The 922,746-nt window shown below is 61.2% G+C and carries 797 protein-coding genes, 17 tRNA genes, 3 rRNA genes, 1 other RNA gene, 9 pseudogenes and 2 riboswitches (2 of these 829 only partly in view); of the genes and pseudogenes, 477 read left to right on the top strand and 350 right to left on the bottom strand.

The genetic code is table 11. The features are described 5' to 3' along the window. From doeA to J3P85_RS24155, 5 genes are all read left to right on the top strand, one after another. A protein-coding gene (doeA, locus tag J3P85_RS24175) for an ectoine hydrolase DoeA (protein ID WP_434703798.1) crosses the window boundary here: on the top strand, positions 1 to 682 show its 3' portion. 509 nt of this gene lie to the left of the window's left edge; 682 of the gene's 1,191 nt are visible here — the last part of the coding sequence; its start codon lies off the left edge, out of view; the stop codon is at positions 680 to 682. A gap of 3 nt (positions 683 to 685) precedes the next feature. After that, positions 686 to 1,687, top strand: coding sequence for a N(2)-acetyl-L-2,4-diaminobutanoate deacetylase DoeB (gene doeB / locus J3P85_RS24170; RefSeq protein WP_434703797.1), 1,002 nt, complete (start codon positions 686 to 688; stop codon positions 1,685 to 1,687). A 189-nt stretch (positions 1,688 to 1,876) separates the two neighbouring features. Beyond that, complete coding sequence (locus J3P85_RS24165; protein ID WP_434703796.1) at positions 1,877 to 2,356, top strand: Lrp/AsnC family transcriptional regulator; 480 nt, start codon at positions 1,877 to 1,879, stop codon at positions 2,354 to 2,356. A 130-nt stretch (positions 2,357 to 2,486) separates the two neighbouring features. Beyond that, the gene (locus tag J3P85_RS24160) at positions 2,487 to 3,974 is read left to right on the top strand and encodes an NAD-dependent succinate-semialdehyde dehydrogenase (protein WP_434703795.1); all 1,488 of its coding nucleotides are present in this window, start codon (positions 2,487 to 2,489) and stop codon (positions 3,972 to 3,974) included. After that, positions 3,971 to 5,356, top strand: a complete 1,386-nt coding sequence (locus tag J3P85_RS24155; RefSeq protein ID WP_434703794.1) for an aspartate aminotransferase family protein — start codon at positions 3,971 to 3,973, stop codon at positions 5,354 to 5,356. Before J3P85_RS24160 ends, J3P85_RS24155 begins: the two co-directional genes overlap by 4 nt. A 245-nt stretch (positions 5,357 to 5,601) precedes the next feature. Here the strand turns inward: J3P85_RS24155 and J3P85_RS24150 are convergent, their stop codons facing one another. Then, positions 5,602 to 6,039: a YhcB family protein gene (locus tag J3P85_RS24150; RefSeq protein WP_181287677.1), complete on the bottom strand. Its 438-nt coding sequence runs from the start codon at positions 6,037 to 6,039 to the stop codon at positions 5,602 to 5,604. Positions 6,040 to 6,187: 148 nt separating this feature from the next. Between J3P85_RS24150 and J3P85_RS24145 the strand changes: the two genes are divergently transcribed. The 3 genes from J3P85_RS24145 to zapE all read left to right on the top strand — a co-directional run bounded on the left by J3P85_RS24145 (position 6,188) and on the right by zapE (position 9,393). Next, a complete protein-coding gene (locus tag J3P85_RS24145; protein WP_434706420.1) occupies positions 6,188 to 6,817 on the top strand; it encodes an alpha/beta hydrolase in 630 nt (209 codons plus the stop codon). Positions 6,818 to 6,841: 24 nt separating this feature from the next. Next, positions 6,842 to 8,197, top strand: coding sequence for a tryptophan--tRNA ligase (locus tag J3P85_RS24140; RefSeq protein ID WP_411385573.1), 1,356 nt, complete (start codon positions 6,842 to 6,844; stop codon positions 8,195 to 8,197). A gap of 101 nt (positions 8,198 to 8,298) precedes the next feature. Then, positions 8,299 to 9,393 carry a cell division protein ZapE gene (gene zapE / locus J3P85_RS24135; RefSeq protein ID WP_434703793.1) on the top strand — a complete coding sequence of 365 codons (1,095 nt, stop codon included), beginning with the start codon at positions 8,299 to 8,301 and terminating at the stop codon, positions 9,391 to 9,393. A gap of 181 nt (positions 9,394 to 9,574) precedes the next feature. On the opposite strand, the gene J3P85_RS24130 is transcribed toward zapE, so the two are convergent. Next, complete coding sequence (locus tag J3P85_RS24130; RefSeq protein ID WP_186705196.1) at positions 9,575 to 10,471, bottom strand: GlxA family transcriptional regulator; 897 nt, start codon at positions 10,469 to 10,471, stop codon at positions 9,575 to 9,577. A 244-nt stretch (positions 10,472 to 10,715) separates the two neighbouring features. Between J3P85_RS24130 and J3P85_RS24125 the strand changes: the two genes are divergently transcribed. After that, positions 10,716 to 11,852: an acyl-CoA dehydrogenase family protein gene (locus J3P85_RS24125; RefSeq protein WP_186729577.1), complete on the top strand. Its 1,137-nt coding sequence runs from the start codon at positions 10,716 to 10,718 to the stop codon at positions 11,850 to 11,852. Positions 11,853 to 11,979: 127 nt separating this feature from the next. Here J3P85_RS24125 and J3P85_RS24120 read toward each other — a convergent pair whose 3' ends face one another. After that, positions 11,980 to 13,020, bottom strand: a complete 1,041-nt coding sequence (locus J3P85_RS24120) for an NADP(H)-dependent aldo-keto reductase (RefSeq protein ID WP_434703792.1) — start codon at positions 13,018 to 13,020, stop codon at positions 11,980 to 11,982. Between the two features lie 245 nt (positions 13,021 to 13,265). Here J3P85_RS24120 and rplM point away from each other — a divergent pair, with 245 nt between their 5' ends. The 7 genes from rplM to J3P85_RS24085 all read left to right on the top strand — a co-directional run bounded on the left by rplM (position 13,266) and on the right by J3P85_RS24085 (position 18,143). Further along, complete coding sequence (rplM, locus tag J3P85_RS24115) at positions 13,266 to 13,694, top strand: 50S ribosomal protein L13 (protein WP_003205365.1); 429 nt, start codon at positions 13,266 to 13,268, stop codon at positions 13,692 to 13,694. 14 nt (positions 13,695 to 13,708) lie between these two features. Next, positions 13,709 to 14,101 (top strand): 30S ribosomal protein S9, encoded by a 393-nt coding sequence (rpsI, locus tag J3P85_RS24110; protein WP_003205364.1) that lies wholly within the window; start codon positions 13,709 to 13,711, stop codon positions 14,099 to 14,101. Positions 14,102 to 14,357: 256 nt separating this feature from the next. Beyond that, positions 14,358 to 14,951, top strand: coding sequence for a ubiquinol-cytochrome c reductase iron-sulfur subunit (gene petA, locus J3P85_RS24105; RefSeq protein ID WP_039591565.1), 594 nt, complete (start codon positions 14,358 to 14,360; stop codon positions 14,949 to 14,951). Further along, positions 14,951 to 16,162 (top strand): cytochrome b, encoded by a 1,212-nt coding sequence (locus tag J3P85_RS24100; RefSeq protein ID WP_186705118.1) that lies wholly within the window; start codon positions 14,951 to 14,953, stop codon positions 16,160 to 16,162. The genes petA and J3P85_RS24100 overlap by 1 nt, the downstream gene beginning before the upstream one ends. Then, positions 16,162 to 16,944, top strand: a complete 783-nt coding sequence (locus J3P85_RS24095) for a cytochrome c1 (RefSeq protein WP_186729579.1) — start codon at positions 16,162 to 16,164, stop codon at positions 16,942 to 16,944. The genes J3P85_RS24100 and J3P85_RS24095 overlap by 1 nt, the downstream gene beginning before the upstream one ends. A gap of 151 nt (positions 16,945 to 17,095) precedes the next feature. After that, a complete protein-coding gene (locus J3P85_RS24090; RefSeq protein WP_003178195.1) occupies positions 17,096 to 17,713 on the top strand; it encodes a glutathione S-transferase N-terminal domain-containing protein in 618 nt (205 codons plus the stop codon). A gap of 16 nt (positions 17,714 to 17,729) precedes the next feature. Next, on the top strand, positions 17,730 to 18,143 hold the full coding sequence (locus J3P85_RS24085) for a ClpXP protease specificity-enhancing factor (protein WP_053124982.1): 414 nt from the start codon (positions 17,730 to 17,732) through the stop codon (positions 18,141 to 18,143). Positions 18,144 to 19,179: 1,036 nt separating this feature from the next. On the opposite strand, the gene J3P85_RS24080 is transcribed toward J3P85_RS24085, so the two are convergent. The 4 genes from J3P85_RS24080 to J3P85_RS24065 form a co-directional block, all read right to left on the bottom strand. After that, on the bottom strand, positions 19,180 to 19,758 hold the full coding sequence (locus J3P85_RS24080; protein ID WP_003178201.1) for a BON domain-containing protein: 579 nt from the start codon (positions 19,756 to 19,758) through the stop codon (positions 19,180 to 19,182). Continuing rightward, positions 19,755 to 20,348 carry a phosphoheptose isomerase gene (locus J3P85_RS24075; RefSeq protein ID WP_007928463.1) on the bottom strand — a complete coding sequence of 198 codons (594 nt, stop codon included), beginning with the start codon at positions 20,346 to 20,348 and terminating at the stop codon, positions 19,755 to 19,757. The genes J3P85_RS24080 and J3P85_RS24075 overlap by 4 nt, the downstream gene beginning before the upstream one ends. 102 nt (positions 20,349 to 20,450) lie before the next feature. Beyond that, positions 20,451 to 20,813 (bottom strand): YraN family protein, encoded by a 363-nt coding sequence (locus J3P85_RS24070; RefSeq protein WP_186705120.1) that lies wholly within the window; start codon positions 20,811 to 20,813, stop codon positions 20,451 to 20,453. Beyond that, positions 20,813 to 22,624, bottom strand: coding sequence for a penicillin-binding protein activator (locus J3P85_RS24065; protein WP_434703790.1), 1,812 nt, complete (start codon positions 22,622 to 22,624; stop codon positions 20,813 to 20,815). Before J3P85_RS24065 ends, J3P85_RS24070 begins: the two co-directional genes overlap by 1 nt. Before the next feature lie 363 nt (positions 22,625 to 22,987). On the opposite strand from J3P85_RS24065, the gene rsmI reads away from it, so the two are divergent. The 18 genes from rsmI (at position 22,988) to lpxC (ending at position 42,464) form a co-directional block, all read left to right on the top strand. Next, a complete protein-coding gene (gene rsmI, locus J3P85_RS24060; protein WP_434703789.1) occupies positions 22,988 to 23,893 on the top strand; it encodes a 16S rRNA (cytidine(1402)-2'-O)-methyltransferase in 906 nt (301 codons plus the stop codon). Between the two features lie 74 nt (positions 23,894 to 23,967). Next, an RNA gene (gene rnpB / locus J3P85_RS24055) (RNase P RNA component class A) lies at positions 23,968 to 24,321 on the top strand. Positions 24,322 to 24,629: 308 nt separating this feature from the next. After that, the gene (gene mraZ / locus J3P85_RS24050; protein ID WP_003205355.1) at positions 24,630 to 25,085 is read left to right on the top strand and encodes a division/cell wall cluster transcriptional repressor MraZ; all 456 of its coding nucleotides are present in this window, start codon (positions 24,630 to 24,632) and stop codon (positions 25,083 to 25,085) included. Beyond that, on the top strand, positions 25,082 to 26,029 hold the full coding sequence (gene rsmH / locus J3P85_RS24045) for a 16S rRNA (cytosine(1402)-N(4))-methyltransferase RsmH (RefSeq protein ID WP_434574420.1): 948 nt from the start codon (positions 25,082 to 25,084) through the stop codon (positions 26,027 to 26,029). The genes mraZ and rsmH overlap by 4 nt, the downstream gene beginning before the upstream one ends. After that, positions 26,026 to 26,319, top strand: a complete 294-nt coding sequence (ftsL, locus tag J3P85_RS24040) for a cell division protein FtsL (protein WP_003178214.1) — start codon at positions 26,026 to 26,028, stop codon at positions 26,317 to 26,319. Before rsmH ends, ftsL begins: the two co-directional genes overlap by 4 nt. Then, positions 26,319 to 28,058, top strand: coding sequence for a peptidoglycan D,D-transpeptidase FtsI family protein (locus tag J3P85_RS24035; protein WP_186705198.1), 1,740 nt, complete (start codon positions 26,319 to 26,321; stop codon positions 28,056 to 28,058). Before ftsL ends, J3P85_RS24035 begins: the two co-directional genes overlap by 1 nt. Then, on the top strand, positions 28,058 to 29,521 hold the full coding sequence (locus J3P85_RS24030; RefSeq protein WP_434703787.1) for a UDP-N-acetylmuramoyl-L-alanyl-D-glutamate--2,6-diaminopimelate ligase: 1,464 nt from the start codon (positions 28,058 to 28,060) through the stop codon (positions 29,519 to 29,521). Before J3P85_RS24035 ends, J3P85_RS24030 begins: the two co-directional genes overlap by 1 nt. Continuing rightward, entirely contained in the window at positions 29,514 to 30,881 is a 1,368-nt protein-coding gene (locus tag J3P85_RS24025; protein ID WP_434703785.1) for a UDP-N-acetylmuramoyl-tripeptide--D-alanyl-D-alanine ligase, read from the top strand. The genes J3P85_RS24030 and J3P85_RS24025 overlap by 8 nt, the downstream gene beginning before the upstream one ends. Continuing rightward, positions 30,881 to 31,963, top strand: a complete 1,083-nt coding sequence (gene mraY, locus J3P85_RS24020; protein WP_063324484.1) for a phospho-N-acetylmuramoyl-pentapeptide-transferase — start codon at positions 30,881 to 30,883, stop codon at positions 31,961 to 31,963. Before J3P85_RS24025 ends, mraY begins: the two co-directional genes overlap by 1 nt. Positions 31,964 to 31,968: 5 nt before the next feature. Continuing rightward, positions 31,969 to 33,315 (top strand): UDP-N-acetylmuramoyl-L-alanine--D-glutamate ligase, encoded by a 1,347-nt coding sequence (gene murD / locus J3P85_RS24015; protein ID WP_434703783.1) that lies wholly within the window; start codon positions 31,969 to 31,971, stop codon positions 33,313 to 33,315. Next, the gene (gene ftsW / locus J3P85_RS24010; RefSeq protein ID WP_411385565.1) at positions 33,312 to 34,529 is read left to right on the top strand and encodes a putative lipid II flippase FtsW; all 1,218 of its coding nucleotides are present in this window, start codon (positions 33,312 to 33,314) and stop codon (positions 34,527 to 34,529) included. Before murD ends, ftsW begins: the two co-directional genes overlap by 4 nt. Then, positions 34,519 to 35,589: an undecaprenyldiphospho-muramoylpentapeptide beta-N-acetylglucosaminyltransferase gene (gene murG, locus J3P85_RS24005; RefSeq protein WP_186705126.1), complete on the top strand. Its 1,071-nt coding sequence runs from the start codon at positions 34,519 to 34,521 to the stop codon at positions 35,587 to 35,589. The genes ftsW and murG overlap by 11 nt, the downstream gene beginning before the upstream one ends. Further along, on the top strand, positions 35,582 to 37,042 hold the full coding sequence (murC, locus tag J3P85_RS24000) for a UDP-N-acetylmuramate--L-alanine ligase (RefSeq protein WP_053124957.1): 1,461 nt from the start codon (positions 35,582 to 35,584) through the stop codon (positions 37,040 to 37,042). The genes murG and murC overlap by 8 nt, the downstream gene beginning before the upstream one ends. Then, positions 37,039 to 38,004, top strand: coding sequence for a D-alanine--D-alanine ligase (locus J3P85_RS23995; protein WP_434703782.1), 966 nt, complete (start codon positions 37,039 to 37,041; stop codon positions 38,002 to 38,004). Before murC ends, J3P85_RS23995 begins: the two co-directional genes overlap by 4 nt. A 3-nt stretch (positions 38,005 to 38,007) precedes the next feature. After that, positions 38,008 to 38,874 (top strand): cell division protein FtsQ/DivIB, encoded by an 867-nt coding sequence (locus J3P85_RS23990; protein ID WP_186705128.1) that lies wholly within the window; start codon positions 38,008 to 38,010, stop codon positions 38,872 to 38,874. 15 nt (positions 38,875 to 38,889) lie between these two features. Further along, positions 38,890 to 40,149 carry a cell division protein FtsA gene (gene ftsA, locus J3P85_RS23985; protein WP_058542749.1) on the top strand — a complete coding sequence of 420 codons (1,260 nt, stop codon included), beginning with the start codon at positions 38,890 to 38,892 and terminating at the stop codon, positions 40,147 to 40,149. 97 nt (positions 40,150 to 40,246) lie between these two features. Continuing rightward, positions 40,247 to 41,440, top strand: a complete 1,194-nt coding sequence (gene ftsZ, locus J3P85_RS23980) for a cell division protein FtsZ (protein WP_042729563.1) — start codon at positions 40,247 to 40,249, stop codon at positions 41,438 to 41,440. A 112-nt stretch (positions 41,441 to 41,552) separates the two neighbouring features. Further along, positions 41,553 to 42,464 (top strand): UDP-3-O-acyl-N-acetylglucosamine deacetylase, encoded by a 912-nt coding sequence (gene lpxC, locus J3P85_RS23975; protein WP_030139673.1) that lies wholly within the window; start codon positions 41,553 to 41,555, stop codon positions 42,462 to 42,464. 427 nt (positions 42,465 to 42,891) lie between these two features. Here lpxC and J3P85_RS23970 read toward each other — a convergent pair whose 3' ends face one another. The 5 genes from J3P85_RS23970 to J3P85_RS23950 form a co-directional block, all read right to left on the bottom strand. Beyond that, positions 42,892 to 44,385 carry a sensor domain-containing diguanylate cyclase gene (locus J3P85_RS23970; RefSeq protein WP_434703781.1) on the bottom strand — a complete coding sequence of 498 codons (1,494 nt, stop codon included), beginning with the start codon at positions 44,383 to 44,385 and terminating at the stop codon, positions 42,892 to 42,894. Between the two features lie 230 nt (positions 44,386 to 44,615). Beyond that, complete coding sequence (locus J3P85_RS23965; protein ID WP_434703780.1) at positions 44,616 to 45,983, bottom strand: heavy metal sensor histidine kinase; 1,368 nt, start codon at positions 45,981 to 45,983, stop codon at positions 44,616 to 44,618. Further along, the gene (locus J3P85_RS23960) at positions 45,970 to 46,653 is read right to left on the bottom strand and encodes a heavy metal response regulator transcription factor (RefSeq protein ID WP_186705131.1); all 684 of its coding nucleotides are present in this window, start codon (positions 46,651 to 46,653) and stop codon (positions 45,970 to 45,972) included. Before J3P85_RS23960 ends, J3P85_RS23965 begins: the two co-directional genes overlap by 14 nt. A gap of 9 nt (positions 46,654 to 46,662) precedes the next feature. Next, complete coding sequence (locus J3P85_RS23955; protein WP_434703779.1) at positions 46,663 to 49,779, bottom strand: multidrug efflux RND transporter permease subunit; 3,117 nt, start codon at positions 49,777 to 49,779, stop codon at positions 46,663 to 46,665. Continuing rightward, entirely contained in the window at positions 49,776 to 50,933 is a 1,158-nt protein-coding gene (locus J3P85_RS23950; protein ID WP_434703777.1) for an efflux RND transporter periplasmic adaptor subunit, read from the bottom strand. Before J3P85_RS23950 ends, J3P85_RS23955 begins: the two co-directional genes overlap by 4 nt. A 469-nt stretch (positions 50,934 to 51,402) precedes the next feature. On the opposite strand from J3P85_RS23950, the gene J3P85_RS23945 reads away from it, so the two are divergent. Further along, a complete protein-coding gene (locus J3P85_RS23945) occupies positions 51,403 to 51,660 on the top strand; it encodes a hypothetical protein (RefSeq protein ID WP_434703775.1) in 258 nt (85 codons plus the stop codon). A 28-nt stretch (positions 51,661 to 51,688) separates the two neighbouring features. On the opposite strand, the gene J3P85_RS23940 is transcribed toward J3P85_RS23945, so the two are convergent. Continuing rightward, the gene (locus J3P85_RS23940) at positions 51,689 to 52,657 is read right to left on the bottom strand and encodes a LysR family transcriptional regulator (protein WP_186705135.1); all 969 of its coding nucleotides are present in this window, start codon (positions 52,655 to 52,657) and stop codon (positions 51,689 to 51,691) included. A gap of 351 nt (positions 52,658 to 53,008) precedes the next feature. On the opposite strand from J3P85_RS23940, the gene J3P85_RS23935 reads away from it, so the two are divergent. From J3P85_RS23935 to J3P85_RS23920, 4 genes are read left to right on the top strand one after another with little or no spacing between them, the layout of a single operon-like run. Beyond that, positions 53,009 to 54,622, top strand: coding sequence for an efflux transporter outer membrane subunit (locus J3P85_RS23935; protein WP_434703774.1), 1,614 nt, complete (start codon positions 53,009 to 53,011; stop codon positions 54,620 to 54,622). Beyond that, positions 54,619 to 56,835: an FUSC family protein gene (locus J3P85_RS23930; protein WP_434703773.1), complete on the top strand. Its 2,217-nt coding sequence runs from the start codon at positions 54,619 to 54,621 to the stop codon at positions 56,833 to 56,835. The genes J3P85_RS23935 and J3P85_RS23930 overlap by 4 nt, the downstream gene beginning before the upstream one ends. After that, complete coding sequence (locus tag J3P85_RS23925; RefSeq protein WP_434703772.1) at positions 56,825 to 57,025, top strand: DUF1656 domain-containing protein; 201 nt, start codon at positions 56,825 to 56,827, stop codon at positions 57,023 to 57,025. The genes J3P85_RS23930 and J3P85_RS23925 overlap by 11 nt, the downstream gene beginning before the upstream one ends. Before the next feature lie 10 nt (positions 57,026 to 57,035). Then, on the top strand, positions 57,036 to 57,899 hold the full coding sequence (locus tag J3P85_RS23920; protein ID WP_250962871.1) for an efflux RND transporter periplasmic adaptor subunit: 864 nt from the start codon (positions 57,036 to 57,038) through the stop codon (positions 57,897 to 57,899). A 710-nt stretch (positions 57,900 to 58,609) separates the two neighbouring features. Here J3P85_RS23920 and J3P85_RS23915 read toward each other — a convergent pair. The 15 genes from J3P85_RS23915 to yaaA form a co-directional block, all read right to left on the bottom strand. Beyond that, entirely contained in the window at positions 58,610 to 59,434 is an 825-nt protein-coding gene (locus tag J3P85_RS23915; protein WP_434703771.1) for an SDR family oxidoreductase, read from the bottom strand. A gap of 35 nt (positions 59,435 to 59,469) precedes the next feature. Beyond that, a complete protein-coding gene (locus tag J3P85_RS23910) occupies positions 59,470 to 59,934 on the bottom strand; it encodes a multidrug transporter (RefSeq protein WP_434703770.1) in 465 nt (154 codons plus the stop codon). 173 nt (positions 59,935 to 60,107) lie between these two features. Further along, entirely contained in the window at positions 60,108 to 61,559 is a 1,452-nt protein-coding gene (locus J3P85_RS23905) for a mannose-1-phosphate guanylyltransferase/mannose-6-phosphate isomerase (protein ID WP_434703769.1), read from the bottom strand. Positions 61,560 to 61,776: 217 nt separating this feature from the next. Continuing rightward, on the bottom strand, positions 61,777 to 62,442 hold the full coding sequence (locus J3P85_RS23900; RefSeq protein WP_434703768.1) for an alginate O-acetyltransferase AlgF: 666 nt from the start codon (positions 62,440 to 62,442) through the stop codon (positions 61,777 to 61,779). Positions 62,443 to 62,456: 14 nt separating this feature from the next. After that, positions 62,457 to 63,632: an alginate O-acetyltransferase gene (locus J3P85_RS23895; RefSeq protein ID WP_186705141.1), complete on the bottom strand. Its 1,176-nt coding sequence runs from the start codon at positions 63,630 to 63,632 to the stop codon at positions 62,457 to 62,459. Positions 63,633 to 63,643: 11 nt separating this feature from the next. Further along, a complete protein-coding gene (locus tag J3P85_RS23890; RefSeq protein ID WP_434703767.1) occupies positions 63,644 to 65,209 on the bottom strand; it encodes an MBOAT family O-acyltransferase in 1,566 nt (521 codons plus the stop codon). Between the two features lie 222 nt (positions 65,210 to 65,431). Next, complete coding sequence (locus tag J3P85_RS23885) at positions 65,432 to 66,568, bottom strand: mannuronate-specific alginate lyase (RefSeq protein ID WP_186705143.1); 1,137 nt, start codon at positions 66,566 to 66,568, stop codon at positions 65,432 to 65,434. A gap of 11 nt (positions 66,569 to 66,579) precedes the next feature. Then, positions 66,580 to 68,031 carry an alginate O-acetyltransferase gene (locus tag J3P85_RS23880; RefSeq protein WP_186705144.1) on the bottom strand — a complete coding sequence of 484 codons (1,452 nt, stop codon included), beginning with the start codon at positions 68,029 to 68,031 and terminating at the stop codon, positions 66,580 to 66,582. Positions 68,032 to 68,042: 11 nt separating this feature from the next. Beyond that, on the bottom strand, positions 68,043 to 69,635 hold the full coding sequence (algG, locus tag J3P85_RS23875; RefSeq protein WP_434703766.1) for a mannuronan 5-epimerase AlgG: 1,593 nt from the start codon (positions 69,633 to 69,635) through the stop codon (positions 68,043 to 68,045). Between the two features lie 26 nt (positions 69,636 to 69,661). Next, positions 69,662 to 71,152: an alginate export family protein gene (locus tag J3P85_RS23870; RefSeq protein ID WP_186705201.1), complete on the bottom strand. Its 1,491-nt coding sequence runs from the start codon at positions 71,150 to 71,152 to the stop codon at positions 69,662 to 69,664. 5 nt (positions 71,153 to 71,157) lie between these two features. Next, the gene (algK, locus tag J3P85_RS23865; protein ID WP_434703765.1) at positions 71,158 to 72,669 is read right to left on the bottom strand and encodes an alginate biosynthesis TPR repeat lipoprotein AlgK; all 1,512 of its coding nucleotides are present in this window, start codon (positions 72,667 to 72,669) and stop codon (positions 71,158 to 71,160) included. A 9-nt stretch (positions 72,670 to 72,678) separates the two neighbouring features. Beyond that, positions 72,679 to 73,848, bottom strand: coding sequence for an HlyD family efflux transporter periplasmic adaptor subunit (locus tag J3P85_RS23860; protein ID WP_434703764.1), 1,170 nt, complete (start codon positions 73,846 to 73,848; stop codon positions 72,679 to 72,681). A gap of 35 nt (positions 73,849 to 73,883) precedes the next feature. Then, the gene (gene alg8, locus J3P85_RS23855; RefSeq protein WP_411385554.1) at positions 73,884 to 75,365 is read right to left on the bottom strand and encodes a mannuronan synthase; all 1,482 of its coding nucleotides are present in this window, start codon (positions 75,363 to 75,365) and stop codon (positions 73,884 to 73,886) included. Positions 75,366 to 75,465: 100 nt separating this feature from the next. After that, positions 75,466 to 76,782, bottom strand: coding sequence for a nucleotide sugar dehydrogenase (locus J3P85_RS23850; protein WP_053124910.1), 1,317 nt, complete (start codon positions 76,780 to 76,782; stop codon positions 75,466 to 75,468). 810 nt (positions 76,783 to 77,592) lie between these two features. Further along, the gene (yaaA, locus tag J3P85_RS23845; RefSeq protein WP_434703763.1) at positions 77,593 to 78,372 is read right to left on the bottom strand and encodes a peroxide stress protein YaaA; all 780 of its coding nucleotides are present in this window, start codon (positions 78,370 to 78,372) and stop codon (positions 77,593 to 77,595) included. A 314-nt stretch (positions 78,373 to 78,686) separates the two neighbouring features. Between yaaA and J3P85_RS23840 the strand changes: the two genes are divergently transcribed. The 6 genes from J3P85_RS23840 to J3P85_RS23815 all read left to right on the top strand — a co-directional run bounded on the left by J3P85_RS23840 (position 78,687) and on the right by J3P85_RS23815 (position 84,012). Then, positions 78,687 to 79,811, top strand: a complete 1,125-nt coding sequence (locus J3P85_RS23840) for a polysaccharide deacetylase family protein (RefSeq protein ID WP_434706419.1) — start codon at positions 78,687 to 78,689, stop codon at positions 79,809 to 79,811. A 335-nt stretch (positions 79,812 to 80,146) separates the two neighbouring features. Then, positions 80,147 to 81,541 (top strand): PhoH family protein, encoded by a 1,395-nt coding sequence (locus J3P85_RS23835; RefSeq protein ID WP_030139644.1) that lies wholly within the window; start codon positions 80,147 to 80,149, stop codon positions 81,539 to 81,541. A 260-nt stretch (positions 81,542 to 81,801) separates the two neighbouring features. Beyond that, positions 81,802 to 82,275 carry a cyclic pyranopterin monophosphate synthase MoaC gene (gene moaC / locus J3P85_RS23830; RefSeq protein ID WP_434703762.1) on the top strand — a complete coding sequence of 158 codons (474 nt, stop codon included), beginning with the start codon at positions 81,802 to 81,804 and terminating at the stop codon, positions 82,273 to 82,275. Further along, positions 82,272 to 82,514, top strand: coding sequence for a molybdopterin converting factor subunit 1 (gene moaD, locus J3P85_RS23825; protein WP_434703761.1), 243 nt, complete (start codon positions 82,272 to 82,274; stop codon positions 82,512 to 82,514). Before moaC ends, moaD begins: the two co-directional genes overlap by 4 nt. Positions 82,515 to 82,517: 3 nt before the next feature. Beyond that, on the top strand, positions 82,518 to 82,970 hold the full coding sequence (gene moaE / locus J3P85_RS23820) for a molybdopterin synthase catalytic subunit MoaE (RefSeq protein ID WP_053124900.1): 453 nt from the start codon (positions 82,518 to 82,520) through the stop codon (positions 82,968 to 82,970). A gap of 265 nt (positions 82,971 to 83,235) precedes the next feature. Then, positions 83,236 to 84,012 (top strand): ABC transporter substrate-binding protein, encoded by a 777-nt coding sequence (locus tag J3P85_RS23815; RefSeq protein ID WP_434703760.1) that lies wholly within the window; start codon positions 83,236 to 83,238, stop codon positions 84,010 to 84,012. A 105-nt stretch (positions 84,013 to 84,117) separates the two neighbouring features. Here the strand turns inward: J3P85_RS23815 and J3P85_RS23810 are convergent, their stop codons facing one another. The 5 genes from J3P85_RS23810 to J3P85_RS23790 all read right to left on the bottom strand — a co-directional run bounded on the left by J3P85_RS23810 (position 84,118) and on the right by J3P85_RS23790 (position 89,464). Beyond that, positions 84,118 to 84,762, bottom strand: coding sequence for a helix-turn-helix transcriptional regulator (locus J3P85_RS23810; protein ID WP_434703758.1), 645 nt, complete (start codon positions 84,760 to 84,762; stop codon positions 84,118 to 84,120). Between the two features lie 89 nt (positions 84,763 to 84,851). Next, entirely contained in the window at positions 84,852 to 85,979 is a 1,128-nt protein-coding gene (locus J3P85_RS23805) for an NAD(P)/FAD-dependent oxidoreductase (protein ID WP_434703756.1), read from the bottom strand. A 151-nt stretch (positions 85,980 to 86,130) separates the two neighbouring features. Beyond that, positions 86,131 to 87,078 carry an ornithine cyclodeaminase family protein gene (locus J3P85_RS23800; protein WP_434703755.1) on the bottom strand — a complete coding sequence of 316 codons (948 nt, stop codon included), beginning with the start codon at positions 87,076 to 87,078 and terminating at the stop codon, positions 86,131 to 86,133. 167 nt (positions 87,079 to 87,245) lie between these two features. Next, positions 87,246 to 88,709: an ATP-dependent RNA helicase RhlB gene (rhlB, locus tag J3P85_RS23795; RefSeq protein ID WP_186705156.1), complete on the bottom strand. Its 1,464-nt coding sequence runs from the start codon at positions 88,707 to 88,709 to the stop codon at positions 87,246 to 87,248. Positions 88,710 to 88,807: 98 nt separating this feature from the next. Beyond that, the gene (locus J3P85_RS23790; RefSeq protein WP_434703753.1) at positions 88,808 to 89,464 is read right to left on the bottom strand and encodes an alpha/beta hydrolase; all 657 of its coding nucleotides are present in this window, start codon (positions 89,462 to 89,464) and stop codon (positions 88,808 to 88,810) included. Between the two features lie 472 nt (positions 89,465 to 89,936). On the opposite strand from J3P85_RS23790, the gene J3P85_RS23785 reads away from it, so the two are divergent. The 4 genes from J3P85_RS23785 to J3P85_RS23770 all read left to right on the top strand — a co-directional run bounded on the left by J3P85_RS23785 (position 89,937) and on the right by J3P85_RS23770 (position 94,098). Beyond that, entirely contained in the window at positions 89,937 to 90,968 is a 1,032-nt protein-coding gene (locus J3P85_RS23785; RefSeq protein ID WP_186610954.1) for an amino acid ABC transporter substrate-binding protein, read from the top strand. Positions 90,969 to 91,033: 65 nt separating this feature from the next. After that, the gene (locus J3P85_RS23780) at positions 91,034 to 92,215 is read left to right on the top strand and encodes an amino acid ABC transporter permease (RefSeq protein WP_434574443.1); all 1,182 of its coding nucleotides are present in this window, start codon (positions 91,034 to 91,036) and stop codon (positions 92,213 to 92,215) included. A 10-nt stretch (positions 92,216 to 92,225) separates the two neighbouring features. After that, on the top strand, positions 92,226 to 93,323 hold the full coding sequence (locus tag J3P85_RS23775) for an amino acid ABC transporter permease (protein ID WP_186705160.1): 1,098 nt from the start codon (positions 92,226 to 92,228) through the stop codon (positions 93,321 to 93,323). A 10-nt stretch (positions 93,324 to 93,333) separates the two neighbouring features. Beyond that, positions 93,334 to 94,098: an amino acid ABC transporter ATP-binding protein gene (locus tag J3P85_RS23770; protein ID WP_003178331.1), complete on the top strand. Its 765-nt coding sequence runs from the start codon at positions 93,334 to 93,336 to the stop codon at positions 94,096 to 94,098. Between the two features lie 69 nt (positions 94,099 to 94,167). On the opposite strand, the gene J3P85_RS23765 is transcribed toward J3P85_RS23770, so the two are convergent. Both J3P85_RS23765 and J3P85_RS23760 read right to left on the bottom strand, forming a co-directional pair. Further along, the gene (locus tag J3P85_RS23765; RefSeq protein WP_434703751.1) at positions 94,168 to 94,650 is read right to left on the bottom strand and encodes a type II toxin-antitoxin system MqsA family antitoxin; all 483 of its coding nucleotides are present in this window, start codon (positions 94,648 to 94,650) and stop codon (positions 94,168 to 94,170) included. After that, a pseudogene (locus J3P85_RS23760) lies at positions 94,647 to 94,959 on the bottom strand (type II toxin-antitoxin system MqsR family toxin). The gene J3P85_RS23765 and the pseudogene J3P85_RS23760 overlap by 4 nt, the downstream one beginning before the upstream one ends. Before the next feature lie 165 nt (positions 94,960 to 95,124). Between J3P85_RS23760 and J3P85_RS23755 the strand changes: the two are divergent. From J3P85_RS23755 to J3P85_RS23735, 5 genes are all read left to right on the top strand, one after another. Continuing rightward, positions 95,125 to 95,784, top strand: a complete 660-nt coding sequence (locus J3P85_RS23755) for a FadR/GntR family transcriptional regulator (protein ID WP_434703749.1) — start codon at positions 95,125 to 95,127, stop codon at positions 95,782 to 95,784. After that, positions 95,774 to 97,090 carry a CynX/NimT family MFS transporter gene (locus tag J3P85_RS23750; RefSeq protein ID WP_434703748.1) on the top strand — a complete coding sequence of 439 codons (1,317 nt, stop codon included), beginning with the start codon at positions 95,774 to 95,776 and terminating at the stop codon, positions 97,088 to 97,090. Before J3P85_RS23755 ends, J3P85_RS23750 begins: the two co-directional genes overlap by 11 nt. A gap of 97 nt (positions 97,091 to 97,187) precedes the next feature. Beyond that, a complete protein-coding gene (locus J3P85_RS23745; protein ID WP_186705164.1) occupies positions 97,188 to 97,658 on the top strand; it encodes a nuclear transport factor 2 family protein in 471 nt (156 codons plus the stop codon). A gap of 40 nt (positions 97,659 to 97,698) precedes the next feature. Then, a complete protein-coding gene (locus J3P85_RS23740; protein ID WP_434703747.1) occupies positions 97,699 to 98,022 on the top strand; it encodes a GIY-YIG nuclease family protein in 324 nt (107 codons plus the stop codon). Between the two features lie 79 nt (positions 98,023 to 98,101). Beyond that, positions 98,102 to 99,037 carry a glutathione S-transferase family protein gene (locus J3P85_RS23735; RefSeq protein WP_434703746.1) on the top strand — a complete coding sequence of 312 codons (936 nt, stop codon included), beginning with the start codon at positions 98,102 to 98,104 and terminating at the stop codon, positions 99,035 to 99,037. Positions 99,038 to 99,258: 221 nt separating this feature from the next. On the opposite strand, the gene yejK is transcribed toward J3P85_RS23735, so the two are convergent. After that, positions 99,259 to 100,263, bottom strand: a complete 1,005-nt coding sequence (yejK, locus tag J3P85_RS23730; RefSeq protein ID WP_030139623.1) for a nucleoid-associated protein YejK — start codon at positions 100,261 to 100,263, stop codon at positions 99,259 to 99,261. 396 nt (positions 100,264 to 100,659) lie between these two features. Between yejK and J3P85_RS23725 the strand changes: the two genes are divergently transcribed. Beyond that, entirely contained in the window at positions 100,660 to 100,941 is a 282-nt protein-coding gene (locus tag J3P85_RS23725) for an HU family DNA-binding protein (protein WP_058544106.1), read from the top strand. Between the two features lie 128 nt (positions 100,942 to 101,069). On the opposite strand, the gene rlmF is transcribed toward J3P85_RS23725, so the two are convergent. From rlmF to J3P85_RS23700, 5 genes are all read right to left on the bottom strand, one after another. Then, on the bottom strand, positions 101,070 to 102,089 hold the full coding sequence (gene rlmF, locus J3P85_RS23720; protein WP_434703745.1) for a 23S rRNA (adenine(1618)-N(6))-methyltransferase RlmF: 1,020 nt from the start codon (positions 102,087 to 102,089) through the stop codon (positions 101,070 to 101,072). Positions 102,090 to 102,334: 245 nt separating this feature from the next. Further along, positions 102,335 to 105,181 carry a valine--tRNA ligase gene (locus J3P85_RS23715; RefSeq protein ID WP_434703744.1) on the bottom strand — a complete coding sequence of 949 codons (2,847 nt, stop codon included), beginning with the start codon at positions 105,179 to 105,181 and terminating at the stop codon, positions 102,335 to 102,337. Positions 105,182 to 105,422: 241 nt separating this feature from the next. Continuing rightward, complete coding sequence (locus J3P85_RS23710; protein ID WP_186705169.1) at positions 105,423 to 105,800, bottom strand: DNA polymerase III subunit chi; 378 nt, start codon at positions 105,798 to 105,800, stop codon at positions 105,423 to 105,425. An 8-nt stretch (positions 105,801 to 105,808) separates the two neighbouring features. After that, positions 105,809 to 106,237, bottom strand: coding sequence for a DNA polymerase III subunit chi (locus tag J3P85_RS23705; RefSeq protein WP_250965815.1), 429 nt, complete (start codon positions 106,235 to 106,237; stop codon positions 105,809 to 105,811). Positions 106,238 to 106,297: 60 nt separating this feature from the next. Next, positions 106,298 to 107,788: a leucyl aminopeptidase gene (locus tag J3P85_RS23700; protein ID WP_434703743.1), complete on the bottom strand. Its 1,491-nt coding sequence runs from the start codon at positions 107,786 to 107,788 to the stop codon at positions 106,298 to 106,300. 311 nt (positions 107,789 to 108,099) lie between these two features. Between J3P85_RS23700 and lptF the strand changes: the two genes are divergently transcribed. From lptF to pdxJ, 8 genes are all read left to right on the top strand, one after another. Then, positions 108,100 to 109,221 carry an LPS export ABC transporter permease LptF gene (gene lptF / locus J3P85_RS23695; RefSeq protein WP_434703742.1) on the top strand — a complete coding sequence of 374 codons (1,122 nt, stop codon included), beginning with the start codon at positions 108,100 to 108,102 and terminating at the stop codon, positions 109,219 to 109,221. After that, positions 109,214 to 110,275 carry an LPS export ABC transporter permease LptG gene (lptG, locus tag J3P85_RS23690; RefSeq protein WP_434703741.1) on the top strand — a complete coding sequence of 354 codons (1,062 nt, stop codon included), beginning with the start codon at positions 109,214 to 109,216 and terminating at the stop codon, positions 110,273 to 110,275. The genes lptF and lptG overlap by 8 nt, the downstream gene beginning before the upstream one ends. A 218-nt stretch (positions 110,276 to 110,493) precedes the next feature. Further along, a complete protein-coding gene (gene lepA / locus J3P85_RS23685) occupies positions 110,494 to 112,293 on the top strand; it encodes a translation elongation factor 4 (protein WP_135847028.1) in 1,800 nt (599 codons plus the stop codon). 5 nt (positions 112,294 to 112,298) lie between these two features. Then, complete coding sequence (lepB, locus tag J3P85_RS23680; protein WP_186705174.1) at positions 112,299 to 113,153, top strand: signal peptidase I; 855 nt, start codon at positions 112,299 to 112,301, stop codon at positions 113,151 to 113,153. A 185-nt stretch (positions 113,154 to 113,338) separates the two neighbouring features. After that, on the top strand, positions 113,339 to 114,028 hold the full coding sequence (gene rnc, locus J3P85_RS23675) for a ribonuclease III (RefSeq protein WP_186705175.1): 690 nt from the start codon (positions 113,339 to 113,341) through the stop codon (positions 114,026 to 114,028). Then, a complete protein-coding gene (era, locus tag J3P85_RS23670; protein WP_003205264.1) occupies positions 114,021 to 114,923 on the top strand; it encodes a GTPase Era in 903 nt (300 codons plus the stop codon). The genes rnc and era overlap by 8 nt, the downstream gene beginning before the upstream one ends. A 220-nt stretch (positions 114,924 to 115,143) precedes the next feature. Then, entirely contained in the window at positions 115,144 to 115,833 is a 690-nt protein-coding gene (gene recO, locus J3P85_RS23665; protein WP_434703740.1) for a DNA repair protein RecO, read from the top strand. A 49-nt stretch (positions 115,834 to 115,882) separates the two neighbouring features. Further along, positions 115,883 to 116,626: a pyridoxine 5'-phosphate synthase gene (gene pdxJ / locus J3P85_RS23660; RefSeq protein WP_434703738.1), complete on the top strand. Its 744-nt coding sequence runs from the start codon at positions 115,883 to 115,885 to the stop codon at positions 116,624 to 116,626. 166 nt (positions 116,627 to 116,792) lie between these two features. Here the strand turns inward: pdxJ and mltF are convergent, their stop codons facing one another. Beyond that, entirely contained in the window at positions 116,793 to 118,253 is a 1,461-nt protein-coding gene (gene mltF / locus J3P85_RS23655; RefSeq protein ID WP_250965763.1) for a membrane-bound lytic murein transglycosylase MltF, read from the bottom strand. A gap of 288 nt (positions 118,254 to 118,541) precedes the next feature. On the opposite strand from mltF, the gene purL reads away from it, so the two are divergent. Together purL and J3P85_RS23645 are read left to right on the top strand one after the other, a co-directional pair. Beyond that, on the top strand, positions 118,542 to 122,438 hold the full coding sequence (gene purL / locus J3P85_RS23650; protein ID WP_434703737.1) for a phosphoribosylformylglycinamidine synthase: 3,897 nt from the start codon (positions 118,542 to 118,544) through the stop codon (positions 122,436 to 122,438). Between the two features lie 4 nt (positions 122,439 to 122,442). Beyond that, complete coding sequence (locus J3P85_RS23645) at positions 122,443 to 122,754, top strand: NGG1p interacting factor NIF3 (protein ID WP_434703736.1); 312 nt, start codon at positions 122,443 to 122,445, stop codon at positions 122,752 to 122,754. A gap of 351 nt (positions 122,755 to 123,105) precedes the next feature. On the opposite strand, the gene nagE is transcribed toward J3P85_RS23645, so the two are convergent. The 5 genes from nagE to J3P85_RS23620 are packed head-to-tail and all read right to left on the bottom strand — an operon-like array spanning position 123,106 to position 130,278. Next, complete coding sequence (nagE, locus tag J3P85_RS23640) at positions 123,106 to 124,821, bottom strand: N-acetylglucosamine-specific PTS transporter subunit IIBC (RefSeq protein WP_434703734.1); 1,716 nt, start codon at positions 124,819 to 124,821, stop codon at positions 123,106 to 123,108. 33 nt (positions 124,822 to 124,854) lie between these two features. Then, positions 124,855 to 127,368, bottom strand: coding sequence for a phosphoenolpyruvate--protein phosphotransferase (ptsP, locus tag J3P85_RS23635; protein ID WP_434703733.1), 2,514 nt, complete (start codon positions 127,366 to 127,368; stop codon positions 124,855 to 124,857). A 51-nt stretch (positions 127,369 to 127,419) separates the two neighbouring features. After that, positions 127,420 to 128,442 carry an SIS domain-containing protein gene (locus J3P85_RS23630; RefSeq protein WP_434703732.1) on the bottom strand — a complete coding sequence of 341 codons (1,023 nt, stop codon included), beginning with the start codon at positions 128,440 to 128,442 and terminating at the stop codon, positions 127,420 to 127,422. Continuing rightward, positions 128,423 to 129,529, bottom strand: coding sequence for an N-acetylglucosamine-6-phosphate deacetylase (gene nagA, locus J3P85_RS23625; protein WP_434703731.1), 1,107 nt, complete (start codon positions 129,527 to 129,529; stop codon positions 128,423 to 128,425). Before nagA ends, J3P85_RS23630 begins: the two co-directional genes overlap by 20 nt. A gap of 17 nt (positions 129,530 to 129,546) precedes the next feature. Then, entirely contained in the window at positions 129,547 to 130,278 is a 732-nt protein-coding gene (locus tag J3P85_RS23620; RefSeq protein WP_434703730.1) for a GntR family transcriptional regulator, read from the bottom strand. Positions 130,279 to 130,803: 525 nt separating this feature from the next. On the opposite strand from J3P85_RS23620, the gene J3P85_RS23615 reads away from it, so the two are divergent. The 6 genes from J3P85_RS23615 (at position 130,804) to J3P85_RS23590 (ending at position 140,599) form a co-directional block, all read left to right on the top strand. Further along, on the top strand, positions 130,804 to 132,564 hold the full coding sequence (locus J3P85_RS23615; RefSeq protein WP_434703729.1) for a type I restriction-modification system subunit M: 1,761 nt from the start codon (positions 130,804 to 130,806) through the stop codon (positions 132,562 to 132,564). Further along, positions 132,554 to 133,888: a restriction endonuclease subunit S gene (locus J3P85_RS23610; RefSeq protein ID WP_434703728.1), complete on the top strand. Its 1,335-nt coding sequence runs from the start codon at positions 132,554 to 132,556 to the stop codon at positions 133,886 to 133,888. Before J3P85_RS23615 ends, J3P85_RS23610 begins: the two co-directional genes overlap by 11 nt. Continuing rightward, positions 133,885 to 135,057 carry an SIR2 family protein gene (locus J3P85_RS23605; protein WP_434703726.1) on the top strand — a complete coding sequence of 391 codons (1,173 nt, stop codon included), beginning with the start codon at positions 133,885 to 133,887 and terminating at the stop codon, positions 135,055 to 135,057. Before J3P85_RS23610 ends, J3P85_RS23605 begins: the two co-directional genes overlap by 4 nt. Then, positions 135,054 to 136,463, top strand: a complete 1,410-nt coding sequence (locus tag J3P85_RS23600) for an ATP-binding protein (protein ID WP_434703725.1) — start codon at positions 135,054 to 135,056, stop codon at positions 136,461 to 136,463. Before J3P85_RS23605 ends, J3P85_RS23600 begins: the two co-directional genes overlap by 4 nt. A gap of 127 nt (positions 136,464 to 136,590) precedes the next feature. Next, positions 136,591 to 139,740, top strand: a complete 3,150-nt coding sequence (locus tag J3P85_RS23595; RefSeq protein ID WP_434703724.1) for a type I restriction endonuclease subunit R — start codon at positions 136,591 to 136,593, stop codon at positions 139,738 to 139,740. A gap of 499 nt (positions 139,741 to 140,239) precedes the next feature. Next, positions 140,240 to 140,599 carry a DUF6124 family protein gene (locus tag J3P85_RS23590; protein WP_434703723.1) on the top strand — a complete coding sequence of 120 codons (360 nt, stop codon included), beginning with the start codon at positions 140,240 to 140,242 and terminating at the stop codon, positions 140,597 to 140,599. Positions 140,600 to 140,857: 258 nt separating this feature from the next. Here the strand turns inward: J3P85_RS23590 and J3P85_RS23585 are convergent, their stop codons facing one another. Next, positions 140,858 to 141,364, bottom strand: coding sequence for a L,D-transpeptidase family protein (locus tag J3P85_RS23585; protein ID WP_250966036.1), 507 nt, complete (start codon positions 141,362 to 141,364; stop codon positions 140,858 to 140,860). Positions 141,365 to 141,405: 41 nt separating this feature from the next. Next, positions 141,406 to 141,957, bottom strand: coding sequence for an NUDIX hydrolase (locus tag J3P85_RS23580; RefSeq protein ID WP_434703722.1), 552 nt, complete (start codon positions 141,955 to 141,957; stop codon positions 141,406 to 141,408). A 146-nt stretch (positions 141,958 to 142,103) separates the two neighbouring features. On the opposite strand from J3P85_RS23580, the gene J3P85_RS23575 reads away from it, so the two are divergent. Genes J3P85_RS23575 through J3P85_RS23565 form a run of 3 tightly spaced genes read left to right on the top strand, consistent with a single transcriptional unit; the run spans position 142,104 to position 143,450 of the window. Next, the gene (locus J3P85_RS23575) at positions 142,104 to 142,703 is read left to right on the top strand and encodes a CoA pyrophosphatase (protein ID WP_250966037.1); all 600 of its coding nucleotides are present in this window, start codon (positions 142,104 to 142,106) and stop codon (positions 142,701 to 142,703) included. A gap of 16 nt (positions 142,704 to 142,719) precedes the next feature. Further along, on the top strand, positions 142,720 to 143,244 hold the full coding sequence (locus J3P85_RS23570) for a gamma carbonic anhydrase family protein (RefSeq protein ID WP_186705191.1): 525 nt from the start codon (positions 142,720 to 142,722) through the stop codon (positions 143,242 to 143,244). Beyond that, positions 143,241 to 143,450 carry a DUF1289 domain-containing protein gene (locus tag J3P85_RS23565; RefSeq protein ID WP_411385531.1) on the top strand — a complete coding sequence of 70 codons (210 nt, stop codon included), beginning with the start codon at positions 143,241 to 143,243 and terminating at the stop codon, positions 143,448 to 143,450. Before J3P85_RS23570 ends, J3P85_RS23565 begins: the two co-directional genes overlap by 4 nt. Before the next feature lie 120 nt (positions 143,451 to 143,570). Here the strand turns inward: J3P85_RS23565 and J3P85_RS23560 are convergent, their stop codons facing one another. Beyond that, complete coding sequence (locus J3P85_RS23560; RefSeq protein ID WP_434703721.1) at positions 143,571 to 144,233, bottom strand: Pr6Pr family membrane protein; 663 nt, start codon at positions 144,231 to 144,233, stop codon at positions 143,571 to 143,573. 6 nt (positions 144,234 to 144,239) lie between these two features. Next, complete coding sequence (locus J3P85_RS23555) at positions 144,240 to 144,470, bottom strand: VF530 family DNA-binding protein (protein ID WP_003205228.1); 231 nt, start codon at positions 144,468 to 144,470, stop codon at positions 144,240 to 144,242. 499 nt (positions 144,471 to 144,969) lie between these two features. Between J3P85_RS23555 and J3P85_RS23550 the strand changes: the two genes are divergently transcribed. Continuing rightward, entirely contained in the window at positions 144,970 to 147,384 is a 2,415-nt protein-coding gene (locus tag J3P85_RS23550; protein ID WP_207966777.1) for a glucose/quinate/shikimate family membrane-bound PQQ-dependent dehydrogenase, read from the top strand. 222 nt (positions 147,385 to 147,606) lie between these two features. On the opposite strand, the gene purT is transcribed toward J3P85_RS23550, so the two are convergent. The 4 genes from purT to J3P85_RS23530 form a co-directional block, all read right to left on the bottom strand. After that, on the bottom strand, positions 147,607 to 148,788 hold the full coding sequence (purT, locus tag J3P85_RS23545; RefSeq protein WP_434703720.1) for a formate-dependent phosphoribosylglycinamide formyltransferase: 1,182 nt from the start codon (positions 148,786 to 148,788) through the stop codon (positions 147,607 to 147,609). Positions 148,789 to 148,878: 90 nt separating this feature from the next. After that, positions 148,879 to 149,346 (bottom strand): preQ0 transporter, encoded by a 468-nt coding sequence (locus tag J3P85_RS23540; protein ID WP_186709959.1) that lies wholly within the window; start codon positions 149,344 to 149,346, stop codon positions 148,879 to 148,881. 241 nt (positions 149,347 to 149,587) lie between these two features. Beyond that, entirely contained in the window at positions 149,588 to 150,373 is a 786-nt protein-coding gene (locus tag J3P85_RS23535) for a siderophore-interacting protein (protein WP_434703719.1), read from the bottom strand. A gap of 4 nt (positions 150,374 to 150,377) precedes the next feature. Further along, positions 150,378 to 150,947 (bottom strand): PadR family transcriptional regulator, encoded by a 570-nt coding sequence (locus J3P85_RS23530; protein WP_434703717.1) that lies wholly within the window; start codon positions 150,945 to 150,947, stop codon positions 150,378 to 150,380. Positions 150,948 to 151,365: 418 nt separating this feature from the next. Between J3P85_RS23530 and J3P85_RS23525 the strand changes: the two genes are divergently transcribed. From J3P85_RS23525 to J3P85_RS23505, 5 genes are all read left to right on the top strand, one after another. Continuing rightward, positions 151,366 to 151,857, top strand: a complete 492-nt coding sequence (locus tag J3P85_RS23525) for a CS1 type fimbrial major subunit (RefSeq protein WP_434703716.1) — start codon at positions 151,366 to 151,368, stop codon at positions 151,855 to 151,857. Positions 151,858 to 151,981: 124 nt separating this feature from the next. Next, positions 151,982 to 154,516 carry a CS1-pili formation C-terminal domain-containing protein gene (locus J3P85_RS23520; protein WP_434703714.1) on the top strand — a complete coding sequence of 845 codons (2,535 nt, stop codon included), beginning with the start codon at positions 151,982 to 151,984 and terminating at the stop codon, positions 154,514 to 154,516. A gap of 77 nt (positions 154,517 to 154,593) precedes the next feature. Continuing rightward, on the top strand, positions 154,594 to 155,829 hold the full coding sequence (locus J3P85_RS23515) for a hypothetical protein (protein WP_434703712.1): 1,236 nt from the start codon (positions 154,594 to 154,596) through the stop codon (positions 155,827 to 155,829). Between the two features lie 58 nt (positions 155,830 to 155,887). Then, entirely contained in the window at positions 155,888 to 156,631 is a 744-nt protein-coding gene (locus J3P85_RS23510) for a molecular chaperone (RefSeq protein ID WP_434703711.1), read from the top strand. 32 nt (positions 156,632 to 156,663) lie between these two features. After that, complete coding sequence (locus J3P85_RS23505) at positions 156,664 to 157,146, top strand: CS1 type fimbrial major subunit (protein WP_434703710.1); 483 nt, start codon at positions 156,664 to 156,666, stop codon at positions 157,144 to 157,146. A 45-nt stretch (positions 157,147 to 157,191) separates the two neighbouring features. Here J3P85_RS23505 and J3P85_RS23500 read toward each other — a convergent pair whose 3' ends face one another. Beyond that, positions 157,192 to 160,299 (bottom strand): transglycosylase domain-containing protein, encoded by a 3,108-nt coding sequence (locus J3P85_RS23500; protein WP_434703709.1) that lies wholly within the window; start codon positions 160,297 to 160,299, stop codon positions 157,192 to 157,194. A 989-nt stretch (positions 160,300 to 161,288) separates the two neighbouring features. On the opposite strand from J3P85_RS23500, the gene J3P85_RS23495 reads away from it, so the two are divergent. The 6 genes from J3P85_RS23495 to J3P85_RS23470 all read left to right on the top strand — a co-directional run bounded on the left by J3P85_RS23495 (position 161,289) and on the right by J3P85_RS23470 (position 167,283). Then, positions 161,289 to 161,750, top strand: a complete 462-nt coding sequence (locus tag J3P85_RS23495; protein WP_434703708.1) for an REP-associated tyrosine transposase — start codon at positions 161,289 to 161,291, stop codon at positions 161,748 to 161,750. Between the two features lie 468 nt (positions 161,751 to 162,218). Then, positions 162,219 to 163,640, top strand: coding sequence for an amino acid permease (locus tag J3P85_RS23490; RefSeq protein WP_434703707.1), 1,422 nt, complete (start codon positions 162,219 to 162,221; stop codon positions 163,638 to 163,640). A gap of 173 nt (positions 163,641 to 163,813) precedes the next feature. Further along, positions 163,814 to 164,164: a GtrA family protein gene (locus J3P85_RS23485; RefSeq protein WP_434703706.1), complete on the top strand. Its 351-nt coding sequence runs from the start codon at positions 163,814 to 163,816 to the stop codon at positions 164,162 to 164,164. 133 nt (positions 164,165 to 164,297) lie between these two features. After that, positions 164,298 to 164,672 (top strand): GtrA family protein, encoded by a 375-nt coding sequence (locus J3P85_RS23480; RefSeq protein WP_434703705.1) that lies wholly within the window; start codon positions 164,298 to 164,300, stop codon positions 164,670 to 164,672. After that, complete coding sequence (locus tag J3P85_RS23475) at positions 164,669 to 165,649, top strand: glycosyltransferase family 2 protein (RefSeq protein ID WP_434703704.1); 981 nt, start codon at positions 164,669 to 164,671, stop codon at positions 165,647 to 165,649. Before J3P85_RS23480 ends, J3P85_RS23475 begins: the two co-directional genes overlap by 4 nt. Then, the gene (locus J3P85_RS23470) at positions 165,646 to 167,283 is read left to right on the top strand and encodes a glycosyltransferase family 39 protein (RefSeq protein WP_434703703.1); all 1,638 of its coding nucleotides are present in this window, start codon (positions 165,646 to 165,648) and stop codon (positions 167,281 to 167,283) included. Before J3P85_RS23475 ends, J3P85_RS23470 begins: the two co-directional genes overlap by 4 nt. Here J3P85_RS23470 and J3P85_RS23465 read toward each other — a convergent pair. The 7 genes and pseudogenes from J3P85_RS23465 to J3P85_RS23435 all read right to left on the bottom strand — a co-directional run bounded on the left by J3P85_RS23465 (position 167,204) and on the right by J3P85_RS23435 (position 177,589). Then, positions 167,204 to 168,823 carry an FMN-binding glutamate synthase family protein gene (locus J3P85_RS23465; RefSeq protein ID WP_434703701.1) on the bottom strand — a complete coding sequence of 540 codons (1,620 nt, stop codon included), beginning with the start codon at positions 168,821 to 168,823 and terminating at the stop codon, positions 167,204 to 167,206. The two genes, J3P85_RS23470 and J3P85_RS23465, sit on opposite strands and share 80 nt — an antisense overlap. A 399-nt stretch (positions 168,824 to 169,222) precedes the next feature. Then, positions 169,223 to 169,540, bottom strand: a complete 318-nt coding sequence (locus tag J3P85_RS23460; RefSeq protein ID WP_434706418.1) for a sensor histidine kinase — start codon at positions 169,538 to 169,540, stop codon at positions 169,223 to 169,225. A gap of 408 nt (positions 169,541 to 169,948) precedes the next feature. After that, positions 169,949 to 170,035: pseudogene (locus J3P85_RS23455) on the bottom strand (hypothetical protein); the annotation flags it as partial. A 590-nt stretch (positions 170,036 to 170,625) separates the two neighbouring features. Beyond that, complete coding sequence (locus J3P85_RS23450) at positions 170,626 to 172,428, bottom strand: DAHL domain-containing protein (protein ID WP_434703700.1); 1,803 nt, start codon at positions 172,426 to 172,428, stop codon at positions 170,626 to 170,628. Next, entirely contained in the window at positions 172,425 to 173,384 is a 960-nt protein-coding gene (locus tag J3P85_RS23445; protein ID WP_434703699.1) for a cytochrome-c peroxidase, read from the bottom strand. The genes J3P85_RS23450 and J3P85_RS23445 overlap by 4 nt, the downstream gene beginning before the upstream one ends. 42 nt (positions 173,385 to 173,426) lie before the next feature. Then, positions 173,427 to 175,301 (bottom strand): putative bifunctional diguanylate cyclase/phosphodiesterase, encoded by a 1,875-nt coding sequence (locus J3P85_RS23440; protein ID WP_434703698.1) that lies wholly within the window; start codon positions 175,299 to 175,301, stop codon positions 173,427 to 173,429. Beyond that, a complete protein-coding gene (locus J3P85_RS23435) occupies positions 175,298 to 177,589 on the bottom strand; it encodes a GGDEF/EAL domain-containing response regulator (RefSeq protein WP_434703696.1) in 2,292 nt (763 codons plus the stop codon). The genes J3P85_RS23440 and J3P85_RS23435 overlap by 4 nt, the downstream gene beginning before the upstream one ends. 228 nt (positions 177,590 to 177,817) lie before the next feature. On the opposite strand from J3P85_RS23435, the gene J3P85_RS23430 reads away from it, so the two are divergent. Together J3P85_RS23430 and J3P85_RS23425 are read left to right on the top strand one after the other, a co-directional pair. Beyond that, positions 177,818 to 179,185 carry an HD domain-containing phosphohydrolase gene (locus J3P85_RS23430; RefSeq protein WP_434703695.1) on the top strand — a complete coding sequence of 456 codons (1,368 nt, stop codon included), beginning with the start codon at positions 177,818 to 177,820 and terminating at the stop codon, positions 179,183 to 179,185. 1,051 nt (positions 179,186 to 180,236) lie between these two features. Further along, the gene (locus J3P85_RS23425) at positions 180,237 to 180,569 is read left to right on the top strand and encodes a DUF6124 family protein (RefSeq protein WP_003205177.1); all 333 of its coding nucleotides are present in this window, start codon (positions 180,237 to 180,239) and stop codon (positions 180,567 to 180,569) included. Between the two features lie 79 nt (positions 180,570 to 180,648). Here J3P85_RS23425 and J3P85_RS23420 read toward each other — a convergent pair. Beyond that, a pseudogene (locus tag J3P85_RS23420) lies at positions 180,649 to 180,761 on the bottom strand (nucleoid-structuring protein H-NS); the annotation flags it as partial. Between the two features lie 278 nt (positions 180,762 to 181,039). Between J3P85_RS23420 and J3P85_RS23415 the strand changes: the two are divergent. From J3P85_RS23415 to J3P85_RS23405, 3 genes are read left to right on the top strand one after another with little or no spacing between them, the layout of a single operon-like run. Further along, complete coding sequence (locus tag J3P85_RS23415; RefSeq protein ID WP_434703694.1) at positions 181,040 to 181,456, top strand: NUDIX hydrolase; 417 nt, start codon at positions 181,040 to 181,042, stop codon at positions 181,454 to 181,456. A 24-nt stretch (positions 181,457 to 181,480) separates the two neighbouring features. Continuing rightward, positions 181,481 to 182,086 (top strand): LysE family translocator, encoded by a 606-nt coding sequence (locus J3P85_RS23410; RefSeq protein WP_434703693.1) that lies wholly within the window; start codon positions 181,481 to 181,483, stop codon positions 182,084 to 182,086. Beyond that, the gene (locus J3P85_RS23405; protein WP_434703692.1) at positions 182,083 to 182,580 is read left to right on the top strand and encodes a GNAT family N-acetyltransferase; all 498 of its coding nucleotides are present in this window, start codon (positions 182,083 to 182,085) and stop codon (positions 182,578 to 182,580) included. Before J3P85_RS23410 ends, J3P85_RS23405 begins: the two co-directional genes overlap by 4 nt. Positions 182,581 to 182,723: 143 nt before the next feature. Here J3P85_RS23405 and metR read toward each other — a convergent pair whose 3' ends face one another. Further along, on the bottom strand, positions 182,724 to 183,641 hold the full coding sequence (gene metR, locus J3P85_RS23400; protein WP_434703691.1) for a transcriptional regulator MetR: 918 nt from the start codon (positions 183,639 to 183,641) through the stop codon (positions 182,724 to 182,726). 109 nt (positions 183,642 to 183,750) lie between these two features. Here metR and metE point away from each other — a divergent pair, with 109 nt between their 5' ends. Both metE and J3P85_RS23390 read left to right on the top strand, forming a co-directional pair. Further along, positions 183,751 to 186,063: a 5-methyltetrahydropteroyltriglutamate--homocysteine S-methyltransferase gene (metE, locus tag J3P85_RS23395; protein WP_434703690.1), complete on the top strand. Its 2,313-nt coding sequence runs from the start codon at positions 183,751 to 183,753 to the stop codon at positions 186,061 to 186,063. A 305-nt stretch (positions 186,064 to 186,368) separates the two neighbouring features. After that, positions 186,369 to 187,388, top strand: coding sequence for an alpha/beta fold hydrolase (locus J3P85_RS23390; protein WP_434703689.1), 1,020 nt, complete (start codon positions 186,369 to 186,371; stop codon positions 187,386 to 187,388). 179 nt (positions 187,389 to 187,567) lie between these two features. Here the strand turns inward: J3P85_RS23390 and J3P85_RS23385 are convergent, their stop codons facing one another. After that, a complete protein-coding gene (locus J3P85_RS23385) occupies positions 187,568 to 188,449 on the bottom strand; it encodes a LysR substrate-binding domain-containing protein (protein WP_434703688.1) in 882 nt (293 codons plus the stop codon). A 158-nt stretch (positions 188,450 to 188,607) separates the two neighbouring features. Here J3P85_RS23385 and J3P85_RS23380 point away from each other — a divergent pair, with 158 nt between their 5' ends. Next, complete coding sequence (locus J3P85_RS23380; protein WP_434706417.1) at positions 188,608 to 190,236, top strand: 5-guanidino-2-oxopentanoate decarboxylase; 1,629 nt, start codon at positions 188,608 to 188,610, stop codon at positions 190,234 to 190,236. 144 nt (positions 190,237 to 190,380) lie between these two features. On the opposite strand, the gene J3P85_RS23375 is transcribed toward J3P85_RS23380, so the two are convergent. Further along, positions 190,381 to 191,310 carry an AraC family transcriptional regulator gene (locus J3P85_RS23375; RefSeq protein ID WP_053124712.1) on the bottom strand — a complete coding sequence of 310 codons (930 nt, stop codon included), beginning with the start codon at positions 191,308 to 191,310 and terminating at the stop codon, positions 190,381 to 190,383. Between the two features lie 112 nt (positions 191,311 to 191,422). Between J3P85_RS23375 and J3P85_RS23370 the strand changes: the two genes are divergently transcribed. From J3P85_RS23370 to J3P85_RS23360, 3 genes are read left to right on the top strand one after another with little or no spacing between them, the layout of a single operon-like run. Then, on the top strand, positions 191,423 to 191,584 hold the full coding sequence (locus J3P85_RS23370) for a hypothetical protein (protein ID WP_434703686.1): 162 nt from the start codon (positions 191,423 to 191,425) through the stop codon (positions 191,582 to 191,584). A 53-nt stretch (positions 191,585 to 191,637) separates the two neighbouring features. Next, positions 191,638 to 191,991, top strand: a complete 354-nt coding sequence (locus J3P85_RS23365) for a putative quinol monooxygenase (protein ID WP_434703685.1) — start codon at positions 191,638 to 191,640, stop codon at positions 191,989 to 191,991. Positions 191,992 to 192,032: 41 nt separating this feature from the next. Next, positions 192,033 to 192,266 (top strand): hypothetical protein, encoded by a 234-nt coding sequence (locus J3P85_RS23360; RefSeq protein WP_250962507.1) that lies wholly within the window; start codon positions 192,033 to 192,035, stop codon positions 192,264 to 192,266. A gap of 162 nt (positions 192,267 to 192,428) precedes the next feature. Here the strand turns inward: J3P85_RS23360 and J3P85_RS23355 are convergent, their stop codons facing one another. The 8 genes from J3P85_RS23355 to J3P85_RS23320 all read right to left on the bottom strand — a co-directional run bounded on the left by J3P85_RS23355 (position 192,429) and on the right by J3P85_RS23320 (position 201,402). Further along, complete coding sequence (locus tag J3P85_RS23355; protein ID WP_434703683.1) at positions 192,429 to 193,049, bottom strand: flavin reductase family protein; 621 nt, start codon at positions 193,047 to 193,049, stop codon at positions 192,429 to 192,431. A gap of 195 nt (positions 193,050 to 193,244) precedes the next feature. Further along, the gene (locus J3P85_RS23350) at positions 193,245 to 193,463 is read right to left on the bottom strand and encodes a hypothetical protein (protein WP_411385506.1); all 219 of its coding nucleotides are present in this window, start codon (positions 193,461 to 193,463) and stop codon (positions 193,245 to 193,247) included. A gap of 148 nt (positions 193,464 to 193,611) precedes the next feature. Then, positions 193,612 to 194,931 (bottom strand): MFS transporter, encoded by a 1,320-nt coding sequence (locus J3P85_RS23345; RefSeq protein WP_434703682.1) that lies wholly within the window; start codon positions 194,929 to 194,931, stop codon positions 193,612 to 193,614. Positions 194,932 to 195,254: 323 nt separating this feature from the next. Further along, positions 195,255 to 195,710, bottom strand: coding sequence for a heme utilization protein (locus tag J3P85_RS23340; protein WP_434703681.1), 456 nt, complete (start codon positions 195,708 to 195,710; stop codon positions 195,255 to 195,257). A 425-nt stretch (positions 195,711 to 196,135) separates the two neighbouring features. Beyond that, entirely contained in the window at positions 196,136 to 197,299 is a 1,164-nt protein-coding gene (locus J3P85_RS23335; RefSeq protein WP_434703679.1) for a CfaE/CblD family pilus tip adhesin, read from the bottom strand. Continuing rightward, entirely contained in the window at positions 197,296 to 199,998 is a 2,703-nt protein-coding gene (locus tag J3P85_RS23330; RefSeq protein ID WP_434703677.1) for a TcfC E-set like domain-containing protein, read from the bottom strand. Before J3P85_RS23330 ends, J3P85_RS23335 begins: the two co-directional genes overlap by 4 nt. Positions 199,999 to 200,070: 72 nt before the next feature. Next, positions 200,071 to 200,568: a CS1 type fimbrial major subunit gene (locus J3P85_RS23325; RefSeq protein WP_434703676.1), complete on the bottom strand. Its 498-nt coding sequence runs from the start codon at positions 200,566 to 200,568 to the stop codon at positions 200,071 to 200,073. A 78-nt stretch (positions 200,569 to 200,646) separates the two neighbouring features. Then, positions 200,647 to 201,402 (bottom strand): hypothetical protein, encoded by a 756-nt coding sequence (locus J3P85_RS23320; RefSeq protein ID WP_434703675.1) that lies wholly within the window; start codon positions 201,400 to 201,402, stop codon positions 200,647 to 200,649. A 328-nt stretch (positions 201,403 to 201,730) separates the two neighbouring features. Here J3P85_RS23320 and J3P85_RS23315 point away from each other — a divergent pair, with 328 nt between their 5' ends. Continuing rightward, entirely contained in the window at positions 201,731 to 202,057 is a 327-nt protein-coding gene (locus J3P85_RS23315; protein WP_434703674.1) for a hypothetical protein, read from the top strand. 41 nt (positions 202,058 to 202,098) lie between these two features. On the opposite strand, the gene J3P85_RS23310 is transcribed toward J3P85_RS23315, so the two are convergent. The 3 genes from J3P85_RS23310 to J3P85_RS23300 form a co-directional block, all read right to left on the bottom strand. Beyond that, the gene (locus tag J3P85_RS23310) at positions 202,099 to 203,433 is read right to left on the bottom strand and encodes a sigma-54-dependent transcriptional regulator (RefSeq protein ID WP_434703673.1); all 1,335 of its coding nucleotides are present in this window, start codon (positions 203,431 to 203,433) and stop codon (positions 202,099 to 202,101) included. After that, positions 203,426 to 205,192 carry a sensor histidine kinase gene (locus J3P85_RS23305; protein ID WP_434703672.1) on the bottom strand — a complete coding sequence of 589 codons (1,767 nt, stop codon included), beginning with the start codon at positions 205,190 to 205,192 and terminating at the stop codon, positions 203,426 to 203,428. The genes J3P85_RS23310 and J3P85_RS23305 overlap by 8 nt, the downstream gene beginning before the upstream one ends. A 404-nt stretch (positions 205,193 to 205,596) precedes the next feature. Next, positions 205,597 to 207,120 carry a fumarate hydratase gene (locus J3P85_RS23300; protein WP_434703671.1) on the bottom strand — a complete coding sequence of 508 codons (1,524 nt, stop codon included), beginning with the start codon at positions 207,118 to 207,120 and terminating at the stop codon, positions 205,597 to 205,599. Between the two features lie 520 nt (positions 207,121 to 207,640). On the opposite strand from J3P85_RS23300, the gene J3P85_RS23295 reads away from it, so the two are divergent. From J3P85_RS23295 to J3P85_RS23285, 3 genes are read left to right on the top strand one after another with little or no spacing between them, the layout of a single operon-like run. After that, complete coding sequence (locus tag J3P85_RS23295) at positions 207,641 to 208,747, top strand: diguanylate cyclase domain-containing protein (RefSeq protein WP_434703670.1); 1,107 nt, start codon at positions 207,641 to 207,643, stop codon at positions 208,745 to 208,747. Continuing rightward, a complete protein-coding gene (locus J3P85_RS23290; protein WP_250965949.1) occupies positions 208,740 to 209,675 on the top strand; it encodes an iron-sulfur-binding ferredoxin reductase in 936 nt (311 codons plus the stop codon). Before J3P85_RS23295 ends, J3P85_RS23290 begins: the two co-directional genes overlap by 8 nt. Positions 209,676 to 209,703: 28 nt before the next feature. After that, the gene (locus J3P85_RS23285; RefSeq protein ID WP_434703668.1) at positions 209,704 to 210,453 is read left to right on the top strand and encodes an enoyl-CoA hydratase; all 750 of its coding nucleotides are present in this window, start codon (positions 209,704 to 209,706) and stop codon (positions 210,451 to 210,453) included. A gap of 226 nt (positions 210,454 to 210,679) precedes the next feature. Here J3P85_RS23285 and pyk (J3P85_RS23280) read toward each other — a convergent pair whose 3' ends face one another. Next, positions 210,680 to 212,131, bottom strand: a complete 1,452-nt coding sequence (pyk, locus tag J3P85_RS23280) for a pyruvate kinase (protein WP_053124684.1) — start codon at positions 212,129 to 212,131, stop codon at positions 210,680 to 210,682. Between the two features lie 321 nt (positions 212,132 to 212,452). On the opposite strand from pyk (J3P85_RS23280), the gene J3P85_RS23275 reads away from it, so the two are divergent. Both J3P85_RS23275 and J3P85_RS23270 read left to right on the top strand, forming a co-directional pair. Continuing rightward, positions 212,453 to 212,824, top strand: a complete 372-nt coding sequence (locus J3P85_RS23275) for a tetratricopeptide repeat protein (RefSeq protein ID WP_186729432.1) — start codon at positions 212,453 to 212,455, stop codon at positions 212,822 to 212,824. 285 nt (positions 212,825 to 213,109) lie between these two features. Next, on the top strand, positions 213,110 to 213,469 hold the full coding sequence (locus J3P85_RS23270) for a PilZ domain-containing protein (protein WP_434703666.1): 360 nt from the start codon (positions 213,110 to 213,112) through the stop codon (positions 213,467 to 213,469). 155 nt (positions 213,470 to 213,624) lie between these two features. Here J3P85_RS23270 and J3P85_RS23265 read toward each other — a convergent pair whose 3' ends face one another. The 8 genes from J3P85_RS23265 to J3P85_RS23230 all read right to left on the bottom strand — a co-directional run bounded on the left by J3P85_RS23265 (position 213,625) and on the right by J3P85_RS23230 (position 222,901). Then, positions 213,625 to 213,981, bottom strand: coding sequence for a DUF6124 family protein (locus tag J3P85_RS23265; protein ID WP_434703664.1), 357 nt, complete (start codon positions 213,979 to 213,981; stop codon positions 213,625 to 213,627). 468 nt (positions 213,982 to 214,449) lie between these two features. Next, on the bottom strand, positions 214,450 to 215,781 hold the full coding sequence (locus tag J3P85_RS23260) for a DUF58 domain-containing protein (RefSeq protein ID WP_434703663.1): 1,332 nt from the start codon (positions 215,779 to 215,781) through the stop codon (positions 214,450 to 214,452). Positions 215,782 to 216,070: 289 nt separating this feature from the next. Beyond that, positions 216,071 to 217,078 carry an AAA family ATPase gene (locus J3P85_RS23255; protein ID WP_250963390.1) on the bottom strand — a complete coding sequence of 336 codons (1,008 nt, stop codon included), beginning with the start codon at positions 217,076 to 217,078 and terminating at the stop codon, positions 216,071 to 216,073. Positions 217,079 to 217,161: 83 nt separating this feature from the next. Further along, the gene (locus J3P85_RS23250; protein WP_434703661.1) at positions 217,162 to 218,349 is read right to left on the bottom strand and encodes a Fic family protein; all 1,188 of its coding nucleotides are present in this window, start codon (positions 218,347 to 218,349) and stop codon (positions 217,162 to 217,164) included. A 158-nt stretch (positions 218,350 to 218,507) separates the two neighbouring features. Beyond that, positions 218,508 to 219,671: a DUF4350 domain-containing protein gene (locus J3P85_RS23245; RefSeq protein WP_434703659.1), complete on the bottom strand. Its 1,164-nt coding sequence runs from the start codon at positions 219,669 to 219,671 to the stop codon at positions 218,508 to 218,510. Beyond that, entirely contained in the window at positions 219,668 to 221,218 is a 1,551-nt protein-coding gene (locus J3P85_RS23240; protein ID WP_434703657.1) for a DUF4129 domain-containing protein, read from the bottom strand. The genes J3P85_RS23245 and J3P85_RS23240 overlap by 4 nt, the downstream gene beginning before the upstream one ends. Further along, positions 221,205 to 222,179: a stage II sporulation protein M gene (locus tag J3P85_RS23235; protein WP_186729425.1), complete on the bottom strand. Its 975-nt coding sequence runs from the start codon at positions 222,177 to 222,179 to the stop codon at positions 221,205 to 221,207. Before J3P85_RS23235 ends, J3P85_RS23240 begins: the two co-directional genes overlap by 14 nt. Beyond that, a complete protein-coding gene (locus J3P85_RS23230) occupies positions 222,176 to 222,901 on the bottom strand; it encodes an RDD family protein (protein ID WP_411385490.1) in 726 nt (241 codons plus the stop codon). Before J3P85_RS23230 ends, J3P85_RS23235 begins: the two co-directional genes overlap by 4 nt. 343 nt (positions 222,902 to 223,244) lie before the next feature. Here J3P85_RS23230 and sbcB point away from each other — a divergent pair, with 343 nt between their 5' ends. Further along, positions 223,245 to 224,681: an exodeoxyribonuclease I gene (gene sbcB, locus J3P85_RS23225; RefSeq protein WP_434703655.1), complete on the top strand. Its 1,437-nt coding sequence runs from the start codon at positions 223,245 to 223,247 to the stop codon at positions 224,679 to 224,681. Positions 224,682 to 224,764: 83 nt separating this feature from the next. Here sbcB and mvaT read toward each other — a convergent pair whose 3' ends face one another. Further along, positions 224,765 to 225,142: a histone-like nucleoid-structuring protein MvaT gene (gene mvaT, locus J3P85_RS23220; protein ID WP_003205091.1), complete on the bottom strand. Its 378-nt coding sequence runs from the start codon at positions 225,140 to 225,142 to the stop codon at positions 224,765 to 224,767. A 306-nt stretch (positions 225,143 to 225,448) separates the two neighbouring features. On the opposite strand from mvaT, the gene purU reads away from it, so the two are divergent. Further along, positions 225,449 to 226,297, top strand: a complete 849-nt coding sequence (gene purU, locus J3P85_RS23215) for a formyltetrahydrofolate deformylase (RefSeq protein WP_207964954.1) — start codon at positions 225,449 to 225,451, stop codon at positions 226,295 to 226,297. A gap of 234 nt (positions 226,298 to 226,531) precedes the next feature. After that, positions 226,532 to 226,705 (top strand): hypothetical protein, encoded by a 174-nt coding sequence (locus tag J3P85_RS23210; protein ID WP_434703654.1) that lies wholly within the window; start codon positions 226,532 to 226,534, stop codon positions 226,703 to 226,705. 4 nt (positions 226,706 to 226,709) lie between these two features. Here J3P85_RS23210 and J3P85_RS23205 read toward each other — a convergent pair whose 3' ends face one another. The 3 genes from J3P85_RS23205 to J3P85_RS23195 are packed head-to-tail and all read right to left on the bottom strand — an operon-like array spanning position 226,710 to position 229,607. After that, positions 226,710 to 227,705 (bottom strand): lysylphosphatidylglycerol synthase transmembrane domain-containing protein, encoded by a 996-nt coding sequence (locus tag J3P85_RS23205; RefSeq protein ID WP_434703652.1) that lies wholly within the window; start codon positions 227,703 to 227,705, stop codon positions 226,710 to 226,712. Continuing rightward, a complete protein-coding gene (locus J3P85_RS23200) occupies positions 227,702 to 228,469 on the bottom strand; it encodes a DUF2334 domain-containing protein (protein WP_434703650.1) in 768 nt (255 codons plus the stop codon). The genes J3P85_RS23205 and J3P85_RS23200 overlap by 4 nt, the downstream gene beginning before the upstream one ends. 16 nt (positions 228,470 to 228,485) lie before the next feature. Next, positions 228,486 to 229,607 (bottom strand): glycosyltransferase family 4 protein, encoded by a 1,122-nt coding sequence (locus J3P85_RS23195; RefSeq protein ID WP_434703649.1) that lies wholly within the window; start codon positions 229,605 to 229,607, stop codon positions 228,486 to 228,488. 312 nt (positions 229,608 to 229,919) lie between these two features. Here J3P85_RS23195 and J3P85_RS23190 point away from each other — a divergent pair, with 312 nt between their 5' ends. Continuing rightward, positions 229,920 to 231,410 (top strand): helicase HerA-like domain-containing protein, encoded by a 1,491-nt coding sequence (locus tag J3P85_RS23190; RefSeq protein WP_434703648.1) that lies wholly within the window; start codon positions 229,920 to 229,922, stop codon positions 231,408 to 231,410. Positions 231,411 to 231,817: 407 nt separating this feature from the next. On the opposite strand, the gene J3P85_RS23185 is transcribed toward J3P85_RS23190, so the two are convergent. Further along, positions 231,818 to 232,273, bottom strand: a complete 456-nt coding sequence (locus J3P85_RS23185) for a DUF721 domain-containing protein (RefSeq protein WP_053124648.1) — start codon at positions 232,271 to 232,273, stop codon at positions 231,818 to 231,820. A 307-nt stretch (positions 232,274 to 232,580) separates the two neighbouring features. Here J3P85_RS23185 and secA point away from each other — a divergent pair, with 307 nt between their 5' ends. The 4 genes from secA to J3P85_RS23165 all read left to right on the top strand — a co-directional run bounded on the left by secA (position 232,581) and on the right by J3P85_RS23165 (position 238,377). Beyond that, a complete protein-coding gene (gene secA / locus J3P85_RS23180) occupies positions 232,581 to 235,316 on the top strand; it encodes a preprotein translocase subunit SecA (RefSeq protein ID WP_186706369.1) in 2,736 nt (911 codons plus the stop codon). A gap of 119 nt (positions 235,317 to 235,435) precedes the next feature. Further along, on the top strand, positions 235,436 to 236,653 hold the full coding sequence (gene argJ, locus J3P85_RS23175) for a bifunctional glutamate N-acetyltransferase/amino-acid acetyltransferase ArgJ (protein WP_250963403.1): 1,218 nt from the start codon (positions 235,436 to 235,438) through the stop codon (positions 236,651 to 236,653). 150 nt (positions 236,654 to 236,803) lie between these two features. Next, entirely contained in the window at positions 236,804 to 237,436 is a 633-nt protein-coding gene (locus J3P85_RS23170; protein ID WP_434703646.1) for a glutathione S-transferase family protein, read from the top strand. Continuing rightward, positions 237,433 to 238,377, top strand: a complete 945-nt coding sequence (locus J3P85_RS23165; RefSeq protein WP_434703645.1) for a Nudix family hydrolase — start codon at positions 237,433 to 237,435, stop codon at positions 238,375 to 238,377. Before J3P85_RS23170 ends, J3P85_RS23165 begins: the two co-directional genes overlap by 4 nt. Positions 238,378 to 238,492: 115 nt before the next feature. Here J3P85_RS23165 and J3P85_RS23160 read toward each other — a convergent pair whose 3' ends face one another. The 3 genes from J3P85_RS23160 to J3P85_RS23150 are packed head-to-tail and all read right to left on the bottom strand — an operon-like array spanning position 238,493 to position 242,076. Then, positions 238,493 to 239,074 carry a cob(I)yrinic acid a,c-diamide adenosyltransferase gene (locus J3P85_RS23160; protein ID WP_434703644.1) on the bottom strand — a complete coding sequence of 194 codons (582 nt, stop codon included), beginning with the start codon at positions 239,072 to 239,074 and terminating at the stop codon, positions 238,493 to 238,495. 2 nt (positions 239,075 to 239,076) lie between these two features. Next, a complete protein-coding gene (locus J3P85_RS23155; RefSeq protein WP_411385481.1) occupies positions 239,077 to 241,113 on the bottom strand; it encodes a sensor histidine kinase in 2,037 nt (678 codons plus the stop codon). 45 nt (positions 241,114 to 241,158) lie between these two features. Then, positions 241,159 to 242,076: a putative 2-dehydropantoate 2-reductase gene (locus tag J3P85_RS23150; protein ID WP_434703642.1), complete on the bottom strand. Its 918-nt coding sequence runs from the start codon at positions 242,074 to 242,076 to the stop codon at positions 241,159 to 241,161. Positions 242,077 to 242,218: 142 nt separating this feature from the next. On the opposite strand from J3P85_RS23150, the gene J3P85_RS23145 reads away from it, so the two are divergent. Next, positions 242,219 to 242,704: a YajQ family cyclic di-GMP-binding protein gene (locus tag J3P85_RS23145; RefSeq protein ID WP_434703640.1), complete on the top strand. Its 486-nt coding sequence runs from the start codon at positions 242,219 to 242,221 to the stop codon at positions 242,702 to 242,704. 144 nt (positions 242,705 to 242,848) lie between these two features. Further along, positions 242,849 to 243,691 carry a mechanosensitive ion channel family protein gene (locus J3P85_RS23140; RefSeq protein ID WP_434703638.1) on the top strand — a complete coding sequence of 281 codons (843 nt, stop codon included), beginning with the start codon at positions 242,849 to 242,851 and terminating at the stop codon, positions 243,689 to 243,691. 167 nt (positions 243,692 to 243,858) lie between these two features. Here the strand turns inward: J3P85_RS23140 and J3P85_RS23135 are convergent, their stop codons facing one another. After that, the gene (locus J3P85_RS23135; RefSeq protein WP_186706360.1) at positions 243,859 to 245,112 is read right to left on the bottom strand and encodes an OprD family porin; all 1,254 of its coding nucleotides are present in this window, start codon (positions 245,110 to 245,112) and stop codon (positions 243,859 to 243,861) included. Between the two features lie 881 nt (positions 245,113 to 245,993). Between J3P85_RS23135 and J3P85_RS23130 the strand changes: the two genes are divergently transcribed. After that, complete coding sequence (locus J3P85_RS23130) at positions 245,994 to 246,419, top strand: HIT domain-containing protein (protein ID WP_186706359.1); 426 nt, start codon at positions 245,994 to 245,996, stop codon at positions 246,417 to 246,419. A gap of 3 nt (positions 246,420 to 246,422) precedes the next feature. Continuing rightward, positions 246,423 to 246,629, top strand: a complete 207-nt coding sequence (locus J3P85_RS23125) for a SlyX family protein (protein WP_025215235.1) — start codon at positions 246,423 to 246,425, stop codon at positions 246,627 to 246,629. 71 nt (positions 246,630 to 246,700) lie between these two features. Here J3P85_RS23125 and J3P85_RS23120 read toward each other — a convergent pair whose 3' ends face one another. Beyond that, positions 246,701 to 247,306, bottom strand: a complete 606-nt coding sequence (locus J3P85_RS23120) for a cold-shock protein (RefSeq protein ID WP_186706358.1) — start codon at positions 247,304 to 247,306, stop codon at positions 246,701 to 246,703. 396 nt (positions 247,307 to 247,702) lie between these two features. Here J3P85_RS23120 and J3P85_RS23115 point away from each other — a divergent pair, with 396 nt between their 5' ends. The 18 genes from J3P85_RS23115 (at position 247,703) to J3P85_RS23030 (ending at position 261,623) form a co-directional block, all read left to right on the top strand. Further along, positions 247,703 to 248,176 (top strand): Dps family protein, encoded by a 474-nt coding sequence (locus tag J3P85_RS23115; protein ID WP_053124624.1) that lies wholly within the window; start codon positions 247,703 to 247,705, stop codon positions 248,174 to 248,176. Between the two features lie 205 nt (positions 248,177 to 248,381). After that, complete coding sequence (locus tag J3P85_RS23110; RefSeq protein WP_434703636.1) at positions 248,382 to 248,723, top strand: ribbon-helix-helix domain-containing protein; 342 nt, start codon at positions 248,382 to 248,384, stop codon at positions 248,721 to 248,723. A 284-nt stretch (positions 248,724 to 249,007) separates the two neighbouring features. After that, positions 249,008 to 249,229 (top strand): FmdB family zinc ribbon protein, encoded by a 222-nt coding sequence (locus J3P85_RS23105; RefSeq protein WP_003178589.1) that lies wholly within the window; start codon positions 249,008 to 249,010, stop codon positions 249,227 to 249,229. 75 nt (positions 249,230 to 249,304) lie between these two features. Continuing rightward, complete coding sequence (aspS, locus tag J3P85_RS23100) at positions 249,305 to 251,080, top strand: aspartate--tRNA ligase (protein WP_411385476.1); 1,776 nt, start codon at positions 249,305 to 249,307, stop codon at positions 251,078 to 251,080. A gap of 120 nt (positions 251,081 to 251,200) precedes the next feature. Further along, positions 251,201 to 251,947, top strand: coding sequence for a YebC/PmpR family DNA-binding transcriptional regulator (locus tag J3P85_RS23095; RefSeq protein ID WP_018614256.1), 747 nt, complete (start codon positions 251,201 to 251,203; stop codon positions 251,945 to 251,947). Between the two features lie 196 nt (positions 251,948 to 252,143). Continuing rightward, positions 252,144 to 252,668 carry a crossover junction endodeoxyribonuclease RuvC gene (gene ruvC, locus J3P85_RS23090; RefSeq protein WP_014339919.1) on the top strand — a complete coding sequence of 175 codons (525 nt, stop codon included), beginning with the start codon at positions 252,144 to 252,146 and terminating at the stop codon, positions 252,666 to 252,668. Positions 252,669 to 252,782: 114 nt separating this feature from the next. Further along, complete coding sequence (gene ruvA / locus J3P85_RS23085; protein ID WP_053124616.1) at positions 252,783 to 253,391, top strand: Holliday junction branch migration protein RuvA; 609 nt, start codon at positions 252,783 to 252,785, stop codon at positions 253,389 to 253,391. Beyond that, a complete protein-coding gene (gene ruvB / locus J3P85_RS23080; RefSeq protein ID WP_003178599.1) occupies positions 253,392 to 254,453 on the top strand; it encodes a Holliday junction branch migration DNA helicase RuvB in 1,062 nt (353 codons plus the stop codon). A gap of 127 nt (positions 254,454 to 254,580) precedes the next feature. Next, complete coding sequence (gene ybgC / locus J3P85_RS23075) at positions 254,581 to 255,048, top strand: tol-pal system-associated acyl-CoA thioesterase (RefSeq protein ID WP_003205037.1); 468 nt, start codon at positions 254,581 to 254,583, stop codon at positions 255,046 to 255,048. Continuing rightward, a complete protein-coding gene (gene tolQ / locus J3P85_RS23070; protein WP_030140798.1) occupies positions 255,038 to 255,733 on the top strand; it encodes a protein TolQ in 696 nt (231 codons plus the stop codon). Before ybgC ends, tolQ begins: the two co-directional genes overlap by 11 nt. A gap of 23 nt (positions 255,734 to 255,756) precedes the next feature. Then, positions 255,757 to 256,209 carry a protein TolR gene (gene tolR, locus J3P85_RS23065; RefSeq protein WP_172681749.1) on the top strand — a complete coding sequence of 151 codons (453 nt, stop codon included), beginning with the start codon at positions 255,757 to 255,759 and terminating at the stop codon, positions 256,207 to 256,209. Next, positions 256,209 to 257,288 carry a cell envelope integrity protein TolA gene (gene tolA, locus J3P85_RS23060; protein WP_003205033.1) on the top strand — a complete coding sequence of 360 codons (1,080 nt, stop codon included), beginning with the start codon at positions 256,209 to 256,211 and terminating at the stop codon, positions 257,286 to 257,288. The genes tolR and tolA overlap by 1 nt, the downstream gene beginning before the upstream one ends. Continuing rightward, the gene (tolB, locus tag J3P85_RS23055) at positions 257,285 to 258,586 is read left to right on the top strand and encodes a Tol-Pal system beta propeller repeat protein TolB (protein WP_434574514.1); all 1,302 of its coding nucleotides are present in this window, start codon (positions 257,285 to 257,287) and stop codon (positions 258,584 to 258,586) included. Before tolA ends, tolB begins: the two co-directional genes overlap by 4 nt. Before the next feature lie 52 nt (positions 258,587 to 258,638). Next, positions 258,639 to 259,136, top strand: coding sequence for a peptidoglycan-associated lipoprotein Pal (pal, locus tag J3P85_RS23050; protein WP_003205029.1), 498 nt, complete (start codon positions 258,639 to 258,641; stop codon positions 259,134 to 259,136). 6 nt (positions 259,137 to 259,142) lie between these two features. Beyond that, complete coding sequence (ybgF, locus tag J3P85_RS23045; protein WP_250963420.1) at positions 259,143 to 259,976, top strand: tol-pal system protein YbgF; 834 nt, start codon at positions 259,143 to 259,145, stop codon at positions 259,974 to 259,976. Between the two features lie 166 nt (positions 259,977 to 260,142). Beyond that, the gene (queE, locus tag J3P85_RS23040) at positions 260,143 to 260,790 is read left to right on the top strand and encodes a 7-carboxy-7-deazaguanine synthase QueE (RefSeq protein WP_186706351.1); all 648 of its coding nucleotides are present in this window, start codon (positions 260,143 to 260,145) and stop codon (positions 260,788 to 260,790) included. Between the two features lie 19 nt (positions 260,791 to 260,809). Further along, positions 260,810 to 261,484 (top strand): 7-cyano-7-deazaguanine synthase QueC, encoded by a 675-nt coding sequence (gene queC / locus J3P85_RS23035; protein ID WP_170862027.1) that lies wholly within the window; start codon positions 260,810 to 260,812, stop codon positions 261,482 to 261,484. A 63-nt stretch (positions 261,485 to 261,547) separates the two neighbouring features. Next, a tRNA-Lys gene (locus J3P85_RS23030) sits at positions 261,548 to 261,623 on the top strand. 304 nt (positions 261,624 to 261,927) lie between these two features. On the opposite strand, the gene J3P85_RS23025 is transcribed toward J3P85_RS23030, so the two are convergent. The 6 genes from J3P85_RS23025 to J3P85_RS23000 all read right to left on the bottom strand — a co-directional run bounded on the left by J3P85_RS23025 (position 261,928) and on the right by J3P85_RS23000 (position 268,637). Further along, positions 261,928 to 262,863 carry a LysR family transcriptional regulator gene (locus J3P85_RS23025; RefSeq protein WP_434703633.1) on the bottom strand — a complete coding sequence of 312 codons (936 nt, stop codon included), beginning with the start codon at positions 262,861 to 262,863 and terminating at the stop codon, positions 261,928 to 261,930. Between the two features lie 108 nt (positions 262,864 to 262,971). Beyond that, positions 262,972 to 264,159, bottom strand: coding sequence for a cyanate transporter (locus J3P85_RS23020; protein ID WP_434703631.1), 1,188 nt, complete (start codon positions 264,157 to 264,159; stop codon positions 262,972 to 262,974). A 442-nt stretch (positions 264,160 to 264,601) separates the two neighbouring features. Further along, the gene (copD, locus tag J3P85_RS23015) at positions 264,602 to 265,513 is read right to left on the bottom strand and encodes a copper homeostasis membrane protein CopD (RefSeq protein ID WP_434703629.1); all 912 of its coding nucleotides are present in this window, start codon (positions 265,511 to 265,513) and stop codon (positions 264,602 to 264,604) included. 4 nt (positions 265,514 to 265,517) lie between these two features. Further along, on the bottom strand, positions 265,518 to 265,895 hold the full coding sequence (gene copC / locus J3P85_RS23010; RefSeq protein ID WP_434703628.1) for a copper homeostasis periplasmic binding protein CopC: 378 nt from the start codon (positions 265,893 to 265,895) through the stop codon (positions 265,518 to 265,520). Between the two features lie 44 nt (positions 265,896 to 265,939). Beyond that, the gene (locus tag J3P85_RS23005; RefSeq protein ID WP_434703626.1) at positions 265,940 to 266,818 is read right to left on the bottom strand and encodes a copper resistance protein B; all 879 of its coding nucleotides are present in this window, start codon (positions 266,816 to 266,818) and stop codon (positions 265,940 to 265,942) included. Between the two features lie 10 nt (positions 266,819 to 266,828). Next, a complete protein-coding gene (locus J3P85_RS23000) occupies positions 266,829 to 268,637 on the bottom strand; it encodes a copper resistance system multicopper oxidase (protein ID WP_434703625.1) in 1,809 nt (602 codons plus the stop codon). 458 nt (positions 268,638 to 269,095) lie between these two features. Between J3P85_RS23000 and nadA the strand changes: the two genes are divergently transcribed. Continuing rightward, the gene (nadA, locus tag J3P85_RS22995) at positions 269,096 to 270,154 is read left to right on the top strand and encodes a quinolinate synthase NadA (RefSeq protein ID WP_003205010.1); all 1,059 of its coding nucleotides are present in this window, start codon (positions 269,096 to 269,098) and stop codon (positions 270,152 to 270,154) included. 181 nt (positions 270,155 to 270,335) lie between these two features. Here nadA and J3P85_RS22990 read toward each other — a convergent pair whose 3' ends face one another. From J3P85_RS22990 to J3P85_RS22955, 8 genes are all read right to left on the bottom strand, one after another. Then, positions 270,336 to 270,824 carry an RDD family protein gene (locus J3P85_RS22990; RefSeq protein ID WP_434703623.1) on the bottom strand — a complete coding sequence of 163 codons (489 nt, stop codon included), beginning with the start codon at positions 270,822 to 270,824 and terminating at the stop codon, positions 270,336 to 270,338. Positions 270,825 to 270,917: 93 nt separating this feature from the next. After that, positions 270,918 to 271,130: a cold-shock protein gene (locus tag J3P85_RS22985; RefSeq protein ID WP_003175786.1), complete on the bottom strand. Its 213-nt coding sequence runs from the start codon at positions 271,128 to 271,130 to the stop codon at positions 270,918 to 270,920. 393 nt (positions 271,131 to 271,523) lie between these two features. Continuing rightward, positions 271,524 to 272,648, bottom strand: coding sequence for a glycine cleavage system aminomethyltransferase GcvT (gcvT, locus tag J3P85_RS22980; protein ID WP_434703622.1), 1,125 nt, complete (start codon positions 272,646 to 272,648; stop codon positions 271,524 to 271,526). 31 nt (positions 272,649 to 272,679) lie between these two features. Then, positions 272,680 to 274,056, bottom strand: coding sequence for an L-serine ammonia-lyase (locus tag J3P85_RS22975; RefSeq protein ID WP_434703621.1), 1,377 nt, complete (start codon positions 274,054 to 274,056; stop codon positions 272,680 to 272,682). 232 nt (positions 274,057 to 274,288) lie between these two features. Next, positions 274,289 to 277,138 carry an aminomethyl-transferring glycine dehydrogenase gene (gene gcvP, locus J3P85_RS22970; protein ID WP_434703619.1) on the bottom strand — a complete coding sequence of 950 codons (2,850 nt, stop codon included), beginning with the start codon at positions 277,136 to 277,138 and terminating at the stop codon, positions 274,289 to 274,291. Positions 277,139 to 277,148: 10 nt separating this feature from the next. Beyond that, complete coding sequence (gene gcvH / locus J3P85_RS22965; protein ID WP_434703618.1) at positions 277,149 to 277,532, bottom strand: glycine cleavage system protein GcvH; 384 nt, start codon at positions 277,530 to 277,532, stop codon at positions 277,149 to 277,151. A 429-nt stretch (positions 277,533 to 277,961) separates the two neighbouring features. Continuing rightward, on the bottom strand, positions 277,962 to 279,470 hold the full coding sequence (locus tag J3P85_RS22960) for a sigma-54-dependent transcriptional regulator (protein ID WP_186706339.1): 1,509 nt from the start codon (positions 279,468 to 279,470) through the stop codon (positions 277,962 to 277,964). 245 nt (positions 279,471 to 279,715) lie between these two features. Continuing rightward, a complete protein-coding gene (locus J3P85_RS22955) occupies positions 279,716 to 280,621 on the bottom strand; it encodes a LysR family transcriptional regulator (RefSeq protein ID WP_434703617.1) in 906 nt (301 codons plus the stop codon). A 114-nt stretch (positions 280,622 to 280,735) separates the two neighbouring features. Here J3P85_RS22955 and J3P85_RS22950 point away from each other — a divergent pair, with 114 nt between their 5' ends. Further along, positions 280,736 to 281,614 carry an MBL fold metallo-hydrolase gene (locus J3P85_RS22950; protein ID WP_434703616.1) on the top strand — a complete coding sequence of 293 codons (879 nt, stop codon included), beginning with the start codon at positions 280,736 to 280,738 and terminating at the stop codon, positions 281,612 to 281,614. A 262-nt stretch (positions 281,615 to 281,876) separates the two neighbouring features. Beyond that, positions 281,877 to 282,491, top strand: coding sequence for an NAD(P)-dependent oxidoreductase (locus tag J3P85_RS22945; protein WP_434703615.1), 615 nt, complete (start codon positions 281,877 to 281,879; stop codon positions 282,489 to 282,491). Positions 282,492 to 282,500: 9 nt separating this feature from the next. On the opposite strand, the gene J3P85_RS22940 is transcribed toward J3P85_RS22945, so the two are convergent. From J3P85_RS22940 to J3P85_RS22890, 11 genes are all read right to left on the bottom strand, one after another. Further along, positions 282,501 to 282,830, bottom strand: a complete 330-nt coding sequence (locus J3P85_RS22940; protein ID WP_187293334.1) for a GlpM family protein — start codon at positions 282,828 to 282,830, stop codon at positions 282,501 to 282,503. Positions 282,831 to 282,855: 25 nt separating this feature from the next. Further along, positions 282,856 to 284,136, bottom strand: coding sequence for a sigma-54-dependent transcriptional regulator (locus J3P85_RS22935; protein WP_231139257.1), 1,281 nt, complete (start codon positions 284,134 to 284,136; stop codon positions 282,856 to 282,858). A 44-nt stretch (positions 284,137 to 284,180) separates the two neighbouring features. Continuing rightward, positions 284,181 to 286,082, bottom strand: a complete 1,902-nt coding sequence (locus J3P85_RS22930; protein WP_434703614.1) for a sensor histidine kinase — start codon at positions 286,080 to 286,082, stop codon at positions 284,181 to 284,183. A 216-nt stretch (positions 286,083 to 286,298) separates the two neighbouring features. After that, positions 286,299 to 287,033 carry an amino acid ABC transporter ATP-binding protein gene (locus tag J3P85_RS22925; protein ID WP_018614195.1) on the bottom strand — a complete coding sequence of 245 codons (735 nt, stop codon included), beginning with the start codon at positions 287,031 to 287,033 and terminating at the stop codon, positions 286,299 to 286,301. Continuing rightward, on the bottom strand, positions 287,030 to 287,701 hold the full coding sequence (locus J3P85_RS22920) for an amino acid ABC transporter permease (protein WP_014339892.1): 672 nt from the start codon (positions 287,699 to 287,701) through the stop codon (positions 287,030 to 287,032). The genes J3P85_RS22925 and J3P85_RS22920 overlap by 4 nt, the downstream gene beginning before the upstream one ends. Continuing rightward, positions 287,701 to 288,447, bottom strand: a complete 747-nt coding sequence (locus J3P85_RS22915) for an amino acid ABC transporter permease (RefSeq protein WP_053124568.1) — start codon at positions 288,445 to 288,447, stop codon at positions 287,701 to 287,703. The genes J3P85_RS22920 and J3P85_RS22915 overlap by 1 nt, the downstream gene beginning before the upstream one ends. Before the next feature lie 190 nt (positions 288,448 to 288,637). Beyond that, entirely contained in the window at positions 288,638 to 289,552 is a 915-nt protein-coding gene (locus tag J3P85_RS22910) for a glutamate/aspartate ABC transporter substrate-binding protein (protein ID WP_434703613.1), read from the bottom strand. Between the two features lie 446 nt (positions 289,553 to 289,998). Next, a complete protein-coding gene (gene glpD, locus J3P85_RS22905; RefSeq protein ID WP_186706332.1) occupies positions 289,999 to 291,537 on the bottom strand; it encodes a glycerol-3-phosphate dehydrogenase in 1,539 nt (512 codons plus the stop codon). A gap of 321 nt (positions 291,538 to 291,858) precedes the next feature. Then, positions 291,859 to 292,614: a DeoR/GlpR family transcriptional regulator gene (locus J3P85_RS22900; RefSeq protein ID WP_186706331.1), complete on the bottom strand. Its 756-nt coding sequence runs from the start codon at positions 292,612 to 292,614 to the stop codon at positions 291,859 to 291,861. Positions 292,615 to 292,699: 85 nt separating this feature from the next. Beyond that, positions 292,700 to 294,205, bottom strand: coding sequence for a glycerol kinase GlpK (glpK, locus tag J3P85_RS22895; RefSeq protein WP_434703610.1), 1,506 nt, complete (start codon positions 294,203 to 294,205; stop codon positions 292,700 to 292,702). Between the two features lie 73 nt (positions 294,206 to 294,278). Next, the gene (locus tag J3P85_RS22890) at positions 294,279 to 295,130 is read right to left on the bottom strand and encodes an MIP/aquaporin family protein (protein ID WP_434703609.1); all 852 of its coding nucleotides are present in this window, start codon (positions 295,128 to 295,130) and stop codon (positions 294,279 to 294,281) included. 324 nt (positions 295,131 to 295,454) lie between these two features. Between J3P85_RS22890 and ybaK the strand changes: the two genes are divergently transcribed. Beyond that, positions 295,455 to 295,925 carry a Cys-tRNA(Pro) deacylase gene (gene ybaK, locus J3P85_RS22885; RefSeq protein ID WP_053124560.1) on the top strand — a complete coding sequence of 157 codons (471 nt, stop codon included), beginning with the start codon at positions 295,455 to 295,457 and terminating at the stop codon, positions 295,923 to 295,925. Between the two features lie 174 nt (positions 295,926 to 296,099). Then, on the top strand, positions 296,100 to 296,882 hold the full coding sequence (locus tag J3P85_RS22880; protein WP_434703608.1) for a PhzF family phenazine biosynthesis protein: 783 nt from the start codon (positions 296,100 to 296,102) through the stop codon (positions 296,880 to 296,882). A 150-nt stretch (positions 296,883 to 297,032) separates the two neighbouring features. On the opposite strand, the gene J3P85_RS22875 is transcribed toward J3P85_RS22880, so the two are convergent. Together J3P85_RS22875 and argF are read right to left on the bottom strand one after the other, a co-directional pair. After that, positions 297,033 to 298,142, bottom strand: coding sequence for an ABC transporter ATP-binding protein (locus J3P85_RS22875; protein ID WP_434703607.1), 1,110 nt, complete (start codon positions 298,140 to 298,142; stop codon positions 297,033 to 297,035). After that, positions 298,139 to 299,059 (bottom strand): ornithine carbamoyltransferase, encoded by a 921-nt coding sequence (gene argF, locus J3P85_RS22870; RefSeq protein ID WP_434703606.1) that lies wholly within the window; start codon positions 299,057 to 299,059, stop codon positions 298,139 to 298,141. The genes J3P85_RS22875 and argF overlap by 4 nt, the downstream gene beginning before the upstream one ends. 403 nt (positions 299,060 to 299,462) lie before the next feature. Between argF and J3P85_RS22865 the strand changes: the two genes are divergently transcribed. From J3P85_RS22865 to grxD, 3 genes are all read left to right on the top strand, one after another. Next, positions 299,463 to 299,750, top strand: coding sequence for a hypothetical protein (locus tag J3P85_RS22865; RefSeq protein WP_053124551.1), 288 nt, complete (start codon positions 299,463 to 299,465; stop codon positions 299,748 to 299,750). 131 nt (positions 299,751 to 299,881) lie between these two features. Beyond that, a complete protein-coding gene (locus J3P85_RS22860) occupies positions 299,882 to 301,990 on the top strand; it encodes a molybdopterin oxidoreductase family protein (RefSeq protein WP_434703605.1) in 2,109 nt (702 codons plus the stop codon). Positions 301,991 to 302,079: 89 nt separating this feature from the next. Further along, positions 302,080 to 302,421, top strand: coding sequence for a Grx4 family monothiol glutaredoxin (grxD, locus tag J3P85_RS22855; RefSeq protein ID WP_058542208.1), 342 nt, complete (start codon positions 302,080 to 302,082; stop codon positions 302,419 to 302,421). A gap of 227 nt (positions 302,422 to 302,648) precedes the next feature. On the opposite strand, the gene bfr is transcribed toward grxD, so the two are convergent. Together bfr and J3P85_RS22845 are read right to left on the bottom strand one after the other, a co-directional pair. Then, positions 302,649 to 303,122: a bacterioferritin gene (gene bfr / locus J3P85_RS22850; RefSeq protein ID WP_434703604.1), complete on the bottom strand. Its 474-nt coding sequence runs from the start codon at positions 303,120 to 303,122 to the stop codon at positions 302,649 to 302,651. Positions 303,123 to 303,320: 198 nt separating this feature from the next. Then, entirely contained in the window at positions 303,321 to 303,539 is a 219-nt protein-coding gene (locus tag J3P85_RS22845) for a bacterioferritin-associated ferredoxin (RefSeq protein WP_003178704.1), read from the bottom strand. 313 nt (positions 303,540 to 303,852) lie between these two features. On the opposite strand from J3P85_RS22845, the gene J3P85_RS22840 reads away from it, so the two are divergent. Further along, positions 303,853 to 304,455 carry a peroxiredoxin gene (locus J3P85_RS22840; RefSeq protein ID WP_003204949.1) on the top strand — a complete coding sequence of 201 codons (603 nt, stop codon included), beginning with the start codon at positions 303,853 to 303,855 and terminating at the stop codon, positions 304,453 to 304,455. A gap of 271 nt (positions 304,456 to 304,726) precedes the next feature. Here J3P85_RS22840 and rnt read toward each other — a convergent pair whose 3' ends face one another. After that, positions 304,727 to 305,404: a ribonuclease T gene (gene rnt / locus J3P85_RS22835; RefSeq protein ID WP_003204947.1), complete on the bottom strand. Its 678-nt coding sequence runs from the start codon at positions 305,402 to 305,404 to the stop codon at positions 304,727 to 304,729. Further along, positions 305,401 to 306,447 (bottom strand): dihydroorotase, encoded by a 1,047-nt coding sequence (gene pyrC, locus J3P85_RS22830; protein WP_186729810.1) that lies wholly within the window; start codon positions 306,445 to 306,447, stop codon positions 305,401 to 305,403. Before pyrC ends, rnt begins: the two co-directional genes overlap by 4 nt. A gap of 192 nt (positions 306,448 to 306,639) precedes the next feature. Here pyrC and J3P85_RS22825 point away from each other — a divergent pair, with 192 nt between their 5' ends. Both J3P85_RS22825 and J3P85_RS22820 read left to right on the top strand, forming a co-directional pair. After that, a complete protein-coding gene (locus J3P85_RS22825) occupies positions 306,640 to 307,632 on the top strand; it encodes a flagellar protein MotY (protein WP_434703603.1) in 993 nt (330 codons plus the stop codon). Positions 307,633 to 307,760: 128 nt separating this feature from the next. Continuing rightward, complete coding sequence (locus J3P85_RS22820) at positions 307,761 to 308,978, top strand: argininosuccinate synthase (protein ID WP_053124536.1); 1,218 nt, start codon at positions 307,761 to 307,763, stop codon at positions 308,976 to 308,978. A gap of 320 nt (positions 308,979 to 309,298) precedes the next feature. Here the strand turns inward: J3P85_RS22820 and J3P85_RS22815 are convergent. Beyond that, positions 309,299 to 309,553, bottom strand: a pseudogene (locus J3P85_RS22815) (hypothetical protein); the annotation flags it as partial. Positions 309,554 to 310,019: 466 nt separating this feature from the next. On the opposite strand from J3P85_RS22815, the gene J3P85_RS22810 reads away from it, so the two are divergent. After that, positions 310,020 to 310,646: a response regulator transcription factor gene (locus J3P85_RS22810; RefSeq protein ID WP_109753848.1), complete on the top strand. Its 627-nt coding sequence runs from the start codon at positions 310,020 to 310,022 to the stop codon at positions 310,644 to 310,646. Between the two features lie 55 nt (positions 310,647 to 310,701). On the opposite strand, the gene J3P85_RS22805 is transcribed toward J3P85_RS22810, so the two are convergent. From J3P85_RS22805 to metG, 8 genes are all read right to left on the bottom strand, one after another. Then, on the bottom strand, positions 310,702 to 310,887 hold the full coding sequence (locus tag J3P85_RS22805) for a PA3496 family putative envelope integrity protein (protein ID WP_207964904.1): 186 nt from the start codon (positions 310,885 to 310,887) through the stop codon (positions 310,702 to 310,704). A gap of 107 nt (positions 310,888 to 310,994) precedes the next feature. Beyond that, entirely contained in the window at positions 310,995 to 311,633 is a 639-nt protein-coding gene (gene nth, locus J3P85_RS22800) for an endonuclease III (RefSeq protein WP_434703602.1), read from the bottom strand. Continuing rightward, positions 311,630 to 312,163, bottom strand: coding sequence for an Rnf-Nqr domain containing protein (locus tag J3P85_RS22795; protein ID WP_434703601.1), 534 nt, complete (start codon positions 312,161 to 312,163; stop codon positions 311,630 to 311,632). The genes nth and J3P85_RS22795 overlap by 4 nt, the downstream gene beginning before the upstream one ends. Next, positions 312,156 to 312,767 (bottom strand): RnfABCDGE type electron transport complex subunit G, encoded by a 612-nt coding sequence (locus J3P85_RS22790; RefSeq protein WP_434703599.1) that lies wholly within the window; start codon positions 312,765 to 312,767, stop codon positions 312,156 to 312,158. Before J3P85_RS22790 ends, J3P85_RS22795 begins: the two co-directional genes overlap by 8 nt. Beyond that, on the bottom strand, positions 312,764 to 313,750 hold the full coding sequence (locus tag J3P85_RS22785) for an RnfABCDGE type electron transport complex subunit D (RefSeq protein ID WP_434703598.1): 987 nt from the start codon (positions 313,748 to 313,750) through the stop codon (positions 312,764 to 312,766). Before J3P85_RS22785 ends, J3P85_RS22790 begins: the two co-directional genes overlap by 4 nt. Then, positions 313,737 to 314,747, bottom strand: a complete 1,011-nt coding sequence (gene rsxB, locus J3P85_RS22780) for an electron transport complex subunit RsxB (RefSeq protein WP_434703597.1) — start codon at positions 314,745 to 314,747, stop codon at positions 313,737 to 313,739. Before rsxB ends, J3P85_RS22785 begins: the two co-directional genes overlap by 14 nt. Beyond that, positions 314,744 to 315,316: an Rnf-Nqr domain containing protein gene (locus J3P85_RS22775; protein ID WP_434703596.1), complete on the bottom strand. Its 573-nt coding sequence runs from the start codon at positions 315,314 to 315,316 to the stop codon at positions 314,744 to 314,746. Before J3P85_RS22775 ends, rsxB begins: the two co-directional genes overlap by 4 nt. A 129-nt stretch (positions 315,317 to 315,445) precedes the next feature. Then, on the bottom strand, positions 315,446 to 317,491 hold the full coding sequence (metG, locus tag J3P85_RS22770; RefSeq protein WP_434703595.1) for a methionine--tRNA ligase: 2,046 nt from the start codon (positions 317,489 to 317,491) through the stop codon (positions 315,446 to 315,448). A gap of 331 nt (positions 317,492 to 317,822) precedes the next feature. Here metG and apbC point away from each other — a divergent pair, with 331 nt between their 5' ends. Continuing rightward, a complete protein-coding gene (gene apbC / locus J3P85_RS22765) occupies positions 317,823 to 318,917 on the top strand; it encodes an iron-sulfur cluster carrier protein ApbC (RefSeq protein WP_434703594.1) in 1,095 nt (364 codons plus the stop codon). 127 nt (positions 318,918 to 319,044) lie between these two features. On the opposite strand, the gene J3P85_RS22760 is transcribed toward apbC, so the two are convergent. Continuing rightward, complete coding sequence (locus J3P85_RS22760; protein WP_434703593.1) at positions 319,045 to 319,803, bottom strand: SDR family oxidoreductase; 759 nt, start codon at positions 319,801 to 319,803, stop codon at positions 319,045 to 319,047. Between the two features lie 164 nt (positions 319,804 to 319,967). Here J3P85_RS22760 and J3P85_RS22755 point away from each other — a divergent pair, with 164 nt between their 5' ends. The 4 genes from J3P85_RS22755 (at position 319,968) to groL (ending at position 323,474) form a co-directional block, all read left to right on the top strand. Further along, positions 319,968 to 320,699 carry a HugZ family protein gene (locus J3P85_RS22755; RefSeq protein ID WP_434703592.1) on the top strand — a complete coding sequence of 244 codons (732 nt, stop codon included), beginning with the start codon at positions 319,968 to 319,970 and terminating at the stop codon, positions 320,697 to 320,699. Positions 320,700 to 320,765: 66 nt separating this feature from the next. Continuing rightward, positions 320,766 to 321,242 (top strand): FxsA family protein, encoded by a 477-nt coding sequence (locus J3P85_RS22750; protein WP_434574542.1) that lies wholly within the window; start codon positions 320,766 to 320,768, stop codon positions 321,240 to 321,242. A 244-nt stretch (positions 321,243 to 321,486) separates the two neighbouring features. After that, complete coding sequence (locus J3P85_RS22745; RefSeq protein ID WP_003204913.1) at positions 321,487 to 321,780, top strand: co-chaperone GroES; 294 nt, start codon at positions 321,487 to 321,489, stop codon at positions 321,778 to 321,780. 50 nt (positions 321,781 to 321,830) lie between these two features. Next, positions 321,831 to 323,474, top strand: a complete 1,644-nt coding sequence (gene groL / locus J3P85_RS22740) for a chaperonin GroEL (RefSeq protein ID WP_212799276.1) — start codon at positions 321,831 to 321,833, stop codon at positions 323,472 to 323,474. A 214-nt stretch (positions 323,475 to 323,688) separates the two neighbouring features. Here groL and J3P85_RS22735 read toward each other — a convergent pair whose 3' ends face one another. Beyond that, positions 323,689 to 324,432, bottom strand: a complete 744-nt coding sequence (locus J3P85_RS22735; RefSeq protein ID WP_434703591.1) for a phosphatase PAP2 family protein — start codon at positions 324,430 to 324,432, stop codon at positions 323,689 to 323,691. A gap of 310 nt (positions 324,433 to 324,742) precedes the next feature. Here J3P85_RS22735 and colR point away from each other — a divergent pair, with 310 nt between their 5' ends. The 5 genes from colR (at position 324,743) to J3P85_RS22710 (ending at position 328,421) form a co-directional block, all read left to right on the top strand. Then, positions 324,743 to 325,426 (top strand): two-component system response regulator ColR, encoded by a 684-nt coding sequence (colR, locus tag J3P85_RS22730; protein WP_024779529.1) that lies wholly within the window; start codon positions 324,743 to 324,745, stop codon positions 325,424 to 325,426. Further along, positions 325,416 to 326,693 carry a sensor histidine kinase gene (locus tag J3P85_RS22725; RefSeq protein ID WP_186706307.1) on the top strand — a complete coding sequence of 426 codons (1,278 nt, stop codon included), beginning with the start codon at positions 325,416 to 325,418 and terminating at the stop codon, positions 326,691 to 326,693. The genes colR and J3P85_RS22725 overlap by 11 nt, the downstream gene beginning before the upstream one ends. 114 nt (positions 326,694 to 326,807) lie before the next feature. Continuing rightward, positions 326,808 to 327,476: a class I SAM-dependent methyltransferase gene (locus J3P85_RS22720; protein WP_434703589.1), complete on the top strand. Its 669-nt coding sequence runs from the start codon at positions 326,808 to 326,810 to the stop codon at positions 327,474 to 327,476. 4 nt (positions 327,477 to 327,480) lie between these two features. Next, positions 327,481 to 328,197: a lipopolysaccharide kinase InaA family protein gene (locus J3P85_RS22715; RefSeq protein ID WP_434703588.1), complete on the top strand. Its 717-nt coding sequence runs from the start codon at positions 327,481 to 327,483 to the stop codon at positions 328,195 to 328,197. Then, on the top strand, positions 328,194 to 328,421 hold the full coding sequence (locus J3P85_RS22710; protein WP_186706304.1) for a hypothetical protein: 228 nt from the start codon (positions 328,194 to 328,196) through the stop codon (positions 328,419 to 328,421). Before J3P85_RS22715 ends, J3P85_RS22710 begins: the two co-directional genes overlap by 4 nt. 255 nt (positions 328,422 to 328,676) lie before the next feature. On the opposite strand, the gene J3P85_RS22705 is transcribed toward J3P85_RS22710, so the two are convergent. The 11 genes from J3P85_RS22705 to J3P85_RS22655 all read right to left on the bottom strand — a co-directional run bounded on the left by J3P85_RS22705 (position 328,677) and on the right by J3P85_RS22655 (position 341,150). Beyond that, on the bottom strand, positions 328,677 to 331,703 hold the full coding sequence (locus J3P85_RS22705; protein WP_434703587.1) for a multidrug efflux RND transporter permease subunit: 3,027 nt from the start codon (positions 331,701 to 331,703) through the stop codon (positions 328,677 to 328,679). Positions 331,704 to 331,716: 13 nt separating this feature from the next. Then, entirely contained in the window at positions 331,717 to 332,865 is a 1,149-nt protein-coding gene (locus J3P85_RS22700) for an efflux RND transporter periplasmic adaptor subunit (RefSeq protein WP_434703585.1), read from the bottom strand. Positions 332,866 to 333,021: 156 nt separating this feature from the next. After that, complete coding sequence (locus J3P85_RS22695; protein ID WP_434703584.1) at positions 333,022 to 334,119, bottom strand: DUF1513 domain-containing protein; 1,098 nt, start codon at positions 334,117 to 334,119, stop codon at positions 333,022 to 333,024. Positions 334,120 to 334,121: 2 nt separating this feature from the next. Continuing rightward, on the bottom strand, positions 334,122 to 335,186 hold the full coding sequence (locus tag J3P85_RS22690) for an imelysin family protein (protein ID WP_434703583.1): 1,065 nt from the start codon (positions 335,184 to 335,186) through the stop codon (positions 334,122 to 334,124). Between the two features lie 28 nt (positions 335,187 to 335,214). Then, positions 335,215 to 336,642: a di-heme oxidoredictase family protein gene (locus J3P85_RS22685; RefSeq protein ID WP_434703581.1), complete on the bottom strand. Its 1,428-nt coding sequence runs from the start codon at positions 336,640 to 336,642 to the stop codon at positions 335,215 to 335,217. A gap of 256 nt (positions 336,643 to 336,898) precedes the next feature. After that, the gene (locus J3P85_RS22680) at positions 336,899 to 338,239 is read right to left on the bottom strand and encodes an ATP-binding protein (RefSeq protein ID WP_186729820.1); all 1,341 of its coding nucleotides are present in this window, start codon (positions 338,237 to 338,239) and stop codon (positions 336,899 to 336,901) included. 67 nt (positions 338,240 to 338,306) lie between these two features. Continuing rightward, positions 338,307 to 338,744: a Spy/CpxP family protein refolding chaperone gene (locus J3P85_RS22675; protein WP_434703579.1), complete on the bottom strand. Its 438-nt coding sequence runs from the start codon at positions 338,742 to 338,744 to the stop codon at positions 338,307 to 338,309. 309 nt (positions 338,745 to 339,053) lie between these two features. Then, positions 339,054 to 339,731, bottom strand: a complete 678-nt coding sequence (locus J3P85_RS22670; protein WP_186706296.1) for a response regulator transcription factor — start codon at positions 339,729 to 339,731, stop codon at positions 339,054 to 339,056. A 7-nt stretch (positions 339,732 to 339,738) separates the two neighbouring features. Next, positions 339,739 to 340,149 (bottom strand): translation initiation factor 2, encoded by a 411-nt coding sequence (locus J3P85_RS22665; protein ID WP_434574551.1) that lies wholly within the window; start codon positions 340,147 to 340,149, stop codon positions 339,739 to 339,741. A 103-nt stretch (positions 340,150 to 340,252) separates the two neighbouring features. Continuing rightward, on the bottom strand, positions 340,253 to 340,552 hold the full coding sequence (locus J3P85_RS22660; protein WP_434703578.1) for a YciI family protein: 300 nt from the start codon (positions 340,550 to 340,552) through the stop codon (positions 340,253 to 340,255). Between the two features lies 1 nt (position 340,553). Continuing rightward, on the bottom strand, positions 340,554 to 341,150 hold the full coding sequence (locus tag J3P85_RS22655) for a septation protein A (RefSeq protein WP_434703577.1): 597 nt from the start codon (positions 341,148 to 341,150) through the stop codon (positions 340,554 to 340,556). An 87-nt stretch (positions 341,151 to 341,237) separates the two neighbouring features. Here J3P85_RS22655 and J3P85_RS22650 point away from each other — a divergent pair, with 87 nt between their 5' ends. From J3P85_RS22650 to rluB, 5 genes are all read left to right on the top strand, one after another. Next, positions 341,238 to 342,101 (top strand): PHP domain-containing protein, encoded by an 864-nt coding sequence (locus J3P85_RS22650; protein ID WP_411385439.1) that lies wholly within the window; start codon positions 341,238 to 341,240, stop codon positions 342,099 to 342,101. 13 nt (positions 342,102 to 342,114) lie between these two features. After that, the gene (locus J3P85_RS22645; RefSeq protein ID WP_434703576.1) at positions 342,115 to 342,744 is read left to right on the top strand and encodes an L-threonylcarbamoyladenylate synthase; all 630 of its coding nucleotides are present in this window, start codon (positions 342,115 to 342,117) and stop codon (positions 342,742 to 342,744) included. Between the two features lie 132 nt (positions 342,745 to 342,876). Continuing rightward, on the top strand, positions 342,877 to 343,575 hold the full coding sequence (locus tag J3P85_RS22640; protein WP_186706403.1) for a segregation and condensation protein A: 699 nt from the start codon (positions 342,877 to 342,879) through the stop codon (positions 343,573 to 343,575). Between the two features lie 11 nt (positions 343,576 to 343,586). Continuing rightward, positions 343,587 to 344,540 (top strand): SMC-Scp complex subunit ScpB, encoded by a 954-nt coding sequence (gene scpB / locus J3P85_RS22635; RefSeq protein WP_434703574.1) that lies wholly within the window; start codon positions 343,587 to 343,589, stop codon positions 344,538 to 344,540. Between the two features lie 323 nt (positions 344,541 to 344,863). Beyond that, on the top strand, positions 344,864 to 346,099 hold the full coding sequence (rluB, locus tag J3P85_RS22630; protein WP_434703573.1) for a 23S rRNA pseudouridine(2605) synthase RluB: 1,236 nt from the start codon (positions 344,864 to 344,866) through the stop codon (positions 346,097 to 346,099). Positions 346,100 to 346,324: 225 nt separating this feature from the next. Here rluB and J3P85_RS22625 read toward each other — a convergent pair whose 3' ends face one another. Both J3P85_RS22625 and J3P85_RS22620 read right to left on the bottom strand, forming a co-directional pair. Continuing rightward, complete coding sequence (locus J3P85_RS22625) at positions 346,325 to 347,290, bottom strand: leucyl aminopeptidase (protein WP_434703572.1); 966 nt, start codon at positions 347,288 to 347,290, stop codon at positions 346,325 to 346,327. A 92-nt stretch (positions 347,291 to 347,382) separates the two neighbouring features. Further along, the gene (locus J3P85_RS22620) at positions 347,383 to 347,520 is read right to left on the bottom strand and encodes a hypothetical protein (RefSeq protein WP_434703570.1); all 138 of its coding nucleotides are present in this window, start codon (positions 347,518 to 347,520) and stop codon (positions 347,383 to 347,385) included. Positions 347,521 to 348,176: 656 nt separating this feature from the next. On the opposite strand from J3P85_RS22620, the gene J3P85_RS22615 reads away from it, so the two are divergent. Both J3P85_RS22615 and arfB read left to right on the top strand, forming a co-directional pair. Next, complete coding sequence (locus tag J3P85_RS22615) at positions 348,177 to 349,598, top strand: amino acid permease (RefSeq protein ID WP_434703569.1); 1,422 nt, start codon at positions 348,177 to 348,179, stop codon at positions 349,596 to 349,598. Positions 349,599 to 349,790: 192 nt separating this feature from the next. Beyond that, positions 349,791 to 350,204, top strand: a complete 414-nt coding sequence (gene arfB / locus J3P85_RS22610) for an alternative ribosome rescue aminoacyl-tRNA hydrolase ArfB (protein ID WP_018604539.1) — start codon at positions 349,791 to 349,793, stop codon at positions 350,202 to 350,204. Here arfB and J3P85_RS22605 read toward each other — a convergent pair. The 3 genes from J3P85_RS22605 to J3P85_RS22595 all read right to left on the bottom strand — a co-directional run bounded on the left by J3P85_RS22605 (position 350,201) and on the right by J3P85_RS22595 (position 351,914). Beyond that, positions 350,201 to 351,400 carry an MFS transporter gene (locus J3P85_RS22605; protein ID WP_434703568.1) on the bottom strand — a complete coding sequence of 400 codons (1,200 nt, stop codon included), beginning with the start codon at positions 351,398 to 351,400 and terminating at the stop codon, positions 350,201 to 350,203. The two genes, arfB and J3P85_RS22605, sit on opposite strands and share 4 nt — an antisense overlap. A gap of 102 nt (positions 351,401 to 351,502) precedes the next feature. Continuing rightward, on the bottom strand, positions 351,503 to 351,733 hold the full coding sequence (locus J3P85_RS22600) for a hypothetical protein (protein WP_434574555.1): 231 nt from the start codon (positions 351,731 to 351,733) through the stop codon (positions 351,503 to 351,505). Between the two features lie 37 nt (positions 351,734 to 351,770). Then, a complete protein-coding gene (locus tag J3P85_RS22595; RefSeq protein WP_162893862.1) occupies positions 351,771 to 351,914 on the bottom strand; it encodes a hypothetical protein in 144 nt (47 codons plus the stop codon). Between the two features lie 288 nt (positions 351,915 to 352,202). On the opposite strand from J3P85_RS22595, the gene J3P85_RS22590 reads away from it, so the two are divergent. Further along, the gene (locus J3P85_RS22590; protein ID WP_434703566.1) at positions 352,203 to 353,828 is read left to right on the top strand and encodes a methyl-accepting chemotaxis protein; all 1,626 of its coding nucleotides are present in this window, start codon (positions 352,203 to 352,205) and stop codon (positions 353,826 to 353,828) included. A gap of 207 nt (positions 353,829 to 354,035) precedes the next feature. Here the strand turns inward: J3P85_RS22590 and J3P85_RS22585 are convergent, their stop codons facing one another. From J3P85_RS22585 to J3P85_RS22575, 3 genes are all read right to left on the bottom strand, one after another. After that, entirely contained in the window at positions 354,036 to 355,058 is a 1,023-nt protein-coding gene (locus J3P85_RS22585; RefSeq protein ID WP_434703565.1) for a transporter, read from the bottom strand. Positions 355,059 to 355,244: 186 nt separating this feature from the next. Further along, positions 355,245 to 355,550, bottom strand: a complete 306-nt coding sequence (locus tag J3P85_RS22580) for a PepSY domain-containing protein (RefSeq protein ID WP_250965845.1) — start codon at positions 355,548 to 355,550, stop codon at positions 355,245 to 355,247. 125 nt (positions 355,551 to 355,675) lie between these two features. Continuing rightward, on the bottom strand, positions 355,676 to 356,803 hold the full coding sequence (locus J3P85_RS22575; RefSeq protein ID WP_186706280.1) for a glycerophosphodiester phosphodiesterase: 1,128 nt from the start codon (positions 356,801 to 356,803) through the stop codon (positions 355,676 to 355,678). Between the two features lie 244 nt (positions 356,804 to 357,047). Here J3P85_RS22575 and J3P85_RS22570 point away from each other — a divergent pair, with 244 nt between their 5' ends. Then, entirely contained in the window at positions 357,048 to 357,374 is a 327-nt protein-coding gene (locus J3P85_RS22570) for a DUF2025 family protein (RefSeq protein ID WP_434703564.1), read from the top strand. A 328-nt stretch (positions 357,375 to 357,702) separates the two neighbouring features. Here J3P85_RS22570 and J3P85_RS22565 read toward each other — a convergent pair whose 3' ends face one another. Beyond that, complete coding sequence (locus tag J3P85_RS22565) at positions 357,703 to 358,017, bottom strand: antibiotic biosynthesis monooxygenase family protein (RefSeq protein WP_434703562.1); 315 nt, start codon at positions 358,015 to 358,017, stop codon at positions 357,703 to 357,705. Further along, on the bottom strand, positions 358,014 to 358,724 hold the full coding sequence (locus J3P85_RS22560) for a CTP synthase C-terminal region-related (seleno)protein (protein ID WP_434703561.1): 711 nt from the start codon (positions 358,722 to 358,724) through the stop codon (positions 358,014 to 358,016). The genes J3P85_RS22565 and J3P85_RS22560 overlap by 4 nt, the downstream gene beginning before the upstream one ends. A gap of 14 nt (positions 358,725 to 358,738) precedes the next feature. On the opposite strand from J3P85_RS22560, the gene J3P85_RS22555 reads away from it, so the two are divergent. After that, positions 358,739 to 359,686, top strand: a complete 948-nt coding sequence (locus J3P85_RS22555; RefSeq protein ID WP_434703560.1) for a LysR family transcriptional regulator — start codon at positions 358,739 to 358,741, stop codon at positions 359,684 to 359,686. Between the two features lie 3 nt (positions 359,687 to 359,689). Here the strand turns inward: J3P85_RS22555 and J3P85_RS22550 are convergent, their stop codons facing one another. Beyond that, complete coding sequence (locus J3P85_RS22550; RefSeq protein ID WP_411385431.1) at positions 359,690 to 360,298, bottom strand: TetR/AcrR family transcriptional regulator; 609 nt, start codon at positions 360,296 to 360,298, stop codon at positions 359,690 to 359,692. A 188-nt stretch (positions 360,299 to 360,486) separates the two neighbouring features. Between J3P85_RS22550 and J3P85_RS22545 the strand changes: the two genes are divergently transcribed. Continuing rightward, positions 360,487 to 361,545 carry an MBL fold metallo-hydrolase gene (locus J3P85_RS22545; RefSeq protein ID WP_434703559.1) on the top strand — a complete coding sequence of 353 codons (1,059 nt, stop codon included), beginning with the start codon at positions 360,487 to 360,489 and terminating at the stop codon, positions 361,543 to 361,545. A 17-nt stretch (positions 361,546 to 361,562) separates the two neighbouring features. On the opposite strand, the gene J3P85_RS22540 is transcribed toward J3P85_RS22545, so the two are convergent. Both J3P85_RS22540 and J3P85_RS22535 read right to left on the bottom strand, forming a co-directional pair. Continuing rightward, on the bottom strand, positions 361,563 to 361,880 hold the full coding sequence (locus J3P85_RS22540) for a helix-turn-helix domain-containing protein (RefSeq protein WP_207965732.1): 318 nt from the start codon (positions 361,878 to 361,880) through the stop codon (positions 361,563 to 361,565). A gap of 83 nt (positions 361,881 to 361,963) precedes the next feature. Then, positions 361,964 to 362,740: an AraC family transcriptional regulator gene (locus tag J3P85_RS22535; protein WP_434703558.1), complete on the bottom strand. Its 777-nt coding sequence runs from the start codon at positions 362,738 to 362,740 to the stop codon at positions 361,964 to 361,966. Between the two features lie 112 nt (positions 362,741 to 362,852). On the opposite strand from J3P85_RS22535, the gene J3P85_RS22530 reads away from it, so the two are divergent. Genes J3P85_RS22530 through J3P85_RS22520 form a run of 3 tightly spaced genes read left to right on the top strand, consistent with a single transcriptional unit; the run spans position 362,853 to position 364,777 of the window. Further along, entirely contained in the window at positions 362,853 to 363,668 is an 816-nt protein-coding gene (locus tag J3P85_RS22530; protein ID WP_434703557.1) for a sulfite exporter TauE/SafE family protein, read from the top strand. 44 nt (positions 363,669 to 363,712) lie between these two features. Then, the gene (locus tag J3P85_RS22525) at positions 363,713 to 364,063 is read left to right on the top strand and encodes a hypothetical protein (protein WP_186710577.1); all 351 of its coding nucleotides are present in this window, start codon (positions 363,713 to 363,715) and stop codon (positions 364,061 to 364,063) included. 18 nt (positions 364,064 to 364,081) lie between these two features. Next, complete coding sequence (locus J3P85_RS22520) at positions 364,082 to 364,777, top strand: DUF6933 domain-containing protein (protein WP_434703556.1); 696 nt, start codon at positions 364,082 to 364,084, stop codon at positions 364,775 to 364,777. Positions 364,778 to 364,811: 34 nt separating this feature from the next. Here the strand turns inward: J3P85_RS22520 and J3P85_RS22515 are convergent, their stop codons facing one another. Further along, entirely contained in the window at positions 364,812 to 365,801 is a 990-nt protein-coding gene (locus tag J3P85_RS22515; protein ID WP_434703555.1) for a hypothetical protein, read from the bottom strand. 312 nt (positions 365,802 to 366,113) lie between these two features. On the opposite strand from J3P85_RS22515, the gene J3P85_RS22510 reads away from it, so the two are divergent. After that, positions 366,114 to 366,281, top strand: coding sequence for a type II toxin-antitoxin system Phd/YefM family antitoxin (locus tag J3P85_RS22510; RefSeq protein WP_434703554.1), 168 nt, complete (start codon positions 366,114 to 366,116; stop codon positions 366,279 to 366,281). 270 nt (positions 366,282 to 366,551) lie between these two features. Here J3P85_RS22510 and J3P85_RS22505 read toward each other — a convergent pair. The 3 genes and pseudogenes from J3P85_RS22505 to J3P85_RS22495 form a co-directional block, all read right to left on the bottom strand. Next, positions 366,552 to 367,061 (bottom strand): annotated as a pseudogene (locus J3P85_RS22505) (BRO-N domain-containing protein). Positions 367,062 to 367,452: 391 nt separating this feature from the next. After that, positions 367,453 to 368,703: a ribonucleotide-diphosphate reductase subunit beta gene (locus tag J3P85_RS22500; protein ID WP_053124419.1), complete on the bottom strand. Its 1,251-nt coding sequence runs from the start codon at positions 368,701 to 368,703 to the stop codon at positions 367,453 to 367,455. Between the two features lie 489 nt (positions 368,704 to 369,192). Beyond that, entirely contained in the window at positions 369,193 to 369,456 is a 264-nt protein-coding gene (locus J3P85_RS22495) for a DUF2790 domain-containing protein (RefSeq protein WP_186729835.1), read from the bottom strand. Between the two features lie 534 nt (positions 369,457 to 369,990). Between J3P85_RS22495 and acs the strand changes: the two genes are divergently transcribed. From acs to astE, 13 genes are all read left to right on the top strand, one after another. Continuing rightward, positions 369,991 to 371,946 (top strand): acetate--CoA ligase, encoded by a 1,956-nt coding sequence (gene acs / locus J3P85_RS22490; RefSeq protein ID WP_186710565.1) that lies wholly within the window; start codon positions 369,991 to 369,993, stop codon positions 371,944 to 371,946. 725 nt (positions 371,947 to 372,671) lie between these two features. Further along, positions 372,672 to 373,445 (top strand): ABC transporter substrate-binding protein, encoded by a 774-nt coding sequence (locus J3P85_RS22485; RefSeq protein WP_420767507.1) that lies wholly within the window; start codon positions 372,672 to 372,674, stop codon positions 373,443 to 373,445. A 90-nt stretch (positions 373,446 to 373,535) separates the two neighbouring features. After that, on the top strand, positions 373,536 to 374,225 hold the full coding sequence (locus J3P85_RS22480) for an ABC transporter permease (protein ID WP_014339811.1): 690 nt from the start codon (positions 373,536 to 373,538) through the stop codon (positions 374,223 to 374,225). Next, the gene (locus J3P85_RS22475; protein ID WP_053124415.1) at positions 374,222 to 374,920 is read left to right on the top strand and encodes an ABC transporter permease; all 699 of its coding nucleotides are present in this window, start codon (positions 374,222 to 374,224) and stop codon (positions 374,918 to 374,920) included. Before J3P85_RS22480 ends, J3P85_RS22475 begins: the two co-directional genes overlap by 4 nt. A gap of 56 nt (positions 374,921 to 374,976) precedes the next feature. Beyond that, positions 374,977 to 375,741: an ABC transporter ATP-binding protein gene (locus J3P85_RS22470; protein ID WP_186710561.1), complete on the top strand. Its 765-nt coding sequence runs from the start codon at positions 374,977 to 374,979 to the stop codon at positions 375,739 to 375,741. A 113-nt stretch (positions 375,742 to 375,854) separates the two neighbouring features. Then, positions 375,855 to 376,835: a GlxA family transcriptional regulator gene (locus tag J3P85_RS22465; protein ID WP_411385418.1), complete on the top strand. Its 981-nt coding sequence runs from the start codon at positions 375,855 to 375,857 to the stop codon at positions 376,833 to 376,835. A 356-nt stretch (positions 376,836 to 377,191) separates the two neighbouring features. Continuing rightward, entirely contained in the window at positions 377,192 to 378,412 is a 1,221-nt protein-coding gene (locus J3P85_RS22460; RefSeq protein ID WP_434703553.1) for an aspartate aminotransferase family protein, read from the top strand. A gap of 236 nt (positions 378,413 to 378,648) precedes the next feature. Then, on the top strand, positions 378,649 to 379,668 hold the full coding sequence (aruF, locus tag J3P85_RS22455; protein WP_003178851.1) for an arginine/ornithine succinyltransferase subunit alpha: 1,020 nt from the start codon (positions 378,649 to 378,651) through the stop codon (positions 379,666 to 379,668). Positions 379,669 to 379,722: 54 nt separating this feature from the next. Next, the gene (gene astA, locus J3P85_RS22450) at positions 379,723 to 380,748 is read left to right on the top strand and encodes an arginine N-succinyltransferase (protein ID WP_186707069.1); all 1,026 of its coding nucleotides are present in this window, start codon (positions 379,723 to 379,725) and stop codon (positions 380,746 to 380,748) included. After that, the gene (astD, locus tag J3P85_RS22445) at positions 380,745 to 382,214 is read left to right on the top strand and encodes a succinylglutamate-semialdehyde dehydrogenase (protein ID WP_434703552.1); all 1,470 of its coding nucleotides are present in this window, start codon (positions 380,745 to 380,747) and stop codon (positions 382,212 to 382,214) included. Before astA ends, astD begins: the two co-directional genes overlap by 4 nt. Positions 382,215 to 382,344: 130 nt before the next feature. Continuing rightward, entirely contained in the window at positions 382,345 to 383,691 is a 1,347-nt protein-coding gene (gene astB, locus J3P85_RS22440) for an N-succinylarginine dihydrolase (RefSeq protein WP_434703551.1), read from the top strand. A 69-nt stretch (positions 383,692 to 383,760) separates the two neighbouring features. Continuing rightward, positions 383,761 to 384,048 (top strand): hypothetical protein, encoded by a 288-nt coding sequence (locus J3P85_RS22435; RefSeq protein ID WP_003178862.1) that lies wholly within the window; start codon positions 383,761 to 383,763, stop codon positions 384,046 to 384,048. A 12-nt stretch (positions 384,049 to 384,060) separates the two neighbouring features. Next, entirely contained in the window at positions 384,061 to 385,068 is a 1,008-nt protein-coding gene (gene astE / locus J3P85_RS22430) for a succinylglutamate desuccinylase (protein ID WP_411385415.1), read from the top strand. A gap of 123 nt (positions 385,069 to 385,191) precedes the next feature. Here astE and J3P85_RS22425 read toward each other — a convergent pair whose 3' ends face one another. Further along, entirely contained in the window at positions 385,192 to 385,701 is a 510-nt protein-coding gene (locus J3P85_RS22425; RefSeq protein ID WP_186707065.1) for a 6,7-dimethyl-8-ribityllumazine synthase, read from the bottom strand. Positions 385,702 to 385,799: 98 nt separating this feature from the next. After that, positions 385,800 to 385,967: riboswitch (FMN riboswitch) on the bottom strand. A gap of 253 nt (positions 385,968 to 386,220) precedes the next feature. On the opposite strand from J3P85_RS22425, the gene ltaE reads away from it, so the two are divergent. The 7 genes from ltaE (at position 386,221) to J3P85_RS22390 (ending at position 392,185) form a co-directional block, all read left to right on the top strand. After that, positions 386,221 to 387,225, top strand: coding sequence for a low-specificity L-threonine aldolase (ltaE, locus tag J3P85_RS22420; protein WP_434703550.1), 1,005 nt, complete (start codon positions 386,221 to 386,223; stop codon positions 387,223 to 387,225). 146 nt (positions 387,226 to 387,371) lie between these two features. After that, entirely contained in the window at positions 387,372 to 389,993 is a 2,622-nt protein-coding gene (gene alaS, locus J3P85_RS22415; RefSeq protein WP_434703549.1) for an alanine--tRNA ligase, read from the top strand. 90 nt (positions 389,994 to 390,083) lie between these two features. Further along, positions 390,084 to 391,325 (top strand): aspartate kinase, encoded by a 1,242-nt coding sequence (locus J3P85_RS22410; protein WP_053124398.1) that lies wholly within the window; start codon positions 390,084 to 390,086, stop codon positions 391,323 to 391,325. A gap of 184 nt (positions 391,326 to 391,509) precedes the next feature. Next, positions 391,510 to 391,698, top strand: a complete 189-nt coding sequence (gene csrA / locus J3P85_RS22405; RefSeq protein WP_003178872.1) for a carbon storage regulator CsrA — start codon at positions 391,510 to 391,512, stop codon at positions 391,696 to 391,698. Between the two features lie 62 nt (positions 391,699 to 391,760). Next, positions 391,761 to 391,851 (top strand) — tRNA-Ser (locus tag J3P85_RS22400). Between the two features lie 108 nt (positions 391,852 to 391,959). Then, positions 391,960 to 392,036, top strand: a tRNA-Arg gene (locus tag J3P85_RS22395). A 72-nt stretch (positions 392,037 to 392,108) separates the two neighbouring features. Next, positions 392,109 to 392,185 (top strand) — tRNA-Arg (locus J3P85_RS22390). Between the two features lie 40 nt (positions 392,186 to 392,225). On the opposite strand, the gene J3P85_RS22385 is transcribed toward J3P85_RS22390, so the two are convergent. Continuing rightward, positions 392,226 to 392,729: a cell envelope protein SmpA gene (locus tag J3P85_RS22385; RefSeq protein ID WP_434703548.1), complete on the bottom strand. Its 504-nt coding sequence runs from the start codon at positions 392,727 to 392,729 to the stop codon at positions 392,226 to 392,228. Positions 392,730 to 393,050: 321 nt separating this feature from the next. On the opposite strand from J3P85_RS22385, the gene mgtE reads away from it, so the two are divergent. After that, positions 393,051 to 394,493, top strand: coding sequence for a magnesium transporter (gene mgtE / locus J3P85_RS22380; RefSeq protein ID WP_060741018.1), 1,443 nt, complete (start codon positions 393,051 to 393,053; stop codon positions 394,491 to 394,493). A 453-nt stretch (positions 394,494 to 394,946) separates the two neighbouring features. Here the strand turns inward: mgtE and J3P85_RS22375 are convergent, their stop codons facing one another. Continuing rightward, positions 394,947 to 395,273 carry an Arc family DNA-binding protein gene (locus J3P85_RS22375; protein ID WP_186707061.1) on the bottom strand — a complete coding sequence of 109 codons (327 nt, stop codon included), beginning with the start codon at positions 395,271 to 395,273 and terminating at the stop codon, positions 394,947 to 394,949. A gap of 527 nt (positions 395,274 to 395,800) precedes the next feature. Here J3P85_RS22375 and J3P85_RS22370 point away from each other — a divergent pair. From J3P85_RS22370 to J3P85_RS22320, 11 genes are all read left to right on the top strand, one after another. Then, positions 395,801 to 395,877 (top strand) — tRNA-Arg (locus J3P85_RS22370). Positions 395,878 to 396,330: 453 nt separating this feature from the next. Next, on the top strand, positions 396,331 to 397,992 hold the full coding sequence (locus J3P85_RS22365) for a ShlB/FhaC/HecB family hemolysin secretion/activation protein (protein ID WP_434703547.1): 1,662 nt from the start codon (positions 396,331 to 396,333) through the stop codon (positions 397,990 to 397,992). Positions 397,993 to 398,001: 9 nt separating this feature from the next. Next, positions 398,002 to 398,520 carry a toxin-activating lysine-acyltransferase gene (locus J3P85_RS22360; protein WP_109753925.1) on the top strand — a complete coding sequence of 173 codons (519 nt, stop codon included), beginning with the start codon at positions 398,002 to 398,004 and terminating at the stop codon, positions 398,518 to 398,520. Between the two features lie 45 nt (positions 398,521 to 398,565). After that, complete coding sequence (locus J3P85_RS22355; protein WP_434703545.1) at positions 398,566 to 407,649, top strand: hemagglutinin repeat-containing protein; 9,084 nt, start codon at positions 398,566 to 398,568, stop codon at positions 407,647 to 407,649. Continuing rightward, positions 407,646 to 408,002 (top strand): hypothetical protein, encoded by a 357-nt coding sequence (locus J3P85_RS22350; RefSeq protein ID WP_434703544.1) that lies wholly within the window; start codon positions 407,646 to 407,648, stop codon positions 408,000 to 408,002. The genes J3P85_RS22355 and J3P85_RS22350 overlap by 4 nt, the downstream gene beginning before the upstream one ends. Positions 408,003 to 408,145: 143 nt before the next feature. After that, positions 408,146 to 408,760: a GAD-like domain-containing protein gene (locus J3P85_RS22345; RefSeq protein ID WP_434703543.1), complete on the top strand. Its 615-nt coding sequence runs from the start codon at positions 408,146 to 408,148 to the stop codon at positions 408,758 to 408,760. A 53-nt stretch (positions 408,761 to 408,813) separates the two neighbouring features. Then, positions 408,814 to 409,683: a hypothetical protein gene (locus J3P85_RS22340; RefSeq protein ID WP_434703542.1), complete on the top strand. Its 870-nt coding sequence runs from the start codon at positions 408,814 to 408,816 to the stop codon at positions 409,681 to 409,683. Positions 409,684 to 410,415: 732 nt separating this feature from the next. Continuing rightward, positions 410,416 to 412,023, top strand: coding sequence for a tetratricopeptide repeat-containing response regulator (locus tag J3P85_RS22335; RefSeq protein WP_186707053.1), 1,608 nt, complete (start codon positions 410,416 to 410,418; stop codon positions 412,021 to 412,023). Then, a complete protein-coding gene (locus J3P85_RS22330) occupies positions 412,016 to 412,708 on the top strand; it encodes a sensor histidine kinase (protein WP_024619400.1) in 693 nt (230 codons plus the stop codon). The genes J3P85_RS22335 and J3P85_RS22330 overlap by 8 nt, the downstream gene beginning before the upstream one ends. 327 nt (positions 412,709 to 413,035) lie before the next feature. Beyond that, a complete protein-coding gene (locus J3P85_RS22325; protein ID WP_434706416.1) occupies positions 413,036 to 414,277 on the top strand; it encodes a glutamine synthetase family protein in 1,242 nt (413 codons plus the stop codon). Positions 414,278 to 414,347: 70 nt separating this feature from the next. Further along, entirely contained in the window at positions 414,348 to 415,709 is a 1,362-nt protein-coding gene (locus J3P85_RS22320; protein ID WP_434703541.1) for an MFS transporter, read from the top strand. A gap of 156 nt (positions 415,710 to 415,865) precedes the next feature. Here the strand turns inward: J3P85_RS22320 and J3P85_RS22315 are convergent, their stop codons facing one another. The 4 genes from J3P85_RS22315 to flgA form a co-directional block, all read right to left on the bottom strand. Continuing rightward, positions 415,866 to 416,612 (bottom strand): flagellar brake protein, encoded by a 747-nt coding sequence (locus tag J3P85_RS22315; protein WP_434703540.1) that lies wholly within the window; start codon positions 416,610 to 416,612, stop codon positions 415,866 to 415,868. A 92-nt stretch (positions 416,613 to 416,704) separates the two neighbouring features. Further along, positions 416,705 to 417,172, bottom strand: a complete 468-nt coding sequence (locus J3P85_RS22310) for a flagella synthesis protein FlgN (RefSeq protein WP_434703539.1) — start codon at positions 417,170 to 417,172, stop codon at positions 416,705 to 416,707. A gap of 47 nt (positions 417,173 to 417,219) precedes the next feature. Further along, positions 417,220 to 417,534 (bottom strand): flagellar biosynthesis anti-sigma factor FlgM, encoded by a 315-nt coding sequence (flgM, locus tag J3P85_RS22305; RefSeq protein ID WP_186707049.1) that lies wholly within the window; start codon positions 417,532 to 417,534, stop codon positions 417,220 to 417,222. A 172-nt stretch (positions 417,535 to 417,706) separates the two neighbouring features. Next, complete coding sequence (flgA, locus tag J3P85_RS22300) at positions 417,707 to 418,471, bottom strand: flagellar basal body P-ring formation chaperone FlgA (protein WP_434703538.1); 765 nt, start codon at positions 418,469 to 418,471, stop codon at positions 417,707 to 417,709. A gap of 78 nt (positions 418,472 to 418,549) precedes the next feature. On the opposite strand from flgA, the gene J3P85_RS22295 reads away from it, so the two are divergent. The 6 genes from J3P85_RS22295 to flgE all read left to right on the top strand — a co-directional run bounded on the left by J3P85_RS22295 (position 418,550) and on the right by flgE (position 423,654). After that, positions 418,550 to 419,476 (top strand): chemotaxis protein CheV, encoded by a 927-nt coding sequence (locus tag J3P85_RS22295; RefSeq protein WP_186707047.1) that lies wholly within the window; start codon positions 418,550 to 418,552, stop codon positions 419,474 to 419,476. Between the two features lie 59 nt (positions 419,477 to 419,535). Next, a complete protein-coding gene (gene cheR / locus J3P85_RS22290) occupies positions 419,536 to 420,363 on the top strand; it encodes a protein-glutamate O-methyltransferase CheR (protein WP_434703536.1) in 828 nt (275 codons plus the stop codon). A 353-nt stretch (positions 420,364 to 420,716) separates the two neighbouring features. Continuing rightward, the gene (gene flgB / locus J3P85_RS22285) at positions 420,717 to 421,124 is read left to right on the top strand and encodes a flagellar basal body rod protein FlgB (protein ID WP_186707045.1); all 408 of its coding nucleotides are present in this window, start codon (positions 420,717 to 420,719) and stop codon (positions 421,122 to 421,124) included. A gap of 3 nt (positions 421,125 to 421,127) precedes the next feature. Then, positions 421,128 to 421,571, top strand: coding sequence for a flagellar basal body rod protein FlgC (gene flgC / locus J3P85_RS22280; protein WP_039591882.1), 444 nt, complete (start codon positions 421,128 to 421,130; stop codon positions 421,569 to 421,571). Between the two features lie 15 nt (positions 421,572 to 421,586). Further along, on the top strand, positions 421,587 to 422,309 hold the full coding sequence (gene flgD, locus J3P85_RS22275) for a flagellar hook assembly protein FlgD (protein WP_434703535.1): 723 nt from the start codon (positions 421,587 to 421,589) through the stop codon (positions 422,307 to 422,309). Positions 422,310 to 422,337: 28 nt separating this feature from the next. Beyond that, positions 422,338 to 423,654 (top strand): flagellar hook protein FlgE, encoded by a 1,317-nt coding sequence (flgE, locus tag J3P85_RS22270; RefSeq protein WP_434703534.1) that lies wholly within the window; start codon positions 422,338 to 422,340, stop codon positions 423,652 to 423,654. A 287-nt stretch (positions 423,655 to 423,941) separates the two neighbouring features. Here the strand turns inward: flgE and J3P85_RS22265 are convergent, their stop codons facing one another. Beyond that, positions 423,942 to 426,833 (bottom strand): ribonucleoside-diphosphate reductase subunit alpha, encoded by a 2,892-nt coding sequence (locus tag J3P85_RS22265; protein ID WP_053124363.1) that lies wholly within the window; start codon positions 426,831 to 426,833, stop codon positions 423,942 to 423,944. Between the two features lie 866 nt (positions 426,834 to 427,699). On the opposite strand from J3P85_RS22265, the gene J3P85_RS22260 reads away from it, so the two are divergent. Continuing rightward, positions 427,700 to 428,422 carry a response regulator gene (locus J3P85_RS22260; RefSeq protein ID WP_186707042.1) on the top strand — a complete coding sequence of 241 codons (723 nt, stop codon included), beginning with the start codon at positions 427,700 to 427,702 and terminating at the stop codon, positions 428,420 to 428,422. After that, positions 428,419 to 430,029 carry an ATP-binding protein gene (locus J3P85_RS22255; protein WP_186707041.1) on the top strand — a complete coding sequence of 537 codons (1,611 nt, stop codon included), beginning with the start codon at positions 428,419 to 428,421 and terminating at the stop codon, positions 430,027 to 430,029. The genes J3P85_RS22260 and J3P85_RS22255 overlap by 4 nt, the downstream gene beginning before the upstream one ends. Before the next feature lie 145 nt (positions 430,030 to 430,174). Here the strand turns inward: J3P85_RS22255 and J3P85_RS22250 are convergent, their stop codons facing one another. After that, entirely contained in the window at positions 430,175 to 430,900 is a 726-nt protein-coding gene (locus tag J3P85_RS22250; RefSeq protein WP_434703533.1) for a 4'-phosphopantetheinyl transferase family protein, read from the bottom strand. A gap of 201 nt (positions 430,901 to 431,101) precedes the next feature. Then, positions 431,102 to 431,890: a dienelactone hydrolase family protein gene (locus tag J3P85_RS22245; protein WP_434703532.1), complete on the bottom strand. Its 789-nt coding sequence runs from the start codon at positions 431,888 to 431,890 to the stop codon at positions 431,102 to 431,104. A gap of 145 nt (positions 431,891 to 432,035) precedes the next feature. Between J3P85_RS22245 and J3P85_RS22240 the strand changes: the two genes are divergently transcribed. The 3 genes from J3P85_RS22240 (at position 432,036) to J3P85_RS22230 (ending at position 434,766) form a co-directional block, all read left to right on the top strand. After that, entirely contained in the window at positions 432,036 to 432,635 is a 600-nt protein-coding gene (locus tag J3P85_RS22240) for a hypothetical protein (RefSeq protein ID WP_186707038.1), read from the top strand. 110 nt (positions 432,636 to 432,745) lie between these two features. Next, positions 432,746 to 433,423 carry a response regulator gene (locus tag J3P85_RS22235; protein WP_053124352.1) on the top strand — a complete coding sequence of 226 codons (678 nt, stop codon included), beginning with the start codon at positions 432,746 to 432,748 and terminating at the stop codon, positions 433,421 to 433,423. After that, positions 433,420 to 434,766 carry an ATP-binding protein gene (locus tag J3P85_RS22230; RefSeq protein WP_434703531.1) on the top strand — a complete coding sequence of 449 codons (1,347 nt, stop codon included), beginning with the start codon at positions 433,420 to 433,422 and terminating at the stop codon, positions 434,764 to 434,766. The genes J3P85_RS22235 and J3P85_RS22230 overlap by 4 nt, the downstream gene beginning before the upstream one ends. Positions 434,767 to 434,911: 145 nt before the next feature. Here J3P85_RS22230 and J3P85_RS22225 read toward each other — a convergent pair whose 3' ends face one another. After that, entirely contained in the window at positions 434,912 to 435,910 is a 999-nt protein-coding gene (locus J3P85_RS22225) for an AraC family transcriptional regulator (RefSeq protein WP_434703530.1), read from the bottom strand. A gap of 332 nt (positions 435,911 to 436,242) precedes the next feature. Between J3P85_RS22225 and J3P85_RS22220 the strand changes: the two genes are divergently transcribed. Both J3P85_RS22220 and J3P85_RS22215 read left to right on the top strand, forming a co-directional pair. After that, a complete protein-coding gene (locus tag J3P85_RS22220) occupies positions 436,243 to 437,595 on the top strand; it encodes a dicarboxylate/amino acid:cation symporter (RefSeq protein WP_434703529.1) in 1,353 nt (450 codons plus the stop codon). A gap of 209 nt (positions 437,596 to 437,804) precedes the next feature. After that, positions 437,805 to 438,986, top strand: coding sequence for a CaiB/BaiF CoA transferase family protein (locus J3P85_RS22215; RefSeq protein WP_434703528.1), 1,182 nt, complete (start codon positions 437,805 to 437,807; stop codon positions 438,984 to 438,986). Between the two features lie 120 nt (positions 438,987 to 439,106). Here J3P85_RS22215 and J3P85_RS22210 read toward each other — a convergent pair whose 3' ends face one another. After that, positions 439,107 to 439,601: a SprT family zinc-dependent metalloprotease gene (locus J3P85_RS22210; RefSeq protein WP_186707033.1), complete on the bottom strand. Its 495-nt coding sequence runs from the start codon at positions 439,599 to 439,601 to the stop codon at positions 439,107 to 439,109. A 147-nt stretch (positions 439,602 to 439,748) separates the two neighbouring features. After that, the gene (locus J3P85_RS22205) at positions 439,749 to 440,351 is read right to left on the bottom strand and encodes a Yip1 family protein (protein WP_039591896.1); all 603 of its coding nucleotides are present in this window, start codon (positions 440,349 to 440,351) and stop codon (positions 439,749 to 439,751) included. Between the two features lie 395 nt (positions 440,352 to 440,746). On the opposite strand from J3P85_RS22205, the gene ttcA reads away from it, so the two are divergent. Further along, positions 440,747 to 441,571 (top strand): tRNA 2-thiocytidine(32) synthetase TtcA, encoded by an 825-nt coding sequence (gene ttcA / locus J3P85_RS22200; protein ID WP_003178962.1) that lies wholly within the window; start codon positions 440,747 to 440,749, stop codon positions 441,569 to 441,571. Positions 441,572 to 441,640: 69 nt separating this feature from the next. Then, positions 441,641 to 442,315, top strand: a complete 675-nt coding sequence (locus tag J3P85_RS22195) for a DNA-3-methyladenine glycosylase I (RefSeq protein WP_109753950.1) — start codon at positions 441,641 to 441,643, stop codon at positions 442,313 to 442,315. Between the two features lie 98 nt (positions 442,316 to 442,413). On the opposite strand, the gene J3P85_RS22190 is transcribed toward J3P85_RS22195, so the two are convergent. From J3P85_RS22190 to arsC, 3 genes are read right to left on the bottom strand one after another with little or no spacing between them, the layout of a single operon-like run. Next, positions 442,414 to 442,839: a DUF2069 domain-containing protein gene (locus J3P85_RS22190; protein WP_434703527.1), complete on the bottom strand. Its 426-nt coding sequence runs from the start codon at positions 442,837 to 442,839 to the stop codon at positions 442,414 to 442,416. Then, positions 442,832 to 443,437 carry an NAD(P)H:quinone oxidoreductase gene (gene wrbA / locus J3P85_RS22185; RefSeq protein ID WP_207965678.1) on the bottom strand — a complete coding sequence of 202 codons (606 nt, stop codon included), beginning with the start codon at positions 443,435 to 443,437 and terminating at the stop codon, positions 442,832 to 442,834. Before wrbA ends, J3P85_RS22190 begins: the two co-directional genes overlap by 8 nt. Further along, complete coding sequence (gene arsC / locus J3P85_RS22180; RefSeq protein ID WP_434703526.1) at positions 443,434 to 443,787, bottom strand: arsenate reductase (glutaredoxin); 354 nt, start codon at positions 443,785 to 443,787, stop codon at positions 443,434 to 443,436. Before arsC ends, wrbA begins: the two co-directional genes overlap by 4 nt. A 114-nt stretch (positions 443,788 to 443,901) precedes the next feature. Here arsC and J3P85_RS22175 point away from each other — a divergent pair, with 114 nt between their 5' ends. Next, the gene (locus J3P85_RS22175) at positions 443,902 to 444,369 is read left to right on the top strand and encodes a TlpA family protein disulfide reductase (protein WP_434703525.1); all 468 of its coding nucleotides are present in this window, start codon (positions 443,902 to 443,904) and stop codon (positions 444,367 to 444,369) included. Between the two features lie 212 nt (positions 444,370 to 444,581). Here the strand turns inward: J3P85_RS22175 and J3P85_RS22170 are convergent, their stop codons facing one another. From J3P85_RS22170 to J3P85_RS22140, 7 genes and pseudogenes are all read right to left on the bottom strand, one after another. Beyond that, positions 444,582 to 444,986 (bottom strand): META domain-containing protein, encoded by a 405-nt coding sequence (locus J3P85_RS22170; protein ID WP_186707027.1) that lies wholly within the window; start codon positions 444,984 to 444,986, stop codon positions 444,582 to 444,584. Then, the gene (locus J3P85_RS22165; protein ID WP_003204688.1) at positions 444,986 to 445,420 is read right to left on the bottom strand and encodes a hypothetical protein; all 435 of its coding nucleotides are present in this window, start codon (positions 445,418 to 445,420) and stop codon (positions 444,986 to 444,988) included. The genes J3P85_RS22170 and J3P85_RS22165 overlap by 1 nt, the downstream gene beginning before the upstream one ends. 208 nt (positions 445,421 to 445,628) lie before the next feature. After that, complete coding sequence (locus tag J3P85_RS22160) at positions 445,629 to 446,618, bottom strand: 2-hydroxyacid dehydrogenase (protein WP_434703524.1); 990 nt, start codon at positions 446,616 to 446,618, stop codon at positions 445,629 to 445,631. A 66-nt stretch (positions 446,619 to 446,684) separates the two neighbouring features. Next, positions 446,685 to 449,435, bottom strand: a complete 2,751-nt coding sequence (locus J3P85_RS22155) for a response regulator (RefSeq protein ID WP_434703523.1) — start codon at positions 449,433 to 449,435, stop codon at positions 446,685 to 446,687. Between the two features lie 548 nt (positions 449,436 to 449,983). Beyond that, complete coding sequence (locus tag J3P85_RS22150; protein ID WP_434703522.1) at positions 449,984 to 451,192, bottom strand: MFS transporter; 1,209 nt, start codon at positions 451,190 to 451,192, stop codon at positions 449,984 to 449,986. A gap of 165 nt (positions 451,193 to 451,357) precedes the next feature. Then, positions 451,358 to 457,246: pseudogene (locus J3P85_RS22145) on the bottom strand (amino acid adenylation domain-containing protein); the annotation flags it as partial. Positions 457,247 to 457,590: 344 nt separating this feature from the next. Then, positions 457,591 to 457,734 (bottom strand): annotated as a pseudogene (locus J3P85_RS22140) (IS5/IS1182 family transposase); the annotation flags it as partial. 990 nt (positions 457,735 to 458,724) lie between these two features. Here J3P85_RS22140 and cysM point away from each other — a divergent pair. The 5 genes from cysM (at position 458,725) to J3P85_RS22115 (ending at position 464,909) form a co-directional block, all read left to right on the top strand. After that, a complete protein-coding gene (gene cysM / locus J3P85_RS22135) occupies positions 458,725 to 459,627 on the top strand; it encodes a cysteine synthase CysM (protein ID WP_434703520.1) in 903 nt (300 codons plus the stop codon). Next, positions 459,627 to 460,997, top strand: a complete 1,371-nt coding sequence (gene rlmD / locus J3P85_RS22130; protein WP_434703519.1) for a 23S rRNA (uracil(1939)-C(5))-methyltransferase RlmD — start codon at positions 459,627 to 459,629, stop codon at positions 460,995 to 460,997. The genes cysM and rlmD overlap by 1 nt, the downstream gene beginning before the upstream one ends. Positions 460,998 to 461,098: 101 nt before the next feature. Next, positions 461,099 to 463,345 carry a GTP diphosphokinase gene (gene relA / locus J3P85_RS22125; RefSeq protein WP_434703518.1) on the top strand — a complete coding sequence of 749 codons (2,247 nt, stop codon included), beginning with the start codon at positions 461,099 to 461,101 and terminating at the stop codon, positions 463,343 to 463,345. A gap of 164 nt (positions 463,346 to 463,509) precedes the next feature. Continuing rightward, positions 463,510 to 464,343, top strand: a complete 834-nt coding sequence (gene mazG / locus J3P85_RS22120) for a nucleoside triphosphate pyrophosphohydrolase (RefSeq protein ID WP_434703517.1) — start codon at positions 463,510 to 463,512, stop codon at positions 464,341 to 464,343. Between the two features lie 26 nt (positions 464,344 to 464,369). Beyond that, entirely contained in the window at positions 464,370 to 464,909 is a 540-nt protein-coding gene (locus J3P85_RS22115; RefSeq protein ID WP_053124301.1) for a DUF2058 domain-containing protein, read from the top strand. A 190-nt stretch (positions 464,910 to 465,099) separates the two neighbouring features. On the opposite strand, the gene J3P85_RS22110 is transcribed toward J3P85_RS22115, so the two are convergent. Next, on the bottom strand, positions 465,100 to 465,294 hold the full coding sequence (locus tag J3P85_RS22110; RefSeq protein WP_434703516.1) for a hypothetical protein: 195 nt from the start codon (positions 465,292 to 465,294) through the stop codon (positions 465,100 to 465,102). 510 nt (positions 465,295 to 465,804) lie between these two features. Here J3P85_RS22110 and J3P85_RS22105 point away from each other — a divergent pair. Continuing rightward, entirely contained in the window at positions 465,805 to 466,287 is a 483-nt protein-coding gene (locus J3P85_RS22105) for a hypothetical protein (protein ID WP_434703515.1), read from the top strand. A gap of 263 nt (positions 466,288 to 466,550) precedes the next feature. Here the strand turns inward: J3P85_RS22105 and J3P85_RS22100 are convergent, their stop codons facing one another. The 3 genes from J3P85_RS22100 to purM are packed head-to-tail and all read right to left on the bottom strand — an operon-like array spanning position 466,551 to position 468,981. Further along, positions 466,551 to 467,264 carry a DUF3108 domain-containing protein gene (locus J3P85_RS22100; RefSeq protein ID WP_186707016.1) on the bottom strand — a complete coding sequence of 238 codons (714 nt, stop codon included), beginning with the start codon at positions 467,262 to 467,264 and terminating at the stop codon, positions 466,551 to 466,553. A gap of 8 nt (positions 467,265 to 467,272) precedes the next feature. Then, positions 467,273 to 467,923, bottom strand: coding sequence for a phosphoribosylglycinamide formyltransferase (purN, locus tag J3P85_RS22095; RefSeq protein WP_434703514.1), 651 nt, complete (start codon positions 467,921 to 467,923; stop codon positions 467,273 to 467,275). After that, positions 467,923 to 468,981 carry a phosphoribosylformylglycinamidine cyclo-ligase gene (purM, locus tag J3P85_RS22090; protein WP_186728786.1) on the bottom strand — a complete coding sequence of 353 codons (1,059 nt, stop codon included), beginning with the start codon at positions 468,979 to 468,981 and terminating at the stop codon, positions 467,923 to 467,925. Before purM ends, purN begins: the two co-directional genes overlap by 1 nt. Before the next feature lie 365 nt (positions 468,982 to 469,346). Between purM and J3P85_RS22085 the strand changes: the two genes are divergently transcribed. The 5 genes from J3P85_RS22085 to J3P85_RS22065 all read left to right on the top strand — a co-directional run bounded on the left by J3P85_RS22085 (position 469,347) and on the right by J3P85_RS22065 (position 473,924). Continuing rightward, complete coding sequence (locus tag J3P85_RS22085) at positions 469,347 to 470,405, top strand: DUF2066 domain-containing protein (protein WP_434703513.1); 1,059 nt, start codon at positions 469,347 to 469,349, stop codon at positions 470,403 to 470,405. A gap of 32 nt (positions 470,406 to 470,437) precedes the next feature. Beyond that, on the top strand, positions 470,438 to 471,511 hold the full coding sequence (locus tag J3P85_RS22080; RefSeq protein ID WP_434703511.1) for an AI-2E family transporter: 1,074 nt from the start codon (positions 470,438 to 470,440) through the stop codon (positions 471,509 to 471,511). Positions 471,512 to 471,681: 170 nt separating this feature from the next. Then, entirely contained in the window at positions 471,682 to 472,386 is a 705-nt protein-coding gene (gene hda, locus J3P85_RS22075; RefSeq protein ID WP_003178999.1) for a DnaA regulatory inactivator Hda, read from the top strand. Positions 472,387 to 472,598: 212 nt separating this feature from the next. Further along, positions 472,599 to 473,225 (top strand): C40 family peptidase, encoded by a 627-nt coding sequence (locus tag J3P85_RS22070; RefSeq protein WP_434703509.1) that lies wholly within the window; start codon positions 472,599 to 472,601, stop codon positions 473,223 to 473,225. 165 nt (positions 473,226 to 473,390) lie between these two features. Then, positions 473,391 to 473,924 (top strand): C40 family peptidase, encoded by a 534-nt coding sequence (locus J3P85_RS22065; RefSeq protein ID WP_250964185.1) that lies wholly within the window; start codon positions 473,391 to 473,393, stop codon positions 473,922 to 473,924. 137 nt (positions 473,925 to 474,061) lie between these two features. On the opposite strand, the gene J3P85_RS22060 is transcribed toward J3P85_RS22065, so the two are convergent. Together J3P85_RS22060 and J3P85_RS22055 are read right to left on the bottom strand one after the other, a co-directional pair. Further along, a complete protein-coding gene (locus J3P85_RS22060) occupies positions 474,062 to 475,378 on the bottom strand; it encodes a PQQ-dependent sugar dehydrogenase (protein ID WP_434703508.1) in 1,317 nt (438 codons plus the stop codon). A 254-nt stretch (positions 475,379 to 475,632) separates the two neighbouring features. Beyond that, positions 475,633 to 476,217, bottom strand: coding sequence for a hypothetical protein (locus tag J3P85_RS22055; protein WP_186707009.1), 585 nt, complete (start codon positions 476,215 to 476,217; stop codon positions 475,633 to 475,635). A 159-nt stretch (positions 476,218 to 476,376) separates the two neighbouring features. Further along, positions 476,377 to 476,585: riboswitch (cobalamin riboswitch) on the top strand. 80 nt (positions 476,586 to 476,665) lie between these two features. Here J3P85_RS22055 and cobO point away from each other — a divergent pair. From cobO to J3P85_RS21990, 13 genes are all read left to right on the top strand, one after another. After that, complete coding sequence (gene cobO / locus J3P85_RS22050) at positions 476,666 to 477,292, top strand: cob(I)yrinic acid a,c-diamide adenosyltransferase (RefSeq protein ID WP_434703506.1); 627 nt, start codon at positions 476,666 to 476,668, stop codon at positions 477,290 to 477,292. Between the two features lie 11 nt (positions 477,293 to 477,303). Then, the gene (locus J3P85_RS22045; protein ID WP_434703505.1) at positions 477,304 to 478,878 is read left to right on the top strand and encodes a cobyrinate a,c-diamide synthase; all 1,575 of its coding nucleotides are present in this window, start codon (positions 477,304 to 477,306) and stop codon (positions 478,876 to 478,878) included. Further along, positions 478,875 to 479,525 carry a 5,6-dimethylbenzimidazole synthase gene (bluB, locus tag J3P85_RS22040; protein ID WP_434703504.1) on the top strand — a complete coding sequence of 217 codons (651 nt, stop codon included), beginning with the start codon at positions 478,875 to 478,877 and terminating at the stop codon, positions 479,523 to 479,525. The genes J3P85_RS22045 and bluB overlap by 4 nt, the downstream gene beginning before the upstream one ends. Beyond that, positions 479,522 to 480,430, top strand: coding sequence for an adenosylcobinamide-phosphate synthase CbiB (gene cbiB / locus J3P85_RS22035; protein ID WP_434703502.1), 909 nt, complete (start codon positions 479,522 to 479,524; stop codon positions 480,428 to 480,430). The genes bluB and cbiB overlap by 4 nt, the downstream gene beginning before the upstream one ends. Beyond that, the gene (gene cobD, locus J3P85_RS22030; protein WP_434703500.1) at positions 480,423 to 481,415 is read left to right on the top strand and encodes a threonine-phosphate decarboxylase CobD; all 993 of its coding nucleotides are present in this window, start codon (positions 480,423 to 480,425) and stop codon (positions 481,413 to 481,415) included. Before cbiB ends, cobD begins: the two co-directional genes overlap by 8 nt. Next, entirely contained in the window at positions 481,412 to 482,863 is a 1,452-nt protein-coding gene (locus J3P85_RS22025) for a cobyric acid synthase (RefSeq protein ID WP_434703498.1), read from the top strand. The genes cobD and J3P85_RS22025 overlap by 4 nt, the downstream gene beginning before the upstream one ends. A gap of 340 nt (positions 482,864 to 483,203) precedes the next feature. Next, positions 483,204 to 483,725, top strand: a complete 522-nt coding sequence (cobU, locus tag J3P85_RS22020) for a bifunctional adenosylcobinamide kinase/adenosylcobinamide-phosphate guanylyltransferase (protein WP_434703497.1) — start codon at positions 483,204 to 483,206, stop codon at positions 483,723 to 483,725. Then, positions 483,722 to 484,777, top strand: coding sequence for a nicotinate-nucleotide--dimethylbenzimidazole phosphoribosyltransferase (cobT, locus tag J3P85_RS22015; RefSeq protein ID WP_434703496.1), 1,056 nt, complete (start codon positions 483,722 to 483,724; stop codon positions 484,775 to 484,777). The genes cobU and cobT overlap by 4 nt, the downstream gene beginning before the upstream one ends. Then, a complete protein-coding gene (gene cobC / locus J3P85_RS22010; RefSeq protein WP_434703495.1) occupies positions 484,774 to 485,349 on the top strand; it encodes an alpha-ribazole phosphatase family protein in 576 nt (191 codons plus the stop codon). The genes cobT and cobC overlap by 4 nt, the downstream gene beginning before the upstream one ends. 2 nt (positions 485,350 to 485,351) lie before the next feature. Next, positions 485,352 to 486,083 carry an adenosylcobinamide-GDP ribazoletransferase gene (locus J3P85_RS22005; RefSeq protein WP_434703494.1) on the top strand — a complete coding sequence of 244 codons (732 nt, stop codon included), beginning with the start codon at positions 485,352 to 485,354 and terminating at the stop codon, positions 486,081 to 486,083. 93 nt (positions 486,084 to 486,176) lie between these two features. Then, positions 486,177 to 488,282 (top strand): hypothetical protein, encoded by a 2,106-nt coding sequence (locus J3P85_RS22000; protein ID WP_434703493.1) that lies wholly within the window; start codon positions 486,177 to 486,179, stop codon positions 488,280 to 488,282. A gap of 232 nt (positions 488,283 to 488,514) precedes the next feature. Continuing rightward, a complete protein-coding gene (locus J3P85_RS21995) occupies positions 488,515 to 488,937 on the top strand; it encodes a hypothetical protein (RefSeq protein ID WP_434703492.1) in 423 nt (140 codons plus the stop codon). A gap of 115 nt (positions 488,938 to 489,052) precedes the next feature. Next, on the top strand, positions 489,053 to 489,448 hold the full coding sequence (locus J3P85_RS21990) for a hypothetical protein (protein ID WP_434703491.1): 396 nt from the start codon (positions 489,053 to 489,055) through the stop codon (positions 489,446 to 489,448). Positions 489,449 to 489,695: 247 nt separating this feature from the next. Here the strand turns inward: J3P85_RS21990 and J3P85_RS21985 are convergent, their stop codons facing one another. Beyond that, a complete protein-coding gene (locus tag J3P85_RS21985; protein ID WP_434703489.1) occupies positions 489,696 to 489,971 on the bottom strand; it encodes a helix-turn-helix transcriptional regulator in 276 nt (91 codons plus the stop codon). 494 nt (positions 489,972 to 490,465) lie between these two features. Between J3P85_RS21985 and J3P85_RS21980 the strand changes: the two genes are divergently transcribed. From J3P85_RS21980 to J3P85_RS21970, 3 genes are all read left to right on the top strand, one after another. Further along, positions 490,466 to 490,870, top strand: a complete 405-nt coding sequence (locus J3P85_RS21980; RefSeq protein ID WP_186709897.1) for a MarR family winged helix-turn-helix transcriptional regulator — start codon at positions 490,466 to 490,468, stop codon at positions 490,868 to 490,870. A 52-nt stretch (positions 490,871 to 490,922) separates the two neighbouring features. Next, complete coding sequence (locus J3P85_RS21975) at positions 490,923 to 492,131, top strand: MFS transporter (protein WP_434703487.1); 1,209 nt, start codon at positions 490,923 to 490,925, stop codon at positions 492,129 to 492,131. Positions 492,132 to 492,313: 182 nt separating this feature from the next. Then, positions 492,314 to 492,865, top strand: a complete 552-nt coding sequence (locus J3P85_RS21970) for a glutathione peroxidase (protein WP_186709893.1) — start codon at positions 492,314 to 492,316, stop codon at positions 492,863 to 492,865. Between the two features lie 92 nt (positions 492,866 to 492,957). Here J3P85_RS21970 and J3P85_RS21965 read toward each other — a convergent pair whose 3' ends face one another. The 3 genes from J3P85_RS21965 to J3P85_RS21955 form a co-directional block, all read right to left on the bottom strand. Next, entirely contained in the window at positions 492,958 to 494,232 is a 1,275-nt protein-coding gene (locus J3P85_RS21965; RefSeq protein ID WP_434574628.1) for an OmpP1/FadL family transporter, read from the bottom strand. 144 nt (positions 494,233 to 494,376) lie between these two features. After that, positions 494,377 to 494,859: a hypothetical protein gene (locus tag J3P85_RS21960; protein WP_434703486.1), complete on the bottom strand. Its 483-nt coding sequence runs from the start codon at positions 494,857 to 494,859 to the stop codon at positions 494,377 to 494,379. A gap of 276 nt (positions 494,860 to 495,135) precedes the next feature. Beyond that, on the bottom strand, positions 495,136 to 495,360 hold the full coding sequence (locus tag J3P85_RS21955) for a hypothetical protein (RefSeq protein ID WP_008051046.1): 225 nt from the start codon (positions 495,358 to 495,360) through the stop codon (positions 495,136 to 495,138). 1,094 nt (positions 495,361 to 496,454) lie between these two features. On the opposite strand from J3P85_RS21955, the gene J3P85_RS21950 reads away from it, so the two are divergent. Next, positions 496,455 to 496,778 carry a sel1 repeat family protein gene (locus tag J3P85_RS21950; protein WP_186728746.1) on the top strand — a complete coding sequence of 108 codons (324 nt, stop codon included), beginning with the start codon at positions 496,455 to 496,457 and terminating at the stop codon, positions 496,776 to 496,778. A 188-nt stretch (positions 496,779 to 496,966) separates the two neighbouring features. Then, positions 496,967 to 498,355 (top strand): DNA recombination protein RmuC, encoded by a 1,389-nt coding sequence (gene rmuC, locus J3P85_RS21945; RefSeq protein WP_186728854.1) that lies wholly within the window; start codon positions 496,967 to 496,969, stop codon positions 498,353 to 498,355. Between the two features lie 175 nt (positions 498,356 to 498,530). On the opposite strand, the gene J3P85_RS21940 is transcribed toward rmuC, so the two are convergent. Both J3P85_RS21940 and J3P85_RS21935 read right to left on the bottom strand, forming a co-directional pair. Then, positions 498,531 to 502,001 (bottom strand): hybrid sensor histidine kinase/response regulator, encoded by a 3,471-nt coding sequence (locus J3P85_RS21940; RefSeq protein ID WP_434703485.1) that lies wholly within the window; start codon positions 501,999 to 502,001, stop codon positions 498,531 to 498,533. 384 nt (positions 502,002 to 502,385) lie between these two features. Next, positions 502,386 to 502,925 carry a TetR/AcrR family transcriptional regulator gene (locus J3P85_RS21935; protein ID WP_434703484.1) on the bottom strand — a complete coding sequence of 180 codons (540 nt, stop codon included), beginning with the start codon at positions 502,923 to 502,925 and terminating at the stop codon, positions 502,386 to 502,388. 103 nt (positions 502,926 to 503,028) lie between these two features. Here J3P85_RS21935 and J3P85_RS21930 point away from each other — a divergent pair, with 103 nt between their 5' ends. From J3P85_RS21930 to J3P85_RS21915, 4 genes are all read left to right on the top strand, one after another. Next, the gene (locus J3P85_RS21930) at positions 503,029 to 504,219 is read left to right on the top strand and encodes an MFS transporter (protein WP_434703483.1); all 1,191 of its coding nucleotides are present in this window, start codon (positions 503,029 to 503,031) and stop codon (positions 504,217 to 504,219) included. Between the two features lie 69 nt (positions 504,220 to 504,288). Next, entirely contained in the window at positions 504,289 to 504,600 is a 312-nt protein-coding gene (locus tag J3P85_RS21925; RefSeq protein WP_434703481.1) for a cupin, read from the top strand. Positions 504,601 to 504,703: 103 nt separating this feature from the next. Beyond that, complete coding sequence (locus tag J3P85_RS21920; RefSeq protein WP_434703479.1) at positions 504,704 to 505,852, top strand: TDT family transporter; 1,149 nt, start codon at positions 504,704 to 504,706, stop codon at positions 505,850 to 505,852. Positions 505,853 to 505,933: 81 nt separating this feature from the next. After that, positions 505,934 to 507,808, top strand: coding sequence for an MFS transporter (locus tag J3P85_RS21915; protein WP_434703478.1), 1,875 nt, complete (start codon positions 505,934 to 505,936; stop codon positions 507,806 to 507,808). Between the two features lie 115 nt (positions 507,809 to 507,923). Here J3P85_RS21915 and sugE read toward each other — a convergent pair whose 3' ends face one another. The 3 genes from sugE to rdgC all read right to left on the bottom strand — a co-directional run bounded on the left by sugE (position 507,924) and on the right by rdgC (position 510,387). Beyond that, positions 507,924 to 508,238, bottom strand: a complete 315-nt coding sequence (gene sugE, locus J3P85_RS21910) for a quaternary ammonium compound efflux SMR transporter SugE (RefSeq protein WP_039594604.1) — start codon at positions 508,236 to 508,238, stop codon at positions 507,924 to 507,926. A 118-nt stretch (positions 508,239 to 508,356) separates the two neighbouring features. After that, positions 508,357 to 509,322, bottom strand: a complete 966-nt coding sequence (locus J3P85_RS21905; RefSeq protein WP_434703476.1) for a bile acid:sodium symporter family protein — start codon at positions 509,320 to 509,322, stop codon at positions 508,357 to 508,359. A gap of 144 nt (positions 509,323 to 509,466) precedes the next feature. Continuing rightward, the gene (rdgC, locus tag J3P85_RS21900) at positions 509,467 to 510,387 is read right to left on the bottom strand and encodes a recombination-associated protein RdgC (RefSeq protein WP_003179064.1); all 921 of its coding nucleotides are present in this window, start codon (positions 510,385 to 510,387) and stop codon (positions 509,467 to 509,469) included. Between the two features lie 160 nt (positions 510,388 to 510,547). Between rdgC and J3P85_RS21895 the strand changes: the two genes are divergently transcribed. From J3P85_RS21895 to J3P85_RS21880, 4 genes are all read left to right on the top strand, one after another. Next, positions 510,548 to 510,623: transfer RNA gene (locus tag J3P85_RS21895), tRNA-Val, on the top strand. A 19-nt stretch (positions 510,624 to 510,642) separates the two neighbouring features. Further along, positions 510,643 to 510,719 (top strand) — tRNA-Asp (locus tag J3P85_RS21890). A 176-nt stretch (positions 510,720 to 510,895) separates the two neighbouring features. Continuing rightward, a tRNA-Val gene (locus J3P85_RS21885) sits at positions 510,896 to 510,971 on the top strand. Positions 510,972 to 510,988: 17 nt separating this feature from the next. Next, positions 510,989 to 511,065: transfer RNA gene (locus J3P85_RS21880), tRNA-Asp, on the top strand. 373 nt (positions 511,066 to 511,438) lie between these two features. Here the strand turns inward: J3P85_RS21880 and J3P85_RS21875 are convergent. Beyond that, a complete protein-coding gene (locus J3P85_RS21875; RefSeq protein ID WP_434574634.1) occupies positions 511,439 to 512,575 on the bottom strand; it encodes a catalase family protein in 1,137 nt (378 codons plus the stop codon). Positions 512,576 to 512,606: 31 nt separating this feature from the next. Beyond that, a complete protein-coding gene (locus tag J3P85_RS21870; protein WP_434703475.1) occupies positions 512,607 to 514,412 on the bottom strand; it encodes a di-heme-cytochrome C peroxidase in 1,806 nt (601 codons plus the stop codon). A gap of 270 nt (positions 514,413 to 514,682) precedes the next feature. Here J3P85_RS21870 and J3P85_RS21865 point away from each other — a divergent pair, with 270 nt between their 5' ends. The 11 genes from J3P85_RS21865 (at position 514,683) to J3P85_RS21815 (ending at position 524,943) form a co-directional block, all read left to right on the top strand. Then, complete coding sequence (locus J3P85_RS21865) at positions 514,683 to 515,396, top strand: FKBP-type peptidyl-prolyl cis-trans isomerase (RefSeq protein ID WP_030142016.1); 714 nt, start codon at positions 514,683 to 514,685, stop codon at positions 515,394 to 515,396. Between the two features lie 293 nt (positions 515,397 to 515,689). Next, the gene (locus tag J3P85_RS21860; RefSeq protein ID WP_186709871.1) at positions 515,690 to 516,145 is read left to right on the top strand and encodes a YkvA family protein; all 456 of its coding nucleotides are present in this window, start codon (positions 515,690 to 515,692) and stop codon (positions 516,143 to 516,145) included. A gap of 102 nt (positions 516,146 to 516,247) precedes the next feature. Further along, positions 516,248 to 516,589, top strand: coding sequence for a helix-turn-helix domain-containing protein (locus J3P85_RS21855; protein ID WP_434703473.1), 342 nt, complete (start codon positions 516,248 to 516,250; stop codon positions 516,587 to 516,589). Beyond that, positions 516,586 to 516,957 carry a hypothetical protein gene (locus J3P85_RS21850; protein WP_003179080.1) on the top strand — a complete coding sequence of 124 codons (372 nt, stop codon included), beginning with the start codon at positions 516,586 to 516,588 and terminating at the stop codon, positions 516,955 to 516,957. The genes J3P85_RS21855 and J3P85_RS21850 overlap by 4 nt, the downstream gene beginning before the upstream one ends. Continuing rightward, positions 516,958 to 517,359 (top strand): sel1 repeat family protein, encoded by a 402-nt coding sequence (locus J3P85_RS21845; RefSeq protein WP_434703472.1) that lies wholly within the window; start codon positions 516,958 to 516,960, stop codon positions 517,357 to 517,359. A 186-nt stretch (positions 517,360 to 517,545) separates the two neighbouring features. Further along, the gene (locus J3P85_RS21840; protein ID WP_434703471.1) at positions 517,546 to 522,333 is read left to right on the top strand and encodes an RHS repeat-associated core domain-containing protein; all 4,788 of its coding nucleotides are present in this window, start codon (positions 517,546 to 517,548) and stop codon (positions 522,331 to 522,333) included. 20 nt (positions 522,334 to 522,353) lie between these two features. After that, the gene (locus tag J3P85_RS21835) at positions 522,354 to 522,776 is read left to right on the top strand and encodes a hypothetical protein (RefSeq protein WP_434703469.1); all 423 of its coding nucleotides are present in this window, start codon (positions 522,354 to 522,356) and stop codon (positions 522,774 to 522,776) included. Between the two features lie 57 nt (positions 522,777 to 522,833). Beyond that, on the top strand, positions 522,834 to 523,250 hold the full coding sequence (locus J3P85_RS21830) for a hypothetical protein (RefSeq protein WP_434703468.1): 417 nt from the start codon (positions 522,834 to 522,836) through the stop codon (positions 523,248 to 523,250). A gap of 357 nt (positions 523,251 to 523,607) precedes the next feature. Continuing rightward, positions 523,608 to 523,967 (top strand): hypothetical protein, encoded by a 360-nt coding sequence (locus tag J3P85_RS21825; RefSeq protein ID WP_434703467.1) that lies wholly within the window; start codon positions 523,608 to 523,610, stop codon positions 523,965 to 523,967. A gap of 82 nt (positions 523,968 to 524,049) precedes the next feature. After that, positions 524,050 to 524,397, top strand: coding sequence for a hypothetical protein (locus J3P85_RS21820; RefSeq protein WP_434703466.1), 348 nt, complete (start codon positions 524,050 to 524,052; stop codon positions 524,395 to 524,397). Positions 524,398 to 524,421: 24 nt separating this feature from the next. Beyond that, the gene (locus J3P85_RS21815) at positions 524,422 to 524,943 is read left to right on the top strand and encodes a hypothetical protein (RefSeq protein WP_434703465.1); all 522 of its coding nucleotides are present in this window, start codon (positions 524,422 to 524,424) and stop codon (positions 524,941 to 524,943) included. Between the two features lie 248 nt (positions 524,944 to 525,191). On the opposite strand, the gene J3P85_RS21810 is transcribed toward J3P85_RS21815, so the two are convergent. After that, complete coding sequence (locus tag J3P85_RS21810) at positions 525,192 to 526,979, bottom strand: bifunctional diguanylate cyclase/phosphodiesterase (protein WP_434703464.1); 1,788 nt, start codon at positions 526,977 to 526,979, stop codon at positions 525,192 to 525,194. Between the two features lie 118 nt (positions 526,980 to 527,097). After that, on the bottom strand, positions 527,098 to 529,176 hold the full coding sequence (locus tag J3P85_RS21805) for a carboxy terminal-processing peptidase (RefSeq protein WP_186710148.1): 2,079 nt from the start codon (positions 529,174 to 529,176) through the stop codon (positions 527,098 to 527,100). Positions 529,177 to 529,315: 139 nt separating this feature from the next. On the opposite strand from J3P85_RS21805, the gene J3P85_RS21800 reads away from it, so the two are divergent. From J3P85_RS21800 to J3P85_RS21790, 3 genes are all read left to right on the top strand, one after another. Continuing rightward, entirely contained in the window at positions 529,316 to 530,278 is a 963-nt protein-coding gene (locus tag J3P85_RS21800; protein WP_434703462.1) for a zinc-binding dehydrogenase, read from the top strand. 238 nt (positions 530,279 to 530,516) lie between these two features. Continuing rightward, positions 530,517 to 531,152 (top strand): DUF1326 domain-containing protein, encoded by a 636-nt coding sequence (locus tag J3P85_RS21795; RefSeq protein ID WP_434703461.1) that lies wholly within the window; start codon positions 530,517 to 530,519, stop codon positions 531,150 to 531,152. Positions 531,153 to 531,154: 2 nt separating this feature from the next. Next, positions 531,155 to 531,955 (top strand): DUF2182 domain-containing protein, encoded by an 801-nt coding sequence (locus J3P85_RS21790; RefSeq protein WP_434703460.1) that lies wholly within the window; start codon positions 531,155 to 531,157, stop codon positions 531,953 to 531,955. Positions 531,956 to 532,254: 299 nt separating this feature from the next. On the opposite strand, the gene J3P85_RS21785 is transcribed toward J3P85_RS21790, so the two are convergent. The 6 genes from J3P85_RS21785 to J3P85_RS21760 all read right to left on the bottom strand — a co-directional run bounded on the left by J3P85_RS21785 (position 532,255) and on the right by J3P85_RS21760 (position 537,655). Next, positions 532,255 to 532,908: an HAD family hydrolase gene (locus J3P85_RS21785; RefSeq protein WP_186710133.1), complete on the bottom strand. Its 654-nt coding sequence runs from the start codon at positions 532,906 to 532,908 to the stop codon at positions 532,255 to 532,257. Positions 532,909 to 532,954: 46 nt separating this feature from the next. Beyond that, entirely contained in the window at positions 532,955 to 533,944 is a 990-nt protein-coding gene (locus tag J3P85_RS21780) for an ABC transporter ATP-binding protein (RefSeq protein ID WP_434703458.1), read from the bottom strand. Beyond that, a complete protein-coding gene (locus J3P85_RS21775; protein ID WP_250964667.1) occupies positions 533,941 to 534,741 on the bottom strand; it encodes an ABC transporter permease in 801 nt (266 codons plus the stop codon). The genes J3P85_RS21780 and J3P85_RS21775 overlap by 4 nt, the downstream gene beginning before the upstream one ends. Next, on the bottom strand, positions 534,728 to 535,564 hold the full coding sequence (locus tag J3P85_RS21770; RefSeq protein ID WP_434706415.1) for an ABC transporter permease: 837 nt from the start codon (positions 535,562 to 535,564) through the stop codon (positions 534,728 to 534,730). The genes J3P85_RS21775 and J3P85_RS21770 overlap by 14 nt, the downstream gene beginning before the upstream one ends. A 5-nt stretch (positions 535,565 to 535,569) precedes the next feature. After that, positions 535,570 to 536,376, bottom strand: a complete 807-nt coding sequence (locus J3P85_RS21765) for an alkaline phosphatase family protein (protein ID WP_434703457.1) — start codon at positions 536,374 to 536,376, stop codon at positions 535,570 to 535,572. Positions 536,377 to 536,587: 211 nt separating this feature from the next. Continuing rightward, the gene (locus J3P85_RS21760) at positions 536,588 to 537,655 is read right to left on the bottom strand and encodes an ABC transporter substrate-binding protein (protein WP_434703456.1); all 1,068 of its coding nucleotides are present in this window, start codon (positions 537,653 to 537,655) and stop codon (positions 536,588 to 536,590) included. 349 nt (positions 537,656 to 538,004) lie between these two features. Between J3P85_RS21760 and J3P85_RS21755 the strand changes: the two genes are divergently transcribed. Next, on the top strand, positions 538,005 to 538,736 hold the full coding sequence (locus J3P85_RS21755; protein WP_434703455.1) for a UTRA domain-containing protein: 732 nt from the start codon (positions 538,005 to 538,007) through the stop codon (positions 538,734 to 538,736). 22 nt (positions 538,737 to 538,758) lie between these two features. Here J3P85_RS21755 and J3P85_RS21750 read toward each other — a convergent pair whose 3' ends face one another. The 6 genes from J3P85_RS21750 to minC all read right to left on the bottom strand — a co-directional run bounded on the left by J3P85_RS21750 (position 538,759) and on the right by minC (position 543,455). Then, a complete protein-coding gene (locus tag J3P85_RS21750) occupies positions 538,759 to 538,941 on the bottom strand; it encodes a hypothetical protein (RefSeq protein WP_434703453.1) in 183 nt (60 codons plus the stop codon). A 231-nt stretch (positions 538,942 to 539,172) separates the two neighbouring features. Beyond that, entirely contained in the window at positions 539,173 to 540,462 is a 1,290-nt protein-coding gene (locus J3P85_RS21745) for a M18 family aminopeptidase (protein WP_072406529.1), read from the bottom strand. Positions 540,463 to 540,709: 247 nt separating this feature from the next. Then, complete coding sequence (locus J3P85_RS21740) at positions 540,710 to 541,345, bottom strand: RluA family pseudouridine synthase (protein WP_018612476.1); 636 nt, start codon at positions 541,343 to 541,345, stop codon at positions 540,710 to 540,712. A 105-nt stretch (positions 541,346 to 541,450) separates the two neighbouring features. Continuing rightward, positions 541,451 to 541,705 carry a cell division topological specificity factor MinE gene (gene minE, locus J3P85_RS21735; protein ID WP_003179111.1) on the bottom strand — a complete coding sequence of 85 codons (255 nt, stop codon included), beginning with the start codon at positions 541,703 to 541,705 and terminating at the stop codon, positions 541,451 to 541,453. After that, a complete protein-coding gene (gene minD, locus J3P85_RS21730; RefSeq protein ID WP_042728954.1) occupies positions 541,705 to 542,517 on the bottom strand; it encodes a septum site-determining protein MinD in 813 nt (270 codons plus the stop codon). Before minD ends, minE begins: the two co-directional genes overlap by 1 nt. Positions 542,518 to 542,717: 200 nt before the next feature. After that, positions 542,718 to 543,455 carry a septum site-determining protein MinC gene (gene minC / locus J3P85_RS21725; protein WP_186730646.1) on the bottom strand — a complete coding sequence of 246 codons (738 nt, stop codon included), beginning with the start codon at positions 543,453 to 543,455 and terminating at the stop codon, positions 542,718 to 542,720. A gap of 118 nt (positions 543,456 to 543,573) precedes the next feature. Here minC and J3P85_RS21720 point away from each other — a divergent pair, with 118 nt between their 5' ends. Both J3P85_RS21720 and J3P85_RS21715 read left to right on the top strand, forming a co-directional pair. Then, positions 543,574 to 544,506, top strand: coding sequence for a lipid A biosynthesis lauroyl acyltransferase (locus J3P85_RS21720; protein WP_434703452.1), 933 nt, complete (start codon positions 543,574 to 543,576; stop codon positions 544,504 to 544,506). Positions 544,507 to 544,542: 36 nt separating this feature from the next. Further along, positions 544,543 to 545,697: a patatin-like phospholipase family protein gene (locus J3P85_RS21715; RefSeq protein WP_411385351.1), complete on the top strand. Its 1,155-nt coding sequence runs from the start codon at positions 544,543 to 544,545 to the stop codon at positions 545,695 to 545,697. 213 nt (positions 545,698 to 545,910) lie between these two features. On the opposite strand, the gene J3P85_RS21710 is transcribed toward J3P85_RS21715, so the two are convergent. From J3P85_RS21710 to puuE, 6 genes are all read right to left on the bottom strand, one after another. Next, positions 545,911 to 546,696 carry an outer membrane protein OmpK gene (locus J3P85_RS21710; RefSeq protein WP_434703451.1) on the bottom strand — a complete coding sequence of 262 codons (786 nt, stop codon included), beginning with the start codon at positions 546,694 to 546,696 and terminating at the stop codon, positions 545,911 to 545,913. A gap of 486 nt (positions 546,697 to 547,182) precedes the next feature. Beyond that, entirely contained in the window at positions 547,183 to 548,484 is a 1,302-nt protein-coding gene (locus J3P85_RS21705) for a urate hydroxylase PuuD (protein WP_434703449.1), read from the bottom strand. Positions 548,485 to 548,535: 51 nt separating this feature from the next. Next, positions 548,536 to 549,039 carry an ureidoglycolate lyase gene (locus tag J3P85_RS21700; RefSeq protein ID WP_018612495.1) on the bottom strand — a complete coding sequence of 168 codons (504 nt, stop codon included), beginning with the start codon at positions 549,037 to 549,039 and terminating at the stop codon, positions 548,536 to 548,538. A gap of 153 nt (positions 549,040 to 549,192) precedes the next feature. After that, complete coding sequence (gene alc / locus J3P85_RS21695; protein WP_434703447.1) at positions 549,193 to 550,188, bottom strand: allantoicase; 996 nt, start codon at positions 550,186 to 550,188, stop codon at positions 549,193 to 549,195. A 68-nt stretch (positions 550,189 to 550,256) separates the two neighbouring features. Continuing rightward, on the bottom strand, positions 550,257 to 550,772 hold the full coding sequence (gene uraD / locus J3P85_RS21690; RefSeq protein ID WP_434703445.1) for a 2-oxo-4-hydroxy-4-carboxy-5-ureidoimidazoline decarboxylase: 516 nt from the start codon (positions 550,770 to 550,772) through the stop codon (positions 550,257 to 550,259). Beyond that, entirely contained in the window at positions 550,769 to 551,695 is a 927-nt protein-coding gene (gene puuE / locus J3P85_RS21685) for an allantoinase PuuE (protein ID WP_434703443.1), read from the bottom strand. The genes uraD and puuE overlap by 4 nt, the downstream gene beginning before the upstream one ends. A 413-nt stretch (positions 551,696 to 552,108) precedes the next feature. Here puuE and uraH point away from each other — a divergent pair, with 413 nt between their 5' ends. Continuing rightward, on the top strand, positions 552,109 to 552,462 hold the full coding sequence (uraH, locus tag J3P85_RS21680) for a hydroxyisourate hydrolase (protein ID WP_434703442.1): 354 nt from the start codon (positions 552,109 to 552,111) through the stop codon (positions 552,460 to 552,462). Between the two features lie 208 nt (positions 552,463 to 552,670). Here uraH and J3P85_RS21675 read toward each other — a convergent pair whose 3' ends face one another. From J3P85_RS21675 to J3P85_RS21665, 3 genes are all read right to left on the bottom strand, one after another. After that, complete coding sequence (locus J3P85_RS21675; RefSeq protein WP_186710089.1) at positions 552,671 to 553,297, bottom strand: LysE family translocator; 627 nt, start codon at positions 553,295 to 553,297, stop codon at positions 552,671 to 552,673. Positions 553,298 to 553,359: 62 nt separating this feature from the next. Beyond that, positions 553,360 to 554,709 carry an NCS2 family permease gene (locus tag J3P85_RS21670; RefSeq protein ID WP_434574649.1) on the bottom strand — a complete coding sequence of 450 codons (1,350 nt, stop codon included), beginning with the start codon at positions 554,707 to 554,709 and terminating at the stop codon, positions 553,360 to 553,362. Positions 554,710 to 555,043: 334 nt separating this feature from the next. Further along, the gene (locus tag J3P85_RS21665; RefSeq protein ID WP_250964846.1) at positions 555,044 to 555,481 is read right to left on the bottom strand and encodes a MarR family winged helix-turn-helix transcriptional regulator; all 438 of its coding nucleotides are present in this window, start codon (positions 555,479 to 555,481) and stop codon (positions 555,044 to 555,046) included. Positions 555,482 to 555,561: 80 nt separating this feature from the next. Here J3P85_RS21665 and J3P85_RS21660 point away from each other — a divergent pair, with 80 nt between their 5' ends. Further along, positions 555,562 to 556,728: a PLP-dependent aminotransferase family protein gene (locus tag J3P85_RS21660; protein WP_434703440.1), complete on the top strand. Its 1,167-nt coding sequence runs from the start codon at positions 555,562 to 555,564 to the stop codon at positions 556,726 to 556,728. 143 nt (positions 556,729 to 556,871) lie between these two features. Here J3P85_RS21660 and J3P85_RS21655 read toward each other — a convergent pair whose 3' ends face one another. The 5 genes from J3P85_RS21655 to J3P85_RS21635 form a co-directional block, all read right to left on the bottom strand. Further along, complete coding sequence (locus J3P85_RS21655) at positions 556,872 to 557,243, bottom strand: glutathione S-transferase N-terminal domain-containing protein (RefSeq protein WP_434706414.1); 372 nt, start codon at positions 557,241 to 557,243, stop codon at positions 556,872 to 556,874. A 104-nt stretch (positions 557,244 to 557,347) separates the two neighbouring features. Next, positions 557,348 to 557,893: a GTP cyclohydrolase I FolE gene (gene folE / locus J3P85_RS21650; protein ID WP_003204506.1), complete on the bottom strand. Its 546-nt coding sequence runs from the start codon at positions 557,891 to 557,893 to the stop codon at positions 557,348 to 557,350. Positions 557,894 to 557,970: 77 nt separating this feature from the next. Further along, positions 557,971 to 558,528, bottom strand: a complete 558-nt coding sequence (locus tag J3P85_RS21645) for a Smr/MutS family protein (RefSeq protein WP_025214971.1) — start codon at positions 558,526 to 558,528, stop codon at positions 557,971 to 557,973. A gap of 73 nt (positions 558,529 to 558,601) precedes the next feature. Further along, the gene (locus J3P85_RS21640) at positions 558,602 to 558,922 is read right to left on the bottom strand and encodes a hypothetical protein (RefSeq protein ID WP_014339620.1); all 321 of its coding nucleotides are present in this window, start codon (positions 558,920 to 558,922) and stop codon (positions 558,602 to 558,604) included. A 130-nt stretch (positions 558,923 to 559,052) separates the two neighbouring features. Then, positions 559,053 to 559,643 (bottom strand): cysteine hydrolase family protein, encoded by a 591-nt coding sequence (locus J3P85_RS21635; RefSeq protein ID WP_014339619.1) that lies wholly within the window; start codon positions 559,641 to 559,643, stop codon positions 559,053 to 559,055. A gap of 254 nt (positions 559,644 to 559,897) precedes the next feature. Here J3P85_RS21635 and prmB point away from each other — a divergent pair, with 254 nt between their 5' ends. Beyond that, entirely contained in the window at positions 559,898 to 560,806 is a 909-nt protein-coding gene (gene prmB / locus J3P85_RS21630) for a 50S ribosomal protein L3 N(5)-glutamine methyltransferase (RefSeq protein WP_434703439.1), read from the top strand. A 185-nt stretch (positions 560,807 to 560,991) separates the two neighbouring features. Here prmB and J3P85_RS21625 read toward each other — a convergent pair whose 3' ends face one another. Further along, the gene (locus tag J3P85_RS21625) at positions 560,992 to 561,780 is read right to left on the bottom strand and encodes a hypothetical protein (protein WP_186710072.1); all 789 of its coding nucleotides are present in this window, start codon (positions 561,778 to 561,780) and stop codon (positions 560,992 to 560,994) included. Positions 561,781 to 561,886: 106 nt separating this feature from the next. Continuing rightward, positions 561,887 to 562,852, bottom strand: coding sequence for an alpha/beta hydrolase (locus J3P85_RS21620; RefSeq protein ID WP_434703437.1), 966 nt, complete (start codon positions 562,850 to 562,852; stop codon positions 561,887 to 561,889). Between the two features lie 143 nt (positions 562,853 to 562,995). Here J3P85_RS21620 and aroC point away from each other — a divergent pair, with 143 nt between their 5' ends. Genes aroC through J3P85_RS21605 form a run of 3 tightly spaced genes read left to right on the top strand, consistent with a single transcriptional unit; the run spans position 562,996 to position 565,835 of the window. Beyond that, positions 562,996 to 564,087, top strand: a complete 1,092-nt coding sequence (aroC, locus tag J3P85_RS21615; protein ID WP_411385342.1) for a chorismate synthase — start codon at positions 562,996 to 562,998, stop codon at positions 564,085 to 564,087. A gap of 34 nt (positions 564,088 to 564,121) precedes the next feature. Further along, positions 564,122 to 565,267: an MFS transporter gene (locus J3P85_RS21610; RefSeq protein ID WP_434703436.1), complete on the top strand. Its 1,146-nt coding sequence runs from the start codon at positions 564,122 to 564,124 to the stop codon at positions 565,265 to 565,267. A 34-nt stretch (positions 565,268 to 565,301) separates the two neighbouring features. Then, positions 565,302 to 565,835 carry a 1,2-dihydroxy-3-keto-5-methylthiopentene dioxygenase gene (locus J3P85_RS21605; RefSeq protein WP_434703434.1) on the top strand — a complete coding sequence of 178 codons (534 nt, stop codon included), beginning with the start codon at positions 565,302 to 565,304 and terminating at the stop codon, positions 565,833 to 565,835. Between the two features lie 990 nt (positions 565,836 to 566,825). Here the strand turns inward: J3P85_RS21605 and J3P85_RS21600 are convergent. Further along, the gene (locus J3P85_RS21600) at positions 566,826 to 567,104 is read right to left on the bottom strand and encodes a DUF3509 domain-containing protein (protein WP_003204481.1); all 279 of its coding nucleotides are present in this window, start codon (positions 567,102 to 567,104) and stop codon (positions 566,826 to 566,828) included. 355 nt (positions 567,105 to 567,459) lie between these two features. Between J3P85_RS21600 and J3P85_RS21595 the strand changes: the two genes are divergently transcribed. The 4 genes from J3P85_RS21595 to J3P85_RS21580 all read left to right on the top strand — a co-directional run bounded on the left by J3P85_RS21595 (position 567,460) and on the right by J3P85_RS21580 (position 570,923). Beyond that, positions 567,460 to 569,286, top strand: coding sequence for a long-chain-acyl-CoA synthetase (locus J3P85_RS21595; protein ID WP_434703432.1), 1,827 nt, complete (start codon positions 567,460 to 567,462; stop codon positions 569,284 to 569,286). A gap of 94 nt (positions 569,287 to 569,380) precedes the next feature. Then, positions 569,381 to 569,899, top strand: coding sequence for an ankyrin repeat domain-containing protein (locus J3P85_RS21590; RefSeq protein WP_434703430.1), 519 nt, complete (start codon positions 569,381 to 569,383; stop codon positions 569,897 to 569,899). 230 nt (positions 569,900 to 570,129) lie between these two features. Then, positions 570,130 to 570,660 (top strand): hypothetical protein, encoded by a 531-nt coding sequence (locus J3P85_RS21585; RefSeq protein ID WP_434703429.1) that lies wholly within the window; start codon positions 570,130 to 570,132, stop codon positions 570,658 to 570,660. A gap of 71 nt (positions 570,661 to 570,731) precedes the next feature. After that, positions 570,732 to 570,923 (top strand): PLDc N-terminal domain-containing protein, encoded by a 192-nt coding sequence (locus J3P85_RS21580; RefSeq protein ID WP_003204476.1) that lies wholly within the window; start codon positions 570,732 to 570,734, stop codon positions 570,921 to 570,923. A gap of 60 nt (positions 570,924 to 570,983) precedes the next feature. On the opposite strand, the gene J3P85_RS21575 is transcribed toward J3P85_RS21580, so the two are convergent. The 9 genes from J3P85_RS21575 to gcl all read right to left on the bottom strand — a co-directional run bounded on the left by J3P85_RS21575 (position 570,984) and on the right by gcl (position 582,121). Continuing rightward, on the bottom strand, positions 570,984 to 572,171 hold the full coding sequence (locus J3P85_RS21575; protein ID WP_434703427.1) for an MFS transporter: 1,188 nt from the start codon (positions 572,169 to 572,171) through the stop codon (positions 570,984 to 570,986). 393 nt (positions 572,172 to 572,564) lie between these two features. Next, positions 572,565 to 573,563: a sulfate ABC transporter substrate-binding protein gene (locus tag J3P85_RS21570; RefSeq protein ID WP_434703426.1), complete on the bottom strand. Its 999-nt coding sequence runs from the start codon at positions 573,561 to 573,563 to the stop codon at positions 572,565 to 572,567. 94 nt (positions 573,564 to 573,657) lie between these two features. Then, complete coding sequence (locus J3P85_RS21565) at positions 573,658 to 574,482, bottom strand: ion transporter (RefSeq protein ID WP_434703424.1); 825 nt, start codon at positions 574,480 to 574,482, stop codon at positions 573,658 to 573,660. Positions 574,483 to 574,503: 21 nt separating this feature from the next. After that, positions 574,504 to 575,415 carry an urea transporter gene (locus J3P85_RS21560; protein ID WP_434703422.1) on the bottom strand — a complete coding sequence of 304 codons (912 nt, stop codon included), beginning with the start codon at positions 575,413 to 575,415 and terminating at the stop codon, positions 574,504 to 574,506. A gap of 124 nt (positions 575,416 to 575,539) precedes the next feature. After that, positions 575,540 to 576,955 (bottom strand): pyruvate kinase, encoded by a 1,416-nt coding sequence (gene pyk, locus J3P85_RS21555; RefSeq protein ID WP_186708166.1) that lies wholly within the window; start codon positions 576,953 to 576,955, stop codon positions 575,540 to 575,542. Then, complete coding sequence (locus tag J3P85_RS21550; RefSeq protein ID WP_411385334.1) at positions 576,945 to 578,225, bottom strand: glycerate kinase type-2 family protein; 1,281 nt, start codon at positions 578,223 to 578,225, stop codon at positions 576,945 to 576,947. Before J3P85_RS21550 ends, pyk (J3P85_RS21555) begins: the two co-directional genes overlap by 11 nt. Before the next feature lie 147 nt (positions 578,226 to 578,372). Beyond that, positions 578,373 to 579,263: a 2-hydroxy-3-oxopropionate reductase gene (locus J3P85_RS21545; RefSeq protein WP_434703420.1), complete on the bottom strand. Its 891-nt coding sequence runs from the start codon at positions 579,261 to 579,263 to the stop codon at positions 578,373 to 578,375. 163 nt (positions 579,264 to 579,426) lie between these two features. Then, positions 579,427 to 580,209 carry a hydroxypyruvate isomerase gene (hyi, locus tag J3P85_RS21540; RefSeq protein WP_053123988.1) on the bottom strand — a complete coding sequence of 261 codons (783 nt, stop codon included), beginning with the start codon at positions 580,207 to 580,209 and terminating at the stop codon, positions 579,427 to 579,429. A 136-nt stretch (positions 580,210 to 580,345) separates the two neighbouring features. After that, positions 580,346 to 582,121: a glyoxylate carboligase gene (gcl, locus tag J3P85_RS21535; RefSeq protein ID WP_186708160.1), complete on the bottom strand. Its 1,776-nt coding sequence runs from the start codon at positions 582,119 to 582,121 to the stop codon at positions 580,346 to 580,348. Positions 582,122 to 582,389: 268 nt separating this feature from the next. Here gcl and J3P85_RS21530 point away from each other — a divergent pair, with 268 nt between their 5' ends. Both J3P85_RS21530 and J3P85_RS21525 read left to right on the top strand, forming a co-directional pair. After that, positions 582,390 to 582,830: a GlcG/HbpS family heme-binding protein gene (locus tag J3P85_RS21530; RefSeq protein ID WP_434703417.1), complete on the top strand. Its 441-nt coding sequence runs from the start codon at positions 582,390 to 582,392 to the stop codon at positions 582,828 to 582,830. Between the two features lie 212 nt (positions 582,831 to 583,042). Then, positions 583,043 to 583,501 (top strand): REP-associated tyrosine transposase, encoded by a 459-nt coding sequence (locus J3P85_RS21525; RefSeq protein ID WP_434703415.1) that lies wholly within the window; start codon positions 583,043 to 583,045, stop codon positions 583,499 to 583,501. 130 nt (positions 583,502 to 583,631) lie between these two features. Here the strand turns inward: J3P85_RS21525 and J3P85_RS21520 are convergent, their stop codons facing one another. Further along, positions 583,632 to 584,237: a TetR/AcrR family transcriptional regulator gene (locus J3P85_RS21520; RefSeq protein ID WP_014339596.1), complete on the bottom strand. Its 606-nt coding sequence runs from the start codon at positions 584,235 to 584,237 to the stop codon at positions 583,632 to 583,634. Between the two features lie 291 nt (positions 584,238 to 584,528). On the opposite strand from J3P85_RS21520, the gene J3P85_RS21515 reads away from it, so the two are divergent. Continuing rightward, entirely contained in the window at positions 584,529 to 585,443 is a 915-nt protein-coding gene (locus J3P85_RS21515) for a DUF808 domain-containing protein (RefSeq protein ID WP_434703413.1), read from the top strand. A 3-nt stretch (positions 585,444 to 585,446) separates the two neighbouring features. On the opposite strand, the gene J3P85_RS21510 is transcribed toward J3P85_RS21515, so the two are convergent. The 7 genes from J3P85_RS21510 to J3P85_RS21480 all read right to left on the bottom strand — a co-directional run bounded on the left by J3P85_RS21510 (position 585,447) and on the right by J3P85_RS21480 (position 593,985). Next, entirely contained in the window at positions 585,447 to 586,274 is an 828-nt protein-coding gene (locus J3P85_RS21510) for an HAD-IIB family hydrolase (RefSeq protein ID WP_434703412.1), read from the bottom strand. A 58-nt stretch (positions 586,275 to 586,332) separates the two neighbouring features. Next, complete coding sequence (locus J3P85_RS21505) at positions 586,333 to 587,001, bottom strand: formyltransferase family protein (RefSeq protein ID WP_434703410.1); 669 nt, start codon at positions 586,999 to 587,001, stop codon at positions 586,333 to 586,335. Continuing rightward, positions 586,994 to 588,772, bottom strand: a complete 1,779-nt coding sequence (locus J3P85_RS21500) for an aminotransferase class I/II-fold pyridoxal phosphate-dependent enzyme (RefSeq protein ID WP_434703409.1) — start codon at positions 588,770 to 588,772, stop codon at positions 586,994 to 586,996. The genes J3P85_RS21505 and J3P85_RS21500 overlap by 8 nt, the downstream gene beginning before the upstream one ends. A gap of 81 nt (positions 588,773 to 588,853) precedes the next feature. Then, positions 588,854 to 590,050, bottom strand: coding sequence for a hypothetical protein (locus J3P85_RS21495; protein WP_434703407.1), 1,197 nt, complete (start codon positions 590,048 to 590,050; stop codon positions 588,854 to 588,856). Positions 590,051 to 590,160: 110 nt separating this feature from the next. Continuing rightward, complete coding sequence (locus J3P85_RS21490; RefSeq protein WP_434703406.1) at positions 590,161 to 591,435, bottom strand: MFS transporter; 1,275 nt, start codon at positions 591,433 to 591,435, stop codon at positions 590,161 to 590,163. Between the two features lie 470 nt (positions 591,436 to 591,905). Beyond that, positions 591,906 to 592,694, bottom strand: coding sequence for an MlaA family lipoprotein (locus J3P85_RS21485; RefSeq protein ID WP_186708152.1), 789 nt, complete (start codon positions 592,692 to 592,694; stop codon positions 591,906 to 591,908). After that, on the bottom strand, positions 592,687 to 593,985 hold the full coding sequence (locus J3P85_RS21480) for a serine/threonine protein kinase (RefSeq protein WP_411385326.1): 1,299 nt from the start codon (positions 593,983 to 593,985) through the stop codon (positions 592,687 to 592,689). The genes J3P85_RS21485 and J3P85_RS21480 overlap by 8 nt, the downstream gene beginning before the upstream one ends. A gap of 423 nt (positions 593,986 to 594,408) precedes the next feature. On the opposite strand from J3P85_RS21480, the gene J3P85_RS21475 reads away from it, so the two are divergent. From J3P85_RS21475 to J3P85_RS21465, 3 genes are all read left to right on the top strand, one after another. Further along, positions 594,409 to 595,263, top strand: coding sequence for a glycine betaine ABC transporter substrate-binding protein (locus J3P85_RS21475; protein ID WP_186708148.1), 855 nt, complete (start codon positions 594,409 to 594,411; stop codon positions 595,261 to 595,263). Between the two features lie 316 nt (positions 595,264 to 595,579). Next, positions 595,580 to 595,891 carry a DUF485 domain-containing protein gene (locus J3P85_RS21470; protein ID WP_250964752.1) on the top strand — a complete coding sequence of 104 codons (312 nt, stop codon included), beginning with the start codon at positions 595,580 to 595,582 and terminating at the stop codon, positions 595,889 to 595,891. Then, positions 595,888 to 597,546 (top strand): cation acetate symporter, encoded by a 1,659-nt coding sequence (locus J3P85_RS21465; protein WP_434703405.1) that lies wholly within the window; start codon positions 595,888 to 595,890, stop codon positions 597,544 to 597,546. The genes J3P85_RS21470 and J3P85_RS21465 overlap by 4 nt, the downstream gene beginning before the upstream one ends. A gap of 304 nt (positions 597,547 to 597,850) precedes the next feature. On the opposite strand, the gene gltA is transcribed toward J3P85_RS21465, so the two are convergent. Further along, the gene (gene gltA / locus J3P85_RS21460; RefSeq protein ID WP_003204440.1) at positions 597,851 to 599,140 is read right to left on the bottom strand and encodes a citrate synthase; all 1,290 of its coding nucleotides are present in this window, start codon (positions 599,138 to 599,140) and stop codon (positions 597,851 to 597,853) included. Between the two features lie 365 nt (positions 599,141 to 599,505). Between gltA and sdhC the strand changes: the two genes are divergently transcribed. The 11 genes from sdhC to J3P85_RS21405 all read left to right on the top strand — a co-directional run bounded on the left by sdhC (position 599,506) and on the right by J3P85_RS21405 (position 614,001). After that, positions 599,506 to 599,880, top strand: a complete 375-nt coding sequence (gene sdhC / locus J3P85_RS21455; protein WP_003179220.1) for a succinate dehydrogenase, cytochrome b556 subunit — start codon at positions 599,506 to 599,508, stop codon at positions 599,878 to 599,880. Further along, positions 599,874 to 600,242 carry a succinate dehydrogenase, hydrophobic membrane anchor protein gene (sdhD, locus tag J3P85_RS21450; protein ID WP_030138327.1) on the top strand — a complete coding sequence of 123 codons (369 nt, stop codon included), beginning with the start codon at positions 599,874 to 599,876 and terminating at the stop codon, positions 600,240 to 600,242. Before sdhC ends, sdhD begins: the two co-directional genes overlap by 7 nt. Positions 600,243 to 600,245: 3 nt before the next feature. Then, the gene (gene sdhA, locus J3P85_RS21445) at positions 600,246 to 602,018 is read left to right on the top strand and encodes a succinate dehydrogenase flavoprotein subunit (protein WP_053123969.1); all 1,773 of its coding nucleotides are present in this window, start codon (positions 600,246 to 600,248) and stop codon (positions 602,016 to 602,018) included. Between the two features lie 11 nt (positions 602,019 to 602,029). Further along, positions 602,030 to 602,734: a succinate dehydrogenase iron-sulfur subunit gene (locus J3P85_RS21440; RefSeq protein ID WP_207964740.1), complete on the top strand. Its 705-nt coding sequence runs from the start codon at positions 602,030 to 602,032 to the stop codon at positions 602,732 to 602,734. 262 nt (positions 602,735 to 602,996) lie between these two features. Next, positions 602,997 to 605,828 (top strand): 2-oxoglutarate dehydrogenase E1 component, encoded by a 2,832-nt coding sequence (locus tag J3P85_RS21435; protein ID WP_434703403.1) that lies wholly within the window; start codon positions 602,997 to 602,999, stop codon positions 605,826 to 605,828. 44 nt (positions 605,829 to 605,872) lie between these two features. After that, positions 605,873 to 607,096 (top strand): 2-oxoglutarate dehydrogenase complex dihydrolipoyllysine-residue succinyltransferase, encoded by a 1,224-nt coding sequence (gene odhB, locus J3P85_RS21430; RefSeq protein ID WP_186708140.1) that lies wholly within the window; start codon positions 605,873 to 605,875, stop codon positions 607,094 to 607,096. 111 nt (positions 607,097 to 607,207) lie between these two features. Next, the gene (gene lpdA / locus J3P85_RS21425; protein WP_186708138.1) at positions 607,208 to 608,644 is read left to right on the top strand and encodes a dihydrolipoyl dehydrogenase; all 1,437 of its coding nucleotides are present in this window, start codon (positions 607,208 to 607,210) and stop codon (positions 608,642 to 608,644) included. A 196-nt stretch (positions 608,645 to 608,840) separates the two neighbouring features. Further along, entirely contained in the window at positions 608,841 to 610,007 is a 1,167-nt protein-coding gene (gene sucC / locus J3P85_RS21420; protein WP_003179235.1) for an ADP-forming succinate--CoA ligase subunit beta, read from the top strand. After that, the gene (gene sucD / locus J3P85_RS21415) at positions 610,007 to 610,891 is read left to right on the top strand and encodes a succinate--CoA ligase subunit alpha (protein ID WP_014339581.1); all 885 of its coding nucleotides are present in this window, start codon (positions 610,007 to 610,009) and stop codon (positions 610,889 to 610,891) included. Before sucC ends, sucD begins: the two co-directional genes overlap by 1 nt. A gap of 756 nt (positions 610,892 to 611,647) precedes the next feature. Next, positions 611,648 to 612,961: a branched-chain amino acid transport system II carrier protein gene (gene brnQ / locus J3P85_RS21410; protein WP_053123957.1), complete on the top strand. Its 1,314-nt coding sequence runs from the start codon at positions 611,648 to 611,650 to the stop codon at positions 612,959 to 612,961. Positions 612,962 to 613,263: 302 nt separating this feature from the next. After that, positions 613,264 to 614,001, top strand: coding sequence for a DUF599 domain-containing protein (locus J3P85_RS21405; protein WP_434703402.1), 738 nt, complete (start codon positions 613,264 to 613,266; stop codon positions 613,999 to 614,001). A gap of 73 nt (positions 614,002 to 614,074) precedes the next feature. On the opposite strand, the gene J3P85_RS21400 is transcribed toward J3P85_RS21405, so the two are convergent. Then, positions 614,075 to 614,335, bottom strand: coding sequence for a hypothetical protein (locus J3P85_RS21400; RefSeq protein ID WP_186708134.1), 261 nt, complete (start codon positions 614,333 to 614,335; stop codon positions 614,075 to 614,077). A 157-nt stretch (positions 614,336 to 614,492) separates the two neighbouring features. On the opposite strand from J3P85_RS21400, the gene J3P85_RS21395 reads away from it, so the two are divergent. From J3P85_RS21395 to J3P85_RS21380, 4 genes are all read left to right on the top strand, one after another. Then, positions 614,493 to 614,969, top strand: coding sequence for a PaaI family thioesterase (locus J3P85_RS21395; RefSeq protein ID WP_434706413.1), 477 nt, complete (start codon positions 614,493 to 614,495; stop codon positions 614,967 to 614,969). Then, positions 614,966 to 615,427: a PaaI family thioesterase gene (locus J3P85_RS21390; RefSeq protein WP_434703401.1), complete on the top strand. Its 462-nt coding sequence runs from the start codon at positions 614,966 to 614,968 to the stop codon at positions 615,425 to 615,427. Before J3P85_RS21395 ends, J3P85_RS21390 begins: the two co-directional genes overlap by 4 nt. A gap of 87 nt (positions 615,428 to 615,514) precedes the next feature. Beyond that, complete coding sequence (gene htpG, locus J3P85_RS21385) at positions 615,515 to 617,419, top strand: molecular chaperone HtpG (RefSeq protein ID WP_060743152.1); 1,905 nt, start codon at positions 615,515 to 615,517, stop codon at positions 617,417 to 617,419. Between the two features lie 146 nt (positions 617,420 to 617,565). Then, entirely contained in the window at positions 617,566 to 618,294 is a 729-nt protein-coding gene (locus J3P85_RS21380; protein ID WP_434703400.1) for a dienelactone hydrolase family protein, read from the top strand. Positions 618,295 to 618,447: 153 nt separating this feature from the next. On the opposite strand, the gene J3P85_RS21375 is transcribed toward J3P85_RS21380, so the two are convergent. Further along, a complete protein-coding gene (locus J3P85_RS21375; protein ID WP_434703399.1) occupies positions 618,448 to 619,308 on the bottom strand; it encodes a pirin family protein in 861 nt (286 codons plus the stop codon). Between the two features lie 120 nt (positions 619,309 to 619,428). Here J3P85_RS21375 and J3P85_RS21370 point away from each other — a divergent pair, with 120 nt between their 5' ends. Together J3P85_RS21370 and J3P85_RS21365 are read left to right on the top strand one after the other, a co-directional pair. Beyond that, positions 619,429 to 620,442: an amidohydrolase family protein gene (locus J3P85_RS21370; protein WP_434706412.1), complete on the top strand. Its 1,014-nt coding sequence runs from the start codon at positions 619,429 to 619,431 to the stop codon at positions 620,440 to 620,442. Between the two features lie 211 nt (positions 620,443 to 620,653). Then, positions 620,654 to 621,118 carry a DUF3859 domain-containing protein gene (locus tag J3P85_RS21365; protein WP_018610122.1) on the top strand — a complete coding sequence of 155 codons (465 nt, stop codon included), beginning with the start codon at positions 620,654 to 620,656 and terminating at the stop codon, positions 621,116 to 621,118. Positions 621,119 to 621,351: 233 nt separating this feature from the next. Here the strand turns inward: J3P85_RS21365 and fabB are convergent, their stop codons facing one another. From fabB to J3P85_RS21340, 5 genes are all read right to left on the bottom strand, one after another. After that, the gene (gene fabB, locus J3P85_RS21360) at positions 621,352 to 622,572 is read right to left on the bottom strand and encodes a beta-ketoacyl-ACP synthase I (protein ID WP_434703397.1); all 1,221 of its coding nucleotides are present in this window, start codon (positions 622,570 to 622,572) and stop codon (positions 621,352 to 621,354) included. An 11-nt stretch (positions 622,573 to 622,583) separates the two neighbouring features. Beyond that, complete coding sequence (gene fabA / locus J3P85_RS21355) at positions 622,584 to 623,099, bottom strand: 3-hydroxyacyl-[acyl-carrier-protein] dehydratase FabA (RefSeq protein ID WP_003204400.1); 516 nt, start codon at positions 623,097 to 623,099, stop codon at positions 622,584 to 622,586. 248 nt (positions 623,100 to 623,347) lie between these two features. Continuing rightward, the gene (locus J3P85_RS21350; RefSeq protein WP_434703395.1) at positions 623,348 to 625,255 is read right to left on the bottom strand and encodes an ATP-binding protein; all 1,908 of its coding nucleotides are present in this window, start codon (positions 625,253 to 625,255) and stop codon (positions 623,348 to 623,350) included. Beyond that, positions 625,252 to 626,184: an ABC transporter substrate-binding protein gene (locus tag J3P85_RS21345; protein ID WP_434703394.1), complete on the bottom strand. Its 933-nt coding sequence runs from the start codon at positions 626,182 to 626,184 to the stop codon at positions 625,252 to 625,254. The genes J3P85_RS21350 and J3P85_RS21345 overlap by 4 nt, the downstream gene beginning before the upstream one ends. Continuing rightward, positions 626,185 to 628,308, bottom strand: coding sequence for a TonB-dependent receptor plug domain-containing protein (locus J3P85_RS21340; protein ID WP_434703393.1), 2,124 nt, complete (start codon positions 628,306 to 628,308; stop codon positions 626,185 to 626,187). Positions 628,309 to 628,507: 199 nt separating this feature from the next. Here J3P85_RS21340 and J3P85_RS21335 point away from each other — a divergent pair, with 199 nt between their 5' ends. From J3P85_RS21335 to pyrF, 9 genes are all read left to right on the top strand, one after another. After that, positions 628,508 to 629,533 carry an NAD(P)H-dependent glycerol-3-phosphate dehydrogenase gene (locus J3P85_RS21335; RefSeq protein ID WP_186708114.1) on the top strand — a complete coding sequence of 342 codons (1,026 nt, stop codon included), beginning with the start codon at positions 628,508 to 628,510 and terminating at the stop codon, positions 629,531 to 629,533. A gap of 29 nt (positions 629,534 to 629,562) precedes the next feature. Continuing rightward, positions 629,563 to 629,910, top strand: coding sequence for a DUF4389 domain-containing protein (locus J3P85_RS21330; protein ID WP_434703391.1), 348 nt, complete (start codon positions 629,563 to 629,565; stop codon positions 629,908 to 629,910). Next, positions 629,907 to 630,350 carry a phosphohistidine phosphatase SixA gene (sixA, locus tag J3P85_RS21325; RefSeq protein ID WP_434703389.1) on the top strand — a complete coding sequence of 148 codons (444 nt, stop codon included), beginning with the start codon at positions 629,907 to 629,909 and terminating at the stop codon, positions 630,348 to 630,350. The genes J3P85_RS21330 and sixA overlap by 4 nt, the downstream gene beginning before the upstream one ends. Before the next feature lie 96 nt (positions 630,351 to 630,446). After that, entirely contained in the window at positions 630,447 to 630,890 is a 444-nt protein-coding gene (locus J3P85_RS21320; RefSeq protein ID WP_434703387.1) for a hotdog fold thioesterase, read from the top strand. Positions 630,891 to 631,165: 275 nt separating this feature from the next. Next, complete coding sequence (locus J3P85_RS21315; protein WP_057451981.1) at positions 631,166 to 631,960, top strand: alpha/beta fold hydrolase; 795 nt, start codon at positions 631,166 to 631,168, stop codon at positions 631,958 to 631,960. Beyond that, entirely contained in the window at positions 631,957 to 632,808 is an 852-nt protein-coding gene (locus J3P85_RS21310; protein ID WP_434703385.1) for an alpha/beta hydrolase, read from the top strand. The genes J3P85_RS21315 and J3P85_RS21310 overlap by 4 nt, the downstream gene beginning before the upstream one ends. A 129-nt stretch (positions 632,809 to 632,937) precedes the next feature. Beyond that, positions 632,938 to 633,756 (top strand): DUF4892 domain-containing protein, encoded by an 819-nt coding sequence (locus J3P85_RS21305; protein WP_434703383.1) that lies wholly within the window; start codon positions 632,938 to 632,940, stop codon positions 633,754 to 633,756. Between the two features lie 64 nt (positions 633,757 to 633,820). After that, positions 633,821 to 634,858, top strand: a complete 1,038-nt coding sequence (locus J3P85_RS21300) for an AI-2E family transporter (protein WP_434703381.1) — start codon at positions 633,821 to 633,823, stop codon at positions 634,856 to 634,858. A gap of 417 nt (positions 634,859 to 635,275) precedes the next feature. Next, a complete protein-coding gene (gene pyrF / locus J3P85_RS21295; protein ID WP_434703379.1) occupies positions 635,276 to 635,974 on the top strand; it encodes an orotidine-5'-phosphate decarboxylase in 699 nt (232 codons plus the stop codon). Between the two features lie 156 nt (positions 635,975 to 636,130). Here the strand turns inward: pyrF and J3P85_RS21290 are convergent, their stop codons facing one another. Beyond that, entirely contained in the window at positions 636,131 to 637,135 is a 1,005-nt protein-coding gene (locus J3P85_RS21290) for an NADP-dependent oxidoreductase (RefSeq protein WP_434703378.1), read from the bottom strand. A gap of 224 nt (positions 637,136 to 637,359) precedes the next feature. On the opposite strand from J3P85_RS21290, the gene J3P85_RS21285 reads away from it, so the two are divergent. From J3P85_RS21285 to J3P85_RS21270, 4 genes and pseudogenes are all read left to right on the top strand, one after another. Next, entirely contained in the window at positions 637,360 to 638,121 is a 762-nt protein-coding gene (locus tag J3P85_RS21285) for an SDR family oxidoreductase (RefSeq protein ID WP_434703377.1), read from the top strand. Between the two features lie 195 nt (positions 638,122 to 638,316). Beyond that, positions 638,317 to 639,705 carry a PLP-dependent aminotransferase family protein gene (locus J3P85_RS21280; protein ID WP_434703375.1) on the top strand — a complete coding sequence of 463 codons (1,389 nt, stop codon included), beginning with the start codon at positions 638,317 to 638,319 and terminating at the stop codon, positions 639,703 to 639,705. A 110-nt stretch (positions 639,706 to 639,815) separates the two neighbouring features. Further along, positions 639,816 to 640,874, top strand: a pseudogene (locus tag J3P85_RS21275) (methyl-accepting chemotaxis protein); the annotation flags it as partial. A 27-nt stretch (positions 640,875 to 640,901) separates the two neighbouring features. Continuing rightward, on the top strand, positions 640,902 to 641,783 hold the full coding sequence (locus tag J3P85_RS21270; protein ID WP_411387543.1) for a methyl-accepting chemotaxis protein: 882 nt from the start codon (positions 640,902 to 640,904) through the stop codon (positions 641,781 to 641,783). Between the two features lie 158 nt (positions 641,784 to 641,941). On the opposite strand, the gene J3P85_RS21265 is transcribed toward J3P85_RS21270, so the two are convergent. Next, a complete protein-coding gene (locus J3P85_RS21265; protein ID WP_186708088.1) occupies positions 641,942 to 642,700 on the bottom strand; it encodes a hypothetical protein in 759 nt (252 codons plus the stop codon). A 373-nt stretch (positions 642,701 to 643,073) separates the two neighbouring features. On the opposite strand from J3P85_RS21265, the gene J3P85_RS21260 reads away from it, so the two are divergent. The 5 genes from J3P85_RS21260 (at position 643,074) to J3P85_RS21240 (ending at position 644,370) form a co-directional block, all read left to right on the top strand. Next, a tRNA-Glu gene (locus tag J3P85_RS21260) sits at positions 643,074 to 643,149 on the top strand. A 2-nt stretch (positions 643,150 to 643,151) separates the two neighbouring features. Next, a tRNA-Gly gene (locus J3P85_RS21255) sits at positions 643,152 to 643,227 on the top strand. Positions 643,228 to 643,331: 104 nt separating this feature from the next. Beyond that, a tRNA-Glu gene (locus tag J3P85_RS21250) sits at positions 643,332 to 643,407 on the top strand. A 3-nt stretch (positions 643,408 to 643,410) separates the two neighbouring features. Next, positions 643,411 to 643,486, top strand: a tRNA-Gly gene (locus J3P85_RS21245). Between the two features lie 251 nt (positions 643,487 to 643,737). Next, positions 643,738 to 644,370, top strand: coding sequence for a LysE family translocator (locus J3P85_RS21240; protein ID WP_434703373.1), 633 nt, complete (start codon positions 643,738 to 643,740; stop codon positions 644,368 to 644,370). Between the two features lie 25 nt (positions 644,371 to 644,395). On the opposite strand, the gene J3P85_RS21235 is transcribed toward J3P85_RS21240, so the two are convergent. From J3P85_RS21235 to J3P85_RS21220, 4 genes are all read right to left on the bottom strand, one after another. Further along, on the bottom strand, positions 644,396 to 645,652 hold the full coding sequence (locus tag J3P85_RS21235) for a PLP-dependent aminotransferase family protein (RefSeq protein WP_434703372.1): 1,257 nt from the start codon (positions 645,650 to 645,652) through the stop codon (positions 644,396 to 644,398). Positions 645,653 to 645,712: 60 nt separating this feature from the next. Continuing rightward, the gene (locus tag J3P85_RS21230) at positions 645,713 to 646,849 is read right to left on the bottom strand and encodes a PLP-dependent transferase (protein WP_434703370.1); all 1,137 of its coding nucleotides are present in this window, start codon (positions 646,847 to 646,849) and stop codon (positions 645,713 to 645,715) included. After that, the gene (gene amrS / locus J3P85_RS21225) at positions 646,846 to 648,330 is read right to left on the bottom strand and encodes an AmmeMemoRadiSam system radical SAM enzyme (protein ID WP_434703368.1); all 1,485 of its coding nucleotides are present in this window, start codon (positions 648,328 to 648,330) and stop codon (positions 646,846 to 646,848) included. Before amrS ends, J3P85_RS21230 begins: the two co-directional genes overlap by 4 nt. Before the next feature lie 97 nt (positions 648,331 to 648,427). Then, entirely contained in the window at positions 648,428 to 649,141 is a 714-nt protein-coding gene (locus J3P85_RS21220; RefSeq protein ID WP_434703367.1) for a YczE/YyaS/YitT family protein, read from the bottom strand. Positions 649,142 to 649,340: 199 nt separating this feature from the next. Between J3P85_RS21220 and J3P85_RS21215 the strand changes: the two genes are divergently transcribed. Next, positions 649,341 to 649,772, top strand: a complete 432-nt coding sequence (locus tag J3P85_RS21215; RefSeq protein ID WP_060741195.1) for an Lrp/AsnC family transcriptional regulator — start codon at positions 649,341 to 649,343, stop codon at positions 649,770 to 649,772. Between the two features lie 9 nt (positions 649,773 to 649,781). Here J3P85_RS21215 and J3P85_RS21210 read toward each other — a convergent pair whose 3' ends face one another. After that, positions 649,782 to 650,651: a response regulator transcription factor gene (locus J3P85_RS21210; RefSeq protein ID WP_434703365.1), complete on the bottom strand. Its 870-nt coding sequence runs from the start codon at positions 650,649 to 650,651 to the stop codon at positions 649,782 to 649,784. 302 nt (positions 650,652 to 650,953) lie between these two features. Between J3P85_RS21210 and J3P85_RS21205 the strand changes: the two genes are divergently transcribed. The 12 genes from J3P85_RS21205 to J3P85_RS21150 all read left to right on the top strand — a co-directional run bounded on the left by J3P85_RS21205 (position 650,954) and on the right by J3P85_RS21150 (position 661,192). Continuing rightward, on the top strand, positions 650,954 to 651,145 hold the full coding sequence (locus tag J3P85_RS21205) for a Flp family type IVb pilin (RefSeq protein ID WP_434574717.1): 192 nt from the start codon (positions 650,954 to 650,956) through the stop codon (positions 651,143 to 651,145). A 145-nt stretch (positions 651,146 to 651,290) separates the two neighbouring features. Next, positions 651,291 to 651,482: a Flp family type IVb pilin gene (locus J3P85_RS21200; protein ID WP_434574719.1), complete on the top strand. Its 192-nt coding sequence runs from the start codon at positions 651,291 to 651,293 to the stop codon at positions 651,480 to 651,482. A 26-nt stretch (positions 651,483 to 651,508) separates the two neighbouring features. Beyond that, the gene (locus J3P85_RS21195; protein WP_434703363.1) at positions 651,509 to 652,039 is read left to right on the top strand and encodes an A24 family peptidase; all 531 of its coding nucleotides are present in this window, start codon (positions 651,509 to 651,511) and stop codon (positions 652,037 to 652,039) included. 2 nt (positions 652,040 to 652,041) lie between these two features. Beyond that, positions 652,042 to 653,370 carry an AAA family ATPase gene (locus J3P85_RS21190; RefSeq protein WP_434703362.1) on the top strand — a complete coding sequence of 443 codons (1,329 nt, stop codon included), beginning with the start codon at positions 652,042 to 652,044 and terminating at the stop codon, positions 653,368 to 653,370. A gap of 15 nt (positions 653,371 to 653,385) precedes the next feature. Continuing rightward, positions 653,386 to 654,201 (top strand): Flp pilus assembly protein CpaB, encoded by an 816-nt coding sequence (gene cpaB / locus J3P85_RS21185; RefSeq protein WP_434703360.1) that lies wholly within the window; start codon positions 653,386 to 653,388, stop codon positions 654,199 to 654,201. Positions 654,202 to 654,272: 71 nt separating this feature from the next. Continuing rightward, positions 654,273 to 655,589, top strand: a complete 1,317-nt coding sequence (locus J3P85_RS21180; protein WP_434703358.1) for a TadE/TadG family type IV pilus assembly protein — start codon at positions 654,273 to 654,275, stop codon at positions 655,587 to 655,589. 8 nt (positions 655,590 to 655,597) lie between these two features. Beyond that, the gene (locus J3P85_RS21175; protein ID WP_434703357.1) at positions 655,598 to 656,062 is read left to right on the top strand and encodes a TadE/TadG family type IV pilus assembly protein; all 465 of its coding nucleotides are present in this window, start codon (positions 655,598 to 655,600) and stop codon (positions 656,060 to 656,062) included. Then, positions 656,062 to 656,556: a TadE family protein gene (locus J3P85_RS21170; protein ID WP_434703355.1), complete on the top strand. Its 495-nt coding sequence runs from the start codon at positions 656,062 to 656,064 to the stop codon at positions 656,554 to 656,556. Before J3P85_RS21175 ends, J3P85_RS21170 begins: the two co-directional genes overlap by 1 nt. Further along, a complete protein-coding gene (locus J3P85_RS21165) occupies positions 656,550 to 657,770 on the top strand; it encodes an AAA family ATPase (RefSeq protein WP_434703353.1) in 1,221 nt (406 codons plus the stop codon). Before J3P85_RS21170 ends, J3P85_RS21165 begins: the two co-directional genes overlap by 7 nt. 3 nt (positions 657,771 to 657,773) lie before the next feature. After that, positions 657,774 to 659,216, top strand: a complete 1,443-nt coding sequence (locus tag J3P85_RS21160; RefSeq protein WP_186707166.1) for a CpaF family protein — start codon at positions 657,774 to 657,776, stop codon at positions 659,214 to 659,216. Beyond that, entirely contained in the window at positions 659,213 to 660,199 is a 987-nt protein-coding gene (locus J3P85_RS21155; RefSeq protein WP_434703351.1) for a type II secretion system F family protein, read from the top strand. The genes J3P85_RS21160 and J3P85_RS21155 overlap by 4 nt, the downstream gene beginning before the upstream one ends. Positions 660,200 to 660,226: 27 nt before the next feature. Beyond that, positions 660,227 to 661,192: a type II secretion system F family protein gene (locus J3P85_RS21150; protein ID WP_186707168.1), complete on the top strand. Its 966-nt coding sequence runs from the start codon at positions 660,227 to 660,229 to the stop codon at positions 661,190 to 661,192. 1,202 nt (positions 661,193 to 662,394) lie between these two features. On the opposite strand, the gene J3P85_RS21145 is transcribed toward J3P85_RS21150, so the two are convergent. The 4 genes from J3P85_RS21145 to J3P85_RS21130 form a co-directional block, all read right to left on the bottom strand. Further along, complete coding sequence (locus J3P85_RS21145; RefSeq protein WP_186707169.1) at positions 662,395 to 662,664, bottom strand: DUF3613 domain-containing protein; 270 nt, start codon at positions 662,662 to 662,664, stop codon at positions 662,395 to 662,397. Positions 662,665 to 662,686: 22 nt separating this feature from the next. Further along, positions 662,687 to 663,400 (bottom strand): tetratricopeptide repeat protein, encoded by a 714-nt coding sequence (locus tag J3P85_RS21140; protein WP_434703349.1) that lies wholly within the window; start codon positions 663,398 to 663,400, stop codon positions 662,687 to 662,689. A gap of 56 nt (positions 663,401 to 663,456) precedes the next feature. Further along, positions 663,457 to 664,680 (bottom strand): type II and III secretion system protein family protein, encoded by a 1,224-nt coding sequence (locus J3P85_RS21135; RefSeq protein ID WP_434703348.1) that lies wholly within the window; start codon positions 664,678 to 664,680, stop codon positions 663,457 to 663,459. Positions 664,681 to 665,319: 639 nt separating this feature from the next. After that, the gene (locus tag J3P85_RS21130; protein ID WP_434703346.1) at positions 665,320 to 665,946 is read right to left on the bottom strand and encodes an alanyl-tRNA editing protein; all 627 of its coding nucleotides are present in this window, start codon (positions 665,944 to 665,946) and stop codon (positions 665,320 to 665,322) included. 91 nt (positions 665,947 to 666,037) lie between these two features. On the opposite strand from J3P85_RS21130, the gene J3P85_RS21125 reads away from it, so the two are divergent. Then, complete coding sequence (locus J3P85_RS21125) at positions 666,038 to 667,036, top strand: LysR substrate-binding domain-containing protein (RefSeq protein WP_434703344.1); 999 nt, start codon at positions 666,038 to 666,040, stop codon at positions 667,034 to 667,036. Positions 667,037 to 667,222: 186 nt separating this feature from the next. Here the strand turns inward: J3P85_RS21125 and J3P85_RS21120 are convergent, their stop codons facing one another. Further along, positions 667,223 to 667,630 (bottom strand): PA2817 family protein, encoded by a 408-nt coding sequence (locus tag J3P85_RS21120; protein WP_434703343.1) that lies wholly within the window; start codon positions 667,628 to 667,630, stop codon positions 667,223 to 667,225. A gap of 88 nt (positions 667,631 to 667,718) precedes the next feature. Beyond that, positions 667,719 to 670,166, bottom strand: a complete 2,448-nt coding sequence (locus J3P85_RS21115) for an acyl-CoA dehydrogenase (protein WP_434703341.1) — start codon at positions 670,164 to 670,166, stop codon at positions 667,719 to 667,721. Positions 670,167 to 670,582: 416 nt separating this feature from the next. Between J3P85_RS21115 and J3P85_RS21110 the strand changes: the two genes are divergently transcribed. From J3P85_RS21110 to J3P85_RS21095, 4 genes are all read left to right on the top strand, one after another. Beyond that, positions 670,583 to 671,242 carry a transglutaminase-like domain-containing protein gene (locus tag J3P85_RS21110; RefSeq protein WP_434703340.1) on the top strand — a complete coding sequence of 220 codons (660 nt, stop codon included), beginning with the start codon at positions 670,583 to 670,585 and terminating at the stop codon, positions 671,240 to 671,242. Positions 671,243 to 671,286: 44 nt separating this feature from the next. Further along, complete coding sequence (locus J3P85_RS21105) at positions 671,287 to 671,910, top strand: glutathione S-transferase family protein (RefSeq protein ID WP_434703338.1); 624 nt, start codon at positions 671,287 to 671,289, stop codon at positions 671,908 to 671,910. 136 nt (positions 671,911 to 672,046) lie between these two features. Then, positions 672,047 to 672,979, top strand: a complete 933-nt coding sequence (locus J3P85_RS21100) for an ABC transporter ATP-binding protein (protein ID WP_434703336.1) — start codon at positions 672,047 to 672,049, stop codon at positions 672,977 to 672,979. 2 nt (positions 672,980 to 672,981) lie between these two features. Beyond that, positions 672,982 to 673,761 carry an ABC transporter permease gene (locus J3P85_RS21095; protein WP_411387542.1) on the top strand — a complete coding sequence of 260 codons (780 nt, stop codon included), beginning with the start codon at positions 672,982 to 672,984 and terminating at the stop codon, positions 673,759 to 673,761. 199 nt (positions 673,762 to 673,960) lie between these two features. On the opposite strand, the gene J3P85_RS21090 is transcribed toward J3P85_RS21095, so the two are convergent. Next, entirely contained in the window at positions 673,961 to 674,476 is a 516-nt protein-coding gene (locus tag J3P85_RS21090; protein WP_046063671.1) for a DUF2062 domain-containing protein, read from the bottom strand. Between the two features lie 145 nt (positions 674,477 to 674,621). On the opposite strand from J3P85_RS21090, the gene J3P85_RS21085 reads away from it, so the two are divergent. From J3P85_RS21085 to J3P85_RS21030, 12 genes are all read left to right on the top strand, one after another. After that, complete coding sequence (locus J3P85_RS21085; protein ID WP_434703335.1) at positions 674,622 to 676,868, top strand: DNA internalization-related competence protein ComEC/Rec2; 2,247 nt, start codon at positions 674,622 to 674,624, stop codon at positions 676,866 to 676,868. 95 nt (positions 676,869 to 676,963) lie between these two features. Beyond that, complete coding sequence (locus J3P85_RS21080; RefSeq protein ID WP_024616893.1) at positions 676,964 to 677,599, top strand: MotA/TolQ/ExbB proton channel family protein; 636 nt, start codon at positions 676,964 to 676,966, stop codon at positions 677,597 to 677,599. Then, a complete protein-coding gene (locus J3P85_RS21075) occupies positions 677,596 to 678,024 on the top strand; it encodes a biopolymer transporter ExbD (RefSeq protein WP_207964794.1) in 429 nt (142 codons plus the stop codon). Before J3P85_RS21080 ends, J3P85_RS21075 begins: the two co-directional genes overlap by 4 nt. Continuing rightward, complete coding sequence (gene lpxK, locus J3P85_RS21070) at positions 678,024 to 679,034, top strand: tetraacyldisaccharide 4'-kinase (RefSeq protein ID WP_434574749.1); 1,011 nt, start codon at positions 678,024 to 678,026, stop codon at positions 679,032 to 679,034. The genes J3P85_RS21075 and lpxK overlap by 1 nt, the downstream gene beginning before the upstream one ends. Positions 679,035 to 679,057: 23 nt before the next feature. Next, positions 679,058 to 679,243, top strand: a complete 186-nt coding sequence (locus J3P85_RS21065) for a Trm112 family protein (protein ID WP_003179363.1) — start codon at positions 679,058 to 679,060, stop codon at positions 679,241 to 679,243. Continuing rightward, a complete protein-coding gene (gene kdsB, locus J3P85_RS21060) occupies positions 679,240 to 680,004 on the top strand; it encodes a 3-deoxy-manno-octulosonate cytidylyltransferase (protein WP_434703333.1) in 765 nt (254 codons plus the stop codon). Before J3P85_RS21065 ends, kdsB begins: the two co-directional genes overlap by 4 nt. Beyond that, complete coding sequence (locus J3P85_RS21055; RefSeq protein ID WP_186707183.1) at positions 680,004 to 680,468, top strand: low molecular weight protein-tyrosine-phosphatase; 465 nt, start codon at positions 680,004 to 680,006, stop codon at positions 680,466 to 680,468. The genes kdsB and J3P85_RS21055 overlap by 1 nt, the downstream gene beginning before the upstream one ends. Further along, the gene (murB, locus tag J3P85_RS21050) at positions 680,465 to 681,484 is read left to right on the top strand and encodes a UDP-N-acetylmuramate dehydrogenase (protein WP_434703331.1); all 1,020 of its coding nucleotides are present in this window, start codon (positions 680,465 to 680,467) and stop codon (positions 681,482 to 681,484) included. Before J3P85_RS21055 ends, murB begins: the two co-directional genes overlap by 4 nt. A 266-nt stretch (positions 681,485 to 681,750) precedes the next feature. Next, entirely contained in the window at positions 681,751 to 682,221 is a 471-nt protein-coding gene (locus J3P85_RS21045; RefSeq protein ID WP_053123841.1) for a (2Fe-2S)-binding protein, read from the top strand. After that, the gene (locus J3P85_RS21040; RefSeq protein ID WP_434703329.1) at positions 682,218 to 684,533 is read left to right on the top strand and encodes a molybdopterin cofactor-binding domain-containing protein; all 2,316 of its coding nucleotides are present in this window, start codon (positions 682,218 to 682,220) and stop codon (positions 684,531 to 684,533) included. The genes J3P85_RS21045 and J3P85_RS21040 overlap by 4 nt, the downstream gene beginning before the upstream one ends. Further along, positions 684,533 to 685,504, top strand: coding sequence for an XdhC family protein (locus tag J3P85_RS21035; RefSeq protein ID WP_013694000.1), 972 nt, complete (start codon positions 684,533 to 684,535; stop codon positions 685,502 to 685,504). The genes J3P85_RS21040 and J3P85_RS21035 overlap by 1 nt, the downstream gene beginning before the upstream one ends. 20 nt (positions 685,505 to 685,524) lie before the next feature. Beyond that, positions 685,525 to 686,115: a nucleotidyltransferase family protein gene (locus J3P85_RS21030; protein ID WP_434703328.1), complete on the top strand. Its 591-nt coding sequence runs from the start codon at positions 685,525 to 685,527 to the stop codon at positions 686,113 to 686,115. 854 nt (positions 686,116 to 686,969) lie between these two features. On the opposite strand, the gene rne is transcribed toward J3P85_RS21030, so the two are convergent. Next, positions 686,970 to 690,167 (bottom strand): ribonuclease E, encoded by a 3,198-nt coding sequence (rne, locus tag J3P85_RS21025; RefSeq protein ID WP_434703326.1) that lies wholly within the window; start codon positions 690,165 to 690,167, stop codon positions 686,970 to 686,972. 699 nt (positions 690,168 to 690,866) lie between these two features. On the opposite strand from rne, the gene rluC reads away from it, so the two are divergent. Genes rluC through J3P85_RS21010 form a run of 3 tightly spaced genes read left to right on the top strand, consistent with a single transcriptional unit; the run spans position 690,867 to position 693,484 of the window. After that, a complete protein-coding gene (rluC, locus tag J3P85_RS21020) occupies positions 690,867 to 691,823 on the top strand; it encodes a 23S rRNA pseudouridine(955/2504/2580) synthase RluC (RefSeq protein WP_060743156.1) in 957 nt (318 codons plus the stop codon). Next, positions 691,813 to 692,475, top strand: coding sequence for an HAD-IA family hydrolase (locus J3P85_RS21015; protein WP_186707189.1), 663 nt, complete (start codon positions 691,813 to 691,815; stop codon positions 692,473 to 692,475). Before rluC ends, J3P85_RS21015 begins: the two co-directional genes overlap by 11 nt. A 19-nt stretch (positions 692,476 to 692,494) precedes the next feature. Continuing rightward, positions 692,495 to 693,484, top strand: coding sequence for a S49 family peptidase (locus J3P85_RS21010; protein WP_434703325.1), 990 nt, complete (start codon positions 692,495 to 692,497; stop codon positions 693,482 to 693,484). 139 nt (positions 693,485 to 693,623) lie between these two features. On the opposite strand, the gene J3P85_RS21005 is transcribed toward J3P85_RS21010, so the two are convergent. Continuing rightward, on the bottom strand, positions 693,624 to 694,202 hold the full coding sequence (locus tag J3P85_RS21005; protein WP_434703323.1) for a Maf family protein: 579 nt from the start codon (positions 694,200 to 694,202) through the stop codon (positions 693,624 to 693,626). A gap of 105 nt (positions 694,203 to 694,307) precedes the next feature. Here J3P85_RS21005 and J3P85_RS21000 point away from each other — a divergent pair, with 105 nt between their 5' ends. From J3P85_RS21000 to araH, 23 genes are all read left to right on the top strand, one after another. Further along, entirely contained in the window at positions 694,308 to 694,835 is a 528-nt protein-coding gene (locus tag J3P85_RS21000) for a YceD family protein (protein WP_003204262.1), read from the top strand. A 13-nt stretch (positions 694,836 to 694,848) separates the two neighbouring features. After that, complete coding sequence (gene rpmF, locus J3P85_RS20995; RefSeq protein WP_003179396.1) at positions 694,849 to 695,031, top strand: 50S ribosomal protein L32; 183 nt, start codon at positions 694,849 to 694,851, stop codon at positions 695,029 to 695,031. Between the two features lie 4 nt (positions 695,032 to 695,035). After that, complete coding sequence (gene plsX, locus J3P85_RS20990) at positions 695,036 to 696,046, top strand: phosphate acyltransferase PlsX (RefSeq protein ID WP_411385287.1); 1,011 nt, start codon at positions 695,036 to 695,038, stop codon at positions 696,044 to 696,046. Between the two features lie 123 nt (positions 696,047 to 696,169). Next, positions 696,170 to 697,108, top strand: coding sequence for an ACP S-malonyltransferase (gene fabD, locus J3P85_RS20985; protein ID WP_434703321.1), 939 nt, complete (start codon positions 696,170 to 696,172; stop codon positions 697,106 to 697,108). Positions 697,109 to 697,123: 15 nt separating this feature from the next. Further along, on the top strand, positions 697,124 to 697,867 hold the full coding sequence (gene fabG / locus J3P85_RS20980; RefSeq protein WP_186707194.1) for a 3-oxoacyl-ACP reductase FabG: 744 nt from the start codon (positions 697,124 to 697,126) through the stop codon (positions 697,865 to 697,867). Between the two features lie 191 nt (positions 697,868 to 698,058). Further along, positions 698,059 to 698,295: an acyl carrier protein gene (gene acpP / locus J3P85_RS20975; RefSeq protein WP_003175607.1), complete on the top strand. Its 237-nt coding sequence runs from the start codon at positions 698,059 to 698,061 to the stop codon at positions 698,293 to 698,295. Positions 698,296 to 698,403: 108 nt separating this feature from the next. Further along, on the top strand, positions 698,404 to 699,648 hold the full coding sequence (fabF, locus tag J3P85_RS20970) for a beta-ketoacyl-ACP synthase II (RefSeq protein ID WP_039593652.1): 1,245 nt from the start codon (positions 698,404 to 698,406) through the stop codon (positions 699,646 to 699,648). After that, a complete protein-coding gene (gene pabC, locus J3P85_RS20965) occupies positions 699,648 to 700,463 on the top strand; it encodes an aminodeoxychorismate lyase (RefSeq protein WP_434703319.1) in 816 nt (271 codons plus the stop codon). Before fabF ends, pabC begins: the two co-directional genes overlap by 1 nt. Positions 700,464 to 700,466: 3 nt before the next feature. Then, on the top strand, positions 700,467 to 701,627 hold the full coding sequence (gene mltG / locus J3P85_RS20960) for an endolytic transglycosylase MltG (RefSeq protein ID WP_434703318.1): 1,161 nt from the start codon (positions 700,467 to 700,469) through the stop codon (positions 701,625 to 701,627). Between the two features lie 20 nt (positions 701,628 to 701,647). Then, a complete protein-coding gene (tmk, locus tag J3P85_RS20955; protein WP_434703317.1) occupies positions 701,648 to 702,280 on the top strand; it encodes a dTMP kinase in 633 nt (210 codons plus the stop codon). Continuing rightward, entirely contained in the window at positions 702,273 to 703,259 is a 987-nt protein-coding gene (locus tag J3P85_RS20950; RefSeq protein WP_434703315.1) for a DNA polymerase III subunit delta', read from the top strand. Before tmk ends, J3P85_RS20950 begins: the two co-directional genes overlap by 8 nt. A 201-nt stretch (positions 703,260 to 703,460) precedes the next feature. Beyond that, positions 703,461 to 703,817, top strand: a complete 357-nt coding sequence (locus J3P85_RS20945) for a PilZ domain-containing protein (protein ID WP_186707199.1) — start codon at positions 703,461 to 703,463, stop codon at positions 703,815 to 703,817. Positions 703,818 to 703,828: 11 nt separating this feature from the next. Continuing rightward, positions 703,829 to 704,623, top strand: coding sequence for a TatD family hydrolase (locus J3P85_RS20940; protein WP_411385283.1), 795 nt, complete (start codon positions 703,829 to 703,831; stop codon positions 704,621 to 704,623). 384 nt (positions 704,624 to 705,007) lie between these two features. Continuing rightward, positions 705,008 to 705,646, top strand: a complete 639-nt coding sequence (locus J3P85_RS20935) for a TetR/AcrR family transcriptional regulator (protein ID WP_186707201.1) — start codon at positions 705,008 to 705,010, stop codon at positions 705,644 to 705,646. Positions 705,647 to 705,801: 155 nt separating this feature from the next. Continuing rightward, a complete protein-coding gene (locus J3P85_RS20930; RefSeq protein WP_003204238.1) occupies positions 705,802 to 706,770 on the top strand; it encodes a GTP 3',8-cyclase MoaA in 969 nt (322 codons plus the stop codon). A 257-nt stretch (positions 706,771 to 707,027) separates the two neighbouring features. After that, the gene (locus J3P85_RS20925) at positions 707,028 to 707,633 is read left to right on the top strand and encodes a DUF4823 domain-containing protein (protein ID WP_411385282.1); all 606 of its coding nucleotides are present in this window, start codon (positions 707,028 to 707,030) and stop codon (positions 707,631 to 707,633) included. 15 nt (positions 707,634 to 707,648) lie between these two features. After that, positions 707,649 to 708,209, top strand: coding sequence for a DUF1285 domain-containing protein (locus J3P85_RS20920; protein ID WP_434703314.1), 561 nt, complete (start codon positions 707,649 to 707,651; stop codon positions 708,207 to 708,209). 291 nt (positions 708,210 to 708,500) lie between these two features. Next, positions 708,501 to 709,247 carry a FadR/GntR family transcriptional regulator gene (locus J3P85_RS20915; protein WP_060741242.1) on the top strand — a complete coding sequence of 249 codons (747 nt, stop codon included), beginning with the start codon at positions 708,501 to 708,503 and terminating at the stop codon, positions 709,245 to 709,247. Beyond that, positions 709,244 to 710,119 carry an SMP-30/gluconolactonase/LRE family protein gene (locus J3P85_RS20910; protein ID WP_186707204.1) on the top strand — a complete coding sequence of 292 codons (876 nt, stop codon included), beginning with the start codon at positions 709,244 to 709,246 and terminating at the stop codon, positions 710,117 to 710,119. The genes J3P85_RS20915 and J3P85_RS20910 overlap by 4 nt, the downstream gene beginning before the upstream one ends. A 235-nt stretch (positions 710,120 to 710,354) precedes the next feature. Next, on the top strand, positions 710,355 to 711,173 hold the full coding sequence (locus J3P85_RS20905; RefSeq protein ID WP_186707205.1) for an SDR family oxidoreductase: 819 nt from the start codon (positions 710,355 to 710,357) through the stop codon (positions 711,171 to 711,173). Positions 711,174 to 711,347: 174 nt separating this feature from the next. Then, positions 711,348 to 712,352, top strand: coding sequence for a substrate-binding domain-containing protein (locus J3P85_RS20900; protein ID WP_434703313.1), 1,005 nt, complete (start codon positions 711,348 to 711,350; stop codon positions 712,350 to 712,352). Positions 712,353 to 712,427: 75 nt separating this feature from the next. Continuing rightward, on the top strand, positions 712,428 to 713,972 hold the full coding sequence (araG, locus tag J3P85_RS20895) for an L-arabinose ABC transporter ATP-binding protein AraG (RefSeq protein WP_186707207.1): 1,545 nt from the start codon (positions 712,428 to 712,430) through the stop codon (positions 713,970 to 713,972). A gap of 10 nt (positions 713,973 to 713,982) precedes the next feature. Beyond that, positions 713,983 to 714,951 carry an L-arabinose ABC transporter permease AraH gene (gene araH, locus J3P85_RS20890; RefSeq protein WP_025214842.1) on the top strand — a complete coding sequence of 323 codons (969 nt, stop codon included), beginning with the start codon at positions 713,983 to 713,985 and terminating at the stop codon, positions 714,949 to 714,951. Between the two features lie 285 nt (positions 714,952 to 715,236). Here araH and J3P85_RS20885 read toward each other — a convergent pair whose 3' ends face one another. After that, positions 715,237 to 715,617, bottom strand: a complete 381-nt coding sequence (locus J3P85_RS20885) for a Rho termination factor N-terminal domain-containing protein (protein ID WP_434703311.1) — start codon at positions 715,615 to 715,617, stop codon at positions 715,237 to 715,239. Positions 715,618 to 715,649: 32 nt separating this feature from the next. After that, the gene (locus J3P85_RS20880) at positions 715,650 to 715,997 is read right to left on the bottom strand and encodes a hypothetical protein (RefSeq protein WP_207964821.1); all 348 of its coding nucleotides are present in this window, start codon (positions 715,995 to 715,997) and stop codon (positions 715,650 to 715,652) included. Between the two features lie 191 nt (positions 715,998 to 716,188). On the opposite strand from J3P85_RS20880, the gene J3P85_RS20875 reads away from it, so the two are divergent. Beyond that, positions 716,189 to 716,671 (top strand): GNAT family N-acetyltransferase, encoded by a 483-nt coding sequence (locus tag J3P85_RS20875; protein WP_434703309.1) that lies wholly within the window; start codon positions 716,189 to 716,191, stop codon positions 716,669 to 716,671. On the opposite strand, the gene J3P85_RS20870 is transcribed toward J3P85_RS20875, so the two are convergent. Beyond that, positions 716,672 to 717,304, bottom strand: coding sequence for a glutathione S-transferase family protein (locus J3P85_RS20870; RefSeq protein WP_434703308.1), 633 nt, complete (start codon positions 717,302 to 717,304; stop codon positions 716,672 to 716,674). Between the two features lie 186 nt (positions 717,305 to 717,490). Here J3P85_RS20870 and J3P85_RS20865 point away from each other — a divergent pair, with 186 nt between their 5' ends. The 5 genes from J3P85_RS20865 (at position 717,491) to J3P85_RS20845 (ending at position 722,718) form a co-directional block, all read left to right on the top strand. After that, positions 717,491 to 718,471 carry a 2-dehydro-3-deoxygalactonokinase gene (locus J3P85_RS20865; RefSeq protein WP_434703307.1) on the top strand — a complete coding sequence of 327 codons (981 nt, stop codon included), beginning with the start codon at positions 717,491 to 717,493 and terminating at the stop codon, positions 718,469 to 718,471. 19 nt (positions 718,472 to 718,490) lie between these two features. Continuing rightward, positions 718,491 to 719,111 (top strand): 2-dehydro-3-deoxy-6-phosphogalactonate aldolase, encoded by a 621-nt coding sequence (locus J3P85_RS20860; RefSeq protein WP_434703306.1) that lies wholly within the window; start codon positions 718,491 to 718,493, stop codon positions 719,109 to 719,111. Positions 719,112 to 719,160: 49 nt separating this feature from the next. Continuing rightward, positions 719,161 to 720,309 (top strand): galactonate dehydratase, encoded by a 1,149-nt coding sequence (dgoD, locus tag J3P85_RS20855; protein ID WP_186707213.1) that lies wholly within the window; start codon positions 719,161 to 719,163, stop codon positions 720,307 to 720,309. A 235-nt stretch (positions 720,310 to 720,544) separates the two neighbouring features. Continuing rightward, positions 720,545 to 721,855: an MFS transporter gene (locus tag J3P85_RS20850; RefSeq protein ID WP_434703305.1), complete on the top strand. Its 1,311-nt coding sequence runs from the start codon at positions 720,545 to 720,547 to the stop codon at positions 721,853 to 721,855. 59 nt (positions 721,856 to 721,914) lie between these two features. Continuing rightward, positions 721,915 to 722,718 (top strand): IclR family transcriptional regulator, encoded by an 804-nt coding sequence (locus J3P85_RS20845; RefSeq protein WP_013693986.1) that lies wholly within the window; start codon positions 721,915 to 721,917, stop codon positions 722,716 to 722,718. Positions 722,719 to 722,724: 6 nt separating this feature from the next. Here the strand turns inward: J3P85_RS20845 and J3P85_RS20840 are convergent, their stop codons facing one another. After that, entirely contained in the window at positions 722,725 to 723,777 is a 1,053-nt protein-coding gene (locus tag J3P85_RS20840; protein WP_434703304.1) for an NAD(P)-dependent alcohol dehydrogenase, read from the bottom strand. A gap of 180 nt (positions 723,778 to 723,957) precedes the next feature. On the opposite strand from J3P85_RS20840, the gene J3P85_RS20835 reads away from it, so the two are divergent. Continuing rightward, positions 723,958 to 724,848: an AraC family transcriptional regulator gene (locus tag J3P85_RS20835; protein WP_186730202.1), complete on the top strand. Its 891-nt coding sequence runs from the start codon at positions 723,958 to 723,960 to the stop codon at positions 724,846 to 724,848. Between the two features lie 183 nt (positions 724,849 to 725,031). Here J3P85_RS20835 and J3P85_RS20830 read toward each other — a convergent pair whose 3' ends face one another. Continuing rightward, positions 725,032 to 726,696, bottom strand: coding sequence for an electron transfer flavoprotein-ubiquinone oxidoreductase (locus J3P85_RS20830; RefSeq protein WP_434703303.1), 1,665 nt, complete (start codon positions 726,694 to 726,696; stop codon positions 725,032 to 725,034). Between the two features lie 544 nt (positions 726,697 to 727,240). On the opposite strand from J3P85_RS20830, the gene J3P85_RS20825 reads away from it, so the two are divergent. The 14 genes from J3P85_RS20825 to J3P85_RS20760 all read left to right on the top strand — a co-directional run bounded on the left by J3P85_RS20825 (position 727,241) and on the right by J3P85_RS20760 (position 738,744). After that, positions 727,241 to 727,990 carry an electron transfer flavoprotein subunit beta/FixA family protein gene (locus J3P85_RS20825; RefSeq protein ID WP_434703302.1) on the top strand — a complete coding sequence of 250 codons (750 nt, stop codon included), beginning with the start codon at positions 727,241 to 727,243 and terminating at the stop codon, positions 727,988 to 727,990. A gap of 2 nt (positions 727,991 to 727,992) precedes the next feature. Further along, the gene (locus J3P85_RS20820) at positions 727,993 to 728,922 is read left to right on the top strand and encodes an electron transfer flavoprotein subunit alpha/FixB family protein (RefSeq protein WP_434703300.1); all 930 of its coding nucleotides are present in this window, start codon (positions 727,993 to 727,995) and stop codon (positions 728,920 to 728,922) included. 76 nt (positions 728,923 to 728,998) lie between these two features. Further along, entirely contained in the window at positions 728,999 to 729,823 is an 825-nt protein-coding gene (locus tag J3P85_RS20815) for a substrate-binding periplasmic protein (RefSeq protein WP_434703298.1), read from the top strand. 9 nt (positions 729,824 to 729,832) lie between these two features. After that, positions 729,833 to 730,192: a DUF4398 domain-containing protein gene (locus tag J3P85_RS20810; RefSeq protein WP_186707219.1), complete on the top strand. Its 360-nt coding sequence runs from the start codon at positions 729,833 to 729,835 to the stop codon at positions 730,190 to 730,192. After that, the gene (locus J3P85_RS20805; protein ID WP_250962567.1) at positions 730,189 to 730,998 is read left to right on the top strand and encodes an OmpA family protein; all 810 of its coding nucleotides are present in this window, start codon (positions 730,189 to 730,191) and stop codon (positions 730,996 to 730,998) included. Before J3P85_RS20810 ends, J3P85_RS20805 begins: the two co-directional genes overlap by 4 nt. 200 nt (positions 730,999 to 731,198) lie before the next feature. Then, positions 731,199 to 732,641, top strand: coding sequence for a PLP-dependent aminotransferase family protein (locus J3P85_RS20800; RefSeq protein ID WP_014339472.1), 1,443 nt, complete (start codon positions 731,199 to 731,201; stop codon positions 732,639 to 732,641). Between the two features lie 85 nt (positions 732,642 to 732,726). Beyond that, complete coding sequence (locus J3P85_RS20795; RefSeq protein WP_434703297.1) at positions 732,727 to 733,203, top strand: translation initiation factor 2; 477 nt, start codon at positions 732,727 to 732,729, stop codon at positions 733,201 to 733,203. 148 nt (positions 733,204 to 733,351) lie between these two features. Continuing rightward, complete coding sequence (locus J3P85_RS20790) at positions 733,352 to 733,606, top strand: YkgJ family cysteine cluster protein (protein WP_186707222.1); 255 nt, start codon at positions 733,352 to 733,354, stop codon at positions 733,604 to 733,606. A gap of 53 nt (positions 733,607 to 733,659) precedes the next feature. Further along, positions 733,660 to 734,268 carry an START domain-containing protein gene (locus J3P85_RS20785; protein WP_434703295.1) on the top strand — a complete coding sequence of 203 codons (609 nt, stop codon included), beginning with the start codon at positions 733,660 to 733,662 and terminating at the stop codon, positions 734,266 to 734,268. Positions 734,269 to 734,406: 138 nt separating this feature from the next. Further along, positions 734,407 to 734,643, top strand: a complete 237-nt coding sequence (locus J3P85_RS20780) for a hypothetical protein (RefSeq protein ID WP_434703294.1) — start codon at positions 734,407 to 734,409, stop codon at positions 734,641 to 734,643. Between the two features lie 201 nt (positions 734,644 to 734,844). Beyond that, the gene (locus J3P85_RS20775; RefSeq protein ID WP_434703293.1) at positions 734,845 to 735,186 is read left to right on the top strand and encodes a ribonuclease E inhibitor RraB; all 342 of its coding nucleotides are present in this window, start codon (positions 734,845 to 734,847) and stop codon (positions 735,184 to 735,186) included. Positions 735,187 to 735,574: 388 nt separating this feature from the next. Then, positions 735,575 to 736,984 carry a circularly permuted type 2 ATP-grasp protein gene (locus tag J3P85_RS20770; RefSeq protein WP_434703291.1) on the top strand — a complete coding sequence of 470 codons (1,410 nt, stop codon included), beginning with the start codon at positions 735,575 to 735,577 and terminating at the stop codon, positions 736,982 to 736,984. A gap of 9 nt (positions 736,985 to 736,993) precedes the next feature. Continuing rightward, positions 736,994 to 737,944, top strand: coding sequence for an alpha-E domain-containing protein (locus J3P85_RS20765; protein WP_434703290.1), 951 nt, complete (start codon positions 736,994 to 736,996; stop codon positions 737,942 to 737,944). Continuing rightward, entirely contained in the window at positions 737,941 to 738,744 is an 804-nt protein-coding gene (locus J3P85_RS20760) for a transglutaminase family protein (protein WP_434703289.1), read from the top strand. Before J3P85_RS20765 ends, J3P85_RS20760 begins: the two co-directional genes overlap by 4 nt. A 128-nt stretch (positions 738,745 to 738,872) precedes the next feature. Here the strand turns inward: J3P85_RS20760 and J3P85_RS20755 are convergent, their stop codons facing one another. After that, entirely contained in the window at positions 738,873 to 739,685 is an 813-nt protein-coding gene (locus J3P85_RS20755) for a c-type cytochrome (protein WP_434703287.1), read from the bottom strand. Between the two features lie 611 nt (positions 739,686 to 740,296). Here J3P85_RS20755 and J3P85_RS20750 point away from each other — a divergent pair. The 3 genes from J3P85_RS20750 (at position 740,297) to J3P85_RS20740 (ending at position 744,493) form a co-directional block, all read left to right on the top strand. Then, positions 740,297 to 741,502, top strand: coding sequence for an acetyl-CoA C-acetyltransferase (locus tag J3P85_RS20750; RefSeq protein ID WP_434703285.1), 1,206 nt, complete (start codon positions 740,297 to 740,299; stop codon positions 741,500 to 741,502). Positions 741,503 to 741,526: 24 nt separating this feature from the next. Then, complete coding sequence (locus J3P85_RS20745) at positions 741,527 to 743,671, top strand: 3-hydroxyacyl-CoA dehydrogenase NAD-binding domain-containing protein (RefSeq protein WP_434703283.1); 2,145 nt, start codon at positions 741,527 to 741,529, stop codon at positions 743,669 to 743,671. An 87-nt stretch (positions 743,672 to 743,758) separates the two neighbouring features. Further along, complete coding sequence (locus tag J3P85_RS20740; RefSeq protein WP_434703281.1) at positions 743,759 to 744,493, top strand: amidotransferase; 735 nt, start codon at positions 743,759 to 743,761, stop codon at positions 744,491 to 744,493. Positions 744,494 to 744,569: 76 nt separating this feature from the next. On the opposite strand, the gene J3P85_RS20735 is transcribed toward J3P85_RS20740, so the two are convergent. From J3P85_RS20735 to J3P85_RS20725, 3 genes are all read right to left on the bottom strand, one after another. Further along, complete coding sequence (locus J3P85_RS20735; protein ID WP_186707231.1) at positions 744,570 to 745,541, bottom strand: magnesium and cobalt transport protein CorA; 972 nt, start codon at positions 745,539 to 745,541, stop codon at positions 744,570 to 744,572. A 135-nt stretch (positions 745,542 to 745,676) separates the two neighbouring features. Beyond that, a complete protein-coding gene (locus tag J3P85_RS20730) occupies positions 745,677 to 746,399 on the bottom strand; it encodes a 1-acylglycerol-3-phosphate O-acyltransferase (protein ID WP_434703279.1) in 723 nt (240 codons plus the stop codon). A 355-nt stretch (positions 746,400 to 746,754) separates the two neighbouring features. Then, positions 746,755 to 747,444 carry a crotonase/enoyl-CoA hydratase family protein gene (locus J3P85_RS20725; protein WP_053180884.1) on the bottom strand — a complete coding sequence of 230 codons (690 nt, stop codon included), beginning with the start codon at positions 747,442 to 747,444 and terminating at the stop codon, positions 746,755 to 746,757. Between the two features lie 307 nt (positions 747,445 to 747,751). Here J3P85_RS20725 and J3P85_RS20720 point away from each other — a divergent pair. From J3P85_RS20720 to J3P85_RS20705, 4 genes are all read left to right on the top strand, one after another. Further along, positions 747,752 to 747,841: transfer RNA gene (locus J3P85_RS20720), tRNA-Ser, on the top strand. Between the two features lie 333 nt (positions 747,842 to 748,174). Beyond that, a complete protein-coding gene (locus J3P85_RS20715; protein WP_434706411.1) occupies positions 748,175 to 748,657 on the top strand; it encodes a nuclear transport factor 2 family protein in 483 nt (160 codons plus the stop codon). A gap of 111 nt (positions 748,658 to 748,768) precedes the next feature. Further along, on the top strand, positions 748,769 to 749,101 hold the full coding sequence (locus J3P85_RS20710) for a type II toxin-antitoxin system HigB family toxin (RefSeq protein WP_434703277.1): 333 nt from the start codon (positions 748,769 to 748,771) through the stop codon (positions 749,099 to 749,101). Further along, positions 749,098 to 749,739 (top strand): helix-turn-helix domain-containing protein, encoded by a 642-nt coding sequence (locus J3P85_RS20705; protein ID WP_434703275.1) that lies wholly within the window; start codon positions 749,098 to 749,100, stop codon positions 749,737 to 749,739. Before J3P85_RS20710 ends, J3P85_RS20705 begins: the two co-directional genes overlap by 4 nt. Positions 749,740 to 749,755: 16 nt before the next feature. Here the strand turns inward: J3P85_RS20705 and J3P85_RS20700 are convergent, their stop codons facing one another. After that, entirely contained in the window at positions 749,756 to 750,721 is a 966-nt protein-coding gene (locus J3P85_RS20700; protein WP_434703274.1) for a DMT family transporter, read from the bottom strand. Positions 750,722 to 750,848: 127 nt separating this feature from the next. Between J3P85_RS20700 and J3P85_RS20695 the strand changes: the two genes are divergently transcribed. Both J3P85_RS20695 and J3P85_RS20690 read left to right on the top strand, forming a co-directional pair. After that, positions 750,849 to 751,427: a hypothetical protein gene (locus J3P85_RS20695; RefSeq protein ID WP_434703272.1), complete on the top strand. Its 579-nt coding sequence runs from the start codon at positions 750,849 to 750,851 to the stop codon at positions 751,425 to 751,427. 49 nt (positions 751,428 to 751,476) lie between these two features. Beyond that, positions 751,477 to 752,037 (top strand): GNAT family N-acetyltransferase, encoded by a 561-nt coding sequence (locus J3P85_RS20690; protein WP_434703271.1) that lies wholly within the window; start codon positions 751,477 to 751,479, stop codon positions 752,035 to 752,037. 34 nt (positions 752,038 to 752,071) lie between these two features. Here the strand turns inward: J3P85_RS20690 and J3P85_RS20685 are convergent, their stop codons facing one another. Further along, positions 752,072 to 753,187 carry a S1C family serine protease gene (locus tag J3P85_RS20685; protein WP_434703270.1) on the bottom strand — a complete coding sequence of 372 codons (1,116 nt, stop codon included), beginning with the start codon at positions 753,185 to 753,187 and terminating at the stop codon, positions 752,072 to 752,074. 202 nt (positions 753,188 to 753,389) lie between these two features. On the opposite strand from J3P85_RS20685, the gene J3P85_RS20680 reads away from it, so the two are divergent. Further along, the gene (locus J3P85_RS20680; RefSeq protein ID WP_434703269.1) at positions 753,390 to 754,550 is read left to right on the top strand and encodes a PDZ domain-containing protein; all 1,161 of its coding nucleotides are present in this window, start codon (positions 753,390 to 753,392) and stop codon (positions 754,548 to 754,550) included. Positions 754,551 to 754,590: 40 nt separating this feature from the next. Here J3P85_RS20680 and J3P85_RS20675 read toward each other — a convergent pair whose 3' ends face one another. Then, positions 754,591 to 754,920 carry a DUF2834 domain-containing protein gene (locus J3P85_RS20675; protein WP_434703268.1) on the bottom strand — a complete coding sequence of 110 codons (330 nt, stop codon included), beginning with the start codon at positions 754,918 to 754,920 and terminating at the stop codon, positions 754,591 to 754,593. Positions 754,921 to 755,036: 116 nt separating this feature from the next. Here J3P85_RS20675 and J3P85_RS20670 point away from each other — a divergent pair, with 116 nt between their 5' ends. The 3 genes from J3P85_RS20670 to J3P85_RS20660 all read left to right on the top strand — a co-directional run bounded on the left by J3P85_RS20670 (position 755,037) and on the right by J3P85_RS20660 (position 757,284). Then, entirely contained in the window at positions 755,037 to 755,846 is an 810-nt protein-coding gene (locus tag J3P85_RS20670; RefSeq protein WP_434706410.1) for a helix-turn-helix domain-containing protein, read from the top strand. Between the two features lie 112 nt (positions 755,847 to 755,958). After that, a complete protein-coding gene (dapF, locus tag J3P85_RS20665) occupies positions 755,959 to 756,762 on the top strand; it encodes a diaminopimelate epimerase (protein ID WP_434703267.1) in 804 nt (267 codons plus the stop codon). A 75-nt stretch (positions 756,763 to 756,837) separates the two neighbouring features. Continuing rightward, positions 756,838 to 757,284: an NUDIX hydrolase gene (locus J3P85_RS20660; RefSeq protein ID WP_207964854.1), complete on the top strand. Its 447-nt coding sequence runs from the start codon at positions 756,838 to 756,840 to the stop codon at positions 757,282 to 757,284. A 6-nt stretch (positions 757,285 to 757,290) separates the two neighbouring features. On the opposite strand, the gene J3P85_RS20655 is transcribed toward J3P85_RS20660, so the two are convergent. Continuing rightward, positions 757,291 to 757,857, bottom strand: coding sequence for a nucleotidyltransferase family protein (locus J3P85_RS20655; RefSeq protein ID WP_434703266.1), 567 nt, complete (start codon positions 757,855 to 757,857; stop codon positions 757,291 to 757,293). A 75-nt stretch (positions 757,858 to 757,932) separates the two neighbouring features. Here J3P85_RS20655 and J3P85_RS20650 point away from each other — a divergent pair, with 75 nt between their 5' ends. Then, positions 757,933 to 758,748, top strand: coding sequence for a suppressor of fused domain protein (locus tag J3P85_RS20650; RefSeq protein WP_434703265.1), 816 nt, complete (start codon positions 757,933 to 757,935; stop codon positions 758,746 to 758,748). Positions 758,749 to 758,781: 33 nt separating this feature from the next. Here J3P85_RS20650 and J3P85_RS20645 read toward each other — a convergent pair whose 3' ends face one another. Then, positions 758,782 to 759,237: a GNAT family N-acetyltransferase gene (locus J3P85_RS20645; RefSeq protein ID WP_434703264.1), complete on the bottom strand. Its 456-nt coding sequence runs from the start codon at positions 759,235 to 759,237 to the stop codon at positions 758,782 to 758,784. Positions 759,238 to 759,310: 73 nt separating this feature from the next. Between J3P85_RS20645 and J3P85_RS20640 the strand changes: the two genes are divergently transcribed. Then, complete coding sequence (locus J3P85_RS20640) at positions 759,311 to 759,934, top strand: SMI1/KNR4 family protein (RefSeq protein ID WP_434703262.1); 624 nt, start codon at positions 759,311 to 759,313, stop codon at positions 759,932 to 759,934. A gap of 145 nt (positions 759,935 to 760,079) precedes the next feature. Beyond that, positions 760,080 to 760,625: an NADAR family protein gene (locus J3P85_RS20635; protein WP_434703260.1), complete on the top strand. Its 546-nt coding sequence runs from the start codon at positions 760,080 to 760,082 to the stop codon at positions 760,623 to 760,625. 29 nt (positions 760,626 to 760,654) lie between these two features. Here J3P85_RS20635 and J3P85_RS20630 read toward each other — a convergent pair whose 3' ends face one another. From J3P85_RS20630 to J3P85_RS20610, 5 genes are all read right to left on the bottom strand, one after another. After that, complete coding sequence (locus J3P85_RS20630; RefSeq protein WP_434703258.1) at positions 760,655 to 761,335, bottom strand: HD domain-containing protein; 681 nt, start codon at positions 761,333 to 761,335, stop codon at positions 760,655 to 760,657. A 15-nt stretch (positions 761,336 to 761,350) separates the two neighbouring features. Beyond that, positions 761,351 to 761,740: a hypothetical protein gene (locus J3P85_RS20625; protein ID WP_434703256.1), complete on the bottom strand. Its 390-nt coding sequence runs from the start codon at positions 761,738 to 761,740 to the stop codon at positions 761,351 to 761,353. A 48-nt stretch (positions 761,741 to 761,788) separates the two neighbouring features. Further along, complete coding sequence (locus tag J3P85_RS20620) at positions 761,789 to 762,844, bottom strand: alpha/beta hydrolase family protein (protein ID WP_434706409.1); 1,056 nt, start codon at positions 762,842 to 762,844, stop codon at positions 761,789 to 761,791. Positions 762,845 to 762,979: 135 nt separating this feature from the next. Then, entirely contained in the window at positions 762,980 to 763,267 is a 288-nt protein-coding gene (locus tag J3P85_RS20615; protein WP_434703254.1) for a hypothetical protein, read from the bottom strand. 174 nt (positions 763,268 to 763,441) lie between these two features. Further along, positions 763,442 to 763,720: a short-chain dehydrogenase gene (locus J3P85_RS20610; protein WP_186709697.1), complete on the bottom strand. Its 279-nt coding sequence runs from the start codon at positions 763,718 to 763,720 to the stop codon at positions 763,442 to 763,444. A 563-nt stretch (positions 763,721 to 764,283) separates the two neighbouring features. Here J3P85_RS20610 and J3P85_RS20605 point away from each other — a divergent pair. The 7 genes from J3P85_RS20605 (at position 764,284) to J3P85_RS20575 (ending at position 769,917) form a co-directional block, all read left to right on the top strand. Beyond that, complete coding sequence (locus tag J3P85_RS20605; protein WP_434703252.1) at positions 764,284 to 766,473, top strand: response regulator; 2,190 nt, start codon at positions 764,284 to 764,286, stop codon at positions 766,471 to 766,473. A gap of 90 nt (positions 766,474 to 766,563) precedes the next feature. Further along, positions 766,564 to 766,815: a hypothetical protein gene (locus tag J3P85_RS20600; protein WP_434703251.1), complete on the top strand. Its 252-nt coding sequence runs from the start codon at positions 766,564 to 766,566 to the stop codon at positions 766,813 to 766,815. A gap of 423 nt (positions 766,816 to 767,238) precedes the next feature. Further along, positions 767,239 to 767,649, top strand: coding sequence for a glycine zipper domain-containing protein (locus J3P85_RS20595; RefSeq protein ID WP_186709693.1), 411 nt, complete (start codon positions 767,239 to 767,241; stop codon positions 767,647 to 767,649). A gap of 389 nt (positions 767,650 to 768,038) precedes the next feature. Continuing rightward, complete coding sequence (locus J3P85_RS20590) at positions 768,039 to 768,212, top strand: hypothetical protein (RefSeq protein ID WP_162893857.1); 174 nt, start codon at positions 768,039 to 768,041, stop codon at positions 768,210 to 768,212. Between the two features lie 71 nt (positions 768,213 to 768,283). Next, on the top strand, positions 768,284 to 768,487 hold the full coding sequence (locus J3P85_RS20585) for a hypothetical protein (protein WP_434703250.1): 204 nt from the start codon (positions 768,284 to 768,286) through the stop codon (positions 768,485 to 768,487). A gap of 88 nt (positions 768,488 to 768,575) precedes the next feature. Then, on the top strand, positions 768,576 to 768,959 hold the full coding sequence (locus J3P85_RS20580) for a hypothetical protein (RefSeq protein ID WP_411385238.1): 384 nt from the start codon (positions 768,576 to 768,578) through the stop codon (positions 768,957 to 768,959). Positions 768,960 to 769,221: 262 nt separating this feature from the next. After that, positions 769,222 to 769,917, top strand: coding sequence for an HAD-IA family hydrolase (locus J3P85_RS20575; protein ID WP_186709688.1), 696 nt, complete (start codon positions 769,222 to 769,224; stop codon positions 769,915 to 769,917). Positions 769,918 to 770,003: 86 nt separating this feature from the next. Here the strand turns inward: J3P85_RS20575 and J3P85_RS20570 are convergent, their stop codons facing one another. Then, positions 770,004 to 770,750, bottom strand: a complete 747-nt coding sequence (locus tag J3P85_RS20570; RefSeq protein ID WP_434703249.1) for a 3-oxoacyl-ACP reductase family protein — start codon at positions 770,748 to 770,750, stop codon at positions 770,004 to 770,006. A gap of 125 nt (positions 770,751 to 770,875) precedes the next feature. Here J3P85_RS20570 and J3P85_RS20565 point away from each other — a divergent pair, with 125 nt between their 5' ends. Then, positions 770,876 to 771,799: a LysR family transcriptional regulator gene (locus J3P85_RS20565; RefSeq protein WP_434703248.1), complete on the top strand. Its 924-nt coding sequence runs from the start codon at positions 770,876 to 770,878 to the stop codon at positions 771,797 to 771,799. A 146-nt stretch (positions 771,800 to 771,945) separates the two neighbouring features. Here the strand turns inward: J3P85_RS20565 and J3P85_RS20560 are convergent, their stop codons facing one another. From J3P85_RS20560 to J3P85_RS20550, 3 genes are all read right to left on the bottom strand, one after another. Further along, positions 771,946 to 772,674, bottom strand: coding sequence for an aspartate/glutamate racemase family protein (locus J3P85_RS20560; protein ID WP_060741345.1), 729 nt, complete (start codon positions 772,672 to 772,674; stop codon positions 771,946 to 771,948). Positions 772,675 to 772,734: 60 nt separating this feature from the next. After that, positions 772,735 to 774,261 carry an NCS1 family nucleobase:cation symporter-1 gene (locus J3P85_RS20555; RefSeq protein ID WP_434703246.1) on the bottom strand — a complete coding sequence of 509 codons (1,527 nt, stop codon included), beginning with the start codon at positions 774,259 to 774,261 and terminating at the stop codon, positions 772,735 to 772,737. 452 nt (positions 774,262 to 774,713) lie between these two features. Beyond that, positions 774,714 to 775,457: a phosphoadenylyl-sulfate reductase gene (locus J3P85_RS20550; RefSeq protein ID WP_434574862.1), complete on the bottom strand. Its 744-nt coding sequence runs from the start codon at positions 775,455 to 775,457 to the stop codon at positions 774,714 to 774,716. Positions 775,458 to 775,630: 173 nt separating this feature from the next. Between J3P85_RS20550 and thrH the strand changes: the two genes are divergently transcribed. Then, the gene (gene thrH / locus J3P85_RS20545) at positions 775,631 to 776,248 is read left to right on the top strand and encodes a bifunctional phosphoserine phosphatase/homoserine phosphotransferase ThrH (RefSeq protein WP_411385233.1); all 618 of its coding nucleotides are present in this window, start codon (positions 775,631 to 775,633) and stop codon (positions 776,246 to 776,248) included. Positions 776,249 to 776,394: 146 nt separating this feature from the next. Here the strand turns inward: thrH and pabB are convergent, their stop codons facing one another. The 4 genes from pabB to J3P85_RS20525 all read right to left on the bottom strand — a co-directional run bounded on the left by pabB (position 776,395) and on the right by J3P85_RS20525 (position 781,115). Continuing rightward, positions 776,395 to 777,738: an aminodeoxychorismate synthase component I gene (pabB, locus tag J3P85_RS20540; RefSeq protein ID WP_434703245.1), complete on the bottom strand. Its 1,344-nt coding sequence runs from the start codon at positions 777,736 to 777,738 to the stop codon at positions 776,395 to 776,397. Positions 777,739 to 778,054: 316 nt separating this feature from the next. Further along, positions 778,055 to 779,041 (bottom strand): alpha-L-glutamate ligase-like protein, encoded by a 987-nt coding sequence (locus tag J3P85_RS20535; protein WP_186709677.1) that lies wholly within the window; start codon positions 779,039 to 779,041, stop codon positions 778,055 to 778,057. Continuing rightward, complete coding sequence (locus tag J3P85_RS20530; protein WP_186709676.1) at positions 779,041 to 780,573, bottom strand: inactive transglutaminase family protein; 1,533 nt, start codon at positions 780,571 to 780,573, stop codon at positions 779,041 to 779,043. Before J3P85_RS20530 ends, J3P85_RS20535 begins: the two co-directional genes overlap by 1 nt. A 5-nt stretch (positions 780,574 to 780,578) precedes the next feature. After that, the gene (locus tag J3P85_RS20525; RefSeq protein WP_053186065.1) at positions 780,579 to 781,115 is read right to left on the bottom strand and encodes an ATP-dependent zinc protease family protein; all 537 of its coding nucleotides are present in this window, start codon (positions 781,113 to 781,115) and stop codon (positions 780,579 to 780,581) included. A gap of 284 nt (positions 781,116 to 781,399) precedes the next feature. Between J3P85_RS20525 and J3P85_RS20520 the strand changes: the two genes are divergently transcribed. The 5 genes from J3P85_RS20520 to prpF all read left to right on the top strand — a co-directional run bounded on the left by J3P85_RS20520 (position 781,400) and on the right by prpF (position 788,197). After that, positions 781,400 to 782,113: a GntR family transcriptional regulator gene (locus tag J3P85_RS20520; protein WP_186731048.1), complete on the top strand. Its 714-nt coding sequence runs from the start codon at positions 781,400 to 781,402 to the stop codon at positions 782,111 to 782,113. Continuing rightward, positions 782,110 to 782,994, top strand: coding sequence for a methylisocitrate lyase (prpB, locus tag J3P85_RS20515; protein ID WP_186709668.1), 885 nt, complete (start codon positions 782,110 to 782,112; stop codon positions 782,992 to 782,994). Before J3P85_RS20520 ends, prpB begins: the two co-directional genes overlap by 4 nt. A gap of 41 nt (positions 782,995 to 783,035) precedes the next feature. After that, entirely contained in the window at positions 783,036 to 784,163 is a 1,128-nt protein-coding gene (gene prpC / locus J3P85_RS20510; RefSeq protein WP_186709666.1) for a bifunctional 2-methylcitrate synthase/citrate synthase, read from the top strand. Between the two features lie 195 nt (positions 784,164 to 784,358). Then, a complete protein-coding gene (acnD, locus tag J3P85_RS20505; RefSeq protein WP_434703244.1) occupies positions 784,359 to 786,950 on the top strand; it encodes a Fe/S-dependent 2-methylisocitrate dehydratase AcnD in 2,592 nt (863 codons plus the stop codon). A gap of 53 nt (positions 786,951 to 787,003) precedes the next feature. Continuing rightward, positions 787,004 to 788,197, top strand: coding sequence for a 2-methylaconitate cis-trans isomerase PrpF (gene prpF, locus J3P85_RS20500; protein WP_434703243.1), 1,194 nt, complete (start codon positions 787,004 to 787,006; stop codon positions 788,195 to 788,197). Positions 788,198 to 788,552: 355 nt separating this feature from the next. Here the strand turns inward: prpF and J3P85_RS20495 are convergent, their stop codons facing one another. The 10 genes from J3P85_RS20495 to soxR all read right to left on the bottom strand — a co-directional run bounded on the left by J3P85_RS20495 (position 788,553) and on the right by soxR (position 795,946). Then, positions 788,553 to 789,446 carry a metal ABC transporter solute-binding protein, Zn/Mn family gene (locus J3P85_RS20495; protein ID WP_434703242.1) on the bottom strand — a complete coding sequence of 298 codons (894 nt, stop codon included), beginning with the start codon at positions 789,444 to 789,446 and terminating at the stop codon, positions 788,553 to 788,555. Beyond that, complete coding sequence (locus tag J3P85_RS20490; RefSeq protein WP_014339414.1) at positions 789,447 to 790,346, bottom strand: metal ABC transporter permease; 900 nt, start codon at positions 790,344 to 790,346, stop codon at positions 789,447 to 789,449. Further along, positions 790,346 to 791,098 (bottom strand): metal ABC transporter ATP-binding protein, encoded by a 753-nt coding sequence (locus J3P85_RS20485; RefSeq protein ID WP_434703240.1) that lies wholly within the window; start codon positions 791,096 to 791,098, stop codon positions 790,346 to 790,348. Before J3P85_RS20485 ends, J3P85_RS20490 begins: the two co-directional genes overlap by 1 nt. Then, positions 791,095 to 792,024, bottom strand: coding sequence for a metal ABC transporter substrate-binding protein (locus J3P85_RS20480; RefSeq protein WP_053123647.1), 930 nt, complete (start codon positions 792,022 to 792,024; stop codon positions 791,095 to 791,097). The genes J3P85_RS20485 and J3P85_RS20480 overlap by 4 nt, the downstream gene beginning before the upstream one ends. Before the next feature lie 35 nt (positions 792,025 to 792,059). Further along, on the bottom strand, positions 792,060 to 792,641 hold the full coding sequence (locus J3P85_RS20475) for a DUF6162 family protein (RefSeq protein WP_434703239.1): 582 nt from the start codon (positions 792,639 to 792,641) through the stop codon (positions 792,060 to 792,062). Further along, on the bottom strand, positions 792,638 to 792,964 hold the full coding sequence (locus J3P85_RS20470; protein WP_186709646.1) for a hypothetical protein: 327 nt from the start codon (positions 792,962 to 792,964) through the stop codon (positions 792,638 to 792,640). Before J3P85_RS20470 ends, J3P85_RS20475 begins: the two co-directional genes overlap by 4 nt. Then, a complete protein-coding gene (locus tag J3P85_RS20465) occupies positions 792,961 to 793,503 on the bottom strand; it encodes a thiamine pyrophosphate-binding protein (protein ID WP_186709644.1) in 543 nt (180 codons plus the stop codon). The genes J3P85_RS20470 and J3P85_RS20465 overlap by 4 nt, the downstream gene beginning before the upstream one ends. Further along, complete coding sequence (locus tag J3P85_RS20460) at positions 793,500 to 794,714, bottom strand: PepSY-associated TM helix domain-containing protein (protein WP_434703237.1); 1,215 nt, start codon at positions 794,712 to 794,714, stop codon at positions 793,500 to 793,502. The genes J3P85_RS20465 and J3P85_RS20460 overlap by 4 nt, the downstream gene beginning before the upstream one ends. 216 nt (positions 794,715 to 794,930) lie before the next feature. Next, complete coding sequence (locus J3P85_RS20455) at positions 794,931 to 795,389, bottom strand: VOC family protein (protein WP_186730980.1); 459 nt, start codon at positions 795,387 to 795,389, stop codon at positions 794,931 to 794,933. 104 nt (positions 795,390 to 795,493) lie between these two features. After that, positions 795,494 to 795,946 (bottom strand): redox-sensitive transcriptional activator SoxR, encoded by a 453-nt coding sequence (gene soxR, locus J3P85_RS20450; protein WP_434703235.1) that lies wholly within the window; start codon positions 795,944 to 795,946, stop codon positions 795,494 to 795,496. Between the two features lie 96 nt (positions 795,947 to 796,042). Between soxR and J3P85_RS20445 the strand changes: the two genes are divergently transcribed. From J3P85_RS20445 to J3P85_RS20425, 5 genes are all read left to right on the top strand, one after another. Then, a complete protein-coding gene (locus J3P85_RS20445; RefSeq protein WP_186709636.1) occupies positions 796,043 to 796,408 on the top strand; it encodes an antibiotic biosynthesis monooxygenase in 366 nt (121 codons plus the stop codon). Positions 796,409 to 796,524: 116 nt separating this feature from the next. Then, positions 796,525 to 796,791, top strand: coding sequence for a hypothetical protein (locus tag J3P85_RS20440; protein ID WP_434703234.1), 267 nt, complete (start codon positions 796,525 to 796,527; stop codon positions 796,789 to 796,791). Between the two features lie 103 nt (positions 796,792 to 796,894). Continuing rightward, positions 796,895 to 797,509, top strand: coding sequence for a LysE family translocator (locus tag J3P85_RS20435; RefSeq protein WP_053123629.1), 615 nt, complete (start codon positions 796,895 to 796,897; stop codon positions 797,507 to 797,509). Positions 797,510 to 797,668: 159 nt separating this feature from the next. Then, a complete protein-coding gene (locus tag J3P85_RS20430) occupies positions 797,669 to 798,835 on the top strand; it encodes a cysteine desulfurase family protein (RefSeq protein WP_434703233.1) in 1,167 nt (388 codons plus the stop codon). A gap of 45 nt (positions 798,836 to 798,880) precedes the next feature. Next, complete coding sequence (locus J3P85_RS20425; RefSeq protein WP_434574884.1) at positions 798,881 to 800,689, top strand: aminopeptidase P family protein; 1,809 nt, start codon at positions 798,881 to 798,883, stop codon at positions 800,687 to 800,689. 9 nt (positions 800,690 to 800,698) lie between these two features. Here the strand turns inward: J3P85_RS20425 and J3P85_RS20420 are convergent, their stop codons facing one another. Then, positions 800,699 to 801,289 (bottom strand): 2-hydroxychromene-2-carboxylate isomerase, encoded by a 591-nt coding sequence (locus J3P85_RS20420; RefSeq protein WP_434703232.1) that lies wholly within the window; start codon positions 801,287 to 801,289, stop codon positions 800,699 to 800,701. 34 nt (positions 801,290 to 801,323) lie between these two features. Further along, on the bottom strand, positions 801,324 to 802,052 hold the full coding sequence (locus tag J3P85_RS20415; RefSeq protein ID WP_434703230.1) for an SDR family oxidoreductase: 729 nt from the start codon (positions 802,050 to 802,052) through the stop codon (positions 801,324 to 801,326). Positions 802,053 to 802,141: 89 nt separating this feature from the next. On the opposite strand from J3P85_RS20415, the gene J3P85_RS20410 reads away from it, so the two are divergent. Next, on the top strand, positions 802,142 to 802,711 hold the full coding sequence (locus tag J3P85_RS20410; RefSeq protein WP_434703228.1) for a TetR/AcrR family transcriptional regulator: 570 nt from the start codon (positions 802,142 to 802,144) through the stop codon (positions 802,709 to 802,711). A 6-nt stretch (positions 802,712 to 802,717) separates the two neighbouring features. Here J3P85_RS20410 and J3P85_RS20405 read toward each other — a convergent pair whose 3' ends face one another. Both J3P85_RS20405 and rhtA read right to left on the bottom strand, forming a co-directional pair. Continuing rightward, on the bottom strand, positions 802,718 to 802,999 hold the full coding sequence (locus J3P85_RS20405; RefSeq protein WP_434703227.1) for a hypothetical protein: 282 nt from the start codon (positions 802,997 to 802,999) through the stop codon (positions 802,718 to 802,720). A gap of 168 nt (positions 803,000 to 803,167) precedes the next feature. Beyond that, positions 803,168 to 804,058: a threonine/homoserine exporter RhtA gene (gene rhtA / locus J3P85_RS20400; protein ID WP_434703225.1), complete on the bottom strand. Its 891-nt coding sequence runs from the start codon at positions 804,056 to 804,058 to the stop codon at positions 803,168 to 803,170. 670 nt (positions 804,059 to 804,728) lie between these two features. Between rhtA and J3P85_RS20395 the strand changes: the two genes are divergently transcribed. The 5 genes from J3P85_RS20395 (at position 804,729) to rrf (ending at position 809,958) form a co-directional block, all read left to right on the top strand. Beyond that, a 16S ribosomal RNA gene (locus J3P85_RS20395) occupies positions 804,729 to 806,265 on the top strand. A 123-nt stretch (positions 806,266 to 806,388) separates the two neighbouring features. Further along, positions 806,389 to 806,465: transfer RNA gene (locus tag J3P85_RS20390), tRNA-Ile, on the top strand. A gap of 10 nt (positions 806,466 to 806,475) precedes the next feature. Beyond that, a tRNA-Ala gene (locus tag J3P85_RS20385) sits at positions 806,476 to 806,551 on the top strand. A gap of 242 nt (positions 806,552 to 806,793) precedes the next feature. Further along, a 23S ribosomal RNA gene (locus tag J3P85_RS20380) occupies positions 806,794 to 809,685 on the top strand. A 157-nt stretch (positions 809,686 to 809,842) separates the two neighbouring features. Beyond that, positions 809,843 to 809,958 (top strand): 5S ribosomal RNA (gene rrf / locus J3P85_RS20375). The 16S, 23S and 5S rRNA genes sit together here with 2 tRNA genes alongside, the layout of an rRNA operon. A gap of 117 nt (positions 809,959 to 810,075) precedes the next feature. Here the strand turns inward: rrf and J3P85_RS20370 are convergent. Further along, entirely contained in the window at positions 810,076 to 810,477 is a 402-nt protein-coding gene (locus J3P85_RS20370) for a lysozyme inhibitor LprI family protein (RefSeq protein ID WP_434703223.1), read from the bottom strand. 153 nt (positions 810,478 to 810,630) lie between these two features. Here J3P85_RS20370 and J3P85_RS20365 point away from each other — a divergent pair, with 153 nt between their 5' ends. Beyond that, positions 810,631 to 811,089, top strand: a complete 459-nt coding sequence (locus tag J3P85_RS20365) for an SRPBCC family protein (RefSeq protein WP_186710398.1) — start codon at positions 810,631 to 810,633, stop codon at positions 811,087 to 811,089. A 479-nt stretch (positions 811,090 to 811,568) separates the two neighbouring features. On the opposite strand, the gene J3P85_RS20360 is transcribed toward J3P85_RS20365, so the two are convergent. Continuing rightward, positions 811,569 to 812,516: an AraC family transcriptional regulator N-terminal domain-containing protein gene (locus J3P85_RS20360; RefSeq protein WP_434703221.1), complete on the bottom strand. Its 948-nt coding sequence runs from the start codon at positions 812,514 to 812,516 to the stop codon at positions 811,569 to 811,571. Between the two features lie 203 nt (positions 812,517 to 812,719). Between J3P85_RS20360 and J3P85_RS20355 the strand changes: the two genes are divergently transcribed. Continuing rightward, a complete protein-coding gene (locus J3P85_RS20355) occupies positions 812,720 to 813,457 on the top strand; it encodes an SDR family oxidoreductase (protein ID WP_434703219.1) in 738 nt (245 codons plus the stop codon). Positions 813,458 to 813,643: 186 nt separating this feature from the next. Here the strand turns inward: J3P85_RS20355 and inhA are convergent, their stop codons facing one another. Then, positions 813,644 to 814,330 (bottom strand): isonitrile hydratase, encoded by a 687-nt coding sequence (gene inhA, locus J3P85_RS20350; protein ID WP_434703217.1) that lies wholly within the window; start codon positions 814,328 to 814,330, stop codon positions 813,644 to 813,646. A 99-nt stretch (positions 814,331 to 814,429) separates the two neighbouring features. Between inhA and J3P85_RS20345 the strand changes: the two genes are divergently transcribed. Further along, entirely contained in the window at positions 814,430 to 815,422 is a 993-nt protein-coding gene (locus J3P85_RS20345) for a GlxA family transcriptional regulator (RefSeq protein WP_434703216.1), read from the top strand. On the opposite strand, the gene J3P85_RS20340 is transcribed toward J3P85_RS20345, so the two are convergent. Beyond that, on the bottom strand, positions 815,391 to 816,293 hold the full coding sequence (locus J3P85_RS20340) for an alpha/beta fold hydrolase (RefSeq protein WP_434703215.1): 903 nt from the start codon (positions 816,291 to 816,293) through the stop codon (positions 815,391 to 815,393). The genes J3P85_RS20345 and J3P85_RS20340 overlap by 32 nt on opposite strands. A 28-nt stretch (positions 816,294 to 816,321) precedes the next feature. Then, positions 816,322 to 816,699: a hypothetical protein gene (locus tag J3P85_RS20335; RefSeq protein WP_434703214.1), complete on the bottom strand. Its 378-nt coding sequence runs from the start codon at positions 816,697 to 816,699 to the stop codon at positions 816,322 to 816,324. A 594-nt stretch (positions 816,700 to 817,293) separates the two neighbouring features. Here J3P85_RS20335 and J3P85_RS20330 point away from each other — a divergent pair. Next, complete coding sequence (locus J3P85_RS20330) at positions 817,294 to 817,662, top strand: DUF6124 family protein (protein WP_434703213.1); 369 nt, start codon at positions 817,294 to 817,296, stop codon at positions 817,660 to 817,662. A 144-nt stretch (positions 817,663 to 817,806) separates the two neighbouring features. Here the strand turns inward: J3P85_RS20330 and J3P85_RS20325 are convergent, their stop codons facing one another. From J3P85_RS20325 to tam, 4 genes are all read right to left on the bottom strand, one after another. Then, positions 817,807 to 819,630: a glycoside hydrolase family 15 protein gene (locus J3P85_RS20325; protein WP_434703212.1), complete on the bottom strand. Its 1,824-nt coding sequence runs from the start codon at positions 819,628 to 819,630 to the stop codon at positions 817,807 to 817,809. Beyond that, on the bottom strand, positions 819,623 to 820,423 hold the full coding sequence (locus tag J3P85_RS20320; RefSeq protein WP_434703211.1) for an SDR family oxidoreductase: 801 nt from the start codon (positions 820,421 to 820,423) through the stop codon (positions 819,623 to 819,625). Before J3P85_RS20320 ends, J3P85_RS20325 begins: the two co-directional genes overlap by 8 nt. 279 nt (positions 820,424 to 820,702) lie before the next feature. Next, a complete protein-coding gene (locus tag J3P85_RS20315; protein ID WP_434703209.1) occupies positions 820,703 to 821,836 on the bottom strand; it encodes a cupin-like domain-containing protein in 1,134 nt (377 codons plus the stop codon). Positions 821,837 to 821,927: 91 nt separating this feature from the next. After that, complete coding sequence (gene tam, locus J3P85_RS20310; protein ID WP_434703207.1) at positions 821,928 to 822,698, bottom strand: trans-aconitate 2-methyltransferase; 771 nt, start codon at positions 822,696 to 822,698, stop codon at positions 821,928 to 821,930. A gap of 215 nt (positions 822,699 to 822,913) precedes the next feature. Between tam and J3P85_RS20305 the strand changes: the two genes are divergently transcribed. The 5 genes from J3P85_RS20305 to J3P85_RS20285 all read left to right on the top strand — a co-directional run bounded on the left by J3P85_RS20305 (position 822,914) and on the right by J3P85_RS20285 (position 861,253). Next, positions 822,914 to 823,648: an alpha/beta fold hydrolase gene (locus J3P85_RS20305; protein WP_186710381.1), complete on the top strand. Its 735-nt coding sequence runs from the start codon at positions 822,914 to 822,916 to the stop codon at positions 823,646 to 823,648. 262 nt (positions 823,649 to 823,910) lie between these two features. Further along, entirely contained in the window at positions 823,911 to 836,471 is a 12,561-nt protein-coding gene (locus J3P85_RS20300) for a non-ribosomal peptide synthase/polyketide synthase (protein ID WP_434703206.1), read from the top strand. Beyond that, on the top strand, positions 836,472 to 847,559 hold the full coding sequence (locus J3P85_RS20295; protein ID WP_434703205.1) for a non-ribosomal peptide synthase/polyketide synthase: 11,088 nt from the start codon (positions 836,472 to 836,474) through the stop codon (positions 847,557 to 847,559). It begins immediately after the preceding gene. Further along, on the top strand, positions 847,559 to 860,068 hold the full coding sequence (locus J3P85_RS20290; RefSeq protein WP_434703204.1) for a non-ribosomal peptide synthase/polyketide synthase: 12,510 nt from the start codon (positions 847,559 to 847,561) through the stop codon (positions 860,066 to 860,068). Before J3P85_RS20295 ends, J3P85_RS20290 begins: the two co-directional genes overlap by 1 nt. Positions 860,069 to 860,290: 222 nt before the next feature. After that, the gene (locus tag J3P85_RS20285) at positions 860,291 to 861,253 is read left to right on the top strand and encodes an alpha/beta hydrolase fold domain-containing protein (protein ID WP_434703203.1); all 963 of its coding nucleotides are present in this window, start codon (positions 860,291 to 860,293) and stop codon (positions 861,251 to 861,253) included. Positions 861,254 to 861,660: 407 nt separating this feature from the next. Here J3P85_RS20285 and J3P85_RS20280 read toward each other — a convergent pair whose 3' ends face one another. Beyond that, positions 861,661 to 864,111, bottom strand: a complete 2,451-nt coding sequence (locus tag J3P85_RS20280) for a TonB-dependent siderophore receptor (protein ID WP_434703201.1) — start codon at positions 864,109 to 864,111, stop codon at positions 861,661 to 861,663. Positions 864,112 to 864,214: 103 nt separating this feature from the next. Continuing rightward, positions 864,215 to 865,864 (bottom strand): cyclic peptide export ABC transporter, encoded by a 1,650-nt coding sequence (locus J3P85_RS20275; RefSeq protein WP_250963136.1) that lies wholly within the window; start codon positions 865,862 to 865,864, stop codon positions 864,215 to 864,217. Between the two features lie 545 nt (positions 865,865 to 866,409). On the opposite strand from J3P85_RS20275, the gene J3P85_RS20270 reads away from it, so the two are divergent. Next, positions 866,410 to 868,887 (top strand): TonB-dependent siderophore receptor, encoded by a 2,478-nt coding sequence (locus J3P85_RS20270; protein ID WP_434703199.1) that lies wholly within the window; start codon positions 866,410 to 866,412, stop codon positions 868,885 to 868,887. 921 nt (positions 868,888 to 869,808) lie between these two features. Here the strand turns inward: J3P85_RS20270 and pvdO are convergent. Genes pvdO through pvdM form a run of 3 tightly spaced genes read right to left on the bottom strand, consistent with a single transcriptional unit; the run spans position 869,809 to position 873,355 of the window. Continuing rightward, positions 869,809 to 870,684: a dihydropyoverdine dehydrogenase gene (gene pvdO / locus J3P85_RS20265; RefSeq protein ID WP_434703197.1), complete on the bottom strand. Its 876-nt coding sequence runs from the start codon at positions 870,682 to 870,684 to the stop codon at positions 869,809 to 869,811. A 23-nt stretch (positions 870,685 to 870,707) separates the two neighbouring features. Then, positions 870,708 to 871,988 (bottom strand): pyoverdine-tailoring periplasmic protein PvdN, encoded by a 1,281-nt coding sequence (gene pvdN, locus J3P85_RS20260; RefSeq protein ID WP_434703196.1) that lies wholly within the window; start codon positions 871,986 to 871,988, stop codon positions 870,708 to 870,710. Continuing rightward, positions 871,985 to 873,355 carry a pyoverdine-tailoring dipeptidase-like protein PvdM gene (pvdM, locus tag J3P85_RS20255; protein WP_434703195.1) on the bottom strand — a complete coding sequence of 457 codons (1,371 nt, stop codon included), beginning with the start codon at positions 873,353 to 873,355 and terminating at the stop codon, positions 871,985 to 871,987. The genes pvdN and pvdM overlap by 4 nt, the downstream gene beginning before the upstream one ends. 334 nt (positions 873,356 to 873,689) lie before the next feature. Here pvdM and pvdP point away from each other — a divergent pair, with 334 nt between their 5' ends. After that, the gene (pvdP, locus tag J3P85_RS20250; RefSeq protein ID WP_434703194.1) at positions 873,690 to 875,306 is read left to right on the top strand and encodes a pyoverdine maturation tyrosinase PvdP; all 1,617 of its coding nucleotides are present in this window, start codon (positions 873,690 to 873,692) and stop codon (positions 875,304 to 875,306) included. 230 nt (positions 875,307 to 875,536) lie between these two features. Here pvdP and J3P85_RS20245 read toward each other — a convergent pair whose 3' ends face one another. From J3P85_RS20245 to J3P85_RS20230, 4 genes are all read right to left on the bottom strand, one after another. Further along, a complete protein-coding gene (locus J3P85_RS20245) occupies positions 875,537 to 875,863 on the bottom strand; it encodes a DUF6124 family protein (protein ID WP_434703193.1) in 327 nt (108 codons plus the stop codon). 559 nt (positions 875,864 to 876,422) lie between these two features. Continuing rightward, the gene (locus J3P85_RS20240) at positions 876,423 to 877,817 is read right to left on the bottom strand and encodes an efflux transporter outer membrane subunit (RefSeq protein WP_434703192.1); all 1,395 of its coding nucleotides are present in this window, start codon (positions 877,815 to 877,817) and stop codon (positions 876,423 to 876,425) included. A 10-nt stretch (positions 877,818 to 877,827) separates the two neighbouring features. Continuing rightward, positions 877,828 to 879,798 (bottom strand): MacB family efflux pump subunit, encoded by a 1,971-nt coding sequence (locus J3P85_RS20235; RefSeq protein WP_434703191.1) that lies wholly within the window; start codon positions 879,796 to 879,798, stop codon positions 877,828 to 877,830. Then, the gene (locus tag J3P85_RS20230; protein WP_434703190.1) at positions 879,799 to 880,947 is read right to left on the bottom strand and encodes an efflux RND transporter periplasmic adaptor subunit; all 1,149 of its coding nucleotides are present in this window, start codon (positions 880,945 to 880,947) and stop codon (positions 879,799 to 879,801) included. It lies immediately after the preceding gene. 460 nt (positions 880,948 to 881,407) lie between these two features. Here J3P85_RS20230 and J3P85_RS20225 point away from each other — a divergent pair, with 460 nt between their 5' ends. The 13 genes from J3P85_RS20225 to J3P85_RS20165 all read left to right on the top strand — a co-directional run bounded on the left by J3P85_RS20225 (position 881,408) and on the right by J3P85_RS20165 (position 898,025). Further along, positions 881,408 to 881,890, top strand: a complete 483-nt coding sequence (locus tag J3P85_RS20225) for a sigma-70 family RNA polymerase sigma factor (RefSeq protein WP_186708687.1) — start codon at positions 881,408 to 881,410, stop codon at positions 881,888 to 881,890. A gap of 146 nt (positions 881,891 to 882,036) precedes the next feature. Next, the gene (locus tag J3P85_RS20220; RefSeq protein ID WP_434703189.1) at positions 882,037 to 883,371 is read left to right on the top strand and encodes a lysine N(6)-hydroxylase/L-ornithine N(5)-oxygenase family protein; all 1,335 of its coding nucleotides are present in this window, start codon (positions 882,037 to 882,039) and stop codon (positions 883,369 to 883,371) included. 391 nt (positions 883,372 to 883,762) lie between these two features. After that, entirely contained in the window at positions 883,763 to 886,984 is a 3,222-nt protein-coding gene (locus J3P85_RS20215; protein WP_434703188.1) for an ATP-binding protein, read from the top strand. Positions 886,985 to 887,254: 270 nt separating this feature from the next. Then, on the top strand, positions 887,255 to 887,689 hold the full coding sequence (locus tag J3P85_RS20210; protein ID WP_434703186.1) for a response regulator: 435 nt from the start codon (positions 887,255 to 887,257) through the stop codon (positions 887,687 to 887,689). A gap of 117 nt (positions 887,690 to 887,806) precedes the next feature. Further along, positions 887,807 to 888,421 (top strand): response regulator, encoded by a 615-nt coding sequence (locus J3P85_RS20205; RefSeq protein WP_434703185.1) that lies wholly within the window; start codon positions 887,807 to 887,809, stop codon positions 888,419 to 888,421. A 228-nt stretch (positions 888,422 to 888,649) separates the two neighbouring features. After that, on the top strand, positions 888,650 to 889,516 hold the full coding sequence (locus J3P85_RS20200) for a pirin family protein (RefSeq protein WP_434703184.1): 867 nt from the start codon (positions 888,650 to 888,652) through the stop codon (positions 889,514 to 889,516). A gap of 209 nt (positions 889,517 to 889,725) precedes the next feature. Further along, a complete protein-coding gene (locus J3P85_RS20195) occupies positions 889,726 to 891,168 on the top strand; it encodes a mechanosensitive ion channel domain-containing protein (RefSeq protein WP_434703183.1) in 1,443 nt (480 codons plus the stop codon). Positions 891,169 to 891,462: 294 nt separating this feature from the next. Further along, positions 891,463 to 891,903, top strand: a complete 441-nt coding sequence (locus J3P85_RS20190) for a carboxymuconolactone decarboxylase family protein (RefSeq protein WP_053123536.1) — start codon at positions 891,463 to 891,465, stop codon at positions 891,901 to 891,903. Between the two features lie 252 nt (positions 891,904 to 892,155). Next, positions 892,156 to 892,578: an HPF/RaiA family ribosome-associated protein gene (locus J3P85_RS20185; RefSeq protein ID WP_250963153.1), complete on the top strand. Its 423-nt coding sequence runs from the start codon at positions 892,156 to 892,158 to the stop codon at positions 892,576 to 892,578. 10 nt (positions 892,579 to 892,588) lie between these two features. Then, a complete protein-coding gene (locus J3P85_RS20180; RefSeq protein ID WP_434703182.1) occupies positions 892,589 to 893,764 on the top strand; it encodes a hypothetical protein in 1,176 nt (391 codons plus the stop codon). 203 nt (positions 893,765 to 893,967) lie between these two features. Then, entirely contained in the window at positions 893,968 to 894,468 is a 501-nt protein-coding gene (locus tag J3P85_RS20175) for a sigma-70 family RNA polymerase sigma factor (RefSeq protein ID WP_434703180.1), read from the top strand. 37 nt (positions 894,469 to 894,505) lie between these two features. Next, positions 894,506 to 895,489 carry a FecR family protein gene (locus J3P85_RS20170; protein WP_434703179.1) on the top strand — a complete coding sequence of 328 codons (984 nt, stop codon included), beginning with the start codon at positions 894,506 to 894,508 and terminating at the stop codon, positions 895,487 to 895,489. 97 nt (positions 895,490 to 895,586) lie between these two features. After that, entirely contained in the window at positions 895,587 to 898,025 is a 2,439-nt protein-coding gene (locus J3P85_RS20165; RefSeq protein ID WP_434703177.1) for a TonB-dependent siderophore receptor, read from the top strand. Positions 898,026 to 898,249: 224 nt separating this feature from the next. On the opposite strand, the gene J3P85_RS20160 is transcribed toward J3P85_RS20165, so the two are convergent. Then, positions 898,250 to 899,401, bottom strand: coding sequence for an MFS transporter (locus J3P85_RS20160; protein WP_434703176.1), 1,152 nt, complete (start codon positions 899,399 to 899,401; stop codon positions 898,250 to 898,252). A 130-nt stretch (positions 899,402 to 899,531) separates the two neighbouring features. Further along, positions 899,532 to 900,185, bottom strand: coding sequence for a carboxymuconolactone decarboxylase family protein (locus J3P85_RS20155; RefSeq protein WP_434703175.1), 654 nt, complete (start codon positions 900,183 to 900,185; stop codon positions 899,532 to 899,534). Positions 900,186 to 900,344: 159 nt separating this feature from the next. On the opposite strand from J3P85_RS20155, the gene J3P85_RS20150 reads away from it, so the two are divergent. After that, a complete protein-coding gene (locus J3P85_RS20150) occupies positions 900,345 to 901,364 on the top strand; it encodes a diaminopimelate epimerase (protein WP_434703174.1) in 1,020 nt (339 codons plus the stop codon). Between the two features lie 183 nt (positions 901,365 to 901,547). On the opposite strand, the gene codA is transcribed toward J3P85_RS20150, so the two are convergent. The 5 genes from codA to J3P85_RS20125 all read right to left on the bottom strand — a co-directional run bounded on the left by codA (position 901,548) and on the right by J3P85_RS20125 (position 906,942). Further along, positions 901,548 to 902,795, bottom strand: coding sequence for a cytosine deaminase (gene codA / locus J3P85_RS20145; protein ID WP_434703173.1), 1,248 nt, complete (start codon positions 902,793 to 902,795; stop codon positions 901,548 to 901,550). A gap of 12 nt (positions 902,796 to 902,807) precedes the next feature. Then, a complete protein-coding gene (gene codB, locus J3P85_RS20140; protein WP_434703172.1) occupies positions 902,808 to 904,079 on the bottom strand; it encodes a cytosine permease in 1,272 nt (423 codons plus the stop codon). Between the two features lie 277 nt (positions 904,080 to 904,356). After that, entirely contained in the window at positions 904,357 to 905,184 is an 828-nt protein-coding gene (locus J3P85_RS20135) for an alpha/beta fold hydrolase (protein ID WP_434703171.1), read from the bottom strand. 239 nt (positions 905,185 to 905,423) lie between these two features. Continuing rightward, positions 905,424 to 905,780 (bottom strand): 6-carboxytetrahydropterin synthase QueD, encoded by a 357-nt coding sequence (gene queD / locus J3P85_RS20130; RefSeq protein ID WP_003203918.1) that lies wholly within the window; start codon positions 905,778 to 905,780, stop codon positions 905,424 to 905,426. 82 nt (positions 905,781 to 905,862) lie between these two features. Next, positions 905,863 to 906,942, bottom strand: coding sequence for a patatin-like phospholipase family protein (locus J3P85_RS20125; RefSeq protein ID WP_411385185.1), 1,080 nt, complete (start codon positions 906,940 to 906,942; stop codon positions 905,863 to 905,865). Positions 906,943 to 907,172: 230 nt separating this feature from the next. On the opposite strand from J3P85_RS20125, the gene J3P85_RS20120 reads away from it, so the two are divergent. The 7 genes and pseudogenes from J3P85_RS20120 to J3P85_RS20090 all read left to right on the top strand — a co-directional run bounded on the left by J3P85_RS20120 (position 907,173) and on the right by J3P85_RS20090 (position 913,261). Beyond that, a complete protein-coding gene (locus J3P85_RS20120; RefSeq protein ID WP_434703169.1) occupies positions 907,173 to 907,481 on the top strand; it encodes a PepSY domain-containing protein in 309 nt (102 codons plus the stop codon). Further along, positions 907,481 to 907,792, top strand: a complete 312-nt coding sequence (locus J3P85_RS20115) for a PepSY domain-containing protein (protein WP_411385183.1) — start codon at positions 907,481 to 907,483, stop codon at positions 907,790 to 907,792. Before J3P85_RS20120 ends, J3P85_RS20115 begins: the two co-directional genes overlap by 1 nt. Then, positions 907,792 to 908,460: a response regulator transcription factor gene (locus J3P85_RS20110; RefSeq protein WP_053123507.1), complete on the top strand. Its 669-nt coding sequence runs from the start codon at positions 907,792 to 907,794 to the stop codon at positions 908,458 to 908,460. Before J3P85_RS20115 ends, J3P85_RS20110 begins: the two co-directional genes overlap by 1 nt. After that, on the top strand, positions 908,457 to 909,770 hold the full coding sequence (locus J3P85_RS20105) for a sensor histidine kinase (protein WP_434703167.1): 1,314 nt from the start codon (positions 908,457 to 908,459) through the stop codon (positions 909,768 to 909,770). The genes J3P85_RS20110 and J3P85_RS20105 overlap by 4 nt, the downstream gene beginning before the upstream one ends. A 283-nt stretch (positions 909,771 to 910,053) precedes the next feature. Next, positions 910,054 to 911,370 carry a Na+/H+ antiporter NhaC family protein gene (locus J3P85_RS20100; RefSeq protein ID WP_186708740.1) on the top strand — a complete coding sequence of 439 codons (1,317 nt, stop codon included), beginning with the start codon at positions 910,054 to 910,056 and terminating at the stop codon, positions 911,368 to 911,370. Positions 911,371 to 911,581: 211 nt separating this feature from the next. Next, positions 911,582 to 912,355 (top strand): annotated as a pseudogene (locus J3P85_RS20095) (cache domain-containing protein); the annotation flags it as partial. A gap of 84 nt (positions 912,356 to 912,439) precedes the next feature. Then, positions 912,440 to 913,261 (top strand): methyl-accepting chemotaxis protein, encoded by an 822-nt coding sequence (locus tag J3P85_RS20090; RefSeq protein WP_370873826.1) that lies wholly within the window; start codon positions 912,440 to 912,442, stop codon positions 913,259 to 913,261. 283 nt (positions 913,262 to 913,544) lie between these two features. On the opposite strand, the gene yegQ is transcribed toward J3P85_RS20090, so the two are convergent. Beyond that, the gene (yegQ, locus tag J3P85_RS20085; protein WP_434703165.1) at positions 913,545 to 914,870 is read right to left on the bottom strand and encodes a tRNA 5-hydroxyuridine modification protein YegQ; all 1,326 of its coding nucleotides are present in this window, start codon (positions 914,868 to 914,870) and stop codon (positions 913,545 to 913,547) included. A 148-nt stretch (positions 914,871 to 915,018) separates the two neighbouring features. Between yegQ and J3P85_RS20080 the strand changes: the two genes are divergently transcribed. Beyond that, positions 915,019 to 916,080, top strand: coding sequence for an AI-2E family transporter (locus J3P85_RS20080; protein WP_434703164.1), 1,062 nt, complete (start codon positions 915,019 to 915,021; stop codon positions 916,078 to 916,080). On the opposite strand, the gene J3P85_RS20075 is transcribed toward J3P85_RS20080, so the two are convergent. From J3P85_RS20075 to J3P85_RS20065, 3 genes are all read right to left on the bottom strand, one after another. Then, positions 916,077 to 916,259, bottom strand: a complete 183-nt coding sequence (locus J3P85_RS20075; RefSeq protein WP_186708722.1) for a hypothetical protein — start codon at positions 916,257 to 916,259, stop codon at positions 916,077 to 916,079. The genes J3P85_RS20080 and J3P85_RS20075 overlap by 4 nt on opposite strands. A gap of 89 nt (positions 916,260 to 916,348) precedes the next feature. Beyond that, a complete protein-coding gene (locus J3P85_RS20070; RefSeq protein WP_003203896.1) occupies positions 916,349 to 916,543 on the bottom strand; it encodes a hypothetical protein in 195 nt (64 codons plus the stop codon). Positions 916,544 to 916,791: 248 nt separating this feature from the next. Next, positions 916,792 to 916,867, bottom strand: a tRNA-Asn gene (locus J3P85_RS20065). Positions 916,868 to 917,102: 235 nt separating this feature from the next. Here J3P85_RS20065 and J3P85_RS20060 point away from each other — a divergent pair. Further along, complete coding sequence (locus J3P85_RS20060) at positions 917,103 to 917,330, top strand: hypothetical protein (protein ID WP_014337443.1); 228 nt, start codon at positions 917,103 to 917,105, stop codon at positions 917,328 to 917,330. Between the two features lie 335 nt (positions 917,331 to 917,665). Here the strand turns inward: J3P85_RS20060 and J3P85_RS20055 are convergent, their stop codons facing one another. After that, on the bottom strand, positions 917,666 to 918,862 hold the full coding sequence (locus J3P85_RS20055; protein ID WP_250965490.1) for an amino acid aminotransferase: 1,197 nt from the start codon (positions 918,860 to 918,862) through the stop codon (positions 917,666 to 917,668). A gap of 332 nt (positions 918,863 to 919,194) precedes the next feature. On the opposite strand from J3P85_RS20055, the gene uvrB reads away from it, so the two are divergent. Then, positions 919,195 to 921,210 (top strand): excinuclease ABC subunit UvrB, encoded by a 2,016-nt coding sequence (gene uvrB / locus J3P85_RS20050; RefSeq protein WP_434703163.1) that lies wholly within the window; start codon positions 919,195 to 919,197, stop codon positions 921,208 to 921,210. Between the two features lie 339 nt (positions 921,211 to 921,549). Beyond that, positions 921,550 to 922,746: the 5' portion of a glutamate--tRNA ligase gene (gene gltX, locus J3P85_RS20045; RefSeq protein WP_434703162.1), read on the top strand. 285 nt of this gene lie beyond the right edge of the window; 1,197 of the gene's 1,482 nt are visible here — the first part of the coding sequence; the start codon lies at positions 921,550 to 921,552; the stop codon falls past the right edge of the window.

Raw genomic sequence — 922,746 nt, 5'->3', positions numbered from 1 at the left:
CTACATGCGCATCGCCGCGCGCATCGTCGAGAACATGCACAGCCGGATCCTCGAACGGATCGAACCGGGCATGCGCAAGAACGAACTGGTGGCAGAGATCTACAGCAGTGGCATCCTCGGTGCCGATGGTCATGGCGGCGACTACCCGGCCATCGTGCCGCTGTTGCCCACCGGCGCCGATGCCAGCGCGCCGCACCTGACCTGGGACGATTCGCCGTTCGAACGGGGCGCCGGGACTTTTTTTGAAATCGCTGGTTGCTACAAGCGTTACCACTGCCCGTTGTCGCGGACGATTTACCTGGGCAAGCCGCCGCGACATTTCCTCGACGGTGAAAAAGCCGTGGTCGAAGGCATCGCCGCCGGCCTGGACGCGGCCAAGCCGGGCAACACCACCGGGGACATCGCCGTGGCGTTTTTCAATGTGCTGGAGAAATTCGGCATCCACAAGGACAGCCGTTGCGGCTACCCCATCGGCATCAGTTATCCGCCGGATTGGGGCGAGCGCACCATGAGCCTGCGCCCTGGCGACAACAGCGTGTTGCAACCGGGCATGACCTTCCACTTCATGCCGGGGCTGTGGATGGACGATTGGGGCCTGGAAATCACCGAGAGCATTTTGATCACCGAAACCGGCGTCGAGACGCTGTGCAACGTGCCTCGTCAACTGTTCGTGAAGGATTGAGCCATGCCTGACGTGCCCAACAATCCCATCAGCGCCACGGTCGACTTCAGTCGCGAGGGCGTGCAGCACGGCTTTCTCAAGCTGCCGTATTCGCGGGACGATTCGGCCTGGGGCGCGGTGATGATCCCCATCACCGTCATCCAGCGCGGCAGCGGCCCGACGGCGCTGCTCAGCGGTGGCAACCACGGTGATGAATACGAAGGCCCGGTGGCCTTGAGCAAACTGGCCCAGCGGTTGACCGCCGAGGACGTCAGCGGACGAGTGATCATCGTGCCGTTCATGAACACCCCGGCCTTCCATGCCGGGCGCCGCACTTCACCCATCGACAAGGGCAACCTGAACCGCAGTTTCCCCGGCAGGCCGGACGGCACCGTCACCGAGAAAATCGCCGACTATTTCAATCGCACGTTGTTGCCGTTGGCGGACATTGTCCTGGACATTCACTCCGGTGGCCGGACCCTGGATTTCCTGCCGTTCGCCGCCTGCCACGTCTTGCCGGACAAACAGCAGCAGGCCCGCTGCGAGGCCGGGATGCTGGCGTTCAACGCGCCATATTGCATGCGCATGCTGGAGCTGGACGCCGGGGCGATGTACGACACGGCGGCCGAATCCCAGGGCAAGGTGTTCGTTACCACCGAACTGGGAGGCGGCGGCTCATCGACTGCCCGCAGCGTGGCGATTGCCGAGCGTGGAGTGCGCAACCTGCTGATCCACGCCGGCATCCTGCGGGGCTCGATCGAGTTGCAGCCGTCGTTGATGCTCGACATGCCGGACCCCAGTTGTTTCATCGCCAGCGAACACAACGGCTTGCTGGAAATGTGCCGTGATCTTGGTGAAACCGTCACCCAGGGTGAGGTGGTGGCGCGTATCCATGACACCACCCGCAGCGGCGTCGCCCCGGTCGAATATCGCGCCGCCCGCAACGGCCTGCTGGCGGCCCGGCACTTTCCCGGGCAGGTGCAGTGTGGCGATACGTTGGTGGTGATTGCGGATGTGTTGGCTTGATAACAGCCAGCCACAAAATCCCCTGTGGGAGCGAGCTTGCTCGCGATAGCGGTCTGCCTGAGCCGGTGATGTTGGATGTGCCGACGCCTTCGCGAGCAAGCTCGCTCCCACAGGGGGTTGCGGTGACTGTAGATTTATGCCCCCACAGGGGCGGTGTGATTTTCTGATTTGTCTGGAGAGCCCGGCCCCATGCACAAGCTCGATCGCTACGACCTGAAGATCCTGCAGATCCTCGCCGAGGACGGGCGCATCACCAAGTCGAGCCTGGCCGAGGCCATCAACCTGTCGGTGACGCCGGCCTGGGAGCGGGTGCGCAAGCTGGAAGCGGCGGGCTTGATCATCGGTTACCGGGCGCAGATCGATTGGGGCGCGGTGTTCAAGCGCCAGCAGGTGCTGGTGGAGATCACCCTGGCCCGGCACACCGCCCAGGACATGCGCCGTTTCGAGCAACGCATGATCGCCGCGCCGGAAGTGGCGTTCTGTTACGCCACCGGCGGCGGTGTGGATTACCTGGCGATGATCCAGGCCCCGGACGTCGATGCCTATCAGCGTTTTGTCGACCAACTGCTGCTCGAAGACCTCGGCATCGAACGCTACTTCACCTACATCGTCACCAAGACCATCAAGACCGCCGGTGCGTTGCCGGCGGAGTTGGCACCATCTTCCTGAGCACCGCAGAAAACACGTTCCAGCAGGTCTTTTCCGGAAAAAAACCAAGGTCTGGCCCCGCGCAAACACCCGAAAGCCCAAGCATCGCTGCCCTAGCATGGGTTCACGCAAACGGTCTGGAGTGAACGTCATGCCTTATCAACATCCGCTGCTGTTCAAAGCGCTTTGCTACATCGATGGCCATTGGGTCCACAGCGACAGTGGCCAAAGCATCGCGGTGCACAACCCTGCCACCCGCACGGTTATCGGCCATGTGCCGATGCTCGATCAGCCACAGATCGTCGCGGCGGTGGACGCAGCGCATCGCGCCTTCCCGGCGTGGCGCGAGCAGAGCCTGGAGACGCGCGGCGCAATCCTGCGGCGCTGGGCAGCGTTGATCACCGAACACAGCGAAGACCTCGCACACATCCTCAGCCTGGAGCAGGGCAAGCCGTTGGCCGAGTCCCGTGGCGAAATCGCCTATGCCGCCAGCTTCATCCCTTGGTTCGCCGAGGAAGCCCGGCGCCTTTACGGCCAGAACATCCCCAGCCATATCCCGAATGCGCACCTGGGCACCATCAAGGAGCCGGTGGGCGTCTGCGCGCTGCTCACACCGTGGAATTTCCCTTCGGCGATGATCACCCGCAAGGCCGCCGCGGCCCTGGCTGCCGGCTGCACGGTGGTGATCAAGCCCGCCCACGAAACACCGTACTCAGCGTTGGCCCTGGCGCAATTGGCCGAGGAAGCGGGCTTTCCCGCCGGGGTCTTCAACGTGGTCTTGGGCGAGCCGCAAATGGCCATGGAAACCCTGGTCAAGGACCGTCGTGTACGCTCGGTGAGTTTCACTGGCTCAACCCGGGTCGGCAAACTGGTGCTGCAAGCGGCGGCCCATGACGTGAAGAAAGTCGCACTGGAACTGGGCGGCAACGCGCCGTTCATTGTCTGCGCCGATGCTGACCTGACGCTGGCGGTGAAAGTCGCTGTGGAAGCGAAGTTCCAGACCTCGGGCCAGGATTGCTGCGCGGCCAACCGAATCATGGTGCAACGCTCGGTGTACCCGGCGTTCCTCAGTCGTTTCGCCGCAGCGGTGCGTGGCTTGCGCGTCGGGCCGGCCATGGTCGGTCAACAGGAACAGGACGTGGATGTCGGGCCGTTGATGCACCAGGCGGCGTTCGATGCGACCGCTGATCGTGTCGCCGATGCCCTGGCGCTGGGCGCTCAGCGCTTGGTGGGGGGCGAGGCCCATGCCTTGGGCGGGTTGTTCTATCAACCGACCGTGCTGGCCGATGTCACGCCGCAGATGCGCATCTACCGTGAAGAAAACTTCGCGCCCATTGCCGGGGTGATGCCGTTCGACACCCTGGACGAAGCCATCGAAATGGCCAACGACACCGAATACGGGCTGGCGGCCTATATTTGTTCGAACCGCCTGGACGTTATCTATCCGCTGATTCGCCGTCTCGGCCACGCCATGGTCGCGGTCAACGGCGTCAAGTTCACCGGCCACCCGATCCCCTTCGGTGGCATGAAAGCCTCCGGCCTCGGTCGTGAGGGTGGCAGCGAGGGCTTCGAGCCCTTTGTCGAAACCAAATATTTTTGCCTGCACCATCAAGGCCAGTTCCCAGGAGAGTCCGCATGAGCCAAGAACTCAATACGCTATTCGAACAAGACCGTGCGCATTTCATGCACCCCTCGACCCACGCCCATGACCACGCCAGCGGCGCGCTCAAGGGCCGGATCATCAAGAGTGCGTCAGGCGTTCGCATTCGCGACCATGAGGGCCGTGAGTTCATCGACGCCTTTGCCGGGCTCTACTGCGTGAACATCGGCTACGGCCGCACGGAGGTGGCTGACGCCATCTATAAGCAGGCCAAGGAACTGGCCTACTACCACACCTACGTCGGCCACTCGAGCGAGGCGATCATCGAGCTGTCCAGTCGCATCATGGACTGGGCGCCGGAAGGGATGAAGAAGGTCTACTACGGATTGTCCGGCTCCGATGCCAACGAGACCCAAGTCAAATTGGTGCGCTACTACAACAACGTGCTGGGCCGGCCGCTGAAGAAAAAGATCATCTCGCGGGACCGTGGCTACCATGGTTCGGGCATCATGACCGGCAGCCTGACGGGGCTGGCGACCTTCCACCAGCATTTCGACCTTCCGGTGGAAGGGGTCAAGCACACCGTGTGCCCGCACTGGTATCGCAAGGCCCCGGTGGGCATGGACGAAGCGGCATTCGTGCGCTATTGCGCCGATGAGCTGGAGAAGATGATTCTCGCCGAAGGCCCGGACACCGTGGCGGCGTTCATCGGTGAACCGCTGATGGGCACCGGCGGCATCATTGTCCCGCCCGCCGGTTACTGGGATGCGATCCAGGCCGTGTTGAAGAAATACGATGTGCTGTTGATTGCCGACGAGGTGGTCTGCGCGTTTGGTCGCCTGGGGTCGAAGATGGGCAGCCAGCGCTACGGCATGAAGCCGGACCTGATCACTACCGCCAAAGGCCTGACCAGTGCCTATGCGCCGTTGTCGGCGGTGATCATCGGCGAGAAGGTCTGGAGCGTGATTGAAAAAGCCTCCCAGGCCGAAGGCGCCATGGGCCATGGCTGGACGTACTCCGGTCACCCGATCTGCGCGGCGGCGGCATTGGCCAACCTCGACATCCTCGAACGGGAAAACCTCACGGCCAACGCCGAGAATGTTGGCGGCTACTTGAACCGTCGGTTGCGTGAAACGCTGGAAGGTCATCCGCTGGTGGGCGAGGTGCGCGGCGACGGCATGCTGGCCGCCGTGGAGTTCATGGCCGATCGTGAACAGCGCACGGCGTTCGACCCGGCACTCAAAGTCGGCCCGAAGGTCTCGGCTGCCTGCCTGGAGCGCGGCATGATCGCCCGCGCCATGCCCCACGGCGACATCCTGGGCTTCGCCCCACCGCTGATCCTGACCCGCGAGGATGCGGACCTGATCGTCGACATCACCAAAGGGGCCATCGACCAGGTGGCGGGTGAGGTGTTGGCTTAACTGAAATGCCTCAGGACACCGATCCCTGTGGCGAGGGAGCTTGCTCCCGCTGGGCCGCGAAGCGGCCCCAAAACCAGGCAACTCGGTGTGTCAGGAAAATCGAGTTCGCTGCTATAGGGCTGCTTCGCAGCCCAGCGGGAGCAAGCTCCCTCGCCACGGGGGATCAAATTGAAATAGGGAATAGGAACCAATAAAAAGCCCGCCTGATCATGGGATCGGGCGGGCTTTTGGTGTCGCTTGGAAATTTACTTCTTCAAACCGTAATGCTCATCGAGCATGCCGGGCGAATTCGGGGCCTTTGGCGCGTAGTCCCGTGGCGGTTCCTGGATCCCTTTGGGTGGGGTCAGGCGTTCCCGTGGCGTCTGTGCCGCATCGGCTTGCAGGGCAGCCAGCAGGCGCTGGCGAGTCTGCTCGTCCAGGGCAAGGCGATTGGCCCCCTCGGACAGATGATCCTGGACTTCCTGGTAGCTCTGGGTGAGTTTTTTCACCAGAGACGCGGTGCTGTTGAAGTGGGTGACCACTTCATTCTGATAACTGTCGAAACGTTCCTGAATGTCGTCCAGCTGACGTTGGGTGCTGTTGGGCACCGCGTTGGGCAGCAGTCGGGCAAGCAGGAATCCAATGGCGACACCGGCAACCAGGGCAAGAGTCGGCAACAACCAAACTAAGAGCGAGTGTTCCACGAGTCCTTCCTCTATAAACGGCTTTGCTTTACGTTAACGGCTCGGACCTGCGCTGTATACCGCGAAGAACATCGCAATCATGCCAGGCACAGACTTTTAGCTAGACGAGTCGACCCCATTCGGGGTCACGGAGTTCTTTCCCTTGCTTATGCGCGAAACCCCTGTAGTCATCGATGGCCCCGTGGGCCAACTGGAAGCCTTGTACTTGGACAACGAGGCCCCCCGTGGCCTGGCGCTGATCTGCCACCCGAACCCGGTGCAGGGCGGGACCATGCTCAACAAAGTGGTCTCGACCCTGCAACGCACCGCCCGGGATGCCGGGCTGGTTACGTTGCGTTTCAATTATCGTGGCGTGGGCGCCAGTGCTGGCACTCATGACATGGGCACTGGTGAAGTGGACGACGCCCAGGCGGTTGCCCAATGGCTGCGGGAAAAATACCCGCAACTGCCCCTGACCCTGTTCGGCTTTTCCTTCGGCGGATTCGTCGCCGCCAGCCTGGGCGGGCGCCTGGAAACCCAGGGACAACCGGTCAAGCACTTGTTCATGGTGGCCCCGGCGGTGATGCGCCTGGACGAGCAGTCGCCCTTGCCGACCGGTGGCGAATTGACCGTGATCCAGCCGGAAACCGACGAAGTGGTCGATCCGCAGCTGGTCTACGCATGGTCCGACACGCTCCAACGTCCCCATGAGCTGCTGAAAGTGGCAGAATGCGGACACTTTTTTCATGGCAAGCTGACTGATCTCAAGGATCTGATCCTGCCGCGCCTCTCGAATTGACAGCAGTCTGACAAGCGATAACCCATGACGACGCGTACCCGTATCCTGACCGGCATCACCACCACCGGCACCCCGCATCTGGGCAACTATGCCGGTGCCATCCGTCCGGCGATCCTCGCCAGCCGCGACAGCAACGCCGATTCGTTCTACTTCCTGGCCGACTACCACGCGCTGATCAAGTGCGATGACCCGCTGCGTATCCAACGTTCGCGCCTGGAAATCGCTGCTACCTGGCTGGCCGGCGGCCTGGACGTGGACCGCGTGACGTTCTATCGCCAGTCCGACATTCCCGAGATCCCGGAACTGACCTGGCTGCTGACCTGCGTCGCCGCCAAGGGCCTGCTCAACCGCGCCCACGCCTACAAGGCCTCGGTGGACAAGAACGTCGAGGCCGGCGAAGACCCGGACGCCGGCGTCACCATGGGTCTCTACAGCTACCCGATCCTCATGGCCGCCGACATCCTGATGTTCAACGCCCACAAGGTGCCGGTCGGCCGCGACCAGATCCAGCACGTGGAGATGGCCCGGGACATCGGCCAGCGCTTCAATCATCTGTTCGGCCAAGGCAAGGAGTTCTTCACCATGCCCGAGGCGCTGATTGAAGAAAGCGTCGCCACCTTGCCGGGCCTCGATGGCCGCAAGATGTCCAAGAGCTACGACAACACCATTCCGTTGTTCAGCAGCGCCAAGGACATGAAGGACGCGATCTCGCGAATCGTCACCGACTCCCGCGCCCCGGGCGAAGCCAAGGACCCGGACAATTCGCACCTGTTCACCCTGTTCCAGGCTTTCGCCACTGCCGAGCAGTCCGCCGAGTTCCGCAGCGAACTGTTGCAGGGCCTGGGTTGGGGCGAAGCGAAGAACCGCCTGTTCCAGTTGCTCGACAGCGAGCTGGGTGAGGCCCGCGAACGTTATCACCAGTTCATCGAGCGTCCGTCGGACCTCGAAGACATCCTGCAACTGGGCGCGAGCAAGGCCCGGGCCGTGGCAACGCCGTTCCTCAATGAACTGCGCGAAGCCGTTGGCTTGCGGTCCTTCGTCAGCCAGGTCCAGGTGGCCACCCAGACCAAAAAGAAAGCGGCCAAGGCGGCTCGTTTCGTCAGCTTCCGCGAGGATGACGGCAGTTTCCGTTTCCGCCTGCTTTCCGCCGAGGGTGAGCAACTGTTGCTCTCGAACAATTTTGCCGACGGCAAGACCGCAGGGCAGGTGACCAAGCAATTGCAGGCCGGCCAACCCCTGGACGTACGCAGCGACGAGCTGAGTTTCAGCGTCTGGCTCGAAGGCGAATGCGTGGCGAATAGCCCAGCGTTCACCGACAGTGCCGCCCGGGACGCGGCCATTGATGCCTTGCGCATTGCCCTGACGCCTGCCCAGGACTGATCCGGCACGTCACCCGACCATCGGCCCGAATAAGGGCCGATTGCCATTCTTCTGGGCCATCGCTACAGTGACGGCCCGTTTTTGTTGCCTTGCTAACGAATATGACGCCCCTAGAACGATATCAAGCTGATCTGAAACGCCCGGAGTTCTTCCACGACGCAGCCCAGGAAACGGCGGTGCGGCATTTGCAACGCCTGTACGACGACCTGGTCGCGGCATCGAAGAACAAGCCGGGCCTGTTGGGCAAACTGTTCGGCAAAAAAGACCAGGCGCCCGTCAAGGGCCTGTACTTCTGGGGCGGCGTTGGCCGTGGCAAGACCTATCTGGTGGATACCTTCTTCGAAGCGCTGCCGTTCAAGGAAAAGACACGGACGCACTTCCACCGCTTCATGAAGCGCGTGCACGAGGAAATGAAGACCCTGGGTGGCGAAAAGAACCCGCTGACCATCATCGCCAAGCGTTTTTCCGACGAGACCCGGGTGATCTGCTTCGATGAGTTCTTCGTTTCCGACATCACCGATGCGATGATCCTCGGCACCTTGATGGAAGAGCTGTTCAAGAACGGCGTGACCCTGGTTGCCACCTCGAACATCGTGCCGGACGGCCTGTACAAGGACGGTCTGCAACGAGCGCGTTTCCTGCCGGCCATCGCGCTGATCAAGGAACACACCGAAATCGTCAACGTCGACAGCGGCGTCGACTACCGCCTGCGCCACCTCGAACAAGCGGAGCTGTTCCACTTCCCGTTGGATGCGGCCGCCGAAGAAAGCCTGCGCAAGAGCTTCCGCGCCCTGACACCGGAATGCACCCAAGCGGTCGAAAACGACGAGCTGATCATCGAAAATCGCAAGATCCGCGCCATTCGCACCTGCGACGACGTCGCCTGGTTCGACTTCCGCGAACTGTGCGACGGCCCGCGCAGCCAGAACGATTACATCGAACTGGGCAAGATCTTCCACGCCGTGTTGCTCAGCGGCGTCGAGCAGATGAGCGTCACCACCGACGACATCGCCCGTCGCTTCATCAACATGGTCGACGAGTTCTACGACCGTAACGTGAAGCTGATCATTTCGGCGGAAGTCGAACTCAAGGATCTCTACACCGGCGGTCGCCTGACCTTCGAATTCCAGCGGACCCTGAGTCGCTTGTTGGAAATGCAATCCCACGAATTCCTGGCGCGGGCGCATAAGCCTTAGAAAGTTCGGAACACCAAAAAAGGCCTGCGATTGCAGGCCTTTTTATTTGCTGATTCCCCACCGGACCCTGTGGGAGCGAGCTTGCTCGCGATAGCGTCCTGCCAGCCAACGTCCATGCTGCTGAACCACCGCCATCGCGAGCAAGCTCGCTCCCACAGTGGATTTTTGCCAGGTACTTGGCTCACGCCGCCTGCTGAAACTGCTGTCGATACTGGTTCGGCGACAGGTCGGTATGTTGTCGGAACAGTCGTGCGAAAAAGCTCGCGTCGTCGTAGCCGACTTCGTAGCTGATGGTCTTGATGCTCTTGCGGCTGCCGGAGAGCAGGCCCTTGGCGGTTTCGATCCGCAGTCGTTGCAGGTAATGCAGCGGTTTGTCGCCCGTGGCGGTCTGGAAGCGGCGCATGAAGTTGCGGATGCTCATGCCATGTTCCCGGGCAACGTCCTCAAAACGGAATTTATCGGCGAAGTGCTCTTCGAGCCATTGCTGGATCTGCAGGATGATCACGTCCTGGTGCAGTTTCTGCCCGCCGAAGCCGATCCGTCCTGGCGAATAGCTGCGTTGCACTTCATACAGGATGTCCCGCGCCACGGCCTGGGCCACGTTGGCGCCACAGAAGCGTTCGATGAGGTAGATGTAGAGGTCGCAGGCTGAGGTCGTGCCGCCAGCACAGAACAGGTTGTCGGCGTCGGTCAGGTGTTTGTCCTGGTTCAGGTGCACCTGGGGGAAGCGCTCCTTGAAGGCATTGAAGAAGCGCCAGTAAGTGGTGGCTTCCTTGCCGTCGAGCAGCCCGGCCTCGGCCAGCCAGAACACCCCGGTGGCTTCGCCGCAGAGAACTGCGCCGCGAGCGTGTTGTTCGCGCAGCCAGGGCAAGACTTGGGGATAACGTTGGCAGAGGCCGGCGAAATCATCCCAGAAGGCCGGCAGGATGATGACGTCGGTATTTTCCAAGCCACCGTCCACCGGCATGATCACATCGCTGAAACTGTTCACCGGTTTGCCATCGGGGCTGACCAGCCGGGTTTCAAACGCCGGCGTCAGGCCGTGGCCCAGTTGTTTGCCATAGCGCAGGCTGGCCAGGTGGAAAAAATCCTTGGCTTGCATGAGGGTAGAGGCGAAGACCCGGTCGACTGCCAGGATGCTGACGCGCCGCAAGGGCGTGGAGGCGTGCATAGACATAATTCATCTTTATTTTTATAGGGGAAAGTGGTCAACAGACGGCTGGATCGTCTTATTTTTTGTCGGATGTGTCCAGTGTCCTGTCGTACGTCGCAGGCTTAGGCTCTGTCGGATAACCACGCCCAACAATAACCAAAGGTGCGCCATGATCCCAAGAACCCTGTTCAGTCCCGAGCACGAATTATTTCGCGACAGCGTACGAACCTTCCTCGAAAAAGAAGCCGTGCCGTACCACAGTCAGTGGGAAAAACAGGGGCATGTCGACCGTCAACTCTGGAACAAAGCGGGGGAGGCGGGCATGTTGTGCTCGCACCTGCCAGAGGCCTATGGCGGCCTCGACGCGGATTTCCTCTACAGCACCGTGGTGATCGAGGAGATCGGCCGCCTGGGGCTGACGGGGATCGGCTTCTCGCTGCATTCCGACATCGTCGCGCCGTACATCCTGCATTACGGCAGCGAAGCGCTGAAACACAAGTACCTGCCGAAACTGGTGTCTGGCGAAATGGTCACGGCCATCGCCATGACCGAGCCGGGCGCCGGTTCCGACTTGCAAGGGGTGAAGACCACGGCGGTGCTCGACGGGGATGAATACGTCATCAACGGCTCGAAGACATTCATCACCAATGGTTTCCTGGCGGACCTGGTGATTGTGGTCGCCAAGACCGACCCCAAGGCCGGCGCCAAGGGCACCAGCCTGTTCCTGGTGGAGGCGGGCACCCCGGGCTTTGAAAAGGGCAAGCGCCTGGAGAAAGTCGGCATGAAGGCCCAGGACACGTCGGAACTGTTCTTCCAGGATGTCCGCGTGCCGAAGGAAAACCTGCTGGGGCAGGCCGGAATGGGCTTTGCCTACCTGATGCAAGAGCTGCCCCAGGAACGCCTGACCGTCGCCATCGGTGGCCTGGCTTCGGCCGAAGCGGCGTTGCAATGGACCCTGGACTACACCCGTGATCGCAAGGCGTTCGGCAAATCCATCGCCGACTTCCAGAACACTCGTTTCAAGCTCGCGGAAATGGCCACCGAAATCCAGATTGGCCGGGTCTTCGTCGACCGCTGCCTGGAGTTGCACCTGCAAGGCAAGCTGGACGTGCCGACAGCGGCGATGGCCAAGTACTGGGGCACCGACCTGCAATGCAAGGTGCTCGACGAGTGCGTGCAGTTGCATGGCGGCTACGGCTTCATGTGGGAATACCCGATTGCCCGGGCGTGGGCGGATGCGCGGGTGCAGCGGATCTATGCCGGGACCAATGAAATCATGAAGGAGATCATTGCGCGGTCGCTTTGATAAGGGGTGGGTTTGAGTCGGCTATCGCAAGCAAGCTCGCTCCCACAGGGAATTTGTGCCTGATCGTATATTCGTGATCAGCACAGCCCCCTGTGGGAGCGAGCTTGCTCGCGATGAGGCCTATGGATCAGGGCGCCGGGTTCGGCTGATCCTTGTGAATCGCCTCGATCCCCGCCAGCACTTCATCCGACAGCTTCAGATCGAAGCTGGCGATGTTGCTGTCCAGCTGCTCCAGCGTGGTGGCGCCAATGATGTTGCTGGTCACGAACGGCTGCTGGGTGACGAACGCCAGGGCCATCTGCGCCGGGTCCAGGCCATGTTCACGGGCCAGGGCGACATAACGGCTGCAGGCGGCCTCCGATTGCGGGTTGAAGTAACGCATGAAGCGGCTGTAAAGGGTCAGGCGGCCCTTGGCGGGCCGTGCGCCGTTTTCGTATTTGCCCGACAGGAAGCCGAACGCCAGTGGCGAATAAGCCAGCAGTCCACATTGTTCGCGAATGGCGATTTCCGACAGGCCGATCTCGAAGCTGCGGTTGAGCAGGTTGTACGGGTTCTGGATCGACACCGCCCGCGGCCAGCCACGGGCCTCGGCCAGGGCGAGGAATTTCATGGTGCCCCAAGGCGTTTCGTTGGACAGGCCGATGTGGCGGATCTTGCCGGCGCGGACCTGCTCGTCCAGGGCTTCGAGGGTTTCCTCCAGCGGGGTGAACGTTTCGTCGGCCTTGTGCTGGTAGCCCAGTTGACCAAAGAAGTTGGTGCTGCGCTCGGGCCAATGCAGCTGGTAGAGATCGATCCAGTCGGTCTGCAGGCGCTTGAGGCTGGCGTCCACCGCTTCGACGATGTGGCGGCGGTTGTGCTTGAGGTGCTTGTCGCGGATGTAGTCGATGGTGTTGCCGGGGCCGGCGATCTTGCTCGCCAGGATCCAGTCGGCACGGTCGCCACGGCTCTTGAAGTAATTGCCGATGTAGCGTTCGGTGGTGGCGTAGGTCTCGGCCTTGGGGGGCACCGGGTACATCTCGGCGGTGTCGATGAAATTGATGCCGGCACCCTTGGCGCGTTCAATCTGGGCGAAGGCCTCTGCCTCGCTGTTCTGCTCACCCCAGGTCATGGTGCCGAGGCACAGGGCGCTGACATTCAGATCGGTACGGCCTAGCTGGCGATAGTCCATCGGGAACTCCTTGGGCAAAACAATCATAAAAGCAGGTTGAAATATTTTTCGCAATCTGCATAATTGCGCACCTCTTTCTGCAGTGGAAGTGATGCGCCGCCGCCGAAGAATCTTGCCGTTGAACGGACGCGCCGACCCGAGCCCCCGAAAGCGTCTGTATCCGGCTGCCTTTGACTTGTCAAAGTACGCACTATTCAGTAAGATCCGCCGTCTAATTTACAGGGCGGCCCCTGAGGCTATAAAGAATGAAAACTTTTACTGCTAAACCGGAAACAGTAAAGCGCGACTGGTTTGTCGTCGACGCTGCTGGTCAGACCCTGGGTCGTCTGGCCACCGAAATCGCGAGCCGTCTGCGTGGCAAGCACAAGCCTGAGTACACCCCTCACGTTGACACCGGTGACTACATCGTCGTGATCAACGCTGAGCAAGTACGTGTTACTGGCGCTAAAACCACTGACAAAATGTACTACTCCCACTCCGGTTTTCCTGGCGGCATCAAGTCGATCAACTTCGAAAAGCTGATCGCCAAAGCCCCTGAGCGCGTGATCGAGACCGCGGTTAAAGGCATGCTGCCTAAGAACCCACTGGGTCGCGACATGTATCGTAAGCTGAAGGTTTATGCGGGCGCTGCTCACCCTCATACTGCTCAGCAGCCCCAAGAACTGAAGTTTTAACGGAATAGTTCATTATGTCGGCGACTCAAAATTACGGCACTGGCCGTCGCAAGACTGCAACCGCACGCGTTTTCCTGCGTCCGGGCACTGGTAACATCTCCATCAACAACCGCTCCCTGGATAACTTCTTCGGCCGCGAGACTGCCCGCATGGTAGTTCGTCAGCCGCTGGAACTGACCGAGACCGTCGAAAAATTCGACATCTACGTCACTGTTATCGGTGGTGGTGTAAGTGGTCAAGCTGGCGCAATCCGCCACGGCATCACTCGCGCCCTGATGGATTACGACGAGACTCTGCGTGGTGCTCTGCGCAAAGCCGGCTTCGTAACTCGCGATGCTCGCGAAGTTGAACGTAAGAAAGTCGGTCTGCGTAAAGCGCGTAAGCGTCCGCAGTACTCGAAGCGTTAATTTCGCTTCCGCTTTCAAAAGGCGCCCAGTTCCTCACGGAGCTGGGCGTTTTTTTATGGGCAAAAGAATTGCTCTGTGACAACTTGCCACATTCGTAGAGCCCCTATACTACAAGGCTTGGCGGTTTGGCCGCTTGGTAATTACCTTGTCAGAATTGGGGCTTTTCATTACCATTCGGCAAAATTTTTATAAGTTCAGATTTTTACTTAGTAGACGCCTGATCTAACAGGCCACAAAGCTGATGGGAGAGGACTGAATGAGCAATGACGGCGTGAATGCAGGCCGGCGTCGCTTCCTGGTAGCAGCCACATCCGTGGTGGGTGCTGCAGGAGCGGTGGGGGCTGCGGTCCCGTTCGTGGGGTCATGGTTTCCCAGCGCCAAGGCGAAAGCCGCAGGTGCACCGGTGAAAGTGAATGTCAGCAAGATCGAGCCAGGCCAGCAGATGATTGCTGAGTGGCGCGGCCAGCCGGTGTTCATCGTCCGCCGTACAGAGGAAATCCTGGGGAATCTGAAAAAGATCGAGGGTCAGTTGTCCGACCCGTCCTCCAAGAACTCGGTCCAACCGGAATACGTCAACCCTGAAACGCGTTCGATCAAGCCAGAGGTTCTGCTGCTGATCGGTATCTGCACGCACCTGGGTTGCTCGCCAACGTTCCGTCCTGAAGTGGCCCCTGCCGATCTGGGCAAGGATTGGGTCGGTGGCTATTTCTGCCCTTGCCACGGCTCCCACTACGACCTGGCCGGTCGCGTCTACAAATCGCAGCCTGCACCTCTGAACCTGCCAGTTCCCCCGCATTCCTATGAGACCGATGACATCATTGTCGTTGGCGTCGATACGGAGAAAGCGTGATGAGCAAACTTATGGATTGGGTTGATGCGCGCTTTCCCGCGACCAAGATGTGGGAAGACCATCTCAGTAAGTACTACGCTCCGAAGAACTTCAACTTCTTCTACTTCTTTGGCTCCCTGGCGCTGCTCGTTCTGGTCAACCAGATCGTCACCGGTGTCTGGCTGACCATGAGCTACACCCCGTCGGCGGAAGAGGCGTTCGCCTCCGTCGAATACATCATGCGCGACGTCGAGTACGGCTCGATCCTGCGCCTGCTGCACTCCACCGGCGCTTCGGCGTTCTTCATCGTGGTCTACCTGCACATGTTCCGTGGCTTGCTCTACGGTTCGTACCAGAAGCCTCGTGAGCTGGTGTGGGTCTTCGGCATGCTGATCTACCTGGCGCTGATGGCCGAGGCCTTCATGGGCTACCTGCTGCCGTGGGGCCAGATGTCCTACTGGGGTGCCCAGGTGATCATCTCGCTGTTCGGTGCGATCCCGGTCATCGGCGACGACCTGACCCAATGGATCCGTGGTGACTACCTGATCTCGGGCATCACCTTGAACCGCTTTTTCGCCTTGCATGTCGTGGCCCTGCCGATCGTGATCCTCGGCCTGGTGGTGCTGCACATCCTCGCGCTGCACGAAGTCGGTTCGAACAACCCCGATGGCGTGGATATCAAGAAGCACAAGGACGAGAACGGCGTACCGCTGGATGGCATCGCCTTCCACCCGTACTACACCGTGAAAGACATCGTCGGCGTGGTGGTCTTCCTGTTCATCTTCTGCTCCATCGTGTTCTTCTTCCCGGAAATGGGCGGTTACTTCCTCGAGAAGCCGAACTTCGAGCAGGCGAACGCGTTCAAGACCCCTGAGCACATTGCCCCGGTCTGGTACTTCACGCCGTTCTACGCGATTCTGCGGGCGATCCCGGACAAGCTGCTGGGTGTTATCGCCATGGGCGCGGCCATCGCCGTGCTGTTCGTCCTGCCGTGGCTGGACCGCAGCCCCGTCAAGTCGATGCGCTACAAAGGCTGGCTGAGCAAGATCTGGCTCGTGGTGTTCTGCGTCTCGTTCGTGATCCTGGGCGTGCTGGGCGTACTGGCACCGACACCGGGCCGGACGCTGCTGTCGCAGGTCTGCACCTTCCTGTATTTCGCCTACTTCATTTTGATGCCGTTCTACACCAGGCTCGAGAAGACCAAACCGGTTCCGGAAAGGGTGACTGGCTGATGAAAAAGCTATTTGCTGTACTGATTCTTGCTGCTATGCCTGTACTGTCCTTCGCGGCTGAACACGGTGGTCCGGAGCTCGAAAAAGTCGACATCGACGTTTCCGACAAAGCGGCCATGCAGGACGGCGCCCGTACGTTCGCCAACTACTGCATGGGTTGCCACAGTGCCAAGTTCCAGCGCTACGAGCGTGTTGCCGATGACCTGGGCATCCCTCATGAGCTGATGCTCGAGAAGCTGGTGTTCACCGGTGCCAAGCTGGGTGACCACATGAACATCGGCATGCAGCCGGCGGACGCCAAGACCTGGTTCGGCGCTGCGCCGCCGGACCTGACGCTGGTTGCCCGTGTGCGTGGCACCGACTGGCTTTACGGCTACCTGCGTTCGTTCTACGAAGATCCTTCGCGTCCATGGGGCGTGAACAACAAGGTCTTCCCGAACGTCGGCATGCCTAACGTTCTGGTCGGCCTCCAGGGTCGCCAGGTGGTAGGCTGCAAACAGGTCCAGATCGTTGAAGACGGTAAAAAGCAATTCGATCCGCTGACCGGCTCCGCGTTGACTCACGAAGCTTGCGACCAACTGACCGTATTGCCGAACACCGGCAGCCTGACCCCGGAGCAGTTTGACGAGAAGGTCAAGAACCTGGTGACCTTCCTGGCCTACTCGGCCAACCCGGTGAAGCTGGAACATCAGCGCATTGGTACCTATGTATTGCTGTACCTGGCGTTCTTCTTTGTATTCGCTTACCTGCTCAAGCGTGAATACTGGAAAGACGTGCATTGATAAAGCTGTAAGCCATTGCTGTTAATCGTGCGCGCCCAAGGGCGTCTCTGAAAATGTAACGAGCCTGGCCAGCCAGGTGTTACGGGAGGCGCCCTCTGGGCGCGCTCGCTTTTCCGTTTTTCGATAATTTCAACAAGCGAGGAGGATCGCCATGGGCGTGACCAATCGGTTGGCCTGTTACTCCGACCCCGCCGACCACTATTCCCACCGGGTACGCATCGTACTGGCAGAGAAGGGTGTCAGCGCCGAGATCATTTACGTCGAAGCGGGCCGTCAGCCGCCGAAGCTGATCGAAGTGAACCCTTACGGCAGCCTGCCCACACTGGTCGATCGTGACCTGGCGTTGTGGGAGTCGACTGTGGTGATGGAATATCTGGATGAGCGTTATCCGCATCCACCTTTACTGCCGGTTTATCCTGTCGCGCGTGCCAACAGCCGTTTGCTGATCCATCGCATCCAGCGTGACTGGTGCGGGTTGGTGGACTTGATCCTGGATTCCCGGACCAAGGAGCCGGCGCGGGTCGTGGCGCGCAAGGAATTGCGTGAAAGCCTGACAGGCGTATCGCCGCTGTTCGTCGACAAGCCGTTTTTCCTCAGCGAGGAACAAAGTCTGGTGGATTGCTGCCTATTGCCCATACTCTGGCGTTTGCCGATTCTGGGTATCGAACTGCCGCGGCCTGCCAAGCCGCTGCTTGATTATATGGAGCGCCAATTTGCGCGTGAGGCATTCCAGGCGAGTCTGTCTGGTGTCGAACGCGACATGCGCTAAGGCTTAGGGAGCCGCTATGAACTCCAGTCGACCTTATCTGGTCCGCGCGCTCTATGAGTGGATTGTGGACAACGATTGCACCCCGCACATGCTGGTCAATGCCGAGTTTCCGTCGGTGCAGGTGCCGCAGGGTTTTGCCAATGACGGACAGATTGTCCTGAACGTGTCGCCAGCCGCCGTGCGTCACTTGCACATGGATAACGATGCTGTCAGTTTCGAAGGGCGCTTCGGTGGTGTGCCGCATACCCTGTACGTGCCTGTTGCTGCGATCCTGGGCATTTATGCTCGGGAGAATGGCCAGGGCATGGTGTTCGAGCTGGAAGCGCCGCTGGACGGTGAGGAAGAGTTCGAGCCGGATGATGATTTGCCGCCACCGGATGACGAGCCGCCGCGTCCTAGCGGGCGGCCGAGTTTGAAAGTGGTGAAGTAGGTTGTAGATAAGTGCCAGTCACTGGTCGTGTGAAAGTCTGCAACTTGATTAAGAAAATGCCTGTGTCGTGAGATGCGGGCATTTTTTTGTGTCGTGGTTTTGTGTGTATATCCGTTTCTGCGGTACCGGCTGCTTATGGTTCCGCTCTTACAACCATCCCTTTCAAGGTCCTGTGGGGGCTTGTTCGCGAAGAGGCCGGCAAGCCCAGCATCCATTTGACTGAACCACCGCCATCGCGAGCAAGCTCGCTCCCACATTCAACCTTCAGTGAACACAAAATTCATATCCAACACAGAACCCCTGTGGGAGCGAGCCTGCTCGCGAAGAGGCCGGCAAGCCCAGCATCTATTTGACTGAACCATCGCCATCGCGAGCAAGCTCGCTCCCACATTCAACCTTCGGTGAACACAAAATTCATATCCAACACAGAACCCCTGTGGGAGCGAGCTTGCTCGCGATGAGGCCAGTAAACCCAACATCCATGTGACTGAGCCACCGCCATCGCGAGCAAGCTCGCTCCCACATTCAATCTCCAGTGAACACAAAATTCATATCCAACACAGAACCCCTGTGGGAGCGAGCCTGCTCGCGAAGAGGCCGGCAAGCCCAGCATCTATTTGACTGAGCCACCGCCATCGCGAGCAAGCTCGCTCCCACATTCAATCTCCAGTGGACACAAAATTCATATCCAATACAGAACCCCTGTGGGAGCGAGCTTGCTCGCGATGAGGTCGGTAAACCCAACATCCATGTGACTGAGTCACCGCCTTCGCGGCGGTCCACGGAGCGATGCCTTCGTTCAGGCATGCCGAGCCTAGGCGAGGCACCGAGTGGTGGGGCAGAAGCGCTTTGGTTGCTTTCGACTGGGCCGGCTTCCGGGCTTTTCGAAAGTGACCCGCTGTAAGAGCTGAACCGTCAGTGGCCGTTACCGCGGAAACGGATATACATACCGATCCCACCAAAAAAGAAGCAAAAAAAACGGCGCCCTCCGTCTCAGAAGAAGCGCCGTTTTTCTTGAACAACTGACGTTCAAAAATCAGTCAATGTACTCAAACAACTTCACAATCTTCTGCACCCCGGACACACCCTGCACCAAGTTGGTGGCCTGCGCAGCCTCTTTCTTGGTCAACAACCCTAGCAAGTAGACGATGCCATTCTCAGTCACAACCTTGATGCGCGAACCGGGAATGCTGGCGTCGGTGAGCATCTGCGTCTTGATCTTGGTGGTCAGCCAGGCATCGTTCTGGCGCGCCAGCAGCGAAGAAGGCTGCAGAACCTGAAGCTCGTTATGCACGGTCTTGACCCGCTGCACAGCACTGGCTTCCTGTTCGGCCTTGGCCTTGAGGTCGGCACGTGGGGTCTGGCCGGCCAGCAAGACGACGCCGTTGAAGCTGGTGACGACGATGTGCGAGTTGTTGTCCAGGTCCGGATCGGCCTTGGCGATGTTCACGCCGACCTTGGTTTCAATCAGGGAGTCGTCGATCTTGCTGCCGAAGGTGCGGGTGCCGCGGTCATCTTCAATCGGCTTTTCCCGGCTGGCGTTAACCACCGATGTGCAGCCGCTGATGCCGAGGCACAGGGTCAGGGCCAGAAGGCCTAGGCGATTAGGGGTCATTCTTCACTCCCGAACAGTTGGCTGTCGATCAAGTCGCAAAGGCAGTGGATCGCCAGCAGGTGGACTTCCTGGATACGTGCGGTGACATTGGCCGGTACGCGGATCTCGACGTCTTCGGGCAATAGCAGTGACGCCATGCCGCCGCCGTCACGACCGGTCAATGCTACGACAATCATTTCGCGATCATGTGCGGCCTGGATCGCTTGAATAATGTTGGCCGAGTTGCCGCTGGTGGAAATCGCCAGCAGGACATCGCCGGGTTGGCCCAGGGCGCGGATCTGTTTGGAGAAGACTTCGTTGTAGCTGTAGTCGTTGGCGATCGAGGTAATCGTCGAGCTGTCGGTGGTCAGGGCGATTGCCGGCAGGCTCGGGCGTTCGCGCTCGAAGCGGTTGAGCAATTCCGAGGAAAAATGCTGGGCGTCGCCGGCCGAGCCGCCGTTGCCGCACGAAAGCATCTTGCCCTCGTTGAGCAAGGCGTTGACCATCACTTGGCTGGCTTGCTCGATGTGCGGTGCAAGTACGTCCATCGCCTGTTGCTTGGTGTCGATACTGGCCTGAAAAAGCTGGCGAATTCGCGATTGCATGTCCATCTGTGTGACCTTAAGTAGCGCGACTTATCGGCACAAACATGTGCGGCGCGCAAAGCAAAGAGCAAAAAAGTTAGGTGAAGGTGTCCGGCTCGGCATGGGCGCTCAACTGTCGAAGGCGTTCTGCAGCCAGTTCAACTGGTCGGCGTTACTGTCGATGGCAACCACGTCGAAGCGGCAGGGATGATCGGCCCAGCGAGACTCGCGTTGCAGGAAGTACTGCGCGGCGAAAATCAACTTTTGGCGCTTGCGCCCGTCAATGCTGTCGAGCGCGCCACCCCATTGGGTATTTTTTCTGTAGCGGACTTCGACGAATACTACTGTATCGCCGTCAAGCATGACCAGATCAAGCTCGCCACGTTTGCACAACCAGTTCTGCGCCAGCAGCCGCAGGCCGTGTTGCTCGAGATGCGCGAGGGCCTGGCCCTCGGCATCCCGTCCGCTTTGCTGGCGTGATCGGTCAGGCATTAGCGCTGGGTGTCCGGCAGGCGCTGCACCTGGCCGTTGACGAACTCGGCCCAGGGCAGTTGACGCTGTACGCGCTGGGTGGGAGACACGGCCAGGCTGCCCGACAGGCCTTCGATGCGGCTGTCCGGTAATGTCTTGAGCTGGCCCAGGCGCGGCGCCAGGCGATAGGCGTCCGCCCCCATCGCGTACAACCGACCCAGGCTGCCACCCGCCTGGGGCCACTGCGCGGTGACCTGCTTGCGCAGCGGGTCATTGGCGTCGAGCAGCCAGGGGGTTTCACAGAAGCGGATGCCGCTCATGTCGTTGTACTGGTTCTGGTCGCCGCTGGCGCTGAACACCGAGGACGTTGCGTAGACCGGCACGTCGCCGGCGTACTGGAAGTTCAGGGTCGGCTTGATCTGCTGGGCCTGCTGCGGTGTCGAGGCGAGGAAGATGAACTCGATGTCCTGGCGACGGGACGGCTGGGCCGCGACCGTGGTGCCGACGGTGTTTTGCAGGCTCTTGGCGCGACCTTCGCTCTGGCGCAACTGGAACATGTCGGCGATCTGCTGGGCCAGCTGGACCGGCTGGTCGACACGTTCGATGGCGACGATGGTGTCACCGTTGGCCTGCCAGTCCTGGCTGAAGGCCTTGAGCACGCGATCGCCCCATTCGCCCTTCGGTACCATGACGGCGGCGCGGTGCAGGCCATCGGCACGGGCACGGCGGGACACTTCGCGGGCTTCATCCTCAGGTGCCAGGCCGAACTGGAACAGTTGCGGTGGTCCTTGTTCGCCTTCGCTGTAGTTCAGTGCCAAGGTGGTGATCGGCAATTGCGGGCGGGTGCTGATCTGCTTGACCAGCGGTTTTTCCAGCGGGCCGATGACCAGTTGCACGCCGTCGGCCTGGGCCTTGCGATAGAACTCGTCCATGGAGGTCAGGCTGGCGCTGTCATAGAACTGGATACTTGGCGGTGTCTGCCCGGCCTGCTGGGCCTGGTAGTGGGCAGCCATGAAGCCCTCGCGCAAGGCCTTGGCAACCGCGGCCAACTGGCCACTCTGTGGCAGCAGCAGGGCGATCTTGCTCAGTGGCTGGCTGGCCAGTTCCTTGAGTTTGACCAGGGGTGTCGGCAATTGGAGGGCGGCAGGGTGCTTCGGGTTCTGTTCGCGCCAGTGGTCGATGGCCGCCTGCTGCTGTTCCAGGGTGCCAGCGGTCTTGACGACTTGGGCCAGGCTCAGCCAGCCGCCGAGGTCGTCGGCGGAGGTTGGCTGCAACTGGTCGGTGGGCAGCGAGGCGATCAGCGACCAGATGGTTTCGTGGTTTTTCGCCGCGGCGTCGTTCTCCAGCAGGGGCGCGATGAAGATGCGCTCCTTGGCGGCGGCCAGGGTCTGGCCATCGGCCTCGAGGGCGCGGGCACGGACGGTGCCGGTGCGGACCTGCTGCTCCACCGGCATTTCGCTCAGGTGTTGCAGGCTTGGATGGCTCAGGGCGGTCAGCGCGGCCTTGGGCTGGTTGCGGGTCATCGCCAGTTCAGCCGACAGCGTGCTGGCGAAAATCTGCTGGCCGGGCTTGAGTTGCTCCATCGGCACTTGTTGCAGGATCTGTGCGGACTGGCCGGCATTGCCCTGGCGGTAGGCCAGGTCTGCGGCGCTCAGGCGCAGCAGGGCGGCTTTTTCCGGGTTTTTGCTTTGGGTGGCCTGTTCGAGCAGTTGCTCGATACTGGCATCCGGGGTCCGTGGAAGTTCGCCAAGGCTGGACGAGGGCGAGCTGGCGCAAGCCGCCAGGAGGGCAGCGAGGCAAAGGGCGGAGAGCAGCCGCAGGCAAGCGATCATGTAAGTGTTCCTGATACGAGATCAAATTAGCGTCGAATTGTACCCAAGCACTGGCCGGGGCGCGATGTTAGTGGCGTGAATCGATCAATTTAGGTATTTCAAAGAGTGCGGCGCAGCACAAAAGACGCTGATCGCTCCGCAGTATTGCCTTTGTGGCGAGGGAGCTTGCTCCCGCTGGGCTGCGTAGCAGCCCTAAGCCGTTCAATACGCTACATCAATGTGGCTGGCAGATTTTTACGGCTGCTGCGCAGCCGAGCGGGAGCAAGCTCCCTCGCCACAAAGGCTGGTGCAACCTTCCAGAGGCCGGCATTGCTTCGGGTTACCCGTTACCGCGAACAGCCGAGACCGCCGCTACACGCTACAATGGCGGTTTTTACCGATCATGAGGTGCGCGTTTTGACTGCTCCAGGTGCTTTGAATTCCGCTGCCGGCTCGCTTTATGTGGTGGCGACGCCCATCGGCAACCTGGACGATATCAGTGCCCGGGCGCTGAAAATCCTGCAGGAGGTCGCGCTGATCGCGGCTGAAGACACGCGCCACTCCCAGCGCCTGCTGCAACATTTCGGCATATCCACGCCGTTGGCAGCCTGTCATGAACACAATGAGCGGGACGAAGGCAGCCGTTTCATTACCCGGCTGTTGGCGGGCGATAACGTCGCGTTGATTTCCGATGCCGGTACGCCGCTGATTTCCGACCCCGGCTACCATCTGGTGCGCCAGGCCCGGGCGGCTGGCATCAATGTGGTGCCTGTGCCGGGGGCTTGCGCATTGATCGCGGCGCTGTCGGCGGCAGGCCTGCCGTCGGACCGTTTCATCTTCGAGGGTTTCCTGCCGGCCAAGGCGGTAGGGCGGCGGGCGCGCCTGGAGGCTATAAAGGAGGAGCCGCGCACGCTGATCTTTTATGAGGCGCCGCACCGCATCCTGGAATGCCTGCAAGACATGGAACTGGTGTTCGGCCCCGAGCGCCAGGCGCTGTTGGCCCGGGAGTTGACCAAGACCTTTGAAACCCTCAAGGGCCTGCCGTTGGCCGAGTTGCGTGCCTTCGTCGAAAGCGACAGCAACCAGCAGCGCGGTGAGTGCGTCGTGCTGGTGGCAGGCTGGACGCCGCCGCAAAGCGAGGACGCCGTCAGCAGCGAGGCGATGCGCGTCCTGAACCTGCTGCTTGAGGAAATGCCCCTCAAGCGCGCTGCGGCGCTGGCGGCGCAGATCACTGGCGAGCGCAAGAATGTGCTGTACCAGGTCGCACTGGAAAAACAGAAAGGCCAGTGAAACCGGGACACGGTGCTGGCCCGGGGCTTTTAGCGCTTGTTCTTCAAGCGCTCTACCGTTAACCTTCGCGGCGGAGAGTCGATCGGACAGTCGCTGCCCTCTATGAAAATTAGAGGGGGGAGGAAAGTCCGGGCTCCATAGGGCGAAGTGCCAGGTAATGCCTGGGAGGCGTGAGCCTACGGAAAGTGCCACAGAAAATAACCGCCTAAGCGTTTCGGCGCCGGTAAGGGTGAAAAGGTGCGGTAAGAGCGCACCGCACGGCTGGCAACAGTTCGTGGCTAGGTAAACCCCACTTGGAGCAAGACCAAATAGGGTCCCAAGGCGTGGCCCGCGCTGGGACCGGGTAGGTTGCTAAAGATGTCCAGTGATGGCCATCGTAGACGAATGACTGTTCAAGACAGAACCCGGCTTACAGATCGACTCTCCACCTTTTCCCTTCCTGCCGGAATCACTGGCAGACGCAGTTCCTAATACCAAAAAAATCTTACTCTTAACAAATCACTTTAACTTGTGCGCGCAGTCCCCTGTGCTGCTTCAGGTTAGGGCGACTTTTCCTACGTCAGATTCTTGTTACCCCTCCTGAAACACTCCTAAATCTCCGATCTATAAGGCTTTTCCTTCATTCCGCGCCTTGACGGTGCGGTGGGCGCATTCCTATAGTGTGCGCAAGTGGCGGAAAGTGGCATGAAGTGGGTTTTTTTGAAGGTAAAACGCCAAAAAGTGGAGAAACGCAGACGTGTTTCGCGGAGCTAACGCTATCAGTCTCGATGCAAAAGGCCGGCTCGCCATGCCTAGCCGGTATCGTGACGAGCTCGTTTCGCGGAGTTCGGGGCAATTAATCGTCACAATCGACGCCGTTGACCCATGTTTGTGTGTCTACCCCTTGGACGAGTGGGAAATCATCGAAACCAAACTGCGCGCACTGCCTTCGCTGCGTGAAGAAAACCGCCGCCTGCAACGCTTGCTGATCGGTAATGCCGTCGACCTCGAGCTCGATGGCAGCGGTCGTTTCCTGGTGCCGCCGCGCCTGCGCGAGTACGCCAAGCTGGACAAGCGCGCGATGCTGGTGGGCCAATTGAACAAGTTCCAACTGTGGGACGAAGATGCCTGGAATGCGGTCTCTGCCGCTGACCTCGCTGCTATTCAACAACCGGGCGCCATGCCTGATGAACTGCGTGATTTGATCCTGTGACTATTGATAGCGGCTTTAACCACATCACCGTACTGCTTGACGAAGCCGTCGAGGCTCTCGCCGTACGTCCTGATGGCTGCTATCTGGACGGCACGTTCGGGCGCGGCGGGCACAGCCGGCTGATTCTCAGCCAGCTCGGTCCGGACGGTCGGTTGCTGGGGTTCGACAAGGATCCTCAAGCGATTGCCACCGGGCAAGCGCTGGCGGCCGAAGACGGCCGCTTTGTCGTTGTGCAGCGCAGCTTTGCCGAGTTGGGCGCGGAAGTCGCCGAGCGTGGCCTGGCCGGCAAGGTCAGTGGCGTGCTGCTCGACCTGGGCGTGTCGTCGCCGCAACTGGACGACCCGGAACGCGGCTTCAGTTTCCTCAATGACGGTCCGTTGGACATGCGCATGGATCCGTCCCGCGGGATCAGCGCCGCCGAATTCGTCAACACCGCCCCGGTGGAAGAAATCGCCCGTGTCTTCAAGGAATACGGCGAAGAGCGTTTCTCCGGCCGCATGGCCCGTGCCGTGGTCGAGCGCCGCGACATCAAGCCCTTCGAGCGTACCGGCGACCTGGCCGAAGTGCTGAAAGTGGCCAACCCGGCTTGGGAAAAGGGCAAGAACCCGGCGACCCGTGCTTTCCAGGGCTTGCGCATCCACGTGAACAACGAGCTGGGCGACCTGGAAGTCGGTCTCGAAGCAGCGCTTGAGGCGCTGGAGATCGGCGGTCGGCTGGTGGTGATCAGCTTCCATTCCCTGGAAGACCGCATCGTCAAGCTGTTCATGCGCAAGCTCACCAAAGGCGAAGCCGATAACCTGCCGCGCAACCTGCCGGTGCGTTTCGAAGCCTTCGTGCCGAAAATCAAGATCCATGGCAAAGCGCAGTTCGCCTCCGATGCCGAACTCAAGGCCAACCCACGTGCCCGTAGCGCCGTCATGCGTGTCGCGGAGAAGTTGCGGTGAGCAAGCTCTTCGCCAAGCCCCTGCCTGGCGGCAGCTTTTTCATGCTGCTGCTGTTTATCGGCGTGCTCGTGTCGGCCATCGCCGTGTCCTATAGCGCGCACTGGAACCGGCAGTTGCTCAACACCCTCTACAACGAACTGAGCGTGCGCGACAAGGCGCAGGCCGAGTGGGGCCGGTTGATCCTAGAGCAAAGCACCTGGACCGCCCATAGCCGTATCGAAGTACTGGCTACCGAACAGCTGAAAATGCGCATTCCCGGCGCCGCCGAAGTGCAAATGGTGGCGCCATGATGAAACTCGAAGGAGCGCTGTTCCCGTGGCGGTTTCGTCTGGTCCTGGGCTTGCTCGGGATCATGGTGGCGGCGATTTCGTGGCGCATCATCGACCTGCAGGTCATCGACCGTGACTTCCTCAAGGGGCAGGGCGACGCTCGCAGTGTGCGTCATATTCCAATTCCGGCGCACCGTGGCCTTATCACCGACCGCAACGGCGAACCCCTGGCCGTGAGTACCCCGGTGACCACCTTGTGGGCCAACGCCAAGGAAATGCAGCAAGCCAAGGAAAAATGGCCGGCCTTGGCCGCCGCCCTCGGGCAGGACCCCAAGGCCCTGGCCGAGCGTCTTGAAGCCCAAGCCAATAAAGAATTCATCTATCTGGTGCGCGGGTTGACGCCCGAGCAAGGCCAGGGCGTGCTCGACCTGAAAGTGCCCGGTGTCTACGGCATCGAAGAATTCCGCCGTTTCTACCCGGCCGGTGAAGTCACCGCCCACATGGTCGGGTTTACCGACATCGATGATCGAGGGCGCGAAGGGGTCGAACTGGCCTATGACGAATGGCTTGCCGGGGTCGCCGGCAAGCGCCAGGTCATCAAGGACCGGCGCGGCCGGCTGATCAAGGATGTCCAAGTCACCAAAAACGCCAAGGCCGGCAAGCCCTTGGCGTTGTCCATTGACCTGCGCCTGCAATACCTGGCCAACCGCGAGCTGCGCAACGCCATCGTCGAGAACGGTGCCAAGGCCGGCAGCCTGGTGATCATGGACGTGAAGACCGGCGAGATCCTGGCGATGGTCAACCAGCCGACCTACAACCCGAACAACCGCCGCAACCTGCAACCGGCGATGATGCGCAACCGCGCGATGATCGACGTGTTCGAGCCGGGTTCGACCATGAAAGCCGTGTCCATGGCCGCCGCCCTGGAAACCGGGCGCTGGAAACCGAGCGACACCGTCGAGGTCTACCCGGGCACCCTGCAGATCGGCAAGTACACCATCCGTGACGTGTCCAAGACTGAAGGCCCGGTGCTCGACCTGACCGGCATCCTGATCAACTCCAGTAACGTCGGCATGAGCAAGATCGCCTTCGATATCGGCGGCGAGACGATTTATCGCCTGGCCCAGAAAATCGGCCTCGGCCAGGACACCGGCCTGGGCTTCCCGGGCGAGCGTGTCGGCAACCTGCCGAACTACCGTGACTGGCGCAAGGCCGAGACCGCCACGTTGTCCTATGGCTACGGCGTTTCCGTGACCGCGATCCAGTTGGTCCACGCGTTTTCCGCGCTGGCGAACAACGGGCGCATGGCTCCGCTGACCCTGATCAAGACTGACAAGCCACCGCAGGCCACCCAGGTGATCCCGGAAAACGTCGCCAAGACCATGCAGGGCATGCTGCAACAGGTGATCGAGGCGCCGCGTGGTGTCTACCGCGCCCAGGTGCCGGCCTATCACGTGGCAGGCAAGTCGGGTACGGCCCGTAAAACCTCCGTGGGCACCAAAGGCTACGCCGAGAATTCCTACCGTTCGCTGTTTGCCGGCTTCGGCCCGATGAGCGACCCACGCTACGCCATCGTCGTGGTCATCGACGAGCCGAGCAAGGCGGGCTACTTCGGTGGTTTGGTCTCGGCGCCGGTGTTTAGCAAAGTGATGTCCGGCACCCTGCGTCTGATGAACATTACCCCGGATAACCTGCCGCCGACCCAGCAGGCCAATACCGCACCGGTCATTCCCTTGAAAGCCGAAGGAGGGCGTGGCTGATGTCCCTGAGCCTGAACAAGATTTTTGCCCACGCCGGTCACGATCTGCTGATTCGTGAGTTGGCCCTGGACAGCCGCAATGTACGTGCCGGGGACTTGTTCCTGGCGGTGCCGGGTGGCCGTGTCGATGGTCGCGACCATATCGCCGATGCCCTGAAGCGCGGCGCGGCTGCCGTGGCGTATGAAGTGCAAGGCGCGACCGTGCTGCCGATCACTGACGTGCCGCTGATTCCGGTCAAGGGCCTGGCGGCGCAACTGTCGGACATCGCCGGGCGGTTTTATGGCGACCCGAGCCGCCACCTGAACCTGGTGGGCGTGACCGGCACCAACGGCAAGACCAGCGTGACCCAACTGGTGGCCCAGGCCTTGGACCTGCTCGGCCAGCATTGCGGCATTGTCGGCACCTTGGGCAACGGTTTTCATGGCGCGCTGGAAAGCGGCCTGCACACCACGCCGAACCCGATTGCCGTGCAAGCGACCCTGGCGGACCTGAAGAAGGCCGGTGCCAAGGCCGTTGCGATGGAAGTCTCGTCCCATGGCCTGGACCAGGGGCGTGTGACGGCGCTGGCGTTCGACGTCGCGGTGTTGACCAACCTGTCCCGCGACCACCTGGACTACCACGGCACCATGCAGGCCTACGGCGAAGCCAAGGCCAAGCTGTTCGCCTGGAATGACTTGAAATGCCGGGTCATCAATCTCGACGACGAGTTCGGCCGGCAACTGGCCGCCGACAAGCGCGAGTCCCGGTTGATCACCTATAGCCTGGAAGACACCAGCGCCTACCTTTATATACGCCAGGCGCAGTTCGACGATGAAGGCGTGCGCGCCACGCTGGTCACGCCCCAGGGCGAGCACCATCTGCGCAGCACCTTGCTCGGCCGCTTCAACCTGAGCAACGTATTGGCGGCCATCGGCGCCTTGCTCGGCCTGGACTACGCGCTGGACGAAATCCTCAAGGTGTTGCCAAAACTTGAAGGGCCGGCCGGGCGCATGCAGCGCCTCGGCGGCGGGGCTCAACCGTTGGTGGTGGTCGATTACGCCCACACTCCCGACGCGTTGGAAAAAGTCCTCACGGCCTTGCGTCCTCACGCCAAGGGCCGGCTGCTGTGCCTGTTCGGCTGCGGCGGCGATCGCGATCGCGGCAAACGCCCGTTGATGGCAGAGGTGGTGGAGCGTCTGGCGGACGGCGTGCTGGTCACCGATGACAACCCGCGCAGTGAAGACCCGCTGCGGATCTTCGACGACATCCGCACCGGTTTTACCGCTGTGGATAACGTCACCTTCGTCGCCGGTCGCGGCCAGGCCATTGCCCAGTTGATCGCCAGCGCCTCGGCGGACGATGTCATCGTCCTGGCCGGCAAGGGCCATGAGGACTATCAGGAAATCAACGGCGAACGCCATGCGTTCTCCGATCTGGTGGAAGCCGATCACGCCCTGACCGCGTGGGAGGTGGCCCATGCTTAAGGCCTTGAAACTCAGCGAACTGACCAACGCCCTGAATGCGCGCCTCATTTCTGCGGACGCCACCTTCAGCGGCGTGAGCATCGACAGCCGGGCGATCGCGCCGGGGCAATTGTTTGTCGCCCTGGCCGGGCCGCGTTTCGATGGCCATGATTACTTGAACGAGGTCGCGGGCAAAGGTGCGGTCGCCGCATTGGTCGAGCGGGAAGTGAGCAACAGCACGTTGCCGCAATTGCTCGTCAGCGACACTCGCCAGGCCCTGGGCCAGCTCGGTGCGCTGAACCGTGCAGCGTATGGCAACCCGGTCGCGGCCATTACCGGTTCCAGCGGCAAGACCACGGTCAAGGAAATGCTTGCCAGCATCCTGCGCACTCGTGGTCCGGTGCTGGCGACCCGTGGCAACCTGAACAACGACCTCGGTGTGCCGCTGACCTTGCTGGAACTGGCACCGGAACACAGCGCCGCCGTCATTGAATTGGGGGCTTCGCGGCTCGGCGAGATCGCCTACACCGTGGCCATGACCAAGCCCCACGTGGCGGTGCTCAACAACGCCGGGACCGCCCACGTCGGTGAGTTCGGCGGCCCGGAAAAAATCGTCGAGGCCAAGGGCGAGATCATCGAAGGGCTGGATGCCAATGGCGTCGCCGTGCTGAATCTCGACGACAAGGCCTTCGAAATCTGGAAGACCCGGGCGGGGGAGCGCAAGGTGCTGACCTTTGCCTTGAGCAACCTCGCCGCGAATTTCTACGCCAGCGACCTGGACCGTGATGCCCGCGGTTGCCCGGCTTTCAACCTGCACAGCCCCGACGGTGCCGAGCGGGTCCAATTGAACCTGCTGGGCACCCATAACGTCGCCAACGCCCTGGCCGCCGCGGCTGCCGCCCATGCCCTTGGCGTGTCGCTGCCGGGCATCGTTGCCGGGCTGAACGCCGTGCAGCCGGTCAAGGGGCGCTCTGTCGCGCAACTGGCCAGCAACGGCATGCGCGTGATCGACGACACCTATAACGCCAACCCGTCGTCCATGTGCGCGGCGGTGGATATCCTCGCCGGTTTCTCCGGCCGTACCGTGCTGGTGCTGGGGGATATCGGCGAGCTGGGCGAATGGGCGCAACAGGGACATCACGATGTCGGTGCCTATGCGCGTGGCAAGGTCGATGCGCTGTATGCGGTCGGTCCGATGATGGCCCATGCGGTTGCCGCGTTTGGCGAGCACGCACGGCATTTCACTACTCAAGCCGAATTGATCCAGGCCCTGGGCGCCGAGCAGGACCCGAACACCACCTTATTGATCAAGGGTTCACGCAGCGCAGCGATGGAAAACATCGTCGCGGCGCTGTGCGGCACCACCACGGAGAAACATTAATGCTGCTGCTGCTAGCGGAGTACCTGCAACAGTTCCACAAAGGCTTCGCGGTCTTCCAGTACCTGACCCTGCGCGGGATCCTGGGTGTGCTGACCGCGTTGTCGTTGTCGCTGTTCCTGGGCCCGTGGATGATCCGCACCCTGCAGAACCTGCAGATCGGCCAGTCGGTCCGTAACGACGGTCCGCAATCGCACCTGTCCAAATCCGGTACGCCGACCATGGGGGGCGCGCTGATCCTGTCGTCCATCGGCATCAGTACTTTGCTCTGGGCCGATCTGGCGAACCGCTACGTCTGGGTCGTGCTGCTGGTGACGTTGTTCTTCGGTGCCATCGGTTGGGTCGACGACTACCGCAAGGTCATCGAGAAGAACTCCCGTGGGCTGCCAAGCCGCTGGAAGTATTTCTGGCAGTCGGTGTTCGGCCTCGGCGCGGCGATCTTCCTTTATATGACCGCCGCCTCGCCGGTGGAAACCACCCTGATCCTGCCGATGCTCAAGGACTACAGCATTCCGCTGGGCGCTGGTTTCATCGTGCTGACCTACCTGGTGATCGTCGGTTCGAGCAACGCGGTCAACCTCACCGACGGCCTCGACGGCCTGGCGATCATGCCGACGGTCATGGTCGGCGGTGCCCTGGGGATCTTCTGCTACCTGTCGGGTAACGTGAAGTTCGCCGAATACTTGCTGATCCCGTATGTGCCGGGCGCGGGCGAATTGATTGTGTTCTGCGGTGCGCTGATCGGTGCCGGCCTGGGCTTCCTGTGGTTCAACACCTACCCGGCGCAAGTCTTCATGGGCGACGTCGGCGCGCTGGCGCTGGGCGCGGCCCTGGGCACCATCGCCGTGATCGTTCGCCAGGAAATCGTCCTGTTCATCATGGGCGGTGTGTTCGTGATGGAGACCCTGTCAGTCGTCATTCAGGTGGCCTCCTTTAAATTGACCGGCCGCCGCGTATTCCGCATGGCGCCGATCCACCATCACTTTGAACTCAAGGGCTGGCCCGAGCCACGCGTGATCGTCCGTTTCTGGATCATCACCGTGATCCTGGTGCTGGTCGGCCTTGCCACCCTGAAGCTGAGGTAGAACGAGTGTCCCTGATCGCTTCTGACCACTTCCGCATCGTTGTCGGCCTCGGCAAGAGCGGCATGTCCCTGGTTCGCTTCCTGGCGAACCGGGGCGTGTCGTTTGCCGTGGCCGATACGCGGGAAAATCCGCCTGAGCTGGCCACGCTGCGCCGTGACTATCCACAGGTGGACGTGCGTTGTGGCGAGCTGGACGTCGAATTCCTGTGCCGTGCCGATGAGCTCTACGTGAGCCCCGGCCTGGCCCTGGCGACCCCAGCCCTGCAGGCTGCCGCTGCCCGTGGCGTGAAATTGTCCGGCGACATCGAGCTATTCGCGCGCAACGCCAAGGCGCCGATCGTTGCCATCAGCGGTTCGAACGCCAAGAGCACCGTCACCACCCTGGTGGGTGAGATGGCCGCGGCGGCCGGCAAGCGTGTCGCCGTGGGCGGCAACCTCGGTACCCCGGCGCTGGACCTGCTCAGCGATGACGTCGAGCTGTACGTGATGGAACTGTCGAGCTTCCAGCTCGAGACCACCGACCACCTCGGTGCCGAAGTGGCCACCGTGCTCAACGTCAGCGAAGACCACATGGACCGCTACAGCGGCCTGCCGGCTTACCACCTGGCCAAGCACCGGATTTTCCGGGGTGCCCGGCAAGTGGTATTCAACCGTCAGGACGCCCTGACCCGGCCGTTGTTGGGCGAGGGCATGCCGTGCTGGTCCTTCGGCCTGGGCGTTCCGGATTTCAAAGGCTTCGGGTTGCGGGAAGAGAACGGCGAGAAATGCCTGGCCTTCGAATTCCAGATCCTGATGCCGGTGCGCGAGTTGAAAATTCGCGGCGCCCACAACCAGGCCAATGCCCTGGCTGCGTTGGCCCTGGGGCATGCGGTCGGCCTGCCGTTCGACGCCATGCTCTCGGCCCTGCGCACCTTCGCCGGCCTTGAGCACCGCTGCCAGTGGGTACGCGACCTCGATGGCGTGGCCTGGTACAACGACTCCAAGGCCACCAACGTCGGTGCCGCGCTCGCGGCCATCGAAGGCCTGGGCGCGGACATCGACGGCAAGCTCGTGCTGATCGCCGGCGGCGACGGCAAGGGTGCCGACTTCAAGGACCTGCGCGACCCCGTGGCCGCCAACTGCCGCGCCGTGGTGCTGATGGGCCGTGATCGCGAATTGATCGCCCAGGCCCTCGGCGATGCCGTGCCGCTGGTGCGCGTCGCTTCGCTGGACGAGGCGGTGCAGCAATGCCGCGCCCTTGCCCAGCCGGGCGATGCGGTCCTGTTGTCGCCGGCCTGCGCCAGTTTCGATATGTTCAAGAACTACGAAGAGCGTGGGCAGTTGTTCGCCCAGGCCGCGGAGGACTTGGCATGAACCTGATGAACATCATCAAGCCGTACCCGTCGCCGCTGATCACCGGTCGTGGCATCGATCTGGATTTTCCGATGCTCGCCGGTTGCCTGGCCTTGCTGGGCCTGGGCCTGGTGATGATCACCTCCGCGTCGTCGGAAGTGGCCGCCGTGCAGTCGGGCAACACCCTTTACCACATGATCCGCCACCTGATTTACCTGGTGATCGGCCTGGGCGCGTGCATCGTCACCATGATGGTGCCGATCGCCACCTGGCAACGCCTGGGCTGGATGATGTTGCTCGGTGCCTTCGGCCTGTTGGTGATGGTGCTCTTGCCGGGTATTGGCCGCGAGGTCAACGGCTCGATGCGCTGGATCGGCTTCAGCTTCTTCAACGTCCAGCCTTCGGAGATCGCCAAGGTCTTCGTGGTGATTTACCTCGCCGGTTATCTGGTGCGTCGCCAGAAGGAAGTGCGCGAGAGCTGGATGGGGTTCTTCAAGCCGTTCATCGTGTTGCTGCCGATGGCCGGCCTGCTGCTGATGGAACCGGACTTCGGTGCCACGGTGGTGATGATGGGCGCGGCGGCGGCGATGCTGTTCCTCGGCGGCGTCGGGCTGTTCCGTTTCACCTTGATGGTCGCGCTGGCGGTTGCGGCGGTGACGGTGCTGGTGCAGGCGCAACCGTATCGGATGGCGCGCCTGATCACCTTTACCGATCCGTGGGCCGACCAGTTCGGTTCCGGCTATCAATTGACCCAGGCGCTGATTGCCTTCGGTCGCGGCGAGTGGCTGGGCGTGGGCCTGGGCAACAGCGTGCAGAAGCAGTTCTACCTGCCGGAAGCCCACACCGACTTCGTGTTCTCGGTCCTGGCCGAAGAACTGGGGATGGTGGGTTCCCTGTGCACCGTCGCCCTGTTCGTGTTCGTCTGCGTGCGTGGCATGTACATCGGCTTGTGGGCGGAAAAGGCCAAACAGTTTTTCGCCGCCTATGTGGCGTATGGCTTGTCGTTCCTGTGGATCGGCCAGTTTTTGATCAACATCGGCGTGAACGTCGGCCTGTTGCCGACCAAGGGCCTGACGCTGCCGTTCCTCAGTTATGGCGGCAGCTCCCTGGTGATCTGCTGTGCCTGTCTCGGCCTGTTGCTGCGTATCGAATGGGAGAGTCGAACCCACCTGGGCAGCGAAGAGATGGAATTCCAGGAGAGCGACTTCGCCGAGGAGCCGACTCATGGGCGCTAACGTGCTGATCATGGCGGGCGGTACCGGCGGGCATGTATTCCCGGCGCTGGCCTGTGCCCGGGAGTTCCAGGCGCGCGGCTATACCGTGCACTGGCTGGGCACGCCACGGGGCATCGAGAACGAACTGGTGCCCGGCGCCGGCCTCGAACTGCACCGGATCGACGCCAGCGGCCTGCGGGGCAAGGGCAAGCTGTCGTTGCTCAAGGCACCGCTGATGCTGCTCAAGTCGGTCTGGCAAGCGCGGGCGATCATTCGTCGGCTGCGGCCGGTGTGCGTGGTCGGGTTCGGCGGTTATGTGACCGGGCCGGGCGGTGTTGCGGCAAAACTGGCCGGTGTGCCGGTGATTGTCCACGAGCAGAACGCCGTGGCCGGTACCGCCAATCGGTTATTGGTGCCGTTGGCCGCCCGGGTCTGTGAAGCCTTTCCCGACACCTTTACCCTGTCGGGCAGCCGTCGCACCACCGGTAATCCGGTGCGTACCGAGCTGTTCCTCGAAACACCGCGCCCGGCCCTGGCCGGACGCAAGGCGCGTTTGCTGGTCCTGGGCGGAAGCCTGGGGGCAGAACCGTTGAACAAATTGCTGCCCGAAGCCCTGTCGCAGGTCGCCCCCGAACTGCGCCCGGAAGTGTTTCACCAGGCCGGCAAAAATCACGATGAAGTGACCGCCGAGCGCTACCGCGCCGCCGGCGTCGAGGCGCAAGTGCAGCCTTTCATCAAAGACATGGCCCAAGCCTATGGCTGGGCCGACCTGGTGGTCTGCCGCGCAGGCGCGCTGACCATCAGTGAACTGGCTGCCGCCGGTCTGCCCTCGATGCTGGTGCCTTTGCCCCACGCCATCGACGATCACCAGACCCGTAACGCCGATTATTTGGCCCGTGAAGGCGCTGCCTTCCTGATGCCGCAAAGAACGACTGGCGCCGCGGATCTTGCCGCCCGCCTGACAGAGGTTTTGATGCAGCCGCAACGACTTGAAGACATGGCCCGCGCCGCCCGCCGCCTGGCCAAACCCGATGCCACGGCCCAAGTGGTCGATACCTGCCTGGAGGTGGCCCATGGTTGAGAATCGCAAAGCCATGCCGCAACCGGAAATGCGCCGTATCCGCCGCATCCACTTCGTCGGTATCGGCGGCGTGGGCATGTGCGGGATCGCCGAGGTGTTGCTGAACCTGGGTTACCAGGTCTCGGGTTCCGACCTGAAGGCTTCCCCGGTCACCGAGCGCCTGGAATCCTTCGGTGCGCAGATTTTTATCGGCCACCGTGCCGAGAACGCTGCCAATGCCGACGTGCTGGTGGTGTCCAGCGCCGTGAACACCTCCAACCCGGAAGTCGCCACCGCCCTGGAGCGCCGCATCCCGGTAGTGCCACGGGCCGAGATGCTCGCCGAGCTGATGCGCTATCGCCACGGCATCGCCGTCGCTGGTACTCATGGCAAGACCACCACCACCAGCCTGATCGCCTCGGTGTTCGCCGCTGGTGGCCTGGACCCGACATTCGTGATCGGTGGTCGTTTGAACGCCGCGGGCACCAATGCCCAGCTGGGCACCAGCCGCTACCTGATTGCTGAAGCCGATGAGAGCGATGCGAGTTTCCTGCACCTGCAACCGCTGGTGGCCGTGGTGACCAACATCGACGCCGACCACATGGCGACCTACGACGGCGACTTCAACAAGCTGAAGAAAACCTTCGTGGAGTTTTTGCACAACCTGCCGTTCTACGGTCTGGCGGTGGTGTGCCTGGACGATCCGGTGGTGCGTGAGATTCTGCCGCTGATCAAGCGTCCGACCGTGACCTACGGTTTTGGCGAAGACGCCGACGTACGCGCCATCAACGTGCGCCAGCAGGGCATGCAGACGTTCTTCACCGTCTTGCGTCCTGATCGCGAGCCGTTGGATGTGTCGGTGAACATGCCTGGCAACCACAACGTGCTCAACGCCTTGGCGACCATTTGCATCGCCACCGACGAAGGTGTCAGCGATGAAGCCATCGTCCAGGGGCTGTCCGGGTTCCAGGGTGTGGGTCGACGCTTCCAGGTCTACGGCGAACTGCCGGTGGACGGCGGCAACGTGATGCTGGTGGACGACTACGGCCACCACCCGACCGAAGTCGCGGCGGTGATCAAGGCCGTGCGCGGCGGTTGGCCGGAGCGGCGCCTGGTGATGGTCTACCAGCCGCACCGCTACAGCCGCACCCGCGACCTGTACGACGATTTCGTCCAGGTATTGGCCGACGCCAACGTGCTGCTGTTGATGGAAGTCTACCCGGCCGGTGAAGAGCCGATCCCGGGGGCCGACAGCCGCCAGCTGTGCCACAGCATTCGCCAGCGTGGCCAGTTGGACCCGATCTACATCGAGCGCGGCGTGGACCTCGCGCCGCTGGTCAAGCCGCTGCTGCGCGCTGGCGACATCCTGCTGTGCCAGGGTGCCGGCGACATCGGTGGCCTGGCCCCGAAACTGTTGAACAGTCCGTTATTCGCCGGAGCCATCGTGGCGTCCAGCGAGGGGAAACTGAAATGACTGCTGCCTACGCCAACCTGGTCTCGACCCTCGATCCGAAAGCCTTCGGCCGCGTTGCCGTGCTGTTCGGTGGCAAGAGCGCCGAGCGCGAGGTCTCCCTCAAGTCCGGCAACGCCGTGCTGCAAGCCTTGCAAAGTGCCGGCGTCGACGCCTTCGGCATCGATGTGGGCGACGATTTCCTGCAGCGCCTGCTCAGCGAAAAGATCGACCGCGCGTTCATCATCCTCCACGGTCGTGGCGGTGAAGACGGCAGCATGCAAGGCCTGCTCGAATGCGTGGGCATTCCCTACACCGGCAGCGGCATCCTCGCGTCTGCCCTGGCGATGGACAAGCTGCGCACCAAGCAGGTCTGGCACAGCCTCGGCATTCCGACGCCGCGTCACGCCGTGCTGGCGTCCGAGGCCGATTGTATTTCGGCGGCGACGGAACTGGGCTTCCCTTTGATCGTCAAACCGGCCCATGAAGGTTCAAGTATCGGCATGGCGAAAGTGAATTCGCTGCCTGAGTTGACCGCAGCCTGGAAGGACGCCAGTTCCTACGATTCGCAAGTGTTGGTCGAACAATGGATCACCGGTCCCGAGTTCACCATCGCCACCCTGCGTGACCAGGTGTTGCCCCCGATTGCCCTGGGCACGCCCCACACGTTCTACGACTACGACGCCAAGTACATCGCCAACGATACCCAGTACCGCATTCCCTGCGGGCTGGATGCGGCCAAGGAAAAACAACTGATGGACCTCACGGCCAAGGCCTGTGAGGCGCTGGGTATTGCCGGTTGGGGCCGGGCGGACGTGATGCAGGACGCCGATGGACAGTTCTGGTTCCTGGAAGTCAACACCGCCCCCGGCATGACCGATCACAGCCTGGTGCCGATGGCGGCCCGCGCCGCCGGCCTGGATTTCCAGCAACTGGTGCTGTCGATCCTGGCCGCCAGTGTCGGCCAACAAGAGCCAAGAGGTTAAGCCATGCAAGGCGCATCGCTTCGTCATCAGCCATCCGCACCCGGTCGCAAGCCGGTGCCGCGGGGTGCCAGCCGAATGGTGGCCAAAGAGCCGATGTCGGCGCGCTTGCCGAAAGCCAATTTTGGCTTTCTCAAGAGCCTGTTCTGGCCAGTGATGCTGGTTGCGCTGGGGTTCGGTACGTATGAAGGCGCGCAACGGTTGCTGCCGTATGCCGACCGGCCAATCGCCCGGATCAACGTCCAGGGTGACCTGAGCTACATCAGCCAGCAGGCGGTGCAGCAGCGGATCGCCCCGTTCGTCGCGTCGAGCTTCTTCACCATCGACCTGGCGGGCATGCGCACGGAGCTGGAGCAGATGCCCTGGATCGCCCACGCCGAAGTCCGGCGGGTGTGGCCCGACCAGGTGTCGATTCGCCTGGAAGAACAACTGCCGGTGGCCCGTTGGGGCGACGAGTCGCTGTTGAACAACCAGGGCCAGGCGTTTACGCCGCGGGAACTGGCCAACTATGAACATTTGCCACAACTGTTCGGCCCACAGCGGGCCCAGCAGCAAGTCATGCAGCAATACCAGGTGTTGAGCCAGATGTTGCGGCCGTTGGGCTTCTCCATCGCGCGCCTGGAATTGCGTGAGCGCGGCAGTTGGTTCCTGACCACTGGCGCGGGCAGCTCGGGGCCGGGCATCGAGCTGTTGCTCGGTCGCGGCAACCTGGTGGAAAAGATGCGCCGCTTCATCGCCATCTATGACAAGACGCTCAAAGAACAGATTACGAACATTGCGCGCATCGATCTGCGCTACGCCAACGGCCTGGCCGTTGGCTGGCGGGAACCTGTAGCGCCGACGACGGCCGAACCCGCCGTCGCGAAGAATTAAGAAGAGGCAGGACCCATGGCAAACGTGCAAAGCGGGAAAATGATCGTCGGTCTCGATATCGGCACTTCCAAGGTGGTGGCGCTGGTAGGCGAAGTCGCGGACGACGGCACGCTGGTCATCGTCGGGATCGGTACACACCCGTCCCGCGGCTTGAAGAAAGGCGTGGTGGTGAACATCGAGTCCACCGTGCAATCGATCCAGCGCGCCATCGAAGAGGCGCAACTGATGGCCGGTTGCCGGATCCACTCGGCGTTCGTCGGCGTGGCGGGCAATCACATCCGCAGCCTGAACTCCCACGGCATCGTGGCGATTCGTGATCGCGAAGTCAGCTCCGCCGACCTCGAGCGCGTGCTCGACGCGGCCCAGGCCGTGGCGATCCCGGCCGACCAGCGTGTGCTGCACACCCTGCCGCAGGATTACGTGATCGATAACCAGGAAGGCGTGCGCGAGCCCCTGGGCATGTCCGGCGTGCGCCTGGAAGCCAAGGTCCACGTGGTGACCTGCGCGGTGAACGCCGCGCAGAACATCGAGAAGTGCGTGCGCCGCTGCGGCCTGGAAATCGACGACATCATCCTCGAGCAACTGGCCTCGGCCTACTCGGTGCTGACCGACGACGAGAAAGAGCTGGGCGTGTGCCTGGTGGACATCGGCGGCGGCACTACCGACATCGCGATCTTCACCGAAGGCGCGATCCGCCACACGGCCGTGATCCCGATTGCCGGCGACCAGGTGACCAACGACATCGCCATGGCGTTGCGCACCCCGACCCAGTACGCCGAGGAAATCAAGATCCGCTACGCCTGTGCCCTGGCGAAACTGGCCGGTGCCGGTGAAACCATCAAGGTGCCAAGCGTCGGCGACCGTCCACCGCGCGAACTGTCGCGCCAGGCCCTGGCCGAAGTGGTCGAGCCGCGTTACGACGAGCTGTTCACGCTGATCCAGGCCGAACTGCGTCGCAGTGGCTACGAAGACCTGATCCCGGCCGGCATCGTGCTGACCGGCGGTACGTCGAAGATGGAAGGCGCGGTCGAGCTGGCCGAGGAGATTTTCCACATGCCGGTGCGCCTGGGCGTGCCCCATGGCGTCAAGGGCCTGGATGACGTGGTCCGCAACCCGATCTATTCCACCGGCGTGGGCCTGTTGATGTACGGCCTGCAAAAACAGTCCGACGGGATCTCGTTCTCGGGCATTGGCAGTCGCGACAGCTACAGCAGCGAAGAGCCGAAGGCACCGCTGTTCGAGCGTCTCCAGGCTTGGGTCAAGGGCAACTTTTAACAGTTTCAAAGCTTCACGCGGCAGGTTTCAGGCTTGGCGCTGGAAGACGCAGCAAACGCAGTAGGCGAAAAAACTAGAGAATGAAAGGAGAGGGAACATGTTCGAACTCGTAGACAACATCCCCGCTAGCCCGGTTATCAAAGTAATCGGTGTCGGCGGTGGCGGCGGCAACGCTGTCAACCATATGGTCAAGAGCAACATCGAAGGCGTCGAGTTCATCTGCGCCAACACCGATGCTCAAGCGCTGAAAAACATCGGCGCGCGGACCATCCTGCAACTGGGTACCGGCGTGACCAAGGGCCTGGGTGCCGGCGCGAATCCCGAGGTTGGCCGTCAGGCTGCCCTGGAAGACCGCGAGCGCATCGCTGAAGTCCTGGCCGGCACCAACATGGTGTTCATCACCACGGGCATGGGCGGTGGTACCGGTACCGGTGCTGCGCCGATCATTGCCGAAGTGGCCAAGGAAATGGGTATCCTCACCGTTGCGGTGGTGACCCGTCCGTTCCCGTTCGAAGGCCGCAAGCGCATGCAGATCGCCGATGAAGGCATCCGCGCGCTGAGCGAAAGCGTCGACTCGTTGATCACCATCCCCAACGAGAAGCTGCTGACCATCCTGGGTAAAGACGCAAGCCTCTTGTCGGCTTTCGCCAAGGCCGATGACGTGTTGGCCGGTGCCGTTCGCGGTATCTCCGACATCATCAAGCGTCCAGGCATGATCAACGTCGACTTCGCCGACGTACGCACCGTGATGTCCGAAATGGGCATGGCGATGATGGGCACTGGCTGCGCCAGCGGTCCGAACCGTGCGCGCGAAGCCACCGAAGCGGCCATCCGCAACCCGTTGCTCGAAGACGTCAACCTGCAGGGCGCCCGTGGCATCCTGGTGAACATCACCGCCGGTCCGGACTTGTCCTTGGGCGAGTACTCCGACGTGGGTAGCATCATCGAGGCGTTCGCTTCCGACCACGCGATGGTCAAGGTCGGCACCGTGATCGATCCGGACATGCGTGACGAGCTGCACGTGACCGTGGTTGCCACTGGCCTGGGCGCGAAAATCGAGAAACCGATGAAGGTGATCGACAATACCGTGCAGACCGCCATGGCCTCCCAGCCACAGCAGCAAGCCCCCGTTCGTCAGGAACAGCCTGCGGTGAACTACCGTGACCTGGACCGTCCGACCGTCATGCGCAACCAGGCCCAGGCCGGTGCTGCGACTGCCGCGAAGATGAATCCGCAAGACGATCTGGATTACCTGGACATCCCAGCTTTCCTGCGTCGTCAGGCCGATTGATGAAATGTATCAGGGGGATACGGGTGATTGGTGTTCAGCAAAGGTCTGGTCTGCTATTATCGCCAGCCTTTGTTGATACCAGTTCGCAATTTGCGCTGAAGCGGCCCATGCCATGATTAAACAACGCACCCTGAAGAATATTATCCGTGCCACAGGTGTCGGCCTGCACTCCGGCGAGAAGGTCTACCTGACCCTCAAGCCCGCGCCTGTCGATACCGGCATCGTGTTTTGTCGTGCCGACCTCGACCCTGTGGTGCAGATTCCTGCTCGCGCGGAAAACGTTGGTGAAACCACTATGTCGACCACGTTGGTCAACGGTGACACCAAAGTGGATACGGTGGAGCATTTGCTCTCGGCCATGGCTGGCCTGGGCATCGATAACGCCTACGTCGAGCTCTCCGCGTCCGAAGTCCCGATCATGGATGGCAGTGCCGGACCCTTCGTATTCCTGATTCAATCGGCTGGCCTGGAAGAGCAGGACGCAGCCAAGAAGTTCATCCGCATCCTGCGGGAAGTGACAGTGGAAGACGGCGACAAGCGCGCCACTTTCGTCCCTTTCGAAGGTTTCAAGGTGAGCTTCGAGATCGATTTCGATCACCCGGTTTTCCGTGACCGCACCCAGAGTGCAAGCGTGGATTTTTCCAGCACTTCGTTCGTAAAAGAAGTCAGCCGCGCCCGTACCTTTGGTTTCATGAGTGATATCGAGTACCTGCGCAAGCACAACCTCGCACTCGGCGGCAGTGTTGAAAACGCGATCGTGGTCGATTCCGATGGTGTATTGAACGAAGACGGTCTTCGCTATGAAGACGAATTCGTCAAGCACAAGATCCTCGATGCAATCGGCGACCTCTACCTGCTGGGCAATAGCTTGATTGGTGAGTTCAAGGGCTTCAAGTCCGGCCACGCACTGAACAACCAGCTGCTGCGCAAGTTGATTGAGCAGAAAGATGCTTGGGAAGTCGTGACGTTCGAAGACGCCAGCACCGCACCAATCTCTTACATGCGTCCTGTCGCGGCCGTGTAAGCAAAAAACCTCTCTAGTTTTTGAAGGCTGCCTTTGGGTGGCCTTTTTTTATGGTCGCGTTTTGGGTGTGTATATCCGTTTCTTCGGTAACGGCTGCTTAGGGTTCTGCCCTGATGGCGGGTCATTTTTGGAAGAACCGTGTTCCTCCTGTGGGAGCGAGCCTGCTCGCGAAGGGGCCGGTATATCCAACATCACCGCAAACTGACACACCGCCATCGCGAGCAAGCTCGCTCCCACAGTGTTTACCGTTGATCAATCTGTGGCGTGATGGCTGGGAAGCTTTTGTGGCGAGGGAGCTTGCTCCCGCTTGAGTGCGCAGCGCTCATCGCTTTTTTGGGGCCGCTGCGCGACCCAGCGGGAGCAAGCTCCCTCGCCACAGGACCGTGCCGCTCCCAAAACCCTTGTGGGTATCCAACATCACCGGACATCACATCGCACAAACCACACGATTTCGCCCACTGGCCTTCGCCTGGTACAGCGCCTTATCCGCAGCGAACAAAAGTTGCGAAAGCTCACCATATGGCCCACTCAGCCAGGTAGCGATGCCAATACTTACCGTCATGGGCGCTCCCCCCTCGGTCAGCGGCGGTAATTGTTCAACCGCGTCGCGAATGTTCTGGGCCATGGTAAAGGCGCCCGCAGTGGTGGTCTCCGGCAGAATCACCGAGAATTCTTCACCGCCATAGCGCGCTGCCAGGTCGGCGGGGCGTCGCACATGCTGGCCGATCAACTGCGCCAAGGCCCGCAGGGCCTCGTCACCCTGTTGATGACCATGGCGATCGTTGAACGCCTTGAAGTGATCGGCATCGATCATCAACACCGACAACGGTTGACCCGAACGTTGCGCACGCAACCACTCCTGCTGCAACGTTTCGTCCAGGGTTCGCCGGTTGGCCAGGCCTGTGAGGGCGTCGGTAGAGGCCAGCTGTGCCAGTTCCCGTTCGGCATTGTGGCGGCGTCGCAATTCCCGGCGCAGCAGCCAGGTGAGCCAGAGCAAACCGATGCACAGCGCACCGGTGGCGCCACTGACCAGCAATGCCGTGCGCTGCCAGGACGCGAAGACCTCTCGGGAGGAGAGCGCCACCACGACGATCAACGGCAGGTTGCCTACCTGGGAAAAGGTGTATAGGCGCTGTGTCTGGTCGACACTGGATATGCTGGTAAAACTGCCGTTGCCCTCGCGCAGGATACGTACGAAATTCGGTCGGTTGCTGAAGTCCTTGCCAATCATGTCGTCAGCCAGGGGCGGTTCCTGGGCCAGCAGGATTCCATCGCGGCTGACCAGGTTGACCGTCCCATGGCCGATGTTCAGGCTCTTGAACAACTGGCTGAAGTAGTTCAGGCGCATCGCGGCTTCGGCCACGCCCATGAACTCGCCCTGGTCATCGCTCAGTCGATAGCTGAAGCTGATGCGCCAATCCTTGGTGGCACTCCTGGAACGGAACGGGCGACTGATCATCATGTCCGGAGTCGGGTTCTGGACATGGGCCTGGAAATACTCCCGGTCGGCGTAGTTGCCTTTGCGCGGTTCGACCGAGGCGGAATCGGCGATCACATCGCCCCGCTTGTCGAGCAGCAGGATGTCGCCTTTATAGGGAACGGTGGTGGCGCGGTCGAACAGGGCCAGGTGGCGGATCGTTGGCGAAACGTCTTTCAGGTCGTCGCGTTTTGCCGTGGCGATCAAGCCTTGTAGCGACAGGTCGTAGAGTTCGACGTTGCGCAGCACGTCGGCATCGATCAGCTGCACGATATTGTTCGCCGCCCGTGTGGCCGCCTGCTGGGCCGTTGCGTGTTCGCGAATCAACAGGAATGTCACGATACTCAGGATGGCAATGACAACCAGCGAGCTGGCCAGTACGAGTACCCGTTCCGAACGTATCAAAGACGGGGTGTTGCCGGGTGTCGCACTGCGCGCGCTCATGGTTCCGATGTCTGCATTGTCATAGGGTTGGGATCCGTCCCAAAGGATTGCAAACCGGCAAATGAACCAGATGCTGGCCTTTTGCTGATTGTGCTTGGATCGATGAGAGCGGGCAATCAGTGTTTGCGCAATAACTCGGTAGGAGCTGCCGAAGGCTGCGATCTATTGATTTTGGTCGAGTTGGCTTTCGCCCAGCATTCAGATGGAAAAGATCGAACCTTCAAGCGGTGTCAGGCAGGCAAGCGGATCCCGAACGTGTTGGCGCCCTGGTCGCTGTGCACAAAAACATCGCCACCATGCATTAGTGCGATGGCCTTGACGATGGCCAGCCCCAGCCCATGGTTGGCGCCGCTGTTGCTGCGCGAGGCATCGACGCGATAGAAGCGTTCGAACAGGCGCGGCAGGTGTTCGCCGGCAATCGGGTCGCCGGGGTTGGTGACGGCGAGGCAGATCTGCTCGCCAAGGGCTTCGATGCGCACATCGATCACTTGACCGGGCGCCGTGTGCTGCACGGCGTTGCTCAGCAGATTGATCAGCGCCCGGCGCAGGTGGGCGATCTCGATGTTGGCCTGGGCATCGCCGCTGACCCGGACCTGGACTCGGGCATCTTCCAGAATGAAGTCCAGGTAATCGAGGGTGGTTGCCACCTCGCTGGCCAGGGAGGTGCTGGTCAACTTGGTGGCCTTGCTCCCCTGGTCGGCGCTGGCCAGGAACAGCATGTCGTTGATGATCGAGCGCAGCCGCTCCAACTCCTCGAGATTCGATTGCAGCACTTCGAAGTAATGTTCGGCCGAGCGACCGCGGGTCAGCGCCACCTGGGTCTGGCCGATCAGGTTGGTCAAGGGCGAGCGCAGTTCATGGGCGACGTCGGCGTTGAACGACTCCAACCGTGAGTAAGCCTGTTCGACCCGGTCCAGAGTGGCGTTGAAGGAGCTGACGAACTGGTTCAGTTCCGGCGGCAACGGCGACAGTTGCAAGCGCCCGGACAGGCGGGGCGGGGTCAGGCGTTGGGCTTCATCGGAGAGCTTGATCAGCGGCTTGAGGCCGATGCGCGCGACCCAATAGCCCAGCAACGAAGCCAGGAGCACGCCGACAATCGCCAGGCTCACCAGCGCCACCAACAGGCGATGCTGGGTCTGGTAGAAGGTTTCGGTGTCGATGCCAATCATGAAGCGCAGCGGCGGGCGTTGGTCCTTGGCCGGGAACTGGCTCACCAGGACTTTCATCGGATAGTGTCGATGGGGCAACGTCAGGTCGCGTTTACCCAGGGGACCTTGGGCAAAAGTGCGGATCTGCCCATCGGGATCGCCATACTCAAAGCGCGGATTGTCACTGACGATCCAGAAATGGATGCGCTTGTCTTCCTCGCCGAGCAATCGCAGCTTGTTGTTGATCTTCACCCAGTGTTCAGGCGTGCCATAGCGACCGACAGTAGACTCCAGGACACTGTAGCGGGCATCGAGCTCGGCTTCGGGCAACAGGCCCAGGCCTTTGGCGACTTGTTGATACAAAGCGCCACCGATCAACAGGAACACCAATGCCGCCACCAGCGTGAACAGGCCGCTGAGGCGCAGGGCGATGCTGTCAGGCAATTTCATTGCCGCGATTCTCCAGCACATAACCCATGCCGCGAATGGTGTGCAGCAACTTCTGCTCGAATGGCCCGTCGAGCTTGGCCCGCAAGCGTTTGATCGCCACTTCCACCACGTTGGCGTCACTGTCGAAGTTGATGTCCCAGACCATTTCGGCAATGGCGGTCTTCGAAAGGATTTCGCCCTGGCGGCGGGCCAGGACACTGAGCAGGGAGAACTCCTTGGCGGTCAGGTCCAGGCGCTGGCCGGCGCGTGTGGCCTTGCGGCTGATCAGATCGATCCACAGGTCGGCGATGCTCACCTGCACCGGTTCATGGCCGCCACTGCGGCGGGTCAGGGCTTGCAGGCGGGCTACCAGTTCCAGGAACGAAAAGGGCTTGCCCAGGTAGTCGTCGGCACCGTCGCGCAGCCCCTTGATGCGGTCCTCGACCCGTTCCCGGGCGGTGAGCATGATCACCGGCGTCTGCTTGCGGGCGCGCAAGGCCCGGAGCACGCCGAAGCCGTCCAGGCCCGGCAGCATCACGTCGAGCACGATCACCGCATAGTCGGTTTCCAGGGCCAGGTGCAGCCCCTCGATGCCGTCCGGCGCCACGTCCACGGTGTAGCCCTGTTCGGTCAGGCCGCGGTGCAGGTAGTCCGCGGTTTTTTCTTCGTCTTCGATGATCAGAACGCGCATGGCTCCGCCTCAGTGGTCTGTGCTTGCCAGCGCCGTCGTCGGCGCCGACCCTGGCTGATGGGCAGGCCGATGGAACAGGCGCTCGAGCCACAAGTATATGACCGGTGTGGTGAACAGCGTCAGCGCCTGGCTCACCAGCAGGCCGCCCACCACCGCGATGCCCAGGGGCTGGCGCAGTTCCGCGCCGGCGCCATAGCCGAGCATCAGCGGCAGCGCACCGAGCAGGGCGGCCAGGGTGGTCATCATGATCGGACGGAAGCGTGTCAGGCACGCCTGGAAAATCGCCTCCTGGGGCGCCAGCCCTCTGTTGCGTTGGGCGTCGAGGGCGAAGTCGATCATCAGGATGCCGTTCTTCTTGACGATCCCGATCAGCAGCACCAGCCCGATCAGCGCCATGATCGAAAAGTCCTGGCCTAGCAGCCAGAGCATGATCAGCGCGCCGAGTCCGGCCGAGGGCAGGGTAGAAATGATCGTCAACGGGTGTACGAAACTCTCGTAGAGCACGCCGAGGATGATGTAGACGGCCACCAACGCGGCGAGGATCAGCCATGGCTGGCTCGCCAGCGAACTTTGGAAAGCCTGGGCCGCGCCCTGGAAATTACCAGTGATGGCGGCGGGCATGCCGATTTCGTTTTTTGCCTGGTCGAGCAGGCGCACCGCGTCTCCCAGGGCCACGCCGGGCGCCAGGTTGAACGACAGGTTGGCGGCCGGGAACATGCCGTCGTGGGCAATGGACAGCGGGCCGTTGCTCGGCGCATCGAAGCGGGCCAGGGCCGAGAGCGGCACCATTTCCCCGCTCAAGGGCGAACGCAGGTAGAAATATGCCAGGCTTTCGGCCTTGCCCCGCTGCGCGGTGTCGAGCTCCAGGATCACGTTGTACTGGTTGGTCTCGGTCTGGAATTCATTGATCTGTCGCTGGCCGAAGGCGTCGTACAGGGCTTGGTCGACATCGGTGGCGGTGAGGCCGAAACGCGCCGCCGCGCTGCGGTCGATGTTGATGTGGGTGATGCTGCCGCCCAGTTGCAGGTCGTTGGAGATGTCGCGGAACGCCGGGTTGCCGCGCAGCTTGTCGGTGAGTTTTTGCGTCCAGGCGTTGAGGCTCGGCCCGTCGTTGCTCTTGAGCACGTATTGGTACTGGGCGCGACTGGGGCCGGAGCTGAGGTTGATGTCCTGCCCGGCCCTGAGGTACAGCACCACGCCAGGGATTTTCAACAGTTGCGGGCGGATCCGGTCGATGAAGCCACTGGCCGACACGTCACGCTCGCCCCGGGGCTTGAGGGCGATCCAGAAGCGGCCGTTGGCGATGGTCTGGTTGTTGCCGGAGACACCGACGGAGTGGGAGAAGGTCTGCACCGCCGGGTCGGCGGCGACGATCTCGGCCAAGGCCTTGTGCTTGGCCACCATGTCCGGGAACGACACATCGGCGGCGGCTTCGCTGGTGCCCAGCACCAGGCCGGTGTCCTGTACCGGGAAGAAACCCTTGGGAATGAAGACATAGCCGACCACCGCCAGTGCCAGGGTCAGGCCGAACACACCGATCATCAGTTTTTGATGGGCGAGGGCCCGACGCAGGCCGCGTTCATACCAGCCCAGCAGGCGTTCGCCGAACCCTGGCGAGGCGTGGGCGTGGTGCACCGGGGCACGCATGAACAGCGCGGCCAGGGTCGGCGCCAATGTGAGGGACACCACCACCGAAATCAGGATGGTCGAGGTGGCGGTCAGGGCAAACTCCTTGAACAGACGCCCGACCACGCCGCCCATGAACAGCAGCGGAATGAACGCGGCGATCAGCGAGAAACTGATGGAAACCACGGTGAAGCCAATTTCGCCGGCCCCCTTGATCGCCGCCTCGCGCATGCCGTCACCGGCTTCCAGGTGCCGGTGGATGTTCTCCACCACCACGATCGCATCGTCCACCACGAACCCCACCGAGATGACGATTGCCACCAGGGTCAGGTTGTTCAAGCTGAACCCCATCACGTACATCAGGGCGAAACTGGCGATCAGCGACACCCCCAGCACCGCCGAGACGATCAACGTTGCCGAGAGCTGGCGCAGGAACAATGCCATCACCGCCACCACCAGCAGCACCGCGATCAGCAAGGTGATCTCCACTTCATGCAACGAGGCGCGGATGGTCTGGGTGCGGTCGATCAACACTTTGACCTGCACCGCGGCGGGCAACATCGCTTGCAAGGTGGGCAGGGCCGCCTGGATGCGGTCGACGGTCTCGACGATGTTCGCCCCCGGCTGCCGGAAGATCACCAGGTTGACCCCCGGCTCGTTGTCGGACCAGGCCTGGACGTAGGCGTTTTCCGAGCCGTTGACCACCTTGGCGATGTCCTTGAGGTGTACCGGTGCCCCGTCCCGGTAGGACACGATCAGCTCGCCATACTCGGCAGGTTGGAACAACTGGTCGTTGGTGGACAGGGTGGAAATGCTCGACTCGCCGTACAGCGCGCCCTTGGCCAGGTTGAGGCTGGCTTGTTGCAGCGCCAGGCGAATGTCCGCCAGGGTCAGGCCGATGGCCGCGAGCCGGTCGGCCGAGGCCTGGACGCGGATCGCCGGGCGTTGCTGGCCGGTGATGTAGATTTGTCCGACGCCGTCGATCTGGCTGATCTGGCGGGAGAGCAGGGTTTCGACGTAGTCGCTCAGTTCGGTGCCGGGCATCAGGCTGGAGCTGATGCTGAGGATCAGCACCGGGCTGTCGGCGGGGTTGACCTTGCGCCAGGTCGGCAGGTTCGGCATGTCGTTGGGCAATTTGCCGGCGGCGGTGTTGATGGCGGCCTGCACTTCCTGGGCGGCGGTGTCGATGCTTTTATCGAGGCTGAACTGCAGGATCAGGTTGGTCGAGCCCAAGGCACTGCTGGACGTCATTTGGGTGATGCCGGGAATGGCGCTGAATTGCACTTCCAGCGGCGTCGCCACCGACGACGCCATGGTTTCGGGGCTGGCCCCGGGCAACTGGGCGTTGACCTGGATGGTCGGGAATTCCGCCTCTGGCAACGGCGCGACGGGCAGGCGAGGAAAGGCGATCACCCCCAGCAATACCAGGGCAAATGTCAGCAGCACCGTGGCGATGGGGTGGTCGATGCACCACGCCGAAACCGAGCCGCGGCCCTTCATGGTTGCGGCTCCGCAGTCTTGGCCAGGGCGGGCGGATCACTGAGCACCTGGATGTGGCTGCCCGGCTTGAGCCGTGACTGGCCGTCGCTCACCAGTTGGTCGCCGGCGTTGACTCCCTTGATGATGTGCAAGTCGCTGTCCTGGTAAACCATCGTCACCGGCACGCTCTCGACCTTGTCGCCCTTGATCCGGTACACGAAATGTTGCTCCAGGCCGCGCTGGACCACGGTGGGCGGCACCACCAGGGCGTCCTTGTCGATGGCCGTCTGGATTTTCAACGTCACCAGTTGCCCAGGCCACAGTCGTTGCGCGGCGTTGTTGAATTCGGCCTTGGCCCGCAGGGTTCCGGTGTTGGCGTTGATCTGGTTATCGATGAGGCTCAGGCGCCCCTCGCCGAGCAGTTCCCCGGTGGCGCCATCGGCACCGATGTAAGCCTTGACCAAGGCTTGCTCAGGGGCGGCGATCAACCGTTGCAAGGTCGGCAGCATTTGTTGGGGCAGGGAGAACTCCACCGCGATCGGGTCGATCTGGGTCACCGTGAACAGGCCTTCGGCATCGCTGGTGCGCAGGAAGTTGCCTTCGTCTACGTTGCGAATGCCGACGCGCCCGCTCACCGGGGAGCGGATCTGGGTGTAGGACAGTTGCACCTGTGCCGAGTCGATGGCCGCCTGGTTGCCCTGGGCGGTCGCCTTGAGCTGGTTGACCAGGGCCTGTTGCTGGTCATAGGTCTGCTTCGAGACGCCGTCATCGACGCTCAGCAACTTGTAGCGCTTGAGGTTGACCTGGGCCACCGCCAGTTGCGCCTGGCTCTCGCCGAGCTGGGCCCGGGCCTGGTCGAGGCTGGCGCGGATCGAGCGGTCGTCGATGGTCGCCAGCAGGTCACCCTTCTTGACCAGTTGCCCTTCCTTGACCAGAAGCCGGGTGAGGATGCCGTCGATCTGCGGCCGGATCACCACGCTGTGCAGCGACAGGACCGTGCCGATGCCGCTGGCAAAGCGCGGCACATCCTTTTGCACCACGCTGACGGCCCGTACCGGAACGGCGGCGGGGGCGCCGGGCTTGGCGGCCACGGGCTTGAGCACATACCAGAGGGCGAGGGCGGCCAGGGCGACCAACAGCATGACAAGCAGGACAGTTTTCTTCTGGGTGCGCATGGATATGAAGGGCCGGTTCGGGACGCAGGAGTTTGAGCTTTCTTATATAGCGTTGCGAGCCGGTCAGGAAGGTGACGGCTAACTGACAGGCGTGTCAGTTTTGTCCTGAATTGCTGTCGGATGAAGGGATGTTGGGCTTGCTGGCCCCATCGCGAGCAAGCTCGGCTCCCACAGTGGCTCTGTGTTGGATATCAGTTTTGTGCCCGCTGAAGATTGACTGTGGGAGCGAGCCTGCTCGCGATGGCGGGGGGGGGCATGTTGGATGAAACTGGCCTGCGCGCCGGGATATCGGGCAGGTATACTGCCGCCTTTCGCGGCTCGCCTACCGAGCCCGGCATACTGAATTGTGGCGAGGGAGCTTGCTCCCGCTGGGCTGCGAAGCGGCCCCATCCCTGTGAGCGCTTCGCACTCAAGCGGGAGCAAGCTCCCTCGCCATGGGTTTGTTGTCCTACGCAAGTGAATAATTCAAATGACTTCCTCAATACCATCGCCCGCGGACGAACGCTCGCAAGGCGAACCGTCCGGCCAGACGGATAGCGATGTTTCCAGCGCCGAGGACGTGAAAGCGGCGATCCCCGCCTTCAAGTTCCCGTTCAAACCCGGTGAGCTGGCTGCGGCCAAGGGCGCCGGCCAGCAGCCGTGGTACAAGAATGGCGCAAAGAACGGCCACACCAAGACCCCGGGCGCCGCGCCTCCCGGCACGCGCCGTTCAATGGGCAAGCGCTGAAGTCATCCTTCGAGCACGGGGCACGACTTCAGTTCGCGACCCGTGTGCCCGCCAGGCTGCCACTCAATTCGTAAGCCGTCAGTTCAGCCTGGTGCGCCGCAAGGATTTCCGGCAACGAGCCGCGCAGGTATTCGACCCAGGTCTTGATCTTCGCGTCCAGGTATTGGCGCGACGGGTAGATGGCGTAGAGGTTCAGTTCCTGGGAGCGGTAGTTGGGCATGACCCGCACCAGCGTGCCGTTGCGCAAGCCTTCGATGGCGGCGTACACCGGCAGCACTCCCACGCCCATGCCACTGGTGATCGCGGTTTTCATCGCATCGGCGGAATTCACCAGGAACGGTGAGCTGTTGATGGTGACCATCTCTTGGCCTTCCGGGCCGTCGAACACCCATTTTTCCAGCGGAATGACCGGGCTGACCAGGCGCAGGCAGGCGTGGTTGAGCAGGTCGCTGGGTTTTTGCGGGCAGCCGCTGGCTTTCACGTAGGCGGGCGACGCGCAGACGATGCTGTAGGTGATCCCCAGGCGTTGGGAAACGAAGCCCGAATCCGGCAGTTCGCTGGCGAGCACGATGGAGACGTCGTAGCCCTCGTCGAGGATGTCCGGCACGCGGTTGGCCAGGGTCAGGTCGAAGGTCACGTCCGGATGAGTCTTGCGGTAGCGGGCGATGGCGTCGATCACGAAATGCTGGCCGATGCCGGTCATGGTGTGGACCTTCAACTGCCCGGCCGGCCGCGCATGGGCGTCGCTGGCCTCGGCTTCCGCTTCTTCGACATACGCCAGGATCTGCTCGCAACGCAGCAAGTAGCGTTTACCCGCCTCGGTCAACGCAATGCGTCGGGTGGTGCGGTTGAGCAGACGGGTTTGCAGGTGGGCTTCCAGGTTGGAAACCGCACGCGAGACGTTGGCTGTGGTGGTATCCAATTGTGCGGCGGCGGCGGTGAAACTGCCGGCTTCGGCCACACAGCTGAACGCGCGCATGTTTTGCAAGGTGTCCATGGAGGGCTCTCTTGGGAGGTGGCAAATTGTGACATGAAGTTACAGAGATGCGGGACCCGACTAATGGATTATCGCGTTAACGGTCACAAAGATTCGCAGAAAGGTCGGCTTATCGCCGTGAAGGGCGATGCCTAGAATTGCCGCCAGTCCTGGGCCACTGACTCCTGTGGAAGCGAACTTTGTGGGAGCCGAGCTTGCTCGCGATGAACGATGACGCGGTCCTGTGGTTAAACCGTGTCGTTCCCATCGCGAGCAAGCTCGGCTCCCACAAAAGCTTGCTCCCACAGGTCTTGTGTCCACAGGCAAGCACTCTCATCCCATCGTTGTGCCCCTCTCAGGAATTTTGCGCCAGTGCCGCGTTGCATCAGCAGAGAGCTGAAGACTCTCAGTGTTTGGGTTCTGACATTAACCATCAGCGGTTGCATCGGCACAGGCGGCATTGCGCCACACGGCCAGGTAGTGCCGGCCAACCAACTGGCGATCGATGCCGCCATCCGCGAGGCCGCCCGCGATGCCCGCTGGCCCGCCGGCCAATGGTGGCAAGCCTACGGTGATCGGCAATTGGATCGCTGGATCAACCTGGCGGTGCAGGGCAGCCCGAGCCTGGCCATGGCCGCCGCCCGGGTGCGCCAGGCCAAGGCCATGGCCGGTGTTGCCGAGGCCGCCGAGTCGCTGCAGATCAATGGCCAGGCGACCCTCAAGCGCCACAACTGGCCTACCGATCAGTTCTACGGCCCGGGCGAGTTGGCCGACACCACGACCTGGGACAACAATGCTTCCCTGGGCTTGAGCTACGCCCTGGACCTGTGGGGCCGTGAGCGTAATGCCAGCGAACGAGCGGTTGATCTGGCCCACGTGAGTGTCGCTGAAGCACGACAGGCGCAACTGGAGTTGCAGAACAACATCGTGCGCGCCTACATCCAGTTTTCACTGCACTATGCCCAGCGCGATATCGTCGCCGCGACGCTTCATCAACAACAGCAGATTCTCGCTCTGGCGCAACAGCGTCTGGACGGCGGCATCGGCACCCAATTCGAAGTCAGCCAGGCTCAGGCGCCCCTGCCCGAGACCCATCGCCAACTCGACGCCCTCGACGAAGCCATCGCCTTGAGCCGCAATCAGTTGGCGGCGCTGGCAGGCAAGGGGCCGGGCGCAGGCGCGCCGTTGCAACGCCCGACCCTGGCCCTCGGCGCGCCCTTGAAGCTGCCGTCGGCCTTGCCCGCCGAACTGCTCGGCCAGCGGCCGGATGTGGTGGCCGGGCGTTGGCAAGTGGCGGCCCAGGCCCGGGGCATCGATGTGGCCCGGGCCGGTTTTTATCCCAACGTCGATCTGGTGGGGAGCCTCGGCTACATGGCCACCGGTGGTGGGGCGCTGGAGTTCCTGACCGGCAAGAAACTCACCTACAACGTCGGGCCGGCGATCACTTTGCCGATTTTCGACGGCGGGCGCCTGCGTTCGCAATTGGGCGAGGCGGCCGCCGGTTATGACTTCGCCGTGGCCCACTACAACCAGACACTGGTGAACGCCCTCAAGGGCATTTCCGATCAGTTGATCCGCCGCCAGTCCCTGGACAAGCAACAGGTCTTCGCGGCTGAGTCGGTGGCTGCGGCCCAGCGCACCTACGACATCGCGATGGTGGCGTTCCAGCGCGGGCTCACCGACTACCTCAACGTGCTCAACGCCCAAGGCCTGTTATTCAAACAGCAACAGGTGCAACAGCAGGTGCAGGCGGCCCGGTTGAGTGCCCATGCCGATCTGGTGACGGCGTTAGGCGGTGGACTTGGGGCCGGCAGTGATGTGCCTGTTGCGAGCGATGCTTCGTGGCGAGGGAGCTTGCTGTGGGAGCAAGGCTTGCCCGCGATGAAGGCAATGTGGTCTTCCATAAAATCGAGTCGCCTGGGTCGCGAGCAAGCTTTGCCTCCACAGCAAGCTCCCTCGCCACGATATGGGGTAGCTCCGCTGTGAAGTCGTTGTTTGCCCCCGGGCGCCGACTTCATCGCCTCGAATGGCGCCGTGGTTTCTTCGACTGGGCCCGCAGCGACGGGGTGACCTGGGTCTATATCTTCAAGGTCCTGTTGGCCGCGTTCCTGACCTTGTGGCTGGCGATGCGCCTGGAATTGCCACAACCACGCACGGCCATGATCACCGTGTTCATCGTCATGCAACCCCAGAGCGGGCAGGTGCTCGCCAAGAGTTTCTATCGTTTCCTCGGCACCCTGGCCGGCTCGGCGGTGATGGTGGCGCTGATCGCCTTGTTTGCCCAGAACACTGAGCCATTCCTCGTTTGCCTGGCGATCTGGGTCGGCCTTTGTTCGGCGGGCGCGGCGCGTTATCGCAACTTTCGCGCCTATGGTTTCGTGCTGGCCGGTTATACCGCGGCGATGATCGGCCTGCCGGCCCTGGCCCATCCAGAAGGTGCATTCATGGCGGCGGTCTGGCGGGTGCTGGAAATTTCCCTGGGGATTCTTTGCGCCACCTTGGTCAGTGCCGCGATCCTGCCGCAAACCGCCAGTGCCGCCATGCGCAATGCCTTGTACCAGCGCTTCGGGGTGTTTGCCCTGTTTGTCACCGACGGCCTGCGTGGACGCAGCCAGCGAGAGGCGTTCGAGGCGCGCAACGTGAGCTTCATTGCCGAGGCCGTGGGCCTGGAAAGCCTGCGCAGCGTGACCGTGTTCGAAGACCCGCACATGCGCCGGCGCAACGGTCGGCTCAGTCGCTTGAACAGCGAGTTCATGGGCATCACTACTCGCTTCAACGCGTTGCACCAGTTGCTTGAGCGCTTGCGCAGCAGCGCGGCGGGTCATGTCGTCAATGCCATCAAGCCTGGTTTGCAAACCCTGGCCGAACGGTTGGACGGTTTCAGTGGCCGGGCCCTGACCGACGCCGATGCGGCCCGTCTGTCGGCGACGCTGGCCGAGTACAAGACCGATTTGCCGGCCCAGGTGCGGCGGCTGCGGGCGGTTTTCCAGGACACCGCGCCGAGCGACGGGCAACTGCTGGATTTCCACACTGCCTATGAACTGCTGTATCGCTTCGTCGACGACCTGCATGGCTACGCTCAGACCCATGCGTCCCTGGCCGAGCATCGCCACGACCGTGAACGCTGGGACGAGCCGTTCGTGCCGCAGACCAACTGGCTGGCCGCCACGGCGTCGGGGGTTCGCGCTGCTTTCATCCTGTTGTTGCTGGGCAGCTACTGGGTCGCCACCGCCTGGCCGAGCGGCGCAACCATGACGATGATCGCCGCCGCGACCGTGGGCTTGTCGGCCGCGACGCCGAACCCCAAGCGCATGGCCTTCCAGATGGCCTGCGGCACGTTGGCCGGGGCGTTGATCGGCTTCGTCGAGATGTTCTTCGTCTTCCCGTTGATCGATGGTTTCCCGTTGCTCTGCATGATGCTGGCGCCGGTGATCATGCTGGGCTCGTTCCTCAGTTCGCGCCCCCAATACGCCGGGGTCGGGCTCGGGCTACTGATCTTTTTCTGCACCGGCTCGGTGCCGGACAACCTGACGGTCTACAACCCCTACGCCTTCATCAACGATTACATCGCGATGATCCTCGGCATGCTGGTGTGCGCCGCGGCCGGGGCAATTATTCTGCCGCCCAACAGCCGCTGGCTATGGCGCCGGCTGGAACAGGACCTGCGCGAGCAAGTGATGTTTGCCATCAGTGGCAAGCTCAAGGGCCTGGCCTCGGGTTTCGAAAGCCGTAGCCGCGACTTGTTGCATCAGGCCTACGGGCTGGCGGCGGGGCAGCCTCGGGTGCAACGGGACTTGCTGCGCTGGATGTTCGTGGTGCTGGAAGTCGGCCACGCGATCATCGAACTGCGCAAGGAACAGGCGATCCTGCCAGTGCACCCGGCCTATGCACCAAGCCAGCCGTGGCGCCAGGCAATCCGGGTGATGGGGCGGGCGCTGGTGCGGCTGTTCCGCCAACCGAACCCGAGCAATCTGGAGCGTGCCTTGGTGGCGGTAGACCACGCCATTGGCCGTGTGCAGGCCACCGACGAACCCTTCGCCCCGCATTTCGACACCTCGGCCCTGCGTCGAGTGAAAAGCTACCTGCATTTCATCCGCACCTCGCTGCTGGACCCGCAATCGCCGTTGGCCGGCTATGCCATACCGCATGCCATGCCGCAGGCCACAGCGCTTTCCCAGGAACCTGAACATGCCCCGTGAGATCGCCTTCCATGGCGTGTACATGCCCACCATGACCCTGATGTTTTTCCTCGCCGCCGGCCTGGCCTGGGCCTTGGACCGTTTCCTGTCGGGGCTGGATTTGTACCGCTTCTTCTGGCACCCGGCGTTGTTGCGCCTGAGTCTGTTCACTTGTCTGTTCGGCGCGCTGGCGCTGACGGTCTACCGTTGAGATCGATGCGATGAAAAAGTTTTTCAGCCTGCTGGCGACGCTGCTGGTGCTGGGTCTGGCCCTGTGGATTGGCCGTACGCTGTGGGTCCATTACATGAACACGCCCTGGACCCGCGATGGCCGGGTGCGGGCCGACATCATCAACGTGGCCGCCGATGTCAGTGGCGAGGTGGTCGAGGTGCCGGTGGGCGACAACCAGTTGGTGAAAAAGGGTGACCTGCTGATGCGCATCGACCCCGAGCATTACCGCATCGCGGTGAAGCAGGCGCGCTCCCTGGTAGCGTCGCGCAAGGCCACCTGGGAAATGCGCAAGGTCAACGCCCATCGGCGTGCCGACCTGGACAGCCTGGTGATCTCCCGGGAAAACCGCGACGACGCCAGCAACATCGCCGACTCGGCCCTGGCCGATTACCAGCAGGCCCAGGCGCAATTGGAGGCCGCCGAATTGAACCTGTCCCGTACCGAGGTTCGCGCAGCGGTGGACGGCTACGTCACCAACCTCAACGTCCACCGTGGCGACTATGCGCGCATCGGCGAGGCGAAGATGGCCGTGGTGGACATGCATTCGTTCTGGGTCTATGGCTTCTTCGAAGAGACCAAGTTACCCAAGGTGCGGGTCGGCGATTCGGCGCAGTTACAGTTGATGAGCGGTGAGGTGCTCAAGGGGCATGTGGACAGCATCTCCCGTGGTATCTACGACCGCGACAACCCCGAAAGCCGCGAGCTGATCGCCGATGTCAACCCGACCTTCAACTGGGTGCGCCTGGCCCAGCGGGTGCCGGTGCGTATTCATCTGGATGAGGTGCCGGACGGCGTGCTGCTGGCGGCGGGGATGACCTGCACGGTGGTGGTAGAACCCCGCGACAAGCGTTGAGACCAGTGGCTTGCTTGTGGATGATGGTGAGTTTGTTGCACACCAAAAAAACCTGTGGGAGCGAGCGTGCTCGCGAAAGCGGTGGTTCAGCTTGAACTGATGTTGGCTGTGCCGACGCCTTCGCGAGCAAGCTCGCTCCCACATTCGATCTTCGCTGGGGCCTGAATGTTGTGTTCACCCCAGGTCCCCTGTGGGAGCGAGCGTGCTCGCGAAAGCGGTGGTTCAGCTTGAACTGATGTTGGCTGTGCCGACGCCTTCGCGAGCAAGCTCGCTCCCACATTCGATCTTCGCTGGGGCCTGAATGTTGTGTTCACCCCAGGTCCCCTGTGGGAGCGAGCTTGCTCGCGAAAGCGGTGGTCCAGCTTGCACTGATGTTGGCTGTGCCGCCGCCATCGCGAGCAAGCTCGCTCCCACATTCGATCTTCGCTGGGGCCTGAATGTTGTGTTCACCCCAGGTCCCCTGTGGGAGCGAGCTTGCTCGCGAAAGCGGTGGTCCAGCTTGCACTGATGTTGGTTATGCCGCCGTCATCGCGAGCAAGCTCGCTCCCACATTCGATCTTCGCTGGGGCCTGAATGTTGTGTTCACCCCAGGTCCCCTGTGGGAGCGAGCTTGCTCGCGAAAGCGGTGGTCCAGCTTGCACTGATGTTGGCTGTGCCGCCGCCTTCGCGGGCAAGCCCGCTCCCACAGTTTCCGTGGTGACCGCTATTGATCAAAGCGACCCACCCAACCCAAACCGCTTCATCAACCCCTTCTCCAGCAACCCTTTTGGCAACAAACCAGCCATCAACGGCAACGCCCGGCTGCCATTGCCCAGTCGCAGCAGGCGGGGCGGCTTGGGTTGTTGTACGGCCTTGAGCAGCGCGGCGGCGAATTCGTGGGCCGGGGTCGGGTTGTCCTGGGACGCCTTGGCCCGGGCGCGGATGCCCTCGCGCAGGGGCCACCAGGGCGATTGTTCGCTGATCAATTGTTCGGCTTCGTGGCCGGCATTCTTGGCGAAGCTGGAAGCGATCGCGCCAGGCTGGACCTCCATCACACGGATGCCGAACGGCGCCAGTTCCATGCGCAAGGCATCGCTCAGGGCATGCACCGCCGCCTTCGAGGCGCAGTAGGCGCCGGCAAACGGCGTGACCAGCACCCCGGACACGCTGCCGATGTTCACCACCAGCCCTCGGGCCCGACGCAATACCGGAAACAGCGCCCGGGTGACCCCTACGATGGCGAACACATTGGTTTCGAACTGACGTTGCATGGCCGGCACGCCGCCATCCAGCAGCGGGCCCATGGCGCCGTAGCCGGCATTGTTGACCAGCACATCCAGGCCACCCTGCTGCTGGTTGATCCGTTCGCTCAACAGTTCCAGCGCCTGGCCATCGTTGACGTCCAGTTGCACGGCGGTGAACCCGGCCGTGGCGAGTGTCGCCACGTCCTCAGCCTTGCGCGCCGTGGCCCAGACCTGATAACCCGCGTCCTTGAAGGCCTCTGCAAGGGCGCGGCCAATGCCGCTGGAACATCCGGTGATCAACGCAACAGGCATGGCGCGTTCCTTGTGCAAAAAAGTGGGGGAGGCAATCAGTTGGAAAAACTGCCGTGCAAGCGCTCGGCGCGAAACTCCAGGGTTTGCGGGCGATAACCCGGACGCAGGGGCGGTAGGGGCAGGCAATCCTGCCAGTCGGCGCCGGCCTGCAATTCGCCAGGGCCACGGTAGCGTGGTGCGTCGTAGGGGCTGTCGGCCAGGTTGATGGTGTCACCAGGTGCATAGGCCGCGACCCGCCAGCGCAGTTCCAGCAGCGGCACGTCGTTGTTGTTCTTAAGGGTCAGTGACAGCGGTCGGTCGGCAGGGCACTGTTCGGGGGCATAGCTGAGGCGCAGTTCCAGGCGCTCCAGTTGCCGGGTCTCGCGACTTTCCTGCCAGAGCACCCACACAGCGACCAGCCCCAGCCCGATGAACGCCGCGAGGGAGACCGGCAAGGCCTTGGCCGGGTAGCGCAACAGCAGGATGAGCCAGGTGATGACCAGCAAGACGCCGATAAGCATGGTGGAAGCCTCCGTTACCGTAGGCACATCCTACCGAAGGGCGCGGGCAATGTTGAAGCAATGATGCCCGGCCATGACTTACTTGCAAAAAAAAGCCCCCACCCAACCCACTGCGGATAGGGGACGCAGTGGGCTGGATGGGGGCTTCTTGTACGGCTGATCGTTGCTGCGGGTTACTGTGCGATGGTCTTCACCGACACGCCACGTTCGATCGGGGTGGAGCGACCGTAGATATCCTCGAAACGCTCGATGTCGTCTTCGCCCAGGTAGCTGCCGGACTGCACTTCGATGATTTCCAGCGGGATCTTGCCCGGGTTGCGCAGGCGGTGCACCGACGCGATCGGGATGTAGGTCGACTGGTTTTCGCAGAGCAGGAACACGTTCTCGTCGCAGGTCACCTCAGCGGTGCCGCTGACCACGATCCAGTGTTCGGCGCGGTGGTGGTGCATCTGCAGCGACAGGCACGCGCCCGGCTTGACCGAGATGTGCTTGACCTGGAAGCGCCCGCCCATGTCCACCGAGTCATAGGAACCCCATGGACGATAGACTTCGCAGTGGTTCTGGGTCTCGGTACGGCCCTGTGCGTTGAGGGTGTTGACCATCTGTTTCACGCCTTGGACCTTGTCCTTGTGGGCGATCATCATGGCGTCCTTGGTTTCGACCACCACGATGTTTTCCAGGCCGATCACCGACACCAGCTTGCCGTTGCCGTGGATCATGCAGTTGCGGCTGTCCTGGACGACGACGTCGCCCTTGGTGACGTTGCCATTGGCGTCTTTCTCGTTGACTTCCCACAGCGACGCCCAGCAGCCGACATCGCTCCAGCCGGCCGACAGCGGTACGACGCAGGCACGCTGGGTCTTTTCCATCACGGCGTAGTCGATGGAGTTGTCCGGGCAGCAGGCGAAGGTGGCTTCGTCGAAGGTGATGGTGTCGGCCGTCTGTTCACTGCGCTCCAGGGTCAGCAGGCAGGTGTCGTAGATGTCCGGATCGTGTTTTTTCAGCTCTTCAAGGAAGCGGCTGGCGCGGAACAGGAACATGCCGCTGTTCCAGAAATAACCGCCGGCCTCGACGAACTCGGTGGCACGCTTGACGTCGGGTTTTTCGACGAAGTGCGAGACGCGGCTCACGCCCTCAGGCAGCAGCGCATCGTTGGTCGACTTGATGTAGCCGTAGCCGGTTTCCGGTTTGGTGGCCGGTACGCCGAACAGCACCATTTCGCCACGCTCGGCGGCCACGGTGGCCAGGGCCAGGGCGCGTTGCAGGGCTTTCTGATCGTCGATCACGTGGTCGGCCGGCAGCACCAGCATCAGCTCGTCGCGGCCTTCGTTCACCAGCATCATCGCGGTCAGCGCGACGGCCGGTGCGGTGTTGCGCCCGAACGGTTCCATCAGGATGCGCTGGGCTTCGAGCTTACGGGTGCTCAGCTGTTCGTTGACGATGAAACGGTGGTCTTTGTTGCAGACCACGATCGGCGTGTCCATGCCTTCGAACACCAGGCGCTCGAGGGTCTGCTGGAACAGGGTGTGTTCACCGGTCAGGGCCAGGAACTGTTTAGGGAATTGCTTGCGCGAAAGCGGCCAAAGACGTGAGCCACTACCACCTGACAAGATCACCGGAATCATGTTTGTTACTCCTTGAAGCGAAATGGTTGTTAGAGCTACTGCGTTCTGTCGTTTCACTCTCTTGTTTTTGTTCCGTACCCGATTGACACCCCGATTCAGGGTGGGAGCGGGCTTGCTCGCGAAAGCGGTGGTTCAGCCAACATCAATGTTGAATGTGAGACCGTATTCGCGAGCAAGCCCGCTCCCACAGGGGTACAGCGTCAATCAGGTGAATTCATCAGCGGGTCGACACGGGGCGTTTCACCCACACTGGCGACAGGCTGCTGCCTGAGCCGGTCACGTACAGCACGGCCGCTTCGCCGCGCTCCAGGGCCACGGGCTTGACGTCGCCGACTTTCTTGTCGCCTTCGTACAGGGCCAGGGACACTTTCACCGGGTTGATTTCACGTTCGCCACGGCCCTTGGCGGCCACGTTCGGCACCACTTCGGTCTTGCCGTCGGCGGTCTTGAGGGTCAGTGCCTTGTCGCTGAGGTTCTGTACGCGGACCAGGGACTTCTGTTTGTTCTTGAACGGTGGCTCTTCGATCAGTTGCGGCTGGCCGGTGGCGTTGTTGACCAGGGTGTAATAGTGATCGGAAGACAGTTTCACCGGCACGGTCTGGCTGCCGACCTTGGCGCTGTAGTCGCCACCGGGCATGAAGCTGAAGTCGCTGCTAGCCAGGGGGGCTACGTCGCTGATGTTGGTGCTGCCGACGGTGGCGCTGACTTCGGCGTTGCTGGCGTTGTACACCCGCACGAAGCTCGAGCCTTTTGGCGCGACCGGACCGTAGAGGGCCGAGTCACCGGCGAAGGCGGAGAAGGAAAGGGCGCTCATGCTGGCGACCAGGGCAACGGCCTTGAAGGAGCGAGCAGCGAGACGGCGAGGAGTAGTGTTGAAAGTCATGGTGGACCTCTCTTTCAGTTTTGCGCCCGGTCGGGCGTCTCGGATTGTGTGTTAGCAGCTACGTTCTGTTGGCGGGCGCCGGCCTGCTTGAGTTCGGCGACCCACTGCGGATCGGCGTCGCCGATCTCGTTGTTCACGGGCAGATAACGTTCAGGGAACTCCCAGATCAGCACCTGTGGCGGGCTGTTCTTGAAGGCATCGCTCTTGAGGTAGCTGAGCATCGGCAGAATCGGCCCATGGCCGTCTTCGGCGTAGTTGACGACGTCGCTGTGCAGGGCTTGCTTGAGTGCACCGACGAAGTTCCAGTTCGGGTTGGCGCTGTAGCTGGTGCCGATCAGGGCCACGGGCACCTGGGCATCGGCGAACAGTGCGTCATCGCTGGCCGGCTGGTCGTCGGCTTCGCGGGTGTTGCGCTTGACGAGCGGCTCCTGGGCCGGCATCAGGTTTTCGAACAGCGGGTCCAGCGGCAGGAACTGACGCAGGTCGCCTTTATGAATGACTTTCTCCGCAGGCTCAGTGACGAAACGCTGCGGTTCGCCATTGAGTGGTGTGCGTTCGGCAATGGCTTTGGCCAGATGTTCCGCAGCAATTTGCGCGCCTTCCGGTGTCCAGTGGGTGTCGGTGCGCAGGAACACTTGCTGGCCGCTTTGCTTGGCCTGCTGCAGCGGGGCGAGCAGGTCAGGGGCGACGATCTTGTCCGCGGCCACACGGGCATGGAAGTCCTGGTACAGGTTGGCGTGAATGCTCGAAGGCTTCACTTCACCCAGGTGCTCGGGGTACAGCCGCGCCTTGGCCGGCACGATCGCCATGACCAGGGTGATGCCTTGCTCCTTGAGCTTCTGGCGCACGCCTTCAATCAGCGCGTAGTTGCCTTGCAGGTTCTGGTCTTCGTTGACGATCGGGTTGAACTCTTCGTCGCTGTACAGCCACTGGTCGCGGCCCAGGACCACGCCTTTGCGGCCCTCGTTGAACAGCTTGTAGTCCAGCGCGGCCCAGATGTTGGTGCCCAGGCGCTTGATCGGAAACTCTTCGTCGTAGTGCGTTTCCACGGCCTTGGCCCAGCGCCCGTTGAGCACGGTCGCGTCGGGGTTGGTGCTGAAGCCGAAGAAGCTGCGCATCGACCACAGGCCCAGCGCTGTCAAAATCAGCATGAACAGTGCGATGTAAAAGATGCGTAATGAGCGGGTCATGTTCAGATCCCTCAGAACTGGAAGTAAAGGAACGGCGAGAAGCTTTGCGCCGAGAGTTTGAGAATCGAGGCGATGAACAACAGCAGCACCAGGGCGCGCATCACGTAGCGTGACCAGTCCGCGGTCCAGTAGGCCGGTTGCACTTGGGCCTCGACGCCGACGGTGTAGCCTGGCTCGTGGATCGCCGCTGGGTTGTCACCCGGCACGGCCTTGATCATTCCCGGTTGCGCGGTGGCCGGGCCGTTGGCTTCGGTATTGACCTCAGGCTTGGTCTTGACCGGTGGGCGGTTGGTGTAGAAGTCCCGCAGGCCGAAGAAAGCGAGGGTGGCGTAGGCCACCACCAGCGTGGCGATCTGCAGGCCGGTGAGGTTGGCTCGGGTCAGTTCCGACAGCGACCAGTCACCGAAGCTGAACATCGCGCTGTACATGCGACCGGCCACGTGCAGGTTCTCGGCACGGAAGATCACCCAGCCCATCACCACCAGCAGGAAGGTCAGCGCCCAACGAATCGGGTTGATGCTGCGTGGGTTGGTGTCGATGCCCACCGCTTTTTCGATGGCCAGCCACATGCCGTGCCAGGCCCCCCAGATCACGTAGGTGATGTTCGCGCCGTGCCACAGACCACCGAGCAGCATGGTCAGGAACAGGTTGCGATAGGTCATCAGCGTGCCTTTGCGGTTACCGCCCAGGGTGATGTAGAGGTAGTCGCGCAACCAGGTCGACAGGCTGATGTGCCAGCGGCGCCAGAACTCGGTGATCGACTGGCTGATGTAGGGCTGCTTGAAGTTTTCCATGAAACGGAAACCCATCATCAGGCCCAGGCCGATGGCCATGTCGCTGTAGCCGGAGAAGTCGAAGTACAGCTGCGCGGTGTAGGCCAGGGCGCCGAGCCAGGCATCGCCCGTGGTCGGGTTCTGCAAGGCGAAGCAATGGTCGGCCACCACCGCCAGGGTGTCGGCGATGAACACTTTCTTGATGAAGCCCTGCATGAAGCGGGTGCAGCCTTCGGAGAATTTGTCCAGCGTGTGGGTGCGGTTGTTGAACTGGTCGGCCAGGTCGCGGAAACGCAACACGGGGCCGGCGATCAGGTGCGGGAAGATCGCCACGAATGCCGCGAAGTCGATCAGGTTGCGAGTCGCCGGGGTGTCACCGCGATAGACGTCGATGATGTAGCTGATGGACTCGAAGATGTAGAACGAGATTCCGATCGGCAACAGCACGTGGGTCAGGATGAACGGGTTCAGACCAAAGCCGGTGATGATCGCATTGAGGCTGTCCACGCCGAAGTTGGCGTATTTGAAATAGCCCAGGATGGCCAAGTCCACGCCCACGCCGAGCAACAGCCAGCGCTGGGCCGGTTTGGTGCGCACGCCGGCGGCGCCGACTTTCAGGCCGATCCAGTAGTTCCACAGGGTGACGCCGGCGAACAGCGCGAGGAAGTCCACCCGCCACCAGGCATAGAACACGTAGCTGGCGATCAGCAGCAGCAGGTTGCGATAGCGTTGCCCGCTCAAGTAGTACAAGCCGAGAAAGATCGGCAGGAACAGGAACAGGAACACGTTGGATGAAAATACCATCCCGATCTCTCCATGTTGAATCAACAGTCAAGGGCCAGAGCCCCCCCAAACCCCCCCGTGAAAACCGGGGGGTTTATTGCATTTGAAACAGACCACTTTCCCTTGTGGGAGCGAGCTTGCTCGCGATAGCAGTGGATCAGCTTGCATCGCAGTCGCATGTGCCGCCGTCATCGCGAGCAAGCTCGCTCCCACAGGGTTCCCTTTCAGGCAGGGCGAACGGTGTCAGCTTCCTTTTTCGCCTTTCTCCCGCGAAGGGTCATACACCCGGGTCAAGTCCCCGCCGAGGCGGAAGGTCTTGAACGGTTGCATTTCGTGCTTGCGTTCCAGCACGTCCTCCGAGCAGGTGTAGAGACTGCAGAACGGTTCGAGCCAGGCGAATTTCGAATCGACCTTCAGGTCCTTCATGTCCTGCTCTTCGCCGTTCTTCTCTTCGAAGATGTCCGGGTCTTTCACCCCGGCCAGCACCCGGTCACCCAGGCGCTTGAGCGCACCGTTGTTTTCCTGGCGCAGGTCGACACCGTTGACCTGGGCGAAACTGGCGATCATCGCCAATGGCGGCAGGGCGTAGTTGTGGTAGGACAGGGCCCGTTGCTTGCGCTTGAGTTCGTTGGGCAAATAGCCTTCGGCGTCGACTTGATTGACGCCGACCTTGTATTCCTTGACGGCCCAATCGAACAGGTCGCGGCGGTTGGTTGCCACGGAGGTGGCCATCACCGACCAGGCAGCCCAGTAGGAATGGTTGTTGATCTTGTCCAGCGGCAGGTTGTCCCAGTCGCTGACCACCTGGTCGGCCATCCGGCTGAACCAGCCTTCGATCAGTTGCGCCTGCTCCGGGTGATTGGCCAGCGGACGGGACTCGGAGAACTTCAGGCGCACATAGGCCGAAGCCATGCTGCCCAACGCCCATTTGCGCATGGACTTGCCAGTGTGGTTGAAGTCCTTGGACATCAACGCATCGGCCTGGGCCCAGGCGGTCAGCCAGTTCAGCGTGCATTCCAGTTGCTCGGGGCGGCCGTCACGCATGAACTGCATCACTTGCTTGCTGACGCCACGCTCGATCTTGGTGATGTCGGCGGTGCTATCGCGGAAGGCTTTTTCCGATTGCACGTTCAGCGTCGCGCGGGCCTTGTCGGAGCCCTCGTACTTGCTGCGAAATTGCAGGGAACCGGTGTAGGGCGTCGGCGTGGCGTCGCAACCTTTGGCCGCTTCGCCGGCCTTGACCTTCTCGATCGGTGCGAAGTAACCCTGTGGCGGGCGCAGCGGGGCCGCCGCCTGCGTGGCCCCGGCGAACATCGCCAGGGTCAGCAGAGAGGGCGCCAACAGCGTTTTCAACGTTCGGGTGCGCGTGGTACTGGTCATGAGACGAGACCTCATTGTCCGATTTGAGCCGTTTGTTGACCGGCTTGCGGAGATGCGTTGCGTTTGCAGACTTTCGCTTCCACTTGCAGTGGCTCCTTGCCGGCTTCAGGACCCTGGACCTCTAGAGCCAAGAGGTTCTGGGAGGCCCAGTCCTCATCGGTACGCAATTGGAAGGCGAAACGTCCGTCGGTGTCGGAGGTATTCGGTTTTTCGATCTTGATGTCCTCGTGGCGCCCATTCATGTACCAGAGGGTGGCTTGCAAGGTTTTCACCGAGGTGTCGGCGAAGCGGATGTCGACCTGGTGGCTGCCGTTACGCAGATCCATGTTCTGGCTGTTGACCATCAATTCGTTCTTGCCCGGCTTGAGCTTGGCCTTGCTGCTCATCAGGGCCGGCTTGCCTTCGCAACCGTTGTTGTCCAGCAGCGCCATCATCTGGCGGTAGATGGTTTCCTGGTCCAGGCGATACAGCGGCGAGAATTCCCAGATGAGAATCTTCGGCGGGTTCTTCTGGAACTCTTCGCTGCCGAGGTACTGGATCATCGCGCCCTCGAAACCACCGCCGGGGAAGGCGACGTTGAGGATGTCGGCGCCAATGGCTTCTTCCAGGAAACCGGCAAAGTTGTAGTTCTTGCCGCTGTGACTGGTGCCCACGAGGGTGATCTGCGGGTTGCCGGAATCGCCGAACAGGTCGCCGTCACCGGCCTCGCCCTTGGGTTCGGTGGTGAACTGGTCCATGTATTGGATCGCGTAGCTGGTGCCGCACAGCTGCCCGGCCATGTTGTGCAGGGTGCCGGTCTTGCCCATGCGGCCGGACTTCTTGGTCTCGAACTCACGCTTGGGGATGTCGGCGAAGGCCGGGATCTGCTTGACCTTCTCGGCCACGACCTTGGCGGTGCGCTGGGCGCCGTATGGGGTCCAGTGCTGGTCGCCACGGAAATAGAAATCGTGGGCCGGCAGGGTTTCGGGCAGGTTTTCGTTGGTCAGCGGCGACAGGTCCGGCACCACATAACCCATCTGGGCGAAACGGCCGAGCATGGATTTGTAGTTGGCCAGGGCTTTCTCGTAATCGAAAGCGGCTTTTTCCTGCGGGTTGAGCTTGTTGCGGTTCACCAGGCCCCGGGTCGGCTGGTAGACGAGCACCAGCTCGACGCCTTTGGCCTTGAACGCATCGTGCAACTGCTGCAGGCGCTTGTAGCCGGCCGGGGTGGTGTTGAATTCGGTTCGCAGGTCTTCCTGGGTCCGGAACAGCCAATCGCCCTGGGCTTGTACCAGCGTGGTGAAGTTCTGCTGGTAGCGCGTGGTGTAGTTCTTCGCGTCATGGGCCGCCGGGCACAGGTTGCAGCACGGTTCGGCGGTGAAGCTCGGTGCCTTGACTTCATCGGCGCGCGCGCCACTTGCAGCGGCGAGAATGCCGGCAGTCAGGGCGGACAGGCCCAAAAGTTTGATCATCTGTGGGTTCATAAAGGTCATCCTCAGTCCCGCATTTCGGTCTGGCGTTCGACAGGGTCGATCAGCACGGCTTTCTGCTGGCGCACCAACAGGTCGAGAATTTCATCCTGGCGCTCGCCAAGGATCCCCGTGAAGCTGATGCCGCTGGATTTGGTCGGCGCGAGCATGGACACGCGGTACAGCTCAACGCTCAGGGGCGAGTCGATGGACAGCGGGCCGCTGCCATTGGCAGCGAGTTCGCCACCCACCACGATCAACGACACTTCGGTATCGAACGGGTCGAGCTTGATGTCCCGGTCGGTGTCCGACAGGTCTTTGATGTGGCCGTAGAGACCGGTCAGGCCGTTGGCCATGGACACGTTTTCGTAGAGGCGGATGTTCACGCTGTTACGAATCCGGATGCCGTGGCGGCGATTGCTGATCACTTTGTTGCCCCACAGCAGGTTGTCACCACTCTCGTACAGCGTGATGCCGTCGGTGTGGTTCTTGTAGATCTCGTTGTAGGCGATCAGGTTGTTCACACTGTTACGGTCGATCACCAGGCCCGAGAGTTTGTTGTCGTAGCTGCGGTTGTTGAAAATGAAGCTGTCGTTGACCTCACGGGAAATAATGATCCCGTGCTTCTTCTTGGTCCCGTAGACGGTGTTGTCGGCAATGATCAGCCGATGGGAACGGTCGTGGGGGTCGATGCCGTAGACGATGTTGTCCTTGTAGGTATTGCTCTTGACCACGAAGTCGTTGGTTTCGTAGCAGTAGAAGCCGTACCACATGTCCGAGAACTCGGAACCGATGATCCAGCCGGTCGGTTCCGGGCGCTTGAGGACCTTGGCCATGTTCGGCGTGTACTGGGAAATACTCACCCCGTACGACTTACTGTTGGCGTAGCCGAAACTGGCCATCTTGCTGTTGACGATGTAGGTCTCGGTGCCGCCCCAGGACAGCAGGAACGGACGGAACTCATTGGGCGAGCGGAACGTGGCGGGGCCGTTTTCCTTTTCGCGCCAGCCGGTGACCTTGGTGTCGCGGATGAACATCCGGCCATCGTTGATCAGGAACGCGCCGCCCTCCTGGGACAGGCGCAATTCCTGGGTTTGCTTGTCGATCTCAAGGATGCCTTTCTGGCCGACCACAATCGGAATCCTGGCCAGGAACACGCCTGGCGAGGTTTCGCTGAGGTACTGCTTGGGCACCTTCTTGACCAGGTCCTTGAGGTTCATGTAGCCATCGTCGATGAAGATGGCCTGTGGGATGCCGCGCTGGCGCACCACCCATTCGGCCATCTTGTTGTCGCCGCCGATGAAGTCCTTCAAGGCGTTTTCCTGCATCATCCGGCGCACGCTGATCTTGCCGGGCTTGGTCCGCACGATCTTGGCCGCGACCGCTTCGGGCGTATAGCCTTTGAGGTCGGGCAGGGTCGGCGCAGCCAGCTCCAGCGGTGCGGTCGGCGCGCTGCTGACGGTGTAGGTCTTGGCTTGTTGCAGTTCCTTGGCCACGTTGCCCGGCTTGACCACCGGTTCAACGTTGGCGAACGCCGGCGAGCCGGCCAGCAGCATCGCTGCGACCAACAGGCTGATCGAACCTTTCATCGCCTGGCTGTTCCTGAGGTAGCGGTTCATATCGGGCACTCCCATGGCCATTCGCATCAGAAGCGCCAGATCACGTCGACAAAGGCGCGATGCATGTACGAATCGACCTCTTTGCCGTAGGCGTCGCCTGGCTTGAACACGCCGCCACGAAAGCGCACCAGCGCCGACGGCTCATCTATGGACTGACTCAGCGCGGCCGGCAGCAGGCCTTGCTTGAAGTACTTGGTGACGACGAGGTCGACTTCCTGGCCCAGGTCCTTGTCGCCATCACGCAGCGGCAGGGTCGAGGTGGACAGGATCGCGCCGGTCACGTCGTCGGTGTTGTTTTCCACGGCGTTGATGCCGTTGCTGCCCACCGGCTTGTTGCCGTCCACGCGCCAGAACTTGTGGTACACCAGGCTTGCGTCGTATTCGTCACGCAGTTGCCAGGAACCGAACAGGCTGGCGCTCTGGGTGTTGGCCATTTCGCCGCGGAACGCTTCGCCGAAACGGTGCACGCGCGAGCGGGTGCCGGTGAAGTTCGAGCGGTTGCTTTGCAGGCCGTTCTGCTCGTAGTCCTCGCTGGCGCGGGCATAGGCCGCACCGACTTGCCATTGCGGGTCCAGACGCAGACGTATACCCAGGTCGGTGGCCCAGCCGTCGACGTCATCGCTGTGCTTGGCTTCTGTTGGGCGCGTGCCGTCGGCATTGAGCGGGTTGACGGTGTCGCGGTCGCCGGTCATGCCGGTGAGGCTCGCCCAGTAGTTGACGGTGTTGGTGTTGCGCCAGTTGTAGGCGTCGCTGTTGGCTTCCAGGCCCAGCCAGGTCAAGTCACCGTTCTCGGTCTTGTCCAGGGTGTCGGTGGCTTCGCCCGGGGTCGGGTAATCGAGGCTGCCGCTGTCATGGGAGTGGTGGGCACGGATTCCGGCCCACTGGCCTGGCATCCACTGGTAGCCCACGTCGCCGTAGACGTGCATGCGGTCCTTGTCCTTGGGGGACAGTTCCTTGAGGTCGGTGCGGTACTCGCTGAACCGTTCGGCCACGCCGAGGTTGGCCCGCAGCAAGGTGGTGTCGAAGGTCCAGTTCAGGGCTTCGATGTTGGTGTCGCGCCATTGGCCGTCGTCGTTGCGCAGGCGCTGGCGACCGAACTTCAACTGCTCGCCCGGGTAAGGGGTCAGGCCACGGTAGCCGATCCAGAACTCGCGCATGGCCAGGTAGCTTTTCTTGGCTTCGCGATCACCGCTGTCGGTTTGCTGGGTGCTGCCATCGGACTGCTGCAGGGTGTCGGTCTCGATGATGTCGCTGGATGTCACGGCCTGGGCCATGGCGTAGGCGCTCCAGGCGCCGCTTTCGCTTTCGCCGTAGACCCACGGACGCAAGTCCAGGCCGACACCGTTGACGTCGCCACCGCTCTGGGTGCCGAGGTCACGGTCGTCTTCGGACTGGCCGGTGATCTTCACTTCCAGGCCGAAGTTCTTGGTGTCAGTCAGGGCCGCCAGGGTCGGGCTGGACCACAACAGGGCAAACGACAGGCCAATACCAGCCTGTACAAAAGGATTGAGCTTCAAAAGCTTCATAGAGGTTCCTCGCCGTCATCTTCTTTTAGGGCTTGCAGTTCAAGCGTATCGGGGCTCATTGCGCCGCGAATGGCCTGCTCTTGTTGTAGCAGGCGTTGCGCTTGTGCAAGTTGTTCCGGCGGTAATTGTGCTTCGAGGGTTTGGGCAAGCTCGGTGGCTTGCGGGGTGTTCTGCGCCTTGGCCAACTGGCTGAACACGTAAGCGTTGACCGGGTTGGGCTTGGTGCCCTTGCCCTGGGAGAACAGCTGGGCAATGGCGTAGTCGGCGCTGTTCTGGCCGTTGCGGGCGGCCTTGAGCAGGTGGTCCAGGGCTTTTTGCGAGTACACCTGGCCCAGGTAACCGCGGCGATAAATCTGGCCGAGGTAATAGTCGGCGGCCACTTCGCGGCCCACGGCTTTCTGGAAATGCGCCTCGGCGACCTTGGCATCGGCCGGGACCCACTTGCCTTCGTAGTACAGCTTGCCCAGCAACAGATCGGCGCGCGACTGGTCGGCGGCGCGGCCGTTTTCCAGGTACTGCATCATCTTGTCGACGTCACCCAGTTCCGGGAAGTCGTAGAGCAGTTGCGCCAGGCTGACCCAGGCAGCGGGGTAGCCAGGGGCGATGCCTTCGAGCAGCGATTGGGCGGTCTTTTCATCGGTCTTGCCCAGGCTGGCATCGGCCAGGACGCGGGCGACGCTGTCCACGCGCTGGGCGGAGACGACGCCACGGGCGTGGCCATCCTGCATCTGCTTGAGCAGCGCGGCCTGCTGTTCCGGCTGGCCGCGTTTCTGATAGACCGTGGCCAGTTCGACGTAGCAGATGTCCGTGGTCGCCAGCGCGGCCTTGCAGACCTTCTCGACTTCATCCAAGTGCTGGTCGTAGGTGCCTTGGGTGCGGTAGAGCAGGATCTGCGCCAGGCCCGCTTCCGGATAACCGGCGCTGCGCCATTGGCTGATCTGCTGCTGGGCGTTGACGTTCGGGAAGCTGTGGGGATATTGCAGGTACAGCATCGCCAGCGGAATCAAGGTGTTGCCTTCGCCGTTGGCGAAGGCTTTTTTCAACAGGCCTTCGGCTTCGTGTTTTTCCGCTTCGGTGGAACCAGGCTTGGCCACCAGCAGGCGACCCAGGCGCGCCTGGGCCCGCGGCGAGATGTCGGCCGCGGCGCGGTAAGTCGCCTCGGCTTTTTTCATCTGCTCGGGGTCGCGGCTGTCCACCTGGATATCGGCCAGGCCTACTTGGGCTTCGCTGTAGCCCAGGTCGGCCAGTTGCTGGTAGTTCTGCTGCGCCAACGCCGTGTCGCCGCGCTTGAGGGCTTCGTTGGCCAGGCGTTGATCGGGCAGGCCGGCGCAACCGGCCAGGCTGACGGCCAGTGCCAAGGCACACAACGCATAGCCTGTGTGGGAGCGAGCTTGCTCGCGATGCAGGCCGCTCGGAGTACCAGACAGTCCGCGTCGTTCCCATCGCGAGCAAGCTCGCTCCCACAGGGAACGCGGTGCATTGTTGTTTTGTGGAGTGATCACGGGCATATCCTCGACTTAAAGACCGACGGCCATGGCTTTGTCGATCAGCCAGTTCAGGTTCGGGCCACGGTCGCTGGTGACTTCTACCGGACGGCCGGCCAGGGCGCTGTCCAGGGGTTCGTCAGGCTGGATGAGCACTCGGATATCGGAGGACAGGTCGGCACTTTTCAGGCTGGTGCTGCTGACGATCTTGCCGGTACGGGTGGTGTCTTCGCCGGCGACCTGGAAGCTGACTGGCGTGCCTGGGCGCACGTCGCCGAACTGGCGATAGGAGAAACGCGCTTCGACGTTGGCTTCAGTGCCCCGTGGGACCAGTTGGAAGATCACGTCGCCCTTGCTGGCGTACTGACCGTTGGCGACCAGTTGTTGGGCCACGATGCAGTCGCACGGCGACGTCAGGGTGCCGGTCATTTGCTTGCCGAACAGCTCTTCGACTTTGGACGGCTGCAATTGGTTGTCGTCCAGGTGACCCTTGAGCACATCGAGCATGCTGGTGCTGAAGGTCGCCAGTGGGGCGCCCTTGGCGGCCGCGCCGTCGGCCTTGACCAGGCTCTGCACGGTGCCGTCGCGCGGCATGGTGATCGCCATGCCCGGTACATTCACCAGGCCTGCCTGGGCGTGGCTGACGAAGTACATGCCATACACCGACTTGAAGATGAACCCGAACGCCGCCAGGCCAACGATGAAGATCCCGAGGCTGAAGGTCACGGCGCGCAGGCGACCGAAGGCGCTCATGCCGCCGTTGTCGTCTTTCTGCTTGCGAGCCTTGGTGAAGTTGTCGCGCTGCAGGGTCGCCAGCACGTCGCCGACACCGACGATGTCGCCGGCCAGGTGCGAGGTGATGATGTGACGCAGTGTCGAGATGTCCCGCGGCTCCAGGTTCTGGAACTGGCAACCGGTACGGCCGGTCTCGCGGTCGTAGGAGCGGATCTGCAATTCCACGTCCATGGCCAGGCCGAGGTTGTCGATGACGAATTGCAGGCGAGCCTTGTAGGTCTCGCCAATCTTGAGCGGCAGCTGGCCGGCGTTGAAGCACAGCCCGCCGGCGGACAGGTCCAGGACCTTGACTTCCATGGGCGTGCGGTCGGGACCGAAGAAGCGCAGCTTGGCCGGGATTTTGACCCGGGCGTGTTGGCGCTGGGCTTCGGATTCATGCACTACGTTGACATTCACGGCGGTGTTCATAGGGGCGATTTCCTAGTTAATTCATTCAAGTCCGGTCAGACCATCGTCAGCAGCACGGCGACAAAAATGCTGCCGGCGGAGAAGGTCATGGTCCGAGACGACCAAGTGTTGAACCAACGTTGAAAGCTGGCGAGATCACGGGTCAGGTGGGTGGGCTGGCGAGTCCAGGACTGCTGGTCGAGGCGGAAGAACACGTAGATCTTCACCAGGGCACCGACGATCTGGTTGTAATAGAGAATCGCCGGGTAGGCAGGGCCGATCTTGTGTCCGGAGCACGACAGCAGCAGGGTCAGCAGGAACCGGGTGATGCCGATCCACAGCAGGTACACCAGGATGAACGCGGTGCCGTACTTGAAGCTGGCGATCAGGGCCACGGTCAGCCCCAGCAGCGAGGTCCACATCGACACCCGCTGGTCGAACAGCACCACCGAGGTGAACAGGCCCAGACGCCGCATGCCCAGGCCCAAAGCCCGGGAGTTCTGCCGCAGGTTGTTGCCGTACCAGCGGAACATCAGCTTGCGGCTGGCCTTGATGAAGCTCTTCTCCGGCGGATGCTCGACGGTGTTGATCGCCGCATCGGGCACGTAGAAGGTGTCGTAGCCCAGGCGCATCAGGCTGAACCAGCTCGACTTATCATCGCCGGTCAGGAACTTGAAGCGGCCCAGGCGCCAGTGTTGCAGCGAGTCGCTTTCCACATCGGCGATGAAGTCCGGGTTGGTGACCACGGTGGCGCGGAATACCGACATGCGCCCGGTCATGGTCAGCACGCGCTTGGACAACGCCATGGAGCACATGTTGATGTGCCGCTGGGCGAAGCGCAGCTTGTGCCACTCGCTCATGATGTAGCCGCCGCGCACTTCGCAGAACTCGTTGGTGGTCAAGCCGCCGACATTGCCGAACAGCTGGAACCACGGCACGGTCTTGCGCACGACGCCTTCGGCGAGCACGGTGTCGCCGTCGATCACCGCCACCACGGCGCGGTCGTCCGGCAAGTGACGGGAGATGGCGCGGAAGCCGAAGGCCAGGCCGTCGCGCTTGCCGGTGCCGGGAATGCGCACGAAGTCCAGCTTGACCCGCGCTGGCGGGTTCATGCGGGCCCAGAGGCTCTTGACCAGCAGTTCGTCGGACATTTCCACGATGGAGCAGACCACGGTGGTGGGCAGCCCGCAGTCGATGGCCTCGCGGATGACCGAGCTATAGACCTGGGCCGTGGTCAGCGCGTCGATCCGGAAGCTGGTGACCATCAGGTACACGTGGGACGGATCCGCCGCCTTGCCCAGCTTGCGGACCTTGCGGCGCAGGTGCGGGTAGACGATGTACAGGAAGATCATGCCGCGCACGAAATGCGTCGCTCCCATGGAGTAACGCCAGATGCCCACGGCGCCGATCAGGAAGATGAAATCCTTGGATTCGGAGTCGAACGTGGACGTGGGCAGCGCCATGGCGATGCCCATCAATAAACTCATGTAAAACAGCCAACCGGCGGCCTGAAGCAGGCCGTGCTTTAGCCTGTGCATAATCTGCATCCGTCTCTATCTCGGGCGGGCCTTGTGGGCGGCCCGATGGGTTAAGGCAGGCGAAAGGCCGGCCAGGGCATGCCCCGGCCGGCAAACAGACTTACCAGCAGATGCCTTCGGTCCGGCCACTCGGGTTGGTGGCCTTGGACATGAAGCCGACCAGGTCGATGACCTGCTTGCCTTCCGGTACGTTTTCGGTCAGCGCGCGGAACTTCTCGTCGCGGTTGCCCAGGATGATGATGTCGGAGCTGTCGATCACCGAGTCGAAGTCGGCGTTGAGCAAGGACGAGACGTGAGGAATCTTCGACTCGATGTAGTCCTTGTTCGCACCGTGGACGCGGGCGTATTCGACGTTGCTGTCGTAGATCTTCAGGTCGAAGCCCTTGCCGATCAGCATTTCCGCCAGTTCTACCAACGGGCTTTCACGCAGGTCGTCGGTGCCGGCCTTGAAGCTCAGGCCCAGCAGCGCGACTTTGCGCTTGTCGTGGCTGGAGACGATGTCGAAGGCGTTCTGCACTTGGGATTCGTTACTGCGCATCAACGAGTTGAGCAGCGGTGCTTCCACGTCCAGGGCGCCGGCGCGGTAGGTCAGGGCACGAACGTCCTTGGGCAGGCAGGAGCCGCCGAAGGCGAAGCCTGGGCGCATGTAGTACTGGGACAGGTTCAGGGTCTTGTCCTGGCAGACCACGTCCATCACTTCACGACCATCGACGCCGACGGCCTTGGCGATGTTGCCGATCTCGTTGGCGAAGGTCACCTTGGTGGCGTGCCACACGTTGCAGGTGTACTTGATCATCTCGGCAACGGCGATGTCCTTGCGGATGATCGGCGCGTCGAGCTCTTCGTACAGCGACTGCAGAACGTCACCGGAAGCGGTGTCGAACTCACCGATCACGGTCATTGGCGGCTGGTCGTAGTCCTTGATCGCGGTGCTTTCGCGCAGGAACTCAGGGTTGACCGCGACACCGAAATCGACGCCGGCTTTCTTGCCGGAGCAGTCTTCCAGGATCGGGATGACAACGTTTGCCACCGTGCCCGGCAATACGGTGCTGCGCACTACGATGGTGTGGCGGGTGGTCTTGTCACGCAGAACAAAACCGATCTCGCGGCACACGGCCTCGATGTAGTTCAGTTCCAGGTCACCGTTCTTTTTGCTGGGTGTACCGACACAAATCATCGACAAGTCAGTATCACGAATGGCTTCGGCGAAGTTGGTTGTACCGCGCAGTCGGCCTGTTTGAATGCCTTGCGCCAATAGCTCGCCAAGACCAGGTTCAACGATTGGCGATTTGCCCGCGTTGATCATGTCGATTTTGTCTTTGGCGACATCTACGCCAACTACATCATGGCCCCGTGCAGACAGGCAACCGGCACATACTGCACCGACGTAACCCAAACCAAATATGCTAATGCGCATCGCATTTACCTCTGTTTTTCACGCCATTAAATGGCCGGAGTTAATAGTGTTCAGCGGTCATCGTGCACTCGGAAGTGTGGAATGCAGGCGCCACAGTGCCGTGTGCAGGCATACTAAGTTCCGAGTGTCTAAATAATTGCACTCAAGTTGTGCGCAAAGCGGCCTAGTTGTTATGACCTGCCCTGTTATGCAGCCAGTCCTCGTTGTCGGGAACGCTCGTGCAAAGGTCCTTCACTTCCAATCCCTGGCGAAAAGCCCACAAAATCAGAAGCTTGTGTGCTCGGGTGAGCACGTTATAGGGGCGCAGCCTTGGCCTTGTAGGGGATAGTAATGGTGCGTTATCTCCCATCCTTTAAGGGTGGATCCAATTAGACGACCGTTTCGCTAAGTTGTCGTGACAACTTGGTTAATCCGTTCGACGTCCTGTGTAAGTTATCTCCTACAGATCTGCGAAGAATCGTTACGGGTGGTATGAGCCGTGCAATTTCACATAGTTCCGATCCGCTCATCGCGATTTTCGAAATTTTTCGAAATATTATCGAAGATGGCACTGCTCTCAAGATGATGGCACTTGCCGTTTTGGCCTTTATAAATGGGGAGTTAATGAGCTGAGATATTTTTGTGCCACTACCGATGAAAAAAATCGGTGCCACTACGCAAAAAACTGACGAGTGTCGAGTGAAAGAAAAGTTAGCGGGGGAGTGGGGCGATTTATTGACGCCATGAAACTGGCGAAACAGGTGGGGAACTAAGATGACAGATCGGGGCTTGATCGAAGCCCCCGATCAGAGAGCGATATAAGGTGATGCCTTATTCGGGGGCGTGATCGCGCAGGAAGACCAATTTGTTCTGGCTCGATTGCTCTGGGTTGAAACGATAGCCTTGTACATCGAATTGGCTGAGTGCCGCAGGGTCGTTGATCCGTTCCTCAATCACGAAACGACTCATCAGGCCCCGGGCTTTCTTGGCGTAGAAACTGATGATTTTGTACTGGCCGTTTTTCAGGTCGCGGAATTCGGTATCGATGACGCGCGCTTTCAGTGCGCTGCGCTTCACCGCCGAGAAATACTCATTGGAAGCCAGGTTCAGCAGTATGTCGTCGCCCTGGTCGGCCAAGGCTTCGTTCAGCCATTCGCTGATGCGCGTGCCCCAGAAGGCATACAGGTCCTTGCCCCGGGTGTTGGCCAGCTTCGTGCCCATTTCCAGGCGATAGGGTTGCATCAGGTCCAGTGGCCGCAACAGGCCATAGAGGCCGGAGAGCATGCGCAAGTGTTGTTGGGCATAGTCGAAATCGGCTTCGCCAAGGCTTTGCGCATCGAGGCCGGTGTACACGTCCCCCTTGAAAGCCAGCAGCGCCTGCTTGGCGTTGGCCGGGGTGAACGCCGGTGTCCAGCTGCCGAATCGCGCGGCATTGAGGCCGCCGATCTTGTCGGAGACGTGCATCAGCTCGCTGATCTGTGCCGGCGAGAATTCGCGCAGCTGTTGGATCAGTTCCTGGGAGTGATCCAGGTACTGCGGCTGAGTGAAACGCGCGGTGGCCGGCGGTGTTTCGTAATCGAGGGTCTTGGCGGGGGAAATCACCATCAGCATGCAATCGTCTCCTTGAAGGTGCGGCGATTCTAGGGGGTTGTCCGGGTGGACTCCAGCTATTGGGGTGATAGGTGATGGATGGGCGTGTTTGGATGGTTGCTCTCCTGGGCAGGCGCTTTTGTGGCGAGGGAGCTTGCTCCCGCTCGGTTGCGCAGCGACCGCAAAAATTCTGGGGCCGCTTCGCCCGAAGCGTCGGACCGGCCCAGCGGGAGCAAGCTCCCTCGCCACAAGGGCTTGTCCGCCAAGTTTGCGCAAGGGGGACACGTCAGGATCAGCTATCATGCCGCGCGGGTTTCGTTATGGAGACATCCCTTTTGCGCATCGCCCTTCTGTTATCGGCCTGGTTGTTGAGCCTGGGTGCCAGTGCCGCGCCCAACGACATCGCCACCCTCGACCGCAGCACCTGGCCGGAACAACTGACCAGCCCGACGCTGTTCGACGTGGCCTCGCGGGCCGAGATCCTGATGTTCGCCCGGGGCCTGCTGGATATCGATGCCATGGATGAAATCGCGCTCAAGCAGTACTTGGGGTTGCGCACGGTCAACATGGCCGCGGTCGACGCGCTTCGCGCACGGCTGTGGCAGCGGCTGCTGGCCAATTACAACTTTGCCCAGCGCAGTTGCGATCAGGATGCTTCTTTCTGTTACTTGGTCGAGGACATGGCCACCCTGCGCGAAGAGGCTCGCAGGTTCCATCTGGATGACAACTCCTACTACATCAAATGGGCCGCACCGAGCCAGATTTTCCATACCCAATATCGCGATGAACTGCTGCGTAAAGCCGCACTTTTTCCGCAAACCAGCAGTGAAATCGCGCGTTTCGGCGATTACGAGCGCAACGGCGAAAACATGAACGACCGGCTGTTCCTGCTGACCTTCGACAGCGCCGCCAACGTGGTGCCGGACAACACCCCGTGGCTGACCGATTACCTGCGCAAGGCGAACATGAACGGCACTTTCTTCGTGCTGGGCAAGGACATCCAGGCGCGGCTGGAGGAACGCTCGGCCAACAGCCTCCAAATGTTGTATGCGGGGCAGTGCGTGGGTGTGCAGGGCTGGGAGTTTCGTTCCCACAGCCATTGGCAGGACTGGCAAGACTCGGTCCGGCGCAGTGTCGAGCTGGTCAAAGGCAAGCTGCCCGAGAATTACGTGCCGCTGTTCCGCCCGCCCCAAGGCCAGCGTCGAGGCGATGCCGAAGGGTTTTTCCGGCAGCAAGGCCTGCAAGTGGCGCTGTGGGACATCGATCCCCAGGACAGCGGCAATCGGCTCAAGCCTGAGCAAAGCGCCCAGCGTGTGCTGACCCTGATGCTGTTGTGGCGTCATGGGGTGATCAATTTTAACGCCAAGCAGGATGGGGTGAAAACGGCAATGCCCTGGCTCATGGCGCAGACGGCGCAGAGCGGGATCGGTTGGGCGGACTGCCAGGAAGCGTTTCGCTGAAACCGGAAAAAGCCCGGAAACATTGGGGAGGGAGGAAAAACCGGGACACATTCGTGGCAACCGGACTTCCGACTTTAACGGCGCAACGGTGGTACGCCAAGGGTTATTCGTCACTCTGAAAAATAAACTTCAAAAAAACGTCAAAGTGCTTTTTCCTGTCATGTGTTTTGGAGTATCAAGAAGTCAGACCGCCGAAACCTGCAACACAGGTGGCGTCTTCCAAGACCCAATTGTGTGCAGTTCACCTGAATCCTCGCGGGTGAATTCGGTGGCTACCTCGAGGCGCAGCACTGTCACGGTATTGCGTCGAATGGCCCCCACATAGGTGACCGAGTATGGATGACCACGGACGTAGCCCTTCCTCCAACCAGCCAATCCTCTATGTACTCGATACCAACGTATTGATCCACGATCCAAACGCGCTCCTGAACTTCGAAGAACACCACGTTGCCCTCCCGATGACCGTGCTTGAAGAGCTGGACAAGCTCAAGAGCGGGCACCACAGCGTTGCGGCCGAATGCCGGCAGGCGATCCGCCTGATCGACAAGACCCTGGGCGATGCCTCCCCGGAAGATGTCGAACTCGGCGTGCCGATCCAGCGCGGCAAAAGTGGCCCCAAGGGCCTGCTCTCGATCCTGATGAGCAAGCGCACCGAACCCAACCTGGTGCTGCCTGAACACCTGAACGACAACATCATCATCAACCAGTTGATCGACCTGCACGCGCGCAACAAGGACCAGGCCGTGGTGTTGGTGACCAAAGACATCAACATGCGCCTCAAGGCCCGTGCCTGCGGGATCGCGGCGGAGGACTACAGCACCGACCAACTGGTCGACGACGTTTCGCTATTGCCCAATGGCTACCACACCATGACCGGCTCCTTCTGGGACCGTGTGAGCAAGGTCGAGACCCGCCAGGACCATGGCCGCACCTGGCACCAGGTGCAACTGATCGACAACCTGCCGGCGGTGCACATCAACGAATTCATTATCGATGAACAAGGCTTCGTCGGCTGGATCAAGGAAATCCAGGTCGACAAATTGCTGATCCTCGATTTGCACCAGGAACCGCTGTTGCATCAAGAGGCGTGGGGCCTCAAGCCTCGTGACATCTACCAGAGCCTGGCGCTGTTCGCCTTGCTCGATCCGGATATCCACCTGGTCAACCTGTCCGGCGCCGCCGGTTCCGGCAAGACCATCCTGGCCCTGGCCGCTGCTATCGAACAGACCATGGTCAGCAAACGCTACCGGCGCATCATCGCCACCCGCAGCGTGCAGGGCCTGGACCAGGAGATCGGTTTCCTGCCCGGTACCGAAGCGGAGAAAATGGAGCCGTGGCTGGGGGCGATCACCGATAACCTCGAAGCCTTGCACATGGATGACGAAAGCACCCATGGCAGCGTCGACTACATCCTCAGCAAGGTGCCGTTGCAGTTCAAATCCCTCAACTACATTCGCGGGCGCAGCTTCCAGCAGAGCCTGATCCTGATCGACGAATGCCAGAACCTGACGCCGCACCAGATGAAAACCATCATCACCCGTGCCGGTGCCGGTTCCAAAGTGGTGTGCCTGGGTAATCTGGCGCAGATCGACACCCCTTACCTGTCCGCGACCAGCTCCGGGCTGACCTACCTGACCGAACGCTTCAAGGACTTCCCCAACGGGGTCCACATCACCCTGCAGGGCGTACCGCGCTCGATCCTGGCCGAATACGCCGAATCCCATCTGTAACCCCAGCCAAGCCGGGCGACCACCAGGTCGCCCGGTTTTTTTTATGGCGATACGAAACCTCCTGTGGGAGCGAGCTTGCTCGCGATAGCGGTGGATCAGATAAAAATAAGTACCTGACCCCCTGTCATCGCGAGCAAGCTCGCTCCCACAAGGGTTTCGCAGTGACTTGCGAATCCAGGATAAAAGCAGGTGCGACAATCAGCCCTGCCGGAATCTGACCCACGGGTTTACAATCGACGTTCCTGATCAGGAGTAACCCTGTGCTGACTCATCTCGATTCCCAAGGTCGCGCCAATATGGTTGACGTGACCGACAAGGCCGTGACCTTCCGTGAGGCCACGGCCGAAGCTTTTGTGCGCATGCTGCCCGACACGCTGCAGATGATCGTCAGCGGCGGTCATCCCAAGGGCGATGTATTCGCCGTTGCGCGCATTGCCGGCATCCAGGCGGCCAAGAAAACCAGTGACCTGATTCCGCTCTGCCACCCGTTGATGCTCACCAGCGTCAAGGTCGAGCTCAATGCCGAAGGCGAGGACCGGGTGCGCATCGTCGCCCGCTGCAAACTGTCGGGGCAGACCGGCGTGGAAATGGAAGCGCTCACCGCCGCCAGCGTCGCTGCGCTGACCATCTATGACATGTGCAAGGCCGTCGACCGGGGCATGACCATCGAAGGCGTGCGGGTGCTGGAAAAACTCGGCGGCAAGAGCGGCCATTTCCAGGCGGAAGCGTCATGAACATCACCGTGAAGTTCTTTGCTCGCTACCGTGAAGCGCTAGGCGTGGATTCGCTCAAGGTGCAAGGCGATTTCGCCACGGTCGACGATGTGCGCGCGCTGCTCGCCCAACAGGACGATGCCGAGGTACTGAAGGAGCAAAACCTGATGTGCGCGCGCAACGAAGATCTGTGCCAGCTCGACGAACCACTGGCGGACGGTGACGAAGTCGCGTTCTTCCCCACCGTGACCGGAGGCTGAGCCATGGCCATTCGTGTGCAGGTCGAACCGTTCGATCCGGGTGTCGAAGTCAACGCGATGCATGCGGCCAATGTCGGCGTGGGGGCGGTGGTGAGCTTTGTCGGCTACGTGCGCGACTTCAATGATGGCCTCGATGTGTCGGGGATGTTCCTGGAGCATTACCCGGGCATGACCGAAAAAGCCCTGGGCAAGATCGCCACCGAGGCCGAGCAGCGCTGGCCGTTGCTCAAGCTGGAGGTGTTGCACCGCATCGGGGCGCTGGAGCCGGGCGAGCCGATTGTCTTCGTCGGGGCCGCCAGTGCCCATCGCCAGGCGGCGTTCGACGCCTGCGCCTTTGTCATGGACTACCTCAAGACCCGCGCGCCGTTCTGGAAGAAGGAAAACACCGTCGACGGGCCGCGCTGGGTGGAAGGGCGGGACAGTGATCATGCGGCGGCGGATCGCTGGAAGCAGTAACTCCCCTACAGGCTCTCATTGATTGTTAGTCCGTCATCGCGAGCGAGCTCGCTCCCACAGTGGATCTTCGTTGTACATAATGTTTGTGTCCTACACAGATCCCTGTGGGAGCGAGCTTGCTCGCGATGAGGCCATCAGCCTCCCATCACATTCCCTGTTTCCCCAATTGACGACATGTACATTAAAGTCCAGTATGGATTTATAAGTACAAAATAGCCGTGCCACCTTTCTCTGCCAAACCAACAACAACCCGCGAGAGAACATCATGAGCAAACTCCCCCTTATCACCGGCCTGGCCTTGAGCCTGTTGGCCTCCAGTGGCCTGTTCGCCGCTGAGAAAACCCTGCGCATCGGCATCGAGGCGGCTTATCCGCCGTTTGCTTCCAAGACCTCGGAAGGGAAAATCGAGGGGTTCGACTACGACATTGGCAACGCCTTGTGCACCCAGATGCAGGTCAAGTGCGAGTGGATCGAGGGTGAGTTCGACGGGCTGATCCCGTCGCTCAAGGTGAAGAAGATCGACCTGGCGCTGTCGTCCATGACCATCACCGAAGAACGCAAGAAGTCGGTGGATTTCACCCACAAGTACTACTTCACCTCATCGCGCCTGGTCATGAAGGAAGGAGCGGTGGTCGATGACCAGTACGCCAGCCTCAAGGGCAAGACCGTCGGCGTGCAGCGGGCTACAACCACGGATCGTTTCGCCACGGAAGTCTTCGAGCCGAACGGTGTGACGGTCAAGCGCTACAGTAACAACGAAGAAATCTACATGGACCTGGCGTCCGGTCGCCTGGACGCGATTTTCGCCGACACCATCCCCCTGGAAGACTTCCTGTCGATGCCTCGTGGCAAGGGCTACGCGTTCGTCGGGCCGGAGCTCAAGGACCCGAAATACGTGGGTGAGGGCGCTGGTATTGCGGTGCGTAAAGGCAATACCCAGTTGGTGGCGGACTTGAACAAGGCCATTGATGGGATTCGGGCGAATGGGGAGTATCAGAAGATCCAGGCCAAGTATTTCAAGTCGGATATCTTTGGTGACTGATTGACCGTCATCGCGAGCAAGCTCGCTCCCACAGGGACCTGGGTACAGAGTTCCAATGTGGGAGCGAGCCTGCTCGCGATGGCGTCAGGCCAGGCAACACAAACCTCAGCCCTTCAACTCCTTCAACTCCTTCAACTCCTTCAAATGCTTGTACACCGTCGCCCGCCCCATGTTCAGCACATTGGCCACATAGTTGGACGCGCTCTTGCCCTTGAACGCGCCTTCGGCATGCAGCGCCAATACCAGCTCGCGTTTATGGTCGCGGGTCAACAGGTTCAGGCTCAACTGGCGTTCGCGCATCCAGGCGTGCAGGAAAGTGTTGATCCGCTCCTGCCAGTCATCGCGAAACAATGAATCCGGCTGGGGGATCAGCTTGCCCGGCGACAGGAACAGATCCAGCGCGGCCTTGGCATTCTCGAACAGCGAAATATTCAGGTTGATGCACAGCACCGCCAACGGACGACCCTGGGCATCGCGCAGGACGCTGCTGAGGCTGCGAATCTTCTGTCCGTCCCAGTTCAGTTTTTCGTACGGCCCGATGTTACGTTCGCTGACGTCCTCACTGAGCATGTCTTCCAGGGACGAGTCATCACCGATTTCGCGCTTGGACAGGTTATTGGCGATGTAGTCGACCTTCTGGGTGCGCAGGTCGTGCAGCACCACTTCGGCGTGGGGGTAGAACAGCGTGGCGATGGCGTCGGCGATGGTGCGGAAGTTTTCCAGCGCCGTATCGGAGGGCGAAGCGGTCATGACAGGGCTCCAGGCAGCGTCAGCGCCCCGTGGAACAGGGGCGCGGGGGGAGTGTGCCGCAATCGTGGCGATGCGTCACCTGAGAGGGTTCATCCCAAGCGCTCGGGAGAGAGCATGGCGCTGCTCAGGCCGAAACGCGCCAGGGCTTCGGGCAGCGGTTCGCCACGCACCAGCGCTGCGCTGGCCTGGCCCATGGCCGGGGAGGTCTGGATGCCGTAGCCGCCCTGTGCCGCGACCCAGAACAGCCCGGGCACCTGCGGATCGAAACCGGACAGCAGATCACCGTCGTGGACGAAACTGCGCAAACCGGCCCAGGTGCGGGTCGGACGGCGAATGGTCAATGTGGTGGCCTCTTCGATCTGGTAGATGCCCATGGCGATGTCCAGCTCTTCCGGCTGCACGTCGTGGGGATCCACCGGGTCGGCGTTGGCCGGCGAGCCGAGGAACATGCCGGCGTCGGGCTTCATATAGAAGGATTCGTCCAGGCTCACCAGCATCGGCCAGTCGTGGATGTCCACGCCCTCGGGGCCGGCGAAGATGAACGCCGCACGGCGCTTGGGCTGCAGGCCCAGTTTGCGGGCGCCGGCCATTTCGGCCAGTTGATCGGCCCAGGCGCCGGCGGCATTGATCACGATGGGGGCGGTGAAGGTCTGGCTGGCGGTTTTCACCTGCCAAAGCCCTTGGTCATCGCGGCTCAGGCCCAACACTTCGCTGTCGGTGTGCACACTGCCGCCGCTGCGACGGATGCCACGCAGGTAGCCTTGGTGCAGGGCATCCGTATCGATGTCGCAGGCCGTGGGGTCATAGATCGCCCCGTGGACCTTTTCCCGCCGCAGGATCGGCAGCCTCACGCAAGCTTCGTCGGCGCTGAGCAGTTGCATCTGCGGCACCGTGGCCTTGGCGCTCAGGTATTGGTTGTTCAACTCGGCGGGGTCACCGGTGAAGTCCACGGTCATTTCGCCCCGTGGGCTCAGCAGCGGGTGCTCGCAGAAACCGGCCGGTGGTACGTCGAAAAAATCCCGGCTGGCCTGGGTCAGCGCCCGCACCTGAGGGGTGCCGTAGGCCGCGGTATACAGCGCCGCCGAGCGTCCGGTGGAATGGTAGGCCGGGTGCGATTCGCGTTCGAGTACAACGACCCGGCCGTGGGGTGCCAGCCAGTAACCGGTGGAAGCACCGGCAATGCCGCCGCCGATGATGATGAAGTCTGCTTGTGTCATGAAACGCTCCTGTCGAACGCGGTGCCGGGAGTCTGGAGAAAATCCTGTGGGAGCGAGCTTGCTCGCGATGAGGCCAGTACATTCAACCTGGATGTCGACTGTCAGGCCGCCATCGCGAGCAAGCTCGCTCCCACAAGGGAAATGGGGCGTGTCAGCTGTGAAGTCGATAAAGGGCGTTCGCCAACGCAACATCCTCCAGCCCCAGGCCGATGGAGCGGAAGAATACGTGGCGGTGGTAGTCAGGACGCTCCACGTGTTCGCTGAGCAATTCAGGCAAGTCACCGATGATGCTCGACGCTTGCCAACCGTGCTGTTCGCTGGCGATCAACATTTCACCGGCCGAACCCGGGGTGGTCTGACGATAGTCGCAGAATACGTCCATGTCGCTGAGGCGCTGGGGCGGTATTTCGTGGGCGCGTGGGGCGTTGGTGCTGATCGATGTAATCAGCGCCGGTTTGCCCAGAGCCCGCGGGTCGAACACCGCTTTGGCGGACGAGGTGCAGAGCATCACCACATCGGCATCGTGCAGCGCCGCTTCGAGGGTGTCGGCGATTTGCAGGCGCGGGTCCAGGCCGGTGAGCGAGGCAAGTTCCTGCGCCGACTTGGTTTTCAGGCCGGGCGAAAACAGGCTGATGCCTTGCCAGTCCCGCAGGTCCTTGACGTAGTGCACATGCGCCCGCGCCACCGCGCCGCTGCCAATGACCACCAAGCGCCGGGCGGTATGCGGGGCGAGGGCATCGACGGCGACGGCAGTGGTCGCGGCGGTGCGGGCGGTGGTCAGTTCGGCGGCGTCGCACAGCAGCAGCGGTTGGCCGGTCTGCATCGACATCAGCAAGGTCCAGGCGGTAACCAACGGGCCTTGATCGCGCACGATATAGGGCGAGGTCTTGACCCCGTAGACCTGCTCTTCTGCCAGCACGCCCAGGTAATTGATGAAGTCCCCGGCACCCTGGGGAAACACCACCAATTGCTGGGGCGGCTGTACTGCTTGCCCGGCCGCGAGATCACGAAACAGCTTGCGCAAGATGTGTGGCACATCGACCTGTCCGAGCAGTTCTCGGGCTGTCGCTTGGGTCATGACATAAGGCGTGCTGGACATAGGGACTCCGGGATGGGCTTTTAAACTAATTTGTCCATTATGGACTTTTAGTTTATTCGAGCAATATCCCGGGGCAAAAAAAAAGCGCAGCCTGTCGTGGCTGCGCTGATCGTTCCCACGCTCTGCGTGGGGAATGCCTCATTGGACGCTCTGCGTCCGTCTCGATGCTAAGGGCGCTTGCGCTCAACCGGCCGCAACAAATGCGTCGGTGGCATCTCACAACTGATCTTGCGCCCCAGCAACGCCTCGATCGACGGCAACTGGTAAGAATCATCTTCACCGGCGAAGCTGATCGAAACCCCAGCGGCCCCGGCACGACCGGTGCGGCCGATACGGTGCACGTAATCGTCCGGTACTTCCGGCAGGGTGAAATTGATCACATGACTGATACCGTCGATGTGGATACCACGACCGGCCACGTCGGTGGCAACCAGTACGCGGATCTTGCCTTCGCGGAAGCCTTCGAGGGTCTTGATGCGCTTGTGCTGGGGCACGTCGCCGGAGAGTTGGGCGGCGTTGACGCCATCACGCACCAGGCGTTCTTCGATACGCCGCACTTCGTCCTTGCGGTTGGCGAATACCATCACCCGTTCCCAACCGTTGTCGTTGACCAGGTTGTAGAGCAGCTTGTATTTGTCGGCACCGGCGACGGCGTAGATATGTTGCTCGACGTTTTCGCTGGCGACGTTCTCGGCTTCGATCTCGACGATGGCCGGGTCGGTCGTCCACTGCTTGGCCAGGTTCATCACGTCTTCGGTGAAGGTGGCGGAGAACAGCAGGGTCTGGCGTTCGCTTTTCGGTGGGGTCTGGCGAATGATCTGGCGCACTTGTGGGATGAAACCCATGTCGAGCATGCGGTCGGCTTCGTCCAGTACCATCACTTCGACCATGTCCAGGTGCACGTCGCCGCGCTGGTTGAAGTCCAGCAGGCGGCCCGGGGTGGCCACCAGGATGTCGCAGTGGCGGGCTTCGAGGTGCTTGAGTTGCTTGTCGAAATCCATGCCGCCGACGAACGTCATCACGTTCAGCCCGGTGTACTTGGTCAGGTCGGCGGCGTCCTTGGCGATCTGCACCACCAGCTCGCGGGTCGGCGCGATGATCAGCGCCCGCGGTTCGCCCATGTAGCGTTCCTTGGGCGGCGGGGTCTGGAGCAATTGGGTGATGATGGAGATCAGGAACGCGGCGGTCTTGCCGGTGCCGGTCTGGGCGCGACCGATGGCGTCTTTGCCGGCGAGGGTGTAACCGAGCACCTGCGCCTGGATCGGCGTGCAATAAGGGAAACCCAGGTCCTGGATGGCATGCATCAATTCAGGGGCGAGCTTGAAGTCGTGGAAGCGGGTCTTGCCTTCCTGGGGTTCTACGGCGAAGTCCTCGAGTTTCCAGGCGACGACCGGTGGTTTCGGTGCGCGTTCGCGGCGCGGCCTGGGGGCTTCGTTGCGAGGTTTCTCGGGCTCGGGGGCCGTGACAGGCTGGACGACGGGTTCTTTTGTTGCCTGTGCAACAGGTGCCGCCCGGCGCGGTTGTTGCGCATCGGTATGGCTCGGGCCGTGGGTCGGCGCTGTGGGGCCAGGCGCGAGTTGCTCGGCCTCGCTTTTACCGAACATCTTCTTGAGTGCTTTGAGCACGGTCATCTCATCGATTGGTTAAGGAATGTACGCCGGCCAGTGTAATGCAAGAAACGGGCGCGGCGTAGTGGGATCGTCACAGGACCGGCGTGGCGATTGGCCGCTTAGCGCAACCGCTCGGCCAGCCAGGTGCCGATGTCGCGAATCTCCTCGGGTAACACTTCGTGGCCCATTGGGTATTCCTGCCATGTCACGGTGACACCATGCTGCTTTAAATACTCTTTAGCAGTCCGCCCCATGGGGTTGAGTACCACTTCGTCGTATTGACCATGCAGCGCCAGGACCGGAATGCGCTGCTGGCTGGCCGATAATTGCAGTTCTTCGCTGAAGGTCGGTGCATAAGTAGACAGTGCGACCACGCCGCCCAGCGGGCCCTGCCATTTCACGAAGGCGGTGTGATAGACCACCGCGCCCCCTTGGGAAAAACCGGCGAGGAAAATCCGCGAGGCGTCTATTCCGCTGGCTCGCTGGGTTTCGATCAGGTCAATGACCCGTTGCGCCGAGGCTTCGAGTTGCTGTTCGTCGATGGCCCGGGCCGGGCTCAAGGCACGGATGTCGTACCAACTGGGCATGGCATAGCCGCCGTTGATCGTTACTGGCAAGGTCGGGGCCTGGGGTAGAACGAAACGTGTGGTGAGCAGGCTTTGCTGCAACATTTCGGCGACCGGCAGGAAATCAAAACGATCGGCGCCCAGGCCGTGGAGCCAGATAACGCACGCGTCAACAGTGCCGCTGGGCTCGAGAATCAAGGGGTCGGTCATGGTTGTGCTCCAAATCTGTGCGGGTGCGCCCAATCAGTGCGTGATTACAGTGCGCTTCCGGTGTCTCAGTTAATTAGATGTCGCAAAGTTGAAAGTTTTTGTCTTGACGTGTTTTACATGGCCTAAGCGCAGCGGTCTGGTACGGGCTTTGCTATGGGGTAGCTGAGTGATGATTCTTACGCTGCGCGGTAACACTATCAGTTAGACGCGCCGCATGGGATATCAGAAATCCGGTGATGAATGTTCGCCAATAGCCGCTACGGGCTTCGCGAACGTGAAGGGCTACAGCCCGTTCGGCCGATTGGTGAGAGATGGGCATGACCACTGTTTACGGACATCCTCATTAGTAGACCCATAGCGAAAGTCCAGACGTCGGTTGACCCTAAAAAAAGCCAACAAGGGTCGGCAATGCCCCAAAAGGGTGCGATAGGACTCGAGCTCCGACACAACAAGAGCAAAACTGGAGGTTTGAATGAAGTTACTGAAATCCACCCTGGCAGTCGTGACTGCAGCAGCAGTCCTCGGCGTCAGCGGGTTCGCTCAGGCGGGTGCAACCCTGGATGCCGTGCAGAAGAAAGGTTTTGTGCAATGTGGTGTAAGTGACGGCTTGCCGGGTTTCTCGGTACCTGATTCCACCGGCAAGATCGTTGGTATCGACGCTGACTTCTGCCGTGCCGTGGCCGCTGCGGTGTTTGGCGATGCGACCAAGGTCAAGTTCAGCCAGTTGAACGCCAAGGAGCGCTTCACCGCGCTGCAATCCGGCGAAATCGACGTGCTGTCGCGCAACTCCACCATGACCAGCTCCCGTGATGCGGGCATGGGCCTGAAGTTTCCTGGCTTCATTACCTACTATGACGGCATCGGTTTCCTGGCCAACAGCAAACTGGGCGTCAAGAGCGCCAAGGAACTGGACGGTGCGACCATCTGCATCCAGGCCGGTACCACCACCGAGCTGAACGTGTCCGACTACTTCCGCGCCAACGGCCTGAAGTACACCCCGATCACTTTCGACACCTCCGATGAAAGCGCCAAGTCGCTGGAATCCGGTCGTTGCGACGTGCTGACCTCCGACAAGTCCCAACTGTTCGCCCAGCGCAGCAAGCTGGCTTCGCCGAAGGACTACGTGGTCCTGCCGGAAACCATCTCCAAGGAGCCACTGGGCCCGGTCGTGCGTAACGGCGACGACGAGTGGCTGGCCATCGTGCGTTGGACTGGCTTCGCCATGCTCAATGCCGAAGAAGCAGGCGTGACTTCGAAGAACGTCGAAGCTGAAGCCAAGTCCACCAAAAACCCGGACGTCGCTCGTATGCTGGGCGCTGACGGTGAATACGGTAAAGACCTGAAGCTGCCGAAAGACTGGGTCGTGCAGATCGTCAAGCAAGTCGGCAACTACGGTGAAATGTTCGAGCGCAACCTCGGCAAGGACACCCCGCTGCAGATCGATCGCGGTCTGAACGCTCTGTGGAACGCAGGCGGCATCCAATACGCACCACCAGTGCGCTGATGGTTCTATCACCCGGTGGGCCAACCACCGGGTGATGTTCTGTTCCATTCTTTGCGGGGCACTTCATGCAAAATTCAATCGGCGCACCTAAGCAGAGGCTCAGCCTCAGCGATCCACGAGTGCGTGCGTGGGTATTTCAGATCGTCACCATCGTGGCGGTTATTTCGCTGGGCTGGTTTCTGTTCGATAACACGCAGACCAACCTGGAACACCGGGGCATCACGTCCGGTTTCGGCTTTCTGGAGCGCAGTGCCGGGTTCGGCATCGCCCAACACCTGATCGACTACACCGAAGCGGACAGCTATGCCCGCGTCTTTGTCATCGGTTTGCTCAACACCCTCCTGGTGACCTTCATTGGCGTGATTCTGGCGACCATCCTGGGGTTCATCATCGGCGTCGCACGCTTGTCGAAGAACTGGATCATCTCCAAGCTGGCGACCGTCTATGTGGAGGTTTTCCGTAACATTCCACCGCTGTTGCAAATCCTGTTCTGGTACTTCGCCGTATTCCTGACGATGCCGGGGCCACGGGCTGCCCACAATTTCGGTGACACCTTCTTCGTCAGCAGCCGCGGCCTCAACATGCCAGCGGCGCTGATGGCGGATGGGTTCTGGCCGTTCGTGGCCAGTGTCGTGCTGGCGATTGTCGCCATCGTGCTGATGACCCGCTGGGCCAACAAGCGTTTCGAAGCGACCGGCGAGCCGTTTCACAAATTCTGGGTGGGCCTGGCGCTGTTCCTGGTGATCCCGGCACTGTGCGCCGTGATCTTCGGTGCGCCTGTGCATTGGGAAATGCCGGAACTCAAGGGCTTCAACTTCGTCGGTGGCTGGGTATTGATCCCTGAGCTGCTCGCCTTGACCCTGGCCTTGACCGTGTACACCGCGGCGTTCATCGCCGAGATCGTGCGCTCGGGCATCAAGTCCGTGAGCCATGGCCAGACCGAGGCGGCCCACTCGCTGGGCCTGCGCAACGGTCCGACCCTGCGCAAGGTGATCATCCCGCAAGCCCTGCGCGTGATCATCCCGCCGCTGACCAGCCAATACCTGAACCTGGCGAAAAACTCTTCCCTGGCTGCCGGTATCGGTTACCCGGAAATGGTTTCGCTGTTTGCTGGCACGGTGTTGAACCAGACCGGTCAGGCCATCGAGGTGATCGCGATCACCATGAGTGTGTACCTGGCGATCAGTATCAGCATTTCCTTGCTGATGAACTGGTACAACAAGCGCATTGCGCTGATCGAGCGGTGAGGAAAAGCGCATGACATCCCATACTTTCAAACCTGATATGCCGCCACCGAGCAAAGTGTTCGGGCCGGTGGCATGGATGCGCGCGAACATGTTCTCCAGCTGGCTCAACACGCTGCTGACGTTGTTCGCGTTCTACCTGATCTACCTGATAGTTCCACCGATCCTCGGTTGGGCTATCCTCGATGCCAACTGGGTCGGCACCACCCAGGCCGACTGCACCAAGGAGGGCGCCTGCTGGGTGTTCATCCAACAGCGTTTCGGCCAGTTCATGTACGGCTATTACCCGACGGGCTTGCGCTGGCGCGTAGACCTGACCGTGTGGGCGGCAGTGCTTGGCGTGGCGCCGCTGTTCATCTCGCGCTTCCCGCGCAAGGCGATCTACGGCCTCAGCTTCCTGGTGCTGTACCCGATCATTGCCTGGTGCCTGCTGCACGGTGGCGTTTTCGGTCTGGATACCGTGGCGACCAGCCAATGGGGCGGCCTGATGCTGACGTTGGTGATCGCCACCGTCGGTATCGTCGGTGCTCTGCCGCTGGGCATCGTCCTGGCCCTGGGCCGGCGCTCGAACATGCCGGCGATCCGTGTGGTCTGCGTGACCTTCATCGAGTTCTGGCGCGGTGTGCCGTTGATCACGGTGCTGTTCATGTCGTCGGTGATGCTGCCGCTGTTCCTGCCCGAAGGCATGAACTTCGACAAGCTGCTGCGGGCATTGATCGGGGTGATCCTGTTCCAGTCGGCCTATGTGGCCGAAGTGGTGCGCGGCGGCCTGCAAGCCATTCCGAAGGGGCAGTACGAAGCGGCCGCGGCGATGGGCCTGGGTTACTGGCGCAGCATGGGCCTGGTGATCCTTCCACAGGCACTGAAGATGGTGATCCCAGGGATCGTCAACACCTTCATTGCACTGTTCAAGGACACGAGCCTGGTGATCATCATCGGCCTGTTCGACCTGCTCAACAGCGTGAAACAAGCTGCCGCCGACCCGAAATGGCTGGGCATGGCCACTGAAGGCTATGTGTTTGCCGCCCTGGTGTTCTGGATTTTCTGTTTTGGTATGTCCCGCTATTCCATGCATTTGGAACGCAAGCTGGACACTGGCCACAAGCGTTAGGAGTTGACTCATGAGTGAAGCGATCAAACAGCCTGTGAGCCCTGAAGGCATTATTCAGATGCAGGGCGTGAACAAGTGGTACGGCCAGTTCCACGTGTTGAAAGACATCAACCTGAACGTCAAGCAGGGCGAGCGTATCGTGCTGTGCGGCCCGTCGGGTTCCGGCAAGTCCACGACTATCCGCTGCCTCAACCGCCTGGAAGAGCACCAGCAGGGTCGCATCGTGGTCGATGGCGTGGAACTGACCAACGACCTCAAGCAGATCGAAGCGATCCGCCGTGAAGTCGGCATGGTGTTCCAGCATTTCAATCTGTTCCCGCACCTGACCATCCTGCAGAACTGCACCCTGGCGCCGATGTGGGTGCGCAAGATGCCCAAGCGCAAGGCCGAAGAAATCGCCATGCATTACCTGGAGCGCGTACGCATTCCAGAGCAGGCGCACAAGTATCCGGGCCAGCTCTCGGGCGGTCAGCAACAGCGTGTGGCCATTGCCCGTGCCCTGTGCATGAAGCCGAAAATCATGCTGTTCGACGAACCGACCTCGGCGCTCGACCCAGAGATGGTGAAAGAGGTGCTGGACACCATGATCGGCCTGGCCGAAGACGGCATGACCATGCTCTGCGTGACCCACGAGATGGGCTTCGCCCGCACCGTGGCCAACCGCGTGATCTTCATGGACAAGGGTGAAATCGTCGAACAGGCCGCGCCGAACGACTTCTTCGACAACCCGCAGAACGACCGCACCAAGCTGTTCCTGAGCCAGATCCTGCATTGATCTTAGCCTTAGGTAATGAAAATAAACCCGGATTTGTCCGGGTTTGTTTTTTTTTGCTGCTTTGGTTGCTCAGGACGCCGTGAGGGTTTCGTGCTCTTTGTGCACCGTAGTCTTGAATGCTCTCAAGTCCGCGCCGTCAGCCAGGGCTTGTGCATCTGCAAGCAAATGCGGGTAACGATCAAGCAGGCGCATCAGCAGCATCAACGCTTTTGGTGGCAATACCTCACCGCGCTCGTAGCGGGAAAACGCATTGTGCCCACCGCCCGATAGCAGCGCTACCGCTTCTTTTTGAGAGAGATTCAGTTTGCGCCGGACACGTTTGATCTCTTCCCCGATCATTCGCCTGGCCGCATTGACCAGCTCATCACCGGCCTGGTCATAGCGATCCGAGCAGCTTGAATCGAGCTCGACTTCGCCGCACATCTGACATTCCCAGCCAGACAAGTCATCGATCCGGCGTTCCAGTCCCTTGACGCTGATGGTTTCGCCGCGACCTTCGAAATGCAACATGCCCTCCGGGGCACCACAGCTGAAGCATTGCTGGTGTTTCATGAGTTTTTCTCCTTGAAGGAAAATTACCGGTGGGCCTACGCTGGGACGGTACGTCACTTTCAGGTAAATCTGCAGACCGTGTGAATTGGCATGGTAGACGTCATGCCAGACTCGATGATCGTCATAAGTGGTCATCGATTTATAGAACTGTTTTCGTTCAAGCCCATGGATGACCTGCTGCATATCCGAGACGTTTAAACCGAGCGTCCGAGCAGTGTTCTTCGCAGTGCTGGTGAAAGCTCTCCCTTTAAGCCGCCTGACATCCGCCTGTATCGCCACCAAGGCGTAATGGGGTGTGTTCTTTTCCATGGAACGGTGTTCCTCGTCCTTAAAATTACCCTTAAAGGGTAATATTGACTAATCGAAAATTTCGCTCCTTTTCCGTCCCATTGACCCTAGGCAGTTGCCGTCCTACACGAAGCTGACTAACATGTCAGAAAATTCATCCTATGATTGGATGAAAGGGCGGGTTCCATGTCAGATATTTCCCCATTAATGAAACGCTCCCTGGTCGATCAGGCCTTGGAGCAATTGCGTCGACGAATCAGCGAGGGCGTTTGGGCTGTCGGCCAGCGCTTGCCCACCGAGCCGGAGTTGGTGGCGGAGCTGGGTATCAGCCGCAACACGGTGCGCGAAGCCATGCGCGTGCTGGCGTTTTCCGGTTTGATCGAGATCCGCCAGGGCGACGGCAGCTACGTGCGGGCGGCGGTCGATCCGCTGGATACCCTCAAGGTGTTGTCGCGCTGTTCGCTGGAACAGGCCCGGGAAACCCGGCACATCCTGGAAGTAGAGGCCATTGGCCTGGCGGCGCTGCGGCGTACCGATGAGGATTTGCTTGCCTTGCGCCAGGCGCTGAAAACCAGCGGCGAGCATTACCACGGCGACCTGGAGCACTACATCAAGTGCGACCTGGTGTTCCACCGCCTGCTGGTGGACGCCGCGCATAACCCGGCCCTCAGCGAGCTGTATCGTTACTTCTCCAATGTGATCGGCGCGCAATTGCGCCAGAGCCTCAACATCATTCCCCGTCATCAACATGTGTTCGATTTGCATATCGAGATTCTCGAAGCCGTCGAACGCCAGGATCCGGAGCGGGCCAAGACCCTGTGCCGGCAGTTGATCAATGAACCCTGAACCAGAGCTTTCCATGTCCCGCGATCCGCTTGACCGCACCCCTTTGACGCCGAAAAAACGCGCCGCCGAACTCGAAGAACTGTTGATCGACGCCGAAGCCGACGATGAGCAGGCCCAGCAGAGCCACCCGTTGGTGCGACGTCCCTGGCTGTTGCTGCTTGGGTTGATTCTGGTGGCGCTGAACTTGCGTCCGGCGCTGTCTAGCATGGCGCCGTTGCTCAGCGAGGTTTCCAAGAGCCTTGGCCTGTCGGCTGCGCAAGCGGGTTTGCTGACGACCCTGCCCGTGCTTTGCCTGGGGTTGTTCGCACCGCTGGCGCCTGTGCTGGCGCGACGCTTTGGCGCTGAGCGCGTCGTGCTGGGCATTTTGCTGACCTTGGCCTGCGGCATCGTCTTGCGCAGTTCGTTCGGCCAGTTCGGCTTGTTCGCCGGCAGCATCCTGGCGGGCGCCAGCATCGGCGTTATCGGGGTGCTGCTGCCCGGCATCGTCAAGCGCGACTTCGCCAAGCAGGCCGGCACCATGACCGGCGTCTACACCATGGCGCTGTGCCTGGGCGCGGCGATGGCGGCCGGCGCGACGGTGCCGTTGAGCGAGCACCTTGACCACGACTGGGCCTTGGGCCTGGGGTTCTGGGTGGTCCCGGCGCTGCTGGCTGCGGTGTTCTGGTTGCCGCAAGTGGGCGAGAAACACGGTGCCCATCAAGTGGCGTACCGGGTTCGCGGCTTGCTGCGCGATCCCCTGGCCTGGCAAGTGACCTTGTACATGGGGCTGCAGTCGTCCCTGGCCTACATCGTCTTTGGTTGGCTGCCCTCGATCCTGATCGGGCGTGGCCTGACCCCGACCCAGGCCGGGCTCGTGCTGTCCGGTTCGGTCATCGTGCAGCTGATCAGTTCGCTGGCGGCGCCTTGGCTGGCCACGCGCGGCAAGGACCAGCGCCTGGCCATCGTGGTCGTCATGGTCATGACGCTGGGCGGGTTGTTCGGTTGCCTCTACGCACCCATCGATGGCTTGTGGGGTTGGGCGATCCTGCTGGGCTTGGGGCAGGGCGCGACGTTCAGCCTGGCGCTCACGCTGATCGTGTTGCGTTCGCGGGACGCTCATGTGGCCGCTAACCTGTCCGGCATGGCCCAGGGCTTTGGTTATACGCTGGCGTCGCTGGGGCCCTTCGCGGTGGGTGTGGTCCATGACTTGACCGGCGGCTGGAATGCCCTGGGTTGGATCTTCGGCCTGATTGGCCTGGGGGCGATCATTGCAGGCATCGGCGCAGGCCGGGCGTTGTACGTCGGCGTCAGCAGCGAAAGGGTCTGACCTTCGTTGATATCATTTTCATGGCGAATGACGATGGTCTTCCCCACGGCGGCAGATTATCGTGCAGGCCTACTGAAACGTTTTTCGGAGCCTGTCCATGAGTGATGCCCACAACGCCTTGATCACCCGTTTTTACCAGGCCTTCCAACGCCTGGACGCCGACGCCATGAGCGCCTGCTACACCGATGATGTGGTGTTCAGCGATCCAGCGTTCGGCGAACTGCGCGGGCGTGATGCCGGTGACATGTGGCGCATGTTGACGACCCGGGCCAAGGACTTCTCCCTGACCTTCGATAACGTGCGCAGCGACGAACGTACCGGCGGTGCGCACTGGGTGGCGACGTACCTGTTCAGCCAGACCGGCAACATCGTGATCAACGACATCCAGGCGCGCTTCGTGTTTCGCGATGGCAAGATCTGCGAGCACCACGACAGCTTCGATCTGTGGCGCTGGTCTCGCCAGGCGCTGGGCACCAAGGGCCTGTTGCTGGGCTGGACGCCGCTGGTGCGCAACGCCGTCAGGGCCCAGGCGCTCAAGGGGCTGCGGGCGTTCCAGGCCAGTCGCTGATAAGATCGCGGTTTGTCCTGGCTCACCTGTTGAACATTTTGTGACGACCGTCGACTTATCCTCCGATCTGCCTGCACAAGGCGCCGCTGAACCGGACAAACCCTGGTTCGTCTACCTGGTGCGGGCCGCCAACGGCTCGCTGTACTGCGGCATCAGTGATGACCCGGTGCGGCGCTTCGCCAAGCATCAAAGCGGCAAGGGCGCGCGCTTCTTCCTGTCCAGCCCGGCAGTGGCCCTGGTGTACACCGAGGCCTGCCGCGACAAGGGCGAGGCCTTGCGCCAGGAGCGGCTGATCAAAAAGCTCAGGAAAAGTGCCAAGGAATGCCTGGTGGCCAGTGCGCAGCCCCTTCATCAGCCGGGCTGATAGGCCTCTATCAGGCCGGTAGGCTGGCCCGGTCAGGCGCGCTAAGCTGCAAGACTTCATTCCTGCAGTGGCGAATCTCATGTCAGAGTTGATTCTTCATCATTACCCGACGTCTCCTTTCGCGGAAAAAGCCCGGCTGTTGCTGGGTTTCAAGGGCTTGTCCTGGCGTTCGGTGAGCATCCCGCCAATGATGCCCAAGCCTGACCTGACGGCGCTGACGGGTGGCTATCGCAAGACGCCGGTGTTGCAGGTTGGCGCGGATATCTATTGCGATACGTCGCTGATCGCCCGCCGGTTGGAGCAGGAGAAAGCCTCGCCGGCGCTGTTCCCTGAAGGCCGCGAGATGATCGCGGCGTCCTTCGCGGCCTGGGCCGATTCGGTGGTGTTCCAGCATGCTGTGAGCCTGGTGTTCCAGCCGGAGTCGGTGGCGGTGCGGTTCGCCAAGCTATCGCCTGAAGCCATCAAGGCATTCATCAGCGACCGCGCCGGGTTGTTCAGCGGTGGCACGACCACGCGTTTGTCCGCCGACCAGGCCAAGCACCAGTGGCCGACGATCATGGCGCGCCTCGAACAACAATTGCAGCGCGAAGAGGGCGATTTCCTGCTGGGCGATCCGTCGATTGCCGACTTCGCCATGGCTCATCCGCTGTGGTTCCTCAAGGGCACGCCCGTCACTTCGCCGTTGGTGGACGAATACCCGGCGGTATCGGCGTGGCTCGCGCGGGTGCTGGGTTTCGGCCATGGCGCGTCGAGCCAGATGAGTGCCGAAGAAGCCTTGGAAGTTGCCCGCAATGCGACGCCGGCCGTGCTGCCGGATGAGTCTTTCGAAGAGCCGAACGGGTTCGCGGCTGGGCAGCAGGTAACCATCGCCGCGACGGACTATGGTGTCGATCCGGTGGCTGGGGAGTTGCTGTTTGCCGGTAGCGAGGAATTGATCCTGCGCCGGGAAGATGAGCGTGGCGGGGTAGTGCATGTGCACTTTCCGCGGTTTGGGTTTCGGGTCGAGGCTCGATGAACAACGAATGATCTTGTGGGAGCGAGCTTGCTCGCGATGGCGCCAGAGCAGTCAATATTGATGCTGAATGTCAGTCCGCTATCGCGAGCAAGCTCGCTCCCACAGGAGATGTGTTGTTCACAGGATCTGCGTTTGCCGCTAATCACTGTGTAGGAGCGAGCTTGCTCGCGATGAGGCCCTCAAGCCTATATCGCGGGCACTTCTTCAGCACCCTGCCTGCATCAGTTGCGGCGCTTGAGCTGATCAGTCAACGAAGTCGGCAACCCCTTGATGATCAACGTCCCAGCCTCTTCGTCATATTCGATCTTGGAACCCAGCAGGTGCGCTTCGAAGCTGATGGACAAGCCTTCGGCGCGGCCGGTGAAGCGGCGGAACTGGTTGAGGGTGCGTTTGTCGGCGGGGATTTCCGGCGATAGGCCGTAGTCCTTGTTGCGGATGTGGTCATAGAAGGCTTTCGGACGCTCTTCATCGATCAGTTCGGACAGTTCTTCCAGGCCCATCGGCTCACCGAGCTTGGCCTGGCTGCTGGCGTAGTCCACCAGGGTCTTGGTTTTTTCCCGGGCATCGTCTTCCGGCAGGTCTTCGCTTTCGACGAAGTCGCTGAAAGCCTTGAGCAGGGTACGGGTCTCGCCGGGGCCGTCGACGCCTTCCTGGCAGCCGATGAAGTCACGGAAGTACTCCGAAACCTTCTTGCCGTTCTTGCCCTTGATGAACGAGATGTACTGTTTGGACTGCTTGTTGTTCTGCCATTCCGACACATTGATCCGCGCCGCCAGGTGCAACTGGCCCAGGTCCAAGTGACGGGACGGGGTCACGTCCAGCTCATCGGTCACCGCCACGCCTTCGCTGTGGTGCAGCAGGGCGATGGCCAGGTAATCCGTCATGCCCTGCTGGTAATGCGCGAACAACACGTGGCCACCCACCGACAGGTTGGACTCTTCCATCAGCTTTTGCAGGTGTTCCACCGCCACGCGACTGAACGCGGTGAAATCCTTGCCGCCGTCCAGGTATTCCTTCAACCAGCCGCTGAACGGATGCGCCCCGGACTCGGCGTGGAAAAAGCCCCAGGCCTTGCCTTGCTTGGCGTTATAGCTTTCGTTGAGGTCGGCGAGCATGTTCTCGATGGCCGTGGACTCTGCCAGTTCGGAGTCGCGGGCATGGAGCACAGCAGGGGTGCCGTCGGGTTTTTTGTCGATCAGGTGGACGATGCAATGACGGATCGGCATGGATTTCTCGGCTGATGAAAGAGAGGAGGGCACGCTCCCCGAAAAAGGGCCCAGTGTACCGCAATCACTGGTTTTGGAACCCGGCAAAGGCCCTTTCAGAGCCGTCCGACAGCCTATATGCAATTTTTTAACGTTTTAGCGCAAGAAAGCTGACCAAATGGGTAGCTAGAGGCGGATATTTCAGAGGCATTGTGCTAGTTTTGCCCGGTCTTACGCGATGTCACTGCGTTAAGCGTGCATTCAGCATCTGTCAGGTCGAACCAAACCCGGTTTTCGGCATCTATTACCCCGATCCGTCGTGGTGATTGCCGAGGGTGCCTGATCCACAGAGATCGGGCTCGATGGCTGACACTGCACTCTGCAATCCATATGAATTTGATAGGGAAGGAACACTACATGGCTCTTACTAAAGACCAACTGATCGCTGATTTGGCTGAATCTGTAGACGCACCAAAAGCTACCGTGCGTGCTCTGCTGGACCAACTGGGCCAAGTCGTTGCCGATCAGCTGGAAAATGGCGGCGAAATCACTCTGCCAGGCGTTGGCAAGCTGAAAGTCACCGAGCGTCCTGCCCGTACCGGCCGTAACCCTTCGACTGGCGCTGCCATCGAAATCGCTGCCAAGAAAGTGATCAAGCTGGTTGTGGCCAAAGGCCTGACCGACGCGGTCAACAAGTAAGACCGCTGTAAAAAAAACCGTGCCTCGGAGCGATCCGGGCACGGTTTTTTTGTGTCTGTGTTTTTTGTGTCGACGGCGGACGCCGTCATCATGGTAGGCGCTCGCTCCCACCTTGGGTCAGCGTCGTATTAGCGGACCCAGCGCTCACGCCGCCAGATCTGCTGCTCGGACTTGGTCTGGAAAGTCCACGCCACAAAGCGACTCTGCTTCTGCCCCTGCGACATCTCCACCACCTGGCTCTCCAGCGCGCCAGCCTTCTTCAACGCGGTTTCGATCGCCGGCAGGTTCGAAGCTTTCGACACTAACGTACTGAACCACAAAACCTTGTGTTGGAAGTTCGCACTTTCGGCAATCAACTGCGTCACAAAGCGCGCTTCACCGCCTTCACACCATAACTCCGCCGATTGCCCGCCGAAGTTCAGCACCGGCAGCTTGCGCTTCGGATCAGCCTTGCCCAGGGCCCGCCACTTGCGCTCGCTGCCCTTGGTTGCTTCTTCCATCGAGGCGTGGAACGGCGGGTTGCACATGGTCAGGTCGAAACGCTCGCCCGGTTCCAGCAAGCCGATGAGGATGTGCTTGCGGTTTTCCTGCTGGCGCAGCTGGATGACCTTGTTCAGATCGTTGGACTGAACGATGGCCCGGGCGGCCGCCACGGCTGTCGGGTCGATCTCCGAGCCGAGGAAGTGCCAGCGGTATTCGCTGTTGCCGATCAGCGGATAAACGCAATTGGCGCCCATACCGATATCCAGCACATTGACGATTGCGCCACGCGGCACTTTGCCGTCGTTCATGCTCGCCAGCAGGTCAGCAAGGAAGTGCACGTAATCGGCGCGGCCTGGAACCGGAGGGCAGAGGTAATCCGCCGGGATGTCCCAATGCTGGATGCCATAGAACGCCTTGAGCAGCGCCCGGTTGAACACCCGCACCGCGTCGGGGCTGGCGAAGTCGATGCTTTCCTTGCCGTACGGGTTGGTGATCACAAACTTGGCCAGTTCGGGTGTGCTCTTGATCAGCGCCGGGAAGTCGTAACGACCCTGATGGCGGTTGCGCGGGTGCAGGCTGGCCTTCTCCCGCGGCGCCACGGGTTTGGCCTCGGTGGCGGGCTTGGTCTTCTGACGGGCAGGTTTTGGAGCGCGAGGGGCAGTCATGGGCGGGTCGATTCGGGGAGGGTTCAGAAATTGGCGGACATTGTCCCACTATTCAAATGTGGGAGCGAGCTTATGTGGGAGCGAGCTTGCTCGCGATAGCGGTGGGTCAAGTTGCCGCCATGTTGAATGTACTGCCGTCATCGCGAGCAAGCTCGCTCCCACAAGGGTTTTTCATTGTCTGCTAGAAGGGGGCGGGCATAAAAAAGGAGGTCCAGCTGGACCTCCTTTTTCATTGCGAACCACCGTTACAGGCTGGAGATCCGTCCATGCTGCTCAGCCAGCTTGCCCAGGGCCTGTTCGGCCTCGGCCAGCTTGGCCCGTTCCTTCTCGATGACCTCGGCCGGCGCCTTGTCGACGAAGCCAGCGTTGGACAGCTTGCCGCCGACCCGCTGCACTTCGCCTTTGAGGCGCAGGATTTCCTTGTCCAGGCGCGCCAGTTCGGCGGCCTTGTCGATCAGGCCTGCCATCGGCACCAGCACTTCCATTTCGCCGACCAATGCGGTGGCCGACAGAGGCGCTTCTTCGCCAGCGGCCAGCACCGTCACCGATTCGAGCTTCGCCAGCTTCTTGAGCAGTGCTTCGTTCTCATTGAGGCGGCGCAGGTCTTCGGCGCTGGCGTTCTTGAGGAACAGGGTCAGCGGCTTGCCCGGGCCGATGTTCATTTCGGCGCGGATGTTACGCAGGCCGAGCATGAAGGTCTTCAGCCACTCGATGTCGTCCTCGGCCGCCGGATCGATGCGGCTCTCGTTGGCCACCGGCCACGGTTGCAGCATGATCGTCTTGCCTTGGATGCCCGCCAGCGGTGCGATGCGCTGCCAGATTTCCTCGGTGATGAACGGCATGAACGGATGCGCCAGGCGCAGGGCCACTTCCAGGACGCGCACCAGGGTGCGGCGGGTGCCGCGCTGGCGTTCGACCGGTGCGTTTTCGTCCCACAGCACAGGCTTGGACAGTTCCAGGTACCAGTCGCAATACTGGTTCCAGATGAACTCGTACAGGGCTTGCGCGGCCAGGTCGAAACGGAACTGGTCCAGTTGGCGGGTCACTTCGGCTTCGGTACGTTGCAACTGGGAAATGATCCAGCGATCGGCCAGGCTCAGCTCATAGGCTTCGCCGTTCTGGCCGCAGTCTTCGCCCTTGTCCAGCACGTAGCGCGCCGCGTTCCAGATTTTATTGCAGAAGTTGCGATAGCCTTCGACGCGACCCATGTCGAACTTGATGTCGCGACCGGTGGACGCCAGCGAACAGAAGGTGAAGCGCAGGGCGTCGGTGCCGTAGCTGGCGATGCCTTCGGCGAATTCTTCGCGGGTGGCTTTCTCGATCTTCTTCGCCAGTTTTGGCTGCATCAGGCCGGAGGTGCGTTTCTGCACCAGGGTTTCCAGGTCGATACCGTCGATGATATCCAGCGGGTCCAGGACGTTGCCCTTGGACTTGGACATCTTCTGGCCCTGGCCGTCGCGCACCAGGCCGTGGACGTAGACGGTCTTGAACGGCACTTGCGGGGTGCCGTCCTCATTCTTCATCAAGTGCATGGTCATCATGATCATCCGGGCGACCCAGAAGAAAATGATATCGAAGCCGGTGACCAGCACGTCGGTGGAGTGGAATTTCTTCAGGAATTCGGTCTGCTGCGGCCAGCCCAGTGTCGAGAAGGTCCACAAGCCCGAGCTGAACCAGGTGTCGAGGACGTCGTTGTCCTGCGCCAGGGCAACGTCCGGACCGAGGTTGTGCTTGGCGCGGACTTCGGCTTCATCGCGGCCGACATAGACCTTGCCCGACTCGTCGTACCAGGCCGGAATGCGGTGGCCCCACCACAGCTGACGGCTGATGCACCAATCCTGGATGTCGCGCATCCACGAGAAGTACATGTTTTCGTATTGCTTGGGCACGAACTGGATGCGGCCATCTTCCACGGCAGCAATCGCAGGCTCGGCCAACGGCTTGGTGGACACGTACCACTGGTCGGTCAGCCACGGCTCGATGATGGTGCCGGAGCGGTCGCCTTTCGGGACTTTCAGGGCGTGATCGTCGACGCTGACCAGCAGGCCGGCGGCCTCGAACGCCGCGACGATCTGCTTGCGCGCCTCGAAGCGGTCCAGGCCGGCGTATTCGACCGGGATCTGGCCGTCGACGTTTTCGTTCAGGGTGCCGTCGAGGTTGAAGGCCTGGGCGGCCGGCAACACATGGGCGTTCTTGTCGAAGATGTTCAGCAGCGGCAGGTTGTGGCGCTTGCCGACTTCGTAGTCATTGAAATCGTGGGCCGGGGTGATCTTCACGCAGCCGGTGCCGAATTCGGGGTCGCAGTAATCGTCGCCGATGATCGGGATTCGACGGCCAACCAACGGCAACTCGACAAACTTGCCGATCAGGGCCTGGTAGCGCTCGTCGTTCGGGTTCACCGCCACGGCAGAGTCGCCCAGCATGGTTTCCGGACGCGTGGTGGCGACGATCAGGTAATCCTTGCCGTCAGCGGTCTTGGCGCCGTCGGCCAGCGGGTACTTCAGGTTCCACAGGAAACCTTTCTCGTCGTGGTTCTCCACTTCGAGGTCGGAAATGGCCGTGTGCAACTTGGTGTCCCAGTTGACCAGGCGCTTGCCGCGATAGATCAGCCCGTCCTCGTGCAGGCGCACGAAGGCTTCCTTCACCGCTTCCGAGAGGCCGTCATCCATGGTGAAGCGCTCGCGGCTCCAGTCCACGGACGAACCGAGGCGACGGATCTGGCGGCTGATGTTGCCACCGGATTCGTCTTTCCATTCCCAGACTTTCTCGAGGAACTTCTCGCGACCCAGGTCATGGCGATTCTGGCCCTGGGCTTCGAGGCGGCGCTCCACCAGCATCTGCGTGGCGATACCGGCGTGGTCGGTGCCCGGCTGCCACAAGGTGTTGCGACCTTGCATGCGGCGGAAACGGATCAGGGCGTCCATGATCGCATTGTTGAAGCCGTGGCCCATGTGCAGGCTGCCGGTGACGTTCGGCGGCGGGATCATGATGGTGTAGGAATCGCCCGCGCCTTGCGGAGCGAAATAATTCTCGGACTCCCAGGTGTTGTACCAGGAAGTTTCAATGGCGTGCGGCTGGTAGGTCTTATCCATGCGCGGCGGGACCCTATTGGCATTTATTCAGGAAAAGCCGGGAAGTATAGCGGGCGGGGCTGGTGCAAGCCACATGCAGCAAGCTGGAAGCTTGGCAGATGGCTTGTGGGCGCAACCGAACAATGTGGGAGCGAGCTTGCTCGCGATAGCGGTAGATCAGCAACATTGATGTTGACTGACACACTGCTATCGCGAGCAAGCTCGCTCCCACAAGGTGTTCGGTGGCCAGTAAATCTCGGGGTTATTCGTACTGACTCAACAACCGCTCCATCCGCGCATCCAGCCGGCGCTTGATCTCGGTTTCGATGTGCGGGGCGAAGTCGTCGATGACGTCTTGCATGATCAACTGCGCGGCAGCGCGCAATTCGCGGTCCAGGTGCAGCAGGGCGTCGGGGCCCTTGGCTTCGGCCTTGGCGGCAGGCTCGGGTTCGGGCTGGCCGTTGATCGGATCGAACAACAGGGGAATCTGTTCGTCATGCACCGGCTCATGAGCAGGCTCATGCACGACCGTGTCGGTCAGCAGCGGTGGTTGCAGGTTGTCGTCGCCGAGCAGTTGGCGGATCGACTCAAGGTCATCCAGCAGGTGCGCGGGCTTTTGTGGCGATTTTGGAGTGTCCATCGTAGGGCTCAGAGTCGCTGTAAACGGTGGTCTTGCAGAGGATAGCCCTGTTCGCGGTAGAAACGGAAACTCTCCCGCGCGGCTTGTCGGATGGCCGGGTCTTCCACCACCACTTCCGCCACGCGGGCGAAGCGCTGGGCAAAGGCCGGTACTTTCAGGTCGAGGTTGACCAGCAGGTCCTGGTGCTGACCGCAGTCATCCCCCAATCCCAGCACGATCAGGCCCTCGGGTTCGCTTTCGGCCGGGCCGTGGGGCACGAAGCTCTCGCCCTTGAATGCCCACAGCCGTGCGTCCAGGTCCTCGCGCTGGGTGGCATCGCTGCAATGCAGGTAGATGCGGTGTCCCATGCGCCAGGCCTTTTCGGTGAGCTTGCAGGCGAAATCCAGCCGCGCCGACGGATCGGCGCTGGGCAGGATATAAAAATCGACTTTGGTCATTGCGGTTCCTGAGCCGTCGATGGCGCCACCCGAGGGCGACGCCAACGACGGTCATTGGTGTCAGGCCTTGGCGCGGTCCAACAGGTACTGGGTCAGCAGGGGCACCGGACGACCGGTGGCGCCCTTGTCCTTGCCGCCGCTGGTCCAGGCCGTGCCGGCGATGTCCAGGTGAGCCCAGTTCAGGTTCTTGGTGAAGCGCGACAGGAAGCAGGCCGCGGTGATGGTCCCGGCTTTCGGGCCGCCGATGTTGGCGATGTCGGCGAACGGGCTGTCCAGTTGTTCCTGGTACTCGTCGAACAGTGGCAACTGCCAGGCGCGGTCGTCGGCTTGCTGGCCGGCGCTGAGCAGTTGGCCGATCAGCTCGTCGTTATTGCCCAGCAGGCCTGAGGTGTGGGCGCCGAGGGCGACGACGCAGGCGCCGGTCAGGGTCGCGATGTCGATCACCGCTTGCGGCTTGAAGCGTTCGGAGTAGGTGAGGGCGTCACACAGCACCAGGCGGCCTTCGGCGTCGGTGTTGAGGATTTCCACGGTCTGGCCGCTCATGGTCGTGACGATATCGCCTGGACGCGAAGCCGTGCCGCTGGGCATGTTCTCGGCGCAGGCCAGGATGCACACCAGGTTGATCGGCAGTTGCAGTTCGAGCACGGCGCGCAGGGTGCCGAACACGCTCGCGGCGCCGCCCATGTCGTACTTCATTTCATCCATGCCGGCGCCCGGCTTGAGGCTGATGCCGCCAGTGTCGAAGGTGATGCCCTTGCCGACCAGTGCGTACGGCTTCTCGGACTTCTTGCCGCCGTTGTATTGCATGACGATCAGGCGTGGCGGCTGGGCGCTGCCCTGGCCCACGGCATAGAACGAACCCATGCCCAGGTCCTTGATTTTCTTCTCGTCGAAGACTTCGACTTTCAGGCCCTTGAATTCTTTGCCCAGTGCCTTGGCCTGTTCGCCCATGAAGGTCGGATGGCAGATGTTCGGCGGCAGGTTGCCCAGGTCGCGGGTGAACGCCATGCCATTGGCAATCGCGGTGGCGTGGGTCACGGCGCGCTGGACTTCAGCCTGGGCGGCCTTGATGGTCAGCAGGGTGATTTTCTTCAGGGCGCGAGGTTCGGCTTTCTGGCTCTTGAACTGATCGAATTGATATTCGCCGTCCACCAGGGTTTCGGCCAGCAGGCGGTTCTTGCCGTAGCTGTCGCGACCCTTGACCACCAACTCGTCCAGCGCCAGGACGGCATCACCGCCGCCGAGGCCTTTAAGGGTGGCCAACACGCCGGCGATGATTTTACGGAACGGACGGTCGCCCAGTTCGGCGTCCTTGCCCACGCCCACCAGCAGCACGCGCTCGGCCTTGAGGTTGGGCAGGCTGTGCAGCAGCAGGCTCTGGCCGACCTTGCCGGCCAGGTCGCCGCGCTTGAGCACGGCGCTGATGGCCCCGCCGCTCAGGCTGTCGAGCTGGGTGGCGACGACGCCGAGCTGGCGGTTTTCGCCGACGGCAACTACCAACGTGGCGGTTTTCAACGTTTCTGGGCTGACGCTTTTTACAACCAGTTCCATGTCCGGATCCCTGAATGAATGGTCAAGAGGCCAGGCGCCGAAACAATGGCGCGCTGAACAGCTGTCTTCTATATAAAAGAAGCGCCGGTACTTGCCGGCGACAAAGGCCGCAGTTTGAACCCCGGTGCCCGAGCCTGACAACCCTCGGCGCCCCTAACTTTTCGGCTTTGAGCGGCGGGTTAAAGCGTGCGAAGTGACAGGCGCCTTCAATCACAGGATAATGCGGCTCTTTTTTCGGCGGCTCGCAGTATGAGTCGGCTCGATACGTTTCTTGTTCGGCCGCCTAGCCTGACAATCGTGGAGTGTCTGGTTTGATCGTCTTTCGTTATCTGTCCCGCGAAGTCCTGCTGACCCTGAGCGCCGTCAGCGCCGTGCTGCTGGTCATCATCATGAGTGGGCGCTTCATCAAATACCTCGCCCAGGCAGCCTCCGGCGCCCTGGATCCGGGCTCACTGTTCCTGATCATGGGGTTCCGCCTGCCCGGCTTCCTGCAATTGATCCTGCCGCTGGGGTTGTTCCTCGGCATTTTGCTGGCCTACGGGCGCTTGTACCTGGACAGCGAAATGACCGTGCTGTCGGCCACCGGCATGAGCCAGCAACGCCTGTTTCGCATGACGCTGTTCCCGGCCACCTTGGTGGCGCTGGTGGTGGCGTGGCTGAGCCTGAGCCTGTCACCCCAGGGCGCCAACCAATTCCAACTGCTGATCAACCAGCAGGACGCCATGACCGAATTCGACACCCTGGTGCCAGGGCGCTTCCAGGCCCTGCGCGACGGCACCCGGGTGACCTACACCGAACAGCTCTCGGATGACCGGGTCGACCTGGGCGGCGTCTTCATCACGCAAAAGAATGTGTCTGCGGACACCAAGAAGGATCGTGGCATTTCCGTGCTGGTGGCCGAGAAGGGCCGGCAGGAAATCAACGCCGACGGCAACCGTTACTTGATCCTGGAGAACGGCTATCGCTACGACGGCAAGCCAGGGCAGGCCGATTACCGGGCCATCAAGTACGACACCTATGGCGTGCTGCTGCCCAAGCCCGAGGTCAGCGACGAAGTCACCGACCGCGACGCGATGCCGACCGCCAGCCTGCTGGGCAACGAAGACATTCGCGCCCGCACCGAGCTGCAATGGCGCCTGTCGCTGCCGCTGCTGGTATTCATCGTGACCCTCATGGCGGTCCCGCTGTCGCGGGTCAACCCGCGACAGGGCCGTTTCCTCAAGTTACTGCCGGCGATTCTCCTGTATATGGCTTACCTGACCATCCTGATTTCCGCCCGCGGCGCACTGGAGAAGGGCAAGATCCCGCCGGCGCTGGGCTTGTGGTGGGTGCACGGCATCTTCCTGGCCATCGGCCTGGGGCTGCTCTATTGGGAGCCGCTGCGCCTGAAGCTGGCCAGCCGTCGCAGCGCGATGGAGGTGGCCCGTGGTTAAACTCGACCGCTACATCGGCAGCAGCGTGTTCATGGCGATCCTCGCGGTGCTGGGGATCATCCTTGGCCTGGCGACCTTGTTTGCCTTCATCGATGAAATGAGCGACGTCAGCGATACCTACACCCTGATGGACGTGGCGAGCTATGTGCTGCTGACCGCGCCACGCCGTCTGTACGACATGCTGCCGATGGCCGCGCTGATCGGCTGCCTGATCGGCCTCGGCAGCCTGGCCAGCAACAGCGAACTGACCATCATGCGCGCCGCCGGCGTGTCCATTGGTCGGATCGTCTGGGCGGTGATGAAGCCCATGCTGGTGTTGATGCTGGTGGGCTTGCTGATCGGCGAGTACATCGCCCCGGCCACCGAAAATACCGCCCAGGCCAACCGCTCCCTGGCCCAGGGCGGCGGTGATGCGCAAAGCGCCAAGCACGGCTTGTGGCACCGTCAGGGCGACGAGTTCATCCACATCAACTCGGTCCAGCCCAATGGCATTCTGTATGGCGTGACCCGTTATCGCTTTGACGAGCAGCGGCACATGCTGTCGTCGAGCTTCGCCAAGCGTGCGCATTTCGTCAAGGACCACTGGCAACTGAGGGATGTCACCACCACGCTGTTCCATGACAAACGCACCGAGGTGGTCGCCGCCCGGAAGGAGCGTTGGAGTGTGTCGATCAGTCCGGAGTTGCTCAGCACCGTGGTAATGGCGCCGGAGTCCTTGTCGATTACCGGTTTGTGGGGGTACATCCACTACCTGGCGGACCAGGGCCTGAATAACGGTCGCTACTGGTTGGCTTTTTGGGTCAAGGTGTTACAGCCGCTGGTCACTGCTGCCCTGGTGTTGATGGCGATTTCCTTCATTTTCGGCCCGTTGCGTTCGGTGACCCTGGGGCAACGGGTGTTTACCGGCGTGCTGGTGGGCTTCACCTTCCGTATCGCCCAGGATCTGCTTGGTCCGTCGAGCCTGGTGTTCGGTTTCTCGCCGCTGTTTGCGGTGCTGGTGCCGGCCGGTATCTGCGCGCTGGCCGGGCTCTGGCTGTTGCGTCGGGCGGGTTGACCCATTTTCTTGTGGCGAGGGAGCTTGCTCCCGCTGGACTGCGCAGCAGTCCCCTGCAGCCTGCCTGACACATCGCCGTGGCGCATAATCGAGGGGCCGCTTCGCAGCCCAGCGGGAGCAAGCTCCCTCGCCACACGTGACGCTTGCGCGGTGTATCAGGTACAATTCCCGGCTATTTTTCGGCGGGCCATGCCTGCAGCCTTTTTGAGTGTTGATCCGTGAGTGATTTGAGTCATATCCGCAATTTCTCCATCATCGCCCACATTGACCATGGCAAGTCGACGCTGGCTGATCGCTTCATCCAGATGTGCGGCGGCCTGGCCGAGCGTGAAATGGAAGCCCAGGTCCTGGATTCCATGGACCTCGAGCGTGAGCGCGGGATCACCATCAAGGCCCACAGCGTTACCCTCTACTACAAGGCTCGCGACGGCGTCACCTATCAGCTGAACTTCATCGATACCCCCGGCCACGTTGACTTCACCTATGAAGTCAGCCGGTCGCTGGCGGCCTGTGAAGGTGCATTGCTGGTGGTCGATGCTGGCCAGGGCGTTGAAGCCCAGTCGGTTGCCAACTGCTACACGGCCATCGAGCAGGGCCTGGAAGTCATGCCGGTGCTGAACAAGATCGACCTGCCCCAGGCCGATCCGGACCGCGTGAAGGAAGAAATCGAGAAAATCATCGGCATCGACGCCACGGACGCGGTCACCTGCAGCGCCAAGACCGGCCTGGGCGTCGACGAAGTGCTCGAGCGCCTGGTCGCCACTATTCCTGCACCGACCGGCAATATCGAAGATCCGCTGCAAGCGTTGATCATCGACTCCTGGTTCGACAACTACCTGGGCGTGGTCTCCCTGGTTCGCGTGCGTCATGGCCGCGTGAAGAAGGGCGACAAGATCCTGGTCAAGTCCACCGGCAAGATCCACCTGGTGGACAGCGTCGGTGTCTTCAACCCGAAACACACCGCCACCGTCGACCTGAAGGCCGGTGAAGTGGGCTTCATCATCGCCGGCATCAAGGACATCCACGGGGCGCCGGTCGGCGACACCTTGACCTTGAGCTCGACCCCCGACGTCGATGTGCTGCCAGGCTTCAAACGCATCCAGCCGCAGGTCTACGCCGGCCTGTTCCCGGTCAGCTCCGACGACTTCGAGGATTTCCGCGAAGCGCTGCAAAAGCTGACCCTGAACGACTCGTCGCTGCAGTACACCCCGGAAAGCTCCGATGCCCTGGGCTTCGGCTTCCGTTGCGGGTTCCTTGGCATGCTGCACATGGAAATCATCCAGGAGCGCCTGGAGCGCGAGTACGACCTGGACCTGATCACCACGGCGCCGACGGTAATCTTCGAACTGCTGCTCAAGAACGGCGAAACCATCTACGTCGACAACCCGTCCAAGCTGCCGGACCTGTCGGCCATCGAGGACATGCGCGAGCCGATCGTGCGGGCCAACATCCTTGTGCCTCAGGAGCACCTGGGTAACGTCATTACCCTGTGCATCGAGAAGCGCGGCGTGCAGCACGACATGCTGTTCCTCGGCACGCAGGTCCAGGTGACCTACGACCTGCCGATGAACGAAGTGGTGCTGGACTTCTTCGACCGTCTCAAATCCACCAGTCGCGGCTATGCTTCGCTGGACTATCATTTCGATCGTTACCAATCGGCTAATCTGGTGAAGCTGGATGTGCTGATCAACGGTGAGAAAGTCGATGCCCTGGCATTGATCGTGCACCGCGACAACGCGCACTACAAAGGTCGTGCATTGACCGAGAAGATGAAGGAACTGATTCCGCGGCAGATGTTCGATGTGGCAATCCAGGCCGCCATTGGCGGGCAGATTGTGGCGCGTACAACCGTCAAGGCGCTCAGAAAGAACGTATTGGCCAAATGCTACGGCGGCGACGTCAGCCGTAAGCGCAAGCTGTTGGAAAAGCAGAAGGCCGGTAAAAAACGCATGAAGCAGGTCGGTAACGTGGAAATTCCACAGGAAGCCTTCCTCGCGGTGCTCAGGTTGGATAGTTAGGTCCTATGTCGCTAAATTTCCCGCTGTTGCTGGTTATCGCCGTGTTTGTCTGCGGTCTGTTGGCGTTGCTTGATCTGTTGTTCCTGGCGCCTCGGCGCCGGGCGGCCATCGCCTCTTATCAGGGCAGCGTCAGCCAGCCTGATGGTGTGGTGATCGAGAAGCTCAACAAGGAACCGCTGCTGGTCGAATACGGCAAGTCGTTCTTCCCGGTGCTGTTCATCGTGCTGGTGCTGCGTTCGTTCCTGGTGGAACCGTTCCAGATCCCGTCCGGCTCGATGAAGCCGACCCTGGATGTGGGCGATTTCATCCTGGTGAACAAGTTTTCCTACGGGATCCGCCTGCCGGTGATCGACAAGAAAGTCATCGAGGTGGGTGACCCGCAACGCGGCGATGTCATGGTGTTCCGCTTCCCGAGCGACCCGAACGTCAATTACATCAAGCGCGTGGTCGGCCTGCCGGGCGACACGATCCGCTACACCGCTGACAAGCGTTTGTTCGTCAATGGCGAATCGGTGGCCGAACAGTTGCTCGGCTCCGAGCCGGGGACGCTGGGCAGTGCCGAGCTCTACCGGGAAAAACTCGGTGAGGCCGAACACCTGATCCGCAAGGAAATGAGCCGCTACCGCGCCGCGCCGGACCGTTCCTGGACCGTGCCGGCGGGGCACTATTTCATGATGGGCGACAACCGCGACAACTCCAACGACAGCCGTTACTGGGATGATCCGAACATTCCCAAGAACCTGCTGGGCATGGTCCCCGACCGGAACATCGTCGGCAAGGCCTTCGCGGTCTGGATGAGCTGGCCGGAACCCAAACTCAGTCACCTGCCGAATTTCTCGCGGGTTGGCCTGATCAAGTAATCACCCACGGCGCTGTTGAACACAGCGCCGAATGCTTTTCTGGAGCCTGTACAAGGGTTGCCCGGAGGCATGAAGCCAACGATAGTCAGGACGTCATTTTTGAACACAGCGTTAATTGTCCCAAGCCAACGGCGCCTTGCCGCCGTGGCGGTGGAATCCAGCCACGAACTCAGCGTGGGTAAACCGTGAGCGTTTCTCTAAGCCGTCTCGAGCGTCAGCTCGGCTACACCTTCAAGGACCCGGATCTGATGCTCCTGGCCCTCACTCACCGCAGTTTTGCCGGGCGCAACAACGAACGCCTGGAATTCCTCGGTGACGCCATCCTTAACTTCGTCGCTGGCGAGGCGTTGTTCGAGCGCTTCCCGCTGGCCCGCGAAGGCCAGTTGTCGCGTTTGCGCGCGCGACTGGTAAAAGGTGAGACCCTGGCCGTATTGGCCCGGGGTTTCGACTTGGGCGATTACCTGCGCCTGGGCTCCGGTGAGTTGAAAAGCGGCGGTTTCCGGCGCGAGTCGATCCTGGCCGATGCCCTGGAAGCGTTGATTGGTGCGATCTACCTGGATTCAGGCATGGAAATGGCGCGCGAACGCGTGCTGGCCTGGCTGACCTCCGAAATCGACAGCCTGACGCTGGTGGACACCAACAAGGACCCGAAGACCCGCTTGCAGGAATTCCTGCAATCGCGCAGTTGCGAACTGCCGCGCTACGAAGTGGTGGACATCCAGGGTGAGCCGCATTGCCGAACCTTCTTCGTCGAATGCGAAGTTGTCCTATTGAATGAAAAAAGCCGGGGTCAGGGTGTGAGTCGTCGTATTGCCGAACAGGTAGCGGCCGCCGCAGCACTGATTGCCCTGGGCGTGGAGAATGGCAATGACTGATACAACCGTCACCCGCTGCGGCTATGTCGCCATTGTCGGTCGGCCGAACGTGGGCAAGTCCACGCTGCTGAACCACATCCTGGGCCAAAAGCTGGCAATCACCTCGCGCAAGCCCCAGACCACCCGCCACAACATGCTGGGCATCAAGACCGAAGGCGCCGTGCAGGCGATCTACGTCGACACCCCGGGCATGCACAAGGGTGGCGAAAAAGCCTTGAATCGCTACATGAACAAGACTGCCTCGGCGGCGTTGAAAGACGTCGACGTGGTGATCTTCGTGGTCGACCGCACCAAGTGGACCGAAGAAGACCAAATGGTCCTCGAACGCGTCCAGTACGTGACCGGCCCCTTGATCGTGGCGCTGAACAAGACCGACCGTATCGAAGACAAGGCTGAGCTGATGCCGCACCTGACCTGGTTGCAGGAACAGTTGCCGAACGCCCAGATCATCCCGATCTCTGCCCAGCACGGCCATAACCTCGATGCGCTGGAGCGGGTGATTGCCGAACATCTGCCGGAAAACGATCATTTCTTCCCTGAAGACCAGATCACCGACCGCAGCAGCCGTTTCCTCGCCGCCGAGCTGGTGCGCGAGAAAATCATGCGCCAGATGGGTGCCGAGCTGCCGTACCAGATCACCGTCGAGATCGAAGAGTTCAAGCAACAGGGGAAGACCCTGCATATTCATGCATTGATCCTCGTCGAACGTGACGGCCAGAAGAAAATCATCATTGGCGACAAGGGCGAGCGCATCAAGCGCATCGGCACCGAGGCGCGCAAGGACATGGAGCTGCTGTTCGACTCCAAGATCATGCTCAACCTGTGGGTCAAGGTGAAGGGTGGCTGGTCCGACGACGAGCGGGCGTTGCGTTCGTTGGGTTACGGCGACCTGTAATCGTTTACTTAAGTGCATGAATTCCACTGTGGGAGCGAGCTTCTGTGGCGAGGGAGCTTGCTCCCGCTGGGCTGCGAAGCGGCCCCCGGATCTGCGATCTCATCCAGCCAAATCCACCGCATGGCCTGGTTTCACGACTGCTTCGCAGCCGAGCGGGAGCAAGCTCCCTCGCCACAGGATTTCTTCAACCATTGATGTCTTGTTGATATTCAGGCTTCCGATGTCCCCCAACCAACCCGCCGCCCAATCCGCCTACGTCCTCCACAGCCGCGCCTACCGCGAAAGCAGCGCCCTGGTGGACTTCCTCACGCCCCAAGGACGGCTGCGGGCGGTGTTGCGCGGAGCACGGGGCAAGGCCGGGACGCTGGCGCGGCCGTTCGTGCCGCTGGAAGTCGAGTTCCGCGGCAGGGGCGAGCTGAAGAATGTCGGGCGCATGGAAAGCAACGGTGTCGCGGCCTGGCTCAACGGCGAGGCGTTGTTCAGTGGTTTGTACCTCAATGAACTGCTGATCCGCCTGTTGCCCGCCGAAGATCCCCACCCGGCGGTCTTCGATCATTACACCGCCACGCTGCTGGCCCTGGCCGAAGGCCGGCCACTGGAGCCGCTGCTGCGTTCGTTCGAGTGGCGGCTGCTGGATGACCTGGGTTATGGCTTTGCGCTGAATACCGACCTGCACGGCGAGCCCATAGCGGCTGATGGCCTGTACCGCTTGCAAGTGGACGCCGGCCTGGAGCGGGTCTACCTGCTGCAACCAGGGCTGTTCAACGGTGCCGAACTGCTGGCCATGGCCGACGCCGACTGGAGTGCGCCGGGTGCCTTGTCGGCGGCCAAGCGGCTGATGCGCCAGGCCCTGGCCGTGCATCTGGGTGGTCGGCCACTGGTCAGTCGCGAGCTGTTTCGCAAGCCCTGATCAACCCGTATGCTGTGGGCCGACTATTTGTCCTTTCAGGAGCCTTTTCGTGAGCACCAGCAATCGCATTCTTCTCGGCGTGAACATCGACCATGTCGCCACCCTGCGCCAGGCCCGTGGTACGCGCTACCCGGATCCGGTCAAGGCCGCACTGGACGCGGAAGAAGCGGGGGCCGACGGCATCACCGTGCACCTGCGTGAAGACCGTCGCCACATCCAGGAGCGCGACGTGCTGCTGCTCAAGGACGTGCTGCAAACCCGCATGAACTTCGAAATGGGCGTGACCGAGGAAATGATGGCGTTCGCCGAGCGTATCCGCCCGGCGCACATCTGCCTGGTGCCGGAGACGCGCCAGGAACTGACCACCGAAGGCGGCCTCGATGTAGCGGGCCAGGAGGCGCGGATCAGCCTGGCGGTGGAACGCCTGTCGAAGCTCGGTGCCGAGGTCTCGCTGTTCATCGATGCCGACGAACGGCAAATCGAGGCATCCAAGCGTGTCGGCGCCCCCGCCATCGAACTGCACACCGGCCGGTACGCCGACGCCGAGACCCCCACGGACGTGGCCGATGAGCTGCAACGGGTCGCCGATGGCGTCGCCTTTGGCCTGGCCCAAGGCTTGATCGTCAACGCCGGCCATGGCTTGCACTACCACAACGTCGAAGCCGTCGCGGCCATCAAGGGCATCAACGAACTGAACATCGGTCATGCGCTGGTGGCCCATGCCTTGTTCGTCGGGTTCAAGTCGGCTGTGTCGGAAATGAAAGCCTTGATCCTGGCTGCCGCCAAGTCCTGAGACCATCCCATAAAGCTTGCTTAAGGCTTGCCTGATCCATTGTGGCGAGGGAGCTTGCTCCCGCTGGGCTGCGAAGCGGCCCCAAGATTTTGCGGTCGCTACGCAACCGAGCGGGAGCAAGCTCCCTCGCCACAGGTTCATCACAACATTGGAAGTTGGGTACAGCTTATAGCTGCGGGGATTCCTGGCTCGGCTTGCTCTTGTCCACACCCGGCACATGCAGATTGCCCTCGGCCACTTGGTCGCCTTCAAGCTGCGGCTGTGTCACCCAGGTCAGGATGTCGTAGTAGCGACGGATGTTCGCCACGAAATGCACCGGTTCGCCGCCCCGGGCGTAGCCGTAGCGGGTCTTGCTGTACCACTGTTTCTGGGACAGGCGCGGCAGGATTTTCTTCACGTCCAGCCATTTGTTCGGGTTCAGCCCTTCCTTGGCCGCCAGTTTGCGGGCGTCGTCCAGGTGGCCGCTGCCCACGTTATAGGCGGCAAGGGCGAACCAGGTACGGTCCGGCTCCTCGATGCTCTCGTCCAGCTGTTCCTTCATGTAGGCCAGGTACTTGGCGCCCCCCATGATGCTTTGTTTCGGATCCAGTCGGTTGGACACGCCCATGGCCTGGGCGGTGTTCTGGGTCAGCATCATCAGGCCGCGCACGCCGGTCTTGGACGTGACCGTTGGTTGCCAGAGCGATTCCTGGTAGCCAATGGCAGCCAGCAGGCGCCAATCGACTTTCTCTTTCTTGGCGTAAGCCTTGAAGTGTTGCTCGTATTTGGGCAACCGTTGCTGCAAATGCTGGGCGAAGGTTGTTGCGCCCATGTAGCCGAGGACGTCGACGTGCCCGTAGTAGCGGTCCTTGAGCCGCTGCAGCGTGCCGTTTTTCTGCACCTTGTCCAGATAGGCGTTGATTTCGTTGAGCAGGCTAGTGTCTTCGCCGGGGCCCACCGCCCAGCTTTGGCTGCGGACGTCGCCAAGGTCGAAGGCGACGCGCACGTTGGGGAAATAGACCTGGTTCATCGCCACTTCGTTGGAGTCCACCAGCGTCAGGTCGATCTGGCCCTCGTCCACCATGCGCAGCAGGTCGACCACCTCAACCGCGTCGGACTCTTCGTATTCGATGCCCGGGTATTGCTGCTTCAACTGCGCCAGTTGTTCGGCATGGCTGCTGCCCTTGAGCACCATGATTTTCTTGCCCGCCAGGGCGGCCGCGTCGGTGGGGCGTGATTGGCCGTTGCGGTAGATGATTTGGGGGGTGACTTCCAGGTAGGAGCGGGAAAACCGCACCTGTTTCTTGCGCTGTTCGCTGCTGACCAGGCCCGCGGCGGCCAGGACCGGCCCGTTGGGCTTGCCCACCTGGCCGAACAGGTCGTCGAGGTTGTCGGCGGTCTCGATTTTAAGCTCGACCCCCAAATCCTCGGCGAAACGCTTCACCAGCTCGTATTCGAAGCCGGTCTCACCACTGCGATCCTGGAAGTAGGTGGCGGGGCTGTTTCGGGTAACCACCCGCAGCACGCCATCCTCCTTTACGCGCTCCAGTGTGTTGGGTTTCTCAACACAACCACTGAGCACCAGGAAGAGTCCGGTTGCGATCAGCCACTTGGCATATCGCGGACGCAAAGCCGTTGGGGAAAACATCTGCGCAGTATACGCAAACGGCCCCTACCGCCATATCTCGACAGCAAAAGGCCAGTCTGCTAGCCGTTGCAAAACATGTCCGCAACACCGGCCGGCCGGGCTGTGGCGGGCTTTGCGCCGCTGAAAAATATCTGTGCGCGAACCTTGGCACGGGTGTCCAATACCGCCGTGCGCGCAGAGACCGACATTCGGCCAGCACCGCGCGTGCCGTTTCGGGTGCCGTTGCCGGCGGTTTAGGCTAGAATGCACGGCCTCAAAGCACACCCCCTTCCCGAGGCTGTCCCGAAGATGTTGATCCTGCGCGGCGCTCCTGCCCTTTCTGCCTTTCGCCACAGCAAACTCCTTGAGCAACTGAGCCAGAAGGTTCCGGCTGTCAGTGGCTTGTATGCTGAATTCGCTCACTTCGCCGAAGTCACCGGCGGTTTGACCGGCGACGAACAGCAGGTGCTCGCGCGCCTTCTGAAGTACGGCCCCAGTGTTCCTGTCCAGGAGCCGGCCGGTCGCCTGTTCCTGGTGTTGCCGCGTTTCGGCACCATTTCGCCGTGGTCGAGCAAGGCCAGCGACATCGCCCGCAACTGCGGCCTGGCGAAAATCCAGCGCCTGGAGCGCGGCATTGCCTTTTATGTCGCCGGTGAGTTCAGCGAGGCCGAGGCCCAGTTGATCGCCGAAGGCCTGCATGACCGCATGACACAGGTCGTGCTGGGCAACCTGGAGCAGGCCGCCGGTCTGTTCAGTCACGCCGAACCCAAGCCCCTGACCGCCATCGACGTGCTGGGCGGTGGCCGTGCCGCGCTGGAAAAAGCCAACGCCGAGCTGGGCCTGGCCCTGGCCGAAGACGAGATCGATTACCTGGTCAACGCCTTCCAGGGCTTGAAGCGCAACCCCCACGACATCGAACTGATGATGTTCGCCCAGGCCAACTCCGAGCACTGCCGCCACAAGATCTTCAACGCCAGTTGGGACATTGACGGCCAGGACCAGGAAAAAAGCCTGTTCGGCATGATCAAGAACACCTACCAGATGCACAACGAAGGTGTGCTGTCGGCCTACAAGGACAACGCGGCGGTGATCGTCGGCAACGTTGCCGGTCGCTTCTACCCGAACCCCGAGACCCGCCAGTACGGTGCGGTCCAGGAGCCGGTGCACATCCTGATGAAGGTCGAGACTCACAACCACCCGACCGCCATTGCCCCGTTCCCGGGCGCGTCCACCGGTTCCGGTGGCGAGATCCGCGACGAAGGCGCCACTGGTCGCGGTGCCAAGCCCAAGGCCGGCCTGACCGGCTTCACCGTGTCGAACCTGCAGATCCCGGGCTTCGAGCAGCCATGGGAAAAGCCGTACGGCAAGCCTGAGCGCATCGTCAACGCCCTCGACATCATGATCGAAGGTCCCCTGGGCGGCGCGGCGTTCAACAACGAATTCGGCCGTCCGGCCTTGACCGGCTACTTCCGGACCTTCGAACAATCCATCACCACCCCCCGTGGTGAAGAAGTCCGTGGTTACCACAAGCCGATCATGCTCGCTGGCGGCATGGGCAACATCCGCGCCGAACACGTACAGAAGGGCGAGATCCTGGTCGGCTCCAAGCTGATCGTCCTCGGCGGCCCGGCCATGCTGATCGGCCTGGGTGGCGGCGCCGCTTCCTCCATGGCCACCGGCACCAGCTCGGCGGACCTGGACTTCGCCTCGGTCCAGCGGGAAAACCCGGAAATGGAACGCCGCTGCCAGGAAGTCATCGACCGTTGCTGGCAGTTGGGTGAGCACAACCCCATCAGCTTCATCCACGACGTCGGCGCGGGCGGCCTGTCCAACGCCTTCCCGGAACTGGTCAACGACGGTGGCCGCGGTGGCCGCTTCGAACTGCGCAACATTCCAAACGACGAGCCGGGCATGGCCCCGCACGAAATCTGGAGCAACGAATCCCAGGAGCGTTACGTCCTGGCGGTCGGCCCGGCCGACTTCGAACGCTTCCAGGCCATTTGCGAGCGCGAGCGTTGCCCGTTCGCGGTGGTGGGTGAAGCCACCGCTGAGCCACAACTGACCGTCACCGACAGCCACTTCGGCAACAGCCCGGTGGACATGCCGTTGGAAGTGCTGCTGGGCAAGGCCCCACGCATGCACCGTTCGGCGGTTCGCGAAGCGGAGCTGGGCGACGACTTCGATCCGTCCACCCTCGACATCGCCGACTCCATCGAGCGCGTGCTGCATCACCCGGCCGTGGCGAGCAAGAGCTTCCTGATCACCATCGGCGACCGGACCATCACCGGCCTTGTGGCCCGCGACCAGATGGTCGGCCCATGGCAAGTGCCGGTGGCTGACGTGGCCGTGACCGCCACCAGCTTCGACGTCTACACCGGCGAAGCCATGGCGATGGGCGAGCGCACGCCGCTGGCGCTGCTGGACGCCCCGGCCTCGGGCCGCATGGCGATTGGCGAGACCCTGACCAACATCGCGGCGTCGCGCATCGGCAAGATGTCCGACATCAAGCTGTCGGCCAACTGGATGTCCGCCGCCGGTCACCCGGGTGAAGACGCCCGCCTGTACGACACCGTCAAGGCGGTCGGCATGGAGCTGTGCCCTGAGCTGGGCATCACCATTCCAGTGGGCAAGGACTCCATGTCCATGGCCACGCGCTGGAACGACGAAGGCGTGGACAAGAGCGTAACCTCGCCGCTGTCGCTGATCGTGACCGGTTTCGCGCCTGTCACCGATATCCGCCAGACCCTGACCCCGCAACTGCGCATGGACAAGGGCACCACCGACCTGATCCTGATCGACCTGGGCCGTGGCCAGAACCGCATGGGCGCCTCGATCCTGGCCCAGGTGCATGGCAAGCTCGGCTCGCAAGCGCCGGACGTCGATGATGCCGAAGACCTGAAGGCATTCTTCGCCGTGATCCAGGGCCTCAACGCCGACGGTCACCTGTTGGCCTACCACGACCGTTCCGACGGTGGTTTGCTGACCACCGTGGTGGAAATGGCCTTCGCCGGTCACTGCGGCCTGAGCCTGACCCTGGACAGCGTTGCCGAGTCCAAGGCCGAGATCCCAGCCATCCTGTTCAACGAAGAACTGGGTGCGGTGATCCAGGTTCGCCAGGACGCCACGCCAGACATCCTCGCCCAGTTCAGCGCGGCCGGCCTGGCCGATTGCGTCTCGGTGATCGGCCAGCCGATCAACAACGCGCACATCAACATTACCTTCAACGGCGATACCGTCTTCGAAGGCCAGCGTCGCCTGTTGCAGCGCCAGTGGGCGGAAACCAGCTACCAGATCCAGCGCCTGCGGGACAACGCCGAGTGCGCCGAGCAGGAATTCGACGCGCTGCTGGAAGAAGACAACCCGGGCCTGAGCGCCAAGCTCAGCTACGACGTCAACGACAACGTGGCCGCGCCTTACATCAAGAAAGGCATCCGCCCACAAGTGGCGGTCCTGCGTGAGCAAGGCGTCAACGGCCAGGTGGAAATGGCGGCAGCGTTCGACCGCGCCGGTTTCAACGCGATCGACGTGCACATGAGCGACATCCTGGCCGGTCGTGTCGACCTGAACGACTTCAAGGGCATGGTCGCTTGTGGCGGTTTCTCCTACGGCGACGTGCTGGGCGCCGGTGAAGGCTGGGCCAAGTCGGCGCTGTTCAACAGCCGCGCCCGCGATGCGTTCCAAGGCTTCTTCGAACGCACCGACAGCTTCACCCTCGGCGTGTGCAACGGTTGCCAGATGATGTCCAACCTGCACGAGCTGATCCCGGGCAGCGAGTTCTGGCCGCACTTCGTGCGTAACCGTTCCGAGCAGTTTGAAGCCCGCGTGGCGATGGTCCAGGTCCAGGAATCGAACTCGATCTTCCTGCAGGGCATGGCCGGTTCGCGCATGCCGATCGCCATCGCCCACGGCGAAGGCCATGCGGAATTCGAAAGCGAAGAAGCCTTGCTCGAAGCCGACCTGTCCGGTTGTGTGTCGCTGCGTTTTGTCGACAACCATGGCAAGGTCACCGAAACCTACCCGGCCAACCCGAACGGCTCGCCGCGCGGGATCACCGGCCTGACCAGTCGCGACGGCCGCGTCACGATCATGATGCCGCACCCGGAGCGGGTGTTCCGCGCGGTGCAGAACTCGTGGCGTTCGGACGACTGGAACGAAGACGCGCCATGGATGCGCATGTTCCGCAACGCGCGCGTCTGGGTGAACTAAGGCGGTGTACAAGCTCTGCTTCTTCGTCCCGGCCAGCCATGTGGACGAGGTCAAAAGCGCCGTATTCGCTGCCGGTGGCGGGCGAATCGGCGACTATGACCACTGCGCCTGGCAAGTGCTGGGCCTGGGCCAGTTTCGCCCTTTGGACGGCAGCCAGCCGTTCATTGGCGAGGCGGGGCAGGTTGAGCAGGTCGAGGAATGGAAGGTGGAACTGGTGGTGGCCGATGCGTTGATCCGCCCCGTGGTGGAGGCGCTGAAGCAGAGCCATCCCTACGAGACACCGGCGTATGAGGTATGGCGGTTGGAGGATTTTTGATCTTCCGCCTGCAGCAATGAAAAACCCGCTGACTGGTTCAGCGGGTTTTTTATTACATACAATTCCTGTGTGCACAAACCCTTGTGGCGAGGGAGCTTGCTCCCGCTGGGCTGCGCAGCGGCCCTAAGTTTTTTGGCGGTTGCTGCGCAACCGAGCGGGAGCAAGCTCCCTCGCCACAGGGATTGTGTGTATCAGAATTTGATGTTGCTTGTGCCGGCCCCATCGCGAGCAGGCTCGCTCCCACAGGGTATGGTGTCGATCACTTGTCTTGTGGACAACACCAATCCACTGTGGGAGCGAGCTGGCTCCGGGCGGCGATCCGACGAAGGCGTACTTTCAGGCAACGAAAGCTCAGGCTTTGACATCCGCCTTACGACTCAGCACCACCGCCTCCAACGCCCGCCACAACCCCGGCGCTTTCTCCCCTAGCAACAAGTGCCAAACCCCGCCTTCCAGCGAACTGATCCCCTGGCAACCCAGCGCCTTGAGCTGGCTTTCCGATAACCCCTTGCCATCAGCCAACCGCACCCGCAAACGGCTCGTCGCCACGCAATCGAGCTGCAACACGTTCCTGCCACCGCCCAGGGCATCGAGCCATTGCTGTGCTTCGGCCTCCGAGACAATTGTCGTTGAGGCCGGCTCGGCCACGACGTTCGCGGGCGCACTGGCTGGCCTATCGGAAGAAGGCAATGCCAAGCGGATCTCATCGGCGATGCTGTCGGCCATCGGCCCCACCACCACCTGCAAGCTGCCGCCATTGCCGGGGCGAACCACAGCCATGGCGCCGAGGGCCTTGAGTTGGGCGTCGGACGCCTTGTTGCGATCCACCAGGTCCAGCCGCAGGCGCGTGGTGCAGGCGCCGAGGGTGATCAGGTTGTCAGCGCCACCCAAGGCCTGGATGTAGGCGGCGGCCCGTTGGTTTTCGGCGATGACCGGTTTGTCGCCCGCCGGCACGTCTTCACGGCCCGGCGTCTTCAGGTCGAAGCGACGGATGCAGAAGTCGAACACCAGGTAATAGATCGCCGCGTAGGCCAGGCCCACCGGTAAGACCAGCCAGCCGTTAGTGGATTTGCCCCAGCCCAGGACCATGTCGATGAAACCGCCGGAAAAGGTAAAGCCCAGGTGGATATTCAATAAGTTAGTCACCGCCATCGACAGACCGGTGAGCAGCGCGTGGACGAGGTACAACAGCGGCGCAAGAAACATGAAGGCGAATTCGATGGGCTCGGTGACGCCGGTCAGGAACGACGTCAGCGCCATGGACAACAAAATCCCGCCCATGACCTTGCGCCGCTGGGGCAGGGCGTTGCGGTACATCGCCAGGCAGGCGGCGGGCAGGCCGAAGAGCATCACCGGGAACATGCCGGTCATGAACTGGCCGCCCTTGGGGTCGCCGGCGAAATAGCGGGTCAGGTCGCCCGTCACTACCGCTCCGGTAGTCGGGTCGGTGAAGCTGCCAAAGATGAACCAGGCCATGTTGTTGAGGATGTGGTGCAGGCCGGTGACGATCAGCAACCGATTGAATACACCGAAGACGAACGCACCAAAGCTGCCGCTGGCCATCAACAGCTCGCCGAAGCTGTTGATGCCGTGTTGGATCGGTGGCCAGATCAAACCGAACACCACGCCAAGGCCCACCGCGCTGAAGCCGGTGACAATCGGCACGAAGCGTCGCCCGCCAAAGAACGCCAGGTATTCCGGCAGCTTGATGTCCTTGAAGCGGTTGTACAGCGCGCCGGCCAACAGACCGCTGATGATCCCGGCGAGCATGCCCATGTTGATGGTCGCGTCGAGCACCTTCAGCGTCGCGATCATCACCAGGTAACCAATGGCCCCGGCCAGCCCGGCCGTGCCGTTATTGTCCCGGGCGAAACCCACGGCGATGCCGATGGCGAAGATCAGCGCGAGGTTGGCGAAGATCGCCTGGCCGGCATCGTGAATGATCGCGATGTTCAACAGGTCCGTGTCACCCAGGCGCAGCAGCAGGCCGGCGATCGGCAGGATCGCGATGGGCAGCATCAGCGCCCGGCCGAGGCGTTGCAGCCCTTCGATGAAATGCTGGTACATGGCGTCTCTCCTTTTATTGTTGTCCGACGTGGCTCAGCCCAGGGGCCAGTGTTGGTGACAGGCCTGGCGCACGGCGGCGGCACTGGCCAGGTTCAGCAAATCGGTACTGACGCCGCGGCACTGGGCGGCAACGAGGTGACGCACGCGGTCCTTGATTTCGCCGACCTGGGGCGGGCTGACCGACAGCTCCCGTACCCCAAGGCCGATCAGCACCGGCGTCGCCAGGGGATCGGAGGCCAGGGCCCCGCACACGCCGACCCAACGCCCATGTTTGGCGGCGCCAGCGCAGGTCTGGGCGATCAACCGCAACAGTGCCGGGTGCAGGGCATCGACCCGGGCGGCGAGACCCGCGTGGTCGCGGTCCATGGCGAGGGTGTACTGGGACAGGTCGTTGGTGCCGATGGACAGGAAGTCCGCGTGCTCGGCCAACTGTTCGGCCAGCAAGGCGGCGGCCGGCACTTCGATCATCACCCCCAGTTGCGGGCGTTCACTCACGCCGAGCTCGGCACCCAAGGCGTCGAGGCGCTGGCGAATGTGCAGCAGTTCGTCGACCTCGGTGACCATCGGCAACAAAATCCGGCAGCGGTGCAGAGGGCGGGTTTGCAGCAGGGCGCGCAATTGCTGGTCCAGCAGTTCCGGGCGCGCCTGGGCTAGGCGAATGCCCCGCAGGCCGAGCACCGGGTTGGCTTCGGCCGGCAGCGGCAGGTAGTCCAATTGTTTGTCGCCGCCGACGTCGATGGTGCGGACGATCACCGGCCTGTCGCCCATGGCATCGAGCACGGCTTGATAGGCCAGGCGCTGTTCTTCTTCATCGGGGGCGGTGTGGCGGTCGACGAAGAGAAATTCGGTGCGCAGCAGGCCAACGCCCTCGGCACCGTTGGCGAACGCCTGGTTGGCTTCGGCGCTCGAGGCGACGTTGGCGGCGACTTCAATATTCACCCCATCGACCGTTCTGGCCGGCGTATGGGCGAGGGTCTGTTGCTCAGCACGCAGGGCTGCCCTTCGGATCTGTGCTTGCTGCACCTGGGTCAGGCGCTCGGCGGTTGGCGTGAGTTCGAGGCGGCCACCGTCCGCGTCCAGCACCACCGATTGCCCCGGCGCCTGTGCAAGCAGTGCCTCGCCCAGCGCCACCAGGCAGGGCAGGCCTTTGCCACGGGCCAGGATCGCCACGTGGGACGTCGCGCCACCCTCGGCCATGCACACACCGGCCACGCCTTGGGCACTGAGTTGCAGCAGGTCCGACGGGGTCAGCTCCTGGGCGACGACAATGGCGCCCGCCGGCACGTCGAATTGCCAGGTTTCACCCAGCAGCGCCCGCAGGACCCGCTGGCGCAGGTCATGTAAATCATTGGCGCGCTCGGCCAGCAACGCGCTGTGCAATTGCCGCAGCACTTGGCACTGCGCGTCGATGGACCGGCTCCAGGCGTGGGCCGCTGCGCTCCCTTGCTCAATAGACAGGTAGGCGGCGTCCACCAGGACCGGATCTTCCAGCAACGCCAGATGGGCGCTGAAGATCGCTTGCTCATCGACGTGATGCCGGGCCTTGGCGTTCTCCAATGTCAACTCGATGTCGCGACTGACGTGCGCCAAGGCATCGCGCAGCCGTTGCCGTTGTTCTGCGACGTTGTGGCCACCGACGTCCTCGGGCAACGGCATGCCTTCCAGCCGAACCAGCGGTCCGCTGACCAGCCCGGGCGCGGCGCATACGCCGTGGAGCACACCGTCTTCGGCGGTGCGGCTCGGCGCCTTGGCCGGTGGTGCCTCGGCATGGGCTTCTTCGGCCAAGGCTGTGGATAACGTTTTCAGAAGCGCTTGCAGCGCCGCTTCGGCATCGCTGCCGCGGCAACTGACGTGCACTTCGGCCTGTTCGGTGATCGCCAGCCCCATCATGCCCATCACACTGTCGCAGGACGCCGAGCGGCCACCGAAGTGCAGGTGTGAGCGACTCTTGAACCCTTGTGCGGCCTGGCGAACCAAGGCGGCCGGCCGCGCGTGCAGGCCGCCTCGATGGGCGATACGGATCTGGCCGAACACTTCGATGCCGGCGTCCGGCTCATCGTCGCGTGTTTCACTCGGCTTCTTGCTGACGATGTGCAGCAACGGCTCGCCGACCTTGACGCCCTTGAGGGTAATGGGCCGTGCCTGGAAGTGTTCGCCATTGGTGAGGATCAGCAGGCTGACCAGGCTTTTGCAGCGCTGGGCCACGCTGTCCACGTCATAACGCAGCAACGCCTGGCCGTTGCTGACGCGCGCGCCTTCCTTGACCAGTATGGAAAAGCCATCGCCCTGCAACTCGACGGTGTCCAACCCCAGGTGCAGCAGCAGTTCGGCGCCGTTGTCGGCCCGCAGGGTCACGGCGTGGCCGGTGCGCGCGACATGGATAACTTCGCCATCGCAAGGGGCGTAGAGGGTGTCGTTCAGCGGATCGATGGCAATCCCGTCGCCCATGGCGCCGCTGGCGAACACCGCGTCCGGGACGTTGGCGAGGGTGAGCACCGGCCCGCTGAGCGGTGCGCTGAGGGTCAGCTCTTTATTGTTGTTGGGCATGGGCTCGCTCTCTGTGAAGTCTTATTGGCCTTGCGTTAAAGGGCCATCGGTTCAGTGGGTCCGGGTGACCTTGCTCAAGTACCGTGGCTGGTCCGGGTCCAGGCCTCGGGCCACGGCCAGGTTGGCGGCCATCCGGTAAAAGCTCTGGATCGCCAGGATCGGGTCCAGGACCGGGTGTTCGGCACGGGTCAGTGTCAGGTCACGCTCGGCGATGTCATCGGGCGCGGCCAGTAGCACCCGGGCGCCGCGCTGGCGCATGTCGGCGGCTAGGCTCAACACACCGGCCTGCTCGGCACCGCGGGGGGCGAACACCAACAGCGGATAATGCTCATCGATCAGCGCCATCGGCCCGTGGCGAACCTCGGCGCTGCTGAAGGCTTCGGCCTGGATCGCCGAGGTCTCCTTGAATTTGAGCGCCGCTTCCTGGGCGATGGCGAACCCGGCGCCACGGCCGATGACCATCAAGCGCTGGCATTCACGCAACGCCTCGACGGCAACGTTCCAATCCTGGTGCGCGGCTTCACGTAGCCCTTCGGGCAGCGCGGCGCCGGCGTTGAGCAACTCGGCATCGTCTTTCCAGTGGGCCACCAGGCGCGCGCTGGCGCTGAGGGTGGCGATGAAACTCTTGGTGGCGGCGACACTGCTTTCGATGCCGGCGCACAAGGGCACGCTGAATTCACAAGCCGCCTCCAGCGGAGAGTCTTCTGCGTTGACCATCGCCACGCTCAAGGCGCCGCGCTTGCGCAGCAGGCGCAGGCTGTTCACCAGGTCCGGGCTTTGCCCCGATTGGGAGAACGCAAACGCCACCTGGCCACTGACCTTCAACGGCGCCTGCTGCATGGTCACCACCGACATCGGCAACGAGGCCACCGGCAAACCCAGTTGTTGCATGGTCAGGTAGGCAAAGTAGCTGGCGGCATGGTCGGAACTGCCACGGGCCACGGTCATCGCCACCTGCGGCGGCTGGCGGCGCAGGCGTCCGGCAATTTCCTGCAGGGCGGGGTCCAATCGCTGCAATTGGCGCTCGACGGCTTCAGACGAGGCCAGGGCCTCTTCAAGCATTTTGGAAGTCAATGGCTTCTCCTTCGACCATCACGTCGATCAGGTTCAGGGCACGGTCAAGGCGCACGCAGTCGGCCCAGGCGCCGGGTTGCAGGCGCCCGCGCTCGGGCAGGCCGAGGTAGTCGGCGGGGAATTGCGACAGGCGGCGGGAGGCTTCGGCGAGGGGCAGGCCGATTTTCACCAGGTTGCGCAGGGCCTGGTCCATGGTCAGGGTGCTGCCGGCCAGCGTGCCGTCGGCCAGGCGCACACCGCCCAGGCATTTGGTCACGGTGTGGCTGCCCAGCTTGTATTCGCCGTCGGGCATGCCGGCGGCGGCGGTGGAATCCGTGACGCAATACAGGCACGGGATCGAACGCAAGGCCACGCGCATGGCGCCAGGGTGCACGTGGAGCAAGTCCGGGATCAGCTCGGCGTATTGCGCATGGGCCAGCGCCGCGCCGACGATGCCGGGCTCGCGGTGATGCAGCGGGCTCATGGCGTTGTACAAATGGGTAAAACTGCTGGCCCCGGCCGCCAGCGCCGCGACGCCTTCTTCGTAGCTGCCGAGCGTATGGCCGATCTGCATGCGCACGCCCCGGGCGCTGAGGGCACGAATCAAGGCATCGTGGCCGGCGATTTCCGGCGCGATGGTGATCACCCGGATCGGGGCCAGGGCCAGGTACGTCTCCACTTCAGCCATCAACGCGGTGTGGGCGAAATTCGGTTGGGCGCCGAGTTTGCCCGGGTTGATGTAAGGACCTTCCAAATGCACGCCCAGGATGCGCGCGCTGCCGCTGGGCCGCTGTTCGCAGTAATCACCGAGGGCATTGAGTACGCTGGCGATCTCTTCGCTTGGCGCGGTCATGGTGGTGGCGAGCAGCGCCGTGGTGCCGAAGCGCACATGGGTGCGGGCAATGGTGTCGAACGCCGGCGCGCCTTCCATGATGTCCTTGCCGCCACCGCCGTGCACATGCAGGTCGATGAATCCCGGCAGCAGGTAGGGCAGGTCGTTGCTCGTCGGGTCGCAGGGCTGGCCTTCGATGGACACGACCTTGCCCTGTTCATGGACCAGGCGGCCGCGTATCCAGCCGTTGGCGGTGAGGATGTTGTCTTCGGACATGGGGATTCTCTGATCGTCTACCGCCGCAACTCGGCGACGAAGTCGTAGTAATCGTTGCGGCAATAGGTGTCGGTGACTTCGATGGGCGTGTTGTCTTCCAGGTAGCCGACCCGTGTCATCAGCAGCATCGCGGTGCCGGGCGCAATGCCCACCAGGGCGGCGAATTCGTCCGAGGCGTTGATCGCCTGGATGTGTTGCAGGGCGCGCACCACGGGTTTGCCGATGCCGTCGAGGAATTCATAAAGCGAATCGCCAACTGCGTGCGGCTTGGGAATAATCGAGGCGGGCAGGGTGCTCATCTCAATGGCCATGACCGTATCGTCGGCCTTGCGCAGCCGTTTGAGCCGGGCGACTTTGTCTGTGGGCGACAGGCCCAGGCGGATCAGTTCTTCGTGGGTCGGCGGGGTGATTTCTCGCTCCAGCCACTGGGACCCGGGCACGAAGCCTTTGAGCCGGAGCATCTCGCTGAAGCCGCTGAGGCGTGACAGCGGTTGTTCCAGGCGCGGGGTGATGAACGTGCCCGAGCCTTGGTTGCGGCGGATCAGGCCTTGTTCGAACAGCACTTCCAGCGCCTTGCGGGCGGTGACCCGGGAAATGCCCAGTTGCTCGCTCAAGCTGCGCTCGGAGGGCATTGCTTGCTCGGCTTTCCATTGGCCGGCGTGGATCGCGGCTTCGAGGTTGCGGGCCAGTTGCAGGTAGAGCGGGGTGGGTTGGGTGTCGTCGGGGCGTAGGGTCTGGATGTTGTTCATTTGGGTGTCCGATGCGGTTTTTTGGGCGTTGTCGCTCGGTGATTGGGGTGGAATCTAATACCACTTGAATACCATGTCAACGCTGCTTTTCTGTGTTTGGCCAGTGTTTTCTGGGTATTTATTCGGGTGTTATTAAAGTGGTATTAGGGTGGTTTTTGTGGGGCGTGGAATTACAGCGTTGGGATGGGGTTTTTGAGGGGCAGTGGTATGCACGGTATGCGGGTCTCGAAATTTGAGATTTATTTTTGTGCCGACCAGTGATGGGTTGTTTTGTGTGTATATCCGTTACCGCAGCAATGGATATCGGCTGCCTTGGCCAATTTACGCCGAGGAAGTGACTGGCAGAGAACAACCAGATGCCGTTGTTAGTGGCTCGACAAGCCATTTGCTGTGGCGGTTACAGGGCCACAGCGTGTATCTTTCCGCGCACTATAACCGCCCAGCACTAAGCGATGCGGTGAGCACGAATTTCGCTGGACACGCCCCGCTGAAGATAGCGGGGCCTAGCTATTAGGGAATGATCAGATGCACCCCATCGAACAACAATTCTTCACCGAGCTTGAAAAGAAGCTCTGGACGGCCGCTGACAAGCTGCGTTCTGCCCTGGATGCATCGGTTTACAAGCATGTGGTGCTCGGCCTGATTTTCCTCAAGTACGTATCCGATGCCTTCGAGGAGCGCCAACGCGAGCTACGCGCACAACTCACCAACCCCGCCGACGATTACTATATGGATCCGGCGGACTACGGCGACCTCGGTAGCGACGAGTACGAAGAGAATGTCGCCGCCGAGCTTGAAGTGCGCGACTACTACACCGAGAAAAACGTCTTCTGGGTGCCCTTTGAAGCGCGCTGGCAAACGCTGCGTGAGTTGGCGCAACTGCCACCGGGCAGTGAACTGCCGTGGCTCGTACCCAAACGCGACAGTGATGGCCGCTACCTACGTAATGCGGCGGGTGAACTGGAGATGGTGCCAGACAAGATGCGCACCGTTGGTTGGCTGATTGACAATGCTATGGAGGCCATCGAACGCGAGAACACCAAACTCAAGAACGTGCTCAATAAGGAGTTTTCCCGCACCCAGCCCGACAGCCACAAGTTGGCTGATCTGATCGCGCATTTCTCCGACACGAACTTCAGCCAGCCCAGCTATAACGGCCAGCCGTTAAACCTGAAAAGCAAGGATATCCTCGGCCACGTTTATGAATACTTTCTCGGCCAGTTCGCCCTCGCCGAAGGCAAAAGGGGCGGCCAGTACTACACGCCCAAAAGCATCGTTACGCTGATCGTAGAGATGCTGCAGCCCTTCAAGGGTCGGGTGTACGACCCAGCCATGGGCTCGGGTGGCTTCTTCGTGCAAAGTGAGGAATTTGTCGCCGAGCACGGCGGCAAGGTAGCAAACGGAAAAACCGGCCAGATCAGCGTCTACGGGCAGGAGCACAACCCCACCACTTGGAAGCTGGCGGCCATGAACATGGCCATCCGTGGGCTCGACTTCAACTTTGGCGGCCAGCCCGGCGACACCCTGCAAAACGACCTGCACCCTGACCTGCGCGCCGACTACGTGATGGCCAACCCGCCCTTCAATATGAAGGAGTGGTGGAACGCCAAGCTGGAAAAAGACCCCCGCTGGCTGGCGGGCACGCCACCGCAAGGCAACGCCAACTTTGCCTGGCTGCAGCACATGCTCTACCACTTGGCCCCTACTGGCAGCATGGCGCTGCTTCTGGCCAATGGCTCGATGAGCAGCAACACCAATAACGAAGGGGAAATCCGCAAGCAGCTGATCGAGCGCGACTATGTGGAGTGCATGGTCGCTCTGCCCGGCCAGTTATTCACCAATACGCAGATACCGGCCTGTATCTGGTTCCTGACCAAAGACAAAGCCAACGGCTTTAACTTGGACAAAAAGAAGCGCGACCGGCGGGGGCAGTTCCTGTTTATCGACGCCCGCCAGCTCGGCTATATGAAAGACCGCGTGCTGCGCGACTTCACCCTGGACGACATCCAGAAGGTGGCCGACACCTTCCATGCTTGGCAGCACAGCGAGGGTTATGAAGACGTGCCAGGCTTCTGCTATTCGGCCTCGCTGGACGATATTCGCAAGCACGAGCATGTGCTAACGCCAGGGCGCTATGTGGGCGCCGAAGAGCAGGAAGAGGACGGCGAAGCCTTCGCCGATAAGATGGCGCGACTAACGGCGCAATTGGCTGAGCAGTTTTCGGAGAGCGCGAAGTTGGAGGGTGAGATCAAGAAGAGCTTGGCAGGATTGGGTTATGGATTCTGACGTTGAATGGAAAGATCTTTCGCTCGGTGACGTGATCGAGTTGAAACGTGGCTACGACTTGCCCAAGGGCAAGCGTATGCCTGGGAGCGTGCCTATCGTCTCCTCATCAGGCGTGAGCGATTTCCACTCTGAGGCCATGGTCGAAGGCCCTGGAGTCGTGACTGGCCGATATGGAACCATTGGTGAAGTGTTCTACGTCGATGAGGACTATTGGCCTCTGAATACGACCCTCTACGTCCGCGACTTCAAAGACAACGACCCTCGGTTCATCAGCTACCTCCTGAGGACCCTCGACTTCCAGGCGTATTCAGATAAGGGGGCGGTACCTGGGCTTAACAGGAACCACCTGCATCTCGCGAAAGTTCGTCTTCCTGGGAAAACCGTTCAAAAGAGTATTGTCAGGGTTCTCAGTAGCCTCGACTCCAAGATTGATCTCAACTGCCGCATCAACCAAACCCTCGAAGCCACGGCACAAGCCATCTTCAAATCATGGTTTGTCGATTTCGACCCAGTCAAAGCCAAAATTGCCGCCCAGGCCGAAGGTCGCGACCCGCTTCGCGCTGCGATGTGCGCCATCAGCGGCAAACCTGACGCTGAACTCAATGCGCTGCCGAACGAGCAATACGAACAACTCGCCGCCACTGCCGTGCTGTTTCCTGACGAAATGGAAGCGTCAGAGTTGGGGGAGATTCCCAAGGGTTGGAGTCACGAAGCGCTGGCGCAGCTCACGGACAAGATTGGCAGCGGTTCAACACCGCGAGGCGGCAAAGAGGTTTACCTCGAAGAGGGCGTGGCGCTCATTCGCAGCCAAAACGTCTACGATAGCTTGTTTGTCTGGGAGGGCTTGGCCCGCATTTCGGACGAAGCCGCCACCCAGCTCAAGGGTGTCACGGTTCAAGAGGACGATGTCCTGCTCAACATCACTGGTGCGTCGATTCTGCGGACCTGTGTTGTCGAGCCTGATGCACTTCCGGCCCGAGTGAATCAGCACGTGGCGATCATCCGGGCCAAGGCCGGCGTACCGCCGCGTTTCATTCACATGCACCTGCTGCGACCGGAGATTAAAAGCTATTTACTCGGCCTGAATGCAGGCGCGTCGCGCGAGGCCATCACCAAGGCGCACATTGAGTCCTTGACTTTGTTGACCCCAGGCCCCTTGCTGCTGGCAGCATTTCAAACCGCAACTGCCCCTCTGTTTCGACAGGTGCAACGCTTCGCTCAACAGATGCGTGTCCTCGACGAACTGCGTAACACCCTTCTCCCAAAACTGCTCTCCGGCGAGTTGTCTGTCGAAGCACTCGCCGAACCTGCCGGGGCCGCATGATGGATATCAAAAAGCTCCGTGAAAACAAGCTTATCGTGGACAAGGTCGAGGAAGCCTTGCAGGCGGCATATTCGTCGAATCAGGAATTCAATGCGGTCCTCGATGAGGCTGAGCCGCTAGCATTTAAAAGCCTGCGCGACCCGGAACACGAGTACCTGATCAATGTAAGCGATGCCTTGTACTGGGTTGAGCGTGATGCCTATCTGGATGAGCTGGATCACTGGGAAGGCCAGTGTCAGGTCAATCAGCACGAGGCGGCAACAGCCTTTATCAAGGACTCCGATCAGCAAGCAGTCTTTCTCGACCTTGTGGATGCCATTCGCTCCGGGCGAATCGCGCCGTTTGTCGGTGCGGGGCTCTCCAAACCCTGCGGATATCCGATGTGGGGTGAGGCGCTGCGCAAGATCGCACAAAAGCTGGGTGGCCTGGATGTACAGGACATCGAGCCGCTGATGGCGCAGTACGACTACCTGCAAGCCGCGCAAGTGCTGCATGAAACGGACGCAGAAATTGTGCGGCATTTTATCAAGACCGAGTTTCGCCAGCGTGGGGCGATCACCGGACCGATCACGCTGCTGCCTGATCTCGCCAACGGCTGTATCGTCACCACCAATTTCGATACGGTCATCGAAGACCTGTTTCGAGAAAAGGCTCGGCCGCTGGACGGCTATATGCACGGCATGCAAGCGGGTAATAACTTCGTACAACGGCTGTTGCGCGGTGAGCGTTGCATTCTGAAGCTGCACGGAGACGCCGGGCAGGCCAACACCCATGTGTTTACCCAGGTGCAATATCAGGAGGCCTACGGTGGGGCCGGGGGCGAGCCCTTCGCGTTCAAAAACCAGTTACCTCGGGCGTTGCGGCAAATCTTCATCAGTCACTCGCTGCTGTTCTTGGGCTGTAGCCTGGAGCAGGACAAGACGCTCGATCTGTTCAAATCAGTGGTCGATGAAGCGGCATTTGAAATCCCCGATCACTTTGCCCTGCTCAATGAACCCGCAACACCGCAAGAGCGAGCCCGCAAGGAAGCCCGGTTGTTGCAGCTTAAGATTCGGCCTCTTTGGTATATGACGCCTCTCGATGCTGAGGGTAAGCCGGATCACATCCTGCTGGAGCAGATTCTTAGGCTGGCCATCGCCGTAGCGCGTAAACAGGTGGTATTTACATGAGCACGTCACCCGCACAAATCGACATCTGGCGCGGCATCGCCTCCGAAACCCAGAACCTCGAATTTAAAGAGGCGCGCAATCAATACGACACCACCAAGTTGTGCCGCTACTGCGTAGCCATTGCCAACGAGGGCGGCGGGCATCTGGTGCTCGGTATTGCAGACAAACCGCCACGCGCCGTGGTGGGCAGCCAAGCGTTTCCGGACAACCAGGATATCGCCGAGAAGCTGTTCCACTGGGTGGGTTTTCGCGTCGATGTAGAAGCCGTTGCTCACCCGGAGGGGCGGGTTGTGGTGTTCAGTATTCCGGCGCGGCCCAAGGGCACGGCGTACCATCATGATGGCGCTTATCTGATGCGCTCCGGCGAAGAGTTGGTGCCGATGAGCGAGGATCAGCTGCGCAAGATTTTCGCGGAAGGGCAGCCCAGCTGGCTGGAGAATCCCTCGCTCAAGGATGTGTCTGCGCAAGATGTGGTGCAGTTGCTCGATACCCAGACCTTCTTCGACTTGATACGCTTGCCTTACCCCACCGACCAGGAGGGTGTGCTGGCTCGCTTACTGGATGAACGTTTGATTGAGCGCACCTCGGCCGGTTTCAACATCTTGCATATTGGCGCTGTACTGCTGGCCAAGAATATGCGGCAGTTCCCCGACATCAGCCGTAAGGCTGCGCGTGTGATCCTGTATGCCGGCGAATCCAAGATGCAGACCGTCTCGGATGTGACCGGCGAAAAGGGCTATGCCGTAGGCTTTGCCGGGTTGGTGCAGTATGTGATGGGCAAGTTGCCGCAGAACGAGGTGATCGAAGGGGCGATTCGCAAAGAGGTCAAGTTGCTGCCCGAAGTGGTGGTGCGAGAGTTGCTCGCCAATGCTCTGATTCACCAGGATTTTGATATGGGCGGCACCTCTCCTGTAGTGGAGGTTTTCAGCAACCGCGTGGAGATCTCCAACCCAGGAGAGCCCATCGTGCCGGTTGAACGCTTTATCGATGGTTATCAGTCCCGCAACGAGCGGTTAGCCGACCTGATGCGACGTTTCGGGATTTGCGAAGAAAAGAGCAGCGGCATTGATCGGGTGATCGAAGCGGCTGAGTTGATGCAGCTTCCGGCCCCTGAGTTTTTAACCAGCCACCGCCGCACGATTGTGGTGATTCACGGCCCCCGTTCGTTCCGCGAGATGAATGGCAGCGACCGAGTTCGCGCCTGCTTCCAGCACTGTGTTTTGCAGTATGTGCTGCGCAAACAGATGACCAATCAGTCTTTGCGCGAGCGCTTTGGCCTGCCTGAGGGCAGTAGCAACACGATTTCGCAGATCATTACCGCGACCATGGAGCAGGGGTTGGTCAAGAGCGACCCGAACGCGCCGGATTCAAGACGCTATGCGCGGTATATACCGGCATGGGCGTAGCCGCCATTTCATCGCAAATCTGTTTGGTTGCCGGATTGCAATTAGGTCATTGATTTATATGGATTTTCTTATTTCATCACAAACCGGGGCGTTGGCCAGCTAGCCCAGGAAGGCGTAAGGGTTTCACATGTTGAACGAACAGCAACTCGAAGAACTGTGCCTGAACTGGTTCCAGCAGATTGGCTGGCGATTCGCCCACGGCCCGGACATCGCGCCGGATAGCAGCGCCCCCGAGCGTACCGACTACCGTCAGGTGGTTTTGAGAGAGCGCCTGCTGGCTGCACTGGCGCGAATCAACCCGCAGATTCCAGCTGCCGCCCTTGAACAGGCCGTGCATGCGCTGCAAACGGTGAGCGAGCCGCAGATGGTGCTGCGCAACCGCAGCGTGCACCGTTTGTTACTCAGCGGTGTGGCGGTGGAGTTTGAAATCGGTGAGCAGAAGAAGCAGGACTGGGTGTACTTCATCGACTTTGCCCAACCTAGCAACAACGACTTTCTGGTGGTGAACCAATTCACCATTACGGGTACAAGACAGCCACGCCGGCCCGACTTGATCGCCTTCGTCAATGGCTTACCGCTGGCCGTGGTGGAGCTGAAGAACCCCGCCAACGAACAAACGGACGTGTGGGACGCCTTTAATCAGCTGCAAACATACAAGGACGAAATCAGTGATCTGTTCAACAGCAACGCCGCCTTGGTGGTGAGTGATGGCTGGACGGCGCGGGTAGGCTCGCTCACGGCGAATGCCGAACGTATGCTGCCCTGGCGCACCATCCTCAACGAAGACGACCGACCGCGTCTGCAGATGGAGCTGGAGACGGCGGTGCGTGGCTTCTTCAAGCCTGAGTTGTTTCTGGATTACGTTCGGCACTTCGTGCTGTTCGAGCAGGATGGCGACAGCATCGTCAAAAAAATTGCCGGCTATCACCAGTTTCATGCGGTGCGTGAGGCTGTGCGCGCCACGGTAATTGCCTCCCAACATGCGGATAAAAGGGTGCTGGCGGTCCACGAAGAGCGTGCGACCTATGCCAAAGAGGTGCAGCCGGGCTCACGCAAAGCGGGGGTGGTGTGGCACACGCAGGGTTCGGGCAAGAGCATCACCATGGCCTGCTATGCGGGCAAGCTGTTGCAGCAGCCCGAGATGAAGAACCCTACATTGGTCGTCGTGACCGACCGCAACGACCTAGACGGCCAGTTATTCGGCACCTTCTGCGCCGCCAGTGACTTGCTCAAAACCACTCCACAGCAAGCCGGTGACCGCGATGAGTTGCGCGAGATGCTGGCTTCACGCGAGGCGGGCGGCATTATCTTCACCACGGTGCAAAAATTCGCGCTGCTGGAGGATGAACAGAAGCATCCGTTGCTCTCTGATCGCACCAATATCGTGGTGATTTCCGATGAGGCCCATCGCAGCCAGTACGGCAGCAAAGGCCGGTTGGACACCAAGACCGGCAAGTATGTATTTGGTTATGCAAAACATCTGCACGATGCATTGAAAAACGCCACCTTCCTTGGTTTTACAGGTACGCCCATTGCCTTGGAAGACCGTGATACCCGCCAAGTGTTTGGTGATTACGTCAGCATCTACGACATTCAGGATGCCGTGGATGATGGCGCAACAGTGCCGATTTTCTACGAAAGCCGACTGGCCAAGCTGGATGTGAACCAAGCCGAAATCGACACGCTCAATGAGCGGGTTGAAGAGGTTGTTGAAGACGAAGAAGATATCGTCAGCCGAGAAAAAACCAAAGGCGAGTGGGCCGCGCTGGAAAAGCTTGTGGGTTCAGAGCCTCGCCTGCAGCAGGTAGCGCGAGACCTGATCGAGCACTTTGAGGTGCGCGTATCTGTGGCAGACGGCAAGGCCATGATCGTGTGTATGAGTCGCGACATTTGCGCCCATCTCTACAATACCATCGTAAGTTTGCGCCCTGATTGGCATAGCGATGACCCCGAGCAAGGGGCTATCAAGATTGTCATGACGGGCTCTGCTGCTGACAAGGCTCTGCTGCAGCCGCACCTTTACAGCAAGCAGGTGAAAAAAAGGCTAGAAACTCGCTTTAAAGACGTGAAAGACCCGTTGAAGTTGGTGATTGTGCGGGACATGTGGCTGACAGGCTTTGACGCGCCGTGTTGCCACACCATGTACATCGATAAGCCTATGAAAGGGCACAATCTGATGCAGGCCATTGCCCGCGTCAACCGGGTGTTTAAGAACAAGCCTGGTGGCCTGGTGGTGGATTACATCGGCATCGCCAACGAGCTGAAAGCGGCGCTGAAGACTTATACCGACGCCAAAGGTAAGGGTGACCCCACACACAACTCTGCTGAAGCATTGGCTGTGCTGTTGGAGAAGATGGATATCGTGCGAGGAATGATGCACGGCTTCGACTACAGCGCATTTGAGGTCCGGCCACTCGAACTACTGGTGCCCGTTGCCAACCATATTCTGGGCCTCAAGGACGGGAAAACACGCTTCCTCGACACCATGTTGGCGGTGACTAAGTCCTTTTCGTTGTGTGGCACGTTGGATGAAGCCGCGCCACTGCGTAAGGAGATTGCCTTCTTCTCGGCCATCAAGGCGGCCATTACCAAGTTCACCACTGTCGATAAGAAGCGCAGCGATGCCGAGAAGAACAGCGCGCTCAAGCAGATTTTGGACAATGCCATCATCTCGGATGGCGTAGACGATATTTTTGCGTTGGCTGGGCTGGATAAGCCTAACATCGGCCTGCTCTCAGATGAGTTCCTGGAGGACGTGCGGCAGATGGAAAGCCGCAACCTAGCCGTGGAGCTGCTGGAAAAACTGTTGCGTGACGAAGTTAAGGCGCGCGCGCGCAACAACGTGGTCCAGGAGAAGAAGTACGGCGACCGCTTGCTGGAGACGCTGCGCAAATATCACAACCGCGCTATCGAAACAGCGCAGGTCATTGAAGAGTTGATCCAGATGGCCAAGGAGTTCAAGGCCGCGCTTGAGCGGGAAGCCGCGCTGGGTCTGAGTCACGATGAAATTGCCTTCTACGATGCATTGGCCAACAACGAAAGCGCGGTGCGCGAGTTGGGTGACGAGACGCTCAAGAAAATCGCAGCGGAGCTTACCGAGAAGCTGCGCGCCAGTACGACTATCGATTGGCAGGTTCGTGAGAGCGTCCGGGCGAAACTGCGCATTTTGGTGCGTCGTTGTTTGCAGCGGTGGAAATACCCGCCAGACCAGCAACCAGATGCCGTGGAGTTGGTGCTGAAACAGGCAGAGTCACTTTCGAATGAGTGGTCACTGTAAGCCGGTAGTAATCACTATGCCGATCGCGCTGGGTAGCCATCGTCGGCTGGCTGCTTTTTCGCAGATGTATCGTCACGCACCTATCGTGTGTGGGCGCTACTTCAGTGCGGACACAAGAGAGGTGCGTGATATGTACCAATTCAAAAAAGACTCCTCCCAAGCTATGTGCGAAACATCCCTGACGAGATGGATGGTCTGTCAGACGCCCTGAAGTTTCCGACATGTTTTTAAGGTTGCCCCTCGGAAGCGAGGGGCCTAGCCTTTGAGTGTCGCTGCCAATTCAGCGACCGGATTTGACCGTCCGAGAATCTAGACACGCCAGTGTTCCAAGACCTAGTTCAGGCGTTTTTCTTTCGTCTGAGGTATCGTGTCGCGGCAGCTGTGCGTGGGACGTCTTCGGACGTGCCGGTATCTGATTCCCGGTCGGTCAACCCGCGTACAGCTGCCCTTTTTTGTTTGACCGCGAAGAATGGTGGCTCCATTGAATCAGGAGCTTTAAATGATCAAAGAAACCCCCAACCCTCCAAAACCCGCCTCCACCTTCCCCTACGGCGACTACGCCCCCGACAAGCTGAAAGAAGCCGCCGACCGCGCGATGGATCATTACCTCAAACCCGACGACAGCGAACCAGAACCCCAACCCCCGGTGCAGTTGTTCACCGTATCGGACAGCGTTGACACCGAAACCCTGCTAGCCAACCTCAGCGAAACCCTGGCCTCGGCCAATGCAGTGCTTAGCGACCTCATGTTTGATTTGGACGGCTCACGGCGGCATGTGGCGTCGGGGGTGGCGCAAATGATCGAACTGGGGACGTTGCTGGCGAACAAGGCCTTGGACCGGGTTGAGCTTCGGACTTGATGCCATCGTTGCAGGCCTCATCGTCGGATCGCCGCCCGGAGCAGGCTCGCCCACCATGGTTTCGTGTCGTCGACAGATAGGCCAATCGACACCAAACCCTGTGGCGAGGGAGCTTGCTCCCGCTGGGCTGCGAAGCGGCCCTCAAGCCAGGCAACTCGGTGTGTCAGGCAGATTGAGTTGTTTGCCAAGGGGATTGCTGCGCAACCCAGCGGGAGCAAGCTCCCTCGCCACAGAAGCTTCTCGCCGCAAGAAAGGGGGCTACGGCCGAATCTCGATCATCGTCCCATCCGGCACCAGGTTCCACACCTCACGCATGTCCACATTGCGCATGGCGATGCAGCCGTCGGTCCAGTCCAGGGTGTGGAACAACTGTTCAGGGTTCTCTTCCGAATCCGGGGTGCCATGAATCATGATCATGCCGCCCGGTTCAACGCCCTCGCGACGGGCGCGGGCGGCGTCGCTGATGTTGGGGTAGGAGATGTGCATCGACAAATAGAACCGGTCACTGATCTTGCGCCAGTCGATCCAGTAGAAACCCTCGGGGGTACGCTTGTCGCCCTCGATCAGCTTGGGGCCTTTCTTGGCGCCCTTGCCCAGGGAGATGCGATAGGTCTTGAGGGGCTTGCCGTCGTTGATCAATTGCAATTGATGGGCGGACTTTAGCACCAGCACTTTTTCGATGACCTTGCCGTTGTAGGTTCCCACGGCAGCGGCTTGGGACACAGCGGTGAACGACAAGCAGAACAGGACAAGCAACCAGCGCATTGAAACGATATCCCTAGAGGTGTCGCGGCTATATTGGATTTTCAAGTATTGGCAGGCTGGGCCAGCGGCGGTATCGACTCGGATCGCACCGGGTAGTCTTCGGCTCGCCGATCAGCGTAGAAGTATTCTAGGGTACGGCCCACTGTGCGGAAAGCCAGCTCGTCCCAGGGAATGTCGGCCTCTTCGAACAGCTGCACTTCCAGGCTTTCGGGCCCGGCGGCGAAATCCTCGTCCACCAGCTCGGCGCGGAAGAATACATGGACTTGGCTGATATGCGGGACGTCGATCAGCGTATAGATGCTCAGGTTGCGCACCCGGGCGCAGGCTTCCTCGGCGGTTTCGCGCACCGCGGCCTGCTCGACAGTTTCGCCGTTCTCCATGAAGCCCGCCGGCAGTGTCCAATAACCGCGCCGTGGCTCGATGGCGCGTCGGCACAACAGGACTTTGCTGCCCCAAGTCGGTACACATCCGGCAACGATATTGGGGTTCTGATAATGGATGGTATGGCAAGTGTCACAGACAAAGCGCAGTCGCGAGTCGCCCTCGGGTATGCGCTGGGTCACCGGGTTACCGCACTGGCTGCAGAATTTCATGCTTGGATTCCTGGAGGCTGCGCCTATCTTGGCGTGTACGGGGCGGTATCGGCAAGTTGTCGTTTCGCGACATGACGCGGTCCGGGGCTTGGGCCGCTTGCGTGATTGGTGCATGATGCTAGGCAGCGAATAAATCGAGAAGTCTCATGCTGGACGAGCTACTGCATCGAGTAACCAACCATACGCCGCGCGATCTGGAGACCGATCGGCGTTTCCCTGAAGCGGCGGTGCTGGTGCCGATCACTCGCAGTGATGAGCCGGAACTGGTACTGACCCTGCGCGCCAGCGGTCTGTCGACCCACGGCGGCGAAGTGGCGTTCCCCGGCGGACGTCGAGACCCGGAAGACCCCGACCTGATTTTCACCGCCCTGCGCGAAGCGGAAGAGGAAATCGGCCTGCCCCCCGGCCTGGTGGAGGTGATCGGTCCCCTCAGTCCACTGATTTCGTTGCACGGAATCAAGGTCACGCCTTACGTCGGCGTGATCCCGGATTACGTCGAATACCAAGCCAACGACGCCGAGATCGCCGCAGTGTTCAGCGTGCCGCTGGAGTTTTTCCGCAAGGATCCGCGCGAGCACACCCACCGCATCGACTACCAGGGCCGCAGCTGGTACGTGCCCAGCTATCGTTTCGAGGGTTACAAGATCTGGGGGCTGACAGCGATCATGATCGTCGAGTTGGTCAACCTGCTGTACGACGCCGATATCGACCTGCACACCCCGCCAAAGAGTTTCATCAATACCTGATGCCCCGAGGATTCCCATGAAATATCGCCTGGGCGATGCCCGTGTCGAAACCCATCCACAGAGCTGGGTCGCGCCCAACGCCACGCTGGTGGGCAAGGTCCGCCTCGAAGAGGGCGCCAGTGTCTGGTTCAACGCCGTGCTGCGTGGCGACAACGAACTGATCCTGATCGGCAAGGACAGCAATGTGCAGGACGGCACGGTGATGCACACCGACATGGGTTATCCACTGACCATCGGCACCGGCGTGACCATTGGCCACAACGCCATGCTCCATGGCTGTACGGTAGGCGACTACAGCCTTATCGGCATCAACGCGGTGATCCTCAACGGCGCGAAGATCGGCAAACACTGCATCATTGGCGCCAACGCGCTGATCGGCGAAAACAAGGAGATTCCCGACGGCTCGCTGGTGATGGGCTCGCCCGGCAAGGTGGTGCGCGAATTGACCGAGGCCCAGAAGAACATGCTCGTGGCCAGCGCGGCGCACTATGTGCACAACGCCCAGCGTTACGCCCGCGACCTGGTCGAGCAGGAACCATGAGCGCCATTGAACGCCCGGTGCCGTCGCCCTGCGTGAATATCTGCGCGCTGGACGATGACGACATCTGCACCGGCTGCCAGCGCACCGTGGCCGAGATTACCCGTTGGAGCCGGATGGACAACGAGGAGCGACGCGCGGTTTTGGCGTTGTGTCATGAACGGGCCAAGGCCAGTGGGTTGGTGTGGATGTTGCCGGCGAGGCGGTGATATCCACTTGTGAACACAAACCCCCTGTGGGAGCGAGCTTGCTCGCGATGGCGGCGGCACATTCAACAATGCCTCAAGCTGACCCACCGCTATCGCGAGCAAGCTCGCTCCCACAGGGGGTCACGGTTTTTCCTTGATGCCTAACCACCGATCCAACCCCACCACCCCCAGCGCAATCCCGACAAACCCTGCCAATATCCCCCCGGCATTGATGAACACCTGTGGATAACCCAGGCTCGCCACGTCGATGAAAGGGTAGGGGTAGGCCGCCAGCAAATCCCCGCGCAGCAGGACATAGGCGAAATAGACCAAGGGGTAGATCATCCACAGCCCGATGTGGCCCAGGCGCAAGCTGCCTTTGGGCACGCACCGCCACCAATAGGCGATGTACAGCAACGGCACCACGTCATGCAGTAATTCATCGGCCACGAACTGCCAGCCTTCGGGTTGCCAGAGATGGCGCAGCAACAGGTTGTAGGCCAGGCTGACCAGGGCGATGCTTACGGCGATGCCGCTGCGTACACTGGGCCTGAGGAACCAGCGTCGGGCCGGGGAGGGGCGCGGGGTCAGCTCCCAGGTCAGCACCACCGCCACCAACAGGTTGGTCAGCACCGTAAAGAAGCTGAAAAAACTCACCAACCCGCCCAGCAGGCTCGCGCCCAGTTCCCAGCGGCCCAGCAGAATCAGATATAGCTGGATGCTCAACCCCGCCCAGGCCAGCAGCGCCGCCACCGACACGAAGCGCTGTCGCAGGGTGAGGTGAGGACCTCTGACAATCCCCACGGCTATTCAGACCGGCCGTTTGGTGCGCATCAGCTTGATGTACAGGCGCTCGACTTTCTCCCGCGCCCAAGGCGTCTTGCGCAAGAAGGTCAGGCTCGACTTGATGCTCGGGTCGCTCTTGAAGCAGCGGATATCGATGCGCTCAGCCAGGCCGGACCATTCGTAATGCTGCACGAGGGCATTGAGGATCTGCTCCAGCGTCACGCCGTGCAGCGGGTTGTTGTTGGGTTCGGTCATCGGAGGCCTTCGCGGGAAAAGGGTAAAGCCGCGCACCTTAGCCGAGGTGCCCTTGTGGTGGAAAGCATAGCCTTCATCGTGACCTCCCGAGCCAGGCGCACTGTTACTGAATCCGAAATGATTCATGTCAATAAAAGCGCTTTCTCTATTTGTAACTGGACATTATCCTTGCGCCGCTTGCTGAAACGCTTCTTCTGGTGTGCCAGAGCCTCTGCGTACAGCTCACTCCCTGCTGAAAGATCAAAAAATGCTCAATGTTCAGATCCTGTAAGACAGCGCTGTCTCAATGGGTTCCTGTGGGAGCGAGCTTGCTCGCGATAGCCATTGCACATTCAACCTGCCAGACGACTGACACGCCGCCATCGCGAGCAAGCTCGCTCCCACAAGGGATCGCGGCAACCGAATTTGCCTTTTTTCAACTGAACCATGGCCCCTCAAGATCGTCATCTAAAGTGACTACTTGCGCGGGACTCCTCAAAACGACACGGAGAATCACACTATGAGCACTGAGGGTGCTTTGAGTCGAAGCCGTCTGCTACCGAGCTTGCTCGGCATTCTGCTTCTATTGATGGGCCTGGCCCTGCTGGCCGGAGGAATCAAGCTGAGCACGCTCGGCGGCTCGCTGTATTACCTGCTGGCCGGTATCGGCCTGGCGCTGACCGGCGTGTTGCTGATCATGGCCCGTCGCGCGGCCTTGGGCCTGTACGCGCTGGTGCTGTTCGCCAGCACCGTGTGGGCACTCTGGGAAGTAGGCCTGGACTGGTGGCAGCTGGTGCCGCGCCTGGCGATGCTGTTTGCCCTGGGCATCGTCATGTTGCTGCCGTGGTTCCGTCGCCCGCTGTTGACCGCCGATGCCTCGGCCATGGGCACCCGCGCATTGGGTGCCGCCGTGGTCATCGCCGGTATCGCCGCGCTCGCCAGCCAGTTCACTAACCCGGGTGAGATCAAGGGCCAACTGGACCGCGACAGCGTGCCGGGCATGGCCAACACCGCACCGGCCATGCCGGACGGCGACTGGAACTCCTACGGGCGCAGTGCCCATGGCGACCGCTATTCGCCGCTGGCGCAGATCACCCCTGAGAACGTCGGCAAGTTGAAGGAAGCCTGGTCCTATCGCACCGGCGACCTTCCAGGGCCGAACGACCCGGGTGAAACCACCGCCGAAAACACCCCGTTAAAGGTCAACGGCATGCTCTACGTGTGCACGCCGCACAGCCAGGTGATTGCCCTGGAGCCTGAGACCGGCAAGGAAATCTGGCGTTTCGATCCGAAGCTTTCCACGCAAAAAGCGGAAAACTTCAAGGGTTGGGCCCACATGACCTGCCGTGGCGTGACCTACCACGATGACGCCGTGTACGCCTCCGCCGAGCAGAGCCCGACCGGCACCGCCAGCACCACGCCGGCCAGCACTGTGTGCCCACGGCGGATCTTCCTGCCGACCGCCGACACCCGCCTGATCGCCCTCAACGCCGACACCGGCAAGATGTGTGAAGACTTCGGCGACAAGGGCCAGGTCGACCTGACCGCCAACATCGGCGGTTTCACGGCCGGTGGTTACTACTCCACGTCTCCACCGGCGGTCACCCAAAACCTGGTGGTGATCGGCGGTCACGTCACCGATAACGTTTCCACCGACGAGCCAAGCGGTGTCATCCGTGCCTACGACGTGCACACCGGCAAGCTGGTGTGGAACTGGGACAGCGGCAACCCCGACGACACCACGCCGATTGCCGAAGGCAAGACCTACACCCGCAACTCGCCGAACATGTGGTCCATGTTCAGCGTCGACGAAAAACTCGGCATGCTCTACCTGCCGATGGGCAACCAGACCCCTGACCAGTTCGGTGGATTCCGCACACCGGAATCGGAGAAATACGCCGCCGGCCTGACCGCCCTGGACATCGCCACCGGCAAGGTGCGCTGGTACTTCCAGTTCACCCACCACGACCTGTGGGACATGGACGTCGGCGGTCAACCGACCCTGATGGACCTGAAGACCGCCGATGGCGTTAAACCGGCCGTCCTGGCGTCGACCAAGCAGGGCAGCATTTACGTGCTGGACCGCAGCAACGGCCAGCCGATCGTGCCGATCAAGGAGATCCCGGTGCCGCAAGGCGCGGTGGAAGGCGACTTCACCTCGCCGACCCAGCCGATGTCCGACCTGAACTTCGTGCCGCCGGTCCTTCAGGAACGCGACATGTGGGGCGTGACGCCGTTCGACCAGATGCTGTGCCGGATCGACTTCAAGTCCTTGCGTTACGACGGCATGTTCACGCCGCCGTCGCTGCAAGGCTCGATCGTCTATCCGGGTAACTTCGGCGTGTTCGACTGGGGCGGCATTTCGGTCGACCCGGTGCGCCAGATCGCGTTCGTCAACCCGAGCTACATGGCATTCAAGTCGAAACTGGTGCCGGCGGCGGAAGTGGCCGGTGGCCCGGGTCGCAAGAGCGAAACCGAAGGCGTGCAGCCGAACAAGGGCGCGCCCTATGGCGTGATCCTCGAAGCGCTGCTCTCGCCCATGGGCCTGCCGTGCCAGGCCCCTGCGTGGGGTTATGTCGCGGCCGTGGACCTGACCAACAACAAGACCTTGTGGAAACACAAGAACGGCACCGTGCGCGACAGCTCGCCGGTTCCGATCCCGCTGAGCATGGGCGTCCCGAGCCTGGGTGGCACGTTCACCACCGCCAGCGGCCTGGCGTTCCTCAGCGGCACGCTGGACCAGTACCTGCGTGCCTACGACGTGAAGAACGGCAAGCAGCTGTGGGAAGGCCGCCTGCCCGCCGGCGCCCAGACCACGCCGATGACCTACACCGGCAAGGACGGCAAGCAATACGTGCTGGTCGTTGCCGGTGGTCACGGTTCCCTGGGCACCAAGCAGGGTGATTATGTGATTGCCTACAAGCTGCCGGATTAAGCCCAACCGGCGCCCATGAAAAAGGCGACACCCGCAAGGGTGTCGCCTTTTTTAATACCACCGAGCTTTTGTGGCGAGGGAGCTTGCTCCCGCTGGGCTGCGAAGCGGCCCCCTGCTTTGCCAGCCATCCCACCACAGGGGATGCTGACGCATCCAGCGGGAGCAAGCTCCCTCGCCACAGGGGATCGTGCTCAGCCTAGGACTTGAACTCAGCCCTGGGCTTTACAGTTCGATTTTCACGGCCTGGGAAGCCCGGGTCGCCTTGGCGCGGGCGGCTTCGATGGATTCATCGCGGGCCAGGGCCACGCCCAGGCGGCGCTGGCCGTTGACTTCCGGCTTGCCGAACAAGCGCAGGGCGGTGTCCGGTTCGCTCAGGGCCACGCCCAGGTTGGCGAAGGCGGTCTGGGTCGATTGACCTTCCACCAGGATCACCGCCGAGGCCGACGGGCCGAACTGGCGGATCAGCGGGATCGGCAAGCCGAGAATGGCGCGGGCATGCAAGGCGAACTGCGACAGGTCTTGGGAAATCAGCGTCACCAGGCCGGTGTCGTGCGGGCGTGGCGAGACTTCGCTGAACCATACCTGGTCACCCTTGATGAACAGCTCGACGCCAAACAGGCCGCGACCACCCAGGGCTTCGGTCACCGCCTTGGCGACGCGCTCGGATTCGGCCAGGGCCACCGGGCTCATGGCCTGGGGCTGCCAGGATTCCTGATAGTCGCCTTTTTCCTGGCGGTGGCCGACCGGTGCGCAGAATGTGGTACCGCCGACGTGACGCACGGTGAGCAAGGTGATTTCGTAGTCGAAGTCGATAAAACCTTCGATGATCACCCGGCCCTTGCCGGCACGGCCGCCTTCCTGGGCATAGTCCCAGGCTTTCTGCACGTCATCAGCGCTGCGCAGCAGGCTCTGGCCCTTGCCCGAGGAACTCATCACCGGCTTGACCACGCACGGGAAACCCAGGGTATCGACGGCCTTGCGGTAGTCCTCCACGGTGTCGGCGAAAAAATACGGCGAGGTGGGCAGGCCCAGCTCTTCGGCGGCCAGGCGACGGATGCCCTCGCGGTTCATGGTCAGTTGCGCGGCGCGGGCCGTAGGAATCACCGTGAAACCTTCCGCTTCCAGCTCCACCAGGGTGGCGGTGGCGATGGCTTCGATTTCCGGCACGATGTAGTGCGGCTTCTCGGCCTCGATGACCGCACGCAGGGCCGCGCCATCGAGCATGTTGATCACATGGCTGCGGTGGGCCACTTGCATGGCCGGTGCGTTGGCGTAGCGATCCACGGCAATCACTTCGACGCCCAGGCGCTGCAGTTCGATCACCACTTCCTTACCCAGCTCACCGCTGCCACACAACAAAACGCGGGTCGCGGTGGGCGACAATGGGGTTCCGATACGGGTCATCTGAAGGTCCTCAAACAGGAGCGGATCATCGGGGGCGCGCGCCGGGCGAGCTTCCCATGGGAGAAAGCGCGGCATTTTACATGAACCGCGTCAGCCGGCGACGGCCTGTTTGCGCAGACGCCAGGCCATGATCAGCCAGACGGCGGTGACCCCGGCGAATTTCGAGAGCAGGGCGGTGATCACCACGGCGGGCGTCAGGGCGTCGATCAGGCCGAAGAAAATAAATGTATCCAGGGGAATACTCAGGGCCGAGCTGATCCACAACCGGTCATGGAGCGGGCGCTTGGTGATCGTGAACACCAGCCAGTCGATGCACTCGGACACCGCGAACGCCGTGGCGCTGGCCAGGGCGATGGTCGGGTCCGACGTCACATAGGACAACACCAGCGCCGCCAGCATCGCCACGATGGCGCCATGGCCGAAACGGGTCTGCACCATGTCCCGCAGGATAAACACCAGTCCGCCCCAGGCCGACCAGATGATGTCCAGGTGCGGCGCGGCGGAAAACGCAAAGTTGATCAGCACGACGCTGCTGATGTAGGCGAGCAGGAAAAGCATGGGGCGGGGTACCTGGTGGGGATGGAATGTCGGTGAACCCTCAAGGGCAACGAAGCCTTTGTGGCGAGGGAGCTTGCTCCCGCTGGGCTGCGAAGCAGACCCAAAACCTGACAACTCGGTGGATCAGATAGTCGAGATGACTGCTTTGGGGGCTGCTGCGCAGCCCAGCGGGAGCAAGCTCCCTCGCCACAAAGGCTGTGCTCAGTCAGTCAGTGAAGGGTACTTCAGCACCGCCACTCCCTCAATCTTCCTCACTGTCATCCAGCTTCCAATACCCCACCGCCTTCACAAAATCCTGATCCAACCCTTTCTCCTCCAGCAACACCTTGCGAATCTGCCGCGACACCTTGCTCTCGGTCGCGATCCAGGCGTACAGCTTGCCGCCAGGCATGTCCAACTGTTGCACGGTGCGCAGGAGGTTGTCCGGGCGGCCCTCGCGCAGCACCCAGATCACGTGCACCTGCGCCGGGCTCTGGAGGATTTGCTGCTCGGCGCCGTTTTCCACCTCCACCACCACCAGGGCACGCCGGTTGGGCGCCAGTCCTTCGAGGCGGCGGGCAATGGCGGGCAGGGCAGTTTCGTCGCCGACCAGCAGGTAGCTGTCGAAAATGTCCGGCACGATCATCGATCCCCGTGGCCCGGCAATGTTGAGATATTGACCGGGCGTGGCCTGGGCGGCCCAAGTCGAAGCTGGGCCGTCGCCGTGGAGCACGAAATCGATGTCCAGCTCCAAGGTGTCCAGGTCATAGCGGCGCGGCGTGTAGTCGCGCATCTCGGGCATCGGGCCTTGGGCCTTGCCCGCGCTGGGGTTGAAATTATCCAGGGCGGCCTGTTCCTCGGCGTTCTGCGGGAACAGCAGTTTCACATGGTCGTCGGTGCCCAGGCTGGCGAACCCGGCCAGTTCCGGCCCGCCGACGGTGATGCGGCGCATGCGCGGTGTCAGGTCGACCACCCGCAGCACTTGCAGGCGGCGACGTTTGATCTCGTGGTTGACGCGGTGGATGGTGTTTGGATCGACTTCAGTCATGCTTCTACTCCGAAACGGTTGGACGGCCAGGGCCGTCGACAATGGCTTTGGCGGTGTCGTTGAGCAGGTCGCGCACCCGCAGGATTTCATCCGGGCTCCAACGGCCGTGGTGCATTTGCAGCGCATGCCGCAGGTTATACACCGCTTCATGGATTTCCGGGGGGTGGTCATGGCCGCGCAATGTGCGCTTGCTGAGTGCGATGCGCGAGTGCACCTCGTCCAGCGCTTTGGCCTGGTTCTCCAGTGATAGACGTCCGGCATCGGTCACGCTGTAGCTTTTTTTTCCATTTTCGACGCTGCAGCTGACCAAGGCGTTCATTTCCAGAAACGTCAGGGTCGGGTAGATCACGCCCGGGCTGGGGCTGTAGGCGCCGTCGAAGATTTTCTCGATCCGGCGGATCAGGTCATAGCCGTGGCAAGGCTGTTCGGCAATCAGCGCCAATAACAGCACTCTTAAATCACCCGAGGCGAAGACCCGTGGGGTCCGGTTGCCTCGCGAGCCTTTCGGGCGCGGTTCGAAATTGTCGTGTTCGCGTTTGAAGGAGGGAGCGGAATGGGAATAAAGGTTCTTCATATGCTGTCTCCGTTCTGCATATAAATAAAAAGATATATCTCGAGTAAAGATATATCTTTCGTCTTGTTAGGATTCTGAAACTAAGATATATCTTGTCGCCGAGACGTATAAGTTGTTCTCAGGAGCGGACCTTACAGCAATGCTCATTGCGCACGGGAGCGCCAATAGGCATTTGTCATGATAAAAAGCGTGTAGGTCCGGATTGTGGTCTGTTTCTGACAGATGAACTTGTTTTTTATAGATTTTTGCGTTTTTTTCGTTGTTGCATTTTCCGGATTTATTACGTGTCTATGGGAAATGCCCTGCTTTTTTTTAGTTAAAGAGAGTCCATCATGCTCGGCGTTGGACAGGCAGGCAAAGTTGCTCTTTGTCTGCAATTACAACCATTCTCTTTATGCTAAGAACAGGTGTTAACAACATGCTTAAGCAATTCGTAACCGCCGCCTCCCTGACTGCCGCCGCACTGAGTTCGTCGTTGGCATTCGCTGCTGATGATGCGCGCTCGGCCATCCATATCACTGCGGACATCCCGACCAATTCGTTCCACGTGCTGCCGCGCAACCCGAACTTCGGTAAGGACGAATACATGGGCTACAACCCGGCGAGCAGCACCTTGAATCCGTTGCGACAGGTCTTCGACGTGAAGAACACCGACGGTTCGGTCCATGCCTACATTGATGGCGGTCCGCAGTCGCTCTCCAATGGCAGCAACGACATCGCCCTGACCACCACATTCAACGGTGTCACGTTGACCGCCACGCCTCAAGAAGTGGTAGACGACGCATCGTCGAACGGGGGGACCGCAGCTGACATGCTTATCTCCGCGGCCAAGCCCTTGGCCAACCAGACTGGCCGGTACGCCGCTGACATGACTGTCATCTTCGATGCGGTACCTCGCGCTCCGCGTTGATGCCACTCAGTGCCTGATGGAACTCATCCATTCCATGGCATGACCGCAGGCCGGCCGGTCCTCCCCAACCGACCGGCCTGTACCTGAAATGCCCTGATCACTCGCTGATTATGAGAGTCCGTTGATGTTTTCGATGACACCCATCGCGGGTGCGCTCGCGCTATTGTTGTGCGCGAACGCATTGGCCGCGCCGACTGCCCCCGGTACGACGCCGACAAGTCTGTTATCCCAGGCCAAGGGATTGCCGGCGGAGTTCGAATCGCACTTCTTTGACGTGCCCTTGGCGGTTCGTGTTGAACTCAATCAACACTATCTCGGTGAAGCCATGGTGGTCTTGACTCGGGATGATCGGGTCACCCTGCTCGAATTCACCGACACCCAGGACAGCCTGATAAAACCGGTCGAGCGTGACCAATGGGAGCAATTGCTCAAGGGAGGGCAGCCGCTGGGCGCATGCGAAGCCAACTGCGCGTCAGGGTTGCTCGCCGTGCATTACAGCCTTGAAAACTCCTTGGTCTCGATCCTCACCCGAGACGTGGAGCGAACCAGCGAAACCAAGCGTTATTACGATCAACCGCAAGACGGTAGCTTCGGGCTGATCTTCAATAACCAACTCAATATCAATGGCGGCCAGGAACAGGACACCGGTGGGCGTTATGGCCTCAATGCCAGTTCCAGTATCGGTAACTGGAGCCAATCGCTCGACCTCCAGCTGTCTCGCCTTGGCGGCCCGGACGACAAGCTGTACCACGCCGTCCACGAGCTTTATACCCAGCGAGAGCTGGAAGGCAGTTTTTTTCGCCTGGGTTATTTCACCCCCGGCTCCGATGGCTTGAATCGCCAGATTCGCGCGTTCGGCGCCAACCCCGACACCGCGCTGGGCGTGATGTATGGCAGCTCCGACAGCCTGGCCATCAACAATCCCAAGCCCAGCGTCTACCCCATTTACGTCACCGCCAGTCGCCAGGCATCGGTGGAGATTTATCGCAACGGCCTGTTGATCAACACCCAAGCGGTCGGCGCTGGCTTGCAGAGCCTCGACACCCGGTCCTTGCCCGGCGGGATTTATGAAGTGGAAGTCCGTCTGGTCGAGGACGGGCAAACCACCGCCACCAGCCAGGAGCTGGTGTACAAGCCCAACAACTGGACCAATGTCGAGGACCGCTGGCGCTACAACCTGTTCGCCGGCCGCGAGACCCGGCTGTGGAGCAACTGGGAAGACCAGCCCTCGGGTTTCAACACGGCGGGGCTAGGGATCAACTACCTGCTCCATCCCCGGCTGATCCTGGGCGCTTCCACGCGCCAGGTGCAGGATAAATTGCAAGTCGGCACGTCGGTGGACTGGACCCTGGGCAGTAGCACCAGCCTGTACGCCAATGTCTATCAGACCCAGCAGTACGGCACCGGGATGGATGTGCAGGGCTTGTACAGTTACGGCAATGGCAGTTTGGTCGCCAGCCACAACCGCAGTTGGCTGGACACCCGCAAAACCTACGAGACCTTGCCCGACGGCACCCGTATCCGCCAGCGCAATGTGTTCATCGGCCAGACCAGCAATTCTTCGCTGTCGGTCAATCATCGGCTGAGCAACAAGACCTCCTTGAATGGCCGGGTCGCTTACAGCGAAGGCAATGTCCAGGGCACGGGCCTGGACTTGGGCTGGACCCAGCGCGGCAAGCTGCGCGGCAGCGACGCCAACTGGCGCCTGTCGGTGTTTGACCGCCCCGGGACGTCGAGCACTGGCGACAAGCGTAATCGTGGCATCGACCTGAGTGTCAGCGTTGCGCTGGGCGGGCGGGGCGAGTACTGGTCGGGCAGCGTAGGCACCCGCACGTCGCGCGACGGCGAGCGGGACAACAATGCCTTGCTGTCCTATCGACGCAGCCTGGAGGACCACGTCTTGCAAAGTGTCTCCGGCACGGTGCTGGCCGACACGTATGGCGTGGGCCTGTCCGGTCTCGCCAGTTTCCAGACCGACTCTCTTTATGGCGACGGTTTCGTCCAGCGCTCGTCCTATAACGACAACCTGGCCGGTGGCTTGAACCTGAGCAGCACGGTGGCCGTGGGCGGCAGCAAGGCCGCGTTCACCGGCGAGCCCCAGGGGCGCGGCGCGGGGATGATCGTCGACGTGGAAACCGACCTGGACCACGTTGTCCTGCGCGCCGATGACTTGACCGGTGGCAGCACCGTGTTGCATCCGGGCCGAAATTTTGTGCCGATCACCGCCTATCAGAACAGCATGGTGACCTTCGACTTCGACGGCGTGCACCCCCCGGCGGCGAACATCGCACCGTCGCGCACCCGTTATCACCTGAACAAGGGCGGTGTGGATTACCGCCGGATCAGCGTGATGAAAACCGTGACCGTGCTTGGGCGCTTGCTCGACGAACAAGGGCAACCGCTCAAGGGCCACCACGTCATCAACCACGCCAGTCGCGGGGTGAGCGAGGTGGACGGATTCTTCTCCATGGAAATGAATGCCGGCTCGCCGACGCTGGAAGTGCGCCATGGCAACCAGTTGCTCTGCCAGTTCCGTCTCGATCCGAACAACGCCAGCGACGAGGGGGACGTGCTGATGATCGGTGACTTGCGCTGTACGCCAGACACCCTGGCCGATACCACGATTACCGATGCCGTCGCGGCCAAACGGCCTTCATGAGCCGCTTGAATGCGGGGATTGCGCTGCTTTCCCGCGACGGCTCGCAACGATTCGCTTTGATGCATGAGGTTGTATAGATGAAGTTTTTAAGGAGACTGGCAAGCGGTGCGGCTGCGGTGGCCTGGTTGGCTGGCCTGCCGGCTGTTCATGCCGCCACGCTGGACATCACCGCGCAATTCAGGGCGGATAGCGGGAAGCCCAACGAGAATACATTCGTCAACACCACGCGAAACAGCGGGTATTGCGCGCAGTTTCCCGCGTACTGCGAGTCGGCGGGTATCTTCAGCCTGGGGTGGGCCGGTGGGGCTTCAGGCGGGCCTATTCAAGCCAATCATCAAAATCCCCGGCAAGGTCCGATGGTTAAGGCGCCGGCCAACTGGCGTACGGTGCAGGTCACCCATGCCGGTACAGGCCATACCGAGAACCTTCAATTCCGCGTGGTCGGAATAGGCGGAGGCGTCAGCCTCACTCCCCGGGCGAGCGAGATAGTGGGTGGCGGCGTTGACGAGTCTACCGCCGTCCAGATGATTTTTGGTTCTTCTTGGCTGTACGCACCTTCGCCCTGCATCACGCCGAACGGGAGCGGTTTTTTTCCGTCTCCCTTGTGGTTCTTTTGGAAAACCCCTACGGAAGCCGCATGTGCCAAACCGGCCCGATATTCGATTAATCGGTTTGAGTACGCGTCTTTGAGCCTTGCCTACGAGTTGCGTACGCCCAACCCCATCGGAATGGCCGGCGGCCGCTACCAGGGCTCGCTTACGTTAAACCTGGGGCCGGGGCAGGATTTCGATTTCGGTGATGTTGTGATCCCCAATGATCCGGTGCTGACCGTCAATTTCACATTGGATGTCGAGCATGTTCTCAAGATTGAAGTGCCACCGGGCGGAGACCGGGTTGTGCTGGAACCACGGCAGGGCTGGCAAGCCTGGTTGGACAGCGGAGTCAGGCCGACCGAATTGTTTCGAGACCAGACATTCCTTATCTCGGCGTCTGCACCTTTCACGATGAATCTTGAGTGCCAGTACAACATGCAAGGTGATTGCGGGATAGACCGCCCCGGCATTGCTACTGTCCCGGTGTATATCTATATGACGCTACCTGACGGTTTTACCAATAGCACCGGCCAACCGATCAACCGTATACGTCTGTTTTCGGGGGCGAATAATCAAAAAATTTCCGTGGATAGGTTTGTCGATCGTAAACCCGGAACTTTGCACTTTGTTATCAACAGCGCCAACTTCGCGTACATGATCGATCGGGGCCCTGGTACGTATGCCGGCACCGTCACGGTGATATGGAATTCAGAAATTTAAATGCCCGACTACCGTCAGCATTCGGTGAGTGACGTTTAATACATGAGGTTAAGAAATAATGAAGCATTTATTGGCATGGGTCGGGCTCTCGATGTTTTGCAGCGTGGCTGTGGCTGGGCCGCAGATCAGTGTCGGCGTGGTCTATGACTACCTTCAAGGCGACAAGAGCACCTACATGAAACGGGTGTTCAACGGCGGAACGACTACTGCGTTCGTCAAGGTCAGTGTCCTGGAAATTATTTACAACGACGATGGCAGCTATCAAGAAGTGCCCGTTGAGAACCAGGCCGGTGTCATTGCCCGGGATGGCCTGATGGCGAGCCCGGCGCGCCTGATCGTGCCGGCCAATGGTGTGCAGGGCACCCGCTTGTTGTTCATGGGCGATCGGAGCAAGGAACGCTACTTCCGGCTGCGTTTCGTGCCGGTGGTGCCCGAGGCCGAGGATGAGTTCGCCGTCAGCGCCGAGGAGCGCGAGGAATACAAGCAAGAACGCATGGCGGCCGGTGTGAAGGTCTTGGCCGGTTACGGCACGGTGTTTTTCGTTCGCCCCAAGGACACCCGTTTCGAGACCGTCATCGATAACACCGGCAGTCGCTATTCGTTGCGCAATAACGGCAACAGCGTGGTGGTGATCGACGAGTTCAAGGACTGTTCGGTCCAAAAAACAAACGACTGCGAGCCGACCCTCAAGCATCACGTCATGGCCGGGAAGACATTCTCCATCGACAAGCAGCCAGGGCGTGAATACCGCTTCACCCTGATCGAGGGTGACCAACAGAAAGAAATCGAGATCAAGGGCTGATGGCTCGCCGTCGTCCGCCACAGGTAATCATTATGTCCGAGACATTGGCACGTACGCTCCTTTCCATTTTTATGATGGTCTCAAGTTTTACGGCTTGGGGAGCGGTTGAACGGGAAACCTTTGAGGTTTCCGTCGTCATCCCCGCGCGTAGTTTCTATGTGCATCCTGTTGATAGTCACTGGATCCACTTGGAACAGAGGCTTCCCTACAATTCCATCACCGGAGAGTTAGGGTCGCTGTGGAAGCTTTATCGGGTAAGTAACACTAACGGTGCCGTTGGCGCCCGTCTCGCGGAGCCGGCATACCTGTCCAACGGTCACGAGCGCATCGACCTGCATGTGGCGTTCAACGACGTGTATTTGAACCTTCAGACCCAGCAGGTGGCGACAGCCTCCGAAGCGGGCGGTTGGTTGCAGGTGAGCCTGGGAATCATCGCCATCAAGCCGGACGGTGGTTATAGGCCTGGCCAGTACCACGGCACTGTCAATATTGTGTTCGAGGCCCTTGCGCCGTAGGGCGCAGCTCAATGACGGGGACACCGCGTGGTATGGCGTCCTGGCCTAACGGCTCGTCACCAACGGCTGGCACTGCGTATGCGTGCCGGGTTGCAGGTAGGGCGAGAGAAACGGCGCCATGCCCTTGAGCACCTGCACCGGCAAGGCCGAGGTGAACTTGAAGTTCTGCGCCGACACGCCGGGTACGTAAGCGGTGAGCGTGCCGAAATGGTTGTCACCGATATAGAACACGAACGTCGCGGTGCGGTTGATGGATTTGGAGCTGATCACCCGACCACCGGAACCCACGGCTTCGATGCGGTTGTCGCCAGTGCCCGTCTTGCCGCCCATGGCCAGCGGCGTGCCGTCGGCCAGCTTGAAGCTGCCGGCCACCCGTTTCGCGGTGCCGGCATCCACCACTTGCGACAATGCGCCGCGCAACGCCCGCGCAACCTCGACCGGCATCACGCGCTTGCCGCTGTCCGGGTCGTTGACCAGTCGCGTTTCGTAGGGCGTGTCGACGGCAAACTGCAAGCTGTCGACGCGCAGCGCGGGCTGGCGGACGCCGTCGTTGAGAATCGTGCCCACCAGCTCGGCGAGCGCGGCGGGGCGGTCGCCGCTGCTGCCGATCGCAGTGGCCAACGAAGGCACGAGGTGGTCGAAGGGGTAACCGACCTGCTGCCAGCGCTGATGGATATCCAGGAAGGCTTCGATCTCCAGCATGGTCCGGATACGACTGTCCCGGGCGCTCTTGTGCCGGCTCTTGAACAGCCAGCTGTAGACTTCCTGACGCTCGAACTGGCTGGCCTTGACGATCTGGCTGAACTTGGCCTCGGGGTTGTTCAGCAGGTAACCCATCAACCATAGGTCCAGCGGATGGACCTTGGCGATGAAGCCTTGGTCTGGCAGGTCGTAGGCGCCGGGACCATAGCTTTGGTAGAGCCGTTCCAGGCGTTCGTCAGTGAGTTTTTCGGCGCTCTTGGCCGACTTCAAGTGCGCGCGCACGAAGCGGTTGAAGCTTTCCTGACTGTCGTTGGGAAAGAAATAACGGTGCACGGCGGCCAGGCGGATCGCAGTGGGGCGCATGCCGTCGAGGAAGGTTTCGAGGCGCTGGCCGGTGTCCTTTTTCTGGTACTTCTTCCAGAACCTGAGCAGGAATGAGGTGCCTTCGCGATCGGCGAACTGGGCCAGGTATTCCTGGCGGCGCGGGTCCTTGTCGTCCTTGAGCAGTTCGGAGCTGTTGTTGGGGCCGGCGTAGGTGGCGTAGCGCACCAGGTCGCGCATCAGGCGAATGAACGGCAGGTTGATGGATTCGCGCAGGGAGTCGCGCAGCGTCGGCAGGCGGCCGTCGTCTTCCTTGCGGAAGTTATGGAAGGTGTGCAGCCCGCCGCCGGTAAAAAACGCCTCGCCGGGGCTGGCTGAATAGGTGCGGTCCAGTGCCGCTTCGAGCATCTTCGGCAGGCTGCGGTCGGTGTTTTCGATCAAGTAGTCCACGGCCCAGCGGGACAGGCGGTCCTGGTCGGCGATCTCGGTTTTCTTCAAGGCTGCCGGGGTCTGTTGGGCATAACGCTCGTGGAGTTCGGCGATGATCTGCAGGTACGTGGTGAGCACCCGCAACTTGGCGGTGGAGCCCAGTTCCAGCTTGCTGCCTTCGTTGATGTCGAAAGGTTGGTCGGTGCTATCGGTCTGCACCCGCACGCGCGAGCCATCGGGGGTCAGTTCCAGCAAGGTGAAGCTGTAGCGCACCTGCGTGGTGCTGGTGGGGGTCAGCAGGCGTTCTCCCATCAGGCCGATCTCGGTCGCGAAGGCCGGGTCGGCCAAACGCTTGAGGTACTCGGTGGCCTGGGCCTGCAAATCGCTTTGCAGCGTGCTGGTGGCGGAGAGGTCGAGGCGATCGAGGTCGTACAGCGGGCGGTTGAGCAGCGCGGCGATGCGACTGCGGGCGGCACTGATGCCCTTGTTGGTTTCGATGGGCTGGACGGTCGGGTCCTGGACCCAGTCGCGGTAGCTGACCTTGCTGGCCAGGGCCGCCTCGGACAACGCGGCGTCGATCACGCCGTTCTGTGCCAGCAGGCGGATGTGGCTGTCGGTGAGGCGCGCCAGTTCATCATGACCCTTCGAAAGGTAATGCGACGGGCGCCGCTGGGCGATCATCAACGACAGCATTTCCCGCAGGGCCAGGCCTTTTTCCGCCAGGCTCTTGGGGTCGGTGGCGGTGCTGAACAAGCGTTCGTTGGCCCGTTTGAAATCCGCGCCATACCAGACCCGTAGCCCTTCCGCCATGCCATGGACCTCGCCATGCCCCGGCACGGCGGAAAGCGGCACGCTGTTGAGGTAGTCGCGGATGATCCGCTGCCGCGCCTCGAGGGTCTGCGGGCCGGCCTGGTAGGCGCGCACGCTGGCGGAAATCATCTGGCGGATCTTCTCCGCGCCGGACACGGTCAGGCCTTCAGGCGAGTGGCGGTACTTCTCCAGTTGTGTCGCCAAGGTGCTGCCGCCGGCGGACTGCCCCGGCAGGCTCAACAGCTTGGCGACTTGCGACCAGGCCGCCATGCCGAAGCGCGGCCAGTCCACGGCCGGGTTGGCCAAGGGTTGCTTGGGGTCGAGCAGAAAACGGTTCTCGATGAACAACAGGCTCTGCACCACCACGGGCGGGATCGCTTCGAAGCTTGCATATAGTTGCTGCGGGTACTTGAACTGATAGACCGGCGCGGCACGACAATCGGTGATGGTCAGCCCGGCCTGGATCTTTTCCACATACGGCACGAACAGGCCTTTCTCGACGTAGTCCATCAAGGCCGGCGAGAACCTCGCCTGGGCCTGGATCACGTAGTCGCGCTTGAGCAGCCGCGGCAGGAACTCCCCCAGCGCGCTGTAGCCCAAGCGCCGGTCGAACGGGCCAGCACCCGGATAGGCGATGGCATCGCTGGGCCCCGGCTGCACCGAATAGCTCAGGGACTCGGCGTATTTGCTGATCTCCCGGGCCTGAAACCGCGACGTGCGCATTTCCTTGGCCGCCGCCAGGCCGACCACCACGACGATAATCAGCAACAACAACCAGAACGCCCGCCAGCCATGCCGTGCGCGGCGTTTTTCTTGAGGTAAAGGCGCTTCTTCCATACGTTCAGTCGGGACCACAGGTTCATTCGAATCGGTTTGCCACAAAGCGCCCATAGTCGACTGATCCATTAAGCAGATTGATCGGACTTGCTTGAAGCTTAGACGGTGGTTGGCGTGGGGGGAGGGGAAATTGTGGACAGCCGACATGCGAACGCTTGTCGGAGGTCATTGGCTGATGAGCTTTTGTGGCGAGGGAGCTTGCTCCCGCTCGGCTGCGCAGCAGACGCGACGGTGGCATGGCTGAAGCGTTTTCAGGGTTGAAAAAGCGGGGCGGCTGCGCCACCCAGCGGGAGCAAGCTCCCTCGCCACGGTAGGTGTGTTTTCAGGAAAGGTGATGCCAGCCTTGGGCGAGGAATGCGCAGGTGCTTGTAGTCGTCATGGTCTGATGCGCTTTTGTGGCGAGGGAGCTTGCTCCCGCTCGGCTGCGCAGCAGACGCGACGGTGGCACGGCTGAAGCGTTTTCGGGGTTGAAAAAGCGGGGCGGCTGCGCCACCCAGCGGGAGCAAGCTCCCTCGCCACGGTAGGTGTGTTTTCAGGATAAGTGATCGCCAGCCTTGGGCGAGGAACGTGCAGGTGCTTGTGGTCGTCATGGTCTGATGAGCTTTTGTGGCGAGGGAGCTTGCTCCCGCTCGGCTGCGCAGCAGACGCGACGGTGGCATGGCTGAAGCGTTTTCGGGGTTGAAAAAGCGGGGCGGCTGCGCCACCCAGCGGGAGCAAGCTCCCTCGCCACGGTAGGTGTGTTTTCAGGATAGGTGATGCCAGCCTTGGGCGAGGAATGCGCAGGTGCTTGTAGTCGTCATGGTCTGATGAGCTTTTGTGGCGAGGGAGCTTGCTCCCGCTCGGCTGCGCAGCAGACGCGACGGTGGCACGGCTGAAGCGTTTTCGGGGTTGAAAAAGCGGGGCGGCTGCGCCACCCAGCGGGAGCAAGCTCCCTCGCCACAGGTACTACGCCGTCTTCGGAAAAGTCGCTCAACGATCATCGCGTCGGATCGTCGCGGGTGAGGCTACCGTAAGTAGACACCCCAACCACAGGAAGCCAAGGAATGCATCCTCCACACCCAAACTCTCATCGCTTACGTCGCGGACGCTCTTCGGAACCGGGGCGAGGTTATCTCATCACTACGGTCGTTCACCGACGCACCCCGATTTTCAAGGACTGGCGACTGGGCCGCTTACTGATTGCAGAAATGCGCCTGGCTCATGAGCAAGGTCAGATCAATTCGCTGGCATGGGTTGTGATGCCGGACCATCTGCATTGGCTGGTGCAGCTAGAGCAAGCTCAGCTCACCCAAGTGATGCAGGCAGTAAAATCCCGCAGCACCCTAACAATCAATCGAGCAATGAACAGAAAGGGTGCCTTCTGGCAAAGCGGCTTCCATGACCGCGCGATCCGCGATAACGAGGACCTGCGACCTACCGCCCGCTACATCATTGCCAATCCGCTTCGTGCAGGGTTAGTAGATCGAATCGGCGATTACCCACTGTGGGATACGGTGTGGCTGTAGTCGCTTTTTGTGGCGAGGGAGCTTGCTCCCGCTGGGGGGCGAAGCCGCCCTCGCTGTGCGGCTTTTGAATGCAGGCGGCTGCTGCGCAGCCGAGCGGGAGCAAACTCCCTCGCCACGGGGGCGGTGGTATCCTGAAAACCTCGCGCTAGAGCCTTCGCCGCCTGCAAAGACATGACGCTGCACCACCACTGTGCAATACTCGGCGCCGTTTCTAAACGGCCATTAGCTTAGGCAATCCCTCTTCAGAAAAGCCCCATGGGCTTGGGCATTCCCTGAATTAACCTGCTTTTATGGTGAAACTTTCTGTTCCCGGCTTTTTATACTGCACGGCCCGCTGATCTTGAGGAGTTTTCCTACAGGACGGTCTGCCCACAAGGCTGGCCCGGTTTCGGCAATGCTCGCAGGCCCACCCGCCCGCAGCCTTGGACACTCGGTGGCTAATCCAATAACAAGACGAGGTTTATCCCTATGCCTGTCGGCAATCATCTGCCCCATGGCGAGACCGCCCAGGGTGGTCCGCTCAAACGTGAACTCGGTGAGCGACATATCCGCCTGATGGCGCTCGGCGCCTGCATCGGTGTCGGGCTGTTCCTCGGCTCGGCCAAGGCCATCGAAATGGCCGGGCCGGCGATCATGCTGTCCTACATCATCGGTGGCCTGGCGATCCTGGTGATCATGCGCGCCCTCGGTGAAATGGCCGTGCACAACCCGGTGGCCGGTTCGTTCAGCCGCTACGCCCAGGATTACCTCGGCCCACTGGCAGGCTTCCTGACCGGCTGGAACTACTGGTTCCTGTGGCTGGTGACCTGCGTGGCGGAAATCACCGCCGTGGCGGTATACATGGGCATCTGGTTCCCCGACGTGCCCCGCTGGATCTGGGCCCTGGCCGCGCTGGTCAGCATGGGCTCGATCAACCTGATCGCGGTCAAGGCCTTCGGCGAGTTCGAGTTCTGGTTTGCCCTGATCAAGATTGTCACCATCATCGCCATGGTCATTGGCGGCGTCGGCATCATCGCCTTCGGTTTTGGTAACGACGGCGTGGCCTTGGGCATTTCCAACCTCTGGACCCACGGCGGTTTCATGCCCAACGGTGTGTCGGGCGTGTTGATGTCCCTGCAAATGGTCATGTTCGCCTACCTGGGCGTGGAGATGATCGGCCTGACCGCCGGTGAAGCGAAGAACCCACAGAAAACCATCCCCAACGCCATCGGCTCGGTGTTCTGGCGGATCCTGCTGTTTTATGTCGGCGCGCTGTTCGTGATCCTGTCGATCTACCCCTGGAACGAAATCGGCACCCAGGGCAGCCCATTCGTGATGACCTTCGAGCGCCTGGGCATCAAGACCGCCGCCGGCATCATCAACTTCGTGGTAATCACCGCCGCGCTGTCCTCCTGCAATGGCGGGATCTTCAGCACCGGACGGATGCTCTACAGCCTGGCACAGAACGGCCAGGCTCCGGCTGGTTTCGCCAAGACCTCCAGCAATGGCGTACCACGCCGCGCACTGCTGCTGTCCATCGCCGCGTTGCTGCTGGGCGTGCTGCTCAACTACCTGGTGCCGGAAAAAGTCTTCGTCTGGGTGACGTCTATTGCCACCTTCGGTGCGATCTGGACTTGGGTGATGATCCTGCTGGCCCAGCTCAAATTCCGCAAAGGCTTGAGCGCTTCCGAGCGGGCGGCGTTGAAGTACCGTATGTGGCTGTACCCGGTCAGCTCGTATCTAGCGCTGGCATTCCTGGTGCTGGTGGTGGGCTTGATGGCGTACTTCCCCGACACCCGCGTGGCGTTGTATATCGGCCCGGCGTTCCTGGTGTTGCTGACGGTGTTGTTTTATACCTTCAAGTTGCAGCCAACAGGAGAGGCACCGGGTTCGGTGCGTTCGGTGTCGTAAGATAAGGCGCGATGTAAACGAGAGCCCCGGTCTGTTGACCGGGGCTTTTTTGTAGGCGTGAACCTGACCGTCCGTCGGAAACGGTGCTCGACCTGTAAGATCTGACAGTAGACCGCCGCAGAGCCGTCGCCTAGCTTGAAAACCCGCCAATCAGGGAACGGCTAGGTACCAGGATGAATGGGTTTTCTGCGTTGATGGTTATCGCACTGGTCAATGGGTTGATCCATGGCCAGGTTTTTTTTCTGTTGCATGACGCTGTTGGACTGGCCCAGGCGAGCAGTAACTTTGCTGCGTTCTGCATGGCTGCGGCGTTTTCGTTTTATGTGAGTGGCCTCTACATCTTCCGACCCGGGGAGTCGTGGAAAGGTTATCTGCTGGGCAATGGCGCAATGGGCGGGCTGAGTTATGGCTTCGGCGCGATTGGCGATGCGCTGGATTTGCCTGGGTGGATGACGGTCGTTTTGTCTTTGTATTTCACGCTGAACCTGGTGATGGGGTACGGTTTTTTGAGGCACAAATTGTAGCGCTGGCATCACCCTCTGAGGGCCTTTCCAGCAGCATCATGCCAATCTCACTTATTGCGCCATCGATCTGGATGGAGCATTCCCTAATTTGATCAAGGATCGCCAGTAGGCGCCGACAAGTTCGGGGGCGAGCATGAAAGCGATATGGCATGTTTTCTTCACTTATTCACTGGTCGGGTTGGCCAATACGCTGGTTCATTGGCAGATATTTTTTGTGCTGCGCGTGGCAATCGGTCTCGATCAGTCAATCAGTAATCTTGCTGCGTTCTGTGTGGCTGCTTCATTTTCCCACTACCTCAATGCGCTCTACACCTTCGAAGCCAGGATGTCGGCGACGGGTTATGTGTTTTTCCTGTGTGTCATGGGAGCGCTCAGTTTTGCCGTGGGTTATCTGGGAGATCGCTGGCAGGTCCATGGGCTACTGACAGTGACGGTATTTTCCCTGCTGAGTTTGGTGTTCGGTTTCCTGCTCTCTAGGTTCGTAGTGTTTCGTGGAGACCACCCATGAAAATCTCGCTGGTGGTGCCGGTGTTCAATGAAGAACAGACCTTGGGACTGTTCTACAAGAGTATCCGTCAGCACCCGGCGTTGGCCGGTTATAGCGTGGAAATCATCTTCATTAACGATGGCAGCGCTGACCAGACGGATGCGCTTGCCCGTGATATCGCGCTGGTCGATAACCTGGTTGTGTTGATCAATTTTTCCCGAAATTTCGGCAAGGAGCCCGCCCTGTTTGCCGGGATCGAGCACGCCAGCGGGGATGTGGTCATTCCAATGGACGTGGATCTACAGGACCCCATCGAGGTTATTCCCAAGCTTATTGCCGAATGGGAAAAAGGCGCCGAGGTAGTGCTTGCCAAGCGTCGAGATCGCTCGTCCGACAGTTACCTGAAGCGCGGATGCGCTGCGCTGTTCTATCGCCTGCTTGATCGGATTGCCTCTCCTCATATCGAGCGGAATGTAGGGGACTTTCGACTGCTGGATCGCAAGGTGGTGGAGGTGATCAAGACCCTTCCCGAATATCAGTTGTTCATGAAGGGTGTACTGTCATGGGCCGGTTTTACCACTGTCATTGTCGAGTACGACCGCGCCGGTCGCGCCGCTGGTAGCAGCAAATTCAACGGCTGGAAGTTATGGAATCTGGCTCTGGAAGGCATTACGTCGTTCAGCACTGTGCCGTTGCGGTTGTGGACTTACCTCGGCGGTTTCATTTCATTGGTTTCGCTGGCGTATGCCGGGTACATGGTGCTGGACAAGCTGATCTTTGGAAACGATCTCCCCGGTTATCCATCCTTGATGACCGCGATTTTGTTTTTGGGTGGTGTGCAACTGATCGGCATTGGTGTGTTGGGTGAGTATATCGGACGGATCTATCTGGAGACAAAGCATCGTCCGAGGTACGTCATCAGGGAAATAGTTCGGGGAGAGTCGGGCGTGCGTGGAACCGCCGAGAACATTTGCGAACGGGTCGGTGATTATTCGTGATCAACTTTCGAGCCTATTCGGGAAAGCCTCCCAGCCGATTCGTCGACGGCGCAGCCTTGGTAGCAGTGTTGGTCCTCGCGCTGTGCGTACGTTTTTACGGCATCACAACACCGGCGATCTGGTACGACGAGGCCTATAGCGTACTGCTTGCCAGACACGAGCCATGGCAGATCTGGTCTATTACGGCGAGAGACATTCACCCACCTTTTTACTACCTGCTGCTGCACTACTGGATGATTTTGTTTGGCGACGGGGTCTTGGCCGTAAGGTCCCTCAGTGTCGTAGCCGATGTGGGAACGGTTTTGCTGAGCATAAATCTGATGAGCCTGGTTGCCACGCGAAGAGCAACCTGGATGGCTGGGTTGTTATTGGCGTTGCTGCCGATCTCGGTTCGTTACAGCCAGGAAGCGCGCATGTACACGCTGCTTGGATTCTGGCTGATGGGCGCAACCGTGGCGTTGGTGTGCTGGGTTAAAGAGCCGGAAAAGAAGCGCTTCCCGATTATTTATGTGTTGCTGATGACAGCAGCGTTCTATACGCATTATTTCGCAGCACTGTGCGTGCTTGTTCATTGGTTTTACTGGTGGTCGGGCCGTGCGGGGACGGGAACCGCGTTGCCGGTGCAGCCATGGCTTTTGGTTAACAGTGCAATCGTTGTGTTGTTTGTGCCTTGGTTGCCTGATTTTGTTGATCATCTGTCGGCAGGGGGCGTATGGCTCACGTCTGTCACAGGAGAGGCAGTGTTAAGTCTTGTTTGGCAGTTCACTTCTATGAACGCATGGGGAGCGCAGTCCTTGCTGTTGCGTGCGATGCCATTGGTATTTGTTGTTGCATGCGCCGTAATGTTGATTTGGAAAGAACACCACCTGAATCGTATCAGCGGTCTGATGGTCGGTTATTTTTTTATTCCAGCAACTTTTTTTACTATGGCAACGCTAATTGTCCCCGTGTTCGCTCCTCGATATCTGACATTTGCAGCGGTTGGGCTGCCTTTTATTGTTGCTGCAGCTCTGGATATATCGATTCGACGAACTGCTGTACTAGTCTTGGTCGTGATAATTATGGTGGCAGTGGAGGTTCAAGGATTACAGTCGGTATATCGACAAACCGATGGCATGAATGGAACCGATTTGCGCAAGAGCTATAGGCTCGACGTGCTGGCGGCTGCGATCAAAAAAGAGGCGATGCCAAACGACGAAATAGTCTTTGAGTCCTTAATCTGGTACCTGCCGTTCATCTATTACAACGAGACGGGAATTTGGCCAAAATTTTATATTGACTCATCTCTCGGCATGTTCTTTAACGTTGCTGACCGTGGCGGATACGCCTTGCTTCCCGAAGGCGATCGATTGAACTATTTCTCTAATTTGTATGTACTTAAATGCAGCACAGGCAATGTCTGGAGGATAGGACCTAAGACTGCAACAGTTTTCAGGACGCTACTGGAAAATGATTGGAAGCAAACCCTTACCTTTGTCGAGGGAGAAATGGTGGCTTCTTTGTACACCCTTAAAACCTCACCCCTCCCAGAGGACGGGGGTCTTAACGCTTCAGCTAGGCAGCCACCACCTCCCGCGGCTCAAAACTATCCGCCCGCGCCATCTGCCACATCCGCGAATAAAACGCTCCATTAACCTCACCCGTGAGCAATTCCCCCGGCTTCAAAAACACATGCAGCTGCGAGAACAACTTCACCTCGGTGGCCGACATGCGCCGCACCAAATGCTTGGGCTGCAATTGCGAAGGATGGTCGAGCCCGGCGGCGGCGAGCATTTCGGCCAGGGCCTTGAGGGTGTTGCGGTGGAAGTTGTAGACCCGCTGGGCCTTGTCCGGGACGACCAGGGCGCGTTGGCGCAGGGTGTCTTGGGTGGCGACGCCGGTGGGGCATTTGTTGGTGTGGCAGCTTTGCGACTGGATGCAGCCGATGGCGAACATGAAGCCGCGCGCGGCGTTGGCCCAGTCGGCGCCGATGGCCAGGACGCTGGCGATGTCGAAGGCGCTGACGATCTTGCCGCTGGCGCCGAGCTTGATCTTGTCCCGCAGGTTCAGGCCCACCAGGGTGTTGTGCACGAACAGCAGGCCTTCGCGCAACGGCACGCCGATGTGGTCGGTGAACTCCACGGGCGCCGCGCCGGTGCCGCCTTCCTTGCCATCGACGACGATGAAGTCGGGCAGGATCCCGGTTTCCAGCATGGCCTTGGCAATGCCCATGAATTCCCACGGATGGCCCAGGCAGAACTTGAAACCCACCGGTTTGCCGCCGGACAGTTCACGCAGTTGCTGGACGAACTGCATCAGTTCGATCGGCGTGGAAAACGCGCTGTGGCATGACGGCGAAATACAATCCTCGCCCATGAGGATGCCACGGGTCTCGGCGATTTCCCGAGTGACTTTGTGCTTGGGCAGGATGCCGCCATGGCCGGGCTTGGCGCCCTGGCTCATCTTGATTTCGATCATCCGCACCTGCGGGTTCTGCGCTTGGGCGGCGAAACGCTCGGGGTCGAAGCGCCCGTCAGACGTACGGCAACCGAAGTAGCCGCTGCCCAATTCCCAGGTGAGGTCGCCGCCGTGTTCGCGGTGGTAAGGGCTGATGCTGCCTTCACCGGTGTCGTGGGCGAAGTTGCCGAGCTTGGCGCCTTGATTCAATGCCCGGATGGCGTTGGCGCTCAGGGAGCCGAAGCTCATGGCCGAGATGTTGAACACCGAGGCCGAGTAGGGCTGAGTGCATTGCGGGCCGCCGACTGTCACGCGAAAACCGCTGGGGTCGCTCAACGGCGCCGGGCGCATGGAGTGGCCGATGAATTCGAAACCGGTCTGGTAGACGTCGATCAAGGTGCCGAAGGGTTTGTCGGCGCTTTCGTTCTTGGCCCGGGAGTACACCAGCGAGCGCTGGGCGCGAGAGAAGGGCAGGGCATCGCTGTCGGATTCGAGCAGGTACTGGCGGATCTCTGGGCGGATGCCTTCGACCAGGTAGCGGATATTGCCCAGGATCGGGTAGTTGCGCCGTACGGCGTGGCGGCTCTGCAGCAGATCGAACAGCCCCAGCAGGCTCAACAGCCCGGTCACCAGCGCAATGGGCCAGAGCCAGTCGTGTTGCAGGAACGGCAGGCTGGCGAGGGTGAAGATGACACAGCCAGCAAAGAAGGCGTAACGGCTCAGCAGCGACAGGCTCATACGGGTTCCTTGGGGTTGAGCGATTGGCGAGACATTAGCTTGGAATGCGGTCCGTGGCGAGGGAGCAAACTCCCACAATTGGTTGTGTGGTGAAACGCGGGCCATTGTGGCGAGGGAGCTTGCTCCCGCTGGGCTGCGCAGCGGCCCCATTGGGTCATTACGAGCATTCAGACAGACCGCGTCAGCCGGTTTACGACGGCTGCGCCGTCGAGCGGGAGCAAGCTCCCTCGCCACAAGAGCCGGCGCAGGTGGCATGCCCTGATCCCAATGGACCAAACACTGAAAAATACCTGTGGGAGCGAGCTTGCTCGCGATGGCGGCCGCACATTCAACCCCTGCATTGACTGTCGCACCGCTATCGCGAGCAAGCTCGCTCCCACAATTTGAACTGCCGGGGGCTCAGCCTGCCTGCTTCATCTGCCGCACCGGCAATTCCACACGGAAAGTGGTGCCGACGCCGACTTCGCTGCGGACGGTGATCTCGCCGTGGTGTTTTTTCACGATGCCGTAGGACAACGACAGCCCCAGCCCGGTGCCTTGGCCAATGGGTTTGGTAGTGAAGAACGGGTCGAAGATTTTCTGCAGGGTCTCGGGGGGAATGCCCGAGCCGTTGTCCGCCACTTCGATCCAGACGGTTTCGTCACCGGCACCGTTGCGCAGGGTGATGGTGCCGCGTTCTGGGCCGATGGCCTGGGCGGCGTTGACGATCAGGTTCATGATCACCTGGTTGATCTGCGACGGCAGGCATTCCACCTCCGGCAACGGCGTGTACTCCTTGACCACGTCGGCCTTGTACTTGATCTCATTGGCGACGATGTTCAACGTCGAATCCATGCCTTGCTGCAAATTGGCCATCTGCCATTCCTGACTGGAGTCGACGCGGGAGAAGTCCTTCAGGTCCTTGACGATCTGCCCGACCCGTCCGATGCCATCCTTGGATTCCTTGATCAGCAGGGGGATGTCCTCCACAAGGAAATCCAGTTCCACCTGTTCGCGCAGCTTCCTCAGGTTCACCACCAGCTCCGGCGAGGCGATGGCCTCCTCGGCGCTGCCGTAGGCGCTGAGCATTTCCTGGAGCTTGCCGAAGTAGCCGTCCAGCGCCCCGAGGTTGGAAGAAATGAAGCCGATCGGGTTGTTGATTTCGTGGGCCACGCCGGCCGCCAACTGGCCCAGGGAGGCGAGTTTTTCCGATTGCACCAGCTGGGTTTCCAGCATCTTGCGTTCGTCGATTTCCATCTGCAGCAGCTCGCTGGCCTGTCTGAACGCTTGGGTGCGTTGTTCCACCAGGTCTTCGAGCTTGTTCATTTTCAGTTGCGCACGGGAGGTCATTTCCCATTTGGTGGTCAGGGTGTTGGCCATCTGCTGGACTTCGATGTTGTCGAACGGCTTCTTCAGGATCAGCAAACGGTCATGGCCGTTCAGGCGGTCGAGCAGTTCATCCCAGGAATAATCCGAATAAGCGGTGCACACCACCACTTGCAGCTGCGGGTCGCGCTTCCAGAGTTCTTCGATGGTCTTGGCGCCGTCCCAGCCTTCGGGCATGCGCATGTCGACAAAGGCCAGGGCATAGGGTCGTTCCTTGGCCGCTGCCGCCAGCAATTTGTTCAGGCCTTCCTGCCCGCCATAAGCCGAGTCGAGTTCGAACACGGTGGCGGCAGGTTTCGGCGCTTCGCCGAACAGGGCGCTTTCCATGTCCTGCAAGTCCGTGTTGCCCTCGTCTTCCGGGGTGAGGATCTTGCGGAAATCTTCATGAATGGCGGGTGTGTCGTCGATCAACAGGATGCGACGGTTACTCATACTGTTCATGGCTCACCTTCTGCAAGTTTCAGGGGCACCTGCAATTGGAATGTCGCCCCTTTTCCTGGCCCCTCACTGTGCACGGTGAGGTGGCCGTTCATTTCAATGGCCGCCAATGCGCAGCTGTGCAGGCCAAAGCCATGGCCTTCCTTACGGGTGGTAAAGCCGTGGGCGAAGATGCGCGTCATATTCTCCTCCGGGATGCCTTCGCCTTCGTCCTTAACGCTGATTTGCAGGGTCTCGCCATCGACGACGTCCGCCTTGAGCGTCATGTTCCGCGCATGGTTGGACACCCCGGCCATGGCGTATTTGGCGTTGCTGATCAGGTTGATCAGAATCAACAGTAGACGGTGCTTGTCGCCCATGATCCGCGGCACATCACCGTATTCCTTGATCACCGTAACATGATGGCGGGTCAGGGCGCCGGAGTTCATGCGCAGGGCGTCTTCGAGCAGCTCGCTGACCACCAGGGGTTCGAGCAGGCTGTTGGCCCCGGCATAGGATTGCTGTGTGGCGACGATGTCCTTGATGTGGTCCACGCTCTTGCTCAATTGGGCCAGTTCATCGGTCAGGCCCTGCTGCTCCGACGCGATGGCCTCCACCAGTTGGTTGAGGTAGCCGGGCAGCAGCTTGCCCTTGGCGTCTTCGGTGAGGAAGTGCCCGAGGTCGTCAGTGTGTTCGTTGATCAATTGCATCGCCTTGCCCAGCCCCAGGGCCTTGCTGCTGCGCAGTTTTCGGCTGACCAGGTCGGCAGAGATGTTCACGCTGTTGAGCACGTTGCCGACGTTGTGCAGCACGTTGGTGGCGATTTCCGCCATGCCGGCCTGGCGGGCGGTGTCCATCAGCTCGCTCTGGGTGTCCTTGAGTTGGCGGGTACGCTCTTCGACCCGTTGTTCCAGCTCGTCGTTGGCGGTTTGCAGGGCGTTGTTGACCCGCTTGATCTCGGCGAAACTGCGGATCAGCCGGATCCCCAGCCAGATCAGGATCAACACCAGGAGCGTGGCGAACACCAGCAGGTAAACGTGGTTGCGCTCGTATTTGGCCGCGGCTTTTGCCTGGTCTTTCTCCAGTAGGTTGGTAATGGTGTCCAGGCGGCCGGCCAACGGGACCATTTCGATGCCCATTAATAATTCATTGACCTTTGGCTGTTCCCGCAGGATCACCCCGATGTGTCTGCGCAGGACTTCGACGGAGTTGAGCAGTCCCTCAGGCAGGCGCTCTTTGTTGACCTCCAGCTGGTTCAACCCCAGCAGGACCTCGGCCGCGATATCAGGGGAGCTGAGCTGGGCGAACTCCATGCTGCTGAGCAACAGGTCGTAGGTGTCGATGGCAACGTTCTGCAATTCCAGCCGGTAGGTGTCGGGCAGCCGGGCGAACTGGCCCTGGATATCGTCCTCGCCGGTGGGCAGGAAGGCCAGGGAGTTGCGCAACACCGCGTTATGGGATTTGAACTGCTCCACCAAGCGGGTCTTTTCCTTGACCAGCTTGAGGTATTCGTCGCGCTGGGCCTCCCAGAGTGACGGCCCATGTCGGCCCGGCTCCGCCTCGATGGCGTCCAGGCGCTGCCACAAGCGTGACATTTCGTGCAGGGGCGAGACCAGCGGGTCGTAGTTGTGGGTCAGGGCGATCCGCGACTTGAGGATTTCGTTGTCCCAGATGGCGTCCTGTTGCTTGAGCAGGCGGATCAGGTCCCGGGATTCAATGTACGAGGCGGCCTGTTGGGCGCCCGAGTTGACGTACATGAACAACAGGATGCCCGCCAGCAAGACGCCAATGAAGGCCAGGCCGAGGCGACGGAGGACTGTCATAGGGGCTTGCCCTCCCATTCACCGGTCAGGGTCTTGAGAAATTCGACGATCAGCTCGGTATCGTTCTTCAGGGGCTCGCGGCCCAACTGGTACCTGAACATCACTTCCACGGCACGTTCCAGGGTCGGTGCGGAGCCGTCATGGAAATAGGGCGCGGTGACGGCCACGTTACGCAGGCTCGGCACCTTGAAAACCTGGCGGTCGTCTTCGTCTCCCGTGACGTTGAAGCGACCTTCGTCGGCCCGGGTAGGGTTGCCGCGGTCAACGAAGTAGTCACCCATGATGCCGAATTTCTGGAACATGTTGCCCCCGATGTTCACGCCCTGGTGACAAGCGATGCAGCCGTATTCCTTGAACCGCTGGTAGCCGAATTTTTCCCGGGGCGTGAGGGCATCGGTATTGCCCAGCAGGTACTGGTCGAAGCGCGAATTGGGTGTCTGCAAGGTGCGTTCGTAATCGGCCAGGGCGCCCTGGATATTGGGCTTGGTCACCCCGTCGGGGTAGGCGTCCTTGAAATCCTTGGCATAACCCGGATCATCGGCGATGCGCTTGACGACAGACTCCCAGGTGCTACCCATTTCCGCCGGGCTGGTCACGACGATGTGGACCTGTTCTTCCAGCGTATCGACACGGCCATCCCAGAATTGGTGGAAGTTCAGGCCGGCGTTGAACACGGTCGGCGTATTGACCTCAACCGGCTTGCCGTCGAAGCCCAGGGAAAACTGTTTGTCGTCGGCGCCGCCCTGGTCCAGGCGATGGCAACTGGCGCAGGACAGCGTGTTGTTGACCGACAGTCGCGGGTCATTGAACAGCCGCAGCCCCAGCTGGACGCGCTTGGGGTCCAGGGTCGGGATCGGTGGCAGGGGCTTGAGGGGTTCGTCCAGTGGGGCGGCGTGCGCGGTCACGCTCATTCCCACGAGCAGGCCGAGCGCCAGAGTCAGTCCATGTAACGCCATGGGATGCTTTCCTTGAAACGTTGGTTGAGGACACTCCGGTGTTCACGAAAACGGGTTCTGGCGTTTTTCCCATTCGGTCATCCAGTCGGCAAAGGCCTGTGGTTCGACGGCCTTGCTGAAGTAATAACCTTGGACTTCCTCGCATTGGTGCTGCTTGAGAAATTCAAGCTGCTCAAGGGTTTCCACCCCTTCGGCGATGATGTGCAGATTCAGGCTCTTGCCCAGGCTGATGATGGTGCTCACCAGCTTGGCATCGTTGCTGTCGATGCTCAGGTCACCGACGAACGACTGGTCGATCTTCAGCACATCCACCGGAAATTTCTGCAAGTAGCTCAGGCTCGAATAGCCGGTGCCGAAGTCATCGATGGCCAGGCGTATCCCCAGCTGCTTGATGGCCTTGAGGATGGCGACCGTGGTATCGACGTTCTGCATCAGTACGCTTTCGGTGATCTCCAGTTCTAACTGTGTCGGTTCCAGGCCGGTTTCCTTGAGGGTGCGGGCGATGCCTTCGACGAAGCCGCGCTGGCGAAAGTCGATGGCCGAGACGTTCACCGACAGGTACAGCGGGCGCATGCCCTCGGCTTGCCAGCGACAGGCCTGCTGGCAGGCTTCCTGGAGCACCCATTGGCTCAGTGGGACGATCAGGCCGCTGTCCTCGGCGACCGGAATGAAATCCGACGGGTAGACCATGCCGTGCCCCGGCCTGTCCCAGCGCACCAGCGCCTCGACGCCGACCACCTTGCCGCTCTTGAGGTCGAGCTTGGGCTGGTAATGCAGCACGAATTCCTTGCGTTGCAGGCCCAGGCGCAGGCCCGATTCGATGGTCTGCTGCTGCCGTGCCCGGCGGTTCATATCCTCGGTGAAAAAGCGGTAGTCGTTGGGGCCGGTCTCCTTGACGTTGCGCATCGCCGTCTCGGCTTTCTTGATCAGCGCCACGGCGTCGAAACCGTCGCTCGGGTAGACGCTGATGCCCAGGCTCGCGGTGACGCTCAGGTCATGGCCGTCGATCGGTTGTGGGGAACTGATGGCCGCCAGCAATTTGTCGGCCACGCCTTTGATCTGCTGCGGATCGATAATGTCCCCCAGCACCACGACGAATTCATCGGAGCCGTAGCGAAACACCGAGTCGGACTCGCGCACCACGGTTGCCAACGTCCGCGCCACGCGCTTGAGCATCTCATCGCCCACCGGATGGCCCAGCGCGTTGTTAATACGCTTGAAGCGGTCCAGGCCGAGGAACATCACCGCCAGTTGCCGGTCGTGCCGACGGCACTGGGCCATGGCCTGGGTCAGGCGATCGCCGAGCAACATGCTGTTGGGCAATTCGGTGAGCACGTCGTATTGCAGCAGGTGGGAGACCTTGAGCAATTCCTGGACGCGCTCTTCGATCGTGCGTTCCAGGCTGCGCATTTTCCTCGCCGCATCCTGGGCCAGTTGCCATTTCCAAGTCATGGCGCTGGCCATCTGGCGGATTTCCAGGGTGTCGAAGGGTTTCTTGAGGATCAGCAACTGATCGTCGAACTCGATCCGCTCGGACATGGTTTCCCAGGAGTAATCCGAGAACGCCGTGCACAGGGCGATTTGCAGCCGTGGGTCAGCCTCCCACAGCCGCTCGATGGTTTGCAGGCCATCCCAGCCCGGCGGCATGCGCATGTCGGCGAACACCAACGCGTAGGGCTGGCCTTCGGCCTGGGCGCGCTTGACCAGTTCCAGTGCCTCCTCGCCCTGGTAGGCCGAGTCGATCTGGAATTGCAGCCGGCTGACCTGCGGGGTGCCGAACAGCAGGCTCTCGGTGTCGTCCAGGGAGTCATCGAGGCCGGCGCTGGGGCTGAGGATCTTGCGAAAGTCCTGGTGGATCGCCGGCGTATCGTCCACCACCAGGATTCGCCGGTTGGCAGGTACCGACATGGGGTTCATGGATTGCTCTCCGATAGCTGGCTCGCTGGTCGGGTCCAGTGGTCTGTCGCGGGAATGATGGTGCCGGCCTTGAGCAATTCGGCGGCCTGGCCGCTGTCGACCACGGTGCTGAAGTAATGCCCCTGGGCCTGCATCGCCCCGCCGCTGGACATCAGCGTGGTGCGTTGCTCCTGGGTCTCGACGCCCTCGGCAATGATCCCGATGCCCACGTCCCGGGCAAAGTTGATGATCGCCCGCAAGGTCGTGGCGTTTTCGGGATTGTCACTGGCACTGTCCAGGAACCGCTGGGCGAGCTTGAGGTGATTGACCCGGTAGGTCTTGAGGTAGTCGAACGAGGAATATTCGGTGCCGAAGTCATCGATGGCGATCTGCACACCCAATTCGCATAGGCGCGGCAGCACGTCGTTGTGGGTCCACTTGGTCTGGGCCAGGGTGGCTTCGGTGACATCGAAACGCAGGTCCCAGGGCGCCAGTTCCCAGCGGGCGGTGGTGCGCAGCACGTCGTAGATCAGTTCCGGGCCGGTCTTGAGCTGGGTCAGGGACAGGTCGATGGCGATCACCGGCGGCGCCATGCCCTGGTCGCGCCATTGACGCATTTGCTGGCAGGCCTGGTCCAGCACCCAATGCCCCAGGCCAATGATGATCCCGGTCTTCTCGGCGGCGGGCATGAAGGCCGCCGGTTCCAGCCAGCCCCGTTCGGGGTGGTTCCAGCGCACTTGTACGCCCATGCCGAGGATCTTGCCGGTGCCGAGGTCGACTTCCGGCAGATAGTGCAAGTGCAGCTCTTGGTTTTCGATGGCTTGGCGCAGGTCGTTGGCGAGGGCGACCCGGTCGGTGACTTCCTGGTTTATTTCCTCGTTGTGGAAGTGGTACTGGTTGCGGCCCTTTTCCTTGGAGCGGTACAGGGCCATGTCGGATTGCGCCATCAGGCTGTCGGCACTCAGGCTCTGCGGGGTGTACAGGGCGATGCCGATGCTCACCGAGATCCGCACGTCGTTGCCGTCCAGGGAGTACGGCGCCACGAGGGCGTCGCGGATCTTGCCCGCCAGCGCGGCGCAATGGGTCGCTTCATGCACGTCCAGTTGCAGCAGGGCGAACTCGTCGCCGCCCAGGCGCGCCACCACATCGTTTTCCCGGGTACAGGCCTTGATGCGCACGGCGACTTCCTGCAACAGCAGGTCGCCGATGGGATGGCCCAGGGTGTCGTTGATGCGTTTGAAGTGGTCCAGGTCCAGGTAGAACATGGCAAACGGCGCGGCCCCGCGACGCGCGGCGGCGAAGGCCTGGTGCAAGCGCTCGATCATGGTGGCGCGGTTGGCCAGCCCGGTCAGGCCGTCGGTACGGGCGAGCAGGGCGATCTTTTCTTCGGCCAGCTTGCGTTCGGTGATGTCGAGGATGATGCCTTCCACTTCCAGCAGCAGCCCCTGGTCGTTGCGCACCGGAATGTAACGGTTCTCCACCCAGCGGAACGTGTCGTCGCCGGTGCGCATGCGGAACTCGATGGACGCCCCCACGGTGTCACGGTCGAGGACGCGCACCATGGCCTCCTGGACTTTGTCCTGGTCATCGGAGTGGATCAGGGTTTGTGCCCAGTCCGGCGAGTTGATCAGTTGCGCCGCGGAATGACCGAACTTGGTGATGTTATGGGAAATGTACATCAACGCGAACGGCGGTTCGCCCCGCAGGCGATAGAGGATGGTCGGGCTGTTCTGCACGATGATATTGGCGTCGGCCAACTCGCGGGTGCGCTCCTCGACCGCTCGTTCGAGCATGTCCATTTTCAGCGCTGCGTCTTCGGTCATCTGCCATTTGACGGTCAACGCGCTGGCCATCTGGCGGATCTCGATGGCGTCGAAGGGTTTTTTCAGGATAAGCAGGCGGTCGCCCAGTTCGAGGCGCTCGGAAATATCTTCCCAGGAATAATCCGAGTACGCGGTGCACAACGCCACCTGCAGCTTGGGGTCGGCGCGCCATAGCCGTTCGATGGTTTCCAGGCCGTCCCAGCCCGGTGGCATGCGCATGTCGATGAACGCCATGGCGTAGGGTTGCCCTTGGGCCAGCGCCGCTTCGACCTTGTTCAAGGCTTCCATGCCCTGGAACGCCGAGTCGAGCACGAAACTCGTGCCGGCGACCGCCACCGGCGCGCCGAACAGGGCCTCCTCGGCGCTGCTCAGGTTGTCTTCGGCGCTCATCTGCGGGCTGAGGATTTTGCGAAAATCCTCATGGATGGTCGGGGTGTCGTCGACGATCAGGATCCGCCGATTGGTTTTATCCAAAGGCAGGCTCATGGCCGTGCACCGTTTTGATGCGGACTATAGAACCTTGGGAACATCTGCTATCCCTTTCGCTGGCATGAGTATTCGGCCTATACATGGCCCTTCATGGGGTACAGCATAGTCGTCTGATCGGGATGCGCTCGGCCACCGAGGGCAAATGTGTCTAAATCTTCGCAATCTACTAGCCTGTTTTTTGGGGCTAAGGTAGAACGGTTGTCGTGAATCAGGAGGGGGTTGCAAATGGAAGGTCAATCGCCGGATGTTCCGGTAAAGAAGCCGACGGTGCTGCTGGTCGATGACGAAGAGTCGATTCTCAACAGCCTGCGTCGGCTATTGCGCAGCCAGCCGTACGAGATCCTGCTGGCAGACAGTGGCGCCAAGGCGCTGGAAATTCTCAAGGAGCGCCCGGTCGACCTGGTGATGACTGACGCGCGCATGCCGAACATGGATGGTGCCACGCTGCTGGCCGAAATCCGCAAGTTGTATCCATCGACCTTGCGCATCCTGCTCACCGGTTATGCCGATGTGGACATGATGACCAAGGCCATCAACGAGGGGCAGCTTTATCGCTACCTCAGCAAGCCGTGGAACGATGAGGAGTTGGTGCAGGCCTTGCGCCAGGCCCTGGCCCACCAGCACTCCGAAAGCGAGCGCCAGCGCCTCGAAGCGCTGAACCGCGAGCAGAACCAGCAACTCAAGACCCTGAACGCCACCCTGGAAAAACGCGTGGCGTCGCGCACCTCCGAGCTGCAGCAGACCGCCGACATGCTTGACCTGGCTTATGACGAGCTCAAGCGCAGCTATGTGACCAGCACCGAGGTGTTTTCGCTGATCGCCAACCTGCGCCTGCCCAAGGCCAAGCAGACCAACCGGCAGATCATCGAGCTGATCCGGGTCTATAGCCGGCTCAATTTTCTCGATGAGTCCACCGACCGCGACCTGACCATGGCGGCGGCGCTCTACAACATCGGCAAGCTGAGCTGGACCGACAACATGATGGTCACGCCCGCCGACATGCTGCACCACACCGAATTGGAGCTGTACCGCGCCTATCCGAAGCAGAGCGAATCGCTGCTGATGACCCTGGACCCGATGAAGGACGCGGCGCGGATCATCCGCCATCACCAGGAGCGTTGGGACGGCAGCGGTTTCCCCGAACATCTGAAAGGCGAAGCGATTCCGTTCGGCTCGCGGCTGTTGAAACTGGCGGTGGACTTCATCGAGTTGCAGCGCGGGTTGATCCTGGAACGGCAGATGAACAGCGATGAAGCGCTGGTCTACATCCGCAAGTACGCGGGCAAGCTGTACGACCCGGACATGGTCGAGGACTTCATCAAGGCCTGTGCCGAATACCTGGAAGACGTGACCTTGTCGGACCCGACGGTGAAGGTCATGACCACCCGGGAACTGGCGGCCGGCATGATCCTGGCGCGCAACCTCAACGCCGACAACGGCATGCTGCTGCTCAACGCCGGCAAGGTCCTGAGCGGCCCGCTGGTGGAAAAACTCATCGCCTTCGAAGCGATGGAAGGCGCGCGGTACAGCGTATTCGTCAAGATCCCCGAAGAGGCGGCCGACCCTTCGGCGCCGAAGCCGATTTTGGGGTGACTGGGGTCTGGGTTGGGTTGGGTTGGGTTGGGTTGGATTGGATTGGGTACATATCCGTTGCTGCGGTAACGGCGGCTTAGGGTTCCGCCCTGACGGCGGGTCACTTTTGAAGAGCCCGGAAGCCGGCCCAGTCAAAAGTAACCAAAACGCTTTTGCCCCACCACTCGGTGCCTCGCTTAGGCTCGGCATGCCCTCACTCCGGCATTGCTCCGTGGGCCGCCGCGAAGGGCCATCCATGGCCCAGCGCGGCTATCCCGGCATCCATGCCGGGATGCCCACTGCGCAATGCCTGCGTTCGGCCATCGTGGTTAACGGGGCGCCGAGATCAACGTCCACCACGAGGCGGCCTTAGAGCCGACCTGGCTCTTCTGGTCGTACACCCATCAGACCTGTGGGAGCAAAGCTTGCTCGCGAGGCGGCCTAGTAGCCGACCTGGCTCTCTTGGTCGTATACCTGTCAGATCTGTGGGAGCAAAGCTTGCTCGCGAGGCGGCCTTACAGCCAACCGGTCTCTGGCGGCTGTACATCAATCCAACTGTGGGAGCGAGCCTGCTCGCGAAGACGGCGGCACATTCAACATGGATGCAAGCAGACCCATCACTATCGCGAGCAAGCTCGGCTCCCACAGGGATCGGCGGTGGACACCGATCTTATAAACGACCAAAAACCTGTGTGGGAGCGAGCTTGCTCGCGATGGCGGCCTGACAGCCGACCAAGATTGTGGGAATGGTCGGACAATCCTCCGGGTTGCAGCAGATTTTTCCGACGAACTCTGGCGGTTGCCGGGTGGGAAGGGCTGTCGCTAGTCTTTTCCCGTCGTTGCAAATTCAGCGACCGGGCTTGGAAATCCGATAAGTAGACGGCGCGAAAGCGCCCTTCATGACGTATGCTTGCGGTCGTTTTTTGACCATGCTTTCGTTATGGCGGCTGTGCGCGGGAGACCTTCGGGTCTGTCGGGCTCGTTTACCCCGGTTTTCCAACCTGCGTACGGCTGCCACCCCTCGCTTGGAAACGAACGTGGCAGCTCCAACCTGTAGACGGAGTGTCACCCTATGTTCAAAGCCACACCCAATCCCCCCGAAACCGATCCCCAAGAGCTCGATGAAGCCGCCAAGCGCGCCATCGACCATTATCTCGACCCCAAGCCTCAAGCCAAAAAGAAAAAGCCCTCAGGTCAACTGTTCACCGTTGTGGACGGTGTCGACACCGAAAGCCTGCTGGCCAACCTCAGCGAAACTTTGGCCTCAGCCGATGCCATGGTCAGCGATCTTGCCTTCGACCTGAAAGGCTCGCGACGCCATGTTGCCCTTGGCATTCAGCAACTGATCGAGCTGGGCGCTTTATTGGCGAATCGGATGCTGGATAACGTCAATACACAACCCTGACCACACCGCGCGCAGAAGCGAGAAGGCTTGCTTCCACAATTGGACCGGAGTACGACCGGGAGAGCCAGGACGGCTGTAAGGCCGCCTCGCGGTGGACGTTGATCTCGGCGCCCCGTTAACCACGATGGCCGAACGCAGGCATTGTGGAGTGGGCATCCCGGCATGGATGCCGGGATAGCCGCGCTGGGCCATGGATGGCCCTTAGCGGCGGCCCACGGAGCAATGCCTTCGTTCTGGCATGCCGAGCCTAGGCGAGGCACCGAGTGGTGGGGCAGAAGCGTTTTGCTTACTTTTGACTGGGCCGGCTTCCGGGCTTCTCAAAAGTGAGCCGCCGTCAGGGCGGAACCCTAAGTCCCCGTTACCGCAGCAACGGATATGTACCCAACCCAATCGGTCGCACCAGGCTTTGCTCCCCGCCGCTGCGATCTGTAATCTCCCCGCCATTTCCTCGGCCAAGGCTTCTATCACCCATGACCATTCCCCTCATCCGCATCGCCGCCGCCCTGTTGCTCGGGCCGGATGGGCGAACCCTGCTGGTGCGCAAGCGCGGCACCCAAGCCTTCATGCAGCCGGGCGGCAAGATCGAAGCCGATGAACAACCCGTGCAGGCGCTGGCCCGTGAGCTGGAAGAAGAGCTTGGACTGCGGATCGACCCGGCCCAGGCCCGCCACTTGGGTGTGTTCAGCGCGCCGGCGGCCAACGAGCCGGGGTTTACCGTGCAGGCCGAGGTGTTTCTGCTGAGCATCGACGTTGCGGTTTCCCCGGCGGCCGAAATCGAAGAGGTGCGCTGGATCGACCCGGCCGGCGACAGCGATCTGGTGCTGGCACCGTTGACAGGCGAGGTGATCCTGCCGTTTTATCGAGCGACACTGCTCGCCACCTGCTGATTCACATTTCAAGGACGGATGCCCATGATTCCATTGCCGGATCTGCTGATTTTCGCCGCCGCCGCGTTGCTGATGGTGCTGACGCCCGGCCCGAACATGATCTACCTGATCTCCCGTTCGATCTGCCAGGGCCGCAAGGCTGGCGTCACGTCCTTGTTGGGCGTGGTGGCGGGGCTGACGGCGGTGTTCCTGGCGGTGCCCATGGCCTATGAAGTATTGAAATGGGCCGGTGCGCTGTACCTGTTGTGGCTGGCCTGGCAGGCCGTGAAGCCGGGGGCGCGCTCGCCCTTCGAGGCCCAGCAACTGCCGGCGGACTCGACGCGCAAGCTGATCACCATGGGCTTTCTCACCAGCGCGCTGAATCCCAAGATCGCGGTGTTCTATCTGTCGGTGTTCCCACAGTTCATCACTCCGGAACACGGTTCGCTGTTCACCCAGAGCCTCATCCTCGGGCTGACCCAGATCAGCGTCAGTTTCAGCGTCAACCTGCTGATCGCCCTGTTCGCCGCCGGCATCGCCTCGTGGTTCGTCCATAACCCGAGCTGGCTGGCGGTGCAGCGCTATTTCATGGGATTTGTCCTCGGTGCCCTGGCCCTGCGCCTGATGCTCGAGCAGCGGCGTTCGGCGTGAGCATTCGACGCCTGCGGGCTGGCGATGCCGAGGCCTATCGCGAGCTGATGCTCCAGGCGTATGCCTTGCACCCCCAGGCCTTCACCTCCAGCGTCAGCGAGCGGGCGAAGTTGCCCATCAACTGGTGGGAGTCACGCCTGGGCAGTCGGCTCGATGTGCTGTTGGGGGCGTTTGTCGAACAAGAACTGGTCGGCATCGTCGGCCTGGCCCTGGAGCCCCGGGAAAAAGCCCGACACAAGGCGCTGCTGTTCGGCATGTACGTCGCCGACGAACATCGCCATCGCGGGCTCGGCCACCAACTGGTGCAGGCCGCCCTCGACGAAGCCCGGCGCCACACCTTCCTGCGCCTGGTGCAACTGACCGTCACCGCCGGCAACGACCCGGCGCTCAAGCTCTACCAGCGCTGTGGTTTCGTCTTGTACGGCCTCGAACCGATGGCCATCCGCGTGGACGATGAGTACCTCGACAAAATCCATATGTGGCTAGAACTTTGAGCGAACCACTGATTTGAGTGATGGAGCTTTTGTGGCGAGGGAGCTTGCTCCCGCTTGGGCGCGAAGCGGCCATAAAACGGGTCTGCTGCGCCCGAAGCGTCGGACCGGCCCAGCGGGAGCAAGCTCCCTCGCCACAAAAGCTGTCAGCGCACAGCACTGACCCCATCCAATGTCGAAAACGACGTGTCCTTGGCCGTCAGCAAAAAATCGCGCATATATGGCGCGTCGAGCATGTCGGTGCGCACCGCCGCGTACAGCGTGGCGAACAAGCCTTTCTCCCCCAGCCGCTTGGCTTTCACATAGCCCCGTGAGCTGTATTCATGCAGCGCCCAATGCGGCATGCCACAGACGCCACGGCCGCTGGCCACCAGTTGCATCATCATCACCGTCAGCTCGGACGTGCGCACCTGAGCCGGTTCGATGTCGGCCGGTTCCAGGAAGCGGGTGAAGATGTCCAACCGGTCTCGCTCCACGGGATAGGTGATCAGGGTCTCGCTGACCAGGTCCTCGGGCACGATGTAGGGCTTGCCCGCCAACCGATGCTGGTTGGCGACGGCGAGCATCGCTTCGTAGGTGAACAGCGGCACGTAGGTGATGCCGGCCAGTTCCAGCGGGTCGGAGGTCACCACCAGGTCGAGGTCGCCCCGGGCCAGGGCCGGCAAGGGTGCGAAAGCGAAGCCCGAGGCCAGGTCCAACTCGACTTCCGGCCAGGCATCGCGGAACTGGTCGATGGTCGGCATCAGCCACTGGAAGCAGCTGTGGCACTCGATAGCCATGTGCAGGCGCCCGGCGGTGCCGCCCGCCAGCCGCGCGATGTCCCGTTCGGCACTGCGCAGTAACGGCAGGGCGGAATCGGCCAGTTGCAACAGGCGCAGGCCAGCGCTGGTGAAGCGTACCGGCTTGGTCTTGCGCACGAACAACTGCATGCCCAGGCGCTCTTCCAATTCCTTGAACTGATGGGAGAGGGCGGACTGGGTCAGGTGCAGGCGTTCGGCGGCTTCGACCAGGCTGTCGGCTTCGCGCAGGGCGTGCAGGGTCTTGAGGTGACGGAGTTCAAGCACCGGAGTAGCTCCATGAGTAAAACTTGTGATCAACACGAAAAGGTTGAGTTTGTCTCATGCAGGTCGGGTTGTCGACAATGGCGCCATCTTTTACAGGAGGACACATACCATGGCCCTGGCCCACACCCTCGGTTTCCCCCGCATCGGCGCCGACCGCGAATTGAAAAAAGCCCTCGAAGCCTACTGGAAGGGCGACCTGGCTCCGGCTGCGTTGCAAGCCGTAGGCCGTGAACTGCGGGCCCGCCACTGGCAACTGCAAAAAGACGCCGGCATCGACCTGCTGCCCGTCGGCGACTTCGCCTGGTACGACCAAGTGCTCAGCCACACGTTGACCCTGGGCGCCGTCCCGCAGCGTTTCCAGAGCACCTTGAATGCCCAGGGCCGACCGACCCTCGACACCTTGTTCGCCATGGCCCGTGGCGCCACGGCCAGTTGCTGCGGTGTCGACCACGGCCAGGCGCAATACGCCCAAGAGCTGACCAAGTGGTTCGACACCAACTACCACTACCTGGTCCCGGAGTTTTCCGCCGACCAGACCTTCGCCCTCCGCTGGGAACAGCTGTTCGATGAAGTGGACGAGGCCCATGCCTTGGGCCACCGGGTCAAACCGGTGCTCATCGGCCCGTTGACCTACTTGTGGCTGGGCAAGGCCAAGGGCGAGGCGTTCGACAAACTCGACCTGCTGGAACGCCTGCTGCCGGTCTACGGTGAAATCCTCAACCGCCTCAAGGCCCAGGGCGTGGAATGGGTGCAGATCGACGAACCGATCCTCACCCTCGACCTGCCTCAGGCCTGGAAGAGCGCCTTCGAGCGCGCTTACCACATCCTCCAGTACTCGCCGTTGAAAAAACTCGTGGCCACCTATTTCAGCGGCCTGCAAGACAACCTCGGCCTGGCGGTGAGCCTGCCGGTGGACGGCTTGCACATCGACGCGGTACGTGACCCGGAACAACTGGGCCAGGTGCTGGACCGCCTGCCGACGTACAAGATTCTCTCAGTGGGCCTGGTCAACGGTCGCAACGTCTGGCGCTGCGAACTGGAACAGGCGCTGGCGCACTTGCAACCGGCCCAGGAGCGCTTTGGCGACAACCTCTGGGTCAGCACCTCGTGCTCGCTGCTGCACAGCCCGGTGGACCTGGAACGTGAAGACCGGCTCGATCCGGAACTCAAAAGCTGGCTCGCCTTTGCCGTGCAGAAGTGCGGTGAAGTCGCGGTGCTGCGCGATGCGCTGAACGATCCCCAGGCCCCCGCCGTGCGACAGGCCTTGAGCGACAGCCGCGCGGTGCAGGCCCGTCGCGCGGGCTCGGCGCGTATTCACAAAGCCGAGGTCCAGGCGCGCCTGGCGGCGGTCGGGCCACAGGACAGCCATCGGCGTTCGTCGTTTGCCCAGCGCATCGAACGCCAGCGCGCACGCTTGGCGCTGCCGACCTTTCCCACCACCACCATCGGCTCCTTCCCGCAGACCCCGGCCATCCGCCTGGCACGCCAGGCCTACAAGCAAGGCAAATTGTCGGCCAACGACTATCAGGAGGCCATGCACACCGAGATCCGCCATGCCGTGCAGATCCAGGAGCGCCTGGGCCTGGACGTGCTGGTGCACGGTGAAGCCGAACGCAACGACATGGTGGAATACTTCGCCGAGCAACTGGACGGCTATGCCTTCACCCGTTTCGGCTGGGTGCAGAGTTATGGCTCGCGGTGTGTGAAGCCGGCGATCATCTACGGCGATATCAGCCGCCCGAAAGCCATGACCGTCGACTGGATCCGTTACGCGCAAAGCCTGACCGACAAAGTCATGAAAGGCATGCTCACCGGTCCCGTGACCATGCTGATGTGGTCGTTCCCCCGCGAAGACGTGTCGCGGCAAGTCCAGGCCCGACAACTGGCCTTGGCCCTGCGGGACGAAGTGTTGGACCTGGAAAAAGCCGGGATCAAGATCGTGCAGATCGACGAAGCGGCGTTCCGCGAGGGGTTGCCGTTGCGTCGCGGGGAATGGCAGGCCTACCTGGATTGGGCCGTGGAGGCGTTCCGCTTGTGCGCCTCGGGCGTGGCGGATGACACCCAGATCCATACCCACATGTGCTACAGCGAGTTCAATGATGTGATCAAGGCCATCGCCGCCATGGACGCCGATGTGATTACCATCGAAACCTCCCGTTCGGACATGGAGTTGCTGGACGCATTCGAGGCGTTCGATTACCCGAACGACATCGGCCCGGGTGTCTACGACATCCACTCGCCACGGGTGCCGGACACCGCCGAGATGGTTGCGTTGATGAGCAAGGCAGTGAAACGAATCGCCGCCGAGCGGCTGTGGATCAATCCCGACTGCGGGCTGAAAACCCGGGGCTGGCCTGAGACGGAAGCAGCCTTGGTGAACATGGTGGCGGCGGCGCGGCAGTTGCGTAGCCAGTTGGCCTGAATCTTGTTATTCGGGCAAGATCCCTACCTTGTGGTGAGGCAGGCTTTTGTGGCGAGGGAGCTTGCTCCCGCTGGGCTGCGCAGCAGCCCCAACATTTAATGCCTTGATCCTGTTTTGAGGTTGAAACCTTTTGGGACCGCTTCGCGGTCCAGCGGGAGCAAGCTCCCTCGCCACGGGGTGCTCACTGAGCTTCAAAACAACCACTCGGCAATCTTCATCAAACTGTCACGCAACTGTGGCAGCGCGCTTGAACAAACTTCATCAGACTCGCGCTCTACTGGGGTTCTGCGTTTTGGTGTTTCTTCATGCGTGTATTCATTTTCCTGGCCGTGCTGTTTTTCGGCCTGCCGTCGATGGCGGCGTCCCGTTGTGATGTCAATGTTGCGACTCAACATGTCGACCTGAATCAGGTCAGCCTGGCTTACCAAAGCATTGGCCGTGCCTCGGATCCTGCCTTGCTGTTGGTGATGGGCCTGGGCGGGCAACTGATCCATTGGCCGGACGAAGTGGTGGTCGCCCTGTGTGAGCAAGGTTTCCGGGTGATTCGCTACGACAACCGCGATGTCGGCCTGTCCACCTGGCGCCAGGCGCCCGGCAGCGCCAACCTGACCTTTGAAGCCCTGCGCTACAAACTCGGCTTGCCCGTGGCCGCGCCGTATACCCTGACGGATATGGCCGACGACGGGCTGGGGCTGATGGATGCCTTGCAGGTGCAGCGCTTCCATGTGCTGGGCGCGAGCATGGGCGGGATGATCGCCCAGCACATGGCCGCCATGGCGCCTGAGCGGGTTGAAAGCCTGACCCTGATCATGACCAGTTCCAGTGCCGCCGGTTTGCCCGCGCCCAGCGAAAGACTGGTGCAGCTGTTGTCCCGGCGCGGTGCGCCGAATCGCGAAATGGCCCTTGAACAGCAAGCCGATCTGCTGGCCGCGTTGGGCAGCCCGGTGGTGATGGACGATCGCGAGGCCTTGCTGCACCAGGCCGCCGTGGCTTATGACCGGGCCTTCAATCCTGAAGGCGTGAAGCGCCAGATCATGGCGATCATGGCCGAGCCGAGCCGGGTGGCCCTGCTCAATCAACTGCGGGTGCCGACCCTGGTCGTCCACGGCACCGCCGACCCTTTGCTGCCGGTGATGCACGGCGTGCACTTGGCGGCGCACATCCAAGGCAGTCAACTGAAACTGATCCCGGGCCTGGCCCATCGCTTCCAGGACGCGTTCAAGGCGCCCTTGCTGGGGGCAGTGCTGCCGTACCTGCAGCAACACCGTGAAGACACTTCTCACTGGGCGCAGATCGAGCCGGCGCAGGCGCCGAATCTGCTTTGATGGAACACTTTTTCTAAGGTCCTGCCCGGCTTTTGTGGCGAGGGAGCTTGCTCCCGCTGGGCTGCGCAGCAGCCCCAACATTTCATGCCTTGATCTTATTTTGAGGTTGAAACATTTTGGGACCGCTTCGCGCTCCAGCGGGAGCAAGCTCCCTCGCCACAAAAGCACCTTGCGGGCATTCAACGTGCCCGTGCCTGCTCCACCAACCACCCCATCAATGCCTGCAACGGCCCCGAGGCCTGGGGCTTGCGCGGGTGCACCAGGTGATAGCCCTGGCCGGTCTTGACCTTCAGCTCGAACGGCATCACCAGTCGGCCGGCGCTCAGGTCGTCGCCGATCAGCGACCAGTCGCCAATCGCCACGCCGGTGCCCTGGGAGGCCATGGACATCGCCAGGTCCAGGGTTTCGAAGTGCTGGCCCTTGCTGACATTGCTTAAATGCACATCGGCCGCCGCCAGCCAGGCGTTCCAGTCGCGTTGGTCAAGGGCCGGGTGCAGCAGCAGGTGGTGTTGCAGGTCGGCGGGTTCATGCAACGGCACCAGGCCTTCCAGGACCGGGAGCGAGCACACGGGCGTCAGTTGTTCATCGAACAGGTGCAGGCACGCCAGCGAGGTGTCCGGCGGCGGGCCATAGACCACCGCGGCGTCGAAGGCTTCGCGCTGGAAATCCACGCCGTGCCTGACGGTGGTGGTCAGTTCCACCGGCACGTCCGGTCGTTCCTTTTGCCACTGCAACAGACGCGGCAGCAACCAGCGCATCACGCAGGTCGGGGCCTTGAGTCGCAGGACCTGGCGCTTCTCGCCGATCTGCTCGACCGTTTCGTCGATCAGGTTGAACACCTGCTGCACCCGTGGCAGCCAGGCCTGGCCCTCGGCGGTCAGGCTCAGGCCGCGCGCCTGGCGCCGGAACAGCGCATAGCCCAAATGATCTTCCAGCCCGGCGATCTGCCGGCTCACCGCGCCCTGGGTGATGTGCAGCTGTTCGGCGGCCCGGGTGAAGTTGCAGCATTGGGCCGTGATCAGAAAGGTGTGCAGCGCCGGCAGCGGGGGAAGTCGTTTCATTTCGATCCAAGCCATGACGTGGAGACATGGCGAGTATGACTTTTTATCCATTGTTGCTGCCATGCCCGGCCCGTTCCAATAACGTCATTCCCAAGACAAAAACGGGCCTGCTGCGTGCAGTGCGCGGCCCTTTACCCGACCAGAAAAAGGCAATGGCAATGGCGACGTGCGGCGAAGTATTGGTCAAGTTACTTGAAGGTTATGGCGTGGAGCAGGTGTTCGGCATTCCCGGCGTGCATACCGTCGAGTTGTACCGCGGGCTGGCCCGTTCGAGCATCCGCCATGTGACGCCGCGGCATGAGCAGGGCGCAGGCTTCATGGCCGACGGTTACGCCCGCGTCAGCGGCAAGCCCGGCGTGTGTTTCATCATCACCGGCCCGGGCATGACCAATATCACCACCGCCATGGGCCAGGCCTATGCCGATTCGATCCCGATGCTGGTGATCTCCAGCGTGCAATCGCGCAGCCAGTTGGGCGGCGGCCGCGGCAAACTGCATGAGCTGCCGAACCAGTCTGCGTTGGTGGGCGGTGTCGCGGCGTTTTCCCACACGCTGATGTCCGCCGCCGAGTTGCCCAGCGTGCTGGCCCGGGCGTTCGCGGTGTTCCAGGCCGGGCGCCCACGGCCCGTGCACATTGAAATCCCGCTGGACGTGCTGGTCGAAGACGCCGATGCCTTGCTGGCCAGCGTGCCAGTGAATATCAGCCGAGCCGGTGCCGCACCCCATGCGGTCAAACAAATGGCTGGCCTGCTGGCGACGGCCCGGCGACCTTTGATCCTGGCCGGTGGCGGGGCCATCGACGCCGCGGCCGAATTGACCGAGTTGGCCGAGCGCCTCGGCGCGCCCGTGGCGTTGACCATCAATGCCAAAGGCCTGTTGCCGGCGCGCCATCCGTTGTTGATCGGCTCCACCCAGAGCCTGGTGGCCACCCGTGCCTTGGTGGCCGAGGCGGACGTGGTGCTGGCCATCGGCACCGAATTGGCCGAGACCGACTACGACATTACCTTCGCCGGCGGCTTCGAAATTCCCGGTGCGCTGCTGCGTATCGACATCGACTCGGACCAGACCGTGCGCAACTACCCGCCGCACCTGGCCTTGGTGGCCGACGCCCGCATCGCGGCCCGGGCCGTGCTCGACGAATTGGGCCGGCAACCCTTGGCTGAACGCCGCGCCGATTGGGGACCGGCGCGTGCCGCTCGGTTGCGTGCGGAGCTTCAAGGCAGTTGGGACGCCGCGACCCGGGCCCAGACGGTGTTTCTCGACACGGTCTTGCAGACGTTACCGGAGGCGGTGTTCGTCGGCGATTCCACGCAACCGGTGTACTCCGGCAACCTGACCTTCAATCTGGAACAGCCGCGCCGCTGGTTCAACTCCTCCACCGGCTACGGCACCCTCGGCTACGCATTGCCGGCGGCCATCGGCGCCTGGCTCGGCGGCAAGGACCTGGGCCACGGTCGCCCGGCGGTGGTGTGCCTGATCGGCGACGGCGGGTTGCAGTTCACCCTGCCGGAACTGGCCAGCGCCGTGGAAGCGCGCACGCCCGTGATCGTGCTGCTGTGGAATAACCAGGGCTACGAAGAGATCAAGAAATACATGCTCAACCGCGCCATCGAGCCGGTGGGCGTGGACATCCATACCCCGGACTTCATCGGCGTCGCCAAGGCCTTGGGCTGTTTTGCCGAGGCCATCGATGATGTGCCGTCACTGCGGGCCGCGTTGCTGGGGGCCTGTGAGCGGCAGGGGCCGACGTTGATTGAGATCGACCAGGCGCGTTGGAAACCGGATTAACTGAGGTGTGACGACTGGCCCCATCGCGAGCAAGCTCGCTCCCACATTGGACTGCGGTGAACAAACAATTTGTGTTCACTGAAGATCCCTTGTGGGAGCGAGCTTGCTCGCGATGAGGCCAGCCCTGCCAACACAAACCTCAGCTCAAACAGTCATCCGCAACCGCGCCAGATCCCTTAGCGGTGGCGCGCCGAACAACCGGCTGTACTCGCGGCTGAACTGCGAAGGGCTTTCGTAACCTACCCGATACCCCGCCGCCGAAGCTTCCAGCCCTTCGGCCAGCATCAGCCGGCGGGCTTCCTGCAAGCGCAGTTGCTTCTGGTATTGCAGCGGGCTCATGGCGGTCATGGCCTTGAAGCGGTGATGCAGGGTCGAGACGCTGAGGTTCACTTCCCGGGCCAGGTCATCGATGCGCAACGGCTGTTCGAAATGGCCGTTGAGCCATTTGATCGCCTGGCTGATGCGGTGGCTCTGACTGTTGGCGATGGCAATTTCATACAGCCGATAGCCCTGCGGGCTGCGCAACAGGCGATAGAGAATTTCCCGACGCACCAGGGGCGCGAGCATGGCGATGTCTTTTGGCGTGTCGAGCAGCCGTGCCAGGCGCAGGACGGCGTCGAGCATCGGCGTGTCCAGGCGTTCGACATACAGCCCGCGCCCGGCTGGGCGGGTCGGTACGCCCAAGGGGCCCGCATCGGCGATCAACGCGGTGATTTCCGTCGGGTCGATGTCCAGGCGCAAGGCCAGGATCGGCTGCTCGGGCGACACGTCGGCGATGCAACCACTGAGCGGCATCGAGACCGAGACCACCAGGTAATGCAGCGGGTCGTAGTTGAAGAACTCATCCGCCAGACGCACCTGCTTGCTGCCCTGGGCCATGATGCACAGCGCCGGTTGCGCCAGCACCGGGGCGAATTTGTGCGGCTGGCTGTGTCGCGACAGGTTCAGCGAGCCGATCGCCGTGGCGTAGCTGCCGTCTTCGCTGGTGTTGCGGTCAATGATCGACGCCAGTTCGGCGCGCTGTTGTTCCAGGTACGTGTCCAGCGGGACGTGGGCGTGATCGAGTGGCGACATGCCGGAATCCTCAGGCAATAGAAAGCAATGAACAAAGCTTATGTTTGTGCAAGGCGCAGCGGTAGTCACATCCTGTTGAAAGCTTGCCTGATCCTGCACGGCGCGATGGGCCATGACGGTGCAACGCTGCCGAAACTTGCTTGAAACCTTTTGTTTCAACTTCCCGGCTTGTAACCGGATCGATGGTGAAATTCGAACGGCCGATGCGCAGGATCGTGCAATGGGTCGGCAGGAATCGACTAACGAAGCTGGCGGCGCGGCGCTTAACCTTTGATCCTGTCGCAGCCTGTCCCCGGCTGCACAACGGATTACCTGGGAGGGTTGAACATGACTACACACATCCCCGTCAGCCACATGGCTTTCATCCGGGCCCGCGGCGGTTGCTCCAAGCAATTGGGTGCGCGCCTGAGCACGCTGATCGCACCTTCGCGCCAGGCACCCGGTTGCCTGCACTTTGCCTTGCAGCAATCGCAATGCGACGCTGATTTGTGGCTGGTGTCCGGGCTCTGGGTCAATCAGCCGTCGATGGACGCCTACTTCAACTCACCGGCCATGGCGATTTTTGCCGAGCTGGTGCAAGACCTTGTGGTGAGCAGCCTGGATTTCCACACCTTCCGCGAAGTCTCTGCCGCCCAGGCGACCGAAGGGTGCCGGGCGCAGGTACACAAACTGGCCGGTTGAAGGTTTAATGAGCGTCATTTTCCATCGCCAGGATGCGCAATATGGCACGTAAAGCCTTTGAAACTTTTGAAGCTGTTTCTGCTGTTGTTCCCAAGGAGGGCGGTGGTTACCACGCCGCCATAGCCACCAAGGCCATCGGCGGCTCAGGTGCGCCGCGCTTCAACAAGGTGCTTGAAGAGCAGACGTTCGAAACCGCTACCAAGGCCGATGAAGCCGCCGCCGTGCAGTTGACTCATCTCAAGGGCGTCGACGATGAGGGCGGGTTGGTCTGGTAATCAGCCTTTTGGTGATTGCTTTTGTGGCGAGGGAGCTTGCTCCCGCTGGGCTGCGCAGCGGCCCCTTTTTTGGTGGGCGCTGCGCACCCAAGCGGGAGCAAGCTCCCTCGCCACACATACCTTCATTTCAAGTGAGCGGTGTTGTTTGCAGGATTTTATCGCTTACTTCGGGCGATGCATCTTGAACAACGCCTCAGGCCCCAGCTGGAAATAATCCGCCGGCCCGCCACCGCGCAAGATCGGCTCGGCGGCGGCGGTGTCGTACACCCCATCCTTCAACAGCCACTGGGCGATATGCACGGCGACCACTTCACCGAGGATCAGCCAGCTCGGCACCGGCTCCTTGTCCGCCCGCTGCAGTTGAATGATCTGCGTGACCTTGCATTCGAAGGACACCGGGCTTTCGGCGACACGCGGTACCTGGATCACCCGTGACGGGGCCGCTGTCAGACCCGCCAGTTCGAACTCATTGACCTGGGGCGCGACCATCGCGCAGCTCTGGTTCATCTGCTCGGCCAGCGGGCGAGTGGCCAGGTTCCAGGCAAACTCACCGGTCTGTTCGATGTTGTTGAGGCTGTCTTTGCGCCCGACGCTGGAGAAGCCAATGATCGGCGGCACGTAGTTGAAGGCGTTGAAGAAGCTGTAGGGCGCCAGGTTCAGGCGGCCTTCGCCATCTTGTGAAGAGATCCAGCCAATGGGCCGTGGGCCGACGATGGCATTGAACGGGTCGTGGGGCAGGCCATGGCCTTGGGCGGGTTCGTAGTAATGAATATCGTCGGGCATGAGAGTGCGCAAATCCGCTGCTATTTGGAGGGAATCCGACGATAGTGCAGCGATCAGCCCGTTTTGTCAGCACCTCAAAACCTGGTGGGAGCGAGCTTGCTCGCGATGGCGTCAGGTCAGCCAGCATTGGTGTTGGCTGACACACCGCTATCGCGAGCAAGCTTGCTCCCACAAGGGGGGTAGTGATGACAGGGATTAGTTGGTAGACGCTGCATCCGCGCGGTCGGCGCCATCCGCGGCGACGGCAGGCTCGATGGCGTGGTTTTCATCTTTCTTGGCAACAACGGCGGAACCGGCGCGCTCGTGACCGCTGGCGATAAAAGCGGCGGTGCCGGTGCGGTCGAAGCCGTCGTCGGCGAAGGCGCTGCTGGCCAGTGCAGTGAGGGTCAGGGCGAAGATCAGTTTGGTTTTCATGGTCATACTCCAAGCATCGATAGTTGATGGAGGGAGGATGGAGTGGGGCCATTAAGTGGAAATTAATGTAGGAAATGACGCCGGCCCGAAACGACGAAAGGGGCGAACCTGTGCAGGTTCGCCCCTTTTGTTTGTACGAGTGCAGCTATCAGTCCGTCAGGATCCGCGAGTGTTTGCGGGTGTCCTTCATGGTGATGTACACCAGCAGCGAAACCGCGATGCAAGCCGTCACGTACCAGTAGTAGCCCGTCTCCATACCGATGCTCTTGAACCACAGTGCGATGTATTCAGCGGTGCCGCCGAAGATCGACACGGTCAATGCGTAAGGCAAGCCGACGCCCAGGGCGCGGATTTCGGTGGGGAACAGTTCGGCTTTCACCACGGCGTTGATCGAGGTGTAGCCGCTGACGATGATCAGCGCGGCCATGATCAGGAAGAACGCGCCCCACCAGGTCTCGATGGTGTGCAGGGTCGTGAGGATCGGCACGGTGAACAGCGTCCCCAGGATGCCGAAGGCAATCAGGATCGGCCGACGTCCGATCTTGTCCGAGAGCCCGCCAATGATCGGTTGCAGGCACATGAACAGGAACAGCGTGGCGGCGGAAATGGTGGTGGAGTCGGAGATGCTCATGCCCACCGTGTTCACCAGGTATTTCTGCATATAGGTGGTGTAGGTGTAGAAGGCCAGGGTGCCGCCCATGGTCAGGCCGACCACGGTCAACAGTTCCTTGGGATGACGCATCAAGGTGCGCATGGCGCTTTCCTTGGCTTTTTCCTTCTTGGTGAACGACTCGGTTTCTTCCATGCCGCGACGCAGGTACAGCGCCACCACCGCACACAGCGCGCCGATGGCGAACGGGATGCGCCAGCCCCAGGCATACAGCTGTTCAGTGGTGAGGACCTGTTGCAGCACGATCAGCACGCCGAGGGCGATGAGCTGGCCGGAAATCAGCGTTACGTACTGGAAGCTGGAGAAGAAACCGCGACGTTCCTTGGTCGCCATTTCGCTCAGGTAAGTCGCCGAGGTGCCGTATTCGCCACCCACCGACAGGCCTTGGAGCAGGCGGGCGAACACCAGCAGGATCGGCGCGCCGACGCCGATGGTTTCGTAGCCGGGGCTCAGGGCGATGATCAGCGAGCCAAAGCACATCAAGTACACCGAGGCCATCAACGCGCGTTTGCGACCGGCGCGGTCAGCGTACAGGCCCATCAGCCAGCCACCGATCGGGCGCATCAGGAAGCCGACGGCGAAGATCGCGGCGGTGTTGAGCAATTGGGCGGTGGTGTCGCCCTTGGGGAAGAAGGCTTTGGCGAAGTACAAGGAGAACGCGGCGTAGACGTACCAGTCATACCACTCGACCATGTTGCCGACCGAGCCACTGAAGATCGACTTGATCCGGCTGGCGGTGGTTCTTTCACGGGCGGGCACGGCAGCCGACCCGATGGGCAGGGTGTTTGAGTTATCCATTGAAGGATCCTTCGTTTAATTGTTTTTGTGGAGCGCGTGGGAACGCAGCCTGACAGGGCTATAGCAGGAGCTGTGCCAGGTGGGAGAAGGCCGGTTTAGAGGGGGTGTGGCGATGCGGTGAGCGGAAATCCGCTTATTGAAGCTGGGGGTGTGGGCGGGAATCCGCTTATGTGGCGGTGCGAGCCGGCTCTTTCGCGAGCGGGCGTCCACGCATTGGGTCTCTGAAATCCGACCAATGTGCTGCTGTTATCGCAGTGGGGTTTCACTGACCCCAAAAACAACTAAGCCCGGCCGAAGCCGGGCTGTGAGGGAGGGTTATCGGATTAGCTGATGGCAGCGCCGTTGGTGCGGTCGAAGCCGTCTTCAGCGATAGCACCGTTGGTGCGGTCGAAGCCATCAGCAGCGATGGCGCCGTTGGTGCGGTCGAAGCCATCAGCAGCGATGGCGCCGTTGGTACGGTCGAAGCCATCGGCAGCGATGGCGCCGTTGGTGCGGTCGAAGCCGTCTTCAGCGATGGCGCCGTTGGTGCGGTCGAAGCCGTCTTCAGCGATGGCGCCGTTGGTGCGGTCGAAGCCGTCTTCAGCGATGGCGCCGTTGGTGCGGTCGAAGCCGTCTTCAGCGAGGGCGCCGTTAGTACGGTCGAAGCCATCGGCAGCAACAGTGGCGGCGCCCGTGCGGTCGTAACCATCAGCGGCAACGGTACGGTCGAAGCCATCGGCGGCGAAGGTGTTGGCGGCCAGTACAGACAGGGTCAGGGCGATGATCAGTTTGGTTTTCATGGTGATTACTCCGGGTTCGTTGGCGATGTGTCTTGCATGGGTTGAATGCTACGCCAATAAAATTGATTGAAAAGCGCAAAAAAATGCTAATAACAATCGATTAAATCGATGATTAGGCAGGCGCATTCACTCGCTTTGGCAATCGCAGCGAACCTTGCGCAGGACATCGATTCAGTGAACCCAGAGTGGGACACGGGCATTAACGCGCGATTAATCGCAGTTGAATGACAGATATTTCATACATGGCCGACCTGTTTTTCATCGCCGCGATGTCATCTTTGCCCCCCATGGCTAAATGGGAAAAATTCGGGGGCTTTACCGGCCCCATCGCGAGCAAGCTCGCTCCCACAATGGACCTGTGAATACAGGGTAAATGTGGGAGCGAGCTTGCTCGCGATGAGGCCAGTCCAGGCACCACCAATGCCTCAAGGTGAAGAGGTAGAGGGGGTAAACTCCAGCTTCAGTTCCCCCCGGTACTGTCCGGTGTTCTTGTCGATCTGGTTGAACGCTGGTGTGTCCAAGGTGATGGGCCAAGGCGTACACACCACTGGAAACGGCACATTGGGCAGCTTCACCGCACGAATATCCGCATTGTTGATCCCGTTGAAACTCACCGGTTGCCCGGACACATGCTGCGTCTCTCCCAGGTTGGCGGTGCGGGTGCGGACCGTGTATTCGATGCGGTTTCGCTCGCCGCTACCACCGGACGTGTGGTGGACGAAGAAGCGACCCTCCATGCCGGGTACGGGGTTGGTGCCGGTGACGCGAATTTCATAGCTGTGGCTGTTGGCGTTGTAGCCGTCGTAGAGGCAGGCATCGACCACGGACCGGCCGGAGACGATGCCGCCCGGTGCGGTGCTCAACGGGCGGGTGCGCAGGTTGAGGTCCACCTGCGGTGTGCTCATGCCGTAGGCGGGCAGGTAGATCTGCATATTGTCGGGGTCGGTGACGTCGAGCTTGAAGTCGACGGTGTAGGTATAGGCTCTACCGATGTCCTGTGAAGCATACAACTTGAGTTTCAAGATCATCTTTGCCGTCCAGATACCGCCGGAGGGCAACTTGGCGAATTCCGACTGGGGGATCCAGAGTGTTGAGCCTGTTCCTTCCGATCGGCGGGTGATCTCTTCTTCTTCCTGATTGCAATAAGCAGGGGCGTTGGTAGTCAATACAAATGCCTTTCCATCCCAGCCCCCATTGCAGAGATTGTTCGGAAACTTGCGGTAGAGTTGGCCTTTGACAACGAGTACATAGCTCAGGCCGCTGCGCCGTTCGGTGAAGCGCAGCGGTATGTTGGTCGTGCCGAGCCGTCCAGTTGTCGTCGTGGAGCACTGACCGTTGGCCGGATCCGTGTTGGACAGGCAGACAAAGTGCATGTTGGTATAACCGGCCCCCGGTTTGTGTTGTGCGCTCCAGCCATGGATCATTTTGTCCCAAAGGTAATACGTTGGATTCGGCCTTGAACGGTCGAAATCGAGAACGACGGATTGGTAGTAGTCGCTGGGATGAATGTCTGCGAGGGCTGGCAACGCGGTGACCGCAGCGATGAGCGCGATCAGGCGCCGCCCCCAATGTACGAAAGCTCCGCTCATGGCTGGCTCCTCTTATCCAGTGACAATGCGGCACTGCGACGCGCGGTCCAGCGACCCAGGCGATCCGGGTCGTTGAGGTCCTTGGGCAAGGCATCCAGGGTGGTACTTTCGCAGGTCAGCGTGCCGACCCGCCGCAGGCTGCTCTGGGCGGCGCGGGTTTGTACGGTGCAGGCGTGTACGCCGTTGAGGTCCAAGGCGAACAAAGGGTCGGGGTGGTGATTGAGGTCGACGACGAAGCTGCCGTCCTCGCCGGTTTCCATCATCGATGCATTGAGGATCGCGGCCTGGACCAGCGGTTGTCCCCGAGCATCCACCAGGCGGCCGACGTAGGTATAACTGAGGGTGGACTCGATCCGTTGCACCGCCAGCTTGCCCGGCGGCAGGAACCACTCGCGGTTGCCGTTGCCGACGTTCACCGAACTGAGGTTCTGGCGCGAAGCATCGGCGTCGCTGATGCGGGTGTGGGTGGCTTCGAAACCGTTGACCGGGATCAGCCGTTTCTCACCGAAGCCGATGCTGGTCTGGGCACCGTAGCCGCCGCTGACCTTGGCCGCCGCGCCCGTGGCGTTTTCCAGCGGCGCGGCGATGATGCCCACTGCCGCGCCGGGGCCCGTGCCGCCCTGGCCTTGGCCCCAGAAGAAGCCGTCGCGGCCCAGGGCCAGGGACGAAGAATGGTTGCCGCTGAACCCAGGTCGTGAGTCTTGTTGGTCGCCGCCACGCTGGGCCACCGTCAGGCTGGACTCGCCCCAGTTGCGCTCGATCCGTCCGCCCAGCTCGGCATCCCAACGACCCAGGTCATCGTAGCCAACCCCGGTGTTCAGTTCGTTCCTGCCCTGTTCGCCATCCCAAGCGCGGGTATGGCCCAGGCTGGTGCGCAGGCTATCCGGGGCATTCTGCTCGCGGCGCGCATCCAGGCTGACGTTGCTCTGGCGATAGCCACCGGTGGGCGAGCGCTCGTTATGCGACAGGCTCAGGCTCAGGTACAGGCCATGATCGGTCTCGCGGTTCCCGCTGGCATTGCGGAACGCGCCGACGCGATGGATGAGCTGGAACGGTCCCAGGGCATGGCCTCGGGAAAAGCCGACCTGGAACGTCCTGGCCCACGTCGAGGTGGTCAGGTCACTGGTCGGGTCGTCTTCTTCGGGGAAGTCGTTCCAGTAGGAAAACGGATTCACCTGGGCATACCGGTTGTAGTTGTAGCCGGCACTGAGGGTGCCACCGGCCAGCGGCAAGGAGGCGCTGGCGGTCAGTGATTCGTTGCAGCCGCTCTGCTGGTAGGCGCGGGTGGTGCGCTCGCAGGACGGGCTCTTCAGCGAGTAGCGGTACACGCTCCAGGAGATCCCGTGGGTAAAGGTCATTTGTTGGCTGTTGCCGCTCGCGCCGTCGTTGCCGCGCAACAGGGCGCCGGACAACGACCAACTGCTGGCGCCCAGCGTGCCGGCCCAGTCCAGGCGGTTTTCGTTGTAGAACGCCGAGTCCAGCCAGGTGATCGCGCTGGTGAGCGCCAGGTCATCGCGCAATGGGATGCGCAGGCCGGTCTGGGCCACGCCGGAAGGGTCCTGTTCGTACAGCGAATGCTCCGCCGTACGCCCGCCTTGCAGGAACCATTGCACGGTGTCGTCCCCCAGGCCATTGCCGTCGGTGCGGCTGAAAGGAACGGTTTCGGTGCGGGTCACCTGACCGTTCTCGATCACCCGCAGGGTCACCGGATAGCTGCCGTTGGGAAAGGTCCGGGTGTCGACATTCTGCACGCCGGCATCCAGGTAGGACGTGGACAGCAGCTCCTCGCCACGGAACGCATCGACCCGCGAGCGCTGGGTCAGGATCAGCGAGATCGGCGTGCCTTGGCCGACGACCTCGCGGTTGAGGTAGGCCAGGGTGGTGCCGACGCGGGCGCCGTCGATCCGCCCCAGGGGCAACAGGCTGAAGCTGAAGTTGCCGCCCTCGGCGCTGGACAGGTTGCTCATGTCCATGCGTCCGGCCTGGGCGTAGTGTTCGCGTTCGAAATCCTGGCGGTAATAGGCGTTGTTGAATTCCAGGCTGCTGTCGCTACCGCGCTTGCTCTGGTAGGCCTGGTAGTTCCAGGTAAAGCCAAAGTGGCTGCTGTCACCCAGGCCGACCGCGCCCAGGCCGACCGCGCCCAGGCCGCTGGCGCCCAGGGCGCGATAGCTGTCGGCCTGGGCGATGTTGATATTTTGCCGATGGACCAAGGCGTTCGCTGCCTCGGAGGGCGTATGCAGGCGCAGCGCCGCTGTGTCGCTGGCCGGCAGCCAATCCTTGCGCATGAGGATTTGCAGGCGCGCACCGGCCTCGTCGAGAATCACGGCCACCGCGTCGGTGTCCAGGTAACCGCAGCTCGCTTCGCTGGCCAAGCCGTAGGAGCAGGCCAACTGGCTGTTGCTGGGCAACGGTTCGGACAGTAGGGGCAGTAATTCTTCGGAGGACGCCGATGCGCCGGCCTCGATCAGCAGGGCTGCGATTCGCTCGGGCTGTTGGAATTCGATACGGCCGGGGCGCACCACCACAGGGTGCAGGCCGAGGTTGCGGTTGAGCAGTTGAAGTTCGAGTTGTTCCACCTGACCCTCGACCAGGGCCTCGAAACCGGCCGGCACCTGGGGCAGGTCGGTGGACGCGACCGATACGGCATCGGCCAGCACCCAGGTCAGGGAGATGGAGAGTGCGGTGAAGTGGCGTTTCATACAGGGCCTTGACGAAGGAAGAGGGAAGTACGACGGCGCCGTACCTCCCTCTTGAGGAAAAACCGGCGTTACTTACGGCTGCTGGGTCAATACCAGGCTGACGATGCCTTCGTAGCGACCGGCATTGGTGATTGCCCCAGCAGTCGTCTGGCGGATGTCCAGAGCTTGCTCGATCGAGCCGCCGGTGGCGTCACCGCCAGGGAACAGGTCGGCGGCAGGCAGCGTGACGCCAGTGGTGTTCAGCGCTCGCCCGCCATAGCTGACGCTCAGCGGGATGCCTGTAGCGGCGGGGTTGGTCATGTTGGCCAGGACGGGATTGGTGATCAGACGCAGGGTCATGTCCTTGTCGGTGTCATTGCTGTAGATCCGCGTACCCAACCGAGTCGGCTGCAGGCCGGAACCTGGCAGATAAGCCATTTCCATGGACGCCGGCAGCGGGCTGCCGTCCGACTGGAGGATTTCCAGGGTCGGGTCGACATCGGCGTAGACCAGCAGGCTTTTCTCCACCGCCATGGCGGGCAGCGAGGTCAGGGCGACCAGTGCCAATGGGGCGAATTTCATCAATTTCATGGGTGTTCCTCTTTTGCTGTGGGTGAACGGGGGCCCAACCACGTGCGCTGCACGTAGCTTGGGTCAATAAAATGGGGGTTACGGCTGAATGGCGAGGGTGCGCGGACGCCTGTCGTCGCTGGTCACGAAACGTACGATGACGTTGCCGTTCGATCCGGGGGCGGAGACGGGCAGGGTGTTGCCGGGATACAGGCTGCGGTTGACGTCATTCCAGATACAATCCTTCTCCCCCGCCATGTCGGTGCAGCGGCCGACCTGCAACACCCCGACCCGCAGGGTGCCGTCGTTGCGCAGTTCATTGCCCTTGGGTTGCAGCTTGATGCTGGTACGGCGCTCGTCGGGTAGCAGGCGCACCAGGGCACCCCACACCAGGTTGACGCCGACTTTCGGCTGTACACCTGACTGTTCCAGGACGTCTTCGTCGACCAGGTCGGGCGCTCCCACGGGCTCGAAATAGACTCGGTAGACGGTTTCCTCGGTGGGCATCGACTGGGCGATGATCCGTACCGTGCGGCTCGCACCGGGTGCCAGTACCGTGCGTTGCGGCGAGACCACGATGCCCAGCGCATCGGCCGGCGACAGCGGGCTTTCGTGTTCGTCCGGCGTGCCGGGACGCTGGATCTGGGTAACGCTGACCTTGATGTATTGCACCTTGTCGGACTTGGAGTGCAGTTGGATCTGGCCAATGCCGTCCTGCTCGGCGCCAATGGTGCTGTTCATCGGGTAGACCACCATGTTCGCGGTGGCTGGCAACGACAGGCTGATGGCGAGCGTCATGAATGCCAGTTTGCCCAGGGCAGCCCAGGGACGGGTAAACACTTGATACAAATGCATTTAAAACCTCGAACAAGGAAGATGGACGATCAACGTTTAATACATAGGGGACGTGTTTCGACCCAACCTGCGGTCATGCATCAAAAAACGGCGCTTCGATACGCCGCGCAAGACCCCGTGTCCTACCTCTTTTTTGCTTTCAGACTCTTCGCTATTTCCTGTAGGAAATTTCCGGAGTAAATTCATGCTCAATGCACCCTGCTTGCTGATTACTGCGAAATGGATGGGATTCCGAATGCGCGCAGTCTTTGCACGGCCGTGGTGCCGATTCTAGTGAGGCGATGATGGCCGTTTTTTGTGCTGGCGATTTTGGTGGGATATATACACCATGTCAATAGTTTTGGTGGAATATATCCACGTTCGCCTGCGCGAAGAAATTACGCGTTGTGGTGTTTCGCTGGCCGCCGCGTCTCGTGCGGCAGGCGAGTCGAGCCCGCAACGCTTGAAAGAAGTGGTCTCCGGGCGGCAGAAATGCCCGGCCGATCTGGTGGCGAAACTGGTGGCGATCGGGGTGGATGTCCACTACGTCCTGACGGGCGAGCGTGCGCCAACCGCACCGGCCTTGGCGCCGGACGAAGAATTGCTATTGGATGGCTACCGCGCGCTGGATGTGGCAGGCAGGAAACGGCTGATTGCCAGTTTGCTGTCGGGTTAACCCAGGCCAGGGATGATCGCGAGTCGCGTCGCGACAGCCCATCAGTTGTCCTCCAGGAACATCTCTCGACTCAACCCATGCCGCTGCAGCTTTTCATTGAAGGTGCGGCGCGGCAGTTGCAGTTCCTCCAGCACCGCTTTCACATCGCCTTTATGTCGAGTCAGGGCGGCGCGCAGGCATTGGGCTTCGAAGGCTTCCTGCTGGGCCGCCAGGGACTGGCCCGGCTCCGCCTCAAGGACGGGCAGTTGATCGAGCCCCAATACCTGGCGTTCGGCGACGTTGGCCAGCTCGCGCACGTTGCCCGGCCAATCGTGGCTCAGCAGATGGCTCAGTTGCGGGCCACTCAAGGGCGTGGCGGGGCGGCCGAGGCGTTCGGCGGCGCTGTGGGTGAAATGCTCGAACAGCAACGGAATATCTTCGCGCCGTTCACGTAAGGGTGGCAGGCGCAGCTCGGCGATGTTCAAGCGGTAGGCCAGGTCCTCGCGAAAACGCCCGGCCCGTGCTTCGTCCAGCAAGTCCGGCTTGGTCGCGGCGACAATGCGCAAGTCCACATGGATGCTCTGGTTGGAACCCAGGCGTTCGAGCTTCTTCTCCTGCAGAACTCGCAGCAACTTGGCCTGCTGGGCCAGAGGCATGCTTTCGATTTCATCGAGAAACAGCGTGCCGCCGTCGGCGTATTCGAGCTTGCCGATACGTTTGCCCTGGGCGCCGGTGAAGGCGCCGCTTTCATGGCCGAACAGTTCCGCTTCGAACAGTGGTTCGGGGATGGCCGCGCAATTCAGCGCCACGAAGGGTTTGCTCGCCCGTGGGCCGAAGTCGTGCAGGCAACGGGCGACCAATTCCTTGCCACTGCCGGTTTCACCACGGATCAACACGTTGACCGGCAATGTCGCCAGGTCCAGCACTTGGCGGCGCAGGTTTTGCAACGAGCGGGAGACGCCAAGCAAGGTGGCATCAAGCCTGGTCCTGGCATCGGCCTGCTCGTGCAGTCGACGGTTTTCCAGCACCAGGAAACGCTTGTCCAGGGCCCTGCGCAAACTGCCAAGCAGGGCTTCCGGGCTGAAGGGTTTTTCCAGGAAGTCGTAGGCACCGTCGCGCATGGCCTCCACTGCCATGGGCACGTCGCCGTGACCGGTCAAGAGAATCACCGGCAGGTCCGGATCCCGGCGACGCACTTCGGCCAGCAGCTCCAGGCCGCTGAGGCCGGGCATGCGCACGTCGCTGAGGATCACCCCGGGGAAATGCTCCGGCAACCGGGCCAGGCATTCGTCGGCGCGGCTGAACAGTTGCACCTGGAACCCCGACAGGCTCAACCATTGCTCTACGGCACTGCGAATGCTGCCTTCGTCATCCACGACCATGACTGAATCAAGCATGCAGTTGCGTCTCCTGATCGATGGGCAAGGTCACGCAGAATACCGCGCCGTTCCCGTGGTTATCCGCCGTCAGCCGCCCACCGGATTCATGAATGATTGCGAACGAAACCGCCAGCCCCAGGCCCAGGCCGTCGCCCACGGCCTTGGTGGTGAAGAACGGATCGAACACCTGGGCCAGGTGCTCCTCGGCGATGCCGGTGCCGCTGTCGTTGACGGTCAGGCGCCACAATTGCTCATCGGCCTCCAGGCGCACTTCCAAGCGTTTGAGCGGTTGGCCGGCCATGGCGTCGAGGGCGTTGCGCAGCAGGTTGATCAACACCTGTTCGAGGCGGATTGCATCGCCGCGCACCCACGCCGGGCGGGTCAGGTGCAGCACGGTGCTGACCTGTTCATCGCGCAGGCGTGTTTCCAGCAGTTGCAGGGCCTGGTCCACCACCGCCGCCAGGTCCAGGCGTTCGCGCAGGCCGCTGGGGCTTTTGCGCGCGAACGTTTTCAAGTGGCCGGTGAGGGCGGCCATGCGGGTCAACATGTCATCCACCGGCTTGAGGGCCTTGTAGGCATCATCGACCCGACCGTGATCCAACAGCAGGCGCAGGGTTGCCAATTGCATGCGTTGGGCGGTCAACGGTTGGTTGATTTCATGGGCCAGGGCCGCCGACATCTGCCCCAACGCCGCCAGCTTGGCCGACTGCACCAGCCCGTCCTGGGCCGTGCGCAGATCCCGAGTGCGCTCCTCCACCAGCCGTTCCAGCTCTTCGCGGCTGCGCTGGCGCAACCTTGCCAGGCGCCAGCGCTGGTTGAGAAACAGCAACAGGAACACCAGCGCCAACCATAAGCCAGCGGCGGCGAGCCCGGCGTTGCGCAAGTCCTCGAAGGTGATCTGCGGGCGGCGCAGCAAGTGCAGGGTCCAGCCCTCGGCGGTCAACGGCAAGGATTCCCACAGGTAATCCGCCGAGCCATCGGGGGCTTCGACCCGGGCCAGATGGCTGTTGTCATCGAAGCGGCGCAGCGGCTCATAGGTCAGGGCTTGCAACGGTTGTTTGTCGTACTGACGGGTGGCCTTGAGTTCGGCGCGGTCGTTGTCGGTCAGTGGCTGCAAGTGGCGATAACGCCAGCCCGGGCGATTGGCGATGAAGATGATGCCCCGGGCATCGCTGACCAGAAGGGTGTCGCTGCCCTGGCGCCACTCTTTCTCCAGCTCCGGGAATTCCAGCTTCACCACCATCGCACCGAGGAACTTGCCGTCGTCGTCGGTCACCGCGCTGGACAGGAAGTAACCGGGAATGCCACTGGTCACGCCCACCGCATAAAACCGCCCGGTGCCATGGGTGCGGGTCTGGATGAAATAGGGGCGGAAACCATAGTTGTGCCCGACATAACTGCTGGGCAGGCGCCAGTTACTGGCCGCGACGGCCAGGCCGCTGTGGTCGAGCAGTTCCAATGTGGATGACTGGGCGGCGCCATTGATCTGTTCGAGCTTGCGATTCAACGCATCCTGCTGGGCTGGACTGACCGGCCCCTTGAGGGCCGAGCGCAACTCCGGGTCCAGCGCCAGCACGGCGGGCAGGGCGCGGTAGCGTTCGATCAGGGTATGCAACGAATTGGCATACAGCGCCAACTGCTGGCTGGCACGGCTGGCGTCTTCTTCCAAGGCCTCGCGCTCGGCGTGGCGCACGGCGAGGGTGGCGGCAACCGCCGCGCCGGCGAGGATCAGCAAGGTGTACAGCGACAGGCGCAAGGTACGGGTGGTCGGCAGCATGCTGGCGTAAACCAGTGGAAAGTCGGGCGGGCACGATAGCATGGCGCCCGCGAAGACGTCGGCACATCCAACATGGATGTCAGCTGACCCACCGCCATCGCGAGCAAGCTCGGCTCCCACAGGGGATTTTGGGTGTTCACAGATCCGGTGTACACCACCAGTCCCCCTGTGGGAGCCGAGCTTGCTCGCGATGGCGGTAAGTCAGCCTGCATCTCTATTTAAGGTGTAATTCATTGTGGCGAGGGAGCTTGCTCCCGCTGGGCTGCGCAGCAGACCTTTTTGTGAGCGCTGCGCACTCAAGCGGGAGCAAGCTCCCTCGCCACAGGTTGTGTGGGCTTTGACACATAAAAAAAGCCGGTGGGGTTGTTGCCCCACCGGCCTTTTTCACTGCGCCAAAATGCCTGTTACTGCACTTCGACCGCCAGGCTGTCGCTGATTTTTTTCTGCCAGATGGCAGGACCGGTGATATGCACCGACTCGCCCTTGCTGTCCACGGCGACCGTCACTGGCATGTCCTTGACCTCGAACTCGTAGATCGCTTCCATGCCCAGTTCGGCGAACGCCAGGACCTTGGATTTCTTGATCGCCTGGGCCACCAGGTAAGCGGCACCGCCGACGGCCATCAGGTAGACGGCTTTGTTGTCCTTGATCGCTTCGATGGCGGTCGGGCCGCGCTCGGATTTGCCGATCATGCCCAACAGGCCGGTCTGCTCGAGGATCTGGCGGGTGAACTTGTCCATCCGTGTGGCGGTGGTCGGACCGGCTGGGCCGACCACTTCGTCGCCGACCGGATCGACCGGGCCGACGTAGTAGATGAAGCGGCCCTTGAGGTCCACCGGCAAGGTTTCACCCTTGTTCAGCATCTCGACCATGCGTTTGTGCGCGGCGTCGCGGCCGGTGAGCATCTTGCCGTTGAGCAGCACGGTTTCGCCCGGCTTCCAGCTCTGCACGTCTTCCGGGGTCAAGGTGTCGAGGTTGACGCGACGGGCCGACGGGCCGGCTTCCCAGACGATTTCCGGGTAGGCGTCCAGCGGTGGCGCTTCCAGCGCCGCCGGGCCGGTGCCGTCCAGCACGAAGTGGGCGTGACGGGTGGCGGCGCAGTTGGGGATCATGCACACCGGCAGGGAGGCGGCGTGGGTCGGGTAATCCATGATCTTCACGTCGAGCACGGTCGTCAGGCCACCCAGGCCCTGGGCGCCGATGCCCAGCTGGTTGACCTTCTCGAACAGCTCCAGGCGCATCTCTTCGATACGGTTCTGCGGACCGCGGGCCTTGAGCTCATGGATGTCGATGGACTCCATCAAGACTTCCTTGGCCATCACCGCGGCTTTCTCGGCAGTGCCGCCGATGCCGATGCCGAGCATGCCCGGTGGGCACCAGCCGGCGCCCATGGTCGGAACGGTCTTGAGCACCCAGTCGACGATGGAGTCGGACGGGTTGAGCATGGCCATCTTCGACTTGTTCTCGGAACCGCCGCCCTTGGCCGCCACGTCCACTTCCACGGTGTTGCCCGGGACGATGGAGTAGTGGATGACCGCCGGGGTGTTGTCCTTGGTGTTTTTGCGTGCGCCTGCCGGGTCGGCGAGGATGGAGGCACGCAGGACATTTTCCGGCAGGTTGTAGGCGCGACGCACGCCCTCGTTGATCATGTCGTCCAGGCCCATGGTCGCGCCATCCCAACGCACATCCATGCCCACGCGCACGAACACGGTCACGATGCCGGTGTCCTGGCAGATCGGCCGATGGCCGGTGGCGCACATGCGCGAGTTGATCAGGATCTGCGCCATGGAGTCACGGGCCGCCGGCGATTCTTCGCGCAGGTAGGCTTCGTGCATCGCCTGGATGAAATCCACGGGGTGGTAGTAGGAAATGAACTGCAGGGCATCGGCGACGCTCTGTATCAGGTCATCTTGCTTGATCACGGTCATGAGTCGCGCTCCTCTCTAAAGACGGGAACATTTTATGAGGCAGTTGCAAGCTTCAAGCTCCAAGCGGCAAGTTCAGAGCAGTACGCGTACTGCTTCAGCTTGTTGCTTGGAGCTTGAAGCTTGCAGCTGACCCCAGGTCAAGGCACGCCGGGCATGCTGGCGCGACGCTAAAAAGGCGCGGCAGTATATCGCAGGCCAGCATCCTGTGGGAGCGAGCTTGCTCGCGATCGCGACGGACTGATGAGGATGGCGGTGAAAGCCTGTGGCGAGGGAGCTTGCTCCCGCTGGGCTGCGCAGCGGCCCCAGGATCTTGCGGTCGCTGCGCAACCGAGCGGGAGCAAGCTCCCTCGCCACAGGGATATCAGGGGCGCCAACCACTGCGTCAATTGGGCCATTGCTTTGACGCCATTTTTCTGCTCCAGAATTGAATGGTCATTTGTCCTACACGCCACTAAAGTGGCGTCTGGCCTGTAGCGTAGGACGCCTCCTGTCAGTTTCCTTTCCCATGGTGAGTCAACGATTGACCCATAACGCCATTCAACGTCTTTTGCTGAAACGCTTCGCTTTGGCGGCCGCGACGTACGCGCTGGCACTGGTTTTGTTGTGGCTGGCATTTTTCAGTGGGCATTACCTGGACTCGTTGCGCGGTGCCATCATCGGCAGCGTATTGGTCGTGCTGTGCCAGGCCGGGCTGTTCACATTGTTTATCACCGACCGCAACCTGCGCTTTGCCGACCCCAGTCTCACCGAAGTCCAGGTGTTGATCGGCCTGGGCTGGCAGACCTGGATGATGGCGCACCTGGACCAGGCCCGGGGCGTGTTCCTGGTGTTCTATGTGCTGATTCTGTTGTTCGGGCTGTTCCACCTGTCACGCCGGGCCTTTGTGCGCTGCGCGTCGCTGGTGTTCATCAGTTTCACCGCGATTACTCTCTGGGACGGTTACTTCTTCAGGCTTCCCGATCCCACCCTGGCCGGGTTGCAGGTGGCCGTGCTGTTTCTCGTGCTGGTGTGGCTGGTGTTTTACGCCCGCTACGTCCAGACCTCACGCCAGCGCATGCGCCAGCGGCGGTTTGCCTTGCAGGCGCATCAGGACACCTTGCGCGGCATGATGCGCCAGCTCGAAGACCTGGTGGCCACCGATGAGCTGACCGGGCTGTTCAATCGCCGGCATTTCCTGCGCCTGGCCTCCCGCGAACTCAACACCCTCCGGCCCGGCGTCGCCCATGGCCTGGCCCTGATCGACCTTGACCATTTCAAGCGCATCAACGACCTGCACGGCCACGCCGCCGGCGATCAGGTGTTGCAGGCGTTCGCTGCGGTCGCCACGGCGTGCCTGCGCGAAGGCGATGTACTGGCCCGTTACGGCGGCGAGGAATTCGTCATGCTGCTGCCCGCCTGCGATCCCCAGAGGCTGACGGCCTGTTGCGAGCGGCTGCGGCTGGCGTTCACCGAAGTCGAGCTGATCGGCCTGCAGGTCGGCGCCCTCAGCCTGTCGGCGGGCATGACGATGCTGGACATGGGCGATGACCTGGACAACGCGTTGCAGCGGGCCGACCAGGCCCTGTACCGTGCCAAGCGAGACGGCCGCAATCGGTGCGCCGCCGCTTGGGAGAACGTCGATGCCTGAACTGACAGTCGCCGGTCGGCACTGGACGGTGGCGGCGGGCAGTAACCTGCTGGACGCCTTGAACGGTGCCGGCGTGCCGGTGCCCTACAGTTGCCGCGCCGGGAGCTGCCACGCCTGCCTGGTGCAGTGCGTGGGTGGCGACGTGCGCGACAGCCGTCCCGATGCCCTGAGCCCGACGCAGCGCGACCAGGGCTGGCGGTTGGCCTGCCAATGCCAGGTGGTGGAGGATGTGCAGATTCACACCTTCGATCCGCAACGCGACGGCCAGGCCGCCCAGGTGATGGCAGTGGATTGGCTGGGCGGCGAGGTGTTGCGCTTGCGCGTCACCGCCGAGCGGCCGCTGCGGTATCGGGCCGGGCAGCATCTGGTGCTGTGGGCCGGCGACGTGGCCCGGCCATATTCCCTGGCAAGCCTGCCCGAAGAAGACCGTTTCCTGGAGTTCCACCTCGATTGCCGTGAGCCCGGCCAGTTCATCGAGGCGGCCCGGCAGATGAACGCCGGCGACCCGATCCGCCTGGGCGAGCTGCGCGGTGGCGCCTTGCACTACGATCCCGACTGGCATGCCAGGCCGCTGTGGCTGCTCGCCGCCGGGACGGGCTTGGCGCCGCTGTTCGGCTTGCTGCGCGAGGCGTTGCGCCAGCATCACCAAGGCGCGATTCGCCTTATTCACGTGGCCCATGATGCGGCCGGGCATTACCTGGCCAAGCCCCTGGCGGCGCTGGCGGCCAAGCATCAAAACCTCTCGGTGGAGCTGCTGACCGCGGCCGAGGCGCCGTCCGCCTTGGCGCAACTGCGGCTTGTTTCCCGGCAAACCCAAGCCTTACTCTGCGGCCATCCCGACCGGGTCGAGGCCTTTGCCAAGCGTTTGTACCTGGCCGGCTTGCCGCGCAATCAACTGCTGGCCGACGTCTTCCTGCCCCGTGGTTGAGCGCTGATTCCCAGACGCGAGACCGACCATGACCGAAACCCTGTTGCTCGACCGTGAACGTGGCCTGCTGACCGTGCGCTTGAACCGCCCGGACAAGAAAAACGCCCTCACCCGGGCGATGTACAGTCAATTGGCCCACGCCTTGACGACGGCGGACAGCGACCCGCAGATTCGCGCGGTGCTGCTCACCGGCTCCAGCGATTGCTTCACCGCCGGTAACGACATCGTCGACTTCCTCGAACAGCCGCCGAACGACCTCGATAACCCGGTATTCCAGTTCATGCTCAGCCTGCTCGATTGCCGCAAACCGGTGATCGCCGCCGTGGCCGGGCCGGCGGTGGGCATCGGCACGACATTGCTGCTGCATTGCGACCTGGTCTACGTCAGCCGGGATGCGCGGCTGCGCATGCCGTTTGTCAACCTGGGTTTGTGTCCGGAGTTCGGCTCCAGCCTGATCCTGCCGCGGCTGCTGGGCCAGGCCAAGGCTGCGCAATTGTTGCTGTTGGGCGAGGGCTTCAGTGGAGAACAGGCGGTCGCATGGGGCATCGCCACCGAGGCGCTGGACGATGGCGAAGCGGTGTTGGCCAAGGCCAGGGAAGTGGCATTGCGCTTCGAATCACTGCCACCGGAAGCGGTGCGCATCAGCAAGCAACTGATGAAAGCGCCGGACCGGGAAGCATTGCGCAAGGTGATCGAAGAGGAGGGCAAGTTGTTCACCCAGCGCCTGCGCTCGCCCGAGGCGGTGGCGGCGTTGTCGGGGTTTATCAACAGGCGTTGAGTTTTTTGGTGCCTGGTCCGGCCCTATCGCGAGCAAGCTCGCTCCCACAGAGAGGTTGTGTTGAACACATTATTGATGAACACCACAGACCTACTGTGGGAGCGAGCTTGCTCCGGGCGGCGATCCGACGATGGCGGCAGATCAGGCAGCATAGGCTTCAGCAGGCAAAAATCAAAAAGCCCCACCATTCACATGGCAGGGCTTTTGTTTTTCATCGCTCGGTCACTCAGACCATCGGGTCGCCAACGTGCAGGATCTTCATCCCGTTGGTGCCACCGATGGTGTGGTAGCTGTCGCCCTTGGTCAGGATGACCCAGTCGCCGGTCTGCACCACGCCGCGCTTGACCAGTTCATCCACCGCCGCCTGGCTGACTTCGCCCGGTTGCAGGGCCGCTGGGTCGAACGGCACGGTGTAGACGCCACGGAACATCGACGCGCGGGCCTGGGTTTCGCGGTGTGGAGAGAACGCGTAGATCGGCACCGAGGAGCGGATGCGCGACATGATCAGCGGCGTGTAGCCACTTTCGGTCAAGGCGATGATCGCCTTCACGCCCGGGAAGTGGTTGGCGGTGTACATCGTCGCCAGGGCGATGCTTTCGTCGCAGCGCTCGAAGGTCTTGCCGATGCGGTGGCTGGAGGTCTTGCTGGTCGGGTGCTTTTCAGCGCCGATGCAAATACGCGCCATGGCCTGCACCGCTTCGAGCGGGTAGAGGCCGGCGGCGCTTTCGGCCGAGAGCATCACGGCGTCGGTGTAGTCGAGCACGGCGTTGGCTACGTCGGACACTTCGGCGCGGGTCGGCATCGGGTTCTGGATCATCGACTCCATCATCTGGGTCGCAACGATCACCGCTTTGTTGTGGCGGCGTGCATGCAGAATGATCTTCTTCTGGATGCCCACCAGCTCGGCATCGCCGATTTCCACGCCCAGGTCGCCACGGGCCACCATCACGGCGTCGGACGCCTTGATCAGGCCATCGAGGGTTTCATCGTCGGCCACGGCTTCGGCGCGTTCGATCTTGGCCACCAGCCAGGCGGTGCCGCCGGCTTCGTCGCGCAGTTGACGGGCGTATTCCATGTCCGCGGCGTCACGGGGGAAGGAAACGGCCAGGTAGTCGACTTCCATTTCCGCGGCCAGCTTGATGTCGGCCTTGTCTTTTTCGGTCAGGGCTGGGGCCGTCAGGCCACCGCCGCGACGGTTGATGCCTTTGTGGTCCGACAGCGGGCCGCCGATGGTCACGACGCAGTTCAATTCGGTGGCGGTAGCGGTCTCGACGCGCATCACCACGCGACCGTCGTCGAGCAGCAGCTCGTCGCCGACGCCGCAATCCTTGACCAGGTCCGGATAGTCGATGCCGACCACTTGCTGGTTGCCTTCGGTCAGCGGATGGCTGGTGGAGAAGGTGAAGGTGTCACCGATCTTCAGCTCGATGCGCTTGTTGGCGAATTTGGCGATACGGATCTTAGGGCCTTGCAGGTCACCCAGCAGGGCAACGAAGCGGCCGTGCTTGGCAGCGAGGTCGCGCACCAGCTTGGCACGAGCCTTGTGCTCGTCGGGGGTGCCGTGGGAGAAATTCAGACGGGCAACGTCCAGGCCAGCCAGAATCAGCTGTTCGAGAACTTCCGGCGAATTACTGGCCGGGCCAAGGGTAGCGACGATTTTGGTGCGACGGACGGACATGCAAGACTCCTCAAGTTCAAGCGCCAGCGAAGGCTACTATGCTCTTTGGGTGTAGTCATTGTTCATATGCACTACTTTTTCGTTTGTTTTTCGAAATGAACATTCCTGAAAATTTTTGCGCCTCTTACGGCTTTCACATTCCTCCTGTGGCGAGGGAGCTTGCTCCCGCTGGGGCGCGAAGCGGCCCTGTTTTTTGGGGGGCTGCTGCGCAGCCCAGCGGGAGCAAGCTCCCTCGCCACACAGGTGTTCACCATGGGAGTGTTTTCGGCTGAAGATTTTCCCCGCCAGGTCGATACAGAGCTCAAGACAGGAGAACCTCCCATGCGATTCGTGCTTTTTGTTGCCCTGGCCCTGAGCGTCACGGGCTGCACCCGTTGGTCAATGAACCACCACATGAACCTGGCCTACAAGGCCTATGACCGTGGCAATTGCGAGCAGGTCATGCTTGAGCTGTCCAAGGTCGACCGCGCCAGCCGCGCCCGCCGCTATATGCAGCCGGAAGTCTCGATGCTGCGCGGCCAGTGCCTGGAGCGGCAGAAGCTGTTTATCGATGCAGCGCAGACCTACCAGTTCATCATCAGCCAGTACCCCAACAGCGAATACGCGTTCCGCGCCCGCGCCCGGCTCGAAACCCTGCAGAGCCTGGGTCACTATCCGACCCGCAGCGCCTCGGCGATCCGTCCTGCTTCTTGACCCTCCCTCCCGTGGCCAGGAGTAATCCTGGCCATCCGTCCTCTGCCCGTCGTGTTTATGAAAATTAATACATGGGACTGGTTGTCATCTTAGCTTGGGCTATATTTGTACAAGTCATGGCTAGAGCAACATCTCTACTTTATAGAAGCACCTGAGACCGGCAGAAGTAGGCTCATAGACAGTTGTAGCGTCTGGCACCGGTATTGGGGAGAGCGGGCTCGCTTGGGTTCGTTCCGAAGTGATCGGTTGGCCCGGTATGTGGCCGCTAAGAAAGCGATACAAGACATGTACAAGAAGCGCCGAATCGAACGGCATCAATTGCCGTATTTCCTGAGAGTATTCAATGCTGTCAACGACAGGCCCATCGGTTTCCTGGGCAATGTTTCCGAGAATGGACTGATGTTGATCAGCCATTTACCGTTGATGGTCGGTGCGGATTTTGACTTGCTCCTGAAAATCCCCGCCGAGGAAGGGCCGCAGCAAAACATCCAGTTGAAAGCCAGGTGCCTGTGGTGCCATGAAGACGTGACGCCACAACATTTCGATGCCGGCTTCAGCCTGCTGGGGGCATCACCGGACTATGGGCAACTGGTGAGCGCGTTGCGGCAGTATTTCAGTTTCTATCCGTTGCCGGCGTCGGCCTGAGCATTTAGGGGGCGATTACTTTGTGGGAGCGAGCTTGCTCGCGATAGCGGTGGATCAGCTTGCAGCAATGCTGAATGTACCGCCGCCATCGCGAGCAAGCTCGCTCCCACAGGGCTGTCATTCATCCCTGTAGTCCTACAGGTCATTCGGCTTTTTTAGCGCTGAACCCTCGCCTCGTTATCCAGCATCTTCTCCAGCAACAACACCCCCATCTCGCCCATCTGGTGAATCGCCAACGCCAGGTTGCGGGGGGCGCCTTCCAGGTCTTCCGATAGATCCAGAATCAGCGTGCTTACCGAACAGAAGGTTTCGTAGGTGTGGGCGAGCATGCCTTCGGGGTCGGCGTCGGGGGCGACGATGAAGTAATCCGGTTGTTTGTAAGGTTTTTTGTCGGGTTGGCCGTGGTTGGGCTTGAGGTAGTAGTCGAGGGCTCTTTGGGCGGCTTCGTCGAGCTTTTCGGGGTCGGGGGACAGTGGATCGGTGTGTGGTGGGTTGGGTGTTGCTTTGAACATGGTGATTACCTTTAAGTGATGCCTTCAACGCTCCGCGACTAAACGGAGGGTGGCGGCTGTACGCAGGTTAGTCGACCGGGGCAATCACCAAAAACCGGCGCGCCGAAGCGCCCTGCGCACAGCCACCATCAAGAGCAGGGATAGGGAGACCTGACTGATGGAGACACAATGCACCTTGATGATATGCCGCGGGCGACTAAACCCGATCGCTGGATATCAGCGACGCGAATCAAGTTACGGGGCGAGGCCAAGGTGCACAAGCCGGCGGATTCTGGCGGATCTGTAGTCCGTTGCGCAAGGCGCTGTAGTCAGCCGGAGTTTTGCTGGCTCGCTGTAGGACCCATGCGGTTCCGCATGACCGGGCTGGCGCTTTAGTGCGAAGCACTCCCCAAAAAAGGGGCTGCTACGCAGCCCAGCGGGAGCAAGCTCCCTCGCCACGGGTTCATCGTTTTACTTAAGTGATCAGCTTCAGGCGGTCCCGGCTTTTTTCCAGGCCAGGTATTGGGTCACCAGGGCCGCGCCCAATTCGCTGGGGCGCGAATCCAGGGTTGGCACGCCGTGGGCGGCGAGCTGCTTGTGCAGCTCGGCCCGCGCATTCAAATAATCCACCGTCCCGCAATAGGCCAAGGCCTCGGGCAAGGTTTGCACCGGTGCCTGGCGCAACCGGTCGAGGGCGTCTTCGCGCAGGCTGGCCACCAGCACCCGATGCTGTTGCCCCAGCCGTTTTACGGCGGCGAGCAATTGCGCATCGTCTTCATCCCGCAGGTTGGTCACCAGCACCACCAGGGCCCGGCGTTTTTGCCGGGCCAGCAGTTCGGTGACGGCGGCCTGGTAGTCGGCGGGACGCTGGCTGCTGTCGAGGTCGTACACGGTGTTGAGCAGGACGTTGAGTTGGCCGGTGCCTTTGACCGGGGCGAGGTAGCGGCTTTGCTCGCTGGCGAAGGTGCTCAGGCCCACGGCATCGCCCTGGCGCAGGGCGGTGTAGCTGAGCAGCAGGCACGCGTTGAGGGCGTGGTCGAAATGCGCCAGCTCGCCGTCCTGGCTGCGCATGCGTCGGCCGCAGTCGAGCATGAAGATGATCTGCTGGTCGCGCTCGTCTTCGTATTCCCGGGCGATCGGCGTGCGATGGCGGGCGGTGGCTTTCCAGTCGATCTGGCGCAGGCTGTCGCCCTCGCGGAATTCGCGCAGTTGATGGAATTCCTGCCCCTGGCCGCGGCGTTGCCGCTGGCGAATGCCGAGCTGGCTGAGCCAATTGTCCACCGCCAGCAACTGGCCGTCGTAGAGCCTGGCGAAATCCGGGTAGACGCGGGTGTGGTCGACGGCGTCCAGCAGGCGTTTGTCGGTCCACAAGCCCAGCGGGCTCGGCAGGTTGGTTTCGCACTGGACGAAGGTAAAGTGACCGCGCTTGAGCGGGCGCAGGCGGTAGCCGACCTGGCTGCGCTGGCCGGGTTGCAGTTCGACCGATTGCGGCAGGTTTTCGAAGTCCAGGCCATCGGGAACATGATCGAAAAGCTGCACGTGCAGCGGCTGGGCAAAGTCGTGGCTGACTTCCAGGCGGACATCACCCCAGCGGCCCAGGGCCAGGCTCCCGGGCATTTGCCGTTGCACCCGCGGCGAGGGCAGGCGCCGGACGCGCACCGCGTCGAGCAGCGCCAGGGCCAGCAAGGCCAGCAGCAACCCCCAGTTGATCGACAGCAGCGTCGATGGCACCGCGATGCCCAGCGCTCGCAGTGCGCCCAAGACGATACTCACGGCCAGCAGTAGGGCGAGCCAGGTCAGCAGCAGGCGTGAGGGTTTCATCGGCGCATGCCCTTGCAGGGGATGTTGGCCTTGGCAAAGAAATTTACTGCAGTGAGGTTTCCTGTGGCGAGGGAGCTTGCTCCCGCTGGACGCGCAGCGTCCCCTGGCGGTATGTCAGATAGAACTTGGGGGCTGCTTCGCAGCCCAGCGGGAGCAAGCTCCCTCGCCACAAAAAGCATGCCTGCCACAAAGAATTTTCCTGGCACAAAAAGCATTCCTGGTACAGAAGACATTCCTGCCATAGAAGGTATTCCTGGCATAAAAAGCGCGCTTGTCACAGACGCCCTTATCACAACCGCGGCGCCGGCACTTGATCGAGCAGTTGCCCCAGCACCTGGTCCACCGACAGCCCTTCGATGTCCAGTTCCGGCGCCAGCCGCACGCGATGGCGCAGTACGGCCAGGGCGCAGCCCTTGATGTCGTCCGGCACCACGAAGTCGCCGCCGCGCAACAGCGCCCGGGCCCGGGCGCAACGCACCAGCGCAATCGACGCGCGAGGCCCGGCGCCGAGGGTCAAGCCCGGCCAACTGCGGGTGGTGCGGGCCAGGCGCACGGCGTAGTCGAGCACCTGGTCGTCCATCGGCAGGTCGCTGGCGATGCGTTGCAACGCTTGCACGTCCTTGGCCTGCAACACCATGCGCAGCGGTTGCACATCGAGCATGTCTGCGCGGGTCGAACGACTGACCTGGCGGACCATGTCCAGCTCCTGGTCGGCATCCGGGTAATCCATGCGCACCTTGAGCATGAAGCGGTCGAGCTCGGCTTCCGGCAGCGGGTAGGTGCCTTCCTGTTCGATGGGGTTCTGGGTGGCAAGGACCATGAACGGCTGGGCGATGGGCAGGGCGCGGCCCTCGAGGGTGACCTGACGCTCCTGCATGGCTTCGAGCAGCGCGGCCTGGGTCTTGGCTGGCGCACGGTTGATCTCGTCGGCCAGCAGCAGATGGGTGAACACCGGGCCCTTGCGCAGCTTGAACTGCTCGGTCTGCAAGTCGTACACCGCATGCCCGGTGACGTCGCTGGGCATCAGGTCGGGGGTGAATTGGATGCGCGCGAACTCGCCGTTGAAACAGCGAGCCAGGGCCCGCACCAGCAAGGTCTTACCCAACCCGGGAACGCCTTCGAGCAATACGTGGCCACCGGCGATCAATGCCGTGAGCACATCGTCGATCACACTGGCCTGACCCACCACCGCCTTGCGCAGCTCGGTGCGGATGGCCTGGGCCAACTGACTGGCGCGCTGGCGCTGTTGGGCGGCGTGGGCCTGGCCGTCGGCAGGTTCGTTCTGTTCAGTCGTCAATTCTGGCGTTCTCCTAACGGTTAAATCCTATGACTCGCGACATGGTGCAGTGCCGGGCGCTGACAACTGAGTCGCTGCACACCTTAGCCCATTTGAAAATGCAGGTTTGGGAAGATCAATCCGGCGAAGCGTGCGGGCAACCCCGCTTCCACCGTTCGGGACCGGGGGGTACTGCTAACCACGATCCCCGCTTCGATCAAGCGGCCCAGCTCTTCGGTTGCCAGCCGATCCTTCAAACCTGTGAACACCTTGAACTCCGCGCGCGGCATTACGCCCTGAGTGAGAAGCGCCAGTACGGCAGCAGCACTGGTGGGCCGGATGCCGGCACGGCGAAGCTCAGGATCCGTCGAGAACACATGAACAACCTGTTCGCGCAGCTTGGCCGGGTTTAGCGAGGTGGTCATGTATTCAATTTGGTCGCGGCAGACATCAAGCATGAATTCGATGAAGTTGAAGTAGTGACGCTGTGAAAGTTGGCCACGCCCGTCATAGTCACCCTCACGCGGGCGATCAGCCAAGGCCAGGAAGCGATAGTACTCATCTTGCCTGCGAGCCAGGCCGCGAGACAGTGACCAAAGAAAAGGTTTTAGCCCGAGGTGAACCAGTTGCAGGTGGGTGAGCATCCGAATCACTCGACCATTTCCGTCCAGGAAGGGGTGAACAAGCGCCACCCGGTGATGGCCTGCCAGGGCCGCGACCAATTGGCGCCGCGGATCCCTGATTCGTCCGTAGTGCAGCTGCAGATGCTCAAGCATGGGCAATACAACAGCCGCCGCGGGAGCGACATGCGCGCCAACCTGGACCTGCTCGTTCTCTTCGGCCCGCAGCCTGCCGGGTTCCATCATGCGCCCATCACCCAAGGTCAATTCCTGCTTGGACGCGTCCTTGAACAGACGACGATGGATGGTCGCGATCAACTTGGGATCGAACAGCGCGCAGAAATTGTCCGCTGGCCGCATGCGAAGTAGCCGCTCCATCACCTCCTGCTGCGTCATGTGCTGCACGGCCAGCTCTTTGAGTTCCTTTCTCTCCCGTTTTGGTGTCGTGCGAGCAACCTGGAGGTCGGCAATCTCGGTGCGATGCCCTTCGATCAGGTTCGAGTAGTAGGTGTTGGTGATGCGCAACAGACCCGCCAGTTGCCTGGATGTCTCATCGGCCAGACGTCCGGCCAGGAAGGCTGCCTTGCGTGGCAACTGATCCGCAGCCTGAATGATCGAGTCGGGCAGGTTTTCTGGCAGTACGGGATCAAGGTACGTTTTCGAGGTGATCATCGTTTGCTTCCAGCGAACATAACGGCTGTTTATTGGGCAATGCCTGCGGAAATTTTTGCGGAAAATAAAACGGCTTGTAACGCCTGTTATTACTAGCTGTAGCGACACCGTACGATAGGCGATTTCCAGTGATTCTGCGGATTTTTCTGCGGAAAAATCTATAAGGCATTCCTAAGGGTTTGCAAATGGGCGACCTGGCGGCAGAACTCGGCGCCGGACATCCGCTGTTTCGGCCGTGGGCTCAAGGCCTGGCTGATGGCCCGCGTCGGTTGCCGGGTCAGGCGGGCGAGTACCTGCCACTGTTCGGCGACGGCCAGTTGTTCGAAACCTGGGTGAAGGTGGCGTGCCCGGCGCAGCACGTCTTGCTGCAAGGCGTGCAACAGGTGCTGCTGGCCGTTGTGGCGCAGGTGGAAACCGGCGCTGGCCTGCACGTGTTCTTCCAATTGGCGCCGCGCCTTGGAGGCGGGGGGGTGCAGCGGGCCATGGCGCACCGCCGAATGCCAGAACCACAGGGCAACCAGGGCCAGCAGTGCCACCAGCGCTTGGGGGAAATAGCGCAGCAACAGGGTCAGCAGGTCGTCGTGGTCGGTATTGAACAGCAGCGTGACGTCCGTGTCGGCGCTCAAGTACCAGAGCAGCCAGGCGTTGTCGTACTGGTCGATCGCATCGTTCTTCCACAGCTCGGCATCGGTAAGCACGGTGATCGAGCCCAGGCCGAGGGTCAATTGCATCATGTGGGTCGACGACGCGCTGTTAGCCCAGGCCTGGGCCAGGTTATGTGGGTCTTCGAGGTGAAAGTCGGTGTCGAAGCCGATATAGGCCGGCGCCTCTTCGTCTTCCAGGTAGAGCTTGGTCAGTTCCGGATAACGGTCCTTGATCAGTTCGGGCGCGGGTTCCTTGAGGTCCTTGCTCAGGAATTGGCGCAGGCGCACGCGGTCGAGCAGCAGGTCGCCGCTGTTGCCGGCGCTGTCGTCCCACAAGGCTTCGGCCACGAAGAGCAAGCGCCCGCCGGCCCGGGTCCAGTTCATCAATCGGTCGACTTCCCGGGGCGTCATGTGGGTGCGCTCGCCCAGCAACAGCAGGCTGTGCTGGCGAGGCTCCAGGGTGGGCAATACATCCAGGCTGTTGGCGTGTTCGACGTTGATGCCCCGCTGGCGCAGGAAATGCTCGGCGGCCAGGTAAGGGTTGGCCTGGGCTTCGGGAGAAGGGCCGTGCTCGACGACCTCTTCATAGGGCACGGCTTTGGCGTAGAGATAGAAGCCGAATGCGCCCACCACGGCGGCCAGCACGGCACCGATCAGCCATCCCGCATGCCGGCTCATCGAGACGCTCCCGGACCGAACAGCCCGCGCCAGCCGTCACACAGTTCCTGTTGCAGGTGAGTCGGCGGTGGACGATGCCCGTAGGCAATGTTTTGCCAATGCAGCGTCAGGACTTTGCTGAAGCCCAGCAGCTCGTCCTGCTTGAGCTGTTCGACGCGTTGCAGCACCTGGCCTTCGGTGTCGGACGGTTTCAAGGGGATCTTGAAGTCATGATGCAACCGGCTGAGCAGCGCTCGGTACAGCAGGCCCAGGGCTTCACGGGGTTGCGTGGCCCACAGTTGTTCGACGCTGGCGGCGATGTCGGTCGGCAGGCTTTCTTCACGGATATCCAGGCCGAACATGCGTGCCGGCGCCGCTCGTTCCACGGGCAGGCGTGGCGTCGGTCGGCGATTGACCAGGGCCTTGAGCCGTTCCCGATAGTGCCAGGCCAGCCAGACGATCGCGCCTATCAAGCAGGCCCACAGCGCGATCTGGATCAGCCCGGCGGCGATGTCGAAGCGTTGGCCGCCGAGCCATTTGAACAGGGCCTTGAGCCAGCTCGATTTGGCCTCGGTCTCTTCGGTCTCCTCGGCGGGTTCAGCGGTGTCTTCGCCGAAACGATAACGGGTGACGGTCTCGGAGTTCTTGAAGGGCGGGGCGTCGAGGATCGCCTCGATGCCGTCCCGGGAGGCTTCGCTGGTGAGGGGCTGGTTGAGCAGCCGCGGGCTGTCGGGGCCGTTGGTGTCCTCAGCGGCAAACGCCGGGGGCGCCAATGGCAGTGTCACCAGGGCCAGTAGCAATAACACCGGGGCTACCCCGCTCAGCCGTTGGCGCAGGCGCCGGAACACCAGTTCGATGTCCCATGCCTCGAGGATCGTGCGCCGGTTCAGGTAGAGGCTGAAGCCGCAGGCGACGTACACCGGTTCCCACAAGATCAGCAGCAGCGGATACAGGAAATTGACCAGGTGCTCGAACCACAACCAGTCGTGTTCGGCTGCGGACACCAGCGTCTCCCAATCCCATTGCAATTCGACTTGTTGCGGCACGAACAGGTAGAACAGCGCCATCAGGCCGAACCACAGGGCGGTTTCCAGGTGCATGCCGATGATGGTCAACCATTGCGAAGCGCCACGGTTGCGTTGCAGCAATACCCGTATGCGTTGCTCCCGCGCTTCACCGGCGAGCCCTTCGAGTTGCACCACCGGCAGCAGGAAACTGCGGCTCAGGCTCAGCCGGCGCCAGGTCAGGCTGGCCAGCAACTGGGGCTTGAGCAGCGCTGGCCATTGGCGCAAGGCCTGCCTCAAGGTCGGGGTTTCGCCAAACAACGCCTTGGACAGAATGTACAAGGGCAGACGGTCAAAGGCCGGCTTCAGCCACCAGAACAGCATCACCACCAGGGACGGTGAATCCCACAGCAGCAGGGTCAGCAACAGGTACACCGGTAGTGTGATGGTCGCCCAACTGGTCATCAGCAGGCGTCGATGCTGCTGGCTCATCAATACACCCAGGTCCATGGCTTCCCAGGTGGTGCGTGGGCGGATGACGACGGTGGCATCACTCAGGCGCATGGCGGACCCGTCCGGCAAACGACAGATAGCTGATCACCAACAGCCACAACAACGCGCCCACCGTGTATTTGGTGGCGGGCGTCACGGCGCTGGAGGACCAGTAGGCCTCGATGAACGCGGCAATGAGCAGGAACAGCATCACGCCACCGATCATCAGTACGCTTTTGCCCGCCGCGAGCCGCAAGGCCTCGCCCCGGGTCAGGCGTCCCGGCGCGATCAAGGCCCAGCCCAATTGCAGGCCTGCGGCGCCGGCCAGGGCGATGGCGGTGAGTTCGAAGGCGCCGTGGCCGATCACGAACGACCAGAACGTTCCCCCCGAGCCGATCTGGGTCAGGTGCCCGGCCACCGCGCCGATGGTCAGGCCATTGAAAAGCAGGAAGAACGCGCTCCCGAGTCCAAACATCAAGCCACTGGCGAACGTCTGAAAGGCAATGCCGATGTTGTGCATGATGTAGTAGCCGAACATGACCCAGTCTTCGCTGGCGGCCCGTTCGACCGAGCGTCCCAGGTGCCCGGAGGCGGGGTCATACATGCTGCGGATCTGGCTGATTTCGTCGGCGCCCAGCACGCTGTAGACCAGTTCCGGAAACAGATAGACCAGCAGCCCGATGCCCACCAGGCTGCCGAGGAACATCAGGCTGGCGGCCAGCACAAAGCGCCATTGTTCACGTACCAGGCGAGGGAAACCGACCAGGATGAAGGCCGAGAGGCTGGCCGAGGGGCGGCTGCGATCCCGGTAGAGTTGCTGGTGACCGCGCAGCGCCAGTTGTTGCAGGGTGTCGACCAGCAAGCTGCTGTAGCCCCGGGCCTGGGCCAGTGCCAGGTGATGGCAGAGCCGTCGATAGGCGGCGGGGAAATCACCGCTCTGGGGCACGTTGCGGCTGCGCTCCAGTTGATCGAGTTGTCGGGACAGATGCTCCCATTCGCTTTGGTGGCGGCTTTCGAACAGGCTTTGCTTCATGTCGGCCCCAACAGGCCGCGGGCGATGCCATTGAGCTCGGCGGTGGCGTTCGGCCCTTGGACGTTCAGTGGCGCGGCCAGGATCGCCGCCAGTTCGTTGACCCGCGCTCGGGACAGTTCTGCCTGGCGTTCGGCGAAGCCCAGCACGGCGCGTTGTTCATGCAAGTTCAGGGTGAAAGGCGTGCGTATCGGCGGGGCCATGGGTAATGCGGGGCGTTTGACAGGTTGTTCGCGATACACCACCAGCGTGCCGGCCGCGAGATCGCCAAGGCGCTTGAACGCCGGATGCTGCAGGCAGCAAATGGCCCCGAAGGTGTAGCCAAAGGGCAGCATGTCGACGAAACGCAGCAGGTTGCGGATCAACGACGCCGACCAACCGATGGGCCGGCCATCGTCCTGCACCACGCGCAGTCCCATGATCTGCTTGCCGGGAGAGCGCCCCTGGTTGAGCACCTCGAACAGCACCATGTACCACCAACTGACGACAAACAGCAGGATGGAACCCAGGCCGAGCCCCAGCTCACCGAAAAATGCCAGGACCAGGAAGAAAAACCCCAGGACCAGCCCGCGTATGCCCAGGTCGATGGCGAAGGCAATTGCACGCGGCATCAACCCCGCCGGGCGCAGCGGCAGGTCGATGCCTTCCGGCGTTTCAACCTGATAACGCGTGTCCAGGGGCGCGGGCAGCGTCGCGTTCCTTTGCAGTGCTGGTGTCTCGAGCATGGGCAACCTGTGATGGGCCAGACCGAATGTTCAATCTCGGCCCAGATGCTAGCAGTCTTCGCGCGGGCAAACGATAGAACTGTGTGGGTCATTTCATGGTTTGCAACAAGATTCGTGGGCAGCGCAGATCAACTGTGGGAGCGAGCCTGCTCGCGAAAGCGGTGGGTCAGCTTGCATTGATATTGAATGTACCGCCGTCTTCGCGAGCAGGCTCGCTCCCACACGGGGTCTTGGGTGTACAGATCCAATATCCCTGGTATTAGTCTTCAAAAGTTACAGCACTGCTGGTCGCCGGCGGGTTCGAGCGCCTAGACTTCGCCAGTCTTCAGTTCAGGAACAGCCCGTGACTTCCATCTTCTGGTACGACTACGAAACCACCGGCATCAACCCGCGTTGCGACCGGCCCTTGCAGGTGGCGGGTATCCGTACCGATTTCGAGCTCAATGAAATCGACGAACCGGTGAACCTGTATTGCCGGCCCAGCGATGACATCCTGCCGCATCCGGCGGCCTGTGCGATTACCGGCATCACCCCGTCATGCCTGGCCGAAAAAGGCTTGAGCGAAGCCGATTTCATGACCCGTGTCCACGACCAACTGGCCGCGCCGGGTACCTGTGGCGCCGGCTACAACACCCTGCGCTTCGACGATGAAATGACCCGCTACAGCCTCTATCGAAACTTCTTCGACCCGTACGCGCGGGAATGGCAGGGCGGTAACAGTCGCTGGGATTTGATCGACCTGGTGCGCGCGGCCTATGCGCTGCGCCCACAAGGCATTGTCTGGCCGCAGGAAGACGGTCGCGTCAGCCTCAAGCTCGAACGCCTGACCGCCGCCAACGGCATCGATCATGGCCAGGCCCACGATGCGTTGTCGGACGTGCGTGCGACCATCGCCCTGGCTCGCCTGATCCGCCAGCAGCAGCCCCGGCTCTACGACTGGCTGTTCCAGTTGCGCAGCAAACAGAAGGTGATGGACCAGATCCGCCTGTTGCAGCCGATGGTGCATATTTCCGGGCGCTTTTCGGCGGCGCGCAACTACATCGGCGTGGTCCTGCCGCTGGCCTGGCATCCGAAAAACCGCAACGCCCTGATTGTCTGCGACCTGCACCTGGACCCCCAGGGCTTGTTGGACCACGACGCCGACAGCCTGCGCCAACGGTTGTATACCCGCCGTGAAGAACTGCTCGAAGGTGAGCTGCCAGTGCCGCTCAAGCTTATCCATATCAACAAATGCCCGGTGGTCGCGCCGTTGTCGGTGCTGCGCGTCGAGGACCAGCAGCGGCTGGCGCTGGACATGGAGGGTTACCAACAGCGGGCATTGCGGCTAACTGACGCACAGAAAGTTTGGCAAGATAAACTTCAGGCTATTTATGGCCACGAAGATTTCACCGCCAGCGAGGATCCCGAGCAACAGTTATACGCAGGCTTCTTGGGCGACCGCGATCGGCGTTTATGTGAACAAGTGCGCATGGCGGACCCGGCGCAATTGGCTCAAGAGCGCTGGCCTTTCGATGATGAGCGTCTGCCGGAACTATTGTTCCGATATCGCGCACGCAACTTTCCCGACACCTTGGATCCCGAAGAGCAGGGGCGTTGGAGACTTTTCTGCCAACAACGTCTGTCCGCCCCGGAATGGGGAGCGCCTAATACCTTGCAAAGTTTTGACGAGGCGATGGGAGAGTGGCTGGGCCTGTCGACACCCATGCAGCGAGAAGTACTCATGCAATGGCAAGGCTACAGCCAGCAATTGCGCAAACGTTTAAGCCTTGAGTCGCAATGAATTGAAAAGATGACGGGCATAAAAAAACGCCAGCAATCGCTGGCGTTTTTTTGTTCGCAAAGAAGCATGCGACGCGGTGAGGCTTAGCCCAGCAGGGTTGCCCAGCCTTCTACCACGTCACCGCCCCACTTGGCTTTCCACTCTTTCAGCGTCTTGTGGTTGCCACCTTTGGTTTCGATGACTTCGCCGTTGTGCGGATTCTTGTATTGCTTAACTTTGCGAGCGCGTTTGGTGCCAGTAGTTTTGACGGCGCCACGTGGCGCTTTGCTCGACTTGGCTTCTGGATCCAGCAGGGCAATGATGTCACGCAGCGACTTGGAGTATTCGCCCATCAGCGTGCGCAGTTTGCCTTCGAATTCCAGCTCGGTTTGCAGTTTGTCGTCTTGCGACAGATTTTTCAGGCGAGCTTGCAGTTCTTTGATGGCTTCTTCTGTGGCGCGGTATTCATTGATCAAGGACATGTGGACTACCTTATGTAGGACGCGGGTGACAAGGAGACAGTGCGGCAATAGTAATCAGACAGTTTCATCAAGTAAACATTTAACCGGTGTTTTATTTAATTAATTAGTGCTGCGCCACAAAAATGCCTGTTGCAGTTAAATACCGTGACAGTGTCTTCACATCTATTCACACATATAGCCTGCCTTGCCAGGCCTCGCCGGCCATGGCCTGGGGCGGTCGCCCAGGCTCCGGCGTGTCATCGATACTGCAGTTTTGCCGCGCAATGGCTAGAATGGCCGCCTTTGCGAAGTTCTGGAGTTTCCCTAATGCGCACTTTTCGTCTGGTGATTGCTTGCCCGGACCGCGTCGGCATCGTTGCTAAAGTCAGTAACTTTCTGGCGTCCCATAACGGCTGGATCACCGAAGCGAGCCATCACTCGGACAATCAAAGCGGTTGGTTTTTCATGCGTCACGAGATCCGTGCCGACTCGCTGCCCTTCGGTATCGAAGCCTTCCGTGAAGCGTTCGCACCCATTGCCCAAGAGTTCTCGATGGACTGGCGCATCACCGACACCGCGCAGAAAAAGCGCGTGGTGTTGATGGCCAGTCGTGAGTCTCACTGCCTGGCTGACCTGTTGCACCGCTGGCACAGCGATGAGCTCGATTGCGACATCGCCTGTGTGATCTCCAACCATGATGACTTGCGCAGCATGGTGGAATGGCACGGCATCCCTTACTACCACGTACCGGTCAACCCGCAAGACAAGCAGCCGGCATTCGCCGAAGTCTCGCGGTTGGTCAAGCAGCACGACGCCGAAGTGGTGGTGCTGGCCCGCTACATGCAAATCCTGCCGCCGGCCTTGTGCAGCGAGTACGCCCATAAGGTCATCAACATCCACCACAGTTTCCTGCCGTCGTTCGTCGGTGCCAAGCCGTACCACCAGGCCTCGATGCGTGGTGTGAAGCTGATTGGCGCCACCTGCCACTACGTGACCGAAGAACTGGACGCCGGCCCGATCATCGAGCAGGACGTGGTGCGCGTCAGCCACAGCGACAGCATCGAAGACATGGTGCGTTTCGGCCGTGACGTCGAGAAAATGGTGTTGGCCCGTGGCCTGCGTTATCACCTGGAAGACCGGGTGCTGGTGCACGGCAACAAGACCGTGGTCTTCTGACTACACTTCGAAGGGCCTGGACGAGCGATCGCCAGGCCTTTTCATTGACTAAAGAACAACGATGCCCCGTGGCGAGGGAGCTTGCTCCCGCTGGGCTGCGAAGCAGACCCAAAACCATTCAACACCGTGCACCGGGGAAAAGAGTAGGCAGGCTTTACGACTGCTGCGCAGCCGAGCGGGAGCAAGCTCCCTCGCCACAGTGATTCATACCCTCTCGAGGAGCAACGCTGCGCCATGACCGATCCATTGGATAAAGCCACCTCCAAGGCCCCAGCCACCCTGGGCGAAGGCTGCCTCAGCCGCTACGACCCTGACGCATTGAGCCCGGAGGACGGCACCGAGTTTCCCGACGCCGCGCAATTGTGGGAGCAACTGCATCCCCAGGACGAGGCCGAACAAAGGCCGTGACCGGTCAGGCTTGCCTGAGCCTGATCAGCTTCTTGATCAACGGCCGCCCGACCATCAGGAAAAACACCGGCCCGCCGGCCACCAGGTAGAAGTAATAGGTCACCGCCCGCCAGATCAGGATCGCCGCCGCCGCGGTGGACTTGCCCACCATGGGCGCCAGCAGCGCCGCCGAGGTCAGTTCGGCCGCCCCGGCGCCACCCGGCAGCAGGCTGAACTGTCCCGCGCTCAAGGCCAGCATCTGGATCAGGAAACTCCAGGCCCACTGCAAGTCCGCCCCCAGTCCCTTCAAGGCTAGGTACAACACGCTATAGCGCAGCGCCCAATGCAGGCAGGTCAGGCCGAAGACCTGGAACAGGGTCCGTCGCGGCAATTTCAGGGTGTCGGTGAACGCCGCGAGGAAGTTGAGGATCTTGCGGCCCCAGCGTCGGCGGGTGGTGGTCTTTACCCGCAAGTGCCGCAGCACCCGAGCGCCGAGCAGGATCAGGCGACGGTGATAACGGGCCACCAGGACGCAGCCGAACAGCCCGCCAAACAATGAAATCGCGCTCAACGCCAGCATCCATTCCAGGCGCTGGCTGAGGTTCTGGAACAGCGCGTAGAACAGAATGCCCACCAAGGCACAGAGGAAGAACAGCAAGTCGCTCAACTGATCCATGGCGAACACCGCGCTGCCATGGGCCGGGCGCACGCCGTTGCGCGCCAGCAGGGCCATCAGCGTCAGCGGGCCGCCACTGCCGCCGGGCGTCGCGCACATGGCGAACTCGGTGGACATCACCACGCCCATGCTTTTCCACCGGCCGATGCGTCCACGGTATTCACCCAGCAACAGGCGCAAGCGTACGGAGTTCAAGCCCCAGCACAGCACGATCATGCCGAGCATGGCCAGCAGCAGCGACAAGGGAAAACGCTGCACCCGCGACCACATTTCCCCGCCGCCGACCAGCAGCGGCACCAATAGCGCCGTGAGCAGCGCGGCACCCAGCCAGATCAGCCGTTTCATGCGGCGCTACGGGCCAGCAGCCCCTGGGTCGCCAGCCAGCCGACCTTGGTCATCGGCACGCGACCGTAATTGAGCAAGCGTTCGAGGGTGCGCAGCCAATAGTCGCGGGAAAATCCGTGGCGCATGTCCACCGGGTGCAAGCCAAGGCGAATCACCGGGGCCTGGCGCCAACGCTGTTCACGTTGGTCGCTGATGACTTTCGACAGGCCACGGCGCCAGGCGCTGCGGGCACTCCAGACCAGGCCCGGCGCGTCGATGGCGGTGAAGTCGGGCAGGCGATAGAGGTGTTGGGTATCGCTGGTGTAGCTCAGCGGCAACTGGCGCAACGCCCGGCGCGTGCCTTCGCTCATCAGCCAGGCCGGGGCGACGAAACCTTCCAACGGCCAGTGGTAACGCTCAAAGGTGTCGATCCCGGCGCGCAGGCGGGCGAGGGCGGCTTGTTCGGACAGGTTGTAGAACTCCCCTTCGTGGGTATAGACCCGGCGCATGAACCAATCCTTGGGGTGACGGGCAACAGGGCCGTCGTCGCAATGGTAGTAGCCATGCAACACCAGCTCATCACCGCGCTCGACCCGGCTGTCGAGCAGGCGCCGAAAGCCGGGGTGAGCCTCCAAGGCATTGTTGCGATGAAAATCCGGCACCACCAGCCAGGTCATCGGCACCTGGCCGAGGGCGTCGACGGCTTCGACGAAGGGCTGGTAGTCGGGCCAGGTTTGCGGTGCCACGTCGTGCAGCACCAAAAGGACGCTGGGCGAGAGATTCATCGACACGGACCTCGCCTCAACCATTGGCCAGCAGCGGCAGCTGTTCGCCGAGCACGGCGTGGTAATGCCCCAGCAAACTGTTGACCACGGTATCCCAGGCGTAATGCCGTTCCACATGCCGGCGCGCCAGAGCACCACGGCGCTGGCAGCCTTCGGCAAACAGTTGCCGCACGGCATTGGCCAAGGCCTGCGGGTTGTTGGGCGTGCACAGCAACCCGCAGTCCTCATTGACGATTTCGGTGAAGGCCCCGGCCGCAACCGCCACCACGGGAATGCCGCTGGCCATGGCTTCGAGGATCACCAGGCCGAAAGTCTCCTGGTCGCCGGCGTGCAACAGGGCATCGGCGCTGGCCATGAGCCGGGCGACTTGCGGCGCCGGGCAGAACTCATCGACCACCGTGACGTTGTCCGGCACCACGGCGGGCATCGACGAGCCCACCAGCAACAGGTGATAGCGCTCGCCCAGGCGTTTCATGCACTTGAGCAGCACCGGCAGGTTTTTTTCCTTGGAGCCGCGACCGGCGAAAATCAGCAGGCGCGTGTCTTCGGCAATGCCCAGCTCGGCTCGCAGTTCCGGGTCGCGGGCGGCGGGGGTGAAGGTTTGCAGGTCGACGCCCAAGGGTTGCACGAAGACGTTCCTGACCCCCAGCCCGGTCAGTTTGTCGGCCATGACCTGGCTTGGCGCCAGGACCCGGTCGAAATTGCCATATAACTTGCTGACGTAGGCTTCGATGTTGGGCGTGAACCAGTTGCCCATGCGGTTGCTCACCAACAGTGGCAGGTCGGAGTGATAGAAGCCGATGACGGGCACGTCGAGCTGACGACGGGCATCCAATGCGGCCCAGGCGGTGAGGTACGGATCGCCGACCTCGATCAGGTCCGGCTGCAGATCGCGCAGGACATTGCGCCAGGGCGCCAGGCGAAGGGGAAAACGATAGCCCTTGCCGAACGGCAGCGCAGGGGCCGGAACCTTGTAGATTCCGTCGTGCTCGCTCAAATGCGCGCCGGGAATCAACAGGCTGTGACGAATACCGGGCCGATCGCCCAGGCGCCGGTGCTTGGCATCCAGGTAAGTGCGCACGCCTCCGCTGGCAGGGGCGTAGAACATGGTTATGTCCGCGATATGCACGATGAACATCCCTCCGGTCTGTGTTCTCCTGTGTTGACCTTCATGAAGAATAGATGTTCGGTTGGGGTTGTGGTGACGTAGCGGTCATGCAAATGAATATGTGGCGAGGGAGCTTGCTCCCGCTGGACCGGGCTGGCGCTCCAGTGCGAAGCGCTCCCAAGATTTTGGGGCCGCTGCGCAGCCCAGCGGGAGCAAGCTCCCTCGCCACATGAGTGCGGTCAAATGTGGTTTTTATTTCCAGCGCCAGGCCTTAATGCCCCAGGCATGCTTTTATATAAGCGTGCAAAATGGCGTCATATCGCAAACACCACGGGTGACCACATGCCTGACTCATCGCAACTCGTTATCGGCGCCGACCTCAGCGGCCAGCCCATCGGCCAGGCCATGCGCCTGGCGAACCGTCATGGCCTGGTGGCGGGCGCCACCGGTACCGGCAAGACCGTCACCTTGCAGCGCCTCGCGGAAATGTTCAGCGATGCCGGCGTGGCGGTGTTCGCGGCGGACATCAAGGGCGACCTGTGCGGCCTCGGCGCGGCGGGCAACCCTCAGGGCAAGATCGCCGAACGTATCGCGGGCATGCCTTGGCTCGATCACAAACCCCAGGCTTATCCGGTGACCTTGTGGGATATCCACGGCCAGTCCGGTCATCCGCTGCGCACCACCCTGAGTGAAATGGGCCCTTTGTTGATCGGCAGCCTGTTGGAACTGACGGACAGCCAGCAATCGGCGCTCTATGCCGCGTTCAAGGTCGCCGATCGCGAGGGCCTGTTGCTGCTGGACCTCAAGGACCTGAAGGCGCTGCTCAATCACCTCAAGGACAATCCCGAGTTACTGGGAGATGACGCGGCGCTGATGACCACCGGCTCCAGCCAGGCGCTGCTGCGGCGCTTGTCCACCTTGGAGCAGCAGGGCGCGGACGCGTTGTTCGGCGAGCCGGCCTTGCAGCTCGAAGACATCCTGCAACCGGCCAGCGATGGCCGCGGCCGCATCCATTTGCTCGATGCCAGCCGCCTGGTCCACGAAGCGCCAAAGGTCTATGCGACGTTCCTGCTGTGGCTGCTGGCCGAGCTGTTCGAGCAATTGCCCGAGCGCGGCGATGCGGACAAGCCGCTGCTGGCGCTGTTCTTCGACGAGGCGCACTTGCTTTTTGCCGGTACGCCCAAGGCTTTGCAGGAGCGCCTGGAGCAAGTGGTGCGGCTGATCCGCTCCAAGGGCGTGGGGGTGTATTTTGTGACACAGTCGCCCGGCGATTTGCCGGACGACGTGCTGGCACAGTTGGGTTTGCGCATCCAGCACGGGTTGCGAGCCTTCACGGCCAAGGAACAGAAATCCCTACGGGCGGTGGCCGACGGTTTCCGGCCCAACCCGCAGTTCGATGCCCTGGCGGTGTTGACCGAACTGGGCATCGGTGAAGCCCTGGTGGGCACCCTGCAGGAAAAAGGCACGCCGGAAATGGTCCAGCGCGTGCTGGTGGCGCCGCCGCAATCGCGGATCGGGCCATTGAGCGAGGCCGAGCGCGTCGGGCTGATCGCCAGTTCAGCGTTGCAAGGGCGCTACGACAAGCCGATTGATCGCGAGTCGGCCTATGAGGTGCTGATGGGGCGCAAGGGGCTGGAACCCCAGGCCGAAGCGGTACCGAGCAAGCCGGCGGCTGAAGCGCCCAGCTTCACCGAACAAGCAGGCGAGTTCCTCGGCACGGCGGCTGGCCAGGCACTTAAATCGGCGATGCGCCAGGCGGCCAATCAATTGGGCCGGCAGCTGGTGCGTGGGTTGATGGGGTCGTTGCTGGGGGGCAGCAAGCGCCGTCGGTAGCCGGGACCGAGTCGCCGCCCTTCGCGAGCAAGCCCGCTCCCACAGTGGAGCGATGTCGTACGCAAAATGTGCGTCCACTGGAGATTTCCTGTGGGAGCGAGCCTGCTCGCGAAGGCGGTCTGGAAAACGAAAAATAGGCTGGCTGACCTGCCGCTATCGCGAGCAAGCTCGCTCCCACAGTGGATCGATGTCGTACGCAAAATGTGCGTCCACTGAAGATTTCCTGTGGGAGCGAGCTTGCTCGCGAAGGCGATCTGGCAGGCGACAATAGGCTGGCTGACCTGCCGCTATCGCGAGCAAGCTCGCTCCCACAGTGGAACGATGTCGTACGCAAAAATGTGCGTTCGCTGAGGATCCCTGTGGGAGCGAGCTTGCTCGCGATAGCTATCTGACAACCGCCGAAAATCTCAATCCTTGGGCCTGGCATGGGCCGCCAACCGTTCCAGCGCCGCCCGCAGGTTGGGATCGCTGATGCCGTCGGCGGTGGCCTGGATGGTCGCGGCGGCGTCGGTGGACAAATCCAGCGTATGCCCCTTGGCGCCGACCTGGACAGTGGGTGGTTGGACCTTGAACAGGATCCGCGTCAGGTTGGCGAATTCTTCGAACGCCTGGAGTTGGCGCAGCAAGCGTTTTTGCTGGTAGCGCAGGCGCGTGGCCCAGTGGCCGTCGGTGACAATCAGCAACAAGCTGCCTTCGCGCCACGACGCTACGTGGCAATGTTCGCGCGCGGCCGGTTGCAACTGGCTGTCCAGCAGGCGCTGCAGGTGGCCCAGGCGCCGGGCGTGGCCGAAGATGGCTTTCAGCGGCTTGGCTTCGCGCAGCAGAACGGCGGGTGCCTTGGCTGGAAGAGGGCGAAAGGCCATGAATGAATACCGCAAATGACAGAGGCGCCATGGTAGCAGAAAGCGCCGGATGCGCCTCGACCCTCTCGCCCAGCGGCTTTTAGCTACACAATCAATGAGTAACTTCTGCACCTTGCGGGTTGAAGTTCGCGCAAAAGCCCTTATTTTAGTGTGGCCCCGTCACAGCGCTGTGCCAGCATCGTGGAATAACGCCACTTTCCTCTCCATCGTTTCCGGGTAGAATGCTCGTTCGCATGCGGCCATGAGGGCTGCACGGGCGACTCATGGGGCCGCCCTCCATCCCTTTAGTGTGGAAGATCCTGCCGATATGTTTGCGCCTTTGTTAAAGAAACTTTTTGGAAGCAAGAACGAGCGTGAAGTCAAGCGCATGCTCAAGACGGTACAGACTGTCAATGCCTTCGAAGAGCAAATGGTGGCCCTTTCGGACGATCAGTTACGCGCCAAGACTGCCGAATTCAAGGACCGCATCGCCAAAGGGGAAACCCTTGACCAGCTCCTGCCCGAAGCCTTTGCGGTCGCCCGTGAAGCCGGCAAGCGGGTCATGGGCATGCGCCACTTCGACGTTCAGTTGATCGGCGGCATGACCTTGCACGAAGGCAAGATCGCTGAAATGCGTACCGGTGAGGGCAAGACCCTCGTGGCGACCCTGGGCGTCTACCTCAATGCATTGTCCGGCAAGGGCGTGCACGTGGTGACGGTCAACGACTACCTGGCCCGCCGCGACGCCAACTGGATGCGCCCGCTCTACGAATTCCTCGGCCTGACCGTCGGCGTCGTCACGCCGTTCCAGCCGCCGGAAGAGAAGCGCGCCGCCTATGCCGCCGACATCACCTACGGCACCAACAACGAATTCGGGTTCGACTACCTGCGCGACAACATGGCGTTCAGCATGGAAGAGAAATTCCAGCGTGAACTCAACTTTGCCGTGATCGACGAAGTCGACTCCATCCTCATCGACGAAGCCCGTACCCCACTGATCATTTCCGGTCAGGCCGAGGACAGCTCCAAGCTGTACATCGAGATCAACAAACTGATCCCGCAGCTCAAGCTGCACGTCGAGGAAGTCGAAGGCGAAGTGACCCAGGCCGGGCACTACACCGTTGACGAGAAGACCCGCCAGGTCGAACTCAACGAGGCCGGTCACCAGTTCATCGAGGAAATGCTCACCCGCGTCGGCTTGCTGGCTGAAGGCGAGAGCTTGTACTCGGCCCATAACCTGGGCCTGCTGACCCACGTCTATGCCGGCCTGCGTGCCCACAAGCTGTTCCATCGCAACGTCGAATACATCGTGCAGGACGGCCAGGTCGTGCTGGTGGACGAGCACACCGGCCGTACCATGCCGGGCCGTCGCCTGTCCGAAGGCCTGCACCAGGCCATCGAAGCCAAGGAAGGCCTGAACATCCAGGCCGAGAGCCAGACCCTGGCCTCGACCACCTTCCAGAACTACTTCCGCCTGTACAACAAGCTGTCCGGCATGACCGGTACCGCGGACACCGAAGCGTTCGAATTCCACCAGATCTATGGCCTGCAAGTGGTGGTGATTCCGCCGAACAAGCCGCTGGCTCGTAAAGACTACAACGACCTGGTGTTCCTGACCGCCGAAGAGAAGTACGCGGCCATCATCAACGACATCAAGGAAGGCATGGCCCAGGGCCGTCCGATCCTGGTGGGTACCGCCACCATCGAGACTTCCGAGCACATGTCCGCCTTGCTCAACAAGGAAGGCATCGAGCACAAGGTCCTCAACGCCAAGTTCCACGAGAAGGAAGCCGAGATCATCGCCCAGGCCGGTCGCCCGGGGGCGCTGACCATCGCCACCAACATGGCCGGTCGTGGTACCGACATCCTGTTGGGCGGCAACTGGGAAGTGGAAGTCGCCAGCCTGGAAAACCCGACGCCTGAGCAGATCGCGCAGATCAAGGCCGACTGGCAGAAGCGTCACCAGCAGGTGCTCGAGTCCGGCGGTTTGCAGGTGATCGCGTCCGAGCGTCACGAATCCCGTCGTATCGACAACCAGCTGCGTGGCCGTGCCGGTCGCCAGGGCGATGCCGGTTCCAGCCGTTTCTACCTGTCCCTGGAAGACAGCCTGATGCGCATCTTCGCCTCTGACCGGGTGAAGAACTTCATGAAGGCCCTGGGCATGCAGCCAGGCGAGGCGATCGAGCACCGCATGGTGACCAACGCCATCGAAAAGGCCCAGCGCAAGGTCGAAGGCCGCAACTTCGATATCCGCAAGCAATTGCTCGAGTTCGACGACGTCAACAACGAACAGCGTAAAGTGATCTATCACATGCGTAACAGTTTGTTGGCCGCCGACAACATTGGCGAAACCATCGCCGATTTCCGCCAGGACGTGCTCAACGCCACCGTCAGCGCCCACATCCCGCCGCAATCGCTGCCGGAACAGTGGGACGTCGCCGGCCTGGAGGCCGCCCTGCAGAGCGATTTCGGCGTGGCATTGCCGATCCAGCAATGGCTCGACGAAGACGATCACCTGTACGAAGAAACCCTGCGTGAAAAACTGCTGGCCGAACTGATCGCCGCCTATAACGAGAAGGAAGACCAGGCGGGCGCCGAGGCCCTGCGTTCCTTCGAGAAGCAGATCGTGCTGCGCGTGCTGGACGACTTGTGGAAAGACCACCTGTCGACCATGGACCATCTGCGCCACGGTATCCATTTGCGTGGTTACGCCCAGAAGAACCCGAAGCAGGAGTACAAGCGCGAGTCCTACACGCTGTTCTCCGAGTTGCTCGATTCGATCAAGCGCGACTCGATCCGTGTGTTGTCCCACGTTCAGGTTCGCCGCGAAGATCCGGCCGAAGAAGAAGCTCGCCTGCGCCAGGAAGCCGAAGCCCTGGCTGCGCGCATGCAGTTCGAACACGCCGAAGCCCCTGGCCTGGAAGTGGTCGCCGAAGAGGGCGTCGATGTGGATGTCGCCCTGGCGACCGCACCGGTGCGCAACGAGCAGAAGCTGGGCCGTAACGAACTGTGCTACTGCGGTTCGGGCAAGAAATACAAGCATTGCCACGGGCAGATCCAATAATCCCGTTTCAACGCTGAACGACCCGCGCCGCGACAAGAGTCTCTTGTCGCGGCGTTTTGCCATTTGATCAGTCGTCTTGATAAGGACGATGCTGAATACATTTATTAAGGAGCGCATTCATGGCTGTTGGTCTTGGTCCGTTGCCCACGTTGCACCCGGTTGCCGGTTTTGAACTCGGTATTGCTTCGGCCGGCATCAAGCGCCCCGGGCGCAAGGACGTCGTGGTCATGCGTTGCGCCGAAGGCTCGACGGTGGCGGGCGTGTTCACCCTCAACGCTTTCTGTGCCGCGCCGGTGATCCTGGCCAAGCAACGTGTGCAAGGGCCGGTGCGTTACCTGCTGACCAACACCGGCAACGCCAACGCCGGCACCGGCGCGCCAGGCCTGGCCGCCGCCGAGCGTACCTGCGCCAAACTGGCTGAGCTAACCGGCGTCGACGCCAGCCAGGTGCTGCCGTATTCCACCGGTGTGATCGGCGAGCCGCTGCCGGTGGAGAAGATCGAAGGCGCGCTGCAAGCCGCCCTCGATGACCTCTCGGAAAACAACTGGGCCGCGGCCGCCACCGGCATCATGACCACCGACACGCTGCCCAAGGGCGCGAGTCGCCAGTTCCAGCATGACGGCGTGACCATCACCGTCACCGGCATCAGCAAGGGCGCCGGCATGATCCGCCCGAACATGGCGACCATGCTCGGCTACATCGCCACCGACGCCAAGGTCTCGCGCCAAGTGCTGCAAGACCTGATGCTCGACGGCGCCAACAAGTCGTTCAACCGCATCACCATCGACGGCGACACGTCCACCAATGACTGCTGCATGCTGATCGCCACCGGCCAGGCCAACCTGCCGGAGATCACCGAGGCCAGCGGTTCGTTGTTCGCCGCCCTGAAGCAGGCGGTGTTCGAGGTGTGCATGGAAGTGGCCCAGGCCATCGTCCGTGACGGCGAAGGCGCGACCAAGTTCGTGACCGTGCAGGTCAACGGCGGTGGCAACCACCAGGAATGCCTGGATGTCGGCTACACCGTGGCGCACTCGCCGCTGATCAAGACCGCACTGTTCGCCTCCGACCCGAACTGGGGCCGGATCCTTGCCGCCGTCGGCCGGGCCGGCGTGCCTGAGCTGGACGTGAGCAAGATCGACGTGTTCCTCGGTGAGGTCTGCATCGCCAGCCAAGGTGCGCGCGCTGCCACATACACCGAAGCCCAGGGCGCGGCGGTGATGCAGCAGGAAGAAATCACCATCCGTATCGAGCTGGGACGGGGTGATTGCAGCGAAACGATCTGGACGACTGACTTGTCCCACGAGTACGTCAAGATCAACGCTGAGTACCGGACTTAAACCGAGTCGTCCCATTCGCGAGCAAGCTCGCTCCCACAAGGGTTTGCCGGGTGATATAAAACCTGTCCAAACCACAATTCCCCTGTGGGAGCGAGCTTGCTCGCGAAGGCGCCAGTACAGCCTCTACAAAACCACAAGAAAGGAATCCACATGAGCCTGCACCTGATCATCGGCGACAAAGATCTCTCTTCCTGGTCCATGCGCGGCGCGCTCGCCCTGGCGCTGACCGGCGCGAAGTACACCGAAGAGTTGGTCAGGCTCGGCCAGCCGGATACCCGTGAAAAGCTGCTCAAGTATTCAGCTACGGCCAAGGTTCCGTTGCTAAAGACCGAATTCGGCGTGATCTCCGATTCCATGGCGATTGCCGAATACCTGGCCGAACAATTTCCCGAGGCCAATCTCTGGCCCAGGGACGTGGCTGCCCGGGCCCAGGCGCGCTCGGCCTGTGCGCAGATGCACAGCGGCTTTTTCGCCCTGCGCAACCATATGCCCATGGATCTGCTGCACGATGCGCCGCTGTCACCGATGCCATCCGACGTGCAGGCGGACATCCTGCGGATGCTGGCGTTGTGGGCCGAATGCCGTGCGGCGGCGACCGAAACCGGTCCCTACCTGTTTGGCCGCGCAAGCCTGGCCGATGCATTTTTTGCCCCGGTTGCCGTACGCTTGCGCACTTATCAAGTGGCACTGCCGGAGGTCGATGAGGCCTACGTCCAAACCCTATATCAATGGCCAGCGTTCAAGGCGTGGCAACAAGCTGGCCTGGAGGAAACTACGCGGTGAAACGAGTCCATGTGGCGGCGGCGGTGATCCGCGACGCTGCCGGCAAAATCCTCATTGCCCGACGGGCCGACACTCAACACCAAGGTGGCCTGTGGGAATTTCCTGGCGGCAAGGTCGAGGCCGATGAGTCTGTCGAGACGGCCCTGGCCCGCGAGCTTCATGAGGAACTGGGCATTGTCGTCGACGTTGCCCGACCGTTGATCAAGGTGCGTCACGATTACCCGGACAAACAGGTGTTACTGGACGTCTGGGAAGTTTCGGCGTTCAGTGGCGAACCCCATGGCGCCGAAGGTCAACCGTTGGCCTGGGTGACGGCCCGCGACCTGACGAATCATGAGTTTCCAGCGGCCAACCAGCCGATCGTCGCGGCGGCCCGTTTGCCGGGTGAATACCTGATCACCCCGGAAGGCCTTGAGACGCCAGCCTTGCTGCGCGGCATGCAGAAGGCGATTGCCGGCGGGATCAAGTTGGTCCAGTTGCGTGCGCCCAACGGCTACGACCCGCAATACCGCGATCTGGCGGTGGATGCGGTGGGGTTGTGTGCCGGCAAGGCCCAACTGATGCTCAAGGGACCGTTCGAATGGCTGGGGGATTTTCCTTCCGCTGGCTGGCACATTACCGCTGCGCAACTGCGCAAGCATGCCGCGGCCGGTCGACCATTCGGCAAGGACCGTTGGCTGGCGGCTTCTTGCCATAACGCCGAGGAACTGTCCCTGGCGCAGCAGATGGATGTGGACTTTGTCACCCTTTCGCCGGTGCAGCCGACCCAGACCCATCCCGATGCTCAACCGTTGGGCTGGGCAGAGGCGGCGCGGTTGATCGAGGGCTTCAACCGGCCGGTCTATCTGTTGGGCGGGGTAGGGCCTGCGGAGCGGCAAAAAGCCTGGGAGGTCGGGGCGCAGGGTGTGGCGGGGATTCGGGCGTTTTGGCCTGAGGCTTGATGCGCGGTGTGGCTGCTGCCGCCATCGCGAGCAAGCTCGCTCCCACACGGGATCTTCGGTGTTCACAGAACCCTGTGGGAGCGAGCTTGCTCGCGATGGCGGCCTCAAGAACGATTCAGCCCTCAGGCTTGGCCGCCGCCACCCAAAGCACCTCCGCCACCCCTTGCCGCCGGGCAATGACCCGCGCGGCCACGAACAGCAGATCCGACAACCGGTTGATATAGGCCAACCCCGGCCCGCCCAACGGCTCCTCCGCGTTCAATTGCTGGCAACGACGCTCGGCGCCGCGGGCCAGGGCTCGGCAGACGTGAGCTTGCGCGATCAAGGAAGAGCCGCCGGGCAGGATGAAGTTTTCCAGCGGCCCCAGTTCTTCATTCCACAGGTCAATCGCCGCTTCCAGCCGCTCGATTTCCGCCACGTTCAAGGCCTGGTAGGCCGGCATCGCCAGTTCACCGCCCAGGTCGAACAATCGATGCTGACACGGCGCCAACACTGCGATGACTTCCTCCAGCGCCGGATGCCGGACGGACTCCTCGGCCAGCCCAGCCAGCAACAAGCCCAACTGGCTGTTCAGTGTGTCCACTTCGCCAATGGCCTCGACCCGTGGATGATCCTTTGCCACGCGGCGACCATCGCCCAACCCGGTTTCACCTTTGTCGCCGGTGCGGGTGTAAATCTTCGACAGGCGAAAGCCCATGCTCAGCGCTCCAGTTGTTTGTTTTCCTGGGCCACCATCGACGTGCCCGCCAGGGGCAGGCGCAGCGTGAAGCAGGTGCCTTGGCCCGGCGCCGACTGCACTTCCATCTGGCCCTTGTGGTTGTTGGTGATGATGAAATACGAGACCGACAGCCCAAGGCCGGTGCCCTGGCCGATCTCCTTGGTGGTAAAGAAGGGTTCGAAAGTGCGCTTGCGCACGTTCTCGCTCATGCCGATGCCATTGTCCTCGACCTGGATTTCCGCCCACGGCGGATTCAACCGTGTGCGCAGGATAATGCGCCCGGGCTCGCTGTCGTCCTGGCGCTGATGAATCGCCTGGGCGGCGTTTTTCAGCAGGTTGAGCAGCACCTGTTCCAGTTCGTTGGCCGTGCCGGGCACCGGCCCCAGGTTCGGGTCGAACTGGCGGATGATCGCCTGGCCCTTGAAGTCGAAGCCGATCGCCAGGTCGAAGTCGTTACCGGCGATTTCCACCGCCTGGTCGATCAGTGCGGGCAGGTCGCAAGGCGCCATTTGCCGGGTACTGCGCCGGCTGAAACTGAGCATGTGAGTGACGATTTTCGCCGCCCGGGCGCCGGCTTGCTGGATGCCGTCGAGCAACTGCGGAATCTCGCGGCTTTCCAGGTAGCGGTTGACCACCGGCAGTTCGATGCCCAACTGCTCGGCCTGTTCGAGGTTCTTTGGCAATTCCGGTGACAGCCGCCGACGGATGTTCTGCACGTTGTGCAGGATGGCGCCCAAGGGGTTGTTGATTTCATGGGCCATGCCCGCCGCGAGGCCACCGACCGAGAGCATTTTTTCCGATTGCACCATCATTTCTTCCAGCGACAGGCGCTGGGTGATGTCATCGATGCGGATCACCACGCCACGCCCGGCGCCGCCCATCAACGGGTAGAAGGTCAGGGCGTAATGACGGGCTTCGTCGTCCTTGGTCCAGGTGACGCGTTCGATCTTGGCCACCGTGTGTTGCTCGACGGTCTGCTTGAGTTGGGGCAGGTACGGTTTGAGCGGTTCGAAGGCGAGGAAGATCGGCTGGTTCAAGGCCTCGTCCAGGCGCGTGCCGGAGAGGGCGCTGGCTTCCTGGTTCCATTGGGTCACGTAGAGTTGTTCGTCGAGGGCGATCAGCGCCGACGGCATGGAGTCGATGATGCTGTTGAGGTAGTTCTGGAAGCCCGTGAGTTTTTTCTCGATCTTGCTGCGCACCTGGACTTCCAACTCCAGCTTGCGATTGGTATGGCGGGTTTCTTCCGCCAGGCCCTGGGCCTGGTCGTAGGCGGCCTGGGAGTCGTCCCGCGCGCGCTTGAGTTGCTGTTCCCGGGCTTCGATCCGCGACAGCATGGTATTGAACGCCTCGGCCAGGCTGCCGATCTCGTCGTGGTTGCCCCGGGCGGCGCGCAGGGCATAGTTTTCCTCGCGGGTAACCTGGCGTGACAGCTCTTCAAGCTGATGGATCGGCTGGGTGATCAGGCGTTTGATCTGCTGGGCAATGACCAGCCACAGCAACACGCTGAAAATCAGGATGCCAAGGCTGGCGGTCAGGGTGCCGGTGTAGAACGCCGTGGGCAATTCGCTGCTGGCCACCAGTAACAGGTGGCCGGGCTCGGTGCCGGGGCGGGGCAGGGTAATGACCTTGTTGCTGCGAAACTCACCCGCTTGCCAGGCTTGTATGTTGCGGTAATGGTCCGGCAGCTTGAGCTTTTCGCCCTGTTGCAGCTGTGCCAGGCGCTCGCCCTGGCCGTCGTACAGCGCCGCCGCCCGCAGCGGTGCATAACTGTTGAGCTCGTCGAGCAGGCGTTGGGCACTTTGGGGCGATTGCAGGGCGTCGGAGATCAGGCTCGGATTGGCGATCAGCCGGCCAATGGTCTGCAGGGCCTGGGGCGCCATGCTTTCCTGGGAAATATAGTAGGCGGCGCTGATAAAGGTCAGGTTGGCCACCAGCAGGACAGTGGTCAACAACACCAACAGGGCGGCCAGCAATTTCTGGCCGACCGGGAGGTTTTCAAGGCGCTGGCGCAATGGCATCAGACTCGTCGCTAAGAAGGAACACGAGGCCAGCGTAGCCGCTGCTCAGTCGCTGGGCAATCCGAGGTTGTCCAAGTGGGCAATCAGTCGCTGGCGCAGCTGTTCCAGATGCGGCACGCTCAGCTCATGGCGTTGGGCGACCTTGCAGGCGTAACCGAGCAAATAGCTGATTTCGGTGCGACGCCGATTGGCGACGTCCTGGTACATCGAGGAGTAATTGGCGGCCGTGGCCTGGATCACCCGTTCGACTTCCGGCTGCAAATCCTCGGCCGCTGCGGGCTGGCCGCAACGTTCGAGCAGGTCAGTGAGCTCCGCGCACAAGGTCGCGACTTCGCAGCGGTGTTCCTGCAAACCGCCGTTCTTGCAGTGATGCAGCACGGTCAGTGGGTTGATCGCGCAATTGAGCGCCAACTTGCGCCAGAGTCGGGTGAGGATGTCGGCGCTCCATTCGTGGGGAATGCCGGCGGCGGTCAGGTCGTCCAGCCAGAACGGCGCGACCGGGTGCGCCGGGTCGCCCAGCCAGGTATAGCCGTGGCCGGCGAACACCACGCGCCAGTCACCGTCGCGGAACGCACCTTCGGTGCTGGAGGCGCTGATGCAACGGGCCTGGGGCACACAGTTGGCCACCGCGTCCTGGCTGCCGAGGCCGTTTTGTAGCAGGATCAGTTCCGATTCGGCGCCCAGGCGATGGGCCACCGCATTCACTGCTGCTTCTGCGTCGTAGGCTTTGCAGGCGAGCAGCAGGCGCTTGATTGGCGCCGGGCTGTCCGCCGTTTCGCCCGGCACCGGGTAACACTGCGCCTGGCCTTGTTCCACCAGGGTCAGGCCACCGGCGTTGCGGTAGGCCTGCAAGCGCGCTTCGCTGCGCAGCACCAGCCGCACCGGCAACCCGGCCCGGGCCAGGCGCGCCGCCCACAACGTGCCGAGACTGCCGGCCCCGAGGACATGCCAAGTGGTCGACATCAGTTTTTTGCTCGGATTGATGCAGGCATCGGAGGGCTCGCAGTGTCGGCAGGAAAAGAGCCGTTATAATGAGCCCGATTTTAACCACAAGCCAAGCGCGCGCCGTTGATACTGGCGCGCCTTTTTATTTGGAGAACACTACATGCCGTCATTCGACGTGGTATCCGAACTGGACAAGCACGAAGTCACCAACGCGGTTGAAAACGCCGTCAAGGAACTCGACCGTCGTTATGACCTCAAGGGCAAGGGCAGTTTCGAGTTCAAGGAAAAAGACCTGACCGTGAACCTGACCGCCGAGGCCGATTTCCAGCTCGAGGCGATGATCGAGATCCTCAAGCTGGCGCTGGTCAAGCGCAAGATCGATGTGCAGTGCCTTGAAGTCAAGGACGCCTTTGCCTCGGGCAAGTTGATGAAGCAGGAAGCCGTGCTCAAGGAAGGCATCGACAAGGAACTGGCCAAGAAGATCGTCGCTCACATCAAGGACGCCAAGCTCAAGGTACAAGCCGCCATCCAGGGCGAGCAGGTGCGGGTCACCGGCAAGAAACGTGACGACTTGCAAGAAGCCATTGCGGCACTGCGCGCCAAGGCATTCGACATGCCCCTGCAATTCAATAATTTCCGCGACTGATTTCGGATCTTCGCGGTTACCGTGGCGAGGGAGCTTGCTCCCGCTTGGGTGCGCAGCACCCATCAATAGGGCCGCTACGCAGCCCAGCGGGAGCAAGCTCCCTCGCCACACAATGCCGCGTGCAACAGGAATAAGGAGAATTAGATGGACTTGAACGCTGAAGTGGACAACCTGGTCAAGGCTTCCCAGACCTGGATTCCCATGATCATGGAATACGGCAGCCGCGTGCTGCTGGCCGTCATCACCCTGGCCATCGGCTGGTGGCTGATCAACAAAGTAACGCAGAAACTGGGTGCGCTGCTGGCCCTGCGTAACGCCGACCTGGCCCTGCAAGGGTTTATCAGCACCCTGGCCAACATAATCCTGAAGGTATTGCTGATCGTTAGCGTCGCTTCGATGATCGGTGTGGAAACCACTTCGTTCGTCGCCGCCATCGGTGCCGCCGGCCTGGCGATTGGCCTGGCCTTGCAAGGCAGCCTGGCGAACTTCGCCGGTGGCGTGCTGATCCTGCTGTTCCGTCCGTTCCGCATCGGTGACTGGATTGAAGCGCAGGGCGTGGCTGGTACGGTCGACAGCATCCAGATTTTCCACACGGTGTTGCGCACCGGTGACAACAAGACCGTCATCGTGCCCAACGGTAATCTCTCCAACGGCATCATCACCAATACCAACCGCCAGCCGACCCGCAAGGTCGTGTTCGATGTCGGCGTGGATTACCAGGCCGACCTGCAAAAGGCCCGGGAAGTGTTGCTTGAGTTGGCCAAGGATGAACGCGTGCTGGCGGATCCAGCGCCTGAAGCAGTGATTTCCACCTTGGGCGACAGTGCGATCACGGTGTCGTTGCGTATTTGGGTCAAGACCGCGGACTACTGGAACGTCATGTTCATGCTCAATGAGCTGGCGCGGGATCGCTTGAAGGACGCGGGCATTGATATTCCGTTTCCACAACGAGTGATTCGGGTGGTTCAGGAAGGGCCGGCGCAATAACGACGTGAATATAACTTGGCACTGGAGTCAGGTTATATTTAGCTAGCTTGCTATTTAATAAGTTGTGTTAAAGCTGACATTGCAACGGACATAAAAAAACCGCTCACCTGGAATCAGGTGAGCGGTTTTTTGTTTGTTGCGGGTGCAGCTATCGAACTAGTACTGAATTACAAGATGCTCAGTGGGTATTCGACGATTACGCGGAAGTCATTGTTGTCGTTGCCGTTGATGCCATTATAGGCAGTGTTGGCACGGTAGAACGCGCTACGTACACGGAAAGACAGGTCCTTGGCTGGACCGCTTTGCAGAACATACTTGGTTTCGATGTCCCACTCGTGCTCTTTGCCTTCTTCGCCGCCAGTTTCGATGTTGTCACCGGTAACGTAACGAGTCATGAAGCTCAGGCCAGGAATGCCGTAGGTCTTCATGTTCAGGTCGTAGCGAGCCTGCCAGGAACGCTCGTCCTGACCGTTGAAGTCGGAGTACTGGATGGAGTTGGCGAGGAAAATGGTACCGCCGCCGTCAACGCCGTACACGTAGCCGGTATCACCGGTGGAGCGCTGGTGAGCCAGGGTGAACTTGTGGGCACCGATGGCATAGGCTGCTGCGAGGGACCAGATGCGGTTGTCAACGTCGCCGCTGAGCTTCTGGCCTTGGTCCTGGCTGTCATAACCGTTGAAGTCGAAGTTCAGGGACTGATCTTCGTTGATCGGCAATGTGTAGTTCAGGTTCAGGTATTTCTTTTTGTAGTGGTCTTCAACATCGGAAGCCGCTACGCCACCGACGAAGTTGTCGGTGAACTGGTAGGTTGCGCCAACGATGTCAGCGGATTTCAGGCCAAGGCCGTCATCACCCATGCCAGTTTGCGAGCTGATGGCGTTGAAACGACCTGCGGTCAGCTCCAGGCCTTTGATTTCTTTACTGGTGATCAGGGTACCAGTGGCAACTTCCGGCAGCAGACGGCTGTCGTCAGTGGAGAAGACCGGGCTGGTAGTGAACTGGTTACCGTATTTCAGGACGGTGTCGGACAGACGGAATTTAACCGCGCCACCCACTTTCGATTGTGTGTCTTCCAGGTTGCCGTCGCTGTCACGAGCGAACAGACCGTTACCGGCACGACCGCTGCCCCCATCGATGCGAACGGTGCCAAATGCGAAGCCGTCAACGCCTACACCAACGGTGCCTTGAGTGAAGCCCGACTCGTAAATGGCACGAGCGGCAACACCAGACTCTTCACGATAACTTTGCGAAGTGCTTGGGTTGTTCTTGAAATCACGGTTCATGTACAGCGCACGGGTCAGAACGGTCAAGCTCTGATCTTCGATAAAACCCTTGGATTCCTCTTGGGAGGACGCCATTGCGAACTGCGAGGTACTGGCCGATACAGCCAGTGCGATCATGCTCCACTTCATCACGCGCATCGTGATTTGCTCCTTTGGTTTTTAGAAGAGTACTGCCGTCCCACCTGTTTTTTTATCTGGGCGGCTCTTTCTTTTTGTGTCGGCGCAAACTTATATCACGTCGACATTCTTTGGCGATACTTGCCCATTCAACCTTTCAGCTTCTTTACGACCCTGTCGCCAATGGCTCGATCCATGTCGCATTTCAGCTGTTCCGATGCAACCGGATTCACAACTTTTATGTTGTTTTTTCTTTTCCGGCATCGGTGTAAAGAGTCCGTTGTTACCGCGTTTGAAGCTCCTGTGGGCAGCCTTGCCACTTTAATTTGTGTGTCGGCAGGTTCTCGCTTCCGGCGAGCCCCTTGGACAGTGCGAGTATGAATGCAACAAGCATGCTCAAACCCGGATTTCGTTTACATTTTTTTCACATTTCACCGGTTGACGCGGTGAAACCTCATGAAACCGGGCTCCAAAGGCCTTGTTTTAAATAGGGTTGACTCGTGTGAGCTCCCGTGTTTGGCATCGGCAAATGCGGCAAGACAACCAAAAACGTTACCGGTTCACCCTACCCAGTGAGTAAATCACGGATGCTTTGTGCACTGAGCGTAGACGTACTGTGCTGTTTTGGTGCAAAAAAATTTCATGTTGTACGAAAATCTTACAGCGTCGAGGCTTTGCCTGGGCCCTGGCATGGTCCTTTCAGAGGATTGCCGTGCCGCTTGCGCTGTGTTGGTGCGTCAGCTGCACAGGTTGATGCCGTATGTTGAAAAAAACGCGAAGAAACGGCGTCGGGACGCTACGCAGTGATCGATCCGGCATTCGCGGGTATGCTGCACCCCTGTGTCCGACGCAGGCCTGCGGGCTGCTGAGCCGGGCAGAATCGATAACGAGGAGTACGCGCGGTGTTTGCCTTAGATCCACGACTGCAACAAGACACATTGCCTATCGGCGATTTCCCGTTGTGCCGTTTGCTCTTGTCCAACGACGCCAACTACCCATGGTTCATCCTCGTGCCGCGGCGAGAAAATATCAGCGAATTGTTTCAGTTGGATGACATCGATCAATTGCAGCTGTGGAAAGAAACCACGGCGCTGGCCGAAACCCTCAAGGATTCGTTCGATGCCGACAAGATGAACGTTGCAACCTTGGGTAACGTGGTCAGTCAATTGCACATGCATGTCATCGTGCGCAAGCGTGATGATGCCGCCTGGCCTGCGCCGGTCTGGGGCAAGCATCCGGCCCAGCCGTATAATGCGGGGCAGGTCGCGGCCATTCGCGAACGGTTGCGAGTGGCCCTGGCCGATGATTTCAAGTTTCTGGAGGGCTGAACCATGAACCTTGAAGAACGTGTAACCGATCTGGAAAGCCGCCTGGCATTTCAGGATGACACCATCCAGGCATTGAATGATGTGCTGGTGGCGCAACAGCGCGTTGTCGAGCGTCTGCAGCTGCAGATGGCGGCGTTGCTCAAGCGCCAGGAAGAAATGGCCGGGCAATTCGAGACGTTCGAGGAAGAAGCGCCGCCGCCTCACTACTGATGTGGCCTTGATTGCCAGGCAATAAAAAACCGCGAGCAGCCAGGCTGCATCGCGGTTTTTTTACGCTTGGATCAGCGGCGCGGCAGCGCGGCGATCACATCTTCGGCTTGCAGGCCCTTGTCGCGGTTCATCACGGAGAACTCCACGCGCTGGCCTTCCACCAGGACGCGATGGCCTTCGCCACGAATGGCCCGGAAATGCACGAAGATGTCATCGCCGGAGTCGCGGGAGATGAAGCCGAAGCCCTTGGACGTGTTGAACCACTTCACCGTGCCGGTATCGCGGTTGGACATGTCGTAGTTCTGCGCAGCGGCGGCTGGCGACGACTTCTTGTAGAAGCTGACGGCCAGGTGCAGTGCCACGGCGAACAGGGCCGCGCCCAGGCTGAACAGAATGGCCGGTTGACCGCCGATTTCCGGCATCGGTGCCAACAGGGCCAGGGTTTGCAGGGCAACGGCCAGCACCAGCAGGGCGCTGACCAGGTTTTGCAGTTGGTGACGTGGACCTTTGTTCCAGTAAGGGATGACAGGTGCAAGGGTCAGGTTGAGCAGGCCGAAAAAGGCCAGGTACAGTGCATCGGGATGTTGCAGGTAAGGTGTGGCTTCGGAACCCAGGCTAGGGATGAAGGACAGCAGCAGGGCAGCTGCGCCCATTAGCAAGTGGACGATTTTCAACATTTTGATTGGCTCACGGTTAAGACAGGTCACAAGGAAGAGCGGGTCGGGGACGGTTCGCTTCGAAACAATGAGAGGCGTTGGACACGTACCCGAATCAGCCTATGCGCTACGCCCGGGAAAATAAGCGTAGCGACACACTGCCTATTTAACAGCAAAGCTTGGGCCTTCTCAAACCCGTTACGGGCGCGCACCGCGCTGTTCGTCGGCCAGAAAAGCTGCGCCGATGCCTGGAGGTGCCAGGCAAGCGGTGTTGAATTGCCCAGGGTGTCGGAACCGTCGGCTGTCCTGGCTTGTCGGTTCTGGAGGGCTGGCGATCTGTCGCAGGCCGCAGGCGGCCAAAACCACTAGAGTGGGTAGGGCGGTTGTCGAATTCATCACTTTCAGGAGATCAAACCAATGGCAATTGATATCGGTATCAGTGAAGAAGATCGCAAGTCCATCGTCGACGGGCTTTCGCGCCTGCTGTCGGACACCTACGTGCTGTACCTCAAGACCCACAATTTCCACTGGAACGTCACAGGGCCGATGTTTCGGACCCTGCACCTGATGTTCGAGGAGCAATACAACGAGTTGGCCTTGGCGGTGGACCTGATTGCCGAGCGAATCCGCGCCCTTGGCTTCCCGGCCCCAGGCGCCTACTCGGTGTATGCGCGCCTGTCTTCTATTAAGGAAGAGGAAGGCGTGCCTGCCGCCGAAGACATGATCCGACAACTGGTCGAGGGTCAGGAGGCGGTGACGCGTACGGCCCGTGGCATCTTTCCTTTATTGGACAAGGTCAGCGACGAGCCCACCGCTGACCTTCTGACCCAACGCATGCAGGTCCACGAAAAGACCGCGTGGATGCTGCGCGCGCTACTTGAAGGCCAATAAGCCCAGACGGGGGATGACGTGGGGTGGGGCCTATTGCCTGCACGTGCCGTGTAGGACGACGTAATTCGTCGCCGGCCTGCTGTTGGCTTGTCCTACGCCCATGGTCATAAAGTCATCTGGAACTGGCGGTGCCGTTGAGCTTCCATAGAGCCACGGATGGGTTGTTCCAACCCAGAGGCTCGTATGGCAAAGGAGTGTCAACGGTATGATTCAAGGAAAAGAACCCGGAGAAGGGGGGCGGGGGCGTTTCCAGCCCATCAGCGTCGACCCGTTCGTCCGGGGGTTCGATATGCAGCTGGCCCGGCCCCTGGCCCGATCCATTCGCTTGAACGGGTTCGCCACCTGTCTGCGGCTGGAGCAGGTCTATTGGGATATCCTCGGCGACATGGCCGAGCTCAACCACTGCTCCATCAGCACGTTGCTGTCCCATGTGGACAGGGAGGTGCACCTGCGTCACGGCGGGGTGCGCAATTTCAGCGGGTTGGTGCGCGTGGTCTGTGTGGTGCACAGCTTGAAAGAGGCGGGAATGGATCATCGTGTGGTCTAGCCCCGTCAATGGTTGCGAGCGCGGTGTCCCCCAGGGGAACGAGTTCATTCGTGGCGAGGGAGCTTGCTCCCGCTGGGCTGCGCAGCAGCCCTCCTTGTGAGCGCTTCGCACTCAAGCGGGAGCAATCTCTGGCCACGATGAGTCGCGCAAGCCTTGAATGAACAAAAGGATCGGCAATGACTGTGCGGTCTTACGGCTGCACAGGCCGCATTTAATGGATATAATCCCGCTCTTTGCCGCAAAGCCCGCCTTTGCGCGTGTAACCTGATCGCCGAGACAACCCCATGCCGATGTACGACTACCAATGTGCTTCCTGTGGTCATCAGATGGAAGCCATTCAAAAGATCAGCGCTGCACCGCTGGTCGACTGCCCTGCCTGCCAGGCGCCGGAACTGAAAAAGATGCTCTCCATGCCTGGTTTTCGCCTCGGTGGCACGGGCTGGTATGAGACCGACTTCAAGACCGGCGCCAAGAAGAACCTGGCCGGTGGCGACAAAGCTGATTGAGTTGAATACGCGCGAGTTCTTGCACGGGCAGGGCCTCCAACCGAATGTCGAATTACGAGAAGTGAAACCACTACCATGATGCGCAGCCATTATTGCGGCCAACTGAACGAAAGCCTGGAAGGTCAGGAAGTTACTCTTTGCGGATGGGTCCATCGTCGCCGTGACCATGGCGGGGTGATTTTCCTCGATATCCGTGATCGTGAAGGCCTGGCCCAGGTGGTGTTCGATCCGGACCGCGCTGAAACCTTCGCCACCGCCGACCGCGTGCGCAGCGAATACGTCGTCAAGATCACCGGCAAGGTGCGCCTGCGCCCGGCCGGCGCCGGCAACGCCAACATGGCGTCGGGCATGATCGAAGTGCTGGGCTACGAGCTGGAAGTGCTCAACGAAGCGGAAACCCCGCCGTTCCCGCTTAACGAATACTCCGACGTGGGCGAGGAAACCCGCCTGCGCTACCGCTTCATCGACCTGCGTCGCCCGGAAATGGCCGAGAAGCTGCGCCTGCGTTCGCGCATGACCACCAGCATCCGTCGTTACCTGGACGAGAACGGCTTCCTCGACGTCGAGACGCCGATCCTGACCCGCGCCACGCCGGAAGGCGCCCGCGACTACCTGGTGCCGAGCCGTACCCACCCCGGCAGCTTCTTCGCCTTGCCGCAATCGCCACAGCTGTTCAAGCAACTGCTGATGGTGGCCGGGTTCGATCGCTACTACCAGATCGCCAAGTGCTTCCGCGACGAAGACCTGCGTGCCGACCGTCAGCCTGAGTTCACTCAGATCGACATCGAGACCAGCTTCCTCGACGAAAAAGACATCATGGGCCTGACCGAGGGCATGATCCGCAACCTGTTCAAGGAAGTGCTGGGCCTGGAGTTCGGCGAGTTCCCGCACATGACCTTCGAAGAGGCCATGCGTCGCTACGGTTCCGACAAGCCGGACCTGCGTAACCCGCTGGAACTGGTGGACGTGGCTGACCAGCTCAAGGAAGTCGAATTCAAGGTGTTCAGCGGCCCGGCCAACGACCCGAAATGCCGTATCGCGGCCCTGCGTGTTCCAGGCGGCGCCAGCATGCCGCGCAAGCAGATCGACGACTACACCAAGTTCGTCGGCATCTACGGTGCCAAGGGCCTGGCGTACATCAAGGTCAACGAGCGCGCCGCCGGTGTCGATGGCTTGCAATCGCCGATCGTGAAGAACATCCCGCAAGACAACCTCAACGTGATCCTCGATCGCGTCGGTGCGGTTGACGGCGACATCGTCTTCTTCGGCGCCGACAAGGCCAAGATCGTCAGTGAAGCCCTGGGTGCGCTGCGCATCAAGCTGGGCCACGACCTGAAGCTGCTGACTTGCGAATGGGCGCCAATGTGGGTCGTTGATTTCCCGATGTTCGAAGAAAACGACGATGGTAGCTTCTCCGCGCTGCACCACCCGTTCACGGCGCCGAAGTGCTCGCCGCAAGAGCTGGAAGCCAACCCGGCCACCGCGTTGTCGCGCGCCTACGACATGGTCCTGAACGGCACCGAGCTGGGTGGCGGTTCGATCCGTATCCATCGCAAGGAAATGCAACAGGCGGTGTTCCGTCTGTTGGGTATCGATGAAGCTGAACAGGAAGAGAAGTTCGGCTTCCTGCTGGACGCCCTGAAGTTTGGTGCACCGCCCCACGGTGGCCTGGCCTTCGGCCTGGATCGCCTGGTGATGCTGATGACCGGCGCCCAGTCGATCCGTGAAGTGATCGCGTTCCCGAAAACCCAGAGCGCGGCCGATGTCATGACCCAGGCGCCGGGCGTGGTGGACGCCAAGGCGTTGCGCGAGTTGCACATCCGCCTGCGGGAACAGCCAAAGGCTGAGTAAGGCTGGTACCTGAGAGGGCGCATCTTCGGATGCGCCTTTTCATTGGCGTCGATATTTCTGATTGTCGGCCACTGCGCACGCGCAGGGCGGGCAATGTTCCAAAAAGAAACGGAGCGAGTTATGGCAGGTCATTCCAAGTGGGCGAACATCAAGCACCGCAAAGAACGTCAGGATGCCAAGAGAGGCAAGATCTTCACCAAGTGGATCCGTGAGCTGACGGTCGCGGCCCGCCAGGGTGGCGGCGACCCGGGTTCCAACCCGCGCCTGCGCCTGGCCCTGGACAAGGCCTTGGGTGCCAACATGAGCCGCGACATCATCGACCGGGCCATTGCCCGTGGCGCCGGTGCAACCGAGGCGGATAACGTTGAAGAGCTGACCTACGAAGGTTACGGCCCGGGCGGCGTGGCGGTGATGGTCGAATGCATGACCGACAACCGCAACCGTACCGCCGCCGCCGTGCGTCATGCATTCAGCAAATGCGGTGGCAACCTCGGCACTGATGGCTCGGTGGCCTATCTGTTCGAGCGCAAGGGGCAGATCAGCTTCGCCCCGGGCCTCGATGAGGATGCCCTGACGGAGGCGGCCCTGGAGGCCGACGCCGATGACGTGGTCAGCCATGAAGACGGTTCGTTCGACGTGTTCACGTCGTTCGCCAGCTTCTATGCGGTGCGCAACGCCTTGGAGGCGGCCGGTTTCAAGCCTGCCGATGCGGAAATCGTCATGCAGCCGACCACCAGTGCCGAACTGGACCTGGAAGGGGCCGAAAAGGTGCTCAAGCTGATCGACATGCTGGAAGACCTGGATGACGTGCAGAACGTTTATTCCAACGCTGATATTCCGGAGTCGGTGGCTGAACAGCTGGGCTGACAGGCGTAATGCCGCTCACTTAAGGTTTGCTTGAAATCATCGTGGCGAGGGAGCTTGCTCCCGCTTGAGTGCGAAGCACTCACAAAGAAGGGTCTGCTGCGCAGCCCAGCGGGAGCAAGCTCCCTCGCCACGGATTCACTGCAAATCTTTGATGAGCTGTATCCTCTTGTAATCCGCATTACCTTTCGCAGGCGTTATGACTTTAATCCTTGGTATCGACCCTGGTTCGCGCATCACCGGCTACGGTGTGGTTCGCGATACCGGGCGCGGCTGCGTGTACGTCGCCTCTGGTTGCATCCGCACCGGTGCGGGTGAGCTGCACGAGCGCTTGCAGATCGTTTATCGCGGCGTGCGCGAAGTCATCCAGACCTACGGCCCGGTGACCATGGGCATCGAGCGGGTCTTCATGGCGCGCAACGCCGATTCGGCCCTGAAGCTGGGGCAGGCCCGGGGTGCGGCCATTGTGGCGGGCGCCGAGGAAAACCTGGAGATCGCCGAGTACACCGCGACCCAGGTCAAGCAGGCGGTCGTCGGCACAGGGGCGGCGAACAAGGAGCAGGTGCAAATGATGGTGATGCACCTGTTGAAACTGGTCAGCAAGCCACAGATCGATGCTTCCGACGCCCTGGCCATCGCCATTTGCCATGCCCACACCCGTTCCAGTCTGTTGCCCCATGGCCTGGGAACCGCACGCAGTCGTGGCGGGCGCCTGCGTCTCTGATAGCATCAGCGCTTCATTCATGAACCCGAGCCCGTTGCGCCTGTATCGTCGGCCTGAATGCTCGTGTTGTTACTCGCCAGCCTGGGGGCTGGCCAACGCCCAAGGATCTGAAACGTGATTGGACGCTTGCGCGGCACCCTGGCTGAAAAACAGCCGCCGCACCTGATTCTGGATGTAAACGGCCTGGGCTATGAGCTGGAAGTGCCCATGACCACGCTGTATCGCTTGCCGTCGGTCGGCGAGCCGCTGACCCTGCACACCCATTTGGTCGTGCGCGAGGATGCGCAGTTACTCTATGGTTTCGTCGGCAAGCGCGAGCGGGATTTTTTCCGCGAGCTGATCCGTCTCAATGGCGTCGGTCCGAAACTGGCCCTGGCATTGATGTCGAGCCTGGAAGTCGACGAGCTGGTGCGTTGCGTGCAGTCCCAGGACACCTCGGCCCTGACCAAGGTGCCGGGGGTGGGCAAGAAAACCGCCGAGCGCCTGCTGGTCGAGCTCAAGGATCGCTTCAAGGCCTGGGAGGCGGTGCCGGCCATGTTCGCCCTGGTGCCGAACCAGCCGGATGCGCCGGTGCCGGCGGTCAGCGCCGAAAACGATGCGGTCACCGCGCTGATCTCCCTGGGCTACAAGCCTCAGGAAGCCAGCAAGGCGATTTCCGCCATCAAGGAAAAAGGCCTGAGCACTGAAGACATGATTCGCCGTGCCCTGAAGGGAATGATTTAAGTGATTGAAGCTGACCGTCTGATCGCCGCCACGGGCGCGCCCCGTGACCGCGAGGAAATCCAGGATCGCGCGATTCGTCCTGTCAGCCTGGCCGACTACATCGGCCAGCCGACCGTGCGCGAGCAGATGGAGCTGTTCATCCAGGCCGCCCGTGGGCGCAGCGAATCGCTGGACCACACCTTGATCTTCGGCCCGCCGGGCCTGGGCAAGACCACCCTGGCCAATATCATTGCCCAGGAAATGGGCGTCTCGATCAAGAGCACGTCGGGGCCGGTGCTCGAGCGGCCGGGCGACCTGGCGGCGCTGTTGACCAACCTTGAGCCTCATGACGTGTTGTTCATCGACGAAATCCATCGGTTGTCGCCGATCGTCGAAGAGGTGCTGTACCCGGCCATGGAAGACTTCCAGCTCGACATCATGATCGGCGAAGGGCCGGCGGCGCGCTCCATCAAGCTCGACCTGCCACCGTTCACCCTGGTGGGCGCCACCACCCGCGCCGGCATGCTGACCAACCCGCTGCGGGACCGTTTCGGTATCGTCCAGCGCCTGGAGTTCTATAACAACGCCGACCTGGCGACGATCGTCAGCCGCTCGGCGGGCATCCTCGGGTTACCACTGGACCCCGACGGTGCCTATGAAATTGCCCGGCGTGCCCGGGGAACGCCGCGGATCGCCAACCGCCTGCTGCGTCGGGTGCGGGATTTTGCCGAAGTCCGGGCCAAGGGCCACATCACCAAGCCGATTGCCGACCTGGCGTTGAACCTGCTGGACATCGACGAGCGGGGTTTCGACCACCAGGACCGGCGCCTGCTGCTGACCATGATCGAGAAGTTTGACGGTGGCCCGGTGGGCGTGGACAGCCTGGCGGCGGCCATCAGCGAAGAACGCCACACCATTGAGGATGTGTTGGAGCCTTACCTGATCCAGCAGGGCTACATCATGCGCACCCCACGCGGGCGCGTGGTGACCCGCCATGCCTACCTGCATTTTGGCTTAAACATCCCGACACGAATGGGCGAGATGCCGGTGGTAGACGAATTCCTCGATGCCGTGGACGATTGAACGAGCTCCGAATGCCGACTTTTTTCCAGTTCGTGCTGTCCCAGACGACGCCTGGAGCGTCAATGCGTTCGAGAATGAAAAAACAGTTGCCTGGCCGATTGGCAACCTGAGGAGTAAGCACTAGAGTATGCGCGCGCAAAACGGGCTGGAGTCGTTCGCACATCGCTGTCGCGTTTATTACGAGGACACCGATGCCGGCGGCATCGTCTACTACGTCAATTACCTCAAGTTTATGGAACGGGCTCGAACCGAACGGCTGCGGGAACTGGGTTTTGCCCAATCCGCGCTGGCAGGGGAGGACCTGTTATTCGTCGTGCATTCCAGCGAAGCGCGTTACCACGCGCCGGCGCGACTGGACGACGAACTGGTGGTAAGTGCCGATGTCATCGAATTGAACCGTGTCAGCCTGCGCTTCAAGCAGCAGGTCAGGCGGGCTACGGATAACGTGCTGCTCTGCGAAGGGCAGTTTTTGGTGGCCTGTGTGCGCACCCATAGTTTGAAACCCCGGGCCATTCCCGAAGCTCTACGCGCGGCCTTTGCCGGCGTGAGCGGCGCGGGTACACACTCAGAGCAGGAGATAAAGCGTGGAAGCTAACGTCGTCGACCATTCCTCCATGTGGAGCCTGGTCAGCAATGCCAGCGTCGTGGTGCAACTGGTAATGCTGACCCTGGTAGCCGCATCGGTGACCTCATGGATCATGATCTTTCAGCGCAGCAACATGCTGCGCGCCGGTCGCCGTGCCCTGGAGAGCTTCGAAGAGCGCTTCTGGTCCGGCATCGACCTGTCCAAGCTGTATCGCCAGGCCGGCAGCAACCCGGACCCGGATTCGGGCGTCGAGCAGATCTTCCGCGCCGGCTTCAAGGAATTCTCCCGCCTGCGCCAGCAGCCGGGCGTCGACCCTGAAGCGGTCATGGAAGGCGTGGCCCGTGCCATGCGCGTCGCCATCTCCCGCGAAGAAGAGAAACTCGAACAGGGCCTGCCGTTCCTGGCGACCGTTGGTTCCGTCAGCCCGTACATCGGCCTGTTCGGTACCGTGTGGGGGATCATGAACTCCTTCCGTGGCCTGGCATCCGCCCAGCAAGCGACCCTGGCCACCGTGGCCCCAGGTATTGCCGAGGCACTGATTGCCACCGCCATCGGCCTGTTCGCGGCGATCCCGGCCGTTATCGCCTACAACCGCTTCGCTGCCCGCAGCGAAACGCTGACCAGCCGTTACTACACCTTCGCCGATGAATTCCAGGCGATCCTGCACCGCAAAGTGCACACCAGCGAAGAATAAGCAGGTATTTCCCAATGGCTTTAATCGCTCGAGCCCGAAAAAAGCGCAAGCCGGTTGCCGAGATGAACGTGGTGCCCTACATCGACGTGATGTTGGTGCTGCTGGTCATCTTCATGGTGACCGCGCCCATGCTCAATCAGGGCGTGAAGGTCGATCTGCCCAAGGTTTCCAGCGAAGCCTTGCCGCAGGACAACAACACCCAGGTACTGACCATTTCGATCAAGGCTGACAAGACCTATTACTGGAACCTTGGCAGCGAAGTGGATACCGAGAAGCAGCAGGACCGGGCCATGACCTTGCCGCAGATGACCGACGCGGTGACCAAGATCATCAACGCCGGTAACGGCAACGGCAAGCGTACCCAGGTCTTCATTCGCGGCGACAAGACTGTCGACTACGGTGCCGTGATGGGCGCCATGGGCGGGCTGCAGAAAGCCGGGGTCGGTAATGTTGGCTTGATCACCGAGGCCCCCTGATGCAGCAACAGCGAGAGCCGTCCGCCTCGGAAAGCTACTTCTGGCCCAGTGTCCTGGCCATCGGCCTGCATGTGCTGGTGTTCGGCATGCTGTTCGTCAGTTTTGCCATGACCCCGGAGCTACCGCCGGCCAAGCCGATCGTGCAGGCGACGTTGTACCAGCTCAAGTCGAAAAGCCAGGCCACTACGCAGACCAACCAGAAGCTTGCCGGTGAGGCGAAGAAATCCGCCGCGCGCCAGACCGAAGTCGAGCAAATGGAGCAGAAGAAGGTCGAGCAGGAAGCGATAAAGGCCGCGGAACAAAAGAAAGAGGAAGCGGCTCAAAAGGCCGAGGAAGCCAAGAAGGCCGATGAGGCGAAGAAAGCTGACGAGGCGAAAAAGGCTGACGAAGCCAAGAAAGCCGACGAAGCGAAGAAAACCGCCGAGGCCAAAAAGGCAGAAGAGAAACAATTGGCTGATATAGCCAAGAAGAAAGCCGAAGAAGAAGCCAAGAAAGCCGCTGAAGAAGAGGCCAAGAAAGCGGCCGCTGAAGAAGCGAAGAAAAAGATCGTCGAGGACGCCAAGAAAAAAGCGGCCGAAGACGCCAAGAAGAAAGCTGAAGCTGAAGAGGCGAAAAAGAAAGTCGCCGAAGACGCGAAGAAGAAAGCCGCCGCCGACGCCGCCAAGAAAAAGGCCCAGGACGCAGCGCGTAAATCCGCCGAAGACAAAAAGGCCCAGGCCTTGGCAGATTTGCTTTCCGACACGCCGGAGCGCCAGCAGGCCTTGGCCGATGAGCAGGGCGATGAAGTCGCCGGCAGCTACGATGATCTGATTCGCGCCCGAGCGGCGGAAGGCTGGGCTCGTCCACCTTCGGCGCGCAAAGGCATGACGGTAGTATTGCAAATCGGCATGTTGCCCGACGGTACGGTTACCTCGGTCAGCGTCGCCAAGTCCAGTGGTGACGGTCCGTTCGACGCTTCGGCGGTCGCAGCGGTCAAGAACATTGGGCGTTTGACGGAAATGCAAGGAATGAAGCCGAGCGACTTTGCTCCCTATCGTTCATTCAAGATGACATTCACACCTGAGGATCTAGCCTTGTGAGAAACCTTCTTCGATCAATGCTGGTCGTTATCTGCTGCCTGGCAGGGATAGCGGTAGCAGAGGAAAAGAACATCCTGGTCACCAGCGGCAGCGACCGGGCCACCCCGATCGCCGTCGTACCGTTCGGCTGGCAGGGCGGTAACGTGCTGCCGGACGACATGGCGGAAATCATCGGCAACGACCTGCGCAACTCGGGTTACTACGCGCCGATTCCGAAGCAGAACATGATCAGCCTGCCAACCCAGGCCAGCGAAGTCATCTACCGTGACTGGAAGGCCCTGGGCGCCCAGTACATCATGGTCGGCAGCATCGTTCCGGCCGGCGGTCGCCTGCAGGTGCAGTACGCCCTGTTCAACGTCGCCACCGAGCAGCAAGTGCTGACCGGCAGCGTGTCGGGCAGCGTCGACCAGTTGCGCGACATGTCGCACTACATCGCCGACCAGTCGTTCGAAAAACTCACCGGCATCAAGGGCGCGTTCTCCACGCGCATGCTCTATGTGACGGCCGAGCGCTTCTCCGAGAACAACACCCGCTACACCCTGCAGCGTTCCGACTACGACGGCGCGCGTGCGGTGACCCTGCTGCAATCGCGCGAGCCGATCCTGTCGCCGCGCTTCGCCCCGGATGGCAAGCGCATCGCCTATGTCTCGTTCGAGCAGAAGCGTCCGCGCATTTTCGTGCAGCACATCGACACCGGTCGTCGTGAGCAGATCACCAACTTCGAAGGCCTGAATGGCGCGCCAGCCTGGTCGCCGGACGGTTCGCGCCTGGCGTTCGTGCTGTCCAAGGACGGTAACCCGGACGTCTACGTAATGAACCTGGCTTCGCGTTCGATCTCCCGCGTCACCAACGGCCCGGGCATCAACACCGAACCGTTCTGGGGCAAGGATGGCTCGACCATCTACTTCACCTCCGACCGCGGCGGCAAGCCACAGATCTACAAGACCAGTGCCGGTGGCGGCGGTGCCGAACGCGTAACCTTCGTCGGTAACTACAACGCCAACCCTAAACTGTCGGCGGACGAAAAGACCCTGGTGATGATCCATCGCCAGGATGGTTTCACCAATTTCAAGGTGGCGGCCCAGGATTTGCAGCGCGGTAGCGTAAAAATCCTCACTGATAGCACTCTGGACGAGTCACCTACTGTTGCGCCCAACGGCACCATGGTAATCTACGCCACCCGCCAGCAGGGCCGGGGAGTCTTGATGCTCGTGTCCATTAATGGACGCGTGAGGCTCCCGCTTCCTACCGCTCAAGGCGAAGTCAGAGAACCGTCCTGGTCCCCTTACCTGAACTGACGCGGCGCAATACGTTTTACTTAACACACTGGGGTTCATTAGGAGTTTCACGATGGAAATGCTGAAGTTTGGTAAATTTGCTGCGCTGGCTCTGGCCATGGCTGTAGCTGTAGGTTGCTCGTCCAAAGGCGGCGACAATGCCGGTGAAGGCGCTGTTGATCCAAACGCTGGTTACGGCGCTAACACCGGTGCAGTTGACGGCTCCCTGAGCGAAGAAGCTGCTCTGCGCGCAATCACCACCTTCTACTTCGAATACGACAGCTCGGACCTGAAGCCAGAAGCCATGCGCGCTCTGGACGTTCACGCCAAAGACCTGAAGTCGAACGGCGCTCGCGTTGTTCTGGAAGGCAACACCGACGAACGTGGTACTCGTGAGTACAACATGGCACTGGGCGAGCGTCGTGCGAAAGCCGTTCAACGCTACCTGGTACTGCAAGGTGTTTCCCCAGCTCAGCTGGAACTGGTTTCCTACGGCGAAGAGCGTCCAGTTGCTACCGGCAACGACGAGCAGTCCTGGGCTCAAAACCGTCGCGTCGAACTGCGTAAGTAATTCGTCATGCGAACGTGCCGTCGTGCTGTAACTGTTCTGGCTCTCAGCCTCGCGCCGCTTGCGGCGTGGGCTGCGGTTCCTGTGGTCGATAACGATGCCGGCTATAACAATAGCGGGAGCAGCTATCCGCCTGCAGGTTACGGTACGAACGGCGCCTATGCCGGGGGAGGGGTTTCGGCCCCTGTCTCGGCACAGGGCCAGCTGTTCAACCAACTGCAGCAAATGCAGGATCAGATATCGCGCCAACAAGGTGTGATCGAAGAACTGCAAAATGATATCTCGCGCATGAAGCAGGAAAGCCTGGAGCGATACCAGGATCTTGATCGGCGCATAGGAACCGGCGTTGCACCTGCCGCGACTCCTGAGAATTCTCCTGCCGGTGGCGACTTGAACGCCCCCGGTGCAGCCGCAGGCGCGGGGGCAGCCGCTCCGGCAGCACCTGCCGCCGGTGGCGAACCGGCTGATCCGGCGAAGGAAAAGCTCTATTACGATGCTGCCTTCGACCTGATCAAGGCCAAGGATTTCGACAAGGCCAGCCAGGCCTTTGCCGCTTTCCTGCGCAAATACCCAAACAGCCAGTACGCGGGCAATGCCCAATACTGGCTGGGCGAAGTGAACCTGGCCAAGGGCGACCTGCAAGGTGCCGGCCAGGCGTTCGCCAAGGTGTCGCAACTGTATCCCAAGCACGCCAAGGTGCCGGATTCGCTGTACAAGCTGGCTGACGTAGAGCGCCGCCTCGGTCACACCGACAAGGTGAAAGGCATTCTGCAGCAGGTGGTGGCCCAGTACCCGGGGACATCCGCCGCCCAGTTGGCCCAGCGTGATCTGCAACGCATGTAAGCCGGCTTGAGCTGTTTTGAAGAAACCCGCGCCTGTCGCGGGTTTTTTCGTTAGAATTCACGCCCTTTTTATGAAACACGCTTTTTGGGATCTGCGCGTTGGCGGGGTTCCTTGAAGTGCCTGACGGAGGCGGACAGCCTGTTTAGCTGTTACGCCCGTGGCGACTATGCAAGACACATTGAGAATCACCGAAGTTTTTTACTCGTTGCAGGGTGAAACGCGAACGGCTGGGCTGCCCACGGTATTCGTGCGCCTCACCGGTTGTCCGTTGCGTTGCCAATACTGTGACAGCGCCTACGCCTTCAGCGGCGGCACCGTGCGATCCCTCGACGATATCCTGGAACAAGTGGCCAGTTATCGTCCGCGTTATGTCTGTGTCACGGGCGGCGAACCCTTGGCGCAACCCAACGCCATCCCCTTGCTCAAGCAGTTGTGCGATGCCGGTTACGAGGTTTCGCTGGAAACCAGCGGCGCCCTGGATATCTCGGCCGTCGACCCGCGCGTCAGCCGCGTCGTGGACCTGAAAACCCCAGGCTCCAAGGAAGCGCATCGCAACCGTTACGAAAATATCGAACTGCTGACGCCCAACGATCAGGTCAAGTTCGTGATCTGTTCGCGAGAGGATTACGACTGGGCCGTGTCCAAGTTGATCCAGTACGGGCTCGATCAGCGGGCCGGCGAAGTGTTGCTATCGCCGAGTCATCACGATTTGAGCGCCCGGGATCTGGCGGATTGGGTGGTGGCGGATAACTTGCCGGTGCGCCTGCAACTGCAGCTGCATAAATATCTTTGGAACGACGAGCCGGGGCGCTGAGATGACTGAACATTCGAACATGGCTGAAAAACGTGCGGTCATCCTGTTGTCCGGTGGCCTGGATTCGGCCACGGTCGTGGCCATGGCCCGTGCCGAAGGCTATCGCTGCTACACCATGAGTTTCGACTACGGCCAGCGCCACCGCGCCGAGCTGCACGCCGCCGAACGGGTGGCCCGGGACTTGGGCGTGGTGGAACACAAAGTCATCGGCTTGAACCTCAACGGTATCGGCGGTTCGGCCCTGACCGACAGCTCCATCGACGTGCCCGAGGCCCCAAGTGAAGGCATTCCGGTGACCTATGTGCCGGCGCGTAACACGGTGTTCCTATCCTTGGCGCTGGGCTGGGCGGAAGTGCTGGGCGCCCGCGACATTTTCATTGGCGTCAATGCCGTGGATTACTCCGGCTACCCGGACTGCCGCCCGGAGTTCGTCGAAGCGTTCGAACGCATGGCCAACCTGGCCACCAAGGCCGGCGTGGAAGGGCAGGGTTTCCGCATCCAGGCGCCGTTGCAGAATCTGAGCAAGGCCGACATCGTCAAGGCGGGCGTGAAGCTTGGCGTGGACTATGGACTCACCGTTTCCTGCTATCAGGCCGACGATCAGGGCCGCGCTTGTGGCAAATGCGACAGCTGCCGCCTGCGTGCAGAAGGCTTTGCGGCGGCGGGTGTGAGCGATCCAACCCGTTATTTTTGATTTATTTCAAATTAAGTGTTGAATAGTCCTTAGAAATCAGTATTATACGCGCCACCACACAGCGGGTCGTTAGCTCAGTTGGTAGAGCAGTTGGCTTTTAACCAATTGGTCGTAGGTTCGAATCCCACACGACCCACCATTTTTAGCTGTTTTAAAAGTCTGGAAGGCCCACGAAAGTGAGGATTTCCGGATTTTTTTTTGCCCATGAAAAAGCCCACCCTCTGAAGTCAATGCTGTTCACTTAAGGCAATCGGCAAACCCGTGGCGAGGGAGCTTGCTCCCGCTGGGCCGCGAAGCGGCCCCAAAACCTGCCAAGTGCGGCGTATCAGACACACCGCACCCGCCGGTTTACGACTGCTTCGCAGCCGAGCGGGAGCAAGCTCCCTCGCCACAGGGTCATCATTTTTCTTAAGTGAACGGCATCGCACCCACCGAAGTGGGGGTCAGAGCAGGCCCTCCTCGGCGCATACTTGCATGATCTGCTCGCGAAGCCAGATGTTGGCGCTGTCCTGGCTCGCTTTCTCGCTCCATACCATCTCCAGGGTAAAGTTCGGTAAGCCCGTGGGTGGCGGGTGTTCGCCGAATTGTGCTTGATCGCAAATCAATGCCTGGATACGCCGAGGCAATGTCAGGACGAAGTCGGTTCCAGCGATCAGGTTCAACGCTGCTACGTAGCTGTTGGCTCTTGCGACTATCTTGCGGCTATAACCCTGTCGGGCGAGCCAGCCATCGATCATGTTGGTGTCAGACGTCCACGGTGTTGGAAACACGTGCTGGCGCGCGGCAAACGCTTCCAGGCTGAAGTCTCCTTGCGGCCCTGGGAAATTTTTATCGAGCACGCACACCAACTCGTCTTCGAGCAGCACCTGCGAGCGCAGACCCTTGACGTCGCCATGGAAGTGCGGCCCGAAACAGACGACAAGATCGAAGCGATCGTCCCGCAGTGCATCAACTGGAATATCCCGATGAAATTTCGTCGTGTTGATGACCACCGCAAAACGCTTGCCGATGAAGCGTTTGACCAATTTGGGCAGGATCAGCAGTTCAAAGTATTCCGGCGCACAGAGGTTGAAGGTGATTTCTTCCTGATTCGGATCGAATGTCTGGAGGCCGGAATGGCATTGATTGATTGCCTCTAGAACCCCCAGTATCTTGCCGTACATGGCGGTGGCTTTATGAGTGGGGCGCATACCGGAGCGGGTACTGATGAACAGCTCGTCCTGGAAACTGGTGCGCAGTTTCCTCAGGCAGTAGCTCACGGTTGACTGGCTGACGCATAAGGCCTCGGCGACCTGGGTGACGCTGCCTTGTTCGTACACCGCTACAAAAACCATCAGGTCTTGCATGTCCAGCTTTCTGAGCAGGTTACTGACCAGCATCAGCTATTCTCGGCGTCATCCCTGCGTCTCTCTTTGTCCTGGCGAAAGTCCTCCATTTATACAGGAGCCCGGGGCTTTTATCTTTGCTGGGCTTACGACAAGCGCGGTCTAGTCTATATGCCGCGCGTATTGCTTGGGATCGAAGCGCAGGACCATCAGGAGCATCAACGCCATGACGGCAGTGAGTGACCACCAGGCCCATTCGAAGCTGCCCGACTGATCGCGAATCATCCCGGCAATCAATGGCGAGAGCCCGGCGATCAGGTAGCCAATGCCTTGCACGAACGCGGTCAGGCCACCGGCTCGTCGCGGGTTGTCCAAGTGGTCGAGGGAGACGATCAAGCTCATTGGGAACAGGCCGCCGATGCCCAGGCCCAACAGGCAAGGCCACAACAGGCTGAAGCGTTCCGGGCTGAGAATCAGGCCGCAGAAGCCGCCGATGATCAGGGCCAGCAGGGCGGTGAGGACCCAGCGTTTATCCCGGCTGCGGTTGGCAATCGCCGGAGTGACGAGGCCGGACAACACTTCCATGGCCGTGAGGAACCCCAACAGCAGGCCAGCGTGTTGTTGGCTCCAGCCCTTCTCTACATAGTACGGGGCCAGCCAGGCCAGTACGCAGGTGTAGGAGGCGGTGCCCAGGCCGAAGAAAATCGCCAGCAGCCAAGCCCGGGAATTGCTGAAGAATGACGCTTGCTGCCGGACAGGCGTTCCGGGCAATGGGGTCACGGCTGCACGTTGGGCGTACCAGCAACCCAGGGCGACCAACGCCAACAGTGCCCAGATCGCCAGGCCGATGCGCCAGCTGCCAGTTTGCGACAGGACAAACGGCGAAAACGATGCGGCAAGTGCCGCCCCGCCCATGATCGACGTGACATACAAACCCATGAACAGCGAGACGTTGTCGGCGTAGCGCGACTTGATCAGGGCCGGCATCACCGCCTGGATCAACGCGATGCCGAGCCCGGCCAACACCGCGCTGACGATCAGCTCGGCGGCGCTGTCCAGGTACAAGCGCGATGCGGTGGCGATACCGATGATCAACAGCGACAGCACGATGGTGCGGTGCTCGCCGATGCGCAGGGCGATGCGCATGCCCAGGAACATCGCCAGGCCCATCGCCATCACCGGCAACATGGTCAACAGCGAGGCGGTGCTGAAGCTCAGCGGGACCTCCCCGCGCATGGCGGATAACAGCGGCCCGACGGCGGCCATCGAAGGTCGCAGGTTCAGCGCCACCAGCACGATGCTGACCATCAGCCAGACGGCATGGGTGCTTGAGGTTCGAACGTTTTCCATGACAGGGCCTTGGCTGGATAAAGCCCCATTTAGGCCAGGGCACCGTGCGATGGGCAAACTGAAAACTGGCAGGGCTTATCGAATAATTAAATGCCTCTCACCCGGCCTTTGTGGCGAGGGAGCTTGCTCCCGCTGGGCTGCGATGGCAGACCTAAGGATATCGATCATTCCCACGCTCCTGCGGTGTTCATGAGGCTTGTGTTCACCACCGCCCAGTGTGGGAGCGAGCTTGCTCGCGATAGCGGTGGGTCAGTCAGTGAAGATGTTGAATGCCAGTCCGCCATCGCGAGCAAGCTCGCTCCCACAGGTGATCTTGGGTGTTCATGAGGCTTGGGTTCACCACAGGCCCAGCGTGGGAACTACCAAACACCGAGTGCTCAGGTTTTGGGGGCGCTTCGCACCCCAGCGGGAGCAAGCTCCCTCCCCACGGATTGAGTGCCGGTTATTCCATCACCGGGCTCAACGTCCCCAACCAAGCCACCAATCCGAGGATGACCACCGCCACGGAGAGCTCCAGGACCATGCTGCGCCGCAGGGCGTTCACCGCTACCCCATGCTCGCCGCTTCGCCGGGCATTTTCCAGGAGTGGGCTCAGGTGAAATCGGTTCAACGCGGCGAACACCAGCATGGCCGTGAACAAAATAAGTTTGAGCGCCAGCAACTGACCGTAAAGGCTGTCGAGCACCCCGACGATACTTGGGCCAACGATGAACAAATAGTTGACCACCCCCGTCACACTGATAACCACCACGATCACTGCCCCGGCGGTTTCAAACCCGATCAATGTCCGGGCCAGCACCGCCAGTTGCGGTTCCGCCTGGCGCAGCAGCAGGGCAAACGCAGCCAGGGCACCGATCCAGCCACCCGCCGCCCACAGGTGCATAAAGTCGGTGATGAAATGCCAGTTGCGGCGTGTCCCTTCATCCATCGCGCCGTGGCCTGCCCAGGCCAGCGTCGCCAGTGCCACGGCTCCGCCCAGCGCGACCAGGCCGAGGCTGGTGGTCGGCCAACGCTGATTGAGCGTCACGGCGACACCGGCCAGCAGCAACGCCGCCATGCGTAGCATCCAGGCCAAGCCGAGGTCGGTCTCCACGACCATCATTTCAATGTGCGGCCACAGCTCGGCCCACGTCGAAACACCGCTCATGGCCCAGGCCATGCACGCCATGGCGGCCAGGGAAAGCAGCCCGCCCAGCACCGCCGTGGCCAGCAGCAGTGGCGCGAAAGGCAACTGCGCACCCGACACCCGCTCCTGGCCTCGCAGGCTATACAGGCCAAACGCAGCCAGGCCGAACAGCAACATCAAATCCAGGTACAGGGCAAAGCGCAGCGCGATGTTGATCGAGTCGCTCATCAACTCACTTCACCTTGAACGTGACGTTGCCGGTGATCGGGTGCGTGTCGGACGAAACCGCGCGCCACTGGACCTGATAGGTGCCCGCGGTGAGAGGGGCATTCGGCGTGATGACCATGGTTTTCGGATCATCACTGCCGGACACCTTGGCCGGCATGGGCATGGGCGAATGTGCCGCCATGCCCGGCATCGCGGTCATCATCAGCTTGGCGCCGGAAAACTTGGTCAGCAGGTTTTCGGAAAAGTGCAGCTCGATCTTTGCCGGTGCCGCCCCTTCGGCGCCTTCGGCCGGGGTGGAGGACAGCAGTTTTGGATGAGCCTGGGCCTGGCCACTGAGCAACAGGCCAACGGACAATGCGACAGCGGTTTTGATGACTGACATGCAAGGACTCCTACAACTTGGTTTTTAGTTTTTAGTGAAACAGATCAGAACCACAGGCGCAGGCCCAGCACCAAGCGGGCTTCGCTGCGGTCTTCGCCCTCTTCTCGGACGTAGTCGGCGGTGTTGCCATAGACCCGATTCCAGATGACGCCAATGTAGGGCGCGAATTCGCGGCGTATTTCGTAGCGCAGCCGCACGCCGAGTTCGGTGTCCGACAAGCCCGAACCGACGCCACGGGCGGGATCGTTCTTGCCATAGAAGTTGGCTTCTGCGGTGGGCTGCAGGATCAACCGATTGGTCAACAAGATGTCGTAGTCGCCCTCCAGGCGCGCCGCGCTCTGGCCACCTTCGCCGATGAACGCGGTGGCTTCGGCTTCGAAGTTGTACAGCGCCATGCCTTGCACGCCGAAGGCGGCCCAGGTTTGCGAATCGCCCGGCTTGAAGTCCTGGCGCACGCCGGCCACCACGTCCCACCAAGGGCTGATGGCGTGGCCCCACAACGCCTGCAATTCGGCTTCTTCGGTCTTGCCATTGAGGCGTTCACCTTCGGAGCGCAGCCACAAACGGTCGATGTCGCCACCGATCCAGCCGGAGGCGTCCCAGCTCAGGGCGCTGCCGTCATCGGCGTCCTGCCATTCCAGTTGGTCGATGAGGAAAAATGAATGGATGGCGCTGTCGTGCACCGCGTGTCCGCCATGATCCTCGTAGACGGCGGCGCGGTCGGCGGCGGTCAGTGCCGGGATCGGCGTGCGGCTGCTGGTCGGCGCCGGTTGCATGGGTTCCATGCCCTGCATCGAGTCCATGCCTTGCATCTGGCTGTGGTCCATGCCGGGCATGTCATTGCTCGCGGCCCAGGCCGAGAGGCTGCTGCCAAAAGCAAGAATGGCCAGGGGCAGGGCGGGGTATTTCACGATAGGCGTCATGGTCGCTTCCTCATTCCTGCACCCGAACTTCACGGAACATGCCCATCTCCATGTGATACAGCAGATGGCAGTGATACGCCCAGCGCCCGAGCGCATCGGCGGTGACCCGGTAGCTGCGTCGGGCGCCTGGTGGCACGTCGATGGTGTGCTTGCGGACCATGAACTGGCCGTTCTCATCCTCCAGGTCGCTCCACATGCCGTGCAGGTGGATGGGGTGGGTCATCATGGTGTCGTTGATCAGCACGATGCGCAGTCGCTCGCCGTACTTGAGCAGCAGCGGTGCGGCGTCGGAGAATTTCACGCCGTTGAACGACCAGGCGAATTTCTCCATGTGCCCGGTCAGGTGCAGCTCGATCGTGCGGCCCGGCTCGCGGCCGTCGGGGTCGGGGAAGGTGCTGCGCAGGTCGGCGTAGGTCAGCACTTTGCGTCCGTTATCGCGCAGCCCCATGCCTGGGTCATCGAGCTTGGGCTTGGCGTCCATGGCCTGCATGTCCACCAGGGGATTGTCTTTCTCGGTGTCGGGGTGCGAGAGCATGTTGTCCATGCCCTGCGTGGCACTGTGATCCATACCTGCCATGTCACCCATGCCCTGCATCTGGCTGTGATCCATGCCTTGCATCGTGCTGTCGTCCATCCCCGCCATGCCCTGCATCGAGCCGTGGTCCATGCCTTTCATTTCGCCCATGCCGCTGTGATCCATGCCAGCCATGCCCATGTCGTCCATGGTCACCAAGGGGCGTGGGTCCAGGGGCGGCACCGGTGCCGACAGCCCGGCCCTGGCCGCGAGAGTACCGCGGGCGTACCCAGTGCGGTCCATGGACTGGGCGAACAGGGTGTAGGCCTCTTGGGTCGGTTCGACGATGACGTCATAGGTTTCGGCCACGGCGATCCGCAACTCATCGACGCTCACCGGTTTGACGTATTGGCCGTCGGACGCCACCACCGTCATCTTCAAGCCGGGAATGCGCACGTCGAAATAGCTCATGGACGAGCCGTTGATAAAGCGCAGGCGCAGGCGTTCGCCAGGCTTGAACAGGCCGGTCCAGTTCATGTCCGGCGCCTGGCCGTTCATGAGGTAGGTGTAGGTGGCGCCGCTGACGTCGGCCAGGTCAGTGGGGTTCATCTTCATCTCGGCCCACATCTTGCGATCGGCCACGGTGCTGGCCCAGCCGTTCTTGCCCACATCGTCGATGAAGTCGCCAACGGTGCGTTTGTTGTAGTTGTAGTAGTCCGACTGTTTCTTGAGCTTGCGCAGGAGGGCGCCAGGGTCTTCGTCGGTCCAGTCGGTGAGCATCACCACGTAGTCCCGTTCGTACTGGAAGGGTTCGGGTTCCCTGGCATCAATCACCAGCGGCCCGTAGACCCCGGACTGTTCCTGGAAGCCGGAATGGCTGTGGTACCAGTAGGTGCCGTTCTGCCGGACCTTGAACTGATACACGTACATACCGCCGGGCTCGATGCCCTTGAAACTCAGCCCCGGAACGCCGTCCATGTTGGCCGGCAGCAGGATGCCGTGCCAGTGGATGGAGGTGGTGTCCTCCAAGCGATTGCGTACCCGCAGGGTCACGGTGTCGCCTTCACGCCAGCGCAACAGCGGGCCGGGGATGCCACCGTTGATGGTCTGGGCGGTGCGGGGGCTGCCGGTGAAATTGACCGGGCTTTCGCCGATGAAAAGGTCGAACTCGGTGCCTGTCAGTACGCTGGGCAGGCCCGAGCCGGTGACTGCCCAGACCGGCGCACGCCACAAGCCCAGGCCGCCGAGGATGCCGCCGGCAGTCAGGCCCTTTACGAAGGTTCGCCGGGAAGTTTTTGTTTGCATGGGATGAAAGTCCGTCCGTCGATTCGCAGCGAACACCGGTTCCCCTGTGTCGCGTTGAAAAGAAGATGACATAAGCCGGCGGAGCGGGTGATTACATTTCAGTCAGCTTGCCGGACGTGAATACCGGGGCGCTTTTGTGGCGAGGGAGCTTGCTCCCGCTGGGCCGCGAAGCGGCCCCGAGATCTGCCATCCTATCTGCCAGTCTGTTGTCCCGGCCTTTTTGGGGCCGCTTCGCAGCCCAGCGGGAGCAAGCTACCTCGCCACAGTGGAGCGCATCCGGCTCTGTGGTCGGGCACAGGTCAGAATGATCTTTTGCATCGACGGGATATTCTGTAGCCTTGCCGGCTTCACGCTGTCCCGTGCCTGATTGATACCCACTTTCCCGGCGGTACCCGAGTGGTCCGGAGCCGGGTGTATACTCGACTTTCGCGCTAAACGCGCTTGCAGGTCTTGCGAACATGACGCAAATTTCCGAACGCCTTCTGGTCCAGGCCCACCTCGACGCCAAGCAGCCCAAGCCGCTGACCGCCGAGCAAGAGGCCTGGTACCGCGCCGCCATCGCCGCTGAGCTCAAGGCTCAGGACGCGGTGCTGGTCGCGCACTTCTACTGTGACCCGATCATCCAGGCCCTGGCCGAGGAGACCGGGGGCTGTGTCTCCGATTCCCTGGAAATGGCCCGCTTCGGCAATGCCCATCCGGCCAAGACCGTGGTGGTGGCCGGGGTCAAGTTCATGGGCGAGACCGCCAAGATCCTCAACCCCGAAAAACGCGTGTTGATGCCGACCCTGGAGGCCACCTGCTCCCTGGACCTGGGTTGCCCGGTGGACGAATTCTCGGCGTTCTGCGACCAGCATCCGGAGCGCACGGTGGTGGTGTATGCCAACACCTCGGCGGCGGTCAAGGCCCGTGCCGACTGGGTGGTGACGTCCAGTTGCGCGCTGGAAATCGTCGAAAGCCTGATGGACAACGGCGAGACGATCATCTGGGGGCCGGACAAGCACCTGGGCACCTACATCCAGCGCAAGACCGGCGCCGACATGCTGCTCTGGGACGGCGCCTGTATCGTCCATGAAGAGTTCAAGTCCAAGCAGTTGGAAGACATGAAGGCGTTGTACCCGGACGCCGCGATCCTGGTGCACCCGGAGTCGCCGACCTCGGTGATCGAACTCGCGGATGCCGTGGGGTCCACCAGCCAGTTGATCGCCGCGGCCCAGACCCTGCCGAACAAGACGCTGATCGTCGCCACCGACCGCGGCATTTTCTACAAGATGCAGCAGTTGTGCCCGGACAAGGTCTTCATCGAGGCCCCTACTGCCGGTAACGGCGCGGCGTGCCGTAGTTGCGCACACTGCCCATGGATGGCGATGAATACCCTGGAACGGACGCTCAAGAGCTTGCAGGAAGGCGCCAATGAGATCTTCGTCGACCCGGCGCTGATCCCCCAGGCGATTCGCCCCCTCAAGCGCATGCTGGACTTCACCCAGGCGGCGCGGATGAAGCTGGCGGGTAATGCCTGAAGCTGAAGAAGATTGCGGGGCTGCGAGGATTTTGTGGCGAGGGAGCTTGCTCCCGCTGGGCTGCGTAGCAGCCCCAAACGAGCCACCGCGCGGTTATTCTGTCATACCGCATTGGCTGGATTACGACTGCTGCGCAGCCGAGCGGGAGCAAGCTCCCTCGCCACGGGGTTGTAGTGCGTTCCTACTTGGTCTTCTTCGGAATCCGCACCAGCTGCGTATCCGAATAGATGTCATGCCAGCTGCGCTGGCGCTTGTCGAACAGCGCCCAGATAAAGCCCAGCCCCACCAGCAGCAATGACGCAATCGACACCACGAACCGCAACAGCGCCTGCCACAGGCTGATGGCGGTGCCATCGGCGTTCTGCACACGGATGCACCACACCTGCATGCCCAGGGTCTGGCCGTTGTGGGTCCAGAACTTGGCGAAGAAGCCGAACAGCATGAACAGCAGCACGGTGGACAGCAGCGGATCGCCATCCAAGGCACCGGCTTCGGTCAGGGCGCGCATTTTTTCTTCGCCGATGATCGCCATCTGGATCATCTTGTAGGCGCCGCTGGTCACGATCAGCAGCGCCGTGCACAACAAGAAGTCATAAAACATCGCAGCCAGGCGACGGCCCAGGCCGGCGGGAGGAAAGTCACCCTGGGGGGTGAGCAAGTGTTTCGACATGACGGCCTCGAACAAAAAAGAAGCCATTTTACGGATTTACGCCCATAAAAAAGCCCCTGATATCAATCAGGGGCTTTTTAGTTCGCGAAAGCCTTAGGCTTCGGCTTGAACCTCGTCAGCCTGCATGCCCTTCTGGCCTTGCACGGCAACGAAAGTGACTTTCTGGCCTTCTTTCAGGCTCTTGAAGCCGTTGCCCTGGATGGCACGGAAATGCACGAACAGATCCGGACCGCTTTCAGGTGTGATAAAACCAAAACCCTTCTCGTCATTGAACCACTTGACGGTACCGCTCTGACGTTGAGACATTTTCTTATTTCCTTTGACGCTAAAATTGATGACAGCCTCTTTCACATGAAAGAGTACTGGGGCTGGGTTGCAGGAAAGTAAGAGACGTCGAACGGGATGTAGCGAACTTCATAAGCTACTGCCCAGGTCACGATTCCAAGCGACCCATGCAAACACAGTGACCAAACTCTACGCCAACTTCGAATGAAAAAACAACCCCCCGGAAGGCCCTGTATTTGCTCAGCTTGCCAGCATTTACGCCGCTTGCGGAGCGGGGCTTATTCGATAGGCTAGTTCAATTGTTGTCCACGTTATAAAGATCGATCACCTCTAAAGATATGCACCTTTTTATGGCGATTGCGTTACACATTAGTGCACGTATAACGCAATCGCGTTACTTATAGAAACAACCAATCAGCCGCGGTAGTAGCGCTGTGGAACGAATGGCATTTTGCTTACACGCAAAGGCACCTTTTTCCCACGCACGATGGCCCAGACCGGCGTATCCAGCGCTACATAAGCGCTGTCCAGGTAACCCATCGCCAACGGCGCGCCCAAGGTCGGGCCGAAACCGCCGCTGCACACAGTGCCGATAATCTCGCCGGCTTCGTTGACGATCTCCGCACCTTCACGCACCGGTGTGCGTTCCTGGGGCAGCAGGCCGACGCGTTTGCGGCTCACGCCGCCCTGTTGTTGGGCGAACACGGTCTCGGCCCCGGGGAAACCACCGGCGCGGGCACCGTCGGCACGGCGCACTTTGGAAATCGCCCACAGCAGGCTGGCTTCGATTGGTGTCGTCTCGGTGTTCATGTCGTGGCCGTAGAGGCACAAGCCGGCTTCCAGGCGCAGGGAATCACGGGCGCCAAGGCCGATGGCCGCGACTTCCGGCTCGGCCAGCAGGGCGCGGGCGAGTTTTTCCGCATCGGCGGCGGGTACCGAGATTTCGAAACCGTCTTCACCGGTGTAGCCCGAACGGCTGACAAAGCAGTCCACGCCCAACAGCGTGACGCGCTGGAACTGCATGAAAGTCATTTTCGCCACGTCCGGTGCCAGGCGGGCGAGCACGGTGACGGCGGCCGGGCCTTGCAGGGCGAGCAGGGCGCGGGTTTCGAACAGCGGCTCGATGCTGCATTGGTCGCCGATTTTCCCTTGCAGGTGAGCCAGGTCCTGATCCTTGCAGGCGGCGTTGACCACCAGGAACAGTTCGTCATTGCCCAGGTTGGCGACCATCAGGTCGTCGAGGATGCCGCCGTTGTCGTTGGTGAACATGGCGTAGCGCTGCATGCCCACCGGCAGGTCGATGATGTCCACCGGCACCAGGGTTTCCAGGGCCTTGGCAGCACCTGCGCCGGTCAAGCGGATCTGGCCCATGTGGGACACGTCGAACAACCCGGCCTGATCGCGGGTGTGCTGGTGTTCCTTCATCACGCCCAATGGGTACTGCACCGGCATGTCGTAGCCGGCGAACGGCACCATGCGGGCGCCGAGTTCGAGGTGCAGGGCGTGCAGCGGGGTTTTCAACAGTTGTTCGGTGGACATATCAACTCCTGGAAAATGAAAATGACGCGCGTCAGCATTCGATGATGTTGACCGCCAGACCGCCGCGGGCGGTCTCCTTGTATTTGCTTTTCATGTCGGCGCCGGTCTGGCGCATGGTGCGGATGACTTTGTCGAGGGAGACGAAGTGATGCCCGTCGCCGCGCATGGCCATGCGCACCGCGTTGATGGCCTTCACCGAACCCATGGCGTTGCGTTCGATGCACGGTACCTGCACCAGGCCGCCGATCGGGTCGCAGGTCAGGCCGAGGTTGTGCTCCATGCCGATCTCGGCGGCGTTTTCCACTTGCTGCACGGTGCCGCCGAGCACTTCGCACAAGGCACCGGCGGCCATGGAACAGGCCACGCCCACTTCACCCTGGCAACCGACTTCGGCGCCGGAGATGGAGGCGTTTTCCTTGTACAGGATGCCAATGGCGGCGGCGGTCAGGAGGAAGCGCACCACGCCGTCCTCGCTGGCCCCGGGGATGAAGCGCATGTAGTAGTGCAGCACGGCCGGGATGATGCCCGCCGCTCCGTTGGTCGGGGCGGTGACCACGCGCCCGCCGTAGGCGTTTTCTTCGTTGACGGCCAAGGCATACAGGTTGACCCAGTCCAGCACGGACAACGGATCACGCAATGCCGCTTCGGGGTTCTTGCACAGCTGGCGATGCAGCGCGGCGGCCCGGCGCTTGACCTTCAGCCCGCCCGGCAGAATCCCTTCGTTGCGACAGCCCGCCGCCACGCAGTCCTGCATCACCTGCCAGATCTTCAGCAGGCCGGCGCGGGTCTCTGCTTCGGGGCGCCAGGCGCTTTCGTTGGTCAGCATCACCTGGCTGATGGACAGGCCATAGGTGCTGCAATGGCCCAGCAGGTCCTTGGCACTCTTGAACGGGAAGGTCAGGGGCGTGGCGTCTTCGACGATGCGGTCGGCGCCAGCGGCGTCTTCATCCACGACAAAGCCGCCACCGACCGAGTAGTACTCGCGGCTGCGCACTTGCAGCCCGGCGGCATCGAAGGCGCGGAAGATCATGCCGTTGGGGTGAAAGGCCAGCGGCTTGCGGATCATTGCCAAGTGCAGCTTTTCATTGAATTCGATGGAGTGTTCGCCGAGCAGGTTCAGGCGACCGTTGCTGCGGATCTCCTGGAGCCGGGCGTTCACCGTCTCGGTGTCCACGGTGTCGGGGTGCTCGCCCTCCAGGCCCAGCAACACGGCCTTGTCACTGCCGTGGCCCTTGCCGGTGGCGCCGAGCGAGCCATAGAGCTCGACCTTGACGCTGGTAATGCTTTCAAGCAGATCGTCACGGCGCAGCCCCTCGACAAAACGGGCAGCGGCACGCATCGGGCCGACGGTATGGGAGCTGGAAGGACCGATACCGATCTTGAACAGGTCGAACACGCTTAACGACATGGTGTTTCTCCGGTTTCTTTTTATGAGATCGACGGTTTACAAGGCTTGGCACATTCCCCTTGTGGGAGCGAGCTTGCTCGCGATTGCGGTGTGACAGTCACCTGAGTGCTGACTGACAACCCGCTATCGCGAGCAAGCTCGCTCCCACAGGGACTGTGGTTTCCTTGAGAAAATGCTTTCTCAAGGGATGCGGTGTGTCTGAAAGGGGCGAGTAAACCCACCCCTTCACAGATCAAGCGTAGCTTTCGATCGACGGGCAGGCGCAGACCAGGTTGCGGTCGCCGAACACGTTGTCGACCCGGCCCACGGGCGGCCAGTACTTGCCTTCGACCAACGACGCCACCGGGTACACCGCCTGTTCGCGGCTGTACGGGTGGGTCCAGTCGCCGACCAGTTCCGCCGCGGTGTGCGGGGCGTTCTTGAGCGGGTTGTCGTCTTTGTCCAGGCTGCCGTTTTCCACCGCGCGGATTTCTTCGCGGATGCAGATCATGGCGTCGCAGAAGCGGTCCAGCTCTTCCTTGGATTCGCTTTCGGTCGGCTCGATCATCAACGTGCCGGCCACCGGGAACGACATGGTCGGGGCGTGGAAACCGAAGTCGATCAGGCGCTTGGCCACGTCATCGACGCTGATGCCGCTGCTGTCCTTGAGCGGACGCAGGTCGAGGATGCATTCGTGGGCCACCAGACCGTTGCTGCCGGAGTAGAGCACCGGGTAATGCTCTTCCAGGCGACGGGCGATGTAGTTGGCATTGAGGATCGCCAGTTGCGAGGCGCGCTTGAGGCCGGCGCCACCCATCATGCGGATGTACATCCAGGTGATTGGCAGGATGCTCGCGCTGCCGAACGGCGCCGCGCACACCGCGCCTTCCTTGCGTTCCATGTTGGCATGGCCCGGCAGGAACGGCGCCAGGTGCGACTTGACGCCAATCGGGCCGACGCCCGGGCCGCCACCGCCGTGAGGGATGCAGAAGGTCTTGTGCAGGTTCAGGTGCGACACGTCGCCGCCGAACTTGCCCGGGGCGCAGAGGCCGACCATGGCGTTCATGTTGGCGCCGTCGATGTACACCTGGCCGCCGTTGTCATGAATGATGCCGCAGATTTCGCGGATGCCTTCTTCGAACACACCGTGGGTGGACGGATAGGTGATCATCAGCGCGGCGAGGTGTTCGCGGTGCTCGATGGCCTTGGCGCGCAGGTCTTCGATGTCGACGTTGCCACGGGCATCGCAGGCGGTCACGACCACGCGCATGCCGGCCATGTTGGCGGTGGCCGGGTTGGTGCCGTGGGCCGAGGAGGGGATCAGGCAGATGTCGCGACGGTCTTCGCCACGGCTCTGGTGATAGGCGCGGATCGCCAGCAGGCCGGCGTATTCACCCTGGGAGCCGGCGTTGGGTTGCAGCGACACCGCGTCATAGCCGGTGGCGGCGCAGAGCATGGCTTCCAGCTCGTCGGTCAGTTGCTGGTAACCAGCGCTTTGCTCGGCCGGGGCGAACGGGTGCAGGGCGCCAAACTCGGCCCAGGTCACCGGGATCATTTCGCTGGCGGCGTTGAGTTTCATGGTGCAGGAACCCAGCGGGATCATGGTGCGATCCAGGGCCAGGTCCTTGTCGGCGAGCTTGCGCAGGTAACGCATCAGCTCGGTTTCGGAGTGGTAGCGGTTGAACACCGGGTGGCTGAGGATCGCCGATTGGCGCACCAGCTCGGCCGGGATGCGGCTTTGCACGTTGGCGGCCAGTGCGGCGAAGTCTGGCAGGGCCTTGCCGTCGGCCAATAGGTTCCACAGTGCTTCAACGTCAGCCTGGTTGGTGGTCTCGTCCAGGGACAGGCCCAGGCGCTCAGTGTCCACCACGCGCAGGTTGATGCGTTGGGTGCGGGCCTTGTCGTGCAGCACGGCGGTTTGCGCGCCGGTGTGCAGGGTCAGGGTGTCGAAAAAGCGCTCTTGCTCGACGTTCAGGCCCAGCGCGCCCAGGCCCTTGGCAAGGATTGCAGTCAAGTGATGGATGCGGTTGGCAATTTGCACCAGGCCCTTGGGGCCGTGATACACAGCGTACATGCTGGCGATGTTGGCCAGCAGCACTTGGGCGGTGCAGATGTTGCTGGTGGCTTTCTCGCGGCGGATGTGTTGTTCGCGGGTCTGCATCGCCAGGCGCAGGGCCGGCTTGCCGAAACGGTCCACGGAAACGCCGACCAGACGGCCCGGCATGTCGCGCTTGAACGCATCCTTGGTGGAGAAATAGGCCGCGTGCGGGCCGCCGAAGCCCAGCGGCACGCCGAAGCGCTGGGCGCTGCCGATGGCGACGTCGGCGCCGAATTCGCCCGGAGGCGTCAGCAGGGTCAAGGCCAGCAGGTCAGCGGCGACGGCCACCAAGGCGTTGGCGGCGTGGAAGCGTTCGGTCAGTTCGCGGTAGTCGAACAGGTCGCCGTTGCTGGCCGGGTATTGCAACAGCGCGCCAAAGAAGCCGCTGACGTCGCTCAGTTCCCGCTCATCGCCCACGACCACGTCGATGCCCAGGGGCTCGGCACGGGTGCGCAGCACGTCGAGGGTTTGCGGGTGGCTGTGGACGGAGGCGAAGAACGCGTTGCTGCCCTTGTTCTTGCTCAGGCGCTTGCAGAAGGTCATGGCTTCGGCGGCGGCGGTGGCTTCGTCCAGCAAGGAGGCGTTGGCAATCGGCAGGCCGGTGAGGTCGCTGATCAGGGTCTGGAAGTTCAGCAGTGCTTCGAGACGGCCCTGGGAGATTTCTGGTTGGTACGGGGTGTAGGCGGTGTACCAGGCCGGGTTCTCCAGCAGGTTGCGCAGGATCGGCGCCGGCGTGTGGCAGTTGTAGTAGCCCTGGCCGATGTAAGTCTTGAACAGTTGGTTCTTGCCGGCGATGGCCTTGATCGAGGCCAGTGCATCGGCTTCGCTCTGGCCGTCGCCCATGTCCAGCACGCTGGTGCCCTTGATGCTTTCCGGGATGACGCTGGCGCTCAAGGCTTCCAGGGAGTCGTAGCCCAGGCGTTCGAGCATGGCTTGCTCGTCGCCTGCACGCGGGCCGATGTGGCGGGCGATGAATTCGTTGGCGGTGCCGAGATTAACGGTCATGGTGCGCTCCTCAGGCTTCGGCGTTGGCTTTGATCAGGCGATCATAGGCATCTTGATCCAACAGCTTAGCCACTGCGCCGGCGTCGGTCGGTTTAAAGCGGAAGAACCAGCCTTCGCCCAGCGGATCTTCGTTGACCAGTTCCGGGCTGGCGTCGAGCTTGTCGTTCACTTCCAACACTTCGCCGTCCAGGGGCATGTACACGCCGCTGGCGGCCTTGACCGACTCCACGGTGGAGGCTTCGGCGCCTTTTGCGTAGGCCTGCAATTCAGGCAGTTGCACAAAAACCACGTCGCCCAATGCGTTCTGCGCGAAAGCGGTGATGCCTACGGTGACGCTGCCGTCGGCTTCGGCGCGCAGCCATTCGTGATCTTCAGTGAAACGCAACTCGCTCATGGAAACTCCTGGGGCCAGATTCGTCTGGTGGACGCGAAGAAAGGCGCGGGGCTTGGCCCGGCCGAATGGTTATACCCATAGCAAGAATGCGGCCAATGTAATTAATGGCTTATATATCAATAGGTTGAGTGGATAGGTCGAGACTTGGATTGGCTTGGGTGTAGCGAAATCGCTACAGCTGCATGCCTGGAAAAAATCGTTGTGGGATCAAAGCCTTGCACCATGCAGGTTAGCGCGGTGTGTAGCGATATCGTTCCGCTGTAGCGCTTTCAGTACAGTGGAGGTCGTTTTTGACCCTACTTTCGAATGCAACACAAGACACCTGTGGGAGCGAGCTTGCTCGCGATGACGGTAGCCCAGTCAGCCATAGGGTGACTGACACATCGCTATCGCGAGCAAGCTCGCTCCCACAGGGGAACTGCGGCGGGTTTAGGGCTTCCCGGAAATACCGTACTTGCGCAACCGATGGGCAATCGCGGTATGGGAGGTCTGCAGGCGGCTGGCCAACTGGCGGGTGGACGGGTAGTTGGCATACAAACTTTCAAGCAGGTGCTTCTCGAAGCTTTCCACAGCCTGTTCCAGACTCTCGACTTCCACATCACCTTGGCGCGCCACCGAGGTGCCGGCGATGTCGAGGTCGCCGATGTCCACCAGGCTGCTTTCGCAGATGGCGGCGGCGCGGAAGATCACGTTCTGCAATTGCCGCACGTTGCCCGGCCAGCGGTTGCCCAACAGTGCCGGATACGTGCCGGGAGCGAGGCGGCAGACCGGGCGCTGGATTTGCGCGCAGGCCTGCTGCATGAAATAACGCGCCAGCAGCAGGATGTCCTGGCCGCGCTCACGCAGCGGCGGCACTTCGACGTTGAGCACGTTCAGGCGATAAAACAGGTCTTCGCGGAACGAGCCTTCGCTGACCATTTTCTCCAGGTTGCGGTGGGTGGCGCTGAGGATCCGCACATTGACCTTGATTTCCCGGTCGCCGCCGACCCGGCGGAAGCTGCCATCGTTCAGGAAACGCAGCAACTTGGCTTGCAGGTACGGCGACATCTCGCCGATTTCATCGAGGAACACCGTGCCTTGGTTCGCCAGTTCCATCAGCCCTGGCTTGCCGCCCCGTTGCGCCCCGGTGAAGGCGCCGGGGGCATAGCCGAACAATTCACTTTCGGCCAGGTTCTCCGGCAGCGCGGCGCAGTTCAGGGCCAGGAACGGTGCGCTGTGACGGGCGCTGATGGCGTGGCAAGCCCGGGCCACCAGTTCCTTGCCGGTGCCGGTTTCGCCCTGGATCAGCAACGGTGCATCCAGGGCCGCGACGCGCTGGGCCCGGGCCTTGAGGGTGCGGATCGCCGGGGATTCGCCCAGTAGCGCGTCGAAACCTTCGGCGTGATCGTGATGCAGGGCCGACAGGCGCTCGCCGATGCGGTTGGGCTGATAGAGCGTCAGCAGCGCGCCGGCATCGGTGATGGGCGTGGCGTCCAGCAGCAAGGTCTGGCCGTTGAGGGTGATTTCCCGCAGTGGCAAGCGGAAACCGTTCTCCAGCAGGGCGCCGAGCAATGCCTCGTCACCGAACAGCTCGGCCACGCTTTCCCCGGCCGGTTCACGCCCGTACAGGGCAATCAGCGCCGGGTTGGCCAGCAACACCTTGCCGGCGCTGTCCAGGGCCAGCACCGGGTCGGTCATGGCGGCGAGCAAGGCATCGAGCTGCAAGTGCCGGCGCTGGCCCGGCAGGATGTCCACCACGGTGACGGCCTGCACGCCGCGCACGCTGAACAGCGCCTCGCGCAACTCGTCGAGCACTTGCGGGCTGAGGGTCGGGGCGTCGATGTAGACGTTGGGCGGCACCATCTCCACGGCATCCAGGTTGAGATTGCGCCCACCGAGCAAGGCCAGGACTTCCTGGGTGATGCCGACGCGGTCGATGAAACTGACGTGGATACGCATGGGGCGGTTTAGGGTTCTGGAGTGCGGAGGGTGGCCAGTATGCCTTGGGGCGGGCTGTTGGTGAAATCCCGACGCAGCCTTGAGGCTGCACCGAGATCCCCTGTGGGAGCGAGCTTGCTCGCGATAGCGGTGTATCAGTCAATAAAGGTTGGCTGACACTCCGCTATCGCGAGCAAGCTCGCTCCCACAAAGGCTCCCACAAAGGCTCCCACAAAGGCTCCCATAAAGGCTTGCGCAGAGGGGCGCTACAATCCCACATCCCACTCAGGCGTCTCAGGAAATTTCAGCACCAGAAAATCCAGCAGGCTGCGCAACGCCGACGGCATGTGCTTGCGTGAGGCATACACCGCGTACATGTTCATCCGGCGCGGTTCGGCGTGGCCCAGCAGTCGCACCAGTTCACCGCTCTGGATATGCGGGCCAGCCTGGTAGCTGGGCAACATCGCCACGCCCGCGCCGGCTATCGTGGCCTGGAGCAAAGTGCTGGCTTCGTTGGCGCTGATATTGCCTTGCACCGGCACCGCGACCGGCTCGCCGTCCTGCTCGAAATGCCACAGGCTCTTGCCGACGTAGGAATGGGTCAGGCAGTTGTGCCGGCTCAGGTCTTCCACGCGCAGCGGTGTCGAATGCTCACGCAGATACCGCGGCGACGCGCAGATCACCGAGCGGCAGACGGTAAGGCGGCGTGCGATCAGGTTCGGGTCCAGGTCGTTGCTCATGCGGATCGCCAGGTCGATGCGTTCATCCACCAGGTTGACGGTGCGGTCGAGCATCTGCAGGTCGACGCTCACCCCTGGGTAGCGCTTGACGTATTCGGCCATGGCGCTCGCCAGTTGGGCCTGGCCGAACGAAGTGCTGGCACTGATGCGCAACATGCCCCGGGGCGCGTCGTCCGAGGTGCCGACGGCGGCTTGCATGTCGCCGGACAACTCCAGCATTTGCCGGCAGCGCGGCAGGATTTCCGTGCCGGCGGCGGTCAGGCTCAGTTTGCGCGTGGTGCGGTGCATCAGCCGGGCACCGACCCAGTCTTCCAGCTCTGCCAGGTAGCGCGACACCACCGGCCGCGAGAGGTCCAGGTGCTCGGCCGCCGCTGACTGGCTACCGAGGTCGACCACCGTGACGAACACCCGCATTGCTTGTAAACGATCCATGATTTGCCCGCTTTCAGAAACAAACTATGTCCCAGCATCGCATTTTTTGTAACGAGTCAGGCAACTAAGCTCAGTCTCATTCCCCTGACGGGTTTTTGAACAACGGAGCACACCATGACCGGATTTATCCCACTCAAGCGCCTGCTGCTGGCCACCGCCGCCCTGGCCTTCACCGCCCAGGGCTGGGCCGCCGATTTGACGCTCGACGTCTACAACCCTGGTGCGGCGGCGATTTTTCCAGTGACGTCGGTGTTGGTCAGTGGTGAGAAGGAGGCGATTTTGGTGGACGCCCAGTTTGGCAAGACCCAGGCCGAGCAGGTGGTGGAAAAAATCCGCGCCAGTGGCAAACGGCTGACCACGATCTACATCAGTCATGGCGATCCTGACTACTATTTTGGCTTGGAAACCCTCACCGCCGCGTTCCCTGAGGCAAAGGTGCTGGCGTCGGCGCCGACCGTCGAACACATCAAGCACACCCTGGACGGCAAGCTGAAATATTGGGGGCCGATCCTGAAGACCGATGCACCCACCAAGGCCATCGTGCCCCAGGTGTTGAAGGGCGACAGCCTGACCCTGGAAGGCCAGCGCCTGCAGATCGTCGGCCTCGATGGCCCACAACCGGACCGCAGTTTCGTCTGGATTCCATCGATCAAGGCGGTGGTTGGCGGTGTCGTGGTGGCCGAGAACATTCATGTGTGGATGGCCGACACCCAGACGCCGAAGTCGCACAAGGATTGGCTGGCGACGCTGGATCACATTGAAACGCTGCAACCGGCCACTGTCATTCCCGGCCATTATCTGGGTGAAAGCGCCCGTTCCCTGGCCCCGGTGACATTCACTGCCGGTTACATCAGGGCCTTCGATGAAGAAGCCGCCAAGGCCAAGGATTCCTCCGCGCTGATCGCTGCCATGAAGCAACGCTACCCGAACCTGGGTGAAGACAGTTCCCTGGAACTGAGTGCCAAGGTGGCGAAAGGCGAGATGAAGTGGTGAGGTATTGAGACAGCGATGAGGCTGGGCTGATGCGCTTTTGTGGCGAGGGAGCTTGCTCCCGCTGGGCTGTGTAGCGGCCCCAATACCAGCCAATGAGTCGTGACTGGCACACCGCATGAGCATTTTTGCGACTGCTGCGCAGCCGAGCGGGAGCAAGCTCCCTCGCCACAAGGGCTTCATTTCAAGCCATAAAGGCTCATGTCACTTGGAAATATTCAAGCAACTGCTTCAGTAGCATCTTGTGTAATCAACGGAGAACACCATGAGCAAAATCGCAATCATCGGCGCCACCGGGCGTGCGGGTAGCCAGCTGTTGGAAGAGGCCCTTCACCGTGGTCACAGCGTGACGGCCATTGCCCGTAACACCGCGCAAATCGGCGAAAGGGCCGGGGTGGTCAGCAAACAGCTGGATGTATTGGACAGCGAGGCATTGACTGCGGCCATCGCTGGCCACGACGTGGTGATCAGTGCCGCGCACTTTGCCACCGTGCCGGCCGACAAAATCATCGCACCGCTGAAGGCCGCCGGGGTCAAGCGCTTGCTGGTGGTCGGCGGGGCCGGTTCGTTGCTGCTGCCGGATAACAGCCGGGTGATCGACAGTGATGGTTTCCCTGAAGAATACCTGGAGGAAGCGTCGGCCGGTGCCGTGTTCCTGGATGTGCTGCGCAAGGAACAGGACTTGGACTGGACCTTCCTCTCGCCTTCGGCGGAGTTCGTTGAAACCGAGCGCACCGGGCAGTTCCGAGTGGGCAAGGACCACCTGCTGTTTGATGGCACCGGGCGCAGTTGGATCAGCTTTGCCGATTACGCCATCGCAATGATCGATGAAGTGGAAACGCCGCAGTTTTCGCAAAAGCGGTTTACCGTCGGTTATTGATCACAGGGATCAGCCGTGAAGCCGCACCCAGACGCTGACCAGCACCGTCGCCGCCATCAGCCAGGCGACGGCTGCCACGGCCAATGAGGCTTCGAGGCGCATGCGGTCGACCATCACGTACAGCGTTGCGAGATAGACGAAGTACGGAATGATCGACCACATGCCAAACACGATGGTGGTCTTCAGGTCGTCCACCGAGCGGCCCTTGCCGACGATGTAGTGGGCGATCAGGGCGAAGGTGGGGAACAGCGGCACCAACCCGGCGATGTAGTAATTCCTGGTCTTGGCGAGCATCGCCAGGATGACCACCACGGCGGCACCCAGCGCGGCCTTGAAAATCAGATCCACAGGTTCACGTCCCAGGTCAGTGGCTCAGGCCATATTTTTTGACTTTGTCGAACAGCGTGGTCTTGGCCATGCCCAGTTCCTGGCTGGCCTGGGTCAGGTTGCCACCGCTGCGTTGCAGGGCGTCCACCAGCAGGTTGCGTTCGAAGGCTTCCACCGCTTCGGCGAAGGCCAGGCCCTGGCTGCCACCGCTGGCGCCGGAGCGCTTGAACGCCGGCAGGCCCAGGGCGTAGCGCTCGGCGACGTTGCGCAGCTCGCGCACGTTGCCCGGCCAGTCATGGCTCATCAGGTTCGACAGGGTCTGGTTGTCCAGCTCCGGCACCGTGCGGTCGAAGCGCAGGGACGACTGCTGGAGGAAATGCTCGAACAGTTGCAGGATGTCTTCGCGCCGCTCGCGCAGGGGCGGCAGCTCCAGGGTCACCACGTTGAGGCGGTAATACAGGTCGCTGCGGAACTGCCCGGAGCGGCCCATTTCGTCCAGGTCGGACTTGGTGGCGGCGATCACCCGGCAATCCACGGCCACGCTCTGGTTCGAACCCAGGCGTTCGAGGGTGCGCTCCTGCAACACGCGCAGCAACTTGATCTGCAAGGGCAGGGGCATGCTCTCCACTTCATCGAGGAACAGCGTGCCGCCATCGGCGTGCTCGATCTTGCCGATCCGGCGCTTGCCGGCACCGGTGAAGGCATTGGCCTCGTGGCCGAAAATCTCGCTTTCGAACAGGTTTTCCGGCAAGCCGCCGCAATTCAGCGCGACGAACTGCTTGTCGTGGCGCCGACTGAAATCATGCAGGCAGCGGGCGACCAATTCCTTGCCGGTGCCGGTTTCGCCTTCGATCAGCACGTTGGCCGAGGTGTCAGCGACGTTGGCGATCAGCGCGCGCAGGTGCTGCATGGCCGGCGAGCGACCAATGATCCGGCCTTCCAGGGAGTCGCGTTCGGCCAGTTGCCGCCGCAGCGATGACACTTCCCGGGCCAGGCTGCGCTGCTCCAGGGCGCGGCGGGCAACGTCCACCAAGCGTTCAGGAGAGAAGGGCTTCTCCATGAAGTCATAGGCGCCTTTTTGCATGGCGCCCACGGCCATGGAAATGTCGCCATGGCCGGTGATCAGCACCACCGGCAGGCTGCGGTCCCGCGCCTTGAGGCGGGTCAGCAGTTCCAGGCCGTCGATGCCCGGCAGGCGAATGTCGCTGATGACGATGCCGGCAAAGTTATCGTCGACCCGCTCCAGCGCCTCTTCGGCGCTGCCCACGCCGATGCAGGGAATGTCTTCCAGGCTCAAGGCCTGCTGGCAGCCCAGCAGGACGTGGGGGTCGTCTTCGACGATCAGTACGCTCAGGTCGTGGTTCATAGCGGCTCGGCAGGTGAAGGGTTCACCAACGGTAGGTTGAGGACAAACGTGGTGCCACGCTCGAGCGGGTACTCGACGCCCAGGTGCCCCCCCGCGGCGGCGGCCAGGCTCGCCGAGAGCGTCAGGCCCAGGCCCAGGCCTTGTTCGCCAGGCTTGGTGGTGAAGAACGGTTCGAACAAATGCTTGCGGGCTTCAGGATCGATGCCGTGGCCATTGTCGCGCACCCGCAAGCGATATTTACCGTCGGCGGCCTGGCCTTCGAGCCACAGTTTCGGCTCGGGTTGTGTCTGCATGGCGTCCAGGGCATTGCCTATCAGGTTCACCAGGATCTGTTCCAGGCGGGTCTGGTCGATTTGCAATTGGACGTCATCGAAACCGCTGTGGATCTGGATGTCCAGGTTTTCCAGGCGTCCGCCCAGCAGTTGCAAGGCGGCTTCGACGGCCTTGCCCAGGCTCGCTCGGCCCTGGTCATCGCCGCGCCGGGCAAAGGCCCGCAGGCTGGCGGTGATCCGGCCCATGCGGTCGATCAATTCGTTGATGGTCTTGAGGTTGGTGCTGGCGATGTCCAGTTGGCCGCGCTCCAGGAAGCGTACGGTGTTGCCGGACAAGGTGCGCAGCGCCGCCAGCGGTTGGTTGAGTTCATGGGCAATACTGGTGGACATCTGGCCGATGGCCGCCAGTTTTCCGGCCTGGACCAGTTCGTCCTGGGCCCGGCGCAAGGTCTCTTCGGCCTGGCGTCGCTCGCGGATCTGGCCCTTGAGTCGTTCGTTGCTGGCACGCAGGTCGGTGGTGCGTTCGGTAATCCGACGCTCGAGCTGGTTGTTGGCTTCCTGTAAGGCTTCCCGGGCCGCGAGGCGGGTGGCGATGACCTTGCGTCGTTCGTTCCAGGCGATCAGCAGGAACGCCACCAGGGCGAAGGCCACGGCCACCAGGATGCCTTGGTTGATCGCCTGGCGACGCAGGTCTTCAAGGGGCGTCAGCAGGGTGAAATTCCACGGGGTATCGCTCAAGGGCCGGGTTTGCGACAAGTAGCTGATGGCGCGCTCGTCGGACACCAGTTCGGTGTTGGCCGGGAAGGTCAGCTTCTCCATGCCTTCGGCCAGGCGTTCCCGGGCCAGGGGCACCAGCTCGTTCAAAGGGAACCAATAATATTGCAGGCTGCGGGCCAGGCGTTCCTTGGTCTCGTCGCTCAGGGGCCGCACCGACTTGAGCCGTCGCGCCGGGTCGCTGGACAGGATGATGATGCCGTTTTCATCACTGACGAACGCCTCCAGCCGCGCCCGCTGCCAGCGCTCCTCCATGGCTTCGAGGCGCACCTTGACCACGGCGACGCCGATGATCTTGCCCTGTTGCTCCAGGCCATGGGCGAGGTAGTAGCCGGGCTCGCCATTGGTGCTGCCGATGCCATAGAACCGTCCCGGCTGGCCGCGCACGGCGTTCTGGAAGTAGGCGCGGAAGGACAGGTCTTCGCCCAGGTAACTGTCGACATCACGCCAGTTGCTGGTGGCCATCACCCGGCCGGTGGTGTCCATCACGTAGATGGCTCGGCTGCGACTGCGGCGGTTCAGGCCTTCGAGGTATTCGTTGACGGTCTTGCGATGTTCGGGCGTCGGGTCGTCGAGCAGTTGCGAGACGCTCGACTCAAGCTCCAGCAGGCTGGGCAGGTAGGTGTACTTGCTGATCTCGCTCTCGACCGCACGGGCGTGCAGTTCCAACTGGCGCTCGCCATTCTCGGCGAGGCCGCGTACGCCGTAGTGCTCACTGATCCAGAAGCCGAGGTAACCCAGGCCGATCATCAACGCAATGACCAGCGGCGGCAGGAACAGATGGCGGATCAGGCGGGGTTTCACGGCGAGTGATGGCGGCGCGGCGCGATAAAGGGTGGGGTCGCATTTCATCACAGAAGCCTTGGGTCAACCAGTGTGGCGGCGGTCGTCCTTCGAACGCGGTCCTGTGGCGAGGGAGCTTGCTCCCGCTCGGCTGCGAAGCAGTCGCAAAACGGTTCATGCGGTATGCCAGATACATTGCATTTGCCGGTTTTGGGGCCGCTGCGCGACCCAGCGGGAGCAAGCTCCCTCGCCACAAGGATCAGCGCGCCTAAAGAAGGCGACGCTTTAGTGCTGCAGGATTTTCTCAAGGAAATGCTGCGCACGTTCGGAGCGGGCGCTGATGTCGCCGAAGAACTCTTCTTTCGGGCAGTCTTCGATGATCTGGCCCTGGTCCATGAAGATCACCCGGTTCGCCACTTTGCGGGCGAAGCCCATTTCGTGGGTCACGCACATCATGGTCATGCCTTCGTGGGCCAGTTGCACCATCACGTCGAGCACTTCGTTGACCATTTCCGGGTCAAGGGCCGAGGTCGGTTCGTCGAACAGCATCACCACCGGGTCCATCGCCAGCGCACGGGCAATCGCCACGCGCTGCTGCTGGCCGCCGGAGAGCTGGCCCGGGTGCTTGTGGGCGTGGGCCGAGAGACCCACGCGCTCGAGCAATTGCAGGCCTTTCTTGGTGGCTTCTTCCTTGCTGCGGCCCAGCACCTTGATCTGCGCGATGGTCAGGTTCTCGGTGATGGTCAGGTGCGGGAACAGTTCGAAATGCTGGAACACCATGCCCACGCGCGAACGCAGTTTCGGCAGGTTGGTCTTCGGGTCGGCGATGGACGTGCCATCGACCACGATGTCACCCTTCTGGAACGGCTCCAGGGCGTTCACGCACTTGATCAGCGTGGACTTGCCCGAACCCGACGGCCCGCACACCACCACAACCTCACCCTTGCTGACCTCGGTGCTGCAATTGGTCAGTACCTGGAAGTCCCCATACCACTTGTTGATGTTCTTGATAGAGATCATACGGCGAACCTTTTTTGCAGACGCTTGACCAGCAGCGAGGCGGCAAAGCTGATTGTGAAGTACACGAGACCTGCGATGATCAGGAACTCATTGGAGCGGCCGATGATGTCGCCATTGGCCCGCGAAGCATTGAGGAAGTCCACCAGGCCGACCGTGTAGACCAGCGAGGTGTCCTGAAACAGGATGATGCTCTGTTGCAGCAGCAGCGGGGTCATCTTGCGAAACGCCTGGGGCAGGATGATCAGGCGCATGACCTGGCCATAGTTCATGCCCAGTGCCTGTGCCGCGCCCATCTGGCCCTTGGGGATCGACTGCACGCCGGCCCGCACGATTTCGCAGAAGTACGCCGCCTCGAACATCATGAACGCCACGACGCAGGAACCGAACGCACCGATCGGCGTGTCTTCGCCGGTGATCCAGCGCAGCACGAACGGCACCGCCAGGTAGAACCAAGTGATGACCAGCAGCAGCGGGATCGAGCGGAAATAGTTGACGTAGGCGCCAGCGATATTGGAGACCAGCTTGTTGTGGGACAGGCGCATCAGCGCCAGGATCGTCCCCAGGATGATCCCGCCGACGACGCCCAGGGCCATCAGCTTGAGGGTCATCACCATGCCGTTCCACAAGCCGGGAATGGCCGGGATGATGCCAGTGAAGTCGAATTCCATTATTTACCCCCCACGGAGATCAGGCCGGGCACCGCGACTTTCTTCTCGACCATGCGCATGAGCAGCATCAGGCTCATGTTCAGGGTGAAGTAGATCAGCGTCGCCAGGGTAAAGGCTTCGAACAGGTTGGCCGAGAACTCGGCGGTCTGCTTGGTCTGCGCGAGCAGTTCCATCAAGCCGATCAGCGAGGCCACGGAGGAGTTCTTGAAGACGTTGAGGAATTCCGAGGTAAGCGGCGGAATGATGATCCGGTAGGCCTGGGGCAGCAGCACGTTCCAGTAGATTTGCGGCAGCTTGAAGCCCATGGCGCGAGCGGCGGATTCCTGGCCGCGCGGCAGCGCCTGGATGCCGGTGCGCACCTGTTCGCAGACCCGCGCGGCGGTGAACAGGCCCAGGCACACGACGACGCTCAGGTAGGCCGAGGTGGTCGGGTTCAGGTCCTGCTTGTACCACTCCTGCATATCGGCGGGCAGCAGGTCCGGCACCAGGAAGTACCAGATGAACAGCTGAACCAGCAGCGGCACGTTACGGAAAAGCTCTACGTAGCACGTGGCGATACCCGACACCAGCCGGTTCGGCACGGTACGCATCACACCCAGGATCGAACCCAGCAACAGGGCGATGATCCATGCGACGACGGCGATGGCGATGGTCCAGCCCAGGCCGGCCACGTACCAGTCGAGATAAATCTCGCTGCCCACGCCGGTGGACTTGAAGAACACGCCCCAGTCCCAGTTGTAATTCATTAGGGTCTCCCCTCAGATCGTTCGATATACAAATGCCCGCCTGGGGAAGCTCCGTTCCCGCCCGGCTTGAAGGCCAGGCACACGCGATCGGCTCGACAGCCACCGGTTCGAGTGTTTCCAGATTTGCCAGCAGGGAGTGACCATCCCCTGAAGGAGCGGGGCCCCTTCAGGAGATAAGGTTAGTCAGAAATCAGGATTTCTTTTCGTCAGCCGCTTTGTCGGTCGGGTTGGCGAGCAATTTCTTGAGTTCTTCGCTCATTGGGAAGTTGAGGTTCAGGCCTTTAGGTGGGATAGGTTGCATGAACCATTTTTCGTAAATCTTGTTGATCTCGCCCGAAGCGTAGGTGGCCTTGATGGCGTCATCGACAGCCTTTTTGAACGGCTCGTCGCCCTTGCGCATCATGCAGCCGTAGATTTCGTACGACTGTGGGGTGCCGGTGACGGCCCAGTCGTCAGCCTTCTTGGCCTTGGCGGCCTCGCCAGCCAGCAGGGCGTCGTCCATCATGAACGCGACGGCACGACCCGATTCCAGCATCTGGAAGGATTCGCCGTGGTCCTTGGCGGAGATGACGTTCATGCCCATCTGCTTGTCGGCGTTCATGGCCTTGAGCAGGCGCTCGGACGTGGTGCCGGCGGTGGTCACGACGTTCTTGCCCTTGAGGTCGTCGAAATCCTTGTACTTGGAGTCTTTCTTGGACAGCAGCTTGGTGCCGATCTCGAAGATGCCAACGGAGAAGGCGACTTGTTGCTGGCGCTCGACGTTGTTGGTGGTGGAGCCGCACTCCAGGTCCACGGTGCCGTTCTGCACCAGCGGGATACGAGTTTGCGAGGTGACCAGGTTGTACTTGACCTGCAGGTTCGGTACGTCGAGCTCTTTCTTCAGGGCTTCGACAACTTTCAGCTGGATGTCATGGGAGTAGCCGACCGGCTTGCCGGAAGCGTCTGCGATGTAGGAGAACGGAATGGAAGCGTCGCGATGCCCAAGCGTAATGACGCCGGACTCTTTGATCTTTTTCAGTGTGCCGGTCAGTTCGGCTGCGAAAACCGGCGTGCTGATCAGAGCGGCAGCAATGGCTGCGCCCAGGAGATGGGGAACGATACGCATCGATGTTTCCTCGACATTGTTTTTTTTATTTCGGCCGGTTCGTCGGCCCTGAGTACTTCGAAATGCCTGGCAGCTCCTGGTGTGTTGGCGTACAGGCATTCGTCTCGAGGAGAGTAGAGCATGAGTCGTGCCAGGCCAGGGCGGTCTGTTTAACTTGTTGTTTTATCTGGTGATTAATGTTTTGTTTCAGGTTTCGTGCGGGCTTCTTTATCCGGTTAGCCGAACTGACTGGCGGGTCTTGTTCGGAAAACCGAATACCCTGAGATCGCTTTTGATCCTTGTGGGAGCGAGCTTGCTCGCGATAACGGTGTGTCAGTCGCATAGAGGTTGAATGTGCTGGCCTCATCGCGAGCGAGCTCGCTCCCACAGGGTTCTGTGGTGGGCTCCAGATAGCGAAAAGCCCCTGAATCGTGGGACTCAGGGGCTTTTGGTTTGGTGGGATGCGGTTACGCCGCTTCGATCTTGCGGCGATTGTGCTCGACCTTATCCAGGTACTGCTGCAGCTTCTGTTGCTCGGCGGGGGTGGTGAACAAACCCAGCTTGCTGCGGCGCCAGAGGATATCCTGGGCATCGACGGCCCACTCGTCGCTGCACAGATAATCGATTTCGCGGGTGTAGAGGCCGGCACCGATGTGCTCGCCCAGATCGCCGAGGTCGTGCACGCCTTCGAGCATGCGCCAGGTACGGCTGCCATAGGTGGTGGCCCAGCGTCGGGCGATGTCGGTTGGCAGCCAGTCGAACTTGTCCCGCAGCGCCGAGCACAGCGCTTGCGGGGTGGTCATGTTTTCGCCGCCGGGGAGGGCTTCCACGGCGGTCCAGCTCCCGCGCATCTGTGTGAAGTAGGGGGCCAGTTGCGCCATGGCTGATTCGGCCAGTTTGCGATAGGTGGTCAGCTTGCCGCCGAACACCGACAGCAATGGGGCCTCTTGACCGCCGCCGGACAGCGCCAGGGTGTAGTCCCGTGTCACGGCCGATGGGTTGTCGGATTCGTCATTGCACAGCGGACGTACACCGGAGTAGCTGTGCAGGATATCGTCGCGGCTGATTTGCTTCTTGAAGTGAGCATTGACCACTTTCAACAGGTAATCGGTTTCGCCTTCGGTAATCGCCACTTTGGCCGGATCGCCGGTGTATTCGCGATCCGTCGTACCGATCAGGGTGAACTGGTTCAGGTACGGAATGGTGAACACGATGCGCTGATCTTCGTTTTGCAGAATGTGCGCATGCTCGCCTTCGTAGAGTTTCGGCACGATCAGGTGGCTGCCCTGGATCAGGCGGATGCCATAGGGCGATTCCAGCTTCAGGTCATCGCGAATGAACTTGGCCACCCACGGGCCCGCAGCGTTGACCAGCGCCTTGGCGTGGATCGAAAACAGGCTGCCGTCGGCACGTTCCAGGTGCAAGTGCCACAGACCTTTGCTGCGACGGGCATTCACGCAACGGGTGCGGGTGTGGACATGCGCGCCTTTCTCCCGGGCGGCCATGGCATTGAGCACCACCAGCCGCGCGTCGTCGACCCAACAGTCGGAGTATTCGAAGCCTTTGGTGATCTCGCTTTTCAACGCGCTGTCGGCTCCGAACTTCAGGCTTCTGGAGCCGGCGAGCTGCTCGCGTTTGCCCAGGTGATCGTAGAGGAACAGGCCGGCGCGAATCATCCAGGCCGGGCGCAGGTGCGGGCGGTGGGGCAGCACGAAGCGCATTTGCTTGACGATGTGCGGGGCCTTGGTCAGCAGCACTTCACGCTCGGCCAAGGCTTCGCGTACGAGGCGGAATTCATAATGTTCAAGATAGCGCAGGCCGCCGTGGATCAGCTTGCTGCTCGCCGACGAGGTATGGCTGGCCAGGTCGTCCTTTTCGCAAAGGAACACCGAGAGACCGCGACCGGCAGCGTCCGTGGCAATCCCCACGCCATTGATACCGCCACCAATGACGGCGACGTCATAGATCTCGGCGAGAGGGGGCGTAGGCAAGGTAGAAGTGGGCATCGGCTGGCCTCGGGTTCTTTTTCACAATATTTGAATTCGAACATAAATGTTCATTTGCGAAAATACTAGCCCATAAGCACTGCCACGACCAGTCGAATTCGATTGAAATTACTGATCGAATGCGGCTGAAAGGAAAATTTACGAACAAAAAGAGAATTGTGGAATGCTTCTGTGGCGAGGGAGCTTGCTCCCGCTGGATGGCGAAGCCATCCCAAGCAGGCTGGCGTTTTTCTTCAGGCTAACCGCACCAGGCCGATTTTACGACGGCTACGCCGCCGAGCGGGAGCAAGCTCCCTCGCCACAGGGGCGGCGGGGATGAAGTCAAACCACCTCCAGCCGAATCTTGTGCTGGGTCAATAGTTGCGCCAGGGCCGGCACCGGCTGCTGGTCGGTCACCAGGCAGTCGATCAGGCTGATAGGCCCCAGGCGGACCATGGCGTTGCGCCCGAATTTGCTGGAGTCCGCCGCCAACAGCACTTGCCGTGCGTTGGCGATGATGGCTTGGGAAACCCGCACTTCCTGATAGTCGAAGTCCAGCAGGCTGCCGTCTTCATCGATCCCGCTGATGCCCACCAGGGCGAAGTCGACCTTGAACTGATTGATGAAGTCGACGCTGGCCTGGCCCACCACGCCGCCGTCACGCCGTACGTTACCGCCAGCGACCAGGACTTCGAAATCGTCCTTGGCACTGAGGATCGAAGCCACGTGCAGGTTGTTGGTGATGACCTTCAGGTGGTTGTGATTGAGCAGCGCCCGGGCGATGGATTCGGTGGTGGTGCCGATGTTGATGAACAGCGAGGCGTGATCGGGGATCTGGGCGGCGATGGCTTCGGCGATGCGTTGCTTCTCGTCGCGCATCTGGTCCGCGCGCATGGCGTAGGCGGTGTTTTCCACGCTCGAATCGTAGGCGGCGCCGCCGTGGTAGCGGCGCAGCAGGTTCACTTCCGCCAGTTGATTGATGTCGCGGCGGATGGTTTGCGGGGTGACGACAAATAGCTGCGCCATTTCCTCGATGCTGACATAGCCGCGCTCGCGGACCAGTTCGAGGATTTGTTGCTGGCGGGGAGGCAGATTCATGGGGCTTCCTTTGGGCTGCCGTACAAAATTTGCCCATGATGCCGCAGGAATCCACTCCCGACCAGTTTCGGAATCATGTCGGCCTTTATTCAGCGTCTTCGTGGGGCTCCCAATCGCGGGTGCGGCTGACCGCTTTCTGCCAGCCGGCATAGAGTTTCTCTTTCGCCGGCTCGTCCAGTTGCGGTTCGAATTCGCGCTCGATCACCGCTTTGCCCCGCAGTTCTTCCAGGCTGCCCCAGAAGCCGCACGCCAGGCCGGCCAGGTAGGCGGCGCCCAAGGCCGTGGTTTCACGCATCTTCGGCCGCTCGACTCGGGTGCCGAGGATGTCGGCCTGGAACTGCATGAGGAAATTGTTTGCCACCGCGCCACCGTCGACGCGCAGGGCCCGGAGGCGTTCGCCTGAATCCTGCTGCATGGCGTCGAGTACGTCGCGGGTCTGGTAGGCAATCGACTCCAGCGCTGCGCGAATAATGTGATCGACCCGTACGCCGCGGGTCAGGCCGAACAGCGCGCCACGGGCATAGGGGTCCCAATACGGCGCACCGAGGCCGGTGAAGGCGGGCACCAGGTACACACCGTTGCTGTCCTTGACCTTGTTGGCGAAGTATTCGGTGTCCAAGGCGTCGTTGATGATCTTCAGTTCATCGCGCAGCCATTGGACCGTGGAGCCGCCATTGAATACCGCGCCTTCCAGGGCGTAGGCCACTTCGCCACGGGGGCCGCAGGCGATGGTGGTGAGCATGCCGTGATTGGATTTCACGGCCTTCTTGCCCGTGTTCATCAGCAGGAAGCAGCCGGTGCCGTAGGTATTTTTCGCCTGGCCCGGCTCCACGCACATCTGCCCGAACAGGGCGGCTTGCTGATCGCCAGCGATGCCGCCGATGGCGATGCCGCTCTTGGTGCGTCCGTAGATTTCCGAGGACGACTTCACTTCAGGGAGCATTTCGCGAGGGATGTCGAGGATCTCGAGCATCTTCGTGTCCCACTCCAGCGAGTGGATATTGAAGAGCATCGTGCGCGAGGCGTTGGTGTAGTCGGTGACGTGGACCTTGCCGCCGGTGAATTTCCAGATCAGCCAGCTGTCGACGGTGCCGAACAGCAGCTCACCGTTGCGCGCGCGCTCGCGGCTGCCTTCGACGTTGTCCAGGATCCACTTGAGCTTGGTGCCGGAGAAGTACGGGTCGGTGACCAGGCCGGTGGTCTGGCTGATGTATTGCTCGTGGCCGTCGCGCTTGAGCTGTTGGCAGATCTCGGTACTGCGCCGGCACTGCCAGACGATGGCGTTGTAGATGGGGCGGCCGGTGGTTTTGTCCCAGACCACGGTGGTTTCGCGCTGGTTGGTGATGCCGATGGCCGCCACCTGGTCATGGTGCAGGCCGGCCTGGGCCAGGGCCTCGACCATGACCGCGCTCTGGGTGGCGAAGATTTCCATCGGGTCGTGTTCGACCCAGCCGGCTTGTGGGTAATGCTGGGCGAATTCGCGCTGGGCGGTGCAGACCACGTTGGCGTCACGGTCGAAGATGATCGCCCGTGAGCTGGTCGTACCCTGGTCGAGGGCAATGATGTAGTTCTTGTTCTGGATATCGGTCATGTCGATTGCCTTGGGACGTAAAAGGAAGAAGCCACGGCGCAGGTTCGATGGGCAAGAGCCTGCGTCGACTGTTTCAGGATGTTCTGGGCTTGCCGTCAATGGCCGGTGTTGCATCCTTTGTAGCAGTTATGGCGCTGGGCAGGTGGCGGGCAATCAACCCGCGATAAGCCGCGGCACCGAGGCACGCACCGACGATCGGCGCAAAAACCGGAACCAGGAAGTACGGGATATCGCGTCCACCCGTGAGGGAAATTTCACCCCAGCCTGCGAAGAAAGTCATCAGTTTAGGACCGAAGTCCCGCGCCGGGTTCATCGCAAAGCCCGTCAGCGGTCCCATGGAGCTGCCAATCACGGCAATCAGCAGGCCGATCAGCAACGGCGCCAGTGGGCCACGGGGCAAGCCGTTGTTGTCATCGGTCAGGGACATGATGACCCCCATCAGAATGGCGGTGATGATCGCTTCCACGAGAAAGGCTTGGCCAGTGGACAATGCCGCGTGCGGGTAGGTGGAGAACACCGAGGCCAGTTCGAGGCTCGCTTCGGTGCCGCGAACCATGTGCCGGGATTGTTCGAAATCGAAGAATAGATTGCTGTACAGCGTGTAGACCAGAAGGGCGCCGCAGAAAGCGCCGGTCACTTGGGCAATGATGTAGAAGGGCAGTTTGCGTTTTTCAAAGTCGGTGAACAGGCACAGGGCGATGCTGACGGCGGGGTTGAGATGGGCGCCGGAAATGCCCGCGCTCAGATAGATTGCCATGCTGACACCGACGCCCCAAATGAGGCTGATTTCCCACAAGCCGAAACTCGCACCCGCGACCTTGAGCGCCGCGACGCAACCGGTACCGAAAAAGATCAGCAGGCCCGTTCCCAGGAATTCGGCCAGGCATTGGCTGGACAGGGGCGGCTGTTGTAAAGCAGTTGTCATTCAAACCTCGGTTTTTTGTTGTTTTGCAGCGCGTTCGATACAGCACGATTGCGCGATTTCCACCGAGGCAGGATCCCCATCCTGATCTCGGGTTGCAGCTTGAGACATGCAATATGACTTTCAGTTTCGAAAAAATATAGACAAGAAACGCTGGTGTCAAAGGTCGAAAGTGAACCGTCGGTCATATTTCAACTATTCGCGCTGTGAATGACTCGCCTGTTGGCGCGGCGTCGCCAGTCGTTGCAGTGCAGTACCGGAGCCTTTTCACAGGCGATGGCTTAGAATCGGCTCACTCGTTTTGGATTTCCTTTGTCAGGAGCGGTCATGACACCCGCGTTGGATCTGCTTAAGAAAGTGCGCGCCGAACATCGCATCCACAGCTATGAACACGACCCCAAGGCTGCCTCCTATGGCTTGGAGGCAGCGGAAAAGCTCGGGCTGGATCCGGCGCAAGTGTTCAAGACGCTGTTGGCGGCCAGCGAAAAAGGTGAGCTGTTGGTGGCGGTAGTGCCTGTGGCCGGGAGTTTGGATTTGAAAGGCCTGGCTCATGCCGCCGGCGTGAAAAAGGTCGAGATGGCCGACCCGGCCGCCGCGCAGCGTTCGACCGGTTATTTGCTCGGCGGGATCAGCCCGCTGGGGCAGAAGAAGCGTCTGCGCACGTTTATCGACAGTTCCGCACAGCCGCTCGCCAGCATGTTCGTCAGTGCGGGGCGGCGTGGGTTGGAAGTCGAGCTGGCGCCTTCGGTATTGAAGGAGCACACCGGGGCGGCGTTTGCCGATATTGGTCGGGCTTGATAGCCGGGTGGCTGCTGCGCAGCCAAGCGGGAGCACGCTCCCTCGCCACAGGGGCGCAAGGCCTGGTCGGTGTGTTTATCCGGCGCTGTAGGGTGAAAATTCTGCTGATCTGTCTCTGGATAAGCCTTGCCGCTGCACCCATGCTGTCGCATCAGAAAAATAAGGAGAAGTGCCATGCAGCTTGCGTTTCATCAGGTCGATGCGTTCAGTGACCGGCCATTCGGCGGTAACCCGGCGATGGTCTATCGGCTCGACGGCTGGCTTGCCGATGACTTGATGCAGAAGATTGCCGCCGAACATAACCTGGCTGAAACCGCGTTTCTGGTGCGTGAAGGCCAGCATTGGCATATCCGCTGGTTCACCCCCACCACCGAAGTCCCGCTGTGTGGGCACGCCACGTTGGCCAGCGCTTATGTGCTGTTCGAGGTCTATCACGAACCCGTCGAGCGCCTGGATTTCATTTGCCGGTCCGGTTCGCTGAGCGTGACGCGCGAGGGGGATCGGCTGTGGCTGGATTTTCCGGCCGTCGTGCCTGCCGAATTGGGCGCCTCTCTGGCGGTGCAGAGTGCCTTGGGCGTCGAAGCGGTGGATGTGTTGAGTTCCAACGAACTGTTCGTGGTACTGGAATCGGAGCAAGCGGTGCTCGATTGCAAGCCGGACATGGCGGCCCTGGCGAAACTGCCCTGGCCCGGCGCTATCGTCACCGCACCGGGGAGCAAGCATGATTTTGTCTCGCGCTATTTTGCCCCGGCGATCGGCATCAACGAAGACCCGGTGACTGGCTCGACCCATTGCAGCCTGATTCCCTACTGGTCCAAACGCCTGAGTAAACACGGGCTGACGGCTTATCAATGCTCGGCCAGGGGCGGGGCGTTGTTTTGCCGGTTGGAAGGTGAGCGGGTGAAGATTGGCGGGCATGCGACGTTGGTGGCGAGTGGGACGTTGATGCTGGGGTGACTCTGCATTCAAGCCAATGAGATCTGTGGGAGATCAACTGTGGGAGCGAGCTTGCTCGCGATAGTGGTGGTTCAGCTCGCATCAATGTTGAATGTGCCTACGCCATCGCGAGCAAGCTCGCTCCCACAGAGGTTCGCATTTCTTCGGATTTTAGGTGGCCGCGCTGTAGCGCCGTACACCGCTGTCCACCGGCGGGATCTGCGCCGCCGTGCTGCCCGAGGCCTGGAACAGCACCAGGTGCTCAGCCGCCACGCGGATGCCGACTTCAGCGCCCACCTGATGGTCGGCATGGCTGGGGAAGATCGATTCCAATTGCGCGCCTGTGGGCAACTGCAGGCGATACAAGGTTGAGGCGCCCAGGAAGGTCTTGCCGATGATTCTGCCGGTGAGCGGGCTGTCCGGCGCATAGACGATATCGTCCGGGCGCAGCAGCACGTCCACCGCGCCGCCGATGGGCCAGGTGTAGGCGCGGTTGCCACGCAGGATGCCCAGTTCGGTCTGCACCGATTCCGGGCTGTCGAGCTGGCCACGAATGAAATAGCCCTGGCCAATGAAACTGGCGACGAATGGCGTCAGCGGTTCGTGGTACAGGTTGTAGGGCGTGTCCCACTGTTCCAGGCGACCTTCCTTGAATACGCCGACATGGTCACTGACGGCGAAGGCTTCTTCCTGGTCATGGGTGACCAGGATCGCGCTGGTGCCACGGGCCTTGAGAATGTCCCGCACTTCATGGCTGAGCTTGCGGCGCAGCTCGCCATCGAGGTTGGAGAACGGCTCGTCGAGCAACAGCAACTGCGGTTCCGGCGCCAGCGCACGGGCCAGGGCCACGCGTTGTTGCTGGCCGCCGGACAGTTCATGGGGAAAACGCTTGCCCAGGTGCTTCAGGTTGACCAGTTCCAGCAGCTCTTCGACGATGCGGTCCTTGTCCGGGTGCTTGCGAATGCCAAAGGCAATGTTCTGTGCCACGCTCAGGTGGGGGAACAGGGCGTAATCCTGAAACACCATGCCGATGCGGCGCTTTTCCGGGGCAAGGGTGAAACCGGCGCGGGAGATGGTTTCACCAGCCAGTTGGATTTCACCCTCATGCACCGGTTCGAAGCCGGCAATGGCGCGCAACGTCGTGGTCTTGCCGCAGCCGGACGAACCGAGCAGGCAACCGATGTCACCGGCATTGAGGTGCAGGTTGAGGTTCTGGACGACCCGCTGGTCCTGGTAGCCGCAGGCCAGGTTGTGCAAGTTCAGCAGCAGGGCGTGGCTCATGCGTGGTGATACGCCGGCTCGACCAGGAACTCGAGCAGGGCCTTCTGCGCGTGCAGGCGATTTTCGGCCTGGTCCCAGGCTACCGAACGCGGGTCATCCAGCAGGTCCATGCTGATTTCCTCGCCACGGTGGGCCGGCAGGCAGTGCATGAACAGCACGTCGGCATCCGCCAGGTCGAGCAGGGCGCGGTTGACCTGCAGTGGCGCGAACAGCGCCAGGCGCCTGGCGGTTTCTTCCTCCTGGCCCATGGAGGTCCAGACGTCGGTGCTCACCAGGTGCGCACCGGCCACGGCCTGTTTCGGATCGCGAACGATGGACACCCGGTCCCCGGCCTTGGCCAGCAGCTCGGCATTGGGGTCAAAGCCTTCAGGGCAGGCAATGCGCAGCTGGAAGTCGAATTGCATCGCCGCTTCTATATAGCTGTTGCACATGTTGTTGCCATCGCCGATCCAGGCCACGGTCTTGCCCTGGATCGAGCCACGGTGCTCGAGGAAGGTCTGCATGTCGGCCAGCAGTTGGCAAGGGTGCAGGTCGTCGGACAGGCCGTTGATCACCGGTACGCGGGAATGGGCCGCGAACTCGGTCAGGGTGCTGTGGGCAAAGGTACGGATCATCATCGCGTCCAACATGCTCGACATGACGATGGCGCAGTCGCTGATGGGTTCGCCACGGCCCAGCTGGGTGTCACGGGGCGACAGGAAGATCGCCTGGCCGCCCAGCTGGATCATGCCGGCTTCGAAAGAGATGCGAGTGCGGGTCGATGACTTCTCGAAGATCATCCCCAGCACACGGTTTTTCAAGGGCTCGAACAGTACGCCGCGGTTACGCAGGTCCTTGAGCTCCACGCCTCGACGGATCACGCCGAGCAACTCATCGGGCGTGAAATCCATCAGGGAGAGAAAGTGCCTTGCGCTCATGATTGACTACCTTTTTGTAACTGACCGCAGATGCTCAAAGCCTTGTCTAATGAAAAAACGGGCGAGACCTGCGGCAAAAGCCGCACGGGGCGACGAAATAGGGGAAGGCGCGATCTTATAATTAAATGTCGCGTCTTACCAATAGGGCTACGGTTTTTGGGGAGTTCAGCGAGGCCATCACGCGAATGCGATGGCGTAGTTGAGGCCGGTTTCCTGACAGCAGCGGTCCATTTGTACACTGGCGTTGCTCGGCTTGGCAATCAAGCCCGGCGCGCGCGCGGTGGTCGATGGCCCGTTTATGCCATGTCATTCCATCCTTTCGCCTGTCTGCTGGTGCTTGTGAAACATTTCCTAATGCAAAGGCCTGGGTTATAAATGAGCCTCAGCGGCACAGGAGCCCGAAATGGATTCGAAAGAGCAACAACTGATGGAATTGCTGGGGCTGACCGCACGCTCGCTGACGCACCTGACGGCTTCGGTGACGTCCATGTCATTCGAATTGCTGCGCAGCGATGACGAAGTGACCAAGGCCGCCGGCCGGCGGATGATCGATCGCATGGCCACGATCAGCAGCGGCCTCGACGAGCATTGGCGGTTGATTGGCGAGCTGACCGGTGTACCCATCGCCCAGGAACAAGTGGAAACCATCGAGGAAATCCAACTCCTGGCGCCACCTCCCGAAGGCCCTTGAACGCACTTCATCGGCGGGCCTGATGCCCGGCAATTCACAGGACGAACGTCGCTGGCGCTGCCGGGAATCACGCGCCATAGTTTTGTTCCCGCGGCCGAAAGTGCCCGCCACGAATAAAACAGAGACTGGCCATGACCAAGACTCTCCACCACCGTGCGTGCCATCTGTGTGAAGCCATCTGTGGCTTGACCCTCGAAACCACCGAAACCGACGGCCAGGGCCTGGCGATCACCTCGATCAAGGGCGATGCGCTGGACACGTTCAGCCGTGGTCACATCTGCCCCAAGGCCGTGGCCCTGCAAGACATCCAGAACGATCCAGACCGCCTGCGCCAACCCATGCAACGCGTCGGCAGCGAATGGCAACCCATCGCCTGGGACGATGCCTTCGCGCTGGTGGCCGAGCGCCTGGCGGCTATCCAGGCGCGTCACGGCCAGAACGCGGTGGCCGTCTACCAGGGCAACCCCAGCGTGCATAACTATGGGCTGATGACCCACAGCAACTATTTCCTGGGGTTGTTGAAGACCCGCAGCCGTTTCTCGGCGACCTCGGTGGACCAACTGCCTCATCATTTGACCAGTCACCTGATGTACGGTCACGGCTTGCTCCTGCCGATTCCGGACATCGATCACACCGATTTCATGTTGATCCTCGGCGGCAACCCACTGGCTTCCAACGGCAGCATCATGACCGTGCCAGACGTGGAAAAGCGCCTCAAGGCGATCCAGGCCCGTGGCGGCAAAGTGGTGGTGGTCGATCCACGCCGCAGCGAAACGGCGGCCATAGCTGACCAGCACGTCTTCGTCCGCCCGGGTGGTGATGCCGCGCTGCTGTTTGGCTTGCTCAATACCTTGTTCAGCGAAGGCTTGACCCGTGACAGTCATCTGCCGGTGGACGGCCTGGACGAGGTTCGCGCGGCCGTCGCTTCCTTCACGGCTGAAACGATGAGTCCGCTCTGTGCGGTGCCGGCCGCGCAGATCCGGCAATTGGCCCGGGACTTCGCCGCCGCGCCGTCAGCGGTGTGTTATGGACGGATGGGCGTGTCGACCCAGGCGTTCGGCACGCTGTGCCACTGGCTGATCCAGGTAATCAACCTGGTCACCGGCAATCTTGATCGGGTGGGCGGTGCGCTGTGCACCGAGCCAGCAGTGGACATGGTGGCCACCACCTCGGGCGGGCATTTCAACCGTTGGCAGAGCCGGGTGTCCGGGCGTCCCGAGTACGCCGGGGAGCTGCCGGTGTCAGCCCTGGCCGAGGAGATGCTGACCGAGGGCGAAGGCCAGATACGCGCGTTGGTGACCGTGGCCGGCAATCCGGTGCTGTCGACGCCCAACGGGCGGCAACTGGAGCAGGCCCTGGATGGGCTGGAGTTCATGGTCAGCGTCGATTTGTACATCAACGAAACCACCCGTTACGCCGACCTGATCCTGCCCTCGACCTCGGCCCTGGAAAACGATCACTACGACACCACGTTCAACCTGTTCGCCGTGCGCAACGTGACCCGTTTCAACCGGGCGATCCTGCCCAAGCCCGAGGGGGCGCTGCATGACTGGGAAATCTTCGTCGGCCTGGCCAAGGCCTTCGCCGCCCGGACCGGCAAGGAGCTCAAGCCGACCATGCCGCCGGCACAAATGATCGATTTTGGCCTGCGCAACGGGGCGTATGGCGACGCCTCGCCGCACAAGCTGTCCCTGGCGACCTTGTTCGACCATCCCCATGGCATCGACCTCGGCGCGCTCAAGCCCAACCTGGCTCCACGGTTGAAAACCGAAAACCAGCGGGTGCAGGCCGCACCGGCGGTGATTCTCGCTGACCTGGCGCGCTTTGCCGCGTTGCAGGCGCCTGAGCCGGATGAGTTGCTGATGATTGGCCGCCGTCATGTGCGCAGCAACAACTCCTGGATGCATAACTTCCATCGACTGGTGAAGGGCAAGCCGCGTCATCAGTTGCTGATGCACCCGGATGACCTCGCTGCGCGTGGCCTTGCCGATGGGCAGCGCGTGACCGTCAGTTCGCGGGTGGGGGTCATCGAAGTCGAGGTACTGGGCAGCCTGGACATGATGAAAGGCGTGGTCAGCCTGCCCCACGGCTGGGGCCATGCCCGGCCGGGTGTGCAGATGACCATTGCCAGCGCACAGCCAGGCTCCAGCGCCAACGACTTGACCGATGATTGTCAGCTCGATGAGTTATCCGGCAACGCGGCGCTCAACGGTGTACCGGTGAAGGTGGCGGCTGCGTAAAATTGTCCCTGAGCAGCACGTTCTGCTTTCCGTTACAATGCGCCACCGTGTCGACATCTGAAGTCGCAAAGTTTAAGCCGAGGTGCTCCGTGGATATCATCGAAACGATTAAAGACCAGATTGCCAACAACACCATCCTGCTTTACATGAAAGGCTCGCCGAACGCGCCACAGTGCGGTTTCTCGGCCAAGGCCGCCCAGGCGGTGATGGCGTGTGGCGAGAAGTTTGCCTACGTGGACATCCTGCAGAACCCGGAAATCCGCGCCAACCTGCCCAAGTACGCCAACTGGCCAACCTTCCCGCAATTGTGGGTGGGTGGTGAGCTGATCGGCGGTAGCGACATCATGACCGAGATGGCCGCTGACGGCTCTCTGCAGACCACGATCAAGGCAGCTGTGGAAGCAGCAGCGGCGAACAAGACCGAAGCCTGATCCATGGAAGTCTGTTCACCACACTGGTTGTGGTGAACATTAGACCTTGTGGGAGCGAGCTTGCTCGCGATAGCGGTGTGTCAGTCTCTGTTGATGTTTCTGATACAACGCTTTCGCGAGCAAGCTCGCTCCCACAGTGGTTTCGGTGTGGCCTGGAGTCCAGGTAATAAAAAGCCCCGCCTCTCGAAAGAGGGCGGGGCTTTTTAGTGGCTTGCTACTGGGGAAACTTACTCTTCACCCATCTGCGATTGCAGGTAGTTCTCCAGACCGATCTTGTCGATCAGGCCCAGTTGGGTTTCCAGCCAATCGATATGCTCTTCCTCGGATTCGAGGATGTCTTCCAGCAGTTCACGGCTACCGAAGTCGCCAACGCTTTCGCAATGGACGATGGCGGCCTTCAGGTCGATGTGGCCGGCTTTCTCGATGCGCAGGTCGCACTCGAGCATTTCCCGGGTGTGTTCGCCGATGTGCAGCTTGCCCAGGTCCTGGACGTTCGGCAGGCCTTCGAGGAACAGGATGCGCTTGATCAGCTTGTCCGCGTGCTTCATCTCGTCGATGGACTCGTGGTACTCGTGCTTGCCCAGCTTGTTCAGGCCCCAGTCCTCGTACATGCGCGCATGCAGGAAGTATTGGTTGATCGCGACCAGCTCATTGGCAAGGATCTTGTTGAGATGCTGGATGACTGTAATGTCGCCTTTCATGATGAGGCCTGCCCTGTAATAGCTGTGTATAGGGCGGAGTTTGAGCCGCGTATTTACCAGTGTCAAACCTAAGTTATTGAATAATAAATGAAAATTAATCGGAATAAGAATGTTTGTGTTCCGCGTCTGGACGCTAACTATTTGATTTGCAGGCATAAAAAAACCGGACACTAAGTCCGGTTCCTTGAAAAGCTGTGTTTACGCGGCAGTAAATTCTACCGGGTAAGGGATCGAGGCCTGTGCCGTTTGCACCTTGGCGAGGGTTTCACGCACCACTTCCTTGGCCAGGCAGGCACATTTGCCGCATTGGCTGGCTACGCCGGTGGCCTGGCGGACTTCGCGATAGCTGCAGCAACCTTCATAGATCGCTTCGCGGATTTGCCCGTCGGTGACGCCAGTGCAGAGGCATACATACATAAGTGAGAACCGTCGCTGGTTGTGACTCAATTGAGACGGATCTTAATGTTAACGAGAATGATTGTCAAAGTGGTTTCTCAAGGACTTTCACCCAGGTGACGTCAGGCTGACGAACGGTTTTATCCAGCGCGACGAAAGCGGCCCGCAGCGGGGCGGCGATTTTTCGATACCACGAAAAACCGTTGAAGACAGTCCAAATGCGCGGTGTATGATGGTCGGCCCTTGTAAGCGGGTTCGTGTCACAGGGCTGTCGCCTGAGGGTGGCAGGCTGGCCCGGACCTTGTTTTCACGCTATTACATCAGGAGATATCCCATGAGCGTACTCGTAGGCAAACAAGCCCCAGACTTTACCGTTCCAGCCGTCCTCGGCAACGGCGAAATCGTCGACAGCTTCACCCTGTCCTCGGCCATCAAAGGCAAATACGGCCTGGTGTTCTTCTATCCGCTGGACTTCACTTTCGTCTGCCCATCCGAGCTGATCGCACTGGATCACCGCATGGACGATTTCAAGGCGCGCAACGTTGAAGTGGTCGCTGTTTCGATCGACTCGCACTTCACCCACAACGCCTGGCGCAACACCCCGATCAACAATGGCGGTATCGGCCAGGTGAAATACACCATGGCTGCCGACATGAAGCACGAAATCGCCAAGGCCTATGACGTTGAGTCCGAAGGCGGCGTGGCTTTCCGTGGTGCGTTCCTGATCGACGACAAGGGTGTCGTCCGTTCGCAGATCATCAACGACCTGCCGCTGGGCCGTAACATGGAAGAGCTGATCCGTCTGGTCGACGCACTGCAATTCCACGAAGAGCACGGCGAAGTCTGCCCGGCCAACTGGAAAAAAGGCGACAAGGGCATGACCGCATCGCCTGAAGGCGTTGCCGCTTACCTGGGCGAGCACAGCGACAAGCTGTAAGCGCACCCTGGCATAAAAAAACCGGCCCTTGATGGGCCGGTTTTTTTATGGGCAGTGCAAACCGAATGATCGGCAGAGACGCAGAATCTTTGGCTCTGGACCCTGTGGCGAGGGAGCTTGCTCCCGCTTGAGTGCGAAGCGCTCACAAAATATTTGGGGCGGCTACGCCACCCAGCGGGAGCAAGCTCCCTCGCCACAGGGTCCAGAGCCACAAGAGCCACAAGAGCCACAAGAGCCACAAGAGCCACAAGAGCCGGACCTGGCGCCGATGTCAGTCGTCGAAATCCTGCCAGCCACCCATCTCTTTCCACCGGTTGACGATGCCGCAGAACAGCTCGGCGGTCTTCTCGGTGTCGTAGCGGGCCGAGTGGGCCTCGCGGCCATCGAAGTCGATGTCGGCTGCCTGGCAGGCCTTGGCCAAGACAGTCTGGCCGTAAGCCAGGCCCGCCAAGGTCGCAGTGTCAAAGCTGGAGAATGGGTGGAACGGGTTGCGCTTCATGTCCAGGCGCGCGACGGCGGCGTTGAGGAAGCCCAGGTCGAAGCTGCTGTTGTGGCCGACCAGGATCGCTCGCTTGCAACCGTTGGCTTTCAGCGCCTTGCGTACGCCACGGAAGATGTCGGTCAGGGCTGTTTCTTCGCTGACCGCCATGCGCAGCGGGTGATCGAGCTTGATCCCGGTGAACTCCAGGGCTGCCGCTTCGACGTTGGCGCCTTCGAACGGTTCGACGCGGAAGAAGTAGGTGTGATCAGGGAACACGAAGCCTTTTTCGTCCATGCCGATGGTGGTCGCGGCGATTTCCAGCAGGGCGTCGGTGGCGGAATTGAAACCACCGGTTTCGACATCGACGACGACCGGCAGATAACCACGGAACCGCGCGGCCATGGGGTGACGGGCGCCGCCCGAACCACCGTTGCCGTCCAGTTCGTCGTCGAAATGATCTTCACTCACGCGTTTTCCTCCAGCAGGCGCCAGCGCAGTTTTTCACCGGCGCGCAGCGGGATGACGGTCTGCTCGCCGAAGGGCAGGCTGACAGGGGCGGTCCATTCGTCACGGACCAGGGTAATACGATCGGTGTTCACCGGCAGGCCATAGAAACGCGGACCGTGCAGGCTGGCAAAGCCTTCGAGCTTGTCCAGCGCGTTGCGCTGTTCGAACGCCTCGGCGTACATCTCGATGGCGGCATAGGCGGTGTAGCAGCCGGCGCAACCGCAGGCCGCTTCCTTGGCGTGCTGGGCGTGGGGGGCCGAGTCGGTGCCGAGGAAAAACTTGGCGCTGCCGCTGGTGGCGGCGTCCAGCAAGGCTTCCTGGTGGGTATTGCGCTTGAGGATCGGCAGGCAATAGAAGTGCGGCCGGATCCCGCCCACCAGCATGTGGTTGCGGTTGTACAGCAGGTGATGGGCAGTAATGGTCGCGCCGACGTTGGCCGGTGCCTCGTTGACGAACTGCACGGCATCGCCGGTGGTGATGTGTTCGAACACCACCTTGAGGGTCGGGAAGCGCTCCACGACGCGGCGCATATGCTCGTCGATGAAGATCTTCTCGCGGTCGAACACGTCGACGTCGCCCCGGGTGACTTCACCATGGATCAACAGCGGCATGCCGACTTCGGCCATGGCCTCCAGCGCCGGGAAGATCTTGTCGATGCTGGTGACGCCGGAGTCGGAGTTGGTGGTCGCGCCGGCGGGGTACAGCTTGGCGGCGTGGACAAAACCGCTGGCCTTGGCGTCGCGAATCTCTTCGGGCTGGGTGCGGTCGGTGAGGTAAAGCACCATCAGCGGTTCGAAGCGGCTGCCAACCGGGCGTGCGGCGAGGATACGCTGGCGATAGCCATCGGCCTCGGCGGCGTTGCGCACGGGCGGAACCAGGTTAGGCATGATGATTGCGCGCCCGAAGGTGCGCGCGACATCGGCGACGGTATGGGTCAACACAGCACCATCGCGAAGATGAATATGCCAGTCGTCGGGACGCAGCAGGGTCAGGCGGTCGGACATTGGGGGGCTTCCAGGCGGGTCAAACTCTGGGGAATGCTACCGGAAAAGACCGATTCAGGCACCCGCTATCAAGTTCTGCCACAACTTACCGATAGCTCCTACAGGTGTGCCACGAATCCGTGCAGTGCCCTGGACAGGCGTCATGCCCTCAAGCAGGCGTCGATCTTTGTATAAAAGTCAGTGGAGCCTCCCGTGCGCCAGCGTTATCTAGCCTTGCTCAGTGTGTTTGCCAGCCTTCCCGCCATGGCGCTCACTTTCCAGACCCGTCTGGAGAGCATCGAGTGGACGGTCGAAGGCGACAAGTTCGAGTGCCGGCTGAGCCAGCCGATCACCGATTTTGGCAGCGGCGAATTCGTGCGCAAGGCGGGGGAGCAGGCCACGTTCCGCCTCAAGGCTTATAACCCGATGCTCGGTGGTGGCTCCGCAACGTTGCTCGCGGCCGCGGCGCCCTGGCAGCCAGGACGGGGCGATATCAACCTGGGCTCGGTCAGGATCGGCAGCGGCGATGTGCTGTTCGACAGTTCCCAGGTACAGGCAGGCCGACTGATCAGCGGATTGATGGAAGGTCGCAGCCCCGTGGTTCGACGCAACACCGAGGATGGACGCGTTTCCGAAGTCCGGCTGCTGCCCGTGCGCTTCAACAAGGCGTTCAACGATTACCAGGGCTGCGTGGCGAAACTGTTGCCGAAGAACTTCGAACAGATCAAGCAAACCCAGATTGGTTTCCCCGGCGAGGGGGTTGAGCTGGACGCTCGGGCCAAGGCTCAGTTGCAGGTCATGCTCGACTTCATCAAGGCAGACCCGAGCGTCAATCATGTCGAGCTTGATGGCCATTCCGACAACAGTGGCAACCGCCTGACCAACCGTGAGCTTTCGCGCCGTCGGGCCCTGGCGGTGCAGGACTTCTTCAAGGCCAACGGCTTCCAGGAGTCGCAGTTCACCGTGCGCTTCCACGGCGAGCGTTATCCGCTGGTCGCCAATACCAACGCCGCCAATCGGGCCAAGAACCGTCGTGTCGTCGTAAAACTGGAGCGAGTGGCGGCCACCCAGGCCCCGGCGCTACAGCCGCCAACACCAGCGGCAACGCCTGCCGTGGCACCCGCTGCTGCACCGGGCAAGACGGCGGCACCGGTTGTCCCGGCCAAGTCGGCTGCGCCTGCTGCGACGGCTGCGCGCACTTCCTGATCCCGCGCGGATCGTCGCGCAGTCGACATAATCTGTCGCTTCGTCGTCATAAGCTGTCGCGCCTCTGTAAATTATCCGCGCTGGACGTTAGACTTCCCGGCTTTCCGTACAACCCGTGGAGTGATGGCATGGCGGACGTAAACAAGGTCGTTCTGGCGTATTCCGGCGGCCTGGACACTTCGGTGATCCTCAAGTGGCTGCAGGACACATATAACTGCGAAGTGGTGACCTTCACCGCTGACCTGGGGCAGGGCGAAGAAGTCGAGCCTGCACGCGCCAAGGCCCAGGCCATGGGCGTCAAAGAGATCTACATCGACGACCTGCGCGAAGAATTCGTCCGCGACTTCGTGTTCCCGATGTTCCGCGCCAACACCGTTTACGAAGGCGAGTACCTGCTGGGTACGTCCATCGCCCGTCCGTTGATCGCCAAGCGCCTGATCGAAATCGCCAACGAAACCGGCGCCGACGCCATTTCCCACGGCGCCACCGGCAAAGGCAACGACCAGGTGCGTTTCGAACTGGGCGCCTATGCCCTCAAGCCGGGCGTGAAAGTCATTGCACCGTGGCGTGAATGGGACCTGCTGTCTCGCGAAAAACTGATGGACTACGCCGAGAAACACGCCATCCCGATCGAGCGCCACGGTAAGAAAAAGTCTCCGTACTCGATGGACGCCAACCTGCTGCACATCTCCTATGAAGGCGGCGTGCTGGAAGACACCTGGACCGAGCACGAAGAAGACATGTGGCGTTGGACTGTCTCCCCGGAGAAGGCCCCAGATACCCCGCAGTACCTGGAACTGACCTATCGCAACGGCGATATCGTCGCACTGGACGGCGTGGAAATGAGCCCGGCCACCGTGCTGGCGACCCTGAACCGCATCGGCGGCGAACACGGCATCGGTCGCCTGGACATCGTCGAGAACCGTTATGTCGGCATGAAGTCCCGCGGCTGCTACGAAACCCCGGGCGGCACCATCATGCTGCGCGCCCACCGGGCGATCGAATCGATCACCCTGGACCGCGAAGTGGCCCACCTCAAGGATGAGTTGATGCCCAAGTACGCCAGCCTGATCTACACCGGCTACTGGTGGAGCCCTGAGCGTCTGATGCTGCAACAGATGATCGACGCTTCCCAGACCAACGTGAACGGCGTGGTACGCCTGAAGCTGTACAAGGGCAACGTGATCGTGACCGGGCGCAAGTCCGACGACTCGCTGTTCGATGCCAACATCGCGACCTTCGAAGAAGACGGTGGTGCCTACAACCAGGCCGACGCCGCCGGCTTCATCAAGCTCAACGCACTGCGCATGCGCATCGCAGCGAACAAGGGTCGCAAGCTGTTCTGACCTTGGCTATCCAAAAAAACGGCCTGCCTTGAGCAGGCCGTTTTTTTTGTCCTCTTTTTTGTGCATGCCGCAGGTTCGTACCTGATGGCTCATTTATCCTGCCCGTGGGCTGCAAGATCTGTCTGGTTGTAGATGACGTACACGACGATGCCGGCGTGCCTTAAATGTTCCGTTCGACAGGTCTCGATCAAGCGCTGGGATTGGCTGCATAAGGTACACAGGGTCTCCGGCGATTCACGGCTGTGTCGATGCAGGCCGATCAGCAGCAGTCGTTGCTCCTTGCCCGTCTGGCGCAGCATTCGTTTACGCCGACTGGTCGTGTCATCCATGGTCTTTATAAAGTGTTTGCTCTTGCGAAAATCCGAAGGTGAATACAAGGAGCGATAATTGAAGTTGAGTGTGATGAAAAAAAGCAGCAGCAGATAAAACGGAAAGCTGATCAGGAACCAGAGGTAATACTCGCGATCCTGATCATCCAGGAACGGCAGGGAAATCGCCGCGGAAGTTTCGGATAAAGTTGCGAATATGGCGATAAGGGTCATGGGGTTGGTGATGGTTTTCAAAGGTTTGTTCATGGTTAATGCTCATGGAATATTCATGCTCGGTGAGTAAAGTGATAAAGAGTGTTTGGTGATAATAAGGTGTCGCGATAATCGTCAGGGATGCTGGCATTTAATGTCAGGTGCCTGAGCGTCTTTTATATATGAATTCCTGTTGCTGAAGTGAGGTGTGGCAGTTTTAACAGCAAACAATTCAGTTACTCTTTATGAATAAAGAGCGTTCCGGCGGTCGGTCCGCGCCGGGCAGGGCGGTGAAAGAGCGCATTGTTCGTGGGGGATACCGGAGTGTTGGTGAGGTCGATCTTTCTCTGAAAAAAATTCAGGACACATTTTTCCTGCCAGGATTTGTAGGAATTTTCTGTATAGCTTGTAGGTTCTGTCTCTCGGTGCGAGCGGTCAGGGGGGGGCAGTATGCCAAGGTAGAAATGACTAGGCTATTGTGCGTGCTCTAAAAATTCGAACAGCGAAGTTGGATTTGCCCATGAATAAAGTGCTGATCGTGGATGATCATCCCGTCATTCGTCTTGCTGTACGTTTGCTGATGGAGCGTCATGGATATGAGGTCGTTGCCGAAACCGACAACGGCGTCGATGCGCTACAACTTGCTCGTGAACTTATGCCCGACATCGTCATTCTTGATATCGGCATTCCGAAGCTGGACGGGCTGGAGGTTATTGCCCGTTTGGCGGCCATTCCTTCATCAATGAAAGTGCTGGTGCTGACTTCTCAGGCGCCTGGACATTTTTCGATGCGCTGCATGCAAACGGGGGCGGCCGGGTATGTCTGCAAGCAACAGGACCTTACTGAGTTATTAAGTGCAATAAAGGCAGTGCTGTCCGGTTACAGTTACTTTCCCAACCAGGCACTGCACACGGTGCGATCGAGTCTGGGTAATGCCAGTGAGTCCGATATGGTTGATCGGTTATCGGGGCGGGAAATGATGGTCTTGCAGCAACTGGCGCGCGGCAAGACCAACAAGGAAATCGCCGATGGAATGTTCTTGAGCAACAAGACCGTCAGTACTTACAAGACGCGTCTGTTATTGAAACTCAATGCCCGTTCGCTGGTCGACCTGATCGAACTGGCGCAGCGCAATGGGTTGGTGTGAGGCTTCAGGTCACGCGTACTCAGTAAAAAGCCTCCGTCGGGGAGGCTTTTACGCGTCAGAGATCAAAGTCGTATTCGGCCAGTTGCTTCTGTAAACGACGCTCTTCCAACAGGTTATCGATGGTGCGCCGCTTGCTCAGGTTGGTTTTCGCCACTTCCGGCACGGCCACAGGTTCGACGTCGTCGGCTTCAACGGCGGTGAATTCGTCTTCTACATCCAGTTGTTCTTTGCCAGCACTCATGGGTTCGACTCCAGGCTAAGACTGCCATTGGCGCTCCTTATATCGATAAACCACGAGCGGGTAAAAAAGATTTTTTCAATCGATGGATCGAGAAAAGCAATAGCGCCTCAATCGTCCGACGTCTTGTGCTTGTATTCGCATAAATCTTCGATCCGGCAACTGCCGCAGCGGGGCTTGCGGGCCAGGCAGACGTAGCGTCCGTGGAGGATGAGCCAGTGATGGGAGTCCAGCAGGTATTCCTTGGGGACAAATTTCATCAGCTTCTTCTCCACTTCCACCACGTTTTTGCCGGGGGCCAGCCCGGTACGGTTGCTGACGCGGAAAATGTGGGTGTCGACGGCCATGGTCAACTGCCGAAACGCGGTGTTGAGCACGACGTTGGCGGTTTTGCGGCCGACGCCTGGAAGGGCCTCCAGCGCTTCACGGGTCTGGGGGATTTCACTGCCGTGGCGCTCGATCAGCAGGCGGCAGGTTTCGATCACGTTTTTAGCCTTGCTGTTGAACAGGCCGATGGTCTTGATGTACTCGGACAACCCTTCGACGCCCAGGGCATGGATCGCCTCTGGGGTATTGGCGATCGGGAACAGTTTGGCGGTGGCCTTGTTGACGCCGACGTCGGTGGACTGCGCCGACAGGATGACCGCGATCAGCAACTCGAACGGAGAGGAATAGGCCAGTTCGGTTTTCGGCTCCGGGTTGTCTTCGTGAAAGCGACGGAATATTTCCAGGCGTTTTGCGGCGTTCATGGGCGCGGCGTTTCCTCGAGGATTGAAGGGGATTTGGCGGTCGTCCAGGCCTGTCGGGCCGCCAGCAGCAGCCCGAGCAGAATGAACCCGCCAGGAGCGAGCAAGGCCAGGGGCAGGCCGCTGCCGATCAGTTCACGGATGGCGCCCAGGCTGATCATCAAGAGGCCGAACACCCCAACCAGCCGCAGGCGCACAAGCAGGCGAGACTCAACGAAGAACCCCCCATGCTCCAGCGCCACGCAGCTCAGGGCGATCCAGCCCATGTACAGGCTCAGCGGTTGATACAGTTCCAGCGCCCAGGCCTGAATGACCAAGCCTGTACAGGTGGCCAGGGTGGTGGCCAGCACAATGGCTGCGAGCAGCCTTTGCCCAGACGTCAGGCGCTGCCGGACAAGCCCCATCGCCAAGCCTTGGCAGGAGAGAATCAGCGCCCAGGCCAGCCATAGTGCCAGTGCGCCGACCAATGAATGGCTAGCGCCAACCAACGGGACGAGCAGCAGGCCGCGTGTCAGGCCCCATGGCTTATTCATCCGCAGACACTCCCGTTAACCGGGCCTTGTGCTCGTCGAAATAACGCAACGCGTCATGAACCGCCTGGAGCACCGCCCGGGACGTCACCGTTGCGCCGGTCAATTGATCGAACTGACCCTGGTCCTTTTTCAAGGCCCAGCCGCTGTCATCAGGCGCCTGGCGTGATTTGCCGGTGAAGGTCTGCAACCAGGCGTTCGGCCAGCCGGCAATCGCCGCGCCCAACCCGGGCGTCTCGGCTTGGCGCAGGGTCTTGACCCCCAGCAACCGGCCTTGTGGATCGATGGCGACCAGCAATTCGATGCTGCCTTCATAACCCAGCGCCTGGCTACGCAGCAGCACGGCGCTGGGCTGGCCGTTGCGGGTCGCCAGGTAACCGCCCAGCAGCGTGCTATGGGCCAAGGTTACTGCGGTTGTGAAAACGGGGTGCGCCAACGGCTGATTGTCATAGCGGTCAGGGGGCAGCACGTCGAGCAAGGTCTTGTTCGCCAGCGTCTGTCGCTGGGCCTCGATGCGCCCGGCCGTGCTGAGGTGCGTGAGGTAAGTGGCACCGCTACCGAGGCCAATCAACAGGATCAGGATTGCCATGCCGCCGGGATTCTTCATGTCAGCGGCCGCCGTTGTCGCGCCTCGGCGAATCGGTCCAGTGCCGGCACGCCGAGGTTCATCAGCAGCACGGCGAACGCCACGCCGTCCGGGTAGCCGCCCCAGGTGCGGATCAGGTAGATCAGCAGTCCCATGCCCGCGCCAAACAGCAGCCGGGCAAGCGGGGCCTTGGCCCCCGAGACCGGTTCGGTCGCGATAAAAAAGGCGCCGAGCATGGTCGCGCCGCTGAACAGATGAAACAGCGGTGAACCATGGGAATCGGAACCCGACCCGTTCCAGCACAACAGGCTGATGATGAACAGGCTCGCCAGCAGGCCCACCGGCGCATGCCAACTGAACACCCGTTGCTGCAACAGGAACAGGCCGCCTGCCAGGAAGGCCAGGTTGACCCATTCGGCACCTCGACCACCGAAACGCCCGAACGCCGGATCGGTGCCGAACAGTTCATCGATGGTCAGGTTCGTGTTGGTCCGCAGGCTGTCCAAGGCGGTCGCCCCGGCCCAGGCATCGGGCGCCGGATGAGTGCCGAACACTTGCTGCAAACCTTCCAGCAGACCCATGCCGTGGGGCGCGGGCCATTGACTCATCTGGGCGGGAAACGCCACCAGCACCAAGGCGTATCCGAGCATCGCCGGGTTGAACGGGTTGCTGCCGACGCCGCCCCACAGGTGCTTGCCGAACAGCAAGGCGCAGGCGGCCGCCGTGACGGTCAGCCACCAGGGGCAATACGCCGGCAAGGCCAGGGCCAGCAGCGTGGCACTGACCAGTGCGCTGCCATCGTGCAGTTCGGGCTTGAGCGGCCGCTGCCGCATACGCAGGACCAGCGCTTCGACCGTCAGTGCGGTGAAGCCGGACAACAGCAGGTTGAGCGCCACGCCCCAGCCTTGGAACCACAGCAACGCCAGCACGCCGGGCAGCGTCGCCAGCAAAACTTGCATCATCGCTGGTCGCAGCCGTTCGTCCACCGGCTCAGGAAGCGGCATGGGCGTCCACCTGGCGTTCGGCATCCTTCACCGCTTGCTCCAGCGCCTGCAACTGTTCATCCGACACCGCGGCCGTCCGGGCTTTGCTGAGTTCGGCGCGGCGCATCGCCAGTTGGATCTTGGCCCGCTTCAGCTCGGCGTTTTGCGCCGGTGGTGCAGGGGGCGCAGTGGCCGCAGGTGCGGCGTTTTCCAGTAGGCTCAGGGCCTGCTCGGCGGCTTCGAACTGGCGTTGCAGCACGATGAGTTGCGACTGCTGCTCGAAAGTCGGCGGATGGCCGAACGCTTTCAAGGATTTGTTCAATTGTGCCCGGCTCATGGCCAGGTCGATCTTGGCTTTTTTCAAGGCGGCATCGGCGGTGGCGGCTTTTTGCGCGCGTACGCGTTCCAATGCGGCTTGTACGGGGTCGAGCGACTGCTCCTTGGCTTGCGCCGCCCTTTGGGTACGGGCCAAGCGCTCCGCCTGGCGCTGTTCTTCTTCGCGGCGCAGGCGCGCATTGCGTTGTTCGAAGCGACGTCGGGCGTGGTTGCGCTTGGCGGTTCGCGCCTGCTGCTCATCGGTACTGAAGGCCAGGCCGCCGACAATCGGCAGCACGGTCGCCATTGGCAGAGGGCGCATCTCGATGCAATCGACCGGGCAGGGCGCCACGCAAAGGTCGCAGCCGGTGCACTCATCGATGAGAACGGTGTGCATCAGCTTGGCCGCGCCAACAATCGCGTCCACCGGACAGGCCTGGATGCACTTGGTACAGCCGATGCATTCGGCTTCGCGGATAAAGGCGATTTGCGCCGGGGCCGCGCCGCGGCTGGTGTCCAGTTCTAGCACCGGTATTTTCATCAGCTCGGCCAGGGCCGCGATGGTTTCGCGCCCACCGGGCGGGCATTTGTTGATCGGCTCGCCTTGGGCGATGCCTTCGGCGTAGGGCTTGCACCCGGGGTGGCCGCACTTGCCGCATTGGGTCTGCGGCAGGAGGGCATCGATACGTTGAATCAGGCTCATGTCTTGACCAGCCCGCGCAATCCGAGAAAGGCCACCGCCATCAGTCCGGCGCTGATCAACTGAATCGGCAGGCCCCGAAAGGGCAGGGCAATAGCGTTATTGGAGGTGCGCTGGCGCAAATCGTCGAACAGGCTCAGCACCAGCCAGAAACCCAACCCGGCAGCCAGGCTCAGGGCCATGGCGTGGCCGAGGCCTCGGTCGTCCTGGCTGTTGAGCAGCGTCACGCCCAGTACGCCGGCATTGCCCAGCAACAGCGGCCACAGCCCATCGAATGGCAGGGTCGGCAGCCAGCGCGCCAGCAGGCGCAGCAAGGGGGCGATCAGCAAGATGCTCAAGGACAGCCACGCCAACAGGCGCAGCGACATCAGGTTTGTCGGTGTCAACAGCCCATGATCGATCAGGTAGCCCAGGGTGCCGACGATCAGCATCAAGCACGTCGTCGCCAGGCCCAAGGCGTGCACCTGCTTTCTGCCGCTGGCCGCCAGCAGTGGATCGACGCCCAGCGGCCAGTGCAACACCAGGTTGTTGATCAGGGCAGCGCTAAACAGCGTGAGGAGGATTTCGGTCATGGGCGTGTTGGTGACGAGAGGCCTGTTACAAGATTAGGCATTATCCGGCACGCCGGGCGCGTGGGCCAGATATGAAAATCCCACAGCCACCTGCGCGGCGACTGTGGGATCGGTGCAGCGGGCGTCGTATTACTTGATCCGCTGGCCCGGCTTGGCGCCGCTGTCAGGGCTCAGCAGGTAGATTTCCTCGCCGCCGGGGCCCGCCGCCATCACCATGCCTTCGGAGATGCCGAAGCGCATTTTGCGCGGCTTGAGGTTGGCGATCATCATCGTCAACCGACCTTCCAGCTTGGCCGGGTCCGGGTAGGCGCTCTTGATGCCGGAGAACACGTTGCGTTGCTCGTCGCCAATGTCCAGGGTCAGGCGCAACAGCTTGTCGGCCCCTTCGACGGCTTCGGCCTTGACGATCAGCGCCACGCGCAGGTCAACGGCGGCAAAGGCATCGAAATCGATTTCCGGCGACAGCGGGTCCTTGGCCAGTTCGCCGTTGCCGGCAGGGGCGCCGGTGTCGGTCTGGCTGGCGGCCAGGTCTTCCTTGGAGGCGTCGATCATGGCTTGGACCTTGGCGGAATCGATGCGGGTCATCAACGGCTTGAACTCGTTCAACTGATGGTTGCTCAGCAGGGTCTGGTGGTCGTTCCAGGTCAGCGGCGCGACGTTCAGGAACGCTTCGGCATCGGCGGCCAGCAGCGGCAGTACCGGCTTGAGGAAGATCACCAGTTGGCGGAACAGGTTGATGCCCAGGGCGCAGATGGCCTGGACTTCGTCCTGCTTGCCTTCCTGCTTGGCCAGCGACCATGGGGCCTTGTCGGCGATCCAGGCGTTGGCGCGGTCGGCCAGGGCCATGATTTCGCGCATGGCGCGGGCAAAATCGCGGCTCTCGTAGGCTTCGGCGATGCTGGGCGCGGCCGCCAGGAAGGCGTCGGTCAGTTCCGGCGCGGCGTTACCGGCGACCAGGACGCCGGCGTTGCCCTTGTGGATGAAGCCGGCGCAACGGCTGGCAATGTTGACGACCTTGCCCACCAGGTCGGAGTTGACCTTTTGCACGAAGTCTTCGAGGTTCAAGTCCAGGTCATCGACGCCACGGCCGAGCTTGGCGGCGTAGTAGTAGCGCAGGTATTCCGGCGACAGGTGGTCCAGGTAGGTCCGGGCCTTGATGAAGGTGCCGCGGGACTTGGACATTTTCTGCCCGTTGACGGTCAGGTAGCCGTGGACGTTGATGGCGGTCGGCTTGCGGAAACCGGCACCTTCGAGCATCGCTGGCCAGAACAGCGCATGGAAATTGACGATGTCCTTGCCGATGAAGTGATACACCTCGGCGGTGGAGTCCTTGCCCCAGAACGCGTCGAAATCCAGTTCCGGCGTGCGGTCGCACAGGTTCTTGAAGCTCGCCATGTAGCCGATGGGCGCATCCAGCCACACGTAGAAATACTTGCCAGGCTCGCCGGGGATTTCGAAGCCGAAGTACGGTGCATCGCGGGAAATGTCCCACTCTTGCAGGCCGGAGTCGAGCCATTCGGCGAGCTTGTTGGCCACCGCGTCGTGCAATGTGCCGCTGCGGGTCCAGGTTTGCAGCATCGCCTGGAAATCCGGCAGCTTGAAGAAGAAGTGCTGGGAATCCCGGAGCACCGGGGTGGCGCCGGAAATCGCCGATTTCGGGTCTTTCAGGTCAGTCGGTGCGTAGGTGGCGCCGCATTTCTCGCAGTTGTCGCCGTACTGGTCTTCGGTGCCGCATTTCGGGCAGGTGCCCTTGATGAAGCGGTCGGCCAGGAACATGTTCTTTTCCGGGTCGAAATATTGGGTGACAGAGCGGGTGGCGATATGCCCGGCGTCACGCAGCTTCAGATAGATCTGGCTCGACAGCTCACGGTTTTCTTCGGCGTGAGTGGAGTGGAAGTTGTCAAAGTCCACCAGGAACTCGGCAAAGTCGGCGCTGTGTTCAGCCTGGACGTTGGCGATCAGCTGTTCCGGGGTGATGCCTTCCTTTTCCGCACGCAGCATGATGGCCGAACCGTGGGCGTCGTCGGCGCAGACATAGATGCACTGGTTGCCGCGATGTTTCTGGAAGCGCGTCCACATATCGGTCTGGATGTATTCCAGCATATGGCCGAGGTGAATCGAACCATTGGCATAGGGCAGGGCGCTGGTGACGAGGATCTTGCGTGGCTCGGACATGGGGCTCGGCTACTTGATGAAACGGAGGTCGGCCACTATAAAGCGCCGGGAAATATATTTCACCCCACTGGCCTGTTTCCGTATGCATTGCTGAGGCCCCACAGCCACAACCTGTGGCAAGGGGATTGTGGGAGCAAAGCTTGCTCGTGAAACAGGCACCTCGATTTCTGACAAATCCCATCGCCTGGATCGCGGGCAAGCCTTGCTCCCACACAACGGGAGCAAGCTCCCTCGCCACAAGAGCGTTCGCCGGCCTTAATCGGGTCGCCACAAAAGCACGCGCGGCGTAGGATAGCGGCCTGTTTTTCAAGTCTTGCTATCGGAGTTGCCCATGAGCGCCGTCAACCGCGCAGCGGTGGAAACCGTCCTTCGCCAGTACACCGACCCCTACCTGAACCAGGACCCGGTCAGCGCCGGATGCGTGCGCGCCATCGACATCCAGGGCGATCGCGTCAGCGTCCAGCTGGAAATCGGCTACGCCGCCGACCTGTTCAAGAGCGGCTGGGCGCAGATGCTGAAAATGGCGATCGAAGGCCTGGACGGCGTGACTGCCGCGAGCGTCCAAGTCACCAGCGTCATCGCTGCGCACAAGGCCCAGGCCCAGGTGCCGGGGCTGGCGAACGTCAAGAACGTGATCGCCGTGGCCTCGGGCAAGGGCGGCGTGGGCAAGTCCACCACCGCCGCCAACCTGGCCCTGGCCCTGGCCCGTGAAGGGGCGAAGGTCGGGATTCTCGACGCGGACATCTACGGTCCGAGCCAGGGCATCATGTTCGGGATCGCCGAGGGCACCCGGCCCCAGGTCAAGGATCAGAAGTGGTTCGTGCCGCTGCAATCCCATGGCGTGGAAGTCATGTCCATGGCCTTCCTGACCGACGACAACACGCCGATGGTCTGGCGCGGGCCGATGGTGTCCGGTGCCTTGCTGCAACTGGTCACGCAAACCGCGTGGGGCGACCTGGATTACCTGGTGATCGACATGCCGCCGGGCACTGGCGATATCCAACTGACCCTGGCGCAGAAAGTCCCGGTGGCCGGTGCGGTGATCGTCACCACCCCCCAGGACCTGGCCCTGCTGGACGCGCGCAAGGGCGTGGAGATGTTCCGCAAGGTGAACATCCCGGTGCTGGGCGTGGTGGAAAACATGGCCGTGCACATCTGCTCCAATTGCGGCCATGCCGAGCACCTGTTCGGCGAAGGTGGTGGGGAAAAACTGGCGACCCAGTACGGCGTCGAATTGCTGGCTTCGCTGCCGCTGTCGATGGTGATCCGTGAACAGGCCGACGGCGGCAAACCGACGGTCATCGCCGAGCCGGACAGCCAGATCGCCATGGTCTATCAGGAACTGGCCCGCCACGTAGGCGCGCGGATCGTGTTGCAGGAAGCGGCATCGCCGGCGATGCCGAATATCACCATCAGCGACGATTGATGTTTTAAAACACAATCCCCTGTGGGAGCGAGCTTGCTCGCGATAGCGGCCTGACATTCAACATTGATGCAAGTTGACCCGGCGCCATCGCGAGCAAGCTCGCTCCCACATTGATTTGTGCAGTCCCTTAGATCCGCATCCCGCCATCCATCTCCAGGATCCGACCGGTGTAGTAGTCGTTCTCAAAGATATAGGCGGCCGAATGGGCAATTTCCTCGGGTTTTCCCATGCGCTTGAGCGGGATCGCGGAGGTCATTCTTTCCAGGGCCTCGGGCTTCATGCCCAGGGTCATCTCGGTTTCGATGAAACCCGGTGCAATGCCCGCCACACGGATGCCGTAGCGTGCCAGCTCCTTGGCCCAGGTCACGGTCGCTGCGGCCACACCGGCCTTGGCCGCCGAGTAGTTGGTCTGGCCGACATTGCCGGCGCGGGAGATCGACGAGATATTGATGATGGCGCCGCTGTTCTTCAGCTCGACCATTTTCGCCGCCACTTCACGGGTGCACAGGAACACACCGGTGAGGTTGACATCGATCACCGCCTGCCACTGGGCCAGGCTCATCTTGGTCATTTCGCCGTCCTTGACCTTGAGCAGCAGGCCGTCGCGCAGGATCCCGGCGTTGTTGATCAAGCCGTGGATCGCGCCGAAGTCCTCGGCCACCCGGGCGACCATGTCGACCACCTGATCTTCATTGGCGACGTTGCACAGGTAGGCACGGGCCTCGACGCCCTTGGCCGCGCAGGCGGCAACCGCCTGGTCGAGTTTTTCCTGGTTGAGGTCCACCAGGGCCAGCTTCGCGCCTTTACCTGCGAAATACTCGGCCATGGAACGACCCAAGCCCTGGCAACCGCCGGTGATAATGATTACTTTGTCAGTGAGTTGCATTCTCATGTCCAGATGGGGCAGCGGTGGAGGGGACCCTTTGGGCGGCCTCTCGATTCGCGACGGTGTAGCCCGACTGCACACGAGAATCGTCCCCTAGGTGTATCGGAACATTACTCCAGTCGCCTGACCGTTTTCTAGACGAATTTTATAAAAGGAGTCATAAATTGAGCGTTGAAGCTGCCAAGCATGCCCGGGAACTGCTGCTCAAGGAATACCGTGGAATGCTCTCCACGCATTCCAAATCCATGCCCGGTTTTCCGTTCGGCTCCGTCGTGCCCTATTGCCTGGACGCGGAAGGCCGGCCGCTGATCCTGATCAGCCGCATCGCCCAGCACACGCACAATCTGCAAAAAGACCCCAAGTGTTCGCTGCTGGTGGGCGAGCGCGGTGCCGAGGATGTGCAGGCCGTCGGGCGCCTGACTTACCTGGCCGAGGCCCGGAAGCTCGAAGACAGCGCCGCCATCGAGGCGGCCGCCGAGCGTTATTACCGCTATTTCCCTGACTCGCAGAACTACCACAAGGCCCATGATTTCGATTTCTGGCTGCTCGACCCGGTGCGCCATCGCTACATCGGTGGCTTCGGCGCCATTCACTGGATCGACTCGCTCACCCAGGCCAATCCCTTCGCCGGCAAGGCCGAAGCCAGCATGATCGAGCACATGAACGCCGATCACGCCAAGGCCATCGCTCATTACGTTGAGCTGGCCGGCCTGCCGAAAAGCGAACCGGCGCAACTGGTGGGCATCGACAGCGAAGGCATGCACCTGCGTATCGGGCAGGGCTTGCACTGGCTGGCGTTTCCAACGCCTTGCAACACGCCGACACAAGTACGCGAAGCCTTGGTTTACCTGGCTCACGCCGAGCAATGGCCAAAAAATGCCGAGGCCGACGCTTGAATTCACGAAAGGTCGACGTCATTTAGGTTTTCATAGCAAGGCATTCTTGCGTAGAGGAACCCTTTGATGCGCCCTTTTTTGTTGCTCTTTCTGCTGTTCCCGGTGTTGGAGCTGTTCGTATTCGTCAAGGTCAGCGGTGCGATCGGGTTTTTCCCGGCGCTGCTGCTGGTCATTCTCGGCTCGATGCTCGGCGTGTTCGTGCTGCGCATTGCCGGTCTCGCCACGGCGCTGCGTGCCCGTGAAAGCCTGACCCGTGGCGAGCTGCCCGCCCAGACCATGCTTGAAGGCCTGATGCTGGCCTTGGGTGGCGGCCTGTTGATCCTGCCAGGCTTTATCAGCGACGTGCTGGGCCTGGTCATGCTGTTGCCATTCACCCGTCGGTTGCTGGCCAATAAAATGCGCCAGCGCGCCGAGGAGCAGGCGATGCGCCAACGGGCCTTCGCCGATGACCTCCAGCCCCGCGGCGGGCCGGCTCCGCGCGAGCCCGTGGGCCGTGAGCCCAACGTGATCGAAGGTGAATTCGAACACCGGGATTCCAAGTAAAACTCTCCACACGGCGCCTTCGGGCGCCGTGTTCGTTTTGGCGGCGTGAAGTAAAAAATTTTCTGCTTGCGCCCTTGTAATCCACTTGTACGCCCTTATGTAACGGTCACCGCAAGGTTTCCGGTGGTGACACCGGACAGACTTCCGCGGTTCGACTGACGAACCGCAACCGGCTCTGCCGGCTTTGTTAAACCCGCCGGGACTACACCGGCCGATGAAAACCAAAAATTAGGAGAGATCGACAATGAAGCTTCGTCCTCTGCATGACCGCGTCGTCATCCGTCGCAGCGAAGAAGAGAAGAAAACCGCTGGCGGTATCGTCCTGCCAGGTTCGGCTGCTGAAAAAGCCAACCACGGTGAAGTTCTCGCTGTAGGTCCAGGCAAGGCACTGGAAAACGGTGAAGTACGTGCGCTGGCCGTGAAAGTGGGTGACAAGGTTGTGTTCGGCCCTTACTCCGGCAGCAACACAGTGAAAGTCGACGGCGAAGACCTGCTGGTAATGAGCGAGAACGAAATCCTCGCTGTTCTCGAAGGCTGATTCCCCCGCCCATTTTCCCGTTACTACAAAGTATTTAAGGAATATCGATCATGGCTGCTAAAGAAGTTAAATTCGGCGATTCCGCCCGCAAGAAAATGCTCGCCGGTGTCAACGTCCTGGCTGACGCAGTAAAAGCGACCCTGGGCCCGAAAGGCCGTAACGTGATCATCGAGAAGAGCTTCGGCGCTCCGACCATCACCAAGGACGGCGTTTCCGTAGCCAAGGAAATCGAACTGAAAGACCGTTTCGAAAACATGGGCGCGCAACTGGTCAAAGACGTTGCCTCCCGTGCCAACGACGACGCCGGTGACGGCACCACCACCGCGACCGTACTGGCTCAGTCGATCGTCAACGAAGGCCTGAAAGCCGTCGCTGCCGGCATGAACCCGATGGACCTCAAGCGCGGCATCGACAAGGCGACCATCGCCATTGTCAAAGAGCTCAAAGCCCTGTCCAAGCCATGCGCTGACACCAAGGCGATCGCTCAGGTCGGCACCATCTCCGCCAACTCCGACAACTCCATCGGCGACATCATTGCCGAAGCCATGGAAAAAGTCGGCAAGGAAGGCGTGATCACCGTTGAAGAAGGCTCGGGCCTGGAAAACGAACTGTCGGTTGTAGAAGGCATGCAATTCGACCGTGGCTACCTGTCCCCGTACTTCGTCAACAAGCCGGACACCATGACCGCCGAGCTCGACGGCCCGCTGATCCTGCTGGTGGACAAGAAGATCTCCAACATCCGCGAAATGCTGCCAGTGCTGGAAGCCGTTGCCAAAGCCGGCCGCCCACTGCTGATCGTGGCTGAAGACGTCGAAGGCGAAGCCCTGGCGACCCTGGTCGTGAACAACATGCGCGGTATCGTTAAAGTCGCAGCCGTCAAGGCGCCAGGCTTCGGCGATCGTCGCAAGGCCATGCTGCAGGACATCGCCGTACTGACCGGCGGTACCGTTATCTCCGAAGAGATCGGCCTGAGCCTGGAAAGCACCACCCTGGAGCACCTGGGTAACGCCAAGCGCGTGATCCTGTCCAAGGAAAACACCACCGTGATCGACGGTGCCGGCGTCGAGGCTGACATCCAGGCTCGCGTGACCCAGATCCGCGCACAAGTGGCCGAGACTTCGTCCGACTACGACCGTGAAAAACTGCAAGAGCGTCTGGCCAAGCTGTCCGGCGGCGTTGCAGTGATCAAGGTTGGCGCTGGTTCCGAAGTTGAAATGAAAGAGAAGAAAGCCCGCGTTGAAGACGCCCTGCACGCGACCCGCGCAGCTGTCGAAGAAGGCGTGGTACCTGGCGGCGGCGTGGCACTGGTTCGCGCTCTGCAAGCCATCAGCGAGCTGAAAGGTGACAACGATGACCAGAACGTGGGCATCCAGTTGCTGCGTCGCGCTGTAGAAGCGCCGCTGCGCCAGATCGTTGCCAACTCCGGCGACGAGCCAAGCGTTGTGGTCGACAAGGTCAAGCAGGGTTCGGGTAACTACGGTTACAACGCTGCCACCGGCGAATACGGCGACATGATCGAAATGGGCATCCTGGACCCAGCCAAAGTGACTCGTTCGGCTCTGCAAGCGGCTTCGTCGATTGCCAGCCTGATGATCACCACCGAGGCGATGATCGCTGAAATCAAGGACGACGCTCCAGCTGGCGGCGGTATGCCAGACATGGGCGGCATGGGTGGCATGGGCGGCATGATGTAAGCCAGCCTTACCCCTGTAGCGAAAAACCCCGCCTGCGAAAGCCGGCGGGGTTTTTTATTGCCTTGGATTCATGAAGCAACAGACCATTCCCTGTGGGAGCGAGCTTGCTCGCGATAGCGGAGTATCAGTCGATGCTTGATTGATTGATTGATTGATTGATTGATTGACCCACCGCCATCGCGAGCAAGCTCGCTCCCACAGGGTAACTCGATGCTCAGGCGTTGGCGGGTTTGCTCAGCGCTACGCGATCAGCCATGGCAGCCGGTCGGTACAGGATGTAGTAGTAACACCCCAGGCAAATCAACCAACAGAACACCGCCGTCCACACGTTGTGGGAAAAGAAATGCGCCCCTTGCATCATCCGCCCTAGGGAAAACACCGTCCCCAGCGTGAAGGCGAACACCAAGGCCTGGCGGGCCAGGCGCGGGCGGCGATCGCGCAGGACGAAGAACAGCGCAAACAACGTGAACCCGGTGGCGGCGTGACCGCCGGGCCAGCATCGACCGGGTTTATCCGTGGCCGGGCGTGGGCTGAGCAGCTCACTGTAGGTTTCCTTGCCGCCGAACTCTTTCAGGCTCCAGGGGCATTGCACCGCCGTCACCGCTTTCATCGGCGTGACGAAGGACGTCGCCAGTGCCAGGGACAGCACCAGGCAGCCCAGTTCCCGCTTGAAGGGTTTGAGCCGGGTGATGAAAAACGTACCGATGAACCCCAGGACCGCCAGCAGGGAGAACGCGACCACTACCTCCTTGGCTCGATCGTGCAGGATATCCTCCAGGAAAAAGCTGTGCCGACCGATAAACCCACCCGCCATCGGGTCGTAAAACAACTTGGCGAGGTCCATGTCCAGGGTGGTCAGTTCCAGCAACACCAGAATGGCTGCGACGACGGCAGGCAGGCCCAGGGCGACCCATAAATTCAGCGGCCTGGATGCGGGGCGGATGGCGGTGGGAACCATGGCAGTACCTTTGGGAGTTTTCGTTTTCAGCGTGTCGCGGAGTCTGGTCCGTGTTGCGTTCGGGCGGTGTGAAGGTTGGGTGAAAAACTCGTCAATGACCGCGCAGTCTTGCTCTTGGGTGCATTTGACCTTTGTGGGAGCGAGCTCGCTCGCGATAGCGGTGGGTCAGCCCCATCAATATTGGATGTTCCGACGCTATCGCGAGCAAGCTCGCTCCCACAGGGAGGCGTGACAACCCTAGCCGTGAGCCACGCTTGGCCGTAAGCTGCGCGGGCCAAGCCAGCCGTTAACCGTGCACGCAGAGGTGCCCATGCGAATTCTATTGGTCGAAGACAACCGCGACATCCTGGCCAACCTGGCCGATTACCTGGGGCTCAAGGGCTACACCGTCGATTGTGCCCAGGACGGTTTGTCGGGGTTGCACCTGGCGGCGACCGAACACTACGACCTGATCGTGCTCGACATCATGCTGCCGGGCATCGACGGCTACACCTTGTGCAAGCGCCTGCGCGAGGACGCCCGGCGGGATACGCCGGTGATCATGCTCACTGCCCGGGATCAGTTGGACGATCGCCTGCAGGGCTTCAAGTCCGGCGCCGATGACTACCTGATCAAACCGTTCGCCTTGTCGGAACTGGCGGCGCGGATCGAAGCCGTCATGCGTCGGGCCCAGGGTGGTGGCCGGCGGGCCTTGCAGGTCGGCGACCTGAGCTACGACCTCGATACCCTTGAAGTGACGCGCGAAGGCAAGCTGCTCAAGCTCAACCCTGTGGGCCTGAAACTCCTGGCGGTGCTGATGCAAAAAAGCCCCCACGTGCTGCGCCGCGAAATCCTCGAAGAAGCGTTGTGGGGCGACGATTGCCCAGACAGCGACAGCTTGCGCAGCCACGTCCATCAACTGCGCCAAGTGATCGACAAACCGTTCGAAAAACCGCTGCTGCACACCGTGCACGGCGTCGGCTATCGCCTGGCCGAGGGCCGCGATGGAGTTTAAGCAGAGCCTTGCCCAACGGATCATCATCGCGTTTGCGCTGATGAGCGCATTGGTGGCCGGTGCGTTCGCCATGGGCATCGTGGCGACGGTTCATTTGGTCGAAGAAAAGCTGATTTCCGCCGGGCTGGGTGGCGACCTGCAACGCCTGTTGCTGATGGACAGCGTCTCGGACTGGAACCATCGGCCGGAACCCGACCAACTGTTCTATTTCAGCGGCGGTCCAGGGGACTTCGAATTACCCAGGGACCTGCGCCATCTGGAGCGTGGTTTCCACGAAGTGTTTCGCGAGCAATTGTCCTATCACGCCATGGTCGAGATCGTGGATGGTCGGCACTACGTGTTGCTGCAAGACCAGAGTGATTTCGAGGAACGCGAGCGGGTGCTGTTTGCCGTGGTCCTGGTGGGGTTTGTGCTCAGCCTGGCGCTGGCGGTATTTTTGGGTTGGGTCCTGGCACGCCGGGTGATGGCACCAGTGGTTCGCCTGGCCCGGCAAGTGCGCCATCGCGACCAACTCCTCGGTCTCGCTCCGCCGCTGGCCCCGGATTATGCCGCCGATGAGGTGGGTGAGCTGGCCGTGGCGTTCGATGCCACACTGGGGCGCTTGCGCCAGGCCCTGACCCGCGAGCGCTTGTTTACCAGCGACGTGAGCCACGAATTGCGTACGCCGCTGATGGTTTTGGCGACGTCCTGTGAACTGCTGCTGGAAAACCCGGCGCTGGATCCGCGCGGTCGTACCCAGGTCGAGCGCATCAGTCGGGCCAGCGAAGAGATGCGCGAACTGGTGCAAACCTTCCTGATGCTCGCCAGGTCCGAACGCGAAGACAACGGCATGTCGCCTCGTCTGACCCTGGGGCAGGTGGCCGAGAACCTCCTCGGCGTATGGCGCGCGCCCATCGAATCCAAGGGCCTGACGCTGATCTTCGAACCCGGGCAAACCGTCGACACCCTGTATAACGCCACGTTCCTGACGGCGGTGATGGGCAACCTGCTGCGCAATGCCCTGCACTACACCGACCAGGGGTTCATCCGTCTTTCGCTGACCAGCACCGGATTCATGGTCGAGGACAGCGGTGTGGGCATTCCCGAGGAAAAACGCGAGGCGATGTTCGAGCCTTTCGTGCGTGGTAACGAAAAGCGCGGCGAGGGCCTGGGGCTGGGGTTATCCCTGGTGCAGCGCATTTGCGAGAACCGAGGCTGGACCGTCAGTCTCAGCACGATGGAACCCAACGGTTGCCATTTCGAAGTGGAATTGAATCCAAAGGGCTAAGCGACTGTGTTGAAAAGTCTTGTAAACATTGGAAGGTTTACCTGACTTTATTTTCACAAGGACATGACATCCCGATTCATAAGGTGGGGCCGATCAGTCATCGAGGCCCCGCCAATGTCCAAGCCCATCAAGTTGGCTTTTTCCGAAAAGTACAACGAGCAGCACGCCAGGGAATATTTTCATAAACATCGCACTGGTTTGAGTCGTCGTCTTTCCAATCAGCGAGACCAGCAATTGGCCCGGCGCGCATTGGCACTCGTCGGTGACCCCGGCCTGGTCCTGGACTTGCCGTGCGGTGCCGGGCGTTTCTGGCCCCTATTGGCCGAAAAACCGAACCGGATCATTATCGGCGCGGACAATTCCGAGGCCATGCTCAATACCGCATTGGAAGCTCAACCGAGCGACGTCGTAAAACGGGTACGGCCCTTGCACACTTCTGCGTTCGACATCGCCTTGCCTGATAACGCCGTCGATAGCATTTTTTGCATGCGCTTGCTGCACCACATCGGCGAACCCGCGCATCGATTGGCAATCCTGAAGGAATTCGAGCGTGTCAGCCGTGACAGCGTGATCGTTTCATTGTGGGTCGATGGCAATTTCAAGGCCTGGAAACGCAAGCGCCTGGAACGCACCCGTGGGCAGAAAGACTACCAGAATCGATTTGTGTTACCGACGGATACAGCAGAGAAGGAGTTTCGACAGGCTGGGTTTCGCATTCAAGAACGGCTGGATTTCCTACCGCTTTATGCCATGTGGCGAGTCTATGTATTACGCAAGGGGTAACAGCATGGTTGTGCAGGCCGCAGAGACACCTGGCATTTCCCGCAGCAGCTTCGAACACTTCTGGAACCAGCAAGGCGAGTGGGTGGAAGAACCCAATGTGCGGCGTGGTGGTGAAAGCGGCGTGCAGCGGATCAGCAGCAACGATGGCGAGCTGTTGTATGCCAAGCGTCAAACCGGACATATTTATCGCAGTTGGTTGTACCCGCTCGGTCGTCCGACCGTGCTGCGAGAGCAGGACGCGTTGCTGGCCTTGAGCCGCCTGGATGTCCGTGTGCCCGAGCTGATTTTTTGCGGCGCCCAGCGCGACCCGGCCTGCAAGTGGCGGGCGCTGCTGGTGACCCATGCCTTGGAAGGTTTCGAGCAGATCAAGCACTGGTACGCCGGAGGCGGACGTGAGCGCCATGGCGAAGCGGTGCATGACCAGATCCTCCAGGGCCTGGCTGAGAACCTGGCCCGCATGCACAAGGGCCGCTGGCAACATGGCTGCCTCTACATCAAGCATGTCTTTGTACGTGTGACAGGCGAGGGCGAAGCGGCCAAGGCTGAAGTCGCCCTGCTGGATCTGGAAAAATCTCGCCAGCGCCTGACCGCCCGGCAGGCGGCCTTCCATGACCTGAGGCAACTGCGGCGCCATTCGTCGTTCAGCGAGGCTGACTGGAAAAAAGTCGTCTATTTTTATGAGGCGGCGTTTGGCAGCGCTATCAAAGGTTTATGGCAATGAAACTCGAAATTGCTAGAGGTTTGTTTTTAGTAGGAGCCTTGGGAGTTGCATCGATGGCGGTGGCGGTATGGGAACAGCCACGCTCGCAGGTCCTCAGCGTTTCGAATGCGGGTACACATTGTCCTTTGCCACGGGTGGCAAAGGCCAGCGAGGCGATCCAACCGGACAATGACCTGCTGCTGTTCATGTTCAGCCTGTCCCAAGGGATGAGGCCGCAAAGTTGAAAGCCCCGAAACCAGGATAAAGGCCTCCCTTGTGTGAGGCCTTTATTTTTTGGTTTTTTCAATGCCACCGCAAACCTTCAGCCAAACACACAACCCGTGGCGAGGGAGCTTGCTCCCGCTGGACCGCGAAGCGGTTCCCATCGGTTTTCATGACCAGGCAGCGTTCGTGCATGACGACTGCTTCGCAGCCGAGCGGGAGCAAGCTCCCTCGCCACAAAAACATCCCGTATCCGCGTGAGTTTGCTTAAACAGCCCTCAGGTTTTGTCCGGCTTGGCCAGCAGCGTATAGATGCAAGGCAAGACAAACAGCGTGAACAAGGTCCCAATCGACATGCCGGTGGCGATCACCATGCCGATGTCGAAGCGGCTTACTGCCCCGGCGCCTGTGGCGAAAATGAGCGGTACCATGCCGAACACCATCGCCGCAGTGGTCATCAGCACCGGCCGCAGGCGAATCGACGCGGCTTGTTCTATAGCTTCTCGCGGCGTCAGATGTTGTTCCCTGCGCAGTTGGTTGGCGAACTCGACGATCAGGATCCCGTGCTTGCTGATCAGCCCGATCAGCGTCACCAGGCCCACCTGGGTGTAGATATTCATGCTCGACCAACCGAGGAACAGCGGAATCAGGGCACCGCAAATGGACAACGGTACAGTCACCAGGATCACCAGTGGGTCGCGGAAGCTTTCGAACTGCGCGGCCAGTACCAGGAAGATAATCGCCAGGGCCAGGGCAAAGGTTACCCACAACGCGCTGCCTTCCTGTACGAATTGGCGCGAAGCCCCTGCGTAATCGAAGGCGAACCCCACCGGCGCTTCTTCCCGGGCGATCTGGCGGATAGTCTCGATGGCCTCGCCCATGCTCACGATGGGGAAGCCTGAAATCGTTACCGCATTGAGCTGCTGGAACTGGTTCAGCTGTCGCGGTCGCGCCCGGTCGCTGACTTTGATCAGGGTCGACAGCGGTAGCGATTCACCCTGGGCATTTTTCACGTAATAGCTGTTCAACCAGTCCGGGTTGTCCCGGAACGGCCGTTCGACTTGGGCAATGACCTTGTAGCTACGGCCTTCGAGGGTGAAGCGGTTGATCTCGGATTCGCCCAGCAGTGTCGCCAAGGTGCCGCCCAAGTCCTCCATGGAAACGCCCATCTGGGCGGCCTTGGCGCGATCGATATCCACCACGACTTCCGGCTTGTCGAACGCCAGGTCAATGTCCATGAAGGCGAACTTGCCGGATTCCAATGCACGCTTCTTGACCCGGTCGGCAACCTCCAGCAGCGTCGCATAGTCCTTCGGTGAGTTGATGACGAACGCGAACGGCAAGCCTTCGCCGGTGCCCGGCAGCGAGGGCAGGTTGAAACCGAAGATCTGCAGGCCAGGCACGCTCTCCAGCCTGGCCTGGACCTCTGGCAGGATTTCCATCTGGGTGCGGCTGCGCTCGTTCCAAGGCTTGAGCAAGAAGCCGCCGATGCCCGACTGCACACCGTCATAACCATTGATCTGGAACGAGGAGTAGTACTCCGGGAACTCCTTGAAAATGGTGATGAAGTGATCGGTATACGTGTTCAGGTAGTCGAGGTTGGTGGGCTGCGGGGCGTTGGCCATCATGAAGATGATGCCCTGGTCCTCGTCGGGGGCCAGTTCGGACTTGCTGAACATGACCAGCACCGGGATCAGCAGCAGCACGATCGCCGCGAACACCAGCACCACCGGCCGGGTGTTGAGCGTGCCATGGAGCATGCGCTGGTAACGGCTCTTCAAGCGTTCGAAGATCATGTCCAGCCGATGGGCCAGCCCGGAGGGGTTCTCATCGTGGCGCAGGAGCAGGGCGCACATCATCGGCGACAGGGTCAGGGCGACGATCCCGGAGATCACCACCGCCCCGGCCAGGGTCAAGGCGAACTCCTTGAACAAGGCGCCCGTCAGGCCCTCCAGCAGGCCGATCGGTGCATACACCGCCGCCAGGGTGATGGTCATCGAGACCACCGGCATGGCGATTTCCCGGGCACCTTCGATCGAGGCATCGAACGGGGTCTTGCCTTCCTCGATGTGCCGGTGAATGTTTTCCACCACCACAATGGCATCGTCCACCACCAGGCCGATGGCGAGCACCATGGCCAGCAGCGTCAGGAGGTTCATCGAATAGCCCATCAGCTGCATGAAGAACATCACGCCGATCATCGACAAGGGGATGGTCACCACCGGGATGACCACCGAGCGCAAGGCGCCGAGGAACAGGAACACCACGACGATGACGATCAGCACTGCCTCGAACAGGGTTTTCACCACCTCGTCGATGGACGCCTGGATGAACAGGGTGGCGTCGTAGGCGATCTCGGCCTTGAGGTTGGTCGGGAGCTGGGCCTCCATCTCCGGCATGATCTTGCGCACTTCCTTGATCACATCCAGCGGGTTCGCACCCGGCGTGGCCTTGATCCCGATATACACCGAGGGCGTGCCGCCAAAGGAACTGATGCTGTCGTAGTTCTCTGCGCCCATTTCCACACGGGCGACGTCCCGCAACAATACGCGGCTGTCGCCCTCGGTCTTGAGCGGGATCGCGGCGAAGTCCTCGGCGGACTTGAGTTCGGTATTGGCGTTGATGCTGGTGACGACGTATTCGCCTTTCACTTCACCAGCGGCGGAGAGGAAGTTGTGCTGGCGAACGGCATTGGTCACGTCGGCGGCGGTCAGGCCGAAGCCTGCGAGCTTGATCGGGTCCAGCCACAGGCGCATGGCGAAGACCTGGTTGCCGAGGATCTCCGCCTCGGCCATGCCGGGCAGTGTCGCCAGTTTGGGCTGGATCACCCGTGCCAGGTAGTCGGTGATCTGCGGGTTGTTCAGTTCCTTGCTGAAGAAGCTGATGTACATCAGTGCCGAGGCATCGGCGGCCTCGCGGCTGAGGACCGGGTCCTCGGCGTCCTGGGGCAGTTGGTTCTTGACCTCGTTGGCCTTGGCCAGCAGTTCGGTAAAGAGCCGGTCGCTGTTGGCGCCGATGCGGGCATAGACCGAGATCACCGAGAAATTCTGGCGACTGACCGAGGTCATGTAGTCGATGCCCTCGGCACTGGCCAGGCTCTGTTGCATCGGTTGGGTGATGTAGCCCTGGATGGTCTCGGCGTTGGCCCCGGGGTAGGCGGTGGTCACCGTGATCAGGGCGTTTTCCATTTGTGGATACTGACGCAGGGGCAGCTTGCTCCAGGCCTGGAAGCCCAGCAGCACGATCAACAGGCTGACCACGGTGGCAAGCACCGGGCGGCGGATGAACGGATCGGTAAAAGCCATGGGGGTTCCTTGATCAGTCCGCGCGCGGCGGGCTGTTCTGTTCGGTCAGGGTCTTGTCGTCGCTGATGGCGATCGGCGTACCGTTATCGAGCTTGAGCTGGCCGGCGATCACGACTTGTTCGCCGCTCTGCACGCCTTTGGACACCAGTACCTGCCCGTCGCGTCGCTCACCGGTTTCAACGAAACGCCGTTCGGCGATCAGGACCGGCTGGCCCTTGTCGTCTTTCTCGACCGTGCCGTCGGCGGCTTTCTTTTGCGTCACCACGTACATGGAATTGCCGTAGAGGGTGTAGGTCACGGCGCTTTCCGGCACGACGATCCCGGCGGCGACGTCCGGCAGGATCACCTGCAGGTTGGCGAACATGCCGGGCAGCAATTTGCCGTCGGGGTTGGCCAGGGTGGCGCGCACCAGGACGTTGCGGGTGCTGTCCTCGACCTTGGGGTTGATCGCGCTGATGGTGCCGACGAAAGTCTGCCCGGGGTAGGCCGAGACGCTGACATTGACCGGCTGTGCCACGGCGAGCCGGGGCACGTTTTGCTCCGGCACGTAGAAGTCCACGTACAGGCTGCTGAGGTCCTGCAGGGTGGCGATCACCGTGCCACTGGCCAGGTAGTCGCCGACATCCACCTGGCGAATGCCGATGGTGCCGCTGAATGGCGCCAGGATGTGTTTCTTGGCCAGCGAAGCCTTGAGCTGGTTGACCGTGGCCTGGTTCTTCTTCAGTTGCGCCGAGAGCCGATCGAATTCGCCCTTGGAGATCGCCTGGCTGCCCACCAGTTGTCGGCCACGACCAAAATCCAGTTGCGACAGGCCAAGATCGGCCTCGGCGGTTTCCAGCAGGGCGTTTTCGACTTCGCTGTCCAGTTGCAGGAGCGGCTGGCCGGCCTTGACCTTTTGCCCTGACTGGAATTGCACCTTCTGCACGGTCCCGGCGATTTCCAGGCTCAGGTCCACGCCTTGCAGCGCCTTGAGACTGCCAACGGTGGGTAGGCGGGCCTGCCAGGGTTGCTGGGCCGCTGTGGCCACGGCGACACTGACCGGTGGTTTGGGGGCAGAAAACGTCTGGATCTGCTGGTAAACGGAGAAGGCCTTGTAGCCGGCGAGCAACAGCACCACCAGCAGCACAACACCCAACATGATCAGCATGCGGCGTCGCAGCATGTTCCACTTCCTTGGAAAAGAGCCGAGAGAAAATACAGATAGGCGGGCACATTACTCTGAGTGTGCGGGCTATTCCAGATGCTGGCGGGACGGTGGAGCGTGGGACTTTTCCGAAAAACAGAGGCGCTCGGCGCCGATCGGCTTCGCTCCCCGGCGTCAGACCAGATGCAAATGGTTGTCCCAGAGCCCTGCCGGTAGATCCAGTGGTTTTGCAACCAGTTGTGTCTGCCGACAATCGTAATAGCGACAACGGCCTTGGCCCGACGTCACGACAAAACCGTCGGCCACCGCGCCCACGCCAGCACAGTCCGGCAGGGGCGCATCCAGGCGGACTTCGCCGCTGTCCAGGTCCCAGATGAAAAAGCGGTTGCCGCGGGGGGCGGTCAGGGCCACCAGGCGCAGGTCGCTGTGTACGGCAACGCTGGCGGTGTAGTGCCCCATGGCCTGCAATTGCTCTGCGGGCACCGGGAATGCCTGGAACGGTTGTCCTGGCCGTTTGATCGCCACCAGTTCCGACGATTCGTGGGCTGCGCCCATGAACTGCTGGCCGGAGACGATGGTGCCGTCGCTGGCGATGCCCAGGTGGCGCACGCTGTTCATCGATTGGGCGAGGGTTTCCTTGCTCAGCAGGGTGCCATCGCGTTGCATCAGCACCAGGCTCGGCTCCATGGCGTCGAGGTTCATTTCGACCCGGCTTTCGGCCTCGGTGCGAATGCCACCGTTGGCGACCACCAGCGTCTCGCCATCGGGCATCCACGACACCTGGTGAGGACCGATGCCATGGGTAGAGATTTCGCCGCTGTGCACCAGCCGCTCGCCTTCGAAACGGTACACGCCCAACAGGCCGCGTCCCGGGTCGGTGGTGTCGTTCTCGGTGGCATACAGCCATTCGCCGCTTTTATGGATGACCGCGTGGCCGTAGAAGTGCCGGTTCGGCAACGAGGCGATGGTTTGCAGCAGCGCCCCGTCGCGCAGGTCGATCAGGTAGCTTTCGGTGCCCGGGCGACGGGCGACGAACAGCGCAATCGGCTGCGTCGGATGGTTGATGATGTCATGGCAGCGCTGGCCGACCTGGGTGGCAAACACCCGCGTGCCGTCCAGTCGGTAGCCGACGGCATAGTGCTTGCCGTCGCCATCGTCCCGTGCCGAAAGCAGTAGCGGACTCTTGCCTTTTTGTTTGAACAGCGTCCAGCCGCCCAGGGTGACGGCGCCGAGCAGCAAGCTGCCCAGTGCCAGGACCTGACGTCGAAACATGATCAGTCACCGTCGTTGGCATTGAAGCCCAGTTGAATGCCCAGCGCCTTGGCCAGTTCGCCTTCGTGCAGGCGATGGACGACGTTGAGGCTGTCGTACAAATCGTTGAGTTGCTGGCGCCCGGCATCGTCGCCGAGCATTTCGGTCAGCGAGCGCTGGCTGCTGGCGAACAGTTTCAACGAGGCATCGTAGGCGGCGTCGATCTTGTCCGCCAACGGCTTCTGGTCGCTCGGCAGCAGGCCGCGCAGGCCCTTGTTGTCCACGCCGACCCAGACGGTCCGGGCCGCGCTCAGGCTGGCTTCCAACCCTTGCAACGACGATTGGCTGCGCCAGGCATCGGCCTGGAATGGCTGAGGTACGCCTTTGCTCTGGCGGCCCATCGGCGTGCCGAGTTTTTTCTTCAAAGTATCCAGGGCAGTGACCTGCACACGGAGCAGGTCGGCGATGGCCTCGTGGGAATCGGCGTAGCGCTGGTTGGGAAACTTGCTCATCTGGGCGAGCATGCCGTCGTTGCTGTTCCAGCCCGACAGGATCTCTTCGGCCAGCTGTTTCTGGCGTTCGCCGATGGCGATGAGCAGCGGGCAGTACTTGGCTTTCTGTGCGCTGTCGGCCATGTCGATTTTCGCGTCGAACAGCAGGTATTCGTAAGCCGACAGCCCTTGCACGACCACGCTGGACTTGGCCAGGCCGGCGGCGTCGATCTGTGGCTGGCTGTTGACAAATTGCTCGACCTGACGGCCCACCAGGTTTTTCTTGTCCGGCCAGAATTGCACCTGCCAGGCACGGTTGCCCTCGGCCAGCGGCCCGATCAGCAGCGGTTGCAGCTCGGCCCAGGCTTTTTGCGCCTTGAGGAAGTCGGCGCGGGCGGTCTCCAGGTTTTCTTTACCTTGGCAGAACGCCAGGGCGCTGGTCGCCAGTTGCCGGTCGGCCTCGACCCAGCGGCTGTAGGTCGGCAGGATCACTTGCTTGGCGATGGCGGCCGAAGTGACGGCTTGCGGATCCTGGGGCGAGCAGGCGCCGAGGGCGAGGGCGGCGAGGCTGGTGAACAACAATTTGGGACGGAACATGTCAGGCTCCCATTTCTGGAAAAGGCATTTAAAGGGAATTCAGAAAGGCCAGCAACGCAGCGCGCTGCTCGGCATTGAACGCTAAAACCTGTCGCTGCGCCGCTTGTGCTTCGCCGCCATGCCACAGCACGGCTTCAAGCAGGTTGCGGGCACGGCCGTCATGCAGGAACTGGGTGTGGCCGTTGACGGCTTCGGTCAAGCCGATACCCCACAGCGGCGGGGTTCGCCAGTCGCGGCCGCTGGCCTTGAATTCGCTGCGGTTGTCGGCCAGGCCTTCGCCCATGTCGTGCAGCAGCAGGTCGGTGTAGGGGCGGATGACCTGGTTCGCCAGTTCCGGCTCGGCGGCGTTGGCGGCGGTGGTGTATTTCGGTGTGTGGCAGGACTGGCAACCGGCCTGGAAAAATAGATTCTTGCCTGTCAGCACTTGGGGCGAATTCACGTCGCGACGGGCCGGCACCGCGAGGTTGCGGCTGTAGAACAGCACCAGGCGCAGGATGTTGTCGCTGACTTCCGGTTCGCCGTCCGGGCCATTGCCGCTGGGCGCACGCTTGCAGTCGACTTGGGTCTCGGTGCAGTCGTCGAACGGCCGCAGGCTGGTTGTCAGGCCCATGTCGCCGGAAAATGCATGGACGTTCTGTTGGTTGAGGTTGGGCTGTCCGGCTTTCCAGCCGAAACGCCCCAGCACGGTCTTCTGCTGCACATCGTCCCAGACCTGGTTGGGGCGACCGGCGATGCCGTCGTTCTCCCGCGCCTGGGCTTCGGCGTTCGCCAGCAGCGCCTCGTCGGGGATGGCTTCCAGCAGGCCCAGGCCGATCATCGGCGGTGCCACGCGGGCCGAAAAACGCGTGTCGGGGTGCATCGGGCCATACCCCAACTGGGTGATCTGCAGGATTGGCTTGCGTAACTCGACGACGGTGCCGTCGTTGAAACGCACCGGGACCGGGGTGTAATCGACCCGCACCTTGCCTTCGGGGGCGACGCCGGGCACCGACATGTCCTGCAATTGCCCACCATAGACCGGCTCTGGCACTACGCCCAGTTGCTCGATGACCTTGGCGTAGGCCGGTGCGTCGGGAATCGACAGGCGCACCAGCATCGACACCGCGCTGGTCGCATCCGGCGCCGGCGGATGGCCGCGACCGTCCTTGACGTGGCAGTTCTGGCAGGCGTTGGTGTTGAACAAGGGCCCGAGGCCGTCCCGGGCGGTGGTGGTCGAGGGGGCGATCACCCAGGGGCTGCGGAAGAAGCTGTTGCCGACACTGAAATCCACGCGCCGCGAGGGTGGCAGGTTGGTCGAGGGCAGGGAAAAGGCGTTCTGATCACTCTTGCGGACCGTTGCGGCGCCACCGGAACGGGCTTCGCCCGGTTCGGCCTGGGTAAAACGCGGGGCATCATCGCAGGCACTCAGGCCCAGGGCCATGAACAGTGCGCATAAACGAAGAGGCAACGACGGCATCGGGCGTCCCGGGGATGAGTGAAAACGAGGGCGCAAAGTCTAACAGGGCGGGGCTGTTTGAATAAGAGGAATTATCGTTTGGTTTGAGGGGGCGCGCTTGCCGTTGGGTTTGGCCACGCCGCTCAACTCGCCTTGTTTGATTTCCCGTGGCGAGGGAGCTTGCTCCCGCTGGGCTACGAAGTAGCCCCAAGATTTTACGGTTGCTGCGCAACCGAGCGGGAGCAAGCTCCCTCGCCACAGGGGGTATTTGCAATGCTTACGGCTGGACGACAGCCCCCGGCACCAACGGCAGCTCCAGTGTCGCAATAAAACCACCCTCGGGATGATTGCCCAGCACCAGCGCACCGCCATGGCGTTCAGCGGCACGGCGTGCGATGGCCAGGCCCAGGCCATGGCCGGCGGCGGTCTGGCCGGGGGCGCGGTAGAACGGCTCGGCCAATTGCCCGAGGTGTTCGGCCTCAACGCCGGGCCCGTGGTCACGCACGCTGACCAGGATCCGCTCGCCTTGGCGCCGCGCGTGCATCTCGATCGATTGCCCGGCCGGATTGAAGCGCTGGGCGTTGCGCAGCAGGTTGTCCACTGCTCGCTCGATCATGGTCGGCCAACCCTTGAGGGTCAGGTCCGCCTCGGTTTCAAGCTGCACGGTTTGCTCCGGTGAAGCCAGTTGCGCATCTTTTTGCAGGGTGACCAGCAGCGCGTTGAGGTCGACTTCTTCGGCGCTGGCGTTGTCGGCATCGACCCGGGCCAGGACCAGGATTTCGCTGATCAGCGCCTCCAGGCGATCGCATTCACGGGTCAGGCGCGGCCAGAGCTTTTCACGCTCCTCGGGGCTGGCCCGTTCCGCCAATGCCAGGGCAATGCGCAGCCGGGCCAGGGGCGAGCGCAGTTCGTGGGACACGTCCCGCAGCAGTTGCCGCTGGCTGGCGATCAGGCTTTGCAAACGCGCGCCCATGCGGTTGAAGTCGGTGGCCAGTACGCCGAACTCGTCCCGCCGGTTGGCCAGTTTGGCGAGGCTGTTCTGCTGGTAGGTGGCTTGGCCCAGGTCATGCACCGCACCGCGCAGTCGACTCAGCGGACGAGTAATGGAGAGCGTCACCAACAGGCTGAACAAGGTCAGCACCACCAACGCGATCCCCAGGGCACTGAGGGGCCAGAGCAGGCTGCCGCGGTGCCAGGCGTCCAGTTCGGGATGGGGGATGCGGTAGATGAATAGGTAGGTATCGCCGCTTTTGGCGCTGGTGAACTCGTCGGTGAGCCGGCGCCAGGGCAGGCGGCGGTCGTCGTTGTTCTGCCGAGCCTCGAAGGCGGCGGCGCGATGGGGAAAAGTGCCACGCACCACAGGGTCGCCGCTTTCGTTGAACACCTGGACGTCAATGTGATACTGGCGCTTGCGCTGTTTCAGAATTTCCTGGGCAGCGTCCTCGCCTTGGGTTTCGTAGGTCTGCGTCCACTCTTCGGGCAGGGTATTGAGCCCCGGGTGGCGGCTGAGGATCCAGGCGTCCTGGTTCAGCATGTGGCCCATCAGGATCGAAAGGCCTGCAACCAGAGTGATGGCCAGCCAGAAACTGGCCAGGATGCGCCAGAACAATGAACGCACGATAAATCCTCGAAAACAAAGAAAGCCCAACGGCGCTTGACCGTTGGGCTGGGGGAACTTCAGCGCATTATTGCGCTTTTTGCGGCTGTTGCGCTTTCCAGGCCTTGAATTCGGCCCACTCGGCGCGACGCTCGGCCTGTTTCTTCTGGATCGCGTCGAATTCTTTTTGCTGCTCAGGCTTCAACAATCCACGAATCTGGGCGTCGACCTTCTGGTGCCGGGCTTGCATTTCGTCCTGCATGGCTTTCTGGTCGGCTGGGGACAGCTTGGCCAGGTACTTGTCGACCAGTTCCCGTTGTTCGTGACGCTGTTCGCCCATGATCTGGCGAATCTGCTGGCGTTGTTCGCGGCTCAGGTCCAGTTGGCTGTACGGGCCTTTGTCGTGCATCTGGCCGCCGTGACGCGGGCCGTCCATCGGCCCCATCGGGCCCGGGCCTTCGGGCATGGCCATGGCCACGGTCGGCAGGGCGGCAGCGAACAGCAGAGCGATAAGGGTCTTGCGCATGGTGTGTCTCCTTGTCTCATTCCCGGTCAGTTCCGGATGTGTGCAGATTACGGAGATCAAGGTCAGCGGCGGTCAGGGGTGGGTAAAGCTTGGGTAAAGACGGTTTGGTGCGAACCTGACAAATCTGCAGGGTCGAACACAAAGCCCAGTGATGGGGGTACTTGCTGTGGTGAGGGCGCTTTTGTGGCGAGGGAGCTTGCTCCCGCTCGGTTGCGCAGCAACCGCAGAATCTTGGGGCTACTTCGTAGCCCAGCGGGAGCAAGCTCCCTCGCCACAAAAGCCTCTAGAGGCTGAGAGAAGCCGCAATCTTCAGAGGCTGTAGTAGTAACCCCGGCTACGCAGCGCCACGATGCGCGGGCGGCCGTCGGGGTGGGGGCCGATTTTCTTGCGCAGGTTGCTCACGTGCATGTCGAGGCTGCGGTCGTACAGGGTCAGCTTGCGGCCCAGGGCGATCTGCGCCAGTTCCTGTTTATCCAGCGGCTCGCCCGGCTGTTTGAGCAGCGCTTCGAGCAGGCGGCTTTCGGACACGGTGAGGGTCTGTTCCTGTTCGTCGATGCTGACCACGCCACGTACCGGGCTGAAGGTCAGGTCACCCAGTTCGATCTGGCTGGACACGGCCGTCGGATGGCTGCGGCGCAGCACGGCGCGCAGGCGGGCGGTCAGTTCCCGTGGGTCGCAGGGCTTGGCCAGATAGTCGTCGGCCCCCAGTTCCAGGCCCAGGATACGGTCCAGCGGTTCACCCCGGGCCGACAGCATCAGCACCGGCAGCTCCGCGTGATCGTTGCGCAATTGCTTGAGCAGTTCCAGGCCACTGCCATCGGGCAGCATCACGTCCAGGACCACGGCAGCCGGGGCGGTTTCGGCCAAGGCCTTGCGGGCACTCTGGCCATCGTGACAGGCGCGGACCTGAAACCCTTCCTGGCTCAGCCAGCTTACGAGGAGCTCACACAGCTCCTGGTCATCATCTATCAGTAACAGCTCGCTCATGACTCACTCAATTTAGCCATTGCCGACGTTGTCTACGTCCACCGCTGGCAAAGATACCGCAGAGCAAGGCCAATAGCGCTACCCCGGCACCAATGACGAACCATTGCTGTTGATCGGTCAACAGGCGCGGCAGGGGGCTGGCCTGGGCTTCCTTGAGTTGCAGCTTCAGGCGCTGGTTCTCCTGGCGCAGCCGGCCCACCAGCGCGCTTTCCCGTTCGCCGTTGGTGTTTTGGAGTTGCTGGGTGAGTGCTTCACGCATGCGCTCGCTGTCTTTCAAGCGTTGCTGCAACTCGGCGATCTGGCCGCCAGCGCTCAGGGACAAGGGCGCCGAATGACTGCCCTCGGTGCTTTCCTCGCCATGGGCGGGCGCCCCGGTCGCCAACGAGACCAACAACAGGCACAACGGACCTTTGCGCATTGCAACTCCTGAATTCCAATCGAGATTAGACAGGTTGTCGGCAGGCAAATGAGAAAGATGAGCAACAGGGCAATGAGCCGCGCAGGCTCATTGCCCTGGGGATTTACGGCAGGACTTGCTTGAACGGCTTGACCACGACCTCGGCATAGACGCCGGCCGCCACGAACGGATCGGCCTTGGCCCAGGCTTGCGCGGCGGCCAGGGAGTCGAATTCGGCCACGATCAGGCTGCCGGTGAAACCCGCAGCGCCCGGGTCATTGCTGTCCACCGCCGGGTGTGGGCCGGCCAGCACGATGCGACCTTCGGCCTTGAGCTGTTGCAGTCGCTCCAGGTGGGCCGGGCGCACGGCCAGGCGTTTTTCCAGGGAGTCGGCGACGTCGGTGGCAATGATTGCGTAGAGCATGTCAGTCCTCGGTTTTGGGCGTGGTGGGGTCGGCTTCGTGCAGGTGACGGGACAGGTAGATGCCTTGGCCAATCAGGAACAGCAGCGTCATGCCCAGGCTGCCGAAGACCTTGAAGTCGACCCAGTACTCCTGGAACGTGAACGCAACGAACAGGTTGGCGGCGCCGCAGAACAGGAAAAACGCGATCCAGGCGATGTTCAACCGGGTCCATATCTGGTCCGGCAGGTTGATGGCATGGCCCATGATGCGCTTGATCAGCAGGCGGTCACCGATGAAGTGACTGCCAATGAACGCGAGGGCGAACAGCCAGTTGACCACCGGGGCCTTCCATTTAAGGAAGGTTTCGCTGTGGAACGCCAGGGTCAGGCTGCCGAACACCAGGCAGGCGATCAGGGTCAGCCACTGGCTCTTCTCCAGCTTGCGCTGGGACACGAACAGCGCGCCGTAGACCACCAGGGAACTGATGATCAGGACTGCGGTGGCGCTGTAGATACCGCCTACAGTCAAGGAGTGACCGGCGAAGTCGACGGTGCGGGGATCAAGTTTGTAGACGATGAAGAACAGCAGGAGCGGGATGAAATCGATGAATTGTTTCACAGTGGCAGCCAGAAGCAGGATGTGGCGGCATAATAACAAACATCCTTGGCCGCGATAGGGCCAGCTGATTTGAGGTAACAAACTCTCGTGAATGTTGATTTGCACTGCCATAGCACGGCCTCCGATGGTGCCCTGGCGCCTGCGGTTCTGGTGGCGCGGGCGTTCGAGCACGGCGTGCGAGTCCTGGCCCTGACCGATCACGACACCCTCGAAGGCCTCGACGAGGCCCGCGGCGCCGCCACGGCGCTGGGCATGCAGCTGGTCAACGGGGTGGAGTTGTCCTGTACCTGGGGCGGGGCGACCATCCATGTGCTGGGCTACGGTTTCGATGTGAATGCGCCGGCGCTGGTCCAGGCCATCGCACAACTGCACGACGGGCGCTGGCTGCGGTCCGAAGAGATCAGCCGCAAGCTGGCCCTCAAGGGCATGCCTGGTGCGCTGGACGGCGCCCGGCAGATCCAGCAGGAACTGGGCGACAGTGGCAACGCACCGGCCCGGCCACATTTTGCCGACTGGATGGTGCGCGAAGGGTTCGTCAAGGACCGCGCCGAAGCATTCCGCAAATGGTTGGGGGCCGGCAAGCTGGGGGACGTCAAGCAGCATTGGCCGACCCTGGAAGACACCGTCCAGACCCTGCGGGCCGCGGGTGCCTGGGTCAGCCTGGCGCATCCATGGCACTATGATTTCACCCGCAGCAAGCGCCGACGCCTGGTCACCGACTATATTCAAGCGGGGGGCCATGCCATCGAGGTGGTCAACGGCCATCAGCCTGCCGAGCAGGTCGGCAGCTTGGCGATCCTGGCCCGTGAGTTCGGCCTGCTGGTCACCGCCGGCAGTGATTTCCATGGCCCTGGGGGCTGGTCCGAGATCGGCGAATACCGCCCGTTGCCGGAAGATCTGCCACCACTCTGGTGTAGATTCAAACATGATCCCGTTATCGCCGCCGTCTGAACAGGTAGAACACGTGAGTCAATTTTTCCAGATTCATCCGGAAAACCCGCAAGCGCGCCTGATCAAACAGGCCGTGGAAACCATTCGTGGCGGTGGCGTGGTGGTCTATCCCACCGACTCGTCCTACGCCATCGGTTGCCAGATCGGCGACAAGAATGCCGTGGAGCGTGTCAGACGCCTGCGTCAACTGGACGACAAGCACAATTTCGCGCTCATCTGCAGCGACCTGTCGCAGTTGGGCCTGTTCGCCAAGATCGACACCGGCACCTTCCGCCTGCTCAAGGCCCATTTGCCGGGGCCGTACACTTTCATCCTCAATGCCACGCGGGAAGTCCCGCGGCTGTTGCTGCACCCGAAAAAACGCACCATCGGCCTGCGGGTGCCGAGCCATCCCATCGCCCTGGCGCTGCTGGCGGAACTGGGTGAGCCGCTGATGAGCGTGACGCTGACCATGCCTGGCGAGACCGAGCCGTTGAACGATCCCTATGAGATGCGCCAGCTACTCGAACATCAGGTGGACCTGATCATCGACGGTGGTTTCGGCGGCATGTCGGCGTCCACGGTGATCAACCTGGCCGATGGCGAGCCCCAGGTGGTGCGTGTCGGTTGCGGCGATCCGACGCCGTTCATGGTCGAGGCCTGAATGTCCGTCGTGGAAACCGCCGTGGACAATGTCGACAGCCAGGCCGGCGCGCAGCAGGAGTTGCCGTTCGCCATGGTCTATGGCCAGGCGGTCATGGAAATGCCCCTGGACCTGTACATTCCACCGGATGCGCTGGAGGTGTTCCTCGAAGCCTTCGAGGGCCCGCTTGACCTGCTGCTGTACCTGATCCGCAAACAGAACATCAACATCCTCGACATTCCCGTGGCGGAAATCACCCGCCAGTACATGGGCTACGTCGAGTTGATGCAGTCGGTGCGCCTGGAGCTGGCGGCCGAGTACCTGGTGATGGCGGCCATGCTCGCCGAGATCAAGTCGCGGATGCTGCTGCCGCGCTCGGCAGAGGTCGAAGAGGAAGAAGACGACCCGCGAGCCGAGCTGATCCGCCGCTTGCAGGAATACGAACGCTTCAAGGCCGCCGCCGAAGGCATCGACGGCTTGAGCCGGGTGGGGCGCGATGTGGTGGTGCCCAAGCTCGATGCGCCCGAAGCGCGGGCGCGCAAGTTGCTGCCGGACGTGAGCCTGGAAGAGTTGCTGATGTCCATGGCCGAGGTCCTGCGCCGGGGCGATATGTTTGAAAGTCATCAGGTCAGCCGCGAAGCGCTGTCCACCCGCGAGCGCATGAGTGATGTGCTGGAGCGGCTCAAGGGCGGCGGCTTCGTGCCGTTCGTCGAGCTGTTCACCGCCGAGGAAGGGCGGTTGGGGGTGGTGGTGACGTTTATGGCGGTCCTGGAATTGGTCAAGGAATCCTTGGTCGAGCTGGTGCAGAATGAGCCGTTCGCAGCGATCCACGTGCGGGCACGAGCCGAATAACGAGCAAATCAATGAATCTGACTGAACCCCGCGAGCTGGCCCCCTTGCTTGAAGCTTTCCTGTTGGCCTCGGGAAAGCCGCAATCGATGGAACGCCTGTTCGAACTCTTCGAAGAAGGCGAGCGGCCCGAGCCGGCCGTGTTCAAGAAAGCCCTGGCACTGTTGGGCAAGTCCTGCGAGGGGCGGGCTTTCGAACTCAAGGAAGTGGCGTCGGGGTACCGCCTGCAAATCCGCGAGAAATTCGCGCCGTGGGTGGGGCGCCTGTGGGAGGAACGGCCGCAGCGCTATTCCCGGGCGCTGCTAGAAACCATGGCGCTCATCGCCTATCGCCAGCCGATCACCCGGGGCGAGATCGAAGATGTGCGGGGCGTGGCGGTCAATAGCAACATCGTCAAGACGCTGCTGGAACGCGAGTGGATCCGCGTCGTCGGTTATCGCGATGTGCCGGGCAAACCGGCGATGTTTGCGACCACCAAGGCCTTCCTCGATCACTTCAACCTGAAGAACCTGGACGACCTGCCGCCGCTGGCCGAATTGCGGGAACTGGAACCCGAACCGATGCTGGAGTTCGACGACGCCCCGGTGCCCCAGGGCTTGCAGGAACTGGCGGACGCCAGCGCCGAGCCCGAAGAGCCGAAGGAGGAGACCAGTTTCCACTCGTTGTTGCTGGAGCTGGACACCATGGAGGAGGGCTTGAAGACCGATTTCGACGACCTGCTGCGGGAAGGTCCTGGTCCTGAGGGCGACTCGGATGAGCTGGCGGAGCCCGATAGCGCGGCGGCGCCGGAGCCAGAACCGGAACCGGAACCGGAAGAAGATATCCTCGGCGTTGCCCAAGCCCGGGAAAAACTCCTGGCCGCCGTCGCCGCCCTCCAGCCGCCGGAACCCGAACTGAGCGACGAAGAAGCCGAAGCCCGGGCGTTGGCCGAAGCGATCGAGAACGAACGGCGCCAGTTCGACGATTGATCCAACTGATTTGGAAACGCTGGCTGACCCTGTGGGAGCCGAGCTTGCTCGCGATGACGGAGGAGCATTCGGCATCAATGCAGGCTGACCCACCGCCATCGCGAGCAAGCTCGGCTCCCACAGGGGCATTCATTAAGTCCCCGCCAAGCCGGGCATCACCAGTCGGCGGAAAAAGCGCCGGACGCTGGTTGATCAGCTAGTCTCTGATGCGCAATCGCTTCAACGCGCGTATGATTCGCGACCCCTTGGCGATCCCTTCGCCAAAGACCCGTATTCAAAGCGTCAGGCCAAGCCTGACCCGACCACACCGGGAGGTGCCCAGAATGAAAGACCTAGACCAGAACGACAGCCAGGAAATCGGCCCAGCAGGCGAGAAGCTGCAAAAAGTCCTCGCCCGTATCGGCGTCGGTTCGCGCCGTGACGTGGAAGCCTGGATCACCCAGGGCCGGATCAAAGTCAACGGCAAAGATGCCACCTTGGGCCTGCGTGTCGACATGCACGATGCCATCACCATCGATGGCAAGGTGATCAAGCGCGAAGAGGCCGCCGAAACGGTGCGCCGCGTGATCATGTACAACAAGCCCGACGGCGAGATCTGCACCCGTGACGACCCGGAAGGTCGCCCGACCGTGTTCGACAAGATGCCGCGTCCGAAAGAAGGCCGCTGGATCAACATCGGCCGCCTGGACATCAACACCACCGGTTTGCTGATGTTCACCACCGACGGTGAACTGGCCAACCGCTTGATGCACCCGTCCTACGAGATGGACCGCGAATACGCCGTGCGTGTGCGTGGTGAGGTCGACGACGAGATGATCGAGCGCCTCAAGGCCGGCGTTGTGCTGGAAGACGGCCCGGCGCGTTTCACCGACATCAAGCAGGCGCCCGGCGGTGAAGGCTTCAACCATTGGTACCACTGCGTGGTGATGGAAGGCCGTAACCGTGAAGTGCGGCGTTTGTGGGAATCCCAGGGGTTGGTGGTCAGCCGCCTGAAGCGCGTGCGTTTCGGTCCGGTGTTCCTCAATTCCGACCTGCCGATGGGCCGCTGGCGCGAAATGAGCCAGTACGAAGTCGACATCCTGGCCGCCGAAGTGGGCCTCAAGCCGGTGGCAATGCCGCAGATGACCGCCAAGAGCAAGGACAAGCTGGAGCGGATGCAGCGTAAATCCTCGCGCCCGATGGGCAAGACCGAGCGCGTGCGTACGCTGCGCCCGGCTGCTGATGGTGTGGCGACCGGTCCGCGTCCTTCGCGCGAGCCGCAGATTGAAGGCGAACGCCCGGCCCGCAAGCCTGCACCGCGTCAGGACGGCGAGCGTGGCCCACGCACGCCGCGTCCGGCCAATGGTCGGACTGAGCGCGGCGAAGGTCGCGGTGCCCCGGCGGGTCGCGGTACGCCCGTCGCCGATCGCCCGGCCGACACCAAGCGTCCGGCCAAGCCAGCGCCGAAAAAGCGCCCGGGCATCATCCTGGCCGACCGCGACACGCCATCGGGCAAGCGCCGTGGTGCCCCGGCAGGTTCGGGACAGCGTCCGGGTTTCGGGCGTCGCAAGCCGGAGTGAGGCAGCGGTGAGTTTCTAGCTGCAAGCTGCAAGAAAAACGCCAACCGTTGGGTTGGCGTTTTTTTTTGTCTGGCTTTAGGGATGCGGTGCCTTTGAGTCCGCCATCGCGAGCAAGCTCGCTCCCACAATGGAGCGGCGCCGAACACACATCTCCCAGTCACCAAGATCAACTGTGGGAGCGAGCTTGCTCGCGATGGCGTCAGCAGCCCCACAACCGATCCCAGCCTAAAGCACAAACCGCCCATCAAACATGGGCTCTTTGTCCAGCGCCAGCACACCGCTTTCGAAAATCAGATCCAAATGGTGGCTGCCCTTGGCCCCGCCACCCAGTCCCAGGTGCAGGCCGCAGTGGCGCTCTTCGAAACCGGCGTTGCGGGCGTACAGGCTCTTGACCCCTTCGTTGGTGCCGATCCCCAGTTCTTCGATGCGGCGGTTGGACGGGTTGGCGTCCAGGTATTTGTTGAAGTCGTGTTCCAGGCCCGGCACGTCGGTGGCGATTTTCTGGATGGTGGAGTCTTCGATCCACAACTCGAGGGGCGATTGCAGCACGCCGTACTTGCGTGCGAACGGGATGGTGCTCAGGAACGTGCCGACGAATTTCACCTGGCCGTTGATGGTGTCGCTGTGGGTGGCGATTTCGCCGGGGGCCAGGTCGTAGTTGCCGAGGCCGTTGATGTCGGTCCACTTCTTCACGCTGCCCAGGGCGGTGTCGAAATACGAACCGTGGTCATCCTGGAAGCTCAGGGTCGTCGCCTGGGACATGCGCCGGATCAGGTGACTGTTGAGCCCGGCGATACGTTGGGGAATCACGCTGAAGGTGTCGTAGAAATAATCGCCGTAATCCTTGAACAGCAGCGATTTCTTCCAGTTGTCGGCCATCACGCCTTGCAATGCCCGAACAAAGTCCGGGCCGTCAGGGCGTGGATTGGGCAGGGTGGAAGAGTCGTAGAAAAAAATATACAGGTCGCTGTCGGCAATGGCCTTGGACAGGCGCTCCGTGGATTCGAGGTCCAGGCGCATGGCGCTGAACCGGAACGGCGAGCCGCTGCCCGCCTGTTCGGCAATGGCGCCGGTCAGCGCTTCGTAGTCAGCGGTATGGCCGAGCAACACCTTGGCGGGCTGGGTGCCGGCCAGGGCGGGATGGTGTTCGAGGTAGTAAAGGAAATGTGAGATGGCTCGTTGTGTGTCCATGCTTATTCTTCCCTGACACGTTCATTTAATGTCCCTGACAACCGACAAGAGTGGCGGAGTCGACCGGCCGGATCGCCTCCGCCGGGCAGTGCCTACAGAGGCCACATCGCCGTGCCGAACGGAACCACGGCGTCGGTTTGCATCATTTCAACGGCGGCCTCATGGGTCGGCGCTTCAAACCATTCGTCCAGTTGCAGTTCGGTTTCCAAGTCTTTGTCCAGTGCTTGCATAGTGAATCTCCTAGATGACTTTTGCGGAAAACGCGGGCCGATTCGGCGAGTCATACCCGACAGAACCGGCACCGCAGAACTTGTCGGCACGATGCCTTGGCAAGTCGCTGAAAACCTAGTCGAGGGTTTTTTGGATTGCAAAAAAATAATTTTATTTTTTTCTTTTGAACTTTTTGTTCCATTTTTGGCGTTGAAATTACCCATTCAAAAACAGCCGCCTGGGTGATTTATTTAATAGGTAGCTACCTACCGTCAATTTGCAGTCAGCCTACGGAATATTCCTGCGTGGAAAGCCTGCGTTACGCGCTGTAAAGGAATGCTGACGATTTTGGCCCTTCGAACTGACCGGTGTCCGCATTTGGGAGGGCTGTAAGAAAAAGCTGCCGAGTGGGCCGGCTTGGCGGGTTTTTTGAGACTTCGCAGCGCTTGTTTCAAGCCGGCGGGAAAGGTCAGATGCGCGCCAGACCTCAAGTGCGGGGGCAGACGCTGATCCGGTGGTGTCTGGCAGCAGGGGGGCTGCAGTGTACAATGCGCCGCGTTTTACTGTGACCCTTCGCGTACCCACGCACTTTCAAGGTTATCCGCCTTGTTCACTCCGCCACGCCATAAGCGTGTCGGGTTCGATTTCGTCACAGATAAAAACAAATAGGTGACGCATGACCGTTGTAGAAAATACGCATTCGGGCGAGCTGAAACGCGGCCTGAAAAATCGCCATATTCAACTGATCGCCCTCGGTGGCGCGATCGGCACCGGCCTGTTCCTCGGCTCGGCGGGAGTGCTGAAATCCGCCGGCCCGTCGATGATCCTCGGCTACGCCATCTGCGGCTTCATCGCCTTCATGATCATGCGCCAGTTGGGCGAAATGATTGTCGAAGAGCCGGTGGCCGGTTCCTTCAGCCACTTCGCCCACAAGTACTGGGGCGGTTTCGCCGGGTTCCTGTCGGGTTGGAACTGCTGGATCCTCTACATCCTGGTGGGCATGTCGGAGCTGACCGCGGTCGGCAAGTACATCCATTACTGGGCGCCCGAGATTCCGACCTGGGTGTCGGCGGCGGCGTTTTTCGTCCTGATCAATGCGATCAACCTGGCCAACGTCAAAGTCTTCGGCGAGGCCGAGTTCTGGTTCGCGATCATCAAGGTCGTGGCGATTGTCGGCATGATTGCCTTGGGCAGCTATCTGTTGGTCAGCGGCCATGGCGGCCCGCAGGCATCGGTGACCAACCTGTGGTCCCACGGCGGGTTCTTCCCCAACGGCGTGAGCGGACTAGTGATGGCCATGGCGATCATCATGTTCTCCTTCGGTGGCCTGGAAATGCTCGGTTTCACCGCTGCTGAGGCCGACAAACCGAAAACCGTGATCCCCAAGGCCATCAACCAGGTGATCTACCGGATCCTGATTTTCTACATCGGCGCGCTCGTGGTGCTGTTGTCCCTGACCCCTTGGGACAGCCTGCTGAGCACCCTCAACGCGTCCGGCGATGCCTACAGCGGCAGCCCGTTCGTGCAGGTGTTCTCGATGCTGGGCAGCAACACCGCTGCGCATATCCTCAACTTCGTCGTGCTGACCGCCGCGCTGTCGGTGTACAACAGCGGCACCTACTGCAACAGCCGCATGTTGCTGGGCATGGCCGAGCAGGGCGATGCGCCCAAGGCCTTGTCGAAGATCGACAAGCGGGGCGTGCCGGTGCGTTCGATCCTCGCGTCGGCGGCGGTCACGCTGGTGGCGGTACTGTTGAACTACCTGGTCCCGCAGCATGCACTGGAGTTGTTGATGTCGTTGGTGGTCGCGACCCTGGTGATCAACTGGGCGATGATCAGCTACTCGCACTTCAAGTTCCGCCAGCACATGAACCAGACCCGCCAGACGCCGCTGTTCAAGGCGCTGTGGTACCCGTATGGCAACTACATCTGCCTGGCGTTCGTGGTGTTCATCCTGGGCGTGATGTTGCTGATCCCCGGCATCCAGATCTCGGTCTATGCGATTCCGGTGTGGGTGGTGTTCATGGCCGTGTGTTATTGGATCAAGAACAAGCGCAGTGCCCGGCATGAACTGGCGCTGGCGGCTGCCGCCAAGTAAGCGAGCCTGAAATACACCAAACCCGGCCAAGCGCCGGGTTTGTCATTTCAGGCAAGACAACACCTGCCCCTGTGGGAGCGAGCAAGCTCGCTCCCAAATTGTTCGGCAGTGTTCATAGCGTTCATTCCCACAGCATCGGTGTTGTCGGGGGGATTCGCGGTATCCTGTGGGGCCTGACACCGGACACTTTCCATGCTGGTCATTTCCAACACCGTGCACATCCCGGACGCCGAGATCGAGCTGACGGCCATCCGCGCCCAAGGGGCTGGGGGGCAGAACGTCAACAAGGTTTCCAGCGCCGTGCATTTGCGCTTCGACATTCCGGCTTCGTCGCTGCCCGAGTTCTACAAGGAGCGGCTGCTGGCGCTGCGTGACAGTCGCATTACCAGCGACGGTGTGTTGATCATCAAGGCCCAGCAATACCGCACGCAGGAACAGAACCGGGCCGACGCGCTGGAGCGCCTGACCGAACTGATCCTCAGCGCCACCAAGGTCGAAAAGAAGCGCCGTCCGACCAAGCCGACCCTGGGGTCGAAAAAGCGTCGCCTGGAATCCAAGACCAAGCGCGGCTCGATCAAGGCCGGGCGCGGCAAGGTGGACTTCTAGTTCTTCTCCCGCGCTTCACGGTACCGAGGCGCCTGCCGGTACAAGTAGACGCTCAGGGCCAAGCCACCCAGGGCCGCCAGGGCAGCGAACAGAAAGATCGAGGCAAAGCCGAAGCCAGCGGCAATCGCACCGGCCAGCGGCCCGGTGATCCCCAGCGATAGATCAATGAACAGTGAATAAGCGCCCACCGCGGCCCCACGGCTGGAGGCTGGCACCAGGTTGACCGCTTCCACGCCCAGCGCCGGAAACACCAGGGAAAAACCGAAACCGCTCAACGCCGCGCCCGCCAGGGCCCAATGGGCATCCGGTGCGAGCCACAACAGCAAGAGCCCCAGGGTTTCCACCGACAGGCAGGCAATCGCCACGCGAAAGCCGCCCAGGCGGTTGATCAGGTTGCCGAACAGCAGGCGCGCGCCGATGAAGCTGGCGCCGAACAGGCTCAGGCACAGCACCGCGTTATCCCAATGCTGGGTGGCGTAATACAGGGTGATGAAGGTCGCGATGGTGCCAAACCCGATGGAACCCAGGGCCAAGCCGCAGCCGTGTGGCAGCACACGCCCCAGCACGTGCATGAACGGCAGGCGTTCGCCAGAGACAATGGGCGCAGCAGTCTTGCGCCAGGCCAATGCCAGTCCCAGCAGGCCCAGCAAGATGATGCTGGCGCCCATGCTCCACAGCCCCAACGCGTTGACCAGCCACACCCCCAACGGAGCACCGATCGCCAGCGCGCCGTAACTGGCGATACCGTTCCAGGAAATCACCTTGGCGGTATTTGCCGCGCCAACCCGGCCGATGCCCCAGCCAATCGAACCCGACCCCACCAGGCTTTCGGCACTGCCCAGCACCAGGCGACCGATCAGCAGGCTGATCAGGCTGAACGTTGGCAGGTGGGGCGTCCAGGCCGACACCAGCATGAACACACCGCTCAGCCCGCAGCCGGCGAGGCCGAACATCACCGCGCGCTTGCTTCCCAGGTTATCGATGATTCGTCCTGCGTAAGGACGGCTGAGCAGGGTGGCCAGGTATTGCACGCTGATCACCAGCCCGGCGATCACCGCGCCGAAACCCAGCTCGCCGTGGACGAAACCGGGCAGCACGGCCAGGGGAATGCCGATATTCAGGTAGCCGATGAACGTGAACAGGACGATGGAAACGACTTGCAGCGTGACCGCCAGGGGGCGCTGGGAATCTGACATGGGAAAGAGGTCCACGGAGCAGCTGGATAGATAGGCTGCTTATGATAACGGCGACCGTGGCGTCCGGGCGGGGAAAAGTAAAACTATTTGCCCAATGGTGGCTCAGCGGTCGTTCTGTTCGCTGACCAGGCGCGTGGTCACCAGCGCGGCGATGGCGTTTTCTTCGCTGCCAAACCGGGCCAGCAGGGCCGCTTGTTTCTCGGTGGGAAGGCGGGTCCAGATCTCGACCATTTTCTCGGCGGTGCCGATCAGGACGCTGGCCTGGGCTTCGCTGAAGGGAGGGGTGTCATCGGTCATGGGGCGCTCGGGATTCAGGCAGTGTGGAAAGCGCATCTTAGCGCTTTCCACACGGTCTGGTGGTACGGGTCAATCAGTCTTCGCTGTCGGCCTGGCGGCGTTCAGTGGCTTCCTTGGGCTCGGGTTGCTGGGCGTCAGGTTGCCCTCCGGCTTGTAGCGTGGTCGTCTGCTCAGTGTCGTGCAGGCTTGGGAAGGGGAGATTAGGGATCTCGTGCATTTCGCGCTCCTCGCAAAGTCTGTGGATAGATCTGGTAGATCCGCGCTTTTACAAAGCCTGGGCAGGATACAGCAGGAGAAATGACAAAAAGACTTTTAAATCCCATCGCGCCGACAAAAGGGATTGTCTGGACAGGTCATGTCCAGTCAGCAAAAACGATCCCGCTACCGGTGGTCGCCACCGCTCAAGAACGCCCCGTACAGGCCGATGACTTGCACATATCCTCCACATTCCGTTGTAACAGTGGACCCTGGACATGGAGGTTCTTTATTTGAAGAGATCGACTCCATGTTTCTACAAAAATCCCTGAGAGCACAGATTCTCGCCCTGCTCAGCGGCAGCCTGCTGGCCATGTTGCTGATCGCCCTGGCGTCCTTTCACTTCCTTTCCGATGGCATCCAGAATTATCGTCAACTGCTCGACGGTCCGTTGCGTGCGTCGCAATTGATCGACGAGGCCAACCTGCAATTCAAGGTGCAGGTCCAGGAGTGGAAAAACGTCCTGTTGCGCGGCAAGCAGCCAGCGGACCTGGATAAATACTGGAAGCAATTCGAGGCACGCCAGAGCGATGTCCAGGGCATCCTTGGCCAGTTGACGACCCACGAAGGTGTCCCGGCGCAAATCAAGACACGCATCGAACGCCTGCGGGGCGAACATGCCCAGTTGGGCGCGGCCTACCAGAAGGGCCGTGATGCGTTTGTGACGGCGGGCGGCGACGCGGCGGCGGGCGATGCCGCAGTCAAGGGTGTGGACCGCGCGGCCAGTGAGCAGATGAGCGAGTTGGTGGTTGAGCTGCATAAGCTGGGCGATGAGCAATCGGCACTGATCAGTGCGGGTGCCGACCGCACGATCATGCTGGGTACGGTGATCATGCTCGCCTCAGGGCTGCTGGTCGGGTTGTTGAGTGTGTGGCTGGTCAACCGCAACCTGGTGCAGCCCATCCGTAACCTGATCGCGTACGTGACTCAACTGAGCCGCGGGCGTTTTGCCGAGCGTGTCACGAGCACGCGCCAGGATGAGTTGGGCGACCTGGCCCTGGCGGCCAATACGCTGCGCGATTTCCTTGCTGAAACCTTCACACGCTTGCAACGCAGTGCCACGGAGCTGGACAGCGCCAGCGGTGAGCTCAATGCGATTGCCAGCCTGATGAGCCAAGGCACCAGCGAGCAATTCGAGCGCACCGATCAAGTCGCGACCGCGATGAACGAGATGTCCGCCACCGCCCAGGAAGTTGCCCGCCATGCCGCCGATGCGGCGCAGGCTGCCGATGATGCCGATCATTCGGCGCAGCAGGGCGAGAAAGTGATGCAGGGCACGATCCACACCATCACCCAAATGCGTGGCGAAATTGCCAACACCGCCACGGTGATCCGGCGCCTGGAAGCCGACAGCGGACGCATCGGCAAGGTGCTGGAAGTGATCCGCGGGATCGCCGAGCAGACCAACCTGCTGGCCCTCAACGCTGCCATCGAAGCCGCACGGGCGGGTGAGGCCGGGCGTGGTTTTGCGGTGGTCGCCGATGAAGTCCGCAGCCTGGCCCAGCGCACGGCGTCATCGATCATCGAGATCAACCAGATCATCCAGACGGTTCAAACAGGCGCGGTGGACGCGGCCCAGGCCATCGAAAGCGGCCAGTCGCGCAGTGAGGAAAGTGTCGAGCAGGTGACCCAGGCCGGCGCGATGCTGGAACGCATCACCCAGGCGGTGGAAGCGATCCGCGACATGAACCGTCAGATCGCCACCGCTGCGGAAGAGCAGACCTCGGTGGCCGAGGATATTTCGCGCAACCTGACTGAAATCACCTGCATTGCCAGTACCAACCTGGATAACGTACAGCGCACCGAAGCGGCCAGTCGGGATTTGCACGGGTTGTCGGGGCAGTTGAATGAAGTGACGGCGCGGTTGAGTGCCTGACCGTATGTTCCTGATGCAGTAGCCCACCTGTGGCGAGGGAGCTTGCTCCCGCTGGGCTGCATAGCAGCCCCAAAGCCATTCAGCGCGGTGTATCAGGAATAAAATGGTTGGCAGATTTTACGACTGCTGCGCAGCCGAGCGGGAGCAAGCTCCCTCGCCACAAAAGCTCATACGAGTGTGAAGTGAGTAGGGGGCAGGGCATCAACCTCAATAATCGCGACGCTTGCGAAAGGCCCATCGGCCTGCAATCACGGTGAAGGTCGCCACCAGCGCTACCAGGATCCAGAAGCCCTCGGGATCTTCGGCCAGTGGCACGCCGCCGACGTTCATGCCGAAGAAACCGGCAATGATGTTGATGGGCAACGCCAGCACCGTGACCACCGTCAAGGTGAACAGCGTGCGGTTGCTTTGTTCGTTGAGGTTGGCGGCGATCTCTTCCTGCAGCAATTTGATCCGTTCGCCCAGGGCGGTGAGGTCGTTGATGATCAGGGCGAACTCCTCGGTCGACTTGCGCAGCTCCTTGACGTCTTCCTTCTGCAACCATTGTGGCGGGCGGTTGAGCAGGCGCAGCAACGAGCCCGGCTCCAGGGCCAGCAAGCGTTGCAGACGTACCAGCACGCGGCGCTGGCTGCCCAGCTCGGCGCGGTTGTTGGACACGCGCGAAGACAGCAGTTGGTCTTCGATCTGATCAACGCTGAGGCTGGTCTTGCGCACGATCTGGGTCAGCACTTCACCTTGATCGCGCAGCAGATGCACCAGTAACTCCAGCGGCGAGCGAAAGCATTCGCCGGCCTTGACCGATGAGCGCAGCTTGTCGACCGAGTGCAAGGGTTGCAGGCGCGCACTGATGATCAGTCGACTGTGTACGCACACCCACAATGTGGAGACATCCGAGGACACCAGGTTGCTGAGGTTGAACACCACATCGTTCACCACCGCCAGCAGTGCCGAGTCCACATGTTCGATGCGGGTCGATCGCGAGCCTTCGTGCAGGGCTTCGAAGAATTCCTCGGGCAAGGCCAGGTGGCTTTTCATCCAGCGCTCGCAGGCGGCGTGGGCCAGGTTCAGGTGCAGCCAGAGGAATTCGTCGGCATCCTGCGGTTGTTGCAGGCTTTGCAGGGCCTGGGCCGAATCGATTTCCCGGCCACGCTCGCCGGGACGAAAACGAAACCCGTAAAGCAGGCCGAACAGATCCGGATCGCGATGGCTTTGGTCGATGCTGTGGTTCATGAGGGCTCGCTGGCGGGAAGTGCCTGTCGCAGCGGCCACAGGTTCACTTGAGCGGCATCATTGCAGGGTTTTTTGATGGTTGTGTGACAGTTGCGCGGCGTCGTCAGATCGGCGGCGGTTTACAGACGGCCTACGCAAAAAAGCCGCGCAACTCGAAAGTTGCGCGGCTCTTCTTTAACCGATGGATCAAGTGTCTTGCTTGTCGGACAGGACTTTGCCGGTAGTTGCGTCGAAGTCCACGTCAAACTCTTTGCCGTCGGCCGTCTTCAGTTCCACTTCATATTCATAGCCGTCGAAGTGGTTATCCAGGTCGGTGTCGGTGATGGTCGCACCTGGGTGCAACTTCAGGGCTTCCGCATTCATCGACTCAAGGGATTTGATCTTGCCGTCCTTGACCAGTTGAGGAATCTGGTCGATTCGTACATCCGCCTGGGCCAGGCCAGCGGTGAGGGTCAGGGCGGCAGCGGTAAACAGGGCAGTCAACGTTTTCATGAGTGCTTTCCTTGGTGTCGTTATTAAGGGTGAGTCGTTTAAGTGGGTTCAGATTATTTGTGGCAACTTAATTCACCCTTAATTCGAAAAATCTTGAAGCAAGTTTCCTGGAAAGGTCGTTCGACTCAGTAGCCGTTCTTTTCCAATAGCTGCGCCACGCTGCCTGTCTCGGGACGCTTGAAATACTTGAGCAGCTCACTGGCCCGGTTGGTGAAGATGCCATCGACGCCGGCCTCCATCACTTTCTTGAAGTCCACCGGCTCATCCACGGTGTAGACGTGCACCAGCAAACCCTGATCGTGGGTGTACTGGTTCATCCACGGCTGCACCAGGTCCGAATAGCTCTGGCTGCCCCCATGGGTCAATGCCGCCGAAGGACCGGTGCCGATGGCGCCATGGGCCTTGGCGTACTGGACCCATTGTTCGAACTCGGCCTTGTCCTTGGGCTCCTGCTTGGCGTAATAGACGGCCTTGTCCGTTTCGCCGGACTCGGCAAACGTCACCTTGGACTTGGGTTCGATGTTGCCTTCGCCCACCCACAGCAGCAGGATTTTCGGCACCTTCGGCATCTCTTTGTGCAGCAGTTCGAGACTGCTCTTTTCAAAGGTCTGCAGCACCACTTTGCCCTTGCCCTGGCCGACGCCGGTGGCGCTTTTGGCCAATTTCGACCCAGCGGGGCTCAGCCAACCACGGTCCTGCAGTTTGTCCTTCAGGTCGCGCTCGATGCCGGGGAACAGCTTCGGCTCCTTGGTTTCGATGTACAGCCCCGGTTTATGCAGCGGGTTGCCCTCGGCGATGTTGATCACTTCATCGAGGGTGAGGATTTTCTGGCCGACGAACGAAGGGCGGGCGCGGTCCGGGTAGGCGGTGTTGAACCAGCTGCCGGCATCGAGGGTTTTGAGTTCCGCCATGGTGAATTCATTGGCGGTGCTGTCCTTGCGTTCGGGAAACTGGGTCGCGACATCCGTGGTGCGCAGCAGGCTGTCGTCATGCAGGACGAACAACACGCCGTCCTTGCTGCGCTGCAGGTCCAGCTCCAGGTAATCGGCGCCCAGGTCACGGGCCAGCTTGTAGGCGGCGGCGGTGGATTCCGGCGCGTCGAACGAGGCACCACGGTGGGCGATGACTGCCGGATGTGGAATGCCTTGAAGGGTGGCCAGGGCCTTGGGACTCGGGGCCTCGGAGGCTTGTGTCTGGCTGAAGCCGAGCAACAGGCTCAGCATCAAGGCGCTGCGGGTGAAGGTGACAGGCATGCTCGAGATCCTTTCGTAGAGGAGGCAAAACCTATCTTTTAACAATTGAACGCTGTCGGCGCTATCGCCATACCGACATAAACCTGTGTGAAGCAGATTTTTCCCACCCATTTTTCGGCCGCTTTGCAGTACCCTTGGCCGCACCAGTTTCCCCGGCAGAGGGAAACCTTAAAACCTGTATTCACTTGCCCTGCGTGTAAACCATCGATCAGACGTCCCGAGGGACGCATCCATGAGGTTTACCATGCGCACCACTTCGACACTCATCTGCCAGGCCGCCGACCAGCTCAAGGGTTTTGTCGGCCTGAACCGCAAGACCGGCCACTACATCGTGCGGTTCAGCGAAGACGCCTTCGGCATGGACGTGGCCGACGACGGCATCATTCCCACCAGCGAATTTGTCTGGGCCCCCGGGGCGGATGGCACCATGACCCTCAGTCGCGAGCGAATCCGACTGTTGCTGGACCAGAACGTCGACGACCGCATCAACCTGACCGAACCTTTGCGGGTGTACATGGCCCGCGGCGACCTGCCGGAAATCAAGGCGGTGCGGCAGTTGGTGGAAGGCTGAGCCCCCGATCCTGAAGTGAACGGAAACCCTGTGGGGTTCACAAGAATTTTTGGAACGGCATGGTCCTGTGGCGAGGGAGCTTGCTCCCGCTGGGGCGCGCAGCGGCCCCAAAAAAGCGATGAGCGCTGCGCACTGGAGCGCCAGCCCGGTCAAGCGGGAGCAAGCTCCCTCGCCACAAAGCTTTCCAGCTATAACGCCACAGGTTGATCAACGGTGGACGCTGTGGGAGCGAGCTTGCTCGCGATGGCGATAGGTCAGTCACAGTGATGTTGGCTGATCTACAGCTATCGCGAGCAAGCTCGCTCCCACAGGGACTTTTGTCCTGGCATCAGATTGGGCGTTGGAAAGCATAGTCCCGTTCAACCTTGCACACCCTCGTCTGGCATTGGGTATACCAAGTGGAGCGGCCTCGCTCACGAATCGCGCTGTGTTCGGGATGTTGCTTCCAGGCCAGGATCGCCGCTTCATCACGCCAATAGGACACGGTAATCCCCAGACCATCGTCGCCACGGGCCGATTCAACGCCTAAAAATCCAGGTTGTTCCCGAGCAAGGACCAGCATGCGCTCGGCGGCTTCGGCGTAGCCTTGGTCCCCCTCGGTACGCAGGGAGGTAAAAATCACTGCGTAATAATGAGCGCTCATGACATTTGCCTGGCGCAGGCTTCGACAAACGCGCTGACCAGCGGTGGCACGCGGCCTTCCAGTGCGGCACGTTCAGGCTGGAACAGCGTGGCGACAAAGAACGGATGGTCCCGCAGCTCCACCGCTCGCAAGTCACCGGCCGAATCCCGGGCAACGGCGTGCAGGCGCTGGCTCAGCAAGTCTCTTTCAAAGTCTGGATTGACCCCGAAGCGGCAATGGTAGCCCTCGAACGCGGTCTGTCGGCCGTAAGCCTTGGCAATCAACGAGCCCGCATCGAACTGGAGGCTGTCGATGGTTTCGACCAGGGCACAGCTCAGCGGTGTCAGCAGCGCCCGTTCAGCCTCTGGAGAGGTTTCACCATGGACGGCATCGACCCAACCCATCACGTGACGGGCATATTCCAGCACGGCGTGCTGAAAACCGCCGCAAGTGCCCAGGAAAGGGCGACGCTGTTCGCGGGCAAAACGAATGGCCAGCACGGCACCGGCTTCGTTTTGGTAGGGACTGCCGGGCACGCACCAGACACCGTCGAAATCTTCCAGCACGGCGGTGTCGGCGATGCGCGACGTTGCCAGCCATTGGAAGCGAATGGCCTGGCCGGTTTGTGTGCCCGCCAGCTCAAGTGCGAGGGGAATTGCCCGGTGAGCGGTGATTTGAGGGTCGTGGTCGCCGATCAGGGCGATGTTTAAAGGATGTTGATTTTCCATGGGAGGCTCGCCGCTTGTTGATTCCTGGTGGCCACTATAGATTGGCGTTCACGCAATCAATATTGGCGTTTACCCAAGTGATCAATGCAGCGACGCACTATCGTCTGGACTACCCCGACCTGTCCCTGATCCTCGCGCTGGTCCGTGGCGGCTCGCTGGCCCGGGCCGCTCGGCTGCTGCAGGTGGACGTGTCGACGGTGTTTCGTTCGGTACGTCGATTGGAAGCGGCCCTGGGTCAGCCCTTGTTCGAGAAAAGCCGTTCCGGGTATTTGCCCACGAGCCTGGCCCAGGCGTTGGCTGAACAAGCCGAGCGCGCCGAGCAGGCGTTGGAGGCGGCGCGGTTGGGCGTGGAGCAGGGCGGTGAAGTCATCAGCGGGACGGTACGCCTGACGTGCAGTGATTCAGTCTTGCAAGCGTTGCTGCTGCCGGCTTTAGCGCGTTTCATGCCTGCCTATCCGGCGTTGACCCTTGAGTTGAGCACTTCGAACGACTTCGCCAACCTGAGTCGCCGCGACGCCGACATTGCGTTGCGACTGACCCGTACGCCACCGGAACACCTGGTCGGTCGCAACCTGGGCAATGTGACTTACCGGGTATGCGCCAGCGCCGCGTATCTGCGTTCGGTAGAGGCGGGTGACCTGACTTCCATGATCTGGATCGCGCCAGACGACTTCCTTCCGGATCACCCCACCGTGGCCTGGCGGCGCCAGCATCTGCCCGGCGTGATGCCTGCCTATCGCTGCAACAGCATGCTCTCGGTCACCGAACTGGTGCGGGCTGGTCTAGGCGTTGCGGCGCTGCCGGACTTTCTGATCGACGAACGCCAGGGCCTGATGCCCCTTGGCGAACCACTGGAGGGATACGATACGGCGCTGTGGCTCCTGACCCGCCCGGACTGTCGAGCCTTGCGCTCGGTGGTGACCTTGTTTGATGAGCTGGGGCGCAACCTGCGCTGGGGTTGAGATTCAGGCCTGGTAACGACTCAGGAACATGTCGAGGGCCGATTCGATGACTTGGGTTTGCTCCTCCTGGGTCAGGCTCGGTTGCCCCATCGAAACCTGCGGCCAGAAAGCGAATGTCTTGAGCAGCCCATGCATTTGTTGGGCGGCAAAGGCCGGCTCCACGGGTTTCAATCGGCCATCGGCCTGGGCCTGGCGAATCCAGGCGGTCAGGCCTTCCTCACGCTGGCCCATGCGCGAGACCATGTCCTGGGCTCGCTCCGGGGAGTGAATGGTTGCGGCGATGGCGATGCGCGCCAGGTCGAGGAAATTTTCGTCCGCCAGCAGATGCAGTTTGGCTTGCAGCAACGTTTGCAGTTGCTCCCGTAGCGGCGTCTGCGGGCTGTAGGGCATGTCCTGTTCTGCGGTGATGCTGTTCCATAACCGATTCAGGATTTCGGCGAACAGCGCTTCCTTGCTCGGGAAATGGTTATACACCGTGCGCTTCGATACGCCGGCGGTCGCCGCGATCCTGTCCATGCTGGTGATCTCGAAACCGCTGCTACGGAATTCAGCAATCGCGGCCTGGAGGATGGCTTCGCGTTTTCGCTCGGTAAGGCGCTGCGGTACGGTCATGGGCATTCGTCGGTTGAGAGGAGAGAACTTACACTCGGCAGTTTACTTGCTCCCGGGATTCATGCAATCTGGAAACTACACCGAGTGGTGTAGGTTTTCGTCTGACGGCTATGCGTGCATGCAACGGCCATCCAGCGTCCCACAACGACGAAGCGCAATGGCGACGACGTCCTTGGAGTTATCGCACCATGACCATCCCCTCTCTTTCGACCGATAGCCCGCCTGCCCACGATTCATCCCGGCAAGAGCTGGGCAAGTATCGCAATCATGCCTACACGCCGCGGGAAGGCTTTGGCACCACCCTGCGCATCATCTGGAACATGATCTTTCACAAGCCGCATTCCACTCGCCCTGCAGGTGCCATCGACGTTCGACCGCTGACGCGCGCCGCGCTGCTGGCCGCGCCGAACCACAGCGTCTTCCGTCTTGGCCATTCCACCGTGCTGCTCAAGCTGCGGGATAAATTCTGGCTGACAGACCCGGTGTTCTCCGAGCGTGCCTCACCCGTGCAATGGGCCGGACCGAAGCGTTTCCATCAGCCGCCCATCAGCCTGGACGAGTTGCCGCCCATCGAAGCGGTGATCCTTTCCCACGATCATTACGACCACCTCGATCATCAGGCCATTCTCAAGCTAGCGACCAAGACCCGCCACTTCCTGGCGCCCTTGGGTGTGGGCGAGACCCTGGTCAAATGGGGCGTCGACGCCAGCAAGGTGCGTCAGCTGGACTGGTGGCAAGGCACCGAGGTGGACGGCATCGAGTTCATCGCCACGCCCTCCCAGCATTTTTCCGGACGCGGCCTGTTCGACAGCAACAGCACTTTGTGGGCGTCGTGGGTGATGATCGACGGCGCAACGCGAATTTTCTTCAGCGGCGACACCGGTTACTTCGAGGGTTTCAAGCGCATCGGCGAACAATACGGCCCCTTCGACCTGACGCTGATGGAAACCGGCGCCTATAACGTTGACTGGCCCCATGTCCATATGCAGCCGGAGCAGACCTTGCAGGCCCATATCGATCTCAAGGGCCGTTGGCTACTGCCGATCCACAACGGCACGTTCGACCTGGCGATGCATGCCTGGTATGAACCCTTCGACCGCATCCTGGCCTTGGCCTGGGAACGCAACGTTTGCATCACCACACCGCAAATGGGCGAAGCTTTCACCCTGACGCAGCCGCAACGTGGCCGCGCCTGGTGGCTGGATGTGGACCCCTCGACCTATCAGGACCAGGCCGGTATCGCCTAGAACCTGCGCTGCGGGGGTCATTCGATCATCGCGTAATCGGAACGCCCCATCGGGTCCGGGGTCGCGCCCTTGATGTTCATGCCGCGCCCCGGTGCGAAGCCGGGGAAGAACACCAGGCCTTCCGCCTCCAGGCGAAACGCCAGGGCCAGGCGGGTGACATCGAGCAATTCGCCACCGGCCTCAAAGCGGCGGATGGCCTGGACCGAGACGCCGGACTGCCGGGACAGCTCCTCGACACTCCAGCCCAACATGGCTCGTGCCTGTGCACAGTGGGCGGGGGTGAACTGATAGACAGCGATGCGTTCCAGGGTGGTTTTGATTGCGAGAGAGGCCATGGGGGTGCTCCAAAGCTGTGGGATTAAAAAATACTGTGTTTTTGTACAGTTGTTTTGAATCCCGATCAATCTCATTTTTTTGATCAATGACCGGCGGTCTTCGCCAACCAAGCGCTCGGCGCGTGACCCAGTACCCGACGGAACATGGTGGAGAACGCAGCGGGACTGTCGTAGCCCAGGTCCAAGGCTATACGTGTTACCGAATCCCCTTCAGCCAGGCGGGCCAGCGCCGACATCACACACGCCTGCTGCCGCCACTGGCTGAAACTCAGCGCGGTCTGCCGGCTGAACAGGCGATTGAATGAGCGCAGGCTGATATGCAATTGCGCCGCCCATTCCACGGGCGAGGCATGGGCGTCGGGGTGTTCCAGGAACGCCTGGCACAGGCTGAGCAGGCGAGGATCCTTGGGCAGCGGAAGGTGCAGCGGCAGGTGGGTGCTGCGCAGCAACTCGTGTAGTAGCAGATGAATCAACGCCCCGTCCCGACCAGCCTCGTCGTAGTCCGGCGCAAGCTCGACGGCCTCCATCAGCAACTGGCGCATCAGGGGCGACACACTAATGACCTGGCACTGCGTGTCCATGGCCATTACCGCGTCCGGTTCGATGTACAGGCTGCGCGTACTCACGCCCAGCATCAGCACTTCATGATCGACCCCCGGCGGAATCCACACCGCCCGTTGCGGCGGCACCACCCAATTGCCGTCCGCCGTGCTGACCTGCATGACCCCGGTGGCACCGTAGAGCAACTGCGCACGGCGATGGCGATGCAGCGGCAATACTTGCCCGTGAGCGTAATCGGTGCCGATGGCAACGACGGCCCTGGGTGTCGCATCCAATAAATCGATCGAAATGTTGCGCATCGATGGGCCGCTCACGATTGGCGTAAATGCGAACATTATTGGCCCGTTTGCTGCTGCAGGCCAAGCTTCGCCTCCCTATCGTAGGCGCCTCCCCTTCCACGGATGCGCCTCGATGTTCTATGTATTGCTTGCCTGTTTCGGCTGCCTGAGTGGCATCACCGCCGTGCTGTTCGGTTTCGGTGGCGGCTTCGTCGTGGTGCCCTTGCTGTACCGCATGCTCACCGCCAGCCACGGTGCCGACGACCCTGTCGGCCAATCGGCGATGCACATTGCCGTGGCCACCTCGACCTGTGTGATGATCGTCAACGCACTGATCGCCACGGTGAAGCATCACCGCGCCCGCAACCTCATTCGCCATTATGTATGGCCGTTGGGCGGCTTCATCGGCCTGGGCGCTGTCGTCGGCGCCATTGCCGCGATGTGGGCGAGCAGCGAAGTCATTCGCTATGGGTTCATCGTTTATCTGGGCGTGACCATTCTGGACTGCTTGTTCAGACGCGGTTTTCTGACACAGTCTGACGCTGTGATCCCACGGCGATTGGGCAGGGCAGAGGTCTCGGCGGGCGGGATCAGCATCGGTGCCATCGCTACTTTCCTGGGCGTGGGCGGCAGCGTCATGACGGTCCCGCTGTTGCGCCGTTGCGGGCTGAACATGTCGCGCGCGACGTCCATGGCTAACCCGTTGAGTTTGCCGGTTGCGGTGGCCGGGACGCTGACTTACATGGCCATGGCTGGGTTTACGGAGTTTGATTTGGGGCCGTGGTTTGTGGGTTACATCGACTTGATGGCCTTCGCTGTGCTCACACTTGGCGCGCTACTGGGTATCCGTCTGGCAACGCCATGGATCGGACGGATACCGGATGGGGTTCATGCCTGGGTCTATATTGGATTGTTGGTCGTTGTGATGTTGGGCATATCGATACAATAAAATTTCCATACAGCGTTGCCGATGTCTTGTAGAAGGAGGATGGCATGTCGGTATCCGATAGTGACTGGAAGCTTTACAACGGACTCCGCGATCTGGCGCTGGAGCGCTTCTGCCAAGGCGTTCTTTCGGATGCGCAGGCGGTGGTCCAGAACGAAGCGTTATCAGCTCACGCTCGATATCGCACGCTCTACGACCTCATGCGAGAGCGGGACAAGAGCTTGGCGATGGCGTTCAACGTAGGTCGACGTCGAGACATTTCTTTATCTTTGAGATTGCTGATTGCGTACGATCTGCTGAGCGATGAGGAATTGGCGATTCTGAGCGAGGAGCTTCGTGAAAGGGTTTCCGACGCTGTCCGTCAACCCTTTGAAATCGAATGGGCCGAAGATGCCTGATATTTTCCGAGAGTTTAAATGCTGATCTTCAACTGCACCGAAGCGGCCAGCAATTTTTTCAGCCGCGTGAGCAAAGGTAAGAAAGTCACCCCGGTAGGAAAACCGCCATCCCCTGTTATCGAGGACGATGAGCTGGGTGAGCTCGACGAGCAATGGCTGGTTCATGTGATCACTGTGCAGCGCAAACACGTGTTGTTCGTCATCCACGTGCAAACCCGCTACTGCATGATTTTCGTCGGTGCTAAAAAAGCGGACGTTGAAGGTTTTGTCCAGCGGTTTTCCGAACGATGGATCAATGGCCTGATGCGTCACGCGGGGCAGCATGATCTTCTTCGTTGGGTCGATGATGAAGCGATGATGGAGCGCTTCCAGGAAAGTTGTCGTGATTACATTTTTTATAAACGTGGCCATCGTGGTGCGCAAAAGCACCTCAACGAGATTTCCTGGATTTTTGAGGACTGCGCTGCCGAATGGGGCACGTTACCCTCTGATGAGTTCTCTGCAGGTCGCTTCGACGGCAATATGAATGACACCCCGAGAAGCAGTAAGGGACATAAGGACTATTACTACCCGGACGAAGAAATGATCATCCATTGGTTGCGGCGTTATGGCGGCTTGGATGAGCCTGCCGCCCAGACAGCACGTGAGCGGCACATCGAAGTGAAACGAGAGATGCGGTCGTTCGAGCGGCAACTTGCCCAAGAAGCGCAATGAAGGAGGCGTAGGGCTACGGCTAGCCAAGGCGAAATCAGTTATCGGTTAGCCCCGGCGCCTCACGGATGATGAAGTGATCCAGGTTCCCGATATTGGCACTGAACACCCCGAACGTTTCTTCGGGGTTCTTCTTGCTCGGCACCTGTTTCAACTCCGGCGTGACGCCATAAAAGAAGCAATACAACGGCGCGTGACTGTCGATGGCGTACTTGATCTCTGCCAGGAACGCCTTGCGCTTGCGGTAGTTGTCGATCAGCTTCTTGCTCAGGTAAACGTTGACCGAGTAAGGCTTCTTCTTCGCCTCGTCCGGCTGTTTGAACCAGACCTTTGCTTCGAAGTCGATGCGAAAGCTCAGGGTGTAATCCTTGATCTCTTTGATCTTGCCCCAGTAGATCAAGCCCTTGTTGTCCTGCAAATATTCGATCTTCTTGAAGAACGATCCATAGGGCGCCGTGTGCTCGCCAATCTTCAGCGGCTTGCGCTTGAGCAGATCCTTGTTATCGAAATTCGAAACGAAACACTCCACCGGATGGGCGAAGACACTGGTCTTGTCCGGTGTTGAATCCTGCGCGGAATGAGCGCTATCACCGTGGGAAGATACGGAGGGAGGCGTAGGCCGAGTCGCGTCAACGTCCTTCGATGGGTCGGACGACTTACGCAGGTACTCACGCCGAGTCAGCAACAGCTCCGACGGAAAATGTTCCTCGCGGTCGTCATCCGTTTCCGCCTCGCCACTCTCTACACCCAACCCCGGCGTTTTCGGACTGACATAAGGGCAGCCCTCGATATGCTGGGTCGTCGGCTGATTCTTGAAATGTGGCGTGCGGATGTAATTAACATTCTTGGCATTGAACGTCGTCAGCCGATTCTCCTCTCCAAACGCTGCCCGACAGACCTCGTTGGGGCACTGAAAGCGCTCCTTGGCCGAGTCGAAGGCCATGGTCTCGTCGAAGTTCAGATCCCGAACGTCATAGATCGAAAGCTTGGCATCGAGGCTGAGGCAATAGGCTGTGTCGAATTTCATCGGGGCTCGGGTCCGTGAGAGGAAGTGTATTAATACCGAAGGACGCGGCGGGCTGCACCCAAAGTTTCAACCCACCAAAGAACTCCTGTGGGAGCGAGCCTGCTCGCGATTTCCAAACCCAACCCAACCATCAGGTCTGCCACCCACCTGTGCCCTGACATCAACCCGTGGCGAGGGAGCTTGCTCCCGCTGGGCTGCGTAGCGGCCCTCGTTCCGCAGTTTCCTACCTTGAGAAATCGATATCATGATGCTGGTTCTTAGCTCGATGTGGAATTCTAATGTCTGCTTAGCTAAATCCATTGAGGCCGATGTATGAGTGAACAGGTGCAAGTAACCCTGCAAGAAACAAAATCCCACCTCTTACAACTGGGGGCGCGTGCCTGGCTGGGCGACAAGGTTGTGATCACCAATGCCGGCAAGCCTTATCTGGATCTGCTGCCCATGTCGATACGCTTCAGGCGCGCAAGCCTGGACGGTTGAAGGGGAAAATTCGGATATCAGCGGATTTCGACCGCACCCCCCAGGATCTCATCGATGGTTTTGAGGGCCGGTTCTGAGTACAGAATCGCCAAAGCCGTGGAAACCTGCCCGAGATTTTCAAAACAACGCAGCAACCACGCCCGACACCAACCTATGGCATGAACCCCGTGGCGAGGGAGCTTGCTCCCGCTGGGCTGCGCAGCAGCCCCAATTCAATATGCCTAACAAAAAACCGCCGCCCGAACACGGACGACGGCTTCCGAATGAATCTCAAAACCCTCGCAAAACCCGAGAAGCTTTCCGCCACCAGGACTCATGCTGGCTAAACGGATCATCCACCAACACCGCCGGCATATCCCGCAAGCGAATCCATGGCTCATCCTGCCAGTGCAGCATGCAGAGCGACATCTTCGGCCAATCCAACACGCTCAACGTAGGCCGTTCCACCTTATGCGAGGAGCGCTCATCCCGCAGGGTTGGCACCACCTGATGCGTGATCCACTCACGCAGCAATCGATACTCAGGGCCGTAGTGATAAACCAACAACGCATAGACGCCCGACTCGCTGAGCATCAGACGCTCTTCGGCCAAGCCGTGGACATGCACGAGCATCATCCGGCGTTAGTCAGGGTCAAGCTTGCGGGTCATGCGTTCATCAAGGCGCTTGCTCATCAAACGCCCCAAATCGGATGCGCTGAACCAAGCCTGGTTTTCAACCAGGAGGGCATGCAGATGAATGTTATGGCGGGTGAAAACCGCCGGAATGTAAGCATCAGGCATGATAAGTCTCCGAGTTATACGGAGAGCAGAGCTGCGTTTTTGTGGGCATAGCTACCTCTACGTTTGACGGTTGGCGGCGCGAGCCCGACGTAGAGGATTCAAGAAAATCCCAACGAGCTATTTCTCCCACACAGAACTGCAAATGTCCTTGGACAGTACGCGGCTCTATGTTTGGCGATTAGCTACTACGTTGGGCGTTTCTTAGGCACCTGCGATTAAGATAGGTACCGAGGCGATGTAGCGTCAATACGGAACAATTCTGAGTTTTGCGTAGGGGAACGGTAGGGTGCCGGCCTCAGAGTTAAACGCGGTTTTTGGTTCTGTAGAACAAAAAAAACCCCGTTTTCACGGGGTTTCTGTTACGCGTGCAGCCTAGGATTTTTCTGTCGAATCAATCCCAGCTCAAAGCCCCACCCGTCTGATACTCAATCACCCGAGTCTCAAAGAAATTCTTCTCTTTCTTCAAGTCCATGATCTCGCTCATCCAAGGGAACGGATTCGTCGTCCCCGGATACTCTTCCTTCAAGCCAATCTGCGACAAACGACGGTTAGCGATGAACTTGAGGTAGTCCTCCATCATCGCCGCGTTCATCCCCAGCACCCCACGAGGCATGGTGTCGCGGGCGTATTCGATTTCCAGTTGGGTCCCTTGCAGGATCATCTGGGTCGCTTCTTCCTTCATCTCGGCATCCCACAGGTGTGGGTTTTCGATTTTGATCTGGTTGATCACGTCGATGCCGAAGTTCAGGTGCATGGATTCGTCGCGCAGGATGTACTGGAACTGCTCGGCGACGCCGGTCATTTTGTTGCGGCGGCCCATGGATAGGATCTGGGTGAAGCCGCAATAGAAGAAGATGCCTTCCAGAACGCAGTAGTAGGCGATCAGGTTGCGCAGCAACTCTTTGTCGGTTTCCGGGGTGCCGGTTTCGAACTTCGGATCGGAGATCGAACGTGTGTATTTCAGGCCCCAGGCAGCTTTTTTCGCGACCGATGGGATCTCGTGGTACATGTTGAAGATTTCGCCTTCATCCATGGCCAGCGATTCGATGCAGTACTGGTAGGCGTGGGTGTGGATCGCCTCTTCGAACGCCTGGCGCAGGATGTACTGGCGGCATTCCGGGTTGGTGATCAGGCGGTACACGGCCAGGACCAGGTTGTTGGCAACCAGGGAGTCGGCGGTGGAGAAGAAGCCGAGGTTGCGCATCACGATGCGGCGTTCGTCGTCGGTCAGGCCTTCCGGGTTTTTCCAGAGGGCGATGTCGGCGGTCATGTTGACTTCTTGCGGCATCCAGTGGTTTGCGCAGCCGTCCAGGTACTTCTGCCAGGCCCAGTCGTATTTGAATGGCACGAGCTGGTTGAGGTCGGCGCGGCAGTTGATCATGCGCTTTTCATCGACGGCGACACGGGCGGAGGCGCCTTCGAGTTCGGCGAGGCCTTCGGCGACGTCGAGTTTGTCGAGGGCGGCCTTGGCGCGAATGATCGCGGCCGAGTCGCTGGCCGTCACGGCCCGGGCTTCGAGGGCGGCGGCACCGCCGGCGCTGTCGAGGCGGTCCATGTTGGCTTCAGAAGCGTGGCCGGCGTTGGCGCCTTTTACAGCGACTTCGCCGCTGTCTTCTTTGTCGAATTCGTCCCAGCTCAGCATGACGTGTCGTCTCCTGCGTGAGGGCCAGATGCCCGATGAAGGCCTACTGGCCGCGGTGGATCTTGAAAAATCGTTTGTTGCAGCAGCTGACGCAGGCAATAAACAGAAAAATGTACGGGTCGTTCCGGAGCGGCGGTGAACGCGAGGAGGCGATTGGCCTCTGCGTGGGCTCCGGGCTGGCGTGATCCCCTGTAAGGGAATATTGCAGGCCCGTTTAAGGCGGCATTATAAGGACTTTTTTGCCTACGTGCTGCGGCGAAATGGCTCACAGAAGAGGCGGCGGGGGGTATATCCGCGTGGGAGCGAGGGTTTACAAGGCTTTGGCCGCGTAAGATTTTTTTTGCATGAAGTGGATCGCGGATTTTTTTGATCAAAAAACCAGCGTTTTTTGCGGTTTTGCACTACATGTTGTGTTTGCGGGGCGTTTTTGGTGGTTCCAGACACAACCAGGCCCGAGCGGAATCGGGCCATGGAAATTGCCAGTTGTGATCAGCCGTTGGAGCAACCGTTGCCCATGATGCTGTAGCGCAGGATGTGGCGTTGGCCTTTGGAGTCGTCGTATTCCATCTTCGCCGGGACCACTTCGCAGACGTTCGGGATGTCGCTCATGGAGATGACTTTGGCGATGTCCAGGTGGGTGGAGTAGGTGTACTCCTCAATGGCCGGTTTTTGCTGTGCTGCGTCGGTCGGGGCCTCATCCGCCATCGCGGTGGCGCATAGGCTGCCGAGGACTAGGACCCATAAAGCTTTCATCTGTATTTCACCTTTTTTGAGGTCGAGTGGGGTCACGCAACCTTTTTGGGGTTGCGTGTGGAGCAAGTGTTGGAAGTTGGATTAACGGCCTTCGTGGGGGCTGTGTTGCGCTAATCGTGTTTGCCGGTTGGCGAGGTGGATTTTAGAAGGTGAGGGTGGGGGTAAACAGACTCGGTTTTGATAAACACTGTTGGTTGATCTGGTAATAATCGACGGGGAGTCGTTGGCTGTCTGGTGAATTGCTATTGGATGGGCAGGCGCCATCGCGAGCAAGCTCGCTCCCACAGGGGGAGCGGCGTTGGACGTAAAGTGAGCGTTCAATGGAGATCAACTGTGGGAGCGAGCTTGCTCGCGATAGCGGTGGATCAGTTTGCATGGATATTGACTGACCCACCGCCATCGCGAGCAAGCTCGGCTCCCACTAGTACCGACATTTTGTAGGGACTTGTTACTACCATCGTCGAATGGTTCTATAGGCCCGCCCCGGGCTACAACGGGATCATACAAAAACAACTATTCACCGAGGTAAGAAAGATGAGTGCGGCTTCTGTGTATCCCGTTCGTCCCGAGGTAGCGGCCAATACGCTGACTGACGAGGCGACCTACAAGGCCATGTACCAGCAGTCGGTCGTCAACCCCGATGGCTTCTGGCGCGAGCAGGCCAAGCGCCTCGATTGGATCAAGCCTTTCACGACGGTGAAGCAGACTTCTTTCGACGATCACCATGTCGACATCAAGTGGTTTGCCGACGGCACCTTGAACGTTTCCTACAACTGCCTCGACCGTCACCTGGCCGAGCGCGGCGATCAAATTGCGATTATCTGGGAGGGCGATGACCCGTCCGAGAGCCGCAACATCACCTATCGCGAACTGCACGAAGAAGTCTGCAAGTTCGCCAACGCCCTGCGCGGCCAGGACGTGCACCGCGGCGACGTGGTGACCATCTACATGCCGATGATCCCTGAAGCCGTGGTCGCGATGCTGGCCTGTACCCGGATCGGTGCGATTCACTCGGTGGTGTTCGGCGGTTTCTCCCCCGAAGCCCTGGCGGGTCGGATCATCGACTGCAAATCCAAAGTGGTGATCACCGCCGACGAAGGCATTCGCGCCGGCAAGAAGATCCCGCTCAAGGCCAACGTCGATGACGCGCTGACCAACCCGGAAACCAGCAGCATCCAGAAAGTCATCGTGTGCAAGCGCACGGCGGGCAACATCAAGTGGAACCAGCACCGTGACATCTGGTACGAAGACCTGATGAAGGTCGCCGGTACCGTTTGCGCGCCGAAAGAAATGGGCGCCGAGGAAGCGCTGTTCATCCTCTACACCTCCGGCTCCACCGGCAAGCCGAAGGGTGTGCAGCACACCACGGCTGGCTACTTGCTGTACGCGGCGCTGACCCATGAGCGCGTGTTCGACTACAAACCGGGCGAGGTCTACTGGTGCACCGCCGACGTGGGTTGGGTCACCGGCCACAGTTATATCGTCTACGGCCCGCTGGCCAACGGCGCGACCACCCTGCTGTTCGAAGGCGTGCCGAACTACCCGGACATCACCCGGGTGGCCAAGGTTGTCGACAAGCATAAGGTCAGCATCCTCTACACCGCGCCGACCGCGATCCGCGCGATGATGGCCTCGGGCACCGCCGCGGTCGAAGGTGCCGATGGCAGCAGCCTGCGCCTGTTGGGGTCGGTGGGTGAGCCGATCAACCCGGAAGCCTGGGACTGGTACTACAAGAATGTCGGCAAGGAGCGTTGCCCGATCGTCGACACCTGGTGGCAGACCGAAACCGGTGGCGTGCTGATCAGCCCGCTGCCAGGCGCCACGGCGTTGAAGCCAGGTTCGGCCACGCGTCCGTTCTTCGGCGTGGTGCCGGCACTGGTGGACAACCTCGGCAACCTGGTCGAGGGCGCCGCTGAAGGCAACCTGGTGATCCTCGATTCGTGGCCAGGCCAGGCGCGTACGCTGTACGGCGACCATGACCGTTTTGTCGACACCTACTTCAAGACCTTCAGTGGCATGTACTTCACCGGTGACGGCGCCCGTCGCGACGAGGACGGCTACTACTGGATCACCGGTCGGGTGGATGACGTGCTCAACGTCTCCGGCCACCGCATGGGCACCGCCGAGATCGAAAGCGCCATGGTCGCCCACCCGAAAGTCGCCGAAGCGGCGGTGGTGGGTGTGCCGCACGACATCAAGGGGCAGGGCATTTATGTCTACGTCACCCTCAATGCCGGCGAAGAAACCAGCGAGGCCTTGCGCCTGGAACTGAAGAACTGGGTGCGCAAGGAGATCGGTCCGATTGCTTCGCCGGATGTGATCCAGTGGGCGCCAGGGCTGCCGAAGACCCGCTCCGGCAAGATCATGCGCCGCATCCTGCGCAAGATCGCCACGGCGGAATACGACGGGTTGGGTGATATCTCCACCCTGGCCGACCCGGGTGTGGTGGCGCACCTGATCGAGACGCACAAGACCATGAACGTGGCCTGACGGTCGCGTGTAGCACCTAAGAGCCCCGCCCGGCGTTTGCCGGGCGGGGCTTTTTTATGGCCGCGCTGGGAGGGCCTGAAGTGTGGTGCCTTCGTGGCGAAGGAGCTTGCTCCCGCTCGGCTGCGCAGCAGTCGTAAACCGGTCAATGCGGTATGCCTGAACAAACGCGGTGCCTGGCTTTTGGGGCTGCTGCGCAGCCCAGCGGGAGCAAGCTCCCTCGCCACAGGGTTTGGTGTTTGGCTGACAGGTGTTCGAATAAATATCGGCGTTTAAAGTAGGAGGTGTCTGAACGTTACCGACGTTTCGAAATGTGTAACCAAAGGCGCCATAACGGGGCGATGTGAAACGCGAAGCCCCGTCATAGGGCGGTTCCAGGCGTCTCTGAAAATAAGCCGACACGCTGTGCTTGCCGGATTAGAAGGGTTTGCGAATAATGGGCCCGCTATTTGCAGCATAGATCGGTTTCCCTTCTTTTGCTCTTGCATGAATTTGCGGGGCTGTCAATGTGCTCGAACAGCTTTCTCGGTGCTTCTGTAATTTGTTGTCGCATTGAAGAAATATCGGCTTCGGGCCTGTCGTTAGAATGCCGATCACTCGCTCGTCGTGGCTCGCGTTGGATAAAACGTGAGCTTCCTAGGACGCAGCACCAAAGTTCGTTTCACCCATTCGCATATTGGGCTGTTGCTCACTCTGCCGTTTTTGCCCTTTACCGATGGAGTCCCAAGATGAAGAAACTTGTGCTGCTTGGCGCCCTGGCACTGTCCGTGCTGTCCCTGCCGACCTTCGCTGATGAGAAGCCCCTGAAGATTGGTATCGAAGCGGCTTACCCTCCATTCGCCTCGAAAGCCCCGGATGGCAGCATCGTCGGTTTTGACTACGACATCGGCAATGCGCTGTGCGAAGAGATGAAGGTCAAGTGCGTGTGGGTCGAGCAGGAGTTCGACGGCCTGATCCCGGCGCTGAAGGTGCGCAAGATCGACGCGATCCTGTCGTCCATGTCGATCACTGAAGATCGCAAGAAGTCGGTTGATTTCACCAACAAGTACTACAACACCCCGGCCCGCCTGGTAATGAAGGCCGGTACCCAGGTCAGCGACGGCCTGGCCGAGCTCAAGGGCAAGAACATCGGCGTGCAGCGTGGTTCGATCCACGAGCGTTTCGCCCGTGAAGTGCTGGCCCCGCTGGGTGCCGAGATCAAGCCGTACGGTTCGCAGAACGAGATCTACCTGGACGTGTCCGCTGGTCGCCTCGACGGCACCGTGGCAGACGCTACGCTGTTGGATGACGGTTTCCTCAAGACCGACGCCGGCAAGGGCTTTGCGTTCGTCGGCCCGGCCTTCACCGACGTCAAGTACTTTGGCGACGGCGTCGGTATCGCGGTTCGCAAGGGCGACGCGCTGAAAGACAAGATCAACACGGCAATTGCCGCCATTCGCGAGAACGGCAAGTACAAGCAAATCCAGGACAAATACTTCGCTTTCGATATCTACGGCAAGTAACGACGTCCCGCCACTCGTGCGAAATGGCGCAAGCAACAGGATCTCTGCGGTTTGCGCCATTTTTTCATCCCACTTTCGAGGACCTGAATCATGTTGAAAGGCTACGGGGCTGTCATCCTCGATGGCGCATGGTTGACGCTTGAGCTCGCCTTGTCGTCCATGGCCCTGGCCATCGTCCTGGGGTTGATTGGTGTCGCGTTGCGCCTCTCGCCGGTGCGCTGGCTGGCGTGGCTGGGCGACCTGTATTCCACGGTCATCCGCGGCATTCCCGACCTGGTGCTGATCCTGCTGATTTTCTACGGCGGCCAGGACCTGCTCAACCGCGTGGCGCCGATGCTCGGCTATGACGACTACATCGACCTGAACCCGCTGGCGGCCGGTATCGGCACCCTGGGCTTCATCTTCGGTGCGTACCTGTCGGAAACCTTTCGCGGTGCGTTCATGGCGATCCCCAAGGGACAGGCCGAGGCGGGCATGGCGTACGGCATGAACGGCTTCCAGGTGTTCTTCCGGGTGCTGGTGCCGCAGATGATTCGCCTGGCGATTCCGGGTTTTACCAACAACTGGTTGGTGTTGACCAAGGCCACCGCGCTGATTTCCGTGGTGGGCCTGCAAGACATGATGTTCAAGGCCAAGCAGGCGGCGGATGCCACTCGCGAGCCTTTCACCTTCTTCCTCGCAGTGGCGGCGATGTACCTGGTGATCACCAGTGTCTCGTTGCTGGCGTTGCGTCACCTTGAGAAGCGCTACTCGGTAGGCGTAAGGGCGGCTGATCTATGATCTTCGACTACAACGTCATCTACGAAGCGTTGCCGCTGTATTTCAGCGGCTTGCTGACCACTCTGAAGCTGTTGGCCCTGTCGCTGTTCTTCGGCCTGCTGGCGGCGCTGCCCCTGGGGTTGATGCGGGTGTCCAAGCAGCCGGTCGTCAACATGACGGCCTGGCTCTACACCTACGTGATCCGCGGCACGCCGATGCTGGTGCAGCTGTTCCTGATCTACTACGGGTTGGCGCAGTTCGCGGTCGTGCGCGAGAGCTTTCTCTGGCCATGGCTGTCCAGCGCAACGTTCTGTGCGTGCCTGGCGTTCGCCATCAACACCAGTGCCTACACCGCCGAAATCATCGCCGGCAGCCTGCGAGCCACACCCAACGGTGAGATCGAAGCGGCCAAGGCCATGGGCATGTCGCGCTACAAGCTGTATCGCCGGATCCTGCTGCCGTCGGCCCTGCGCCGGGCGCTGCCGCAATACAGCAACGAAGTGATCATGATGTTGCAGACCACCAGCCTGGCATCCATCGTGACCCTGATCGACATCACCGGTGCCGCGCGCACGGTGAACGCGCAGTATTACTTGCCGTTCGAGGCCTACATCACGGCCGGCGTTTTCTATCTGTGCCTGACCTTCATCCTGGTGCGCCTGTTCAAACTGGCCGAGCGCCGCTGGCTGGGTTACCTAGCCCCGCGCAAGCACTGATAACGCATCGATCCGATCGACTGCTCAACGACTGACGTTTTGTGAGAACCGACCGCATGTACAAGCTTGAAGTCCAAGACCTGCATAAACGCTATGGCAGTCACGAAGTGCTCAAGGGCGTGTCCCTGAAAGCCGCCGCTGGCGATGTGATCAGCATCATCGGCTCCAGTGGCTCCGGCAAGAGTACTTTCCTGCGTTGCATCAACCTGCTTGAGCAACCCCATGCCGGCAAGATCCTGCTCAACAACGAAGAGTTGAAGCTGGTGGCGGGCAAGGACGGCGCCATGAAGGCTTCGGACCCCAAGCAACTGCAGCGCATGCGTTCGCGGCTGTCGATGGTGTTCCAGCATTTCAACCTGTGGTCCCACATGACCGCGCTGGAAAACATCATGGAGGCGCCGGTGCATGTACTGGGCGTGGCCAAGGCCGAAGCGCGGGAGAAGGCCGAGCACTATCTGAACAAGGTTGGCGTGGCTCATCGCAAGGATGCCTACCCGGGTCACATGTCCGGCGGCGAGCAGCAGCGCGTGGCGATTGCCCGTGCGCTGGCGATGGAGCCTGAGGTGATGCTGTTCGACGAGCCGACCTCGGCGCTGGACCCGGAACTGGTGGGCGACGTGCTCAAGGTGATGCAGGCCCTGGCCCTGGAAGGCCGGACCATGGTGGTGGTGACCCACGAAATGGGCTTTGCCCGTGAAGTGTCGAACCAGTTGGTGTTCCTGCACAAAGGCATCGTCGAAGAAAGCGGCAACCCGCGCGAAGTGCTGGTGAATCCGCAATCCGAGCGCCTGCAACAATTTCTGTCGGGCAGCCTCAAGTAATCGCTCCCGTTACGCACCTGATTTGGGTCATGCTGCGCACCGCGCGCCAGATGGTCTAATTTGGTTGCAGCCGCTTTTGGCTTTAACACTGTTTTCGCTTCGGATCGCCCGCCATGACTGCCCATCGAATAGGTTTCCTGATTTGGCCCAGCACTAAAGCCTTGACGCTGGCGCTGGCCGAGGACGCCTTGCGTGTCGCCCAGCGAGTGCATCCGGATGTGGTCTACGAATTGTCGTTCTTGCAGGCCGAGCCACCGGCCGACGGCGCCTGGCAATTGCCGGGCGAACCCTGGGCCGGCAAGCTCGAGGGTTTCCAGAAGCTGTTCCTGCTGGCCGATGAGCCGCCGACCGCGCTGGCCTCGCCCCTGGGCAGCGCCCTCAAGCAACTGGTGCGTGCCGGTTGTGTGATCGGCGGTTTGTCGGCGGGTGTCTACCCCCTGGCCCAGCTGGGGCTGCTCGACGGTTACCGTGCCGCCGTGCATTGGCGCTGGCAGGACGATTTCTCCGAACGCTTCCCCAAGGTCATTGCCACCAGCCATCTGTTCGACTGGGATCGCGACCGCCTGAGCGCTTGCGGCGGCATGTCGGTGCTGGACCTGCTGCTGGCGGTGCTGGCCCGGGATCACGGCGCGGAACTGGCCGGCGCGGTGTCGGAAGAGCTGGTGGTCGAGCGCATTCGCGAGGGGGGCGAGCGCCAGCGCATTCCGTTGCAGAATCGCCTCGGCTCCAGCCATCCAAAGCTCACCCAGGCGGTGTTGCTGATGGAGGCCAACATCGAGGAGCCGCTGACCACCGACGAAATCGCCCAGCATGTGTGCGTATCCCGTCGGCAACTGGAGCGGATCTTCAAGCAATACCTCAACCGTGTGCCCAGCCAGTATTACCTGGAGCTGCGCCTGAACAAGGCCCGGCAGATGCTGATGCAGACCAGCAAATCCATCATCCAGATCGGCTTGTCCTGCGGTTTCTCCTCGGGGCCCCACTTCTCCAGCGCCTACCGCAACTTCTTCGGCGCCACGCCGCGGGAAGATCGCAACCAGCGACGCAGCAGCAGCCCGTTCGAATTGTCCTCGGTGCCGTCCGAACGGGGCTAAGCGGCAAGACTGCGGATAGGCGGTCAACACAAGAACTGTGGGAGCGAGCTTGCTCGCGATGGCGGTACTTCAGTGAAATGAATGTTGGCTGACACTCCGCCATCGCGAGCAAGCTCGCTCCCACAGGTGTTTTGTGTCTGGCAGCGCAAATGTGAATGCGGGCACCTCAAATACACCGGCAACGTTTAAACTGCGCCTTTGCGACGCTATTTGTCGCATTGCCGTAAACCCGCGCAAAACGTGGGTTGGCGCTATAAGAAGTTGTCGCTTGGCGGCAAGGCCGGGCTGAAAACTGTCCTTACAATCCTTACCAAGCTCGCCAGTTCCAGGCGGGTGTTCCTCATCAGGAGACTCCGATGTCCGTTGAGCAAGCCGCGGTACAACGCGCCGATTTCGACCAGGTTATGGTTCCCAACTATGCACCTGCTGCCTTCATTCCTGTGCGTGGTGCCGGTTCCCGCGTATGGGACCAATCCGGTCGCGAGCTGATCGACTTTGCTGGCGGTATCGCAGTCAACGTACTGGGCCATGCCCACCCGGCGCTGGTCGGTGCACTGACCGAACAGGCCAACAAGCTGTGGCACGTCTCCAACGTTTTCACCAACGAACCGGCCCTGCGCCTGGCTCACAAACTGGTCAACTCGACCTTCGCCGAGCGCGCGTTCTTCTGCAACTCCGGCGCCGAAGCCAACGAGGCCGCCTTCAAGCTGGCCCGTCGCGTTGCGTTCGATCGTTTCGGCAGCGAAAAATACGAAATCATCGCCGCGCTCAATAGCTTCCACGGTCGCACCCTGTTCACCGTCAACGTCGGCGGGCAATCGAAGTACTCCGACGGTTTCGGGCCTAAAATTACCGGCATTACCCACGTTCCTTATAACGACCTGGCTGCTTTGAAAGCCGCCATTTCCGACAAGACCTGCGCCGTTGTGCTGGAACCGATCCAGGGCGAGGGCGGTGTGCTGCCGGCCGAGCAGGCCTACCTGCAAGGCGCCCGCGACCTGTGCGATGCCCACGATGCGCTGCTGGTCTTTGACGAAGTGCAGACCGGCATGGGCCGCAGCGGCCACCTGTTCGCCTACATGCATTACGGCGTGGTCCCGGACATCCTCACCAGCGCCAAGAGCCTGGGCGGTGGTTTCCCGATCGCGGCGATGCTCACCACCGAAGCGCTGGCCAAGCACCTGGTCGTCGGCACCCACGGCACCACCTACGGCGGCAACCCGCTGGCGTGTGCGGTGGCCGAGGCGGTAATCGACGTGATCAATACCCCTGAAGTGCTCGGTGGCGTCAAGACCAAGCACAACAAATTCAAGGCACGCCTGGAACAGATCGGCGAGAAGTACGGCCTGTTCACCCAGGTGCGTGGCCTGGGCCTGCTGATCGGTTGCGTGCTGAACGACGCCTGGAAAGGCAAGGCCAAGGACATCTTCAATGCCGCCGAACAGGAAGGCCTGATGATCCTCCAAGCCGGCCCGGACGTGATTCGCTTCGCCCCGAGCCTGGTGGTGGAAGACGCCGACATCGACGCCGGCCTGGACCGCTTCGAGCGGGCGGCGGCGAAGCTGACGCAAGCCTGAGGCTGACCCGGACCTCCCTTGTGGGAGCGAGCTTGCTCGCGATGGCGGTGCTTCAGTGAAATGAATGTTGACTGACACACCGCTATCGCGAGCAAGCTCGCTCCCACAGGAGTCTTGCAGCGGCTGAAAAATCGAAGACCGCCGCAGATGCAATGCGGGCCAGGGTGTTTGTTTAGTTTTTTTCTGTGTATCGACCCTTTGGTCGAACCGTTTATTTCAAGTTAAGGAGTGACACCATGCTGGTGATGCGCCCCGCGCAAATGGCTGATCTGGGCGAGGTACAGCGTCTGGCTGCGGACAGTCCGATCGGTGTCACCTCCTTGCCGGATGACGTTGAACGCCTGAGCGACAAGATCGCCGCCAGCGAAGCCTCGTTTGCCGCCGAAGTCAGTTTCAACGGCGAAGAGAGCTATTTCTTCGTCCTCGAAGACACCGCGACCGGCAAGCTGGCCGGCTGTTCGGCCATTGTCGCTTCGGCCGGTTATTCCGAACCGTTCTACAGCTTTCGCAACGAGACCTTCGTTCACGCGTCCCGTGAGCTGAAGATCCACAACAAGATCCACGTACTCTCCCAATGCCACGACCTGACCGGCAACAGCCTGTTGACCAGTTTCTACGTGGTGCCGGAATTGGTGGGTTCGCCGTGGTCGGAACTCAATTCCCGCGGGCGGCTGTTGTTCGTCGCCAGCCATCCGGAGCGGTTCGCCGATTCGGTGGTGACCGAGATCGTCGGCTACAGCGATGAGAATGGCGACTCGCCGTTCTGGGACGCCATCGGTCGCAACTTCTTCGACCTCAACTACGCGGCGGCCGAGCGTTTGTGCGGGCTGAAAAGCCGTACCTTCCTCGCCGAACTGATGCCCCATTACCCGATCTACGTGCCGCTGTTGCCGGACGCCGCCCAGGAAGCCATGGGCCAGGTCCATCCGCGTGCGCAGATCACCTTCGACATCCTGATGCGCGAGGGTTTCGAGACCGATCACTACATCGACATCTTCGACGGTGGCCCGACCCTGCATGCCCGCGTCTCGGGCATCCGTTCGATTGCCCAGAGCCGCGTGGTGCCGGTCAAGATCGGCGAACCGGTCAAGGGTGCCGGCCGCCAATACCTGGTGGCCAATGCCCAATTGCAGGATTACCGCGCCGTGCTGCTCGAGCTCGACTACGCGCCAGGCAAGCCTGTAACGCTGGACATGGAAGCGGCCGAAGCCTTGGGCGTTGGCGAAGGCGCCAGCGTGCGTTTGGTAGCGGTATAACGCTTTACAGCTGAGTTTCGCGGGTGGCGAGAGCGGCCCGTCTGAGGAGATAGCATGATCGTTCGTCCCGTACGCAGCAGCGACTTACCCGCTCTGATCGCCCTGGCCCGTAGCACGGGCACCGGCCTGACTACCTTGCCGGCCAACGAAGAGCGCCTGGCCCATCGGGTCGGCTGGGCCGAGAAGACCTTTCGCGGCGAAGCCGGGCGTGGTGACGCGGACTACCTGTTCGTGCTCGAAGACGATGACGGTCGCGTGGTGGGCATTTCCGCCATCGCCGGCGCCGTGGGATTGCGTGAGCCCTGGTACAACTTCCGGGTCGGCCTGACAGTCAGTGCGTCCCAGGAGTTGAACATCTATCGGGAAATCCCGACGTTGTTCCTGGCCAACGACCTGACCGGCAATTCCGAGCTGTGCTCGCTGTTCCTCCACGCCGACTTCCGCAACGGCCTCAACGGCCGGATGCTGGCCAAGGCGCGGCTGTTGTTCATCGCCGAGTTCCCGCAGTTGTTCGGCAACAAGATCATCGCCGAGATGCGCGGCATGTCCGACGACAACGGGCGTTCGCCGTTCTGGGAAAGCCTGGGCCGGCATTTCTTCAAGATGGAATTCAGCCAGGCCGATTACCTGACCGGCGTTGGTAACAAGGCGTTCATCGCCGAGCTGATGCCCAAGTTCCCGCTGTACACCTGCTTCTTGTCCGAAGATGCCCGGGCCGTGATTGGCCAGGTTCATCCAGATACCGAACCGGCGCTATCGATGCTCAAGAGCGAAGGGTTCAGCTACCAGGGTTACGTCGACATCTTCGACGCCGGCCCGGCGGTGGAATGCGAAACCGGCAAGATCCGCGCGATTCGCGACAGCCAGGCGCTGGTGTTGGCCATCGGTACGCCGGGGGATGACGCCACGCCGTTCCTCATCCATAACCGCAAGCGCGAAGACTGTCGCATCACCGCGGCACCGGCGCGCTTTGCTGCAGGCACACTGGTGGTCGATCCGCTGACCGCCAAACGTCTTCAACTCAACGCCGGCGATCAGGTGCGCGCCGTGGCGTTGTCTGCTGCCCGGGAGTCGAAATGATGAAGTCGTTGTACATCGCAGGTAGCTGGCTGGAAGGCCAGGGCGACCTCTTCGAGTCGTTGAACCCAGTGACCCAGCAGGTGTTGTGGTCGGGCAACGGCGCCACCGCGGCGCAGGTGGAATCGGCGGTGCAGGCCGCGCGCCAAGCGTTCCCGGACTGGGCCCGCCGCTCGCTGGATGAACGCATCCAGGTGCTGGAGGCCTTTGCCGCGTCCCTGAAAAGCCATGCTGACGAACTGGCCCGGTGCATCGGTGAAGAAACCGGCAAGCCGTTGTGGGAAGCAGCGACCGAGGTGACCAGCATGGTCAACAAAGTCGCCATTTCGGTGCAGAGCTACCGCGAGCGGACCGGCGAGAAGAGCGGCCCCCTGGGCGACGCCACCGCCGTGCTGCGCCACAAACCCCACGGTGTGGTGGCGGTGTTCGGCCCTTACAACTTCCCTGGCCATTTGCCCAATGGCCACATCGTGCCAGCGCTGCTGGCCGGCAACTGCGTGTTGTTCAAGCCGAGCGAGCTGACGCCGAAAGTCGCCGAGCTGACGGTCAAGTGCTGGGTCGAGGCGGGTTTGCCGGCGGGCGTGCTGAACCTGCTGCAAGGCGCGCGGGAAACCGGTATCGCCCTGGCGGCGAATCCGGGCATCGACGGGCTGTTCTTCACCGGCTCCAGCCGCACCGGGAACTTGCTGCACCAACAGTTTTCCGGGCGCCCGGACAAGATCCTCGCGCTGGAGATGGGCGGTAACAACCCACTGGTGGTGGATGAGGTGGCGGACGTCGATGCGGCGGTCTACACCATTATTCAATCCGCCTTCATTTCCGCCGGGCAGCGCTGCACGTGTGCGCGCCGCCTGCTGGTACCGGAAGGTGCCTGGGGCGATGCCTTGCTGGCGCGCCTGGTGGCGGTCAGTTCGACCCTTGAAGTGGGTGCCTTCGACCAGCAACCGGCACCGTTCATGGGCTCGGTCATTTCCTTGGGCGCGGCCAAGGCGCTGATGGATGCGCAAAACCATTTGCTGGGCAAAGGCGCCGTGCCGCTGTTGGCCATGACTCAGCCGCAGGCCCAGGCTGCATTGCTGACGCCGGGTATCCTGGACGTGACGGCCGTGGCCGAACGTCCCGACGAGGAGTTGTTCGGGCCGTTGCTGCAAGTGATCCGCTACAAGGATTTCCCCGCAGCGATTACCGAAGCCAACAACACGCAATATGGCCTGGCCGCCGGCTTGCTGTCCGATTCCCTGGCGCGTTATGAGGAGTTTTGGCTGCAAAGCCGCGCCGGTATCGTCAACTGGAACAAACAGCTGACCGGCGCCGCCAGCAGCGCGCCGTTCGGCGGTGTCGGTGCCTCGGGCAACCATCGCGCCAGCGCTTATTACGCGGCGGATTATTGCGCTTATCCGGTGGCTTCCCTGGAGACACCGAGCCTGGTGATGCCGGCTGCCCTCACTCCTGGCGTGAGAATGGTGTGAACCCCAATCGCGAGCAAGCTCGCTCCCACAAAGGATTGCGCAAAAACCTGTGGGAGCGAGCTTGCTCGCGATAGGCGCGCCGCAATTGTTATTGATGCCTATAAAAACAGATTCTCGTGGAGCCTCGCTGATGAAATCCTATGAAGTCAACTTTGACGGTCTAGTGGGGCCGACCCATAACTACGGCGGGCTCTCGTACGGCAACGTCGCGTCCCAGAGCAACAGCCAGCAGTCCTCCAACCCCAAGGAAGCGGCGTTGCAAGGCCTGGCGAAAATGAAAGCGCTGATGGACATGGGTTTCCAGCAAGGCGTGCTGGCACCGCAGGAGCGCCCGGACGTGGCGGCTTTGCGTCGGCTGGGCTTTGCCGGCAGCGATGCCCAGGTCATCCAGCAGGCCGCGAAAGAAGCGATGCCACTGTTGGTCGCCAGTTGCTCGGCCTCCAGCATGTGGGTGGCCAACGCCGCCACGGTCAGCCCGAGCGCCGACACTGCCGATGGCCGCGTGCACTTCACCGCCGCCAACCTGAACTGCAAATACCACCGCAGCATCGAGCATCCGACCACCAGCCGTGTGCTGGGGGCAATGTTCGCCAACCCGCAACACTTCGCCCATCACGCCGCGTTGCCGGCGGTGGCGCAGTTCGGTGATGAAGGCGCAGCCAACCACACCCGTTTCTGCCGCGCCTACGGCGAGGCCGGTGTCGAATTCTTCGTCTTCGGTCGCAGTGCCTTCGACACCCGTTACCCCGCACCGCAGAAGTACCCGGCACGCCAGACCCTCGAAGCCTCCCAGGCGGTTGCGCGCCTGCACGGTCTGCGGGAGGAGGGCGTGGTCTACGCGCAACAGAATCCGTCGGTGATCGACCAAGGCGTGTTCCACAACGACGTGATCGCCGTGGGTAATGGCGAAGTGCTGTTCTATCACGAGGACGCGTTTCTCGAGACCGACAACATGCTGGCCGAATTGAGCAGCAAACTCGCCAAGGTCGGTGGGAAATTTCAATCGGTGTGCGTACCGCGTTCGGCGGTCACCGTCGATGATGCGGTTCGCTCCTACCTGTTCAATAGCCAGTTGCTGTCGCGTCCCGACGGCTCGATGCTATTGATCGTGCCGGAAGAATGCCGCGGCAACGAACGCGTCTGGCAATACTTGCAAGGCCTGACGGGCGCTGGCGGCGTTATCCGCGAAGTGAAGGTCTTCGACCTCAAGCAAAGCATGCAGAACGGCGGCGGCCCCGCTTGCCTGAGGTTGCGCGTAGCGCTGAACGAAACCGAACTGGCGGCCGTCAACCCAGGGGTTATCATGACCGCGCCGCTGTACGATTCGCTGACCCAATGGGTCGAGCGTCACTACCGCGACCGCATGACCGAGAATGACCTGGCAGACCCGCAGTTGCTGCTCGAATGCCGCGGGGCACTGGATGAACTGACACAAATCCTTAAACTTGGCGCGGTTTATCCTTTCCAGATCAATTGAAAGCGCGCGCGACCTGACTACAGTCAAAGCAGGGCGCGTTGCCTTATCCCCAGACGAGAACGTAAAGACATGAGCGATACCCTGCAGCTGATCCTTGAAGACACCGACGGCACCCAACTGGAAACCTCCTGCACCCGCGTCGCGGTGATGTGGCAAGGCAAGGAGTTGTGGATCCAGCAGGATGGCCGCGGTCAGCTGCTGATCGGCGTTGACGTCGAGGAAGGGGACGAGGAATACGCCAACCTGTTGTTGCGTCCATTGGCGACCAACCTGGTCAGCCTGCAACTGGAAATGGAACCGGCGGACGTCGGCGACGATGACCATGTCCATGGCCCGGATTGCGGCCACGACCACTAAGGAAACCGCGCTATGCTCGCCCTCGGCAAACTGCTTGAACTGACCCTCGCCGGCCGTGAACCGGCGGAGAAGACTCAACTGACTGTCGAAGGCGTACGGATGCGCTGGTTGAGCGAGGGCGCGCTGGAGGTCAAGCCGCCCGAGGCCTGGGACAACGGCCTGGACCTGCTGCTGTCGGCCGGCATCCACGGCAACGAAACCGCGCCGATCGAATTGCTCGACCGCCTGCTGCATGATATTGCCCGTGGTGACCTGAAGCCCCGGGCACGCATTCTGTTCCTGTTCGGCAACCCCGAGGCCATCCGGCGCGGTGAGCGTTTCGTCGAACAGGACGTCAACCGGCTGTTCAATGGGCGCCATGAGCTGAGCGGTGGTCCTGAGGCGTTGCGGGCCTGCGAGCTGGAGCGGCTGGCCGCCAGTTTCTTCAGCCGGCCGGAGCGCAGTCGCTTGCACTACGACCTGCACACTGCCATTCGTGGCTCGAAGATCGAGCAGTTCGCCCTCTATCCATGGAAAGAAGGTCGCCAGCATTCACGCCGGGAACTGGCGCGCCTGCGTGCCGCGGGCATGGAAGCGGTGCTGCTGCAGAACAAGCCGTCCATCGTGTTCAGTGCCTACACCTACGATCAGCTCGGCGCCGAATCCTTCACCTTGGAACTGGGCAAGGCTCGGCCGTTCGGTCAGAACGACGGGGTCAACGTCAGCCTGCTGGAAACTGGCCTGCACCAGATCATCGAAGGCAACGAGCCGGAGTTGGACGAGGGGCTCGATGGTCTCCAGCTGTTCAGCGTGGCCCGGGAAATCATCAAGCACAGCGACAGCTTCCGCCTTAACCTGCCGGCGGATGTCGAGAACTTCTCCGAGCTTGAAAAAGGTTATGTGCTGGCCGAAGACATCGCCCAGACCCGCTGGGTGATCGAAGAGGAGGGCGCGCGGATCATCTTCCCGAACCCCAAGGTCAAGAATGGCTTGCGGGCTGGTATTCTGATCGTGCCGGCGACTGATGAAAGCCTGGTCTAAAACCCACACCGAACTATTGTGGGAGCGAGCTTGCTCGCGATAGCGGCGTTTCAGTCTATGTTGAAGGTGACTGACACTCCGCTATCGCGAGCAAGCTCGCTCCCACAGGTTTTTTAGCCGCTTTTACACCGCTACCGCTCGCTGTTCACTGCGACGCAACGCCCGGGTCTTGTGCAATGTATCGGCGCAGGTCTTCGCCGCTTCCTGGCCCTTGTGCACGAAATGCTCGAAGAAGAACTTCTGGTGTTCGTCCCCGGCATGGAAATGATGCGGCGTGAGCACGACCGAGAACACCGGCACTTCGGTTTCCAGTTGCACCTGCATCAGGCCACTGATGACCGATTGGGCGACGAACTCGTGGCGGTAGATACCACCGTCCACCACCAGGCCGGCGGCGACGATGCCGGCGTAGCGGCCTGACTTGGCCAGCAGCTTGGCGTGCAGCGGAATTTCGAAGGCGCCGCCGACTTCGAAGAAGTCGATATCACTTTCCTGGTAACCCTGGAGGATCATTTCGGCGACGAAGCCTTTCCGGCTCTGGTCGACGATTTCCTTGTGCCAGCAGGCCTGGATGAACGCAACGCGCTCGCCCGGATGACTTTTGCTTTTGCTGTCGATTGCAGTGGGTTGCATGTTCTGGTTCCTGTTTGTGTGAAAAACAGGGCGTCATGAATCGAAGGGGATTCGAGGGTACGCCGCGCACGGAGTCGCAGTCGGCCCTTGGGTGTCGATCCCGTTCTCTCTTCATCCGGACTATGACCGTCGGCCCCGGAATCACACCGGGTCTGCTGACCTTGTCGCTACACCCCAACAGTGATGTACCGCCAAGCGCTCGCGGGCTATGCACGTTGCGTGCAATTACCGCCGGTGGGGAGTTGCACCCCGCCCTGAGAACGTTTTGCCGCCACGGCATGTGACGGCGGAGAATTTTTAACACATAACCCCCTGTGGGAGCGAGCTTGCTCGCGATAGCGGTGGTTCAGCTTGCATCGATGCAAGGTGTACTGCCGCCATCGCGAGCAAGCTCGCTCCCACAGGGGATTTGGTTAATCTGTTGGGTTGGTGTGGTCCTGGGCTTGATTATTCCGCGCCATGCCCGCAGTAATTGTCCTTCGAAAGGGAATTCCCCAAACAGCACCCGAGGCCAGATTCATGAGTGTTATCGATCTTCGCAGCGACACGGTCACCCAACCTACCGCCGGCATGCTCGATGCCATGGCCAGTGCGCCGACCGGCGATGATGTGTATGGCGAAGACCCGACCGTCAATCGTCTCGAAGCCGAACTGGCCGAACGCCTGGGTTTCGCCGCGGCGCTGTTCGTGCCCACGGGCACCATGAGCAACCTGTTGGGGTTGATGGCCCACTGCGAGCGCGGCGATGAATACATCGTCGGCCAGCAGGCCCACACCTACAAATACGAAGGTGGCGGTGCGGCGGTGCTCGGTTCGATCCAGCCCCAGCCCCTGGAGGTGCAGGCGGACGGTTCCCTGGACCTGGCGCACGTCGCCGCGGCGATCAAGCCCGATGACTTCCACTTTGCCCGCACCCGCCTGCTGGCCTTGGAAAACACCATGCAGGGCAAGGTGCTGCCGCTGGAATACCTGGCTCGGGCCCGGCGTTTCACCCAGGAACATGGCATTGCCCTGCACCTGGACGGGGCGCGGCTGTACAACGCCGCGGTCAAGCTGAATGTCGATGCCCGGCAGATCACGCAACATTTCGATTCGGTGTCGGTGTGCCTGTCCAAGGGCCTTGGCGCGCCGGTGGGCTCGGTCCTGTGCGGCAGCGTCGAGCTGATCGGCAAGGCGCGCCGGCTGCGCAAGATGGTCGGTGGCGGCATGCGCCAGGCCGGGATTCTCGCGGCGGCGGGGCTGTATGCCCTGGACCATAACGTCCAGCGCCTGGCCGATGATCACGCCAATGCCCAGCGGCTTGCCGAGGGCTTGCGCGCGGCGGGCTACGAGGTCGAGCCGGTGCAGACCAACATGGTCTACGTGCAGATGGGCGAGCGGGCCGAGGCGATCAAGGCGTTTGCCGATGAGCGGGGCGTCAAGCTCAGCGCGGCGCCACGCTTGCGAATGGTGACGCACATGGACGTGAGCACGGCGCAAATCGACCAGGTGGTCGCCACTTTCGTCGAATTTTCCCGCCAATGACCCGTCAACCGGGGCAATTGACAGTTTCTATTGCATAAACACGCTGTACCCCACGCGCGGGGCCGATATAATGCGGCCCTTTGCCGTTGCTTCGTCTGTTGACGTTTTGCACAGGCCTTTGGCCGCAGCCTCCGTGGAAGAACCTAATGAAAAGCGCAGAAATCCGTGAAGCCTTCCTTCGCTTCTTCGAAGAGCAAGGCCACACTCGAGTAGCCTCCAGCTCTTTGATTCCGGGCAACGACCCGACCCTGCTGTTCACCAACGCGGGGATGAACCAGTTCAAGGACTGCTTCCTGGGCCAGGAAAAACGTGCCTACACCCGTGCAGTGAGCAGCCAGAAGTGCGTGCGTGCCGGCGGCAAGCACAACGACCTGGAAAACGTCGGCTATACCGCACGTCACCACACGTTCTTCGAAATGCTGGGTAACTTCAGCTTTGGTGATTATTTCAAGCGCGACGCCATCACCTTCGCCTGGACCTTCCTGACCTCCGACAAGTGGCTGAACTTGCCCAAGGAGAAGCTCTGGGTAACGGTCTACGCCACTGACGACGAAGCCTATGACATCTGGACCAAAGAGGTCGGTGTCCCGGCAGAGCGCATGGTGCGCATCGGCGACAACAAAGGCGCGCCTTACGCCTCCGATAACTTCTGGACCATGGGCGACACCGGCCCATGCGGTCCTTGCACCGAGATTTTCTACGATCACGGCGCCGACATCTGGGGCGGCCCACCCGGCTCGCCGGAAGAAGACGGCGACCGCTACATCGAGATCTGGAACAACGTGTTCATGCAGTTCAACCGCACCGCCGATGGCGTGTTGCATCCGCTGCCAGCGCCGTCGGTGGACACCGGCATGGGCCTGGAGCGGATCAGTGCGGTGCTGCAGCACGTTCATTCCAACTACGAAATCGACCTGTTCCAGAGCCTGCTGAGCGCGTCGGCCAAGGCCATCGGTTGCACCAACGACAATCAGGCTTCGCTGAAAGTCGTCGCCGACCACATCCGTTCCTGCGGCTTCCTGATTGCCGACGGTGTACTGCCTTCCAACGAAGGTCGCGGTTATGTGCTGCGCCGGATCATCCGTCGCGCCTGCCGTCACGGCAACAAGCTGGGCGCCAAGGGCAGCTTCTTCTATCAGATCGTCGGAGCGTTGGTGGCCGAGATGGGCGAAGCCTTCCCGGAACTCAAGTCCCAGCAGGCGCACATCGAGCGCGTGCTCAAGGCGGAAGAAGAGCAATTCGCCAAGACCCTGGAGCAAGGCCTGAAGATCCTCGAGCAGGACCTGGCCGAACTCAAGGGCAACGTGGTCCCGGGCGACGTGGTGTTCAAGCTGTACGACACCTACGGTTTCCCGATGGACCTGACCGGCGACATCGCCCGCGAACGCAGCCTGACCCTCGACGAGGAAGGTTTCGAGCGCGAGATGGAAGCCCAGCGGGTGCGCGCGCGTTCCGCCAGCTCCTTCGGGATGGACTACAACAGCCTGGTCAAGGTTGACGTGGCCACCGAATTCACCGGCTATGCCGGCACCACCGGTTCGGCCAAGATCGTTGCCATCTATAAGGACGGGCAGTCGGTCGACATCCTGAGCGAAGGCCAGGAAGGCGTGATCGTGTTGGACAAGACGCCGTTCTACGCCGAATCCGGCGGCCAGATCGGCGACAGCGGTTACCTGCAAGCGGGCAGCTCGCGTTTCGACGTGCGTGACACCACCAAGACCGGTGGTGCTTTCCTGCACCATGGCGTGCTGGCGTCGGGCAGCTTGATGATCGCCGCTCCCGTGGCGGCCCATGTCGATGCCGAGGTTCGTCACGCGACATCGCTGAACCACTCCGCCACGCACTTGCTGCACGCAGCGTTGCGCCAGGTGCTGGGCGAGCATGTCCAGCAGAAGGGTTCGTTGGTGGACAGCCAGCGCCTGCGCTTTGACTTCAGCCATTTCGAAGCCATCAAGCCTGAGCAACTCAAGGCGCTGGAAGAGATCGTCAACGCCGAGATTCGCAAGAATTCCCCGGTGGAAACCGAAGAAACCGACATCGAGACCGCCAAGCGCAAGGGTGCGATGGCGTTGTTCGGCGAGAAATACGGCGACAACGTGCGCGTGCTGAGCATGGGCGACTTCTCCGTTGAGCTGTGCGGTGGCATCCACGCCAACCGGACCGGCGACATCGGCCTGATGAAAATCATCAGCGAAGGCGGCGTCGCCTCCGGCGTGCGCCGGATCGAAGCGGTTACCGGCGCTGCGGCCCTGGCGTACCTCAACGCGGCCGAAGAACAACTCAAGGAAGCGGCCACTCTGATCAAGGGCAGCCGCGACAACCTGATCGACAAGCTGTCGGCTGTGCTGGAACGCAACCGTCTGCTGGAAAAGCAACTCGAGCAGTTGCAGGCCAAGGCCGCCAGCGCCGCGGGCGACGATCTGTCGGCCCAGGCCGTGGACGTCAAGGGCGTGAAGGTGCTGGCCGTGCGTCTGGATGGCCAGGATGGCAAGGCGCTGTTGGCGCTGGTCGATCAACTGAAAAACAAACTCGGCCGCGCAGTGATCCTGCTCGGCAGTGTCCATGAGGAAAAGGTCGTTCTCGTCGCAGGCGTGACCAAAGACCTGACTGGCCAACTCAAAGCCGGTGATTTGATGAAGCAGGCCGCCGCGGCAGTGGGTGGCAAGGGCGGTGGTCGTCCGGACATGGCGCAAGGCGGTGGTACCGACGTCGGCGCACTGGACGCGGCACTGGCCCAGACCGTTGCATTTGTAGAGCAGGGTATTTAAGGCAGCGTCGCGGGCTCGTGGTCTAGTGACGAGCCCGCGCGCTGCTGATTGAATTATTGGGCGCCCTTCATGGGCAGAGGCGGCTTTGAAATGGCTTTGATCGTACAGAAATTTGGAGGCACCTCGGTCGGCACTGTCGAGAGAATCGAACAAGTCGCCGACAAGGTTAAGAAATTCCGTGAAGCGGGCGATGACCTGGTGGTTGTGCTGTCGGCCATGAGCGGCGAGACCAACCGTCTGATCGATCTGGCCAAGCAAATCAGCGGCGACCAGCAACCGGTTCCCCGCGAGCTGGACGTGATCGTTTCCACTGGCGAGCAGGTGACCATCGCCTTGCTGGCCATGGCGCTGATCAAGCGTGGTGTGCCGGCGGTGTCCTACACCGGCAACCAGGTGCGCATCCTGACGGACAGCGCGCACAACAAAGCGCGTATCCTGCAGATCGACGACCAGAAGATTCGCGGTGACCTGAAGGCTGGCCGTGTCGTGGTCGTCGCTGGTTTCCAGGGCGTGGACGAGCAGGGCAACATCACCACCCTCGGCCGTGGCGGTTCCGACACCACGGGCGTGGCGCTGGCAGCGGCTCTCAAGGCTGACGAATGCCAGATCTACACCGATGTGGACGGTGTCTACACCACCGACCCGCGGGTCGTGCCTGTGGCCCAGCGTCTGGACAAGATCACGTTCGAAGAAATGCTGGAAATGGCCAGTCTCGGCTCGAAGGTGTTGCAGATCCGGGCGGTTGAATTCGCCGGCAAGTACAACGTTCCGCTGCGCGTTCTGCACAGCTTCAAAGAGGGTCCGGGCACCCTCATTACTATCGATGAAGAGGAATCCATGGAACAGCCGATCATTTCCGGCATCGCTTTCAACCGCGATGAAGCCAAGCTGACCATCCGTGGCGTGCCAGACACCCCCGGCGTGGCGTTCAAGATTCTCGGCCCGATCAGCGCCGCGAACATCGAAGTCGACATGATCGTGCAGAACGTTTCGCACGATAACACCACCGACTTCACCTTCACCGTGCACCGCAACGACTACCAGTCTGCCGAAGCGATCCTGAAAAAGACCGCTGGCGAGATCGGTGCCCGGGAAGTGGTGGGCGATACCAAGATCGCCAAGGTCTCGATCGTCGGTGTTGGCATGCGTTCCCACGCGGGCGTGGCCAGCCGCATGTTCGAATCCCTGGCCAAGGAAAGCATCAACATCCAGATGATCTCTACCTCGGAAATCAAGGTTTCCGTGGTCATCGAAGAGAAGTACCTGGAACTGGCCGTGCGCGCCCTGCACACGGCTTTCGAACTCGACGCTGCTGTCCAACAGGGCGAGTAAAGCGTTGTCTTGAGGGCGCGGCTGGACCGCGCCCTTTGTTTTTCTGAATGGCGCGTCTCAAAACTGTTCTTTTGCCCGCGCTGGTCAATACTAGGCCTGTAGGCTTCGACCGTTTCGGTTGTAGGTCCAATGCCTTTTTTTTGCAGACTGTTGTCCCTTAAGTGAATTGCGTGAGGAGAAAGGTATGCTGATTCTGACCCGTCGGTGTGCAGAAAGCCTGATTATTGGCGATGGCGAAATCACCGTGACCGTGCTCGGCGTCAAAGGAAACCAAGTGCGTATCGGCGTCAATGCCCCGAAAGAGGTCGCTGTACACCGGGAGGAAATCTACCTGCGTATCAAGAAAGAGAAGGACGACGAACCAAGCCATTAATTTTTATCGATTTTTATGTTTGCAAACGGGGATGAAGGTGGTTAATATACGCCCCGTGTTGCGGAGAGCTGGCCGAGTGGCCGAAGGCGCTCCCCTGCTAAGGGAGTACACCTCAAAAGGGTGTCGGGGGTTCGAATCCCCCGTTCTCCGCCATTATTCGTTTAGTGCGTCAGAACCTGGCTTTATCGGTAAGTGGTTGAAATTACTGAAAAAAAGCGCTTTACAAAAGGAATTGACGACCTATAATGCGCGGCAACAAATGCACTCGTAGCTCAGCTGGATAGAGTACTCGGCTACGAACCGAGCGGTCACAGGTTCGAATCCTGTCGAGTGCACCATTTAAGAGTCGTTTGCAGCAATGCAAATAACTTGGCTTCAACCAGTTGTGATCTGGTATAAAACCACAACTTGCACTCGTAGCTCAGCTGGATAGAGTACTCGGCTACGAACCGAGCGGTCACAGGTTCGAATCCTGTCGAGTGCACCAAACACCAAAAAGCCCGCGTTTAACGCGGGCTTTTTGCTGTCTACGATTTGCCTTTCACGCACCCCTTCTCATCGAACACAACCTCGGCGCTGCGACCTTTCTTCGCCTTGTAGGTATAGCGTGTGCTCGAATTCCTGACTTTGATCGAGTCTGGCTTGCCCAAGGCGCTTTCTACGTCTTGTTGGCTCATGCCGACGACGATGCGTCGTTCCAGGATGGCATCGCGCCGTTGCCTGGCATCGATGAGGTTCCCGCAGCGGTCCTGGAACTGGCCAACCACGGTCGGTTCCTTGCGGGTGGTTGTGTTGCCGGATGTTTGTCGGCGCTCCGCTTCGGGCAGCATCGCTTCGGTCGTCGGCTCACTCGTGCCAGGGCTGTACGGGTGGATCTGCTGCAGCGACAGGGCTTCTCCCGGGCCGCAGCTCAAGGTGGTGAACGTCACTTGCCCCGCAAGACTTTCGCAGCGGTGCACAGCCTGCCCGGCTGCCCACAACGGCAGGCAGGGCAAGGCGGCGAGCAGGAACAGGTAGTGGCTGACAGGCATCCGGTGGTCCTCCTTGACGGTGCAGGAGAAAAGGGTAGTCGCTGCATTCCTGCCGGCGCGTGTGTTTTCTTTTCTGGATAAGTCGTCGTAAGGGGATGGTTCAGCCTGTGTTCAGGTTTGTCTCGCAAGCGCTTGTTCTTGCCATGATTTTTTAGCGTTTTAAAGCGTCAAGCGGTGTATGATTGCGCCCGTCAGCCCCGCCGGGGCTTTGGAATATCTCCATGGACTTACCCAGTAGTTACTCAATATCTAGTTTTGCCAATCATGAATTAACTGATTGATCCTTCCGGCGTGCTCCACTGCTGGGAGTGGAGTTCGCCTATGACCCAAGTAGAAGTAAAAAAAACGCAGGAAAGCCTTCAGGATCGCCTCGCTCAAGTCGTTGAGCTGCTGCAGCGCCAGCGGGTCGTCGAAGACCTGACGCATCGCCAGGAAGGCCCGAATCATGACCGGGTCGAGAACCTGGTCCACCGGCAAAACCTCGTCGAGCTGCAACGCAAGCTCGATGACCTGCACTCCGCCGACGTCGCCTACATTCTTGAAGCCCTGCCACTGGAAGAGCGCCTGACGGTCTGGCAGTTGGTCAAGGCTGACCGCGACGGTGACATCCTGCTCGAAGTGTCGGACTCGGTTCGGGAAACCCTGATCGCCGACATGGACGATCACGAGTTGCTGGCGGCGGCCAAGGAGATGGATGCCGACGAACTCGCCGACCTGGCGCCCGAACTGCCACGGGACGTTGTCCACGAACTGATGGAAGCCCTCGACGGCCAGCAGCGTGAGCGTGTGCGCTCGGCGCTGTCCTACGACGAGGAGCAGGTCGGTGCGTTGATGGACTTCGAGATGGTGACGATCCGCGAGGACGTCAGCCTTGAAGTGGTCTTGCGTTACCTGCGCCGTCTCAAGGAGCTGCCCGGCCATACCGACAAGCTATTCGTGGTCGACTACGACGGCGTGCTCAAGGGCGTGCTGCCCATCAAGCGCCTGCTCGTCAACGACCCGGAAAAGCAGGTCGCCGAGGTCATGGCCAGCGACCCGGTGAGCTTTCACCCGGACGAAGACGCCTACGATGCGGCCCAGGCATTCGAACGTTATGACTTGATTTCCGCACCGGTGGTCGACAAGAACGGCAAGCTGATCGGCCGTCTGACCATCGATGAAATGGTCGACTTGATTCGTGAGGAAAGCGAAAGCGAAGTCCTCAACATGGCCGGTCTGCGCGAAGAAGAAGACATCTTCGCCTCGGTCTGGAAGTCCCTGCGTAACCGCTGGGCCTGGCTGGCGATCAACCTGATCACGGCGTTTGTCGCTTCCCGGGTCATCGGCCTGTTCGAAGGCTCCATCGAGAAGCTGGTGGCGCTTGCGGCGCTGATGCCCATCGTCGCGGGTATCGGTGGCAACTCCGGTAACCAGACCATCACCATGATTGTCCGTGCCATGGCGCTGGACCAGGTCAGCACCGGCAATACCTCGCGGTTGATGCGCAAGGAACTGGCTGTCTCCTTGATCAACGGCGTGATTTGGGGGGGCGTGATCGGTGTGGTGGCTTACCTGCTTTATGGTAGCTGGTCGCTGGGTGTGGTCATGACGGCCGCGATGACGCTCAATCTGCTGCTGGCAGCATTGATGGGGGTCTTGATCCCCATGACCCTGGCCCGTATGGGGCGTGATCCTGCCATGGGTGCCAGTGTCATGATTACTGCGGTGACCGACAGTGGCGGGTTCTTCATTTTCCTGGGGTTGGCGACGATTTTCCTGCTTTGATTATTTATCGAGAAAGTCGCCTGTTGGCGTAATACTGTTCACTTGGGAAAAACGGCGCTTGTTTCAGAAATGAAAAGCGCCGTTTTTTTTTTGAAAAGTCTAATTGCCTTTTTCCAGGCGGGTGGTGTGCATATCCGTTGCTGCGGTAACGGCTGCTTAGGGTTCTCCGAGGCGGCCTGGTAGCCAACCTGGCTCTTGATGGAGACCGCTCCCACATTCAATTTCCAGTGAACACAAAATTTATATCCAACACGGAACCCCTGTGGGAGCGAGCTTGCTCGCGATGGGGCCGGCAAGCCCAACATCCATGTGGCTGAACCACCGCTATCGCGAGCAAGCTCGCTCCCACAGGTTGGCGGGCTTTCTTATGGGTACGAGAAAAATGGAGCAGGAGGGCCAAACGCCAGGCATAAAAAAGCCAGCACGAGGCTGGCTTGAGTGTTTTGTGTGTGATCAGCTCGGCTCTGCGGCCATCTCTACGTCATGAGCAATCAGCGAAACGAGGGCGTTCTGCTGGCGGTGGGAAAGTTGTCGGAAGCGTTGAAGCAACTCGCGTTCATGCAAAGACAGCTCTGGGCTGTCCAGGCGCATGCTCAACTCTTCACCCAGTGCACCTTCCTGAATCAGGCTTTGCTCCAGGCGCGCAATGATTTCAGAGTTCATGCTGCGATGATGATTACGAGCCACCTCGGCAATGCGTTCCCGCATTCCGTCTGGCAGACGTACGACGAACTTGTCAGCCGTACGGCTGGAATAAATTGCCTGTTTCATTGGGCGCATATTTATTTAACCGGTTAGTTCAGGGGAGCGGTTCTTGGGATTGGCCGCAGGATGTCGATAGGACAAGCCCCATTGCCAAATGTTCAACCTGAATTGTTAAGAGGCCCGCATCATGCCTCAAAATTGCCAGATCATTGGCGCCAATTCTGTGACAAATTCTGATCCGGGTAAAGGCGTTATGCCAGCACCTTTCATCAAAAAAATGCGGACTGGTTGGAAAAAACAACAGGTTCGCATTTTGTGACCGTCAGATTGTGTCGTTGTGCCATACCGTTTGGCGGATAACGGAAATGGACAAAAACGCCTGCCGTCCCTGTCTTGTACAGGATAGTGGCAAATGGCCGATTTACTAGGATGAGCAAGCCAGGGGCAGATGAATGGTGGCCGAGGCATGGCTGTCTGGCCTATCGAGCCTTCCAGGCAGTACCATTTGCCTACACTTAAAAAAAGGGACGACATGACAAACGCAGGGCAGGTCGTTAACATGCACGCCGTTCCACGCACCGCATTCCTCGTGGTCGACTCGTGTCTCAGTAGCTCAATTGGATAGAGCATCCCCCTCCTAAGGGGAAGGTTGGCAGTTCGAACCTGCCCTGGGACACCATTATAAACAGTGGGTTAGCGTGTTTTCCGCGCACTTTCCCCTGCTTGCATTCCCCATCCCCAAACGATCATCTTCGCCTTCAGCGCGCCATGCGTACCTTGCGCCACTCTTCACTCCCTCAGGCTGTGATCGACTGCCCATTTTTGCTCTTTTTTACCGAGCCTGTTTCGTTAACGCGAAACTTTCTCCCCCCTCTGCCATCTGACCGTCTCGGTACGTTGTAGGACTTTTCCTTCGTAGCCGATGGATACGTACCTCTTTTTCACCGATGTCGGTGCCGCATTTCGCAGGCCTGACCCACCGTGTCTTTGATTCAGGCCACAAGGATGTGACATGCAGCCAGCCGCACCCTGCCGAACGCGTAAACCGAGCAGCCCTCGCCGTTGTGTTGACGCAACCCGTTCATCTGCACAGAACGCCAGGCGTCTCGCGCTGCTGTTGATGGCGGCCTGGATGACGGGCGCGTGGAGCGCTGCACAGGCGGCTGGGCCTGAAGAAGAACTGCTGCGCCAGCAAGAACGCGAACGGGTACTGAGGGAGCAATTGGAGTCCCGGCCAGACGTGCGCTTGCAGGCGACACCCGTGGATGAAGGTGTCGAGCGCTTGCCCGCCAAGGAGAGTCCCTGCTTCGCCATCAATGACATTCGCCTGATCGGCGAAGCGTCGGAACAATTCCAGTGGGCGTTGCGCGCCGCCAACCCCAAGGATGATCCGGCCATTGGCCGTTGCCTCGGTGGCGGCGGGATCAACCTGACGATGAAGCGCATGCAGAATGCGATCATCGAGGCCGGCTACGTCACCACGCGCGTACTCGCCGAAGCCCAGGATCTGAACAGTGGGGTCCTGGTGTTGACCCTCGTGCCGGGGCGCATCCGTGAGATTCGTTTCGAAGAGGGCACCAGCTCCCGAGCCAATGCCTGGAACGCGATGCCGGCCAGTCCTGGCGATCTGCTCAACTTGCGCGACATCGAGCAGGCGCTGGAGAACTTCAAGCGCGTGCCGACCGCCGAGGCCGACATCAAGATCGCGCCAGCCCGTGCCGCCGACGCCAAACCCGGTGAGAGCGACGTGGTAATCGCCTGGAGCCAGCGGTTCCCCGCTCGGGTGAGCCTGTCGGTGGACAATTCGGGCAGCAAGAGCACGGGTAAATACCAGGGCAACGTGTCGCTGTCCTTGGACAACCTGCTGTCGCTCAACGATTTGTTCTACGCCAGCGTCAACCATGACTTGGGCGGTGGCGAGTCCGGCCATCGCGGCTCCGATGGCAGCACGCTGCATTATTCGCTGCCGTTCGGTTATTGGCAGTTGGGGTTCACCAGCAGCGAATACAACTACGAACAGTCGGTCGCCGGGGCCAACCAGACCTATCAGTACCGGGGCGAGAGTCGCAACAACGAGGTGCGCCTGTCACGCCTGCTGTACCGCGACGCCGTTCGCAAGACCACGGCCTGGGGCAGCCTGTGGACGCGCTCCTCTGAGAATTTCATCGACGACACCGAAGTCGGCAACCAGAAACGTCGCATGGCCGGTTGGCAGTTGGGGTTGGATCATCGGGAGTTCATTGGCGCTTCGATTCTTGACCTGGGCGTCGCCTATCGTCGCGGCACCGGTGCCCACGACGCGCTCAGGGCGCCCGAAGAAGACTTTGACGCCGGCACGTCACGCTCGCAGATCATCACTGCCGATGCCCAATTGCAGGTGCCGTTCCAGGTTGGCGATCAGCGCCTGCGCTACATCGGCGGCTGGCGCGCGCAATGGAACCGTACGCCGCTGGTGCCTCAGGATCGTTTCTCCATCGGCGGGCGCTACAGCGTGCGCGGTTTCGATGGCGAAAACATTCTGTCCGCCGACCGTGGCTGGACGTTGCGCAACGAAATCGGCCTGTCCCTGGGGCAGACCGGCCAGGAACTCTACACCGGTATCGACTATGGCGAAGTCAGCGGCCAATCCAGCGAATTCCTGATCGGCCAGCGCCTGGCGGGGGCCGTGGTGGGTATACGCGGCGGTTACAAGAGCCTGTCCTATGACTGGTCGGTGGGTACGCCGTTGAAGAAGCCCGATGGTTTCGAGACAGCCAACGTGACCAGCGCGTTCACCGTCATCTGGTCATTCTGAGGTGATCCCATGCAGTTCGAGACGCTAGACATTATCGCCCCCGGCCTGATCGACGAACCCTGGAGCGAAGCCGCGGTGTTCGGCTCCGCCACCTGGTTGTGGATGCACTCCAAGGCCCATCGCGATGCGCCGTTGCACACCTTGCCAACGCTGCTGCTGCCGGCCCTCAAGCATCGCCAGTTCGTGCTCGGCTCCGAACACGGCAAGCCGGTGTTCTACCTGTCCTGGCTCAACCTCGACGAGGCGGCGGAGCAACGTTATCTGCGCCAGTCGCCGTTGGCGCTGACCCAGGACGACTGGAACAGCGGCGAGCGCCTCTGGCTCAACGACTGGGTCGCTCCCTTTGGCCACACGGCGGTATTGAGCCGCTTGTTGCAACGTCATCTTTTCATCGATCGCTGCGCCCGCGCCCTCTATCACCGAGGCGACGAGCGCGGCCTGCGGGTCAAGACATTCCAAGGCATCGGGGTCATTCCCGAACAGGCCCAGGCCTGGTTTGCCGCCCACCCGCTGGCAATCGAAGCGTAACTCCAACCACTGCTCGTGCGGGCTGGCTCCGCAAATGGAATTGCTATGAACAAGCATCTGTACCGAATCGTTTTCAACAAGGCCCGTGGACTGCTGATGGTCGTGGCCGAGAACGTCACCAGCCAGGTCAAGGCACCGGGGACCCGCTCCGGGCCGGCGACGGGCGCAGCGGCTTGCACGGCGACACTCGGAGCGTTGCGCTTTGCCCTGATGACAGCGATTGGCCTGGTGTCCTTGAACGTGGCGCCGAGCTGGGCTGGCACCATCGTCGCTGACCCAGGCGCCCCGGCTGGGCAACGACCGACGGTGATACAAAGCGCCAACGGCACGCCGCAGGTGAATATCCGCGCGCCTAGCGCTGGCGGTGTCTCGCGCAACACCTACAACCAGTTCGACGTCGATGGCCGGGGGGTAATCCTCAACAACGGCGCGCGCAATAGCCAGACGAAACTGGGCGGTTGGATCGAAGGCAACCCGATGTTGGGCAATGGCAGCGCGCGGGTCATCCTCAACGAAGTCAATTCCAGCAATCCCAGCCAATTGCGCGGTTACGTCGAAGTCGCCGGCCAGCGCGCCGAAGTGGTGATCGCCAACCCGTCCGGTATCACCTGCAACGGTTGCGGTTTCATCAACGCCGACCGGGCCACCCTCAGCACCGGTCGGGCGCAGTTGGAGAACGGTCGCATCACCGGCTACACCGTGCAGGGCGGGACCCTCAACATCGAAGGCAAAGGCCTGGACGCCCGCGAGGCTGACTATACGGATCTGATTGCCCGTTCGGTACAGGTCAACGCCGGGGTGTGGGCCAACGACTTGAAGGTTACGGCCGGACGTAATCAGGTCAATGCCGACAACACCCAGGCCACGCCGCTGCCAGGCGCCGAGGGAGAAAAACCCACCGTTGCCATCGACGTGGCCAAGCTCGGCGGCATGTATGCCGGGAAGATCATGCTGGTGGGCACGGAGTCCGGCGTGGGTGTGCGCAACGCCGGGCAGATCGGCGCCATGGCGGGCGAGGTGGTCATCAGCGCCGACGGCAAGTTGCAAAACCAGGGCGCCATCAGCAGCGCAACGGCGACCCGGGTTGCTGCCACCAGCGTTGAAAACAGCGGCACGCTCTACGCCAAGGGCGACCTGAGGCTCGACAGCACCGGTGACATCGACAACAGCGGCACCGTTGCCAGCCAGACCAACACCACGCTGACCGCCAAGACCATTCGCAGCACCACGGCCTCGAGCCTGGCGGCGGGCGTCGGCGCGGACGGCAAGCTGGGCAGCAGTGGCAACCTCGCGCTACGGGCCACCACGGTCAAGGCGCAGGGCCAGAATCTGGCTGGCGGCGATATCAGCGTCGAGGCGGCTGACCTGGACCTGAGCGGCAGCCAGACCCTGGGCAGCAATGTGACCCTGACGGCCAGTACCGGCGATGCCAACCTCACGGGCAGTCAAGTCGATGCGACCCAAGTGCTGAATACCAAAGCGGCCAAGACCTTGCGCACCGATACGGCCAAGGTCACTGCGGGAAACCTGCAGATGGGCGCGCGGGATATTTCCAATGCCGGCGGCGAGCTGGTACAGACCGGCACCGCCGACATGTCGATCAAGGCAGCCGCCACGCTCGACAACAGCGACGGCCGGATTGCCTCCAATGCCACCAATGTGAAACTTGGCGCCGACCGGCTCGACAACAGCAAGGGCAAGGTCGAGCACGCCGGCAAAGGCACCCTGGATATCCAGGCCACCCAGTTGGCCGGCAGCAAAGGCACCTTGGCCAGCAATGGCATATTGAACGTCAAGGCTAATGAGGTGGTGGTCGATGATGGCCTGACCCAAGGCCAACAGATCACGCTCGACACCACGACGTTGTCAAACCAGCGTGGACGGATTCTCCAGACCGGCGCGCAACCGCTACAGGTCACCGCCCGTGAACGCTTCGACAATCAGGCCGGGCAAGTCAGCAGTCCCGGCGCCGTGGTACTGAAGGTCGGCACGCTGAACAACCAGGGCGGCAAAGTCCTCGCCACCGACAACGGTGCCTTGACCGTCACGGCCGACGAAGCGGTCAATAACGGCGGCGGGACGCTGGCCGCCAGTGGGACGACAAAAGTCAGCGGCAAGGCGTTGGATAACACCCTAGGCACCGTGAGTGCCGGCGGTGAGCTGCACGCGACGTTCGACCGCTTGGACAATATCGGCGGCACGCTCGCCGCCACCCAGCGCATGGAGATCATCGCCGGGCAGTTGAACAACACCAATGGCGTGCTGGGCTCGGTGAAGTCCGGGCTCAAGGTCAGCGTCTCGGCGGATGCGCTGAACAACAGCGGCGGACGCCTTGAAGCGCTGGGCGATATCACCCTGTCGGCCCAGGGCCTGAATAACCAGGGCGGGGTGATCAGTGGCCAGGCCTTGGACCTGAATAGCCACGGCCTGCTGATGGACAACAGCCAAGGCACGCTGAATGCCGGCGCGACCCTGGACCTGCGCAGCGGTGAATTGCGCAACGCCGCGGGCCTGATCCAGGCCAAGGGCAAGCTGTTCATCGACACCGGCAGCCAGGCGCTGAACAACCTCCAGTCCGGCACCACCCAAGGCATCAGCGGCCAGGACGCGGTGGAAATCCGCAGCGCCCACCTCAACAACAGCACCGGTTTCCTCGGCGCCAAGGGCGCGCTGGTGCTCAAGGCCACCGACCTGACCAACGGCAGCGGCGGCCAGATCGTTGGCCAGAAGAGCGTACAGGTCGAAGGCGCCCGGGTGGATAACCGCGGCGGTCAATTGCAGGGCCTCGGCGATGTCCAGTTGGTGCTGGGCGAGACGCTCAACAACCAGGGCGGACTGGTGCGCAGTGGTGGAATCCTGGGCGTGACTGCCAACGTGCTCGACAACAGCGCCACCCAAGGCGCCAACCAGGGCCTCGAAGGCCGCGCCATGAGCCTGGCGCTCGACACCTTCGGCAACCAGGCCGGTGCCGTGCGCACCGACGAAGGATTGTCCATCGGCGTCAGCCAAGCGCTGGATAACCAGGGCGGCCTGATTTCCTCGGGGGCCGGCCTGACCATCACTGACCGCGATCCGGCGCAACGTCGCCAGGCGGTGCACAACCTCAATGGGACCTTGCTCGCCGGCAGCTTGTTGTCGCTCAACGCCGCCTATTACGCGGGCAGCGGCCGAGCCCTGAGCCTGGGCGACCTGACGTTCAGCCTGCAAAGTGGCCTGGGCCTGAGTGGACAGATCCAGGCCAATGGCAACGTTGACCTGAGCACCGAAGGGGCTTTCAACAACAGCGGGAAACTGCTGGCGGGCAATCTTCTGCTGGTTCACTCGCAGACCCTGGACAACGCCGCCAACGGCGAGATCAGCGCCGGCCAGGTTCGCCTGACCGTCAACGACAGCTTGACCAACCGTGGCCTGATCGACGGCCAGCAAGTGCGTGTGCAAGCGCTGTCGCTCAATAACCTGGGCACGGGACGTCTATACGGCGACCGATTGGCGATTGCCACTTCGGCCCTGAGCAACCGCGATGAGAATGGCGTCGCCGCGACCATCGCCGCCCGCGAGTCGCTAGACATTGGCACCGGCACCCTGGACAACCGCGAGCAGGCCATGATCTTCAGTGCCGGGGACCTCGCCATTGGCGGTGCGCTGAGCGCCACTGACAAAGCCCAGGACCGGGCCCAACTGTTGACCAACGCCAGTGCGACCATCGAGGCCCTCGGCAACCTGTCGCTCGATGTGCAAAGCGTGCGCAACACCAACGAACACTTCAGCACCCAACAGGTGGAAGTCAGCCGCACCGCCTTGCAGGAATTCCAGCTCAGCGGTTCGCCGAACCGCTACCAGGGCAACCAGATTTCCGTGAGCCACGACGAGGTCAATTACCTCAACACGCCTGAGGGGAGCAAAGATAGCTGGAACCGCTACGACTACACCCGCGTGGTCCAGGAAACCCAGATCGCCACCTCGGCACCGGCGCAGATCCTCTCGGGCGGGACGATGCAGATCAATGCAGGGGATGTCCTCAACGACAAGAGCCGCATCATTGCCGGTGGGTTGTTGCAGGCCAACATTACCAGCCTGACCAACACCGAACTGACCGGCCAGCGCACCACCACCGACAGCGGCACGGCAACGAGCTTCTATCGCATCCAGCGCAAGGGCCGGGACCGTCAGGGAACAGCCGTCACGGCCTACACGCCTGCCCCGTTGATCCAGGACATCAGTCTGCAACCGACCGTGTTCGCCCAGAACGCCGCTGGCAACGGCACCGGCACCCAGATCAGCGCCCGCGCCACACAGGGCGTCGGCGAACAGATCGCCGCCACGGGCACGGTCAGCGCTCCGGTCGAAAGGACCTTTCAAGTGGCGCCCATCGTTCAGGTCGCGGCCCAGACCACCCTGAACAGCAAGGGCGTGGCCGAGCAGATCCGCAGCGGCGGGCCCTCCCTGGCATTGCCGAACAACAGCCTGTTCACCACTAATCCCCAGAACACCAGCAGCTACCTGATCGAAACCGATCCGCGTTTTGCCAGCTACCGCACCTGGCTGTCATCGGACTACATGCTGCAGCGCCTGCAAGTCGACCCGGCACTGACGCAACAACGCCTGGGCGACGGCTTCTACGAACAGAAATTGATTCGTGAACAGATCGCGCAACTCACCGGCCGCCGTTTCCTCGACGGCTACGCCAATGACGAAGCGCAGTACCGTGCCCTGATCGACAACGCCGTGACCGTCGCCAGCCAATGGCAACTGGTGCCCGGCGTGGCCCTGACCTCCGCGCAGATGGCCCAGTTGACCAGTGACATCGTCTGGCTGGTTCAGAAGCAGGTCACCCTGGCCAACGGCGACACCCGCAACGTGCTGGTGCCGCAAGTGTACGTACGGGTCCAGGAGGGCGACCTCAACGGCTCCGGTGCCCTGATTGCCGGGCAGCAGTTGAACCTGAACATCGCTGGCGACCTGGTCAACAGTGGCAGCCTGGCCGGGCGCAGTGTCATGGCGATCACCGCGCAGAACATCGAGAACCTCGGCGGGCGCATCCAGGCCGACAAGGCATCGCTCACCGCGCGGGAAAACCTCAACAACCTTGGCGGCCTGATCGGTGCCGTGGACAGCCTGTCGCTCAAGGCCGGGCAGGACATCAACGTCGTCTCCAGCAGCCGGGACAGCAGCAGCGCCCAAGGCACCCGCACCAACCTGTCGCGGGTGGCCGGGCTGTTCGTCAGCGGCGCCCAAGGCACGATGGGCGTGAGTGCCGGCAACGACCTCAACCTCACCGGGGCCCAGGTGGTCAATGCCGGCAAGGGCGGCAGTACCTTGCTGGAGGCGGGCAAGAACATCAACCTGGCCACCGTCGGCGAAGCCCACGAGCAAGCGCTGGCCTGGAACAGCAGCAACTGGCGCAAGGATGCCAGCCAGACCGAAGTCGGCTCCCAGATCCAAGGGCAGGGCGACGTGCGCCTGAGCGCCGGCCAAGACCTCAACGCCCGCGCCGCCCAGGTCACCAGCGAGCAAGGCGCGGTGTTTGCCGAGGCCAAGCGCGACGTCAACCTGACCGCCGGCCAGAACTACCAGTTCGCCGATGAAGCCCACAAGGTCAAGGGCAGCAACGGGATGTTCTCCAGCAAGACCACCACCACCCGCGACACCATCAGCCAGACCTCGGTCGAAGGCTCCACCCTCAGCGGCGAGCAGACCTATGTGCAGGCCGGTCGTGACATCAACCTGAAGGGTAGCAACGTGGTGTCCACGACCCAGACGGTGCTGGTGGCGGACAACAACGTCAACATCGAAGCCGACACCGCCAGCAGCAGCGAACGCCATGACAAGTCCGTGAAGAAAAGCGGCCTGTTCAGCGGCGGCGGCATCGCCGTGACCATGGGGACCCAGCAACAGAGCGTCAAGGACCTCACCACCGAGCACACGGCCGTGGCGAGCACGGTCGGCTCGACCACCGGTGATGTGCTGATCGAAGCGGGCAAGGGCTACCGCCAAGTGGGCAGCCAGGTGTCGGCGCCACAAGGCAACATCGACGTCACGGCGCAGACCATCGACGTCGTCGAGGCACGCAACACCCGCGAGCGCGAGCGTGAAACCCTGTTCAAGCAGACCGGGTTCACCCTCACCGTGACCAACCCGGTGATCAGCGCAATCCAGACGTCCCAGCAAATGAAACGGGCATCGGAGAAAACCGACGACGGTCGCATGAAGGCCCTGGCCGCCGCCACCGCCGTACTGGCGACCAACAATGCCGCCACCGCCGTGGCGATGGACCCGGGCGCGGCGGGCGGGATCAACATCAGCCTGTCCCTGGGCACCAAGAAGAACGAAAGCACCACCACCTACACCAGCGACAGCGCAGCGGGCTCGACCATGACCGCCGGCAACGACGTTCGCCTGCGCGCCACGGGCGCGGGTGCCGCCAGCAACATCACCGTACAAGGCAGCGATATCAAGGCCGGCCGCAACGCCAGCCTGTTGGCGGACGGTGACATCAACCTGCTCGCCGCGCGCAATATCGACAAACAGGAAACCGACAGCAAAGGCAGCAGCGCGAGCATCGGCATCGGCTTCTCCCTCGGTGCTCGCAACGGTTTCACCCTGGACCTGGGGGCATCCGGCACTCGCGGCCAGGCGGATGGCGATGGCCTCACCCACACCAACACCCATGTTCAGGCGGGCAACCAGTTGCTGCTGTCCTCGGGCGGTGACACCAACCTCATAGGCGCGGTGGCCAGCGGCAAGCGAGTGTTGGCCGATATCGGCGGCGACCTGAACATCGAAAGCCTGCAAGACACCAACACCTACGTGGTCGATGAGAAGAGCCTGGGCGTTGGCATCAGCCTGTGCATTCCGCCGTTCTGCTACGGCATGAGTTCGGTCAACGGCGTCAGCGGCAGCTTCGGTGCCACGGATATCGATTCCAACTACGCCAGCGTGACCGAGCAATCGGGCATCAAGGCCGGGGACGACGGCTTTGACATTCGCGTGGGGGGCAACACCGACCTGGTCGGCGCTGTCATCGCCAGCAGCGACAAGGCCGTGCAGGACGGCAAGAATCGCCTGGTCACCGCCAGCCTCACCAGCCGCGACATCAAGAACAAAGCCGAGTACGACGCCAGCACCGTCAGCGTCGGTGGTGGCTATCGCGAAGTCGGCAAGGACCAGCAGGGCAACGCCACCAGCGGCGGCACGCAAACCCCGGGCACCGACCTGCCGAAGAACGACAACGACCTCAGCGCCACCATGCCGATCGCCATCAGTGCCAGCGACGACGCCAGCAGCATCACCCGCAGCGGCATCAGTGGCGGCACCATCGTCATCAGCAACGACGCCGAGCAACAGAAACGCACCGGCCAGAATGGCGAACAAACCGTCGCCAGCCTCAACCGCGATGTTTCCAGCGACCGCGACACCACCAACACCCTCAAGCCGATCTTCGACGAAGACGAAATCCGTGCCGGTTTCGAGATCGTCGGGGCGTTCTCCAACGAAGCCAGCACCTTGCTTGCCAACAAGGCCAAGGAAGTCGACCTCAAGCGCAAACAGGCCGAGAAAGCTCAGGCTGCGGCCCTGGACCCCAACGCCAAACTCACCGACAGCGAACGCTTGGCGCTGCTCGGCAGCGCTCAGCGCCTGAATGCCGAAGCCAGCGGCATTGCCGACAAGTGGGGCGCGGGCGGCACCTACCGGCAGATCACCACCGCCCTGGTGGGCGCGGCCAGCGGCAACATCAGTGGCGGCAACAGTGCGTTCGTCCAAGGGTTGGTGGTCAACTACCTGCAGCAGCAGGGCGCCGGCTACATCGGCGACCTGGTGGCGGACGGCAAACTCACCGAAGGCTCGCCACTGCACGCCGCCCTGCACGGCGTGGTCGCCTGTGCGGGCGCCGCCGCCAGCAGCCAGAGCTGTGGCAGTGGTGCCGCGGGCGCGGCGGCGTCGAGCCTGCTCACCGGCCTGTTCTCGGAAGCCAGCCCCGATGAAAGCGAATCCCAGCGTGAGGCCAAGCGCAACCTGATCGTCAGCATTGTCACCGGGCTGGCCGCCACCAGTTCCTCGCTCGACCCGGCTACCGCCAACAGCGCGGCCGGTGCCGCGGTGGACAACAACTGGCTGGCGACTCAGCAGCTGGTTCAGGCGGAGAAGGAGTACAGCGCGGCTGACGGTCTCGGGGCCAAAGCGCAGGTGATCGCCAAGTGGGCGTACATCCACAAGAAACAAGACGTCCTGACCCGCTTCGGCGTGGGCAAAGGTTTGGCGCAGGCGGGTTGGAGCGATGTCGAAGGCTTGGCGCAATTCCTCCTACACCCGGTTGACGGAATCAACGGCCTAAAAGCCCTGGTCAACGACCCAGAGGCCCGCAAGCAGTTCGGCGATGGCGTGGTCAACGAACTCAACGCCAAACTTGACCGCGTTAAAGACGCATTGGAAAACGGTGGTGATGATCGCGCCGTGCAACTGGGGCAGGACATTGGCGAACTCGTCTGGCAGGTTGGCAGCATCGCTACGGGTGTTGGTGGGGCGGCCAAGGGTGGGGTGGCGTTGGCGAAAGCCGGGATCAAGGTGGGGGCGGAAGGGCTTGAAAAAATGGCCGATATGGCCAGGCTTGAAAAGCTCGCGAAAGCTGGAGAGATTGCTGGCGCGGGAGCCAAAAATCCGTTGCTTGATGATGCGATACCGAGAAACGGTGATCGTCTAACTGTGAATCAGGGATCTGTACCTACTTGCGGTCACAACTCTTGCGGTATGGTCTTGGATACGTTGGGCAAAAACGTTGATATAGCTGCTCTTATCGAGAGACTTCCTCCTTCTGAAAAAGGGATTTTCGCTCGAGATGTTGCTATTCTGATGAACTCTGAAGGTGTGCCTGCAAGTGCCTTTGGGAGTAGGAATGTTGCTGACTTGGCTAGATATACTTCAAAGGGGACTCCAGTGGTTGTTCGTATTTTTGATAAGTCCGGAGGCTCTGATTTCTCGCACTTTGTTGTCGTGGATGGAGTTACAATAAAAAATAATATCCCAGTTGTTGCCATTCGTGATCCGCATGGCAGTCAGTATTTTAGTCCTGTTACTACCTTTGAGAAAAATTTTTCAGGTGAGGTTGTTGTGCCTCGGAGTGCGTTGCAATGAAGTTGAAAATTGAATTTCCCAAAAATTTAGTTACGGATGAGCTGCTCCGACAGGAACGGATTCCCTGTGTATGCAAGATAGCCAGCGAGTTTGAGGTTTTTTTTGCTGAGACTATTCCCGAATCGTCTGGAGTAGTGTTGGAGTGGGATCGGAAAGAATTGGAGTTAAGAGCTGTTGCAGGGGCGGGGGGGCAGTACACGCATCATGCGTCTGGTTTGATTACCCTGAAGGATGTTGGGGATGGGGTTTATGAAATAATTGATCTTGAGATGTTTTATAGGAGTTTTGGTTGGTGCGCTATCTTGAGGGATGGTGAATATGCCCCACCAGGGGACTTCTGGGACGAAGAGTGATAGTTGCGCGGATTTATTGTGGCTTTCACCAAAAACGGCGGGAAGTAGACGTGAAGTCTTTGTTGTCCGACTGGTGTGCCTTCTGTGAAGGCAGTGGATAGGTCAAAAATATATTCGAGCTGCCAACGGGAGATCACACGGAGGTGCGGGACGAAGATTTTGAGTGCTTCATTGGTGTAATGGGTGAGGCTACATCACATCGACCGGTGCTTGATTCCCAGATTGCGAAATATCGGGGGGTACTGCCGGACGCGTTGCTCACCTATTGGCAGAAAGAAGGTTGGTGTGGGTATGCCAATGGTCTTTTCTGGACAGTGAACCCGGATGATTATAAGCATATGCTCGATATGTGGCTCGCGGGTACTGAATTTCCACAGATAGATAATTACCACGTTATCGCAAGGAGCGCGTTCGGGACTCTCTATGCTTGGGGCGAGAAATACAATCAGAAAATTGTTGTTTCATGTCCGACGGGGTCTATCGTCGCGTTGACGAACAAGCTGAATGTACCTAATAAAAACCCGGATCTAGCGATTCAGACATTTTTCGCTATGTCTGATAAGGAACGTTATGATCTGGAGGATAGTCAAGGTGAGTTTTTATTTGAGCGAGCCCTGGAAAAGTTAGGTGCACTTGACGAGCATGAGGTCTACGGTTTTGAGCCAGCATTGTTTGTTGGAGGGGCGGCTTCGCTGGATCAGTTGGTTAAGTGCAATTTAGAGGTTCACTTAACGAGCCTTCGACAGATGCGTTCCTGAGTGGGCACAGTAAGCGGAAGGGCGTTGTACTGGTGTAAAAGGAGCATATCGAAATGGATGAAATCAACGTCCGGCTTCACCAACACCGGCGCTGGCTGTCACGGTCGGAAGGCCTGACGGCTCAAGAGCTTGATTTTATCGATGAGGATCTGGCCAGCGACTCATTTAGCGGATTGGACAATGTGGCTGACTCGTTGGGGATGCTGGCGACTTATTACGGCATTCGAGGCGAAGTCGCGATCAGTGACGGAGAGGCTTCTGGCTGGGAATACGTCTCGCGCTCGATGATGTACCGTTATTGGGCGCTGATGCTCAAGGCCAAGGCTTTCTCCAAAACGAGTTTTCTTCAAGGCATCCAAACCGTCCCCAACCTGACTAACCAGTTGAGCATTGCTGGGTGCTTGCTGGCCGGGTTGATAGCGGTTGATCGTCGTGATCTGGCTGCATCCGTGGCCGATGTGCTTGCCGGAATGTTGTCCGTCAAAGGCGCCGTCGATTCGAGCTATCTTGAACGGCGTCGATTTGAACCTTTCATGCTCTGGCTTTATTCAGTCTATTCGCAAGGTGCTGCGCTTCCGGACATCAAGTCGATGGATCTGGGCATTTATCAAAACGTGATAGACGAATGGACAAATGAGCAAGGGCTAGCTGATGCGTTGGAAGCGCTTTGTCGATATCACTTATCCAACGCTGAGGACAACGGTGGGGCCTGGGATCCTGAGTTCAAGCATGCGCCTTTCGATCTGTTGCCTTTAGAGATCCACGCGATTTTCCAGGTCCGACAGCAACTGGGTTTGACTGCTCCATCGGTGTCGAGTCCGTTGTTGTCCGCAAAGACAGCTGCGCTAGAAAACCTGGTCACCGTTCCTGATCAACTTGCTGTCCGGGTGGAAACGGCCTACGAGCGTTTCTTCGGGCTTTAGACGCAGGCGCGACCCTTTTTTCAGTTAAGTAATGACATGCGGTGAGCTGAATGAAGTATTACTTATTGCGGGAAGACGTGCGGTTTCCTGAGCGCTGGTATTTGGGCGATATCAAACACTGCAACAACTGGCTCTTCATCAACCCCCCTTTCTGAGTACATGGAGCCGTGTACCTACGCCCTTGAGGTACGTGAGGAAGGTGTGAACCTGGATTTTTCCTTGGCTGGATATGCCTCTGTGCCGATCCTGAGCGAAAAAGCCAGGACTGTATTGCATTGATCGTTAGCGAGGAGGTGAAGCTTCGGCTGGAGCGAGCGGACCTCTCTGGAATGTTATTCGAGGGCGTGAATGGCGAGGGTGAGGTTATCGGCTGATCGTGGCGAGGGAGCTTGCTCCCGCTCGGTTGCGCAGCAGCCGCCAAGCAAACAGGTCCGCTGCGCGGCCCAGCGGGAGCAAGCTCCCTCGCCACGGGTGTTCAGCCAGTCGTCTGCACTCGGTTTCTCCCACACCTTCTCCTTAACGGAACGCCATCGCCTGCCGATAACCTGATGAGCCCGGTTGTTTCCTGCGTTTCGGCTCGCAATGTGCGTCACGACACAGCCAGGCCAAGCGATTGCTGAAATCCCTTGAACGTTGCTGGCTGGTGACTATCATCTGCGCGCCTCGGGGTTGTGACACGGCGTTTCGTTGTTATGCCATTGGGTTATTTTTTTACTTGCCTGGACATCCTCGATGCTGGCGTACCACCAAAAAAGCTTTTTGATCGTCGATGATTTCTCGGATTTCCGCAGTTCGATCCGCTCCATGCTGCGTGAGTTGGGCGTCAAGGACGTGGACACCGCCGACACCGGTGAAGTGGCGCTGCGCATGTGCTCGCAGAAGCGCTATGACTTCATCCTGCAGGACTATCACCTGGGCGATGGGCGCAAGAATGGCCAGCAGGTGCTGGAAGACCTGATGGTCGAGAAGTTGATCAGCCATGAAAGTGTCTTCCTCATGGTGACCGCCGAGACCAGTCAGGCGATGGTGCTCAGTGCCCTGGAGCACGAGCCGGATGCATACCTGACCAAACCGTTCAACCGCTCCGGCCTGGCCCAGCGGCTGGAGCGGCTCGAGCAGCGCAAGACCCTGCTCAAGCCGATCCTGCAAGCCCTCGACCGTGGCAAGCCGATGGAAGTGCTCAATGCTTGCATCGCCCTGTGCAAGCAGGACCCGCGCTACGGGCCGTTGTGCCTGCGTTATCGCGCCGATGCGTTGCGCGACCTGAATCAGAACGAGGCCCTGGAGCGGCTGTACAACTCGATCATCGCCGATCGCCCGTTGCCGTGGGCCTACGCGGGGTTGGGCAAGTTGATGTTCAAGCGCGGCCAGGTGACGCAGGCCAAGGCCGTTTATGAAAAAGCCCTGAAAGTCTTTCCGATGATGCCGGCGTTGTACGACGGCATGGCCGAAGTGTTGATGGCCGAAGGCGACACCAAGCAGGCGCAGCACGTGCTGGAAGAGGCAGTGCGCCTGTCGCCGCTGGCGGTGCGCCGCCAGTCGTTGCTGGGCAAGCTGGCGATGACCAACGAAGACTTCGACACGGCGTCCCGAGCCTATCGCCAAGCGGTCGGGCAGGGCGCGCAGTCGCGCTTCAAGGATCCGGAAAGCAACCTCGGCCTGGCCCATGCGCTGATCAGCAAGGGCAGCGAAAAAGGCCTCGACACCCGGACGCGGCTGGAGATCAACACGACCCTCAGCGCCGTGGCGAAGGAGAACCTCAACGACCCCGGGTTGCAGGTCCGGGCGCGGTTGATGAAGGCTACGAGCCTGTTGCTCAACGATGCGGAAACCGCCGAAAAGCTCACCGAACAGGCCTTGCAGCGCCTCGATGGCATGGAGCAGTTCATGAGCGCCGAGGCCGCGTTGCTGGTGGCCAAACAGTTGCAAATGCTCGGCCAGACCAGCGCCGGCGAGTCGATGCTCAAGAACTGCGCGGAGATCTACGGTGATGACCCGACGGTGATGCAAGGCATCGCCAAGCTCACCGACGACCCGAACATCCTCAACCAGGGCAATGCCGCCGCCGAGTTGAACCGCGAAGGCGTGCGGGTCTACAAGACTGGCGCATTGCCAGAGGCGCGAGAGCTGTTCCGCCGCGCCCTGAAGATGCAACCGAAGAACATCAGTATTGCCCTGAACATGGCGCAATCGCTGCTGCATGGCACCGACACCACTGTGGAGTCGGAACTGCTGCAGGAATGCCGCGCCTGCCTGAAACTGGTGGGCATGATGCCCGATACCGATGCGCGTTTTGCGCGCTATCAAAAACTGCGAAGCAAGGCATTTGGCGATGAATGACAGCGAACAGGCACTCGATTTCTCCACGGTGATCGCGTCGACCGTGCATGACATGAAAAACTCCCTGACCTTGCTCATGCAGGCGCATGGGCAATGGCTCGAGCGCTTGCCCGAATCCGAGCGACAGACCTCGGAGCAGGGTGTCATCGAGTTCGAGTTCGCCCATCTCAACGGCCTCATGGTGCAGTTGCTGGGGTTGTACAAGCTCGGCGTCAACCAGTTGCCGTTGCACCCGGCCTACCATGAGCTGGATGACTTCATCGAGGCGCAACTGGCCGGCCATCAGGATGTGTTCCGCAGCCGTGGGATCATGGTCACCTATGACGTCGATCCGCTGAGCCCGTTGGGCTTTTTTGACCGCGAGCTGGTGGCATCGGTGCTCGACAACTGCATCAACAACGCCATTCGCCATGCGCGCCAGGCACTGTTGATCAGTGTGAGTGATGAAGCCGGGCAACTGGTGCTGACCATCAACGACGACGGCGAGGGTTACCCGCCAGAGATGATCGAGCGTCAGGCCGAGTATGTGCAGGGCATCAACCACAGCAGCGGCAGCACCGGGCTGGGCCTGTACTTCGCCGCGCGGATCGCCGGGTTGCACCAGCGCGGCGGCGTGAGCGGGCGGACCGAGATTGCCAATGGCGGTGTGTTGGGTGGTGGGGTGTTCCGGCTTTATCTGCCCTGAAAAAAGCATTACCAACACAAATCCCCTGTGGGAGCGAGCTTGCTCGCGATAGCGATGTATCAGCCAACTCGATATTGGCTGAGCCGACGCCATCGCGAGCAAGCTCGCTCCCACAGTCGTATTGCATAAGATTTTAATTGCCTCCGGGTGCTTGATATTCCGAACAGCCGGAGCCTATTTTGTACGGGTTGCCGTTCGCGGCTCGCACATAACAAGGATTGCGTCATGACAACCGATGGCCAGCGTTCACTCGCGCAGCGACTGACGGGCATTGATGAGATTGAATGTGTCACGCCGGATTTGAATGGCGTGCCGCGGGGCAAGGTGATGACCGCCGAGGGGTTCTTCGAAGGCCGACGGTTGCAGTTGGCGCGGGGCGTGCTGCTGCAATGCATCATGGGCGGTTATCCGCCGTCGCGCTTCTACGGCAGCGATGACGGCGACCTGGCGCTGGTGGCCGATCCGAAACAGATCCACCGCCTGCCCTGGAGCCAACAGCCCCGTGCCCTGGCGATCTGTGACGCCGACGAACTGACCGGTGAAAGCTCCCGGCTCTCGACACGCGGCCAGCTCAAGGCAGTTGTCGCGCGTTATGCGGCCCTTGGCCTGGCACCGGTGGTAGCGACCGAGCTGGAATTTTTCGTGTTCGCCCCCAACCCGGACCCGACCCAACCGTTCCAGCCGCCGATGGGCCTGGATGGACGTCGCGAAGACGGCCAATCGGCGTTCAGCATCAGTTCCAACAATGGCCTGCGCCCGTTCTTCAGCGAAGTCTATGCCTGCATGGCGGCGCTGGGCCTGCCTCGCGACACATTCATGCATGAAATGGGCGTAAGCCAGTTCGAGATCAATCTGCTGCACGGCGACCCTTTGTTGCTGGCCGACCAGACCTTCCTGTTCAAGCACCTGCTCAAGGAAGTGGCGCTCAAGCACGGCTTGACCGTGGTCTGCATGGCCAAGCCCCTGGCCCACACGCCGGGCAGCTCGATGCATATCCACCAGAGCGTCGTCGAGGCGGACAGCGGCCGCAACGTGTTCAGCGACGAAGCGGGCGAACCGACAGCCACGTTCCGGCATTTCATCGGTGGGCAACAGGCGTGCCTGGCGGACTTCACCTCCTTGTTCGCGCCGAACGTGAATTCCTACCAACGCCTGTGCCATCCGTTCGCTTCGCCGAACAATGCGTGTTGGTCCCATGACAACCGTTCGGCCGGGTTGCGGATTCCCGCCAGTTCGCCGGTGGCCCGACGGGTCGAGAACCGCTTGCCCGGGGCGGATGCCAACCCCTACCTGGCGATTGCCGCCAGCCTGGCCGCCGGGCTGTATGGGATCGAACATCGCCTGGAGCCGAGCGCGGCGATCCAGGGCGAATTCGAAGTGCCAGATAATCTATCGCTGCCATGTACCTTGCATGCCGCCCTGGAGCGTCTGAAGCGTAGTCATCTGGCGAAGGAACTGTTCGGCACGGAGTTCATCGAAGGCTACATCGCCTCCAAGACCCTGGAACTGACCAGTTTCTTTGACGAAATCACGCCCTGGGAGCGGCGTGTCCTCGCGGCCCAGGCCTAACGAACCGTCGCATTCGGGCTATCTTCAACGGATAGCCCTTACTCACCTCAAGGAGCCGCTCGGAACGCCGATGCGCCAAATCTGGAAACCTTTTCGAGCGCTTTATTTCGCCTCGCTGATGATGTTGATCGGCTCGGGCCTCTTGAGTACTTACCTGGCCTTGCGCCTGGCCGCCGACCATGTGGACAGCCTCTGGGTCGGTGCGCTGATGGCCGCCAACTATTTCGGCCTGGTGCTGGGCGGCAAGATCGGTCACCGGCTGATCGCCCGCGTCGGACACATCCGCGCCTACTCGGCCTGTGCCGGGATCGTCGGGGCGGCGGTGCTGGGCCATGGCCTGGTGAACTGGCTGCCGGCCTGGATCGTGCTGCGGATGATCGTTGGCCTCGGCATGATGTGCCAGTACATGGTCATCGAGAGCTGGCTCAACGAACAGGCCGACGCCAAGCAGCGCGGGGTGGTGTTCAGCGGCTACATGATCGCCTCGTACCTGGGGTTGGTGCTGGGGCAGTTGATCCTGGTCATGCACCCGGCCCTGGGCCTGGAACTGCTGATGCTGGTGGCGTTGTGTTTCGCCCTGTGCCTGGTGCCGGTGGCGCTGACCCGGCGGATTCACCCGGCACCGCTGCATCCGGCACCGATGGAGCCGCGTTTCTTTATAAAACGCGTGCCACAGTCTTTGACCACGGTGTTGGGCTCGGGGCTGATCGTCGGTTCCTTCTACGGCCTGGCGCCGCTCTACGCCTCCCAGCAGGGCCTGAGCACCGAACAGGTCGGCCTGTTCATGGGTAGCTGCATCTTTGCCGGCCTGTTGGTGCAGTGGCCGCTGGGCTGGCTATCGGATCGTTATGACCGGGCACTGTTGATCCGCTGCTTCGCTCTGGCCCTGGCGGTGTGTGCATTGCCGCTGGCCATCTTGTCGAAGGTGCCGCTGGAAATATTGTTCGTCGCGGGGTTCTGCTGTTCGTTGGTGCAGTTTTGCCTGTACCCGCTGGCGGTGGCGTTTTCCAACGACCACGTCGAGGGCGATCGCCGGGTGTCGCTCACGGCGATGCTGTTAGTGACCTACGGCGTGGGCGCCAGTATCGGCCCATTGGTGGCCGGCGTGCTGATGAAGCTGTACGGCAGCCAGATGCTGTATGGCTTCTTCGCTTTGTTTGCGTTGGTGCTCGTGTGGCGGATTCGGCCGAAAGCGGTCACCAATCTGCATCAGGTCGATGATGCGCCGCTGCACCATGTGGCCATGCCGGACAACATGACCAGCTCGCCCTTGGTGGCGTGCCTTGATCCACGGGTCGACGAGCAGGTCGTTCAGGAGCAGATGCAGACATCGCCCAATCCGGACGGGGAGCCTGAGCCAGCCGCCGAGACGGCGGACAAGGCTGAGGCTGAGGATCCTGAAGCTCCCAGCTTTACCCAGGCCAGGCCTTGAACTTGAACGCTGGAGAGCCAGTGTGGGAGCCGAGCTTGCTCGCGATGAGGTGAGCCCAAACACAACAACACTTGGATCGAACTGAAACCGTCCAGGGCAGGCATAAAAAAACGGGCAGTCACCGCAAGGGACTGCCCGTTTTTTATGCCTTGAGGATCAGAGGTCGTCTTTGTCGAAGCGGCGGGCTTCGCGCTGGAGCTGGTAGACGAACCGCTCGACTTGCCGTTGCACCAGGCCGCTGATGTTGTGGAAGCGTACGCCGGCGAAGGTGGTGTTGAATCGTTCTTCGAAGTGCAGGTAGCGCAGCTCCACGGGGGCGGTCATGTTGCCAAACGGCAGGGCTGCGACGAAGCGCTCGTACACTTGGCCCAATTGCAGTCGCTCGGTGATATCGCCGTCGAAACGCAACTTGCAACCGGTGGCGGAAATGTCCAGCAGCTTGCCTTCTACGGGGGACTTCATCTTGTCGCCGCCCAGTTCGACGCTCACCAGTTGCGCCAGTTTCAGGGCGGCGCGGAAGGCGTTGCGACGTTGGTGGTAGACCACCTCGTCGGGCAGGGCGCCGCGGTAGCAGCGACCGTCGCTGGATTCATCAATGGTCAGCGGGCCCTTGCCATCCCACGCGATGCGCACGCCGTCATGGAAGCCCTCGACGCGAAACGGCTCGCCGGCCAGGAGGAAACGCTCGCCGTCCCGGGGAATCATTTCATCCAGGGCGATGGAGTTGGTCTCGCGATCGACGTCGACCAGATAACTCTGAAAGCGCTGGGTACGTTCATGGAACGTAATGATCAGCGGGTCGTGGCTATCTTGCAGCATCCGCAGGTTGCCGGAGATTTCCAGGGGCGTGGTAAGGACCTTGGGTGGCTGCGGAGCATCATCCGCGTTTGAGGCATTGAACACGGTGGGTCAATCTCCAGGCAAAATACGACTACGAATGGCTAGCATTTTGCCAGCATGTTTCGCGCGTTGATAGAGCGAAGGCATAGTTCGTTTCATGCCTGGCTGAGCGGACGGTGCTTGACCATTCTGGCCGTCGAACCGCTGGCGTCATACAGTGTCGGGATCTCGCCGCCGTTGAGAATGCGCAATTGGTTGGCGGTGGCGGCCTGCTGCATCTGGATCGATTGGCCGTTGCGGGCGTTGGTCGCCTGGCATTGGGCGAGCAGTTCGTTGAGTACCTTGCTCTGGGCCAGCAACTGATCGCCGACGGACGACTGACCGGCCAATTGCTCGAGGCCGTCATGATTGGCGGGCAGGTTGAGGCTGGCGAGGATCTCGCTGCGCTTGCGGCCATGCTGGTCGAGCAAGATGATCAGTGCCTGTTTCTGCGCCAGGATGTTTTCCAGCAAAGGCATGTCACGACCGTGCAGGGCCACGGATTCGGCCTGCAATAACTCCAGCAATTGTTGCGCTGGTACGAAGTCGTCGATGATCAGTTGCAATAATTGAGTGTCGTGCATGGCTGGCCTTGGGTCTTAGCGTCCAAAAGCCTGGCGCAGGCGGCGGCCTAGCGCTGGGCTTCGAAGTTGAGCAGTTTGCTGGCTACGCGGTTGCTGTCGACTTTGTAGCTGCCATCGGCGATGGCTGCTTTCAACTCGGCCACGCGGGCGTTGTTGACGACAGGTTGATCGCGCAGCTTGTCAGTGAGCTTCTGCAACTGCTGAGCCTCATTGCTGAGGTGTACCGACTCCCCGTTGCTGACTTCGGCTGGCGTGGACAGCGGCGCGGATTTGTCGGTTTCGACGGTTTCCTTGGTGGCGCTGGTACGCGTAGTGCCTGTCAGCGGTGAAGAGCTGTTTAAACGATTGAAATCGATGACCATGGTAAAAAACCTCTGGGTATTTGGACGCTTGCCATGTTTTCGGCCATTCCCAAAAAAACTTTAGGCTCATTTATTCAATGAACGTGCGCACGTCTGCGCTTGCCTTTGCATAAGGCACAGTCTAGGGAACACCGGGATCAAGCGCCAGCTTTCTACCTCCTTTACCAGGTCATTACATCGCCACTTCCACTTGGCCTGGGGCCATCACCTGCGCCTTGATGACGCGCTGGGAGTTAAGGTTTTTTACCCGTATCTGTTCACGCATGCCGCCGTTGGACAGGGCCTCGCCGGGCATCCGCACCGCCAGGGAACCGCTGCGGGCGGTGATGACCACCTGATCGCCCTTGCGGACCACCTCGGCCTGTTCCAGGTGCACCAGGGTTACGACCTGGTCGGCGACCATTGGTCGGACAAGTTTCTGCCCGATGGCCTGATCGACCGAGGTCAGGAAACCCTGGGTGATCTGGCTGATGTCGCGCTCGCGCAACATGACGTCCTCTGGCTCGACGATCCCGGCCCGCTTGAGCGGACGGGTGGTGGTGACAATCTCCCGGAACAGGCGCACTTGAGCGGGCACGAACACCGTCCAGGGCGCGGCGCTGTCGCAACGGACCTTCACCGTGACGCGCCCCAGGGGCCGGGCCGGGCTCTCCAGGGAAGCAGTCAATTCCTTGTCACACATCGGCATGCGCAGGCGCGGGTCGAGCTGGTTGACTTCGATTTCGTAACGACCTTCGGTTTGACTGGTTGCCAGATAGTCTTCTACGGTGAATTCAAGAAAGCCCTGAGTGACGCCGATAAGGAGATCAGGCAAGGTAACCGGAACCGCCCCAAGGGCAGGACCGCCCGAGGTGAACAGGCAGGCAGCCAACAGTGCACCGAGCCAGTGGCGGCAGTGAGTGGTCAGGCGTCGAGAAAATGTCGTTTGTGCGTTCATGCCGGTTCAATAGCAAGCCCCGTGCCGTTTAGTGATGAATGCGCGTCGGACACATTAGCGTTAGGTAGGAGTCAGGGCATGGCGGGAGTAATGGATTCGGTAAACCAGCGCACTCAGCTGGTCGGTCAGAATCGCCTGGAGCTGTTGTTGTTCCGTCTCGACGGCCAACAAATGTATGGGATCAACGTATTCAAGGTCCGCGAGGTGCTGCAATGCCCCAAGCTGACCCTGATGCCCAAGTCCAGCCCCGTCGTGTGCGGTGTGGCCAATATCCGGGGTGCGACCATCCCGATTCTCGACCTGGCGATGGCGACCGGTTCCGGTCGGCTGCTGGACCAGAGCAATCCGTTTGTGATCATCACCGAGTACAACACCAAGACCCAGGGTTTCCTGGTGCGCTCGGTGGAGCGCATCGTCAACATGAACTGGGAAGAGATCCATCCGCCGCCCAAGGGCACCGGTCGCGATCACTACCTGACGGCGGTGACGCGGGTCGATAACCAGTTGGTGGAAATCATCGACGTGGAGAAAATCCTCGCCGAAGTGGCACCCACGCCGGAAGCGATCTCCGCGGGCGTGGTGGACGCCGAGACCCAGCACAAGGCGATTTCGCTGCGGGTGCTGACCGTGGACGATTCTTCGGTGGCACGCAAGCAGGTCACTCGTTGCCTGCAAACGGTCGGCGTCGATGTGGTGGCGTTGAACGACGGGCGACAGGCGCTGGATTACCTGCGCAAGCTGGTCGACGAGGGCAAGAAGCCCGAGGAAGAATTCCTGATGATGATCTCCGATATCGAGATGCCGGAGATGGACGGGTACACCCTGACCTCGGAAATCCGCAGCGACCCGCGTATGCAAAAGCTGCACATCATCTTGCATACTTCGTTGTCCGGTGTTTTCAACCAGGCGATGGTCAAGAAGGTCGGTGCCGACGATTTCCTGGCGAAATTCCGCCCCGATGACCTGGCTTCCCGGGTCGTCGATCGGATCAAGGCAGCAGAATAAAGTAGAGGTCGGGCGCGTTGTGCGTCCGGCAAGTCAACACGAATGAAAGAGGCGGTATCTTGTCTACGGGTAATTTGGATTTCGAACAGTTCCGGGTCTTCCTGGAAAAAGCCTGTGGCATCCTGCTTGGTGAAAACAAGCAGTACCTGGTGTCGAGCCGTCTCAATAAATTGATGGAGCAACAGGGCCTCAAGTCATTGGGCGAGCTGGTGCAGCGTATCCAGACCCAACCGCGCAGCGGCTTGCGCGAGATGGTGGTGGACGCGATGACCACCAACGAAACCCTGTGGTTTCGTGACACCTATCCATTCGAGGTGCTGAAGAACAAAGTGCTGCCGGCGGCCATCAAGGCCAGCCCGGGCCAGCGCCTGCGGATCTGGTCGGCGGCCTGTTCGTCGGGGCAGGAACCCTATTCGTTGTCGATGTCCATCGATGAGTTCGAGCGGACCAACCTGGGCCAGTTGAAAGGTGGCGTGCAGATCGTTGCCACCGACCTGTCCGGCACCATGCTCAATAACTGCAAGACCGGCGAGTACGACAGCCTGGCCATCGGCCGTGGCCTGTCGCCGGACCGCCTGCAACGCTACTTCGACCCGAAAGGGCCGGGCAAGTGGGGGGTCAAGGCGCCGATCAAGAGCCGGGTGGAGTTCCGTTCGTTCAACCTGCTGGACAGCTACGCCAGCCTGGGCAAGTTCGACATCGTGTTCTGCCGCAACGTGTTGATCTACTTCTCCGCCGAAGTGAAGAAAGACATCCTGCTGCGTATCCATGGCACGCTCAAGCCGGGTGGCTACCTGTTCCTTGGCGCCTCCGAGGCGTTGAACGGTTTGCCGGATCATTACCAGATGGTCCAGTGCAGCCCGGGGATCATCTACCAGGCGAAGTGATTGGCTTGGTTTCAGAAAAAACGGGAGTCCCATGGGGCTCCCTTTTTTTTGCCCCTGTTTTTCATTCACCCCCGTCCCCTGTGGGAGCGAGCTTGCTCGCGATAGCGGCATTGCAGACGACATCAATCTTGACTGACACACCGCCATCGCGAGCAAGCTCGCTCCCACATTTGATCCCCATTGTCTGGGCGAAAGCGGCAGAAAAGCGGCAGCCAGCGGAAGCCGATTGCCGCTTTTCTGGCATTGCCGCTTTGCCGATCCCCGCAAAGCCCCGGTTTACGGGGCTTCTGAAAGTGGCACGACGCTTGCTAAAGCCATCGTACGTACATTCTGGTCACCCAAAGGTTTCCGACATGAGCATCAGCTTCGATAAAGCGCTCGGTATCCACGAACAGGCCCTGAGCTTCCGCGCCCAGCGTGCCGAAGTCCTGGCCAACAACATCGCCAACGCCGACACCCCGAACTACAAGGCGCGTGACCTGGACTTCTCCAAGGTGCTCGCCGAGCAGAACGAGAAGACCAAGAACGGCCACTTCGCCTTGAACATGACCAACAATCGTCATATCGAAGCCGAAGGCGTGGGCAGCGGCGACGAATCGCTGATGTATCGCACGCCGATGCAGCCGTCGATCGACCAGAACACCGTGGACGCTCAACTGGAACAGTCCAACTACGCGGAAAACTCCGTGAACTTCCAGGCCAGCTTCACCCTGCTCAACAGCAAGTTCAAAGGGCTGGTATCGGCCCTGCGCGGAGAATAAGCCATGTCGATCGCCAGCGTATTCAACATTGCCGGCAGTGCCATGAGTGCCCAGACCACTCGCCTGAACACCGTCGCCAGTAACATCGCCAACGCCGAGACCGTTTCGTCGAGCATCGACCAGACCTACCGCGCCCGCCACCCGGTATTCGCCACCATGTTCCAGGGCGGCCAGTCCGGCGGCAGCGACTCGCTGTTCCAGGACCAGGACGCGGCGGGGCAGGGCGTGCAAGTGCTTGGCGTGGTCGAAGACCAGAGCAACCTCGAAGCACGTTATGAGCCAAACCATCCGGCCGCGGACGCCAAGGGTTACGTCTACTACCCGAACGTCAACGTCGTCGAAGAAATGGCCGACATGATTTCCGCCAGTCGTTCGTTCCAGACCAACGTCGAAATGATGAACACCGCCAAAACCATGATGCAGAAGGTCCTGACCCTCGGTCAGTGATAAGGGGCGATTCATATGAGCGTCACTAACACAACCAGCGGTTTGAGCCTTAACGAGATTCTGGCCAACTCCTCGGTCAAGACCAACACCACGACCGATGGCCTGGGCGCGGCGACGGGTGCGGCGACCGGCAACAAGGAGCTGGGCAAGGATGCGTTCCTGCAACTGCTCGTGACCCAATTGAAAAACCAGAACCCGCTGGAGCCACAGGACAACGGTGAATTCGTTGCCCAGTTGGCGCAATTCAGCAGCCTGGAAGGCATCACCACGCTCAACGACACCGTCAGCGGCATCGCTGGCAATTACAACTCGTCCCAGGCGTTGCAGGCTTCGTCCCTGGTCGGTCGGTCGGTGATCGCGCCCGGTGACAAGGCTGTGGTCGACACCTCCAAGAGCCTCAACGGCACGGTGGTGGTACCAGCATCGGTGTCCTCCGTCGCCGTCAAGATCGTGGACAAGGACGGCAAGACCGTTCGCACCATCGACCTGGGCAGTCAGAACGCCGGCAACTCCGCCTTCATCTGGGATGGCAAGAACGACGCGGGCACGGTCGTTGAATCGGGCACTTACACCTTCGCGGCCTCGACCACCATCGATGGCAAGGCCACGTCGCTGATCACCAACCTGCCGGCCACGGTCAGCAGCGTGACGATCAGCCAGACGGGCGGTGAGCTGATGCTCAACCTGGCCGGGCTGGGCAGCATTGCCCTGTCCAAAGTACAAACTATTGGTATGTAGAGCCGACTAACCGGCAAAAGGAGTCAACATGTCTTTCAACATCGGCCTTAGCGGTCTCTATGCAGCCAACAAGCAGCTGGACGTGACCGGCAACAACATCGCCAACGTGGCGACCACCGGTTTCAAATCGTCCCGCGCGGAATTCGAAGACGTCTACTCGGCCACCAAGCTGGGTTCGGGCAGCAAGACCGTCGGCAACGGCGTGCGCCTGGCCAACGTTTCCCAGCAGTTCGGCCAGGGTGACGTGAACAACACCGGCAACGTGCTGGACATGGGCATCCAGGGCCAAGGCTTCTTTGTCCTGAGCAACGACGGCTCCCTGAGCTACACCCGTGCCGGTACCTTCAAGACCGACAAGGAAGGCTTCATCACCAACAGCGATGGCACGTCGCGCCTGCAGGGCTATGGCGTGGATGCCAACGGCAAGATCCAGAACGGTATCCTGACCGACCTGCGCATCGACACCTCGAACCTGCCGCCGACCGCCACCAGCCTGGTATCGTCGACCATCAACCTGAACTCGACAGCGACGCCGATCACTGCCGCGTTCAATCCGGCCGACACCGCTACCTTCACCAAGCAGTTTACTACCCCGGTCTATGACACCCAGGGCAACCAGCACTCGATGGACCAGTACATGGTCAAGACGGGCTCCAACACTTGGAACGTCTATACCTTGATCGACGGTCGTAACCTCAACGGCACTGCGCCAACCACGACCGGTGCGACCGCCCCCATTCCATCGACCATGAGCTTTGATTCGAGCGGCAGGCTGACCCAGGTGAGCACTCCGCCAGTGCCGCCTGCCACCGCGCCGACCATCAATAGCAATCTGGTATTGACTGGCTGGGTTCCCGGTACCGTGACCAATGGCGTATGGTCCGCCAACGGCGCCGCGAGTGCGCCGACCATCACGATTTCCATGGGCAACACGACCCAACACAACGCGGATACCGCGCGCTCGATTCCGACCCAGAACGGCTACGCCACCGGCCAGATCACCAACCTGACCATCGACGGCAGCGGTGTATTGCTGGCTAACTTCAGCAACAATCAGACCAAGCCGATCGGCCAGCTCGCCCTCGCCAGTTTCACCAACGAGCAAGGTTTGCAACCGGTAGGCGGCACCAGCTGGAAAGAAACCTTCTCCTCGGGTATCCCAGGCTACGATGCCCCGGAAACCGGCACCTTGGGTTCGATCGTCTCCAACTCCCTGGAAGAGTCCAACGTCAACCTGACCAACGAACTGGTCGAGCTGATCAAGGCGCAAAGCAATTACCAGGCGAACGCCAAGACCATCTCCACCCAGAGCACCATCATGCAGACCATCATTCAGATGGCTTGATGTCGATGGCTGTTTGAAAGCTGCACAAGGAGCCCCTCGCAAGAGGGGCTTTTTCATGGGCTTCAGTTTTGTATTGCTTAGGCTGGCCTCATCGTCGGATCGCCGCCCGGAGCAAGCTCGCTCCCACAGGGTTATGTGTACGCAGACCAAAATGTGGGAGCGAGCTTGCTCGCGATGGGGCCGAGACAGGCGCCGAATTTTCTCCAGGCAAAAGAAAACCCCCGATAAACCAGCGGTCTATCGAGGGTTTCTTTCAGCAGGCGCTTTTACACGCCCACCCGCTCAGCTTATTGGCAAGCTTCGCAATCCGGCTCGTCGATCGCGCAGGCCTTCGGCACTGGCGCAGGTCCGGCTGGAGCAGCCAGGACCGAATCGTCACCGTGGTTGCCGCCGCTGGAAACCGCGTTCAGCTTACCGGTGTTGATGGTCGACTTCTCGGTGCTGGTGGCGGCCAGGGCACGGAGGTAGTAGGTGGTTTTCAGGCCACGGTACCAGGCCATGCGGTAGGTCACGTCCAGCTTCTTGCCCGAGGCGCCGGCGATGTACAGGTTCAGCGACTGAGCCTGGTCGATCCACTTCTGGCGACGGCTGGCGGCGTCGACGATCCACTTGGTGTCCACTTCGAACGCGGTGGCGTAGAGCGCTTTGAGCTCTTGCGGGATGCGCTCGATCTGCTGCACCGAACCGTCGTAGTACTTCAGGTCGTTGATCATGACCGAGTCCCACAGGCCGCGAGCCTTGAGGTCGCGAACCAGGTACGGGTTGATCACGGTGAATTCGCCCGACAGGTTCGATTTCACATACAGGTTCTGGTAGGTCGGTTCGATCGACTGCGACACGCCGGTGATGTTGGCGATGGTGGCGGTCGGTGCGATGGCCATGATGTTGGAGTTACGGATGCCTTTCTGCACACGGGCGCGAACCGGTGCCCAGTCCAGGGATTCGTTCAGGTCGACGTCGATGTACTTCTGGCCGCGCTGGGCGATCAGGATCTGTTGCGAGTCCAGCGGCAGGATGCCCTGGGACCACAGCGAACCCTGGAACGTCTCGTAGGCGCCGCGCTCGTCGGCCAGGTCGCAGGAAGCCTGGATCGCGTAGTAGCTGACCGCTTCCATGGACTTGTCGGCGAACTCGACCGCAGCGTCCGAACCATACGGAATGTGCTGCAGGTACAGCGCGTCCTGGAAGCCCATGATGCCCAGGCCCACCGGACGGTGCTTGAAGTTGGAGTTCTTCGCTTGCGGCACCGAGTAGTAGTTGATGTCGATCACGTTGTCGAGCATGCGCACGGCAGTGTTCACGGTGCGTTGCAGCTTGGCGGTGTCCAGCTTGCCGTCGACGATGTGGTTCGGCAGGTTGATCGAGCCCAGGTTGCAGACCGCGATCTCGTCCTTGTTAGTGTTCAGGGTGATCTCGGTGCACAGGTTCGAGCTGTGGACCACGCCCACGTGCTGCTGCGGGCTGCGCAGGTTGCACGGGTCCTTGAAGGTCAGCCATGGGTGGCCGGTCTCGAACAGCATCGACAGCATCTTGCGCCACAGGTCTTTGGCCTGGACGACTTTGAACAGCTTGATCTTGTTGTACTCGGTCAGGGCTTCGTAGTACTCGTAGCGCTCTTCGAAAGCCTTGCCGGTCAGGTCGTGCAGGTCCGGCACTTCGGATGGCGAGAACAGGGTCCACTTGCCGTCATCGAAGACGCGCTTCATGAACAGGTCGGGGATCCAGTTGGCGGTGTTCATGTCGTGGGTACGACGACGGTCATCACCGGTGTTCTTGCGCAGCTCGATGAACTCTTCGATGTCCATGTGCCAGGTTTCCAGGTAGGCACAGACCGCGCCCTTGCGCTTGCCGCCCTGGTTGACCGCAACGGCGGTGTCGTTGACCACTTTGAGGAACGGCACGACGCCCTGGGATTTGCCGTTGGTGCCCTTGATGTACGAGCCCAATGCGCGAACCGGGGTCCAGTCGTTGCCCAGGCCACCGGCGAATTTCGACAGCATGGCGTTGTCGTGGATCGCGCCGTAGATGCCCGACAGGTCATCCGGAACGGTGGTCAGGTAGCAGCTCGACAGCTGCGGACGCAGGGTGCCGGCGTTGAACAGGGTCGGGGTCGAGGCCATGTAGTCGAAGGACGACAACAGGTTGTAGAACTCGATCGCACGGTCTTCACGCTGCTTCTCTTCGATGGCCAGGCCCATGGCCACGCGCATGAAGAAGATCTGCGGCAGTTCGAAACGCACGCCATCCTTGTGGATGAAGTAACGGTCGTACAGGGTTTGCAGGCCCAGGTAGGTGAACTGCTGGTCGCGCTCGTGGTTGATCGCCTTGCCGAGTTTTTCCAGGTCGAATTCGGCCAGGACCGGGTTCAGCAATTCGAATTCGATACCCTTGGCGACGTAGGCTGGCAGGGCCTTGGCATACAGGTCGACCATTTCGTGGTGGGTCGCGCTCTCGGCGACTTCCAGGAAGCTCAGGCCTTCGGCACGCAGGGTGTCCATCAGCAGGCGGGCGGTCACGAAGGAGTAGTTCGGCTCGCGTTCCACCAGGGTCCGCGCGGTCATCACCAACGCGGTGTTGACGTCCTTGAGGGCGACGCCGTCATAGAGGTTCTTCAGGGTTTCGCGCTGGATCAGGTCGCCATCGACTTCTTCCAGGCCTTCGCAGGCCTCGGTGACGATGGTGTTCAGGCGGCCCATGTCCAGCGGCGCCAGGCTGCCGTCGGCGCGTGCGATGCGGATCGAAGGGTGGGCCTGGACCGGGGCGTCGGCAGGGGAGCGGGTAGCACGCTCCTTGGCGCGGGAGTCACGGTAGATCACGTAGTCGCGGGCCACTTTCTGCTCGCCGGCACGCATCAGGGCCAGTTCGACCTGGTCCTGGATTTCTTCGATGTGGATGGTGCCGCCCGACGGCATGCGACGCTTGAAGGTCGCGGTGACCTGTTCGGTCAGGCGGGCCACGGTGTCGTGGATTCGCGACGAAGCGGCAGCGGTGCCGCCCTCAACTGCGAGGAACGCTTTGGTGATGGCGACGGTAATCTTGTCATCGGTGTAAGGAACGACAGTGCCGTTACGCTTGATCACACGCAGTTGGCCCGGCGCGGTGGCGGACAGATCCGGGCTCGAATCGGCGGCCAGCGGCGCGGTGCCCTGCGGGTTCTCGCGAGTTGTGTCGGTGTGCATGGGTGTCTCCACGTTCTCTATGTTTGTTTGGGCACCATCACGGTGCCCACCGTTCCGTCCTGAAGCACTACAACCGACTGGCGCCGGGCATAACAACTTCGGGACAGTAGGAAGCAGGCGTTTAATGCCGCTTCCATCCGAAGTTCTCAGGTTGCGAGCGGGGCTCGAAACCGGGTTGTCGGGGTGGCAGCAATTGACTGCAACACCCGTACCGTTTCGGTCGTTTCGGACCTTGAAACAGTTGCCATCCGCAGGGGCGGTCTGGGCTTGGGGAAATGCGATGTTTCAGTTGGACAGAAGCAAGAAAAGCGCTTGAATTCTCTGCCCGACTTGTGTTTGGTTTTTGGCCTGAAACCCTACATGTAGGGTTTTTTACGCGGCGGGCTACAAGATAATGCGTTTTGGGGGGGTATGCAACGTACTACCTGTGGATAAGCCTGTGCGTAATTTGTGTGCGAAACGTGGAACTGCTCTGTAGGCCGCGACCTAGCTGGAGTGGACCTTTTTTCATTGGTTTTTGACGATTCGAAAACAGCTTGAAGGTTTTTGCGGGCGCGGACGTTACCACAGAAAACCCACCCGATCGAAACGCATTTGCCTGCTTGTTTTCTGCGCAGGCGACGTTTATACAATCGGCCCATGCATGGGTGTGTTTATCCTCCTTTAACATGACAAAAAGATGGGTGGGACGCACAGGACCCAACCTGTGGGAGCGAGCTTGCTCGCGATAGCGGCCGACCAGTTGCATGGCGGCTGGCAGACACACCGCCATCGCGAGCAAGCTCGCTCCCACAGGGTTCGTGCCTTGTCGGTGATATTGGCAACACGCCTCTCTTTATTAGCTAAATCAGCCAAAAGGTCCCCCAGTGGAACAAGAAGCCTGGCAGGTATTGATCGTCGAGGATGACCAGCGTCTGGCCGAGCTGACCCGGGAATACCTCGAAAGCAACGGGTTGCGTGTCGCCATCGAAGGCGACGGCGCGGTGGCGGCGGCGCGGATCATTGCCGAGCAGCCGGACCTGGTGGTCCTCGACCTGATGCTGCCCGGCGAAGACGGCCTGAGCATTTGCCGTAAAGTGCGCCAGCAGTATGACGGGCCGATCCTGATGCTCACCGCTCGCACCGACGACACCGATCAGATCCAGGGCCTGGACCTGGGCGCCGATGACTACGTCTGCAAGCCGGTTCGCCCGCGTCTGCTCTTGGCGCGCATCCAGGCCCTGCTGCGGCGCAGCGAGCCGGAGCCGAGTACGGCGCAGAAGCCGCGGCGCCTGCAATTCGGCCCGCTGGTGGTCGACGACGCCCTGCGCGAAGCCTGGTTGCAGGGCAACGGTATCGAGCTGACCAGCGCCGAATTCGACCTGCTGTGGCTGCTGGTGTCCAATGCCGGGCGCATCCTGTCCCGGGAAGAAATCTTCACCGCCCTGCGCGGCATTGGTTATGACGGCCAGGACCGTTCCATCGACGTGCGCATTTCGCGCATCCGCCCCAAGATCGGCGACGACCCGGACCATCCACGGTTGATCAAGACCATCCGCAGCAAAGGCTACCTGTTCGTTCCTGAAGCTTGCGTAGACCTGGCGCCGTGAATTCGATCTTCCTGCGTATTTACGGCGGCATGTGCGCGGCGCTGGTGTTGGTGGCGATCCTCGGTGTGCTGGCCCTGCACCTGCTCAACCAGACCCGCGGCGAGCAATACCGCGAGCGCCTGGCCCACGGCACGTTTTCGTTGATGGCCGACAACCTGCGGCCGATGAACGACACCGAGCGCCGCCGGGCGCTGGCAGTGTGGGAGCGCCTGCTGGGCATTCCCCTGGCGTTGCAGACCTTCACCCAGACCGACCTCGACCTCGGCCAGCGCACCCGCGTACTGCGCGGCCAGGCGCTGGTCGAGCAGACCGGGCCGCACGCCGCAAAGGTCTATCGGTTGGTCAATGATGCCGAGCAACTGATGTTGGTGGGGGAAGTCCAGCAGATCAGCGAGCAACTGGCCCGCGCGACCATTTACCTGTTGGCCGACGAACTGGTGCGTTACCCGGTGGCCGAGCAACCCAAGCGGTTGGCGCAACTGGAGCAGGAAAAAGGCTTTGGTTTCGACCTGCGACTCATGACCGCCGAGCAGGCTGACATGGACGAAGACCAGCGCCGTCGCGTGTCCGAGGGCGACACGGTGATGGCCCTGGGCAAGGGCGGCGACTCCATCCGGGTCTTCGCTGGCATGGTCGGTACGCCGTGGGTACTGGAGATCGGCCCGCTGTACCAGATGAACCCTTATCCGCCGCAATGGCTGGTGTTGATCGCGGCGCTGGGCTTGAGTCTGATCGGCTTGATCGTCTATCTGTTGGTGCGTCAACTGGAGCGACGGTTGCGTGGCCTGGAGTCGGCCGCCACCCAGATCGCCCAGGGCAGCCTGGAAACCCGGGTGCCGGCCCGAGGCGCCGACTCGGTTGGGCGACTGGCTGCGGCGTTCAACGGCATGGCCGAACACCTGCAGCAACTGTTGGCGATCCAGCGCGAGCTGGTGCGGGCGGTGTCCCACGAATTGCGCACCCCGGTGGCGCGCCTGCGCTTCGGCCTGGAAATGCTCGGCAGCGCCACCACGCCCCAGGCCCGGGACAAATACCTGGCGGGCATGGACCACGACATTGAAGACCTGGACCGGCTGGTGGACGAAATGCTCACCTACGCGCGGCTGGAACAAGGCTCACCGGCCTTGAATTTCCAGCGGGTGGATCTGGATGCGCTGGTTAATCAGGTGATCGATGAACTGGGACCGTTGCGGGCCGGAGTCATCGTCGAGCGCGGCCTCTGCCTGTCGGCCGCTGATTGCGACGGCGCCTGGGTCGAGGCCGAGCCACGCTTCTTGCATCGCGCTTTGCAGAATCTGGTGGGCAATGCCATGCGCCACGCCCATTCCAAGGTCACGGTCAGTTACCAGGTGGGCCAGTTGCGCTGCCGGGTGGATGTGGAAGACGACGGGCCCGGCGTACCGGAAGCGGCATGGGAGCGGATTTTCAAGCCGTTCCTGCGCCTGGACGACAGCCGCGCCCGTGCGTCGGGCGGCCATGGGCTGGGGTTGTCGATCGTGCGGCGGATCATCCACTGGCACGATGGCCGGGCATTGATCGGCAAGAGCAAGAGCCTGGGTGGGGCGTGCTTCAGCTTGAGTTGGCCGAGGCATCAGGACAGGTCTTGATATATGCGGCGCCTGTGCTGGCCTCATCGCGAGCAAGCTCGCTCCCACAGTGGATTTATGTTGTGGCCAAAACTTGAGGCCATCCCAAATAATCCTGTGGGAGCGAGCTTGCTCGCGATGAGGCCCTCCCAGACACCAAAAAATCTCAGGCCCTGATCCCCACCAGGCTCAACAACTGCCCATCCTTAACCCCAAACTGCGCCTGCAACTCACTGCCATGGCGCCACTCGGCCGACAGGTCCGTCAGCAGACGCAATCGCACCTGTCCATCGAGGCTCCAATCCAAAACCTCGGCATGCTCGAAATAAAAACGCTGCCTGACGATGGGGTACAGCGCCTTGAACAGGCTTTCCTTCACTGAAAAGGTCAGGGTCACCAACAAGGCCTGGTCATCACGGGCGAGCCGGGTCATGCGTTGCAGCTCTGGCGAGGTCAGGATTTCACCGGCCAGGCGTTCGGCGCGTTCGGGGTCGAGCAGGTTCTCCACGTCCATGCCCAAGCCTTGCCAGTGTTCTTTTTTCGCGACGATGGCCGCTGCCCGGCCCGTGCTGTGGGTGATCGAGCCGCTGATATGCGCCGGCCACACCGGGGCGCGGTCTTCGCCAATGGCCGGTACGCAAATCTGGCCGTCGAGTCGCTGCAACGCCGCCCGAGCGCAGATCCGCCCGGCCAGGAACTCTGCCTGACGCTTGGCCACCGAACGCTGGATGCTCGCCGGTGGCTCGATGATGCTGTTGGTGAAGTCGGCGCCCACCAGCAACAACGGGTCGAAGCGGGTGCTCAGCAGCACCGTATCGGGCAGGGCGTCGGGCAATAGCCAGTGCTCATCCAGGGGCGAGCAACAGGCGGGGAGGGTGGGGAGTGTCTTCATGCCGGGCATTTTGCCGGGTTGGTGGGAGGCTGGGTAGTGGCGTGGCGTTTATGTGAGGCATGGCTGGCTTTTGTGGCGAGGGAGCTTGCTGTGGGAGCAAGGCTTGCCCGCGATGGAGGCGATGTGGTCCTTCAGAAATCGAGTCGCCTGGGTCGCGAGCAAGCTTTGCTCCCAAAATTCCCTCGCCACAAGGGGGATTTATCAGAAGATTTTCTTGAAGAACTTCTGCATATCCGCCCACGACTTCTCATCGGCTTCCTTGTTGTAGGCGATGTCCGGTCCGCCATGGTCGCCGTGGCTCAAACGGTCGGCGTCGGGGTTGCTGAAACCGTGCTTGGCGCCTTCGAGGTTGACGAATTTGTAGTCGGCACCGGCCTTGTCCATCTCACTCTTGAACGCGGTCACGTTGTCCTGGGTAACCATGCTGTCCAGGGCACCATGCTCCACCAGCACCTTGGCCTTGACGCTGCCTGGCGTGGCCGGGGTATTGGTCACCAGCGCACCGTGGAAGCTCACCACGCCGGCCAGCGGCACACCCTGGCGCGCCGCGTCGAGCACGACTTTGCCGCCGAAGCAGTAGCCAATGGCAGCGAGTTTGTCCGGATCGGTCTGGGGCTGTTTCTTCAGCAGGTCGAGACCGGCCTGGAAGCGGGCGCTGGCCGCCTTGCCGTCCTTGAGCGCCGCCTGCATGAACGCCATGGCGTCCTTGGGGTGCTCGGTGTTCTTGCCGTCGCCGTACATGTCGATGGCCAGGGCGCTGTAGCCCAGGCCCGCGAGATCACGGGCGCGGCGCTTGGCGTAATCGTTCAGCCCCCACCATTCATGCACCACCACCACGCCTGGGCGCGGGCCTTTGACGGCGTCGTCATAAGCGTAATAACCGATCAGCTGGGTGCCGTCGGCACTGGTGTAGGGGATCTCCTGGGTCTGGATGGCGGCGTGGCTCACACCGCTCATGGCCAGAAGTACAACAGCTAGCAGCCTGCGCATGACGGATCTCCTTATAAAAAGTGGTCCGCACAGATTAGCCGATTCATTCAGCGCCGGTTCAGAGAACGTTCAACGGGTGTTCAGGGACCGCTGGTTAAGGTGACGGCGACTCCACAACACATCCACGCTGCAAAGGAACTTGATCATGACTGCTATGAAAAAACTGCTGCTGGCGTTCACCGTGCTGGGCGCCAGCGCCATGGCCCACGCCGATGACAATTTCGCCAGCCTGACCCTGGGCCAGACCAGCGACAAGGTGAAGAAGTCCGACGCGTTGAACAGCGCCCTGAACAACCCGAACGCCGACGGCATCATCGGCAAGGACACCACTTATGGCCTGCGCCTGGGCAAGCAGAACGACCAGGGCCGCTACTACGCCACCTACGACAACGTCTCGGGCACCCACAACGGCATCAAGTTGCGCCAGGAAAACCTGTTGGGCAGCTACGATGTGTTCTATCCGGTCACCGGCAGCACCAAACTGTTCGGTGGCGGCACGGCGGGCCTGACCAAGCTGACCCAGGATTCGCCTGGCTTCAGTCGCGACAGTGACATCGGCTACGCGGTGGGCTTGCAGGGCGGCGTGCTGCAACAAATTTCGCAAAACACCTCGATTGAACTGGGTTACCGTTACCTGCGCAGCAACGCCAGCACCGAGATGAGCCCGCACGGTGGCGCCAAGGTTGGCTCGCTGGACCTGACCAGCAGCGCCCAGACCTACCTGTCCGCCAACTACACGTTCTAAGCAGGCGAGGGCACGGTGAGGAGATCCAGCCGGATCGGTCGAAGACGATCCGGCACCTTTCGTTGAGGTGCGCCGCGCCGGATTGTTTGATTTGCCTGGGGAGAGGCTCCATGAAATTACTGGTCGTCGAAGACGAAGCGCTGTTGCGTCATCACCTGCAAACCCGGCTCACCGACAGCGGCCATGTGGTGCAGGCCGTGGCTAATGCCGAAGAGGCCTTGTACCAGGCCCGGGAGTTCAACCATGACCTGGCGGTGATCGACCTGGGCCTGCCCGGCATCAGCGGGCTGGAGCTGATCCGCCGGCTGCGCGCCCAGGACAAGACGTTTCCGATCCTGATCCTGACCGCCCGCGGCAACTGGCAGGACAAGGTCGAAGGCCTGGCCGCCGGTGCCGACGACTACGTGGTCAAGCCGTTCCAGTTCGAAGAGCTGGAGGCTCGGTTGAATGCCCTGTTGCGCCGCTCCAGCGGCTTCACCCAGTCGACTATCGTCGCCGGGCCGTTGCTGCTGGACCTCAACCGCAAGCAGGCGTCCCTCGACGAGGAGCCGCTGGCGTTGACCGCCTACGAATACCGCATCCTCGAATACCTGATGCGTCATCACCAGCAGGTAGTGGCCAAGGATCGCTTGATGGAGCAGCTTTACCCCGATGATGGCGAGCGCGATCCCAATGTCATCGAAGTGCTGGTAGGACGCCTTCGTCGTAAGCTGGAGGCCCCGGCCGGCTTCAAGCCAATCGACACCGTGCGGGGCCTGGGTTATCTGTTCAACGAGCGCTGCCAGTGATTCGTTCGCTTCGGCTGCGGCTGATGCTGGCCGCCATGACCTTGGCGGTGTTGTTCATGCTGGCCTTGTTGCCGGCCATGCAAGGCGCGTTCAGCCTGGCCTTGCAGGAATCCATCGAGCAGCGCCTGGCCTCGGACGTGACCACGCTGATTTCCGCCGCCCGGGTGGAAAACAACCGCTTGAAGATGCCGGCGCAGTTGCCCGATGAACGCTTCAACCTCGCCGACGCCCGCCTGCTGGGCTACATCTATGATCGCGAGGGGCGGTTGGTCTGGCGGTCGAAGGCGACCCAGGAAGAAAACATCAACTACACGCCGCGTTATGACGGCCAGGGCAACCAGTTCGCCCGCATTCGCGAGAGCAATGGCCAGGAGTTTTTTGTCTACGACGTCGAGATCAAGCTGCTCGGCGGCCAGAGTGCGGCGTTCAGCATCGTCACCCTGCAACCGGTGCGCGACTACGAGGTGACCTTGCAGGGACTGCGGGACAATCTCTACCTGGGCTTTGGCGCGGCCCTGGCGGTGTTGCTGGCGCTGTTGTGGATCGGCCTGACCTGGGGCCTGCGGGCGTTGCGGCGCCTGAGCCAGGAGCTGGACGAAATCGAAAGCGGGGCCCGGGAAAGCCTCAGCACCGAGCACCCCCGGGAACTGTTGCGGCTGACCGGCTCCCTCAACCGCTTGCTTTATAGCGAGCGGGAACAGCGCAGCCGTTATCGCGACTCCCTCGATGACCTGGCCCACAGCCTGAAAACCCCGCTGGCGGTGTTGCAGGGCGTCAGCGAAGACATGGCCCGGCGCCCCGAGGACCGTGGCCAGGCCTGGGTGCTGCAAACCCAGATCGAGCGCATGAGCCAGCAGATTGGCTACCAATTGCAGCGCGCCAGCCTGCGCAAAAGTGGGCTGGTGCGCCATCAGGTGCGCTTGCGCCCGGTGCTGCAAAGCCTGTGCGACACCTTGGACAAGGTCTATCGCGACAAGCGGGTCACCGTCAGTTTCGATTTGCCGGAGCACTGCCAGGTGCCGATCGAACAGGGCGCCTTGCTGGAAATGCTCGGCAACCTGCTGGAGAACGCCTATCGGCTGTGCCTGGGCGAGGTGCGCGTGAGCACGCACCAGACCCTCGGCGGCACGGAGTTGAGTGTCGAGGACGATGGGCCGGGCGTGCCGCCGGATCAACGGGCGCGGATTCTCCAGCGTGGCGAGCGGCTGGATCGCCAGCATCCGGGGCAAGGCATTGGCCTGGCGGTGGTCAAGGACATCATCGACAGCTACGGCGCCCGCCTGACCCTGGGGGATTCAGAGCTGGGCGGGGCGGCGTTCCGGATTCACTTTCCGGTGGTTTGACTGAAGTATTTTCGGTGTGTTTGCCAGCCTCATCGCGAGCAAGCTCGCTCCCACACTGGATTTTCGGCGCACACAAATCCCCTGTGGGAGCGAGCTTGCTCGCGATGAGGCCAGCCAGCACGCCACAAAAAACCAATCCAGAAAATCAGCTCTCCAACTCCCGATAAGCCCCCGGCGTCACCCCCGTCCACTTCTTGAACGCCCGGTGAAACGCCGAAGGTTCGGAGAAACCCAACTGCTCGGCAATCTGCTGCAACGACAGCTCGGCACGCCCCAGATGGTAGATGGCGATATCCCGCCGCAGTTGATCCTTGAGTTCCTGGAAGCTGGTGCCTTCCTCCCGCAGATGCCGGCGCAAGGTCTGCGGACTGATGTGCAAACGGGCGGCGACGGTGTCCAGGTCGGGCCAGCGCGCCGTGTCGCGGCTGAGCAGGCGGCGCAGCTGGCTGCTGAGGCTGTGGCCATCGTCCGGGCGCGACAGCAGGTCGGCGGGGGAGTGTTCCAGGAAATGCTTGAGGGTGCGTTCATCCTGCAACAGCGGCATGTCCAAGTAGCGGCTGTGGAACAACAGGCTGCTGCCGGGTGCGTCGAACGCCAACGGGTAGGGGAACAACAAGTCGTACTCAGCCGCGTGGGCGGGCTTGGTGTAGCCGAACGTCACCTGCTCCAGGCCGATCCGCTGGCCGATCAGCCAACTGGCGAGGCGATGCCAGACCACCAGCAGGCTTTCAGTCAGGAAGTGATCCGGGTCCCACAGCGTCGAATCGTCCAGCACCAGCCGCACGCGTTCGCCTTCGGTTTCCAGCGTCAGGCGCGGGGCGTCGGGGAATAAACCGTAGAACAACAAACCGCGGTGAAGGGCCTTGCCCAGGGTCCGACAGTGGATCAACGCGTGACACATCATCGCAAACGTCCCGGGTTTACTCGGTGCCCGGCCGAACCCCAAATATTCGTCCTCCATTGCCAGCCACAGGGCCTGCAGCAGGCGGGCGAACTGCTCCGGCGCAATCCGCGCGCGCGGCTCATCCAAGAGTTCGGGGCTGATGCCCAGCTGTTGCAGCAAAGGCAAATAGTCGAAGCCTTGCCGCCGCGCACCGCCCAAGGCGGCGCGGGCGAAGTGGCTGGCGATCGTGCGTTGGCGCATGGCAGAAATCCGTCCGTTAAGCGGGCGATGGTAGCAGGGGGCCGAGGTTGGACAAGGCGGATATCCGCCAAATCCTGGAGTGATAAACACCCCATTGGCGGAAATCCGCCATCTTTCGCCGCCGTGTTTAACCGTTGAGGAATCCCCAACGCCTTCTGTAATAACGGTTGTAGGGCTTTTCCAAAAAATGGCACGGGCTTTGCGATAGAGCTTGCAGGTCTGCCGCGTGCAGCCGAACAAAACAAATCCCTCCAGTGCAGGAGGGTTCGCAATTGAGGTGCCGTGGACGACAGGTGGAAGTCGTCATGCGGGACTCTTGAGGAAGGTTTGCCATGACGACTCGTCAGCCACTGTACAAATCCCTGTATTTCCAGGTGATCGTAGCCATTGCCATCGGCATTTTGCTCGGCCACTTCTACCCGCAGACCGGTGTTGCCCTCAAGCCATTCGGCGACGGGTTCATCAAACTGATTAAAATGGTCATTGCTCCCATCATCTTCTGTACCGTCGTCAGTGGTATCGGCGGCATGCAGAACATGAAATCGGTGGGCAAGACCGGCGGCTATGCGCTGCTCTACTTCGAGATCGTTTCCACCCTGGCCCTGCTGATCGGCCTGGTCGTGGTCAACGTCGTGCAACCGGGCGCCGGCATGCACATCGACGTGTCGACCCTGGACACCAGCAAGATCGCTGGTTTCATCAATGCCAGTAAAGACCAGAGCATCATCGCCTTCATCCTCAACGTGATCCCGAACACCATCGTGGGCGCGTTCGCCAACGGCGACATCCTGCAAGTGCTGATGTTCTCGGTGCTCTTCGGTTTTGCCCTGCATCGCCTGGGTGCCTACGGCAAGCCGGTCCTGGACTTCATCGATCGCTTCGCCCACGTCATGTTCATCATCATCAACATGATCATGAAGCTGGCGCCTATCGGTGCGTTCGGTGCCATGGCCTTCACCATCGGCGCCTACGGTGTCGGTTCGCTGGTGCAACTGGGCCAGCTGATGATCTGCTTCTACATCACCTGCGTGGTGTTCGTGCTGGTAGTACTGGGCGCCATCTGCCGCGCCCACGGCTTCAGCGTCGTCAAGCTGATCCGCTACATCCGTGAAGAACTGCTGATCGTGCTGGGTACTTCCTCCTCGGAATCGGCCCTGCCGCGCATGCTGATCAAGATGGAGCGCCTGGGTGCCAAGAAGTCGGTCGTAGGCCTGGTCATCCCGACGGGCTACTCGTTCAACCTCGACGGTACGTCGATCTACCTGACCATGGCTGCGGTGTTCATCGCCCAGGCCACCGACACCCCGATGGACCTGACTCACCAGATCACCCTGCTGCTGGTGCTGTTGCTGTCGTCCAAAGGTGCGGCTGGCGTGACCGGTAGCGGCTTCATCGTACTGGCGGCGACCCTGTCGGCCGTAGGCACCTTGCCGGTGGCTGGCCTGGCACTGATCCTGGGTATCGACCGCTTCATGTCCGAAGCCCGCGCCCTGACCAACCTGGTGGGCAACGCCGTTGCCACGATCGTGGTTGCCAAGTGGGTCAAGGAGCTGGACGAAGACCAGTTGCAGACCGAGCTGGCTTCCGGTGGTCGTGGTATCTCCGACGTCCGTGAAGATGACGAGCAGATCGCGGCGGCGCAGATTGCAGCGGCTGAAACCTCTGCTCCAGGCGCTATGAAGTAATCTTCAGGCTGCAATGAAAAACCCGCTTCGGCGGGTTTTTTATTGGTTCTCGATTTTGAAGCTGGCGCGCTTCTGTGGCGAGGGAGCGAGCTCCCTCGCCACAATGGTCCCGGACTGAGCGGATTGGTCAGCCCGAACGATGCCCCCGGTGATTGCCCCACCCTCCATCCCTGCCTAGTCTTTCACCATCACCCTCTCGGAGATCGCCCATGCAAGGTCCACTGGCATCGCTCAAGGTTCTGGACTTCTCGACCCTGTTGCCCGGCCCGTTCGCCTCGCTGTTGTTGGCGGACATGGGGGCCGAGGTGTTGCGCATCGAGTCGCCGACCCGCCAAGACCTGCTGCGGGTGCTGCCGCCCCATGACCAAGGTGTATCGGCCAGCCATGCCTACCTCAACCGCAACAAGCGCAGCCTGGCCCTGGACCTCAAGCAGCCGGAAGCGTTGGAGGTAGTCACGCAGTTGCTGGGGGACTACGACATCCTGCTGGAACAGTTTCGCCCCGGCGTGATGGAGCGGCTGGGCCTGGGCTACGAGGCCTTGAAGGCCATCAATCCGCGGCTGATCTACGTGTCGATCACCGGCTACGGCCAGACCGGTCCCTATAAGGACCGTGCCGGTCACGACATCAACTACCTGGCCCTGGCGGGGCTGGCCAGCCACACCGGCCGTGCCGGCAGCGGGCCGTTGCCGCTGGGGATCCAGGCGGCGGACATCGCCGGTGGTTCATTGCACGGCGTGATCGGGCTGCTAGCGGCGGTCATCGCCCGTCAGCAGACCGGGCAGGGCCAGCACCTGGACGTGAGCATGACCGACTGTGTGTTCAGCCTCAACGCCATGGCCGGTGCCGGTTACCTGGCCTGTGGCGTGGAACCGGGTTGGGAGAGCCAGATGCTCAACGGCGGCAGCTTCTATGATTATTACCGCACCCGTGATGGTCGCTGGATGTCGGTGGGCAGCCTGGAACCGGCCTTTATGCAGGCGTTGTGCGAGGCTTTGGGGCGGCCGGAATTGGCCGCCACGGGGTTGTCGCCCAAGCCTGAACAGCAACACATCCTCAAGCAGGCGTTGCAGGCTGAATTCGAAAAGCGGGATTTTGCCGAGCTGTGCAGTCTGTTTGCCGGGATCGACGCGTGTGTCGAGCCGGTGTTGAGCCTGGAAGAAGCCGTGCGGCATCCGCAGCTACAGGCTCGGGAACTGGTGACACAGGTGCCCCGTGGGGAGGGTTCAAGTCAGGCGCAGATGGCCTGTCCATTGAAGTTTTCCCAAGGGCTGCCCGAGCCTCGGCATATAGGGGCGGGGCTGGGGGCGCATACGGATCAGGTGTTGGGGGCGTTGGGGTTCAGTGTTGAGCGGATCGAAGCGTTGCGTAAGCGAGGGGTGGTTTTGTAGCGTCTATCAGGCCGCCATCGCGAGCAAGCTCGCTCCCACATTGGATCTTCGGCGTTCACAAAACCCCTGTGGGAGCGAGCTTGCTCGCGAAGGGGCCAGTCCAAGCACTACAAAAAATCGCTATTCGACTCGAGTCTCCCCACTGAACACCAAGGTACCGCGACAGCTGCGGCACAAATACCGCCGCCCCTGGCGCACCAGGCTGTGGCGCTGGGCCGTGAACGGAAAGTCGCTGCCGTCGCAAGGGCATTTATAGATATAGCGGGTTGCGGTGCGGCGTTTGATTTCGTAGGTGTGGCAACGGTTGGGCGGCAGTTCGTACACCCCGCGCATGATCAGTTGCCATTCTTCGCCATGGGCTTGGATACGGTCGCCAAACAGTTGGTGGGCGATCAGGTGCGCGACTTCGTGGGCGACGGTCTGCTTGAGGAAGTCCTCGGCATTTTCCCGGTACAACTGAGGATTGAAGCGCAGCAGATTTTCATGCAGGTGCGCGACACCGGCCTTCTGGCCGCGCAATTTGAAGCTGACCACCGGGCGTTTGAAAGGACGTTTGAAAAAGGCTTCGGCTTGTTGGTAACACTCTTCGACGCGGGTATTGAGTTGCTCGAGCATGCTTTACGGGTCTCCAGAAACCCGAGTATGCCGCAAGCGCCGGCCGTTGCGAATCGTCCAGGTGCCCAGTGGTCGTTTCGCACACAGGAAGGCCGCCTTGCGGCGGCCTGTGTCGGCAGTCCTGCTTTTTTATGGGAGGGCGCTACGTCAATTGGTATAGACCGGGCCGACGCCCAGCCCCCAGACGATCACCGTGAACGCCATGATGGCCACCAGCACCACCAGGCCGACGGCGAGCACCGAGCTGGAAAACAGAAAACCTTCGTCCTGGGGAATGTTCATGAACGTCGGCAGGCCGACGTACAACAGGTAGACCGTGTAGCAGATTGCTGCCGTGCCAACGATCATCCCCAGCCACATATGCGGGTAGAGCGCCGCGAGGCCGCCGATGAACAACGGTGTCGCGGTGTAGGTGGCGAACGCAACGCAACGGGCCAGGCTCGGATTGGCGTCGTAGGTGCGGGCCATCCAGTGGATGAAGGCCCCCATGACCGCCACGCCGCCCAACATGGCCAGGTACGACATGATGGTCATCCACAGCGCGCTTTCCTGCGTGAGCATGACCGGTGGACGATTGCCGATGACCCATCCCACCTGCGTAGTGCCGATGAACGCCGAAACCGCGGGAATAGCCGCCAGGATCAGCGTGTGGGTGAGGTACATGTGGCTGATGCTTTCCTCCTGATCGCCACGGATTTCTTTCCATTCTTGATCAGGGTGGGTAAATAGCCCCACGACATGATGGATCATAGTCAGTCACTCCTTTGTTATTGCCATCGCCCCCCAACGGAGCGCCTACGGGCCAAAACGGCCAAGTAAGTAAAGGTCTGGATATGTGTGCGACCTTATGTCGCAGTATAGAAAGGAGTTACCCCGAGGGGGATGGGGGGCTTAGAGCAAATCGCGCTGTAGCGGGGTCGGTTAATCGCGGCTTGATCTGTATGCACAATTTCGCTGGCGAACAGATCCCCTGTGGCGAGGGAGCTTGCTCCCGCTGGGTTGCGAAGCGACCCTCTGGAGTCGTCCTGTTGACGTCTGCTTCGCAGCCGGGCGGGAGCAAGCTCCCTCGCCACAAGGGCCGTGCCACAGCGGGGATTTTTTGCGTAAAATGCCCGCCTTTCGTCACACCTCACGGATTTCGCGTCATGGGCACTCTTACGGTCAACCAGAACAAACTGCAAAAGCGCCTGCGCCGCCTGGCCGGTGAGGCGGTCGCCGATTTCAACATGATCGAGGACGGCGACAAGGTCATGGTCTGCCTGTCCGGCGGCAAGGACAGTTACACCTTGCTCGACGTGCTGATGCATTTGCAGAAGGTTGCGCCGATCAAGTTCGACATCGTCGCGGTGAACATGGACCAGAAGCAGCCCGGGTTCCCCGAGCACGTGCTGCCGGCCTACCTCGAGTCGCTGGGCGTGGAATACCACATCGTCGAGAAAGACACCTATTCGGTGGTCAAGGAACTGATTCCCGAAGGCAAGACCACCTGTTCGCTGTGCTCACGCCTGCGCCGCGGCACGCTCTACACCTTCGCCGACGAGATCGGTGCGACCAAGATGGCGCTGGGGCACCACCGCGACGACATCGTCGAGACGTTCTTCCTGAACATGTTCTACAACGGCTCGCTCAAGGCCATGCCGCCCAAGCTGCGTGCCGATGACGGGCGCAACGTGGTCATTCGTCCGCTGGCCTATTGCAACGAGAAAGACATCCAGGCCTATTCGGATTTCAAGCAGTTCCCGATCATCCCCTGCAACCTGTGCGGCTCCCAGGAAAACCTGCAACGCCAGGTGGTCAAGGAAATGCTCCAGGAATGGGAGCGCAAGACCCCGGGCCGCACCGAGAGCATTTTCCGCGGCTTGCAGAACGTCATTCCGTCGCAACTGGCGGACCGCAACCTGTTCGATTTCACCAACCTGCGCATTGACGAAAACGCCACGCCGCGGTTCGTCAATGTGGTGAATCTGTAAGGTTGCCAACCGGTTTTATCCACGGCGCTTGCGAGCGCCGTTTTTATTGTTGAACGCTCAGGAGAGGGCATGCGCGATTACAAGTGGCTGCACGAGTACTGTCTGAACCGCTTCGGCTCGGCGGCTGAACTGGAAGCCCACCTGCCTGTTCCCAAGACCCCGGCGCAACTGCGCAAGATCAGCGACGACCGCTACCTCTCGACCATGGCGCTGCGAGTGTTCCGCGCCGGGCTCAAGCACAGCCTGGTGGACGCCAAGTGGCCGGCCTTCGAAGAGGTGTTCTTCAAGTTCGACCCGGAAAAAGTCGTGCTGATGAGCGCCGAACACCTGGAGCGGCTGATGCAGGACGCGCGGATCATCCGCCACCTGGGCAAGCTCAAGAGCGTACCGCGCAACGCGCAGTTGATCTTGGACGTGGCCCATGAAAAGGGCAGCTTCGGCGCGCTGGTCGCCGACTGGCCGGTGACCGATATCGTTGGCCTGTGGACCTACCTGAAGAAGCACGGTCATCAATTGGGCGGCCTGTCGGCGCCGCGCTTCTTGCGGATGATGGGCAAGGACACCTTCGTGCCCAGTTATGACGTGGTGGCGGCGCTCAACGCCCAAGACATCATCGACAAAGTCCCCACCAGCCTGCGGGACCTGGCGACGGTGCAGAATGCCTTCAACCAGTGGCATGAAGAGAGCGGTGGGCGGCCGATGTCGCAGATATCGATGATGCTGGCTTACACAGTGAATCATTGAGACCGCGTCGCGCCAATCGCGAGCAAGCTCGCTCCCACAGGGTTTTGTGAACGCCAAAGACCCAGTGTGGGAGCGAGCTTGCTCGCGATGGCGATATATCAGGCAGCGGAGGGCTCGCCTTCGCCAGCCAACCGCCGATTCAACTGAAACCGCCAGCGCACATACAGCAAGGCCGAGCAGAACACCGCCACGCTTGCCGCCATTTCCAGCACGCCGAACAGCTGCCGGTTCGGGTCATAGGCCGCCAATGCGCCCTTGATGAAATACAGGTTCACCACGAAGCACATCCACGAATGTCCACGGGCACTGCCGCTGAGCATGCCGGGTGCAAGTATCAGCAGCGGCACCAGTTCGATCAGCAGAATCACCCAGGGCCGGGCGCCGTGCAGGTCGGCGATCAGCAGGTAATACACGCTGAGCAACCCCACCAGGCCGAAGAAGCACAGCAGGCTGAGGACGCGGGCCAGGCGTACGCGCGGTTCCAGCCATTGGATCGCAGGCAGGATCTTCGGCTTCTTAGCCACGGCCGTTCTCCAGCAACAGGGCGGTTTTCGCCAGGCGCGAACCCAAGGCCCGGCAGAGGGCGACTTCATGCTCGTTCAAGCCGCTTTTCCCGTCGGCCCCGGCGTGATGGCTCGGGCCGTAGGGTGTACCGCCGCCCTGGGTGTCGATCAGGGCCGATTCGCTGTAGGGCAGGCCGGTGATCAGCATGCCGTGGTGCAGCAGTGGCAACATCATCGACAGCAGGGTGGTTTCCTGGCCGCCATGCAGGCTTGCCGTTGAGGTGAAGACCCCGGCCGGTTTGCCCACCAGCGCGCCAGTCAGCCACAGGTTGCTGGTGCCGTCGAGAAAATATTTGAGCGGCGCGGCCATGTTGCCGAACCGGGTCGGGCTGCCCAGGGCCAGGCCGGCGCAGTTCTTCAGGTCATCGAGGCTGGCGTAGAGCGGGCCTTGCTCCGGAATGTCCGGGGACACCGCTTCGCACTCGGTGGAAATCGCCGGCACCGTACGCAGCCTGGCCTCCAGCCCGGCCTGCTCGACACCACGGGCGATCTGCCGGGCCATTTCGTTGGTGGAGCCGCTGCGGCTGTAATACAACACCAGGATATACGGCGTGGTCACGGCAGGATCTCCAGGATCTTTTCCGGCGGACGGCCGATCACGGCCTTATCACCGGCTTCCAGGATCGGCCGTTCCATGAGTTTCGGGTGGGCGGCGATGGCGGCGATCAACTGGGCTTGGCTCAGGCTTTCGTCGGCCAGGTTCAAGTCCTTGTATTCGTCCTCGCCGGTGCGCAGCAACTGCCGGGCGCTGATGCCGAGCTTGGACAGCAGGCGCTCCAGTTGCGCGGCGTCGAGCGGGGTTTCCAGGTAGCGGACCACGGTCGGCGCCAGGCCGCGGGCCTGCAACAGTTCCAGCGCACCGCGGGATTTCGAGCAGCGCGGGTTGTGATAAAGCGTCAGATCGGTCATGAGCGGGTCGCATCTTGCGTAAGGTGGCGGCTATTCTACTGTGCCGCGAAGTCCCTAGCACCTTAGAGAGGCTAAGGGTCGCAGCAGCGTTCACATTCAGACAAGGATTGGCACATGACAAGGCGATTGACGGCGGCACTGACACTCATGGGCATCCTGTTGCTCGCCGGTTGCGGAAACGACTACGGGGTGGACCAGAACGGCCAGGCCATCGCCTCCCAGCGGCTGGACAAACAATGGCTGGTGCTCAACTACTGGGCGGAGTGGTGCGCGCCGTGCCGCACCGAGATCCCGGAGTTCAATGCCCTGGCCGAACAGCTCAAGGGGCGCAACATCGGTGTGTTCGGGGTCAACTTCGACCAGGTGCAGGGCGAAGAACTCAAGAGTGCCAGCGACAAGATGGGGATTCGCTTCACGGTGCTGGCGCGAGACCCGGCCGAAATTTTCGACCTGCCGCGCAGCGAAGGGTTGCCGGTGACCTACATCATCGATAAGCAGGGCAAGGTGCGCGAACAGTTGTTGGGAGAGCAGACGGCGGCGGGGGTGATGGCCAGGCTTGAGGCGTTGCAGGCACTCAAGTGATCCCCAACTGACATAGGGCGTTTGGTTATATAGGTTCTTTGTGACAGGGAGCTTTTGTGGCGAGGGAGCTTGCTCCCGCTGGGCCGCGAAGCGGCCCCAGATGTACCTGTCACTTTAATGTGTCAGACAGAATGGAGGGGGCCGCTGCGCTGCCCAGCGGGAGCAAGCTCCCTCGCCACAGGGTCAACCATGTCCCTGCGCAGGCTCAGGCCTCAGCCTTCCTCCAGCCACCACCGCAACGGCTTGCCCTGGGCCGGCCAGAAGCGCATTTGCTCGATGGGCGAGACGTCCCAGCGTTCGACCTTTTCCAAGGCCTGCAAGAAGCGCGTCTCCTGCTCCATCACCGCCGGGGCGCAGAGTTTGCGGGTGCTGCCGATCTTGCCGAAGCTCAAGCGGTGGCCTTCCAGCGTGTAGGGCGCGAACCAGTGGTTGCAGCCGCCGTTGCCGTAGGCGCGGCCGTCATCCCCAAGGGTGATGGTCAGGTGGCTGTAGTCCATTAATGGCCGCTCGCCGATCCACTCCAGGATGTAGCTGCGGTTAGGTTGCAACTGCACCGGTTCAGCGGCACACCCCATCAGGCTCATGCCGATCGACGCGGACAGGGCCAAACGTTTCATCAGGCGGCTTCCTGGCATTTCGGGCACAGGTGTTTTTCACCCACGGTGGTCCAGCCCAGCTCGGCGATTCGCGCGGTGGCGGCCGGCTTCTCGGCCTTGACGCCAAGCTTGGCATCGACGGCGAATTCGAAGCTCAGTTCTTTGGCGCAGCTATCGCAGTTGACCTGCCAGGTATGGATCGCCAGTTCGCCGAACACCGGGCCGGTAGTCATGGCGGTCCATTGGCCCATGGGCTTGAGCAGGTGCCGCACGGTGTCCACGGTCAGGCGCATGGACAAGTCCTTGCTGCCCTTGAGCGTGACGAGCAACACATCGTTGGCCTGGATCGAACCGCCATTGCCGGTGACCTGGTAGCGGCCCGGCGCCAGGGCGCGGACTTCGGTCAAGGTATGCTGCGGGTTCATCAGGGTGTAGCGGAAATCGTGTTCGGCCATGGGTCCTCCAAATAGGCGCGACATGCTAGCACGGGGCATGGGTTGGGATGGTCTCGATGGTGGCATCGGGAGATCGGGCCGACGAAACTCCATCCCCTGTGGGAGCGAGCTTGCTCGCGATAGCGGTGTGTCAGTCAACATGAATACTGACTGATCCGCCGCCATCGCGAGCAGGCTCGCTCCCACAGGGGGTGTGTTGGCTCGAGGGTTAGGTGTCTACCAGGTTTTGTGGCGTGCCAGCCGCCCAGGCGGCGATGTTGTCCAGGGTGGTCATGGCAATGGCGGCCAACGCCTCATGGGTCAGGAACGCCTGGTGGGCGGTGACGATCACGTTGGGAAAGGTCAGCAGCCGTGCCAGCACGTCATCTTGCAAAGGCAGGTCTGAGCGATCCTTGAAAAACAACTGGGCCTCCTCCTCGTACACATCCAGGCCCAGGTAGCCCAACTGGCCGCTTTTCAAGGCCGCGATCAGGGCCGGTGTGTCCACCAGGCCGCCGCGCCCGGTATTGATCAGCATGGCGCCGTGTTGCATCGCGGCCAGGGTTCGGGCGTTGATCAGGTGTCGGCTCTGTTCGTTCAGTGGGCAGTGCAGGCTGATGATCTGTGCTTGCGCCAGCAAATCGTCCAAGGCCAAGTAGCGTGCGCCCAAGGCTTCGACCTGCGGGTTGGGGTAGGGGTCGTAGGCCAGCAACTGGCAGCCGAAACCGGCCATGATCCGTGCGAACGTAGCGCCGATCTGCCCAGTGCCGATCACCCCGACGGTCTTGCCCACCAGGTCGAAGCCAGTCAGCCCATGGAGGCTGAAATTGCCGTCCCGGGTGCGGTTGTAGGCGCGGTGCAGGCAACGATTGAGGGCCATGATCAACGCCACGGCATGTTCGGCCACGGCGTGAGGCGAATAGGCCGGGACCCGGACGATGCTCAAGCCCAGGCGCTTGGCGGCGAGCAGGTCGACGTGGTTGTAGCCGGCCGAGCGCAGGGCGATCAGCCGCGTGCCGCCTGCGGCCAGCCGCTCCAGCACCGGTGCGCTGAGGTCATCGTTGATGAAGGCGCACACCACGTCATGCCGTTCGGCCAGGGCCACGGTGTCCAGGTTCAGGCGGGCGGGCTGGAACTGCAACTGAAGGCCGGCGGGTGCCGGGGCCTGGGTGAAACTGTCGCGGTCGTAGGTCTGGCTGCTGAAAAAAATCACGCGCATGGCGGCCTCCTGGCACTGGGGTGGACTCAGCTTAACCGCGATCGACCGTGCAGCCATTGCCCTGGATCAGGCAGTGATACGCGCCTCGCTGGCCAGGCGATTGATGGCCCGCTCCAACTCTTCCAAGGCGACGGCGGCCTTGGGGTCCTGTTGCTTGAGCAGGGTTTCGCTGCGCTGGCAGGCCGCGCGCAGTTGCGGCACGCCGCAGTAGCGGGTGGCGCCGTGCAGGCGGTGGACCCGTTCGATCAAGGCGTTGTGATCGTTGGCCTCGCTGGCCTGGCGGATGGCTTCGCGGTCGGCTTCCAGGGACGCCAGCAGCATCGCCAGCATGTCCGCCGCCAGGTCGGCCTTGCCGGCGGCCAGGCGCAAGCCTTCTTCATGATCGAGCACCAGCAGCTCGCTGCCACCCTGGGCATCGTTGCTGCGCTCCGGCGACTGGTTGCGCAGGGCCAGGCCGGTCCACTTGAGCACCACCTGGGCCAGTTGCCGTTCGCTGATGGGTTTGGTCAGGTAGTCGTCCATACCGCTTTGCAGCAGGGCGCGCTTTTCGTTGGCCATGGCGTGGGCGGTGAGGGCGACGATCGGCAGCGGCGTGCAGTGCCGCTCGCTTTCCCACTGGCGGATCGCCTCGGTGCTCTGGCGACCGTCCATGCCGGGCATCTGCACGTCCATCAACACTAGGTCGAAAGTTTCCTTCTGCACGGCCTTGACCGCCGCGTAGCCACTTTCCACCGCCAGCACCTTGGCGCCCATGTCTTCGAGCAGGGTCTGCACCAACAGCAGGTTGGCCGGGTTATCGTCCACGCACAGCACTTTCGGGGCGCGGCTGGAGACCGGCTCGCTGGGTTCGCTGCGGGTCGGGCGCGGGTTGACCAGGTCGGACAGCGAACGGCGCAACTTGCGGGTGCAGGCTGGCTTGGCCTGCAACTGACTGTGAGGGTTGGGCACCGAGAGGTGGTACAGGGTCTGTTCGGTGGTGGGGCACAGCACGAGCACTTTGCAGCCCAGGTGCTCAAGGTCCCAGATGTGCTGGTTGAGGCGCTCCGGCGGCATGTCGTTGCTGGTGATGCCCAGCACCGCCAGATCGATCGCCAGGTCGGTCTGGTGGGCGACGGTGATGCCGTTGGTCAGGCTCTCCAGGGTGTTGAACGGCGTCACTTGCAAGCCGCAGTCTTCGAGCTGGTGCTGCAAGGCCTGGCGGGCCAGTTCATGATTCTCCAACACCGCCACGCGCCGGCCCAGCAATGGCGGGCCCGGCAGGTCCTCGGCATCGTCACGGGTCTTGGGCAGGCGCAGGCTGATCCAGAATTCCGAACCTTCGCCCGGTGTGCTGTCGACGCCGATCTCGCCGCCCATCTGTTCCACCAGGCGCTTGGAAATCACCAGCCCCAGCCCGGTGCCACCCGGTTGCCGCGACAACGAGTTGTCTGCCTGGCTGAACGCTTGGAACAGTGCCCGCACGTCCTGGCTGGACAGGCCGATGCCGGTGTCCTGGATGCTGATGCGCAACTGCACGCTGTCTTCGTGCTCGTCTTCGAGCATGGCCCGGGCGACGATGGTGCCCTCGCGGGTGAACTTGATGGCGTTGCTCACCAGGTTGGTGAGGATCTGCTTGAGACGCAGTGGATCGCCCACCAACGACAGCGGCGTGTCCCGGTAGACCAGGCTCACCAGTTCCAACTGCTTGGCGTGAGCTGCGGGGGCGAGGATGGTCAGGGTGTCCTGCAGCAGGTCGCGCAGGTTGAACGGAATGTTGTCGAGCACCAGCTTGCCGGCCTCGATCTTCGAAAAGTCGAGGATCTCGTTGATGATCCCCAGCAGGCTGTCGGCGGATTTCTCGATGGTGCCCAGGTAGTCGAGCTGGCGCGGGGTCAGCTCGCTTTTCTGCAACAGGTGGGTAAAACCAAGGATGCCGTTGAGCGGTGTGCGGATTTCATGGCTCATGTTCGCCAGGAACTCGGATTTGATCCGGCTCGCTTCCAGCGCTTCCTTACGGGCCAGGTCCAGCTCGATGTTCTGGATCTCGATGGTTTCCAGGTTCTGGCGCACGTCTTCGGTGGCCTGGTCGATGCTGTGCTGCAATTCTTCCTGGGCGTTCTGCAAGGTGCTGGCCATGCGGTTGATGCCCGAGGCCAACTCATCCAGCTCCTGGCTGCCCAGTGGTGGCAGGCGAGTTTCCAGGTGGCCATCCTTGAGTTGCGCCACGGCTTGCTTGATCTGGCTCAGCGGACGGTTGATCGTGCGGCCCATGCGCAAGGCCAGCAGCGCGGTCAGGCACAGGCCGGCGCCGATCAGCAACAGGCTGGCGAACAGGCTGCGATAACCGCGCAGCAACATGCCGCTGTGGGACAACTCCAGCTCGACCCAGCCCAGCAGGCGGTCGGCCTCTTCGGGGATCAGCTCGCCCGCCAGGTTGCGGTGCTTGCCGAATACCGGCAGCAGGTAGCGCGTGGCGTCATTGCCGGTGCGTTGCAGCAACTGCGCACCGTTGCCCTCCGGCGCCCGGTTGAGCATGGTCGGGCCAGCATGGGCCAGCGGCGCGCGGTCAGGGGCGAGGAAGGTCACGGCGCGCACGTCCGCTTGCTCAAGGGATTGGGTGGCGATGCGCTCCAGCAGATCGATGTCCTGGCGGCTCATGGCCGGAGCGACCAGCGGGGCCAACTGTTCGGCGATCATCTCGCCCCGTTGCAGCAACTGGGCATGCAGGTCCGCTTGCTGCATCCAAGTGAAATAGCCGCCCAGGACCAGCGCCATCAGGCTGGTCGGCAACAGGGTCAGCAACAGCACACGGCCTTTGATTCCCAGTTTCTTGAGCACACTTGTCTCCTGCATCCAGCGGTCTGATTGAACTGTGCGCGCATCCGGCACGCACCACCTGCGCAGTGTAGCGATTTGCGGGCGGGGGATCTTTGGAAAGTTCGTGCCAACCATACATCGGTTCGGCGGGGGACCTTGCCACTGCCCGCGATGGGTACGCCAGCCAATGTAGCGGACGTGACGTAGGTCGATTAGTTGTTGCATGGCGAGGAAACATACGTCTGCGGCGATAACAATTGCTCAGTGCGGGAGAGGTGCGCTTGTAATGCGGGCTAATCGCCCGGAAACAGCGTGATTAAAGGGAGAACTGTGAGTTAAGAACAGAAAGGTCTGGATTACGACCAAATAGGCGCTTTTTTGAATCCCAAGCAGCGAGGGCTACAAAGATCGGTGGGTACTTCAGACCTTCCTTAAGCGGACGCGATTACCCCTGACTTCAGGATCACCATGCGCCAACGTAAGCAATCAGTCCCTAATCAAAGCCGTTCGTGAAGGCGCGCCCGCCCGTTACCGGCAGAACTATGCCCCGACGAAGTCCAGAGTGCTGATCACTGGAAGTTTAGCTCGGTGCAAACCGCAGACGTGGTACGAAGTGTACGCAGCCCCAAAAGCACGATCACCACCATGGACAGGCCTGCGACAATCGCGACACCGAACCCTGCCTGCGCGCCATAGACGTCGATGATCAGTCCTGCCAATACGCCACCGAGCGCTACGCCGATGCTGATGCCTGTCGTCATCCACGTGAGTCCTTCGGTGATCCTGGACGGTGGAACAATGATCGTACCGAGATTCATGACGACGACCATCGTTGGCGCAAATGACATACCTGCCACAAACAGCATCCCGGAAAGGATGTAAACGTCCGGTGAAAGAATGGGCAACACGGCAGTGACTGCCGTTATCAGTACCCCGATAAAGAACTGCTTTTCAATCGGCAAGGAAATCCTTAAAGCGCCGAACGTCAGACCCGCGATCATTGAGCCGAGCGCATAGGCTGCCAGGATGAAACTGGCAGACGCCGGCCAGCCTTGTGCGTTGGCGAAGGCAACAACCGCCACGTCGACTGATCCGCCAATCACACCCATTGCCAAGAGCGCCAGCACGATGGTACGAACGCCGGGGATAAGCAGGGTCGAGCTTGCGCTCCGTCTAATGCCCACGACCACCTTCGGTTCTGTCTGCCGCTGCATAAGAAAAGCCGTCACGCCGACAACCAGCAACAAGACGGCTACAAGAGGCCCGGCTTCGGCGAAAAAGCTGACGCTCAAACCAATGGCAAGTGGTGGGCCGATGATAAAGGCGAGTTCAGTTAGAACCGTGTCCAGGGAGAACGCCGTGTGTAACTGTGGCTTGCCACGGAAAAGCTGCGTCCAGCGTGCTCTTATCATGGCGGGCATGCTCGGCATCGTGCCCGCCAATGCCGCAAGAATAAACAGCAGTGTGGCTGGAGCCCTCATGTAGACGGCAATGACCAGCGCGAGCAACATACCAATGCTGAAGGCCGTCACAAAGGGTAGAACCCGACGTTGCCCCCGCTGATCAACAAGTTTCGATACTTGCGGACCGATAAGCGCATTCGCGAGGGTAAAAGTACCGGCGACCGAGCCCGCGAGCCAATAAAGACCCGTCTGCTGCACCAACATGGTAATGATTCCGATGCCGATCATTGCTTGTGGTAGACGGGCAATGGAACTCGCGATTACTAACCCCATGACGCCCGGGGTGGTGAGAAGTTCGCGGTAGGGATTTGCCATGGTTCCTCCTTTTTATAATTTGACGCTGATGAATAACCCGCTGCATGCGACGCAAACTAAAAGAGCGGTAAATCGGCGCCTGAATGGTGTTTGAAAAAAAATATACAAGTGGGCAGTTACAAGCCCACTTGCATGCAAATGATCGAAACGCTCAATCATCACTTCTTACAAAAGCGCTCGATTCAACGCTTCAGCCAAGTGCTTGCGATTACTGACGTCCTCCATCATGGAAACATGCCCACCTGGAATAGAAACAGAACTGATCACCATATCAGGAAAGAGTTCTCTCCACCCGCCTACCATATCAAGCTGCGGCAGAGGAGGGCGCTCACGATCCGCCGCGTAGAAGTGATGGAGATTGACCGACAATGGAGATGGTTTATAGGCGCCGGCAATCTGCGAAAAATGATAAATGGCTTTCCATTTGACTGTTTCCAGCGAGATGTCTGTATTTAAATCATACCCTCCAAGATTCTGTGATTTTTTAATTAACTCAGCAAACTCATCATCCTCACTTAACACATCGAATTTATGACGCTCCGCCTCGGGAACCACCGCCTTAAGATGCTTAATGAAGTAGTTCTTAATATCCTGTTTTTTATAAGGCAACTTATGCGGCGCGGGGACATCAATAAAACCTAAAAATTCAACGCTGGCCTCTTTGCACATAAGTGCATGGACGATGGCGTAAGCGAGAATCCCTCCAGAGGAATACCCCGCAATGCGATAAGGCCCTTCAGGCTGGATCGCCTGGATGAGCGGTATCATTCTTTCGGCCATATCCTCCATTGAATTAGGTAGAGAGCCGCCAATGGCCGACCACGGCAATACATGGATCGGGCAGCTGGCTCGGATTTGTTGGGCCAGCGAAATAGCATACGAATAATCGGCTAATCCCGAGGGCACAAAAAAGACCGGGGGTTCAGTCCCGCCAGCGCGCACCGTGATCACCCCGCCCCGCGGGTTGAACACAGGAGATTGTGCGATCTGAGTAGCAAGGTTAGCCAATCGTGGGTGTTCAAAAATCTCGCTTAACGAACACTCCAAACCATAACTCCTGACTTTCTGCATCAGCTGGACAGCCATGAGCGAGTGGCCGCCGAGGGCGAAGAAGTTGTCATAGCGACCGACCTGCTCAAGCCCGAGTAACTCCGACCAAATCGCTGTCAGGATCGTCTCGGCCTCACCTTGCGGCGCCTCATATGCCGCATGGGCAAAAGCCTCGCCTTCAGGAACAGGCAATGCCCGGCGATCAAGCTTGCCATTCGGGGTTAGCGGCAAGCGTTCAATCAGCACAAAGGCAGACGGCACCATGTAGTCAGGTAGACGTTCACTCAAGTAATTACGCAGTCGTCCTGCTAGCGGTAGACCCGCCTTCGAGTTGGACGTAGGTATAAAGGCATCATTTCCCGATACCTCTGGCTGAGCCACTACGTAAGCGACCAGTCGCTTGTCCGGGTCTACGCCTTGCACCTGTACAACCGCTTCGCGGATGGAGGGATGTTCGGTCAGTCTGGCTGCAATTTCACCCGGCTCAATTCGCAAGCCACGGATCTTGATCTGGTCATCATTACGGCCCAGGAACACCAGGTTTCCGTTCGACAGGTAGCGGGCAAGGTCCCCCGTCTTATACATCCGCGCGTCAGGCTTGCCGACAAATGGATCGAACAAGAAGCGCTCATTCGTCAGTTCGGCGAGGTTCAGATATCCACGCGCAACCCCCATACCCCCGATGTACATCTCACCCACTGCACCCAGAGGAACAGGCTCGCCATGCGCGTCCAGAAGGTAAATTCGTGTGTTTGAAATCGGACAGCCTATCGGAACCGGATCAAGGTCATCAGAGGAACAGCGATGGACCGTCGCCCAGACTGTCGCCTCCGTCGGGCCATATTCATTGAATAATTCAACCGCGGTAAATGCTGAGGTCACTTCCTGGACCAGTTTCGCAGGACACACTTCGCCTGCCACGATCACCTGACGTAGTCGTTCATATCCAAGTTGGGCGACTTGCGGCAAAACCAATCTTGCGAGAGACGGCACCAGCAGCACTGAGGTGACTTCGTTTTCAATCAAAAGGCGGCTGATGACGTGTGGATCTACGACGGCTTTTCTGCCTGGTAAACACAAGACACCACCGGTTGTTAACGTTCCGAATATGCCTGCCACGGAACTGTCAAACGCCACGGATGACAGCAGTAAAAATACAGCGCCGAACTTTGGCTTATAGACCGTGGTTCTTGCCAATGTCGATGCGATTAATCCACGGTGTTCAATCATGACGCCCTTGGGTTGTCCGGTTGAACCCGAGGTATAGATCAGATAAGCGAGGTTGCGGGGTGTCAGGCCGGTGACCTGGAAATTAGCATCAGCCTTCGTCAAGATTTCATTGGGATCAAGCACTTTATAAAGCTGCAACACCTCACCCAGAACCTGCCGCCCGGCTGCATCGGCCAGCACCAGGACCGGCGCCGTATCGGCAAGAATGTAAGCCAGTCGATCTCCCGGATAAGCCGGATCAAGCGGCACATAGGCGCCGCCCGACTTCAGGACCGCCATAAGACCAACAACCATCGTCGTCGAGGGCTCGACACAGATCGCCACTCGTTGGTCTGGCCCAACGCCCCGCTCAACCAGCCGATGTGCCAGTCGATTGGCTTTGGCATTGAGCTCACCGTAACTGAGCGCCTCGCCCTCAAAGATCAGCGCCGTTGCCTCAGGAGTGCGCGCCACCTGCGCCTCAAACAAATGATGAATGCACAGATGATCCGGGCTGGATGCGTCCGTCGCGTTCCACGTCTTGAGCAACAATGTACGTTCAGACGCAGGCAGAACATTCAGCTGTCGAACCGGGCGGTGCGGCGAGCGCTCCAGGGTCTGCGCCAAACTGTTCAACGCCTGTTCCATGTAGCCACACACACGATCGGAATCGAACGGAGTGACCACTTGGGTCGTCAACCCCAGGGAGTGACCGAAATCTTCAACGGACAATGTGAACGGATAATTGGTCCGCTCTTGTTCACTCAAGAACTCGACACCCGGCATTTGCCCCATGGTCTGGACAATGTTGTCCGCACCCGCGAGGTCATTGTGCCGATAGTTGAGCAATGCGCTGAACAGCGGCGTGCCTGTAGCGACCCCACTGCATCTTTGTGCCAGCGCCAGCGAGGCATGCTCGTGGGCGAGCAACTCAGCCAGACGGGCATGAGCCTGCTGGACACTCTCAGTGGTATCCGTGCCGCCTGAGTCAAATCGGATCGGCAGCGTATTGATGAACATGCCCATGGTTCGATCTGACCCGTGGCCCGCTTGCATGCGCCCAAACAGCACCGTACCAAACACGACCTTTTCCTGGCCGCTGGTGCGCGCCAGTACCTGGGCAAAGGCAACGTGACACAGACTGGCGAGACTCACATTCAATCGCCTTGCCTGCGCCCGCAGCCGATCATTGAGTTCGGCCGAAATCATGCGGTGGGTCTGGCCCACCTGCGCGCCGTCCAGATGCACTTCCGCCAATCCAAAGGGCAACGTAGGCTCTTCTATGTCAGCCAGCATAGATCTGAAGAAACGTTCATGTTCCGCGGCGCTTTTACCCAACCGCACCTGACCGATCAGGTTGCGGAACGGTTGAGGCGACGGCAGTTTCTCACCGCGATCGGTGAGGAAAGCCTGCACTTCGTTATAGAAAAACTGTAATGAGGAAGCATCGTCAATCAAGTGATGCTGCAGCTGCATCAGAATGAAGCGGCCTGCGACTGGGTCATGGGCAACGATAAAGCGCAGTACCGGCGCCTGGGTCAGGTCAATCCGGTGTCGACATGAATCAAAGCGTCGGGAAAGCTGTTCGGTAACGGGGCCGTCCGCCGGATTGATAACGACATCGGTAACGGAGAGTGGAGCTTGTCGCCATACAACTTGCGCGGCGTGGGACAACCCATCCCAAACAAAGGCGGTACGCAAAATATCGTGACGGTCTACAACCTGTTGAACGGCGCAGAGATAGCGTTCCAGTGTTTCACGATCAGCAAAGGCCATCTGGGCAATCAGCAAATAGGGGTCACCCTCCTTTGCCAACATGTGGTGGAACAGGATGCCGTCCTGCATGGGTGAGAGCGCATAGATATCCTGAATGTTGGCTGCTCCCCCAGGTACCTGTGAAACGATCACGTCGATGTCCGATTGGCCGAGATCGATCAACGGCAGCAGATCGGACGTGATTCTGCACGTCTCGGGCTTGATCAGATTGGGCGGCACCACCATCTCGCGGTGTTGGCCAAGCGTGCTGGCCAGCACCGACAACACCGGCGTCTGAAACAGATCACGCACAGCAAGGCTCAAGCCCTGGCGGCGCAACCGCTCGATCAACCGCACCGCCAAAAGTGAATGACCGCCGAGGGCAAAGAAGTTGTCATGGCGACCGACTTGTTCCACGTCAAGCAGCTCTGACCATATACAGGCCAGGGTGACCTCGATCTCGTCTAACGGCGCCTCGTAGGTCGCATGGGCAAAATCATCGCCTTCTGGAACCGGCAACGCCCGCCGATTAAGCTTGCCGTTGCCCGTCAGCGGTAAGCTTTCAATCCGCACAAAGGCAGACGGCACCATGTAGTCGGGTAGACGGCTACTCAGGTATTCACGCAGCACGCCCGCTAGCGCCAAGCCAGCCTCGGAGTCTACCGACGTGTCCTGAACTTCGGACTGCGCCACCACGTAAGCAACGAGGCGCTTATCGGCATCTTCGCCTTGCGCCACCACCACCGCCTCACGGATGGAAGGATGCTCGACCAATCGAGCTGCAATCTCACCCAGTTCAATCCGGAAACCGCGGATTTTGACTTGGTCATCATTGCGCCCCAGAAACGCTAGATTGCCGTTCGGAAGATAACGGGCCAGGTCCCCCGTCTTATACATCCGCGCTTCAGGTTTGCCGGCGAAGGGATCGTGCAGGAAACGCTCTGCTGTCAGTTCGGGGCGGTTCAGGTAACCACGCGCAACACCGGCGCCGCCGACGTACATTTCACCCGCGGCCCCCATTGGAACAGGCTGGCCATGCGCGTCCAGAAGATAGAGACTCAAATCCGGTAGACGCTGACCAATCACGCTGTCGTCTTGTTGCGCATCCGATAGGGTCAGCGGGTAATAGGTGACGTGAACCGTGGTTTCCGTAATCCCATACATATTGATCAGTTGCGGGGTAGATTCGCCACGCTCACCATACCAGTCGCGCAGGGTCGACGGTTGCAGCGCTTCGCCGCCAAAGATGACATAGCGCAGCCGGTCCGACGATGGTTGTATGTATTCCATCAAGGCTGTGAAGGCGCTTGGGGTCTGGTTCAGGACAGTGACGCCTTGCTCACAAATCAGCTGGTAGAACGCTTTCGGCGAACGAGTAATGGCATGCGGAACCAGCACCAGCGTGCCGCCATAATGAAGGGCTCCCCATAGTTCCCAGACCGAGAAGTCGAAGGAGAAAGAGTGGAAAAGGCACCAAACGTCACTGGCCTCAAAACCAAAGTTGGCGTGTGTCGTGTCGAACAGGCGCACCACCTGAGCATGTTCGACCATCACCCCTTTGGGCTGGCCGGTTGAACCCGAAGTGTAGATGATATAAGCGAGATTTTTGGGGGTAAGATCTGGAACTTCAGGGTTAGCGTCCGCCCCGATCAACGTTTGAGCGTGAGCCTCATTGGGATCGAGTACGGTTCGAGCCTGCAAAGCATCCCCGAGCGCATGGCGCCCGGCCGCATCAGCCAGCACCAGAGCCGGAGCCGTATCGCCAAGAATGAACACCAGTCGCTCGCCTGAGTACTCCGGATCGAGCGGCACATAGGCCCCGCCCGCCTTCAGGATCGCCATCAAGCCAATAACCATCGCCGGGGAGCGTTCGACACAAATTGCTACTCGCTGGTCAGGCCTGATACCCAAAGCAATCAGCCGATGCGCCAACCAATTAGCCCTGGCGTTGAGTTCGCCATAGCTGAGCATCTCGCCCTCAAAGATCAGTGCCGTTGCCTCAGGACTAAGCGCAGCCTGCGCCTCGAATAGCTGATGAATACACAGGTGAGCAAAATATTCAGACGTAACTTGGTCATGCATCCTTGCCTCCAAAAGTGAGCAAGGTCACTTCTATCGATTGATTGCACCTACATCAAATAAGTGCAGATTCATGGAATACTATCTATTGGCTCCTGCCTACCATGTTGAAAGTTGGGTTTGAAGTACCCTCCGATCTTTGTTGCCCTCGCTGCTCGAGATTCAAAAAAAAGCGCCTATTCGGTCGCAATCTAGATATTTTCTGCTCTTAACTCACTGTTTTTCCTTTAGTCGCGCTGTTTCAGGAGGATTAGCCCGTATTACCGGAGCCCTTGTCCCGTACTGAGCAATTGTTTTCGACCCATCTCCACCACCGGGCCCTGGCGCAACATCAATCCACGGTCGCCCAGATAACCGGCGATCACACCGAGAGTTCCGCTCGCCAGTTCATGTTTTTCCAGCAAACGACGAAAATTGAGGTTCGTGGTTTCATCGAGCGCCTCTTCCATCTCAGAGTTTCCTTAGGAATTCCATATGATCACTATAAATTCAGATCCTCCCGGCTTTATCCGATGGGTGCGGCTTTTGGTTACTAGAATGGCAGCTATATTTATAGCCTGCTCTCTAAGTTCGCGCATGCCTCAATGTGTAACGTAATAAAATAGGCGCCTAAAGAAGTGCGGTCGACAAGGGATGGTTTGAAGTAAACATACATTTCCGTCTGGCTTCAGCCCCGTCGATGTTAAAAGCGGCATCAGGTCATCCACTTGTTTGTGTGTTTTTTTTCGCGAGCACCTTGCGGCTGCCATTTTCCTCATTAACAGGCGTATGTCCCCTAGACCGGAATGGGATTGTGCTTTCGTCGGGGAGGTGCTTGAGGCTCAACCCCCTCTGCTCTACCTCCCGATGCAGGTCGCATGTCCGCTCGCCCTCTCCAGTCGCCAGCCACCCTTCACTCACACTCAGCAAACGCGCCAATTGTTCCATCCGCGGCCGAGGTATACCCCGCGCGCTCCAGTTGGTCAGGCATTGAGGGCTAACACGCAGCACCTCGGCAAATGCCGAGGGGGTGATGTCGTATTCTTCCAGTAGGTTGCGCAAACGTTGCCCGCAAGCCTGTCGGGCGCTGGGCTGCGAATCTTTTTGTTTCCACCAAGCGTTGACCATAGTTATTGCTCTGCATCCTGCTCGTACGTTTAGCGGTACTACCTTAAACATACGGTGCAAAGCCCGATAGCCTTGAATGCTTGCTCATTTATATTAAAAGGAGCAAGCCTACAAGCAGGCAGGAAGAGTACGACAGACAGTACTTACAGCAGGTATGCATGCGCGATCCGAGCGCCCGGCTCTGTAGGGAAAGGGCCATATCCATCCAGCAGCGCACTCGGCTTTCACCTCGCTTATTCCCATAAGCCATAACCCCCTCACTTTGCGTGATATGGCCTCGCCGGGTTTGCCGGTATGATAGGCGCCCCCGCAGCCCGGATTGCGAATACGCCATGACTTTGCAGTACCCCACCATCGCCGATTGCGTCGGCAACACTCCGCTGGTCCGCTTGCAGCGCTTGCCCGGCGAGACCACCAATACGCTTTTGCTCAAGCTCGAAGGGAACAACCCGGCGGGCTCGGTCAAGGACAGGCCGGCGTTGTCGATGATCACCCGTGGTGAATTGCGTGGGCAGATCCGGCCCGGCGATACGCTGATCGAGGCGACTTCCGGCAATACCGGGATTGCCTTGGCGATGGCGGCGGCGATCAAGGGTTACAAGATGATCCTGATTATGCCCGATAACTCCAGCGCCGAGCGCAAGGCGGCGATGACGGCCTATGGCGCCGAGTTGATCCTGGTGACTCAGGAGGAGGGCATGGAAGGCGCCCGGGACCTGGCCGAGCGCATGCAGGCCGAGGGGCGTGGCAAGGTGTTGGATCAGTTCGCCAACGGCGACAATCCCGAGGCCCACTACACCACCACTGGCCCTGAGATCTGGCGCCAGACCGACGGCACGATCACCCATTTCGTCAGCTCGATGGGCACCACCGGCACCATCATGGGCACCTCGCGCTACCTGAAAGAACAGAACCCGAACGTACAGATCATTGGCCTGCAACCGATGGAAGGCTCGGCCATCCCCGGCATTCGTCGCTGGCCCGAAGAGTATCTGCCGAAGATCTACCAGGCCGACCGCGTGGACCGCATCATCGACATGGCCCAGCGCGAAGCCGAGGACGTGACCCGTCGCCTGGCGCGTGAAGAAGGCATCTTCTGCGGCGTGTCTTCGGGCGGTGCCGTGGCGGGGATGCTGCGCTTGTCCAGGGAAGTGGAGCATGCGGTGATCGTCGCGATTATCTGTGACCGTGGCGACCGTTACTTGTCGACCGGCATTTTCGACGCGCCCAACTGATGGCCAAGCAAGAGAGAGGCCTGCGCTTCCAGCCCAGCGGCGGAAGCCGGGCCCCGCAAGTGCCCACCGGTAAAAAGCAGCGCTTGACCATTGAGCGCCTGGCCAACGATGGCCGGGGCATTGCGTTTGTCGACGGGCGGACCTGGTTCGTCATCGGTGCCCTGGCCGGTGAAGAGGTCGAGGCGCGGGTGCTCGGTGCCCATGGCAAAGTGGTCGAGGCGCGCACCGAGCGTGTGTTCCTGTCCAGTGAACTGCGCCGACCAGCGCCGTGTGTCCATGCCGGTCGTTGCGGCGGATGCAGCGTCCAGCATTTGCCCCATGACGAACAACTCGCCCTGAAACAGCGCATGCTCGCCGAGCAGTTGTCGCGCGTGGCTGGGGTTGAGCCGCAAGAATGGGCCGCGCCGTTGAGCGGGCCTGAATTCGGTTACCGACGTCGCGCCCGGGTGGCGGTGCGTTGGGACCAGAAAGCGAAAAAGCTCGAAGTGGGTTTCCGCGCCGTCGCAAGCCAGGACATTGTCGCCATCGGTGATTGCCCGGTGCTGGTACAGCCCTTGCAGCCGATCATGAGCCGCCTGCCGGAGATGCTGCGACGCTTGAGCAAACCCCAGGCGCTGGGGCATGTGGAATTGTTCGCCGGTTCGTCCCTCGCGGTATTGCTGCGCCATATGGCGCCGCTGTCGGAGGCCGACCTGGCGATCCTCAAGGATTTCTGCGCGTTTCATGAGGCCCAGTTGTGGCTGCACGGTGAAGGTGAGCCGCAACCGGTCGAACCCGGACAGGCGCTGGGGTTTCGCCTGGATGCCTGGGACCTTGAGCTGGCGTACCGGCCCGGGGATTTCATCCAGGTGAACGCCGGCGTCAACGAGGCGATGATCGCCCAAGCGTTGCAATGGTTGGCGCCCCGCCCCGAGGAGCGGGTGCTGGATCTGTTCTGCGGCTTGGGCAACTTTGCCTTGCCGCTGGCCAAGAACGTGCGCCAGGTGGTGGCCGTCGAAGGCGTGCAAACCATGGTGGACCGCGCGGCGGCCAATGCCGTCAGCAACAATTTGAATAACACTGCCTTTTTTCAGGCCGATTTATCCCAGCCTCTGGCGGATGCCGAATGGATCGGCGAAGGCTTTTCTGCGGTACTCTTGGACCCACCCCGTGACGGTGCTTTCGAGGTGGTGCGCAAGCTGTCGTACCTGGGGGCCAAACGGTTGGTTTATGTATCGTGCAACCCGGCAACTTTGGCCCGGGATACGGTCGAACTGATCAAGCAGGGCTACCGGTTAAAACGTGCCGGGATTCTCGATATGTTTCCTCAAACGGCGCATGTCGAGGCCATGGCGTTATTTGAAGCGAGCCAGGATGGCTTGTCCGACTGACCCGTTCGTGCCAACCCGCCACAGCCCTGGGCGGAAACACGGACAGCGAAGGTCAGCGAAGTTGACGCATTGAATCTGCGTCGTAGGGAAGGTAAGTAAAGATGGTACAGGTGAGAGCACACCAGCCGATCAACACCGACGGCAGTATCAATCTCGAGGCTTGGCTCGATCACGCGGTCAGTATCGACACGGCACTGGATCGCGAAGCCTTGAAGGCCGCCTGCGAGTTTGCGCGCGAGGCGGAACAGCAACACAACGCGGCGAAGAACCTCTGGTCCGAAGGCACCTCGAGTTTCCAGACGGGCCTGGAGATCGCCGAAATTCTCGCTGACCTCAAGCTCGACCAGGACTCCCTGGTGGCGGCGGTGCTGTACCGCGGCGTGCGCGAAGGGCAGATCCAGCTACCGGTCGTCAGCCAGCGCTTCGGCACCGTGGTGGCCAAGTTGATCGACGGCGTGCGGCGCATGGCGGCCATCAGCGCCAGCCTCAGCCCGCGCCAGTCCATGGTGCTGGGCACCCAGGGCCAGGTGGAAAACCTGCGCAAGATGCTAGTGGCGATGGTCGACGACGTGCGCGTCGCGCTGATCAAGCTGGCCGAGCGCACCTGCGCGATCCGCGCCGTGAAGTCCGCCGATGACGAAAAGCGCAATCGCGTCGCCCGGGAGGTGTTCGACATCTATGCGCCCCTGGCCCACCGTCTCGGCATCGGTCACATCAAGTGGGAGCTGGAGGACTTGTCCTTCCGCTACCTGGAACCCGATCAATACAAACAGATCGCCAAGCTGTTGCATGAGCGACGCCTGGATCGCGAGCGCTTCATCACCGACGTGATGACCCAGTTGCGCGAAGAATTGCAGGCCACCGGCGTCGAAGCCGACATCAGTGGCCGGGCCAAGCACATCTACTCGATCTGGCGAAAAATGCAGCGCAAGGGCCTGGAATTCAGCCAGATCTACGACGTTCGCGCCGTTCGCGTACTGGTCCCGGAAATGCGCGACTGCTATACCGCGCTGGGGATCGTCCACACCTTGTGGCGGCACATTCCGAAGGAGTTCGACGACTACATCGCCAACCCCAAGGAAAACGGCTATCGCTCGCTGCACACCGCGGTGATCGGCCCCGAGGGCAAGGTCCTGGAAGTGCAGATCCGCACCCACGCCATGCACGAGGAAGCCGAGCTGGGCGTCTGCGCCCACTGGAAATACAAGGGCACCGACGTCAAGTCCGGGTCCAACCACTACGAAGAGAAAATCTCCTGGCTGCGCCAGGTGCTGGAGTGGCATGAGGAACTGGGCGACATCGGTGGCCTGGCCGAACAGCTGCGCGTCGACATCGAGCCGGACCGGGTCTACATCTTCACCCCCGACGGCCACGCCATCGACCTGCCCAAGGGCGCGACACCGCTGGACTTCGCCTACCGCGTCCACACCGAAATCGGCCACAACTGCCGTGGCGCCAAGATCAACGGGCGGATCGTGCCGCTCAACTACAGCCTGCAGACCGGTGAACAGGTCGAGATCATCACCAGCAAGCACGGTACGCCGAGCCGCGACTGGCTGAACCCGAACCTGGGGTACATCACTACATCCCGGGCGCGGGCGAAAATCGTCCATTGGTTCAAGTTGCAGGCTCGCGACCAGAATGTCGCCGCCGGCAAGACCCTGCTCGAACGTGAGCTCGGTCGCCTGGGCCTGCCGCAGGTGGATTTCGACAAGCTGGCCGAAAAAGCCAACATGAAGACCGCGGAGGACATGTTTGCCGCGCTTGGTGCCGGCGATCTGCGCCTGGCGCAGTTGGTCAACCTGGCCCAGCAACTGGTGGAGCCGGAGCGGGGCAACGAGCAACTGGAGCTGATCCCGCGCAAAGCCACCGGCTACAAGCCAGGCAAGCGCGGCGATATCCAGATCCAGGGCGTGGGCAACCTGATGACCCAGATGGCCGGTTGCTGCCAGCCATTACCGGGGGATGCGATTGTCGGCTACATCACCCAGGGGCGCGGCGTGAGCATTCACCGCCAGGACTGCGCTTCGGTGCTGCAACTGGCCGGTCGCGAGCCGGAGCGAATCATCCAGGTCAGCTGGGGCCCGGTGCCGGTACTCACCTACCCGGTGGACATCGTCATCCGCGCCTACGACCGATCCGGTCTGCTGCGTGACGTGTCCCAGGTGTTGCTGAACGAGCGGATCAACGTGCTGGCAGTGAACACGCGTTCGAACAAGGAAGACAACACCGCGCTGATGTCGTTGACCATCGAGATTCCGGGGCTGGATGCGCTGGGACGGTTGCTGGGGCGGATATCCCAGCTGCCGAACATCATCGAGACCCGGCGTAACCGAACGCCGGGCTAAAGGTCAGGCACAGTCCAGCAATGTGAGAGCTGGCCTGTGGGAGCAAAGCTTGCTCGCGATTGGGGGTGGACCCAGCCTATATGGAGACTGACCCACCGCTATCGCGAGCAAGCTTTGCTCCCACAGGTTTGCTCCACAGGGATTTTTTTGTGGTGGGATGATTGATGTACAGCCTCGAAGACCTGCTCCACTTGATGAACCGCCTGCGGGACCCGCAGTACGGCTGCCCGTGGGACATCAAGCAAACCTACCGGACCATCGTCCCCCATACCCTGGAAGAAGCGTACGAAGTGGCCGACGCGATCGAGCGCGGCGATTTCGATCACTTGCAGGGGGAGTTGGGCGACCTGTTGTTCCAGGTGGTGTACTACAGCCAGTTGGCCCGGGAAGAAAACCGCTTCGAATTCGCCGGTGTGGTCGACAGCATCACCCGCAAGTTGATTCGCCGTCATCCCCATGTGTTTCCTACCGGTGACCTGTATGCGCCCGTGGACATCCCGCGCCTGAACGAAGACCAGGTCAAGCAGCGCTGGGAGGAAATCAAGGCAGAGGAACGGGCTGAGAAGGCCACGACGCCCGAGCAATTGTCGCTGCTCGACGATGTGCCGGCGGCGCTGCCGGCGCTGTCCCGTTCGGCGAAGTTGCAAAAGCGTGCCGGCCAGGTCGGTTTCGATTGGCCGGGGCCCTTGCCGGTGCTTGATAAAGTCCGGGAGGAACTGGACGAAGTGCTCGAAGCCATGGCCGACAACGATCCGGTGGCCATCAGCGACGAGATCGGCGATCTGCTGTTCAGCGTGGTGAACCTGGCGCGCCACCTCAAGGTCGACCCGGAAACCGCGCTGCGCGACGCCAACGGGAAATTCGAGCGACGCTTCCGATTTATCGAACAGGCATTGCGCGACACCCATCGCCCAATGGAAGATTGCACCCTCGAAGAGTTGGACGCCTTATGGGGCGAAGCCAAACGTCAGGAAAAGAATTTGCCCAGCTGTGGCTGAGGCCGTTGCCTAAGTGAGTAAGCACCATGAGCCTTTCCCTTCGCGACCAGTTGCTCAAAGCAGGGCTGGTCAACCAAAAGCAGGCCAAGCAGGTCGGCAAAGAGAAACAGAAGCAGCAACGCCTGGCCCATAAAGGCCAGATCGAACTGGATGATTCCCAGCAGCGCGCAGCGCAGGAAGCCATGGCCGAGAAGGTCAAGCGTGACCAGGAGCTCAACCGGCAGCAGCAGGAAAAGGTCGAGCAGAAGGCCCGGGCCGCGCAGATCAAGCAATTGATCGAAGTCTCGCGCCTGCCGAAGCTGACCACCGAGGACTACTACAACTTTGTCGACGACAAGAAGGTCAAGCGCATCTCGGTCAATACCCTGATGCGCAACAAGTTGAGCAGTGGCTCCCTGGCGATCGTCCACCACGCCGGTGGCTATGAAGTGATCCCGCGCGAGGCCGCCCTGAAAATCCAGGAACGCGACCCCAAGCGTATTGTCCAGCTCAACACCCAGACCGAAGAAGTGGATGCCGATGATCCGTACGCGGCCTATCAGATTCCTGATGATTTGATGTGGTAAGCAGGGCGCAATGCCATTGAGTTGAAGCACAAAACCTGCAGAAGGCCCAAGGAACATCATTAGGGGGCTGTGGGAGCAAAGCTTGCTCGCGATAGCTGGGTATCAGGCAATGTTATTTGCTGGCTGACACAGCGCTATCGCGAGCAAGCTTTGCTCCCACAGGCACAAGTCCTATAGGGGGTTGTGTTGATCAGGATTGCGCGGTCTCCCGCGAACGCTGCCGCTCCTCGCGCTCCAGCTCAGCCTTGTAGCTATGGGCATCCGTCTCGGAGTGGAACATCCCCACCAGCAAATCCTGTTGATGCACGTCCCAGATCCGGATACCGGCGGCAATAGCTTCATGGGACATATGGGCGTCGTCGTGTTCAGTTACTTTCACAGTCATCTTGCAAGCTCCAATCTCTGTTATCTGCAGCAAGGCGTGTGCAGGGCTTTGTTATAGGTTTGGATAGCGTGCTAAGTAAATGCTTCGGCGCGTTAAGAAGTTTTCATGCAAAGCGCAGCAATCCTGCAGGCCAGGTGGTGCGCGGCATTCGGTCGCAAGTGGCGGTCATGAAAAATATTTCATGTTGCAGCGGCAACTTGAGTGAACGCAAAACCCCTGTGGGAGCGAGCTTGCTCGCGAAGAGGCCAGCCCAGGCAACAACAATTCCCCGCAAAGCGAAGGCTCAAGCCATCGCACAGGACAAGCTCGACGAATGGCATGCCTGCAGGAGTTTTTTTAAGTGCACCTGTCAACTCTGACAGTTACCCCGCTCCCCAAAATCCTGTTTACTTTCATCCAGCGCGGCGCGACTGGATGTGTTTGGGTGATGGTCGACAGTGCTTAGTCTGTTTTCGAGATGAAACAGCTGTAGACGTCCCATGGCGGAGCGGCTATCAAAGGGGTCATATGATGAATATTTCCAAGATGTTGGTTATTGGATTCATGGTTATATCCGGTTGTATAGATGCTAGTTCAATAATGGCGGCGAATATGCCCCAGGGACTAATTAGACTATCTGCAAATGCAGATGGGGGCGGTAAGTCATGTACGTTGACAATTAAGGAGCAAGTGGAGCCGCAATACTTTAGTATGAAAGATACTTCTTGTACGAATGACGAAGCGAGGTATTTTGTACTTGATAATGTCCCTTCGGCCACGCAGATCCGGTTTGATGGAGCGCCTTGCAGTTTTGGTCATCATGAGTGGTATTTCAAGATCAAAACAATTGTTCATCCCACTACTACTATTCGGATGAATCTCAGGCAGTTGAAAGATGCTCCGGATGGCTCAATTGTAGTTAAGGGGGTTGTGATGTTGGAAAAAGAGAAACCGGGAGACTACTCTGACGGAAAATTGAGTTGTGTTGTCGTTTGGCGTTCCGCGGTGCCCTGAGTTAACCCCAGGCCTGTTAACTTTAAGAAAGGTGCTTTGTACTTGTTTTTTATCTTTATCGATAGTGTTTGGCTTCTGTATGTTTCAATACCTTTAAAGATTCTCTTCGATGAGAGTGAGCCTTGATGGCTACAATCAATATCACCGCTAACTGACGCACCCCTATCGCGAGCAAGCTCGCTCCCACAGTAGGTACGTGGCGGGCTTGAAATCCGGGTAACAAAAAGCCCCGCATGTGCGGGGCTTCTGGATGCCGTCGTCGATCAACTGCCTTTCACAGCCTTGCCATTGACCGTACCGTCCTGGAGCATGATGTTGTACTCCTTGCCGTCGGTCTCGACCTGTTGCAGGCGTACCAGCAGGTAGTCCCAGTCCTTGGCGAACCAGAGCACGGTGATGCGCTTGCTTTGTGTCGGGTCGCGCACGCGCTCGACCTTGATCGCGTCGATCTGGCCGGCCTTGGTGTCGACCTTCTCCGAGCCCAGGACGCGGAAGTCATAGGTATCGATTTCGCCATCGTCCACGACCTGGTAGCTCATGCTTTTCTTGCCGGCGGCCACGTCATGCTGCAGGGCCAACTGGTAAGTGGACTTGTCGACCATGCCACGGTTGAGCGGCAGCTTGACCGCGTCACCGCGATCGGTGCCGGTGACCATCTTGGTGTTCCAGTCGAAGTCCAGGTCGGCCTTCTTGGCCTTGCCCAGGCCACCGCGTTCGAAGTGGTAGGACTGTGGCAGCAGGGTGTCCTTGTCCAGGGTCAGGGTGCTTTCTTCGGTCAGGCTGGCGATCATCATCGAAGCCTTGAAGCTCAGCTTCCAGGTGCCGTTGGCTTCCTTGGTCAGGCTGCGCTCGGCAGTGCCGCTCATGGGCAACTGCTTCCAGTCGGCGGTGTAGCTGGCGGAGAACGGTTGAAGGTCTGCGGCCTGTGCCAGGGGCAAGGCAAGCAGAGCGCAAGCGAAGAGCAGGGCGCGACGCATAAAATCTCCTAGTATCGAATCAAATGGCCGCTGGCGGCGAGCAACTGGCCGTCCAGTGAGGCACCGCGATCGTCGAGGGTCAGCCTTCCTTCGGCAAACCAACGCACGGCCATCGGGTAGATCTGGTGCTCGCGGGCGTGAACCCGTTGCGCCAGGCTTTGCGGCGTGTCGTGCAACTCTACCGGTATTACTGCCTGTACGACCAGTGGTCCGCCATCGAGTTCCTCGGTGACGAAGTGCACGGAGCAGCCGTGCTCAGTGTCTCCGGCCTCCAGCGCGCGCTGGTGAGTGTGTAACCCTTTATATTTGGGCAGCAGCGACGGGTGGATATTGAACAGGCGACCCTGGTAGTGACGCACGAAGCCCGCGCTGAGAATGCGCATGAAACCAGCGAGTACGACCAGTTGCGGATTGAAGGTGTCGATCTGTTCGATCAGCGCGGCGTCGAAGGCTTCGCGGCCCTCGAACGCCTTGTGATCCAGGACGCGGGTGTCGATGCCTGCGTCCTTGGCACGTTGCAGGCCGTAGGCATCGGCGCGGTTGGAAATCACCGCGCGGATGCGGACCGGGCTGTCGCCGACCCGCGTGCTGTCGATCAAGGCCTGCAAGTTACTGCCGGTGCCGGACAGCAGCACCACCACGTCACAGGTTGCGGACATCAGTGCGCCTTAAGGTTTTGCAGCTCGACTTGTGCAGCGCCTTCCGCCGCGGTGGCGATCTGGCCGATGACCCAAGGCTGCTCGCCGGCTTCACGCAGGACGTTCAGGGCGGTCTCGACGTGCTCCTGGGCCACGCAGATGACCATGCCCACGCCGCAGTTCAGCACGCGATGCATTTCGGTTTCATCGACGTTGCCTTTCTCTTGCAGCCAGTCGAACACGGCCGGGCGGGTCCAGCTCGCCACGTCGACCACGGCCTGGGCGCCTTTTGGCAGAACGCGCGGGATGTTGTCCAGCAGGCCACCGCCGGTGATGTGGGCCATGGCCTTGACGGCGCCGGTGTCCTTGATCAGCTTGAGCAGCGGCTTGACGTAGATACGGGTCGGGGCCATCAGCAGGTCGGCCAGCGGCTTGCCGTCGAGCTGGGTGTTTTCAATGTCGGCACCCGAGACTTCGATGATCTTGCGGATCAGCGAGTAGCCGTTGGAGTGCGGGCCGGAGGACGGCAGGGCGAGCAAGGCATCGCCGGCGGCGACTTTCGAGCCGTCGATGATCTCGGCTTTCTCCACGACGCCGACGCAGAAGCCGGCCAGGTCGTAGTCTTCGCCTTCGTACATGCCGGGCATTTCAGCGGTTTCGCCGCCGACCAGGGAGCAGCCGGACAGTTCGCAGCCGGCGCCGATGCCGGTCACGACCTGGGCGGCGGTGTCGACGTTCAGTTTGCCGGTGGCGTAGTAGTCAAGGAAGAACAGCGGCTCGGCGCCGCAGACCACCAGGTCGTTCACGCACATGGCCACCAGGTCGATGCCGATGCTGTCGTGCTTGTTCAGGTTCAGGGCCAGGCGCAGCTTGGTGCCGACGCCATCGGTGCCGGAGACCAGGACCGGTTGCTTGTAGCCGGCCGGGATCTCGCAGAGGGCGCCGAAACCGCCCAGGCCGCCCATGACTTCCGGACGCGCAGTGCGCTTGGCGACGCTCTTGATGCGTTCGACCAATGCTTCACCGGCGTCGATGTCTACACCGGCGTCCTTGTAGCTCAGGGAGGGTTGCTTGCTCATGATCCAGGCCTTTAGGGGGGATTTCTGGGTAACGACCGACGCCGGGGCCATTGAATAACCGTTGTACGAATTATTCCGGGAGCCCAGCCATTGCCGGTCTGCGAAGGCGCGCGATTTTATCAGGCTTGAGGGGCAGCGGCCATCCTCGCGCCGACGGGCAGGGACATAATCCACGGAAAAAAACCGATATTTCTTATATTGGTACTGCGCAACGCCTCTGTATAAGGTGTAGCGGTAACCGGTTATGGTGATGATCGTGCGAAACTTCCACCGGGCGTGTGAATGTTTTGCCGGGTGCTGTGGTCACAGCCATGCTCAATCTTCTTCACACGGCCTGTTCCAGCCGTTATGTCCGGGAATCTTCCATGCGTTTGTTCAAATTCTTGTCCGTGGGCTGCTTGTCGCTGATCAGCCTGGCGAGCCATGCCGAAACCGTCAATGGCCTCTATCAAGTGCTCGAACCGGTCGCCAGCCAGACGCCGGAGGAGCGCAACCAGGCGACGCTGCGCGCCCTGGATACGTTGGTGCTGCGCCTGACCGGCGACGCCAAGGCGGCCCAGAATCCCGGGTTGGCGGCCATCCGCCAGGACCCGCAACAGATCATTCTTCAATATGGCTACGACGCCGGCCCGCCGGAAAGCCTCAAGGTGGACTTCGACCCGGCGAGCACCGACCGGGCGCTGCGCTCGGCAGGCTTGTCGCTGTGGAGCGCGAACCGGCCATCGATCCTCGGTTGGTGGCTGAGCGATTCGGCCGAAGGCTCCAGCCTGGTGGGCGATGGCCAGGCCAGCGCCACGCCGCTGCGGCGTGCTGCGCAGCATCGGGGCCTGGCACTGCACCTGCCGCTGGCGGATTTGAGCGAGCAGATCGTCGCCACCGCGCCGAACCTGGAAGGCAGCGACCCGGCGCCGCTACGCGAGGCCTCGGAGCGCTACGCGACGGACGCCTTGCTGGCGGTCCATGCCAAGGAAGAGGGCGGACAGTGGCAAGGCACCTGGCGCCTGTGGCTGGGAGACCAACGCGAACAGGGTACCGCCCAGGGTGCAAATCCTGCGGCTTTGGCCGATGCGGTCATGCTCGCGGTGAGTCAGCGCCTGGCGCCGCGTTTCGTCGCCAAGCCGGGCGTGGCCACCGAGCAACTGCTGGAAGTGCAGGGCATGAACCTGGAGCGATACGCGGCGCTGGGGCGTTTGCTGGAACCGTTCGGTGGGCAGTTGCAGCGGGTCGAAGGGGATCGGATCGTCTATAAGGTCAACGGCAGCGCCGAGCAACTGAAGGCGCAATTGGCCCTGGCTAAATTGCAGGAAATTCCAGCAGGCGAGGCTGTAGCGCCGGTGCCTGAAGCACCGCCCGCTGCCGATGGCTCGGTCCCGGTTGCAACACCTGCGCCTGCACCGGCCGCCAACTTGCGGTTCCGCTGGTAGGTTGTCTTTCTTTATATAGCTAGGAGTGGTTCATGGGCGATACGCGGCGTTGGTTCTGGTTGGGTGGGGTCGCCCTGCTGTTCGCGTTTATCTATTTGCTGCACCCGATCCTCACGCCGTTCCTGGTTGCGTTGCTGCTGGCCTATCTGTTCGACCCGGTGGTGGATCGCCTGGAAAAACTCGGCCTGTCGCGGACATGGGGCGTGGTGGCGGTCTTTGCATTGTTCACCTTGATCGTGGTCGCGCTGTTGCTGGTGCTGATCCCGATGCTCGCCAAGCAACTGCTGCGCTTGTACGAATTGGCGCCGCAAATGCTCGACTGGTTGCAGCACAGCGCGGTGCCGTGGGTGCAATCGAAGCTGGGGCTGGCCGACGGCTTCTGGAAGTTCGACAAGGTCAAGGCCGCTATCAGCGAGCACATGGGCCAGACCACCGACATCGTCGGCGTGGTGTTGAGCCAGGCCACGGCTTCGAGCCTGGCGTTGATCGGCCTGCTGGCGAACCTGGTGCTGATCCCCGTGGTGGCCTTCTACCTGCTGCGGGACTGGGACCTGATGATGGCGAAGATTCGCAGCCTGCTGCCGCGTCATCGCGAAGAACGCATCATGACCCTGACCGGCGAATGCCATGAAGTGCTGGGGGCGTTCGTGCGCGGGCAACTGCTGGTGATGGTGGCCCTGGGTTTCATCTATGCGGCAGGGCTGATGCTGGTCGGACTGGAGCTGGGGCTGTTGATTGGCTTGATCGCCGGACTGGCGGCCATCGTCCCGTACATGGGCTTTGTGATCGGTATTGGCGCGGCATTGGTCGCCGGGTTGTTCCAGTTCGGCGGCGACTTGTACCCGATGGTTGGCATCGTGGCGGTGTTCATGGTCGGGCAGGCCTTGGAGGGCATGGTGCTGACGCCGCTGTTGGTGGGCGACCGCATTGGCCTGCATCCGGTGGCGGTGATCTTTGCGATCCTGGCGGGGGGCGAGTTGTTCGGCTTCACCGGGATCCTGCTGGCGCTGCCGGTGGCGGCGGTGATCATGGTGCTGGTGCGGCATATGCACGATCTGTACAAAGATTCAGATATCTACAGTGGCGTCGAAGACCCCGATCTATAGGGCAAATCACGGGGCGGAGTGTCAGGGAAACTGACGCTCCGCGCCCTTGTCGCTGCAAACCTTTGATTTTGCTCGTGGTCCGGCGCATTGTGCGGTCCGCGTCACGGGTATAAACTTTGCGCACTTTACACAGAGGCCACTAACGGTTCCCGAGGAACTGTTCAGTCAGCATGAAACCGATTCAGCTGCCCCTAGGTGTGCGTCTGCGTGATGACGCCACCTTTATCAATTACTACCCAGGCGCCAATGCCGCTGCACTCGGCTATGTCGAGCGGCTTTGCGAAGCCGACGCCGGCTGGACCGAAAGCCTGATCTATCTGTGGGGCAAGGACGGAGTAGGGCGCACGCACTTGTTGCAGGCCGCGTGCCTGCGCTTCGAGCAACTGGGCGAACCGGCGGTGTACCTGCCATTGGCCGAGTTGCTTGATCGCGGTGTCGAAATCCTCGACAACCTTGAACAGTACGAACTGGTGTGCCTGGACGATCTCCAGGCCGTGGCCGGCAAGGCTGACTGGGAAGAGGCGCTGTTCCATCTGTTCAATCGACTGCGCGACAGCGGTCGACGCTTGCTGATCGCCGCCTCGACCTCGCCTCGGGAGCTGCCGGTGAAGCTGGCGGACCTCAAGTCACGTCTGACCCTGGCGCTGATTTTCCAGATGCGCCCGCTGTCCGACGAAGACAAACTCCGTGCCTTGCAGCTGCGCGCTTCCCGTCGCGGCCTGCACCTGACCGACGAAGTCGGGCATTTCATCCTCACCCGCGGCACCCGTAGCATGAGCGCATTGTTCGAGCTGCTCGAACGCCTCGACCAGGCCTCGCTCCAGGCCCAACGCAAGCTGACTATTCCTTTTTTGAAAGAAACGTTGGGCTGGTAGAACCGGTTCGGATGGTGGCTCATGGCCTGCTCTGGACATGGCAAAACCCGCGGTCCTGCTGGGCGGCAGGCCACATGACGTTCAAAATGGGCTTAAGCGCTTAGATGTAAACGTAAAACCGAGAAGTCACATTTGCATCGATTGAATTTGCAAATGAGGTTGATAGAAGGCATAGTCTCGCCATCTTTACTACTTCAGCCACGGTCGTGCCCATGCTAAATCGCTTCGCACCCCTCGTGCCTCTCGCACTCGTTACCCTGTTGTTCGGTTGCGCTGCCCACACTCCGGTGTCCGAGCAAGCGCCCCAGCCTCAGGTCCAGAACTCTGTTACTGCCCAGTCTTCCTCCGTTGCGTTCCAGGAAGAAATGGCCTCCGACAAAGAACTCGCAGCCTTCGCCGGCAGCAAGCCTTACCAGCTTCCAGTACTGGCTGACAGTATCTTGGAACGCGGTATGTCGTTGATCGGTACCCGCTACCGTTTTGGCGGTACCTCTGAAGCCGGCTTCGATTGCAGCGGTTTCATCGGTTACCTGTTCCGAGAGGAGGCCGGCATGAACCTGCCGCGTTCCACTCGCGAAATGATCAACGTGAACGCCCCCTTGGTAGCACGCAACCAGCTGGAGCCCGGTGACCTGCTGTTCTTCAGCACCAATGGTCGTCGTGGTCGCGTCAGCCATGCCGGTATCTACCTGGGCGACAACCAGTTCATCCATTCCAGCAGCCGCCGCAGCGGTGGCGTGCGGATCGACAGCCTGGGCGACAGCTACTGGAACAAGACCTTCATCGAAGCCAAGCGCGCCCTCGCCATGGCACCGACGGTGGTCACTGCTCGCAAGTAAGCACACAGTTTGTAAGGCAAACTTAAAGTCTTACTTGAAGTTTGCCATATAGCCGCTAGAATCCTTGATCATTGATTGATGGCAATCCGCCTGCGTACTCCGCAGGCGGATTTGTTTTCATGCCCACGGCAGAAAAGCCGCATCCAGATCAGGATTGTTCTGCATATGTCGACGTCGGCCCGCCTCGCGCTCATCTTCCTCGCCGCACTGCTCAGTGCATGTGCCAGCCGTACCCCGCCGCCAGCACCCGTGCGGGCACCGGTGGTCTTTGCTCCCGCGCAAACCTTTTCTCCTGCCGCCGAAGATGTACTGTTCCGGGCGCTGGGCCTGGTGGGCACGCCTTATCGTTGGGGCGGCAACACGCCGGATTCGGGCTTCGATTGCAGTGGCTTGATCGGTTATGTATACCGCGACGCCGCCGGTATTGCCCTGCCACGCTCCACCCGGGAAATGATCAGCATGCGGGCGCCAGAAGTGGGTAAGGACGCGTTGCAGAGCGGTGACCTGGTGTTCTTCGCCACCAATGGTGGTTCCCAGGTCAGCCACGCCGGGATCTATGTCGGCGAAGGGCGCTTTGTCCACGCGCCGGCGACGGGTGGCACGGTCAAGCTCGACAGCCTGTCCAAGGCTTATTGGCAGAGAGCCTATCTGGGCGCCAAGCGTGTGCTGCAACCGGAGCACCTGGCGCGCAATCCCTGACGATTGATTCTTTTGCGCCGCAGGAGCGCTCTTGTGGCGAGGGAGCTTGCTCCCGCTGGGTTGCGCAGCAGCCCCAAGCTTTTAGCGATTGCTACGCAACCGAGCGGGAGCAAGCTCCCTCGCCACGGGGATCGGTTTCAGCCCTGTTTTTTCGACACCCGCCAAATCTTGTTCCCCACATCATCAGCCACCAACAACCCACCCTGCTTGTCGATCACCACGCCCACTGGCCGGCCTTGGGCTTTTTCATCGGCATTCAGGAAACCAGTCAGCACATCCACCGGTTGTCCCACCGGTTTGCCGCCGTTGAACGGTACGAAAATCACTTTATAGCCACTGTGGGGCTTACGGTTCCAGGAGCCGTGTTGACCGATGAAAGCCCCTTCGGTAAACGGGGCGGGCAAGGTGCTGCCCTCGGCGAAGGTCAGGCCCAATGAGGCCGTGTGCGGTCCGACGGCGTAGTCCGGGGCGATGGCCTTCGCCACCAGGGCAGGGTTCTGTGGTTCGACCCGGGCATCGACGTTTTGCCCGTAATAGCTATAAGGCCAGCCATAAAAGGCGCCGTCCTTGACCGACGTGATGTAGTCCGGCACCAGATCGCTGCCGATCTCGTCCCGCTCGTTCACCGCCGTCCAGAGCGCACCACTGCGCGGTTCCCAAGCCAGGCCGTTGGGGTTGCGCAGGCCTGAGGCGAAAATCCGGTGATTGCCGCTGGCACGGTCCACTTCCCAAATGGCGGCGCGACCTTCCTCGGCCTCCATGCCATTTTCCCCGACGTTGCTGTTCGAGCCGGTGGTGACGTACAGCTTGCTGCCGTCGCGGCTGGCGATCACATTTTTAGTCCAATGGTGGTTGAGGGTGCCGCCGGGCAGATCGACGACCTTGGTCGGCTGCGCCTTGATTTGCGTGTCACCCTCTTTGTAGGGGAAGCGGATCAACCGGTCGGTATCGGCCACGTACAGGTCATTGCCCACCAGGGTCATGCCGAACGGTGAGTTGAGGTTTTCAAGGAAGACCGTGCGGGTTTCGGCGATGCCGTCGTGGTTGGCGTCGCGTAACAGCGTGATGCGATTGGGGCTGGGCACCCCGGCACCGGCGCGTCCCATGACTTTTTTCATCACCCAACCACGGATGCCCTTGGAGTCGTCCGGCTTGGGCGGGGCATTGGTTTCGGCCACCAGCACATCGCCATTGGGCAACACATAGAGCCAGCGCGGATGGTCCAGCCCTTCCGCGAAGGCGCCCACTTGCAGGCCTTGGGCCGGGGTTGGCTTGGCGCCTTGCGGCCAGCCGATGGCTTCGGCGATGTTGACGGTGGGGATCAGGGTCTTGTTCGGTTCGGGCAGTTTCGGTGCAGGGCCAGTGCCGTCGGAGACTTGCAAGGTGGACGATTCGCCACAAGCGACAAGCCCGGCGGCAAGGGCGACGATCAGAAGATGAGGTGGCTTGAGCATGCTGGCGTCCCTATGAATGCATGTGGTTATTCATAGAGGAGCGTAGACGCGCGATGGTTCCACTGTGGGTAGGCCAGTCAGCCAGGCAGGTCTCTGTGATGCATATGGATTTTGTGACTGCTGAAAATCCAGTGTGGGAGCGAGCTTGCTCGCGATGGCGGTGCATCAGCCTGTGTTGATGTTGACTGGCACACCGTTATCGCGAGCAAGCTCGCTCCCACATGGGGTCACCTCGCAGTTCCTTGCTGAACGGATCAACCATGGGCCTGCTTGAACAGCACCGCAATGCCAGGATGGTACTGCCCGGCTTCGTTGCGCAATTTGCGATAGGCGTAAGGGAAGTACCAGGCCACGGCGCAGGTGTTTTCTTTCTGCAGGTCGTCGATCATGTCCTGCAGTTCTTCGGGCGTGGCGCTTTGCTGGGCTTTTTGCGGCGAGACGAACAGGCAGCCCAGCTTCAGGTCGCTGGCGTAGCTGATGCGCTTGGCATCGCTGGTGGCTTCGAGCAGCGGTTGGGTCAGGTTCAGGTTGTTGACCTTGGGCCAGCGTTGGGTGGCCTGGATGAAGGCGCGTTCCTCGGTGCTGGCGATGAAAAGGTCGGCGCTGACGTTACGTTCGCCTTCTTCGTTCTGCTTGCGGGTCGGGGCGTTCTGCAGCGTGACCATCTCGGCCATCCAGGCAGCGGCCGACAGCAAGCCAAGGTTGGCCCGTTCATCGAACCAGTAGGGCGTATCGTTATCGCCGCGCACGGCGTTGTAGCGGTCGATACAATCAAACCAGCGTTCCAGCAGCGGGCGCAGGAATTCCAGCTTTGGATTGCTGATGAGCATGCCTTGCATGTTTTTGCCCTCTTGTTCTTGTGATATCGGGTCGTGATGCCTATTTGATATCACTTGCCGTAGCGTGGCACAAGATTGACGTCTCTTTATTGATCCTGGCCAATGTTCCGTGCACGAGCCATGGCGGCTTTAATTGACGCTCCACCCCCAACCCTCTAACCTTCGCCGCTTGTTTCAGGTGCTCTGTGACCGCGTTCGACAGAGTGAAACAGGGAAGCCGGTGAGTGCACACGAACCCGGCGCTGCCCCCGCAACGGTAAATGAGTCAACGCTGTGCAAAAGCCACTGTGTCGCAGACATGGGAAGGCGCACAGCCAGGCATTGTGCCGCTCATGAGCCCGGAGACCGGCCTGATCCATCCAACGGCATCACGGTGGGCGATGCCAGGCTTGTTGCCGTCTTTTTTGTGCCCGCCCGCCGTTATCCAATCCCCTGCGGAGGCTTCCCCATGACCGACTCCCTCATCACCGATTCGTCTGATCGCGACGAACGCCACCTGGCGCGCATGCTGCGCAAGAAAGCCGTGATCGACGAGCGCATCGCCAACTCGCCGAACGAATGCGGCTTGTTGCTGGTGCTGACCGGTAACGGCAAGGGCAAGAGCAGTTCTGCGTTTGGCATGCTGGCCCGGGCCATGGGCCACGGCATGCAGTGCGGCGTGGTGCAGTTCATCAAGGGCCGCAACAGCACCGGTGAGGAGCTGTTCTTCCGTCGCTTCCCGGAGCAGGTGCGCTTTCACGTCATGGGCGAAGGTTTCACCTGGGAAACCCAGGACCGCCAGCGCGACATCGCCGCCGCTGAAGCCGCCTGGGCCGTATCCCGTCAATTGCTCACTGACCCGTCCATTGGCCTGGTAGTGCTCGATGAATTGAACATTGCCCTCAAGCACGGCTACCTCGACCTCGATCAGGTGCTGAGCGATCTGCAAGCCCGTCCGCCGATGCAGCATGTGGTCGTGACCGGTCGCGGCGCCAAGCCCGAGATGATCGAGCTGGCCGACACCGTGACCGAAATGGGCATGATCAAGCACGCGTTCCAGGCGGGCATCAAGGCGCAGAAAGGCGTCGAACTGTGAGCGATGCGGCCATGACCCGCCACTGTCCGGCGGTGCTGATCGCAGCGCCAGCCTCGGGCCAAGGCAAGACCACCGTCACCGCAGCGTTGGCCCGGTTGCATCGTAACCAGGGACGCAAGGTGCGCGTGTTCAAATGCGGCCCGGACTTTCTCGACCCGATGATCCTGGAGCGGGCCAGCGGCGCGCCGGTCTATCAATTGGACATGTGGATGGTGGGCGAGCAGGAAAGTCGCCGGTTGTTGTGGGAAGCCGCTGCTGAAGCGGACCTGATCCTCATCGAAGGGGTGATGGGACTGTTCGACGGCACGCCGTCCAGCGCCGACCTGGCGCGGCATTTTGGCGTGCCGGTGCTGGCGGTGATCGACGGCACGGCCATGGCCCAGACCTTCGGTGCCCTGGCCTTGGGCCTGGCCCGTTATCAACCGGACCTGCCATTCGCCGGAGTCTTGGCCAACCGGGTCGGCACCTTGCGCCACGCGCAATTGCTCGAAGGCAGCCTGACCGAAGGCCTGCGTTGGTACGGCGCGCTGTCCCGGGAAACCGGCATCGAATTGCCCAGTCGTCATCTCGGCTTGGTCCAGGCCAGCGAGTTGAACGACTTGGACGCGCGCCTCGACGCGGCCGCCGAGGCCCTGGCCGGCAGTTGCGAAGTGGCGCTGCCTCCCGCCGTGGCGTTCGCCGCGCCCGAGGTGGTCGCCGTTGAGCCGTGGCTCGATGGGGTGCGCATCGCCGTGGCCCGTGACGAAGCGTTCGCCTTCACCTATGGCGCAAGCCTGGATCTGCTGCGGGCCATGGGCGCGCAGTTGCGCTTTTTTTCGCCGATCCATGACGGCGAACTGCCCGAGGCGGACAGCCTTTATTTGCCCGGCGGTTATCCGGAGCTGCACCACGTTGCGTTGGCCCGGAACACGCCGATGCTCGCCGCGATCCGTGCGCACCATGCCGCCAATAAGCCGTTGCTCGCCGAATGCGGCGGCATGTTGTATCTGCTCGATTCACTGACCGACGTCGACGGCGTGCGCGCCGAACTCCTGGGGTTGCTGGCCGGCGATGCGCAGATGCAAAAGCGCTTGGCGGCCCTGGCGTTGCAATCGGTGGATTTGCCGGAAGGCAACCTGCGTGGGCATACCTACCATCACTCCCTGACCAGCACCGAGCTCGAGCCGATTGCCCGTGGCCATAGCCCGAATGGCGGGCGAGGGGCGGAGGCGGTGTTCCGACAGGGGCGGATGACGGCTTCCTATGTGCACTTTTATTTTCCGTCCAATCCGCGGGCGATTGCGGCGTTGTTTGCGCCTGACCTTGAGGCCGCTATCGCGAGCAAGCTCGCTCCCACACGGGACCCAGTGAGCTCAAGTGCATCGCTAGCCCAAGGGGACCCAGTGATCTCAAGTGCATCGCTAGCCCAAGGGGATCCAGTGATCTCAAGTGCATCGCTAGCCCAAGGGGATCCAGTGATCTCAAGTGCATCGCTAGCCCAAGGGGACCCAGTGATCTCAAGTGCAACGCTAGCCCAAGGGGATCCAGTGATCTCAAGTGCAACGCTAGCCAATGTGGGAGCGAGCTTGCTCGCGAAGAGGCCATGACTGACAACGCCTTTACCCAGGCCGAACGCGAAGCCGTCTACCGCGCCATCGCCGAGCGCCGCGACATGCGCCATTTCAGCGGTGGCACGGTGGAGCCGGCCTTGCTGCGCCGTCTGCTGGAAGCCGCGCACCAGGCCCCCAGCGTCGGCCTGATGCAGCCATGGCGATTCATCCGCATCAGCGATCGCGCCTTGCGTGGGCAGATCCGCCAATTGGTGGAGCAGGAACGCGTTCGTACCGCCGAGGCCCTCGGCGAGCGCAGCGACGAGTTCATGAAGCTCAAGGTCGAAGGCATCGACGACTGCGCCGAAGTGCTGGTGGCGGCCTTGATGGAGGATCGCGAGCGGCACATCTTCGGTCGCCGGACCTTGCCGGAAATGGACCTGGCCTCGCTGTCCTGCGCGATCCAGAACCTGTGGCTGGCCTCCCGTGCCGAAGGGTTGGGGATGGGCTGGGTGTCGTTGTTCGAGCCCCAGGCCCTGGCCGACCTGCTGGGGTTGCCCGCCGGGGCCAAGCCGCTGGCGATTCTTTGCCTGGGCCCGGTCGAGGGTTTCTACCCGGCGCCGATGCTCGCCCTGGAAGGGTGGGCGCAGCCCCGTCCGCTTAATGAACTGCTGTATGAAAACCGTTGGGGAACGAGCCCATGAGTGTGGCCTTGCTCAGTGCCGCCGCGGTGGCGCTGGATGCGCTGCTGGGCGAGCCCCGGCGCTGGCACCCGCTGGTGGCGTTCGGCGGTTTTGCCGATCGCATCGAACAACGCTTCAACGCCGGCGGACGCGGCTGGCGCAGCCACGGCGTGACGGCGTGGGTCATCGCCGTGGTGCCGTTGACCCTGCTCGCCACGGCCTTGTCGTGGGCGCCGATGGTGGGCTGGCTGGTGGAGATCCTGGCGTTGTACTGTGCCCTCGGCCTGCGCAGCCTCGGTGAACATGTCGAGCCGGTGGCACGGGCGCTGCGCAGCGGTGATCTGGACGAGGCACGCCGGCGTGTCGGCTACTTGGTCAGCCGCGAGACGGCTGAACTGGATGAAACCGCCGTGGCCCGCGCCGCCACCGAGTCGGTGCTGGAAAACGGCAGCGACGCGGTGTTCGCTGCGTTGTTCTGGTTCGCCGTGGCCGGCGCGCCCGGTGTGGTGCTGTATCGCCTGAGCAATACCCTCGACGCCATGTGGGGCTATCGCAACGAACGCTTCGAGCGCTTCGGCTGGGCGGCTGCCAAGATCGACGATGTACTCAACTACATTCCGGCGCGCCTGGTGGCGTTGACCTACGCGCTGCTCGGCAAAACCCGCCTGGCGCTCAAGTGCTGGCGCACCCAGGGCCCGACCTGGGACAGCCCCAACGCCGGGCCGGTGATGGCCGCCGGGGCCGGAGCGCTGGGGGTCGAGCTGGGCGGGGTGGCGGTTTACCACGGCGAACTGCACCAACGTCCGCCCTTGGGTGAAGGCGTGCCGGCGAGTGCCGATTCCATTGACCGCGGCTGGCAATTGGTCCAGCGCGGGGTATGGTTATGGTTGCTGATTCTCTGCCTGGGAGCTGAGTTCTATGCTTGAGCACGGCGGGCGCTTGCGCAACGCAGCCCGGCAATACGGCATTGCCGAGGCCGATTGGCTCGACTTGTCCAGTGGCCTCGCGCCTTGGCCGTTCGATGTCCCGGCGATTCCCTTGCGGGCCTGGGCGCGCCTGCCGGAAACCGATGACGGCTTGGAGCAGGCCGCCTGCGATTACTACGGTGCGTTGGATGTGCTGCCGGTGGCCGGTTCGCAGATGGCCATCCAGCTGTTGCCGCGCCTGCGTCGCAGCGGCAAGGTCGGCGTCTTGTCGCCCTGTTACGCCGAGCACGCCGAAGCCTGGCGCCGCAGCGGCTACATCGTGCGCGAAGTGTTGGAGGCGGAAGTGGATTTCTTCCTCGACAGCCTTGACGTGCTGGTGGTGGTCAATCCGAACAACCCCACGGGCCTGAGCCTGGCCCCGGAGCGCTTGCTGGACTGGCATGCCCGCCTGGCCCAGCGCGGTGGCTGGCTGGTAGTGGATGAAGCGTTCATGGACGTCACCCCGGCGCTGAGCCTGGCGGCGCACACCCAGCTGGTCGGGTTGATCGTGCTGCGTTCGTTCGGCAAGTTCTTTGGCCTGGCCGGGGTGCGCCTGGGGTTTGTCTTGGCCGAACGGCGCTTGCTCAAGTTGCTCGCCGAACAGGTCGGGCCGTGGGTGGTCAGCGGGCCGACCCGGGTGCTGGGCCAGGCGTGCTTGCTGGACACCAACGCCCATGCGCGCCAGCGCCAACGCTGCGAAGCCACCAGCCAACGCCTGGCGCTGTTGCTCGAACGTCAAGGCTACAAGCCTCAGGGCGGTTGCGGATTGTTCCAATGGCTGGTCACCGAACAGGCCCAAGGGCTCCACGATTTCATGGCCCAGCGCGGCATTCTCCTGCGTCTGTTCGTGAATACCAGCAGCCTGCGCTTTGGGCTGCCGGCCGATGACAGCGAATTCCTGCGCCTCGAACAGGCTTTCGACGCCTACGCCAAGGACAACCGATGACCACAGTGATGGTGCAGGGCACCACGTCCGATGCCGGCAAAAGTACCTTGGTCACGGCTTTGTGCCGCTGGGTCAGGCGCCAGGGTGTCGGTGTGGTGCCGTTCAAGCCGCAGAACATGGCCCTCAACAGCGCCGTGACCGCCGACGGCGGCGAAATCGGCCGGGCCCAGGCGGTGCAGGCCCAAGCCGCCGGTCTCGAACCGCATACCGACATGAACCCGGTGCTGCTCAAGCCCAACAGCGACACTGGCGCCCAGGTCATCATTCATGGCCGCGCCGTCACCACCATGAACGCCGTGGCTTATCACGACTACAAAGCCATCGCGATGCAAGCGGTGCTGGCCTCTCATGCGCGCTTGAGCACGGCCTATCCGGTGGTGATGGTGGAAGGCGCCGGCTCGCCGGCGGAAATCAACCTGCGTGCCGGCGACATTGCCAACATGGGCTTTGCCGAGGCGGTGGATTGCCCGGTGCTGCTGATCGCCGATATCAATCGTGGCGGGGTGTTCGCTCATCTGGTGGGTACGCTGGAGTTGCTTTCCCCCAGCGAGCAGGCACGGGTCAAGGGTTTCATCATCAACCGTTTTCGCGGCGACATCGCCTTGCTGCAACCGGGCCTGGACTGGTTGGAAGCGCGCACCGGAAAACCGGTGATCGGCGTGTTGCCCTACGTGATGGATCTGCACCTGGAAGCCGAGGACGGCCTCGACCGGCGCCAGATCGACAAGGCCGATCAGGTGCTGAAAGTGGTGGTGCCGGTCTTGCCGCGCATCAGCAACCACACCGATTTCGATCCGCTGCGCCTGCACCCGCAGGTCGACTTGCAATTCATCGGCCCCGGCCAGCCCATCCCGCCGGCTGACCTGATCATCCTGCCCGGTTCGAAAAGCGTGCGCAGCGACCTGGCCTACCTGCGTACCAACGGTTGGGCGACGGCGATCCATCGTCATCTGCGCTACGGCGGCAAGTTGCTGGGCATCTGCGGTGGTTTGCAGATGCTCGGCCAGCAGGTCCACGACCCGCTGGGGCTGGAAGGCGCGGCCGGGTCCAGTGCCGGGTTGGGCCTGTTGGATTTTGAAACGACCCTGGAGCACGAGAAGCAGTTGCGCAATGTGCGCGGGCGGCTGGCGTTGGAAGCGGCTGAGGTCAGCGGCTACGAAATCCACGCGGGCGTGACCAGCGGCCCGGCCTTGGAAAATCCGGCGGTGCATCTGGAGGACGGCCGTTGTGACGGCGCCCAGAGCCTCGACGGACAGGTGTTCGGCACCTACCTGCATGGGGTGTTCGAGTCGCCGGCGGCCAGCAGTGCGTTGCTGCGTTGGGCGGGGTTGCAGGATGTGCAGGCGGTGGATTACCACGGGTTGCGCGAGCGAGACATCGAGCGGCTGGCGGATCTGGTGGAGCGGCATCTGGATACCGGGATGTTGCGTGAACTCTGTGGGATCTAGGGTGGTTGTACTGGCCTCATCGCGAGCAAGCTCGCTCCCACAGGGGATTTGTGTACTCAGGAGATTTCTTGTGGGTTCTGTGGAACCAAGGTGTGCCGGGCCGGCCCCTTCGCGAGCAGGCTCGCTCCCACATTGGATCTCTGATGACCACAGCATTCATGTACACCCTGGACCAACTGTGGGAGCGAGCCTGCTCGCGAAGAGGCCGGCCGCAACACCGCCAATAAAAGATACCCAATGTTCCAGCATCGGATCTGCGGGTATACATAAGTCCCCTGTGGGAGCGAGCTTGCTCGCGATGGCGCCAGTCGCCACACCGCCAAATAAAAGGTAACAACCCATGCTGCAACTGATCCTCGGCGGCGCCCGCTCCGGCAAGAGTCGCCTGGCTGAAAAACTCGCCACAGACTCCCAATTGCCCGTGACCTACATCGCCACCAGCCAACCCTTGGACGGCGAGATGAACGAGCGTATCGCCCAGCACCGCGCCCGGCGTCCGGCCGAATGGGCTCTAGTGGAGGAACCGTTGGCGCTGGCGCGGGTACTGCAGGAAAACGCCACCAGCGATCAATGTTTGCTGGTGGATTGCCTAACCCTGTGGCTGACCAACCTGCTGATGCTCGACGCTCCCGACCGGCTGGTCGCCGAGCGTGAAGCGCTGCTGGACTGCATCAGCGCGCTCCCCGGCGAAGTCATATTCGTCAGCAACGAAACCGGCCTGGGTGTCGTGCCGCTGGGCGAGCTGACGCGCCGTTACGTCGATGAAGCCGGTTGGCTGCATCAAGCCTTGGCCGAACGTTGTCAGCGCGTCGTGCTGACCGTCGCCGGCCTGCCCCTGACTCTCAAAGGTACTGCGTTATGAATCATCGCTGGTGGCTGGACCCGTGCAAGCCCGTCGATACCCAAGCGCTGGAACTGGCCGCGGCCCGTCAGCAACAACTGACCAAACCGGCCGGCTCCCTGGGACGACTGGAATCGGTGGCGGTGCAACTGGCGGGCCTGCAAGGGCAGGTCAAGCCGAGCCTCGATCATCTGTGGATCGCGATTTTCGCCGGCGACCACGGCGTGGTAACCGAGGGCGTATCGGCCTATCCCCAGGAAGTCACCGGGCAGATGCTGCTCAACTTCGTCAGTGGCGGCGCGGCCATCAGCGTCCTGGCGCGACAACTGGGCGCGTCCCTGGAAGTGGTGGATCTGGGCACTGTCACGCCTGCGCTGGACTTGCCCGGCGTGCGGCACCTGAACCTCGGGCCGGGCACGGCGAATTTTGCCCAGGGCCCGGCCATGACGGTGAGCCAGGGCGAGCAAGCCTTGCACGCCGGGCGCGACAGTGTGCTGCGTGCCGTCGCGACCGGGGCGCAATTGTTCATCGGCGGCGAGATGGGCATCGGCAACACCACTGCCGCCAGCGCCCTGGCCTGCGCCTTGCTCGACTGCCCGGTGGCGCACTTGGTGGGGCCAGGCACGGGCTTGGACGCCGCAGGTGTCAGCCGCAAGGCCCAGGTGATCGAACGGGCCCTGGCGTTGCACGCTGCCCAAGGCAGCGACCCGTTGCAGACCCTGTTCAACCTCGGCGGCTTTGAAATCGCCGCGTTGGTTGGCGCGTACCTAACCTGCGCCCAGCAAGGGGTGGCCGTGCTGGTGGACGGCTTCATCTGCAGCGTCGCGGCCCTGGTGGCGGTGCGCCTCAATTCGGCGTGCCGGCCATGGTTGCTGTTCGCCCATCGCGGCGCCGAACCGGGCCATCGCCACGTGCTGGAAACCCTCGGCGCCGAACCGCTGCTCGACTTGGGCCTGCGCCTGGGCGAGGGCAGTGGTGCGGCGTTGGCGGTGCCGCTGTTGCGCCTGGCCTGTGACCTCCACGGGCAGATGGCGACGTTTGCCGAAGCGGCCGTGGCGGATCGCCCGGCATGACCTTGCGCCTGGACCTGCTGCGTCACGGCGAAACCGAATTGGGCGGCGGCTTGCGTGGCAGCCTCGACGACGCCTTGACGGCCAGGGGCTGGGAACAGATGCACGCGGCGGTCGAGCTAGGCGGGCCCTGGGATCGCCTGGTGAGTTCGCCCTTGCAGCGCTGCGCCCGTTTCGCCGAACAACTCGGCGCCCGGCTCAACGTGCCGGTGCACGTGGACAAAGACCTGCAGGAGCTGCATTTCGGCGCCTGGGAAGGGCGTAGCGCGGCGGCGTTGATGGACACCGATGCCGAGGCGCTGGGCCGGTTCTGGGCCGATCCCTATGCCTTCACGCCGCCGGAAGGCGAGCCGGTGCTGGCATTTTCCAGCCGCGTCCTGGCGGCGATCGAACGCCTGCACGTGGCCTACGCCGGCCAACGGGTCTTGCTGGTCAGCCACGGCGGCGTGATGCGCCTGCTGCTGGCCCAGGCCCGCGGTTTGCCTCGCGAGCAGTTGCTCAACGTCGAAGTGGCCCATGGCGCGCTGTTTTCCCTGACCGTGGCGGCAGGTTCAGTGCTCGAAGAGGTGGTTTGAACATGTTGCCGTTCTGGATCGCCCTGCAATTTCTCAGCAGCCTGCCGGTGCGCCTGCCGGGCATGCCCGAGCCCGAACAACTGGGTCGTTCGCTGCTGTTCTATCCCGTGGTGGGGCTGTTGTTCGGTGGCCTGCTGTGGCTACTCGATGCGCTGCTGCTGGGTACGCCGTCGCTGCTCCATGCCGCACTGTTGCTGACGGCCTGGGTGCTGCTCAGCAGCGGCCTGCACCTCGACGGCCTAGCCGACAGCGCCGACGCCTGGCTCGGCGGTTTCGGTGATCGCGAGCGCACGCTGTTGATCATGAAAGATCCCCGCAGCGGGCCCATCGCGGTGGTCACCCTGGTGTTGGTGCTGCTGCTCAAGTTTGCCGCGCTGCTGGCGTTGATCGAACAGGGGCAAACGTTGGCCTTGATCATCGTGCCGATGCTGGGGCGTGCGGCGTTGCTGGGTCTGTTTCTCACCACACCTTACGTGCGGGCCGGTGGGCTGGGTCAGGCGCTGGCCGATCATTTGCCTCGGCGCGCGGGTGTGTGGGTGTTGTTGGCTTGTGCGTTGGGCTGTGTGCTGGTGGCGGGCTGGGCGGCCGCTAGTGCATTGGCGGTTGCCTTCGCGGTATTCGTCGGCTTGCGGTGGATGATGCTGCGCAGGCTCGGAGGCTGCACCGGGGATACGGCTGGGGCGTTGTTGGAGTTGCTTGAGGTGGCGGTGTTGGTGGCGGTGGTGTTGGGCTGAGTTTGCCTTGGCTACCTGTCAACTCTGACAGTATCGCCTCGTTGAAATCTGGCGCTTAATTCGCTCAAGGCCCGGCTATCGAAGTGTCTGCGGATGGTTGTCTCGATCAAGTGGCTGAATCTATTCCCGACCATGGTTCGCCCATGGCTGAACCTGATTCGAGTCAAGAGTGAGAAAGTGATGACCAAAGCATACAGAACACGTCAAGGTGAAGACGCTCGGCGCGCTTACAAGCGGTCATTGGCAGAGCGAAAAAATCCAGGTGATCTCCCCCCACCCGGTATTCCCGATGCGCTACCCAATGATCCAGATGGGCTGCTTCCGAAGGCTGCGCTCTACGCCCCGATACGAGTGCAAGTTCAACCATTTGCACTGGGCGGCGAGGGGCTTCCAATAGATCCAGACGATACCACTGTGCTAAAGCTACAGTGGCGCCGTTACAACGAGACGGAGTTTCATGACGCCAGCGAGCTTCAAGAGTTCCAGAATGTCGATATCACGTTTCCCCTGCCGCTTGAGATTGCCGTGGACAGATTTGAGGGGTATGAGGGTCAATTCTTTCTTCGTGTATATATTGATGCGTTGTGGAGCGGAAACACTGACTGGTCAAGGGAAGCACCCATTCGCCTGGATAGAACAGCACCTTACGGCCATTTGCCCACCCCCAATGATATCCCTTTGAAGATAGAGCTTACTTCGAGGCCCATCACAACCGCTACCTTGACTGCGCAAAGCGGAGCGGAATGTGAGATTCCAGATTTCGATGATCCTGATAAATCACGGATCATCGTTGCAATAGGTTGGGGCGATGCGCCTCCAGACCCGGATGAAATTATTATCCCCGCCATCTCCGGGCCGTTATTGCCCAGTCGAAAAATGACTGTTCCCCGGGATAAAATCGAACCTTTGGGATCCGGCACGCATTATGTGACCTACGTCTTGATGGATCCCGCAGGCAATATCAGCAAGTTAGCGCGAGTAGAGAGTGTATCTGTTGCCTTGGGTGACCTGCCAACCAACCTGCGGCCACATAGCGTGCCTTTGCACGATGATTCACTCATCAATCGCGCCGATGCCGCTGCCGGAGTAACGGTAGATATTCCTCTCTATGACAATCATGCGCCAGAAGACCTGATCTTTGTCGAGTGGGGCGATACGCTGCTACCGCCTTATCCAGTGGGAGAGGATCCGGATCCGGTCATTTCGATCCGGATAAACTGGGCACGTTTAAAAGCCGAGTATGACTTCGATGCTGGAGGCGTGCAGATCGTTGAGGTCGGGTATCGGGTTGAACGTGCACCGCAGGTAGAGTATCGGCCAAATCCTGCGACGATCGAGATCAATGTCGATTTCTCCAGGACCGGCCCGATCGATCCTGGCGATCCTGATCCCAATCCAGTCAATCCTCTCCTGGATCTGGTGACAGTCTACAGCGACTCAGGCTCTGAAAACGAATTGCCCGAGGCAGACTTCGGCAAGCCAGCAGTGGCCAAGTTCAAGGCGCCGGATCCGATTGTCGATGGCGATACCTTTACCCTGTACTGGCGAGGGGTCGCAGTGGCCGATACCTATGTGTCCGATGGCACGGACCAACCGGACGATGAAATCAGCATCAATATCACCTGGGACGAAATTCTTGCAGGCGGCGCCCATTCACAGCTGCCTGTTTACTATGTGATGAGTCATGCAGACTTTCCGAATAATGACCCGGAGTCCGACGTCACCCATGTCAAGGTCGACGCTATTCGGGTTATTCCCGATGCACCGGTCTTTACTGATATCGGAACGGGGAACACGCTTAATTGCAACCATTTGCGCCTCGTCAATGGAGAGATTGGTTATCGGGTGACTGTTCAGCCGTCGACCTATCTTGAGCCACGTGAAGAGATTGAGTTGCGCTGGAGAGTTTATCGAACGGCGGCTGATGGCGGGACCCCGATTCCCGAGGTGGACAAGACCGAAACTCTAACCATTCCGCCTAATGCACACATAGTTGGCATCCCGTGGTTCATTGAATACGACGATCATGTTCTTCCCGCTGATGCGCTATCGCCCAGCCGTATATCCATGGCCCAAATCGACTACACCACGTCGGTCGATGGTGTGGACAGGCCTTCGGAGAAAACTGAAAAAAGAATGGTTATTGCCTTGGGCTCCGATGGCGTGACTTGCCGCTTGGATGAAGTCATAGCACCTTGAGGGGAGCCATCGCCCCGGGGCATAAAATAATAGCTCCGGGGCAATGGAAGGGCGCTGACCAAGTGATCGAAAGGAGGTTTAAGGAATAATCCTACTGAGAGTAGGATTATTCCTACATAGATTGTCGGGTTCAATCTGTAGTCTGCGGCGCGTCTTCAGTGGTGTCGTACGCAGTTATTGGAAGTTGCCTACGACGCTGGTGTTAAACCGGAATTTCTCGACGGTACTTGCCATGACTTTTGTAAAACCCTTTGCGTTGCGACCGCTGTCACAGGCCTTGAAGCTGCTCTCCATCACACCCTTTCTGATGTTCAGTCAACACACGTTTGCATTGATCATCGACGGTGGCAGCCTGGTTATAGATGGCAGCGCGCCGCTAGACCGCTATACGCTGCGTAACAATGCCCAGCTCACCGCCAATGGTGCGAATACCAGGGACATCCTTGTGCAATCCGGTTCCCAGCTCAACCTGAGCGGTTCTGCTGTGAATGCGACGGGGATCAGCGATGGTGTCAGGCTGTTTGAAAGCGGTGCAACCATTAACGGCAGCACCCTCGTCAGCAGCCGCTCCGGCCTTTCCCTAGGGCATAACATTGGTTCGGGCATGGGTGCCCAAGCCATAGTCGCTGACAGTTCGATTACCGGATCCGATTAATTATGTGGATCCGACGGGGCATAGTCCTTGGGGGGCGCTCTTGCGGCGGTTTAGAGGGGTTTCGCCGGCTGGCAGAGTTACCACTAAATCCGCCTATGTTGAAAACCTTCCCAAGATGCTTGTTTCTAATAGCAAATCCCGTTCAGCAACTTTATATCCTATTGAGAAAAAACATGTTGTGCGTTTGGAGAAAACAGCTAGTTTGCTTGAGTATCGCGCTCAGCATGCCGAGGGAAATACAGTCAGGCAATGGAAGCGCTCGGACGATGCCAAAACTGCACATGAATTCGCCCAGAAAAACGTGGGTAAATTGGGAATTACCAAAGACGCCGCAGCAAATATCAAGTCGCTAGCAAAAGAACAAGTAAAATTAAGTAGGAAAATTAAAGAACTTCGAAAGGAGCAGAATCGTAAGCAGGAGTTTGAGGATAAGGAGCAGCGAAGGCTGGAGGCGTTTAAAAGCGGAAGGATACCGGACCGAGAGAGGCATCAATACAAGAGTGGTTGGTAACGAATATAGAATCAAGTTTTTTGCCCACTCTGCCGAGCAAACCCCATCAGCCCACCATCATGATCAAGCTCCCAACTTGACCATGGCGGTTCCTTTTAGGCTGATGGTTTTTCACTACAATTGAGTTGGGTGGCAATCTGCCTGCCCTTGGATGAGATCGAGGATGGCCCGATTCAGTTCCGTCAGGGGATCGCTCTTATGGTGACCACGACACATCCCGATTGCTGCAGAATTGCCATCTGAGCGCTCAGATCAACCCCTGTTCACGCGCAATCTTGCCCGCGAGATGCCGCGAACTGACGCCGAATTTTCGGCGGATGTTATTGAAGTGATAATTGACGTTGGCTTCGCTGCAATCGACGATCATGGAAATCTCCCAGGAAGATTTGCCGGCTTCGCTCCATTGCAGGAATTCCTTTTCACGTTTGGTGAGTCGAATCGCTTCGGGTTGGTTGCTCTCCGTGGAGGGGTAATGGCCTTGATAGGGCGACGAGTGTCCAGAAATCGCGGTGCTGTGGTACATGAGCGAAACTCCCATTCATCATCAGTGATGGCGTGGGGGCGGCGGAATCTTCCTACTTCTTGATGGCATGGTTCACACGACCCGTCTTCAGGCCCTGAGGCAGGGCTGGAGGCACGGTTTCGTTTATAGCTCGATTCAAACCAGCTGAAACCTGTCAGACATGACAGGTCCTGAATCTCCGCTAGGTGTTATCGGCAAGCCTTTAAGGGAAAAACCTTTGATCTCCATGGCTTTTTCTATGCATGCGAGACGGCGATCAAAAGCCTAAGAACAGACGAAGGGAAGGGCGCGACACGGCTCGCATGGTCAGATTGAATCCGTGGCGAGGGAGCTTGCTCCCGCTTGAGTGCGCAGCGCTGATAAAAAAGGGCTGCTGCGCAACCCAGCGGGAGCAAGCTCCCTCGCCACGAATTCAGTCAATTATTAAGTGCATAGGCGCGCGAATTTTTCATATAGAATTTGCATTCCGCCAACCCCGGGTATATACACGCACCATGCTTCCTTCCCAATGTCTGTGCATCAACCTGCGTCGCGCCGCCCGTGGCGTCAGCAGGTACTACGACGGCGCTCTCGATGGCTTCGGGATCAACGTCGCCCAGTATTCCTTGCTCAATAACCTGGCGCGCCTGGACCAGCCGAGCATCTCATCCCTGGCCGAGGCCATGGGGTTGGACCGCAGCACCCTCGGGCGCAACCTGCGGGTGCTGGAAGGCGAGGGGCTGGTTAAGCTGGCTGAGGGCGACGATTTGCGTAATCGCATCGTCGTGCTCACTGAGGCGGGGCATGCCAGGTTGGCGGCGGCATTGCCGGCCTGGGAAGCGGCGCAACAGAAACTGATCGATAAGCTCGGTGCCGAAAAACGTGCGACCTTGCTGGCCTTGCTGGATGAACTGGCGTGACGCCGGTTCGTCCGATGATAAGTGGGTATATACCCGCGACTGGAGAACAAGAATGACATCGATGTGGCGTACCTGTGGTTGGGTCCTGGTAGGCAGCGCGCTGATCCTGGCGTTATCGCTGGGTGTGCGGCATGGCTTCGGGCTGTTCCTGGCGCCCATGAGTGCCGAGTTCGGCTGGGGCCGTGAGGTGTTCGCCTTCGCCATTGCCTTGCAGAACCTGATCTGGGGCCTGGCGCAGCCTTTCACCGGCGCCTTGGCCGACCGCTTCGGTGCGGCGAAAGTGGTGCTCATCGGCGGGGTTCTTTATGCCGTCGGCTTGGTATTCATGGGCATGGCCGACTCGCCATGGTCCTTGTCGTTGAGTGCGGGGCTGTTGATTGGCATCGGCCTGTCGGGCACGTCTTTCTCGGTGATCCTGGGCGTGGTCGGACGGGCCGTGCCGCCGGAAAAACGCAGCATGGGCATGGGCATCGCCAGTGCTGCCGGTTCCTTCGGCCAGTTCGCCATGCTGCCGGGTACGTTGGGGCTGATTGGTTGGCTCGGTTGGTCGGCGGCCCTGCTGGCGCTGGGGTTGCTGGTGACGTTGATCGTGCCGCTGGTGAGCATGCTCAAGGACGCGCCGTTGCCGGTGGTCGGCCATGAACAAACCCTGGCCGAAGCCTTGCGCGAAGCGTGCAGCCATTCCGGGTTCTGGCTGCTGGCGGTGGGCTTTTTTGTCTGCGGTTTCCAGGTGGTGTTCATCGGCGTGCATTTGCCGGCATACCTGGTGGACCAACACCTGGCGGCCAGCGTCGGCACCACCGTGTTGGCCCTGGTCGGTTTGTTCAATATTTTCGGCACCTATACCGCCGGCTGGCTGGGTGGGCGCATGTCCAAGCCACGCCTGCTGACCGGGTTGTACCTGATGCGGGCGGTGGTGATTGGTTTGTTCCTGTGGCTGCCGGTGACGACCACCACGGCGTACCTGTTCGGCATGGCGATGGGTTTTCTGTGGCTGTCGACGGTGCCGTTGACCAATGGCACGGTGGCGACCCTGTTTGGTGTACGAAATCTCTCGATGTTGGGTGGGATCGTGTTCCTGTTCCACCAGTTGGGCTCGTTCCTCGGTGGTTGGCTGGGCGGGGTGGTGTACGACCGCACCGGCAGCTACGACTTGATCTGGCAGGTGTCGATCCTGCTCAGCCTGTTGGCGGCGGCGTTGAACTGGCCGGTGCGTGAGCGGCCGGTGGCGCGCTTGCAAGTCCAGGTCGGTGCGGCATGAGTCGCGTCGGCCCGTGGTTGATCGCTGTCGGTGCCGGCCTGCTGCTGGCATTTGCCTGGTGGGGTTGGCATCAGGGCGGCTTGGCGTTGATGCAACTGGGCATGGGCACGTGCTGAACAATGGACGGCATCGGACGCGGCGAGTAACGTCGTGGTCTGACACGTTTTTAAGGACATACCGACATGTTGATGCGCTGGTTTGCTGTTCCCGCCCTGTTGCTGGCTGTGACCGGGCAAGTCTGGGCCGCCGACTGCCCGCCGTTGCTGGAGGGTTCGTTGCCCAAGCTGCGGGCCAAGGAAACCGTCGACTTATGCCAGCGCTTCGCCGGCAAGCCCCTGGTGGTGGTCAACACTGCCAGCTTCTGTGGGTTCGCCCCGCAATTCAAAGGCCTTGAGGCGCTCAACCAGCGCTACAAGGACCAAGGCTTGCAAGTGCTGGGCGTGCCGTCCAATGATTTCAAGCAGGAAGCCAAGGACGGGGCAGAAACCGCCAAGGTCTGCTACGTCAATTACGGCGTGACCTTCACCATGACCGAACCACAGCCGGTGCGTGGTGCGGATGCGATACCGCTGTTCAAGCACCTGGCTGAACAATCCGCCGCGCCGAAATGGAATTTCTACAAGTACGTGGTGGACCGCCAGGGTAAAGTCGTTGGCAGCTTTTCCAGTCGGATCAAGCCTGACGATCCGGATTTCATCAAGGCTGTGGAGACGGCCATCGCCTCAAAACCCTGATTGCCCATCACGAAAAAGCCCCGCTTTCCTTACAGAGAGCGGGGCTTTTTTTTTGCTTCAGGTGGCGAGAGGTTCAGGTTCGCCGCGAAGCATTAGAAGCGGTAGGTTGCACCCACACCGAAACCGTTGGCGCTGTTTTCGTATTTGGCGCTGTAGGACTGGCCGAGGGCGTTGCTGCCGCTGACGTTGACTTTTTCTTCCTTGAGGTAGGAATAAGCGACGTCGATGGTCAGGTCTTCGGTCGGGCTCCAGCCGGCGCCCAGGCTGAAGATGGTCCGGTCGCCGGTCGGGATGCGTGGCGAGCGATCGGTGTTGTTAGTCGGCGCCTGGTCGAAGGTCAGGCCGGTACGCAGTACCCACTGCTTGTTCAACTGGTAGGAGGTGCCGATGGCGTAGGCCCAGGTGTCGTGCCAGTTTTGTTCTTCGGTGATGGTGCCGAAAACAGGGTTCACGAAACCGCCGCCAGTGCTGGTGCCTTCGTTTTCCACGGTGATTTCTTTCAGGCGACTCCAGCGAGTCCAGGTACTGCCGGCGTAGACGGTCCAGGCATCATTGATTTGCTGGGTAACCGAAAAGTCCACCGATTCAGGTGTGGTGATGTCCAGCGAAGCGTCGTAGCGTGCGCCACTCAGTACTGGAGGAGGAGTGCCTGCACCTGGGTTCACTTCAGTGTGGCCCTCAAGCTTGTACTTGACCTTGGAATGGTAGGTCAGGCCAACACGAGTGGTGTCCGTTGCCTGGACCAGCACGCCAATGTTGTAGCCGTAGCCGATATCGTCACCCTTGATCTCCACGCCGGCCTCAGGCAGGCCTGGCACGCCGAGCTGCGATTCCAGGGAGCCGGAAATACGGTTGATGGTCGGGCCGAAACCGATCGATACCTTGTCGTTGAAGGCATAGCTGACGGTTGGCTGGAACGTGACGACTTTGACTTCGCTCTTGCTGCCGAAACTCCGGCCCTGGAAACCATTTTCGTAGTCGGTGATCAAGCCGAACGGTGCGTAGACACCCAGGCCGAACGCCCACTGATCATCGATAGGCTTGACGTAGTAACCCATCGGAACGCCAGTGAGCGGAACCATGTCGCCCTTGTTGGTACCGGACTGGGTGCCGCTGGCATCGTCGATGTCGGTGGAGGCATCGATGGCGGCGAAACCACCGGTGACTTGCTGGCGCTTGAGGCGCGACATGCCGGCAGGGTTGCCGAACACGGTGCTGGCGTCATCGGCAGAGGAAGAACGACCTGCGAAACCAGTGCCCATGCCACTGATGCTTTGTTCGTTCAAGGCAAAGCCACTGGCGAAAAGTTGCGTGGATGCCAAGGTAACGGCAAGGCCAAGTGTGGTTTTGAGCATCATTTTTTTCATTGTTAGAACTCCTGGTGATCACCGGGGCGAAAATTACCAACATTTTCGTTCAAGCGCTATAGCCTGGATGGCTTGATTTAGAGCGGTTTTGTAGGACAATCCGACCGGATTCGCGACCGTTGTAGGAACTTTCCAAATTTCCCGTCAGCAAGCGACCTGATTCAGCGGTGAAACACAGCTTTGCCAAGCGCAGGTGAAGTCGCGCAGGCGCCCTTGGGGATGAAAGGTCTGGCGCCAGATGCGGGCCATGCCCAGCAGGTCATCGGCGTCGGGAAGCGCGGGGTTCTGTTCCTCCACCAACAGCCAGGCGATGGCGGTGGCGTAGCGCAGGTTGACGGTCAGTTCCAGGTGCGGGCCGCTGAGAAAGGCGTGCTGGCTGGCCAGGCCGCGCACCAGGCTGGCCCGTTCCGGATCCCGCGCCAGGTAATGGTCCCAAAGTGCCTGGTGTCGGGGCTCTGTGATGCGATACAGGCCATGTCCGCGGCGATCATGCAGGGCTGAGCCCAGGGCGGATTGGCTGGCGGCAATACCCAGCAACAAGGATTCCGCGGTTGCGCTGTGACACTCCAGGTAGAGGAGCGTCGGGCGGATCACATATCGACACAGTTCGCTGGCAGCGATACCCATAAAACCCTCGAAGTGTGAAAGGGGCGGTGCCTGGAGAGTGTGGGCTTGGCAGCAGTGGATCGGTCCAGGCCCCGCCAGAAGCGGATCATGCCGCTTGACTTGAAGTGTAGTGTCATATTCCCGCTGTAAAGGACTGTTTTTAAAACATCTTCGGCGAATGGTTATAACTGTTATATCCCTTGGTGCTTACGCCGTTTCGCTTTATCGAGAAATTTCGGACAATAAAAAGCCCCGCCTTATGGGCGGGGCCTTGGGCGTTTCAGCCTTTCTGGCGTCTCAGGCAACCAGTGCCTGACGGGTACGCTCGATCACGGCCTGCAGCGGTTCGGCGCTGGAGTACTGGTCGGGGTACAGGCGTTCGCTGTGACGGGCGATGCCGTGTTCGTTGACCAGCGTGAAGCTGAAGCAGCCTTTGCGAGCGGCCATGATCAGGCAGTTCATTGGAGCAAAAGCGTTGGTTAGGGTGCGGATGGCATCCTGTGTCTGGATTTGAGTAGACATGTTATGGGTGTTCCTACAAATGACACGGTTAAGAACCGTGCAACGTTAAAACGTTCCAGTAACGTCGACCACCATTGGTCGAACGAAGAACCCGACTGGAACAAAGCAGCCAGTTTGAGCGCTATATAAAGTGCGCGCTTGGGCTGGCAGGTAGGTACTTAGGAGGGCAGGCAACACATCGAGGGCAAAGGTTCTGGGCCCGGGGTGAAGATCCTGATCAATTTTGCAGGTTGGTTCGGTCAGAGTAATGAGCCTGGCAACACCCTTCGCATTCGATCGAAGGCTGTGTTGGCGCAAGGTTTACCTGGAAACCATCGAGGGGGTCGGTCTCCTTTTTTCGGTGAGCGTCCTTTGGAGGATGGCTGACCGCGGAGATGTGTTCGACCCGGAATTGACTTTCAGCTTGGTACTAACGCCGCGGATACTAACGGATTGAATCTGTGAAGGGAAGGGTGTTGATTAAAAAATATTCAAATGAGCCATGGCAGCAAGTCGGGCATGGCCTGTGGCGAGGGAGCTTGCTCCCGCTGGGCTGCGCAGCAGCCCCAAAAGAAAGGGCCGCTGCGCGCTGGAGCGCCAGCCCGGCCCAACGGGAGCAAGCTCCCTCGCCACGTGTTGGTTTTCAACCCGATCCAAGGACGAAGGAGTAGCACGGGATCCCAACGACTGCTGGTGTGGTCAGGTTACCCACGCGTCGCCCATGGCCTCAGGTTATCCCCAGCTTCATACCGCCAGATGCGCCAAAAAATCGCAGCGTTATAACCCGTTCAGCTGTTACTTGTGCACACTCGCCGCACCACTTGTCACCTTACTGTCATGTCGAAACAATCCGGGGTGGGTGCCTGTATCCAAAATTTAAGTCAATGAAAAACATCGCTTTTTTTTACTGGTGAAAAAATCGTCAGTTTAAGCGCAGGCCCCGTTCCACAGGGCTTTGCGCGACTTCAGGGTGGGTTGTCCACTGACTTATCCACAGCTTCTGTGGATTGTCCCAAGCGCTTGCTCTAGCACGGGCGTGCCGGTTTTTTTTCGGCTTTACCCGTACGAAAAAAGGAGTAAAGTGGCGCGCCTTCCGATCTGTCCCACAGTGTTTTATGAAGTTTCGCTCAGTATCAAATCCTGTTACTTCCGCACCCTCTGGTGTTACCCCACCCAAGCGTATGTCGATGCGGGTGGCTGAGTGGCTGCTCGACAGCCCGCGGCTCGGGGACAGCCCCAGCGTCAAGCACTTGGCCGGTCGTTTGCTCAAGCAACCGGCCCGTGAAGGCGTGGTGGCTGCGCAAAGTCGTCTCGGGCAGTTGATGTGCCGTGAATGCGGCAACGCTCGGGATCGACGCATCGGCCACGACCTGCTGCGCCAGGCCGCCCGGGCCGGCGATGATCGTGCCCGCCGGGCCCTCGGTGAAATCGAAGACTGAAATCGCAGACTGCGCTGGGCAACCCCCAGCCGCTTGGTTAACCTTCGGGCTTTATTTGATCGGCAGGAATTGTCATGGCTATGGATTTGACCAGCCTGTTGTTTGGCCTGGCAGGCGCCGCGGTGCCGTTGCTGGCACTGGCCTGGCACCTGCAACGCCAAGCCGCCACTGCCCAGACCGAATTGGCTCTGCTGGAAGAGCGCCTGGCCACGGCCCACATGGCCCACGATGGCCTCAACGCCCAGCTCGATGCCTGCCGCGACGAGATCAGCGACCTGAGCCAGGCCAACGCCGCCAAGCAAGCGGAGCTTGCCGCGGCCTGTCGCGAAGTCGATTTGCTGCAGATCGAGCGCGACAATGCGCGGGATGCGGCCCACGCCTGGAACCTTGAACGCGCCAACAAGGAAGCCGAGCTGCGCCGGCTCGATGCCCAGGCGGCATCGTTGCAGGCCGAACTGCGCGAGCAACAGGAAAGTCATCAGCAACGCCTGGATGACCTGCAAGGTTCGCGAGATGAGCTGCGGGCACAGTTCGCCGAGCTTGCTGGAAAGATCTTCGATGAGCGTGAGCAACGCTTCGCCGAAACCAGCCAGCAACGCCTGGGCCAGTTGCTCGATCCGCTGAAAGAGCGCATCCAGTCCTTCGAAAAACGCGTTGAAGAAAGTTATCAGGCCGAGGCCCGGGAGCGTTTCTCCCTGGGCAAGGAACTGGAGCGCCTGCAACAACTCAACCTGCGCCTGAGCGACGAGGCCACCAACCTCACCCGCGCGCTCAAGGGCCAGAAAACCCAGGGCAACTGGGGCGAACTGATCCTGGAGCGGGTGCTTGAACATGCCGGCCTGGAGAAGGGCCGCGAGTACCAGACCCAAGTCAGCCTCAAAGGCCCGGACGGCGAGCGTTTCCAGCCGGACGTGTTGATTTACCTGCCGGGCGACAAGCAAGTGGTGGTCGATTCCAAGGTCAGCCTCACCGCCTACCAGCAGTACGTGGCGGCTGAAGATGACGCCATTGGCCAACTCGCTCTCAAGCAACATGTGCTGTCGTTGCGAACTCACGTCAAAGGCTTGGCCGGCAAGGACTACAAGCGCCTGGACGGTTTGCACAGCCTGGATTTCGTGTTGTTGTTCGTGCCGATCGAAGCGGCGTTTTCCGCAGCCCTGCAAGCCGAGCCGAACCTGTTCCAGGAAGCCTTCGACCGCAACATCGTGATCGTCAGCCCGACCACGCTGCTGGCGACACTACGGGTGATCGACAGCTTGTGGAAGCAGGAACGCCAGAGCCAGAACGCCCGGGAAATTGCCGAACGGGCCGGGTGGCTGTATGACAAATTCGTTTTGTTTATCCAGGATCTGGACGAGATTGGCAGTCGCTTGCAGCAGTTGGACAAAGCCTACAGCGCAGCGCGCAACAAACTGACGGAAGGGCGCGGCAACCTGATCAGCCGCAGCGAACAACTCAAGCTGCTCGGCGCCCGGGCCAGCAAGAGCTTGCCCAGCGAACTGCTCGAACGGGCGATGACCGATGCGGATGGGCTGCCGGAGTTGCCGGAAGAAGCCAGCGAGAAAACCCAGGGCTGAAGCGAACCCAAAGCTGAAGCCGCCTCCGGGCTGAAACAGATCTCAAGGCAAAAACAGCACCCTGTGGCGAGGGAGCTTGCTCCCGCTGGGCTGCGCAGCGGCCCTCTTTTTTGTGAGTGCTGCGCACTCAAGCGGGAGCAAGCTCCCTCGCCACAGGAGCTATCATTTGCCGAAGTTACAACGGCAAATGCCGACTCAACAACGCCCGCAACGCCGCCGGCTTCACCGGCTTGGCCAGGTAATCCAGGCCCGCCGCATGCACCAGTGCCACCGTCTCGGGCCGACCATCGGCGCTGATCACCACGCCCGGCACCGGTTCTCCCATGCGCGTGCGCAACCAGGCCATCAGTTCGGTTCCGGTCTCGCCGTCGTCCAGATGAAAGTCCACCAGCGCCAGTTGCGGTCGGCCGCCCTGGGCCAGCCAACGCTCGCATTCCTCGCGGTTGCGCGCCGTCCACACCTGGCAACCCCAGCGCGTCAGCAGGCTGTTCATGCCGATCAGGATGCTGTCTTCGTTATCGACGCACAGCACCTGCGCGCCGCTTGGCAAATGACCGTTGGGCTCGGTCACGGCGCTCGGAGCGACGGCTTGCGTCTGGGCCAAGGGAACGCTGACGCTGAATACGCTGCCACGCCCCGGCCAGGAGCGCACCTGCAGGCTATGGCCCAGCACGCGACAGAGCCCGTCGGCGATGGCCAGGCCCAGCCCCAAGCCTTTTTCGGCGCGGGTCTGGTGGCTGTCCAGGCGCTTGAACTCTTCGAATATGACCTGCAGCTTGTCCTCGGCGATGCCCGGCCCGCGGTCCCAGACCTCCAGGCACAACTCGCCTTTGCGCCGGCGCACGCCCAGCAGTACTGGGCCCTTGGCGTAGCGGAACGCGTTGGTCAGGAAGTTCTGCAAAATACGTCGTAGCAGCTTTATATCGCTGTCCACGCGCAGGGATGAGCCGCGAACCCGGAACTTCAAGCCTTGTTCCTGGGCCAGCGCCGTGAACTCTGCACCGAGGGTATCGAACAGGTCGTTGAGGGCGAAGGGCTTGCGGTCGGGGTTGATCTTGCCGTTTTCCAGGCGGGAGATATCCAGCAGGTCGGTGATCAAGTCTTCCGCCGAGCGCAGCGAACTGTCCAGGTGGTGCACCAGTTGCCGGGCCTCGCTCGGCAACGCGTCGTGCTGGTGGGACAACGCTGCGGAGAACAAGCGCGCGGCGTTGAGCGGTTGCATCAGGTCGTGGCTGACCGCGGCCAGGAACCGGGTCTTGGACTGATAAGCCGCTTCGGCGGTGCCCTTGGCGTCGGTCAGGGCCAGGTTCAGTTGGGACAATTCCCGCGTGCGTTCGGCCACCCGTTGCTCCAGCCCCTCGTTGGCTTCCGTCAACGCCTGGGCGGCCTCGCGGAAGGCGGTGATGTCGGTGAAGCTCATGACGAAACCACCACCGGGCATGGGGTTGCCGATCAGCTCGATGACGCGGCCGTTGGGGAACAGTCGCTCGGAGGTATGGGCGCGGCCCTGGCGCATCCAGTGCAGGCGCCTGGCGACGTGAACTTCCGCCTCGCCCGGTCCACAGAGGCCACGTTCGGCGTTGTAGCGGATGATGTCGGCAATGGGCCGGCCGACACTGATCAAGCCGTCCGGGTAGTTGAACAGTTCCAGGTAGCGACGATTCCATGCCACCAGCCTGAGGGACTGGTCGACCACGCTGATGCCCTGGCTGATGTTTTCGATGGCGCCTTGCAGCAGGGCGCGGTTGAACTGCAGCACTTCCGACGCTTCGTCCGCGATCCGGACCACGTCTTCAAGCTGCATTTCCCGACCTTCAATAGCGGCTTTTACCACGGCGCGTGTCGAAGAGGCGCCGAGTACACCGGCCAGCAGGCGTTCGGTGTGGGCGATCCATTCGCTGTCGGCGTTCTGGTTGGGGTTGAAGCCTTTGCCTTGGCGGTAGGCAAAGCGGATGAAACTTTGCCGCGCCCGTTCTTCACCGACGAAACGCGCGGCCAGTTGCAACAGGTCTTCGATGTGCACCGCCAGCATCGAGCGGGGATTGGGGCGGGCGCTGATTTCCTGGCCGATGAAGCGCCCGGCCTGCCAGTGCTCCGAGACGCGTGTACGCGACAGCACGGACACCCAGGCAAACAGCGTGAAGTTGCCGGCCAGGGACAGGACCACCCCTTGGGTCAGCGGGGTAATCGGCAGGTTCAGCGGATTGCCGTGCAACCAGGCCAGGCCCGGGAAGGTGCTGAGCGACCAGCCCAGGCTGTGGGCGGCGATCGGCAGGACCAAGGTGTAGAACCACAGGAAGATCCCCGTGGCGAGGCCGGCGAATACGCCGCGGCGGTTGGCCTGTTTCCAGTACAGCGCACCGAGCATGGCCGGGGCCAGTTGGGTCACGGCAGCGAAGGCGATCTGGCCGATGGTCGCCAGGCTCGCCGTCGAACCCAGCAGACGGTAACTGACGTAGGCCAGCAACAGGATCACCACGATGCTCACTCGGCGCACCGAGAGCATCCACTGGCGGAACACCTCGAAAGGGCGTTCGGCGGCGTTGCGGCGCAGCAGCCACGGCAACAACATGTCGTTGGAAACCATGGTCGATAGCGCCACGCTGGCGACGATCACCATGCCGGTGGCCGCCGAGGCGCCGCCGATGAACGCCAGCACGGCCAGGGCCGGGTGGGCCTGGGCCAGCGGCAGGCTGATGACGAACGAGTCCGGCAGCACCGAGCTGGGCAGCATCATCTGCCCGGCGAGGGCGATGGGCACCACGAACAGCGCGGCCAGGGCCAGGTAGGCGGGGAACACCCATTTGGCCAGGCGCAAGTCCTGGGGCTCGATGTTTTCCACCACGGTCACGTGGAACTGCCGCGGCAAGCAGATGATCGCCATCATCGCCACTCCGGTCTGTACCACCATGGACGGCCAGTTGATGGTTTCTTTCCAGTATTGCTCCAGGCGTGGGGCGAGCATCGCCTGATTGAACAGGTCGTCGAAGCCGTCATACAGGCCGTACGTGACGAACGCACCGACTGCCAGGAAGGCAAACAATTTGACCAGGGATTCGAAGGCAATCGCCAACACCATGCCGCGGTGGTGTTCGGTGGCGTCCAGGTTGCGGGTACCGAACACGATGGTAAACAGTGCCAGGATCAGCGAGACGATCAGCGCGGTGTCCTGGGCGCGGGTGCCCATGGCATCGGCGCCGGCGCCGATCAACAGGTTTACCCCGAGCACGATGCCCTTGAGTTGCAAGGCAATGTACGGCAGCACGCCGACCAGGCAGATCAGCGCGACCACCACCGCCAGGGATTGGGATTTGCCGTAGCGGGCGGCGATGAAGTCGGCGATGGAGGTGATGTTCTCCTGCTTGCTGATCATCACCATTTTCTGCAGCACCCACGGCGCGAACACCAGCAGCAGGATCGGCCCGAGGTAGATCGGCAGGAATGACCAGAGCTGTTCGGCGGCCTGGCCCACGGCGCCAAAGAACGTCCAACTGGTGCAATAGACCGCCAGCGACAGGCTGTAGACCCAGGCCCGCACCCGTGGCGGCAGCGGCGTGCTGCGCCGGTCGCCGTAGAAGGCGATGGCGAACATGATGGCCATATAGGCCAGGGCGACAACGGCGATCAGCCCGCTGGACAACGACATGGAAACTCCCCGACAAAGACACCGGGGCTTGAGCCCGGCAGGACAGTCTCGCATGCCCGCTCGGGTTCGTCAGTGTCGACCAAGGTCGAGGCGTGGTGGGGTGTCGCAGGTGGGGGAGTACTCGGGTTATTGGGTGTTCTTTCGGGCCTCTTCGCGAGCAGGCTCGCTCCAACATTGGATCTGTGGTGGATACAAATCTTGTGTCCACTGGAGAACCATGTGGGAGCGAGCCTGCTCGCGAAAGCGCTGGGTCAGCTTGCATCAATATTGAATGTGCCACCGTCTTCGCGAGCAAGCTCGCTCCCACAGGGATCCGGGATGAACACTCTTTCTAAGAGCGCCCATGAAACCCATGTGGGAGCGAGCTTGCTCGCGATGGCGGCCTTACTGACCCAACGCAATATCCACCAACCGGTGCAGCTCTTCTACCGCCAACGGCGCGGTGGCAAAGAGTATGCGGAACACCGTCGGCGCCACCACCACATTGATCAGCCGCTCGACGCCCGGATTGGGTTCATCGGGGTAGCGGTCCAGGATGATCTGCAACTGCCGGCTGATGATCCCCACGCAATACCCCGGCGTGGCGCAGGCCTGGATGTCGCGCATCATGTTGCGGCCGGGCTCGGAACTCATTTCGTCCAGGTACTGCTCGGCCCAGGCGCGCAGGTCGCCGCGCAAACTGCCAGTGTCTGCCGGCTCGCCGTCTGGGCGCATGCGGGCGATGGCGACGTCGGCCAGCAGCGCCGGCAGATCGCCCCAGCGCCGATAAATGGTGGACGGCGTCACCCCGGCGCGCGCAGCGATTTGCGGCACGGTCAGGGTCGCGCGGTCCTGCTCTTGCAACAGGGCACGGACCGCCGAATGAATCGATTCCTGGACCCGGGCGCTTCGACCGCCGGGGCGTAAACCTTCTTTAATAGCCATGCGTCAGACCTTAACACAAAGAATTTGCTTTAAGCTCACACCGGTAGCACACTCCGCAAAAGCAAAAAATTAGCTTTTGTGACTGTTCCTGTGGAGCGTGCCCATGTCCCGTCCAGCTTCGACCCGCGCCAGCCTGATCTTCCTGGCGCTCACCTTGCTCGGCTTTCTCGCGGCGTCCAGTGCGCCGACGCCGTTGTATCACCTCTACCAGGAACAGTTGCGGTTTTCCCCGGCTGTCCTGACGCTGATTTTCGGCGTGTACGCCTTCAGTCTGCTGGCGGCCTTGCTGACCGTGGGGTCGCTGTCGGATTACCTGGGCCGCAAACCGGTGATCTTCGTGGCGCTGTTGCTCAACATCGTGGCAATGCTGCTGTTTATCAGCGCCGACAGCATTGCCTGGTTGATCAGTGCCCGGTTGATCCAGGGGTTCGCCACCGGCATGGCCACCAGTGTGCTGGGGGCGGCCTTGCTGGATTTCGACCGTCGCCAAGGCCCGCTGATCACCAGCGTTGCGCCGCTGTTGGGCATGGCGTGCGGGGCCCTGGGCTGTGGCCTGTTGGCCGAGTTCGCACCGTTGCCGTTGCAACTGACGTACTGGCTGCTGCTGGGGTTATTCCTGGCCCAGGCCATTTATCTCTGGCGCTTGGAAGAAAGCGTCAGCCCACAGCCCGGCGCCTGGCAGTCGTTGCGCCCGACCTTGCACGTGCCGCGGCAGGCACGGCAAGCCTTGTGGCGAGTTCTGCCATTGGACCTGGCGGCCTGGGCGGTAGGCGGTTTCTACTTGTCACTGGCGCCGTCCTTGGTGCGGGCGGCCACCGGATCGACGTCCAACCTGATCGGTGGCGCATTGGTGGCGGTGCTGACCCTCAGCGGCGCGTTCGCCATCTATCTGTTGCGCAACCAGGAGGCGGATAAAATGTTGCGCCCGTCCGCGAGCCTGCTGATGATCGGCCTGGCATTGGTGCTGGTGGCGGTGCATGGCGCCAGCTTGCCGTTGTTCTTTATCGGCACGCTGATCACTGGCGGCGGTTTCGGTGCCGGTTTCCTCGGGGCGTTGCGCAGTCTCATGCCGCTGGCCTTGCCCCATGAACGAGCCGGCTTGATGTCGGCCTTTTATGTCCTCAGTTACCTGGCTTTCAGCCTGCCGTCGTTGCTGGCGGGGAACCTGACGCGGGTGTTCGGCCTGATCCCGACGACCGATGGTTATGGCGCGGTGTTGATTGTGTTGTGTGCCGCTGCACTGCTGGGGTTACGCCAATCGATCAAGCCGCTCAGCGATGGCGTTCGGCCTTGAAGCCGAGCATGCAGGTGCCGCCGGCAGTGGGTTAGTCTTGGCACCTCAACCTGCTTACGGACGGACCCCTTGAAAATCATTCGCAGCAAATCCTTCACCGGTGACCGTGCCTGGGCGGCGCTCGATATCGCCAACATGAACGGCATCACCACGCGCCTGCACTGGACCGACCAGCCGTACAAATGGCACATCAACGACGGCCAGGAAGTTTTCGTGGTGCTCGATGGGCAAGTGCGGATGTGCTATCGGGAAGAGGGTGTCGAAAAGGCAGCCCTGCTGGACGTTGGGGACATTTTCTACGCCTCGGTGGGCACCGAGCATGTCGCCAAGCCTTTGGGCGAAGCGCGAATCCTGGTGATCGAAACCGAGGGCAGCGTCTGACGCTTATCTGTAAAACAGATTACATATAGAGAAATTACCCGTTATATAGATATTCGACCCCGCTCTAGCATGGCTCTACCTCATCCGAGGACAGGAGTTCGCCATGACATGCTGTGCCGCCAAAAACCGCTTGCGCCCGCTGAGCCATTTGCCCAGGCCGCTGGAAGCCATTCGCCAATTCACACCTAACTGGTTCGCCGTGACCATGGGCACCGGTGTGCTGGCGCTGGCCTTGGCGCAATGGCCGGCGCAGATGCCGGGCCTGCGCGCCTTGGGCGAAGGGTTGTGGTTGTTCAACACGCTGTTGTTCGTGGTGTTCGCCCTCATGTACACGGCCCGTTGGGTGCTGTTCTTCGACGAAGCGCGACGGATTTTCGGCCATTCGACGGTCTCGATGTTTTTCGGCACCATTCCCATGGGGCTGGCGACCCTCATCAACGGCTTTCTGATCTTTGGGTTGCCGCGCTGGGGGGAGGGCGTGGTGGCGGTGGCCGAGGCGTTATGGTGGATCGACGTGGCCATGTCGCTGGCCTGTGGCGTGCTGATCCCCTTCTTGATGTTCACTCGCCAGGAACACCGGATCGACCAGATGACCGCCGTGTGGTTGTTGCCGGTGGTAGCCGCCGAAGTCGCGGCGGCCAGCGGCGGGCTGTTGGCGCCGCATCTGGCCGACGTCCATGGGCAACTGGTCATGCTGGTGACCAGCTACGTGCTCTGGGCCTTTTCCCTGCCGGTGGCGTTCAGCATCCTGACGATTCTGCTGTTGCGCATGGCCCTGCACAAACTGCCTCACGAGAATATGGCCGCCTCGAGCTGGCTGGCCCTCGGCCCGATTGGCACCGGTGCCCTGGGCATGTTGCTGCTGGGCAACGATGCCCCGCTGATTTTTGCCGCCAATGGCCTGCCCGGCGTGGGCGACATCGCCGCCGGCTTGGGCCTGGTGGCCGGCATCACGCTGTGGGGCCTGGGGTTGTGGTGGATGTTGATGGCGCTGCTGATCACCGCGCGCTATTTGCGCGAAGGCATTCCCTTCAACCTCGGCTGGTGGGGCTTTACCTTTCCCCTGGGCGTGTACGCGCTGACGACGCTGAAGCTTTCCGAGCTGCTGGGCCTGGGTTTCTTCGGCGTGTTCGGTGCTGTGCTGGTGGCCATGCTGGTGGTGATGTGGCTGATCGTTGGGCGGCGTACGGTGCTGGGCGCCTGGCACGGTGAGCTGTTTGTGTCGCCCTGCATTGCAGGGCTGGCGAAATAATCGCTAAAGACAGGTAATGTGTGGCCTGGATCGAAAAACGTTCATTCCAATAAGCGTCCACGCCACTCAGGAACATGGAAGATGAGTCACCCTTCGCAGTTCACCTTGCTTCGCACGCGGCGTTTTCTGCCGTTCTTCATCACGCAGTCCTTGGGCGCGTTCAACGACAACATTTTCAAGCAGTCGCTGATTCTCGCCATCCTCTACAAATTGACCATCGAAGGCGACCGCTCGATCTGGGTCAACCTCTGCGCGCTGCTGTTCATCCTGCCATTCTTTCTGTTCTCGGCATTGGCGGGGCAGTTCGGGGAAAAATTCGCCAAGGACGCGTTGATTCGCCTGATCAAGCTTGGCGAAATCGCCATCATGGCGGTGGGCGCGGTGGGTTTCCTGTTCGATCACTTGTGGCTGATGCTGCTGGCGCTGTTCGCCATGGGCACGCATTCGGCGTTGTTCGGTCCGGTGAAGTATTCGATCTTGCCGCAGGCCTTGCGTGAAGATGAGTTGGTCGGCGGCAACGGCTTGGTGGAGATGGGCACGTTCCTGGCGATCCTCGCAGGCACCATTGGCGCCGGGATCATGATGTCCTCGGCGCATTACGCCCCGGTGGTGGCTAGCGCGATCATCGGCATCGCCGTGCTCGGTTACCTGGCCAGTCGCAGCATTCCGCGCGCGGCGGCGGCCTCGCCGCAAATGCGTCTGAACTGGAACATCTTCAGCCAATCCTGGGCCACCCTGAAATTGGGGTTGGGGCAAACCCCGGCGGTGTCCCGGTCGATTGTCGGCAACTCCTGGTTCTGGTTCGTCGGGGCGATTTACCTGACGCAGATTCCCGCCTATGCCAAGGAGTGGATGCACGGCGACGAAACCGTGGTGACCCTGATCCTCACGGTGTTCTCGGTGGGGATAGCGTTGGGTTCGATGCTGTGTGAAAAGCTTTCCGGGCGCAAAGTCGAGATCGGCCTGGTGCCGTTCGGTTCGTTCGGTTTGACCGTGTTTGGCCTGCTGTTGTGGTGGCATTCCGGTGGGATTCCCGCCAGCGTCGAGGGCCACGGTTGGCTTGAAGTGCTCGGTTTCGGCCATGCCTGGCTGGTGTTGATCGACATCCTCGGATTGGGCGTCTTTGGCGGTTTCTACATCGTGCCGCTGTATGCGCTGATCCAGTCGCGCACCGTGGAGAACGAGCGGGCGCGGGTGATTGCTGCCAACAATATTCTCAACGCGTTGTTCATGGTGGTCTCGGCGATTGTCTCCATCGTGTTGCTGAGCCTGGCCAAGCTGTCGATCCCGCAGCTGTTCCTGGTGGTGTCATTGCTCAACATCGGCGTCAACGCCTACATCTTCAAGATCGTCCCCGAGTTCAGCATGCGTTTCATGATCTGGCTGCTGAGCCATTCCATGTACCGCGTGGAGCATCGCAACCTGGAGTCGATACCGGATGAAGGCGCAGCGCTGCTGGTCTGCAATCACGTGTCCTTCGTCGATGCCTTGCTGATTGGCGGCGCGGTGCGTCGGCCGATTCGCTTCGTGATGTACTACAAGATCTACAACCTGCCGGTGCTGAATTTCATCTTCCGCACCGCCGGCACCATCCCGATTGCCGGGCGCCAGGAAGATATCCATATCTATGAAAAAGCCTTCAAGCGAATTGCCCAATACTTGAAGGACGGCGAGCTGGTGTGCATTTTCCCTGAAGGAAAACTGACCGCTGACGGTGAGATCAATGAGTTCAAGAGTGGACTGACGCGCATCCTCCAGGAAACGCCGGTGCCAGTGATTCCCCTGGCGCTGCAGGGGTTGTGGGGCAGTTTCTTCAGTCGCGACCCGGCCAAGGGGCTGTTTCGCCGGTTCTGGTCGCGGGTGACGTTGGTGGCGGGTTCGGCGGTGGACGTCGAGGCGGCAACGCCTTCGAGTTTGCAGGCGTTGGTGGGGGATTTGCGTGGGACTGTCAGGTAACTGCTGACTTTGAGGGCCCCTTCGCGAGCAAGCTCGCTCCCACATTGGACCGAATCGCCTAGGCTGCATGCGGTCAAAGTGTGGGAGCAAGCTTGCTCGCGATAGCGGCAGTGGCCTAAGCGCTGACCTTGAGGCCGATCAATCCGGCGATAATCAACGCCACGCTGGCCAGGCGAACCAGCGCCATCGACTCACCAAACAAAATGATCCCGGCGATCACCGTGCCCACGGCACCGACCCCGGTCCAGATCGCATAGGCCGTCCCCAGCGGCAGTTCCTTCATCGCCAGGCCGAGCAGGCCGAGGCTGATCGCCATGGCGGCGATGGTCAGTGCGGTGGGAAGAGGGCGGCTGAAACCGTCGGTATATTTCAGACCGACAGCCCAGCCGACTTCGAACAGGCCGGCAAAAAACAGAATGATCCAGGACATCACGCACCTCATCGATGGGTGGGGTCGTCCCCGGATAGTGAACTCTTTGGAGTCGCGGGGTCGTCCCCGCATTGGGCGCAAGAGTGCCCAATGCTGACTGTTTGGTCAAGTCGCTCGGTCAGTCCGCCGCTCGGTCGGCAAGCAATTCACGGTCCTGTTTTTCACTCATGCGCCGGAAGTACGTCGAGAGCAGGGCTCCGGAAATATTGTGCCAGACGCTGAACAGCGCACTGGGCACCGCCGCCAGTGGCGAAAAGTGCGCGCTCGCCAGCGCCGCGCCGAGGCCGGAGTTCTGCATGCCGACTTCCAATGAAAGGGTTTTGCGCTGGGCTAACGGCAAGCCGAACAAGCGCCCGGTGAAGTACCCCAGCAGATAACCGAAGCTGTTGTGCAGCATCACAATGGCCATGATCAGCAGGCCGGATTCGGCGATCTTCGCCTGACTGGCCGCGACCACCGCCGCCACAATGATCACGATGCTCACCACGGATATCAGCGGCAGCACGTCTATGGCATGACGAACCCGGGCACCCAACAGGCGTTGGGCGACGATGCCCAGCGCGATCGGCACCAGCACGATTTGCAGGATCGACCAGAACAGCGCCGAGAACGACACCGGCAACCAGGCCGAGGCCAGCAGCCAGATCAGCGCAGGGGTCAGCAGCGGAGCAAGCAGGGTGGTGATAGCGGAAATCGCCACGGCCAAGGCCAAATCACCGCGAGCCAGCCAGGTCATGACGTTGGACGATGTGCCGCTCGGGCAGCAACCCACCAGGATGACGCCGACGGCGATCTCCGGCGGCAGGCTGAACACTTGGCAAAGCAGCCACGCCGTGCCGGGCATGATCACGAATTGGGCAACCACCCCCAGGGCTACGCGTCCCGGACGGCGGGCGACTTCGGCAAAGTCCTCCAGCTTCAATGCCAGGCCCATGCCGAACATCACCAGGCCCAGTAGCGGCACGATGGCGACTTTCAGGCCGACGAACCATTGCGGTTGCAGGAAAGCCAGTACCGCGAAAAACAGTACCCAGTAAGCGAAGGTATTGCCGACGAAGCGACTCAATGCAGCCAATGCGCGCATGACCTGATCCTTATTATTAAGAACACCGAATACTAATGTGGGAGCGAGCTTGCTCGCGATAGCGGAGTGTCAGTCAACATCTTGGTGGCTGTCATACCGCTATCGCGAGCAAGCTCGCTCCCACAAGGGTAACCCGTTGCTTTTTTAGATCCCCTGGGGAATCTCTTCACCACCCAACGCTTCCACCAGCGCCGGCAAGAACTCGCCGAACGTCAGCATCATCAGCGTGAAGCTGGCGTCCAGTTGGCCGAGGGCTTCGTCGCCGCCGTCCTGCTCTGCCTGGTCCTGCAACAGATCTTCGAATTTCAGGCGCTTGACCACCATCTTGTCGTCGAGCACGAAGGACAACTTGTCCTGCCAGGCCAGCGACAGTTGCGTCACCACCTTGCCGGTGTTCAGGTGCAGCTGGATTTCGTCGCTGGTCAGGTCCTGGCGCTTGCAACGCACGATGCCGCCGTCTTCGTGGGTGTCGCGCAGTTCGCATTCATCCAGCACGAAGAAGTCGTCCGCGGCTTTTTGGGTCTTGACCCAGTCGGTCATGGTCGCGGTCGGGGCCATCTTGACCGTCAGCGGGCGTACCGGCAGCGAGCCGATGACTTCGCGCAGAGTCGACAGCAGGTCTTCGGCGCGTTTCGGGCTGGCCGAGTTCACCAGGATCAGGCCCTGTTTCGGCGCGATGGCGGCAAAGGTGGACGAGCGACGGATGAACGCACGGGGCAGGAACGCCTGGATGATTTCATCCTTGAGCTGGTCCCGTTCCTTTTTATAGACCTTGCGCATTTGCTCGGCTTCGATCTCTTCGACCTTTTCCTTCAGGGCATCGCGCACGACGCTGCCTGGCAAGATGCGTTCTTCCTTGCGCGCGGCGATCAGCAGGAAGTCCTGGCTGATGTGCACCAGCGGCGCGTCTTCGCCTTTGCCAAACGGCGCGACGAAACCGTAAGTGGTCAACTCCTGGCTTGCACATGGACGCGCCAGTTTGCTGGCCAGTGCAGTTTCCAACGCCTCGGCATCAAAAGGCAGATCTTGGGTCAGGCGATAGATAAGCAGGTTTTTGAACCACATGGGGTGAGTCTCTCCTTTATGCAAAGGGGGGCATTATTCTCTTCGCGGCGCCATAGGCCAACCCTTCGCTAAGCCTTTGGAAGGCCTGAAAAAATTAATTTAAAAAGTGCTTGCCAGCTTAAAGAGTGCTCCGTAGAATGCGCGCCACACCGAAAGCGAAGGGTGATTAGCTCAGCTGGGAGAGCGTCTGCCTTACAAGCAGAATGTCGGCGGTTCGATCCCGTCATCACCCACCATTCGCTCAACGTGTTACGCGCAGCGGTAGTTCAGTCGGTTAGAATACCGGCCTGTCACGCCGGGGGTCGCGGGTTCGAGTCCCGTCCGCTGCGCCATATTCGGTAACCTGGAACACTGAACGCCAGGTCACCACGGAAAGCCCGCTAACGCGGGCTTTTTGCTGTTTGCAGTTCCCGCGGTGTGTGTTGCTCATGTTTTTTTGCTGAATTTGCTAATTAAATCAGCACGTTACAAAAAACTGTGAGAGAATGCGCCCCGCATCGAAAGTGAAGGGTGATTAGCTCAGCTGGGAGAGCGTCTGCCTTACAAGCAGAATGTCGGCGGTTCGATCCCGTCATCACCCACCAAACTTTCAATGTTACGCGCAGCGGTAGTTCAGTCGGTTAGAATACCGGCCTGTCACGCCGGGGGTCGCGGGTTCGAGTCCCGTCCGCTGCGCCATATTCGGTTACCTGGAATGCTGAACGCCAGGTAGCTACTAGAAACGACGCTTTTCCTTTACGAGGGAGAGCGTCGTTTTTTTTGTTCTCTTTTTTTTGTGTGTATCCGTTGCTGCAGTAACGGCGACTTAGGGTTCCGCCCTGGCGGCGGGTCACTTTGAAGAGCCCGGAAGCCGGCCCAGTCGAAAGTAACCAAAGCGCTCATGCCCACCACGGTTTCATAGTCGATGAAGATGTTGGATGGGCTGGCCTCATCGCGAGCAAGCTCGCTCCCACAGGTTTTGCGGTGCACACGGATTTTGCCTCTGCTGAAGATCCCCTGTGGGAGCGAGCTTGCTCGCGATAGCGGAACGGATATACACCCAACCCCCCGTCTACTGCTCAGCATTCCGCCGATGCCGATAATCGCTGACCGCCTCATACACCGCCTTACGCAACCGATTAATCCCCCCAATCGGCCGATGCGCCTCAATCCCAAACCAAGGATTGAACGACTGATTATCACAAGCCAGATTCAGCTTGGGCGTATCAAAATCCTGAGCCGGCACCTTAATGCGCGCCACGGTTTCGAATGGCGCATCACTTTCCTGCCATTCGATACTGGTGTCTTCGATCGGCATGTACTTGCTCGGATCCTGACGCTGGACCTGCAAGACAAAACACGCCGGCATCCGGTCTGTGGATAACTGCTGGTTCAGCGCGCTGCGCAAGAAATTCGGCAAATCCTGATTCTGCGGTGGCAGGGTATAGCTTGGACAGCTGTCCGGATCCGGCGCGACGCGAAACTTGGCGTTGGCCTCGCCAAACTTATAAGGCGATACCGAGAAATAAGTGGTCTGGGTCGGACTGGCCGGAGCCGGCGAGAGGGTCGCCAAAGCGATGAACAGATGCCGAATCTGCCAAGTACGCGGGTCCAGGCTCGGAAAAAAAGCCATCGCCTTCTTCCCGTCAGCCTGAGCGGCCACATTCTGACGGTACTCGGCGACATCGCTGACAAAGAAGTTCGGATGATTGAACATCACGAAATCCTGCTCGCCGAACGATTGCCGGTCCGCCAGCAATTGCTTGCCGGGCACGTTCAGCAGCTTGATCGCCATCCCCCGGGCATCGCGCAGGCTGTCGAATTGCGGATAAGCGTTACCGTTGGACAGGCGGATCGTGGCCTGCCAGGTCTTGCCCGGTTCGGCGAACACCCCCTGGCGCAACGGGGTAGGCAGGTCGCTCTGCACCTGGACCTCGGCCATGACGCAACCGTGCGCCTTGGCATGGGCATCACGCAGATAGCGTGTGCCTTCGCGGTGCTGATCGACGATGCGGATCGCAGTCTGGATGATGTCCTGGGTCATGGCGGCTTCGCCGGGTGCCACCTGTTCCTTGTCCGGGACAGGTCCCCTGTGTTGCCAGGCAAACCAGGCCGAGGACAGTGCCCAGCCGAGCAACCCGATGCCCAGCAGCCACAGGAGCGTCTTGCCCAAAAAGGCGCCGAGGCGCAGCCAGAGCGTGATCAACATGCCAACATCCTTTTACCGGTGGGGTTCATCATTACAGTTGCGACTCCAGTGGCCCGCCCAGCACTTTTAAATACTCCAGCAAGGCCCAGCGTTCCTGCGGTTGCAGCAGGCGGCCAATGACGCCGTTGCCGCGTTCGCCCGCGCGGAATTCATGGCCGCTGTTGTGATTGCCGGTAATCCGCGTATCGAAGTTAAAGCCGTTAGTGAAGGCTTCGGTGCGATAGCCCAAATGGCGTGGGTCGTATTCGAAGTTGCCTTTATAGAAGGTGGTCGCCCGCTCAGCCTGGGGGGACAACAGTTGGTAGATGGTCGGCACCGAGCCGTTGTGCAGGAACGGTGGCGTGGCCCAGACACCCGCCAAAGGCCGGGCCTTGTAGGCGCGCAATTCACGTACGCCGATGGGCAGGCCGAAACCGTCCAGGGCCGGGCGCTCGGCTGGGGTGACCCCGGCGTCACGGTAAGCGCGGTTTTCGACGAAGGCAGTGACGTAGGCCAAGCCTTTGGCGACCGAGAGTTGGCTCAGGTCCAGCGGCTCCGTCGGGGTCGGGTGCAATTGCACTTCCAGCTTCGCCAGTTCGGCCGGGTCCCATTGCAGGCTGGTCAGGTCGTAACGGTGATCGGCAATATTATTGGCAGTGCCCGGGTCGGTGCCGATCACTTTCACCGGCAGCATGTGCAACTGCTGTACCGGTCTGTCGGGCCCCTGGACCACTTTGGGCACATGGCAGCTGGCGCAGTTTTCAACGAACAGGGCCCGGCCCTTGGCGGCCAGCGGTTTATCGACCGCGCCCAGCAACGCTTCCGGCCACACGGGCGCCTTGAGCAGTTGCAGGGTCTCTTCGATCTTGTTCAAGTCGCGCACGCGCACGCTGGAGGGGTATCGCGCATCGCCCTGCAGCGGCTTGCCTTGGGCGTCGAAGAAATTCAGTGTGGCGCCGACTCCCAGCGCTTCACCGACGTTTCGGGCCATCGGTTGCTGGGCCGATCCGTTCCACTGCACCCAGTCGAAGGTCCACATTTCCCACAACTGTGGGTAGTCCACCGGCGCGTTGGCGACCCGGTAGTTTTCCGCCGAGATGGCGTCGCCGAAGCTGGCATTGGCGATGCGGCCGAAGGCGTCGGTACGGCCAGGGCCTTCTTCGGTGGGGTAGAGGCCGCGATGGGTATCGTTCCAGGCCACCCGCAGGAAGGTATCCAGGGAGTCCTTGAACGCCTTGCGCAGGTCCTCGTGGCGGGCATCGTAGTCCTTGCCCAGGACTTGGCGGGCGAAGCGTTCGAATTTCCAAGGGTTGTAGTACGTAGACGCCAGACTGGCGACTAATGCCTGTCCGAAACTGCCACCGCGTAGCGTAGGAACGCTGGAAGGCAGCACGTGCTGTGCCGAGCCGCCGTCGATCCGTATCGCCTGGCCCTTGAAGCGCAATTCGCCGGTGTGGCACGCAGCGCAGGTGATATCGAGGAATGGGTCGGCGCTGCCGGCGTTCTGGTGCCGGGTGAAACCCACCGGCAGATTGCCGGGATTCTCAGGAGTGGCTTTCTGGGCCGGATCGATCAGGAAGCCAAAGCGCGCCAGATACTCCGGCGATGCGAAGCGTTGTTGCGAAAACGGCAGTTCGAGGGCCGTGAACCAGTCGTAGCGCAGGCCTTTGACCTGGGTGCCCTGGGGCGTGAAGTAATAGGTCTGGCGTTCGGCGGCGCTCCATTGATCCAGGTAATGCACCTGTTGGATGGGCGTATAGAACGGCAGCCGGGGATTGGCGACGTAATAAAGCACCACGGCCACGACGACGATCAGCAGCGCGAGGAGCAGCAAGAGAATGCGAGAGAGGAGGCGCACGGTTACGTCCTTGTTTTTTTTGATATGCCCTTATGCCTCAGCGCTGCGCGGCGGGCAAGTGGCCAGTAGCCCCGTCCTGTGGGGGAGCGGCAATGTGTCCCTGTGCGTAACGGATGACAGATGCTTCATTTGCCTGGGATTAAAAAGCGTTTGCGGACCTGAACTTATCATCACTTTGCGGCTCACATGCCGGTAGCCATTGGTCGTGGCCGCCTGATAAGCTCGCGGCTTTACTCGATTGCCCTTTAGGCGCATGAACAAGGAAATAGCATGAAACAGCATCGGTTGGCGGCGGCGGTAGCCCTGGTTGGCCTGGTACTCGCGGGTTGCGACTCGCAGACCAGCGTAGAGCTGAAAACCCCGGCGCAGAAAGCTTCCTACGGTATCGGCCTGAACATGGGCAAAAGCCTGGCTCAGGAAGGTATGGATGACCTGGACTCCAAAGCAGTTGCCCAGGGCATCGAAGATGCCGTCGGCAAGAAAGAACAGAAGCTGAAAGACGAAGAACTGGTCGAAGCCTTTGCCGCGCTGCAAAAGCGTGCCGAAGAGCGTATGGCCAAGATGAGCGAAGAGTCGGCAGCCGCCGGCAAGAAATTCCTCGAAGAAAATGGCAAGAAAGCCGGTGTCACCACCACCGCTTCCGGCCTGCAGTACGAAGTGGTCAAGAAAGCCGATGGCGCGCAGCCTAAGCCGACCGACGTAGTGACCGTTCACTACACCGGCAAGCTGACCAATGGCACCGTGTTCGACAGCTCCGTCGAGCGTGGCAGTCCGATTGACCTGCCGGTCAGCGGCGTGATCCCAGGTTGGGTCGAAGGCCTGCAACTGATGCACGTCGGCGAGAAGTACAAGCTGTACATCCCGAGCGACCTGGCCTACGGCGCCCAGAGCCCGAGCCCGGCCATCCCGGCCAACTCGGTCCTGGTGTTCGACCTGGAGCTGCTGGCGATCAAGGATCCGGCAAAAGAAGACGCAGCCAAGTAACCGCGTCTGTTATAACGACAACGCCTCGCTTATGCGGGGCGTTGTTGCATCTGGGCGGCGGCAAGATGGCAAAAAACCGAACGCACGGCGCACGCTATAGTCATAGGCATTACAGGCGCTGTGCTAGACGCAGTCGGCTGGTCAAGTCAATGAAATATTGGGTTTTTTTATGTGAGTAAAAAACGCCCGATCTAAGCCGGGCCCTTATGGAACGGGGGCTTCAGCGGTGAAATGCAGCTCTGTTCACAAGGTTATCCACAATTTGTGTGGATAACATTTCAGTGGGAGAAAAAATGAAGGCCCCGTGGAATTTTGCGCGATTTCTGCCCTTGGCAGGCCGCCTGTTGGCCCGCGGTCGATTGCCGACATTGCTCTTCGCCGTCGCCAGCAAAGGTGCTCGGGAGGGCGGGCGGCTGGGCAAGCTCAAGGAGGACCTGCGCCTGTTGCAGGCCTTGTGCCTGGCCTACTGGCGCGGCGAATACCGCGCGGTCAGCGCCAAGTCGATGCTGTCGATAGTGGCGGGGCTCATGTACTTCCTCAGCCCCTTGGACGCCATTCCAGACCTATTGCCCATGTTTGGCATGTTCGACGACATCGCGGTGCTGGCATGGATCATGAAAACCCTCGACGTAGAACTGGAGGCATTCCGCGCCTGGCGTTATCGACAGTCACCCGAGACGCTGGCCAAAGTCGAAAGGCTTCCCGACACTCCGGAACAACTCCAGCTCCAAGGTCAGAAAAAACCCTGATCCCCTGAGAGTGCATCACCCCGCGACCTTAGCCGGCATTTAGGATTACACTTCCAAGGAAAAAGGCTGACTCGCTAAGTGTTGTTGTCCTACGGGGTAGACATGGATATTCAAATAATCGCACGTGACGGAGAGCCCGAGTACGCGGTTTTGCCGTGGGATCAGTACCAAGCGTTGTTGAAAGCAGCAGGTGTCAATCAAGCTCCGCCGCGGGAAGCGACAGTCCGTCACGCGGCAGCACCCGACCAGGTTCTCCCTGGCCTGGATCAATTACGCAGTTTGCGCGAAGGGAAGGGCATCGCCATTGAGGCGTTGGCTCGCACGGTAGGTATCAGTCCGTCTTATCTGGCCTTGATCGAGAGCGGCGAGCGACAGCCCGATGCCGCGATTCGGCGCAGTCTGGCCTGGGAGTTGACGGTGCCGGGTTGGAGGGAAGAATCGTGAGCGTACGCATCAGTCGGCAGCATTGGGATGGGTTGTTGGGTGAATTGGACCAGGCGCGGCGCCAGCGCCATTTATTGACTTACCGCGCCTTGCTGGAGCGCTTGCAACTCCCCAGCCCGGCCATGCAGACCTTGACCGCGGCCCTTGAACATCTGGCGGCGCTGGACGCCCGGGCAGAACAGCCGCTGCGCAGTTCCCTGGTGATCAGCCAGGGCGCGAGCCGGTTGCCCCGTACGGGGTTCTTCGAGTGCGTAGAACGCCTGGGCCGCTTTTCCGGGCCTTCCGATGGGGTGGCCGCCGCTTCCTGGCACGCTTCGGAAGTGGTCCGGGTGTTTGAATACGAATACCCCGAGTCGGCGGAGGCCTGAGTGCTCTGGCGACTCAAGGCGCGGCTCGGTTATTGGCTGGCGCGTCGGTTGTTTCACTGGCCCTGGTTCATCCGCCAGCCACGTGGCTGGGCCTGGCTCGAGGGCCAGTTCTCGCGCATGGCCAACCTGGGCGATGTCGGTGCGCAAAGTTTCTACGGGCACATCCTCACCTTTCGCGGCCAAGGGCTGGGTGCCCGTGAAGAAGGGGTTCGCCTGCTGCGCCTGGCGGCACTGGCCGGTGATGGCAAGGCCGCCTACCAAGTCGGCGTGATCAGCCTGGCCGGTACCACCAACAAGGCGCCGGACCCGCTCGAAGCGGCACGCTGGTGGACCTTGGCGGCGAAAGCCGGGCATCCGTTGGCCGAAATCAAGCTCAAGGCCCTCGAAGCCCGCGACCCTTAGCGTTATCCACAGGCTATTCGTGGTGCAGCTGGGCGAATTTAGCGAATCGCCCTACATCCTTTGTCCGGTTCCCCTGACTTAATTCCCCCGCCATCCCCGGCACAGTCTCGCGCTCCTTGAGTGCTGCGAGACATTGCCCATGTTCGACCGTTTTTTCCTGCCGGCCCTTGAGCGAGCCCTGTCCTGATGGAGCAGGTTAGCCGTATCGAGCAGGAACTCGACAGTTTCAAAGATACCTTGTCGGTCTACCGCGAGCAGCTTGAGCGCTGGTACAGCCGGGCGGCGGACCGGGCCAGCCACGCGGCCGACTTGCCCTCGCTGATGGGCATGGAGCGGCTGATCCGCTTCGGCGACAGCACCACTGCCGTCGGCACCCGTGACGATGATTTTCTCTCCACGGTCGTCCAGTGCCCCCAGGGCGGCGTGATGACGATCGAGAGCAAGTTCGAGTCGGTGTACGACATCCCCTTGGGCGACATCGTGGTGGATGTGGTGGCGGTGGAGGGCGGCGAGGTTACGCCGGTCACTCTGGACGCCCAGGGCCTGGGGACCTTCACAGGGGAGGCGGGCAAGTCCTATCGGGTTCACGTTCAGGGCGAGGTGCCCGCCAAGCAAATAGAGAACTTGTTTTCTTCCTACGATGGCTTGGCCGGTGACCTGACGGACTGGCTACGCGGCGAGTGGCAAGGTTTCAAGCCGCGATGGGCGCAGCAGTCCTTGGCGACGTCGGCGGCTGCGCTGGGGAACGGGTTGCTCGCTGGCAGTTGGGCGGCGATCGAGGGGGTGTGGGACAGCATCAGTCTGCTGTCAGACATTCTCAAGGACCCAGGTCAGTTTGTTGGGCGGTTGGGAGACAGCGCTGACCAGTTGAAGAAACTGGCGCGCGACACACCACTGGTGATGGCGAAGCTGCAATTGCTGGCCAGCGACGAAGCGGCGCTGTGCCTGTTGGTGCGCACCGCCAGTCTCTGGCTGGACATGCTGCCACCCAGCGAAGTCGCCGGCGAAACCGCCAAAGCGCTCTCCACCGTGGTGGTGCAACTGGTAATCGACTTGCTGATCGGCGTGATCTTGACCTTTGCGGGGGCGGGGGCTGGGATCGCCTATCTATCGATGCGGTTGGCCAGGCATGGTGCAAGCCTGCTGAACGCCGTGCAGCGTTTCGTCAAGGCGATCTTCGCGGTCGTCAATGGCTTCATGACCTACGTGGACCGCTACAAGACCGTGGCGGCACGCGGCATTGCGTCGGGGATAAAAAAAGGTCGGATGCAACTGCGCTGGGATGCGCAGCGCAATACCACGCTGAAAAAACACGAACATCACGACGACGCCCCCGTCCAATCGAAAAACCCCAACGGCGACAGCGCCGACACCGCCGCCCAGACCCAGACCAGCGGCTGCCCGGTGTCGATGGTCACCGGCGAAGAGCTGCTGACCCTCGACGATGGCACCCTCGATGGCCGATTGCCGTTCGTTTTCACCCGTTTGTACCGGACCAGCGCCGCCGACCTGGACATCGGCCTCGGGCGCGGCTGGAGCCATGCCCTGGCCCATCGCCTGGAACTCGACGGCGAACAGCTCACCTGGGTCGACCAGGAAAACCGTCGCACGCTCTTTCCATTGCCCACCACCCAGCGCCCGTCGATCCACAACAGCCTGGCCCGCGCAGCAATTTACCTGGGGGCCGAGCCGGACGAACTGATCGTCGCCCAACCGGGGGAAAACGCCCCGTTCCTGCATTTTCGAGACGGCCACCTGATCGCCCTCAGCGACCGCTACGACAACCGCCTGACCCTCCAGCGCAACATCCACGGCGACGTCTGCCGTTTGGACAACGGTGCCGGGCGTTCCCTGCGCCTGCGCTACGAACAGCGCCACCTGATCGCCGTCGACTACCAGAGCTTCCACCCGGCCATCACCCTCGACGAAGCCTGGCGGACCGAGCAGACGCTGGTGTCCTACCGCTACGACGGACGTTTCCGACTGATCGAAGCGATCAATGCCGCCGGAGAAAGCGAACGCTACGACTACGACGACCAGCACGTCATCCTCCAGCGGCAATTGGCCGGCGGGGCGAGTTTTTATTGGGAGTGGCAGGGCGTCGGGCCAGCGTCCCGTTGCGTACGGCATTGGGCCTCGTTTGCGCAGATGGACAGCCGCTACACCTGGGGCGAGGACGGCAGCGTCACGGTCCGGCACCTGGATGGCAGCCAGGAAGTGTATGTCCACGATGACCGGGCGCGGCTGGTGGGCAAGGTCGAGCCCGACGGCGGTGAACACCTCAAGGCCTATGACGAACAGGGCCGATTGATCGCCGAACAGGACCCGCTGGGGGCGGTCCGTGAATACCGTTACGACGACGTCGGACGGCTGCTGGCGTTGATTCCGCCGGACGAGGCACCGACGTCCTACGAATACCGCAACGGTTTCCTGCACAGCCGTTCCCGTGGCAAGGCCGTATGGACCTACCGGCGCAATGACCACGGCGATGTGATCGCCAGCATCGATCCCGACGGCCAGCGTACGGAATATGCCTACGACGCCCATGGGCAACTGCTGGCGAAGTATGACCCGGACGGCGGCGAACATCGCTTCACCTGGAGTCGCCTGGGCCAACTGACCGAAGAGATCCTGCCCGATGGCAGTCGTCGGTGTTTTTCCTACGATGCCTTGGGACGTTTGCTCAGCCGCCGGGACGAACACGGCGCCCTCACGCACTACCAATGGGACGCCGTCGGCCGACTGCTGCAAGTGACCCTGCCCACCGGCGCCATCCGGGCCTGGAGCTACAACGCCTACGGCAAGGTCATTGCCGAGCGCGACGAGCAGGGCCGCACCACCCGCTACGAATACGCCGATGACCTGCACCTGGTCAGCCGTCGCCTGAACCCCGACGGCAGCGAGCTGAAGTACCGCTACGACTCGGCGCGGCTGTTGCTGACCGAGATCGAGAACGAGTCCGGCGAACAATATCAGCTGGACTACACGCCCAACGGCTTGATCCGACAGCAAGTCGGCTTCGACGGCCAACGCACTGCCTACGCCTACGACCTCAGCGGCCATCTGCTGGAGAAAACCGAGCACGGCGAGGACGGCTCGCAATGGGTCACCCGCTACCAGCGCGACGCGGCCGGGCGGCTGCAACTCAAGACCTTGCCCGACGGCCAGGCCATCGAGTACCGCTACGACGAACTGGGCCGGCTGGTCTACGTCGACGACGGCAGCGACCATCCGCTGGCCTTCGAATACGACGCCCAGGATCGGCTGGTCTGCGAACACCAGGGCTGGGGCACCCTGCGTTATCGCTACGATGCCTGCGGGCGCCTCAACCACCTGCGCCTGCCGGACGACAGCCAACTCGACTACCACCACGCCCCAGGCGGCGCGCTGACCGCCATCGACCTCAACGGCGCACGCCTGACCGAACACCGCTTTGATGGCAGCCGCGAACGACAGCGCCAGCAAGGTCAGTTGCTCAGCGACTACAGGTACGACGAACAGGGCCGCCTCAAGGCCCAGACCGTGTGGCAGAACCCACAACAGCAACTGCTCTGGCGCGACTATACCTACAGCCCCAAGGGCAACCTGCAAACCCTTTCCGACCACCGAAGCCGCCGCAGCTACCAGTACGATTCTCTAGATCGCCTGACCCGCATCGACTTTTCCCACAGCGAGCCGCCGGAACACTTCAGCCACGACCCGGCCGGCAACCTGCTGATGCAGGACCGCCCCGGCCCGACCACCCTCAAGGGCAACCGCCTGCTGAAAGAGGGCGACCGCCACTACGACTACGACGCCTTTGGCAACCTGATCCGCGAACGCCGCGGCGAGGCTCTGGTCAGTGCCTACCGCTACGACAGCCAACACCGCCTGATCGGCATCACCACGGCCGACGGCTGCGAAACCTCCTACCGCTACGACGCCTTCGGCCGACGCATCAGCAAGACCGTGGACGGCCTGACCACGGAATTTTTTTGGCAGGGTGACCAGCTCGTCGCCGAAAACAGCCCGCGCCATCACCGCAGCTATGTCTACGAACCCGGCACCTTCCGCCCGCTGGCGATGCTCGACGGCGAAGGCCCCGACGCGCGCCCGTTCTATTACCACCTCGACCACCTGGGCACGCCCCAGGAACTGACCAACCCCAACGGCCAGATCGTCTGGTCGGCGCGCTACAACGGCTACGGCAAAGTCACCGCACTCACGCATGGCGACGGCGAACAGCTTGAACAACCGCTGCGCTTCCAGGGCCAATACTTCGACCCCGAAAGCGGCCTGCACTACAACCGCCACCGCTACTACAATCCCGAGACTGGCCGCTATTTGACACCTGACCCGAGCAAGTTGGTGGGTGGGCTCAATGGGTACCGGTACACCCTGAACCCGACGGGGTGGGTGGATCCGTTGGGGTTGGAAGGTTGCCCGGGCGACGGATGTAGAAAGCCTGTCGTCGGTAAGCAAGACCCGACGGCCAAGCTTGGGGTGGATGAGGGTGAGCCGGCGCTGCCGATGACGGCAGAGCAGCGGCGGGCCAGAATTCAGGAGCTTTCTGAAGAAAACGCTAAGCGACGAGTTGTGGAAGTGGAAGAAAAATACGATATGCATACCATAGACAAACATGGTCCCCACATTCCCGATATCGTGCTTAGGCAACGAGCAATAGACGGAACAGATCCAGTAAGCGGGGCTCCGGGTAGATTAAATAAAAGTTCTCAGTTTAGAAGTTGGAAGATGCAATTGCATGCTCTAAATGAGGCCTTAACAAGAAAGGCAAGAGGGTTGCCCGCCCACACGGGCTTCGATAGAGCGGGAAATCCCATCCTCAGAATTGAGATGCCCGGCGCCGGTCGTGGTTATAAACCCAATAGAAGGGATAGTCAAAATCCAATACTAAATGAAAATATGAATGGGGCAGAGATAAAATTCGATAAAGAGCAAGTGGATAGGCCTTTTACTGCATTTCCTATTGACTAACGAATGTATGGGGAGAAGTTATGTTGAAAGCTCCATTTACTGAGCTGCCATATGAGCCAACCGTTGTCATGTTTTTGGCAGGACTTGAGACTGAATATAATGATCGCGAATTCAAAGAAGAGTTATTGAAGCTTGATCCAAATAGCAAGATGGGTCGGGTGGAAATAATAAAAAAATATATTATCAAGGGGCAAGAGTATTTGTCATACAGGCATAAGTTTTTACTTGTTAAAAAGTTGGAGGGTGCATTAGCAAATAAAAATTATGATTTTTCTTCCGCTTTTGAATATGACTACGAGACGGATGAGCCATCACCTTCACCTTGGTCAGCATCGGAAATTGATACGCCTCGTAGCTTTTTTGAGGATGTTTTTAATGTGGCGAATGATGCTTGGAGAGCTGACATTTTGAGGGCCGCTATGGAGGACCCTTCGACGTGGTGATATTGGATAAACTTCTAAATTCGTCTGTAGTGAAATGCGCTCTAATAAATAAGAAAGATGCTTAAACACCCTTTCCTAAAAGAGAATTTTTTTCCTGATCTCATGTGGTTTATTGGGCAATTTGACGTATATGATCGTGAAGAGACTCGTGGGGCGATGCTGGTAATTTACAATCCTGACGATGAGCACGATAGGCGAGAACTCATTCGTAAGTATGGGCTGGATCTGGAGTGCTTGTCTTATAGGCATAGATATGTGCTGTTGTCCTTTCTTAAGGAAAAACTCAATGATCCGACTTTTGATTTTCAAAGCTTGTTTGACATAGAAGAAGACTGTGCTGGTAGCTGGCCTCGTGGGGAGTGGTATAGCTTGAAAAGTCCAAAAGGTTTTTTTAAAGATGTTTACATGTTAGCAAAAGAGAAATGGAAGGAAGATCTCCAAGAAGCTGCTCTGGAAGATCCATCCAGTTGGTAAGTTTTGAGGGGTGTCGCCTGCGGGCTAATGGGTAGATTATTTCGAGAACAGCACACTAGAACGTGTTACGACAGGCCGAAACCCTGGGACTGGAGAAATCGAAATTATAATAGGGGTCGTAGGGAGGGCTGCCGAAAACTCCTTCAGCGGCGACACGCTTCGTAAGTCATAGAGATAAATTGAACGTGATATATAAGCCGACACGCGTTTTTAGGCGCAATGATTTGTTTGAAAGTACTGAGTCGATCGATTCTTGGGGAAAGGTCGGAGAGGGTATAAGAGAGACGGCTGCATATGGTCGTCCATTTGTAATATTGAATAAAAATGATCCAGTAACTGCATGTGCAGGTCAAAAAAATGAAACAAAAACCAAGCATGATGCCCTTGGTAGGGTTGTTGTTTGTGTTTAATATTGAGAATGCCCGCAACGAAGAGCGGGAGGAGCTGATAGTTTCAAAAAATATAAATGTCGATGCTGAACTCTCTGAGTTGTTTGATATCTTGCTTAGACCGGAGTTTTTGAGTTATCCGCCCAGCGCGCAGGAAAAATATATTGAAATAATTAGCTATTATCTGAAGGCTGGCGACACCTTTGATAATTTGTTTGAAGATATGGATACGTATTTTGATCAGGCGATTCATGATCGGCGACACTTTATGGAAATATTGCTGGGCTGCCTCGGGCACTATTACTCAGAGGGGAGGTTTATAATTTAATTGGGGGAAATATTCGAAAGGTAACTAGGCATGGATGAGATGAAGCGCTCAATTGAGGTAGAGCATTTACAGGTGGGATTAAGTGCGGCTTGGATATGATTTGCATGATGTCTGGGGGTTGTTGTTTGTTTTCAGTATTGAAAATACTCATGACGTGGCGCGTGAGGAAATAATAACTTCAAAAAATGTAAATGATGATGAGGAGTTGGGTCAACTATTTGATTTTTTGATTCGTCCGGAATTTTTATTTCACAGTCCAAAGGATAAAATTTTGTTGATTAATACTCTCGGCTATTTCCTAGAAAACGGTGATAGCTTTGATAGGGTTTTTTTGAATTTGGATGCGTATTTTGATGATGATGTTAATGATCAGCGCCAATTTATGCGAGTCCTGTTGGCTTCTTTGATGATATATCAAGCGGAGAGTTGATCGTTCCCACGCTCTGCGGGGGGAATGCATCTCGCAGATGCTTTGCGTCACCTTCCAGAAGCGAAAAGCCCTGGCGGCGTTCCCCCGCAGGAGCGAGGGAATGATCGTATAGGAAGCAATGAAATGATCGATCCAAGCACCGGCCAGCCATATATACCCACGCCTGCATATTTTTTGGGTTGTTTTGATATATATGATCGAGAAGAAACGCTAGGGGAAGAGCTTGAAAAATATGACCCCAACAGCCCAGCGGATCGAGAGATATTAATCTTAAACTACTCGCTGTCTAAAAAATGGAAAATAACGTACAGGCAAAAATTTGCATTGTATAAAAGTTTAGAAGAAGCGTTGCAAGACAGCGATTATGATTTTCAGACTTTACTAGAACATGATTGTCAGGAGTGCTCATCGCTACCCAATGGGTGGGACGCAATGGACGATCCAAGAATTTTTTTTGAAGATATTTACAGACTGGCGAGTGAGCTATGGGCGGATGATCTTCGCAAAGCTGAATCTGAGGACAGATCTACTTGGGATTATATATAGCAGAATTGCCGATAAGGGGATTTGTCTCAAAGGTGAAGATATGATCGTTCCTACTGCACCACCAAACCGCTTTTGTGGCGAGGGAGCTTGCTCCCGCTGGGCTGCGAAGCAGCCCCAAAAACAACCCACTCGGTCAGTCAGACACACCGAGGCGTCGGTCAGAAGAGGGGGCTGCTGCGCAGCCCAGCGGGAGCAAGCTCCCTCGCCACAGGGTTAGCGCCAGGCGTTCGGGCCAATGCGGGACTCACTTACACCGACAACCCCAACTCCACCACAACCTCCCGCTCTGCCAACCCCTCCACCAAATACACACTCCCTCCCAAAATCTCCTTGGCATGGTGCTTGGCCTGCGAAGCCAGTTCCGCCAACTGGCTGGCATCCAACGCCCCACAAGCCTCGGCACGCAAGTGCACCACGCCAATCGACAATGACAACAACGCAAACTCCTGCCGAATCCCCTGCCGATTCAACGCCGTAAAACACCCCGCCTCCAAATGCTCGGGGCGGTAGAAGCGCCGGCAGTGGGTCTGGAAGTCGCTGAGCAGTTGGTCCAGGCGCTTGCGCCAGTCTTCCGGGCCGAGAACCAGCAGGAAGTCGTCGCCGCCGATGTGGCCGACGAAGTCGCGGCTGGGGTCGATGCGTTCGTTCAGGCATTGGGCCAGGCACAGCAGGACTTCGTCGCCGCGACCGTAGCCGTAGATGTCGTTGAAGGGTTTGAAGCTGTCGATGTCGACGTAGCAGATCACCGACTCCTGCCGTTGTTGCAGCAGGCGGGTGAGGCATTGCTGGATCGGCACGTTGCCCGGCAGCAGGGTCAGCGGGTTGGCGTAGCGGGCCTGTTGGATTTTCAGTTCGGTGATGAGTTTGAGCACGTCGATCACCCGGCCCAGGCCCAGGTAGCCGCCGTTGAGGGTGATGATGAAATCTTCTTCGATGCGTTGCCGGGCACGGCTGGTGATCAGGCGGCTGACTTGTTGCAGCGACTGGTTCAACTCCACCGCCAGGAAGTCATCGCTCATCAGCCGACTGATGGGCTTGCGGGCGAACAGGTCGGTGGCAAAGGGCTTGAGCAAGGCGTCCGAGAGTGAATGGCGATGGACGATGCCACAGGGCTGATTCTGATTGTCCAGCACCGCCAGGGAGTTGAGATTGGCCTGGCGCCGGAACGCTTCCAGCACGGAGGCTGTCGGCGTGTCGTGCGCCACCGCCGGCTGTTCGTTGAGCAGGGCACCGAGGTCGTTGACCTCATCATTCAGCGCCACCACGCCGCTGTCCTGCCGGGGCATCAGCGCCCTGGCATCGCGGGACGGTTGTTCCTGGGGGCGGGCCAGCAGATAGCCCTGGACCAGGTCGACGCCCATTTCGATCAGCACCGCCAGTTCTTCCGGCAGTTCGATGCCCTCGGCAATCACCTGGGCGCGGGAAGCCCGGGCGATTTTCAGGATCGAGCCGACGAACTCGCGCTTGAGGGCGTCCTGATGAATGCCGTCGATGAAGTGCCGGTCGATCTTCACATAGTCGGGGCGCAATTCGGACCACAGCCGCAGGCTCGAATAACCGGCACCGAGGTCGTCCAAGGCAATCGAGAAACCCATCGCCCGGTAATGATGCAGGGCGGTTTGCAAGAGCTGGAAGTCATCGATGGGGGTCTGTTCGGTCAGTTCGATCACCACCTGGCTGGGGGCGATGCCGAAGTCTTGCAGCAATTGCAGCGTGCGTCCCGTCTGGTGCGCGGATTCCAGCAGGGATTCGGGCGAAACGTTGAGAAACAGCTTGCCCGGCAGCTTTTGCTCATTGAAGCGTTGGCAGGCGCTGCGGCGGCAGGCCAGTTCCAGCTCGCTAAGGCGTCCGGCTTGGCGCGCTACCGAAAGCAATGCGATAGGGGAGTGCAGCGGGCTGTTGGAAGGGCCGCGGGTCAAGGCTTCATAGCCCACGATGCGCCGTTCGGAAAGGCAGATGATCGGTTGGAACAGGCTGTGCAAACCGCTTTGAGCCAGGATCGAACTCAAGGCACTCAGCTGTTCTGTCGTGGTCATGGCAATCTCTGGCGATAAAAAAAGGACCGGGTGCGAGGCACCCAGTCCTGTATTTCACGACAGACTGATGTCAGTTTGATGACACTCCGACGAGCATCACCATTAAATGGCCATCATCTTAGTGCTTGGCGATCGCCGTGTTGAGTTTCAGGTAATCCAGCAGGATCCGTCCGGTCTCGCTCAGGTAGGCGTCGTCTTCCGGCTTGGTTTTCTCCGGCTCGGTGATCAGGTCTTCGTCCTCTTTCTTCAGCTCTTTGAGCGGTTCTTCGCCCTTGGCCTTGCGACGCAGGTTTTCCATGGCCAGTTGCTTGGCCTCGATGTCGGCATGCTGCGCGCGACGGTCGGCTTCGTTGAGGGTGACGGTTTTTTCCATCATCAACTTCTGCGCCAGGGCCAGCTTGTCGCGGATAAACACGAACTCCGCGTCCTGGGACGAGCGCGCGTCATGGTCCGACTTGAGTTGGGCCAGGAACGGCTTGAACGGGTCCACGGCCGGTTTGATCGCCGGCCGGATGGTGTCCCACGGCATGGCTTCGGGCAGGGCGCTTTCACCGATTTCCTTGGTGTCGATGATCGACGGGTAATCAATGTCAGGCAGCACGCCTTGGTGCTGGGTGCTCTGGCCGGACACCCGGTAGAACTTCGCCAGGGTCAGTTTCAGCTCGCCGTGGTTGAGCGGCTGGATGGTCTGCACGGTGCCTTTGCCGAAGGTCTGGCCGCCGATGATCAGCGCACGGTGATAGTCCTGCATGGCGCCGGCGAAAATCTCCGAGGCCGACGCCGACAGGCGATTGACCAGCAAGGCCATCGGCCCCTTGTAGAACGCGCCCGGATTTTCGTCTTCCAGCACATCCACTCGGCCATCGGCGTTGCGCACGAGCACGGTCGGGCCCTTGTCGATGAACAGGCTGGTCAGCTCGGTGGCTTCCTGCAGGGAGCCGCCGCCGTTGTTGCGCAAGTCGATGACCACGCCGTCGACTTTTTCCTTTTGCAGTTCGGTCAGCAGTTTCTTGACGTCGCGGGTGGTGCTCTTGTAGTTCGGATCCCCGGCGCGGAAGGCCTTGAAGTCCAGGTAGAAAGCCGGGATCTCGATGATGCCGAGCTTGTAGTCCTTGCCGTCCTGCTTGAGGTTGAGGACCGATTTCTTCGCCGCCTGTTCTTCCAGCTTCACCGCTTCGCGGGTGATGGCCACGATCTTGCTGGTCTGGTCATTCGGCGCATTGCTGGCCGGGATGACTTCCAGGCGCACCACCGAGCCTTTCGGGCCACGGATCAGCTTGACCACTTCGTCCAGGCGCCAGCCGACCACGTCGACCATTTCCTTGTTGCCTTGGGCGACACCGATGATCTTGTCTGCCGGGCTGACCTGCTTGGTCTTGTCCGCCGGGCCTGCCGGGACAAGGCGCACGATTTTCACCTGGTCGTTGTCGCTCTGCAGCACCGCACCGATGCCTTCCAGGGACAGGCTCATGTTGATGTCGAAGTTTTCCGCGTTATCCGGCGACAGATAATTGGTGTGCGGGTCGTAGGACATGGCGAAGGTATTGATGTACGCCTGGAAAATATCCTCGGCGCGGGTCTGGTCCAGGCGCGCCAACTGGTTCTTGTAGCGCTTGGTCAGGGTCTCCTGGATCTGCTTGGAGTCCTTGCCGGCGATCTTCATGCGCAGCACTTCGTCCTTGACGCGCTTGCGCCACAGGTCATCGAGTTCGGCCGTGCTTTTGAGCCAAGGGGCGTCCTTGCGGTCGACTTGCAAGGTTTCCTTGGCATTGAAGTCGATTTTGTCGACGCCTTTGTTCAGTTCGGCCAGGGTGTAGTCCAGGCGCGCCTTCACGCGGTCCAGGTAACGCTTGTAGATGGTGAACCCGGCGTTCAGGTCGCCGCTCTTGAGGAAATCGTCGAACTGGGTTTTCCACTTGTCGAATTCGGCGATGTCGCTGGCCAGGAAGTAACTGCGCGATGGATCGAGCAGCTTCAGGTAGCTGTCATAGATGATGACCGAGCGCGCGTCATCGAGCGGTGGCTTGCTGTAGTGATGGCGCTTGAGCAATTCGACGACGTTAAGGCTGGCAATCACTTCATCGCGGTCGGGCTGAAGCTTGTCCCAGCTGTTGGCCGCGAACGTATCGTTCGACAACGGTAACAGGCCGAGGCCAATGACGAGCGCGAGGGCGGTGCTGGGGAACAGGTGCTTCATGCTGATTCGACGCAGGGACAATTGATAACGCATATTAGGCCGTCTTTGAAGTCGCCGGTTCCATGTGGCCCGGGCGCATAATGCAAGAAAGCCCGGCGTTGAAGCAGCGGGCCCAGTCGAGACTCACTATGGAGGCACCGTGAAAGCATTGCAAGGCGTTGAAGGCCAAGTGGTATGGGCTGATGAGCCAAGTCCGGCGTGTGATGTCGGGCAAGTTCGCATCCGTGTGGCGGCCGCCGGCCTGAATCGGGCCGACTTGTTGCAAAAAGCCGGGCTTTACCCGCCGCCACCCGGCGCCAGCCAAGTGTTGGGGTTGGAGTGTTCCGGGGTGATCAGCGAGGTGGGGCCGGGCTCGTCCTGGCAGGTGGGCGACCGCGTTTGCGCGTTGCTGGCTGGCGGCGGGATGGCCGAGGAAGTGGTGGTCGATGGCCGGCATGTGCTGCCGGTGCCGGAGGGCTTGTCACTGGCTGAAGCGGCCGCGCTGCCTGAGGTCTACAGCACCGCGTGGCTGAATCTGTTCCAGTTGGCGGCGCTCAAACCGGGCGAGAAAGTGCTGTTGCACGCCGGCGCCAGCGGCGTCGGCTCGGCCGCGATCCAGTTGTGCAAGGCCTTTGGCAACCCCTGCTGGGTCAGTGTCGGGTCGGCCGAACGGCTGGCCTATTGCGAGGCCTTGGGCGCCCAGGGCGGTGTAATTCGCACCGATGGCCTGGAGAGTCTGAACGACCTTGGCCCCTTCGACGTGATCCTCGATCCGGTGGGCGGCAGCTACGCCAAACTCAACGTGAAACTTTTGTCAGTTGACGGCCGCTGGGTGTTGATCGGCCTGATGGGCGGGCGCACGACCGAACTCGATCTGGCACAGGTGCTGGGCAAGCGTATCCAACTGCTCGGCTCGACCTTGCGCAGTCGCGACGAGCAGTTCAAGGCCGACCTGATCAGCGAACTGGGGCAACAAGTGTGGCCGCTGTTTGCCGACAAACGCCTGAGCCCGCAACTGGCGCGGACCTTCGCGATCAAGGATGCCGAGGCGGCGTTTGCCGAGCTGGCGACCAACCAGGTGTCCGGAAAGTTGGTGCTGCTGATCGATGAAAGCCTGAGCTGATTTCGACCCTGTGGGAGCGAGCTTGCTCGCGATAGCGATGTGACAGTCAATGACGTTGTTGAATGATCGACCGCCATCGCGAGCAAGCTCGCTCCCACAGGTTTGTTTATTTGCAGGGGCGCCTACTGTGCACCTTCGGTCGGCAGCCCGTATCCGATGCGCGCGTCCTGCTAGCGTTAACTAATGGGGATGGGGTAACCGCAGCTTTCATTTCACCCGTGGGGTGAAGAGGTTGATCATGGCCATCGCCGAATGGCGCATGCAGGGCGTCGAATTCATTGCCTGCAACTGCAATTGGGGCTGCCCCTGCCAGTTCAATGCGCCACCGACCCACGGCCACTGCCAGGCGGTGGCGTCGATGCGAGTGGAACACGGGTATTTCAATCAGGTGGCGCTGGACGGCTTGTGTTGGGCAGCCACTTTCGCTTGGCCGGGCGCCATCCACGAGGGCAACGGCAGTTGTCAGGTGTTCATCGATGAACGTGCCGACGAGGCGCAACGCCAGGCCCTGCTGACGATCCTTTCTGGACTGGAGAGCGACCCTGGGGCCAACGTGTTCCAGGTGTTCAGCAGCACCATGACTAAAGCGTTCGATCCGCTGTTCGTGCCCATCACCCTATCCATCGATGTCGACCAGCGCTTGGCGCACCTGGACATTCCAGGCGTGTTGCAGGCCAGCGGCGAGCCGATCCGCAGCCCGATCGACGGCTCACCGCATCGCGTCCGCCTGTCCCTGCCCGAGGGCTTCGAGTTCCATGAGGCCGAAGTCGCCAGCGGCAGCTACCAGACGCATTCAGCCCTCAAGCTGCAATCCCAGGGCAGTCACAGCCACCTCGCCCACGTGCACTTCACCGGCCACGGCATAGAGCCGTAGCGATGGCAGAACCCCAGGCGGCGACCCCGGGCAAGCGGCTGACAGGCGAGCAGTGGCTCCTGCTGCTCTGCCTGCTCGGGCTGACCGCCCTGGCCTGGCTGACACTGCTGCGCATGGCCCGCGACATGAGTGCGCCGGGCGGCATGGCGGATGCGGCTATGGCCGGCATGATCATGCCCTGGAGCCCGGCCGATGCGCTGCTGATGTTCGCCATGTGGACGGTGATGATGATCGGCATGATGCTGCCCAGCGCCCTGCCCATGTTGCTGATCTACCAGCAGATGCTGCGCAAGCGCATGCCGACACCGCAGCGACACCTGGCCCTGCTGCTGTTCTGCAGTGCCTATGGCCTGGTCTGGGCCGGCTTCGCCCTCGGCGCCACGGCGCTGCAATGGGCGCTTGAGCAGCTCGCGTTGCTCAGCCCGGGAATGCGCACCACCAGTACCGCGCTGGGCGCCGGCCTGTTGCTGGTCGCTGGGGTCTATCAGTGGCTGCCAGGCAAGACGGCCTGCCTTGAGCATTGTCGCGGGCCGCTGCATTTTCTTCTCGGCTACTGGCGCCCCGACGTACTCGGCGGCTGGCGCATGGGCCTGGCCCATGGCGCTTACTGCCTGGGCTGCTGCTGGGCCCTGATGGGCCTGCTGTTCGTGGTCGGGGTGATGAACCTGCTTTGGGTGGCAGTGATCGGTGCCTTCATCCTGCTGGAAAAAAACTTGTCCCAGGGACGCTGGCTCAGTCGTCTCTGCGGTGTGTTGTTGCTCGGCTGGGGCTTGTGGCTGCTGCTGGGCAACAGGCCCTGGTAGAACCAGGTTGAACCTGAACCTGTGGGAGCGAGCTTGCTCGCGATGGCGGTGTGTCAGCTAAATCAATGCCGGCTGACCTACCGCCATCGCGAGCAAGCTCGCTCCCACGAGTCCTGTATTCGCAAGCCTGGATCGCCCCCGTGGCGAGGGAGCTTGCTCCCGCTGGGTGGCGCAGCCGCCCCAATCGGGACGACGCAACTATCCAGGTAGACCGCGTAAGCCGGTTTACGACTGCTACGCAGCCGAGCGGGAGCAAGCTCCCTCGCCACAGGGGCCGGAGTTTTGTTCCCGTCCGGTATTTATTTCCAGGTATGAATCGGCCAGCCGGCCGATTCGGCATGGGCCTTCAATACCGGGTCGGGGTTCACCACGTGCGGGTGATCGACCTTGAGCAACAGCGGCAAGTCATTGCGCGAGTCGGAATAAAAACTCGCGCCTTCCAGGTTCTCTTCCTCGGCATCCAGCCAGTCCAGCAGCCGGGCGATCTTGCCTTCGCGGTAGGTCAGGGTGCCGACGGTCTGGCCGCTGTACACCCCATGGGCCACTTCCAGTTCGATGGCCAGGATTTCGTCGATGCCCAGGCGTTCGGCAATCGGCTTGACCAGGTGTGTGCCCGAGGCCGAGATCACCAGGATCCGGTCACCGGCCTTGCGGTGTTCGGCGATGGCCTTGGTGGCGTCGCTGAAGATGATCGGCTCGATGAAATCTTCCACCCACGGCGCCACCAGATGTTCGATTTCCTCGGGCGTGCGGCCGATCATCGGCTCCAGGCTGAAGTCCATGTACGTTTCCATGCTCAACTTGCCGTGGCTGTAGGCATCCATCAGCTCGTTGTTGCGCCGCATGAACGACTCGGGATCGACCCAGCCCAGGCGGCCCATTTGCTCACTCCAAAGGGTGGCGCAGTCGCCGTGGATCAGGGTTTCGTCCAAATCAAAAATTGCCAGGGCCATCAGCACGTCTTCCTTCTTAAGATCAGCTTCAAAATCAACAAGGCCGTCAGGCTACCTCACACAGGGCCGACGGATCGATGGAAAGTGCCAGCCGTGTGCCGTCGGCATGCAGGTCGGCGGCCGAGCGATTGAGCACATCCACCACCAGCTCCACGCCGCGGGCCTCGACCCGGTAGCGGATGACGTTGCCCAACAGGCTGTGGCTGCGAATCAGCGCGTCGGCCTGGCCGCTGCGGCTCAGCTCGATGGCCTCCGGGCGGATGGCGATGCGACCGCTCACTGGCCGCTGCAGCAGTTTGCTCGCGCTGTCGGCGTCCAGCAGGTTGTAGTTGCCGATGAAGCCGGCGGCAAAGACATCGACTGGCGCCGTGTAAAGGGTTTCGGCATCGCCGCTTTGTACGATCTTTCCTTGGTTCATCAGGAAAATCCGGTCAGACATGGTCAGGGCTTCTTCCTGATCGTGTGTGACGAAGATCGTGGTCAGGCCCAACTCACGCTGGATCTGTCGGATCTGTTCGCGCAAGTGCTTGCGAATCCGCGCATCCAGGGCCGACAGCGGCTCGTCCAGCAGCAACAGGCGCGGTCGTGTGACCAGGGAGCGGGCCAGGGCGACGCGCTGGCATTGGCCGCCGGAGAGTTGATGGGGATAGCGGCCGGCAAACTCATGCAGCTCCACCAGGCGCAGGATCTCCAGCACCCGCTGGCAGCTGTCCCCGGCATCGACCTTCTGCATGCGCAGGCCGAAGGCGACGTTCTGCTCCACGGTCATGTTGGGAAACAAGGCGTAGCTCTGGAAAACCATGCCGATGCCGCGTTTCTGCGGACTCAGCGGGACGATGTCTTGCCCGTCGAGGATGATCTGGCCGGCATCCACCGCAGTCAGGCCGGCGATGCAGCGCAACAGCGTGGATTTGCCGCAACCGGAAGGGCCGAGGAGGGTGACGAATTCGCCCTTGCCGATCTCGCAGTTGATGTCGCTGAACACCGGCGTGCCGGCGTAGCTTTTTTGCAGGTGTTGGACGCTGACGTAGCTCATTGGCTTTTGTCCTTGCTCAAGATGTTGGCCGCCCAGGTCAGGACCAGTACGAAGAAGAAGTAGGAAATCACCAGGGCACTGGTGAAGTGACCGCTGCTGTTGCGCATGTTGTTCAGGTACACCTGCAGGGTTTCATAGCGGGTGCCGACGAGAATGTTGGCAAACACGAATTCGCCGAACAGAAACGAAAAGGACAGCAGCAGCGCCACCATCAGGCCCTTGCGCAGGTTCGGCAGCACCACCAGGAACGCGGCCTGGAAGGTACTGGCGCCGAGCAGTTGGGCGGCGTCCATCAAGTCGCGCAGGTTGATCGCTTGCAGGTTATTGGTGATCGCCCGGTACATGAAGGGCAGGGCGACGGTGAAGTAGCAACCGATCAGGATCCACGGCGTACCGACCATCGCCAGCGGCCCGGAACCATAGAGTTGCAACAGCCCCACCGACGACACCACCGGCGGCACCGCGAAGGGCAGCAGGATGAGGATGTTCATCAATGCGTCGAGCTTGGGGAAGTGGTAATGCACCACGAACAGCAACGGCAGAATCAACACCACCGAGAGCACCAGCGCACCGACACAGACCAGCAGCGATTGACCGAAGGCGTGGAGAAAACGCGGATCGCTCCACAACTGCACATACCATTTGAAGGTGAAGCCACTGGGCAGCACGGTGGCCGACCAACTGCTGGCGATGGAGTAGACGAGTGTGCCGGCGAGGGGCAGCAGCAGGATGGCGAACAGCAGGTATACCACTATCCGATGATAGAGCCCGACGGAGCCCGGTTCAGCGCGAGACATGGTAGCTCCTCTTGAGCAGCAACTGATGGACGACGGTCACCACGGTCATCAACGCCACCAGTATCACGGCCAGGGCACTGGCCATGTTTGGGTCGAGGGAAATGTCGCCGGAGACCATGGCGGCGATGCGGATCGGCAGCACGTTGAAGTTGCCGGTGGTCAACGCGTAGACCGTGGCGTAGGCGCCGAGGGCGTTGGCCAGCAGGATCACGAAAGTCCCCAGCAGCGCCGGGGTCAGCACCGGCAAGCCGATGTGCCGCCAGAACTGCCAGCCGTTGGCGCCGAGCAACTCGGCGGACTCGCGCCAGTCTTCGCGCAGGGCGTCGAAGGCCGGGTAGAGCAGCAGCACGCCCAGGGGAATCTGGAAGTAGGTGTAGAGAATGATCAACCCGGTTTTCGAATACAGGTTGAAATCCTCGATGATCCCCGCCTGCTTGAGCATGAGCGTGATGCTGCCGTTGAACCCCAGCAAGATGATGAAGGCGAAGGCCAGGGGCACGCCGGCGAAGTTGCTGGTCATGTTGGCGAACGCATTGACGAAATTGCGCAGCCGCGAATCCACTCGGCGCAGGGAATAGCTGCCGAGCATGGCAATGACGATGCCGAACACGCTGGACCAGAAGCTGATCTCCAGGCTGTGCTGGATTGCCTGCCGATAAAACTTCGAACTGAAGATCTTGCTGAAGTTGGCCAGGCCCCAGCCGAACTCTTCCGATTCCAGGCTGTTGACCAGCACCCAGAGCAGCGGGGCGATCTGGAACACGATGAAGAAAATCGCGAAGGGCACCAGGCACAACGCTGCCAGCCATTTGCCGCGCGTCATGGCGTTCACTTGAGTAGCTCCTGGCAATAAGGTTTGTCGTGGTCGACGCCGAGCAATTGGCAAATCGTGCCGCACAGTTCGGTCTGCTTGGGCGCGGCAGCGGGATCGAGACTGAAGCCGTCACCCAGTACGAACAGCGGCACTTCCCGTTCTTCAGCCAGCAGGCCGTTGTGGGAACGGTCGTTGTTCATGCCATGGTCGGCGGTCACCAGCACCTGGTAACCGGCGTCGAGCCACGCTTGCAGATAGACCGCCAGGTTGATATCGGCCGAGCGCGCGCTGTTGCGGTATTGCGGGGTGTCGAGGCCGTGCTTGTGGCCGGCGTCGTCGATGTTCATCGGGTGCACCAGCAGGAAGTTCGGCAAGTAGCGTTGGCGCAGGTGTTCGGCATCGGCGAACAGATGGGAATCGGGGTAGTGGTCATTCCAATAGAAATGCCCGTATTGGATCGGCAGGTCGGGGTTGTCGGTGTGCCGATCGCGACCGGCGACGAAGGGGGACGCGTTGTAGAGTTCGCTGACCCAGTGATACGCCGCAGCCGCCGTGCTCAGGCCAGCCTGGGTGGCGTAGTGGAAAATGCTGCGCTGGTTCGACAGGCGCGAGACGTTGTTGTGCACGATCCCGCTATCGATGGGCACGACGCCGGTGAGGATGCATTCGTAGAGCGGGCGGGACAGGGCGGGCAGCTCACATTCCAGTTTGTAGAGGGCCGCGCGTCCTGCGCCGACGTAAGCCTGCAAATGCCCCATGGCATGCCGGGCGACCTCATGGTTGAGACCGTCGAGCACCACCAGGATGACGTTGTGCTTCATGGGTACCGGGACTCCGGGCAGATACCAGAAAACTCGGATCCCCAGGAACCTGATGTGAGAACCAGCTTCTGTGGGAGCGAGCTTGCTCGCGATGAGGGCGACACGGTTCAACTGCGGCACCGTGTCATCGTTCATCGCGAGCAAGCTCGCTCCCACAGGGCGTGCTCTCACAGTTGGATTTCCAGTGGATCTCCGAGCGGGAGCGACCGCCTTATTGCATGTTGATGATCACTTCTTCCTGCCACTTCTGCGGCAGTGCCTTGGAAGTCTTCTCCCACGCATCCGCATCCTTGATCGGGGTCACGCCTTTGTACTGCTCGTTCGGCAGCAGTTTGGCCTGGACCTCTTCCGGCAGTTTGAGGTGCTCGGCGCGGATTGGACGGGCGTTGCCCTTGGCCAGGTTGATCTGGCCGGCGTCGCTGAAGATGTACTCACGGGCCAGCTTGGCGGCGTTCGGGTGCTTGGCATATTTGTTGATGATGGTGGTGTAGCCGGAGATCACCGAGCCGTCGGACGGAATCAGTACGACGTAGTCATCGGGGTTGGCCATCTTGGCCTTGTAGCTCAGGCCGTTGAAGTCCCAGACCACGCCGACTTCGACTTCACCTTTTTCCATCGTGGCGATGGTCGGGTTGGCCATGGACAGGCGTCCTTGCTTGGCGATATCGGCGAACATCAACAGCGCCGGTTGAAGGTTCTTCTCATCGCCGCCGTTGGCCAGGGCCGCGGCCAGCACGCCGTTGGCGGCCTGGGCGGCGGTGCTCACGTCACCGATGGAGACTTTGTACTTGCCGGTCTTCAGGTCGGCCCATTTGGTCGGCACTTCGGAGCCGTGCAGCAGCTTCTTGTTGACGATGAAGGCGATGGTGCCGGTGTAGGCCAATGCCCAGTTGCCGTCCTTGTCCTTGGCCCAGGCCGGTACTTGTTCCCAGGTGCTTGGCTTGTAGGGCTGGACCACGCCCTGCTTGACCGCGATCGGGCCGAAGGCCGCACCGACGTCGCCGATGTCGGCGCTGGCGTTGTCTTTTTCGGCGGCGAACTTGGCGATTTCCTGGGCCGAGCTCATGTCGGTGTCGATGTGTTTCAAGCCGTAGAGCTTGGCCAGGTCCTCCCAGGTGCCTTTCCAGTTTGCCCAGTCATCGGGCATGCCGACGCTGTTGACGGCGCCTTCCGCTTTCGCAGCGGCTTCCAACGTTTTCAGATCGGTGTCAGCGGCCATGGCGGCGGTGCACATGGCAATGGTCGAGCCTAACAGTGATGCCAGGAAAAGCTGTTTCATCCGAAGCTCCTATGGGCGTTTTCAACGCTGCGATTGCGGTTGTGTTGGTCTAGGTCAGCAATACCTGAGCCAATGTAGGCGAGCCCTGTGACATTTTCATGTCGGTGCCGCAGGCGGCGGGAAATGCCCGGCTCGTGGGGGTTGGCTGCGAATTAAGCGTAGACCATGGTTAAACAGCTGATCTGCAAGGACTTGGCCGTTAATTTGCACGCTGGCAAAACGACCGTTCGGCGGCTCTGTCATCTGCCAGTCATGTGCAGTGCCTAGGCTTGCTGGACTCAGAAGCGGATCGATGAGCCGTCTATCCTGCCCCGAAACAGTGCTGGTCTAGTCCAGATAGGTAACGTTGATGCGCATCGATGCAACCAAAGCGGTGACAGCCATTGGACAGGTGCTGCAGGAGCAACTCGACCACGGGTTGCTGGCGCCCGGCAGCAAGTTGCCGGCCGAGCGCAAGCTCAGTGAATTGTTCGGGACTACGCGGATCACCGTGCGCGAAGCGTTGTTGCAGCTCGAAGCCCAGGGGCAGATCTATCGGGAGGAGCGCCGGGGCTGGTTCGTCTCGCCGCCGCGCCTGGCCTACAACCTGATGCAGCGCAGCCATTTCCACGCCATGGTCGCGGCCCAGGGGCGTGTGCCTTCTACCCAAATGATTTCTGCACGCCTGCAACCGGCTTCGGCGGCCGTGTGTGCCTGGTTGCAGTTGCCGGCGCTGTCCAGCGTGATCCAGATCTGCCGTGTGCGGCGTATCGATGAGCGGCTGGTGCTGTACGTCGAGCACTACCTGAACCCGCAGTATTTCCCGGACATCCTCGGGTTCGACCTCAACCAGTCCATCACCGAGCTGTACGCCCGCCATTACGACCTGCACTACGGCCGGGTGAAGTTCGAAATCGTGCCCACCTCGTTACAGCCGGAAGCGGCGGCGGCATTGAGGGTCTCAGTGGGCAGCCCCGGGCTGCGCATCGCACGGGTCAACTATGACCAGCACCAGCGGCTGATCGACTGCGACCTGGAATTCTGGCGCCACGATGCGATCCATGTCGGGGTGGATGTGCCGGAGCAACCTGTGCCGGAATAATCGCCGGTGGCCGGAGCCAGGCTCAGAGCGATTCGTTGAGCTTGCTCAGGATCTTGATCACCACCGTGGCGAGGATCAACAACATGCCGATCCACATGGCGAAGACGCCGACGCTCTTGTCACGGAAGTTGAAACCGATGGCCAGCAGGATCATGCCGGCGATGATGGGCACCAGCATGGCGTTGAGCGCAGACATCGAGGTCATGACGACGGCCTTGTCGAGGGGGATAAGGACAGTCTAGTTGGGGTTTGGTTGGGGTGGGCTGATGTGTGTCACAGCCTCCCCAGAATTTGAGGTGGACATCATTGTGGCGAGGGAGCTTGCTCCCGCTCCAGTGCGCAGCACTGGCCGATCTGCATTCAGTACAGATTTGGGGCGGCTGCGCCACCCAGCGGGAGCAAGCTCCCTCGCCACAGGGTTTAGCTGCAATTGCAGCTATGGCAACTCGCGACTCGCATAAAACGCGCTCAGCACCTTCACCAAATGCGCCAGGTCATGGCTGCCGCACAGTTCGCGGATCGAATGCATGGCGAAGGTCGGCAGGCCGATGTCCACGGTGCGCACGCCCAGCTGGCTGGCGGTGATCGGGCCGATGGTCGAGCCGCAGCCCATGTCGCTGCGCACCACGAAGCTCTGCACCGGCACTTCTTCGGCCATGCACAAATGGCGGAAGAACCCGGCGGTTTCGCTGTTGGTGGCGTAGCGCTGGTTGCTGTTGACCTTGATCACCGGGCCGGCGTTGAGCTTGGGGCCGTGGTTGGCGTCGTGCTTGTCGGCATAGTTGGGGTGCACGCCGTGGGCGTTGTCCGCCGAAACCAGCAGGGATTTCTGAATGGTCCGTACGAATTCTTCACCTTCGGGCAGCAGGCGACGCAGGGTCTGTTCCAGCATCGGCCCGTCGGCGCCACAGGCTGAACATGAGCCGACCTCCTCGTGATCGTTGCACACCAGCACGCAGGTTTCTTCAGTGTCGGCGTTCAGCAAGGCTTGCAGGCCGGCGTAGCATGACAGCAGGTTGTCCAGGCGCGCGCCGGCAATGAAATCACCATGCAGGCCAATGACCGCGGCGCTTTGGGTGTCGTAGAAGCTCAACTCGTAATCGAGCACCACGTCGGCGTTCAGGCCGTGTTCCCGAGCCAGTTGATCGGTGAGCACCGCACGGAAATCGACGCGCTCGTCACCGGCGAACTGCGCGAGGATCGGCGGCAGTTCGTTTTGCGGGTTGATGGCCCAGCCTTGGTTGGCTTCGCGATTGAGGTGAATGGCCAGGTTCGGAATCGTGGCGATCGGCGCCTTGAAATCGATCAGTTGGCTCTCGACCTTGCCATCGCGGCGGAAGGTCACGCGCCCGGCCAGGGACAGGTCACGGTCGAACCATGGCGCCAGCAGCGCGCCGCCGTAGACTTCCACCCCCAGTTGCCAGAACCCGTGGCGTTGCAGTTCCGGCTGCGGCTTGACCCGCAGGCAGGGGCTGTCGGTGTGGGCGCCGACCAGGCGGATGCCGTCGTGCAGCGGTGAGTGGCGGCCGAGCTTGAAGGCAATGATCGAAGAGTCGTTGCGCGTGACGTAATAACGACCGTTGGCCTCGGTGGCCCAAGTCTCGCGTTCGTCAAGACGCTGGTAACCGGCCGCCTCCAGGCGCTTGGCCAGGCTGGCGGTGGCATGAAACGGGGTAGGGGAGGCCTTGAGGAAGTCGATCAGGCCTTGGTTCAACTCTGCGCGCATAAATCACTCCAGACAGCGATGGGCGGGAGTTTACCGTATTGGTGACGGATGGGGAGGCATCTGTTCGTTGTGCAGACTGTGGGAGCGAGCTTGCTCGCGATAGCGTCAGATCAGCCAACAGGGTTGTCGTCTGACACACCGCATCGCGAGCAAGCTCGCTCCCACGTTGGTTTGCGTGTCGGATCCGGTTTCAGCGTCCGCCCCAAATCCCTGTGGGAGTGAGCTCCCACAGGCGGTCATGCGAACTTCAGAACGGTGCCGGGCACTCGAAGCGCAGGCGCTCGCCGCTTTGCGGGTGGGTGAAGCTCAACATGCTCGCGTGCAGGCACAGGCGCGGCCAGGCGGCGAGGGCCTGCGGGTGGGCGTAGAGCCCGTCGCCCAGCAGCGGGTGACCGATGGAGAGCATGTGCACGCGCAGTTGGTGCGAGCGTCCGGTGATGGGTGTCAGCTCGACCCGGCACCAGTCGCCGCAACGTTCCAGCACGCGCCAGAAGGTCAGGGCGTGTTTGCCCTGTTCATGGTCCACCACATGCCGGGGTTTGGTCGGCGGGTCGTAGCGCAGGGGCAGGTCGATGCTGCCGCTGTCCAGCTCCGGTTGGCCCCAGCACAGCGCGGTGTAGGCTTTTTCGGTTTCGCGGTCATGAAATTGCCGGGACAGTTCGCGATGGGTGTCCGGGTCACGGGCCAGCAGGATAATGCCAGAGGTTTCCCAGTCCAGTCGGTGCACGATTCGCGCTTCCGGATAGCCGTTTTCCTGCAGGCGGGTGATCAGGCAGTCCTTGTTGTCGTCGGCCCGGCCGGGCACGGAAAGCAACAGGGTCGGCTTGTCGACCACCAGGACAGCGGCGTCCTGATGAATGATGCGGATGTTGGACAGGGGCATTAAAAACAGTCTCGCTACAAACGCCAACGGCGGCTCGGGCCCTTTTTCCTTCTCCCACAGGGGAAGGATTTGGGACCCGAGCCGCCGTGGCTCCCGCCGGTGCGATCAGCGATCCGGCAGGGTGATGTTGAGTTCCAGGATCGAGCAGCTGCCCTGGCTTTCCAGCGCCACATGCACGTCATCGCTACCGATGTTGACGTATTTGCGGATCACTTCCACCAGTTCCTTCTGCAAGGCCGGCAGGTAGTCAGGGGTACTGCGTTGGCCGCGTTCGTGCGCCACGATGATCTGTAGACGCTCTTTCGCGACCGAGGCGGTACTGGGCTTTTTGTTGGCACGAAAGAAGTCAAAAAGGTTCATTACCTACCTCCAAACAGGCGCTCGAAGAAACCTTTCTTCGTTACATCGAGGAAACGATGCTCCACGGTTTTGCCCAGCAGGCGATCGACGGCATCGCTGTACGCCTGGCCGGCATCGCTCTGGTCGTCGAGAATCACCGGCACGCCGGAGTTGGAAGCCTTGAGTACCGCTTGGGATTCCGGAATGACACCCAGCAGGGTGACGGCGAGGATTTCCTTGACGTCTTCGACGCCCAGCATTTCGCCATCGCTGACCCGTTGCGGGTTGTAGCGGGTCAGCAGCAAGTGTTCCTTGATCGGCTCTTCGCCGTTCTCGGCGCGCCGGGACTTGCTCGCCAGCAGGCCCAGCATGCGGTCGGAGTCGCGGACCGACGACACTTCCGGGTTGGTCACGACAATCGCTTCGTCGGCGAAGTACATGGCCAGGTGGGCACCTTTCTCGATACCGGCCGGGGAGTCGCAGACCACGAACTCAAAGTCTTCCTTGAGCTGCATCAGCACTTTTTCCACGCCTTCCTGGGTCAGCGCGTCTTTGTCGCGGGTCTGGCTGGCGGCCAGCACGTAGAGGTTCTCAAGGCGCTTGTCCTTGATCAGGGCCTGCTGCAGGTTCGCTTCGCCGTTGACCACGTTGACGAAGTCGTAGACCACGCGACGCTCGCAACCCATGATCAGGTCCAGGTTACGCAGGCCGACGTCGAAGTCGACGATGACTGTCTTGTGGCCGCGCAGAGCGAGGCCGGTACCGATAGCGGCGCTGGTGGTGGTCTTACCCACACCACCCTTGCCGGATGTAACCACGAGAATCTTGGCCAAGGTGTTTCACCCCTAAGGAAAAAGGACTTTGTCAGCCCCTGAAAAACATCTCTGGAAAACCGCTGCAATTGGACAGGCTTGGCTGGAATCGGCTGTCGGGCGGGGTCTACCTCCGGTAAACACTGCCTGATCCTTTTTCCTACGTCGTTTAAGCCGTTTTCGCTCGTTTTAGAGATGCTTGGAAAATGCGGCAGTATCCGTTAAAGCCGAATGATGTTCAACACGTCGCCTGACAGGCTGATCTGGACGCCGGCCCCCCACAACGGGTCGCGGCGCAAATCCTCGGAGACCTTGTACTGCCCGGCGATGGAAACCAGCTCGGCGCTCAATTGCTGGCAGAAGATCCTGGCTTTGGTATCACCCTTGACGCCGGCCAGTGCTCGACCGCGCATCGGGCCGTATACATGGATGTTGCCATCGGCCAGAAGTTCCGCCCCCGGGCTGACCGAGGAGACGATGACCAGATCGCCACCCTGGGCATAAATCTGTTGCCCGCCGCGCACGGGCGAGGTGATCACGCGGGTCGGCTTGACGCTGGGCTCCAATGGTTTTTCCGGAATTTTTTTCGCTTCGACCGGATTCAGTTCCAGCACGCGTTCCCGGGCGCCGGACGGCGGCAGCACCGGAATGTCCACGGCGATGGCTGCGGCGATGTCTTCGATGCGGCTGGCGCGGATCGCCAGGGTGCGCAGGCCGTGCTGGCGGCAGACGCGCATCAGGCCCGGCAGGTCCACTGAGCCTTCGCCGGCGGGCAGCTTGTCCAGGGCCAGCACCAGGGGGGCATTGCTGAAGAAGTTCGGGGCCTGGGCGACTTTCGCCGCCAGTTGCCGGTCAAGGCTCTCCAGGTCGTTGCGGGCCAGTTCCAGCACCGTAATGGCGAGCATGCTGCCCTTCAGCTGGAACACGGGATCTTGGTCTAGCGGTTCGGTTTGGCTCATGGTCGGCGTACAACGGCTTGTCACTAAAAGTGCCGAGACTTATAACGAGATCGTCCGCCAGCCGCAACCCGGGTCGAACAATGTAGAATGCGCGGCCCATGTCTTAATGGAAGCTGTAATGGATCGCCCGCGTTTTCGAGCTGCATTTTTTCATCCGCGTTTCTGGCTGCTGTGGTGCGGCCTGGGGCTGTTGTGGCTGATCGTTCAACTGCCTTATCCGTTATTGCTGCGGGTCGGTCGCGCATTGGGCGCGCTGATGTATCGGGTGGCCGGCGACCGACGGCGCATCGCCCGGCGCAACCTGGAGCTGTGCTTTCCGGAAAAATCCGCCGCCGAGCGCAAGCGTCTGCTCAAGGACAACTTCGCCTCCACCGGCATCGCCTTTTTCGAGATGGCCATGAGTTGGTGGTGGTCGCGTTCGCGTTTGGCGAAACTGGCCCATGTCGAAGGGCTGGAGCACCTCAAGCAGGCCCAGCGCGAGGGCAAGGGCGTGATTTTGATGGCGTTGCATTTCACCACGCTGGAAATCGGCGCGGCCTTGCTAGGCCAGCAGCACACCATCGATGGCATGTACCGCGAGCACAAGAACCCGCTGTTCGACTACATCCAGCGCCGGGGCCGCGAGCGGCACAACCTCGATTCCCTGGCGGTGGAGCGTGACGATGTGCGTGGCATGCTCAAGCTGCTGCGGGCCGGGCGGGCGATCTGGTATGCGCCGGACCAGGACTACGGCGCCAAGCAAAGCGTGTTCGTGCCGCTGTTCGGCGTCCAGGCCGCGACGGTCACCGCCACCAGCAAGTTCGCCCGCCTGGGCAAGGCGCTGGTGGTGCCTTTCACCCAGGAGCGGCTGGCCGATGGCAGCGGTTATCGCCTGGTGATCCAGGCGCCGCTGACGGACTTTCCGGGCGAAACCGAGGAAGCCGATTGCATCCGCATCAACCAGTGGGTAGAGCGGTCGGTGAGCGATTGTCCCGAGCAGTACCTTTGGGCCCACCGGCGCTTCAAGAGCCGTCCGCCGGGCGAGCCCAAGCTGTACGACAAACGCGGCTGAGTTTTTTTGATATCACCTTGAGCACGGAGCATTGCGATGACCCCAGCTGAACCGGTTACAGGTTTGATTCTTTCCGGCGGCGGGGCTCGAGCGGCGTATCAGGTAGGCGTATTGGCGGCCATCGCCGAATTGCTGCCGGATGGGGCGGATAACCCGTTTCCGGTGATTGTCGGCACCTCGGCCGGGGCGATCAACGCGGTCAGCCTGGCGAGCGGGGCGATGGATTTCAAGACGGCCATCGAGCGGCTGACCGCGTTCTGGCAAGCGGTGCGCAGCCATCAAGTCATGCGCAGCGACTGGCGGGGCGTGTTGGCCCAGTCGATGCGTTTCTTCATCCACAGCCTGCTGGGCCTGGGGGCCAAGTTGCCAGTGGCGCTGATCGACAGTTCGCCGTTGCGCGAACTGCTCCAGGCCCAATTCCACGCCTCGGGCATCGAGCAGTCCATCGCCGAGCAGCAGCTGCGGGCGGTGGCGGTGACGGCGTTCGGTTATGAATCCGGCCAGGCCGTTACGTTCTATCAGGGGCGCGGGACCATCGATGCCTGGTTGCGCCATCGGCGTATCGGTGTGCCGACGCAGTTGTCGGTGGAGCATTTGCTGGCCAGCTCGGCGATTCCATTGTTGTTCGCGCCGGTCAGGATCGGCCCGCAATATTTCGGCGACGGCGCGGTGCGGCAATCGGCGCCCATCAGCCCAGCCCTGCACCTGGGGGCCAACCGTGTGCTGGTGATCGGTGTCAGCGGCAATCCCCGTGGTGCCGGCGGGCAAGATCCGCGCGAGCGCAGCTACACCGGCCTGCAACCGACCCTGGCGCAGATCGGCGGTCATATGCTCAACAGCACGTTCATCGACAGCCTGGAAAGTGATATCGAGTTGCTTGAGCGCCTGAACGGTTTCAGCCACTTGCTGCCCGATGACGTCCCGGCCCACGCCCTCGGCGCCGCACCGGTGGACGTGCTGGTGATTTCACCCAGCCAACCGATCGACGAAATCGCCGCCCGCCATCGCCAGGAGTTGCCCCGTGCGTTGCGCGTCTTCTTGCGCGGGCCGGGCGCGACCAAGACCAGCGGCGCAGGGGTGCTGAGCTACCTGTTGTTCGAGGCGGGGTATTGCAGCGAGCTGATCGAGCTGGGGCGCCAGGATGCGTTGGCGCAGCGTGAGGCGTTGAGTCGGTTTCTGGGGTTGGCTTAGGAGTGATGTCAGCAGGTTCACCGCAATCGCGAGCAGGCTCGCTCCCACAGTAGATCTTCAGTGGACACAAAATCTGTGTACGACATAAATCCAGTGTGGGAGCGAGCTTGCTCGCGATAGCGGTAGGTCAGCCGGCATTTGAAGTGACTGATACACCGCCATCGCGAGCAAGCTCGCTCCCACAGGGTATTGCTGCGGATGTAGATCCTGGGATCAGAAATGGTACTTCAGCAAAAAGCTGGTCGTGCTCTGGTTGGTCTTGAACCCATCGCTGTCTTCGATCGCGTACTTGTTCTTCCAGTAGTCGTATTCCACCCCGACGTATAGCTGCTTGGCGCCGAGCTTCAAGGCCTTGCCCAAGTCATATTTGACCTGCGGGACGATGTGCAGGTTGGCGTGGTAGGTGCCCTTGGAATTGGTGTCGTTGTCCACCACCCAGTCGATGAACCCGTCGAAGAGGATATCGGATGAACCCACCGGAAGGGTGTAGGCCCAGACCGGGGTGATCTGCCAGACGTTGTCGCCGGCGCGTGGGCCTTCGGTCTGGCGGTTGTAGATGTTCAGCTGGAAGTAGTCGAAGCCGGGAATCGCCAGGTCGAAACCCGGGCCGATCAGGTACGACTCGTTGTCGCCTTCCCCGAACTCATAGGTCATGGCCAGCAGCACGTCCTTGATCGGCCCCAGTTCCAGCTTCTGGTCGAAGATCTTGCCAAACGACAGGCGCGGGCTGAATTCACCGTAGTAGGTGTTCGGGCCGGACTGGCTGTCGTCCTGGCCGTTGTAGAAGATCCGATCGAGGAAGAAGAAGTTGTCCCCGTATTTCCAGGCATCGGCGTGTTCGAAGGTCACGGTCTGCTGGATACGCGGGTTGATCTGGAAATCCTTGCCATACAGGTAGCTCAGGCTGTTGTTCTGCCACTGGAACAGGCCGTCGGCCATCGCCTGGCCTGCGGCCAGCAAGGATCCTGCGAGTATCAGGCTGGTGCACATACGTTTCATTCGGTTTGCTCCCAAAGGTAAGTGGTACCGCTTTTTTTTTCGAGTCAGCGCTCTGGTGTGGCGCCTTTTTTCCATGGATGAAAAACATCCGTTCGGTCAGCTTTTTGAGCGTGGCGAATGCTGATAGCAAGAGCTGAGCCAAGGCTGGGGAGAAACCCGCAGAAGACTCATCCAGCTATTGGAACTGTCGAAAAGAGGATGCTTATTCTATTCACCGGTGCCGGGAAAAGTTGGCGGACCAGTCAGGATCTGAGGGGGTTTTTGTGTCGGCCGGTTTCGAGCGGCCGCGCAGGATACGGGCTTGTCCTGAAGGGCTCAAGTGCCCCGCAACGGCGCAGGTGCGGCGAATTTGGGGCGTGATGGCGGGGCTGGATCATCGGGTGCTTTCCTCTTGTTTTTATTGTTGAGGCGCAGGCAGTCGCTGACGGGCGACCGGTCATTGCCGGTCGGCCTGTCAGCGGTAGGACATTTATTGAAAACAGTGGCTCAGTTGGTGTGCGCGCCCTGATTGATCCAGGCGCCGATCAGGTCGCGTTCCTGCTGGGTCATCTGGGTGATGTTGCCCAACGGCATGATCTGGGTGGTTACGGCCTGGGCCTGGATGCGCGCGGCTTCTTGCTGAATCTGCTGCGGCGTATCGAACATCACCCCGCCCGGCGCGGCGCTGAACAACGGGCTGGTGGGCTTGGCCGAATGGCAGACCGAGCAGCGTTCCTGGATCACGCTGTGGACCTTCTCGAACGAAGGGCCCTGGGGGCTGGCGGCCTGGGCCGGTTTTTCCGCGGGCGCTGCCGGGCCCGTTTCGGGTTTGGCGCCACCGCCCACGGCGGTTTCCGGCAGGGGCTGGTACTCGATGGCGGCCGGCGCCTTTGCTACTTCCGGGGCGCTGGAGATGGGTTTGGGCCCGGTGACGTAGGCCAGGCAAATCATCGCCAGGGCGCCGACCGGCAGCGTCCAGGCAAACCGGTTGCTGTCATGGCGCGTGTTGAAGTAATGCCGCACCAACACCGCCGCCACAGCGATACCGGCCAGGATCAGCCAGTTGTATTGGCTGCCGTAGGTGCTCGGGAAGTGGTTGCTGATCATGATGAACAGCACCGGCAGGGTGAAGTAGTTGTTGTGACGCGAACGCAGCAAGCCCTTGGCCGGCAGCGCCGGGTCGGGGGTACGGTTCTCGGCGATGGCCGCGACCAGGGCCCGTTGTGCCGGCATGATGATGCGGAACACGTTGCCCACCATGATCGTGCCGATGACCGCCCCGACATGCAGGTAGGCCCCGCGACCGCTGAACACCTTGCTGAACCCGTAGGCCGCGGCGATCAACAGCACGAACAGGATCAGGCCGAGCAGGGCGGGACGCTTGCCCAGGGCCGAGTCGCAGAGAAAGGAATAGACGAACCAGCCGACCAGCAACGAACCGATGCCCAGGGCCACGCCTTCAGCACCGCTCAGGCTGCTGCCGGGGGCCAGCAGGTAAACGGTCGGGTTCCAATAGAACACCACGCACAGCAGGGCGATGCCCGACATCCACGTGAAATAGGCCTCCCATTTGAACCAGTGCAGGTTGTCCGGCATGGACGGTGGCGCGAGTTTGTATTTTTCCAGGTGGTAGATGCCGCCACCGTGGATGGCCCACAGGTCGCCGGCCAGGCCGCTCTTGGGGTTGACGCGATTGAGGTTGTTTTCCAGCCAGACGAAGTAGAACGACGCGCCGATCCAGGCCACGCCAGTGATCATGTGAACCCAGCGAATGCTCAGGTTCAGCCATTCCAGCATATGTGCTTCCACAGTCTTTACCTCTCGCCCGTCACGCTTGTTTTCGCGTGATCGGACCTTCTCTTATTGGTGGGGGGCGAGGATCAATAACTCATCCTCTTTGAAAAAATGCTCATCGCAGTTATTGCCTGTGCCACTGCGATCAACCACCAGGAAGTCATCCCGCTTTTCGATCGTCAGCACCGGGTGGTGCCAGACGCCGCGATGGTAATTAATGCCCTGCCTGCCGTTGGTGACGAAGGCGCGGACCAAGCCTGATACAGGTGCATCGCCAAGTGGCGCGACCACGATCAGAAAGGGGTTGCCGAGCAGCGGAATGAAGGCCTGGCTGCCCAGCGGATGGCGCTCCAGCATGCGTACGGTCAGCGGCATGTCCAGCGCGTCGGCGCGGAAGATGCTGATGATCGCCTTGTCGTCCGGCGTGGCGGTTTCCACCGTCGCCAGGCGATGGAAGCGCATGGTCGAACCGTTGTTGATCATGAAGTGATCGCTGCCGTCGGTTTCGATCACGTCACCGAACGGGGCAAAGGCTTCTTTGGTCAACGGTTCGATCTTGAGAGTGCGCATGCTGGTCTTCTTATCCAAAAATTCTGTGTTGTGGTTCAGCTTTTGTGGCGAGGGAGCTTGCTCCCGCTGGGTTGCGAAGCGACCCCGCTTTTCAAAAAATGGGACTGCTGCGCAGTCCAGCGGGAGCAAGCTCCCTCGCCACAGGTGCGTCGTTTATTTCGATACCTTGCCGAGCACCCGCAGGCGACTCACGCCACCGTCCGGGAACACGTTCAGGCGGATATGGGTGATCGGTCCCAGGGCCTTGATCTGCTCGGCGAAGGTGTGTTCGGCGTGCATTTCCAGCTTCTGGCTCGGCAGCAGTTCACGCCAGAACAACGACTGGGTTTCGATCTGGCTGTCGGTGCCGCCCTTGACGAACGCGCCCTGGATCGAGCAGCTGTCGGGGTAGTTGCCCTTGAAGTGCAGGGTGTCGACGATGACCTGTTCAACGATGCCGGCATGGCCCAGGGCGACGATCACCCAGTCATTGCCCGGGGTACGACGACGGGCGGTTTCCCAGCCATCGCCCATGTTCACACCACGGCCCGGGTTGAGGATGTTGCTCATGCGCCCGAAGTGTTCGTCGGAGCAGGCCAGGGCGCGGCCACCGTTGAGGGCGGCAGCCAGGTCGATCTGTTCGTTGTCGCCGACGGCCGACCAGTCGCGGTACGGAATGCCGTAGACCCGCAGGCGAGCCACGCCGCCGTCTGGATAGATGTTGAAGCGCAGGTGGCTGAAGGCTTGGCCATTGCTGATTTCGTGGTAGTGGTGGCTGTTGCCTTGCAATTCGACGGCCGACAGTACTTCAGTCCACTGGGTGTTTTCGTCCGGTTCGCCTTCGCTCAGGAAGCAGGCTTCCAGGGAGGCCGACGGTGGGTAGTTGCCGGTGAAGAATGAGGTGTCGATGTCCACGCCCTTGATCGAGCCCGCCACGCCCAGGCGGATTACCGCGCTGTCGTAGCCTTCGAAGCGCTTGCGCCGCGATTCCCAGCCGTCCATCCACTTGCCATTGTCATCGAACACGCCCTCCTTCCACACGGCCGGGGTCGGCTGGAACAGGCGGTTGGCGTCGGCGAACCAGTCATCGGTAACCGAGATGATCTTGGTGCCCAGGCGGGCGTCGGCCAGGTTGACGAACTTCTCGAAAGGTACGGCGTAAGCTTTCATTCTTCTTGTCTGCCTTTGAATAGGTTGGCTGGGGATGCTTGCAGGGCCTCGGGTCGCAGGGCTGCTCGCTAAAGGGTCAGTAATCGGAACAACGCGATTTTGTTGATCTCTGCCAGCGCGCATTTGAATTCGGCGTCTGCCGAGTGATGGATGCGCGTTTCGAATGCCGCGAGGATCTGGTGCCGGTTGCTGCCTTTTACCGCCATGATGAAGGGAAACTTGAACTTGGCCTTGTAGGCGTCGTTCAGCTCGGTGAAGCGCTGGAACTCTTCGGCCGTGCATTGGTGAATACCGGCGCCCGCCTGTTCATTCGTGCTGGCTTCGGTCAGTTGGCCCTGGACGGCGGCTTTGCCAGCCAGGTCCGGGTGAGCGTTGACCAGCGCCAGTTGGCTGGCGTGATCGGCACTCAACAGGATGTCGCTCATGCGCTGGTGCAGGGTTTCGATCTCGTCGATCGAGGGATCCTGGCCCAGGTCAAAGGCCTTTTCCGCGACCCATGGCGAATGTTCGTAAATGTCAGCGAAGGCTTTGACGAACGCTTCGCGACTCAAGGTGGAAGGCTTGAGGGTCTGGAAGGCGGTCATTTGGCCGCTCCCTGATACGGATGGGTTTGCTGCCAATGGCGAGCGATGTCGACACGACGGCTGAACCAGACCTGATCATGGCCTTTGACGTATTCGAGAAAGCGCTTGAGGGAGGCCAGGCGCGCAGGGCGGCCGATCAGCCGGCAATGCAGGCCGATGGAAAGCATCTTCGGCGCCTCGGCCCCTTCGGCGTACAGCACATCAAACGCGTCCTTGAGATACTGGAAGAAATCGTCACCCTTGTTGAAACCCTGCACCTGGGTGAAGCGCATGTCGTTGGTGTCGAGGGTGTAGGGGATCACCAGGTGCGGCTTGCCGGTGGGGTTGTTCGGCTCCCAGTAGGGCAGGTCGTCGTCGTAGGTGTCGCTGTCGTAGAGGAAACCGCCTTCTTCCATCACCAGGCGGCGGGTGTTCGGGCCGGTGCGGCCGGTGTACCAGCCCAGCGGACGTTCGCCGGCGATTTCAGTGAGGATGCGGATCGCTTCGAGCATGTGCTCGCGTTCCTGGGCCTCATCCATGTACTGGTAGTCGATCCAGCGATAGCCGTGGCTGCAGATCTCGTGGCCGGCGGCGACCATGGCGCGAATCACGTCCGGATGGCGCTGGGCGGCCATGGCCACGGCGAAAACGGTCAGCGGGATATCGAATTCCTTGAACAGCTTCAGGACACGCCAGACGCCGGCACGGCTGCCATACTCGTACAGCGATTCCATGCTCATGTTGCGCTCGCCCTGCAGCGGTTGCGCCGCGACCATCTCCGAAAGGAATGCTTCGGATTCCTTGTCGCCATGGAGGACGTTGCGCTCGCCGCCTTCTTCGTAATTGAGCACGAAGGACAGGGCGATGCGGGCATTGCCCGGCCAATGGGGGTGGGGAGGGTTACTGCCGTAACCGATCAGGTCGCGTGGGTAGTCAGCGCTCACTGCAGTTTTCCTTCTTGTTCGAACCATGTAGGTGGCGCTCCTGTGATGAGTTTCAGGCTGGCGTCACGACGATGGAGTGATTGTATACAACTTTATGCGCGATTTGTAAGCCTGATTTTTTGCATTTTTCACAAGGACCCTCCCGGTGTCTACACTGCAAGAAACCTGCCCAGTTGGTCAATGAATCGTCGGGAGGGTCTTGTATTCATTGGTTTGACTTAAACCTGGGGTTGACGTGCCGTCGCGCAGTCGAAGGGCTAAATATCTGTTTTTTATTGTGTACAATTTTCTTTTAAAGTGTCTTAATTCGCTCATCGCCGTGGCGTTTCGTGCTCCGAAACGGTGCGGCCTGTCTTTCAACTGAATCAGGAGGCGTCGGGCCGGACTGCACTGCAGCGAGGCGCGCACAAGCAATGGGACGTTTGACTACTCACGTTTTGGATGCCGCACATGGCTGCCCGGGCAGCTCGATCAAGATCGAACTGTACCGCGTGGAAGATTCACAACTACAGTTGGTCGCCAGTGCGCTGACCAACAGCGACGGCCGTTGCGATGCGCCCCTGTTGCAAGGGGATGACTACCGTTCGGGCGTTTATCAATTGCAGTTCCACGCCGGTGATTACTACCGCGCCCGTGGCGTGCAAATGCCCGACCCTGCGTTCCTGGATGTGGTGGTGCTGCGCTTCGGTATTTCGGCCGAGCAAGAGCACTACCACGTGCCCTTGTTGATTTCGCCCTACGCCTATTCAACGTATCGAGGCAGTTGATCCCCCAAGCAACTGCCTTGTCCTGGAAGCGACTGCGCATAAGCTTCTTTGGTTTTAGCCCGCTCACACTGCGGGCTTTTTTTCGTCCATGAAAGTGGGGTGTCTGGGAGGGTGCCTTCGCGAGCAAGCCCGCTCCCACACTGGATTTTTGTCGTTCACAAAAACCTGTGGGAGCGAGCTTGCTCGCGATGCTTTTGCTTTTGCTTTCTTAGCGGCTCAACAACGAGGCCGCCCCCGCGCCACCAAACAATCCGGCACTGACCCGGTTGAACCAGCCCTGGCCTTTACCCGTACGCAGATACCGCGCCGCGCCGTGGGCACCGAGGCCATAAGCCAGCTTGCACAGCAGGTCGAGTACGGTCCAAGTGGCGATCATGATCAGCAGTTGCGGCAGGAATGGCTGTTCGGCGCTCAGGAATTGCGGCAGGAACGCAGCGAAGAACAGGATGTCTTTCGGGTTGCTTGCTCCCAGCACGAACGCGCGGCCGAAGAGGGTGCGAAAGCGCGGGACGGCGACAGCCTGGGGCACTTCGGCGCCTTGGGCCGGTTGGCGCGATTGCTGCCAGCTCTGCCAGGCCAGGTAAAACAGGTACAGGGCGCCGACGATCTTCAGGGCGCTGAACAACTGCTCCGAGGCCATCAACAATGCACCGAGCCCCAGCGCCGAAGCACTCAGCAGGCAGATCGACGCGATCACGCCCCCCAGGAATGCCGGATAGGAGCGGCGCAGGCCATAGTTCAGGCTATTGCCGATCATCAATAACGACAACGGGCCGGGGATGAGGATCACCACCAAGGCGGCGCCACTGAACAACAGCCAGGTTTCCAGATTCATTACTTTGCTCCTGATGTACAAAAGCCTCACCCAGGGGGTGAGGCGGGTGAATACGGTTGCGCTTACAAGAAGATGAACTTGGCGATGAAGATCGCGCAAAGCACCCACAGGCTGACGGAAATTTCCTTATGTTTACCGGTACCGGCCTTGAGCACCACATAGGTGATGAAACCCAGGGCGATGCCGTCGGCGACCGAGAACGTCAGGGGCATCATGATGGCCGTGACGATGGCCGGAATGCTGTCGGTTGCTTCGTCCCATTCGATGTGGGCCATGCCGCCCATCATCAGCATGGCGACGTAGATCAAGGCCCCGGCCGTGGCGTAGGCCGGAATCATCCCGGCCAACGGTGCGAAGAACATGGCGGCAATAAATAGCACACCGACGGTCACGGCGGTAAGCCCCGTGCGGCCACCGGCGGCCACACCGGCGGCGCTTTCCACGTAGCTGGTCACCGGCGGTACACCGACCATGGCGCCGAATACGCTCGAAGCGCTGTCGGCTTTCAAGGCGCGGGACAGGTTCTCGATCTTGCCATCGGCTTTCACCAGGCCGGCGCGCTGGGCAACGCCCATCAGGGTGCCGGCGGTGTCGAACATGTGCACGAAAAGGAAGGCCAGCACCACGCTGATCATGCTGATGTTGAACACGCCGGCCACGTCCATCGCCATCCAGGTCGGAGCCAGGCTCGGCGGTGTCGACATGACGCCGTTGTACTGCACCAACCCCAGGCCCCAACCGGCCAGGGTCACGGCGATGATGCTGATCAGGATCGCGCCGAACACACGGTGATAACTGAGCACGGCGATCATCAGGAAGCACACCGCCGCCAGCAACGGACCGGGTTCGCGCAACGAGCCGAGCTTGATCAAGGTGGCAGGGCTGTCCACGACGATCCCGGCGGTTTTCAGGCCGATCAGCCCGAGGAACAACCCGACCCCTGCGCCCATGGCGAAGCGCAGGCTCACCGGAATGCTGTTGAGCAGCCACTCGCGCACCCGTGACAAGGTCAGGAACATGAACAGCACCCCGGAGATGAACACCGCGCCCAATGCGGTTTCCCAGTTGTAGCCCATGGTGCCGACCACGGTGTAGGTGAAGAAGGCGTTCAAGCCCATGCCCGGTGCCAGGCCCACCGGCCAGTTGGCGTAAAGGCCCATCAACAGACAGCCCAGGGCGGCGGCAATGCAGGTGGCGACGAAGGCGGCACCGTGATCGATGCCGGCGTCGGCCATGATGTTGGGGTTGACGAAAATGATGTAGGCCATGGTGATGAAGGTTGTCAGGCCGGCAATCAGCTCGGTCTTCACCGTGGTGCCATGCAAGCTGAGTTTGAAGAGGCGTTCCAGCCAACCACTGCGTAGTGGCGGCGAGAGGTCCAGCGTTCGGGCTTCGGGTTTGCGGCTTTCCACAGCGAGTACTCCTCAAGAGTCTTATTGTTATTTCCAGCACCGCAAACGCCCTGGGGGTGGTCGCGATGCGCTGAGGCAGGTAAGGCTGGCGAGGGTATGTTGACCTGTTGGTCAGGAACTCGCACGAAGCGAATTATGCTTTTGTATACAAATAATGCAAATAATGTTTTCTGTGTTGTCGACGAAATGTTTGGCGATAGGGGTATATCGACCTTTAGGACGCTATCGCGAGCAAGCTCGCTCCCACAGGCTCATGGTTGAACACAGACCTCGCATTCACCACAGTCCCACTGTGGGAGCGAGCTTGCTCGCGATGGCGTCGGATCAGACGCCTTCATTCACTGGATTTCGCCAGTGCCAGATTCACCGCCAGCCACCCATCCACCGCCGCTTCCCCGGCTTCGGCAAACACCCGCTCCAGCAATTTCACCTGTTCACGCCGCAACGCCTGCTCAAAGCGCTCACCCTCGGCGGTCAGTTCCAGCAGCCGTTTGCGTTTGTCGGTCTCGGACGCGACGCTGTTCACCAAGTGCATTTCCATCAACTGCCGCAACGGCATGTTCAATGCCTGCTTGCTCACCCCAAGCAGGGCCAGCAATTCCTTCACGCTCAATGACGGATAGCGGGCGATGAAAAAGACGATGCGCTGGTGTACCCGGCTCAACCCACGACGCTCGAGCATTTCATCGGCCTTGGCGGTGAACGCCTGGTAACCGAAGAAAAACGCTTCCATGGCCATTTGTTGGGAGGCAGGGTTTTTAAGGTCAAGCATATTGACGTATCCACAGAGGTCGGCGTAATTTCGGTCAACCAGTTTGACTCATTATTCCAGCGACCGGCTACAGGTGACCCATGGCTTTTTCCGAACGTGTCTCGCGCCTCAAAAGTTCTTTGATTCGAGAAATCCTCGCGGCGGCGCAGCGTCCTGAGGTGATGTCGTTCGCCGGCGGCCTGCCGGCCGAAGCCATGCTGCCGAAAGTGGAATGGGCGGCCATGCCATTGTCCATGGGCCAGTACGGCATGAGCGAAGGGGAACCGGCCCTGCGTGAGGCCCTGGCAGCCCAGGCGCGGGCATTGGGCGTGGCCAGTGAGGCGAGCCAGGTGCTAGTGGTCAGCGGCTCCCAGCAAACCCTCGATTTGGCGGCCAAGCTGCACATCGACGTGGGCACCGAAGTGATGCTCGAAGCGCCGACCTATCTGGCGGCGTTGCAGATTTTCCAGCTGTTCGGCGCCGACTGCATCACCGTTCCCCTGGAGGCCGACGGCCCGGACCTGCAGCAGTTGCGGGCCCGGCTGGAGCAGCATCGCCCAGCGTTTATCTACCTGATCCCGACCTTCCAGAACCCTTCGGCGGTGCGCTACAGCGAGGCCAAGCGCGATGCGGTGGCGGCGCTGCTGGACGAGTTTGGCGTCACCCTGATCGAGGACGAGCCCTACCGCGAGCTGACCTTCGATGGCGGCAGTGCCACGCCGATTGTCAGTCGCTTGAAGAAGGCCAGCTGGATCTACACCGGTACCGTGTCGAAAACCCTGTTGCCGGGGCTAAGGGTGGGCTACCTGATCGCCAGTCCGGATCTGTTCCCGCATCTGCTGCGGCTCAAGCAATCGGCGGACCTGCACACCAATCGCATCGGCCAGTGGCAGGCGCTGCAATGGATCGGCACCGAGCAGTACCGCAGCCATTTGAGTGAGTTGAGGGATTTCTATCGGGACCGTCGCGATCGGTTCCAGGCGGCGTTGCAAACGCATTTCGCTGATCTTGCGAACTGGAACGTGCCCCAGGGCGGGTTGTTTTTCTGGCTGACCCTCAGGCAACCCCTGGACACCCGCACCTTGCTCGCCGCCGCCCTGGCGGCGGACGTGGCGTTCATGCCGGGGGAGCCGTTCTTCCCTGAGCCGGACCAGCATCCGGGGCATTTGCGCTTGAACTTCAGCCACATCGACCCGGCGCGGCTGGATGAAGGGCTCAAGCGGCTGGCGGGGGTGGTGCGGGAGGGGTTGGCTGCAAAAGCAGCCTGATTGGTGCGGTGACTGGGCTGGCCCCATCGCGAGCAAGCTCGGCTCCCACAGAGGACGTGGTGAATACAAATCCAGCGTTCACCAAGTCCCCTGTGGGAGCCGAGCTTGCTCGCGATGAGGCCAGTCGCCACACCCTAAAACTATCAGGCCGCAGAAAACCGCTTATCCAAATAATCAATGATCACCTTGGACTCATACATCCAGGTGGTCTCGCCATTCTCTTCAATGCGCAGGCACGGCACTTTGATCCTGCCCCCTTGCTCCAGCAGCGTCTGGCGATCCTGCTCGTTGTTTTTCGCATCGCGCAGGGCCACCGGCACGTTGAGGCGACGCAGGGTGCGGCGAGTCTTCACGCAGAACGGGCAGGCATGGAATTGATACAGCGTCAGGCTGCGAGCGGCCTGGTCGACCTGCGCCTGGGCCTCGGTCGGGCGCTGTTTCTTGCCCGGGCGGGTGACGAAGTCGATGAAAATGATGAGCTGGCCCAAGCCAACTCGAAGCGCTTTGACGATCACGGTATTCAGCCTCGCGGCAGGGAAGAAGAGGGCGCGCAGCTTACCTGATTTTTCACGGACGAAAAAAAACCGGCGATCAATGCCGGTTTTCTTCTTGCGACGCGTTACTTGATGAGGCTGAGGAATTCGCTGCGAGTGGCGGCGTTTTCCCGGAACTCGCCGAGCATCACCGAAGTGATCATCGAGGAATTCTGCTTTTCCACACCGCGCATCATCATGCACATGTGCTTGGCTTCGATCACCACCGCCACGCCCAGGGCGCCGGTCACTTGCTGGACCGCGTCGGCGATCTGGCGGCTGAGGTTTTCCTGGATCTGCAGGCGACGGGCGTACATGTCGACGATACGCGCGACCTTCGACAGCCCCAGTACCTTGCCGCTCGGGATGTAGGCCACGTGGGCCTTGCCGATGAAAGGCAACAAGTGATGCTCGCACAACGAGTACAACTCGATGTCCTTGACCAGCACCATCTCGCTGTTATCGGAGCTGAACAAGGCACCGTTGGTGACTTCTTCCAGGGTCTGTTCATAACCGCGGCAGAGGTACTGCATGGCCTTGGCAGCGCGCTTGGGCGTGTCGAGCAGGCCCTCGCGGGAAACGTCCTCGCCCAGTTGGCCGAGAATCGCGGTGTAATTCTGTTCCAGAGACATGAAACTACCTGTGGGATTTTACGCAAAGGGCAAGGGTACGGTGGCGGACACGGCGCTGCAAGCTCGGCAAGCGAGGGCTATTCGTCGCGGCCTTCCATCATGGTGCGCTTGAGCATCACGTAGACCGCCCCGGCGCCGCCGTGTTTTGCCTGGCAGGAGGTGAAGCCCAGCACTTGCGGGTGCTGGCGCAGCCAGGTGTTGACGTGGCTCTTGATCATCGGGCGCTTGCCGTCCAGGCGCACGGCTTTGCCGTGGGTGACGCGCACGCAGCGGATTTCGAACTTGGTGGCTTCGGCCAGGAACGCCCAAAGGGTTTCCCGGGCCTTTTCGACGGTCATGCCGTGCAGGTCGAGGCTGCCTTCGAAGGGAATCTGGCCGACCTTCAGCTTGCGCATCTGGCTTTCCTGGACACCGTCGCGGGCCCACATCAACTCGTCTTCCGGCCCGACGTCGATCACGAACTGATCGGACAAGCCGTCCACGGTGGTGGCGTCGGTGCGCACGGTGGCGGCCTGGCGCAGCTTGGCGATCTGCGCGCGATCGGCCTTGGGCTTGCCGGTCTCGGCACGGTCGTGTTTGATCGGTTTTACGCCCTGGATCGCACTTTTGAACAAGGAAAAGTCGTCGTCTTGCATGTCAGCCTCCGCGAAGCCGGCCAGTTTACCCAACTCTGGCGGGATCCGGCGCGACAAAACGTCGGGTGGCGAGTCAGTCGTGCTTTTTCATCAGGTGCGGAGCCATGGCCAGCTCCAGGGATTGGCGGGCGCGACGGCGGCAGCGGCGCCAGAGCCAGACGCCCAGCAACAGTACGAAAAGCCCGACTGCCAGGATGATCGCCGAACCCATTGGGGTGGCGTTCAACTCGCCCAGTGCCGGTGGACGGCCCAGCAGGCTGGCGGCACCGGCCATGGCCAGCAGTACACCGAGTGTTGCCAGCAGCGCGGCGATCGCCGCGCCGAAACGAAACCGCCAGTTGCTCGGGCCCTTGGGCCGCAAGCGACGTGCGTCAAAACCATCGGATAACTTCATTCCGACCTTCCTCAATGGGTATCGGCCCTTCGACCGGAAGATATTCGGGTTGTTCCTGAAGGTAGGGCAATTGCGGCAAATGAGAGGCTTTTGCGGATGAGCGGCGGAAGTAGCCGCTCATCAAGGCGCATCAGATGAAGTCGCGGGTCAGGGCCAGGGTGGCGAAGTTGTCGGCCATGATCGCCATTTCGGTCTGCTGCACGTGCTCGGCGCTGAGGACGCCGCCCTTGTACGGCAAGTCGCGCGTGGCGCAGGCGTCTTCCACCAGGGTGCAGCGAAAGCCCAGATTCTTGGCGGCGCGCACGGTGGTGCTGACGCTGGAATGGCTCATGAACCCGCACACGATCAGGTCCAGGGGGCCGAAGTCTTCCAGGCGTTTTTTCAGCTCGGTGCCGTGGAAGGCGCTGGGCAGCAGCTTTTCGACCACGGTTTCGTCGCCCTGGGGTTCAAGGCCGGGGATGAACTCCCCACGTTCACCTTGTGGATCGAACAGCCCGCCATGGGTGCCCAGGTGGCGCACGTGCACGATCGGGCGACCGGCTGCACGAGCCGCGCCGAGCAGTTGCTTGATGTTCGCGACGGCTGCATCCATGCCGCTCAGGGCCAGGGGCCCGGCGAGGTATTCTTTCTGGGCATCGATGATGATCAAGGTCGCTTGACTCAGGTTGGCCGCTGCATAACCACGGCCGCTGAGTTGAAACATCGTTTTTGGAACGGACATTCTGGGGCTCCTTCGAGTGGGGCTTTTGCGACATTCTCCTCTGGCTGAGCGGTTCTGTGAATCGCTTCCATCGCAAGGGCCGCCGTTGCTGGCCTACAGCCTTGTCAAGATGCTCGTCTCGTTCAATAGGCGATGTAAAAAACGGATGATTCCTACGGTTGGTCCGGCGCTTTTCGTTCGTCATCGGGGCGCGTTTGGGTGACGCCGCGTTTGACTGGTAGACTCGCCCGTCGATTTTTCTGGAGTTTGCCGCCGTGATCACTTCCCGTCTCCGTACCCTGCGCGACCATATCCGTTGGGCCGTCAGCCGTTTCCATGGAGAGGATCTGTTTTTCGGCCATGGCACCGACAATGCGTGGGACGAAGCCAGGCAACTGGTGTTGGGCGCGTTGCATCTGCCGTGGGAAATTGCCGACAGCTACCTGGACTGCCGTCTTGAAGACGAAGAACTGGTCCATGTGCAGCGTCTGCTGCGCCGACGCATTGCCGAGCGCATTCCGACGGCCTACCTGTTGGGTGAAGCCTGGTTTTGCGGGATGTCGTTCATTGTTGATGAGCGCGTGCTCATTCCGCGCTCGCCCATCGGTGAGCTGATCGAAAAGCGTTTCGAGCCTTGGTTGGGCCAGGCGCCGGCACGGATTCTCGATCTGTGCACCGGTTCCGGCTGCATCGGCATCGCCTGTGCCTATGAATTCCCGGAAGCCGAAGTGGTGCTGGCCGACCTGTCGTTCGAAGCGCTGGAAGTGGCCAACCAGAACATCGAGCGCCACGGTGTCGATGAGCGCGTGTTCACCGTCCAAGGCGATGGCTTCGAAGGTTTGCCGGGGCAACGTTTCGACCTGATCGTGTCGAACCCGCCCTACGTCGATGCGGAAGATTTCGCCGATATGCCCCAGGAATACCAGCACGAGCCGGAACTGGGCCTGGCCTGTGGCGATGACGGCCTGGACCTGGTTCGGCGGATGCTGGCCGAGGCGGCCGATCATCTGACCGAGAAGGGGCTGTTGATTATCGAGGTGGGCAACAGCCAGGTGCACGTCGAGGCGTTGTACCCGGAAGTCGATTTCGCCTGGCTCGACTTCGAGCGCGGCGGACATGGCGTGTTCATGCTCAGCGCCGAGCAGTGCCGCGAGCACCAGGCGTTGTTTGCTTCGCGGGTTTGATTGCTGCGACCGCTTTTGTGGCGAGGGAGCTTGCTCCCTAGCCACAGGGTTGTTCACATTGCGCCGCAACCCCACTGTGGGAGCGAGCTTGCTCGCGATGGCGTCGGGTCAGTGGCATTGAATTGACTGACCCACCGCTATCGCGAGCAAGCTCGCTCCCACAGGGGGGACATGCACGGTTGGGGTCAGTGCCGCGTCGCAATCCAGATCAGCAACCCCGCCTGAAACATGGCGAAGGCCACCAGGCAGGTGATGGTGAAGCGCAAGCCGGTGTCTTCGCGCTTGAACTTGGTGACCTTCTCTTCCTGCTGCTTGAGTTTGACTTCCTGTTCCGCCAGGTTCTGCTCGGCTTGTTGCAGCATCTGCGCAGCTTCGAGGATGGTCACGAACTGCAGCTTCTCGGTGTTCCAGTCGCCAACCAAATCGCCAACCTGGGCTGACTTGATACTACCCTTGAGGTGCTGGGCGTCGGCGTAGGCCACCTCGAAACCCTGGGCCTTGAGGAAGCGATCGCGGCGCAGGCGCGTGTCTTCGTTCAGGGCGTCCTTGTTATCCAGGTCGGTGCCGTCTACCTGATAGGCCGACCAGCGCTTCTTGGCCCAGGTAATACCCTGGGCCGCGAGGAAACGGCCGATGCCACGGTTCAACGGCTCGACTTGCAGGTTGTCCGGGGAAAACGTCAGGCGTTTCTCGACGTGATCGGCCCAGACGTCCAGATGATTCTGTTCCTTGCGCACCCGCTGGTTCGGCAACTGGAGGGTCATGCGCAGCAGGCTGCGTTCCTTGCTGTGGCGCTCGACATAGCTGAACTCGACAAACCGCAACGGCCGCACGCCGGTGGCGCGGTCGGTCTTGAGCGGCGCCAGCCGGAGCATCTTGTGATGCTCGGTATGTACGTCGGCCCACGGCAGCTCAGCCACGGACGAGGCGGGGGCTTCGGCAGCGGTGTCGGGGGAAGCTTGAGTTTCAGTCATAACGGCAAAATCCTGTCCAGGCCGGCGGGTCGGTAGCCATTGCGCTATCCGACACCGGGTTATCGGCCATTTTTGCCAGTACTGAAGCTAAAACGACTAAAACCGCCTAACGCGCGGCTAACGCGTCAATAAAACCTAGAATCCGCGTACCGAGCTCGGCCGCCAGGGGCAGGTTGGGGTCTTTGTAGGAAGCCAGTTGTTGTTTCACGTCGTTGGGCACGATGCGCATTACGTGGTTCATGCCCTGGATCAGCGCCAACTCGGCGTCGGGCTTGGCGGCTTTCAACTGCCGGGCATCATCGACGCTGACCTGGATGTCGTTGCTGCCCTGGATGATCAAGGCCGGTATCTTCAACGCGGCGAAGGCCCGGGCCGGATCCTGGCGGAACAACGAGATCAGGTAGGGTTGTACGCTGGGGCGGAAAATCACTTGCAGTTGCGTCGGCACGTTGTCGTCGAGTCGACCGGCCTTGAGGCTGTCGAGCAGCTCATTGCTGCGCAACATCAGCGGCGGTGGCAGGCGGTTGCTCAATTGTTGGCGCAGTACCTGATCGATTGGCCGGGCACTGCCGGACAGGGAAATGACCGCCTCCGCGTTGGCCTGGGGCGCGGCGAGGCTGGCGATCAACGCGCCTTCGCTGTGGCCCAGCAGGATCAACGGGCCCAGGCGTGGGTCGGCGGCGAGCTTGCGGCTCCAGGCCACGGTATCGGCGACATAGGCCTCGACGCTCAGGTTGCGCTCGTCCGGTGTCGCTGCGAGGCTGGCGGCCACGCCGCGTTTGTCATAGCGCACGCTGGCAATGTTGTGCCTGGCCAGGACCCAGGCCAGGCGCTTGAGGCTATCGTTGCGCCCGCCCTCGGGGTTGTTACCGTCGCGGTCTGTAGGACCGGATCCGGAAATGATCAGGACAACCGGCACGGGCGTGTCGGACTTGGGCAGCAACAATGAGCCGAATAGTTCGCCATTGCCGGTGTCGAGGCTGATCGGGCGTTGCAGCACCGTGGCCTGGGCCAGGCAGGAAAACAGGCCGGTGAACAAGGTAAGGCTTAGGGCTAGCAGCTTTAACATCATCACGCCATTAGTTGCGAAGGTGCCGGTTGGACTGGTGGCCGCCGATAAGGTTCGAGGATGAACTACGCGGGGAGCCTGCGTATACTGGCGCCCACTACGAATCCAAGGTTGAGTCTCTCAGCGTTTTTCACGGAGCACCCTGCATGTCCGGCAATACCTACGGCAAGCTGTTCACTGTCACCACCGCGGGCGAAAGCCATGGCCCGGCGTTGGTCGCCATTGTCGACGGCTGCCCGCCGGGACTGGAGATTTCCCTGGACGACCTGCAGCGTGACCTGGACCGCCGCAAGCCCGGCACCAGCCGTCATACCACCCAGCGCCAGGAAGCCGATGAAGTCGAAATTCTCTCCGGCGTGTTTGAAGGACGCACCACCGGCTGTGCCATCGGCCTGCTGATCCGCAACACCGACCAGAAGTCCAAGGACTACTCGGCCATCAAGGACCTGTTCCGCCCGGCCCACGCCGACTACACCTACCACCACAAATACGGTGAGCGCGACTACCGTGGCGGCGGTCGCAGCTCGGCCCGGGAAACCGCCATGCGCGTGGCGGCCGGGGCGATTGCCAAGAAGTACCTGGCCAGCCAGGGCATCGTCATCCGTGGCTACATGAGCCAGTTGGGCCCCATCGAAATCCCGTTCAAGACCTGGGACTCGGTAGAGCAGAACGCCTTTTTCTGCCCCGATCCGGACAAGGTGCCAGAACTCGAGGCCTACATGGACCAACTGCGCCGGGACCAGGACTCGGTCGGCGCAAAGATCACCGTGGTCGCCGAAGGCGTGATGCCGGGCCTTGGCGAGCCGATCTTCGACCGCCTCGACGCCGAGCTGGCTCATGCGCTGATGAGCATCAACGCGGTGAAAGGCGTGGAAATCGGCGCTGGTTTTGCCTGCGTCGCCCAGCGTGGCACCGAGCACCGTGACGAACTGACGCCTGAGGGTTTCCTCAGCAATAATGCCGGCGGCATCCTCGGCGGCATTTCCTCGGGCCAGCCGATCGTGGCGCACCTGGCCTTGAAGCCGACGTCCAGCATCACCACGCCGGGGCGCTCCATCGATGTCCATGGCAACCCGGTAGAGGTCATCACCAAGGGCCGTCACGACCCCTGCGTCGGCATTCGTGCCACGCCCATCGCCGAGGCGATGATGGCCATCGTGCTGATGGATCACCTGCTGCGTCATCGCGGCCAGAACGCCGACGTGCGCGTCAGCACCCCGGTGCTGGGGCAGCTTTGATGGCCGGCCTGCCAGCCGCCGTGGCCTGACGACCGTGGCGGCACTGCCGTACTGGCGGCTTTCCAGCTTCTATCTGTTCTATTTCGCGCTGCTCGGTTCGACGGCGCCGTTCCTGGCGCTGTATTTCGATCACCTGGGATTCAACGCGGCGCGCATCGGCGAGCTGGTGGCCATCCCCATGCTGATGCGTTGCGTGGCGCCGAACATCTGGGGTTGGCTGGGGGATTACACCGGCCGACGCCTGGCAATCGTGCGCTTTGGCGCGATCTGCACGCTGTTGGCCTTCTCGCTGATCTTCATCGACAAAAGCTACGCCTGGCTGGCGATGGTCATGGCGTTACACGCATTTTTCTGGCACGCGGTGTTGCCGCAGTTCGAAGTCATTACCTTGGCTCATCTGAGCGGGCAGGCCTCGCGCTACAGCCAGATACGCCTGTGGGGCTCCATCGGTTTCATCATCACTGTGGTCGTGCTTGGCCGCTTGTTCGAATGGCTGAGCCTGGACATCTACCCGGTGGCCCTGGTGTTGATCATGGCCGGCATCGTCCTCGCCAGTTTCTGGGTGCCCAATGCCCAGCCATTGCAGGGGCCGCGAGTCGCGGGGGAGGGCTTCTTGCGGCAACTGCGCAACCCTGGCGTACTGGCGTTCTACGCCTGCGTGGGCCTGATGCAGGTGAGTCACGGGCCGTATTACACTTTCCTGACGTTGCACCTCGAACGCCTGGGCTACAGTCGCGGTTTGATCGGCCTGCTCTGGGCGGTCGGCGTGGTGGCAGAGGTGTTGGTCTTCCTGCTGATGAGCCGGATCCTGGCGCGATTTTCCGTGCGCCGGGTACTGCTGGTGAGTTTCCTGCTGGCGGCGTTGCGCTGGTTGCTGCTGGGTTCGCTGGCCGAATTTCTCTGGGTGCTGCTGTTTGCCCAAGTGTTGCACGCGGCGACCTTCGGCAGCTTTCACGCCGCCGCCATCCATTTCGTGCAACGCAGCTTCGGCCCTCGCCAGCAAGGCCAGGGGCAGGCGCTGTATGCGGCGCTGGCCGGCACGGGCGGGGCCTTGGGCGCGTTGTATTCCGGCTACAGTTGGAACGCCCTGGGCGCCACTTGGACGTTCAGCCTCGCCAGCCTCGCCGCCTTTGCCGCAGCCGTTATCATTGCGACACGTATGCAAGAGGACCGGCCATGAGCCTTCGAACCGTTAATTTGCTGGAGCCATTTTCATGAGCAGCCTGTCCGTCTATCACGTTTCGAGCCCTGAGATTCCGAACAAGGTGTTGACCCACTTCGAGGACATTGTCGCGACGTTGGCTGAGCAAGGTGTTCGCTTTGACCGCTGGGAAGCGGCGGTGAAAATTCAGCCGGGTGCCAGTGAGGAGGAGATCATTGCGGCTTACCAGGTTCAGATCGATGGGGTGATGACTGAGCGGGGGTATGTTGCGGTCGATGTGGTTAGCGTCAGAAGCGATCATCCGGAACCGGCTGGAGGGCTTGATGAATACTGCCATAGCCAGGAAGAAGTACGATTCTTCGTTAGTGGTCGGGGGTTGTTTAACCTGCACATCGGCGATTATGTCTACGCTGTGTTGTGTGAAAGGAACGATTTGATCACGGTGCCTGCTGGTATGCCGCATTGGTTTGATGGGGGGGAGCGGCCGTATTTCGTTTCGATTCGGTTGTCTGGTGATTTGCAGGGGTTGGTTGCTGAGCTTACTGGGGATGATATTGCTCGGCGGTTTTCTCGTTTGGAGGATTGACCGCGTTCTTAGGGTTGGTGTGTATATCCATTGCTGCGGTAACGGCGGCTTATGGTTCCGCCCTTACGGCGGGTCACTTTTGGAAGAGCCGGGAGCCGGACCAGCCAAAAGTAACCAAAAGCGCTTTGCCCCACCACTCGGTGCCTCGCCTAGGCTCGGCATGCCCTCACTCCGGCATTGCTCCGTGGGCCGCCGCGAAGGGCCATCCATGGCCCAGCGCGGCTACCTCGGCATCCATGCCGAGGTGCCCACTGCGCAATGCCTGCGTTCGGCCAGCGTGGTTTAACGGGGCGTTCAGATCAAGATCAAGATCCAAAGCAAGATCAAGAGCAAGAGCAAGAGCAAGAGCAAGAGCAAGAGTGGGGCAAAGGCCGACATCTATGTGGCTGAGCCACCGCTATCGCGAGCAAGCTCGCTCCCACAATGGATCTGCGGTGAACACAAGACTCATGAACACCCAAGATCCCCTGTGGGAGCGAGCCTGCTCGCGATGAGGCCGCCACATCCAACATCATCGCAAACTGACCCACCGCCTTCGCGAGCAAGCTCGCTCCCACAATGGATCTGCGGTGAACACAAGACTCATGAACACCCAAGATCCCCTGTGGGAGCGAGCTTGCTCGCGATGAGGCCGCCACATCCAACATCATCGCAAACTGACCCACCGCCTTCGCGAGCAAGCTCGCTCCCACAATGGGTCTGCGGTGAACACAAGGCTCATGAACACCCAAGACCCCCTGTGGGAGCGAGCTTGCTCGCGAAGAGGCCGGCACATCCAACATCACTGCAAACTGACCCACCGCCTTCGCGAGCAAGCCCGCTCCCACAGGGAGGAACGCGGTCCCCATCAGCCATAAGCAGCCGTTACCGAAGAAACGGATATACACACCGATCAATTGCCCTCAAAAGAAGGCGCAAAAAAAACGACGCTTCTCATCTCTGAAAAAGCGCCGTTTCCAAGTAAACAGCAAACCGAATTAACCAGCAGACTCAAGCGCTATGGTAAGTCGGTAGCGCAAACCGATGCTGGCTCTGCAACAGCGTGATCTGTGGCAACTCGCTGGCCTGTTCAGCCAGGTCGCGACGGATCGCGCTGATCGCCCAGGACAACTGGTCCCCCGCATGCAACTGAGCATAGGAAATCGTGCGCTTGAACAGCTTGCCGTCGCTATTGCGCAAGGTCAGCAGAATGCCGCCATCCGGGCGGGGCTGAGTGGTCACTTCGTAGTTGGAAAACAGGGACGCAAACTTTTCTTGAATCATGTTCATAGTTGACTGCTCCATGGTGTGGCAAACCGTGGAGGGGTGGTTGCACTGTCTGTGCCAGCATCTAAATTTTCAATAAATACTTTAAAAACAATAGGTTATGTTTGTTGTTGAATTTTGCTTTCGTGCATCTTGCATGAATGGCCACCGTGCATCCTGCATTTTGCGTGGTCGGGCAATGATTTTTGGAACCAAATCATTTTCCGGCGCTCACGCTTCGCCTGTCTCGGGCAGCGGATACAAAACATTGCAAAAACCGCGTGTACAGCCTCGCAAGTGCGAGCGTACTTTCGAGCCAAAATCACCGCCAGCCCGATAACAAGAACCGAGACCCACGAGGTCGAACGGGGAAATCACCATGAGTCGTACACCCAACGACACCATTACCTGGGGCATGATGCTGCGCAAGTTGCCTGCCATCGCCAGGGCCGTCCCGCGCATCGTCAAAGGCATGAAGCTGGCCAATGTCCAGGACCCGACCCAGCCTTGTGGCCTGGGCTGGTGTTTCGAACAGGCCACGCAACGCAATCCCCAGGGCCCGGCACTGCTGTGTGGCGACACGGTGTTGAGTTATGCACAGGTCAACGCGCAGGCCAATCGCATCGCCCATTACCTGTTGGCCCAGGGCATCGGCAAGGGCGATTGCGTGGCGATCTTCATCGAGAACCGGCCGCAGCTGTTGATCTGCGTGCTGGCGATGGCCAAGGTTGGCGCGGTCAGTGCCATGCTCAACACCTCGCAAACCGGCGATGCGCTGGTGCACAGCCTGGCCCTGGTCAACCCGGTCGCGGTGGTGGTCGGGGACGAGCGGGTCGCGGCCTTCAACGACGTGCGAACGCGCACCGCGCTGTTGAGCGGCAGGACCTGGTGGGTAGCGGATCAGGACAGTGGCAATGTTCCGTCCGGCTTCGTCGACCTGATGGCTGATTGTGCGGATTACCCCGGCGATAACCCGGCGTGCAGCCAGCAGGTTTTTTGCAACGATCCATGTTTTTATCTCTACACCTCGGGCACTACCGGGCTGCCCAAGGCCGGAGTCTTTCGCCATGGTCGCTGGATGCGCACGTCCACCAGCTTCGGCCTGATCGCCTTGGACATGCAGCCCGACGATGTCGTCTATTGCACCTTGCCGCTGTACCACGCCACAGGGCTGTGCGTGTGTTGGGGCGCGGCGATCTGTGGCGCATCGGGGTTCGCGATTCGCCGCAAATTCAGCGCCAGTCAGTTCTGGATCGACGTACGCCGTTACCGGGCGACCACCCTGGGGTATGTCGGCGAGTTGTGCCGCTACCTGATCGACCAGCCTGTCGCTGCCGATGACCGCCACCACAGTGTGAGGAAAATGATCGGCAACGGCCTGCGCCCCGGGGCCTGGTCGACCTTCAAGACGCGTTTCGGCGTCGACCACATCTGCGAGCTGTATGCGGCCAGCGACGGCAATATCGGGTTCACCAATATCCTGAATTTCGACAACACCGTCGGGTTTTCCCTGATGGGCTGGGAGCTGGTGCAGTACGACCAAGCCAGCGGCGTGCCGTTGCGCAACCTGCAAGGGCGCATGCAAAAAGTCCCCAGGGGCCAACCGGGCCTGCTGCTGGCGCGGATCGACGAGAAGGCACCACTGGATGGCTACACGGATCCCGCCAAGACCGAAAAAACCATCTGCCGGGATGTCTTCGTGCCGGGCGACTGTTACTTCAACACCGGGGACCTGTTGCGCAACATCGGTTTCGGGCATGGGCAGTTCGTCGATCGCCTCGGCGACACCTATCGCTGGAAAGGCGAAAACGTCTCCACCACGGAAGTCGAAAACGTCTTGCTGCAACACCCGCAGGTGGCCGAGGCGGTGGCTTACGGTGTGGAGATCAATGGCACCAATGGCCGCGCCGGCATGGCGGCGATCACCCCGTCCGAATCCCTGGCGACCCTTGATTTCAGCGAGCTGCTGCAATTTTTGCACTGCAAGTTGCCCGTATATGCCGTGCCGCTGTTCCTGCGCATCAAGGTGAAAATGGACACTACCGGCACCTTCAAATACCAGAAGACGCGCCTCAAGACCGAAGGGTTCGATCCGTGTGGCACTGGGGATGAGCCGGTCTATGCCTGGCTGCCCGGCACCGACACCTACGTGCGGGTGGACCGGCAACTGGCGACCCGGATCCAGGGCGGGCAATTGCGTTATTGATTCTGGCTATGACGGGCACAGTGAAAAAAGGGATGACAGCGCCCAGGTCCCTCGGGAAACTAGCCGCTTTGCGAAGACCCGAGTGGAGTTCCCGATGTCCGATACAAGCCGCCAGATGACCCCGGAAGAGGCTGCCGAGTTTGCCGAGCAGGTGTTCAACGTCGCGCGCCAGGGCGACGCCGCCATGATGGCCGCGCTGTTGAGCAAGGGCCTGCCGCCCAATCTGCGCAACCACAAGGGGGACACCCTGTTGATGCTGGCCGCTTACCACGGGCATGTGGAAACGGTGAAAGTGCTGCTGGAGCACAAGGCCGACCCGGAAATCCGCAACGACAACGGCCAGAGCCCGATTGCCGGCGCGGCGTTCAAGGGCGACCTGCCCGTGGTCGCGGCGCTGGTGGACGGCGGCGCGCAGGTGGAGGGCGCGTCCTTCGATGGCCGTACCGCCTTGATGATGGCGGCGATGTTCAACCGGGTGGAAATCGTCGACTACCTGATCGGCAAAGGCGCCGACCCGAAAGCCAAGGACGCCAACGGCGTCTCGGCCCTCGATGCCGCGCGGACCATGGGCGCGGTGGACACCACGGCGCAGTTGGAAAAATTGTTGGGTTGAAGGCCCAAAGCAGATCCCGGCCGCTTTTGTGGCGAGGGAGCTTGCTCCCGCTGGGCTGCGCAGCAGCCCCAAATCCAGCCACCGCAACCTGTCAGGTTTACCCTGCCCAGCGGATTTACGACTGCCCTCGCAGCCGAGCGGGAGCAAGCTCCCTCGCCACGCCTGACTCGACCGGTGCGATGCGCTATCCTGCCCGCCCTCAAAACTCCACTCGCCACAGGATTCACCCCATGAAAGCCGCCCTCATCGAACTCATCGGTAAAATCAGCTCCGGCTGCCTCGGCGAGGCGGACATCGAGAAAATCGCTGATGAAGCGGCCCAGGCCTACGCGGACCCGACGGCTTTCCTGGCGGCCAATCCCGATATCAACTACGACGAAACGTTCCCGATCCCGCTGGGGGAATGGGTGGTGGTGGGCAGCCTGCCGGACACCGTGCTGTTCCAGGCCGACACCTATGTGGACCTGTTCGAGCAGATCGTCGCCTCGTTCGGCCCCGGCGTGGCGTTCAACCTCAAGCCCAAGCAACTGGCGAAGACCGAAGCCCTGACCGCCCTCAACCGCATCCAGATCCAGATGGGCAGCCTGAACAAGGAAAATGGCGGCTACGTGCTGATGAACTTCAGCCAATTGCTCGACGATGAATTGCAGATGGTGCTGGTGTACGGCAACGACGTGCCACGGGTGCTGGAGCTGTGTGCCGAAGTCGGCATCGCTGCCGCGCCGGCCCTGGAAGCCCTCAAGGTCGCGGTCCACGTCTGAAGCAATAAAACGGAACCCTTGCCGAGGGCCCGCTATCCTAAGGGTGCACACCACCATTTGGGAGCGACACCATGGGTTCCACCTTCAACGGCCTGGTCGGCCTGATTATCCTGGCGCTCGATATCTGGGCGATCATCAATGTCCTCAAGAGTGGCGCGGAAACCGGGATGAAAATCCTCTGGGTGCTGCTGATCCTGCTGCTGCCGGTCCTGGGCCTGATCATCTGGGCGATTGCCGGGCCGCGTGGCAACGTGCGGATTTGAATGCTCCACGAAAAATGCCCGTGCGCCTTGAGCGACCGGGCATTTTTTGTGCCTGGGTAATCAGGCCGTGGCCAGGGACGCTTTTTGCGAGGCACTCAGGAAGCGCAGCAAGGCCAACAGCGGGAAGGCGCTGCCGACGATGACCACCCACAACCAGCCGCCGTGCTCGTACACCGCGCTGGCAATCGATGAGCCGAAGGCGCCGCCGACGAAGATGCTGGTCATGTACAACGCATTCAACCGACTGCGGCTCTTGGCATCGAGGGCGTAAATGGTGCGCTGGCCCAGGACCATGTTCATTTGCACACAGAAATCCAGGACCACACCGGTCACCGCCAGGCCGATCACGCTGTAGAGCGGATGGATGAACGCCGGCAGGAAACTCACGCTGGCGAACAGCATCGCCAGCAGCGAGGCATTGCGGGTATGGCCGGCATCGGCCAGGCGGCCGGCGATGGGCGCGGCGATGGCACCGATGGCGCCGACCAGGGCGAACAGGGCGATTTCAGTCTGGGACAGGCCATGGTTGCGTGATAGCTCCAGCGGAACGGCGGTCCAGAACAGGCTGAACGTGGCGAACATGCAGGCTTGGTAAAACGCCCGTTGCCGCAACAGCGGTTGTTGGCGCAGCAGGGTGCCGAGCGAACCCAGCAGTTGGCCATAGGAGGCGCTATGGTCGGGTTGGCGCTTGGGCACGGTCAGCGCCAGGACAATGCTGATCGCGGCCATCAACGCGGCGGCGATGATGAACATGGCGCGCCAGCCGAAGTGATCGGCCACGACGCTGGAGATGGGCCGCGCCAGCAGGATGCCCAGCAGCAGGCCGCCCATGATCCCACCGACAACCCGTCCCCGGGATTCTTCTGGCGTCAGGTGCGCGGCCAGCGGAATCAGGACTTGCACCGACACCGAACTGAAACCCACCAGCAGCGAGACCAGCAGGAATACGTTCGGCTGGTCAGTGAAGGCTGCCCCCAGCAGGCTGGCAATCGCCACCAGTGTGGTGAGGATCATCAGCCGGCGGTTCTCCAGCAAGTCTCCCAGCGGCACCAGGAAAAACAGGCCCAGGGCATAACCGATCTGGGTCAGCGAAACGATCAGGCTGGCCATGGTGCTGCTCAGGCCGACGTCAGGGGCGATCAGTTCGATGATGGGTTGGGCGTAGTAGATGTTGGCGACGATGGCGCCGCAGCAAAAAGAGAACAGCAGAACCATGCCTCGGGTCAGGGTGGCGGGGTGGGCACTCATGGCAATCTCGTCAGTGAACAGGAAAGATGGCGCGAGGCTAAAGCGTTACAGGGCTCTGGAACAGGGCTTGTGGTTGATAGCTGTCATGCCCGCGGTTAATGGTAGGCACAGCCCAGCAGATTAGACACAGCACAGCAGATCAGGCACAGCCCAGCAGATTAGACACAGCACAGCAGATCAGGCACAGCACAGCAGATCAGGCACAGCCCAGCAGATTAGACACAGCACAGCAGATCAGGCACAGCACAGCAGATAAGGGAGTGCTTTTGTGGCGAGGGAGCTTGCTCCCGCTGGGCTGCGTAGCGGCCCCATTCCGGCGGTCGCTGCGCAACCGAGCGGGAGCAAGCTCCCTCGCCGCAAAAGCTTGCATGCAATTCTGGTTGAATCAGTGTCTTACTGCCCGCCATAGATCTGGTCGAAAACCCCACCATCATTGAAGTGAGTCTTCTGCACCGTGCGCCAGTCACCAAAGGTTTTTTCCACCGACAGGAAGTCCACTTTCGGGAAGCGGTCGGTGTATTTGGCCAGTACCGCCGGGTCCCGTGGGCGCAGGTAGTTGGCAGCGGCGATTTCCTGGCCTTCGGGCGACCACAGGTATTTGAGGTAAGCCTCGGCGGCTGCGCGGGAGCCTTTTTTCTCGACCACTTTGTCGACCACGCTGACCGGTGGCTCGGCCTCGGCGGAAACGCTTGGGTAGACCACTTCGAACTGATCGCGACCGAACTCGCGGGCGATCATTTCCGCTTCGTTTTCAAACGTCACCAGCACGTCGCCGATCTGGTTGGTCATGAAGGTGGTTGTCGCGGCGCGACCACCGGTGTCCAGTACCGGCGCCTGCTTGAACAGCTTGCCGACGAAGTCCTTGGCCTTGTTCTCGTCGCCGCCATTCTTCAGTACATAGCCCCAGGCCGACAGGTAGGTGTAGCGACCGTTGCCGGAGGTTTTCGGGTTGGGCACGATCACCTGCACGCCGTCCTTGAGCAGGTCGGGCCAGTCTTTCAAGGCTTTCGGGTTGCCTTTGCGCACGATGAACACTGTGGCCGAGGTGAACGGCGCGCTGTTGTTCGGCAGGCGGGTGACCCAGTTATCAGGCACCAGCTTGCCGTTGTCGGCCAAGGCGTTGATGTCAGTGGCCATGTTCATGGTGATGACATCCGCCGGCAGCCCGTCGATCACTGAGCGTGCCTGCTTGCTGGAGCCGCCGAAGGACATTTGCACGGTGATGTTTTCGTTGTGCTCGGCCTGCCAGTGTTTCTGGAAGGCGGCGTTGTAGTCCTTGTAGAAATCGCGCATCACGTCATAGGAAACGTTGAGCAGGGTCGGGGCGGCGTGGGCCAGGCCGCCAAAGGTCAGGCCGGCGACGAGAAGGGAGGCGCCAAAGAAGTTCTTCACTGCGAATTCCTTTTTATTAACGGGGGTTCCGGGCAATTAGCCAGCAACACTAGCGGCAAGCCAATAGGCCATCAAGCATTAAAAAGTGCTTTGCTTATTCCAATTTCTTAAACAACGCATTGCCACAACGGGAGCAGAAAGCGGCGCCGTGTTCATGGTTGTTTTTGCTGCACACCGGGCAATCGTGCTTGAGCTGGTCGCCGCGCATGGCCGTGGCCAGTTCAGCGGTGAAAATGCCCGTTGGCACGGCGATGATCGAGTAACCGGTGATCATCACCAGGGACGACACCACTTGGCCCAAGGGCGTCTTGGGCACGATGTCGCCGAAGCCTACGGTGGTCAATGTCACGATAGCCCAATAGATGCCCTTGGGAATGCTGGTGAACCCGTGCTCGGGGCCTTCGATGACGTACATCAGCGTGCCGAAGACGGTCACCAGGGTCGAGACGCTGACCAGGAACACGATGATTTTCTGCTTGCTCCCGCGCAGCGCCGCCATCAGGTAGTTGGCTTGCTTGAGGTAAGGGCTGAGCTTGAGCACACGGAAAATCCGCAACATGCGAATGATCCGAATGATCAGCAGGTACTGGGCATCGCTGTAGTACAGCGCCAGGATCCCCGGCACGATCGCCAGCAGATCCACCAATCCATAGAAACTGAAGGCATAGCGCAGCGGCTTGGGTGAGCAATACAGGCGCAGGCCGTACTCGACGATGAAGATGAAGGTGAAACCCCACTCGATACCGGCCAGCAGGGCGGCGTAGTGCTTGTGCACGCTGTCGATGCTGTCGAGCATCACGATCACCAGGCTGGCGAGGATGATCAACAGCAGGGTGCTGTCGAAGCGCCGGCCGGCCACGGTGTCGGTCTGGAAAATGATGACGTAGAGGCGTTCACGCCAGTTGTTGCTGCTGTCCATACTCTTCGCCTGAACCCGGAATCAGCGAAGCCTAGGGTGATTACCCCGCAGAGTGCAAGGCGCGCTGTCGAGGCTGGCCTGGTGCCACGCCCGGCCGCCGGCCTGGATCAGCCAGCAGGCGAGGATGAACGGTGCCGTCAGGGGCGGCAGGCCGAGGGCGGTAAACCCTGGTGCGAGCATGACCGCCAGGAGGATGCCCGTCAGCGGCAGCCACGGGCGACGCTGTGGGCTGAGGGCCAGCGCCACCAACACTGGGTTGTAGCCGCCCAGTCCGGAAAGGGCGGTTGCGTTCCCCTGTTGCGACAAAGCGAAGGCCAGGCCGACGGCGGAAGCGAACAAGGCCCATACCGCGGCGCGACGGTTGGCCAGCAACAAGCCCAGCGCAATCAGTGCACCGGCCGCAGGGTGGCCGAGAAACATGACCTGGCCCAGTCCGCTCAAATGTGCGGCCACCAGGTTGGGCATCGTCATTTCGATCGAAGGGGTTGGGGACGTCGGCGCGGTGACACTCATCAGCAGCCACGCCAACCCTACAAACGGCGCGGTGTAGGCGGGCAGGCAACGAGGGCCGCGGGTGCGCTTGAGCCATTGCTGGGTCAGCATCGCACTGAGGCCGCCAGCGGCGATGATCAACGGCGGTAACAGCACCGACCAGGGCAACGCCAGGCTCAGCAGCAAGCCCAGCAGGATGCCGTTGTAGCTGAACAGCCCGGCTTGCCGATCGGCCTTGGCGTAACCACGTCGCTGGGCCGTCAGCAACCCGGCCACCCCGCCCAGCAGCGCGCCGCCGAACAGGGCCGGCGCCGTCAGCAGAATCGCCAGCAGGCACAGCAGGCCGCACAGCGGATGGCGCTGGAGGAAGATTTGGCTGAAGCCGTTGAGCAGGGCGGTGGCCCAGTCGGGGCAGTGGGGGTTGGGGGAGTGGTTGGGCATGATGGGTCAGGAATAAGAGAATCCTGTGGCGAGGGAGCTTGCTCCCGCTGGGTCGCGCAGCGGCCCCTCTTTTTGCGGTTGCTACGCAACCGAGCGGGAGCAAGCTCCCTCGCCACAGAAAAGCTCAGAGCAGGGTCTCAATGCGCAGTGAGTTGGTCGACCCCGGCTGCCCGAACGGCACGCCCGCCGTAATCAGCAGGGTATCGCCACGCTGGGCCATGCCTTGGGCCTGGGCGATTTCCAGGGCGGTGGAACAGACTTCATCCACCTGTTTCAACCGATCATTGACCACCGAGTGCACACCCCAGGCCACCGTCAGGCGGCGGGCGGCCTGCAGGTTCGGCGTGAGGTTGAGGATTGGCACCGTCGGCCGTTCCCGCGCCGCGCGCAGGCTGGAACTGCCCGATTCGCTGTAGTTCACCAGCACCGCCACCGGCAGGATGCTGCTGATGCGCCGGATCGCGCAGCTGATGGCGTCCGACACCGTGGCCTCGGCCTTCGGCCGGCTGACGTCCAGTTGCGCCTGGTAGTCGGGGCCGTTTTCCACCTGGCGGATGATCTTGCTCATCATCTGCACGGCTTCGAGGGGGTAATCGCCGGACGCGGTTTCCGCCGAGAGCATGACCGCATCGGCCCCCTCGGCCACGGCGTTGGCGACGTCAGTGACTTCGGCACGGGTGGGGGCCGGGGAGAAGCGCATCGACTCGAGCATCTGAGTCGCCACCACCACCGGTTTGCCGAGGGCACGGCAGGTGCCGATGATGTTTTTCTGGATCTGCGGCACGCTTTCGGCCGGGACTTCGACGCCCAGGTCGCCACGGGCGACCATGATCGCGTCGCTCAATTCGGCGATCTCGCGCAGTTGGCTCACCGCCGACGGCTTCTCGATCTTCGCCATCAGGAACGCCTTGTTGCCGATCAGCCCACGCGCCTCGCGAATGTCCTCGGGACGCTGCACGAACGACAGCGCCACCCAGTCCACGCCCAGTTCAAGGCCGAAACTCAAGTCGCGCCGGTCCTTGGCGGTCAACGGGCTCAGGTCGAGCACGGCCTGGGGCACGTTCACGCCCTTGCGGTCCGACAGCTCGCCGCCGTTGAGCACCTCGGTGTCGATGGCGTCGCTGTGCCTGGCGATCACGCGCAGGCGCAACTTGCCGTCGTCCAACAGCAGGTCCATGCCGGGCTCCAGGGCCGCGATTATTTCCGGGTGGGGCAGGTTGACCCGGCGTTGATCGCCCGGTGTCGGGTCCAGGTCCAAGCGCAGGGCCTGGCCTCGTTGCAGCAGGACCTTGCCATCGGCGAACCGGCCGACCCGCAGCTTCGGGCCTTGCAGGTCCATCAGGATGCCCAACGGGTAGTTGAGTTGCTGCTCGACCTCACGAATCCACTGGTAGCGCTGGGCGTGGTCGGCATGCTCGCCGTGGCTGAAGTTCAGGCGGAAGATGTTCACCCCGGCCTGTACCAACTCGCGGATGTCATCGATGCCGCGGGTGGCGGGGCCGAGGGTCGCGAGGATCTTGACCTTTTTATCAGGCGTCATGTTTGGGGTTCTCGAGGATCAGGATGGCGCGAAAGTCGTTGACGTTGGTGCGGGTCGGTTCGGTGACGATCAGCGCGTCAAGGGCGGCGAAGTAGCCGTAGCCATTGTTGTTGTCCAATTCGTCGCTGGCGCACAGGCCCAGCTCGGCGGCGCGGCGATAGCTGTCCGGGGTCATGAGCGCGCCGGCGTTGTCTTCGGAGCCGTCGATGCCGTCCGTGTCGCCGGCCAGCGCATAGATGCCGGGATGGCCCTTGAGGTTGTCGGTCAGGCTCAGCAGGAATTCGGCATTGCGCCCGCCACGACCATCGCCGCGCACGGTGACGGTGGTTTCACCGCCGGAGAGAATCACGCACGGTGCTGCCAGCGGCTGGCCGTGCAGGGCGATTTGCCGGGCGATGCCGGCGTGGACTTTGGCCACCTCCCGGGATTCGCCTTCCAGGTCGCCGAGGATCAGTGGGCTGAAACCGGCCTGCCGGGCCTTCACCGCCGCGGCTTCCAACGACTGCTGGGGGCGGGCGATCAACTGGAAGTGGCTGCGGGCCAGGCTCGGGTCACCGGGCTTGACGGTTTCCGACGCCGGGCTTTGCAGCCAGGTGCGCACCGAGGCCGGCACCTCGATGTGGTAGCGCTGGAGAATCGCCAGGGCTTCGGCCGATGTGCTGGGGTCCGCCACGGTGGGGCCGGAAGCGATGACCGTGGCGAGATCGCCGGGTACATCGGAAATCGCGTAGGTGTACACCGTCGCCGGCCAACAGGCCTTGCCCAGGCGCCCGCCCTTGATCGCCGAGAGGTGCTTGCGCACGCAATTCATCTCGCCGATGGTCGCGCCGGATTTGAGCAAGGCTTTGTTGATCGATTGCTTGTCGGCCAGGGTGATGCCTTCGGCCGGCAAAGCGAGCAGGGCCGAACCGCCGCCGGACAACAGGAAGATCACCCGGTCGTCTTCGCTGAGATTGCTCACCAGCTCCAGCACCCGTTGGGCCACGGCCAGGCCAGCGGCGTCAGGCACCGGGTGGGCGGCTTCCACCACTTCGATTTTCTGACAGGGCGCGCCATGACCGTAGCGGGTCACCACCAGGCCGGACACGTCGCCCTGCCAGCAGCGCTCGACCACTTGCGCCATGGCCGCCGCGGCCTTGCCGGCACCGATGACGATCACCCGGCCGCTGCGGTCGCTGGGCAGGTAGTGTTCGAGGACTTGCTGCGGATGGGCCGCGTCGATGGCTGTGGCAAACAGCTCGCGCAGCAGTTGTTGCGGATCGACCGACATGGCGGGCTCCCGGTTTTTATTATGAGTATCGATGCGACTCCTGTGGGAGCGAGCTTGCTCGCGATAGCGGTTTTACATTCAACAACGATGTTGGCTGGGCTACCGTTATCGCGAGCAAGCTCGCTCCCACATGGGATAGTGCAGGGCTTATTTGTCGCGAATCGAGAAATTGGCCATATGCTCCAACCCCTTGATCAGCGCCGAGTGATCCCAGTTGCTGCCGCCGATGGCCGCGCAGGTGCTGAACACTTGTTGGGCGTTGGCGGTGTTGGGCAGGTTGATGTTCAGCTCCCTGGCGCCTTGCAGGGCCAGGTTCAGGTCCTTCTGGTGCAGGCTGATGCGGAAGCCTGGATCGAAGGTGCCCTTGATCATGCGTTCGCCGTGGACCTCGAGGATCTTCGACGAAGCGAAACCGCCCATCAGCGCCTCACGGACCTTGGCCGGGTCGGCACCGTTTTTCGAGGCGAACAACAGCGCTTCGGCCACCGCCTGGATGTTCAGGGCGACGATGATCTGGTTCGCCACTTTGGCGGTCTGGCCGTCACCGTTGCCGCCCACCAGGGTGATGTTCTTGCCCATGGCCTGGAACAGCGGCAGCGCGCGTTCGAAGGCGGTGCTGTCGCCACCGACCATGATGCTCAGGGTGGCGGCCTTGGCACCGACTTCACCACCGGAGACCGGGGCATCGAGGTACTGCGCGCCTTTTTCATTGATCTTCGCCGCGAACGCCTTGGTGGCGGTGGGGGAGATCGAACTCATGTCGATCACCACCTTGCCCGCGCCCACGCCCGCCGCGACGCCGTCGGCGCGGAACAGCACGTCGTCGACCTGCGGCGTGTCCGGGACCATGACGATGATGAACTCGGCTTCCTGGGCCACTTCCTTCGGGTTGGCCAAGGCCACCGCGCCGCCGGCCAGCAGGTCGGCCGGGGCCGGGTCGTGGTGCTGGGACAGGAACAGGCTGTGACCGGCCTTTTGCAGGTTCAGTGCCATGGGGTGGCCCATGATGCCGGTGCCGATGAATCCGATTTTAGCCATGGGGAAATCCTCTCTTATTTAAATGTCCCGGGTTTCTGTGGCGAGGGAGCTTGCTCCCGCTGGGCCGCGAAGCGGCCCCAGAAATCCATGTGGGGTGAAAAATCATGCGTCTGCTTCGCAGCCGAGCGGGAGCAAGCTCCCTCGCCACAAAAAACCGCGCCAGTCAGATCGCGTTATGGGTTTTCAGCCAGCCCAGGCCCGCTTCGGTGGTGGTCAGCGGCTTGTATTCACAGCCGATCCAACCCTGGTAGCCGATGCGGTCCAGGTGTTCGAACAGGAAGCGGTAATTGATTTCGCCCGTGCCCGGCTCGTTACGGCCCGGGTTGTCCGCCAGTTGCACGTGGTTGATCTCGCCCAGGTGCGCCGACAGGGTCCGGGCCAGGTCACCTTCCATGATCTGCATGTGGTAGATGTCGTACTGCAGGAACAAGTTGGCGCTGCCCACCTGCTCGCGGATCGACAGGGCCTGGGCGGTGTTGTTCAAGTAGAATCCGGGAATGTCGCGGGTGTTGATGGCTTCCATCACCAGCTTGATGCCTTTGGCCTGCAGTTTCTCGGCGGCGTATTTCAGGTTGGCGACAAAGGTTTTTTCCACCAGGGTTTCACTGCAGTTCTGCGGGCGAATCCCCGACAGGCAGTTGACCTGCGTGTTGCCCAATACCTGGGCGTAGGCGATTGCCAGGTCGACTCCGGCGCGGAACTCCTCGACCCGGTCCGGCAGGCAGGCAATGCCGCGCTCGCCCTTGGCCCAGTCGCCGGCTGGCAGGTTGAACAGCACCTGGGTCAGGCCGTTGGCGTCGAGCAAGGCCTTGAGTTCGGCGGAGCTGTAGTCATAGGGGAACAAGTATTCGACACCACTGAAACCGGCCTTGGCGGCGGCTTCGAAACGGGCGAGGAAATCCTGCTCGGTGAACAGCATGGACAGGTTGGCGGCGAAACGCGGCATGGTGGTCTCCTGTAAATAATGATGAAGTCCCCTGTGGGAGCGAGCCTGCTCGCGATGAAGGCAGTACAGCCAATATCACCGGCACTGACCCACCGCTATCGCGAGCAAGCTCGCTCCCACAGGAGGGCGTCAGCAGTCAATCGAGCAACGAAATGGCGGTCGGTGCATCGTTGCCCACCAGCGCCAGGTCTTCAAACTCATTGACGGCGTTGATCTCGGTACCCATGGAAATGTTGGTCACCCGCTCCAGGATGATCTCGACGATCACCGGCACCTTGAACTCCTCGATCATCGCCTGGGCCTGGCGCAGCGCCGGTTGGATACCGGCCGGTTCGAACACCCGCAGCGCCTTGCACCCCAGGCCTTCGGCCACGGCAACGTGGTCCACGCCATAACCGTTGAGTTCCGGGGCGTTGAGGTTGTCGAACGACAGCTGCACGCAGTAATCCATGTCGAAGCCGCGCTGGGCCTGGCGAATCAAGCCCAGGTAGGAGTTGTTCACCACAACGTGGATGTACGGCAATTTGAACTGTGCACCCACCGCCAGCTCTTCGATCATGAACTGGAAATCATAGTCGCCCGACAGCGCCACGACCTTGCGGCTCGGATCGGCCTTGACCACCCCCAGCGCCGCCGGAATGGTCCAGCCCAAGGGGCCGGCCTGGCCGCAGTTGATCCAATGGCGTGGCTTGTAGACGTGGAGGAATTGCGCGCCGGCGATCTGCGACAGGCCGATGGTGCTGACATAGCAGGTGTCCTTGCCGAACACCTGGTTCATTTCTTCGTACACCCGTTGTGGCTTGACCGGCACGTTGTCGAAGTGGGTTTTGCGTTGCAGGCTGGCCTTGCGTTGCTGGCAATCCTGCAACCAGGCGCTGCGGTTCTTCAGCTTGCCGGCGGCTTGCCACTCGCGAGCCACTTCAATGAACACTGTCAGGGCGGAGGCGGCATCGGAGACGATGCCCAGGTCGGGGGTGAACACCCGGCCGATCTGGGTTGGCTCGATGTCCACGTGAATGAACGTGCGGCCTTCGGTGTAGACGTCCACCGAACCGGTGTGACGGTTGGCCCAGCGGTTGCCGACGCCCAGCACCACGTCCGACTTGAGCAAGGTGGCGTTGCCGTAGCGGTGGGAGGTTTGCAGACCGACCATGCCGACCATCAACGGATGGTCATCCGGGATCGTGCCCCAGCCCATCAAGGTCGGAATGACCGGGATGCCAGTCAGCTCGGCGAACTCCACCAGCAGGTCGCTGGCATCGGCATTGATGATGCCGCCGCCGGCCACCAGCAAGGGGCGTTCAGCCTGATTGAGCATCGCCAGGGCTTTCTCGATCTGCACGCGGTTGGCTGCGGGTTTGGCCAGGGGCAGCGGTTGGTAGGCGTCGATGTCGAATTCGATCTCTGCCATCTGCACGTCGAACGGCAGGTCGATCAGCACCGGGCCCGGCCGGCCGGAGCGCATCTCGAAGAACGCCTTCTGGAAGGCATACGGCACCTGGCCCGGTTCCAGCACGGTGGTCGCCCACTTGGTCACGGGCTTGACGATGCTGGTGATATCCACGGCCTGGAAGTCTTCCTTGTGCATACGGGCGCGGGGCGCTTGCCCGGTGATGCACAGAATCGGGATCGAATCGGCCGATGCGCTGTAGAGCCCGGTCACCATGTCGGTGCCGGCCGGGCCCGAGGTGCCGATGCACACGCCGATGTTGCCGGCCTTGGTCCGGGTGTAGCCCTCGGCCATGTGCGAGGCGCCTTCAACGTGGCGAGCGAGGACATGATCGATGCCACCCACCTTTTGCAGGGCGGAGTACAGCGGGTTGATCGCAGCACCCGGGATGCCGAAGGCGGTGTCCACGCCTTCACGGCGCATCACCAGAACGGCGGCTTCGATTGCTCTCATTTTGCTCATGGTTTTGTGCCTCTTACGTTTTGTAATTGTATACAAGTGGCTTTGCGCAGAGTGTATTCATGGCGAACGACGCAGGTCAATCCATTTCCTCAAGCACCTGTTTCATTCGTCGGAACGCCAGGTTTTGCTGCGACCCTCTGTCGTTAACGGTTGTTTGTGAAAATTATTGTATACAAAAATTATCGTTGTTGTGTTCTATTTGTTGGGTTCGGTTTTGCTGAAAGTGAAGCCCGCAAGGCGTTCCCATAACAAAAGAAGGACAGCACCCATGAGCGTTCTAACCTTGAAAATCGCCATCAACCTGGCCGGGCAAGTGCTTGCCGCAGGTCGTGAAATCAGCGCCGCACCCTTGACCGTCGCGGTCCTGGACAGCGGCGGACACCTGGTCGCCTTGCAGCGCGAAGACGGCGCCAGCCTGCTTCGCCCGCAGATCGCCATCGGCAAGGCCTGGGGCGCCATCGCCCTGGGCAAAGGCTCGCGCCTGCTCGCCCAGGACGCCCAACAACGCCCGGCGTTCTTCGCCGCGTTGAATGGACTGGGCCAAGGCAACGTCGTACCGGCCCCGGGTGGAGTGTTGATCAGGGATCAGGATGGGAAGGTGCTAGGAGCGATTGGGGTGAGTGGAGATGTTTCGGATGTGGATGAGCAGGTGGCGGTGAGGGCTGTGGAGGCGCTGCGGTTGAGGGCGGATGCTGGGATTGCTGTTTGATTTTGCGGTGAGTTGACTGGCGTCATCGCGAGCAAGCCCGCTCCCACAGGGTTTGATATTGGACACATCATGTCTAAACACCGCAAACCCAGTGTGGGAGCGAGCTTGCTCGCGATGACGATCTACCAGACACATCCAGCCAAGAGTCTGTCCGGCATTCAAACATCTACAAGCCTAGCCTTTGATGACTTGATCATTGGAGAGGCGAAGGAATGCCTGATCTACCTGCTTCACATCGCTTGCGCACCGGTCGTTACGGTGAGTTGAATCGAACCTACTTATTGACCACTAACACGGCTGAGCGAAAGCCGATTTTCAAGGATTTCGCTCTAGGTCGATTGGTCGTTGAGCAATTTAGGTGTGCGCAGGATGAGAGATGGGCGAAGTCATTGGCTTGGGTGATCATGCCTGACCATTTCCATTGGTTGATTGAATTGCAGCAAGGCTCGCTGAATGAGTTGATGCAGAAAACCAAGTCCTTGAGTGCTCGCGCGGTAAACATGTCCACAGGACACAGAGGCAGCCTTTGGCAACCGGGTTACCACGATCGAGCGCTGCGGCGGGAAGAGGATTTGGTAAAACTGGCTCGCTATGTTGTGGCAAATCCACTGCGGGCAGGCCTGGTAGGGCGGCTTGGCGACTATCCGCTGTGGGATGCCATCTGGCTTTGACTTGAAATCGAGTTGTCTCCAATCGCGAGCAAGCTCGCTCCCACAGGGTTCTGCGGTGAATTTAGATTCTGCGAACAACCCAAATCCCTTGTGGGAGCGAGCTTGCTCGCGATGAAGGCCCCTCGGTCTGTCAGTCGGGCTCACACCCCTTCAAAACCAACCGAATAATCGTCTGCGCCGCCGCTTCGTAATCCGCTTCATCCAGCTTGGCCTTGCCGGTCACGGCGCTGATCTGCCAGTCGAAGTCGGCATAGGTCTGGGTGGCGGCCCAGATGCTGAACATCAGGTGATTGGGGTCGATGGGGGCGATCTGGCCGCGGTCGATCCAGGTCTGGATGCAGTCGATGTTGTGCCGGGCCTGGGCGTTGAGTTGCTCCACCAGGTCGGGGCTCAGGTGCGGGGCGCCGTGCATGATTTCGCTGGCGAAGACTTTCGAGGCGAAGGGCAGGTCGCGGGAGATGCGGATCTTGGAGCGGATGTAGTGGCTCAGCACCTCACCGGGTACGCCGTCGGCATTGAACGGTGTCGAAGCCTGGAGAATCGGCTCGATGATGCTTTCCAGCACCTCGCGGTAGAGGTTTTCCTTGGATTTGAAGTAGTAGTAGACGTTCGGCTTGGGTAGGCCAGCCTTGGCCGCGATGTCGCTGGTCTTGGTCGCGGCGAAGCCCTTGTCGGCAAATTCTTCGCTGGCGGCACGCAGGATCAATTCTTTGTTGCGCTCGCGGATTGTGCTCATAAACCCAGGGGTTCCTTGCCTGTTCTGGCGGTGGCGCATGGTAGCACCGGCCTCGCGCGGCGCTCAAGAATGCCCCTGGTGGCCTGTGTGGCTAATTCGTGCACTCAACTTCGGCGCCAGTGCTTGCCAAGCTGCGTTACCATTCCTCGCCGTAGCGGGCTACGACTCGTCATGGCGCCTTGCCTGGCAAGCACTGGCACTCGAATTTGAGTACTCGAATTAACCGTACAGGCCACAAGGCTCCGCGGCTCGCGGTATGCTGCGCAGCATTATTGTTCAAGGAGTCCCTCCATGGCTGGAAGCAGTTTACTGGTACTGATCGACGATATCGCTACCGTACTCGACGATGTTGCGCTGATGACCAAGATGGCCGCCAAGAAAACCGCCGGCGTGCTCGGCGATGACCTGGCGCTCAACGCCCAGCAAGTGTCAGGTGTGCGCGCCGAGCGCGAGCTGCCGGTGGTATGGGCGGTGGCCAAGGGGTCGTTCATCAACAAATTGATCCTGGTGCCGTCGGCACTGGCGATCAGTGCCTTCGTCCCTTGGCTGGTGACGCCGCTGTTGATGATCGGCGGCGCCTACCTGTGTTTCGAAGGGTTCGAGAAACTGGCCCACAAGTTCCTTCACAGCAAGGCCGAGGACCAGGCTGAACATGCGCAACTGGTCGAGGCGGTGGCGGATCCGGCGGTGGATCTGGTGGCCTTCGAAAAGGACAAGATCAAGGGCGCGGTGCGTACCGACTTTATCCTTTCGGCGGAAATCATTGCTATCACCCTCGGCACCGTCGCCGATGCGCCGCTGACTCAGCAGGTGATCGTGCTGTCGGGCATTGCGATTGTCATGACCGTCGGTGTGTACGGCCTGGTGGCGGGCATCGTCAAGCTCGATGACCTGGGGCTCTGGTTGACGCAGAAGCCAGGACAGGTCGCCAAAAGCATCGGCGGGGCCATCCTGCGCGCAGCACCCTACATGATGAAAAGCCTGTCGGTGATCGGCACCGCTGCGATGTTCCTGGTGGGCGGTGGCATCCTTACCCACGGCGTGCCGGCGGTGCATCACTGGATCGAAGGCGTGACGGCCAGCGCCGGCGGTGCCGGGTTTATCGTGCCGATGTTGCTCAATGCGGTGGCGGGCATTGCCGCCGGTGGCGTGGTGTTGCTGGGTGTCATGGCCGTGGCCAAGCTTTGGAAAGCGGTACGAGCCTGAACCTCAGGATTGCGCGACCGAGTGAATCGGCACCAGCACATGCTTCGAGAGGTATCGGGCCACGGCTTCGTCACTGCAGGCGCCAATGACCTGAGCATCGGGCAGCGCCTGGGTCACGTCTTGATGAGCGGTTCCCATGATGACCGCCTTACCTGCAACTGAGAGCATGCCAAGGTCATTCATGCCGTCACCAAAGGCGATGCAGGCGCCAATGGGGACATCAAGAAACGCGGCCAGCTGTTTCAGGGCGTGGCCCTTGCAAACGTCGCTGGCCATCACTTCCAGGCACCAGGTAAACGAGAACACCGTGCTGATGCGGTTGGCGAATCGCCGCTCCAGCCGCTTCTGCAAAGCCAGTAAAGCCTGGTGATTTTTTTCCTTCTGAAAGAAAAACACCTTTTCGACGTTTTCCGTAGGCCACGAATCGGGTCGGATCACGGTCGGTTGGAAATGCGGGTTGCGGTTGAAGTCGCTGACATCATGCACGCAGCCGATTAACCAGCCGCACGGACCGTACAGGTTGATGATCAGGTCAGGGCTGTGGCGGGCTTCTTCAATCAGCCCCTGGACAACGTCGTCAGGCAGCGCTTGGCAACGCATCAATCCACCACAGGCGCTGCTGATCCTGGCACCGTTGGAGGTGATCAGGTGCAAGGGGGGCGAACTGTCGTCGAGCAACGTCTCGACGTCGGCCTGTTGGCGGCCCGTTGCCAACACCACATGCAGGCCGGCATCGTAAAGGTGTCGCATCACCGTCCGGGTGTAGTTGCCCAGCGTATCGCCGGGCAAGAGCAGGGTTCCGTCCAGGTCCGAAGCAATCAATGAATACATGGTGTTCCTCGAATAGGCTGCCGAGCCACAACCAAGGGCCGTGGCCTGGCACGGTAGATCAATGTTGGCCAAGCAATTTCAGCGACTGCTCTCGGGTGAACGTCATCCGTTCTTCCAGCCGGGCGTTGTCCTTTTCGAAATAGATGCTCATCTCCTCGTGACGTTGCTCAAATGGGGTAATCCTGTCGAGCAGCGGCAAGGTGTCGATCAACAACTGGCGGGCGTAAGCGATTGCCCGTTTGTAGGTGTCGATGACTTCTTCGAATTCCGGATAAATACAGAACGACACCTGGTTGAGAATCGGACCGTCGTCGATGCCTTCATTGATTTCATGGAGGGTCACCCCATGTTGGCGCTCGCTGTTCTTTAACGCCCAGTTGACGGGACGCACCCCGCGGTAATGGGGTAGGTACGACAAGTGCAGGTTGACGATGCGCTTGCAGCAGTCGATGTAGGCCCGAGGCAATATTCGTTTGTGGAAGATCACCAGGCACAGATCGCATGAAAAGAGCCCTTCCGTGTAGCCAGGCAGGTCTTCGATCTTGCCGCTTTCAATGAGGGGAATGCCCTTGTTCCGGCAGTACTCGACCAACGTGAGTTCGCTGCTCACTGGCTCGAACGGGTCCGCAACGACATAAGAAATCCTGTGTTCGGACGAGGCATTGAAGTATTCACAGGCAAAAATCGCCAGTTCACCCTTACCGCAGATCACGACCTGTTTAGGCATGGGACAGCTCCTTCTTGAGATGCGCATTTCTCGATGCTGTCAGCGCCTGCATAGTCGATTTCAATGCCCTTATGAGTTGGGCGTTTTCCTGGCGGGTGCGGCAGGAAATTCTCAGGTAGTGGTCTGAGTCGGTGTTGCGCTTGCCAGAACATTCCTTGACGTAAAGGTTGTGTTCAAGCAGAAGGCGACACAAAGTTTGTGCCGGGACCTGCTCGGTCCGGCAATAGACAAAGTTGGAGTCGGTCGCAAAGGCTGTGATGCCCTCGATGTCGTCCAGCGCCTGGCGCAATGCCTGGGTGTCACGGATGACCTGCCGGCAGCTCTCGAGGTATTCCTGTTTGTATTGCGGCAAATGCAGCAACATTTCCTCGGCAAAGCCGTTGAGGTTCCAAATGGGCAGTAGCGAATTGATCTGCGCCAGCAAGCTGTGATTTGCACTGGCGAGGTAACCGATACGGATCCCCCCGATGCCGAATGTCTTGCTCATGCTGCGAATAACGACAAGGTTCGCATGCTTGTCCAGCGCAGACAGGAGGGTGTTTGCGGCGCTGGGTGAAAAGTCCAGGAACGACTCGTCGACAATCAGCGCGATACCCAGTTCAGCCAGTTGGCTGGCCAGTTCCGAGAGTGCCGCGGCTGGCGTGAGGCAGCCGGTCGGATTGTTTGGCGACTCGATGACGACGACCGAGGGGCGCTCTTTTCGGCAGGTCTGCAACACAGCATCCAGATCGATGTTGAAGCCCTGGTCTGCATGGGTGTGATGGCTGAGCGTGCGCTCCTCACCGAAAACATTGGCGTATTCGTTGAAGGACGGAACGGTGACTAGCACTTTGCCTGAGTAGACAGAGGGCAGTAGTTTGATGATTTCCGCTGCGCCATTGGACACGCAAAGGTGACGGGCGGGGACGCCAATGAATTCGCTCAGCGACTCTTCAATGAGTTTCCGGCCGCCAGGATAGTTGAGGAGAATATCGTCGAAATTTTCCTTGATCCGGTCTTTCATCTGCTGGGGAGGAAAGTGGAAATTATAGATCAGGGCGAAATCGAGGACGGGGTAGCGCCAGTAGCCACCGTGGCGGCTCTGGAGAAAGGCCAGGCGATCACGGCTGGAAATGTAGTTGCACACCGTCAGGTCATAATAATTATCGACCTCGTACCATTCGGTCGAAGACACCACCGCCGCCTCGATGTCCCACTTTCCGGTCTTGCATGCTTGTTTGAAGACGTCTTCGTAATAGGCGTTCAGGTTGCCTTCTGTGACCTGGGCCTCCAGTTGCTCGCGCACATGGCTGGCGAACAGCGGGGAGCCTATCCGATACAAGTTGACGGTCTTGTACTGTCCTTCCTGCGGCTGATGATCACGATCTTTAGTCGAGCCGAAACTCTGGAGCTGCCCCTCATGAAGGTTTGCATAGGTGCCCTCCATGTTTTTCCCCAGTGGCGAAACCAGTGCAACCAGGTCGCTTGACGTTTGCAGCAGCTTTTCCAGGCAGGCTTCGGCGAAAAAGATGTCACCTTCAACGATGAGCGTGTCCTGGCCGATGTGTTGGCGAGCCAGGTACAACGAATAGATATTATTGGTCGTCTCCCAGTCCGGGTTATGCACGTACTCGATATCCAGCAGGGTCTCCAGGTTGTCCAGGTGCCCGGTGATGATCTCGGCCTGGTAACCCACTACCACCACGACCCGCTTGATGCCATGCAGTTGAATATTGCTCAATGCGTTATCCAGGAATGCGATGTCATTGGTCTTGACCAGGGGTTTGGGCATGTGACGGGTGCGATTGGCCAAGCGGCTGCCGCGTCCGGCGCAGAGAATAATGGCTGTTCCAGTGTTCATTGAATTTCCTTATTAATGAAAAGCGAGTCGGGGCACCACGTGTTGGTATATCCACACGCCGTCTATCCGGCCGCTGAAGCTTTCCTCGCCACCGCTGTCTCCCCCGGTCTTGATGCCGGCGCCCAAGCCGAAGGCGTGGAAGTTTTCCAAGGTTCGATCCGTTACCGTGGTGGGATTCAGTCGGTGATCCACGATCAGACCATGGGCGTCATGGCGCAGCGTGATGGGGGTGCCGTCGATATCGAGCAGCCTGACTGGCGTTGCGCTGAAACCGGTGCATTTGATCGCCAGGTCGACCGAGTCAAGGCGCTTGCGCAATGCCTCTGGATCCTCGGCACTGATATTCACAACGGTCAGGTTGGGAATGTCTCCCCGTTGAATCTTGCGAGCAAACCTGAGCGAGTCGTACCGGAGGCCAGAGTAGCGATTGACACGCTGGCTGGCCTGGCAAACATCCGCATCGACAAAAGGGTAGCCCTGGGCCAGTGCCGCTTGTGGCGAGTCAAAGAAGAGCTTGAAGTCACGCTTGACCAGCAGTTGGACAGGGCCTTGGAAGTCCAATTGTTCAATCAGGCGGATCAGGCAGGAAACGGCACTGTGGGATGAGCCCAGAATGGCGATGTTCTGGTAATGGCCGGCCTTGATCTGTTCGTCATATTGGCCTTTGAGCATGGCGTCGCTATCGATGGCATTCAGGTGTGGCAAGGCAACGTTGTTGACTTGTCCACCCAGGTTGACCATGACTTTCCTGCACAGCGCCTCTCGGGCCTGGCCGTCGACGGTATAGCGCACGACATAGCGGCCATCGCCGGTCAGTTGGAGTTCTTCGACGGTGGACAAGGTCGATACTTCGAAGCGCTTGTACAGCGTCTTGTGCTGCTGCACAAAGGTGCCGATGTGTTCCAGGAACCGTCCTACGTAGCGCAACTCGACCGCCTCGTCACGTCGTTCGCTGAAATACCTCCATTCCGCCGTGGTACGCATGTATTGGCTGAGTTCATCCTGCTTGTCCTGAAACTTTTCCAAGAACACCCCGCCCAGCGAGTTGGCGGTAATACGGTATTGTCCGATCGCACCGCTGCCCAAGGTGTTGGATTTCTCCAGAATCAAACAACGATGTACATCTTCCTTTTGTATGAGGTCGGGCAACAATGAAATGTTTGCCGGGCCCGCACCGCATAAAATAATGTCGTAGTCGTCCTTGTTCATTCTTTCTCCAGTGGCGAGATTAATATTTAAAACAATAATTTCAAGGCGCAGAAATACCTGACGTCGTTGTAAGTGACCTTGACGGAATGGAGGATTTCAAGCGTCAGGCGTTACTGGCCGACAGGGAGTTCCTGGCCGGTGATGCAGGTTTTATGTTTGTCGTTAGTTAAGTTGCGATGTCGCAGTCGAGTGAAAATACAAGCGAAGGTAACGGCCATGATGAAACTGCTCAGCGTCAGGAAAATGAACAGCGTCGTTCCGCTCAATGCTTGTATGAAAAAGCCTCCGACAATGGGCGCGACGGAAAAGCCGATACTGTAGAGCGAGGCGGCGCCAAAGTAGGCGCCCCTGAGGTTTCGAGGCGCCAGGCTGTCGACAAAAAGATTCAAACATGGAAACAGTAGGGCTTGGCTAAGGCTCAGTAGCAGAACCGCGCCGTACCACAATAACTGCACTTGATAAAAGTGCGCCGCCAGTGCCATGCCGGCCTGGCTTAACACCAGTAAGACAGAGCCGATATGAATCTTCGTCTCTAGTGTTGCCGATGCCAGGACCCTGGCCAGTGGCAGTTGAAACAGCACGATCACCGTGGCATGCAACACGATAAGGTTGGCGATAAAGGGCAGGTACCCCTCGAATGCCAGCGAAGCCATCAATTGGGGAACGCTGGAATCAAAGCTGCCGAAGATGAACATCATGACGATGTTGTTGATCACGAGCAGGAGGAACACATGATCCCGGGAAAGGATTTGCAGGGTGCTTCGAAAGGAAGTGGTGTTGATGGCTTCCAAGGTGATACCGCGACCGAACACCATGACGCCCGCCAGCAGGGCCAAATAGGATGCCGTCACCAGCACAAAGGCCAGGGAGTCCGCGGAAATGCCCAGCTTGAGCCCGAAGTAAGGGCCTACGGCGGCTCCGGCATTGAGAAAGAAGTAGCGCAGATGCATGGCTCGTTCCACCAAAGAGCGGGACTCGATGACATCACCGATCACCGTCTTGATTGGATTGTTGACCAGGGCCCAGGAGAGGTTAGCCAACAGCGTTCCGGCGATATAGCCCTCGGCACGAGTGCTGACACCTAGCAGCAAGTAGGAGACCATCGCCACCACGCAACCGACGACGATGATCTTAAGCCGCCCGATTTTGTCGGAAAGGTACCCGCTGTAGAAGCTGACCAGCGAAGAGAGTGCGATAGAGCACGTCAGAATCAGGCCGATGGTCGAAGTACTGAAACCGAACCGCGTATAGAGAACAATCGAAATGAATGGCCAGACCATCATTGACGTAGCGCGCGTCAGAAAGGTGCCAATGAACAGCATCCATATAAAGAATGGCAGCGATGAGAAATAGTATTTAAAGCGGGCACGTTGGAAGGCGAGCATAAATAATCACACTGGATGTAATGCTTGGCGCATGACAGTGAGGTAAGGAAACGCAAGCCAGGAGACTTGAGCGTCTGGAGTTTAACGAAGGGCAGGCGCTACTGAGTGACTCTTGAACACGTCGTGCTCGGTCACTTGTTTAGTAAACGCAGGTGGATGCCGAAGTTAGCCGACCATCAGCATCTGATGATGCGCGGCAAGGGAAGAGAAGTGTTTTTCATATCGATCCTTGATCCTTGAATACTGCGTCCTTTACATGTGGATCCAATCCTACACGACGTGTCACAAAATGTTAATAAAAAATTCACAATCGAAAATCGACTGCCCTTGGATCACCCTGATGGTGCAATTGCGCGCGTATTGTCTTTGTTAAACGAAGAGCGACTAGAAGAAATTAGGTCGGCGGGAGAGGGGGGGCGCGCAAGGGTACAGCAGCCAACACGCCAGATCGGGCGTGTTGGCTTAAAGGGTTACTCGGCAATCTGCAACTTGCGCGACTCGGTGTACACGTAGCGCACCTTTTCATATTCGAACGGCGTGTTCAGTTGGCCGTAGCGGAAACTGGTCTGGTAGCGCTTGTCCACACCGCGCAGGAGCAAGAGCTCCGGGTGGTTGGAGCTGACTTCCGAGACGTTCAGGAAGTTGATTGCCGATTCGGCGGTGTAGTCCACCAACAGGCCCGAGGTGTCGCGCAGGTTCGAGGGGCCGAAGATCGGCAACACGAAATACGCGCCGCCCGGCACGCCGTAGAAGCCCAGGGTCTGGCCGAAATCTTCGCTCTGGCGCGGCAGGCCCATGGCGGTGGCCGGGTCCCACAGGCCGGCGATGCCAACGGTGGTGTTGAGCAACAGGCGCGCCGTCGTTTCCATCGAACGCTTGCCCTTGAATTGCAGCAGGCTGTTCATCAGGTTCGGCACGTCTCCCAGGTTATTGAAGAAGTTACTGACCCCGGTGCGCACGAAGCCGGGGGTGATGTAGCGATAGCCGTCGACCACGGGCAGGAAGACCCATTGGTCGAAGCGGTAGTTGAAGTGATAGACCCGGCGGTTCCAGGATTCCAGCGGGTCATAGACGTTCAATGCGTTAAGGGTCGAACGCTCGAACTCGCGTTGGTCCAGCCCCGGGTTGAACTTGAGCTTGGTCAGCGGTTCCTTGAAACCGTCCGAATCCACCACCACAGGTGCATCGGCCTTGCTGTTGTCGGCCTGGACCATGCCCGCACTGATTAACGCAGCGATAAGCAGCAGATATTTAGCCACGGAAAAACTCCAGCATGGCGTCGCTGTTGACGCGGTAATTAAGGTTGCCGCAGTGGCCGCCCAGTGGATAAACCGTCAGGCGATCGCCAAAGGTCTTGCGCAGGAAGCCCAGGTCGCCCGGGCCGAGAATGACGTCGTCGGCGTTGTGCATGACCGAAATCTTCGTGCTGGCCTGCAAATAATCCTTCAGTGCGTACAGGCTCACCTGGTCGACCAGTTGCAACAGGCTGCCGCCGTCGGTGCGCGCACGCCACATCGGGATCACCTGCTCGGTGAGGTAGCAGTCGAAATCGCATTGCAGCGCGCGCTTGAGAAATGGCGTGAGGCTGGTGCTTTCGGTGATCGGGAATTTCGGCGGGATGATCAGGCCCCGGCGGTTGATCAGGTCCGAGGTGAAGGCGATGTCGGCCGCCGAGAAGCGGAACGAGGTGCCGATCAACATCGCCATTTGCTCGTTGCTCAGGTGTTGCTTGGACTGCTGGAAGTCATACAGCAACGCATCGTTGAGGTCGATGTAGCCTTTTTGCTGGAAGTAGCGGGTCAGCTTGTTCAACACCAGTTCATAAAAAGTCGTGGTGCTGTTGATGCCCTTGACCTCGGTCTGGACCAATTTGTCCAGGTTGGTGATCGAGGTGTAGAGGTTCACCGGCGGGTTCAGCAACAGCACCTTCTTGAAATTGAAGCTGCGCCGGGTTTCGTCCAGGTGGGCGACGAAGGCCGCGTCCAGGGCACCGAGGCTGTAGCCGGTGAGGTAGTACTCGGTGACGGGGACTTTCGGGTTCTGGGCGCGTACCGCCTGCATCACCCGGTACATGTCTTCGGCGTCTTCCTTGGTGATGCCCGGCGTGGCGAAGCGCGAAGCGGCACTCATGAAGTCGAAGCTGGTGGGCGAGGACAACTGCACCACGTGGTAGCCGGCCTTGTAGTAGAGGCGCTTGAGGTACTCGTTGAGGGTGCTGTCGTAGCGTGCACCGGTGCCGGCAATCAGAAAAATCAGCGGCGCGGGCTTGTCCTGGGTGGCCATGCGGTAGGTGAGGCTTTTTACCGGCCAGAAGTTGTCCGGCAGGATGAACTCGCGTTCCGGGCGCAGGGTCAGGCTGTGGTCCGCCTGATTGATGTCTTCGATCAATGGCAGTTCCGGACGCAGGTCCGGCGGCGTGGTGGCGATGGTCGCCTCGAACGGGTTGGTCAAGGGGTAGCCATAGCTGGCGGCGTCAATATCTGCCGCCAGCGCGGACGCACTCAGGATAAGGCCGCCGAGGAGGGCAGCGAAGCGCAAGGAACGGAGCATGACTAGATCCCTTAGAGGAAGGTGCCGAATGAGGTTCGCAGCCTATGACCACCGAAGCGGAGCCAAGTGCCATGACGGGCACAAAACAGGCACGGACGGGGCGCGATAGTAGCGGGACGATACACGGTCATGCGCAGTAGCGGCTAGTTATCTGGTATTTACCGTATTTCGCCTGCGAACCTCACTGTGAGGGGGCGCCAATTGCGCGAAATCATTAGCTGGCGTTCTGATGTCGTTTCTCGTTGCTTCGACGTCGCAGGCAGAGCAGGTTCCGGAGCGGCACAAGTTGATGATCGATCCTGTCAGTACTCCACTGGCGTTCAGACCGGTTTGAGGGCGAGCGTGATGGGGGCGCTGAGCATCATAACTATACGTTGACGCCGCCCGGCATCCGTCGGGCGCAGCACTTTCGGGGAAGTAACGATGAAGATGCGACGACTCTTGGGCGCAGGTGCCGCACTGGTACTGGCCATCAGTTCCACCTTGGCCAGCGCCGAAACCAAAACCCTGAGCATCGGTTACGTTGACGGCTGGTCCGACAGCGTCGCGACCACCCACGTGGCCGCCGAAGTGATCAAGCAGAAACTCGGTTATGACGTGAAGCTGCAAGCGGTCGCGACCGGGATCATGTGGCAAGGCGTGGCCACCGGCAAACTCGACGCGATGCTCTCGGCCTGGCTGCCGGTGACTCACGGCGACTATTGGACCAAGAACAAGGACAACGTGGTCGATTACGGCCCCAACTTCAAGGACGCCAAGATCGGCCTGATCGTGCCGGAGTACGTCAAGGCCAAGTCACTCGAGGATCTCAAGACCGACGACTCGTTCAAGAAGCGCATCGTCGGCATCGACGCCGGTTCAGGCGTGATGATCAAGACCGAGCAGGCGATCAAGGATTACGACCTGACCGGTTATCAACTCAAGGCCAGTTCCGGCGCCGGCATGATCGCCGAGCTGACCCGTGCCGAGAAGAAAAACGAATCCATCGCCGTCACCGGTTGGGTGCCGCACTGGATGTTCGCCAAGTGGAAACTGCGTTTCCTGGAAGACCCGAAAGGCGTCTACGGCGCGGCTGAGACTGTAAACAGCATCGGCAGCAAGGAACTGGGGACCAAGGCGCCAGAAGTGGCGGAATTCCTGAAGAAGTTCCAGTGGGCTTCGAAGGACGAGATCGGCGAGGTCATGCTGGCGATCCAGGAAGGCGCCAAGCCGGACGCTGCTGCCAAGGATTGGGTCGCCAAGCACCCGGACCGCGTGAAGGAGTGGACCGGCAAGTAATCGACCTGGTTTGACTGTTTCGAAAACCGCATGACGTTGTGTCATGCGGTTTTTTTGTGCCTGCGATTCCTGAATTACCCGCAATCCTTTTGTGGGAGCGAGCTTGCTCGCGATAACGGTGTGTCTGCCAGCCTCCATGTTGAATCCAGTGCCGCCATCGCGAGCAAGCTCGCTCCCACAGGAGGACTACTGGGAAATGTGCGGAAAACCGGCAGAGCCGTCATGTCGTTCTAATACTAAGGTCGTCTGGAACCTGGCCTGGAGCCGCATAGAGTAGAGCTGTTCCAAATAAATCTGTGCTGCGAGGATAAAAACAATGAACGACAGCATTTACCTCTCGATTCAAAACAGCCCGCGCTTCAAGGAGCTGGTGAAGAAACGAGAAAAGTTCGCCTGGATTCTCTCGGCGATCATGCTTGGGCTGTATTCCGGCTTCATTCTTCTGATCGCCTACGGGCCGCACATTCTCGGGGCCAAAATGACCCCCGATTCCACCATCACCTGGGGTATCCCCATCGGGGTCGGCCTGATTCTCTCGGCCTTCGTCCTGACCGGTATCTACGTACGGCGCGCCAACGGCGAGTTCGACGACCTGAACAATGCGATTCTCAAGGAGGCTCAGCAATGATCCGGCGTCTACTGGCTCTATTGAGCGTCGCAGCGTTCGCACCGGGCGCCTGGGCGGCTGATGCCCTGACCGGTGCCGTGCAGAAACAACCCCTCAACGTCGCCGCTATCCTGATGTTCGTGGCCTTCGTCGGCGCGACGCTATACATCACCTACTGGGCGTCCAAGAAAAACAATTCGGCGGCCGACTACTATGCGGCCGGTGGCAAGATCACCGGCTTCCAGAACGGCCTGGCAATCGCGGGCGACTACATGTCGGCGGCGTCCTTCCTGGGCATTTCCGCGCTGGTGTTCACCTCCGGCTACGATGGCCTGATCTACTCCATCGGCTTCCTGGTGGGCTGGCCGATCATTCTGTTCCTGATCGCCGAACGCCTGCGCAACCTGGGTAAATACACCTTTGCCGACGTGGCGTCCTATCGCCTCGGGCAAACCCAGATCCGCAGTCTGTCCGCCTGCGGCTCGCTGGTGGTGGTGGCGTTCTACCTGATCGCGCAAATGGTCGGTGCCGGCAAGCTGATCCAGCTGCTGTTCGGCCTGGACTACCACGTCGCGGTGATCCTGGTCGGCATCCTGATGTGCCTCTACGTGTTGTTCGGCGGCATGCTGGCCACCACCTGGGTGCAGATCATCAAGGCGGTGCTGTTGCTGTCGGGTGCTTCGTTCATGGCCCTGATGGTCATGAAGCACGTCAACTTTGACTTCAACATGTTGTTTGCCGAAGCGGTCAAGGTTCACCCTAAAGGCGAGGCGATCATGAGCCCCGGCGGCTTGGTGAAGGATCCGATCTCGGCCTTCTCCCTCGGCCTGGCGCTGATGTTCGGCACCGCTGGCCTGCCACACATCCTGATGCGCTTCTTCACCGTGAGCGACGCCAAGGAAGCGCGCAAGAGCGTGCTGTATGCCACTGGCTTCATCGGCTACTTCTACATCCTGACCTTCATCATCGGCTTCGGCGCGATCCTGCTGGTCAGCACCAACCCGGCCTTCAAGGACGCGGCAGGTGCCTTGCTGGGCGGCAACAACATGGCGGCGGTGCACCTGTCCAACGCAGTCGGCGGCAGCATCTTCCTGGGCTTCATCTCGGCGGTGGCGTTCGCGACCATCCTGGCGGTAGTAGCGGGCCTGACCCTGGCCGGTGCCTCGGCGGTGTCCCATGACCTGTATGCCAGCGTGATCAAGAAAGGCAAGGCCAACGAGAAGGATGAGATTCGGGTTTCGAAAATCACCACTATCTGTCTGGCGGTGCTGGCGATCGGCCTGGGCATCCTGTTCGAGAAGCAGAACATCGCGTTCATGGTGGGCCTGGCGTTCTCCATCGCGGCGAGCTGCAACTTCCCGGTACTGCTGCTTTCGATGTACTGGAAGAAGCTGACCACCCGTGGCGCGATGATCGGCGGCTGGCTGGGCCTGGTCAGTGCCGTGGGCCTGATGATCCTCGGCCCGACCATCTGGGTGCAGATCATGGGTCACGAGAAGGCGATCTTCCCGTACGAATACCCAGCGCTGTTCTCGATGGCCATTGCGTTCGTCGGCATCTGGTTCTTCTCCATCACCGACAAGTCGGCTGAAGGCGTCAACGAGCGGGCGCTGTTCTTCCCGCAGTTCGTGCGTTCGCAGACGGGTCTGGGGGCGAGTGGGGCGGTTAGCCACTAATGCAGCGATAAGTGCTTGAAGAAATACCCCGGTCGAGAGGCAGGGGTATTTTTTTGTGTCGGGTTCATGGGTGGCAGGCCTGCCGCCATCGCGAGCAAGCTCGCTCCCACAGGGGATCTCCAGTGAGCACAAGTTTGGGGTTCACAACAGGCCAACTGTGGGAGCGAGCTTGCTCGCGATGGCGTCGGGTCTGTCAATGCGGCTTCTGGATCAGGTAAAAGAGGCCTAAACAAAACAGCCCCTGCTCTTATATAAGAAGCAGGGGCTGTTCCGGTGCCGCTTGGGACCTAGCGCAAGGCAGGTCTTACTTGCGATCTTCCAGCTGGGTAATGTCGCGCGACTCGTAGCCGGTGTACAACTGGCGCGGGCGGCCGATCTTGTACGGGCTGGAGAGCATTTCCTTCCAGTGGGAGATCCAGCCCACGGTCCGCGCCAGGGCGAAGATCACGGTGAACATGCTGGTTGGAATGCCGATCGCCTTGAGGATGATCCCCGAGTAGAAGTCGACGTTCGGGTACAGCGAGCGCTCGATGAAGTACGGGTCGGTCAGGGCGATCTCTTCCAGGCGCATGGCCAGTTCGAGTTGCGGATCGTTCTTGATCCCCAGTTCCTTGAGCACTTCGTCGCAGGTCTGCTTCATCACGGTGGCGCGTGGGTCGCGGTTCTTGTAGACCCGGTGACCGAAGCCCATCAGCTTGAACGGATCGTTCTTGTCCTTGGCCTTGGCGATGAACTTGTCGATGTTCGAGACATCGCCGATTTCATCGAGCATGGTCAGTACCGCTTCGTTGGCACCGCCGTGGGCCGGGCCCCAGAGTGCAGCGATACCGGCGGCGATACAGGCGAACGGGTTGGCACCCGACGAACCGGCCAGGCGCACGGTGGACGTGGAGGCGTTCTGCTCGTGGTCGGCATGGAGGATGAAGATCCGGTCCATGGCCTTGGCGAGCACCGGGCTGATCGGTTTGATCTCGCACGGGGTGTTGAACATCATATGCAGGAAGTTCTCTGCATAGGTCAGGTCATTGCGCGGGTACATCATGGGCTGGCCCATGGAGTACTTGTAGACCATGGCTGCCAGGGTCGGCATCTTCGCCACCAGGCGAATCGCGGAGATCTCGCGATGCTGGGGGTTATTGATGTCCAGGGAGTCGTGGTAGAAGGCCGAAAGGGCGCCGACAACGCCGCACATGACGGCCATCGGGTGGGCATCGCGACGGAAACCGTTGAAGAAGGTCTTCAACTGCTCGTGAACCATGGTGTGGTTCTTCACCGTGCTGACGAACTGGGCCTTTTGCTCTGCGGTTGGCAGCTCGCCGTTGAGCAGCAGGTAGCAGGTTTCCAGGTAGTCCGATTTTTCAGCCAGTTGCTCGATCGGGTAGCCGCGGTGCAGCAGGATGCCGTTGTCGCCGTCGATATAGGTGATTTTCGACTCGCACGAGGCGGTCGACATGAAACCTGGGTCAAAGGTGAAACGGCCCGTGGCCGTCAGGCCCCGTACGTCGATTACATCGGGACCAACGGTGCCGGTTAAAATGGGCAGCTCGACGGGGGCTGCGCCCTCGATGATCAACTGCGCTTTTTTGTCAGCCATGTGGCCTCCTATTAATGCTTGGAATCATCAGACAGACCCCCCACGCAGGGCCCGCACCACTATAGTGAGATAAATCCGAATGTCAATTTGCCTAAAGTCTTGCTCCAGAAGGCTTTAACCGGACTTTTTCCGCGAAATTGCCTGCCGTTTACGCCTTTTGCGCCATATGTGCAATGCGCTATTAGGGGAAGGTGAACGCGTTGTCATTAGTAGCCTAACTGTCTATACTCGGCCACCGACCGCCAGGGGCTTTTGGGCCTGCTTTCTTGGGGGTCGTCACTCCCTGGGTGGTGAGTACCTGACCAGTGCGCGCCCCAACAACTTTGCCCTGATTGTTAGGGGCTCTTCAGTGTGAAAAAAAAGCCGTGAAAAGCCAACGACCTGTAAACCTAGACCTAAGGACCATCAAACTCCCAGTCACTGCTTACACGTCCATTCTTCACCGTATTTCCGGTGTCATCCTCTTCGTCAGCCTGGCCATCATGCTTTATGCATTGGACAAGTCGCTCGATTCGGAAGAAGGCTTCGGTCAGGTGAAAGCGTGTCTGACCAGTCCGCTAGCCAAGCTAGTGATTTGGGGCATCCTGTCCGCCTTGCTGTATCACTTGGTTGCCGGTGTGCGCCACTTGATCATGGACATGGGCATCGGTGAGACGCTGGAAGGCGGCAAGCTGGGCTCGAAAATCATTATCGCCGTGTCTGCGGTGCTGATCGTTCTGGCAGGAGTCTGGATATGGTAACCAACGTCACGAACCTTTCGCGTTCGGGCCTCTACGACTGGATGGCCCAGCGTGTGTCTGCGGTCGTTCTCGCGGCTTACTTCATTTTCCTGATCGGATATGTCGTGGCAAACCCTGGCATTGGCTATGCCCAATGGCATGAACTGTTCGCAAACAACTGGATGCGTATCTTCAGTCTGCTGGCACTTGTCGCACTGGGCGCCCACGCCTGGGTCGGCATGTGGACCATCGCGACCGACTACCTGACGCAAATGGCGTTCGGCAAGTCGGCGACTGCCGTACGTTTCCTCTTCCAGGCGGTATGCGGCGTTGCGATGTTCGCTTACTTCGTCTGGGGTGTGCAGATTCTCTGGGGTATCTGATTCATGGCTAACATTCCAACGATTTCTTTCGACGCCATCATCATTGGTGGTGGCGGTGCCGGCATGCGCGCGGCGCTGCAACTGGCACAGGGCGGTCACAAGACTGCCGTGATCACCAAGGTTTTCCCGACGCGCTCGCACACCGTTTCCGCCCAGGGTGGCATCACCTGCGCCATCGCTTCGGCCGACCCGAACGATGACTGGCGCTGGCACATGTACGATACCGTCAAGGGTTCCGACTACATCGGTGACCAGGACGCTATCGAATACATGTGTCAGGAAGGCCCGGCCGCGGTGTTCGAGCTGGACCACATGGGCATGCCGTTCTCCCGTACCGAGCAAGGTCGCATCTACCAGCGTCCGTTCGGCGGGCAGTCCAAGGACTACGGCAAGGGCGGCCAGGCTGCGCGTACTTGCGCGGCGTCCGACCGTACCGGTCACGCACTGCTGCACACCCTGTACCAGGGCAACCTGAAGGCCGGTACCACGTTCCTGAACGAGTACTACGCGGTTGACCTGGTGAAGAACCAGGACGGCGCCTTCGTCGGTGTGATCGCGATCTGCATCGAAACCGGCGAAACCACCTACATCCGCGCCAAGGCCACCGTACTGGCGACCGGCGGTGCAGGCCGTATCTACGCATCCACCACCAATGCCCTGATCAACACCGGTGACGGCGTCGGCATGGCCCTGCGTGCTGGCGTGCCGGTACAAGACATCGAAATGTGGCAGTTCCACCCGACCGGTATCGCCGGCGCTGGTGTACTGGTGACTGAAGGTTGCCGTGGTGAAGGTGGTTACCTGATCAACAAGCACGGCGAGCGTTTCATGGAACGTTATGCGCCGAACGCCAAGGACCTTGCCGGTCGTGACGTCGTGGCTCGTTCGATGGTTAAAGAGATCATCGCCGGCAACGGCTGTGGCCCGAACGGCGACCACGTGATGCTCAAGCTCGATCACCTGGGCGAGGAAGTGCTGCACAGCCGCCTGCCAGGGATCTGCGAACTGTCCAAGACCTTCGCGCACGTCGATCCGGTCGTCGCGCCGGTTCCAGTGGTTCCAACCTGCCACTATATGATGGGCGGCGTTGCCACCAACATCCACGGCCAGGCGATCACCCAGAACGGCGAAGGCGTGGACGAAATCATCCCTGGCCTGTTCGCAGTGGGTGAAGTGGCTTGCGTATCGGTCCACGGTGCCAACCGCCTGGGCGGCAACTCGCTGCTCGACCTGGTGGTCTTCGGTCGTGCTGCCGGCCTGCACCTGGAGAAAGCGCTGTCCGACGGTATCGAGTATGACGATGCCACCGACGCCAACATCGAAGCCGCCCTGGCGCGTCTGTCCGCTCTGAACGAGCGTACCGAAGGCGAAGACGTGGCAACCCTGCGTCGCGAGCTGCAAAACTGCATGCAGAACTACTTCGGTGTGTTCCGTACCGGCGAATACATGCAGAAGGGTATCGCCCAGCTGGCGCAATTGCGTGAACGAATCGCCAACGTGAAGATCAACGATAAGTCGCAGGCGTTCAACACTGCCCGTATCGAAGCGCTGGAATTGCAGAACCTGCTGGAAGTGGCCGAAGCCACCGCCATCGCCGCAGAAGTGCGTAAAGAGTCCCGTGGCGCCCACGCCCGCGAAGACTTCGAAGACCGTGACGACGAAAACTGGCTGTGCCACACCTTGTACTTCCCGGGTGAAAAACGCGTCGCCAAGCGTGCCGTGAACTTCTCGCCGAAGACTGTTCCGACTTTCGAACCAAAAGTCCGGACTTATTAAGGGTGACCGCTATGTTGCAAGTCAGTGTTTATCGCTACAACCCTGATCAGGACGCTGCGCCGTTCATGCAGGACTTCCAGGTCGACACCGGTGGTAAAGACCTGATGGTGCTGGACGTGCTGGCCCTGATCAAAGAGCAGGACGAGGGTTTCTCCTATCGTCGCTCTTGCCGCGAGGGCGTTTGCGGCTCCGACGGCATGAACATCAACGGCAAGAACGGCCTGGCCTGCATCACGCCGTTGTCGGCCGTGGTCAAGGGCAACAAGCTGGTGGTGCGTCCGTTGCCAGGTTTGCCGGTTATCCGTGACCTGGTCGTCGATATGAGCATCTTCTACAAGCAATACGAGAAGGTGAAGCCATTCCTGCAGAACGACACGCCGGCTCCGGCCATCGAGCGTCTGCAGTCTCCGGAAGAGCGTGAGAAGCTCGACGGTCTGTACGAGTGCATCCTGTGCGCTTGCTGCTCGACCTCGTGCCCATCGTTCTGGTGGAACCCGGACAAGTTCCTGGGCCCGGCCGCCCTGCTGCAAGCGTACCGCTTCCTGGCAGACAGCCGTGACACCAAGACGTCCGAGCGTCTGGCTGCACTGGATGACCCGTTCAGCGTATTCCGCTGCCGCGGGATCATGAACTGCGTCAACGTCTGTCCGAAAGGCCTGAACCCGACTAAGGCCATCGGTCACGTACGTAACATGCTGCTGCAAAACGGCGTGTGATTCAGCTGCTGTACCCGTAGAACCGCTGTACCCGTAAAGGCCAGGGCGCGGGCTTCAACCCGCGTCATGGCTATAACCAGAACAGCCGCTTACAAAGCGGCGGTTCTTATTTTGAAGAAATGAGACAAGCAGGGGCATCCGGGCTGGTACCCGGACTATCAGCGTGATCCTAAGTGGCTTGTTTTAGTCGCTGCACTCGGACTTCTGCAAGTTTGCTCGGTGTTTTCGCCGGTGGTGTTCCCCTAATCGAGGGTGACCAAGCATGCAAGAAAGCGTGATGCAGCGCATGTGGAACAGTGCCCACCTCTCCGGTGGTAACGCTGCCTATGTGGAAGAGCTCTACGAGCTCTACCTGCACGACCCTAACGCTGTGCCAGAAGAATGGCGCACCTACTTTCAGAAGTTGCCCGCTGACGGTAACTCTGCCACCGATGTTTCGCACTCGACGATTCGCGATCATTTCGTGCTGCTGGCAAAGAACCAGCGCCGCGCTCAACCGGTGTCTGCCGGCAGCGTGAGCTCCGAGCACGAGAAGAAGCAAGTTGAAGTGCTGCGACTGATCCAGGCCTACCGGATGCGTGGCCACCAGGCAGCCCAGCTTGACCCGCTGGGGCTGTGGCAGCGTCCTGCACCTGCAGACCTGTCAATCACTCACTACGGCTTGACCAATGCCGACCTTGATACGACCTTCCGTGCCGGCGACCTGTTCATCGGCAAAGAGGAAGCGAGCCTACGCGAAATTCACGAAGCGTTGCAGCAGACATATTGCCGCACCATCGGCGCTGAATTTACGCACATCACCGATTCCGAGCAGCGCCAGTGGTTCCAGCAGCGTCTGGAAAGCGTTCGCGGCCGTCCGACGTACTCCGCCGACATCAAGAGCCACTTGCTCGAGCGCGTCACCGCCGGTGAAGGCCTGGAAAAATACCTGGGTACCAAATACCCGGGCACCAAGCGTTTCGGCCTGGAAGGCGGCGAAAGCCTGATTCCGATGCTCGACGAGCTGATCCAGCGTTCCGGTTCCTACGGCACCAAGGAAGTCGTCATCGGCATGGCCCACCGTGGTCGCCTGAACGTTCTGGTCAACACCTTCGGCAAGAACCCGCGCGAGCTGTTCGACGAGTTCGAAGGCAAGAAGAAGGTCGAGCTGGGCTCCGGTGACGTGAAATACCACCAGGGCTTCTCGTCCAACGTGATGACCACCGGTGGTGAAGTCCACCTGGCCATGGCCTTCAACCCGTCCCACCTGGAAATCGTTTCCCCGGTGGTCGAGGGTTCGGTCCGTGCCCGCCAGGATCGTCGCAACGATCCGACCGGCGAGAAGGTGTTGCCGATCTCCATCCACGGTGACGCGGCATTCGCCGGTCAGGGCGTGGTCATGGAAACCTTCCAGATGTCGCAGACCCGCGGTTTCAAGACCGGCGGCACCGTGCACATCGTGATCAACAACCAGGTCGGTTTCACCATCAGCAACCCGCTGGACTCGCGTTCCACCGAGTACGCAACCGACGTCGCGAAAATGATCCAGGCGCCGATTCTCCATGTGAATGGCGATGACCCGGAAGCCGTGTTGTTCGTGACCCAGTTGGCCATCGACTACCGCATGCAATACAAGCGCGACGTGGTGATCGACCTGGTCTGCTACCGTCGTCGCGGCCACAACGAGGCCGACGAGCCAAGCGGCACCCAGCCGCTGATGTACCAGCAGATCGCCAAGCAGCGCACCACCCGTGAGCTGTATGCCGAGCGCCTGACCCAGAGCGGCGTGCTGGATGCCGGCGGCGTCCAGGAAAAGGTCGATGAATATCGCAACGCCCTGGACAACGGCCTGCACGTTGTAAAAAGCCTGGTCAAGGAACCGAACAAGGAACTGTTCGTGGACTGGCGTCCGTATCTGGGCCATGCCTGGACCGCGCGTCACGACACGCGTTTCGATCTCAAGACCTTGCAGGAACTGTCCGCCAAGCTGCTGGAAATTCCGGAAGGCTTCGTGGTCCAGCGCCAGGTTGCGAAGATTTACGAAGACCGGCAGAAGATGCAAGCCGGTGGCCTGCCGATCAACTGGGGTTACGCCGAAACCATGGCGTACGCGACCCTGGCGTTCGAAGGTCACCCGATTCGCATCACCGGCCAGGACGTAGGCCGTGGCACTTTCTCGCACCGCCACGCGGCGCTGCACAACCAGAAAGACGCCAGCACCCACATCCCGTTGCAACACCTGTACAAGGGCCAGCCACGTTTCGACCTGTACGATTCGCTGCTGTCCGAAGAAGCCGTCCTGGCGTTCGAATATGGCTATTCCACCACCGAGCCAAATGCCCTGGTGATCTGGGAAGCGCAGTTCGGCGACTTCGCCAACGGTGCCCAGGTGGTTGTCGACCAGTTCATCACCAGCGGCGAGCACAAGTGGGGCCGTCTCTGCGGTCTGACCATGCTGTTGCCACACGGTTATGAAGGGCAGGGGCCGGAGCACTCGTCGGCACGTCTGGAACGCTACCTGCAGCTGTGCGCCGAGCACAACGTCCAGGTTTGCGTACCGACGACACCAGCGCAGATCTACCACCTGCTGCGTCGCCAGGTCATCCGTCCGCTGCGCAAGCCGCTGATCGTGCTGACACCCAAGTCCCTGCTGCGTCACAAGCTGGCGATTTCCACCCTCGAGGACCTGGCCGAAGGCTCGTTCCAGACGGTCATTTCGGAAATCGACACCCTGGACGCGGCGAAAGTGACTCGCCTGGTCCTGTGCAGCGGCAAGGTCTACTACGACCTGCTGGAAAAACGTCGTGCCGAAGGCCGCGAAGACATCGCCATCGTGCGTATCGAGCAGCTTTACCCGTTCCCGGAAGAAGACCTGATGGAGGCCATCGCGCCTTACACCAACCTCACCCATGTGGTGTGGTGTCAGGAAGAACCGATGAACCAAGGCGCGTGGTACAGCAGCCAGCATCACCTGCGTCGCAGCATCGGCAACCATAACAAGGCCCTGGGCCTGGAATATGCCGGCCGTGATGCTTCCGCTGCACCTGCGTGTGGTTATGCGTCGATGCACGCCGAGCAGCAGGAAAAACTGCTGCAAGATGCCTTCACTGTTTAACGCCTTCGCGCTGACTGAAACCGAATTTTAAGGACCCACAGATAATGGCTATCGAAATCAAAGCCCCGTCATTCCCGGAATCGGTTGCCGATGGCACCGTTGCCACCTGGCACAAGAAACCAGGCGAGGCCGTCAAGCGTGACGACCTGATCGTCGACATCGAGACCGACAAGGTCGTGCTGGAAGTATTGGCCGAAGCTGACGGCGTGCTGGGCGCAATCGTTGCCGAAGAGGGCGCTACCGTTCTGTCGAACCAGGTCCTGGGCTCGATCGAAGAGGGTGGCGCTGCTGCCGCCGCTCCAGCCGCCGCTGCTGCACCGGCTGCCGCTCAGGCCGCTGCGCCTGCTGCTTCGGGCGAAGACGATCCAGTCGCCGCTCCGGCTGCTCGCAAGCTGGCTGAAGAGAACGGCATCAACATCGCCTCCGTTGCCGGCACCGGCAAGGGCGGTCGTGTGACCAAGGAAGACGTGGTGGCCGCTGTTGCCGCCAAGAAAGCCGCGCCAGCCGCCGCACCGGCCAAGCCAGCCGCACCTGCCGCTGCCGCTCCGGTGTTCGCTGCCGGTGATCGCGTTGAAAAACGCGTTCCGATGACCCGCGTTCGCGCCACCGTGGCCAAGCGTCTGGTAGAAGCACAGTCGAACATGGCGATGCTGACCACCTTCAACGAAGTCGACATGACCGAAGTCATGGCGCTGCGTTCGAAGTACAAGGACCTGTTCGAGAAGTCCCACAATGGCGTGCGCCTGGGCTTCATGTCGTTCTTCGTCAAGGCTGCCACCGAAGCGCTGAAACGCTTCCCGGCCGTCAACGCGTCGATCGACGGTTCCGACATCGTCTACCACGGCTACGCCGACATTGGTGTCGCGGTCTCCAGCGACCGTGGCCTGGTGGTTCCGGTACTGCGCAACGCCGAACTGATGAGCCTGGCCGAAATCGAAGGCGGCATCGCCACCTTCGGCAAGAAGGCCCGTGACGGCAAGCTGTCCATCGAAGAGATGACCGGCGGTACGTTCACCATCACCAACGGTGGTACATTCGGTTCGATGATGTCGACCCCGATCGTCAACCCGCCGCAAGCGGCTATCCTGGGCATGCACAACATCCTGCAGCGTCCGATGGCGATCAATGGTCAGGTCGTGATTCGTCCGATGATGTACCTGGCTCTGTCCTACGATCACCGCCTGATCGACGGCAAAGAAGCCGTGACGTTCCTGGTCACCATCAAGAACCTGCTTGAAGATCCGGCTCGTCTGCTGCTGGATATCTGATTTTCGCCGCGAGGGCCGGTCTGTCGACCGGCCTCTTGCTGAAACAACCGGTTTCGTCCCTCGACGGTCACCCCAAGTGATCGTCCGGTTTGATTCGAAAAGGAATGACTCATGACTCAGAAATTCGACGTGGTAGTGATTGGTGCGGGCCCTGGCGGCTACGTAGCGGCCATCAAGGCTGCGCAACTGGGCCTCTCCACTGCCTGCATCGAGAAATACACCGACAAGGAAGGCAAACAGGCCTTGGGCGGTACTTGCCTGAACGTCGGTTGCATTCCGTCCAAGGCGCTGCTGGACAGCTCCTGGAAATACAAGGAAGCGAAAGAAAGCTTCAACGTTCACGGTATCTCCACCGGTGAAGTGAAGATGGACGTCGCCGCGATGGTTGGCCGCAAGGCTGGCATCGTCAAGAACCTGACCAGCGGTGTCGCCACCCTGTTCAAGGCCAACGGCGTGACCTCCATCGAAGGCCACGGCAAGCTGCTGCTGGGCAAGAAAGTCGAAGTGACCAAGCCAGACGGCTCGGTTGAAGTGATCGAAGCCGAAAACGTCATCCTGGCACCCGGCTCGCGTCCAATCGACATTCCACCGGCTCCGGTCGACCAGAATGTAATCGTCGACTCCACCGGCGCCCTGGAATTCCAGACTGTGCCAAAACGCCTGGGCGTGATCGGCGCTGGCGTGATCGGCCTCGAGCTGGGTTCGGTATGGTCGCGCCTGGGCGCTGAAGTGACCGTGCTCGAAGCCCTCGACACCTTCCTGATGGCCGCTGACACCGCGGTATCCAAGGAAGCGCTGAAAACCCTGACCAAACAGGGCCTGGACATCAAGCTGGGCGCTCGCGTGACCGGTTCGAAGGTCAACGGCGAAGAAGTCGTGGTGACCTACACCGACGCCAAGGGCGAACAGACCATCACCTTCGACAAGCTGATCGTTGCGGTCGGCCGTCGTCCGGTGACCACCGACCTGCTGGCTGCCGACAGCGGCGTGGAAATCGACGAGCGCGGCTTCATCGCGGTCGATGACCATTGCGCTACCGCCGTACCGGGCGTGTTCGCCATCGGTGACGTGGTTCGCGGCATGATGCTGGCCCACAAGGCATCCGAAGAAGGCATCATGGTTGTCGAGCGCATCAAGGGCCACAAAGCCCAGATGAACTACGACCTGATCCCATCGGTTATCTACACCCACCCGGAAATCGCATGGGTTGGCAAGACCGAGCAGGCCTTGAAAGCCGAAGGCGTTGAAGTTAACGTCGGCACCTTCCCGTTCGCCGCCAGTGGCCGTGCCATGGCAGCCAACGATACCGGTGGTTTCGTGAAAGTCATCGCCGACGCCAAGACGGATCGCGTATTGGGCGTTCACGTCATTGGCCCAAGCGCTGCCGAGCTGGTACAGCAAGGCGCGATCGGTATGGAATTCGGCACCAGCGCTGAGGATCTGGGCATGATGGTCTTCTCCCATCCGACCCTGTCCGAAGCCTTGCACGAAGCGGCCCTGGCCGTAAATGGCGGCGCCATCCATGTGGCCAACCGCAAGAAGCGTTAATAGACAATAAGAAACCACGGCGGTATGGCCCGTCGTGAGCCTTGCGAGCAAGACTCACCGCGGAATATCCGCTGGACGCAGCCTTGCGTAGCGACACCGGTTCACCGGAACGCTACGCAAGCAGCAGTCACAGGTGGTGCGGCACCACAACGGTGCAGCACCGAATGCGCAGTACCTAACGAAGACGGTAATAAGCATGAATCTTCACGAGTATCAGGGTAAGCAGCTGTTCGCTGAGTACGGCCTGCCAGTATCCACCGGCTACGCGGTAGACACCCCGGAAGCGGCAGCAGAAGCTTGCGACAAAATCGGCGGCAGCGAATGGGTTGTCAAAGCCCAGGTTCACGCCGGTGGTCGCGGTAAAGCGGGCGGCGTCAAGCTGGTTCGCAGCAAAGAAGACGCCAAAGCCTTCGCACAGCAGTGGCTGGGCAAGCGTCTGGTGACTTACCAGACTGACGCCAACGGCCAGCCAGTCACCAAGATCCTGGTTGAATCGTGCACTGATATCGCTAAAGAGCTGTACCTGGGCGCTGTCGTTGACCGTTCGAGCCGCCGCATCGTGTTCATGGCTTCCACCGAAGGTGGCGTGGACATCGAGAAAATCGCTCACGATACCCCTGAGAAAATCCTCAAGGCCACCATCGATCCACTGGTTGGCGCACAGCCATTCCAGGGTCGCGAGCTGGCATTCCAGCTGGGTCTGGAAGGCAAGCAGGTCACTCAGTTCGCCAAGATCTTCGTAGGCCTGGCCAAGCTGTTCCAGGACCACGACCTGGCCCTGCTGGAAGTGAACCCGCTGGTGATCAAGGCCGACGGCGACCTGCACTGCCTCGATGCCAAGATCAACATCGACGCCAACGCCATGTACCGTCAGCCTAAGCTGAAGACTTTCCACGATCCGTCGCAAGACGATCCGCGCGAAGCGCACGCTGCCAAGTTCGAACTGAACTACGTAGCCCTGGAAGGCAACATCGGCTGCATGGTCAACGGTGCCGGCCTGGCCATGGGTACCATGGACATCGTCAACCTGCATGGCGGCAAGCCAGCCAACTTCCTCGACGTGGGCGGCGGTGCTACCAAGGAACGTGTTACCGAAGCGTTCAAGATCATCCTGTCCGACACCAACGTCGCTGCAGTACTGGTCAACATCTTCGGCGGCATCGTTCGCTGCGACATGATTGCCGAAGGCATCATCGGCGCCGTGAAAGAAGTCGGCGTGAAAATCCCGGTTGTTGTTCGCCTTGAAGGCAACAACGCTGAGCTGGGCGCTAAAGTACTGGCAGAAAGCGGTTTGAACATCATCGCTGCTACCAGCCTGACCGACGCTGCTCAACAAGTCGTTAAAGCTGCGGAGGGCAAATAATGAGCGTCCTGATCAACAAAGACACCAAGGTTATCTGCCAGGGCATTACCGGTTCGCAAGGTAGTTTCCACACCCAGCAAGCCCTGGAATACGGCACCAAGATGGTTGGTGGCGTAACTCCGGGCAAAGGCGGCACCGAGCACCTGGGCCTGCCCGTGTTCAACACCGTGAAAGACGCTGTAGCCGCCACTGGCGCCACCGCCAGCGTGATCTACGTTCCAGCACCTTTCTGCAAGGACTCCATCCTTGAAGCAGCGTTCGGCGGCATCAAGCTGATCGTCTGCATCACCGAAGGCATCCCGACCATCGACATGCTGGAAGCCAAGGTCAAGTGCGACGAGCTGGGTATCACCCTGATCGGCCCTAACTGCCCAGGCGTGATCACTCCAGGCGAATGCAAGATCGGCATCATGCCAGGTCACATTCACTTGCCAGGCAAGGTCGGTATCGTGTCCCGTTCCGGCACCCTGACCTACGAAGCCGTGAAGCAGACCACTGACGCCGGTTTCGGTCAGTCGACTTGCGTCGGCATTGGCGGTGACCCGATCCCAGGCTCGAACTTCATCGACATCCTGAAGCTGTTCCAGGAAGACCCGAAGACCGAAGCGATCGTCATGATCGGTGAGATCGGCGGTTCGGCTGAAGAAGAAGCGGCTGCCTACATCAAGGCCAACGTGACCAAGCCGGTTGTTTCCTACATTGCTGGTGTGACTGCTCCTCCGGGCAAGCGCATGGGCCATGCTGGCGCAATCATCTCTGGCGGCAAAGGCACTGCAGACGAGAAGTTCGCTGCACTGCAAGACGCAGGCGTAAAAACCGTGCGTTCGCTGGCAGACATCGGCAAGGCCCTGGCCGAGCTGACTGGCTGGGAAATGAAGAAGTAAGCTTCGGCTGACTTTTTCGTTCCAGCAACAAAGGCCACCTTCGGGTGGCCTTTGTCGTTTCTGGCCGACTGTACAGCCGTTTTACTTGGGAAATGTAGGGAGGTCCTTGTGGCGAGGGAGCTTGCTCCCGCTCGGCTGCGAAGCAGTCGTAAACCAGGCTGCGCCGTTTTACCTGAATAGGTCCGGTTTGCCTGTATTGGGGCTGCTGCGCAGCCCAGCGGGAGCAAGCTCCCTCGCCACAAAGGCATGAGTGCATTGCATTGTGGGAGCAAGCTCCCTCTCCACAAAGGCATGAGCGCATTGCATTGTGGGAGCAAGCTCCCTCTCCACAAAGGCATGAGCGCATTGCATTGTGGGAGCAAGCTCCCTCTCCACAAAGGCATGAACGCATTGCATTGTGGGAGCAAGCTCCCTCTCCACAAAGGCATGAGCGCATTTCATTGTGGGAGCAAGCTCCCTCTCCACAAAGGCATGAGCGCATTTCATTGTGGGAGCGAGCTTGCTCGCGATGACGGAATTACAGTCGTCAACCATTTAGATGCAAAAACGCGACACGGGAGCGTCGTGCATCGGATAGTTTGCCCCTTTACAGTGCGTTTTATCGCCAAATTCGTTAGGCTAGCAGCCATTTTTGCGATCGCTGCCCAAAAGGAAGCGCCGCGCTAAACGGGTCGGTCCCATACGGATCGGCAGCATTTCCCTCTACCCTCGGGGAAATCCCTCTCTAAATTCCGATTCAGTAGTGTGGTTTCCTTAATGAAAGTGTTGAAAGGCCAGGACATCCTGGCGCTTGGTTTCATGACATTTGCCCTGTTCGTCGGGGCTGGCAACATCATCTTCCCGCCTATCGTCGGTTTGCAGTCCGGGCCCCATGTCTGGATGGCGGCGCTGGGCTTCTTGATCACCGCGGTCGGGCTGCCGGTCATTACGGTCGTTGCATTGGCCAAGGTCGGCGGCGCGATGGATGCCCTGAGCAGCCCCATCGGCAAAATCGCCGGTGGGTTGCTGGCGGCGGTGTGCTACCTGGCTGTCGGCCCGCTGTTCGCCACGCCGCGTACCGCCACCGTTTCGTTCGAAGTCGGCTTGGCGCCTCTGACCGGCGAAAGCCCGCTGGCGCTGTTCCTCTACAGCGCGGTGTATTTCCTGCTGGTGTTTTTCATCTCGCTCTACCCGGGCCGCCTGCTGGACACCGTCGGACGTTTCCTTGCTCCCCTGAAGATCATCGCCCTGGCCGTGCTCGGCATCGCTGCGTTTGCCTTGCCGGCAGGCGATATCGGCGTGGCCACGCCCGAATACGTGGCGGCGCCGTTTTCCCAAGGTTTCATCAATGGCTACCTGACCATGGATACCCTGGGGGCCCTGGTGTTCGGCATTGTCATCGTCAATGCGATCCGCTCCCGGGGCGTCGAGTCGCCGGCCCTGATCACCCGCTACGCGATCATCGCCGGGTTGATTGCCGGGGTGGGCCTGGCGCTGGTCTACGTCAGCCTGTTCCGCCTGGGTTCGGGCAGCCATGAAGTGGCCGCGGGCGCAACCAATGGCGCCGCCGTGCTGCACGCCTATGTGCAACACACCTTCGGCAGCCTGGGCAGCGGTTTCCTGGCGGTGCTGATCTCCCTTGCATGCCTGGTGACTGCGGTCGGCTTGACCTGCGCCTGCGCCGAGTACTTCAGCCGCGTCTTGCCGCTGTCCTACAAGACCTTGGTGGTGATCCTGGCGGCCTTTTCGCTGTTGGTGTCCAACCTGGGCCTGACCAAGCTGATCGCGTTCTCGATTCCGGTCCTCACTGCGATCTACCCACCGTGCATCGCCCTGGTGGCCCTGAGCTTCTGCAAGGATTTCTGGCACGAGCAGGGGCGCATCGTCGGCCCGGTGATGCTGGTGTCGTTCCTGTTTGGCCTGATCGATGCGCTCAAGGGCGCGGGGCTGGCGGACTGGATGCCGACGCAACTGGCTCACTTGCCGCTGAGCGAGCAAGGCCTGGCCTGGCTGGTGCCTTCGGTGATGACCCTGGCGGTCGCAGTGGTGTGTGATCGCCTGCTGGGCAAACGCAGCGAAGCGTTGGCGTAAGCGGCAACAGGCAGATCCACCGGCAAGAACCGAAATGCCCCGTATCAATCGATACGGGGCATTTTTTTTGAGTGTGGTGTCTTTTTTCGTGGACTAACGTCGAAGCAGTGTCTTGAAAAACCTGCACAGAACCCTGTGGGAGCGAGCTTGCTCGCGATAGCGTCGGATCAGTCAGCTATCGGAGGGCAGATAGACCGCCATCGCGAGCAAGCTCGCTCCCACAGGTCTGCATTTCCCACAGGTCTGCATTTCAAGGCAAGTCTGGCTTTAGACGTCATGTTTTTAGACATACAGGAAATCGAATGTCATTCATCCAAGCCAACCTGATCCATCTGCTTGCCGCCGCCTGGTTCATCATCTGCTGGGCGGGCTACACCCGTTATGCCACCTGGAAGGCCCGCGACACGGCCTGCCTGGCCAGTGTCATGCACCTGTACCGCGAAGACTGGATGCGCCGCATGCTGCTGCGTGAGAACCGCATCGCCGATGCCAGCGTGATCGGCAACCTGGAGCGCAACGCGTCATTCTTCGCTTCCAGCACGCTGATCATCCTGGCGGGCATCCTGACAGTGCTCGGGGCCTCGGATCGGGCGGTGTCGTTGCTGGCGGACATCCCCTTGGTGCAACAGGCTTCCCAGGGCATGGCGGAGGTCAAGTTGCTGTGCCTGGCACTGGTGTTCGTGTATGCGTTCTTCACGTTCAGCTGGTGCATGCGCCAATACAACTTCGCCGCGGTGCTGATTGGCTCGGCACCGATGATCGGCGAGCGCCATGTCTCGGAGCAAGAGCGCAAAGCCTTCGCACTAAGGGCGGCGCGGGTGATTTCCATGGCGGCCAACCAGTTCAACTTCGGCCTGCGTGCCTATTACTTCGGCATGACCATGTTGGCGTGGTTTGTCAGCCCCTGGTTATTCATGTTGATGAGTGCTGGGGTGGTGTTCGTGTTGTATCAGCGTGAGTTTCACTCCGATGTGCTGGATGTGATGGTCTATACCCCCACCGAAGCACCAGCGCCCGAGGCTGGCAAGGAAGCGGCCTGACAGACGCCGCCTCCAAATCACAAGCAAAAGAAAACCCGCGCCAGGCGGGTTTTCTTTTACTGCTAAAACCGTATCAGTTGGTTTTAGGCGCTTCAGGAGCAGGAGCAGGAGCTTGTTCCTGCTGGGCGGCACTGTTCGATTCAGACTGAGCTTTGGCGGCTTCGGCGTTTTCTTTCGCCGCGTCGTTCACTTTATCCTGTGCTTTGTTCATGTCTTGCTGAGCTTGCTCAGCGTGTTGTTGGGCATCTTGAGCTTTGTCCTCGGATTTTTTATCGCAGGCAGCGAGACCGAGGGAAGCGGCCAACATCAAGGCAATAGCAAAAGTCTTACGCATGGGGTGTTTCTCCTTATGGAAATAACTACTGGCCTTTTGAGCGCGCCCCTTCAGGTTAAGTTCCTCTTTTGCTACAGATATATAACTTTGCGCAGCAGCGGAACTTTATGGCTCGCACCTGTTGTAGAGACTCCCACCTATGAAAGGCGTTGATGAAGTGGTTGAAGATCCCGTTTTTGAGCGTGCGACGCGCTTCCTGTCCGCGCTGCGGCATTGCCAGGTGCTAGGTGTGAAGTTGCACAGTGCCAGCCGTGATGGACTGACGGTCATCCTGCCGTTCAGCCCGCAAATCGTTGGTAATCCCCTGACGGGTATCATCCACGGCGGGGCGTTGACCTCATTGATGGACACTGCGTGCGGCATGTCGACCTTATGCGTGCTGCCGCAATTCGAAGTCTGCCCCACCCTCGACCTGCGCATCGACTACATGCACGCCGCCGAGCCCCACAAGGACGTCTACGGCTTCGCTCAATGTTATCGGGTGACCCCGGACGTGATTTTCACCCGGGGGTTCGCCTATCAGGACGATCCCGAACAACCCATCGCCCATGTGGTGGGCACGTTCATGCGCCTGGGCCAGCATGCCAGGGGAATGGGCAAGGCCAGTCCGATAACCACCGCGGGCCAACCATGACCGATACCACCCAGGAACACCTGCGCCACGCCTGCGAGCAGGGCGACTACGCGCTGCTGCTCGCCTCGATCCCCTATGCCCAACTCATCGGTGTCGAATGCATGCGCCAGGGCGACGACTTGTTGTTTCGCCTGCCGGCCAACAAAGACAACATTGGTAACCCTTTGCTGCCGGCCATCCACGGCGGGGTCATCGCCGGCTTCATGGAGCTGGCCGCTGCGGTGCATCTATTGATTGCCACCGGCACGCCGGGCATACCGAAAATCATCGACTTTTCCCTGGATTACCTGCGCGCCGGGCACTTTCGCGACACCTACGCCAAATGCCAGGTCTGGCGCCAGGGCCGACGGGTCGCCAACGTCGCGATCACCGCTTGGCAAGACGTCGAGGCCGAACCCATCGCCACCGCCCGGGCGCATTTCAAGATCCAGGAACCCTCAAAACCCGATCGCCCTTGAAATCATCCGCGTCGCCCCCACCTTGAGGACATCCCGCCGCCAATCTCAGCGAGGCGGACACCACCATCCACTTGGAGTTTGATGACCATGAGCGTGGAAACTCAAAAGGAAACCCTGGGCTTCCAGACCGAGGTGAAGCAACTGCTGCACCTGATGATTCACTCGCTGTATTCGAACAAGGAAATTTTCCTTCGCGAGCTGATTTCAAACGCCTCTGACGCTGTCGACAAATTACGTTTCGAAGCCCTTTCCAAGCCTGAACTGCTGGAAGGCGGCGCCGAGCTGAAAATCCGTGTGAGCTTCGACAAGGACGCGAAAACCGTCACCCTCGAAGACAACGGTATCGGCATGAGCCGCGAAGAGGTGATCACGCACCTGGGCACCATCGCCAAGTCCGGCACAGCCGACTTCATGAAGAACCTGTCCGGCGACCAGAAGAAAGATTCCCACCTGATCGGTCAATTCGGCGTCGGCTTCTATTCGGCGTTCATCGTGGCCGACCAGGTCGAAGTGTTCAGCCGCCGTGCCGGCCTCGCTGCGAGCGAAGGCGTGCATTGGTCGTCCAAGGGCGAAGGCGAGTTTGAAGTCGCCACCGTCGACAAGGCTGATCGCGGTACCCGCATCGTGCTGCACCTCAAGTCCGGCGAAGACGAGTTCGCCGACGGTTGGCGCCTGCGCAATATCATCAAGAAGTACTCCGACCATATCGCGCTGCCCATCGAGCTGCCGAAGGAAGTCACCGCCGCCGAAGGCGAAGAAAAGCCTGAAGTGGAGTGGGAAACCGTCAACCGCGCCAGTGCCCTGTGGACCCGTCCACGCACCGAAGTGAAAGACGAGGAATACCAGGAGTTCTACAAGCACATCGCCCACGACTACGAGAACCCGCTGAGCTGGAGCCATAACAAGGTCGAAGGCAAGCTGGAATACAACTCGCTGCTGTACGTGCCGGCCCGCGCACCGTTCGACCTGTACCAGCGCGAAGCGCCACGGGGCTTGAAGCTGTACGTGCAGCGTGTGTTCGTGATGGACCAGGCCGAATCGTTCCTGCCGCTGTACCTGCGCTTCATCAAGGGCGTGGTGGATTCCAACGATTTGTCGCTGAACGTTTCGCGGGAAATCCTGCAGAAAGATCCGATCATCGATTCCATGAAGTCGGCACTGACCAAGCGCGTGCTGGACATGCTGGAAAAACTGGCGAAGAACGAGCCCGAGCAGTACAAGAGCTTCTGGAAAAACTTCGGCCAAGTGATGAAGGAAGGTCCGGCCGAGGACTTCGCCAACAAAGAGAAAATCGCCGGCCTGCTGCGCTTTGCGTCGACCCAGGGTGACGATGGCGAGCAGATTGTTGGCCTGGCCGATTACCTGGCCCGCGCCAAGGAAGGCCAGGACAAGATCTACTACTTGACCGGTGAAACCTATGCGCAGGTCAAGAACAGCCCGCACCTGGAAGTCTTCCGCAAGAAAGGCATCGAAGTGCTGCTGCTGACCGACCGCATCGACGAGTGGCTGATGAGCTACCTCAACGAGTTCGACGGCAAGAGCTTCGTCGATGTGGCCCGTGGTGACCTGGACCTCGGCAACCTGGATTCGGAAGAAGACAAGAAAGCCGCCGAAGAAGTCGCCAAGAGCAAGGAAGGCCTGGTCGAGCGGATCAAGACCGCCCTGGGCGACGCTGTCAGCGAAGTGCGTGTCTCGCACCGCCTGACCGACTCCCCGGCGATCCTGGCCATCGGTGAGCAGGACCTGGGCCTGCAAATGCGCCAGATCCTTGAAGCCAGCGGCCAGAAAGTCCCGGACTCCAAGCCGATCTTCGAATTCAACCCGGCCCACCCGCTGGTGGAAAAACTCGACAACGAGCAGAGCGAAGAGCGTTTCGGCGATCTGTCGCACATCCTGTTCGACCAGGCGGCCCTGGCGGCCGGTGACAGCCTGAAGGACCCGGCGGCGTATGTGCGTCGCCTGAACAAGCTGTTGGTTGAACTGTCAGCTTAATCTGACGCAGGAAAATCCCTTGTGGGAGCGAGCTTGCTCGCGATGGCGGTAGAGCAGTCAACGCATCTGTTGAATGTTGGACCGAAATCGCGAGCAAGCTCGTTCCCACAATGGCTTCTTGAATGTTTCATCAAGAGGAGTCCGTCATGAGTCAGGTTACGGTTCGTTCGCTGGTCTATCAGATCGATGGTCAAAATTATGAAGGTCGCCTGGCCTTCGACGTTAACCAGCAGGGCCCGCGCCCGGGTTTGCTGATGGCGCCGAACTGGATGGGTGTCGGGGCGGGTGCCGAGGACATTGCCAAGTCGGTGGCGGCCAATGGTTATGTGGTGCTGATCGCCGACTTGTATGGGCAAACGGTGCGCCCGACCAACGCCGATGAGGCGGGGGCGGCGATGATGCCTCTCAAGAACGACCGGGCATTGTTGCGCAAGCGCATGCAGGCCGCGTTCGAGCAGTTGCAAAGCCAGGGCGAAGCCGAGGTCGATACAGCGAAACTCGCCACGTTCGGCTTCTGCTTCGGCGGTTGCTGTTCATTGGAACTGGCTCGCACCGGCGCTCCGCTCAAGGCCGCGATTTCCTTCCACGGCACGCTGGATACACCGAACCCGGCCGATGCGCAGAACATCAAGGGCGCGGTGCTGGTGATGCATGGCGCTTCCGACCCGCTGGTGCCGAAAGAGCAGCTACCGGCCTTTGAAGAGGAAATGAATGCCGCCGGGGTGGATTGGCAGTTGCTGAGCTACGGCGGTGCAGTGCACTCGTTCACTGATCCGCAGGCCAATGTGCCGGGCAAGATGATGTACGACGCCAAGGTCGCCGGAAGGGCGTTCCGCTCGATGCATAACTTGTTGGATGAAGTGTTCAAGGGCTGAGATAGGGTCTGGATCTCTGTTGTTTGATATACAGCCATCGCGAGCAAGCTCGCTCCCACATTTGACCGAGGTGTTCACAGCATTTGTGAATGACATCGATCCAGTGTGGGAGCGAGCTTGCTCGCGATGACTGCCTGACAAACGACTCTGAACTCAGGGCAGCTCGATCCGCTCGCTTTCCCCCGGCACTGTCGGCCAGTCCCCAGCCGCCCAGCGCCGGCGGGCTTCATCGATCCGGGCCGGGTCGCTGGAAACGAAATTCCAGTTCATCCGCCGCGGCCCGTCCAGGGGCGCGCCGCCGAACAGCATGGCATGGCAATCGCTGTCGGCAAACAGTGTCATTTCTTCCCCGGCTGGCAATATCACCAGGGAATGGGCTTCTACCGGCTCGCCCTCCAATAACGCCTCGCCACTGAGCACATACAGCGCCCGTTCTTCATGCTCGCTGGGAATCAGCAAGGTCGTTGCGGTCTGCAGGTTCAACTCGGCGTACAGCGTTGGCGACAGCACCGGTACCGGGGATTCCAGGCAAAAGCCTGCCCCGGCGATCATGCGGATGCAGACCCCAAGGTTCTCACTGACCGGCAGGCTCTGCGCGGGGTGATGGCTGTAGTGCCCCGGGCCCTGTTCGTGGGACTTGGGCGAGGCCAGCCAGACTTGCAACCCGTGCATGACGAAAGGGCTGCCCAGTAATGACTCCGGGGTGCGCTCGACGTGGGCGATGGCGCTGCCGGCGGTCATCCAGCTGACATCGCCAGCGTCCACCACCTGGTCGGAGCCCAGGCTGTCCTTGTGCTGGAGTTTGCCTTCGAACAGGTAGGTGAGGGTGGACAGGCCAATGTGTGGATGCTGGCGGATGTTCATGCCTTTGCCGGCCGGGTAGGTGGTTGGCAGCATGTGATCGAAAAACACGAAAGGCCCGACGCTGCGGCATTTGGCGGACGGCAGCGGGCGAAGGATCGGCTGGCCTTCGACGTCTTCGGCGCGGGGACGAACGGTCAGGAGGGTGGTCATGTTGTCTTCCAGGTTGAACAACGGTTGGCCGAAGCATAACCCGCCGCCGGCAGACACTGCACATGCGCCTTGAACCCAGGCGGGACGGCGAGGGTCTACGCTGTTCATGGCTCCTGGAGACTGCCCGTGCCTTTGACCCGTTTGATCGTTGCCTGGCTGCTGGTCGTTTCGAGCGCCGCCATGGCCCGCGAATATGCCTACAGCGATGCGCACCTGCATTACGTCGATTTCTTCCAGGAAAGCGCCGGCATGCCCAAGCTGCTTCAGGCGATGGCGGACAATCGCATCGAGCATGTGATGATTTCCGGCGTGCCGGTGGCCAAGAAATGGCATGAGGACGAGCCCAAGCGTCCGCGTTATTACGCCGGTGATGACGCGGATGCCTATTGGTACAGCGCCACCGATGTGATCGTCGCCGCGGCAGTGAGCAAGCTGACCGACGAACAGCGCCAGCACTTCCATCCGTTCCTGTCGGGCTTCAATCCCAACGACAAGAACTCCGCCGCCCACATCCAGCGCATGCTCGATCTCTATCCGGGGTTGTGGCAGGGCATCGGCGAAGTCTTCACCCGCCATGACGACCTGACGGCGCTGACCTCGGGCGACACGCCACGGGCCAACAACGAAGCCATGACGCGGATCTATCACCTGGCGGCGGAGAACGACCTGCCGGTGATGCTGCATTCCAACATCACGTCCAAGCGTGAGAAAAATCCGCTGTACCTGGCGGAAATCGAGGAACCGTTGCGCAATCACCCGCACACGCGCTTCATCTGGGCCCACGCCGGCACCAGCATGGAAATCCATCGTCACCAGACCCGCTTGGATTTTCTGCTGCCGACCCTGACCCGCCTGCTCGAGGCCTACCCCAATCTCTACGTCGACCTGTCCTGGAGCGTACTCACGCCGTACTTGCTGGATGAGGCGGGCAAGCCTCGGGTTGAGTGGGTAAAGCTGGTGGAGCGCTTTCCTGAGCGTTTCATGGTGGGGTCGGATGTGGTCGGGCGTTTCGACAAGTTGGGTGAGGAACTGCGCAGCTTCGATCCGTTCCTCGATGCCTTGCCGGAAGACGTGGCGAGGAGAGTGGCGCGGGATAACTTCCTTTCGGTATTGCCGCACTCAGTGACCCGCTAAGTCCGTTTTTGTGGCGAGGGAGCTTGCTCCCGCTGGGCTACGCAGTAGCCCCAAAACCTGGCGACTGCTGCGCAGTCGAGCGGGAGCAAGCTCCCTCGCCACAGGGGCAACCCTATCTCCGGGCCATAGCTGGCCTGGCCAACATCGCTTTGTCATCAGCCTGTCACTCCCGCGTCATACCCTCGCGCTCATCTCAATCAAGGAGCGCACTATGCACCTCACCCGTTCAAGCGCACTGGTCGCGCTGTTGTTGACCTGCGGCCTGGCCCAGGCGGAAGTTCGTGTCGAAGGCCCGGTGGAGTACGGTGTCTTTGAAGGGCCCCAGGCTGAGTTGCAATCGGGCGAGCGGGTCCTGCGGCGCAGCAACGAGCAGATCCGCCAGACCGAGAGCGTACCGGCGAAGCTGGGCACCAAATTCGGCATGCGCTATCAGTTGGCTGGCAAGGTTGCTGACGACCAGCCGTTGACCCTGTTGTACTTCACCCCCGGTATCCGCACCCCCGATGGCGTGCGCCACGACAAGTTCGAGGTCATCCAGAAACTGGTGCCCGGCGCACCCCAGGATGTCATGGCCTACGAATTCACCGAAAGCCACGAAGTGGTGCCGGGAGAGTGGCGGTTCATGGTGTTCCAGGGTGATCGGCTGCTGACGCAGCAGCGGTTTGTCGTGCGCTGAATGGCGTCAACTGTGGGAGCCAGCTTGTGTGGGAGTGAGGTCAGAAAAAACCTGTGGGAGCGAGCTTGCCCGCGATAGCGGACTGACATTCAACATTGTCATTGACTGTCGAACCGCTATCGCGAGCAAGCTCGCTCCCACAAGGGCATACCCACAGAACTTTTTTATGTGAGCAGGCAAAAAAACGCCCCGAACCAGTCGGGGCGTTTTTTTGTGTGGCGTAGCAGCGAGGCTTACTTGCCCTGCCAGCGCTTCATCACCAGGGTGGCGTTGGTGCCACCGAAGCCGAAGCTGTTGCTCATCACGGTATTGATGGTGGCGTTTTCGCGAGTCTTGGTCAGGATGGGCAGGTCGGCCACTTCCGGGTCCAGCTCGTCGATGTTGGCCGAACCGGCCATGAAGTTGCCTTCCATCATCAGCATGCAATAGATCGCTTCGTGAACGCCGGCGGCGCCCAGGGAGTGACCCGACAGGCTCTTGGTGGAGCTGATGGCCGGGGCCTTGTCGCCGAACACTTCGCGCACACCCTTCATTTCCGCGACGTCGCCGACCGGGGTCGAGGTGCCATGGGTGTTCAGGTAGTCGATCGGTGCGTCGACGGTGGACATGGCCATCTGCATGCAGCGCACCGCACCTTCGCCGCTTGGCGCGACCATGTCGTAGCCATCGGACGTGGCGCCGTAGCCGACGATTTCCGCGTAGATCTTCGCACCACGGGCCAGGGCGTGTTCCAGCTCCTCGACCACGACCATGCCGCCGCCGCCAGCGATGACGAAGCCGTCACGGTCGGCATCGTAGGCACGGGAAGCTTTTTCTGGCGTGTCGTTGCGCTTGCTGGACAGGGCGCCCATGGCGTCGAACAGGAACGACTGGCTCCAATGTTCTTCTTCACCGCCGCCGGCGAACACGATGTCCTGCTTGCCCATCTGGATCTGCTCGACAGCGGTACCAATGCAGTGGGCACTGGTGGCGCAAGCGGAGGAGATCGAGTAGTTCAGGCCCTTGATCTTGAATGGCGTGGCCAGGCAGGCCGAAACGGTGCTGCCCATGGTCCGGGTGACGCGGTACGGGCCGACACGCTTGACGCCTTTTTCGCGCAGGATGTCCAGCGCTTCCATCTGGTTCAAGGTGGAGGCACCGCCGGAGCCGGCGACCAGGCCGGTCCGCACGTTGGACACCTGCTCGTCGGTCAGGCCGGAGTCAGCGATGGCGTCCTTCATGGCCAGGTAGGCGTAGGCCGCCGCATGGCCGACGAAACGGTAGATCTTGCGATCGATCAGTTCTTCGAGGTTGAGGTCAATGGAGCCGGAAACCTGGCTACGCAGACCCATTTCGGCATATTCCGGGTTGAACCGGATGCCAGGGCGACTTGCACGCAGGTTAGCGGAGACGGTCTCTTTGTCATTGCCCAGGCACGAAACGATGCCCAGACCAGTGATAACGACGCGGCGCATGCGGATAACCCTTAGAAGTTGTCAGTGGAGGTGAAAACGCCGACCCGTAGGCCTTCGGCGGTGTAGATCTCGCGACCGTCCACGGCAACCGAACCATCGGCAATGGCCATGTTCAGCTTGCCCTTGAGGACGCGTTTGATATGAATGTTATAGGTGATTTTCTTGGCGGTCGGCAGGACCTGACCAAAGAACTTCACTTCGCCCGAACCCAGGGCGCGACCGCGACCTGGCAGGCCTTGCCAGCCGAGGAAAAAACCGACCAGTTGCCACATGGCGTCCAGGCCCAGGCAGCCCGGCATCACCGGATCGCCTTCGAAGTGGCAGGCGAAGAACCACAGGTCCGGAGTGATATCCAGCTCGGCGACCAATTCACCTTTGCCGTACTTGCCACCCTCTTCGCTGATATGGGTGATGCGATCCACCATCAGCATGTTCGGGGCGGGCAGTTGCGCGTTACCTGGGCCGAACAGCTCACCGCGACTGCAGCGCAGCAGATCTTCCCGGGTAAAGGCGTTTTGTTTGGTCATGCGAGCTCCTCAATAGTCCCATGCGGCAGGGTGGGGCAAATCTTCCCGGCCGATCGAAGCGTTCATGCCTCGAATCGACAGCCTACTCATAGACTATTGCGTTGTAGTGAAAGTCACAGCACACGGGAAATGAATGTACACCTGTGCACTGAAATTTTTATTCAAGCCCCAATCGAGGCTCGTTCGGGTGCCTAAGACTGCCGCACTTTCGCCTTTCACGCCAGTCACAGATGGTCTGGCGAGCTGTTCTAATTCACCCAGCGCTGCAGAATCTGTTGCAGTTCGTTCCTTTTGAACGGCTTGGCCAGGTAATCGTTCATGCCCGCCGCGAGGCAGGCTTCGCGGTCGCCCTGCAAGGCGTTGGCCGTCAGGGCGATGATCGGCACCTGGTCGCAACCCGGCAACTGGCGGATCTGCCGCGTGGCTTCGTAGCCATCGATGATGGGCAACCGGCAATCCATGAGGATCGCTTCGAAAATCAGGCTCTCGGCGCTGCGTACGGCCTGGGCGCCATCGGTGGCGATGCTGACGGTGAAGCCCAGGCTGCGCAGCATGGCTTCGACCACCGTCTGGTTGACCGGATTGTCTTCCACCAGCAACACGTTGCGGCCTTCGCCATCGCCGCTGCCGCTGCCGATAGGCAGGCGCGGCACCAGGGTCGCTGGTGTCTGGCGCGACAGGGCCAGCGGGATCTCGAGAGTGAACACCGAGCCTTGGCCTTCTTCGCTCTGGGCCCGCAGCGTCCCGCCCATGCGTTCGGCCAGGGTGCGGGCGATCGGCAGGCCCAGGCCGGTGCCGCCGTAGCGCCGGGAAATCGAATTGTCGGCCTGCTGGAAGGCATCGAACATGCGCTCCAGGCTCTCGGCGGGGATGCCGATGCCACTGTCGCGCACCGTGCAGGTGAACCACAGCAGTTCGTGGTCCAGGGCCTGCCACTGGCATTGCACGGTGACACGGCCTTGCTCGGTGAATTTCAGCGCGTTGCCGATCAGGTTCACCAGGATCTGCCGGATCCGCGTCGGATCGCCCTGGACCTGCAAGGCCTGCATGTCGTCCGGGACCAGCAGGTCCAGGCCCAGCTTGCGCTGCGCGGCGCTGTGCTGGAAAGACTGCGCGCAACTGCCCACCAGTTCGGCCAGGTTGAACGGGATGTGCTCCAGTTCCAGGGCCGAGCGCTCGATGCGCGAGAAGTCGAGGATGTCGTTGATCACCTTCAACAGGTGTTCGGTGGATTCCGAAGCCAGCGCCGTGTACTCGTGCTGCTCGTCGGTCATGCGGGTGGTTTCCAGTAGCTGCAACATGCCCAGTACGCCGTTCATGGGCGTGCGCAGTTCATGGCTCATCATCGCCAGGAACTCGGATTTGGCGCTGTTGGCTTTTTCCGCTTCTTCGCGGGTCTTGATCAACTGCGCCATGGCCTGCTGCTGTTCGCGGCTGGCTTGTTCCAGGCCGTCGGCCAGGTTGTTGATGTGCCGCGACAAGGCCCCCAGTTCGGTGTCATCGACGATGGGCAGCGGGGTGCTGTAGTCGCCTTGCTGGATAGCCTTGACCGCGTTGCCGATGTCGCGGATCGGCCGGGACAGGCTGGTCGCCAGCCGGCGAGCCACCAGGAAGGTGAACAGCAGGGCGAACAATGCCAGGATCGCGGCCTTGAACAGGATTTCCTGTTGCCGCTGGCTGAAGGCGTCGCTGGACATGCCGACGATCACGCGGCCCAGGTAATCCTCGCCAGCCGCCTCGATGGCGCTGCTGTTGCCTTGCAGGAAATCATTGTTCAGGGCAATGCGCTGCAGGCGCACCGGGGCCTGGAAGACGTCGATCTGCTGGGCACGGCTGTGGACCTGCTCGGGTTGTTCGACATACACCAAGACCTTGTCGGCGCTGTCCTGGACTTCCAGGAAGCGCACGTGTGGGGTTGCCAGGGTTGCGGTGAGCAGGCTTTCGAGTACCTCTTTGTTGCCGGATATCACCCCGTATTCCGTGGCGGGGGCCAGTTGGTTGGCGATCAGTTGCCCGGTGTGATTGAGCTCCTGGCGCAAGTCCTGGATCCGCACGAAGGTAAAGAAAGTGATCAGCAGCAAGGTCAGCAGCAACGCCGGGCCGAGGGCGATGAGCTGGGTGCGGGTGTTGATGTCCCAACGGCGACGCAAGGTCATGGGCGGTGTTCTCCTTCGGCCAACGTTGCCGCGACGGATTCGGCGTCAATCGGTTCGATCCCCAGCGAGCGGGAGACCTGCCGGTTGCCCAGGACTTTGAAGCGGTCCGGATACAGCGTGCGCGGCCAGGTCGTGGCGGGGCGGTCAAGCAGGTCGTCGAGAATCGCCAGCCAGTCCTGTTGATCGCTGTAGGTACTGGCCAGGCTGCCGGCCTTGACGAATGCGGCGCTGGGCCCGATCAGCGCGCGTTGCCGGGCATAGCTGCTGAGCAACAGGTTCTTCACGGTCTTGGGGTTGTACAAGTCGGGGTCATCCAGGCCCAGCAGCACATCGCTTTGGCCCAGCAGGTTTTGCAGGGGACGGCTGTCGCTGGTGTCGTCCCAACGTTCGCTGACGATGACCAGGCCCAGCGGTGCCGCGGCCTGTTGGAGGTCCTTGAGCAGGAACTCACTGTGGGCGTCGTACAACACGCCGACCCGTCGCACTTGCGGCAGGATGGTGCGGATCAGCCTCAGTTGCCGCGCCATCGGAGGATCGCTCCACAGCAGGCTGAGGTGCGCGGGCGTCCCATCGCCCAGGCGGTCGCGGGCTTGCTGGCGGCTAATGCGCAGGACCAGGGTGGCCGGGCCCCGTGCGTCTTGCAGGCGCCACTCCAGGCTGGGCAGGTCAAGCAGGACCAGGCGCACAGTGTCCGGCAACTTGTCCGGCGTCGGCAGGTTGGCCAGTGGCGTAAAGCGTACGCTGTCTTCGGGGCGCAAGGTTTTCAGGGCCTGGGTGAAAGACTGTACGCCGGGGCTGTCCTCGGCGCCGGTCAACAGGATCTCGGCGGCCCTGGCCTGGAGGGTTGCCAGCCAGCCGGCAAACACCAGGCACAGGGCCAGCGTCAGGCGGCCATGAAATGGCGTCTTGCGGGGGCGGCGCCGGGACATCTAGAACGATAGCTCCGCGCTGAAGTACACCACATGGCGGGAGTCGTAGCGGTTGTCGACGAAGGTCATGGGCTGGTTGTCCAGGCGCTGTTGCAGCACGCCCGCCAGTTCCAGGCTGGCCTTGCCCAGGGGAATGCGCCGGGCGAGGCGGGTGTCGACCCGTTCGAAGCGATAACCGTTGAGGTCGGCGGCGGCGTAGTAGAACAGCGCACTGTTCCAACCCTGGCCCCAATCCCTTAGCCAGCCGGCCGAACCGCTGTTGCGGGCGGTCAGTTGTTCGTCGAGGGGGTTGCTGGCCTGGGCGTCGACATAGGCATAGGTCAGGCGCAGACGGTCGGCGCTGGTCATGCGCCAGTCGAACTGGGTCTCGACCCCGGAGAACTGTGATTCGTTGGCATTGCTGGCGATGTACTGATTGTTGCGCAGCGGCTCGCTGATCATGCCGGTGATTTCGTCATGGAACAGCTTCACGTCGACCGCCAGGCCCACGTCCACGAAATAACCGTTGTAGCCCAGTTCCCGAGAGCGCATGTGCTCTTGCTCCAGGTTGCCCGGGCCGCGGGTCCGGACGAAATAACGGGCACTGTTCTGGCCGAAGGCGGCAGGCTGCAGGTTGGTGACCTGGTAGCTCCAGTTGACGTTGTTCTCGAACATGTCCGGCGAGCGCACGGCTTCGGAGTACACCGCCCGCAGGCCGTGGCGCGGCGTGATCAGGTAGTTGACCGCGACCCGCGGGGTCAGCGAGCTGCCGGTCAGGCGGGTGTCCTCGAACATCGCGCCACCCTGCAACAGCCAATGCTCGGTAGCCCGCCATTCGAGCTGGCCGAACAGGCGCCAGGTGGTGTCGTCCAGGGTGCCGTTGAAGTACGTCTCCGAGTCGGCCCGGTCGTAGCGATAATTGGCGCCGGTGACCAGTCGCAGGCTGTCGGACAGGCTCAGGGTGTCCTGGATCTCCAGGTCGTAGCGCGATTCCCGGGCGCTCTGGTCGATATCGCCGCACAGGGTCCGCGAGGCGCCGTTGCGCCATTGATCGAGCACCTGGTTGGCCAACGCCTGTTCCTGTGGCGTGCCGGGTGGCGCGCCGATGCTGGTATAGCTGGGGATATTGCGCGCCAGCTTCTCGGCATAGTTGGGGTTGAGCTGCCACAGGTCGGTCAGTTGCGGGCTGAAAGACACCTCGGCGTCACAGGCGCGCCAGGTCTGTTGGCGATCCCAGTGCTGGATCGAGCCTTGTACATAAAGGCTGTGGTCGGGATTCAGGTCCAGGTTCCAGCGCAGTGAGCCGGCATAGTCCTTGGCGATGACGTCGGAATTATCCCCAGCGGCGGTAATCCCGGCGAACACGGGACGGTAGGTATAAGGTCGCTGGTTGGTCCCGTCCTTGGCGTTCAATTGCCAGTCGATGCTCTGCCGTTCGTCCAGGGTCTGGCTGACGGACAGATTGAAGCGATTCAGGCGGCGGCTGTCGCGGTAGTCGGCACCGTTGCGGTCGCTGTCAAAGCCATCGTCCTCCTGGCCGGACAGCGACAACCGCAGGTCGCCGCCTTCCCAGCCGCTGCCCTGGCTGGCGTACCAGTCACTGATGCCACGCTGGCCCCGGGTGATTTTCAACCGGGTGCCATGGCTGTCGGCCGGGGCGCGGGTGATGATGTTGACCACCGCCATCAGCGCGTTGGCGCCATAGCTGACGGTGTTGGGGCCGCGGAAGACTTCGATCCGCTCGATGTCTTCCATGGCCACCGGAATATCGCTCCAGTCCACGGTGGCCAGGCCGGCGCGGTACACCGAGCGGCCGTCGATCAGCACTTGCATGCGTCGGGCTTCGCTGGCGTTGGTGCCGTGGTAGTTCACGGCGGCCTGGTTGCCGGTGATGTTGCCGACCATCATGCCCGGTACCAGGCGCAGCAATTCGCTGATGTCCCGGGCGCCGCTGGCCTTGATCAGTTCGCTGTCGAGCACGGTCATGCTGCCTGGCACCGCCGCCGGCGATTGCTTCAGGCGCGTGGCCGTCAGTACCTGGGGCAGGGGCTGGCTGTCCACGAACAAGTCGTCGGCCAGCACTGGCGGGCTGATGATCAGTGCCAAGAGCAGGGACGAACCTGAGCGGGAAGGGCCAACGGACACGGCACAGCCTATGAGAATGGACGGATGACGGGCATGTTAACTGAGCTGAACGACTTTTCCATTCACGTTGACAGCATTTTCCTAGGAATTGGTGGTCAGCTTCCTACAGCTGGCGGTAATTGTTGCCGGGGCTGGTCGCCATCCGGCCGCTCCGTATAATGCCCCGCATTGCCACTTGGTATGGATGAACGGATTGCATATGACTGAACAGCGCCCGATTGCGGTCCTGGGGGGCGGGAGTTTCGGTACCGCCGTGGCTAACCTGCTGGCCGAGAATGGCCACCCGGTGCGCCAGTGGATGCGTGACCCGGAACAGGCCGAGGCCATCCGGGTCAACCGCGAGAACCCACGTTACCTCAAGGGCATCAAGATCCGCCCGGAAGTGGTGCCGGTGACTGACTTGCAGGCCACCCTGGAGGGTAGCGACCTGTTCTTCGTCGCCTTGCCGTCCAGCGCCTTGCGTTCGGTGTTGGCACCCCATGCCGAGCGCCTGAGCGGCAAACTGTTGGTGAGCCTGACCAAGGGCATCGAAGCCCAGACCTTCAAGCTGATGAGCGAAATTCTTGAAGAAATCGCCCCCAAGGCGCGGATCGGTGTGATTTCCGGCCCGAACCTGGCGCGGGAAATCGCCGAGCACGCGCTGACCGCCACGGTGGTCGCTAGTGAAGATGAGCAACTGTGCCAACAGGTCCAGGCCGCGCTCCATGGCCGCACCTTTCGGGTCTACGCCAGTGCTGACCGTTTTGGAGTGGAGTTGGGCGGTGCACTGAAGAACGTCTATGCCATCATCGCCGGCATGGCGGTGGCGCTGGACATGGGCGAGAACACCAAGAGCATGCTGATCACCCGCGCGCTGGCGGAAATGACCCGCTTCGCCGTCAGCCAGGGCGCCAACCCGATGACCTTCCTGGGGTTGGCCGGGGTGGGCGACCTGATCGTCACCTGTTCCTCGCCCAAGAGTCGCAACTATCAGGTCGGCTTTGCCCTCGGCCAAGGCTTGAGCCTTGATGAGGCTGTGTCGCGCCTGGGTGAAGTGGCCGAAGGGGTCAATACCCTCAAGGTGCTCAAGGCCAAGTCCCAGGAGGCGGGGGTGTACATGCCACTGGTCGCCGGGCTGCATGCCATCCTGTTCGAAGGGCGCACGCTGGAACAGGTGATCGAGCTGTTGATGCGTGGTGAACCGAAGACCGACGTTGATTTCATTTCCACCAGCGGTTTCAACTGAACCGCTATTGACGCAAGCAGGAGCGAGCCATGAACGATCCGCAAGGGCAACCCCAATACGAATCCATCCTGCTGCGTGTGCTGTGGATGATGGTTTACCTGCTGGTCTGGCAGGTGGCGCAATTCATCCTCGGCGCCGTGGTGCTGGTGCAATTGATCTATCGGCTGATCTACGGCGCGCCCAGCGCGAGCCTGATGAATTTCGGCGACAGCCTGAGCCAGTTCCTGGCGCAGATCGGCCGCTTCGGCACCTTTCACAGCGACCAGAAGCCCTGGCCGTTCGCGGACTGGCCGACCCCACGCACGCCGGAAGGTGAAGCGCCTCACGCCGTGGCGCCGGCGCCACATCCGGTCCGGGACGAGGAGCCGAAGCTATGAAGCTGTGGGTATTGCGTCACGGAGAGGCAGAGCCCCATGGTGTGCGTCCCGATCCGGAGCGGGTCTTGACAGTGCATGGCCGCGAGGAAGTGTTGCTCAGTGCCGGCCGGCTGATGGGTGAGCCATTGCGGGCCATCTATGCCAGCCCTTATGTGCGTGCCCAACAGACCGCGCAACTGGTGCGCGAAGCACTGGGTTTCGAACCTGAACTGATTACCGTCGATTGGCTCACGCCGGAGACCCGGCCGGCCGATGTGTTGCGGCATCTGAAGGATCAGGACGACGTGCTGCTGGTCAGCCATAACCCGTTGGTGGGCAGCCTGCTGGGCTTCCTGCAGCACGGCCACCTGCAACAGCCCGAGCAAGTGCAAACGGCTGGGCTGGCCGAGCTGGAAGGCGACATGCCGTTGGCCGGGGCGATGAGCCTCAAGCGCCGGTAATACCTGATCCACCCCAGCGTCTGCATCGCGGGCAAGCCTTGCTCCCACCGTGCTGTGCAGGATTGAATGCAATAAAACCAAAAAGGAAGGGCAGCGATGAGTCTGTGGCGCACCACCCCCAACATCGAGCAACTGAACGCCGCCGGTAGAAACACCATCAGCGAAGTGCTGGATATCCGTTTCGAATCGTTCGACGACGAGTCCCTGACCGCCAGCATGGTGGTCGATCAGCGTACCCACCAGCCGTTCGGCCTGTTGCATGGCGGTGCTTCGGTGGTCCTGGCCGAAACGGTCGGGTCCATGGCCGCCTACCTGTGTGTGGATGCCAGCAAGTTCTATTGCGTCGGCCTGGAGATCAATGCCAACCACCTGCGCGGCGTGCGCAGCGGACGGGTAACGGCCACGGCCCGGATGGTTCACCTGGGCCGTACCACCCAGGTCTGGGACATTCGCCTGGTCAATGACGAGGGCAAGCTCAATTGCGTGTCGCGCCTGACCATGGCCGTGGTGCCGCTGGGTGAGCAACCGCCGGCGCGTTGAACCCCCTGTGGTGGGTGAAAGGCTCTTGTGGCGAGGGAGCTTGCTCCCGCTGGACTGCGCAGCAGGCCCAAGACCAGGCGCAGCGGTTTGTCAGGCAGATGTTTTGGGGTCCGCTTCGCGGCCCAGCGGGAGCAAGCTCCCTCGCCACAGGTTTTCATCGCTCATACAACCCCATAGCCCAAGCCCGACTGTCATCATTCCTGTCAGTTACGGTCATTGCCGCGCCGTCGGGTTCTGCGGACAATCTGCCGCAGTTCCCCAATGGATCGGCTGTCATGTCGCAACAGATTTTTTTCGCCCACGCCAATGGTTTTCCCTCGGCCACCTACGGCAAGTTGTTCGCCGCGCTGGCGCCGCAGTACCAGGTCGCGCACTTGGAATTGCACGGCCATGACCCGCGCTTTCCGGTCGACGACAACTGGCACAACCTGGTGGACGAACTGATCCATCACCTGGAACAGCAGCCGGCGCCAGTGTGGGGCGTCGGCCACTCCCTGGGCGGCGTGCTGCACCTGCACGCGGCGTTGCGCTGCCCCGAGCTGTATCGCGGCGTGGTCATGCTCGATTCGCCAGTGCTGACTCGTACCGATCAGTGGGTCATCCTGGCGGCCAAGCGCCTGGGGTTTATCGATCGCCTGACCCCGGCCGGCCGGACCCTGGGACGGCGCGAGGAGTTTGCCGACCTGGCGTCGGCCCGGCAGTATTTTGCCGGCAAGACACTGTTTCGCGGTTTTGACCCGGATTGCTTCGACGCCTACCTGCAACACGGCCTGCAACAAGTCGGCGACCGGCTGCGGCTGCGCTTCGACCCGGCCACGGAAATCAGCATTTACCGCGGCGTGCCGCACACCAGCCCGGGTCGGCCCCGTAAGCTCAAGGTGCCATTGGCCGTGGTGCGCGGCCGGCAGAGTCGCGTGGTGATGCGCCATCACACCCGTTCGGTGGGACGCATGCTCCATGGCGAATCCCTGAGCATGCCCGGCGGTCACATGTTCCCCCTCGAACGTCCACAAGACACGGCGAACCTGCTCAAGAACCTCTTCCAGCGTTGGGAAGGGCGCAGCGCATGAGCGTGGTCGAAGAGGTCCGCCTGAGCCTGCCTCACATCGAACTGGCGGCTCACTTGTCCGGTCCGGAAGACGGGCTGCCGGTGATTGCCCTGCACGGTTGGCTGGACAACGCCAACAGCTTCGCCCGCCTGGCGCCCAGGCTCGAAGGGCTGCGGGTGATCGCCCTGGACATGGCCGGCCACGGTCATTCGGGGCACCGGCCGCCGGGTGCCGGCTATGCCTTGTGGGACTACGCCCACGATGTGCTGCAAGTGGCCGAACAACTGGGCTTGAAGCGCTTCGCCCTGTTGGGGCATTCCATGGGCGCCATCGTGTCGCTGGTGCTGGCCGGTTCCCTGCCGGAACGGGTGACGCACCTGGGGCTGATCGACGGGGTGATTCCTCCGACCGCCAAAGGTGATAACGCGGCCGAACGCATGGGCATGGCCCTGCAAGCCCAGTTGGATTTGCAGCAAAAACGCAAGCCGGTATACAAAACCCTCGACCGGGCCATCGAAGCGCGCATGAAGGGGCTGGTGGCGGTCAGCCGTGAGGCTGCCGAGTTGCTGGCCCAGCGCGGCCTGATGCCGGTGCCGGGGGGGTACACCTGGCGCACCGACAACCGCCTGACCCTGCCATCGCCCCTGCGCCTGACCGAAGAGCAGGCCATGGCGTTCGTTGCCCGGGTCGCTTGTCCAACGCATCTGGTGGTGGCGGCCGACGGCATGCTTGGCCAACACCCGGAGCTGCTGGAGCGTCTACCCTTCAGTCATGAGCAGTTGCCCGGCGGCCATCATTTGCACCTGAACGACGAGGTCGGTGCCGGGCTTGTAGCAGACTGTTTCAATCGGTTCTTCACCGTTCCTTGACTTGCGCCGGGCAACTGTCGAGGCTGAGCGGGTTGAAAAGGAGACAACCATGACAGACCTCTGTTTGCCAGCTTCGCCGTGCATCGACGACGCCCGTTGCGTTCAAGCGTCCCAGGCCAAGCCGATCCGATGAAATTATCCGTTCACTCACTCGTCCTGCTGGCGCTGGCCTGCCTCAGCCCGGCGTCGTTCGCCGTCGATGTGCCGGGCAGTCGCGACCTGGAGCGCGTGCCGCGCATGCCCGATGCCCAGATCGTCGATTACCGGCAAGGCAGCGACCTGGAGCGCGTCTACCCCATGGGCTCGATCCGCAAGATCAGCGGCCAGTTGCGCTTTGACGGCCAGGTCGATGCCCGTGGGAATGTCACGTCGGTCACCTATGAACTGCCGCCGGAACATTCCGCCACCCAGGCCTTTACCGCGGCTCGCGAAGCGTTACAGAAACAGGGCGCCGAGCTGTTGTTCTGGTGCCAGGCCCGCGATTGTGGCGAAAGCAGCCTGTGGGCCAACGACGTCTTCGGCAACGCCAAGCTCTATGGCGCCGACAACGGCCAGGCCTTCCTGTTGCTGCGCCTGGCGCCGCCGGCAGACAACACGCTGATCGCGCTTTATTCCATCACCCGCGGTAATCGCAAGGCCTACCTGCATGTCGAGCAGTTCGAGGCGAACGCAGTGCTGGGGGACTTGCTGCCGACATCGGCCACGCTGTTGCGCCAGCTCAAGGACACCGGGGTCCTGGACTTGCCGCGTCTTGCCGGTGAGCCGGACGACACCTGGTTGCGCCTGTTGTCCCGGGCGCTGAACCTGGACACGGGCCTGCGGGTCAGTATCGCCGGTTCCCGGGCCGAGGACTGGCGTGAGGCACTGGCGGGCCAGGGCGTCCGGGCGGCGCGCATGGAGGCCGCCAGCGGCGAGGCGGCGGGCTTGCGCCTGGAACTGCTGCGCTAAGCTGTGTCGGGGCAGCGGTTTTTACGCCGCTGTCTCGGTCCTGTTCATTTTTTCGAGACCCTACATGCTCAATAACGATCGGCTGTTGGTGCAGATCCTGCTCCTGGTGTTGTTCGGCGCAAGCCTCTGGGTCATGGCGCCGTTCTGGTCGGCGCTGTTCTGGGGCGCGGTGCTGGCGTTCGCCAGTTGGCCGTTGATGCGCCTGCTGACCCGCTGGGTCAATGGCCGCGAATCCCTGGCGGCGGCGTTGCTGACGGTGGGCTGGATGCTGTTGGTGGCGGTGCCGCTGGTGTGGCTGGGTTTCAACCTCGCCGACCATGTGCGCGATGCCACTGCGTTCATCAAGGACGCACAAGTCGATGGCTTGCCGGAAGCACCCGACTGGCTGGCCGGCGTGCCGCTGGTGGGCGGGCGGCTGGTTGGCATCTGGAACAGCATCGACCAGCAGGGCGCGGCCATGATGGTGTCCATCAGGCCGTACCTGGGACAGGTCGGCAACTGGCTGCTGGCACGTAGCGCGCAGATCGGCGGGGGCATCCTCGAACTGACCCTGAGCATCGTGTTCGTGTTCTTTTTCTATCGCGATGGCCCACGTCTGGCGGTGTTCGTCCATGGGCTGCTGGAGCGTCTGATCGGCGACCGTGCCGGTTACTACATCGAACTGGTGGCCGGTACGGTGCAGCGGGTGGTCAACGGCGTGATCGGCACCGCGGCGGCCCAGGCCGTGCTGGCGCTGATCGGCTTCCTGATCGCCGGGGTGCCGGGAGCACTGGTGCTGGGGATCGTCACGTTCCTGCTGAGCCTGATTCCCATGGGCCCACCCCTGGTCTGGATCCCCGCTACGGCGTGGCTGGCGTGGAAGGGCGAATACGGGATGGCGGTGTTCCTCGGCATCTGGGGCACGTTCATCATCAGTGGCGTGGACAACGTGCTCAAACCCTACCTGATCAGCCGTGGCGGCAACCTGCCCTTGGTCATTGTGTTGCTGGGGGTGTTTGGCGGGTTGATCGCCTTCGGTTTCATCGGCCTGTTCATCGGCCCGACCCTGCTGGCGGTGGCGTACAGCCTGTTGACGGACTGGAGTAAAAGCCAGGTGCGGTAGTTTGAGTGTCGAGTACCTCGTGGCGAGGGAGCTTGCTCCCGCTGGGTTGCGAAGCGACCCCAAACCAATACCTCGGTCAGCCTGACACTCCGCAGTGCCTGGTTTCAGGACTGCTACGCAGCCCAGCGGGAGCAAGCTCCCTCGCCACGGGTTTATCGTCGACCCATCAACCGCGAACCGGGCTCCCGAGGTGTACACAAAACCTCCAGATCAGCGCTGACCCCCTGTGGGAGCGAGCTTGCTCGCGATGTGGCCCTGTCGGCCAACATTGATAGCGACTGACATACCGCTATCGCGAGCAAGCTCGCTCCCACAGGGGAAATAAGGGGACGATGAGATTTACCGATCATCGGGTCCCGCACGGGCGCTCGTTCCGCTACAATGCGCGCCGATTTCGACTTGCCTGAGAGCCCGCTCATGTCCGCCTGCCAGACGCCCATCATCGTCGCCCTGGATTTCCCCACCCGTGACGCCGCCCTGAAGCTGGCCGACCAGTTGGACCCCGCGCTTTGCCGGGTCAAAGTCGGCAAGGAACTGTTCACCAGTTGCGCGGCGGAAATTGTCGGGACCCTGCGTGACAAGGGTTTCGAAGTGTTCCTGGACCTGAAATTCCACGATATCCCCAACACCACCGCCATGGCCGTCAAGGCTGCGGCGGAGATGGGCGTGTGGATGGTCAACGTGCATTGCTCCGGTGGCCTGCGCATGATGGCGGCCTGCCGTGAAGTGCTGGATCAGCGCAGCGGCCCGAAACCGTTGCTGATCGGCGTGACCGTGCTGACCAGCATGGAGCGCGAGGACCTGGCCGGGATCGGCCTGGACATCGAGCCCCAGGAGCAAGTGCTGCGCTTGGCGGCGCTGGCGCAGAAGGCCGGCCTGGACGGTCTGGTCTGTTCGGCCCTGGAAGCCGGCGCCTTGAAAGCGGCTCACCCGACGCTGCAATTGGTAACCCCTGGGATTCGTCCGGCGGGCAGCGCCCAGGACGACCAACGTCGCATCTTGACTCCGCGCCAAGCGCTGGATGCCGGCTCCGACTACCTGGTGATCGGTCGCCCGATCAGCCAGGCCGCCGATCCGGCCAAGGCCTTGGCGGCGGTCGTGGCCGAACTGGCCTGAGCAAACGCCGAGAATCCCCAATGTGTGAGCGAGCTTGCTCGCGATAGCGGTAGGTCAGTCGATATCAATGTTGACTGACCGGGCCCCATCGCGAGCAAGCTCGCTCCCACAGTTGTTTTGTGTCAGGCCTTAACCTGCATCCACAGCTGATGCGTGTCAGACCTTGAGGACGAGCTTCCCGAAGTTCTCCCCGCTGAACAACTTGGTCAGCGTCTCGGGGAAGGTCTCCAGTCCTTCGACGATGTCTTCCTTGCTCTTGAGCTGACCCTTGGCCATCCAGCCGGCCATTTCCTGCCCGGCGGCAGCGAACTGCGAGGCGTAGTCCATGACCACGAAACCTTCCATGCGTGCCCGGTTGACCAGCAGTGACAGGTAATTGGCGGGGCCTTTAACCGCTTCCTTGTTGTTGTACTGGCTGATGGCGCCGCAGATCACCACGCGGGCCTTGAGGTTCAGGCGGCTGAGCACGGCATCGAGGATATCGCCCCCGACGTTATCGAAATACACGTCCACGCCTTTGGGGCATTCGCGCTTGAGGCCGGTATGGACGTCTTCGTTCTTGTAGTCGATGGCGCCGTCGAAGCCCAGTTCATCCACCAGGAATTTGCATTTGTCGGCGCCGCCGGCAATGCCCACCACGCGACAGCCTTTGAGCTTGGCAATCTGCCCGGCAATGCTGCCCACCGCACCGGCGGCCCCCGATAGCACCACGGTCTCGCCGGCCTTGGGCGCGCCGACGTCCAGCAGGGCGAAGTAGGCGGTCATGCCGGTCATGCCCAGGGCGGAAAGATAGCGGGGTAGCGGTGCCAGTTTCGGATCGACTTTGTAGAAGCCTCTTGGCTCGCCGAGGAAATAATCCTGCACGCCCAAGGCCCCGTTGACGTAGTCCCCGACCGCGAAACCCGGGTTGTTCGAGGCGATCACCTGGCCGACGCCCAGTGCTCGCATCACTTCACCGATGCCGACCGGCGGGATGTAGGATTTGCCCTCGTTCATCCACCCGCGCATGGCCGGGTCCAGGGACAGGTATTCGTTCTTCACCAGGATCTGGCCGGCTGCCGGTTCGCCCACCGGGACTTGCTGATAGGTGAACGTCTCGCGGGTCGCGGCGCCTACCGGGCGTTTGGCGAGCAGGAACTGGCGATTGGTCTGGGCGGTCATGGTTGGCACTCAAGATGAATGAAGTCTTGTTGATAGACCTTCGAAGCATTTGCCGCAAGCTTTGCCGATACAGCGAATGGAGTTCGATCCAACACAGTGATAGTTCGCCCAGGGGCCTTATCACTGGCGCCCATGAATGCTCAAACGGCAGTTGGATAGTGCTGCCGTGCTCTCGGGAGCTGCGGCTAGACTGGTCATCTCCCGCATTCTTCGAGGAACTGACAATGAGCATGACGTTTTCCGGACAGGTCGCCGTGGTCACGGGCGCCGCCGCTGGCATTGGCCGCGCTACCGCTCAGGCCTTTGCGGCAGAGGGCCTGAAAGTCGTGGTGGCCGACCTGGACGCAGCGGGCGGCGAGGGCACCGTGCAGTCGATTCGTGATGCGGGCGGTGACGCGGTGTTCGTGCGCTGCAATGTCACGCTGGAAAATGAGGTGCAGCACCTGATGGATGAGGTGATCAGGACCTACGGTCGCCTTGACTATGCCTTCAACAACGCCGGGATCGAGATCGAGAAGGGCAAGTTGGCCGACGGTACCCTCGATGAATTCGACGCGATCATGGGGGTCAATGTGAAAGGCGTCTGGTTGTGCATGAAGTACCAGTTGCCTCTGTTGCTGGCCCAGGGCGGCGGCGCTATCGTCAACACGGCCTCGGTGGCCGGCCTGGGCGCAGCGCCGAAAATGAGCATCTATGCCGCCTCCAAGCACGCCGTGATCGGCTTGACCAAATCGGCCGCCATCGAATATGCCAAGAAGAAGATCCGCGTGAACGCGGTCTGTCCGGCGGTGATCGACACCGACATGTTCCGTCGGGCCTATGAGGCAGACCCGAAAAAAGGAGAGTTCGCCAATGCCATGCACCCGGTGGGGCGTATCGGCAAGGTCGAGGAAATCGCCAGCGCCGTGCTGTACCTGTGCAGCGACGGCGCGGCGTTCACCACCGGCCATTCCCTGGCGGTGGACGGTGGGGTTACGGCGTTCTGAGGACGCTTCCCTTGGCTTGTAGGACGAAGCCCGCACTGGTTGCGGGCTTTTTCTTTGGGGGGTGGAAACGGTCTATCAATGTGTTTCAAAGAGTGAGAATCAGCGGTTTTGGCGACTTTGTCGTACATCGCTCGGGGGTGGCCTGTGCTTAACTGTTTCCGGAAATAAAACAAACGCTTAGGAGCTTGGTTACTCATGGAGTTGAGAATCGACCGGCAGGCCTTGGTGCCTGTCGTGCAGCAAATCGTCGACGCGCTGACCGGATGGATCCGACAGGATACGGTGCAACCAGGGACTCGCCTGCCGTCCGTGCGTCAACTGGCGCGGCAGAACCTGCTCAGCCAGTCCAGCGTCAATGAAGCGTGTGAGCGCCTGGTTGCCCAAGGCCTGCTGGCGTCCCGGCATGGTTCCAGCTTTTTTGTCGCACCATCCCCTGCGCCCGGGGTCGTGTCCACCGACCCGAGTCGCCAGCAGGACACGTTCGCTGAAGGCGGTGAAATCCCGCAATGGGCGTTGCCGCTGGGGTGTGGCGGGTTGCCCGAGAGCTGGCGTGAAAGCGATGACCTGGGCTATGCGATCCGTCAGGTCACCCGCACCGATATGGCGGGGTTGTTCAACTACAGCACGCCGTTGGGGCTGCCCGCCTTGCGCGAGCAACTGTCCAGGCGCCTGAAGCAATTCAATATCGAGGCCGATAAAGACTCGATCCTGACCACCGCTGGGGCGACCCAAGGGCTGGACCTGATCGTGCGGACACTGTTGCAGCCAGGCGCTTGCGTGATAGTGGAGAGCCCAGGCTATTCAAACCTGTTCGACCTGCTCCGGTTGCACAAGATCGAGATGCTCGAACTGCCCAGGACCCCGCGCGGTCCGGACGTCGATGTGCTGCAAGACTTGTTGGCGAAACACCGGCCCAGCGCGCTGTTCGTCAACAGCGCCTGCCACAATCCGACCGGCACCAGCCTGGCCCCGGCCGTGGCCCAACGGTTGCTGCAATTGACGAAGCAACACGCCGTGCTGGTGATCGAAGACGATGCCTATGGTGACTTCCAGAACTCGGCGCGGACCCGGCTGGCGGCGCTGGATGCCGACGTGGTCTACGTGGGCAGTTTCTCGAAGACCCTGAGCAGTTCGTTACGCGTCGGTTTTGTGGTGGCCGGGCCGTCCATCATTGCGCGTCTGAGCGAGGTCAAGGGCATTACCAGCATGGGCGTGTCGCGGTTCTGTGAGTCGGTGCTTGCCAATCTCCTGGCCAACGGGGCCTATCGCAAGCTGGTCCAGCGCCAGCGGCAACGCCTGGGCGTCGATACGGCGGCGCTGTTGCAGGTATTGGAGGATGCCGACTGGGAGGTGTTTGGCAAACCCACCGGAGGGCTTTTCATCTGGGCGAAACCGCCAATCAGTGACTACGCTGGATTACAGCGTCTGGCCAGGCGCTTCGGTGTGCTGCTGTCTTCGTCTACGGCCTTCAGTCCTTCAGGCGCTGACAGCGACTGGCTACGGATCAACGTGGCCTATGCCCGTGATCCCCGGGCGCTGGTTTTTTTCCGGGCCGCAACGCTGGATCGACCTCAAGCGTCCTGAAAACGACGAGGCTGTAGCTTTTTGCCATTATTCCGACGCCAGCATCTTGTGTTGCAGGGCGTCTCGTTGCGAATCTGCAATCAACACACACTGGCAGAGGACTGGGCGCAATGATTTCGGCCGTGCAAGGACGTTTTGCCAACCTGGGTATGGCAAAAAAACTGGGTATCGGATTTGTCCTGGTGCTGCTGTTGACCGCTGTGGTCGCGGCCATCGGCGTCTGGTCCCTGCAAACCATCAGCCATCGTTTCGGTGGCCTGAAACAGATGTCGTCCCTCAACAGCGGGTTGCTCAAGGTCCGGCTGCTGGAGCAGGAGTACGCCTCGCGTTCCGACCCCAAGACGGCCGATGCCCTACGCCAGGGGGTCGACGGGCTTGTGGCCCTGGCGAACGAGCTCAAGACACAGTCGGCTGCCAATGTGCCGGTGATGAATGACGTCGAGCAGGCGCTGGGCGCGTACCGCAAGGCGTTCGACGAGTTTGTCGGGTTGAGCCAGAGCAAGGACCTGGCACTGGAAATGGCCAGTTGGTCGGTGTCCAGCGTGGCCAACAACCTTGATGTGTTGCAGGCCGGGCTGGCGGATGACGGTACCTATACCTTGAAAGACTCCGAAGGCAAGGAGGGGGCCGAATTCATCGAGCAGGCCAACCAGATCAGCGAAGTGTCGCGGTTGATGTTGCAGGCCATGAATGAAGCACGGGTCCGCCTGGACCAGAGCCGCAAAGGCAATGTCGAGGGCGCCGGAGAAGGCAGCATTGAACAGGCCGAGCAGGCGATGAAACAGGCCGAAGCGCTCAAGACCGCGGTCAAGGACCCGGGTTACCAGACCGTGCTGAACGAAGTGGCCGGGCACATCGCCGGCTTCAACCAGCAACTGGCCGAGTACACCGGGCTGCTGGCGAAGGAGAAAATCGTCTATCAGCAACTGCACGAGCGGGCCGACCAAGTGGTGGCGCGGGTCGACCAGGCCTTCAGTGCCGAAGACCAGGCCATGCAGGCAGAATTGAAGAAGAACTCGCTGCTGATCGTTGGTTCGTCGGCCTTGGCGTTGCTGGTGGGGTTGATCGCGGCGTGGGTCATCACGCGGCTGATCGTGACGCCGCTGCGCAGCGTCATTCGCGTTGCCCAGCAGATTGCGGCGGGTGACTTGAGCGCCACGGTCGAAGTGACGCGCCGGGATGAGATTGGCCAGTTGATGCTGGCCATGCAACAGATGGGCGCAGGGCTGAGCAGTATCGTCAGCGGCTTGCAGGCCGGGATCGAGCAATTGGCCAATTCGGCGCAGTCGCTGTCGGCGGTGACCGAGCAGACCAACCTGGAAGTCAGCAGCCAGAAAGAGGAAACCGAGCAGGTCGCCACGGCCATGAACCAGATGACCGCCACCGTGCACGATGTGGCGCGCAATGCCGAAGAAGCGGCACAAGCGGCCCAGACGGCCGACGACAAGGTCGAAAGCGGCCAGCAGGTGGTGCGCCAGAGCATGGTGCGCATCGAACAACTGGCCGATTCGGCGACGTCGGCCAGTTCCAGCATCGAAAGCCTCAGCGCCGAGATCCAGAACATCGGCACGGTGCTGGAAGTGATCAAGAGCGTGGCCGAGCAAACCAACCTGCTGGCGCTCAATGCCGCTATCGAGGCGGCCCGCGCCGGGGAACAGGGCAGGGGCTTCGCGGTCGTGGCCGATGAAGTGCGGGCCCTGGCCAGGCGCACGCAACAGTCCACCGAGGAAATCGAGCGGCTGGTGAGCGCCTTGCGTTCAGCGGCCCAGGCCTCCGTTCAGCAGATCCAGAGCAGCGGCGAACTGGTGAAGATGGCGGTCAGCGACGCACTGCAGACCGAGAGCGCCTTGGGCAGCATTGCGGCGGCGGTGTCGTTGATCCAGCAGATGAACCAACAGATCGCCGCGGCGGCCGAGCAACAGAGCTCGGTGGCCGAAGAGATCAATCGCAGCGTGACCAGTATTCGCGCCAGCGCCGATCAATCCTCCCTGGCGATGCGCGGCAATGCCGCATCCAGCATCGAACTGGCGCAGTTGGGGGTTGAGTTGAAAGGGATGGTGGGGCATTTCAGGTTGTAAGCCGGTGGCGGCTCGGCACCGATACTTGTGGCGAGGGAGCTTGCTCCCGTTTGGGTGCGAAGCACCCACCGCTCAAGGACCGTTGCGCCCGAAGTGTCGGGCCGGCCCAGCGGGAGCAAGCTCCCTCGCCACAAGGGAACTCGATCCGGCCCATAATCTCAGTCGTAGACCTTCTTCTTTTTCCACTCGTCGTTTATTTCGTCGTCCTTCAAGCCCTCAGTCAACTGGTTGACCTCGCCCTCGACCGGCTGGGTGCTGGCCAGGACCTGGGCATTGGCGCGGGCCAGGAGTTTTTCCAGGTAGGCCAGTTGTTCGGCGTAGACCTGGGGTTCCTGTTGCTTGCGCAAGTACTGCACGCCGCGCTCGAAGGCAAGGCGGGCCTGCCCGGGTTGTTCCTGCTGCAACGCCTGCTGGCCGAGATTGTTGAAGAACTCGATGTGCAGCAGCACCAGGATATGCCGCACTTCGCGGATCCAGCGCTTGGCTTCGTTGGGCGGCAGGAAACCGTCCTGGGCGGCGCGGGTGATCTGGCCGTGCAAAGCCTCGAGCAGAAAACGTACGTCCTTGGCCTTGGCTTCGGTCTGGATCGGTGCCGGCGGATTGTTCACCGGGATCGATTCACCTTGGGCGGCCAGTGCGCTCAATTCGTCCAGGCGTGCCTTGACCGTGGAATTGGTTTTCTCCAGGTTCAGCAAGCGCTGGCAGACGTTCATCTCGAGGCGGGTCATCAACAACTTCAGGGCAGGGGTCATCAACTGCCCGGGAAAGGTTTCGGTGAGCTCGCCACAGCGACGCATGCGGTCGTTGAGTTCTACCTTGGTGCGGGCCTTTTCCAGCTTGTTGTTTTCCACCACGTGGTTCATGTAGCCAATGGCGATCAACAGGGCGATCCCGGCTACGACGAGCAGGGTGATCATGAGTGGTGTCACCGGTAAGACCTCTTTATTAGGGTACGCATGTCATGAGTGTAGTGGCTTGGCTTTTAAGCGCATAGGCCCGAGCGACGCGATTAGACGGGCGTCGTGCTGTTTATAGGAAGCATAACCGGGTAGGAGCACATTGCCATCATTTGCCGGGCGCGACTATAGCGTCTCGGCGGGCGACAGAATATAGGCGTCAGAGACCGGACGAGGGAAATGCGTGGATCGCCCCCTCAAACCGGGCGAAGTCATTGATTTAAATAAATTTATATCTGGGGGTTGACGACCCTTCAATCCATCCATAGAATGCGCGCCACTTACAGCGTAAAGCACTCAGCCAAACGCTGTAAGCAGTGAATGTTGTACGTGTGTCCCCTTCGTCTAGTGGCCTAGGACACCGCCCTTTCACGGCGGTAACAGGGGTTCGAGTCCCCTAGGGGACGCCAATGCGGGAATAGCTCAGTTGGTAGAGCACGACCTTGCCAAGGTCGGGGTCGCGAGTTCGAGTCTCGTTTCCCGCTCCAATTTAAACAGCGTTGCTTTCGGGCAAGGCTGAGTGAAGCCAGAGCCGACATCTTCGGATGCGGATTTGGGCACTGAAATACACACCATGTGTTTCAGTTAGTGTGTCCCCTTCGTCTAGTGGCCTAGGACACCGCCCTTTCACGGCGGTAACAGGGGTTCGAGTCCCCTAGGGGACGCCATTTGCGGGAATAGCTCAGTTGGTAGAGCACGACCTTGCCAAGGTCGGGGTCGCGAGTTCGAGTCTCGTTTCCCGCTCCAAATTCAAAAAAAACGCCGCTCATATGAGCGGCGTTTTTTTATGCCCGTAAAAAGGTCGTCCAGCGCTCTTGTGCCTACAACGAGCGATTTTCGTTGTCTGAGGAGACTGGCGGCGCTTTACCTTAAAAATGAAGGTGAAGCGAAATTACTTCATGCAAAACTTAAGGGAAAACCTTAAGGAAGATTAATAGTTCATTCCTAAAAAAAAGCACTTCTCCTAACCTTCCAGTACCCATTCTGGAGGTGCACTTATGCTGGTTTTTATTAAATCGATGGTCATTGGGCTATGTATTGCAGCCCCGGTGGGACCCATTGGGCTGTTGTGCATACAAAGAAGCCTGATGCAGGGATGGAGGGCAGGTTTCGCGACGGGATTGGGGGCGGCCACCGCCGATTCGATCTATGGATTCATCGGGGCCCTGGGGGTCACGGCCATCATCGCGACGCTCATCAGCTTTAAACCTTGGTTGTGCATCTTCGGCGGGCTATTCCTCGCCTATATCGGCTATCAGACAATACGGTCGAAAGGCGGCGCGACCGCCATGGCGGGTGAGCGGGCCGATATGTTCAAAGCCTACTCGACCACGCTGTTCCTGACCCTGTCGAACCCCATGACCATCTTGTCGTTTATCGCGATATTTGCTGCGTTGAGCGATGGCATGGCCGGCGGCCAAGGCGGCCAGCACGCCTTGTTGCCGATGGTGACCGGTATATTCCTGGGCTCGGCGGCCTGGTGGCTGGGGTTAAGCGGGTTTTCCTCCATTTTCAAGGCCCGGATTGCCGAATCGAAGCTACGACTGATCAACTATTTTTCAGGGGCGACCATCGCCGTTCTGGGGGCGTATCAGGTCGCCACGGGTGTCATGCTGGCGACGGCAACCTGATCGAAAATGATGCACAAAAGAGGTCCTACTGCCGCCTGGACTCAACATACGCCTTGAATCTACTTATTGCCTGGGTGACGTCTGAGGCGGTGGCATTGCTGAATGAAAGCCTGACTTGGTTAGCCGCCTCATTCGTCAGCGAAAATAAAGTGGTCGGGAAGACGATCACTTTGAACTGCTGGGCGCATTCGCGCATTTCAGCTTCGCCAAAGACGAAAGGCAGCTGCACGTTGATAAAAAAGCCGCCTGCCGGATGGTTCCAACTGACCGATCCTTGAACGCCGGCCTTGAGCGGAAATTCACGTTCAAGGCATTCAAGCATGTGGTTCCTTTTGTTCGTATAGGACAACACCCTGGGCCGGTTCAGCCCCTTCAGCGAGTAGTCGTTCTCGATCAGCACGCCGGCGACGACCGCTTGGCACAGGGCTGGAGTGTTGACGGTGATCAGGCTTTTGGCCTTGCACAACCTCGTGTTGAACGACATGACACCTGGGCCCTGCGGAGCGACCACATAACCCATGCGCAAGCCCGGAAAAATCGATTTGGCAAAGGAGCCGAGCAAGAACACCCGGCTGCTGTCGATGGACTTCATGGATGCAATGGCAGCGCCTTCGTACCTGAAGTAGCGGTAGGCCGTGTCTTCAAGGATGAAAAAGTTCTTTTCCCTGGCCAAGGCAAGCATGGCTGTCCTGGCGTGATAGGAAAGGCTGTCGGCGGTCGGATTGCTGAAGTCTGGAACGGCATAAAGTGCTTTGATTTGTTCTCCTCTGGATTCAAGTGATTCAACGATCTTGCCCAGGGCGATCGGGTCTAGAAAAGCCGCCATGGGGACTGGGACGATCTTTATGTCCAGCAGTTTTGCGATGCCGGTGATCCCGGAAAACACCGGGTCAGGCACCAACAACACCCCGCCGCCTTCAAAGATGGACAGGAGCGTCAAGGTGCAGGCTTCCTGAAACCCCAGGCACACCACGATGCTTTCAGGATTGGAGACGGTTATCCCTTCATCCACCTGTAAATAGGTGGCGATCGTTTCATTGATGATCCCAGAGGTTTTTCCATATTGGCAAAGCAGCGTCGCCAGCGATTGCTCGGTGCCGGCGACATGATGTTTGTAGTGGGCCAGGCCCTTGTCGATGAGCGCCGGGTCGCACTGCTGATCATCGGGTCGACCGGAAGCCAGTGAAATGGCCTGAGGGTTTTCTTGGGCGATGGAATTCAGAAGGTGGATAACGTTCAGGATGGGGTCGTCGAATATCGTGTTTTCGAATGCGCCGGTCACTTTCTTTGCTCCATAAAAAAGCAACGAGCCATTGAAGGCTCGTTGCTCGTGATGACACCGCTACGCAGGATCTTTCTGATCGACCTTGCTTTCCATGGTTTCGAATGCCTGGAGCAGATCCTCCTTGAGGTCGTCGAGATCCTCCAGGCCAAAGCACAATCGAACCAGGCCCTTCTCGATGCCCATGTCGGCTTTTTCCTGATCCGTCATCGAGGCATGGCTGCCACTGAAGGGCTGGGCGACCATTGACGTGACGCAGGCCATTCCAGTGCCCGTGCCAAACCATTTGAGCGCGCTGGTGAACGTTTTGTAAAACGGCACCAGGTCCGGCCGAATATCAACAAACACAATGCCGCCATAGCCGGTCAACTGCTTGCCATCGATGCGTGGGTAATAGACATGCTCGATGAAAGGCAACTCACGCAAATAATTGAGCATGCTTGCGGTCGTCTGGCTGTGTTTTTCCATGCGCAGGTTGAACGTCTGCATGCTCCTGCGCAGCAACCAGGCGCTATTGGGGGTCAGTATCGTGCCTGAATAAAAGCGGCCCTCAAGGAGGCGGTTATAGATCGTCTCATTGTTGACCAGCACCAGGCCGCCCATGACATCACTGTGTCCGGAGAAGTATTTGGTTGCGCTGTACAGGGAAATGTCGGCGCCAAAGTTCAACGGCTTCTGGAATATCGGCGTGGCCCAGGTATTGTCAACGACCACCAGGGCCTGCGGGTTGTTTTGCTTGACGGCCCTGCTGACGGCATGGATATCAATGTCTTTCAGGAACGGGTTGGTCGGTGTTTCGAATATCACCATGTCGACGTTCGCCGGCAAGGCCTTCAAACCCTCGGCCGTGGTGAGATCCAGAATCGTCAGGTGCGCGCCGATACGTGCCGCATAGCGCTGGAACATTTTATAAGAGCAGCCATAGATGTATTTGTTGATGACCAGTGAAGCCCCCGGTTTCAACAGTTCCAACACCATATAGATCGCGCTCATCCCGGTGCTGTAGGCCAAGGCATATTCGCTGCCCTCCAGGGACGCGACGACCTGTTCCAATTCAGTCACATTGGGGTTGGCTTTCCTTGAGTAGAAGAAGGCCGAGTCCGCGTTGAACGCACTGCACTGATAAATAGGCGTTACCGAAGGGTGAGCGTCCCGGTCATCCACCTTGATATGAAGTATTTCAGTTGACACTTTCATGCTTGGCTGACCAGTTTGATGACCTGTTCATACATGTTCTGCTTGCCCTCGTAACCTACGGTTGGGGTGATGTCATTTTGCGAGATGCCGATCTCTTCGATCGACTCAGTCGGGAAGTGAGCCCGGTCGAAGACTTCATGAAGGTTCGAGTTCACGCCGTTGGGGAGCCAGACCTCAGGACCGGTTTCATCGATGCGTGCCTTGGCAATGATGAATCGATAGCTTTCATGGGCCCGCAAGGTCAGCGATTTCCACTCGCTGTTATGCCCGTCCGTATAGTTGCGTCGCAGGTAGACCGTCTGTTCGAAGCCCTCGGTATTCAGCACTTGGGCGTGCAGCGACACGATGTCTCCGTGCCATTCGAACTTGCGCTTCTCATAGGCGCTCAGCGCGTCCTCGCACAGCTCGACAGGGGCATACGCCTGGTGCTCGCCGAGTAATTTGAAGTGCGCATCATGCCCGCATTGGGAGCAGCACCCCTTGCTGTCCAGTCCGATGATGTCCGCGTTCAAGCCATACCGGGTGACGAGCAGGGCGTTACAGTGGTTGCAACTGGTATTGGTCCCTTCGACATCATTCACGTTACCCAGGTAGACGTGCTCGACGCCCATGCTCCGAGCGACGTCCCGAGCCTTCAGCAGCCTGTCCACAGGTGTACGGATGCTGTTGCTCATTTTGTAGTCGGGGTGAAACCGGACGAAGTGCAGCGGTACGTTCGGACCCAGTTCATCCAATACCCACTGGCTGATTTTCCGGGCCGTTTCCTCGTCGTCGCTGATGTCGGTCACCATCAAGGTGCTGACTTCGACATATTTGCCAGCGTCATAGACTTTCTTGATACCCGCCAGGACGGGTTCTACCCAGCCAGTGGTGACCTTGCGGTAGTACTCCGGAGAGATGGATTTCAGCGAAATCGAGAAAATATCGATGACCGGCAGTAATTCATCGATGGCTTCTTCACTGATGAAAAACGCCGATTTATAAAGATTGATCAGGCCGGCTTCCTTGGCCAGCTTTGCTGTGTCGAGGATGAATTCATGCCAGACAACCGGATCGTTATAGGTCCAGGAAATGACGCGTATGCCGTGCTTGAGCGCGGTCTCCACCACCTGCTCGGGGGTGTAGTAGTAAACGTCCTTGTCGGTGACGTACTTGGCCTGTGACGTCTTCCAGTTGTGACAGTAGCCGCAGTTGAGCATGCAGCCGATATTACCCAGGGACAGGATCCGCTCACCGGGGGCAAAGTGGAAAACGGCTTCGGTTTCGATTGTTTCTTCGGTGCTGTGGACGCCCTTGCCATAGTTCAATGTAACGAGCCTGCCCCCACGGTTTCCGCGTACCTTGCAGAACCCTACCTTGCCTTCCTGGATGACACAGTTGCGTGGGGAAAGATGACACTTCACGGCACCCCCGGGAAGTATTTCTTCGAGTTTTGCCGGGCTGCTTTCCAAGGTCCAGTTTTTATTTTTTGCAGTGTCCATCTTTCACTCCTCATCACGGAAGTTGCCATCAATAGCATCGGTTTAAAAAGTCGAGGCGAAGCCATCCTGCCGCCCTATAGGGCAGTCATGTTTCTTATTAGTAAGCGGATGAAGCGCTCATCAATCCATAGTTCTTAAGTGCAAAGCGCCTGGCATTCATGTTCATGAACGGTTGAATAAGCGGGCCAATTACCAGCAGGAATGCAATCGTTCCTATACCGAACGGCCCGCCTAAAAGCCAACCGCTGGAAAAGATGCCGATTTCAATGATCATTTTGGCTTTGGTGAATGACCAGTTCCATTTGGATACCATGGTCAATACCACAAGATCCATGATCCTGATGCCAATACCGCTCATGATGATCAATGCGGATGAATAGGCACATAACATCAGCCCCGAGGCCAATAACGCGTACTCGTTCATCCTGGCGATCAAGTACTCTCCGAGCCCCAGCCACGACCAGAGATCAATCAGCAGTCCGGTCAGCGTCGTGGTAATAAAGGGGCTTATCGGCGGGTATTTTTTGTTCCAGAGCATCCACCAGGTCAGGAAGAACAGCGACACGATAGCCGAACAAACACCCATGCCGAGCATAAGCATTTTATCGATCGAGATGATCAAGACGTCTAGAGGATCGGTACCCAGTTGACTGATGATGAAACACTTGGCACCCAGCGAAAAGAAGCTGACGCCCATCAGGTACATCAGTATCTGATCTTTCTTGAAGTGGCGGAGATTTAGGACTTGCGTGCCAATATGCTGAAACAACGGGTGAGGCTTTTTTCCACACTTTTTCTTTTCATCTTCCATGCGAACACCATCCCTGGAGAGAATATTTTATTATGAGTGCGTCACGCTAAAGAGCAGGGCTGTTGATTACCCAGATTCTTTTTCAGGTTTTTCAGGCTGGGAATAGACTAGCGCGCTGCTTTATTTTGGTGCATGCTTTTTTTAATGAAAAATGCGGGGTTTTCATTAAAATTTATACTTTGAACCGGGGAAAACGCACATGGATCGTATAGACGTCAAAATCCTGGGTAAGGTACAGGACTGTGGTCGCATTTCCATCACAGAGCTTTCCAAGCATGCTGGGCTTTCTATTCCTGCCACCAATGACAGGTTGCGCAAACTTGAAGACTCCGGGGTCATCAAGGGCTATTGCGCTCAGTTGGATCCTACCAAACTGGGCTACGGCATATCGGCCGTCGTCGGCATCACCACCCTCAAGCCGGCAAAAGCCAAATTGATCGCGACGCTCACCGACATACCCGAGGTCGTCGAGTGCCTGCACATCACGGGGAATGACTCCTATCTGATCCGGATCTACGCCAGGTCCATGGCTGAGATCGAGGACATCATCGCGAAAATCAACGCGTACGGCGAGACGCGGACCAGCATTGTCCTGTCCATTCCAATCGAGAGAAGAAAGCTCGCGCCATGAGCCTGAATATCAACCCTCAAGGCTGTGCACCAGGTTTTCAATCGCTTCCAGGGCCGCCTCATCCGGAGGCTCTGGTGCAGGACTCGCGCTGCGCATCTGGTACGCGAGACGGTACTCGCTGGGCGTGCAACTGGCGTATTGCTTGAAGGCGCGGGCGAAGTAGGAGGGGTCCTTGAAGCCGGCCTCATAGCCGATGCTGGTGATGGGCATCTGGCTGTTGTCGAGCAGTTCCTTGGCGAAGCTCATGCGTTTGTTCAGTACGTAGTCGGTGAAGCCGAGCCCGTTGGCTTCCTTGAACACCCGGCTGAAGCGAAACGTCGTCATGCCACAGCGCTTGGCCAGGTCGCGCTGATCGATGCTGTCGCGAAAATGCTGGTCGATGTACAGCATGATGTGACTGAGGGCCTGGTGCTTCTGGTGCCCGGAGGTCAAGCGAATGCTGTCCGGCAGGGTCGGGGAGTGGTCGATCTGCGAGGTTCTTCCCCGGCCGCTGGTAGTGCGGCGCAGCTCACACAACTGGACCACGGCGGTGAGGTAGCGCTTTCGCTCGGCGACGGACAAAGGCAGCACCATGTATTCCCAGACGCTGGAGCGCATCGCCCACACCGCCAGTTCCTCGGAGTGCTGCACGGTGAACATGGTAACGGGGGTGCCGGGAACGGTCCGCTTGATCTCCAAAAGGCGTCGCAGGCCCGGCGTGTCCGGGCGGTCGAAATGGATGCAGATCATGTCGACCTGTTCCGTGCTGGGCAGCATGGCGTTTTTTGCCAGCGTGCAGTCGCAGGTGTCCCGGAACTGGGAGACGAGTTCCTGGGTGGACCGATCATGGGTCAGATCGAACCATAACAGCTTTGGCTTTCCAGTCGGATTGGGTGCCATAGGACGACTACTCACAGGTTCTTTCTGCCCTTTAGCTAGCAGTATTGTCACTGTGCTATCACTTCGCCGGATTATTTTTTATAAAAATCCAATTTCTTCACGTCATCCGCTCGCGGGACGTCTGCCCGGGGCTGTCGCAGGGGGCGAATTCCCCGCGCCGGTCTCTTCCCCAACCCGCGCAAAAAAATCCTAGCGATGTGCAAAATCCTCCTAACGGCAATGACCACCCGCTGACTAGGGTTGCATCAGGCAGTTCGCAATGTACTGCCTCTTGAGCAAACAACCCCAATGAGGTGTGCGAAATGACTCTTCAAACAATCAAGGCTTCGGTAGTGAAGTTCGCCAAAGATGAAGATGGCCTGACCATTGTGGAATACGCCGTGGCCGGTGGGTTGATCACGGTGGCGGTGGCGGCGATGTTCGGCTTGCTGGGTGGCGCCGTAAATACCCGGATTACCGCACTCTGCGCCGCGGTCAAGGGCGCTGCTTGCTGACAACCGCCCCCTGTCGGGAATGGGATGAAGCCCATCGAGGCGTCGGTTTCAGCAGGATCTGATAAAGCTTCGAAGTAGTTGCTCAATGGGCTTCGCGTTGTTCTTGATCAGCCGGCTTTATTGCCGTTGAAGTGAGGTAAATGACATGAAAGTTCAAAGACTGAGCACTTCGATAGTTAAGTTTATCGACGATGAAGATGGCCTGACCATTGTGGAATACGCCGTGGCCGGTGGGCTGATTACGGTGGCGGTTGCCGCGATGTTCGTTCTGCTAGGCGGTGCGGTGAATGATCGGATCACTGCACTTTGTGCCGCGGTTAAAGGCGCTGCCTGCTAACCCCAACCGCACTATGGAGACGCATCATGTCCATGGAATTGCTGATGTTGACGGTATTGCTGCTAGGACTGCTGGGTGTGGCGGTGGTGAGCGATCTGCGTCGCCACCGCATCCCCAACACGCTGGTCCTGGTGGGTATTGCCCTGGGATTGGCTGGCCAGGTCTATACCGGCGGGATCGGTGGCCTGGGCGACAGCCTGCTGGGCATGCTGATCTGTTTCGGGTTGTTCCTGCCCATGTATGCGGTGGGTGGCATGGCCGCCGGCGATGTCAAGCTGATGACCATGGTTGGCAGCTTCCTGCCTTTTCATTACGCACTGTGGGCGGCGCTGTTCAGCCTGATCGCCGGCGGTGTATGCGGTTTCCTGATCGTCCTGGCCCGCGGCCAACTGCTCCAGACCCTGGGACGCTACTGGTTGATGGTGCGAGCCCAGTCCTACCTGGCGCCGACGTCGGATGAAGTGGCCGGCAAACCCTTTCCTTATTCGATTGCGATCCTGATCGGTACTTTGAACAGCGTCTACTGGCAACTGGTTGCCGGCGGCTGGGGAGTCTAGTCATGCACGTCATCAACGATAGCGATGCGTACCCCAGCGAACGGGAAGCGGTCCAACGCCTGGCACCCCAGCCATGCACCATTCGCGACACCGGCCTGAGCGACAGTTTCCTCGGTGAGCTGGTGTGCAAGCACCTGCACGATGGCGGTGTGCTGGACATGTCGCGGCTGGTGGAGCGCCTGGCCCTGACCGGCGCGGTACTGGAAGAAGTCCTGGCGTTCCTGCGCAAGGACGGTCGCGTCGAAGTGCTGGGTCAGTTGGGCCAGACCGGCGGGCAGACGTTGCGTTATGGCCTGACCGAGCGCGGCCGCAGCTCCGCCCGTGATGCCCTGGCCCGCAGTGGCTATATCGGCGCGGCGCCGTTCCCGGTGAGCACCTATCGCTCGCTGATCAAGATCCAGACCATTCACCACGGCCGCATCACTGCCAAGGACATGCACCAGGCCCTGGCTGGCCTGGTGCTGAGCCAAGGCATGCTCGACCAGTTGGGCGTCGCCCTCAATTCCGGGCGGGCGATCATGATCTACGGCCCGGCGGGCACCGGCAAAACCTACGTCAGCAGCCGGCTGATCCGGTTGTTCGCCGAAGCCATCTGGGTGCCCCACGCGATTGTCATCAACGAGTCGGTGATCGAAATCTACGACCCACAGGTGCACCAGCGCCTGGATGACAACAGCCAAACCAACAACCTGATGCTCAACGAAGGCATTGACCGCCGGCTGCTGTGCTGCAAACGCCCGATCGTCATCACCGGCGGCGAGTTGAGCATGGAGCAGTTGGATGTGCGCTACGACCCGTTCACCCGGCAATACCAGGCGGCGTTGCAGCTCAAGGCCAGCAACGGCCTGTTCATCATTGACGACATGGGTCGCCAGCGCATGGCCCCGGCCGAGTTGCTCAATCGCTGGATCGTGCCCATGGAGGAGAAGCGCGACTTCATCAACCTGGGCGGCGGTCGGCATTGCGAGTTGCCGTTCGACCTGGTGCTGGTGTTTTCCACCAACCTCAATCCCCTCGAATTGGCCGACGAGGCCTTCCTGCGGCGCATTGGCTACAAGGTCCAGTTCGGCTACCTCAAGCCCGAGGAGTACGAACGCATCTGGCGCCAGGAATGCGAACGCCTGGGCATCCCCTATGACCCGTTGTTGGTGCGTTATGTCCTGCAGCGGTTGTATGGCGGCGAAGGCATGCCGCTGGTGCCTTGCCATCCCCGTGACCTGTTGAACATGGCGCTCGACCGCCAGCGTTACCTGGGCGGTTCCGGGCCCCTGTTGCCTCAAGAGCTGGATTGGGCCTGGCACAACTACTTCGTTCAGCTCGACTTCCTTTGATCTGGAGATACCGACATGAGCTCTCGTACGCTTCCGCTGATAGGCGTTTCCCTGGTGCTGGGCCTTGGTGCCGCATGGATGGCTGACTCCTGGCTGAGCGCGCGACTCAACGCGACCCCCGATGATCACTTGCGAAGCGTGGTGGTCGCGACGGTGGAAATTCCCTTCGGGCAAATGGTCGAGGCCCAGCAGGTCACGACCGTGCGCATGCCCATGGACACGATCCCGGACGATGCCTTCGATGCCAGCGAACAGGCCGTGGGCAAGATCGCCACGTTCGACATCCTGCGCGGCGACATTGTGCGGGGCGCGCGCCTGAGCGAGCACCTGGGCGGCAGCACCCTGGCTTCGCTGATCGCACCGGACAAACGCGCCATTTCGGTACGCGTGGACGATGTGGTCGGCGTGGGGGGCTTCCTCTTGCCAGGTAACCGGGTCGATGTCTTGGCGACCAAGACCACCAACGCCGGCAGCAACAGCGCCACGTCGCGGACCATCCTGGAAAACCTGCGGGTGCTGGCGGTGGACCAGACGGCGGGCACCGACAAGACCCAGCCAGTGGTGGTGCGGGCCGTGACCCTGGAAATGTCCGCCACCGAAGCCGAAGCGCTGGTCACCGCGCAGACCGAAGGCAAGCTGCAATTGGCCCTGCGCAACCCGTTGAACCTGGAGAAAAAGGCCGTGGCCGTTGCGCCGCCAGCCCCTGCGCCGGTCATCGCCATGGCGGCCGCCCCGTTGCCCAAACCTGTGGTGCAGCGCAGTGCCAAGCCGCAGGGCGGGGCTGTCACGCTGATCCGCGGGGTTGAAAGCAGCGTGATCAATGTCCGCTGAGTGACCCCTCCATGCCAGGCCTTTGCGGGCCGTGGCGATGCCGATCCTCAAACGTTGTAGGTGAGGGCTCGATGATGAATACCAATATCCGGCGCCAGGGAGGGGCGGTGAGTGTACTGATGGTGATCGCGTTGGTAGCGATTTCCATGATGGCGGCCTTGGCCCTCGATGGCGGGCACATGCTGCTGAACAAGACACGCCTGCAAAATGCGGTGGATGCCGCGGCCTTGGGCGGCGCCAAGACCCTGAGCCAGGTGAGTGGCGGCATCAACATGGCCAGCACCACCCGCGCGGCAGCCCTGGATACGCTGAACAGAAATGCCAGCGCCGTGGGCAACACCGAGCTGGCCACCGCGGTTGCCGGCAACCCGGGCGCGTTCGCCGTGGTCGAACTGGCCAGCAGCGTCTATGGCCCGTTTTCCTACCCTGGGCCTAGCGATGCCAAATATGTGCGGGTGTCGGTGGCCAGCTATCAATTGGACGGCTTTTTCTGGAGCTTCGTGCAAACCATGGGCAGCGCCGGGCTCGGCAGCAAGCGCGTGGCGGCGATCGCCACCGCAGGTCCCAGCCCCACCTCGCCGTGTGACCTGGCGCCGTTGATGGTCTGTGGCGAGCCCACTGAGTACAACCCGGCCGCCGGCAACTTCTGGGGGTATCAATTTGGCGATCTGGAAGTCTTGAAGACGGCGGCGGGGAACACCTCGCCCATCGGCCCGGGCAACTTCCAATTGCTGGATTTCGGCTCCGGCGGCAGTGCGGTCCGCGAGGACCTGGCCGGCGGGGGCTCGGTCTGCCGCAGCGTTGGCGACAACGTCCAGACGGCGCCGGGCAATAAAGCCGGCCCGACTTCCCAAGGCTTGAACACCCGTTTCGGTGTCTACAACGGCCCGGTCAGTTCTTCGGACTATCCACCGGACCTGGTCACGTCTTCAGGCAGCCCGGCGATCACCTACAACGATTCGGTCCCCCGGCCGGAATACAAAGGCCAGGCGATCACCTCGAGCAACGGCGATCTCTCGGCGGGCGGCGAGGCGATACAGGACTACAACGACTGGCGGGCCCAGGTCGCCGCCTGTGTGGCCGGGGGCGCCAGCGGCTGTGAAAGCAACGGGGTTTTCGAGCGCCGGATGCTGAAGATCGTGATCGGTGATTGTGCCGGGAAACTGAGCGGCTCGACGTCGATTCCGGTCCTGGGGTTTGGTTGCTATTTCGTCCTGCAGCCGGTGAACGGTGGTGGTTCGGAGTCGATCATCTTCGGCCAGTTCGTCCAGGAGTGCGAGGGCGACAACGTGCCCGGCCCCACGCCATCTTCCGACTCCGGCCCACAAATCATCCAGCTCTACAAAACCTATCTCAACGGCAGCGGCACGCCGAGCACCGACTCGTAGGAGGCGTCATGGGACTTTCTCATTTCAAACCCGCAAGAGCCCAACAAGGCGTGGCGCTGGTGGAGTTCACCCTGGTGCTGCCGTTGCTGCTGTTGCTGCTGCTGGCCTTCGGCGAGTTCGGCCGGATGCTCTACCAGTACAACGTGCTGTTGCAGGCCAGCCGCGATGCCGATCGCTTCGTCGCCAGCCAGGCGTGGAACACCACCCTGGGCGGCATCACGCTGAACAACACGTTGCTGACCCAGACGAAAAACGTGGCGGTGTATGGCGTGCCCAACGCTGCCGGCGACGCCGTGGTGTCCGGGTTGACCACGGCCAACGTGGAGGTCGTCACCGAGGGCATCGATCATGTGCGCGTCACCATCAAGCACACCTTCTCCCCGGTGATCGGCACGGTAATCCCTGGTTTTTTCGGTGCGTCCACCGTCCTGGGCATCGAACTGGTGGCGACCACCGTCATGAGGGCGCTGTGATGAATCGCAAACACATGGGCGGCACCTACATCGTGGAGTTCTCCTTCGTCGGCTTGCTGGTGTTCATCCTGCTGTTCGGCATGGTGGAAATGGGCCGGCTGTATTTCACGGTCAATGCCCTGGATGAAGCGGCGCGCCGAGGCGCGAGGCTGGCGGCGGTGTGCAATGTCAGCGACCCGGTGGTCTTGCGCCGGGCCATCTTCAACGCCGCGACGGACGCTGGCACCAGTCAGTTGATCAGCAACCTGGCGACCTCGAACCTGGCGCTGACCTACCTGGACGTCAATGGCGCCGTGGTGGCGAACCCCTCCAACACATCCGGCACCACCGGCTTTCGTGCCATCCGCTATGTGCGGCTGAGCGTGCAGAACTTCGTGTTCAACCTGTTCATTCCCGGCTTGGGCGTGCCCATTACCTTGCCCACGTTCCGGGCAACCTTGCCACGCGAAAGCCTTGGGCGTCATTCCGATTCCGCGGAGATCACACCATGCTGAACACCAGGGAAAATCCGCTTTCAACCACCACTGGCAGAGCCGGGCTGCGGATACTGATAAGCAGTCGCGATGCCACGGCACTGCGCGACCTGCAATGCGTCTGCCAGCGCATGCCGGGCCTTGAGGTCAGCACGCGCCTGGTCAGCAACGGGCATGTCGACCCGCTCTATGGGTTGGATCGCATGCCCGATCTGTTGCTGCTGCGGGTCAGCCATTTGTGGCGCGAAGAACTCTCGGCGTTGCTGCAACGTCCGGCCCATGAACGGCCGCCGATGCTGGTGTGCGGTCCTTTGGGCGAGCAGGAAGGCATGCGCCTGGCGATGCAGGCCGGTGCCCGGGATGTGTTGCCCGAACCCATCGCCGATACGGAGCTGGTGGCGGCGCTCAATCGCCTGGTGGCGGACGTTCGTCTCGGCAACGGCAACGAAGGGAAGTTGGTCGCGGTGATCAGCGCCAAGGGCGGCTCCGGCGGCACCTTGGTGGCCTGCAACCTGGCCCAGCAGCTCAGCGCCCGGGCAGGCAATACCCTGTTGCTGGACATGGACCTGCAATTTGGCAGCGTGACCCATTACCTGGATGTAGCGCAGTCCCACAGTCACTTGGAAGTGCTGCAGCAGGTCGATGAGATGGACAGCGTCGCGCTGCGGGGCTTTTGCAGCCACTTCAGCCCGACCCTGCACGTATTGGGTGGTCGGGCCGGTGAATTGTGCCTGCCCCAGGACGCCCAGCCTGAACAGCTTGATGCCCTGTTGCAACTGGCCCGCGCCAGTTATGACTGGGTGGTGGTGGACCTGCCGCGGCAGATCGATCACCTCACCGGCTCGGTGCTGGAACAGGTGGACCGGGTGTACGTGGTGGTGCAGCAGAGCGTCAGCCACCTGCGTGATGCCAGCGCCCTGGTGCGGATTCTTCGCGAAGACCTCGGTGTGCGCGGGGACCAGTTGCAGATCGTGATCAACCGCTATGACAAAAACGCCGCCGTCAGCCTCAAGGACATCGGCGAGGCCCTGCGTTGCGCGAACCTGTCGAAATTGCCCAATGACTTCAACCTGGTCAGCCAGAGTCAGAACACTGGCGTGCCGTTGGGGCTGCATGCGCCGAAGGCGGCCATCACCGCCGCCCTGCGCGATTTGACCGAAGACCTGGTCGGTCACCAGATGGACACGAACAAGGGCCTGCTTAAACGCGCCTTCAACCGTTTCTTCGGGGGATGACCCATGATCAGCGACTTTCGTAACCGCTTGCGCAAACAGCCCGCCAAACCTGGCACCTCGGCGGGTGCCCAGCCCGGCGACAGCTTGCCGGACCCGACGGACGCCTTGATGGCCTGGGAACAGGCCATTCCCGACGTGCTCTATGAAACCCGCAGCCAGGTCACGCCGGTGGAGGCCGAGTGGCGGGAGAAGATCTACCAGCAATTGCTCAAGGTCATGGACCTGTCGTTGCTCGATGCCCTCGAACAAGCCGAGGCCGCGCGGCAGATTCGCGATATCTGCCAGCGCCTGCTGGAAGAACATTCCGCGCCGGTGAGTACCGCCAGTCGACAGTTGATCATCAAGCAGATCACCGACGAAGTGCTCGGCCTGGGGCCGCTGGAACCGTTGCTGGCTGACCATAGCGTGTCCGACATCCTGGTCAACGGCTTTGCTTCGGTCTACGTCGAACGCTTCGGCAAGCTGCAACGCACCGACGTGCGTTTTCGCGACGACCAGCATCTGTTGAACATCATCGATCGCATCGTCTCCAGCCTGGGGCGACGCATCGACGAGTCCTCGCCGTTGGTGGACGCTCGGCTCAAGGACGGTTCGCGGGTCAACGCGATCATTCCGCCGCTGGCCATCGACGGTCCGAGCATGTCGATCCGGCGCTTCGCCGTGGACCTGCTCAATACCGACAGCCTGATCCAGGTGGGCACCATGACACCGGCCATTGCCTTGCTGCTCAAGGCCATTGTTCGCGGGCGCTTGAACGTGCTGATTTCCGGTGGGACCGGCAGCGGCAAGACCACCATGCTCAACGTGCTCTCCAGTTTCATCCCCCACAACGAGCGCATCGTCACCATCGAGGATTCGGCCGAGCTGCAACTGCAGCAGCCCCATGTGGTACGCCTGGAAACCCGGCCATCGAACATCGAGGGGCGTGGCGAGGTGAGCCAGCGGGAACTGGTGCGCAACAGCCTGCGCATGCGCCCGGACCGCATTGTCATCGGCGAGGTGCGTGGCGCCGAGGCGATGGACATGCTCACGGCGATGAACACCGGCCACGACGGTTCGCTGACCACCGTTCACGCCAACACCGCACGGGATGCCCTGGGGCGAATCGAGAACATGGTGTCGATGACCGGGGCGACGTTTCCGATCAAGGCCATGCGTCAACAAATTGCCTCGGCCATCGATGTGGTCATCCAGCTGGAGCGTCAAGAAGACGGCAAGCGCCGCGTGGTGAGCATGCAAGAGATCAACGGCATGGAAGGCGAGATCATCACCATGACCGAAATTTTCTCCTTCGCGCGCCAGGGCATCGGTGAACATGGCGAGGTGCTTGGGGAGTATCGGCCCAGTGGCATGATCCCGGCCTTCCGCGATGTGCTGGCCAAGCGCGGCATCGAGTTGCCACTGACCTTGTTTCGCCCTGAGTGGATGGAGGGCCGGACGTCATGAACAATATCCCCAGCGAGTTCATCCTGATGTTCCTGGGCATGGTGTTCATCGCCGTGTTCCTGCTGTCCCAGGGCGTGGTGGTGCCGGTGTTCGGCGAGGCCGGCAGGATGCGCAAGCGTATTCGTGGGCGCCTGCATGTGCTGGAGAAGGCCAACCACTTGCCCAACATGCAGACGGTGTTGCGGCAGAAATACCTGACCCGCCTGTCACCCCTGGAAGCGCGGCTGGAGCAGCTGCCATTCATGGCCAACCTGACGCAACTGATCGAACAGTCCGGCCATGAATATCGGGCTTATCGGGTCATGCTGCTCGGCCTGGTCATGGGGGCGGCGGCCGGGGCCTTGGTGCTGATGGTTTCGCCAGTCTGGTGGATGGCGCTGCTGGCGGCCTTTGCCGTGACCTGGGTGCCGGTGCTGAAAATCCTGCGGGACCGCAACAAGCGTTTCGCCGCGTTCGAGGAAGGTCTGCCGGATGCGCTGGACGCCATGTGCCGGGCCTTGCGCGCCGGGCACCCGTTCAACGAAACCCTGCGTCTGGTCGCCGAGGAGCACAAGGGGCCGGTCGCCCAGGAGTTCGGCATGACCTTTTCCGACATCAACTACGGCAACGACGTGCGCCGGGCCATGCTCGGCCTGCTGGAGCGGATGCCGAGCATGACGGTGATGATGCTGGTGACCTCGATCCTCATTCACCGCGAGACCGGTGGCAACCTGACCGAAGTGCTGGAACGCCTGAGCCGTTTGATCCGCGGGCGTTTCCGGTTCCAGCGCAAGATCAGGACGCTGTCGGCGGAAGGGCGCATGTCGGCCTGGGTGCTGGTGGCGATCCCGTTCGTGCTGGCGATCGCCATCGTGCTCACCAGCCCCAGCTACATGCCGGTGCTGATCAATGACCCCATAGGGCACAAGCTGATCATCGGCGCGTTCTGCGCCATGTTGATCGGGATTTTCTGGATCAGGAAAATCATCCGGATCCAGGTTTAAGCGCTGTTGCGTCGAGAGGTTTCAGCCATGGACTTTCTGCTCGGATTGTTGAGTCGGTTCACCGGTAACGAAGAACTGGCCCGCCTGTTGTTCATCGCCGCGATTGGCCTCAGCACGGTGCTGACCGCCGTTGCGCTCCTGCTGTTGGTGCTGGGCTTGCAGGATCCGGTGCAGCGGCGCCTGGCGCTGATCAAGCGCGGTTACGCCGGCACCGGCGCAGGGCAGGAGGCGCCGGGTAACTTGCAGCTCTTGCTGGAGCGGATCGGCCAGCGCTTTGCCTCGACCGACCAGGCCCACACGTCCGCCACCCAGACTTTGCTGACCCACGCCGGTTACCGGTCTGCCTCGGCGGTGCAGATGTACTGGGCCGTGCGCCTGATGTTGCCGCTGTTGCTGGTGGGCGTTGCGTTGTTGCTGCTGCCGATGGTCAAGGTTTCATTGGCCATTGGTTTGCTGGGGGTGACCCTCATGGCGGGCATTGGCTGGTTGATCCCGGCGATCTACGTCGGCAAACGCAAGCAGGCCCGCCAAGGCCGGCTGCGCGCCGCGTTCCCGGATGCGCTGGACCTGATGGTGGTGTGCGTCGAGTCGGGCCTGGCCCTGCCGACGACGATTGAGCGGGTGGCTGAGGAAATGTCGGTCAGCCAGGTGGAACTGGCCGAGGAACTGGCGTTGGTCAATGCGCAGATCCGGGCGGGTATCACCAGCACCGAGGCGCTCAAGCAACTGGCCGTGCGCACCGGCCTGGAGGATATCCAGGGCCTGGTCAGCCTGCTGGCGCAAAGTATCCGTTTCGGCACCAGCGTGGCCGATACCCTGCGGATCTATGCAGACGAGTTTCGCGACCGGCGTACCCAGGCCGCGGAAGAAATGGGCGCCAAGATTGGCACCAAGCTGATCTTCCCGCTGATCTTCTGCCTGTGGCCGAGCTTCTTCCTGGTCGCCATTGGGCCGGCCATGATCGGGGTGTTCAGGGCTTTCGGGAATATGTAAAGCACCGGGGTTCTTGTGGGAGCGAGCTTGCTCGCGATAGCGGTTCGACAGTCAATGACAGTGTTGAATGTCAGTCCGCCTTCGCGAGCAAGCTCGCTCCCACAGGTGATCTTGGGTGTTCATGAGGCTTGTGTTCACCACAGGATTTTCTGACACCCGCCTGCTGATCATTCCAATCGAAACCCCGCACCTGTGGCGAGGGAGCTTGCTCCCGCTGGGCTGCGCAGCGGCCCCGGTTTTTGGCTGCGGCTCTGCACCATTGTGGGAGCGAGCTTGCTCGCGATAGCGGTGGGTCAGTCAGCGAAGTGTTGAATGTAAGTCGGCCATCGCGAGCAAGCTCGCTCCCACAGGTGACCTTGGGTGTTCATGAGGCTTGTGTTCACCACAGGATTTTCTGACACCCGCCTGCTGATCATTCCAATCGAAACCCCGCACCTGTGGTGAGGGAGCTTGCTCCCGCTGGGCTGCGCAGCGGCCCCGTTTTTTTGCGGCGGCTCTGCACCATTGTGGGAGCGAGCTTGCTCGCGATAGCGGTGGGTCAGTCAGCGAAGTGTTGAATGTAAGTCGGCCATCGCGAGCAAGCTCGCTCCCACAGGTGACCTTGGGTGTTCATGAGGCTTGTGTTCACCACAGGATTTTCTGACACCCGCCTGCTGATCATTCCAATCGAAACCCCGCACCTGTGGTGAGGGAGCTTGCTCCCGCTGGGCTGCGCAGCGGCCCCGTTTTTTTGCGGCGGCTCTGCACCATTGTGGGAGCGAGCTTGCTCGCGATAGCGGTGGGTCAGTCAGCGAAGTGTTGAATGTAAGTCGGCCATCGCGAGCAAGCTCGCTCCCACAGGTGATCTTGGGTGTTCATGAGGCTTGTGTTCACCACAGGATTTTCTGACACCCGCCTGCTGATCATTCCAATCGAAACACCGCACCTGTGGCGAGGGAGCTTGCTCCCGCTGGGCTGCGCAGCGGCCCCGGTTTTTGGCTGCGGCTCTGCACCATTGTGGGAGCGAGCTTGCTCGCGATAGCGGTGGGTCAGTTTGGATTGATGTTGGATGTCAGCCGCCTTCGCGAGCAAGCCCGCTCCCACAGGTTCAGGCCTGTGGTCTGCCGGCCGCTCAAGCTAAAAGACCGCAGCCCTCGGCAGTCCCTGCATCGGATCAAATGCAGGGACTGTCGAAGGCTGCGGTGTTTCGTTTCCAGCGTGTTTCATTTGCCGCTGGTAATTTCTCCTGCCGAGTCCTGGTCAAAGAACTCCGGGATCGGATAGTTGAAGCTGTTGAGCCAACGCTGCATGGCCATCTCGCGTTCGGCGGCCGAGGCGGTTTGCAGGTGGGTGGACGCCGCCACGCCGCGAATCTGCAGTTGCATCCAGCTCTCGGTGCCTTGCTGAGCGGCCGAGGAGGGGCCTGGCTCAATGGCCCAGGCGGCGGTGGACAGGCCCACCATGCACACGATCATCAATTGTTTGGTCATCATTTCTTGAACTCCTCGTAACGCTCTACTTGACCGCGCCGGTTGAAGCATCGACAACTTCGGTCAGACGGTTGGCGGGTGACGTCACTGCCTGAGGGGCCGAACCCCTGATTTTTTCCGCACGGGCCTGGGCATCTGCCACTTGCCGGGGGCTGAGCTTGGCCATGTTGGCGAGCTCGGCAGCCTGCTTCCAGTTGTCCTGGTAAATCAGCAGGGTCACCATGTTGATCGCGGCCAGCGTGTCGGACTGCTGGAGCTCCATGGCGGTCATGAACTCGAAGCGGGCTTCTGAAATGCGCCGCTGGTTGAGGTAGACCACCCCCAGGTCGTTGCGGATCTTGCCCTCGGTCGGGGCCATTTTCGCGGCGCGTTCGAGGTATTGTGTCGCGGCCGCATTGTCCTGTTTGGCCGCCGCCAGCTGACCCAGGCCATGTTCACCGTCAGCGGCCAGGCACGTCCCCTGCAGGCTTTTATACAGCGGTTCGGCCTCGTTGCGGCCCATCAGCCGCAGCACCCGAGCCTTGCGCAGGCGGACCTGGACCAAGTCTTCGGGCAAGCGTTCGAGGTTCGCCAGGCTGGCGTATAGACGGCCCTCGTTGGCCATGTCTTCCGCCATGTTCAGGGCCAGCTCCTGGTCGGCCCCGGGCTTGGCACAATCGGCCGAGCGTGAAGCCACCACACCGTTGCTGGCGCAGCCGGCAAGCATCAAGGCCGCCGTTAAAGCGATCGCTGTTTTCATGGAATACCCCTTGGCGAGCCGTTGGACATCGAACGCCTTGCACATCAGCCGCCGGCTCATTGGGAAAGCCCGCTGCGGTTGTCAAACTCGCCACTTTCAAGGAAGTACATGCGATAGAAGTTCGGGTCGTAATTGCGCAATTGCTCGCCGGGCAAGCTCGGCAGTTGCGCGTTGGCTGCCAAGGGTTGGACCAGGTGCGGGGTGACGATCATCAGCAGTTCGCGTTCTTCGCGGTTGATGGAATTGTCACGAAAGAACGCGCCGAGAATCGGCACGTCGCCCAGCCCTGGAAACTTGTTAACCTGGGAGCTGTTACGGGTGCTGATCAGGCCGCTGATGACAAAACTTTCGCCATCGGCCAGGGCGATGCTGGTATCGGTGCGGCGTACCGTGAGGGCGGGCACCAGTGTCCCGGCGATATTCACGGCGTTGGTGAAGTCCAGCTCACTGACCTCCGGCGCCACCTTCAAGACGATGCGATTCTTGCCAATGACGGTGGGGGTCAGGGTCAGGCGGATGCCGAACTCCTTGTACTCGATGGACACGTTGTCGCTGCCGGCACTGGGCACCGGGATCGGCACTTCGCCGCCGGCCAGGAAACTCGCACTCTGCCCGCTGAGGGCCACCAGGCTGGGCCGCGCCAGTGTGTAGGCGAAACCGCTGCCTTCCAGGGCGTTGATCATCAACAGGGTCTTACCGGTGGCGAACGACAGGTTGAACATGTCGTTATTGACCGGCAATGAAGGCCGGACCACACCGCCGATGGTGGGCAAGGTCCTTGGCGAGCCGAACAGGAAATTGCCGCGGGTGCCGAAAATCGACGTCGAGGCTTCCTTGAGCTTGGTCCGGCTGACTTCCACGAAACGGATGTCGGTCTGTACCTGGGCGAGCAGCATCGGGTCTTCGGAAGGCATGCTCGCAGCGCTCGTCAGCGCCTCAGTGGCCCGGCCCCTGACAAAGACCATGCTCTGGCGCGGTATTTTCGAACAGTCGGTCCAGACCATCAGGCTGGTGGCGCCGGGCGCCAGGCCCGTGAGAATGAAGGCATCGCTGCCACTGGGTTGCACATCGGCGATTTTCGGATCGCCGACAGCCAGTTTCGTCACGGGGGCGAGGATGCGCAGTTCGCTCTGGAGCCCTTGGCCAACCTCGAAGGTCGCCGGCAAGCTGTCCAGTTGTGAACAGTTCGACGCTGCGGCCTGCGCCGCCTCCAGGCCAAGACTCATCCAGAACAGGCCGTGAATGAAATGTTTTAAAACGGGTGCGGTGCGCTGGGTCATGAAGTGATCCTCGATGGAGAGGCCTTCCCTAGGCTTGCCTGATGCCTCGGATCACTTAAGAGGCCCGGGCTGCCCCTTTTCATCTCGCCAGATTGTTCATGAGTACCGGCTTCAGGCCTCATCGCTACCAGCGAACGGGCGCATTACACCGGCCCGACTGAACGACAGGCAGCTTGCGAACAACCTTTTTGGGGCCCGGGATCTCCGGGATTGTCGAGGGCAGTGACGGTATCGATCAGGGCGTTTGAGGCACTTTTTACCGACCCCGTCCTCGCTTGTGTTTGACGGTAGTTCAAGCATGGCAAAGCGCCACGCCTCGGGACAAAAAAATGACTAAAAGCTGACGGGCGGGAAAGTCAGACAAAATTCGCGTCAATAATCTGTCTTTTCTTGCGGTTTTCGGTTGACGGGAGAGTCCTTGCGGTTTGGGTGAGTCGGACAATGGTGTGCCTCTTTTGAATGGGCGAAGAAACCTGCCCCATGCGAGAAAGATCTTTCCCGTGGTGGATTCAAGAGAACATGTTGGTTTATCTGGAGAGCAGGACGCAGTGCCGATCGAGGTTCTCGACGGTAAGGATCTTAGGGCTGACCCAGGTATAGGCCTGCGAACCGCTATCAGGCCGCAGGCTACGGTGGGTGTCAGTCCACGTGATAATGAACCGACAACATTCCTTTCTTCTGTGAAAGCGAGGCGATGGTGACCGCTCCCAATTCCTGCAGCCGCCGTATATGGGTGCCGCCGCAGCCGTAGGCGGTCAGCTCACCGAAGCCGACTTCCCGGGTGCCTTGGCGAAGTGCGACCAGACGAGGCAGGTCCTCGGCGATCCAGGCATCGATGCCCTGCTGGATGATCGATGTATCCAGCTCCTTGGCATGTTCGCCAGGCTGGAACTGCACGCGGCTTTCGCCGGGCCAGTGATGGGCCTTGATCGGTTTCCAGCCACGGCTTTCGGCGAAATGGCCGATCAGGTGTCCGGCCGAGTGCAGGCGTGAGTTCAGCAACCGCCGTTGCTCATCCACGCGGATCGTGGCCATGCCCGGGGCCACTGGGCGATCGACGTAATGAATGATCTGTTGCCCGTCCTGAACGACGCGCAGCACTTGGGCGTCGTCGATCCATCCGGTGTCGCAGGGCTGGCCGCCGCCTTGGGGATGGAACAGGGTGGCGCGCAGCACCACGGCAAATTCATTTTCCTGTGGGCTCCAGTCCAGGACTTCCGCGTTGGCCTTGAGGTCATCGCTATGGAAAAAAAGGCGAAGCGTCATATTCCATTCCTTATCAGAATTTTCCTGTCGCGATTATAAAGTAGGCTGAATTTGGTGATAATCCGTTCGAATCCCAAAGGACTGTTGCGCCATGAGCACAAATCTACCGTTGCCGTTGCTTGCCGAAATGGCCATCTTCGTCAAGGTCGTGGAGACCGGCAGTTTTTCCGAAGCGGCCCGTCAATCCGGCTCATCGCCGTCGGCCATCAGCCGCAGCATTTCCCGCCTGGAGAAAGCCCTGGCGACCCGATTGTTGCAGCGCACCACCCGCAAGTTGCGCTTGAGCGATGGCGGGGAAGAGGTGTTCAAGCGCTGCCAGGAAATGGTCGCCGCCGCTCGGTCGGTGATGGAAATCAGCGGCCAGTTCACCCAGGAAGCGCAAGGGCGTATCCGCGTCAGTGTGCCCAAGGCGGTGGGGCGTTTCGTGATTCATCCGCACATGCCTGAATTCTTGCGCCGTTATCCCAAGGTCGATGTGGAGCTGTTCCTGGAAGATCGACAGGTCGACTTGATCGATGATCATGTCGACCTGGCCATCCGGATTACCGATCAACCGCCGGCCGGGCTGGTGGGGCGCCAATTGCTGACCATTGACCACTTGCTCTGCGCCACGCCGCAATACCTGGCGGAACACGGCGTTCCCACGCACCCCCACGACTTGCTGGAGCACAGCTGCGTTTACCTGGGGGAAACCCCGAACGATGCGCGCTGGAAATTCAAGAAAGGCAGCAAGGCCGTCACCGTAGCCGTGCGCGGACGCTATGCGGCCAATCACACGGGCGTGCGGTTGGGGGCGGTTCTGCAGCACATCGGCATCGGTAGCCTGCCGTATTTTACCGCCCGACATGCCTTGGAACAGGGGTTGATCGTGCAGGTGCTGGCTGACTGGACGTTCCTGGCTTCCTACCACGGTGGCTTGTGGTTGCTGCATTCGCCGACCCGCTACCTGCCGCCGAAGCTGCGGGTGTTCATTGATTATCTGGTGGAGTGCCTGGCGAAGGAGCCGACCTTGAACAAAGTGGGCACAGGGAGTCGGTCCGGCAAGGTCGCTGCGCACTATGAGTTGCCGGAAAGTGATGGGTTGTTCTGACGGGCGCTATCGCGAGCAAGCTCGCTCCCACAGGGGAGCTGTGGCGCACATGAATTCCTATGATCAACCGCAACCAGTGTGGGAGCGAGCTTGCTCGCGATGAGGCCCGTCCAGGCAACACACTTTGCCCAGACAAAAAAGGCCCGCAGGGTTAACCGTGCGGGCCTTTTGCATGACGGGTCGTTATCAGTGCTTGCTGTCCTGGTCCGACATCGCCAGCAATTGCTTTTCCTGGTTCCAGTCGAAAGGCTCGTCGTTCTGCTCGGCTTCGAAACGACGCTCTTCCAGGGCTTGGTACAGGGCGATTTCTTCGTCGGGCATGTAGTGCAGGCAGTCACCGGCGAAGTACCAGAGCAGGTCGCGAGGCACCAGGTGGGCGATCTGTGGATAACGGACGATTACCTGGCACAGCAGGTCCTGACCCAGGTACTGGCTTTCGATCGGGTCGACAGGCAGTAGCGCGCGCAACTCGTCGAAGCGCTCCAGGAACAAGGCGTGACTTTCTTCGGGCACCTGTTCGGCCTCGCCCACGGCGACCAGGATGCTGCGCAAATGGTCAAGCAAGACAAGGTGATCGGCAACGATGTTGGACACGAGATAAGTCCTCAAGAGCAAAACGGGCGCAGGAGTATAAAGCCCTTGCGCCCGCTTTTATAGGTGATGCACGTACCTGGTCGTCAGGTCACCGGACCTTGTCCTGGGCCAGCGTCAGTTCTTCCTTATCGAAATCATCCACATCGATGACCTTGCGCCGCGCCGCCTCGGCCGCGCGCAAGGCCTGCGCTTCGCCGGCTTGCAGCACACCGGCTTCCAGGGCCGCATCGATGAGGGGTTCGCCTGGCGCCGGGTTGAGCTGGCCCTGCTTGAGCGCACCGTGCAGTTTCTTGTGCAGCGGATGGGCGGCCGCCAGCAGATCGGCGGCGTGTTGCAGGGCGCCCACCGGGTCGTCGGTCGATTGCGGACGATAGCAACCTTGCAGCAACTCTTCGAGGGTCGGGTCACCCTTGGAGCGGCCAATGACCGCGGCCACCTCGGCGTCGAGCCTGTCACTCGGGCCTTTGTGACGACGACCGAAGGGGAACACCAGCAGGCGCAACAGGCAACCCAGCACCCGGTTCGGAAAGTTGCCCAGCAGCTCATCCAGCGCGCGTTCCGCCTGGCCGAGGCTTTCCTCCATGGCCCAGTTGAACAGCGGCGCCATGTGCTCCGGCGAATCGAGGTCGTGATAACGCTTGAGCGCGGCGGACGCCAGGTACAGGTTGCTCAAGACATCGCCCAAGCGGGCCGACAGGCGTTCGCGGCGTTTGAGCTCGCCGCCCAGCAGCATCATGCTCAGGTCTGCCAGAAGGGCGAATGCCGCTGCCTGGCGGTTGAGGGCGCGAAAATACCCCTGGCTCAAGGCATTGCCGGGTGCTCTCTCGAAATGCCCCAGCCCCAAGTTGAGCACCAGGGTGCTGGCGGCATTGCTGACCGCGAATCCGATGTGCTTGAGCAACAAGGCATCGAACTCGACCAGTGCCTGGTCCTTGTCTTCACGGGTCGCCAAGGCCATTTCCTTGAGCACGAACGGATGGCAGCGAATGGCGCCCTGGCCGAAGATCATCAGGTTGCGCGACAGAATGTTCGCGCCTTCGACCGTGATGAAGATCGGCGCACCTTGCCAACTGCGACCCAGGTAATTGTTCGGGCCCATGATGATGCCCTTGCCGCCATGCACGTCCATGGCGTGGCTGATGCACTCGCGACCGCGTTCGGTCAGGTGGTACTTGAGAATGGCCGACAGCACCGAGGGTTTTTCCCCCAGGTCCACCGCGTTGGCGGTCAGCATGCGTGCCGCATCCATCATCCAGGCATTGCCGCCGATGCGCGCCATGGCTTCCTGGATGCCTTCGAATGCCGACAACGGTACGTTGAACTGCTCGCGCACCTGGGCGTACTGGCCCGTTACCAGGCTGGTGAATTTCGCCGCACCGGTGCCCACCGCCGGCAGGGAAATCGAGCGTCCGACCGACAGGCAGTTCATCAGCATCATCCAGCCCTTGCCGAGCATGGCCTGGCCACCAATCAGGAAGTCCAGCGGGATGAACACGTCCTTGCCCCAGTTCGGCCCGTTCATGAACGCGGCGCCGAGGGGCAGGTGACGGCGGCCGATGTGCACGCCAGGGGTGTCGGTGGGAATCAAGGCGAGGCTGATGCCCAGGTCCTCTTCGTCACCCAGCAGGTGGTCGGGGTCATACGCCTTGAATGCCAAGCCCAAGAGGGTGGCGACCGGGCCGAGGGTGATGTAGCGCTTTTCCCAGTTCAGGCGCAGGCCGAGAGTTTCCTGGCCCTCCCATTCACCCTTGCAGATGATGCCGGTGTCGGGCATGGCTCCGGCGTCGGAGCCGGCCAGCGGCCCGGTCAGGGCGAAGCAGGGAATGTCGTCGCCACGGGCCAGGCGCGGCAGGTAGTGGTCGCGTTGTTCGTCGGTGCCGTAGTGCAGCAGCAGTTCCGCCGGGCCGAGGGAGTTGGGGACCATCACGGTGGAGGCCAGGTCACCGCTGCGGGTGGCCAGTTTCATCGCCACCTGGGAGTGGGCATAGGCGGAGAAACCCTTGCCGCCATATTCCTTGGGGATGATCAGCGCGAAGAACCCGTGCCTCTTGATGTGCGCCCAGGCTTCAGGCGGCAGGTCCATGGCCTGGCCGATCTGCCAGTCGCTGACCATCGCGCAGAGTGCTTCGGTGGGGCCGTCGAGGAACGCTTGCTCTTCCTCCGTCAGTTGCACCTTGGGGTAAGACAGCAGCAAGTCCCAGTCCGGGCGGCCGCTGAACAGTTCGCCGTCCCACCACACCGTACCGGCATCGATGGCGTCGCGCTCGGTCTCGGACATGGGCGGCAGGGTTTTCTGGAACCAGTCGAACATCGGCGCACTGAAGTATTTGCGGCGCAGGTCCGGTAGCAGCAGCGGGGCCGCGACAGCCGCGAGCACCACCCAGAGGATCAGCAGCAGCCAGCCGGGCGCATGGCTGAAAATGCCCATGGCCAACAGGTAGACCGCGACGATACCCAGCGCGGGCAGCGGGTCGGTGCGCCGATGCGCCAGCCAGGCGATCCCGACGACCAAGACCAGTATCCACAACAACAGCATATGTAATCCTCCGTGAACCAAGGCAAAACCGACCTTCAGAGCTTAGACGGCATCTGCAAAACCGGCGGTCAGCGCGATGTGATTGATTTCGTGGGAAACCCTGGGTTCATTGCGCCAGTCTGGTTGGCAACAGCCGTGGGAAATCGTTCGTTATCGAAGTGAGAAAACGCCATTGTTTGGCCGGAATGCCGTTATCGCTGGGCTGGGGCTGTGGATAGACTCGTGTTTTCCCGATGCCAATACACCAACCCTTGTTGTGGTGAGGACGCTTGTGGCGAGGGAGCTTGCTCCCGCTCGGTTGCGCAGCCACCGTAAAAGCTGGGGGCCGCTACGCAGCCCAGCGGGAGCAAGCTCCCTCGCCACAAGGATCTGGTTCGGCATACCAGCGGTGATGTCTCCCAAGAGGTCTTCCTTTTATGCAGCAATACCTGAACCCCAGCCGCTTCATCGACAGCGACCACCCCGCGGTCATCGACTTCGCCGAAACCCACCGCGGCGCCGATCGCGACCCGCTGGCTCAGGCGGTCAGCCTGTATTACGCCGTGCGCGAGGCGGTGCGCTACAACCCCTACACCTTCAGCCGTGACCCGGCGACCCTGCGGGGCAGTTACGCGTTGATGGCAGGCGAAAGCTATTGCGTGCCCAAGGCCACCTTGCTGGCCGGCTGTGCCCGGCATTGCGGCATCCCGGCGCGTATTGGCCTGGCGGACGTCCGTAATCACCTGTCTACGCCGCGCCTGCTGGCATTGCTCAGGAGCGACGTGTTTGCCATGCACGGTTATACCGAGCTGTACCTGAACGACCGCTGGGTCAAGGCCACGCCGGCTTTCAACCAAGGATTGTGCGAGTTGTTCGATGTGGCCCCGCTGGAGTTCGACGGTCGCCACGACAGCGTCTTCCACCCGTTCAATCGGCAAGGGGCGAAGCTGATGGAGTACGTCACCGAGCACGGCCAGTTCGCCGATGTGCCCGAGGTCTTCTTCTTCGAACACCTGGAAAAATGCTATCCGCACCTGTTCGGCGCGCAGGTGCCGCTCTTGCTCGGCGACATGCAGGGCGATTTGAGTCGCGCCTGATCCGGCGTATGCTGCTGCGGCATTTATCCATCGAGGACGCCGTGATGCTGAAGATATGGGGCCGGAAAAATTCATCGAATGTGCGCAAGGCGTTGTGGTGCGCAGAAGAGTTGGGGCTGGCCTACGAGGCCATCGATGCCGGCGGGGCATTCGGTGTGGTGGACACGCCCGAGTACCGTGCGAAAAACCCCAACGGCCGCGTGCCGATGATCGAAGACGACGGCTTCGTACTTTGGGAATCCAACACCATCGTGCGTTACCTGGCGGCGCGCCATGCGTCGGGCTCGGCCTGGTATCCGGCTGACGTGCAGGCACGGGCCCAGGCTGAGAAGTGGATGGACTGGACCACATCCAGCTTTGCGGCACCGTTTCGCACGGTGTTCTGGGGCGTCTTGCGTACCCCGGCCGAACAACAGGACTGGGCGGCCATCGATGCGGCGATCCAGGAATGTGACGACTTGCTGGCGATGGTCGAGCAGACCTTGAGCGAGCAGCCTTACCTGTCGGGTGATGAAATCGGCATGGGCGACATTCCCCTGGGCAGTTTCATTTATGCCTGGTTCGAGATGCCCATCCAGCGCGCCGAGCGGCCTGGTGTGAAGGCCTGGTACGCGCGGTTGCAGGAGCGTGCGGCCTACCGCAAGGCCGTCATGACCGCGTTGACTTAATACTTACTATCGACACACTTGACTGTACTTGTGCGGCGACGCCAAGCACCATTGCCTTCGTGCGCCGTGGTTGTATTGCTCGCCGCCCGCCCTTATCTATTCTTTTCTTCCCTCCCTTCTTGGTGCGTAATCCGATATGAGTTCCGCTCTGTCCATCCGGCAGTTAACCAAAACCTACGGCAACGGTTTCCAGGCCCTGAGTGGTATCGATCTGGATGTCGCCGAAGGTGATTTCTTCGCCTTGCTCGGCCCTAACGGTGCCGGCAAATCCACCACCATCGGCATTCTTTCCACCCTGGTGAACAAGACCGGCGGCACGGTGAATGTCTTTGGTCATGACCTGGACCGCGAGCCCGCAGCCCTCAAGCGCTGCATCGGCGTGGTGCCCCAGGAGTTCAACTTCAACCAGTTCGAAAAGACCTTCGACATCGTCGTGACCCAGGCCGGTTACTACGGCATCCCGCCGAAGATCGCCAACGAGCGCGCCGAGCAGTACCTGACCCAACTGGGCCTGTGGGACAAGCGTGACGTGCCGTCCCGCTCGCTGTCCGGCGGCATGAAACGTCGACTGATGATCGCCCGCGCGTTGGTACATGAGCCGCGCCTGCTGATCCTCGACGAGCCGACCGCCGGCGTGGACATCGAGCTGCGTCGTTCGATGTGGAGCTTCCTGACCGAGCTGAACCAGAAAGGCATCACCATCATCCTCACCACCCATTACCTGGAAGAGGCTGAGCAGTTGTGCCGCAACATCGGCATCATCGACCACGGCACCATCGTCGAGAACACCAGCATGCGCCAGTTGCTCAGCCAACTGCATGTGGAGACCTTCCTGCTGGACCTCAAAGGCGACTTGGCGACCGCCCCCCAGCTCATCGGTTATCCGGCTCGCCTGGTGGACAGCCACACCCTGGAAGTGCAAGTGGACAAAGCCGCGGGCATCACAGGCTTGTTCACCCAACTGGCCCTGCAAAACATTGAAGTGCTGAGCTTGCGCAACAAAACCAATCGCCTCGAGGAGTTGTTCGTGTCCCTGGTGGAGAAAAATCTGGCGAAGGTGGCGGTATGAGCATGAGTTCCGAACTGCGCCCCAACCTCATCGCCCTCAATACCATCGTCTACCGTGAAGTCCGCCGCTTCATGCGGATCTGGCCGCAGACGCTGCTGCCGCCGGCCATCACCATGGTCCTGTACTTCGTGATCTTCGGTAACCTGATCGGCCGGCAGATCGGCGACATGGGCGGCTTCACGTACATGGACTACATCGTGCCGGGGCTGATCATGATGTCGGTGATCACCAACTCCTACGGCAACGTGGTATCGAGCTTCTTCGGCAGCAAGTTCCAGCGTTCGATCGAAGAGTTGATGGTGTCGCCGGTGTCGCCCCATACGATCCTCGTTGGCTACACCTTGGGCGGCGTGCTGCGCGGCCTGGCGGTGGGCCTGATCGTGACGCTGCTGTCGTTGTTCTTCACCGATCTGCAGGTGCATCACTTGGGGGTGACGGTCTTGGTGGTGGTGCTCACGGCCACGATCTTTTCGCTGCTGGGTTTCATCAATGCCGTGTTTGCACGCAACTTCGATGACATCTCCATCATCCCGACGTTCGTGCTCACGCCGCTGACCTACCTGGGCGGGGTGTTCTACTCGATCTCCCTGCTGCCGCCGTTCTGGCAGACCGTGTCCCTGGCCAACCCGGTGCTGCATATGGTCAACGCCTTTCGCTACGGCATCCTCGGTGTGTCGGACATCAAGATCAGCATCGCCATCACCTTCATGCTGGTGGCGACCGTGGTGCTCTACATCGGCTGCGCGCGGTTGCTGGTCAGCGGGCGCGGGATGCGGACCTGACCCCGAACTCCTCTGTGGGAGGGCACAAAATTTGTGTTCACTAGAGATCCAGTGTGGGAGCGAGCTTGCTCGCGATGGCGGCGGTACATTCAACACCAATGCAAGCTGACCCACCGCTTTCGCGAGCAAGCTCGCTCCCACAGGGGGCAGTCAATGCACCACAAAAAAGGCCTCCCTTCCCAGGAGGCCTTTGTGCATCTCACATCCGGCTTTTCTTGCGCCGCCGCCACTGCCGCGCCACCCACCAGCGCCAATAACTCATGGTGACGAAGTAGGCCAGGGCGCCGAGCACCAGGCCGGTCACCACCGAGCCCAGCAGGAACGGTTGCCACAAGGTGGACAACTGGCCGCTGATCCATTCCCAGGTCAGTTCTTCGGGCAGCGTCCGGGCGGGTACGTCCATCAACCAGGCGCCGGTCTGGTAGGTGCAGAAAAACACCGCTGGCATGGTGATCGGGTTGGTCAGCCACACCAGGCTCACCGCAATCGGCATATTGCCGCGCACCGTAACGGCCAGCGCCGCGGCCAGCAACATCTGCAACGGGATCGGCAGGAACGCGGCGAACAGGCCAACGGCCATCGCCCGCGCCACTGAGTGCCGATTGAGGTGCCAAAGATTGGGATCGTGCAGCAGGGTACCGAGAAAACGTAAGGACTTATGTTCCCGAATGCTCTCTGGGTCTGGCATGTAACGTTTGAATAGGCGCCGGGGCATAAGGCTTCTCGGTCGGTTCAACGCAATTAAAGCCGCAAGTATGTCTGGATTCTACGGCTGGCAGATTCAGACTTTGTGACAATTGATAACGCCAGCGGTGCCGCGAACCGTCTATGCCTGAAGGGGGCACTCTCAAGGACGGGTTATGCGCACAGGATTAGTCGCGCTTGCATTGGGGCTGGTGGCCCCGATTTTTTTACCGGCACTGCCGTCGTTGTGGCTGGTTGCAGCCATGCCGCTGCTGGCGTTGATGGTGTTGCCGTTTCGAACCTACCCGCTGGGTTTTTTCCTGTTCGGGCTGGCCTGGGCCTGCCTGTCGGCGCAGTGGGCGCTGGACGAACGGTTGCCCGCTACCCTGGACGGAGAAACCCGCTGGGTCGAAGGGCGCGTCGTCGGTTTGCCGCAACAGGGCGACGGCGTGGTGCGCTTCGAACTGGCCGATGTCCAATCACGTCGTACCCGGTTACCGAAAACGCTGCGCCTCGCCTGGTTTGGTGGCCCGCCCGTCAACAGCGGCGAACGCTGGCGATTGGCAGTGAAGCTCAAGCGACCCGCCGGGTTGCTGAACCCGCACGGCTTCGATTATGCCGCCTGGTTGTTGAGCCGGGGTATCGGCGCGACCGGGACGATCAAGCAAGGGCGTCTCCTGCAAGCGGCCCGGGGCGCCTGGCGTGACGAGGTGCGCCAGGCGCTGGCACAGGTCGATGCCTACGGCCGCTCCGGTGCGCTGGCGGCATTGGTCCTGGGCGACGGTGGCGGGCTGAGTCGCGAGGATTGGCAGGTGTTGCAAGACACCGGCACCGTTCATTTACTGGTGATTTCCGGGCAACACATCGGCCTGCTTGCCGGCCTGGTGTACCTGTTGGTGGCCGGCGCGGCGCGTTATGGCCTTTGGCCGGCGGGGCTCGCGTGGTTGCCTTGGGCCTGTGCGCTGGCCTTTTGCGCCGCCCTGGGCTACGGCTTGCTCGCCGGGTTCGAGGTGCCGGTGCGACGGGCCTGCGCGATGATCGGCCTGGTGTTGCTGTGGCGCTTGCGCTTCAAGCAGCCTGATCCTTGGTGGGCCTGGCTGCTGGCCTTCGCCGGGGTGCTGGTGTTCGACCCGCTCGCCAGCCTGCGGCCGGGATTTTGGTTGTCGTTCGCGGCCGTCGCCATCTTGATGTTCACCTTTGGTGCTCGCCTGGGGCCCTGGCGCTGGTGGCAAACCTGGACCCGAGCCCAGTGGCTGATTGCGCTCGGCCTGTGTCCGCTGCTGTTGATCGTGGGCTTGCCGGTCAGCCTCAGCGGACCGCTGGTGAACCTGTTCGCGGTGCCGTGGATCAGCCTGCTGGTCTTGCCACCGGCGCTGCTCGGCACGGCGTTGCTGCCAGTGCCGCTCATCGGTGAAGGGCTGCTGTGGATCGCAGGCGGTTTACTCGATCTGCTGTTCAGGGGGCTGGCGTTGGTGGCTGGGCGATTGCCCGCCTGGGTGCCGGTTGCGGTCCCGTCCTGGGCCTTGGGTATCGCCGCCCTGGGGGCATTTCTGCTGCTATTGCCCAAAGGGGTGCCGCTGCGCTTGCTGGGGTGGCCGATGGTCTTGCTGATGGTGTTCCCGCCGCGAGAGAACCTGCCGCCAGGGCACGCCGAGGTCTGGCAACTGGACGTCGGCCAAGGACTGGCGGTGCTGGTACGCACCCGGCATCACACCTTGCTTTACGACGCCGGGCCGCGTTTTGGCGAGGCCGATGTGGGCGAACGTGTCGTGCTGCCGACCTTGCGTAAACTCGGCGTGCACGGCTTGGACCTGATGCTTCTCAGCCATGCCGACGCCGATCATGCCGGAGGCGCCCGCGCCGTGCGCAAGGGATTGCCGACGATGGAAGTGATCAGTGGCGATCCCGACGCGCTGCCTGAGCAATTGCAGGCCGGGCCTTGCGACAGCGGCAGGCGTTGGGAGTGGGATGGCGTCGGGTTCGAACTGTGGCGCTGGGCCTCTGCCGTCGAAAGCAACCAGAAGTCCTGCGTCCTGCTGGTAGAGGCCGGCGGCGAACGCTTGCTGCTGACCGGCGATATCGACACCCACGCCGAACGCGCCCTGCTCGACGAAGCCTTGGCGCTGCCGATCCAGTGGTTGGCCGCGCCTCATCACGGCAGCCGCAGCTCGTCGTCGATGGCCTTGCTGTCGCGCCTCAAGCCGCATTCGGTGCTGATCTCCCGAGGGCAGGGCAACGCGTTCGGCCATCCCCATCCCCAAGTGATGGCACGGTACCGCCGCTCGGGCCTGGCGATTTACGACAGCGCCGAGCAGGGAGCCATTCGTCTGCAACTGGGCGCGTTCGAGTTGCCGCGCACCGAGGCCGGGCACCGACGCTACTGGCGCGATCCGCCCGGCGTCGGGCCACCGCGGCAACATTGATCCAGGGCAATCGACGGATGCGCTTATCGGCGGAGCGGGTCTGCAAGGCGAGTCTGTGTGATAAAGTGGCGCACTTTTTCGAGGGGGCAGTCACTGTGTGGGAATTGGTCAAATCCGGCGGCTGGATGATGTTGCCGATCATTCTGAGTTCCATCGCGGCACTGGGTATCGTTGCCGAACGCCTGTGGACCCTGCGGGCCAGCCGCGTGACCCCGGAGCATCTGCTCGGGCAGGTCTGGGTCTGGATCAAGGACAAGCAGCTGAACAAGGACAAGCTCAAGGAGCTGCGGGCCAGTTCGCCGCTGGGGGAAGTCCTCGCGGCTGGCCTGGCGAACTCCAAGCATGGTCGCGAGATCATGAAGGAATGCATCGAGGAGGCCGCCGCCCGGGTCATCCATGAACTGGAGCGCTACATCAATACCCTGGGCACCATCGCCGCCATGTCCCCGCTGCTGGGCCTGCTGGGTACGGTGCTGGGCATGATCGACATCTTCAGCGCATTTACCGGTTCCGGCATGACCACCAACGCCGCCGTACTGGCAGGGGGTATTTCCAAGGCCCTGATCACCACCGCCGCTGGCCTGATGGTCGGTATTCCGGCGGTGTTCTTCCATCGATTCCTGCAACGCCGTGTGGACGAGTTGGTGGTGGGCATGGAGCAGGAAGCCATCAAACTGGTCGAGGTGGTGCAGGGTGACCGTGACGTGGACCTGGCTGGGGGCAAGAAGTGAAATTCCGCCGCAAGCCCCGGGAAAACATCGAAATCAACCTTGCGTCGCTGATCGACGTGGTGTTCATCCTGCTGCTGTTTTTCGTCGTGACCACCACGTTCACCCGGGAAACCCAGCTCAAGGTTGAGTTGCCGGAAGCCGTCAGCGGCTCGCCGGCCGAAGACCAGCAACTCAAGAACCTGGAAGTCACTATCAGCGCCGAAGGGGCGTTTTCGGTGAACAACCAATTGCTGCCCAAGAGCGACCTGGCGAGCCTGATCGAGGCCTTGCAGAAAGAGTCTGGCGGCGACACCAACCTGCCGCTGTCCATCAGCGCCGACGGCAAGACCCCTCATCAATCGGTGATCACCGCCATGGACGCGGCCGGCAAGCTCGGTTTCAGCCATCTGCGCATGACCACGGTCGAGGCGGCTCCGGCACCCTGATGGCCATGTCCGATCGATTGCTTGCCGCGTGGTATGACGGTCACCCGGCCCTGACCCTGCTGCGCCCACTGGAGTGGTTGTACCGGCGGGTGGTGGTGGGCAAGCGCGAGCGTTTCCTGGCAGGTGAAGGCCAGATCTACCAGCCGCCCGTGCCGTTGGTGGTGGTGGGCAATATCACTGTTGGTGGCACCGGCAAGACGCCGTTGATCCTGTGGCTGATCCAGCACTGCCAGCGCAGTGGCCTGCGGGTCGGGGTGGTCAGCCGGGGCTATGGTGCCAAGCCGCCGCAACTGCCGTGGCGGGTCGCGGCCGAGCAGGGCGCCGATGTCGCGGGGGACGAGCCGCTGTTGATCGTCCAGCGCACGGGCGTGCCGCTGATGATCGACCCTGATCGCAGTCGCGCGGTCCAGGCGCTGCTGGAGAGCGAACCGCTGGACCTGATCCTGTCCGACGATGGCATGCAGCATTATCGGTTGGCCCGGGACCTTGAGCTGGTGCTGATCGACAGCGCCCGCGGCCTCGGCAACCGACGTTGCCTGCCCGCCGGGCCATTGCGCGAGCCGGTGGAGCGCCTGCAATCGGTCGATGCCGTGCTGTACAACGGTGCCAGTGCCGACCGCGAAGACGGCTTCGCCTTCCAACTGCGTCCCACCGAACTGGTGAACCTGGCGAGCGGCGAGCGCCGTCCCCTCGACCATTTTCCATCCGGCCAGGCCTTGCACGCCGTGGCCGGCATCGGCAATCCCCAGCGTTTCTTCAAGACCCTCGAAACGCTACACTGGCGGCCCATACCGCACGGGTTTGCCGACCATGCGGAATACAGCGCCCAGGCCTTGAATTTCACGCCATCCCTGCCGGTGGTGATGACGGAAAAAGACGCGGTCAAATGCCGTGCCTTCGCCGCGCCCGACTGGTGGTACCTGGCGGTGGACGCCGCGCCGTCGCCGGCCTTTGCGGCCTGGTTCGATACGCAGTTGATGCGCCTGTTGCCGGATCGGCTCTTGCCTTAACACCTTTTACCCAGGGGAATTCCATGGACACCAAACTGCTCGATATTCTGGCCTGCCCGGTCTGCAAAGGCCCGCTCAAGCTCAGCGCCGACAAGACCGAACTGATCAGCAAGGGCGCCGGCCTGGCTTACCCGATTCGCGACGGCATCCCGGTAATGCTCGAAAGCGAAGCCCGCACCCTGACCACCGACGAGCGCCTGGATAAATGACTACCGCCTTTACCGTTGTCATTCCGTCGCGCTTTGCCTCGACGCGCCTGCCCGGCAAGCCGCTGCTGTCGATTGCCGGCAAGCCGATGATCCAGCATGTCTGGGAACAGGCCTGCAAAAGCAACGCCCAGCGCGTCGTGGTGGCGACAGACGATGCGCGCATCGTCGAGGCCTGCAAAGACTTTGGCGCCGAGGTCGTACTGACGCGCGAAGACCATAATTCTGGCACCGATCGCCTGGCGGAAGTCGCGGCGAAGCTTGGTCTGGCCGCCGACGCGATCGTCGTCAATGTGCAAGGTGACGAGCCGTTGATCCCGCCGAGCGTGATCGATCAGGTCGCCGCCAACCTCGCGGCCCACACCGAAGCGCGCATGGCCACCCTGGCCGAGCCGATCGAGGATGTGCAGACCTTGTTCAACCCCAACGTGGTCAAGGTGGTCAGCGACCTCAATGGCCTGGCGTTGACCTTCAGCCGCGCGACGTTGCCCTGGGCGCGGGATGCCTTCGCCCAAGACCGCGACGTGCTGCCAGAAGGCGTGCCGTACCGCCGTCACATCGGCATCTACGCCTACCGCGCCGGTTTCCTCCAGGACTTCGTCACCTGGGGCCCGTGCTGGCTGGAAAACACTGAAGCGCTGGAACAACTGCGGGCCTTGTGGCATGGCGTGCGGATCCATGTCGCCGATGCGTTGATCGCCCCGCCGACCGGTGTCGACACCGCCGAAGACCTCGAGCGCGTTCGTCGCCTGCTGGAGGCCTGATGCGGGTCCTGTTTGTCTGCCTCGGCAATATCTGCCGCTCGCCCACCGCCGAAGGCATCTTGCGCCACAAGTTGCGCGAGGCCGGGCTGGCCGGACAGGTGGAAGTCGCTTCCGCCGGCACCGGTGACTGGCACGTCGGCAAGGCCCCGGACAAGCGCAGCCAGGCCGCCGCCCTGCGGCGTGGCTACGACTTGTCGGCCCAGCGCGCGCAACAGGTGACGCGCGCCGATTTCGCCGCCTACGACCTGATCCTGGCGATGGACAGCAGCAACCTGCGCAATCTCCAGGCCCTGCAACCGGCGAAGGGCAGGGCCGAACTGGATCTGTTCCTGCGGCGCTACGAAGCCGAACTCGACGATGTGCCGGACCCGTACTACGACGGCGAGCAGGGCTTCGAGCAGGTGCTGGATTTGATCGAGCGCGCCACGGATCGCCTGGTAATCGAATTGAAGGGGCGGTTATGACCTTGCAGGTGCGGGCGGGCGTCAGTCTCAAGCCCTTCAACAGTTTTGGCGTGGACGTCAGCGCCCGCTTGTTCGCCGAAGCCCACAGCGACGCCGATGTACGCCAGGCGCTGGCCTACGCCAGTGACCATGGCGTGCCGTTGCTAGTGATCGGCGGCGGCAGTAACTTGTTGCTGACCGACGACATCGACGCCTTGGTGGTGCGCATGGCCAGCCAGGGGATCCGCCTGCTCAGTGATGACGGCGAGCGGGTGGTGGTCGAGGCCGAAGCCGGGGAACCCTGGCATCCCTTCGTCCAGCACACGCTGGCGCAAGGTTGGTCGGGCCTGGAAAACCTCAGCCTGATTCCCGGTACTGTGGGCGCGGCACCGATGCAAAACATCGGCGCCTACGGTGTGGAGATCAAGGATGTCTTCGCCGGCCTCACCGCGCTGGATCGCCAGAGCGGCGAATTGCACGAGTTCACCCTCGAAGAATGCCGTTTCGCTTACCGCGACAGCCTGTTCAAGCAACAGGCCGGGCGCTGGTTGATCCTGCGGGTGCGTTTCGCCCTAAGTCGCGCTGCGCACTTGCACTTGGAATACGGTCCGGTCCGCCAGCGATTGACCGAACAGGGCATCGATCAGCCGACGCCCACGGATGTGAGCCGGGCCATTTGCAGCATCCGCAGCGAAAAACTCCCCGACCCGGCCGTGCTGGGCAACGCCGGCAGCTTCTTCAAGAACCCGCTGGTGCCGGCCACGCACGTGACCCATCTCAAGCAGCAATACCCCGACCTGGTGGCTTATCCACAGCCTGGCGGGCAGATGAAAATCGCTGCTGGCTGGCTGATCGAACGGGCCGGCTGGAAGGGCTTTCGCGAGGGCGATGCCGGGGTGCATAAGTTGCAGGCGTTGGTGCTGGTCAACTACGGCAACGCTACCGGCCCGCAATTGTTGGACCTGGCCCTGCGCATCCAGAAAGACATTGCCGAACGTTTCCAGGTCGAGCTGGAAATGGAACCCAATCGGTACTGAGCGGCCTTCTCGCAATCGCCTGAAAAAACGCCCTGCACACCCTGCACACGATCATTTGTGCAGGATTGTGCAGGGCGTTTTGCTTGATCCTGGGTTAATTTAGCCTCCTGACGATGCGACCATCGCATCCAAAAGGCCCGATGCAGACGCCTGCGTGCGCTTGCATAAGAGAGCCTGATCAGCCTGAGCCAGTCTGCGCGAACCGAACCGCTAACCCAGCGGCAGATTGCTCGACCCCATCATTCGATCACTGTGCGGGCGTGCCCATGATTACCCTGAAACTCAATGGAAAAGACCATCAACTGGATGTGACCGAGGACATGCCGCTGCTCTGGGCTATCCGGGATGTGGCCGGCTACAACGGCACCAAATTCGGCTGCGGCATGGGCCTGTGCGGCGCCTGCACCATCCACATCGACGGCGCCCCGGCCCGCAGCTGCATTACACCAATCGGCTCGGTGAAAGGGCAGGCCATCAGCACCATCGACGGGCTTCACGCCGACCCGGTCGGGCAAGTCGTCCAGAAGGCCTGGCTCGATACCGCCGTGGCCCAGTGCGGTTACTGCCAGGGCGGGCAGATCATGTCCGCCACGGCGCTGCTCAAGACCAACCCCAACCCGAGCGATGAGCAGATCGAGGAAGCCATGGTCGGCAATCTCTGCCGCTGCGGCACCTACAACCGGATCAAGACCGCGATCCGCCAAGCCTCCACTCACCTGAAGGAGGCCAAGGCATGAGCCGCTTGCCCGATGATTTCGTGCTGAGCAACCTCAGCCGTCGTGGTTTCCTCAAGGGCGCGAGCGCCACCGGTGTGCTGGTGCTGGCGGCCACGTGGGGCCTGCCGGAGGCCTTTGCCGAAGAGAAGAAATTCGGCGCCGAGGGCATGCCCCATGGCGCGGTCGACGATCCCAAGGTCTATGTGAGCATTGCCGCCGATGGCAGCGTGACCGTGATCTGCAACCGTTCGGAAATGGGCCAGGGCGTGCGCACCAGCCTGAGCATGGTCGTGGCCGATGAGCTGGAAGCCGACTGGGCACTCGTCAAGGTCAAGCAAGCGCCGGCCGATGAAGCGCGTTTCGGCAACCAGGACACTGACGGCTCGCGCAGCATGCGTCACTGGTACGAGCCGATGCGCCGTTGCGGGGCCGCCGCCCGGACCATGCTCGAACTGGCCGCCGCTGCACAGTGGAAGGTGCCAGTAGGCGAATGCCGTGCCCAGCTGCATGAAGTGGTGCACCAGCCTTCGGGGCGCGAACTGGGCTATGGCGAGTTGGCCGCTGCCGCGAGCGCCTTGCCAGTGCCGGGCCGTGACAGCCTGCGCCTCAAACAACCCTCCGAGTTCCGCTATATCGGCAAGGAAGCGAGCCGGGCCATTGATGGCGCGGACATCGTCAACGGTCGCGCAGTCTTCGGGGCTGACGTGCATTTTGACGACATGCTCTATGCCGTCATCGCGCGTCCGCCGGTCTATGGCGGCAAGGTCAAGAGTGTGGACAGCAGCGCGGCGTTGAAGGTGCCGGGCGTGGTCAAGGTGGTGTCGATTGAAGGGCGACCGCTGCCCTCGGAGTTCCAGCCGTTGGGCGGTGTGGCGGTGGTGGCGAAGAACACCTGGGCGGCGATCAAGGGCCGCGAGGCCCTGAAGATCCAGTGGGACGACGGCCCGAATGCCGGTTACGACTCCATTGCCTATCGCAAGGAGTTGGAAGCGGCGGCCCTCAAGCCGGGAAAAGTCGTGCGCAGCAGCGGCGACCTCGACGATGCGCTGGCCAAGGCTGATTCAACATTGGAGGCATCGTATTACTTGCCGCACCTGTCGCAATCGCCTATGGAGCCGATGGTTGCCGCCGCCCGGTTCAAGGACGGCCAATGCGAGGCCTGGGCCCCGAGCCAGGCGCCGCAGGTCACTCGTGAACGTGTCGCTGAGCGCCTGGGCATTCCTTTCGAGAAGGTCACGGTGAATATCACCTTGTTGGGCGGCGGTTTCGGACGCAAGTCGAAACCCGATTTTGTCGTCGAAGCGGCGGTGCTCGCCAAGGAATTTCCCGGCCAGGCCGTACGCGTGCAGTGGACCCGTGAGGACGATATTCACCACTCGTATTTCCACACCGTGTCGGCCGAATACCTGAAGGCCGGCTTGAACAAGGACGGCATGCCTGCCGGTTGGCTGCATCGCACCGTGGCCCCGACCATCACCGCATTGTTTGCACCGGGCATGACCCACGAGGCGCCGTTCGAAGTGGGCATGGGCGTGACCAACATGGCCTACGCCATTGCCAACCTGCGCCTGGAAAACCCCGAGGCGGCGGCCCATACCCGGGTGGGCTGGTACCGCTCGGTGTCGAACATTCCCCATGGTTTTGCGATCCAGAGCTTTATTGACGAGTTGGCCCACAAGGCCGGCCAGGATCCGCTGAAGTACCACCTCAAGCTGCTGGGCCCGGACCGCAAGATCGATCCGAATAGCCTCAATGACAGTTGGAACTACGGCGAAGCCCCCGAGCGTTATCCGATCGATACGGCGCGGATCCGCACGGTGCTGGAAACCGCGGCGAAGGCTGCCGGTTGGGGGCGCGAGTTGCCCAAGGGCCGAGGGTTGGGGCTGGCGGTGCATTACAGCTTCGTCACCTACGTGGCGGCGGCGATTGAAGTCGAGGTCAAGGACGACGGCACGGTGATCGTGCACAAGGCGGACATCGCCGTGGACTGCGGTCCGCAGATCAACCCCGAACGCATCCGCTCACAGTTCGAAGGCGCCTGTGTCATGGGCCTGGGCAATGCGATGGTGGGCGAGATCAGCTTCAAGGACGGCAAGGTGCAGCAGGACAACTTCCATATGTATGAAATCGCGCGCATGTCCCTGGCGCCCAAGGAAGTGGCGGTGCATCTGGTCACGCCGCCGGGCGAGGTGCCGTTGGGCGGTGTCGGCGAGCCGGGCGTGCCGCCGATTGCGCCAGCCTTGTGCAACGCGATCTTCGCCGCCACGGGCAAGCGTATCCGTAACCTGCCTGTGCGCTATCAGCTGCAAGGCTGGCAACAGGCCAAGGCCTGATGGACAGCGTCGATCTGAATGTCTTGCGCAGCGTGCTTGAATGGCGTCGCGCCGGGCAGCGGGTGGTGTTGTTCACCGTGGTCCAGACCTGGGGCACCGCGCCCAGGCCGCCGGGGGCGATGCTGGCCCTGCGTGAAGATGGCGTGGTGATTGGTTCGGTGTCGGGCGGTTGTGTCGAGGATGACCTGATCGCCCGGTTGCACGACGGCCGCATTCCGGCGGACGGTCCGCCGGTGCAACTGATCACCTATGGCGTTACTCGCGAAGAGGCGGCGCGCTTCGGCCTGCCGTGCGGTGGCACCCTGCGCCTGACCGAAGAGCGGGTGGGCGATCCGCACTGGGTCGCCCAGTTGCTGGAGCGTTGCGAGGCCCATGAAATCGTTGCCCGTGAGCTGACCGTCGCCAGCGGCAACGTGGTCTTGACCCCGGCCAGCAAGACCGACGCTTTGGTGTTCGATGGGCAGGTGTTGCGGGCCATTTACGGCCCGCGATGGCGGCTGCTGCTGATCGGTGCCGGACAGCTGTCGCGCTACGTGGCGGAAATGGCTCGGCTACTGGATTTCGAGGTGCTGATCTGCGATCCGCGCAAGGAGTTCGTCTACGGTTGGGAGGAGCAGCATGGGCGCTTCGTCTCCGGCATGCCCGACGAAGCCGTGCTGAGCATCCAGACCGACGAGCGCACGGCCATTGTGGCCCTGACCCATGACCCACGCCTGGACGACATGGCGCTGCTCACGGCGCTGGATTCCAAGGCTTTTTATGTCGGCGCCCTGGGTTCGCGGGTCAACAGCCAGAAGCGCCGGGACAACCTGGCTCAGCTAGGCTTGTCAGCAGAGGCCATTGAACGCTTGCATGGACCGATTGGCTTGCACATCGGCAGTCACACCCCGGCGGAAATCGCCTTGTCGTTGCTGGCGGAAATCGTGGCCATCAAGAATGGCGTGGAGCTGCGGCAGAAAAAGCCGCTGTAAGCCATGGGCAAGGAGGACGTATGGGTGAGTCGATTGGCGTGATCATCCTGGCAGCGGGAACGGGTAGCCGTTTCCGCCGGATTGCAGGTGCCGACAAGGATAAATTGCTCGCCGATTGCACCGGGCGTGACGGTGCCGTGCGGTCGGTGATCGAGCAGGTGCTGGTGAACCTGCCGGCCTCCCTGGAAAAGCGTGTGTTGGTGACGAGCAAGGACCGGCCACAAGCCATACGCATGGCCCAGGCGTATGGATGCGATTTCGTGGAGCTGGACTCCCCCGGCCTGGGTGACAGCATCGCCGCAGGTGTCCAGGCCTGCCCTGATCTTGATGGCTGGCTGATAGTGCTGGGCGACATGCCCTTCATCTTGCCGTCGAGCATCGAGCAGGTGGCGGCGGGGATTCATGAGGATGGGATCAGCGTGCCGGTCCTGGCAGGGGAGTACGGGCATCCGGTGGGGTTTGGTCGTGGGTTTGGCCCGAAATTGATGGCCTTGACTGGAGATCGTGGCGCCAAGGCATTGTTTGCCGGGGCGCAGGTGGTCGAAGTACCGGTGGACGATCCAGGCGTGACGTGGGATGTCGATGTGCCAGAGGCCCTGACCTACAAATAACAGGCGACGCAAAACCCTTTGGGAGCAAGCTCGCGAGGGCGGAGGGTCAATTTGCAGTGATGGTGGATACCCACAAGGTTTCTGGGAACAGCACGGTCCTGTGGCGAGGGAGCTTGCTCCCGCTGGGTCGCGCAGCGGCCCCAAAAAAGCGATGAGCGCTGCGCACTGGAGCGCCAGCCCGGTCAAGCGGGAGCAAGCTCCCTCGCCACAAAAGCTTCCCAGCCATCACGGCACAGATTGATCAACAGTAAACATTGTGGGAGCGAGCCTGCTCGCGATAGCGGCCTGGCATTCACCATTGATGCAAGCTGAGCCGACGCCATCGCGAGCAGGCTCGCTCCCACATTTTTTCCGAGTTGTTCTCAGGTATTATTCTCGCCACGAGTCCATTGTGGGAGCGAGCTTGCTCGCGATAGCGGCCTGGCATTCACCATTGATGCAAGCTGAGCCGACGCCATCGCGAGCAAGCTCGGCTCCCACATTTTTTCCGAGTTGCTCTCAGGTATTGTTCTCGCCACGAGTCCATTGTGGGAGCGAGCTTGCTCGCGATAGCGGCCTGGCATTCACCATTGATGCAAGCTGAGCCGACGCCATCGCGAGCAAGCTCGGCTCCCACATTTTTTCCGAGTTGCTCTCAGGTATCGTGCTCGCCACGAGTCCATTGTGGGAGCGAGCTTGCTCGCGATAGCGGTTTGGCCTTCAACATTGATGCAGGCTGAGCCGACGCCATCGCGAGCAAGCTCGCTCCCACATTGGAACTTCGGCTCCGGCCCAGTTCCCCTGTGGATAAGTCTGCAGGCATAAAAAAGCCCCGCCTGGCGTTACCAGGCGGGGCTTTTTACTGGGCGGTGGAATCAGGCGTGAGGTTTAGGCTCGTGCTCTTTTTCCAGGGCTTCAGTGTGACGCGGTGCGATTTCCTCAGCGACGTGCTGAGGTTCGTCGAGCGTCGGAGCTGATTCAACCGGGGCCTCGGCGACCGGGGCAGGGGCTGCCTCGGCGACTTCTTCCACGACTGGAGCTGGCTCGGCGGCAGGCGCTTGAGCGGCGGCAGCGGCAGCTTGTTCGGCTTCCTTCTGCAGACGCTCGGCTTCACGCTTGCGACGACGCACTTCACGTGGATCGTTCGGTGCGCGGCCATTCGCGGTCAGGGCACTGGCCGGTGCAGGCTCTTCCACCGGGGCAGGGGCTTCGGCAACCACGGGCGCTTCGACCACTGGAGCAGGCTCGACCACTTCTGGCTCGACCGCTTTTACGGGCTCTGGTGCCGGCTCAGGCTCGACAACCGGTGCCGGTGCGGCTGGCTCGGCGGCCCAGTTGAACGCTGTCTGCTCTTCGCGGACAGGCTCGGGTGCCTTTTCTTCGGCCGGTGCTTCGACGACCGGTTCGGCAGCCACCACTGGCGTCTCGACGACCGGTGCAGGCTCGGCGGCGACTTCAGCTTCAGCTTCGGGCTGGGCTTCAGGCGTCGGTGCGAGTTCCACTTCTGGCGAAGCGGTGGCTTCTACCGGGGTGGTGGCTTCGACCGCAGGCGCTTCAACCGGCGCGCTTTCCACCGCAGCGGTGGCACGTTCGGCTTGTTCGTGCGCCTGGGCTTCGGCCGGAGCGCTGATCGCGCTGCTGGCAACGGCCGCCGTCACGGCCAGGCCGGCGGCCAGGTCCGCAGCGCTTGGCGCTTCGGCGTTTTCGCTGGACTCGGACTCTTCCGAACCTTCGATCACATTGCCGTTGGCGTCGCGTTGACGCTCACGACGGTTGCTGCGACGACGCTGGCCACGGGAGCGGCGGCGTGGACGATCACCTTCGGCGGTGTCCTGGCCGTCTTCCTGCAACTGCTCTTCGGCGTTCAGCACTTCTTCTTCGCTGGCAGCGGCGGCTGCCTGCTCAGCGCGAGGCTGGCGCTCCTCACGTGGCGGACGCGGCGCGCGTTCTTCACGAGGCGGGCGAGCCGGACGCTCTTCAGCAGTGGCAGCAGCCACGGCCGGGGCGGCATCCAGTGGCTCGCGCAGTTCGCGAACGCGCTCTTCACGCTCGCCACGTGGCTTGCGATCTTCACGCGGTGCACGCGGCTGGCGTTCTTCACGCGGCGGACGCGGTGCGCGTTCTTCGCGGGCTACGACTGGCGCTTCCTCACGGGCCTCGCGCGGCTGGCGTTCTTCACGCGGCTCACGTGGCGCGCGTTCTTCACGCGGTGCACGTTCTTCGCGAGGCTTGCGCTCTTCGTCGCGACGACCGTTGCGGTTGCGGGTTTGCTGGCGACCGTTGCGGCGTTCTTCGTTGCGGGCCGGACGCTCGGTAGCGGCAGGCTTGGCGACGGCGGCCGGGGCAGCAGGCTCTTCCTTGGTTGCAAACAGGCTGACCAGCGACTTCACCAGGCCTTTGAACAGGCTGGGTTCCGGGGCTGCGGCCGGGGCGGCAACCGGCGCAACCACTTCGGTCGGAACCGGAGCGTTGGCGCGGGCCGGTGCGGTCTTGACTGCGGCTTCCTGGCGAACCAGGGTGCGAGTGGCGGCGGCCGGCTGGACTTCTTCCACTTCGGCAGCGGCAGCAGCGATTTCGTAGCTGGACTGGTTGGTGTGGGCTTCCGGGCTGTCATCGCGCAGGCGCTGCACTTCGAAGTGCGGCGTCTCGAGGTGATCGTTCGGCAGGATGACGATACGGGCGCGGGTGCGCAGTTCGATCTTGGTGATCGAGTTGCGTTTTTCGTTGAGCAGGAACGCGGCCACCGGGATCGGCACTTGGGCGCGAACTTCGGCGGTGCGGTCTTTCAGGGCTTCTTCTTCGATCAGGCGCAGGATCGCCAGGGACAGCGACTCGACGTCACGGATGATGCCGGTGCCGTTGCAACGCGGGCAAACGATGCCGCTGCTTTCGCCCAAGGATGGACGCAGGCGCTGACGGGACATTTCCAGCAGGCCGAAGCGCGAGATACGACCGACCTGGACGCGGGCACGGTCGGCTTCCAGGCATTCACGGACCTTTTCTTCCACGGCGCGCTGGTTCTTGGCCGGGGTCATGTCGATGAAGTCGATGACAATCAGGCCGCCAATGTCGCGCAGGCGCAACTGACGGGCGATTTCCTCGGCCGCTTCAAGGTTGGTCTGCAGGGCGGTTTCTTCGATGTCGCTGCCTTTGGTGGCGCGCGCCGAGTTGATGTCGATGGACACCAGGGCTTCGGTCGGGTCGATGACGATGGAGCCGCCGGACGGCAGTTCGACGACGCGCTGGAAGGCGGTCTCGATCTGGCTTTCGATCTGGAAACGGTTGAACAGCGGAACGCTGTCTTCGTAGAGCTTGATCTTGCTGGCGTACTGCGGCATCACCTGGCGAATGAAGGTCAGGGCTTCGTCCTGGGCTTCGACGCTGTCGATCAGCACTTCGCCGATGTCCTGGCGCAGGTAATCGCGGATGGCGCGGATGATCACGTTGCTTTCCTGGTAGATCAGGAACGGCGCGGAACGATCCAGCGAGGCTTCTTTGATGGCGGTCCACAGTTGCAGCAGGTAATCGAGGTCCCACTGCATTTCTTCGCTGCTGCGACCCAGGCCAGCAGTGCGCACGATCAGGCCCATGTCGGCCGGTGCGACCAAGCCATTGAGGGCTTCACGCAGTTCGTTGCGCTCTTCGCCTTCGATGCGACGGGAGATGCCGCCGGCACGCGGGTTGTTCGGCATCAGGACCAGGTAACGGCCGGCCAGGCTGATGAAGGTGGTCAGGGCGGCGCCCTTGTTGCCACGTTCTTCTTTTTCGACCTGAACGATGACTTCCTGGCCTTCGCTCAGGACGTCCTTGATGTTGACGCGGCCTTCGGGGGCCTTCTTGAAGTATTCGCGGGAGATTTCTTTGAGGGGCAGGAAGCCGTGGCGCTCGGAGCCGAAATCGACAAAGGCAGCCTCAAGGCTTGGTTCGATGCGAGTAATCCGGCCTTTATAGATGTTGGCCTTCTTCTGCTCGCGTGCACCGGATTCGATATCCAGGTCGTAGAGGCGCTGGCCGTCTACCAGTGCAACACGCAACTCTTCGGGTTGAGTTGCGTTAATCAGCATTCTTTTCATGTAGTACCGTCGGTTTCCGGGCTGCCGGAAACGGCGTTCGGCACACACGACTTCTCACGGTCGGTGTCAGGTGCGTCCTGGAGGTGGCAAGGCCATTCCAGTGTCCAGCGAGTTCGGCCCAATGATGGCGAAGTCGCGACGGACGCGTCCTGCTTGCTGGTACTCAAGCACTCAGTCAGGAGGAGGAATCAACCGGCGTCTGTGGACGAGATGAAGCGTCTAAATATAAGCCTAGTGCTACACAGTCCGACGGTTGTACGTCTCCACCCTACACGTATCCCTGATAATTCGGGTGCTGCCGCGCGCAGAATCCGCAGCGGGTTGGCATTTACCGTGAGCTCCGGAAGGGGAGGTCACGCATCATGGCTAATTTAGGCGTTGTTTCCGAAGCTCTCGCTCGGGGTCGTTCGCAGCTGACTGCACTTTGTGAACTGGCCGTGAATGTGGCGCGCAAGGCGAGTCAAAACTCTGCTTTGCGGCGTATCTCAGGCCTCATGTCACCTGCGCTCGTTACACCTGAAAACTCTACCGTTACGTAGCGAAAGCCCCGTAGGACGGCCTCTCGTCCTCGTGAATTGCGTTGGTCAGGGCCGGTTTTTGACCGCTGGTCCACTGTCCAGCCACTTTTGGCGGCGTTCGCGACTATAGCAGCAATGATTAAGTTCTTCAATTCCATAAAAAATTGTTATGATCGCCGCCATGACAACTACTGCCCCTTCGACCCCTGGCGTTCAACTGCTCGAGGTCTCGCCGGAATATGCCGGCCAACGAATCGATAATTTCCTGCTGGCCCGGCTCAAAGGCGTGCCCAAGACCTTGATCTACCGCATTTTGCGCAAAGGCGAAGTGCGGGTGAACAAAGGTCGGATCAAGCCTGAATACAAGCTCCAGGCCGGCGACATCGTGCGCGTGCCCCCGGTTCGCGTGCCCGAGCGCGATGAACCGGTGCCCCTGGCCCAGGGATTGTTGCAACGCCTTGAAGCCTCGATCGTCTATGAAGACAAGGCCCTGATCGTGATCAACAAGCCCGCGGGCATTGCGGTCCACGGCGGCAGCGGCCTGAATTTCGGCGTGATCGAAGCCTTTCGTCAGTTGCGTCCGGACGCCAAGGAACTGGAGCTGGTCCATCGCCTCGACCGCGACACCTCCGGCCTGCTGATGATTGCCAAGAAACGCAGCATGTTGCGCCACCTGCACGAGCAATTGCGCGGCGATGGTGTCGACAAGCGCTACATGGCGCTGGTGCGGGGGCGCTGGGAGACCTCCATCAAGCAGGTCCGTGCGCCGCTGCTCAAGAGCAACCTGCGTTCCGGCGAGCGCATGGTGGAAGTCAACGAGGAGGGCAAGGAGGCGTTGACGGTGTTCAAGGTATTGCGCCGTTTCGACGACTTCGCCACCTTGGTCGAGGCCAAGCCGGTGACTGGGCGTACGCACCAGATCCGCGTCCATACCCTGCACGCCGGCCACTGCATTGCCGGTGACAGCAAATACGGCGACGACGATTTCACCAAGGAAATCCGCGACCTGGGCGGCAAGCGCCTGTTTCTCCATGCCTATATGCTCACCGTGCCGCTGCCCGATGGTGGCGAGCTGAAGTTGCAGGCCCCGGTGGATGACATGTGGGCCAAGACCGTGGAGCGGTTGAGTGCATCCTGACTACAAATTGCTGATCTTCGATTGGGACGGCACTCTGGCGAACTCTGTTGGTCGGATTGTCGAAGCGATGCATGTCGCATCGGATCGTTCGGGTTTGGCCCGGTGCGACGATTTTGCAGTGAAGGGCATCATCGGCCTGGGATTGCCGGAAGCGATTCGCAGCTTGTACCCGGATATCGATGACGATGCGCTGGTGGTTTTTCGCCAGCACTATGCCGATCACTACATCGCGCTGGAGGCTGAGCCTTCGCCGTTGTTCGAGGGCGTGGTTCATACCCTTGAAACCTTGAAAGGCGAGGGTTATCGCTTGGCGGTCGCGACCGGCAAGGCTCGTCGGGGGTTGGATCGGGTATTGAAGGCCCATGGTTGGGATGATTATTTCGACATCACTCGTGCCGCCGATGAGACGGCCAGCAAACCGCATCCGTTGATGCTCGAGCAGATACTGGCCCATTGTGGGGTGGAGCCTGCGCAGGCGTTGATGGTGGGGGATTCCTCGTTCGACCTGCAGATGGCGCGTAACGCCGGCATGGGTTCGGTGGCTGTCAGCTATGGTGCGCAGTCCATCGAGGCGCTCAAGGCGTTCGAACCGCGACTGGCGATCGACCATTTTCCTGAATTGCACGCCTGGCTGAGCCGGCGCGCTGATTAAGTCTGTTGAGGATGCATGTATGACCGATGAATGGAAGGCACCGGCCAAAGCGAGCGCTGACAACGGTGACGAAAAAAGCTGGAAGCTGTTGGAAAAGACCCTGCTGGCCGGGGTGGAAGAGCAGCGTCGTGCGCGCCGGTGGGGGATCTTCTTCAAGTGCCTGGTCTTTATCTATCTGTTTTTCGGCTTGGCGATGATCTACCAGGCGGTTGACGGGAAAACGAGTCCGGGAGGCGGTGCAGCCTATACGGCGGTCATCGATATTGAAGGCATGATCGCCGACAAGGAAGCGGCCAGCGCGGACAACATCATCGGTAGCCTGCGAGCTGCGTTCGAAGACTCGAAAGTCAAAGGGGTGGTGCTGCGCATCAATAGCCCGGGCGGCAGTCCGGTACAGGCCGGCTACGTCTATGACGAAATCGTTCGTTTGCGTGCGGCGCACCCGGACATCAAGCTCTACGCGGTGATTGCCGATCTCGGCGCCTCCGGTGCTTATTACATCGCCAGTGCGGCGGACCAGATCTATGCCGACAAGGCCAGCCTGGTGGGTTCCATTGGCGTGACGGCGGCCGGTTATGGCTTTGTCGAGACGCTGGGCAAGCTTGGGGTGGAGCGTCGGGTCTATACCGCGGGCGAGCACAAATCCTTCCTGGATCCGTTCCAGCCGCAAAAGCCTGAGGAAACGGCGTTCTGGCAGGGCGTGCTCGACACCACCCACAAACAGTTCATCGCCAGCGTCAAGAAAGGGCGGGGCGAGCGCCTGAAAGACAAAGAGCATCCAGAGTTGTTCTCCGGGCTGGTCTGGTCGGGCGAGCAGGCGTTGCCGCTGGGCTTGATCGATGGCCTGGGCAGCGCCAGTTCCGTGGCTCGGGATGTGATTGGTGAGAAAGAGTTGGTGGATTTCACCGTCGAAGAGTCACCGATCGACCGCTTCTCGAAGAAGCTGGGTGCCAGTGTCGCCCAGCACCTGGCGATGTGGATGGGGTTCCAGGGGCCTGCGTTGCGCTAGGCGTCTCGCGATCGATATAGTGGGTGCAAGTTCCCCTGTGGCGAGGGAGCTTGCTCCCGCTGGGCTGCGAAGCGGCCCCAGATTTTGCGGTCGCTGCGCAACCGAACGGGAGCAAGCTCCCTCGCCACGGATTTTAGCGCTAGGGAACCTGCAAGCCCTCGACCAGCAACATATCCACAAGACGAATCAACGGCAGCCCGATCAGGCTGGTGGCGTCCGGCCCTTCGGTGCTCTGGAACAGGCTTACGCCAAGCCCCTCGGCCTTGAAGCTGCCAGCGCAGTCGTAGGGTTGTTCAGTGCGCAGGTAGCGTTCAATGCGCCCAGGATCCAGGGTGCGCATGTTGACGGTAAACGGAACGCAATCGACCTGGCAGGCGCCGGTCTGGCTGTTGAGCAGTGCGAGGCCGGTCAGGAACGTGACCCTGGTGCCGCTGGCGGCCAGCAGTTGCTCGCGAGCATTGTCGAAGGTGTGGGGTTTGCCCAGGATGCGCTCGCCGAGCACGGCGACCTGGTCTGAGCCGATGATCAGGTGGGCCGGATGGCTGTCGGCCAGCGCCAGGGCTTTTTCTTGGGCCAGGCGTTTGACCAGCTCGACGGCGGGCTCGCCGGGGCGATGGCTTTCGTCGATATCGGGTGAGCTGCAGACGAACGGCAGTCCCAGGCGGGCAAGCAATTCCCGGCGATAGACCGAGCTCGAGGCAAGTAATAAAGGCAGCATGGACGTCTCCAGGAGGCAGGGGTGAATTCTAGCGAGGCACGCAAGTGACGGACAGGGCTGAATTTCCTTTGACATGGCTGGGGGCATCCCTATAATGCTGCGCCTATGTTGAATGACCCGATTCCACCTCACGTTGACCCGCGCAAATTGGCTGACCGTGGCACCACCCTTCAAGGTGAACTGCTGCTGGCCGATTTGAAGAGACTCTGCGACCCGCTTTCCGACGATGTCGGTACGGTCCAGGCCAAATTCGTTTTTGAACGAGATGAACGTAAATCTGTGGTTATCCACAGCTTTATCGACACCGAAGTCAAAATGGTTTGCCAGCGTTGTCTTGAGCTGGTCACCCTGCCGATCCACAGCGAATGCAGTTACGCCGTGGTGAAGGAGGGTGCGAATACCCAGTCGTTGCCGAAAGGTTATGACGTGCTGGAACTGGGCGAAGATCCATTGGATCTGCAGTCACTGATCGAGGAGGAGCTTCTGCTCGCCTTGCCCATTGTGCCTGCTCATCATCCGGAAGAATGCCAGCAGCCGGCGGGAGCAGATGAGCCCGAACCGAGCGAGGACGAGGTAACGCGGTCCAACCCGTTCAGTGTATTGGCGCAGTTAAAGCGTGACCCAAACGTTTAGGAGTTAATCAATTATGGCTGTTCAGCAGAACAAAAAATCCCGCTCTGCCCGTGACATGCGCCGTTCGCACGACGCTCTCGAGGCTAGCACCCTGTCCGTAGAAAAGACCACCGGTGAAGTTCACCTGCGTCACCACGTATCGCCAGAAGGCGTATACCGTGGCCGTAAAGTGATCGACAAGGGCGCCGACGAGTAATCACTTGTCCGCTCAAGTCATCGCGATTGACGCAATGGGCGGGGACTTCGGTCCCCGCAGCATTGTTCAGGCCAGCCTTGCTTGCCTGAATGCTACTCCCTCGCTGCACCTGACCCTCGTCGGTCAATCCCCCCTCCTGGAAGACATGCTCAGCGGCCAATCGGCTGTGGATCGCGCGCGCCTGACGATTGTCCCGGCGTCTGAAATCATCGCCATGGACGAAAAGCCAGCCCAGGCCTTGCGCGGCAAGCCTGACGCCTCGATGCGGGTGGCCCTTGAGCTGCTGCGCGATGGCAAGGTCCAGGCCTGTGTCAGCGCCGGCAATACCGGTGCGCTGATGGCACTGTCGCGCTACGTACTCAAGACCTTGCCGGGTATCGACCGGCCCGCGATGGTGGCGGCGATCCCGACCCAGCGTGGGTTCTGTCAGTTGCTCGACCTGGGGGCGAACGTCGACTGCAGTGCCGAGCATTTGCTGCAATTTGCGGTGATGGGCTCGGTCGCGGCTGAAACCCTGGGCATCGTGCGTCCTCGCGTGGCGCTGTTGAATATCGGCACCGAAGACATCAAGGGCAACCAGCAGGTCAAGCTGGCGGCCACGTTGTTGCAGGCTGCGCGGGGTATCAACTACATCGGTTTCGTCGAGGGCGATGGCTTGTACCGTGGCGAGGCCGATGTGGTGGTCTGTGACGGCTTCGTGGGCAATATCCTGCTCAAATCCAGCGAGGGGCTGGCCACCATGATCGGCCAGCGCATCGAAACCTTGTTCAGGCAAAGCCTCGCCTCGCGGGTGGTCGGCGCCTTGGCGCTGCCGTTGATGCGCCGGTTGCAGGCGGACCTGGCGCCGGCGCGGCACAACGGAGCGAGTTTCCTCGGGCTGCAAGGTATCGTGATCAAGAGTCACGGATCGGCGGGCGTGCAGGGTTTCCAAAGTGCGATCAACCGAGCGGTGATCGAGATCCAGGAGAACCTGCCGGAGCGCTTGCACGGTCGCCTCGAGGATTTGTTAACTTAGGCGTTTTCGTCCGACAATGCTTAAATGTGACCGGTCGGTTCAACCCGCCATCCAATGTGCAGTTTGCTAGCGCCCCCAGGGGCGTCAATTTTTGACGACAAGATCATTAGGGGCTTTGTTTTCATGTCTGCTTCCCTCGCATTCGTCTTTCCAGGGCAGGGCTCGCAGTCCCTCGGCATGCTGGCCGAGCTGGGCGCGCAATACCCGCTGGTCCTCGAAACATTCAAAGAAGCTTCCGATGCGCTCGGCTATGACCTGTGGGCATTGACCCAGCAGGGGCCGGAAGAGCAGCTCAATCAAACCGATAAAACCCAGCCAGCCATCCTCACCGCCTCGATCGCCTTGTGGCGCTTGTGGCTGGCTGAAGGCGGCGCGCGCCCGGCGTTCGTCGCCGGTCACAGCCTGGGCGAATACAGCGCCCTGGTGGCCGCTGGCAGCCTGAGCCTGGGCGCCGCGGTGAAACTGGTGGAGCGTCGTGGCCAGTTGATGCAAGAGGCCGTTCCGGCCGGGCAGGGCGGCATGGCCGCGATCCTGGGTCTGGAAGACGCTGATGTGCTCGCTGCCTGTGCCGAAGCGGCACAAGGCGATGTGGTCAGCGCGGTGAACTTCAACTCCCCGGGCCAGGTGGTCATTGCCGGTGCCAAGGCGGCTGTCGAGCGTGCCATCGAAGGCTGCAAGGCTCGTGGTGCCAAGCGTGCCATGCCGCTGCCGGTCAGCGTGCCGTCGCACTGTGAACTGATGCGTCCGGCCGCCGAGCGCTTTGCCGAATCCATCGCTGCCATCGACTGGCAGGCTCCGCAGATTCCCGTGGTGCAGAATGTCAGCGCCAACGTGGCGCCAGATCTCGAGACCCTCAAGCGTGATCTGCTGGAGCAACTCTACAAGCCGGTTCGCTGGGTCGAATCGGTGCAGGCCCTGGCAGCCAAGGGCGCGACCGAACTGGTCGAATGCGGTCCTGGCAAAGTGCTGGCAGGCCTGAACAAACGCTGCGCCGAAGGCGTGTCGACTTCCAACCTCAATACCCCAGATGCCTTCGCTGCCGCCCGTGCAGCGCAGGCCTGAACAGGAGAAGCTTGCATGAGTCTGCAAGGTAAAGTTGCACTGGTGACCGGTGCAAGCCGTGGCATCGGCCAGGCCATCGCCCTGGAACTGGGTCGTCAAGGCGCCATCGTCATCGGCACCGCGACTTCCGCGTCGGGCGCCGAGCGTATCGCCGCGACCCTGAAGGAAAACGACATCCAGGGCACCGGCCTTGAGCTGAATGTCACCAGCGACGAATCCGTTGCGGCGGTGCTGGCGAGCATTCAGGCGCAGTTCGGTGCGCCGGCGATCCTGGTCAATAATGCCGGTATCACCCGCGATAACCTGATGATGCGCATGAAAGATGACGAATGGTTCGACGTGGTCGACACCAACCTGAACAGTCTGTACCGGCTGTCCAAGGGCGTGCTGCGTGGCATGACCAAGGCGCGCTGGGGTCGAATTATCAGTATCGGCTCGGTTGTGGGTGCCATGGGCAACGCAGGCCAAGTAAACTATGCTGCGGCGAAGGCCGGTCTGGAAGGTTTCAGCCGTGCGCTGGCGCGTGAAGTGGGTTCGCGCTCGATTACGGTAAACTCGGTTGCACCGGGTTTTATCGATACCGACATGACCCGTGAACTGCCGGAAGCACAGCGTGAAGCCTTGTTGACGCAGATTCCGCTGGGTCGTCTGGGGCAAGCTCAAGAAATCGCGTCCGTGGTCGCTTTTCTTGCGTCGGACGGTGCGGCATACGTGACCGGGGCTACAATCCCGGTGAACGGCGGGATGTACATGAGTTAAATGTGACGGATTGCTTCAAAAAAATGTCATACGAGCTGTCTAAAATCCGTTATAAAGCTGCAATCAATTTATAGACGGCGGGCCGCTGGGTTTGAGGAGTGAAGCTTTCGGTTGAAAAACCGAAAAGTTCTTCTATACACTTACCCACCGGCCAGCTGCCTGAATTTGTCCATTAGGAGTGAAAACAAGGTATGAGCACCATCGAAGAGCGCGTCAAGAAAATCGTTGCCGAGCAACTGGGCGTTAAAGAAGAAGAAGTTGTGAACACCGCTTCCTTCGTAGAAGACCTGGGTGCCGACTCCCTTGACACCGTTGAGCTGGTGATGGCTCTGGAAGAGGAATTCGAGACCGAGATTCCTGACGAAGAAGCTGAGAAGATCACTACTGTACAAGCTGCTATCGACTACGTTACCAGCCACCAGGCGTAATCGTATTCAGTCGTCGCTAGCTGTCATGGAAAAACCGCACTGCCGTCACGGCGTGCGGTTTTTTCTTTAGGCCTGATGCAAAGTCGTCATTAGAAAAAGGAGAGTGCTGTGTCGCGTAGACGCGTCGTAGTCACCGGTATGGGTATGTTGTCGCCACTGGGCACGGATGTGCCGAGCAGTTGGCAGGGCATTCTGGCCGGCCGCAGTGGCATTGGTCTGATCGAACACACCGACCTTTCTGCCTATTCCACCCGTTTCGGCGGCTCGGTAAAGGGCTTCAATGTCGAGGAATACCTGTCGGTCAAGGAAGCCCGCAAGCTTGACCTGTTCATTCAATACGGCCTGGCAGCCGGTTTTCAGGCGGTGCGTAACGCCGGCCTGGAAGTCACCGACGCCAACCGTGAACGCATCGGCGTGGCCATGGGCTCGGGTATTGGCGGCTTGACCAATATCGAAGAAACCAGCCGCACGCTGCACGATTCGGGGCCGCGACGGATTTCTCCGTTCTTCGTGCCGGGCTCGATCATCAACATGATTTCCGGTTTCCTGTCCATCCACCTGGGTGCCCAGGGACCCAACTACGCCATCGCCACGGCGTGCACCACCGGTACCCACTGCATCGGCATGGCCGCGCGCAACATCATGTACGACGAAGCCGACGTGATGATTGCCGGTGGCGCCGAGATGGCCGCATGCGGCCTCGGCATGGGCGGTTTCGGCGCGTCCCGAGCGCTGTCGACCCGCAACGACGAGCCCGCCCGCGCGAGCCGGCCGTGGGACAAGGGCCGTGATGGCTTCGTGTTGTCCGACGGTGCCGGTGCGTTGGTGCTTGAGGAACTGGAGCACGCCAAGGCGCGCGGCGCGACCATCTATGCCGAGCTGATCGGCTTTGGCACCAGTGGCGATGCGTACCACATGACCTCGCCACCGGCCGACGGCGCCGGTGCGGCCCGTTGCATCGCCAACGCTTTGCGTGACGCGAAGCTCAACGGCGAGCAGGTGCAGTACATCAACGCCCACGGCACGTCGACCCCGGCCGGCGACCTGGCCGAAGCCCAGGCGATCAAGACCGTGTTCGGCGAGCACGCCTACAAGCTGGCGGTCAGTTCGACCAAGTCCATGACCGGTCACCTGCTGGGTGCGGCAGGGGCGGTGGAAGCGATCTTCAGCGTCCTGGCGATCAACAGCCAGACGGCGCCGCCGACCATCAACCTCGATGAGCCGGACGAAGGTTGCGACCTGGACTTCGTGCCGCACACGGCCCGCAGCATGGATATCGATGTGGTGCTGTCCAACTCCTTCGGCTTTGGCGGGACCAACGGTTCGCTGGTGTTCCGCCGGTTCGCCGGGTGATGGAAAGCTGGGTCGACGGTCAGCCGGCCGACGTCCTGTCGCTGAAAGATCGCGGCCTGGCTTACGGCGATGGGGTGTTCGAAACCATCGCCGTGCACGATGGCACCCCGGTGCTGTTGGAACGCCACCTGCAACGCCTGGAAGCAGGTTGCCAGCGGTTGGCGCTCAACGTTGACATGGGCGCCTTGAGTACAGAGTTGAGCACCTACGCCGGTTGCCTGGGTGATGGTGTGCTGAAACTGATCGTGACCCGTGGCGACAGCCTGCGCGGTTATGCCGCTGATCCTTCGGTGCCGGCCAGGCGCATCCTGCAAGGGAACCCGCCGGCCACTTATCCCACCGCCCATGCCGAGCAAGGCATCCACCTGTTTCCCTGCACCGTGCGTTTGTCCGAGCAGCCCTTGCTTGCAGGCCTCAAGCACCTCAACCGCCTGGAGCAAGTGCTGGCCCGTGCCGAATGGCGCGATGGGCAGTACGCCGAAGGCTTGATGTTGGACGCGTCCGGGCGGGTAATCGAAGGCGTATTCAGCAACCTGTTCCTGGTGCGCGATGGCGTTTTGTTCACGGCGGACCTGAGCCGTTGCGGTGTAGCCGGCGTGATGCGCGCGGAATTATTGTTTCAAGCCGAGTCCCAGGGCATCGCCACGCAAATCACCGACATCGGCCTCGAACAACTGCACCAGGCCGATGAAGTCTTCGTCTGCAACAGCGTATATGGCGTGTGGCCGGTACGCGGATGCGGTTCGGCGTGCTGGTCGGTTGGCCCGCTCACCCGTAAACTGCAGACCCTTGCCCGTGCGCTATTGGATGCTTGATTCGTGAGACGTAAATTCTTGCTGCTGCTGGAGACCGGACTGGTCCTGGCAGGGCTGTTGTTGGGCGCTTCGGCCTGGAAAATTCATTCGGCGCTGCAACAGCCGCTGAACATTACCCAGGAAGAATTGCTGGACGTGCCCAACGGAACCACCCCGACCGGAACCCTCAAGCGCCTCGAGGCCGATGGCCTGATCAAGGACGCCTTCTGGCTGCGTGTCTATTGGCGCTTCAATCTTGCCGGCCAGCCGTTGCACTCCGGTGAATACCGGATGGTGCCAGGCATGACCATGGAGGGGCTGATCGGTGTCTGGAAACGCGGTGAAGTGGTGCAGTACAGCGTGACGCTGGTGGAGGGCTGGAATTTTCGCCAGGTGCGCGCCGCACTGGCCAAGGATGAAAAACTCCAGCAGACCCTTGCCAACCTGAGCGATAGCGAGGTCATGGACCGTCTGGGTCATTCGGGAGTATTTCCCGAGGGCCGGTTCTTCCCGGACACCTACCGCTTCGTGCGCGGCACCTCGGATGTCGACTTGCTGAAGAAAGCCTACGACCGTCTGGAAGACGTGCTCGCCAAGGAATGGGCACAGCGTGCCGCCGATGTGCCTTACACCTTGCCGTACCAGGCGCTGATCATGGCGTCCCTGGTGGAGAAGGAAACCGGCGTACCCCAGGAGCGTGGGCAAATTGCCGGCGTTTTTGTCCGGCGCATGCGCCTGGGCATGCTGCTGCAGACCGATCCCACAGTGATCTACGGCTTGGGTGAGCGCTACACCGGCAAGCTCACTCGCGCCCATCTGAAAGAAGAAAACCCCTATAACACCTACCTGATCCCGGGCTTGCCACCGACGCCGATTGCGATGGTGGGGCGCGAAGCGATTCATGCCGCGTTGAACCCGGCACCGGGCAACAGTCTTTATTTTGTCGCCCGTGGCGATGGCAGCCATGTGTTTTCCGATGACCTGGAATCGCACAACAACGCGGTACGCGAGTTCCAGCTCAAGCGCCGTGCCGATTACCGCTCCAGCCCGGCGCCGGTAACGCCGGACGAGCAGGCGCCGATCCCGGCGGCATCGCCCGACACGGCACCTGAAGCGGTGCCCCATGTGCCACCTCAGGTACCGGCCCCCGAGCCGGACGCCAGCGAGCCACCGAGCCCGCAATGACTTTGATTAAGGATCGCCCCGTGACTGGCTTGTTTGTAACGCTGGAAGGCCCGGAAGGCGCCGGCAAGAGCACCAACCGCGAATACCTGGCCGAACGCCTGCGGGCCGCCGGCATCGAGGTGGTATTGACCCGTGAACCGGGCGGTACGCCACTGGCCGAGCGAATTCGCGAGGTGCTGCTGGCGCCCCTCGAAGAAGTCATGAACCCTGACACTGAGCTGCTGCTGGTGTTCGCCGCCAGGGCGCAGCATCTGGCCGAGGTGATCCGCCCGGCGCTGGCCCGTGGCGCCGTGGTGCTCTGCGATCGTTTTACCGATTCGACCTATGCCTACCAGGGCGGCGGTCGGGGCTTGTCCGTGGAACGCATCGCCGCGCTGGAAAGCTTCGTCCAAGGTGAGCTGCGCCCAGACCTGACCCTGGTGTTCGACCTACCGGTGGAAATCGGCCTGGCCCGCGCCAGTGCCCGTGGCCGGCTGGATCGTTTCGAGCTTGAGGGCCAGGCTTTCTTCAATGCCGTGCGCAATGCCTTCCTGGGGCTCGCCAAGGCCGATCCGGCGCGTTACCTGCTGATCGATGCCGCGCAGCCGCTGACCCAGGTCCAGCAGTCCCTGGATAGCTTGCTGCCACGTTTGCTGGAGCGTGTCCGTGGCTGAAGCCTATCCCTGGCAAGACGGTCTCTGGCAGCAACTGGCCGGTCGTGCCCAGCATGCCCATGCCTATCTGCTGCACGGCCCGGTCGGCATCGGCAAGCGGGCCCTGGCCGAGCGGCTGATGGCCAGCCTGTTGTGCCAACGCCCGGGAGTCTCCAACGCTTGCGGCCAATGCAAGTCCTGCCTGCTGCTCAAGGCCGGCAGCCATCCCGACAATTACGTGCTGGAGCCGGAAGAGGCGGACAAGGCGATCAAGGTCGACCAGGTTCGCGACCTGGTCAGCTTCGTGGTCCAGACCTCGCAGATGGGCGGGCGCAAAGTCGTGCTGATCGAGCCGGTGGAGTCGATGAACATCAACGCCGCCAACGCCTTGCTCAAGAGCCTCGAAGAGCCTTCTGGCGATACCGTGTTGCTGCTGGTCAGCCACCAGCCGAGTCGCTTGCTGCCGACCATCAAGAGTCGTTGCGTGCAACAGGCCTGCCCGCTGCCGAGCGAGGCGATGAGCTTGCAATGGTTGGCCCAGGCCCTGCCTGACAGCAGCGACGAAGAGCGTGTCGAACTGCTGACCCTCGCGGCTGGCTCGCCCCTGGCGGCTGTCAGCCTTCAGGCCCAGGGCGTGCGTGAACAGCGGGCCTTGGTGGTGGACGGGGTCAAGAAGCTGCTCAAGCAGCAGCAATCCCCCACGCAACTGGCCGAGGGCTGGAACGCGATCCCGCTACTGCTGCTGTTTGACTGGTTCTGCGACTGGTCGAGCCTGATCCTGCGTTACCAGTTGACCGAAGACGAGGCCGGCCTGGGGCTGGCCGACATGCGCAAAGTGATCCAGTACCTGGCGCAGAAAAGCAGCCAGGATAAAATCTTGAACATCCAGGACTGGATTCTTGCCCAACGTCAGAAGGTGCTGAGCAAGGCGAACCTCAATCGAGTGCTGTTGCTCGAGGCGCTGTTGGTGCAGTGGGCGAGTTTGCCTGGTCGAAGTTGACAGGTACCGCCTAGTGTCCTGTTTCGCAAATACGTTTTTTTTTGACGAGTGGCTGTTGTCGTCAGGCAAGGCGCCGCGACGAGTCATAGCCCGCTATGGCGAGGAGCGGCAACGCAGCATGACGACAACAGACGCCGTCAAAAAAGAACAGTATTTGTGATACAGGACACTAAACTCAGCTCAATCGCAGCGGAGATCAGCATGAACGAACCTGTCAGTCCCGGTCCACGCAACGGCATCCTGTCCCTGACCATCAAGGACAAGTCGGTGCTTTATGCCGCCTACATGCCCTTCATCAAGAACGGCGGCCTGTTCATTCCGACCAACAAGAATTATCGCTTGGGCGACGAGGTGTTCATGCTCTTGAGCCTGATGGATGAGTCGGAGAAAATTCCGGTCGCCGGCAAGGTGATCTGGCTGACCCCCAAGGGCGCCCAGGGCAATCGGGCCGCCGGCGTGGGCGTGCAGTTCAGCGACGGCGACAATTCGGCCCGCAATCAGATCGAAACCCACTTGGCCGGCTCCCTGAAGTCCGACCGTCCCACCCATACGATGTAGCCTGGCCTTTTATGCTTGTAGATTCCCATTGTCACCTTGATCGTCTCGACCTCGCTGCCCATGGCGGTTCCCTGGATGCCGCGCTGGACGCGGCCCGGGAGCGGGGCGTCGGTCACTTCCTGTGCATCGGCGTCAGCGCCGACAACGCCGCCGATGTGAAGGCGCTGGCGGAGCGTTATGCCGATGTCGATTGTTCGGTCGGCATCCACCCATTGGACGTCCAGCCCGGCGCCGCGCCGGCGCTCGACTGGCTGTTGCGTGAGCTCGATCATCCACGGGTGGTCGCCATTGGCGAAACCGGCCTGGACTATCACTACGAGCCAGAAGCCGCCGACGTGCAACAGGCGTCGTTCCGGCTGCACCTGGAGGCCGCCCGGCAGACCGGCAAACCGGTGATCATCCACACCCGCGGCGCCCGGGCCGACACCCTGGCCTTGCTGCGTGACGCCGCGCTGCCCCAGGCCGGTGTGCTGCATTGCTTCACCGAAGACTGGGACATGGCCAAGGCTGCCCTGGACATGGGCTATTACATTTCCTTGTCCGGGATTGTCACGTTCCGCAATGCCGATGCTCTGCGCGACGTTGCCAGCAAAGTGCCGGCTGATCGGCTGCTGGTGGAAACCGACTCGCCTTACCTGGCGCCGATCCCCTATCGCGGCAAGCCGAACCTTCCGCAATACGTACGGGAAGTGGCGGAGTTCCTGGCGATGTTGCGTGGCGAGTCCTACGAGGGATTTGCCGAGCAGACGACGGAAAACTTTAAGCAATTGTTTCCGTTGGCTCACGTTCGATCGGCGCACGCCTGAATTTCATGCAAAAAAAACCCGGGTTCTGGGGGGTGAATCCGGGTTAAGACCATTAGGAGTAAAACAAAGGCACGCGGTCCGTTGGCACCTTTATCAGCGCGTCACTTGGGGGAGATGTCGCGCCGACAGTTCAAGTATTGATCAGTATGCCCACCCGTCCAGTCTGGCCGGGGCGGTTTTTAAACAAATTTGGAATACGCTCGCTTCGGATAAGTTCTCACTGTCGTCAAAGCTCGCCAGTACGGCCCGTTGGCAAGGGAAACGGCGAGCCGGGTGTGCACGGTTTTGTGAAGAACGGTGGCCGAGAATGGATGATCCGTGCATTTTTGCGTAAGTTAGGCATAATACCCGGCTTCGAATTTTGACCCTTCAGACCTTTTTCTTATGCACAAAGAACCCCGTAAGGTCCGTGAGTTTCGCCGCCGCGAGCAGGAAATTCTCGACACCGCGCTCAAGTTGTTCCTCGACCAGGGTGAAGACAGTGTCACCGTCGAGATGATTGCGGATGCCGTGGGTATCGGCAAAGGCACGATTTATAAACATTTCAAATCCAAGGCGGAGATCTACCTGCGCCTGATGCTCGACTACGAGCGCGATTTGAACGAGCTGCTGCATTCAGCCGATGTGGACAAGGACAAGGAGGCCCTGTCCCGGGCCTACTTCGAGTTCCGCATGCGCGACCCGCAGCGCTACCGCTTGTTCGACCGCTTGGAAGAGAAGGTGGTCAAGGGCAACCAGGTGCCGGAGATGGTCGAGGAGCTGCACAAGATCCGCGCTTCCAACTTCGAACGCCTGACCCTGTTGATCAAGGGCCGGATCAGCGAAGGCAAGCTCGAGGACGTGCCGCCTTATTTCCATTACTGCGCCGCCTGGGCGTTGGTGCACGGCGCGGTGGCGCTGTATCACTCGCCGTTCTGGAGCAACGTGCTGGAAGACCAGGAAGGTTTCTTCCAGTTCCTGATGGACATTGGCGTGCGCATGGGCAACAAGCGCAAGCGCGATACCGACCACCCGAGCACCTGACAGGCCGCACGAGCCAAGACATTCAGCTGCCTTATTGCGCCATGTCCGCTTACATGGCGCAGTGCCCCAGTAATATACTCAGGCTTGGGTCTTGCGAAATATTGATTTCTGGGTCAATTTTTGCGAGTCCGATTTTTCTCGTGCCGGAGTGATCCATGATCGTTGACCGTCAAGGCAGGCGTTTCCGTAATCTGCGGATCAGCCTGACCTCAGCCTGCAACTACGCCTGTACCTACTGCGTGCCTGACGGCAAGCGGTTGGTGGCTGCGCAGGATGAACTGTCAGCCGAAGCCATGGCGCGCGGCGTGGCCTATTTGATCGAGGCCGCCGGTATCGAGCGGCTGCGCATCACGGGCGGCGAGCCGCTGGTCAGCCCCAAGCTCGAGCGTTTCATGACGGCGGTGGGGCAGATGGGGCTGGAGGACATCAGCCTGACCACCAATGGCCAGTTGCTCGCGAAAAAACTGCCGTTGCTGGTGGATGCCGGTATCCGTCGCATCAACGTTTCCCTCGACACCCTGGACCCCGCCGCGTTTCGCAGTATCGCCCGTGGCGGCGACCTGGCGACCGTGCTCGATGGCATGGAACAGGCCCGGGCCGCCGGGATGAAGATCAAGGTCAACATGGTGCCGTTGCGCGGGCAAAACCTCGACCAGGTGATGCCGCTGCTTGAGTACTGCCTGGAACGTGGTTATGAGTTGCGTTTCATCGAGTTGATGCGCATGGGCCACCTGGCCAGCGATTCCAACGCCTTCCTGCAGCAGTTCGTCAGCCTTCAACAACTGCTCAGCCTGATCGGCGACCAGTACGAATACCTGCAGGCCGACGCGCCGGTGGACGCCACGGCGGTGCGTTATGAGATACCGGGGCTGGGGCACTTTGGCGTGATCGCCAACGAAAGCGTGCCTTTTTGCCGTACCTGTTCGCGACTGCGGCTGTCTTCCACGGGCTGGCTGCACGGCTGCCTGTCGTCGAGTAACCGTCACTTCGTCGGTGATCTTCTGGACAAGCCACGGCATCAGGCCTTGCCGGCGCTTCAGCGCTTGTTGGTCAAGGCGCTGGGGGACAAGCAGGAAGTGGCGTTCTCCGGCGGTGCGACCATCATGAAAATCATTGGCGGCTGATCGGACCTTTCCTGGCTTGAGTCTGTAGGAGCTGGCGAAGCCTGCGATTTTTTGATCTTTCGCTTGGGATTCAAGTGTCTGGGGAAAGATCGCAGCCTCGTTGCACTCGACAGCTCCTACGGGCGCAGCCCAGCGGGAGCAAGCTCCCTCGCCACAGGTATTCCAAGGCGCAACCCCAATCATCCTGCGAGCTGGCGCAAAAGCTGCATCCCACGACCATTCGCCGGTTTTCCGACACCGGTCTTTGGAGGAATAGGATGCGTAGCCTGGTTTTGCTGCTGGCCGTTTTGGTGCTTGGCGGTTGCATGAATGTCAGCGACATGGGGGAGGGCGTTCGTTATCACATGAGTGATGCCGGTCTGCTGGACCATAGCGAAAGCCGTCGTGTGAACAACCTGCGAATCCAGCCCGACTCGTTCATCTACATTGCCCAGGGCGCCTTCGCTCCGCCGGGCAGTGCCTATCCACGTCCCAATGTCGTGGCCGAAGAAGCCTTCAATGGCTTTATCGAATATTTCCCCATGGTCCGTCGCGCCCGTGTTCCCGAAGGCCTCGATCAGGCGATGGGCGAAGCCCGTGCCGCCGGTGCCCATTACCTGTTGTACACCCGGTTCGCCAAGGCCGATAACCGCATCGGCAACTCCGACGAATGGCTGGATGAAGAAGCCGTGGATCGCCTGGGTGTCGATACCGGCGTGATTCAAATCATGTTGATCGAGACCAGCACCCAGTATTTGATTGATACTGCACGGATCAAGAGTCGTGGCGGTTTACTGACGTTCCACGACAAGCAACCCCAAGACCTCATCGCCGCGCCGCTGCGTGAATATGCCCGCAGCCTGCTGGGGATGAGCGACCAGTAACTACGAGGAGTCACCATGAGCGGACCGCAAAAAGCCAATGACTTGCTGGGGCAGATCCCCAAGACCAAAGGCCTGCCGCCGGTCCACTTGTGGAACCCCGACTTCTGCGGCGACATCGACATGCGCATCGCCCGGGACGGCACCTGGTACTACCTGGGTACGCCTATCGGACGAAAACCGATGGTCAAGCTGTTCTCCACCATCATCCGCCGCGACGGCGATGATTATTTCCTGATCACCCCCGTGGAAAAGGTCGGCATCAAGGTCGATGACGCGCCGTTCGTGGCCGTGACCCTGGAGGTGGAAGGGCAGGGGGAAGGACAATTGTTGCGCTTCACCACCAATGTCGAGGAAACCACCGAGGCCGGCGCCGAGCACCCGCTGCGGGTGGAGATCGATCCCCAGACCCAGGAACCGGCGCCCTACGTGCATGTGCGCAGCAACCTCGAAGCACTGATCCACCGCAACGTGTTCTATCAACTGGTGGAGCTGGCGGTCAGTCGCGAGATCGATGGGCAGCGCTGGCTGGGTGTGTGGAGCGGCGGCGAGTTTTTCCCTATCGGCCTGGAACCCTGACCCCTTGTAGGAGTGAGGGTTGATCCAACATCCGCGTCGGCTGAAGGATCGCTATCGCGAGCAAGCTCGCTCCCACAGTGGATTTGGGGTGCCAGCAATATCTAGTGTGCGCCACCAAACCCTGTGGGAGCGAGCTTGCTCGCGAAGGCGCCGGTGCATTCAACACCTTCTCAACTGACCCACCGCTTTCGCGAGCAAGCCCGCTCCCAAAGTTATGCAAAATTCAAATTGACACCCAATCGTATGATGATTAGCGTGGGCGCCTAACAAAAAAATGCCCGCGGGGTTTTCATGTCCAGCAGTTTTCACGCATCGACCGTCGATTGGCTGGGGGGCTGGATCGCCGCTGGCCAGGTCAAGCCTGGGCAAACCATCAAGGTCGAAGCGGACTTGGGCGAGCAACTGGGCGTCAGTCGCACAGTGATTCGCGAGGCGATCAAGACCCTGGTGGCCAAAGGCATGCTGGAAGTCGGGCCGAAAGTCGGCACGCGGGTATTGCCGGTGCGCCGCTGGAACCTGTTCGACCCTCAAGTGGTGGGCTGGCTGTCACGCAGCGGCCTGCCGGAAAACTTCGTCGACGACTTGCTGGACTTGCGCCGTACCATCGAGCCGATGGCGGTGCGCTGGGCCTGTGAGCGGGCCACGGCCGATCAGGTACAGGCGATCCGCCTGGCCTACCATGCCCTGGAACGGGCAGTGGACAGCGGCGCAGACTACAACCGCGCCGACCAGTTTTTCCATGAGTGCATCCTGGCCGCCAGCCATAATCAATTCATCGAACAGATGGTCCCGGCCCTCGGTGCATTGCTGGCGGTGTCGTTCGAGGTGTCGGCGGCCGACCCGGATGAACTGCGCCGCACCTTGCCCATCCACAAGGACATCGCCGACGCCATCGCCGCCCGTGACGCGGCCCGGGGTGTCTGGGCCTGCATGACCCTGATCGATAACGCTGACCTGGCGATCAAACGCTTTTACCCCAATGTCATGGCCGGTCGAACAGACGCCGCCGGGCAAGTCGGGAACGGGAGGTTTCAATGAAGTGGACGGCTGTGACGGAACACCGGGCGAAGTTGGGCGAGGGGCCCTTCTGGGATGCGCCAACCCAAGCGTTGTATTGGGTCGATATCGCCGGCAAGCAGGCACTGCGGCTGATCGGCGCCAATGTGGAGATCTGGCAGATGCCCGAGCATGTGTCCGCCTTCATACCGACCCAGAGTGGCGATGCACTGGTGACCCTGAGCAGTGGCGTCTATCGCCTCGATCTTGATTCGCCGGGCCTGGAGCCGCGCCTGACGCTGCTGTGCATGGCCGACCCCCAACTGGGTAATCGTGCCAATGAGGCCCGTTGCGATGCCCTGGGCCAACTCTGGCTCGGCACCATGCAGAACAACATCGGTGCCGACGGCGAGGACTTGCCGATCGAGCAACGGTCCGGTGGCCTGTTTCGCGTCGGTGGCGACGGTCGGGTCATGCCCTTGTTGCGCGGGCTGGGCATCCCTAACACCTTGCTCTGGAGCCCCGATGGCACCACGGTGTATTTCGGCGACAGCCTGGACGGCACGGTGTATCGGCACTTTATCTATCCGGAAGGCAACCTCGCGCCGGCCGAGGTCTGGTTCGGCCCACACCCGCGTGGCGGCCCGGATGGCTCGGCGATGGACGCCCGGGGCTATATCTGGAACGCCCGCTGGGACGGCAGTTGCCTGCTGCGGCTGACGCCGGACGGGCAGGTCGACCGGGTGATCGAATTACCCGTCAGCCGACCGACCAGTTGTGTGTTCGGCGGCGAAGACCTCAAGACGTTGTACATCACCAGCGCGGCGAGCCCCTTGGGTCATCCGCTGGACGGTGCGGTGCTGTCGATGCGTGTCGATGTGCCTGGCGTGGCCTGTACAAGGTTCGCGGGGTAATCCCAGAATATGGGATGTAAATATATATATTGAGATTGTTTGGCGGCCGGGTTTATAGTCGGCTCCATCGGCAATACGCACTCACACTAAAAAAACAAAACAGGTGAAGTGATGCAACGATCTTTCCCCGTACGCCCCGGCGGCGTACGCCGGCCACTGTTCTTCCAAGCGCCTTTGCGCCGGTCATCCGTGGATGCCCGGTTTTCGTCGTGCCCGCACGCAGGAGCCTTGAGCCATGGCTGAGCCCTTGGTCTTGCCGCCCGTGCCGGAGCCCCCGAAGGGCGAACGCCTGAAAGACAAGGTCGTGCTGTTGACCGGCGCTGCCCAAGGCATTGGCGAAGCCATCGTCGCGGCATTCGCTTCGCAGCAGGCCCGACTGGTGATCAGTGACATCCAGGCGCAGAAAGTCGAGGCGGTGGCCGCCCACTGGCGTGAACGCGGGGCCGATGTGCAAGCGTTGCAGGCCGATGTGTCGAAGCAGCAGGACTTGCAGGCCATGGCCCGTCGCGCCGTCGAGCTGCACGGTCGCATCGATGTGCTGGTCAACTGCGCCGGCGTCAATGTCTTCCGTGACCCGCTGGAAATGACCGAAGAGGACTGGCGCCGCTGCTTCGCCATCGACCTGGATGGCGCCTGGTACGGTTGCAAGGCGGTGCTGCCACAGATGATCGAGCAGGGCGTGGGCAGCATCATCAACATTGCCTCCGTCCATTCGTCCCACATCATTCCCGGCTGTTTCCCTTACCCGGTGGCCAAGCACGGCCTGCTCGGCCTGACTCGCGCCCTGGGCATCGAATACGCGCCCAAAGGGGTACGCGTCAATGCCATCGCGCCGGGTTACATCGAGACCCAGCTGAACGTCGACTACTGGAACGGCTTTGCCGATCCCCACGCCGAACGCCAACGTGCGCTGGATATGCACCCGCCACGGCGCGTCGGGCAACCGATCGAAGTGGCAATGACGGCCGTGTTCCTGGCCAGTGACGAAGCACCGTTTATCAATGCCTCATGCATCACCATCGATGGAGGACGTTCAGTCATGTACCACGACTGAATATTCCTGGATTGCAGTGGGAAACTTCGCCTGTAATCCAATCATCATACGATATGACTATTTAGGCCTATGCTGTGTAGCAACTTGATGTAACCGCCCAGCCTGCGCATTTCCACCGACGGTGGAGCAGACCCTGGACGTTTGGCTTTCAATAAAAAAAACAAGGAGTCAACTATGAAACATCGTCGTGGGATCCGTTCCCTGTGTCGCGCCGCCCTGGCGGTTACCGCGGTCAGCCTCAGCAGCCACTTGCTGGCGGCCGATGCGGTAAAAATTGGTTTTCTGGTCAAACAGGCGGAGGAGCCCTGGTTCCAGACCGAATGGGCATTCGCCGAGAAAGCGGCCAAGGACAAAGGCTTTGAATTGATCAAGATCGCCGTGCCCGACGGCGAGAAAACCCTCTCGGCCATCGACAGCCTGGCCGCCAACGGTGCCAAGGGCTTCGTGATCTGCCCGCCGGACGTGTCCCTCGGCCCAGCCATCATGGCCAAGGCCAAGCTCAACGATCTCAAGGTAATTGCCGTGGACGACCGTTTCGTCGACGCCAACGGCAAGTTCATGGAAGACGTGCCGTACCTGGGCATGGCCGCGTTCGAGGTGGGCCAGAAGCAGGGCGCCGCCATGGCCGCTGAAGCGAAGAAGCGTAATTGGGAGTGGAAAGATACCTACGCGGTGATCAACACCTTCAACGAGCTGGATACCGGCAAGAAGCGCACCGACGGTTCGGTCGATGCCCTGAAGAAGGCCGGGATGCCGGAAGACCATATCCTGTTTACGGCGCTCAAGACCCTCGACGTACCCGGCAGCATGGACTCCACCAACTCGGCGTTGGTGAAGCTGCCAAGCGCTGCGAAGAACCTGATCATTGGTGGCATGAACGACAACACCGTGCTGGGCGGCGTGCGCGCCACCGAAGCGGCCGGGTTCAAGGCAGCCAATGTGATTGGTATCGGCATCAACGGCACCGACGCCATCGGCGAGCTCAAGAAACCCAATAGTGGCTTCTTCGGTTCGATGCTGCCAAGCCCGCACATCGAAGGCTACAAGACCGCCGAAATGATGTACGAGTGGATCACCACCGGCAAGGAACCGCCGAAGTACACCGCCATGGACGAGGTGACGCTGATCACCCGGGAGAACTTCAAGCAGGAGCTGGAAAAGATCGGCCTGTGGAACTGACGGTCGGTTGATTCAAAAGCGGCCCTGGCCACATGAGTGGCGGGGTCGCTTGATCTCTGTAAGTTCGAGGTGGTTATGCAAGCGCAAACAGCGACACGGCAACACAACATCGGCGGCAGCTTGCGGTTCAACGGGATCGGCAAATCCTTTCCCGGCGTGCAGGCGCTGGCCAATATCAGTTTCGTCGCGCATCCGGGGCAGGTGCATGCCTTGATGGGCGAGAACGGCGCGGGCAAGTCCACGTTGCTGAAGATCCTCGGTGGCGCCTACATCCCAAGCAGTGGCGACCTGCAGATCGGCGAACAGACGATGGCCTTCAAAGGCACCGCCGACAGCATTGCCAGCGGGGTGGCGGTGATTCACCAGGAGCTGCACCTGGTGCCGGAAATGACCGTTGCGGAAAACTTGTTTCTCGGCCATTTGCCGGCGCGTTTCGGCCTGGTCAACCGTGGTGTGCTGCGCCAGCAGGCGCTGGCGCTGCTCAAAGGCCTGGCCGACGAAATCGACCCGCAGGAAAAAGTCGGTCGCCTGTCCCTCGGCCAACGGCAATTGGTGGAAATCGCCAAGGCCTTGTCCCGTGGCGCCCATGTCATTGCCTTCGACGAACCCACCAGTAGCCTGTCGGCCCGGGAAATCGACCGTTTGATGGCGATCATCGCCCGCTTGCGAGACGAGGGCAAAGTGGTGCTGTACGTCAGCCACCGCATGGAAGAGGTGTTCCGTATCTGTAATGCGGTGACCGTGTTCAAGGACGGTCGTTATGTCCGGACCTTCGAGAACATGAGCGAGCTGACCCACGATCAGTTGGTCACGTGCATGGTCGGCCGCGATATCCAGGACATCTATGATTACCGTCCTCGGGAACGCGGCGATGTGGCGCTGCAAGTGAAGGGCCTGCTGGGGCCGGGCTTGCGCGAACCGGTGAGTTTCCAGGTGCACAAGGGCGAGATCCTCGGCTTGTTCGGGTTGGTCGGCGCCGGTCGTACCGAGCTGTTTCGCTTGCTCAGTGGCCTGGAGCGCCAGAGCGAGGGCAGCCTGGTCCTGCACGGCCAGGAACTGAAATTGCGTTCGCCACGGGATGCCATCGCCGCTGGCGTGCTGCTGTGCCCGGAAGATCGCAAAAAGGAAGGCATCATCCCGTTGGGCAGCGTAGGCGAGAACATCAACATCAGCGCCCGACCGTCCCACTCGACCCTCGGCTGCCTGCTGCGCGGTGATTGGGAGCGGGGCAATGCCGACAAGCAGATCAAGTCGCTGAAGGTGAAGACGCCGGCGGCCAGCCAGAAAATCATGTACCTGTCCGGCGGCAATCAACAGAAGGCGATTCTCGGTCGCTGGCTGTCGATGCCGATGAAAGTCCTGCTGCTGGACGAACCGACCCGTGGCATCGACATCGGCGCCAAGGCGGAGATCTACCAGATTATCCACAACCTGGCGGCGGACGGCATCGCGGTGATCGTGGTGTCCAGCGACCTGATGGAAGTGATGGGCATTTCCGACCGAATCCTGGTGCTTTGCGAAGGGGCCATGCGTGGCGAACTGCCGCGCGACCAGGCCAACGAATCCAACCTGTTGCAACTGGCGCTGCCGCGCCAACGCGTTGCCGACGCGGCGAACTGAGAGGTAAATCATGACCATTCAAAACAATGCACTGCCAACGGCACGCAAACCACTGGACCTGCGTCGCTTCCTGGATGACTGGGTCATGCTGCTGGCGGCCATCGGGATCTTCGTGCTTTGCACCCTGATGATTGACAACTTCCTGTCGCCGCTGAACATGCGCGGCCTGGGCCTGGCGATCTCCACCACCGGTATCGCGGCCTGCACCATGTTGTATTGCCTGGCGTCCGGGCACTTCGACTTGTCGGTCGGTTCGGTGATTGCCTGTGCCGGCGTCGTCGCGGCGGTGGTGATGCGCGACACCAACAGCGTGTTCCTCGGCGTCAGCGCGGCGCTGGCGATGGGGCTGATCGTTGGCCTGATCAACGGCATCGTGATCGCCAAGCTGCGGGTCAATGCCTTGATCACTACCCTGGCGACGATGCAGATCGTCCGCGGCCTGGCCTACATCTTTGCCAACGGCAAGGCGGTGGGTGTGTCCCAGGAATCGTTCTTCGTGTTCGGCAATGGTCAATTGTTCGGCGTGCCAGTGCCGATTCTGATCACCATCGTCTGCTTCCTGTTTTTCGGCTGGCTGCTGAACTACACCACTTACGGGCGCAACACCATGGCCATCGGTGGCAACCAGGAAGCGGCGTTGCTGGCGGGGGTCAATGTTGATCGCACCAAGATCATCATCTTCGCCGTGCATGGCCTGATCGGCGCCCTGGCTGGGGTTATCCTGGCGTCGCGCATGACCTCGGGCCAGCCGATGATCGGCCAGGGCTTCGAGTTGACCGTGATCTCGGCCTGCGTGCTGGGCGGGGTGTCGTTGAGCGGCGGCATCGGCATGATTCGCCACGTCATCGCCGGCGTGCTGATTTTGGCGATCATTGAAAACGCGATGAACCTGAAGAACATCGACACCTTCTACCAATACGTCATCCGCGGCTCGATCCTGTTGCTGGCGGTGGTGATTGACCGGTTGAAGCAGCGCTAGGCAGTAGGGATTACTGGCGACTGACCTGCCGCCATCGCGAGCAAGCTCGCTCCCACAGGGTTTTTAGTGTCAGGCTCAGGACCTTGGCACAGCGCAGAACCAGTGTGGGAGCGAGCCTGCTCGCGAAGGCGTCGACACATCCAACACCTCCATAGCTGACCCACCGCTTTCGCGAGCAAGCTCGGCTCCCACAGGGTTTTGTGTCAGGGGCAGAAACCTCGGCACGACCCAGACCCTATGTGGGAGCGAGCCTGCTCGCGATGGCGTCCTCCCTGACGCCAACCATCACCCGGCCTTGCGCAACGCTTCGACCAGCTCCTGCTTGCGCATCTTCGAACGTCCGGGAATGTTTTTCGCCCGGGCTTCCTTCATCAAGCTGTCCACCGTCTGGGCCCCATGGGAGGCTTTGCTGGTGCGTGGGTGGCCCTCGCGGGTCTTGGCGGCGCGGCGGGCTGATTCCTTGCGGTCGTTTTTCTTGGCCGCCGCTGGTTTTTCCTTGCCTGAGCCACCGGAGCGTTCGCCGCCACCGGACTGCTTGTTCACCGTCGCCCAGGCCCGAGCTTCGGCCTTGCCCTCCGACACACCTTTTTGCTCATAACTTTCTTCGATGTGCTCGGCCTTGCGTTTTTGCTTGTCGGTGTATTTGTCTTTGCTTCCACGAGGCATGGGATGTTCCTCCTCAAATGTCCGGGCAGAGGCTACTGGCTGGCGGCGCCACCTTCGGAACCCGAGCCACCGGTCGTGGTTTTCGAGCCCACCCCGGTCTCGGCGTTATCCGGTGCGGTGGAGTCCGGCGTATTCATGCCACCCTGGCGCCCGGTGTCATTCCCCTGCACGCGTGGATCGGTGCCGGTGGCCGGTGGCTGGCCATTGTTCAGGCTACCGCCACCGGTGCCGTCGGTGTTCAACTTGGGCAGGCCTTGCGTGGCAGGGGAGTTTGGCGCTTGCACGGGGTCGGTTGGCCCAGTGCCGTCGGTAGAGGCCGCGAAGGCCACCGAGGACAGCAGCGCGGCGAAGGTGAATGCGGTCAGCCTTGAAGTGATCATGGGTGTCGCCTCCATTTTTCAGAATGCTTACCCGATCTTGGGCCTTGGCTGCTTGGCGTTGGTGCCTTGGGCGCGACGAATGGCAGTTTTGGGAAGAGGCGTGCGCCCGCGATCAAATAGTTGGATCGGTATGTGACGAGCGCCGCGCAGCGGCTTAGTATGGCGCTTTCAATTGGCTACAAGGCCTGTTCATGTCGATCGAGATCCGTCCTGCGCAACCCAGCGATGCGCCTCAAATCCTTGCCTTCATTACCGAGTTGGCCGATTACGAAAAAGCCCGCCACGAAGTCATCGCCAGTGTGACCGACATCGAGCGCAGCCTGTTCAGCGAAGGCGCGACCGCCCACGGCCTGATCTGCCTGCGTGACGGCGTGCCGATCGGTTTCGCGGTGTTTTTCTTCAGCTATTCCACCTGGCTGGGCAGCAACTGCCTGTACCTCGAAGACCTTTACATCACGCCGGAGCAGCGCGGTGGCGGGGCAGGGAAGACCCTGTTGCGCCACCTGGCGAAGATCGCCTGCGACAACGATTGCGGCCGCTTCGAATGGAGCGTGCTGGACTGGAACACGCCGGCCATCGATTTCTATAAATCCCTCGGCGCGCAACCCCAGGAGGAATGGGTGCGCTACCGAATGGATGGCAAGGTACTGCGGGATTTTGCCAACGGCAATTGATCACGCGTATGAGTCGGACGCGTACTCGACAAATCCGGGGCGCTGTTCGAGTCGCTTGCAATAGGCGGCTACCGCTGGATAGTCCGGGCGTTCCATCGGTGTCTGGCGCCAGCGGTGTGCGGACAGGCCAATGAGCACGTCGGCGAGAGAAAAGTCCGCGCCGGCCACGTAAGCGCCGGTGTGTTTCAGCTGTTGTTCCAGTAATCCCATTTTTTCGTTCCAGCCTTTGACGCCGGCGGCGATGAGTTGGGGGTCCTGGAAATCCGGGTGTTTGCGCACCAGTCCGTAAAACGCATCGCCCCACGACGGATTGAGCTCGGTGGCTTGCCAGTCCATCCACTGTTCAATGCGCGCCCGGGCGGCAGGCTCGACAGGCAGCAGATCGTCGCGTCCATGCTTACCCACCAGATAGCGGCAAATGGTGTTCGACTCCCAGAGCACACCGTTCTCATCGATGATCACCGGTACCTGGGCATTGGGATTCAACGCCAGGAATGCCGGGTCGTGGGTCGAGGCAAAGCCGATACCCCAGTCTTCGCGTTCGTAGGCGATGTCCAGTTCCTGGCAGGTCCATAACACTTTTCTGACGTTGATCGAGGAAGTGCGACCGAGGATTTTCAGCAATTGTTCCATCACTTTTTCCCTGAGTTGTCTGGCGTCCGTTCAGAAACGTAGCAGGGTCTTGGATGGATGGCGACGGTTTTGCCGTTATCGTCGTGATCCCAATATGTGGGAGTGATATTTATATATTGAGATTGTATCCCTCCCAGGTTTATAGTCCGTTCCACTCACTGCCAAAAAACAAAACAGGTGAAGCGGATGCAGGCGCAATTGATCGCGCTCGATTGGGGGACCACCTCATTACGGGCTTACAAACTCGCAGCCGGTGGCGAGGTGCTCGAGCAGCGTTCGCTGTCGACGGGGATCATGCAGTTGCCCTCCGGGCCACGAACCGTGGCCGGCCGGGTCTGCATCGACGGTTTCGAGCTGGCCTTCGACGAGGCCTGCGGCGACTGGCTCGATGCTCAACCGGGCTTGCCTGTGATTGCCTGCGGCATGGTGGGCAGTGCTCAGGGCTGGCGAGAAGCGCCTTACTGCGACACACCCGCCAACGTTGCCAATCTCGGACATTCCCTACAAACCGTTCGCAGCCTTCGCGGCGTCGATGTGCACATCGTGCCCGGCGTGATCCAGCGTTCACGTTTGCCCAATGTCATGCGCGGCGAAGAAACCCAAGTGCTCGGTGCCTTGCACAGCCTGCCGGATGAAGCGGTGCTGATCGGCCTGCCTGGCAGTCATTCGAAATGGGTGGAAGTGGCCGATGGCTGCATTGTGCATTTCGATACCTTCATGACCGGCGAGATCTTCGCCGTCCTCAGTGACCACAGCATTCTCGGCCGCACCCAGCAACGGGGGACGACCTTCGATGGCGTGGCCTTTGACCGTGGCGTGCAGGTGGCGCTGTCGGTGGACGGCCAGATCGGCCCGTTGTCCACCGTGTTCAGCGCCCGCAGCCTGGGCTTGACCGGCGAGTTGGTGGCCAGTGCCCAGGCGGATTACCTCTCGGGCCTGTTGATCGGCCATGAGCTGGCGGCGCTGGCCGAAGTGCAGCGCCGTCGCCGCGACAGCCTGCACCTGCCGACGGTGGTGCTGATCGGCAACTCCCAACTCTGTGTCCGTTATCAACGGGCCCTCGACGCCTGCGGCTTCGCCCGGGTGGTCCTGGCCGAACAGGCCACCGAACGCGGTTTGTGGCAACTGGCCGTGGCGGCCGGGTTGCTCGATTCCACCGCCCCCTGAACCTGACTGGAGGTCTGACATGCTCACACAAGCACTGGCGCACAACGGGTTGATCGCGATCCTGCGTGGCTTGCGTCCCGAAGAGGCGGCGGCCATCGGCGAGGTCCTGTACAGCGCCGGATTTCGTGTCATCGAAGTGCCGCTCAATTCCCCCGAACCGTACGAAAGTATCCGCATCCTGCGCAGTACCTTGCCCGCCGATTGCCTGATCGGTGCCGGCACCGTGCTCACGCCGGAACAGGTCGGGCAGGTGAAAGCCGCTGGCGGCCAAGTGATCGTCATGCCCCACAGCGACCCGAAGGTGCTGCGTGCGGCGAAAGCGGCGGGCTTGTACCTGTCGCCCGGCGTCGCCACGCCCACCGAAGCCTTTGCCGCGCTGGCCGAAGGCGCCCACGTACTGAAGATGTTTCCCGCCGAGCAAATGGGCCCGGCGGTGGTCAAGGCCTGGCTCGCGGTGTTGCCGGCCGGGACCGTGCTGGTGCCGGTGGGCGGGATTACGCCGGACAACATGGCGGTGTTCGTCGAAGCCGGCGTCAAGGGTTTCGGCCTCGGTTCCGGGCTGTTCAAGCCGGGCCTGACAGTGGATGAAGTGGCGGTACGCGCCAAGGCCTACGTGGCCGCATGGAATGCCTTGAACTGAAGATTTTTCCAGCGCCCCGCGCGCTGCATCTGACAAGAGAGACAACAAGATGAAAATTACCAAGCTGACCACGTTTATCGTTCCGCCGCGCTGGTGCTTCCTCAAGGTCGAAACCGACGAGGGCGTGACCGGTTGGGGCGAGCCCGTGGTCGAGGGCCGTGCCCACACGGTGGCGGCGGCTGTCGAGGAATTGTCCGACTACCTGATCGGCAAAGACCCACGCAACATCGAAGACATCTGGACCGTGCTCTATCGCGGCGGCTTCTACCGCGGCGGCGCCATCCACATGAGCGCCCTGGCCGGTATCGACCAGGCGTTGTGGGACATCAAGGGCAAGGCCCTCGGTGTGTCGGTCAGCGATTTGCTGGGCGGCCAGGTGCGGGACAAGATCCGTGTGTATTCGTGGATCGGCGGCGACCGGCCAGCGGACACCGCCCGCGCGGCGAAAGAGGCTGTAGGGCGGGGCTTCACCGCGGTGAAAATGAATGGCACCGAAGAGTTGCAGTTTCTCGACACCTTCGAAAAAGTCGACCTGGCCCTGGCCAACGTGGCGGCGGTGCGCGATGCGGTCGGGCCGAACGTCGGTATTGGCGTGGACTTCCACGGCCGCGTGCACAAGCCGATGGCCAAGGTGCTGATGAAGGAACTCGACCCTTACAAACTGATGTTTATCGAAGAGCCGGTACTCAGCGAAAACTACGAAGCCCTCAAGGAATTGGCGCCGCTGACCAGCACCCCGATTGCCCTCGGCGAGCGGTTGTTCTCGCGCTGGGACTTCAAGCGCGTACTCAGCGAAGGCTACGTGGACATCATCCAGCCAGATGCGTCCCACGCCGGCGGCATCACCGAAACCCGCAAGATCGCCAACATGGCCGAGGCCTACGACGTGGCGCTGGCGCTGCACTGCCCGCTGGGTCCCATCGCCCTGGCGGCGTGCCTGCAACTGGACGCGGTCTGCTACAACGCGTTCATCCAGGAGCAGAGCCTGGGCATCCACTACAACGAGAGCAACGACCTGCTGGATTACATCAAGGATCCGCAGGTGTTCGACTACGACAAGGGCTTCGTGAAGATCCCGAACGGCCCGGGCCTGGGCATCGAGATCAACGAGGAATACGTCATCGAACGCGCGGCCATCGGCCACCGCTGGCGCAACCCGATCTGGCGCCATGCCGATGGCAGTTTTGCCGAGTGGTGAGTCACGCCTGACCCACCCAAGATCCCTGTGGGCCTGTGGTGAATGCAAAGCCCATGAGCGCCACAGACCCCCTGTGGGAGCGAGCTTGCTCGCGATGGCAATGTTTCAGTCACACATGCGCCAACTGATACACCGTCATCGCGAGCAAGCTCGCTCCCACAGTTTGATCTTCGCAGGCAGGGAGATCTTCTTCGGTACGCCCGTTCCTCAATAAACATAAAAAGAGGCACCTCACATGCAAGCGCACACCCTGAGCGCGCAGGCGTCGTTGGTGACGCCTAGCCGCAAGCGTTTTTTCATCATGGTCCTGCTGTTCATCACCGTGGTGATCAATTACCTGGACCGCAGTAACCTCTCGATTGCCGCCCCCGCGCTGACCAGTGACCTGGGCATCGACCCGATCCACGTCGGGCTGATTTTCTCCGCGTTCGGCTGGACCTACGCCGCCATGCAGATTCCCGGCGGCTGGCTGGTGGACCGGGTGCCGCCGCGCATCCTCTACAGCGTGGCGTTGCTGCTGTGGTCGGTGGCTACGGTGATGCTGGGGTTCGTCTCCAGTTTCATCGCGTTGTTCGTGCTGCGCATGGCCGTCGGTGCCTTGGAAGCGCCGGCCTATCCAATCAACAGCCGCGTGGTGACGACCTGGTTTCCCGAGCGCGAGCGGGCCACGGCCATCGGTTTCTACACGTCCGGGCAATTCGTCGGGCTGGCTTTCCTGACCCCGGTATTGGCTTGGCTGCAACACACCTTCGGTTGGCACATGGTGTTTGTCGCCACAGGCGCGGTGGGCATTCTCTGGGCAGTGATCTGGTACGCGGTGTATCGCGAGCCGCGGGATTTCAAAGGCGCCAACACCGCCGAAATCGAGCTGATCCGCGAAGGCGGCGGGCTGGTGGACATCCAGGCCGAGACCGCCAAGGTCAAGGCCAAGTTCAGCTGGACCGACCTGGGCATCGTCCTGACCCAACGCAAGTTGTGGGGCATCTACCTGGGGCAGTTCTGCCTCAACTCCACGCTGTGGTTTTTCCTGACGTGGTTTCCAACCTACCTGGTGAAATATCGCGGCATGGACTTCATCAAGTCTGGCTTGCTGGCGTCGTTGCCGTTCCTCGCGGCGTTTGTCGGCGTGCTGTGCTCCGGGTTCTTCTCCGACTGGCTGATTCGCCGCGGCGCCACGGTGGGCTTTGCCCGCAAACTGCCGATCATTGGTGGGCTGTTGATCTCCACGGCGATCATTGGTGCCAACTATGTCGAATCGACGCCGCTGGTGATCGCCTTCCTGGCCCTGGCGTTCTTCGGCAATGGCCTGGCGTCGATCACGTGGTCGCTGGTTTCCACCTTGGCACCGGCGCGATTGCTCGGGTTGACCGGCGGGGTGTTCAACTTCATCGGTAACCTGGCGGCCATCGCCACGCCGATTGTCATTGGCTTCCTCGCCAGCGGCGATTCGTTTGCCCCGGCCATTACCTATATCGCTGTCCTGGCATTGGCTGGCGCGCTGTCCTACATCCTGCTGGTCGGGAAGGTCGAGCGCATCGAGTTGTAGTCCGACGGGGCGGGCGACCATAATGCCGCCCGTTCCCCGCTCACTGTTGAAGGTCGGCTATGCAGCAAGACGATCCAAAAATCACCAAGGACGCCGCGCCTACCGGCACGCAGACATTGCTGCGTGGCCTGGGCGTGGTCCAGGCGGTCGCCAGTGGCGCCCGCGACTTGAAGGAAATCGCCCGGCTGATCGGCACCACCCGCAGCACCACCCATCGCCTGGCCAGTTGCCTGGTGGACGAGCGTTACCTGCGCGTGGTGCCGCAAGTGGGTTATTTGCTGGGGCCGAAGTTGATCGAACTGGGTTTCCAGGCCCGGGAAGAGCTGCCCCTGGTGAGCCTGGCGGGGCCGTACCTGGACGAGCTGTCGGCGCTGACCGGGGACACCGTTCACCTGGCGATTCGCGAGGGCGACGAAGTCTTGTACCTGTTGAAGAATCCGGGGCGCAACGGCCCGGAGATGCGCTCGCGCGTAGGCCATCGCATGCCGTTGGCACGCACCGGGATCGGCAAGGCGCTGATGCTCGATGATTCTCAGGAACAATGGAAGCGGCTGTATGAAATCAGCCTGCCGGCGGGAGGGAAAAATCAGTTCTGGCCCCAGCATCAGGAGCAATCCTGGGAACAGTTCCAGCAACGGATGGTGGAATACGTGGCGGGGGGCTATGCCTTCGACCTGGAAGACAACGAACCGTCGATTCGCTGTGTGGCGGCGCCGATTCGAGACGCCGGCAAGCGCATCGTCGCCGGTATCAGCATCGCCAGCACCGTGCCGTACATGCCGCTGGAGAAGATGGCCGAGCTGATTCCCCTGGTCAAAGGGGTCACAGCCCGGCTGTCGGCGGAGCTGGGCGCCAAGGTCTGACGAGCGTCAGGCCTTGAGCGTCGCCATGTCGATGACGAAGCGGTACTTCACATCCCCGGCGATCATGCGGCTGTAGGCCTCGTTGATCTGGCGGATGTCGAGCATTTCAATGTCGCAACTGATGTCGTGCTCGGCGCAGAAATCCAGCATTTCCTGGGTTTCTGCGATACCGCCGATCAGCGAGCCGGCCAGCACTCGGCGACCCATGATCAGCTTTGCCGCGTGTACCGGTGGGTCGACCGGCTCGACCAGGCCCACGATGATGTGTACACCGTCGAAATGCAGCGTGTCGAGGTAGGGATTGAGGTCGTGCTGCACCGGGATGGTGTCCAGCAGGAAATTGAAACGTCCGGCGGCAGCCGCCATCTGTTCGGCGTCGGTGGACACGATCACATGGTCCGCGCCCTGACGACGGGCTTCTTCAGCCTTGCTCGCCGAGCGGGTGAACAACGTCACTTCTGCGCCCATGGCCTTGGCGAACTTGATGCCCATGTGGCCCAGGCCGCCCATGCCCAGCACGCCGACCTTGTCGCCAGCCTTCACGCCGTAGTGTTTGAGGGGCGAATAAGTGGTGATGCCGGCGCACAGCAGCGGCGCAGCGCTGGCTGGGTCGAGTGTTTGCGGGATGCGCAGCACAAAGTGCTCGCTGACCACGATGCTGTCGGAATAACCGCCCATGGTGTGGCCACCGCTGACCCGGTCCGGGCTGGCGTAGGTCTGGGTCATGCCTTCGAAGCAGTATTGCTCCAAGTTAGCCCGGCAGGCTTCGCACTCGCGGCATGAGTCGACCATACAGCCCACACCGACCAAGTCGCCGACTTTGTGAGCGGTAACATTCGCACCGACGGCGGTGACCTTTCCGATGATTTCGTGGCCGGGCATCAGCGGGTAGACGGCAATGCCCCATTCATTGCGGGCCTGGTGGATGTCGGAGTGGCAGACCCCGCAGTAGAGAATATCGATCGCCACATCGTCGGCTCGCGGGCTGCGACGCTCGAACTTCATGGGGGCGAGGGGAGTGGTGGCTGATTGGGCGGCGTAGCCGATGGCTGTGTACATGATGGACCTCGCTGAGCAGTGAACGGTGAGGGAATCCATTCTGGGAGTCATGGCGGCAGGCGGCGATGGCGATTCCTCCGCCTGTCATGCCTAATCCTCCGGCGTTGGCCAGGATTTGATTCCATGTGACGCCAGACCTGCGATGATGGTTTCATCCCATTTTCCGTGAAGTTTTCGACCATGTTGTTGACCCGCCATCTCGATGCCAACGCCACGCTGGTTTCACTGATAGAACCCTTGGCGACCCGCGACGGTTTCGTCCCTACGCGACTGCCTGGCGTGCACGCGCTGCGTGCCAGCCAGGACGTCGCTCGTGGCCCGCAGCTCTACGAACCGAGCCTGGTGATCATTGCCCAAGGCAGCAAACTGGCCTACCTGGGGCCACGCACAATGGAATATGGCGCCGGGCATTATCTGATCCAGGCCTTGCCGGTGCCGTTCGAATGCGAAACCTACGCCATGCCCAATGCTCCGCTGTATGGCGTTTCCGTTGCGATCGACCGGGCGATGTTGGGGGAATTGGTGCTTTCCATGGGGTTGATGCCAGGGCGGAATCTGCCGCCCCAGACACCGGAATCCATGACCTGCGCTGTGCTCGATGACGCCATGCGTGGGTGTGTCGAACGCTTGTTGCGCTGCCTGCACGATCCGCTGGAGTGCCAAGTCATGGGCCAGGCACGGTTGCGGGAGTTGCTGTTCGTCGCGTTGCGCGGTCCCCAGGCTGATGTGCTGCGGGCGCTGGTGGAGCAGCAAGGCCAGTTCGCCCGGATTGCCGCGGCCCTGAGCCATCTGCATGCGCATTTCACCGAACCGCTGAACGTCGAGACCTTGGCCAGTTGCGCGAACATGAGCGCTTCGACCTTCCATGAGCATTTCAAGCGCAGCACCTTGCTGTCGCCGGTGCAATACCTCAAGCGGTTGCGCCTGCTCAAGGCCCAGCGCCTGCTGATGTGCGAGGGCATGAGTGTGGCCCACGTCGCGCACCAGGTGGGGTATCAGAGCCCGTCGCAGTTCAGTCGCGAATACAAGCGCTACTTCGAGCGCAATCCCGGGGAAGAGCGCGCGGCCTGAGCTTTTGAATGTCCCTTGTGGGAGCGAGCTTGCTCGCGATAGCGGTGTATCAGTCGACATCTTTGTTGAATGAACAATCGCTATCGCGAGCAAGCTCGCTCCCACATGGGGTTGCGGTGTTTTTTGAATCGGGGGCAACAAAAAGGCCCCCATTGCGGGAGCCTCGATGTTCGGCGTATCGGCTTACATGTTCGGGTAAGTCGGCCCGCCAGCGCCTTCCGGCGATACCCAGGTGATGTTCTGCGCAGGGTCCTTGATGTCGCAGGTCTTGCAGTGGACGCAGTTCTGGGCGTTGATCTGGAAGCGCTTCTCGCCGTCTTCCTTGGTGACCACTTCGTACACGCCAGCCGGGCAGTAGCGCTGGGCCGGTTCATCGTACAACGGCAGGTTCTTGCTGATCGGGATGCTCGGGTCGGTCAGCTTCAGGTGGCAGGGTTGTTCTTCTTCGTGGTTGGTACCGGAGATGAACACCGAGCTGAGTTTGTCGAAGCTGATCTTGCCGTCTGGTTTCGGGTAGTCGATCTTCTTGCAATCGGCCGCCAGTTTCAGGCACGCGTAGTCGGGCTTGTTGTCATGCAGGGTGAACGGAATCTTGCCGCCGAAGATGTTCTGGTCGAGCCAGTTGAAACCGCCACCCATGATCGCGCCGAACTTGTGAATCGCTGCACCGAAGTTGCGGCTGGCGAACAACTCTTCGTATAGCCAGCTGTTCTTGAAGCTGTCGACGTAGGCGGTCAGTTCATCACCGCCTTCGGACTCGGCGAACAGGCGATCGGCCACGGCCTCGGCGGCGAGCATGCCGGATTTCATGGCGGTGTGGCTGCCCTTGATCTTGGCGAAGTTCAGGGTGCCAAGGTCGCAACCGATCAGCGCACCGCCCTTGAAGACCATTTTCGGCAGCGAGTTCAGGCCGCCCTTGCAGATGGCACGGGCGCCGTAGCTGACGCGCTTGCCGCCTTCCAGGTACTGCTTGAGCACCGGGTGGTGCTTGAGGCGCTGGAACTCGTCGAACGGCGACAGGAAGGTGTTGCTGTAGGACAGGTCGATAATCAGGCCGACCACCACCTGGTTGTTTTCCAGGTGATAGAGGAAGGAACCGCCGGTGTTCTCGGTGCCCATGATGTCCAGCGGCCAGCCAGCAGTGTGCACCACCAGGCCGGGTTGATGCTTGGCCGGGTCGATTTCCCAGATTTCCTTCAGGCCGATGCCGTAGTGCTGGGCGTCGGCCTCGCTGTCCAGGTTGAAGCGCTTGATCAGTTGCTTGCCGATGTGCCCACGGCAGCCTTCGGCGAATAGCGTGTATTTGCCACGCAATTCCATGCCGGGGGTGTAGAGGCCTTCCTTTGGATTGCCTTCGCGGTCGACACCCAAGTCGCCGGTGATGATTCCGCGAACCACGCCGTTTTCGTCGAATAGCGCTTCCTGGGCGGCGAAGCCCGGGTAGATTTCCACGCCCAGGTTCTCGGCTTGCTGGGCCAGCCAGCGGCACAGGTTGCCCAGCGAAATAATATAGTTGCCTTCGTTGTGCATGGTCTTGGGCACAAAGAAGTCAGGGATTTTGCTCGCGGCCTCGGCGTTTCTCAGGACATAAATGTCATCGCGTACGACGGGCGTGTTCAACGGTGCGCCGAGTTCTTTCCAGTCCGGGAACAGCTCATTCAAGGCGCGGGGCTCGAACACCGCGCCGGAGAGGATGTGCGCGCCGACTTCGGAACCTTTTTCGACCACGCAGACGCTGATTTCCTTACCGGCTTCGGCGGCCTTCTGTTTCAGTCGGCAAGCGGCAGACAGGCCAGCGGGGCCGGCACCGACGATGACCACGTCGAATTCCATGTATTCGCGTTCCACAGGCTATCTCCTACTCAAGGCTCACAGTTTTTCTAATTGGAGGTTTGGCGTTGCATCCGTTGTTTCCTTCGCGAAAAGCGACGAAAGCGGCAATGGATGAAACACGGGTCTCTCTTAAGCGGCGCATTATATCTACACCACTCTCAGGGTCCAATACAAACGTTTGTTTGAAATTGCCGCAGCCCAGATAAATCACTGACGTACGGCTTATGACTGACCATTTTGCCGTATTGACCGGAATAGGCGTTCCGGTCAAGATACGGGCGGTTTTGCGCTCGCCGTAGGCTGACTGTTGGTTCCAAGAGCACCTCTAAAGACAGGGCGAAGGCAGCACAAAGTGACGTATTGCGTGGTTCTGAGGCGCAGTTTACACGCCGCGATAATGAATGACTCATCGGTCATCACTGACGAATGGTCTTCACTCCCGTGAGCTGGGTCATGTGTGGTTCATGCCGGCGTTTTTAGAGGTGCCCTTGCGCCCATGAGCATCAACCGCCAGGTTCGCCTAGGCGACTTTTTTTCACCGGAGAGTAACGAGGAATCCATGAAGGTTCTTGTAGCTGTCAAACGAGTGGTCGACTATAACGTCAAGGTTCGCGTCAAGGCGGACAACTCCGGCGTCGACCTCGCCAACGTCAAGATGTCGATGAACCCCTTCTGCGAAATCGCCGTGGAAGAAGCCGTCCGCCTGAAAGAGAAAGGCGTGGCAACGGAAATCGTCGTCGTCTCCATCGGCCCGACCACCGCCCAGGAACAACTGCGCACCGCGCTGGCCCTGGGTGCCGATCGCGCCATCCTCGTCGAATCCGCCGAAGACCTGACCTCCCTGGCCGTGGCCAAGCTGCTCAAGGCCGTCGTTGACAAGGAACAGCCATCGCTGGTGATCCTCGGCAAACAGGCCATCGACAGCGACAACAACCAGACCGGCCAGATGCTCGCGGCATTGAGCGGCTACGGTCAGGGCACCTTCGCGTCCAAAGTCGAAGTGTCCGGCGACAGCGTTGCCGTGACCCGCGAGATCGACGGCGGCGCGCAGACCGTTTCCCTGAAACTGCCGGCCATCGTCACCACCGACCTGCGTTTGAACGAGCCGCGCTATGCGTCGTTGCCAAACATCATGAAAGCCAAGAAGAAGCCGCTTGAAGTGCTGACTCCGGATGCTTTGGGTGTTTCCACCGCCTCCACCAACAGGACCGTCAAAGTCGAAGCGCCGGCTGCACGCAGCGCGGGCATCAAGGTCAAGTCGGTGGCTGAACTGGTCGAGAAACTGAAAAACGAAGCGAAGGTAATCTGACTATGACTATCTTGGTAATCGCCGAACACGATAACAAGGCGCTGGCTCCGGCCACGCTGAACACCGTTGCAGCCGCTGCCAAAATCGGTGGTGACGTGCACGTCCTGGTGGCTGGGCAGGGCGCAAGCGCCGTTGCCGAAGCCGCTGCGAAAATCGCTGGCGTGGTAAAAGTGCTGTCGGCCGACAACGCCGCCTACGCTCACCAGTTGCCGGAAAACGTTGCGCCGCTGGTAGCTGAGCTGGGCAAGGGCTACAGCCACATCCTGGCTGCCGCCACCTCGAACGGCAAAAACATCCTGCCGCGCGTTGCTGCCGCACTGGACGTCGACCAGATCTCCGAGATCATCTCGGTAGAAAGCGCTGACACCTTCAAGCGTCCGATCTACGCCGGCAACGCCATTGCCACCGTGCAATCGACCGCTGCGATCAAGGTCATCACCGTCCGTGCCACCGGTTTCGACCCGGTTGCCGCCGAAGGTGGCTCGGCTGCCGTTGAAGCCGTAGGCGCTGCTCACGACGCGGGCATCTCCAGTTTCGTCAACGAAGAACTGGCCAAGTCCGACCGTCCTGAACTGACCGCTGCCAAGATCGTCGTTTCCGGCGGTCGCGGCATGCAGAACGGTGACAACTTCAAGCACCTGTACGCCCTGGCCGACAAGCTGGGCGCCGCCGTCGGTGCTTCCCGCGCCGCGGTCGACGCCGGTTTCGTGCCGAACGACATGCAGGTCGGCCAGACCGGCAAGATCGTTGCGCCACAGCTGTACATCGCCGTCGGTATCTCTGGCGCGATCCAGCACCTGGCCGGCATGAAAGACTCCAAGGTGATCGTTGCGATCAACAAGGATGAAGAAGCGCCGATCTTCCAGGTGGCCGACTATGGCCTGGTAGCGGACTTGTTCGAAGCCATCCCTGAGCTGGAGAAGCTGGTCTAATCCGGCGTCTTCACTTATAAAGAGCCCGGCCCTTTGGCCGGGCTTTTTATTTTCCGCATCAGAGGAGCTTATCGCCATGGATCTGCGTCGCTTGACCGGCTGGTCGTTGCTGTGGGCGTTGGCGTTCGTGCCGGGCCTGTCTTTCGCCGCCGGCAAATGTGAACGACTGATCGCCACCGGCAGCCCGGACGCACCGCCTTACCTCTGGCAAGACCCTCAAGACCCCAAGCACCTGATCGGTGCCGGTGCCGATCTGCTGGCGCACGTCGCGGCGGAGCTGGGGATCAAAATCGAACTGCTGTATGCCGGCAAGCGCGCCCAGGCGCTGGACGAAGTGCGCAGTGGGCGCATGGACCTGCTCACCGACGCTCCGCTGACCGCCACCGGGCTTGACGCGTTGGATTACGTTCATCCGCCCTTGCTGGAAAACGATTACCTGGTCTGGACACGCAAGGACTCGAGCCTGGTCATCAACCAGCCCGAAGATCTTCACGGTCACTCCGGCGCATTGTCGGAAAAGTCTCGCATGACCCAAGGATTTGGCGTCTTTGCCGAGCAGAAATTATCCCTGGTGCGCACGCCCAACCTGACCCAGGCCTTTCAGAAATTGCTGTTGGGAGAGGTGGAATATGTTCTGGCAGGGCGCTATTCGGGCCTGGCGATGGCGCAGACACTGGGGATGGCCAGCGACCTGCAAGCCGCATCGCAACCGGTGGACAGGCCCGGGCTGTTCCTCGCGGTTTCCCATAACTCCGCCTGCAATGACCCATGGTTACGCGGACAGCTGGCGCAAAAGATGACAGAATTGGCCGCGTCCGGTCTGACAGAGGCTGTGTTGCAGCGCAATCTCGAGCGTTGGAACACACAGTTGCAGCCACCTGTCAGTGCCCCCAAACAGTAGGGAACATTAGTGACTATTCGACCTCTTTTCGCTGCCCTGGCCGTTCTGGCTCTGGCGGGCTGCGCAGCCGATCCGGCGCCGAATGAACAGATCCGCCTGACCGAACAGGCATTGAAGCAAGCCCGGGCCGTTGGCGCCACTGTCGACGAAGTGCCCGAATTGAAACTGGCTGAAGAAAAATTCGCCCGCGCCAAATCCAATATGGCAGATGAATCCTACAAGAAGGCGCGCATGCGGGCCGAACAGGCTGAACTCGACGCCCGACTGGCCGAAGCGAAGGTGCTGACCCTCAAGAGCCAGGAGCAACTGAACGTGCTCGACACCCGCATCAAGCGCTTGCGCAAGCAATTGAGGGAGGATGCCCAATGAAGCACTCCCACGTATTGGGCGGCCTGGTCCTCGCCAGCCTTGCCAGCTTGTATGGCTGTGCCGGCCAGCGCAGCGAAGCGGCGCTCGAACAGGCCAGCACCGATTTCCAGAAGGTCAAGGAAGACGCCAACGTATTGCGTGCCGCGCCCCGGGATGTGATCCGCGCTGGCGAGTCCCTGGCCCGTGCCGATCGCCTGTCCAGCTACTGGGGCAGCGGTGAGGATGTGCAGCATTACGCCTACCTGAGCCAGCGCTACAGTGCGATCGCCCGAGAGCACAGCAACCAGGTGCTCAACGAAGAGCGTGCGGCGAAGCTCGAACTGGAGCGCCAGCGCCTGCAATTGGCCTTGCGTGAGTCCAAATTGTTGAGCGTGCAGCAGCAGGGCAAATGGCTCGAAGAACAGATCATGGCGATGGCGACCACCCAGACTGATCGCGGCTTGGTGATGACCTTGGGTGACGTGCTGTTCGACACCGGCGAAGCGGAACTGAAAAACTCGGCCAACCGGGTCGTGCTCAAGATCGTGCAGTTCTTGCAGCTCAATCCCAAGCGCGTGGTGCGTATCGAGGGGTACACCGACAGCACCGGCGGCAAGCAGGAAAACCTCAAGCTGTCCCGCGACCGCGCACAGTCGGTGGCGGATGTGCTGGTGGACTTGGGGATTGATGAAAAACGCATCCAGGTCGAAGGCTACGGTGATGAGTATCCGGTGGACGTCAACGCTTCCGAGCGTGGCCGGGCACAGAACCGCCGCGTGGAAATTGTGTTCTCCGACGAAAAAGGCCAGCTCGGCGCCGCCCGCTAAGGGCTGCGTCACTGGAAAACCCGGCCCCTGTAAAAGGCGCCGGGTTTTTTTGGCCCTGCAATCGATGCAGGATGAGTACAGTTAGAGCTGTCACTCCACTGTACTGTCGAGTAATCTGGCAACTGTCCCAGTACACTTCTAAACTGTTCCGGTATCGTTTCCGACAAGAATAAAATGCCCGTGAAATCGAGTGCTGCGTCATGACCAACCTCCTGCTCTATCAACGTATTGCTCAACAGCTGGCGGAAGACATCCGGCGCGGTGTGTATCAGCCTGGTGAACGTGTGCCTTCGGTGCGCAAGATGAGCTCGCAGCTCAACGTCAGCCACGCCACGGTGCTGCAGGCCTATGCCAACCTTGAAGACCAGGGGCTGATTCGCGCACGGCCGCAATCGGGCTACTACGTTCACCAGACGCCGGCCCTGACCGCACCGACGCCGGACATTGCCCGGGTTGAGCGTCCAGGGCTGGTGACGCGCAGCAGCATCATCCAGCAGGTATTGGTCGAGTCGCGCCGCGAAGGGGTATTCCCCCTGGGCGCGGCGGTGCCGAGCGTCGACTACCTGCCGGTTCGGGCCTTGCATCAGCAATTGGCCAAGGTCACGCGTTTCCACAGCCCGCGGGCGTTCAGCTACATGTTCAGCCCGGGCTTCGAGCCGTTGCGGCGCCAAGTGGCGATTCGCATGCGCGATGCCGGTGTCGTGGTGGACCCTTCTGAAGTCGTGATCACCCATGGCTGTGTCGATGCGTTGCAGATGTCCTTGCGGGTGCTGACGCGGCCGGGGGACTTGATCGCCGCCGAGTCGCCGACCTACTACGGTTTGCTGCAATTGGCGGATCTGTTGGGTCTCAAGGTCATCGAGATTCCCAGCGACCCGGTTACCGGTATGAGCCTGGAAGCCTTGCAGTTGGCGGCCAACCAGTGGTCGATCAAGGCGTTGGTGCTGACCACGCGCCTGAGCAATCCCCTCGGCGGCACCATGCCCGAAGAGCGGCAAAAGCAGTTGCTGCGCCTGGCGTCGGACTTCGATATCCAGATCGTCGAGGACGATATCTATGGCGAGCTGATGTTCGAGCAGGGCCGCACCAAGGCCCTCAAGGCCTACGACCGGCTGGATCGGGTCATCTACTGTTCGAGTTTTTCCAAGACATTGTCACCGGGCGTGCGCATCGGCTGGATGATCGCGGGGAAATTCCAGCAGGAAATACAGCGGCTCCAGACCTTCAGCACTCACTCGGCATGCAGCGTCACGCAAATGGGCATTGCCGCGTACCTGGAAAACGGCGGCTATGACCGACATTTGCGCTATATCCGCCAGGAGTACCGCAAGAACCTCAGCGCTTTCCAGCTGGCGGTGCAACAGTATTTCCCCGAAGGCACGCAAATGAGCCGTCCCACTGGCGGGTTCATCCTGTGGGTCAGCCTACCGGGGCGGGTCAATACCCAGGAATTGCATGTGCGGGCGTTGCAACAAGGCATCAGCATCGCCCCAGGGCTTATTTTCAGCAACACCGAGCAGTTCAACCACTGCATTCGCTTGAACTGCGGCACACCCTGGAACCGCGAGGCAGAGCGGGCCCTGATGACGCTGGGGTTGTTGGCGACACAATTGTGCCAAGAGACGGCCAACGGGTTCCTATAGAAATCAGCGGCTTAGCTTGATGTGCTTGTCAGCGCCTGATTATCAGGCGAGCATGGGGATCTCTGCCGTCAGTGCCGTTGTGTCTATGAAAGCCATTGTTCCTGTTGCCTGGGTTTTGATCGGCCTGTTGAGTGCCTTCCAAATGGGAGGCGTTGCCGTGGCGGCTCCGACGCAGGAAAAACCGGCCGCCAGTGTCACGAAAGATGCGCCGAAAAAAGCCACAGCGGCCAAGAAGCCTTCCCCTAAAAAGGCGACTGCGGCGAAGAAAAAGCGCGCGCCCATCGCGTCCAAGAGCAAATCCGCCCGTGAAGTCGCCAAGACCCCATTGCCGCCGGCCAAGCTGGACTTGAGCCTGCCCCGTGACATGGTCGAGGAACTGCAGCCGCCGGGTAAGGTGCCGCTGCCCAAGCGTGAACCGCTCTTGCCGTCAATGTTTGGAGATAAACCCGGACCGTTCCAGCTCAATGGCCGGCTGTTGAGCAATGAAATGCAACTGCCGCTGCGCAATCAGGAGCGCAATGAGGTGGAAGGTGCGGCGCTGGAGTTTGAATTCAAGCAGTAGGCCTCTCACAGGCGTGCCGCTCGTCACTGACCGTTCGGTCATTTCGCCAAGGGCAAAAAAACACGCAGACGGTAATTTAAAACGAGTGTTTTAGCCGTTACCCTGTGTTCTGTTACTCATCATTACCTGTCGCGAGGATGTGGTTGTCGTGAAATGCCGTGAAGGCTGTGGTGCCTGTTGCATCGCCCCCTCTATCAGTTCGCCTATCCCTGGGATGCCCCAAGGCAAGCCTGCGGGAGAACGGTGCGTGCAATTGTCCGTCGATAACCTGTGCCAGATCTTCGGCCAGTCGGAGCGTCCGGCGGTATGCTCGGCGTTCGAGGCCGACATCGAGGTGTGCGGCGACAGCAGTGAAGAAGCCATCCGCTTGATCGGTTGGTGGGAGCAAGTCACGGCAGCGTGATGGGTCAATGAACGGATCCGAAATAAACGAACTTGGACAATAAGGAAAACACTATGGGTTCGCTGCATCGTATGGCTGTGTTGTGTGGGTTGACCGTGTTGCTGGCAACGGCCACCGCTCAGGCAGAAGACTGGCAGGTTGCCAAGGAGAAGGACGGCATCAAGGTTTCCCTCAGTGAAGTAGCGGGCTCCGAGTACAAGGCTTATCGCGGCGTGACAGTGATGAAAACCTCCATGGCCAAGCTGCGCAGCTTGCAAGAGGACGTTGCGGGCGCCTGCGCCTGGATTCATGAGTGCAAGAGCCAGAAACTGCTCAAGCACGAAGGCAATCAGAGCTGGACCTACACCCAGTTCAACACGCCATGGCCGGTGACGCCCCGGGACTCGGTGCTGGAAGTCACGACCGAGGAGGGCGCCGATGGCAGCCTGACCCGCAAGCTCAAGGGCTTACCTGGGTACTTGCCTGAGGAGAAGGGTTTTGTACGTGTGACCAAGATCGACGGTTTCTGGACGTTCACGCCCAAGGGTGCGGACCAGGTCGAAGTGATCTATCAAGTCCATACCGAGCCGGGTGGTAGCGTACCGTCCATGGTGGCCAACAAGTTCGTGGTGGATGCGCCATTCAATACATTGAAAGCGTTGAAAGAGCGCGCTGAAAAATAAACAGTATTCGCTGATGAAAAGACCGCCCCCGAGGCGGTCTTTTCATGTGTGCCGTCCGAGCATCCAGCGGAACGATTGTCCCGCCGCCAATGTCGAGATAGAGGTAAGCCAGGTCCTGAATTGATCAAGGAGACACTGATGCAAAAGTGGGAAATCACTTTCATTGACGATCACGGTGAAACCACCGTCGAGCAGTTCGACTATGACCAGAAGCCCACCATGGAGCAGGCGGCCCAACTGATTCGCGAAAGGTTGCTTCCAGTGCTCAACAAGCTGGATATGAACGACTTGGAGAACCGCACCGAAGACCCGACGGTCAAGCATCTCAAGTCCCAGAACAGTATCGAAATCGTCAGCATTACACCAATTTCATGAAACCTTGCCTGGTCTCGCTTGGCAGTGGCCATCACTTGCGGCTACTCTGCAATTGAGATCAGCGAAAGGATCGCCAAGGTCCGGTCTTGTCAGCTACATGCTTGTGTCCCGACGGTCATTTGATGCCGTATCGCTTGCAGCCTGCGGGCTTCACGCACGGGAAGACGGAAAGTCTATCCATCGGTTTTAGGAGGACGTTTCATGAGCACAGCCTATCAAGAAGACATCAGCACCAGCGTATTGCGCCGCATGAAAGAAGGCGGTTTCGATTTTTCCCGATTCCATCCCATTGAGTTCTACGCCATTTTCCCGGACGAGGAGCGGGCGCGCAGGGCGGCAGGTCAATTTCGGGGAGAATCGTTGAACGCGCAGATCAGTGCACGGGACGACGGGGCTTGGTCATTGGAACTTAGCCGGGTGATGTACGCCACTTACGATGATATTGGCGACTTCGAGCAAGACTTCGAGGCCGTCGTCGAACCTTTGGGGGGCGTGATCGAAGGGTGGGGCGTCAAGCAAGAGATCCGGCGCCTGCAGGCCTGACAATCACTTACCGCAACCACAGCAACGGCTGACCTTTGTGTCGGCCGTTTTCATGTCTGCGACTAGCCGGGACCTTTGTGGGAGCCGAGCTTGCTCGCGATGGCGGCCGCAAACCAACATCACTTTCCCGCTGACTCACCACCATCCTCTCCTCCAGGTTTTGTACCTAACTGTATCGAGACCAAGCCGCGTCGTTTTTCCCTGACTATGCTCAGGAAAGCGACGCCCCTGCGTCGCAATGAAGCGGGGGGCAGCGGGTTGGGAGGATTTGCCGCACCATAAAAGTGCGCCGCCTGTGGATGGAGAATCCAACCCGTTGATCATAAAGCGTTTATGCCGATGGCACGGGGCTTGCGAAGCTTGCTGCCAGGGTGACAAGGAGTACGGCATGATCCGCAGCGGTTTTGATGAAATGTATGACGCCGACGGCCAGGTCCGGCCGCACTACCAGGCGTTTGCCCGCTGGTTGGCCGACACGCCTGACGAGCTGCTGGCGCAACGCAGGCGCGAAGCCGACCTGTTGTTTCATCGTGCCGGCATTACGTTCACGCTCTACGGTGACGAGCAGGGGACCGAGCGCCTGATTCCGTTCGACACGATCCCGCGCAGCATTCCGGCCAGCGAATGGCGGGTGGTGGAGCGCGGCTGCATCCAGCGGGTCAAGGCGCTGAACATGTTCCTGGCCGACCTCTACCACGAACAACGGATCATCCGCGCCGGCATCATTCCCGCCGAGCAGGTGCTGGCCAACGAGCAATACCAACTGGCGATGCAGGGGCTGGACCTGCACCGGGACATCTATGCGCACATTTGTGGTGTCGATCTGGTGCGCGACGGTGACGGTACGTACTACGTGCTCGAAGACAATCTTCGTACGCCCAGCGGTGTCAGCTACATGCTCGAAGACCGCAAGATGATGATGCGCCTGTTCCCCGAACTGTTCGCCGCCCAGCGCATCGCCCCCATCGACCATTATCCGAACCTGCTGCTCGACACCCTGAAAAGCTCCAGCCCACTGGACGACCCCAGCGTCGTGGTGCTGACGCCGGGGCGTTTCAACAGCGCGTTCTTCGAGCACGCGTTCCTCGCTCGGGAAATGGGTGTGGAGTTGGTGGAAGGCGCCGACCTGTTCGTCCGGGATGACAAAGTGTTCATGCGCACCACCGACGGCCCGAAAGCGGTGGATGTGATCTACCGTCGCCTCGACGATGCGTTCCTCGATCCGCTGGCCTTCAATCCAGATTCAATGCTCGGCGTGCCGGGGCTGTTGTCCTCTTATCGCTCCGGCAACGTGATGCTGGCCAATGCCATCGGCACAGGTGTAGCAGACGATAAATCGGTGTACCCGTTCGTCACCGACATGATCCGTTTTTACCTGGACGAAGAGCCGATCCTGAAGAACGTTCCTACCTGGCAATGCCGTAATCCCGCTGAGCTTTCCCACGTACTGGCGAATCTTCCCGACCTGGTGGTCAAGGAAACCCAGGGTTCCGGCGGTTATGGAATGCTGGTGGGGCCAGCCGCGACGACGGCGCAAATCGATGCCTTTCGCGAGCGGATCAAGGCCAAGCCGCACGCCTACATCGCCCAGCCGACGTTGTCGCTCTCGACCTGCCCGACCTTTGTCGAAAACGGCATCGCCCCGCGCCACATCGACTTGCGTCCGTTCGTGCTGGCCGGTCGCGAGACCCGCGTGGTCCCTGGTGGGCTGACACGGGTGGCGCTGCGCGAGGGCTCCCTGGTGGTGAACTCATCCCAGGGCGGTGGTACCAAGGACACTTGGGTGGTCGAGGATTGAGGAGCTGCCATGCTGAGTAGAACCGCCTCGGACCTGTACTGGATGTCGCGCTACCTGGAGCGGGCGGAAAACCTCGCGCGGATGCTCGACGTGAGCTATTCGTTGTCGTTGATGCCCCAGGACGGGCGTGGCGACGGCCTGCACGAGCTGGCCATGCCATTGCTGATCACCGGCACGCTGGACGATTACCGGGAGCGACACGGCGATTTGCACGCCGAGCGCCTGCTGCATTTCTTTGCCCTGGAAGCGGCCAATCCAGCCAGCATCTACAGTTGCCTGGGCTCCGCGCGAGCCAGTGCCCACGCGGTACGTGGGCGAATCACCGCCGACATGTGGGAAAACATCAATGCCACCTGGCTGGAAATTCGCGATATCGCCGAGCAAGGCTTGAATCGCTACGGCATGAGCCGTTTCTGCGAGTGGATCAAGGAGCGCTCGCACCTGTTTCGCGGCGCGACCTACGGCACCATCATGCGTAACGACGCGTTCCGGTTCATTCGCCTGGGGACTTTTATCGAACGGGCCGACAACACCCTGCGCTTGCTCGATGCCCGTTACGAAATGGCCGGTGACCAGGCCGACGCGGTCAGCGATGGCACGGCCCACGCGTACTACCAATGGAGCGCCTTGTTGCGGGCCTTGTCGTCCTTCGAGGCCTACACCGAGATCTACCGTGAAGCCCCGGGCGCTCGCCATGTGGCGGAGCTGCTGCTGTTGCGCGCCGACGTGCCGCGCTCGCTGCGCGCCTGCACCGAAGAAATCAACCAGATCCTCGCCAGCCTGCCGGGCACCAACGGCCGGCAGGCACAACGGCTGGCGGCTGAAATGGACGCACGCCTGCGCTACACCGGCATCAACGAAATCCTCGACGGGGGCCTGCATGCCTGGCTCACCGAATTCATCCCACTGGTCCGTGAACTGGGCAATGCCATTCACAGTTCCTACCTGGAGGTCATATGAGACTCTCGATCAGCCACGAAACGGCCTACCACTATGAAGACCAGGTTCGCGCCAGCATCCAATATCTGCGCCTGACGCCCCACGACAGCGAACGCCAGCACGTGCTGAGCTGGCAGCTTGATTTGCCACGGCCCGTGCGGGCGCAACTGGATCCGTTCGGAAACATCCTGCACGTACTGACCCTGGATGAGCCCCACGAAACGGTGATCATCGGCGCCCGCGGGCAGGTGGATATCGATCCGTCGCGCGAAGCCGAACATGAAAGCCAGTCGGCGCTGCCGTTCCTGCGCTTCACCCGGCTGACCGAGGCGGACGAGGCTCTTCGAACCTTCGCCGCGCAGCAATGCCAGCAGCGTCGCGATCGTACGGCGCTGATCGACCTGATGCAGGGGCTGAACCAGCACATGATCTATACCCCTGGCACGACGGCGATCGAGACCAGTGCGGCCCAGGCTTTTGCCGGTCGTAGCGGGGTGTGCCAGGACCATACCCACGCCTTCCTGGCGTGCGCGCGTAGCCTGGGCGTGCCGGCGCGTTATGTGTCGGGGTATCTGTTCAGCGAAGAAAGCGAACACCTGGCGAGCCATGCCTGGGCAGAAGCCTGGCTGGACGACGCCTGGTACAGCTTTGACGTGACCAACCAACTGGCCCGTCCGGAGCGGCACCTGAAACTGGCCGTGGGCCTGGATTACCTGGACGCCTGCCCGGTGCGAGGCATGCGCCGCGGCGGCGGTTGCGAGCAGATGCACGCCAAGCTGGTAGTGACAGCGGCGCCGGTGATCACGGTGCAACAACAATGATCATCCAGTGAGCGAGCTTTTGTGGCGAGGGAGCTTGCTCCCGCTCGAGTGCGAAGCGCTCGCAAGCTTTATAAGGGGCTGCTACGCAGCCCAGCGGGAGCAAGCTCCCTCGCCACAAAAAAGCGATCTCAAGGGGCCGATGGCTGCTTGCGTCCCGCCATATGCTTCAAATAACCCACCAGCAAATCCAGCTCTGGGTCCGGCAGCACCGTTGCGGAGAACCCGGGCATTTTTCCCTGTGGCCAGCGTCGCAGGCCTTGCGGGTCGCGGATGTAGCGCTTGAGGAAATCCCCGGAGAAGTATTCGGTGGGATTGAACGGAATGTTCAGGTCAGGACCGAACTGCGCATCGCCGGCGCCATTGAGCCGATGACACGCCAGGCAGTTTTTCTGGAACAGTGCGAAACCCTTGTTGATCGGGTCATCCTTGGCCAGCTCGGACGCCGGCAGCAGGGCCGGGAAGCGCTCAGCCACGGCCGACAGGCGCTTGATGCTCGCCACCGCATAGGGCCATTGTTCCGGGCTGATCTGACCCGCCTGCGGATCGGTCCAGACCAGATAAAAAGGCCCTGCACTGGACTTGCCTTCTCCCAGCGACGGCCAAGGCTTGGCCGGGTCCTCGATCGCCAGCCAGGCCCGGGCTCCGCTCTTGCCGAGGAGTGGCGCCGCGGGCATTTCGGCAGCGAAGCCGTCCAGGGCAACGGCTTGCAGATGGTCGTCCGGCTGGATACCCGTCAGGAGTGAAGTCAGCGGCACGGCTCGATAACTCATGGGTTTCTTGTAGGAAACGTCCTCGGCAATCTGGACCGTTCGCGCATCCGGGTGCTTGAGCAGTTCTTCGCTTTGCCAGGTGCGCGTGCTCGCGCCCAACTCCAGCACCAGTTGCGCGGCATAAAGGGGCGTGCTGAGCAGCAACGCCCCGAACACAATGAGAGCTTTCAAGTCGATCGCCTTCCATGTCGAGGGGAGCCGCGAAGGTTGGCACAGCCATCGCAGCCCGAACAGTGAACCCATCACATTTTTTGGCGATACAACGCATTGGATGATGCAGGTGCCCACGCGCAGGGTTTCAGCCAATCACCTTGGTGATATTCGGCAAAATCAACAGCAGCGTCGTGGCAAAGAGAATGAGTCCGGCTTGGCGAACTTTCGATTGTTTGAACATGGCTGACCCGCCTTTTTTGTTATTTCCTAAAAACCAGCCTGCATATCCATGACGGCTGGCGGTGCACTTCCTGTTCCGACAAGCGCCTCGGCAAAACCCGACGACTTACTTGTACAAGGATTACATTAGGGGCCGCGGCCGCCTTGGCTTAGATCCAATTCGTATCAGCTTTGAGCCATTTGCAATAAAAATGATATGAGGCGTATTGCCACCTTCCTGCTGGCCCTTTTGCTAGACAGCTTGCCCTCCTGAAACGGTTAACCCGATAGCTCGCTACCGTTCGTCTGAGCGTGGTCGTCAACGTCATTGAGCGCTGTGGTCATTGAATCCGGCGCCGCTGGGCTTATGGTTGAGGCATCACATTACGCCCGTGGTTTCGAGGATGGTCATGACCCAAGCTTTGATTTTCGACGCATTACGCACGCCTCGCGGCAAGGGCAAGGCCGATGGTGCCTTGCACAGCGTCAAGCCGGTGAACCTGATGGGCGGCCTGCTCAGGGCCTTGCAGCAGCGTATGGACCTGGACACCAGCCAGGTCGACGACATCGTGCTCGGTTGCGTGACGCCGGTGGGCGAGCAGGGCGCCGATATCGCCAAGACGGCTGCGCTGGTGGCCGATTGGGATGTCAGTGTGGCCGGCGTGCAACTCAATCGGTTTTGCGCCTCGGGCCTGGAAGCGGTGAACCTGGCGGCCATGAAAGTGCGTTCCGGGTTCGAAGACCTGGTGGTGGCCGGCGGCGTCGAGTCCATGTCCCGGGTGCCCATGGGCAGCGATGGCGGTGCGTGGGCGCTGGACCCACAGTCAAACCTGCACGGCCACTTCATTCCCCAGGGCATCGGTGCGGACTTGATCGCCACCCTGGAAGGCTTCAGCCGCGAGGACGTCGACGGTTACGCACTGCATTCCCAGCAAAAAGCCGCGCGCGCCCGGGCCGACGGTTCGTTCGATAAATCCCTGGTTGCCGTGCGGGACCAGAATGGCATCGTGCTGCTGGACCACGACGAATTCATCCGCGCCGACTCCACCCTCGACGGCCTGGGCAAGCTCAAACCGAGTTTCGAAGCCATGGGCCAGATGGGTTTCGATGGCACGGCGTTGCGGGTGTATAGCCATGTCGAGCGAATCAATCATGTGCACACGCCGGGCAACAGTTCCGGCATCGTCGACGGTGCGGCGCTGATGTTGATCGGTTCCGAAGCCAAGGGGCGCGCCATGGGCCTGCAACCCCGGGCGCGAATCGTCGCCACGGCCGTCACCAGCACCGACCCGACCATCATGCTCACCGGCCCGACACCGGCCACCCGCAAGGCCCTGGCCAAGGCCGGGCTGCGGGTGGAGGACATCGACTTGTTCGAAGTCAACGAAGCCTTCGCCTCGGTGGTGCTCAAATTCATCCGGGACATGGCCATCGATCCCGCCAAGGTCAACGTCAACGGTGGTTCCATCGCCCTGGGACATCCCTTGGGAGCCACCGGCTGCGCAATCCTGGGCACATTGCTCGACGAGTTGGAAGCGCGTCGCCTGCGCTATGGCCTGGCGACCCTCTGTGTCGGCGGCGGCATGGGCATTGCCACCGTCATCGAACGCCTCTGAGCCCGACTTCAAGGAACACCTTTCATGACCGATGCCATCCGTTACGAAACCGGCCAGGACCGGATCGTCGTCCTGACCCTGGACATGCCGGGCCAGAGCGCCAACACCATGAATGCGCGCTACCGCGAGGCCATGGCCGCTTGCGTCACCCGTTTGAAGGCTGAAAAGGACTCGATTGCCGGTGTGATCATCACCTCGGCCAAGCACACGTTTTTTGCCGGTGGTGACCTCAACGAGCTGGTCAAGGTCGGCAAGCCCGAGGCCAAGGCTTTTTATGACATGGTCTTGCTGCTCAAGGCGCAACTGCGTGCCTTGGAAACCCTGGGCAAGCCCGTGGTGGCGGCCATCAATGGCGCGGCCCTTGGCGGTGGTTGGGAGATCTGCCTGGCCTGCCATCGTCGTGTAGCGCTGGACCTGCCATCGATGCAGCTCGGCTTGCCGGAAGTTACCCTCGGCCTGTTGCCGGGCGGCGGCGGGGTGGTGCGGATGGTGCGCCTGCTCGGCTTGGAAAAGGCCTTGCCCTACCTGCTCGAGGGCAAGAAGGTCAATGCGCAACAAGCGCTGCAGGCGGGTTTGATCGATGAGCTGGCGAAGGATCGTGACGAACTGCTGGCCAAGGCCCGGGCCTGGATTCTCGCCAACCCCAGCGTCGTGCAACCCTGGGACGCAAAGGGCTATCGGCTGCCGGGCGGCACGCCGTCCGACCCGAAGGTCGCGCAAATGTTGGCAATCGCCCCCTCGATCCTGCGCAACAAGACCCAGGGCTGCCTGCCGGCACCGGAGAAGATCCTCTGCGCCGCGGTGGAGGGCGCCCAGGTGGATTTCGACACGGCCCACCTGATCGAAACCCGCTACTTCACCGAACTGACCACCGGCCAGGTGGCAAAGAACCTGATCGGCACCTTCTGGTTCCAGCTCAACGAGATCAAGGCCGGCGGCTCTCGCCCACAAGGTTTGGCGCCGTATCTGACGAAAAAAGTCGGCGTGCTCGGTGCGGGCATGATGGGAGCAGGTATTGCTTACGTTAGCGCCGTGGCCGGCATTGCGGTGGTGCTGAAGGATGTCGATCTGGCGGCAGCCGAGAAGGGCAAGGCCCGTTCGGCGGCGTTGCTGGATAAAAAGGTCGCCCGCGGACAACTCACTGCCGAGCAGCGCGAAGCCACACTGGCGCGGATTCACCCCACCGACAACAACGCGGACCTGGCCGGTTGCGACCTGATCATCGAAGCGGTATTTGAAGATCGAGCCCTGAAAGCCAGCGTGTCGGCCGCCGCCCAGGCAGTGGCGGGAGATGATGCGGTGATCGCCTCCAATACCTCGACCTTGCCTATCACCGGCCTGGCCATGGCCGTGTCGGACCCGACGAAGTTCATCGGTCTGCACTTCTTCAGCCCAGTGGAAAAAATGCCCCTGGTGGAGATCATCAGGGGCGCGCGTACCAGTGACACGACCCTGGCCCGGGGTTTCGATTTTGTCCTGCAGATCAACAAGACGCCGATTGTGGTCAACGACAGTCGCGGTTTTTTCACGTCGCGGGTATTCGGCACCTTTACCAGTGAAGGCATCGCCATGCTCGGCGAGGGCGTGGGCGCGCCGATGATCGAAACCGAAGCGCGCAAGGCCGGGATGCCGGTCGGGCCTCTGGCGATCTCTGACGAAGTTTCCCTCGGCCTGATGAGCCATATCCGCACGCAAACCGCCAAGGACCTGCGTGCAGAAGGGAAAACGCCGACTGAGCACCCGGCGTTCGCCGTGATTGATTTGCTGCTCAACGAATACAAGCGTCCGGGCAAGGCTGCTGGCGCCGGCTTCTACGAATACCCGGCCACTGGACAAAAGTATCTTTGGCCACAGCTAAAGAGCCGCTTCGAGAAAGTCGACGGGCAGATTTCCCCGCAGGATATCCGGGATCGCCTGCTGTTCATCCAGGCCCTGGAAACCGTGCGCTGCGTGGAGGAGGGCGTACTGACCTCGACGGCCGACGCCAACGTCGGCTCGATCCTTGGCATCGGCTTTGCGGCCTGGACCGGTGGTGCGCTGCAATTCATCAACCAATACGGCCTGCAAGACTTTATCGGTCGTGCCCAGTACCTGGCCGAGCAATACGGCGAACGCTTCTCACCGCCGGCCTTGTTGTTGGAGAAAGCCGCCCGGCACGAACTGTTCTGACAAACCAGGGAAGGGGCTTGCCTTGGGACCGTGTTTCAGGGCAGGCTCTGGGTGTGCAATATTCCCATCACGTGTCAGGTATTTTTTATGTCGCTACGCATCTGCATTCTGGAAACCGATATCCTGCGTCCGGAACTGGTCGACCAATATCAGGGTTACGGGCAGATGTTCCAGCGCCTTTTTTCACAGCAACCCATCGCCGCCGAATTCATCGTGTACAACGTGATGGACGGGCATTACCCCGGCGATGACGAGGCGTTCGACGCTTACCTGGTGACCGGTAGCAAGGCGGACTCCTTTGGCACCGACCCTTGGATTCAAACCCTCAAGACCTACCTGCTGGAGCGCTACCAGCGCGGCGACAAATTGCTTGGTGTGTGCTTCGGTCATCAACTGTTGGCGTTGTTGCTGGGCGGCAAGACCGAGCGCGCCACCCAAGGCTGGGGCGTTGGCACCCATCGCTACAAACTCGCCGCCAAGGCGCCGTGGATGAGCCCGGTGATGGAAGAACTGACCTTGCTGATCAGCCACCAGGACCAGGTCACCGAACTGCCCGAAAGCGCGACCGTCATCGCCTCCAGCGATTTCTGCCCGTTCGCCGCCTACCACATCAACGACCAGGTGCTGTGCTTCCAGGGCCACCCGGAGTTTATCCACGATTACTCCCGGGCCTTGCTGGAGATTCGCCAGCAACACCTCGGCGAGCAGATCTACAGCCAGGGCGTGGCAAGCCTGGCCCATGAGCACCACGGCACCACAGTGGCGGAGTGGATGATGCGTTTTGTGGCGCACAAGCCGCAGGTTGAAACCAGCCAAGCCTAAAGGTCACACCCGGTCTAATGTGGGAGCGAGCTTGCTCGCGATGGGCGCCACACAAATCCCACTGAATGATGTTTGCCTACAACCACCCCGACCGCTTGAAACTCGCCCACAAAGCGGTGCACCCCACTCCGATGAATCCAAGCACCAGAAAATACCCATAGTGCCAGGCCAACTCCGGCATATTTTCGAAGTTCATCCCATAGATCCCGGCCACGGCTGTGGGAAACGCCAGGATTGCCGCCCAAGCGGCGAACTTGCGTTGCACCACGCTCTGGCGCGACGCTTCGAGCAGCACGCCGACTTCGATAGTCTGGCTGGCGATGTCGGCCAGGGTCGCCAGGTCTTCCATTTGCCGCGTCACATGAATCTGCACGTCGCGAAAGTACGGACCCATGTTCTTGTCGATGAAGGGGAAGTCGAGTCGCTGCAGCTCTTCGCTGATTTCCACCATGGGTGCTGCATAGCGACGCAGGCGCAACACGTCGCGGCGCAAGCTGTGCAGGTTCTGGATATCCCGCTCGTTCAGGGAGCTGCACAACACGTTACGTTCCAGCTCATCGATTTCGGCGTGAATGGCCTCACCCACCGGCTGGTAGTTTTCAATCACAAAATCAAGGATGGCGTAGAGGACGAAATCTTCCCCATGCTTCAGCAAGAGGGGACGTGCCTCACAACGCTGTCGGACGTGGGCGTAGGACGCTGAATGGCCGTTGCGAGCGGTGATGACGTAGCCCTTGCCGGCAAAGATATGGGTCTCGATGAACTCCAGCTTGCCGTCCTTGCGTATCGGCGAATACGTGACGATGAACAGCGCATCGCCAAAGGTCTCCAGCTTGGGGCGGCTGTGTTTCTCCATGGCGTCTTCGATCGCCAGTTCGTGCAGGTTGAATTGACGCTGCAGGTTGGTCAGCTCCAGCGTGCTGGGCTCTTCGAGACCGATCCATACAAAGTGACCCGGTTTGGCAGCCCAGGCGCTGCCTTCGTCGAGGGTGATATTGGTGACTTTCTTACCGGCGCTGTAAACCGCAGCGGCAACGACTCTACCCATAATGGTGGTTCACTTCTTATTGGAAAATGGCAGTGGCAGGCAGCGCTCAGCTTAACGCGCCCTGTTGCTTGAGAGTCAGTGAAATCTGCGGAGTTCGGCGGTAAAAGAAAACCCGCCGTAGGGCGGGTTTTCCATTCACGCGGCTTGCAACTGCCGGTCCATGGTCGCGATGCATTCGCGCATCTGCTCGCGGCATTCGGCAATGAGCCGGGGCATGTCATCCATGCTCAATCCGGCCGTAGGAATCGCCGGCAACGAGCGTATGAGAATTTCACCGCTGCGCCAGCGATTGAGGCGCATGTGCTTGATGTAGCTGCTGACGCACACCGGAATAATCGGGACCCCAGCGGCGATTGCCATCTGGAATGCGCCTTTCTTGAAGGGCAGCAGGTCCTCGCCCAGGTTGCGCGTGCCTTCCGGGAAGACCCAGATCGAGGTGTCCTCATGCTGCAACGTATGAGTGGTGGTCAGCATCGATTGTCGCGCCTTGATCGCGTTGCCGCGGTCGATCAACACATTGCCCGCCAGCCAGAACAACTGCCCGAACAGCGGCACCCACTTCAGGCTCTTCTTACCAATGCACACGGTACGGCGCGGCACCACGTTGCCGAACATGAACAGGTCATAATTGGATTGATGATTGGCGACGATCACGCAGCCGTTGGGCTTATTCACCAGCGTGTCGACCTGCGTCCGGACCCGCAGGCGCAAAATGCACATGGCCGGCAACGCGTAGAGCCTGGCGCATAAACGACTGTTGTCCGGATTGAACGGCCGGCACAGGCCCAGAATCACCCCAAGCACACCCGCGAGGACAAAGTGCAGGCCCATCAACAACATACGCAATACAAACAGCATCTACAGGGCCCCATCGGGACAAAAGGTGGCGCAGTGTACGGACGTGCACTGTTTTCAGCAATTGCCCCTATAGAGGTAGGAAATGGACGATGTTTAAGCGCATGTTTCTAAATAGTGCGCCAGAAGCGTCCTAGAGCGGTTGCGGGTTTTTAAACGGCCCATGTAGGAAAAAGCCCAGCGCTAGGGGAGGGCTTAATCCGTGGCGAGGGAGCTTGCTCCCGCTGGGCTGCGCAGCAGCCCCAAACCATTCCACACGGTGCATCAGGAAAAACGGCTGGCAGTTTTTTACGACTGCTGCGCAGCCGAGCGGGAGCAAGCTCCCTCGCCACAACGATGTTTGGGTGATTTGTGAGCGTCAGCCCATATGCTCCTGATCCAGCAGAATCGCACTGTCCAGCGTTTCCAGCAGCGCCTTGCGAACTTTCAGCTTGGTGTTCTTGTGGGCCGACATGTTGATTTTTTTCAGTTGACGCGCTGCTTCCAGGGCTGCGCCCTGCAGTTCTTCGGCCGACACCACCTTGTCGAGGAAACCGGCATCCACGGCGCCCTGGGGATTGAACATCTCGGCATTGATCACCGAGCGATGAAAGGCCGACTTACGCAGGCGATCGCGGGCCAGTTCGATACCGGCATGGTGCATGGTCATGCCAATCTGCACTTCGTTCAGGCCAATGCTGAACGGGCCTTCAACACCAATGCGGTAATCGGCCGACAGCAGCAGGAACGCACCCTTGGCTACCGCATGCCCAGGGCAAGCGACAACGACAGGGAAGGGGTGCGACAGCAGGCGACGGGCCAGTGTCGAGCCGGCCGTGACCAGGCTCACCGCTTCCTTGGGACCGGCAGTCATCACTTTCAAGTCGTAACCACCCGACAAAATCCCCGGCTGCCCGGTAATGATCACCACCGCCCGATCCGCCGTCGCCTGGTCCAGCGCTGCGTTGAACGCGGCAATCACATCCGGCGAGATGGCATTGACCTTGCCGTTGTTCAAGGTCAGGGTCGCGATACCGTCTTCGAGATGGTAGGCAATCAAGTCGCTCATGACGCTATTCCTTGTAAGAGAAGTGTCGCAGACGTTACCCACCGCCGCAGGCCAGGTAAAGCGCCGTGACTGACTCACCGGTCAGCCCCAAGCTCGACAAACAGCCTGGCCCGCCCATCCCGCCACGCCTTCATCTATAGGGCAGTACCCACGCAACCCCGAAGATTGGCCGGTTTGCCCTGCCCAGGCGCGTTTGAATGCCCGACGAAGCTTAACCGCATGAAAATTCTGAAAAAAACCTTTGCCATCGGAAAAGCTTTCGACTACATTAGCGCGCCTCGACAGACTGAACAGTTTAGCGAGATACGGTGAAGTGTCCGAGTGGCTTAAGGAGCACGCCTGGAAAGTGTGTATACAGGAAACTGTATCGAGAGTTCGAATCTCTCCTTCACCGCCAAATTCGATATATACAAAACCCCTGGTTTTCCAAGAAAGCCAGGGGTTTTGTGGTTTCTGCCGTCTGAAAAATACACAAGGCACGTGGAGTATCCAGGAATAAGCACCGGCCCCCTGTGGGAGCGAGCTTGCTCGCGATGACGGCCATACATCCATGTGACTGATCCACCGCTATCGCGAGCAAGCTCGCTCCCACAGTGGCCTCGCCACTGAACAGCATCGAGCAACCTCACAGCAGTATCGGGCAAAGGTTTCTGAGCACACGCCGTTAAGGTTCTCTTGGAAGAGCGTCTTATCAACTGCATTGCTCTGAGAGAACATCATGACCCTATGGATGAATTTGGCTTGGCGCGTCCAGGCTCTTGCACTGTCTTTAATGTTTTTAACCAGCGACGTCTGGGCGTCGGAAAACACCCAACACGCGAATGCGACTCTGGTCCGCCAGGCGTTCACTAACTGGCAACAAGGCAAAGGCACGGTATTCGATCTGCTGGCGCCCAATGCGAAATGGACCGTGGCCGGGACGAGCCCAGTTTCCGGTGTCTATAACAACAAGGCTGAGCTGGCCCACGTCGTGCGCTCGATTACCGCTCGGCTGGCAACACCGATTGTCCCCACGGTGCAGAGCATCGTTGCTCAGGATGATGTCGTGATTGTGATGTGGGACGGCACAGCCACGGCGCTTGATCACAAGCCCTACAACAACACCTACCTGTGGCACATGACCTTCAAGAATGGTCAGATCATTGAAGTCACAGCCTTTCTGGACACCTACGTGCTGGACGACCTTATCCGGCGCGTAAAACCTGCACAATAGTGGTTCGGCCAAATCGCCGGCTCGCCACAGCATGAGTCCCGCCATCGCCAATAAAATGGAGTTGTGAAAAAACACAACCAGAGTACCATCGGCTCAAAGACAAGGAAGCCCATGGATATACTCACGCCATCACGTTTTGACGACGCTGCGATTTTGTACCCCAACGACAAGGCCGGGCTTGATCGATGCCTGCGCATTCTGAGGATGGCGCGCCCCAAGGCGTTCGCCGACCTGCAAAAGCTATTCGGTACGCACGGTGTCGACTTGTTCAAGCCCAGAGCGGCGATGAACTGGGTGATGATAGACGTAGGCGGCAATAATCTCAGGGTGATAGGCGGCGTCAACTATGCCCGGCAGAAGTTCTACGTCAAACACATCTACACGCATGCCGATTACGACGTTGCCAACAGCTGGTATGCAAGAAACAAAGGGGTAAGACGATGAGCGCAGCCCGGAACGACTTTCAAACCGTGATCGCGACGCTTGGCGAGCTACACGCCGTACTGGATCGCCTGCGCGGTGAGTTTGTGCATGGCATCAAGACCCCTGCCGACTATGCGCGTGCGACGGCCCTGCTCGATGCGCTTACCGACGGGCGAGAGCTGAGCAGGACCGAGGAGAGGATTCTCGTTGAGCTCGAGGACGAAATCCTGGCCTATCAGCGCGACTCCCACCAATTTCGCGAATCGAATGCCGCCTTTGAGGCGAGCTGCACGCCTGTGCAGTTGATCAAGGACTTGATGGAGACGCTCGGGCTCACCGGTTCAGACCTCCCTGAAATCGGTGATAAAACGGCGGTGTCCAAGGTGCTCAATGGAGATCGGCCTATCAGCCACAAGATGGCGTACGCGCTGGCAGAGCGGTTTGCGCTGGAGCCGAGCGCTTTCTTGCCCGCGGCCCCTGCAAAGGTGGCCGCTCATATCGAAACTGTCCCTCTTCCTGTCAGTAAAACTTCCACCCATTATGTTTTGCACGAGGACTCCCTGACCGCATATTCAGTGGAAGAGGCCGGTGCCGGTGAATACAAAGTGGTGACTTCGAAGGGCCGCAGAAAGACAGCCAAAGGGCGGGGCAAGGGGTAGGGCAATCATCTGCTGATCAAGGGGCAGCGTTGGTTGTCGATCCACGCGAGTTGAGGATGATCCGCACCCCCATGACCACCCCAACCAGCACAGCCGCAAGACCTGACATCTCCAGAAGTGTCGGCATCCGATGATGAAACCACAAGCCCAGTAGCGTTGCGAACAGCGACTCCAAGGCGATCAGTTGCCCGGAAAGCACCATGGGCAAACGCCGGGACGCGGCGTTCCAGGCCCAGGCCCCGACAACGGATGACATCAGCGCAATCACGAACCCCCAGAGATATAAAGGCCCCGCGACGGAAACAGCAAAACCCAGGCTCGGCAGTTTGAGCAGGTCGAGTGCTTGTACTGCCGGTAACAAACACACAGTGCCGATGCCGGCGCCACTCATCATCAGGCCAGTCCAGGCGCCGGACGCCTGGGGTGGCAGTGTCAGCAGGGCGCGCTGGTTCACCCAGCTGAATGCGAGCCACAAGACCACGGCACCGATTGAAAACAACAAGCCCATCAGCCAGGAACCGTCGCTTGCAACGGGTTGATGGACAGCGCCGAGATTCGACAGCAGAAGCCCAACCGTCAAGAACATCAGTGGGATCGTCAGTTTGCGCCACTGGAGGATTTTGGTCGTGGCGTTGCCCAGCAATGCCAGCAAGACCGGCACCATGCCAATGAAGGCCGGTGTCAGCACCGGCCCGCCGAAGATGATGCCGGCGGCGATGCAGGCGCTATAGCCGAGATAGCCAATCACGCCCAGGCCTGCGGCCAGCAGCACCTGATTGCGACGCAGCCGCCGAAGCTCGGCCCGATAGAGCAGCACGACAGCCAGGCCCAGGGCACCGGCGATTAGGAACCGTACGATCATCAAGTCATAGATCGTGTAGGCGCCGGTGACGTAGGGCGCAATGAAGTTCAACGCCCAGCTCAGCGTCGCGACCACCGCGAGGGCCAATCCGGTGATGAGGTTTGAGTGGGCCTGGATCATCAGGCGTGCGCCCCGGTACGTCGGCTATTGCAGCCAATCCCTGAACCCTCTATAAAATCTCGCGCTGACATCGCGTTCCTCTTGACCGTCGTTGGCCCTGGATATCTGACCCGCATGGAGCATCATCGTGAGCCAATCGCCACTCCCCATCTCCCAGACTGATGTTTGCCCGGGCACTACCTACCGCATCCTGCGACCTGCCTTGAACTTCACTTTATTGACGCTGCTCACCGGCTGCGGAGCGCTGTCGGATGTCCGCTCTTTCTCCACCCCTTATTCAACGCCAGACGGTGGCGAGACCGCACGCTTGCGGGTGATCAGCGATGGCATGGTCAGGGCCGTACCCAAGTCCGATTGTGTGGACTTCCGCCTGCCGGGCGCGGGCGTCATGGTGGCGTTCCGGGATGGCTACGCCAATCGCAACGGCGAACGACTGGGCATGCCAGACGACGACAAACATTCATCTTCCACGGTAATGACTGAGCTGCTGGTGCCTGCCGGGCAGCCCATCGCTTTTCATTACATCGGTGCTCAATGCTACAACATGTTCCGCTTTGTCCCTAAAGCAGGGGCGGATTACCAACTGGAGGCCGCGGGGCGCTTCAAGTGCACGGTCACCCTCAAGCAACTATCCGTGAAAACGACCGAGCTTCCCCCTTTATCCTTGGAGGACAGCAAGCTGTGCAGGATCACGGATAACTTGTAGCGTGAAAACTTTTCAAGGACGCCATAACGTTTGAAAAGGAATCTTCATCATGGACCCCATCCCCACCTTCCAAACCCGCCGCCTCATCCTCACGCCCCTCGAACTGGCGGATGCACCGGCGATTCAGCGATTATTTCCACACTGGGAAGTGGTCCATTACCTGGACAGCCGCGTGCCCTGGCCGTACCCGGATGACGGCGCGCTGACCTACGTGCGCGACCATGCGCTCCCCGCTGTCGCCGCCGGGCACGAGTGGCACTGGATGATCCGTATCGCTGAAGACGTGACACAGCGTATCGGCAGCATCAGCCTCTACGATCAGCCAGGCAACAACCGCGGTTTCTGGCTGGCGCCGCAGTGGCAGTGGAAAGGCTATATGCGCGAGGCATGCCAGGCGATCAATGCCTATTGGTTCGAAACCCTGGAACGCCCCGTCATGCAAGTACCCAAGGCCGTGGGCAACCTGGCTTCGCGCAGGATGTCGGAGCGCGAAGGCATGCGCATGATCGGGACGCAGCAGGGGGAATTTGTCTGTGGGCCGTTGCTTAAAGAAGTCTGGGAAATGACGCGTGAGGCGTGGCTGAAAGCGAAAGCTTCATCGAACACCTGATTCCCGCGCCGGCCAGAGCCACCCATCGAGACAGTTACTGACTCGCCAACGGACGCCACGCGGTGGTCTGCAGATAAGGCCACTGTTTGAGCAGTAGACCGCGTGTCGCTTCTACGCCCTGCAAGGTTTCGGTGCAATTGACCATCGCGGTGAAGCTGCGCTCGGTCAGCATGAAACTCTCCGACCCCAGTGCCTGGCACTGTTCGCTGGTACCGATTGGCTGGCAAAACATCGGTTGCATTTTCACGTCGTAGCCTTGGGACCGAGTGAATGCCTGGAACTCCGGCATGGCGAGCCGAGCGGGTGTGCCGCTCAGTGCCGGGCCTTGCCAGACGGCGGTGATGAGGCCCCTTGATGGATAGTTGCTCAAACCCTGGACTTGCCTGGCCTCGAACAGGGCAAAACAGAACGAAGTATGGGGCGCGCTATTGCTTGCTGGCGATGTCACGGGAGCGGCCAGGGGGCGCGTCGGCGCGGCGGCTGCCGCAGGTGCAAGCGCTACCGAGGGTGCCAAGCCCGATGAGTCGCCCATTTCCACCAGCGCGTCGATGGGGGCCCGGTAGCGCCAGATCTTCAGCGGCGCCGTAAAACCAGGTCGAATACGACTGGCGACAGCGGTCAGCTCGGCCGGGCTGTTGACCGGGGTCCCGGCAATTTGCAAAACGATATCGCCGGCCAACATGCCGGCTTTTTCAGCGCCACTTCCTGGCACTGGCCCCAAGACCAAAACGCCGCTGACAGCGGGTAAACCGAATTGCAGAGCCACCGTCGGTGTAACCGCGGTGATGTGCAGGCCCAAGGCGCCCGTCTGATTAGACACGGGTACGGGCGCTGCCACTGGCATCGCGGGCGTCGGTGACACCGCAGCGGCAACTGGTGCTGGAGCGCTACCGGCTGAACAGTCGCGTTGTCTGGCGACTTGTTGGATCACCAGGTTAACGGGATCGCCCGCCATGCTCGGATGCTTTTCCCAGCCCTGTTTGGTCGCCAGGAACGTTTCACAATCCATGGCGTAGTAGGTCGCCGGATCCTTGACCTTGCGCAGGTATTCCGCCGTTTCGGCTCGCTCGGCGGAGCTGTACATCGGGTTGACGCAAGACGCCAGGAGAGGGGAGAGCACCAGTATTGCGGCAAGGCATTTTGTCGACATGGGCTTCTCTGAGGTCGTGGCGTTTAGGTCGGTCCAGGCAAGGTACTATTTGGCCATCATCCTGTCCAACCTCAACCAGGCACTTCGCTGCCGTGGTGATTGAGACGGGTGGCATCCGGGCAAATGTGCATTCGATATACAACTGAAAGGCACTTTGCCATGATGCGGCACGATCCACTCGAATCAATCACTGAGTAGCGAAATGTCTGCATCTGCCTTCCAATCAAGCACCAGGCTTGCCGTTGCACTTTCGCTCACTGCCTTGGCTGGCTGTGCCTCTGATGGCGGTCTCGGTGAGGCGGCGGTAGTCGGTGCGATGCTGCTGCCCATGGGAGGCGTCGACACCAGCATGATGACCAGTGCAGCAGGCCTTGCGGCCGGTGCCTACGTGGTCTCATCGGTCGCCAGTGCGGACTCTGCCAGCGTCTCCCCCGCAACCTCCACCGTTGCCGCCCCCCAAGGCTTGCCACCCATTGACCTGCAGCAGTTGGTGGCCCGGGAAACGCCTGACCGGTATCGCTCCAAATCTTGCGAATACATCGAAATGTCCCTCAGCGAGGTGCCGATGTACCAGGCGAGCGCTGAGCCCATCCTGAAGCAGGTCGCCACGGCTCGAAAAGAAGCGGCCAGCCAGGTCTGGCTTGAAAAAGGCTGCCAGCCGGCCAATTTACCTCGCGGCAGGATCGGCGCCAGCATCGAGACCATCGATCCGAAGCGGGCGATGGCGCTGTCAGCGCCTCCCGCCGGGGTTGTGGTGCAGGGGACTGTTCCGGGCAGCGGTGCGCAACAGGCAGGGATCTTGCCTCAAGACGTGATCGTGGCCGTGGATAACGGGCTTATCGCCGATTCAATCGATTTCAGGGTGGCCGTTGCCAAAGCGCCAATCGGCTCGCGGGTGAACCTGAAGGTCTGGCGAAACAACGCGTTTAGCATCGTTCCGGTTCTGGTGGGGGCTGGTGGGACGCAAGTCGCGATGACGCCTACGGTGATGGCCAACGGTGCCACGGGTATGGTCCCGGCTTCCGCCATGTATTGCACCGCCGTACTGTCCACCCAACATACGTACGGCGCTGCGGTCAGCCCGGTCAAATTGATCGCCGGTGCCGCGAGCGACATGCAACCCTCGCTCAAAAGCTACATCGCCAAGGTGAAGCAGGAACAGCCCGGCGTTTGGGGTGATTTCAAACTCAACAGCGCCGTTTGCACACCGGGCGCCGTGGTGTGCATGGCCGAAGCCAAGGGGCCGACCGGCAAGACCCAGAACGCCTTCGAGTTCTGCCACGCGACGCAAGCCAAGGCGGATGCTGAACTGGCCCAGATGCGCCAGGGGGATTCGAAAGCGGTGCTGGTTGATTGGCCGTGAGTTGTGATTGTCCGTTGCGGTGCATGACTTGAGGAACTGGCTAATCATGAGTACCTGTCAGCGACGATGGGTGTCCAAATCCGTTGACGACGATGTACAACAGCGGACCGACTGATACGAAGATGGCCGTGATCAGGAAGTAAGGCAGCAGCGATGTGAGCGACCGGCCTTTCGAACGTGCGTCCCGGTACATCCAGACGCACGCCATGCAAGCGAGCAGATAAAGGTCGATGACAACCTGCGCGGTGTCTGGGCGCGACATGAGCCCGAGGCCGAACGCCAGGAGCGATTGCTCGGCGAGAAACAAAGTACTCGCCGTGTACACGGAAAAAAGCAGCAATGTCACCAGTGCGATGTAAGGTTTCTTCAAGTTGCCTCCCTGGACAAGTTCGTTGATCAGGGAGGTAGACTAGTGATTAGACCTTCATGGTTTCAATGACCTTTGAGGTCATCGACGCCGTTCACCCGCAATGCCAGAGTCAACGGATGACCAGTCGACCTTTCTCTCGAACAACGCCGCCAACCTCGGCCGGTGCCCAACTGCGTCACTTGCGCCAACAGGCCGGGCTGAGTCAGTTGGACTGCGCGCTGATAACAGGGCTATCTCAGCGTCACCTTAGTTGCATCGAGACGGGACGCGCGAAGCCAAGTCCCGGCACCCTGCACAACTTATTGACTGCCCTGGATGTGCCTTTGGAACGATGCAATGACATCTTCCTCGCCAGCGGCTACGCCCCTCGCTACGAAACGACGCCGCTCACATCATCGACAATGGAGGTGGTGCGTGCTGCTATTGATCATATCCTTCACGCCAATAACCCCGCCCCAGCAATTGTCTTGGATGCTCAATGGGACATCCTTGCCGCCAATGCCAGCGCAGGAGTCTTGTTCGATCTGGTGGGTCTTGCCAGAGAGGCGGCAGAGGGGCTTAACCTGTTGGTGACACTGCTGCGGCCTGGTGGCTTGGGTGATCATCTGAGTAACGCCGAGGAAATAAGATTAGTGGCTTGGCAACGCGCATCCAGGGAAGCCTTGAGTCATCCGGCGCTGGCTGAGATCCTGAAGAGCCTGCCGGCCCCACACAGCGCTGCGCTGGCTAACGAACTGCCACCGCTGCTGCTGACGCGAGTCGACTCTTCCCAGGGTGAGCTTAAGTTCATGTCGACGTTCACCACCTTCGGTATGCCGCTCGACATCACGATGAGCTCATTGCGTATCGAGCATCTGATTCCTGCCGACACTGGAACCTGGGAGGTCATGACGACGGCATATAAGAAGAAGCAACACTCACACTGATCAAGGATGAATACATGCAACCGTCACTGAATCGAATCATGGTGTATGTCCGGAACGTTCGGGCAACCTGCAATTTTTATTACGGTCATTCCATCTCCAGCAGAGCGTTTGCATGCCACTGAGCTTCCATAAGATGCATGCCAATGGCGATGACTTCGTTATTGTCGACTCGCGCAATGCAGCCAGCCCAGTGACAAGTGCCATGGCCCGGCGTATGGGCGATAGGAACCGGGGCGTTGGCTTCAACCAACTCGCGGTGTTGCTCGATTGCGACGATGCCGATGCGCGGGTGATGTTCTGGAACGCGGATGGCTCCCCGCTGGATGTTTGCGGCAGCGCGACGCGAGGAGCGGCGGATCTGCTGATGCGCGAAGCAAATGCTACTTCGCTGGCGCTGCGCACCAACCGTGGTCTGCTGACTTGCGAGCGTACTCTAACCGGCGACATTTCCGTCGCCATGGGCGTGCCGCTTTTCGGCTGGTCGGACATTCCTTTAGCGCAAGAACTGGACACTGTTGCTTTACCACTTGCCGGCAGTCCCGCCGCGTGCAGCATGGGTAATCCGCACTGCACTTATTTTGTCGATGATCTGGCCAGTATTGATATCGCGACGATCGGACCGGCCATCGAAACCAACGCGCTGTTTCCGCTCAAGACCAATGTTCATTTCGTCCAGATCATTGATCGCAACCATATACGGCTACGGATCTGGGAACGTGGGGCGGGTATTGCGCAGGGGTCGGGGTCCTGTTCGTGTGGTGCGGTTGTTAACGGCATTCGTCGTGGTTTGTTGGACAGCACCGTCGAGGTTGAATGTGATGGCGGAAGCGTGACGGTTCAGTGGGATGGCGTGGGTGCGGTCGTTCTTATCGGGCCGGTGGAGGTGACTTTTTCGGGGACGATGAGTCAAGGTTGAGTGGGTGGTGTTTAAACCCTGATACTGATATCTGCAGGACGTTGTGCATCATTAAATCAAAAGGAAGTTTTACTCATGTCGGAGCAACGCATTCGGCCCCTCGCTCTTTGTATCTTTCACCATCACGGAAAAATACTGGTCAACCAGTTTTACGATGCCAATAAAAAACAGATGTTTTTTCGTCCCGTTGGCGGTGGTATTGAGTTCGGCGAAAGAAGCCATGAGGCCATCGTCCGAGAAGTGCAAGAGGAGCTGGGTGCCTCGATCAGCGACCTTCGACTGATTGGCACCTTGGAAAGCATTTTCACCTACGCCGGCAAGCCTGGGCACGAGATCGTCCAAGTCTACGATGCAAGGTTTGACGACGCCGATCTCTACAAACAACCCTGGCTGGAAGGCTTTGAAAGCGACGGTGCATCGTTCAAGGCCACGTGGTGCTCCAGTGACAGTTTCACGGCTCTGTCACCGCTGGTGCCTGAAGGACTTTACGATTTGCTCAAGTCGGCTTCGCTGCTGGAATAAGCCGAATCAGCGAAAGGCATCCACAATCCTGAGCCACGGCCAGCGAGCCTGATAACTCTTCGCCTTCTCATCGAATAAATCCGGCTGCGGATTATTTGGATTGATACGCAGAAAGCCTTGCTCGATATCGTCCAGGCCAAAGGGCGCATAGACCTCACCGGTTTCAACATCCAGCCCAATGCACGTGCCCGCAATCAAGTAACGATCAATGCCATCCTTGGCCGACTGAAGCTGAGGATAAGGCTTGCCAAACCGCTGACCGTACCAAAGGTGGACGCGAGCCTGATTCTTGACCTCGATGTTGACGTCGAGGTCCTGGAAGAGTCGCTGGGCGGCGTTGATCACTTCGTTCTCGGCTTCCCAAGACAGGTCCGGGTCAAAGTAAAAAACGTCGTAATCCTTAACGCCCCAAGAAGGCGGCTGCTGCGATTGATGATTCCAGACGGCTTGGAACAGGCAGCCAGCCGTGAGCATGCATTGGTTTAAACCGAGTGCAGGCAAGCGCGAAGTGATTTGTGCATTGATTGGATTGGTCATTGCTATGCTGACCAAACTTTCGACCGTCAATGTCATGTTCATCCTTTGGAAATCGGTCCAGGCGCAGTAACTGAACGATACATCAACTGCAGTTTTCGAATAGGAACGCCCATGAATTTCTTCAAGAAGCTCTTCGGTTCATCAACAGCCCCTGAAACCCAACACGACCAGCCCGCGCCGCAATCCCCTGAGCTTGTCGACCTGACTGAGGCTGAAGCCGCCAATCTGGCCGTCCGGGAAGCCGGCGCAGTGTGCCTGGATCGTCATTGGAGCGCTGTCGGCACGGTCGAGCGGGATGTCCTTGCCTACTTGATCAGCCCGACCTTTTCCGGCGGCCCGTACTGGCCTTCGACTCGCCAGGCCTATCGCGTGGTTCGTCGTGGCGACACGATCATCCTCGCCACCGAAGGCCTGTCCGATCCATTCGATGATACGGAAGGCATGGGCAACGGTTTCGAAATGGAGTTGTTCGTCGAAACCGCGGACATCCCCGAACACGCCCATGGCCCCGTGGGCGAGGTCGATCCTTTCAAGGGTAGTTGGGCATTCGAATTGGTGGAACACGTCGCCAAGACGGTGGCCGATGCGGGCGGCATCACCCACCAACTCGACCAGTATGGGGCGCTGTCCCTTGAACTTCCCGGGCTCAGCCAATCGCACCACATGAGCGACCAATTGCCCAAACACTTCGTGACCGATGACGACTCCACCGGCGTCCTGCTCGGTGCCCCGGCGCCGGATTTCCCGACCCAACTGGATGACATGCCGTTGTCCCCGGTCAGATTGGTGCCGGTGGTATTGATCACCGCGGCGGAACTGGAGTACGTGCGTTCGGGTGGGCGAGCGGCTCGGGAGGATTTGGTGAGTCGTTTGCAGGCGGCGGGGGTTGGGCATTTGAGCAGTCTGCATCGGGCGAGCGTGGTGTGATGGCGCAGGGATACCTTCTTGGACGCTGTAGTGCTACAGGTCCAAGGTTTTCGTCATGATGATCGTGCGCTCTGTTTTGTGGAACTCATCCCGGACTTTTTTAAAGCCAAGCGAAGCATAAAAGCCTTCTGCCGTGATTGAAGAGGGGACCCGTAGCTGATTCAGACCGGCGTTGATGGCGATCGATTGAATCCTCGCCATCAGGTGTCTCCCGAGACCCTTCCCTTGATAGCTCGGGTCGACAAACACGCTTCGGACCACGTCCTGATCGAGACTCGCCGTTGCAACGATATGATTGTCGACTGTTGCTACGAGTATCTGGCGTTGAGCCAACAATTGAAGAATTGCCGGCGGGGAAAAATTTTGCGCCACTTGATCGATAATTTCGGGTGAGTAGTCTTGGGCGTTGGACTGGCGCAAGGCATTGATGATCGTTTGACTGATGGCTGGGGCATCGGTATCCATAGCGTTTCGAATCAGGTAGTCCATTAAGGTTTACTCCTTGCGCATAGTCGCTTGAGCATAGAAGGATTCGGCCTCACTGACCAAAACGGAAGGCGCAATGACTGATTATCGCGGACTCATTCTCGAAGACACCCGTGAAGGTGCTACCGACCATGCCATCGCACAATTGGAAGCCAGCCTGGGTGCCCGCCTGCCGGACGACTATCGCCAGTTCCTCAAGACCTGCAACGGTGCCTACGTGGAATACGATGTGTTGGCCACGCTGGCCAATGGCGATGAGGAACTGCTTAGTTTTTCACTGTACGGGCTGGACCCGGACAAAGAGTATGAATCCAACCCCTTTGAACTGGAGCAACTGCGGGCCCAGCCCGGCTTCCCCGAGACGGGATTGTTGCCGATAGGTCGCGACGGCGGCGCGAGTATTTTGCTGCTGGATGTGCGGGAAGGGCGCCAGGACGTGGCGGCGATGGTGGCGGGTTTACCGGCCTGGACTGGGCGCCGTCAGCAGGGCGATGAGTACGTGGTGTTGGCGGATTCTTTCAATGGTTATCTGGATTCGCTGCATTTATCGGAAGAGCGGATCGACGAGCATATCAATCACTTCATGATCAGCCCTGAGAGTGTTGAAGCGACGTTGGAGTGGTTGGATAAGGGCAGTCCGGGGTGGCGGGAAAGATACCGGGAGCAGTGGAATGCGAGGGTTGTGGATCGGTTGATTTGAAGGCTGATTGAGTGGATGAAGCTTGTCCTGGATGCTGTTCATCGGGTCGTAGTCGCGTTCACAAACGGTACTGGCAAGGACAACCTTCCGCCATTAGGCGCGCGACGAGCTGTAACTTCGATCTTTAATTAGCGAGGATATTTCATTGAACGACTCTGAACATCTGAAAGAACTGTGCGCCCGTTTCAACGCTGGAGAACATCTGAGCTTTACGTTTTTCTGGGGGCACCAGCGCAGCAAAACTGCCGTCACGGCGTCGTGCTTCAGCCAATGGTTCGAGGCCGGGTTCGTTGTCGAGGGGCAACACTACCCGACAGCCGAACATTTCATGATGGCCGAGAAAGCGGCCTTGTTCGACGATCAGGAAATCCGTGCGCAGGTGCTCCAAGCCCCGACGCCTAATGGCGCCAAGGCACTTGGCCGCAACGTGCGCGGATTCAATGACAAAGTTTGGTTGCAGCACCGATACGACATCGTCGTTCGAGCGAACCAGGCCAAGTTCTCTCAGAATCCACTGTTGAACGAATACCTTCTACAAACCGGTTCTAGCGTTATTGTCGAAGCCAGCCCGGTTGATAACATCTGGGGTATAGGGCTCGCACAAGACAACGCGGATGCGAGCAATCCGAATCTGTGGAAAGGCTTGAATCTGCTGGGATTTGCGCTGATGCAGGTACGGGACGGGGAGTAAGTTATCCCTTCGCCGCTTGAGTCCAGTCCTCAGTCGAGGCGACCGATGGCGCGTGCAAGATTTGCCCTTGCCTGCTGCTCGAACGCGTCGAAGTACGCTGCGGTCGTATAGATCCGCCCGCGAGCCTGGAAGCCTTCAAGGACCTGCCGCCGTTTTTGGCGGTACACAGGCAGAGGCACAAACGAGTACTCGCGGCGAATTTGTTGGTCGTATTCCTCGAACCGCTCGAACGATGCTCCAAGGATCGCCAGATCCGTGTCCACCAAGACCGCTTCGTCTGCCGTTGCCGGGGCACCGTCGTGTCGCGTCACCATCACCAGGTCGTAAAGCCTGCGTCGCGTTTCATCGTCCAGGCCACTATCGCGTGCCACGTCGTCCAACCATTGCGCACTGCGCAACTCGTTGTCGCTGCGAAGGGGATCGTAGATCGCGTCATGGAACCATAACGCGAGGTCGACTTCTGCGGGAGCCTGGCAGGCCGCGTTGACGTATCGGCGCACCTGAAGGCATTCCTTCAGATGCTGGAGATTGTGATAGGCGCGGTGCGGCTCGCCGTAGTGTCGAATGAGTTCTTCGTACGTTTCTCGTGACGCGTCTCTGACGCCAAGCGCCTCCCAGACGCGAGCCCAGGCGGCGAAACCGATTCCATCAGCCACATTGTCGTGTGTACTGGCCAGGAATAGACCGTTCCCGTCTGGTGGACTCGTCATCGTTTCTTCTCCCCTTTATTGAGCATCATCCGCCGGCGCGTCGTCGGTATCGTCCGCTGGCGCTCCGTAAGGTGCGCCAATCTCGACCCGATCAGCCTTTACCCAACCGGTATAGTCGTCGCCGCTCTTGGCGATGAAGTTCACTTCCAGCCATGATTCGTCTTCAAGGCTGGAGTAAACGGTGAGGGAGTCGCCGGGTATGACGAAAATCTTCTTATTGGCACAGGCTTCATCGGGCGCTTCGTGGAAATGCAGGCGTCCGGTGCCAATGACCTTGCCTTGCACCGACGGATGAAACTCCGGCACCGTCCCGGAGATCTTTTCCTCCAAGGCCGAACAGTTAACAGCGGCTTGGCTCAGGCTGCTGAAAAGGCACAGGCACAACACGCTTGAACGCAGATACATCGTGGCGAATCCGTTTGGGGTGGGAGCGTAGGATAGTTAAGTCGCAAACTATTGGGAAAGAGACATATGCAGAGGTGATTGCGCCAGAAACTCCGCGATCAGCGACACAACCTGCTGCTGAATCACTCCCCGAGCACGGCCGTCATCACCATCCCGACAAATGATCCCATCCCCTGGCACTTCCTCTTCAAGCATTTCTTCCGCGCCAGGTTTGCACATCGACATGAAGCTGAAATGGCTCGCGTCTTTGATCTCGACGTAACGGCTTGTCGCCGATGAAAGTCGCTTGGCCAGGTTGGCAGACTCCAACTCGGCGGGAAGCTCTTGCGACGGTACACCGGCAGCGATCACCAGGGCGGGGACAGGCAGCGCGGCCAAGCTCTCATCGGTCAGGCCCCGCGAAAGCCCCAGGTCCAATGTCACCACCGCAGTAACACGTTTATCGCGCCAATCAGCGGCCAGTTCGGTCTTTGCTTCAGCGGTGCTGGCGGGGTTCATCTGTTGGTAAACGGTGCAGCTGGATAACTGCGAATGGGCTTTGCAGTCTTGGGCGAAGCGCTCTGGGTCGAAGCGAGCGCCGGCGATTTCCAGGGCGGTCCAGCCGCCGAGTGAGTGGCCCACGGTTGCAATTCGGCCGTTGGCGACCCGACCAAATTTTTCCGGTTGAGCCGTGACCGCATCGATGGCTCGGCGCAGGTCAACGGGTCGCTGCCATAGCTGCGCCGCTGCTTGCGGGCTGCGGTCATGGGTGGTGCTGCCGGGGTGGTTGATGGCGGCGACGATGTAACCCTTCTGGGCCAAGGCGCTGGCCAGCCAAATCTGGTTGCTCCAGTTACCCCGGTAGCCGTGGGAGAGCACCACCAATGGATGTTCGCCGTCCGTTGGCGGCGCGTTACGCACGGCGGAGGCGCCGACAAATACCGCGTTATCGGCGATCAGTTGTGGGGGGGCGGTGGTTGCGCTGGGGTACCAAACGACCATCTCCAGGGCGCGGCCATTGTGTGGGTCCGGCAGGGTGGAAGATTGGAAGCCGACGGGGTTTTCGTCAGCAAATGCGGTCGTTGTCAGGCAAGCCAACAACAGGGCGCCGAAAGCTGTTTTCAATGTCGTTTCTTCCTTGATTAGACGAATGGGGCTGTCGGTAAGCCCCGGCATTAAAGCTCAGATTCGAACCGCAGTGCATAACTTTTATCGACCCGAGAAACTAGCTCGAAGGCAAACTCCGAGAGGGAGAATTTATCACCGGTGTCCGTACGAATATTGCGCAACGCCACTACGTTTCTTGGCGCGTCTTCTTTCTTGAAGGTACTCACCTTGGAGCGTCAGGATCTCAGACTTGCTCAGAATGCCCTTCCTCTTGAGATGGACGAGCAACTGTTCGACGTTATCCAGTTCGACGACGTCGCCAGTCAGGCGGGTGATGGTCACGGCCATACGACTGATGGTGTCAAGCTCAGCGGCGACATTGTGAGTTTCAGCAAGCCTGCGGACCTGAGTTGCGACACTGTCGGTAGCGGTTGGCGTCATTGGGGAGTCCTCTACTACAGCCAAACCATGACATGGAGCTGTTTTCTTTCGTGGCGAGGGAGCTTGCTCCCGCTTGAGTGCGCAGCGCTCACAAAAGGGGCCGCTGCGCAGCCCAGCGGGAGCAAGCTCCCTCGCCACAGGTTGTCGGATAGCAGGCTTATTCGGCGGGCAGGCTTATAAAGTGGAACCGGCCGGTGCCGCATCTAATCGTCGGGCAATCACATCCATCACGTCGCACCCATCACGCAGTGGGATGCAGCAAAGCTGCGCCAAATCTTGCAAGGTCGCAGGATCGATGGTCAGTTCATCACGCATCGCCAAGTTCTCCAGGAACTGGGTGGCGGCACGGATTCGGTAGGCGGCTGAGTCGAGCAGGATGTGTAGTGGGGCGGTGGTATCGACGTAGAGGGGTTGGTCGTCGGCGTTGCTGGTGAGGCCCATATATCGGTTCATATCAATTCCTTGTGTCATGAATGAACTGCCACACTTTGTCGCCAAACAAAGGGTGACAGCTGTACGCAGGTTGGCGAACCGGTGACACAAGGAGCCGGCAGACCCGAAGGTCTCCCGCGCACAGCTGCCATAAAGCAGTTTCTGTGAGCACGAGTGTGCTTCTGCCACAGCAGAAAGCACCGTTGCACTTGTGTCAATCGGGTCGCCAAACCCGGCCACCATTTGGGCGACGCCAAGACTATAGTCGCCACCGCAAAAAATACGCAAGGGATTGATAGGGAAGGGGATTCCCAATCATATGTAGGACGTTGCCATAGCCCTAAGTATCCGAGCTGTATGTCTTACAACCAGGCAAGCCCCTCACGTACATCCGGCCAAAACACAACGATTTGTAGGATATTTCTGTAGCCTCATCGCCAATATCTGCCCGTTACCCCCCATTTACCCCCCGACGCATCCCACATTCCAATCGCGCATTCCCACCCCGCGCGGGATAATACGGCCCTGCCTGGGGTCACAAGCTTCCCCCTCGTTGGTATTGGCGTCTCAGAAGGATCGAACGCATGACAGATTGGCTCCAGAGCTACGGAGAAATGGCTGAACGGGTCCGCCGCCATCCTTGGGAGGGCACGTCGCTTGGGCCGCCAGGGCAGTGGCCCGATGTGTTGAAGACCACCGTGGCGCTGAGCCTGGCCTCGCATTTTCCCCAGGCCATCGTCTGGGGTCCGGACCTGATCACGGTGTACAACGATGCGTTCCTGCCGATCCTCGGCAGCAAGCCCGAGGCGCTGGGGCGGGGGTTCGATGAGGTGTGGCAGGAGGTCTGGCGCGATATCGGGCCGATCGTGCAGGCCGCCTTCGAGGGGCAAGCCACTTATATAGAGAACTTCCCCCTGATCATCGAGCGCGGCGAGGGTCCTGAGCAGGCCTATTTCACGTTTTGCTACAGCCCCATCCGTGACCAGTTCGGCACGGTGGTGGGCATGCTGGACACGGTCACCGAGACCACTTCCACGGTGTTCATGACCCAGCGGCTGGCGGTGTTGGATGCCATCGGCACCGCCGTGGCAAACGCCACCGACCCGCAGGCCATCATGGCGACCACCACGCGGATCCTGGCGGCGCACTTGAACCTGTCCAATTGTGCCTACGCCGACATGGATGAGGACGAGGACGGTTTCACCATTCGCGGCGATTGGGCCCGGGTGGGCTCGCCGCATATTCTTGGGCACTATCGGCTGGCTGATTTTGGCCGACTGGCGGTCACGAATCTGCGGGCCGGCAAGCCGCTGGTGCTCAACGATAATCTCAAGGAGCTGCCGCCGGAGGAAGCGGCGGCGTTCCAGGCCCTTGGCATCGCTGCGACCATTTGCGTGCCGTTGATCAAGGGCGGGCGATTGACCGCGCTGATGGCGATTCACGACAAGACGCCGCGGATCTGGTCGTCCAACGATCTGGCGCTGCTGATGGAAGTCACCGAGCGCTCCTGGGCCCACATTGAGCGCGCCCGTGCCGACGCCGCTGTGCGCGAAGGCCTGGCGGCCTTGGCCGAGTTGAACGCGACGCTGGAGGAGCGGGTCGAGGAACGCACCACCCGGTTGCAACAGACCGAAGCGGCGCTGCGCCAGTCGCAAAAGCTCGAAGCCATCGGCCAGCTCACCGGCGGCGTGGCCCATGACTTCAACAATTTGCTGACAATCATCCGTTCTTCGGTCGATTTCCTGCGGATGCCCAACCTGTCCGACGATCGCCGGCAACGCTACATGACGGCGGTGTCCGAAACGGTGGAGCGCGCCTCGAAGTTGACCAGTCAGTTGCTCGCGTTTGCCCGGCGCCAGCCCTTGAAGCCGCAAGTCATTGACGTGGGCAAGCTAGTGCAGAGCCTGGGGGACATGCTGCAAACCGTCACGGGGGCGCGGATCCAGGTCAACGTCGAGTTGTGCGATCGGCCCTGTTACATCCGTGCGGATTTGAGCCAGTTCGAGACGGCGCTGATCAACATGGCCCTCAACGCCCGGGATGCCATGAATGGCCAGGGCACGCTGTGGCTGCGGCTCAGCTGTGGCGGTGGCATGCCGCCGATCCGTGGCCATGCCGGGGCCGGGCAATCCTTTGCCGCCATTGCCTTGGCTGATACGGGTACGGGTATTGACGCGCAAGTGCTCGAGCACATCTTCGAACCCTTCTTCACCACCAAGGAGGTGGGCAAGGGCACGGGGCTGGGCTTGTCCCAGGTGTTTGGCTTTGCCAAGCAGTCCGGTGGCAACGTCGATGTTTCCACCGTGGTGGGCGAAGGGACGGTGTTTACCTTGTACCTTCCGGAAGTGGAGCCCGAGAAAAACCACGAGCCGGTCAAGGAAGAACATACGCACCTGGTGCTGGAAAAGGGCAAGCGTCGGGTGCTGGTCGTGGAAGACAACCTGGAGGTGGGGCGTTTTGCCAACCAGATCCTCCAGGACCTGGGCTACGAAACCGCCTGGGCGACCAACGCCGAAGAAGCGCTGGAGATGGTCGGCCAGGATGCGATGGCGTTCGACGCGATATTTTCTGACGTGGTGATGCCCGGCATCAGCGGGATTGCCCTGGCGAGAGAACTGCGCCAGCGTCGCCCGGACCTGCCGGTGGTGCTGACTTCTGGTTACAGCGAAGAGTTGGCCCACAGCGGTCATGAGGGCTTCGAGTTCTTGTCCAAACCTTATTCAGCCGATCAGGTTTCTCGGGTTTTGAACCGGACGATGCTGGGCGCTGAATGAGTGTTTCCTTTCTGAAACAGTGAGTTCCATTCGTCGGCGAAGGGTGTTGTTGAATCAACAGTCTGTTGATGACCGACTAGTCTCACTGTCGTGAAGGTCGATATTGTCAGGCAACCGGTTGTTGCCGGTATGGACCTCAATGAAAGGGGAAAGGCAATGGGAACACCGTATAGCGAGGAGCACGGAGCCGCATATCCGATCAATGAAGGGTTGCAGTGTGGCCAGTCGACCTACCATGCAGACTTTGGCGACGAGCCGATCAAATCCATCAAGACGAAGGTGGCCAAGGTAGAGCGAGGGGAGAAGGCCAAGTTTTTGCCCAGGGTTCCGGTCAAGAAGTGACGGCAAGTCGTGGCCAGAGATCGTTCCCGCCGGGGCTGCGTAGGAGCTATGTGGGAGCTGCGTAGGAGCTGTCGAGTGCAACGAGGCTGCGATCTTCCCCCAGACCATTGAGTCCCAAGCGAAAGATCAAAAGATCGCAGCCTTCGGCAGCTCCTACGGGATATCCCGGTCTTTACATAAATATTTTTCATCTTTTCTCAACCGGCGGTTTCTTTCACGTTTCTTTCACAAGCAGGTACGTACTCTGAGCTCATCCGTTAGAAAGCAGTACCTGCCCGTTTCCCCAGCGGGCTTTTTTTTGCCTGTCATAAAATAATCCGCCGTTTCGTTGTCCAACCGTCATGGCTGACGTGGTGTGGCGTAAACTCGCGCCCGCACGCATCGGCCATTTCTCCCCGATGCGGCATTTTTGAGGTTTCTATCATGCGTTTGACTTTGTCCACCTTGTTACTGGGGTTAGTGGTTGCCCAGGGCGCGATGGCTGCCGGCGACGGTACCGCCGCGGTCGGCGGTGGTCTGGGCGGTGTGTTGGGCAACGTGGTCGGCCAGCAGATGGGCGGCAGCACAGGCGCCGCGATTGGCGCCGGTGTCGGCGGCGCAGCCGGTAGCGCCGTGGGCGCGCGCAAAGGCAGCCGCACGGAAGCCGCCATCGGCGGTGGCCTGGGCTCGGCCGGTGGCTCGATTGTCGGTAACCGCCTGGGCGGCTCCACCGGTTCCACCATCGGCGCAGGCATCGGCGGCGCGGCGGGCGGCGCGTTGGGCAGCAACCTGTCCAATGACAACGACGGTCACTCTGGTGGCAAGAAGCACAAGCACAAGAGAAAGCACCGCTAAGCGGATGCTTGGATGAATGGACCCGGTCTTAATACCGTGATGCTGTTCAACTAGAAGAAACGGCGCTTCTTTCAGAAATGAGAAGCGCCGTTTTTTTGGGGCTTCTTTTGATGCCTAAAGCAAGGGCAACAGACAGCGCCAGCCGCTAGGTAACAGCACCACCGCCATCGCGAGCAAGCTCGCTCCCACAGGGGATTGAGGGTGTTCGTAACATCTGCGTACGACACAAAAACCTGTGGGAGCGAGCTTGCTCGCGATGACGTCGGCACGCCCAACATCACCGCAAACTGGCACATCGCCTTCGCGAGCAAGCCCACTCCCACACAGGGGAACGATTGCCGCCCCCCCGCCTCAAATTCATACATCCATCAGCAATCGCGAGGTGTGTCATGACGCCGGAAACTGAAGGCAAGGAAGAAAAAGGCCCGACGGGCGTTCCCTTCATCAATGATCCAGGCCCCAACGACCCAGGCAACGAAGACCCCGGTTCCCTGATGGACGACGCCCAAGTGCCCTTGCTCGACGATGAGGACGCTGAACTTGAGGACGAATCCTACAAGTGAAAGCGCGCAAACGGATCGCCCGCGTTCTTTAAGCTGCAGAACAGGTGCGTTCACCTGCCAGGAGGTTATATATGACTGCCCATTCGCCCGCCCGCGATGACGAAGAAACCCCGGAATACCCGCTGCCGTCGCCCACCAACCCGCTGAGCCGCGACCAGTTGCCGCCCGATGACGAAGCGGGCGTCGAGCAGGTGCCCAGCGACGACGAGGATGTCGAGGCGACCCCGGAAGATCCGGACATCGCCGGTGACGACGCCTCCGGCAAGCCGAGCTGATCGACAGCCCCGCCCGTCGATCCAGTGGCACCATCGACCCTTCACGCATGCCACACATCAGGTAAGTACCTTGAAAAGGAGACTCACCATGATGAAGTCCAACATGACAGCGCTGACACTCGCCGGGATTCTTTCCGTCAGTTCGTTGGCCGCTTTCGCACAATCTTCCAGCGGCACGCCCCCCGTGGACAAGGGCGGGATGCCACCTTCTTCGGAAATGGAGGCTGGCTCAACGTCCGGTGCCAGCGGTAACGCCTTGCCCCCAGGCTCCGTCGGTGGTGGCAATGGCGGCGATGCCAGCGGCAGCAGCACCAGCCCCGGCACCGGCAGCGGTTCGACGAGTGGCGGCAGCACGATGGGCGGCGCCGACGCCGGTGGTGGCACCAGCGGAGGAACCGGTACCAGCGACAGCGGTGGCAGCTCGGGCGGCAGTGGCTCGGGATCGGGCGGCTCCGGCAGCTCGGGTCAATAACCGCTGAATCGTCATCCAACACCGATCCGCTTTTGTGGCGAGGGAGCTTGCTCCCGCTGGGGTGCGAAGCAGCCCCTCGATCTTACGGTCGCTGCGCAACCGAGCGGGAGCAAGCTCCCTCGCCACAAAACCCCGTCCATGGATTTCCCATTGCCGGTTCCAAGCCCCCTTCGTTATCCTGCTGAATCCTTTAAGGCGAACACGCTACCCTGGCGCACCTGAGCCATCCCTGGAATGTTGTGTTGATAACGGATCAGATGCGATGAATGCACCGCTGAAAGAGTTTGGCCCGATCAAGGCTGTGATTTTCGACATGGACGGGCTGTTGTTGGACACCGAGGGGATCTACACCGAGGTGACTTCCATCATCGCCGAGCGCTACGGGCGCACGTTCGATTGGAGCGTCAAACAGAACATCATCGGACGCGGGGCCGTGGACCTGGCCAATTACGTCGTCCAGGCGCTGGAATTACCGATCACGCCCCAGGAATTCCTGGCCATCCGCGAGCCCTTGATGCGCGAGCGTTTTCCTCACGCCCTGGGCATGCCCGGCGCCGAGGAGCTGGTGCGGCATCTGAAGGCCCACAACATTCCGATAGCGGTGGGGACCAGTTCGTCGAGCCCTACGTTCGAGCTGAAAACCACCTTGCACCGGGACTGGTTCGCGCTGTTCGATTGCATCGTGACGGCGGACGACCCCGAGGTCGGCGCGGCAAAACCGGCACCGGATATCTTCCTCACCGCCGCCCGGCGCCTGGGTGTCGAGCCGCGCGATTGCCTGGTGTTCGAGGATTCCCCGTTCGGCGTGACGGCCGCGAAAGCGGCCGGCATGACCGCCATTGCCATTCCGGATTCGGCCATGGCAGACGAAAAATACGCTCATGCCGACGGGATTATCCGTTCCTTGAGGATGTTCCAGCCAAGCCTTTGCGGTTTGCCGGAGTTGGAGTGGGCCTGAAAAAAAGGGCCGCTGCGCGGCCCAGCGGGAGCAAGCTCCCTCGCCACATGGGATGAAGCCATGACCGGCGTTTTTTCATGCCTGGATCAGGCGCCGAAACCACCGTCGATGGTCAGGCTGGCACCGGTGATGTAACCGGCTTCCGGCCCGGCCAGGTAGGCGACGAAACTGGCGATTTCATCGACGTTGCCGTAGCGGCCGACGGCCATCAGCGACAGCAGGCTGGAAGCGAAGTCGCTGTCGGCCGGGTTCATGTCGGTGTCCACCGGGCCGGGCTGCACGTTGTTGACGGTGATGCCGCGCGGGCCGAGGTCACGGGCCAGGCCTTTGGTCAGGCCGACCAGCGCCGATTTACTCATGGCGTACGTGGCGCCGCCAGCGAAGGGCATGCGGTCGGCATTGGTACTGCCGATGTTGATGACGCGACCGCCTTCGGTCATGTGCCGCGCTGCCGCCTGAGTGGCGACGAACACGCTGCGCACGTTGACGGCCAGGGTCTGGTCGAAATCTTCGAGTTTGAATTCTTCCAGCGGCCCCATCGCCAGCACGCCCGCGTTGTTGACCAGGATATCCAGTCGGCCAAACGCCTCGACGGTGGCGGCGACAGCGTTACGCACGGCGTCGGCATCGGCGCTGTCCGCCTTGATCGCCAGGGCCTTGCCGCCCGCTGCGGTGATGCTGTTCTGCAGTTCTTCAGATTTCGCGCCGGAGCTGACATAGGTGAAGGCCACGGCGGCGCCTTCTGCCGCGAGGCGTTTGACGATGGCGGCGCCGATGCCGCGCGAACCGCCTTGGATCAAGGCGACTTTACCGTTCAGTGCTGGGTTACTCATGATGTTCTCCAAAGTGTGCCGGGGCGAGATGCCGCGGTGATGGAGCGAGTATCAATAAGCAGTCATGGGCTGTGTAGACCGTCATTGCTATAGTCTGTCTAAACCAAAAGTTTAGAGTGGTGCCCATGGAGACCTTCAACAGTATCGAATGCTTTGTGCGCAGCGCCGAAGTCGGCAGCTTTGCCGAGGCGGCGCGACGTTTGAGCGTGACCCCGGCGGCGGTGGGTAAAAGCGTCGCCAAGCTGGAGGCGCGAATGGGCGTACGCCTGTTCCAGCGCAGCACCCGCAGCCTGCGGCTGACCGAAGCCGGCCAGTTGTTCTTGACGGAGGTCGGCAGTAGCTTCAACACCATCCAGAACGCTGTCGCCAACCTGGCCAGCGCTGGTGGGCAACCGGCGGGGACGCTGAAGGTGAGCATGGGCACGGCGTTCGGTCGATTGTATGTCGTGCCATTGCTGGGGGCGTTTTTGCGGCGCTACCCAGCGATCAACCCGGATTGGCATTTCGATAATCGCCAGGTGGACCTGATCGGCCAAGGCTTCGATGCCGCCATCGGCGGCGGTTTCGAGCTACCCCTGGGCGTGGTGGCGCGCAAGTTGACGGTGGCCCATCGGGTGCTGGTGGCTTCTACGGACTATCTGCAAACCCATGCCGTGGTGAAAGAACCGGAAGATCTGGCGCAGCATCAGGGCATCCTGATTCGCTCGCCACAAACCGGGCGCGTGCGTTCCTGGCAACTGACCAGCCGCACCCAGCAACACAGCCCGCTCATGCTCAAGACCCGCATGACCATGAGCGATTCAGAAGCCGACTGCGCGGCCGCGGCCCAAGGGTTGGGCATCGGGCTGGTGAGCATGCCGGTGGCCGTGCCCTACCTGGAATCCGGCGCGTTGCAACGGGTGCTGCCGGATTGGTATGTCGACGACGGCAACATCTCCATCTACTACGCCGAGCACAAGTTGCTGCCGGGCAAGACCCGGGCGTTCGTGGATTTCATCATCGAGCAGTTTGCCGAGCAGGGGTTGGCGCGGCGGTTTAGTGCGGTTTGAGCCAGGCTCGGGACCGCGTTGGCCCCTTCGCGAGCAGGCTCGCTCCCACAGGGGTGGTGGTGTTCACAAAACTGCTGATCACCACCGATCAACTGTGGGAGCGAGCTTGCTCGCGATTGAGGGCAGCTCGGTCTAACGCCGTGCACTCACCGCCCAAACCGCCCCGGCCAGCCAATGATGGTCTTGGGCCGCGGCGTGGCATAGGTGCGCACTTTCGATGTCGACAACCCCAGCCGCACCAGCGATTCGGCAATGGTCACCGCCGCCGTCACCCCATCGACCACCGGCACCCCGGTGCGCTGGCGAATCTGTTCATCGAGCCCGGCCATGCCGCCGCAGCCCAGGCAGATCACCTCGGCCTTGTCCTGGCTGACTGCCAGCTCGGCCTGCCGCACGATGGCTTCAACCGCCCGCTGCGGATCCTGCTCAAGCTCCAGCACCGCCAGGCCACTGGCCCGTACCGAGGCGCAGCGGTCGAACAGGCCGGACAGCTTGAGCCGGTCTTCGATCAGCGGTACGGTGCGGTCCAGGGTGGTGACCACCGAATAGGCATGGCCGAGGAACATGGCCGTGCTGGCGCCCGCATCGGTGATGTCCACCACCGGCACGTTCAGCAGTTCCTGCAGGCCTTCACGACCGTGTTCGCCGTAGCCGGCCTGGATCACCGCGTCGAACGGTTGGTCGTAGGACATCACCCGGTCCATCACCGCGATGGCCGCCAGGTAACTTTCAAAATTGCCCTCGATGGAATCGGCGCCGAAATGCGGCGTGAGCCCGACGATCTCGGTGCCCGGCGCGGCGACGGCCTGGGCCTGGCGGGCGATGGCTTGGGTGATGGATTCGGTAGTGTTGACGTTGACCACGAGAATTCGCATGAGCTGTCCTCCTTAACACACAAAAGTAAGCGGCCCGAACCGGGCGGGCCGTTCGGGCGATCAATGATGAACGTTATCCACAGCGATGGACTCGCCGCTGACGTCCTCGTAATACGGCTGGCGCTTGGCGATGATCAGGTACAACAACCCTGCAATCGAAGCGCCAATCAGCCAGGAAAACGGTGAGACGGCGTCAAAACCGGGCACCAGGGCCAGGATAATCGCGATCAGCGCGGCCGGAATGAATGCCGCCACGGCACGCAGGTTCACCCCGTTGCTGTAGAAGTACGCACCGTTTGGGTCCTCGCTGTACAGTTGCGGCACGTTGATGCGGCCTTTTCGCAGCAGCCAGTAGTCGACCATGATCACCCCGTACAACGGCCCGAGCAGGGCGCCGAGGCCGGACAGGAAGTACACGATCACCAGCGGGCTGTTGTAGAGGTTCCACGGCAGGATCAGCACGGCGATAGCGGCGCTGATCAGCCCGGCGCGGCGGAAGGTCAGGTACTTGGGCGCCAGGTTGCTGAGGACAAAGGCCGGGGCGACGAAGTTGGCCATGATGTTCACCGCCACGGTGACGATCAGGAAGGCCAGGCAGCCGAGCACGAGGAAGAACGTGTTGGGGATCGAGGCAATGACCTGGGTCGGGCTTTCGATGATTTGCCCATTGATTTGGAACTGCGCGCCGCAGAGCAGGATGGTGATCCCGGCAAACACCAGGATGTTCACCGGCAGGCCCCAGAAATTGCCGACGATGATGGTCCGACGGCACGGCGAGGAGCGGGCGAAATCGCAGAAATTGAGAATCAAGGTGCCGTAGATCGACAACCACAGCGCGCCACCGGCAAAGATATTGCGCCACATTTCGCCTCCGGTCAGCGGCTCGCGAATTGACCAGGCAATGGTGGCGTCGGCCTGGGTGTACATCCAGCCAGCGAGGGCCGCGACGGTCACCAGAATCACCGGGCCGGCAAAGCCTTCATAGCGGCGCACCATCTCCATGCCGTAGGCCAGGATCACCAGTTGCACGAACCAGATCGCTACGAAACACACCCAGCCCAGGCTCGACAGGCCGAGGATCGAGTCGCGGTCGTAGTCGGCGAATCCCGGGTGGATCGCCACCAGCAACACGCGGAACACCACCGACGCCAGGTAGGTCTGGATCCCGAACCAGGCAATGGCGATGACTGCTCTGATCAACGCCGGAATCTGCGCGCCGTGGATGCCGAAGCTGATCCGGCTGATCACCGGGAACGGGACCCCGGTTTTCTGGCCCATGTAGCCGGACAGGTTCATGAAGCCATACACCAGCGCCGCGCCGATCCCCAGGGACAGCAAGATTTGCCAGCCACCCAGGCCCAAGGCATAGAGGCCGATGGCGAAGGAGTAATTGGCGATGTTGTGCACGTCGTTGGTCCACAAGGCAAAGATGCTGTAGCGGCCCCAGCGGCGGCCTTCAGCCTTGGTCGGCGCCAGGTCCTTGTTGTGCAGCCTCGGGCTCAGTGCCAGGGACGCGGTGCGGTCTTCGAGGGCAGGGGTGGAGGAGGGCAGATCCAGCGCGATGTTATTGGAGAGACTTGTACGCATTCCGGCAGGCTCCTGATTCTCGGCGCAGCGATGACTGTGCATGAGCGCGAGGCTCGACAAATCTTCGTCGCGGCGGGCGAGCATCATTGGTTACGGGGCATCTGCAGCCTGTACGGGATAGGGCGCTTCAGGCTTGCGGATCTAAAGTGTGTGTATGTTTTATAAATGTTGTATACAAAACACTTGACGACTAAAGCCAGATTTATGCCACTTACGGATCTATCCGTTGCAGCACTAATTTCGTTTTGTTATGGGTATTAAATAAGTAACTGAAATACCGTGATTTAAAACTGACCGTTTAAACAGGTATTTATTTTTTGGCGAACGCCAGTGGGGAAGAGAGAACAGATAACGCGGGAGGGCAGGTGTCACCTTTCGGGGCAGTTTCGGAGTAAGTGCACACAAAAATGGCACTTGTGGTGACATTTTTGTGTACAGAGTTTGGCGCTCGCTTAGACGGTCTTGGATTTGGCGATGATGTTCCCGGCGTGCAACCCGCATTCTTTCTGCGTGGCTTCTTCCCACCACCAGCGGCCTTCGCGCTCGTGCTGGTTTGGCAGCACCGGGCGGGTGCAAGGTTCGCAGCCAATGCTGATGAAGCCGCGTTCATGCAGGCTGTTGTAAGGCAGTTCGAGCATGCGGATGTAGCCCCAGACTTCTTCGCTGGTCATCTGCGACAGGGGGTTGAATTTGTACAGGGTGCGCTCCGGTGTGGAGAACGCCGTGTCGATTTCCAGCACCGCCACCTGGCTGCGGGTGCCGGGGCTCTGGTCGCGGCGCTGGCCGGTGGCCCAGGCGCGGACATCGGTCAGTTTGCGCCGCAGCGGCTCGATCTTGCGGATGCCGCAGCACTCGCCATGACCGTCCTTGTAGAAGCTGAACAGGCCTTTTTCCTTCACGAAGGGTTCAAGCTTCGTGTGGTCCGGCGACACCAGTTCGATGTCGATCTTGTAGTGCTCGCGCACTTGGTCGATGAACCGATAGGTCTCCGGGTGCAGGCGACCGGTGTCGAGGCTGAACACCTTGACGTTCTTGTTCAGTTTCCAGGCCATGTCCACCAGCACCACGTCTTCGGCGCCGCTGAAGGACAACCACAGGTCATCGCCGAATTCGGCGAAAGCCAGCTTGAGGATGTCCTGCGGGGACTTGTTGGCATAGGTCGTGGCGAGTTCCACGACGTCAAACGATGGGCTCATCAGGGCGGTTTCCTACAGGTCGGTGGCGCTGGGCGCTCTATATGGGGCTGATGGTAACAAAAGCTATCAGAGCTGGCGCGTCCCTGTGCGTTGCGCGGGCTTCGACGAATGGCTAGAGTCGGCAGGCCTTTTGTTCGCTCAACCGATAAACATCAAAAAAATGGGAGTGTCTTGTGGAAATTGCCTGTCTCGACCTGGAAGGTGTGCTGGTCCCGGAGATCTGGATCGCCTTCGCTGAAAAAACCGGGATTGAATCCCTCAGGGCAACCACTCGGGACATTCCCGACTACGATGTGCTGATGAAGCAACGGTTGCGCATCCTCGACGAGCATGGCCTCAAGCTCTCCGATATCCAGGAAGTCATCGCCACCCTCAAGCCGCTGGACGGTGCCATCGAGTTCGTCGACTGGCTGCGTGAGCGCTTCCAGGTGGTGATTCTGTCCGACACGTTCTACGAGTTTTCCCAACCGCTGATGCGCCAGCTGGGCTTCCCAACCTTGCTCTGCCATCGCCTGATTACCGATGACGGCGGGCGGGTGACCGGCTACCAGTTGCGTCAGAAAGATCCCAAGCGCCAGTCGGTCCTGGCCTTCAAGAGCCTGTATTACCGGGTGATTGCGGCGGGGGATTCCTACAACGACACCACGATGCTGGGCGAAGCCGACGCCGGGATTCTGTTCCACGCGCCTGAGAATGTGATCCGTGAATTCCCGCAATTCCCGGCGGTGCATACGTTTGCCGAGTTGAAGCAGGAATTCATCAAGGCGTCGAACCGCAATCTCAATCTGTAAACCAGGCCATTACTGTAGGCACAAAACCTGTGGGAGCGAGCTTGCTCGCGATAGCGGTGTATCAGACAGCACAATGGCTGCTGACCCAACGCAATCGCGAGCAAGCTCGCTCCCACAAGGTTTTGTGTAAGGCCTGGGGGAGTTGTTCAGAGGTTCTGCAAGGTTTCGAGCAACACCCGAACCTTGGTAATCGACTCCTGATACTCGGCCTCCCAGTCCGAGTCCGCGACAATCCCGCCACCGCCCCAGCAGCACACTTGTCCATCCTTGACCAACAGGCTGCGGATGGCGATGGAACTGTCCATTTCCCCGCGCACATCCAGGTACAGCAATGAGCCGCAATACAGCCCGCGCCGGGTCGGTTCGAGTTCGTCGATGATTTGCATGGCGCGGATTTTCGGCGCGCCGGTGATCGAACCTCCGGGGAAGCTGCCAGCGATCAGGTCCAGGGCGTCCTTATCCACAGCCAGTTCGCCCGTCACGCTGCTGACCAGGTGATGCACGTTGGGGTAGCTTTCCAGGGTGAACAACTCCGGCACCCGCACCGAGCCGATGCGGCAGGTGCGGCCCAGGTCGTTGCGCAGCAGGTCGACGATCATCAGGTTTTCCGCCCGGTCCTTGGGGCTGGCCAGCAGCTCGGCGGCGTGGGCCGCGTCGTCCTCGGGCGTTGTGCCACGAGGGCGGGTGCCCTTGATCGGACGGGTTTCGACGTGGCTTTCGCTGACCTTGACGAAGCGCTCCGGGGACAGGCTCAGCACCGCGCCGCCCTCCGGCAGGCTCTGGAAACCGGAAAATGGCGTCGGGCACGCCGCCCGCAGCGCCTGGTAAGCGGCCCAGGCATCACCCTGGCAAGGGGCGCGAAAGCGTTGGGCAAAGTTGACCTGGTAGCAGTCGCCGGCCTGGATATACGCCTGGATGCGTTCGAACGCCTGTCGATAGGCGTCGGCGCTGAGGTCCGGCGTCATCGGTCCTTCAAGGGTGAACGGCAGAGCGGGCGCCGGGGTCGGCTGGCTGAACAATGTGATCAGACGCTGGCGTTCGCCTTCGCCGCAATGGGGGTGGAACACCAGTTGGCTGGTGCCCGCCTGGTGGTCGCTGACCAGCGCCCAGTCGTACACGCCGAAACGTGCGTCGGGCAGTTGCAAGTCGTCCTGGGCGTGGGACGGCAGGGTTTCGAGGTGTCGGCCGAAGTCGTAGCTCAAGTAGCCGATCAGGCCGCCGGCGAAGGGCAATTGCACCGTGGCCGGCAGTACCGCGTCACCCAGTTGCGTCAGATGAGTACGCAGGCGTTGCAGGAAATCGCCGCCGCTCTCGTCTGGCAGCACCGTCAGTTGCGTAAGCGGCCAGGCGCTGAGCAGGTCGTAACGCCCACGCTCGGCGCTTGGCCGGCCACTGTCGAGCAGCACGCTGCCGGGGGCATGACGAATCGCCGCGAAGTATTCGGCGGGGTTGGCGCGGTAGGGCAACGGGTGTACGGAGCAGGTTGGCATGGGCGGGGGTGGGTCGGCCGTTCAGGCGGGGGAGCGATTGTAATCCCCTGTAGGATTTGCTCCTAGAGGGATGTCGGTATTGAACAGGTCTGAAGCTTCAATGAGGCCCGTGGCGAGGGAGCTTGCTCCCGCTGGGCTGCGAAGCGGCCCCCTGGGCAGTTGAGCGCGATCATTCTGATACACCGAGGTGCTGGGCTTTGGGGTTGCTGCGCAACCCAGCGGGAGCAAGCTCCCTCGCCACAGGTTTTAACCCTTAACCTCATTCAGCCTTCAAACCTCAGCATCAGCCATCAAGCCTCAGGCTCAAGTATCAGCTTCAACCCTCAACCGGCGGAATATGCCCAAACAACTCCTGGGCAAACGCCACGCGCTCTTGCGCGGTTTCGATAACGCCGCGGGCCTGGAGTTCTTCCAGGCGGGCTTCCACCGCGTGGGTGCGCAAGGTCAGGCCGCAATCGTTGGCGATCTGGATGTTCAGGCCCGGGCGGGCGTTCAGTTCCAGGATCAACGGGCCTTTCTCCTGGTCCAGCACCATGTCGACGCCGATGTAGCCCAGCCCGCACAGTTCATAGCAACCGGCGGCCAATTTCATGAAGCCGTCCCAGTAGGGCAGTTGCACGCCGTCCACCGCGTTGGTGGTGTCGGGGTGTTTGGTGATGATGTTGTTCAGCCAGGTGCCGCGCAGGGTCAGGCCGGTGGCGAGGTCGACGCCCACACCGATGGCGCCCTGGTGCAGGTTGGCCTTGCCGCCGGACTGGCGGGTTGGCAAGCGCAGCATGGCCATCACCGGATAGCCCATCAGCACGATGATGCGGATGTCCGGCACGCCTTCGTAGCTGATGCTCTTGAAGATCTGGTCCGGCGTCACGCGGTACTCGATCAGCGCCCGGTCACGGTGACCGCCCAAGGAATACAGGCCAGTGAGGATGCTGGAGACATGGTGCTCGATCTCCTCATGGCTGATGATCTTGCCGGACACCGTGCGGTAGCGACCTTCGAAGCGGTCGGCGATGACGATGATGCCGTCGCCGCCCGCGCCCTGGGCTGGCTTGATGACGAAGTCGGTGCGCCCGCCGATGATCTCGTCGAGCTTGTCGATTTCCTTCTCGGTGGAGATCACCCCGTACAGCTCCGGCACATGGATGCCGGCGGCGATGGCCCGTTCCTTGGTGATGATCTTGTCATCGACGATGGGGTACAGGCTGCGCTTGTTGTACTTGAGCACGTAGTCGGCATTGCGCCGGTTGATGCCCATGATGCCCCGGGCTTCCAGGGCCTTCCAGGTCTTCCAGAAGCCGAACATCAGGAGTCTGCCTTGAGGAAGGCCTTGAACCGCACCAACTCGGTCAGGCGGTAGCCGCGATAACGACCCATGGCCAGCATGAAGCCCACCAGGATCAGCAGGATCGCCGGGAAGGTGAACACGAAGTAGACCAGTTCCGGCACGCTCATGATCAGGTGCGCCAGGGACGCGGCGAACAGGGTGCCAATGGCGACTTTCATCGCGTGGCCGGCGCCGCGCTCTTCCCAGGTGATGGACAGGCGTTCGATGGTCATGGTCAGGATCACCATCGGGAACAGCGCCACCGACAAGCCGCGCTCCAGGCCCAGCTTATGGCTGAACAGGCTGATGGCGGCGATCAGCACCACCACGAACGTCAGCACCACCGAGAGCCTCGGCAGCATTTGCAGCTTGAGGTGCTCCAGGTACGAACGCAGCGACAGGCCCAGGGTGGTGATCACCGTGAACAGGATGATGCCGAAGCCCAGTTGGGTTTCCCGGAAGGCCAGGGCGATCAGCACCGGGGTGAAGGTCCCCAGGGTTTGCAGGCCGATCAGGTTGCGCAGCACCAGGATCACCAGCACGCCAATCGGGATCATCACCATGATCATGAAGGTTTGCTGGGTCTGCAGCGGCAGGCCGTAGAGGGAATATTCGAGGAAGTTGGCGTCGGTGTTCTCGTCCGTCAGCTTGGCCAGGCGAATGGCGTTCATTTCGCTGTTGTTCATGCTGAAGGTGACGGTGGCTTTCTTGCCGCCATCGACGGTGATCAGGTTTTCATCGCCGGTCCACCACAGCAGGCGGTCGGTGGGCAGGCCCTGTTCGCCGGAGTCCGGGTTGAAATACAGCCAGTCGGTGCCGTTGAAACTGCGCAGCCACAACTCAGGCGTCTGCGGTTGGTCGGCCACCAGGCGGATGGTGTGGACCTTTTCCACCGGCACGTGGGCGATGGACAGCACCAATTCGACGATGCGCGCCTTGTTGGCTGAGGAAGGATCACCGGCCAGCAACAGCTTGACGTTGTCGTCGTTGAGGTTGTTGACCCGCTTGATCGCTTCGCTGATGAACGTCTCGACGTCGGCCGAGTGCTGGCGGATCGGTGCGAGCAGGGCTTCGGCGGCGAGTTTTTCCGGGCCTTCGACGGCGATGCTGTCGCGGAAGGTCGGACCCTTGACCTTGGTTTTCTCGGCGCTGTAGCGCTTGGTCAGCACCAGGCGGTAATACAGGGTCTGGTTGCCCTTGGCGCGACGGGCCGACCAGGTCACCTTGCGGTTGCCGTCGACCCGGTTCACCGCCACACCGTAGTTATTGGAAATGAAACTCTCGTTAAGGCTCACGTAGTCGCGGCTCAGGGGCGGCACGAACATCTGGATCTTCACCGGATCCTTGGCGTTGGGCACGAATTCGACCTTGGCGTCGATGTTCCACAAATCGTCGGTGGCGTCTTCGGTGACCGGGATGCCGAGCACGAAAATCTGATAGGCCGTTACCGACAGGCCCAGCACCACCAGGATGGCGATCAGCATTTTCAAATGGAGGGTAAGGGAGCGCATTGGAATTACTCTGCGGTTTGAGCGGCATTGGCGCAGGCGGGTTTGCCGGCAGCGTATTTAAGACTGGGGTCGACCAGCGCGTCGAAGCGCTTGAGCGCCTCGGAACCGATCAGCAACGGGTATTGGAAGGCGCTGCGGTCGGTCAGGTTCACTTCGATGCTGCGCAGGGCCGAGCCCATGCAGATGTCCAGTTCGATGACCGGCCGGGCCGTGTATTTCTTGCCTTCTTCCGGGTCGTAGTCACCGGCGCGGCGCTTGATCTTGCTGACCCGGGCCAGCGGGCGTTCGATGGGGTGCGAGTGGGCTGCGTCGATGGCCAGGTAAAAGCGCACCCAGGATTCGCCATTGCGCTTGAAGCGCTTGATGTCGCGGGCACTGAGTGAGGCGGTCTTGGCGCCGGTGTCCAGCTTGGCGGCGACCTCCAGGTCGATGCCCTGCAGGGCGGCATATTCGTTGAGGCCGTACACGGTTTTTTCACCCGCCACGGCAAGCCCCGGCAGGCACATGAAATAGAAAGCAGCAGATAAGGGCTTGAGTGTCATAGATCCTGGTGCGCAGCGTTCCGTTTATCGGTTCAGGCCCTGGCATTACTGCACAAGCTCCCTAGGCAGCCTTTCTCTATAAAAGGAGAGCGGCGAATAACCGCGGCATTCTAGCACGGTGGTTTTCTGGCGCCACCGCTGGCCGGACGCTACGAGTCTCTTCATGCAGCAGGGTTATCGGCAAGGCGTTTATTAGACGATTGTCGACAATGTTGATTTTTGTTTTGACGTTAAGGGTGCTATTGGGTAGTTTTTGCCATATTGATTTTCAAGGTGTCGACAATATGCTCGATCAGCTCGAAACCCCGGTGGTCGCCCAGGATGACTCGGAGACCCTGTCCGAGAACGTCTTCCGGCGTATCCAGGCCGCTATCGTCAAGGGCGAGATCGCCCCTGGCAGCAAGATCTCCGAGCCCGAGCTGGCGCGCACCTACGGCATCAGCCGCGGGCCGCTGCGCGAGGCGATCCACCGCCTGGAAGGCCAGCGCCTGCTGGTGCGGGTGCCCCACGTCGGTGCCCGGGTGGTGTCGCTGAGCCACGCCGAGCTGCTGGAACTCTATGAAATCCGTGAGTCCCTCGAAGGCATGGCCTGCCGCCTGGCAGCCGAACGCATGACCTTGGAAGAAATCGACGAACTGCGCCGGGTCCTCGAGACCCACGAGCGCGATGCGGCGTTCCAGGCCGGGGTCGGTTACTACCAGCAGGAAGGCGATTTCGACTTTCATTACCGGATCATCCAGGGCAGCGGCAACCGCACCCTGACGCAGATGCTTTGCGGCGAGCTATACCAATTGGTGCGCATGTACCGCATCCAGTTCTCCACCACGCCCAACCGTCCGCGCCAGGCTTTTGCCGAGCACCATCGGATTCTCGACGCCATCGCCGACCGTGACGGCGAACTGGCTGAATTATTGATGCGTCGGCACATCGGCGCGTCCAAACGCAACATTGCGCGTCATTTCCAGGACAGCGCCGCCACTGAACGAGGTGAGTCATGAGCAACAGCACTCCAGGCCAGCGTTTCCGCGATGCGGTCGCCAGCGAGCATCCGCTGCAAGTGGTCGGCACGATCAACGCCAACCACGCGCTGCTGGCCAAGCGCGCCGGTTTCAAGGCGATCTACCTGTCGGGTGGCGGCGTCGCGGCCGGTTCCCTCGGCGTGCCGGACCTGGGCATCACCGGCCTGGATGACGTGCTGACCGATGTGCGTCGCATCACCGATGTCTGCGACCTGCCGCTGCTGGTGGACGTGGACACCGGTTTCGGCTCCTCGGCGTTCAACGTGGCGCGCACGGTCAAGTCGATGATCAAGTTCGGCGCCGCGGCGATCCATATCGAGGACCAGGTCGGCGCCAAGCGTTGCGGCCACCGTCCGAACAAGGAAATCGTCTCCCAGCAGGAGATGGTCGACCGCATCAAGGCCGCCGTCGATGCCCGTACCGATGACAGTTTCGTGATCATGGCCCGTACCGATGCCCTGGCGGTGGAAGGCTTGGAGTCGGCCCTGGACCGCGCCGCCGCGTGCATCGAGGCCGGTGCCGACATGATTTTCCCCGAAGCCATCACCGAGCTTGAGATGTACAAGCTGTTCGCCAGCCGCGTGAAAGCGCCGATCCTGGCCAACATCACCGAATTCGGCGCGACCCCGCTGTACACCACCGAACAGCTGGGCGGTGCCGACGTGTCCCTGGTGCTGTACCCGTTGTCGGCCTTCCGGGCCATGAACAAGGCGGCCGAAAACGTCTACACCGCGATTCGCCGCGACGGCACGCAACAGAATGTCATCGACACCATGCAGACCCGCATGGAGCTTTACGATCGCATCGACTACCACACCTTCGAGCAGAAGCTCGATGCGTTGTTCGCGGCGAAGAAGTAAGGCGCGACTCCCCTACAAATTCAAGAAAATGGAGACAGCAAATGGCCGAAGCAAAAGTACTCAGTGGCGCCGGGCTCCGCGGCCAGGTGGCCGGGCAAACCGCCTTGTCCACCGTGGGCCAATCGGGCGCCGGCCTGACCTATCGCGGCTACGACGTTCGCGACCTGGCGGCAGATGCGCAATTTGAAGAAGTGGCCTACCTGCTGCTGTACGGCGAACTGCCGACTCAAGCCCAGCTGGACGCCTACACCGGTAAACTGCGCCAGTTGCGCGATTTGCCCCAAGCCCTGAAAGAAGTGCTGGAGCGCATTCCCGCCGACGCCCACCCGATGGACGTGATGCGCACCGGTTGCTCGTTCCTGGGCAACCTGGAACCCGAGCAGGATTTCTCCCAGCAGCACGACAAGACCGATCGCCTGCTGGCCGCGTTCCCGGCGATCATGTGCTATTGGTATCGCTTCAGCCACCAAGGCCAGCGCATCGATTGCGTGACCGACGAAGTGTCCATCGGCGGGCACTTCCTGCACCTGCTGCACGGCAAGAAGCCGAGCGAGCTGCACGTCAAGGTGATGAATGTCTCGCTGATCCTCTACGCCGAGCACGAATTCAACGCTTCGACCTTCACCGCCCGGGTCTGCGCCTCCACCTTGTCGGACCTGTTCTCCTGCATCACCGCCGCCATCGGCTCGCTGCGGGGCCCGCTGCATGGCGGAGCCAACGAAGCGGCGATGGAAATGATCGAGCGCTTCAGCTCACCCCAGGACGCCATCGAAGGCACCCTCGGCATGCTGGCGCGCAAGGACAAGATCATGGGCTTCGGCCATGCGATCTATAAGGACAACGACCCGCGCAACGAGGTGATCAAGGGCTGGTCGAAAAAACTCGCTGACGAAGTGGGCGACACGGTGCTGTTCCCGGTCTCCGAAGCCATCGACAAGACCATGTGGGAGCAGAAAAAACTGTTCCCCAACGCCGATTTCTACCATGCCTCGGCGTACCACTTCATGGGCATCCCGACCAAGCTGTTCACGCCGATCTTCGTTTGCTCGCGCTTGACCGGCTGGGCCGCCCACGTGTTCGAACAACGCGCCAACAATCGCATCATCCGACCGAGCGCCGAATACACCGGCGTCGAACAGCGCAAGTTCGTGCCAATCGAACGACGCTGAGCTGGAGGGTTCTAGCCGCAGGCACTGGATACCCCTGAAACCCTGTGGGAGCGAGCTTGCTCGCGATTGCGCACTGACATTCAACATTAATGTCGACTGATGCACCGCTATCGCGAGCAAGCTCGCTCCCACAGGGGCCGGGGGCATCCAAGACCGGCCAACCCCTCTGAAACCACCGTGACCCGAGTCCTGACGATGAACACAGAATTTCGCAAACCGCTGCCCGGCACTTCGCTGGATTATTTCGACGTTCGCGGGGCAGTGGAGGCCATCCGCCCCGGCGCCTATGATGGCCTGCCGTATACCTCCCGCGTGCTGGCGGAAAACCTGGTGCGGCGCTGCGACCCGGCCACGCTGCGCGAGTCGCTGCTGCAACTGATCGAGCGCAAGCGCGACCTGGACTTCCCGTGGTTCCCGGCGCGCGTGGTGTGCCATGACATCCTCGGCCAGACCGCCCTGGTGGACCTCGCCGGCTTGCGCGACGCCATCGCCTTGCAGGGTGGCGACCCGGCGCAGGTCAACCCGGTGGTGCCGACGCAACTGATCGTCGACCATTCCCTGGCGGTGGAAAGCGGTGGTTCCGACCCGCAAGCCTTCGCCAAGAACCGCGCCATCGAAGACCGCCGCAACGAAGACCGCTTCCACTTCATCAACTGGACCAAGAAAGCCTTCAAGAACGTCGATGTGATTCCGCCGGGCAACGGGATCATGCACCAGATCAACCTGGAAAAAATGTCGCCGGTGATCCAGCAGCGTGACGGCGTGGCCTTCCCCGACACCTGCGTCGGCACCGACAGCCACACGCCCCACGTCGATGCCCTGGGCGTGATCGCCATCGGCGTCGGTGGCCTGGAAGCCGAGAGCGTCATGCTCGGTCGCGCCTCGTGGATGCGCCTGCCGGAAATCGTCGGCGTCGAGCTGACCGGCAAGCTGCAACCGGGCATTACCGCCACCGACATGGTGCTGGCGCTGACCGAGTTCCTGCGCAAGCAGAAAGTCGTCGGGGCGTGGCTGGAGTTCTTCGGCGAAGGCGCCAGTGCCCTGACCCTGGGCGACCGCGCGACCATCTCCAACATGGCCCCGGAATACGGCGCCACGGCGGCGATGTTCCATATCGATCAACAGACGATCGATTACCTGAAGCTCACCGGCCGCGAAGACACCCAGGTGCAGTTGGTGGAAACCTATGCCAAGCACGTGGGCCTGTGGGCCGATAGCCTCAAGGGCGCGCTATACGAGCGTGGCCTGACCTTCGACCTGTCGTCGGTGGTGCGCAACATGGCAGGTCCCAGCAACCCCCACGCCCGTGTCGCGGTGTCGGACTTGGCCGCCAAAGGCATCTCCGGCCAGTGGGACGATGTGCCCGGGCAAATGCCCGACGGCGCGGTGATCATCGCCGCGATCACCAGTTGCACCAACACCAGCAACCCGCGCAACGTGATCGCCGCCGGCCTGCTGGCGCGCAACGCCAACCGCCTGGGCCTGGCCCGCAAGCCGTGGGTCAAGTCCTCCTTGGCGCCGGGTTCGAAAACCGTGGCGTTGTACCTGGATGAAGCCGGCCTGACGTCCGAACTCGAGAAGCTGGGCTTCGGCGTGGTGGCGTTCGCCTGCACCACCTGTAACGGCATGTCCGGCGCACTGGACCCGGTGATCCAGCAGGAAATCATCGATCGCGACCTGTACGCCACCGCCGTGTTGTCGGGCAACCGCAACTTTGACGGGCGTATCCATCCGTACGCCAAGCAGGCGTTCCTGGCCTCGCCGCCGCTGGTGGTCGCGTATGCCATCGCCGGGACCATTCGTTTCGACATCGAGAAGGATGTGCTGGGCGTGGTGGACGGTCGGGAAATCCGCCTCAAGGACATCTGGCCGAGCGATGAAGAAATCGACGCCGTGGTCAAGGCGTCGGTGAAACCCGAGCAGTTCCGCCAGGTGTACATCCCGATGTTCGCTATCCAGGAAGACACCGGGCCGAAAGTGACGCCGCTGTACGAATGGCGTCCACAAAGCACCTACATCCGTCGCCCACCGTATTGGGAAGGCGCGCTGGCCGGTGCGCGACCGCTCAAGGGCATGCGCCCGCTGGCGGTGCTGCCGGACAACATCACCACCGATCACCTGTCGCCATCCAACGCCATCATGCTGGACAGCGCCGCCGGTGAATACCTGGCGAAAATGGGCTTGCCGGAAGAGGACTTCAACTCCTACGCGACCCACCGCGGCGACCACCTGACCGCGCAGCGCGCCACTTTCGCCAACCCGAAACTGTTCAACGAAATGGTCGTTGAGGACGGTAAGGTCAAGCAGGGTTCCCTGGCCCGGGTCGAGCCGGAAGGCAAGGTCATGCGCATGTGGGAGGCCATCGAGACCTACATGGAGCGCAAGCAGCCGCTGATCATCATCGCCGGTGCCGACTATGGCCAGGGTTCGTCCCGGGACTGGGCGGCCAAGGGCGTGCGCCTGGCAGGTGTCGAGGCGATCGCGGCCGAAGGGTTCGAGCGCATCCACCGCACCAACCTGGTGGGCATGGGCGTGTTGCCGCTGGAGTTCAAGCCCGGTACCGATCGCAAGACCCTGGGCATCGACGGCAGCGAAATCTATGACGTGATCGGCGAGCGCACCCCGCGGGCGACACTGACCCTGGTCATCACTCGCAAGGATGGCGAGCGCGTCGAGGTGCCGGTGACCTGCCGCCTCGATACCGCCGAAGAAGTGTCGATCTACGAAGCCGGGGGCGTGTTGCAACGGTTCGCCCAGGATTTCCTTGAGTCGGCGGTGGCCGTTTAAATCGCTTGGGTGGCTCGTTCGTTGGCCACCCGTTTTTTCAGGAGATGGAGCACATGGCTCACTCGCCTCAAATCAAGATCCCCGCGACCTACATGCGTGGCGGCACCAGCAAAGGCGTGTTCTTCAGCCTGCAAGACCTGCCCGAAGCGGCCCGTGTCCCTGGCCCGGCCCGGGACGCCCTGCTGCTGCGGGTGATCGGCAGCCCAGACCCGTACGAGAAGCAGATCGATGGCATGGGCGGCGCGACGTCCAGCACCAGCAAGACGGTGATCCTGTCCAAGAGCACCCGGGCCGACCACGATGTCGATTACCTGTTCGGCCAGGTGTCCATCGATAAACCGTTCGTGGACTGGAGCGGCAACTGCGGCAACCTGTCGGCGGCGGTGGGGTCGTTTGCCATCAGCAGTGGTTTGGTGGAGCCCGACCGTATTCCGCACAACGGCGTGGCCGTGGTGCGGATCTGGCAGGCCAACATCGGCAAGACCATCATCGCCCATGTGCCGATCACCGAGGGCGCGGTGCAGGAAACCGGTGACTTCGAACTCGACGGCGTGACCTTTCCGGCGGCCGAAGTGCAGTTGGAGTTCATGGACCCGGCGGCTGAGGAAGAGGGCGGTGGCGGCTCGATGTTCCCGACCGGCCATTTGGTGGATGACTTGGAGGTGCCCGGTGTCGGCACTTTGAAGGCGACGCTGATCAACGCCGGGATCCCGACGATTTTCATCAATGCTCGCGATGTGGGCTACACCGGCACCGAGTTGCAAGGTGCTATCAATGGCGACCCCAAGGCGTTGACGATGTTCGAAACCATTCGCGCCCACGGTGCCTTGCGCATGGGCTTGATCAAGCACCTGGACGAAGCCGCCCAGCGCCAGCACACGCCGAAAGTGGCATTCGTGGCACCGCCGGCGGACTACGTTTCATCCAGCGGGAAAGCCGTGGTGGCTGGTGACGTTGATCTGTTGGTACGGGCGCTGTCCATGGGCAAGCTGCACCACGCCATGATGGGGACGGCAGCGGTGGCCATCGGCACGGCCGCAGCGATTTCCGGCACCCTGGTGAATCTCGCGGCGGGCGGCATCGAGCGCAACGCCGTGCGCTTCGGCCACCCGTCCGGCACCTTGCGCGTCGGCGCCGAGGCCAGCCAGGTCAACGGCGAATGGACCGTGAAAAAAGCCATCATGAGCCGCAGTGCGCGGGTTTTGATGGAAGGGTTCGTGCGGGTGCCGGGGGATGTTCTGAACTGAGTTGGAAAACCTGTGGGAGCGAGCTTGCTCGCGATGGCGGTGTGTCAGTCGGCATCAATGTTGGATGTGATGGCCTCATCGCGAGCAAGCTCGCTCCCACAATGGAATTGTGGTGAGCACTGAATTTGTGAGCATCCACGATCAAACCTGTGTGGAGCTTGCTCGCGATGGCGGTGTGTCAGCCGGCACCGATGTTGAATGTGATGGCCTCATCGCGAGCAAGCTCGCTCCCACAAAGGAATTGTGGTGAACACTGAATTTGCGAGCATCCACGATCAAACCTGTGGGAGCGAGCCTGCTCGCGAAAGCGGTGTGTCAGCCAACAAGAATGTGATGGCCCCATAGCGGATGACTGTCAGCCTCCCGTCAGCGCTGTGACCACCAGCCCCACATTACTTTCCAGCTCGGCCACCGGATCGGGCTCGTCGGTGCTCAACACAAGCAGTTGGCTACCTCCTTCGGTAATGGCGGCCTTCAGCGCATCCGAGGGCTGGCGATGATGCAGCACCAGCGCCACGTCGTTGTCTTTCAATGTCCCACTCAACTGCTTGAGGGCTTCGGCTGTCCACTCGGCGTCGGGCCGGGTGTCGGTGCTGATGGCGTCCAGGTTGAGCCCGCTGATCAGGTAGCCGAAATGCTCGCTCAGGCTGACCACGCTCAAGTTATCGGCGCTGGCGAGGCGTTTTTCGCTGTCGGCGCTGAGTTTGAGCAGGCGCTGCTTGAGGGCCGCCAGGTTGGCGTCGATTTTCGATTTGTCCGCCGGGGCCAGGCGCACCAGGTCGGCGGCGATCACGTCGGCCATGCGCCCCAGGTTATGGCTGGCCATCCATGGTTGGCTCGCCAGGCCGTCAGCCATGCCCGGTTGCACGGCGATACCGGGCAGGGCGCCGTCCACCGGGCGCGCGGCATCGACTTCGACGATGCGGATATTGCTGCGTCGGGCCATGGGGTACAGCGGATCGTCCGGCCACAGCGAGCGCAGGCCGATCACCCCATCGGCATTGCTGGCCAGTTTGCTCAAGGCCGGTGCGCCCCGGCCGCTGAAGTAGGCGCTCTGGCGGGTGCCGGGCAGATTGTCGGGCGCGGCCCGCTCCAGGCTGACCTCGGTGCCCTTGAGCAAGGCCTCGCTCAACCCATAGGTGACCGGCAGCGATGCCAGCAGACGGACCTTTTCGTCGGCGAATGACGAGGTGACGGCCACGCCGCACAACGCGACGGCCAGGGTCAGTTGTCGCAATGAAAAAACCATTTATCCAAGATTCCCTTTGAGGCTGGGGACGACACCACGGGCGATGGCGCTCAGGGCGAAGGCGATGCCGGCCACCAGGATGATCGCGGCACCGGACGGGATCGGCAGGTCGAACACAATCGGCGCGAGGATCCCGCACAAGGTACTGACGGTGGCGATCAGCACCGAACACCAGAAAAAGCCTTTCAATGATTGGCTGAGCAAGCGCGCCGCCGCAGCGGGAATCACCAGCAACGCGCCCACCAGGATGGCACCGATGACTTTCACCGCCGCCACGGTGATCAACGTCACCAGGACCACGAACAGGTAGTCCAGGGTCTTGACCGCCACCCCGCGCACCGCCGCCAGTTGCGGGTTGAAGCTGGCGAGCATGATGCGGTTGTACAGCGGCAAGGCCAGGGCCATCACCAGCGAGCCGACCACGGCCAGTACCAGCAGGTCGTTGCCATTGACCGTCAGCACCGAGCCGAACAGTACGTTTTCCAGGATGTGCACGTTGATCTTGCCCGCCAGGATCAGCAGCAGGCTGGCCCCCAGGGCCAGGGACACCGACAGGAACACACCGATCAGCGTATCGGGCGCCAGGCCGGTGCGGTTGCGCAGGTAGTTGAGCAGGATGCCGAACAACAGGCAGTAGCCGAACAGGCTGCCGTAAGGCCCGGTGTAGGGTTCACCGAGCAGGATGCCGATGGCCACACCAGTCAGCGCCGCATGGCCCACCGCCTCGGAGAAAAACGCGAAGCGCTTGACCACCACCAGCGTGCCGAGGCCGCCCAGTACCGGGCCGATCAACAGCCCGGCGAGCAATGCATTGACCACGAAACCGTAGGCCAGCGCTTCAGGCAAGTAACCGGCCGATGCCCAGCCCTGGACCATCAAACGAAAGGCTTCATAACTCATCAGGCCGCGCTCCCGTTCGTGCGTGGATGGGTGGAAAACAACGTCAGCAGCCGCTCCGGAGTCAGGGTCTGGCGTGGCGGGCCGTCGAACAGCACCCGGCGATTCAGACCCGTGACGCGGTCGGCCAGGCGCCCGACGGCTTCCAGGTCATGTTCGATCCACAGCACGGTAATCCCGGCCTGGCGCCAGTCCTGCAGCAGCCGTTCGAACACCTGGATGCCGGCCTCGTCCAGGGCTGACATCGGTTCATCCAGCACCAGCAGTTGTGGCGAGGGAATCAGCCCTTGGGCCAGCAATACCCGTTGCCGCTCGCCGCCGGACAGCGCGCCCATGCGCCGCTTGCGCTTGTCTTGCATGCCGACCCGCTCCAGGGCTTGGCCAATGGCGCCAGCGTAATGCTTGCTCAAGCCAAGAAAAGCGGGGCGCCGCTGACACATGGCCGCCATGAAATCGTCCACCGTCATCGGCAGGCCCCGATCGAATTCCAGCGCCTGGGGCACGTAGCCGATCACCCCGGGTTCGCCCGGCCATTGCAGGCTCAAGCGGCCCTGGTGCGGCATCTGCCCCAACAAGGTTTTGATCAGCGAGCTCTTGCCGCCGCCATTAGGGCCGACCAGGGCATGAATACTGCCGGGCTCCACCTGGAAGGCGACGTTGTCGAGAATGTTGGTGCGGCCCAGGTTCAGGCTGACCTCGGCGAACGCAATCAAGGGACCCGCGCGGTGCAGGGTGAGGGGTTCCTGGACAGTCATGCGCCGGACTCCTGGATCGCCCGGACCACGGTGTCGAGGTTGCCGGCCATTTCCTTTTCGTACTTCTCGGCACTGTAGTCGCCGTAGGAAATGTGCGAGAGCGGGTACAGCTTCACGCCCGATTCACGCTGGATGGTGTCGACGTAGGTAGAAGGGAAATCCATCTCCGAGAAGATCACCTTCACGTCCAGCTCGCGCAATTGATCGATGGTTTTCTTCAATTGGCTGGGGCTCGGCTCGATGCCATGGGCCGGCTCGACCACGGCAGTCACTTCCAAGCCGAATTCGCGCAGCAGATAGTCGTAGGCGGCATGCACCGTGGCGACCCGCAATTCGGCATTGGGGGCCTGGGTCAGTTTCGCCAGGGCGGCGGCGCGCATCTGCCGCAGGCGCTTGCCATAGGCGCGGGCGTTCTGGGTGTACGCCTTGGCATTGTCCGGGTCGAGCTTGCCCAACTCCCGGGCAATGTTATTGACCTGGGCGATAGAGGCGCTGATGGACAGGAAGGTGTGCGGGTTCACCACCTTGCCCGCGCCTCGGGCGGCAGTGCCGGTGGCGGCCAGCAGGGGCACGTTCTCGTTGGCCTCGATGACCTTCACGTTCGGGGTTTCGCTGGCGGCGATCATGCGGTCGGCAAAATCGTCGTGACCGACGCCGTTCAGCACGATCACATCGAGGCCGCCGATACGCTTGATGTCTTCGGCCCGGGGCTCATAGGCGTGGGGGTTGAAACCGGCCGGGATCAGCGGCACGACCTCGGCCTTGTCGCCGACGATGTTGGCCACGTAGCTGTAATACGGGTGCAAGGTGATACCGATGCGCAGGCGCTTGGCGGTTTCGGCGCTCACCGGCGAGGTGAACAGGCAGGCCAGCAGGCCGATCAACAGCAGGCGCAGCAAGGGTCGGCGTTGGGATGCAATAGGCATGGGCAAACGGTCTTCTCTCGAATGAAGGCGTGGGGTCAGTGCCGGTGCTGGCGGGTTACGCCGGCATCGTATTGCGCGACGATCTGTCGCCAGCCAGCGGCGGACAAAGCCGCGTCGTCCAGCGTGGAGGGCGTCGCGAGGCCCGTGCCGCGGTTGAGCCAGATGTCCGGGGCGGCGTCGGCGTCGGACGCTTCGCCGATGCGCATCAGAAACGAACCAGCCACGGACGAATTGGCACTGGCGCCGAAGTAGGCCAGGTCCTGCAGCTGTTGCCAGGCATGGCCGCCGCGGCTGACGGAACTGGCGTCCTGGGCGAACGGCGCAAAGCCTTCCTCGGCCAGGGTTTGCGGGGCGGGCAGGGTGTGTTGGTCTTCGCGCAGCAAGCGGATTTCATCCAGGGTCACCCGCAGGTCGGCATAGATACCTTGCTCGGCGGCGCTGAGGTCGCGGCGGGCGTCGAGTTGGTTCGAGGCCAGGTGAGGGGCCTCTTCGGCTTTGCCATGCCAGGCCACCACGGACCCGGCCACCAGCACGATGACCAGGCACAGCAACAACACATACAGGGTTTCATGACCCGCGCCGGCGGGACGGATGACTTGAGTCGTGGCGTTGCTCATGGGGCCTCGATGTCGGCTTGGTCGATTTCCACCACGTGGCCGGGGCCGGCGTCGAAGAGTACGTAGAATTCAGCGTTCGGTTTCTTGAAGGTCAGCTTCGAGTCGGCGCCGAGCTTGCCCGGGACGAGGATGGTTTCGTCATAACCGATCACGTCGAGGGTTACCCCCGGCGCACCGCTGCCGTCGGAAAAACCACCGGTGCATTGGATCTGCTCGGCGTCGATGGCCTTGCACTCGCACATCGGGTTGTGGGCCAGGACGCTGGTGCTTGCGCCCGCGCATAACAGCAGCGCCAGGCCCTTGGATAGGGCGCGAAGGGTCATGGTTTGGCTCCTTGATTCTTCAGCCAGGCGACAGTGGCCGGGGAGGCCTGGCTCAGGGGGATGGAAGCCTGATGCATCGAACCGTCCCAACCCTCCAGGGTTATCCACAGTTCGGCGTCGGGCTGGGTCTTTGCCGGGACGGGCAACAAGGCACCCATACGGTAGGGCGAGCCGAAGAAAATCACCCCGGCGGCCCTAAGGCTGCGAGGTTTGCCGATGCGCAGGTAAGTGGCCTTGACCTGGCCGATACAGCTTTGGCACAAGGCCGCGTTGAAGTGTTTCATGGGGCCGGCAGGCCCTTGGACGCGTGGGGCTTCGTTGCGAAATTCCGCCAGGCGCAGGCTCCAGGGTCCGACCTGGACTTCGCCGACTTCCCGCTCGCCCAGCCCGGCATCACCACGGAACAGCGCGGCTTCGGAAAGGTATTTAGGCATGAACCCCAGGGGGATCAGCAGCAACAGCACGTTGAGGTGGAAGCGCCATTTATGCCAGAACAGGCTCAGGCGCGACGGTGATGAAGCGGCATTGGATGGGTTCACAGGCTGCCCTCCGAAGATTCGCGGTGGACGGACGTTTGCAATGCCTGCGTGAGGCGGGCGCCACGGGTGGGTTTCTGGCTACGCTTGAAGGCATTGGCGGTGGCCAGGGCCGTGCGTTTGGTCCAGATCAGCAGCCCGCTGAGGACCATCATGCTCATGATCAAACCGAAGAAAAACCAGATGAGCTTGATCCAGAGGCCGCCGAAATCCCCGGTGTGCAAGGGCCGCATGGATTCGGTGACGAACTCCAGGGTCGTGCGATCGGACAGCAGCCGCGAGGCGGCCACGTCACCGTTGTAGGGGTTGATGGTGGCAGTCTGGAACATCAGCGGATACCAGCCGCGGCCGCCGATTTCCAGGTGGCTATAGGCATTGGCGGGCAGGCTGATGAAACTTGCTTCCAGTCCCGGGATGCGTTGCTGGGCGATTTCAATCGCTCGGTCCAGGTTCAACAGCGGGGGCGGCAGGCCGTCGACGGACAACGGCACGTTTTCACGGGCCACCACCGGGATGACCGGTTCGCTGGAAATGGATATCTGGTTGTCGCCCAGCAAGGCCTGGATCAGGAACCAGGTGCCGGTGACGGAGATGACCGCGATGAACCAGATCGACCAGATCCCGCTGAGCCGGTGGAAATCACCCCAGAAAATCCGCGCGCCATGGCGAATTCGCAGGGTCGGACGCAAGAAGCCTTTCCAGAAACGCTTGTAGACCACCAGCCCGGTCACCAGGGACGCGAGCAACGGCAGGCCCAGGAACGACACCAGGTACCAGCCCCAGCTGTAGCCGTTGGTGAACGGCACCAGCCACCAGCCATGCAGGGCGCGGGTGAAGGCCTGGAAGTTGAACGTCGGCGCCGAGCCCTGGATGGCGCCGCTGTACGGGTTGACGTAGACCGTGTCGGGACGTCCGTCAGGGTAGGTCACGCCGACTTCCAGGGCAAAATGCGACTCGTCCGGGCGAATGATGCTTTGCACCTGGGTTTGCGGCTGTGCCTGCTTGATTGCGGCGACGATCTGGTCGTAGCTGAGCAGCGCGGCATCGTCCGAGGGCTTGCTGGCGCGCATCTCAGGGTTGACGAGCCAGACGATCTCCTGGCTGACCACCGCCAGGGTGCCGGTGACACAGACAATGAGCACGAAGAACCAGATGGGCAATGCCAACCAGCTATGGACCAGGAACCAGAGTTTGGAGCGGGATTTCTTCGACATGATTGAACGTCTTGATTCGATGAAAGGTTCCGTATTACGGGCTTCGTAACACCGGTGAACCCAAAAAGCAGGCCGTGGCTTTTGCCGACGCGGCCTGCTGCATCTAATTAAGACGAACGAGCGATCCCAATCCTGAAGGGAAAGATGAAATAAAATGTTTCGTGTTTAGTTTTAGTGCCGCTGTGGCCAGGAACTGAGCCCCCTGGCCACGGACGGTCAGCCTTGTTGAAACATTTCCCTGGCCCGTTGCTCGATCTGTTCCTGGCTCAGATCCTCCTTGTGTGTCGCCAGGAACCATAGATGCCCATAGGGATCCTTCAAGGTGCCGGTGCGATCCCCATAGAACTGGTCCTTGACCTCGGAAATCACCGTGCCGCCCGCGGCAATGGCCTGGGCGAATGCGCTGTCCACATCTTCGACATAGAGATGCAGGCCGACCGATGGCGATGTGTCCGGGTTACTCAGCGGGCCTTGATCGCAAGGCGTGCCGAGCATGATCGGATACCCGTTGATCCGCAGTTCGGCATGCCCGATGCCGCCATCGGGCATGGCCAGGCGCATGACCTCGGTGGCATTGAAGGCTTTTTTATAGAAGTCGATGGCTTCGGCGGCTTTTTGAATGCCCAGGTAGGGCGTGATGTTATGGAAACCTTCGGGAATAGCATTGACGCCCATGACGTTTCTCCTTTTGTTATGGGAGGCGAAGAGAGTCTTCGTCGATTTGCGCCCCTCCACTATAGGCCTGCGAGCCTGAGTGGGCGTGGAGCCCGACGAACGCTTCAGGGCTGTTCCAGCAGATGGGCTCCCGGCCCGTGCTGGCCCAGCACATCGCCCTGATTGCGCAGCGGACACGCTTCCATCGACAGGCATCCACAGCCAATGCAACCGTTGAGTCGGTCACGCAGCGTCATCAATTGGCTGATGCGCTCGTCCAGGTCCTGGCTCCACTGCGCCGACAAGGTCTGCCAGTCGGCGGCCGTTGGGGCGCGGTTGTCCGGCAGTTTTTTCAACGCCTCGCCGATCTCCGCCAAGGGAATGCCCAGGCGCTGGGCGACCTTGATCAGTGCCACGCGGCGCAATACCGCCCGTGGATAACGACGTTGGTTGCCCTGATTGCGCGTGCTTTTGATCAGCCCCTTGGATTCGTAGAAGTGCAGGGCAGTCACCGCCACGCCGCTGCGGGCGGCCACTTGGCCGACGGTGAGTTCCTTGTGGACATCGATTTGCGCCATCGCCTCAATTCACTGCTTGACCTTGACTTAACTAGAGGTTTTACCCTGCACGCCTTCGGATCGCAAGATCCGCCTGACCTGCATAGGGGACCTTTCATGCAATCGCCAAGGAACAATCGCAGTTTCACCCAACTGATGGAATTCGACATCGAACCTCAATGGCAGCAGGCGCTGGTCACGGCCTTGTCGGAACAGACCGAGCGCCTGGCCCGGGACCACCAGGGTTTCCTGAGTGCGAGTATCCAGGCCAGCGAGGATGGTCGGCGCGTGCTCAACTATTTGCAGTGGCAAACCCGCGAGGCCGGCGAGGCGGCGCTTCGAAGCTTCGAAAGTGGCGACTCGGGTTTCTGGCGGCTGATCCAGGTTCATCGAGCCAAAGCCGTCACATTCGGCTCGTTCCAGGTGCTACGCAACATTGAGCGCAGTCTGGACAACGCGCTGCATTGCCAGTTGGTCGATTAAGCGCAACGGCTGATCCAAGTAGGCAATACCCACTATCGAGAGGGTTGATTTCTGCAGCGCAAGGCCGGCGGGTAGCCTTTGTTCATCGCCCAACTCCAGAACACCGGACACCTGCCATGAACCGTACCTTAACTGTTTTGCTGCTGTTGACCGCCACCCTCTTGGGCGGCTGCGCCAGCTCCTCCCCGGAGCTGCGCCCCTACACCGCCGACGAGACTCGCGAGCTGGCCCTTGAAGCCTTGAATCGCCGAGGCCTTTCGTTCGAGGAGTACCACGCAAAGAAAGCCGAGCTGCTCGGCTCGTCACCGAAAAACGTGGGGTTCGACGATCAAGGCCAGATGAGCGCCGAGCAGGTCGTGCAACAGCCAGGCCGGTCAAGCTAAGGGACTGTACCGCTCAAAGTTTTGTCTAACTGTCCGTGGGTTTGGGCCAGGACGTGGGGTAGGGTCGTGACTTGACTGACCGCCCCTGATGGACTGACCTGACATGACCCTTTCGCTTGACCTGCTGCTGGGCTTCGCCCTGTTTGCCCTGGTGACTTCGATCACGCCCGGCCCTAACAACACCATGTTGTTGGCCTCGGGTGTCAATTTCGGCTTCAACCGCACCATTCCGCACATGCTGGGCATTACCTGCGGCTTCTTTTCCCTGGTGCTGGCGGTTGGCCTTGGCCTGGGTGCGGTGTTCCAGACTTATCCACTGCTCTATACCGCGCTGCGCTACATCGGTGCCGCATACCTGTTGTACCTGGCGTGGAAAATTGCCCACTCCGGTCCGGTTTCGGACAGCCAGCCGGGGAACAATACGCCGATCAGCTATTGGGGCGCCGCGGCGTTCCAATGGGTCAATCCCAAGGCCTGGATCATGGCCATCGGTGCCATCAGCACCTACACGCCACTCCAAGGCTACTTCTTCAATGTGCTGGTGATTGCGGCGGTGTTTGCCTTGATCAACCTGCCAAGCGTGAGCCTGTGGGTGGTGTGCGGCAGCCTGTTGCGCAATCTGTTGCGGGACCGTCGCTGGCTGCGCGTGTTCAACTGGGGCATGGCGCTGTTGTTGGTCGCTTCGATGTATCCGTTGCTGCTCGAAAGCATCAGTTGAGGGCTGAGCTTCGACGCGATGCCTGCTAAGCTCGCTGTTCAGGAGCGTTCCTACGCACTTTTAAACGAAGTCCGACTTCTTTAAGGTCTTTGATCAGGTATTGCTAGTCTCGAACCCAACGAGGGCGCCTGATCCCGGAGCAGGCTCTGCGAGTTTCCTATGAATAAACGTCCTTTGTATTTCGACTACGCCGCCACCACGCCGGTGGATGAGCGGGTCATCCGGGTCATGGTCGAGTGTCTTGGTTTTGACGGCAACTTTGGCAACCCGGCTTCCAGTTCCCACGCCTTCGGCCAGGAGGCCCGGCGCTCGGTGGAGCGTGCCCGCCAGCAGGTGGCGCAATTGGTGGGGGCCCAGCCCGAACAGATCGTCTGGACGTCCGGCGCCACCGAATCCAACAACCTGGCCCTCAAGGGTGTGGCCCAGGCACGCGGTGCTTGCGCCGGCCACATCATCACCAGCCTGATCGAGCACAAGGCGATTCTCGATACGGCGCGCCAACTCGAAGAGGGCGGCGTCGCGGTCACCTGGTTGGCGCCGGACGCCGAGGGCCTGATCAGCCCCCAGGCGGTTCGCGAGGCGTTGCGTGAAGACACGTTCCTGGTGTCGCTGATGCTGGTGAACAACGAACTGGGCACCGTCAACGACGTCCTCGCCATCGGCGAGATCGTTCGCCAGCACGGTGCGTTGTTTCATGTGGACGCCGCCCAAGGCGCCGGCAAGGTGCAGATCGACCTGTCCCGCTGGCCGGTGGACCTGATGTCTTTTTCCGCGCATAAAATCTACGGTCCCAAGGGCATCGGTGCGCTCTACGTCGGCGACCGTGCCCGGCCACGGCTGTCGGCGCAGATTCATGGCGGTGGCCATGAGGGCGGTTTGCGTTCCGGAACCCTGGCGACCCACCAGATTGCCGCCATGGGCGCCGCATTCGAATTGGCAGCCACGGCGTTCGACGAAGAACTCGCTAAAGTCGCCCGATTGCGCAATCGTTTGCTCGAGCCGCTGCTGGCCTTGCCCGGAGTGTGTATAAACGGCAGTGCAAGCTGCCGGATTCCCCACACCCTGAGCCTGACGTTCAACGAAGGTGAGTTCAATCCGGCGACATTGGGCGCATCGATTGCGTTTTCCGCGACCTCGGCCTGCAATTCGGCGCAGAACACGCCGTCCCACGTGCTGCTGGCCCTGGGGCACGATGCCCGGGCGGCCGGGCGGACCATTCGCTTGAGCTTGGGGCGCTTTACCACCGAGCAGGATATCGATGAGGCGGTGCGGTTGATCAAGGCCGCGTGCGCGACTGCGCCGGCATTCTGGGTCACCACTCAATAAGCCGTCTTCGGCATCGAACAACAATTTCAATAAGCAGGAGAAACAATGAGCACCGAGCCTTTGCCCCATGGACTGGTTCCCCAGCGCCTGGCCCGAATCCGTCAACTGATGAGCCGAGAGGGCGTTCACGCATTGCTGGTGCCATCGGCCGACCCGCATCTGTCTGAATACCTGCCGGGTTATTGGCAGGGACGACAATGGTTGTCGGGGTTCCATGGTTCGGTGGGTACCTTGATCGTCACCGGCAGTTTCGCCGGTGTCTGGGCCGACAGCCGTTATTGGGAGCAGGCGACCAAGGAGCTGGAGGGCAGCGGTATCGAGTTGGTCAAGCTCATTCCGGGCCAGCCCGGTCCGCTGGACTGGCTGGCCGAACAAACGCCCGAGGGCGGGGTGGTCGCGGTCGATGGTGCAGTCATGGCCGTGGCCTCGGCCCGCACCTTGGGCGGCAAGCTCGCCGAACGCGGTGCGCGGTTGCGCACCGACATCGACCTGCTCAAGGAGGTCTGGGACGATCGCCCGAGTTTGCCGGATCAACCGGTCTACGCCCATTTGCCACCCCAGGCGACCGTCAGCCGCGTCGAAAAGCTCGCCAAGTTGCGCGAATCCCTCCAGGAGCGTGGCGCCGACTGGCATTTCATCGCCACGCTGGACGACATCGCCTGGTTGTTCAACCTGCGCGGTGCGGATGTGTCGTTCAACCCGGTGTTCGTCTCCTTTGCCTTGATTAGCCAGCAGCAGGCAACGCTGTTCGTGGCCCTGGATAAGGTTGACGCACCGTTGCGGGCCGTTCTGGCGCAGGACGGCGTGACCTTGCGTGATTACAGCGAAGCCGCCGCCGCGTTGCGTGAAGTGCCGGACGGCGCGAGTCTGCAGATCGATCCGGCGCGGGTGACGGTCGGCCTGCTGGATAACCTGGGCAGCGGCGTGAAGCTGGTCGAAGGCCTGAATCCAACGACGTTGGCTAAATCGCGTAAAAGCCTGGCCGACGCCGAGCACATCCGTCGTGCCATGGAGCAGGACGGCGCGGCGCTCTGTGAGTTTTTCGCCTGGCTGGAAGGAGCCTGGGGCCGCGAGCGCATCACCGAGCTGACCATCGACGAGCACCTGACCGCCGCCCGCACGCGCCGGCCAGACTTCGTCTCCCTGAGTTTCAACACCATCGCTGCCTTTAACGCCAACGGCGCGATGCCTCATTACCACGCGACGGAAGAAGCCCATGCGGTCATCGAAGGTGATGGCCTGTTGCTGATCGATTCCGGCGGCCAGTACTTGGGAGGCACCACGGACATCACCCGTATGGTGCCGGTTGGAACACCCACCGCTGAGCAGAAACGTGACTGCACGCGCGTGCTCAAGGGGGTGATTGCCCTGTCCCGGGCCAAATTTCCACGGGGTATTCTTTCGCCCTTGCTCGATGCCATTGCTCGGGCGCCGATCTGGGCGGAGCAGGTCGATTACGGCCACGGCACCGGCCATGGCGTAGGCTATTTCCTCAATGTCCACGAAGGCCCGCAGGTAATTGCCTATCAAGCCGCTGCCGCGCCGCAAACGGCGATGCAGGCCGGGATGATCACCTCGATCGAACCGGGCACTTATCGTCCCGGCCGCTGGGGTGTGCGCATCGAGAACCTGGTGCTGAACCGCGAAGCCGGAAGCAGCGAGTTCGGTGAGTTCCTTGAGTTCGAAACCCTCACCCTGTGCCCGATCGACACCCGCTGCCTGGAACCTTCGCTGCTGACCCAGGATGAAAAAGACTGGTTCAACGCCTACCATGCCGAGGTTCAGCGTCGATTGAGCCCATTGCTGGACGGTGACGCACTGCAATGGCTCAACACCCGGACGATGGCGATCTGATCTATAGGATCAGGCGAGGGCTTCACGGACGAAGTCCAGCCGATCCTGGCCGAAAAACAGCTCGTCGCCGACAAACATGCTCGGGGCGCCAAATATGCCCCGGCCGATGGCTGCTTCGGTGGCGCTCTTGAGTGCTTGTTTAACCTGCTCGTCGTTCGTCAGGGCCAGCACGTAGTCGGCGTCGAAACCGCCTTCGTTCAGGACCGATGCGACCGTCGCTGGGTCATTGAGGTTGCGGGCGTCCACCCAAAAGGCGCGGAACAGGCAATCGACGAATGCCTCGAAGCGTTCGGGGTGGCGCAGTTGCATGCCGGTCACTGCGCGCATCAGCAGCAGTGTGTTGACGGGAAAGTGTGGATTGAACTTGAACGCGACGCCGTAGCGTTTGGCGAAGCGATTCAGATCCTTGAACAGGTAAGGGTTCTTGGCCGGCACTGTTGCCGGCGATGCGTTGCCGGTCGCCTTGAAGACGCCGCCCAATAACATCGGACGGTAGATCAACTGGCTGTTTGTCTGTGCACACAGCGTTGGCAACTGGGTGTAGGCCAGGTACGTGGTCGGACTGCCCAGATCGAAGTAAAACTCCACGGATTTGCTCATGGTAAATGTGCTCTTGTTGTTATGAGGGGAGGGGTTACCAGCGTTCGCTCCAGGGGCGCAGGTCCAGCTCGAAGGTCCAGGCGTCGCGGGGTTGGCTGTGCAGGTACCAATAATTGTCGGCAATGTGTTCGGGGTTCAGGATGCCGTCCTGATCCTTGGTGGCATACTTTTCCGGGAAATGATTGCGAATGAAGTCGGTGTCGATAGCGCCGTCCACCACCACATGAGCCACATGGATATTCAGCGGTCCCAGTTCACGGGCCATGCATTGGGCCAGCGCCCGGATGCCATGTTTGGCGCCTGCAAATGCTGCGAACCCCGAAGCACCACGTAATCCCGCTGTTGCCCCGGTAAACAGGAGCGTCCCGCGCTGGCGCTTGACCATGCGCTTGGCCACTTCCCGTGCATTGAGAAAGCCTGAGAAGCAGGCCATTTCCCAGATCTTGAAATACTTGCGCGCGGTTTCTTCAAGGATGCTGCAGGGGACATTGGCGCCGATATTGAACACGAAGGCTTCGATCGGGCCGATCTGGTTCTCGATTTGCTCGATGAGTGCGATCACGTCGTCTTCTTTGCGTGCATCACAGGCAAACCCGTGGGCTTCGCCGCCTTCGGCGCGGATGCCGTTGACCAGAGGCTCGAGTTTATCGGCGCTGCGACGGGTCACACAGGCCACGTAACCTTCCTGGGCGAAGCGTTTGGCGATCGCTCCGCCAGTGGCATCGCCTGCGCCAACAACCAGTACGACCTTCTTGTTATTCATGGTTAGCCTCATTGGTAAACGATCGTTAACTAAACGGACGTTATGCTAAGATCCGGCAAGCGTCAAGGTGAGCGATCAGGGGCAGGACCATGCGATATTCAGCCAATCACAAAATGGAAACCCGCGAGAAACTGCTCGCCAGCAGTGCCGTATCCGCCAAGAAATCAGGTTTCTCTACGGTCGGTGTCGATGGCCTGATGAAAGCGATCGGGTTGAGCGGCGGGGCGTTCTACAGCCACTTTTCATCCAAGGATGAGCTGTTCAAGGCCATTGTTGAGCGGGAACTGGCCCAAAGCCTCGACCGCTTGAGCGGCGACGGTGCCATGGACTCGATGAAACTGGAGCGCTGCCTCAAGCAATACTTGAGCATGAGCCATGTCGAGCAGCCCGAGGCAGGGTGTGCGTTGCCGGTACTGGGCGCTGAGATCGCACGATCAGATGCCCAGGTGAGGGAGGCGGCGCAAACGTGGATCTGTCGTTTGCACGACAGTTGGGCACGGATATTGGGAAGCGACAGCCTGGCCTGGGCCATTCTGTCTCAATGCGTGGGGGCATTGGTGGTTGCGCGGATGCTGGTCTCACCGCAGGTCCAGCGTGACGTCCTCAGGTCCAGCCATGAGGAAATCAGTCGTCGAATGGCCGAACAAGGGCTCGACTAAGGTCGCTTATTTGCAGATGACAATCATGCTGCGGCTGGTATAGCCGGCGGGGTTGAGGCCGAAGGGATAATCCCCGGGTTCTTCGACGGTATCGCCGGACTTGGCAATGACCTTGTAACCCTTGGGAGCGCATGAGTTGGCGGCGCTGGCGGCGCACTGGTCCCAGGATGAGGACAGGCCGGAGCAGTTGATGTGCAGGCCTTTTTTGCCGCGCTTGACTTCAGTTTTCGATGTCGCCGCACAGCCCGCTACTGCCAGTACGGCGATCAGTATCAAAATTCGTTTCATTCCCGTCCTTATAATCGCCGCGGATCTTGTGTCCGCGTACGACCGTGTTCGCTCTTGCGTAAAGCGTTCATGACGTCCTGTATGAAAAAATCCATGTTTGACATTAGGTTACGGACCTAAACATGGCCTAAATGCGCGGCAAATACCAGAGCTTCGTTAAATCCTGCTTCAATCTGCCGCGACGGCAGGCTTTGCCGTGTTGGCCATGGTCAGCGTTGCACCCACCGACGCGAGGATGATGCAGGTGATGGCCATCCACTGGGCCAGGGACAAGTACTCCTGGAGAAAGACGAGCCCCGACAAGGCTGCGATTGCCGGTTCGATGCTCATCAGGGTGCCGAAGGTGCGGGCAGGCATTCGAGTCAGGGAAATCATTTCCAATGTATAGGGCAGGGCTGTGGACAGGATGGCGACGCCGATGGCGATTGGAATCAGGCTCGGTGTGAGCAGTGCGGCGCCCGCGTGGACAATGCCGATAGGCGCGACGAACAGTGCCGCGATCATGACCCCCAGTGCAGCGGTCTGCACACCATTGTCCGCTCCGGCTTTCTGGCCAAACAGGATGTACAACGCCCAGCAGAAACCAGCACCGAGTGCGTAGCCAGCACCCACCAGGTCGATACTGGCGCTGGTCGCGCCGGTCGGTATGAGCAGCAACAGGCCCACCACTGCCAGGGCAATCCAGAGAAAGTCGATGGCCCGGCGCGAGGCGTAAATGGCGACTGCCAGGGGGCCGGTGAATTCCAACGCAACGGCGATGCCCAGCGGAACGGTACGAACTGACATATAGAAGAGGAAATTCATGCCGCCCAGTGCCATCCCATAGATGATCACCGTGCGCAGGGACTGGGCGGTGAGCTTGGCGCGCCAGGGGCGTAGCATCAACAGCATGATGAGGCTGGCAAAGATGAGCCGCAGCGTCGTAGTGCCTTGTGCGCCCACTACCGGGAACATGCTTTTGGCGAGGGAAGCCCCCGCTTGAATGGAAGCCATGGCTATTAATAGCAAGGCAACCGGGTACAGGGTGGAAGCCAGGCTGCGATGTGAGGGGGGTGTCATTGCGAAGTGTCGTCCAGAGTAAGGGCGGAGAAGCTGAGTTGAGCAGTATATTGCGCATCTGTAGCGATTCCGTCTATATAGAGGCTCTATTTAAGTGCCGTCTCGACGCGTTAGATAGAAAAATCAAATTAAGGGTTGACGGCAGATTCTGGAAGTCTATAATTCGCCCCACTTCCGGCGCAGTCGAAACGGAAAACTCCTTGAGTTTCAATGAGTTAAGTAGGTTTCGAAGGTGTTGGGCTTCAGTTCATCGAGGCCCGGAAGGAGCAGGTAGAGCGGTGATGTTTGGCTCTATCGGCGGTTCGATCTTCTCGGTCGAAAGCGGTGAAAAAGAGGTGTTGACAGCAGCGAGTAACGCTGTAGAATTCGCCTCCCGCTAACGAGAGATCGGAAGCGCAAGTGGTTGAAGTTGAAAAGGAAACTTTGAAAACTTCTTAAAATAACCGCTTGACAGATGCACGGGGCGCTGTAGAATGCGCGCCTCGGTTGAGATGAAAGACTCAGCCAACCGCTCTTTAACAACTGAATCAAGCAATTCGTGTGGGTGCTTGTGGAGTCAGACTGCTAGTCAACAGATTATCAGCATCACAAGTTACTCCGCGAGAAATCAAAGATGTAACCAACGATTGCTGAGCCAAGTTTAGGGTTTTCTCAAAACCCAAAGATGTTTGAACTGAAGAGTTTGATCATGGCTCAGATTGAACGCTGGCGGCAGGCCTAACACATGCAAGTCGAGCGGTAGAGAGGTGCTTGCACCTCTTGAGAGCGGCGGACGGGTGAGTAATGCCTAGGAATCTGCCTGGTAGTGGGGGATAACGCTCGGAAACGGACGCTAATACCGCATACGTCCTACGGGAGAAAGCAGGGGACCTTCGGGCCTTGCGCTATCAGATGAGCCTAGGTCGGATTAGCTAGTTGGTGGGGTAATGGCTCACCAAGGCGACGATCCGTAACTGGTCTGAGAGGATGATCAGTCACACTGGAACTGAGACACGGTCCAGACTCCTACGGGAGGCAGCAGTGGGGAATATTGGACAATGGGCGAAAGCCTGATCCAGCCATGCCGCGTGTGTGAAGAAGGTCTTCGGATTGTAAAGCACTTTAAGTTGGGAGGAAGGGCATTAACCTAATACGTTAGTGTTTTGACGTTACCGACAGAATAAGCACCGGCTAACTCTGTGCCAGCAGCCGCGGTAATACAGAGGGTGCAAGCGTTAATCGGAATTACTGGGCGTAAAGCGCGCGTAGGTGGTTCGTTAAGTTGGATGTGAAAGCCCCGGGCTCAACCTGGGAACTGCATTCAAAACTGTCGAGCTAGAGTATGGTAGAGGGTGGTGGAATTTCCTGTGTAGCGGTGAAATGCGTAGATATAGGAAGGAACACCAGTGGCGAAGGCGACCACCTGGACTGATACTGACACTGAGGTGCGAAAGCGTGGGGAGCAAACAGGATTAGATACCCTGGTAGTCCACGCCGTAAACGATGTCAACTAGCCGTTGGGAGCCTTGAGCTCTTAGTGGCGCAGCTAACGCATTAAGTTGACCGCCTGGGGAGTACGGCCGCAAGGTTAAAACTCAAATGAATTGACGGGGGCCCGCACAAGCGGTGGAGCATGTGGTTTAATTCGAAGCAACGCGAAGAACCTTACCAGGCCTTGACATCCAATGAACTTTCCAGAGATGGATTGGTGCCTTCGGGAACATTGAGACAGGTGCTGCATGGCTGTCGTCAGCTCGTGTCGTGAGATGTTGGGTTAAGTCCCGTAACGAGCGCAACCCTTGTCCTTAGTTACCAGCACGTAATGGTGGGCACTCTAAGGAGACTGCCGGTGACAAACCGGAGGAAGGTGGGGATGACGTCAAGTCATCATGGCCCTTACGGCCTGGGCTACACACGTGCTACAATGGTCGGTACAGAGGGTTGCCAAGCCGCGAGGTGGAGCTAATCCCACAAAACCGATCGTAGTCCGGATCGCAGTCTGCAACTCGACTGCGTGAAGTCGGAATCGCTAGTAATCGCGAATCAGAATGTCGCGGTGAATACGTTCCCGGGCCTTGTACACACCGCCCGTCACACCATGGGAGTGGGTTGCACCAGAAGTAGCTAGTCTAACCTTCGGGAGGACGGTTACCACGGTGTGATTCATGACTGGGGTGAAGTCGTAACAAGGTAGCCGTAGGGGAACCTGCGGCTGGATCACCTCCTTAATCGACGACTGCAGCTGCTCCATGAGCTCCCACACGAATTGCTTGATTCATTGAAGAAGACGATAGAAGCAGCTTCAAGCTCCAAGCTGACAGCTCACAGCTAACAGTTACAAGCTCGAAATTGGGTCTGTAGCTCAGTTGGTTAGAGCGCACCCCTGATAAGGGTGAGGTCGGCAGTTCGAATCTGCCCAGACCCACCAATTTTGTTATGGGGCCATAGCTCAGCTGGGAGAGCGCCTGCCTTGCACGCAGGAGGTCAGCGGTTCGATCCCGCTTGGCTCCACCATAAACTGCTTCTGAAAGCTTAGAAATGAGCATTCCATCAAGGTGATGGTGAATGTTGATTTCTAGTCTTTTGATTAGATCGTTCTTTAAAAATTTGGGTATGTGATAGAAAGATAGACTGAACGTTACTTTCACTGGTAACGGATCAGGCTAAGGTAAAATTTGTGAGTTCTCTTAGTTGAGAAATTCGAATTTTCGGCGAATGTCGTCTTCACAGTATAACCAGATTGCTTGGGGTTATATGGTCAAGTGAAGAAGCGCATACGGTGGATGCCTTGGCAGTCAGAGGCGATGAAAGACGTGGTAGCCTGCGAAAAGCTTCGGGGAGTCGGCAAACAGACTTTGATCCGGAGATGTCTGAATGGGGGAACCCAGCCATCATAAGATGGTTATCTTGTACTGAATACATAGGTGCAAGAGGCGAACCAGGGGAACTGAAACATCTAAGTACCCTGAGGAAAAGAAATCAACCGAGATTCCCTTAGTAGTGGCGAGCGAACGGGGACTAGCCCTTAAGCTTCTTTGATTTTAGCGGAACGCTCTGGAAAGTGCGGCCATAGTGGGTGATAGCCCTGTACGCGAAAGGATCTTAGAAGTGAAATCGAGTAGGACGGAGCACGAGAAACTTTGTCTGAATATGGGGGGACCATCCTCCAAGGCTAAATACTACTGACTGACCGATAGTGAACTAGTACCGTGAGGGAAAGGCGAAAAGAACCCCGGAGAGGGGAGTGAAATAGATCCTGAAACCGTATGCGTACAAGCAGTGGGAGCCCACTTTGTTGGGTGACTGCGTACCTTTTGTATAATGGGTCAGCGACTTATTTTCAGTGGCGAGCTTAACCGAATAGGGGAGGCGTAGCGAAAGCGAGTCTTAATAGGGCGTCTAGTCGCTGGGAATAGACCCGAAACCGGGCGATCTATCCATGGGCAGGTTGAAGGTTGGGTAACACTAACTGGAGGACCGAACCGACTACCGTTGAAAAGTTAGCGGATGACCTGTGGATCGGAGTGAAAGGCTAATCAAGCTCGGAGATAGCTGGTTCTCCTCGAAAGCTATTTAGGTAGCGCCTCATGTATCACTGTAGGGGGTAGAGCACTGTTTCGGCTAGGGGGTCATCCCGACTTACCAAACCGATGCAAACTCCGAATACCTACAAGTGCCGAGCATGGGAGACACACGGCGGGTGCTAACGTCCGTCGTGAAAAGGGAAACAACCCAGACCGTCAGCTAAGGTCCCAAAGTTATGGTTAAGTGGGAAACGATGTGGGAAGGCTTAGACAGCTAGGAGGTTGGCTTAGAAGCAGCCACCCTTTAAAGAAAGCGTAATAGCTCACTAGTCGAGTCGGCCTGCGCGGAAGATGTAACGGGGCTCAAACCATACACCGAAGCTACGGGTATCACGTAAGTGATGCGGTAGAGGAGCGTTCTGTAAGCCTGTGAAGGTGAGTTGAGAAGCTTGCTGGAGGTATCAGAAGTGCGAATGCTGACATGAGTAACGACAATGGGTGTGAAAAACACCCACGCCGAAAGACCAAGGTTTCCTGCGCAACGTTAATCGACGCAGGGTTAGTCGGTCCCTAAGGCGAGGCTGAAAAGCGTAGTCGATGGAAAACAGGTTAATATTCCTGTACTTCTGGTTATTGCGATGGAGGGACGGAGAAGGCTAGGCCAGCTTGGCGTTGGTTGTCCAAGTTTAAGGTGGTAGGCTGGAATCTTAGGTAAATCCGGGATTCTAAGGCCGAGAGCTGATGACGAGTTACCCTCTGGGTGACGAAGTGGTTGATGCCATGCTTCCAAGAAAAGCTTCTAAGCTTCAGGTAACCAGGAACCGTACCCCAAACCGACACAGGTGGTTGGGTAGAGAATACCAAGGCGCTTGAGAGAACTCGGGTGAAGGAACTAGGCAAAATGGCACCGTAACTTCGGGAGAAGGTGCGCCGGTGAGGGTGAAGCACTTGCTGCGTAAGCCCACGCCGGTCGAAGATACCAGGCCGCTGCGACTGTTTATTAAAAACACAGCACTCTGCAAACACGAAAGTGGACGTATAGGGTGTGACGCCTGCCCGGTGCCGGAAGGTTAATTGATGGGGTTAGCTAACGCGAAGCTCTTGATCGAAGCCCCGGTAAACGGCGGCCGTAACTATAACGGTCCTAAGGTAGCGAAATTCCTTGTCGGGTAAGTTCCGACCTGCACGAATGGCGTAACGATGGCGGCGCTGTCTCCACCCGAGACTCAGTGAAATTGAAATCGCTGTGAAGATGCAGTGTATCCGCGGCTAGACGGAAAGACCCCGTGAACCTTTACTATAGCTTTGCACTGGACTTTGAATTTGCTTGTGTAGGATAGGTGGGAGGCTTTGAAGCGTGGACGCCAGTCTGCGTGGAGCCATCCTTGAAATACCACCCTGGCAACTTTGAGGTTCTAACTCAGGTCCGTTATCCGGATCGAGGACAGTGTATGGTGGGTAGTTTGACTGGGGCGGTCTCCTCCTAAAGAGTAACGGAGGAGTACGAAGGTGCGCTCAGACCGGTCGGAAATCGGTCGTAGAGTATAAAGGCAAAAGCGCGCTTGACTGCGAGACAGACACGTCGAGCAGGTACGAAAGTAGGTCTTAGTGATCCGGTGGTTCTGTATGGAAGGGCCATCGCTCAACGGATAAAAGGTACTCCGGGGATAACAGGCTGATACCGCCCAAGAGTTCATATCGACGGCGGTGTTTGGCACCTCGATGTCGGCTCATCACATCCTGGGGCTGAAGCCGGTCCCAAGGGTATGGCTGTTCGCCATTTAAAGTGGTACGCGAGCTGGGTTTAGAACGTCGTGAGACAGTTCGGTCCCTATCTGCCGTGGACGTTTGAGATTTGAGAGGGGCTGCTCCTAGTACGAGAGGACCGGAGTGGACGAACCTCTGGTGTTCCGGTTGTCACGCCAGTGGCATTGCCGGGTAGCTATGTTCGGGAAAGATAACCGCTGAAAGCATCTAAGCGGGAAACTTGCCTCAAGATGAGATCTCACTGGGACCTTGAGTCCCCTGAAGGGCCGTCGAAGACTACGACGTTGATAGGCAGGGTGTGTAAGCGCTGTGAGGCGTTGAGCTAACCTGTACTAATTGCCCGTGAGGCTTGACCATATAACACCCAAGCAATTTGCTGACTCGAAAGAGCACCAGATTGCGGTGTGTGAAGACGAAACGAACCGAAAGTTCGAATCTCACAAAACACCAAAAGCTGTCACATACCCAATTTGCTGAAGCGCGGCCATCAGGCCACGACTCAGTACCCGAATTTCTTGACGACCATAGAGCATTGGAACCACCTGATCCCATCCCGAACTCAGCAGTGAAACGATGCATCGCCGATGGTAGTGTGGGGTTTCCCCATGTGAGAGTAGGTCATCGTCAAGATTAAATTCCGAAACCCCTATCTGCTGATGCAGGTAGGGGTTTTGTTTTGCTCGCGATAAAAGCGCTGATCAAAAAAAAGGATGACCTGCAGAGGTCATCCTTTTTACTTCCTGGCTATCAAGCCTCGGGTACGGGGCAGCTCAGATCCCCCTCCTTGCACTTGAGATAGGTCTTGAATGCCTCGACCCGGGCTTTGGTCTGGGCGGTGATGCAATTGTCATAGATCAGCGGATAGACGCTGCCGCCCTCGACGCCAGAGGCGGAGAATTCACATTCGGCGTCACGGAAGCCTATCCAGGCACGCTGTGCCTTGACCAGCATGTTCTTGGCGTTGGGATCGTCCTTCAGGCGTGCGGTGATCTGCTTGTACAAGCTGTTCAGCTCGCTGTCGGCGACCTTGCTTTCCTGGGCTGCGCACTGGTTCATTTCGCCTTGGGTGATGGCGTTGGCGCAGTCGTCGGCCTGGGCGACGGCGACAAAAAGCAACGGTGTCAGGGCCAGAAGCCAGCGTGGGGACATGTCGGGTCTCTCCTTGAGGGGTGGAAAACGCCGGGGTAGTTTACAACGCTCCATACAGTTTTAACGTCGGCAGCGCTAAACAACTCCCTGATACAACTTTCCGGTTGGCCTTGTGGTCTTACAAGCCTAGTGTTGAAACACAGGAGGTGACACATGCATTCATCCGACCGCATTGAACGAAAGATCCTGCTCAAGGCCCCGCGTTCCCAAGTCTGGCGCGCCCTGGCCAATGCCGAAGCCTTCGGCCAGTGGTTTGGTGTCGCTCTTGAGGGGAAACGGTTTGTGGCAGGTGAGCGTACCCAGGGGCAAATCACTTACCCAGGTTACGAGCACCTCATCTGGGACGTCGCGGTGGAGCGGGTGGAACCCGAGCGAGTGTTCTCGTTTCGCTGGCATCCTTACGCAGTCGAACCGCAGGTGGATTATTCAAAAGAATCTGAAACCCGAGTGTTATTCGAACTTGAAGACATGGATGGCGGTACTTTGCTCAAAGTCGTGGAGTCGGGTTTCAACAACATCCCAGAGGCTCGCCGACTCAAGGCTTTTCGCATGGACAGCCGTGGCTGGGATGAGCAAATGGCCAATATTGAAACCTTCCTGAACAAGGCTTGAGATCGAACGGCTGGTGGCGCTAAGGGTTTTCGGAAGGGCAGGTATAGCGAATGTCTTACACGAGATGGTAGCTATGTCGTCTATTTCGTTTTGGATCCGAGGCGTAATCTGGACTCATCCACTGAAGCACAGGAAGTGCTCAGGATCAGGGACGATCGACCATGCAAGGATTAGCTATCGACAGGGAGTCGTAATGGTCTTGGAAAAACCCGCTTCGGCGGGTTTTTTTTGTCTGCTGGAAAGTGTCAAAGGGTTCTATAGCGAAACGCTTACACGGCGTTGCTGCTTTCTCGTCTTTTCCCAGGACACCGGCAGGCCTAATCTATATCCATCCACTGGGTACAGGGAGTGCTCAGGGTCATGGATGATTGGACCAGGCATGGAATGCCGGACAGGGAGTCAAATTGGTCCTCAAAAAACCCGCTTAGGCGGGTTTTTTTTCGTCTGTGAAAAAGTAGCCTGATGTGCCAAACGCAGGGTCAAGCCCCACTGGCTTGCAGCGCCTGGGCACGCAAACGAGCGATGTCCTTGCTCGGCGAGGCGCCAAATAAGCGGCTGTATTCGCGGCTGAACTGCGAAGGACTTTCATACCCCATCTTGTAGCCGATTGACGAAACATCGCTGCTCTCCGCCAACAACAACCGGCGGGCCTCTTGCAGGCGCAGCTGTTTCTGATATTGCAGCGGGCTCATGGCGGTCACGGCCTTGAAGCGGTGATGCAGGGCCGAAGGGCTGAGGTTGATCATTTGTGCCAGGCTGTCGATGCTCAGCGGCTCGGCGTAATGGCTATTGAGCCACTCGATGGCGCGACTGATGCGATGGGTCTGGGTGTCGGGAATGGCGATATCGTGCAAGCGCCGGCCTTGGGCGCCACGCAGCAGCCGGTAGAAAATCTCCTGTTGGGCCAGCGGCGCGAGCGTGGCGATATCGTCCGGGCTGTCCAGCAGCCGCAGCAAGCGCAACACCGCGTCCAGCAATGGCGCATCGATGCGATCGAGGAACAACCCACGTCCGGTTCTTTCGGCCGGCACGCCGATGGGACTGGCGTCGGCAATCAGGCGACAGATCTGTGCCGGATCGATGTCGAGGCGGATGCACAGGTAGGGGCGTTCGGGACTGGCTTCGATCACCTGGCCGGCCAACGGCAGGGTCACCGAGACGACGAGGTAATTGAGCGGGTCATACACGTAGCGTTCGTCCGCCAGGCGCACTTCCTTGCGCCCCTCGACAATCACGCACAAACCAGGTTTGTGCACGGTGTGCAGGGCTTCGGTTGGCTCGTCGCTGCGGATCAGGTGCAAGGCCTCGATGGCCGTGGGATGGACGCCGAAGTCCGGAGCGAAGCGCATCATCAGGCTCGCCAGTTCGGCGCGACGCTGATTGACGTCGTCGTCTGACGCCATGTGGATGGACGTGGATACCGACATGCCGATCAATCTCCCAGGCCAAATGAGTGGACCGCGCTAGTAAAACCGATTGCGCGGTTGCCGGCCAGAGTCGGATTTATCGCTACAGGATCGTGCAAGTGCGCAGGAGGATCCGACTAACCCAGGCAAAGGTCGGTTGCCTAATCTGGACCTGTCAAAACGCTCCCGCCCGGGGGCCAACACGTCCAGACGAGGAAACCATCATGTCCGATATTCAAGATAAAGTCGTGGTCATCACCGGCGCCAGCAGCGGGATTGGTGAAGCGGCGGCGCGGTTGCTCGCGGCTCGCGGTGCTCGTGTCGTACTGGGCGCCCGGCGCATCAACCGCTTGCAGGCGCTGGTGCAGGAACTCGAAGCCGCCGGCCAGCAGGCGGCCTGCAAGGCTGTGGACGTTACCCGCCGTGAGGATGTCCAGGATCTGATCGACTTTGCTGTCGAACGGTTCGGTAGGGTCGATGTGATTATCAACAATGCCGGTGTCATGCCGCTTTCCAAGCTCGAAGCGCTGAAAGTCGAAGAGTGGGACCGCATGATCGACGTCAATATCCGTGGCGTGCTTCACGGCATCGCCGCCGGCCTGCCACTGATGCAACGCCAGCGTAGCGGGCAGTTCATCAACATCGCATCCATCGGTGCCTACGCCGTCAGCCCGACGGCCGCTGTGTATTGCGCCACCAAGTACGCCGTGCGGGCGATTTCCGAGGGTTTGCGCCAGGAAGTCGGAGGTGATGTGCGCGTGACGGTGATTTCCCCCGGCGTGACCGAGTCGGAACTGGCCGAGAGCATTTCCGATGAAGGGGGGCGTGCCGAAATGCGTGAGTTTCGCAAGATCTCCATTCCGGCCGAAGCCATCGCCCGGGCAATCGCCTATGCCGTCGAACAACCGGCGGATGTGGATGTCAGCGAACTGATTGTGCGGCCCACTGCCAGTCCGTTCTGAGTTGAGTTGAACCGACAAGGAAACCCTTTGTGGCGAGGGAGCTTGCTTCCGCTGGGTTGCGAAGCGACCCCAAGATTTTGCGACTGCTGCGCAGTCGAGCGGGAGCAAGCTCCCTCGCCACAATGGGAATGCCTCAAGGTTGTGTTCAACCCGACATCGTCTGTGGGTCGGCGTTGGGGCTTATCGTTACGCCAGTTCCAACCGCGCCGCAGCACGCTGGGTGATTTGCGCGCGCACCCGGAACGACTCGGCCGCACGCCGTTGGGCTTCTTCCAGGACGCGCGTCGGCGCGGTGTCCGGGCTGCCGGCGGTAAACGGCGGGGCAGGGGCGTATTCGAGCTGCAGCTGGACCAGCTCGGCGGTGTCCTGGTCGAACAGTTCGGCCGCCAGGGTCAGGGCAAAATCGATCCCGGCCGTGATGCCGCCACCGGTGAGCAGGTTGCCGTCGCGGACCACGCGGTCCTTGACCGGCGTCGCGCCCAGGGTTTGCAACAGGCTGTGATAGGCCCAGTGAGTGGTGGCGCGCTTGCCTTGCAACAGGCCTGCCGCACCGAGCACCAACGCACCGGTGCACACCGAGGTGATGTATTTCGCGTCGGCGGCTTGCCGCTTGATGAAGGCCAGCGTCTGCTCGTCTTCCATCAGCGGCCCGACGCCGGTCCCGCCGGGGACGCAGATCACATCGAGCTTCGGGCAGTCCTCGAACGTGGTGGTGGGCAGCAGTACCAGCCCGGTGCTCGCGGTGACCGGGGCCAGGTCCTTCCAGATCAGGTGGACCTTCACATCTGGCAACGAGGCCAATACGTCATAAGGGCCGGTCAGGTCCAACTGCTGGACTTGGGGGAATAACAGCAAACCGATCTGCAACGTCATGTCGCGTTCTCCTTTGGATGATGCCCGAGGGGTGGACGGTTTTACTTTAGATCCGTAGGCTCTGGCGTATACGCCAATAAGCCCACGAATCACGCCAATATGCCTAACCCACCGAAAACCGTTCATGTCCTGGCCTTCGCCAACGTGCAAGTGCTGGATGTCACCGGGCCCTTGCAGGTGTTTGCCTCGGCCAACGATTTGGCTCGCCAGCAAGGCCTGCCGCTGCCCTACACGCCGACGGTCATCGCTGTGGGGGGCGGGGCGGTGATGTCCTCGGCGGGGTTGGCGCTGATGGCCGAGCCGCTGCCGAGCGAGGGCAGCGATACGTTGCTGATTGCCGGTGGCTGGGGCGTGTACGACGCGGCGAAGGACCCGGCGCTGGTGGCCTGGGTCAAGGCGCACGGCCTGCGTTCGCGAAGGGTGGCGTCGGTGTGCACCGGCGCGTTCCTGCTGGCCGCCAGCGGTTGGCTGGACGGACGGCGCGTGGTGACGCACTGGACCCGCTGCGAGCAATTGGCCGAGCAACATCCGCAATTGCGGGTCGAACCCAACCCGATTTTTATCAACGACGGTCCGGTCTGGACATCGGCCGGGGTGACGGCCGGCATCGACCTGGCCCTGGCGCTGGTCGAGGAGGACTTGGGCCGCGCGGTGGCGCTGGAGGTCGCCCGGCAACTGGTGGTGTTCCTCAAGCGTCCTGGCGGGCAATCGCAGTTCAGCGTGACGTTGTCGCTGCAAAAACAGGGCAGTCGTTTCGATGACCTGCATGCCTGGATCGCCGAAAACCTCACCCGTGACCTTGGCCTGTCGAGCCTGGCCGCCGAGGTGGGCATGAGCGAGCGCAGCTTTGTGCGTCACTACCGCGCCGACACCGGCCAGACTCCGGCGCGGGCCGTCGAGTTGATTCGCGTGGAAACCGCTCGCCGTTTGTTGTCCGACACCGCAGTGTCAATCAAACGGGTGGCGGTGCAATGTGGCTTTGGCAGCGAAGAAACCTTGCGCCGAAGTTTCCTACGGGCCATGGGCGTGACGCCCCAGGCCTATCGCGAGCGGTTCGCCGTCAGCCCTCAAGCAGATCCAGCAACGCCTTGAGCGTGGCCTCGGGAGCTTCCTGGGGAATGTTGTGGCCGACACCGGCGAGCACTCGGCGCTCATAAAAACCGCGGAAATGCTCGGCATCTTCATCGTGCTTCGGCGCGGGCCCCACGCCATCATCGGCACCGCACAGTGAAATGCTCGGCACGCTGATGGCCGGTTGCGCCGTCAGTTTTTCCTCCATCCACTCCAGCGTCGGATCGCCCGGTGCGTACATGAAGCGATGGCGGTAGGAGTGGATCACCACGTCGACGAAGTCCGGGTTGTCGAACGACGCGGCGCTGAGGGGGTACAGTTCGGCGCCACGTTTCCAGGTCGGCGACCACAGGCGCCAAAGCAAGCCACACAGCTCGCGCCGGTTCTGAGTCAGGCCCTCGACACCCCGGGCCGTGTGGAAGTAGTACTGGTACCACAGCCGATGTTCGGTTTCCGGATCCAGCGGTTGCCTGGAGCGCGGAATGTCCTGCAGGTTGTAGCCATCGCCGGTCACCAGGCAGCGCACGCGCTCGGGCCACAGCGCCGCGACGATACACGCCGCCCGACCGCCCCAGTCGTAGCCACACAGCGCCGCTTGGGGGATGGAGAGTGCGTCCATCAGGTCCAACAGGTCCTGGGCCAGGGCGGCTTGCTGGCCGGAGCGCAGGATGGCCGGGTTGTTGAAACGGGTCGGGCCGTAGCCGCGCAGGTAAGGCACGACGACCCGATAGCCATGCTGGGCCAGGGCCGGCGCGACTTCATCGAACGCCCTGGGATCGTAAGGAAAACCGTGCAGCAGGATGATCGGATCGCCGTTGGCGGGACCGTGTTCTTCGTAGGCAATGCGCAGCAACGGCGTGACGGCGAAGTTGATCCTGGGCTCAAGGTTCATGTCGGCCTCCGGCAGTGTGCGGTTGTGTTCAGGCAGGTTCCTGGTTGACGTATTTGGCCCGATCCGGCGTGAACGTCACAATCATGTTCGTGCTGGAACAGGTCAGGGTGCGCTCCTGGGTCAGGTCGATGTCCAGGTCTTCACCGCGCAGGCCCTGCCATTGGGCGAGGTATTTGAGGCAACCGAATTTTTCGTTTTTCTTCAGGCTGCGGCTGACGCCACCTTTCCACCCCAGCACCGGCAACTCCCCGGCCAGACAGCGTTGCGCCAGTTCGGGAAACTTCGCCGAACGTTCGCGGCCGATTTCCCAGCACTTGATCAAGCCCCGGTCGTGGCCTTCCCAGAGGTCTTCGCGGGTCAGGCCTGTTCGGGGTGGGGTGGTGATGGGGCGTTTGATATGGGTCATGTCGGGTCCTTGAGTCGGGTTTTTATCGGGCAGCTCCGCTGCACCCGTGAGAGCGTCGATCTTAGGAGGGGTTGGCGGGGCTGGCAACTCGAAACGGGGTGTAACGCTAAATGGGTGACTTGCGGTGATTGCTTCTGTGGCGAGGGAGCTTGCTCCCGCTGGGTTGCGAAGCGACCCCATACCAGACGCTGGTTTTTTGGAGGCTGGAAGATTTTTGCGCCTGCTGCGCAGTCGAGCGGGAGCAAGCTCCCTCGCCACGGTGGTGCGGTGTTCCTACAAAAAAATAGGCGAACCGGAATTTTCTGACGAGTCGCGTCGGTTGCCGGTTCGGAAGGGGCGGGGATAGGCTCTGTTCGTCGCTGCAAAATCAGCGACCGGGTTTGGTCACCCGTCCAATGTCAGGCGCACACGCGCCAACCTCAGCATGTCGGCGCTTTTTTGTGTGCTTGTCGGTATGCTTTGCGGTGGGCTGTGCGCGGGGCACTTTCGAGTGCGCCGGGTGCCTGACTTCCCGGTTGACCAACCTGCGTATAGCCCACCACCCTCGTTTGGTCACGAGGTGGGTGAGCTCAACTTCAAGTCAGGAGTTTCACAATGGTCAAGATCACCCCCAATCCCCCTAGGGCCGAAAACCTCTCTGCCTACACCACCTTCGATACACAAAAACTCCGTGAAGCCGCCGACCGGGCGCTGAACGTTCACTTGTCTCCTCCCGCCCCACCCAAGCCCGACACCGAGGACGGCCAGGTTTTCACCGTGGTTCCCGGCCTCAACACCGAATCGGTGCTGACCACCCTCAGCGAAACCCTGGCCTCGGCCGATGCGCTGGTCAGTGACCTGGGGTTCGAGTTGGAAGGTTCCCGGCGTCATGTAGCGCTGGGGATTCAGCAGTTGATCGAACTGGCCAGGTTGCTGGCCAACCGAGCGTTGGATGACCTCGAACTGGCTGACTCAACACAATAGCCAGCCCACCGTTTTCCCTGTGGCGAGGGAGCTTGCTCCCGCTCGACTGCGCAGCAGGCGCAAAATCTTAGGGTCGCTTCGCAACCCAGCGGGAGCAAGCTCCCTCGCCACAGGGCGCCGCGTTCAGCCTGAGGGCCATTCAGCTCACGGCTGCCAATGATTCTTCTCGCCGCTCAACTTGCGGTCCAGGAAGCTCGCCGCACTGATCAGCGCCAGGTGGGTCAGGGCCTGGGGAGTATTGCCCAGGTGGTAGCCGTGGCTGTCGAACTCTTCGGCGTACAACCCCAGCGGGTTGGCGTAGCGCAGCAGTTGTTCGAATTCCAGCTGGGCTTTTTCCACGCGGCCGGCGCGGGCCAGGCATTCGACGTACCAGAACGAGCAGGCCGCGAAGGAGCCTTCGGTGCCGCTGAGGCCGTCGATGGGGCTGTCGTCGTTGCGGTAGCGGTAGACCATGCCGTCGCGCACCAGGCTTTTTTCGATGGCGTCGAGTGTCGACAGCCAGCGCGGGTCGCGGGCGCTGACGAAACGCACCAAAGGCATCAACAGCATTGAACCGTCCAGGGCGGTGCTGCCCAGACGTTGGATAAAGTGCTGGTGTTCGTCGTTCCAGAAGTGGGTCCAGATGTCTTGGTAAATGGCCTGGCGGGTCTCGTCCCAGCGAGCGAACGGGGCGGGCAGGGAGCGCTTTTCGGCCAGGCGGATGGCGCGGTCGACGGCGACCCAGCACATCAGCCGCGAGTGCAGGAAATGCTGTTTGTCGCCGCGCATTTCCCAGATGCCCACGTCCTTGTCCTGCCAGACAGTGCATACCTGGTCGATCACCTCGACGGTGTGTTTCCAACCTTGATGGGAAATGGCTTCGCCGTATTTGTTGACCAGGTACACCGCGTCCATCAGCTCGCCGAAAATATCCAATTGCACCTGTTGGTAGGCCAGGTTGCCGATGCGCACCGGTTGCGCATTGCCGAAGCCGCTCAAGTGCGGCAGCTCGGTTTCCGGCAGTTCCTGCCTGCCGTCCAGGCCATAAAGGATGTTGAGTTTGGTCGGCTGTTCGCAGCAATCGCTGACCCGGCCCCGCAGCCAGCGCATGTAGGCATTGGCTTCGTCGACGAAACCCAGGCGCATGAACGCATAGACCGTGAACGAAGCATCTCGGATCCAGGTGTAGCGGTAATCCCAGTTGCGCTCGCCCCCGCGGGTTTCCGGCAGGCCGAAGGTGGCGGCGGCGAGGATGGCGCCGTGTTTGCGCGAGGTCAGCAGTTTCAACGCCAGGGCCGAGCGGTTGACCACTTCGCGCCAGCGCCCGCGATAGTTGGATTGGCCGATCCAGCCGCGCCAGAACGCCAGGGTCCGCTCCAGGCACATCGCGCTGGCATCGTCCTGCAGGCGCGGGTCGTCGATGCCGCCCAGCAGGAATTCGGCGCGCTGGCCCTGTTCCAGGGTGAACTCGGCCACGGCGGCGTTGCCGTCCAGCGCCATGGGCTGATCGCCGCATAAACGCAGGCTCGGATGCCCCGGCGCGCTGAAGCTAATGTGGCTGCCGTCCTGGCTCGCGGTCGTCGCGGCCCGGGCGTAGTCATGCCGCACCGCGCAGCGCAGGCGAAACGTCGCACTGCCGACGGTCATGTGGACCTTGCGCATCAGCACCGGCAAGTCGTCTTCGCTGTCGCCGATGGGCAGCAGGTCGGTGATTTCCACCACAGCGCCGTCGCTCAGCCAACGGGTTTGCAACACGTTGGTGTCGGGCAGGTAGATCTGTTGCCGACGGGCGTTCGGCAGGTCAGGCGCGAGTTGGAAAATGCCCGCCTCCGGAGTATCGAGCAGGGAACAGAAGATCGACGGGCTGTCGAATTCCGGCCAGCAGAAGAAATCGACGCTGCCCCGGTCGTTGACCAGCGCGGCGCTGCGCATGTCGCCGATGATGCCGTGGTTCTCGATGGGGCTTTGCGGTTCGTCATGGTCAGCCATTGCCGCGAAACCCCGGATAAAGGCTCATCCCGCCATCGATGAACAGCGTGGTGCCCACCACATAATCGGACCAGTCCGAGGCCAGCCAGACCACCGCGTTGGCGACGTCCTCGACATCGCCGACGCGACCGTAAGGAATCAGTTCCAGCAGTTTCTGTTCCTGCTCGCCCTCGGTGGCTTCGCGGTTGATGGCCGTGCGGATGGCGCCAGGGGCGATGCTGTTGATGCGGATGCGCTGGTGGCTGGTTTCCTGGGCCAGGCTCTGCATCAGCAGATCGACACCGCCCTTGGACGCGGCGTAATTGACGTGGCCGGCCCAGGGAATGCGCTGGTGCACCGAGCTCATGTGGATGATCTTGCCGGCGGACCGGGACACGCCTTGGCGAATGCCCTGGCGATTGAAGATTCGCAGGGCGGCGCGGGCGCAAAGGAACTGGCCGGTGAGGTTGGTGCCGATCACGGTGTTCCAGTCTTCCAGGCTCATATCGACGGCGGCGGCGTCTTTTTGCAAACCGGAATTGGCCACCAGGATGTCCAGTGTGCCAAAGGCATCGAGGGCTTGGGCGAACAGGTGCTCGACCTCCTGTTCCTTCGACACGTCGGCCCCCACGGCGATGGCGCGGCCGCCGTTGGCGTTGATTTCACGGGCCAGTTCTTGCGCCGGCTCGGCGTTGGAATGGTAGTTGAGCACCACGGCGGCACCCGCATCTGCCAACGCCTTGGCCGCGCCTGCGCCAATGCCGGAGCTGGCGCCGGTGACCAGGGCAACCTGTCGGGCGAGGGATATCTGCATGGTCTAGCACCTTGAGTTGAGGGCCTTACCTGCTGACTGGTTTGAGGTGGGTGGAGTTCAGTTGGGTGAGGCGGTCTTCACAATGAACGGAACACATCAACAGATGTACAACACAAGACATGTGGCGAGGGAGCTTGCTCCCGCTGGGCTGCGCAGCAGCCCCAAAAGGCAATGAGCTCAATCTACCTGAATGTTCGAGGCGTCAGGTTTTGGGGCCGCTTCGCAGCCCAGCGGGAGCAAGCTCCCTCGCCACAAAGGCAGTCTGCCGCAGGGCCGCTGTTACCATCCCCGTCCCGAATTCACCCAGAAATTCACCGACAACGACGTCGACACCGACTCCACCTGGTGAAACCAGCCCTCCGGCAAAAACAGCAAATCCCCAGCCTCCAGCGTCACGCGCAGGAAGGTCACGTCACGGGCCCGGGGGAAGCGTTGGTAGTCCGGCGCGTCCGGGTTGAAATCGCAGCCGTCCAGCCCGCCTTGGGGCGCCGTGGACCAGGTGCCCAGGGCTTCGCGGTGGTGAGGCGCGGCGAGGGTAAAGGTTTTCTGGCCCCAGACCTGGGCGAACAGGTTATCGGTGTCGTCGCGATGCAGGGGCGTCAGGGTGCCCTTGGGGCCGATCCAGATACGCGGTGGGATGAACAACGACGGGTCGAAGTAGGGCGGGTACTTGATCTGCTCCATCAGCTGCGCCGGCAGGATGTTGTTGCCCATGTAGGCCGGTGGTTCACCGTCGGCACCCTTGGCCGCCGGGCTGTCGAGGGAAGCGATAAAGTCGGCCATGGACGTGGAGCGAAAATCCCGCTCGGTGGAGAAGGTCTTCTTCACGTAGTCGCCGTGACGGGTGATGCCTTGCAGCTCGGCGAAATGCACCAGGGATTCTTCGCGGCTGAGCTTGAACAATGGCCAGTCCTGCAGGGCATCGCTGATGACCAGCGGAATGCCGTGGGGCAGATACTGGGCGCGGAACTGCTGCACCGACAGCCCGCTGCGCGGCCGCCGTTCCACGCTGCGTTGGGTCGGCAGGCTGGCGGTGAGTTTTTCACTGAAGCGCGGCGGGGTCGGGTAGCGCTTGTTCATGTCGACCTTTTCCACCACGCCACCGCCATGCCGGGCATGGTCGATGATCTGCGGCAGCAACGTCGCCAGGCCCATGTTGCCGCCGATTTTCAGGCGACCGCTGGCGAACAGTTCCTCGACATTGGCCATGCCGGCCATGATCCCGAGGAAGTCCTTCTCCGCCACCTCGATGGTCACGTCGGGGCTGGTGTGGCGGCCCGCCTCGGTGCGGCTGCTGGCCTTGACCTCGGACCAGTACGCCTGGTGCGGGCCGAACACGAATTGGAAGACGCCTTCGATACCAACGGCGCCGGCATTGGCGAACAGCTTGCCCAGGATGGTTTGCAGGTCCACGGCGGTCACTCTTGCGGGTTTTTGGTCTTAGCAGGTAACGAGGGCCCGGATCAGAAATTTAGGCCCTACCGCTGCGTCATCGACCCTCGCCCTAGCGCGTCGCGACCATGAACAACCGGGGAAACGGCAGCAGCACCGTTCCATCGTCCTGGGCTGGGTAAGCCTGTTCGATCGCCTTGAGATACTGCGCCAGGTATTGCTCGCGCTGTGTCTCGTCCAGCGGCTCGAGAAACGGCCGCAAGGCGCTGCCCTTGAACCACTCCACCACGCCTGCGGCACCGCCGGCCAAGGGGTGATGGTAGGTGGTGCGCCACACATCGACGCGGCTGCAGTGGGGCTTGAGGATCGCGTAATAGGCGCTGGCATCCGCCATCTCGGTACGCGAATCAGCCGCCGCGGCCAGTTGGCTGGCCCAAGGCCCGTTGGCGGCGATTTCCCGCATCAAGCGGTGGGAGGGTTGGTGCAGGTTGTCGGGCATCTGGATCGCCAGGCTACCGCCGGGGGCGAGTTTGCCGATCAGCGAGGGCAGCAGGGTGGCGTGGTCGGGCAGCCATTGCAGCACCGCGTTGGCGAAGATCACGTCGAACGGCCCGGGTTCATCCCATTGGCCAATGTCGGCCGTATCGAATGCCACGGCGGGCAAGCGCTTGCGTGCGGCGTCGACCATGTCGCTGGAACTGTCCAGGCCGCGTACCGTGGCGCCGCTGAAATGTTCCACCAACAGTTCGGTGGAATTGCCCGGGCCGCATCCCAGGTCGATCACCATGCGCGCCTCCACGGGAGGAATGGCGGCGAGCAGGTCCCGGGACGGACGGGTGCGTTCCTGTTCGAAGGTGACATATTGCTTGGCGGACCAGCCCATGGCGTTCTCCTGTGCGGTGCAGTGATCGAGATGTCGCCAGTATAAGGTCGTGTGGGAAGATGAACCGCGTTATCGTTCATCGCGGGCAAGCCTTGCTCTCACATGCCTTACACCCAGAAGGGGCAGGCATCTCGTGGCGAACGTCACGGTTTTGACTAATTCCATGGGTTACGATTTCGTTATCTTCCCTACACGACCGATCGGAGAAAACCGCAGTGACCCAACTGACCCTGCTGTGCCTGCCTTATTCCGGCGCCAGCGCGATGGTGTATAGCCGCTGGCGGCGCACGTTGCCGCAATGGCTGCACGTGCAACCGGTGGAATTGCCGGGGCGCGGTGCACGCTTCGACGAGCCGCTGCACACCGACATGGGCCCGTTGGCGATGCAACTGGCGCGGGAGCTGCACCCGACGCTCCAGGCCCCGTACGCCTTGTTCGGCCACAGCCTGGGCGCGCTGCTGGCCTGCGAAATCGCCCATGCCCTGCGTGAGCTTGGCAGCCCGGAACCGGTGGCGCTGTTTGCCTCCGGCACCGCGGCGCCGACGATGCGCGCCGACTATGACCGCGGTTTCGCCAAGGCGAAAACCGACGCTGAGTTGATCGAGCAACTGCGCACCCTCAATGGTACGAGCGAGGAGATCCTGGCCAATGAAGAGCTGATGGACCTGACCCTGCCGATCCTGCGGGCCGACTTTTTGCTGTGCGGCCGTTTCCAGCCACGGCAACGTCCGCTGCTCAAGTGCCCGGTGCATGTATTCGGCGGCACGGCCGACAAGGCCACCACGGAGCAACTGATGGGCTGGCGGCGGGAAACCACGGGCAGTTTCTCGGTGGACATGCTGGCGGGCGGGCACTTCTTCATTCATGAGCACGAGGCCAAGGTGCTGCGGCTGATCAAGGATCAGCTGAGCGTGCATCATCGGCGGCATGGGTTGGCCATCAGCGCCTAGCCCGTTCAAGACCCGCTTCTGTGGCGAGGGAGCTTGCTCCCGCTGGGCGGCGAAGCCGCCCCAAAGAAACTTGCAGTAGTCCAGACAGACCGCATCAGCCGGTTTACGACTGCTGCGCAGCCGAGCGGGAGCAAGCTCCCTCGCCACGGGTTTCTTCCTTTCTGACACTTGTTCCCAAGCGCTAATTTTTCCGGTTTGCATTCGTTTCATAGGGACGACTTGCCTTTGTGCCTTGTGCCCACTGATTCCGGATACCCCAGAAATGAATGCTGAAGACGCCTTGAAACTTGCTCGCCGGTTTATCGGGTTGCCCCTGGAAAAGCGCCGGATGTTCCTGGCCGCGTTGGCCAAGGAGGGCGTGGAGTTCAGCGGGTTTCCCATTCCCCAGGGCGTCGAGGCCGAGGACCGCCAGGCGTTGTCCTATGCCCAGCAGCGCATGTGGTTTCTCTGGCAACTGGAGCCGGACAGTGGCGCCTACAACCTGCCCGGGGCGGTGCGGCTCAAGGGCGCGTTGAGCCTGCCGGCGCTGGAGCAAGCCTTCGCCAGCCTGGTGGCCCGTCATGAAACCCTGCGCACGGTGTTCCAGCGCCAGGCCGACGACAGCCTCCTGCAAGTGCCCTCCAGCGCCGCACTGGTGATCGGGCACAAGGACTTCAGCGCCTTGCCGGTTGCCGAGCGCGAGCAGGCGGTGCGCCAGGCCGCCGAAGCCCAATCGCTGCAGCCTTTCGACCTGTCCAGCGGCCCGTTGCTGCGGGTCGAACTGCTCAAGCTCGATGATCAAGAGCACGTGCTGCTGCTGACCTTGCACCACATCGTCTCAGACGGCTGGTCGATGAACGTGCTGATCGACGAATTCATTCGCTGCTACGACGCCCATGAAGCGGGGGTGGAACCACAACTGGCCGACTTGCCGATCCAGTACAGCGACTATGCCCTGTGGCAGCGCCGCTGGCTGGAAGCCGGTGAACAGGCTCGTCAACTCGACTATTGGCAGGCGCAACTGGGCGATGAGCATCCCGTGCTGGAACTGCCTATCGATCACCCGCGCCCGGCGATGCCCAGCTATCGCGGCACGCGCTTTGAGTTCGCCGTGGAGCCGGCACTGGCCGAGCAACTGCGCACCACCGCCCAGCAGCATGGCGTCACCTTGTTCATGCTCCTGCTCGGCGCGTTCAACGTGCTGCTGCATCGCTACACCGGCCACACCGATATCCGCGTCGGTGTACCCATCGCCAACCGCAACCGCGCCGAAACCGAAGGGCTGATCGGCTTTTTCGTCAACACCCAGGTGTTGCGTACCGAGCTCGGCGGCCAGACCCGGGTCGATGAGTTGCTGCGCACGGTCAAGGAAGCCGCCCTCGGCGCCCAGGCCCATCAGGACTTGCCCTTCGAACGGTTGGTGGAAGCCCTGAAACTGGAACGCAGCCTCAGCCATACCCCGCTGTTCCAAGTGATGTACAACCACCAGCCGCAAGTGGCCGACATCGCCAGTATCCGCACGGCTTCGGGGCTGGAGTTGTCGATGTTGGAATGGCAGGGCCGCACCACGCAATTCGACTTGACCCTCGACACCTGGGAGAAGGCCGGCAAGCTGCATGCGGCACTGACCTACGCCAACGATCTGTTCGACGCCGCGACGGTCGAGCGCATGGCCCGGCACTGGACGCGGTTGCTGCAAGGCATGGTCGACGACAACCGCGCGCTCGTCGGCGAGTTGCCGCTGCTGGAAGCCGATGAATATCAGCGCTTGATCCATGATTGGAACCCGGTGGACGCGCCGTTCGACCAGGCGCTGTGCATCCACCAGATGATCACCCGCCAGGCCGAGGCCACGCCGGATGCCTTGGCCGTCACCTTCGCCAACACGTGCCTGACCTACAGTGAGCTCGACGGCCGCGCCAATCGGCTGGCCCACAAGCTCATTGAACTGGGCGTAGGCCCGGAAGTCCGCGTCGGCGTGGCGATGCCGCGCTCCGAACACCTGCTGATCGCCTTGCTGGCAGTGCTCAAGGCCGGTGGCGCCTACGTGCCGTTGGACCCGGACTACCCGGCCGAGCGCGTGGCCTACATGCTCGACGACAGCCGAGCCCGGGTCTTGCTGACGGAGCAGGTGGTGGCGGCGTCGCTGAACGTGCCGGCTGAGACCGCCGTGCTGATGCTGGATCGGATCGAGCTGGGGCAGTACCCACTCAGTGCCCCGACAGCCCAGGTCATGCCGGACAACCTCGCGTATGTGATCTACACCTCCGGTTCCACCGGCAAGCCCAAGGGCGTGGCGATTGCCCATCGCAACGTGCTGGCGCTGATCGACTGGTCCCGATCGGTCTACAGCCGCGACGACATCCAGGGTGTACTCGCCTCCACGTCGGTGTGCTTCGATTTGTCGGTGTGGGAACTGTTCGTGACCCTGGCCAACGGCGGCTCGCTGATCATCGCCCGTAACGCCTTGGAGTTGCCGCAACTGCCGGCCCGGGACCAGGTGCGCCTGATCAACACCGTGCCCTCGGCGATTGCCGCGTTGCAGCGCAGCGGTGAGATCCCGGCCAGCGTACGCATCATCAACCTGGCCGGTGAGCCGCTCAAGCAAAGCCTGGTGGATACCCTCTACCAACACCCGACCGGTGGGAGCGAGCTTGCTCGCGATAGCGGTGTGCCAATCACTGATGGGTCAACTGACAGAGCGCCATCGCGAGCAAGCTCGCTCCCACAGTTGGGTGGCGTTGAGCATGTGTACGATCTTTATGGCCCCTCGGAAGACACCACCTATTCCACCTGGACCCGCCGCACCGCCGGCGGCACGGCGAACATCGGCCGGCCCCTCAAGCACACCGCCAGCTATCTGCTCGACGCTGACCTGCAACCGGTGCCCCAAGGCGTCTCGGCGGAGTTGTACCTGAGCGGCGCGGGCATCACCCGGGGTTACCTCGGCCAGGCCGCGATGACCGCCGAAAAGTATGTGCCCAACCCGTTCTCCACCCACGGCGAACGCTTGTACCGCACCGGTGACCTGACCCGTTACCAGGCCGACGGCGCCTTGCAGTACGTTGGCCGTATCGATCATCAGGTCAAGGTCCGCGGCTTCCGTATCGAACTGGGGGAAATCGAGGCGCGCCTGCTGCAACAACCCCAGGTGCGCGAACTGGCGGTGCTGGCCCAGGACGGCGAGCATGGCCAACAACTGGTGGCCTTCATCGTCCCGAGCGAGGCCGCGGTGCTGAGGGAGGCCGACGCCCAGGTACGGTTGCGCGAAACCCTCAAGGCTGCTTTGCGTGAACACCTGCCGGACTACATGGTGCCGACCTACCTGATATTCCTCGCAGAACTGCCGCTGACCCCTAACGGCAAGCTCGACCGCAAGGCGTTGCCGGCCATTGATGGCAGTGAGCAGCAACGTGAATTCGTCGCGCCCCATAGCCCGATGGAAAAAGCCCTGGCGGCGATCTGGCAGGACGTGCTGAACCTCGACAGCATCGGCCTGGAAGACAACTTCTTCGAACTGGGCGGCGATTCCATCGTCTCCATGCAAGTGGTCAGCCGGGCGCGGCAGGCCGGGATCGTGCTCAATCCCAAGGCGCTGTTCCAGCACCAGACCCTGCGCAGCCTGGCGCTGGTCGCGCGCCAGGGCGACAGTCATGCGGTCGACCAGGGGCTGGCGCGCGGCGCGGTGCCGTTGACGCCGGTGCAGCAGTGGTTCTTCGAGCGTGACATCCCCGAGCGCCAGCACTGGAACCAGTCGCTGTTGCTGGTGCCTGGCGAACACCTTGATGCCGTGGCATTGGCGTCGGCCCTGGCCCGTCTGGCTGAGCACCATGACAGCCTGCGCCTGCGCTTTACCCAAGTGAACGGCCACTGGCAACAAGCCTATGCCGAGCCGTCGCCGGCCAGCCTGTTGTGGCAGCGCCCGGCGACGTCGGTCGAACAGCTCAACGCCCTGTGCGACGACGCCCAGCGCAGCCTCGACCTGGAAGACGGACCGCTGCTGCGGGCCTTGCTGGTGGACATGGCCGATGGCAGCCAGCGCTTGTTGCTGGCGATCCATCACTTGGTGGTAGACGGTGTTTCCTGGCGCGTGCTGCTGGACGATCTGCAACAGTTCTACCGCCAATTGCGGGCCGGTCGGCCGATCCAGGTGCCGGCCAAGACCAGCGCTTATGGACAATGGGCCGAGCAACTGCACGGGCATCTCGATGGCTTCATGGGCAGTCTCGATTACTGGCGCGCCCAGGGTCATGCACCGGCCGGCAACGGCTTGCCGTGCGACTACCCCGAGCGGCTGCTGGAGGTCCGTGACGAGCGCAAGGTGCAAGTGCGGCTGGACGCCGAACAGACCCGCCAACTGCTGCAACAGGCGCCCAAGGCCTACCGCACCCAGGTCAATGACCTGCTGCTGACGGCCCTGGCCCGTACGGTGTGCCGTTGGACCGGCCAGGACAGCACGCTGATCCAGCTCGAAGGCCATGGCCGTGAAGAGCTGTTCGAGAGCATTGACCTGACCCGCACCGTCGGTTGGTTCACCAGCCTGTTCCCGATCAGCCTCAGCCCGGCGCCGGCGTTGAGTGCATCGGTCAAGGCCATCAAGGAACAGCTGCGCGCCGTGCCGGACAAGGGGCTGGGCTACGGCGTGCTGCGCTATTGGGGCGAACCTGAAGTGCGTGCCGAACTGGCGGCCTTGCCGGTGCCGCGCATCACCTTCAACTACCTGGGCCAGTTCGACCGGCAGTTCGATGACGGCGCGCTGTTCGTGCCGTCCAGCGAAGGCAGTGGCGCGGCGCAGCATGCCCGGGCGCCGCTGGCAAACTGGTTGACGGTGGAAGGCCAGGTCTACGGCGGCGAGCTGTCCCTGAACTGGGGGTTCAGCGAGCGGATGTTCAAGCAGCAGACCATCGAGGCCCTGGCCGCTGACTACCTCGCCGAACTGAGGGCGTTGATCGAGCATTGCTGCGCGCTGGAAGCGCCCCAGGCCACGCCCTCGGACTTCCCCCTGGCGCGCATCAGCCAGGCGCAACTCGACAGCCTGCCGGTGGCCGCCGGGCAGCTCGACGATCTCTATCCGTTGTCACCGATGCAGCAGGGCTTGCTGTTCCACACCTTGTACGAGCAGGCAGCGGGGGAATACATCAACCAGTTGCGGGTGGACGTCCAAGGCATCGATGCACAGCGCTTCGCCGAGGCCTGGCAGGCCACCCTCGATGCTCACGATAGCTTGCGCAGCGGCTTTGTCTGGCAGGGCGACCTCGAGCAGCCGTTGCAGATCGTCCGTCGCCAGGTTGAATTGCCATTCACGCTCCTCGATTGGCGTGGGCGCGATCACCTCGCCGATGCCCTGAATGAGCGTGCCGACGCCGAGCGCCGCGCGGGTTTCGACCTGGCCCAGGCGCCGTTGCTGCGCCTGGTGCTGGTGCAGACCGAGGCCGAGGGCTGGCACCTGATCTACACCCATCACCACATCCTGATGGACGGCTGGAGCAACGCCCAACTGCTCGGCGAAGTGCTGCAGCGCTACAGCGGTCGCCTGCCCAAGGCCAATGTCGGGCGTTATCGCGACTACATCGCCTGGCTGCAACGCCAGGACGCGCAACTGGGCGAGACGTTCTGGACCGGCCAGTTGGCCACCCTGCAAGAACCAACCCGATTGGCGCGCGTCATGTCTGCCAGTGAAATCCACAGCGGCCATGGCGATCACTTCCAGACCCTGGACGCGACCCGTACCCAGGCCCTGGAACAGTTCGCCCGCCAACAGAAAGTCACCCTCAACACCTTGGTGCAAGCGGCGTGGCTGTTGCTGCTGCAACGCTACACCGGCCATGACAGCGTGGCCTTCGGTGCCACCGTGGCCGGGCGTCCGGCGGATCTGCCGGGCATCGAGCAACAGGTTGGGCTGTTCATCAACACCTTGCCGGTGATCGCCGCGCCGCGTCCGGACCAAACGGTCGGTGCCTGGCTGCAAGCCGTGCAGGCGCAGAACCTCAGCCTGCGGGAGTTTGAGCACACACCGTTGGCGGATATCCAGCGCTGGGCCGGGCAGGGCGGCGAGGCGCTGTTCGACAACATCCTGGTCTTCGAGAACTACCCGATTGCCCAGGCCCTGGCAGAAGGTGCCGGACAGGGCGCAGTGTTTGGCGACGTCAGCCACCTGGAGCAAACCCATTACCCATTGAGTGTGGCCGTGACCCTCGGCCAGACCCTGGCGCTGCACTACAGCTTCGACCGGGCGCATTTCAGCCAAGCGGCCATCGAAGGCATCGGCGCGCATCTGTTGCAGCTGTTGGAGCGCTTCGCCGAATCGCCCGTGCGCCATCTTGGGCAAATCGCCCTGGTCAGCGCCGAGGAACAGGCCCGGCAACAGGCCGCCAATCATCCGCAGCCGTACCCGACCGACATCCCCGTACATCAACGCATTGCCGATCTGGCGGCGCACAAGCCCCACGCCACGGCAGTGATCTTCGACGGCCAGCGTTTCAGCTATGGCGACATCGACCGTTGCGCCAACCGCCTGGCCCACAAGCTCATCGAACTGGGCGTGGGGCCGGAAACCCGCGTTGGCGTGGCCCTGCCGCGCAGCGAGGGGGTGATCGTCGCGCTGCTGGCGGTGCTCAAGGCCGGCGGCGCCTATGTGCCGCTGGACACCAGCTACCCACGGGAACGCCTGGCGTACCTGATCGAGGATTCCGGGCTGGCGCTGTTGCTCACAGACTCCCGGGTGTCGGCGCAGTTGCCCTTGGAACGCGCCGACCAGGTGCTGGAACTCGATCGCCTTGACGTGAACCTGCAATCGGCGGATGCACCTTCGGTCAGCGTCGATCCGCAGAACCTCGCCTACGTGATCTACACCTCCGGCTCCACCGGCAACCCCAAAGGCGTGAGCGTGGCCCACGGTCCGCTGGCGATGCACTGCCAGGCCATCGGCGAGCGCTACGAGATGCGCGACAGTGATTGCGAATTCCATTTCATGTCCTTCGCCTTCGACGGTGCCCACGAGCGCTGGCTCACCAGCCTGACCCACGGCGCCTCGCTGCTGATTCGCGATGACAGCCTGTGGACCCCGGAACAGACCTACAACGCCATGGGCGAGCACGGCGTGACGGTGGTGGCGTTCCCGCCGGTGTACCTGCAGCAACTGGCCGAACACGCCGAACGCGAAGGCAACCCGCCGAAGGTGCGCATCTATTGCTTTGGCGGCGATGCGGTGCCCAATGCCAGCTTCGAACGGGTCAAGCGTGCCCTCGATCCGGACTTCATCATCAACGGCTACGGCCCGACCGAAACCGTGGTCACCCCGCTGATCTGGAAGGCTGGCCGCGACGTGGCGTGTGGCGCCGCGTATGCGCCCATCGGCAGCCGCATCGGCGACCGCAGCGCCTACGTGCTCGACGCCGACTTGAACCTGCTGCCCCAAGGCATGGCGGGTGAGCTGTACCTGGGCGGCACCGGCCTGGCGCGGGGGTACCTGAACCGTCCGGGCCTGACGGCCGAGCGCTTTGTTGCCGACCCGTTCAGCACGGGCGGCGGCTTGCTCTACCGCACCGGCGACCTGGTGCGCCAACGCACCGATGGCACTTTCGATTACCTGGATCGCATCGACAACCAGGTGAAGATCCGTGGCTTTCGCATCGAGCTGGGCGAAGTCGAAGCCAGCCTGCAAGCCCTCGACGGGGTGCGCGAAGCGGTGGTCGTGGCCCAGGAAGGGACTGCTGGCAGCGGCAAGCGCCTGGTGGCCTATGTGGTTGCCAATGAAACTGTGCAAAAGGATTTCGCCGAGCACTTGCGTGACCAACTCAAGGCGACCCTGCCGGCACACATGGTCCCGGCCTATCTGCTGCTGCTCGACCGCCTACCGCTGACCCCCAATGGCAAGCTCGACCGCAAGAACTTGCCCAAACCCGACGTCAGCCAATTGCAGCAATCCTACGTGGCCCCGCGCAGCGCGCTGGAACAGCAACTGGTGTCGATCTGGCAGGACGTGCTCAAGCTTGAACGCGTGGGCCTGGGGGACAACTTCTTCGAACTGGGCGGCGATTCCATCGTCTCGATCCAGGTGGTCAGCCGCGCGCGGCTGGTCGGTATCCACTTCACGCCGAAGGACCTGTTCCAGCACCAGACCATCGAGGCGCTGGCCGCCGTGGCACAGACGGGCGCGCCGCTGCAATTGATCGACCAGCAACCCGCGACCGGTGAAACCGCATTGCTGCCGATTCATCAATGGTTCTTTACCCAGCCGATCCCCGACCGCCATCACTGGAACCAGTCGGTGATGCTCAAGCCGACCCAGGCCCTCGATCCCCAGGCATTGGAGCGGGCCTTGGGTGCGCTGGTCGTGCACCACGACAGCCTGCGCCTGGCCTTCACCGAGCAGGCTGACGGCTGGACGGCGCGCTACCGTGACGGGGTTGCTGACGGCATTGTCTGGCACGCCGAAGTCGCCGATCTTGTCGAGCTGCAAGCCTTGGGCGACCAGGCCCAGCGCAGCCTGCAACTGGACGGCGGCACGCTGATCCGTGCGGTGCTGGCAAACCTCGCCGATGGCACCCAGCGTCTGTTGCTGATCGTGCATCACCTGGTGATCGACGGGGTGTCCTGGCGGATCCTCGTCGAAGACCTGCAAATGGCTTATCGGCAGGGGCTTGCAGGAATAACCGTGCAACTGCCAGCCAAGACCAGCGCGATCAAGGCCTGGACCGAAGCGTTGCAGGGCTACGCCAGCAGCGCAGCCCTGCAGGCCGAGCTGGGCTTCTGGCAGCAGCAATTGCAAGGCACCTCCACGGCGTTGCCATGGGACAATCCCCAGGGCGGACGGCAGCATCGCCAAGCCTTGACCATTCGCTCTTCACTGGACAAGACCCTCACTCGACAACTGTTGCAGGAGGCTCCGGCGGCCTATCGCACCCAGGTCAATGACCTGCTACTCACCGCCCTGGCGCGGGTGATGGTGCGCTGGACCGGCGCTGACAGTGTGCTGCTGCAACTTGAAGGCCATGGCCGTGAAGAGCTGTTCGAGCACATCGACCTGACCCGCACGGTCGGCTGGTTCACCAGCCTGTTCCCGGCCCGATTGACGCCGGTAGCGGATGACCTTGGCGCCTCGCTGAAGCAGATCAAGGAACAACTGCGGGCCATCCCCAACAAGGGCATTGGCTTCGGGGCCTTGGCGCACCTGGGCGATGACGCCGCACGTCAAACCCTGCAAGCCTTGCCGAAACCGCAACTGACGTTCAACTACCTCGGCCAGTTCGACGGCAGTTTCGATACGGCCGCCGATGCCTTGTTCGTCCCGACCACAGAGCGCGGCGGCGAGGAAGTGAACCTGCAAGGCCCGTTGGGCAGCCCGCTAGCCCTCGACGGCCAAGTGTTTGGCGGCGAGCTGGACTTGAGCTGGACCTTCAGCGGCGAGCTGTTCAATACCGCGACCATCCAGCGCCTGGCGGATGACTATCTGCAAGAGCTCACTGCGCTCATCGCCCATTGCTGCGACAGTCACCGCCGGGGCGTGACGCCGTCGGATTTCCCGTTGGCGCGGCTGACCCAGGCGCAACTGGATACGCTGGTCCCAGCCCCCCAAGCCATCGACGACCTCTACCCGTTGTCGCCGATGCAGCAAGGCATGCTGTTTCATTCCTTGCTCGGGCAGGGCAGCGGCGACTACATCAACCAGATGCGCCTCGACGTCGACGGTCTCGATCCGCAGCGTTTTCGCGCCGCCTGGCAAGCGGTGGTCGATGCCCATGACATCCTGCGTACCGGGTTCTTCTGGCAGGGCGACCTGGAGCAGCCAGTGCAAATCGTCCAGCGTCAGGTCGAGGTGCCGTTCCGTGTGCTCGACTGGAACGGGCGGACGGAGATTGAGGGTGCCTTGCAAACCCTCGCCGATGAAGAGCGGGCCCAAGGCGTGGACCTGACCCAGGCGCCGCTGATGCGCCTGGTGCTGGTGCGCACGGCGACTGATCGGCATCACCTGGTCTACACCAACCATCACATCCTGATGGATGGCTGGAGCAGCGCGCAGTTGTTCGGCGAAGTGCTGCAGCACTACCGCGGCGACAGCGTGGCCCGCCCGGCTGGCCGTTATCGCGATTACATCGCCTGGCTGCAACGCCAGGACACGAGCCTCGGCGAAGAGTTCTGGACGCAACAATTGCGCACGCTGGATGAGCCGGTGCGCCTGGCCCAGGTGTTTGCGCGCCCGGCCCAGGACGTCTCGGCGAACCTGTACGGTCATCATCATGTGCAACTGGATGCGCAGCAGACCCAACGCCTGGCCGAATTCGCCCGCGAATCCAAAGTGACCGTCAATACCCTGGTGCAAGCGGCTTGGCTGTTGCTCTTGCAGCGCTACACCGGCAAAGCCAGCGTGGCGTTCGGCGCGACGGTGGCGGGGCGGCCGGCGGACCTGATGGGCGTCGAGGGGCAGATCGGCCTGTTCATCAACACCTTGCCGGTCATCGCCAGCCCGCGTCCGGAACAGGCGCTGGGCGACTGGCTGCACAGCGTCCAGGCGCAGAACCTGGCCTTGCGCGAGTTCGAGCACACGGCGCTGTTCGACATCCAGCGTTGGGCCGGGCTGGGCGGCGAAGCGTTGTTCGACAACATCCTGGTGTTCGAGAACTACCCGATTTCCGAAGCCCTGGAGCACGGTGCGCCTGACGGCTTGCGTTTCGGTGCCGTGGATAACCTGGAACAGACCAACTACCCGCTGACCCTGCTGGTCAGCCTCGGTGCCGAGCTGGCGGTGCAGTTCAGCTACCAGTGCGCCAGTTTCGCCCCGGCCTCGGTCGAGCAGATCGGCGTGCATCTGCGGCGCTTGCTGCTGCAAATGTCCGACGGCACGCAACGGCCCCTGGGGGAACTGAGCTTGCTCGACAGCGGTGAAACCCACCAGCAGGTGCAAGGCTGGAACGCCACCGCCGCTGCTTATCCGGATGAGCATTGCGTCCATCGGCTGTTCGAGGCCCAGGCCCGCCGAACGCCGGATGCCACCGCGCTGGTGTTCGCTGAACAGGCGCTGAGCTACGCCGAACTCAACGTCCGGGCCAACCGCCTGGCCCATCGCTTGATCGAGCAAGGCGTGGGGCCCGATCAATTGGTCGGCGTCGCCCTGGAGCGTGGCGTGGAGATGATTGTCGCCTTGCTGGCTATCCTGAAGGCCGGTGGCGCCTATGTGCCGCTCGACCCGCAGTACCCGGCCGACCGCTTGGCGCACATGATCGAAGACAGCGGCATCGAACTGCTGTTGACCCAACGTTCGCAGCTCAACCAGCTACCGCTGTCCTGTGGGAGCGAGCTTGCTCGCGATGGCGGTGGTTCAGTCAATATTGATGGTGAAGGTGGGGGCCTCATCGCGAGCAAGCTCGCTCCCACAGGAGTTTGCGTTAACACGCTGGTGTTGGACCAGGAGGGCGGCTGGCTCGACGGTTATGCCGGCGACGCGCCGGCGACGCGCCTGGATGCGGCGCACTTGGCCTACGCCATCTACACCTCGGGTTCCACTGGCAAACCCAAGGGCGTGATGGTGCGGCATGGGGCGCTGGCGAATTTCGTCGCCAGCATGGTCCGCGAACCGGGTATCGCCGCCAGTGATCGGGTGCTGTCACTGACCACGTTCTCGTTCGACATCTTCGGCCTGGAACTCTATGGCGCGTTGTTGAGCGGTGCCTGCGTGGTGCTGGTGGACAAGCAGAGTGCCCACGACCCCGAAGCGTTGCTCAAGACCATCGACCAGCAGCATGTCAGCGTGGTCCAGGCCACGCCATCGACCTGGCGCATGCTGCTCGACCATCCGGCGTCCGCCTTGCTGGCCGGGCGCAAATGCCTGTGCGGTGGCGAGGCGTTGGCCGAGGACCTGGCGGAGCGGTTGCTGGCTGTCGCCGGTGAAGTCTGGAACCTGTACGGCCCAACCGAAACCACCATCTGGTCGGCGGCCTACCGCTTGACCGCCGAGCAGCGCCTGCCGTACCTCGGCCGGCCGATTGCCAACACGTCGCTGCATATCGTCGGCGATCATTTCGCGCCGAACCCGGTCGGGTTGATCGGCGAACTGTTGATTGGCGGCGACGGCCTGGCCCGGGGTTACCACGACCGTGCGGCGCTCACCGCCGAGCGCTTCCTGCCGGACCCGTTCGGCAACGGCGCGCGGGTGTACCGCACCGGTGACCTGGCGCGCCAGCGGGGCGACGGCGTGATCGAGTACATCGGTCGGGTCGATCACCAAGTGAAGATCCGCGGCTTCCGCATCGAACTGGGGGAAATCGAAGCCTGCCTGCTGGCCCAGGCGTCGATCCGCGAAGCGGTGGTAGTGCCGCAACAAGGGCCGGGCGGCCTGCAGCTGGTGGCATACCTGATCGCCGCGCATCCAGAAACGGCGGAACCGACGGCCCTGCGCGACGCCCTCAAGGCCCAGCTCGCGCCTTTACTGCCCGACTACATGATGCCGGCGCACTGGCTGTTGCTCGAACGCTTCCCCTTGACCCCCAACGGCAAGCTTGACCGCAATGCCTTGCCGCTGCCGGACGCCCAGCAACTGCTGCGAGCCTACGTGGCGCCCGAGGGCGCGCTGGAGCAGGGCATCGCCGCCATCTGGCAAGACGTGCTCAAGCTCGAGCAAGTAGGGCGCGACGACAACTTCTTTGAGCTGGGTGGGCATTCCCTGCTGGCGACGCAAGCGACGGCGCGCCTGCAAATGCAGCAAGGCGCCGCGGTGCCCCTGGACTTGCTGTTCAGCACCGCGTCCCTGGCCGACTACGCCGCGCAACTGGCGGCCCACCTGAGCCCTCACTCCAGCGACGACCTGAGTGAGATGCATGATTTCCTGGCAGACCTGGAGACCCTTTGAATGACTCAGCTCGATAACCTGTCTCTGGTTCAGCGATTCATCCGTTTACCGCTCGCCCAACGGCAAGCGTTCCTGCACAAGCTGCACAGCAAGCACATGAGCCTGGCGGCGTTGCCGATCCCGGCGATGCGCGACGAGTTCGCGACGCTCGACCTGTCCTACGCCCAGGAACGCCAGTGGTTCCTTTGGCAACTGGACCGCCACAGCGCGGCCTACCACGTGCCGACGGCGCTGCGCCTGCGCGGCGCCCTCGACCTGTCGGCGTTGCAACGCAGTTTCGATGCCTTGCTGGCCCGTCACGACGTGCTGCGCACGGTCTTCATCGACAGCCCGGAGGGCCCCCGACAAGTGGTGCAGGCCCACTTGAGCCTGGCGATCGAACCCCAGGTGGTGTCGGGGCCGGCGGATGAGGCTGCGCTCAAGGCCCTGATCGATGATGAAATCGCTGGATTGTTCGACCTGCAACAGGGGCCGCTGCTGCGGGTCAAGCTGCTGCAACTTGCCGCGGACGATCATGTACTGGTGCTGACCCAGCACCACATCATTTGCGACGGTGCGTCGGCGCAGATCATGGTCAATGATCTGGTCCAGCTCTACGCCGCTCACCGCAGCGGTCAAGCGCCGACCCTGGCGCCTTTGCCGGTCCAGTACGCCGACTATGCGATCTGGCAGCGCAAATGGATGGAGGCCGGCGAACTGGAGCGGCAACTGGCCTATTGGACCGAACGGCTGGGGGAGGGCGGAGAAGTCCTGCCGTTGCCAACGGACCGCCCGCGCCCGGCGGTACAGAGCCATCGCGGCGCACGCCTGGACCTGACCGTTGACGCTGGGCTGACCCAGGGCCTGAAGCAATTGGCCCAGCGCGAAGCCTCGACGCTGTTCATGGTCCTGCTGGCGTCGTTCCAGGCCTTGTTGCACCGCTACAGCGGCCAATCGGACATCCGTGTCGGCGTACCGGTGGCCAACCGTAATCGCCCGGAAACCGAAGGCTTGATCGGATTTTTCGTCAACACCCAAGTGCTCAATGCCCAGGTGCGCGGCGACCTGTCTTTCGAACAATTGCTGGCGCAGGCCAAGCAGGCCTCGCTGGGGGCGCAGGCCCATCAAGACCTGCCGTTCGAGCAGTTGGTGCAAGCCCTGGCACCCCAGCGGCAGGCGAGCCACAGCCCGCTGTTCCAAGTGATGTTCAACCACCAGAGCAGCGGCGCGGCCCAGGCCCTGCAACTGCCGGGGCTGCAGGTCGAGAGCCTCGACTGGAGTTCCCACACCGCCCAGTTCGACCTGACCCTCGACACCCACGAAACCCACGGTGAACTGGGCGCATCCCTGAGCTACGCCACTGACCTGTTCGACGCCAGCACCGTTCAGCGCCTGGCCGAACACTGGCTGAACTTGCTGCACGGCATCGTTGCCAATCCCGGCCAACGCATCGGTGAACTGCCGCTGCTGACGGCCACCGAGCACCAGCAACACATCACCCAATGGAACCCGGCCCCGCGCAGCTTCCCGGGCGAGGCCTGCCTGCATCAGCGCATCGCCGAACAGGCGCGCTTGCGTCCCGACGCCATCGCGTTGCGTTTCAACACCCAAACCCTGACCTACGGCGAACTCAACACCCAGGCCAACCGCCGCGCCCATCAGTTGATCGCCCACGGCGTCGGCCCGGATGTACGGGTGGGATTGGCCGTCGAGCGGGGCTTCGACATGCTGGTGGGCCTGCTGGCGATCCTCAAGGCCGGCGGCGCCTACGTGCCGCTGGACCCGACGTATCCCCAGGATCGTCTGGCCTACATGATGCAGGACAGCGGCATTCGCTTGCTGCTGACTCAAGGGGCCCTGGTCGATCAGTTGCCAGTGCCGGAGGCCGTGCAGACGCTGCAGCTGGACGCCGACGTCAGCGCTTTCGCCGACAGCGATCCGCACGTAGCGATGGACGCCGCGAACCTCGCCTACGTGATCTACACCTCCGGTTCCACCGGCAATCCGAAAGGCACCTTGCTGCCGCACCACAACGTGCTGCGCCTGTTCGAGGCCACCGAACCCTGGTTCAACTTCGGCGCGCAGGATGTCTGGAGCCTGTTCCATTCCTACGCGTTCGACTTCTCGGTCTGGGAAATCTTTGGCGCACTGCTCCACGGTGGTGAGTTGCTGATCGTGCCGTATGACGTCAGCCGCTCACCGCAGCAGTTCCATGAACTGCTCTGCGACGCTGGGGTGACGGTGCTCAACCAGACACCGTCGGCGTTCAAGCAACTGATGCACGAAGCCTGCGCCGACTCGCGAAGCAACGCCTTGCGTTACGTGGTGTTCGGCGGCGAGGCGCTGGACGTCAAGTCCCTGCGCCCCTGGTTCGAGCGCTTCGGCGATGCGGCGCCGCAACTGATCAACATGTACGGCATCACCGAAACCACCGTGCACGTGACCTACCGTCCGCTGTCGATAGCGGACCTGGAACAGGACGCCAGCAGCCCGATTGGCGAACCGATTGCCGACCTGTCGTGGTATCTGCTGGACGGCGATTTGAACCCGGTGCCGAAAGGCTGCATCGGTGAGTTGTACGTGGGTCGCGCCGGCCTGGCCCGGGGCTACCTGAATCGTGGCGACCTCACCGCATTGCGGTTCATCCCCGACCCGTTCGGCGAAAGCGGCGCACGGCTGTACCGCACCGGCGACCTGGCGCAGTACCGCAGCGACGGTGTGATCGAGTACATCGGTCGTATTGACCATCAAGTGAAGATCCGCGGTTTCCGCATCGAACTGGGCGAGATCGAAGCGCGCCTGAATGCCTTGGATTCCGTGCGCGAAGCGCTGGTGCTGGCCCAGGAAGGGCCGAGCGGCCAGCAACTGGTGGCTTACGTGATCCCGGCCCACGCCAGCGAAGCTCCAGCCGACCTACGCGAGCAGATCAAGACCCAGCTCAAGGCCGACCTGCCGGACTACATGGTGCCGACGCACCTGTTGTTCCTCGACCAATGGCCACTGACCGCCAACGGCAAGCTCGACCGCAAGGCCTTGCCCGCCGCCGACGCCAGCCAGGTCCAGCAGGCTTACGTGGCGCCGCGAAGTGAACTGGAACAACAGATCGCCGCGATCTGGCAAGACGTGCTCAAGGTCGAGCGGGTCGGCTTGAGCGATAGCTTCTTCGAACTGGGCGGCCACTCGCTGCTGGCGACGCAGATGGTGTCGCGCATTCGCCAGGCCCTCGGCCTGAACCTGCAACTGCGCCAGTTGTTCGAGAACGCCAGCCTTGAGGCTTGTGTGGCGGCGCTGAGGGACGGCGACGTGGCACGGCCCGCGAGCATCCCGCGTCTTTCCCGGGACCAGGCGCCGCTGCCGCTGTCCTACGCCCAGCAACGCCAGTGGTTCCTCTGGCAGATGGAGCCCGACAGCGCGGCGTACCACATTCCGGCGGCGCTGCGGATTCAGGGCGACCTGGACCTGGAGGCTTTGCAGCAGAGTTTCGCCGCCCTGGTGCGGCGCCACGAAAGCCTGCGTACCACCTTCGTCCAGGTCGATGAGCGAGCGTTCCAGGTTATTCACCCACAGATGAACCCGGTGGTAATCCCGCAGATGCTCGACGGCGGCAATGAACAGATCCAGGCCTTCGTCCGCCAGCAGATCGCCCAGCCCTTCGACCTGCAAAACGGCCCGCTGCTGCGGGTCGGCCTGCTGCGGGTGGCGGCCGACGAGCACGTGCTGGTGCTGACCCAGCACCACATCGTCTCCGATGGCTGGTCGATGCAATTGCTGGTGCAGGAACTGATGCAGGGTTATGCCGCGTGCCGCCAGGGTGAGTCCCTGGCATTGGCCGAGCTGCCGATCCAGTACGCCGATTACGCAGTATGGCAACGTCAGTGGATGGACGCTGGTGAGCGGGAACGGCAACTGGCCTACTGGACCGATGTGCTGGGGGGCGAGCAGCCGTTGCTGGCGCTGCCCACCGACCGGCCGCGCCCGACCCGGCAGAGTTTTGCCGGCGCCCGCCTGGCGATCGACTTGCCGCCGGCCTTGGGCCAACAGCTGCGACAGCTGGCCCAGCGCGAAGGCAGCACGCTGTTCATGGTCTTGCTGGCCTCGTTCCAAGCCTTGCTGCACCGCTACAGCGGCCAGTCGGACATTCGTGTCGGCGTGCCCATCGCCAACCGCAACCGGGTGGAAACCGAAGGCCTGATCGGCTTTTTCGTCAACACCCAGGTGCTCAAGGCCGAGGTCGATCCGCAGCAGCGTTTCAGTCAATTGCTGGCGCAGGTCAAACAGGCGGCCATCGGCGCCGAGGCCCATCAGGACCTGCCGTTCGAACAGCTGGTCGAAGCCCTGCGGCCCGAACGCAACCTGAGCCACAGCCCGTTGTTCCAGGTGTTGTACAACCACCAGAGTGTGGCTCGCCAGGCACTGCCGGCGCTGCCCGGTCTGGTGATCAAGGCCCAGGAATGGGAAAGCCAGACTGCCCAGTTCGACCTGACCCTCGACACCCTGGAAGCCGAGGGTGAACTGGGTGCGGCACTGACTTATGCCACTGACTTGTTCGACGCCAGCACCGTGCAGCGCCTGGCCGAACACTGGCTGAACTTGCTGCACGGCATCGTCGCCAATCCCGGCCAACGCATCGGCGAACTGCCGTTGCTGACGGCCGCCGAGCACCAGCAACACATCACCCAATGGAACCCGGCGCCACGCAGCTTCCCGGGCGAGGCCTGCCTGCATCAGCGCATCGCCGAACAGGCGCGCTTGCGTCCCGACGCCATCGCGTTGCGTTGCAACGCCCAAACCCTGACCTACGGTGAACTCAACGCCCAGGCCAACCGCCGCGCCCATCAGTTGATCGCCCACGGCGTCGGCCCGGATGTGCTGGTGGGATTGGCCGCCGAGCGGGGCTTCGACATGCTGGTGGGCTTGCTGGCGATCCTCAAGGCCGGCGGCGCCTACGTGCCGCTGGACCCGACGTATCCCCAGGATCGTCTGGCCTACATGATGCAGGACAGCGGCATTCGCTTGCTGCTGACCCAAGCGGCCCTGGTCGATCAGTTGCCAGTGCCGGAGGGCGTGCAGACGCTGCTGCTGGACGCCGACGTCAGCGCTTTCACCGACAGCGATCCGCAGGTGGCGATGGACGCTGCGAACCTCGCCTACGTGATCTACACCTCCGGTTCCACCGGCAATCCGAAAGGCACCTTGCTGCCGCACCGCAACGTGCTGCGCCTGTTCGAGGCCACCGAACCCTGGTTCAACTTCGGCGCGGAGGATGTCTGGAGCCTGTTCCATTCCTATGCGTTTGACTTCTCGGTCTGGGAAATCTTTGGCGCACTGCTCCACGGTGGTGAGTTGCTGATCGTGCCGTATGACGTCAGCCGCTCACCGCAGCAGTTCCATGAACTGCTCTGCGACGCTGGGGTGACGGTGCTCAACCAGACACCGTCGGCGTTCAAGCAACTGATGCACGAAGCCTGCGCCGACTCGCGAAGCAACGCCTTGCGTTACGTGGTGTTCGGCGGCGAGGCGCTGGACGTCAAGTCCCTGCGCCCCTGGTTCGAGCGCTTCGGCGATGCGGCGCCGCAACTGATCAACATGTACGGCATCACCGAAACCACCGTGCACGTGACCTACCGTCCGCTGTCGATAGCGGACCTGGAACAGGACGCCAGCAGCCCGATTGGCGAACCGATTGCCGACCTGTCGTGGTATCTGCTGGACGGCGATTTGAACCCGGTGCCGAAAGGCTGCATCGGTGAGTTGTACGTGGGTCGCGCCGGCCTGGCCCGGGGCTACCTGAATCGTGGCGACCTCACCGCATTGCGGTTCATCCCCGACCCGTTCGGCGAAAGCGGCGCACGGCTGTACCGCACCGGCGACCTGGCGCAGTACCGCAGCGACGGTGTGATCGAGTACATCGGTCGTATTGACCATCAAGTGAAGATCCGCGGTTTCCGCATCGAACTGGGCGAGATCGAAGCGCGCCTGAACGCCTTGGCTTCGGTGCGCGAAGCGTTGGTGCTGGCCCAGGAAGGGCCGAGCGGCCAGCAACTGGTGGCTTACGTGATCCCGGCCCACGCCACCGAAGCCCCAGCCGACCTACGCGAGCAGATCAAGACTCAACTCAAAGCCGACCTGCCGGACTACATGGTGCCGACGCACCTGCTGTTCCTCGACCAATGGCCTTTGACCGCCAACGGCAAGCTCGACCGCAAGGCCTTGCCCACCGCCGACGCCAGCCAGGTCCAGCAGGATTACGTGGCGCCACGAAGCGAGCTGGAACAACAGATCGCGGCGATCTGGCAAGACGTGCTCAAGGTCGAGCGGGTCGGCTTGAGCGATAACTTCTTCGAGTTGGGCGGCGACTCGATTGTCTCCATCCAAGTGGTCAGCCGCGCCCGCCAGGCGGGCATCCGCTTTACCCCTAAAGACTTGTTCCAGCACCAGACTGTGCAGGCGCTGGCAGGTGTCGCCCAGGTCGGTGGGGAAGCGTCGGCAATCGATCAGGCGCCGGCCGAAGGGTCGACGCCGCTGTTGCCGATTCAACAGGCGTTTTTCGCCGAGGCGATTCCCCAGCGTCACCATTACAACCAGTCGGTGCTGTTGCAACCGGCCAGTGCGCTGCAAGCATCTTTGGTGGAGCAGGCTTTGCAGGCGTTGGTGCTGCACCACGACGCCTTGCGTTTGTCCTTCAGTGAAACCGCCGAAGGTTGGCGCGCCGAGCACCGTGAGGTGGCGGCGCAACAGCAAGCTTGGGCGAACGACGGTTTGCTGTGGCAGTGTGACGTGGCTGATGCCAGCGCGCTGGAAACCCTCGCCAATCAGGCCCAGCGCAGCCTCGACCTGCACGCCGGGCCGCTGTTGCGCGGCGTCCTGGCGACCTTGGCCGATGGCAGCCAGCGCCTGTTGCTGGTGGTCCATCACCTGGCGGTGGACGGTGTGTCGTGGCGAATCCTGTTCGACGACCTGCAAACCGCCTACCAGCAGTTGCTCGCCGGCCAACGGCTGCAACTGCCGGCCAAGACCAGCTCGGTCAAGGTGTTTGCCGAGCAGTTGCAGGCCCACGCCCGCAGCGCGCAATTGCAGCTGCAATTGGCCTACTGGCAAGGGCAACTGCACGACGCCCCGACCGACCTGCCGTGCCTCGACCCCGAGGCGATCGGGCAAAACCATGAGGCCGTCACCGTTCATACACGGCTCGACGCGCACTTGACCCGGCAGTTGCTGCAAGAGGCGCCGGCGGCCTATCGCACCCAGGTCAACGACCTGTTGCTCACGGCCCTGGCCCGGGTGATCTGCCGCTGGACCGGTCACGACAGCCTGTTGCTGCAGCTCGAAGGCCATGGCCGCGAAGAGCTGTTCGCCAATGTCGACCTGACCCGCACGGTGGGGTGGTTCACCAGCCTGTTCCCGGTGCGGTTGTCGCCGGCCGTCGAACTGGCGGACTCGATCAAGTCGATCAAGCAGGGGCTGCGGACGATTCCCGACAAAGGCGTGGGTTTCGGTGCGCTGCGTTACCTGGGCGACGACGCCAGCCGGGCGGCCCTGGAAGCACTGCCGGTGCCGCGCATCACGTTCAACTACCTCGGTCAGTTCGACGGCAGTTTCGATCAGGACCAAGGCGCGCTGTTCAGCCCGGCCAGCGAAAGCGCCGGTGACGAGCAAAGCCCGCTGACCACCCTGGGCAACTGGCTGACGCTCAACGGCCAGGTATTCGATGGCGCGCTGCGGTTGGGCTGGACGTTCAGCCCGCGACAGTTCGAGCCGGCGACCATCCAGCAATTGGCCGATGACTACGCCAGCGAGCTGGCGCTGTTGATCGCCCATTGCTGCGACCCGACGAACCAGGGCATGACGCCGACGGATTTCCCCCTGGCCGGCCTGACCCAGGCGCAACTCGATGGCCTGGCGCTGTCGGCGCGCGGCGTGGAAGACCTTTACCCGCTGGCACCGATGCAGCAGGGCATGTTGTTCCACAGCCTCTACGAGGCGGGCAGCGGCCAGTACATCAACCAGATGCGCCTGGACATCGAAGGCCTCGACCCACGGCGTTTCGAGGCCGCCTGGCAAGCGGCGGTCGATGCCCATGACATTCTGCGCAGCAGTTTTATCTGGCAGGGCAGCGAGCGCCCGGTGCAGGTGGTGCACAAGCAGGTGCGCGTGCCGTTCGCTTCCCTGGACTGGAGCGCCCGCGCCGATGCCAGCCAGGCCCTGGACGCGCTGGCGGATGCCGAACGCGAGGAGGGCTTCGACCTGGCCTGCGCGCCGTTACTGCGCCTGGTGCTGGTGCACACGGGTGAGCAGCGTTATCACCTGATCTACACCCATCACCACATCCTGATGGATGGCTGGAGCAACTCGCAGTTGCTCGGCGAGGTGCTGCAACGCTATGACGGCCAGGCCCTGCCGCGCCCGGCCGGGCGCTATCGGGACTACATCGCCTGGCTGCAAGGCCGCGACGCCCAGGCCAGCGAAACCTTCTGGCTGGCGCAACTGCAACCCCTGGAGGCGCCGACGCGTCTGGCCGAGACCCGTTTTGCGCCGCTGCAATCGGCGCTGGAAAGCAGCCACGCCAGTCACTATCACCACCTGACGCCGGAGCAGACCCAACGCCTGGGCGAGTTCGCCCGCCAGCAGAAAGTCACCCTCAACACCGTCGTCCAGGCGACCTGGCTGTTGCTGCTGCAGCACTACACCGGCCACGCCACCGTGGCCTTCGGCGCCACCGTGTCGGGGCGTCCGAGCGAGCTCAAGGGCGTCGAGCAGCAGATCGGCCTGTTCATCAACACCTTGCCGGTCATCGCCAGCCCGCGTCCGGAGCAAGCGCTGAGCGAGCTGCTGCTACAGGTCCAGGGCCAGAACGTGGCCTTGCGCGAGCACGAACATACGCCGCTGTTCGAGATCCAGCGCTGGGCCGGGCAGGGCGGCGACGGTTTGTTCGACACCTTGCTGGTGTTCGAAAACTACCCCGTGTCCCAGGCCCTGCAAGAGCAGGCGCCCTCGGGCTTGAGCTTCGGCAGCGTGGCCAGCCAGGAACAGACTAATTTCCCGTTGACCCTGGCCGTCAATCTAACTGACATCCTGAGCCTGCACTTCACCTATGCCCATGCTGCTTTCCCTACACACACCGTCGAGCGCCTGGCTGAGCAGGTGGCACACGTGCTCGCGCAGATGGTGAGCCTGCCGGCTGGCGGTTGCGTGGGCGACATCCAACTGCTGGATGCGACGACCCGCGACAGGCTGCTGGGCGACTGGAACGCCACGTCGGTGGCGGAGCCGCCTCGGCGCCTGGTCCATCAATGGATCGAGGCCCAGGCCCAAAGCAGCCCGGACGCGGTCGCCCTGGTCAGCGAGCAGGAAACGCTCACTTACGCCGAGCTCAATGCCCGGGCCAATCGCCTGGCCCATGGCTTGATCGAACGCGGCATTGGCCCCGATGTATTGGTGGGCCTGGCGTTGTCGCGCAGCGTGCAGATGGTCGTCGGCTTGCTGGCGGTGCTCAAGGCCGGTGGCGCCTACGTGCCGCTGGACCCGGCCTATCCCCGGGATCGCCTGGCGTACATGGTCGAGGACAGCGGCATCGCCTTGCTGCTCACCGAAACCGAGGTGCTGCCGCTGTTCGGCGACGCTGCCGTGGCCGCGCTGCTGTTGGATCAACCCGGGCAATGGCTGGCCGGCTACAGCGAGCGCGACCCTGGCGTGGTCATCGACGGCGAAAACCTCGCTTATGTGATCTACACCTCCGGCTCCACCGGCAAGCCCAAGGGCGTGACCTTGCGCCATGCCGCCCTGAGCAACCACATGGCGTGGATGCAAGGTTGCTTGAAACTGACGGCCGCCGACCGCGTCCTGCAAAAAACCGCGATCAGTTTCGATGCCTCGGTCTGGGAGTTCTGGCTGCCGTTGATGAGCGGCGCGCAACTGGTGCTCGCCAACCCGCACCTGAACCTCGACCTGACCACCCTCTGGGCCGACGTGGCGCGGTGGCGCATCAGCGTGCTGCAAATGGCGCCGTCGCTGTTGCAGGCCTTGCTGCCAGTGGCGACCCGCGAACAGCTGGCCTCCCTGCGCCTGTTGCTGTGCGGTGGCGAAGCCCTCAGCGCGCACCTGTCGCGCCAGGTCATGGCGCTGTTCGAGGGTGAACTGCGCAACCTGTATGGCCCGACCGAAGCGACCATCGACACCAGCAGCCATGCCGTGGTGCGCGACAGCGAGGACGACGCCGAGCGAATCATCGCCATTGGTCGTCCCATCGATAACGTGCGCACCTACGTGCTGGATGCGGCATTGCAGCCTTGCGCCGTGGGCGCCGTCGGCGAGTTGCACATCGCCGGTGATTCCCTGGCCCGTGGTTACCACCAGCGACCGGCCCTGAGCGCCGAGCGCTTCATTCCCGATCCCTTCGCCCCCGTTGCGGGCGGTCGCCTGTATCGCACCGGTGACCTGGCGCGTTATGGCGCGGACGGGGTGATCGAGTACCTCGGCCGGATCGACCATCAAGTGAAGATCCGTGGCCTGCGCATCGAGCTGGGGGAAATCGAAGCGCGCCTGCAGGCCGATGCCGAGGTGCGCGATGCGGTGGTGCTGGCGCGGGACGACGTGAGCGGACCGAACCTGGTGGCCTATCTGGTCGGCCAGGACGGCTCCCTGGATTCGGCCAGCCTGGGCGACCGACTCAAGGCGCGCCTGGCGGCCCAGGTGCCGGACTTCATGGTGCCGACCCATTGGGTCTGCCTCGACCGCTTGCCGCTGACCCCTAACGGCAAGCTCGATCGCAAGGCCTTGCCGGCACCGGACACCCGTGCCCTGCAATCGGCTTACCTGGCGCCCCGGAGCGACCTGGAATGCCAGGTCGCGGCGATCTGGCAAGACGTGCTCAAGGTCGAGCAGGTCGGGCTGGGCGACGACTTCTTCGAGCTGGGCGGGCATTCGCTGCTGGTGGTGAGCGTGGTCTCGCGCCTGCAACTGGAACTGGGCCTGACCTTGACCCCGCAACTGATTTTCCAATTCCCGGTACTCGGCGCGTTCGTGGCGCAACTCGAGCCTGCCGGCGAACCCATGAGTACGTCGAAATTGAGCAAGCTTGAAGCGCTGCTCGATGAATTTGAGGAGGTTTGATGGACACCGCTGTCGCACAACGTATTGCCAGGCGCTTCATAACGCTGCCGCTGGAAAAACGTCGCTTGTACTTGCAGAAAATGCTCGAAGAGAACGTTTCCCCGGCGAACCTGCCCATTGCGCCTGTCAGTGCCGAGTTCGACACGTTGTCGCTGTCGTTTGCCCAGGAACGCCAATGGTTCCTCTGGCAGTTGGACCCCGACAGCGCGGCCTATCACATGCCCACGGCCCTGCGCTTGCGCGGGCCGCTGGACATCGCTGCGCTGGAGCAGAGTTTCACGGCGTTGGTGGCGCGTCACGAAAGCCTGCGCACCACCTTCCAGATCCATGGCGAGCAGGTCGTGCAGCACGTGCATGCAGCGGCGCCGGTGCGTTTGCAGGCCGACACCCTGGAACCATTGCCGGACGAGACGCAGCTGCGCCGGTTGATCGAAGCAGAAACCCGCCAGCTCTTCGACCTGCAACAGGGGCCGCTGCTGCGTACGCGCCTGCTGCGGTTGGCGGCGGATGACCATGTGCTGATCGTGACCTTGCACCACATCGTTGCCGATGGCTGGTCGATGCAGGTGATAGTCGAGGAATTGGTCAACGGCTACGCCGCCTTCAGCCAGGGCCGCGCGCTGGAACTACCGGCGCTGCCGATCCAGTACGCCGACTATGCCATCTGGCAACGGCACTGGATGGAAGCGGGCGAGCGCGAACGCCAGTTGGAATACTGGACCGCACGCTTGGGGGGCCAGCAACCGGTGCTGGAGCTGCCGACCGACTTCCCCCGTCCGGCGGTGATGAGCTATCGCGGCGCGCGGCTGGAGCTCGCCATCGACGCGGTACTGGCCGGCGATCTCAAGCACATGGCCCAGCGTGAGGGCGTCAGCCTGTTCATGATTTTGCTGGCCTCGTTCCAGGCGCTGCTGCATCGCTACAGCGGCCAGAACGACATCCGCGTCGGCGTGCCGACGGCCAACCGCAACCGGGTCGAGACCGAGCGCCTGATCGGCTTTTTCGTCAATACCCAGGTGCTCGACAGCGATGTGCAGAGCGAGGATGCGTTTGGCGCCTTGCTGCAACAAGTGAAACAGACAGCCCTGGGCGCCCAGGCTCACCAGGAGCTGCCGTTCGAACAATTGGTCGAAGCGTTGCAGCCTGAGCGCAACCTGAGCCACAGCCCGCTGTTCCAAGTGATGTTCAACCACCGGACCCAAGGCCCGGCGGGCGAGGGGCCGGTCGGTGCGTTGCAAGTCGAGGGGCTGAGCTGGGACTCGCACACGGCACAATTCGACCTGACCCTGGAAACCGTCGAGCATGGCGAAGGCCTTTCGGCTGCACTGATTTATGCCACCGACCTGTTTGGTGCCGAGACGATTGCGCGCATGGCCGGGCATTGGCAGAACCTGTTGCGCGCCATCGTGGCCGACCCGGCACAGCGCATCGGTGAATTGCCGTTGCTCGACGCGGCCGAGCGCCAGGCCTTGCTCGACGACGGCCAGCGCACCGCGGTGCCGGCGCCCGAGGCGAGTTTTGTCCACCGACTATTCGAGCGACAAGCGGCGCGCACCCCGGACGCCCCGGCGCTGGTGATCGACGGCGAGCGCTGGAGCTACGGCCAACTCAATGCCCGGGCCAATCAACTGGCGGGGAAACTGCAGAGCCTCGGCGTGACATCCGATGTCCTGGTGGGCATTGCCGTGGAGCGCAGCGCGCACATGGTGGTGGGCCTGCTGGCGATCCTCAAGGCCGGCGGCGCCTACTTGCCGCTGGACCCGGCGTTCCCCCAGGACCGCCTGGCGTACATGATCGAAGACAGCGGCATCGAGCTGCTGCTGACCCAACGCTCGTTGCTCGACCAGCTACCGCTGTCCTGTGGGAGCGAGCTTGCTCGCGATGGCGGTGGTTCAGTGAATGACGATGTTGGGTGTGCCGACGCTATCGCGAGCAAGCTCGCTCCCACAGGGGGCGGGGTTGGCGTTAAGACATTGGTATTGGACCAGGAAGGCGACTGGCTCGACGGCTATAGCAGCGAGGCGCCGGCGACGCGCCTGGATGCAGAACACCTGGCTTACGCGATCTACACCTCCGGCTCCACCGGCAAGCCCAAGGGCGTCATGGTGCGCCACGGCGCGCTGACCAACTTCGTCGCGAGCATGGCCAAGGCACCGGGCATGACGGCCCAGGATCGGGCGTTGTCGCTGACCACGTTCTCGTTCGATATATTCGGCCTGGAAATCTACGTGCCGCTGATGGTCGGCGCATGCATCGTGCTGACCGGCCAACACGTCGCCCAGGACCCATACGCGGTATTGGCATTGATCGCGGCCGAGCAGGTCAATGTGCTGCAAGCCACGCCGTCGACCTGGCGCATGTTGCTGGACAATGAAAACGCCCAGGGTCTGCGCGGCTGCAAATGCCTGTGCGGGGGCGAGGCGCTGCCCCGGGAACTGGCCGTGCGCATGCTCGCTCTCGGCGGTGAAGTGTGGAACCTCTATGGCCCGACGGAAACCACCATCTGGTCGGCCTTGCACCCGTTGCAAACCCAGGCCGCGCAACCGTGGCTCGGCGGGCCCATCGACAACACCACGCTGTACATCGTCGGTGCCGACCTGATGCCGGTGCCTTATGGCGTGGCCGGGGAATTGCTGATCGGCGGCCAGGGCCTGGCCCGTGGTTATTTCCAGCGCCCGGCGCTGACCGCCGAACGCTTCGTGCCCCATCCGTTTGTCGCCGGCGAGCGCCTGTATCGCACCGGTGACCTGGCGCGCCAGCGTGCCGACGGGATCCTCGAATACCTCGGGCGCATCGACCATCAAGTGAAGATCCGCGGCTTTCGCATCGAGCTGGGAGAGATCGAGGCGCGCCTGCTGGAACAGGACAGCGTGCGCGAAGCGGCGGTGCTGGCCCAGGACGCGCCGGGCGGCCAGGCGTTGGTGGCGTACATCGTGCCGAGCACAGAACTGAGCGACCTGGACGCCACCGCCCAGAGCGGCCTGCGCGACAGCCTCACCACACGGCTCAAGATCAACCTGCCCGACTACATGGTGCCGTCCCACGTGGTGCTGTTGCCGCGCTTCCCGCTGACGCCCAACGGCAAGCTGGACCGCAAGCAATTGCCCAAGCCCGATGCCAGCCAATGGCAGAAAACCTATGTCGCGCCGCAGACGCCCACGCAGCAGGCAGTGGCGGCGATCTGGGCCGATATCCTCAAGGTCCAGCGGGTCGGCCTGGACGACAGTTTCTTTGAACTGGGTGGCCACTCCTTGCTGGCGACCCAGGTGATGTCACGGATTCGCCAGCAACTGAATATTCAGGTGCCGTTGCGCCTGTTGTTCGCCCATCACAGCCTGCGGGCGTTTGTCGAGGCCATGGGCACGGCATCGGCGCACGATGAAGCGAGCATCCCACGCATTGCTCGCGACCAGCCGCTGGCGCTCTCTTTTGCCCAGCAACGGCAGTGGTTCCTCTGGCAACTGGAACCCACCAGCAGCGCCTATCACATTCCCACAGCGCTGCGTTTGCGCGGTGCCCTCGACCGTGCCGCGCTGCAACAGAGCTTCGATGCGCTGGTGGCGCGTCATGAGAGCCTGCGGACCCGTTTCGTGCTCGACAACGAGCGCCCCCTGCAAGTGATCGACGAACCGGCGCCGCTGGCCCTGGCGGTCGAATCAATCGACGCCACTGTCGATGACCAGGCCTTGCGTGGCTTGATCGAAGCCGAAACCCGGCAGTTGTTCGATTTGCAGCGCGGCCCGTTGCTGCGGGTCAAGTGGCTGCAACTGGGCGCTGATGATCATGTGCTGATCCTGACCCAGCACCACATCGTCTCCGATGCCTGGTCGATGCAGATCATGGTCGACGACCTGCTGCAGTTGTACGCAGGTTTCAGCCAGGGCCAGGCCGTGGAACTGGCGCCGCTGCCGATCCAGTACGCCGACTACGCGCTCTGGCAGCGGCAATGGCTGGCGGCGGGGGAGCAGCAGCGTCAACTCGATTACTGGATCGAGCAGTTGGGTGGCGAGCAACCGATTCTCGAACTGCCGACCGACCATCCGCGCCCGGCCCAGCAAAGTCATCGCGGCGCACGGCTGCCCATCGTCATCGAACCGGCGTTGGCCGAAGGCCTCAAGCGCCTGGCCCAGCAGCACAACAGCACGCTGTTCATGCTCTTGCTCGCGGGCTTGCAGACCTTGTTGCACCGCTACAGCGGCCAGGACGACATCCGCGTCGGCGTGCCGATTGCCAACCGTAACCGGGTGGAAACCGAGCGCCTGCTGGGCTTCTTCGTCAACACCCAGGTGCTCAAGGCCGACATCGACGGCAACCTGCGATTCGACCAGTTGCTCGATCAGGTCAAGCAACGCGCATTGGGTGCCCAGGCCCACCAGGACCTGCCATTTGAACAACTGGTGGAGCGGCTGGAGCCAGCGCGCAACCTGAGCCACACGCCGCTGTTCCAGGTGATGTTCAACCATGCCAGCGATGCCCGCCGGGACCTGTCGGCGTTGCCGGGCCTGAAGCTGGAGCAACTGACCTGGGATGCAGGCACCGCCCAGTTCGACCTGACTCTGGACACTTTTGAATATGCCGATGGCCTCAGCGCCGCGCTGACTTATGCCAGCGACCTGTTCGAGCCGAGCACCATCGCCCGCCTCGGCGAGCACTGGCTGAACCTGTTGCGCGCCATCGTCGCCAACCCGACCCAGCGCATCGCCGAACTGCCGATGCTGGACGGGGCGCAGCGGCGCCTGATTGTCGAGGACTGGAACCGCACCTTCGCCGATTACCCGAACCATCTCCCGGTGCATCAGTTGATCGAAGCCCAGGTCGAGCGTGACCCCCACGCCGAGGCGCTGGTGTTCGAAGGGCAGTCGCTGAGCTATGCCCAGCTCAACGCCCGCGCCAACCAGTTGGCCCACGCCTTGATCGCCCGCGGCGTCGGCCCGGATGTGCTGGTGGGCATCTCGGTGCAGCGCAGCGTGGAAATGGTCGTTGGCCTGCTGGCGATCCTCAAGGCCGGCGGCGCCTACGTGCCGCTGGACCCGGACTACCCGCCGGAGCGCCTGGCCTACATGATCGAGGACAGTGGCATCGAGTTGCTGCTGACCCAAGGCTCATTGCTCAACCCGCTACCCCTGTCCTGTGGGAGCGAGCTTGCTCGCGATAGCGGTGGTTCAGTTGAAGGTGAGGGCCTCATCGCGAGCAAGCTCGCTCCCACAGGGAGGGGTGGCGTCAAGACGCTGGTGCTGGATGGGGATGACGACTGGCTGCGAGACAACGCCACCGACAACCCACCACGCCGGGCCGTCGCCGAGAACCTCGCCTACGTGATCTACACCTCCGGCTCCACCGGCAAGCCCAAGGGCGCCGGCAACAGCCATGGCGCGCTGACCAACCGCTTGTGCTGGATGCAACAGGCCTATGGCCTGGGGGCCGGTGACAGCGTCCTGCAGAAGACGCCGTTCAGTTTCGACGTGTCGGTCTGGGAGTTCTTCTGGCCGTTGATGACCGGCGTGCGCCTGGTTGTCGCGGCACCGGGCGATCATCGCGATCCGCAAAAACTGGTCAGCCTGATCGAACGGGAAACCATTACCACCCTGCATTTCGTGCCGTCGATGCTGCAAGCGTTTGTGCTCGACGCCAACGTCAGCCGTTGCACCAGCCTGGCTCGCATCGTCTGCAGCGGCGAAGCCCTGCCGGTGGATGCCCAGCAGCAGGTGTTCGCCAAGTTGCCCAATGCCCGGCTGTATAACCTCTACGGTCCGACCGAAGCGGCCATCGACGTGACCCATTGGACCTGCCGCGACGAAGGGCGCGATGCGGTGCCGATTGGCGAGCCGATTGCCAACCTGATGACCTACATCCTCGACGATGAACTGAACCCGGTGCCGAGCGGCGTCAACGGCGAGCTGTACCTCAGCGGCCAGGGCCTGGCCCGCGGTTATCATCGCCGTCCCGAACTGACCGCCGAGCGTTTCGTCGCCAGCCCGTTCGTGGCCGGCGAACGGCTGTACCGCACCGGCGACCTGGCGCGTTATCGCCCGGACGGGGTGATCGACTACATCGGTCGGATCGACCATCAGGTGAAAGTCCGCGGGTTCCGTATCGAGTTGGGGGAAATCGAAGCACGTTTGCTCGAACACGGGGCGGTGCGCGAAGCGGTGGTGGTGGCCCAGGACAGCCGCAGCGGCAAGGTGCTGAGTGGCTACGTGGTCGCCCAGGCCGAGGCAACCGGCGCTTGGTCGCAATTGCGTGAAGCGCTCCTGGGCCATTTGCGCCTGAGCCTGCCGGAACACATGGTGCCGACGCACCTGACCCGCCTGGAACACATGCCACTGAGCCCGAACGGCAAGCTCGACCGCAAGGCGCTACCGGCGCCGGACCTGGCCGAGCGCCAAGAGGCGTTCACCGCACCGGTCAACGCCATCGAGCGGGCGCTGGTGGAGATTTGGCAAGGGGTGCTCGGCGCCGAGCGGGTGGGCACCGCCGACAACTTCTTCGCCCTGGGCGGCGACTCGATCAACTCGATCCAGGTGGTCAGCCGGGCGCGTGCCCAAGGCATTGGCCTGACCCCCAAGGACCTGTTCCTGCACCAGAACATCCAGGCCCTGGCGCGGGTCGCCACCGCCACCGACGAAGGGCTGATCGACCAGGGGCCGGTCACCGGCGACAGCCTGTTGGTGCCGATGCAGCACTGGTTCTTCGCCAGTGACATCCCGCATCGAGACCACTGGAACCAATCGGTCCTGCTGACCCCGCGCGAACCGCTGGACATCGCGCACCTGCAACAGGCCCTCGCTCACGTGGTGGCCCATCACGATGCCTTGCGCCTGCGGTTCACCCAAGCCGACGATGGCCGTTGGCGCGCCAGCCACCAGGCCATGGATGAGCAGCCCCTGGAGATCTGGCAGCGCACTGCGCAGGATGCCACCGAGATCGTCGCCATCGCCGACCAGGCGCAACGTAGCCTCGACCTGCAACACGGCCCGTTGCTGCGTTGCAGCCTGATCGCGGTGCAGGACGGCAGTGCGCGCCTGCACCTGGCGATTCATCACCTGGTCATGGACGGCGTGTCGTGGCGGGTGCTGCTGGAAGACCTGCAAAACGTCTATCGCCAATTGCGGACGAACCAGGCGCCGACCTTGCCGGGCAAGTCCACGGCGTTCAAGGCCTGGGCCGCCCGGTTGCAGGACTACGCCCACAGCGAAACCCTGAACAAGGAACTGGATTACTGGGTCGGGCAACTGGACCAGCCCTTGCCGCCATTGCCACGGGCCCGTCCCGAGGGCAGCCAGGCTGCGGTCCATGGCCGTTCGGTGAGCACGCGCCTGGATGCCAACCAGACCCAGCGTTTGCTCAAGCAAGCGCCGACGGCCTATCGCACCCAGGTCAACGATTTGCTGCTCAGCGCATTGGCGCAAGTGGTCTGCCAATGGACCGGGCAACCGGCCTGCCTGGTGCAACTCGAAGGCCATGGCCGCGAAGAGCTGTTCGAGGGCGTTGACCTGAGTCGCACCGTCGGTTGGTTCACCAGCCTGTTCCCGGTGTTGCTGACGCCGGCGAGCGACCCGGCCGAGTCGATCAAGCGGATCAAGGAACAACTGCGCGCAGTGCCGAACAAGGGCTTGGGCTACGGCGTCCTGCGTTACCTGGGCGCCGAAGCGGTCCAGCAACGGCTGGCAAAACTGCCGCCAGCGCGCATCACCTTCAACTACCTGGGGCAGTTCGACCAGAGCTTCGATGAACAGGCGCTGTTCGTGCCGAGTGAGGAGCGCAGTGGCGCAGGGCACGGCGACGATGTGGCGCTGGGCAACTGGCTGACCATCGACGGGCGGATTTTCAACGGCCAGTTGTCCCTCGATTGGACCTTCAGTGGCGATGTCTTCGACGAGGCCACGCTCCAGCAGTTGGCCGATGCCTACGCGGTGGCGTTGCAGCAACTGATCGACCATTGCTGCACCGACGGGCACCTGGGCCTGACACCTTCCGACTTCCCGCTGGCGCGCCTGAGCCAGGCGCAACTCAACGGCCTGCCGGTGCCGGTGGCGCAGGTGGAGGACATCTATCCACTGTCGCCGATGCAGGACGGCATGTTGTTCCACACCCTGGCCGACGACAGCTCCGGCTTGTACATCAACCAGATCAGCCTGCCGGTGCATGGCCTGGACACGGAGCGTTTCGCCCGGGCCTGGACCTCGGTAATCGAGCGCGAGGACATCCTGCGCACCAGTTTCCACTGGCAGGATGGCTTGAGCGCGCCGGTGCAAATCGTCCATCGCCACGTTGAATTGCCGCTGCAGGTCGAAGACTGGCGTGGACAGGACATCAGCGAGCAGGCGATCAGCGCCCGGGCGACCGCCGACTACCTGGCCGGTTTCGACTTGAGCCGCGCGCCCCTGCAACGGGTGCTGTTGCTGCGCCTGGAAGATGATCGCTACCAGATGATCTGGACCTGCCACCACATCCTCATGGATGGGTGGAGCAGTTCGCGGTTGTTCGGTGAAGTGCTGCAATTCTACGCCCACGGGCAGGTGCCCAACCGCAATGGTCGCTATCGCGAGTTCATCGAATGGCTGCAACGCCAGGACCAGGGTGCGCTGGAACGCTTCTGGCGCAGCCGCCTCGATACCCTGGAGCAGGCGACCTCCCTCAACCAGGCGATGTTCCCGCGTCACGCCGAGGCACTGCCGGGGCACGAGGCGTTGTATTCGCGCTGGGACGTGACGCAAACCGCTCGCCTGCAACAGGCCTGCCGCGCCTTGCAGATCACCCCCAATACCTTGATCCAAGGGGCGTGGCTGTTGTTGCTGCAACGCTTTACCGGGCAGGACACCGTGGTCTTCGGCGCCACCGTCGCCGGGCGTCCGGCGGGGCTGGTCAACGCCGATAACATTCTCGGCCTGTTCATCAACACCTTGCCGGTGATCCAGACCCTGGATCCCGAGCAGCCACTGGATCAATGGCTGCAACAGTTGCAGGCCTACAACCTGGACCTGCGTGAGCATTCCCATGCGCCACTGGCGGACATCCAGCGCTGGTCGGGCCTCGGCGGGCAGGGCTTGTTCGACAGCATCATCGTGTTCGAGAACTACCCCATCGACGAACGCCTGGGCGAGCAGCAGGACACCGGCCTGAGCTTCGGCGAGTCGCGTAACCATGACGTGACCAACTTCCCGATGGACCTGGCGGTCAACCTGGGCGAAACGCTGTCCATCGAGTATCTGTTCCTGCGCAACGCCTTCAGTGTCGAAGCGGTGGAACGCATCCGCCGGACGATGGAAGACACCCTGGAAGCGATGATCCATGCACCCCACGCGTGCCTGGGCAATTTGCAGCGCTTGTCGGTGGAACAATGGCAGGCCTTCGAACAATGGAGCGCGGCGCCGAACGGCTGCTATCAGCCGCAGCAGTTGCCGGAGCTGATTGGCCGGCATGCCCGGTCGCGTCCGCTGGCCACGGCGCTGGTGTGTGGCGACGATTCGTTGAGTTACGGCGAACTGGAGCGCCGGGCCAACCGCCTGGCCCACCGCTTGATCGAACTCGGCGCCGGCCCGGAAGTGGTGGTCGGCGTGGCTTTGGAGCGCTCGGTGGACATGGTCGTGGCGCTGCTGGCGGTGATGAAAAGCGGCTCGGCGTATGTGCCGCTGGACATCGATTATCCACCCGAGCGCCTGGCGTTCATGATCGACGATTCGGCCATGGCGCTGTTGCTGACCCACAGCCGGGTACAGGGGCGCTTGCCGGATCTCGACGGTTTGCCGCGCCTGGCCATCGACGGTTTCGACAGCCATGGCTACAGCGACTTGCCGCCGCGCAGCGGTTTGCTCGACGGCAACCTGGCCTACCTGATCTACACCTCGGGTTCCACCGGTCGACCCAAGGGTGTCGCCGTGGCGCACGGGCCGATGAGCATGCACTGCCAGGCCATCGCCGGGCTGTATGACATGGACGAGGACACTCGTGAGCTGCACTTCATGTCGTTCGCCTTCGACGGTGCCCATGAACGCTGGTTGAGCACGTTGTTCAGCGGCGGCACCCTGGTGATTCGCGACGGCGCACTGTGGACACCGGAGCAGACCTTCGACGCCTTGCACCGCCATGGCATTACCATCGCCTGCTTCCCGCCGGCCTACCTCAAGCAACTGGCCGAATACGTCGCCCACAGCCAACTGGCGCCACCGCCGGTGCGGGTGTACTGCTTCGGCGGCGATGCGGTGCCGGACCAGACCTTCGAGCAAGTGAAGGCGGCGCTGCGCCCGCAATTCTTCACCAACGGCTACGGCCCGACGGAAACCGTGGTCACACCTATGCTGTGGAAGGTGCCGGCCAGCCAACGTTGCGAGGCCGCCTACGCGCCGATCGGGCGTGCGGTGGGCGAGCGCGCCTTGTATGTGCTCGACGACCACCTCAACCCGTTGCCGCCGGGCATTGCCGGCGAGTTGTACATCGGTGGCGCGGGCATCGCCCGTGGTTATCACCGTCGCCCGGACCTGAGTGCCGAGCGCTTCGTGCCGGACCCGTTCGGCCAGCCGGGCGATCGCCTGTATCGCAGCGGCGACCTGGTGCGCCAGCGCGCCGACGGCGTGCTCGATTACGTCGGGCGTATCGACCACCAGATCAAGGTGCGGGGCTTCCGCATCGAACTGGGGGAAGTCGAGGCCAGCCTGCGGCAACTGGACGACGTCAGCGATGCGTTGGTGATCGCCCGGGACAGCGCCTCGGGCAAGCAACTGATCGGCTACGTGGTTACCCCCGATGGCGTGGCCATCGGCGATCGGCTCAAGGTCGAGCTGCGGGCGCAATTGCCGGACTACATGGTGCCGGCCCAGGTGATCTGCCTGGAGGCGTTGCCGGTCACGCCGAACGGCAAGCTCGATCGCCAGGCCCTGCCGGAGCCGGAGTTCAAGGGCAGCGAGTATGTGCCGGGGCGCAACCGCGATGAGCAACTGTTGGCCGAGGTCTGGGCTGAGGTGTTGCAAGTCGAGCGGGTGGGTATCACCGACAATTTCTTCGAGTTGGGCGGTGACTCGATCCTCAGCCTGCAAGTGGTTTCGCGGGTGCGCAATCATGGCGAGCTGAAGATGGAGCTCAAGCTGCGGGACCTGATGCGCGGCCAGACCATCGAGGCGATTTTCGACCAGCGTTCGAACACGCTCGCCGTGACGGCCGAGGATGTGACCCAGGTGGCCGCCCAAGGGCAGTTCAACCTGATTCCGATCCAGCAGTGGTGGTTCGACCAGCGCATGAGCGAACCCCATCACTACAACCAGGCACTGATGCTGCGGGCCCGCCAAGGGTTGAACCTGACGGCGTTGGAATTGGCGTTGCGCGGCATGATGCAGCAGCACGACGCCTTGCGCCTGCGCTTCAGCGAAGCCGGCGGACGTCACCTGCAGCATTACCTGGCGCTGGAAGACATGCAGGCGCAGTGGGCCAGCGAACCCTTGCTGTGGCAGCACAGCGTGGCCGATGAGGCTGAGCTGGAGTTGTACGCCGAACAGGTGCAACGCAGCCTCGATCTGCACAACGGCCCGGTGTGGCGCACGGCGCACGTGACCTTGGGCAACGGTGAAACCCGCGTGTTGATGGTCATTCATCACCTGGTCATCGACACGGTGTCGTGGCGTTTGCTGCTGCAGGATTTGCAGACCGCTTATACGGCCTACAGTGAGGGCCAGGCGCCGAACCTGCCGATTCGCACCAGCAGCTACCGGGCCTGGGCCGAGGGCCTGCAAGCCTATGCGCTGGATTATCCGGCGCAGGAAAAAGCCTGGTGGCTGGAACAGATCGACCAGCCGGGCAGCGAGTTGCCGTGTGACAACCTGCGGGGCAAGAACCAGGTGCAGTACCAGTCGGTGGCGCATTTGAGCTTGTCGGAGCAGCACACCCAGCAGTTGCTCAAACAAGTGCCGGCGGTCTACCAGACGCAGATCAACGACGTGTTGCTGGCGGCGCTGAGTCGGGTGTTGTGCCGTTGGAGCCAGCAGCCTTCGGTGCTGATCCAGTTGGAGGGGCATGGTCGCGAGGACTTGGTCAAGGACATCGACCTGAGCCGCAGCCTGGGCTGGTTCACCAGCATGTTCCCGGTGCGACTGGCCCCGAACCCTGAAGCCGATATCGGCACGTCGGTGCGGGCGGTGCAACGGCAGTTGTCCGCGGTGCCGAACAAGGGCTTGGGCTACGGCGTGTTGCGCTACATGAGCGGCGAGCCGATGGCCGCCACCTTGGGGCGTGCGCCCCAGGCCCGGTTGACGTTCAACTACCTGGGGCAGTTCGACCAGAGCTTCGACGACAAGGCATTGCTGGTGCCGGCGGCGGAAAGCTACGGCAGTTGCTACAGCCCCCATGCCGCGCTCGGTAACTGGCTGGAAGTGGTGGGTCAGGTGTACGACGGGCGCCTGGCGCTGCGTTGCATCTTCAGCACCCGCCGCTACCGTGCCGAGACTGTCGAGGGTTTGATGCGTGCGTACCAGGAGGAACTGGAAGCGTTGATCGAGCACTGCGTGGCGCAGGCGGCTTAAGCCTTGGGGTGGGGCTGTGGGAGTGTCAGTGGTGTTTACACATTCGAAGCCCCACCACCATTCCCCTGTGGGAGCGAGCTTGCTCGCGATGGCGGTGCATCAGTCAACCTCGATGTTGGCTGGAGCAAAGCTATCGCGAGCAAGCTCGCTCCCACAGCGTTCTGCGTCGTTTCACAGATTCCACCGTTTTTTTCTCCAAGATTTTCATAAGGAACCCCTGCGATGTCCCTGCATCCGGAACTCAATGCCTTCCTCGACCTGGCCGAAGAAAGCCAGGCCGAGGGCCCCGGGCCATTTCACCTGTCGACACCGGCCCAGGCCCGCGAGGCGTTCGAGCGCACCACGGTGCAATTGCGCTGGAGCGCTCCGGCGAATGTGCAGTGCGCCGCTCACTCATTCACGACCCGTGACGGCGCGACGCTGGCGCTGCGCCTGTACCGTCCCGCCACGGCTTCGGCCCAGGCGCTGCCGGTGCTGGTGTACTTTCACGGCGGTGGTTATGTGGTCGGCAGCCTGGACTCCCACGACGGCGTCTGCCGCGAATTCTGCGCGCGGACACCCTGCGCGGTGTTGTCGGTGGGCTATCGCCTGGCCCCGGAACACACTTTCCCGACCCCGCTGAACGACGGCGCCGACGCCCTCGACTGGCTGGCCCGGCAGGCCCACGCCGAGAGTTTGGACATCAGCCGCGTGGCGTTCGGCGGCGACAGCATCGGCGCGACCCTGGCGACGGTGCTGGCGCTGCAATCGGCCTTGGAACCCGCCTCCCTGGCGGTCAAGCCGTGCTTTCAATTGCTCTGCTACCCGGTGACCGATGCGTCCACCAGCAGCCCGTCCACCGAGTTGTTCGGTGAAGGTTATCTGCTGGAGAGCGACACCCTCGAGTGGTTCTACCGGCACTACGCCAATGAGCCAACCGATCTCCTGGACTGGCGTTTCTCACCGTTGCTGGCGCCCGGTTACCCTGGCCTGGCCCCGGCCCTGATCGCCCTGGCCGGCCATGACCCGCTGCTGGACGAGGGCCGCGCCTACGCCCGACGTTTGCAGGAGCAAGGGGTGAGCGTGGAACTGATCGAATACACCGGCCTGATCCACGACTACCTGCGCTTGCAGAGCGTGGTGCCGGAGATTGACGAGGTGTATGGGCAACTGAGCCAGGCGCTGCGGGTTGCACTGGCTGCCTGAAGACCCACCATTCCCTGTGGGGTGTCCTCAGGATTTGCATACGCCACAAATCCCTTGTGGGAGCGAGCTTGCTCGCGATAGCGGAGGGGCAGCTGGCGTTTGAAGTGACTGATACACCGCCATCGCGAGCAGGCTCGCTTCCACAGTTGTGTTTGGGTGGTCTGAGGATTTGCATACGCCACAAATCCCTTGTGGGAGCGAGCTTGCTCGCGATAGCGGAGGGGCAGCTGGCGTTTGAAGTGACTGATACACCGCCATCGCGAGCAAGCTCGCTCCCACAGTTGTTTTGGGGTGGTCTCAGGATTTGCATATATGCCAAAGCTCCTACAGTGATTTTGTGATTGTTTAAGGATTTTGCGGGCACAAAAAAACCGGGCCAGGCCCGGTTTTTTTGTGTGCGGTGTTGTTTAGAAGTCGTAGGTCACGTCCAGCGAGGCCACGCGTTCCTGGCCGTAATAGCAGCCGAACGAGTAGTTGCAATGGGACACGTACTCGCGGTCGAAGACGTTCTGCACGTTCAGGCTGGTGGTGACGCCACGCAGGCTCGAAGTGGCCTTGCCCATGTCATAGCTGATGGTGGTGTCGAACACGGTGAAGGCCGGTACGTCGAACGAGTTGGCCGCGTCCCCCGGCTTGCGGCCGGTGTGGCGGGCGCCTGCGCCGAAGGTCAGGCCGTTGAGGGTGGCCTGGGTGAAGTGGTAGTCGACCCACAGCGTGGCGGAGAATGGCGCTTGTTGCTCGCTGCGGTTATCCTCGTTGCCGTAGTTGTCCTTGGTGTAGAACGAGTCGAGGTAGGTGGCGGCGGCCATCACGTCGATATTGTCGAGGGTGGATTTGACTTCCAGTTCAACGCCCCGTGAACGCACCTGGCCCGACTGGATCGAGTTCTGCGGATCGGAGGGATCGGCGGTGACCAGGTTCTTCTGTTTGATCTGGAACACCGAGGCGGTAATCATCGTCTTGTCGAACGGCTGGTACTTCACACCCACTTCGTATTGTTCACCCTCGGTCGGCTTGAAGGCATTGCCGCTGGCGTCCGTGCCCGTGGTCGGCAGGAAGGATTCCGAGTAGCTGATGTAGGGCGCCAGGCCGAAATCGGTGACATAGGTCAGGCCGATCCGACCAGTGAACTTGTTGTCACGCAATGAGGAAACGGTGCCTGCCAGTAAGTCCTTGTTGTCCACTTCGGCCCAGTCCTGGCGGCCACCCATGGTCAGGATCCACTTGTCCAGCTTGATCTGGTCTTGCAAGTAGACGCCGGTCTGGCGAACGGTGTTGTCCCACTTGGTGTCCAGCGTCGGGGTTACGCTGCCGGTGTCGTAGTTGTTGTTATTGCCGTACAGGTCGATTGGCACCACGTTGTAGGCGTTGTAACCGTCGTACTTGCGGTTGAAATGACGATAGTCCACGCCCGCCAGGGTGGTGTGCTCCAGGGCGCCGGTGTTGAATTTGTATTCCACGTTGTTATCGACGGTGTAGGCGGTGTTGTGCTGTTGCCAGTCGAGTTTTACGCGGTTGGCCCGGGTCTGGTCAGTCACGCCACCGGTGGTGACGAAGCTGCGCAGGTAGAAACCCCGGTACTGGTCACGCACGTCGGTGTAGCGAGCAGTGGAGCGGAATTTCAGGTCATCGGTGAGGTCGTGGCTGAAGTCGTAGCCCAGGATGAACTGGTCGCGCTTGTAGTCGTTCCACCGCGTGTCGCCGGAGAAAAAGTCCCGGTCGATCCGCTGGCCGTTGGGGCCGCGCTCCAGGGAACCGATCCGCGGCAGCGCCTGGTAGTCTTCCAGGCCGTCGTCCTTCTGGATCTGTGCCAGCACCGTCAGCGAGGTGTCTTCATTGGGCGCCCAGGTCAGGCTCGGTGCCAGCAGCATGCGTTCGCTGTGGGTGTGATCGACCTGCTGGTTGCCTTTTTTCGCCACGCCGATGACGCGGTAGCTGAATTCCTTCTGGTCGTCGATCGGGCCGCTGGTGTCGAACGCGCCGTTGACCCGGTCATAGCTGCCCGCGCCCAGTTTGATCTGGCTGCGCTGTTCAGTGGTCGGGCGCTTGGAAACCATGTTGATCAGGCCGCCCGGCTGGTTCTGCCCGTACAGCACCGATGAGGGGCCCTTGAGCACTTCGATACGCTCCAGGGTATACGGATCGATTTGCGGCGCCCCCCCCAGGCTGCCGGCATAAGGCAGGTAGGCACCGTCGAGGTACAACGGGGTTGGCGAGAAACCACGGCTGGTGATTTCGTCGGCGATGGCGTTGCGGTCGGTGAAGCCGCCGGTGTTCAGGCCCGGCGTGTAGCGCAGGGCCTGGGTCAGGTTGCGCGCGCCCTGGACGGCGATCTGGTCGGCGGTGACCACGTTGATGGTCTGCGGGATTTCCAGGATCGGCGTGTCGGTCTTGGTGCCGGTGGCGCTGCGGGTGGCGACGTAGCCGTCCACCGGGCCGTAGGCCGATTCCGCAGTTTTACCGGTGATGGTCGTGGCGCCCAGTTCCAGCGCATCCCCCGACGTCCTGGCGCGCACGCTGGCCGTGTTGCCCTGGAGGGTGAACATGACGCCGGTCCCCACCAGCATCTGCGACAGCGCTTGCGCCGGCGACAACCGGCCACTGACCGGCTGGCTGCGCAGGCCCTGGACATCATCGGCGCTGTAGAGCACTTGCATGTTCGTTTGATTGCTCAACGCCTGCAGGGCACTCGCCAGCGACTGCGCCGCAATGTTGAGGTCGACTTCCTGTGCCTGGACCTGTGCGCTGAACGGCATGGCCAGTGCCAGGCTGAACGCGGTGGCGCTGAAGCCTGGTTGCAGCAGGCGCCGCATGATCAGTGCCTTGGTAAAACGTGGAATCCCCGGAGTTGCTGGCATGTGTTTCACTCTTGCAGGTTTTAGTTTTAATAGGGTGTAGTTGTGATCGATTCTTAATTAGGACGCACCACCCCAGAAAAACCAGAATGAGAATCGTGATTATTTACGCGGGCTGCAGTTCGGTGATGACGCGGCCGGCTTCCATGCGCACCAATTGGTCGGCCACGTCGAAGTAACGGTCGTCGTGGGAAATCACGATGATGGTCTTGCCCAGGCGCTTGAGATCCGGCAGCAACTCCGTGTAGAAAATTCGCCGGAAGGTCGGGTCCTGGTCGGCGGCCCATTCGTCGAAGACCAGCACCGGACGCTCTTCCAGCCACGCATTGACCAGCGCCAGGCGCTTGCGCTGGCCGGTGGACAGGTCGGTGGTGGTGAAGGCGCCGTCGCGCACGCTGACCTTGTGGGCGATCTCCAGGCGTTGCAGGTATTGGTTGGCGTCGTCCGGGATATGGGTGTCGCCCTGGACGATGTCGTCGAACAGGTAATAGTCGGCAAAAATCGTCGTGAACAACTGGCGATAGTCATCGCGGGTCACGGCCGTCACGGCGTGGTCGTTGAGACGGATTTCCCCTTGCTGCGGCGCGTACAGGCCCAACAGCAGCTTGATCAGCGTGGTCTTGCCACAGCCGTTTTCACCGACGATGAACACGATGTCGCCCTGGTCGATCTTCAGGTTCACCGGCCCCAGGCGGAACGGCGCGGCGCCTTCCACCGCCGGGAAGCTGTAGGCCACATTGCTCAGTTCCAGCGTCTGCACCGGCGTTTTCGGCTGGCCTTGGTCGTTGAGTAGCAAGTGGGGTTCAGGGGATGAAAACTGTTCCGACAATTCGGCGATGCGGCGGAAGGCGATCTGCGCACGGCTGACGATGGGCAGGGTGCCGATCAGGTGTTCCAGCGGGCCTTTCATGTATAGCAACACCAGCACGAAACCGCTCATCACCGCTTTGTCGGCGCTCGGCCACAGCGACTGCAGGGCCAGGGCCAGGCCGATCACCACGAAGAACAGCATCGAGCCGAAGGTCTTGGCGATCACGAAAATGTTCACCGAGCGGATCTGCGTGTCGCAGATCTTGTCGGCGGTGTGCTCGATGCCCGAGACGAACATGCGTTGCCGACGAGGGCGATGGATGCGCAGCTCCTTGGCGCCTTCGGCGATTGCGTTGTAGTGCTTCTGCAACTCGTCCTCGGAGTCGCGCGCCTCCATGAAGCCCTTGATCCCCCGACCGCGGGCGATGTACTGCACCACGGTGCCGATGATGATCGCCACGACCATCATCAGGAACATCGGCCACGACAGCATTGCCAGGTACCCCATGCACCCAAGGGTGACGGTCAGGGAAATGGCCAGGGGGGCGAAGGCGAAGGCGAAATCGCTGATGGTGTCGACGTCGTGGGTCAACACCGGGATCAGGCGATGGCTGCGGTAGCGTTCGATCTGCTGGATCGGTGCCGACAGGACTTTTTCCCCCAGCTCCTTGCGCAGCTTGGCGATGATCTTCTGGCCAACGTAGTTGGTGCCGATGTCGGAACAGATGGAGCTGATCAGGGCCAGCAGGCACAACCCGGCGAACACGCCCACCACGGTGTGGCTCAGCCCGCCTTCGGCGTGCAGCACCTGGTTGATGGTGGCCAGCAGCACGGTGACGCTCAGGCCACCGACCATGCCCAGCAGGATGGCGCCGATGACAATCAGCCGGAAGGGTTTGAGCAGGGTGAACAATTCATTGATCACCCCGCGTTTTGGTTGGCTCATGGAGGTTTCCCTGCAAGATGAAAAGGACGAACGCCATCGCGGGGACATTCACCGCATGGGCTGGAGGACGGCGGCACGCCGGGTTGGGTCGCGCCCATCTGTAGAACGATTGGATGGGAAGAGGATTTAGCGAGGAGCCGCCTGACACACATTATTGTGGCGAGGGAGCTTGCTCCCGCTGGGTTGCGCAGCGACCGCAAAAAATTTGGGGCCGCTTCGCCCGAAGCGTCGGACCGGCCCAGCGGGAGCAAGCTCCCTCGCCACAGGTGTGTTCGCAGCCCTGGTATTGGCTGTGTTCATGGAATCCAGGATTAAAAAGGCCGGCGCCCAACAGCGCCGGCCTTTTTGATCGTTTTCGAGAACGATAAGTAAAGTCATTCCGGTTTTGGCAGATGCTGCGTCTTATTTAGGTATGTGGGCACATCGGGTCGGCCACGCCCTGACACATTGCCCTGGGGCAATCGACGGTGCGGGTTCACGTGTGCCGGCGAGCGGCGGGCCCTTCGGCCCCTGGACTTTTACTTCGACCAATAATAGAGAACACGATGTCATCCATTCATGAGTTGAAACCTCTGTTCAAGGCACTCGTCATGTCCCGCGGCCTGCGTTCGCGGCGGGTGTTGGCCGGTTTGGGGTGGGTCTGCGTACTGCCCCTCAGCACTCAGGTAATGGCGCAAGACGTCAGCATCGACATCCCTGCGCAACCGCTGCCGCAGGCACTGCAAGCGTTCGGTCAGCAGACCAACCAGCAAGTGATCTACAACGCTGGCGACATGGCCGAGCTGAAAAGCACCCGCGTCAGCGGCACAATGAGCCCGCAGGCGGCCATCGCCGAATTGCTCAAGGGCACAGGCGTGCGCTATAGCCTCGAGGGCAATACCTTGATGCTGATGCGCAGCCCTGCCACGGGAGGCCTTGAGCTGGGTGCGACCACCATCAGTGCACAAGCGTTGGACGCGACGACCGAAGGCAGTCATTCCTACACCAGCAAGGCCGTGACCCTCGGCAAGGGCACCCACACCCTCAAGGAAATTCCCCAGTCAATCACCGTGATGACGCGTAAGCAGATGGATGACCAGAACCTGGTCAGCCTCAAGGACGCCGTCAACCAGACCACTGGCATCGTCGGCCTGCAGGGCGTCGGCCAAGGCATGATCCTGTCGTCACGGGGTTTCCAGATCGACGATTGGCAATACGATGGCGTGCCGATCCTGCGCAATAACTATTCGCTGGGCAACTGGGCGACCCAGGACCTGATCTTCTTCGACCGCCTGGAAATCATGCGCGGCGCGGCCGGCTTGCTGCAAGGTACTGGCAGCCCCGGCGGTGCCGTCAACCTGGTGCGCAAGCGTGGCCAGCATGCCCCGACCGTAACCCTGACCGGCAAGGCCGGCTCCTGGGATCACTACGGCCTGCAACTGGACGCGGGCGGCCCGCTGAACCAGGCCGGCAATATCCGCGGCCGTGTCGTCATCGACGAAGACCAGAGCAATTCGTTCGTAGATCATGCGTGGAGCAAGACCCATTCGCTGTACGGTGCGTTGGATGTCGACCTGAGCGAAGACACCACCCTGGGCCTTGCGGTCAGCCAATCCAACGGCGAATCGCGCGGCAACATCCGTGGCCTGCCACGCTACGCCGACGGGTCGATGCCGGACGTGTCGCGTTCGACCTATACGGGGGCGCGGTGGAACCGTTCGGAAATCGATGTCACCACCTACTACACCGACCTGGAGCATCGGTTCAACGATGACTGGGCGTTCAAGGTGGGTGCCGTGTACATGACTGAAGACAACCAGGCGAAAAACCAGCGAGTGCAAAGGGGTGGTGGTCTCTTGCCTGATGGCAGTGGCGTGCAATATGCCGATTTCGTGACTGATTTCCAGTCCACGAAGTCTGGTCTGGACATGAACCTGATCGGCAAGTTCGAAGCCTTGTCGATGGAGCAGGAAGTCATGCTCGGCGGCAACTTCTCGCAGTTGGAGACGGATGATCGCTACGCCCGTACATTCAACAGCACCAGCGACTCCATCTTCGACCTGAACAATAACCGGCCGAACATCAGCTATGAGAGTCTGATCAACAGCCCGGGCGGGCGGGGCGTCCTCAGTAAGTACGATATCCGCCAGAAGGGTGTGTATGGCACTTGGCGCGTCAAGCCGATCGATGATCTGACGCTGGTGCTGGGTTCCCGGGTCAGCTGGTATGACTTCAGCTACAAGTCGAGAACCGAAGACTCAGCCGGTATTACTCCCTACACGGCAAACACCGGAACTGAAACCGGGGTGGTCACGCCCTACGGCGGTATCATCTATGACCTGAGCCGTGAGTGGGCGGCGTACGCCAGCTACACCGATGTGTTCCAGCCCCAGACCGAGGTCGATACCAGCGGTTCGGTGCTCAAGCCCATCGTTGGCACCAACTACGAAGTCGGCCTCAAGGGTGAACTGATGGACGGTCGGGTCAATACCTCCCTGGCTGTCTTCCGTTACGATCACGAGAACCGCGCCATCCAAGACATCGCCGGCGGGATGGTATGTGAGGGCGGGTATTGCTCGGCAGCCTCGGGGAAAGTGCGCAGCCAGGGTTTCGATGCGGAAATCAGTGGTGAAGTGGTAGACAATCTGCAGTTGTTCGCGGGCTACACCTACAACACCACCAAGTACCTGGAGGAGCCGGGGAAGGACGGTGTTGTCTTCAGTAGCTGGACGCCAAAACACATGCTGCGCGTGTGGGGCAACTACCAACTGACCGGCGACTGGAGCCGTGTCAGCACTGGCCTGGGCTTCACCACCCAAAGCCACACACTGGTTTACCAGGAAAAGACCGACGTACCGGGTTATACCGTGTGGAATGCCCGTATCGGCTACCAACTGACGCCGGAAATCGCTTTGGCGCTCAATGCCAACAACCTGTTTGACAAGACGTACATAACGCCCGCTTACAACCAACTCGATGGCAACAACAACTTCGGTGATCCGCGCAACCTGATGTTCAGCGTGAAGTACACCCCGGAGTTCTGATTCTTGCGGGAATGAAATAGACCTGCCTTGTGCGTGATGCTGTTCACTTAGACAAAACGGCGCTTCTTCAGAAATGGGAAGCGTCGTTTTTTTGTCTTCGTTTTTTGGGGGTTACAGTCGATGAAGAGGGTGGATGTGCCGGCCTCATCGCGAGCAAGCTTTGCTCCCACAGCAGGACTCCGGGTGCACACGGATCTTGTGGCTGCTGAAGATCCAATGTGGGAGCGAGCTTGCTCGCGAAGGCGGGGTTACAGCCAATGAAGTTGTTGAATGTGCTGGCCTCTTCGCGAGCAAGCTCGCTCCCACAAGGGACTTTGATGTTCATCGGTCTTGTGTCCACCGCAGGCACATTGTGGGAGCGAGCCTGCTCGCGAAGGCGGCGTCACAATCAATGAATAGGTTGGATGTGCCGGCCTCATCGCGAGCAAGCTTTGCTCCCACAGCAGGACTCCGGGTGCACACGGATCTTGTGGCTGCTGAAGATCCAATGTGGGAGCGAGCTTGCTCGCGAAGGCGGGGTTACAGCCAATGAAGTTGTTGAATGTGCTGGCCTCTTCGCGAGCAAGCTCGCTCCCACAAGGGACTTTGATGTTCATCGGTCTTGTGTCCACCGCAGGCACATTGTGGGAGCGAGCCTGCTCGCGAAGGCGGCGTCACAATCAATGAATAGGTTGGATGTGCCGGCCTCATCGCGAGCAAGCTTTGCTCCCACAGCAGGACTCCGGGTGCACACGGATCTTGTGGCTGCTGAAGATCCAATGTGGGAGCGAGCTTGCTCGCGAAGGCGGGGTTGCAGCCAATGAAGTTGTTGAATGTGCTGGCCTCTTCGCGAGCAAGGGACTTTGATATTCATCGGTCTTGTGTTCACCGCAGGCAAATTGTGGGAGCAAGCTTGAACTCCCACAGGGGGCTGCGCCCGGCCTACATATCCCGCGCCACCCGAAAACCGATCCAGTCGCCGCGGTCGCCCGGCACCAGCGCATTGCGGTTGCCGGAGCGGGAGAACACCGGCGCTTCGCCCCAGTCGTTGCCGCGGATGCGTTTGAATTCGCATTTGCCGGTCAGCCAGGCGCTGCCGTCGCTCGGGGCGCCCACGTAGTTTTCGTTGTAGCAATCGGCGGTCCATTCGTAGATGTTGCCGTGCATGTCATACACGCCGAAGGCATTGGGTGCGAAGCTGCCGGCCGGGGCGGTGAAGTTGTAGCCGTCGGCCGCGCCGTAGGTGTTGGCATGCTGGGCGATGCTGTATTCCTTGCCCTCGTCGAACGGGAAGGGGAACGGCCCGGTGCTGCCGCCGCGAGCCGCATACTCGCGCAGGGATTCGCTGACCAGCCGGTATTGCTTGCCGGTCTTTTTCGACAGCCAGGCCACGTAGGTATTGGCCTCGGCGAAGTCCATGCACACCGCCGGGTGCCGGTCGGTGTACTGCTTGCGCGGGTCGCTGCCCTGGTAGTCCGGGATGCCGGCCTTGCATGCCCGGCCGGGGCGCTCGTCGCCGTCGGGCATCGTGTAGCCGGTGTCGCGCAGGTAGGCGAACCATTCGCCCTTGAGCACCTGGAAGCGACTGATCGCCAGCGGTTTGGCGAACGTCACCGGGTGCATCGGGCCTTCGTCGGGCTCGCGGCCGACTTCGTCTTCCGGGGTGCCCATCTGGAAGGTGCCGGTGGGCAGCACGACCATTTCCGGGCAGTCCTTGCAGTCGCGAAAGACCTGGCCTGGTTGCGAGGCCTGCGCGCCGGAGGGCAGCAGGGCGGCGAGGGCCAGTACCGGGAATAGCTTCAACGAAAAACTGTTCATCCATCTCTCTCGATAAGTCAGGTTCAGAGTGTCTTGCCCAGCAACCCCATGAAGCGATCGATCTCGGCTTCGGTGTTGAGCAGCCCCGGTGCGGTGCGGACCACCGGCCCCGCGTCGCGATGCACGGCGTCGGCGATCACACGATTTTTCATCAGGTAAGCGGCGACCTCGTCGCTGTCGCGGCCCTTGACCCGGAAGAAGGTGAAGCCGGCGGACAGCTCCGGGCTCAGCGGGGTGACCAGTTCGATCTGCGGCTGTGCCAGCAGCTGTTTTTTCAGGTAGCTGTTGAGGGCGTGGATGCGCGCCTGCACCTCGGCCTTGCCCAGTTGCAGGTGCAACTTGAACGCCTCGTCGGCCGCCCAGCGATGCTCGAAGGCGTGGTAGCCGCCCGGGGTCATGGTGGTGGAAAACGCCGTGGCTTCAGAGAACGTTGGGATGATCGGCGTGACGTACTTGAGCTCTTCGCTGCGGCTGCACACCAGGCCCGTACCGCGCGGGCCGAACATCCACTTGTGGGTGCCGGCGATGAAAAAATCGCAATTCATGGCAGGGAAACTGAGGTCTTCGACGCCGAAACCGTGCACGCCGTCCACTACATAAATGATCCGCTGCTCATCGCTGCGGCCTTGGTTGTGCTTGTCCACCAGGGCGCCGATCTTGTCGATCGGCAGCTTCACGCCGCTGCCCGAGTGCACCCAAGTCATGCCCAGCACGCGGGTTTCGGGGCGGATGTTGCGGTCGATGGCCGTGAGGATCTGTTCGTGGCTGGCGTCGCGGGCGTTGTCGAACAACTTGATCTTGCGCACCCGTGTGCCCGTCCGTTGGGTGCGCAGATCGAGAATGGTGTGGGTCGCGTAATGCTCATGCGCGGTGGTGAGGATTTCCTGGTCGGCCGCCACCTGGACGCCGCCGTAGATCATCGACAGGCCTTCGGTGGTGCTGCCAGTGAGGGCGATCTGCTTCGGGCTCGCCTGCAGGTAGCGGCCGGCCCAGGTGCGGACGTTTTCCTCACGTTCTTCGGTGACGCCCAGGTCCCAATCCATCAACAGCCCGGGGTTGTTATCCAGGGCCGCGCGGTGTTTTTCGATGGCCTCGCGCACGGGGCGCGGGTGGGTGGTGACCAGGAAGTTGGAGAAGTGCAGGTAGTCTGGGTCCTGGTTGAACAGCGAGCGCAGTTGCGCCCATTTGTCCTTGGGCAGCGGTGGCAGGGGAGCGGCGCTGGCTGTGGCGGGCAGGCTGGCGGCGAGGGGCAGGCCGGCGGCGAGGATCCCGGCCTGCTTCAGGAAGGTGCGACGCTCATTCATGGCTGGGCCGCCTTCTGGGTCGAGGCGATGGCGGGGCGGGCGGCTTTCTGGACCTGATCCCAGACCCGCAGGAAATTGCCGCCCCACAGTTTGGCGATGTCGGCTTCCGAGTAACCGCGGGTCAGCAGTTCGGCGGTGACATTGCGAATGTCGCCGACGTTCTCCCAGCCTTCCACACCGCCGCCTTCGTTGAAGTCCGAACTGATGCCGACGTGGTCGATGCCGATCTTGCGTACGGTGTAGTCGATGGCGTCTCCCAGGTCCTTGAGGCTGGCCTTGGGTTCTTCTTCGAGGATGCCGTAGAGCTGGCCGGCGTATTCGCCGAACTTTTGTTCCGGCCACGCGGCGATGATCGGGTCGCCGGGCATCAGCGCCATCGCCAGGTTGGGCAGTGGCGGCAGGTCGAAGCGTTCGCGCAGGGCGTTGAGTTTGTCCTGGGTCTTTTGCGTCAGCGGCCGCAGGTACTGGGAAAAACCGACGACCTGCACCACGCCACCGCTGGCCTTGATCAGTTGCATTTCCTTGTCGCTGAGGTTGCGTGGGATGTCGACCATCGCCCGTGGCGCCGAATGGGAGGCCACCAGCGGCGTGCGGCTCAGTTGCGCGACTTGCTCCAGGGCCTGGGTCGACATCTGTGACACGTCGATGATCACGCCCAGGTCGTTCAAGCGCGTCACCGCTTGCTTGCCGATGTCCGACAGGCCGCCGAGGGCGTCGGGTGAGTCGTTGAAGAACGGCAGCGGACGGGAGGAGTCGGCCCAGTCGTTGTTGCCGATGTAGCTGAAACCGAACATGCGCATGCCCCGCGCGGTCCAGAGGTCCAGCAGGCTCAGGTCGTGGCCGAGGGGATAGGCGTTGAGCATGCTGATGAAAATCGCGAACTTGCCTTCACCGTGCAGGCGGCGGAAATCATCCGGGGTGTAGGCAATGGCGACCTGGTTGGGGAAGTCGCGGACCAGGCCGGTGATGATCTTGTAGCGTACTTCCTGCTGGTTGCGCGCTTCCTCGACGAAGCCGGCGGTGGGCTTGTGTGGCGCGTTGAGCCCGTTCCACATTTCGGGCCAGCCGAACACCGTCAGGGCCGCACCGGACAGTTGCCCGCGGTTGGCTTTCACCAGGTCGAACTGGCCGCTGCCGTCCTTGTCGGCTTCGTTGCCGGCGGTGCCGAAATCCAGCGGCACGGTGATGTGGCTGTCGAAGGAAAGCAGGCGTTCGTGTAGCTCCCTGGCCTCTTTCATCACTTTGACCGGATAGCCGGGATTGTCCCGCCACCAATGGTCCCAAGCCGCGACGCCAGCACCGACGGCCAACGCCAGGGCCAGGGGCAGGCCGATGAAAAGAGCCTTTTTCGAACGAGGTGTTGTCATTGCCGATCTCAGTCAGGTTCGCCTTGGAAGGACAGGCGCGGGGCCTTTGCTATCTGGGGAGAACGAGTGGTCGGGCGGGAAATTTAGGTGATCTCGGGGCCGCCATCGCGAGCAAGCTCGCTCCCACAGGTGACCGCATTCCAATTCCTCTGTGGGAGCAAAGCTTGCCCGCGAGGCGGCCTTACAGTTGACCTGTTTCTGCTGAATGTACCCAGATCCCCTGTGGGAGCGAGCTTGCTCGCGATAGCGGCTTCAAGGCTCCCTATAAATTTGTCCGCCCACCCAACGTTCTAGCTTGGATAAAGCCCACCCCAGGGCGAACACAGGTAAGGCAATGACGATTTCTCGACGATGGTTCATGGCAGGCCTGGCGCTGACCGGTGCCGCCGTGCCTGCGGTGTATTACGGGCATCGCGAACTGACCCGGCCGGACCCGACCATCACCCCCGGCGAGGCCTCGTTCGACGTGGCCGACGTGGCGGGCCAGCGCCGGGCCGATACGTTGCGGGGGATCTGGACGATCCGTTTCACCGGCCGCGACGCCGGCCTCGAAGGCTTGCCCCAGGACGATCTGCAGGTCTTCCTCGACATCGGCCAGAGGGGCCGTGGCCTGGTGGGTTACCTCGACAGCGCCGTTCGCTTGCGTGGCGCCGATGAACCGCGTTACCGGGTGTTGGGCGATTTGGCCGGCGCCGACCCGAAGCAACTGAGCTGGCGGCTGACAGGGGCTCAGCACGACGCGCCGGACTATGAATTCATCATGACCCTGGACGAAGTCTGGGCCGGTTTCGGCAATGCCGGCAGCGCCACCCTCAGCGGTCGCGTGTTGCGCCTGGACCGTTCCCTGGCGCTGCCTGAACAGGACAATCATTTCATCGCCATCAAGCAACGCTTCCCCGAGGCCCGGGAGCGCACGCCGCTGAGCCCGGCGCTGCTGGCCTGGCTGGTGTCGCCCGAGCATCGGCTGTTCCACCAGCTCTGGCACGCCTCGCGGGACAAATGGCACACCCTGGACGAGGACAAGCGCAATGCCCTGCGCGGCATCGGCTGGCAGCCCGGGCCACGGGACCAGGAACGTGATGCCCGTGGCCCGCGCAAGGATCGCAACGGCTCCGGCGTGGATTTCTTTTTCATGCACCGGCACATGCTTGGCACGGCCCGTTCGTTCCAGCCGCTGCCGTCGTGGCCGCGCTTCCCCTTGCCGCAACCGGAGCTTGCGCGTGATCGCCTTGGGTTCGCCCGCTACCTCGACAACCACGATGGCACGGCCTTGCCGCCCACCTGGCTGGCCGATGGCGACGAGCAGTACGCCCAGTGGGTCAGCGACATCAAGACCGCCGAGACTTATCACAGCAATTTCCAGGTCTGGGAATCGCGCTACCGCGACCCGCGCTACCTGTCGAAACTGACCCTGGGCCAGTTCGGTTCGGAGGTGGAATTGGGCCTGCACGACTGGCTGCACATGCGCTGGGCCTCGGTGCCCCGTGACCCTTCCAACGGCCACCCGGTGCCGTTCGCCCGCGACCCGGACGACTTCGCCCCGCGCTGGTACGCCCCGGAAAACGACTTTCTCGGGGACCCGTTTTCCTCCCACGTAAGCCCGGTGTTCTGGGCCTTCCACGGCTGGATCGACGACCGCCTCGAAGACTGGTTCCGTGCCCACGAACGTTTTCATCCGGGGGAAGTGAGCCGACTCGACGTCAACGGCGTGCCCTGGTTCGCCCCGGGCCGCTGGGTCGAAATCGCCGACCCCTGGCTCGGCCCGGACACCCACGGGTGCAGCACCACGCCGGGGTTGCAGGTTGGACGCTCGGTGGAAATGGACCCGGAAACCATGAAGCTGGCCCTGCGCATCACCTTCGGCAGCGATGACAAAAAGCTCTCTGAACTGTTCCGCCGCGTGCCGCAGCGGCCGTGGTATGCGCGTAACCTCAAGTCCAAGCCGGTGTGAACCTTGGCCCGAACTGACCGAACACGGCTGTATGAATGGCTGCTTTTGTGGCGAGGGAGCTTGCTCCCGCTGGGCTGCGAAGCGGCCCCAAAACCAGCCACCTCAAAAACATCTGACCCACCGAGGTGCTTGCCATTGGGGGCTGCTGCGCCCGAGGCGTCGGACCGGCCCAGCGGGAGCAAGCTCCCTCGCCACAGGTGTCACTTGGCTTGAGATTTGTTGTGAAGGTTTTATCGCGGCGCGGCGATGTCCAGGGCGCGGTTCGCCAGCAGCTCACTCAGCTCGACCATCTGCTGGATCGCCAAGGCAAAACTTCGCCGTGCGCCTTCCAGATCAAAGGCCAGTTCGTTGGCCATGACGTTGACCGAGGCGAGGGTTTCGCTGAGGTTGGCCAGCAGGCATTCCAGGTCCGCACTCTCTGCAACGGTGAACAACTGGTCCGGTGGTGGCTTGGGTGTTTCAGGCTTGGGGTCGAGGTAGTAGGCGAGGGCGCGGTCGGCGGCTTCGTCGAGTTTCTTGGAATCGTCTGCGGGAGGGTTGGGGGTGATCTTGAACATGGTGCAGCTCCTGGTTATTTACAAGGCGTTGCCAGACATCACTTGCAGATGATGGGTGGCAGCTATGCGCGGGTCTGCAAGACCGGGAAACCAGGAACCCGGCAGACCCGAAGGTCTCCCGCACACAGCCGCCATTGAGCGACACGGATGTGTCGATTGGCTTGTGGCTATGCGCCTGGTATTTCGTCGGGCTTGCAGACCCGATCACTGATGGGCAGTGACAGGGAACAAGTTATCGATGGGAGGTTAGGCGCACAAGCCGGCGGATTCTGGCGTAGTTGTAGGCAATGACGCAAGGCAACGTAGCCTCGCTCGGGAGTCCTACATGGCCCGATAAACAGAGCCCAAGGCGAACACCGTTTATGAAGCTTGGGACTTATCCGTGGCGAGGGAGCTTGCTCCCGCTGGGCTGCGAAGCGGCCCCCAAAGCCAGTCACCCCAAAACACCTGACCCACCGAGGTGCTGGCCATTGGGGCTGCTGCGCAGCCCAGCGGGAGCAAGCTCCCTCGCCACAGGGGATAACCTTAGCCACACTGGTTTTGAAGGTGTGTTTGGGGCCTACATCACCCGCCAACCCCCACCCAACGCCTTGTACAACGCCACGCTCGCCTGCACCCGCGCCAATCGCAATTGCACGTTCATGTCCTGGGCGGCGTACAACGTGCGTTGGGTTTCCAGTACCGTGAGCAAATCTTCGGCGCCGGCCTGGTAGCGGCGTTGGGCGATGTCGAAGGCGGTCTGGGCCTGGTGCAGTTCTTCGCTTTGCCATTGCCGTTGGCGGTCGAGGCCGTGGATGCCGTTCAGGGCTTTTTCGACGTCGGCGAAGCCGTTGATGATGGCGGCGCGATAGAGCTCCAGCAGTTCCTCCTGGCGGGCGCTGGCTTTGTCCCGTTCGGCCTTCAGGCGGCCGTTGTTGAAGATCGGCGCGGCCAGGCCAGCGGTGAGGTTGTAGACGTTGTTGCGTAGCAACTGGTCGGCGATGTCGGCGCCGGCGGCGAGGCTCAGGCCCAGGGTCATGGTGGGCAGCATGGCGGCGCGGGCCACGGCAATGTCGGCCTGGGCGGCGGCGAGGCGGGCTTCGGCGGCGGCGATGTCGGGGCGGCGGCGCAGCAGTTCGCTGGGCACGCCGGCGTCGATGGCGGGCCAATGCAGGCGGTCGAAACTGTCGTCGTCGAGCCTGACCGACTGCACCGGTTGCCCCAGCAGCGTCGCCAGGGTGATCAACGCTTCGCGGGCTTGTTGTTGCACTTGCGGCACGCGGCGTTGCTGGGCCGCTACCAGGCTTTTTTGCTGGGACAGTTCCAGGGCCGTGGCGCTGCCGGCGTCGTAGCGGGTCTGCACCAGATCGAGCACACGCTGGGCGTTGTCCAGGTTTTGTTCGGCAATGCGCTGTTGCTCGCGCAGGGACAACGCCTGGGTGTAGCTGTTGGCGACGCCGCTGAGCAGGGTCAACTCAACGGTTGCGCGGTCGAACTGGCTGGCCGACAACGTCTTTAATGCACTGTCCCGGGCCGCCCGTTTGCCGCCCCAGAAGTCCAGCTCATAGGTGGCGCTGAGATTGGCGTCGTAGTAGTCGATGGTCCGGTTGTTTCGATCCACGTCCAACTGGCTGTAGCCTCTGCCGCGCAACAATTCCTGGCGATTGCCGTTGAGCCCCGCCGTGACCGCTGGCAGCAATGGCGCGCCGGCGATCACGGCGCTGGCCTCGGCCTGGCGCACCCGGGCCATGGCGGCGGCCAGGTCGTGGCTGTCCAGGCGCGCCTGCTCGATCAAGCGATTCAATTGCGGGCTGCCGAAGTGCGTCCACCATTGCAGGTTTATCGCTTGGGCGCTGGGTGTATCGAGGTTCTGCCAAGCCTGGGGCGGTTGAATGCCGCTGTCCGGCGTCGATAATGGGGTGGCGCAGGCCGCCAGCAACAGGCTGGCGGCCAGGAGGGTCAGGTGCGCTTTCATAAAGTGGGGTTCATTCACTGGTGAGGGCCGCGACCGGGTCGAGGCGGGCGGCCTTGCGGGCAGGCATGAAGCCGAAGACAACGCCGGTGACCAGGGCGCAGCCAAAGGCGCCGAACACCGCCAGCCATTCGAAGGCCACGGCGATCTTGCCCAGCAACAGGGCGCCACCCACCAGCAGGGCCAGGCCGATACCGGCGAACCCGCCGACCACCGAGAGCATCACCGCTTCGGTGAGGAATTGGCGCAGGATGTCCCGTTGACGGGCGCCGGTGGCCATGCGGATACCGATCTCGCGAGTGCGTTCGCGCACGGTCATGAGCATGATGTTCATCACGCCGATGCCGCCCACCAACAGCGAAATAGCCGCGATAGCGCCGAGCATCAGCGACAGCGTGCCTTGGGTGCGGGCTTCGGCCTGGATCATCGCGGCGTTGTTGGTCAGCTCGAAATCCTGCTTGCCGTCGTGCAGGCGCAACAGCGTCCGGGAAACGGCTTGCTCGGCCTCCTGGACCTTGCCGGCGTCCCGGGCGGCGATCACCACGTATTCGGGATGGCGGGTGCCGAACAGCCGCACGCTGGCGGCGGAGTATGGGATGGCGACGCGATTGTCGGCGTCCGAATCCCCGGAGCTGGCGCCTTTTTCCGCCAGTACGCCGACTACCTGGAATGGCATGTTCTCGATCAGGATGTAACGGCCGATGGGGTCGGCGACGTCCTTGAGCAGTTTCTCCCGGACCTTGTGGCCGACCACCGCCACCGCCGCGGCGCCGCGTTCGTCGGCATCGGTAAAGTAGCTGCCCTCGGCCACTGGCCAATTGAAGATGATCGGGAAGTTGGTGTCGTTGCCGCCGACGTAGCTGGTGTGGTCGAGGTTGCCGAAACGCACGCTGGCTTCGGCGCCGTTGACCGGCATGATGCGCTGCACCTCGGGCAGGGCGGCGAGGGCAGCCAGGTCGTATTCGCTGATGATGCCCTTGGTGGCGCGCGGCGAGGGCGCGCTGCCGTTGAGGTAGATGATGTTCGAGCCGAAGGCGCCCATCTGCGCCATGACCTGGCGCTTGCTGCCTTCGCCCACGGCCAGCATCACCACCACCGAGGCCACGCCGATGACAATGCCAAGCAAGGTCAGGGCGGTGCGAAAGCGGTTGATCCACATCACCCGCCACGCCGCTTGCACCGCGTCCACCAATTCGCCTTTCCAGGCACCGTTGTGTTCGCTGCCGGCACTCAGGCGCTGGCGCAGGTCCACGGCTTGCAATGCCTTTGGGTTGGCGTGCACCTCGTGCGGCAAAGCGGTGGCGCTGTCGCTGATGATCAGCCCATCGCGAATTTCGATGATGCGCTTGGCCCGGGCCGCCACTTCGCGGTCGTGGGTGATCAGGATCACCACGTGGCCCTGGCTCGCCAGTTCGTCGAGCAAGGCCATGACCTCGATGCCGCTCTGGCTGTCGAGGGCGCCGGTGGGCTCGTCGGCGAGGATGATGTGGCCACCGTTCATCAAGGCCCGGGCAATCGACACCCGTTGCTGCTGCCCGCCGGAGAGTTGATGGGGGCGGTTGCCGGTGCGGCTGGCCAGGCCGAGGCGGTCAAGCAGGGCGCTGGCCCGGGCGTGGCGCTCGGCGGCGGAAGTGCCGGCATAGATCGCCGGCATCTCGACGTTTTCCTGGGCGGTGCCGGAGGGAATCAGGTGATAGCCCTGGAACACGAAACCGAACGCTTCGCGCCGCAGCCAGGCCAATTCATCGCTGCCCAGATTGGCGACGTCTTCGCCCGCGAAACGGTACTCGCCGCAGGTGGGGCGGTCGAGGCAGCCAAGGATGTTCATCAAGGTGGATTTACCGGAGCCGGACGCCCCGACAATCGCCAGGAACTCCCCGGCGTGAATGGCCAAGTCGATGCCGCGCAGCACCTCCACCCGAGGGCTGTCGCCGCCGCCGTAGGCCTTGCGAATGTCCCGCAGTTCGATCAGGGGCGTGTTCATTCAGCCTCCGCTGCCGCTGGCCGAGCCGATCAGCACCCGGTCGCCTTCGCTCAGGCCGTCGAGAATCTGCGTGCGCAGGCGATCACTGACGCCCGTGCGAACGGTGCGCGGCTGGACATCGCCATTGTCGGCCAGCACCTGCACCTGATTGGAGTCCTGTAGGGCAGCGATGGGCACGGTCAGCACGTCCTTGGCTTGGGCGGCAACGAAAAACACCTGGGCGGTCATGTCGGTCATCAAGGCGCGGTCGGCGTTGTCCACGTCCAGCAACACGGTGTAGAGCACCACCCGTTCGCTGCCGCTGCGGCCACCGGTGGGGCTGCCGCCCTGGCTGGCTTCCAGCGGGCGCGGCGGCACCGGGAGGATCTGGCGCACGGTGCTGCTCCAGCGCCGGTTGCCGCCGGCCAGGGTGGTGAAGTAAGCGGTCATGCCCGGCTTGACGTGGCCAATATCGGCTTCCGACACTTCGGCCCAGACCGTCATCGGCGACAGTCGGGCGATGCGCAGGATCAACGGCGTCTGCTGCTGGGCGTTGAGGGTCTGGCCTTCCCGGGCGCCGACGGCGACCACGGTGCCGCTCATCGGCGCATAGATGCGTGTGTAGCCCAACTCGGCCTCGTCGCTGCGCAGGCTGGCCTGGGCCTGGCGAATCTGGGCCTGGAACATGTCGATGCGTGCCTGGGTCGCGCGCACTTCGGCCTGGGCGGTCTGCACGTCTTCCTCGCGGGTGGCGCCACCGGCCTTGAGTTGCTGCTGGCGACGGAATTTCTGTTGCGCCAGGTCGTGCTGGGCACGTTGCTCCTGAAGCTGGGCCTTGAGGTTTTCGATGGAAAAGCGCCCGGCATCAAGCTTGGCTTTTTGCGTGGACGGGTCGATTTCCACCAGCAACTGGCCTTCACGGACCTCGTCGCCGGCTTCCACGTGAATCTTCTGGATCTGCCCGGACGCCTGGGCGCCGACGTCGACATAACGCCGCGGTTGCAAGGTGCCCAGGGCGGTGACGCTGCTTTCGATATCGCCCCGGGTGACGGGGGCAGTGGCCAGGGGCTCACGACTTGGCGCGACCGCTTGCCACGCGGCGAAGGCCACGGCCGGAAGCAGGGCGAAGGTGAGAAGCCAGGCGCGTCGGGTAGGGCGGGGACGTTTCATGCAGGGTTCCGGCCGGTGATATCGGGCCCGTCGCACGGAGGGCCGGGACGGGAGGCTGTTCTGGTAGACGAGCGTTCCGGGCGGGAATTTACTGGTGTGAAACACTTGGTAGCAGGTTGGAAAAAATCAATCGCAGCGCCACAGCCCCTGTGGCGAGGGAGCTTGCTCCCGCTGGGGCGCGAAGCGGCCCTAAAACCTGAATCCCGGTTATGTCAGATTCAATGGTGTTACCTGCCTTGGGCCTGCTGCGCAGGCCAGCGGGAGTAAGCTCCCTCGCCACAAAAGCAATACCTGGCGGCAGTTGAAGTAAACGAATCAGCCTTGATACAAACCAACGCTTTAAATCTATATGAGAATTACTATAAATTACGCGATTGAATCTGCCACTATCGTGCCATGCCCTTTTCAGGCATGCCGGGTGGCACAAGGATAGCTGTCGCAGTCATTGCGCACGGGAGTCATGTTGGAAAACTACTATCGCGAGCTGGTGTGTTTCCTGAACGCCAGGCTAGGCAACCGCCAGGCGGCCGAGGATGTGGTGCATGACGCTTATGTGCGGGTGCTGGAGCGTGCCAGCGACACGCCCATCGAACAGCCGCGGGCGTTCCTCTACCGCACGGCGCTGAACCTGGTGATCGACGGGCATCGGCGCAATACCCTGCGTCAGGTCGAATCCCTGGATGTGCTGGACAGTGAAGAACGCTTCTTCACCCCATCGCCCCATATCAGCTTCGACCATGGCCAGCGCCTGGACATGCTGCAGCGTGCCCTGGCCGAGCTGCCGCCGCTGTGTCGCGAGAGTTTCCTGCTACGCAAGCTCGAAGGCCTGTCCCATCCGCAGATCGCCGAGCGCCTGGGCATTTCCCGGGCGCTGGTGGAAAAACACATCGTCAACGCCATGAAGCACTGCCGCGTTCGCGTGCGACAGTGGGACGCGCCCTGATTCGATCGTCACCGGTCACCCGGCGGTAAATTTTTTTTCATTGTCCTCGTTCCTCTCAACAGACGACTTGCCGGCGCCTCGAACGCCGGTCAGGTTCCCCAGGCTTTTCGTGCCCTGTTGAGGGGCTTTTCCAGAGGACACTGGACATGACACAGGCAATTGCATCGCCCATCGTTCACGACTTGATCGGCATTGGCTTCGGCCCCTCGAACCTGGCGCTGGCCATCGCGCTGCAGGAGCGGGGGCCGGCCCAGGGTGAACTGGACGTGTTGTTCCTCGACAAGCAGGCCGACTACCGCTGGCACGGCAACACCCTGGTGACCCAGAGCGAGTTGCAGATTTCCTTCCTCAAGGACCTGGTGACCCTGCGCAACCCCACCAGCCCGTATTCGTTCGTCAATTACCTCAAGCACCACGGCCGCCTGGTGGATTTCATCAACCTTGGCACCTTCTACCCGTGCCGCATGGAGTTCAATGACTACCTGCGCTGGGTGGCCGGACACTTCACCGAGCAGAGCCGTTATGGCGAGGAAGTGCTGCGCATCGAACCGGTGCTGCATAACCAACAGGTCGAAGCGCTGCGGGTGATTTCCCGCGATGTCCAGGGCGAAGAGTTGATCCGCACCACCCGCTCTCTGGTGGTCAGTGCCGGCGGCACCGCGCGCATCCCCGAGGCGTTCAAGGCGTTCAGGGATGATGCGCGGGTGTTCCACCACTCCCAGTACCTGGAGCGCATGGCGAGCCAGCCGTGCGTGAAGGGCCAGCCGATGAACATCGCCATCATCGGCGGCGGGCAGAGCGCGGCGGAGGCCTTTATCGACCTCAACGACAGCTTCCCTTCGGTACAGGTCGACATGATCCTGCGCGGCTCGGCCCTCAAACCGGCGGATGACAGCCCGTTCGTCAACGAAGTGTTCTCTCCGGAATTCACCGACCTGGTGTTCCAGCAACCCCACAGCGAGCGCGAGCGGTTGGTCAACGAGTACCACAACACCAACTATTCGGTGGTGGACATCGACCTGATCGAACGCATCTACGGGATTTTTTACCGTCAGAAAGTCTCCGGCATCGCCCGTCATGCGTTCCGCACCCTCACCACAATTGAGAAAGCCACGGCCACCGACGCGGGCGTGGAACTGGCGGTGCGCAACAACGCCACGGGCGAGCTGACGGTGCGCCGTTATGACGCCGTGGTCTTGGCCACCGGTTACGAGCGGCAGATGCACCGCACCCTGCTGGAGCCACTGGCGCAGTACCTGGGGGATTTCGAGGTGGATCGCAACTACAAGTTGATCACCGACGAGCGCTGCAAGGCGGCGATCTACATGCAGGGCTTCTGCCAGGCCAGCCATGGCCTGAGCGACACCCTGTTATCGATCCTGCCGGTGCGTGCCGATGAAATTGCCGGCTCGCTGTATGAACATGGGAACAATCGTGGGCAGGCGCGTCCGGTGCGCGATCGGTTGCTCGCCGCTGTGTAGGCCCACAGGTATCAAGTCACTGCAGGAAATCTACAGCCAACCCCACCCTTTTGTGGGAGCGCTCAGGTCACTCGCAAGAAATCCATCAGCCAACGCCCCCCTTGTGGGAGCGAGCTTGCTCGCGATTGCGTCGGTTCAGTCGGCATTGATGTGACTGACACGACGCCATCGCGAGCAAGCTCGCTCCCACAGGTCTGGGTCCTGGTAATTGCCTCAAGGCACTCGCAGGAAATTCTTCAGAAACTTCCTACACTCATGTCATGCGTCTGTTCGACAGGCGCATCGACGGTTCGCTGTTCCCTCGTATTGGCAGTCTGAACCCCCAACCGGTCACCCTGACTGAAGTCGGTGGTTTCCGGGCCGACTACGCCACGCGAAACACCTCGAACAGATGAAGCTCCTTCTACGCACGGGCCTGGTGGCGCTGCTGCTGGGCTCATTGGGTATGGCGCCACAGGTGGGCGCGGCGCCTGAGTCGTTGCAGGTGCTCGGGCGCTCCCATGTGGATGATTATTCGGTGTCCCTCGACGCCGCCGACTGGGGCTGGTTGCGCCAGAAGGGCACGTTGCTGCTGGGCGCCTCGGCGCCGGACTATGCGCCTTTCAGCATCACCGGCAATGGCCTCGACTACGAAGGCCTGACTGCGGACTACGCACAATTGCTGGGGCAACTCCTGCACATCAAGGTGCAGGTCCAGCGCTACCCGTCCCGTGCCGAATCGCTCCAGGCCCTGCGTGGCGGTGAGATCGACCTGCTCGGCACCGCCAATGGCTTCGAAGCCGCCGATCCGGACCTGGCAATGTCCCAGGCCTATGCCGATGACTTGCCCACCCTCGTGGCCCGCATCGACGACAGCCAGGATTTGCCCACGGACCTGGCCGGCAAGCGCGTGGCGATGCTCTATCACTACTTGCCGCCGGAGACGGTCGAGGCGTTTTATCCCGACGCTGCCTTTCAATTGTTTCCCTCGACCTTGAGCGCCATCGGAGCCGTGGCGTTCGGTCAGGCCGACGTCTACCTGGGAGACTCGATCAGTTCCAATTACCTCATCAGCAAGAATTACCTGAACAACGTCCAACTGGCCGATTTCTCGCGCCTGGAGGTGCAGCCGTTCGCCTTTGCGGTCAGCCGCGACAATGCGCGGATGCTGCGCATCGTCAACGCCGCGCTGCAAGCCATTCCTGCCAGCGAACGCATGACCATCCTGCGGCGCTGGAGCGCCGGCGGGGCGAGCATGCCGGGGCAGCAGGCCTTGCATTTCAGCGTCAAGGAACAGCGTTGGTTGGACGCTCATCCGCGGATCAAGGTGGCGGTCAACGAAAACTTCCTGCCGCTGACGTTCTTCGACGAGCAAGGCCATTTGCGCGGCATCGGCGCCGATGTGCTGGCCCGGATCAGCTTGCGCACCGGTTTGAAATTCGATGTGCAGCGGGGCGATTCGGTTGACGATTTGATCGGCCAGATCAAGAGCGGCAAGGCCGATGTCTTGGCCACCGCCATCCCCAGCGCCGAACTCGAAGACGAGCTGCGTTTTACCCGACCCTACCTGGCGAACCCGTTCGTATTGGTGGTGCCGCTCAGGGCCAAGGCGCTGACCCTGGACCACATGGCCGGCAAGCGCCTGGCGCTGGTGCGTGGCAACGTGCTGCGGGAGTTGCTGCTGGAGCAGTTCCCACGGGTGCAATTGGTGGCGGCGCAGAACGCGGCCGACGCCATGGCCATGGTCGCCGCCGGCACGGCGGACGCGGCGATCAATCCACTGATCAGTGCCCGCTACATGATCTCCCGCCAGTACCGCGACACCCTGCAAGTCACCAGCACCGTGGGCACCTTGCCCGCGTACGTTGCGCTGGCGACGAACCCGGACGCCTTGGCGCTTCATTCGATCCTGGACAAGGCGCTGTTGAGCATTTCGCCCGAGGAAATGGACGAGCTGACCAACCGCTGGCGCAGTGAAGTGGTGATCGACAACAGTTATTGGCTGCGCAACCGCACCACGATTCTCCAGGGTTTTGCCGTGGCTGCGCTGCTGTTGCTGGTGGCCTTGGGCTGGGGCGTTTATCTGCGGCGGCTGCTGGAACAGTTGCGTGTGGCCAAGGAAAGCGCCGACGAGGCCAATCGGGCCAAGACCACCTTCGTGGCGACCATGAGCCATGAAATCCGCACGCCGATGAATGCGGTGATCGGCCTGTTGGAGCTGGCCATGAAAAAAGCCGACCAGGGCATCGTGGACCGCTTCGCCATCGAAGTCGCGTCGGGCGCCGCCCATGGCATGCTGGACTTGATCGGCGACATCCTCGACATCGCCCGCATCGAGTCGGGCAAGCTGTCGCTGGCGCCGCAACGGGCCAATCTAAGGGGGTTGATCGAGTCGGTGGCGCGGATCTTCGAGGGCCTGGCCTGGCAGAAACACTTGCGTTTGCACTGGGTACTGGATGCTACGGTCGATTGCGACGTGTTGGTCGATCCGTTGCGCTTCAAGCAGGTCGTCTCGAACCTGCTGAGCAACGCCATCAAGTTCACCGACCAGGGCGAAGTGCGCCTGAGTGTGCGCGGCGAGTTGAACCCTGAGCACAAACACTTGGGCATTTGCCTGCGGGTCGAGGACACCGGTTGCGGTATTTCCCCCGAGGACCAGCGCCGCCTGTTCAGCCCCTTTACCCAGGCCGGCCATCACCCCCAGTCGGCCCGCAGCGGTTCCGGGTTGGGGTTGGTCATCAGCCGCACGTTATGCGAGATGATGGGCGGCACCCTGGCATTACACAGCGTGCCAGGGAAGGGCACGCAGGTCGAAGTCTTGCTGGACTTGCCGATACTCGACGCGCTGTCGACGCTGCCGCCCAGCCAGGACGAGGCGCCGCTGCCGGTCCGGGCGCTGAGTATCCTGGTGGTCGACGACTACCCGGCCAACCGCTTGCTGCTGTCTCAGCAACTGGGCTACCTGGGCCATCGTGTCCAGGAGGCACAGAACGGTATCGACGGCCTGCAGGCTTGGCGCAGCGAACATTTCGATGTGGTCATCACCGACTGCAACATGCCCTTGATGAGCGGCTACGAACTGGCCCGGGCTATTCGCGACGAAGAGCGCGAGCGCAACCTGTCGCCGGTGGTGATCCTGGGGTTCACGGCCAACGCCCAGCCTGAGGAAAAGCAGCGCTGCGCCGAAGCCGGGATGGACGATTGCCTGTTCAAGCCCATCGGCCTCAAGGCACTCAATGCGCACCTGGCCTCGGTCACGCCGGATGCGCTGGCGCCCCGGCCCAGCGATGGCATCGACCTGACCGGCCTGGAACAACTGACCGGCGGTGACGTGACGGCCATCAAGGCGTTGCTGGAAGAACTGGTCAGCAGCAATGTCGAAGATCAAGTCCGACTGCTGCACTTGGCCACCCGACAAGACTTGCCGGGCCTGGCGGACCTGGCGCACCGGATCAAGGGCGGGGCGCGGATCATCCAGGCGCAACGCCTGATTGCTGCCTGCGAGGCGCTGGAAGAGGCTTGCCGAGAAGGCAACGTGTCGCTACTCACCGAAGCCGTGGAAAACCTACGCCAAGCCATCGACCATCTGGCCGAACAACTGAAAACCTACATGGAAGGGGTTGGAACCAAGTAGGAACTGTAGGAGCCGTAGGAGCTGACGAGTGCAACGAGGCTGCGATCTTTCCCCAGACACTTGAATCCCAAGCGAAAGGTCAAAGATCGCAGGCTTCGCCAGCTCCTACAGAATTCGAGCAAAAAGATAAATGCCTTCGCCACAAGGGCTTCGTCTGGCTTCATTTTAGGAATAGTCCTACATCGCCCTTCAAACACTTCCTCTAGCCTGAGCGCCCTTAATGTTCTTGAGCCGGTGCCTACCTGGCGCGTTGCTATTGGAAAGCTTGCCATGCCGAACAAAGCACTTCGTATCCTGATTGCCGACACTCAACACACCCATCGAATCGTGCTGGAGCGTCTGTTCAATCAACAAGGCTACTTCCGGATTGTCCCCGTGAGCCATTTGCAAGAGTTGCTGACGCTGGTGGAGTACGGCAGCGAGCCGTTCGACCTGATTGTCGTCAACGCGCAGTTGGCAGGCGAGGCGCTGGATTTGCACGATTTTGTTGTCTATAACCCACAGGTTCGCCACGGGATGCTTTACAACGCGCAACCGGCCAGTCAGTCGCCGGCGCTTGTCGCGCGTCGATCGAACCTGCATCTGAGCCCGGCGCCACTGCCGGACCTCGCTTCGCTGCGGCGTTTGATGGAGCGGGTTGATCCTCAGGTCCCTGAGCCGTTGCAGGCGTGGGCGCGCGCCCTCAGGCAGGGTCATGGACACTGAACCCGACCGTTGGTCGGCACTGTCAGGTCTGACAGGTGGCAAGGCCTGGCACTTGTGCAAAAAGAGTCCGGTGCGGTCATGGCGCCGGTGCCGTTTGTATTGTTTTGGGGAGTTGCCTTGAAAGACGTGTTGATCGTGGATGACCACCCTGTCATACGAGGGGCGCTGAAGCTCATATGCCAGAGTGAGGCGTTCACCCACATCCGGGACGCCAGCGGCGCGGCCGATGCCAGGGCCCTCATCAAGGAACGTGCGCCAGACCTGGTGATCCTGGACCTGGTGATGAACGGTTTCGATGGCTTGGACCTGCTGGGCTGGATCATGGCCCAGTTTCCTGAATGCAGCGTGTTGGTGTTCACCTCCCAGGATGCACAGCACTTCTGCAACCGCTGCATCTCGGCCGGCGCTCGGGGTTTTGTGACCAAGAAAAGCGACCTGAAGGAGCTGACCAAGGCCATCCAGGCGCTGAAATCCGGTTATGCCTATTTCCCACAGATGCCTGTCCGGCTGGATTTCCTGCAACGCAGCGAGCAGCAGGCCTTGGAAAGCCTCTCCACCCGCGAGCTGTCCATCTTGCGGATGCTGTCCATGGGCATGCGTGGCAAGGACATCGCGCAAAGCCTGTTCCTGAGCCCGAAAACCGTCAGCACCTACAAGAGCCGCCTATTGGAAAAACTCGGCTTGCAATCCCTGGTGGGGCTGTCGGAGTTTGCCAAGCGCAATCACCTCTAAATGGACTGAACCCAAACCCTGTGGGAGCGAGCTTGCTCGCGATAGCGTCCTATCCGTCAATGCATCATTGACTGACAGACCGCTATCGCGAGCAAGCGCGCTCCCACAGGGTTTTATTGGTCGTTCTCTAAATGGAACGCTAAAGCCGGTTTTTGCCATCTAGTGCTTCAAGGGTGTCGGTTTTAAGCTATCTCCATCGAGTTGCAACACCTGATTTGGAGACACGGCATGAAAAACATCATCGGCCTCTACACCAGCCCGCGGCCCCATTGGGTCGGCGATGGCTTCCAGGTGCGCACGCTGTTTTCCTACGACAACCTGGGCAAGCACATCAGCCCGTTCCTGCTGCTGGACCACGCCGCCCCCACCGAATTCACGCCCACCACCGAGCGGCGTGGCGTCGGCCAGCACCCGCATCGTGGGTTCGAAACCGTGACCATCGTCTACCAGGGCGAACTGGAGCACCGTGATTCCACCGGCAGCGGTGGCAAGATCGGCCCCGGCGACGTGCAATGGATGACTGCCGCTTCCGGCATCATCCACGAAGAGTTCCACTCCGAAGCCTTTGCGCGGCAGGGCGGCTTCATGGAAATGGTCCAGCTGTGGGTCAACCTGCCCGCCAAGGACAAGATGGCCCCCGCCGGCTACCAGACGATCCTCAAGGGCGATATTCCGAACATTGCGCTGAAAGACAACGCCGGCAACCTGCGCCTGATCGCCGGGCGCTTCGAAGGACATCAAGGCCCGGCGCGAACCTTCACGCCCATCGACGTCTGGGACATTCGCTTGAATGCCGATAAGAACCTGACCCTTGACCTGCACGAAGGGCACAACACCGCCTTGGTGGTGCTGCGGGGCTCGGTCCAGGCCAATGGCCGCGAACGGATCGAGGCCGGACAGATGGCCCTGTTCGACCGGGCCGGCGACCAATTAAGCCTGCAAGCCAATAACGACGCGGTGGTGCTGCTGCTCAGTGGCGAGCCGATCGACGAGCCCATCGTCGGCCATGGTCCGTTCGTGATGAACAGTGAACAGGATATTCACCAGGCCTTCGAGGACTTCCATTCCGGACGCTTTGGCCGGATGCAAGACTGAACGCAAAAACCACAGCCACCCTGACTCCATTGTGAGAGCGAGCTTGTGTGGGAGCGAGCTCGCTCGCGATAGCGACCTGATAGTCGATGAATGATTGGCAGGTACACCGCTATCGCGAGCAAGCTCGCTCCCACAGGACTTGAGTGTGATCTCTACAGCGTCTTCAATCTGTGCCAATCTTCGCCAATCGCCCTCCTGGAGCTGTTCCGATGCTGTTTCTGATCTCCGAGCACCCGCTGCTCTGTGCCCTGGCGCTGCTGATGCTCGACCTGTTGATGTGGCACTTGGTCAGTGCGGATCGGATCTATTGGAAAGTCGGCGCAAGGCTGGTGATTTTTTCGCTGTTCAGCGTGCTGCTGTTCAACGAAGGCCTCAACCCCATGGTGCCGGCGCAGTGGGTCGACGATGTGCCTCGGCACCTGGCGGCGACCGGTTTGCAGATCACCTGGTGGCTGTTCGCCGCGCGAACCCTGACGGTGCTGATCGTGGCGGCGTTGATGCAACGGGTCGGCCACACCGGGCGCTTGTTGCAGGATTTGCTCGGCGCGGTGATTTTCCTCATCGCCGTCATCGCGGCACTTGCCTATGTGCTGGATCTGCCGGTCAAGGGCGTGCTGGCGACGTCCGGCGCAATGGCGATCATCGTTGGCCTGGCCTTGCAGAGCACACTCAGCGACGTGTTTTCCGGGATCGTGCTCAATACCACCAAGCCCTACCAAGTCGATGACTGGATTTCCATCGATGGCACCGAAGGCCGGGTCACCGACATCGACTGGCGTGCCACGCGATTGCAGACTTCCCAGGGCAGCATGGCGGTGATCCCCAACTCGCTGGCGGCGAAAGCCAAGATCGTCAACTTCAGCCGACCCAGCGACATGCATGGCTTGGCCATCAGTCTCCAGGTCAGCCCCCATGCGCGTCCGCAAAAAGTGATCGACGCGTTGGAGCGGGCAATGATCGGTTGCCGTGCGCTGCTTGCCACTCCGGCGCCTTGTGTCACGCTCAAAAGCACCGGTAGCGGCGGGGCGGAATACGAGATCAGCGGATTCGTGGCGTCGATGGGGCAGAAACGGGAGGTGCGCAATCAACTGTTCGACCTGGCGTTCCGGCATTTGCAAGCGTCGGGCGTGAGTCTGTTGTCCACCAGCGAAAGCACTGCCTCCATCGGCGTGTCGCGCCCTCGGGCGCTGCTGGAAAGCTCGAGCATTTTTTCGACGCTACGCCCGGACGAAAAAGATGTTTTCAGCCAGAACATGACATTACAAAGCTTCCGCGCCGGCGATGTGATCCTGGCGGCGGGAGAGGTCAGCGATCATCTGTTCATCATAGAATCCGGGGTGGTCAGCGTGACCCTCCTGCGCAACGGCCAGCCACTCGAGGGCGGACGCATGGGGCCGGGGGAGGTAATCGGCGAAGCCGGGATCGTCGCCGAGCAGGCGGCGCTGGCTAATTTTAACGCCAAGACCTTCTGCACCCTTTACCGCATCGAGAACAGCTACCTCAAGCCGTGCCTCGAGGCCCGTCGCGACATCAACGACGCGATGAAAAACCTGCTGGACGTACGCATGCACCTGGCCCAGAACCTGACCCGCGAAGCCCCCAAGCCGATCGTCAAGAAGCGTTTTTTGCAGTGGTTGCGTAGCCGGGCCTGACCTCTATCTCGAAGTCTCCACGGTCCCCTGTGGCGAGGGAGCTTGCTCCCGCTGGGTCGCGAAGCGGCCCCAAAACCCGCCGAATGCGATACACCAGGCACACCGCACCGGCCGGTTTACGACTGCTGCGCAGCCGAGCGGGAGCAAGCTCCCTCGCCACAAAGGCTTGCGTCCATTTCCAGGTTGAGCCGCAGCCTTCATTGGCCACCCGAACTTCCCAACAATTGGCTATTTGTACCGCGCCCCTGCACCGCTAACGTAGCGCTACACCCAATTGCTGTCCTGGAGTTCACCATGCAACCGCGCATCGATTTCTACACCGCTTCCCCCGACGCTTTCAAAGCCATGCTGGCCCTGGAAAACGCCGCCTCGAACCTGGGCCTGGAGAAGTCCCTGCTGGAGCTGGTCAAGCTGCGTTCCTCACAGATCAACGGCTGCGCCTTCTGCATCGACATGCACACCGCCGATGCCCGCAAGGACGGCGAGACCGAACGTCGTCTGTACGCCGTGACCGCCTGGCGTGAAGCGCCATTTTTCACCGGCCGCGAGCGCGCCGCACTGGCCTGGACCGAAGCCTTGACGCGCCTGAGCGACACCCACGCGCCGGACGCCGACTATGCCTTGCTGAGCGAACATTTCAGCCCCAAGGAAATGGTCGACCTGACCGTGGCGATCAACGCCATCAATGGTTGGAACCGCTTGGCGGTGGGCTTTCGCAAGATGCCTGAGGCCTGAGACGCCTCGATCCAGCAAGAACAAGCCCTGGGGAAGCCTCTGTGGGAGCGAGCCTGCTCGCGATAGCGGTCTGACAGTTCATGCACCATTGACTGATACACCGCCATCGCGAGCAAGCTCCCACAGTTGATCATCGAAACGCTTCCTCCCAGCCGCCCAGGCTCCAGTCATCCCGCGCTGGGAACTTCGCCCGTTTGATCTTCTTCTACCTACAACAGGCGGCGTCAGCCGTCTTTTGCAAAGGAGTCGATCATGCAAGTTCAAGTCAATAGCAACGATATCGAAGGCAGCGCCCGCCTGCAGGAGTGGGTGGGCGGTACGGTGGTGGACACACTGCAGCGTTTCGAGGGTCAACTGGCCCGGATTGAAGTTCATGTCAGCGATGAGAATGCCCAAAAGGGCGGCGCTGCCGACAAGCGCTGCCAGATCGAGGCACGCCTGCAAGGCCTCTCGCCGATGTCGGTCTCCCACAAGGCCGCAAGCCTCGAACTGGCCGTGGAGGGCGCCGCCGAAAAAATGCTGCACGCGCTCGATCATCAGATCGGCAAACTCAACCCCGCCGTCGAACCGATGGGACGCGTGACTGCGCCCACCGATGAAGCGCCACCCGAGGTGGTGGACGCGATGCTGGAGGAAGATTTCCTCGAAAACCAAGAGGCGCGTGGCAAAGAATAAGGAGGCGATCATGACCGCTCATCAACCTTTCAACCGGCAGGTATTGGCCGAACTCCTGGCGTTCGACGAACAGCCGAGCCTTTCGTTGTACATGCCCACGCACCGTACATTCCCTGAACGCAGCCAGGACCCGATTCGCTACAAGAACCTGGTGCGTGATCTGCAGACGCAACTGGAGCAACAGCACCCGGACCTTGACGGTGCGCCGTTGCTTCAGTCTTTTCACGCGTTGGTGGACGACCAGGACTTCTGGAACTCCAATCGGGACGGCATTGCGGTGTTCGGCGCCCGCGACTACTTCAAAGTCATTGCGGTGAATCAGCGCTTGCCGCAACGTGCCGTCGCCAACAGTCACCCTTATCTCAAGCCGTTGTTGCGGCTGGTCCAATCCACGGACCGTTATCAAGCACTGTGCCTGACCCGCAACGAAGTCTGGCTGTATGAAGGCTCCTCGGAGCAGCTAGAGAAAATCGAGCTGGCCGAGCAGGTGCCGCGCAACCAGAACGAGGCCCTGGGCGACGAGCTGACCCCGGGCAACCAACAGGGTTTTCCTAACGGTTTCAGCCGCAGTGGCGAGCGTGGCGATGCGATGATGCATGAGGCCGCCGGCGGCGGTAAGCAGGACGAAATCAACCTCGACCGCGAGCGCTTTTTCCGCGTCGTGGATAAAGCGATCCTGCAATACCATTCGCAACCTTCAGGGCTGCCGATGATCCTGGTGGCCCTGCCGGAAAACCAGGCCGTGTTCCGTGCCGTCAGCCACAACTCGCAACTGCTGGCCCAAGGGGTCGAGATTGACCCGTCCAGGCTTGGCGTCGAGGCGTTGCGTGTCCACTGCTCGAAGCTCATGGCCCACAGCTATGCCGATCACGTTGTCGACAGCTTGAATCGCTACGGCATCGCGGTGGGGCAGGGACGGGCACTGGATAACCTGGCCGACATCGCCAAGGCCGCCTGGGAAGGCCGCGTCGCGCTGCTGCTGGTGGAGGCCGAGCGCCAGGTTCCTGGCCAGCTCGACCCGGACAAGGGGCGGTTGCTGATTGACGAGAGCGGTGACGAACTGGCCCCGGATGTACTGGACGAACTGATCCTGGCCGTGACCCGGCAGGGGGGCGAAGTGGTGGTGATTCCACCCGAGCACGTGATGCCGACCGACACGGGCGCGGCGGCGGTGTGCCGGTTCTAGTTTAATCGCGGTTAGCGCTGGCCCCTGTGGGAGCGGGCTTGCTCGCGAAAGCGGCGTGTCAGGCGACATCATTCTCGAATGTGCTGCCGCCTTCGCGAGCAAGCCCGCTCCCACATTATTTTTATGTCAGGCGGTCGGACGGCGTTTGCTTCCTATTAATAGGAAGCATTACTATTCACGCCCCGTTTCCACAGCGCGCCGTGATGACTCCCAAGCTGCCCCGCAGACCCGGCTTTTTCGAGCATTACGAAGAGTTGATCGGCACCTGGACCCGTCGCCTGCGCAATCGCCAGCAGGCCGAGGATCTGGCCCACGACACCTTCGTACGGGTGCTTGAGGCCGATTCGAGCGAGGTGGAGCAGCCGCGGGCCTATTTGCATCAGACGGCGCGCAACATTGCAGTGGATGGCTATCGGCGCGAAGATCGACGGGGGGCCATGGAAGAGGCTGTCATCGACCCTGGTCAGTCGTTTTCGGGCGACCCGGAGCATTTCATGCATGCGATCCAACTGGCGGACTCCATCGAGCGGGCGCTTGCCGAGCTGCCTGCCAACTGCCGCACGGTGTTCGTCTGGCAGAAGATCGAAGGCCTGACCCAGGCGGAAATCGCCGAGCGCCTGGGCCTGTCAAAAAACATGGTGGAAAAGTATATGATCCGCACCCTGCGGCATCTGCGCGATCGCCTGGACGGACCAGGCCAATGATCCGTCGCCCTCTTTCACCTGAGCCACAGGACCTTCCATGATGGATAGCCGTGAATGCCCGTGCGGGCAGGACAGGGTTCGCGACGCGGCGGCGCATTGGTTCGTGCGTTTGCAAGCGCCCGCCATGAGTATCGAAGAGCGCCAGGCTTTCAGCGCCTGGCTGGACGAACATGCCAACCACCGCGACGAAATCCAGGTGCTCCAGGGCATCTGGAGCGCCACCGACCTGCTGCCCAAGGAACGCCTGCAAGCCTTGTGCGAACCACCTGCCGAACGTCCCAAGCGTCGGCCGCTGTTGCGCTACGCCGTTGCCGCCGGATTGTTCGCGGTGGCCCTGGGGTTGGGGCTGTTCAGCGGCTTGAGTTCTTCCACCGACTACAGCGGCGAATACGCCACCGCCTTCGGCGAGCGTCGACATATTGCCCTGCCGGACGGCTCGGTGATCGACCTCAACAGCCGCAGCCGCGTGCGGATTGAATTCGCACACCGTCAACGCCGGGTGGAACTGGCCGAAGGCGAGGCCTTGTTCACGGTCGAGCATGATGCGGGCCGGCCCTTCACCGTCGAGACGGGCAACGGCCAGGTGACGGTCACCGGAACGCGCTTCGATGTGCGCCGTGACGCCGACAGGACTCGGGTCGCGGTGGCCCAGGGCAGCGTCAAGGTCCAGGGACGCGCCGCGCCCCCGGCTCAGTTCGTCAGCCTGACGGCGGGTCTCGGCACCCAGATTGATGCCCAAGGCCAAGTCACCACGCCTTACGCGGTCAACGCCGAGGCGCTCACCGCCTGGCGCAGCGGCAAGCTGGTGTTCGACAACGCGCCGCTCAAGGATGTGGTTGAAGAAGTTTCCCGCTATCGCACCCAGCCCCTGCGGGTCGGCAGCGCGGCGGTGGGCAACCTGCGCCTGACCAGCGTGTTCCGCGCCGACGATCCCGAGGCACTGCTCAAGGCGCTGCCGAACATTCTGCCGGTGGCCGTGCGCACGCTGGATGACGGCAGCCAGGAAATAATTTCGAAATAAATTCAGGTTTTTTCCGAGTTCATCGTCTTCTTGTCCAACTGCAACTGGTTTGCATTAACAGACGCGTATTCTTGCGATCAACAGGACAAGGTTCGACGTGAAAAAAACCGCCAAACACCACAACCGTACCCCGGCACGCTGGCTGCCGCTGGCCCTGACCCTGGCGGTCAGCGCCGCAGTGCCCCAGGCGTTCGCCGACCAGGCCGCCACCGCCATTCACATCCAGGCGCAGCCGTTGGGCCAAGCCTTGAGCCAGCTCGGCCAGCAAACCGCGTTGCAGGTGTTCTTCAGCCCCGAGCTGGTGGCGGGCAAGCAAGCGCCGGCGGTGGACGGCAACCTGTCCCCGGAAGCGGCCTTGCGCCAATTGCTCCAGGGCAGCGGCCTGCAATACCAGATCGATAATGGTTCGGCGACCGTGTTGCCGGCGCCCTCGGCCTCCAACGCTGGCCCGCTGGAACTGGGTGCCACTGAGATCCAGGTGGTCGGTGACTGGCTCGGCGACGCCAATGCCGAGGTGGTGCAGAACCACGCCGGTGCGCGTACGGTGATCCGCCGCGAAGCGATGGTGGAGCAGGGCGCCATGAATGTCGGCGATGTGCTGCGGCGCGTACCGGGTGTGCAGGTCCAGGACGCCAACGGCACCGGCGGCAGCGATATTTCCCTGAACGTCGGCGTGCGCGGCCTGACCTCGCGCTTGTCGCCACGCTCCACGGTGTTGATCGACGGCGTACCGGCGGCATTCGCGCCCTACGGCCAGCCGCAACTGTCCATGGCGCCGATTTCCTCGGGCAACCTGGACAGCATCGACGTGGTGCGCGGCGCCGGGTCCGTGCGCTACGGGCCGCAGAACGTTGGCGGGGTGATCAACTTCGTGACCCGTGCCATTCCGGAAAAAGCCACCGGTGAAATCGGCACCACCCTGGAAACCTCCCAGCGCGGCGGTTGGAAGCACATCGACACGGCCTTCCTCGGTGGCACCGCCGACAACGGCCTGGGCGTGGCGCTGTTGTATTCGGGCGTCAACGGTAACGGCTATCGCCAGAGCAACAACGGCAACGACATCGACGACGTGATCCTCAAGACCCATTGGGCACCGACCGACGTCGACGACTTCTCACTGAATTTTCACTACTACGACGCCAAGGCCGACATGCCCGGTGGTCTGAAACAGGCCCAATACGATGCGGACCCGTACCAGTCCGACCGCGACTGGGACAACTTCAGCGGCCGGCGCAAGGACGTGTCGTTCAAATGGATCCGCGAGATCAACGAGCGCACCCAGGCCGAGGTGCTGACCTATTACTCCGACAGCTACCGTGGCAGCACCATTGCCTCCCGGGACCAGCGCAACCTGGTGTCCTACCCGCGCACCTATTACACCTTCGGCATCGAACCTCGGGTCTCCCACGTGTTCGACCTGGGGCCCACCACCCAGGAAGCCAGCGTCGGTTATCGCTACTTGAAGGAAGGCATGCACGAAGAGGCTAGCCGCCTGGCGTTGGTGGATAACAAGCCAGTGGTGGGCCCGGGTTCCGACGGCCACGTCTACCAGGACCGTACCGGCGGCACTGAAGCCCACGCGGTGTATATCGATGACAAGATCGATGTCGGCAAATGGACCATCACCCCGGGCATCCGCTTCGAAAGCATCAGCACCGAATGGCACGACCGTCCGGTGCTCGACACCGCCGGCCGTCCCGTGCAGGAAAAACGCCGCAGCATCGACAGCAACGAGCCGCTGCCGGCCCTGAGCGTGATGTATCACCTGTCGGACGCCTGGAAGTTGTTCGCCAACTACGAAACCTCGTTCGGCAGCCTGCAATACTTCCAGCTCGGCCAGGGCGGCGACGGCAACAACACCGCCAACGGCTTGAGCCCGGAAAAGGCCAAGACCTACGAGATCGGTACGCGGTACAACGATGACGTGTGGGGCGGGGAAGTGACGCTGTTCTACATCGACTTCGACGACGAGCTGCAATACATCAGCAACGACGTGGGCTGGACCAACATGGGCGCCACCAAGCACCAGGGCCTGGAAGCTTCCGTGCACTACGACATGGCCGCGCTCGACCCTCGCCTCGAAGGCCTCACCGCCACCGCCGGTTTCACCTACACCCGGGCGACTTACGAAGGTGAGATCCCCAGCTTCAAGGGCCGTGACCTGCCGTTCTATTCCCGCCAGGTGGCCAACATGGGCCTGCGGTACGAGGTCAATCGCTGGACCTACAACCTCGACGCCTTCGCCCAGTCCAAGCAACGCTCGCCGGGCAACAGCGTGAACGCCGATGGCAGCTTCAGCGGCGACTACATCACCGATGGCACCGCCGATGGGCAATACGGCGACATGCCGGGTTATGTGCTCTGGAACGTGCGCGCCGGCTATGACTTCGGCGAGCAACTGTCGAACCTGAAAGTCGGCGCCGGGGTGAAAAACCTGTTCGACCACCAGTACTACACCCGCTCCAGCGACAACAACTCGGGCATTTACGTTGGCGCACCGCGTACGTTCTTTGTGCAGGCGAGTGTGGGGTTCTGATCGAGGATCAGGCTCCTCTGGACTCAATTTCCAGGGGCTGAAATACAGTTCTTGGGGCTGAGTACCATCCTGTGGCGAGGGAGCTTGCTCCCGCTGGGCCGCGAAGCAGCCCCAAAACCTACTGAACACCGCATCCACAGGTTCACGACTGCTTCGCAGCCGAGCGGGAGCAAGCTCCCTCGCCACAGGGAATGGGATGAGGCCTCAACAAGCGGTGCCAGGCCTCAGACCTTCAACACTTTCCCACTGGCCGCCACCGCCACCAGCGATAGCGCAATCAGCCCGAAGGCAATGCTCAAGCTGCTGCCATGGGCGACGAAACCGATCAGCGCCGGGCCGGCGAGGATGCCGGCGTAGCCGATGGTGGTGATGGCCGGCACGGCGATCGCTTCCGGCATCAGGGTCTGTTTGCCGACAGCGGTGTACAACACCGGCACGATGTTCGAACAGCCGGCGCCCACCAATGCATACCCCAGCAACGCGGCTTGCCACATCGGTGCGAGGGTCGCCAGCAGGAACCCCGCCGCAGCGATCGACCCGCCATAGATGATCACGCGCTTGGCGCCCAGGCGATGCACCACCGCGTCGCCGGTCAGGCGCCCGACGGTCATGGTCAGCGCGAACGCGGCATAACCCAACCCGGCATAGGCGGTATCCACCGCGCGCTCGGTGGTCAGGAACACCGCGCTCCAGTCCAGCACCGCGCCTTCAGCCAGGAACACGATGAAACACAGGATGCCGATAAACAGCACCACGCCATGGGGAATGGCAAACGCCGGTCCCGAGCTTTCACTGCCATACGGCAACAGGTGCGGCGCCGCCTTGAACAACGCCACCAACAGCACCCCATTGACCACCAACGTCGCCCCCAGCGGCGAAAGTTCCAGGCCGAGCAGGGCGCTCACCCCGGCTGCGCCAATGATCCCGCCCAGGCTGAACATGCCGTGGAAACCCGACATCATGGTCTTGCCGCTGGCCCGCTCGACGATCACCGCTTGCAGGTTCACGGTCGAGTCCACGGTGCCGAGCCCGGCGCCAAACAGGAACAGCGCAGCCACCAGCCAGGGCAGGGAGGTCATCGTCGCCAGCAACGGCAACGCCAGGCAGATCAGGATCGTGCCGCCGCTGAGCACCCGACGGCAGCCGAACCGCGTCGCCAGCGCACCGGAAATCGGCATTGCCAGGATCGACCCGACCCCAAGGCACAGCAGCAGCAAGCCGAGGGTGCCTTCATCCAGGTTCGCCCGCACCTTGGCGTAAGGCACCAGCGGCGCCCAGGCGGCGATGCCGATGCCGGCGATGAGATAGGCGATGCGGGTGGACATCTGTTCCAGGCGTCCGGGAATAAAGGTGGGCGGGGGCGTAATGGCAGTCATGAAACGTCCTTGGCTTTCGTGCGGTGCGGTGCGGTGATGCAGGCAGGGGGCCTATGCTTGCATATCCACTGACCGCACCGCGACCCCAAGGTGCCGACGGCCTGACGTACTCTCCTTGAACACTGGGTCACTACTCCTTGAACAGCCTGATGCTCACCACGTGGTCCGCCTCCACCTCAAAGTAAATAAGCGCGATGGGGATTGCCTGCTGGTCATCGAAACATTCAACAATCACGTTTCGGGCCGACGTTGCCTGGGCCGACAAGCGTTGGGCCTGGCGCAACAATCGCTTGATCTGGAGGGAGACCCGGATGGGGGCCCGGCCCTTGCGCACGCTTTCGCAAAACGCCAGCGTCACTTCTCGCGGCGTTGGCGGCGGTGGCGAGACAAGGCCGGCTTCTTCGAATAACCGATTGAGTTGATCGGCTGTAGCGACCGCCCTGGGGAACCCGGTGAACGCCGAAGCCTGCGTCACCAGTTCGACCATTTCTCCCGAAGCCAGGCCCGAGGCCATGCCGGTCTTGAAGTGCACGCTCAAGGGCGGGCCTGTCATGCCGGCCGCGACGATGGCGGCCAGTGTCGCGGCCTCTCGCAGGCGCGGGTCCAGGCCTGGGCGACTCTGCAAGTGACCGTACACCACGCCGACCGCCAGTTCGCCGAGCGCCGGCGCGGTATGGAACAGCGCGTCGAGTCGTGCGCCGCCGTCCGGCACCAGCTCGATGAAATGTTTTCGGCCTTCGCGGTAGAGCTCGGCCATGGGCTTGGAGGGATGTTTGCTGTTCATGGGGCCTCCTTGTGTTGGGAGCTTGCGTGCCTACGGTACGGGTTCCCCAGGCAGCAGCGCACCTGTCGAACCTGACAGGTTACGACGCGGCGATTTAAGTGTATGAAGCAGGTTTCGCCTAAACTACCGGCTCCTCCTGGCTTCTTCCGGACCCGATGCATGGCACTGTTCTATGACGCACGCGGCAATATTTATGGGGTCGTTTCACCGCAGCAAGTGCGTGATCACGGCATTGCTCTGCCCCAGTCAGCCGCCGAGGCCGCACAGGCTCGCGAATCCTGGGCAACGGCGGCCGTGCACGTCTTCTGCGCCTGGACGCCGGGCGAAGCGCCGCCGGATGCCAAGGCCCATCGCAGTGATGGTTTGCTGATTGGCCCGTTCCAGAATGAGCCACCCTTTGATCTGTTGATCGTCAATACCGACGGGACATTGGCCGAGCGCAGTGGCAATGGCTTGACGATTTTCTCCCAGGCCCTGCAAGAACAAGGCTTGATGGCGGCGCCTGGTGATTGCGTGCTGCAGGTTCATCACGATAAACCCGACGGCTTGTCTCCGCTGCACACCTCGGTTCGCGCCGCTGGATTCGAAGGGGTGCAAGGTTTCTGGCTGGACCTGGGCAAACCGCTGTTCGGGCCCCAGGCCGTTGGCGCCCAGGAGGTCGAGCGGGTGATGTTCAACCAGCGTGATGTCAGCCGTGTGGCGGCGCTTGAACGGTTGGACCCGGCGTGGGGCAACAGTCAGTTCGTGAGCATGGGCAATCCGCATTGCGTGACGTTGGTGGAGGGTGCCGAGGCGCTGCCAAGCAATGCGCAGATGCGTGCTGCGGCGCTGTCACGGGGCTTGACCCGCATCGCTTATGCGGCGCCCGGTGGGGCTGGTGTTCCATGCCCCAGGGGGGTGAATCTGCAATGGGCCAGGCTCGAGGCCGAAGGGCAGATCGCCGCCCGGGTGTTTGAGCGGGGCGAAGGCCCTACCGCGTCCTCGGGCACCAGCGCCAGCGCCGTGGCCAGTGCCGCCTGGCGGGTGGGTTGGGTGAAGGCGGGGGCGGTGAGGGTGGTGATGCCCGGCGGTACTGCGCCGATCTTGTTGGAGGAGGAGGCGGGGGAGCTGGTGCGGGTCAGGTTGTTTGGTGCGGCGCGGCCAACGACGCCATCGCGAGCAAGCTCGCTCCCACAGTAGATATTCGGCGAGCAAAAAATGAATGTACGACACAGATCCCCTGTGGGAGCGAGCTTGCTCGCGATAGCGGCAGTACATCCAACATCAATGCAGCTGACCCACCGCCATCGCGAGCAGGCTCGCTCCCACAGTAGGTATTCGGCGGGCACAAAATGAATGTATGACACAGATTCCCTGTGGCAGTCAGCCAGGCTGGTGGGCAAACTCCACCACCGGCATTTGCCGCTTCATCAGCACTTCGCCATTGCGAATCGAGTAGAGCGGCAACCCTTGGCTGCGAATCACTTCGTAATCGCTGTCCGCTGAAAGGATCAGCAAGTTCGCCGGGCGGCCGGGGTCCAGTCCGTAGCGCTCGCCCAGGTTCATGGCCTTGGCGCTGTTGTCGGTGACCAGGTCGAGGGCGCTTTGCAGGTTGCGATAGCCGAGCATGTGGCAGATATGCAGCCCCGCTTCCAGCACCCGCAGGATGTTGCCGTTGCCCAATGGGTACCACGGGTCAACGATGGAGTCCTGGCCGAAACACACATTCATCCCGGCTTCGAGCAGCTCATTGACCCGGGTGACGCCGCGGCGTTTGGGGAAGGTGTCGAAGCGGCCTTGCAGGTGGATGCTTTCGGTCGGGCAAGAGACAAAACTGATGCCCGAGTGCCCGAGCAGGCGGAACAGCTTGGCGCAATAGGCGTTGTCGTAGGAGCCCATCGCCGTGGTATGGCTGGCGGTGACGCGGGCGCCCATGTCGCGGCTGCGGGCTTCTTCGGCGAGCACTTCGAGAAAACGCGAATGCGGGTCGTCGGTTTCGTCGCAATGCACATCCACCAGGCACCCGGTACGTTCGGCCAGGTCCATGAGGAACTTCACCGAGCTGACGCCCTGGTCGCGGGTGTATTCGAAGTGGGGAATGCCGCCCACCACGTCGGCACCCATGCGGATCGCTTCTTCCATCAGCTCGCGGCCGTTGCGGTAGGACTCGATGCCTTCCTGGGGGAACGCGACGATCTGCATGTCGATCAGGTGACGGCTTTGCTCGCGCACCTCCAGCATTGCCTTGAGGGCGGTGAGTTCGGGGTCGGTCACGTCGACGTGGGTGCGCACATGCTGGATGCCATGGGCGGCGAGGGCCTGGATGGTTTTCTTGGCGCGGGTGCTGGTGTCTTCCTGGGTGATGGTGGCCTTGCGTTCGCCCCAGCACTCGATGCCTTCGAACAACGTGCCGCTCATGTTCCAGCGCGGCTCGCCGGCAGTGAGGGTGGCGTCCAGGTGGATGTGCGGTTCGACGAAGGGCGGGACCACCAGGTTGCCGCCGGCGTCGAGGTCTTCCGGGCCGAGGCTGGGGGCCTCGGTCTGGCGGGCGATGCTGGCGATCAGGCCGTTTTCCAGGTGCAGTTCATGCAAGCCTTCGCGGTTGCGCAGGCGGGCGTTGATGATGTGCATCGGGCGAATCCTTTATAGGTCTTGTAGGGGCGCGTCAGCGGTGCGGGTACCCATTACGCCGATCAATAGCACATACGTTAGCGCGCCGGTGGCGATTCCTACCAGTGGCGCGACCCACGGCGAATTGAACGCGGCGAGCGTGCCGAACCCATAGGCCGCCAGGCCCGGCCAGTTGAACGCCGGCAACCGGGCTTCGGCCAGGCGCGGATAACGGCCGCGCCAGCGGAAGAAGAAATCGGCCATGATCACCCCGCCAATGGGCGGTATCACGGTGCCCAGCAGAATCAGGTATGGCACCAGCAGGTCATACATGCCCAGCAGCGCCAGCAACGTGCCGATCACCGCGCCGCCGAGGGTCACGGCTCTGCGCCGGCGGGTGCGCAGCAGGTTGCAGCCCGCCACGGCGAAGTTGTAGATAGTGTTGTCCTGGGTGCTCCAGATGTTGAGCAGCAGCATCGCCATCGCCGCCGTGGCGAAGCCTTGCAGCAGCAACACTTCGACCACGTCCGGTTGTTGATAGACGATGGCCCCGTAGGCGCCGATCAGCACCATCAAACCGTTGCCCAGGAAAAAACCGATCAGGCTCGCCAGCACCGCGACCTTCGCCGAGCGGGAGAACCGCGTCCAGTTGGTGGCCTGGGTCGCGCCGCTGACGAAGGTGCCGAACACCAGGGTGATGGCCGTGGACCAATCGAGGCTGCCGGTGGGCACCACCGCCAGCAAGCCCTCGAAGCCACCGACCTTCACCGTGGCGACCCACATCGACAGCATCAGCAGCAACATCATGGCCGGCACGGCGAGGTACGAGAGAATTTCCAGGCCACGATAACCGACATAGGCCGTGGCACAGAACCCCAGGCCGAACAGCACCATCAGCCACAGCACCGTGCCCTGGCCCAATTCGAAATACTTGCCCAGCACCACCGCGGCTGTCGCCGTGCCCCAGGCGTACCAGCCGATCTGGGTGAACCCCAGGATCAAGTCACTGAGCTTGCTGCCCACCTCGCCGAAACAGAAACGGCCCATCAATACCGAATTGAGCCCGCTCTTGAAGGCGATGTAACCCAGGCCGGCGGCATAGAGGCCCAGCAGCAGATTACCGATGACGATGACCGTGAGCATCTCGGCAAAACTGAACGCCACGCCGAGCTTGCCACCGGCAAACATCGTGGCGGTGAAAAAGGTGAAACCCAGCAGCACCATGGCCGTGGAGGCCAGGCCCTTGCGCGCGTGCAGCGGTACTTCGCTCAGGGGATAGTCATTGCCCGGATCGTTCTGAGTCATGTGGCGGTCCTTGCGGATGAGGGGATGTCGCAAGCGTGCAGCGGCCGTGCCAAACGGGTGAGCGTGAGGTTATGTATAGACAATCCTGGGGATTGGGTGGGCGAAGGGGGCGAAAGCGGTGCGGTGGTGATTCAAGTTGGAACACAATTCTGTGACTTATGCAGTTTTCCTTGTGGGAGCGAGCTTGCTCGCGATGGCGTCAGGTCAGCCACATAGCTATCAACTGACACACCGCCATCGCGAGCAAGCTCGCTTCCACAGTGGAATGCCGGGGGCTTTAGGTTGGGGGCAACGCCAGGAACCGCAACACTGCCGCCACCACCGCTTCCGGCACGTCTTCCTGGACCAGATGCCCGGCATTCGGCACCGCGTGCAGTTGTGCTCCTGGAATCAGCCGGTGCAGGGCCCGGCCGCGCTCGATGGGGATCCACTGGTCCTCCTCGCCCCAGAGGATCTGGGTCGGGCAGCGCACGGTCGGGTACAGGCCTTCGACCTCGCGGGTATAGCGCTCGTCCATCTGGGCGATCTGCCGGTAGAACGCCGCCTGGCCCGGTTCGCCAAGCCATGGTTGCACGTAGGGCGCCAGTTCGGCGTCCGGGATGTCCCGTTTGATCGCGCCGCGAATATAGGTCGGCACGATGGCCCGCTGGATGTAGTCGGGCAGGCCGCTGAAGGCCGCTTCGTGCTGGCGGACATGCTGCACGAAGGGCGAACCCCAGGGCGACAGCGCCACAGGATCGATCAGGGTCAGGCTGCGATAGTCCTTGCCGTTGAGCAAGTGGGTACGCAGGACCGTGGCGCCGCCGAAGTCATGGGCCACCACGTCCGGGCAATCCAGGCCCCAGTGCTCCAGCAATTGCGCAAGCAGATGGTTTTGCACACCGAGGGACACGTCGGCATCGGGCTGGGCGGACTGGCCATACCCCAGCAGGTCGAAGTAATGCACCCGGTGGGTGGCGAAGAACAGCGGGGCGACGCGGTGCCACACGTAGGAAGAGAAGGGCGTGCCGTGGACGAACACCAGCGGCGGGCCATCGCCGTGGATGGCGTAGCGGATAGGGTGTCCGTTGAACTCGTAGGTTTGATCCAGCGGCCAGTGGGTCATGCTCGATACTCCCCTGAAAATGGCTCAGGGGACCAAGCATAGGCCAATGCGATTCAGCAGGGGAGACACCCTTGTGGCGAGGGAGCTTGCTCCCGCTGGGGCGCGAAGCGGCCCTGATAACCTGGCGGCGCGGTGTTTCAGGTGGATTGAGTGGCCTTTTGGAGGGGGCTGCTTCGCAGCCCAGCGGGAGCAAGCTCCCTCGCCACAGAAGGCTCCCAGGCCAGGAAGCAGCACCTGTCTTATTCGCCGTGGTAGATGCAACCGCTGGTGCAGGTCTCGTGGATGCGGATGGCGCTGAGTTCCGGCAGCAACGGCTTCAACTCATTCCAGATCCACTTGGCCAAGACTTCGCTGGTAGGGTTTTCCAGGCCAGGGATGTCGTTGAGGTAGTTGTGGTCCAGGCGCTCGTAGAGCGGTTTGAAGATCGCCTTGATCTCCGAGAAGTCGCGAATCCAGCCGGTGTGCGGATCGATATCGCCGCTCAGGTGGATCGCCACCTTGAACGAGTGACCGTGAAGGCGGCCGCACTTGTGGCCGTCCGGCACGTGGGGCAGGCGGTGGGCGGATTCGAAGGTAAACTCTTTGAAGATTTCCACAGGTTCGGGCTCTTTAGATATCGGTCGCGAGGCAGGCGGCGGAGTTTATCAGTTTGATCACGGCGTTGCGCGACCGTGCTGACTAAAGGGTCAGCAAACGCTCGCCCAAGCCACCGTTGGCCGTCAGCTCCAGAAACTCATCACCGAGCCGCCGGCTCTCATCCATCGCCGTGCGCCAATACTTGCGACGGCTCGGGTCATCGCCCATGAAACGCTTGAAATCGTTGCGGTCCGGCAGCTTGCCGTAGGGCAGGCGCGCCAGGTATTCCCGGGATGGAGCCAGCAGCAACACGTCCTGCAGGCGTTCGACGTTGCCCCGGCGCCACGGCAGGCCCTTGTCGAACCAGCCGGGAATGACCCGGTCGGTGAAGTGCGGGTACAGTACGATATCCTCGCCGCTGTACGGCAAGTCCAGGTGATAGTCCAGCAAACCGCCGTCGCGGAAGGTGCCGGCACCGGCACCCGGCAGGTCGCGCACGCCTTCCATGACCATCGGGATCGAGCCCGAGGCCAGCAGGGCCTGGCGCAGGTTGCCGGCCGCCAGCGGCACGAAGCGCGACGGAAAGTCATTCAGCGGATGCAGGGGCGGGGCCAGGCGCGGGTCATGGATGATCAACCGTTCGAAATGCCGCGACAACCGCCCACGGCCCCGCAGGTTGTCGGCGATCACCGACGACAATCCCAGGCCCAGCCGGCCGCGATGATCCTGGGCGAGCAGACCGTGGCTCTTGACGACCATGATGTTGAGCCGGTATCGCGGGTTGTCGAGGATCGAAGTGTCGCGGCCGTCGAGCAAGTCATCGAGCATGCGCTGCGAACTCTGGCTGACCCCGGCCATGGTCACGCCTTTGGCGAAGCTTTGTTCGTTGTACAAAGTGCCCAGGCGTCGGATCCCTTCGGCGGCATCCGGCAGGCAGGCACTGGCGAAGCGCCACGCCCCCACCGAGGCCCCGATCAGCGAGCGCTCCCGGGGCGCGGCGGGTAGCCATTCGCCGAACAGCGCAAGATCGAGCCCCTGGATGCCCAGGGCCTTGGGGCCACCGGCGGCGCCCGGCAGGATGCCGACGTCGACGGCGTTCAAGCCGGCCTGGCGAATCCGTCCGAACGCACGGGGGCCGGCCTTGAGGGTGAGGGCGGGAAACTTGATATGGATAGCGGTCATACCGGTCTCGAATACGGGTAGGCGGCTGATTATAACGACACAAAACCCTGTGGGAGCGAGCTTGCTCGCGAAGGCGGTGGGTCAGTCTGTAAAGATGTTGGATGTGCTGCCGCTATCGCGAGCAAGCTCGCTCCCACACTGTTGATGTGGGTTCCATGATGGCCATTCAGTTTCAGTTAAGTTCACCCCGATACAGTCCCCCGGCAAAGATTATAAAAAGGAGACAACCCATGAACCGCCTGACTGCCTTTTTCATCGCGACCCTCATGGCCCTTGGTACGAGCCTGGCTCACGCACGAGACCTGGGCGAGGACGAAGCCCGCAAACTGCAAGACGCTGGTACCATCCTGTCCGTCGAAAAACTCAACGCCGCCGCCTTGGCCAAGCACCCTGGCGCCACCTTGTCCGAGACCGAGTTGGAGGAAGCGTACGGCAAGTACATTTACCAGGTGGACCTGCGCGATACGAAGGGCATCGAGTGGGACCTGGAATTGGACGCCACCAACGGCAAGGTACTCAAGAATCATCAGGATCTGTAATGAAGCTTAATTTATGCGCCCGCAGCCGATGGGCGCTGGCGTTGCTGGCGTTTTGTTCGCTGGCCGTGGCCCGTGACCTGGACCAGGACGAGGCCCTGCAACTGCGCCAACAGGGCGTTATCCTGCCGCTGGAGCATCTGTTGCAACAGGCGCTGGACCGCCACCCGGGCGCCAAACTGCTAGAAGCCGAGCTGGAGGAGAAACACGGCGTCTATATTTACGAAGTCGAGCTGCTGGACACCGACGGCGTCGTGCGCGAACTGGACCTGGAGGCCAAGACCGGCCGTTTACTCAAAGATAAGGAAGACTGATGCGCCTGCTTCTGGTGGAAGACCACGTGCCCCTGGCGGACGAATTGATGGCCGGGCTTGCACGGCAAGGGTACGCCGTCGATTGGCTCGCCGACGGTCGCGACGCGGTGTACCAAGGCAGCAGCGAGCCCTACGACTTGATCATCCTCGACCTCGGCCTGCCGGGTGTGCCGGGGCTCGACGTGTTGGCCCAGTGGCGCGCTGGCGGCCTGGCGACGCCGGTGTTGATCCTCACCGCCCGAGGGTCCTGGGCCGAGCGCATCGAAGGCCTCAAGGCCGGTGCCGACGACTACCTGACCAAGCCGTTTCATCCTGAAGAACTGCACTTGCGGATCCAGGCACTGTTGCGCCGCTCCCATGGACAGGTCAACCAGCCGACGCTCAAGGCCGCCGGGTTGCACCTGGATGAGAGTCGCCAGTGCGTGGTCCGCGACGGCACCGACATCCAGCTCACGGCGGCCGAGTTTCGCCTGTTGCGCTATTTCATGCTCCATCCCGAACAGATCCTTTCCAAAAGCCATCTCGCCGAACACCTGTACGACGGTGAGACCGAGCGCGATTCCAACGTGCTGGAAGTTCATGTCAATCACCTGCGGCGCAAGCTGGGACGCAGCGTGATCGAAACCCGTCGCGGCCAGGGTTACCTGTTCGGCGGGCAGGCGCAGTGAGATCCATCCAGCGGCGCCTGAGCCTGGGCCTGATCGGTGTGATGGTGGTGGTCGGCCTGATCCTGGCGCAAACCAGCCTGTGGTTGTTCGAGCTGGGCTTGCAGCGTTACCTGGAAGCCGGACTGCGCAACGACAGCGAAAACCTGCTGGTGGCCCTGGTGCGCGGCCCGCAAGGCTTGCAACTGGATGAACGGCGCCTGTCGCCGGCCTATCAGCGACCGTTCTCCGGGCATTATTTCCGCATCGATTTTGCCGATGTGCACTGGCGTTCCCGCTCGCTGTGGGACCAGGAGTTGCCCCGGCTCGACCACCCAGGCTTGCACAGCAATCTGCAACTGGGCCCGGAGGGCCAGAAGCTGCTGGTGCTGCGTACCGACTATCGGCGGCTGGGCCAGGCGATTTCCATCAGCGTGGCCCAGGACTATACGCCGGTGCGTGACAGCTTTCGCCGGATGCAACAGGTCGGCCTCGGGCTCGGATTGGCGGGGCTGTTGCTGATTCTGTTGCTGCAACGCATCACCGTGCGCCGGGCCTTGCGTCCGCTGGATCGGGCCCGGGAGCAGATCGCCCAGTTGCAGCGCGGGCAGCGCACGCAACTGGACGAACAGGTGCCACGGGAGCTTGAACCGTTGGTCGCGCAAATCAACCATCTGCTGGCCCACACCGAAGACAGCCTCAAGCGTTCGCGCAACGCCCTGGGCAACCTCGGCCATGCCTTGAAAACCCCACTGGCGGTGCTGCAAAGCCTGGCATCGAACGAGAAGCTCGACCCCTATCCCGAGCTGCGCAAACTGTTGCTCGACCAATTGGAGCAGGTCCGCCAGCGCCTCAACCGCGAACTCAACCGTGCCCGGCTGTCCGGCGATGCCTTGCCCGGCGCGCACCTGGACTGCGACGCCGAACTGCCAGGGCTGCTGGCCACGCTGAACATGATCCATGGCGAGCACCTGCACCTGAGCTACGTCGCCCCACCGGGCCTGCACCTGCCCTGGGACCGTGAAGACTTGCTGGAACTGCTGGGCAACCTGCTGGACAACGCCTGCAAATGGGCCGATGCCGAGGTGCGCCTGACCCTGACCGAAACCGCCCAAGGGTTCAGCCTGGCGGTGGAGGACGATGGCCCGGGCATCCCCGCGGACCGCCGCGAGCAGGTGTTCAGCCGCGGCACGCGACTGGACGAACAGACCGATGGCCACGGCCTGGGCCTGGGCATCGTACGGGACATCGTCGACACCTGGGGCGGGCTGTTGGCGTTGGATGACAGCGAGTGGGGTGGGTTGAAGGTTGTGATCGAGTTGCCCAAGCGTTGAGGTCTGCACAGCCCCCCTGTGGCTGCGGGCCCAAGGTATCGGATGAACCCCAATCCCCTGTGGGAGCGAGCTTGCTCGCGATGGCGCCGTGCCAGGCAATGATGCATGGACTGTCAGACCGCCATCGCGAGCAAGCTCGCTCCCACAGAGGGCAGTGGTGGATTCAAACAGGGTAAGTCATTGAAAACCCGCCCCGCGGCCCTTGCAGCTTGCCGCTGCTTGCTGCAAAGTCGCGACCTTTTTGTCCGGTGGCTTTCCATCGCTGTGCTTTGAGGTAACGATGATAAATGCAGTAATTGCCGCGGTTGGCGTCATGCTCGTGCTCAGCCTGTCCCGTGTGCATGTGGTGATCGCGCTGATTATCGGCGCGTTGGTGGGCGGCCTGACGGGCGGCCTGGGGATCGAGGCGACGCTCAAGGCGTTCAATGCCGGCCTGGGTGGCGGTGCGACGGTGGCATTGTCCTATGCCTTGCTCGGCGCCTTCGCCGTGGCGATTGCCAAGTCCGGCATGGCCCACGCCCTGGCGGACAAAGCCCTGGCCCTGGTCGATCGCCAGGACGTCGCCGGTGGCTCGGGCGTCAAATGGGTGCTGATCGGTCTGCTGGGCACGGTCGCGGTCGCTTCCCAGAACATCCTGCCGATCCACATCGCTTTCATCCCGCTGCTGGTGCCGCCGTTGCTCTACGTGCTGACCAAGCTGCAGCTCGACCGTCGCTTGATCGCCTGCGTCATGACCTTCGGTCTGATCACCCCCTACATGTTCCTGCCGGTGGGCTTCGGCAACATCTTCCTCAATGAAATCCTGCTGGCCAATGTCGCCCGCAGCGGCGTCGACATCAGTGGCATCAATATCACCCACGCCATGGGCATCCCGGCACTGGGCATGGTGTTTGGCCTGGCGCTGTCGTTCATCACGTACCGCAAGAAACGCGTCTATGACCTGAAGAAGATCGCCAAGGCCGAGCAAGTGGCCGTGCGCTACAACCCGCTGAGCCTGATCGTGGCCGGGGTTGCGGTGGCGGCGGCGTTCGCGATCCAGCTGCTGGTGGACTCGATGATCATCGGCGCCCTGGCCGGGTTCCTGATTTTCTCGCTGTCGGGGGTGGTGCGCTGGCGTGAGACGGACGACCTGTTCACCGAAGGCATGAAGATGATGGCGATGATCGGCTTCATCATGATCGCCGCCTCAGGGTTCGCCGAAGTGATGAAGGCCACCGGTGAAGTCCAGAGCCTGGTGGAAGCCTCGGCGGCCTGGATCGGCCACAACAAGGGCATCGGCGCGCTGATGATGTTGCTGGTGGGGCTGCTGGTGACCATGGGCATCGGCTCGTCGTTTTCCACGGTGCCGATCCTGGCGACGATTTTCGTGCCGCTGTGCTTGCAGCTGGGCTTCAGCCCACTGGCAATCGTCTGCATCGTCGGAACCGCCGGCGCCCTGGGCGATGCCGGCTCGCCTGCCTCGGACTCGACCCTGGGCCCGACCTCCGGCCTGAACATCGACGGCCAGCACCATCACATCTGGGACACCGTGGTCCCGACCTTCATCCACTACAACCTGCCGCTGCTGGCGTTTGGTTGGGTGGCGGCGATGGTCCTGTAACTCGGGACCGAGTCGCCTTCATCGCGAGCAAGCTCGCTCCCACAGTGGATCGGTGTGAACACCACCGGGCCCTGTGGGAGCGAGCTTGCTCGCGATAGGGCCCTTAAATTCAATCCTTCCCTTAAGCCCTGTTCACCTTGTCCTACAGTTTTGCCGTGCGCTGCCGTTAATACAGCTAACCACGCCAATAACACCAACAAGAGTGAACAGCATGCGCCTGAGCCTGAAGGCTAAAGTCCTGTCCCTTGCGATACTGCCGGTATTGCTGTCCGCCGTGATCATCAGCCTGACCACGGCTTTCATCTTGAAGGAACAAGCGAGTAAAGAAGTCCAGCAAACCCGCGAGCGCCTGCTCAGCGAGGCCAAGGCCACGCTGCAGAACTACGTGGCGGTGGGCCTGACCGCGATCAAGCCGCTCTACGACGCCGCCGCGCCGGGTGATAACGAGGCGCGTGCCCAGGCCATCAAGCTGCTGTCGAACATCAGCTATGGCAAGGACGGCTATTTCTTTGGCTACGACTCCGAGACCATTCGTCTGTTCAAGGCCAACAGCCCCGATGGCGTGGGCAAGAGCTTCAAGGACAACCGCGACCCGAACGGTGTCTATGTCAACCGCGACCTGGTGAAAGTCGCCAAGGACGGCACGCATTACCTGGAATACAGCTCGCCGCTGCCCGGCAGCAAGGATCTGGTACCCAAGCTCGGCTACACCGAATACCTGCCCAAGTGGGACCTGGCGGTCGGTAGTTCGGTCAACCTGGACGGCATCGAAGCCCAGGTGGCGCTGGTGGAAGCCAAGGTCCATGATCGCCTGCAAGGCGTGATCTTGAGCATTGTCGGGATCGCCGCGGTGGTGTTGCTGGTGATTGCCGTGGTGGGCCTGGTGCTCGCCAACACGATCCTGCGTCCCCTGCACCTGATGAAAGACAACCTCGATGACATCGCGGCGGGCGAGGGTGACCTGACCCGGCGCCTGGCGATTACCAGCCAGGATGAACTGGGCCAGTTGGCCGGTTCGTTCAACCGCTTCGTCGACAAGATCCACGGCCTGGTGCGGCAGATCACCGACATGACCTCGCAACTGACCGGCCTGGTGACCCAAGTCTCCGAGCAGGCCCAGCGCTCCGAACAGGCGATGGAGCGTCAACGCCACGAAACCGATCAGGTCGCCACGGCGATCAACGAGATGTCCTCGGCGGCCCAGGAAGTCGCTCGCAGTGCCCAGGGCGCTGCCGTCGCGGCCCAGCAGACCGACGAAGAAGGCCAATCGGCCAAGCGCGTGGTGGCTGGCAGCATCCAACAGATTCACGCGCTGGTGAACGATATCCGCAGCAGCGGCGTGTCCTTGGACAGTCTGCAGCAAGACGTAGCCTCGATTGTCAGTGTGCTCGGGGTGATTCGTTCGATCGCCGAGCAGACCAACCTGCTGGCCCTCAACGCCGCCATCGAGGCCGCGCGTGCCGGCGAGGCGGGGCGTGGATTCGCGGTGGTGGCCGATGAAGTGCGGGCCCTGGCCAGCCGGACCCAGCAAAGTACCCAGGAAATCCAGGGCATGATCGACCGCCTGCAATCGGGCACCCACGCGGCAGTGGAAGCGATGCGTCGTTCCAGCGAGGCCGGCGATGGCACCTCGGAACGGGCCAACGAGGCGGGCGCCTCCCTGGACACCATGGCGCAGCTGATCGGCACCATCAACTCGATGAACGCCCAGATCGCCAGCGCCGCCGAAGAACAGACCGCCGTGGCCGAAGAAATCAACCGCAGCGTGCATCAGATCGCCGTGGCCGTGGACAGCGTCGCCGACGAAACCCAACTCGGCGCCCAGACGTCCCGCAGCCTGGCCGACCTGGGCCAGCGCCTGGGTCAACTGGTGGGGCAGTTCCGGATCTGACCCGGAGCAGCAGGAGCTGCCGAAGGCTGCGATCTTTCGCTCTCGATCCAGATGTTTTCGCCTGGGCTACCAGGCCCTATCGGAAGCGGAGGATCGCAGCCTTCGGCAGTTTCTGCCGGGTTTGACAGACGTAAACACAACAAAACCTTGTGGGAGCGAGCTTGCTCGCGATGGCGGTGGATCAGCCAGCATTCATTTGACTGACCCACCGCCATCGCGAGCAAGCTCGCTCCCACAGTTGTTTGGTTGCGCCCGCATTATCGGATCAGTGCCAGTGCCAGTGCTATGGCTCACGCACATCCCGCATCAACAACCCAAACCGCAGATCCACCGCATCCGGGATCGGCACGTACACCACATGCCCGTCCCCCGGTGCCACGTCGATGGCCTGGCCCTTGATGTCCTGCAATTGATGCAGGTCGAAGTGAAAGTTGCCCTTGGGGGTCATCAGTTCCATGTGATCACCCAGGCCAAAACGGTTCTTCACCCGCACTTCGGCCAGGCGCTCGCGCCGTTCGCCGGTCAGTTCGCCGACGAACTGCTGACGCTCCGAGACTGAGCTGCCGTTCTGGTAGTTCTGGTACTCGTCATGCACGTGGCGTCTCAGGAAGCCTTCGGTGTAGCCACGCTGGGCCAGGGACTCCAGGTCGGTCATCAGGCCGCGATCGAATGCCCGGCCGGCCACCGCATCATCGATGGCCCGGCGATACACCTGGGTGGTGCGCGCGCAATAGAAGTGCGACTTGGTCCGGCCTTCGATTTTCAAGGAATGCACGCCCATGCGCGCCAGGCGCTCGACGTGTTGCACCGCCCGCAGGTCCTTGGCGTTCATGATGTAGGTGCCGTGCTCGTCCTCGAAGGCCGGCATGGACTCGTCCGGGCGATTGGCTTCCTGGAGCAGAAACACCTGGTCGGTGGGCCTGCCGAGGCCCAGGGTCGGTTCGGGCTGATAGCTCTGCACAATGTCGCCCACGGCGTTTTCCACCGCCGGCTGCGCCGAGTATTTCCAGCGGCAGGCGTTGGTGCAGCTGCCCTGGTTGGCGTCGCGCTTGTTCATATAACCGGACAGCAGGCAGCGCCCCGAATAGGCCATGCAGAGCGCCCCATGGACGAACACTTCCAGCTCCATGGCCGGGACTTGCTCGCGAATCTCGGCGATTTCTTCCAGGGACAGCTCCCGGGACAGGATGATCCGACTCAGACCTTGCTGCTGCCAGAACTCAACGCTCGCCCAGTTCACCGTGTTGGCTTGCACCGACAGGTGAATTGGCATCTGCGGAAAATGCCGGCGAACCAGCATGATCAACCCCGGGTCGGACATGATCAGCGCGTCCGGTGCCATGGCAATCACCGGTTCGAGGTCTTTGAGGAAGGTCCGCAGCTTCGCGTTGTGCGGGGCGATGTTCACCACCACGTAGAAGCGCTTGCCCATGGCCTGGGCCTCGGCGATGCCCAAGGCCAGGTTCCCGTGGTCGAATTCATTGTTGCGCACCCGCAGGCTGTAGCGCGGCTGGCCGGCGTACACCGCGTCGGCACCGTAGGCGAAGGCATAACGCATGTTTTTCAGGGTGCCGGCGGGTGCCAGCAGTTCGGGGGCGGCGAGGGTCATGGTGGGGTCGGGTCGCAAAAAGCGCGGAGGGTACGCCAGGGTCGGCCAGGCCTTATTGACTTGGATCAAGGGCACAACGCAAGCGTGACGGCACTCCGGCGAGTCCTGGCTGACTAATGTGTATCTCGCCTTTGGACATGGAAAGCTGATGAATCGAAAGATGCTGCAAAACAAAGCCCAGATGTTGCTGCTGGTGCTGGTCACGGTCGCCTTTATCTGGATTCTGCTGCCGTTCTACGGGGCGGTATTTTGGGCGGTGATCCTGGGTATCGTCTTTGCGCCGATGCAGCGCCGCCTGCAGTTCAAGTTCGGTTGGCACCGCAATCTCACGTCGTTGTTCACCTTGAGCATCTGTGTGGTCATCGCGATCCTGCCGGTGATTGTCATCAGCATGTTGCTGGTCCAGGAGGGAGCGGCGCTTTACAAGAGCCTGGAAAGCGGTGAGCTGGACATTGCCGATTACCTGGCCCGCTTCAAGGATGCCTTGCCGCCGTACTTCCAGCATCTGCTGGACCGCTTCGGCCTGGGCAACCTGAGCGGCTTGCGTGACAAGATCGTCAAGAGCGCGATGCAGGGCAGCGAATTCTTCGCCACCCAGGCCTTCAGTTTCGGCCAGGGTACCTTTCAGTTCCTGGTCAGCTTCTTCGTGATGCTCTATCTGCTGTTCTTCTTTCTGCGCGACGGTGCGGAGCTGGTGCGCAAGGTGCGCACGGCCATTCCCTTGGCGGAACATCAGAAACGCCGCTTGCAGTTGAAATTCAACCGGGTGGTGCGGGCTACCGTGAAAGGCAACCTGTTGGTCGCCATTACCCAAGGTGCGCTGGGTGGGCTGATCTTCTGGATCCTGGGGATCCCGACGGTATTGCCCTGGGCGGTGCTGATGGCGTTCCTGTCATTGTTGCCTGCAGTGGGGGCAGGTCTTGTCTGGGCGCCGGTGGCGGTGTATTTCCTGCTCTCGGGAGCGATTTGGCAGGGCGTGGTGTTGACGTTGTTCGGGGTGTTCGTGATTGGCCTGGTGGACAATTTCCTGCGGCCGATCCTGGTGGGCAAGGACACCAAGATGCCCGACTACCTGGTGCTGGTCTCGACACTGGGTGGGCTGGCAGTGTTCGGACTGAACGGCTTCGTGATCGGGCCGCTGATTGCGGCGCTTTTCATGTCGTGCTGGGCCTTGTTTGTCGAAGGCTCACCGCGGGTGCAACTGCCCTAGGCGTTCATCAGGTAGGGGCCGATACGTTGTGACAGCGCCTCGGCGGCGGGCAGTGAAGTCAGCGGGCCGCTGATGGTCACGCCGTCCTGCACCAGATACCAGCAGGCCAGCAACCCGAGCTCCCGGAGTGGGGCGGGGACGGCGCTGCCAATGACAGACATGATTTGAACCTTGGGCATGGGAAACCTCCATCAATCGATGGGGTTACCTTACGGCTCAGGGGGAAGGACGGAAAATCAACTGGCTCAATAGTAGGAATCGATGCCGCTCAATCGACGACCAGATCGAGCATGTGCACCACTTCCTGCTCATTGAGCAGGCCCTTGCGCACCAGGTTTTCCGCCAGCAGGGAAAGGAATTTGGCGCTGCGGTGGCCTTCCAGTTGCTTGAGTTCGGTCAGTACGTTGTACACCTTGCTGGAGGTGCACAGGCCGACAATGCGATGGGGGTTTTGTGTGGGCATACCTTCGTCCTTGTTTTTATGAAGCTGTTGTTGGCGGACAGGACCAGTTTGCGGCCCTGTCATGACGCTCACGTGACAGCTTGGGTTGTCGGAAAGAGAAAGCAGGATCCGGACCATATTGCCTTTTTGGTGCCGGATTGTTGTTCCGGCAGCGACCTCGGCCAGGCTTATATGGCCATCCACCTGTTTTTTGCCCACAAAAAAGCCCCTGGATCTTTCGATCCAGGGGCTTTTTGTGTGTTGCTGTCTGGCTCCACGACCTGGACTCGAACCAGGGACCCAGTGATTAACAGTCACTTGCTCTACCAACTGAGCTATCGCGGAATGGCGCGTATGTTACTGATTGGAAAAGAGAAGTCAAGCGTCTATTGCCGGGCGGCGCATTCCTGCTGCCCATTGAGGGACAATCAACGATTGGCAGTTACCGCAACGGCGGGAGAGGGCTACCATGGTTGCCCGGAAGTGGCAGGACGCGCTGCCGGCCATTCGCCGACATTGAGGTACGCGCCATGAACCATCTGTTACCCCTTCACACAGCCCGTTGCGCCGAGGTGTGCCTGTGAGTACCGCCCAGATCAGTTTGCCCAAGGGCGTGGGGCCTCATGCCGAGAAACTGTACGACGCCATTACCCAGGCCAGCACCGCCGAGGCGCTGAATCGTGCCGGTGGCAAGGCGGAGGGGTTTGTCCTGGGGCTGGAAAGCACCAAGGCGATCAAGAGCCAAGTGGCCGAGTCGTTGTATGTGATCTATGACGATGCGGCGAGCCAGCGGGCGACGGAGCTGTAGCTTCAGCGAGAGTGCCGTGCCCGGTGCTTTTGTGGCCTTGTTTTTGTGGTTTTGCTTTTGTGGCGAGGGAGCTTGCTCCCGCTGGGCTGCGAAGCGGCCCCCAGGAAATGCTTGAGCTTAATCAGCCTGGAACATCGAGTTGGCTGGTTTTAGGGCTGCTGCGCAGCCCAGCGGGAGCAAGCTCCCTCGCCACAGAAGCAGGCCACAGAAGCAGGCCACAGAAGCAGGCCACAGAAGCAGGCCACAGAAACAGACCACAGAAGCAGGCTACAAAACATCAGGTCAAAAAAAGGGAAGCCAATGGCTTCCCGTTTTTTTCATCCAGCGTCGAGGCGTCAGATCACCTGGACGATGGCCTTGGTCACCGCATCGATGTTGTTCTGGTTCAGCGCGGCCACGCAGATGCGGCCGGTGTCCAGGGCATAGATACCAAACTCGTTGCGCAGGCGCGTCACTTGTTCAACGGTCAGGCCGGAGTAGGAGAACATCCCGCTCTGGCGGGCGACGAAGCTGAAGTCGTGGTGCGGCGCGGCCTTGGCCAACATGTCGACCATCTGGTCGCGCATGCCGCGAATCCGCAGGCGCATTTCGGCCAGTTCGGCTTCCCATTGCGCGCGCAGCTCGGGGCTGTTGAGCACAGCGGCGACGATGCTGGCGCCGTGGGTTGGCGGGTTGGAGTAGTTGGTGCGGATCACGCGCTTGACCTGGGACAGCACGCGGGCACTTTCTTCCTTCGATTCACTGACGATCGACAGGGCGCCAACGCGCTCGCCGTACAACGAGAACGATTTGGAGAACGAGCTGGAGGCAAAGAAGGTCAGCCCCGACTCGGCGAACAGGCGCACGGCCGCCGCGTCTTCGTCGATGCCTTCGCCAAAGCCCTGGTAGGCCATGTCCAGGAACGGTACGTGGTTCTTGGCCTTGACGACCGCCAGCACGTTTTTCCAGTCTTCCGGGCTCAGGTCCACGCCGGTCGGGTTGTGGCAGCAAGCGTGCAGCACAACGATCGAACGGTCGGGCAGGGCGTTGAGGTCTTCCAACAGGCCGCTGCGGTTCACGTCGTGGGTAGCGGCGTCGTAGTAGCGGTAGTTCTGCACCGGGAAGCCGGCGGTTTCGAACAGGGCGCGGTGGTTTTCCCAGCTCGGGTCGCTGATGGCGACGACGGCGCCAGGCAGCAGTTGCTTGAGGAAGTCGGCACCGATCTTCAGTGCGCCGGTGCCGCCCACGGCCTGGGTGGTGATGACGCGGCCGGAAGCGATCAGTGCCGAGTCCTTGCCAAACAGCAGGGTCTGCACGGCCTGGTCGTAGGCGGCAATGCCGTCGATTGGCAGGTAACCACGGGAAACGTGCTGAGCCACGCGAATCGTCTCGGCTTCGACAACGGCGCGCAGCAATGGAATGCGCCCTTCCTCGTTGCAGTAAACGCCCACCCCCAGGTTCACCTTATTGGTACGGGTGTCGGCGTTGAAAGCTTCGTTGAGGCCCAGGATGGGGTCGCGGGGTGCCAATTCGACAGCGGAAAACAGGCTCATTAGTGCGCGGCTCTGAATGGAGAGTGAGGGGACGTGTGGCGCTCCAGCCGAATGCACTAGAGCGGTGCACAAACGGGGAGCTAGTATAGAGGCCATCACCCGGCACGGCGACAGGCGATTCGGCTTTTACGGTAAGTTTTTTCGATTTTTTTCGACCGTTAGTCCTCTCGCCGCGTCAAAGTCTTCAAGGCGTGTAGGACGTTCGTCTTGAAAGCGAAGGCATTCACCTCCACATTGTGTGCATCCCAGCTTTTTCCTCGGACGACATCAGTCGTTTCGGTCTTTCTCGTTCCTGTCGGCTGGCCGACAGGGGTGAATCCAGAGGTTATGTCATGTCTGAATTCCAGCTAGTCACCCGCTTCCAGCCCGCCGGCGATCAGCCGGAAGCCATCCGCCTGATGGTCGAGGGTATCGAGGCCGGGCTGGCGCACCAGACGTTGCTCGGTGTGACCGGTTCGGGCAAGACCTTCAGCATCGCCAATGTGATCGCCCAGGTGCAGCGCCCGACCCTGGTGCTGGCGCCGAACAAGACCCTGGCGGCCCAGCTCTACGGTGAGTTCAAGGCGTTTTTCCCGAACAACGCCGTGGAGTACTTCGTTTCCTACTACGACTACTACCAGCCCGAGGCCTACGTGCCGTCCTCGGACACCTTCATCGAGAAGGATGCCTCGATCAACGACCACATCGAACAGATGCGACTGTCGGCGACCAAGGCGTTGCTCGAGCGCAAGGACGCGATCATCGTCACCACGGTGTCGTGCATCTACGGCCTGGGCAGCCCGGAAACCTACCTGAAGATGGTGCTGCACGTGGATCGTGGCGACAAACTCGACCAGCGTGCCTTGCTGCGGCGCCTGGCGGACTTGCAATACACCCGCAACGACATGGATTTCGCCCGGGCGACGTTCCGGGTGCGCGGCGATGTGATCGACATCTACCCGGCGGAATCGGACCTGGAAGCGATCCGCATCGAGCTGTTCGACGACGAAGTGGAAAGCATCTCGGCGTTCGACCCGCTGACCGGCGAAGTGATCCGCAAGTTGCCCCGCTTCACCTTCTACCCCAAGAGCCATTACGTGACGCCTCGGGAAACCCTGCTGGACGCCATCGAAGGGATCAAGGTCGAGTTGCAGGAGCGCCTGGAGTTCCTGCGTTCGAACAACAAGTTGGTGGAAGCCCAGCGCCTGGAGCAACGCACCCGCTTCGACCTGGAGATGATTCTCGAACTGGGCTACTGCAACGGCATCGAAAACTACTCGCGCTACTTGTCGGGTCGCCCGGCGGGTGCGCCGCCGCCGACCTTGTATGACTACCTGCCCGCCGATGCCTTGTTGGTCATCGACGAATCCCACGTCAGCGTGCCGCAGGTCGGCGCCATGTACAAAGGCGACCGTTCGCGCAAGGAAACACTGGTGGAGTACGGTTTCCGCCTGCCCTCGGCCCTGGACAACCGGCCGATGCGTTTTGACGAATGGGAGAGCGTGAGCCCGCAGACGATTTTCGTCTCGGCCACCCCTGGCAACTACGAGGCCGAGCATGCCGGTCGCGTCGTCGAGCAAGTGGTACGGCCGACTGGGCTGGTGGACCCGCAAGTCGAGGTGCGCCCGGCCCTGACCCAGGTCGATGACCTGCTGTCGGAAATCAGCAAGCGCGTGGCGGTGGAGGAGCGGGTGCTGGTCACCACGCTGACCAAGCGCATGGCCGAAGACCTCACCGACTACCTCGCCGACCATGGCGTGCGGGTGCGTTACCTGCACTCGGACATCGACACGGTGGAGCGGGTCGAGATCATCCGTGACCTGCGCCTGGGCACCTTCGATGTACTGGTGGGCATCAACCTGTTGCGCGAAGGCCTGGACATGCCGGAAGTGTCGCTGGTGGCGATTCTCGATGCGGACAAGGAAGGTTTCCTGCGTTCCGAGCGTTCGTTGATCCAGACCATTGGTCGCGCGGCACGTAACCTCAATGGCCGGGCGATTCTGTATGCCGATCGCATCACCGGCTCCATGGAGCGGGCCATCGGCGAGACCGAGCGCCGCCGCGACAAGCAGATCGCTTTCAACCTGGCCAACGGCATCACCCCCAAGGGCGTGTTCAAGGACGTCGCCGACATCATGGAAGGCGCCACCGTGCCCGGCTCGCGCAGCAAGAAGCGCAAGGGCATGGCCAAGGCCGCCGAAGAGAGCGCCCGCTACGAGGCCGAACTGCGCTCGCCGAGCGAAATCACCAAGCGTATCCGGCAGTTGGAAGAGAAGATGTACCAACTGGCCCGGGACCTGGAGTTCGAGGCGGCGGCGCAGTTACGCGATGAGATTGGCAAGTTGCGGGAGCGGTTGCTGGCTGTTTGAGTTTTGCGGTGGTTTCGATGGCCTCTTCGTCGGAACGCCGCCCGGAGCAAGCTCGCTCCCACAGTTGACCGAGTCGTCCAGGCTGCATGCGATCTCCTGTGGGAGCGAGCTTGCTCGCGAAGGAGGCGACTCGGCCTGAGAGATGCCACACAAATCCCGCTCTCACGAGTCGTCCAGGCTGCATGCGATCTCCTGTGGGAGCGAGCCTGCTCGCGATAAGGGCGACTCGGTCTGGTAGGCTTTACTCAAATCGGCCTCTCACTGGAGCCCGCCCGCCATCGCCTGTTACCATTCGCCCCCTGTTCGATCTTCGCTTTTATCTTCTTTCCGAGACATGCCATGACCACCGTCCGCACCCGCATCGCGCCTTCGCCTACTGGCGATCCCCATGTCGGCACCGCCTATATCGCTTTGTTCAACTATTGCTTTGCCAAGCAACATGGCGGCGAGTTCATCCTGCGGATCGAGGACACCGACCAGTTGCGTTCGACCCGCGAGTCCGAACAGCAGATCTTCGATGCCCTGCGCTGGTTGGGGATCGACTGGAGCGAAGGCCCGGACGTCGGCGGCCCGCACGGCCCGTATCGCCAAAGCGAGCGCGGCGACATCTACAAGCAGTACTGCCAGCAGCTGGTGGACATGGGGCATGCGTTCCCTTGCTTCTGCACCGCCGAAGAACTGGACCAGATGCGCGCCGAGCAAATGGCCCGTGGCGAAACCCCGCGCTACGACGGCCGGGCGCTGCTGCTGTCCAAGGAAGAAGTCGCCCGTCGCCTGGTCGCTGGCGAGCCCCATGTGATTCGCATGAAAGTACCGACCGAAGGCGTCTGCGTCGTGCCGGACATGCTGCGTGGCGATGTCGAGATCCCCTGGGATCGCATGGACATGCAAGTGCTGATGAAGACCGATGGCCTGCCAACGTACTTCCTGGCCAACGTGGTCGACGACCACCTGATGGGCATCACTCACGTACTGCGCGGTGAAGAATGGCTGCCGTCGGCGCCGAAACTGATCCTGCTCTACGAATACTTCGGCTGGGAACAGCCGCAGCTGTGCTACATGCCGCTGCTGCGTAACCCGGACAAGAGCAAGCTGTCCAAGCGCAAGAACCCGACCTCGGTGACCTTCTACGAGCGCATGGGCTTCATGCCCGAGGCGATGCTCAACTACCTGGGCCGCATGGGCTGGTCGATGCCGGACGAACGCGAGAAGTTCTCGCTGCAGGAAATGGTCGAGCACTTCGACCTGTCGCGCGTGTCCCTGGGCGGGCCGATCTTCGACGTCGAGAAGCTGTCGTGGCTCAACGGCCAGTGGCTGCGGGACCTGCCGGTGGAAGAGTTTGCCGCTCGCGTGCAGAAGTGGGCATTGAACCCTGAGTACATGATGAAGATCGCTCCCCATGTGCAGGGCAGGGTAGAGACCTTCAGCCAGATTGCCCCGCTGGCCGGCTTCTTCTTCGCCGGTGGCGTGACGCCGGACGCGAAGTTGTTCGAATCCAAGAAACTCTCCGGCGACCAGGTGCGCCAGTTGATGCAA

This window comes from Pseudomonas sp. Z1-12, assembly GCF_051132015.1.
Taxonomy (GTDB): domain Bacteria; phylum Pseudomonadota; class Gammaproteobacteria; order Pseudomonadales; family Pseudomonadaceae; genus Aquipseudomonas; species Aquipseudomonas zanjanensis.
The sequence above is the reverse complement of the archived record's forward strand: the minus strand, read 5'-3'. Positions and strand labels throughout refer to the sequence as shown.

Bases quoted from the DNA above. Each gene is read 5' to 3' on its own strand.
- J3P85_RS21045 (WP_053123841.1), top strand. From the start codon at position 681,751: ATGATTACCCTGAAACTCAATGGAAAAGACCATCAACTGGATGTGACC.
- J3P85_RS23530 (WP_434703717.1), bottom strand. From the start codon at position 150,947: ATGAAGAACCTTTATTCCCATTCCGCTCCCTCCTTCAAACGCGAACAC.
- queC (WP_170862027.1), top strand. From the start codon at position 260,810: ATGGCTGAAAAACGTGCGGTCATCCTGTTGTCCGGTGGCCTGGATTCG.
- J3P85_RS24070 (WP_186705120.1), bottom strand. From the start codon at position 20,813: ATGCCTGACCGATCACGCCAGCAAAGCGGACGGGATGCCGAGGGCCAG.
- murG (WP_186705126.1), top strand. From the start codon at position 34,519: ATGGGCGCTAACGTGCTGATCATGGCGGGCGGTACCGGCGGGCATGTA.
- J3P85_RS21740 (WP_018612476.1), bottom strand. From the start codon at position 541,345: ATGCCCCTGTCCAACATCCGCATCATTCATCAGGACGCCGCTGTCCTG.
- aroC (WP_411385342.1), top strand. From the start codon at position 562,996: ATGTCCGGCAATACCTACGGCAAGCTGTTCACTGTCACCACCGCGGGC.
- J3P85_RS21270 (WP_411387543.1), top strand. From the start codon at position 640,902: ATGCTGGCCATGCAACAGATGGGCGCAGGGCTGAGCAGTATCGTCAGC.
- J3P85_RS22510 (WP_434703554.1), top strand. From the start codon at position 366,114: ATGAGTGAACAGGTGCAAGTAACCCTGCAAGAAACAAAATCCCACCTC.
- J3P85_RS21100 (WP_434703336.1), top strand. From the start codon at position 672,047: ATGAGTTCCGCTCTGTCCATCCGGCAGTTAACCAAAACCTACGGCAAC.
- J3P85_RS23125 (WP_025215235.1), top strand. From the start codon at position 246,423: ATGAACCTTGAAGAACGTGTAACCGATCTGGAAAGCCGCCTGGCATTT.
- copC (WP_434703628.1), bottom strand. From the start codon at position 265,895: ATGTCAGTCATCAAAACCGCTGTCGCATTGTCCGTTGGCCTGTTGCTC.
- J3P85_RS20460 (WP_434703237.1), bottom strand. From the start codon at position 794,714: ATGTCGAAGAAATCCCGCTCCAAACTCTGGTTCCTGGTCCATAGCTGG.
- J3P85_RS21745 (WP_072406529.1), bottom strand. From the start codon at position 540,462: ATGCGCGCAGAGTTGAACCAAGGCCTGATCGACTTCCTCAAGGCCTCC.
- J3P85_RS21175 (WP_434703357.1), top strand. From the start codon at position 655,598: ATGGGACTTTCTCATTTCAAACCCGCAAGAGCCCAACAAGGCGTGGCG.
- pal (WP_003205029.1), top strand. From the start codon at position 258,639: ATGGAAATGCTGAAGTTTGGTAAATTTGCTGCGCTGGCTCTGGCCATG.
- J3P85_RS21840 (WP_434703471.1), top strand. From the start codon at position 517,546: ATGGAGCAGGTTAGCCGTATCGAGCAGGAACTCGACAGTTTCAAAGAT.
- J3P85_RS21130 (WP_434703346.1), bottom strand. From the start codon at position 665,946: ATGACGCTTCGCCTTTTTTTCCATAGCGATGACCTCAAGGCCAACGCG.
- J3P85_RS21390 (WP_434703401.1), top strand. From the start codon at position 614,966: ATGACCGATACCACCCAGGAACACCTGCGCCACGCCTGCGAGCAGGGC.
- J3P85_RS24095 (WP_186729579.1), top strand. From the start codon at position 16,162: ATGAAAAAGCTATTTGCTGTACTGATTCTTGCTGCTATGCCTGTACTG.
- J3P85_RS22105 (WP_434703515.1), top strand. From the start codon at position 465,805: ATGAATATTTCCAAGATGTTGGTTATTGGATTCATGGTTATATCCGGT.
- J3P85_RS22055 (WP_186707009.1), bottom strand. From the start codon at position 476,217: ATGCAAGGCATGCTCATCAGCAATCCAAAGCTGGAATTCCTGCGCCCG.
- J3P85_RS21565 (WP_434703424.1), bottom strand. From the start codon at position 574,482: ATGGACAGCAGCAACAACTGGCGTGAACGCCTCTACGTCATCATTTTC.
- J3P85_RS22735 (WP_434703591.1), bottom strand. From the start codon at position 324,432: ATGGTTCCCACCGCCATCCGCCCCGCATCCAGGCCGCTGAATTTATGG.
- purN (WP_434703514.1), bottom strand. From the start codon at position 467,923: ATGTCCGCAACCTGTGACGTGGTGGTGCTGCTGTCCGGCACCGGCAGT.
- J3P85_RS21835 (WP_434703469.1), top strand. From the start codon at position 522,354: ATGTTGAAAGCTCCATTTACTGAGCTGCCATATGAGCCAACCGTTGTC.
- J3P85_RS20530 (WP_186709676.1), bottom strand. From the start codon at position 780,573: ATGCGCTCCCTTACCCTCCATTTGAAAATGCTGATCGCCATCCTGGTG.
- J3P85_RS23200 (WP_434703650.1), bottom strand. From the start codon at position 228,469: ATGAATCTCTCGCCCAGCGTCCTTTTGGTGCTGCACGACGTGGCACCG.
- J3P85_RS21510 (WP_434703412.1), bottom strand. From the start codon at position 586,274: ATGTATTCATTGATTGCTTCGGACCTGGACGGAACCCTGCTCTTGCCC.
- J3P85_RS22435 (WP_003178862.1), top strand. From the start codon at position 383,761: ATGAGCGATACCCTGCAGCTGATCCTTGAAGACACCGACGGCACCCAA.
- J3P85_RS20640 (WP_434703262.1), top strand. From the start codon at position 759,311: ATGACTGATTATCGCGGACTCATTCTCGAAGACACCCGTGAAGGTGCT.
- J3P85_RS22375 (WP_186707061.1), bottom strand. From the start codon at position 395,273: ATGCGCCCAATGAAACAGGCAATTTATTCCAGCCGTACGGCTGACAAG.
- J3P85_RS22660 (WP_434703578.1), bottom strand. From the start codon at position 340,552: ATGCTCTACGCAATCATTGCCACCGACGTCGCCGACTCCCTGGAAAAA.
- J3P85_RS22915 (WP_053124568.1), bottom strand. From the start codon at position 288,447: ATGAATTACAACTGGGACTGGGGCGTGTTCTTCAAGTCCACCGGCGTG.
- J3P85_RS21545 (WP_434703420.1), bottom strand. From the start codon at position 579,263: ATGGCTAAAATCGGATTCATCGGCACCGGCATCATGGGCCACCCCATG.
- J3P85_RS22720 (WP_434703589.1), top strand. From the start codon at position 326,808: ATGTCCAAGCCCATCAAGTTGGCTTTTTCCGAAAAGTACAACGAGCAG.
- J3P85_RS22950 (WP_434703616.1), top strand. From the start codon at position 280,736: ATGACCGGATTTATCCCACTCAAGCGCCTGCTGCTGGCCACCGCCGCC.
- J3P85_RS22880 (WP_434703608.1), top strand. From the start codon at position 296,100: ATGCAGCTTGCGTTTCATCAGGTCGATGCGTTCAGTGACCGGCCATTC.
- purT (WP_434703720.1), bottom strand. From the start codon at position 148,788: ATGACCCGTATCGGAACCCCATTGTCGCCCACCGCGACCCGCGTTTTG.
- J3P85_RS20160 (WP_434703176.1), bottom strand. From the start codon at position 899,401: ATGACTGCCATTACGCCCCCGCCCACCTTTATTCCCGGACGCCTGGAA.
- petA (WP_039591565.1), top strand. From the start codon at position 14,358: ATGAGCAATGACGGCGTGAATGCAGGCCGGCGTCGCTTCCTGGTAGCA.
- J3P85_RS20425 (WP_434574884.1), top strand. From the start codon at position 798,881: ATGAGCACCGAGCCTTTGCCCCATGGACTGGTTCCCCAGCGCCTGGCC.
- lpdA (WP_186708138.1), top strand. From the start codon at position 607,208: ATGACTCAGAAATTCGACGTGGTAGTGATTGGTGCGGGCCCTGGCGGC.
- J3P85_RS23575 (WP_250966037.1), top strand. From the start codon at position 142,104: ATGCTGGACGAGCTACTGCATCGAGTAACCAACCATACGCCGCGCGAT.
- doeB (WP_434703797.1), top strand. From the start codon at position 686: ATGCCTGACGTGCCCAACAATCCCATCAGCGCCACGGTCGACTTCAGT.
- J3P85_RS20365 (WP_186710398.1), top strand. From the start codon at position 810,631: ATGCATTCATCCGACCGCATTGAACGAAAGATCCTGCTCAAGGCCCCG.
- J3P85_RS22620 (WP_434703570.1), bottom strand. From the start codon at position 347,520: ATGCAAGCACTGGACAAAGACTTGGAAACCGAACTGCAACTGGACGAA.
- J3P85_RS21875 (WP_434574634.1), bottom strand. From the start codon at position 512,575: ATGTTGATCACGCTCTGGCTGCGCCTCGGCGCCTTTTTGGGCAAGACG.
- nadA (WP_003205010.1), top strand. From the start codon at position 269,096: ATGACGCAAATTTCCGAACGCCTTCTGGTCCAGGCCCACCTCGACGCC.
- J3P85_RS21530 (WP_434703417.1), top strand. From the start codon at position 582,390: ATGAGCGTTCTAACCTTGAAAATCGCCATCAACCTGGCCGGGCAAGTG.
- J3P85_RS23320 (WP_434703675.1), bottom strand. From the start codon at position 201,402: ATGCATTTGTATCAAGTGTTTACCCGTCCCTGGGCTGCCCTGGGCAAA.
- J3P85_RS20470 (WP_186709646.1), bottom strand. From the start codon at position 792,964: ATGACCCTTCGCGCCCTATCCAAGGGCCTGGCGCTGCTGTTATGCGCG.
- J3P85_RS24075 (WP_007928463.1), bottom strand. From the start codon at position 20,348: ATGGACATGCAATCGCGAATTCGCCAGCTTTTTCAGGCCAGTATCGAC.
- J3P85_RS21365 (WP_018610122.1), top strand. From the start codon at position 620,654: ATGCACCTCACCCGTTCAAGCGCACTGGTCGCGCTGTTGTTGACCTGC.
- pyk (WP_053124684.1), bottom strand. From the start codon at position 212,131: ATGTCCGTCCGTCGCACCAAAATCGTCGCTACCCTTGGCCCGGCCAGT.
- J3P85_RS23350 (WP_411385506.1), bottom strand. From the start codon at position 193,463: ATGAAAACCAAACTGATCTTCGCCCTGACCCTCACTGCACTGGCCAGC.
- prpF (WP_434703243.1), top strand. From the start codon at position 787,004: ATGGCTCACTCGCCTCAAATCAAGATCCCCGCGACCTACATGCGTGGC.
- rplM (WP_003205365.1), top strand. From the start codon at position 13,266: ATGAAAACTTTTACTGCTAAACCGGAAACAGTAAAGCGCGACTGGTTT.
- J3P85_RS20700 (WP_434703274.1), bottom strand. From the start codon at position 750,721: ATGATCCAGGCCCACTCAAACCTCATCACCGGATTGGCCCTCGCGGTG.
- J3P85_RS23965 (WP_434703780.1), bottom strand. From the start codon at position 45,983: ATGAAATTGCCTGACAGCATCGCCCTGCGCCTCAGCGGCCTGTTCACG.
- J3P85_RS20740 (WP_434703281.1), top strand. From the start codon at position 743,759: ATGTCGCTACGCATCTGCATTCTGGAAACCGATATCCTGCGTCCGGAA.
- scpB (WP_434703574.1), top strand. From the start codon at position 343,587: ATGAATCTGACTGAACCCCGCGAGCTGGCCCCCTTGCTTGAAGCTTTC.
- J3P85_RS21215 (WP_060741195.1), top strand. From the start codon at position 649,341: ATGGATCGTATAGACGTCAAAATCCTGGGTAAGGTACAGGACTGTGGT.
- J3P85_RS23140 (WP_434703638.1), top strand. From the start codon at position 242,849: ATGGACTTGAACGCTGAAGTGGACAACCTGGTCAAGGCTTCCCAGACC.
- J3P85_RS20795 (WP_434703297.1), top strand. From the start codon at position 732,727: ATGAAAGCCATTGTTCCTGTTGCCTGGGTTTTGATCGGCCTGTTGAGT.
- J3P85_RS22585 (WP_434703565.1), bottom strand. From the start codon at position 355,058: ATGAACCACAGCATCGACCAAAGCCATCGCGATCCGGATCTGTTCGGC.
- J3P85_RS23905 (WP_434703769.1), bottom strand. From the start codon at position 61,559: ATGATTCCGGTGATCTTGTCAGGTGGTAGTGGCTCACGTCTTTGGCCG.
- J3P85_RS20610 (WP_186709697.1), bottom strand. From the start codon at position 763,720: ATGAACCGATATATGGGCCTCACCAGCAACGCCGACGACCAACCCCTC.
- J3P85_RS23745 (WP_186705164.1), top strand. From the start codon at position 97,188: ATGAGTGATGCCCACAACGCCTTGATCACCCGTTTTTACCAGGCCTTC.
- J3P85_RS21350 (WP_434703395.1), bottom strand. From the start codon at position 625,255: ATGACCTTGCGTCGCCGTTGGGACATCAACACCCGCACCCAGCTCATC.
- J3P85_RS23330 (WP_434703677.1), bottom strand. From the start codon at position 199,998: ATGAAACGCCACTTCACCGCACTCTCCATCTCCCTGACCTGGGTGCTG.
- J3P85_RS23945 (WP_434703775.1), top strand. From the start codon at position 51,403: ATGACTTCCTCAATACCATCGCCCGCGGACGAACGCTCGCAAGGCGAA.
- J3P85_RS21040 (WP_434703329.1), top strand. From the start codon at position 682,218: ATGAGCCGCTTGCCCGATGATTTCGTGCTGAGCAACCTCAGCCGTCGT.
- J3P85_RS22350 (WP_434703544.1), top strand. From the start codon at position 407,646: ATGAAGTTGAAAATTGAATTTCCCAAAAATTTAGTTACGGATGAGCTG.
- recO (WP_434703740.1), top strand. From the start codon at position 115,144: ATGTCCCCCAACCAACCCGCCGCCCAATCCGCCTACGTCCTCCACAGC.
- J3P85_RS23000 (WP_434703625.1), bottom strand. From the start codon at position 268,637: ATGCAAACAAAAACTTCCCGGCGAACCTTCGTAAAGGGCCTGACTGCC.
- J3P85_RS21035 (WP_013694000.1), top strand. From the start codon at position 684,533: ATGGACAGCGTCGATCTGAATGTCTTGCGCAGCGTGCTTGAATGGCGT.
- J3P85_RS20175 (WP_434703180.1), top strand. From the start codon at position 893,968: ATGACTCCCAAGCTGCCCCGCAGACCCGGCTTTTTCGAGCATTACGAA.
- J3P85_RS23990 (WP_186705128.1), top strand. From the start codon at position 38,008: ATGCAAGGCGCATCGCTTCGTCATCAGCCATCCGCACCCGGTCGCAAG.
- J3P85_RS21970 (WP_186709893.1), top strand. From the start codon at position 492,314: ATGTTGATGCGCTGGTTTGCTGTTCCCGCCCTGTTGCTGGCTGTGACC.
- J3P85_RS21505 (WP_434703410.1), bottom strand. From the start codon at position 587,001: ATGCCTAAACAGGTCGTGATCTGCGGTAAGGGTGAACTGGCGATTTTT.
- J3P85_RS23135 (WP_186706360.1), bottom strand. From the start codon at position 245,112: ATGCGCGTGATGAAGTGGAGCATGATCGCACTGGCTGTATCGGCCAGT.
- J3P85_RS20685 (WP_434703270.1), bottom strand. From the start codon at position 753,187: ATGTCGACAAAATGCCTTGCCGCAATACTGGTGCTCTCCCCTCTCCTG.
- ybgC (WP_003205037.1), top strand. From the start codon at position 254,581: ATGCGCGCGCAAAACGGGCTGGAGTCGTTCGCACATCGCTGTCGCGTT.
- mltF (WP_250965763.1), bottom strand. From the start codon at position 118,253: ATGTTTTCCCCAACGGCTTTGCGTCCGCGATATGCCAAGTGGCTGATC.
- J3P85_RS22385 (WP_434703548.1), bottom strand. From the start codon at position 392,729: ATGCCTGTCAGCCACTACCTGTTCCTGCTCGCCGCCTTGCCCTGCCTG.
- J3P85_RS22670 (WP_186706296.1), bottom strand. From the start codon at position 339,731: ATGAGCGAGCTGTTACTGATAGATGATGACCAGGAGCTGTGTGAGCTC.
- pyk (WP_186708166.1), bottom strand. From the start codon at position 576,955: ATGACGCCTGATAAAAAGGTCAAGATCCTCGCGACCCTCGGCCCCGCC.
- J3P85_RS23310 (WP_434703673.1), bottom strand. From the start codon at position 203,433: ATGCTTGATTCAGTCATGGTCGTGGATGACGAAGGCAGCATTCGCAGT.
- J3P85_RS23005 (WP_434703626.1), bottom strand. From the start codon at position 266,818: ATGACGCCTATCGTGAAATACCCCGCCCTGCCCCTGGCCATTCTTGCT.
- J3P85_RS23250 (WP_434703661.1), bottom strand. From the start codon at position 218,349: ATGATCACCTCGAAAACGTACCTTGATCCCGTACTGCCAGAAAACCTG.
- J3P85_RS23565 (WP_411385531.1), top strand. From the start codon at position 143,241: ATGAGCGCCATTGAACGCCCGGTGCCGTCGCCCTGCGTGAATATCTGC.
- J3P85_RS22900 (WP_186706331.1), bottom strand. From the start codon at position 292,614: ATGAATCTGCCTCCCCGCCAGCAACAAATCCTCGAACTGGTCCGCGAG.
- J3P85_RS21480 (WP_411385326.1), bottom strand. From the start codon at position 593,985: ATGCTCCGTTCCTTGCGCTTCGCTGCCCTCCTCGGCGGCCTTATCCTG.
- J3P85_RS22005 (WP_434703494.1), top strand. From the start codon at position 485,352: ATGTTGCCGTTCTGGATCGCCCTGCAATTTCTCAGCAGCCTGCCGGTG.
- uvrB (WP_434703163.1), top strand. From the start codon at position 919,195: ATGTCTGAATTCCAGCTAGTCACCCGCTTCCAGCCCGCCGGCGATCAG.
- sdhD (WP_030138327.1), top strand. From the start codon at position 599,874: ATGGTAACCAACGTCACGAACCTTTCGCGTTCGGGCCTCTACGACTGG.
- J3P85_RS21700 (WP_018612495.1), bottom strand. From the start codon at position 549,039: ATGCGCACTCTCAAGATCGAACCGTTGACCAAAGAAGCCTTTGCCCCG.
- J3P85_RS23095 (WP_018614256.1), top strand. From the start codon at position 251,201: ATGGCAGGTCATTCCAAGTGGGCGAACATCAAGCACCGCAAAGAACGT.
- J3P85_RS23305 (WP_434703672.1), bottom strand. From the start codon at position 205,192: ATGCTGCCGACCACCCGTACCTTGCGCCTGTCGCTGTACACCTTGCTG.
- J3P85_RS20745 (WP_434703283.1), top strand. From the start codon at position 741,527: ATGACCGATGCCATCCGTTACGAAACCGGCCAGGACCGGATCGTCGTC.
- J3P85_RS21660 (WP_434703440.1), top strand. From the start codon at position 555,562: ATGGCTTTTTCCGAACGTGTCTCGCGCCTCAAAAGTTCTTTGATTCGA.
- J3P85_RS23595 (WP_434703724.1), top strand. From the start codon at position 136,591: ATGTTGAACGAACAGCAACTCGAAGAACTGTGCCTGAACTGGTTCCAG.
- J3P85_RS23880 (WP_186705144.1), bottom strand. From the start codon at position 68,031: ATGAACCCACAGATGATCAAACTTTTGGGCCTGTCCGCCCTGACTGCC.
- J3P85_RS22525 (WP_186710577.1), top strand. From the start codon at position 363,713: ATGTCGGTATCCGATAGTGACTGGAAGCTTTACAACGGACTCCGCGAT.
- J3P85_RS21500 (WP_434703409.1), bottom strand. From the start codon at position 588,772: ATGCCCAAACCCCTGGTCAAGACCAATGACATCGCATTCCTGGATAAC.
- J3P85_RS20415 (WP_434703230.1), bottom strand. From the start codon at position 802,052: ATGAATAACAAGAAGGTCGTACTGGTTGTTGGCGCAGGCGATGCCACT.
- groL (WP_212799276.1), top strand. From the start codon at position 321,831: ATGGCTGCTAAAGAAGTTAAATTCGGCGATTCCGCCCGCAAGAAAATG.
- J3P85_RS22330 (WP_024619400.1), top strand. From the start codon at position 412,016: ATGAATGACAGCGAACAGGCACTCGATTTCTCCACGGTGATCGCGTCG.
- J3P85_RS21065 (WP_003179363.1), top strand. From the start codon at position 679,058: ATGGACACCAAACTGCTCGATATTCTGGCCTGCCCGGTCTGCAAAGGC.
- J3P85_RS22775 (WP_434703596.1), bottom strand. From the start codon at position 315,316: ATGACCGAAATCCTCCTCACGCTGTTTAGCGCTGCCCTGATCAACAAC.
- J3P85_RS23850 (WP_053124910.1), bottom strand. From the start codon at position 76,782: ATGCGCATTAGCATATTTGGTTTGGGTTACGTCGGTGCAGTATGTGCC.
- fabD (WP_434703321.1), top strand. From the start codon at position 696,170: ATGTCTGCTTCCCTCGCATTCGTCTTTCCAGGGCAGGGCTCGCAGTCC.
- metG (WP_434703595.1), bottom strand. From the start codon at position 317,491: ATGTCCGAGCCACGCAAGATCCTCGTCACCAGCGCCCTGCCCTATGCC.
- cbiB (WP_434703502.1), top strand. From the start codon at position 479,522: ATGAGTGTGGCCTTGCTCAGTGCCGCCGCGGTGGCGCTGGATGCGCTG.
- J3P85_RS21440 (WP_207964740.1), top strand. From the start codon at position 602,030: ATGTTGCAAGTCAGTGTTTATCGCTACAACCCTGATCAGGACGCTGCG.
- J3P85_RS22250 (WP_434703533.1), bottom strand. From the start codon at position 430,900: ATGAAGACACTCCCCACCCTCCCCGCCTGTTGCTCGCCCCTGGATGAG.
- rpmF (WP_003179396.1), top strand. From the start codon at position 694,849: ATGGCTGTTCAGCAGAACAAAAAATCCCGCTCTGCCCGTGACATGCGC.
- J3P85_RS22625 (WP_434703572.1), bottom strand. From the start codon at position 347,290: ATGGACACACAACGAGCCATCTCACATTTCCTTTACTACCTCGAACAC.
- arsC (WP_434703526.1), bottom strand. From the start codon at position 443,787: ATGACCGATCTGACGCTTTATCACAACCCGCGCTGCTCGAAATCCCGC.
- J3P85_RS20445 (WP_186709636.1), top strand. From the start codon at position 796,043: ATGCAATCGCCAAGGAACAATCGCAGTTTCACCCAACTGATGGAATTC.
- J3P85_RS21205 (WP_434574717.1), top strand. From the start codon at position 650,954: ATGACTCTTCAAACAATCAAGGCTTCGGTAGTGAAGTTCGCCAAAGAT.
- J3P85_RS22425 (WP_186707065.1), bottom strand. From the start codon at position 385,701: ATGCAACCCACTGCAATCGACAGCAAAAGCAAAAGTCATCCGGGCGAG.
- J3P85_RS21715 (WP_411385351.1), top strand. From the start codon at position 544,543: ATGACCCCAGCTGAACCGGTTACAGGTTTGATTCTTTCCGGCGGCGGG.
- J3P85_RS22875 (WP_434703607.1), bottom strand. From the start codon at position 298,142: ATGAGCCACGCCCTGCTGCTGAACTTGCACAACCTGGCCTGCGGCTAC.
- J3P85_RS22820 (WP_053124536.1), top strand. From the start codon at position 307,761: ATGGCGGACGTAAACAAGGTCGTTCTGGCGTATTCCGGCGGCCTGGAC.
- J3P85_RS24140 (WP_411385573.1), top strand. From the start codon at position 6,842: ATGACGACGCGTACCCGTATCCTGACCGGCATCACCACCACCGGCACC.
- bfr (WP_434703604.1), bottom strand. From the start codon at position 303,122: ATGAAAGGCGACATTACAGTCATCCAGCATCTCAACAAGATCCTTGCC.
- relA (WP_434703518.1), top strand. From the start codon at position 461,099: ATGGTACAGGTGAGAGCACACCAGCCGATCAACACCGACGGCAGTATC.
- J3P85_RS23410 (WP_434703693.1), top strand. From the start codon at position 181,481: ATGATTCCATTGCCGGATCTGCTGATTTTCGCCGCCGCCGCGTTGCTG.
- J3P85_RS21330 (WP_434703391.1), top strand. From the start codon at position 629,563: ATGAACGATCCGCAAGGGCAACCCCAATACGAATCCATCCTGCTGCGT.
- J3P85_RS21490 (WP_434703406.1), bottom strand. From the start codon at position 591,435: ATGCTCGCCTTCCAACGTGCCCGCTTTAAATACTATTTCTCATCGCTG.
- J3P85_RS22365 (WP_434703547.1), top strand. From the start codon at position 396,331: ATGACGGGCGCGTGGAGCGCTGCACAGGCGGCTGGGCCTGAAGAAGAA.
- J3P85_RS23360 (WP_250962507.1), top strand. From the start codon at position 192,033: ATGGCACGTAAAGCCTTTGAAACTTTTGAAGCTGTTTCTGCTGTTGTT.
- J3P85_RS22210 (WP_186707033.1), bottom strand. From the start codon at position 439,601: ATGCTCGAGCAACTCAATACCCGCGTCGAAGAGTGTTACCAACAAGCC.
- argJ (WP_250963403.1), top strand. From the start codon at position 235,436: ATGGCTGTTGGTCTTGGTCCGTTGCCCACGTTGCACCCGGTTGCCGGT.
- J3P85_RS23775 (WP_186705160.1), top strand. From the start codon at position 92,226: ATGACATCCCATACTTTCAAACCTGATATGCCGCCACCGAGCAAAGTG.
- J3P85_RS20805 (WP_250962567.1), top strand. From the start codon at position 730,189: ATGAAGCACTCCCACGTATTGGGCGGCCTGGTCCTCGCCAGCCTTGCC.
- J3P85_RS22985 (WP_003175786.1), bottom strand. From the start codon at position 271,130: ATGTCTCAACGTCAGAGCGGTACCGTCAAGTGGTTCAATGACGAGAAG.
- J3P85_RS21190 (WP_434703362.1), top strand. From the start codon at position 652,042: ATGCACGTCATCAACGATAGCGATGCGTACCCCAGCGAACGGGAAGCG.
- J3P85_RS22025 (WP_434703498.1), top strand. From the start codon at position 481,412: ATGACCACAGTGATGGTGCAGGGCACCACGTCCGATGCCGGCAAAAGT.
- J3P85_RS23490 (WP_434703707.1), top strand. From the start codon at position 162,219: ATGCCTGTCGGCAATCATCTGCCCCATGGCGAGACCGCCCAGGGTGGT.
- J3P85_RS20785 (WP_434703295.1), top strand. From the start codon at position 733,660: ATGGGTTCGCTGCATCGTATGGCTGTGTTGTGTGGGTTGACCGTGTTG.
- yejK (WP_030139623.1), bottom strand. From the start codon at position 100,263: ATGCCGATCCGTCATTGCATCGTCCACCTGATCGACAAAAAACCCGAC.
- J3P85_RS23550 (WP_207966777.1), top strand. From the start codon at position 144,970: ATGAGCACTGAGGGTGCTTTGAGTCGAAGCCGTCTGCTACCGAGCTTG.
- aspS (WP_411385476.1), top strand. From the start codon at position 249,305: ATGATGCGCAGCCATTATTGCGGCCAACTGAACGAAAGCCTGGAAGGT.
- J3P85_RS23970 (WP_434703781.1), bottom strand. From the start codon at position 44,385: ATGAGCGCGCGCAGTGCGACACCCGGCAACACCCCGTCTTTGATACGT.
- J3P85_RS23815 (WP_434703760.1), top strand. From the start codon at position 83,236: ATGAGCAAACTCCCCCTTATCACCGGCCTGGCCTTGAGCCTGTTGGCC.
- J3P85_RS23290 (WP_250965949.1), top strand. From the start codon at position 208,740: ATGCCTGAACTGACAGTCGCCGGTCGGCACTGGACGGTGGCGGCGGGC.
- J3P85_RS20680 (WP_434703269.1), top strand. From the start codon at position 753,390: ATGTCTGCATCTGCCTTCCAATCAAGCACCAGGCTTGCCGTTGCACTT.
- J3P85_RS22975 (WP_434703621.1), bottom strand. From the start codon at position 274,056: ATGTCGTTAAGCGTGTTCGACCTGTTCAAGATCGGTATCGGTCCTTCC.
- sugE (WP_039594604.1), bottom strand. From the start codon at position 508,238: ATGTCCTGGATCATTCTGTTTTTTGCCGGCCTGTTCGAAGTCGGCTGG.
- J3P85_RS22890 (WP_434703609.1), bottom strand. From the start codon at position 295,130: ATGACAACTGCTTTACAACAGCCGCCCCTGTCCAGCCAATGCCTGGCC.
- J3P85_RS23460 (WP_434706418.1), bottom strand. From the start codon at position 169,540: ATGAACCTGATCGTCAACGCCGCCCAGGCCATCGGCCCAGAACGCGGC.
- lpxC (WP_030139673.1), top strand. From the start codon at position 41,553: ATGATTAAACAACGCACCCTGAAGAATATTATCCGTGCCACAGGTGTC.
- J3P85_RS22470 (WP_186710561.1), top strand. From the start codon at position 374,977: ATGTACAAGCTTGAAGTCCAAGACCTGCATAAACGCTATGGCAGTCAC.
- J3P85_RS21775 (WP_250964667.1), bottom strand. From the start codon at position 534,741: ATGTCTCGCGCTGAACCGGGCTCCGTCGGGCTCTATCATCGGATAGTG.
- J3P85_RS21115 (WP_434703341.1), bottom strand. From the start codon at position 670,166: ATGCTGTTGTTGTGGATACTGGTCTTGGTCGTCGGGATCGCCTGGCTG.
- J3P85_RS21165 (WP_434703353.1), top strand. From the start codon at position 656,550: ATGCTGAACACCAGGGAAAATCCGCTTTCAACCACCACTGGCAGAGCC.
- J3P85_RS21830 (WP_434703468.1), top strand. From the start codon at position 522,834: ATGCTTAAACACCCTTTCCTAAAAGAGAATTTTTTTCCTGATCTCATG.
- flgB (WP_186707045.1), top strand. From the start codon at position 420,717: ATGAGCATCAGCTTCGATAAAGCGCTCGGTATCCACGAACAGGCCCTG.
- J3P85_RS20650 (WP_434703265.1), top strand. From the start codon at position 757,933: ATGAATTTCTTCAAGAAGCTCTTCGGTTCATCAACAGCCCCTGAAACC.
- flgD (WP_434703535.1), top strand. From the start codon at position 421,587: ATGAGCGTCACTAACACAACCAGCGGTTTGAGCCTTAACGAGATTCTG.
- gltA (WP_003204440.1), bottom strand. From the start codon at position 599,140: ATGGCTGACAAAAAAGCGCAGTTGATCATCGAGGGCGCAGCCCCCGTC.
- J3P85_RS23425 (WP_003205177.1), top strand. From the start codon at position 180,237: ATGTTCAAAGCCACACCCAATCCCCCCGAAACCGATCCCCAAGAGCTC.
- J3P85_RS23755 (WP_434703749.1), top strand. From the start codon at position 95,125: ATGTCAGATATTTCCCCATTAATGAAACGCTCCCTGGTCGATCAGGCC.
- alaS (WP_434703549.1), top strand. From the start codon at position 387,372: ATGAAAAGCGCAGAAATCCGTGAAGCCTTCCTTCGCTTCTTCGAAGAG.
- J3P85_RS21720 (WP_434703452.1), top strand. From the start codon at position 543,574: ATGGATCGCCCGCGTTTTCGAGCTGCATTTTTTCATCCGCGTTTCTGG.
- J3P85_RS20535 (WP_186709677.1), bottom strand. From the start codon at position 779,041: ATGTTCGGCTTCTGGAAGACCTGGAAGGCCCTGGAAGCCCGGGGCATC.
- J3P85_RS21930 (WP_434703483.1), top strand. From the start codon at position 503,029: ATGTCCCGTCCAGCTTCGACCCGCGCCAGCCTGATCTTCCTGGCGCTC.
- J3P85_RS23510 (WP_434703711.1), top strand. From the start codon at position 155,888: ATGAAGCATTTATTGGCATGGGTCGGGCTCTCGATGTTTTGCAGCGTG.
- cysM (WP_434703520.1), top strand. From the start codon at position 458,725: ATGACTTTGCAGTACCCCACCATCGCCGATTGCGTCGGCAACACTCCG.
- mraY (WP_063324484.1), top strand. From the start codon at position 30,881: ATGCTGCTGCTGCTAGCGGAGTACCTGCAACAGTTCCACAAAGGCTTC.
- J3P85_RS23950 (WP_434703777.1), bottom strand. From the start codon at position 50,933: ATGCGCACCCAGAAGAAAACTGTCCTGCTTGTCATGCTGTTGGTCGCC.
- J3P85_RS23450 (WP_434703700.1), bottom strand. From the start codon at position 172,428: ATGACAGTCCTCCGTCGCCTCGGCCTGGCCTTCATTGGCGTCTTGCTG.
- amrS (WP_434703368.1), bottom strand. From the start codon at position 648,330: ATGGACACTGCAAAAAATAAAAACTGGACCTTGGAAAGCAGCCCGGCA.
- J3P85_RS20820 (WP_434703300.1), top strand. From the start codon at position 727,993: ATGACTATCTTGGTAATCGCCGAACACGATAACAAGGCGCTGGCTCCG.
- J3P85_RS21780 (WP_434703458.1), bottom strand. From the start codon at position 533,944: ATGAGCTACGTCAGCGTCCAACACCTGCAAAAAAGCTACGCCGGCACG.
- J3P85_RS23370 (WP_434703686.1), top strand. From the start codon at position 191,423: ATGACGGTGCAACGCTGCCGAAACTTGCTTGAAACCTTTTGTTTCAAC.
- acs (WP_186710565.1), top strand. From the start codon at position 369,991: ATGAGTGCGGCTTCTGTGTATCCCGTTCGTCCCGAGGTAGCGGCCAAT.
- moaE (WP_053124900.1), top strand. From the start codon at position 82,518: ATGGCCATTCGTGTGCAGGTCGAACCGTTCGATCCGGGTGTCGAAGTC.
- J3P85_RS21125 (WP_434703344.1), top strand. From the start codon at position 666,038: ATGAGCACAAATCTACCGTTGCCGTTGCTTGCCGAAATGGCCATCTTC.
- J3P85_RS23440 (WP_434703698.1), bottom strand. From the start codon at position 175,301: ATGAACCCCATGTCGGTACCTGCCAACCGGCGAATCCTGGTGGTGGAC.
- J3P85_RS23390 (WP_434703689.1), top strand. From the start codon at position 186,369: ATGCGTGTATTCATTTTCCTGGCCGTGCTGTTTTTCGGCCTGCCGTCG.
- J3P85_RS20585 (WP_434703250.1), top strand. From the start codon at position 768,284: ATGACTGCCCATTCGCCCGCCCGCGATGACGAAGAAACCCCGGAATAC.
- J3P85_RS23860 (WP_434703764.1), bottom strand. From the start codon at position 73,848: ATGAACACCGCCGTGAATGTCAACGTAGTGCATGAATCCGAAGCCCAG.
- J3P85_RS23520 (WP_434703714.1), top strand. From the start codon at position 151,982: ATGTTTTCGATGACACCCATCGCGGGTGCGCTCGCGCTATTGTTGTGC.
- J3P85_RS23260 (WP_434703663.1), bottom strand. From the start codon at position 215,781: ATGAAACCCTCACGCCTGCTGCTGACCTGGCTCGCCCTACTGCTGGCC.
- J3P85_RS21180 (WP_434703358.1), top strand. From the start codon at position 654,273: ATGATGAATACCAATATCCGGCGCCAGGGAGGGGCGGTGAGTGTACTG.
- algG (WP_434703766.1), bottom strand. From the start codon at position 69,635: ATGAACCGCTACCTCAGGAACAGCCAGGCGATGAAAGGTTCGATCAGC.
- J3P85_RS22615 (WP_434703569.1), top strand. From the start codon at position 348,177: ATGACCGTTGTAGAAAATACGCATTCGGGCGAGCTGAAACGCGGCCTG.
- J3P85_RS21160 (WP_186707166.1), top strand. From the start codon at position 657,774: ATGATCAGCGACTTTCGTAACCGCTTGCGCAAACAGCCCGCCAAACCT.
- J3P85_RS21860 (WP_186709871.1), top strand. From the start codon at position 515,690: ATGAAGGCCCCGTGGAATTTTGCGCGATTTCTGCCCTTGGCAGGCCGC.
- J3P85_RS22195 (WP_109753950.1), top strand. From the start codon at position 441,641: ATGCGCGATTACAAGTGGCTGCACGAGTACTGTCTGAACCGCTTCGGC.
- J3P85_RS21195 (WP_434703363.1), top strand. From the start codon at position 651,509: ATGTCCATGGAATTGCTGATGTTGACGGTATTGCTGCTAGGACTGCTG.
- nagA (WP_434703731.1), bottom strand. From the start codon at position 129,529: ATGTCCGAAGACAACATCCTCACCGCCAACGGCTGGATACGCGGCCGC.
- rluB (WP_434703573.1), top strand. From the start codon at position 344,864: ATGAAAGACCTAGACCAGAACGACAGCCAGGAAATCGGCCCAGCAGGC.
- J3P85_RS22215 (WP_434703528.1), top strand. From the start codon at position 437,805: ATGCAAGGTCCACTGGCATCGCTCAAGGTTCTGGACTTCTCGACCCTG.
- J3P85_RS21795 (WP_434703461.1), top strand. From the start codon at position 530,517: ATGGCCATCGCCGAATGGCGCATGCAGGGCGTCGAATTCATTGCCTGC.
- astE (WP_411385415.1), top strand. From the start codon at position 384,061: ATGCTCGCCCTCGGCAAACTGCTTGAACTGACCCTCGCCGGCCGTGAA.
- J3P85_RS23785 (WP_186610954.1), top strand. From the start codon at position 89,937: ATGAAGTTACTGAAATCCACCCTGGCAGTCGTGACTGCAGCAGCAGTC.
- ttcA (WP_003178962.1), top strand. From the start codon at position 440,747: ATGGGCACTCTTACGGTCAACCAGAACAAACTGCAAAAGCGCCTGCGC.
- J3P85_RS22575 (WP_186706280.1), bottom strand. From the start codon at position 356,803: ATGCCTGTCACCTTCACCCGCAGCGCCTTGATGCTGAGCCTGTTGCTC.
- J3P85_RS21755 (WP_434703455.1), top strand. From the start codon at position 538,005: ATGCGCATCGATGCAACCAAAGCGGTGACAGCCATTGGACAGGTGCTG.
- J3P85_RS20055 (WP_250965490.1), bottom strand. From the start codon at position 918,862: ATGAGCCTGTTTTCCGCTGTCGAATTGGCACCCCGCGACCCCATCCTG.
- J3P85_RS21920 (WP_434703479.1), top strand. From the start codon at position 504,704: ATGACATGCTGTGCCGCCAAAAACCGCTTGCGCCCGCTGAGCCATTTG.
- J3P85_RS20300 (WP_434703206.1), top strand. From the start codon at position 823,911: ATGAATGCTGAAGACGCCTTGAAACTTGCTCGCCGGTTTATCGGGTTG.
- J3P85_RS20590 (WP_162893857.1), top strand. From the start codon at position 768,039: ATGACGCCGGAAACTGAAGGCAAGGAAGAAAAAGGCCCGACGGGCGTT.
- J3P85_RS20370 (WP_434703223.1), bottom strand. From the start codon at position 810,477: ATGTCCCCACGCTGGCTTCTGGCCCTGACACCGTTGCTTTTTGTCGCC.
- J3P85_RS20940 (WP_411385283.1), top strand. From the start codon at position 703,829: ATGCTTGTAGATTCCCATTGTCACCTTGATCGTCTCGACCTCGCTGCC.
- J3P85_RS23155 (WP_411385481.1), bottom strand. From the start codon at position 241,113: ATGCCATTGCGCCAGCGCCTTGAAAACCTCCCGGTCGGCCAGAAATTG.
- J3P85_RS20150 (WP_434703174.1), top strand. From the start codon at position 900,345: ATGGCACTGTTCTATGACGCACGCGGCAATATTTATGGGGTCGTTTCA.
- pvdM (WP_434703195.1), bottom strand. From the start codon at position 873,355: ATGACAACACCTCGTTCGAAAAAGGCTCTTTTCATCGGCCTGCCCCTG.
- J3P85_RS20210 (WP_434703186.1), top strand. From the start codon at position 887,255: ATGCCGAACAAAGCACTTCGTATCCTGATTGCCGACACTCAACACACC.
- J3P85_RS22060 (WP_434703508.1), bottom strand. From the start codon at position 475,378: ATGCTCAAGCCACCTCATCTTCTGATCGTCGCCCTTGCCGCCGGGCTT.
- J3P85_RS22675 (WP_434703579.1), bottom strand. From the start codon at position 338,744: ATGCGCAAGACCCTTATCGCTCTGCTGTTCGCTGCCGCCCTGCCGACC.
- J3P85_RS22945 (WP_434703615.1), top strand. From the start codon at position 281,877: ATGAGCAAAATCGCAATCATCGGCGCCACCGGGCGTGCGGGTAGCCAG.
- J3P85_RS23580 (WP_434703722.1), bottom strand. From the start codon at position 141,957: ATGAAATTCTGCAGCCAGTGCGGTAACCCGGTGACCCAGCGCATACCC.
- J3P85_RS23430 (WP_434703695.1), top strand. From the start codon at position 177,818: ATGGAAGGTCAATCGCCGGATGTTCCGGTAAAGAAGCCGACGGTGCTG.
- J3P85_RS20155 (WP_434703175.1), bottom strand. From the start codon at position 900,185: ATGAACAGCAAACATCCCTCCAAGCCCATGGCCGAGCTCTACCGCGAA.
- J3P85_RS23920 (WP_250962871.1), top strand. From the start codon at position 57,036: ATGAAAAAGTTTTTCAGCCTGCTGGCGACGCTGCTGGTGCTGGGTCTG.
- J3P85_RS22340 (WP_434703542.1), top strand. From the start codon at position 408,814: ATGGATGAAATCAACGTCCGGCTTCACCAACACCGGCGCTGGCTGTCA.
- mvaT (WP_003205091.1), bottom strand. From the start codon at position 225,142: ATGTCCTTGATCAATGAATACCGCGCCACAGAAGAAGCCATCAAAGAA.
- J3P85_RS20850 (WP_434703305.1), top strand. From the start codon at position 720,545: ATGCAAGCGCACACCCTGAGCGCGCAGGCGTCGTTGGTGACGCCTAGC.
- J3P85_RS23615 (WP_434703729.1), top strand. From the start codon at position 130,804: ATGCACCCCATCGAACAACAATTCTTCACCGAGCTTGAAAAGAAGCTC.
- J3P85_RS21805 (WP_186710148.1), bottom strand. From the start codon at position 529,176: ATGAAGCACCTGTTCCCCAGCACCGCCCTCGCGCTCGTCATTGGCCTC.
- J3P85_RS22725 (WP_186706307.1), top strand. From the start codon at position 325,416: ATGGAGTTTAAGCAGAGCCTTGCCCAACGGATCATCATCGCGTTTGCG.
- J3P85_RS23960 (WP_186705131.1), bottom strand. From the start codon at position 46,653: ATGCGCGTTCTGATCATCGAAGACGAAGAAAAAACCGCGGACTACCTG.
- J3P85_RS23835 (WP_030139644.1), top strand. From the start codon at position 80,147: ATGGATGACCACGGACGTAGCCCTTCCTCCAACCAGCCAATCCTCTAT.
- J3P85_RS23505 (WP_434703710.1), top strand. From the start codon at position 156,664: ATGTCCGAGACATTGGCACGTACGCTCCTTTCCATTTTTATGATGGTC.
- J3P85_RS22545 (WP_434703559.1), top strand. From the start codon at position 360,487: ATGACCATCCCCTCTCTTTCGACCGATAGCCCGCCTGCCCACGATTCA.
- J3P85_RS23910 (WP_434703770.1), bottom strand. From the start codon at position 59,934: ATGCTTATCGGCGTCTTGCTGGTCATCACCTGGCTCATCCTGCTGTTG.
- lepB (WP_186705174.1), top strand. From the start codon at position 112,299: ATGTCGCTAAATTTCCCGCTGTTGCTGGTTATCGCCGTGTTTGTCTGC.
- ybaK (WP_053124560.1), top strand. From the start codon at position 295,455: ATGACACCCGCGTTGGATCTGCTTAAGAAAGTGCGCGCCGAACATCGC.
- gcvT (WP_434703622.1), bottom strand. From the start codon at position 272,648: ATGTCCACCGAACAACTGTTGAAAACCCCGCTGCACGCCCTGCACCTC.
- ptsP (WP_434703733.1), bottom strand. From the start codon at position 127,368: ATGCCCAACAACAATAAAGAGCTGACCCTCAGCGCACCGCTCAGCGGG.
- nagE (WP_434703734.1), bottom strand. From the start codon at position 124,821: ATGTACCAGCATTTCATCGAAGGGCTGCAACGCCTCGGCCGGGCGCTG.
- J3P85_RS23325 (WP_434703676.1), bottom strand. From the start codon at position 200,568: ATGAAATTGATGAAATTCGCCCCATTGGCACTGGTCGCCCTGACCTCG.
- J3P85_RS23230 (WP_411385490.1), bottom strand. From the start codon at position 222,901: ATGCTCGAGACACCAGCACTGCAAAGGAACGCGACGCTGCCCGCGCCC.
- J3P85_RS24145 (WP_434706420.1), top strand. From the start codon at position 6,188: ATGCGCGAAACCCCTGTAGTCATCGATGGCCCCGTGGGCCAACTGGAA.
- minE (WP_003179111.1), bottom strand. From the start codon at position 541,705: ATGAACCTTTTTGACTTCTTTCGTGCCAACAAAAAGCCCAGTACCGCC.
- J3P85_RS21150 (WP_186707168.1), top strand. From the start codon at position 660,227: ATGGACTTTCTGCTCGGATTGTTGAGTCGGTTCACCGGTAACGAAGAA.
- J3P85_RS20485 (WP_434703240.1), bottom strand. From the start codon at position 791,098: ATGACTGTCCAGGAACCCCTCACCCTGCACCGCGCGGGTCCCTTGATT.
- J3P85_RS21105 (WP_434703338.1), top strand. From the start codon at position 671,287: ATGCTGAAGATATGGGGCCGGAAAAATTCATCGAATGTGCGCAAGGCG.
- J3P85_RS20335 (WP_434703214.1), bottom strand. From the start codon at position 816,699: ATGACCCATATCAAACGCCCCATCACCACCCCACCCCGAACAGGCCTG.
- J3P85_RS21575 (WP_434703427.1), bottom strand. From the start codon at position 572,171: ATGAGTGCCCACCCCGCCACCCTGACCCGAGGCATGGTTCTGCTGTTC.
- J3P85_RS20290 (WP_434703204.1), top strand. From the start codon at position 847,559: ATGGACACCGCTGTCGCACAACGTATTGCCAGGCGCTTCATAACGCTG.
- J3P85_RS22265 (WP_053124363.1), bottom strand. From the start codon at position 426,833: ATGCACACCGACACAACTCGCGAGAACCCGCAGGGCACCGCGCCGCTG.
- codA (WP_434703173.1), bottom strand. From the start codon at position 902,795: ATGCACATCATCAACGCCCGCCTGCGCAACCGCGAAGGCTTGCATGAA.
- J3P85_RS23415 (WP_434703694.1), top strand. From the start codon at position 181,040: ATGACCATTCCCCTCATCCGCATCGCCGCCGCCCTGTTGCTCGGGCCG.
- J3P85_RS22590 (WP_434703566.1), top strand. From the start codon at position 352,203: ATGTTTCTACAAAAATCCCTGAGAGCACAGATTCTCGCCCTGCTCAGC.
- J3P85_RS23445 (WP_434703699.1), bottom strand. From the start codon at position 173,384: ATGGCGTTACATGGACTGACTCTGGCGCTCGGCCTGCTCGTGGGAATG.
- J3P85_RS22705 (WP_434703587.1), bottom strand. From the start codon at position 331,703: ATGGCTTTTACCGATCCGTTCATCCGCCGCCCGGTGCTTGCCACCGTG.
- J3P85_RS20705 (WP_434703275.1), top strand. From the start codon at position 749,098: ATGAGCGCAGCCCGGAACGACTTTCAAACCGTGATCGCGACGCTTGGC.
- J3P85_RS20885 (WP_434703311.1), bottom strand. From the start codon at position 715,617: ATGCCTCGTGGAAGCAAAGACAAATACACCGACAAGCAAAAACGCAAG.
- J3P85_RS20480 (WP_053123647.1), bottom strand. From the start codon at position 792,024: ATGCCTATTGCATCCCAACGCCGACCCTTGCTGCGCCTGCTGTTGATC.
- J3P85_RS21665 (WP_250964846.1), bottom strand. From the start codon at position 555,481: ATGCTTGACCTTAAAAACCCTGCCTCCCAACAAATGGCCATGGAAGCG.
- J3P85_RS23710 (WP_186705169.1), bottom strand. From the start codon at position 105,800: ATGGACACTCCAAAATCGCCACAAAAGCCCGCGCACCTGCTGGATGAC.
- J3P85_RS21495 (WP_434703407.1), bottom strand. From the start codon at position 590,050: ATGAACAAGGACGACTACGACATTATTTTATGCGGTGCGGGCCCGGCA.
- J3P85_RS24165 (WP_434703796.1), top strand. From the start codon at position 1,877: ATGCACAAGCTCGATCGCTACGACCTGAAGATCCTGCAGATCCTCGCC.
- J3P85_RS22175 (WP_434703525.1), top strand. From the start codon at position 443,902: ATGACAAGGCGATTGACGGCGGCACTGACACTCATGGGCATCCTGTTG.
- J3P85_RS21135 (WP_434703348.1), bottom strand. From the start codon at position 664,680: ATGACCCAGCGCACCGCACCCGTTTTAAAACATTTCATTCACGGCCTG.
- rlmD (WP_434703519.1), top strand. From the start codon at position 459,627: ATGGCCAAGCAAGAGAGAGGCCTGCGCTTCCAGCCCAGCGGCGGAAGC.
- pvdP (WP_434703194.1), top strand. From the start codon at position 873,690: ATGACGATTTCTCGACGATGGTTCATGGCAGGCCTGGCGCTGACCGGT.
- tolA (WP_003205033.1), top strand. From the start codon at position 256,209: ATGCAGCAACAGCGAGAGCCGTCCGCCTCGGAAAGCTACTTCTGGCCC.
- J3P85_RS21010 (WP_434703325.1), top strand. From the start codon at position 692,495: ATGACCGATGAATGGAAGGCACCGGCCAAAGCGAGCGCTGACAACGGT.
- J3P85_RS23240 (WP_434703657.1), bottom strand. From the start codon at position 221,218: ATGCGCCTGAGTGATGCCACCGTCGTCATCCGCCCACGCACCACCTGG.
- J3P85_RS23705 (WP_250965815.1), bottom strand. From the start codon at position 106,237: ATGACCAAAGTCGATTTTTATATCCTGCCCAGCGCCGATCCGTCGGCG.
- J3P85_RS21240 (WP_434703373.1), top strand. From the start codon at position 643,738: ATGCTGGTTTTTATTAAATCGATGGTCATTGGGCTATGTATTGCAGCC.
- J3P85_RS23385 (WP_434703688.1), bottom strand. From the start codon at position 188,449: ATGAAACGACTTCCCCCGCTGCCGGCGCTGCACACCTTTCTGATCACG.
- J3P85_RS21520 (WP_014339596.1), bottom strand. From the start codon at position 584,237: ATGAGCACAATCCGCGAGCGCAACAAAGAATTGATCCTGCGTGCCGCC.
- murB (WP_434703331.1), top strand. From the start codon at position 680,465: ATGACCTTGCAGGTGCGGGCGGGCGTCAGTCTCAAGCCCTTCAACAGT.
- flgA (WP_434703538.1), bottom strand. From the start codon at position 418,471: ATGAACGCACAAACGACATTTTCTCGACGCCTGACCACTCACTGCCGC.
- J3P85_RS20690 (WP_434703271.1), top strand. From the start codon at position 751,477: ATGGACCCCATCCCCACCTTCCAAACCCGCCGCCTCATCCTCACGCCC.
- J3P85_RS20490 (WP_014339414.1), bottom strand. From the start codon at position 790,346: ATGAGTTATGAAGCCTTTCGTTTGATGGTCCAGGGCTGGGCATCGGCC.
- J3P85_RS23185 (WP_053124648.1), bottom strand. From the start codon at position 232,273: ATGGCCTTTCGCCCTCTTCCAGCCAAGGCACCCGCCGTTCTGCTGCGC.
- J3P85_RS22715 (WP_434703588.1), top strand. From the start codon at position 327,481: ATGGTTGTGCAGGCCGCAGAGACACCTGGCATTTCCCGCAGCAGCTTC.
- J3P85_RS21055 (WP_186707183.1), top strand. From the start codon at position 680,004: ATGCGGGTCCTGTTTGTCTGCCTCGGCAATATCTGCCGCTCGCCCACC.
- zapE (WP_434703793.1), top strand. From the start codon at position 8,299: ATGACGCCCCTAGAACGATATCAAGCTGATCTGAAACGCCCGGAGTTC.
- pvdN (WP_434703196.1), bottom strand. From the start codon at position 871,988: ATGAATGAGCGTCGCACCTTCCTGAAGCAGGCCGGGATCCTCGCCGCC.
- dgoD (WP_186707213.1), top strand. From the start codon at position 719,161: ATGAAAATTACCAAGCTGACCACGTTTATCGTTCCGCCGCGCTGGTGC.
- J3P85_RS20925 (WP_411385282.1), top strand. From the start codon at position 707,028: ATGCGTAGCCTGGTTTTGCTGCTGGCCGTTTTGGTGCTTGGCGGTTGC.
- J3P85_RS22560 (WP_434703561.1), bottom strand. From the start codon at position 358,724: ATGGAAAATCAACATCCTTTAAACATCGCCCTGATCGGCGACCACGAC.
- J3P85_RS22325 (WP_434706416.1), top strand. From the start codon at position 413,036: ATGACCGCCGAGGGGTTCTTCGAAGGCCGACGGTTGCAGTTGGCGCGG.
- J3P85_RS22520 (WP_434703556.1), top strand. From the start codon at position 364,082: ATGCTGATCTTCAACTGCACCGAAGCGGCCAGCAATTTTTTCAGCCGC.
- J3P85_RS22205 (WP_039591896.1), bottom strand. From the start codon at position 440,351: ATGATCCATCATGTCGTGGGGCTATTTACCCACCCTGATCAAGAATGG.
- J3P85_RS20190 (WP_053123536.1), top strand. From the start codon at position 891,463: ATGCAACCGCGCATCGATTTCTACACCGCTTCCCCCGACGCTTTCAAA.
- lpxK (WP_434574749.1), top strand. From the start codon at position 678,024: ATGGCCATGTCCGATCGATTGCTTGCCGCGTGGTATGACGGTCACCCG.
- purU (WP_207964954.1), top strand. From the start codon at position 225,449: ATGCGCACTTTTCGTCTGGTGATTGCTTGCCCGGACCGCGTCGGCATC.
- J3P85_RS22245 (WP_434703532.1), bottom strand. From the start codon at position 431,890: ATGCGCAGGCTGCTAGCTGTTGTACTTCTGGCCATGAGCGGTGTGAGC.
- J3P85_RS21170 (WP_434703355.1), top strand. From the start codon at position 656,062: ATGAATCGCAAACACATGGGCGGCACCTACATCGTGGAGTTCTCCTTC.
- J3P85_RS21750 (WP_434703453.1), bottom strand. From the start codon at position 538,941: ATGACCTCGATGTCTGCGCTCAACGCCATGCTGGTGCCCATCATCGCC.
- J3P85_RS20800 (WP_014339472.1), top strand. From the start codon at position 731,199: ATGACCAACCTCCTGCTCTATCAACGTATTGCTCAACAGCTGGCGGAA.
- J3P85_RS23515 (WP_434703712.1), top strand. From the start codon at position 154,594: ATGAAGTTTTTAAGGAGACTGGCAAGCGGTGCGGCTGCGGTGGCCTGG.
- J3P85_RS22990 (WP_434703623.1), bottom strand. From the start codon at position 270,824: ATGTCGAAACACTTGCTCACCCCCCAGGGTGACTTTCCTCCCGCCGGC.
- J3P85_RS21200 (WP_434574719.1), top strand. From the start codon at position 651,291: ATGAAAGTTCAAAGACTGAGCACTTCGATAGTTAAGTTTATCGACGAT.
- J3P85_RS20345 (WP_434703216.1), top strand. From the start codon at position 814,430: ATGCCTAACCCACCGAAAACCGTTCATGTCCTGGCCTTCGCCAACGTG.
- dapF (WP_434703267.1), top strand. From the start codon at position 755,959: ATGCCACTGAGCTTCCATAAGATGCATGCCAATGGCGATGACTTCGTT.
- J3P85_RS22235 (WP_053124352.1), top strand. From the start codon at position 432,746: ATGAAATTACTGGTCGTCGAAGACGAAGCGCTGTTGCGTCATCACCTG.
- J3P85_RS20135 (WP_434703171.1), bottom strand. From the start codon at position 905,184: ATGACCCACTGGCCGCTGGATCAAACCTACGAGTTCAACGGACACCCT.
- hyi (WP_053123988.1), bottom strand. From the start codon at position 580,209: ATGCCGCGTTTCGCCGCCAACCTGTCCATGCTGTTCACCGAGCAGGAT.
- J3P85_RS20550 (WP_434574862.1), bottom strand. From the start codon at position 775,457: ATGAGCCCATCGTTTGACGTCGTGGAACTCGCCACGACCTATGCCAAC.
- ftsZ (WP_042729563.1), top strand. From the start codon at position 40,247: ATGTTCGAACTCGTAGACAACATCCCCGCTAGCCCGGTTATCAAAGTA.
- J3P85_RS22500 (WP_053124419.1), bottom strand. From the start codon at position 368,703: ATGCTGAGCTGGGACGAATTCGACAAAGAAGACAGCGGCGAAGTCGCT.
- J3P85_RS23715 (WP_434703744.1), bottom strand. From the start codon at position 105,181: ATGGATAAGACCTACCAGCCGCACGCCATTGAAACTTCCTGGTACAAC.
- J3P85_RS23345 (WP_434703682.1), bottom strand. From the start codon at position 194,931: ATGGATAACTCAAACACCCTGCCCATCGGGTCGGCTGCCGTGCCCGCC.
- J3P85_RS21005 (WP_434703323.1), bottom strand. From the start codon at position 694,202: ATGCTGCCTTTATTACTTGCCTCGAGCTCGGTCTATCGCCGGGAATTG.
- J3P85_RS23190 (WP_434703648.1), top strand. From the start codon at position 229,920: ATGCCTGACTCATCGCAACTCGTTATCGGCGCCGACCTCAGCGGCCAG.
- J3P85_RS24085 (WP_053124982.1), top strand. From the start codon at position 17,730: ATGAACTCCAGTCGACCTTATCTGGTCCGCGCGCTCTATGAGTGGATT.
- J3P85_RS20930 (WP_003204238.1), top strand. From the start codon at position 705,802: ATGATCGTTGACCGTCAAGGCAGGCGTTTCCGTAATCTGCGGATCAGC.
- rlmF (WP_434703745.1), bottom strand. From the start codon at position 102,089: ATGACTGCCCCTCGCGCTCCAAAACCTGCCCGTCAGAAGACCAAGCCC.
- acnD (WP_434703244.1), top strand. From the start codon at position 784,359: ATGAACACAGAATTTCGCAAACCGCTGCCCGGCACTTCGCTGGATTAT.
- J3P85_RS20440 (WP_434703234.1), top strand. From the start codon at position 796,525: ATGAACCGTACCTTAACTGTTTTGCTGCTGTTGACCGCCACCCTCTTG.
- J3P85_RS22320 (WP_434703541.1), top strand. From the start codon at position 414,348: ATGCGCCAAATCTGGAAACCTTTTCGAGCGCTTTATTTCGCCTCGCTG.
- J3P85_RS20245 (WP_434703193.1), bottom strand. From the start codon at position 875,863: ATGTTCAAGATCACCCCCAACCCTCCCGCAGACGATTCCAAGAAACTC.
- J3P85_RS20815 (WP_434703298.1), top strand. From the start codon at position 728,999: ATGGATCTGCGTCGCTTGACCGGCTGGTCGTTGCTGTGGGCGTTGGCG.
- J3P85_RS20915 (WP_060741242.1), top strand. From the start codon at position 708,501: ATGTCCAGCAGTTTTCACGCATCGACCGTCGATTGGCTGGGGGGCTGG.
- J3P85_RS23555 (WP_003205228.1), bottom strand. From the start codon at position 144,470: ATGACCGAACCCAACAACAACCCGCTGCACGGCGTGACGCTGGAGCAG.
- J3P85_RS21030 (WP_434703328.1), top strand. From the start codon at position 685,525: ATGGGTGAGTCGATTGGCGTGATCATCCTGGCAGCGGGAACGGGTAGC.
- J3P85_RS20090 (WP_370873826.1), top strand. From the start codon at position 912,440: ATGACCTCGCAACTGACCGGCCTGGTGACCCAAGTCTCCGAGCAGGCC.
- J3P85_RS21085 (WP_434703335.1), top strand. From the start codon at position 674,622: ATGCGCACAGGATTAGTCGCGCTTGCATTGGGGCTGGTGGCCCCGATT.
- J3P85_RS22565 (WP_434703562.1), bottom strand. From the start codon at position 358,017: ATGAGCGCTCATTATTACGCAGTGATTTTTACCTCCCTGCGTACCGAG.
- J3P85_RS23265 (WP_434703664.1), bottom strand. From the start codon at position 213,981: ATGTTCAAAGCAACACCCAACCCACCACACACCGATCCACTGTCCCCC.
- arfB (WP_018604539.1), top strand. From the start codon at position 349,791: ATGCTGGTCATTTCCAACACCGTGCACATCCCGGACGCCGAGATCGAG.
- J3P85_RS23570 (WP_186705191.1), top strand. From the start codon at position 142,720: ATGAAATATCGCCTGGGCGATGCCCGTGTCGAAACCCATCCACAGAGC.
- J3P85_RS21765 (WP_434703457.1), bottom strand. From the start codon at position 536,376: ATGAAGCACAACGTCATCCTGGTGGTGCTCGACGGTCTCAACCATGAG.
- J3P85_RS20235 (WP_434703191.1), bottom strand. From the start codon at position 879,798: ATGAACACGCCCCTGATCGAACTGCGGGACATTCGCAAGGCCTACGGC.
- J3P85_RS20735 (WP_186707231.1), bottom strand. From the start codon at position 745,541: ATGGGTAGAGTCGTTGCCGCTGCGGTTTACAGCGCCGGTAAGAAAGTC.
- J3P85_RS21855 (WP_434703473.1), top strand. From the start codon at position 516,248: ATGGATATTCAAATAATCGCACGTGACGGAGAGCCCGAGTACGCGGTT.
- J3P85_RS20605 (WP_434703252.1), top strand. From the start codon at position 764,284: ATGACAGATTGGCTCCAGAGCTACGGAGAAATGGCTGAACGGGTCCGC.
- J3P85_RS22840 (WP_003204949.1), top strand. From the start codon at position 303,853: ATGAGCGTACTCGTAGGCAAACAAGCCCCAGACTTTACCGTTCCAGCC.
- J3P85_RS23495 (WP_434703708.1), top strand. From the start codon at position 161,289: ATGCATCCTCCACACCCAAACTCTCATCGCTTACGTCGCGGACGCTCT.
- J3P85_RS21710 (WP_434703451.1), bottom strand. From the start codon at position 546,696: ATGAAACGTATGTGCACCAGCCTGATACTCGCAGGATCCTTGCTGGCC.
- J3P85_RS20230 (WP_434703190.1), bottom strand. From the start codon at position 880,947: ATGAAACGTCCCCGCCCTACCCGACGCGCCTGGCTTCTCACCTTCGCC.
- J3P85_RS23380 (WP_434706417.1), top strand. From the start codon at position 188,608: ATGGCGACGTGCGGCGAAGTATTGGTCAAGTTACTTGAAGGTTATGGC.
- J3P85_RS22600 (WP_434574555.1), bottom strand. From the start codon at position 351,733: ATGCGCTTTCCACACTGCCTGAATCCCGAGCGCCCCATGACCGATGAC.
- J3P85_RS23590 (WP_434703723.1), top strand. From the start codon at position 140,240: ATGATCAAAGAAACCCCCAACCCTCCAAAACCCGCCTCCACCTTCCCC.
- J3P85_RS22570 (WP_434703564.1), top strand. From the start codon at position 357,048: ATGCGCACCACTTCGACACTCATCTGCCAGGCCGCCGACCAGCTCAAG.
- J3P85_RS21980 (WP_186709897.1), top strand. From the start codon at position 490,466: ATGCTTCCTTCCCAATGTCTGTGCATCAACCTGCGTCGCGCCGCCCGT.
- J3P85_RS21645 (WP_025214971.1), bottom strand. From the start codon at position 558,528: ATGCAAGACGACGACTTTTCCTTGTTCAAAAGTGCGATCCAGGGCGTA.
- J3P85_RS23365 (WP_434703685.1), top strand. From the start codon at position 191,638: ATGACTACACACATCCCCGTCAGCCACATGGCTTTCATCCGGGCCCGC.
- J3P85_RS21785 (WP_186710133.1), bottom strand. From the start codon at position 532,908: ATGGCCCTGGCAATTTTTGATTTGGACGAAACCCTGATCCACGGCGAC.
- J3P85_RS21960 (WP_434703486.1), bottom strand. From the start codon at position 494,859: ATGGGTATCGCTGCCAGCGAACTGTGTCGATATGTGATCCGCCCGACG.
- J3P85_RS21210 (WP_434703365.1), bottom strand. From the start codon at position 650,651: ATGGCACCCAATCCGACTGGAAAGCCAAAGCTGTTATGGTTCGATCTG.
- J3P85_RS20780 (WP_434703294.1), top strand. From the start codon at position 734,407: ATGCAAAAGTGGGAAATCACTTTCATTGACGATCACGGTGAAACCACC.
- purL (WP_434703737.1), top strand. From the start codon at position 118,542: ATGTTGATCCTGCGCGGCGCTCCTGCCCTTTCTGCCTTTCGCCACAGC.
- J3P85_RS20560 (WP_060741345.1), bottom strand. From the start codon at position 772,674: ATGCGAATTCTCGTGGTCAACGTCAACACTACCGAATCCATCACCCAA.
- fabB (WP_434703397.1), bottom strand. From the start codon at position 622,572: ATGCGCCGCGTCGTTATCACTGGTCTGGGCATCGTTTCGTGCCTGGGC.
- J3P85_RS20180 (WP_434703182.1), top strand. From the start codon at position 892,589: ATGACCGCTCATCAACCTTTCAACCGGCAGGTATTGGCCGAACTCCTG.
- J3P85_RS22070 (WP_434703509.1), top strand. From the start codon at position 472,599: ATGCTAAATCGCTTCGCACCCCTCGTGCCTCTCGCACTCGTTACCCTG.
- gcvP (WP_434703619.1), bottom strand. From the start codon at position 277,138: ATGACCGTTAATCTCGGCACCGCCAACGAATTCATCGCCCGCCACATC.
- uraH (WP_434703442.1), top strand. From the start codon at position 552,109: ATGGGACGTTTGACTACTCACGTTTTGGATGCCGCACATGGCTGCCCG.
- J3P85_RS22750 (WP_434574542.1), top strand. From the start codon at position 320,766: ATGCGCCCTTTTTTGTTGCTCTTTCTGCTGTTCCCGGTGTTGGAGCTG.
- J3P85_RS22685 (WP_434703581.1), bottom strand. From the start codon at position 336,642: ATGCCGTCGTTGCCTCTTCGTTTATGCGCACTGTTCATGGCCCTGGGC.
- kdsB (WP_434703333.1), top strand. From the start codon at position 679,240: ATGACTACCGCCTTTACCGTTGTCATTCCGTCGCGCTTTGCCTCGACG.
- J3P85_RS22080 (WP_434703511.1), top strand. From the start codon at position 470,438: ATGGGCGATACGCGGCGTTGGTTCTGGTTGGGTGGGGTCGCCCTGCTG.
- J3P85_RS20340 (WP_434703215.1), bottom strand. From the start codon at position 816,293: ATGAACCTTGAGCCCAGGATCAACTTCGCCGTCACGCCGTTGCTGCGC.
- J3P85_RS22790 (WP_434703599.1), bottom strand. From the start codon at position 312,767: ATGAAGAATCCCGGCGGCATGGCAATCCTGATCCTGTTGATTGGCCTC.
- J3P85_RS23475 (WP_434703704.1), top strand. From the start codon at position 164,669: ATGAAAATCTCGCTGGTGGTGCCGGTGTTCAATGAAGAACAGACCTTG.
- J3P85_RS20645 (WP_434703264.1), bottom strand. From the start codon at position 759,237: ATGGACTACCTGATTCGAAACGCTATGGATACCGATGCCCCAGCCATC.
- fabG (WP_186707194.1), top strand. From the start codon at position 697,124: ATGAGTCTGCAAGGTAAAGTTGCACTGGTGACCGGTGCAAGCCGTGGC.
- J3P85_RS23355 (WP_434703683.1), bottom strand. From the start codon at position 193,049: ATGCCCGACGATATTCATTACTACGAACCCGCCCAAGGCCATGGCCTG.
- J3P85_RS23205 (WP_434703652.1), bottom strand. From the start codon at position 227,705: ATGAAACGGCTGATCTGGCTGGGTGCCGCGCTGCTCACGGCGCTATTG.
- J3P85_RS20750 (WP_434703285.1), top strand. From the start codon at position 740,297: ATGACCCAAGCTTTGATTTTCGACGCATTACGCACGCCTCGCGGCAAG.
- J3P85_RS22495 (WP_186729835.1), bottom strand. From the start codon at position 369,456: ATGAAAGCTTTATGGGTCCTAGTCCTCGGCAGCCTATGCGCCACCGCG.
- J3P85_RS23245 (WP_434703659.1), bottom strand. From the start codon at position 219,671: ATGAGCCGGCATGCGGGATGGCTGATCGGTGCCGTGCTGGCCGCCGTG.
- J3P85_RS22115 (WP_053124301.1), top strand. From the start codon at position 464,370: ATGAGCCTTTCCCTTCGCGACCAGTTGCTCAAAGCAGGGCTGGTCAAC.
- J3P85_RS23805 (WP_434703756.1), bottom strand. From the start codon at position 85,979: ATGACACAAGCAGACTTCATCATCATCGGCGGCGGCATTGCCGGTGCT.
- J3P85_RS20670 (WP_434706410.1), top strand. From the start codon at position 755,037: ATGACCAGTCGACCTTTCTCTCGAACAACGCCGCCAACCTCGGCCGGT.
- J3P85_RS20725 (WP_053180884.1), bottom strand. From the start codon at position 747,444: ATGAGCGACTTGATTGCCTACCATCTCGAAGACGGTATCGCGACCCTG.
- J3P85_RS23270 (WP_434703666.1), top strand. From the start codon at position 213,110: ATGTACAAGAAGCGCCGAATCGAACGGCATCAATTGCCGTATTTCCTG.
- cpaB (WP_434703360.1), top strand. From the start codon at position 653,386: ATGAGCTCTCGTACGCTTCCGCTGATAGGCGTTTCCCTGGTGCTGGGC.
- rsmI (WP_434703789.1), top strand. From the start codon at position 22,988: ATGGCGGTTTTTACCGATCATGAGGTGCGCGTTTTGACTGCTCCAGGT.
- J3P85_RS20880 (WP_207964821.1), bottom strand. From the start codon at position 715,997: ATGATCACTTCAAGGCTGACCGCATTCACCTTCGCCGCGCTGCTGTCC.
- argF (WP_434703606.1), bottom strand. From the start codon at position 299,059: ATGAGCGCAAGGCACTTTCTCTCCCTGATGGATTTCACGCCCGATGAG.
- J3P85_RS22465 (WP_411385418.1), top strand. From the start codon at position 375,855: ATGACTGCCCATCGAATAGGTTTCCTGATTTGGCCCAGCACTAAAGCC.
- J3P85_RS21475 (WP_186708148.1), top strand. From the start codon at position 594,409: ATGAAGATGCGACGACTCTTGGGCGCAGGTGCCGCACTGGTACTGGCC.
- J3P85_RS23995 (WP_434703782.1), top strand. From the start codon at position 37,039: ATGACTGCTGCCTACGCCAACCTGGTCTCGACCCTCGATCCGAAAGCC.
- J3P85_RS24155 (WP_434703794.1), top strand. From the start codon at position 3,971: ATGAGCCAAGAACTCAATACGCTATTCGAACAAGACCGTGCGCATTTC.
- J3P85_RS21605 (WP_434703434.1), top strand. From the start codon at position 565,302: ATGAGCAGCCTGTCCGTCTATCACGTTTCGAGCCCTGAGATTCCGAAC.
- J3P85_RS23885 (WP_186705143.1), bottom strand. From the start codon at position 66,568: ATGACCAGTACCACGCGCACCCGAACGTTGAAAACGCTGTTGGCGCCC.
- J3P85_RS23955 (WP_434703779.1), bottom strand. From the start codon at position 49,779: ATGAAGGGCCGCGGCTCGGTTTCGGCGTGGTGCATCGACCACCCCATC.
- J3P85_RS21265 (WP_186708088.1), bottom strand. From the start codon at position 642,700: ATGATCACCCTGCTCGTCGTAGCCGGGATCGCCCTGTTGATCGCCATT.
- J3P85_RS22930 (WP_434703614.1), bottom strand. From the start codon at position 286,082: ATGAAATGCGACCCCACCCTTTATCGCGCCGCGCCGCCATCACTCGCC.
- J3P85_RS21975 (WP_434703487.1), top strand. From the start codon at position 490,923: ATGACATCGATGTGGCGTACCTGTGGTTGGGTCCTGGTAGGCAGCGCG.
- cobC (WP_434703495.1), top strand. From the start codon at position 484,774: ATGACCTTGCGCCTGGACCTGCTGCGTCACGGCGAAACCGAATTGGGC.
- J3P85_RS20275 (WP_250963136.1), bottom strand. From the start codon at position 865,864: ATGAGCCAACCAAAACGCGGGGTGATCAATGAATTGTTCACCCTGCTC.
- J3P85_RS24090 (WP_003178195.1), top strand. From the start codon at position 17,096: ATGGGCGTGACCAATCGGTTGGCCTGTTACTCCGACCCCGCCGACCAC.
- J3P85_RS22535 (WP_434703558.1), bottom strand. From the start codon at position 362,740: ATGCGCAACATTTCGATCGATTTATTGGATGCGACACCCAGGGCCGTC.
- pabC (WP_434703319.1), top strand. From the start codon at position 699,648: ATGGAAAGCTGGGTCGACGGTCAGCCGGCCGACGTCCTGTCGCTGAAA.
- htpG (WP_060743152.1), top strand. From the start codon at position 615,515: ATGAGCGTGGAAACTCAAAAGGAAACCCTGGGCTTCCAGACCGAGGTG.
- J3P85_RS23790 (WP_434703753.1), bottom strand. From the start codon at position 89,464: ATGACCGACCCCTTGATTCTCGAGCCCAGCGGCACTGTTGACGCGTGC.
- ybgF (WP_250963420.1), top strand. From the start codon at position 259,143: ATGCGAACGTGCCGTCGTGCTGTAACTGTTCTGGCTCTCAGCCTCGCG.
- J3P85_RS20840 (WP_434703304.1), bottom strand. From the start codon at position 723,777: ATGTACACAGCCATCGGCTACGCCGCCCAATCAGCCACCACTCCCCTC.
- J3P85_RS21635 (WP_014339619.1), bottom strand. From the start codon at position 559,643: ATGTCCGTTCCAAAAACGATGTTTCAACTCAGCGGCCGTGGTTATGCA.
- J3P85_RS23535 (WP_434703719.1), bottom strand. From the start codon at position 150,373: ATGACTGAAGTCGATCCAAACACCATCCACCGCGTCAACCACGAGATC.
- J3P85_RS20420 (WP_434703232.1), bottom strand. From the start codon at position 801,289: ATGAGCAAATCCGTGGAGTTTTACTTCGATCTGGGCAGTCCGACCACG.
- J3P85_RS23940 (WP_186705135.1), bottom strand. From the start codon at position 52,657: ATGGACACCTTGCAAAACATGCGCGCGTTCAGCTGTGTGGCCGAAGCC.
- J3P85_RS23540 (WP_186709959.1), bottom strand. From the start codon at position 149,346: ATGCTTTTCCTGCTCGCCTACATCAGCAGCGTCGTGCTGATCAACTTT.
- J3P85_RS22100 (WP_186707016.1), bottom strand. From the start codon at position 467,264: ATGCGTCGCGCCCTGCTCTTCGCTTGCGCTCTGCTTGCCTTGCCCCTG.
- J3P85_RS20355 (WP_434703219.1), top strand. From the start codon at position 812,720: ATGTCCGATATTCAAGATAAAGTCGTGGTCATCACCGGCGCCAGCAGC.
- J3P85_RS22925 (WP_018614195.1), bottom strand. From the start codon at position 287,033: ATGATCTCTATCAAGAACATCAACAAGTGGTATGGGGACTTCCAGGTA.
- J3P85_RS21095 (WP_411387542.1), top strand. From the start codon at position 672,982: ATGAGTTCCGAACTGCGCCCCAACCTCATCGCCCTCAATACCATCGTC.
- J3P85_RS20835 (WP_186730202.1), top strand. From the start codon at position 723,958: ATGTTGTTGACCCGCCATCTCGATGCCAACGCCACGCTGGTTTCACTG.
- J3P85_RS23610 (WP_434703728.1), top strand. From the start codon at position 132,554: ATGGATTCTGACGTTGAATGGAAAGATCTTTCGCTCGGTGACGTGATC.
- J3P85_RS20845 (WP_013693986.1), top strand. From the start codon at position 721,915: ATGCAGCAAGACGATCCAAAAATCACCAAGGACGCCGCGCCTACCGGC.
- flgE (WP_434703534.1), top strand. From the start codon at position 422,338: ATGTCTTTCAACATCGGCCTTAGCGGTCTCTATGCAGCCAACAAGCAG.
- alc (WP_434703447.1), bottom strand. From the start codon at position 550,188: ATGAAAGCTTACGCCGTACCTTTCGAGAAGTTCGTCAACCTGGCCGAC.
- J3P85_RS23890 (WP_434703767.1), bottom strand. From the start codon at position 65,209: ATGGTATTTTCATCCAACGTGTTCCTGTTCCTGTTCCTGCCGATCTTT.
- J3P85_RS22335 (WP_186707053.1), top strand. From the start codon at position 410,416: ATGCTGGCGTACCACCAAAAAAGCTTTTTGATCGTCGATGATTTCTCG.
- J3P85_RS23110 (WP_434703636.1), top strand. From the start codon at position 248,382: ATGATTCAAGGAAAAGAACCCGGAGAAGGGGGGCGGGGGCGTTTCCAG.
- J3P85_RS22165 (WP_003204688.1), bottom strand. From the start codon at position 445,420: ATGGCCGAACACGATTTCCGCTACACCCTGATGAACCCGCAGCATACC.
- J3P85_RS20495 (WP_434703242.1), bottom strand. From the start codon at position 789,446: ATGGTTTTTTCATTGCGACAACTGACCCTGGCCGTCGCGTTGTGCGGC.
- J3P85_RS21285 (WP_434703377.1), top strand. From the start codon at position 637,360: ATGAGCATGACGTTTTCCGGACAGGTCGCCGTGGTCACGGGCGCCGCC.
- colR (WP_024779529.1), top strand. From the start codon at position 324,743: ATGCGAATTCTATTGGTCGAAGACAACCGCGACATCCTGGCCAACCTG.
- rluC (WP_060743156.1), top strand. From the start codon at position 690,867: ATGACAACTACTGCCCCTTCGACCCCTGGCGTTCAACTGCTCGAGGTC.
- soxR (WP_434703235.1), bottom strand. From the start codon at position 795,946: ATGGCGCAAATCGATGTCCACAAGGAACTCACCGTCGGCCAAGTGGCC.
- J3P85_RS22065 (WP_250964185.1), top strand. From the start codon at position 473,391: ATGTCGACGTCGGCCCGCCTCGCGCTCATCTTCCTCGCCGCACTGCTC.
- J3P85_RS21465 (WP_434703405.1), top strand. From the start codon at position 595,888: ATGATCCGGCGTCTACTGGCTCTATTGAGCGTCGCAGCGTTCGCACCG.
- J3P85_RS23485 (WP_434703706.1), top strand. From the start codon at position 163,814: ATGAATGGGTTTTCTGCGTTGATGGTTATCGCACTGGTCAATGGGTTG.
- J3P85_RS23585 (WP_250966036.1), bottom strand. From the start codon at position 141,364: ATGCGCTGGTTGCTTGTCCTGTTCTGCTTGTCGTTCACCGCTGTGTCC.
- J3P85_RS23465 (WP_434703701.1), bottom strand. From the start codon at position 168,823: ATGAGCCTGTCGCTGCTGAGCCGTTACGCCTTCTTTGCTGGCTGTGTC.
- astA (WP_186707069.1), top strand. From the start codon at position 379,723: ATGATCGTTCGTCCCGTACGCAGCAGCGACTTACCCGCTCTGATCGCC.
- J3P85_RS23025 (WP_434703633.1), bottom strand. From the start codon at position 262,863: ATGCTGGTCAGTAACCTGCTCAGAAAGCTGGACATGCAAGACCTGATG.
- J3P85_RS20405 (WP_434703227.1), bottom strand. From the start codon at position 802,999: ATGAAACGAATTTTGATACTGATCGCCGTACTGGCAGTAGCGGGCTGT.
- J3P85_RS21790 (WP_434703460.1), top strand. From the start codon at position 531,155: ATGGCAGAACCCCAGGCGGCGACCCCGGGCAAGCGGCTGACAGGCGAG.
- J3P85_RS22665 (WP_434574551.1), bottom strand. From the start codon at position 340,149: ATGCGCAAAGGTCCGTTGTGCCTGTTGTTGGTCTCGTTGGCGACCGGG.
- J3P85_RS21400 (WP_186708134.1), bottom strand. From the start codon at position 614,335: ATGCGTAAGACTTTTGCTATTGCCTTGATGTTGGCCGCTTCCCTCGGT.
- J3P85_RS20765 (WP_434703290.1), top strand. From the start codon at position 736,994: ATGCTGAGTAGAACCGCCTCGGACCTGTACTGGATGTCGCGCTACCTG.
- J3P85_RS21915 (WP_434703478.1), top strand. From the start codon at position 505,934: ATGAGTCACCCTTCGCAGTTCACCTTGCTTCGCACGCGGCGTTTTCTG.
- J3P85_RS22540 (WP_207965732.1), bottom strand. From the start codon at position 361,880: ATGGCCTCTCTCGCAATCAAAACCACCCTGGAACGCATCGCTGTCTAT.
- algK (WP_434703765.1), bottom strand. From the start codon at position 72,669: ATGCCCGTGATCACTCCACAAAACAACAATGCACCGCGTTCCCTGTGG.
- J3P85_RS20730 (WP_434703279.1), bottom strand. From the start codon at position 746,399: ATGCTGTTTGTATTGCGTATGTTGTTGATGGGCCTGCACTTTGTCCTC.
- J3P85_RS22225 (WP_434703530.1), bottom strand. From the start codon at position 435,910: ATGCGCCAACGCACGATCGCCAGCCACTTCGCCCGCGCCGCCTTGGGC.
- fabA (WP_003204400.1), bottom strand. From the start codon at position 623,099: ATGACCAAACAAAACGCCTTTACCCGGGAAGATCTGCTGCGCTGCAGT.
- J3P85_RS23765 (WP_434703751.1), bottom strand. From the start codon at position 94,650: ATGAAACACCAGCAATGCTTCAGCTGTGGTGCCCCGGAGGGCATGTTG.
- J3P85_RS20125 (WP_411385185.1), bottom strand. From the start codon at position 906,942: ATGACCGCTATCCATATCAAGTTTCCCGCCCTCACCCTCAAGGCCGGC.
- J3P85_RS20120 (WP_434703169.1), top strand. From the start codon at position 907,173: ATGAACCGCCTGACTGCCTTTTTCATCGCGACCCTCATGGCCCTTGGT.
- J3P85_RS20115 (WP_411385183.1), top strand. From the start codon at position 907,481: ATGAAGCTTAATTTATGCGCCCGCAGCCGATGGGCGCTGGCGTTGCTG.
- J3P85_RS23195 (WP_434703649.1), bottom strand. From the start codon at position 229,607: ATGTTCATCGTGCATATCGCGGACATAACCATGTTCTACGCCCCTGCC.
- J3P85_RS21230 (WP_434703370.1), bottom strand. From the start codon at position 646,849: ATGAAAGTGTCAACTGAAATACTTCATATCAAGGTGGATGACCGGGAC.
- J3P85_RS21280 (WP_434703375.1), top strand. From the start codon at position 638,317: ATGGAGTTGAGAATCGACCGGCAGGCCTTGGTGCCTGTCGTGCAGCAA.
- copD (WP_434703629.1), bottom strand. From the start codon at position 265,513: ATGAGCGACTCGATCAACATCGCGCTGCGCTTTGCCCTGTACCTGGAT.
- J3P85_RS22745 (WP_003204913.1), top strand. From the start codon at position 321,487: ATGAAGCTTCGTCCTCTGCATGACCGCGTCGTCATCCGTCGCAGCGAA.
- J3P85_RS20565 (WP_434703248.1), top strand. From the start codon at position 770,876: ATGGAGACCTTCAACAGTATCGAATGCTTTGTGCGCAGCGCCGAAGTC.
- J3P85_RS21305 (WP_434703383.1), top strand. From the start codon at position 632,938: ATGAAATTATCCGTTCACTCACTCGTCCTGCTGGCGCTGGCCTGCCTC.
- J3P85_RS23115 (WP_053124624.1), top strand. From the start codon at position 247,703: ATGGCAATTGATATCGGTATCAGTGAAGAAGATCGCAAGTCCATCGTC.
- J3P85_RS20900 (WP_434703313.1), top strand. From the start codon at position 711,348: ATGAAACATCGTCGTGGGATCCGTTCCCTGTGTCGCGCCGCCCTGGCG.
- moaD (WP_434703761.1), top strand. From the start codon at position 82,272: ATGAACATCACCGTGAAGTTCTTTGCTCGCTACCGTGAAGCGCTAGGC.
- inhA (WP_434703217.1), bottom strand. From the start codon at position 814,330: ATGACGTTGCAGATCGGTTTGCTGTTATTCCCCCAAGTCCAGCAGTTG.
- J3P85_RS23900 (WP_434703768.1), bottom strand. From the start codon at position 62,442: ATGACTTTCAACACTACTCCTCGCCGTCTCGCTGCTCGCTCCTTCAAG.
- J3P85_RS20580 (WP_411385238.1), top strand. From the start codon at position 768,576: ATGATGAAGTCCAACATGACAGCGCTGACACTCGCCGGGATTCTTTCC.
- J3P85_RS24065 (WP_434703790.1), bottom strand. From the start codon at position 22,624: ATGATCGCTTGCCTGCGGCTGCTCTCCGCCCTTTGCCTCGCTGCCCTC.
- sixA (WP_434703389.1), top strand. From the start codon at position 629,907: ATGAAGCTGTGGGTATTGCGTCACGGAGAGGCAGAGCCCCATGGTGTG.
- J3P85_RS20270 (WP_434703199.1), top strand. From the start codon at position 866,410: ATGTCATCCATTCATGAGTTGAAACCTCTGTTCAAGGCACTCGTCATG.
- sucD (WP_014339581.1), top strand. From the start codon at position 610,007: ATGAGCGTCCTGATCAACAAAGACACCAAGGTTATCTGCCAGGGCATT.
- J3P85_RS22550 (WP_411385431.1), bottom strand. From the start codon at position 360,298: ATGACCGTACCGCAGCGCCTTACCGAGCGAAAACGCGAAGCCATCCTC.
- mgtE (WP_060741018.1), top strand. From the start codon at position 393,051: ATGACCCAAGTAGAAGTAAAAAAAACGCAGGAAAGCCTTCAGGATCGC.
- glpK (WP_434703610.1), bottom strand. From the start codon at position 294,205: ATGACCGATATCCAGAACAAGAACTACATCATTGCCCTCGACCAGGGT.
- J3P85_RS20770 (WP_434703291.1), top strand. From the start codon at position 735,575: ATGATCCGCAGCGGTTTTGATGAAATGTATGACGCCGACGGCCAGGTC.
- J3P85_RS20575 (WP_186709688.1), top strand. From the start codon at position 769,222: ATGAATGCACCGCTGAAAGAGTTTGGCCCGATCAAGGCTGTGATTTTC.
- J3P85_RS23750 (WP_434703748.1), top strand. From the start codon at position 95,774: ATGAACCCTGAACCAGAGCTTTCCATGTCCCGCGATCCGCTTGACCGC.
- J3P85_RS21300 (WP_434703381.1), top strand. From the start codon at position 633,821: ATGCTCAATAACGATCGGCTGTTGGTGCAGATCCTGCTCCTGGTGTTG.
- J3P85_RS22485 (WP_420767507.1), top strand. From the start codon at position 372,672: ATGAAGAAACTTGTGCTGCTTGGCGCCCTGGCACTGTCCGTGCTGTCC.
- J3P85_RS22960 (WP_186706339.1), bottom strand. From the start codon at position 279,470: ATGCGTATCCACGTCAGTTTCATCGACCGCGTCGGCATCACCCAGGAA.
- J3P85_RS22910 (WP_434703613.1), bottom strand. From the start codon at position 289,552: ATGCGTATCGTTCCCCATCTCCTGGGCGCAGCCATTGCTGCCGCTCTG.
- J3P85_RS21995 (WP_434703492.1), top strand. From the start codon at position 488,515: ATGACTTTTGTAAAACCCTTTGCGTTGCGACCGCTGTCACAGGCCTTG.
- minC (WP_186730646.1), bottom strand. From the start codon at position 543,455: ATGAGCCAAACCGAACCGCTAGACCAAGATCCCGTGTTCCAGCTGAAG.
- J3P85_RS23525 (WP_434703716.1), top strand. From the start codon at position 151,366: ATGCTTAAGCAATTCGTAACCGCCGCCTCCCTGACTGCCGCCGCACTG.
- J3P85_RS20935 (WP_186707201.1), top strand. From the start codon at position 705,008: ATGCACAAAGAACCCCGTAAGGTCCGTGAGTTTCGCCGCCGCGAGCAG.
- J3P85_RS21950 (WP_186728746.1), top strand. From the start codon at position 496,455: ATGAAGTTTCGCTCAGTATCAAATCCTGTTACTTCCGCACCCTCTGGT.
- J3P85_RS22170 (WP_186707027.1), bottom strand. From the start codon at position 444,986: ATGAAACGTTTGGCCCTGTCCGCGTCGATCGGCATGAGCCTGATGGGG.
- tam (WP_434703207.1), bottom strand. From the start codon at position 822,698: ATGGGCTGGTCCGCCAAGCAATATGTCACCTTCGAACAGGAACGCACC.
- J3P85_RS23145 (WP_434703640.1), top strand. From the start codon at position 242,219: ATGCCGTCATTCGACGTGGTATCCGAACTGGACAAGCACGAAGTCACC.
- metE (WP_434703690.1), top strand. From the start codon at position 183,751: ATGGCCCTGGCCCACACCCTCGGTTTCCCCCGCATCGGCGCCGACCGC.
- J3P85_RS20075 (WP_186708722.1), bottom strand. From the start codon at position 916,259: ATGCCCAAGGTTCAAATCATGTCTGTCATTGGCAGCGCCGTCCCCGCC.
- pabB (WP_434703245.1), bottom strand. From the start codon at position 777,738: ATGCCAACCTGCTCCGTACACCCGTTGCCCTACCGCGCCAACCCCGCC.
- J3P85_RS21585 (WP_434703429.1), top strand. From the start codon at position 570,130: ATGAAAGCCGCCCTCATCGAACTCATCGGTAAAATCAGCTCCGGCTGC.
- J3P85_RS20625 (WP_434703256.1), bottom strand. From the start codon at position 761,740: ATGTATCTGCGTTCAAGCGTGTTGTGCCTGTGCCTTTTCAGCAGCCTG.
- J3P85_RS21000 (WP_003204262.1), top strand. From the start codon at position 694,308: ATGTTGAATGACCCGATTCCACCTCACGTTGACCCGCGCAAATTGGCT.
- J3P85_RS20865 (WP_434703307.1), top strand. From the start codon at position 717,491: ATGCAGGCGCAATTGATCGCGCTCGATTGGGGGACCACCTCATTACGG.
- J3P85_RS22475 (WP_053124415.1), top strand. From the start codon at position 374,222: ATGATCTTCGACTACAACGTCATCTACGAAGCGTTGCCGCTGTATTTC.
- J3P85_RS21515 (WP_434703413.1), top strand. From the start codon at position 584,529: ATGGCTGGAAGCAGTTTACTGGTACTGATCGACGATATCGCTACCGTA.
- brnQ (WP_053123957.1), top strand. From the start codon at position 611,648: ATGAAAGTGTTGAAAGGCCAGGACATCCTGGCGCTTGGTTTCATGACA.
- J3P85_RS23780 (WP_434574443.1), top strand. From the start codon at position 91,034: ATGCAAAATTCAATCGGCGCACCTAAGCAGAGGCTCAGCCTCAGCGAT.
- J3P85_RS23895 (WP_186705141.1), bottom strand. From the start codon at position 63,632: ATGACCCGCTCATTACGCATCTTTTACATCGCACTGTTCATGCTGATT.
- sucC (WP_003179235.1), top strand. From the start codon at position 608,841: ATGAATCTTCACGAGTATCAGGGTAAGCAGCTGTTCGCTGAGTACGGC.
- J3P85_RS21595 (WP_434703432.1), top strand. From the start codon at position 567,460: ATGAGTCGTACACCCAACGACACCATTACCTGGGGCATGATGCTGCGC.
- hda (WP_003178999.1), top strand. From the start codon at position 471,682: ATGAAACCGATTCAGCTGCCCCTAGGTGTGCGTCTGCGTGATGACGCC.
- J3P85_RS21590 (WP_434703430.1), top strand. From the start codon at position 569,381: ATGTCCGATACAAGCCGCCAGATGACCCCGGAAGAGGCTGCCGAGTTT.
- rhlB (WP_186705156.1), bottom strand. From the start codon at position 88,709: ATGACCGTGCTCAAAGCACTCAAGAAGATGTTCGGTAAAAGCGAGGCC.
- J3P85_RS24125 (WP_186729577.1), top strand. From the start codon at position 10,716: ATGATCCCAAGAACCCTGTTCAGTCCCGAGCACGAATTATTTCGCGAC.
- flgM (WP_186707049.1), bottom strand. From the start codon at position 417,534: ATGGTCATCGATTTCAATCGTTTAAACAGCTCTTCACCGCTGACAGGC.
- J3P85_RS21470 (WP_250964752.1), top strand. From the start codon at position 595,580: ATGAACGACAGCATTTACCTCTCGATTCAAAACAGCCCGCGCTTCAAG.
- J3P85_RS21525 (WP_434703415.1), top strand. From the start codon at position 583,043: ATGCCTGATCTACCTGCTTCACATCGCTTGCGCACCGGTCGTTACGGT.
- J3P85_RS20920 (WP_434703314.1), top strand. From the start codon at position 707,649: ATGAGCGGACCGCAAAAAGCCAATGACTTGCTGGGGCAGATCCCCAAG.
- J3P85_RS23235 (WP_186729425.1), bottom strand. From the start codon at position 222,179: ATGAAGCAAAGCCTGTTCGAAAGCCGCCACCAAAGCGAATGGGAGCAT.
- secA (WP_186706369.1), top strand. From the start codon at position 232,581: ATGTTTGCGCCTTTGTTAAAGAAACTTTTTGGAAGCAAGAACGAGCGT.
- J3P85_RS21550 (WP_411385334.1), bottom strand. From the start codon at position 578,225: ATGTCGGTCGATCCGCAACAACTGCTGCGCGAGCTGTTTGCCACAGCC.
- J3P85_RS20630 (WP_434703258.1), bottom strand. From the start codon at position 761,335: ATGACGAGTCCACCAGACGGGAACGGTCTATTCCTGGCCAGTACACAC.
- J3P85_RS22580 (WP_250965845.1), bottom strand. From the start codon at position 355,550: ATGAAAACGTTGACTGCCCTGTTTACCGCTGCCGCCCTGACCCTCACC.
- J3P85_RS22240 (WP_186707038.1), top strand. From the start codon at position 432,036: ATGACTGCTATGAAAAAACTGCTGCTGGCGTTCACCGTGCTGGGCGCC.
- J3P85_RS22150 (WP_434703522.1), bottom strand. From the start codon at position 451,192: ATGGCAAATCCCTACCGCGAACTTCTCACCACCCCGGGCGTCATGGGG.
- J3P85_RS23150 (WP_434703642.1), bottom strand. From the start codon at position 242,076: ATGTCGACCACTTGGCATGTCCTCGGGGCCGGCAGTCTCGGCACGTTG.
- J3P85_RS20110 (WP_053123507.1), top strand. From the start codon at position 907,792: ATGCGCCTGCTTCTGGTGGAAGACCACGTGCCCCTGGCGGACGAATTG.
- era (WP_003205264.1), top strand. From the start codon at position 114,021: ATGACTGATACAACCGTCACCCGCTGCGGCTATGTCGCCATTGTCGGT.
- J3P85_RS21865 (WP_030142016.1), top strand. From the start codon at position 514,683: ATGAAACAGCATCGGTTGGCGGCGGCGGTAGCCCTGGTTGGCCTGGTA.
- pyrC (WP_186729810.1), bottom strand. From the start codon at position 306,447: ATGTCCGACCGCCTGACCCTGCTGCGTCCCGACGACTGGCATATTCAT.
- yegQ (WP_434703165.1), bottom strand. From the start codon at position 914,870: ATGACCCTCGCCGCCCCCGAACTGCTGGCACCCGCCGGCACCCTGAAA.
- J3P85_RS21110 (WP_434703340.1), top strand. From the start codon at position 670,583: ATGCAGCAATACCTGAACCCCAGCCGCTTCATCGACAGCGACCACCCC.
- J3P85_RS20475 (WP_434703239.1), bottom strand. From the start codon at position 792,641: ATGAGCAACGCCACGACTCAAGTCATCCGTCCCGCCGGCGCGGGTCAT.
- J3P85_RS21620 (WP_434703437.1), bottom strand. From the start codon at position 562,852: ATGATGTTAAAGCTGCTAGCCCTAAGCCTTACCTTGTTCACCGGCCTG.
- J3P85_RS22690 (WP_434703583.1), bottom strand. From the start codon at position 335,186: ATGTTCCGTCCCAAATTGTTGTTCACCAGCCTCGCCGCCCTCGCCCTC.
- gcvH (WP_434703618.1), bottom strand. From the start codon at position 277,532: ATGAGCGAGTTGCGTTTCACTGAAGATCACGAATGGCTGCGCGCCGAA.
- J3P85_RS22920 (WP_014339892.1), bottom strand. From the start codon at position 287,701: ATGGAATTCGACTTCACTGGCATCATCCCGGCCATTCCCGGCTTGTGG.
- J3P85_RS22460 (WP_434703553.1), top strand. From the start codon at position 377,192: ATGTCCGTTGAGCAAGCCGCGGTACAACGCGCCGATTTCGACCAGGTT.
- J3P85_RS20240 (WP_434703192.1), bottom strand. From the start codon at position 877,817: ATGAAAGCGCACCTGACCCTCCTGGCCGCCAGCCTGTTGCTGGCGGCC.
- J3P85_RS21145 (WP_186707169.1), bottom strand. From the start codon at position 662,664: ATGATGACCAAACAATTGATGATCGTGTGCATGGTGGGCCTGTCCACC.
- J3P85_RS21320 (WP_434703387.1), top strand. From the start codon at position 630,447: ATGAGTCTGTGGCGCACCACCCCCAACATCGAGCAACTGAACGCCGCC.
- J3P85_RS23770 (WP_003178331.1), top strand. From the start codon at position 93,334: ATGAGTGAAGCGATCAAACAGCCTGTGAGCCCTGAAGGCATTATTCAG.
- ftsA (WP_058542749.1), top strand. From the start codon at position 38,890: ATGGCAAACGTGCAAAGCGGGAAAATGATCGTCGGTCTCGATATCGGC.
- rne (WP_434703326.1), bottom strand. From the start codon at position 690,167: ATGAAAAGAATGCTGATTAACGCAACTCAACCCGAAGAGTTGCGTGTT.
- J3P85_RS22515 (WP_434703555.1), bottom strand. From the start codon at position 365,801: ATGAAATTCGACACAGCCTATTGCCTCAGCCTCGATGCCAAGCTTTCG.
- J3P85_RS22530 (WP_434703557.1), top strand. From the start codon at position 362,853: ATGTTCTATGTATTGCTTGCCTGTTTCGGCTGCCTGAGTGGCATCACC.
- J3P85_RS21675 (WP_186710089.1), bottom strand. From the start codon at position 553,297: ATGAATCTGGAAACCTGGCTGTTGTTCAGTGGCGCCGCCTTGGTGGTG.
- J3P85_RS23480 (WP_434703705.1), top strand. From the start codon at position 164,298: ATGAAAGCGATATGGCATGTTTTCTTCACTTATTCACTGGTCGGGTTG.
- J3P85_RS20295 (WP_434703205.1), top strand. From the start codon at position 836,472: ATGACTCAGCTCGATAACCTGTCTCTGGTTCAGCGATTCATCCGTTTA.
- J3P85_RS20170 (WP_434703179.1), top strand. From the start codon at position 894,506: ATGATGGATAGCCGTGAATGCCCGTGCGGGCAGGACAGGGTTCGCGAC.
- J3P85_RS21140 (WP_434703349.1), bottom strand. From the start codon at position 663,400: ATGAAAACAGCGATCGCTTTAACGGCGGCCTTGATGCTTGCCGGCTGC.
- ltaE (WP_434703550.1), top strand. From the start codon at position 386,221: ATGAGTGTTATCGATCTTCGCAGCGACACGGTCACCCAACCTACCGCC.
- J3P85_RS20775 (WP_434703293.1), top strand. From the start codon at position 734,845: ATGAGCACAGCCTATCAAGAAGACATCAGCACCAGCGTATTGCGCCGC.
- J3P85_RS23375 (WP_053124712.1), bottom strand. From the start codon at position 191,310: ATGTCGCCACTCGATCACGCCCACGTCCCGCTGGACACGTACCTGGAA.
- J3P85_RS22795 (WP_434703601.1), bottom strand. From the start codon at position 312,163: ATGAATAAGCCATGGGGCCTGACACGCGGCCTGCTGCTCGTCCCGTTG.
- J3P85_RS24160 (WP_434703795.1), top strand. From the start codon at position 2,487: ATGCCTTATCAACATCCGCTGCTGTTCAAAGCGCTTTGCTACATCGAT.
- J3P85_RS21955 (WP_008051046.1), bottom strand. From the start codon at position 495,360: ATGTCTACTCAAATCCAGACACAGGATGCCATCCGCACCCTAACCAAC.
- J3P85_RS23275 (WP_186729432.1), top strand. From the start codon at position 212,453: ATGCGATTCGTGCTTTTTGTTGCCCTGGCCCTGAGCGTCACGGGCTGC.
- J3P85_RS21290 (WP_434703378.1), bottom strand. From the start codon at position 637,135: ATGACCGCCCAGACCAATCGCCAGTTCCTGCTCGCCAAACGCCCGGTA.
- yaaA (WP_434703763.1), bottom strand. From the start codon at position 78,372: ATGCTGATGGTGATTTCCCCCGCCAAGACCCTCGATTACGAAACACCG.
- bluB (WP_434703504.1), top strand. From the start codon at position 478,875: ATGACTGACAACGCCTTTACCCAGGCCGAACGCGAAGCCGTCTACCGC.
- cobO (WP_434703506.1), top strand. From the start codon at position 476,666: ATGACCGACTCCCTCATCACCGATTCGTCTGATCGCGACGAACGCCAC.
- J3P85_RS23700 (WP_434703743.1), bottom strand. From the start codon at position 107,788: ATGGAACTGGTTGTAAAAAGCGTCAGCCCAGAAACGTTGAAAACCGCC.
- J3P85_RS22760 (WP_434703593.1), bottom strand. From the start codon at position 319,803: ATGCAACTCACTGACAAAGTAATCATTATCACCGGCGGTTGCCAGGGC.
- J3P85_RS20330 (WP_434703213.1), top strand. From the start codon at position 817,294: ATGGTCAAGATCACCCCCAATCCCCCTAGGGCCGAAAACCTCTCTGCC.
- J3P85_RS23600 (WP_434703725.1), top strand. From the start codon at position 135,054: ATGAGCACGTCACCCGCACAAATCGACATCTGGCGCGGCATCGCCTCC.
- ftsW (WP_411385565.1), top strand. From the start codon at position 33,312: ATGAACCTGATGAACATCATCAAGCCGTACCCGTCGCCGCTGATCACC.
- uraD (WP_434703445.1), bottom strand. From the start codon at position 550,772: ATGACCGCCTTCCAGACCCTCAAGCCTTCCACCTTGAGTCGCGAAGCG.
- J3P85_RS20905 (WP_186707205.1), top strand. From the start codon at position 710,355: ATGGCTGAGCCCTTGGTCTTGCCGCCCGTGCCGGAGCCCCCGAAGGGC.
- J3P85_RS22355 (WP_434703545.1), top strand. From the start codon at position 398,566: ATGAACAAGCATCTGTACCGAATCGTTTTCAACAAGGCCCGTGGACTG.
- J3P85_RS24035 (WP_186705198.1), top strand. From the start codon at position 26,319: ATGAAACTCGAAGGAGCGCTGTTCCCGTGGCGGTTTCGTCTGGTCCTG.
- J3P85_RS22295 (WP_186707047.1), top strand. From the start codon at position 418,550: ATGGCGGGAGTAATGGATTCGGTAAACCAGCGCACTCAGCTGGTCGGT.
- J3P85_RS20080 (WP_434703164.1), top strand. From the start codon at position 915,019: ATGAATCGAAAGATGCTGCAAAACAAAGCCCAGATGTTGCTGCTGGTG.
- J3P85_RS20435 (WP_053123629.1), top strand. From the start codon at position 796,895: ATGACCCTTTCGCTTGACCTGCTGCTGGGCTTCGCCCTGTTTGCCCTG.
- J3P85_RS22860 (WP_434703605.1), top strand. From the start codon at position 299,882: ATGACCAAGACTCTCCACCACCGTGCGTGCCATCTGTGTGAAGCCATC.
- J3P85_RS23335 (WP_434703679.1), bottom strand. From the start codon at position 197,299: ATGAGCGGAGCTTTCGTACATTGGGGGCGGCGCCTGATCGCGCTCATC.
- queE (WP_186706351.1), top strand. From the start codon at position 260,143: ATGCAAGACACATTGAGAATCACCGAAGTTTTTTACTCGTTGCAGGGT.
- acpP (WP_003175607.1), top strand. From the start codon at position 698,059: ATGAGCACCATCGAAGAGCGCGTCAAGAAAATCGTTGCCGAGCAACTG.
- J3P85_RS20870 (WP_434703308.1), bottom strand. From the start codon at position 717,304: ATGGAACAATTGCTGAAAATCCTCGGTCGCACTTCCTCGATCAACGTC.
- araH (WP_025214842.1), top strand. From the start codon at position 713,983: ATGACCATTCAAAACAATGCACTGCCAACGGCACGCAAACCACTGGAC.
- rsxB (WP_434703597.1), bottom strand. From the start codon at position 314,747: ATGAGCCTGATTCAACGTATCGATGCCCTCCTGCCGCAGACCCAATGC.
- J3P85_RS21435 (WP_434703403.1), top strand. From the start codon at position 602,997: ATGCAAGAAAGCGTGATGCAGCGCATGTGGAACAGTGCCCACCTCTCC.
- csrA (WP_003178872.1), top strand. From the start codon at position 391,510: ATGCTGATTCTGACCCGTCGGTGTGCAGAAAGCCTGATTATTGGCGAT.
- J3P85_RS22045 (WP_434703505.1), top strand. From the start codon at position 477,304: ATGACCCGCCACTGTCCGGCGGTGCTGATCGCAGCGCCAGCCTCGGGC.
- cobU (WP_434703497.1), top strand. From the start codon at position 483,204: ATGCTGCAACTGATCCTCGGCGGCGCCCGCTCCGGCAAGAGTCGCCTG.
- prpB (WP_186709668.1), top strand. From the start codon at position 782,110: ATGAGCAACAGCACTCCAGGCCAGCGTTTCCGCGATGCGGTCGCCAGC.
- rpsI (WP_003205364.1), top strand. From the start codon at position 13,709: ATGTCGGCGACTCAAAATTACGGCACTGGCCGTCGCAAGACTGCAACC.
- J3P85_RS21940 (WP_434703485.1), bottom strand. From the start codon at position 502,001: ATGTCGTTGTCCAGCGGGCTGATCGCCGTTGTCGCCCTGGCCTATATG.
- glpD (WP_186706332.1), bottom strand. From the start codon at position 291,537: ATGCCCACTTCTACCTTGCCTACGCCCCCTCTCGCCGAGATCTATGAC.
- flgC (WP_039591882.1), top strand. From the start codon at position 421,128: ATGTCGATCGCCAGCGTATTCAACATTGCCGGCAGTGCCATGAGTGCC.
- astB (WP_434703551.1), top strand. From the start codon at position 382,345: ATGAAATCCTATGAAGTCAACTTTGACGGTCTAGTGGGGCCGACCCAT.
- J3P85_RS22000 (WP_434703493.1), top strand. From the start codon at position 486,177: ATGGTTGTCTCGATCAAGTGGCTGAATCTATTCCCGACCATGGTTCGC.
- J3P85_RS20570 (WP_434703249.1), bottom strand. From the start codon at position 770,750: ATGAGTAACCCAGCACTGAACGGTAAAGTCGCCTTGATCCAAGGCGGT.
- J3P85_RS23315 (WP_434703674.1), top strand. From the start codon at position 201,731: ATGTCAATAGTTTTGGTGGAATATATCCACGTTCGCCTGCGCGAAGAA.
- J3P85_RS20360 (WP_434703221.1), bottom strand. From the start codon at position 812,516: ATGTCGGTATCCACGTCCATCCACATGGCGTCAGACGACGACGTCAAT.
- rdgC (WP_003179064.1), bottom strand. From the start codon at position 510,387: ATGTGGTTCAAAAACCTGCTTATCTATCGCCTGACCCAAGATCTGCCT.
- J3P85_RS20185 (WP_250963153.1), top strand. From the start codon at position 892,156: ATGCAAGTTCAAGTCAATAGCAACGATATCGAAGGCAGCGCCCGCCTG.
- J3P85_RS22220 (WP_434703529.1), top strand. From the start codon at position 436,243: ATGACGACTCGTCAGCCACTGTACAAATCCCTGTATTTCCAGGTGATC.
- apbC (WP_434703594.1), top strand. From the start codon at position 317,823: ATGAGCGCCGTCAACCGCGCAGCGGTGGAAACCGTCCTTCGCCAGTAC.
- prpC (WP_186709666.1), top strand. From the start codon at position 783,036: ATGGCCGAAGCAAAAGTACTCAGTGGCGCCGGGCTCCGCGGCCAGGTG.
- J3P85_RS23725 (WP_058544106.1), top strand. From the start codon at position 100,660: ATGGCTCTTACTAAAGACCAACTGATCGCTGATTTGGCTGAATCTGTA.
- folE (WP_003204506.1), bottom strand. From the start codon at position 557,893: ATGTCTCTGGAACAGAATTACACCGCGATTCTCGGCCAACTGGGCGAG.
- J3P85_RS21380 (WP_434703400.1), top strand. From the start codon at position 617,566: ATGAGTCAGGTTACGGTTCGTTCGCTGGTCTATCAGATCGATGGTCAA.
- J3P85_RS20525 (WP_053186065.1), bottom strand. From the start codon at position 781,115: ATGACACTCAAGCCCTTATCTGCTGCTTTCTATTTCATGTGCCTGCCG.
- J3P85_RS20615 (WP_434703254.1), bottom strand. From the start codon at position 763,267: ATGACGCCAACCGCTACCGACAGTGTCGCAACTCAGGTCCGCAGGCTT.
- J3P85_RS23285 (WP_434703668.1), top strand. From the start codon at position 209,704: ATGACCGAAACCCTGTTGCTCGACCGTGAACGTGGCCTGCTGACCGTG.
- J3P85_RS20555 (WP_434703246.1), bottom strand. From the start codon at position 774,261: ATGCGTACAAGTCTCTCCAATAACATCGCGCTGGATCTGCCCTCCTCC.
- J3P85_RS20220 (WP_434703189.1), top strand. From the start codon at position 882,037: ATGACACAGGCAATTGCATCGCCCATCGTTCACGACTTGATCGGCATT.
- J3P85_RS22410 (WP_053124398.1), top strand. From the start codon at position 390,084: ATGGCTTTGATCGTACAGAAATTTGGAGGCACCTCGGTCGGCACTGTC.
- J3P85_RS22710 (WP_186706304.1), top strand. From the start codon at position 328,194: ATGAAACTCGAAATTGCTAGAGGTTTGTTTTTAGTAGGAGCCTTGGGA.
- odhB (WP_186708140.1), top strand. From the start codon at position 605,873: ATGGCTATCGAAATCAAAGCCCCGTCATTCCCGGAATCGGTTGCCGAT.
- J3P85_RS24030 (WP_434703787.1), top strand. From the start codon at position 28,058: ATGTCCCTGAGCCTGAACAAGATTTTTGCCCACGCCGGTCACGATCTG.
- J3P85_RS21990 (WP_434703491.1), top strand. From the start codon at position 489,053: ATGCTTGTTTCTAATAGCAAATCCCGTTCAGCAACTTTATATCCTATT.
- J3P85_RS21640 (WP_014339620.1), bottom strand. From the start codon at position 558,922: ATGAAGTTATCCGATGGTTTTGACGCACGTCGCTTGCGGCCCAAGGGC.
- J3P85_RS20200 (WP_434703184.1), top strand. From the start codon at position 888,650: ATGAAAAACATCATCGGCCTCTACACCAGCCCGCGGCCCCATTGGGTC.
- J3P85_RS21090 (WP_046063671.1), bottom strand. From the start codon at position 674,476: ATGCCCCGGCGCCTATTCAAACGTTACATGCCAGACCCAGAGAGCATT.
- J3P85_RS23500 (WP_434703709.1), bottom strand. From the start codon at position 160,299: ATGGGCGCTTTGTGGCAAACCGATTCGAATGAACCTGTGGTCCCGACT.
- J3P85_RS20320 (WP_434703211.1), bottom strand. From the start codon at position 820,423: ATGCAGATATCCCTCGCCCGACAGGTTGCCCTGGTCACCGGCGCCAGC.
- J3P85_RS21600 (WP_003204481.1), bottom strand. From the start codon at position 567,104: ATGAACATGATTCAAGAAAAGTTTGCGTCCCTGTTTTCCAACTACGAA.
- ruvC (WP_014339919.1), top strand. From the start codon at position 252,144: ATGACTTTAATCCTTGGTATCGACCCTGGTTCGCGCATCACCGGCTAC.
- J3P85_RS23020 (WP_434703631.1), bottom strand. From the start codon at position 264,159: ATGGAAAACGTTCGAACCTCAAGCACCCATGCCGTCTGGCTGATGGTC.
- J3P85_RS22865 (WP_053124551.1), top strand. From the start codon at position 299,463: ATGGATTCGAAAGAGCAACAACTGATGGAATTGCTGGGGCTGACCGCA.
- J3P85_RS20520 (WP_186731048.1), top strand. From the start codon at position 781,400: ATGCTCGATCAGCTCGAAACCCCGGTGGTCGCCCAGGATGACTCGGAG.
- pvdO (WP_434703197.1), bottom strand. From the start codon at position 870,684: ATGAACAGTTTTTCGTTGAAGCTATTCCCGGTACTGGCCCTCGCCGCC.
- J3P85_RS21405 (WP_434703402.1), top strand. From the start codon at position 613,264: ATGTCATTCATCCAAGCCAACCTGATCCATCTGCTTGCCGCCGCCTGG.
- J3P85_RS22360 (WP_109753925.1), top strand. From the start codon at position 398,002: ATGCAGTTCGAGACGCTAGACATTATCGCCCCCGGCCTGATCGACGAA.
- J3P85_RS20945 (WP_186707199.1), top strand. From the start codon at position 703,461: ATGAACGAACCTGTCAGTCCCGGTCCACGCAACGGCATCCTGTCCCTG.
- J3P85_RS21155 (WP_434703351.1), top strand. From the start codon at position 659,213: ATGAACAATATCCCCAGCGAGTTCATCCTGATGTTCCTGGGCATGGTG.
- J3P85_RS21375 (WP_434703399.1), bottom strand. From the start codon at position 619,308: ATGACCACCCTCCTGACCGTTCGTCCCCGCGCCGAAGACGTCGAAGGC.
- J3P85_RS24080 (WP_003178201.1), bottom strand. From the start codon at position 19,758: ATGACCCCTAATCGCCTAGGCCTTCTGGCCCTGACCCTGTGCCTCGGC.
- J3P85_RS20760 (WP_434703289.1), top strand. From the start codon at position 737,941: ATGAGACTCTCGATCAGCCACGAAACGGCCTACCACTATGAAGACCAG.
- J3P85_RS21815 (WP_434703465.1), top strand. From the start codon at position 524,422: ATGCATCTCGCAGATGCTTTGCGTCACCTTCCAGAAGCGAAAAGCCCT.
- J3P85_RS22955 (WP_434703617.1), bottom strand. From the start codon at position 280,621: ATGGATCGTTTACAAGCAATGCGGGTGTTCGTCACGGTGGTCGACCTC.
- J3P85_RS23120 (WP_186706358.1), bottom strand. From the start codon at position 247,306: ATGTTGAAAATCGTCCACTTGCTAATGGGCGCAGCTGCCCTGCTGCTG.
- J3P85_RS20875 (WP_434703309.1), top strand. From the start codon at position 716,189: ATGTCGATCGAGATCCGTCCTGCGCAACCCAGCGATGCGCCTCAAATC.
- J3P85_RS22480 (WP_014339811.1), top strand. From the start codon at position 373,536: ATGTTGAAAGGCTACGGGGCTGTCATCCTCGATGGCGCATGGTTGACG.
- J3P85_RS21310 (WP_434703385.1), top strand. From the start codon at position 631,957: ATGAGCGTGGTCGAAGAGGTCCGCCTGAGCCTGCCTCACATCGAACTG.
- J3P85_RS22595 (WP_162893862.1), bottom strand. From the start codon at position 351,914: ATGCACGAGATCCCTAATCTCCCCTTCCCAAGCCTGCACGACACTGAG.
- J3P85_RS23170 (WP_434703646.1), top strand. From the start codon at position 236,804: ATGAGCCTGCACCTGATCATCGGCGACAAAGATCTCTCTTCCTGGTCC.
- cobT (WP_434703496.1), top strand. From the start codon at position 483,722: ATGAATCATCGCTGGTGGCTGGACCCGTGCAAGCCCGTCGATACCCAA.
- J3P85_RS23300 (WP_434703671.1), bottom strand. From the start codon at position 207,120: ATGACCGTGATCAAGCAAGATGACCTGATACAGAGCGTCGCCGATGCC.
- J3P85_RS20325 (WP_434703212.1), bottom strand. From the start codon at position 819,630: ATGGCTGACCATGACGAACCGCAAAGCCCCATCGAGAACCACGGCATC.
- J3P85_RS21905 (WP_434703476.1), bottom strand. From the start codon at position 509,322: ATGCGCGCATTGGCTGCATTGAGTCGCTTCGTCGGCAATACCTTCGCT.
- J3P85_RS21345 (WP_434703394.1), bottom strand. From the start codon at position 626,184: ATGTCCCGGCGCCGCCCCCGCAAGACGCCATTTCATGGCCGCCTGACG.
- J3P85_RS20070 (WP_003203896.1), bottom strand. From the start codon at position 916,543: ATGCCCACACAAAACCCCCATCGCATTGTCGGCCTGTGCACCTCCAGC.
- J3P85_RS23735 (WP_434703746.1), top strand. From the start codon at position 98,102: ATGTCAGAGTTGATTCTTCATCATTACCCGACGTCTCCTTTCGCGGAA.
- J3P85_RS23620 (WP_434703730.1), bottom strand. From the start codon at position 130,278: ATGAACAACATCCAGACCCTACGCCCCGACGACACCCAACCCACCCCG.
- J3P85_RS21580 (WP_003204476.1), top strand. From the start codon at position 570,732: ATGGGTTCCACCTTCAACGGCCTGGTCGGCCTGATTATCCTGGCGCTC.
- J3P85_RS21935 (WP_434703484.1), bottom strand. From the start codon at position 502,925: ATGGCTATTAAAGAAGGTTTACGCCCCGGCGGTCGAAGCGCCCGGGTC.
- J3P85_RS23605 (WP_434703726.1), top strand. From the start codon at position 133,885: ATGATGGATATCAAAAAGCTCCGTGAAAACAAGCTTATCGTGGACAAG.
- J3P85_RS21335 (WP_186708114.1), top strand. From the start codon at position 628,508: ATGACTGAACAGCGCCCGATTGCGGTCCTGGGGGGCGGGAGTTTCGGT.
- J3P85_RS21810 (WP_434703464.1), bottom strand. From the start codon at position 526,979: ATGACCACGACAGAACAGCTGAGTGCCTTGAGTTCGATCCTGGCTCAA.
- gcl (WP_186708160.1), bottom strand. From the start codon at position 582,121: ATGAGCAAAATGAGAGCAATCGAAGCCGCCGTTCTGGTGATGCGCCGT.
- J3P85_RS22085 (WP_434703513.1), top strand. From the start codon at position 469,347: ATGCGTTTGTTCAAATTCTTGTCCGTGGGCTGCTTGTCGCTGATCAGC.
- J3P85_RS20195 (WP_434703183.1), top strand. From the start codon at position 889,726: ATGCTGTTTCTGATCTCCGAGCACCCGCTGCTCTGTGCCCTGGCGCTG.
- J3P85_RS23210 (WP_434703654.1), top strand. From the start codon at position 226,532: ATGACCGATCCATTGGATAAAGCCACCTCCAAGGCCCCAGCCACCCTG.
- J3P85_RS20225 (WP_186708687.1), top strand. From the start codon at position 881,408: ATGTTGGAAAACTACTATCGCGAGCTGGTGTGTTTCCTGAACGCCAGG.
- araG (WP_186707207.1), top strand. From the start codon at position 712,428: ATGCAAGCGCAAACAGCGACACGGCAACACAACATCGGCGGCAGCTTG.
- J3P85_RS20280 (WP_434703201.1), bottom strand. From the start codon at position 864,111: ATGCCAGCAACTCCGGGGATTCCACGTTTTACCAAGGCACTGATCATG.
- J3P85_RS20215 (WP_434703188.1), top strand. From the start codon at position 883,763: ATGAAGCTCCTTCTACGCACGGGCCTGGTGGCGCTGCTGCTGGGCTCA.
- J3P85_RS22805 (WP_207964904.1), bottom strand. From the start codon at position 310,887: ATGAGTGCTGGCAAAGAACAACTGGATGTAGAAGACGAATTCACCGCC.
- J3P85_RS23435 (WP_434703696.1), bottom strand. From the start codon at position 177,589: ATGAGCCTGCCTTTGGATAAAACCAATCGGCGGATCCTGATCGTCGAC.
- J3P85_RS22310 (WP_434703539.1), bottom strand. From the start codon at position 417,172: ATGCACGACACTCAATTATTGCAACTGATCATCGACGACTTCGTACCA.
- J3P85_RS21770 (WP_434706415.1), bottom strand. From the start codon at position 535,564: ATGACGCGCGGCAAATGGCTGGCAGCGTTGTGCCTGGTGCCCTTCGCG.
- J3P85_RS22160 (WP_434703524.1), bottom strand. From the start codon at position 446,618: ATGCGCGTGATTTTTTTCAGCAGCCAGACCTACGACCGCGACAGTTTC.
- J3P85_RS23800 (WP_434703755.1), bottom strand. From the start codon at position 87,078: ATGTCCAGCACGCCTTATGTCATGACCCAAGCGACAGCCCGAGAACTG.
- aruF (WP_003178851.1), top strand. From the start codon at position 378,649: ATGCTGGTGATGCGCCCCGCGCAAATGGCTGATCTGGGCGAGGTACAG.
- J3P85_RS21625 (WP_186710072.1), bottom strand. From the start codon at position 561,780: ATGACTGAAACTCAAGCTTCCCCCGACACCGCTGCCGAAGCCCCCGCC.
- J3P85_RS24025 (WP_434703785.1), top strand. From the start codon at position 29,514: ATGCTTAAGGCCTTGAAACTCAGCGAACTGACCAACGCCCTGAATGCG.
- cobD (WP_434703500.1), top strand. From the start codon at position 480,423: ATGCTTGAGCACGGCGGGCGCTTGCGCAACGCAGCCCGGCAATACGGC.
- J3P85_RS20825 (WP_434703302.1), top strand. From the start codon at position 727,241: ATGAAGGTTCTTGTAGCTGTCAAACGAGTGGTCGACTATAACGTCAAG.
- purM (WP_186728786.1), bottom strand. From the start codon at position 468,981: ATGAGCAAGCAACCCTCCCTGAGCTACAAGGACGCCGGTGTAGACATC.
- codB (WP_434703172.1), bottom strand. From the start codon at position 904,079: ATGACTCAGAACGATCCGGGCAATGACTATCCCCTGAGCGAAGTACCG.
- J3P85_RS21825 (WP_434703467.1), top strand. From the start codon at position 523,608: ATGAAACAAAAACCAAGCATGATGCCCTTGGTAGGGTTGTTGTTTGTG.
- J3P85_RS21985 (WP_434703489.1), bottom strand. From the start codon at position 489,971: ATGTACCACAGCACCGCGATTTCTGGACACTCGTCGCCCTATCAAGGC.
- J3P85_RS22605 (WP_434703568.1), bottom strand. From the start codon at position 351,400: ATGTCAGATTCCCAGCGCCCCCTGGCGGTCACGCTGCAAGTCGTTTCC.
- J3P85_RS21965 (WP_434574628.1), bottom strand. From the start codon at position 494,232: ATGAAAAAAATGATGCTCAAAACCACACTTGGCCTTGCCGTTACCTTG.
- J3P85_RS24120 (WP_434703792.1), bottom strand. From the start codon at position 13,020: ATGGACTATCGCCAGCTAGGCCGTACCGATCTGAATGTCAGCGCCCTG.
- J3P85_RS21760 (WP_434703456.1), bottom strand. From the start codon at position 537,655: ATGAAACAGCTTTTCCTGGCATCACTGTTAGGCTCGACCATTGCCATG.
- J3P85_RS22695 (WP_434703584.1), bottom strand. From the start codon at position 334,119: ATGTTTCGACGTCAGGTCCTGGCACTGGGCAGCTTGCTGCTCGGCGCC.
- rhtA (WP_434703225.1), bottom strand. From the start codon at position 804,058: ATGACACCCCCCTCACATCGCAGCCTGGCTTCCACCCTGTACCCGGTT.
- J3P85_RS23925 (WP_434703772.1), top strand. From the start codon at position 56,825: ATGCCCCGTGAGATCGCCTTCCATGGCGTGTACATGCCCACCATGACC.
- J3P85_RS22110 (WP_434703516.1), bottom strand. From the start codon at position 465,294: ATGACTGTGAAAGTAACTGAACACGACGACGCCCATATGTCCCATGAA.
- murC (WP_053124957.1), top strand. From the start codon at position 35,582: ATGGTTGAGAATCGCAAAGCCATGCCGCAACCGGAAATGCGCCGTATC.
- J3P85_RS20430 (WP_434703233.1), top strand. From the start codon at position 797,669: ATGAATAAACGTCCTTTGTATTTCGACTACGCCGCCACCACGCCGGTG.
- J3P85_RS21315 (WP_057451981.1), top strand. From the start codon at position 631,166: ATGTCGCAACAGATTTTTTTCGCCCACGCCAATGGTTTTCCCTCGGCC.
- J3P85_RS22785 (WP_434703598.1), bottom strand. From the start codon at position 313,750: ATGCCGCTTCCTGAGCCGGTGGACGAACGGCTGCGACCAGCGATGATG.
- mazG (WP_434703517.1), top strand. From the start codon at position 463,510: ATGTACAGCCTCGAAGACCTGCTCCACTTGATGAACCGCCTGCGGGAC.
- J3P85_RS20910 (WP_186707204.1), top strand. From the start codon at position 709,244: ATGAAGTGGACGGCTGTGACGGAACACCGGGCGAAGTTGGGCGAGGGG.
- J3P85_RS20285 (WP_434703203.1), top strand. From the start codon at position 860,291: ATGTCCCTGCATCCGGAACTCAATGCCTTCCTCGACCTGGCCGAAGAA.
- J3P85_RS22810 (WP_109753848.1), top strand. From the start codon at position 310,020: ATGAATAAAGTGCTGATCGTGGATGATCATCCCGTCATTCGTCTTGCT.
- pyrF (WP_434703379.1), top strand. From the start codon at position 635,276: ATGTCCGCCTGCCAGACGCCCATCATCGTCGCCCTGGATTTCCCCACC.
- J3P85_RS21560 (WP_434703422.1), bottom strand. From the start codon at position 575,415: ATGCCCAACCACTCCCCCAACCCCCACTGCCCCGACTGGGCCACCGCC.
- J3P85_RS23340 (WP_434703681.1), bottom strand. From the start codon at position 195,710: ATGAAAACCAAACTGATCATCGCCCTGACCCTGTCTGTACTGGCCGCC.
- J3P85_RS21220 (WP_434703367.1), bottom strand. From the start codon at position 649,141: ATGGAAGATGAAAAGAAAAAGTGTGGAAAAAAGCCTCACCCGTTGTTT.
- J3P85_RS20660 (WP_207964854.1), top strand. From the start codon at position 756,838: ATGTCGGAGCAACGCATTCGGCCCCTCGCTCTTTGTATCTTTCACCAT.
- alg8 (WP_411385554.1), bottom strand. From the start codon at position 75,365: ATGCACAGGCTAAAGCACGGCCTGCTTCAGGCCGCCGGTTGGCTGTTT.
- J3P85_RS20455 (WP_186730980.1), bottom strand. From the start codon at position 795,389: ATGGGCGTCAATGCTATTCCCGAAGGTTTCCATAACATCACGCCCTAC.
- astD (WP_434703552.1), top strand. From the start codon at position 380,745: ATGATGAAGTCGTTGTACATCGCAGGTAGCTGGCTGGAAGGCCAGGGC.
- J3P85_RS23105 (WP_003178589.1), top strand. From the start codon at position 249,008: ATGCCGATGTACGACTACCAATGTGCTTCCTGTGGTCATCAGATGGAA.
- J3P85_RS20710 (WP_434703277.1), top strand. From the start codon at position 748,769: ATGGATATACTCACGCCATCACGTTTTGACGACGCTGCGATTTTGTAC.
- J3P85_RS20715 (WP_434706411.1), top strand. From the start codon at position 748,175: ATGAATTTGGCTTGGCGCGTCCAGGCTCTTGCACTGTCTTTAATGTTT.
- J3P85_RS23915 (WP_434703771.1), bottom strand. From the start codon at position 59,434: ATGCCTGTTGCGTTGATCACCGGATGTTCCAGCGGCATTGGCCGCGCC.
- nth (WP_434703602.1), bottom strand. From the start codon at position 311,633: ATGAACGCCGCAAAACGCCTGGAAATATTCCGTCGCTTTCACGAAGAC.
- J3P85_RS20655 (WP_434703266.1), bottom strand. From the start codon at position 757,857: ATGACATTGACGGTCGAAAGTTTGGTCAGCATAGCAATGACCAATCCA.
- J3P85_RS22845 (WP_003178704.1), bottom strand. From the start codon at position 303,539: ATGTATGTATGCCTCTGCACTGGCGTCACCGACGGGCAAATCCGCGAA.
- J3P85_RS20595 (WP_186709693.1), top strand. From the start codon at position 767,239: ATGCGTTTGACTTTGTCCACCTTGTTACTGGGGTTAGTGGTTGCCCAG.
- J3P85_RS20860 (WP_434703306.1), top strand. From the start codon at position 718,491: ATGCTCACACAAGCACTGGCGCACAACGGGTTGATCGCGATCCTGCGT.
- J3P85_RS24100 (WP_186705118.1), top strand. From the start codon at position 14,951: ATGAGCAAACTTATGGATTGGGTTGATGCGCGCTTTCCCGCGACCAAG.
- J3P85_RS23160 (WP_434703644.1), bottom strand. From the start codon at position 239,074: ATGGGCTTTCGCCTGTCGAAGATTTACACCCGCACCGGCGACAAAGGT.
- J3P85_RS23810 (WP_434703758.1), bottom strand. From the start codon at position 84,762: ATGACCGCTTCGCCCTCCGATACGGCGCTGGAAAACTTCCGCACCATC.
- sdhA (WP_053123969.1), top strand. From the start codon at position 600,246: ATGGCTAACATTCCAACGATTTCTTTCGACGCCATCATCATTGGTGGT.
- J3P85_RS20410 (WP_434703228.1), top strand. From the start codon at position 802,142: ATGCGATATTCAGCCAATCACAAAATGGAAACCCGCGAGAAACTGCTC.
- J3P85_RS22700 (WP_434703585.1), bottom strand. From the start codon at position 332,865: ATGCTGCGACGCCGCATGCTGATCATGTTGGGTGTTGTGCTGCTGGTG.